The 922,746-nt window shown below is 63.5% G+C and carries 825 protein-coding genes, 17 tRNA genes, 1 other RNA gene, 9 pseudogenes and 4 riboswitches (2 of these 856 cut by a window edge); of the genes and pseudogenes, 452 read left to right on the top strand and 400 right to left on the bottom strand.

The features are described from left to right. Window positions 1–130, bottom strand: the beginning of a protein-coding gene (gene murI / locus PP1Y_RS20860; protein WP_013833971.1) for a glutamate racemase. It extends 716 nt beyond the left edge of the window; 130 of the gene's 846 nt are visible here — the first part of the coding sequence; the start codon lies at window positions 128–130; its stop codon lies off the left edge, out of view. Between the two features lie 94 nt (window positions 131–224). Here murI and plsY point away from each other — a divergent pair, with 94 nt between their 5' ends. The 5 genes from plsY to PP1Y_RS20835 all read left to right on the top strand — a co-directional run bounded on the left by plsY (window position 225) and on the right by PP1Y_RS20835 (window position 6,539). Beyond that, a complete protein-coding gene (plsY, locus tag PP1Y_RS20855; protein ID WP_013833970.1) occupies window positions 225–812 on the top strand; it encodes a glycerol-3-phosphate 1-O-acyltransferase PlsY in 588 nt (195 codons plus the stop codon). A gap of 13 nt (window positions 813–825) precedes the next feature. Then, window positions 826–1,941 (top strand): DNA-processing protein DprA, encoded by a 1,116-nt coding sequence (gene dprA, locus PP1Y_RS20850; RefSeq protein WP_013833969.1) that lies wholly within the window; start codon window positions 826–828, stop codon window positions 1,939–1,941. Between the two features lie 148 nt (window positions 1,942–2,089). Next, a complete protein-coding gene (topA, locus tag PP1Y_RS20845; protein WP_013833968.1) occupies window positions 2,090–4,732 on the top strand; it encodes a type I DNA topoisomerase in 2,643 nt (880 codons plus the stop codon). A gap of 70 nt (window positions 4,733–4,802) precedes the next feature. Further along, the gene (locus tag PP1Y_RS20840; protein WP_041559057.1) at window positions 4,803–4,982 is read left to right on the top strand and encodes a hypothetical protein; all 180 of its coding nucleotides are present in this window, start codon (window positions 4,803–4,805) and stop codon (window positions 4,980–4,982) included. 111 nt (window positions 4,983–5,093) lie between these two features. Beyond that, window positions 5,094–6,539, top strand: a complete 1,446-nt coding sequence (locus tag PP1Y_RS20835) for an MFS transporter (RefSeq protein ID WP_232512488.1) — start codon at window positions 5,094–5,096, stop codon at window positions 6,537–6,539. A gap of 30 nt (window positions 6,540–6,569) precedes the next feature. Here the strand turns inward: PP1Y_RS20835 and PP1Y_RS20830 are convergent, their stop codons facing one another. The 4 genes from PP1Y_RS20830 to lepB form a co-directional block, all read right to left on the bottom strand. Continuing rightward, complete coding sequence (locus PP1Y_RS20830) at window positions 6,570–7,691, bottom strand: SGNH/GDSL hydrolase family protein (protein ID WP_041559056.1); 1,122 nt, start codon at window positions 7,689–7,691, stop codon at window positions 6,570–6,572. Next, a complete protein-coding gene (era, locus tag PP1Y_RS20825; RefSeq protein ID WP_013833965.1) occupies window positions 7,688–8,581 on the bottom strand; it encodes a GTPase Era in 894 nt (297 codons plus the stop codon). Before era ends, PP1Y_RS20830 begins: the two co-directional genes overlap by 4 nt. A gap of 124 nt (window positions 8,582–8,705) precedes the next feature. After that, a complete protein-coding gene (rnc, locus tag PP1Y_RS20820; RefSeq protein ID WP_007014850.1) occupies window positions 8,706–9,374 on the bottom strand; it encodes a ribonuclease III in 669 nt (222 codons plus the stop codon). Between the two features lie 2 nt (window positions 9,375–9,376). Beyond that, window positions 9,377–10,225, bottom strand: coding sequence for a signal peptidase I (gene lepB / locus PP1Y_RS20815; RefSeq protein WP_013833964.1), 849 nt, complete (start codon window positions 10,223–10,225; stop codon window positions 9,377–9,379). 141 nt (window positions 10,226–10,366) lie between these two features. On the opposite strand from lepB, the gene pgi reads away from it, so the two are divergent. From pgi to PP1Y_RS20745, 14 genes are all read left to right on the top strand, one after another. After that, window positions 10,367–11,887, top strand: a complete 1,521-nt coding sequence (gene pgi, locus PP1Y_RS20810; RefSeq protein WP_013833963.1) for a glucose-6-phosphate isomerase — start codon at window positions 10,367–10,369, stop codon at window positions 11,885–11,887. 163 nt (window positions 11,888–12,050) lie between these two features. After that, window positions 12,051–14,333 (top strand): S8 family peptidase, encoded by a 2,283-nt coding sequence (locus PP1Y_RS20805; RefSeq protein ID WP_173364738.1) that lies wholly within the window; start codon window positions 12,051–12,053, stop codon window positions 14,331–14,333. 136 nt (window positions 14,334–14,469) lie between these two features. Next, a complete protein-coding gene (gene gor, locus PP1Y_RS20800; RefSeq protein ID WP_013833961.1) occupies window positions 14,470–15,816 on the top strand; it encodes a glutathione-disulfide reductase in 1,347 nt (448 codons plus the stop codon). 63 nt (window positions 15,817–15,879) lie between these two features. Continuing rightward, the gene (locus PP1Y_RS20795) at window positions 15,880–16,935 is read left to right on the top strand and encodes a cytochrome c oxidase assembly protein (RefSeq protein ID WP_013833960.1); all 1,056 of its coding nucleotides are present in this window, start codon (window positions 15,880–15,882) and stop codon (window positions 16,933–16,935) included. Window positions 16,936–17,097: 162 nt separating this feature from the next. Next, window positions 17,098–18,624: an acyl-CoA carboxylase subunit beta gene (locus tag PP1Y_RS20790; RefSeq protein WP_013833959.1), complete on the top strand. Its 1,527-nt coding sequence runs from the start codon at window positions 17,098–17,100 to the stop codon at window positions 18,622–18,624. 192 nt (window positions 18,625–18,816) lie between these two features. Further along, complete coding sequence (locus PP1Y_RS20785; protein ID WP_013833958.1) at window positions 18,817–20,001, top strand: acetyl-CoA C-acyltransferase family protein; 1,185 nt, start codon at window positions 18,817–18,819, stop codon at window positions 19,999–20,001. 4 nt (window positions 20,002–20,005) lie between these two features. Then, on the top strand, window positions 20,006–20,443 hold the full coding sequence (mce, locus tag PP1Y_RS20780; protein ID WP_013833957.1) for a methylmalonyl-CoA epimerase: 438 nt from the start codon (window positions 20,006–20,008) through the stop codon (window positions 20,441–20,443). A 107-nt stretch (window positions 20,444–20,550) separates the two neighbouring features. Continuing rightward, entirely contained in the window at window positions 20,551–22,689 is a 2,139-nt protein-coding gene (gene scpA, locus PP1Y_RS20775) for a methylmalonyl-CoA mutase (RefSeq protein WP_013833956.1), read from the top strand. Window positions 22,690–22,709: 20 nt separating this feature from the next. Further along, the gene (locus tag PP1Y_RS20770; RefSeq protein WP_013833955.1) at window positions 22,710–23,513 is read left to right on the top strand and encodes a DUF3445 domain-containing protein; all 804 of its coding nucleotides are present in this window, start codon (window positions 22,710–22,712) and stop codon (window positions 23,511–23,513) included. A gap of 10 nt (window positions 23,514–23,523) precedes the next feature. After that, window positions 23,524–24,576 (top strand): biotin synthase BioB, encoded by a 1,053-nt coding sequence (gene bioB, locus PP1Y_RS20765; protein WP_013833954.1) that lies wholly within the window; start codon window positions 23,524–23,526, stop codon window positions 24,574–24,576. Between the two features lie 118 nt (window positions 24,577–24,694). Then, window positions 24,695–25,051 (top strand): lysozyme inhibitor LprI family protein, encoded by a 357-nt coding sequence (locus tag PP1Y_RS20760; protein ID WP_148275035.1) that lies wholly within the window; start codon window positions 24,695–24,697, stop codon window positions 25,049–25,051. Next, window positions 25,051–27,072 (top strand): acetyl/propionyl/methylcrotonyl-CoA carboxylase subunit alpha, encoded by a 2,022-nt coding sequence (locus tag PP1Y_RS20755; protein WP_013833952.1) that lies wholly within the window; start codon window positions 25,051–25,053, stop codon window positions 27,070–27,072. The genes PP1Y_RS20760 and PP1Y_RS20755 overlap by 1 nt, the downstream gene beginning before the upstream one ends. A gap of 3 nt (window positions 27,073–27,075) precedes the next feature. Further along, complete coding sequence (locus tag PP1Y_RS20750; RefSeq protein WP_013833951.1) at window positions 27,076–27,447, top strand: tRNA-binding protein; 372 nt, start codon at window positions 27,076–27,078, stop codon at window positions 27,445–27,447. Further along, window positions 27,447–28,229, top strand: coding sequence for a thioesterase family protein (locus tag PP1Y_RS20745; protein ID WP_013833950.1), 783 nt, complete (start codon window positions 27,447–27,449; stop codon window positions 28,227–28,229). Before PP1Y_RS20750 ends, PP1Y_RS20745 begins: the two co-directional genes overlap by 1 nt. A gap of 7 nt (window positions 28,230–28,236) precedes the next feature. Here the strand turns inward: PP1Y_RS20745 and PP1Y_RS20740 are convergent, their stop codons facing one another. From PP1Y_RS20740 to PP1Y_RS20725, 4 genes are all read right to left on the bottom strand, one after another. Then, window positions 28,237–29,643 carry a peptide MFS transporter gene (locus tag PP1Y_RS20740; RefSeq protein WP_013833949.1) on the bottom strand — a complete coding sequence of 469 codons (1,407 nt, stop codon included), beginning with the start codon at window positions 29,641–29,643 and terminating at the stop codon, window positions 28,237–28,239. Between the two features lie 98 nt (window positions 29,644–29,741). Continuing rightward, window positions 29,742–29,927 carry a DUF3008 family protein gene (locus PP1Y_RS20735; RefSeq protein WP_041559054.1) on the bottom strand — a complete coding sequence of 62 codons (186 nt, stop codon included), beginning with the start codon at window positions 29,925–29,927 and terminating at the stop codon, window positions 29,742–29,744. A 298-nt stretch (window positions 29,928–30,225) separates the two neighbouring features. Continuing rightward, on the bottom strand, window positions 30,226–31,341 hold the full coding sequence (gene aroB, locus PP1Y_RS20730; protein ID WP_013833948.1) for a 3-dehydroquinate synthase: 1,116 nt from the start codon (window positions 31,339–31,341) through the stop codon (window positions 30,226–30,228). Then, complete coding sequence (locus PP1Y_RS20725) at window positions 31,332–31,907, bottom strand: shikimate kinase (RefSeq protein ID WP_041559053.1); 576 nt, start codon at window positions 31,905–31,907, stop codon at window positions 31,332–31,334. The genes aroB and PP1Y_RS20725 overlap by 10 nt, the downstream gene beginning before the upstream one ends. 59 nt (window positions 31,908–31,966) lie before the next feature. Between PP1Y_RS20725 and PP1Y_RS26050 the strand changes: the two genes are divergently transcribed. From PP1Y_RS26050 to PP1Y_RS20710, 4 genes are all read left to right on the top strand, one after another. Further along, window positions 31,967–32,113 (top strand): hypothetical protein, encoded by a 147-nt coding sequence (locus tag PP1Y_RS26050; RefSeq protein ID WP_158511868.1) that lies wholly within the window; start codon window positions 31,967–31,969, stop codon window positions 32,111–32,113. Then, window positions 32,110–33,993: a hypothetical protein gene (locus tag PP1Y_RS20720; RefSeq protein ID WP_041559052.1), complete on the top strand. Its 1,884-nt coding sequence runs from the start codon at window positions 32,110–32,112 to the stop codon at window positions 33,991–33,993. The genes PP1Y_RS26050 and PP1Y_RS20720 overlap by 4 nt, the downstream gene beginning before the upstream one ends. Window positions 33,994–33,997: 4 nt before the next feature. After that, a complete protein-coding gene (locus PP1Y_RS20715; RefSeq protein WP_013833945.1) occupies window positions 33,998–34,891 on the top strand; it encodes a tyrosine recombinase in 894 nt (297 codons plus the stop codon). An 83-nt stretch (window positions 34,892–34,974) separates the two neighbouring features. Beyond that, the gene (locus tag PP1Y_RS20710) at window positions 34,975–36,480 is read left to right on the top strand and encodes a M48 family metalloprotease (protein WP_013833944.1); all 1,506 of its coding nucleotides are present in this window, start codon (window positions 34,975–34,977) and stop codon (window positions 36,478–36,480) included. A gap of 105 nt (window positions 36,481–36,585) precedes the next feature. Here the strand turns inward: PP1Y_RS20710 and PP1Y_RS20705 are convergent, their stop codons facing one another. Further along, the gene (locus PP1Y_RS20705; protein ID WP_007014874.1) at window positions 36,586–36,753 is read right to left on the bottom strand and encodes a Flp family type IVb pilin; all 168 of its coding nucleotides are present in this window, start codon (window positions 36,751–36,753) and stop codon (window positions 36,586–36,588) included. A 125-nt stretch (window positions 36,754–36,878) separates the two neighbouring features. Beyond that, window positions 36,879–37,064 (bottom strand): Flp family type IVb pilin, encoded by a 186-nt coding sequence (locus PP1Y_RS20700; protein ID WP_007014875.1) that lies wholly within the window; start codon window positions 37,062–37,064, stop codon window positions 36,879–36,881. Between the two features lie 100 nt (window positions 37,065–37,164). Here PP1Y_RS20700 and PP1Y_RS20695 point away from each other — a divergent pair, with 100 nt between their 5' ends. The 3 genes from PP1Y_RS20695 (at window position 37,165) to PP1Y_RS20685 (ending at window position 37,841) form a co-directional block, all read left to right on the top strand. Continuing rightward, window positions 37,165–37,584 carry a (deoxy)nucleoside triphosphate pyrophosphohydrolase gene (locus PP1Y_RS20695; RefSeq protein ID WP_013833942.1) on the top strand — a complete coding sequence of 140 codons (420 nt, stop codon included), beginning with the start codon at window positions 37,165–37,167 and terminating at the stop codon, window positions 37,582–37,584. A gap of 44 nt (window positions 37,585–37,628) precedes the next feature. After that, window positions 37,629–37,705: transfer RNA gene (locus PP1Y_RS20690), tRNA-Arg, on the top strand. A gap of 59 nt (window positions 37,706–37,764) precedes the next feature. Further along, a tRNA-Arg gene (locus PP1Y_RS20685) sits at window positions 37,765–37,841 on the top strand. Window positions 37,842–37,990: 149 nt separating this feature from the next. On the opposite strand, the gene PP1Y_RS20680 is transcribed toward PP1Y_RS20685, so the two are convergent. Both PP1Y_RS20680 and PP1Y_RS20675 read right to left on the bottom strand, forming a co-directional pair. Beyond that, window positions 37,991–39,337 carry a chloride channel protein gene (locus PP1Y_RS20680; RefSeq protein WP_013833941.1) on the bottom strand — a complete coding sequence of 449 codons (1,347 nt, stop codon included), beginning with the start codon at window positions 39,335–39,337 and terminating at the stop codon, window positions 37,991–37,993. 219 nt (window positions 39,338–39,556) lie between these two features. After that, window positions 39,557–40,159, bottom strand: a complete 603-nt coding sequence (locus PP1Y_RS20675; RefSeq protein WP_013833940.1) for a hypothetical protein — start codon at window positions 40,157–40,159, stop codon at window positions 39,557–39,559. 204 nt (window positions 40,160–40,363) lie between these two features. On the opposite strand from PP1Y_RS20675, the gene PP1Y_RS25870 reads away from it, so the two are divergent. From PP1Y_RS25870 to PP1Y_RS20660, 4 genes are all read left to right on the top strand, one after another. Next, complete coding sequence (locus PP1Y_RS25870; RefSeq protein ID WP_148275033.1) at window positions 40,364–40,594, top strand: hypothetical protein; 231 nt, start codon at window positions 40,364–40,366, stop codon at window positions 40,592–40,594. 61 nt (window positions 40,595–40,655) lie between these two features. Then, window positions 40,656–42,194 (top strand): phospholipase D-like domain-containing protein, encoded by a 1,539-nt coding sequence (locus PP1Y_RS20670; protein ID WP_013833939.1) that lies wholly within the window; start codon window positions 40,656–40,658, stop codon window positions 42,192–42,194. Then, window positions 42,191–42,799: a GTP cyclohydrolase I FolE gene (folE, locus tag PP1Y_RS20665; RefSeq protein WP_013833938.1), complete on the top strand. Its 609-nt coding sequence runs from the start codon at window positions 42,191–42,193 to the stop codon at window positions 42,797–42,799. The genes PP1Y_RS20670 and folE overlap by 4 nt, the downstream gene beginning before the upstream one ends. A gap of 122 nt (window positions 42,800–42,921) precedes the next feature. Beyond that, window positions 42,922–44,403, top strand: a complete 1,482-nt coding sequence (locus PP1Y_RS20660; protein ID WP_232512486.1) for a hypothetical protein — start codon at window positions 42,922–42,924, stop codon at window positions 44,401–44,403. On the opposite strand, the gene PP1Y_RS20655 is transcribed toward PP1Y_RS20660, so the two are convergent. Both PP1Y_RS20655 and PP1Y_RS20650 read right to left on the bottom strand, forming a co-directional pair. Then, on the bottom strand, window positions 44,389–45,069 hold the full coding sequence (locus PP1Y_RS20655; protein WP_013833936.1) for an SDR family NAD(P)-dependent oxidoreductase: 681 nt from the start codon (window positions 45,067–45,069) through the stop codon (window positions 44,389–44,391). The genes PP1Y_RS20660 and PP1Y_RS20655 overlap by 15 nt on opposite strands. Window positions 45,070–45,266: 197 nt before the next feature. Beyond that, a complete protein-coding gene (locus PP1Y_RS20650) occupies window positions 45,267–45,746 on the bottom strand; it encodes a peroxiredoxin (protein ID WP_013833935.1) in 480 nt (159 codons plus the stop codon). 179 nt (window positions 45,747–45,925) lie between these two features. Here PP1Y_RS20650 and PP1Y_RS20645 point away from each other — a divergent pair, with 179 nt between their 5' ends. From PP1Y_RS20645 to trxA, 9 genes are all read left to right on the top strand, one after another. Further along, window positions 45,926–46,456, top strand: coding sequence for a hypothetical protein (locus PP1Y_RS20645; RefSeq protein WP_013833934.1), 531 nt, complete (start codon window positions 45,926–45,928; stop codon window positions 46,454–46,456). 175 nt (window positions 46,457–46,631) lie between these two features. Next, window positions 46,632–48,119, top strand: a complete 1,488-nt coding sequence (ahcY, locus tag PP1Y_RS20640) for an adenosylhomocysteinase (protein ID WP_007014888.1) — start codon at window positions 46,632–46,634, stop codon at window positions 48,117–48,119. A 189-nt stretch (window positions 48,120–48,308) separates the two neighbouring features. Next, on the top strand, window positions 48,309–50,663 hold the full coding sequence (locus PP1Y_RS20635; protein ID WP_013833933.1) for a PAS domain-containing sensor histidine kinase: 2,355 nt from the start codon (window positions 48,309–48,311) through the stop codon (window positions 50,661–50,663). After that, on the top strand, window positions 50,660–51,106 hold the full coding sequence (gene tsaE / locus PP1Y_RS20630; protein ID WP_007014890.1) for a tRNA (adenosine(37)-N6)-threonylcarbamoyltransferase complex ATPase subunit type 1 TsaE: 447 nt from the start codon (window positions 50,660–50,662) through the stop codon (window positions 51,104–51,106). The genes PP1Y_RS20635 and tsaE overlap by 4 nt, the downstream gene beginning before the upstream one ends. Next, complete coding sequence (locus PP1Y_RS20625; RefSeq protein WP_041559050.1) at window positions 51,103–52,098, top strand: aminoglycoside phosphotransferase family protein; 996 nt, start codon at window positions 51,103–51,105, stop codon at window positions 52,096–52,098. Before tsaE ends, PP1Y_RS20625 begins: the two co-directional genes overlap by 4 nt. Next, window positions 52,095–52,820, top strand: a complete 726-nt coding sequence (locus tag PP1Y_RS20620; protein ID WP_007014892.1) for a nucleotidyltransferase family protein — start codon at window positions 52,095–52,097, stop codon at window positions 52,818–52,820. Before PP1Y_RS20625 ends, PP1Y_RS20620 begins: the two co-directional genes overlap by 4 nt. Next, window positions 52,813–55,809: a PD-(D/E)XK nuclease family protein gene (locus tag PP1Y_RS20615; RefSeq protein WP_041559049.1), complete on the top strand. Its 2,997-nt coding sequence runs from the start codon at window positions 52,813–52,815 to the stop codon at window positions 55,807–55,809. The genes PP1Y_RS20620 and PP1Y_RS20615 overlap by 8 nt, the downstream gene beginning before the upstream one ends. Next, window positions 55,806–59,306: a double-strand break repair helicase AddA gene (gene addA / locus PP1Y_RS20610; RefSeq protein ID WP_013833930.1), complete on the top strand. Its 3,501-nt coding sequence runs from the start codon at window positions 55,806–55,808 to the stop codon at window positions 59,304–59,306. The genes PP1Y_RS20615 and addA overlap by 4 nt, the downstream gene beginning before the upstream one ends. Before the next feature lie 76 nt (window positions 59,307–59,382). Then, a complete protein-coding gene (trxA, locus tag PP1Y_RS20605) occupies window positions 59,383–59,703 on the top strand; it encodes a thioredoxin (RefSeq protein WP_007014895.1) in 321 nt (106 codons plus the stop codon). 76 nt (window positions 59,704–59,779) lie between these two features. Here the strand turns inward: trxA and PP1Y_RS20600 are convergent, their stop codons facing one another. Genes PP1Y_RS20600 through argJ form a run of 3 tightly spaced genes read right to left on the bottom strand, consistent with a single transcriptional unit; the run spans window position 59,780 to window position 62,435 of the window. Further along, entirely contained in the window at window positions 59,780–60,589 is an 810-nt protein-coding gene (locus PP1Y_RS20600) for an inositol monophosphatase family protein (RefSeq protein WP_013833929.1), read from the bottom strand. Further along, a complete protein-coding gene (locus tag PP1Y_RS20595; protein WP_013833928.1) occupies window positions 60,586–61,209 on the bottom strand; it encodes a glutathione S-transferase family protein in 624 nt (207 codons plus the stop codon). Before PP1Y_RS20595 ends, PP1Y_RS20600 begins: the two co-directional genes overlap by 4 nt. Further along, on the bottom strand, window positions 61,209–62,435 hold the full coding sequence (gene argJ, locus PP1Y_RS20590) for a bifunctional glutamate N-acetyltransferase/amino-acid acetyltransferase ArgJ (RefSeq protein ID WP_013833927.1): 1,227 nt from the start codon (window positions 62,433–62,435) through the stop codon (window positions 61,209–61,211). The genes PP1Y_RS20595 and argJ overlap by 1 nt, the downstream gene beginning before the upstream one ends. An 89-nt stretch (window positions 62,436–62,524) precedes the next feature. Here argJ and PP1Y_RS20585 point away from each other — a divergent pair, with 89 nt between their 5' ends. From PP1Y_RS20585 to PP1Y_RS20565, 5 genes are all read left to right on the top strand, one after another. Then, complete coding sequence (locus PP1Y_RS20585) at window positions 62,525–62,866, top strand: hypothetical protein (protein ID WP_232512483.1); 342 nt, start codon at window positions 62,525–62,527, stop codon at window positions 62,864–62,866. Between the two features lie 108 nt (window positions 62,867–62,974). Beyond that, on the top strand, window positions 62,975–65,713 hold the full coding sequence (gene secA, locus PP1Y_RS20580; protein ID WP_013833926.1) for a preprotein translocase subunit SecA: 2,739 nt from the start codon (window positions 62,975–62,977) through the stop codon (window positions 65,711–65,713). A gap of 223 nt (window positions 65,714–65,936) precedes the next feature. Further along, window positions 65,937–68,036, top strand: coding sequence for a TonB-dependent siderophore receptor (locus tag PP1Y_RS20575; protein ID WP_013833925.1), 2,100 nt, complete (start codon window positions 65,937–65,939; stop codon window positions 68,034–68,036). Between the two features lie 41 nt (window positions 68,037–68,077). After that, entirely contained in the window at window positions 68,078–68,614 is a 537-nt protein-coding gene (locus tag PP1Y_RS20570; RefSeq protein ID WP_148275031.1) for a hypothetical protein, read from the top strand. Then, on the top strand, window positions 68,611–69,918 hold the full coding sequence (locus tag PP1Y_RS20565) for a PepSY domain-containing protein (protein WP_013833924.1): 1,308 nt from the start codon (window positions 68,611–68,613) through the stop codon (window positions 69,916–69,918). Before PP1Y_RS20570 ends, PP1Y_RS20565 begins: the two co-directional genes overlap by 4 nt. Before the next feature lie 216 nt (window positions 69,919–70,134). Here the strand turns inward: PP1Y_RS20565 and PP1Y_RS20560 are convergent, their stop codons facing one another. The 3 genes from PP1Y_RS20560 to PP1Y_RS20550 form a co-directional block, all read right to left on the bottom strand. Beyond that, complete coding sequence (locus tag PP1Y_RS20560) at window positions 70,135–70,551, bottom strand: hypothetical protein (RefSeq protein WP_148275030.1); 417 nt, start codon at window positions 70,549–70,551, stop codon at window positions 70,135–70,137. Window positions 70,552–70,798: 247 nt separating this feature from the next. Next, window positions 70,799–70,873, bottom strand: a tRNA-Asn gene (locus PP1Y_RS20555). A 121-nt stretch (window positions 70,874–70,994) separates the two neighbouring features. Further along, on the bottom strand, window positions 70,995–71,789 hold the full coding sequence (locus PP1Y_RS20550) for an NAD kinase (RefSeq protein ID WP_007014906.1): 795 nt from the start codon (window positions 71,787–71,789) through the stop codon (window positions 70,995–70,997). Window positions 71,790–71,887: 98 nt separating this feature from the next. Between PP1Y_RS20550 and PP1Y_RS20545 the strand changes: the two genes are divergently transcribed. Next, on the top strand, window positions 71,888–73,216 hold the full coding sequence (locus PP1Y_RS20545; protein ID WP_013833923.1) for an EAL domain-containing protein: 1,329 nt from the start codon (window positions 71,888–71,890) through the stop codon (window positions 73,214–73,216). Window positions 73,217–73,235: 19 nt separating this feature from the next. Here PP1Y_RS20545 and PP1Y_RS20540 read toward each other — a convergent pair whose 3' ends face one another. Together PP1Y_RS20540 and mfd are read right to left on the bottom strand one after the other, a co-directional pair. Continuing rightward, window positions 73,236–74,789, bottom strand: a complete 1,554-nt coding sequence (locus PP1Y_RS20540; RefSeq protein ID WP_013833922.1) for a glycosyltransferase family 39 protein — start codon at window positions 74,787–74,789, stop codon at window positions 73,236–73,238. 70 nt (window positions 74,790–74,859) lie between these two features. After that, window positions 74,860–78,345 carry a transcription-repair coupling factor gene (gene mfd / locus PP1Y_RS20535; RefSeq protein WP_013833921.1) on the bottom strand — a complete coding sequence of 1,162 codons (3,486 nt, stop codon included), beginning with the start codon at window positions 78,343–78,345 and terminating at the stop codon, window positions 74,860–74,862. Window positions 78,346–78,452: 107 nt separating this feature from the next. On the opposite strand from mfd, the gene PP1Y_RS20530 reads away from it, so the two are divergent. Continuing rightward, window positions 78,453–79,208 carry an SDR family NAD(P)-dependent oxidoreductase gene (locus tag PP1Y_RS20530; RefSeq protein ID WP_013833920.1) on the top strand — a complete coding sequence of 252 codons (756 nt, stop codon included), beginning with the start codon at window positions 78,453–78,455 and terminating at the stop codon, window positions 79,206–79,208. A gap of 22 nt (window positions 79,209–79,230) precedes the next feature. On the opposite strand, the gene PP1Y_RS20525 is transcribed toward PP1Y_RS20530, so the two are convergent. Both PP1Y_RS20525 and PP1Y_RS20520 read right to left on the bottom strand, forming a co-directional pair. Beyond that, complete coding sequence (locus PP1Y_RS20525; protein WP_007014910.1) at window positions 79,231–79,515, bottom strand: succinate dehydrogenase assembly factor 2; 285 nt, start codon at window positions 79,513–79,515, stop codon at window positions 79,231–79,233. 55 nt (window positions 79,516–79,570) lie between these two features. Beyond that, window positions 79,571–79,993, bottom strand: a complete 423-nt coding sequence (locus PP1Y_RS20520) for a host attachment protein (RefSeq protein WP_007014911.1) — start codon at window positions 79,991–79,993, stop codon at window positions 79,571–79,573. Between the two features lie 105 nt (window positions 79,994–80,098). Between PP1Y_RS20520 and recG the strand changes: the two genes are divergently transcribed. Then, window positions 80,099–82,156 carry an ATP-dependent DNA helicase RecG gene (recG, locus tag PP1Y_RS20515; protein ID WP_013833919.1) on the top strand — a complete coding sequence of 686 codons (2,058 nt, stop codon included), beginning with the start codon at window positions 80,099–80,101 and terminating at the stop codon, window positions 82,154–82,156. Between the two features lie 18 nt (window positions 82,157–82,174). Here recG and PP1Y_RS24780 read toward each other — a convergent pair whose 3' ends face one another. Beyond that, window positions 82,175–83,374 (bottom strand): diguanylate cyclase, encoded by a 1,200-nt coding sequence (locus PP1Y_RS24780; RefSeq protein ID WP_158511867.1) that lies wholly within the window; start codon window positions 83,372–83,374, stop codon window positions 82,175–82,177. Between the two features lie 203 nt (window positions 83,375–83,577). On the opposite strand from PP1Y_RS24780, the gene PP1Y_RS26200 reads away from it, so the two are divergent. From PP1Y_RS26200 to PP1Y_RS20485, 5 genes are all read left to right on the top strand, one after another. Further along, window positions 83,578–85,434, top strand: coding sequence for an ATP-binding protein (locus tag PP1Y_RS26200; protein ID WP_051010085.1), 1,857 nt, complete (start codon window positions 83,578–83,580; stop codon window positions 85,432–85,434). 226 nt (window positions 85,435–85,660) lie between these two features. Further along, on the top strand, window positions 85,661–86,086 hold the full coding sequence (locus PP1Y_RS20500) for a response regulator (protein ID WP_013833916.1): 426 nt from the start codon (window positions 85,661–85,663) through the stop codon (window positions 86,084–86,086). Beyond that, entirely contained in the window at window positions 86,083–87,600 is a 1,518-nt protein-coding gene (locus PP1Y_RS20495; protein ID WP_013833915.1) for a response regulator, read from the top strand. The genes PP1Y_RS20500 and PP1Y_RS20495 overlap by 4 nt, the downstream gene beginning before the upstream one ends. After that, a complete protein-coding gene (locus PP1Y_RS20490) occupies window positions 87,597–88,247 on the top strand; it encodes a response regulator transcription factor (RefSeq protein WP_232512482.1) in 651 nt (216 codons plus the stop codon). Before PP1Y_RS20495 ends, PP1Y_RS20490 begins: the two co-directional genes overlap by 4 nt. A gap of 134 nt (window positions 88,248–88,381) precedes the next feature. Continuing rightward, window positions 88,382–88,864, top strand: coding sequence for a response regulator (locus tag PP1Y_RS20485; RefSeq protein WP_232512480.1), 483 nt, complete (start codon window positions 88,382–88,384; stop codon window positions 88,862–88,864). Between the two features lie 179 nt (window positions 88,865–89,043). Here the strand turns inward: PP1Y_RS20485 and PP1Y_RS20480 are convergent, their stop codons facing one another. Both PP1Y_RS20480 and PP1Y_RS20475 read right to left on the bottom strand, forming a co-directional pair. Next, window positions 89,044–89,697: a glutathione S-transferase gene (locus PP1Y_RS20480; protein WP_013833912.1), complete on the bottom strand. Its 654-nt coding sequence runs from the start codon at window positions 89,695–89,697 to the stop codon at window positions 89,044–89,046. Further along, complete coding sequence (locus PP1Y_RS20475; RefSeq protein ID WP_013833911.1) at window positions 89,681–90,670, bottom strand: rhodanese-related sulfurtransferase; 990 nt, start codon at window positions 90,668–90,670, stop codon at window positions 89,681–89,683. The genes PP1Y_RS20480 and PP1Y_RS20475 overlap by 17 nt, the downstream gene beginning before the upstream one ends. Before the next feature lie 437 nt (window positions 90,671–91,107). Between PP1Y_RS20475 and PP1Y_RS24770 the strand changes: the two genes are divergently transcribed. The 9 genes from PP1Y_RS24770 (at window position 91,108) to PP1Y_RS20425 (ending at window position 99,262) form a co-directional block, all read left to right on the top strand. Then, window positions 91,108–92,238: a helix-turn-helix domain-containing protein gene (locus PP1Y_RS24770; RefSeq protein WP_148275029.1), complete on the top strand. Its 1,131-nt coding sequence runs from the start codon at window positions 91,108–91,110 to the stop codon at window positions 92,236–92,238. A 409-nt stretch (window positions 92,239–92,647) separates the two neighbouring features. Continuing rightward, window positions 92,648–93,124, top strand: a complete 477-nt coding sequence (locus PP1Y_RS20465) for a hypothetical protein (protein WP_007014922.1) — start codon at window positions 92,648–92,650, stop codon at window positions 93,122–93,124. Between the two features lie 27 nt (window positions 93,125–93,151). Beyond that, window positions 93,152–93,604, top strand: a complete 453-nt coding sequence (locus tag PP1Y_RS26195) for a hypothetical protein (protein WP_013833908.1) — start codon at window positions 93,152–93,154, stop codon at window positions 93,602–93,604. A gap of 63 nt (window positions 93,605–93,667) precedes the next feature. Beyond that, window positions 93,668–94,363 carry a hypothetical protein gene (locus PP1Y_RS20450; RefSeq protein ID WP_232512477.1) on the top strand — a complete coding sequence of 232 codons (696 nt, stop codon included), beginning with the start codon at window positions 93,668–93,670 and terminating at the stop codon, window positions 94,361–94,363. Between the two features lie 29 nt (window positions 94,364–94,392). Beyond that, window positions 94,393–96,459, top strand: coding sequence for a M13 family metallopeptidase (locus PP1Y_RS20445; protein ID WP_013833906.1), 2,067 nt, complete (start codon window positions 94,393–94,395; stop codon window positions 96,457–96,459). 21 nt (window positions 96,460–96,480) lie between these two features. Further along, entirely contained in the window at window positions 96,481–97,239 is a 759-nt protein-coding gene (locus PP1Y_RS20440; RefSeq protein WP_013833905.1) for a CPBP family intramembrane glutamic endopeptidase, read from the top strand. Window positions 97,240–97,296: 57 nt separating this feature from the next. Then, on the top strand, window positions 97,297–98,280 hold the full coding sequence (locus tag PP1Y_RS20435) for a L,D-transpeptidase (RefSeq protein WP_013833904.1): 984 nt from the start codon (window positions 97,297–97,299) through the stop codon (window positions 98,278–98,280). A gap of 59 nt (window positions 98,281–98,339) precedes the next feature. Then, the gene (locus PP1Y_RS20430) at window positions 98,340–98,735 is read left to right on the top strand and encodes a hypothetical protein (RefSeq protein WP_148275027.1); all 396 of its coding nucleotides are present in this window, start codon (window positions 98,340–98,342) and stop codon (window positions 98,733–98,735) included. A 26-nt stretch (window positions 98,736–98,761) separates the two neighbouring features. Continuing rightward, entirely contained in the window at window positions 98,762–99,262 is a 501-nt protein-coding gene (locus PP1Y_RS20425; RefSeq protein ID WP_232512475.1) for a hypothetical protein, read from the top strand. A gap of 98 nt (window positions 99,263–99,360) precedes the next feature. On the opposite strand, the gene PP1Y_RS20420 is transcribed toward PP1Y_RS20425, so the two are convergent. Then, window positions 99,361–99,651, bottom strand: coding sequence for a hypothetical protein (locus PP1Y_RS20420; RefSeq protein WP_232512473.1), 291 nt, complete (start codon window positions 99,649–99,651; stop codon window positions 99,361–99,363). A gap of 29 nt (window positions 99,652–99,680) precedes the next feature. Here PP1Y_RS20420 and PP1Y_RS20415 point away from each other — a divergent pair, with 29 nt between their 5' ends. The 5 genes from PP1Y_RS20415 to PP1Y_RS26665 all read left to right on the top strand — a co-directional run bounded on the left by PP1Y_RS20415 (window position 99,681) and on the right by PP1Y_RS26665 (window position 108,910). Next, window positions 99,681–102,341: a mechanosensitive ion channel family protein gene (locus PP1Y_RS20415; RefSeq protein ID WP_083835233.1), complete on the top strand. Its 2,661-nt coding sequence runs from the start codon at window positions 99,681–99,683 to the stop codon at window positions 102,339–102,341. Window positions 102,342–102,783: 442 nt separating this feature from the next. After that, a complete protein-coding gene (locus PP1Y_RS20405; protein WP_051010083.1) occupies window positions 102,784–103,788 on the top strand; it encodes an alpha/beta fold hydrolase in 1,005 nt (334 codons plus the stop codon). 38 nt (window positions 103,789–103,826) lie between these two features. Beyond that, window positions 103,827–106,187, top strand: a complete 2,361-nt coding sequence (locus PP1Y_RS20400) for a TonB-dependent receptor (protein ID WP_158511865.1) — start codon at window positions 103,827–103,829, stop codon at window positions 106,185–106,187. Between the two features lie 232 nt (window positions 106,188–106,419). Continuing rightward, complete coding sequence (locus PP1Y_RS20395; RefSeq protein WP_013833897.1) at window positions 106,420–107,796, top strand: LLM class flavin-dependent oxidoreductase; 1,377 nt, start codon at window positions 106,420–106,422, stop codon at window positions 107,794–107,796. Window positions 107,797–108,661: 865 nt separating this feature from the next. Beyond that, complete coding sequence (locus PP1Y_RS26665; protein ID WP_083835231.1) at window positions 108,662–108,910, top strand: site-specific integrase; 249 nt, start codon at window positions 108,662–108,664, stop codon at window positions 108,908–108,910. A gap of 69 nt (window positions 108,911–108,979) precedes the next feature. Here the strand turns inward: PP1Y_RS26665 and PP1Y_RS20390 are convergent. The 3 genes from PP1Y_RS20390 to PP1Y_RS20380 all read right to left on the bottom strand — a co-directional run bounded on the left by PP1Y_RS20390 (window position 108,980) and on the right by PP1Y_RS20380 (window position 110,951). After that, a tRNA-Pro gene (locus PP1Y_RS20390) sits at window positions 108,980–109,056 on the bottom strand. Between the two features lie 86 nt (window positions 109,057–109,142). Then, a complete protein-coding gene (locus tag PP1Y_RS20385; protein ID WP_013833894.1) occupies window positions 109,143–110,690 on the bottom strand; it encodes a methyl-accepting chemotaxis protein in 1,548 nt (515 codons plus the stop codon). A 6-nt stretch (window positions 110,691–110,696) separates the two neighbouring features. Next, the gene (locus PP1Y_RS20380; RefSeq protein WP_041559042.1) at window positions 110,697–110,951 is read right to left on the bottom strand and encodes a hypothetical protein; all 255 of its coding nucleotides are present in this window, start codon (window positions 110,949–110,951) and stop codon (window positions 110,697–110,699) included. Window positions 110,952–111,208: 257 nt separating this feature from the next. Here PP1Y_RS20380 and thyA point away from each other — a divergent pair, with 257 nt between their 5' ends. From thyA to PP1Y_RS20360, 4 genes are all read left to right on the top strand, one after another. Next, on the top strand, window positions 111,209–112,183 hold the full coding sequence (gene thyA, locus PP1Y_RS20375; RefSeq protein ID WP_013833893.1) for a thymidylate synthase: 975 nt from the start codon (window positions 111,209–111,211) through the stop codon (window positions 112,181–112,183). A 112-nt stretch (window positions 112,184–112,295) separates the two neighbouring features. Next, on the top strand, window positions 112,296–113,594 hold the full coding sequence (locus tag PP1Y_RS20370) for a 3-methyl-2-oxobutanoate dehydrogenase (2-methylpropanoyl-transferring) subunit alpha (protein ID WP_013833892.1): 1,299 nt from the start codon (window positions 112,296–112,298) through the stop codon (window positions 113,592–113,594). A gap of 5 nt (window positions 113,595–113,599) precedes the next feature. Next, window positions 113,600–114,652 (top strand): alpha-ketoacid dehydrogenase subunit beta, encoded by a 1,053-nt coding sequence (locus tag PP1Y_RS20365; RefSeq protein WP_013833891.1) that lies wholly within the window; start codon window positions 113,600–113,602, stop codon window positions 114,650–114,652. Window positions 114,653–114,656: 4 nt separating this feature from the next. Further along, a complete protein-coding gene (locus tag PP1Y_RS20360; protein WP_041559041.1) occupies window positions 114,657–115,982 on the top strand; it encodes a dihydrolipoamide acetyltransferase family protein in 1,326 nt (441 codons plus the stop codon). 68 nt (window positions 115,983–116,050) lie between these two features. Here PP1Y_RS20360 and PP1Y_RS20355 read toward each other — a convergent pair whose 3' ends face one another. Further along, on the bottom strand, window positions 116,051–116,500 hold the full coding sequence (locus tag PP1Y_RS20355) for a hypothetical protein (RefSeq protein WP_041559040.1): 450 nt from the start codon (window positions 116,498–116,500) through the stop codon (window positions 116,051–116,053). Window positions 116,501–116,716: 216 nt separating this feature from the next. Between PP1Y_RS20355 and PP1Y_RS20350 the strand changes: the two genes are divergently transcribed. Next, window positions 116,717–116,793 (top strand) — tRNA-Asp (locus PP1Y_RS20350). Between the two features lie 66 nt (window positions 116,794–116,859). Beyond that, window positions 116,860–116,936 (top strand) — tRNA-Asp (locus PP1Y_RS20345). Between the two features lie 236 nt (window positions 116,937–117,172). On the opposite strand, the gene PP1Y_RS20340 is transcribed toward PP1Y_RS20345, so the two are convergent. The 4 genes from PP1Y_RS20340 to PP1Y_RS26045 form a co-directional block, all read right to left on the bottom strand. Further along, the gene (locus tag PP1Y_RS20340; protein WP_041559039.1) at window positions 117,173–117,388 is read right to left on the bottom strand and encodes a DUF2842 domain-containing protein; all 216 of its coding nucleotides are present in this window, start codon (window positions 117,386–117,388) and stop codon (window positions 117,173–117,175) included. Window position 117,389: 1 nt separating this feature from the next. Beyond that, window positions 117,390–117,992 carry a 5-formyltetrahydrofolate cyclo-ligase gene (locus PP1Y_RS20335; protein ID WP_041559038.1) on the bottom strand — a complete coding sequence of 201 codons (603 nt, stop codon included), beginning with the start codon at window positions 117,990–117,992 and terminating at the stop codon, window positions 117,390–117,392. A gap of 156 nt (window positions 117,993–118,148) precedes the next feature. Beyond that, window positions 118,149–118,472, bottom strand: a complete 324-nt coding sequence (locus tag PP1Y_RS20330; RefSeq protein WP_013833887.1) for a cell division protein ZapA — start codon at window positions 118,470–118,472, stop codon at window positions 118,149–118,151. A gap of 40 nt (window positions 118,473–118,512) precedes the next feature. Next, window positions 118,513–118,728 carry a hypothetical protein gene (locus PP1Y_RS26045; protein WP_158511864.1) on the bottom strand — a complete coding sequence of 72 codons (216 nt, stop codon included), beginning with the start codon at window positions 118,726–118,728 and terminating at the stop codon, window positions 118,513–118,515. A 189-nt stretch (window positions 118,729–118,917) separates the two neighbouring features. Between PP1Y_RS26045 and tkt the strand changes: the two genes are divergently transcribed. From tkt to PP1Y_RS20295, 6 genes are all read left to right on the top strand, one after another. After that, the gene (tkt, locus tag PP1Y_RS20320; protein WP_007014944.1) at window positions 118,918–120,906 is read left to right on the top strand and encodes a transketolase; all 1,989 of its coding nucleotides are present in this window, start codon (window positions 118,918–118,920) and stop codon (window positions 120,904–120,906) included. A 14-nt stretch (window positions 120,907–120,920) separates the two neighbouring features. Further along, window positions 120,921–121,928 carry a type I glyceraldehyde-3-phosphate dehydrogenase gene (gene gap / locus PP1Y_RS20315; protein ID WP_007014945.1) on the top strand — a complete coding sequence of 336 codons (1,008 nt, stop codon included), beginning with the start codon at window positions 120,921–120,923 and terminating at the stop codon, window positions 121,926–121,928. A 62-nt stretch (window positions 121,929–121,990) separates the two neighbouring features. Then, the gene (locus tag PP1Y_RS20310) at window positions 121,991–122,425 is read left to right on the top strand and encodes an MOSC domain-containing protein (RefSeq protein WP_051010082.1); all 435 of its coding nucleotides are present in this window, start codon (window positions 121,991–121,993) and stop codon (window positions 122,423–122,425) included. Continuing rightward, the gene (gene pgk, locus PP1Y_RS20305) at window positions 122,422–123,633 is read left to right on the top strand and encodes a phosphoglycerate kinase (RefSeq protein WP_007014947.1); all 1,212 of its coding nucleotides are present in this window, start codon (window positions 122,422–122,424) and stop codon (window positions 123,631–123,633) included. Before PP1Y_RS20310 ends, pgk (PP1Y_RS20305) begins: the two co-directional genes overlap by 4 nt. Before the next feature lie 123 nt (window positions 123,634–123,756). Continuing rightward, the gene (locus PP1Y_RS20300; RefSeq protein ID WP_013833885.1) at window positions 123,757–124,668 is read left to right on the top strand and encodes a fructose bisphosphate aldolase; all 912 of its coding nucleotides are present in this window, start codon (window positions 123,757–123,759) and stop codon (window positions 124,666–124,668) included. 258 nt (window positions 124,669–124,926) lie between these two features. Beyond that, the gene (locus tag PP1Y_RS20295) at window positions 124,927–125,949 is read left to right on the top strand and encodes a methyl-accepting chemotaxis protein (protein WP_007014949.1); all 1,023 of its coding nucleotides are present in this window, start codon (window positions 124,927–124,929) and stop codon (window positions 125,947–125,949) included. Here PP1Y_RS20295 and PP1Y_RS20290 read toward each other — a convergent pair. Beyond that, complete coding sequence (locus PP1Y_RS20290) at window positions 125,946–126,425, bottom strand: hypothetical protein (protein WP_232512471.1); 480 nt, start codon at window positions 126,423–126,425, stop codon at window positions 125,946–125,948. The two genes, PP1Y_RS20295 and PP1Y_RS20290, sit on opposite strands and share 4 nt — an antisense overlap. A 78-nt stretch (window positions 126,426–126,503) precedes the next feature. On the opposite strand from PP1Y_RS20290, the gene thiE reads away from it, so the two are divergent. Then, window positions 126,504–127,175 carry a thiamine phosphate synthase gene (gene thiE, locus PP1Y_RS20285; RefSeq protein ID WP_013833883.1) on the top strand — a complete coding sequence of 224 codons (672 nt, stop codon included), beginning with the start codon at window positions 126,504–126,506 and terminating at the stop codon, window positions 127,173–127,175. An 18-nt stretch (window positions 127,176–127,193) separates the two neighbouring features. On the opposite strand, the gene PP1Y_RS20280 is transcribed toward thiE, so the two are convergent. After that, on the bottom strand, window positions 127,194–128,288 hold the full coding sequence (locus PP1Y_RS20280; protein WP_013833882.1) for a helix-turn-helix transcriptional regulator: 1,095 nt from the start codon (window positions 128,286–128,288) through the stop codon (window positions 127,194–127,196). Window positions 128,289–128,396: 108 nt separating this feature from the next. Between PP1Y_RS20280 and cysD the strand changes: the two genes are divergently transcribed. The 4 genes from cysD (at window position 128,397) to PP1Y_RS20260 (ending at window position 132,525) form a co-directional block, all read left to right on the top strand. After that, window positions 128,397–129,299 (top strand): sulfate adenylyltransferase subunit CysD, encoded by a 903-nt coding sequence (gene cysD / locus PP1Y_RS20275; protein ID WP_007014954.1) that lies wholly within the window; start codon window positions 128,397–128,399, stop codon window positions 129,297–129,299. Continuing rightward, the gene (cysN, locus tag PP1Y_RS20270) at window positions 129,299–131,224 is read left to right on the top strand and encodes a sulfate adenylyltransferase subunit CysN (protein WP_013833881.1); all 1,926 of its coding nucleotides are present in this window, start codon (window positions 129,299–129,301) and stop codon (window positions 131,222–131,224) included. Before cysD ends, cysN begins: the two co-directional genes overlap by 1 nt. Beyond that, a complete protein-coding gene (locus PP1Y_RS20265; RefSeq protein WP_041559036.1) occupies window positions 131,224–131,961 on the top strand; it encodes a 3'(2'),5'-bisphosphate nucleotidase CysQ in 738 nt (245 codons plus the stop codon). Before cysN ends, PP1Y_RS20265 begins: the two co-directional genes overlap by 1 nt. A gap of 117 nt (window positions 131,962–132,078) precedes the next feature. After that, window positions 132,079–132,525 carry a MarR family winged helix-turn-helix transcriptional regulator gene (locus tag PP1Y_RS20260; protein WP_013833878.1) on the top strand — a complete coding sequence of 149 codons (447 nt, stop codon included), beginning with the start codon at window positions 132,079–132,081 and terminating at the stop codon, window positions 132,523–132,525. 43 nt (window positions 132,526–132,568) lie between these two features. Here the strand turns inward: PP1Y_RS20260 and PP1Y_RS20255 are convergent, their stop codons facing one another. The 10 genes from PP1Y_RS20255 to infA all read right to left on the bottom strand — a co-directional run bounded on the left by PP1Y_RS20255 (window position 132,569) and on the right by infA (window position 142,708). Then, on the bottom strand, window positions 132,569–133,564 hold the full coding sequence (locus tag PP1Y_RS20255; protein WP_013833877.1) for a class I adenylate-forming enzyme family protein: 996 nt from the start codon (window positions 133,562–133,564) through the stop codon (window positions 132,569–132,571). Between the two features lie 271 nt (window positions 133,565–133,835). After that, on the bottom strand, window positions 133,836–134,324 hold the full coding sequence (locus PP1Y_RS20250) for a MarR family winged helix-turn-helix transcriptional regulator (protein WP_013833876.1): 489 nt from the start codon (window positions 134,322–134,324) through the stop codon (window positions 133,836–133,838). Window positions 134,325–134,498: 174 nt separating this feature from the next. Next, on the bottom strand, window positions 134,499–135,911 hold the full coding sequence (locus PP1Y_RS20245) for an efflux transporter outer membrane subunit (protein ID WP_013833875.1): 1,413 nt from the start codon (window positions 135,909–135,911) through the stop codon (window positions 134,499–134,501). Then, complete coding sequence (locus PP1Y_RS20240; RefSeq protein WP_013833874.1) at window positions 135,908–139,102, bottom strand: efflux RND transporter permease subunit; 3,195 nt, start codon at window positions 139,100–139,102, stop codon at window positions 135,908–135,910. The genes PP1Y_RS20245 and PP1Y_RS20240 overlap by 4 nt, the downstream gene beginning before the upstream one ends. A 6-nt stretch (window positions 139,103–139,108) precedes the next feature. Further along, complete coding sequence (locus PP1Y_RS20235) at window positions 139,109–140,305, bottom strand: efflux RND transporter periplasmic adaptor subunit (protein ID WP_369799485.1); 1,197 nt, start codon at window positions 140,303–140,305, stop codon at window positions 139,109–139,111. Between the two features lie 233 nt (window positions 140,306–140,538). Then, window positions 140,539–140,614, bottom strand: a tRNA-Phe gene (locus PP1Y_RS20230). A 101-nt stretch (window positions 140,615–140,715) separates the two neighbouring features. Next, complete coding sequence (yacG, locus tag PP1Y_RS24870; protein ID WP_065762418.1) at window positions 140,716–140,883, bottom strand: DNA gyrase inhibitor YacG; 168 nt, start codon at window positions 140,881–140,883, stop codon at window positions 140,716–140,718. Further along, window positions 140,880–141,854, bottom strand: a complete 975-nt coding sequence (locus PP1Y_RS20225) for a ribonuclease E/G (RefSeq protein WP_013833872.1) — start codon at window positions 141,852–141,854, stop codon at window positions 140,880–140,882. Before PP1Y_RS20225 ends, yacG begins: the two co-directional genes overlap by 4 nt. After that, window positions 141,847–142,482, bottom strand: a complete 636-nt coding sequence (locus tag PP1Y_RS20220; protein WP_232512469.1) for a nucleoside triphosphate pyrophosphatase — start codon at window positions 142,480–142,482, stop codon at window positions 141,847–141,849. The genes PP1Y_RS20225 and PP1Y_RS20220 overlap by 8 nt, the downstream gene beginning before the upstream one ends. Further along, window positions 142,463–142,708, bottom strand: a complete 246-nt coding sequence (gene infA, locus PP1Y_RS20215) for a translation initiation factor IF-1 (RefSeq protein WP_007014967.1) — start codon at window positions 142,706–142,708, stop codon at window positions 142,463–142,465. The genes PP1Y_RS20220 and infA overlap by 20 nt, the downstream gene beginning before the upstream one ends. A 199-nt stretch (window positions 142,709–142,907) precedes the next feature. Between infA and PP1Y_RS20210 the strand changes: the two genes are divergently transcribed. Both PP1Y_RS20210 and uvrC read left to right on the top strand, forming a co-directional pair. Beyond that, the gene (locus PP1Y_RS20210; RefSeq protein WP_041559035.1) at window positions 142,908–145,862 is read left to right on the top strand and encodes a TonB-dependent receptor plug domain-containing protein; all 2,955 of its coding nucleotides are present in this window, start codon (window positions 142,908–142,910) and stop codon (window positions 145,860–145,862) included. Window positions 145,863–145,935: 73 nt separating this feature from the next. Beyond that, the gene (gene uvrC, locus PP1Y_RS20205) at window positions 145,936–147,879 is read left to right on the top strand and encodes an excinuclease ABC subunit UvrC (RefSeq protein ID WP_173364737.1); all 1,944 of its coding nucleotides are present in this window, start codon (window positions 145,936–145,938) and stop codon (window positions 147,877–147,879) included. 17 nt (window positions 147,880–147,896) lie between these two features. Here uvrC and PP1Y_RS20200 read toward each other — a convergent pair whose 3' ends face one another. The 9 genes from PP1Y_RS20200 to PP1Y_RS20160 form a co-directional block, all read right to left on the bottom strand. Further along, window positions 147,897–148,202, bottom strand: coding sequence for a hypothetical protein (locus PP1Y_RS20200; RefSeq protein WP_013833868.1), 306 nt, complete (start codon window positions 148,200–148,202; stop codon window positions 147,897–147,899). Window positions 148,203–148,298: 96 nt separating this feature from the next. Further along, window positions 148,299–149,135, bottom strand: a complete 837-nt coding sequence (locus PP1Y_RS20195; RefSeq protein WP_013833867.1) for a transcriptional regulator — start codon at window positions 149,133–149,135, stop codon at window positions 148,299–148,301. Next, on the bottom strand, window positions 149,132–150,304 hold the full coding sequence (locus tag PP1Y_RS20190; RefSeq protein WP_013833866.1) for a GNAT family N-acetyltransferase: 1,173 nt from the start codon (window positions 150,302–150,304) through the stop codon (window positions 149,132–149,134). Before PP1Y_RS20190 ends, PP1Y_RS20195 begins: the two co-directional genes overlap by 4 nt. A gap of 173 nt (window positions 150,305–150,477) precedes the next feature. After that, window positions 150,478–152,574, bottom strand: a complete 2,097-nt coding sequence (locus tag PP1Y_RS20185) for a sodium-translocating pyrophosphatase (RefSeq protein WP_013833865.1) — start codon at window positions 152,572–152,574, stop codon at window positions 150,478–150,480. A gap of 145 nt (window positions 152,575–152,719) precedes the next feature. Next, the gene (gene thiL / locus PP1Y_RS20180; RefSeq protein ID WP_013833864.1) at window positions 152,720–153,688 is read right to left on the bottom strand and encodes a thiamine-phosphate kinase; all 969 of its coding nucleotides are present in this window, start codon (window positions 153,686–153,688) and stop codon (window positions 152,720–152,722) included. 39 nt (window positions 153,689–153,727) lie between these two features. Further along, the gene (gene nusB / locus PP1Y_RS20175; RefSeq protein WP_007014975.1) at window positions 153,728–154,171 is read right to left on the bottom strand and encodes a transcription antitermination factor NusB; all 444 of its coding nucleotides are present in this window, start codon (window positions 154,169–154,171) and stop codon (window positions 153,728–153,730) included. After that, window positions 154,168–155,457: a histidinol dehydrogenase gene (hisD, locus tag PP1Y_RS20170; RefSeq protein ID WP_013833863.1), complete on the bottom strand. Its 1,290-nt coding sequence runs from the start codon at window positions 155,455–155,457 to the stop codon at window positions 154,168–154,170. Before hisD ends, nusB begins: the two co-directional genes overlap by 4 nt. After that, window positions 155,457–156,116: an ATP phosphoribosyltransferase gene (gene hisG, locus PP1Y_RS20165; protein ID WP_007014977.1), complete on the bottom strand. Its 660-nt coding sequence runs from the start codon at window positions 156,114–156,116 to the stop codon at window positions 155,457–155,459. Before hisG ends, hisD begins: the two co-directional genes overlap by 1 nt. Before the next feature lie 173 nt (window positions 156,117–156,289). After that, window positions 156,290–156,562 carry a BolA family transcriptional regulator gene (locus tag PP1Y_RS20160; protein ID WP_173364736.1) on the bottom strand — a complete coding sequence of 91 codons (273 nt, stop codon included), beginning with the start codon at window positions 156,560–156,562 and terminating at the stop codon, window positions 156,290–156,292. A gap of 39 nt (window positions 156,563–156,601) precedes the next feature. Between PP1Y_RS20160 and PP1Y_RS20155 the strand changes: the two genes are divergently transcribed. Further along, window positions 156,602–157,192: a J domain-containing protein gene (locus PP1Y_RS20155; protein ID WP_038575398.1), complete on the top strand. Its 591-nt coding sequence runs from the start codon at window positions 156,602–156,604 to the stop codon at window positions 157,190–157,192. Between the two features lie 12 nt (window positions 157,193–157,204). Here PP1Y_RS20155 and PP1Y_RS20150 read toward each other — a convergent pair whose 3' ends face one another. The 7 genes from PP1Y_RS20150 to PP1Y_RS20120 all read right to left on the bottom strand — a co-directional run bounded on the left by PP1Y_RS20150 (window position 157,205) and on the right by PP1Y_RS20120 (window position 161,351). After that, window positions 157,205–157,663 (bottom strand): SRPBCC family protein, encoded by a 459-nt coding sequence (locus PP1Y_RS20150; protein ID WP_007014980.1) that lies wholly within the window; start codon window positions 157,661–157,663, stop codon window positions 157,205–157,207. A 33-nt stretch (window positions 157,664–157,696) separates the two neighbouring features. Then, window positions 157,697–158,350, bottom strand: coding sequence for a glutathione S-transferase family protein (locus PP1Y_RS20145; protein WP_013833861.1), 654 nt, complete (start codon window positions 158,348–158,350; stop codon window positions 157,697–157,699). Next, entirely contained in the window at window positions 158,347–158,733 is a 387-nt protein-coding gene (locus tag PP1Y_RS20140) for a VOC family protein (RefSeq protein ID WP_007014982.1), read from the bottom strand. Before PP1Y_RS20140 ends, PP1Y_RS20145 begins: the two co-directional genes overlap by 4 nt. Window positions 158,734–158,803: 70 nt before the next feature. Continuing rightward, a complete protein-coding gene (locus PP1Y_RS20135; protein ID WP_013833860.1) occupies window positions 158,804–159,430 on the bottom strand; it encodes a glutathione S-transferase family protein in 627 nt (208 codons plus the stop codon). 76 nt (window positions 159,431–159,506) lie between these two features. After that, the gene (locus tag PP1Y_RS20130) at window positions 159,507–160,307 is read right to left on the bottom strand and encodes a VOC family protein (protein WP_013833859.1); all 801 of its coding nucleotides are present in this window, start codon (window positions 160,305–160,307) and stop codon (window positions 159,507–159,509) included. Between the two features lie 2 nt (window positions 160,308–160,309). After that, window positions 160,310–160,669 carry a DUF1428 domain-containing protein gene (locus tag PP1Y_RS20125; RefSeq protein WP_013833858.1) on the bottom strand — a complete coding sequence of 120 codons (360 nt, stop codon included), beginning with the start codon at window positions 160,667–160,669 and terminating at the stop codon, window positions 160,310–160,312. A gap of 1 nt (window position 160,670) precedes the next feature. Next, window positions 160,671–161,351, bottom strand: coding sequence for a glutathione S-transferase family protein (locus PP1Y_RS20120; RefSeq protein ID WP_013833857.1), 681 nt, complete (start codon window positions 161,349–161,351; stop codon window positions 160,671–160,673). A 114-nt stretch (window positions 161,352–161,465) separates the two neighbouring features. On the opposite strand from PP1Y_RS20120, the gene PP1Y_RS20115 reads away from it, so the two are divergent. Together PP1Y_RS20115 and cobS (PP1Y_RS20110) are read left to right on the top strand one after the other, a co-directional pair. Beyond that, on the top strand, window positions 161,466–162,185 hold the full coding sequence (locus PP1Y_RS20115; RefSeq protein ID WP_013833856.1) for a helix-turn-helix domain-containing protein: 720 nt from the start codon (window positions 161,466–161,468) through the stop codon (window positions 162,183–162,185). Between the two features lie 111 nt (window positions 162,186–162,296). Beyond that, a complete protein-coding gene (cobS, locus tag PP1Y_RS20110; protein WP_007014988.1) occupies window positions 162,297–163,289 on the top strand; it encodes a cobaltochelatase subunit CobS in 993 nt (330 codons plus the stop codon). 25 nt (window positions 163,290–163,314) lie between these two features. Here cobS (PP1Y_RS20110) and PP1Y_RS20105 read toward each other — a convergent pair whose 3' ends face one another. Genes PP1Y_RS20105 through fmt form a run of 3 tightly spaced genes read right to left on the bottom strand, consistent with a single transcriptional unit; the run spans window position 163,315 to window position 166,088 of the window. Beyond that, window positions 163,315–164,427, bottom strand: coding sequence for a zinc-binding dehydrogenase (locus PP1Y_RS20105; RefSeq protein ID WP_013833855.1), 1,113 nt, complete (start codon window positions 164,425–164,427; stop codon window positions 163,315–163,317). Between the two features lies 1 nt (window position 164,428). After that, the gene (truA, locus tag PP1Y_RS20100) at window positions 164,429–165,175 is read right to left on the bottom strand and encodes a tRNA pseudouridine(38-40) synthase TruA (protein ID WP_013833854.1); all 747 of its coding nucleotides are present in this window, start codon (window positions 165,173–165,175) and stop codon (window positions 164,429–164,431) included. 4 nt (window positions 165,176–165,179) lie between these two features. Next, window positions 165,180–166,088, bottom strand: coding sequence for a methionyl-tRNA formyltransferase (gene fmt / locus PP1Y_RS20095; RefSeq protein ID WP_041559454.1), 909 nt, complete (start codon window positions 166,086–166,088; stop codon window positions 165,180–165,182). A 114-nt stretch (window positions 166,089–166,202) separates the two neighbouring features. On the opposite strand from fmt, the gene recR reads away from it, so the two are divergent. From recR to rmuC, 3 genes are all read left to right on the top strand, one after another. Further along, entirely contained in the window at window positions 166,203–166,799 is a 597-nt protein-coding gene (gene recR / locus PP1Y_RS20090; protein ID WP_013833852.1) for a recombination mediator RecR, read from the top strand. Between the two features lie 74 nt (window positions 166,800–166,873). Further along, window positions 166,874–167,443, top strand: a complete 570-nt coding sequence (gene def, locus PP1Y_RS20085; RefSeq protein WP_007014993.1) for a peptide deformylase — start codon at window positions 166,874–166,876, stop codon at window positions 167,441–167,443. A 111-nt stretch (window positions 167,444–167,554) separates the two neighbouring features. Next, window positions 167,555–169,102, top strand: a complete 1,548-nt coding sequence (gene rmuC, locus PP1Y_RS20080; RefSeq protein ID WP_013833851.1) for a DNA recombination protein RmuC — start codon at window positions 167,555–167,557, stop codon at window positions 169,100–169,102. A 3-nt stretch (window positions 169,103–169,105) separates the two neighbouring features. Here the strand turns inward: rmuC and PP1Y_RS20075 are convergent, their stop codons facing one another. The 8 genes from PP1Y_RS20075 to PP1Y_RS20040 form a co-directional block, all read right to left on the bottom strand. Further along, on the bottom strand, window positions 169,106–169,516 hold the full coding sequence (locus PP1Y_RS20075; RefSeq protein ID WP_013833850.1) for an META domain-containing protein: 411 nt from the start codon (window positions 169,514–169,516) through the stop codon (window positions 169,106–169,108). Window positions 169,517–169,564: 48 nt separating this feature from the next. After that, window positions 169,565–170,374, bottom strand: coding sequence for an RNA methyltransferase (locus PP1Y_RS20070; RefSeq protein WP_013833849.1), 810 nt, complete (start codon window positions 170,372–170,374; stop codon window positions 169,565–169,567). A 5-nt stretch (window positions 170,375–170,379) separates the two neighbouring features. Next, window positions 170,380–170,658, bottom strand: a complete 279-nt coding sequence (locus PP1Y_RS20065) for an HPr family phosphocarrier protein (RefSeq protein WP_007014997.1) — start codon at window positions 170,656–170,658, stop codon at window positions 170,380–170,382. Next, window positions 170,655–171,059 carry a PTS sugar transporter subunit IIA gene (locus PP1Y_RS20060; protein ID WP_007014998.1) on the bottom strand — a complete coding sequence of 135 codons (405 nt, stop codon included), beginning with the start codon at window positions 171,057–171,059 and terminating at the stop codon, window positions 170,655–170,657. The genes PP1Y_RS20065 and PP1Y_RS20060 overlap by 4 nt, the downstream gene beginning before the upstream one ends. 48 nt (window positions 171,060–171,107) lie before the next feature. Then, window positions 171,108–172,046 carry an RNase adapter RapZ gene (gene rapZ / locus PP1Y_RS20055; protein ID WP_013833848.1) on the bottom strand — a complete coding sequence of 313 codons (939 nt, stop codon included), beginning with the start codon at window positions 172,044–172,046 and terminating at the stop codon, window positions 171,108–171,110. A 70-nt stretch (window positions 172,047–172,116) separates the two neighbouring features. Then, window positions 172,117–172,566: an HPr kinase/phosphorylase gene (locus PP1Y_RS20050; protein WP_148275023.1), complete on the bottom strand. Its 450-nt coding sequence runs from the start codon at window positions 172,564–172,566 to the stop codon at window positions 172,117–172,119. Further along, window positions 172,551–174,128, bottom strand: a complete 1,578-nt coding sequence (locus tag PP1Y_RS20045; RefSeq protein ID WP_013833846.1) for a stimulus-sensing domain-containing protein — start codon at window positions 174,126–174,128, stop codon at window positions 172,551–172,553. The genes PP1Y_RS20050 and PP1Y_RS20045 overlap by 16 nt, the downstream gene beginning before the upstream one ends. Then, entirely contained in the window at window positions 174,121–174,894 is a 774-nt protein-coding gene (locus PP1Y_RS20040; RefSeq protein WP_013833845.1) for a response regulator transcription factor, read from the bottom strand. Before PP1Y_RS20040 ends, PP1Y_RS20045 begins: the two co-directional genes overlap by 8 nt. A gap of 242 nt (window positions 174,895–175,136) precedes the next feature. On the opposite strand from PP1Y_RS20040, the gene PP1Y_RS20035 reads away from it, so the two are divergent. After that, complete coding sequence (locus PP1Y_RS20035; protein ID WP_007015004.1) at window positions 175,137–176,738, top strand: phosphoenolpyruvate carboxykinase; 1,602 nt, start codon at window positions 175,137–175,139, stop codon at window positions 176,736–176,738. Between the two features lie 148 nt (window positions 176,739–176,886). After that, window positions 176,887–177,240 (top strand): hypothetical protein, encoded by a 354-nt coding sequence (locus PP1Y_RS20030; RefSeq protein WP_013833844.1) that lies wholly within the window; start codon window positions 176,887–176,889, stop codon window positions 177,238–177,240. A 166-nt stretch (window positions 177,241–177,406) separates the two neighbouring features. Here the strand turns inward: PP1Y_RS20030 and PP1Y_RS20025 are convergent, their stop codons facing one another. Then, window positions 177,407–179,266, bottom strand: a complete 1,860-nt coding sequence (locus PP1Y_RS20025) for a DUF885 family protein (RefSeq protein WP_013833843.1) — start codon at window positions 179,264–179,266, stop codon at window positions 177,407–177,409. A gap of 126 nt (window positions 179,267–179,392) precedes the next feature. On the opposite strand from PP1Y_RS20025, the gene PP1Y_RS20020 reads away from it, so the two are divergent. Continuing rightward, complete coding sequence (locus PP1Y_RS20020; protein WP_013833842.1) at window positions 179,393–179,605, top strand: hypothetical protein; 213 nt, start codon at window positions 179,393–179,395, stop codon at window positions 179,603–179,605. 34 nt (window positions 179,606–179,639) lie between these two features. Here the strand turns inward: PP1Y_RS20020 and PP1Y_RS20015 are convergent, their stop codons facing one another. Further along, window positions 179,640–180,296, bottom strand: coding sequence for an alpha/beta hydrolase (locus tag PP1Y_RS20015; RefSeq protein ID WP_007015008.1), 657 nt, complete (start codon window positions 180,294–180,296; stop codon window positions 179,640–179,642). A gap of 131 nt (window positions 180,297–180,427) precedes the next feature. Between PP1Y_RS20015 and PP1Y_RS20010 the strand changes: the two genes are divergently transcribed. Genes PP1Y_RS20010 through PP1Y_RS20000 form a run of 3 tightly spaced genes read left to right on the top strand, consistent with a single transcriptional unit; the run spans window position 180,428 to window position 182,887 of the window. Beyond that, window positions 180,428–181,477 (top strand): cysteine desulfurase family protein, encoded by a 1,050-nt coding sequence (locus tag PP1Y_RS20010; protein WP_013833841.1) that lies wholly within the window; start codon window positions 180,428–180,430, stop codon window positions 181,475–181,477. Continuing rightward, the gene (locus tag PP1Y_RS20005; protein ID WP_013833840.1) at window positions 181,474–182,553 is read left to right on the top strand and encodes a cysteine desulfurase family protein; all 1,080 of its coding nucleotides are present in this window, start codon (window positions 181,474–181,476) and stop codon (window positions 182,551–182,553) included. Before PP1Y_RS20010 ends, PP1Y_RS20005 begins: the two co-directional genes overlap by 4 nt. A gap of 1 nt (window position 182,554) precedes the next feature. Beyond that, entirely contained in the window at window positions 182,555–182,887 is a 333-nt protein-coding gene (locus PP1Y_RS20000; protein ID WP_041559453.1) for a 2Fe-2S iron-sulfur cluster-binding protein, read from the top strand. 21 nt (window positions 182,888–182,908) lie between these two features. On the opposite strand, the gene PP1Y_RS19995 is transcribed toward PP1Y_RS20000, so the two are convergent. After that, entirely contained in the window at window positions 182,909–183,448 is a 540-nt protein-coding gene (locus tag PP1Y_RS19995; RefSeq protein WP_013833838.1) for a type 1 glutamine amidotransferase domain-containing protein, read from the bottom strand. Between the two features lie 275 nt (window positions 183,449–183,723). On the opposite strand from PP1Y_RS19995, the gene parC reads away from it, so the two are divergent. Further along, a complete protein-coding gene (gene parC, locus PP1Y_RS19990) occupies window positions 183,724–186,015 on the top strand; it encodes a DNA topoisomerase IV subunit A (RefSeq protein ID WP_041559033.1) in 2,292 nt (763 codons plus the stop codon). A 39-nt stretch (window positions 186,016–186,054) separates the two neighbouring features. On the opposite strand, the gene PP1Y_RS19985 is transcribed toward parC, so the two are convergent. The 6 genes from PP1Y_RS19985 to PP1Y_RS19960 all read right to left on the bottom strand — a co-directional run bounded on the left by PP1Y_RS19985 (window position 186,055) and on the right by PP1Y_RS19960 (window position 190,872). Beyond that, window positions 186,055–186,714: a TIGR02281 family clan AA aspartic protease gene (locus tag PP1Y_RS19985; RefSeq protein ID WP_013833836.1), complete on the bottom strand. Its 660-nt coding sequence runs from the start codon at window positions 186,712–186,714 to the stop codon at window positions 186,055–186,057. Between the two features lie 58 nt (window positions 186,715–186,772). Then, complete coding sequence (locus PP1Y_RS19980) at window positions 186,773–187,945, bottom strand: CCA tRNA nucleotidyltransferase (protein WP_013833835.1); 1,173 nt, start codon at window positions 187,943–187,945, stop codon at window positions 186,773–186,775. Continuing rightward, the gene (locus PP1Y_RS19975; RefSeq protein WP_013833834.1) at window positions 187,938–188,543 is read right to left on the bottom strand and encodes a CoA pyrophosphatase; all 606 of its coding nucleotides are present in this window, start codon (window positions 188,541–188,543) and stop codon (window positions 187,938–187,940) included. The genes PP1Y_RS19980 and PP1Y_RS19975 overlap by 8 nt, the downstream gene beginning before the upstream one ends. Then, window positions 188,540–189,085: a DUF1285 domain-containing protein gene (locus PP1Y_RS19970; protein WP_013833833.1), complete on the bottom strand. Its 546-nt coding sequence runs from the start codon at window positions 189,083–189,085 to the stop codon at window positions 188,540–188,542. Before PP1Y_RS19970 ends, PP1Y_RS19975 begins: the two co-directional genes overlap by 4 nt. 64 nt (window positions 189,086–189,149) lie before the next feature. After that, complete coding sequence (locus tag PP1Y_RS19965; protein ID WP_173364735.1) at window positions 189,150–189,698, bottom strand: GNAT family N-acetyltransferase; 549 nt, start codon at window positions 189,696–189,698, stop codon at window positions 189,150–189,152. A 13-nt stretch (window positions 189,699–189,711) separates the two neighbouring features. Further along, window positions 189,712–190,872 carry a PQQ-dependent sugar dehydrogenase gene (locus tag PP1Y_RS19960; protein WP_013833831.1) on the bottom strand — a complete coding sequence of 387 codons (1,161 nt, stop codon included), beginning with the start codon at window positions 190,870–190,872 and terminating at the stop codon, window positions 189,712–189,714. Between PP1Y_RS19960 and PP1Y_RS19955 the strand changes: the two genes are divergently transcribed. Further along, window positions 190,871–191,506: a ribonuclease HII gene (locus tag PP1Y_RS19955; RefSeq protein WP_013833830.1), complete on the top strand. Its 636-nt coding sequence runs from the start codon at window positions 190,871–190,873 to the stop codon at window positions 191,504–191,506. The genes PP1Y_RS19960 and PP1Y_RS19955 overlap by 2 nt on opposite strands. 7 nt (window positions 191,507–191,513) lie before the next feature. Here PP1Y_RS19955 and PP1Y_RS19950 read toward each other — a convergent pair whose 3' ends face one another. After that, window positions 191,514–192,215 (bottom strand): sulfotransferase family protein, encoded by a 702-nt coding sequence (locus PP1Y_RS19950; RefSeq protein WP_013833829.1) that lies wholly within the window; start codon window positions 192,213–192,215, stop codon window positions 191,514–191,516. A 288-nt stretch (window positions 192,216–192,503) separates the two neighbouring features. On the opposite strand from PP1Y_RS19950, the gene PP1Y_RS19945 reads away from it, so the two are divergent. Both PP1Y_RS19945 and folP read left to right on the top strand, forming a co-directional pair. After that, window positions 192,504–193,637 (top strand): site-specific DNA-methyltransferase, encoded by a 1,134-nt coding sequence (locus PP1Y_RS19945; RefSeq protein WP_013833827.1) that lies wholly within the window; start codon window positions 192,504–192,506, stop codon window positions 193,635–193,637. Window positions 193,638–193,712: 75 nt separating this feature from the next. Next, entirely contained in the window at window positions 193,713–194,822 is a 1,110-nt protein-coding gene (gene folP / locus PP1Y_RS19940; RefSeq protein WP_013833826.1) for a dihydropteroate synthase, read from the top strand. A gap of 31 nt (window positions 194,823–194,853) precedes the next feature. On the opposite strand, the gene PP1Y_RS19935 is transcribed toward folP, so the two are convergent. Both PP1Y_RS19935 and PP1Y_RS19930 read right to left on the bottom strand, forming a co-directional pair. Further along, complete coding sequence (locus PP1Y_RS19935) at window positions 194,854–195,609, bottom strand: SDR family NAD(P)-dependent oxidoreductase (protein ID WP_013833825.1); 756 nt, start codon at window positions 195,607–195,609, stop codon at window positions 194,854–194,856. 129 nt (window positions 195,610–195,738) lie between these two features. Next, window positions 195,739–197,163 (bottom strand): sigma-54 dependent transcriptional regulator, encoded by a 1,425-nt coding sequence (locus tag PP1Y_RS19930; protein ID WP_013833824.1) that lies wholly within the window; start codon window positions 197,161–197,163, stop codon window positions 195,739–195,741. A 214-nt stretch (window positions 197,164–197,377) separates the two neighbouring features. On the opposite strand from PP1Y_RS19930, the gene PP1Y_RS25490 reads away from it, so the two are divergent. From PP1Y_RS25490 to PP1Y_RS19875, 12 genes are all read left to right on the top strand, one after another. Next, complete coding sequence (locus tag PP1Y_RS25490) at window positions 197,378–197,500, top strand: aa3-type cytochrome c oxidase subunit IV (protein ID WP_083835230.1); 123 nt, start codon at window positions 197,378–197,380, stop codon at window positions 197,498–197,500. A gap of 7 nt (window positions 197,501–197,507) precedes the next feature. Next, the gene (locus tag PP1Y_RS19925) at window positions 197,508–198,641 is read left to right on the top strand and encodes an NAD(P) transhydrogenase subunit alpha (protein WP_013833823.1); all 1,134 of its coding nucleotides are present in this window, start codon (window positions 197,508–197,510) and stop codon (window positions 198,639–198,641) included. A gap of 14 nt (window positions 198,642–198,655) precedes the next feature. Continuing rightward, window positions 198,656–198,961, top strand: a complete 306-nt coding sequence (locus PP1Y_RS19920; protein ID WP_007015028.1) for an NAD(P) transhydrogenase subunit alpha — start codon at window positions 198,656–198,658, stop codon at window positions 198,959–198,961. Further along, on the top strand, window positions 198,961–200,385 hold the full coding sequence (locus PP1Y_RS19915) for an NAD(P)(+) transhydrogenase (Re/Si-specific) subunit beta (protein WP_013833822.1): 1,425 nt from the start codon (window positions 198,961–198,963) through the stop codon (window positions 200,383–200,385). The genes PP1Y_RS19920 and PP1Y_RS19915 overlap by 1 nt, the downstream gene beginning before the upstream one ends. 16 nt (window positions 200,386–200,401) lie before the next feature. Then, window positions 200,402–200,719 carry a hypothetical protein gene (locus PP1Y_RS19910; RefSeq protein WP_041559032.1) on the top strand — a complete coding sequence of 106 codons (318 nt, stop codon included), beginning with the start codon at window positions 200,402–200,404 and terminating at the stop codon, window positions 200,717–200,719. Window positions 200,720–200,769: 50 nt separating this feature from the next. After that, entirely contained in the window at window positions 200,770–201,930 is a 1,161-nt protein-coding gene (locus tag PP1Y_RS19905) for a deoxyguanosinetriphosphate triphosphohydrolase (protein ID WP_013833821.1), read from the top strand. After that, on the top strand, window positions 201,923–202,645 hold the full coding sequence (locus tag PP1Y_RS19900) for an NAD(P)H-binding protein (protein ID WP_013833820.1): 723 nt from the start codon (window positions 201,923–201,925) through the stop codon (window positions 202,643–202,645). Before PP1Y_RS19905 ends, PP1Y_RS19900 begins: the two co-directional genes overlap by 8 nt. Window positions 202,646–202,708: 63 nt before the next feature. Further along, window positions 202,709–202,822, top strand: a riboswitch (glycine riboswitch). Beyond that, window positions 202,823–202,943, top strand: a riboswitch (glycine riboswitch). 36 nt (window positions 202,944–202,979) lie between these two features. Continuing rightward, on the top strand, window positions 202,980–204,137 hold the full coding sequence (gene gcvT / locus PP1Y_RS19895; protein ID WP_148275022.1) for a glycine cleavage system aminomethyltransferase GcvT: 1,158 nt from the start codon (window positions 202,980–202,982) through the stop codon (window positions 204,135–204,137). A 13-nt stretch (window positions 204,138–204,150) separates the two neighbouring features. Beyond that, window positions 204,151–204,522: a glycine cleavage system protein GcvH gene (gene gcvH / locus PP1Y_RS19890; RefSeq protein ID WP_007015034.1), complete on the top strand. Its 372-nt coding sequence runs from the start codon at window positions 204,151–204,153 to the stop codon at window positions 204,520–204,522. Between the two features lie 31 nt (window positions 204,523–204,553). After that, window positions 204,554–205,924 (top strand): aminomethyl-transferring glycine dehydrogenase subunit GcvPA, encoded by a 1,371-nt coding sequence (gcvPA, locus tag PP1Y_RS19885; RefSeq protein WP_013833818.1) that lies wholly within the window; start codon window positions 204,554–204,556, stop codon window positions 205,922–205,924. Beyond that, the gene (gcvPB, locus tag PP1Y_RS19880) at window positions 205,921–207,525 is read left to right on the top strand and encodes an aminomethyl-transferring glycine dehydrogenase subunit GcvPB (RefSeq protein ID WP_013833817.1); all 1,605 of its coding nucleotides are present in this window, start codon (window positions 205,921–205,923) and stop codon (window positions 207,523–207,525) included. The genes gcvPA and gcvPB overlap by 4 nt, the downstream gene beginning before the upstream one ends. A 25-nt stretch (window positions 207,526–207,550) precedes the next feature. Next, window positions 207,551–208,558, top strand: coding sequence for a bile acid:sodium symporter family protein (locus PP1Y_RS19875; RefSeq protein ID WP_041559031.1), 1,008 nt, complete (start codon window positions 207,551–207,553; stop codon window positions 208,556–208,558). A gap of 4 nt (window positions 208,559–208,562) precedes the next feature. Here PP1Y_RS19875 and PP1Y_RS26170 read toward each other — a convergent pair whose 3' ends face one another. The 3 genes from PP1Y_RS26170 to PP1Y_RS19865 all read right to left on the bottom strand — a co-directional run bounded on the left by PP1Y_RS26170 (window position 208,563) and on the right by PP1Y_RS19865 (window position 209,998). After that, complete coding sequence (locus PP1Y_RS26170) at window positions 208,563–208,691, bottom strand: entericidin A/B family lipoprotein (RefSeq protein WP_079729625.1); 129 nt, start codon at window positions 208,689–208,691, stop codon at window positions 208,563–208,565. 165 nt (window positions 208,692–208,856) lie between these two features. Continuing rightward, window positions 208,857–208,988: an entericidin A/B family lipoprotein gene (locus tag PP1Y_RS19870; protein ID WP_007015039.1), complete on the bottom strand. Its 132-nt coding sequence runs from the start codon at window positions 208,986–208,988 to the stop codon at window positions 208,857–208,859. Between the two features lie 68 nt (window positions 208,989–209,056). Further along, on the bottom strand, window positions 209,057–209,998 hold the full coding sequence (locus tag PP1Y_RS19865; RefSeq protein WP_013833815.1) for a DMT family transporter: 942 nt from the start codon (window positions 209,996–209,998) through the stop codon (window positions 209,057–209,059). 45 nt (window positions 209,999–210,043) lie between these two features. Here PP1Y_RS19865 and PP1Y_RS19860 point away from each other — a divergent pair, with 45 nt between their 5' ends. Beyond that, a complete protein-coding gene (locus tag PP1Y_RS19860) occupies window positions 210,044–210,253 on the top strand; it encodes a hypothetical protein (RefSeq protein ID WP_041559030.1) in 210 nt (69 codons plus the stop codon). A 71-nt stretch (window positions 210,254–210,324) separates the two neighbouring features. Here the strand turns inward: PP1Y_RS19860 and PP1Y_RS19855 are convergent, their stop codons facing one another. After that, window positions 210,325–211,851: a CpaF family protein gene (locus PP1Y_RS19855; protein ID WP_086000019.1), complete on the bottom strand. Its 1,527-nt coding sequence runs from the start codon at window positions 211,849–211,851 to the stop codon at window positions 210,325–210,327. Window positions 211,852–212,042: 191 nt separating this feature from the next. On the opposite strand from PP1Y_RS19855, the gene PP1Y_RS26410 reads away from it, so the two are divergent. Next, window positions 212,043–212,321 carry an HNH endonuclease gene (locus PP1Y_RS26410; protein WP_083835229.1) on the top strand — a complete coding sequence of 93 codons (279 nt, stop codon included), beginning with the start codon at window positions 212,043–212,045 and terminating at the stop codon, window positions 212,319–212,321. 86 nt (window positions 212,322–212,407) lie between these two features. Here PP1Y_RS26410 and PP1Y_RS19850 read toward each other — a convergent pair whose 3' ends face one another. From PP1Y_RS19850 to PP1Y_RS19830, 5 genes are all read right to left on the bottom strand, one after another. Beyond that, window positions 212,408–212,665, bottom strand: a complete 258-nt coding sequence (locus PP1Y_RS19850) for an ATP synthase F1 subunit epsilon (protein ID WP_007015044.1) — start codon at window positions 212,663–212,665, stop codon at window positions 212,408–212,410. Between the two features lie 5 nt (window positions 212,666–212,670). After that, complete coding sequence (gene atpD, locus PP1Y_RS19845) at window positions 212,671–214,128, bottom strand: F0F1 ATP synthase subunit beta (protein WP_013833813.1); 1,458 nt, start codon at window positions 214,126–214,128, stop codon at window positions 212,671–212,673. 24 nt (window positions 214,129–214,152) lie between these two features. After that, window positions 214,153–215,028 carry a F0F1 ATP synthase subunit gamma gene (locus PP1Y_RS19840; RefSeq protein WP_007015046.1) on the bottom strand — a complete coding sequence of 292 codons (876 nt, stop codon included), beginning with the start codon at window positions 215,026–215,028 and terminating at the stop codon, window positions 214,153–214,155. A gap of 66 nt (window positions 215,029–215,094) precedes the next feature. Further along, entirely contained in the window at window positions 215,095–216,624 is a 1,530-nt protein-coding gene (gene atpA / locus PP1Y_RS19835) for a F0F1 ATP synthase subunit alpha (protein ID WP_007015047.1), read from the bottom strand. 13 nt (window positions 216,625–216,637) lie between these two features. After that, window positions 216,638–217,192 (bottom strand): F0F1 ATP synthase subunit delta, encoded by a 555-nt coding sequence (locus PP1Y_RS19830; RefSeq protein ID WP_041559028.1) that lies wholly within the window; start codon window positions 217,190–217,192, stop codon window positions 216,638–216,640. Window positions 217,193–217,422: 230 nt separating this feature from the next. Here PP1Y_RS19830 and PP1Y_RS19825 point away from each other — a divergent pair, with 230 nt between their 5' ends. Both PP1Y_RS19825 and ada read left to right on the top strand, forming a co-directional pair. Next, the gene (locus PP1Y_RS19825; protein WP_013833811.1) at window positions 217,423–217,902 is read left to right on the top strand and encodes a DUF1203 domain-containing protein; all 480 of its coding nucleotides are present in this window, start codon (window positions 217,423–217,425) and stop codon (window positions 217,900–217,902) included. Further along, window positions 217,899–218,951 (top strand): bifunctional DNA-binding transcriptional regulator/O6-methylguanine-DNA methyltransferase Ada, encoded by a 1,053-nt coding sequence (ada, locus tag PP1Y_RS19820; protein WP_013833810.1) that lies wholly within the window; start codon window positions 217,899–217,901, stop codon window positions 218,949–218,951. The genes PP1Y_RS19825 and ada overlap by 4 nt, the downstream gene beginning before the upstream one ends. 1 nt (window position 218,952) lies before the next feature. Here the strand turns inward: ada and PP1Y_RS19815 are convergent, their stop codons facing one another. Continuing rightward, the gene (locus tag PP1Y_RS19815; protein ID WP_041559027.1) at window positions 218,953–221,118 is read right to left on the bottom strand and encodes a primosomal protein N'; all 2,166 of its coding nucleotides are present in this window, start codon (window positions 221,116–221,118) and stop codon (window positions 218,953–218,955) included. Between the two features lie 52 nt (window positions 221,119–221,170). Between PP1Y_RS19815 and PP1Y_RS19810 the strand changes: the two genes are divergently transcribed. The 7 genes from PP1Y_RS19810 (at window position 221,171) to PP1Y_RS19780 (ending at window position 229,629) form a co-directional block, all read left to right on the top strand. After that, window positions 221,171–221,878: a DUF4197 domain-containing protein gene (locus PP1Y_RS19810; protein ID WP_232512466.1), complete on the top strand. Its 708-nt coding sequence runs from the start codon at window positions 221,171–221,173 to the stop codon at window positions 221,876–221,878. A 101-nt stretch (window positions 221,879–221,979) separates the two neighbouring features. Continuing rightward, window positions 221,980–222,630, top strand: a complete 651-nt coding sequence (gene fsa / locus PP1Y_RS19805) for a fructose-6-phosphate aldolase (protein WP_013833807.1) — start codon at window positions 221,980–221,982, stop codon at window positions 222,628–222,630. Between the two features lie 32 nt (window positions 222,631–222,662). After that, window positions 222,663–224,477, top strand: coding sequence for a cobaltochelatase subunit CobT (cobT, locus tag PP1Y_RS19800; RefSeq protein WP_013833806.1), 1,815 nt, complete (start codon window positions 222,663–222,665; stop codon window positions 224,475–224,477). Further along, entirely contained in the window at window positions 224,477–225,139 is a 663-nt protein-coding gene (locus PP1Y_RS19795; protein ID WP_013833805.1) for a nitroreductase, read from the top strand. Before cobT (PP1Y_RS19800) ends, PP1Y_RS19795 begins: the two co-directional genes overlap by 1 nt. A gap of 30 nt (window positions 225,140–225,169) precedes the next feature. Beyond that, window positions 225,170–226,078 (top strand): DMT family transporter, encoded by a 909-nt coding sequence (locus tag PP1Y_RS19790; protein WP_013833804.1) that lies wholly within the window; start codon window positions 225,170–225,172, stop codon window positions 226,076–226,078. A 157-nt stretch (window positions 226,079–226,235) separates the two neighbouring features. After that, entirely contained in the window at window positions 226,236–227,687 is a 1,452-nt protein-coding gene (cysS, locus tag PP1Y_RS19785) for a cysteine--tRNA ligase (protein ID WP_013833803.1), read from the top strand. A 268-nt stretch (window positions 227,688–227,955) separates the two neighbouring features. Next, window positions 227,956–229,629: an acetolactate synthase large subunit gene (locus PP1Y_RS19780; RefSeq protein WP_013833802.1), complete on the top strand. Its 1,674-nt coding sequence runs from the start codon at window positions 227,956–227,958 to the stop codon at window positions 229,627–229,629. 27 nt (window positions 229,630–229,656) lie between these two features. Here the strand turns inward: PP1Y_RS19780 and PP1Y_RS19775 are convergent, their stop codons facing one another. Together PP1Y_RS19775 and PP1Y_RS19770 are read right to left on the bottom strand one after the other, a co-directional pair. Then, a complete protein-coding gene (locus PP1Y_RS19775; RefSeq protein ID WP_232512465.1) occupies window positions 229,657–230,040 on the bottom strand; it encodes a hypothetical protein in 384 nt (127 codons plus the stop codon). Continuing rightward, a complete protein-coding gene (locus PP1Y_RS19770; RefSeq protein WP_007015059.1) occupies window positions 230,030–230,218 on the bottom strand; it encodes a hypothetical protein in 189 nt (62 codons plus the stop codon). The genes PP1Y_RS19775 and PP1Y_RS19770 overlap by 11 nt, the downstream gene beginning before the upstream one ends. 103 nt (window positions 230,219–230,321) lie before the next feature. Here PP1Y_RS19770 and PP1Y_RS19765 point away from each other — a divergent pair, with 103 nt between their 5' ends. Continuing rightward, a complete protein-coding gene (locus tag PP1Y_RS19765) occupies window positions 230,322–230,957 on the top strand; it encodes a LexA family transcriptional regulator (protein WP_041559026.1) in 636 nt (211 codons plus the stop codon). A gap of 82 nt (window positions 230,958–231,039) precedes the next feature. Continuing rightward, on the top strand, window positions 231,040–231,714 hold the full coding sequence (locus PP1Y_RS19760) for an MBL fold metallo-hydrolase (RefSeq protein ID WP_013833799.1): 675 nt from the start codon (window positions 231,040–231,042) through the stop codon (window positions 231,712–231,714). Between the two features lie 4 nt (window positions 231,715–231,718). Here the strand turns inward: PP1Y_RS19760 and PP1Y_RS19755 are convergent, their stop codons facing one another. Continuing rightward, the gene (locus tag PP1Y_RS19755) at window positions 231,719–232,111 is read right to left on the bottom strand and encodes an MAPEG family protein (RefSeq protein WP_041559025.1); all 393 of its coding nucleotides are present in this window, start codon (window positions 232,109–232,111) and stop codon (window positions 231,719–231,721) included. 165 nt (window positions 232,112–232,276) lie between these two features. On the opposite strand from PP1Y_RS19755, the gene rpmF reads away from it, so the two are divergent. From rpmF to PP1Y_RS19730, 5 genes are all read left to right on the top strand, one after another. Then, window positions 232,277–232,456: a 50S ribosomal protein L32 gene (rpmF, locus tag PP1Y_RS19750; RefSeq protein WP_013833797.1), complete on the top strand. Its 180-nt coding sequence runs from the start codon at window positions 232,277–232,279 to the stop codon at window positions 232,454–232,456. Between the two features lie 28 nt (window positions 232,457–232,484). Continuing rightward, window positions 232,485–233,546: a phosphate acyltransferase PlsX gene (gene plsX / locus PP1Y_RS19745; protein WP_013833796.1), complete on the top strand. Its 1,062-nt coding sequence runs from the start codon at window positions 232,485–232,487 to the stop codon at window positions 233,544–233,546. Beyond that, a complete protein-coding gene (locus tag PP1Y_RS19740) occupies window positions 233,543–234,517 on the top strand; it encodes a beta-ketoacyl-ACP synthase III (protein WP_013833795.1) in 975 nt (324 codons plus the stop codon). Before plsX ends, PP1Y_RS19740 begins: the two co-directional genes overlap by 4 nt. A 113-nt stretch (window positions 234,518–234,630) precedes the next feature. Continuing rightward, complete coding sequence (locus tag PP1Y_RS19735) at window positions 234,631–234,927, top strand: integration host factor subunit alpha (RefSeq protein ID WP_007015066.1); 297 nt, start codon at window positions 234,631–234,633, stop codon at window positions 234,925–234,927. 13 nt (window positions 234,928–234,940) lie between these two features. Continuing rightward, window positions 234,941–235,345 carry a MerR family transcriptional regulator gene (locus PP1Y_RS19730; RefSeq protein ID WP_013833794.1) on the top strand — a complete coding sequence of 135 codons (405 nt, stop codon included), beginning with the start codon at window positions 234,941–234,943 and terminating at the stop codon, window positions 235,343–235,345. A 49-nt stretch (window positions 235,346–235,394) separates the two neighbouring features. On the opposite strand, the gene PP1Y_RS19725 is transcribed toward PP1Y_RS19730, so the two are convergent. Next, on the bottom strand, window positions 235,395–235,940 hold the full coding sequence (locus PP1Y_RS19725; protein ID WP_013833793.1) for a histidine phosphatase family protein: 546 nt from the start codon (window positions 235,938–235,940) through the stop codon (window positions 235,395–235,397). A gap of 19 nt (window positions 235,941–235,959) precedes the next feature. Further along, on the bottom strand, window positions 235,960–238,674 hold the full coding sequence (locus tag PP1Y_RS19720; protein WP_007015069.1) for an ATP-dependent DNA helicase: 2,715 nt from the start codon (window positions 238,672–238,674) through the stop codon (window positions 235,960–235,962). Window positions 238,675–238,831: 157 nt separating this feature from the next. Here PP1Y_RS19720 and PP1Y_RS19715 point away from each other — a divergent pair, with 157 nt between their 5' ends. Together PP1Y_RS19715 and PP1Y_RS19710 are read left to right on the top strand one after the other, a co-directional pair. Further along, a complete protein-coding gene (locus tag PP1Y_RS19715; RefSeq protein WP_083835263.1) occupies window positions 238,832–239,542 on the top strand; it encodes a PadR family transcriptional regulator in 711 nt (236 codons plus the stop codon). Beyond that, window positions 239,539–239,826, top strand: a complete 288-nt coding sequence (locus PP1Y_RS19710; protein ID WP_013833791.1) for a DUF2218 domain-containing protein — start codon at window positions 239,539–239,541, stop codon at window positions 239,824–239,826. Before PP1Y_RS19715 ends, PP1Y_RS19710 begins: the two co-directional genes overlap by 4 nt. Window positions 239,827–239,937: 111 nt before the next feature. On the opposite strand, the gene PP1Y_RS19705 is transcribed toward PP1Y_RS19710, so the two are convergent. Beyond that, a complete protein-coding gene (locus tag PP1Y_RS19705) occupies window positions 239,938–240,825 on the bottom strand; it encodes a mechanosensitive ion channel family protein (RefSeq protein ID WP_007015072.1) in 888 nt (295 codons plus the stop codon). 110 nt (window positions 240,826–240,935) lie between these two features. Between PP1Y_RS19705 and PP1Y_RS19700 the strand changes: the two genes are divergently transcribed. Both PP1Y_RS19700 and PP1Y_RS19695 read left to right on the top strand, forming a co-directional pair. Further along, complete coding sequence (locus tag PP1Y_RS19700; protein WP_013833790.1) at window positions 240,936–242,537, top strand: lysine--tRNA ligase; 1,602 nt, start codon at window positions 240,936–240,938, stop codon at window positions 242,535–242,537. Further along, window positions 242,534–243,067 carry a DUF1003 domain-containing protein gene (locus tag PP1Y_RS19695; protein WP_013833789.1) on the top strand — a complete coding sequence of 178 codons (534 nt, stop codon included), beginning with the start codon at window positions 242,534–242,536 and terminating at the stop codon, window positions 243,065–243,067. Before PP1Y_RS19700 ends, PP1Y_RS19695 begins: the two co-directional genes overlap by 4 nt. A 31-nt stretch (window positions 243,068–243,098) precedes the next feature. Here PP1Y_RS19695 and PP1Y_RS19690 read toward each other — a convergent pair whose 3' ends face one another. From PP1Y_RS19690 to ettA, 4 genes are all read right to left on the bottom strand, one after another. Next, complete coding sequence (locus PP1Y_RS19690; RefSeq protein WP_041559024.1) at window positions 243,099–244,961, bottom strand: DUF885 family protein; 1,863 nt, start codon at window positions 244,959–244,961, stop codon at window positions 243,099–243,101. After that, entirely contained in the window at window positions 244,958–245,557 is a 600-nt protein-coding gene (locus PP1Y_RS19685) for a 2OG-Fe(II) oxygenase (protein WP_308632949.1), read from the bottom strand. The genes PP1Y_RS19690 and PP1Y_RS19685 overlap by 4 nt, the downstream gene beginning before the upstream one ends. A gap of 223 nt (window positions 245,558–245,780) precedes the next feature. Then, complete coding sequence (locus PP1Y_RS24865; protein WP_083835228.1) at window positions 245,781–246,683, bottom strand: RcnB family protein; 903 nt, start codon at window positions 246,681–246,683, stop codon at window positions 245,781–245,783. 192 nt (window positions 246,684–246,875) lie between these two features. Further along, window positions 246,876–248,555: an energy-dependent translational throttle protein EttA gene (ettA, locus tag PP1Y_RS19675; protein ID WP_013833786.1), complete on the bottom strand. Its 1,680-nt coding sequence runs from the start codon at window positions 248,553–248,555 to the stop codon at window positions 246,876–246,878. Window positions 248,556–248,816: 261 nt separating this feature from the next. Between ettA and PP1Y_RS19670 the strand changes: the two genes are divergently transcribed. Then, window positions 248,817–250,196 (top strand): M28 family peptidase, encoded by a 1,380-nt coding sequence (locus PP1Y_RS19670; RefSeq protein WP_013833785.1) that lies wholly within the window; start codon window positions 248,817–248,819, stop codon window positions 250,194–250,196. Between the two features lie 12 nt (window positions 250,197–250,208). Here the strand turns inward: PP1Y_RS19670 and PP1Y_RS19665 are convergent, their stop codons facing one another. Then, entirely contained in the window at window positions 250,209–251,084 is an 876-nt protein-coding gene (locus PP1Y_RS19665; RefSeq protein WP_013833784.1) for a CoA ester lyase, read from the bottom strand. 90 nt (window positions 251,085–251,174) lie between these two features. Then, the gene (locus tag PP1Y_RS19660) at window positions 251,175–252,050 is read right to left on the bottom strand and encodes an SDR family NAD(P)-dependent oxidoreductase (RefSeq protein WP_013833783.1); all 876 of its coding nucleotides are present in this window, start codon (window positions 252,048–252,050) and stop codon (window positions 251,175–251,177) included. Window positions 252,051–252,356: 306 nt separating this feature from the next. On the opposite strand from PP1Y_RS19660, the gene PP1Y_RS19655 reads away from it, so the two are divergent. The 4 genes from PP1Y_RS19655 to PP1Y_RS19640 all read left to right on the top strand — a co-directional run bounded on the left by PP1Y_RS19655 (window position 252,357) and on the right by PP1Y_RS19640 (window position 256,440). Then, window positions 252,357–252,905 carry a peroxiredoxin gene (locus PP1Y_RS19655; protein WP_013833782.1) on the top strand — a complete coding sequence of 183 codons (549 nt, stop codon included), beginning with the start codon at window positions 252,357–252,359 and terminating at the stop codon, window positions 252,903–252,905. Between the two features lie 164 nt (window positions 252,906–253,069). Next, entirely contained in the window at window positions 253,070–254,197 is a 1,128-nt protein-coding gene (prfB, locus tag PP1Y_RS19650) for a peptide chain release factor 2 (RefSeq protein WP_013833781.1), read from the top strand. A gap of 61 nt (window positions 254,198–254,258) precedes the next feature. Then, on the top strand, window positions 254,259–255,002 hold the full coding sequence (locus PP1Y_RS19645; RefSeq protein ID WP_013833780.1) for a class I SAM-dependent methyltransferase: 744 nt from the start codon (window positions 254,259–254,261) through the stop codon (window positions 255,000–255,002). A gap of 31 nt (window positions 255,003–255,033) precedes the next feature. After that, a complete protein-coding gene (locus tag PP1Y_RS19640; RefSeq protein WP_013833779.1) occupies window positions 255,034–256,440 on the top strand; it encodes a nitronate monooxygenase family protein in 1,407 nt (468 codons plus the stop codon). Window positions 256,441–256,536: 96 nt separating this feature from the next. Here the strand turns inward: PP1Y_RS19640 and PP1Y_RS19635 are convergent, their stop codons facing one another. From PP1Y_RS19635 to PP1Y_RS19625, 3 genes are all read right to left on the bottom strand, one after another. Further along, window positions 256,537–256,998 (bottom strand): DUF805 domain-containing protein, encoded by a 462-nt coding sequence (locus PP1Y_RS19635; protein WP_013833778.1) that lies wholly within the window; start codon window positions 256,996–256,998, stop codon window positions 256,537–256,539. A gap of 17 nt (window positions 256,999–257,015) precedes the next feature. Further along, complete coding sequence (locus PP1Y_RS19630; protein ID WP_013833777.1) at window positions 257,016–258,320, bottom strand: ammonium transporter; 1,305 nt, start codon at window positions 258,318–258,320, stop codon at window positions 257,016–257,018. Window positions 258,321–258,477: 157 nt separating this feature from the next. Then, window positions 258,478–259,497, bottom strand: a complete 1,020-nt coding sequence (locus PP1Y_RS19625) for a D-glycerate dehydrogenase (protein ID WP_013833776.1) — start codon at window positions 259,495–259,497, stop codon at window positions 258,478–258,480. Window positions 259,498–259,578: 81 nt separating this feature from the next. Between PP1Y_RS19625 and PP1Y_RS19620 the strand changes: the two genes are divergently transcribed. Then, entirely contained in the window at window positions 259,579–260,052 is a 474-nt protein-coding gene (locus PP1Y_RS19620; RefSeq protein ID WP_013833775.1) for an SH3 domain-containing protein, read from the top strand. Window positions 260,053–260,121: 69 nt separating this feature from the next. On the opposite strand, the gene PP1Y_RS19615 is transcribed toward PP1Y_RS19620, so the two are convergent. Further along, window positions 260,122–261,315: an acetyl-CoA C-acyltransferase gene (locus PP1Y_RS19615; RefSeq protein ID WP_013833774.1), complete on the bottom strand. Its 1,194-nt coding sequence runs from the start codon at window positions 261,313–261,315 to the stop codon at window positions 260,122–260,124. Window positions 261,316–261,910: 595 nt separating this feature from the next. Between PP1Y_RS19615 and ndhC the strand changes: the two genes are divergently transcribed. The 20 genes and pseudogenes from ndhC (at window position 261,911) to PP1Y_RS19515 (ending at window position 280,148) form a co-directional block, all read left to right on the top strand. After that, entirely contained in the window at window positions 261,911–262,285 is a 375-nt protein-coding gene (ndhC, locus tag PP1Y_RS19610; RefSeq protein ID WP_007015095.1) for an NADH-quinone oxidoreductase subunit A, read from the top strand. Next, complete coding sequence (locus PP1Y_RS19605; protein ID WP_051010081.1) at window positions 262,282–262,839, top strand: NADH-quinone oxidoreductase subunit B family protein; 558 nt, start codon at window positions 262,282–262,284, stop codon at window positions 262,837–262,839. The genes ndhC and PP1Y_RS19605 overlap by 4 nt, the downstream gene beginning before the upstream one ends. A gap of 8 nt (window positions 262,840–262,847) precedes the next feature. Beyond that, window positions 262,848–263,459 (top strand): annotated as a pseudogene (locus PP1Y_RS19600) (NADH-quinone oxidoreductase subunit C); the annotation flags it as partial. 14 nt (window positions 263,460–263,473) lie between these two features. Then, a complete protein-coding gene (locus PP1Y_RS19595) occupies window positions 263,474–264,685 on the top strand; it encodes an NADH-quinone oxidoreductase subunit D (protein ID WP_013833771.1) in 1,212 nt (403 codons plus the stop codon). Then, the gene (locus tag PP1Y_RS19590; RefSeq protein WP_041559022.1) at window positions 264,682–265,032 is read left to right on the top strand and encodes a nuclear transport factor 2 family protein; all 351 of its coding nucleotides are present in this window, start codon (window positions 264,682–264,684) and stop codon (window positions 265,030–265,032) included. The genes PP1Y_RS19595 and PP1Y_RS19590 overlap by 4 nt, the downstream gene beginning before the upstream one ends. Beyond that, window positions 265,029–265,229 (top strand): hypothetical protein, encoded by a 201-nt coding sequence (locus PP1Y_RS19585; RefSeq protein WP_007015100.1) that lies wholly within the window; start codon window positions 265,029–265,031, stop codon window positions 265,227–265,229. Before PP1Y_RS19590 ends, PP1Y_RS19585 begins: the two co-directional genes overlap by 4 nt. Further along, window positions 265,222–265,890: an NAD(P)H-dependent oxidoreductase subunit E gene (locus PP1Y_RS19580; protein ID WP_013833769.1), complete on the top strand. Its 669-nt coding sequence runs from the start codon at window positions 265,222–265,224 to the stop codon at window positions 265,888–265,890. The genes PP1Y_RS19585 and PP1Y_RS19580 overlap by 8 nt, the downstream gene beginning before the upstream one ends. Before the next feature lie 3 nt (window positions 265,891–265,893). After that, complete coding sequence (gene nuoF, locus PP1Y_RS19575) at window positions 265,894–267,195, top strand: NADH-quinone oxidoreductase subunit NuoF (RefSeq protein WP_007015102.1); 1,302 nt, start codon at window positions 265,894–265,896, stop codon at window positions 267,193–267,195. Next, window positions 267,195–269,213, top strand: a complete 2,019-nt coding sequence (nuoG, locus tag PP1Y_RS19570) for an NADH-quinone oxidoreductase subunit NuoG (protein ID WP_013833768.1) — start codon at window positions 267,195–267,197, stop codon at window positions 269,211–269,213. Before nuoF ends, nuoG begins: the two co-directional genes overlap by 1 nt. After that, a complete protein-coding gene (gene nuoH / locus PP1Y_RS19565; RefSeq protein WP_007015105.1) occupies window positions 269,210–270,256 on the top strand; it encodes an NADH-quinone oxidoreductase subunit NuoH in 1,047 nt (348 codons plus the stop codon). The genes nuoG and nuoH overlap by 4 nt, the downstream gene beginning before the upstream one ends. After that, a complete protein-coding gene (nuoI, locus tag PP1Y_RS19560) occupies window positions 270,253–270,738 on the top strand; it encodes an NADH-quinone oxidoreductase subunit NuoI (RefSeq protein WP_007015106.1) in 486 nt (161 codons plus the stop codon). Before nuoH ends, nuoI begins: the two co-directional genes overlap by 4 nt. Window positions 270,739–270,753: 15 nt before the next feature. Next, the gene (locus PP1Y_RS19555; RefSeq protein WP_007015107.1) at window positions 270,754–271,371 is read left to right on the top strand and encodes an NADH-quinone oxidoreductase subunit J; all 618 of its coding nucleotides are present in this window, start codon (window positions 270,754–270,756) and stop codon (window positions 271,369–271,371) included. Next, window positions 271,368–271,673 (top strand): NADH-quinone oxidoreductase subunit NuoK, encoded by a 306-nt coding sequence (gene nuoK / locus PP1Y_RS19550; RefSeq protein WP_007015108.1) that lies wholly within the window; start codon window positions 271,368–271,370, stop codon window positions 271,671–271,673. The genes PP1Y_RS19555 and nuoK overlap by 4 nt, the downstream gene beginning before the upstream one ends. Before the next feature lie 4 nt (window positions 271,674–271,677). Next, complete coding sequence (gene nuoL, locus PP1Y_RS19545; protein WP_013833767.1) at window positions 271,678–273,705, top strand: NADH-quinone oxidoreductase subunit L; 2,028 nt, start codon at window positions 271,678–271,680, stop codon at window positions 273,703–273,705. Between the two features lie 4 nt (window positions 273,706–273,709). Further along, the gene (locus PP1Y_RS19540) at window positions 273,710–275,245 is read left to right on the top strand and encodes an NADH-quinone oxidoreductase subunit M (RefSeq protein ID WP_013833766.1); all 1,536 of its coding nucleotides are present in this window, start codon (window positions 273,710–273,712) and stop codon (window positions 275,243–275,245) included. Further along, window positions 275,245–276,708, top strand: a complete 1,464-nt coding sequence (gene nuoN / locus PP1Y_RS19535) for an NADH-quinone oxidoreductase subunit NuoN (RefSeq protein WP_007015111.1) — start codon at window positions 275,245–275,247, stop codon at window positions 276,706–276,708. The genes PP1Y_RS19540 and nuoN overlap by 1 nt, the downstream gene beginning before the upstream one ends. Next, window positions 276,705–277,427 (top strand): biotin--[acetyl-CoA-carboxylase] ligase, encoded by a 723-nt coding sequence (locus tag PP1Y_RS19530; protein ID WP_013833765.1) that lies wholly within the window; start codon window positions 276,705–276,707, stop codon window positions 277,425–277,427. The genes nuoN and PP1Y_RS19530 overlap by 4 nt, the downstream gene beginning before the upstream one ends. A gap of 15 nt (window positions 277,428–277,442) precedes the next feature. Further along, complete coding sequence (locus tag PP1Y_RS19525) at window positions 277,443–278,222, top strand: type III pantothenate kinase (protein ID WP_013833764.1); 780 nt, start codon at window positions 277,443–277,445, stop codon at window positions 278,220–278,222. Next, window positions 278,219–279,844 (top strand): ribonuclease J, encoded by a 1,626-nt coding sequence (locus PP1Y_RS19520; RefSeq protein ID WP_007015114.1) that lies wholly within the window; start codon window positions 278,219–278,221, stop codon window positions 279,842–279,844. Before PP1Y_RS19525 ends, PP1Y_RS19520 begins: the two co-directional genes overlap by 4 nt. A 13-nt stretch (window positions 279,845–279,857) precedes the next feature. Continuing rightward, window positions 279,858–280,148, top strand: a complete 291-nt coding sequence (locus PP1Y_RS19515; protein ID WP_013833763.1) for a DUF1467 family protein — start codon at window positions 279,858–279,860, stop codon at window positions 280,146–280,148. Between the two features lie 59 nt (window positions 280,149–280,207). Here PP1Y_RS19515 and PP1Y_RS19510 read toward each other — a convergent pair whose 3' ends face one another. Further along, window positions 280,208–282,862 carry an ATPase gene (locus PP1Y_RS19510; protein WP_013833762.1) on the bottom strand — a complete coding sequence of 885 codons (2,655 nt, stop codon included), beginning with the start codon at window positions 282,860–282,862 and terminating at the stop codon, window positions 280,208–280,210. Window positions 282,863–282,931: 69 nt separating this feature from the next. On the opposite strand from PP1Y_RS19510, the gene PP1Y_RS19505 reads away from it, so the two are divergent. The 4 genes from PP1Y_RS19505 to PP1Y_RS19490 all read left to right on the top strand — a co-directional run bounded on the left by PP1Y_RS19505 (window position 282,932) and on the right by PP1Y_RS19490 (window position 286,891). After that, entirely contained in the window at window positions 282,932–283,234 is a 303-nt protein-coding gene (locus tag PP1Y_RS19505; RefSeq protein ID WP_013833761.1) for a hypothetical protein, read from the top strand. 89 nt (window positions 283,235–283,323) lie between these two features. After that, window positions 283,324–284,505, top strand: coding sequence for a hypothetical protein (locus tag PP1Y_RS19500; RefSeq protein ID WP_041559021.1), 1,182 nt, complete (start codon window positions 283,324–283,326; stop codon window positions 284,503–284,505). A 35-nt stretch (window positions 284,506–284,540) separates the two neighbouring features. Further along, a complete protein-coding gene (locus PP1Y_RS19495; protein WP_013833759.1) occupies window positions 284,541–285,503 on the top strand; it encodes a hypothetical protein in 963 nt (320 codons plus the stop codon). Next, window positions 285,503–286,891 carry a sensor histidine kinase KdpD gene (locus PP1Y_RS19490; RefSeq protein WP_013833758.1) on the top strand — a complete coding sequence of 463 codons (1,389 nt, stop codon included), beginning with the start codon at window positions 285,503–285,505 and terminating at the stop codon, window positions 286,889–286,891. Before PP1Y_RS19495 ends, PP1Y_RS19490 begins: the two co-directional genes overlap by 1 nt. A 7-nt stretch (window positions 286,892–286,898) precedes the next feature. Here PP1Y_RS19490 and PP1Y_RS19485 read toward each other — a convergent pair whose 3' ends face one another. From PP1Y_RS19485 to gltX, 3 genes are all read right to left on the bottom strand, one after another. After that, window positions 286,899–287,108 (bottom strand): hypothetical protein, encoded by a 210-nt coding sequence (locus PP1Y_RS19485; protein ID WP_041559020.1) that lies wholly within the window; start codon window positions 287,106–287,108, stop codon window positions 286,899–286,901. A 175-nt stretch (window positions 287,109–287,283) separates the two neighbouring features. Beyond that, entirely contained in the window at window positions 287,284–288,567 is a 1,284-nt protein-coding gene (locus PP1Y_RS19480) for a citrate synthase (RefSeq protein ID WP_013833757.1), read from the bottom strand. Window positions 288,568–288,580: 13 nt separating this feature from the next. Continuing rightward, on the bottom strand, window positions 288,581–290,035 hold the full coding sequence (gene gltX / locus PP1Y_RS19475) for a glutamate--tRNA ligase (protein ID WP_013833756.1): 1,455 nt from the start codon (window positions 290,033–290,035) through the stop codon (window positions 288,581–288,583). A gap of 29 nt (window positions 290,036–290,064) precedes the next feature. Between gltX and PP1Y_RS19470 the strand changes: the two genes are divergently transcribed. After that, entirely contained in the window at window positions 290,065–292,254 is a 2,190-nt protein-coding gene (locus PP1Y_RS19470) for a ComEC/Rec2 family competence protein (protein WP_013833755.1), read from the top strand. Window positions 292,255–292,338: 84 nt separating this feature from the next. Here PP1Y_RS19470 and lexA read toward each other — a convergent pair whose 3' ends face one another. From lexA to PP1Y_RS19425, 9 genes are all read right to left on the bottom strand, one after another. After that, window positions 292,339–293,034, bottom strand: coding sequence for a transcriptional repressor LexA (lexA, locus tag PP1Y_RS19465; protein ID WP_013833754.1), 696 nt, complete (start codon window positions 293,032–293,034; stop codon window positions 292,339–292,341). A gap of 84 nt (window positions 293,035–293,118) precedes the next feature. Next, a complete protein-coding gene (locus PP1Y_RS19460) occupies window positions 293,119–294,342 on the bottom strand; it encodes a molybdopterin molybdotransferase MoeA (protein ID WP_013833753.1) in 1,224 nt (407 codons plus the stop codon). After that, window positions 294,342–294,824, bottom strand: a complete 483-nt coding sequence (gene moaC / locus PP1Y_RS19455) for a cyclic pyranopterin monophosphate synthase MoaC (RefSeq protein WP_007015127.1) — start codon at window positions 294,822–294,824, stop codon at window positions 294,342–294,344. The genes PP1Y_RS19460 and moaC overlap by 1 nt, the downstream gene beginning before the upstream one ends. 185 nt (window positions 294,825–295,009) lie before the next feature. Then, the gene (gene trpC, locus PP1Y_RS19450) at window positions 295,010–295,798 is read right to left on the bottom strand and encodes an indole-3-glycerol phosphate synthase TrpC (protein ID WP_007015128.1); all 789 of its coding nucleotides are present in this window, start codon (window positions 295,796–295,798) and stop codon (window positions 295,010–295,012) included. Between the two features lie 48 nt (window positions 295,799–295,846). Continuing rightward, a complete protein-coding gene (gene trpD / locus PP1Y_RS19445; protein ID WP_013833752.1) occupies window positions 295,847–296,836 on the bottom strand; it encodes an anthranilate phosphoribosyltransferase in 990 nt (329 codons plus the stop codon). Then, window positions 296,833–297,417 (bottom strand): aminodeoxychorismate/anthranilate synthase component II, encoded by a 585-nt coding sequence (locus PP1Y_RS19440; RefSeq protein ID WP_013833751.1) that lies wholly within the window; start codon window positions 297,415–297,417, stop codon window positions 296,833–296,835. Before PP1Y_RS19440 ends, trpD begins: the two co-directional genes overlap by 4 nt. Continuing rightward, window positions 297,414–298,196 carry a phosphodiester glycosidase family protein gene (locus PP1Y_RS19435; protein ID WP_013833750.1) on the bottom strand — a complete coding sequence of 261 codons (783 nt, stop codon included), beginning with the start codon at window positions 298,194–298,196 and terminating at the stop codon, window positions 297,414–297,416. Before PP1Y_RS19435 ends, PP1Y_RS19440 begins: the two co-directional genes overlap by 4 nt. After that, window positions 298,193–299,704 carry an anthranilate synthase component I gene (locus PP1Y_RS19430; RefSeq protein ID WP_013833749.1) on the bottom strand — a complete coding sequence of 504 codons (1,512 nt, stop codon included), beginning with the start codon at window positions 299,702–299,704 and terminating at the stop codon, window positions 298,193–298,195. The genes PP1Y_RS19435 and PP1Y_RS19430 overlap by 4 nt, the downstream gene beginning before the upstream one ends. An 18-nt stretch (window positions 299,705–299,722) precedes the next feature. Continuing rightward, window positions 299,723–301,672, bottom strand: a complete 1,950-nt coding sequence (locus PP1Y_RS19425; RefSeq protein ID WP_041559019.1) for a SurA N-terminal domain-containing protein — start codon at window positions 301,670–301,672, stop codon at window positions 299,723–299,725. 267 nt (window positions 301,673–301,939) lie between these two features. Here PP1Y_RS19425 and tpiA point away from each other — a divergent pair, with 267 nt between their 5' ends. The 3 genes from tpiA (at window position 301,940) to PP1Y_RS19410 (ending at window position 305,000) form a co-directional block, all read left to right on the top strand. Next, a complete protein-coding gene (tpiA, locus tag PP1Y_RS19420; RefSeq protein ID WP_013833747.1) occupies window positions 301,940–302,698 on the top strand; it encodes a triose-phosphate isomerase in 759 nt (252 codons plus the stop codon). A 138-nt stretch (window positions 302,699–302,836) separates the two neighbouring features. Continuing rightward, window positions 302,837–303,241 carry a preprotein translocase subunit SecG gene (secG, locus tag PP1Y_RS19415; RefSeq protein ID WP_013833746.1) on the top strand — a complete coding sequence of 135 codons (405 nt, stop codon included), beginning with the start codon at window positions 302,837–302,839 and terminating at the stop codon, window positions 303,239–303,241. Between the two features lie 130 nt (window positions 303,242–303,371). Then, entirely contained in the window at window positions 303,372–305,000 is a 1,629-nt protein-coding gene (locus PP1Y_RS19410; RefSeq protein ID WP_007015136.1) for a CTP synthase, read from the top strand. Window positions 305,001–305,098: 98 nt separating this feature from the next. On the opposite strand, the gene PP1Y_RS19405 is transcribed toward PP1Y_RS19410, so the two are convergent. From PP1Y_RS19405 to PP1Y_RS19395, 3 genes are all read right to left on the bottom strand, one after another. Then, window positions 305,099–305,440, bottom strand: coding sequence for an energy transducer TonB (locus PP1Y_RS19405; RefSeq protein WP_013833745.1), 342 nt, complete (start codon window positions 305,438–305,440; stop codon window positions 305,099–305,101). 70 nt (window positions 305,441–305,510) lie between these two features. Next, a complete protein-coding gene (locus PP1Y_RS19400; RefSeq protein WP_013833744.1) occupies window positions 305,511–307,391 on the bottom strand; it encodes a methyl-accepting chemotaxis protein in 1,881 nt (626 codons plus the stop codon). A 262-nt stretch (window positions 307,392–307,653) separates the two neighbouring features. Next, a complete protein-coding gene (locus tag PP1Y_RS19395; protein WP_013833743.1) occupies window positions 307,654–308,124 on the bottom strand; it encodes an Hsp20 family protein in 471 nt (156 codons plus the stop codon). Between the two features lie 164 nt (window positions 308,125–308,288). Between PP1Y_RS19395 and grxC the strand changes: the two genes are divergently transcribed. The 4 genes from grxC to PP1Y_RS19375 all read left to right on the top strand — a co-directional run bounded on the left by grxC (window position 308,289) and on the right by PP1Y_RS19375 (window position 310,019). Beyond that, window positions 308,289–308,552 (top strand): glutaredoxin 3, encoded by a 264-nt coding sequence (grxC, locus tag PP1Y_RS19390; protein WP_013833742.1) that lies wholly within the window; start codon window positions 308,289–308,291, stop codon window positions 308,550–308,552. Between the two features lie 18 nt (window positions 308,553–308,570). Beyond that, window positions 308,571–309,386: a carbon-nitrogen hydrolase family protein gene (locus PP1Y_RS19385; protein ID WP_013833741.1), complete on the top strand. Its 816-nt coding sequence runs from the start codon at window positions 308,571–308,573 to the stop codon at window positions 309,384–309,386. A gap of 8 nt (window positions 309,387–309,394) precedes the next feature. After that, window positions 309,395–309,892: a DUF1178 family protein gene (locus PP1Y_RS19380; RefSeq protein WP_013833740.1), complete on the top strand. Its 498-nt coding sequence runs from the start codon at window positions 309,395–309,397 to the stop codon at window positions 309,890–309,892. Window positions 309,893–309,942: 50 nt separating this feature from the next. Further along, window positions 309,943–310,019, top strand: a tRNA-Arg gene (locus tag PP1Y_RS19375). A 98-nt stretch (window positions 310,020–310,117) separates the two neighbouring features. On the opposite strand, the gene PP1Y_RS19370 is transcribed toward PP1Y_RS19375, so the two are convergent. The 3 genes from PP1Y_RS19370 to PP1Y_RS19360 are packed head-to-tail and all read right to left on the bottom strand — an operon-like array spanning window position 310,118 to window position 312,905. After that, window positions 310,118–310,531, bottom strand: coding sequence for a TadE/TadG family type IV pilus assembly protein (locus PP1Y_RS19370; protein ID WP_013833739.1), 414 nt, complete (start codon window positions 310,529–310,531; stop codon window positions 310,118–310,120). Then, window positions 310,531–311,040 carry a TadE/TadG family type IV pilus assembly protein gene (locus PP1Y_RS19365; protein ID WP_051010080.1) on the bottom strand — a complete coding sequence of 170 codons (510 nt, stop codon included), beginning with the start codon at window positions 311,038–311,040 and terminating at the stop codon, window positions 310,531–310,533. Before PP1Y_RS19365 ends, PP1Y_RS19370 begins: the two co-directional genes overlap by 1 nt. Further along, entirely contained in the window at window positions 311,037–312,905 is a 1,869-nt protein-coding gene (locus PP1Y_RS19360; protein WP_369799484.1) for a hypothetical protein, read from the bottom strand. The genes PP1Y_RS19365 and PP1Y_RS19360 overlap by 4 nt, the downstream gene beginning before the upstream one ends. Window positions 312,906–313,443: 538 nt before the next feature. On the opposite strand from PP1Y_RS19360, the gene PP1Y_RS19355 reads away from it, so the two are divergent. The 7 genes from PP1Y_RS19355 (at window position 313,444) to PP1Y_RS19320 (ending at window position 324,054) form a co-directional block, all read left to right on the top strand. Then, window positions 313,444–315,099 carry an FAD-binding protein gene (locus PP1Y_RS19355; protein WP_013833736.1) on the top strand — a complete coding sequence of 552 codons (1,656 nt, stop codon included), beginning with the start codon at window positions 313,444–313,446 and terminating at the stop codon, window positions 315,097–315,099. Between the two features lie 36 nt (window positions 315,100–315,135). Further along, window positions 315,136–315,603 carry a hypothetical protein gene (locus tag PP1Y_RS19350; protein WP_013833735.1) on the top strand — a complete coding sequence of 156 codons (468 nt, stop codon included), beginning with the start codon at window positions 315,136–315,138 and terminating at the stop codon, window positions 315,601–315,603. Window positions 315,604–315,658: 55 nt separating this feature from the next. Next, window positions 315,659–316,942 (top strand): TolC family protein, encoded by a 1,284-nt coding sequence (locus tag PP1Y_RS19345; RefSeq protein WP_013833734.1) that lies wholly within the window; start codon window positions 315,659–315,661, stop codon window positions 316,940–316,942. Further along, complete coding sequence (locus tag PP1Y_RS19340) at window positions 316,939–318,198, top strand: efflux RND transporter periplasmic adaptor subunit (protein ID WP_013833733.1); 1,260 nt, start codon at window positions 316,939–316,941, stop codon at window positions 318,196–318,198. Before PP1Y_RS19345 ends, PP1Y_RS19340 begins: the two co-directional genes overlap by 4 nt. Before the next feature lie 22 nt (window positions 318,199–318,220). Then, complete coding sequence (locus tag PP1Y_RS19335) at window positions 318,221–321,385, top strand: CusA/CzcA family heavy metal efflux RND transporter (RefSeq protein WP_232512743.1); 3,165 nt, start codon at window positions 318,221–318,223, stop codon at window positions 321,383–321,385. 696 nt (window positions 321,386–322,081) lie between these two features. Further along, a complete protein-coding gene (locus PP1Y_RS19325) occupies window positions 322,082–323,284 on the top strand; it encodes a hypothetical protein (protein WP_013833731.1) in 1,203 nt (400 codons plus the stop codon). Continuing rightward, the gene (locus PP1Y_RS19320) at window positions 323,281–324,054 is read left to right on the top strand and encodes a glycosyltransferase family 2 protein (protein WP_013833730.1); all 774 of its coding nucleotides are present in this window, start codon (window positions 323,281–323,283) and stop codon (window positions 324,052–324,054) included. Before PP1Y_RS19325 ends, PP1Y_RS19320 begins: the two co-directional genes overlap by 4 nt. 367 nt (window positions 324,055–324,421) lie before the next feature. Here the strand turns inward: PP1Y_RS19320 and PP1Y_RS19315 are convergent, their stop codons facing one another. Further along, window positions 324,422–325,606 carry a hypothetical protein gene (locus tag PP1Y_RS19315; protein WP_041559445.1) on the bottom strand — a complete coding sequence of 395 codons (1,185 nt, stop codon included), beginning with the start codon at window positions 325,604–325,606 and terminating at the stop codon, window positions 324,422–324,424. A 478-nt stretch (window positions 325,607–326,084) separates the two neighbouring features. Here PP1Y_RS19315 and PP1Y_RS19310 point away from each other — a divergent pair, with 478 nt between their 5' ends. The 7 genes from PP1Y_RS19310 (at window position 326,085) to PP1Y_RS19280 (ending at window position 339,105) form a co-directional block, all read left to right on the top strand. After that, on the top strand, window positions 326,085–327,800 hold the full coding sequence (locus tag PP1Y_RS19310) for an Ig-like domain-containing protein (protein ID WP_041559016.1): 1,716 nt from the start codon (window positions 326,085–326,087) through the stop codon (window positions 327,798–327,800). Continuing rightward, entirely contained in the window at window positions 327,749–332,356 is a 4,608-nt protein-coding gene (locus tag PP1Y_RS19305) for a VCBS domain-containing protein (protein ID WP_013833725.1), read from the top strand. The genes PP1Y_RS19310 and PP1Y_RS19305 overlap by 52 nt, the downstream gene beginning before the upstream one ends. A 28-nt stretch (window positions 332,357–332,384) precedes the next feature. After that, the gene (locus PP1Y_RS25860; protein WP_052117823.1) at window positions 332,385–333,095 is read left to right on the top strand and encodes an OmpA family protein; all 711 of its coding nucleotides are present in this window, start codon (window positions 332,385–332,387) and stop codon (window positions 333,093–333,095) included. A gap of 17 nt (window positions 333,096–333,112) precedes the next feature. Further along, window positions 333,113–334,510, top strand: coding sequence for a TolC family protein (locus tag PP1Y_RS19295; RefSeq protein WP_013833723.1), 1,398 nt, complete (start codon window positions 333,113–333,115; stop codon window positions 334,508–334,510). A 73-nt stretch (window positions 334,511–334,583) separates the two neighbouring features. Further along, entirely contained in the window at window positions 334,584–336,716 is a 2,133-nt protein-coding gene (locus tag PP1Y_RS19290) for a type I secretion system permease/ATPase (protein WP_013833722.1), read from the top strand. Then, the gene (locus PP1Y_RS19285) at window positions 336,713–337,822 is read left to right on the top strand and encodes a cell wall hydrolase (protein WP_369799483.1); all 1,110 of its coding nucleotides are present in this window, start codon (window positions 336,713–336,715) and stop codon (window positions 337,820–337,822) included. Before PP1Y_RS19290 ends, PP1Y_RS19285 begins: the two co-directional genes overlap by 4 nt. After that, on the top strand, window positions 337,819–339,105 hold the full coding sequence (locus tag PP1Y_RS19280; protein ID WP_232512460.1) for an HlyD family type I secretion periplasmic adaptor subunit: 1,287 nt from the start codon (window positions 337,819–337,821) through the stop codon (window positions 339,103–339,105). Before PP1Y_RS19285 ends, PP1Y_RS19280 begins: the two co-directional genes overlap by 4 nt. 22 nt (window positions 339,106–339,127) lie before the next feature. Here PP1Y_RS19280 and PP1Y_RS24765 read toward each other — a convergent pair whose 3' ends face one another. The 3 genes from PP1Y_RS24765 to PP1Y_RS19260 all read right to left on the bottom strand — a co-directional run bounded on the left by PP1Y_RS24765 (window position 339,128) and on the right by PP1Y_RS19260 (window position 342,257). After that, on the bottom strand, window positions 339,128–339,895 hold the full coding sequence (locus tag PP1Y_RS24765; RefSeq protein WP_158511863.1) for a transglutaminase-like cysteine peptidase: 768 nt from the start codon (window positions 339,893–339,895) through the stop codon (window positions 339,128–339,130). Window positions 339,896–340,178: 283 nt separating this feature from the next. Continuing rightward, complete coding sequence (locus PP1Y_RS19265; RefSeq protein ID WP_013833718.1) at window positions 340,179–341,381, bottom strand: glycosyltransferase family 87 protein; 1,203 nt, start codon at window positions 341,379–341,381, stop codon at window positions 340,179–340,181. Window positions 341,382–341,414: 33 nt separating this feature from the next. Beyond that, complete coding sequence (locus tag PP1Y_RS19260) at window positions 341,415–342,257, bottom strand: DUF2569 family protein (RefSeq protein WP_013833717.1); 843 nt, start codon at window positions 342,255–342,257, stop codon at window positions 341,415–341,417. A 444-nt stretch (window positions 342,258–342,701) separates the two neighbouring features. Between PP1Y_RS19260 and PP1Y_RS19255 the strand changes: the two genes are divergently transcribed. The 13 genes from PP1Y_RS19255 (at window position 342,702) to PP1Y_RS19195 (ending at window position 354,182) form a co-directional block, all read left to right on the top strand. After that, complete coding sequence (locus PP1Y_RS19255; RefSeq protein WP_013833716.1) at window positions 342,702–342,884, top strand: Flp family type IVb pilin; 183 nt, start codon at window positions 342,702–342,704, stop codon at window positions 342,882–342,884. Window positions 342,885–342,959: 75 nt separating this feature from the next. Further along, window positions 342,960–343,850, top strand: a complete 891-nt coding sequence (cpaB, locus tag PP1Y_RS19250) for a Flp pilus assembly protein CpaB (RefSeq protein ID WP_013833715.1) — start codon at window positions 342,960–342,962, stop codon at window positions 343,848–343,850. Then, window positions 343,840–345,291 (top strand): type II and III secretion system protein family protein, encoded by a 1,452-nt coding sequence (locus PP1Y_RS19245; protein ID WP_041559441.1) that lies wholly within the window; start codon window positions 343,840–343,842, stop codon window positions 345,289–345,291. The genes cpaB and PP1Y_RS19245 overlap by 11 nt, the downstream gene beginning before the upstream one ends. Beyond that, complete coding sequence (locus tag PP1Y_RS19240) at window positions 345,281–345,586, top strand: hypothetical protein (RefSeq protein ID WP_232512459.1); 306 nt, start codon at window positions 345,281–345,283, stop codon at window positions 345,584–345,586. Before PP1Y_RS19245 ends, PP1Y_RS19240 begins: the two co-directional genes overlap by 11 nt. A 20-nt stretch (window positions 345,587–345,606) precedes the next feature. Then, window positions 345,607–347,163, top strand: a complete 1,557-nt coding sequence (locus PP1Y_RS19235; protein WP_013833713.1) for a TadE/TadG family type IV pilus assembly protein — start codon at window positions 345,607–345,609, stop codon at window positions 347,161–347,163. 56 nt (window positions 347,164–347,219) lie between these two features. Continuing rightward, a complete protein-coding gene (locus tag PP1Y_RS19230) occupies window positions 347,220–347,651 on the top strand; it encodes a TadE/TadG family type IV pilus assembly protein (RefSeq protein WP_232512457.1) in 432 nt (143 codons plus the stop codon). Continuing rightward, complete coding sequence (locus tag PP1Y_RS19225; RefSeq protein ID WP_013833711.1) at window positions 347,648–348,268, top strand: TadE/TadG family type IV pilus assembly protein; 621 nt, start codon at window positions 347,648–347,650, stop codon at window positions 348,266–348,268. The genes PP1Y_RS19230 and PP1Y_RS19225 overlap by 4 nt, the downstream gene beginning before the upstream one ends. Before the next feature lie 54 nt (window positions 348,269–348,322). Continuing rightward, window positions 348,323–349,477 carry a pilus assembly protein CpaE gene (locus PP1Y_RS19220; protein ID WP_232512455.1) on the top strand — a complete coding sequence of 385 codons (1,155 nt, stop codon included), beginning with the start codon at window positions 348,323–348,325 and terminating at the stop codon, window positions 349,475–349,477. 2 nt (window positions 349,478–349,479) lie between these two features. Beyond that, window positions 349,480–350,871, top strand: a complete 1,392-nt coding sequence (locus PP1Y_RS19215) for a CpaF family protein (protein ID WP_013833709.1) — start codon at window positions 349,480–349,482, stop codon at window positions 350,869–350,871. Continuing rightward, complete coding sequence (locus PP1Y_RS19210) at window positions 350,868–351,869, top strand: type II secretion system F family protein (RefSeq protein WP_013833708.1); 1,002 nt, start codon at window positions 350,868–350,870, stop codon at window positions 351,867–351,869. The genes PP1Y_RS19215 and PP1Y_RS19210 overlap by 4 nt, the downstream gene beginning before the upstream one ends. Before the next feature lies 1 nt (window position 351,870). Further along, on the top strand, window positions 351,871–352,842 hold the full coding sequence (locus tag PP1Y_RS19205; protein WP_013833707.1) for a type II secretion system F family protein: 972 nt from the start codon (window positions 351,871–351,873) through the stop codon (window positions 352,840–352,842). 1 nt (window position 352,843) lies between these two features. Further along, entirely contained in the window at window positions 352,844–353,689 is an 846-nt protein-coding gene (locus PP1Y_RS19200) for a tetratricopeptide repeat protein (protein ID WP_041559013.1), read from the top strand. 22 nt (window positions 353,690–353,711) lie between these two features. After that, window positions 353,712–354,182, top strand: a complete 471-nt coding sequence (locus tag PP1Y_RS19195; protein WP_013833705.1) for a prepilin peptidase — start codon at window positions 353,712–353,714, stop codon at window positions 354,180–354,182. Window positions 354,183–354,195: 13 nt separating this feature from the next. On the opposite strand, the gene PP1Y_RS25855 is transcribed toward PP1Y_RS19195, so the two are convergent. The 3 genes from PP1Y_RS25855 to cobO all read right to left on the bottom strand — a co-directional run bounded on the left by PP1Y_RS25855 (window position 354,196) and on the right by cobO (window position 357,663). Beyond that, window positions 354,196–354,993, bottom strand: a complete 798-nt coding sequence (locus PP1Y_RS25855; protein ID WP_051010079.1) for a M23 family metallopeptidase — start codon at window positions 354,991–354,993, stop codon at window positions 354,196–354,198. A 109-nt stretch (window positions 354,994–355,102) separates the two neighbouring features. Further along, window positions 355,103–356,887 (bottom strand): gamma-glutamyltransferase, encoded by a 1,785-nt coding sequence (gene ggt / locus PP1Y_RS19185; protein WP_083835226.1) that lies wholly within the window; start codon window positions 356,885–356,887, stop codon window positions 355,103–355,105. A 158-nt stretch (window positions 356,888–357,045) separates the two neighbouring features. Then, window positions 357,046–357,663: a cob(I)yrinic acid a,c-diamide adenosyltransferase gene (cobO, locus tag PP1Y_RS19180; protein WP_013833702.1), complete on the bottom strand. Its 618-nt coding sequence runs from the start codon at window positions 357,661–357,663 to the stop codon at window positions 357,046–357,048. Between the two features lie 165 nt (window positions 357,664–357,828). Continuing rightward, a riboswitch (cobalamin riboswitch) is annotated at window positions 357,829–358,038 on the bottom strand. Window positions 358,039–358,097: 59 nt separating this feature from the next. Further along, a riboswitch (cobalamin riboswitch) is annotated at window positions 358,098–358,293 on the top strand. Window positions 358,294–358,470: 177 nt separating this feature from the next. Here cobO and PP1Y_RS19170 point away from each other — a divergent pair. From PP1Y_RS19170 to PP1Y_RS19105, 14 genes are all read left to right on the top strand, one after another. Then, window positions 358,471–358,878 (top strand): DUF1636 domain-containing protein, encoded by a 408-nt coding sequence (locus PP1Y_RS19170; protein WP_013833701.1) that lies wholly within the window; start codon window positions 358,471–358,473, stop codon window positions 358,876–358,878. After that, entirely contained in the window at window positions 358,875–359,891 is a 1,017-nt protein-coding gene (gene cobT / locus PP1Y_RS19165) for a nicotinate-nucleotide--dimethylbenzimidazole phosphoribosyltransferase (RefSeq protein WP_013833700.1), read from the top strand. The genes PP1Y_RS19170 and cobT (PP1Y_RS19165) overlap by 4 nt, the downstream gene beginning before the upstream one ends. After that, a complete protein-coding gene (locus PP1Y_RS19160) occupies window positions 359,888–360,463 on the top strand; it encodes a histidine phosphatase family protein (RefSeq protein ID WP_013833699.1) in 576 nt (191 codons plus the stop codon). Before cobT (PP1Y_RS19165) ends, PP1Y_RS19160 begins: the two co-directional genes overlap by 4 nt. Continuing rightward, window positions 360,463–361,167, top strand: coding sequence for an adenosylcobinamide-GDP ribazoletransferase (gene cobS / locus PP1Y_RS19155; protein ID WP_041559439.1), 705 nt, complete (start codon window positions 360,463–360,465; stop codon window positions 361,165–361,167). Before PP1Y_RS19160 ends, cobS (PP1Y_RS19155) begins: the two co-directional genes overlap by 1 nt. Further along, window positions 361,059–362,147 carry a threonine-phosphate decarboxylase CobD gene (cobD, locus tag PP1Y_RS19150; protein WP_013833698.1) on the top strand — a complete coding sequence of 363 codons (1,089 nt, stop codon included), beginning with the start codon at window positions 361,059–361,061 and terminating at the stop codon, window positions 362,145–362,147. Before cobS (PP1Y_RS19155) ends, cobD begins: the two co-directional genes overlap by 109 nt. Then, window positions 362,140–363,075: an adenosylcobinamide-phosphate synthase CbiB gene (gene cbiB, locus PP1Y_RS19145; RefSeq protein WP_013833697.1), complete on the top strand. Its 936-nt coding sequence runs from the start codon at window positions 362,140–362,142 to the stop codon at window positions 363,073–363,075. The genes cobD and cbiB overlap by 8 nt, the downstream gene beginning before the upstream one ends. Further along, window positions 363,063–364,523 (top strand): cobyric acid synthase, encoded by a 1,461-nt coding sequence (locus tag PP1Y_RS19140; RefSeq protein ID WP_013833696.1) that lies wholly within the window; start codon window positions 363,063–363,065, stop codon window positions 364,521–364,523. The genes cbiB and PP1Y_RS19140 overlap by 13 nt, the downstream gene beginning before the upstream one ends. Then, on the top strand, window positions 364,520–365,032 hold the full coding sequence (cobU, locus tag PP1Y_RS19135) for a bifunctional adenosylcobinamide kinase/adenosylcobinamide-phosphate guanylyltransferase (RefSeq protein ID WP_013833695.1): 513 nt from the start codon (window positions 364,520–364,522) through the stop codon (window positions 365,030–365,032). Before PP1Y_RS19140 ends, cobU begins: the two co-directional genes overlap by 4 nt. 87 nt (window positions 365,033–365,119) lie before the next feature. Continuing rightward, window positions 365,120–365,572, top strand: coding sequence for a MarR family winged helix-turn-helix transcriptional regulator (locus tag PP1Y_RS19130; protein WP_013833694.1), 453 nt, complete (start codon window positions 365,120–365,122; stop codon window positions 365,570–365,572). Then, window positions 365,569–367,617, top strand: coding sequence for an FUSC family protein (locus tag PP1Y_RS19125; protein ID WP_041559011.1), 2,049 nt, complete (start codon window positions 365,569–365,571; stop codon window positions 367,615–367,617). Before PP1Y_RS19130 ends, PP1Y_RS19125 begins: the two co-directional genes overlap by 4 nt. Then, entirely contained in the window at window positions 367,614–367,829 is a 216-nt protein-coding gene (locus PP1Y_RS19120) for a DUF1656 domain-containing protein (RefSeq protein WP_013833692.1), read from the top strand. Before PP1Y_RS19125 ends, PP1Y_RS19120 begins: the two co-directional genes overlap by 4 nt. After that, window positions 367,826–368,707, top strand: coding sequence for an efflux RND transporter periplasmic adaptor subunit (locus PP1Y_RS19115; RefSeq protein ID WP_013833691.1), 882 nt, complete (start codon window positions 367,826–367,828; stop codon window positions 368,705–368,707). Before PP1Y_RS19120 ends, PP1Y_RS19115 begins: the two co-directional genes overlap by 4 nt. After that, entirely contained in the window at window positions 368,707–370,104 is a 1,398-nt protein-coding gene (locus PP1Y_RS19110; protein ID WP_013833690.1) for an efflux transporter outer membrane subunit, read from the top strand. The genes PP1Y_RS19115 and PP1Y_RS19110 overlap by 1 nt, the downstream gene beginning before the upstream one ends. Before the next feature lie 181 nt (window positions 370,105–370,285). Then, entirely contained in the window at window positions 370,286–372,061 is a 1,776-nt protein-coding gene (locus PP1Y_RS19105) for a DEAD/DEAH box helicase (RefSeq protein ID WP_007015194.1), read from the top strand. 15 nt (window positions 372,062–372,076) lie between these two features. Here the strand turns inward: PP1Y_RS19105 and PP1Y_RS19100 are convergent, their stop codons facing one another. From PP1Y_RS19100 to PP1Y_RS19090, 3 genes are read right to left on the bottom strand one after another with little or no spacing between them, the layout of a single operon-like run. Next, window positions 372,077–372,547: a GreA/GreB family elongation factor gene (locus PP1Y_RS19100; protein WP_013833689.1), complete on the bottom strand. Its 471-nt coding sequence runs from the start codon at window positions 372,545–372,547 to the stop codon at window positions 372,077–372,079. Continuing rightward, window positions 372,544–374,427 carry an ABC-F family ATP-binding cassette domain-containing protein gene (locus tag PP1Y_RS19095; RefSeq protein WP_013833688.1) on the bottom strand — a complete coding sequence of 628 codons (1,884 nt, stop codon included), beginning with the start codon at window positions 374,425–374,427 and terminating at the stop codon, window positions 372,544–372,546. Before PP1Y_RS19095 ends, PP1Y_RS19100 begins: the two co-directional genes overlap by 4 nt. 57 nt (window positions 374,428–374,484) lie before the next feature. Further along, window positions 374,485–375,174: a TetR/AcrR family transcriptional regulator gene (locus PP1Y_RS19090; RefSeq protein ID WP_013833687.1), complete on the bottom strand. Its 690-nt coding sequence runs from the start codon at window positions 375,172–375,174 to the stop codon at window positions 374,485–374,487. A gap of 135 nt (window positions 375,175–375,309) precedes the next feature. Between PP1Y_RS19090 and PP1Y_RS19085 the strand changes: the two genes are divergently transcribed. The 8 genes from PP1Y_RS19085 to PP1Y_RS19050 all read left to right on the top strand — a co-directional run bounded on the left by PP1Y_RS19085 (window position 375,310) and on the right by PP1Y_RS19050 (window position 384,909). Next, entirely contained in the window at window positions 375,310–376,311 is a 1,002-nt protein-coding gene (locus PP1Y_RS19085; RefSeq protein WP_013833686.1) for an HlyD family efflux transporter periplasmic adaptor subunit, read from the top strand. Then, window positions 376,308–378,101, top strand: coding sequence for an ATP-binding cassette domain-containing protein (locus PP1Y_RS19080; protein ID WP_013833685.1), 1,794 nt, complete (start codon window positions 376,308–376,310; stop codon window positions 378,099–378,101). Before PP1Y_RS19085 ends, PP1Y_RS19080 begins: the two co-directional genes overlap by 4 nt. After that, the gene (locus PP1Y_RS19075) at window positions 378,101–379,225 is read left to right on the top strand and encodes an ABC transporter permease (RefSeq protein WP_013833684.1); all 1,125 of its coding nucleotides are present in this window, start codon (window positions 378,101–378,103) and stop codon (window positions 379,223–379,225) included. The genes PP1Y_RS19080 and PP1Y_RS19075 overlap by 1 nt, the downstream gene beginning before the upstream one ends. Before the next feature lie 4 nt (window positions 379,226–379,229). Continuing rightward, the gene (locus PP1Y_RS19070; RefSeq protein ID WP_013833683.1) at window positions 379,230–380,342 is read left to right on the top strand and encodes an ABC transporter permease; all 1,113 of its coding nucleotides are present in this window, start codon (window positions 379,230–379,232) and stop codon (window positions 380,340–380,342) included. 16 nt (window positions 380,343–380,358) lie between these two features. Continuing rightward, the gene (locus PP1Y_RS19065) at window positions 380,359–381,876 is read left to right on the top strand and encodes an efflux transporter outer membrane subunit (RefSeq protein WP_013833682.1); all 1,518 of its coding nucleotides are present in this window, start codon (window positions 380,359–380,361) and stop codon (window positions 381,874–381,876) included. Between the two features lie 152 nt (window positions 381,877–382,028). After that, window positions 382,029–382,331: a septum formation initiator family protein gene (locus PP1Y_RS19060; RefSeq protein ID WP_083835262.1), complete on the top strand. Its 303-nt coding sequence runs from the start codon at window positions 382,029–382,031 to the stop codon at window positions 382,329–382,331. Between the two features lie 134 nt (window positions 382,332–382,465). Next, the gene (pdhA, locus tag PP1Y_RS19055; RefSeq protein ID WP_013833680.1) at window positions 382,466–383,551 is read left to right on the top strand and encodes a pyruvate dehydrogenase (acetyl-transferring) E1 component subunit alpha; all 1,086 of its coding nucleotides are present in this window, start codon (window positions 382,466–382,468) and stop codon (window positions 383,549–383,551) included. After that, window positions 383,551–384,909, top strand: coding sequence for a pyruvate dehydrogenase complex E1 component subunit beta (locus PP1Y_RS19050; protein ID WP_013833679.1), 1,359 nt, complete (start codon window positions 383,551–383,553; stop codon window positions 384,907–384,909). Before pdhA ends, PP1Y_RS19050 begins: the two co-directional genes overlap by 1 nt. Window positions 384,910–385,022: 113 nt before the next feature. On the opposite strand, the gene PP1Y_RS19045 is transcribed toward PP1Y_RS19050, so the two are convergent. From PP1Y_RS19045 to PP1Y_RS19035, 3 genes are read right to left on the bottom strand one after another with little or no spacing between them, the layout of a single operon-like run. Beyond that, window positions 385,023–385,472, bottom strand: a complete 450-nt coding sequence (locus tag PP1Y_RS19045) for a TadE/TadG family type IV pilus assembly protein (protein WP_013833678.1) — start codon at window positions 385,470–385,472, stop codon at window positions 385,023–385,025. Then, on the bottom strand, window positions 385,472–385,927 hold the full coding sequence (locus PP1Y_RS19040) for a TadE/TadG family type IV pilus assembly protein (protein ID WP_013833677.1): 456 nt from the start codon (window positions 385,925–385,927) through the stop codon (window positions 385,472–385,474). The genes PP1Y_RS19045 and PP1Y_RS19040 overlap by 1 nt, the downstream gene beginning before the upstream one ends. Beyond that, the gene (locus PP1Y_RS19035; protein ID WP_041559008.1) at window positions 385,924–387,228 is read right to left on the bottom strand and encodes a TadE/TadG family type IV pilus assembly protein; all 1,305 of its coding nucleotides are present in this window, start codon (window positions 387,226–387,228) and stop codon (window positions 385,924–385,926) included. The genes PP1Y_RS19040 and PP1Y_RS19035 overlap by 4 nt, the downstream gene beginning before the upstream one ends. 175 nt (window positions 387,229–387,403) lie before the next feature. Between PP1Y_RS19035 and PP1Y_RS19030 the strand changes: the two genes are divergently transcribed. Continuing rightward, the gene (locus tag PP1Y_RS19030; RefSeq protein ID WP_041559007.1) at window positions 387,404–388,078 is read left to right on the top strand and encodes a hypothetical protein; all 675 of its coding nucleotides are present in this window, start codon (window positions 387,404–387,406) and stop codon (window positions 388,076–388,078) included. Between the two features lie 106 nt (window positions 388,079–388,184). Here PP1Y_RS19030 and PP1Y_RS26660 read toward each other — a convergent pair whose 3' ends face one another. Both PP1Y_RS26660 and trmFO read right to left on the bottom strand, forming a co-directional pair. After that, window positions 388,185–388,514, bottom strand: coding sequence for a hypothetical protein (locus PP1Y_RS26660; protein ID WP_013833675.1), 330 nt, complete (start codon window positions 388,512–388,514; stop codon window positions 388,185–388,187). A 102-nt stretch (window positions 388,515–388,616) separates the two neighbouring features. After that, window positions 388,617–389,993 carry a methylenetetrahydrofolate--tRNA-(uracil(54)-C(5))-methyltransferase (FADH(2)-oxidizing) TrmFO gene (trmFO, locus tag PP1Y_RS19020; protein WP_013833674.1) on the bottom strand — a complete coding sequence of 459 codons (1,377 nt, stop codon included), beginning with the start codon at window positions 389,991–389,993 and terminating at the stop codon, window positions 388,617–388,619. Between the two features lie 142 nt (window positions 389,994–390,135). On the opposite strand from trmFO, the gene PP1Y_RS19015 reads away from it, so the two are divergent. Continuing rightward, entirely contained in the window at window positions 390,136–390,786 is a 651-nt protein-coding gene (locus PP1Y_RS19015; RefSeq protein WP_013833673.1) for a lysoplasmalogenase family protein, read from the top strand. A 3-nt stretch (window positions 390,787–390,789) separates the two neighbouring features. On the opposite strand, the gene PP1Y_RS19010 is transcribed toward PP1Y_RS19015, so the two are convergent. Beyond that, window positions 390,790–391,158 (bottom strand): DUF952 domain-containing protein, encoded by a 369-nt coding sequence (locus PP1Y_RS19010; RefSeq protein WP_013833672.1) that lies wholly within the window; start codon window positions 391,156–391,158, stop codon window positions 390,790–390,792. Then, window positions 391,155–393,917 carry a DNA gyrase subunit A gene (gene gyrA / locus PP1Y_RS19005; protein WP_013833671.1) on the bottom strand — a complete coding sequence of 921 codons (2,763 nt, stop codon included), beginning with the start codon at window positions 393,915–393,917 and terminating at the stop codon, window positions 391,155–391,157. The genes PP1Y_RS19010 and gyrA overlap by 4 nt, the downstream gene beginning before the upstream one ends. Before the next feature lie 337 nt (window positions 393,918–394,254). Between gyrA and PP1Y_RS19000 the strand changes: the two genes are divergently transcribed. Further along, window positions 394,255–395,634: a hypothetical protein gene (locus PP1Y_RS19000; protein ID WP_041559006.1), complete on the top strand. Its 1,380-nt coding sequence runs from the start codon at window positions 394,255–394,257 to the stop codon at window positions 395,632–395,634. 147 nt (window positions 395,635–395,781) lie between these two features. On the opposite strand, the gene PP1Y_RS18995 is transcribed toward PP1Y_RS19000, so the two are convergent. Beyond that, entirely contained in the window at window positions 395,782–396,435 is a 654-nt protein-coding gene (locus PP1Y_RS18995; protein WP_013833669.1) for a carbonic anhydrase, read from the bottom strand. A gap of 83 nt (window positions 396,436–396,518) precedes the next feature. On the opposite strand from PP1Y_RS18995, the gene lipA reads away from it, so the two are divergent. Together lipA and PP1Y_RS18985 are read left to right on the top strand one after the other, a co-directional pair. Then, window positions 396,519–397,457 (top strand): lipoyl synthase, encoded by a 939-nt coding sequence (gene lipA / locus PP1Y_RS18990; protein ID WP_013833668.1) that lies wholly within the window; start codon window positions 396,519–396,521, stop codon window positions 397,455–397,457. Window positions 397,458–397,497: 40 nt separating this feature from the next. Continuing rightward, entirely contained in the window at window positions 397,498–397,944 is a 447-nt protein-coding gene (locus PP1Y_RS18985) for a type II toxin-antitoxin system RatA family toxin (RefSeq protein ID WP_013833667.1), read from the top strand. A gap of 122 nt (window positions 397,945–398,066) precedes the next feature. Here PP1Y_RS18985 and PP1Y_RS18980 read toward each other — a convergent pair whose 3' ends face one another. The 3 genes from PP1Y_RS18980 to PP1Y_RS18970 are packed head-to-tail and all read right to left on the bottom strand — an operon-like array spanning window position 398,067 to window position 400,342. Continuing rightward, window positions 398,067–398,576: a CinA family protein gene (locus PP1Y_RS18980; protein WP_007015220.1), complete on the bottom strand. Its 510-nt coding sequence runs from the start codon at window positions 398,574–398,576 to the stop codon at window positions 398,067–398,069. 1 nt (window position 398,577) lies between these two features. Next, entirely contained in the window at window positions 398,578–399,147 is a 570-nt protein-coding gene (locus PP1Y_RS18975; protein ID WP_041559005.1) for a hypothetical protein, read from the bottom strand. Window positions 399,148–399,157: 10 nt separating this feature from the next. Continuing rightward, entirely contained in the window at window positions 399,158–400,342 is a 1,185-nt protein-coding gene (locus PP1Y_RS18970; protein ID WP_013833665.1) for a bifunctional 2-C-methyl-D-erythritol 4-phosphate cytidylyltransferase/2-C-methyl-D-erythritol 2,4-cyclodiphosphate synthase, read from the bottom strand. Window positions 400,343–400,422: 80 nt separating this feature from the next. Here PP1Y_RS18970 and dusB point away from each other — a divergent pair, with 80 nt between their 5' ends. From dusB to hflX, 7 genes are all read left to right on the top strand, one after another. Continuing rightward, window positions 400,423–401,439, top strand: a complete 1,017-nt coding sequence (gene dusB, locus PP1Y_RS18965; protein WP_013833664.1) for a tRNA dihydrouridine synthase DusB — start codon at window positions 400,423–400,425, stop codon at window positions 401,437–401,439. Further along, window positions 401,436–402,563 (top strand): nitrogen regulation protein NR(II), encoded by a 1,128-nt coding sequence (locus tag PP1Y_RS18960; RefSeq protein WP_013833663.1) that lies wholly within the window; start codon window positions 401,436–401,438, stop codon window positions 402,561–402,563. The genes dusB and PP1Y_RS18960 overlap by 4 nt, the downstream gene beginning before the upstream one ends. Further along, complete coding sequence (locus PP1Y_RS18955) at window positions 402,560–403,987, top strand: sigma-54 dependent transcriptional regulator (protein WP_013833662.1); 1,428 nt, start codon at window positions 402,560–402,562, stop codon at window positions 403,985–403,987. The genes PP1Y_RS18960 and PP1Y_RS18955 overlap by 4 nt, the downstream gene beginning before the upstream one ends. 111 nt (window positions 403,988–404,098) lie before the next feature. After that, the gene (locus PP1Y_RS18950) at window positions 404,099–406,270 is read left to right on the top strand and encodes a HAMP domain-containing histidine kinase (protein ID WP_013833661.1); all 2,172 of its coding nucleotides are present in this window, start codon (window positions 404,099–404,101) and stop codon (window positions 406,268–406,270) included. Between the two features lie 50 nt (window positions 406,271–406,320). Beyond that, entirely contained in the window at window positions 406,321–407,712 is a 1,392-nt protein-coding gene (locus PP1Y_RS18945) for a sigma-54 dependent transcriptional regulator (protein ID WP_013833660.1), read from the top strand. Between the two features lie 132 nt (window positions 407,713–407,844). Continuing rightward, entirely contained in the window at window positions 407,845–408,417 is a 573-nt protein-coding gene (hfq, locus tag PP1Y_RS18940; RefSeq protein WP_013833659.1) for an RNA chaperone Hfq, read from the top strand. Between the two features lie 18 nt (window positions 408,418–408,435). After that, window positions 408,436–409,776: a GTPase HflX gene (gene hflX / locus PP1Y_RS18935; RefSeq protein ID WP_041559004.1), complete on the top strand. Its 1,341-nt coding sequence runs from the start codon at window positions 408,436–408,438 to the stop codon at window positions 409,774–409,776. On the opposite strand, the gene mazG is transcribed toward hflX, so the two are convergent. From mazG to PP1Y_RS18885, 10 genes are all read right to left on the bottom strand, one after another. Beyond that, window positions 409,753–410,541, bottom strand: coding sequence for a nucleoside triphosphate pyrophosphohydrolase (mazG, locus tag PP1Y_RS18930; protein WP_013833657.1), 789 nt, complete (start codon window positions 410,539–410,541; stop codon window positions 409,753–409,755). The genes hflX and mazG overlap by 24 nt on opposite strands. Window positions 410,542–410,657: 116 nt before the next feature. Further along, entirely contained in the window at window positions 410,658–410,840 is a 183-nt protein-coding gene (locus PP1Y_RS18925; protein ID WP_041559003.1) for a hypothetical protein, read from the bottom strand. Continuing rightward, on the bottom strand, window positions 410,837–411,616 hold the full coding sequence (locus tag PP1Y_RS18920) for an MBL fold metallo-hydrolase (RefSeq protein WP_013833656.1): 780 nt from the start codon (window positions 411,614–411,616) through the stop codon (window positions 410,837–410,839). The genes PP1Y_RS18925 and PP1Y_RS18920 overlap by 4 nt, the downstream gene beginning before the upstream one ends. Further along, entirely contained in the window at window positions 411,613–412,389 is a 777-nt protein-coding gene (locus PP1Y_RS18915; protein ID WP_013833655.1) for a TatD family hydrolase, read from the bottom strand. The genes PP1Y_RS18920 and PP1Y_RS18915 overlap by 4 nt, the downstream gene beginning before the upstream one ends. Then, window positions 412,389–413,948, bottom strand: coding sequence for a methionine--tRNA ligase (metG, locus tag PP1Y_RS18910; protein ID WP_007015234.1), 1,560 nt, complete (start codon window positions 413,946–413,948; stop codon window positions 412,389–412,391). Before metG ends, PP1Y_RS18915 begins: the two co-directional genes overlap by 1 nt. Before the next feature lie 29 nt (window positions 413,949–413,977). Next, complete coding sequence (locus tag PP1Y_RS18905) at window positions 413,978–414,952, bottom strand: DNA polymerase III subunit delta' (protein ID WP_007015235.1); 975 nt, start codon at window positions 414,950–414,952, stop codon at window positions 413,978–413,980. Next, window positions 414,949–415,587, bottom strand: a complete 639-nt coding sequence (tmk, locus tag PP1Y_RS18900) for a dTMP kinase (protein WP_013833654.1) — start codon at window positions 415,585–415,587, stop codon at window positions 414,949–414,951. The genes PP1Y_RS18905 and tmk overlap by 4 nt, the downstream gene beginning before the upstream one ends. Next, window positions 415,584–416,747 carry a D-alanyl-D-alanine carboxypeptidase family protein gene (locus tag PP1Y_RS18895; RefSeq protein ID WP_041559002.1) on the bottom strand — a complete coding sequence of 388 codons (1,164 nt, stop codon included), beginning with the start codon at window positions 416,745–416,747 and terminating at the stop codon, window positions 415,584–415,586. The genes tmk and PP1Y_RS18895 overlap by 4 nt, the downstream gene beginning before the upstream one ends. Before the next feature lie 59 nt (window positions 416,748–416,806). Continuing rightward, window positions 416,807–417,739, bottom strand: a complete 933-nt coding sequence (locus PP1Y_RS18890) for a septal ring lytic transglycosylase RlpA family protein (RefSeq protein ID WP_041559001.1) — start codon at window positions 417,737–417,739, stop codon at window positions 416,807–416,809. After that, window positions 417,723–418,766, bottom strand: coding sequence for a lytic transglycosylase domain-containing protein (locus PP1Y_RS18885; protein ID WP_013833651.1), 1,044 nt, complete (start codon window positions 418,764–418,766; stop codon window positions 417,723–417,725). The genes PP1Y_RS18890 and PP1Y_RS18885 overlap by 17 nt, the downstream gene beginning before the upstream one ends. A 141-nt stretch (window positions 418,767–418,907) precedes the next feature. On the opposite strand from PP1Y_RS18885, the gene PP1Y_RS18880 reads away from it, so the two are divergent. The 7 genes from PP1Y_RS18880 (at window position 418,908) to PP1Y_RS26655 (ending at window position 423,001) form a co-directional block, all read left to right on the top strand. Then, window positions 418,908–418,997: transfer RNA gene (locus PP1Y_RS18880), tRNA-Ser, on the top strand. A 142-nt stretch (window positions 418,998–419,139) separates the two neighbouring features. Then, entirely contained in the window at window positions 419,140–420,315 is a 1,176-nt protein-coding gene (locus PP1Y_RS18875) for an integrase arm-type DNA-binding domain-containing protein (RefSeq protein ID WP_013833650.1), read from the top strand. Beyond that, the gene (locus tag PP1Y_RS18870) at window positions 420,312–420,866 is read left to right on the top strand and encodes a hypothetical protein (RefSeq protein WP_013833649.1); all 555 of its coding nucleotides are present in this window, start codon (window positions 420,312–420,314) and stop codon (window positions 420,864–420,866) included. Before PP1Y_RS18875 ends, PP1Y_RS18870 begins: the two co-directional genes overlap by 4 nt. Before the next feature lie 113 nt (window positions 420,867–420,979). Next, complete coding sequence (locus PP1Y_RS25850) at window positions 420,980–421,174, top strand: helix-turn-helix domain-containing protein (RefSeq protein ID WP_148275015.1); 195 nt, start codon at window positions 420,980–420,982, stop codon at window positions 421,172–421,174. 128 nt (window positions 421,175–421,302) lie between these two features. After that, entirely contained in the window at window positions 421,303–421,557 is a 255-nt protein-coding gene (locus tag PP1Y_RS18865) for a hypothetical protein (RefSeq protein WP_041558999.1), read from the top strand. 307 nt (window positions 421,558–421,864) lie between these two features. Continuing rightward, window positions 421,865–422,635, top strand: a complete 771-nt coding sequence (locus PP1Y_RS18860) for a hypothetical protein (protein WP_013833647.1) — start codon at window positions 421,865–421,867, stop codon at window positions 422,633–422,635. 195 nt (window positions 422,636–422,830) lie between these two features. Continuing rightward, the gene (locus PP1Y_RS26655) at window positions 422,831–423,001 is read left to right on the top strand and encodes an HGGxSTG domain-containing protein (protein ID WP_369799503.1); all 171 of its coding nucleotides are present in this window, start codon (window positions 422,831–422,833) and stop codon (window positions 422,999–423,001) included. Window positions 423,002–423,251: 250 nt separating this feature from the next. On the opposite strand, the gene PP1Y_RS26650 is transcribed toward PP1Y_RS26655, so the two are convergent. After that, window positions 423,252–423,710, bottom strand: a complete 459-nt coding sequence (locus PP1Y_RS26650; RefSeq protein WP_013833646.1) for a PDZ domain-containing protein — start codon at window positions 423,708–423,710, stop codon at window positions 423,252–423,254. 682 nt (window positions 423,711–424,392) lie between these two features. On the opposite strand from PP1Y_RS26650, the gene PP1Y_RS18855 reads away from it, so the two are divergent. Beyond that, window positions 424,393–427,773 (top strand): PAS domain-containing hybrid sensor histidine kinase/response regulator, encoded by a 3,381-nt coding sequence (locus PP1Y_RS18855; protein WP_013833644.1) that lies wholly within the window; start codon window positions 424,393–424,395, stop codon window positions 427,771–427,773. Here PP1Y_RS18855 and PP1Y_RS18850 read toward each other — a convergent pair. Together PP1Y_RS18850 and acs are read right to left on the bottom strand one after the other, a co-directional pair. Then, on the bottom strand, window positions 427,735–428,370 hold the full coding sequence (locus PP1Y_RS18850) for a response regulator transcription factor (protein WP_013833643.1): 636 nt from the start codon (window positions 428,368–428,370) through the stop codon (window positions 427,735–427,737). The genes PP1Y_RS18855 and PP1Y_RS18850 overlap by 39 nt on opposite strands. A gap of 21 nt (window positions 428,371–428,391) precedes the next feature. Further along, on the bottom strand, window positions 428,392–430,341 hold the full coding sequence (gene acs / locus PP1Y_RS18845) for an acetate--CoA ligase (RefSeq protein ID WP_013833642.1): 1,950 nt from the start codon (window positions 430,339–430,341) through the stop codon (window positions 428,392–428,394). Between the two features lie 211 nt (window positions 430,342–430,552). Here acs and PP1Y_RS18840 point away from each other — a divergent pair, with 211 nt between their 5' ends. The 5 genes from PP1Y_RS18840 (at window position 430,553) to PP1Y_RS18820 (ending at window position 436,752) form a co-directional block, all read left to right on the top strand. Beyond that, a complete protein-coding gene (locus PP1Y_RS18840) occupies window positions 430,553–432,013 on the top strand; it encodes a DcaP family trimeric outer membrane transporter (RefSeq protein WP_065762436.1) in 1,461 nt (486 codons plus the stop codon). A gap of 55 nt (window positions 432,014–432,068) precedes the next feature. After that, the gene (locus PP1Y_RS18835) at window positions 432,069–433,733 is read left to right on the top strand and encodes an MFS transporter (RefSeq protein ID WP_013833640.1); all 1,665 of its coding nucleotides are present in this window, start codon (window positions 432,069–432,071) and stop codon (window positions 433,731–433,733) included. Between the two features lie 111 nt (window positions 433,734–433,844). Then, window positions 433,845–434,360 carry a GNAT family N-acetyltransferase gene (locus tag PP1Y_RS18830; protein ID WP_013833639.1) on the top strand — a complete coding sequence of 172 codons (516 nt, stop codon included), beginning with the start codon at window positions 433,845–433,847 and terminating at the stop codon, window positions 434,358–434,360. Between the two features lie 26 nt (window positions 434,361–434,386). Continuing rightward, complete coding sequence (locus PP1Y_RS18825; RefSeq protein WP_013833638.1) at window positions 434,387–436,270, top strand: AMP-binding protein; 1,884 nt, start codon at window positions 434,387–434,389, stop codon at window positions 436,268–436,270. Window positions 436,271–436,428: 158 nt separating this feature from the next. Continuing rightward, entirely contained in the window at window positions 436,429–436,752 is a 324-nt protein-coding gene (locus PP1Y_RS18820) for a PilZ domain-containing protein (RefSeq protein WP_232512451.1), read from the top strand. Between the two features lie 94 nt (window positions 436,753–436,846). Here the strand turns inward: PP1Y_RS18820 and lpdA are convergent, their stop codons facing one another. Genes lpdA through PP1Y_RS18805 form a run of 3 tightly spaced genes read right to left on the bottom strand, consistent with a single transcriptional unit; the run spans window position 436,847 to window position 439,980 of the window. Further along, window positions 436,847–438,262: a dihydrolipoyl dehydrogenase gene (lpdA, locus tag PP1Y_RS18815; protein ID WP_041558998.1), complete on the bottom strand. Its 1,416-nt coding sequence runs from the start codon at window positions 438,260–438,262 to the stop codon at window positions 436,847–436,849. A gap of 4 nt (window positions 438,263–438,266) precedes the next feature. Next, the gene (locus PP1Y_RS18810) at window positions 438,267–438,659 is read right to left on the bottom strand and encodes an acyl-CoA thioesterase (RefSeq protein WP_013833636.1); all 393 of its coding nucleotides are present in this window, start codon (window positions 438,657–438,659) and stop codon (window positions 438,267–438,269) included. A 4-nt stretch (window positions 438,660–438,663) separates the two neighbouring features. Further along, window positions 438,664–439,980: a pyruvate dehydrogenase complex dihydrolipoamide acetyltransferase gene (locus PP1Y_RS18805; protein WP_013833635.1), complete on the bottom strand. Its 1,317-nt coding sequence runs from the start codon at window positions 439,978–439,980 to the stop codon at window positions 438,664–438,666. Between the two features lie 169 nt (window positions 439,981–440,149). Here PP1Y_RS18805 and PP1Y_RS18800 point away from each other — a divergent pair, with 169 nt between their 5' ends. Then, a complete protein-coding gene (locus PP1Y_RS18800) occupies window positions 440,150–440,605 on the top strand; it encodes a universal stress protein (RefSeq protein ID WP_013833634.1) in 456 nt (151 codons plus the stop codon). A 21-nt stretch (window positions 440,606–440,626) separates the two neighbouring features. On the opposite strand, the gene rnr is transcribed toward PP1Y_RS18800, so the two are convergent. The 10 genes from rnr to radA form a co-directional block, all read right to left on the bottom strand. Beyond that, window positions 440,627–442,882 carry a ribonuclease R gene (gene rnr / locus PP1Y_RS18795; RefSeq protein WP_173364733.1) on the bottom strand — a complete coding sequence of 752 codons (2,256 nt, stop codon included), beginning with the start codon at window positions 442,880–442,882 and terminating at the stop codon, window positions 440,627–440,629. A 46-nt stretch (window positions 442,883–442,928) separates the two neighbouring features. Then, on the bottom strand, window positions 442,929–444,266 hold the full coding sequence (locus PP1Y_RS18790) for a M28 family peptidase (RefSeq protein ID WP_013833632.1): 1,338 nt from the start codon (window positions 444,264–444,266) through the stop codon (window positions 442,929–442,931). Window positions 444,267–444,304: 38 nt separating this feature from the next. After that, the gene (locus tag PP1Y_RS18785) at window positions 444,305–444,889 is read right to left on the bottom strand and encodes a DUF805 domain-containing protein (protein ID WP_013833631.1); all 585 of its coding nucleotides are present in this window, start codon (window positions 444,887–444,889) and stop codon (window positions 444,305–444,307) included. 18 nt (window positions 444,890–444,907) lie between these two features. Next, window positions 444,908–446,446 (bottom strand): proline--tRNA ligase, encoded by a 1,539-nt coding sequence (gene proS, locus PP1Y_RS18780; RefSeq protein WP_013833630.1) that lies wholly within the window; start codon window positions 446,444–446,446, stop codon window positions 444,908–444,910. A gap of 102 nt (window positions 446,447–446,548) precedes the next feature. Beyond that, window positions 446,549–447,106, bottom strand: a complete 558-nt coding sequence (gene phaR / locus PP1Y_RS18775) for a polyhydroxyalkanoate synthesis repressor PhaR (protein WP_013833629.1) — start codon at window positions 447,104–447,106, stop codon at window positions 446,549–446,551. A gap of 95 nt (window positions 447,107–447,201) precedes the next feature. Beyond that, entirely contained in the window at window positions 447,202–448,245 is a 1,044-nt protein-coding gene (alr, locus tag PP1Y_RS18770) for an alanine racemase (protein WP_013833628.1), read from the bottom strand. Continuing rightward, a complete protein-coding gene (locus tag PP1Y_RS18765) occupies window positions 448,235–449,866 on the bottom strand; it encodes an MFS transporter (protein ID WP_013833627.1) in 1,632 nt (543 codons plus the stop codon). The genes alr and PP1Y_RS18765 overlap by 11 nt, the downstream gene beginning before the upstream one ends. A gap of 60 nt (window positions 449,867–449,926) precedes the next feature. Beyond that, window positions 449,927–450,346 (bottom strand): iron-sulfur cluster assembly scaffold protein, encoded by a 420-nt coding sequence (locus PP1Y_RS18760; RefSeq protein WP_013833626.1) that lies wholly within the window; start codon window positions 450,344–450,346, stop codon window positions 449,927–449,929. Window positions 450,347–450,372: 26 nt separating this feature from the next. After that, window positions 450,373–450,900, bottom strand: coding sequence for a CvpA family protein (locus PP1Y_RS18755; RefSeq protein WP_013833625.1), 528 nt, complete (start codon window positions 450,898–450,900; stop codon window positions 450,373–450,375). A 12-nt stretch (window positions 450,901–450,912) separates the two neighbouring features. Then, entirely contained in the window at window positions 450,913–452,280 is a 1,368-nt protein-coding gene (gene radA, locus PP1Y_RS18750; RefSeq protein ID WP_007015260.1) for a DNA repair protein RadA, read from the bottom strand. Between the two features lie 70 nt (window positions 452,281–452,350). Between radA and PP1Y_RS18745 the strand changes: the two genes are divergently transcribed. Beyond that, window positions 452,351–454,663: a patatin-like protein gene (locus PP1Y_RS18745; protein WP_013833624.1), complete on the top strand. Its 2,313-nt coding sequence runs from the start codon at window positions 452,351–452,353 to the stop codon at window positions 454,661–454,663. A gap of 27 nt (window positions 454,664–454,690) precedes the next feature. Here the strand turns inward: PP1Y_RS18745 and dnaJ are convergent, their stop codons facing one another. Both dnaJ and dnaK read right to left on the bottom strand, forming a co-directional pair. Continuing rightward, the gene (dnaJ, locus tag PP1Y_RS18740) at window positions 454,691–455,824 is read right to left on the bottom strand and encodes a molecular chaperone DnaJ (protein ID WP_013833623.1); all 1,134 of its coding nucleotides are present in this window, start codon (window positions 455,822–455,824) and stop codon (window positions 454,691–454,693) included. 78 nt (window positions 455,825–455,902) lie between these two features. Beyond that, window positions 455,903–457,810 (bottom strand): molecular chaperone DnaK, encoded by a 1,908-nt coding sequence (dnaK, locus tag PP1Y_RS18735; protein WP_007015263.1) that lies wholly within the window; start codon window positions 457,808–457,810, stop codon window positions 455,903–455,905. 195 nt (window positions 457,811–458,005) lie between these two features. Between dnaK and PP1Y_RS18730 the strand changes: the two genes are divergently transcribed. Together PP1Y_RS18730 and PP1Y_RS18725 are read left to right on the top strand one after the other, a co-directional pair. Then, a complete protein-coding gene (locus tag PP1Y_RS18730; protein ID WP_232512449.1) occupies window positions 458,006–458,584 on the top strand; it encodes a copper chaperone PCu(A)C in 579 nt (192 codons plus the stop codon). Window positions 458,585–458,694: 110 nt separating this feature from the next. After that, complete coding sequence (locus PP1Y_RS18725) at window positions 458,695–459,087, top strand: hypothetical protein (RefSeq protein ID WP_013833621.1); 393 nt, start codon at window positions 458,695–458,697, stop codon at window positions 459,085–459,087. 70 nt (window positions 459,088–459,157) lie between these two features. Here the strand turns inward: PP1Y_RS18725 and PP1Y_RS18720 are convergent, their stop codons facing one another. From PP1Y_RS18720 to hrcA, 3 genes are all read right to left on the bottom strand, one after another. Then, entirely contained in the window at window positions 459,158–459,415 is a 258-nt protein-coding gene (locus PP1Y_RS18720) for a glycine zipper domain-containing protein (protein WP_041558996.1), read from the bottom strand. 130 nt (window positions 459,416–459,545) lie between these two features. Then, window positions 459,546–460,133 carry a nucleotide exchange factor GrpE gene (gene grpE / locus PP1Y_RS18715; protein ID WP_013833620.1) on the bottom strand — a complete coding sequence of 196 codons (588 nt, stop codon included), beginning with the start codon at window positions 460,131–460,133 and terminating at the stop codon, window positions 459,546–459,548. Window positions 460,134–460,149: 16 nt separating this feature from the next. Beyond that, window positions 460,150–461,193: a heat-inducible transcriptional repressor HrcA gene (hrcA, locus tag PP1Y_RS18710; RefSeq protein WP_013833619.1), complete on the bottom strand. Its 1,044-nt coding sequence runs from the start codon at window positions 461,191–461,193 to the stop codon at window positions 460,150–460,152. Window positions 461,194–461,275: 82 nt separating this feature from the next. Between hrcA and rph the strand changes: the two genes are divergently transcribed. The 4 genes from rph (at window position 461,276) to PP1Y_RS18690 (ending at window position 464,819) form a co-directional block, all read left to right on the top strand. Then, on the top strand, window positions 461,276–461,992 hold the full coding sequence (gene rph, locus PP1Y_RS18705) for a ribonuclease PH (protein ID WP_007015269.1): 717 nt from the start codon (window positions 461,276–461,278) through the stop codon (window positions 461,990–461,992). 128 nt (window positions 461,993–462,120) lie between these two features. Continuing rightward, window positions 462,121–462,750, top strand: a complete 630-nt coding sequence (rdgB, locus tag PP1Y_RS18700) for an RdgB/HAM1 family non-canonical purine NTP pyrophosphatase (protein WP_007015270.1) — start codon at window positions 462,121–462,123, stop codon at window positions 462,748–462,750. Window positions 462,751–462,759: 9 nt separating this feature from the next. Next, window positions 462,760–463,911 (top strand): radical SAM family heme chaperone HemW, encoded by a 1,152-nt coding sequence (gene hemW / locus PP1Y_RS18695; RefSeq protein ID WP_013833618.1) that lies wholly within the window; start codon window positions 462,760–462,762, stop codon window positions 463,909–463,911. Further along, entirely contained in the window at window positions 463,908–464,819 is a 912-nt protein-coding gene (locus PP1Y_RS18690) for a tyrosine recombinase XerC (protein ID WP_013833617.1), read from the top strand. The genes hemW and PP1Y_RS18690 overlap by 4 nt, the downstream gene beginning before the upstream one ends. Before the next feature lie 24 nt (window positions 464,820–464,843). Here PP1Y_RS18690 and gshB read toward each other — a convergent pair whose 3' ends face one another. From gshB to rsmI, 3 genes and pseudogenes are all read right to left on the bottom strand, one after another. Beyond that, window positions 464,844–465,830, bottom strand: a complete 987-nt coding sequence (gene gshB, locus PP1Y_RS18685; RefSeq protein WP_013833616.1) for a glutathione synthase — start codon at window positions 465,828–465,830, stop codon at window positions 464,844–464,846. A 93-nt stretch (window positions 465,831–465,923) separates the two neighbouring features. Then, window positions 465,924–466,283, bottom strand: a pseudogene (locus PP1Y_RS18680) (YraN family protein). A 10-nt stretch (window positions 466,284–466,293) separates the two neighbouring features. Beyond that, window positions 466,294–467,121 (bottom strand): 16S rRNA (cytidine(1402)-2'-O)-methyltransferase, encoded by an 828-nt coding sequence (gene rsmI, locus PP1Y_RS18675; RefSeq protein ID WP_013833615.1) that lies wholly within the window; start codon window positions 467,119–467,121, stop codon window positions 466,294–466,296. A 40-nt stretch (window positions 467,122–467,161) separates the two neighbouring features. Between rsmI and PP1Y_RS18670 the strand changes: the two genes are divergently transcribed. Together PP1Y_RS18670 and parE are read left to right on the top strand one after the other, a co-directional pair. Next, a complete protein-coding gene (locus tag PP1Y_RS18670) occupies window positions 467,162–468,319 on the top strand; it encodes a penicillin-binding protein activator (protein ID WP_041558995.1) in 1,158 nt (385 codons plus the stop codon). A 57-nt stretch (window positions 468,320–468,376) separates the two neighbouring features. Continuing rightward, window positions 468,377–470,383, top strand: a complete 2,007-nt coding sequence (gene parE / locus PP1Y_RS18665; protein ID WP_007015277.1) for a DNA topoisomerase IV subunit B — start codon at window positions 468,377–468,379, stop codon at window positions 470,381–470,383. A gap of 19 nt (window positions 470,384–470,402) precedes the next feature. On the opposite strand, the gene PP1Y_RS18660 is transcribed toward parE, so the two are convergent. Both PP1Y_RS18660 and PP1Y_RS18655 read right to left on the bottom strand, forming a co-directional pair. Continuing rightward, window positions 470,403–471,143 (bottom strand): NYN domain-containing protein, encoded by a 741-nt coding sequence (locus tag PP1Y_RS18660; protein ID WP_013833613.1) that lies wholly within the window; start codon window positions 471,141–471,143, stop codon window positions 470,403–470,405. A 37-nt stretch (window positions 471,144–471,180) separates the two neighbouring features. Beyond that, complete coding sequence (locus PP1Y_RS18655) at window positions 471,181–472,395, bottom strand: glycosyltransferase family 87 protein (RefSeq protein WP_013833612.1); 1,215 nt, start codon at window positions 472,393–472,395, stop codon at window positions 471,181–471,183. 133 nt (window positions 472,396–472,528) lie between these two features. On the opposite strand from PP1Y_RS18655, the gene PP1Y_RS18650 reads away from it, so the two are divergent. Genes PP1Y_RS18650 through PP1Y_RS18640 form a run of 3 tightly spaced genes read left to right on the top strand, consistent with a single transcriptional unit; the run spans window position 472,529 to window position 474,988 of the window. Further along, entirely contained in the window at window positions 472,529–473,374 is an 846-nt protein-coding gene (locus tag PP1Y_RS18650; protein ID WP_013833611.1) for a MoxR family ATPase, read from the top strand. Between the two features lies 1 nt (window position 473,375). Then, window positions 473,376–473,801: a GFA family protein gene (locus PP1Y_RS18645; RefSeq protein ID WP_013833610.1), complete on the top strand. Its 426-nt coding sequence runs from the start codon at window positions 473,376–473,378 to the stop codon at window positions 473,799–473,801. Between the two features lie 5 nt (window positions 473,802–473,806). Next, window positions 473,807–474,988, top strand: coding sequence for a VWA domain-containing protein (locus tag PP1Y_RS18640; RefSeq protein WP_041558994.1), 1,182 nt, complete (start codon window positions 473,807–473,809; stop codon window positions 474,986–474,988). A 66-nt stretch (window positions 474,989–475,054) separates the two neighbouring features. Here PP1Y_RS18640 and PP1Y_RS18635 read toward each other — a convergent pair whose 3' ends face one another. The 3 genes from PP1Y_RS18635 to PP1Y_RS18625 form a co-directional block, all read right to left on the bottom strand. Continuing rightward, window positions 475,055–475,525 carry a DUF4440 domain-containing protein gene (locus PP1Y_RS18635; RefSeq protein WP_013833608.1) on the bottom strand — a complete coding sequence of 157 codons (471 nt, stop codon included), beginning with the start codon at window positions 475,523–475,525 and terminating at the stop codon, window positions 475,055–475,057. An 81-nt stretch (window positions 475,526–475,606) separates the two neighbouring features. Continuing rightward, entirely contained in the window at window positions 475,607–476,815 is a 1,209-nt protein-coding gene (locus PP1Y_RS18630; RefSeq protein ID WP_013833607.1) for an exo-beta-N-acetylmuramidase NamZ domain-containing protein, read from the bottom strand. Further along, a complete protein-coding gene (locus PP1Y_RS18625; protein ID WP_013833606.1) occupies window positions 476,812–477,351 on the bottom strand; it encodes a DOMON-like domain-containing protein in 540 nt (179 codons plus the stop codon). The genes PP1Y_RS18630 and PP1Y_RS18625 overlap by 4 nt, the downstream gene beginning before the upstream one ends. 180 nt (window positions 477,352–477,531) lie before the next feature. On the opposite strand from PP1Y_RS18625, the gene tyrS reads away from it, so the two are divergent. The 6 genes from tyrS to PP1Y_RS18595 all read left to right on the top strand — a co-directional run bounded on the left by tyrS (window position 477,532) and on the right by PP1Y_RS18595 (window position 484,485). Then, the gene (gene tyrS, locus PP1Y_RS18620) at window positions 477,532–478,761 is read left to right on the top strand and encodes a tyrosine--tRNA ligase (RefSeq protein WP_013833605.1); all 1,230 of its coding nucleotides are present in this window, start codon (window positions 477,532–477,534) and stop codon (window positions 478,759–478,761) included. Between the two features lie 108 nt (window positions 478,762–478,869). Continuing rightward, window positions 478,870–479,208, top strand: a complete 339-nt coding sequence (locus PP1Y_RS18615; RefSeq protein WP_013833604.1) for a pilus protein PilZ — start codon at window positions 478,870–478,872, stop codon at window positions 479,206–479,208. 205 nt (window positions 479,209–479,413) lie between these two features. Beyond that, the gene (locus PP1Y_RS18610) at window positions 479,414–481,540 is read left to right on the top strand and encodes a TonB-dependent receptor (RefSeq protein ID WP_013833603.1); all 2,127 of its coding nucleotides are present in this window, start codon (window positions 479,414–479,416) and stop codon (window positions 481,538–481,540) included. A gap of 56 nt (window positions 481,541–481,596) precedes the next feature. Beyond that, window positions 481,597–482,874, top strand: coding sequence for an MFS transporter (locus tag PP1Y_RS18605; RefSeq protein ID WP_013833602.1), 1,278 nt, complete (start codon window positions 481,597–481,599; stop codon window positions 482,872–482,874). Next, window positions 482,864–483,781 (top strand): cysteine synthase A, encoded by a 918-nt coding sequence (cysK, locus tag PP1Y_RS18600; RefSeq protein WP_013833601.1) that lies wholly within the window; start codon window positions 482,864–482,866, stop codon window positions 483,779–483,781. Before PP1Y_RS18605 ends, cysK begins: the two co-directional genes overlap by 11 nt. Continuing rightward, complete coding sequence (locus tag PP1Y_RS18595; protein WP_013833600.1) at window positions 483,778–484,485, top strand: dienelactone hydrolase family protein; 708 nt, start codon at window positions 483,778–483,780, stop codon at window positions 484,483–484,485. Before cysK ends, PP1Y_RS18595 begins: the two co-directional genes overlap by 4 nt. 54 nt (window positions 484,486–484,539) lie before the next feature. On the opposite strand, the gene hisI is transcribed toward PP1Y_RS18595, so the two are convergent. Both hisI and PP1Y_RS18585 read right to left on the bottom strand, forming a co-directional pair. After that, window positions 484,540–484,917 carry a phosphoribosyl-AMP cyclohydrolase gene (gene hisI / locus PP1Y_RS18590; RefSeq protein WP_013833599.1) on the bottom strand — a complete coding sequence of 126 codons (378 nt, stop codon included), beginning with the start codon at window positions 484,915–484,917 and terminating at the stop codon, window positions 484,540–484,542. A 320-nt stretch (window positions 484,918–485,237) separates the two neighbouring features. Next, complete coding sequence (locus PP1Y_RS18585) at window positions 485,238–485,978, bottom strand: ComF family protein (protein ID WP_013833598.1); 741 nt, start codon at window positions 485,976–485,978, stop codon at window positions 485,238–485,240. Window positions 485,979–486,051: 73 nt separating this feature from the next. Here PP1Y_RS18585 and PP1Y_RS18580 point away from each other — a divergent pair, with 73 nt between their 5' ends. Then, window positions 486,052–486,810 (top strand): bifunctional 2-polyprenyl-6-hydroxyphenol methylase/3-demethylubiquinol 3-O-methyltransferase UbiG, encoded by a 759-nt coding sequence (locus PP1Y_RS18580; protein WP_013833597.1) that lies wholly within the window; start codon window positions 486,052–486,054, stop codon window positions 486,808–486,810. Window positions 486,811–486,834: 24 nt separating this feature from the next. Here PP1Y_RS18580 and ppdK read toward each other — a convergent pair whose 3' ends face one another. The 3 genes from ppdK to PP1Y_RS18565 form a co-directional block, all read right to left on the bottom strand. Then, window positions 486,835–489,498: a pyruvate, phosphate dikinase gene (ppdK, locus tag PP1Y_RS18575; protein ID WP_013833596.1), complete on the bottom strand. Its 2,664-nt coding sequence runs from the start codon at window positions 489,496–489,498 to the stop codon at window positions 486,835–486,837. Between the two features lie 62 nt (window positions 489,499–489,560). Further along, the gene (glyS, locus tag PP1Y_RS18570; protein WP_013833595.1) at window positions 489,561–491,852 is read right to left on the bottom strand and encodes a glycine--tRNA ligase subunit beta; all 2,292 of its coding nucleotides are present in this window, start codon (window positions 491,850–491,852) and stop codon (window positions 489,561–489,563) included. Further along, window positions 491,849–492,754, bottom strand: coding sequence for a glycine--tRNA ligase subunit alpha (locus PP1Y_RS18565; RefSeq protein ID WP_013833594.1), 906 nt, complete (start codon window positions 492,752–492,754; stop codon window positions 491,849–491,851). Before PP1Y_RS18565 ends, glyS begins: the two co-directional genes overlap by 4 nt. A gap of 171 nt (window positions 492,755–492,925) precedes the next feature. Between PP1Y_RS18565 and PP1Y_RS18560 the strand changes: the two genes are divergently transcribed. The 5 genes from PP1Y_RS18560 to PP1Y_RS18540 all read left to right on the top strand — a co-directional run bounded on the left by PP1Y_RS18560 (window position 492,926) and on the right by PP1Y_RS18540 (window position 496,762). Beyond that, window positions 492,926–493,903, top strand: coding sequence for a TraB/GumN family protein (locus tag PP1Y_RS18560; RefSeq protein ID WP_013833593.1), 978 nt, complete (start codon window positions 492,926–492,928; stop codon window positions 493,901–493,903). 6 nt (window positions 493,904–493,909) lie between these two features. Further along, window positions 493,910–494,761: a TraB/GumN family protein gene (locus PP1Y_RS18555; RefSeq protein WP_013833592.1), complete on the top strand. Its 852-nt coding sequence runs from the start codon at window positions 493,910–493,912 to the stop codon at window positions 494,759–494,761. A 155-nt stretch (window positions 494,762–494,916) separates the two neighbouring features. After that, a complete protein-coding gene (locus PP1Y_RS18550) occupies window positions 494,917–495,546 on the top strand; it encodes a 50S ribosomal protein L25/general stress protein Ctc (RefSeq protein ID WP_038576904.1) in 630 nt (209 codons plus the stop codon). A gap of 101 nt (window positions 495,547–495,647) precedes the next feature. After that, a complete protein-coding gene (pth, locus tag PP1Y_RS18545) occupies window positions 495,648–496,217 on the top strand; it encodes an aminoacyl-tRNA hydrolase (protein WP_013833591.1) in 570 nt (189 codons plus the stop codon). Between the two features lie 275 nt (window positions 496,218–496,492). After that, on the top strand, window positions 496,493–496,762 hold the full coding sequence (locus tag PP1Y_RS18540) for a PEP-CTERM sorting domain-containing protein (RefSeq protein ID WP_007015303.1): 270 nt from the start codon (window positions 496,493–496,495) through the stop codon (window positions 496,760–496,762). Between the two features lie 336 nt (window positions 496,763–497,098). Here the strand turns inward: PP1Y_RS18540 and PP1Y_RS18535 are convergent, their stop codons facing one another. Beyond that, window positions 497,099–498,238, bottom strand: coding sequence for a tetratricopeptide repeat protein (locus PP1Y_RS18535; RefSeq protein ID WP_013833590.1), 1,140 nt, complete (start codon window positions 498,236–498,238; stop codon window positions 497,099–497,101). 98 nt (window positions 498,239–498,336) lie between these two features. On the opposite strand from PP1Y_RS18535, the gene ychF reads away from it, so the two are divergent. The 3 genes from ychF (at window position 498,337) to PP1Y_RS18520 (ending at window position 501,105) form a co-directional block, all read left to right on the top strand. Further along, window positions 498,337–499,437, top strand: coding sequence for a redox-regulated ATPase YchF (ychF, locus tag PP1Y_RS18530; protein WP_007015306.1), 1,101 nt, complete (start codon window positions 498,337–498,339; stop codon window positions 499,435–499,437). A 78-nt stretch (window positions 499,438–499,515) separates the two neighbouring features. Next, on the top strand, window positions 499,516–500,322 hold the full coding sequence (locus PP1Y_RS18525; protein WP_013833589.1) for a DUF1206 domain-containing protein: 807 nt from the start codon (window positions 499,516–499,518) through the stop codon (window positions 500,320–500,322). A 24-nt stretch (window positions 500,323–500,346) separates the two neighbouring features. Beyond that, on the top strand, window positions 500,347–501,105 hold the full coding sequence (locus tag PP1Y_RS18520) for a MauE/DoxX family redox-associated membrane protein (RefSeq protein WP_013833588.1): 759 nt from the start codon (window positions 500,347–500,349) through the stop codon (window positions 501,103–501,105). A 31-nt stretch (window positions 501,106–501,136) separates the two neighbouring features. Here the strand turns inward: PP1Y_RS18520 and PP1Y_RS18515 are convergent, their stop codons facing one another. Next, entirely contained in the window at window positions 501,137–501,658 is a 522-nt protein-coding gene (locus PP1Y_RS18515) for a hypothetical protein (protein ID WP_013833587.1), read from the bottom strand. Beyond that, window positions 501,658–503,481, bottom strand: coding sequence for a DNA mismatch repair endonuclease MutL (gene mutL / locus PP1Y_RS18510; RefSeq protein ID WP_013833586.1), 1,824 nt, complete (start codon window positions 503,479–503,481; stop codon window positions 501,658–501,660). The genes PP1Y_RS18515 and mutL overlap by 1 nt, the downstream gene beginning before the upstream one ends. 185 nt (window positions 503,482–503,666) lie before the next feature. Between mutL and PP1Y_RS18505 the strand changes: the two genes are divergently transcribed. The 8 genes from PP1Y_RS18505 to PP1Y_RS18470 all read left to right on the top strand — a co-directional run bounded on the left by PP1Y_RS18505 (window position 503,667) and on the right by PP1Y_RS18470 (window position 509,848). Then, window positions 503,667–504,713 (top strand): rod shape-determining protein, encoded by a 1,047-nt coding sequence (locus PP1Y_RS18505; RefSeq protein ID WP_007015312.1) that lies wholly within the window; start codon window positions 503,667–503,669, stop codon window positions 504,711–504,713. A 64-nt stretch (window positions 504,714–504,777) separates the two neighbouring features. Next, window positions 504,778–505,665, top strand: a complete 888-nt coding sequence (mreC, locus tag PP1Y_RS18500; protein ID WP_007015313.1) for a rod shape-determining protein MreC — start codon at window positions 504,778–504,780, stop codon at window positions 505,663–505,665. Continuing rightward, window positions 505,665–506,207: a hypothetical protein gene (locus PP1Y_RS18495; RefSeq protein ID WP_013833585.1), complete on the top strand. Its 543-nt coding sequence runs from the start codon at window positions 505,665–505,667 to the stop codon at window positions 506,205–506,207. The genes mreC and PP1Y_RS18495 overlap by 1 nt, the downstream gene beginning before the upstream one ends. Next, window positions 506,204–508,333, top strand: coding sequence for a penicillin-binding protein 2 (mrdA, locus tag PP1Y_RS18490; protein WP_051010076.1), 2,130 nt, complete (start codon window positions 506,204–506,206; stop codon window positions 508,331–508,333). The genes PP1Y_RS18495 and mrdA overlap by 4 nt, the downstream gene beginning before the upstream one ends. Next, a complete protein-coding gene (rodA, locus tag PP1Y_RS18485) occupies window positions 508,330–509,442 on the top strand; it encodes a rod shape-determining protein RodA (protein WP_013833583.1) in 1,113 nt (370 codons plus the stop codon). The genes mrdA and rodA overlap by 4 nt, the downstream gene beginning before the upstream one ends. Window positions 509,443–509,543: 101 nt before the next feature. Beyond that, window positions 509,544–509,619, top strand: a tRNA-Lys gene (locus PP1Y_RS18480). Between the two features lie 40 nt (window positions 509,620–509,659). Next, window positions 509,660–509,735, top strand: a tRNA-Lys gene (locus PP1Y_RS18475). A 37-nt stretch (window positions 509,736–509,772) separates the two neighbouring features. Further along, window positions 509,773–509,848, top strand: a tRNA-Lys gene (locus PP1Y_RS18470). 52 nt (window positions 509,849–509,900) lie between these two features. Here PP1Y_RS18470 and PP1Y_RS18465 read toward each other — a convergent pair. The 4 genes from PP1Y_RS18465 to PP1Y_RS18450 all read right to left on the bottom strand — a co-directional run bounded on the left by PP1Y_RS18465 (window position 509,901) and on the right by PP1Y_RS18450 (window position 517,046). Beyond that, window positions 509,901–510,284, bottom strand: a complete 384-nt coding sequence (locus PP1Y_RS18465; protein ID WP_013833582.1) for a PilZ domain-containing protein — start codon at window positions 510,282–510,284, stop codon at window positions 509,901–509,903. Window positions 510,285–510,364: 80 nt separating this feature from the next. After that, window positions 510,365–510,556, bottom strand: a complete 192-nt coding sequence (locus PP1Y_RS18460; protein WP_041558993.1) for a hypothetical protein — start codon at window positions 510,554–510,556, stop codon at window positions 510,365–510,367. Continuing rightward, complete coding sequence (locus PP1Y_RS18455) at window positions 510,556–514,815, bottom strand: translocation/assembly module TamB domain-containing protein (RefSeq protein WP_041558992.1); 4,260 nt, start codon at window positions 514,813–514,815, stop codon at window positions 510,556–510,558. The genes PP1Y_RS18460 and PP1Y_RS18455 overlap by 1 nt, the downstream gene beginning before the upstream one ends. Next, window positions 514,815–517,046 (bottom strand): autotransporter assembly complex family protein, encoded by a 2,232-nt coding sequence (locus PP1Y_RS18450; protein ID WP_013833580.1) that lies wholly within the window; start codon window positions 517,044–517,046, stop codon window positions 514,815–514,817. The genes PP1Y_RS18455 and PP1Y_RS18450 overlap by 1 nt, the downstream gene beginning before the upstream one ends. A 296-nt stretch (window positions 517,047–517,342) precedes the next feature. Here PP1Y_RS18450 and PP1Y_RS18445 point away from each other — a divergent pair, with 296 nt between their 5' ends. Next, the gene (locus PP1Y_RS18445) at window positions 517,343–518,296 is read left to right on the top strand and encodes a YihY/virulence factor BrkB family protein (RefSeq protein WP_232512741.1); all 954 of its coding nucleotides are present in this window, start codon (window positions 517,343–517,345) and stop codon (window positions 518,294–518,296) included. Here PP1Y_RS18445 and PP1Y_RS18440 read toward each other — a convergent pair. Together PP1Y_RS18440 and PP1Y_RS18435 are read right to left on the bottom strand one after the other, a co-directional pair. After that, window positions 518,284–519,114, bottom strand: a complete 831-nt coding sequence (locus PP1Y_RS18440; RefSeq protein WP_083835224.1) for a kinase — start codon at window positions 519,112–519,114, stop codon at window positions 518,284–518,286. The genes PP1Y_RS18445 and PP1Y_RS18440 overlap by 13 nt on opposite strands. Then, window positions 519,111–519,587, bottom strand: coding sequence for an MEKHLA domain-containing protein (locus PP1Y_RS18435; RefSeq protein WP_232512447.1), 477 nt, complete (start codon window positions 519,585–519,587; stop codon window positions 519,111–519,113). The genes PP1Y_RS18440 and PP1Y_RS18435 overlap by 4 nt, the downstream gene beginning before the upstream one ends. Before the next feature lie 179 nt (window positions 519,588–519,766). Between PP1Y_RS18435 and ribB the strand changes: the two genes are divergently transcribed. From ribB to PP1Y_RS18415, 4 genes are all read left to right on the top strand, one after another. Beyond that, a complete protein-coding gene (gene ribB / locus PP1Y_RS18430; protein WP_013833576.1) occupies window positions 519,767–521,080 on the top strand; it encodes a 3,4-dihydroxy-2-butanone-4-phosphate synthase in 1,314 nt (437 codons plus the stop codon). Window position 521,081: 1 nt separating this feature from the next. Beyond that, window positions 521,082–521,504, top strand: a complete 423-nt coding sequence (gene ribH / locus PP1Y_RS18425; protein WP_041558991.1) for a 6,7-dimethyl-8-ribityllumazine synthase — start codon at window positions 521,082–521,084, stop codon at window positions 521,502–521,504. 403 nt (window positions 521,505–521,907) lie between these two features. Further along, window positions 521,908–522,102, top strand: coding sequence for a hypothetical protein (locus PP1Y_RS18420; RefSeq protein ID WP_041558990.1), 195 nt, complete (start codon window positions 521,908–521,910; stop codon window positions 522,100–522,102). A 170-nt stretch (window positions 522,103–522,272) separates the two neighbouring features. After that, window positions 522,273–522,839 (top strand): MarR family transcriptional regulator, encoded by a 567-nt coding sequence (locus tag PP1Y_RS18415; RefSeq protein ID WP_041558989.1) that lies wholly within the window; start codon window positions 522,273–522,275, stop codon window positions 522,837–522,839. A gap of 120 nt (window positions 522,840–522,959) precedes the next feature. On the opposite strand, the gene eno is transcribed toward PP1Y_RS18415, so the two are convergent. Further along, window positions 522,960–524,246: a phosphopyruvate hydratase gene (gene eno / locus PP1Y_RS18410; RefSeq protein ID WP_013833573.1), complete on the bottom strand. Its 1,287-nt coding sequence runs from the start codon at window positions 524,244–524,246 to the stop codon at window positions 522,960–522,962. 174 nt (window positions 524,247–524,420) lie between these two features. Between eno and PP1Y_RS18405 the strand changes: the two genes are divergently transcribed. The 5 genes from PP1Y_RS18405 to PP1Y_RS18385 all read left to right on the top strand — a co-directional run bounded on the left by PP1Y_RS18405 (window position 524,421) and on the right by PP1Y_RS18385 (window position 526,604). Beyond that, complete coding sequence (locus PP1Y_RS18405; RefSeq protein ID WP_013833572.1) at window positions 524,421–524,990, top strand: hypothetical protein; 570 nt, start codon at window positions 524,421–524,423, stop codon at window positions 524,988–524,990. A gap of 28 nt (window positions 524,991–525,018) precedes the next feature. Further along, window positions 525,019–525,399, top strand: coding sequence for a phage holin family protein (locus PP1Y_RS18400; protein ID WP_013833571.1), 381 nt, complete (start codon window positions 525,019–525,021; stop codon window positions 525,397–525,399). A gap of 4 nt (window positions 525,400–525,403) precedes the next feature. Beyond that, window positions 525,404–525,721 (top strand): hypothetical protein, encoded by a 318-nt coding sequence (locus PP1Y_RS18395; protein WP_013833570.1) that lies wholly within the window; start codon window positions 525,404–525,406, stop codon window positions 525,719–525,721. Then, entirely contained in the window at window positions 525,714–526,241 is a 528-nt protein-coding gene (locus tag PP1Y_RS18390; protein ID WP_013833569.1) for a hypothetical protein, read from the top strand. The genes PP1Y_RS18395 and PP1Y_RS18390 overlap by 8 nt, the downstream gene beginning before the upstream one ends. Window positions 526,242–526,382: 141 nt before the next feature. Then, a complete protein-coding gene (locus tag PP1Y_RS18385; RefSeq protein WP_013833568.1) occupies window positions 526,383–526,604 on the top strand; it encodes a DUF4170 domain-containing protein in 222 nt (73 codons plus the stop codon). Window positions 526,605–526,699: 95 nt separating this feature from the next. Here PP1Y_RS18385 and greA read toward each other — a convergent pair whose 3' ends face one another. The 4 genes from greA to carA all read right to left on the bottom strand — a co-directional run bounded on the left by greA (window position 526,700) and on the right by carA (window position 532,251). Next, the gene (gene greA, locus PP1Y_RS18380) at window positions 526,700–527,176 is read right to left on the bottom strand and encodes a transcription elongation factor GreA (RefSeq protein ID WP_007010949.1); all 477 of its coding nucleotides are present in this window, start codon (window positions 527,174–527,176) and stop codon (window positions 526,700–526,702) included. Window positions 527,177–527,279: 103 nt separating this feature from the next. Next, the gene (gene carB, locus PP1Y_RS18375; RefSeq protein ID WP_013833567.1) at window positions 527,280–530,603 is read right to left on the bottom strand and encodes a carbamoyl-phosphate synthase large subunit; all 3,324 of its coding nucleotides are present in this window, start codon (window positions 530,601–530,603) and stop codon (window positions 527,280–527,282) included. Window positions 530,604–530,782: 179 nt separating this feature from the next. Next, entirely contained in the window at window positions 530,783–531,088 is a 306-nt protein-coding gene (locus PP1Y_RS18370) for a hypothetical protein (RefSeq protein ID WP_013833566.1), read from the bottom strand. Next, window positions 531,085–532,251 (bottom strand): glutamine-hydrolyzing carbamoyl-phosphate synthase small subunit, encoded by a 1,167-nt coding sequence (carA, locus tag PP1Y_RS18365; protein ID WP_013833565.1) that lies wholly within the window; start codon window positions 532,249–532,251, stop codon window positions 531,085–531,087. The genes PP1Y_RS18370 and carA overlap by 4 nt, the downstream gene beginning before the upstream one ends. 159 nt (window positions 532,252–532,410) lie before the next feature. On the opposite strand from carA, the gene PP1Y_RS18360 reads away from it, so the two are divergent. The 3 genes from PP1Y_RS18360 to rpoD are packed head-to-tail and all read left to right on the top strand — an operon-like array spanning window position 532,411 to window position 536,852. Next, window positions 532,411–532,863: a GatB/YqeY domain-containing protein gene (locus tag PP1Y_RS18360; RefSeq protein ID WP_007010953.1), complete on the top strand. Its 453-nt coding sequence runs from the start codon at window positions 532,411–532,413 to the stop codon at window positions 532,861–532,863. A gap of 30 nt (window positions 532,864–532,893) precedes the next feature. Further along, the gene (gene dnaG, locus PP1Y_RS18355) at window positions 532,894–534,777 is read left to right on the top strand and encodes a DNA primase (protein WP_013833564.1); all 1,884 of its coding nucleotides are present in this window, start codon (window positions 532,894–532,896) and stop codon (window positions 534,775–534,777) included. A gap of 41 nt (window positions 534,778–534,818) precedes the next feature. Next, window positions 534,819–536,852: an RNA polymerase sigma factor RpoD gene (gene rpoD / locus PP1Y_RS18350; protein WP_013833563.1), complete on the top strand. Its 2,034-nt coding sequence runs from the start codon at window positions 534,819–534,821 to the stop codon at window positions 536,850–536,852. A 99-nt stretch (window positions 536,853–536,951) separates the two neighbouring features. On the opposite strand, the gene PP1Y_RS18345 is transcribed toward rpoD, so the two are convergent. Next, on the bottom strand, window positions 536,952–538,481 hold the full coding sequence (locus PP1Y_RS18345) for a catalase (protein WP_013833562.1): 1,530 nt from the start codon (window positions 538,479–538,481) through the stop codon (window positions 536,952–536,954). Between the two features lie 221 nt (window positions 538,482–538,702). Between PP1Y_RS18345 and rpiB the strand changes: the two genes are divergently transcribed. The 7 genes from rpiB to PP1Y_RS18310 all read left to right on the top strand — a co-directional run bounded on the left by rpiB (window position 538,703) and on the right by PP1Y_RS18310 (window position 543,139). Continuing rightward, complete coding sequence (rpiB, locus tag PP1Y_RS18340; RefSeq protein WP_013833561.1) at window positions 538,703–539,140, top strand: ribose 5-phosphate isomerase B; 438 nt, start codon at window positions 538,703–538,705, stop codon at window positions 539,138–539,140. Between the two features lie 20 nt (window positions 539,141–539,160). Next, window positions 539,161–540,459, top strand: coding sequence for a serine hydroxymethyltransferase (gene glyA, locus PP1Y_RS18335; protein WP_013833560.1), 1,299 nt, complete (start codon window positions 539,161–539,163; stop codon window positions 540,457–540,459). A gap of 4 nt (window positions 540,460–540,463) precedes the next feature. Beyond that, window positions 540,464–540,691 carry a hypothetical protein gene (locus PP1Y_RS18330; RefSeq protein ID WP_041558988.1) on the top strand — a complete coding sequence of 76 codons (228 nt, stop codon included), beginning with the start codon at window positions 540,464–540,466 and terminating at the stop codon, window positions 540,689–540,691. A 33-nt stretch (window positions 540,692–540,724) separates the two neighbouring features. Continuing rightward, window positions 540,725–541,222, top strand: coding sequence for a transcriptional regulator NrdR (nrdR, locus tag PP1Y_RS18325; protein ID WP_013833559.1), 498 nt, complete (start codon window positions 540,725–540,727; stop codon window positions 541,220–541,222). Continuing rightward, a complete protein-coding gene (locus PP1Y_RS18320; protein WP_007010961.1) occupies window positions 541,215–541,940 on the top strand; it encodes an RNA methyltransferase in 726 nt (241 codons plus the stop codon). The genes nrdR and PP1Y_RS18320 overlap by 8 nt, the downstream gene beginning before the upstream one ends. A gap of 226 nt (window positions 541,941–542,166) precedes the next feature. Further along, entirely contained in the window at window positions 542,167–542,781 is a 615-nt protein-coding gene (gene rpsD, locus PP1Y_RS18315) for a 30S ribosomal protein S4 (protein ID WP_007010962.1), read from the top strand. A gap of 133 nt (window positions 542,782–542,914) precedes the next feature. After that, window positions 542,915–543,139, top strand: coding sequence for a hypothetical protein (locus PP1Y_RS18310; RefSeq protein WP_007010963.1), 225 nt, complete (start codon window positions 542,915–542,917; stop codon window positions 543,137–543,139). A gap of 9 nt (window positions 543,140–543,148) precedes the next feature. Here PP1Y_RS18310 and PP1Y_RS18305 read toward each other — a convergent pair whose 3' ends face one another. The 10 genes from PP1Y_RS18305 to PP1Y_RS18260 form a co-directional block, all read right to left on the bottom strand. Continuing rightward, on the bottom strand, window positions 543,149–543,796 hold the full coding sequence (locus PP1Y_RS18305; protein ID WP_013833557.1) for a ParA family protein: 648 nt from the start codon (window positions 543,794–543,796) through the stop codon (window positions 543,149–543,151). A gap of 186 nt (window positions 543,797–543,982) precedes the next feature. Next, the gene (gene tgt / locus PP1Y_RS18300; RefSeq protein WP_013833556.1) at window positions 543,983–545,110 is read right to left on the bottom strand and encodes a tRNA guanosine(34) transglycosylase Tgt; all 1,128 of its coding nucleotides are present in this window, start codon (window positions 545,108–545,110) and stop codon (window positions 543,983–543,985) included. Between the two features lie 20 nt (window positions 545,111–545,130). Further along, window positions 545,131–546,174: a YdiY family protein gene (locus tag PP1Y_RS18295; RefSeq protein WP_013833555.1), complete on the bottom strand. Its 1,044-nt coding sequence runs from the start codon at window positions 546,172–546,174 to the stop codon at window positions 545,131–545,133. A gap of 21 nt (window positions 546,175–546,195) precedes the next feature. After that, entirely contained in the window at window positions 546,196–546,966 is a 771-nt protein-coding gene (locus tag PP1Y_RS18290; protein WP_013833554.1) for an ABC transporter permease, read from the bottom strand. Beyond that, window positions 546,963–547,901, bottom strand: a complete 939-nt coding sequence (locus tag PP1Y_RS18285) for an ABC transporter ATP-binding protein (protein WP_041559431.1) — start codon at window positions 547,899–547,901, stop codon at window positions 546,963–546,965. Before PP1Y_RS18285 ends, PP1Y_RS18290 begins: the two co-directional genes overlap by 4 nt. Window positions 547,902–547,989: 88 nt before the next feature. Next, window positions 547,990–549,018, bottom strand: coding sequence for a tRNA preQ1(34) S-adenosylmethionine ribosyltransferase-isomerase QueA (gene queA, locus PP1Y_RS18280; RefSeq protein WP_007010969.1), 1,029 nt, complete (start codon window positions 549,016–549,018; stop codon window positions 547,990–547,992). 83 nt (window positions 549,019–549,101) lie between these two features. Beyond that, complete coding sequence (locus tag PP1Y_RS18275) at window positions 549,102–549,788, bottom strand: peptidylprolyl isomerase (RefSeq protein ID WP_041558987.1); 687 nt, start codon at window positions 549,786–549,788, stop codon at window positions 549,102–549,104. Window positions 549,789–549,875: 87 nt separating this feature from the next. After that, window positions 549,876–550,406 (bottom strand): pantetheine-phosphate adenylyltransferase, encoded by a 531-nt coding sequence (coaD, locus tag PP1Y_RS18270; protein ID WP_013833551.1) that lies wholly within the window; start codon window positions 550,404–550,406, stop codon window positions 549,876–549,878. Further along, entirely contained in the window at window positions 550,406–551,311 is a 906-nt protein-coding gene (locus PP1Y_RS18265; protein ID WP_013833550.1) for a polyprenyl synthetase family protein, read from the bottom strand. Before PP1Y_RS18265 ends, coaD begins: the two co-directional genes overlap by 1 nt. Before the next feature lie 3 nt (window positions 551,312–551,314). After that, the gene (locus PP1Y_RS18260; RefSeq protein ID WP_013833549.1) at window positions 551,315–551,569 is read right to left on the bottom strand and encodes an exodeoxyribonuclease VII small subunit; all 255 of its coding nucleotides are present in this window, start codon (window positions 551,567–551,569) and stop codon (window positions 551,315–551,317) included. Window positions 551,570–551,713: 144 nt separating this feature from the next. Between PP1Y_RS18260 and purL the strand changes: the two genes are divergently transcribed. Beyond that, on the top strand, window positions 551,714–553,873 hold the full coding sequence (gene purL, locus PP1Y_RS18255; RefSeq protein ID WP_013833548.1) for a phosphoribosylformylglycinamidine synthase subunit PurL: 2,160 nt from the start codon (window positions 551,714–551,716) through the stop codon (window positions 553,871–553,873). 83 nt (window positions 553,874–553,956) lie between these two features. Here purL and serB read toward each other — a convergent pair whose 3' ends face one another. Next, window positions 553,957–554,841: a phosphoserine phosphatase SerB gene (gene serB / locus PP1Y_RS18250; RefSeq protein ID WP_041559430.1), complete on the bottom strand. Its 885-nt coding sequence runs from the start codon at window positions 554,839–554,841 to the stop codon at window positions 553,957–553,959. Here serB and miaA point away from each other — a divergent pair. From miaA to PP1Y_RS18210, 8 genes are all read left to right on the top strand, one after another. Further along, window positions 554,834–555,820, top strand: a complete 987-nt coding sequence (gene miaA, locus PP1Y_RS18245; protein WP_013833546.1) for a tRNA (adenosine(37)-N6)-dimethylallyltransferase MiaA — start codon at window positions 554,834–554,836, stop codon at window positions 555,818–555,820. The two genes, serB and miaA, sit on opposite strands and share 8 nt — an antisense overlap. A 217-nt stretch (window positions 555,821–556,037) precedes the next feature. Further along, window positions 556,038–557,780, top strand: coding sequence for a biosynthetic-type acetolactate synthase large subunit (ilvB, locus tag PP1Y_RS18240; RefSeq protein WP_041559429.1), 1,743 nt, complete (start codon window positions 556,038–556,040; stop codon window positions 557,778–557,780). A 22-nt stretch (window positions 557,781–557,802) separates the two neighbouring features. Next, entirely contained in the window at window positions 557,803–558,321 is a 519-nt protein-coding gene (ilvN, locus tag PP1Y_RS18235; RefSeq protein ID WP_038576682.1) for an acetolactate synthase small subunit, read from the top strand. Window positions 558,322–558,431: 110 nt separating this feature from the next. Further along, window positions 558,432–559,451 carry a ketol-acid reductoisomerase gene (gene ilvC / locus PP1Y_RS18230; RefSeq protein WP_013833543.1) on the top strand — a complete coding sequence of 340 codons (1,020 nt, stop codon included), beginning with the start codon at window positions 558,432–558,434 and terminating at the stop codon, window positions 559,449–559,451. 106 nt (window positions 559,452–559,557) lie between these two features. Then, the gene (locus tag PP1Y_RS18225) at window positions 559,558–560,274 is read left to right on the top strand and encodes a YceI family protein (protein ID WP_013833542.1); all 717 of its coding nucleotides are present in this window, start codon (window positions 559,558–559,560) and stop codon (window positions 560,272–560,274) included. Window positions 560,275–560,369: 95 nt separating this feature from the next. Then, window positions 560,370–560,690, top strand: coding sequence for an I78 family peptidase inhibitor (locus PP1Y_RS18220; protein ID WP_232512445.1), 321 nt, complete (start codon window positions 560,370–560,372; stop codon window positions 560,688–560,690). A gap of 262 nt (window positions 560,691–560,952) precedes the next feature. Further along, window positions 560,953–562,632, top strand: a complete 1,680-nt coding sequence (gene leuA, locus PP1Y_RS18215; RefSeq protein ID WP_013833540.1) for a 2-isopropylmalate synthase — start codon at window positions 560,953–560,955, stop codon at window positions 562,630–562,632. Between the two features lie 158 nt (window positions 562,633–562,790). Next, complete coding sequence (locus PP1Y_RS18210; protein ID WP_013833539.1) at window positions 562,791–563,741, top strand: nitronate monooxygenase family protein; 951 nt, start codon at window positions 562,791–562,793, stop codon at window positions 563,739–563,741. 9 nt (window positions 563,742–563,750) lie between these two features. Here the strand turns inward: PP1Y_RS18210 and PP1Y_RS18205 are convergent, their stop codons facing one another. Beyond that, window positions 563,751–564,368 (bottom strand): hypothetical protein, encoded by a 618-nt coding sequence (locus PP1Y_RS18205; protein WP_232512444.1) that lies wholly within the window; start codon window positions 564,366–564,368, stop codon window positions 563,751–563,753. Between the two features lie 214 nt (window positions 564,369–564,582). Next, window positions 564,583–565,068: a flavodoxin family protein gene (locus tag PP1Y_RS18200; protein WP_013833537.1), complete on the bottom strand. Its 486-nt coding sequence runs from the start codon at window positions 565,066–565,068 to the stop codon at window positions 564,583–564,585. Between the two features lie 170 nt (window positions 565,069–565,238). On the opposite strand from PP1Y_RS18200, the gene recJ reads away from it, so the two are divergent. From recJ to PP1Y_RS18180, 4 genes are all read left to right on the top strand, one after another. Next, window positions 565,239–567,026 (top strand): single-stranded-DNA-specific exonuclease RecJ, encoded by a 1,788-nt coding sequence (recJ, locus tag PP1Y_RS18195; protein WP_013833536.1) that lies wholly within the window; start codon window positions 565,239–565,241, stop codon window positions 567,024–567,026. 116 nt (window positions 567,027–567,142) lie between these two features. After that, a tRNA-Glu gene (locus tag PP1Y_RS18190) sits at window positions 567,143–567,218 on the top strand. Window positions 567,219–567,256: 38 nt separating this feature from the next. Then, a tRNA-Glu gene (locus PP1Y_RS18185) sits at window positions 567,257–567,332 on the top strand. A gap of 90 nt (window positions 567,333–567,422) precedes the next feature. Continuing rightward, window positions 567,423–567,497, top strand: a tRNA-Glu gene (locus tag PP1Y_RS18180). A gap of 49 nt (window positions 567,498–567,546) precedes the next feature. On the opposite strand, the gene PP1Y_RS18175 is transcribed toward PP1Y_RS18180, so the two are convergent. The 7 genes from PP1Y_RS18175 to PP1Y_RS18145 all read right to left on the bottom strand — a co-directional run bounded on the left by PP1Y_RS18175 (window position 567,547) and on the right by PP1Y_RS18145 (window position 572,014). Continuing rightward, entirely contained in the window at window positions 567,547–568,707 is a 1,161-nt protein-coding gene (locus tag PP1Y_RS18175) for a site-specific integrase (protein ID WP_013833535.1), read from the bottom strand. Beyond that, window positions 568,677–568,889: an excisionase gene (locus PP1Y_RS18170; protein ID WP_013833534.1), complete on the bottom strand. Its 213-nt coding sequence runs from the start codon at window positions 568,887–568,889 to the stop codon at window positions 568,677–568,679. Before PP1Y_RS18170 ends, PP1Y_RS18175 begins: the two co-directional genes overlap by 31 nt. A gap of 423 nt (window positions 568,890–569,312) precedes the next feature. After that, on the bottom strand, window positions 569,313–569,588 hold the full coding sequence (locus PP1Y_RS18165) for an HU family DNA-binding protein (protein ID WP_013833533.1): 276 nt from the start codon (window positions 569,586–569,588) through the stop codon (window positions 569,313–569,315). 52 nt (window positions 569,589–569,640) lie between these two features. Then, the gene (locus PP1Y_RS18160; RefSeq protein ID WP_013833532.1) at window positions 569,641–570,126 is read right to left on the bottom strand and encodes a MucR family transcriptional regulator; all 486 of its coding nucleotides are present in this window, start codon (window positions 570,124–570,126) and stop codon (window positions 569,641–569,643) included. A gap of 139 nt (window positions 570,127–570,265) precedes the next feature. Further along, a complete protein-coding gene (locus PP1Y_RS25835; RefSeq protein WP_148275008.1) occupies window positions 570,266–571,051 on the bottom strand; it encodes a MarR family transcriptional regulator in 786 nt (261 codons plus the stop codon). Beyond that, on the bottom strand, window positions 571,026–571,427 hold the full coding sequence (locus tag PP1Y_RS18150; protein WP_232512442.1) for a helix-turn-helix domain-containing protein: 402 nt from the start codon (window positions 571,425–571,427) through the stop codon (window positions 571,026–571,028). The genes PP1Y_RS25835 and PP1Y_RS18150 overlap by 26 nt, the downstream gene beginning before the upstream one ends. 110 nt (window positions 571,428–571,537) lie before the next feature. Next, on the bottom strand, window positions 571,538–572,014 hold the full coding sequence (locus tag PP1Y_RS18145) for a hypothetical protein (RefSeq protein ID WP_013833529.1): 477 nt from the start codon (window positions 572,012–572,014) through the stop codon (window positions 571,538–571,540). Between the two features lie 298 nt (window positions 572,015–572,312). Between PP1Y_RS18145 and PP1Y_RS18140 the strand changes: the two genes are divergently transcribed. From PP1Y_RS18140 to PP1Y_RS18050, 20 genes are all read left to right on the top strand, one after another. Continuing rightward, window positions 572,313–572,582 carry a hypothetical protein gene (locus PP1Y_RS18140; protein ID WP_041558986.1) on the top strand — a complete coding sequence of 90 codons (270 nt, stop codon included), beginning with the start codon at window positions 572,313–572,315 and terminating at the stop codon, window positions 572,580–572,582. Further along, window positions 572,566–573,378, top strand: coding sequence for a DsbC family protein (locus PP1Y_RS18135; RefSeq protein ID WP_013833528.1), 813 nt, complete (start codon window positions 572,566–572,568; stop codon window positions 573,376–573,378). The genes PP1Y_RS18140 and PP1Y_RS18135 overlap by 17 nt, the downstream gene beginning before the upstream one ends. Before the next feature lie 201 nt (window positions 573,379–573,579). Beyond that, a complete protein-coding gene (locus PP1Y_RS18130; protein WP_013833527.1) occupies window positions 573,580–573,894 on the top strand; it encodes a hypothetical protein in 315 nt (104 codons plus the stop codon). Window positions 573,895–574,024: 130 nt separating this feature from the next. Next, the gene (locus PP1Y_RS18125; protein WP_013833526.1) at window positions 574,025–574,291 is read left to right on the top strand and encodes a type IV conjugative transfer system protein TraL; all 267 of its coding nucleotides are present in this window, start codon (window positions 574,025–574,027) and stop codon (window positions 574,289–574,291) included. An 8-nt stretch (window positions 574,292–574,299) separates the two neighbouring features. Beyond that, the gene (locus PP1Y_RS18120) at window positions 574,300–574,938 is read left to right on the top strand and encodes a TraE/TraK family type IV conjugative transfer system protein (RefSeq protein ID WP_013833525.1); all 639 of its coding nucleotides are present in this window, start codon (window positions 574,300–574,302) and stop codon (window positions 574,936–574,938) included. Further along, window positions 574,922–575,719 (top strand): type-F conjugative transfer system secretin TraK, encoded by a 798-nt coding sequence (locus PP1Y_RS18115; RefSeq protein ID WP_041558985.1) that lies wholly within the window; start codon window positions 574,922–574,924, stop codon window positions 575,717–575,719. Before PP1Y_RS18120 ends, PP1Y_RS18115 begins: the two co-directional genes overlap by 17 nt. Further along, the gene (locus tag PP1Y_RS18110; RefSeq protein WP_041558984.1) at window positions 575,716–577,041 is read left to right on the top strand and encodes a TraB/VirB10 family protein; all 1,326 of its coding nucleotides are present in this window, start codon (window positions 575,716–575,718) and stop codon (window positions 577,039–577,041) included. Before PP1Y_RS18115 ends, PP1Y_RS18110 begins: the two co-directional genes overlap by 4 nt. A gap of 41 nt (window positions 577,042–577,082) precedes the next feature. Continuing rightward, the gene (locus PP1Y_RS18105) at window positions 577,083–577,751 is read left to right on the top strand and encodes a TraV family lipoprotein (RefSeq protein ID WP_041558983.1); all 669 of its coding nucleotides are present in this window, start codon (window positions 577,083–577,085) and stop codon (window positions 577,749–577,751) included. Then, window positions 577,748–580,288 (top strand): TraC family protein, encoded by a 2,541-nt coding sequence (locus PP1Y_RS18100; RefSeq protein WP_013833521.1) that lies wholly within the window; start codon window positions 577,748–577,750, stop codon window positions 580,286–580,288. Before PP1Y_RS18105 ends, PP1Y_RS18100 begins: the two co-directional genes overlap by 4 nt. Next, window positions 580,288–580,614 carry a hypothetical protein gene (locus PP1Y_RS18095; protein ID WP_041558982.1) on the top strand — a complete coding sequence of 109 codons (327 nt, stop codon included), beginning with the start codon at window positions 580,288–580,290 and terminating at the stop codon, window positions 580,612–580,614. Before PP1Y_RS18100 ends, PP1Y_RS18095 begins: the two co-directional genes overlap by 1 nt. Then, window positions 580,611–581,006, top strand: coding sequence for a hypothetical protein (locus tag PP1Y_RS18090; RefSeq protein ID WP_041558981.1), 396 nt, complete (start codon window positions 580,611–580,613; stop codon window positions 581,004–581,006). The genes PP1Y_RS18095 and PP1Y_RS18090 overlap by 4 nt, the downstream gene beginning before the upstream one ends. After that, window positions 581,003–581,239 carry a hypothetical protein gene (locus PP1Y_RS18085; RefSeq protein WP_065762434.1) on the top strand — a complete coding sequence of 79 codons (237 nt, stop codon included), beginning with the start codon at window positions 581,003–581,005 and terminating at the stop codon, window positions 581,237–581,239. The genes PP1Y_RS18090 and PP1Y_RS18085 overlap by 4 nt, the downstream gene beginning before the upstream one ends. Before the next feature lie 76 nt (window positions 581,240–581,315). Beyond that, window positions 581,316–581,942 (top strand): conjugal transfer protein TraW, encoded by a 627-nt coding sequence (locus tag PP1Y_RS18080; RefSeq protein ID WP_013833520.1) that lies wholly within the window; start codon window positions 581,316–581,318, stop codon window positions 581,940–581,942. Then, window positions 581,939–582,955 (top strand): TraU family protein, encoded by a 1,017-nt coding sequence (locus tag PP1Y_RS18075; protein WP_013833519.1) that lies wholly within the window; start codon window positions 581,939–581,941, stop codon window positions 582,953–582,955. Before PP1Y_RS18080 ends, PP1Y_RS18075 begins: the two co-directional genes overlap by 4 nt. Continuing rightward, window positions 582,952–583,302, top strand: coding sequence for a hypothetical protein (locus PP1Y_RS25830; RefSeq protein ID WP_067737012.1), 351 nt, complete (start codon window positions 582,952–582,954; stop codon window positions 583,300–583,302). Before PP1Y_RS18075 ends, PP1Y_RS25830 begins: the two co-directional genes overlap by 4 nt. Before the next feature lie 65 nt (window positions 583,303–583,367). Then, the gene (locus tag PP1Y_RS18070) at window positions 583,368–585,233 is read left to right on the top strand and encodes a hypothetical protein (protein WP_013833518.1); all 1,866 of its coding nucleotides are present in this window, start codon (window positions 583,368–583,370) and stop codon (window positions 585,231–585,233) included. Continuing rightward, entirely contained in the window at window positions 585,230–586,315 is a 1,086-nt protein-coding gene (gene traN, locus PP1Y_RS18065) for a conjugal transfer protein TraN (RefSeq protein WP_013833517.1), read from the top strand. Before PP1Y_RS18070 ends, traN begins: the two co-directional genes overlap by 4 nt. Continuing rightward, window positions 586,287–587,192, top strand: coding sequence for a type-F conjugative transfer system pilin assembly protein TrbC (locus PP1Y_RS18060; protein ID WP_041558979.1), 906 nt, complete (start codon window positions 586,287–586,289; stop codon window positions 587,190–587,192). Before traN ends, PP1Y_RS18060 begins: the two co-directional genes overlap by 29 nt. Further along, complete coding sequence (locus PP1Y_RS18055) at window positions 587,164–587,760, top strand: S26 family signal peptidase (protein WP_013833515.1); 597 nt, start codon at window positions 587,164–587,166, stop codon at window positions 587,758–587,760. The genes PP1Y_RS18060 and PP1Y_RS18055 overlap by 29 nt, the downstream gene beginning before the upstream one ends. A gap of 5 nt (window positions 587,761–587,765) precedes the next feature. After that, on the top strand, window positions 587,766–588,680 hold the full coding sequence (locus PP1Y_RS18050; protein WP_369799501.1) for a conjugal transfer protein TraF: 915 nt from the start codon (window positions 587,766–587,768) through the stop codon (window positions 588,678–588,680). A gap of 41 nt (window positions 588,681–588,721) precedes the next feature. On the opposite strand, the gene PP1Y_RS18045 is transcribed toward PP1Y_RS18050, so the two are convergent. After that, the gene (locus PP1Y_RS18045) at window positions 588,722–589,120 is read right to left on the bottom strand and encodes a type II toxin-antitoxin system VapC family toxin (RefSeq protein ID WP_013833513.1); all 399 of its coding nucleotides are present in this window, start codon (window positions 589,118–589,120) and stop codon (window positions 588,722–588,724) included. Continuing rightward, window positions 589,117–589,368, bottom strand: coding sequence for an AbrB/MazE/SpoVT family DNA-binding domain-containing protein (locus PP1Y_RS18040; protein ID WP_013833512.1), 252 nt, complete (start codon window positions 589,366–589,368; stop codon window positions 589,117–589,119). The genes PP1Y_RS18045 and PP1Y_RS18040 overlap by 4 nt, the downstream gene beginning before the upstream one ends. Before the next feature lie 136 nt (window positions 589,369–589,504). On the opposite strand from PP1Y_RS18040, the gene PP1Y_RS18035 reads away from it, so the two are divergent. From PP1Y_RS18035 to PP1Y_RS18025, 3 genes are all read left to right on the top strand, one after another. Continuing rightward, window positions 589,505–589,993: a hypothetical protein gene (locus PP1Y_RS18035; protein ID WP_369799482.1), complete on the top strand. Its 489-nt coding sequence runs from the start codon at window positions 589,505–589,507 to the stop codon at window positions 589,991–589,993. A gap of 61 nt (window positions 589,994–590,054) precedes the next feature. Continuing rightward, complete coding sequence (locus PP1Y_RS18030; protein ID WP_013833510.1) at window positions 590,055–591,491, top strand: conjugal transfer protein TraH; 1,437 nt, start codon at window positions 590,055–590,057, stop codon at window positions 591,489–591,491. Window positions 591,492–591,505: 14 nt separating this feature from the next. Continuing rightward, a complete protein-coding gene (locus PP1Y_RS18025) occupies window positions 591,506–595,246 on the top strand; it encodes a conjugal transfer protein TraG N-terminal domain-containing protein (RefSeq protein WP_013833509.1) in 3,741 nt (1,246 codons plus the stop codon). A 4-nt stretch (window positions 595,247–595,250) separates the two neighbouring features. Here PP1Y_RS18025 and PP1Y_RS18020 read toward each other — a convergent pair whose 3' ends face one another. The 8 genes from PP1Y_RS18020 to PP1Y_RS17985 form a co-directional block, all read right to left on the bottom strand. Next, window positions 595,251–595,772, bottom strand: a complete 522-nt coding sequence (locus PP1Y_RS18020; protein ID WP_051010072.1) for a hypothetical protein — start codon at window positions 595,770–595,772, stop codon at window positions 595,251–595,253. A 128-nt stretch (window positions 595,773–595,900) separates the two neighbouring features. After that, window positions 595,901–596,326, bottom strand: coding sequence for an ion channel (locus PP1Y_RS18015; protein ID WP_232512440.1), 426 nt, complete (start codon window positions 596,324–596,326; stop codon window positions 595,901–595,903). Then, complete coding sequence (locus PP1Y_RS18010) at window positions 596,323–597,621, bottom strand: APC family permease (RefSeq protein WP_086000034.1); 1,299 nt, start codon at window positions 597,619–597,621, stop codon at window positions 596,323–596,325. The genes PP1Y_RS18015 and PP1Y_RS18010 overlap by 4 nt, the downstream gene beginning before the upstream one ends. Before the next feature lie 217 nt (window positions 597,622–597,838). Then, on the bottom strand, window positions 597,839–598,879 hold the full coding sequence (locus tag PP1Y_RS18005) for a copper resistance protein B (protein ID WP_041558978.1): 1,041 nt from the start codon (window positions 598,877–598,879) through the stop codon (window positions 597,839–597,841). After that, the gene (locus PP1Y_RS18000; RefSeq protein ID WP_013833504.1) at window positions 598,876–600,657 is read right to left on the bottom strand and encodes a copper resistance system multicopper oxidase; all 1,782 of its coding nucleotides are present in this window, start codon (window positions 600,655–600,657) and stop codon (window positions 598,876–598,878) included. The genes PP1Y_RS18005 and PP1Y_RS18000 overlap by 4 nt, the downstream gene beginning before the upstream one ends. 56 nt (window positions 600,658–600,713) lie before the next feature. Further along, window positions 600,714–601,274 carry an RNA polymerase sigma factor gene (locus PP1Y_RS17995; protein WP_013833503.1) on the bottom strand — a complete coding sequence of 187 codons (561 nt, stop codon included), beginning with the start codon at window positions 601,272–601,274 and terminating at the stop codon, window positions 600,714–600,716. Between the two features lie 6 nt (window positions 601,275–601,280). Further along, complete coding sequence (locus PP1Y_RS17990) at window positions 601,281–601,724, bottom strand: Spy/CpxP family protein refolding chaperone (RefSeq protein ID WP_013833502.1); 444 nt, start codon at window positions 601,722–601,724, stop codon at window positions 601,281–601,283. Beyond that, complete coding sequence (locus PP1Y_RS17985; protein WP_041558977.1) at window positions 601,721–602,002, bottom strand: hypothetical protein; 282 nt, start codon at window positions 602,000–602,002, stop codon at window positions 601,721–601,723. The genes PP1Y_RS17990 and PP1Y_RS17985 overlap by 4 nt, the downstream gene beginning before the upstream one ends. A gap of 187 nt (window positions 602,003–602,189) precedes the next feature. On the opposite strand from PP1Y_RS17985, the gene PP1Y_RS17980 reads away from it, so the two are divergent. The 4 genes from PP1Y_RS17980 (at window position 602,190) to copD (ending at window position 604,948) form a co-directional block, all read left to right on the top strand. After that, window positions 602,190–602,894 (top strand): trans-aconitate 2-methyltransferase, encoded by a 705-nt coding sequence (locus tag PP1Y_RS17980; RefSeq protein WP_013833501.1) that lies wholly within the window; start codon window positions 602,190–602,192, stop codon window positions 602,892–602,894. Continuing rightward, on the top strand, window positions 602,891–603,358 hold the full coding sequence (locus PP1Y_RS17975) for a DUF411 domain-containing protein (protein ID WP_041558976.1): 468 nt from the start codon (window positions 602,891–602,893) through the stop codon (window positions 603,356–603,358). Before PP1Y_RS17980 ends, PP1Y_RS17975 begins: the two co-directional genes overlap by 4 nt. A gap of 266 nt (window positions 603,359–603,624) precedes the next feature. After that, entirely contained in the window at window positions 603,625–604,008 is a 384-nt protein-coding gene (copC, locus tag PP1Y_RS17970; protein WP_013833499.1) for a copper homeostasis periplasmic binding protein CopC, read from the top strand. Between the two features lie 4 nt (window positions 604,009–604,012). Next, window positions 604,013–604,948 carry a copper homeostasis membrane protein CopD gene (copD, locus tag PP1Y_RS17965; RefSeq protein WP_041558975.1) on the top strand — a complete coding sequence of 312 codons (936 nt, stop codon included), beginning with the start codon at window positions 604,013–604,015 and terminating at the stop codon, window positions 604,946–604,948. Between the two features lie 12 nt (window positions 604,949–604,960). Here the strand turns inward: copD and PP1Y_RS17960 are convergent, their stop codons facing one another. Continuing rightward, window positions 604,961–606,244 (bottom strand): hypothetical protein, encoded by a 1,284-nt coding sequence (locus tag PP1Y_RS17960; protein WP_013833497.1) that lies wholly within the window; start codon window positions 606,242–606,244, stop codon window positions 604,961–604,963. A 127-nt stretch (window positions 606,245–606,371) separates the two neighbouring features. Further along, the gene (locus PP1Y_RS17955; protein WP_013833496.1) at window positions 606,372–607,010 is read right to left on the bottom strand and encodes a cytochrome c; all 639 of its coding nucleotides are present in this window, start codon (window positions 607,008–607,010) and stop codon (window positions 606,372–606,374) included. A 167-nt stretch (window positions 607,011–607,177) separates the two neighbouring features. Here PP1Y_RS17955 and PP1Y_RS17950 point away from each other — a divergent pair, with 167 nt between their 5' ends. Continuing rightward, on the top strand, window positions 607,178–608,293 hold the full coding sequence (locus PP1Y_RS17950; RefSeq protein ID WP_232512438.1) for a hydroxyacid dehydrogenase: 1,116 nt from the start codon (window positions 607,178–607,180) through the stop codon (window positions 608,291–608,293). A gap of 13 nt (window positions 608,294–608,306) precedes the next feature. Here PP1Y_RS17950 and PP1Y_RS17945 read toward each other — a convergent pair whose 3' ends face one another. After that, entirely contained in the window at window positions 608,307–609,137 is an 831-nt protein-coding gene (locus PP1Y_RS17945; protein WP_051010071.1) for a universal stress protein, read from the bottom strand. Between the two features lie 189 nt (window positions 609,138–609,326). On the opposite strand from PP1Y_RS17945, the gene PP1Y_RS17940 reads away from it, so the two are divergent. The 20 genes from PP1Y_RS17940 to PP1Y_RS25450 all read left to right on the top strand — a co-directional run bounded on the left by PP1Y_RS17940 (window position 609,327) and on the right by PP1Y_RS25450 (window position 629,356). Next, window positions 609,327–610,886, top strand: a complete 1,560-nt coding sequence (locus tag PP1Y_RS17940; RefSeq protein ID WP_148275005.1) for a PAS domain S-box protein — start codon at window positions 609,327–609,329, stop codon at window positions 610,884–610,886. Then, entirely contained in the window at window positions 610,876–611,496 is a 621-nt protein-coding gene (locus tag PP1Y_RS17935) for a response regulator transcription factor (RefSeq protein WP_013833492.1), read from the top strand. Before PP1Y_RS17940 ends, PP1Y_RS17935 begins: the two co-directional genes overlap by 11 nt. 108 nt (window positions 611,497–611,604) lie before the next feature. Beyond that, window positions 611,605–612,027, top strand: a complete 423-nt coding sequence (locus PP1Y_RS17930; RefSeq protein WP_065762415.1) for a response regulator — start codon at window positions 611,605–611,607, stop codon at window positions 612,025–612,027. 713 nt (window positions 612,028–612,740) lie between these two features. Further along, a complete protein-coding gene (locus PP1Y_RS24755) occupies window positions 612,741–613,295 on the top strand; it encodes an RNA polymerase sigma factor (protein WP_232512437.1) in 555 nt (184 codons plus the stop codon). A 250-nt stretch (window positions 613,296–613,545) separates the two neighbouring features. Further along, the gene (locus PP1Y_RS17920; RefSeq protein WP_013833488.1) at window positions 613,546–614,157 is read left to right on the top strand and encodes a LemA family protein; all 612 of its coding nucleotides are present in this window, start codon (window positions 613,546–613,548) and stop codon (window positions 614,155–614,157) included. Between the two features lie 14 nt (window positions 614,158–614,171). Further along, on the top strand, window positions 614,172–614,957 hold the full coding sequence (locus PP1Y_RS17915) for a YgcG family protein (RefSeq protein ID WP_013833487.1): 786 nt from the start codon (window positions 614,172–614,174) through the stop codon (window positions 614,955–614,957). Next, window positions 614,884–615,642, top strand: a complete 759-nt coding sequence (locus tag PP1Y_RS17910) for a TPM domain-containing protein (protein ID WP_148275004.1) — start codon at window positions 614,884–614,886, stop codon at window positions 615,640–615,642. The genes PP1Y_RS17915 and PP1Y_RS17910 overlap by 74 nt, the downstream gene beginning before the upstream one ends. A 94-nt stretch (window positions 615,643–615,736) precedes the next feature. Continuing rightward, the gene (locus tag PP1Y_RS26645; RefSeq protein ID WP_041558974.1) at window positions 615,737–616,108 is read left to right on the top strand and encodes an MFS transporter; all 372 of its coding nucleotides are present in this window, start codon (window positions 615,737–615,739) and stop codon (window positions 616,106–616,108) included. Between the two features lie 423 nt (window positions 616,109–616,531). Continuing rightward, on the top strand, window positions 616,532–616,954 hold the full coding sequence (locus tag PP1Y_RS26165; protein ID WP_013833485.1) for a YHS domain-containing protein: 423 nt from the start codon (window positions 616,532–616,534) through the stop codon (window positions 616,952–616,954). Between the two features lie 177 nt (window positions 616,955–617,131). Continuing rightward, window positions 617,132–618,094, top strand: coding sequence for a 1-phosphofructokinase family hexose kinase (locus PP1Y_RS17895; RefSeq protein ID WP_051010069.1), 963 nt, complete (start codon window positions 617,132–617,134; stop codon window positions 618,092–618,094). 100 nt (window positions 618,095–618,194) lie between these two features. Further along, complete coding sequence (locus tag PP1Y_RS17890; RefSeq protein WP_013833483.1) at window positions 618,195–619,577, top strand: MBL fold metallo-hydrolase RNA specificity domain-containing protein; 1,383 nt, start codon at window positions 618,195–618,197, stop codon at window positions 619,575–619,577. Further along, the gene (locus tag PP1Y_RS17885) at window positions 619,574–621,085 is read left to right on the top strand and encodes a thymidine phosphorylase family protein (RefSeq protein ID WP_013833482.1); all 1,512 of its coding nucleotides are present in this window, start codon (window positions 619,574–619,576) and stop codon (window positions 621,083–621,085) included. The genes PP1Y_RS17890 and PP1Y_RS17885 overlap by 4 nt, the downstream gene beginning before the upstream one ends. Continuing rightward, entirely contained in the window at window positions 621,082–622,008 is a 927-nt protein-coding gene (locus PP1Y_RS17880) for a ribose-phosphate diphosphokinase (RefSeq protein WP_013833481.1), read from the top strand. The genes PP1Y_RS17885 and PP1Y_RS17880 overlap by 4 nt, the downstream gene beginning before the upstream one ends. Before the next feature lie 5 nt (window positions 622,009–622,013). Then, window positions 622,014–624,383 (top strand): copper-translocating P-type ATPase, encoded by a 2,370-nt coding sequence (locus tag PP1Y_RS17875; RefSeq protein ID WP_013833480.1) that lies wholly within the window; start codon window positions 622,014–622,016, stop codon window positions 624,381–624,383. A gap of 637 nt (window positions 624,384–625,020) precedes the next feature. Next, entirely contained in the window at window positions 625,021–625,371 is a 351-nt protein-coding gene (locus tag PP1Y_RS17870) for a response regulator (RefSeq protein ID WP_041558972.1), read from the top strand. A 148-nt stretch (window positions 625,372–625,519) separates the two neighbouring features. Next, a complete protein-coding gene (locus PP1Y_RS17865) occupies window positions 625,520–625,771 on the top strand; it encodes a sigma factor (RefSeq protein ID WP_067733091.1) in 252 nt (83 codons plus the stop codon). Window positions 625,772–625,852: 81 nt separating this feature from the next. Then, complete coding sequence (locus PP1Y_RS17860) at window positions 625,853–626,596, top strand: Bax inhibitor-1/YccA family protein (protein ID WP_041558970.1); 744 nt, start codon at window positions 625,853–625,855, stop codon at window positions 626,594–626,596. A 405-nt stretch (window positions 626,597–627,001) separates the two neighbouring features. Continuing rightward, window positions 627,002–627,430: a transposase gene (locus PP1Y_RS17855; RefSeq protein ID WP_232512436.1), complete on the top strand. Its 429-nt coding sequence runs from the start codon at window positions 627,002–627,004 to the stop codon at window positions 627,428–627,430. Window positions 627,431–627,456: 26 nt separating this feature from the next. Beyond that, complete coding sequence (gene tnpB, locus PP1Y_RS25455; protein WP_197423761.1) at window positions 627,457–627,783, top strand: IS66 family insertion sequence element accessory protein TnpB; 327 nt, start codon at window positions 627,457–627,459, stop codon at window positions 627,781–627,783. Between the two features lie 31 nt (window positions 627,784–627,814). Next, on the top strand, window positions 627,815–629,356 hold the full coding sequence (locus PP1Y_RS25450) for an IS66 family transposase (RefSeq protein ID WP_369799481.1): 1,542 nt from the start codon (window positions 627,815–627,817) through the stop codon (window positions 629,354–629,356). 783 nt (window positions 629,357–630,139) lie between these two features. Here the strand turns inward: PP1Y_RS25450 and PP1Y_RS26640 are convergent. Continuing rightward, window positions 630,140–631,156: pseudogene (locus PP1Y_RS26640) on the bottom strand (recombinase family protein); the annotation flags it as partial. A 70-nt stretch (window positions 631,157–631,226) separates the two neighbouring features. Then, window positions 631,227–631,406: a hypothetical protein gene (locus tag PP1Y_RS17835; RefSeq protein WP_013833472.1), complete on the bottom strand. Its 180-nt coding sequence runs from the start codon at window positions 631,404–631,406 to the stop codon at window positions 631,227–631,229. Window positions 631,407–631,712: 306 nt separating this feature from the next. Between PP1Y_RS17835 and PP1Y_RS17830 the strand changes: the two are divergent. Further along, window positions 631,713–631,922: pseudogene (locus PP1Y_RS17830) on the top strand (transposase domain-containing protein); the annotation flags it as partial. A gap of 88 nt (window positions 631,923–632,010) precedes the next feature. Further along, the gene (locus PP1Y_RS17825) at window positions 632,011–632,430 is read left to right on the top strand and encodes a hypothetical protein (RefSeq protein WP_148275003.1); all 420 of its coding nucleotides are present in this window, start codon (window positions 632,011–632,013) and stop codon (window positions 632,428–632,430) included. A gap of 131 nt (window positions 632,431–632,561) precedes the next feature. On the opposite strand, the gene PP1Y_RS17820 is transcribed toward PP1Y_RS17825, so the two are convergent. Both PP1Y_RS17820 and PP1Y_RS25440 read right to left on the bottom strand, forming a co-directional pair. Next, window positions 632,562–634,211: an acyl-CoA dehydrogenase family protein gene (locus PP1Y_RS17820; protein WP_013833470.1), complete on the bottom strand. Its 1,650-nt coding sequence runs from the start codon at window positions 634,209–634,211 to the stop codon at window positions 632,562–632,564. A gap of 228 nt (window positions 634,212–634,439) precedes the next feature. After that, a complete protein-coding gene (locus tag PP1Y_RS25440; protein WP_013833469.1) occupies window positions 634,440–635,237 on the bottom strand; it encodes a cyclic nucleotide-binding domain-containing protein in 798 nt (265 codons plus the stop codon). A gap of 263 nt (window positions 635,238–635,500) precedes the next feature. Here PP1Y_RS25440 and PP1Y_RS17810 point away from each other — a divergent pair. From PP1Y_RS17810 to ftsH (PP1Y_RS17790), 5 genes and pseudogenes are all read left to right on the top strand, one after another. After that, a pseudogene (locus tag PP1Y_RS17810) lies at window positions 635,501–636,718 on the top strand (methionine adenosyltransferase). Window positions 636,719–636,825: 107 nt separating this feature from the next. Further along, window positions 636,826–637,452: a Spy/CpxP family protein refolding chaperone gene (locus PP1Y_RS24745; RefSeq protein WP_051010067.1), complete on the top strand. Its 627-nt coding sequence runs from the start codon at window positions 636,826–636,828 to the stop codon at window positions 637,450–637,452. Window positions 637,453–637,454: 2 nt separating this feature from the next. Next, window positions 637,455–637,787 carry a YHS domain-containing protein gene (locus PP1Y_RS17800; protein ID WP_013833465.1) on the top strand — a complete coding sequence of 111 codons (333 nt, stop codon included), beginning with the start codon at window positions 637,455–637,457 and terminating at the stop codon, window positions 637,785–637,787. Beyond that, the gene (locus PP1Y_RS17795) at window positions 637,777–638,064 is read left to right on the top strand and encodes a DUF5676 family membrane protein (protein ID WP_051010066.1); all 288 of its coding nucleotides are present in this window, start codon (window positions 637,777–637,779) and stop codon (window positions 638,062–638,064) included. The genes PP1Y_RS17800 and PP1Y_RS17795 overlap by 11 nt, the downstream gene beginning before the upstream one ends. A gap of 24 nt (window positions 638,065–638,088) precedes the next feature. Beyond that, on the top strand, window positions 638,089–640,002 hold the full coding sequence (gene ftsH / locus PP1Y_RS17790; protein ID WP_013833464.1) for an ATP-dependent zinc metalloprotease FtsH: 1,914 nt from the start codon (window positions 638,089–638,091) through the stop codon (window positions 640,000–640,002). An 84-nt stretch (window positions 640,003–640,086) separates the two neighbouring features. Here the strand turns inward: ftsH (PP1Y_RS17790) and PP1Y_RS26400 are convergent. The 3 genes and pseudogenes from PP1Y_RS26400 to ftsH (PP1Y_RS17775) form a co-directional block, all read right to left on the bottom strand. Then, window positions 640,087–640,371, bottom strand: a pseudogene (locus PP1Y_RS26400) (transposase); the annotation flags it as partial. Window positions 640,372–640,929: 558 nt separating this feature from the next. Further along, entirely contained in the window at window positions 640,930–643,065 is a 2,136-nt protein-coding gene (locus tag PP1Y_RS17780) for an oleate hydratase (RefSeq protein ID WP_232512429.1), read from the bottom strand. Window positions 643,066–643,167: 102 nt separating this feature from the next. After that, complete coding sequence (gene ftsH / locus PP1Y_RS17775; RefSeq protein ID WP_013833462.1) at window positions 643,168–644,976, bottom strand: ATP-dependent zinc metalloprotease FtsH; 1,809 nt, start codon at window positions 644,974–644,976, stop codon at window positions 643,168–643,170. A gap of 629 nt (window positions 644,977–645,605) precedes the next feature. On the opposite strand from ftsH (PP1Y_RS17775), the gene PP1Y_RS17770 reads away from it, so the two are divergent. From PP1Y_RS17770 to PP1Y_RS17745, 6 genes are all read left to right on the top strand, one after another. Continuing rightward, window positions 645,606–646,868 (top strand): MgtC/SapB family protein, encoded by a 1,263-nt coding sequence (locus PP1Y_RS17770; RefSeq protein ID WP_013833461.1) that lies wholly within the window; start codon window positions 645,606–645,608, stop codon window positions 646,866–646,868. Between the two features lie 245 nt (window positions 646,869–647,113). Then, window positions 647,114–648,775, top strand: a complete 1,662-nt coding sequence (gene pgm / locus PP1Y_RS17765) for a phosphoglucomutase (alpha-D-glucose-1,6-bisphosphate-dependent) (RefSeq protein ID WP_013833460.1) — start codon at window positions 647,114–647,116, stop codon at window positions 648,773–648,775. 567 nt (window positions 648,776–649,342) lie between these two features. Next, the gene (locus PP1Y_RS17760) at window positions 649,343–651,799 is read left to right on the top strand and encodes a cation-translocating P-type ATPase (RefSeq protein WP_013833458.1); all 2,457 of its coding nucleotides are present in this window, start codon (window positions 649,343–649,345) and stop codon (window positions 651,797–651,799) included. Window positions 651,800–651,812: 13 nt separating this feature from the next. Then, on the top strand, window positions 651,813–653,645 hold the full coding sequence (locus PP1Y_RS17755; protein ID WP_232512424.1) for a DUF3141 domain-containing protein: 1,833 nt from the start codon (window positions 651,813–651,815) through the stop codon (window positions 653,643–653,645). Beyond that, window positions 653,638–654,879, top strand: a complete 1,242-nt coding sequence (locus PP1Y_RS17750; protein WP_013833456.1) for an acetate/propionate family kinase — start codon at window positions 653,638–653,640, stop codon at window positions 654,877–654,879. Before PP1Y_RS17755 ends, PP1Y_RS17750 begins: the two co-directional genes overlap by 8 nt. Beyond that, window positions 654,876–655,886: a bifunctional enoyl-CoA hydratase/phosphate acetyltransferase gene (locus PP1Y_RS17745; protein ID WP_013833455.1), complete on the top strand. Its 1,011-nt coding sequence runs from the start codon at window positions 654,876–654,878 to the stop codon at window positions 655,884–655,886. The genes PP1Y_RS17750 and PP1Y_RS17745 overlap by 4 nt, the downstream gene beginning before the upstream one ends. On the opposite strand, the gene PP1Y_RS26390 is transcribed toward PP1Y_RS17745, so the two are convergent. Further along, on the bottom strand, window positions 655,838–656,131 hold the full coding sequence (locus PP1Y_RS26390) for a hypothetical protein (RefSeq protein WP_041558964.1): 294 nt from the start codon (window positions 656,129–656,131) through the stop codon (window positions 655,838–655,840). The two genes, PP1Y_RS17745 and PP1Y_RS26390, sit on opposite strands and share 49 nt — an antisense overlap. Window positions 656,132–656,480: 349 nt before the next feature. Between PP1Y_RS26390 and PP1Y_RS17735 the strand changes: the two genes are divergently transcribed. The 6 genes from PP1Y_RS17735 (at window position 656,481) to cls (ending at window position 662,291) form a co-directional block, all read left to right on the top strand. Then, on the top strand, window positions 656,481–657,332 hold the full coding sequence (locus PP1Y_RS17735; protein ID WP_232512737.1) for a DMT family transporter: 852 nt from the start codon (window positions 656,481–656,483) through the stop codon (window positions 657,330–657,332). 261 nt (window positions 657,333–657,593) lie between these two features. After that, complete coding sequence (locus PP1Y_RS26510) at window positions 657,594–657,887, top strand: DUF2933 domain-containing protein (protein WP_051010065.1); 294 nt, start codon at window positions 657,594–657,596, stop codon at window positions 657,885–657,887. 15 nt (window positions 657,888–657,902) lie between these two features. Beyond that, window positions 657,903–658,571, top strand: a complete 669-nt coding sequence (locus PP1Y_RS17725) for an isoprenylcysteine carboxylmethyltransferase family protein (RefSeq protein ID WP_013833452.1) — start codon at window positions 657,903–657,905, stop codon at window positions 658,569–658,571. A 103-nt stretch (window positions 658,572–658,674) separates the two neighbouring features. Then, window positions 658,675–659,445: a polyphosphate kinase 2 gene (gene ppk2 / locus PP1Y_RS17720; protein ID WP_148275001.1), complete on the top strand. Its 771-nt coding sequence runs from the start codon at window positions 658,675–658,677 to the stop codon at window positions 659,443–659,445. A gap of 228 nt (window positions 659,446–659,673) precedes the next feature. After that, window positions 659,674–660,390 carry a DUF6629 family protein gene (locus tag PP1Y_RS17715; RefSeq protein ID WP_013833450.1) on the top strand — a complete coding sequence of 239 codons (717 nt, stop codon included), beginning with the start codon at window positions 659,674–659,676 and terminating at the stop codon, window positions 660,388–660,390. Between the two features lie 434 nt (window positions 660,391–660,824). Further along, window positions 660,825–662,291 carry a cardiolipin synthase gene (gene cls, locus PP1Y_RS17710; RefSeq protein ID WP_013833449.1) on the top strand — a complete coding sequence of 489 codons (1,467 nt, stop codon included), beginning with the start codon at window positions 660,825–660,827 and terminating at the stop codon, window positions 662,289–662,291. Window positions 662,292–662,336: 45 nt separating this feature from the next. Here the strand turns inward: cls and PP1Y_RS17705 are convergent, their stop codons facing one another. From PP1Y_RS17705 to PP1Y_RS17695, 3 genes are all read right to left on the bottom strand, one after another. Continuing rightward, the gene (locus PP1Y_RS17705) at window positions 662,337–663,053 is read right to left on the bottom strand and encodes a 1-acyl-sn-glycerol-3-phosphate acyltransferase (RefSeq protein WP_013833448.1); all 717 of its coding nucleotides are present in this window, start codon (window positions 663,051–663,053) and stop codon (window positions 662,337–662,339) included. Between the two features lie 240 nt (window positions 663,054–663,293). Continuing rightward, window positions 663,294–665,732, bottom strand: a complete 2,439-nt coding sequence (ppsA, locus tag PP1Y_RS17700; protein WP_013833447.1) for a phosphoenolpyruvate synthase — start codon at window positions 665,730–665,732, stop codon at window positions 663,294–663,296. An 80-nt stretch (window positions 665,733–665,812) separates the two neighbouring features. Next, complete coding sequence (locus PP1Y_RS17695) at window positions 665,813–666,184, bottom strand: hypothetical protein (RefSeq protein ID WP_041558963.1); 372 nt, start codon at window positions 666,182–666,184, stop codon at window positions 665,813–665,815. 189 nt (window positions 666,185–666,373) lie between these two features. On the opposite strand from PP1Y_RS17695, the gene PP1Y_RS17690 reads away from it, so the two are divergent. The 4 genes from PP1Y_RS17690 to PP1Y_RS17675 all read left to right on the top strand — a co-directional run bounded on the left by PP1Y_RS17690 (window position 666,374) and on the right by PP1Y_RS17675 (window position 670,730). Next, window positions 666,374–667,012 (top strand): RNA polymerase sigma factor, encoded by a 639-nt coding sequence (locus PP1Y_RS17690; protein ID WP_013833445.1) that lies wholly within the window; start codon window positions 666,374–666,376, stop codon window positions 667,010–667,012. A gap of 151 nt (window positions 667,013–667,163) precedes the next feature. Next, the gene (locus PP1Y_RS17685; RefSeq protein WP_013833444.1) at window positions 667,164–668,369 is read left to right on the top strand and encodes a cyclopropane-fatty-acyl-phospholipid synthase family protein; all 1,206 of its coding nucleotides are present in this window, start codon (window positions 667,164–667,166) and stop codon (window positions 668,367–668,369) included. Further along, a complete protein-coding gene (locus tag PP1Y_RS17680; RefSeq protein WP_013833443.1) occupies window positions 668,366–669,094 on the top strand; it encodes a lycopene cyclase domain-containing protein in 729 nt (242 codons plus the stop codon). Before PP1Y_RS17685 ends, PP1Y_RS17680 begins: the two co-directional genes overlap by 4 nt. A 34-nt stretch (window positions 669,095–669,128) precedes the next feature. Continuing rightward, window positions 669,129–670,730 carry an AarF/ABC1/UbiB kinase family protein gene (locus PP1Y_RS17675; protein WP_051010064.1) on the top strand — a complete coding sequence of 534 codons (1,602 nt, stop codon included), beginning with the start codon at window positions 669,129–669,131 and terminating at the stop codon, window positions 670,728–670,730. Window positions 670,731–670,953: 223 nt separating this feature from the next. Here the strand turns inward: PP1Y_RS17675 and PP1Y_RS17670 are convergent, their stop codons facing one another. The 4 genes from PP1Y_RS17670 to PP1Y_RS17655 form a co-directional block, all read right to left on the bottom strand. Continuing rightward, a complete protein-coding gene (locus PP1Y_RS17670; protein WP_051010063.1) occupies window positions 670,954–671,310 on the bottom strand; it encodes an ion channel in 357 nt (118 codons plus the stop codon). Between the two features lie 244 nt (window positions 671,311–671,554). Beyond that, window positions 671,555–679,726 carry a GH36-type glycosyl hydrolase domain-containing protein gene (locus PP1Y_RS17665; RefSeq protein WP_232512422.1) on the bottom strand — a complete coding sequence of 2,724 codons (8,172 nt, stop codon included), beginning with the start codon at window positions 679,724–679,726 and terminating at the stop codon, window positions 671,555–671,557. 23 nt (window positions 679,727–679,749) lie between these two features. Continuing rightward, window positions 679,750–680,808 carry a universal stress protein gene (locus PP1Y_RS24740; RefSeq protein ID WP_083835221.1) on the bottom strand — a complete coding sequence of 353 codons (1,059 nt, stop codon included), beginning with the start codon at window positions 680,806–680,808 and terminating at the stop codon, window positions 679,750–679,752. Between the two features lie 799 nt (window positions 680,809–681,607). Then, window positions 681,608–682,120: an isoprenylcysteine carboxylmethyltransferase family protein gene (locus tag PP1Y_RS17655; RefSeq protein WP_013833438.1), complete on the bottom strand. Its 513-nt coding sequence runs from the start codon at window positions 682,118–682,120 to the stop codon at window positions 681,608–681,610. Window positions 682,121–682,173: 53 nt separating this feature from the next. Between PP1Y_RS17655 and PP1Y_RS17650 the strand changes: the two genes are divergently transcribed. Further along, window positions 682,174–683,370: an IS256 family transposase gene (locus tag PP1Y_RS17650; protein ID WP_013833437.1), complete on the top strand. Its 1,197-nt coding sequence runs from the start codon at window positions 682,174–682,176 to the stop codon at window positions 683,368–683,370. 33 nt (window positions 683,371–683,403) lie between these two features. Here the strand turns inward: PP1Y_RS17650 and PP1Y_RS25820 are convergent, their stop codons facing one another. Beyond that, window positions 683,404–683,625, bottom strand: coding sequence for a hypothetical protein (locus PP1Y_RS25820; RefSeq protein WP_013833436.1), 222 nt, complete (start codon window positions 683,623–683,625; stop codon window positions 683,404–683,406). A gap of 314 nt (window positions 683,626–683,939) precedes the next feature. Between PP1Y_RS25820 and PP1Y_RS17645 the strand changes: the two genes are divergently transcribed. From PP1Y_RS17645 to nhaA, 5 genes are all read left to right on the top strand, one after another. Continuing rightward, window positions 683,940–685,316, top strand: coding sequence for an NAD-dependent epimerase/dehydratase family protein (locus PP1Y_RS17645; protein WP_198409099.1), 1,377 nt, complete (start codon window positions 683,940–683,942; stop codon window positions 685,314–685,316). Then, window positions 685,309–686,901 (top strand): vitamin K epoxide reductase family protein, encoded by a 1,593-nt coding sequence (locus PP1Y_RS17640; protein WP_198409098.1) that lies wholly within the window; start codon window positions 685,309–685,311, stop codon window positions 686,899–686,901. The genes PP1Y_RS17645 and PP1Y_RS17640 overlap by 8 nt, the downstream gene beginning before the upstream one ends. A gap of 533 nt (window positions 686,902–687,434) precedes the next feature. Continuing rightward, window positions 687,435–688,184, top strand: a complete 750-nt coding sequence (locus tag PP1Y_RS17635) for a hypothetical protein (protein ID WP_013833433.1) — start codon at window positions 687,435–687,437, stop codon at window positions 688,182–688,184. Window positions 688,185–688,209: 25 nt separating this feature from the next. Beyond that, window positions 688,210–688,680 carry a hypothetical protein gene (locus PP1Y_RS25815; protein ID WP_041558962.1) on the top strand — a complete coding sequence of 157 codons (471 nt, stop codon included), beginning with the start codon at window positions 688,210–688,212 and terminating at the stop codon, window positions 688,678–688,680. A 244-nt stretch (window positions 688,681–688,924) separates the two neighbouring features. Next, entirely contained in the window at window positions 688,925–690,064 is a 1,140-nt protein-coding gene (gene nhaA, locus PP1Y_RS17625; protein ID WP_158511862.1) for a Na+/H+ antiporter NhaA, read from the top strand. A 161-nt stretch (window positions 690,065–690,225) separates the two neighbouring features. Here nhaA and PP1Y_RS17620 read toward each other — a convergent pair whose 3' ends face one another. From PP1Y_RS17620 to PP1Y_RS17605, 4 genes are all read right to left on the bottom strand, one after another. Then, entirely contained in the window at window positions 690,226–690,627 is a 402-nt protein-coding gene (locus tag PP1Y_RS17620) for a cytochrome c (RefSeq protein WP_051010059.1), read from the bottom strand. Window positions 690,628–690,668: 41 nt separating this feature from the next. Continuing rightward, entirely contained in the window at window positions 690,669–690,962 is a 294-nt protein-coding gene (locus PP1Y_RS17615) for a hypothetical protein (RefSeq protein WP_041558961.1), read from the bottom strand. An 11-nt stretch (window positions 690,963–690,973) separates the two neighbouring features. Continuing rightward, entirely contained in the window at window positions 690,974–692,203 is a 1,230-nt protein-coding gene (locus PP1Y_RS24730; protein ID WP_158511861.1) for a porin, read from the bottom strand. Between the two features lie 515 nt (window positions 692,204–692,718). Next, the gene (locus PP1Y_RS17605; RefSeq protein ID WP_051010057.1) at window positions 692,719–694,083 is read right to left on the bottom strand and encodes an IS1182 family transposase; all 1,365 of its coding nucleotides are present in this window, start codon (window positions 694,081–694,083) and stop codon (window positions 692,719–692,721) included. Between the two features lie 116 nt (window positions 694,084–694,199). Here PP1Y_RS17605 and PP1Y_RS17600 point away from each other — a divergent pair. Then, window positions 694,200–694,496, top strand: a pseudogene (locus tag PP1Y_RS17600) (IS110 family transposase); the annotation flags it as partial. 66 nt (window positions 694,497–694,562) lie between these two features. On the opposite strand, the gene PP1Y_RS17595 reads toward PP1Y_RS17600, so the two are convergent. Genes PP1Y_RS17595 through PP1Y_RS17585 form a run of 3 tightly spaced genes read right to left on the bottom strand, consistent with a single transcriptional unit; the run spans window position 694,563 to window position 698,157 of the window. Further along, window positions 694,563–695,567, bottom strand: coding sequence for a site-specific integrase (locus PP1Y_RS17595; RefSeq protein WP_013833427.1), 1,005 nt, complete (start codon window positions 695,565–695,567; stop codon window positions 694,563–694,565). Further along, window positions 695,564–696,931, bottom strand: a complete 1,368-nt coding sequence (locus tag PP1Y_RS17590; protein ID WP_013833426.1) for a tyrosine-type recombinase/integrase — start codon at window positions 696,929–696,931, stop codon at window positions 695,564–695,566. The genes PP1Y_RS17595 and PP1Y_RS17590 overlap by 4 nt, the downstream gene beginning before the upstream one ends. Then, complete coding sequence (locus PP1Y_RS17585; protein WP_013833425.1) at window positions 696,928–698,157, bottom strand: site-specific integrase; 1,230 nt, start codon at window positions 698,155–698,157, stop codon at window positions 696,928–696,930. Before PP1Y_RS17585 ends, PP1Y_RS17590 begins: the two co-directional genes overlap by 4 nt. Before the next feature lie 131 nt (window positions 698,158–698,288). On the opposite strand from PP1Y_RS17585, the gene PP1Y_RS17580 reads away from it, so the two are divergent. From PP1Y_RS17580 to PP1Y_RS17565, 3 genes are all read left to right on the top strand, one after another. After that, a complete protein-coding gene (locus PP1Y_RS17580; RefSeq protein ID WP_013833423.1) occupies window positions 698,289–699,065 on the top strand; it encodes an IS110 family transposase in 777 nt (258 codons plus the stop codon). Window positions 699,066–699,661: 596 nt separating this feature from the next. Further along, window positions 699,662–700,444 carry a slipin family protein gene (locus tag PP1Y_RS17570; RefSeq protein ID WP_013833422.1) on the top strand — a complete coding sequence of 261 codons (783 nt, stop codon included), beginning with the start codon at window positions 699,662–699,664 and terminating at the stop codon, window positions 700,442–700,444. 289 nt (window positions 700,445–700,733) lie between these two features. Further along, entirely contained in the window at window positions 700,734–701,063 is a 330-nt protein-coding gene (locus PP1Y_RS17565) for a NifB/NifX family molybdenum-iron cluster-binding protein (protein ID WP_041558958.1), read from the top strand. Between the two features lie 149 nt (window positions 701,064–701,212). Here the strand turns inward: PP1Y_RS17565 and PP1Y_RS17560 are convergent, their stop codons facing one another. The 3 genes from PP1Y_RS17560 to PP1Y_RS26635 all read right to left on the bottom strand — a co-directional run bounded on the left by PP1Y_RS17560 (window position 701,213) and on the right by PP1Y_RS26635 (window position 703,219). Next, window positions 701,213–702,256: a type II glyceraldehyde-3-phosphate dehydrogenase gene (locus PP1Y_RS17560; protein WP_013833420.1), complete on the bottom strand. Its 1,044-nt coding sequence runs from the start codon at window positions 702,254–702,256 to the stop codon at window positions 701,213–701,215. A gap of 422 nt (window positions 702,257–702,678) precedes the next feature. Continuing rightward, on the bottom strand, window positions 702,679–702,975 hold the full coding sequence (locus PP1Y_RS17555) for a DUF5676 family membrane protein (protein WP_013833419.1): 297 nt from the start codon (window positions 702,973–702,975) through the stop codon (window positions 702,679–702,681). 55 nt (window positions 702,976–703,030) lie between these two features. Next, complete coding sequence (locus PP1Y_RS26635) at window positions 703,031–703,219, bottom strand: DUF2933 domain-containing protein (RefSeq protein WP_083835219.1); 189 nt, start codon at window positions 703,217–703,219, stop codon at window positions 703,031–703,033. Window positions 703,220–703,877: 658 nt separating this feature from the next. Between PP1Y_RS26635 and PP1Y_RS17550 the strand changes: the two genes are divergently transcribed. Then, window positions 703,878–704,696 (top strand): Crp/Fnr family transcriptional regulator, encoded by an 819-nt coding sequence (locus tag PP1Y_RS17550; RefSeq protein ID WP_148274999.1) that lies wholly within the window; start codon window positions 703,878–703,880, stop codon window positions 704,694–704,696. A gap of 195 nt (window positions 704,697–704,891) precedes the next feature. Here PP1Y_RS17550 and PP1Y_RS26185 read toward each other — a convergent pair whose 3' ends face one another. The 4 genes from PP1Y_RS26185 to PP1Y_RS25810 all read right to left on the bottom strand — a co-directional run bounded on the left by PP1Y_RS26185 (window position 704,892) and on the right by PP1Y_RS25810 (window position 709,155). Beyond that, window positions 704,892–705,347 carry a glycosyltransferase gene (locus tag PP1Y_RS26185; protein ID WP_198409097.1) on the bottom strand — a complete coding sequence of 152 codons (456 nt, stop codon included), beginning with the start codon at window positions 705,345–705,347 and terminating at the stop codon, window positions 704,892–704,894. Continuing rightward, a complete protein-coding gene (locus tag PP1Y_RS26180) occupies window positions 705,298–706,104 on the bottom strand; it encodes a group 1 glycosyl transferase (RefSeq protein ID WP_013833416.1) in 807 nt (268 codons plus the stop codon). Before PP1Y_RS26180 ends, PP1Y_RS26185 begins: the two co-directional genes overlap by 50 nt. A 32-nt stretch (window positions 706,105–706,136) precedes the next feature. Next, the gene (locus PP1Y_RS17540) at window positions 706,137–708,668 is read right to left on the bottom strand and encodes a plasma-membrane proton-efflux P-type ATPase (protein WP_013833415.1); all 2,532 of its coding nucleotides are present in this window, start codon (window positions 708,666–708,668) and stop codon (window positions 706,137–706,139) included. 283 nt (window positions 708,669–708,951) lie between these two features. Further along, window positions 708,952–709,155, bottom strand: a complete 204-nt coding sequence (locus PP1Y_RS25810; RefSeq protein ID WP_013833414.1) for a hypothetical protein — start codon at window positions 709,153–709,155, stop codon at window positions 708,952–708,954. A gap of 265 nt (window positions 709,156–709,420) precedes the next feature. On the opposite strand from PP1Y_RS25810, the gene PP1Y_RS17535 reads away from it, so the two are divergent. Then, a complete protein-coding gene (locus PP1Y_RS17535; RefSeq protein WP_013833413.1) occupies window positions 709,421–710,782 on the top strand; it encodes an NAD(P)-binding protein in 1,362 nt (453 codons plus the stop codon). A gap of 574 nt (window positions 710,783–711,356) precedes the next feature. On the opposite strand, the gene PP1Y_RS17530 is transcribed toward PP1Y_RS17535, so the two are convergent. The 3 genes from PP1Y_RS17530 to PP1Y_RS17520 all read right to left on the bottom strand — a co-directional run bounded on the left by PP1Y_RS17530 (window position 711,357) and on the right by PP1Y_RS17520 (window position 713,864). Next, window positions 711,357–712,925 (bottom strand): IS66 family transposase, encoded by a 1,569-nt coding sequence (locus PP1Y_RS17530; RefSeq protein ID WP_051010117.1) that lies wholly within the window; start codon window positions 712,923–712,925, stop codon window positions 711,357–711,359. Between the two features lie 133 nt (window positions 712,926–713,058). Then, on the bottom strand, window positions 713,059–713,412 hold the full coding sequence (gene tnpB, locus PP1Y_RS17525; protein WP_041558956.1) for an IS66 family insertion sequence element accessory protein TnpB: 354 nt from the start codon (window positions 713,410–713,412) through the stop codon (window positions 713,059–713,061). Continuing rightward, a complete protein-coding gene (locus PP1Y_RS17520; protein WP_041559390.1) occupies window positions 713,409–713,864 on the bottom strand; it encodes a transposase in 456 nt (151 codons plus the stop codon). Before PP1Y_RS17520 ends, tnpB (PP1Y_RS17525) begins: the two co-directional genes overlap by 4 nt. A 119-nt stretch (window positions 713,865–713,983) precedes the next feature. On the opposite strand from PP1Y_RS17520, the gene PP1Y_RS17515 reads away from it, so the two are divergent. From PP1Y_RS17515 to PP1Y_RS17490, 6 genes are all read left to right on the top strand, one after another. Continuing rightward, window positions 713,984–714,307: a 4Fe-4S dicluster domain-containing protein gene (locus tag PP1Y_RS17515; protein ID WP_067734266.1), complete on the top strand. Its 324-nt coding sequence runs from the start codon at window positions 713,984–713,986 to the stop codon at window positions 714,305–714,307. Window positions 714,308–714,345: 38 nt separating this feature from the next. Continuing rightward, window positions 714,346–717,951 (top strand): pyruvate:ferredoxin (flavodoxin) oxidoreductase, encoded by a 3,606-nt coding sequence (gene nifJ / locus PP1Y_RS17510; protein ID WP_013833410.1) that lies wholly within the window; start codon window positions 714,346–714,348, stop codon window positions 717,949–717,951. Then, window positions 717,948–718,973: a dihydroorotate dehydrogenase-like protein gene (locus PP1Y_RS17505; protein ID WP_013833409.1), complete on the top strand. Its 1,026-nt coding sequence runs from the start codon at window positions 717,948–717,950 to the stop codon at window positions 718,971–718,973. Before nifJ ends, PP1Y_RS17505 begins: the two co-directional genes overlap by 4 nt. A 195-nt stretch (window positions 718,974–719,168) precedes the next feature. Continuing rightward, complete coding sequence (gene pgk, locus PP1Y_RS17500; protein ID WP_013833408.1) at window positions 719,169–720,383, top strand: phosphoglycerate kinase; 1,215 nt, start codon at window positions 719,169–719,171, stop codon at window positions 720,381–720,383. A gap of 100 nt (window positions 720,384–720,483) precedes the next feature. Beyond that, window positions 720,484–721,509 (top strand): alcohol dehydrogenase AdhP, encoded by a 1,026-nt coding sequence (gene adhP / locus PP1Y_RS17495; RefSeq protein ID WP_013833407.1) that lies wholly within the window; start codon window positions 720,484–720,486, stop codon window positions 721,507–721,509. 366 nt (window positions 721,510–721,875) lie between these two features. After that, window positions 721,876–722,763: a helix-turn-helix domain-containing protein gene (locus tag PP1Y_RS17490; protein ID WP_083835218.1), complete on the top strand. Its 888-nt coding sequence runs from the start codon at window positions 721,876–721,878 to the stop codon at window positions 722,761–722,763. 167 nt (window positions 722,764–722,930) lie between these two features. On the opposite strand, the gene PP1Y_RS17485 is transcribed toward PP1Y_RS17490, so the two are convergent. From PP1Y_RS17485 to PP1Y_RS17405, 16 genes are all read right to left on the bottom strand, one after another. Continuing rightward, on the bottom strand, window positions 722,931–723,341 hold the full coding sequence (locus PP1Y_RS17485; RefSeq protein WP_013833405.1) for a copper-binding protein: 411 nt from the start codon (window positions 723,339–723,341) through the stop codon (window positions 722,931–722,933). A gap of 11 nt (window positions 723,342–723,352) precedes the next feature. Then, a complete protein-coding gene (locus PP1Y_RS17480) occupies window positions 723,353–726,493 on the bottom strand; it encodes an efflux RND transporter permease subunit (RefSeq protein ID WP_013833404.1) in 3,141 nt (1,046 codons plus the stop codon). Beyond that, complete coding sequence (locus tag PP1Y_RS17475) at window positions 726,490–727,974, bottom strand: efflux RND transporter periplasmic adaptor subunit (RefSeq protein ID WP_013833403.1); 1,485 nt, start codon at window positions 727,972–727,974, stop codon at window positions 726,490–726,492. Before PP1Y_RS17475 ends, PP1Y_RS17480 begins: the two co-directional genes overlap by 4 nt. Continuing rightward, on the bottom strand, window positions 727,971–729,200 hold the full coding sequence (locus PP1Y_RS17470) for a TolC family protein (protein ID WP_013833402.1): 1,230 nt from the start codon (window positions 729,198–729,200) through the stop codon (window positions 727,971–727,973). The genes PP1Y_RS17475 and PP1Y_RS17470 overlap by 4 nt, the downstream gene beginning before the upstream one ends. Before the next feature lie 137 nt (window positions 729,201–729,337). Further along, window positions 729,338–729,604 (bottom strand): hypothetical protein, encoded by a 267-nt coding sequence (locus tag PP1Y_RS17465; protein WP_041558955.1) that lies wholly within the window; start codon window positions 729,602–729,604, stop codon window positions 729,338–729,340. A 69-nt stretch (window positions 729,605–729,673) separates the two neighbouring features. Beyond that, window positions 729,674–730,042: a hypothetical protein gene (locus tag PP1Y_RS17460; RefSeq protein ID WP_041559386.1), complete on the bottom strand. Its 369-nt coding sequence runs from the start codon at window positions 730,040–730,042 to the stop codon at window positions 729,674–729,676. Window positions 730,043–730,141: 99 nt separating this feature from the next. Then, the gene (locus tag PP1Y_RS17455) at window positions 730,142–732,175 is read right to left on the bottom strand and encodes a cytochrome c/FTR1 family iron permease (RefSeq protein WP_013833401.1); all 2,034 of its coding nucleotides are present in this window, start codon (window positions 732,173–732,175) and stop codon (window positions 730,142–730,144) included. Window positions 732,176–732,776: 601 nt separating this feature from the next. Then, on the bottom strand, window positions 732,777–735,278 hold the full coding sequence (locus PP1Y_RS17450; RefSeq protein ID WP_013833400.1) for a heavy metal translocating P-type ATPase: 2,502 nt from the start codon (window positions 735,276–735,278) through the stop codon (window positions 732,777–732,779). 67 nt (window positions 735,279–735,345) lie between these two features. Next, on the bottom strand, window positions 735,346–735,681 hold the full coding sequence (locus PP1Y_RS17445) for a hypothetical protein (protein ID WP_051010054.1): 336 nt from the start codon (window positions 735,679–735,681) through the stop codon (window positions 735,346–735,348). Between the two features lie 239 nt (window positions 735,682–735,920). Next, the gene (locus PP1Y_RS17440; RefSeq protein ID WP_013833399.1) at window positions 735,921–736,604 is read right to left on the bottom strand and encodes a ZIP family metal transporter; all 684 of its coding nucleotides are present in this window, start codon (window positions 736,602–736,604) and stop codon (window positions 735,921–735,923) included. A 220-nt stretch (window positions 736,605–736,824) separates the two neighbouring features. Continuing rightward, window positions 736,825–737,172, bottom strand: coding sequence for a DUF190 domain-containing protein (locus PP1Y_RS17435; protein ID WP_013833398.1), 348 nt, complete (start codon window positions 737,170–737,172; stop codon window positions 736,825–736,827). Then, entirely contained in the window at window positions 737,172–740,429 is a 3,258-nt protein-coding gene (locus PP1Y_RS17430) for an efflux RND transporter permease subunit (protein ID WP_013833397.1), read from the bottom strand. The genes PP1Y_RS17435 and PP1Y_RS17430 overlap by 1 nt, the downstream gene beginning before the upstream one ends. Window positions 740,430–740,432: 3 nt before the next feature. Next, a complete protein-coding gene (locus PP1Y_RS17425) occupies window positions 740,433–741,593 on the bottom strand; it encodes an efflux RND transporter periplasmic adaptor subunit (RefSeq protein WP_013833396.1) in 1,161 nt (386 codons plus the stop codon). Between the two features lie 97 nt (window positions 741,594–741,690). Beyond that, a complete protein-coding gene (locus PP1Y_RS17420; protein ID WP_013833395.1) occupies window positions 741,691–742,959 on the bottom strand; it encodes a TolC family protein in 1,269 nt (422 codons plus the stop codon). Between the two features lie 60 nt (window positions 742,960–743,019). Then, window positions 743,020–743,334 (bottom strand): hypothetical protein, encoded by a 315-nt coding sequence (locus PP1Y_RS24725; protein WP_051010053.1) that lies wholly within the window; start codon window positions 743,332–743,334, stop codon window positions 743,020–743,022. A 373-nt stretch (window positions 743,335–743,707) separates the two neighbouring features. Further along, entirely contained in the window at window positions 743,708–744,193 is a 486-nt protein-coding gene (locus PP1Y_RS17405) for a transposase (protein WP_198409096.1), read from the bottom strand. A gap of 146 nt (window positions 744,194–744,339) precedes the next feature. Here PP1Y_RS17405 and PP1Y_RS17400 point away from each other — a divergent pair. Further along, window positions 744,340–745,507 (top strand): annotated as a pseudogene (locus PP1Y_RS17400) (IS110 family transposase). 351 nt (window positions 745,508–745,858) lie between these two features. Here PP1Y_RS17400 and PP1Y_RS17395 read toward each other — a convergent pair. Together PP1Y_RS17395 and PP1Y_RS17390 are read right to left on the bottom strand one after the other, a co-directional pair. After that, a complete protein-coding gene (locus tag PP1Y_RS17395) occupies window positions 745,859–747,766 on the bottom strand; it encodes a cytochrome c/FTR1 family iron permease (protein ID WP_013833392.1) in 1,908 nt (635 codons plus the stop codon). A gap of 186 nt (window positions 747,767–747,952) precedes the next feature. Further along, the gene (locus tag PP1Y_RS17390; RefSeq protein WP_013833391.1) at window positions 747,953–748,372 is read right to left on the bottom strand and encodes a helix-turn-helix domain-containing protein; all 420 of its coding nucleotides are present in this window, start codon (window positions 748,370–748,372) and stop codon (window positions 747,953–747,955) included. A gap of 43 nt (window positions 748,373–748,415) precedes the next feature. Between PP1Y_RS17390 and PP1Y_RS17385 the strand changes: the two genes are divergently transcribed. Together PP1Y_RS17385 and PP1Y_RS17380 are read left to right on the top strand one after the other, a co-directional pair. Further along, window positions 748,416–750,962, top strand: coding sequence for a cation-translocating P-type ATPase (locus PP1Y_RS17385; protein WP_232512419.1), 2,547 nt, complete (start codon window positions 748,416–748,418; stop codon window positions 750,960–750,962). 104 nt (window positions 750,963–751,066) lie between these two features. Next, window positions 751,067–751,900: an undecaprenyl-diphosphate phosphatase gene (locus PP1Y_RS17380; RefSeq protein ID WP_232512418.1), complete on the top strand. Its 834-nt coding sequence runs from the start codon at window positions 751,067–751,069 to the stop codon at window positions 751,898–751,900. Between the two features lie 502 nt (window positions 751,901–752,402). On the opposite strand, the gene PP1Y_RS17375 is transcribed toward PP1Y_RS17380, so the two are convergent. After that, on the bottom strand, window positions 752,403–752,558 hold the full coding sequence (locus PP1Y_RS17375) for a helix-turn-helix transcriptional regulator (protein ID WP_232512416.1): 156 nt from the start codon (window positions 752,556–752,558) through the stop codon (window positions 752,403–752,405). Between the two features lie 391 nt (window positions 752,559–752,949). Between PP1Y_RS17375 and PP1Y_RS17370 the strand changes: the two genes are divergently transcribed. Beyond that, entirely contained in the window at window positions 752,950–754,743 is a 1,794-nt protein-coding gene (locus PP1Y_RS17370) for a bifunctional diguanylate cyclase/phosphodiesterase (protein WP_051010052.1), read from the top strand. Window positions 754,744–754,793: 50 nt separating this feature from the next. Here PP1Y_RS17370 and PP1Y_RS17365 read toward each other — a convergent pair whose 3' ends face one another. The 4 genes from PP1Y_RS17365 to PP1Y_RS17350 all read right to left on the bottom strand — a co-directional run bounded on the left by PP1Y_RS17365 (window position 754,794) and on the right by PP1Y_RS17350 (window position 761,011). Next, window positions 754,794–755,384 carry a lytic transglycosylase domain-containing protein gene (locus tag PP1Y_RS17365; RefSeq protein ID WP_306305100.1) on the bottom strand — a complete coding sequence of 197 codons (591 nt, stop codon included), beginning with the start codon at window positions 755,382–755,384 and terminating at the stop codon, window positions 754,794–754,796. Between the two features lie 86 nt (window positions 755,385–755,470). Beyond that, on the bottom strand, window positions 755,471–758,482 hold the full coding sequence (mobF, locus tag PP1Y_RS17360) for a MobF family relaxase (RefSeq protein WP_013833385.1): 3,012 nt from the start codon (window positions 758,480–758,482) through the stop codon (window positions 755,471–755,473). Further along, on the bottom strand, window positions 758,479–760,554 hold the full coding sequence (locus PP1Y_RS17355) for a type IV secretion system DNA-binding domain-containing protein (RefSeq protein ID WP_013833384.1): 2,076 nt from the start codon (window positions 760,552–760,554) through the stop codon (window positions 758,479–758,481). The genes mobF and PP1Y_RS17355 overlap by 4 nt, the downstream gene beginning before the upstream one ends. Before the next feature lie 157 nt (window positions 760,555–760,711). After that, window positions 760,712–761,011 (bottom strand): CopG family transcriptional regulator, encoded by a 300-nt coding sequence (locus tag PP1Y_RS17350; RefSeq protein ID WP_041558953.1) that lies wholly within the window; start codon window positions 761,009–761,011, stop codon window positions 760,712–760,714. A 514-nt stretch (window positions 761,012–761,525) separates the two neighbouring features. Between PP1Y_RS17350 and PP1Y_RS17345 the strand changes: the two genes are divergently transcribed. Then, window positions 761,526–761,834, top strand: coding sequence for a hypothetical protein (locus PP1Y_RS17345; RefSeq protein ID WP_041559377.1), 309 nt, complete (start codon window positions 761,526–761,528; stop codon window positions 761,832–761,834). Window positions 761,835–761,989: 155 nt separating this feature from the next. On the opposite strand, the gene PP1Y_RS17340 is transcribed toward PP1Y_RS17345, so the two are convergent. From PP1Y_RS17340 to PP1Y_RS17330, 3 genes are all read right to left on the bottom strand, one after another. Then, window positions 761,990–762,973, bottom strand: a complete 984-nt coding sequence (locus tag PP1Y_RS17340; protein WP_013833381.1) for a DUF2493 domain-containing protein — start codon at window positions 762,971–762,973, stop codon at window positions 761,990–761,992. 504 nt (window positions 762,974–763,477) lie between these two features. Next, window positions 763,478–764,476, bottom strand: coding sequence for a DUF2493 domain-containing protein (locus PP1Y_RS17335; protein ID WP_013833380.1), 999 nt, complete (start codon window positions 764,474–764,476; stop codon window positions 763,478–763,480). An 83-nt stretch (window positions 764,477–764,559) separates the two neighbouring features. Next, window positions 764,560–765,027, bottom strand: a complete 468-nt coding sequence (locus tag PP1Y_RS17330) for a DUF736 domain-containing protein (protein ID WP_041559376.1) — start codon at window positions 765,025–765,027, stop codon at window positions 764,560–764,562. A gap of 129 nt (window positions 765,028–765,156) precedes the next feature. Here PP1Y_RS17330 and PP1Y_RS17325 point away from each other — a divergent pair, with 129 nt between their 5' ends. Beyond that, complete coding sequence (locus PP1Y_RS17325; protein WP_041558952.1) at window positions 765,157–765,429, top strand: hypothetical protein; 273 nt, start codon at window positions 765,157–765,159, stop codon at window positions 765,427–765,429. Between the two features lie 415 nt (window positions 765,430–765,844). Here PP1Y_RS17325 and PP1Y_RS17320 read toward each other — a convergent pair whose 3' ends face one another. Next, window positions 765,845–766,060, bottom strand: a complete 216-nt coding sequence (locus tag PP1Y_RS17320; protein ID WP_041558951.1) for a DUF5818 domain-containing protein — start codon at window positions 766,058–766,060, stop codon at window positions 765,845–765,847. Between the two features lie 419 nt (window positions 766,061–766,479). On the opposite strand from PP1Y_RS17320, the gene PP1Y_RS17315 reads away from it, so the two are divergent. Beyond that, window positions 766,480–766,962: a helix-turn-helix domain-containing protein gene (locus tag PP1Y_RS17315; RefSeq protein ID WP_013833377.1), complete on the top strand. Its 483-nt coding sequence runs from the start codon at window positions 766,480–766,482 to the stop codon at window positions 766,960–766,962. A gap of 10 nt (window positions 766,963–766,972) precedes the next feature. Further along, window positions 766,973–767,383, top strand: a complete 411-nt coding sequence (locus tag PP1Y_RS17310) for a type II toxin-antitoxin system PemK/MazF family toxin (protein ID WP_013833376.1) — start codon at window positions 766,973–766,975, stop codon at window positions 767,381–767,383. Between the two features lie 212 nt (window positions 767,384–767,595). Here the strand turns inward: PP1Y_RS17310 and PP1Y_RS17305 are convergent, their stop codons facing one another. The 11 genes and pseudogenes from PP1Y_RS17305 to PP1Y_RS17260 form a co-directional block, all read right to left on the bottom strand. Beyond that, the gene (locus PP1Y_RS17305; RefSeq protein ID WP_013833375.1) at window positions 767,596–768,096 is read right to left on the bottom strand and encodes a hypothetical protein; all 501 of its coding nucleotides are present in this window, start codon (window positions 768,094–768,096) and stop codon (window positions 767,596–767,598) included. Window positions 768,097–768,212: 116 nt separating this feature from the next. Next, window positions 768,213–769,592 (bottom strand): antitoxin Xre/MbcA/ParS toxin-binding domain-containing protein, encoded by a 1,380-nt coding sequence (locus tag PP1Y_RS17300; RefSeq protein WP_013833374.1) that lies wholly within the window; start codon window positions 769,590–769,592, stop codon window positions 768,213–768,215. A gap of 425 nt (window positions 769,593–770,017) precedes the next feature. Further along, window positions 770,018–770,545, bottom strand: a complete 528-nt coding sequence (locus tag PP1Y_RS17295) for an RES family NAD+ phosphorylase (RefSeq protein WP_013833373.1) — start codon at window positions 770,543–770,545, stop codon at window positions 770,018–770,020. After that, the gene (locus tag PP1Y_RS17290) at window positions 770,542–770,931 is read right to left on the bottom strand and encodes a hypothetical protein (RefSeq protein ID WP_198409095.1); all 390 of its coding nucleotides are present in this window, start codon (window positions 770,929–770,931) and stop codon (window positions 770,542–770,544) included. Before PP1Y_RS17290 ends, PP1Y_RS17295 begins: the two co-directional genes overlap by 4 nt. 136 nt (window positions 770,932–771,067) lie before the next feature. Continuing rightward, window positions 771,068–772,759, bottom strand: a complete 1,692-nt coding sequence (locus PP1Y_RS17285; protein ID WP_013833371.1) for an ATP-binding protein — start codon at window positions 772,757–772,759, stop codon at window positions 771,068–771,070. Window positions 772,760–772,823: 64 nt separating this feature from the next. Beyond that, complete coding sequence (locus PP1Y_RS17280) at window positions 772,824–773,966, bottom strand: phosphoadenosine phosphosulfate reductase family protein (protein ID WP_083835217.1); 1,143 nt, start codon at window positions 773,964–773,966, stop codon at window positions 772,824–772,826. Window positions 773,967–773,994: 28 nt separating this feature from the next. After that, a complete protein-coding gene (locus tag PP1Y_RS17275) occupies window positions 773,995–774,471 on the bottom strand; it encodes a hypothetical protein (protein WP_041559375.1) in 477 nt (158 codons plus the stop codon). Between the two features lie 100 nt (window positions 774,472–774,571). Next, on the bottom strand, window positions 774,572–775,288 hold the full coding sequence (locus PP1Y_RS17270) for a hypothetical protein (RefSeq protein ID WP_311202086.1): 717 nt from the start codon (window positions 775,286–775,288) through the stop codon (window positions 774,572–774,574). After that, window positions 775,219–775,494: a hypothetical protein gene (locus PP1Y_RS26630; RefSeq protein ID WP_067738998.1), complete on the bottom strand. Its 276-nt coding sequence runs from the start codon at window positions 775,492–775,494 to the stop codon at window positions 775,219–775,221. Before PP1Y_RS26630 ends, PP1Y_RS17270 begins: the two co-directional genes overlap by 70 nt. 7 nt (window positions 775,495–775,501) lie before the next feature. After that, entirely contained in the window at window positions 775,502–775,789 is a 288-nt protein-coding gene (locus tag PP1Y_RS17265) for a hypothetical protein (protein WP_013833368.1), read from the bottom strand. Window positions 775,790–775,866: 77 nt separating this feature from the next. After that, window positions 775,867–776,589 (bottom strand): annotated as a pseudogene (locus tag PP1Y_RS17260) (hypothetical protein); the annotation flags it as partial. Between the two features lie 98 nt (window positions 776,590–776,687). Between PP1Y_RS17260 and PP1Y_RS17255 the strand changes: the two are divergent. The 4 genes from PP1Y_RS17255 to PP1Y_RS25405 are packed head-to-tail and all read left to right on the top strand — an operon-like array spanning window position 776,688 to window position 782,432. Then, window positions 776,688–778,187, top strand: a complete 1,500-nt coding sequence (locus tag PP1Y_RS17255) for a site-specific integrase (RefSeq protein WP_013831463.1) — start codon at window positions 776,688–776,690, stop codon at window positions 778,185–778,187. Then, window positions 778,184–779,971 (top strand): hypothetical protein, encoded by a 1,788-nt coding sequence (locus PP1Y_RS17250; RefSeq protein ID WP_013831462.1) that lies wholly within the window; start codon window positions 778,184–778,186, stop codon window positions 779,969–779,971. The genes PP1Y_RS17255 and PP1Y_RS17250 overlap by 4 nt, the downstream gene beginning before the upstream one ends. Further along, window positions 779,968–782,100 (top strand): hypothetical protein, encoded by a 2,133-nt coding sequence (locus tag PP1Y_RS17245; RefSeq protein WP_013831461.1) that lies wholly within the window; start codon window positions 779,968–779,970, stop codon window positions 782,098–782,100. Before PP1Y_RS17250 ends, PP1Y_RS17245 begins: the two co-directional genes overlap by 4 nt. Further along, window positions 782,097–782,432 carry a hypothetical protein gene (locus PP1Y_RS25405; RefSeq protein WP_079731798.1) on the top strand — a complete coding sequence of 112 codons (336 nt, stop codon included), beginning with the start codon at window positions 782,097–782,099 and terminating at the stop codon, window positions 782,430–782,432. Before PP1Y_RS17245 ends, PP1Y_RS25405 begins: the two co-directional genes overlap by 4 nt. On the opposite strand, the gene PP1Y_RS17240 is transcribed toward PP1Y_RS25405, so the two are convergent. From PP1Y_RS17240 to PP1Y_RS17185, 13 genes are all read right to left on the bottom strand, one after another. Further along, window positions 782,367–783,335: an ArdC family protein gene (locus PP1Y_RS17240; protein WP_013831460.1), complete on the bottom strand. Its 969-nt coding sequence runs from the start codon at window positions 783,333–783,335 to the stop codon at window positions 782,367–782,369. The genes PP1Y_RS25405 and PP1Y_RS17240 overlap by 66 nt on opposite strands. Before the next feature lie 86 nt (window positions 783,336–783,421). Then, on the bottom strand, window positions 783,422–783,982 hold the full coding sequence (locus PP1Y_RS17235) for a hypothetical protein (protein ID WP_013833366.1): 561 nt from the start codon (window positions 783,980–783,982) through the stop codon (window positions 783,422–783,424). A gap of 96 nt (window positions 783,983–784,078) precedes the next feature. Then, window positions 784,079–784,783, bottom strand: a complete 705-nt coding sequence (locus PP1Y_RS17230; RefSeq protein ID WP_013833365.1) for a hypothetical protein — start codon at window positions 784,781–784,783, stop codon at window positions 784,079–784,081. Window positions 784,784–784,811: 28 nt separating this feature from the next. Continuing rightward, complete coding sequence (locus PP1Y_RS26175; RefSeq protein ID WP_198409094.1) at window positions 784,812–784,949, bottom strand: hypothetical protein; 138 nt, start codon at window positions 784,947–784,949, stop codon at window positions 784,812–784,814. Next, window positions 784,946–785,449, bottom strand: coding sequence for a hypothetical protein (locus tag PP1Y_RS17225; protein ID WP_013833364.1), 504 nt, complete (start codon window positions 785,447–785,449; stop codon window positions 784,946–784,948). Before PP1Y_RS17225 ends, PP1Y_RS26175 begins: the two co-directional genes overlap by 4 nt. Next, window positions 785,442–785,927: a hypothetical protein gene (locus tag PP1Y_RS17220; protein ID WP_013833363.1), complete on the bottom strand. Its 486-nt coding sequence runs from the start codon at window positions 785,925–785,927 to the stop codon at window positions 785,442–785,444. The genes PP1Y_RS17225 and PP1Y_RS17220 overlap by 8 nt, the downstream gene beginning before the upstream one ends. A 54-nt stretch (window positions 785,928–785,981) precedes the next feature. Continuing rightward, window positions 785,982–786,284, bottom strand: coding sequence for a hypothetical protein (locus PP1Y_RS17215; RefSeq protein ID WP_013833362.1), 303 nt, complete (start codon window positions 786,282–786,284; stop codon window positions 785,982–785,984). Between the two features lie 116 nt (window positions 786,285–786,400). Beyond that, entirely contained in the window at window positions 786,401–790,708 is a 4,308-nt protein-coding gene (locus PP1Y_RS17210) for a strawberry notch family protein (protein WP_013833361.1), read from the bottom strand. Between the two features lie 139 nt (window positions 790,709–790,847). Further along, entirely contained in the window at window positions 790,848–792,923 is a 2,076-nt protein-coding gene (locus tag PP1Y_RS17205) for a ParB/RepB/Spo0J family partition protein (protein ID WP_013833360.1), read from the bottom strand. Between the two features lie 32 nt (window positions 792,924–792,955). Continuing rightward, window positions 792,956–793,882: a toprim domain-containing protein gene (locus PP1Y_RS17200; RefSeq protein WP_013833359.1), complete on the bottom strand. Its 927-nt coding sequence runs from the start codon at window positions 793,880–793,882 to the stop codon at window positions 792,956–792,958. A gap of 228 nt (window positions 793,883–794,110) precedes the next feature. Continuing rightward, a complete protein-coding gene (locus PP1Y_RS17195) occupies window positions 794,111–795,274 on the bottom strand; it encodes a DUF3800 domain-containing protein (protein WP_041558949.1) in 1,164 nt (387 codons plus the stop codon). Between the two features lie 194 nt (window positions 795,275–795,468). After that, window positions 795,469–796,968 carry a hypothetical protein gene (locus PP1Y_RS17190; protein ID WP_013833357.1) on the bottom strand — a complete coding sequence of 500 codons (1,500 nt, stop codon included), beginning with the start codon at window positions 796,966–796,968 and terminating at the stop codon, window positions 795,469–795,471. After that, a complete protein-coding gene (locus tag PP1Y_RS17185) occupies window positions 796,961–799,576 on the bottom strand; it encodes an SIR2 family protein (protein WP_198409093.1) in 2,616 nt (871 codons plus the stop codon). The genes PP1Y_RS17190 and PP1Y_RS17185 overlap by 8 nt, the downstream gene beginning before the upstream one ends. Window positions 799,577–800,377: 801 nt before the next feature. On the opposite strand from PP1Y_RS17185, the gene PP1Y_RS17180 reads away from it, so the two are divergent. The 3 genes from PP1Y_RS17180 to PP1Y_RS17170 all read left to right on the top strand — a co-directional run bounded on the left by PP1Y_RS17180 (window position 800,378) and on the right by PP1Y_RS17170 (window position 802,277). After that, window positions 800,378–800,453 (top strand) — tRNA-Glu (locus tag PP1Y_RS17180). Window positions 800,454–800,581: 128 nt separating this feature from the next. Then, entirely contained in the window at window positions 800,582–801,274 is a 693-nt protein-coding gene (locus tag PP1Y_RS17175; protein WP_013833354.1) for a TetR/AcrR family transcriptional regulator, read from the top strand. 265 nt (window positions 801,275–801,539) lie between these two features. Beyond that, window positions 801,540–802,277 carry an SDR family NAD(P)-dependent oxidoreductase gene (locus tag PP1Y_RS17170; protein WP_013833353.1) on the top strand — a complete coding sequence of 246 codons (738 nt, stop codon included), beginning with the start codon at window positions 801,540–801,542 and terminating at the stop codon, window positions 802,275–802,277. Window positions 802,278–802,336: 59 nt separating this feature from the next. On the opposite strand, the gene PP1Y_RS17165 is transcribed toward PP1Y_RS17170, so the two are convergent. The 5 genes from PP1Y_RS17165 to PP1Y_RS17145 all read right to left on the bottom strand — a co-directional run bounded on the left by PP1Y_RS17165 (window position 802,337) and on the right by PP1Y_RS17145 (window position 810,376). Further along, entirely contained in the window at window positions 802,337–802,534 is a 198-nt protein-coding gene (locus PP1Y_RS17165; RefSeq protein ID WP_007011081.1) for a hypothetical protein, read from the bottom strand. An 80-nt stretch (window positions 802,535–802,614) separates the two neighbouring features. Beyond that, entirely contained in the window at window positions 802,615–806,253 is a 3,639-nt protein-coding gene (locus tag PP1Y_RS17160; RefSeq protein ID WP_013833352.1) for an error-prone DNA polymerase, read from the bottom strand. Window positions 806,254–806,263: 10 nt separating this feature from the next. After that, window positions 806,264–807,850, bottom strand: a complete 1,587-nt coding sequence (locus PP1Y_RS17155; RefSeq protein WP_013833351.1) for a DUF6504 family protein — start codon at window positions 807,848–807,850, stop codon at window positions 806,264–806,266. Continuing rightward, complete coding sequence (locus PP1Y_RS17150; protein ID WP_041558948.1) at window positions 807,822–808,574, bottom strand: hypothetical protein; 753 nt, start codon at window positions 808,572–808,574, stop codon at window positions 807,822–807,824. The genes PP1Y_RS17155 and PP1Y_RS17150 overlap by 29 nt, the downstream gene beginning before the upstream one ends. Before the next feature lie 254 nt (window positions 808,575–808,828). After that, window positions 808,829–810,376, bottom strand: coding sequence for an amino acid permease (locus tag PP1Y_RS17145; protein ID WP_041558947.1), 1,548 nt, complete (start codon window positions 810,374–810,376; stop codon window positions 808,829–808,831). A gap of 187 nt (window positions 810,377–810,563) precedes the next feature. Here PP1Y_RS17145 and panB point away from each other — a divergent pair, with 187 nt between their 5' ends. Then, window positions 810,564–811,442: a 3-methyl-2-oxobutanoate hydroxymethyltransferase gene (gene panB, locus PP1Y_RS17140; protein ID WP_013833348.1), complete on the top strand. Its 879-nt coding sequence runs from the start codon at window positions 810,564–810,566 to the stop codon at window positions 811,440–811,442. Window positions 811,443–811,470: 28 nt separating this feature from the next. Here the strand turns inward: panB and PP1Y_RS17135 are convergent, their stop codons facing one another. The 8 genes from PP1Y_RS17135 to efp all read right to left on the bottom strand — a co-directional run bounded on the left by PP1Y_RS17135 (window position 811,471) and on the right by efp (window position 821,569). Next, the gene (locus tag PP1Y_RS17135; RefSeq protein WP_013833347.1) at window positions 811,471–813,243 is read right to left on the bottom strand and encodes a tetratricopeptide repeat protein; all 1,773 of its coding nucleotides are present in this window, start codon (window positions 813,241–813,243) and stop codon (window positions 811,471–811,473) included. Between the two features lie 49 nt (window positions 813,244–813,292). Beyond that, window positions 813,293–814,669 carry a PEP-CTERM-box response regulator transcription factor gene (gene prsR, locus PP1Y_RS17130; RefSeq protein ID WP_013833346.1) on the bottom strand — a complete coding sequence of 459 codons (1,377 nt, stop codon included), beginning with the start codon at window positions 814,667–814,669 and terminating at the stop codon, window positions 813,293–813,295. Then, window positions 814,669–816,792, bottom strand: coding sequence for an XrtA/PEP-CTERM system histidine kinase PrsK (gene prsK, locus PP1Y_RS17125; protein ID WP_013833345.1), 2,124 nt, complete (start codon window positions 816,790–816,792; stop codon window positions 814,669–814,671). The genes prsR and prsK overlap by 1 nt, the downstream gene beginning before the upstream one ends. Further along, window positions 816,792–818,177: a TIGR03013 family XrtA/PEP-CTERM system glycosyltransferase gene (locus PP1Y_RS17120; protein WP_013833344.1), complete on the bottom strand. Its 1,386-nt coding sequence runs from the start codon at window positions 818,175–818,177 to the stop codon at window positions 816,792–816,794. The genes prsK and PP1Y_RS17120 overlap by 1 nt, the downstream gene beginning before the upstream one ends. Before the next feature lie 293 nt (window positions 818,178–818,470). Beyond that, the gene (locus PP1Y_RS17115) at window positions 818,471–819,808 is read right to left on the bottom strand and encodes an amidohydrolase (RefSeq protein ID WP_013833343.1); all 1,338 of its coding nucleotides are present in this window, start codon (window positions 819,806–819,808) and stop codon (window positions 818,471–818,473) included. 101 nt (window positions 819,809–819,909) lie between these two features. Then, window positions 819,910–819,993, bottom strand: a tRNA-Leu gene (locus PP1Y_RS17110). Between the two features lie 157 nt (window positions 819,994–820,150). Then, entirely contained in the window at window positions 820,151–820,972 is an 822-nt protein-coding gene (locus tag PP1Y_RS17105; protein WP_013833342.1) for an inositol monophosphatase family protein, read from the bottom strand. Between the two features lie 33 nt (window positions 820,973–821,005). Beyond that, on the bottom strand, window positions 821,006–821,569 hold the full coding sequence (gene efp / locus PP1Y_RS17100; protein ID WP_013833341.1) for an elongation factor P: 564 nt from the start codon (window positions 821,567–821,569) through the stop codon (window positions 821,006–821,008). A 121-nt stretch (window positions 821,570–821,690) separates the two neighbouring features. Between efp and PP1Y_RS17095 the strand changes: the two genes are divergently transcribed. Further along, window positions 821,691–822,080 (top strand): hypothetical protein, encoded by a 390-nt coding sequence (locus tag PP1Y_RS17095; RefSeq protein WP_041558946.1) that lies wholly within the window; start codon window positions 821,691–821,693, stop codon window positions 822,078–822,080. An 18-nt stretch (window positions 822,081–822,098) separates the two neighbouring features. Here the strand turns inward: PP1Y_RS17095 and PP1Y_RS17090 are convergent, their stop codons facing one another. From PP1Y_RS17090 to PP1Y_RS17065, 6 genes are all read right to left on the bottom strand, one after another. Continuing rightward, entirely contained in the window at window positions 822,099–822,413 is a 315-nt protein-coding gene (locus PP1Y_RS17090) for a hypothetical protein (RefSeq protein WP_232512414.1), read from the bottom strand. A gap of 4 nt (window positions 822,414–822,417) precedes the next feature. Next, window positions 822,418–822,672 (bottom strand): MoaD/ThiS family protein, encoded by a 255-nt coding sequence (locus PP1Y_RS17085; protein ID WP_013833339.1) that lies wholly within the window; start codon window positions 822,670–822,672, stop codon window positions 822,418–822,420. A 6-nt stretch (window positions 822,673–822,678) separates the two neighbouring features. Continuing rightward, window positions 822,679–824,937: a xanthine dehydrogenase family protein molybdopterin-binding subunit gene (locus tag PP1Y_RS17080; protein ID WP_013833338.1), complete on the bottom strand. Its 2,259-nt coding sequence runs from the start codon at window positions 824,935–824,937 to the stop codon at window positions 822,679–822,681. Further along, window positions 824,934–825,422, bottom strand: a complete 489-nt coding sequence (locus PP1Y_RS17075; protein ID WP_013833337.1) for a (2Fe-2S)-binding protein — start codon at window positions 825,420–825,422, stop codon at window positions 824,934–824,936. The genes PP1Y_RS17080 and PP1Y_RS17075 overlap by 4 nt, the downstream gene beginning before the upstream one ends. Beyond that, window positions 825,419–826,288 (bottom strand): xanthine dehydrogenase family protein subunit M, encoded by an 870-nt coding sequence (locus PP1Y_RS17070; RefSeq protein WP_013833336.1) that lies wholly within the window; start codon window positions 826,286–826,288, stop codon window positions 825,419–825,421. The genes PP1Y_RS17075 and PP1Y_RS17070 overlap by 4 nt, the downstream gene beginning before the upstream one ends. Before the next feature lie 139 nt (window positions 826,289–826,427). Continuing rightward, window positions 826,428–827,390: a sterol desaturase family protein gene (locus PP1Y_RS17065; protein WP_013833335.1), complete on the bottom strand. Its 963-nt coding sequence runs from the start codon at window positions 827,388–827,390 to the stop codon at window positions 826,428–826,430. A 263-nt stretch (window positions 827,391–827,653) separates the two neighbouring features. Between PP1Y_RS17065 and PP1Y_RS26160 the strand changes: the two genes are divergently transcribed. Then, window positions 827,654–828,064, top strand: coding sequence for a hypothetical protein (locus PP1Y_RS26160; RefSeq protein WP_193789708.1), 411 nt, complete (start codon window positions 827,654–827,656; stop codon window positions 828,062–828,064). Between the two features lie 51 nt (window positions 828,065–828,115). Here PP1Y_RS26160 and PP1Y_RS17050 read toward each other — a convergent pair whose 3' ends face one another. Further along, window positions 828,116–830,647: a penicillin-binding protein 1A gene (locus PP1Y_RS17050; protein WP_013833333.1), complete on the bottom strand. Its 2,532-nt coding sequence runs from the start codon at window positions 830,645–830,647 to the stop codon at window positions 828,116–828,118. Window positions 830,648–830,698: 51 nt separating this feature from the next. After that, the gene (locus PP1Y_RS17045; protein WP_013833332.1) at window positions 830,699–831,568 is read right to left on the bottom strand and encodes an N-acetylmuramoyl-L-alanine amidase; all 870 of its coding nucleotides are present in this window, start codon (window positions 831,566–831,568) and stop codon (window positions 830,699–830,701) included. Between the two features lie 597 nt (window positions 831,569–832,165). On the opposite strand from PP1Y_RS17045, the gene PP1Y_RS17040 reads away from it, so the two are divergent. Further along, window positions 832,166–835,015: a ribonuclease E/G gene (locus PP1Y_RS17040; RefSeq protein ID WP_013833331.1), complete on the top strand. Its 2,850-nt coding sequence runs from the start codon at window positions 832,166–832,168 to the stop codon at window positions 835,013–835,015. 90 nt (window positions 835,016–835,105) lie between these two features. Here the strand turns inward: PP1Y_RS17040 and PP1Y_RS17035 are convergent, their stop codons facing one another. Continuing rightward, window positions 835,106–835,822 (bottom strand): SDR family NAD(P)-dependent oxidoreductase, encoded by a 717-nt coding sequence (locus PP1Y_RS17035; protein ID WP_013833330.1) that lies wholly within the window; start codon window positions 835,820–835,822, stop codon window positions 835,106–835,108. 435 nt (window positions 835,823–836,257) lie between these two features. Between PP1Y_RS17035 and PP1Y_RS17030 the strand changes: the two genes are divergently transcribed. Genes PP1Y_RS17030 through zapE form a run of 3 tightly spaced genes read left to right on the top strand, consistent with a single transcriptional unit; the run spans window position 836,258 to window position 838,631 of the window. Next, window positions 836,258–837,040: a succinate dehydrogenase iron-sulfur subunit gene (locus PP1Y_RS17030; protein ID WP_007011108.1), complete on the top strand. Its 783-nt coding sequence runs from the start codon at window positions 836,258–836,260 to the stop codon at window positions 837,038–837,040. Window positions 837,041–837,060: 20 nt separating this feature from the next. After that, window positions 837,061–837,519 (top strand): PaaI family thioesterase, encoded by a 459-nt coding sequence (locus PP1Y_RS17025; RefSeq protein ID WP_013833329.1) that lies wholly within the window; start codon window positions 837,061–837,063, stop codon window positions 837,517–837,519. After that, entirely contained in the window at window positions 837,516–838,631 is a 1,116-nt protein-coding gene (gene zapE, locus PP1Y_RS17020; protein WP_007011110.1) for a cell division protein ZapE, read from the top strand. Before PP1Y_RS17025 ends, zapE begins: the two co-directional genes overlap by 4 nt. A 420-nt stretch (window positions 838,632–839,051) precedes the next feature. On the opposite strand, the gene PP1Y_RS17015 is transcribed toward zapE, so the two are convergent. From PP1Y_RS17015 to PP1Y_RS16955, 13 genes are all read right to left on the bottom strand, one after another. Further along, window positions 839,052–841,355 carry an EAL domain-containing protein gene (locus PP1Y_RS17015; RefSeq protein ID WP_007011111.1) on the bottom strand — a complete coding sequence of 768 codons (2,304 nt, stop codon included), beginning with the start codon at window positions 841,353–841,355 and terminating at the stop codon, window positions 839,052–839,054. Between the two features lie 229 nt (window positions 841,356–841,584). Next, a complete protein-coding gene (locus PP1Y_RS17010; RefSeq protein WP_013833328.1) occupies window positions 841,585–843,480 on the bottom strand; it encodes an XrtA/PEP-CTERM system amidotransferase in 1,896 nt (631 codons plus the stop codon). Window positions 843,481–843,492: 12 nt separating this feature from the next. Continuing rightward, the gene (xrtA, locus tag PP1Y_RS17005) at window positions 843,493–845,043 is read right to left on the bottom strand and encodes an exosortase A (RefSeq protein WP_013833327.1); all 1,551 of its coding nucleotides are present in this window, start codon (window positions 845,041–845,043) and stop codon (window positions 843,493–843,495) included. A gap of 1 nt (window position 845,044) precedes the next feature. After that, window positions 845,045–846,280: a TIGR03087 family PEP-CTERM/XrtA system glycosyltransferase gene (locus PP1Y_RS17000; protein WP_013833326.1), complete on the bottom strand. Its 1,236-nt coding sequence runs from the start codon at window positions 846,278–846,280 to the stop codon at window positions 845,045–845,047. Beyond that, window positions 846,280–847,356 carry a FemAB family XrtA/PEP-CTERM system-associated protein gene (locus PP1Y_RS16995; RefSeq protein ID WP_013833325.1) on the bottom strand — a complete coding sequence of 359 codons (1,077 nt, stop codon included), beginning with the start codon at window positions 847,354–847,356 and terminating at the stop codon, window positions 846,280–846,282. The genes PP1Y_RS17000 and PP1Y_RS16995 overlap by 1 nt, the downstream gene beginning before the upstream one ends. Then, the gene (locus tag PP1Y_RS16990) at window positions 847,353–848,225 is read right to left on the bottom strand and encodes an XrtA system polysaccharide deacetylase (RefSeq protein WP_013833324.1); all 873 of its coding nucleotides are present in this window, start codon (window positions 848,223–848,225) and stop codon (window positions 847,353–847,355) included. The genes PP1Y_RS16995 and PP1Y_RS16990 overlap by 4 nt, the downstream gene beginning before the upstream one ends. Before the next feature lie 40 nt (window positions 848,226–848,265). After that, the gene (locus PP1Y_RS16985; protein WP_013833323.1) at window positions 848,266–849,513 is read right to left on the bottom strand and encodes an XrtA/PEP-CTERM system-associated ATPase; all 1,248 of its coding nucleotides are present in this window, start codon (window positions 849,511–849,513) and stop codon (window positions 848,266–848,268) included. A 20-nt stretch (window positions 849,514–849,533) separates the two neighbouring features. After that, complete coding sequence (locus PP1Y_RS16980; protein WP_041558944.1) at window positions 849,534–851,288, bottom strand: hypothetical protein; 1,755 nt, start codon at window positions 851,286–851,288, stop codon at window positions 849,534–849,536. Beyond that, complete coding sequence (locus tag PP1Y_RS16975) at window positions 851,285–852,307, bottom strand: AAA family ATPase (protein ID WP_013833321.1); 1,023 nt, start codon at window positions 852,305–852,307, stop codon at window positions 851,285–851,287. The genes PP1Y_RS16980 and PP1Y_RS16975 overlap by 4 nt, the downstream gene beginning before the upstream one ends. A gap of 12 nt (window positions 852,308–852,319) precedes the next feature. Next, window positions 852,320–853,840, bottom strand: a complete 1,521-nt coding sequence (locus PP1Y_RS16970) for an XrtA system polysaccharide chain length determinant (RefSeq protein ID WP_013833320.1) — start codon at window positions 853,838–853,840, stop codon at window positions 852,320–852,322. A gap of 18 nt (window positions 853,841–853,858) precedes the next feature. After that, window positions 853,859–854,503, bottom strand: a complete 645-nt coding sequence (locus tag PP1Y_RS16965; protein ID WP_007011121.1) for an XrtA/PEP-CTERM system exopolysaccharide export protein — start codon at window positions 854,501–854,503, stop codon at window positions 853,859–853,861. A gap of 172 nt (window positions 854,504–854,675) precedes the next feature. Next, the gene (locus PP1Y_RS16960) at window positions 854,676–855,902 is read right to left on the bottom strand and encodes a pyridoxal-dependent decarboxylase, exosortase A system-associated (RefSeq protein WP_013833319.1); all 1,227 of its coding nucleotides are present in this window, start codon (window positions 855,900–855,902) and stop codon (window positions 854,676–854,678) included. Then, window positions 855,899–857,425 (bottom strand): acyl-CoA ligase (AMP-forming), exosortase A system-associated, encoded by a 1,527-nt coding sequence (locus tag PP1Y_RS16955; protein WP_013833318.1) that lies wholly within the window; start codon window positions 857,423–857,425, stop codon window positions 855,899–855,901. The genes PP1Y_RS16960 and PP1Y_RS16955 overlap by 4 nt, the downstream gene beginning before the upstream one ends. Before the next feature lie 39 nt (window positions 857,426–857,464). Here PP1Y_RS16955 and PP1Y_RS16950 point away from each other — a divergent pair, with 39 nt between their 5' ends. Genes PP1Y_RS16950 through PP1Y_RS16935 form a run of 4 tightly spaced genes read left to right on the top strand, consistent with a single transcriptional unit; the run spans window position 857,465 to window position 860,263 of the window. Continuing rightward, a complete protein-coding gene (locus tag PP1Y_RS16950) occupies window positions 857,465–858,490 on the top strand; it encodes a GNAT family N-acetyltransferase (protein ID WP_232512413.1) in 1,026 nt (341 codons plus the stop codon). A gap of 39 nt (window positions 858,491–858,529) precedes the next feature. Beyond that, window positions 858,530–858,793: an acyl carrier protein gene (locus PP1Y_RS16945; protein WP_007011125.1), complete on the top strand. Its 264-nt coding sequence runs from the start codon at window positions 858,530–858,532 to the stop codon at window positions 858,791–858,793. A 7-nt stretch (window positions 858,794–858,800) separates the two neighbouring features. Continuing rightward, window positions 858,801–859,475, top strand: coding sequence for a hypothetical protein (locus tag PP1Y_RS16940; protein WP_013833316.1), 675 nt, complete (start codon window positions 858,801–858,803; stop codon window positions 859,473–859,475). Beyond that, window positions 859,472–860,263 carry a hydrolase 1, exosortase A system-associated gene (locus PP1Y_RS16935; RefSeq protein WP_013833315.1) on the top strand — a complete coding sequence of 264 codons (792 nt, stop codon included), beginning with the start codon at window positions 859,472–859,474 and terminating at the stop codon, window positions 860,261–860,263. Before PP1Y_RS16940 ends, PP1Y_RS16935 begins: the two co-directional genes overlap by 4 nt. 97 nt (window positions 860,264–860,360) lie before the next feature. Here PP1Y_RS16935 and trxB read toward each other — a convergent pair whose 3' ends face one another. Next, window positions 860,361–861,332: a thioredoxin-disulfide reductase gene (trxB, locus tag PP1Y_RS16930; RefSeq protein WP_007011128.1), complete on the bottom strand. Its 972-nt coding sequence runs from the start codon at window positions 861,330–861,332 to the stop codon at window positions 860,361–860,363. A 333-nt stretch (window positions 861,333–861,665) separates the two neighbouring features. On the opposite strand from trxB, the gene PP1Y_RS16920 reads away from it, so the two are divergent. The 4 genes from PP1Y_RS16920 to PP1Y_RS16905 all read left to right on the top strand — a co-directional run bounded on the left by PP1Y_RS16920 (window position 861,666) and on the right by PP1Y_RS16905 (window position 866,904). Further along, window positions 861,666–862,544 (top strand): alpha/beta fold hydrolase, encoded by an 879-nt coding sequence (locus tag PP1Y_RS16920; protein WP_013833314.1) that lies wholly within the window; start codon window positions 861,666–861,668, stop codon window positions 862,542–862,544. Between the two features lie 216 nt (window positions 862,545–862,760). Continuing rightward, window positions 862,761–863,870: an HlyD family secretion protein gene (locus tag PP1Y_RS16915; protein ID WP_013833313.1), complete on the top strand. Its 1,110-nt coding sequence runs from the start codon at window positions 862,761–862,763 to the stop codon at window positions 863,868–863,870. Window positions 863,871–863,894: 24 nt separating this feature from the next. Next, complete coding sequence (locus PP1Y_RS16910) at window positions 863,895–865,436, top strand: MDR family MFS transporter (protein ID WP_013833312.1); 1,542 nt, start codon at window positions 863,895–863,897, stop codon at window positions 865,434–865,436. Between the two features lies 1 nt (window position 865,437). Next, window positions 865,438–866,904 carry an efflux transporter outer membrane subunit gene (locus tag PP1Y_RS16905; protein ID WP_041558942.1) on the top strand — a complete coding sequence of 489 codons (1,467 nt, stop codon included), beginning with the start codon at window positions 865,438–865,440 and terminating at the stop codon, window positions 866,902–866,904. A 48-nt stretch (window positions 866,905–866,952) separates the two neighbouring features. On the opposite strand, the gene PP1Y_RS16900 is transcribed toward PP1Y_RS16905, so the two are convergent. Beyond that, the gene (locus PP1Y_RS16900) at window positions 866,953–867,147 is read right to left on the bottom strand and encodes a hypothetical protein (protein WP_041558941.1); all 195 of its coding nucleotides are present in this window, start codon (window positions 867,145–867,147) and stop codon (window positions 866,953–866,955) included. A gap of 600 nt (window positions 867,148–867,747) precedes the next feature. Here PP1Y_RS16900 and modA point away from each other — a divergent pair. From modA to PP1Y_RS16885, 3 genes are read left to right on the top strand one after another with little or no spacing between them, the layout of a single operon-like run. Next, a complete protein-coding gene (gene modA, locus PP1Y_RS16895) occupies window positions 867,748–868,527 on the top strand; it encodes a molybdate ABC transporter substrate-binding protein (RefSeq protein WP_041558940.1) in 780 nt (259 codons plus the stop codon). Window positions 868,528–868,539: 12 nt separating this feature from the next. Further along, the gene (modB, locus tag PP1Y_RS16890) at window positions 868,540–869,241 is read left to right on the top strand and encodes a molybdate ABC transporter permease subunit (RefSeq protein WP_007011135.1); all 702 of its coding nucleotides are present in this window, start codon (window positions 868,540–868,542) and stop codon (window positions 869,239–869,241) included. Next, window positions 869,231–869,866 carry a molybdenum ABC transporter ATP-binding protein gene (locus tag PP1Y_RS16885; RefSeq protein ID WP_007011136.1) on the top strand — a complete coding sequence of 212 codons (636 nt, stop codon included), beginning with the start codon at window positions 869,231–869,233 and terminating at the stop codon, window positions 869,864–869,866. Before modB ends, PP1Y_RS16885 begins: the two co-directional genes overlap by 11 nt. A 60-nt stretch (window positions 869,867–869,926) precedes the next feature. On the opposite strand, the gene PP1Y_RS16880 is transcribed toward PP1Y_RS16885, so the two are convergent. The 7 genes from PP1Y_RS16880 to PP1Y_RS16850 all read right to left on the bottom strand — a co-directional run bounded on the left by PP1Y_RS16880 (window position 869,927) and on the right by PP1Y_RS16850 (window position 880,681). Then, entirely contained in the window at window positions 869,927–870,148 is a 222-nt protein-coding gene (locus tag PP1Y_RS16880) for a formate dehydrogenase subunit delta (RefSeq protein WP_041558939.1), read from the bottom strand. A 7-nt stretch (window positions 870,149–870,155) separates the two neighbouring features. Further along, entirely contained in the window at window positions 870,156–872,996 is a 2,841-nt protein-coding gene (gene fdhF, locus PP1Y_RS16875; protein ID WP_013833308.1) for a formate dehydrogenase subunit alpha, read from the bottom strand. A 6-nt stretch (window positions 872,997–873,002) separates the two neighbouring features. Next, a complete protein-coding gene (locus PP1Y_RS16870) occupies window positions 873,003–874,556 on the bottom strand; it encodes an NADH-quinone oxidoreductase subunit NuoF (protein ID WP_013833307.1) in 1,554 nt (517 codons plus the stop codon). Beyond that, window positions 874,553–875,017 carry a formate dehydrogenase subunit gamma gene (locus tag PP1Y_RS16865; protein WP_013833306.1) on the bottom strand — a complete coding sequence of 155 codons (465 nt, stop codon included), beginning with the start codon at window positions 875,015–875,017 and terminating at the stop codon, window positions 874,553–874,555. The genes PP1Y_RS16870 and PP1Y_RS16865 overlap by 4 nt, the downstream gene beginning before the upstream one ends. An 84-nt stretch (window positions 875,018–875,101) precedes the next feature. After that, window positions 875,102–875,998: a LysR family transcriptional regulator gene (locus tag PP1Y_RS16860; protein WP_013833305.1), complete on the bottom strand. Its 897-nt coding sequence runs from the start codon at window positions 875,996–875,998 to the stop codon at window positions 875,102–875,104. Between the two features lie 109 nt (window positions 875,999–876,107). Beyond that, window positions 876,108–877,925, bottom strand: coding sequence for a translation elongation factor 4 (lepA, locus tag PP1Y_RS16855; protein WP_007011142.1), 1,818 nt, complete (start codon window positions 877,923–877,925; stop codon window positions 876,108–876,110). Window positions 877,926–877,957: 32 nt separating this feature from the next. Then, a complete protein-coding gene (locus tag PP1Y_RS16850; RefSeq protein WP_013833304.1) occupies window positions 877,958–880,681 on the bottom strand; it encodes an EAL domain-containing protein in 2,724 nt (907 codons plus the stop codon). Between the two features lie 214 nt (window positions 880,682–880,895). Between PP1Y_RS16850 and PP1Y_RS16845 the strand changes: the two genes are divergently transcribed. Further along, window positions 880,896–882,206, top strand: a complete 1,311-nt coding sequence (locus PP1Y_RS16845; RefSeq protein ID WP_013833303.1) for an FAD-dependent oxidoreductase — start codon at window positions 880,896–880,898, stop codon at window positions 882,204–882,206. A gap of 27 nt (window positions 882,207–882,233) precedes the next feature. Here the strand turns inward: PP1Y_RS16845 and PP1Y_RS16840 are convergent, their stop codons facing one another. Both PP1Y_RS16840 and dnaN read right to left on the bottom strand, forming a co-directional pair. After that, complete coding sequence (locus tag PP1Y_RS16840; protein ID WP_013833302.1) at window positions 882,234–883,616, bottom strand: mechanosensitive ion channel family protein; 1,383 nt, start codon at window positions 883,614–883,616, stop codon at window positions 882,234–882,236. 187 nt (window positions 883,617–883,803) lie between these two features. Further along, on the bottom strand, window positions 883,804–884,922 hold the full coding sequence (gene dnaN / locus PP1Y_RS16835) for a DNA polymerase III subunit beta (protein ID WP_007011146.1): 1,119 nt from the start codon (window positions 884,920–884,922) through the stop codon (window positions 883,804–883,806). Window positions 884,923–885,201: 279 nt separating this feature from the next. Between dnaN and PP1Y_RS16830 the strand changes: the two genes are divergently transcribed. Then, entirely contained in the window at window positions 885,202–885,555 is a 354-nt protein-coding gene (locus PP1Y_RS16830; protein ID WP_148274996.1) for a hypothetical protein, read from the top strand. Between the two features lie 27 nt (window positions 885,556–885,582). Here PP1Y_RS16830 and fabG read toward each other — a convergent pair whose 3' ends face one another. From fabG to PP1Y_RS16810, 4 genes are all read right to left on the bottom strand, one after another. After that, window positions 885,583–886,347 (bottom strand): 3-oxoacyl-[acyl-carrier-protein] reductase, encoded by a 765-nt coding sequence (gene fabG, locus PP1Y_RS16825; RefSeq protein ID WP_007011148.1) that lies wholly within the window; start codon window positions 886,345–886,347, stop codon window positions 885,583–885,585. A gap of 128 nt (window positions 886,348–886,475) precedes the next feature. Continuing rightward, a complete protein-coding gene (fabD, locus tag PP1Y_RS16820) occupies window positions 886,476–887,411 on the bottom strand; it encodes an ACP S-malonyltransferase (RefSeq protein WP_013833300.1) in 936 nt (311 codons plus the stop codon). Between the two features lie 122 nt (window positions 887,412–887,533). After that, window positions 887,534–888,061, bottom strand: coding sequence for a VOC family protein (locus PP1Y_RS16815; RefSeq protein WP_013833299.1), 528 nt, complete (start codon window positions 888,059–888,061; stop codon window positions 887,534–887,536). Window positions 888,062–888,106: 45 nt separating this feature from the next. Further along, window positions 888,107–888,910 (bottom strand): LD-carboxypeptidase, encoded by an 804-nt coding sequence (locus PP1Y_RS16810; protein WP_013833298.1) that lies wholly within the window; start codon window positions 888,908–888,910, stop codon window positions 888,107–888,109. 54 nt (window positions 888,911–888,964) lie between these two features. Here PP1Y_RS16810 and PP1Y_RS16805 point away from each other — a divergent pair, with 54 nt between their 5' ends. Further along, a complete protein-coding gene (locus PP1Y_RS16805; protein ID WP_041558938.1) occupies window positions 888,965–890,377 on the top strand; it encodes a Mur ligase family protein in 1,413 nt (470 codons plus the stop codon). Between the two features lie 23 nt (window positions 890,378–890,400). Here PP1Y_RS16805 and PP1Y_RS16800 read toward each other — a convergent pair whose 3' ends face one another. Continuing rightward, entirely contained in the window at window positions 890,401–891,345 is a 945-nt protein-coding gene (locus PP1Y_RS16800) for a DUF808 domain-containing protein (protein WP_013833296.1), read from the bottom strand. A 259-nt stretch (window positions 891,346–891,604) separates the two neighbouring features. Between PP1Y_RS16800 and PP1Y_RS16795 the strand changes: the two genes are divergently transcribed. Then, complete coding sequence (locus PP1Y_RS16795) at window positions 891,605–892,432, top strand: flagellin (protein WP_013833295.1); 828 nt, start codon at window positions 891,605–891,607, stop codon at window positions 892,430–892,432. A 110-nt stretch (window positions 892,433–892,542) separates the two neighbouring features. Here the strand turns inward: PP1Y_RS16795 and PP1Y_RS16790 are convergent, their stop codons facing one another. Then, on the bottom strand, window positions 892,543–893,211 hold the full coding sequence (locus PP1Y_RS16790; protein WP_013833294.1) for a glutathione S-transferase: 669 nt from the start codon (window positions 893,209–893,211) through the stop codon (window positions 892,543–892,545). Window positions 893,212–893,338: 127 nt separating this feature from the next. Here PP1Y_RS16790 and PP1Y_RS16785 point away from each other — a divergent pair, with 127 nt between their 5' ends. From PP1Y_RS16785 to PP1Y_RS16765, 5 genes are all read left to right on the top strand, one after another. Then, complete coding sequence (locus tag PP1Y_RS16785) at window positions 893,339–894,559, top strand: polyhydroxyalkanoate depolymerase (RefSeq protein WP_013833293.1); 1,221 nt, start codon at window positions 893,339–893,341, stop codon at window positions 894,557–894,559. Between the two features lie 202 nt (window positions 894,560–894,761). Next, window positions 894,762–895,124: a 30S ribosomal protein S6 gene (gene rpsF / locus PP1Y_RS16780; protein ID WP_007011157.1), complete on the top strand. Its 363-nt coding sequence runs from the start codon at window positions 894,762–894,764 to the stop codon at window positions 895,122–895,124. Window positions 895,125–895,127: 3 nt separating this feature from the next. Further along, window positions 895,128–895,352, top strand: coding sequence for a 30S ribosomal protein S18 (gene rpsR, locus PP1Y_RS16775; protein WP_007011158.1), 225 nt, complete (start codon window positions 895,128–895,130; stop codon window positions 895,350–895,352). A 14-nt stretch (window positions 895,353–895,366) separates the two neighbouring features. Beyond that, the gene (rplI, locus tag PP1Y_RS16770) at window positions 895,367–895,975 is read left to right on the top strand and encodes a 50S ribosomal protein L9 (protein ID WP_013833291.1); all 609 of its coding nucleotides are present in this window, start codon (window positions 895,367–895,369) and stop codon (window positions 895,973–895,975) included. A 150-nt stretch (window positions 895,976–896,125) separates the two neighbouring features. Then, complete coding sequence (locus PP1Y_RS16765; RefSeq protein ID WP_007011160.1) at window positions 896,126–897,556, top strand: AMP nucleosidase; 1,431 nt, start codon at window positions 896,126–896,128, stop codon at window positions 897,554–897,556. A 56-nt stretch (window positions 897,557–897,612) separates the two neighbouring features. Here the strand turns inward: PP1Y_RS16765 and PP1Y_RS16760 are convergent, their stop codons facing one another. The 10 genes from PP1Y_RS16760 to hrpB form a co-directional block, all read right to left on the bottom strand. Next, entirely contained in the window at window positions 897,613–899,439 is a 1,827-nt protein-coding gene (locus PP1Y_RS16760; protein ID WP_041558937.1) for a M2 family metallopeptidase, read from the bottom strand. Window positions 899,440–899,557: 118 nt separating this feature from the next. Continuing rightward, window positions 899,558–900,313, bottom strand: coding sequence for an alpha/beta fold hydrolase (locus tag PP1Y_RS16755; protein WP_013833289.1), 756 nt, complete (start codon window positions 900,311–900,313; stop codon window positions 899,558–899,560). Next, complete coding sequence (locus PP1Y_RS16750; RefSeq protein WP_007011164.1) at window positions 900,314–900,757, bottom strand: GFA family protein; 444 nt, start codon at window positions 900,755–900,757, stop codon at window positions 900,314–900,316. 149 nt (window positions 900,758–900,906) lie between these two features. Further along, window positions 900,907–901,932 carry an aspartate-semialdehyde dehydrogenase gene (locus PP1Y_RS16745; protein WP_013833288.1) on the bottom strand — a complete coding sequence of 342 codons (1,026 nt, stop codon included), beginning with the start codon at window positions 901,930–901,932 and terminating at the stop codon, window positions 900,907–900,909. Window positions 901,933–902,120: 188 nt separating this feature from the next. Then, window positions 902,121–904,523, bottom strand: coding sequence for an endopeptidase La (lon, locus tag PP1Y_RS16740; RefSeq protein WP_013833287.1), 2,403 nt, complete (start codon window positions 904,521–904,523; stop codon window positions 902,121–902,123). A 226-nt stretch (window positions 904,524–904,749) separates the two neighbouring features. Continuing rightward, complete coding sequence (locus PP1Y_RS16735; protein WP_013833286.1) at window positions 904,750–905,094, bottom strand: YbaB/EbfC family nucleoid-associated protein; 345 nt, start codon at window positions 905,092–905,094, stop codon at window positions 904,750–904,752. Between the two features lies 1 nt (window position 905,095). Continuing rightward, a complete protein-coding gene (locus PP1Y_RS16730; protein WP_369799480.1) occupies window positions 905,096–907,069 on the bottom strand; it encodes a DNA polymerase III subunit gamma/tau in 1,974 nt (657 codons plus the stop codon). A 136-nt stretch (window positions 907,070–907,205) separates the two neighbouring features. Next, window positions 907,206–907,300: signal recognition particle sRNA small type (gene ffs / locus PP1Y_RS24855), an RNA gene on the bottom strand. Window positions 907,301–907,369: 69 nt separating this feature from the next. Then, a complete protein-coding gene (locus PP1Y_RS16725; RefSeq protein WP_013833284.1) occupies window positions 907,370–907,648 on the bottom strand; it encodes an ETC complex I subunit in 279 nt (92 codons plus the stop codon). A gap of 95 nt (window positions 907,649–907,743) precedes the next feature. Next, window positions 907,744–910,230 carry an ATP-dependent helicase HrpB gene (hrpB, locus tag PP1Y_RS16720; protein ID WP_013833283.1) on the bottom strand — a complete coding sequence of 829 codons (2,487 nt, stop codon included), beginning with the start codon at window positions 910,228–910,230 and terminating at the stop codon, window positions 907,744–907,746. Window positions 910,231–910,370: 140 nt separating this feature from the next. Here hrpB and PP1Y_RS16715 point away from each other — a divergent pair, with 140 nt between their 5' ends. After that, window positions 910,371–912,323: a bifunctional diguanylate cyclase/phosphodiesterase gene (locus tag PP1Y_RS16715; RefSeq protein ID WP_232512409.1), complete on the top strand. Its 1,953-nt coding sequence runs from the start codon at window positions 910,371–910,373 to the stop codon at window positions 912,321–912,323. Window positions 912,324–912,336: 13 nt separating this feature from the next. Here the strand turns inward: PP1Y_RS16715 and PP1Y_RS16710 are convergent, their stop codons facing one another. Together PP1Y_RS16710 and PP1Y_RS16705 are read right to left on the bottom strand one after the other, a co-directional pair. Then, a complete protein-coding gene (locus PP1Y_RS16710) occupies window positions 912,337–913,110 on the bottom strand; it encodes a hypothetical protein (RefSeq protein WP_051010050.1) in 774 nt (257 codons plus the stop codon). A gap of 89 nt (window positions 913,111–913,199) precedes the next feature. Next, the gene (locus PP1Y_RS16705) at window positions 913,200–914,216 is read right to left on the bottom strand and encodes a polyprenyl synthetase family protein (protein ID WP_013833279.1); all 1,017 of its coding nucleotides are present in this window, start codon (window positions 914,214–914,216) and stop codon (window positions 913,200–913,202) included. A gap of 110 nt (window positions 914,217–914,326) precedes the next feature. Between PP1Y_RS16705 and PP1Y_RS16700 the strand changes: the two genes are divergently transcribed. Further along, window positions 914,327–914,626 carry a chorismate mutase gene (locus tag PP1Y_RS16700; protein WP_007011174.1) on the top strand — a complete coding sequence of 100 codons (300 nt, stop codon included), beginning with the start codon at window positions 914,327–914,329 and terminating at the stop codon, window positions 914,624–914,626. A 17-nt stretch (window positions 914,627–914,643) separates the two neighbouring features. Here PP1Y_RS16700 and PP1Y_RS16695 read toward each other — a convergent pair whose 3' ends face one another. The 4 genes from PP1Y_RS16695 to PP1Y_RS16680 form a co-directional block, all read right to left on the bottom strand. Next, window positions 914,644–914,847, bottom strand: a complete 204-nt coding sequence (locus PP1Y_RS16695; RefSeq protein WP_013833278.1) for a hypothetical protein — start codon at window positions 914,845–914,847, stop codon at window positions 914,644–914,646. A gap of 99 nt (window positions 914,848–914,946) precedes the next feature. Next, on the bottom strand, window positions 914,947–916,353 hold the full coding sequence (locus tag PP1Y_RS16690) for a sensor histidine kinase (RefSeq protein ID WP_369799479.1): 1,407 nt from the start codon (window positions 916,351–916,353) through the stop codon (window positions 914,947–914,949). Window positions 916,354–916,360: 7 nt separating this feature from the next. Next, entirely contained in the window at window positions 916,361–917,038 is a 678-nt protein-coding gene (locus tag PP1Y_RS16685; protein WP_007011177.1) for a response regulator transcription factor, read from the bottom strand. Between the two features lie 77 nt (window positions 917,039–917,115). Further along, window positions 917,116–917,421 carry a PepSY domain-containing protein gene (locus tag PP1Y_RS16680; RefSeq protein WP_007011178.1) on the bottom strand — a complete coding sequence of 102 codons (306 nt, stop codon included), beginning with the start codon at window positions 917,419–917,421 and terminating at the stop codon, window positions 917,116–917,118. A gap of 132 nt (window positions 917,422–917,553) precedes the next feature. Here PP1Y_RS16680 and PP1Y_RS16675 point away from each other — a divergent pair, with 132 nt between their 5' ends. Further along, entirely contained in the window at window positions 917,554–919,350 is a 1,797-nt protein-coding gene (locus tag PP1Y_RS16675) for an ABC-F family ATP-binding cassette domain-containing protein (RefSeq protein WP_013833276.1), read from the top strand. 21 nt (window positions 919,351–919,371) lie between these two features. On the opposite strand, the gene PP1Y_RS16670 is transcribed toward PP1Y_RS16675, so the two are convergent. After that, window positions 919,372–919,857, bottom strand: coding sequence for a DUF6456 domain-containing protein (locus PP1Y_RS16670; protein WP_013833275.1), 486 nt, complete (start codon window positions 919,855–919,857; stop codon window positions 919,372–919,374). Between the two features lie 93 nt (window positions 919,858–919,950). Between PP1Y_RS16670 and PP1Y_RS16665 the strand changes: the two genes are divergently transcribed. Continuing rightward, entirely contained in the window at window positions 919,951–920,523 is a 573-nt protein-coding gene (locus PP1Y_RS16665) for a helix-turn-helix domain-containing protein (protein WP_007011181.1), read from the top strand. A 24-nt stretch (window positions 920,524–920,547) separates the two neighbouring features. After that, on the top strand, window positions 920,548–921,756 hold the full coding sequence (locus PP1Y_RS16660; protein ID WP_013833274.1) for a glycosyltransferase: 1,209 nt from the start codon (window positions 920,548–920,550) through the stop codon (window positions 921,754–921,756). Between the two features lie 91 nt (window positions 921,757–921,847). Here PP1Y_RS16660 and secF read toward each other — a convergent pair whose 3' ends face one another. Then, on the bottom strand, window positions 921,848–922,746 hold the 3' portion of the coding sequence (secF, locus tag PP1Y_RS16655; RefSeq protein WP_007011183.1) for a protein translocase subunit SecF. It continues 88 nt past the right edge of the window; 899 of the gene's 987 nt are visible here — the last part of the coding sequence; its start codon lies off the right edge, out of view; its stop codon occupies window positions 921,848–921,850.

Raw genomic sequence — 922,746 nt, 5'->3', positions numbered from 1 at the left:
GGAGCTTGCGCACTTCCTCCAGCACCGTGAGGCCACCAACCCCCGAGTCGAACAGGAGAATCGGAGCTGACGGTTCGTTGCTGGCCCGGTCGCCTGCGGTCTGCCCGGTGGTGGAACTATCGGAGGACATCGTTTTTCCCTGAACCTTGCGACCTGTTAACCGCTGCCATGACGAAAGAGCAACTAGGCTTCGCCATTCCAGAGCAAACCGCTAAGGGAGGCGCATGCAGTGGATATTCGCTTTGGCACTGGGCTACGCGCTCGGCTCCGTACCCTTTGGCCTCATCATCACCCGGATTGCCGGTGCGGGCGACTTGCGCTCGATCGGTTCGGGCAACATCGGCGCAACCAATGTGCTGCGCACCGGACGCAAGGGGCTGGCTGCGGCCACCCTCCTGCTGGACCTGCTCAAGGGCCTTGCCGCGGTGCTGATCGCCGCGGTGCTGTGGCCGGCATCGGTCTGGCTGGCTGCACTCGGCGCATTTCTGGGGCACTGTTTCCCGGTGTGGCTGAAGTTTCGCGGCGGCAAGGGCGTGGCGACGACGGCGGGCATTGCCTTCGGCCTCGCCTGGCCGGTGGGCCTTGCCTATGCCTTGACCTGGATCGGCCTGCTCCTGACCGTGAAGATTTCTTCTGTCGCGGGCATGACGGCGGCCGTGGTCGCTCCGCTGGTGGCCCTGGCGCTGGGGCACCAGGACGCCGCGCTCGTCCTCGCCGTCATCGCTGCGATCGTGCTGTTCCAGCACCGCGAGAACATCGCGCGGCTTCGCGCCGGAACCGAGCCCAGGGTGGGCGGCAGCAAGAAGTCCTGACGGAGGCCTGCGCGTGAGCGGCGGGCAGGCGCTTGCCGCGATCGACAGGGAGGAAGCGCTTGCGCGCATCCGTCTGCTGCGCTCGCCCAATGTCGGTCCCGTCACTTACGCGCAGCTCCTTGCGCGCTTCGGCGATGCGCGCCGGGCCGTCGAGGCGCTGCCCGAAATCGCGGGGCGCTCCGGCAAGCGCTATCGACCGGCGCCCGAGCAGGTTGCACTCGATGAGGCGAGGGCAGTGCGCCGGGCAGGGGCGCGCTATCTCTTCCACGATGCGCCCGAGTATCCTGCGCTGCTCGCCGCAAGCGAGGCGCCGCCGCCGATCCTGATCGTCAGGGGCGATGCTGCATTCCTGGCAGCGCCGTGTGTTGCGCTCGTCGGCGCGCGCAACGCCTCCGCAGCGGCAGTCAGGCTTGCCCGGATGCTGGCCGGAGAACTGGCGGACGCGGGCATGACGGTCGTCTCTGGCCTTGCCCGCGGCATCGACGGCGCCGCCCATCACGGCGCGCTTGGCGCCGGCGGCGCGACCGTGGGAGTGATCGCCAGCGGCATCGACGTGACCTATCCGCCGGAACACGCAGAGCTGCAGGAACGGATTGCACTGGACGGCCTGCTGATCGCCGAGCAACCGCCGGGCACGGAGCCGCTGGCGCGGCACTTTCCGTCGCGCAACCGGATCATCGCCGGCCTGAGTTCAGGAACCCTGGTGGTAGAGGCCGCCCCGCGTTCCGGTTCGCTGATCACGGCGCGGCTGGCCGGAGAGATGGGCCGCGAAGTCATGGCGATCCCCGGCTCGCCGCTCGACCCGCGATCGCACGGCTGCAACCAGCTCATTCGCGACGGCGCTATCCTCGTCCAGCGTGCCGAGGACGTGATCGAGCTGCTCAGCGGTTTCGATGGATCGGCGCGCTCGACATTCCGCGAAGCCATGCCGGACTGGGGGGACTGCGAGGATATTTCCGAGGCGGAGCCCGCGCCGCTCGCCGACCTGCTCACCACGGCCCCGGTGCCCGTCGACGAGTTGATCCGCCAGTCCGGCGCCAGTCCGGCGGCCGTGCAGCTTGCGCTGCTGGAACTGGAGATCGCCGGTGCGCTCGTGCGCCATGCCGGAGGCCGGGTCAGCCGGGCGTGATGGCTTCCCCCATGATTCGCAGCTCGATCGGCATTGTCCGGTGCATGGTCGATGCCCTCTTGACGGGCGCTCAAAGCCCGACCCAACTTGTACGTGTGTATATGTGTGCGTACATGCGCACGCGCGTAGCGCTTATCGAAAGTCTGAAATGCAGCTTGTCATCGTCGAATCGCCGGCCAAGGCGAAAACCATCGAAAAGTACCTGGGCAAGGACTTCAAGGTCCTGGCGAGTTATGGCCACGTCCGCGATCTTCCGCCCAAGGATGGCTCGGTTCGCCCGGACGAGGGCTTCGAGATGGATTGGGAGCTCTACGGCGACAAGCAGAAGCAGGTCCGCGCTATCACCGATGCCGCGAAGGTTTCCGACCGACTGATCCTCGCGACTGACCCTGATCGCGAAGGCGAGGCGATTTCGTGGCACGTGCTGGAACTGCTCAAGAAGCGCCGCGCGCTGCCCAAGGACGTGCAGCGCGTGACTTTCAACGCCATCACCAAGGACACGGTGACCAAGGCGATGCAGGCCCCGCGCGAGCTCGATCAGGACCTGATCGACGCTTATCTTGCCCGCCGCGCGCTCGACTACCTGTTCGGCTTCACGCTTTCGCCTGTCCTCTGGCGCAAGCTGCCGGGCGCCAAGTCCGCGGGCCGCGTGCAGTCCGTGGCGCTGCGCCTGATCGTCGACCGGGAGCGTGAGATCGAGGCGTTCAGGCCGCAGGAATACTGGTCGGTCGCCGCGCACATGGAGCAGGATGGCACGCCTTTCACCGCCAAGCTGGTCGCTTTCGAGGGGCAGAAGCTCGATCGCCTGAGCCTGGGCGACGAAGGCATCGCGATGCGCGCGAAGGCCGCCGTGGAGCAGGGTGCGTTCAAGGTCGAGAATGTTGAGACCAAGCCGCATCGCCGCAATCCGCAGCCCCCGTTCACGACCTCGACCCTGCAGCAGGAAGCCTCGCGCAAGCTCGGTTTTTCGGCCAGCCAGACGATGCGCGTGGCGCAGTCCCTTTATGAGGCGGGCGCGATCACCTACATGCGTACCGACGGCGTGCAGATGGACCCTTCGGCCATTTCCGCGTGCCGCAAGGCGATTTCGGACCGCTACGATGGGCACTACTTGCCCGAGAAGCCGCGTCACTACGAGACCAAGGCGAAGAACGCGCAGGAAGCCCACGAGGCGATCCGTCCCACCGAGTTTACCCGCGACCGTTTCGGTTCGGGCGACGAGGCGCGCCTCTACGACCTGATCTTCAAGCGCGCGATGGCCAGCCAGATGGCCTCCGCCGCCCTTGAGCGCACGACGATTACGCTGCGCGACGGCACCGGCCGCAACGAACTGCGCGCCACCGGCCAGGTCGTGAAGTTCCCCGGCTTCCTTGCGGTCTACGAGGAAGGACGCGACCAGAAGGACGACGACGAGGAATCCGGCCTGCTGCCGATGATGCGCAGCGGCGACGCGCCCGCGAAGAAGGACGTGACCGCCGAGCAGCACTTCACCCAGCCGCCGCCGCGCTTCTCCGAGGCCAGCCTCGTCAAGCGGCTCGAGGAACTGGGCATCGGCCGCCCTTCGACTTACGCCGCGACGATCCAGGTCCTGAAGGACCGCAACTACGTCCGCACCGAGAAAAACCGTTTCTTCGCAGAGGAATCGGGGCGACTTCTCACCGCATTTCTCGAGCGCTTCTTCGAACGCTACGTGGCCTACGACTTTACTGCGGGCATGGAAGAGGAACTCGACGACGTCTCGGGCGGCCGCCATGCCTGGAAGGAGCTGCTCGAGGCCTTCTGGCGCGATTTCAAGCCGAAGTCCGACGAGGTGATGGAGCGCAAGCCCTCGGAAGTCACCGAGGTGCTCGACGAGTTCCTTTCCGACTACCTGTTCCCGCCCAAGGACGACGGTTCGGATCCGCGCGCCTGCCCCAAGTGCGCCGATGGCCGGCTGGCGCTGCGTGGCGGCCGCTATGGCGCCTTCGTCGCCTGTTCGAACTATCCGGAGTGCAAGTTCACCCGCAAGTTCGCGCAGCCGGGCGGCAATGGCGAGACGGCCGATGACGAGGAACTGGGCAAGCACCCGGAAACCGGCGAAGAGATCACCCGCAGGGTCGGTCGCTTCGGTCCCTACATCCAGCTGGGTGAGGGCAAGGAAGCCAAGCGCGCCTCGATTCCCAAGGACATCGACGAGCTGACGCTGGACTGGGCGCTCAAGCTGCTCAGCCTCCCGCGCGAAGTCGGTAAGCACCCCGAGACTGGTAAGGAAATCGTCGCGAATATAGGGCGTTACGGGCCTTACCTGCTGCACGACGGCAAGTACGGCAAGCTGCGCTCCACTGCCGACGTTTTCGAGACGGGCATGAATGCGGCTGTTTCGATCCTGGCCGAGGCCGCGCAAGGCGGCGGACGCGGCCAGCGCGCCAAGGCGGAGCCGATCAAGGTGCTGGGCAAGCATCCGACGAGCGAGGGCGAGATCAAGGTCCTCGCTGGACGCTACGGTCCCTACGTCACCGACGGCACGACCAACGCCACTCTCCCGCGCGACCAGAAGCCTGAGGAGCTGACCGCCGAGCAGGCGATCGCCCTGATCGATGCCAAGGCCGCCAAGGGTCCGGCCAAGGGCAAGAAGAAGGCTTCCGCAAAGAAGGCTCCGGCGAAGAAGGCAACCGCCAAGAAGGCGGCAGGCAAGTCTGGCGAAGCCAAGACGGCGACCAAGAAGGCCCCCGCCAGGAAAGCTTCAGTCACGAAGACTTCGAACGACACGTCCGAACAGGACGGTGAGGTGCCCTGGGATGTAGACGCGTGAGCGCAATGGCGCCGGATTTCGCGACCGGCTTTCGTTTCATTGCCCGGCAACCGACAAAGGAGGACAAGCAATGAGCCAGAAGATTGCCAAGCATAAGCAACCCTGGAAACCCGATGAACTGCAAAAGCTGCAAATGCTGGCGGGCAAGGGGAAGGGGCTCAAGGAGATTGCCAAGGCGCTTAACCGCACCGAGGAATCGACCAAGGACGCAGCGCGTCAGCATGGCATGACGATTGCCAAGCTGCGCTGAAGCGCAGCCCTGTAGTTGAGATTTATACAACTGTAGGGAATTTTATGGCGATTGCCGGGACACATCGGGCCGCGTAGGCGTTTTTCCATTATGCTGCAGTTGCGAAACGAAATGTCTTCGGCTTCGGCTGGGAAGCCGGTAGGAAGCGATCTCTCCTTTGCCGATGACGCGATGCCTGCCAACGCAGAAGCATCCGCCGGGCACGAGGACGATGGCCTGGCCATGCCGCGCCGGATCTGGGCGATCGTTGCCATTTCCTTCGGCACGGCTCTTTTCGTGCTGGATGGCACGATTGCCAATGTCGCCCTGCCGACGATTGCGCGGGACCTTCACGTCGAAGGCGGTGCCATCGTCAACGTCGTCACCCTGTACCAGCTCGTCATGGTGATGGCATTGCTGCCGTTCTCCAACCTCGGCGAGCGGCTGGGACTGCGCCGGGTCTACCAGATCGGCCAGGTCATTTTCATGGCCGCCTCGGCGCTTACGCTAGCGGTCAATTCGCTGCCTGCCCTGCTGATGGTTCGCGTCGGACAGGCGCTGGGCGCGGGCATGGCAATGAGTGTGTCGACGGCGATGATCCGTCAGATCTATCCCAAGACCAAGCTTGGCAGCGGCCTTGGCATCAACTCGGTGATCGTTGCGTCATCGAATGCCGTGGCGCCGGTCCTCGGGGGTCTCATCGTCGCGCGGGCTGACTGGCGGCTGATCTTCGTGGCGGCCGTTCCCTGCGCCCTCGTTTCGCTGCTGATCGGACGCTTCCTTCCCGACCCGGTGCGCGGCAAGGTACCGTTCAACTGGCGTTCGGGCCTGTGGAGCGCGGCGACTTTCGCCATGCTTGTGGGCGGTATCGAACTGGCGGTGCACGGTGGTTGGCTGTTTGCCGGAATCGCGCTGGCCCTGGTCGGACTCGCATCGGCGCTGTTGCTGGCCCGCAGCGAAAAGGCGCGGATCAACCCGGTCTTCCCGGTGGACCTGTTGTCGCGCCCGGCCATCGGCATTTCGATCCTGGCGGCGATGGCCGGTTTCATCGGCTCGGCCGGGCTCGTCGTCGCACTGCCGTTCCGTCTGGAGCAGGGCATGGGCTTCAGCCCGTCCGAAGTGGGGCTGCTGATTCTGCCGCTTCCGCTGACGATGCTGTTCGTCTCGCCTGCGGCGGGATGGTTATCTGACCGCGTTTCGCCTTCGATTCTCGGGCTGACCGGCATGGTGATCGCCGCCATCGGGCTTATCCTGCTGGCCTTCATGCCGGTTCAAGCCGGGGCCGCGGCAATCGCCTGGCGCCTCGTCGTCTGCGCCCTGGGGTTCGGCCTGTTCTTTTCGCCTAATGCACGCATGGTCGTGAGCAATGCCCCGCGTGAACGGACGGCGGCGGCTGGCGGATTGCTGGCGACCGGACGGCTCTTCGGCCAGACCCTCGGCGCGGCTTCGATTGGCCTGTTCCTCTCGTTCGGAGCCGGACTGGGGCCGATTCCGATGCTGTTTGCGGCAGGGTTGGCATTGCTCGCCGGTTTGGGAAGCCTCACGCGCTGGCGCGTCGCCGAGAACCCGCGCGGCTAAGCGAAATGGCGCGGAGCTCCGCGAGTTTGCCTAAACCTTGGGTCCTTTGCTTGCCGCCGGGCTCTCCTGCTTGAGGCGGGACTTGTCTTCCTTTGCCGGTTCGGCCGTGTCGGGCTCCTGAGGCTCGGGCGCGGCCTCGGTGTTGACCGGAGCGAGTGGTGGCTGCGCAATGGTCTGCATTTGCGGGACCTTCGGCTGCACGCCGCTCCTTTCCAGCCAATAGGCAATGCCGTCTGCCGTCGCCTTCATGCCAGCGAGGTTGAGGTGCCACTGCAGACCGTGCTTGCCGTCGTAGCCCTTTGGTGCGCCGATCATCCAGGGCTCGGCATCGCAGGGGGTGTGATTGGCGGAGGCCTGGTTCATTTCCACGACGATGGCCCTTTGCGCCTGCGCTACCTTGCCGGTGATCTCGGCCAGCCGGGCGCCGATCTGGCGCACGATGGCTGCGGCATCCTCGCTGACCGGAGTGTTCGCGCACAGCGTCCCTGCGGGCAGCGGCGTGAGGTACTGGACGAAGACGAGCCGCGCGTTCGGCGCGACCTCGCGCACGCGGCGGGCAATGGCGTTGAGCTGCTCCTCGACGCGCAGGTAGTCGGCTTCGGTGGGATTGCGAATCGCGCCGCACGGTTTCGGGGCGAAACCGGCTGCGGCCAGTTCGCCGGCGCGCTGGATGCAGGTCGCCGAAAACAGGTCGCCGACATAGCTGAGGTCATTGCCGCCGATGGTGACGGTCACCAGCCGGGTCGCTGCATCGACCGAAGCGAGCTGCGCCGGGACGTCTCCCCAGGGGCCGAGGACGTGGTCCGTCGTCGCGCCCGAACAGGTGCGGTCGACCAGAACCATGCCGAAGCGCTGCGCCAGCAGGGTTGGATAATTGTTCATGCTCTGGCCGCAGCGCGTCGGCGCGCCGGGCGCCGCGGGCTTGCCGGGCGGCAGCAGAGGTCCGGCAGCATAGGAGGAGCCGATCGCAACGTAGCGCGCGCCTTCCAGGCTCTGCGCAACGGAGGTTTCGGGGTTTGCCTGCTGCGAAGCGATCTGGCCGACGGATTCGATGTTGTCGGTCTCGGTGGCCTGCGCCTCGACCAGCGGGGCAGTCGCGCAGCTGAAGAGGAGTGCCGCACAAGCGGCGGCAACGCGGGGCATCGGGATCATTTTACCCAGTCCAGTCCGATCTCTTCGTAGATGTCGCGGGCCTCGGCCCAATCTTCCTCGACCTTGACGTGGAGGAAGAGGTGAACCTTTTGCCCGAGAACTTCTGCCAATTCGTTACGCGCGGCCTCGCCGATGGCGCGGATCTTCGCGCCGCGCTTGCCCAGGACGATAGCCTTCTGGCTGTCGCGTGCGACGACGATCTGCTGGCGGATCTCGACCGATCCATCCTTGCGCTGGGTGTAGGATTCGGGGCGCACCGCGCTATCGTAGGGCAATTCGTCGTGGAGCTGCTTGTAGAGCTGTTCGCGCGTCACTTCGCAGGCCAGCAGGCGCTCCGAGGCGTCGGAAACCTGGTCCTCGGGGTAATGCCACGGGCCTTCGGGCATGAGCCCGGCAAGGTGCGTCTTGAGTTCGGGCACGCCGTCGTTGGTAAGCGCCGATACGAAATACACCTCGTCGAAGCTGACCGCCCCGGTCAGTTCTTCGGCCAGCTTGAGCAGGGGTTCCTTGGCGCTGGCGTCGACCTTGTTGAGCACGAGCAATTTGCGCTCGGGACGGTCCTTGAGCGTTTCGAGCAGCGGCGCCAGTTCGTGCCGGCGTTGCTTGACCGCGTCGACCACGAGCAGGATCGCGTCGGCCTCCTGCGCGCCTTCCCAGGCGGCGGCGACCATGGCGCGGTCGAGGCGGCGCTTGGGAGCGAAGATGCCGGGTGTATCGGCCAGGATGATCTGCACTTCGTCCTGCAGGGCAATGCCCATCAGGCGGGCGCGGGTGGTCTGCGCCTTGGCCGAGGTGATCGCCACCTTCTGGCCGACGAGCGCATTGACCAGCGTGGACTTGCCGGCATTGGGAGCGCCGATCACGGCGACGAGACCGCATTTCTCGGTCATGGGCGAATTCCTTGATAGTCAGGTTGGCACGCGCGCCTCGACAGGCTTGGCTCGCGCGAAACAGGGCAATGGGTCAAGCCGGTAACGCCCCAAGTCTGCCTGAGGACGTGCGCGGCATAATCCATCATGCGAATTTTTTCATGAACTCTTCGGCGGCCTGCGTTTCCGCATCCTGCTTGGACGAGGCCGTGGCCTGGGCGCTGCCGACATGGTGGATCGTGACTTCGACCGTGAATTGCGAGGCGTGATCGGGTCCGGTGCGCTCCAGCAGGCGGTATTCGGGCATCCGACGGCGATTGCCGGCGGCCCATTCCTGCAGAGCGGACTTGGGATGCTTGCGCTTGCCCGTCTTGCCCTGCACCGCATCGGCCCACAGCTTGCGCACCATGGCCTTGGCGCTTGCGAAGCCGCATTCGGTGAAACATGCGCCGATCAGCGCTTCCATCACGTCGCCGAGGATGTTGTCGCTGTCCTCGCCGCCGTCGTCGCGGGCCTGCTTGCCCAGCCGCATGCGCGGCCCGAGTTCGATCTGGCGCGCGATCTGGGCACACATCGCCCGGCTGACGAGGGCATTGAGGCGCTGCGACAGGCGGCCCTCGGCCTCGTTGCTGGTCTGGTACAGCCATTCGGCGACAACCAGGCCAAGGACCCGGTCGCCAAGGAATTCCAGCCTTTCGTAATTGCGCTTCTCGCCCGTACTGCCGTGGGTGAGGGCGGCCAGCCAGAGGGCCTCGTCCCGAGGCGCGCTGCCGGTAATCCTAGTTATGAAGTCGCGGGTAGCATCGTCCAGCAAGGTCAGAAGGTCCCGCCGATGCGGCTCCAGCGTGCCGCGGTGAACCAGGTCCAGGGCTTGATCCATTCGGCCGAGCCATCGGTCGAGAACATCATGACCGCGGCCTTGCCCACCAGGTTGCCCTGCGGGACGATGCCGATGCCCTGGCCTTCGACGGCAGGGAAGCGGCTGTCCATGGAATTGTCGCGGTTGTCGCCCATCAGGAACAGGTGATCCTCGGGCACGATGTATACGCCGGTATCGTCCTGCGGCGTGGTGCCGAGGTCGAGCACATTGTAGCTCTTGCCGTTGGGCAGTGTCTCGCGGAACTGCGGATAGTGGCAGACCGGCTTGCCGTCCTTGCCCGTCGCTTCGAATTCGGGTCCATAGCAGTCGGTGTTCGGCGAGACCGGCAGGATGAAGTCGTCCACGCGCTGCTTGGGCACCGCCTTGCCATTGATGAAGACCTGGCCGGACTTGATCTGGATCTCGTCACCCGGCAGCCCGATGACGCGCTTGATGTAGTCGACGTCGTTGCCCGGGGGCGCCTTGAAGATGACGACGTCGCCGCGCTCGGGCTGGCTGGCGAAGATGCGGCCCGGGATCAGCGGCAGGCTGAAGGGCAGCGAGTACCTGGAATAGCCGTAGGACCACTTGGTCGCGAACAGGTAATCCCCGGTCAACAGGCGCGGCAGCATGGATTCGCTGGGGATGTTGAACGGCGAAATGATGAAGCTGCGCAGCACCACCACGGCCAGCACCAGCCAGAAAAGAAACGAGAAGAAACCCTCGTCCTTCTTCTCCGCCGCCGCAGGCTTCTTCGCTGTCGAGTCGATGGCCGGCTTGGCGGCGTCGCTATTGGTCTCGCTCATGGGCGGAACCCTTGTTGCGCAAGGTGCGATCCGTCAAGTTCAATCCCGCCTTGCAACCGTCTCTTCTCGACGAAGAACCGTCTTGGCCTTCGCAGCCGCAACATGCATAAGGCCAGCAAGTACACTGTTCAGGAGCAATTTATGAGTGAATCAGCCTGGGAAAAGCTCAGGGGACTGGCCAAGCCGTCGCTGGCTGAGCTCTTTGCAGGCGATCCGGCCCGGCTCGATACTCTGGCGACCCGCTTCGAACTGGGCGAGGACGAGGCGGCGACCACGATCCGTTTCGACTGGTCGAAGACCCATCTCGATGCCGCTCACATGGCCGCTTTCGAGGAACTGGCTCAGGCGATGGATTTCGCCGGTCGCCGCAAGGCCCTGTTCGGCGGCGAGATCGTCAATCCGACCGAAGGCCGTGCCGCCGAGCACACCGCCCAGCGCGGCGTCGGCAAGGAAGAGAGCGTGATGCTCGCGGCCGAGAACCATCATCGCATGGCTGCGATCGTCGAAGCGATCCACCGCGGCGCGATGGGTGAGGTCAAGCACCTGATTCACATCGGCATCGGCGGTTCGGCGCTCGGACCGGCGCTCGCGGTCGATGCACTGGCGCGCGACGGTGCGATGGTCGATGTGCACGTCGTATCGAACATCGACGGCTGCGCGATGGAAGAGGCCTTCAAGGGCTGCGATCCGGCCAAGACGATGCTGGCGGTCGCGTCCAAGACGTTCACCACCATCGAGACGATGACCAATGCCGAAAGCGCCATCGAGTGGCTGCGCGAGAATGGCGTCGAGGATCCGTACGGCAGGGTCGTCGCGCTGACCGCCTCGCCGGAAAAGGCGATGGAATGGGGCGTCGACGAGACCCGCATCCTGCCCTTCTCGGAAAGCGTGGGCGGCCGCTACTCGCTATGGTCCTCGATCGGATTCCCGGTGGCGATGGCGCTGGGCTGGCCCGATTTCGCCGAGTTCCTGGCCGGGGCCGCGGCGATGGACGAGCATTTCCGCGACACTGACGGAAGCGCCAACCTGCCGCTGCGCGCGGCCTTTGCCGACCAGTACTACACGCGCCTGCGCGGTTGCCAGACGCGCGCCGTGTTCGCCTATGACGAACGGCTGGCCTTGCTGCCCGACTACCTCCAGCAGCTCGAAATGGAATCGAACGGCAAGAGCGTGAAGGCAGACGGCAGTGCGGTCGATGGCCCGACCGCGCCGATAACCTGGGGCGGGGTGGGTACCGACGCGCAGCACGCGGTGTTCCAGCTTCTCCACCAGGGCACGAACCTCGTGCCGGTGGACTTCATCGCCTCGATCGCTCCGGGCCATGACCTGAACCTCGATCATCATCGCATCCTCCTGTCGAACTGCTTCGCGCAAGGCGCGGCGCTGATGGCGGGCAAGGAAAGCGACGATCCGGCCCGTGCCTATCCGGGCGACCGCCCCTCGGCGACGATACTGCTCGACGAAGTGAGTCCGGCCACATTCGGCGCGCTGATCGCGTTCCATGAGCATCGCACTTTCGCCAATGCGGTGCTCATGGGTATCAATCCGTTCGACCAGTTCGGTGTCGAACTGGGCAAGGAAATCGCCAAGCAGATCGAGAAGGGCGGCACCAAGTTCGATCCTTCGACCGAGGCGCTGCTGGAACTGGCCGGAATCAGCTGAGGCCGCTTCGGGGCCTTTTCGGCCCTGAAATGACCGAGTGGCAATTTCAGTATTCGGCAAGAATTAACCCTGTAAGGTCGGCCGCGATCGGTGATTGCGGCCCGCCTTTTTTCCGGATGCGCGGCGAAGGCATGCGGGCCTGCATGGGCAGGGGGACAAGGACATGGCGAGGCCTTCGCGAGTGGTACGTGATGCGGTCATGGCGAGTGTCCTCGCAATGGTCCTGGCAGGTTGCGGCGGCGGCGGTGGCGGGAGCGTCAATTCGACGCCCGGCCCGGCGCCCAGTCCGACTCCCGGCCCTACACCAAGCCCGACCCCGACACCTACGCCCACTCCAACGCCGACTCCGGTGCCTACCGGCTACGTCATCACGCCCGAGAGCCAGCAGCCCCGGCGATCGGTACAGGACGATGCCGAATTTCGGAACAACTACGTCTCGTTCGAGTACGTCAATGCGCTCTATGCGCTCGACAACGGATGGACCGGGCAGGGCGTGAAGGTTGCCGTGCTGGATGATGGCGTGAAGGAAGTGTCCGAACTTCAGGGCAAGATTTCCAGTCTCAGCCGCGATTACGGTACGGTCACCGAGAACGGCGTCACCACGCAGCGCAATGTCATCGGGGACGACTATTCCGACCATGGCACGATGGTCGCGGGCGTGATTGCCGCACGCAACAACGGCACCGGTGTGCAGGGCATTGCACCCGGCGCCGAGGTCGTCGCCCTGCGCATCAGCGAGATCGACCTGGACACCACCGATCCCGACGCACAGGAGACCCTGGGCATCGGAATCTCGCAGGCCATGGCCTATGCCGGGGACAACGGCATCAAGGTTGTCAATGCCTCGATCGCCAAGATCGATCCGGAAGTGGCGAGCCCGACCTGGGCGCAGATGGTGGCGCGCTACCAGACGAGCGGGGGACTGTTCGTCAATGCGGCCGGCAATGACAGCGCGGCCAATGTCGACGGCTACCTCGACCTCAATTCCAGCAATTCGCGAAGCTGGCTGTTCGTCGTCGCACTGGAGGGCACGCAGACCAGCTACGAACTTACCGATTATTCGAATCAGTGCGGCACGAAGGCGATGAACAATTGCGTCGCAGCCATGGGCACGAATGCAACGCAATATACCGATGGCTCGCTCGTCCTGTTCAGCGGGACGAGCTCGGCAACGCCGCAGGTCAGTGGTCTTGCCGCCCTGATCCTGAGCAAGTGGCCCCAGCTGACCGGCGTCGAGGCCGGGGAAGTTATCGTCAACACCGCCCGCGACATCGGTGCGCCGGGCGTGGACCCGGTCTTCGGGCATGGCCTGATCGACGCGAAGGCAGCGCTTTCGCCGGTCGATCCGACCCTGTCCAACGGCGTGACCCAGACATCGCTGACAAGTTCCAGTCTCGTCGTTCCCACAGCGGTCGGCGCTGCCGGGCTCAAGGCACGGGCGCTGGGCAATGTGACGGTACTGGATGCCTACGGGCGGAATTTTACCGGCGACCTGTCGGGCCTCGTCGCGCAGCCCGGCGTTGACCGCTTCTCGATAGAGCGCCGGATGCGGGTGCAGGCCAACGCCGGAAGCACGAGGCTGGCGACCCGCGATCTCGATGCCAGCGCGGGCTTCACCCGCTTGCGGGTCGGGCCGGGTGAGGATGAAGTGCGCACGATGCTGACCAACGGCCATGTCGCCTGGCGAAGCGGCAAGACGTGGTTCAGCGCCTCGCTCAATTCCACCGACAGCGTTTCCAGCGAATTCATGGGCCTCGCTCCGAGTTCGGACGCGGTCTTTGCCTATTCTCCGGTCGCCGATCTGGCGGTGACTGCGGAACGTCCCCTCGCCGGGGGACGCCTTGGCTTGTCGGTGGTGGGTGGCCGAGCCGACTACGGTTCGGCCAATGGCGCGCTCATTTCCTGGCGCAAGGGAGGAACCGGTCTCAAGGCCGGGCTGCTGAATGAACAGGGAACCGTCTTCGGCACGCCCACCGGTAGCGGCGCACTGCGCTTTGGCGACGGCGCCCGAACCGCTTTCCTCGAAGTCGCGCAGTCCGCGCAGCTGGGGTCCTGGAGGCTCTCGGGCTATGCCAGCCTTGGGGCAACCAGGCTGAAGCTGGCCGACGACATGCTGCTGACCGATGCCGGGACATTCCTTACCAGTCGTTTCGCAGTCACGATCAGCCGGGCGGCTCTCGGCGGGATGCTTCGGCTTGGGCTTGCCCAGCCCCTGACGGTCGTTTCGGGCGAGGGGACCTACACGATCGGCTCGGGTTATGACTTCGCCACCCGTTCGCTGTTGTTCACCGACCGGCGCGTCGACTTTGCAGGAGCGATAGATCCGCTGCTGATCGTGGGTTTCGAGAAGGGCGCGCCGCGTTCGCAGCTGCGTGTGGTCGTGGCAAGTACTGCCGATACGCGGGATTTGCGGGCAATGGGTGCCTGGCGGCTGGTCCTGAACTGACTGCAGCGCCGGCCCCGCGAGCCGGGGCAGGCCGCGATTAAAAATTGCGCCATCGCGCTCAGGCGGTTGGCAATCGCTGATTCTATGCCCCATATGCGCCCCGACCAGTCCAATGGCGCAGGCCGGGAGCACGTGAATGTCCGAGTACGATTATGACCTTTTCACCATCGGCGCCGGTTCGGGCGGCGTGCGCGCCAGCCGCGTTGCGGCAGCGCACGGCGCGCGGGTAGCCGTGGCGGAAGAGTTCAGGGTTGGCGGGACATGCGTGATTCGCGGCTGCGTCCCTAAGAAGATGCTGGTTTACGGCGCCCATTTCGCCGAAGATCTGGAAGACGCCAAGCACTTCGGCTGGGACATTCCCGAGGCCAAGTTCGACTGGGTCAAGCTGCGTGACAACGTGCTCAACGATGTCGACCGCCTCAATGGTCTCTACACGCAGACGCTCACCAATCACGAGGTGGAGATCTTTCACGAGCGGGCACGGATCACAGGGCCGCACGAAATTACCTTGTCGAACGGCGAGAAGAAGACCGCCAGGGTCATTCTCATCGCGACGGGCGCGCGGCCGCATGTGCCCTCATTCCCGGGACATGAGCTGGGCATCACCTCGAACGAGGCCTTCCATCTCGATGCGATTCCGGGTCGCGTCCTGATCGCCGGTGCGGGCTACATCGCCAATGAGTTCGCGGGAATCTTCAATGAGTTCGGCGCCAAGGTGACGCTGATGAACCGCTCCGACCAGCTTCTGCGCGGATACGATGAAAGTGTGCGCGACCGGCTGCTGCAGATCTCGCTGACCAAGGGCATCGAGTTCCGATTCAATGCCGAATTCGAGAGGATCGAGCAGAATGAGGACGGCTCGCTCAAGGTCTCGATGAGCAATCACGACCCGATGGACGTCGACTGCGTGCTGTTCGCTACCGGTCGCGTACCCAATGTCGAGGGACTAGGCCTCGCAGACGTCGGCGTGGAAGTCGACGACAAGGGCGCAATCAAGGTCGACGAGTACTCGCAGACCAGCGTCGATCATATCTACGCCGTGGGCGACGTTACGAACCGCGTGCAACTGACCCCGGTCGCCATCCGCGAAGGACAGGCCTTTGCCGATACGGTCTTCGGCGACAAGCCGACGACGGTCGATTACAGCTGCATTCCTTCGGCCGTTTTCAGCCATCCGCCGATCGCGGGCGTGGGCATGACCGAGGGAGAGGCGAACCAGAAGCTGGGCACTGTGCGGGTCTATACCAGCGACTTCCGGCCGATGAAGAACGTCGTCGCCCACCGCAACGAACGCTCGCTCTACAAGATGATCTGCGACGCCGAGACGGACCGCGTCGTGGGGCTGCACATGATCGGGCCCGAGGCCCCCGAAATCATGCAGGCGGCTGCGATCGCGGTAAAGGCGGGGCTGACCAAGGCGGACTTCGACGCCACGGTCGCGGTGCACCCGACGATGTCGGAGGAACTCGTCCTGCTCAAGTAGGGCAGGCCTGCCCTCGCGCTTTGCGGGGGTTGCATGACGGTGCGGGGGGGCTATGCCCCTCGCATGCGTGTTTTCCGATGGTTGCCCGCGAGTCTTCTCGCGGTGCTTTCGACCCCTGCGTTGGCCCATGGCGGGCACGTCCACGCCGATGCCAGCCCCTGGACGCTCTGGCAGTTGTCGCCCGAGATCATTGTCGGTCTCGTGGTCGTTGCCCTGATCTACTGGAAGGGCAGCCGGCATGGCCTCGTCGCCGAGCGATGGCGGCTGCTGGCGTTCAACGGTGGCTTGCTTGCCCTCTTCGTGGCGTTGATCTCTCCGGTCGAGCGGCTGGCCGACCACATCTTTGCGGTCCACCAGGTCGAGCATATGCTGCTGCGCACGGTGGCACCGATGCTCATCTTCCTGTCGCGACCGCAGGCCGCGCTGGTGCGCGGGTTGCCCAGGGGCGTTAGCCGGTTCTTCGCCGGTTCCGGGCCCTTGCGTGGCCTTGTCGACTTCCTGCGTACCCCGTTCGTGGCGACGGTCCTGTTTCTCGCGGCCAGCCTGTTCTGGATGTTGCCCCACTGGCACGATCTCGCGATCTTGGACGAGCCGATCCACTACATGTGGCACATCAGCCTGCTGGTGACAGGGCTGATCTTCTTCTCGGTCATCTTCGACCGGCGCGCCGCACCGCAAGGGCCGGGGCTGGGCGCGCGCCTTGCGATGTTTGTCTTTGCGGCGCTGGGCAACATCGTCCTGGGCGCGTTCCTGACCTTCAAGACGATCCCGCTCTACGATGCCTACCTGGCGCTGGGGCACATGTGGCATGTCTCGATGCTCACCGATGAGCAGACCGGCGGCATCGTCATGTGGATCCCGGGCACGATGATGTTCGCGATCTCCGCGCTTGTGGTGATCCACCGCTGGGGCAGCGAGGAGGAGCGGCTGGTGTCGCGCCGGATGCGGACGGGACGCGAACTGACCGCTGAGCGAGCACCTGCAAATCGTGCCCTCGCGATCGGTCTGGCGGGCTTTGCGTTGCTCATGCTGGCGATCACCGTCAGCGTGGTCGCAGTGATCGATCATCCGCACGACAAGGCCCGCGATTTCGGCCTCTCCGGCAAGATTCCCGGTTGAGCGAAACTTGCGCTCCCGGGCCATCGGGTATGCCAAATGTGGCGGTTTTCGAGGCTGCGTTGATTTAATCGGTCGGTTAAAAACTATTGACCTGAGGCTCGCAACCTGCCTTAGGCACGGACACGAGAACAAGCTGAAACCTCTTCGGAGAAGGGAAGCCGAATGTCCGCGAATATTGCCGAAATGGAGAAGCGTCGCGCCGCCGCCAGAATGGGTGGGGGGCAAAAGCGTATCGACGCTCAGCATGCCAAGGGTAAGCTGACCGCGCGTGAGCGTCTGGAAGTCCTGCTCGACGAGGGCAGCTTCGAGGAACTCGATCTCTACGTCGAGCATGACTGCGTCGACTTCGGCATGCAGGACCAGCGTATCCCCAGCGACGGCGTCGTGACCGGTTCGGGCACGATCAACGGCCGACTGGTCTACGTGTTCAGCCAGGACTTCACCGTGTTCGGCGGTTCGCTCTCGAACCGTCACGCGCAGAAGATCTGCAAGGTGCTGGACAACGCGATGAAGGTCGGTGCGCCGGTGATCGGTCTCAACGATTCCGGCGGTGCGCGCATCCAGGAAGGCGTCGCCTCGCTTGCAGGCTATGCCGAAGTGTTCCAACGCAACGTGATGGCTTCGGGCGTGATCCCGCAGCTTTCGCTGATCATGGGTCCCTGTGCGGGCGGCGCGGTCTATTCCCCGGCGATGACCGACTTCATCTTCATGGTGAAGGACAGCTCCTACATGTTCGTTACCGGTCCCGACGTCGTGAAGACCGTGACCAACGAAGTCGTCACCCAGGAGGAACTCGGCGGTGCGGTCACGCACTCCAGCAAGACCTCGGTGTCCGACCTGGCGCTGGAGAACGACGTCGAGACGCTGCTTGCCGCGCGCGACTTCTTCGACTTCCTGCCGCTTTCCAACCGCGAGGAAGTGCCCGAGCGTCCGACCGCCGATCCGTGGGACCGTCTCGAGGAAAGCCTCGACACGATTATCCCGCCCAATGCCAACCAGCCCTATGACATGCACGAAGTCATCAGGAAGACGCTGGACGAGGGCGAGTTCTTCGAGATCCAGCCGATGCATGCGGCAAACATCATCTGCGGTTTCGGCCGCGTGGAAGGCAAGACCGTGGGCATCGTCGCCAACCAGCCGATGGTGCTGGCCGGCGTGCTCGACATCAACTCGTCGAAGAAGGCCGCGCGCTTCGTGCGCTTCTGCGATGCCTTCAACATTCCGATCATCACCTTCGTCGACGTTCCCGGCTTCCTTCCCGGCACCGACCAGGAGCACAACGGCATCATCAAGCACGGCGCGAAGCTGCTCTTCGCCTATGCCGAAGCCACCGTGCCCAAGATCACCGTGATCACCCGCAAGGCCTATGGCGGTGCTTACGACGTCATGGCGTCCAAACACCTGCGCGGCGACCTCAACTATGCCTGGCCGACCGCCGAAATCGCGGTCATGGGCGCCAAGGGCGCGGTGGAGATCATCTTCCGCGGCCGCGACGCCGACGGTATGGCCGCTGCCACCAGGGAATACGAAGACCGCTTTGCCAACCCGTTCGTGGCTGCCAGCCGCGGCTACATCGACGAAGTCATCTACCCGCATTCCACCCGTCGTCGCATCGCCCTCGGGCTTCGCAAGCTGCGCAACAAGCAGCTCGAGAATCCCTGGAAGAAGCACGACAACATTCCATTGTAATCCGTGGTGGGCAGGACGACATTGCCTTCATGCGTCGTCCCTGCCGATCCGGACGTGATCGATGGCTGCCCCCGCTGTATCCGCTTCGAAAGACGCGGGACGCAAGCTCAAGGGACGGCATTTGGATGAAATCAGGACGGCTGCAGGTCCCGCCAAGAGGATCGCGTCCTTCCGCAGGAGAAAGTACAGATCATGGAAGATATCTACATCCTCAGCGGCGCCCGCACTGCTATCGGCTCGTTCGGTGGCTCGCTGGCACCTTTCCGTCCGGCCGAGCTTGGCACGATCGTCATGGAAGAGGCGATCAAGCGCTCGGGAATCAGTGCTTCGGACATCCAGAACGTGGTGGTCGGCAATGTCGTGCCCAGCCAGCCGAAGGACGCCTACATCTCGCGCGTTGCCTCGGTAAACGCGGGCGTCCCGGTTTCCTCGCAGGCCATGAACGTCAATCGCCTGTGCGGCTCTGGACTTCAGGCGATCGTTTCGGCGGCCCAGGCCATCGCCCTTGGCGAGCATGACTTCGCTATCGGCGCCGGTGCGGAATCGATGTCGAATGCCCCGCACATGACCAGCTCCGCCCGCAACGGCGTGCGCATGGGCAATGTCGTGTTCGAGGACGCGATGCTCGGTGCGCTGCACGATCCCTTCGAGGGCATCCACATGGGCGTGACCGCGGAGAACATCGCGTCGCAGTGCCAGATCAGCCGTGAAGAGCAGGACGCGCTGGCTGTCGAGAGCCACATGCGCGCCGCCAAGGCGATTGCCGAAGGTTACTTCAAGGACCAGATCGTCCCGGTCGAGATCAAGTCGCGCAAGGGCACAAAGGTGTTCGACACCGACGAGCATGTCCGCGCCGATGCCACGCTGGAAGGCATGGCCAGCCTCAAGGCGGTGTTTCAGAAGGACGGTACGGTCACGGCCGGCAATGCCTCGGGCCTCAACGACGGCGCCGGCGCAGTCGTTCTCGCCAGCGGCAAGGCCGTTGCGGCCAAGGGACTCAAACCCCTCGCCAGGATTCTCGGCTGGGGCCATGCCGGCGTCGAGCCGAGCCTGATGGGCCTGGGCCCGGTCAAGGCAGTTCCCGTCGCTCTCGAGCGTGCAGGTCTCAGCCTCGACCAGATCGACGTGATCGAGAGCAACGAGGCATTCGCTGCACAGGCTTGCGGCGTTGCCAAGCAGCTCGGCTTCGATCCTGCCAAGACCAACCCGAACGGTTCGGGCGTTTCGCTGGGCCATCCGATCGGCGCGACCGGTGCGATCCTGACGATCAAGACGATCTACGAACTCAAGCGCACAGGCGGCAAGTACGGCCTCATCACCATGTGCATCGGCGGCGGCCAGGGCATCGCCATGGTCATCGAGAACGTGGAGGGCTGATCTCGTGAAGCTCGGCCGCATGAACCACATCGGTGTCGCGACGCCGGATCTCGATGCCTCGATCGCCTTCTACCGCGACGTGATGGGCGCCACCGACATTACCGAGCCCTTCGTGCTCGACAGTCAGAAGGTGCGCGTCTGTTTCGTCAACACCCCGGGCGAGAACGGGACCGCGGGCACGCAGGTCGAGCTTCTGCAACCGACAGAAGCGGATTCCGCGGTGGGCAAGTGGCTGGAGAAGAACCCGCTCGGGGGGCAGCACCACATTTGCTACGAAGTGCCCGACATCCATGAGGCGAAGGCCTGGTTCGAAGGGCAGGGCAAGCGGGTGCTGGGCGAGCCGCGCATCGGCGCACACGGGACGCTGATCTTCTTCGTCCACCCCAAGGACATGGGCGGCCAGCTCACCGAGATCATGGAAACGCCCAGGGAAGCGCATTGAGGAACAAGGCGTCCCGGGTCTGACCCGGGACCGCTGGCCGGGCGCGGCCTGAGAATGCCAGCGATCCCGGTTCGTACCGGGAGGAAAATATACGAGGGAAACGGGAAATGGCTGACATCAACGACTGGAAGGCAGCGGCGGACAAGGAGGTCAAGGGCAAGGACCTGACCTGGCACACGCCCGAGGGCATCGCGGTCAAGCCGCTCTATACCGCCGAGGACGTCAAGACCGATCCGGGCCTGCCCGGCTTTGCGCCCTTTACCCGCGGCGTCAAGGCATCGATGTATGCAGGCCGTCCCTGGACGATCCGCCAGTACGCCGGTTTCTCGACCGCCGAGGAATCCAACGCCTTCTATCGCCGCAACCTTGCGGCGGGCCAGAAGGGCCTGTCGGTCGCCTTCGACCTTGCCACCCACCGCGGCTACGATTCCGATCACCCGCGTGTCGTTGGTGACGTTGGTATGGCAGGCGTCGCCATCGACTCGGTCGAAGACATGAAGATTCTTTTCGACGGCATTCCGCTCGACCAGATGTCGGTCTCGATGACCATGAATGGCGCCGTGATTCCCGTGCTCGCCTTCTTCATCGTCGCCGGCGAGGAGCAGGGCGTTCCCACCGAACAGCTTTCCGGGACCATCCAGAACGACATCCTCAAGGAGTTCATGGTCCGCAACACCTATATCTACCCGCCCGAACCCTCGATGCGGATCATTTCGGACATCTTCGCCTACACGGCGGACCACATGCCGAAGTTCAACTCGATCTCGATTTCCGGCTACCACATGCAGGAAGCCGGGGCGACGCAGGTGCAGGAACTGGCCTTCACCATCGCCGACGGCATGGAGTACGTGAAGTACGGCGTGGCCTCTGGCCTCGACATCGACAAGTTCGCCGGCCGCCTCTCGTTCTTCTTCGCGATCGGCATGAACTTCTTCATGGAGATCGCCAAGCTGCGCGCCGCGCGCACGCTGTGGTATCGCGCCATGACCGAGCTCGGCGCGAAGTCAGAACGCTCCAAGATGCTGCGCACTCACTGCCAGACCTCGGGCGTCTCGCTGCAGGAGCAGGATCCCTACAACAACGTCATGCGCACCACGATCGAGGCGATGGCCGCGATGCTGGGCGGCACCCAGTCGCTGCACACCAATGCCCTCGACGAGGCGATTGCGCTGCCGACCGACTTTTCGGCCCGCATCGCACGCAACACCCAGATCGTCATCCAGGAAGAGACAGGCATGTGCAATGTCGTCGATCCGCTGGGCGGCTCCTACTACATCGAGGCACTGACGCAGGAACTGGTCGACAAGGCCTGGGAGATCATCGAGCGCGTCGAGAGCGAAGGCGGCATGGCCAAGGCGGTTGCCGCCGGCTGGCCCAAGGCGATGATCGAGGAAGCCGCTGCCGGTCGCCAGGCACGCGTCGACAAGGGCGATGACGTGATCGTCGGCGTGAACAAGTATCGCCGCGATCAGGAAGACGCGATCGAGACGCTGGAAGTGGACAACCACAAGGTCCGCGAAGCGCAGATCGCCCGCATCAAGCGCGCCCGCGAAAGCCGCGACGAAGCGGCCTGCCAGGCTGCGCTCAAGGCGATCACCGAAGGTGCGAAGGGCAAGGGTAACCTGCTGGCGCTGGCAGTCGAGGCTGCGCGCCACCGCGCGACCCTGGGCGAGATCTCGGACGCGATGGAAGCCGTCTTCGGCCGTCACGGCACGTTCCCCACCCCGGTCAAGGGCGTCTACGGTTCGGCCTATGCCGGCGACAACCGCTACCAGCAGGTGATCGACGGCGTGGAAGCGGTTACCCGCCGCCTGGGCCGCAAGCCGAAGATGTTCGTCGCCAAGATGGGCCAGGACGGCCATGACCGCGGCGCCAACGTGATCGCCTCGGCCTTCACCGACATGGGCTTCGAGGTCGTCTCCGGCCCGCTGTTCCAGACGCCGGAAGAAGCCTGCCAGATGGCGCTGGAAAGCGGCGTTGACGCGGTCGGTGCCTCTTCGCTGGCGGCCGGTCACAAGACGCTGATCCCCGAACTGATCGGCCACCTGCGCAATGCCGGACGCGCCGACATCAAGGTCGTCGCGGGCGGCGTCATCCCGCCGCAGGACTACGACTTCCTCAAGAAGGCGGGCGTTCAGGGCATCTACGGTCCCGGTTCGAACGTGGTCGAGTGCGCCGCCGACATGCTGCGCCTCCTGGGCCACAACATGCCGCCCGCCGGCAGCGAACTGGAAGCGGCCGAGTAAGGCGCGAGGGGCGAGGGGCGATGTCACTGGGTTTCTCTGTCGAGGCGCTCTTGCCTGACGCGCGGGTCTCCGGCCCGCTGCGCATGGGGCTGGTGCGTCTAGACGAAAGCCGGTGGCTTGATCCCGAGCCGAACCTGGCCGCGCGCGCGGCGGGCTTTGACGCCCATCCCGAGAGCGTGATGGTCCTGCCCGAAGCCGAAGCGGGGATTGCCGAACTGGCAGACCTGCTTGGCGTGAAGGGCGGACTGGAGACTTGCGCACGCTCGGTCTGGGAGGACCTGTGCGTGATGGTGCAGGATGCGCCGGGACAACCGTTCCGCCTGGGGGCAGGGGCCGTCGCCTTTCCGACCGACTGGCGTCTGTCCGAAAAGATTGGCCGCCCGCTGCACCAGGTCCATGAGCCGATCCACGGCTATGCCGAGCAGTTGGCCCCGGGCGTGGACAAGTTCATGAACGGATTGCAGTCGTTCAACATCTTCGGACGCACCAATGCCTTCGTCGTGGCCTCGAATGACTTGCGCTACATGCCCGCAGCTGCGCCGGAGCAGCGCTTTGCCCATGTCACTGCGGACAATGCAGGCGAGACGCTGTTCGTGCGCTGCGAACGCGAAGCACTGCGGCGCTTGCCGAAATCGCGCGCGATCGTCTTCACCATCGGCATTTACCTAAACCCCCTCTGCCAGCTCAGCGACGCTGCGGTGGCGCGAATTGCGCAGTCGGTGGAGGGTTTTGCAGGTGGGGAACTGGAACGTCGCGCCGGACCGCACTATGCAGCGGCGCTGACCGCCTATGCCGCGCGCCGTGCGCAGGCCAAGGCTGCCTGAGGAATTCGAGATGACCAACGCCCCCCAAACCGAGCCCCGTACCGACTGGACCCGTGAGGAAATCGCTGCGCTGTTCGACCTGCCCTTCACCGAGCTGGTCTTTCGCGCCGCCGAGGTCCACCGCGCCAATCACCCGCATAACGAAGTGCAGCTCTCGACGCTGCTCTCGATCAAGACCGGTGGTTGCGCCGAGGACTGCGGCTACTGCTCGCAATCGGTCCATGCCGACAGCGGCGTCAAGGCGACCAAGCTGATGGACGTGCAGGCCGTGCTGCAGCGCGCGGCGCAGGCGGCCGATCAGGGCTCCACACGCTTCTGCATGGGCGCCGCGTGGCGCAACCCCAAGGATCGCGACATGCCGGCCATCATCGAGATGGTGAAGGGCGTGCGCTCGATGGGCATGGAAACCTGCATGACGCTGGGCATGCTCACGCCTGAGCAGTCGCAGATGCTGGCAGATGCCGGGCTCGACTACTACAACCACAATATCGACACCTCGCCTGAGCGCTACGACCAGGTCATCACCACGCGCACGATGGACGATCGCCTCGAGACGCTTTCCAACGTGCGTTCGGCAGGGATCAACGTCTGTTCGGGCGGGATCGTCGGCATGGGCGAAACGCGCGAGGACAGGGTCGGCTTCGTCCACACGCTGGCGACGCTGCCCGAGCATCCCGGCTCGGTACCGGTCAATGCTCTGGTCCCGGTCAAGGGCACGGTGCTGGGTGACATGCTCGCCGATACCCCGCTTGCCAAGATCGATGACGTGGAATTCGTGCGCACGGTCGCGGTGGCGCGAATCACCATGCCGCGTTCGATGGTACGCCTTTCGGCGGGCCGCGAGTCCATGTCCGAGATGACCCAGGCCATGTGCTTCATGGCCGGCGCGAACTCGATCTTCACCGGCGACAAGCTGCTCACCGCGCCCAACGCGGGCGATGACAACGACGCGGCGATGTTCGCGCGCCTCGGCATCAAGCCTATGGCGATCAGCGAAACCGATGCGCAGGTCGAAGCGTCGCGCATGCCCAAGGGCTGCATCAAGCTGGAAGCGATGGACTGATGGCCGCGGCCCTCCCTCGTCATCCCCGCGCAGGCGGGGAGCCCGCTGCACGGCGGGACCTTGCGTTCAAGCGGCAATCCCGCCTTCGCAAGGGTGACGGCAATGGGGAGGGGGCCGAGTGATCTTCACGCTGTTGCTGATGGCGGCCGAGCCGCAAGTCGATTGCTCCAATGCAATGACGCAGACGCACATGAACATCTGCGCCTACAAGGACCTCCAGGCCGCCGACCGCTCGCTTAACGCGGCGTGGAAGCAGGCCGCGGCCAAGGCCCGGTCCGAAGGCGCACAGCAATTCGCAAGGCTCCTCGATGCCCAGCGCAAGTGGCTCGCGTTCCGCGACGCCCAGTGCCTGGCCGAGAATGGCCCGCGCGAGCAGAGCGGCACGATCTGGCCGCTCGTTCAGAACACCTGCATGCAACGACTCACCGAGGCGCGCACCGATCAGTTGCGCGAATACGTGGAAACGGAGAACTGATGTTCAAGAAGATCCTCATCGCTAACCGGGGCGAGATCGCCTGCCGTGTCATCAAGACCGCGCGCCGCATGGGCATCCAGACGGTCGCCGTCTATTCCGATGCCGATGCCCGCGCGCCATTCGTGCAGATGGCCGATGAGGCAGTGCATATCGGTCCGGCGCCTGCCGCGCAGTCTTACCTGATCGCAGAGAAGATCATCGAGGCCTGCAAGCAGACCGGCGCCGAAGCGGTTCACCCGGGCTACGGCTTCCTCTCCGAGCGCACGGCCTTCGCCGAGGCGCTGGCTGCGGAAGGCATCGAGTTCATCGGCCCGCCCGTGAACGCGATTGCCGCGATGGGCGACAAGATCGAGTCCAAGAAGCTCGCAAAGGAAGCCGGCGTCAACGTCGTGCCCGGCTACGTCGGCGAGATCGAGGACACCGAGCACGCGGTGCAGATCTCCAACGACATCGGCTACCCGGTGATGATGAAGGCTTCGGCCGGCGGCGGCGGCAAGGGCATGCGGCTGGCCTATTCCGAGAAGGACGTCCGCGAGGGCTTCGAGTCCGTCAAGCGCGAGGGCCTCAACTCCTTCGGTGACGACCGCGTCTTCATCGAGAAGTTCATTCTCAATCCGCGCCACATCGAGATCCAGATCCTCGGCGACAAGCACGGCAACATCCTTTACCTGAACGAGCGCGAGTGCTCGATCCAGCGTCGCCACCAGAAGGTGGTCGAGGAAGCGCCGTCGCCCTTCGTCACCGAGAAGATGCGCAAGGCCATGGGCGAACAGTGCGTCGCGCTGTCCAGAGCCGTGGGCTACTACTCGGCGGGCACGGTCGAGCTGATCGTCTCAGGCGCCGACCCGAGCGGCGAGAGTTTCTACTTCCTCGAGATGAACACCCGCCTGCAGGTGGAGCACCCGGTCACCGAAGCGATTACCGGGGTCGACCTCGTCGAGCAGATGATCCGCGTCGCTGCCGGCGAGAAGCTGGAGATGACGCAGGATGACGTGAAGATCGACGGCTGGGCCATCGAGAACCGCGTCTATGCCGAAGATCCCTATCGCGGCTTCCTGCCCTCGACCGGTCGCCTCGTGCGCTATCAGCCGCCGGTGGATGGCTGGACCGATGACGGTGCGGAGAACGGGCGCCGCGGTATCGATGGCATTCGCGTCGACGACGGCGTCTACGAGGGCGGCGAGGTCTCGATGTTCTACGACCCGATGATCGCCAAGCTGATCACCTGGGGCAAGACCCGCGATGAGGCCGCCGACAAGCAGATCGCCGCGCTCGACGCCTTCGAGATCGAAGGTCTCGGCCACAATATCGACTTCGTCTCGGCGATCATGCAGCACCCGCGCTTCCGCTCGGGCGAGCTGACCACCGGCTTCATCGCCGAGGAATATCCCGAGGGTTTCACCGGCGCGGCGACGTCGGAAGAACTGAAGGTGAAGCTTGCCGCCGTGGCCGGCTTCGTCGCGACTGCGCGCTCGGACCGCTCGCGCCGCATCTCCGGCCAGCTTGCCGATCCGACCGATCCGCCGGCCGACTGGACAGTGACCATCGACAAGACCGACTACGTGGTCGTGCTTGACGAGGATGTGGTGACGGTGAACGGCGAGGAAGTCGAACTCGCGCTCGAGTACACGCCGGGCGACCGCCTGGTCGAAGCCGAAGTCGACGGCGAGGACCTTGGCATCAAGCTCGAAGTTACCCGCACCGGCTTCAAGATGACCACGCGCGGCGCAATCCACAAGGTCGACTGCCTGCCGACCCGCGTGGCCTATCTGTCGCAGCACATGATCGAAAAGATCCCGCCGGATCTTTCCAAGTTCCTCATCTGCCCGATGCCGGGCCTGCTCGTCGCGCTGAACGTGAGCGAGGGCGAGAAGGTCGAAGCCGGCCAGCCGCTCGCGGTGATCGAGGCGATGAAGATGGAAAACATCCTGCGCGCCGAGAAAGCGGGCGTGGTGAAGTCGGTCAATGCCAAGGCCGGCGAAAGCCTCGCGGTCGACGCCGTCATTCTCGAGATGGAGTGACGATTGCACCTCGATCATGATCCGGCCGCACCTGCAGCCGATGCGATTGCCTTCGACGATTTCCTGAAGGTCGACATTCGCATCGGCACCGTCGTGGCGGCCGAAATCTATGAAGGCGCGCGAAGGCCGAGCTACAAGCTGCGGATCGATTTCGGTCCCGGCATCGGTGAGAAGAAGAGCGTCGGGCAAGTCGCGGCGCTCTATTCTCCTGAAGACCTGATCGGACGCCAGGTGGCGGCCGTGGTCAATTTTCCCGTTCGCCAGATCGGCAAGGCGCTGTCCGAAGTACTGACACTGGGCTTTGCCGATGAGGAGGGCCGGGTGACGCTGTTCTCGCCGGACAAGGCGGTCCCCAACGGATCGCGCCTGTTCTGATGACCGGCTTTGCGCAGGTGCTTGCTTCAGGCGAGACGCTCGAGGACGGCCTTGCCGTCGAAGTGCCGTCCCGGTGGCTCCAGGGGCGCACGGCCTACGGCGGATTTTCCTCTGCCCTGGCGCTGGTCGCCGCGCAGCAGGTGGGAGGGGACCTGCCGCCCCTGCGCTCAGCGCAACTGGCGATGATGGCGCCGCTTTCCGGTCGTATTGAGGCGCATGCCAAGGTCGAGCGCCAAGGGCGCAATGCCACCTGGGTCTCGGCGCAGATCACTGGCGACAAGGGGCCGGCGTTCACCGCCAGCTTCGTGTTCATGGGGGCGATCGAAAGCACGCTGACCTTGGACGAGCGCCCGGTGCCGGACGACGTCGTGGCGCTCGAGGATGCGCCGCCGATGGCGCCCGACTTGCTTGCGCCGTTCATTCGCGACCATTTCGATGTGCGCCTTGGCGTAGCAATGCAGGGCGAGCGAGAGCCCGACTACTGCTGGTGGCTGCGCTCACGCGACTGGGGTACGCTCGATCCGATGGTCGAGATCCTGCTGTGCGGGGACGGGTTGCCGCCGGGCGTCCTACCGATGATGCCGGCGCTGGTTCCGGTCAGCAGCATGCATTGGCAGGTCAATCTGCTTACGGCCCTGCCGCAGACGCGTGATGGCTGGTGGCTGCTGCGCTCCACCGGCGACTTTGCCCGACACGGCTGTTCAAGTCAGCGCATGGCCATGTGGAACGCCCAAGGGCAGGCGATTCTCGCTGGAATGCAGTCCATCGCGCTCTTCGGTTGAGGCCGGTTCAGGCCCCTTGCGATTGCTCCTCGTCCTTGTCGGCAAGGATCTTGCCGAGGAACATCCTGAGCACCGCGAAGGCGACAAGGCCGAAGGCTGCGGTGGCGACATGGAGCAGCCAGAAATGGACTGTGTCCATGCTGGAGTACCAGCCGCCGACGATGCCCACCGTCTTGTTGGCCGCGAAGAAGGCCAGGTAGTAGATCCCCACGACCGTTGCATTGAGCGCGCGCGGGGCGACCTTGGTGAACAGGGCCAGGCTGACCGGTAGGACGTGGGCGAAGCCGATCGAGTTGAACAGGTGGAACATGACCGGCCAGAACAGGCCGATCTTCGCGTCCCCCGCCGTCGCTGCGGCGATCACCAGGCACATGCCGCCCATCACGGTGAAGACCGAACCGATGATCATCTTGCCCAGTTCGTCCGGTTCGCGGCCGGTGCGATCGCTGCGCCACTTCCAGAATGCGGCAACTGCGACCAGCATCGAGAAGCTCAGCGTAGCATCGATGGTGATCATCCAGCTTGTCGGCAGGGTTTCGCCGAAGAAGGTGAGCTGGAACTTCGCATCCGCCCAGACGAGATAGGCATTGAAGATTTCCTGATTGGTCAGGATGGCGATCGCGAGCACCGGAACCAGGATCGCCAGAGCGCCAAGTCGGGGCCAGTCGCTCCGCTCCAGTCCCGTGGACTTTGCCTTGCCTTCCTTGGTGTCGGCGGCATCGGCGGGGAGATACGGCCGCGCACGCAGGTACAGCACCAGGCCCAGGACCATGACGACGCCGGCAGTGCCGAAGCCGTAGTGCCAACCGACCTTCTCGCCGAGCGTGCCCGAGATCAGCGGGGCCGCGATGACCGAGACGTTGATGGCAATGTAGAAGATCTGGAACGCCATCGCCCGGCGCAGGTCGTTGGGTTTGTAGAGCTCCCCGACCTGGCTGGCGATGTTGCCCTTGAACAGACCTACGCCGACGACGAGCGAAATCAGTGCGAAGAGGAACATGCCTTCGAAGGCCATCAGGAAATGGCCTAGGGACATGATCAGCGCGCCCGCAATCAGCGTGGCGCGGCGCCCGAGCCAGCGGTCGGCGACAATTCCCCCCAGGATCGGGGTGAGATAGACCAGCGAAGTGTAATCGCCGAAGATCGCGGAGGCGAGCGGCTGCCCGCTCAGCCCTGCGTAGTATCCGGTGCGCAGCCAGTCGAGACCGATGACTTTCCCGATGTTCTCCGGAAGCAGGAGATACTTGACCATGTAGAGCACCAGCAGGGTCTGCATGGAGTAGTAGGAGAAGCGTTCGCAGCCTTCGACGAACGAAAGATAGCCAAGGCCCTTGGGATGTCCGAGAAAGGCGCGGTCGTCCGCGACGGCTTCTTCGGGGAAATCCAGTTCCGGAGTTGCTTCGGCAACAGTCATTGCGCCCTTCGCATTATTGTTATCCAAGTGGGTAACTTAGAAACATTTTTGCGTAATGTCACGGGGCGCTGGATACCCCGCCGGATCGTGGCAACGGGCTACTCGTCGATGTGGTCCGGTTTGTCCTTGCGAGAAGTGCCCGCAAAGTCCTCGAGCTGCTTTTCGTTCATCGATTCATACATTTCCCGCGAAGCGCCCTTGAGGTCGCTCTTGTTGGCTTCGCCGCGCTTGGCGGCAAGTGCCGCACCGGCGGCTTTCTGCTGGGCCTTGGATTTGGCAGGCATGGTCCGCGTGTCCTTTCCTTGCTTGTGCTTCCGCAATGCCCTGCGATTCGCGCCAAGGAAAAGGCGGCAGGCCCGATCGACCCACCGCCTTCCGGTGCCCCCGGGTGCCTCGGGGACGTTCCCCCCCGGCCAAGGGCAATCCTTTGCGACCCGCTCGTGGCTCTTAAGCGGTACTCCAATCCATCTCGGGAACGCGCGCAAATGCGAGGCCGTTCCCGCTTGGGGGGACGGCCCGCCGCTTGTGCTGCACGGTGCATCCAGAAAGGTATGCGCCCTCGTTAAGACGCGTGTCTTAGCCTCAGGCCGGCTCGCGGGCGAGTTCGCCGTCGAGGAACTGGGCGACATCGTCGAGCGAGACTTCCTTGTCGAGGTAGGTCTTGCCGATGCCCTTCATGAGCAGGAAGGGCAAGGTACCGGCATCCATCTTCTTGTCATGGAGCATGTGCTTCACGAGTGCGGCTCCATCGCAGTCGAGGCCGAGCGCCGAGAGGTTGGCGGGCAGGCCGACTTCGCCGAAATGCTGCGCAACATGATCCGCGCTCGCCATGGGCATGAGGCCCTTGCGTGCGGAATAGCGCGCCGCCAGGACCATGCCGAGCGCCACTGCCTCGCCGTGGAGCAGGCGCTGGGAAAAGCCGGTTTCGGCCTCCAGCGCGTGTCCGAAGGTATGGCCGAGGTTCAACAGGGCGCGGCGCCCGGTGGTTTCGAACTCGTCCTCTGCAACGATGCGGGCCTTGGCGGCGACCGAGTGCGCGACGGCATATTCGCGCAGGGCGCTGTCGCCGGCGACCATTCTTGCGCCGTTGGCATCGCACCATGCGAAGAAGTCGGCATCGTCGATCAGGCCGTACTTCACGACTTCCGCATAACCGGCGAGTAGCTCGCGGGTCGGCAGCGTCTCGAGCGCAGAGAGGTCGGCGAGGACCAGCGAGGGCTGGTGGAAGGCGCCGACGAGGTTCTTGCCTGCCGGGGTGTTGATCGCGGTCTTGCCGCCGACGCTCGAATCGACCTGCGAAAGCAGGGTGGTCGGGACCTGGATGAACCTGCACCCGCGCTTCAGCACTGCCGCGCAAAAGCCGGTGAGATCGCCGATGACCCCGCCGCCAAGCGCGATGATGTGATCTCCGCGCTCGACCTCCAGGCTAAGCAACCAGTTCACCGTGGCCGCCAGTTCGTCCCAGGACTTGGTGTGCTCGCCCGGCGGCAGGATGCGCCAGTGCGGTTCATGGCCGTTGTCGCGCAGGCTGGCCTCGACAAGGTCGCCCCAGGCGGCATGGACATTGGCGTCGGTGACGATCGGCACGTCCCGCTTGCGCAGCTTGCCGCGGCAATGGGGCACGAGTTCGGCGAGGAGCCCTGCGCCTACGCGTACTTCGTAGGGGCGACCGGCGATATTGACCGGGATCACAGCCATTGCGAAATTCCCTGAAGGACCTTGTTGATAGTCTGGACGTGCGGTCCGGGTCCGCTCAGGACATGGATCGGCGCCTGCGAATAGTGTGGACGGCGTTCCTCGCGCAGCCGGGCCAGGATCTCGCGCGGTTCCCCGTCCTTCAGCAGCGGGCGGTTGTCCTTGCGGCCGGTCCGCTCGACCAGGGTATCGACTTCGCTGTCCAGCCAGATGGTGAGGGCGCGATGCAGAATCAAGGCGCGGGTCTCGGCATTGCAGAAGGCGCCGCCGCCCGTCGCTATCACGCGGCACCCTTCGCTTTCGTCGATCAGGCGGGCGATTACACGGCGCTCGCCGTCGCGGAAGTAGTCCTCGCCGTAAGTCTCGAAGATCTCGGGAATACCCATCTGGGCGGAGCGTTCGATTTCTTCGTCGGCATCGACGAAGGGGCAGTTGAGCAGCGAGGCCAGCCTTTTGCCCACGCTCGACTTGCCAACCCCCATCATGCCGACAAGCACGATCGGGCGATCGATGCGCCTTGCCAGTGCGGCAATTTCCTGTGCGGAGAAGTGGGTCTGTTGAACGTCCATTGCCCCACCGCCTATAGTTGCGCTAGGTCGCAGCGCAAGCATCGGTGAAGGAAGGCGAGTTGACGGTTACAATGCGAAGGCGCACGATTCTGGGAGCCGTCGCCATCCTGGTCATTGCATTGCTGGCATGGAGCTGGATCGACGCTGGCCGGGAACCGGTGCGCGAGATCGTTCAGCCCGTCCCGGTACCGGAGTTGCCGAAATGAGGCGCGCCTATCTTCTGGCCGGTGTGGCCCTGACCCTGACATCGGCCTGGGCCGTGGCGCAGGATGCGCCCGAATCGCTGCTTCCCAAGATGTTCCAGGACCCGGCGCCTGCGCCCAGTCCGACACCGACCTCGCGCGCTACCGCGGCGCCGGCCGCCTCGTCCAATGCCTCGAGCGGCAATCCAGCCGCGCCGCGCGCGGTTTCGACCCCGGTCGTGCAGGCGCTTCCCGGCAACGCGACGGGACAGGCTGCGCAAACGCAGCAGCAGGAGGGCGAACTCGCCCTGACCCGGCTTCCCACTCTCGAGGAAATCGAGAAGATGACGCCGGACGACTTCGAGGAGTTGCTGGGCAGCAAGATCCAGCTCGACATGCCGCCTGCCGCGCGCCGCTCGATGGAGCAGGTGGGCATGCTGGCTGAGGGCGAGGGCGGGCTACCTGCGGCCTCGCTCGCCGGGCAGAACCCGAAGCTGGTGGAACTGGCGCTATCTTCGAACCGCGGCGCGCTCGTTTCGCGCTGGGGCCACATCCTGCTGCGCCGCGCGCTCGTCTCTCGCCTGCAGGCGCCTGCGGGCATGGAGCCGCAGCAATTCGCCGCACTGCGCATCGGCCTGCTGCTGCGCATGGGTGAAATCGATGCCGCGCGCGCCGTGCTGCAGGACATCGATATCGACAACTATACGCCCACCCTGGGCGAACTGGCGATGAGGACCTATGAGCGCACGGCCGATTTCACTGGCCTGTGCCCGGTCATGGCGACCCAGGGCAAGCTGCGCGACGATCCGCAATGGGATGTTGCCAAGGCGATCTGCGAGGCTTTTCGCGGCAACAGCAGCTCGGCGCTGTCCAGGCTGGAGCGGGATCGCCGAACCGGCAAGATGGACAACATCGACATGCTCCTTGCTCAAAAATACGCCGGTGCCGCCGGCAAGGCGCGCCGGGCGGTCACGATCGAATGGGACAAGGTAGAAGGCATGACGCCCTGGCGTTACGGCCTGACGATCGGCACCGGCATGGAGCCGCCGGCTCGCCTGATGAACAAGGCCAGCGTGCAGTACGACTACACCAATGCGCTCGCCCCGATGGTCAGCCTGCAACGCCGGGCCGCGTCCTCTGATCGCGCCGCCGCTGCCGGCATCCTGTCGAACGCGGCCATGGTCGACCTCTATTCGCAGGTCTATGCCGATACTGACATTACCGGCGACTTCCAGGACGCGGCGGAGTCCCTGCGCGATGCCTATACGCTGCAGAGTCCGGATTCCCGGCTGGCCGCCATGCAGGCCCTGTGGAACAGCGCGAGCGATCCGGCTTCCGGTTATGCCCGCAAGGTCCTTACCGCAGCGGCGGCGGCCCGCATGCCGGCCTCGGAGGATTACGCGGACAATGCCGCCTCGCTGATCACGTCGATGCTCTCGGCCGGTTTCGATGCCAATGCCATGCGCTGGTCTTCGGTGGTGGAGAAGGGGAGCCCGGCCTGGGGCCTGTTGGCGCTGGTCTCGAAGGATGGCAGCCGCTCGGTCGATACCGGCGATCTCGATCGCTACATCGACGACGATGAAAGCGCCAACAAGCGCAAGGCCGCGTTTCTCGTTGCCGGACTGGCAGGTCTGGGGCGTCTGGGTGAAAACGACATCTCGCGCTATTCCAACGACCTCTCGCTGGAACTGGCGGGCTCGACCCGCTGGACGACTGCGATCGACAGCGCGGCGGGGCGCGGCGATGCCGCCAGCGTGGTGCTGCTCATGGGCTTCGGCATGCAGGGATCAAACTGGCAGCGCATGACGCCGCGCTATCTCTACCACATCATTTCCGCCCTGCGTCAGGTGGGCATGGAAGCCGAGGCGCGCCTGATTGCCGCCGAAGCGGTCGGCCGCGCCTGATCGCATGATCGGGGCGGGAGAAGACCTCGCCGAACGGTTTCTCGCTGTGCTGGCAGTGGAGCGCGGTGCGGCGGCCAACACCCTGGCGGCCTACCGGCGCGACCTTGCCGCTGCTCGGGAACAGCTGGGCGATCTGGCCAGCGCTGATGGCCCCGCTCTTGCCGGGCTGGGCCAGGCATGGAGCGACCTTGCAGCCTCGAGCCTTGCGAGACGGTGTTCGGCGTTGCGGCAGTTCTACGGTTTCCTTGTCGACGAGGGCTTGCGCAAGGACGATCCCTCCGGTTCGCTGCCCAAGCCGCGTACGCGCCGACCCTTGCCGCGCCTGCTTTCCCACGAGGACGTCGAGCGGCTCCTGGTACTCGCCGAAGAGGAGGCCTGCACGGGGCGTGCGGACGCGCTGCGCATGCTCGCGCTGCTCGAGTTGCTCTACGGTTCGGGCCTGCGTGCAAGCGAACTGGTCTCCTTGCCGCTGACGGCGGTACCGCGCGATGCGCCGTTCCTGCATGTGACGGGCAAGGGCGGTCAGCAGAGGATGGTCCCGGTCAGCGGCCGCGCCCGCCAGGCGCTGTCGCGTTGGCTGGAAGTGCGCCGCGGGCAATCGAAGTTCCTGTTTCCCTCCAGCGGCGCGAGCGGACACCTGACGCGTGTGCGCCTGTTCCAGCTCCTGCGGGCGCTCGCGCTGCGGGCAGGCATCGACCCCACCCGAGTTTCTCCGCACGTCCTTCGCCACGCCTTCGCCACACACCTGCTGGAAGGCGGCGCGGACCTGCGCGTCTTGCAGACGCTGCTTGGCCACGCCGACATTGCCACGACGCAGATCTATACGCATGTCGAGAGCAGCCGCCTCGTCGAACTCGTCAATGCGCGTCACCCGCTCGCCGGCAAGCGCAGCGGGTGAGGGGAACAAGCGAGGCACCTCGCCGTTGTGTGAGGCGGAAGATCACGAACAGTGCAAAAGTGAATGAAGGGAAGGGCATGACCATGGCATCGCGACGCTTGAGGGCCGCAACTCTGATCGGCACGAGCCTGGGTTTCGTGGCCCTGGGATCGGCTGCATGCGTTCCGGCCGCCAGTGGCGGCAGCGTGGGATCGACGGGGATGCCGACAACGTCGGCCTCGATCAGCCAGGCCGACAAGGCCGAAGGCGCCAAGGCGCATCCCCAGTTGCTGGAAGAATTCGGCGGTTCGGTGTCCGGTCCCCAAGCCGCTTACGTGGAATCGGTAGGCAAGACGATCGCCGTGCAGTCCGGATTGAGCAACGCGCGCGGCGACTTTACCGTCACCTTGCTCAACAGCCCGGTGAACAATGCCTTCGCGATTCCCGGTGGCTATGTCTACGTCACCCGCCAGTTGACCGCGCTGATGAACAATGAGGCGGAGCTGGCCGGCGTGCTGGGCCATGAAGTGGGCCATGTCGCCGCGCGGCATGCCGCCAAGCGCCAGCAGGCCGCCCAGCGCAACCAGATCATAGGCGTGCTTGGCTCGATCCTCTCGGGCGTCCTGCTCGGCGACAGTTCGTTCGGCCAGTTCGGCCAGAAACTGTTCTCGCAGGGCTCGCAGCTTCTGACGCTCAAGTACTCGCGCTCGCAGGAGCTTGAGGCCGACAATCTCGGGATCACTTATCTCAAGCGCGCGGGTTACGATCCGCGGGCGATGGCGACTGTGCTGGAAAGCCTCGCGCGGCAGAATGCCCTCGAGGCCCAGTTGCGTGGGACGAGCAATCAGGTGCCCGAGTGGGCCTCTACCCACCCTGACCCCGCGTCGCGCGTGCGCGATGCGCTGAACCGGGCGGGCAGCAACGCGACGGGGATCACCAATCGCGACAGGTTCCTTACCGGCGTCGATGGTCTTGTCTATGGTGACGATCCCAAGCAGGGCGTCGTCGAAGGCAGCAAGTTCACCCATCCGGTGCTGCGCTTCGCCTTCGAGGCTCCGGACGGCTTCTACATGGTCAACGGCTCCAGTGCGGTGTCGATCAACGGTCAGTCGGGCAAGGCCCAGTTCTCGGGCGGCAAGTTGAGCGGAAGCCTCGAGACCTACATTCAGACCGTCTTTTCCGGGCTGACCGATTCGGGGCAGGCGAAGATCGCTCCGTCCTCGATCGAGCGCACGACAGTGAACGGCATTCCGGCGGCTTATGGCGTCGCGCGCGTGCAGTCCTCGAACAGCAGCGTCGATGTCGTCGTCTTCGCTTACGATTTCGGCAACGGGCAGGCCTATCACTTCGTCACGATCGCGCAGGCGGGCGGCGCCGGGGTGTTCAATTCGATGTTCCGCAGCCTGAAGCGGATATCCGCCAGCGAGGCAGGCAGCGTGAAGCCGCGCCTGCTCGATGTCGTCACTGTAAAGTCAGGTGACACCGTGCGTTCGCTGTCCCAGCGCATGGCGTACAGCGATGCGCAGCTCGAACGCTTCCTGGTGCTCAACGGTCTGCAGTCGAATGCGACGCTGAAGCCGGGGCAGAAAGTGAAAATCGTCACTTACTGAGGCGCCAGTTCTGTCGAGTATGGAGAACAGCGCGAACGGGCAAAAGAAAAGGGGCGGCAGGTTTCCCTGCCGCCCCTATCCGGTTCTTGCTATGACTACGCCGAATTAGGCGTTGGCCATCGCCGAAGACGTCTTCTCGAAGGTCGAGGTGAGCTGCGAGCCCATGCCCTGCATGGCAGCGATCGCGGCAACCGCGATCAGAGCAGCGATCAGACCGTATTCGATTGCGGTTGCGCCTTCTTCATTGCGGCGCAGCTTGGCGAGAAACTTCATGTCGTGTCTCCTGATAAGTGCAGTCTTGTGTACCCGGTCCGGCAAGCTCAAAACCCCATTAGCGATCCGGACATCTTGCTGAATTAAGGATCATTCGTTGAAAAATGCTTAAATCGATTGATCCACTAGGTTCCACTGACTGCAGTGGCCGTCTTGTCGGCGATGTCGGTCCACATATCGACTGTGACTGTGGCAACGGAATCGATCGACACGATGACGACCAGGACCACCAGGCCGAGTATCAACGCATACTCGACGGCGGTGGCGCCGCGTTCGTCAGCGTACAGTTTCGGCAGGATGTCTTTGTACATCGTGAGTGTCCCGCAGTTCCCCTAGTAATCCGGGAGATCTCATCTTGGACTTAATTCATTCTTAAAAAGGCGCTTGGATCTGGAAAATTCTTTTACAGCTATGCTGGTGGTCGCAGTTGCACTTCGCGATGCCGCTGGCCGTATCCTCATGCAGCAGCGCAGTTTCCGTGCCGAACATGGGGGGCTATGGGAATTCCCGGGGGGCAAGGTTGAACCTGGCGAAAGCCCTGAATTGGCAGCCGTACGAGAGCTGGAAGAGGAACTGGCCGTGCGAATCGAGCCCGAGGCGCTGGTGCCAGTGGGCTTCGCCAGCGGATCGACAGGCGGCGGGAAGGGGCCGTCCCGCCCGCTTGTAATCCTTCTTTACGAATGCAGCTGCTGGCATGGCGAGCCGCAGCCCCATGAGGCCGAAGCCATCGCATGGCACGTCCCCCGGGCGATCGGGGCGCTGTCGATGCCGCCGCTCGACTACCCGCTTGCAAAGGCCCTGTGCAGTTTCCTTGCAAGAAAGACGATATAGGCGTTGACCCGAGGCGAATCCCTTTCTAAAGGCGCCACTCCAACGCGCCCGTAGCTCAGCTGGATAGAGCATCAGACTACGAATCTGAGGGTCGGACGTTCGAATCGTTCCGGGCGCGCCATTTCTTCCGATCGGGCTTTTCAGGCCTGCCGGTGGAAGCGGATAAAATTTGGATCATGCGCGCCCGTAGCTCAGCTGGATAGAGCATCAGACTACGAATCTGAGGGTCGGACGTTCGAATCGTTCCGGGCGCGCCATCATCCCCCGCCAGGCTTTCGGCCTCGGCGGGGTTTGTTTTGTCCGGACTTGGTGACGGCTTCGGGCGCCATGTCACAGGCGCAAAAGGAAAGCCCCCGCACTTGAGGCGGGGGCTCCTTTGTTCGGTGCCAGGCCTTGAGGGGCCGTCTCAGGCCTGCTTGGCTGCGGAATCGCCCTGGCTGCTGCGCTGGACCACGAAGCCCTTCGATAGGCCGTGGTAGAGCTTCTCGCGGCACACCAGCTTGCTGACGGCATCGGCGATGATCGCGGTCATGAACAGGGGCAGGATCATGCCCCGGCTGGCGGTTGTTTCCATGAGAATGATGACGGCGGTCAGCGGTGCACGCACGACGCCCACGAAGTAACCGGTCATGCCCAGCAGCACGATGGCGGCCATCGGGTCGTCCGGGAACAGGAACGAGAGCAATTGGCCGAAGCCCGCGCCCACGGACAGCGATGGGGCGAAGATGCCGCCCGGCGCGCCTGAAACGGCAGTCGCCGTTGTCACGAGGAACTTGGCGGGGCCGAACCAGATCGAGGCATCGCCCTGGCCTTCGACGAGCTGCTTGGTGGTCTCGTAGCCGGTGCCCCAGGTCGAGCCGCCGGTAAGCAGGCCGGCGATGGCGACGATGAGGCCGCAGGCAAAGGCGGCAAGCACCGGGCGCTTGCGCACTGCGACAAACCAGGAATGACCGCTGCGGGCGAATGCCAGCAGGCAGCGCGAGAACAGGCCGCCTGCCGCACCGCCGAGGATGCCTGCAACCGGTGCGGCCAGGACGACCGAGCCGACATCGAGCGTTTCGTGCATGACGCCGAAGTAGACATAGTCTCCGGCGATGCCGAGGCTGACGAGGCCAGAGGCGACGACTGCGGCCATCACCAGCACGGCGACGCGCTGTTCGAAAGCGGAGGCCAGTTCCTCGATGGCGAAGGCGACCCCGGCGAGCGGCGTGTTGAACGCGGCGGCGACGCCGGCGGCGCCCCCGGCGATCAGGACGCCTGCGGTCATCGGGACGCGCAGGATCTTGTGGCAGGTGATCATGATCGCGGCGCTGACCTGCACCGTCGGTCCTTCGCGGCCGACCGATCCACCGACCAACAGCATGGCGACCGTCAGCACCAGCTTCGCCATCGCGGTCGGCAGGGAAAGCAGCTTGGAATAGGCCAGGTCGAGGTCCTTGCCCGCTGCGATGACCTGCGGGATGCCCGAGCCCTTGGCCGCAGGTGCCCAGGTGTTGGTGATCCAGACGACAGCGGCAAAGACGCTGGGCGTGAGAATCAGCGGCAGGTAGGGATAGCTGCGCGTGATCGAGAGGAAGATCTGCTGTGCCTTGTCGCCGGTCCAGGCGAAGACGATTGCCAGTAGACCCAGGGAAATGGCGCCGGCGGCAGTGGCCGCTCGGCGGCGGGCAAGGTCGAAGGAGGTGTCAAAGCCGGGAACGGCTTTCGCGAATTGTTTGAAATGCTCCTGAGGAGACAAGGCGCCGCAGCTCACTGTGTTTGGATCTGGAAATTGCCGCGCAGCACTGCACGGCGGGATTCGCGGACCCTATTGGGCTAACAGACATGGCGACCGCAAGGATTTTCCCCAGAAATCGCCACTTCAAGCGAATCGGGCTGCGCAAAAGAACAGGGCCGGGAGCGACAATGTCGTCCCGGCCCTGCTGAATTTGCCATGGCAGGCTATATCAGGCCTGCCACAGGCCCGTTGCGATCACTCGCTTTCGGTGGAGGCGTTCTCGGCCTCGGCGCCTGCCGGGGCAGCGGCATCGGCACTGGCCTGGGCCGTACCGGCTGCCGACTGGGTGGCGGCGGCGAAATCGGCGGCGGTCATGCCAAGAGCAAGCGAGCTGTCGGCGGTGAGACCGATCGAGGCCTTCTTGAGCGCGACAGCTGCGCCGTCGCTGAGCGTGAGGGTCACGTCGTCACCTTCGATCTTGGTGACGGTGCCGAGCACGACGCCGTCGCTGCTCTTGATCGGAGCGTCTACGACAAGCGCTGCGTCCTTGGCTTCGGTCGACTGGGCAGCAGCACCGTTAACGGCTGCTTCGAGCTGAGCTTTCGTCATGCCGATGGTCAGGCCCTTTGCGCGCATTGCAAAGGCGCTGGTCGGAAGACCGGCGCGTGCCGTACCGGTCGAAACCGTGATCACGTCGCCCTGGACGGCTTCAACGGTACCAACTTCATTGCCTTCGGGGCCGAAAACCTTGGCTCCCACCGTCGGGGCGACGGCGGTAGCGGCAGCATCCTGCGCCACCGCGGCGACGGGAGCCAGGCTCGCTGCAGCAATCGCGGCGGCGATGAGCGATTTCTTCATGTGTTACTCCTTCTCGTGCAGGACCGTCATGCGATCCCAATGCCGGCTCCCGGTCATGCAGGAGCGCGAAAGGGGGTCCGGAAAGTTGCCGGACGACTGACCCGGCCCAAAAGGACCAGGGGTTCATTTCTGGCGAAACGATCACTCAGCGAAACGAACTACGATGGTGCAATAGTTACACGCGCCAAGACGAATGGCGCCTGAATGAAACGAGATCAACCGCAGAAAGTGCCATTTTCTGATAAAAATTGGCCAGAATCCGCCATGCGGAAAGAAATTCCCGACGACCGGCAAGCGATTCGCAGTGGCTTGCTCGCTCAAGGCCGTCGATTTCCTGCGGGTGCTTGCTTGGCGATTCTGATGGTTGAATCGGCAGACCTCGTCGATATCGAGTCGATGAACGGGGCAGGGGCGTTCAGCATCGAGTGTACGTAAGGGAACAAGCGGGCGTTTGGGGACTTGATCGCCGCAGCGGGGTGATCCAGCAAGGCGGGTGATGAACGAAGAGGGAGGCAAGGCGGCACACGATGCCGAGGGTCACGGGCCTTCCGTCTGGCGTTTCGCCATGGCGAAACGCGCGCATCTCGTGATCGACGCTGCCGATTATTTCGATGTGATCCGCGAGGCCATGGTCGATGCGCGCCAGAGGATCTTCCTGATCGGCTGGGATTTCGATTCGCGCATCCTCCTGTCATCCGGGCGCCGTTGGTGGCAGCGCGGCCGCAAGGTGCGGTTCCCGGCGCGACTGGGCTCGTTTATCCTGTGGTTGGTGCGGCGCAACGAAACGCTTGAAATTCTGCTGCTCAAATGGAATTTTTCGCTGATCCGCACCTTGTTTCGCGGCACGATGCTGGTCGATCTCATTCGTTGGGCAGTCCACAAGCGCATCGATTTCAAGTTCGATTCGGCTCATCCGATCGGTTGCAGCCATCACCAGAAGATCGTGGTGATCGATGATGTCCTTGCCGTGTGCGGGGGTATCGACATGACCTCCGACCGATGGGACACGCCCGAACATCGGCCCCGGGATACCCGCCGGCGCAGACCGACGGGAGGGCTTTACGGGCCCTGGCACGACGTCACGATGATCATGGAGGGCGAGATCGCCTCCGCGCTCGGAGAGCTTGGGCGGGCCCGCTGGCAGGCCGCGGGCGGCGATGCAATCAGTCCCTGCGCGCCGCAGCAGGCATCGCCCTGGCCGAGCACGCTCGATGCCGAATTCGAGAACGTGGAGATCGGCATTGCGCGCACCCGCGCGAAGTGGGGTGAGTGCTCGCAGGTCTGCGAGATCGAAGACTTGTTCATCGAGCAGATCCGCCGCGCCAGGCGCTTCGTCTATGTCGAGACCCAGTACTTTGCGTCGCGGGCCATTGCCGAAGTCATCTGCGAGCGGCTGATGGAGGACGATCCGCCCGAGTTCGTGGTTATCAATCCGCGCACCGCGGACGGTTGGCTCGAGCAGTTCGCCATGGACACGGCGCGCGTCGAACTGGTCGAGACGCTCAACCACGCCGATCATGCCAGCCGCTTCCACATCTACACGCCCCTGGCCGCCGACGGGACGCCGATCTATGTCCATGCCAAGCTGATGATCGTCGACGACGAGATCATCCGTGTCGGATCGGCGAACATGAACAACCGCTCGATGGGCCTCGACAGCGAATGCGACGTCTTCATCGATGCGAGCAGGCCCGCCAATTCCCACGTCGGGCCCTCGATCAAGCGTCTGCGCATCCGTCTGCTGGCCGAGCATTGCGGTATCGAGGAGGACATCGTTGCCACCGAACTGGAACGACAGGGCAGCATGTCCGCGATGATCGATGCTTTTGCGCCATTGGGCAAACATCTGGCGCCCTTGGCCTTGAAACATTTGTCGGATGCTGAAAGAGCGATTGGCGAGAGCGCCTTGCTCGATCCCGAGCGTCCCGATGAAATGTTCGAACCGATCGAGCGCAGAGGGCTGTTCCGCCGCAAGGGGCAACTCATGCGCGTTCGATTGATGCAGAAATTGAAGATGAGGAGTTTGAAAGGATGAGCAGCCTGATCGGGCCCGATGAGGACAATCCTCTCGGCAAGCCCCCCGTCCCCGAGGACGTGCAGGAAGCGATCCGCACCCTCATCCGCTGGGCGGGTGACGATCCGGACCGCGAGGGACTCATCGACACGCCCCAGCGCGTCGCGCGCGCATGGAAGGAATACTGCTTAGGGTATGCCGAGGATCCGGCCATTCACCTCTCCCGCATCTTCGAGGAAGTCGGCGGTTACGACGAGGTCGTGCTGCTCAAGGACATCCCCTTCCAGTCGCATTGCGAGCACCACATGGCGCCAATCATCGGCAAGGCGGCGATCGCCTATCTGCCGCGCGACCACGTGGTCGGCATTTCCAAGCTGGCGCGCGTTCTGCACGGTTTCTCCCGCCGCCTGCAGATCCAGGAGCGCCTGACAGCGGAAGTCGCCCAGTGCATCTGGGACCATCTCAAGCCGCACGGCGTTGCGGTCGTGATCGAGGCGAACCATGCCTGCATGTCCGCCCGCGGGGTGCGCACGCCGGGCGTCGGCATGATCACCAGCCGGATGATGGGCACATTCCTCGAGGACCAGCGCACGCGCAAGGAAGTGCTGAGCCTGATGGGCTATTGATCGCGGAGCACTAATCTTGCGCAGGTTTCTTGGCGAACCTGCGCATTGCCCACTTGCGCCGCGACCCGCGATCGGTTTCCCTGTCCACGATTGATCCGACCGCACCGGACGGGGGCAGGGGGATGCCTTTGCAGGAAAACTCGCAAAGCACCGGCAAGACGGCTCGATTGCCTTGGGGCGAACTTGCCGAATGGGCGCTGGTGCTTGCGCCCGCGATCATTCTTGCCTTGCTCCTGACCCGCAAGGTCTGGGACGTCGATATCTTCTGGCAGCTCAAGCTGGGCGAGATGATCCTGGCCCACCGCGGCCCGGTTGCGCACGAGCCCTTCGCAGCTTCCCATATCGGAGATCCGCTTCCGGCGCTGGCCTGGCTGGGGCAGGCGGTCATGGCCGAGGTCCGGCTGCTGGGCGGCTGGGACGCGCTGCGCGTGTTCGATGCCTTGTGCTGGGCAGGCGGCTTCTGGGCTGTTGCACTGGCCTGCCGCTGGAAGGGGGCTGCGCCGGTGGCGGTTCTGGTGGCCTTGTGCCTGTCACTGGTCGCGGCACTGGCGACGGCGAGCATCAGGCCGCAGAGCTTCTCGGTGCTGTGTTTCGGCCTGCTGCTGGCGCTACTGCGCCTGGAACTGCGTACGTGGTTGACCGTGGCGCTTGCAGCGCCGCTGTTGGTCCTGTGGCAGAACCTGCACCCATCGGTCAGCGTGGCTGCCGGAGCGCTGGGCGTCTATGCCGCCGCCGGGTGGTTCACATGGTGGCGCCAAACAGGAAAACGGCCACCGATTGCCGAGACCATCCTGATCCCGGTTGCTGTCCTTGCCATGTTCGCGACCCCGGACGGCGGCTCGATCCTCGCACTTTCGGCGCGCAATGCGCAGGCGAGCTTTGACATCGGCGTGTCCGAATGGCTGCCCATGTGGGCTCCGGACAACTGGCTGGATTCGCTCCCGATCCTCTATGCCGCGTCGCTGGCGCTATGGTTGGTGCTGCGCAATCGCCAACGCGTGGATCTGGGCGAACTTGCCCTGGCCACGGCGCTTTTCATCATGACGCTGGTCACGATCAGGTTCGTCCTCTTCTGGGCAGTTGCGCTTGTGCCCTTGCTGGCGCGCGTCGTCTCGTCCCCGCAGCCGGCACCGATGCGTGTACCGCGCTGGACCGGAACTGTCGCCGTCGCACTGGTTGGCTTGCTCGGGCCGATGCTTTTGCCCACCCGTTTCGACGAGAGCCTGCCGATGGCCGCCATCGAGCGTCTGCGCCGGGAAAACGTGCGCGGCGTGATCTACGCCGACTTTCCCTATGGCGGGCCGATCATCGATGCCGGTTATCCGCAGTGGCGTGTCGCTTTCGACGGGCGGTATTATCGCTACACGCCTCAGGAGTGGCACTTCAATGGCAAGGTCGAGGCAGGAAAGCTGGGCCTTCAGGCCATCCAGCGCAAATGGCCGGTGGCTGCCTTCCTGCTCAAGGCGCAGCATAATGCCCCGCTCGCGCACGAGTTGTCGCGCGCGCCAGGCTGGCGCAGGATCTGGGACCGGGACGGCATCGTCGTCTATGTTCCCGCAGACAGGCCGAATGCCTCCCGGGCTGGCCGATCAGCCCCCGCGTGAAACGGGGATCAGTGCGCCGGTAATCGACCGGCCGGCGTCCGAGGCAAGGAAAGCGATGACTTCGGCGATGGCTGCAGGCTGGACCCATGTCGAGAAGTCGGCGTCGGGCATGTCGGCGCGATTGGTCGGCGTGTCGATGATCGTGGGAAGGACCGCGTTGACGGTCACTCCCGTGCCACCAAGCTCTTCGGCGAGGGCTTCGGTCAGCTTGTGCACGCCGGACTTCGAGGCAGCGTAGGAGGCCATGCCCATGCCTGCCTTGAGCGCGCCGCCCGCGCCGATGTTGACGATCCGCCCGGCCGAAGACGCCTTGAGCGCGGGCAGGGCCAGCTTGGTGATCGTGGCATTGGTCATGAGGTTCATCGCATGCATTTTCGCGAACGTCTCGAGCGAGCCGTCTTCAAGGGTTTCCCATGCGAAGCCGCCTGCGACGTTGACGAGAACGTCGATCCCGCCGTTGGCCGCGATGACCTTGTCGAGCGCTGCCTGCGTGGCTTTTGTATCGGTGAGGTCGACGCTGCCGATATCCATTGCGCCGTCGATCGCCTGCGCTGCGCTGGGCGCGAAGTCGATGCGGGTGACCTTGTCGCCAGCCGCGGCGAAGGCCTGCGCGACGGCCTGGCCAAGTATACCGAATCCGCCTGTGACGATTACCGAGCGTGTCATTATCTCTCCTCCAGTCCCTGATGCCGGTTAGCTAGTTGGACGAGAGGCGCAGGGCAAGGCGACTGCGGCCCAATCTGCTGGGCGAGACGCGCTGGTGATCCGTGGCGGATCATGCGGTGATACCTGTGAGACATACGAAAAAGGGCGGCCTTCGTCTGCCGAAGGCCGCCCCGATCGCGTCAATCGCTCTGAAAGTTTCAGAGCTTGCCGAGCATGTATTCGGCCGAGCTGACCTCGAACGTGCCGGGTGCCTCGACGTTGAGCTGTTCGACGACGCCGTCGTTGACGACCATCGAGAAGCGCTGGCCGCGGCTGCCCAGGCCGAAGCCGGAACCGTCCATGACCAGGTCCACGGCCTTGGCGAAGTCGCCGTTGCCGTCAGCCAGCATGGTGACGTCGTCGGAACCGGCGGCCTTGCCCCACGCGCCCATCACGAAGGCGTCGTTGACGGCAGTGCAGACGATCTCGTCGACGCCCTTGGCCTTGAGGTCTGCGGCCTTCTCGACGAAGCCCGGCAGGTGCTTGGCCGAGCAGGTCGGGGTGAAGGCACCGGGAACCGAGAACAGCGCGACCTTCTTGCCGGCGAAGTAGTCGGCGGTCTGGACCGGTTCGGGTCCGCTTTCGCCAGCCTTGATCAGCTTGACGTCAGGCAGCTTGTCTCCAACGGCGATGGTCATGGAATGCATCCTTTATTCTGCAAGTGAATCGCAACGTGGCGAGATATAGGGTGCTGCGGCATTCCGGCAACGCCTCTGCGTGGTAAATTTCGATTTACGGTGACCGTTCAATCCTCGGTAAACGCCCGGGGTGATCCTCGGTCTCATGCAGGACTCGGCCTGCGGGGGGGACTGAGACAATGGGCACTTTAGAGAACATATTCGGGGCAACGCGCAAGTCAGATCGCTTTGCGAGCGGCGAACGGCGGCTGTTATGGGCATCGCTGGTCGGCATCATCGTCGCGATCTGCATCGGCTTGCCGATGCCTGCGAATGCGGCGGGCAATGACGGCAGTGCGGAGAAGTTGCGCCGGCTTGACATCATGCTGATGGTCACCGGCCTGCGCTGCCGGACAACCGCTGACAACTTCACCGCCGATTACGGGGACTTCACGCGGCACCACTTGAGCGAACTGAACGAGGCCAGCAACGACCTCAAGACCGACCTCGCGCGGCGCTACGGGGCGAAGGGCGCGAACCGGGCACTCGATCGCATGAGCGTGGTCATGGCCAATGAGTACGGCGGCGGCCATCCCTGGCTGACGTGCGCCGAACTCAAGGACGTGACGCGCAGTCTGGTCAGGGTCCAGGGCCGAGAAACCCTGGTCGAAGCGGCCGGGCAACTGCTCTCGCGCCAGCCGGCTCCCTTGCTGGCGCTGGCCACTCGCTAGACTCCAATCGTCGATTTCCCGCCGCCCGCGCATGAGCGGGGGCTAGCGCGAAAGCGGCGGCCCTATGGCCGCGGGAGGAAATGGCTCCACTCACGCGGCCATATAAAGATATCTTTATATTTGCTTCTCGCTGACTGAAACGGTAGGTACGCCGCATTCAGGTTGCTGCATCTGCATGCCCAAGGGACAGGCGCGCGGCACCCCGTCGAACCTAACCGAACCGTTTCAGGAGTACCTGTCCGTGGCCACCGCCCAGACCGCCGCACACGATTACGCCATCGCCGACATCGGCCTTGCCGAATATGGCCGCACCGAGATCGCGATCGCAGAAACCGAGATGCCGGGCCTCATGGCCCTGCGCGAGGAATTCGGCGAGAGCAAGCCGCTCAAGGGCGCGCGTATCACTGGCTCGCTGCACATGACGATCCAGACTGCGGTGCTGATCGAGACGCTGGTCGCGCTGGGCGCCGAAGTGCGCTGGGCCACCTGCAACATCTTCTCGACCCAGGACCACGCCGCCGCCGCAATCGCCGCGCAGGGCATCCCGGTCTATGCCATCAAGGGTGAGAGCCTTGCCGATTACTGGGACTATGTCGGCCGCATCTTCGACTGGTCGAGCGAGGGCAATCCCGATCTCACCTGTAACATGATCCTCGACGATGGCGGCGATGCCACCATGTTCGCGCTGTGGGGCGCGCGCGTTGAAGCCGGTGAGCCGCTTTTCGAACCCTCGAACGCCGAGGAAATCGAGTTCGTGCGCGCACTTAACGCCTTCCTCAAGGCGAAGCCGGGCTTCCTGTCGCGCACTGTCAACGCGATCAAGGGCGTTTCGGAAGAGACCACAACCGGCGTTCATCGTCTCTACCACCTCGCCAAGGACGGCAAGCTGCCGTTCCCGGCGATCAACGTGAACGATTCTGTCACCAAGTCGAAGTTCGACAATCTGTACGGCTGCCGCGAATCGCTGGTTGACGCAATCCGCCGCGCGACCGACGTCATGCTTGCCGGCAAGGTCGCCTGCGTTGCCGGTTTCGGCGATGTCGGCAAGGGTTCGGCCGCATCGCTGCGGAACGGCGGCGCGCGCGTCATGGTCACCGAGATCGACCCGATCTGCGCCCTGCAGGCGGCCATGGAAGGCTATGAAGTCGTCACCATGGAAGAAGCCGTGAAGCGCTGCGACATCTTCGTCACCGCCACCGGCAACGAAGGCGTGATCACCGGCGCCCACATGGAGGCGATGAAGGACAAGGCCATCGTCTGCAACATCGGCCACTTCGATTCCGAGATCCAGATTTCGGCGCTCGACAATTACAACTGGCATGAAGTGAAGCCGGGCACCGACCTGGTGACTTTCCCGGACGGCAAGCAGATCCTCGTTCTTGCCAAGGGGCGCCTGGTGAACCTGGGCTGCGCCACCGGCCACCCCAGCTTCGTGATGTCTTCCAGCTTCACCAACCAGGTGCTTGCGCAGATCGAACTCTTCGCGAAGTCTGACGACTACGAGAACCGCGTCTATGTCCTGCCCAAGCACCTCGACGAAAAGGTCGCCGCGCTGCACCTCGAGAAGCTCGGCGTGAAGCTGACCAAGCTTTCCAAGCGCCAGGCCGACTACATCGGCGTGCCGCAGGAAGGCCCGTTCAAGCCGGACCACTACCGCTACTGATCGGCATTTCATCCCGGCCTTGCTCCTGCAGTGAGGCCGGCGGTGCCCGAGATCCGGTACTTGCCCAGGCAGGTGCCGGATTTTTTGGTTGCGCGCTGCCGAACGGAGGCGCGCGGATGGGGGATTGCGTCCATTGCAGCGCAACCAACCCATTGTCATCACGGGCAAGGCACACCATAGCCATCTGCGATGGACCAGGAGCGCCTCGTAACACTGCTGATCGGATTGCTGCTCGCGGCGTGGACGCTGGGAGCAGCCTGGGCGATCCTCTCGGCGCGCACGCGCCAGAAGCGGGCGGAAGGGGCGCTGCGCTCGGCGCGCAGGCTTGCCCGCATGGTGGAGGAATCGCCAGCGATTCCCCTGCTCGTACGTTCCGACGGGCGGATCGAGGCGAGTCCGCGCCTGGCGCAGTGGCTCGGGCTCGACGGCGTGCCGCAGTTCCTGTCCGAACTCGATACCGCCGAACGGGGCCTGCCTGCCGAGAAGCTGGCGGAGCTGACCGAAGCGGTGCGCCGCTGCCAGAAGACGGCCGCGCCTTTCCGCCTGGTCGCCACCCCGCGCAATTCCACCCGCAGCCTGGCGCTGCGCGGGCATCTCGCCGATCCGCAGGTCTCGCCCGGCGGCGCCGCGCTCGTCTGGGTCTTCGACTTTTCCGACAGCGAAAGCGAACTGGCTCGCCTGCGCGAGGAAGCGGCCCGGGCGAGAGGGGACTTCACCGCGCTCGTCTCGCTGATCGAGGCCGCGCCCATGCCGATGTGGTTCCGCCGCCCCGACGGCGAGTTGCAGCTGGTCAATTCGGCTTATGTCGCGGCTGTCGGCGGTCAAAGCGCCGAAGCGGTCGTGGCGGCCGGCGTCGAACTGGTCGAGACGGTTGACGGCCATACGCCTGCGCACGTGGCGCAGGCCGCGCGGGAGAAGGGCGCGCCGATCGAGCGCATCGTTTCGGCCACGATCAATGGCCAGCGGCGGGCGCTGCGCGTCAGCGACTTGCCGCTCGGGAACGACGGCGTTGCCGGCTATGCCGTCGACATCGAGGATCTCGAGGAAATGTCGCGCTCGTTCCGCGCCTTCCGCGATGCCCAGCGCTCCATGCTCGACCAGCTTTCGGCCGGTGTGGCGCAGTTCGATGCCAAGCGGCGCCTCTCGTTCGCCAACCAGCCATTCCAGCGCCTGTTCAAGTTCTCCGCCAGGATGATGCAGGACCCGCCTGCCTTCGAGCGCCTGCTCGACGCGGCGCGCGATGTCGGTCGTGTTCCCGAAGTGCGCGACTTTCCGGTCTGGCGGCGCGAACGCGCAGCGTGGTTCGCCTCGGGCGACACGCAGGAGGAGGCCTGGTCGCTGGCCGATGGCACCCATCTGCGCATTGTCGCCCAGCCTGACCCGGACGGCGGCCTGCTGCTCATTGTCGAAGACCGTACCGAACAATTGCGCCTGTCGGCCGTGCGGGACACCCTGCTGCGCACCCGCACGGCGACGTTCGACAGCCTCTTCGAATCGATTGCTGTCTTCGCGCCCGACGGCCGCATGCAGATCTGGAACCGCCGTTTCGCGGCCGACTGGGGACTCGACAGCGATTTTCTCGACACCCACCCGCATGTCGAGGCACTGCTCAAGAAGATCGCATCGCGCCTCAAGCGCGGGGCGGAAGCCGAACTTGTCGGCAATGTCGTGCGCGCGGCCACGCTCGATCGCACCCAGAAAGGTGGCCGGATCACCCTGGCCGACGGGCGTATCCTGGAATTTGCAGGCGTTCCGCTGCCCGACGGCAACGGCCTTCTCGCCGTGCTCGACATCACCGATTCGCAAAAGGCCGAAGACGCCCTGCGCGAAAGCAATGCGGCGCTGATGGAAGCCGATGCGATCAAGACGCGCTTCCTTGCCAACATGAGCTACGAACTGCGCACGCCGCTCACCTCCATCGGCGGCTTTGCCGAATTGCTGCAGGCGGGCCTCGGCGGCGATCTTAGCGACAGCGGACGCGAATATGTCTCCGACATTCTCGCCTCGGTCGACCAGCTGGGCGAACATATCGAGAGCCTCCTCGATCTCTCGCAGAGCGAGGCCGGGATGCTGCCGCTCAAGAAGGAAGAGATCGAACTCATGCCCTTCGTGCGCAGCGTGGTGGAAGAGCGCGCCGGGCGGCTGGAAAAGGCGGGACTTGAGCTGGACCTGCAGGCCAAGGGGCTGCCGCGCCCGATTACTGGCGACCGCAAGCGGCTGGGCCGTGCCATCGGCCATCTGGTGGACAACGCCATCGCCGCTTCCAGGCGCGGGCAGCGGATTCTCGTGCAGGTCGCCTCGCGCAAGACACCGCAAGGCGAAGTCGCGCAGATCCTCGTTCAGGACAAGGGATCGGGCCTCGACAGCCGCAGTCTGACGCGCGCTCTGGACGGGATGAAGGTCAGCGCCGACGGCAAGAGCGTCGAACGGCGCCAGGGTCTGGGGCTCCCGCTCGCCCGGCAACTGGTCGAGGCGCATGGCGGATCGCTCAATCTCGAATCCGAGCCGGGCCGGGGCACCAGCGCCATCGTCGAACTGCCATGAGGATAGATCTGCCCGATCTCGCCGCGATGGAGCGGTTGGGCCGCGCCATTGCCGCGAAGTTGCAGGTGGGCGATGTCGTGGCGCTCGAAGGCGGTCTGGGCGCCGGCAAAACGACACTGGCCCGGGCAGTGATCGCCGGCCTCGGGCACCTGGGCGAGGTGCCGTCGCCCAGTTTCGCCATTGTCGAGCTTTACGAACCGCCCCTCGTGCGCCTGCCGCTCGTCCATGCCGACTTCTACCGCCTCGCGCATCCGTCCGAGGCTGAGGAAATCGGCCTGGACGACTACCGCGAGGGTGCTGCCATGATCGCGGAGTGGCCCGATCACGCCGGTGGCTTCGCGCATGAGCCGGGCTGCCTCTCCATCACGCTGGAAATTGCGGATGAGGGGCGGATCGCCATTGTCGAGGCGGGGGGGGATTGGCTAGGGCGAATGCCGATATGACGGACACTGCCGTGATGCTGCCTGCGGGCCTCGATTCCTTCCTTGAAACTGCCGGCTGGGCCGGCTCGCAAGTCGAGCCGCTACCGGGCGACGCCTCGTTTCGCCGCTATTTCCGCATTCGCCGGGGCGACGAGACGGCGATGCTGATGGACGCTCCGCCGCCCAACGAGGATCCGGGGCCGTTCCTGCGCGCCGCGCACTGGCTCAATGCCAATGACATGCGCGCGCCGCGAATCCTCGCCGAGGAGGCTGAACGCGGTCTCGTCCTGATCGAGGACTTCGGCGAGGCGCGCATGCGCGACTACCTTGACCAGTGGCCCGCGGACGAGACCGATACCTACAAGGGTGCCGTCGATGCGCTGGTGAAGCTGCACCGCCTGCCGCCGGGGCCGTTTCTCGAGTACTCGATGAGCGAATACCAGCGCGAGGCGCGGCTTTTCGTCGACTGGTACTGCGCGGCGCGGGGCCTCAAGGTCGACGTGCCCGGCTTCGTCGCCGCCTGGAATGCGGCGCTGGGCAGCATGCTCCCGCGCCAGCATCCGGGCGTGACCGTGCTGCGCGACTATCACGCGGAAAACATCATGCTTCTGGGCGCGCTGGAAAAGCAGGGGCTGCTCGACTTCCAGGACGCGCTGGTCGGCCATCCCGCCTATGACCTCGTCTCGTTGCTGCAGGACGCGCGCCGCGATGTCCCGGCCGAGCTGGAAGCGCAGATGTTCGACCATTACACACAGGCGAGCGGCGTGGATGCCGACACTTTCCTCGCCGACTACGCAAGGCTTGGCGCGCAGCGCAACACCAAGATCGTCGGCATTTTCGTGCGCTTGTGGAAGCGTGACGGCAAGCCGCGTTACCTCGACATGATTCCGCGCGTCTGGGCACTGCTGGAGCGCGACCTTGCGCATCCTGCCCTCGCTCCGGTGGCGCATTGGTTCGATGCGAATATTCCGGCTGATGTGCGGCAGGCCGGTGGAGGCAAGTTCGAGCTATGAGCGGCAAACCCCTCGCAAGCGACACGGCGATGATCCTGGCCGCCGGGCTGGGCAAGCGCATGCGCCCGCTCACCGCCTCGCAGCCCAAGCCGCTGGTGCGCGTCGGCGGCAAGGCGCTGATCGATCATGCGCTGGAAAAGCTCGAAAACGCGGGCGTCGCCAAGGCGGTCGTCAACGTCCACTATCTTGCCGATGCGCTCGAAGGCCACATGAAGGTGCGCAAGACGGGGCCAGCAGTCACGATCTCGGACGAGCGCGAGGTGCTGCTGGAAACCGGCGGCGGCATGGTCAAGGCCGCGCCGATGCTGCCCGATCCGTTCTTCTGCCTCAACAGCGACAACATCTGGCTCGACGGGCCCAGCGACGTTTTCGCCGAGCTTTCGCAGGCGTGGGATCCTGAACGGATGGACGCGCTGCTGCTGCTGGTGCCGCACCCGCGTGCGCTGAACTACCGCGGGGAGGGGGACTTCCACCTCGATCCGGCGGGCAAGGTTAGCCGCCGCGGCAAGGGGCGGGTCGCGCCGTTCATCTACACCGGCATCCAGATCGTGTCGCACCGGTTGCTGCGCGATGCGCCCGAAGGTCCGTTCTCGACCAATGTCCTGTGGTCCCGCGCGATCGAGGAAGGCCGACTCTACGGCATTTCGCATACCGGCCTGTGGTTCGAAGTCGGTGATCCGGGCGCCATCAAGCCCACCGAGGCATGGCTGCCCCGTGCCTGATCGGGCCGGGCCGCGCGTTTACTCGATTGCTGCGCACCGCGGGTTTGCCGATGCCCTCGTGGCCGGCCTCGTGCCGCGCTATGCGCAAGGGGAGCTCGGCCTTGCCCGGCTGACGCTGCTCCTGCCCAGCCGCCGTGCGGTGCGCACCGTCACCGAGGCGTTCGTGCGCCATTCGGGTGAGAGCGAGACGCCTGGCATGCTGCTGCCGCGCATGGCCGTGGCAGGTGACCTCGATCTCGACGAGACGCTCGGCCCGTTGCTCGATCCGCTGGGCGCTGCCGACATTCCGCCGGCTGCCGATCCGATGCGGCGCTGGCTGCGCCTTGCCCATTACCTGCGGGAAGTCGAGGGCGACGAGGCAGGAAAGGGCGCGGCCCTCCTGCGCCGCGCGTGGGAACTGGGCAGCACCATGGACCGGCTGCTGGTCGAGGGGATCGCGCCGATCGACCTGATGGCGGAGCGGGTCATCGGCATCGTCGGAGATCTTGCCGGGCACTGGACGGACAATACCCGCGCTTTCCTGAAAGTGCAGCAACACTGGATCGCCGAACTGGCCGAACGGGGGCAGATCGACGCGCCCGAACGCCGCAACCGCCTGTTTGAACATGCCGCGAAGCGTTGGCGCGCCGAACCGCCGCAGCATCCGATCGTTGCCGCCGGTGTTACCAGCGCCTCTCCGGCGCTGGCGAAGATGCTGCGCGTGGTGAGCGAACTGCCCGGCGGTTCGGTGATCCTGCCCGACCTCGATCTGGCGCTGGATGCTGGCGTCTGGGACGAACTGGGCACGGCTGGAAATCCGGTGGAGCCGGACGATCCCCCCTTCGGTCGCAGCGATGCGGTAACCCATCCGCAATATCACCTCAAATTGCTGCTCAACCGCATGGGCATTGCGCGCGGCGAAGTGCAGCCCTGGCACCGTTCGGGCCACGGCGCCGCACCGCCGGAGCGCAGCAAGGTCATTTCCAACCTGTTCCTGCCGCCGCGCGCCTCCTCCGTCTGGGTCGATCTGCCCGCTGAAAAGCGCCGCCTCTCCGGCGTGCGGCTCATGGAAAGCGCACATCCGGGCGAAGAGGCGCAGGCAATTGCGGTGATGATCCGCGAGGCGCTGGAAACGCCCGAACGCCGCGTCGCGCTGATCACGCCCAACCGCGGCCTTGCCGGGCGGGTCGTTGCGCATCTGGAACGCTGGGGGATCGAGGCAGACGATACCGCCGGACGGCCCTTGCCACAGACCGCTGCGGGACGGCTGCTGCTCCTACTGGCCGAACTGGTCGCCGAACAGGGCGCGCCGGTGCCGCTCATCGCCCTGCTGACGCATCCATTGGCCGGGTCGGGGGAAGGGCGCGCGCGCTGGCTGGAAAATGCCCGCAGGCTCGACCTCGCCTTGCGCGGTCCGCGACCGGGAGCGGGGCTGGCGCCCATCGCCGTGCTTGCCGAAGAAGCCAGGCTCGGCGAGTGGTGGGCATCGGTTGCGGACATGTTGGCGCCGCTGTTCGCCTTTGGCGAGGCAGAGCCGCTTGAAGTCCTGCTCGGCGCCTTCAGCGAAATTGCCGAGACACTTTGCGGGGATGCCTTGTGGATCGGGCCGGACGGCCGCGCCCTCAGCGCGTTCGTTGAGGAATTGCGCGGCGCGGCGAGCGCGGCGGGCACTGTCCTCGATCCGCGCGAACTGCATGCGGTGCTGCGCGATGCGATGGACCGCGTCTCGGTGCGTCCGCCCTGGGGCGGGCATCCGCGCGTATCGATCTACGGCCTGCTCGAAGCGCGCATGAGCCGTGCCGATCTGGTCATCTGCGGCGGACTGGTGGAGGGTACCTGGCCTGCGTCGCCTTCGCAGGATTCGCTGTTGCCCCCTGCCGTTCTGCGCGCGCTGGGCGTGCCGGGAGGCGATTTCCGCATCGGCCTTGCCGCGCATGACCTTGCTGCAGCACTGGGCGCGCCCGAAGTGGTGCTGAGCTGGGCGCAGCGCGACGAAGGCGGTCCGGTCATTCCTTCCCGCTTCGTATTGCGCGTGAAGGCGATGCTCGGCGATCAGGCCGCGCGCCATGTGGAAAGCGAGGCGCTGCGACTGGCGCGCAGGCTTGACGAGGCGGCGAAGGTGGCGCCCCATCCGCGGCCCCAGCCGATGCCCGATGCCGAACAGCGCAAAGTCGACATCTCGGTCACCGGCCTCGATCGCCTGCGCGGCGATCCCTATCAGTTCTATGCCAGCTCGATCCTCGGCCTGCGCACGCTCGATGCGCTCGATGCTGAACCGAGCGCAGCCTGGAAGGGCGAGATTGCGCACAGGATCCTCGAACTGTGGCACAAGTCGGGCGAGCCCAGGGGCGGTCTGCACGCCATAGCCGAACAGGTGCTCGACGAAGCGAATGCGCACCCGCTGATGCGGGCGCTGTGGTGGCCGCGTCTGGCCGCGGCGCTCGATACGTTCGATGCAATGATTGCCGACCAGAAGGGGCAGGGCCGCGAAGTGCTGTGCGTCGAGGCCTGGGGCGACATGCGGTACCGCGATGTACGCATCCATGGCCGCGCCGACCGTATCGACCGCAAGGCGGACGGCACGCTTGCGGTTGTCGACTACAAGTCCGGAGGCCCGCCCCGGCCGCTGCAGGTCAAGGAAGGCTTTGCGCTGCAGCTCGGCCTGATCGCGATGATCGCCGAACAAGGCGGTTTCAAGGGCGTCGAGGGCGAAGCCAGCGGTTTCGAGTATTGGTCGCTCGCCAAGAAGCCGCGCACCGACGACTTTGGCTATGCGGTTGAACCGGTCACCGACGATCCGAAGAAGCAGGAGAAGATGGTCCTGCGCGAAGAGTTCCTGGACGAGACCGAGGCTTTCCTCAACGATGCGCTCGACAAGTGGATCCTGGGCACCGAGCCCTTTACCGCGCGGCTCAATCCCGAACTGGCAAGCTATGCCGATTACGACCAACTGATGCGCCTGGACGAGTGGATCACCACGCTCGGCGGCAGCGGGGAGGACGCGGCATGAGCGGTCCGGCCACCGTCCATCCCCTTCACGGCAATCAGATGCGCGCGGTCGATCCCGAAGAGACCGTGTGGCTCTCCGCTTCGGCCGGAACCGGCAAAACGCAGGTTCTGTCTTCGCGCGTGCTGCGCCTGCTGCTGCAGCCGGGCGTGGATCCTTCGCAGATCCTGTGCCTGACTTTCACCAAGGCTGGCGCAACCGAGATGGCGGCGCGCATCAACGGCACTCTCGCCGAATGGGTGCGGCTTGAGGATACGCAGCTTTTCGCCAGGCTCGATGCCATCGGCGCCAAGGCCGATGGCGAAACCATGGCACGCGCACGCACACTGTTTGCCGCCGTGCTCGACTGTCCCGGCGGCGGCCTGCGCATCGATACGATCCACGCCTTTTCGCAGTGGCTGCTGGCGACGTTCCCGCTCGAAGCGCAGCTGATCCCGGGATCGCGGCCGATGGAAGACCGCGAGCGCGTGCTGCTTGCGCGGCAGGTTCTGGCCGACCTGCTGGTCTCGGCCCAGAGCGAGCCCCGGGGCGATCCGCAATTACTGCGCGCCATCAGCGACCTCTCGCTGAGGCACGGACCCGATGCGGTCGAGGCTTTCCTGCTGCGCTGCGCCTCGGCGCGTGAGGCGTGGTTCGGTCCCGGCGGCTGGCAGGAACCGATGCGCGAGAACGTGCTGCGATTGCTGGGCCTGCCGAGCGATGCCGACGAGGTCTATCTGGCAGATCTGTGCAGCGACGAGCGCTTCGACGTGCGCTCTCTGCGCCGATGCTGCGAGACGTTGGCAGACTGGGACACGAAAGCCGGGCGAGAAGGCGCCGAAGCCTCGGTCGTGTGGCTCTCCGCTTCGCCGGAGAAGCGCGCCGCGACCATCGACGATCTTTATTTCGGGCTGTTCACCAAGACGACCGATGCGCCCAAGCAACTGACGAATATTCTCAAACGCGATCCCGATTACGAGGGTTACGTACTGCGCGTGCAGGAGAGCATCGCCCGGGTGCGCGAGGCCAAGGCATTGCTGGAACTGACCGAGCGACTGGTCCCCGCGCTGCGGCTGGGCCGGACCTTTGCTCTCGCATGGGACGAAGCCAAGCAGCGCGAGGGCCTGATCGACTTCGACGACCAGATCCGCCGCGCGGCCGATCTGCTGCGCAACCAGTCGCAGGCGGACTGGATCCGCTACAAGCTCGACCGCCGCTTCGACCACATTCTCGTCGACGAGGCGCAGGATACCAATGCCGCGCAATGGGACATCATCCTTGCCATGGCCGAGGAGTTCTGGGCCGGCCTTGGCCAGCATGGCGACCTGATGCGTACGCTCTTCGTTGTGGGCGATTACAAGCAGGCGATCTTCCGCTTCCAGGGCACGAGCCCCGAGAACTTCCGCCGCGCCGCTGAGAAAGTGCGCGCAAAGATGAACGAGGCGGCGCAGAATGCAGAATTGCTGCGCAGCAATTTCCGTCCGCGCAGCCTGCTCGAACTTGGCCTCGACCGCAGTTTTCGCACTGCGCAGAAAGTCCTCGATTTCGTCGACGATGCGATCGGCGGGATCGGCCATGCCAATTTCGGTCTCGCCGATGCGCCCGAGCGCCATGACGGGCAGGACCGGCCCGGATACGTCGCCCTATGGAAGCCGGTTGGCGCGGCGGTCGGCGACGATGACGATGACCCGCGCGACGAGGGTGAGGATGAAGGGCAGGAGGGTTGGCTTTCCAAGCCCGACCGCCAGATGGCCGAAGGCATCGCCCGGCAGGTGAGGGTATGGCTCGATCCGATGGCTCCGGGCTTCACCTTGCAGAAAGGCAAGCCGCGCCGCGCCCATGCCGGGGACATCATGGTGCTGGTGCGCCAGCGCAAGGAACTTGCCGGGCTGATCGTCGGGCGGCTTCATGCTGCAGGCGTGCCCGTTGCCGGTGTCGACCGCCTCCGGCTCGGCGCGCCGCTGGCGGTAAAGGATCTCGTCGCCGCGCTGCGCTTCGCGGTCCAGCCGTTCGACGATCTCAACCTCGCCAGCCTGCTCGTTTCGCCGCTGGTGGGTTGGAGCCAGGAGCAATTGCTGCGCCACGGCTACCGGGACAAGCACACGCGTCTCTGGTCGCATCTACGCGCCAGCTCGGATCCGCAAGTCGCTGCCGTGCTGCAGCAATTGGGCGCGCTGCTGGCACTGGCCGACTTCGAACCACCGCAGCAATTGCTGCACTGGCTTCTGGTGGGGCCGTGGCAGGCCCGGCGCAAGCTGGTCGCCCGGCTCGGCAGCGAGGCCAACGATCCCATCGACGAACTGCTCAACGCCGCGCAGGCCTATGTTGCCACCGACACGCCAAGCCTTGCAGGTTTCCTTGCCTGGTTCGATGCCGGTGACGGCGAACTGAAGCGCGAGGCGGACAGCGCCGCCGGGCTTGTCCGGGTGATGACGGTCCACGGCTCGAAAGGCCTGCAGGCGCCTATTGTCATTCTCGCCGATGCGACCGGCAATCCCGAGCGCAGCCGCGACCGCGGCCTCGATCTGCCCGACCCGCGCGATGAGCATCGCAAGATCCCGCTTCCCCCTATCCCCTCGGCGGCAAAGAAGATTGGGCGGATCAGGGACGATATCGAGACCAACCGTGCGGCGGACGAGCAGGAGCACTGGCGCCTGCTCTACGTCGCGATGACCCGCGCGGAAGAAGCGCTGTTCGTCGGCGGCGCGCTGGGCAAGAGCGACAAGGGCGTGCCTGCGCCCAAGAGCTGGTACGCGCGCCTGCGCGATCTTTTTCCGCCCGAAGCCGAAGTCGTCGATCCGGTCTGGGGTGCGCGCTGCGAATGGGGCGAGCTGCCGGAGCCCGTCGCGCCAGAAACCGGCCCGGTCGAGTTGCCCTTGCCCGAGCCGCTGCCGGTCTGGCTGGACCGCGCGCCGCCTGCCGAACCGCGTCCGCCAAGGCCGCTCGCGCCTTCGGCCCTGGGCGAGGAGGAAGCGCCCGATCCGCCGTTCCCGCCCGGAGCGGGCCGCGATGCCGCGCGGCGCGGTACGCTGGTCCACAAGCTGCTAGAGCGCCTGCCCGAAGTGGCGCTGGCCGAGCGCGAAGCGGCGGGGCGCGCCTGGCTTGCGCGCAATGCTGCCGATCTGGAAGAGACGCAGCGCGAGGCGATGCTGGGCGATGCCCTGGGGGTTCTTGCCAATCCGGACTGGGCACCGCTGTTCGCCGAGGGGAGCCTTGCCGAAGTACCGGTGGCCGCCATCGTCGGTGGGCAGGTCGTGGCGGGCACCATCGACCGGCTGGTCGTCGAGCCCGAGCGCGTGCGCCTCGTCGACTACAAGACGTCGCGCCGGCCGCCCGAATCGCTGGAGGGCGTACCCAAGGGCAACTTGCGTCAGATGGCTGCCTACGCAGCCGCGCTCGAAGTGGCCCTTCCGGGCCGCGCTGTGGAAGTGGCGTTGCTCTACACCACCGCCCCGCGGCTCATCACCGTGCCTGCCGAGATCCTTGCAGCGCACAAGCCGGACTTCTTGCCACCCGAGTAAAGCTTCACCGCACAGGCGTTGTCACGAGCGGTTTCTTCCCTAGATTGCAATCAAACCCGATTTGAGGAGTCATTTCATGCCGACCATTGCCGTCACCGATGCCAGCTTCGAGGACGATGTCCTGAAGTCCGACAAGCCTGTTCTCGTGGACTTCTGGGCGGACTGGTGCGGTCCGTGCAAGATGATCGGGCCGGCTCTCGAGGAAATCAGCGACGAACTGGGCGAGCAGGTGACCATCGCCAAGATGGACATCATGGCGAACACCGACACGCCGGCCAGCTTCGGCGTGAAGTCGATCCCCTACCTCGTTCTGTTCAAGAACGGCGAGAAGGTGGCCGACAAGCTTGGCGCCGCTCCCAAGAGTGCGCTCAAGGGCTGGATCGAAAGCAGCATCTGATCGATCCCTGCACCGGCGCCCCGGCGCCTGCGATGCGAAATGCCGAGCCCCTCTCACCTCACAGGGTGGGAGGGGTTCAGCGTATGCGGGCGATGATTTCGGCGAATTCGTCCCACAGCTTGGGCGATGAGGCGCCCAGCAGTTCGCGGCGTTCGTATTCGTCGACGCGATAGGCGCTGCCGTCCGGCCGCGCGGCCTTGCCGCCCGCCTCGTTGAGGAAGAGTACGCCCGCGGCATGGTCCCAGGGCAGGGTGCGGTTGAACACCGATATGTCGTTGGTGCCCAGCACGAGGCGTGGATACTGTTCGGCCGCGCAGCGCGGAATGTCGACCAGCCGGTAATGCGGGGCGATATGGCGGATGACCTTCTCGCGCGCGTCTTCGTCCATGAAGATCGTCGAGATCGCCGCGACGGGCGGAGACTCGCCGCTCGTGCGCGCGGCCACGCGTTCGCCGTCGATCCAGGCGCCCGTGCCGATTCCGGCATGGCAGAAACGCCCGGTCAGCGTGTCGAGAATCCAGCCGCCGATGGTCTCACCCTTGTCGGCCAGCGCGACGAGAATGCCGAACGGCGGCTTGCCCTGTGAAAAGTTCATTGTCCCGTCGAGCGGGTCGACGATCCAGCAGAGCCGGTCCTTGAGTCGTTCGAGCACCGACTTGTCGGCATGGACTGCCTCTTCGCCCACGACATTGGCTTCGGGCAGGAGCGCGGCCAGTTTTTCGGTAAGGATCGCCTCGCTCTCATGATCGGCGACCGTCACTACATCGTCCGCGGCCTTGGCGATGATCTCGTGGGAGGCAAGCGAGCGATAGCGCGGCGCGATGGCGCGATCCGAGGCATTGCGCATGATAGCCTCTACGGCACGGGTGAGTTCGGGCGTGATCATGTCAGCGGGATCATCACCTGCTGGGCGAAGCCGGGACGCTCCCTGATACGCTCATACCAAGCCGTGATGTTGGGGAACTCTGGCTTGTCGAACGGCAGCGAGAACCAGGTATAGGCATAGACGCCCATGGGAATGTCGCCCATGCCGAACTGGCCACCCGACAGCCACGGCTTTTCGCCGAGATACCGCTCCATCACCGCAAGCTGCTGCGCGCACCTTGCGATATCGCGCGCAATGGCGGACATGTCGCGCTCTTCCGGCTTTGTCCGGGCAAAGCTGAGGAAAGGCAGGCGCTGGGCGTCGGCATAAGTGATCTGCCAGTCCATCCAGCGGTCGGCGAGCGCGCGGTCGATAGGGTCGTGCGCATACCAGCGCGGGCCGCCGTATTCGGCCGCCATGTAGCGCAGGATTGCATTCGATTCCCACAGGACCAGCTTTCCGTCCTCGATCGTCGGGATCAGGCGGTTCGGGTTCTTTTCGAGATAGTCCTCGGTGTAGCCGAACTGGCCGCCGATATCGTGGCGCACGTACTTCAGGCCCAGTTCCTCGGCGAACCAAGCGATCTTCTTGACGTTGTGGGAGTTCAGCCGCCCCCAGATCGTGAATACCGGAACGCTCATCAGCTGCGGTAATCCGCATTGATGGAGATATAGCCGTGCGTCAGGTCGCAGGTCCACACGGTGGCCCGGCCGTCCCCGAGGCCAAGGTCGACCTCGATGGAGATGTCCTGTCCCTTCAGGTGCGCGGCGACGGGGGCCTCATCGTAGTCGGCGAGCGGCAGTCCTTCGCGTGCGGCCCAGGTGCCGCCGAAGCCGATGGAGAGCTTGTCGCGGTCGGCCGGCTCGCCCGCCTTGCCCACGGCCATGACGACGCGGCCCCAGTTGGCGTCCTCGCCGGCGATGGCGGTCTTGACCAGCGGCGAATTGGCGATGGCAAGGCCGACCTTGCGCGCGCTTTCGTCCGAGACTGCGCCCGAGACGGTTACGGCGATGAACTTCTGCGCCCCTTCGCCGTCCCGCACGACGAGGTGCGCAAGCTGGCGGCACACGTCGTGGACGGCAGCGGCGAAGGCATCGGCACCGGCGCTTTCGAACGAGGCGAGGGGGGCATTGCCCGCCTTGCCGGTGGCGAAGGCCATGACCGTGTCGCTGGTCGACGTGTCGGAATCGACGGTGATGCAAGAGAATGTGCGCAGGTTCGCGGCGGAGAGGCATTCCTGCAGGAATGCCGGCTCAACGGCCGCGTCGGTGAAGAGATAGCCGAGCATCGTTGCCATGTCCGGCGCGATCATGCCCGAACCCTTGATGATGGCGCTGATCGTCACCGTCTTGCCATCGACGATGGCTGTTGCAGTCGCGCCCTTGGCGAAAGTGTCGGTCGTGGCGATGGTATTGGCGGCGTCTTCCCAGGTGCAGGGCGGCGCCGTCAGCGCCTTGTCGACGCCCTCGCGAGCCTTGTCCTTGGGCAGCGGCACGCCGATCACGCCGGTCGAGGACACGAAGACCTGTTCCAGCGGGCAGCCGAGGTGTGCGCTGACCTGGCCCATGATCTGCTCCACCGCTTCGCGGCCTCGGTACCCGGTGAAGGCATTGGAATTGCCGGCGTTGACGACGAGCGCGCGCGCCTTGCCCTGCCGCACATTCGCGCGGCCCAGCTCCACTTCGCTGGAACAGCACAGGTTGCGGGTGAAGACTCCTGCGACGCTGGTGCCTTCGTCGAGTTCGACATAAGTCAGGTCGCATCGGCCCCAGTCCTTGTACCCGGCGCGCACGACGCGCGCGGTCACGCCGGCAATCGGCGGCAGGGCGGGAAAGGGCGATGCGAGCGGTGAGACGGGGTATGCCATGCCTGCAGCGCGTAACGCGTGCGCGCGCGGCGTCAAGCGCATTGCGCGCACGACCGGGACCGCTTCCGGACTTGGTCGAGCTGTGCAAATTGCAGGTCGAAGCTATGGTTCGGGTGGACTATTACATCGCCCACCCCTATCTGGTCCGCATGGCGAACCGCCTGATCCTGACTCTGCTCGCACTTCTGACGGGCCTTGCCGCGCAGATCGGTCCGGCCGAGGCGCGTGCGTCGCAGGTTGCGAGCATGCAGGTCGGTACGCTGGCCGAGTCATCGGCGGTCAAGGCGCCGCGTGCGCCCGTGGCGCTGGCACAGTTGCCTGAGCCGGGTCTGCGCAATACCCGCAGGCATGCGCCCGTGCTCGTTTCGGCAGAGCCGCTCGCTCTTGCCGCGCCCGCCGTCCTGGCAGGGATAGATCGCGCCCGCGAATAGCGCCGGCGCGCGCATTCTTTCGCTTCTTCGCGATATTCTGTCGTGCCTGCCATGATCGCGGGCGCGCCTTCAGACCATACGCATTCATGTAAAACAGGGATTCCCGCCATGCTCGGCGCACTCGTCAAATCGATTTTCGGTTCGTCCAACGAACGCTACGTCAAGTCACTCGAAAAGATCGTACAGCAGATCAACGGCTACGAGCCGACGCTGGAAGCCTGCACCGACGAGGAACTCGCTGCGCAGACGCCCAAGTTCCGCGAAATGCTGGCGGCCGGGGCGACGCTCGACGATATCCTGCCCGAAGCTTTCGCCACCGTGCGCGAGGCCTCGAAGCGCGTGTTCGGCATGCGCCACTTCGACGTCCAGATGATCGGCGGCATCGTCCTGCATCGCGGTGAGATCGCCGAGATGCGCACGGGCGAGGGCAAGACCCTTGTCGCGACGACCGCGACCTATCTCAACGCGCTGGAAGGCAAGGGTGTTCACATCGTCACGGTGAACGACTACCTCGCCCGCCGCGACGCGGAAATGATGGGGCAGCTGCACAATTTCCTCGGCCTGACCGTCGGCGTGATCGTGCCCAACCTCAACGAGTTCGAGCGCCGCGAGGCCTACGCTGCCGACATCACCTACGGCACGAACAACGAGTTCGGCTTCGACTACCTGCGCGACAACATGAAGCATGAGCGCAGCCAGATGGTGCAGCGCCCCTTCAACTTCGCCATCGTCGACGAAGTCGACTCGATCCTGATCGACGAGGCGCGCACGCCGCTCATCATCTCGGGTCCCACCGACGACAAGTCGGAGTTGTACATCTCGGTCGACGCGATCGTGAAGCAGCTCGACGCGGAAGACTACGAGACCGACGAGAAGACCAAGAACATCACCCTCACCGAGGACGGTGTCGAGAAGGCCGAGCGCATGCTCGAGGATGCCGGTCTGCTGGTGGGGTCGAACCTCTATGACGTCGAGAACACGCAGGTGGTTCACCACCTAGACCAGGCTCTCAAGGCCGTGGTCATGTTCAAGCGCGACACCGACTACATCGTCAAGGACAACAAGGTCGTCATCATCGACGAGTTCACCGGCCGCATGATGGACGGCCGGCGCTGGTCGAACGGCCTGCACCAGGCGGTCGAGGCCAAGGAAGGCGTCAAGATCGAGCCGGAGAACCAGACTCTCGCCTCGATCACCTTCCAGAACTACTTCCGCATGTATCCCAAGCTTTCGGGCATGACCGGCACTGCCGCGACCGAGGCGGCGGAATTCTACGACATCTACAAGATGAACGTGGTCACCATCCCGACCAACCTGCCGGTCGCGCGCGTCGACGAGGAAGACGAGTTCTACAAGAATACGCTCGACAAATTCGCCGCCATCGCCAAGCTGATCCGCGAGAAGAACGAGAAGGGCCAGCCGGTCCTCGTCGGTACCGTTTCGATCGAAAAGTCGGAACTGCTTTCGGACTTCCTCAACAAGGAAGGCGTCAAGCACTCGGTCCTCAATGCGCGCTTCCATGAGATGGAAGCGCATATCGTTGCCCAGGCCGGTCGCTATGGCGCGGTGACCATCGCCACCAACATGGCCGGCCGCGGCACCGACATCCAGCTTGGCGGCAACTACGAGTTCCGCATCGACGACGAGCTCTCCGAAATTCCCGAAGGTCCCGAGCGCGAAGCTGCGATTGCGCGGATCAAGATGGAAGTCAGCGACGAGAAGGACCGCGTCATCGCTGCAGGCGGCCTGTGCGTCATCGGCACCGAGCGCCACGAGAGCCGCCGCATCGACAACCAGCTGCGCGGCCGTTCGGGCCGTCAGGGCGACCCGGGCCTTTCGAAGTTCTACCTCTGCCTCGAGGACGACCTGCTGCGCATCTTCGGTCCGGATACGCTCTTCGCCAAGATGATGAACAGCAACCTTGCCGACGGCGAGGCGATCGGCTCGAAGTGGCTGTCCAAGGCTATCGAGACGGCGCAGAAGAAAGTCGAGGCGCGCAACTACGAAGTGCGCAAGCAGGTCGTCGAATACGACGACGTGATGAACGACCAGCGCAAGGTGATCTACGAGCAGCGCTCGGACATCATGGACGCCGAGACGGTCGACGACGTCGTGGTCGACATGCGCAACGACACGGTCAACTCGCTTGTTGCCGATGCCTGCCCGCAAGGGTCGTACCCTGAGCACTGGGATGTCGATGGCCTCAAGGAAAAGGCGAAGGACATTCTCGGGGTCGATGCCCCGATCGACGCCTGGATCGACGAAGACGGCATCGAGCCGGAAATCGTCGAGGAACGCCTGGCCGAGCTGGCTGGTGCGCACATGAGCGCGAAAATGGCCAGCGACGATCCGGCGATCTGGCGCCAGGTGGAAAAGTCCATCCTGCTCGACCGCATCGATCATCACTGGAAGGACCATCTCGCCACTCTCGACGCGCTGCGCCAGGTCGTGTTCCTGCGCGCCTATGCGCAGAAGACGCCGATCAACGAGTACAAGCAGGAAGCCTTCGGCCTGTTCGAGCACATGCTCGATACGATCCGCGAGGACGTGACCCGCATTCTGTCGGTCAGCGAACTGCGCATTCCCGAGCCGGCCCAGCTGCCCGAACTGCCCGACTTCCTGACCGGTCACATCGATCCGCTCACAGGTCTCGAGAATTCCAACGACGGCGACGGTTCGGCCGAACGTGCGGCGCTGTTCGGTTCGCTTGCGGGCAGCCCGCAGGCGACGGCAAGCCCGGGCGGCACTGCCGAGAATCCCTATGCGGATCTGCAGATCAGCCGCAATGCGCCTTGCCCCTGCGGTTCGGGGAACAAGTACAAGCACTGTCACGGCGCGCTTGTCTGACGCTTCAGGCCGCCGGGCTCCCTGATCGGGGTGCGGGCCGGCGCAGCAGATGAAACGAGAGCCCCGGAGCGATCCTCCGGGGCTCTTTTTTGTGTCTGCAAAGGCGCTGTTCCTGCACGATGCAAGCGATTGTCATTGATGTGAAACGATAAATTACAAAGCCTGACTTGCTAATGAGAATGACTCGCGTTAACTGGGCGCCGTTAAGTCAACAGGGGATTTCATGAAGACGATCCGGATTATGGCCGTTTGCTGCACGGCATTGGTGTCGCTGCCGGCTATGGCAGAGGAAGCTGCAGACGTTCGCAGCGACATCATTGTCACAGGTGAGCGCGAAAGCAGCGGCCTGACCCTGAAGACCGATACGCCGGCAATCGAAACGCCCCAGCCGGTCACGGTCATCCCGGAAGACCTGTACACCGCGCAAGGCGCGATTTCGGTCAGCGATACACTGCGCTACGTCGCAGGCGTCCAGTCCAATCCCTATGGTCCGGACAGCCGTGTCGACGGCGGCTTCGTGCGCGGCATCAATGCGCTGCAGTTCCGCGACGGCATGCGCGACGTCTACAGCTACTACGCCAGCATCCGCGCCGATCCCTACAACTTCTCGTCGGTCCAGGTGATCCGCGGCCCGGCCTCGGTGCTCTTCGGCCAGGGGTCGCTCGGCGGCATCATCAACCTGGCATCGAAGAAGCCCCAGTTCGAGAGCGCCGGGGAAGTCTCGCTGCTTTACGGTTCGCACGATCGCAAGGAGATGCTGGCCGACCTGACCGGGCCGATCTCGTCGACGCTCGCGGGGCGAGTGGTCGCTCGCGTTCGCGATTCAGGCACGCAGACGGACCATGTTCCCGATGACCGGGTCATGATCTCGCCGTCGCTGACCTGGAGCCCGGACGCGCGCACCGACCTGACGCTTATCGGGCTCTACCAGGAGGACGACGGTGGAACGACTTCGCAGTTCCTGCCGCTGGTCGGCACGATCCTGCCCAATCCGAACGGCCAGCTGAAGAACAGCCTGTTCGTCGGCAAGCCGGGATGGGACCGCTATGACGGCCGCCTGCTGCAGGGCACGGCGATGCTCGGCCACCGCTTCAGCGACAACGCGAAGATCAATCTCAAGGCGCGCTACATCGATAGCGACCTGACCTATTTCTCGCACTATCCGAACAGCTATTCGAACCCGGCCAATCCCTATCTCGACGAGGATCAGCGGCTGATCACGCTGATTGCCGCGGGTTCGAAGGCACGCATGGAGATCTTCTCCAGCGACAACAATGTGCAGTTCGATTTCAACACCGGGGGCGCAGTCGAGCACAAGCTGCTGGCCGGCGTCGACTACAGCTGGAACCGCGTCCGCAAGACAGACGGCTATGCCTATGAAACGATCGATATCTACGACATCGACCGCGATGCCCTGAGCGATTTTGGCGGCGGTCTGCCTCCGGGCGCGGCACAGTCGGACGATACCAGGCAGGAGCAGCTGGGCCTATATCTGCAGGACCAGGTCCGCTTTGCCGACCGGGTTTCAGTGGTCTTCGGCGTCCGCCGGGACAAGGTGACCTCGCGCAGCTTCGGCGTTAAGGCCATCGACGAAAGCGCGACCTCCTTCCGCGCCGGCGTGATCGGCGAAGTGGTTCCGGGCGTCTCGCCGTTCTTCAGCTTTACCGAGAGTTTTGAGCCGATTGCAGGCACGGATGTATATGGCGATGCATATGCGCCCAAGCGCGGCCGGCAGTTTGAGGCAGGGGTCAAGTTCCACCCGGGCGAGGCGACGCTGGTGACGATTACCGCCTACCACATCAAGGAGCGCAATCGGCCGGTTTCGGTGGCAGTGGAGGACCCGGACAATCCCGGAAACCAGATCACCGGGATGCTGCAGATTGGCGAGTCCTTCTCCAAGGGCATCGAAGTCGAAGGCAGCACCGTACTTCCGGGCGACTTCCAGATCCTGGCCAACTTCAGCTACAACAAGGCCGAAGAAGCCGGAAGCGGTCAGCAACTCGACAACGTACCCAAGTACAACGCCTCGCTCTGGGCGACGCGGCCCTTCCAGCTCTCGGCGGATGTCGCGCTCCTGCTGGGCGGGGGCGTTCGCCACACCGGGGCCCAGCGTTCCTACGGGCCTGCGTTCCCCGATGGCCTTCGCACGCCGGGCTACACGCTGGTCGATGCTCTGGCCGAGGTGAGCTGGCAGAACTGGTCGTTCCGGGTCAATGCCACCAACCTGCTGGGCAAGAGCTTCTACTCTTCCTGCCTCGCCCGCGGCGACTGCTTCATGGGTGAAGAGCGCAATGTGTTCGGCATGGTGAGCTATCGCTTCTGATGGTGGGTGACGCGCTCCTCTCTCTCGGAGCGGCGCTCGCTGTGGCTGGCGTGGCAATGCTGCGCCGGTCATGGTCGCGCCGCACCCGCTCGCACGGCCTCAACCTTGCGGCCTGGGGGGCTCTGGCCCTGTCCATCGCGCTGGGCTGGTCAAGCGCCGGTGCCTGGGGGACTGCTGTCGAGATCATCGTGGCGATGGCGCTGGCTTTTGTCCTCCTGGGATGGGCCGCCTGGTCATCGCCGCCCGGCAAGGCGACGGCCTCGAACCGGCGTGTCGGCATGCTGCCTGAGAATGGGGGGGCGCTGCGTGTCGGCCGGCGCTTCGTCACTTTCGCCTTCGTCGCGGTCCTGGCGCTGGTATCCTCGCTGGGGCTTGCCGTGGCGGCGCGCGGGCTTGCGCTTGCGGCGGGGGCAGGGGAGGTCAACGCCAATGCGATCAGCCTCTTCGTTACGCCGCTGGCCTGGACGGGGATGGCCTACGCCCTGATGATGACCGGCAGCCGTCGCCGCCAGCTGGTCATGCTTGCCTTCGGCACGGTCGCCGCCGTTCCCGCCTACATGATAGGAGCCATGACATGAGCGCCGCTATCGAACCGGGCACGGTCAAGCGCGCCCTTTCCGCCCATGCCGCTATCGGCCTGATTGCCGGGGCATTGCTCTATCTCGTCTCGCTGACAGGCACGATCTGCGTCTTTGCAGAAGAACTGCAGAGGATCGAGCAGCCGGATGCGCCGGAAATGGCGCAGATCGCGCCCGATGCGGTCCAGCGCGGTGTGGAGGCGATGCTGGCCGCAGAGGCGGACAAGCCGGTGACCAGCCACCTCTATGTGCACATGCCCAGCGCGGACCTGCCGCGAGCAACGATCACCACGGACAACGGCGCGCGCCATCTCCATCCCGATGGCTCGCTGGCAGAGCCCGAGGAGATCGCGTGGACGGACTTCCTCGTGGCGCTGCATTACAAACTCAACCTGCCCAGCCTTGTCGGTATTTCCATAGTCGGCGCGCTCGGGGTGATGATGCTGGCCCTCTCGCTGTCCGGTGTCGTGGCGCACCCGCGCATCTTCCGCGATGCCTTTCGCCTGCGTGCGCGGGACAAGGGCGGGGTTGGCCTGGCCGACTGGCATAATCGCATGAGCGTGTGGACGCTGCCGTTCTCTATTGCCATTGCGCTGACCGGAGCGGCGATCGGCCTTGCGAGCCTGACGGCTTTCTCGGTCGCCAGCGCCGGCTACGGCGGCGACGCCGAAGCGGTATTCGCCACCATCTTCGGGGATGAACCCACTCCCGACAAGGCGCCCGCGCCGATGCCCGATGTGGCAAGCGCCCTGCGCCACATGGCCAGCGAGAAACCGGACATTGCCGTGGACTACGTCGTGCTTGAAGACCCGCAGACTGCGGGACAGGCCGTACGGCTGATTGGCAAGCCAGAGCGGCGGCTCATTTTCGGCGAATATTACGGTTTCGACGCCCGGGGGCGGTTCACCGGCAGCGTGGGCCTGTCCGATGGCGCGCTGGGGCAACAGGCCGCGGCATCGACTTATGACCTGCATTTCGGCAACTTTGGCGGGCTCTGGGTCAAGATCGCCTATTTCGTCTTCGGAACGGCAATTACCGCAATCTGTGCGACCGGCACTTACATCTGGCTCGGCAAGCGCCGCAGGCGTGGGCAAGATGAGCCGGTTCTGCGCGCCGGATGGGACGGCATTGTCTGGGGCGCGCCGCTTGCAGTGGCAGCGACATTTGCTGCGCGGCTGTTGTGGGGCAACGAGACGCCATTCGCGGCCATTTTCTGGATAATTTATCTTATCGTTGTCGTTGCTTTTATTGCATTGAAATATAAGTGTTTTTACGTATTTAGCAGATCTAAGTTAGCTTCCTGAGTCAAACGTAAACGGGTTGTTAACCAAGTTGGGCTGATAATTCTTAACCAGCGTGTAAGAAGTATGACGCTCAAGAGCTGCGGAAGAACAGGCTCAAACCCCACAGTTTGCCATATCTCCACACAAAAATAGCCCGGCTTCCCCGCCGGGCTTTTTTTTGTGTCCTGTCAGTAGATCCATCTTCCGGCGCGCTGGCCTGACCTGCCTGTACGCGATTCAGCGTTCCGGGCAGTTCTCGACGCATGTGTCAGCAGGCGTTGCGATCAGCCCGCCACTGGTGCGGATAGTCGCGCCGCTGCCTACCCTGTAGGCCGGGGCATCTGTGCTGGTCAGGGGGTCGACGCCGCCGGGAAGAGGGGCAACCTGCCTCGCGGCTGCTGCGCCGTTTCGTGAGCTGTGCTGCCTCCTGCTGCTCGTTTCGATCCGTGCCGGACGGGCGCGGCCGCCCTCGATGGCCCGCGCGGTTGCGTCCATGCTGTGCGAAATCGCCGAACCCAGCGAGCGGCCCGCACCCGGTTGCTGCGCCGAGCCGGAGAGGATCTGGGCCGTTTCGAAGGCGTCCTGTGCGGCAGCAGGCCATGTAGCACCCAGAAGGATCATCGCTCCTACGAAACGAAGTCGCGCACCAGTCATTGCCCTTGCTCCCTTCAGGTGTCTGGTCACAGCAAGGCTGAACCTCCTTCGTGTCCATGGCAAGCCTTTGCCACGCGCAGGGCTCGGCGCAGCACTTCCAGGTACAGCCGGGCAATTGCCCCGGACGACCCCATTTGGCGAATCGATCTGGTGGTGTCGGAAAACAGGCTGCGGGCCGGGGGCTGCGGGCAAAAAAATAGCGGCCCGAAGACCGCTGATTTTTTCCTTCTTGGAAGAAGGAGGAAGTTGGCTCCCCGAGTAGGATTCGAACCTACGGCCATTCGATTAACAGTCGAATGCTCTACCGCTGAGCTATCGGGGAGCAGCCCTGCAGTGTCTCCACCGCGGGGCAGGGGTGCGCCTATAAGCGGCACTGATTGGGTTGGCAAGCCCGGGGGCGAGGAAATTTTGACAAAATTTCCTCGCCCTTGCTTTCGCGCGGCTCAGACCTGGAACTGTTCGGCGAAGATACGCTCTTCCAGCGTGTAGCCGGGGTCGAACAGGATCGTCAGCTCCTTCTCGGTTGCCGCGCGGATTCGCACCGATTGGACCTCGCGCACTTCCTTCTGGTCGGCGACGGCGGCGACGGGGCGCTTTTCCGGTTCGCGAATCCGGAATTCGACCTCGGCGCTTTCGGGCAGGATCGCACCTTTCCACCGGCGCGGACGGAAGGGGCTGATCGGGGTCAGGGCCAACATGCGCGAGCCCAGCGGCAGGATCGGTCCGTTCGCAGAGAGGTTGTAGGCCGTGGATCCCACCGGTGTCGCCACCAGGATGCCGTCGCCCGCCAGTTCCTCCATGCGCACGCGGCCGTTGATGCGCACTTCCAGCTTCGCGGTCTGGCGCGTTTCGCGCAGCATCGAGACTTCGTTGATGGCGTAGTAGCTGAATTCCACGCCGGAGCGATCCACAGCGTCCATGCGAAGCGGGCTGACGGGGACGGGGTGCGCCTCTTTCACGCGCTGGCCGATGACCTGATGCCCATGCGGGTGGTTCATCAGGAAGCCAACGGTGCCCAGGTTGAGTCCGTAGCAGGGCTTGAGCGTGTCCCTGTCGAGCATTTCGTGCAGGACGTGGAGCAGGAAACCGTCTCCGCCCAGGACTACGAGGATGTCCGCCTCCTCCGGCGAAACCCAGTCGTGAGACTTGCGCAGCGTGTCGGCCCCGGCCTGCGCCTTGGCGCTGTTCGAGACGACGAGGGCAAGCTTCTGTTCGCTACTCAAGGAATGTTCCCCCATATTCCATGTGCCCGGGATCAGGGCGGGTGTTGCCCGAGATGCTTGGGCTGAAAAATTTTGAACGGTTTGGCAAGGCCTTTGCGCTAAGGCTGCACGTCATGGGTGGCACACAGCAAGGGCTGGCATTGAGCGGGGCACGAGGTATCGAGGCGCGTCTGACCGGGATTCCCGGTCTGGACGTCGTGCGCGAGCGAATTGAACATTGGCGCAGCGACGGTGCCTGCGGTCCGCAGCATGCCCATGTCCATGCACTGCTTCTTGGCCTGAGGCGGCTCGATGCGATCAATATCGCCTATGGCGCAGCGGCCGGAGACGGTGCGCTTGAGGAAGTCGCCGCGCGGATCAGCCACTTTGCGGAAGACGAACTGGATGGGGCCTGGATGGTGGCGCGGGCAGGCGGGGGTACCTTCCTGCTGATCGCCAACGAGGCCTGCAGCCGCGAGCGCTGGCAGCTTTTCGCAGACCAGTTGGCCGAAGCCATTGCGCGCCCGATCGCGGTGCCATCGGGCGTCCTGCGCCTGTCGCCCCGAATTGCGCTGATTCGGGCGCTCGACGACGAAAGCGTGGATTCGATGCTCGATCGGCTCGGCCATGCGCTGCAGGGCGTCAACGAGCAGCAGAGCGGCAGACTCGCATGGGCAGACGGTGAAGTCACGCCGCCGGGGCGCTCGGCCGCGCAGCTTGAGACCGACCTGCTTGGCGCCATCGACCGCGATGAAATCGAGATACTGTTCCAGCCCCAGTTCAGCCTGGCAGACGACCGCCTGACCGGCGCCGAGGCCCTGGCGCGCTGGAACCATCCCGAACTCGGCCGTATCGGCGCCGGGGCGCTGTTTTCCATCGCCGAACGCGCCGACCACGTGGCGCCGCTATCGCGTCATATCGCGCACAAGGCACTCGCCGCAGCGCGCGACTGGTCGGGCGACCTGCGCCTCTCGATCAACGTCACGCCCGCCGATCTCGCCTTCGGCAGCTATGTGCGCCAGATGCTCGACCTGGTGCGCGAAAGCGGCTTTCCCTTGCGCCGCCTGACGCTGGAAGTGACCGAGCAGGCGATGATCAGCGACGTGACCCTGGCCGCGCAGACGATGGCCGAATTCTCCTCGCAGGGCATCCGCATCGCGCTCGACGATTTCGGGGCGGGGTTCTGCAATTTCCGCTACCTCAAGGTGCTGCCGATCCATTACCTCAAGCTCGACCGTTCGATGATCGAGGGCGTTGCCAGCGACAAACGCGACGTGGCCGTGCTGCGCGCGATCGTGGCCATGGCCGAGGCGCTCGACCTGCAGGTCATTGCCGAAGGCATCGAGGAAGAAGCTCAGCGCGAAGTCGCGGCGAAGGAAGGCTGCGCCTATTATCAGGGTTTCCTGCGCGCGCAGCCGATGAGCGCGGCGATGTTCGAGAAACTGGCGCGCGCGGAGGGCTGATGCCCGGACCCCCGAGCAATCAGATCCTCTCGTAGATTTCCACCTGTCCCATCCGCCTGGCGAGGCGGTAGCGCGCGCCCAGCCAACCGTCGATGTCCCGGCCGGCATCGCGCACCCATGCCCGGCCTCGGCCCATGCTGTCGGTGACGATGAAGCGCGGCGTGCTCGCCATGATCCGGCCGATTTCATCGTGGCCGACATAGTCGTGGTCCGCCAGCGTATCGATGATGGCCTTGCGGGACAGATTGCTCGGATAGACCCCGGCGCGCGAGAGCGGCGGTGTATCGAGATAGAATAGCGCAAGGTGCATGTGGAGGGCCCAGACCGGCGATCCGGCGCCGCCCCGGGCGCGGATCCACTGCGCGGCATCGCGGATGGAGCGATCGGCAGAATCCGGGTTCGCCGCAAGTTTTACGGTCTGCGCGGTTCCGGTTACCAGCACGGCGATCACCGGGCTGGCGGCAAGCGCCGCTGCGCCGACAACGGCACTCGGCGCCAGTCTCCCGAGGCGCGCTGCGGCGGGAAAGGCAAGGGCGGCGAAGATGGCGAGGAAGGGCATGACCTGCAGCCAGTAATGCGGATAGGCCGCTCCTCCGATCAGCAGTGAGGCCAAGACTGCAATCATTCCGGTCCACTGGACGAGGGCGAACCAGGCCTTGTCCGGATCGCGGCGATGCCTGACGAGCAGCGGCAGGCTGGCCCCCATGCCAGCAAGTGCGAGCAGGGTCATCGGGACATAGATCAGCGGGGCAAGCTGCGCGGTATAGTAATATTGCGCCGCGTGGAGCCGCAGCACGTCCAGGGCCGAAAGCTGGCCGGAATAGGCCAGTGGAACGTCGATCATCGCCAGACGGAACGTCGCCAGCTCTCCGGCAAGAGCATAGACCAGCGTCAGCATGGCGGGCGGGATCAGCCCGGCAAGGCCATAGGCCAGCCAGGCGTGACGCGCGCACCGCGCCGGACGCATGACCGACAGGGCAAGGAGTAACAATCCGAAGGCCAGCGCCACCACCGCCAGATTGGTGCGCGTCAGAACCGCCAGCGAGACGAGCAGACCGCACAGTGCGGCATCGGCGAGGCCTACCGTCTCGCGGCGCACCAGCAGCCATGTGGCCGGCATCATGAAGGCGATGGCAGGCAGTTCCGAACTCGTATCGAGCCCGAGTGTGCCCGAGCAGAGCGCGACGCTCATCAGCGCTGCGGCCAGAGCCGGCCAGGCGCCGGTGGCGCGCCGCGCGATCAGGAAGGTGAAGAACGCGGCAGTGAACACCGCAAGGGCGCCGATCAGGCGGATCGCGAGCAGGCTCTTGCCGAACGTGGCGATGACCGCGCCGAACAGCAGGAAGACGACCGGCGGCTTGAGGTCGAACTGGTGGACGAAGGGCAGGTGGCCCTTCGCCACGTCCGCGCCCATCAGGATGTAGCTCCATTCGTCCGAATCGATGTGTTCGGTCAGGAACGCGCCGCCGCGCGCGAGCAGCACGAAGAGCGCGATGACAACGGCTGCCGGCAGGGTTGCAGGAGAAGACCCGGCGAGCGCGAGTCGCTGCGGTGTAAATGCACGGCTTGCCATGATCGCGCGACCATGCCGGCAATTGCTTGCGATCGGGTTACGCGCCGCGCCCGCGCCCACCCCGGAGGTGTCAGCCCTTGCGCGCGACGGCGCTCAGGCCCTTGGTCAGCTGGAAGAGGCCATTGAGGCGCGACTTGGGATCGCCCCATGCGCGCGTGAGGACGAGCTTGTTGTCCGGGCGCAGCTTGACCGTACCCTGCAGCCTTTCCGCATAGGCGATGAGGCCGGCCGGGTTGGGGAAGCTGTCGTTGTGGAAGCTGACCAGCGTGCCGCGCGAGCCGACGTCGATCTTGGCGATATGCGCCTCGATAGCCTGACGCTTGATCTCGATGAGCTTGATGAGGTTGATCGTCGGCTGGGGCAGGGCGCCGAAGCGGTCGATCATCTCTGCGGACAGGGATTCGATCTCCTGCTGGCTCTCGGCATCGTTGAGGCGGCGATAGAGCGCCATGCGCACGGCGAGATCGGGGACGTAGTCGTCCGGAATCATGATCGGCGCATCGACGGTGATCTGCGGGCTGAGGCCCGAGGTGTCCTTCTCCAGCCCGACGCCGCCCGCGCGGGCGGCCATGATCGCGTCTTCCAGCATCGACTGGTAGAGTTCGAAGCCGACTTCGCGAATGTGGCCGGACTGTTCGTCACCCAGCAGGTTGCCCGCGCCGCGAATGTCGAGGTCGTGACTGGCGAGCTGGAAGCCCGCGCCCAGGCTGTCGAGATCGCCCAACACCTTGAGGCGCTTCTCCGCGACTTCGGAAAGCGCGGTGGCTGCAGGCGTCGTCAGGTAGGCATAGGCACGCAGCTTCGAGCGCCCGACGCGGCCTCGGAGCTGGTAGAGCTGGGCGAGACCGAAGCGGTCGGCGCGGTGAATGATGATCGTGTTGGCGCGCGGGATGTCGAGCCCGGATTCGACGATGGTCGTCGACAGCAGGACCTCGTACTTGCCCTCGTAGAAAGCGCTCATGCGCTCTTCCACTTCGCCTGCGCTCATCTGCCCGTGTGCGGTGATGCACTTCACTTCGGGAACGTGCTTGTGCAGCCAGTCCTCGACTTCGGCCATGTCCGCAATGCGGGGGACGACGATAAAGCTCTGGCCGCCGCGATGGTGTTCGCGCAGCAGTGCCTCGCGCATCACCATGTCGTCCCATTCCATCACGTAGGTGCGCACCGCAAGGCGGTCGACCGGCGGGGTCTGGATGGTCGACAGCTCGCGCAGGCCCGACATCGCCATCTGCAGCGTGCGCGGGATCGGCGTCGCGGTCAGCGTCAGGACGTGGACGTCGGTGCGAAGCTGCTTGAGCTTCTCCTTGTGGGTGACGCCGAAGCGCTGCTCCTCGTCGACGATGACCAGGCCGAGGCGCTTGAACTGCACCGACTTCGACAGGATTGCATGGGTGCCGCAGACGATGTCCACGGTGCCCGAGGCGAGCCCTTCGCGGGTGGTGCGCGCTTCCTTTTCGGGGACGAGGCGCGAGAGGCGACCGACATTGAGCGGAAAGCCTGCGAATCGCTCTGCAAAGCCGGAGTAGTGCTGGCGCGCGAGCAGCGTGGTCGGCGCGACGACGGCGACCTGCTGCCCGGCCATGGCAGCGACGAATGCGGCACGCAGGGCGACCTCGGTCTTGCCGAAGCCGACGTCGCCGCAGACGAGGCGGTCCATCGGCTTGCCCGCGGCAAGATCGTCGAGGACATCGGAAATCGCGTTGTCCTGGTCTTCGGTTTCCTGCCAGGGGAAGCGGTCGACGAACTGGTCGTAGGCCGATCCTTCGGGAACCATCGCCGGAGCCTGCCGCAAGGCCCGCTCGGCGGCTGTCTTCATCAGCTCTCCGGCGATTTCCTGGATGCGCTCCTTGAGGCGCGCACGGCGCTTCTGCCAGGCTTCGCCGCCCAGCTTGTCGAGCATGACGCCTTCGCTCTCGCTGCCATAGCGCGAGAGGACGTCGAGGTTCTCCACCGGGATGTAGAGCTTGTCGCCGCCCGCGTAAGTCAGCATCACGCAGTCGTGCGGGGACTGGCCCACCTGGATCGACTGCAGGCCTTCGTAGCGACCGATGCCGTGATCCATGTGGACGATCAGGTCGCCGGGCGTCAGCGCCGCCAGTTCGGCAAGGAAGGCGTCGGAATCCTTCTTGCGCTTCTTGCGGCGCACGAGGCGGTCGCCGAGGATGTCCTGCTCGGTGATGACCTCTACGGTGTCGTTGGCAAAACCGGTTTCGAGCGGCAGCACCAGCGCGGCCGAGCGGCCCTGGACGGCCAGACCCAGCGCTTCCTGCCAGGTGTCGGCAAGGCGCGGTTCGGGGCCCCACTTGTTGGTCTGGCTCGCTTCGCCGAGGATCGAGACGAGCCGCGCGCGGCTGCCGGTCGAGTAGGCCGCGAGGATCGGCTTGCGCCCGGCCTTGCCGACCGCGTGGAGGTGCTTGGCCGCAGCCTCGTAGGCATTGTCGCCGCGGGCGCGCTCGGGCGTGAAATCCCGGGCGTTTGCAAAGCCGAAGTCGATGATCTTGCTGCCTTCGGGCTTGGCGAAGGCATCGGCGCGGTGGACCGGGAAGCCGGACAGGGCCTGCTCCAGTTCCTCGCTGCCAAGGTAAAGCGCGTCGATCGCGAGAGGACGGTAGCTTCCCGCCTTCTGACCCGAGGTGTCGAGGCGCGCCTTGTGATAATCGGCGATGTCGCCCAGCCGCTCTTCGGTTGCACCGACGGCGGAAGTGTCGGCGACGATCAGGTCGTCGTCCGACAGATGGTCGAAGAGGCTGACGAGGCGGTCCTCGAACAGCGGCAACCAGTGCTCCATCCCGGCCAGGCGACGTCCGTCGCTGACTGCCTGGTAGAGCGGGTCGGCGGTGGCATGGGCGCCGAACATCTCGCGGTAGCGACTGCGGAAGCGCTTGACCGTATCGTCGTCGAGCAGGGCTTCGCTGGCAGGCACGAGCAGGTGCTCGGCGACGGTGCCGGTCGAGCGCTGCGTGCCGGTATCGAAGAGGCGCAGCGTCTCCAGCTCGTCGCCGAAAAAGTCGAGGCGCAGGCCTCCTTCAAGGCCCGAAGGCACGATGTCGAATATCGAGCCGCGCACGGCGAACTCACCCGCGTCGATGGCGGTGTCGGTGCGCTGGTAGCCTTGGCGGCGCAGCAGACCGATCAGACTTTCGTGGCCGATTTCCATGCCGTGTTTGATCAGGCGAACCGATTCCCGGATACGGAACGGGGTGAGCACGCGCTGAAGCACGGCATTGGCCGTGGTGACCAGCAATTGCGGCCCGCTGCGCTTCGCCTGAAGCCGGTAGAGCGCCGCAAGCCGCCGCGCGCTGACCGAGAGGGCAGGGCTGGCGCGGTCGTAGGGAAGGCAGTCCCACGCCGGGAATTCCAGGACGTCGAGCTCGGGCGCGAAGAATTTCGCCGCCTCGGCAATCGCGCTCATTGCCGCCTCGTTGTCGGCAATGAAAACGGCGCGTCCTTTTGCCGCGCGGGCGAGATCGGCCATCACGAGCGGCTGCGCGCCGCGCGTCACCGCGGCGAGGGTCAGGGGCGTCGTGGCCGAGAGAAGTCGCTGGAAATCGGGCATGGCGGGAAGCGCGGCTGATAAGGCGTTGGCAGGGAATTTCAATCGTGTTGATGGTTGCCGATCAGAACCCGGTGCTGCACTGCGACGCAACGAGGAAGGAGAGAACGATGAATGAGAGGCAATTGGAAGGCCGGCGCGCGCTGGTGACGGGCGCTTCGAGCGGGTTGGGGCGCCACTTCGCCCGCGTGCTGGCTGCGGCCGGAGCGCAAGTCGTGCTCGCCGCGCGGCGTGAGGATGCGCTGAAGCAGCTTGCCGAGGAGATCGTCAGCGAATTCCGTGTCGCGGCCGTCCCGGTGACACTGGACGTGACCGATGGCGAAAGTGTGCGCAGCGCGGTGGAGCAGGCCGGAGACATCGATATTCTCGTCAACAACGCGGGCGTGTCGAAAGCCATGGGAATACTGGATTACGAAGAAGGCGACTTCGATTTCATCATGGACGCCAACTTGCGCGGTGCATTCCTGGTTGCGACAGCAGCTGCCCGGGGGATGCGTGATCGCGGGAAGGGTGGCGCCATCGTCAACGTCGCATCCATCCTGGGCCTGCGGCAGGGCGGGCAACTTGCGGCCTATGCGATGTCGAAGGCCGGCGTCGTGCAGATGACGCGGCAGATGGGGCTGGAGCTCGCCCGCTACGGCATTCGCGTGAATGCGCTGGCGCCGGGCTATTTCTCGACCGAGATGAACAGCGACTTTCTGGCCAGCCCGGCCGGAGAGGCTATGGCCAAGCGAATACCGCAGCGCCGCTTCGGGGAGTTCGCGGACCTGGACGGGCCTTTCTTGCTGCTGTGCTCGGATGCTTCGCGCTACATGACCGGAGTCGTCATTCCGGTCGACGGAGGGCATGTCATTTCGTCGCTCTAGGCGAGACGGCGCGCAGATCGGGTCAGCGCGGGATCTCGACGTAATCGAGCTTCATCATGCGCTCCAGCATCGGCCCGCGATATTCCTCCGGGATCGTCTGGGTGCCGAGCGCCCAGGCCATGATGTCGACATCCTCTTCGTCGATGATCTTCTCGAACAGATCGAGGTCGGCTTCCGACCAGGTGTGGTGGAAGCGGTCGAAGAAGCAGCCGATCATGTAATCGGCTTCGCGCGTGCCGCGATGCCATGCGCGAAACTTGATGCGCGCGAGACGGGGCGAAAGTTCGGAAGCGTTTTCGTCGGCCATGACAGCGCCGTTACGCGACGGCGCTGTCATGGGCAAGTAGGGCAGGAGCGCGCGCTCAATCGTGCAGGGCGCGCACGATCTCCGCGGCCGGGCGACCGGTCATCGTCTTGGCCACTTCGCCGACCAGCACCTGCTTGAGTTCCTTGTGATAGTGACGACGCATTTCACCCAGCGAGCGGGGATCGGCAACCACGATCAGCTGTTCGATCTCGCGTTCCAGCACCTTGCGGTTGAGCCAGTCGGTCACCGCTGCGACGTGGGCGCGCTCATCCAGTGAGTCGTTGCTGGGGTCGCCGGTACGGGCCTTGTGGCGCGATCCGGCATCGTGTTCACGCGCGCCTGCGCTGAAATTCGTGGGCTCGAGTTCGGGAACCGTCAACGCCGTGAGCCGTGGCTCGGCTTCGATCCCGGAGTTGCGATAAAGCTCGAACTTCTCGCCGTCGACGACTGCGAACACGGTTCCGTTGGGCAAGAGCATGCGATTCTCCTTTTCCGGTCATGCCTGTAAGGCCAACAACGCTGTCCCCATCCCTGTTCCCTGGCGTCTGGTGAAACGCTTCAGTATCGCGCTAAGAGGCTGCTCATGAGGCCTGAAGCGCTCAATTCCCTGTTCGTCGAAGTCGATGCGCTCGACGGTGTCGGTCCGAAACTGCGTCGTCCGCTTGAAAAGCTTGGACTCACGCGGCTCAGAGACCTTGCATACCACTTGCCGGACCGGTTCGTCGAGCGCCGCGCGGTCGAGAATCTCGACGATGCCGGGGTGGGCGAAAACATCATCGTGGCCCTGACCGTCCGCGAGCACAGGGCGCCCGCCGGCAGGGGGCCGTTCCGGGTGATCGCCGAGGACGTGGCGGGCAATGTCTGCACGCTCACCTATTTCGGCCGCGCGTCCTACACCGCCCGCAAGCTGCTGCCGGTGGGTGAAACACGCTGGATTGCGGGGCGCCTCGACCAGTACGGTCAGATGCTGCAGATCGTGCATCCGGAACATGTCGCGGAAAGCGGTTCGGCGCTGCACGGCCAGCTTTGCGAGGCGGTCTATCCCCTGTCCGAAGGGCTGACGCAGGGGCGCGTGTCCGGGCTTGTGCAGCAGGCACTCAAGGTCCTGCCGGAAATGCCCGAATGGATCGAGCCGGGCCTGCTCGCGAAGATGAAGTGGCCAGTGTGGCGCGAGGCGCTGCTGGAGGCGCACAAGGGCGTAAATGGCCCGGCGCGAGACCGGCTGGCTTATGACGAACTGCTTGCCAATGCCCTGGCTTTGATGCTGGTGCGGGAGAGCAATCGTGCCCAGTCCGGCACGCCGCTGGCAGGAGACGGCTCGCTGCGCGCGAAGCTGCGGCTGCCTTTCGAGCTGACCGGGGCGCAGAAACGCTCGATCGCCGAGATCGAGGGCGATGTTGCGCAGAAGTCGCCGATGCTGCGCCTGCTGCAGGGCGACGTCGGTTCGGGCAAGACAGTGGTCGCCCTGTCGTCGATGCTGATTGCAGTCGAAGCCGGGGCGCAGGCGGCGCTGCTGGCGCCCACCGAAATTCTCGCCCGTCAGCACCACGAGACTCTTTCCCGCATGGCCCAGGGCACCGGGGTCGAAATTGCCCTGCTGACGGGGCGCGACAAGGGCAAGGCGCGCGAATCGATCCTCATGGGGCTGATCGACGGTTCCATCGACATTGTCGTGGGCACCCATGCAATCTTCCAGGATACCGTCTCCTACAAGAACCTCGCGCTTGTGGTGATCGACGAGCAGCACCGTTTCGGCGTCGGGCAGCGCCTGATGCTGGCGCGCAAGGGACGGCGTACGCCGCATACCCTGGCGATGACCGCCACGCCGATCCCGCGCACGCTCACGCTTGCGCAATACGGCGAGATGGAGGTCTCGCGCCTCGACGAACTGCCGCCCGGTCGCCAGGCTATCGATACCCGCGTCGTCTCGGTCGAGCGGATGGAGGATGTCGTCGGTGCCATCGCCCGGCATCTGGAGACGGGGCAGCAGGCCTACTGGGTCTGCCCGATGGTGCGCGAAAGCGAGAGCGACGATCTCGCCGCAGCCGAGGCGCGCTATGCCACGCTCAAGGAAAGGTTCGGCGAAGACGTCGTCCTCGTCCACGGCCAGCTCAAGCCCGAGGCCAAGGACGCCGCGATGGAACGCTTTTCCGGCGGCGATGCGAAAGTTCTGGTGGCGACGACGGTCATCGAAGTCGGCGTCGATGTGCCCAATGCCACGCTGATGGTGATCGAGCAGGCCGAGCGGTTCGGCCTGGCGCAGTTGCACCAGCTTCGCGGCCGTGTCGGGCGCGGCAGCGAGAAGTCGACCTGCCTGCTGCTACGCGGACAGCAGCTCAGTGAAACCGCTCGCCAGCGTCTGGCACTTATGCGCGAGACGCAGGACGGTTTCCGTCTGGCCGAGGAAGACCTCGAATTGCGCGGCGGCGGTGAATTGCTCGGTACGCGCCAGTCCGGCGATACGCCGTTCCGCCTCGCGACGCTGGAGCAGATCCAGAAGCTGCTGCCGCTGGCGCACGACGATGCGCGGCTGCTGATCGAGCGCGACGGCGGCCTCTCGGGCCCGCGCGGGGAAGCGGCGCGCCTCCTGCTCTACCTGTTCGAACGCGATTGGGGCGTGCAGCTGCTGCGGGGCGGATAAGTCGCGGGCGGGTGAAAATCAGGCGGCGAGGCGAACCTGGTCGCGTCCGCCGTGCTTGGCTTCGTAGAGCGCGCGGTCGGCCCGCTCCATCAGCTTGTTGGCATTCTCGATGGGATCGAGCTGCGCAACGCCGGAACTGATCGTGACCGGCACCGTGATGTCGCCGCCCAGTTCCATGGCCTCTATGTGAATTGCTGCGCGCAGCCTTTCGCAGACGGCCCCGGCGTCCGGTGCATCGGCATTGGGAAGAAGCACGCCGAATTCCTCCCCGCCGATCCGTCCGACAAGGTCGCAGGCGCGCACGGTGCCTACAGCCAGCTTCGCCACGCGCCGGATCACGTCGTCACCGGCAGCATGACCGTAGCTGTCGTTGATGCTCTTGAAATGGTCGATGTCGAAGATGGCGAGCGAGAAATCAGACCGGTTGCGGCGCGCCTGGGCGATCGACCTGTCAAGAGCGGCGAGGAATTCACGCCGGTTGGCAATGCCGGTAAGTTCGTCGGTCTGGGCGATATAGCGCAGTTCCTGCTGGAAGGCGCGCTCGCGCGCGATGGAGCGGCGCAGCGCCACGACAGTCAGCGACGTCGTGAACAGCAGGCACATTCCGGCAGTGGTCATGACCAGAAGGTACATCAGCAGGATGTTGTTGACCGAGCGGGTCTTGGCATTGACCGAGCCGAGCCGCACGCGTTCGCGCGAGACGATGCGCTGGACGTCGGCATTGATCCGGTTGATCGAACGACGGGCGTGTCCGGTGCGCACGACATCGAGCATTTCCTTCTTCAATCCGGCCTTGTCGAAGACAATCACGGTGCGAAGGTCCATGAAATAGCTCTGCACCTCGTTTCCCAGTCGCTGGAGCTCCCGGTTGTTCTCCTGGTTGCCGTCGACGTGGCTGCGCAGCGCGGTCATGAGGCCGGGAAGCTCGCGTTCGCTCTCAAGCATGGGCTCGAGATAGCGCGGGTCGCCCGTCAGCAGGTAGCCTCGTTCCCCGCGCAAGGCTTCGAGCGCGACCAGCCGGATTCGGTGGGCATCGCGCAGGAGGGCAATAGTTTCGGAGTTCAGCCGCGCCAGTTCCTGCTGTTGGACATTGGCCCGCCAGGCGATGAAGCTCGAGCCGACAAGGAGAGATCCGAGCAGCACCGTCGAGGCGATGAAAAGCCCGACGCGCGAGTACAGGTCGTTGACCTTATTCAGAAATCTCTGGAGTTTTGTCACGGTTTCCATTCTGCGGCGCGTGATGTGGACCTATTGGGAGATAGTTACTTTCAGGTAAATTCACGCCGCGGCGAATGCAGTGGCGGCGGGCAAGGGAGCGCGGCCGGATCGCTGTGTCCCCAAAGAGAGATTGACCTGAAGCGCCACTCGCAAGACATTGTCACGACGTTGAAATTCGGGAGGACGCTGGTGCTGGTCAGGTCATGGACGCCATGCTCGCTCTGACGCGCCGAGGCATGGCCGGAGTGGTCGCCCTGTATTCGGGCGTAGCTCTGGCCGGCTGGATCTTCCGCTTGCCGGCGTTGACCAGTTTCGGAGTAGGGGCGGCGCAGACCTCGCTTGCGACCGCAGCCTGCGCAATCCTCCTGGTGATCGCCGTCATTGCGCAAGAGCAGGATAACCGGGCGGGACGGCGGTTCGCCCGGACGATCGGCTGCGGGCTCGTCGCGGCTATTTCGCTGGTGGCCATGGGGCAATATGCGCTCGATCTGAAAGATGCCGGGTATCTCATGGGGCCGACCATGGGGCGCTATTCTCCGGCGACGGCCGTGAGCTTCCTGTTCCTGTCCGGCGCCGTCTACGCCATCGGTTCGCATCGCCATTATCTCGGCGCCAGTCTTGCGGTCGGCGCCCTGACGATCTCGGGCAGCGCCATTATCGGCTATGCTTATGACGTCGCCGCACTGACCCAGGTCCTCGGCTTCTCGGCGATGGCGTTTCCCACCGCGCTGGTGGTGACGCTGCTCGCCCTCGCGATCCTGATGCTCGACCCGAAGAGGGGCTGGCTGCGGCATATCGTCATGGGACCGCAGGCCCGCAGCGCGTTCCAGCTGATGATGCCGGTCGCGGTGATTGCGCCTTTCGCCATCGGCGGCCTCGCAAACTGGCTGGTCGGTGCCGGGCTTGTCGGAACCTCGTTCGGGTTTGCCGCCGTTGCCGTCATCATGATCATAACCCTTGGCGCCATGGTGGTCGTCACCAGCGCGCAGCTCGGCCGCATCAACCGGACCGAGGCGCGACTCGTTGCCATTGTCGAATCCTCGGACGACGCCATCATCGGCAAGAATCTGGACGGTATCATCACCAGCTGGAACAGGGGCGGCGAGCGTCTCTTCGGCTTTACTGCACGCGAGGCGATCGGTCGCCCGATGCAGATGCTGATTCCTGACGAAAGGGCCGATGAGGAAGCCCAGATCCTCGCCAAAATCCATCGCAAGGAGCATGTCGACCATTTCGAGACCGTGCGCCGGCGCAAGGATGGCAGCATGCTCGACGTATCGATCACCGTCTCGCCGATCCTGCTGGCATCGGGCACGGTGATAGGGGCATCCTCGATCATTCGCGACATCAGCGCGCGCAAGCTCAAGGACCTCGAGCTTGAGCGCAGCAATGCCGAGCTGGAGCAGTTTGCCTACGTTGCGTCACACGACCTGCAGGAACCGCTGCGCATGGTTGCGAACTACGTCGAACTCCTGAGCCAGCGTTACACCGGCCAGCTCGACGAGCGGGCGGACAAGTTCATCCACTATGCCTCTGACGGCGCGCGCCGGATGCAGCAGCTGGTTTCCGACCTGCTGGCCTATTCGCGCGTGGGATCGCAAGGCAGGCCGCCGGTTCGGGTGGAAACCAATGCCGTGGTCGACCGCGTCGTGCATACCCTCCAGCGTCGGCTCGAGGAATGCGGCGGCGCGATCGAACGCGACGAATTGCCCCGCGTGCTGGGCGACGAAGTGCAGCTTACCCAGCTGTTCCAGAACCTGGTGGGGAACGCGCTCAAGTTTCGCGGCGAGGAACCGCCAAGGGTGCGCGTTCATGCCGAGGTTGAGGGCAGGCAAGTGCGTTTCGCCGTTAGCGACAACGGCATCGGCATGGAGATGCGTTTCGCCGAACGCATTTTCCAGATGTTCCAGCGCCTGCATGAGCGGTCGGCTTTCGAAGGAAGCGGAATCGGGCTCGCCATCTCCAAACGAATTGTCGAGCGGCACGGCGGATCGATCTGGGTCGAATCGGAACCGGGCGCGGGCACCACGTTTTTCTTCACGCTTCCCGCCGATCAATAGGGCAAACGATTGCGAAATGCGGGCCTATCCTTTGGGTGAGCGGCCTTTACCGGCGGAGCCGCATGGTTAAATCCTTGTTACCATGGGGTAGGGGGGCTCTCATTTACTTGATTGTACCTATCCGATTGCTTTAGCTTGATTTCCGGCTGGCAAGACATATCGTGCCGCTTGAGCCTGTCGATGCGGAACGGTTCAGGCACAGATCTCGGGATGGAGTGGTCAGGGCATGGGCAGTCAGGTGCGATTACTTATCGTTGAAGATAACGAAGCCGATGCCTTCCTGATCACCGAAACGTTGCAACCGGGGCCGCTTGCCTGCGATCCCGTGATTGTGAAGGACGGGGTTGAGGCTTGCGACTATCTCTATGCGCGCGAACCCTATCAGGATGCCGCGCAGCCCGACCTCATCCTGCTCGACATGAACCTGCCGCGCCTCAATGGCCACGGTGTGTTAAGGGAAATGCAGCGGGACGACCGGTTGAAACGCATCCCGGTCGTGGTCCTGTCTTCATCCGATGCCCGGCCCGACGTGGAGAAAAGCTACGGCCTTGGGGCGAATTGCTATGTGACCAAGCCGGTGGGGCTGCAGGAATTCCAGTCCAGGGTGAAGGAGATCGAAAACTTCTGGTTGTCGGTCGCCCAGTTGCCGTGACGGGCTTGGCGCCAGGCGATCGGGATAGTGGCCTCGGCGGCCACCATGTCGAGGACCTCGGCCCGATCCTGCTGGTCGAAGATAATCCCGGCGATGCCGATTACATCGAGGAAATCCTCTCCGACCAGCGATCGCAGCTGATTCACGCCACTTCGATAGCCAGGGCGACGGAAGTCCTGCGTGACGGGGCGGTCAATGCCGTCCTGCTCGATCTTGGCCTGCCTGACGGAAACGGGGTCGAATGCGTTCACGCCATCCGCGGTGTCGCCAGCGATGCGCCTATTGTGGTGCTGACCGGACTGGATGAGGAACGCCTTGCACTGCAGTGCCTGGAAGCCGGCGCGCAGGACTATATCCCCAAGTCCGACCTCAAGGGCACCGCCCTGGCCCGGGCCATCCGCTATGCCGCGGCCCGAACGCGCGAAGCTTCGGAACGCCTGCGGGCAGAGCAGCTGCACGCGCTCCTCGCGGGCATCGTCGAAGCGTCTGACGATGCGGTGTTCAGCGGCGGCCCGGATGGGACGATCACGAGTTGGAACCCCGCTGCAGAACGGATCTTCGGCTACTCATCGAGCGAGGCCATCGGTACGCGGGCACACGACCTGCTGCGCGCCGTCGATGTCGAAAATGCTGTCGAGCAACGCGGTATTCTGGCCGTTGCATTGCAGGGCGGTAGCGTGGGCGAGCACGAGATTGCCCTGCTGGCGCGGGACGGGCGGCAGATGACGCTGTCGATGGTCGCCTTCGGCTTGCCGGATGCTGAAGGGGCCATCCAACAATTCGGAGCAATCTGCCGGGACGTCACCGAGAAGCGCAGGCAGGAGGCGCAGATGCGCGCCCAGTTCGAAATGCTCAAGATCCGCGACCGGCAGATGCGGCAGCTGACGGCGCGCCTGAACACCGTGCGCGAAGAAGAACAGAAGCGCATCGCCCGCGAGGTACACGACGAACTCGGGCAATTGCTCACGGCTCTGAAAATGGACGTCTGGTGGATGAACCGCAAACTCGACGCGGGCACGCCGCTGGCGGACATTCTCGTCCCCAAGCTTAACGATGCCAGCGAACTGATCGATGCAACGATCGAGACGGTCCGGCGCATTGCCGCCCAATTGCGACCCAGCGCGCTCGATGTCCTGGGTCTTGCCGCCGCGGTGGAGGACGAGGCGCGCCGTTTCGAATTGCGCACCGGCCTGACGGCTGAGTGCCGGATCGACGAGAGCGATTTGCCACGATCTGAAATCGCTACGGCATTCTTTCGGGTACTGCAGGAAATGCTGACCAATATCATCCGGCACGCCCAGGCGAGCCACGTTCGCATCGAATTCACGACGACCGAAGACGAATGGCGATTGACGGTCACCGACGACGGCAAGGGCTTTGCCGAAATTCCGAAGGAAGAAACTTCGCTCGGCCTGCTGGGCATGCGCGAGAGGGTTGAGTTGTTCGGCGGCTCCATCCGTATCGCCCCGAATGTTCCGACCGGGGCGCAGGTCAGCGCAAGGGTGCCCAGATGACGGACATGGCGATCGGCAGGATTCTCGTTGCGGACGATCACGCCATTACCCGGCGCGGCCTGCTGTCTATGGTGCGCGAGATCTTCGGCGAGGTGGAAGTGGCCGAAGCCGGGGATTCGCAGGCCGTCGTCGAAAATGTCTCCCATGGCGACTGGGGGCTCATCCTGCTCGACATGATGATGCCCGGTGGCATGGATATCCTTGAAGTCCTCGGGCGCATCCGGGACGTCAACGCAGGGGTGCCCATCCTTGTGATCACTGCCGAGGGCGAGGCATCCTTTGCGGTGCGTTCGATCAAGGCCGGCGCCAACGGCCTGATAAACAAGCACCTGCCGCCCGACGAACTTGTTCGGGCGATCGAGATGGTTGCACAGGGCGGCACCTATCTGCACGCCGACGTCGCTGCCGCCATCGCCCGTAGCATTCGCGAAGACAGTGAGCCGCTTCCGCACGAGAAACTCTCAGACCGTGAACTGGAAATCCTCAAGCGCCTGGCATTGGGCCGGGCCGTGAAGGAAGTCGCGGCGGATCTTGCGATCAGCGACAAGACGGTCGCCACCTATATTGCACGGATCCGGCAGAAGACCGGTCTGGTCAATGCAGTTGAAATGGCGCGCTACGCCATGCAGCACGACCTCGTGAATTAGCACGGGCATGGGCCGAGTAGGCGGATCGCTTCCTGTCCGCCCTGAATCTGCTGATGCCCGTGTAGGCAAATTTCTGACACCGGCTGCCGAACGTTCCGACAAGACCCCTTCGCGCAAATCCCTATTCTGAGCCCATGGTCACCGAGGCAATTTACGGGGGGCAGTGTGGAGGCCTTGTCAAAAGCCAGGGGGGCGTTGGCAAGGCAGTGGCGCGGGCCGGCATTGGGGTGGCCCGCATGGGGAAGCGACGCTGCGTGCTTATTGCGGACGATGCACGCAGCGTCGCTGTCCGGCTGGCGGATCTCGTGGGGGAAACGGGGCAGTTCGAGGTCGTCGGTCCGGTTTTCGATGGGTTGGAGGCAAAGAGGAGCTTTGAGGCCAAGCGACCGGACGCGGTCATCCTGGACTTTGCCATGCCGCTTCTTTCGGGGTTGGAAGTGGTTCAGGCGATCCGCAAGGTCAGCAGCACGTGTTTCATCATCGTGCTGACAAATCAGCCGGATGCTTCGGTCAGGCAGCGCTGCCTGGCTGCGGGGGCCGATCAGTACCTTCACAAGTCGCGTGATTTCGAAGCCGTGCCTGGCATCCTTGCCGGCCACTTCGAGCGTATTCCCTGAGGCGCAAGCATCGGGGGCACATCTGAGCGGGGTCTGGCGCTGGGGGGTGTCCGGCCCCGCTCAAACCGAAATGGTTTTCGCAAGCAAAGGCCTTTCGGGTCGCACCAACCGCACAATGCGGGCAAAAGAACAAGTTTAGCGCCTGTGTGGCCTCTCGGCATTGCCGGGAGGCCACGTTTTTATGGCGTGGCTCCTTCCGGAGCTGCAAAGCGGACGATCGGATCGCCCGGCGACCAGGGTTTCGGTCGCAGCATGATCGCCTTGAACAGAGCGCTCTCGAGATGCCCCTCCAGCCATGACTTGAGGTGTGGCAGCCGCTGGCTGTCGAACCAGGCCCTGTCTACGGCGGCAAACTGGCGCACGAACGGCATGATCGCCATGTCGGTCAGTCCACGTTGCGCTCCGCAGATCTGGCCTTGCCTTGCAAGGCGTGCGTCGAGATCGCGCAGCACCGCAAGGCCGGTTTCGCGGTGAGCATGGGCATCGGAGCCATGGCGCTCGGGATACTTGTAGCGGTCGAGATCATGCTTGAACGGCCCGTCGTTGCGGGCGATCAGGCCCGGGTCTTCGCGATCCAGCCAGCCTTCGGGATCGTTGCGCTGCAATGAACGACGCATGATGTCGATGCTCTCGTCGATGACTTCGCCTTCGGCAGTGACGAGCACTGGCACTGTTCCCTTCGGCGAGGCGGCCAGCATCGCCTCGGGCTTGGCCGACAGCTTCACCTCTCGCAGTTCGCAGGCGGTGCCACTCACCATCAGTGCCAGCCTTGCGCGCATCGCATAAGGACACCGGCGAAAGCTGTAGAGGATCGGATCAGGCGCCGCGGTCATTGTGCTGTTCGGCCTGTACCTGTTCGAACCGGGCGCCGACATGAGCCTCGCCCCGGGCGGCGGCCAGCGATTCCTGGCGCTGTCGTTCGCGATAGGATTCGCGCTGCTCTTCTGTGCGCTCGCCATGGCAGGCCGGACAGCTCACTCCCTCTTCGTACAGCGGTGAGGTGGCACCTTCCGCACTGACCGGACGGCGGCAGGCGTGGCACAGCGAATAGGAGCCTTCGACCAGCCCATGGCCGATGGTCACCCGCTGGTCGAATACGAAGCACTCGCCGCGCCAGAGGCTTTGCTCTTCGGGCACTGTCTCGAGGTATTTCAGGATGCCGCCCTTGAGGTGGTAGACGTCCTCGATGCCCTCCTGCTTGAGGAACGCCGTCGACTTTTCGCAGCGAATACCGCCGGTGCAGAACATTGCGACCCTGGGCGGCTTGCCGCTGCCCAGCAGGCGTTCGCGTTCCTGCCTGAACCACTCGGGAAAATCGCGGAAGCTGGGCGTTCTGGGATCGATTGCGCCTTCGAATGTGCCGACGGCCACTTCGTAGTCGTTGCGGGTATCGATCACGATGGTCTGGGGATCGGAAATCAGCGCGTTCCAGTCCTGCGCCTCGACATAAGTGCCAACGCTCGCGCGCGGGTCGATGTCCGGCTGGCCCATCGTCACGATTTCGCGCTTGAGGCGCACTTTCATGCGATGGAAGGGCATGACCGACGCGCTAGAGAGCTTCACATCGAGATCCGCGCAGTCAGGAAGGGCTCGAATATGCGCCAGCACTGTGTCGATGCCTTCCGGCGTTCCCGCAATGGTACCGTTGATACCCTCGGCTGCCAGCAGCAGGGTGCCGCGAATACCCTGCTTCCGGCACAGCCGGTCGAGCGGCTCGCGCAGGCTGGCGAAGTCCTCGAAGCGAGCGAAGCGATAAAGCGCAGCTACGCGCAGCGGCGCGTCGATGTCACGGCAGTGTGTGTCCATGGCAGGCCCATAGCGCCATACGGCGGCCGCGTCAGCAGCCCAGCGCGAGATCGCCACCGCATCAACGACCGCCCGGCGACAATTTTGCTTGCGACCGGGCGAGCCTGCGGACGATCCGGCAGCTTCGTTTGTGTGCGTAGACCGGAATAGGGGACGTCACGGGCAGGGGGGGGCAGCGCTTCATTTGCGCGCCCCAGTTTCAGTCATCCAAGTGGCCTTTGAATCACCCTTGAAGTTGCCGATCGTTTGGCAAATGCTCCGCGGCGCCGCGGCACAACAGATCGATACTTCCTGTGACATGATACAAGGAAAGCGCGCTACGGTCGGATTCCAGTTTGAGGTAAGTTCGCTACGCTAACACAAAAAGACGCTTGCCCTCTTTGAGTTGTATGCCGATACCTGCTTTGTCACTTCTCTCAATTCAGTGGTGAGAATTTGTGCACGGCCCGGTCCGCCAACCCTTGAGAAAGACGACGGAGGAGCACTCCGTTTCTTCTTTAGCCGACGCGCCCCCTCGCAAATACGATTACCGCAAAAGCGCACGGGCAGCCATTGCCGACCTGGGCAATGATGCGAGATTCAGTGTGCCGCTTGGGGTGATCGGTCCGTTTTCACAATGGCTGGGGTGGCCGGACTGGCTGCGTGAGGGCACTTCGATACCGGGTTGCGGCAAACTGCCACAGCGAATTTCGATGGCTGACGACATCACGATTACCGCCAACTTCCTTGAACGTGGGCATGGCCCTGAGTTGATAAGGAAAACTCTGCAGACAAATCGACTGATAACCGGACCGACGGCTTCGATCATCATCAGGAATGCACCCACCCTTGAACAAGCGTTGATTCATCTGACCTCATTGATCGAGGCCACAAACATGAACGTCTCGCTTCAATTCGCTTCGACGGTTCGGCGGGCTGAGGTTAATGTCGTGCAGAAATTGCCCCTCGGTCCGATGCTGGATTTCGTGGCAGCCATCAGGCTCATCCTCGTGATGCGGACCATTGAGTGGTTCTTGCTGGCTGACCTGCAGCCGGTCGGCTTGACCCTTTCTCTTCCGCATGACCAATCGATCGAAGGCCTGTTCAGGGAGAAAGGGGTGGAGGTCGAGATGGGGGCAGACCACAATCGAATAAGCTTCCCTTCGGAATGGCGTGAAACGTCCAATTCGGATTACGACGCTTCCTTGTGGTATACTGCCTTGCTGCGCTTGAAAAAGGCGGACGAAATCAAGGGTTATCGAGAATTGGCAGCCCGCCTTCGCGGACAGGTTGCAACCAGCCTCGCGTCTCAGGGAAAGGTCTTGCGCCTGAAAGAAATTGCGGTGCGTGAAGGAGTAACGGTCCGCACTCTCGCTAGAAGGCTGTCGGCTACCGGAATAAAATTCCAGGAACTTGTAGATCAGGAACGCTGGCAGTTCGTCGATGGCTTGATGGCCGATGCCTCACTTACGCTGGCGGATGTCGCCAGCATGTCCGGTTTTTCGAACTCGTCGAGTTTCGGCCGCGCATTCCAACAGTGGCATGGTCAGTCCCCCGGGGCGTACCGGGACGCGCTCAATCGGCATTGACAGCTGGTATGAAGCAAAGGTCCCACCTCAATGTCCTGATCTGTATATGGTTTGTCACCAGATGTGCATTGCGCCGGGAGCCGATTCACACCTTAATGATCAACCTGAATTCTATGGCTTTATGCTGAATTGTCTTCTCGACGCATAGACACCGGGAGGTGTTGGATCAGGCTTCGGTCTGCGAGACACCAACACCTCAAATTCCCACCCAATGTTGGGAGAGCTATCAATACTTGCATGTAGGAACGCACTTTTCCACAAATGGGGTGCGTGCAAAGCGGAGTATCCGCACTGCGCCATGTTTGGGTGCAGTCGATCGAATATTATCCTGTGAAGAGCAATCGGATAGGGGGCGTGCATGCACAAGTGTATCCGTAAAGTCGCTTATTGGACGATATTGCCTGCGGCCGTGATACTTTCTGCTACGGGCACCGTTGCACAGGATCGCGACCGTGATGACGGATACTACGGCGGGATGGACCTGCACCTGGTCTGTTACGGTGAGGGAGAGAAGCCGAACGTCCAGACCGTTCCGATCTTCCACTGGAGCCGGCGTCATCACGAATTTGATACCGATTACGCGACCGTCATGTCGCGCCGGCAATTCGACAGCATCGTCCAGATAGACATACACGGCGACGAGGGCCACATCTGGCTGCCCAAGAAGTTGATCCCGCCGATCCATTCGGGCGGACAGGACGGCTGGTGGGAACTGCATGACTTGCAGGTCGGCTACTCGGAAATTCACGCAAAGTATCGTCTCAACGGCCTGAACAAACCGAAGGTCAAGATCAACCGCCAGACCGGCCACATCAGTGTCGACGGGATCGAGGATTTCCGTGGCACTTGTGAAGAGCATAATTCCGGCGAACAACGCCGGTTCTAATTTCTCCTGAAAGTATAGGAGGTCCAGATGCGTAGCGTTGTTCTGTCGGCAGGCCTTGCAATACTTCTCTACGGCTGTGGATCGGGAGCGAAGGCCCCTGCCGCTTCGGAGACGGAGGCAAGTTCGCCGGCCTCCGAACCGGCTTCTGCGCCGACGAGTGAAGCTTCCGCTGCTCCCCAGCCTGTAGCGCCTGTCGAAGCGCCGAGCGCAAGCGAACCCTCACCCGCTTCTGCCGCCTCGTTGAAGCCACGCATCCCGCTGTTCAATGCAATATGCGGTAACGCTATCGAGGTTCACGCCAACGAAGGCGGGCCGGTGTTCATCAATGGTGAGGAAACGAGCCTCAAGAAGTTCAACGACAACTATTTCGAGGCCTCACGAGATGGAACGACGATCTCCATTTCGTTCAATCCGGACGGCTCGTTGAGCCTCAGTTTCTCGGGACCCAACCGGGCCAACGGGATCTGCACGCTCAAGTGAAGAACGCGTGGCTGTCGCGCTCGGGTGCATTGCACGGCCACGCAATTTGGAGGAGTTATGTCGATGATCAAGCATATTCTGGCTGGAGCGGGCCTTGTCGCGGCTTTCTGTGCCGCCCCCGCTCTGGCTCAGGAAGCGCCGCGGATATTTGCCGGCAGTAACGGCGAGATCGAGGCAACTTTCTCCAACAATTGCGTGGTTTATTACGGCGCCGACGGCAGGCGCAAGAGCGCCAACAGCAACTGCTCGCGGAGCCAGAGGAGTCAGGCTGACACTGGCGTAGCGGCCTATCGGCGGGAACAGGGAATGGATGGCTATCCCGGCAGCGAAGCGCCTCCGGGAGGCTTCGGAAGCCAAGGCAGTCACGCCGGTCACCACTACGGGCCGCCCGAGGTCGTGATGGATCGCCATGGGCGAAGCCATGTCAATGTCGGTGCTGCCTGCATCGTCTACTACGATCGCGATGGCGATCGTAATGGGACGAATGACCATTGCTCTCATTCGGACCGGAGCAAGGCCGATGACGCGATGGAATCCTATCGCAAGGAACAGGGACTGACGCAAAAGCATCACTCGGGCTACACATATGGCGTTCCGGTCCTGCGCCTGCGAAACGGCAATTACCAGGCGACCGTTTCGGGAACCTGCACGGTATATTTCAACGACAAAGGCGGTCTCATGAGCTCACTGCCGGGCTGCACGACAGGCGAAAAGGCAAACGCCGCAGTCGCCGTGCTTCAATATCGCAGGAATAACTGATCGGGCTCGGGACAATCGGAGGAAGCGTAATGGGCAAGGGCAAGCTGCTGGCTGGCGCAACCGGAGGTCTCCTGCTGCTGGCGAGCGGTTCTGCTCTTGCTGATGATGACGAGACGGACCCCACTCCGGATACGCTGGCCTTCTCGATCGAGAACATGGATCGGTCGGTCAATCCCGCCGATGACTTCCTGCGCTATGCGTCGGGCGGCTGGTTCGACCGGGTCAAACGGCCAGCCGATCAGCCGACCTTTGGTTTCATGCAGTTCATAGCCAACCGGATCAGCCGGCAAATGGCCAGCGTATTGACCGATGCCGCCGCGACGTCCTCCTCGGCGGTAAAGGGAAGCCCGGCGCAGCAGGTCGGAGCCTTGTACAGTTCCTATGTCGATGTCGATCGGATCGATGCCACTGGCCTTGCCCCGATTGCCGGGGAACTCGCGCGGCTGGACGCCGTCGAGAGCAAGAAGGAGCTGGCGGCCTACCTCGGCACGTTCTCGGCGCGCACCGGGCACTGGCCATTGGTCAGTCTCGATATTTTCCCGGAGCTGACCGATGTCTCGCGCAACGCAGTTTATATGGAGATGGGCGAGCGGGCGCTTTCTGTTGATGCCATCTACGAAAGTCCCGAAGACTCTCCGCTTCGCACGATTTACCGGGAATACGTCTCGGCGATGCTGGAAGTCGCCGATGTGCCTGCGGAGCGTGCGAAGGCGATTGCCGCGACATCGCTCGCAATCGATACCATGCTGCACGCAGGCGAACTCGATCCGGTCAAGAAGGTCGACAAGCGCAACGTCAACAACCCGCGGACGATGACTCAATTGCGCGCCGAGTCTGCCGGTTTCGCAATCGATGCGTATCTTCAGGCTCTGGGCCTGCAGGAACCGGACCGGGTCATACTGGTCGATCCCGATGCGGCTCGCACACTCGGCAAGGTGATGGCTGCCTTCACCGTCGACGAGTTGAAGGATTATCTCAAGCTGCGCCTGCTCCAGGCATTCGGATCGGTTCTGAGCACGAAGTTCGAGGAACCGAAGAAGCAGGTGAACATCGCCTTGCTCGGTGCCTATTCCGAAAAACCGCGCGAAGAGACGGTCGTCGAATTCATGGAGAAGTCGCTGGGTCAGCCTCTGGGGCACCTTTACGTCGACAACTTCTTTTCAAAACCGAAGGAAAATGCGGGTCTGGACATGATCCGGCGCATCCAGGCTGCCTTTCGAAAGCGGATCGAAGCAAACGACTGGATGGCCGAAGCAACGCGGTCGGCGGCGCTCGAGAAGGTCGACGCGCTCTACTACCGCGTCGGTTATCCCGACCGTTGGATCGACTATGGCAAGGTCGAAGTCGGCGACGATCCAGTGCAGAACCTGATCAACCTTCATGAGTTCGAAATGGCCCGGATGGCGGCGAAGCAGAACGCCCCGGTCGAGTTCTGGGCCTTTTCCGAACCGCTGCATACGACACCGACGGTAGTAAACGCGGCCTACGATCCCAGCATCAACGGGTTCCAGGTTACGGCCGCCATCGCGCAGCCGCCTACTTTTTCGGTAAATCGTGATGCGCCGCTCTATTTCTGCCGCCTCGGCGCGATAATCGGCCATGAAATGACCCACGGCTTCGACACCGGTGGACGGAATTTCGATGCGAAGGGAAACCTTCGCAACTGGTGGACGGCCAAGGACGGCGCCCGCTTCGAAGCGGAGGCACAGAAGCTGATCGACCAGGCAAGTGCCTTCGAGGCGCTTCCCGGAACCTTCATGAACGGTGGCCTCACCGTGACCGAGAACCTTGCCGACATCGGCGGCATCGCACTCGCCCACGATGCCTTGATGAACTACCTTGCAGAGCATCCCGACGAGAACGTCGAGATCGATGGCCTCAGTCCGAGCCAGCGCTGTTTCATCGCCTATTCCCAGCTCTGGGCAGAGCAGCGATCGGACGGTTCGATGCGGGTGCAGCTGGAAGACAACCACGCGCCGGGCATCTATCGCGCCGTTGCTCCTCTGCAGCATCTGGATGCGTTTTACGAGGCATTCGACATCCACGAAGGTGACCCGATGTGGCTTGCCCCTCAGAAGCGGGTCGACATCTGGTAGGTCGGTTCGAAAGGCGGAAGAATGGCTGACACGGAACTGAACGCAGCTGACGGATCTGAAAGAGACTATCCGTTCTACAACGGATGGCCGATCGAGATTTCCGCCCTGAAGTGGCTGGTGCCGCTGGCAGCGGTCGGTTTGGCCGTTGCGGTTCTGCTGAGGCATTTGCCGATGTTCTCGCAGGGCTACCTGCAGCTTGCCCCGGGCATGCTGCTGACCCTTCTTCCGCTCCTTGGAATGGCCCTGGTCGCGGGCAGGCACTGGACCGCTTTGTTTCGGCGGGTTCGCCTGAAAGACATTGGCTGGATGTTCGCCTTCGCGTTGCTCAACTACGTGATAGCGGTTCCTTTGGGCTTCATCGTGCTGAACTTCGTCGATACCGAGACAAACGCTGCTATCGAGGGATTGAAGACCTTCGGACAGGCAGACAGGGTTCTGTTCTTCGTGAACTCCATACCTCAGCTCATCGGGGAAGAGCTGATCTCGATCGTGCCCTTCCTTGCGCTGCTCTATTATCTGACGCGGAAGTTTGGCCTATCGAGACGGGCCGCAGTGATTATCGCCTGGTTGGCTACTGCCGTGTGGTTTGCTGCCATCCATCTGCCGACCTACAACTGGAATATCCTCCAGTGCCTGATCCTCATCGGCGGAGCCCGGCTTGTCCTGACGCTGGCGTACCTCAAGACCAAGAACCTGTGGGTCTCGGCCGGGGCGCACATAATCAATGACTGGATGACGTTCACGTTGACATTGGTCGGCGCGAGCATGGGGGCCGGTTGAATGTCGAAATGGTCTTGCATGATCGCGCCAAAGATTCTCGTGCCGGCACCCGCGGCAATGGCGCTGGCCCTTTCGCTCTTGTCGATTACGTTCGTGTCGAAGGCAAACGCGCAAGGGGCCGTTGCCAGCTCTCCGCCGGAATTCGCGCGTGACATCGACAGGCTCAAGCCGGGTGAATGGGTTTGGGCACCCGAAGTTGCCCCCAGCGGTCCTGTCCTGATTTACGTCGATCTCTCGCGCCAGATCGCCATAGTCTATCGCAACGGCATACGCATCGCGGCAACCACGGTCTCCACCGGAAGACCCGGCCACCCGACGCCGACCGGCGTTTTCACCATCCTGCAAAAAGACGCAAGGCACCGGTCCAGCACTTATAACAACGCGCCCATGCCCTACCAGCAGCGGCTGACATGGGACGGTGTGGCGCTGCATGCGGGCGGCCTGCCGGGTTATCCCGAAAGCCATGGCTGCGTGCATCTGCCGATCGGATTTGCACGCGAGCTGTTTGCAATCACCGATCTGGGGGGAACGGTCGTCGTCGAAGGCGATGCCGCGGATCACGTAGTCACGAGCGAGAACAGCCTGCTCGCCCCGTTCAACGAGCGCGGGGAGGCGATTGAGAAGCCGACCTTGCGGAGCGGCGAACGCTTTCGCTGGAATCCTGAATTTGTTGCCAGCGGTCCGCTTTCGATCATCGTCTCCAAGCTGGATCAGCGGATTGTCGTATTGCGCAGCGGCGTGGAGATCGGGCGCAGTGTTGCCACCATCGATGATCCCGACCCCGGTTCGCATGTCGCCACCAGGATCATCCAGAATGGACAGGCGAAATGGACCTTTGTCGGCATGACAGGGCACGAGGATGAAGATGGCAAGGCCCTTGACGAAGCGCAACTGAACAGGGTCCGCATGCCGCGTGAATTCCGTGAGCTGCTGATGGCGGCAGTCGAACCGGGCACGACAATGCTGATTACCAATTCACGCGTAGGCAGCGGAGCAAGACCGCATCTCACGCTGGTGGATGCGATCGAACATCATGAATGATCGGTGGGGGTGCTTCCGACAAAATATCCGTGAAGGCTGATCGAAGGAGGAGAAACACCATGATCTGCAAGAGTTCCGGAAGAAAGCTCATCTCGGCGAGCGCCGCGATGGCACTGATGCTTGCGCCAACAGGTGCAGCCATGGCGAGGGACCGCGACCACGATCATGAACGCCACCGGCATCATGACGATGGCCACAGCGCGGCAGGTGTTGTCGCCGGCGTCGCCATTGCGGGCGTGCTGGCTGCCGCCATTGCCAGCAAGAAGAAAAAGGAACGCGAGCGCGAGCGATATTACCGGGATAACAGCTATTATTATCACCACGATCGCGAAGCTTTCGCACCCGAGGGTTCGAGAGACACATGGTGCTATCAGCAAACACGTTCGTGCTACACCCACGGCCACTATTCCAGCCGTTGGACGAGCTACGAATTCGGGCATGATCGGAGGTTCTGATGAAAAAGGTACTCAAGAACTGTGCCATGCTCGCAATGCCGTTGACTGCACTGCTCGCTGCCGGCTGTAGCCAAGGTGAGGCCGAAGCAACGTCTGAAGGCAGCACTGAAACAGCAGAGGACGCCAATACCGTTCCTGCGGCCGTTCACATGCAGATGAGCGTCGACGATGCGCTGAATGAGGCGATGAAGGATTCGCTCAATACCGGCCAGATCACCATGCTCAAGAACATGGCCCACCAGGTCACCGTGGGTGAGAGCTGCGAGGGTTTCGAGGTTGATCAGGATCGTTTTGCCAAGGAAATGAACCTGATCCACTATGATGAAGACGGAAAGCAGATGGATCTGACCGAAGCGGAGCTGAACACGCTCGAGAAAAAGGCCCTGCTCGGGTTTGGCATGGCAATGGGATCGCAGATGGCGATCGCCGCGTTCGACGTGAAAAGCTATTGCAATGCTGCCGAAGAAGAACGCGCCAGCCTGGCCAAGGACGACAATTCCTCTACTATCTGGAAGACGCCAGCCTGATCAATCGCTTTGATACCTCACTGGATCGGGCGGTTTCATGCCGTCCGGTCCAGTGGTTTTTCATGCAGGCAACCTGACCGCGCCACCCTATGGCATATTCATCCGAACACGGCCATTCTCTCGGAGAGAACTCGATAGGAAGCCAGCACAGCAAGTATCGCTCCGGCTGGCAGGGAAAAACAGAGGAGCCAAGGTCCAAACAGCGGCCCGGGCCTGGTCTGCCGAAGATGCGCGCCAGTCCCGATGGCGGCAAAAACCACGCCCATGGTCAGATTGCGGATCGCTCCGCCGGGATAGAGCAAGCCGCTGACGGATACGATCGCTGCCAGCCCCGTCCAGAGCGCAAACGATATGAGGCTCAACGTTTGAATAACCGACTGCCTGTTCATGATTTCATCCAGTACGCTTGGCGCGCGCGATGCAGCCAGGTTTCGCCGTTTGCTATTTGCCAATGGGCTTGTCCGCCTATTCGGCGAGCGCTTCCAGTTACACCGCATTTTGCCTCAATGGTATGTACGACAAGCGCTGTGACGATGTTACGTGTACCTTTCATGAGTGCAATGAGCCGCCCAACATTCACAATGCGCTTCGGAAACAGTTGATTGCGTTTCTTCATGATTTCGAAGCACGCGCATGCTGCTGGGGATTGGCGATGAAAAGGCTGATGTGGTTTCTGCTGGCTCGATGGCTTGTCTTTGCAGGGCTGGCGATGGCGCCCTTTGCGGCGACTGCGAGCGATGCCGCGTCTCGCCAGCTTGAGGCGCCAACCGCCACTGCCCGGACACCAGGTGCCAGGCCAGGCAAGCAATCCGCATTCGGTGCCCTGATTTCCGGGTTTGACAACCGCGCCGAAAAGGCTCGGAAGCTACTGCGCCGGGACGCCGGCGATCTCTCCATCGAACATCAGAACGAACTGGACGACATGCGGGCACTCATGGCCGCAGACAGGGACAGGATCGATGGTCTGATGGCGCGCAGCACTTTCGACATCAGGTTACTGAATGCCCAGATTGCGGCGCTCGGACCTGGACCGGGTGAGGGCGCGGTCGAAGCTTCGGCGATATCTGCACGCCGTGAAAGGCTTGACGAGAGGCTGTCCCGGGCGATGGCACCTATTCTGGAATTGCAGGAAAGACGGGCAAGGGCGGCTTTGCTGGTTGCCGATATCGATGCGCGCACCAGTGCCATCGCAAACAGCCGGCGGTTCGATCGCGGCCTTTCCCCGCTCGATCCGCGAACATGGGCGCGTGCCGCCGGCGAAGTCCGCAATGCCATCAATGTCGTGCGAGGCCGCGCATCCATTGTCGACAATCCGTTGTTGTTCGTGGGCCTGGGACTGGCAAGCATCCTGGTGCTGGGCGTGCTTTCTTACTGGCTCGGCAGAAAGGTCTGGCGAGCCGTTGTTGATCGCGTCATGCGTAAAATCGCCAGCAGCGAAGGCGTCATCCGCCATCTGGCGCTCATCATGGCTCTTGACCTGATTGCGGCTGCCGTCTTCGTCGTAGCGCTGGCTATCAGCGCGTCACTGTTCGTCGTCACTCTCGTCGCCATATTCAAACCCGATGAGGTCTCTCTGATCGTCGCGACGCTGATGGTTGCGGCCACAATCGTTGCTGGCGGCCAGTGGCTGGGGCGCAGCATCATGGCATCGCCATTCAAGCAACTCCGGCTTTTGGTACTGCCGCAGGATTCGGAGAAAAGTGCGGTTGCCACCGTTCGCAACCTCTCCATCGTGCTCGCGGCTGAATTCATGCTTGCAACACTTGAAGTGCGCGGGATGCTTGCCGTCAACGTGTCGCGGCTGCTTTCCTCTATCCTTGTGGCCGGCGGCGCCTGGCTGATCTGGCGCATGGCTGCATTCCTGCGCCTTGCGCGCGATCATGACCGGGAACAGCATCAGCTGGCGGGCACCCACGGGGCGACCATCAACTTCAGCGGCACCATCGCTCGCCTGATGCGCTTCTTCGCCATAGTGGCTCTGGTTGCAGCCGTGGTCGGTTACGTGTTTCTCGCCCGCTCAATCCTCACATCTACCCTGCTGTCGCTGGCACTTGTGTGCATGGCTGTATATCTGCATCGCAGCGTCTCTCTGGTGGTGAACAGCCTCGCGGAAGGGGCGCTCAAGCAATATCGGCGATTGCTGCATTTCCTGCCGCTTGTGGCTGGTTTTATTCTGGTCCTGATGGTCCTGCCCGTGTTGGCAATCATCTGGGGTTACAACGCCAATCAGATCGGCGAAGGGATCCTGCTGCTGAAGAATGGCATGCAATTCGGCGAGGTCCGGATTTCAGCAGGCGATGTCGTCACCTTTTTCGTCGTGTTCTTCATCGGCTTTTTCGTCACCCGCTGGATCCAGCGTTTCCTCAGTCTCGCCATCATCCCCGAACTTGGCATCGATTCCGGTGCGCAGGCATCGATCGTCACTTTTCTTGGTTATGTCGGCATAACTCTCGCAGCCTTTGTCGCGATCGCTACCACCGGGCTCGATCTCTCCAGCCTCGCGTTCGTCGCCGGTGCACTTTCGGTAGGTCTCGGCTTCGGCCTGCAATCCGTCGTCGAGAACTTCGTGAGCGGCATCCTGCTGCTGATCGAGCGTCCGGTGAAGGTGGGCGATTGGGTTGAGGTCGGCCAATATTCCGGCATCGTTCGCAAGATCGCGGTACGCTCCACCCATATCGAGACCTTCGATCGGCACCAGATCATTGTGCCCAATTCGCAGTTGATCACCGAAGTCGTGAAGAACCGCAGTTTCTCGGTCGGACCATCGCGCATCACTGTGCCCGTTGGGGTGGCCTATGGCACTGATCTGGACAGGGCGCGCGATGTGCTCCTTGAAATAGCGCATGCGAACGACAAGACGCTCGAATATCCGGAACCGGCAGTTGCGATGGACGGCTTTGGCGACAGCGCGATCAACTTGAAGATCCTCGCCTTCGTGGCAGAGGCGACTGATGGTGCCCCGACGGCGTCGGCCCTCAATTTCGAAATTGCCCGTCGATTTGAGGATGAAGGCATTTCCATACCGTTTCCCCAACGCGATCTGCATGTCCGGACATTGCCCGCAGGCTACGGAACCTGACTGGGTCCAGCTTGCTTGGCCGTGCGGTAACCTTGAACGTCACCTCTACCATCACCGCTTTCAGGCACTAGCGGATCGTTCTGCGCGGCCTATGGGCCATTTCGCTAAGTAGAACCGTGTCTGCGGCACGGCCGCCCGAGCAGAACCGTTCGATCATCAATGGCATTCTGTGGCGACTGCGCTGTGGCGTTCCACGGCGCGGCGTGTCGCCGCCGTTCGTCGAGGCGATGGCCGCCTCAAATTTTAAAAGTCGGACAAGGCGGACAAGTATCGCCATGATCGCGATATCGACCTTTGCGACGCTTGCGGCCATCACAGCGCGCGCTTTTCACCACAGGGCGGACATTTCCGGTGAAGGCATTGGTCGCTTGCTGGAATGCAGTTGTACTTCCGTCACATCGCCAGACGGGGTTCCAGACCAGTGCGCCATTCCTGCCAATCTTTGGTACGTCCTCTAGGCGCAGGGCTCCTTGCCCTGGTAGCCTGCGCTGCGGCATCGAATGCTGGCGCAGCGCCCCGCGCCGGTACGGTAGTCACGGCCACCGTCGACCCCGCAGGCGTAGATACGACGCTCAGCCTCAAGGCGCTCAAGCAGCGCTACTCCGATGCCGCATCGCGGTCCATGGTTATTGGAGGGCTCGCGATCCGTTACAAGGACGAGGGCCAAGCAGGAGGCCATGATCCTGCGATCGTCCTGCTTCACGGGTCCTACGGGTCGCTGGACGGTTATGACGCTTTGGTTGCCGCACTCGCGAGTGATCACCGCGTCATCCGCTTCGACATGCCCGGAATGGGCCTGTCCGAGGGGCAGCCCGTGAGCGGAAGCGCACCTACCGTGATGGGTGACGCGGTACTCGCTGCCTTGCTCGATCGGCTCGGCGTGAAGCAGGCCGTGCTCGTCGGGACGTCGAGCGGTGGAGTGATCGCTTCCTATTATGCAGCTGCTCATCCCGAGCGCGTGCGCGCGCTGGTCCTTGCCAATGTGCCGTCCGACCCGGTGGATAATGCGAACATACCGCGTTCGCCTGCCTTGCGCGCCGAGTTCGAGCGCGCCGCGTCGACGGGGATGCGGGATTTGCGCTACTGGCAGGTCTACCTGGAATGGCTGCAAGGACGACCCGAACGCCTGACCGCCGCGACCGTGTCGCGGTATCGTGACATGAATGCGCGGGAAGGCAAAAGCCGCTCCGCCTGGCGCTCGACAGGCAAGGTACCGGAAGTCTACGCGACGCTCGCGTCGATCGTGAGCCCCACCTTGTTGATCTGGGGGCGACACGATTTCGTCCTGCCGATCCACACCATGCGTGACCTCGAGGCGCGGCTTCCGGCCGCTTCGGTCTCGTCGATCGTCCTCGATGACGTCGGTCATTATCCCCCTCTCGAAGTGCCGGAGCGCTTTGCGCGCATCCTACGGACTTACCTCGAAAACGTGGCGGGCGGGGAATGATCGAAGAGACATACACCAGGGAACCCAAGGAGGGCTGCATGCACCGAATTTCAATGCGAGATCGACTTCGTCTGAGCGCTGCCACTGTCATGGCAGCAGGCTTCATGGCCAATCCGGCAATGGCGCAGGACGCTGCGAATGCTGACCGGAGCGCGGTCGCCGGCACCACCGGCAGCGGCAATCCTCCGGGCGAAATCGTGGTTACGGCCCGCAAGAAGACCGAGACGCTTATCGAGGTCCCGGTCGCGATCACCGCTCTGTCCGGCGAAGACCTCAACGCTCGTAACATCACCGACTATTCGTCGCTCGCAGACTTCTCGCCGGGCCTGCGCTTCCAGAACCAGTCGGTGAATCGCAACGACCGCGGATACACCTTCTTCACCATGCGCGGCATGTTTTCGGGTACGCCATCGCCCGATCGCCAGGGCGCCAGCGCCTTCATCGACGGCGTGCCGGTAGGTAGCGGCTCGATCTCGGGCCTGACCGACATCGCTCAGGTCGAAGTCATCCGGGGGCCGCAGAGTGCGTATTTCGGACGCGCCACGTTTTCCGGCGCGATCAATTTCATTACCCGCGATCCCGGTTTCGAGCCGCGCATGTCCGGTACCGTCAGCTACGGCTCGTACAACACGGTCGAGGGCAGGATATCGGCCGAAATAGGTCTGGTCCCCGATTTTCTGGCGGCGCGCGTTTCGGGTCGCATTTTCCACACCGACGGACAGTACGACAACTTCGGTGTCGGCGGTAAACTCGGCGCGCAAGACACCCGTTCGGTTTCCGGTACGCTGCTTTTCACGCCGTCGGCGGACCTGAAGATCAAGGCTTTTCTGAACTACTGGGAAGACGATGACGGCCCGCCAGCCTCGGGCCAGTTGCTGGCCGACGACAACAATTGCACCACCGTCACCGGTCGATCCTATTACTGCGGCGCTCTCGAGACGGCGCCGCGCAACCGGATGGTCCAGCAGACTTACGTCACCAGCTCGCTGGACAGGGTCAACGACGGGGTCGTCCTCGGCGATGACTTCGTCTCGCATTTCGGTGTCCACCGCGAAGCGATCGAAAGTCACGTCATCGCCGACTACGATCTCGGCGGCGGCTACACGGTAGGGGGCAACGTCGCGTATTTTCGCGACCGCTGGGGCTATGTCACTGATACCGGCTTTCGTGACGGTCGTTCGATGGTCAACCCGTTCTACGCGGCGAATAATACCCTCGTGCCCTATTTTTCGCGCACGGTGGGCGGGCAGACCGAGCTGACGAACAAGTCTGCCGAGATCCGCGTCGCATCGCCCAGCGACGATCGATTGAATTGGCTGGTCGGCTTCAATTACTTTCGCCAGCGAAACTCCATCACTACCAACGCGTTCTCGAATTCGGGATTCTCGGCCGCCGTTCCTGCGACGACCTATAGCGCAGACACTTACGGCATCTTCGGTTCGCTTGGCTTCGATATTACCGAACAGCTCAACCTGAGCCTGGAGGGTCGCTATCAGTGGGATGAGATCGGCCAGGTCGTACCGGTCCGCTCGATCGACTATTCGGGTCAGTCGAAGAGCTTTAACCCACGCGCGATCCTGCGCTATTCCTTCAGCCCCGATGCGTCGGTCTATGCGTCCTATGCAAAGGGTACGCGTCCTGGCCAGTTCAACGCCACGCTGCTGGCGCTGCCGCAGGTCGTCCAGGACCAGGTTCAGTCGCAGCTCGATGTTCCCACGGCGGTGGGCCCGGAGAAGATCGAAATGGGCGAGCTCGGATTCAAGAGCGCCATGTTCGACCGCCGCCTGCGCATCCAGCTCGCAGCGTATTACGGGAAGTGGTACGACAAGCACATCAATCAGAACATCACCTATAGCAACCCGACGCCGCAGACCGTGCGTGTCGTCGTGCCGGGCGGCAAGGTGCGGCTCTACGGCGTCGAGTTCGAGGGCTCGCTGAAGGTCACCGATGCGCTGACACTGGAAGGTACGCTGTCCTACGCGCAAACCGACATTCGCAACACGCAGTGCGCCGAATGCCTCGCGCTGACCGGCAATGCCAATCCGGTCGGCAACCGTCTGCCGCAGTATTCCGCCTGGACCGGATCGGCCTCGATCGATTACCGGCAGCCGGTGAGCAGCGCCTTCGAGGGCTACATGCGGGCCGACTACATCTACGTTGGCCGCCAGTACGAGAGCGAGGCGAACCTTGCCTGGACTGCTCCGGCTCACCGCGTGAACCTGCGCCTTGGTGTCGATGATGGCAAGTTCAGCTTCGAACTGTACGGCGAGAACATCTTCGACGACAAGACGCCGACTTCGATCGCGTACAACTCGGACACCTACACCGGTGTTCCGGCGGTCACTTTCTCGCCTGCGCGCCGCCGCGTCTTCGGTGGCCGGGTCGGCTTCGAGTTCTGAAGATCGTCAGGCATTGACCTGCCTCGAGGGGCGCGGCGTCGAATGACCCGTGCCCCTTTGCTCTTGGGGTAAACGGCTAATCAGCCTTTGCTGCAGCTTGCGAGGAAGCAGGCCAGTCAGCCGGGGCAAGGCGCGCGCCCGTCGGACTATCTGCACAGTGGAGAGTCGATGCAGCCGCCCCTTACGTTCGCATGCGCACGGCGCAAACTGGTCCAGACGAAGGAGAACGTGAATGACGCAGAAGACGCGTGCGGGCCAGTACCATCTGTTTGCCATGCCGATGGGTTCCGGCGGACACATGGCCGGTTGGCGCCACGAAGAGGCCGAGCCTGCAGCGCTGATGACGCTGGGCTATTGGCAGCACATTGCACGCACCGCAGAGCGGGGCATGTTCGACGCGCTGTTCCTCGCGGATTCGCAGGGATTTCGGCCGATCGCGGGCGTCGATGCCTTTGCCGCCACCGATGCGATCCGGCTCGATCCTCTCGTCCTGCACGGCGCGCTTGCCGCCTCTACGCAGAACCTTGGCCTCGTCGCCACCGTGTCGACCAGCTATAACGAGCCGTATGCCATCGCCCGGCGTCTATCGACCCTGGATCATGTCAGCGCCGGGCGTGCCGCCTGGAACGTGGTTACTTCCACAAGCGAGAACGAAGCCCATAATTTTGGGCGTGAGGCGCACTACGGACATGCGGAGCGCTATGCCCGTGCCGAGGAAGCGATCGCAGTCTGCAAGGGCCTCTGGGACGGTTGGGAAGACGGTGCCGTCATTGCGGACAAGGCAAGCGGGGTCTTCTTCGAGGCGGCGAAGGTCAACGGGCTCTACCACAAGGGCGAGCACTTCTGCGTAGCCGGTCCGCTCACCATGGGCCGTTCGCCGCAGGGCCACCCGCTGATCGTTCAGGCCGGAGCTTCCGAGGAGGGGTTGGAACTGGCCGCCCGCACTGCCGATGCGGTGTTCACGTCGCATCCGACAATGGAGAGCGGCGTTGCCTTCTACGCCGGCCTGAAGAAGCGGGTTGCCGCAGCTGGCCGCGATCCCGAGAGCCTGAGGATCATGACCGCGATCCAGCCGGTTCCGGCTGTCACCGCCGAGCAGGCCGAAGCCGAAGCGAAGGCGCTCAACGAGGCGATCCCTCCCAAGCTGGCGCTGTCCTATCTCAAGACCGTGCTCGGCGGCATCGACCTTTCGCGCTACGATCTCGACGGGCCGCTGCCCGAACTGCCCGATAGCAACGCCTCGCTCGGCACCCGCCAGCGGATCATCGACATGGGCGCGAGCGGGATGACATTGGGAGAGATCGCCGTTGCCGTAGCGGCAAGCCGCACCTCGCGTTCGCTTGCCGGGACGGCCGCGACAATCGCTGACGAACTGGAGCGCTGGTACGAAGCACGGGCCTGCGACGGCTTCGTCATTGCGCCGCCGTCGCTGCCGGTCATGCTCGATCGCTTCGTCGATCTCGTCGTTCCCGAGTTGCAGCGCCGCGGCCGGGTGCGCACCGCCTATAAAGGCAGCACGCTGCGCGAGAACCTCGGACTTGGCAGGCCGCAGTCGTGCTATACGGTCGATCCGGCGCTCCGCGCAGAACCCGAAATCTGGCAGGGATGAAGGTTTTGAGCCGAAGCGCATAGCGGCTGGCACAGATCGGTCTTCTCAAGTCGGTGCGGGCAAGTTCTCTGCAATCTCTGCGGCCTTGCCCGAAGGGCCGCGGTCAGGCGAAGGCGAGTTCGCGCTGGGCTGACAACGCCCCTTGGACAACTACCTGCTACGCGCTCGGCAGCCGGAGGAGGGCTTCGACAGGGGCGTCCACGCCGCTTTCATGGTGGTCTAGCCAATCGCCATTCAAATCGCTTTCATTCGCCATTATTGTCTTTCTGAACAGCGGTTTGCACTTCGGCGTCTAACACATGAAATGCTGCAAGATTGTCATTGGGCGCAGGCATAGGAAATTCGTCTGGCCACCCGTAACGGAAAAAGTGATCAAGGTGCGGCTCACGAAACAACTCAACTATTTCGCGCAAGTTGGGCGCTTCTGATGTAAAGCCTTGGGATCCTGCACTTTCGAGGGCGCCACGTAAGTCATGACCGATAGTGCGAAGACTCTTGTCTGAGCCGTCGCCACCGTCAGAAACGGACCGAGGTTGCCCGGTCGTATTCCCATCTGGCTTCCAAAGTTAGTTGAAGCGAAGCGCAGGCATTTGTCCCAGGCCAAGTTCGAACGGTTCTACGCCAGCGTGTCAGCCGAGCACGCCAAGTTGAACGTGATGCTAGGCCTCTACTCGATGGCGCGCCCGACGGGCGATCTTGCAGCTTGAGTGGGATCGGGTTGATTTCCATCGCAAGCAGATCGACTTCACTCCGCCTGGAGATATTCGGACGACTAAGCGGCGCACGGTGGTCTCAATCTCCGATGACCTGCTGCCATTGTTAGAGGCCGCCTATTTCCAACGGACGAGCGCGTATGTGATCGAACGTGCCGGAGAGCCCATCAAGTGCATCAAAAAAAGCCTTCCAGGCAGCGTCCGAAAGGAGCGGTGTCCATGCTACCCCATATACGCTGCGTCACACTGGAGCAGACAGGGCGGTTGAGGCTGGCGTGTCGATGGCCGAACTTGCCCAGTTTATGGGCGATGACGACGATCGGACGACCCAAAAACACTATGCCAGGTTTAGTCCTGAGCATTTTAGTGGGGTCGCAAATGCGATCCGTTGCCGGCCCTGAAGGTTCAATCTGAACCTTCAACCCCTGTTCATAGGATGGATAAAAATGCTTAGATTTTATAGAATTAGTTGGTCGGGGAGAGAGGATTCGAACCTCCGGCCCCTGCCTCCCGAAGACAGTGCTCTACCAGGCTGAGCTACTCCCCGACCGATCGTGCCACTTTGAAAGCGGCCCGAGGCAGGAGCGCGCCTATAGAGAGCGATTCCGGGGCTGGCAAGGGGCCAAAGTCACTTTATGCGGCTTGAGCGAGTTTTGCACAGGAACCGTCTTGCTTGCCGGCAAGATTTTGGCCCGAAACGCGGAAATGGGCGACGGTTCGGGTCATGCCTTCAGCTTCGCTTGAGAGGTGGCGAGCCGCCGCGGTTCCTTCCTCGACCATCGCTGCGTTTTCCTGCGTCGCGGAATCGAGCCGGGCGATACGTTCGTTGATGCGCGCGATCTCTGCCGCCTGTTCCTGCGACACGTTGGCGATGCGGGCAATCGCTTCGTCGATCTCGGCAATGCCCGAGACGATCGTCATCAGCGATTCGCCCGATTGGCCGACGAGCTTCACGCCTTCGGAGACCTGAACCGAGGAGGTGCCGATCAGGTCCTTGATCTGGTTGGCCGCTTCAGCAGAGCGCTGCGCCAGCGCGCGTACTTCGTTGGCGACCACTGCAAAGCCCTTGCCCGCTTCGCCCGCGCGCGCGGCTTCGACGCCGGCATTGAGGGCGAGCAGGTTGGTCTGGAAGGAGATGCCGTCGATCAGCGTGATGATCTGGTGTATCTCGTCGGCCGAGCGTTCGATCTCGCCCATCGCGCCCACCGCGCTTGCGACTACGGAATTGCCCGATAGCGCATCGCTGCGCGCTCTGGCGACGTTGGCCTGCAGGTCCTGCGCGCTCTTGGCATTGCCCTGTACGGTGGTGCTGAGCTGGCGCAGGGTATTGGCGATGTCTTCCAGCGTCGCTGCCTGCTGCTCGGTGCGCAGCGCAAGATCGTCGCTGGCGCTGCGAATTTCGCGCGAGCCCGATTCGATCTGCCCGGCCGAGCGGGTGACGTCGCGCACGATGTCGTCGAGATCGCTGGCCGCTGAATTGAAGTATCCGCGCAGTTCCTCGTAGCCTTCGGGGAAGGATTCGGAGAGCCGCAGCGAGAGGTCGCCCGAGGCAAGGCCGCGCAGACCACGGCCGATCTGTTCGATCACCTGCTTTTGGTCCTCGGCAGCCCGGGTGCGTTCGATCTGGGCGGCTTTCTCCGCATCGGCCCGTGCCTCATGCGCTGCCGCCTGGTCGATCACCAGCCTCTCGAACCCGGCCGAGAGTACGACGAGAGCGCCGGTTTCCAGCACGACGATGACGGCATGGAGCAGCACGCGTGCAAAGTCCGCGCCGTCAGGGAAGACGAGCGAGGGAGCCGCGAAATTGGTGGAGAGGTGATGAACCGCGGTCACGCCGGCAGCGAGCAGAACGGGGCGCCAGTCTGCGAGCAGGGTGAGCATGGCAATGGCGGCAAAAAAGGTCATGTGGATGTCGAGCATCCAGTTCTGTCCGCTCCATTGCCACAGCATGATGGCCGGGTAGAGCGGCACGGCAAGGCCAAGAGCCAGCCGGGCCTGCAGGCCGTTGTTGCCAGCCATGACCTGCAGCGTCGGCACGATCGTGATCGCGGCTGCCAGCAGGGCAGGGGCCGGGCCGGAGCCGGAAGCCCAGGCGCAGCCGGCAATGATGGCAACGCTCAGCCAGGAAATGGCGAGGAGGATCTTGGCGCCCTTGCGGCGCATTTCATCGAGTTCGTTCATGACCAGTTATGTCTTCTTTGAAGGATCGGGCGAACCGCACAGGAATTCCGGAACCGAGATCAGCAGCGCGCCTTGCTTCAAGGCTTCCATGGCAAGATGACCTTGCGGAATGCGCAGGATGAAGGCGCCCTCGTAAGGTCCCGGAGCAACCACTTCGGCACCGCGCTGGCGCGACCAGGCGACTGTATGGGCCGCTCCGCTTCCATCCAGGGGCAGGTAGATGGCTGCGCCCCCTTCTGCGGGAGACAGCGCGACGAGCATCACGAGGCCTGCAATAAGCCCTTGCAGCGCAAGAGGAGCGGGCAGGAATCGGGAAAGGACAGATCTGGGCGATGGGACCATGCAATCGATTATGCACCATGGGGTCCTGCATTGGCGCAAAGCCGATCCTAAGGGCGAACCCGGATCGTCAGATCTTTTGAATGTAATGCATCGGGACCATTCATCATGGTGCGTTGGCGGGGAAATTGAGCGCGCCGCCTCTTTTCGCTCGGGGCCGGCGGGTCTAGGCTTTGCCCATGAACGCGCCCTCGACACTGCTTCGATCCGAATCGCCAGCCAGCGGCCGCGTGCCGCATTGGGAGTGGCAATATCTCGATCTCATGCGCCATATCTGGGAGCATGGCGACGAGCGGGTGGACCGCACCGGGGTTGGAACGCGGTCAGTCTTCGGCGCAACGATCCGCTTCGACCTTGCAGACGGGGCCATGCCGCTGCTCAGCACCAAGCGGGTCTACTGGAAGACGGCGACGCGTGAGTTGCTCTGGTTCCTGACCGGCGACACCAACATCCGTTCGCTTTGCGCGCAAGGCGTGCAGATCTGGACCGACTGGCCGCTCGATCGCTATCGCCGCGAAACCGGCGACCAGATCTCGCGCGCGGACTTTTCCGACCGGATCGTTGCCGATGCCGCATTCGCCGAGAAGTGGGGCGACCTCGGACCGGTCTACGGCAAGCAATGGGTCGATTGGCCGGTCTTTGAGGATGCCGGAAACGGACTTTTCCGCCGGCGCGAACAGGGCGTCAATCAGGTTGCGCAGGTGATCGCATCCTTGCAGGAGAACCCCGGCAGCCGTCGCCACATCATCGAGGGGTGGAACGTCGCCGAGCTTGACGCGATGGCTCTCCCTCCCTGCCACAAGACCTATCAGTTCCATGTAGCGGGTGGCCGTCTTTCTTGCCTGCTTTACCAGCGCAGCTGCGACCTGGGCCTGGGATTCGCGTTCAACATGTGGTCGCTTGCCCTGTTGACCCGCATGTTCGCGCAGCAATGCAACCTGGAGCCGGGTGAAGTCGTTTGGACAGGGGGTGATGTCCATCTCTACCTCAACCATGGTGCGCTGGTGGAAGAGCAGATTTCCCGCAAGCCCGAGGGGCAGGCGACGCTCGAGATCCTGCGGCGTCCGCAAAGCGTCTTCGACTATCGTATCGATGACTTCGAAGTGCGTGGATATGCGCCCCAGTCGCACATCTCCGCACCGGTTGCGGTCTGATTGACATTGCGGGGGTTTGTAATATTATGACTCATCCGTAGAATTTTGATACGCTCCGATTCTCCCGGTGCGTGGAGTTCTCACGGGCCGAAACTGGCGGGAGAGAACGAAAATGGGCGAAAGTCCGGTCAGGTCTGGAAAGCCGCGCGGCAACTTGCCGCCGCTTGAACTCTATGTGCCCGAGCCGAAGTACAGGCCGGGCGACAAGGTCGATTACTCGGAGCTGGATATTCCCGAGCCGGGCGAGCTGGCGCGGCCCGACGAGGCCTGCGCGGCAAGCGAAACATGGCCGCTTACGACCGACATGATCCGCGTCCTGGGTGACGACGACAAGGCGGTCGGTCCCTGGAACCCCAATCTCGACCCGGAATCGCTGCGCCGCATGCTGCGCAACATGGCGCTTACCCGCGCCTTCGACGATCGGATGTATCGCGGCCAGCGGCAGGGCAAGACCAGCTTCTACATGAAGTGCACCGGCGAAGAGGCGATTTCGGTCGCCTGCGCATTGGCGCTGGCCGGCGATGACATGGTCTTCCCCAGTTATCGCCAGCAAGGCATCCTGATCTCGCGCGGGTATCCGCTGGTCGACATGATCAACCAGATCTACTCGAACCGCGCGGACCGGTTGAAGGGCCGCCAGTTGCCGATCATGTACTCGGCGCGCGACTATGGCTTCTTCACCATCTCGGGCAATCTTGCCACGCAGTTCCCGCAGGCCGTGGGCTGGGCCATGGCAAGCGCGATCAAGGGCGACACGCGCATCGCCACCAGCTTCATCGGCGAAGGCTCCAGCGCAGAGGGCGATTTCCACGCGGCGATGACCTTTGCCGCCGTTTACAATGCGCCGGTCGTGCTCAACGTGGTCAACAACCAGTGGGCGATCTCGAGCTTTTCCGGCTTTGCAGGGGCCGAGCGCACGACCTTTGCCGCTCGCGCCGCGGGCTATGGCATTGCCGGGCTGCGCGTGGACGGAAACGATGCGCTGGCGGTCTATGCGGCGATGGAGTGGGCGGCCAACCGCGCCCGCGCCAACCTCGGTCCCACGCTCATCGAGCATTTCACCTACCGCGCCGAGGGCCATTCGACCTCGGACGATCCCAGCGCCTACCGTTCGGCGCACGAGCGCGAGGAATGGCCGCTGGGCGATCCGATCATGCGGCTCAGGAACCATCTGATCGCGATCGGCGAGTGGTCGGAAGACCGGCACGCCGACATGGACCGCGAACTGGCGGAAGAGGTGAAGGCGGCGACCAAGGAGGCCGAAAAGAACGGCATCCTCGGCCATGGTCTGCACCATCCGTTCCACACCATGTTCGAAGACGTCTTCGAGGAACTTCCCTGGCATCTGGACGAACAGGCCGAGCAGGCCATTCGCGAACGCCAGATGAAGTGGCCCGAGTGGAAGGAGTAAGGGCAATGCTCGAAGAAGAAGCTGTAAGCCTCCACGATGCCCCCACGCGCTCGCTCAACATGATCGAGGCGATCAACGAAGCGCTCGACGTCATGATGGCGCGCGATCCCGATGTCGTCATACTTGGCGAGGACGTGGGCTATTTCGGCGGCGTCTTCCGCGCGACTGCGGGCCTGCAGAGCAAGTATGGCAAGAACCGAGTGTTCGATTCGCCGATCAACGAATGCGGCATCATCGGTGCGGCAGTCGGCATGGCCGCCTATGGCCTGCGTCCGGTGCCGGAGATCCAGTTTGCCGATTATATCTATCCCGGCCTCGACCAGCTCGTGTCCGAAGCGGCGCGCCTGCGCTATCGTTCGGCAGGCGAATTCGTGGCCCCGATCACGGTCCGCTCTCCCTTCGGTGGCGGCATCTTCGGCGGGCAGACGCATAGCCAGAGCCCTGAGGCCCTGTTCACCCATGTAGCGGGCCTCAAGACGGTGATCCCGTCGACCCCGCACGATGCCAAGGGGCTGCTGATCGCCGCGATAGAGGACAACGATCCGGTCATCTTCTTCGAACCCAAGCGCATCTACAACGGACCCTTCGACGGCTATTACGACAACCCGTCCAAGAGCTGGAAGAACCATGCCGGGGGCAAGGTGCCCGAGGGCTACTATTCCATCCCGCTGGGCAAGGCGCGGGTCGTGCGCGAAGGCGCGGCGATGACCGTGCTGGCCTATGGCACGATGATCCACGTGGTCGAGGCGGTGCTTGCCGAAAAGGGCGTCGATGCCGAAATCATCGACCTGCGCACGCTTGTCCCGCTGGACATAGAGACTGTGCAAAAGTCGGTGGAAAAGACCGGCAAATGCCTCATCGTCCATGAGGCGACGCGCACTTCGGGCTTCGGCGCCGAGCTTTCCGCGCTCGTCCAGGAGCGTTGCTTCTATCACCTCGAGGCGCCGATCGAGCGCGTGACGGGTTTCGACACGCCTTATCCGCACAGCCTCGAGTGGGCCTATTTCCCCGGTCCCGTCCGCATCGGCGAGGCGGTCGACCGGCTCATGAAGGATTGATCCGATGGGTCGCTATACATTCCGCCTGCCCGATATCGGGGAAGGCATTGCCGAAGCCGAGATCGTCGCCTGGCACGTGAAGATCGGCGACATGGTCGAGGAAGACGGCCGTGTTGCGGACATGATGACCGACAAGGCGACGGTCGAGATGGAAAGCCCGGTCTCGGGCAAGGTGATCGAGGTCGCCGGAGCGGAAGGCGACGTTATCGCCATCGGTTCGCCGCTGGTGGTGATCGAGGTGGAAGGCGAGGGTAACGAGCGGGACGGCAAGGGCGGTCGCCCCGCTGCTGCACCGGCGCCGGCTCCTGAGGAGACGGCCGCAAAGGAACCGGCAGCGGCGCCGGCCCCTGAACCCGCGATTGAACCGGCTCCCGCTCCCGTTGCCGAAAAGAGCCCAGCGCCCGCTCCCGCACCGACGCCGAGCCCGGCCCCGGTGCCGGCCCGCGCGATGGGTCATGCGCGCGTCATGGCCAGCCCGGCGGTTCGCAAGCGCGCGGCAGGCCTCGGCATCGATCTGGGCGAAGTCCGCCCGGCCGAGGATGGCCGCATCCGCCATTCCGACCTCGACGCTTTCCTGTCCTACAATGCCGCGGGCGGCTTTCAGCCTGCCGGTCTGAAAGGCAAGGACGAGCAGGTCCGCGTCATCGGCCTGCGCCGCCGCATTGCCGAGAACATGGCGGCATCCAAGCGCCAGATCCCGCACTTCGCCTATGTCGAGGAATTCGACGTAACGGCGCTGGAGGAAACCCGCGCGCAGCTCAATGAAGGGCGTGGAGATCGTCCCAAGCTGACGATGCTGCCGTTCCTGATCGCGGCGATCTGCAAGCTGATGCCCAGGTACCCGATGCTCAACGCCCATTACGACGATGAGGCGGGCGTGGTGACGCGCTATGGTTCGGTACACTTGGGCATGGCAGCGCAGACTCCGGCCGGGCTGATGGTCCCGGTGATCCGCGATGCACAGGATCGCAACCTCTGGCAGCTTGCGAGCGAGATCTCGCGCCTCGCGCGGGCGGCGCGCGACGGTTCGGCCAAGTCCACGGAGCTCTCCGGCTCGACGATCACGCTGACCTCGCTCGGCCCGATGGGCGGGGTGGCGACGACACCGGTCATCAATCGCCCCGAAGTGGCGATCATCGGTCCCAACCGCATAGTCGAGCGCCCGATGTTCGTGCGCGATGCCGGCGGCGTGGAGCGGATCGAGAAGCGCAAGACGATGAACATCTCGATGAGCTGCGACCATCGCGTCGTCGACGGATGGGATGCCGCCAGCTTCGCGCAGGACCTCAAGAAGCTGATCGAAGCACCGGCGCTCATTCTCGCCGGTTAGGAACCGAAGGAAAGGGCGGCTTGCGCCAGGGTGCGGGCCGCCGTCCTGCTTTCACCGAAAATCGGCTATCAGCGCACGATGGCGCTGTAGGCGAGCTGGCCGCGGCCATTTGCGGCGCTGCCTGCCGGAATGCGCCAGCGTACATGGGTGACGTCCTCTGCCGTCGCCAGTCGCCCACCCTTGCGTAGAGCGCCGAGGTGGCCCCAGGTGCGGCCGCCGTCCACCGAGACTTCCTGTCCCTCGCTCGCGCTCGCCTCATAGGCAAGCTTCGTGGGCATCGGGTTGGTGATGACGAAGCCCCCGTTGCCGCCCATGCGGTACCAGGTGACAACGGTCACGACCTTGTCCCCGCGCGAAAGGCGCGCGGCCGGCTCGAGGCGGCTGCTCGAATCCGCCATGACCTTCTCGACGAAGGCGGCGCTGTCGGTGGCAACCGAAACCGGCGCCGCCGGTTGTGCCAGGGCCGGCGCGCACAGCGCCTGCGTCATGGCTGCGATAAGGACGAACTTGCTTTTCATAGGTTCCGGACAGCCCCCGCTGGCCTGTTGGCGATGCGGGGGAGATTGACGGCCAATTCGCCAAAATATGGTTAACACGGACTTGATCGCGCAGGCCTCGCATCGGCGTACCGGGGCAGGGCGCGCAAAAAAACCACTTACCCTCTCAAGGCAGTTGACAGCCCGGTGAGCCTGTCTTAGTGGCGCGGCTCCCAAGCGGACGCACCGCCTTAGAACGCGGGTGTAGCTCAGTTGGTTAGAGTGCCGGCCTGTCACGCCGGAGGTCGCGGGTTCGAGCCCCGTCACTCGCGCCACTTGGGAAAAGCCTGTGAAAACAGGATACATAGAAAGAACTGAGGTGCAGTTCTTTTCACTGGTGAGCGGGTGTAGCTCAGTTGGTTAGAGTGCCGGCCTGTCACGCCGGAGGTCGCGGGTTCGAGCCCCGTCACTCGCGCCACTTCAGGAATGTCCTGAGGTGAATCATCAGAAGAAAAGGCCGGGCATGTCCCGGCCTTTTTCTTTTTTGCGATCAGCGCCCTGTGAAAGACATCGGGCAGCCTCTCTGAGGGTGTCGGGGCAACGACTCGGTTGCCCGCAGGTCAGGCATCTACCAGGACGGCTCGGTGCCGTGCGGGCATGCCGACTGCGCAGCTTGTCATGTCGATGTTCGCGAAGGTTTTAGGCTGCCGGGGTTCAACCCCAGCGGCCGGTCTCCATCCATATCAGGAAGCGACGCAGCGGCATGATCCAGGCGACGCCGAGCACGATATAGACGGGCGTCTGCGCCAGGGCGTGCCAGTTACCGATCAGCGGCGGCACGTAAGTCGCTATGAGAATGCCGTAAACCGCAAGCGCGACGCACAGACTCAGGACGCCGATCGGAATTCGCCATGTCGGGGTCTCGCGCATTTCATTCGTTTCCTTGATAGATCCGGGTCGGCGTCACGACGGCGTCGAGATGCCGATCGTGATCCTCGATCGGAAGCGCATCGGCGATCTGGCAGTCCCATGCAAGCCCGATGGCGCGCACCTGCGGATTGGCCTGGAGCCAGCGGTCGTAGTGTCCACCGCCCTGGCCGAGGCGTTCGCCGCGCTCGGTGAAGGCGATCAGCGGTACGACGACAAGATCGGGGATGAGCGCTTCGCCGGTTCGGTCTGGTTGCAGCCCGCCCCAGGGCGAGATTGCCAGTTCATCGTCCACGAAAGGATCGTTCCAGGCGCGAAATTCCATCGGGCTCTCGCGGGATTCGAAGGCGGGCAGGGCGATGCGGCGGTCATTCTCGACCAGCCAGCGCGCCCAGCCCAGCGAGGGTGCCTCGTCACCTACGGGATAATAAAGTCCGACCAGCGCCCCTTCGGGCATCATCTGCGCGATGGGAGAGGGCGGCCGGTTGAGCATGAGCGCACGCATGCCCTGGGGCAGCGCGGAGACATGTTCGCGCCGGGCGGTCCGGAAGGCCCTGCGCAGCCGGGCCTTTGCTTCATTCGCGGGAAATGGGGGTGACGGGTCCACCTTGGGTCGTTTTCCTAGAAATCCTCTGACGCCTCAACGTCAGGTGGGAGCCATGTGCGTCGGACCACGGTCCGGGCAGGGACAGCCCCCTTGGATTGCTTATAGCCTCAGGGATGTTCGAACGGCTCGTGCCGGGCAGATCCCGTCGAGCCCTAGTTAGGCGTTGCCGGCGTCAGCCTCAAGGAGGTTCGCGATATTTTCTATACGGCCCGCAACCTCGGCGAGGCGCTCGGCCAGATCTTCGGGCAGTTCGCTTGCCGGGGCGGGGGCGCTTGTGCCCGAGCGGCGCAGTTCATGCACTTCGTCCGCGAGCAGGAGCGCCGCGAAGAGCAGCATGCGCGTTTCGGTCTGACCCTGCGCGCCGGCCTGGCTGACCTTGGCGTCGATCAGGTCGCCCAGTTCGGAGACATGAGCCTCCTCGCCGTCGGCGCAAGCGACGGTGAAGCGGCGGGAGCCGATGGAAAGGGTGACGTTGCTCATGACTTCAGGGGCTTCGAAAATGCGATCTGAATCCGGCGGATCATTTATCGGCCCGTCCGATCAGCCCGTCGATCCGGGAGAGCGATTGCTCGACGCTTGCCTTGAGTGTCACGTGCCTTGTGGCAAGGGCTTCGTGCTGCTCGATCAGGGCCTCGTGGCGACCGCGCAGGTCTACAGCCTGCCGGGTTGCGCCCTCGACACGCGCAAGCGCTGCCTCGATCCTTTGCAGTGCTTCACAGATCGCCGTCTGTTCCATCCTCCGTTGGCTACCGGAAAGAAGATAAAACGCAAGCAATTGGCCCTTGTTGTTCACAATCATTTCGACGTGCGGCTCAACTGGTCGGTCGCGCGAAACTGACTGGCGAACTTGACGGGAAGCCGCCTCTCCCTAAAGGGGGTCCGGACTTTCGAATCGCCCAGTAATTTCCGTATCCGGAGCCATCAGATGACCCTCGCCCCCAACCGCCTCGCGCCGATGGCCAATGCCATCCGGGCGCTTTCGATGGATGCGGTCCAGGCTGCCAACAGCGGTCACCCCGGCATGCCGATGGGCATGGCGGACGTCGCCACGGTGCTGTTCTCCAAGTTTCTCAAGTTCGATCCCGCCGCGCCAAAGTGGGCCGACCGCGACCGCTTCGTGCTCTCGGCCGGCCACGGCTCGATGCTGATCTACTCGCTGCTCCACCTGACCGGCTATGCCAGCCCGACGATGGACGACATCCGCAACTTCCGTCAGCTCGGCTCGGTCTGCGCCGGTCACCCGGAAAACTTCCTGATCCCGGGCGTGGAATGCACCACCGGTCCGCTGGGGCAGGGCCTGGCGATGGCGGTCGGCATGGCGATGGCCGAGCGTCAGCTCAACGGCACTTTCGGTGACGACCTCGTCGACCACAAGACCTGGGTCATCGCCGGTGACGGCTGCCTCATGGAAGGCATCAACCACGAGGCGATCGGCCTGGCCGGCAACCTCAAGCTGGGCCGCCTCAAGGTCCTGTGGGACGACAACAACATCACCATCGACGGCGATACCTCGTTGTCGACGAGCGAAGACATCCCCGCGCGCTTCCGCGCTACCGGTTGGGACGTTTTCTCGTGCGACGGCCACGACTTTGCCGATATCGAGCGTGCGCTGGCCGAAGCCGCTGCCTCGGACAAGCCCTCGCTCGTTGCCTGCAAGACGGTGATCGGCAAGGGCGCACCCAACAAGCAGGGCAGCCATGACGTTCACGGTGCTGCGCTCGGCCCCGATGAAGTCGCCGCCGCTCGTGAATTCCTGGGCTGGACGGCAGCTCCGTTCGAGATCCCGGCCGAGATCCTTGCCGACTGGCGTTCGCTGGGCGAAGCCGGGGCCAAGGCCCGCGCCGAGTGGGAAGGCCGCCTGGCCGCCAGCGCCGACGCTGCCGAATTCAACCGCCGCATGGCCGGCGATCTTCCGGAAGGCGACGAGGCTGCGAAGACTTTCGCCGGCTGGCTCGACGGCGACACCACCGTCGCTACCCGCAAGGCTTCGGAAAACTGCCTCAACGTCCTGGCGCCGGTGGTGCCCGAGATGGTTGGCGGTTCGGCCGACCTTACCGGCTCGAACAACACCAAGGCCAAGTGCCAGGAGCCGTTCACCCCGGAAAACTACGCCGGTCGCTATGTCTATTACGGCATCCGCGAATTCGGCATGGCCGCGGCGATGAACGGCATGGCGCTGCATGGCGGCGTCATTCCCTACGGCGGCACCTTCCTGATCTTCTCGGACTACTGCCGCAATGCGATCCGCCTCTCGGCGCTGCAGCAGACCCGCGCGATCTACGTCCTGACCCACGATTCCATCGGCCTGGGCGAAGACGGTCCGACCCACCAGCCGATCGAGCAGGTCATGAGCCTGCGCCTGATCCCGAACCTCTACGTGTTCCGCCCCGCGGACGTGATCGAGACGGCAGAGTGCTGGAACATCGCGCTGCAGTCCAAGGATACGCCTTCGGTTCTTGCGCTGACCCGCCAGAATCTGCCGCAGCTGCGCAATAGCGGTGACATGCTTTCGGCGCGCGGCGCCTACACGCTTCGTCATGCTGCGGCCGACCGCAAGGTCATTCTGATCGCCAGCGGTTCCGAAGTGGAACTGGCCGTGAAGGTCGCCGAGCAGCTGGAATCGCAGAACATCGGCGCCGATGTCGTCTCGATGCCCTGCATGGAGCTGTTCGAAGCGCAGGATGAAGCGTACAAGCACGAAGTGCTGCCGCACGATGCGTCTGTCCTGCGCGTTTCGATCGAGGCCGGCTCGACGCTGGGCTGGGAGCGCTATACCGCTGCGAGCCGCAACGGCGGTCTCAACATCGGCATCGACCGGTTCGGCGCGTCCGCGCCGGCAAAGGACCTGTTCGCACGCTTCGGTTTCACCGCCGAATCCATCGTGCCCAAGATTCTTGATAAGCTAAGCGCCTAAAGGAGGAGAATTTTATGGCGACCAAGGTTGCTATCAACGGTTTCGGACGTATCGGACGCCTTGTCGCCCGGGCCATTCTCGAGCGCCCCGACTGCGGTCTCGACCTCGTTTCGATCAACGACCTGGCCGACACCAAGTCGAATGCTCTCCTCTTTGCCTATGACAGCACCCACGGTCGCTTCCCCGGCACCGTCGAGGCCGGCGAAGGCAAGATCACCGTCAACGGCAAGGACATCGTCGTCACTGCCGAGCGCGATCCGGGCAAGCTGCCGCACAAGGATCTGGGCATCGACATCGTGCTCGAGTGCACGGGCTTCTTCCAGTCGAAGGAAGCGTCGCAGCCGCACCTCGATGCGGGCGCGAAGCGCGTGCTGATCTCGGCCCCGGCCACCGGCGTCGACAACACCGTCGTCTTCGGCGTGAACCACGAGACGCTGACCGCCGATCACATCGTCGTGTCGAACGCTTCATGCACCACGAACTGCCTCGCCCCGGTTGCCAAGGTCCTCAACGACACCGTCGGCATCGAGCGTGGCTTCATGACCACGATCCACAGCTACACCAATGACCAGCGCATGCTCGACCAGATCCACAGCGATCTGCGCCGCGCCCGTGCCGGTGCCGCCAACATGATCCCGACCACCACTGGCGCTGCCCGCGCGGTCGGCCTCGTGCTGCCGGAACTCAAGGGCAAGCTGGACGGTTCGTCGGTCCGCGTGCCGACCCCGAACGTCAGCCTGGTCGACCTGTGCTTCGTGCCGAAGCGCGACACCACCAAGGAAGAAATCAACGCCGCTCTCAAGGCAGCGTCGGAAGGCCCGATGAAGGGCGTCCTGGCCTACACCGAAGAGCCGCTGGTTTCGTCGGACTTCAACCACTACCCGGCGAGCTCGACCGTCGACAGCCTCGAGACGGCCGTCATGGAAGGCAAGTTCGTCCGCGTCGTATCCTGGTACGACAACGAGTGGGGCTTCTCGAACCGCATGCTCGACACTGCGGGTGCGATGGCGAAGTTCCTCTGAAAGTGAATCCGGCGACGGGCACACTCCTTGGCATAGCGCGGCGTTCGCGATCGCGTGGAACCATGGAGGAATTGTCGTCCGTCGCCGTCACTGCCGCCGCGGGAGTCCAGGGGGACTTTCGCGGCGCCGTGCGTCAGGGCCCCGATGGGGCAAGAAAGCAGCCGCGCCGGCAGGTCTCGCTGATCGAGGCCGAGAGCTGGCGCGCAGCCCTGCGCGATCTCGACATTCCCGACGACGCGTTCCTGCCGTGGCATGCACGGCGGGCGAACCTGTGCGTCTCGGGACTGCGCCTGCCGCGAGCGGCGGGGGCGGTAATTGCGATCGGGCCGACCTGCCGCATCGAGATAACCATGGAATGCGATCCATGCAGCCGCATGGATGAAATCAAGCCCGGACTGATGGCCGCGCTGGCGCCGGACTGGCGTGGCGGCGTGCTGGGCCGGGTTCTGGACGATGGCGAGATCGCCGTCGGAGACGAAGTAAGGATCGAGCAATGAGCGCTTTCAAGACCCTGGACACCCTCGAATCTGACCTGGGCGACGTGACCGGCAAGGTGGCGCTGGTACGTGTCGACCTCAACCTGCCGATGAAGGACGGCCTCGTTACCGACGAGACCCGCATTCGCGCATGTGCTCCCACGATCCTGGAACTGGCCGGGAAGGGCGCCAAGGTCCTGCTTCTGGCGCACTTCGGCCGTCCCAAGGGCGAGCGCTCCTCCACCATGTCGCTATCGATGGTGGTCGGTGCGGTCGAGAGGGTGCTGGGCAAGGAAGTCATGTTCGTGCCCGAAGTCGCCGGTCCGGTGGTTGCGCAGTCGGTCGGCATCCTGCGTGCCGGTGACATCGCGATCCTTGAGAACACGCGCTTCTGGAAGGGCGAGGAAAAGAACGATGCCGATTTCGTGAAGGCGATTGCCGAAAACGGCGACTTCTACGTCAACGACGCGTTCTCCGCCGCGCACCGCGCCCATGCGACGACCGAGGGCCTCGCCCGCGTCCTGCCCGCCTATGCGGGCCGCTCGATGCAGGCAGAGCTTGAAGCGCTGGACAAGGCGCTGGGCGCTCCGGAAAAGCCGGTGGCGGCCGTCGTCGGCGGAGCCAAGGTTTCCTCCAAGCTCGACGTGCTCAAGCACCTTGTCGGCCAGGTCGATCACCTGATCATCGGCGGGGGCATGGCCAACACTTTCCTCGCCGCCAAGGGCGTCGACGTGGGCAAGTCGCTTTGCGAGCACGACCTGACCGGCACTGCCAACGAGATCCTCGAGGCGGCCGACACGTCAGGCTGCACCGTGCATCTGCCCTATGAGGTCGTCGTGTCGAAGGAATTCGCGGCCAACCCGGCTTCCTTGCGCACCTGCAACGTCCACGAGGTCGCCTCTGACGAGATGATCCTCGACGTCGGTCCGCTGGCGGTCGAAGCCCTCGGCGATGTGCTCAAGACTTGCCGGACGCTGGTCTGGAACGGTCCGATGGGCGCCTTCGAGACGGTGCCCTTCGATGCGGCCACTGTCGCCCTTGCGCGCACGGCAGCCGCACTGACCGTCGAAGGTTCGCTGATTTCGGTGGCCGGTGGCGGCGATACCGTGGCGGCGCTCAATCACGCGGGCGTGGCGCAGGACTTTTCGTATATCTCGACGGCCGGCGGTGCCTTCCTTGAATGGATGGAAGGCAAGGAACTGCCCGGCGTCGCCGTGCTGGAGGCCTGAGCGCGATCCGCACCTCGCGAGGCAAAGGCGCTTGAGCGGATTAAGCCCTTTGCCGAGGTTGCGCGCCGGGTCCCCCACCGATAGCCCCGATTACCAACAGGTGAGACAAACAGGAGGAGAACCATGCAAGTTTCACAGATGACGGCCAAGATGGCCGATGGCGACGGCTTTATTGCCGCGCTCGACCAGAGCGGCGGCTCCACGCCAAAGGCACTCAAGGGCTACGGCATCGAGGAAGGCGCCTGGTCGACCGAAGAGGAAATGTTCGGCCTGATCCACCAGATGCGCAGCCGCATCATCTCTTCTCCTGCCTTCAGCGGCGAAAAGGTCATCGGTGCGATCCTGTTCGAGCGCACCATGGACGGTCAGGTCGACGGCGTTCCCACCCCGACTGCGCTGATCAACAAGGGCATCGTGCCCTTCATCAAGATCGACAAGGGCCTCGAGGACGAGGCCAACGGCGTGCAGTTGATGAAGCCGATGCCCACGCTCGACGCGCTGCTGGAGCGTTCAAGGGCGCTCGGCGTCTTCGGTACCAAGGAGCGTTCGGTGATCAATTCCGCCAACGCCGAAGGCATCGCCGCCGTGGTCAAGCAGCAGTTCGAGATCGGCCAGCAGGTTCTCTCGCACGGCATGATGCCGATCATCGAGCCCGAGGTGAACATCAAGAGCGAGACGCGCGCCGAGTGCGACAAGATCCTGCTTGCCGAGATCCACAAGAATCTCGACGCGCTGCCGGAAGGCCAGCAGGTCATGCTCAAGCTATCGCTGCCGGTCGTCCCGGGCACGTTCGACGCACTGGTCGATCACCCCAAGGTGCTGCGCGTCGTCGCGCTCTCGGGCGGATACGAGCGTCCCGAGGCCTGCGTCGAGCTGGCCAGGAACAAGGGCATCATCGCCAGCTTCAGCCGTGCGCTGCTGCAGGACCTGCGTGCGCAGATGAGCGACGCGGAGTTCGACGCCTCGCTCGGCGCGGCGATCGATGAGATCTACAAGGGTTCTACCCAGAAGGCCGGTGCCGCTGCGGCTGCCTGACAGGTCTGACCTTGCCGGAATGATGAAAGGCGGTGCCCTGGCGGGCGCCGCCTTTTTTCTTGCGACCTTGGCGGCATCCTGAGGGCGTTATACGTACATCTCCTGATGCCGGTCTGCGCTCCCGATCAAGCATGTGTGCGTAGCGTGGGCCGAGCGGCATGCGAATGCCGGCAAGAATGACCGGGGCGCCAAGCATGTCCCCGGCACCGGAGAGCGGTTCTGCAGGCAGGGGAAAGGCAAGAGTCCGACAGGAGTGGTATGCAGGATCAGATAATCGACCTCGCACTGGAACTGACGAAGGTCACCAAGGCCAAGATTGCCGATCTCGACCAGATCATGATGCGCACGCAGATTCTTTCGATGAATGCGCGCCTGGAAGCCGCGCGCGCTGGCGAAGCGGGCAAGAGCTTCAGCGTCGTGGCGCAGGAGATGGGCTCGGTATCGCGCGAAGTGACGGAACTGTCAGGCTCGCTCAACCTTGCGATCAGCGAGAATGCCGCGCGCATCCAGAATGCCGGCGAAGAAATGATGATGGGATTCAAGGGCAGCCGCTATGCCGACATGGCGCGCAATGCCGTGGAGATCATGGACCGTAACCTCTACGAGCGCTCCTGCGACGTGCGCTGGTGGGCGACTGACAGCGCCGTGGTCAGCGTGGCCGAGCAGCCCGGCGCCGAAGCTGTCGCCCATGCGACATCCCGGCTTGCCACGATCCTGCGGTCCTACACCGTCTATCTCGATCTGTGGATCGCGGACCGTTCCGGCAAGGTTATCGCCAATGGCCGTCCCGACCGCTACCACGGGGTGATCGGAGCCGACGTCTCGCGCGAGGACTGGTTCCGGCGCGGCCTTGCAACCGCTGACGGCGATGATTTCGCGGTCTGCGATGTCGAGAAAGTTGCCCGTCTGGGCAATGCGCAAGTCGCGACATATTCCACTGCCATTCGCGCCGGGGGCGAAACCGGCGGCAGATCCGTGGGTGTGCTGGGGATCTTCTTCGACTGGGAGCCGCAGGCCCGGTCCATCGTCGAGGGCATTTCGCTGTCGCAGGAGGAGCGCAAGCACAGCAAGGTGATGCTGCTCGACTCCCGCTACCGCGTAATTGCCTCGACCGAGCCCGGTGCCTTCGGCAAGACCTATCCGCTCAAGCCTGAGGCCGAATGGGGCTATGGCAACAAGGACGGCAAGATCGTCGCCTATGGCCTGACGCCCGGCTACGAGACCTATCGCGGGCTGGGTTGGTACGGCTGCATCGAGAGCGCGATGAACGCTGCGGCCTAGAGCCCGCCCATGAAGCGGAAGCCGAAGCGGTAGGTTCCCGGATCGATCACGCCGCCGCTTTCGCCTCCGGCTACCCGGTCGGGCCGTATCTCGACGAGTTCAAGGCTTCCGTCTGCTATCTGTAGCGGCTTGCCCGAGGTGATTTCGTGCGTGGCGCTGCCGGAACCGAGGTCGATGCGGATGCGCAGGCGGACCTGCCCGGCCCAGACGCAGCGGGCGTTCATCGGACAGCGGCTGTCTTCAAGGACTTCCAGCGGTGTGACGCGCGGACCGTCGACATAGACGCTCTGGCCAAGCGCGGCGTAGGTGAGGGGCGCTTGATCGTCTCCTGCGCTCTCGCTCGCCTGTTCCTGCGGCGGCGATGGCGGCGGCAGCGGGGCGGACCGCGGCTCTGCTGGAGGTATGATGGTGCACCCGGCAAGGGCGAAAGCGGCCATGAAACCGGCGAGCAGGGCCTGGGATTGTCTTGCGATCATGGGGGCAATCACAACATGTGGCAGATGAACCGCTCCGGAATGCTTGGCGCAAGCCGCGTGCAGGGCTAGAGGGCAGCCATGACCGATCAAATCGACACCGACCAAGCCGAACAGGACGAAATCGAGCGCGAGCCGACGCTGCTCTACCTGATCTCTCCGCTCAAGGTGGACGGGGACTTCCCGCAGCGCCTGGCCCGCGCGCTCGACGCAGGGCCGGTGGCTGCCTTCCAGTTCCGCGTTAAGGACATCGACCAGCACGAGGCCGCGCGCCTTGCCGAGCCGTTGCAGGCGATCTGCGCCGAGCGGGAGGTTGCCTTCATCGTCAACGATTCGATCAGCCTCGCCAAGCGCCTGGGGGCGGACGGCGTGCATCTGGGGCAGGAAGACGGCACCGTCGAGGAAGCGCGCAAGGCGCTTGGCCGCGATGCGCAGATCGGCGTCACCTGTCACGACAGCCGCCACCTTGCAATGGAAGCAGGCGATGCCGGCGCTGACTATGTCGCCTTTGGGGCCTATTTCCCCACGACGACCAAGGACGTGAAGCACAAGGCGGGTCTCGACCTGCTCGAATGGTGGCAGCGCATCTTCGAGATCCCCTGCGTTGCCATCGGCGGGATCACCCCGGAGAACTGCGGAGCGTTGGTAGAGGCCGGAGCGGACTTCCTGGCTGTGTCGGGGGCGGTCTGGAATGGCGATGAGGCGGCCGCGGTGAAGGCCTTCAACGAGGCGATTGCTGCCGCGATGCCGTGATGCCGTGATGCCTTGCGGTCAGGCGAGGACCGCGGTGCTTTCATAGACGAGGCGCACCAGTTCGGCCTGACCGCGCACGCCCAGCTTGGCGTATAGCCGCTTAGAATAATTGCGCGCGGTCTCCAGCGTGAGCCCCATGCGTTCGGCGCTCTCGGCGATCGAATGTCCACCGGCAAGTTCCATGGCCAGCTCGGCCTCACGCGGAGGCAAGTCGTGAACCTGTGCCAGCCGCGCTGCGCCGTCTGCTGGCAATTCGCGGGGTAGCGGGACAAGCGCCAGGATGTCTCCGGGGTCTTCGCTGCCCGCGTCCATGGCCATGAGCAGCGCTTCCATCCGGGGCACCTGGCGCAGCAGAACGGCGCGCGCCGGGCGGCCCGGATCATCCGCAAGGTCCGCCATCGCTGCCGCCAGTTCGCGATCCGTGCCCTGATCGAGGCCGCGCAGCCGTTCGCCGATGCGCGGCTCGGTGCCGCAATGGGCTTCCCAGTAGGTGGCGGTCTCGGGGTCGATGGCGGTGAGGCGCTGGTCGAGATCGAATGTCATCCAGCCCCGTCCGGCGCGGGCGAGGCTCAGGGCATTGATGCGCGCGAGCAGGCGGTCGCGTTCGGCGGCGACCAGATTGCCCAGCGCGATTCCGACATAGGGAGCAAGGTTGGAGAGCAGCGCGCTATCGGCGGCAGAGCAGGGTTTTGCGCGGGCCAGCATCAGCCACGCGGTGAAGCTGTCACCGTCGGTGATGCGGACCACGCGTTCGTCGGCAAGGCCGAGGTTGGCCATTCTGCGCGCGCGGGCCGCCCGCGCTACAGGGTCGTGCTCGACGAGTTCGGAGAGGCTGTATACCCGGTTGGGGCGCAACTGTTCGAAAAGCGCGCGGTCGGTTTCGAATGGATCGGGACTGTTGGTCTCGGCCGCCCGGCGACTCAGGTTCTCGCCCGCGAAATAGGTGGACTTTCGGCCACCTGTCCAATCGTGCGTGTGATGGATAAGTCCGATATGGTTTGCATCGGTTCTGCGGCGGAGGCGCTCGAGGAACGTCGCAAAGCGCGGGTTCTCTTGCATTCCAGTGAACAGGGGAAGGATCAGGTCCGTTTCGTCGGTGCTGGTCAGGGCCATACCCTCCCATATGGGAGGTTCGCGCAAAAGTCATCCCTGCAATGACATGCGCGACAGACGGGCGACGGCCGCGCCGATCCCCGCCGAAGCCCACGCGAAGGGATTGAGATGAAGACACTGACCCACCTCGAGAGGCTGGAGGCCGAGAGCATCCACATCATCCGGGAAGTCGTTGCCGAGGCCGAACGGCCGGTGATGCTCTACTCGGTCGGCAAGGACAGCGCCGTCATGCTGCACCTTGCGCGCAAGGCTTTCTATCCCTCGCCGCCGCCGTTCCCGCTGCTCCACGTCGACACGACCTGGAAGTTCAAGGCGATGTACGAGCTGCGCGACAAGATGGCCGAACTCTCGGGCATGGACCTGCTCGTCTACCAGAACCCCGAAGCGCAGGAGAAGGGCATCAATCCCTTCGACCACGGTTCGCTGCACACCGACATGTGGAAGACCGAGGGGCTCAAGCAGGCGCTGGACAAGTACGGCTTCGACGCTGCCTTCGGCGGTGCCCGCCGCGACGAGGAAAAGAGCCGCGCCAAGGAGCGCATCTTCTCGTTCCGGACTTCCTCGCATGGCTGGGACCCAAAGAACCAGCGCCCCGAGTTGTGGAACCTCTACAATGCCAAGAAGGCGCGCGGGGAATCGATCCGCGTCTTCCCGATCTCGAACTGGACCGAGCTCGACGTGTGGCAGTACATTCACCTCAACGACATTCCGATCGTGCCGCTCTACTTCGCCGAGAAGCGCCCGACCGTTGAGCGCGACGGCATGCTGCTGATGGTCGATGACGAACGCTTCCCGCTGCAGCCGGGCGAGGAGCCGGTCATGCGCTCGATCCGCTTCCGCACGCTGGGCTGCTACCCGCTGACCGGCGCTGTCGAGAGCGAGGCCAAGACCCTCCCCGAGGTGATCCAGGAAACGCTGCTCACCACCACGTCCGAGCGGCAGGGCCGCGCCATCGACAAGGATGCCGGCGGTGCCGGCATGGAAGTCAAGAAGCAGCAGGGGTACTTCTGATGACCGACACCAAGACCCACAACGATCCGGTGTACGTCGTCGACGAGCTGATCTCCAAGGATATCGACGCCTACCTCGAGCAGCATGAACACAAGACGATGCTGCGCTTCATCACCTGCGGCAGCGTCGACGACGGCAAGTCCACCCTGATCGGGCGCCTGCTCTACGATTCGAAGATGATCTTCGAGGACCAGCTCGATGCGCTGACTTCGGATTCGAAGAAGGTCGGTACGCAGGGTCAGGAAATCGACTTTGCACTGCTGGTCGACGGCCTCGCCGCCGAGCGTGAGCAGGGCATCACCATCGACGTCGCCTATCGCTTCTTCAACACCGAGAAGCGCAAGTTCATTGTCGCCGACTGCCCGGGCCACGAACAGTACACCCGCAACATGGTGACCGGCGCCTCGACCGCCGACCTCGCGGTCATCCTGATCGACGCGCGCAAGGGCGTGCTCGTCCAGACGCGCCGTCACAGTTACCTGTGCCACCTGATCGGCATCAAGAACATCGTCCTGGCCGTCAACAAGATGGACCTTGTCGATTACAGCCAGGAAGTCTTCGACAAGATCGTTGCCGATTATTCCGAGTTCGCCAACTCGATCGGGATCGAGAGCTTCACGGCCATGCCGATCTCGGGCTTCAAGGGCGACAACATCACCACGCTCTCGGCGAACACGCCGTGGTACAAGGGGCCGACGCTCGTCGAGCATCTCGAGACCGTCGAAGTCATCAGCTCGGTCGATGCCGACAAGCCGCTGCGCATGCCGGTACAATGGGTCAACCGCCCGAACCTCGACTTCCGCGGTTTCTCGGGCCTTATCGCGACCGGCGCCGTCAGGCCCGGCGACAAGATCCGCGTCCTGCCTTCGGGCAAGACCAGCACGGTCAGCAAGGTCGTCACCTTCGATGGCGAGATCGAAGAGGCCGTGGCCGGCGAGTCGGTCACCGTCTGCTTCGAGGACGAGATCGACTGCTCGCGCGGTTCGGTGATTTCGATCGCCGACAATCCGCCGCAGACGGCCGACCAGTTCGAATCGACTATCGTATGGATGGCAGACGATGCGCTGGTGCCGGGCCGGGCCTACTGGCTCAAGCTTGCCACGCAAACGGTCTCGGTGACGGTCCATGAGCCCAAGTACACGGTCAACGTGAACACGATGGAGCACATGGCGGCCAAGACGCTTGAACTGAACGAGATCGGCGTGGCCGAGATCGTGACCGACAAGCAGATCGTGTTCGAGCCTTATGCGGACAATCGCGCACTGGGCGGGTTCATCCTCGTCGACAAGATGACCAACGCCACGGTTGCGGCGGGCATGATCAACTTCTCGCTGCGCCGTTCGCAGAACGTGCACTGGCAGGCGCTCGATATCGGCCGCAAGCAGCATGCCGCGCTCAAGAACCAGACCCCGGCGGTGCTGTGGTTCACCGGCCTTTCCGGCTCGGGCAAGTCGACCATCGCCAACATGGTCGAGAAGAAGCTGCACCGGATGAACCGGCACACCTTCCTGCTCGACGGCGACAATGTGCGTCATGGCCTGAACAAGGACCTCGGCTTCACTGAAACAGACCGCATCGAGAATATCCGCCGCGTCGGCGAAGTCTCGAAGCTGATGGCCGATGCCGGCCTGATCGTCATCACCGCGTTCATCTCGCCCTTCCAGGCGGATCGCGAAATGGTGCGCTCGATGCTTCCCGAGGGCGAGTTCTTCGAAGTCTTCATCGACACGCCGCTGAAGGTGGCCGAGGCGCGCGACGTCAAGGGCCTCTACAAGAAGGCGCGCTCCGGTGAGCTCAAGAACTTCACCGGCATCGATAGCCCCTACGAAGCGCCGCGCAGCCCGGAAATCCGGATCGACACGACCAAGATGTCGCCTGAAGAAGCGGCGAACCTGATCGTCGATACGCTTCTGGGAGACGCCTGATGACGATGACCGACGGCGATCTCGCCGCGCATCTGGCCGGGGTTGCCGGCAAGATCCTCATCGAGGTCCGCGAATCCGGCATGTTCGAGGGCAAGTCTCTCGGCAAGGCGGGTGACCAGACCGCGAACCAGTTCCTCGTCCACGCGCTGCGTCAGCAGCGCGCGGATGACGGGCTGCTTTCCGAGGAAGAAAAGGACAACGCCGAGCGTTTGTCGAAGGAGCGCGTGTGGATCGTCGATCCGGTCGACGGCACGCGCGAATATGGCGAGGAGCGCTCCGACTGGGCCGTACATGTAGGCATGGCATTCAACGGCGCGCCGGTCCTGGGCGCCGTCGCGCTGCCCGGTCTTGGCGAGGTCCTGCGTTCGGACCAGCCGGGTCAACTTCCCGTCGCGCCCGAGAAGCTGCGCATGGTGGTGAGCCGGACCCGCCCGGCACGGGAAGCGACCGGCGTGTGCGAGGCGATCGGCGGTGAACTCGTGCCCATGGGCTCGGCCGGCGCAAAGGCCATGGCGATCCTGCGCGGCGAAGCGGATATCTACCTTCACTCGGGCGGACAGTACGAATGGGACAGCTGCGCGCCAGCCGCGGTTGCGCTGGGCTGGGGCCTGCATGTGTCGCGCATCGACGGCAGCCCACTCGTCTACAACCAGCAGGACGTCTATATGCCCGACTTGCTGATCTGCCGTAAGGAACATGCCGCAATGGTCTTGCGCGAAGTGAAGGCCTTCCTGTGATTCAGATGCTTGCGGAGAGGGCCGGTCTCAAGCGCCCCTCCGCCAGCCTGCCGGGTGCAACAGGCGTCATAATAATTGCACTAGTCAATTATAAGCAAGACTACTAAGTTTGCGGCCATGGAAAGAAGGCTCGGCACACTCTTGGGGCAGGTCGCGCGGCTGATGCGCCGCAGTTTCGATCAGCGCGCGCGGGAAATCGGCATCACGCGCCCGCAGTGGCAAGTCATCTACGTCTTGCGTCGCCATGAGGGCATCAAGCAGGGCGAACTTGCTGAAATGCTCGAAGTCGAACCGATCACTGCCGGGCGCATGATCGATCGCATGCAGGACGCTGGCCTTGTCGAGCGCCGGGCCGATCCGTCCGATCGCCGGGCCTGGCGTCTGTTCCTGACCGAACGGGGCCTGGGCCTTGTCGGACAGTTGGAGCCGCTGTCGGAGGAAATTTCCGACCTGGCTCTTGCCGGCGTGTCGGCTTCAGAACAGACCCAGCTGTTCGAAACTCTCGAGAAGATCCGCCTGAACCTTTCCGTCAAGCCTGTTGCGACCGCTCACGACAGGAAGTGAATGGCCGACGGCGACGGGCATCAGTTCGCGCCCGCAGGGGCGCTCAGATGTTGATACGGGTGGTCGGTCCCTCGGAAGGTGGCAGCTTCACTTCGCCACCGGAAATGGCTGCGTGCTGCCGGTCATGCGCGAGGACGGTGATCGTATCGCGTGGCCCAGCGCCCCCCCAGGCGCTCGTGAAATCCGTCGAGGGAAACAGTTCGAGCGCTCGCCGCATGATCTCTAGAGGGATTTCGGCGCCGGCGCAGGCGATCCCCCGCAGCGTCGAGAGATCCCGCGCCATGCCCGCTTCCATCTGCTCGACGATGCGTGCCAGCAGGGCCGGGATCACCAGAGCCTGAGAGACGCGCTGCGCTTCCACCAGTGCAAACCAGCCCTCGGCGGTGATGCCGGGCAACAGGATGACCTTGCGATGGGCGTTCATCGCGCAGAGCAGGGCGAGAATTCCCGTGGCATCATGGGGAGGCACTGCGAGCAGGGTAACGCCGGGTTCGTCGGTCGAAAGCGTGTGCGGGGCACGGGAGACGTGTTCCAGCAGCTCTGCATGGCGGAAGATTTCGGCCTTGGGCGACCCATTTGTGGTGTGCTGGAAAATCTCGATCGCCACGCCTTCGCCAGGATCGTACTCACGGGCATCGTCGGCAGGGACGGTTTCCTGCGCCTTGAGGCTGAATTCCTCGCGCGAGAAGATCGTGTGTTCCTGCGAACCGGCAATGCGGGTGGCGCGTTCCTCGTCGCCGATCACGAGGGCTGGAGCGAGACGCTCCAGTTCGGTGGTCAGCACTTCGTCAGGCAGGGCGCAATCTAGCGGGCAGTACGGCACGCCTGCCAGAGCTGCGCCGAACATCGCGAAGACGGCGGCCTCGCTGCTTTCGTCGATGATTGCGACGGACTCGGCTTCGCTCTCTTGGATCAGTTCGAAAGCGCCGCGCGCGGCATCGAGCAGATCCCCGTATCGCCACGATCGCGCATTGCAGACCAATCCGATGTGGTCGGGTGCGGATGCGGCCGCGCGTTCGAGAAGGAGTGCGATGTTCATCTGATCTACTCAGCCTGAGGGACCGTGACGGCAGGGTGGTTGAAAGATCGGGGAAGGCGCGGAGGAGCGATGTTCGCGCGAAAGGCCGCGGGCCTGAAGTGCAAGCTCGGGAAATGATGCAGCAACTGTCAGCCGGGTCTCGACCATGGTCTCGACATCCTCACCGCTTTTTGATCTGCTTTCCGCTGAATGTAGTGCTTTTCGATGCAAAAGTCAGGGGGTGAGGGCGTATTTGGCGGCCGCAATCCCGACCGAATGCGCGCCGCGCGAATCAGCCGCGACAAACGTTCTCGTAAATGCGCGCCATGAAATCGTGCAGCGTATCGATCTCCTCTGCGGAGAAGTTGCCGAACATGCGCTCTTCGCCTGCCGCGGCGATCTGGTGGAGTTGTTCGAGTAAGGGCGTGGCTGCATCCGTCAGGTATACGGCGCGGGCCCTGCGGTCGTCCTTGCGGTCGCGCCGGACCAGCAGGCCTTCGGCACAGAGCCTGTCGATAAGGCGTCCCGCCGAGGCTTCCGACATCTCCAGGTGCTCCGCAATCACGCGTTGGGTGGCACCTGGATTGCGGGAAACTACGGCGATCAGGGTCCATTGTGACCGGGTGACGTTGAGCGCTGCCACCTTGCGATCGAAATTGTTGCGTATGAGCCGGGCAATTACGGTCAAGTTCAGGGCAATCTGGCGGCGGGCGCTGTCGTTTTCGCCGCTGAGAGGATTTTTCGGGATGTCCGCGGTTGTCTTCTCAGCCTCAGTCGCCACGCCCGCTCCTTGTCGATTGTTCAACTCGCGTGCAGTGCGTCGGCGCTAGTGGAACCGATACAATTGCACATTGCGTAGGTGGGCTTCGCCGAGGTGCCGGGTCAAGTTCCCGGGCCGAGTTTTCGACCAATTGATAAATCGCCAGCCTGTGTGCAGTGCGCAACAGCTGGCAATCTATTCCGCTGCTACCGTGTCGCTTGCCTGATCGCCGCCCAGGACGCGGTAAAGCGTGATCCGGTTCGAGGCGACGGCCAGTCGCACAGAGACCTCCGCCTTGCGCGCCGAATAGAGGCTGCGCTGGGCGTCGAGATTGTCGAGATAGCTGTCGATGCCCTGCCTGTAGCGGGCCTCGGTCAACTTCCCGGTGTCGCTGGCAGCTTCGGTGAAAGCCTGGGCCGAGCGCAGTCGCTCTGCGAGCGTCCCCTGATCGGCCAGTGCGTCGGCCACTTCGCTGAAGGCGGTCTGGATCGTCTTCTCGTAAGTCGCGAGAGCCGCATCGCGCCGTGCCTTGGCAACATCGACATTCGCGGCCTTGCCGCCGGCGTTGAAGATCGACCAGCTGGCATCGCCCCCGCCGGTGGCCGAGAAGGCGCCGTCGGTAAACAGCGATGACAGCGAATTGCTGGCAAATCCCAGAAGGCCGGTCAGCGAGATCGAGGGGAAGAGCTGGGCGCGGGCAACGCCGATGTCTGCATTGGCAGCGCGCAGGTCGAATTCCGCACCGATGACGTCGGGGCGGCGAAGCAGGACTTGGGAACTCGTCCCGGCCGGCAGTACGGCAAGGCTGTCGTTGACCTGGGCGATGCTGCCGGGAAGCAGGGCCTGATCGAAGTCGGCGCCGACCAGCAGGCGGATTGCATTGACGTCTTGAGCCAGCGCCGTTTGCTGCGAGGCGAGGTCGCCGCGCGCGGTTTCGAGGATCTGTTGGGCCTGTCGCAGATCCGTGCGCGGGGCGACGCCCGCTTTGAGCAGGGCGCCAGTCAGTTCCACGCTGCGCTGCGCATTCGCTGCGGTTTCCTGCGCGATGCGCAGCAGGTCCTTGTCCGCAGCGTAAGTGGACCAGGCGCGGGCGAGATCCGCGACGAGGCCGAGGCGGACGGTGCGGGCTGCCGATTCCGTCGAAAGTGCAGCATTGCGCTGCGCTTCAGTGGCATTGGCGAGCTTGCCGAACAGGTCCAGTTCGAAACTGGAAACGCCGCCCTGCGTTGAATAGGACCAGCCGTCGCTGCCGCTACCCTGTCGATCGGTATAGGTCGCCGCGCCGCTCACGCCGAGTTCGGGGAACTGGTCGGAACGTACGACCCGCACCTGAGCACGGGAGGCCGCCACATTGGCGGCGGCCACGCGCAAGTCGCGATTATTGTCCAGGGCTTGCCGGATCAGCGCCTGCAGTCGCTCGTCGCGAAAGATCTCGGTGTAGGACACCAGGGGAAGGGCCGCTTCGCTCTGCGCGAGATAGGCGTCTCCCGCGGGCCAGGAAACCGGGACCGGGGCGGCGGGCTGGACATACTTCGGCGCCATCGAGCAGGCTCCCAGCGCCATCGCCGGGAGCATCACGGAAAGGCGTGCCCTGTGGGAGAGCTTCATGCGCCTTCTCCCGCTGCGGAGCGTCGCTCGGCAAGCTTGCGCCGGGCTGCCGCCAGACCGTCGCGAACACCGCGCCGGACAAGGACGAAGAACAGCGGTATGTAGAAGATGGCCAGGATCGTGGCCGTCAGCATCCCGCCGACGACGGCGGTGCCGATGGCCACGCGGCTGTTGGCGCCGGCACCCGTGGCCAGTGCCAGGGGCAGCACGCCGAAGATGAAGGCGAAGCTCGTCATCAGAATCGGGCGCAGGCGGATACGCGCCGCTTCGAGAGCGGCATCGATCACGCGCTTGCCCTGCCGCTCGGCCTGCTCGGCGAACTCGATCATGAGGATCGCGTTCTTCGCGGCGAGCCCCATCGTGGTGAGCAGGCCGATCTGCAGATAGACGTCGTTTTCAAGGCCGCGCAGGGTCACGAAGACGATGGCTCCCAGCAGGCCTAGCGGGATCACCATGATCACCGCGATCGGGATCGACCAGCTTTCGTAGAGTGCGGCAAGGCACAGGAACACGACCAGCAACGAGAGGCCATAAAGCAGGGGCCCCTGACCGGTAGAGAGCCGCTCCTGGTAGGAAGAGCCCGCCCATGCCACGCTCGTGCCGGGGATTTGGCTGGCCAGCTCTTCCATCACGTCCATCGCCGTGCCTGAACTGACGCCGGGCGCAGGCGTGCCCGAAAATTCGTAGGCTTGAAGACCGTTGAAGCGCGAGCTGCTGCTTGGCGCGGTGGACCAGCTTACATTCGAGAAGGCCGAGAATGGCGCCATCTGCCCGTTGGAACCGCGCACGAACCACTGGTTGAGGTCTTCAGGGCGCGAACGGTACTGCGCCTCCCCCTGGACGTAGACTTTCTTGATGCGTCCCTCATCGAGGAAATCGTTGACGTAATTGCCGCCCCAGGCCGTGCTCAGGGTCGCGTTCACATCGCTTTGCGACAGGCCATAGGTACTAAGCGCTTGCGTGTTGGTATCGACTTTCAGGGTGGAGACGTCAGGCAAGTCGCTGAGGCGAACTTGTGCAAGGCGGGAATCGCTGTTCGCCAGTGCCAGGAGCTTGTCGCGCGCGGCGGCGAATTCGGTCCGGCTCAATTCGCCGTTGTTCTGCAGCTCCATGGTGAAGCCGGAATTCTGACCGAGACCGCGGATCGAACCGGGGACAAGCGCGAAGACCTGCGCGTTGCGCAAGCCGCTGAATGCCGCCGAAGCACGATCGACGATGGCCTGCGCGCTGTTCTCTTTGCCCGGGCGATCGTCCCAGTCGACCAGGTTGAGGAATCCGGTGCCGGTGTTCTGGCCTGCTGCTCCGAGGCCGCCACCCGAAATCGTGAGCATACCGGAGACGAGCTCCTTGTTGTCGCCGAGGAAGTACTTCTCGACCTGATCTTGCACTTCCTCGGTCTTGGAGCGTGGCGTGCCGGCCGGAAGGCGCCACTGCACGAAGATCGAACCCTGGTCCTCGTTGGGCAGGAAGCCGGTGGGAAGCCTGATGAACAGGGCATAGGTCGCAATGCAGACAACTGCGAAGATGCCGAGCCACCGCCACTTTTGCTCGACCACGCGCTCGACCGCCCTGCCGTAGCGTTCCGTGCCGGTTTCTACAGTACGGTTGAAGCCCTTGTGGAACCTGTCCCAGAACCGCTCGAGCCACGGCAGGCGCCGTTCGATCCAGGTTGGTTCCTCTTCGCCGTTCTTGGGCTTGAGCAGGGTGGAGGTGAGCGCCGGACTGAGGATCAGCGCAACCAGAACCGAGAGCACCATGGCCGATACGATCGTGAGCGAGAACTGGCGATAGATTACACCGGTGGAGCCACCGAAGAAAGCCATCGGCAGGAATACAGCCGAAAGCACCAGTGCGATCGCGACGAGGGCGACCTGTATTTCCTGCATCGACAGGATGGTCGCCTCACGAGCGCTCATGCCCGGATTTTCCTCCATGAGCCGTTCGACGTTCTCGACCACGACGATGGCATCGTCGACCAGCAGACCGATTGCCAGAACCAGCCCGAACAGGGTCATCGTGTTGATGGAAAAACCGGCGAGATAGAAGATCCCGAAAGTGCCGAGCAGGACGACCGGAACGGCGATGGCCGGGATGAGCGTGGCGCGCCAGCTCTGCAGGAAGATGAACATCACCAGCACTACGAGGACGATGGCCTCGAACAGGGCCTTTGCCACTTCCGAGATCGACAGCTTGATGAAGGTCGTGGAATCGTTGGCATAGATATAGTTCATGCCGTCCGGCAGGTCCGACGACATGGCGGTCATCGCCGTCTTGACGCGCTCTGCGGTCTGCAGTGCGTCGGCGCCCGGCGACAAGGAAATCGAGATGCCGGCGCCGGGATGCCCGTTGACGCGGGTGAGCGAGGAATAGTTTTCCGCCCCGATCTCTACCCTTGCGACGTCGCCGATGGTCACGGTCGAGCCATCGCTCTTCGTCTTGATGACGATCCGGCGAAACTGCTCGGGGGTCTGCAGGCGCGAACCGGCGGTGACGATGGCATCGAGAGCCTGGTCTTCGGGCGAGGGCAGGCCGCCGACTTCGCCGGCCGCGACTTCGGTGTTCTGGGCCTTGATCGCGGTGATCACGTCGCTGGGCATGAGCGAGACCGCGGCGAGCCTTGTCGGATCGAGCCAGATGCGCATGGCGTGCGGCGATCCGAAGACGCGAACGTCACCCACGCCCTCGATGCGCGAGAGCGGGTCCTGGATGTGCGATGTCAGGTAATCGGAAACGTCCTGATTCGAACGCGTGTCGGTCGCGTCATAGACGGCAACGACGAGCAGCTGGTCCGGATTGGACTTGGTGACCCTTACGCCCTGGTTCTGCACCGATTGCGGCAGGCGGGACAGCGCGGTCTGTACCTTGTTCTGGACCTGGACCTGGGCAATGTCCGGATCGGTGCCCTTGTTGAAGACGGCAGTGATCGTGCCCTGGCCGCGATTGGTCGACTGCGAACTGAAATAAAGGAGGCCGTCGATACCGGTGAGCTGCTGCTCGATGATCTGCGTTACGCTGTTCTCGACCGTCTCGGCAGAAGCGCCGGGGTAGCTGGCGCGAATGTTGACTTCGGTCGGCGCAATGTCCGGGTATTGCTCATTGGGCAGAAGCGCGAGCGCGCCGATGCCTCCAAGCATGACGATGATCGCAAGCACCCAGGCGAAAATCGGGCGGTCGATGAAAATCCGGGACATTCGCGGTCAGTCTTGCTTGCCGGAAGGCTTGGCGGGCGAGGCAACCTTTTGCGGCGTGGAAGCCGGTACCGGCTTGATCGCCGCGCCCTGCTTGAGGCCGTTCAGCCCGTCGACAATGATCTTGTCGCCTTGGGAAAGCCCATCGGTGATGACCGAGTATTGCCCTCTCGTGCGTCCGGCTGTGACCTTGCGGCGCATCGCCTTGCTGTCCTTGTCCACGACCATGACATAGGCGCTGCCGTCGAAGTCCCGCAGCACTGCGGCTTGCGGCACGAGATAGGCGTTCTGTTCGACGGACTGGTCGAAGACAGCGTTCACGAACATGCCCGGCAGCAGCAGGCCTTCGGGATTGGGGAACTGGGCGCGAATGGTGACGGTGCCGGTCGATTCGTCGACTGTCACCTCGGAAAATTTCACGGTGCCGGTCGCAGCGTAGTCCGTTCCGTCCTGCAGCTTGAGGTGAACCGACGTGCTTCCCGCACTCACATTGCCCCGGCTCAGTTTCTGGCGCAGGGCGGTCAGGTCCGTGGAGGACTGTTTCATGTCGACGTAGATCGGGTCGGTCCGCTGGATCACAGCCAGCGGGTCGCTCTGGCTTGCGCTGGCAAGAGCGCCGACCGTGAACAGCGAGCGGCCGATACGACCGCTGATCGGCGCCGGAACTGTAGTGAAGCGCAAGTTGATGCGCGCGGTATCGAGCGCCGCCGCATTCTGCGCAACGGCAGCCTTGGCGACGCGGGCCTGCGCCAGCGCGTCGGTATAGTCCTGCTTGGCAATGGCTTCCATGTCGGCGAGCGGCTTGTAGCGCTCGGCCTTCACTGCGGCGGCATCGGCCGAGGCACGGGCGCTGGCGAGGTTGGCCTCGGACTGGTTGACGGCGGCGCGGTAGAGGCTGGGGTCGATCTGGAACAGCGGCTGTCCGGCACGGACATAACTGCCCTCGGTGAAATAGCGCTGCTTGATCACACCCGAAACCTGGGGGCGCACTTCCGAAGTCTCATAAGCAACAGTGCGGCCGCCCAGCATGACTTCCACCGGCACGTCAGTCGGCTTGGCGACGACATAGCCGACGGTAGCCGTTCTGGCGCCGCGATCCTGCGACGATTCGCCAGAGCAGGCCGAAAGCGCAGTCAGGGTAATCGCCGCAATGATGCCACGTCGAAGCTGCCCGGCGGGCACCGGTTCGGAGGAGAGAAGTTTCAAGACAAGCACCGTCTGATGATCAGAAGGCCTTGATATCCGTTCATTCGGATGACGCCGCAAGCGTCCATTTCGCAATTGCGACAAATTCTTACAGGCATGCGAATGACGATTACAGTTCGCACGGGTCGGCGGCGGATTTCCGCCTCGATTGGAGGCATCTGCCTTGGGAGATTACCGGTGATTAGGGGTTAAGGCCTGTCTTTCCACTCTGTGCCTCCCTGGGGGGAGGAGAGTGGTGCCCGGGGACGGAATCGAACCGCCGACACCATGATTTTCAGTCATGTGCTCTACCAACTGAGCTACCCGGGCATCTAAGCCAGCGACGGTTGCGATTGTGTCCCGTCGAGCGTTGGTGGCGGGCCTATGACGAAGCTCGCGCACCTTTGCAACCCCCTATCGGTCAGTAATTTTCATTCATCCTGTGGAATATCGGAAAAGCTGGGGGGACCGGGCAGGGCATAGCCGTCGTCCAGCCACCGCAACAGGTCGCGGTCGCGGCACCGTTTCGAGCAGAAGGGACTGTGCTCGGCGACGCGGGGTTTGGAACAGATCGGGCATTTGCGTTCGGAGCGGGTCATGATGCCACGGCCTGCGCGAATCCTGCGCCGAGTGCAAGGTTGCTGTCCGGCTCGATGCGAATGCGGCGCCCAGTGCGGCGTTGCAACTCGTCATGCCATTGAGGCGCAATCGCCGCACAGACCTGCGGATGGGCCTTCAGAAGCAGCACGCCGGGTTCGCTGACGGATTCCGCGCGGCGCAGGAGGTGCCTGGCAGTGGCCGCGAAAGGGGCCTGGCGTATGCGCTGGATGATCGACTGGCATTCGAGCCGGGCCACGAGCTGGACGAATCCGAAACCGTTCATCGCTGTGCGCTGGTGCGGCCAATGGTCGAGCGCGGCGGCAAGGGTGTCATCGACCTCGCGGCGATCGTCCTTGCGCTCCAGTGAAGGAAAGTCGATTCCGATCGAACCGGCAAGGTCGAACTGACCGATTGCCTTGGCGATGGCGGGAATCGCTGCAAGCGCGAGTGTGCGCGGGGCTAGCGTGCCGTCGATGTCGATCAGGGTCATGGCCGGCGTCGGGCTAACGACGATCGAGCCGCCTTCGAACTCAATGACGCCGTCGAGCGCTTCGGCGATGATTTCGGGCCAGGGATCGTCCGGAAACCGGGTGACCAGGCGCACCGGTGTCTCCGTTTCGCGCAGGCGTTGTGCAAGCGAAGGAGCAGGGCGCACGGGCCGGTCGGTGAATCGGGCCTGGGCGCGCTTGAGGCGCCCGGTCTCGGCAATGGCTGCGCGAGTGATCGTGGCCCGCACACTGGCGCCTTCGCTGGCATCGGCGGGAAGGCCGTCGATCAGGGCTTCCTCACCGCCCGGAAATCGCACCGTACCCCGCCGGGCGCCGCGGCGCCGGGAAATGAGCGTGACATCCGCCGTTTCGCCGGCTGCCAGCCTACCGGGCCATTCGAGCCGCGCGGCCAGCACTTGTCCGGCCTCGACGAGGATTGCCCGGGTTTCCCCGATTCCTTCCTCGACCAGCCACTCAGCCAATCGGGAATCCTGCCGCCTTGAGCAGGGCGCGGGTTTCGAACAGGGGCAGACCGACGACGCCGGAATGGCTGCCACCGATCCAGGCGATCAGGCCCTCGGCGCTGCCCTGGATGGCATAGCCACCGGCCTTGCCGTGCCATTCGCCGCCGGCGATGTAATGCTCGATCTCTTCGCGGCTGAGCGGCTTGAAGCGCACGACCGTTTCGGACATGCGTTCACGCAAGGTACCGTCGGGGCCCTTCAGCGCGATCGCGGACAGCACGCGGTGACGCCGTCCGGACAGAAGTTCGAGGCAGGCGCGCGCAGTCTTTTCGTCTTCCGCCTTGGGCAGGATGCGGCGTCCGCAGGCTACGACCGTATCGCCCGCCAGCACATGCGCGCCGGAGACCTCGACCGCCATGGCCTTTTCGCGAGCCATGCGCCGTGCATAGACGCGCGGGAGTTCACGCGGCTCGTGGGCTTCGTCGATCTCTGCGGCGATCACGGCGTCCGGCTGCAGGCCCAGGCGCACGATCAACTCGCGGCGGCGCGGGCTGGCCGAAGCGAGAATCAGCCGGGGGCTGTGGGCGCGGGTGTCACCGGCCTGCGTGCCGGAGACGTGCAGGGCCTCAGTACTGACCGGGGCCACCGCGACCGGGCATGAAGCGATAGGTGATGCGCCCCTTGGTAAGGTCATAGGGCGTCAGTTCGACGAGAACTTCGTCGCCAACCAGCACGCGGATGCGGTTCTTGCGCATCTTGCCGGCGGTATGGCCAAGGATCTCGTGACCGTTTTCCAGTTCGACGCGGAACATGGCGTTGGGAAGCAGTTCCACAACGCGACCGCGCATCTCGAGGAGTTCTTCTTTCGCCATCGGCGATCAATATCCGTAGTTTTGCTGCAACAGTGCGGCGCGCCATAGCTACGACTCGCGAAAAAGGGAAGCCTCGCTTGTTCATTCGCGCGCAAGTTACTTGCGACAAATTGTTACCCGGCTGCGGCTTGCGGCTTGAATCCACTGACGGCAAGAGCGCCATGGGAAGGGGAAAGCATATTTTGGCGGAGTGTTTTGTTTGCGGTCCCACCTTTGGCTTCCCCTGATAACGGGTGCATCCCTGCCTTCCCTGGCTTTCGCACAGGTTACGGCGCCTGCCACGATCATCGATGAGGATGACGACGCGATCGAAGTCAATTCGAGCGAGATTGTCGTCGTCGCACCGCGCTTTCGCGGGCAGATCGATGTGCCCAACCAGCCGGTCCAGACTTTCGACGAGGAAGACATCGCAGCCTATGGCGCTGACTCGATCGCAGACCTGATCGCAGCGATATCGCCGCAGACGGGCAGCGGGCGCGGGCGCGGTTCGGGCCGCCCGGTGATTCTCGTCAACGGACAGCGCATCACCAGCTTCCGTGAGCTGCATCGTATCCCGCCCGAGGCGATCCGGCGCATGGAAGTGCTGCCCGAAGAGGTCGCCCTGCGCTTCGGCTATCCGGCAAACCAGCGCGTCCTCAACATGATCCTGAAGGACAACTTCGCGTCGCTCGTGGCGGCGGGCGAGTACAATGTCCCGACGCGCGGCGGCTATGACAACTACGAAGCCGAAGGCGGCATCTTCAAGATCTCAGGGCCGCGCCGGTACAACTTCTCCGCGAAGCTGACCGAAACGACGATGCTGACCGAGGACGAGCGCAATATCCGGCAGAGCGCATCGGGCCAGCCGACAGTCGCGGGCGACCCCGATCCGGCACGCTATCGCAGCCTTGCAGATGCCGCTTCCACGCTCGAACTGAACGGCACGATGACGCAGGGCATCGGCGAGGGTGGACTTGCCGGTTCGATCACGGTCAACGGTGCCTATACGCATGAGCAGACGACGTCGCTTTCCGGCCTCGACACGGTCACGTTGAGCTATGGCGGCGACAACGAGATCCGCACGTTGCCCGATCCGCTGACGACGCGCTCGGTTGTCGACACCTTCGAGGGCGGGCTGGGTTACAACACGATGATCGGGGACTGGACGTTCTCGACCACGGCGGACGGCAGCTATACCGACACCAACACGCGCACCGACCGGCGCCGCGATACCGATGCCCTCGTGGCTGCTGCTGCAAGCGGCGCCTTGGCGATTGGCGGCGCGCTTCCCGCCGTGCCCGGTGCCGGCGTCGACGTCGCGCGCAATCGCGCGCTCGCACTCGCAACGCTGACCACGTTGTCCGGTCGGCCGTTCCGGATGCCCGCGGGCGACGCCAGCCTGACGATCAAGGGCGGCTTCGATTTCAACCGCACCACGAGCGAGGACAGCCGCACCGACATCGGCGCCTTTACGCTGAGGCGCTCGGACGTGTCCGGGGGCGTCAACCTCGCCGTGCCGCTGACCAGCCGCGGCGAGGATTTCCTGGGCGCCGTCGGCGACTTCACGCTGAATGTGGGCGGCGGGATCGATCACCTCTCGGATTTCGGTTCCTTGAAGAACTGGAACCTGGGGCTGACGTGGAATCCGACCGATACGCTGTCCTTTCAGGCGAGCTATCTGGTGGAGGACGCGGCGCCGAGCCTGTCGCAGCTGGGCGCACCCACTATCCTGACCTACAACGTTTCGGTCTATGACTTCACCAATTCGACGACCTCGCTGGTGACGGTGACGTCCGGCGGAAACCCCGATCTGGTCAAGGAAAAGCAGCGCGACATCAAGCTTTCGGCGACCTGGAAACTGCCTTTCCTCGATCGCTCCAACCTGCTCGTCGAGTACTTCCGCAACCGGTCGAGCGACGTCACCAAGTCATTCCCGTTACTCACACCCGCGATCGAGGCGGCGTTTCCCGGACGCGTCACGCGCGACGCATTCGGCAACCTCATCGCCATTGACCGGCGCGCCGTGACTTACGACGAGGTCTCGACTTCCAGCATGCGCTGGGGCTTCAACATATCCGGCAAGCTGGGTAGCGACAGTGCTTCAGGCGGCGGTGCGAGCCGCGGCTCTTCTCGCACGGCAGCGCCTGTGCATAGCGCGCCGTCGACGCCGCCCGGTGGCTTTGACGGTCCGCCTCCCGCCGGCGGCGGAGCTTTCGATCCATCGCGTTTCGAGGCCTTGCGCAAGAGCCTGTGCGCACCGGAGGGCGAGGGCACAGCATCGCCCGATCTTTCGGTCATGCCCGAACGAATGCGCGAACGCCTCGTTGGGGCCGATGGCAAGGTCGATCCCGACAAGCTGGAGAAGATGAAGCAGAGGGTCTGTTCGGCTGAAGGCCCGGGTGCTGCCGGAAGCTTCGATCCTGAGCGCTTCGCGCGCATGCGGCAGGCGGTCTGTGCCCAAGGCAGCACCGGGCCCGATCTTTCAAAGCTGCCCGAACCGGTAGTGGAACGTCTCAAGGGCTCCGATGGACAGGTGGACAAGGCGCGTCTTGCCGCCATGCGCGAGCGGATGTGCAGCAACGGCGGCGCCCGGGCACCGGAAGCAGGCGCGGCGCCGGTGGAAAAGAAGCAGTCGGGCGAATCGTCCTCCGGTGGTGGTGGCAGCCAACGCTCGGGCTTTGGCCCTCCGGGCGGCGGGCGCTGGAACCTCTCGGTCTATCATACCTGGCGTATTGTCGACCGGGTGCGCATTGCACCGGGCGTCCCGGAGCTCGACGAACTGGCGGGCGATGCGATCAGTGCCGGCGGCGTTCCGCGCCATTCCATCGAGATGGAGGGCGGCCTGTTCAAGAACGGCTACGGCCTGCGTCTCAAGGGCGAATGGAATGCCCCGGCCAAAGTTAACGGCAGCGGCCTGCCCGGCAGCTCCGACTTGCGCTTCGGCAGTACTTTCGTCCTCGACGCGCGGCTTTTCGTCGATCTCGGCCGCATGGAGAGCCTCGTTGCCAAGGCTCCATTCTTCAAGGGCGCGCGGCTTGCGCTGACGGCTGACAACCTGCTCGATTCGCGCCAGAAGGTTACCGACGGGAACGGCGCCGTGCCGCTGGCCTATCAGGCCGCCTACCGCGAGCCGCAGGGCCGCGTTGTGGGGATCGACTTCCGCAAGATGTTCTGAAGCGCCGTCTCAGTTGAGGATGACATGGTGCGCAGGTCTACCGCTCGCGCGCACCATGTCCTATCTGGCGGGCATGGCGCGTACTCCAGCCGGAACTCCCGATCACCCAAAGGGGCTCGAACGCTTCAACGAGGAGCGGGCGACAACGACCGTGCGCGGGTCGGACAAGCCCGACCTGCAGGCCGGTGCGGAAGTGATCCGCGACACGGTGCGCACCTTGCCGCACAGGCCCGGCGTCTACCGCATGCAGGATGCGCGCGGGGAAGTGCTTTATGTTGGCAAGGCGCGCGCCTTGAAGAACCGTGTTGCCAATTACGTCCAGTGGGAACGGCTGCCCAGTCGCCTGCAGCGCATGGTCAGCCAGACCCGGTCGATGACGATCGTCACGACCAATTCCGAGGCCGAGGCGCTGCTGCTCGAAGCGCAGCTCATCAAGCGCTTTCGCCCCGCCTACAACGTGCTGCTGCGCGACGACAAATCGTTCCCGTTCATCCTGCTGCGGGCGGACCACGCCTTTCCGCGGATCATGAAGCACCGCGGCGCGCGCAAGGCCAAGGGCAACTACTATGGCCCCTTCGCCAGCGCGGGATCGGTCAACACCACGATCAATGCACTGCAGAAGCTGTTCCTGCTGCGCAGCTGCACCGACAGCTTCTTTTCCCGGCGCGACCGACCTTGCCTGCTCTACCAGATCAAGCGCTGCTCTGCCCCGTGCGTCGACCGGATCGACGAGGCGGGTTATGCCGAGCTGGTCCAGGAGGCGAAGGATTTCCTGGGCGGCAAGTCCAGTGCGGTGCAGCGCAAGATCGAATCGCAGATGGCCGAGGCGGCCGAAGCGTTGGACTTCGAGCGTGCCGCGATGCTGCGCGACAGGTTGCGCGCCGCCACGTTCATCCAGGGCAGCCAGGCGATCAATGCCGAAGGCCTCGACAATGCCGACATCTTCGCGATGGCCAGCAAGGGCGGGCAGATCGGGGTTCAGGCCTTCTTCATCCGCGGCGGGCAGAACTGGGGGCACCGCGCCTTCTTCCCCGCGCACACCGAGGGGTTATCGGAGGAAGAAGTCCTGCAGAGCTTCCTTGCCCAGTTCTATGAGGAAGTGCCGCCAGCGCGCACCATCCTGATCGACCGCGAATTGCCCGAGGCGGACCTTCTGGCCGAGGCGTTCCGCGAACTGGCAGGAGGCAAGGTCGAGATCTCCGTGCCCCAGCGCGGCAATCGCAAAAGGCTGATGGCGCAGGCCCATCGCAATGCGGTGGAAGCGCTCGACCGCCGCCTCGCAGAGCGCGGCACGCAGGCCAGGATCCTGCGCGAACTGGCCGAATTCCTTGAACTGCCGGACGTGCCGCAGCGGATCGAGGTTTACGACAACAGCCATATCCAGGGCACCAAGGCCCTGGGCGCCATGGTTGTCGCCGGGCCCGAAGGCTTTCTCAAGAACCAGTACCGCAAGTTCAACATCAAGTCGGCCCGGACCGACGACGACTACGCGATGATGCGCGAAGTGATGACCCGGCGATTCGGGCGGGCGCAGGAGGAAGATCCCGAGCGTGAAAGCGGGACCTGGCCCGATCTCGTCCTGATCGACGGCGGCAAGGGACAGATGAGCTCAGTGAAGGATGCGCTCGAGGAACTGGGCATCGAGGACGTTCCGCTCATCGCGATTGCCAAGGGACCGCACCATGGCCGCGAAGGGCGCGAGGTATTTCATTTCCCCGATGGCCGGGAAAAGATGCTGCCGGTCAATTCGCCGCTGCTGTTCCATCTCCAGCGCCTGCGCGACGAAGTGCACCGCTATGCCATCGGCGCGCATCGGGCCAAGCGCAGCCGGGCCATTTCCGCCAGCCCGCTCGACGAAATTCCGGGCATCGGCCCGGCGCGCAAGCGGGCGCTACTGCTGCATTTCGGTACGGCAGGGAAAGTGCGGGCGGCCAGTCTGGAAGACCTGCAGCGCGCGCCCGGCGTGAGCAAGGCCGTCGCCCAGACGATCTACGATTTCTACCACCCGAACGGCTGAAGCCGCGCCCCGATCCGTCAGCGGTGCACTTCGGCCGTCACGCGGTGGAAGAAGGGATGGTGCGGAGTCGCTCCATTATGAATGTTGTTGAAGATCCCTCCGCACAGGCTGCCCAACCGGGCCGCGGCGGTCGAGACTTCCTCGCCGGTGCGGACGTCGATGTGCAGTTTTAACTTTCCATCGAATTCGAAGAAGACCTTGATGGCCTTGGGAAATTCAGATTTTAGAACTTCAAGTAATTTGCCAAGCTCTTCGGCAATAGAATTCGCCCTCGTCGCCTGAGGGAAAGGCTCGACCTGGCTGATGTTGGTGACTTCGGACATGGTACACCCCTGTGTTCCCAGAAGTGTTCTAACAGGCGGCTGCGAACTTGTGCAGGGGGAATGCGGTTTTTGCGAGCGGTTATTAATTGGTAGGCGTTACCCTGCGCCCAACTTGCGCGCTACTCTCCAGCCATAGGCCTTCGCCAGATTGCGCGCTGGCCAGCGGCTGGGACTGCGGGGCTTCAAACCGTATTTTCGCAGCAAACCGTTGAAGGCGCGGGCATCCGCTTCGGCAAAGCTCCATTCGGAGCGCCAGGTAATCGAAAGCGAAATCGATGGTTCCGGTCCATTTCGGACGAAATGCGGCGCCATGACCGGGACGAACAGCGCCTCTCCTGCAGCAATCGCGAATTCACGGCCACCCGAGAGCAGATCTTCGCTCCAGCGCAATTCCCGACCGCCGCCAGTGTGGTAGGTTTCGTGCACTTCGTCGGGCGCATAGCGGGCATCCCCGGCGGGAAACTGCGTCATCACCTTCGAGCCGCGCACCTGCAGCAGGATATTGTGCTCCGGATCGAAGTGATAGGGCGTCACACCGCCTGCCGAGGTCACGAAGACGAAGCCCTGGGTCTTCATCATGCGCCCGGTCCTAGCCTCGATCTGCGGGCGCAGTTCGCCGAGAAGGTCCTCCAGCAAGGCCGCGTAGGACGGATGCTGCTCTATGTTCTTGAGCGCGGCCCACGAATTGCTCGTCTCGATCGAACGGATCGTTTCGCCGATGGGAATGCCGGTCGCCGCAGGCTTGCCATCGATGCCGATGGGCTGGTTGCCGGCGTTGTACTCTATCGAGGCTTCCGGCAGCGCTTCGGCAAGATCGGCAAGCGCACCGAAGTCCAGCAGCGGATGGGCACTGAGTGTGTGAACCAGCTTATGCGGAATTTCCGGGTAGTTGGCAGCAAATGTCGCGCGGGCGCTGGGCGGGAAAACGCTCATGAAGACGTTCCTGTGGGATTGCGCGCAGTCTCGGCGCGCACGAATTGGCGGAAGGCGGCGCGGCGCAGGCGTCCGCCGATTGCGATGGATAGACGTCCGACCGGGCGACGCTCACGCCAGAAGTGGTCGATCATCGGGTGGTCGGAGGCTGCGCAACTGTCCGTCCAGGCGATATCCTCGCGCGCGAGCATCTCGAGGTTCTCCCGCTGCAGGAGGACGCCGGGGGAGAAGCGGGCGTAGGTTTCGTCGAAGGCGGTCTTGAACGAGAAGGCCCCCGGTGGAGACAGGAACGTCGCCAGCATCGCCAGCGGCCGACCGTCCAGCGTCAGCGTCAGCCGCTCCAGCTTGCCGTTCAAGGCGCCGCCCGCGAGGCTTTCGCGCAAGAGGCTCTCCGTCGCCGGATCGCAGGCGAGGGCGGAGCCGGCCTTGCCCTTCCAGCCCGAAGCCTCGAGCGAGAGGAAGGCATCGCACCATGCCTCGATCCCTTCGGCATCGCGCTGGCGGATCGTGGCAAGTTCGCCTTCATCGGCGAGGCGCTTGGCCTGGCGGCGCAGTTCCTTGCGCTTCTTGGTAGAGAGAGATGCCTCGAGATAGGCCTGCGCGCCAAGATCGGAGGCCAGCATGGCGCGGTGTTCAAGGTGGACGAGCGCGGCTTGGCGCCGCTGCTCGGCAAGGACGCTCTCCAGCGCGGCGTGAAGCGGCGTGCCGAGCGGCATGGCGCGCAAGTGCATGAACAGGGCTGCGCCGGGGCTATGGTCGGCCCACTTGAGTATCGCTCGCCAGAATTCGTGTTCGCTTCCTTGCGCAACCAGCGGCGCGCCGCAGAAACAGTTGGCATGCAGCCAGCTCGAGATCTGGGGGACCGGCCAGCGATAGTAACGGCCCGCGCGCAGGACCGGCAGGATTCCGGCGAGGCGGCCGCCGCGTTCGAAGCGCAGGATCCTCACGCGGTGGGTCTCGGGCAATTGCCGCAGCGAAGGCAGCAAGTACCAGCTCTCGAAAAAGGGATTGGGCTCACTGGCTTCGCGCGCAAGACTGTCCCACGCGGCGATCTCCGCCTCGAGGTGGTGCCAGGGAACGCAGCTCAGGGTCCCGGCGTCGGCACGCAGGTCGACGGTATCGGTCGCAGGGACCGGGCGCGTGCGTTCCTCCTTGGGCAGGCTTGCCACTGTCCTGAACTTCCACTTCGAGCGAGCATGGATTTCCTGAAGCTGACCTAGCGGGTTTCCTTCAAGGAATTGCTAACGATGCCCGGTCACCCTGTTTCGGCGCGAAGCAGGCAGAAAAAAGGGCCTGACGGATGATCCGACAGGCCCTCAGGCTTACCGTCGTGCGGTAACCTTTATCCTGCGGCGAGTGCAGCGAGCAGCAGCAATGCCACGATGTTGGTGATCTTGATCATCGGATTGACGGCCGGACCCGCGGTATCCTTGTAGGGATCGCCCACGGTATCGCCGGTGACCGCGGCCTTGTGGGCTTCAGAGCCCTTGCCGCCGTAGTTGCCGTCCTCGATGAATTTCTTGGCATTGTCCCATGCGCCGCCGCCCGAGGTCATCGAGAGTGCGACGAACAGGCCGCCCACGATCACGCCCAGCAACAGGGCGCCCAGAGCAGCGAAGCCGTTCTCGCGCCCGGCAACCGCAGTGATCACGTAATAGACCACGATCGGCGCCAGGACCGGCAGCAGCGAGGGGATGATCATCTCCTTGATCGCCGCCTTGGTGACGAGGTCGACCGTGCGGGCATAGTCGGGCTTCGAAGTGCCCTCCATGATGCCCTTGTTCTTGGCGAACTGGTCGCGCACGTCGACGACGACATCACCTGCCGCGCGGCCCACCGCGGTCATGCCCATGGCTCCGAAGAGATAGGGCAGGAGCGCGCCAAGCAGCAGTCCGACAATGACATAGGGATTCTCGAGACTGAAGTTGACGGTCAGCCCCGGGAAGAACTCCCGCAAGTCGGTCGTATAGGCGGCGAAAAGGACCAGCGCGGCCAGGCCGGCAGAACCGATGGCATAGCCTTTGGTGACCGCCTTGGTGGTGTTGCCCACGGCATCGAGGGCATCGGTCTTTGCGCGCACCGCGTCTTCCAGTCCGGCCATTTCCGCAATGCCGCCGGCATTGTCGGTTACCGGGCCATAGGCGTCGAGCGCCACGACCATTCCCGCCAGAGCGAGCATGGCGGTTGCCGCATAGGCAATGCCGAGCAGGCCCGCGAGCTGGTGGGCGACGATGATGCCGGCGACGATGACGATCGTCGGCAGCGCAGTCGCCTCAAGGCTGATGGCAAGGCCCTGGATCACGTTCGTGCCGTGCCCCGTGACCGAAGCCTTGGCGATGGACTTGACCGGGCGAAAGTTGGTGCCGGTGTAGTATTCGGTAATCCAGATGATCAGGCCGGTGATTACCAGGCCCACCAGCGCGCAGTAGAACAGCGAGCGGCCGTTGAAGTCGGCATCGCCGATCGGCGTTTCCATGCTGCCCAGGGCAAAGCTGATAGACCACCAGATCGCCGGAACCGACAGCACGGCGGTGACCAGGAAGCCCTTGTACATGGCGCCCATGATGTTGTTAGACTTGCCGAGGCGGACGAAATAGGTGCCGATGATCGAGGTCACGATGCACACGCCGCCGATCAGAAGCGGCAGCGACATCATCTGGATGAGCACTTCACCGAGGTTCTTCATCAGCAGCGCGGTGAGGATCATCGTTGCGCCCACGGTGACGACGTAGGTTTCGAACAGGTCGGCGGCCATGCCGGCGCAGTCTCCCACGTTGTCGCCCACGTTGTCGGCGATGACGGCCGGGTTGCGCGGGTCGTCTTCGGGAATTCCCGCCTCGACCTTGCCGACGAGGTCGGCGCCGACGTCGGCGGCCTTGGTGAAGATACCGCCGCCAAGACGCGCGAAGATCGAGATCAACGACGCGCCGAAGGCCAGGGCCGTCAAGGCCTGGACGACGGTGCGGTCTTCACCGCCTACGCTGTATCCGGCAGGGCCGGTCAGGTACCAGAACAGGACCGAAATCGCGAGCAGGGCGAGGCCCGCCACGAGCATGCCGGTAATCGCGCCGGCGCGGAAAGCCAGCGTCAGCCCTTGCTGCAACCCTTCCTGGGCTGCGGCCGCGGTGCGCACGTTGGCACGGACAGAGATGTTCATGCCGACGAAACCTGCCACCCCCGACAGGACGGCGCCTGCGACGAAGGCCACGGCCGAAATCATGCCCAAGGTTACCGCGATGATTATGGCGACGACGATGCCGACCAGTGCAATCGTGGAATATTGCCGCTTGAGGTAGGCCTGTGCGCCTTCCTGAATGGCCGCTGCGATTTCCTGCATCTTTTCATTGCCGGTCGAATTGACCAGAACTTGCCTACTGGTCTCCAGGCCATAGATAATGGCCAGAAGTCCGAGGCCTATTGCGATCGTGACTAGACTCACAGAACGCCCCCTTCCCAAAGAGTTCCTCTATTTCGGCGAGTTTTCCCGCTCGAAGTGGCAAGGGCTATAGACAAGGCTCGATACTGGCAAGCGCCATGTTCTAAGGGCTTGCGTACTGTTCACCGACTTGTGCGCGGTCGCAATGTCAGTGCTGGTAGCCGAGGCGCTCGGGCAGGGGGACAGGTTCGTCGTCGTGCATGAGCGTCAGTCCATCGCCCTTGACGACGACGCCGACGGCATTGACCTCGCATCCAAGGCCTGCTGCCACTTCGCGAATTCCGGCAGTTCTTTCCGGCGGCGCGGTGAACAGCAGGCAGTAGTCGTCGCCTGCCGTGACTGCGGCGATCCGGGCAGCGCGGTCCTGTCCGGCGGTCTCGCGCAAGGCGCGCGAAAGCGGCACGCTTTCGAGGCCAAGGACGATCCGCACCGCGCTTGCGCCCGCCATGCGCCGCGCATCGACGAGAAGGCCGTCGGAAATGTCCATCATCGCATTGACCATCGGGCCAAGCGCAGCGCCGAGTGCGGGAACGGGGGAAGGGCGGCGGTAGCGTTGGCTTAGCCAGCGGGCGTTTTCGGCTGAGAGCGTGGCCGCATTCAACTTGCCGCCGAGGAGCGCGAGCCCGACCCCGGAATCGCCGATCGTCCCGCTGACCCATACCCGGTCGCCCGGCCGTGCGCCCGAACGCGAGGGGACCGGGCAGCCATGTGGCCCGCGACCCAGCGCCGTGAGTGAAAAACTGCGCGGTGCGCCTTCGGGCATTCGCACCGTATCCCCGCCCAGCAGGGGAAGCGCGAAGTGATCGGCAGCTGCCCTCAGGCCGACGAGAAACGCCGCGTCCCAGGCGTCTTCGCCAAGTGCATGGGAATAGAGGCAGCCAAGCGGCTGAGCGGCTTTCGCCGCCAGGTCGGAGACGTTGACGGCGACCAGCTTCCACGCGACGTCGGCCGGCGGATCGGCGGGCAGGAAATGCACGCCTTCGACCACGGTATCCATGGTCAGGACCAGCTTTTCCTCGCCGATTTCGATTACGGCAGCATCGTCATCGAGCCCGCGCGCGGCCGGATCTGTGGCAATCGCACGCAGCGCTTCGATGAAGGCAAATTCGCTTGTCACACCAGCAGCATGACGATGAACGCCGATCCTGTCGAGGGTTCAGCGAACCGCCTTGGCGACCGAATCGAGTACGCCGTTGACGAACTTCGCCTCGCGCGCCTCGAAGAACGCGTGGGCGACGTCGACATATTCGCTGATCGCGGCGCCGGTCGGCACGTCGGCACGGGCCATCAGCTCCCATGCGCCGCAGCGCAGGATCTGAAGCATGGTCTTGTCGAGGCGGGCGAGCGACCAGCCTTCGGCCAGCTTGCCGGTGAGGATCTCGTCGATCTCGTCGCGGCGCGCGATCACGCCCTTGACGACGTCGTCGAAGAAGGCGGTCTCGGCCTTGGCGTACTGGTCCTCGTCGATCTCCATGCCGAGGCGATGGCGATGGAATTCGTCGAGCAGCGAGGCTTGCGGCGTCGCTTCCATGTCATGCTGGTAGAGTGCCTGCACCGCGGCGAGGCGGGCGGCGGCACGGGCTTTGTTACGGGCGGTCATTGGCCAAGCCTTACTTGAATCGAGCGCGCATGCGCGGGGAGCCCTTCCGCATCGGCAAGGGCGACGGCGGCGGGGCCGATGGCCTCGAGCGCCGCCTGGTCGAGCTGGATGAAGCTGGTGCGCTTCATGAAATCGAGGACCGAGAGGCCCGAGGAGAACCGTGCGCGCCGTCCGGTGGGCAGCACGTGGTTGGGACCCGCGACATAGTCGCCGACCGCTTCGGGGGTCATGCGTCCGAGGAAGACCGACCCGGCGTGGCGGATCTGCTTCATCACCGCTTCGGGATCGTCCGTGGCGATCTCGACGTGTTCGGCCGCCAGTGCATTGGCGAGGGCAGGGGCCTCGTCGAAGCTGCCGACGACGACGATCACCCCGTTGTCGTTCCAGCTGGTGCGGGCGGTCTGCTCGGTTGCCAATGCTGCCAGTTCGGTCTCGACGGCCGCAGCCACGGCATCGGCGAAGGCAGCGTCGTCGGTGATCAGGATCGACTGCGAGGTCGGATCGTGTTCGGCCTGGCTCAGCAGGTCGGCGGCGATTCGGCGCGGTTCGTTCTTTGCGTCGGCGATCACGAGGATTTCGCTCGGCCCGGCAACCATGTCGATGCCGACAACCCCGTAGAGCTGGCGCTTGGCTTCGGCGACCCAGGCATTGCCCGGCCCGGTGATCACGTCGACCGGGGCGATCCGCCCGGTGCCATAGGCCAGAGCGCCAACGGCATGAGCACCGCCCACGCGCCACACCTCGTCCACGCCGGCCAGGTGCGCGGCGGCGAGGACAAGCGCGTTTACTTCGCCCTTGGGGGTGGGGGTGACGACGACGAGACGCTCGACGCCTGCGACTTTGGCGGGAATCGCGTTCATCAGCATCGATGAAGGATAGGCCGCGCGTCCGCCGGGGACGTAGAGGCCCGCAGCGTCGACCGCGCGCCAGGTTGCGCCGAGGCGCACGCCGGCCGCGTCGGTGTAGTCGCGATCCTCGGGAAGCTGCGCTTCGTGATAGGCGCGGATGCGGGTCGCAGCCAGTTCAAGGGCTTCGCGCAGCTCGGGCTTGAGCGCTTCGAAGGCCTCACGGCAGGTTTCGGCGTCGACCTGCCAGCCGCTCCGTTCCAGGTCGTGCCCGTCGAAGCGCTGCGTGTATTCGGACAGCGCAGCGTCGCCGCGTTCGCGCACGGCGGCAAGGATTTCGGCAACGTCCTTGGCGACATCGACCGCGCTTTCGCGGCGGTCGGCGACGACGCGCCGGAAGGCTTCGGCGAAGCCTTCATCGTGTGTCGAAAGGCGCAGCATCAGGCGGGCGCTCCGGCGCCTTCGGCAACGAGTGCGCGGAAACGCTCGACCAGCGAGGCCACACGCTCGTCGGTCTTCAGGGCGGCGCGGTTGACGATCAGGCGCGCGGAAATGTCGAGGATGCGGCTGGTCTCGACCAGACCGTTTTCCTTGAGCGTGCGCCCGGTGGAGACGAGATCGACGATGCGGCTCGAAAGGCCCAGCGTCGGGGCGAGTTCCATCGCGCCGTTCAGCTTCACGACTTCGGCCTGCACGCCCAGCTTCTCGAAGTGGCGGCGGGTGAGATTCGGATACTTGCTGGCGATGCGCAAGTGCGAGGGCAGCGGCCCACCGACCTTGTCAGCCATCTCGGCAACCGAGAGGCGGCAATGACCGATGTCGAGATCGACCGGGGCATAGAGGTCGGAATAGTTGAATTCCTCGACCACGTCCGAGCCGACGATGCCGACTTGCGCAGCGCCATGAGCGACGAACGTGGCAACGTCGAATGCGCGCACACGGATCAGGCGCATGTCGCTGCCTTCGCAGGCAAAAGACAGCGCGCGCGACTTCTTGTCGTGGAATTCCGCATCGGGCACCACACCGGCGCGCGCCATCAGCGGCAGCGCTTCGTCGAGGATACGGCCCTTGGGCACGGCAAATGTCAGCGGATTTGGCATAGGGCGCGCATTTAGGCGCGGCAGCGGCAAAGGGCAACACGCGATGGAGGGGCGATGCGGCGCGATCGTCTGGATGGCCTGCCTCCATCGCCCCGGTTGTTCATTCAGAGGCCCGCGAGGACCTTGCTGCCTTGTCGCCGATCCGGCCGGATGCCGGGCCTAGGGGCCTGGACCTACTCCCCGGGTGCGCGGGCCTTGATCGCCAGCGCATGGACCCGTTGACCCGGGATGTCGCCCAGCGCCGCATTGACGAGGCGTTGGCGCTGCAGGCGCGAAGCGCCGGCGAAGCGCTCACTCTCGATCACGATGGTAAAGTGCGATTCGCCGCTGCCGTCATCGCCCGTATGACCGCTGTGACTGGCGGAATCGTTGGTGATTTCGAGATGGGTGGGGGCAAAGGCCGCTGTGAGCAGTTGCCGCATTTCCTGTGCTATCGGTCCGTTCATGTCTTCCATTTAGGCGCATCCGAGTCCATCTTGAAGCGGGTGAAGTACAGCAGATTTCATGGAAGACACGAAACCGCGGGCCGCGAATGCAGCTGGCCCGGGTGCGAGCATGCGGGCGAATTCCGGGCGCCGGGGGCTCGTCCCTCGGGATTTGACGGCCCGGGAGACTACCGCTGGTTCTGCCTGGAGCACGTGCGGCAGTTCAATGCGGGCTACGACTATTTCGAGGGCATGGAGGCCGAAGAGATCCTGCGCGCCCAGTCGCCGCTACACGGATGGGAAACGCATACCCGCGCCTTTCGGCCCGACGCCGGGGTGGACGGCGTGCCGCGCTGGGCCGACTTTGCCGATCCGCTGGAGGCGATCAGCGGCAGGGCCCGCGCGCATGTGCGGCGCAGCCAGGCTGGGATGGGCCCCCAGAACCATCGCTTCACGCCGGACGAGCGGCGCGCACTCGACGTGCTCGGGCTGAACGCGGACATCGACCGCCGGGAGCTGCGCCAGCGCTACACGAGCCTGCTGCGCAAGTATCATCCCGACCATAACGGCGGTGACCGCGGCCACGAGGCGCGCCTGCAGGTGGTGGTCGAGGCCTACCAGTTGCTGCGCCGGGCGGCCGCTTTCGCCTAAGCGCAATTGCGCTTAGGCTGCTTCGGCTTCGCAGATCTCGGCAAGCTGGGCGGCGCAGGCATTCCAGCCCTCGATGAAGCCCATTTCCTCATGGTTGCGGCGGGTTTCCTCGCTCCAGTGGCGGGCCCTGGCGGTATAGCGCGTGCCGTCTGCTTCGGGCGCGATTTCCCAGATTCCGATCATGAAAGGGCCTGATGGCTGAAAGTCCCCGACGACGGCATCGGTAGTCACGAAGCGCTCGCCCTCGTCATAGGCGAGGTAGATGCCGACCTGCGGGGCGACTTCGCCATTGGGGCCGTACATGGTCATCCGGCAGGCGCCGCCAGGGCGGCGTTCCTGCTGGTCCACCTCGACGCGCCATGGCCTGGGGCACCACCATTCTTCCTGCCGCTCGGCCATGACTTCCCAGACCTTGGCAGGCGGCGCGGCAATGAAACGGGTTACCGACAGCTCATTGGATGCCTCGGACATCGATCTCTCTCCTTTTGGAAGTCCGGTTTCGATTCAGTCCCGGTCGGGCGCGCCGAGCGGGAAAAAGGCGCGATAAGGCCGGGCGGCATCGACACATTTGGCGACCGGGGGCAGGGCGAGCAGGTGAGCGCGCCAGCGTTTGAGCCGCGACATGCCATCGGCGATGGGATGCACCCAGTCGGCGTAGAACAGCGAAGGCGCCGCCGCGCATTCGATCAGCGTCACGCTTTCGGGCAATTCGTAGGATCCGAGCCAGGCTTCCAGCCAGCCGTACGTGCGGTCCAGCCGTCCGCGCTGTTCGGCCACGCGCGCCATGTCGGGATTCTCGGGCGCGCGCAGGTATTCGTCGACCACGGCCTGCATCGGGGCCATGACGTAATTGTCGAAGACCCGGTCCATCATCCGCACCCGCGCGGCTTCGGATGCATCGAAGGGAAGCAGAGCTGCATCGGGCGCGTGATGCAACGCGATGTGCTCGACGATCGATGTCGCTTCGAAAATGCGGGTCTTGCCGTCGACGAGGACCGGAAACTTGCCGAGCGGCCCCGTCGTCTGGACGACTTCTCCATTTTCGGGATGGTCTGGGTCGACGATGCGAAAGTCGAAGGCGATCTGCGCGGCGTGAAGCGCGATCATCGCCTTCCAGGTATAGGACGAAAAGGGGTGACCGTAGAGCGCGAGACTCATGCTTCAGCTTCTGAGTAAGGAGCAGTCAGGGCTTCGAGGTTGTGGCCGTCAGGCCCTTCGAAATAGACGCCCCGGCCGCCGAACCTGTGATTGATCTGCCCGGGTTGTTCCTGGCCGGGATCGGCCCAGAAGCGGATGCCCTTTTCCTTGATGCGGGCGAAGATGGCGTCGAACTCTTCATCGCTGACCAGGAAGGCATAGTGTTGCCGCGCGATTGGGCCCTCTCTGTCGGCAAAGTCCAATGATGCTCCGTTGGCGAGTTCAAGGACGCGAAAGCGTCCGAAACTGCCCGGCTCGGGCAGGCCGAGAATATCCGCGACAAACCTCGCCGAATGATTCTTGTCCGAAGACCATACGATCGTGTGGTTCAGCTCGACGCTCACGCTTCCGCTCCGCTTTGCGCGCCCTCATAAGCCTTGCCTTCGCGCGCAAGGCCGGTGCGGTTCTTCGCTGTCATTTCCTCATCTCCGCTATCAGGGCATTGTCGACCGCCTTGGCTGCCTTGTAGGCCCGGCGCGACTGGACCCGCTCGGCATAGCCGACGAAAGCCCGGCGGGGCGGCATCACGCCGAAATTGAGGCCCCAGTCGACCGAACTGCCGACATAGACGTCGGCCATAGTGAAGCGGTCCCCGCAGACCCAGCGCACGTTGTCGAGATGCGCTTCGAGTGCGTCCATCGTGCGATCGAAGCTGCCCCAACCGGCCATCGCCTCCTGCTCCGGCGTCGGTTCGAAGCGGAGACTGCGCGAAGTGATCGCCTGCTCGACCGGCCCCGAGGCGAAGAAAGTCCAGCGATAGTAGTCGGCCATCTCCGAATCGTTGGGCAGCAGGCCCGCCTCGGGATGCATTTCGGCGAGGTAGAGGCAGATCGCTGCAGCCTCGGTCACGACCCTGTCGCCATCCTCGGCATGATGGATCAGGGTCGGCACCTTGCCCATCGGGTTGGCGGCAAGAAATGCGGCCGGCTTGTCCTTCCAGTCAACGAGGACCTGGTCATAGTCCGCACCCGCTTCGTGCAGGGCCCAGCGGGCGATCTGTCCGCGCGACATCGGGTTGGTGAAGAAGGTATAATCGGCCACTGTCCGGTCTCCTCAAGACGCCAAGGCTTTAGGGGAACATGCGTAGAACATGTGCCGCGCGTCAATGCCTATTCGCTTATTCGCCCTTGGGGCCGACCAGACCGAACGGGGCGCCATGAGGATCGAGACCGACCACGATCCATTCGCCGCCCGGAACTTCGTGCGGCCCCATGATGATCTGCCCTCCGGCATCTTCGATCCGCTGCTTTGCGGCGAGCAATGAGGGCACCCCGAAATAGAACAGCCACAAGGTTGGCTGCTGCGGGTTCATCTGCGGCATGATTGCGCCCAGGGTGACGCCGTGATGATCGATGAAGCAGTAGTCGCCCATCTCGCCCATCGCCATCTTTTCGTTGAATGCGTATCCGAAATGACGGGCGTAGAAGTCCATCGATGCGGCCTGGTCGGGACTGGCCAGTTCGTTCCAGCGCACGTGCTGGTTTTCGGACACGGAGAAGACGTCGCTGGCGGCATCGGGCTTATCCGCAGGCGGGATCGGGGCCATGAGGTAGATCGGGACGCCCTGCGGATCGGTGACCATCGCAATGCGGCCTACGGGCAGGTCGCTTGCGGGCATCATCACCTTGCCGCCTTCCGCTTCGATCTCGGCCACTTCGCGGTCGACATCGGGCGTATGAAGATAGGGCAGCCATGTGGGCCGTGCGCCGCCGGCAACCATCTCGTCCGTCAATTTGAGCATTCCGCCCGCATTGCCGCCGTCGGAACGCTCGAACATGCGGTAATCCATGCCGCCGGTCTGGTCAGGCGTACCTGCCGCAACCGTCCAGCCCACGACGCTGCCGTAGAAGCGCGCCGCCGCATCGGGATCGGTCGTCATCAGTTCGTACCAGATGAAGCTTCCTGTAGGATTGGTCATGGTCACGCTCCCATGTCGACGACGGGCGTAAAGCCGCCGAAGATCATCCGTGCCCCGTCGAAGGGGACGGGATTGTTGTTCATGTCCATGCGCGGATCGGCCATGACGGCGTCCATGCCCTTGTCGCGGGTGGCCTTGTCGGGCCACTCGATCCAGCTGAAGACGACCGCCTCGTCGTCCCGGGCCGCGACGCTGCGATAGAAATCGGTCTGCTTTCCGTGCGGAACGTCTTCAGCCCAGCATTCGACGACGCGGCTGGCGCCCTTTTCGACGAACAGCGCGTCGAATTCCTCGGCATGGGCGATGAAGCTGGCCTTGTTCGCGATGGGCACCGCGATCACGAATCCTTCGACATAAGTCATGTCAGGCTCCTGCGGGTTCGACCGGGGCATGGGCATCGAAAACGTCCAGTTGTGCTTTTAATGCAGTCTGGAACGCCGGACGTGCAGTGGCCCGTTCGACATAGGCGGCGAGGCCGGGGCGGTCATCGAGCTGTCCGCGTCCGGCCAGTTCGCGCAGGGCCGTGACCATCGCGATATCGGCGATGGAAAATTCGCCGGCGATCCACCCGTCCTGCGGCGCCCGCGCTTCGAGCCGGTCGAGCCGCCTGGCCACGGTTTCCAGCAGTGAGGGGCGGCGCAGGGGCGCCCAGTCGGACTTGGCGGAGAAAGTCTCCACATTGTTGAGTTCGAATACCATCGGCTCGATGCTGTTGAACGCAGCGAACAGCCATGAAAGCGTCGACGCGCGGGCTTGCCCGCTTTGCGGGAGAAGACCGCCGCCTCTCTCGGCCAGGTGGATCAGGATCGCTCCGCTTTCGAACTGGCACACTTCACCGTCGCGCAGGAACGGCACCTGGCCCCAGGGTTGGTCGTCGTAATACCATTCGGGCCGTTTCATTGCGCTGATCAGCCGCTCGCGATAGGGCAGGCCCAGTTCCTCGCAGGCCCAGCGCGGGCGCAAGTCGCGCACGAAACCGCGAGCAAAGGAAGGGACCCAGTCGAAGGCAGTGATCTCGATTTCGGCATCGGGGCGAATCGGCATCCGTACTCTCCTGTATGTCGACGAACGGCGGGGGCAGTCCGTGTTGGCTTTCGATGCGCTTTATGGCGAATCGAGCTTGCGCAAGGGTGTGCTTGAGGGTTACAAAAAGCAACTATGAAGTTACAAAAAGATACCAAAGGGTCGAAAGTTGCGGTGAGTAGTGACGAGGGACCGCATGGCCGGTGGTACGCCGATGCCTGCGGCGCGGCCTTCGCCATGGAGCTGATCGGCGAGCGCTGGTCCTTGCTGATCGTGCGTGAAATGATGCTGGGCGCCCGCCGCTTCAGCGAACTGCGCCAGGCGCTCCCCAACCTAAGCGCCAAGGTGCTGACCGAGCGGCTGGAGACGCTGCAGGCGAACGGGATTGTCGCCCGATCGTTCCGCAAGCCGCCGGTTTCCGCGCAAGTCTATGGCCTGACCGACTGGGGCAGGGCGCTCGAGCCGGTGTTGCAGGAACTCGGCCGCTGGGCGGTGCGCTCGCCCTTGCACGACCACACACTTCCGTTGACGCCCGTTGCGCTGATGCTTTCCTTGCGCACGATGATCGTTCCGGCCCGGGCGAGCGGGTTGGAGCTGTGGATCGCGTTCAACGTGGGCGAGCAGCACTTTGCAGGGCGTCTGCGTGAGGGTGACCTGGCGATTCACCCCATCGGGGAGGGGATGACTTCGCCCGACCTGCGCTTCACGGCGCCGGATGCGACCGATTTCCTGCCCGTTTTCTACGGCAAGCAAAGCCCTGCCGAAGCCGGGGGCAAGCTGAAGATCGAAGGCGATCCGGCCTTGGCGCAGCGTTTCATCGACCTGTTCGCCTTGCCGCCCAAGTGCGAAGGCTGAGGCGCGGGGGGAGGAAGGGCCAGCTTGCCTCCCGCAAGTCACAGGTCCACCGCTTCAACCCCGTAAAGCTTATTGCGGTGCAGCGCCCGGTCCTTTAGGCGAGGTCACGCAATGACTGACTCCGCGAACATCAAGACCGACCGCCGCGATTCCACGCTGCTTGCCGCTCCCGATATCGAGATCGACGTCCGCGAGACGTTCGGTATCGACATCGACATGAAGGTGCCTGCCTTCTCCAAGGCGGATGAGCGCGTGCCCGATCTCGACGAGACTTACGTCTTCGATCCGGATACCACGCTGGCGATCCTTGCAGGCTTTGCCTACAACCGCCGCGTCATGGTGCAGGGCTATCACGGTACCGGCAAGTCGACCCATATCGAGCAGGTCGCCGCGCGCCTCAACTGGCCGTGCATCCGCATCAACCTCGACGCGCACATCAGCCGCATCGACCTGATCGGCCGCGATGCCATCGTTTTGCGCGACGGGTTGCAGGTCACCGAGTTCCGCGAGGGCCTGTTGCCCTGGGCTCTGCAGCACCCGGTCGCGCTGGTCTTCGACGAGTATGACGCAGGCCGCCCGGACGTCATGTTCGTGATCCAGCGCATCCTCGAGACCGAGGGCAAGCTGACGCTTCTCGACCAGAACCGCGTGATCCGCCCGGACCGCAATTTCCGCCTCTTCGCCACGGCAAACACCGTGGGCCTTGGCGATACCTCGGGCCTTTATCACGGCACCCAGCAGATCAACCAGGGCCAGATGGACCGCTGGAACATGGTCGTGGGCCTCAACTACCTGCCTGAGGACATCGAGGTGGACATCGTCCACAAGAAGGTCCCGAGCATGGACGTGAAGACCATCACCGACATGGTGAAGGTTGCCGACTTCTCGCGCCAGGGCTTCATGAACGGCGATATCTCGACCGTGATGAGCCCGCGTTCAGTGATCACCTGGGCCCAGAACGCCGAGATCTTCAAGGACGTCGGCTTCGCGTTCCGTCTCACGTTCCTCAACAAGTGCGACGAGACCGAACGCGTGATGGTGGCCGAGTACTACCAGCGCGTCTTCGGCACCGACCTTCCCGAAAGCGTCGTGGGCAAGGTCTGACCCTGCCCACGCCCGGCCTGCCCGATCACCCGTTGGGCAGGATCAGGAATTTCTGTCCGGTTCGCCGCGCCGCGTAACGGCACACCGCTTCGCGCGTGAGCATGTCGCCAAGACCGATGCGGTCGCTGAAGCGGCTGGCGAAAGTGGTGTCCAGGCCCTGCATGACGCGAGCGCGCATGCGCCCGGCTACCTGCGGTCCGACTTTGGCGAGGAAATTGGGCAGCAGCCATCCGGCAAGCTCCCAGGCGAAGCCGATGTTGCCGGCAATCGTGGTCGGCCCGGTATCCAGCTTTCCATAGATGTAGACTTTCTTGAACTCGGACGAACCGTAGCGGTTGAATTCGATATTCCTGGCCGCGTCCACTTCCATCGCATTGAGCATGGCGCTGGCCATGGTGCCGCCGCCGATGGGATCGAAGCCGAGGCGTGCACCGGTTTCGGAAACCGCGGCAACGAGCCTGGACATGAAATCGGGCTCTGACGAGTTGACTATGTACTTGGCGCCAAGGTCCTGCAGCAGCTTCACCTGTTCATCGCTGCGCACGATGTTGATGAGGTCGATCCCGTCCTCCTGGCAGATGCGTACCAGCATCTGGCCAAGGTTCGACGCGGCGGCGGCGTGGATCAGGGCGGTGAAGCCTTCGGCCTTCATCGTCTCCACGAAGCCCAGCGCGGTCATCGGATTGACGAAGCTGGAGGCCGCCTGCTCGGCGCTCGTGGCATCGTCAAGGACAATCGCCATCGCGGCATCGCAATAGGCATAGGTGGCATAGGCCGTGCCCGGAACGCAGGCGACGCGTTTGCCCATCAGTGCCTGCGCTGCCGGCTCGTCACCGGCAGCGACGACAGTGCCTGCGCCTTCGCTCCCTGCTGGCAGGTCAAGGCCATGGCGCGCGCTTGCAACCCTGGTGTAGGCCTCGGGCATCTGCGCGACGAGCTTGCCGGGAGAGTAGGTCGCGTTTTCAAGGTCGGCCGCTGCGAAAAGGAGGGCGAGGTCCGAAGGGTTGATCGGCGATGCTTCCATGCGGACCAGAACCTGGCGACCCTTTGGCGCTTCCCAGGTCCGTTCGCGCAATTGCACGGTCAAGGTGCCGTTGGCGTCGAGCCGCGTTGTGAGTTCCGTGCCGGTATGGCTCATGTCATTCTCCAGAATATACGGCCCTTACGAAATAAAGGCCGTCGGGGGGGGCATTCAATCCGAGCGCCTGGCGGTCGCGCGCTTCCAGTGCTTCGCGCACCTGCTCCTCGCGCCAGCGGCCCATTCCGACCATGGCAAGGCAGCCGACCATCGAGCGCACCTGATGGTGCAGGAAGCTGCGCGCCTCGGCCTCGATCAGCACATGCTCGCCTTCGCGCCGTACGTCGAGGCGGTCGAGTGTCTTGAGCGGGCTTTGCGCCTGGCAATGGGCCGAGCGGAAGGTGGTGAAGTCATGACGCCCGACAAGGAACTGTGCGGCGCGATGCATCGCCTGTGCGTCGAGGGGCTTGGCAACTTGCCAGGCTTTGCCGCGCTCGAGCGTGAGCGGCGCGCGGCGGTTGACGATGCGATAGATATAGGCGCGCCCGATGCACGAAAAGCGGGCGTGCCAGTCGTCGGGCACTTCCTCGCAGGCGATCACGGCGATGGGGTCGGGGCGCAGCTTTGCGTTGATCGCTTCCATCAGCCGAAACGGTGTGAACGGCTTTTCGATCTCGACATGGGCCCGCATCGCCAGGGCGTGGACGCCCGCATCGGTGCGTCCGGCCGCGTGCATGATCGCGGTTTCGCCGGTGATCGAATGGACGGCGTCCTCGACGCTCTGCTGCACCGAGGGGCCGTGAGCCTGTCGCTGCAGGCCCATGAACGGGCTGCCGTCGAATTCGAGGGTGAGGGCGTAGCGCGTCATCGGGTCAGGCGATCACGGTTCCGGCCGGGACCGGGCGGCCGCGCAGCAGGTCGGCGGTATCCATCGCGGGCTTGCCGGCGCGCTGGATGCGCATGACCCGGATCGCGCCCGAAGCGCAGGCGATCGTCAAGGTATCGTCGAGCACGGCGCCGGGATTGCCCGATCCTTCGACAACTTGAGCGGAGAGAACCTTGTAGCGCTCGCCCTTCAGCTCGAAAAAGGCGCCGGGGGCTGGCTGGAAGGCGCGCACCTGCCGTTCCACCTGATCTGCATCGGCGGTGAAATCGAGGCGGGCCTCGGCCTTGTCGATCTTCCTGGCGTAAGTCACGCCGTCTTCGGGCTGGGTGACCGGGCGGTGATTGTCCAGCTCGCGCAAGGTGCCGACCATGAGCTGCGCGCCCTTGTCGGCCAGTTCGTCGGTCAGTTCGCCGGCGGTCTTGGCGTCGATGGTGGTGCGCAGGGTCGCCAGCATCGGCCCGGTATCCAGCCCGGCTTCCATCTGCATGATCGTCACGCCCGTCGTCGGATCGCCGGCAAGGATGGCCCGCTGGATCGGCGCGGCGCCGCGCCAGCGCGGCAGGATCGAGGCGTGGATGTTGAGGCAGCCCTTGCGCGGGGCATCGAGGATCGCCTGCGGCAGGAGCAAACCGTAAGCTGCGACGATGGCGACGTCGGCCTGCAGCGCCGCGAACGCGGCTTGCTCTTCCGCGCCTTTCAGCGAAACCGGATGGCGCACTTCGATGCCGCGCACTTCGGCTTCCTTGTGGACCGGGGAGGGGGTCAGTTCCTTGCCGCGACGGCCGCCAGGGCGCGGCGGCTGGGTATAGACGGCCACGACTTCATGCCCCGCCTCCACCAGCGCGACGAGCGCCGGCACTGCGAACTGGGGCGTTCCCATGAAGATGATGCGCAATTCGATTCTCCGCTCGCCTGAGGCCGGAACCTGTCGAAGAGTCGAAGGGCGCGATTGCGCATAAGACATGGTCATGCTTCGACAAGCTCTGCCCGAGCGGTTAGGGAATTGGTCATGGCATCGCAAGAGATCGAGACGCTTACTGCCGCCTTGTCGCGGCTGCCCGGGCTGGGGCCGCGTTCGGCGCGGCGCGCGGTACTCTGGCTGATCAAGCGGCGCGAGACGTCGCTGGTGCAGTTGCTAGAGGCGCTTTCTGCCGTGCGCGATACGCTCGTCGAATGCGATACCTGCGGCAATATCGATACCGCCAACCCTTGCGGGATCTGCGCCGATCCGCGCCGCGATGCCCGTTCGATCTGCGTTGTCGAGGAAGTTGCCGACTTGTGGGCGCTCGACCGTGCGCGCCTGTTCACCGGCAAGTATCACGTGCTGGGCGGGCGGCTCTCCGCGCTCGACGGGGTCCGCCCGGAAGACCTGACGATTGACCGCCTGCTGGCGCGAGTCGCGCAAGGGCAGGTCGACGAAGTGGTGCTGGCGATGAATGCCACGCTGGAAGGCCAGACGACCGCGCACTACATCGCCGAGCGGCTGGAGGCCTATCCGGTGCGCATTACCCAGCTGGCCCACGGGCTCCCGGTGGGCGGTGAACTGGACTATCTCGACGAGGGTACGCTCGCCCAGGCGATCCGGGCGCGCAGGCCGGTCGGCTGAGAAATCGCGAAGAACGCAATTCTGCGCGCATCGTCAATATTGCGAAAATCGCGCTTCGCCCTTATTTGCGATACATGGCTATTCGCGAAATCCTTGAAGTTCCCGACCCGCGCCTGAAGCAGGTCTCCGCGCCCGTCGAAAAGTTCGACGACGAGCTCAAGACGCTTGTCGATGACATGTTCGAGACGATGTACGATGCCCCCGGCATCGGCCTTGCCGCCATTCAGGTCGGCGTGCCGCTGCGCGTGCTGGTCATCGATCTCCAGCCCGAAGATCCCGATGCCGAGCCGGAAGTCTGCACCGCCCACGGCGGCCATGCCCACACGCATCAGCCGACCAAGCGCGAGCCGCGGATCTTCATCAATCCCGAAATCCTCGAACCTTCCGAGGAGCACTCGGTCTATCAGGAAGGCTGTCTCTCGGTTCCCGAGATCTACGCCGAAGTGGAGCGTCCGGCCCGCATACGCGCGCGCTGGCAGGACCTAGAGGGCAATGTCCATGAAGAAGACATGGACGACCTCATGGCCACGTGCCTCCAGCACGAGATGGACCACCTGGAAGGCATCCTGTTCATCGATCACCTCTCGCGCCTGAAGCGCCAGATGGTCCTCAAGAAGCTCGACAAGCTGCGCAAGGCGGCCTGATTGCTGCGGAGCGGTCCGGGCACAGGGCCGCTCCCGCACCTTCCCATCATTCCTGTCGATAGTTCGATGCAGGGTCTGGCGTTCCTGAAACGTTCCGGATAACCTGACGGAATGGAAGGGATCATTTTCGCTATCGTCGCCCTCGTCATCGGGCTGGGGCTGGGCTGGTTCTTCGGTTCGCGGACGGGCGCGCAGTGGCGCGGCCAGTTCGAGACGCGTGACCGTGAGGCGCGCGAGCTGGACGAGAAGTTCCGTGCCGCGATTCGCGATCTGGCGAGTGCCGAAGAGCGCGCCAGCCGCGCCGATGCGCTGGGCGAAGCGCTTGAGCGGACGCGCAGTGAAAATGCCCAGCGCATCGAGCAGTTGCGTGCCGAGGCAGGAGCCGCGCTCGAGCGTGTGCGCAGTGAAGCGACGGCGACGCTCGACAAGGTCCGCTCGGACAATGCCGCGCTTGTCGACGGCCTGCGACGGGAACAGCGCGAACTGGCCTCCGAACTGGCGACCCTGCGCGAAAAGACTGCCAATTTCGACGAGCAGAAGCGCCTTTTGCTCCAGGCGCAGGAAGCCTTGCGCAAGGAATTCGAGAATGCCGGGGCCAAGGTCCTCGAAGGTGCGCAGGAGGCCTTCCTGCGCCGCGCCGGCGCTCGCTTCGAGGAAAGCGAGAAGGCCAATGCCGAACGTATCCGCTCGCTGCTCGAACCGGTTGGCGCGCGCCTCAGGAGCTACGAGGAACAGGTCCAGGTGCTCGAGGCCAAGCGAGTCGATTCGTTCGGCCAGCTCACCGGCCTGATCCAGTCGATGCGCGAAGGGCAGGAGAAAGTGCGCGAGGAAGCCGCAAGGCTCGGCAATTCATTGCGCAATGCCCCCAAGGCGCGCGGGCGCTGGGGCGAGCAACAGCTGCGCAATGTGCTGGAACAGTGCGGCCTGTCCGAACACACCGATTTCATCACCGAGCACTCCATCGAAACCGAGGACGGGCGCCTGCGGCCCGATGCCATCGTCAACATTCCCGGCCACAAGAAGCTGGTGATCGACGCGAAGGTTTCGCTCAATGCCTATCAGGAGGCGTTCGAGGCGCAGGACGACATCGCGCGCGAAGGGGCGCTGCGCCAGCACGTCGCTTCGATGCGCAATCACGTCCAGACGCTCGGCGCGAAAAGCTACCAGAGCCAGTTCGAGGACGCGCCCGACTATGTCGTGATGTTCGTGCCGGGCGAACATTTCGTGGCCGCCGCGCTCGAATACGATCCGGAGCTGTGGGACTTCGCCTTCCGCAACCGCGTGCTGCTGGCAACGCCGACCAACCTCGTCGCCATCGCCCGCACCGTCGCGCAGGTCTGGCGTCAGGACGGTCTGGCCCGCGAGGCGCGAGAGATCGGGCGCATGGGCGGCGAGCTCTACGATCGCCTTGCCGTTGCCGCCGAACACATGAAGCGTGTGGGTGCGGGGCTGGAAAGCGCGGTCAACAACTACAACAAGTTCGTCGGCAGCTTCGAGCGCAACGTGCTGTCCTCGGGCAAGCGCCTGCGCGATAAGCACATCGAGATCGGCAAGCGGGAAATCGAGGACGTACCGCAGGTGGAATCCATGCCGCGCTACGGCGTCGATTCGCTTAAGGAGGATCCGGAGACGCCGTCGCTCCCGGCCGCCGCCGAATAGACGCTATTTCGCAGCCTGCAGGTCGCGGACCAGTTCGGCTGTATGGCCGCTCGACTGGATGATCATCCGGTTCTCGTCCACGGCAAGGCGCGGGGTGGCGACGAGGAGGGCGGTCACGGCCTTTTCCTGCCCCCAGACCGGTTTGCTGCAGGGTATTTCGGACTGGCTGAGCGCTGCGGCGACCAGTCGGTCGTCCTGCATGCTCCACTTGCCTTCCATCAGATTGCAGCCGATCTGGACGCGGATCTTGCTGCCCAGGAAAATGATGCTGGCCGCGTCGGTTGAAGGCCGTTTCCCGTCGATCAGGGCAAAGCGCCAGGCGCTCCCCTTGAGCTGGACGTCGGCCTTGGGACCAGTGCCGCAGGACGCGGCGCCGAGAGACAAGGCCAGAATGAGTGCGGAACGAAGAAGCATCGTCGCAGCACCTTAACGGCCTTTGATGATGCCTTGATGAACCTGTTCTCAGGACCTGTCCAGATGCGCCAGCGCCTCGTAGGCAAGGACTGCACCGGCAACTGCGGCATTGAGGCTGTCGGCCCGTCCGCGCATCGGAATCGTGACCCGCAGGTCGCAGGCTTCCTCGTATTCCCGGGGCAATCCTTGCGACTCGTTGCCGACCATGAGGAAGCACGGGGCGGCGTAAGGGGCCTCGCGATAATCGGCCGGATCGCGCAGCGATGCGGCGACGAGCTGTCCTTCATCCTGACGCAGCCACGCGACGAATTCGTCCCAGCGCGCGATGGCGAGCTTCTGGGTGAAGATCGCCCCCATGCTGGCGCGCACGGCCTCGACCGAGAACGGGTCGGCGCAGTCGTCGATCAGGATCAGCCCGCCTGCGCCGACGGCATCGCCGGTGCGCAGCATCGTGCCGAGATTGCCCGGATCGCGCAGCGCCTGCGCCACCAGCCAGATCGGTGCGGCGCGCCTGTCGACATTGGCGATGCGCGTGTCGAATTCGGCGAAGACCCCAGCGACGGCCTGCGGATTGTCCTTGCCGGTCACCTTGGCAAGGATGTCGACGTCCATCTCGACGATCTCGCCGCCCGCTGCGGCCACGGCGTCTTCAAGAGCGTCGAGCAGCGGGTGCGGATCGCGACCGGTCGCCATGACCAGCATTTCGGGCACTATCCCGCATTCGCGCGCATCGGTCAGCAGGCGCAGTCCTTCGGCAAGGAAGCGTTTCTCCCGCTTGCGGTGCTTCTTCTCGCGCAGGGAGCGCAGGAACTTGACCAGCGGGTTGGAAAATCCGGAAATCGTGCGGCGCGTGGCCACTGGTTTCAATCCTCGCCGAAGCCGTCCCTGACGAGCGAGGCGAGCGTCGAGAGCGCGCCTTCGGCACCTTCACCGGAACAGGCAATTTCGATGGTGTCACCCTTGGCGGCCCCGAGCATCATCAGGCCGAGGATCGATCCGCCCGAAGCTTCCGAGCCGTCCTTGATCACGGTGACGGTGACCGAACCGGGCAGGTCGGCGACGTGGTTCACAAACTTGGCGCTGGCGCGTGCGTGGAGCCCACGCTTGTTGACGATGAGCACCGACTCACGGCAATCGATCATGCATCCTGTCCCAGGTATTCCGAAGCTATCGTTATGTAATTGCGTCCGGCATCGCGCGCAGCGGCCACGGCATCGCGCACCGGCATGCAGGCGCGCGCCTTGGCCAGGCGGATGAGCATGGGCAGGTTGATGCCGGCGATCACTTCGACCTTGCCGGCCTGCATCAGCGAAATGGCGAGGTTCGACGGCGTGCCGCCGAACAGGTCGGTCAGGATGATGACGCCTTCGCCGCTGTCGACGGCCTTGATGGCGTCGGCGATCTCTCCCCGGCGCTTTTCCATGTCGTCATTGGGGCCGATACAGATGGTCTCCACCGCCGGCTGATCGCCGACGACGTGTTCCATGGCGTGAACAAACTCCTCGGCGAGATTGCCGTGAGTGACCAGAATCATACCGATCATGCGGGAAGAGCGCTCCGAAATACCTGCATTCGCCCTTGGGTTTTCCAGTTATCCTTCACGCCGCAGACCTCCTTCCAGAAGATCGGCTGCTCGCGAGCCCAAGTTGCGGTGCAGCAATGTGGGCGAAAATCCATTCTGACGCAAGGCCGCAGCCAACTGTTCGGCAACGAACACCGAACGGTGTCTCCCTCCGGTACACCCAAAGGCTATGTGGGCGTACGCCTTCCCCTGCGCCGCGTAGCGGGGCAGCAGCAAGAGCACCAGATCGCGGATCCGGGTAAATGCTTCCTCGAAGGCGGGGTCCTTGCGGATGTATTCGCCGACCGGCTGATCCTGACCGGTCATCGGGCGCAGGTCGGCATCCCAGTGCGGATTGTTGAGGAAGCGCATGTCGAAGACGAGGTCGGCGACGGGGGGCATTCCGCGTGAAAATCCGAAGCTGGAGACAGTCACCGTCAGTTCGTTCGGCGCGCTCGAGGCGAACTGTTCGCGAATCGTGCGCTGCAGGTCGTTCGAGGTGAAATCGGTCGTGTCGAGCAGGATATCGGCCCAGCGGCGCAGCGGGGTGAGCAGTTCTCGCTCGGCGCGGATGCCGGTTGAAACCGGGGCGTCCGAAGCCAGCGGATGGCGCCGCCGCGTTTCGTTGTAGCGTCGTTCCAGTTCCCGGCCCGAGCAATCGAGGAACAGCGTGGTCAGCTCGATAGTGCCGCTCTTGCCCAGCGCCTGGACCTGGCGAATGATCCGCTGCGGATCGAAGCCGCGGGTGCGGCTGTCGAAACCGATGGCGAGCGGTGCGCCCGGTCCATCGCCGGGGGAAGTCTCGATCAGGCCCTTGAGCAGGCGGATCGGAAAATTGTCGATGATCTCCCAGCCCAGGTCTTCCAGTACGCGCAGCGCCGTCGTCTTGCCGGCACCCAGCATGCCGGTGACAAGGAGAACGCGCTGTTTTGCGACTTCGGGAGCTTCTGTACCGGACTCGACTGTCATCTGCGGCTGTTTGCGCCCGATGATCGCGAAATGAAAGGGGGCGCGCAGCGATCCTGTTGAATGCGCGCTGTCAGAAATGCAGGCCGAAGTGCCTGAGCGCGAGTTCGGCCTTGATCGCCAGGGGACCTCCTTCTGGCCAGATCCGCAAGTGCGGCAGTGCGATCCCGGCGATTTCCAGCGCACCGGCTTCTTCAACAAAACGCGGAGCCTTGGCGTCCAGGGTCAAGGCGAGCGCAAGGGCTACCCCCTCTGTGCAGGGAACCTTCAGGATGCCGAGGTTGCGCACTTCGATGAGGCCCCGGGTGCGGGGATGCGGGCTGGCGATCAGGCGTGAGCCTTCGGCCCGAAGGAGTACCCCGTCATCGCCTACCAGCCGGGCGCCGCGGTCGATCAGTTCCAGCGCGAGGCTGGTCTTGCCGCTGCCCGGCGGTCCCTCGATCAGAACGCCGCGTCCGTCGATCTCGATACAGGTCGCTTGCCGGGTAATCTCTTCGCCGGTCGCCATCATCGGGCCTGCCATGCCGGGAGGGAAATCTCGATGCAGGCGCCACGGCCGCCGTCGGGCCGGTCATTGGCCGCGATACGGCCGAAATGCGCCTCCACGATTGTCCGCGCGATCGCGAGGCCCAGGCCGCTGTGCTTGCCGAACTCTTCGCCGGAAGGGCGCAGTGAATGGAACCGTTCGAAGATGCGTTCGCGCGCGTCCGCGGGAATGCCGGGGCCATGATCGCACACGCTGATCTTCACGCGGTTCTCCTTCGCGCAAAGGGTGACTTCGATGGTGCCGTGTTCGGGAGAGAAGGACACGGCATTGTCGAGCAGGTTCTGCAGCACGCGCTCGAGGCGCGGCGGATCGCCGGCGACGGTGAGCGGGGCAGCCCCTTCGCGGCCGATGACGATAGTGCAGGTGCCGTTGACGCCGCGCTGGTCGCGCTCGGCAACCAGGCCGCGGACCATCTGGCCCATGTCGACGGGTTCGAAGACAGTGCGGCTCAGTTCGGCGTCGATGCGACTGGCATCGGCGATCTCTGTCACAAGGAAATCGATCCGGCGCACGTCGTCCTTGGCGATGCCCAGCAACTGGTTGCGCAAGTCGGGCTTCTCGACGCGGTCGATGCTTTCCAGCGCGCTGCGCAGCGATGTCAGCGGGTTCTTCAGCTCATGCGCGACGTCGGCGGCGAAGCTCTCGACCGCGTCGATGCGCTGGCGCAAGGCCACGCTCATGTCGGAAATGGCGCGCGCGAGCAGGCCGATCTCGTCACGGCGGTCGGGCAGGCGCGGGACCACGACGCTGCGGTCGCGGCCCAGGCGCACGCGCACCGCGGCGCGAACGAGCTTGCGCAGGGGCTCGACGATGGTGCGGGCCAGGAACAGGGAGAGCAGGATCGAGACGGCCAGTGCGGCGCCGACGATGATCGCCAGGGTCTGGCGCGCCATGCGCACGTTCTCGGTGATGTCGCGGGCGTTGCGAGTGATCAACAGGGCCATGCCGGTCCTGCCCACGGGCGTTGCGGCGATGATGACGGGGGTCTGGTCCGGGGCGGCCTTGTGGCCGATCTCGGTCCGCCCATCTGCCAGTGCCGCGGCGATTTCGGGCCATGACCCGGCGCTGCCGTCTGCCGGGTCGCGATAGTCCGGGATCGGCGGGGCCCCGAGCATGAAGTCCATGCCGCGGTCGAGCGCGCGGGCGGCATCCTGCAACCACGGTTCGCTGGCCGGATCGATCAGGCGATAGGAGGGCGGGGCAAGTTCGAAGCTGTCGATCTGCAGCACACCGTCGGCGCCATAGAGACGCAGGCGCAGCGACTGGCTGGTACCGATCCGCCGGATCAGCTTGCGCTGCTTTTCGGGAGTCTCTCCGGCAAGTGCATTGGCGGTGATCTCGGCTTCCGCCTTGGCGAGCCTGTAGCGCTCTGCCAGCAGTTCGCGGCGATAGCTGTCGATGTAGAACAGGCTGCCCGCCAGCAGGGCGAGGGCGATGATGTTCACCGCTAGGATGCGCGCCGTCAGCGAAACGCGCCAGGACAGCCCGAGGCGCGCGGCCAGAGAGGGTTTGCGGCGCTTGGCTGCCGGTTCAGCCATCGGAGAACGAATAGCCGGCGCCGTAGAGTGTATCGATGGCGGCGAATTCGGGATCGACTGCGCGGAACTTGCGGCGCAAGCGCTTGATGTGGCTGTCGATCGTGCGGTCGTCGACGTAGACGTCGTCGCTGTAGGCCGCATCCATGAGCTGGTTGCGGCTTTTCACCACGCCGGGGCGCAGGGCCATGGCTTCCAGGATCAGGAATTCGGTGACGGTGAGCGAGACCGGCTTGTCGTCCCAGTCGACGAGGTGGCGCGCCGGGTCGAGGCGCAGGCGGCCGCGTACGACGGGCTCGGGCAGGTTCTCCGGCACTGCTTCCTCGGGCGTTGCGCGCACCAGTTCGCTGCGGCGCAGAATTGCGCGAATCCGGGCAACCAGCAGGCGCTGGCTGAACGGCTTGGTGATGTAATCGTCCGCGCCGAGGGCGAGGCCGAGGGCCTCGTCGGGTTCCTCGTCTTTCGAGGTAAGGAATATTACGGGTAGGCTCGATTGTTCGCGCAGGGCCTGGAGCAGGTGCAGACCGTCCATGCGCGGCATCTTGATGTCGAAGATGGCGAGATCGGGGGGATTGTCCAGCAAGGCCTTCAGCGCCGTCTCCCCGTCGGTATAGACCCGCGTTGCAAATCCTTCGGCCTGCAGGCTGATAGAGAGCGTTGTCAGGATGTTACGATCGTCGTCGACGAGCGCGATTGACTTCTGCTGCTCGACCTGCGGCTGCGTCTGGCTGTCGCTCTCGGCGCCGTTGGGTGGCGAAGCATCGACCATGGATGCGCTGATCTTGCCCTTGCTGCGAATTTCAAAGGGCTGGTTAGCGGGTCGGGGCGTGCATGACAATCGCCCAGCGGAAATGCTCGCATATCGAGGTAATCCGCCGCATGGCGGTTCCAATTGACGCAGATTTGACGGACAAGGGGGCGTCGATTATGCGCCGGTCGATTCCTTTCAGGAATTGTCGATGCGTCGACCAAATCGCTGCTGGCAGACGCGTCAATTAGGAGGAGAAAACATTGACCGCTTCCCTTAGCTACCCGCTCGCCCGCCAAGGCATCGAGACGGAGGCCGAGATCTTCGCAAACCTGGGCACGGCGCCGCTGGTTGAGCATGCAGTTGGTAACGGGGAGGGGATGCTTTCTGCAGACGGTCCTTTCGTCGTCGCAACCGGCAAGCACACCGGCCGTTCCGCCAAGGACAAGTTCATCGTCAAGGACGCCGAGACGGAGAACACCGTCTGGTGGGGCAAGACCAACGTCCCGATGACGCCTGCGCATTTCGCCGCCCTCAAGGAAGATTTCCTCAAGGCCGTTGCCGGGAAGGACAAGCTCTATGTGGCCGACCTGTTCGGCGGCTCACAGCCCGAGAATCGCGTCAATGTCCGCGTCATCAACGAGTTCGCCTGGCACAACCTGTTCATCCGCACCCTGCTGGTCCGTCCCACCGCAGAAGAGCTGAACGGTTTCGAGCCGGAATACACGATCATCGACCTGCCCAGCTTCCGCGCCGACCCAGAGCGTCACGGCAGCCGCAGTGAAACCGTGATTGCGGTCAACTTCACCGAGAAGCTGATCCTGATCGGCGGCACTGCCTATGCGGGCGAGATGAAGAAGTCGGTCTTCGGCATTCTCAACTACCTGCTGCCGACCAAGGGCGTCATGCCGATGCACTGTTCGGCCAACATCGGTCCCGATGGCGACACCGCCGTGTTCTTCGGCCTGTCGGGCACCGGCAAGACCACGCTTTCGGCCGATGCATCGCGTACCCTGATCGGTGACGACGAACATGGCTGGTCCGATACGGCTGTCTTCAACTTCGAAGGCGGTTGCTATGCCAAGATGATCCGCCTCTCGGCCGAAGCCGAGCCGGAAATCTTCGCAACGACCAAGCGTTTCGGCACCGTGCTTGAAAACGTCGTCATCGATCCGGAAACCCGCCAGATCGACCTCGACGACAACTCGCTGGCCGAGAACAGCCGCGGTTCCTACCCGATCGACTTCATCCCGAACTGTTCCGAGCACAACCTCGGCCCGGTTCCGAAGAACATCATCTTCCTGACCGCCGACGCCTATGGCGTGCTGCCGCCGATTGCGCGTCTCACGCCTGACCAGGCCATGTATCACTTCCTCTCGGGCTATACCGCGCGCGTTGCCGGTACCGAAATCGGCGTGACCGAACCGGAAGCGACCTTCTCGACCTGCTTCGGCGCGCCGTTCATGCCGCGCCATCCTACCGTCTACGGCAACCTCCTCAAGGAGCGCATCGCCAAGGGCGGGGTGAAGTGCTGGCTGGTGAACACCGGCTGGTCGGGCGGCAAGGCCACCATGGAAGGCATCAAGCGCATGCCTATCAAGGCGACCCGCGCCCTGCTCAACGCCGCACTCGACGGCAGCCTCAACAATGCCGAGTTCAAGGAAGATCCCAACTTCGGCTTCGAGGTTCCGGTCGCTGTGCCCGGCGTCGACAGCAAGCTGCTCGATCCGCGCGGTGCCTGGGCCGATGCGGCCGAGTACGACAAGACCGCGCAGACCCTGGTCAAGCAGTTCATCGACAACTTCGAACAGTTCGAAGCCCACGTCGATGAAGGCGTACGCAAGGCGGCGCCCGTCGCTGCCTGACCGGCGCTTGACGGACTGACGTGACAGAGGCCCCGGAACTTCGGTTCCGGGGCCTTTCTCTTTGCGGGCAAGGCATTTTGTCGAGAAGTCCTTGTACCGTCACCGAGATGGGGCATCCTGCCCGGCTCAATAATCTGGAGATCAGCGCATGGGACTTTTCGACGGTATTCTCGGCCAGGTGAGCGAGCACACCGACGTTGCCAACCTCGCAGGCCAGTTGGGCATCGACCCGGCAATGGCCGAGAAGGCGATCGCCGCCCTTGGCATGGCGCATCAGGAACCGGGTGACACGGCGCGGCTGGCCGCCGACAAGACCGGCCTCGATCTCGAAACGATCATGACGATCATCACCGCGATTGGCGGCGAGGGCTCGCTCAGCCAGTTTGCGGGTGAAGTGGCCAAGGACCCGTCGAAGTTTTCCGCCATCTTCGACAGGGACGGTGACGGCAGCGCCATCGACGACCTGACCGACATGGCCAAGGGCTTTTTCGGCAAGAAGTAGAGGCAAAAGCGGGACCCCGAGCGGGGATGACGGTTTGGCTTGGGGCGGCGATTGACTGCCCGACCGTGCCAACATTCTCGTCGTCCCTGCGCTGGCCGGGATCCCGCTCCCATCCGCAGGCGCGCAGCTCCCCCCGAGGGACAAAGCGCGCGCCTCGAAGTCGGACTCAGGCCGGTTTCGCCTTCGCCATGTAATGGTCGATATTGTCCGCGAGCACGTCGAGCGGGACATTGCCGCCATCGACGACGGCCTGGTCGAAATCGCGCAGATCATAGGCATCGCCAAGCGCGGCAAGGGCGCGTTCGCGCTGCCGGTTGATCTCGCTGTGGCCCATCTTGTACCCGCATGCCTGACCCGGCCATGAGCAGTAGCGGTCGACTTCGTTGACTACTTCCTCGCGCTTGTTGCCGTTCTTCTCCATGAAGAATTGCACGGCCTGCTCTCGCGTCCAGCCCTTGGTGTGCAACCCCGTATCCACGACCATGCGGCACGCGCGAAAGGCGATGGACTGCAGGTAGCCGAGGCGGCCGACCGGATCGTCGTCATAGGCGCCCAGTTCGTCGGCCAGTTGCTCGCCATAGAGCGCCCAGCCTTCCGAATAGGCATTGAACGCGAGGATCGAGCGGATCAACGGCAGGCGGTTGGCGTATTCGCCCTGCCAGACATGGCCCGGGATCGCTTCGTGGTGGACGAGCGTGGGCAGGTCGTATTTGCGGTGAAGATCGGTGGTGCGCAAGTTGATCCACATCTTGCCGGGGACCGACCCGTCGATCGAACCCGCGCCGCCGTATGCGGTCGGCGCGCCCGGTTCCTCGGCGAGCGGCAGGCGGCGGACTTCGACATTGCCCGGAACGACCTCGCGAAAGGCGCGCGGCATCTGTGCACGGATCCAGTCGATCCGCTTGCGGATGAAGGCAAGGATCTCGGCGCGGCCGGGCTCGCCGTCGGGGAACATGAAGCGCTTGTCCTTGCCCAGCGCCGCCATGCGCGCGCCGACCGAACCATCGCCGTATCCGAGGGACTTGAGGATCGGGTCCATGCGCGCATGCAACGCAGCCAGTTCCTCAAGCCCGCGTTCATGCACTTCGGCGGGCGGTACGTGCGTGGTGGTGCTGGCGCGCAGTGCCCATGCATAGAACGCTTCGCCGCCCGGTCGCTCGCGCATGCCCGGATCGCCCTTGGCCATGGTGCGCTGTCGCTTGAGTTCGGCCAGCTGGCGTTCGAGTGCGGGAAGGGTTTGCTTCGCGACGATTTCCCTTGCGCGCGCTTCCCAGTTGCCCGGGATCGAGGTGGTGCGGTTGACCAGCGAATGCACCAGGCCGCCGCCGTTGTCGCGCGCGTCGGCGATCGTGCCGGTCATCTGCGCGATGGCGCGATCGAGCAGGAAATCGGGCGGGACCAGTCCTTGCGCCGCCGCGCTCTTCATCCGGTCGAGTTCGCCGTCGAGTTGCTCGTCCATCTGGCCCAGCCGCGCAACGTAGGCTTCCGCATCGGTCTGGGTCCTGATCGTGTGGTCGGCATCGAGGAAGCGCGGCGTGTCGAGATAGGCGCCCACGTTCTGGATCACGACATATGGCGTATTGCGCCAACCGCCGACGGCGACGTCACCATAGGGCAGCGCGAGGCCGTCGAGTGCGGTTCCGTAGGCGCTTCTGACGACGGCAAGGCTGGTCTGGGTGGAGGGATCCAGATCGGCGGTGTCGACTTCTTTGACGCGGGCTAGGTCTTCGCGAAGGGTCTGGGCGAGTCTGGCCTTGCCCGCCGGGGAGCGGTCTTCAAGGCGATAGCGCAGTGCAGCATGTTCGCCTTCATCGACGCCCAGGCTGGTTGCGGCTTCCGGCGCATGTTCGAGGAGGCGCCAGGCGATCCTGTCGAGCAGTGCCGGGGCCTGCGCAGTTCCGGGCTGGCTTGCGGATCTTGCAGCGGCAGGGGGAGGCGGCGTCGAGGCTATCGAGCGGGCACAGCCGGGAAGGGCCAGCGTGGCCGTCCCTGCGGCGAGCAAGTGCAGCGCCGAGCGGCGCGACATCGGGTTGGAATCGTGGGGGTGGCTGAAAACAGGGGGGGTGTTTGTCATGACCGGGAAGTTGGCCGGGGCCATCTGACAAGTCAAACGCGCTCGCGCCGCTATGCCCTCTGCGCTAGAGGGCGTGGCATGGATATCGCGATTTCCCTTCTCGTGTTGACCGCCATCGCCCTCGTCCTGGGCGCCGTCGCCCTGTTTCGCCGCGGCGGCTATCGCAAGCAGGCGGTGCTGATGCTGGTCCTTGCCGCTGTCATGGCGGCCAATGTCGTCATCTGGACCTTGCCCAATTCGGAAGGCCAGTCGCTCGTCACGCAGGCGGACAAGCAAAAGGCGCCGGAGTGATCCGACGCCTTTGCAATTTTACCGCGATGACCGCTTACTTGATCGGGCAGTCCGGCGCGAGGCGCATGTCGAGGTAGTTGTCGACGGCACGCATCAGGTCGCCCATCTCGTTCTCGAAGAAGTGATTGGCGCGCGGAATCTCGTCGTGGTGGATGGTGATGTGCTTCTGGGTGCGCAGCTTGTCGACCAGCTTCTGCACCGCATTCGGGGTGACCACGGTGTCTGCGGTGCCCTGGATGATGATGCCCGAGGCCGGGCAAGGCGCGAGGAAGCTGAAGTCGTACATGTTCGCCGGCGGGGCGACCGAGATGAAGCCGCGAATCTCGGGACGGCGCATCAGCAGCTGCATACCGATCAGCGCGCCGAAGCTGGTGCCCGCGATCCAGGTGGTCGAGGCTTCGGGGTGGATCGACTGTACCCAGTCGAGCGCGGCGGCCGCGTCGGAAAGTTCGCCGATGCCGTTGTCGAAGCTGCCCTGGCTGCGTCCCACGCCGCGGAAGTTGAAGCGCAGGGTCGCGAATCCGCGAGCCACGAAAGTCTTGTACAGGTGCTGCGTGATGCGGTCGTTCATCGTGCCGCCCGCCTGCGGGTGCGGGTGAAGGATCATCGCGACCGGCGCACGCGGGCGCGGCGCGGGCTGGAACCGGCCTTCGAGGCGACCTTCGGGACCGGGGAAGATGACTGCGGGCATATGCGTTCGGGACCTGACCTGTTGAAACTCCCGTCAACGGGCGGCGATCCTGATCGCCTGCCACCTGCGGGAGTGGAAAAGATGAGGTTCGCTATATAGAAACCTTTGCTCTGAAAACAACTTTGCAAGCGATGCCTACAAAACCTCTCTATCTTGACCATGCGGCAACCACGCCGCTCCTGCCTGCCGCGCGCGATGCCTGGCTGGAAGGAGCGGGGATCTGGGCCAACCCTTCCAGCCCGCACAGGCAGGGCCGCGCTGCGCGTTCCGCGCTTGAGGACGCCCGCGCGAAAATCGCAGAGATGCTGGGGTGGACGGGGGAAGTCGTCTTCACATCGGGCGCCAGTGAGGCCATCGCCCTGGCAATCGTGCGCAGCAAGAAGCCGCTTTGCGCAGTCTCTCCCGTCGAGCACGAAGCGGTGCTGCGTCATGCCGGCGCCGCGCGCCGTCTGCCGGTTGACGCATCGGGCCGAGTCGATCTGGATTCGCTGGGCGGCGATGGTCTCGTCGCTATCCAGCAGGTGAACAGTGAAACCGGGGTCATCCAGCCGCTCGACGAGGTCGCTTCGAGGGTTCGTGAGAGCGGGGGCGTCCTTCTTGCCGACTGCGCGCAGGGGGCCGGAAAGTTGCCGCTTCCCGGAGCTGATCTGATTGCGCTCGCGGCGCACAAGTTCGGCGGGCCGATCGGGATTGGGGCGCTGCTGGTGCGCGACTGGGCGATGCTCGAGCCGGTCGGGGGGCAGGAGCGCGGCTATCGCGCCGGGACGGAGAACCTGCCGGGCGTGCTGGCGATGGTCGCGGCTTTGGAAGCCGGTAGCGACTGGGTAGGCGAAGCGCTTCGACTCCGTAACAGGCTGGAAGCGGGGATTGTCGACGCGGGAGGAGAGGCGATCGCGGCCGATGCGACGCGCAGCCCGACGATCGGGGGATATCGCATGCCCGGCAAATCATCGGCCGCGCAGCTCATCCGTTTTGACGCGATGGGAATAGCGGTCTCGGCCGGGAGCGCCTGTTCATCTGGCTCGCTGCGTACCAGCCATGTGCTATCCGCCATGGGGCTGGACGACAAGGCAGCCTCGGAAGTCATCCGCGTGAGCATCGGACGCGAAACGTGTGAAGCGGACATCGACCGGTTCCTGGCGGCATGGCGTGAAATCGCCGGTAAGCGGGCTGCAGCATGATCTATCTCGACTATCAAGCGACGACGCCGCTCGCTCCCGAGGCCCGCGAGGCGATGATGCCCTGGCTTGGCGGGCCGGGGAGCATCGGATTCGCCAATCCGCACAGCCCGCACCGTCCGGGCCGCGCCGCGGCTGCGGCTGTGGAAGTGGCGCGCGAGCAGGTGGCTGCGCTTCTCCCGGCCGGTGGGCGCGTGGTCTTCACCTCGGGCGCGACCGAGGCGCTCAACCTCGCGCTTGCCGGTATCGGACGCCGGCATCTCGCCGTGTCGGCCATCGAGCATGCCGCGGTGCTCGATACGGCCGGTGCACTCGATCCGGCCACGACGATCCTTCCTGTCGACCGCGAGGGAGTGATCGATCCCGCGGTGTCGCTCGGTGAGGGAACCGGTCTTGTTGCTGTGATGCAGGTCAACAACGAGATCGGCACGATCCAGCCAGTCGAGCAGCTTGCCGAGGCTGCCCATGCCGCCGGGGCGCTGTTTCTGTGCGATGCTGTGCAAGGTGCGGGCAAGATCGCTCCGCCTGCCAACGCGGATCTCATCGCGATCTCCGCGCACAAGCTCTACGGCCCCAAGGGCATCGGCGCATTGTGGGTGCGCGACGGGCTGGAACTTGCCCCTTTGATCCATGGCGGCGGGCAGGAGCAGGGATTGCGATCCGGCACGCTCAGTCCGGCCCTGTGTGCCGGTTTCGGGGCGGCGGCGGCCCTGTCGATGGGCCGCATGGAGGAAGACGCGTCTCACGTAGCGCTCCTGTGGGAACGCGCGCGTGCGATCCTGGGCCGCTGGACGCTCAACGGTTCGACCGAACTGCGCTGGCTGGGTAACCTCAACCTGCGCCTGGCCGGGCTCGACGTTACCCGACTAATGTCCGAGTTGCGCCAGGTCGCTTTTTCGGCAGGATCGGCCTGTGCCAGCGGCTCCGGGCGGACCAGTCACGTGCTGAAAGCGATAGGACTTGTCGACAAGGATGCCAAAGCCTCTATCCGTCTCGGATTCGGGAGATATACTGAGGTCAGGGAATTGGAGGATGCCTGCGCACAAATAGATGCCGCAGCGGCGGCGCAGGGAGTCTGAATTGCTGAGCGTTCAATTTGTAACAGCCGACGGAAACAAGCTTACGGTCCAGGCCGAAGCGGGGGCACGCCTTCTCGAGGTGGCGCAGGCAGCGGGGATGCCGCTCGAAGGAACCTGCGAAGGGCAGATGGCCTGTTCCACCTGCCACGTCATCGTGGCACCCGAGTGGTTCGAGAGACTGAAACCTGCCTCGAATGATGAAGAGGACATGCTCGACCTTGCCGCCGGCGTGACGCGGACCAGCCGCCTGTCATGCCAGATCGAACTGACCGAGGCGCTCGACGGCATCGAGTTGCGCATTCCCGGCGTTTCGCACGACATGCAGATCGGCTGATCCGTGAAGAGGCAGGTGGCGTCAGGCTGCTTCGGCCATGGCGTTCACCGCTTCGATCACCGCATTCGCGAAGGCCGGAATATCGTCCGGCTTGCGACTGGTGATGAGATTGCCGTCGACTACCACTTCCTTGTCGACAACCGTTGCCCCGGCATTCGACAGGTCGGTGCGGATCGAGGGCCAGCTGGTGACGGTGCGGCCGGCCAGGCAGTCCGCTTCGGCCAGAAGCCAGGGGCCATGGCAGATCGCCGCTACCGGCTTGCCGCCATCCACGAACGTACGCACGAGATCGACGACCGTGCGGTTCATGCGCAGATTGTCGGGGTTCATCTGGCCGCCGGGCAGGACGATTGCGTCGAACTGGCTGGCGAGCACGTCTTCGATATCGATGTCGACATCCACGCTCTCGCCCCAGTCGGTGTGGTTCCAGCCTTTGATCTGTCCGGATTCCGGACTGGCGACAGTCGTCTCGATGCCGGCCGATTCCAGGGCTTCGCGCGGCTTGAAAAGTTCCGACTGTTCGAAACCGTTGGTCGCGACGATGAGGACCTTCTTGGTCATCGCTAAATCTCCTTGTGGGCTGGGGGGTCGAAGGGCCAACGGGTGAAGAGGGCGCGCAGTTCCCCGAAAGCCAACGGCTCGGCGCGTTCGCGGGGCAGTCCGGAGAACGGCTCCCCCGGTGTGCCCGGCCCATGCAGTTTCGGGCCTCGAGCGACGAACGGCCACGCTCTGGGGCATCGGCAGCTTGAAGGTAATCTGCGGTCAGGTGGCAAGTTATGGAAAACGGGCAAATGCGGCTTTGGACCGCGCTCCGGCACTGCTAGTGCTGGCAAACCATGGTGACTATGACAGAAGACGAATCCGATCCCTTCGACGCCATCGTCGATGCGCCTTTCGACGCCGCTCTGTCCGAGCGTTATCTCGTCTACGCCCTGTCCACGATTACAGCGCGTTCGCTGCCGGATCTCAGGGACGGTCTCAAGCCGGTCCATCGCCGCCTGCTCTGGGCAATGCGCCAGCTCAAGCTCGATCCGGCGAGTGCCTACAAGAAGTCGGCCCGCGTCGTCGGCGATGTCATCGGTAAATACCATCCCCATGGCGATGCCTCGGTCTATGACGCCATGGTCCGCCTCGCGCAGGACTTTTCGCTGCGCTACCCACTGGTCGAGGGGCAGGGCAACTTCGGCAATATCGACGGCGATAACGCGGCGGCCTATCGCTACACCGAAGCGCGCCTGACGCGCACTGCGATCCAGCTCATGTCGGGGCTGGACGAGGGCACGGTCGATTTCGTTCCCACCTATAACGGTGAAGAGAGCGAGCCGGAGATCTTCCCCGGCCTGTTCCCGAACCTGCTGGCCAACGGTGCCACCGGTATCGCGGTGGGCATGGCGACTTCGATTCCGAGCCACAATGTGGCCGAGATCATCGATGCCACCTTGCTCCTGATCGATAACCCCCATGCCGAACACGACCAGCTCATGGAAGTGTTCCATGGCCCGGATTTCGCCACCGGCGGCCTTGTGGTCGATAGTCCCGCAGCGATTTCCCATGCCTATGAAACCGGCAAGGGTGCCTTCCGGATGCGCGGTCGCTTCTCGACCGGCAAGGACGAGGACGACAACTGGGAAGACACGGGAATAGAGAAGCTGGGCAGCGGGCAGTGGCAGCTCGTCATCAGCGAAATTCCCTATATGCTCGCCAAGGGGAAGCTGATCGAGCAGGTCGCGCAGCTCATCGCCGACAAGAAACTGCCGATCCTCGAGGATATCCGCGACGAGAGCGACGAGCAGATCCGCATCGTCTTCGTGCCCAAGAGCCGCAACGTCGATCCCGAGCTGCTGAAGGAGAGCCTCTACAGGCTCACCGACCTCGAATCGAAGTTCAGTCTCAATCTCAACGTGCTGGATTCACACCGGACTCCGGGCGTCATGGGGCTCAAACTGCTGTTGCAGGAGTGGGTCTACAGCCAGATCGACATCCTGCTGCGGCGCACCCGCCACCGCCTCGACAAGATCGCCTCGCGGCTTGAGCTCGTCGAGGGTTACATCATCGCCTATCTCAACCTCGACCGGATCATCGAGATCATCCGGACCGAGGACGAGCCCAAGCCGTTGATGATGGCCGAGTTCAACCTCACCGACCGGCAGGCCGAGGCGATCCTCAACATGCGCCTGCGCTCCTTGCGCAAGCTTGAGGAAATGGAGCTGCGGCAGGAACGCGATGACCTGCTCAAGGAGCAGGAAGATCTGCAGAAGCTGCTCGACAGTCCGGCGCGCCAGCGCACCCGGCTCAAGCGGGACCTGACGACGCTGCGCAAGGACTACGCCGAGACCACGGTGCTCGGTCGCCGCCGCACCACCATCGCGCAGGCGAGGCCCACGGTCGAATTCTCGATGGACGCGATGATCGAGAAGGAGCCGGTGACCGTGATCCTTTCGCAGCGCGGCTGGATCCGTGCGGCGAAAGGCCACGTCGCGCTGGATGGCGACTTCAAGTTCAAGGAAGGCGACGGCCCCGCTTTCGCCTTTCATGCGCAGACGACCGACAAGATCCTCATCGGGGTCGACAACGGCCGCTTCTATACGCTCGGAGCGGACAAGCTGCCCGGCGCACGCGGTTTCGGTGAACCGATCCGCACGATGGTGGACATCGATGCCGATGCCCACATCATCGCTGCCTTCACGCATCGCCCCAAGGCGCAGCTGCTGCTGGCCTCGACCATCGGTCGCGGATTTGCGGCAGAATCCGACGAGATCCTGGCCGAGACGCGCAAGGGACGTGCAGTGATGACGACCAAGCCGGGGGTGAAGCTGGCGGTCGTGCGCGAGATCCCGCCAGAGCACGACCACGTCGCGGTCGTCGGCGAGAACCGCAAGCTGGTGATCTTCAGTCTCGAGGAACTGCCGGTCCTGGCCAAGGGACAGGGCGTGACGCTGCAGCGCTACCGCGACGGCGGCATGTCCGACGTGACGACGCTCAGGCTCGAGGACGGCCTGTCCTGGACGATGGGCGGCGATACGGGGCGCACGCGCACGGAAAAGGAAATGGTGATGTGGAAGGTCGCGCGCGGTGCGGCCGGACGCCTGCCGCCCAACGGCTTCCCGCGCGACAACAAGTTCCAGTAATCCGTCGGCGCCATCGGAGCCGCCCGGGACCGGCTGCGGTCAGGGTCCCGCCGCCGGTTGCGGGTGGTTCGGGACGAGGATCAAGGTCCGGCCCTCGACCCGCCAGCTGGCGAGGCGCGAGAGGAAGTTCATTCCGATCACGTTGGCATCGCCCAGACCCGGCGCGACGACGGTATCGAGATCGCGCGCGACGATGTTGCCGAAGCGGAACTCGCGGATCGTGCCGACCTCTGCGCGAACCACGCCATTGGCCGTGCGCATGGTGATGGCCTGACGGATCGGTTTGGGATCCACGCCCGACAGTCCGGCAGTCTGCGGCGAGATCGCGGTGATCGTCGCGCCGGTATCGACAAGGAAATCATGCGGCACGCCGTTCACTTCGGCCGTAACCCAGAAGTGCCCATCGTCGCTGATCGGCACGCGCGTCTCGTTCCCCTCGACGGATTGGCGGGGCATGCCGAACTGGGGCAGGGCGAAGTCGGTATCGGTGGTGAAGCGAGTGACTTGCGCGATGGTGAGCAGCAGGGCCGCCACGAGGCCAAGATGGCTGACACCGCGCAGCAGCCCGCCCAGCCTGGGGGCGGACCGGCGCAGCATGCCGCCCGCGACCCCGATGAAGATCGCCAGCATTGCCAGCGCCAGCAACGGTTGGGTGGCAAGGTAATCCGTCAGATCGGAAATGTAGGCGGACAATTCCATGTGTAGATCATATCACTTCCCAGCTTGCCTGGCGCTGACTGAGATGCGGTCACAGGCTTCAGGCGGCGCGGCCGGCAAGTTCCGCATCGAGCAGGGCATCGACCCGGGCCTTGTCGGGGAAGCCCTCCGCGATCCAGCGGTCCTCCACGCTGCGCAGGATGCGCGCCACCTCGGGCCCGGCGCCGACACCCTTGCCGACGATTTCGCCGCCCTTTAGCGGGAACTGCGGGATAACCCAGTGATCCAGCGATGACGCATCGGCGCCGGCGATCAGGAGACGATCGAGCGCCCCTTCGATGCCGAGGCGATAGGCAAGGGCGCGCGGCTCGACAGGCTCGTCCGTGCGTGCGGCGGCTGTGGCAAGACGCTTCTTCTGGGCGCCCGAGAGGCGAAAGCGCGATGCCACCTGTTCTGCCAGCGAGACTTGTGCCGGAAGCAGGGCCGCCAGCCGCCTTAGCGCATCGGGAGCGATGCCCTGGCTCCTCTCGGCAGTGACAAGCGCCGTGAGGGCCTCGGGATCGGCCTCGGGCAAGATGACGGCAAGGACGCCCAGTTCGGCCATGCGGCGCAGGGTCGGTGAGGGGTCGGCCAGGCCGAGCAGGTTCATTGTCTCCATGCCGATCCGCTCGCGCGAGAGGCCCTTGAGTGTAGCTGCCAGCTCGGCGCAAGCTTCTTCCGCTTGCCGATCAGCAGGTTGCGACCCGAACCTGGCCTGGAAACGGAAGTAGCGCAGGATGCGCAAGTGATCCTCGCGGATGCGCTGGCGGGCATCGCCGATGAAGCGGACGGTGCGCTGCCTGAGGTCGTGAAGACCACCGAAGAAGTCGAAGATCTCGCCGCTTTCGGGATCGGCGTAAAGCGCGTTAATGGTGAAGTCGCGCCGTGCCGCGTCGTCGCGCCATTCGCTGGCGAAAGCCACGGTGGCGCGCCGCCCATCGGTGCTGACGTCATGGCGCAAGGTCGTGATCTCGACCGGACCGCCGGGCAGGACTGCCGTTACGGTACCATGCTCGATGCCGGTGGGCACGTTGCGGATGCCTGCATCGTCGAGTCGGGCGATGACGTCCTGAGGCAGGAGCGTCGTTGCCATGTCGATGTCCTTGACCGGCAGGTCCAGCAATTCGTCACGCACCGCGCCGCCGACGAAGCGGGCATTGTCGCGGCCAAGTACCTCGACCAGTTGCGCGATATCGGCACGCCGCATCCATTCGGCGGCGAGACGGTCAGTCATTCCAGTTCAGCCTGTAGGAGAGATTGTGAAGAATCGCGCCGGTCACGCCCCAGATGCGATGATCCTGCCCGCGTTCGGACCAGACGATTTCGACGAACTTGTGCGTGCGGTTTTCGTATTCCACGGTTCGCGTCTGCTGGTTGGCCGGATCGAGAACGAAGTCGACAGGGACCTCGAACCACTGTGCCACTTCGGCGGGGTTGGGCCTGATCTCCATGTCGGGTGGCACGACGCCGACCACCGGGGTAATCTCATAGCCGCTTCCGGTGCGGTAGAGATCGCTGGAGCCGACCACGCGCACTTTGCCGGGATCGATGCCCAGTTCCTCGTTGGCTTCGCGCAGCGCCGCCTGCACGGCCGTCTCGCCCGGATCTATGCGTCCACCGGGAAAGGCGATCTGGCCGGGATGGGCGCGCATCGTCGAGGGACGATGAAGCAGGAGAATGCCGGGCCGCTCGCGCTCGGTGATCGCGATCAGTACAGCGGCAGGCTTGAACTCTTCGATGTGGACGATGCGCGGGTCGTTCCACAGCCGCGACGGCGTGCCGACGTGGCCACGCTCGAACCGGCGCGAGACCTGCTCGAACAGCACGCTCATGCCGGGATCAACGAGAAGGTCGCGCCGCCGCTGGTCACCGCTAGCTCGTCTTGCTCCAGCGCGATCTCAACCAGCTGCGCATAAGTGCTGCGATTGAGCCGGGCCTCGGTGCCATTGCGCACGCCCAGGTAGAGCGCAGGCGTATCGGGATCGCCGTGGCTGCGGATGGGATGATCGGGGCCGGCGATGACAAGATCGTCGGTGTTCAGCCGAAAGGCGATGTCGCTTCCTTCGCGCTTGAGGTCGACGGCGATGAAGGCCGCGTCCTCGACCTCGATGCTCAGCTTCTGGCTCGGCGTGATGAGCCAGTGCTGCCCGTCCTCGTTGCGCGTCAGCAGCGAGGCGAAGGCGCGCACCATGGCCGGGCGGCGGATCGCGCTGCCTTCATGATACCAGCGCCCGTCGGACGCGATGCGCATGTGGCTGTCTTCGATAAGCGACGGCTTCCATTGCGAGACGGGCGGCAGCTTGCGGGCTGCCACCAGCTCGGCAATTTCGGCCAGCGAGAGGCCGGAAAGTTCGGGAGGCGGTTCGTATGGCATCGTCGTGCGATGCCAGATAGGGCTTTTCGCGCCAAGGTCCAGTCGGCGCAGATCCGGGGATCGATCAGCGCAGCCAGGGGCCGAGCATGCCGCGTGCCGGAAGAACCGCCGGGTTCTCGCAGCGCACCAGCAGTCGGCGGGGGTCGAACGGGCCGGGCAGGTCCCAGCCGGCGGTGCCTTCGTTCGAGAAGCCCCAGAAGCGGCCATAGTATTCCGGATCGCCGACCATGACCTGCGGCAGCGGCGCGCGGCCGTCGATGCATGCCATGCTCGCCGACATCAGCGCCTTGCCGTAGCCCATGTTCTGAAGCTCGGGCAGCACTGCCACCGGGCCGACCATGATCATCGGATGCGCTCGGCCGTCGGGGTCGGTCAGCGCGACCGGCCAGCACTGGATCGAGCCGACCAGCATCTCGCTGGAATCGAGCGCGGCGAAGCTCAGCGCCGGGAGCCAGTCCACGCCGTCACGCACCTTGTAGGCGGTGCGTTTGTGTCGCTCGGGTTCGAACGCGCGGTCGAGCAGGGCCTCGACGAGGGCGGGTTCGACATTGTCGAGCGGGATGATGGTGGCACTATCGGACATGGCGCGCGCCGATAGGAGCGACGCGGCCATTTGTCGATTCAATTCACTTCGTGACCGGGCTCAGTTTCAGCAATTTGCCGGAATCGCGCTGTCTGCCGTCCTCCAGCAGCCAGATCGTGCCGTCCGGGGCCTGCTCGATTTCGCGAATGCGCTTGTCGAAGGAATAGCGCGCTTCCTCGAATCCCTTGTCGCCATCGATCCGCACCCGCACGATGCCGGGGTCGACCATGGCAGCGATCAGGGCCTGGCCCCGCCAGGCCGGGAAGGCCTCGCCGGTGTAGAAGATGAAGTCGCCCGGCGCGATCACCGGGTTCCAGCTGATTGCGGGCGCAGCCAGGTCGGGCCGCGTATCGTGGCGCGGGATCGGCCTGCCGTCATAGTGGTCGCCGTTGGAGACGAGGGGCCAGCCGTAATTGCGTCCCGGCTCGACGAGGTTCAGCTCATCCCCGCCAGCCGGACCGTGTTCAAGGTCCCAAAGCCGCCCTTGGGAATCGTAGGCAAGGCCGAGCACGTTGCGGTGCCCGTAGGACCAGATCTGGTTGGTCGGCGCGCCCTTGTCCGCCCATGGATTGCCGGGGGCAGGGGAGCCGTCGGGCAGGAGCCGCACGATGGAGCCGAGGTTGTTGGTCAGGTCCTGCGCGGGAGTGAATTTCTGACGTTCGCCGGAACTGACGAAAAGGAACTGCCCATCGGGCGAGAAGGCGAGCCGGTGGGAGAAATGGCCGCGGCCGGTGACCTTGAGGCTCTGGCGCCAGATCACCTTGAGGCCATCCAGCGTGCAGGCGGTTTCTTCCGGGCAGGAAAGCGTGGCCCTGCCGACAGCCGCGCCGCGCGTGTCGCCTTTTCCCGCTTCGGCCCAGCTGAAGTAGATTTCTCGTCCGTCCAGCGTGGGGCCGCTCTGTCCCGGTGCAAAGATCACGTCGCCCAGGCCACCCTGTCCGCCGTAGTCGACTTTTGGCAGGCCGGTGACCCGGCCCATCCGGCCATCGGCCAGGCGCAGGCGCATGGTCCCGGCCTTTTCGGTGACCAGCAGCGCGCCTGTGGGTTCGTCGAAGTCCATCGCCCACGGTTCCTCGAACTGCCCCATTTCCTCGATCGTGAAAGGGCGCTCGCCTTGTGCACTATCCCCGGTTGCGGCCGCGCCGCAGCTTGCGAGGGACAAGGGGAGAAGGGATAGCGTGGCAAGCACGTTTCGAATGAGCATGGACACCTGCGTGAGTAAGTTGGTCTCGGGAACAGTCCGCAGCGGCGGTATCGTCATCGGTGTCGACGAAGCCGGTCGCGGTCCACTTGCCGGTCCGGTTGTGGCCGGAGCCGTCCTGCTATGCAAGCCGCGCCCGTCAGGGCTCGACGATTCCAAGAAGCTCTCGAAGGCCAGAAGGTTGCAACTCGAGGAAGTAATCAAACGGCGGTGCCAGTGGGCTGTCGGCGTGGTCGATGTCGAGGAGATCGACCGGCTCAATATTTTCGGCGCGACGATGCTGGCGATGACGCGCGCGGTGGCCGCGCTGTGCGACAATATCGGCACAGAGCCGGACGAAGTGCTGGTCGACGGCAACATGACGCCGCATGGCCGGCGCGAGGAATGGCGCTGGAAGGCGCGGGCGATCGTCGGAGGCGATGCGCTGGAGCCATGCATTTCCGCCGCCTCGATCATTGCCAAGGAACACCGCGACGCGATCATGCGGGGACTTGCGGCGGTCCACCCCCAATACGGGTGGGAGCGCAATGCCGGATATGGCACAGCCGAACATCTCGAAGCCTTGCGTCGACACGGCCCGACCGCTCACCACCGTCGCAGCTTTGCGCCGGTAGCCCAGCTGGAAATGCGGCTCTAGCGCGGCCTCACGCGGACGGGTGCCCAAAGGCCTTGGTTTGCATTGCGCTGGCGTAGCCGCGTGCAGCCGCTTCGGCTTCTTCGGGCGTCATCTCCGCTTTGCGCACCAGCCCGCTTTCTTCCATGTCCTTGCTGGTGTTGACCAAAGGATAGGGCTCGTCCGGCACAGGGACCTCGAGGAATTCGCAGAGGCCTTCCCAGCCTTCGCCAAGTCGATGGACCAGAAGGCGTTCGGGCGGAAGCGCCGCGATCACTTCGGCCTCCCATCCGCGGAAGTATTCGACCATGAAATCGTGGTCGTCGATCCGATCGCCGAAGGGTTCGAAGATCGCAGGTTTCAGGGCCTTGTCGAATGGTGGCTCGCTAAACTTCGCCTGATTGCCGGGAGAGAGGATCGTGCGGGAGACCGATCGGAACCAGTCGTCCGCATCGCGGGTCGAGAGGATGACCTTGGCCTGCGGATAGTAGGTGGCCAGTTCGCGCCAGTAGCTGCAAGTCGGGTAATCCACCGTCGAGGCAAATCCGTCGAAGATGGTGTCCCAGTCCGGATTGCCCGCCGTGACGTTCATCCACAGCGGGATTTGGTGACGTGCATCGGACATGATCTCGATCATGTGGAAGCAAGGGCCGAAGCCCAGATGTTCCAACGCGAGCTTGAGTGACAGCGTGCCGGTGCGGCCCAGTCCCGCGCCAATGACTTTCAGTGCCATGTCGGTCGCCTTCCCGTGGTTCGACAGGGAGCGAACATACTGTGCGGATGGGCGGGTAACAATTTTTTATCCACGAATCCGGCGAGTCGCAGCCACCATATCTAGAGTCGCGGGGCGTCTGGCAGACTCAATATGCGGTGTCGGATTCGTTTTGTTCTCCTGTTCCAATTCCTGAATCGGCAGGAGTCTCCACGAGTCGCGACTTGACGGCGAGTCCGGAAAGACTCAGTTTACGGCCTTTCCACAGCTGATTTGCGGCTGAATTGCACAAGGGACTTCGGAACGGCCATGGGGCAGGTACTCGTCAAGGAAAGAATTCGTGCGCGCGCGCCTGCGCCGACGCCGAAGGAACTGCTGCCGCTGGGTCAGATCATTCCCGGTGACTGCATCGAGGCGATGCGTACCATTCCCGATGCCTCGGTGGACATGGTCTTCGCCGATCCGCCGTACAACCTGCAGCTGGGAGGCGATCTTTCGCGACCGGATGGCAGCCACGTCGATGCCGTGACCGACGACTGGGACAAGTTCTCCAGCTTCGCCGCCTATGACAAGTTTACGCGAGACTGGCTCACCGAAGCGCGCCGCGTGCTCAAGCCGGAAGGCTCGCTGTGGGTGATCGGTTCGTACCACAACATCTTCCGCCTCGGCGCGATCATGCAGGACATGGGCTTCTGGATCCTCAACGACATCGTGTGGCGCAAGGCCAACCCGATGCCGAATTTCAAGGGGACCCGCTTCACCAACGCGCACGAGACGCTGATCTGGGCCTCGATGGGCGAGAAGTCGAAGTACACCTTCAATTACCGCGCGATGAAAACGCTCAACGACGAACTGCAGATGCGTTCGGACTGGGTGCTGCCGATTTGCGGCGGGCAGGAGCGGCTCAAGAAAGGTGGCCGCAAGGTTCACCCGACGCAGAAGCCCGAAGCGCTGCTCTACCGCGTGATGCTGGCGACGACCAACAAGGGCGACGTGGTGCTCGACCCGTTCTTCGGTACCGGCACCACCGGCGCTGTCGCCAAGCGCCTGGGCCGCGACTGGATCGGTTGCGAGCGGGAATCCGACTATCGCGATGCGGCCATGGAACGCATCGAGATGGCGCTGGAACTCGACGAGTCGGCGCTCAAGACGATGCAGTCCAAGCGCAGTGCACCCAAGGTTGCCTTCGGAACGCTGGTCGAAACCGGCTGGATTGCGCCGGGCACGCAGATCTTCGACAAGAAGCGCCGTTTCGCAGCTACCGTGCGCGCCGACGGTTCGCTCGTCGCGGGCGATGCCAACGGCTCGATCCATGGCGTGGGTGCCCAGCTTCAGGGCGCGCCCTCGTGCAATGGCTGGACGTACTGGCATCTTGAGCATGAAGGCGAGATCAAGCCGCTGGACTCGATCCGCCAGCTCTACCTGCTTGCCACCGAGCCGTGATCCGCACTTTCGTCTGACGATATCGCCGTGCTGAAACGTGTTCAGCATGGCTCCGCAAGTGGCTAAGGGGGCGGCATGACCAAGCAACTCTACATCCGCCCCATCGCCCTTGCCGACAACCCGCAGAGCGAGGATGGCGAGGCCGTCCGGCTGGGGGGCTCGATGGCCTGGGCCAGCCGCTTTGCGGTCATCGTGCGTGAGAACGGCAAGGTCCTCTCGCGCACCCGCGCCTCGGTTGCCGAGATGCCCGGCGTCATGGCGCAGCTCCCCGCCGAGCTGGGCGCGCAAGCCGAGACGCAGTGGGCGAACCTGCGCAAGGTGCATGCGCCGCTGCAGTGCGGCCAGCGCACGATCCGGCTCGATCAACCGCAGGTCATGGGCATTCTCAACATCACGCCGGACAGTTTCTCGGACGGCGGCGAGTTCATGGACAAGCCTGAGATCGCCCTGGACCACGCCTCGGCGATGCTCGAGGCCGGGGCGGCGATCATCGACGTGGGCGGTGAGTCCACCCGGCCCGGCGCTGCCGCAGTCTGGGAAGGCGACGAGATCAAGCGCGTGGTCCCGATGGTCGAGCGACTGTCGGCAATGGGCGCGGCGATCAGCGTCGACACCCGCCGACCCGCGGTGTGGGACGCCAGCCATGAAGCCGGCGCGCATATCTTCAACGATGTTTCGGCGCTGCGCTACGATCCGCGCAGCCTTGACCTTGCCGCCAGCTCCGGCGCGCCGGTGGTGCTCATGCACGCTCCGGGCAACGGCGAGGACCTCCATGCGACCGGCGATTATGCCGATGTCGTTCTCGACGTCTTCGACTGGCTTGGCGATGCCCGCGACAGGGCGGTTGCCGCAGGGATCGCGGCGGAGAAGATCCTGCTCGATCCGGGTATCGGCTTTGGCAAGACCCTGGCCGAGAACCTTGCGCTGATGAATGCCCTGCCGCTGTACCACGGGCTCGGCCAACCGCTGCTGGTGGGGGCGAGCCGCAAGCGCATGATCGGCGCGCTGTCGAGTGAAGCGCCGGCGCATGAGCGGCTCGGTGGTTCATTGACCCTTGCGCTCAAGGCACTGGACGCGGGAGTGCAGGTCCTTCGCGTGCACGACGTGCGCGAGACGGTTCAGGCGGCGCGCGTCTGGCGGGGCCTGCGCGATGCAGCGCTGACGGATTTCTCGCAGCTCGCTTGAGCCGCTCCAGCGGCGAGGCACCAGACCTGGCCTAGAGGCTGTACCCGCCATCGCTCACCAGCACGGCACCGGTAATCGTCGCTGCCGCATCCGACAGCAGAAACGCGATCTGTTCGGCGATCTCCTCGCTCCGCGCGAAACGGCCGAGCGGGGTGGCCAGTTCGCCCATCGCGGCAATCGCCGCCGCGCGGTTGCCATGCTGTTTCACGAAGTCGTCGAACATTGGCACTTGGTCCCAGACGGGCGTGTCGACCCCGCCGGGCGCGATGGCGTTGACGCGGATCTTCTTGGCGGCGCCTTCCCTGGCTGCAACTTTGGCGAGCTGGATGACGCCGGCCTTGCTCACGCCATAGGCAGCGGTTCCCGGCTCGGCCTTGATGCCGCTTACCGAGGCGGTGAGGACGATGCTGCCACCAGAGGGCTGCATCGCCCGCATGGCGCATTGCAGCGAAAGGAACATGCCTTCCAGATTGGTCGAGAGGACACTGCGCCAGCTCTCGAGGTCGAGATCGACGATAGCGGCGCTGTCGGCTCGTCCGGCATTGAGAATGGCGCAGTCGAGCCGGTCGATGCCTGCCGCCACATCGCTCCACAAAGCGGGATCGGCGACATCGCCGTGATGCCGGAATGTCTCGCAATCGGCGCAAAGCGCGGCAAGGGCCTGTTCGTCCTTGTCGACGAGAATCAGGCGGGAGACGCCTTGCGCGCAAAGGTGGTGGGCGCACGCAGCGCCGATGCCGGATGCCGCGCCGGTAATGAGCGCGGTCTTGCCTTCGAAACGGGGCATGGAATTTCCTTCACATGACATGGTCCGCACGGCACGAATGCCGCGTCGCAGGGGAACAGTCCGCCGGGGCGGTGTCACTGGACCAAGTCAGGAAACTCCTTGAATGCGTGAACCGGTAATATGGCCCGCTCAGGCGGCGTTGTCGATCCCGAGTTCGCTGAGCTTGCGATAGAGCGTGGACCTGCCGATGCCGAGCCGTCTGGCGACTTCGGTCATGCGTCCACGATAGTGCCCGATGGCGAGGCGGATCACGTCGGCCTCGATGTCTTCCAGCGGTCGCAGGTTGCCGTCGGGGGTGTAGAGCATGACCCCGGAGCTTTCCTGCATCGGGTTCCCGGCCACTGTGGATGGACCTGTGCCCAGTATGTTGAGAAGCTGTGGAAAATCTTCCGATGTCAATGCGTCGCCGTCACAGAAAACCGCCGCGCGGAACAGCACGGCCTGAAGCTGGCGGACGTTGCCCGGCCAGTCGTAGGCGGCCAGAAGCGACAGGGCTCCATCGGTGATGCCCAGTTCGCGCAGGCCCGGCTGTTCGCCGATGCGGGCGAGAAAGAAGCGGGTGAGTGCAGGAATGTCGCCGGTCCGCTCGCGCAGCGGCGGTAATTCGACCTTTGTCGGCGAGAGGACTTCGAGCAGTTCGGGCAGGAAGTGGCCCTGGCTGACGAGGTCCTGAAGCGGCAGGTTACTGGCAGCGATGATCCGCACATCGATGCGGAACGAGTGCTGCGCGCCGATCGGGCGAACGTCGTGGCGGCGCAGCGATTCCAACAGGCGTTCCTGCACCGAGAGCGGCAGGCGGTCGACTTCGTCAATCGCCAGCGTGGCCCCGTCGCAATGCTGCAGTGCGCCTACCTGACGGTCGAACGCGCCGGGAAAGGCACCTTTCTCATGGCCGAACAGGGCCGATTCCACCGAGTTTCCGGCGAGGCCCGCGATATTGACGATGCGCAGCGGCATTTTTGCGCGCGGGCTGGCTGCATGCATGGCGCGGATAAGCAGTTCCTTGCCGGATCCGCTTTCGCCCTCGATCAGGACATGGCCGTGTCCGCGTGCGGCCTTGGCGGCGACAGCCAGCGCCTTGCGGAAGTTGGGCGAAGCGCCGATCATCGATTCGAAATCGGGACTGGACGGCATCTTCTCGGTCAGCGGCGCCAGTTCGTCGCGCGGTGTTTCGCGGGTCGTGGCCGAGCGCAGCGCATGCATGAGACGGTCGGGCGCGACCGGCTTGACGAGATAATCCGTGGCGCCTGCGCGCATGGCTTCCACCGCGAGGAGCGGGGAAGTGCTGGCGGTCAGCATCAGGATCGGCAGGGCCGGACGGCGCGATTTCAGCTCTGAAATGAGTGAGCAGGCATCGTCGCCCGGAACCCACTGGTCCAGGATGATGGCCGAAAGCTGCATGCCCTGGCGCGTGCCCAGCGTGGCGATAGCGGTTTCCGCATCGCGAGCGATGATCGTGCGCCAGCCTTCGCGTCCGGCGAGGGCCGAGATCAGCCGGCTTTGCGCCGGTTCATCATCGATAAGCATGAGTAGGCGCTGTTCGAGATCCGCCATTTGCCTGCCTTGTACCAAGCCCTTGCTGTGTGTTGCGAAAGTCTTAGGGCAATCAGGTAAAGACGGTATTAAGCGTGTAATGTCTCATTGCGGGCCGCCTGGGTCGCCCTTGGCAGAAGTGTCAGGTCGGTTCGCTTCGTGCTTGAGTGCAGTGCAGCATGCAGCTAGAGCTAGCGCCAGTAATCACAAGAACCAATACTTGGGGAACGATATCATGGCTTCGGGCAATGACATGCGCGCTGCGCAGGAAACCTACAACAGCTTCATCAAGGCGGCCACCTGGGGAACCGGGATCTGCATCGCCGTCGTGGCGGTCGTCGTCGGCCTGATCGCCTGATCTGACTGTGCCACAGAGCCAGCGGATCGCGGTCCTCAAAGAGACCGCGGAGGGGGAGACGCGCGTCTCGGCATCGCCCGAGACCGTGAAAAAGCTCGCGGCTCTCGGCGCCGAAGTGGCGGTCGAGACCGCTGCGGGCGCTGTGGCCAATTTTTCCGACGAGGAATACAGGAACGCCGGGGCGCAAGTCGGCCCGGCGTCCGAAGTGCTGTCCGGCGCTGACATCGTCTTCGGTGTCCAGGGGCCCGAACCGGCTGCGCTTGCGGGCGTCAAGCCGGGCGCATGGGTCGTTGCCATCATGGATCCGTTCGGTCAGCGCGAGCGTGTCGAGGCCTATGCAGCGGCAGGGCTCGAAGCGCTGTCGATGGAATTCATGCCGCGCATTACCCGCGCGCAGTCGATGGACGTCCTGTCCTCGCAGTCGAACCTGGCCGGATACAAGGCGGTGATTGCCGCTGCCGATACTTACGGCCGCGCCTTTCCGATGATGATGACGGCAGCCGGCACGGTCAGCGCTGCCAAGGTCTTCGTCATGGGCGTGGGCGTTGCCGGGCTGCAGGCGATCGCCACCGCGCGTCGTCTCGGCGCGCAGGTTTCGGCGACCGACGTACGCGCAGCGACGAGGGAGCAGATCCTCTCGCTGGGCGCAAAGCCGATCTTCGTCGAGAACGTCGCCGGGATCGAGGGCGAGGGCAGCGGCGGCTATGCCACCGAGATGTCCGAGGAATACCAGAAGGCGCAGGCCGAACTGGTCTCCAGCCACATCGCGAAGCAGGACATCGTCGTCACGACCGCGCTCATTCCCGGCCGCGCCGCACCGCGGCTGATATCCGATGCGCAGATCGCGACGATGAAGCCGGGCAGCGTCATTTTCGACCTCGCCGTCGCGCAAGGCGGCAATGTCGAGGGCTCCATGCCCGACCGGATCGTGGAAAAGCACGGGGTGAAGATAATGGGCTATTCCAATACGCCCGCGCACCTGCCTGCCGATGCGTCCGCGCTCTACGCCCGCAACTTGTTCAATTTCCTCTCGGCCTTCTGGGACAAGGAGCAGGGTCGACCCGTGCTCGACGAGGAAATCGGTGACGCGATCCGCCTGACGCAGGGTGGCAAGGTCGTCAATCCACGCCTACTGGCCTGAGGGGGGCCACGACGATGGACTTCATTTCGATCCTTTCGATCTTCGTAATGGCCTGCTTCGTGGGTTACTACGTCGTCTGGTCGGTTACGCCGGCCCTGCACACGCCGCTGATGGCGGTGACCAATGCCATTTCTTCCGTGATCGTCGTCGGTGCGCTGGTTGCCAGCGCTGCCGCGGGAAGCCCGCTGGCCAAGTGGCTGGGGCTGGGTGCGGTCGTGCTTGCCAGCGTCAACATCTTCGGTGGCTTCGCTGTCACCGAACGCATGCTGGCCATGTACAAGAAGAAGGACAAGCCGGCAGCAAAGGGGGATAGCAAGTAATGGAAGCCCATGCGGTAAACCCGTGGGTGGCCGTCGCCTATCTCGTTGCAGGCGTCTGCTTCATCCTGGCCCTTCGCGGGCTTTCCTCGCCGGCGACATCCCGCAAGGGCAATCGCTATGGCATGTTCGGCATGCTCATCGCCGTCGTCACGACGCTGATGACCCATGACGTCGCCAGTCTGCCCGAGATCGTGGGTGCCATCGTCATTGGCGGCGGCGTCGGCTTCGTCATTGCCCGGCGTATTCAGATGACCGCGATGCCGCAGCTCGTTGCGGCGTTCCACTCGCTTGTCGGCCTGGCCGCCGTGCTCGTGGCCGTGGCGGCATTTCTCAACCCTGGCGCTTTCGGCATCCTCGGCGATGATGGCAATATCCTGACCGTCAGCCGTATCGAGATGGCGCTGGGCGCTGCCATCGGCGCGATCACCTTCTCCGGTTCGGTGATCGCCTTTGCCAAGCTCAACGGGAACATGTCGGGCGCGCCGATCATGCTGCCCGCTCGTCATGTCATCAATCTGGGCACGCTGGTGCTCATCCTCGTGCTGACGGCGCTGTTCACCAACTCCGGGCAGGCAGGCCCGGGCGAGAACGTGCTGTTCTGGATCGTCGTTGCCCTGTCGTTCGCGATCGGCTTCCTGCTGATCATCCCGATCGGCGGCGCGGACATGCCGGTTGTCGTCTCGATGCTCAACTCGTACTCGGGCTGGGCCGCGGCGGCGATGGGCTTCACGCTGCACAACACCGCGATGATCATCACCGGTGCGCTCGTGGGTTCCTCGGGTGCGATCCTCTCCTACATCATGTGCAAGGCGATGAACCGCAGCTTCATCTCGGTGATCGCAGGCGGCTTCGGTGCCGATGCCGGCGGCGCGGGAGAGGGCGGCGCCAAGGAGCAGCGTCCGTGGAAACGCGGCTCGGCCGAGGACGCGGCCTTCCTGATGAAGGAAGCCGAGAACGTCATCATCATCCCGGGTTACGGCATGGCCGTAGCCCAGGCCCAGCATGCCCTGCGCGAGATGGGCGACCTGCTCAAGGAGCATGGCGTCAACGTGAAGTATGCGATTCACCCGGTTGCCGGGCGCATGCCGGGCCACATGAACGTCCTGCTTGCCGAAGCCAGTGTGCCTTACGATGAGGTTTTCGAACTCGAGGACATCAACAGCGAGTTCGCGCAGGCTGATGTGGCCTTCATCATCGGCGCCAACGATGTCGTCAATCCGGCGGCCAAGACCGACAAGTCCTCGCCGATCTACGGCATGCCGGTATTCGACGTCGACAAGGCCAAGACGATCTTCTTCATCAAGCGCTCGATGGGCGGACAGGGCTATGCCGGCGTCGACAACGACGTCTTCTACATGGACCAGACCATGATGCTGCTCGCCGATGCGAAGAAGATGGTCGAAGAGATCGTCAAGGCGCTCTAGGCCAGGTCATCCGGTCATGATGAAGATGGTGAAGCGGGCGCTGATGCTCGTCGGCATTCTGGCCCTGCTGGCTGTGTCCGCTCACCTTTACGCAGGCTGGCGCGTCCGCGCGGCCTTGCTCGACGCAGGGATGTCGGCCCGGGTGTCGACCTGCATGGCCAGGCGCATGGTCCGGCAACTGAGCTTCGTGCAGTTGCAGAAGCTACAGGCCTTGGAAGGCGACAAGCCGACCCCGGGCGCCTGGCTGCGGGCGCTGCGCGAAGTGGACGACCCGAAGGTCATTTTGGTCACGACGGCCTCGGCGGCCTTGTGCAAGGTGGGGATTGCTCGCTAGGGCGGCGAAGACGATCCAGTTCCGACAGCCGATCCGGGAAAGACCTGCGCTTGACCCTAGCCCCCTATGCTTCGAACCCAGCCCGTTCGCGCGGACGCGAATTTCCGATGGAAAATGCTGTGGCCCGAGGGCCGCGCAGTGCCTACCAGCGCGACCGCGACCGGATCATCCATTCAATCGCCTTTCGCCGCCTGCGCTACAAGACCCAGGTCTTCATCGCACCTGACGGGGACCATTACCGGGTTCGCCTGACCCACAGCCTCGAGGTCGCTCAGATCGCGCGCGTGATCGCCCGCACGCTCGGGCTCGACGAGGACCTGACCGAAGCGCTGGCGCTGGCGCATGACATCGGCCATCCGCCTTTCGGTCATGCCGGGGAGGAGGCGCTCGACAGCGCGCTCCACAAGGCCGGCGGCTTCGATCACAATGCCCATTGCCTGCGCACGCTGATGCGCATCGACAGCCCCTATTGCGAGCATGACGGGCTCAACCTCACCTGGGAGACGCTCGAAGGGCTGGCCAAGCACAATGGACCGGTGACCGCTCCCAACTGGGCCCTGAGCGAACTTGACGCCGCCTATGGGCTGGAACTTGGCACTTATGCCTCGCTGGAGGCGCAGGTCGCCGCGCTTTCCGACGACATCGCCTATGACAACCACGATATCGACGACGGCCTGCGGGCGGGCTTTCTCGATCTCGACGAACTGCTCGCCCATCCCTTTGTCGCCGAACACTGGGTCGAAGTCGAAAGGCGCTATCCCGGTGTGCCGCGCGAACGGCAACTGGCGGAACTGATCCGCAGCCAGATCGGCTTTATGGTCAACGACCTGATTGCCGAGACGCAGCAGCGCCTTGTCGGCGTGGGCAGCGTCGATGAAGTGCGCGGCGCTGATCGGCCGCTCGTCGCCTTCTCGGCCGAACTGGCCGAGGCCGAGCGGGGCTTCAAGCGCTTCATGTACGACAAGCTCTATTACCATCCCGAGCAGATCGAGACCGCGCGCCGTGCGCGTGCGGTGCTGGCGGAGCTGTACTCCGCCTATTCGCAGCAGCCGGTGCTGATGGAGGAAAGCTGGATCGATACGATGCCACGGCACGAGCCCGAGCGCAGCCGGCACATCGCCGACTATATCGCCGGCATGACCGACCGCTACGCGATCACCTGCCACGCGCAGATCTATGGGCGCACGCCTGAGGGGCTGCGCAATGTCTGACCTGTTCGATGTGCTGAAGCGGGGCGAGGAGCCTTCGCTTCCGGCACATCGCATCTGCCTCGTCGGGGCGAGCGGCCTGATCGGTACGGCAGTGCTGGACGAGAGCGTCGGGCGCTCCGACATGCGCGTCGTCAGCGTCGCCCGCCGCGAATTCCCGCTGCCGCTGGGTGCGCGGACCGAAGTTCTCGTGGGCTTGCCGGATGACTGGTCGGCAATGATCGGCGCGGCCCGCGCCGACGTACTCGTCTGTGCACTGGGCACGACGATCAAGGCTGCCGGCAGCCAGGCGGCCTTTCGCGCCGTAGATCACGATCTCGTCGTCGAAGTCGCGCAGGCCGCGCGCACTGCCGGTGTCGATCACATGATCGCAGTGTCCTCCGCCGGTGCCGACCGGTCGAGCCGCAATTTCTACCTGCGCACCAAGGGAGAGACGGAAGAGGACCTGGGCAAGCTAGGCTTTCGCCGCCTCGATATCCTGCGCCCGGGGCTCTTGCGCGGCCATCGGGCGGAGAAGCGCAAGCTTGAAGGTGCAGGCCAGTTGATAGCCCCCTTCGCCGACATGCTGGTGCTTCACGGCAAGTGGAGGAAATACCGCTCGGTGCGTGCCTCGACCGTGGCGCGGGCGATTTTCGCACTCGTGCAGGAGAAGGTCCAGGGCCGCTTCGTGCACGACTTCGATTCGATGCGTCGGGTCCTGCGGCGGGCAGGGGATTAATACTGCATCGCAGCGTGAGGGGCGTTGACTTGCGACTGAGGCTCTTTCAAGGGTGGTCGCGTCGCTGACAGCGCGGGAGAGACCTGCCGATTCGGCCCCTTGAACGGGACGGAAATGGCAGGCGCCGAAGGAGCAACCGCCCCGGAATCTCTCAGGCAAAAGGACCGCGCCAGTCGATAGTGACGCTCTGGAAAGTGCCCCGTCCGTTTCGGGCGTGGCCGCCGAAGGTGTAAGCCCGGATACCCTGCTGCAGGGTGCCGGGGCAAAGCTCTCAGGCTTCCGTGACAGAGGGGGCACCTGAAAACGGTGTGCCATTGCTGTGCGGAGCTATGCCTTGAGCGAATTAGTGAATCCCCAAGACGAACAGGACCTCGAGCCGATCGAGCCCTTGCTGCTGCCGCTCGACGCGTGGCACCGCGAGAAGGGCGGGCGCATGGTCGAGTTCGCCGGCTACATGATGCCCGTCCAGTACGAAGGCATCATGGCCGAACACCTCTGGACCCGCGAGAGCGCCGGATTGTTCGACGTCAGCCACATGGGCCAGCTCTACATCTGCCCGGCCGAAGATGCGCATGTGGATCTCGACGCGGCGCTTGAAGCAGCGCTGCCGATCGACCTTTCGACCCTGAAGACAGGATCGGTGCGCTATTCGCTCCTGCTCGACGATGAGGGCGGCATTCTCGACGACCTCATGGTCACCCGCTGGGATACGGGCTTCTATCTCGTCGTCAACGGCGCCACCAAGTGGGACGACATCGGTTCCTTGCGTGAACTTCTGCCTGACGAAGTGACGCTCAACCACCTCGACGACAGCGCATTGCTGGCGCTGCAGGGACCCAAGGCTTTCGCGGCGCTGGAACGTCACGCCAAGGGCGACACGCCGCTTTCGGCTCTCACCTTCATGAAGGGGGCCAGCTTCACGCTCGGCGGTGTCGATGCCTGGATCAGCCGTTCCGGCTACACTGGTGAGGACGGTTTCGAGATCTCCATTCCCGGCAAGGATGCCGCCCGGGTCGCAGACCTGCTTTGCGGCGAACCGGAAGTGAAACCGATCGGTCTTGGCGCGCGCGATTCCCTGCGTCTCGAAGCAGGGCTGCCGCTCTACGGCCACGACATGTCGCCCGATCACGGCGCGGTCGAGGCCGGGCTGATCTTCGGCATCAACAAGCGCCGCCGCAGCGGAGGCGGCTTTCCCGGCGCCGCGCGCGTCCAGCGCGACCTGGAGCAAGGAACCGCCCGCAAGCGCATTGGCCTGTCCCTCGAAGGCCGACAGGCAGCCCGCGAAGGCGCCAGGGTCCTTGCCGGCGATGTCGAGGTCGGCGTGGTGACTTCTGGCGGTTTCTCGCCCTCGCTGCAGCACCCGATCGCCATGGCCTACGTCGATGCGGTCCACGCCGCCGACGGTACGGCCCTTTCCATTGAAATCCGAGGCAAGCGGCTCGACGCCAAGGTCGTGCCCATGCCCTTCGTCCAACATCGCTACCATCGCTGAGGAGCTTGCCCAGATGACCCGTTATTTCACCGAAGACCACGAATGGATCGAAGTCGAGGGCGACACCGGCACGGTCGGGATCACCGACTATGCGCAGGGCCAGCTTGGCGACATCACTTTCGTTGAACTGCCGGACGCCGGGGCGACCGTCGCCAAGGGCGATTCCGTTTCGGTCGTCGATTCCGTGAAGGCGGCTTCGGACGTCTACACGCCGGTTTCGGGCACCGTTTCCGATGCCAATGGTGCGCTCGCCGATGAGCCGGAACTGGTCAACACCGATGCCGAAAAGGGTGGCTGGCTGTTCCGCATCACCCTGTCCGATCCAGCCGAACTCGAAGGTCTCATGGATGAGACCGCGTACAAGGCATTTGTCGAAACCCTCTGATTCTCTATTGAATCGTACGGAGTAACGCCCCTTGCGCTACCTGCCCCTGACCGATACCGATCGCGCCGCCATGCTGGACGTGATCGGCGCCGCCTCGGTCGACGATCTTTTCATCGACGTGCCATCCGAGGCGCGGCTTTCCGGCCCGGTCGAGGGGCTGCCCATGCATGCCAGCGAAATGGCCGTGGAACGGCACATGAGCGCGCTGGCGGGCAAGAACCTCAGCGCAGGATCGGCGCCGTTCTTCCTCGGGGCAGGGGCCTATCGCCACCATGTGCCGGCTTCTGTCGACCACATCATCCAGCGCGGTGAGTTCCTGACTGCCTATACGCCATATCAGCCGGAGATCGCGCAAGGCACGCTGCAGGTGCTCTTCGAGTTCCAGACCCAGGTCGCGCGCCTGTTCGGGACCGACATCGCCAATGCCTCGATGTACGACGGTTCGACCGCGTGCTGGGAGGCGATCCTGATGGCGGCGCGCATCACACGCAAGGACCGGGCGATCCTCTCCGGCGGCCTGCACCCGCATTATGGCGAAGTCGTGCGCACCATGGCGAAGTTCACCGAGGACGAGATCGCCTCGCTCGCTTGCGAACTCACGCGTGAGCCCGACGATGCGGCGGTGATCGCGGCGATCGACGAGAAGACCTCGTGCGTCGTCGTCCAGTATCCCGATATCCTGGGCCGAATTCCGGATCTGGCAGCGATCTCCGAAGCCGCCCACGCCAAGGGCGCGCTGGTCGTTGCCGTGGTGACCGAACCGGTCGCGCTGGGCATGATAGAGGCGCCGGGCAATCTCGGTGCGGACATCGTCGTGGGCGAAGGCCAGTCGCTGGGCGTCGGCTTGCAGTTCGGCGGGCCTTACCTCGGCCTGTTCGGCTGCCGCGAGAAATTCGTGCGACAGATGCCGGGCCGTCTTTGTGGCGAGACCGTCGATGCCGAGGGCAAGCGCGGCTTTGTGCTGACGCTCTCAACCCGCGAGCAGCACATTCGCCGGGAGAAGGCGACAAGCAATATCTGCACGAATTCCGGGCTTTGCGCCCTGGCCTTCAGTATTCACCTGACCCTGCTGGGTGGGAATGGCCTGGCCCAGCTGGCAGCAGTGAACCATGACCGCACGCAGGCGGTGGTGGAGCGCCTGACGCAGATCCCCGGCGTCTCGCTGCTCAACGATGCCTATTTCAACGAGGTCACGCTGGTACTGCCCGGCGATGCGCGCGAAGTGGTGCGCGAACTGGCCGACCGCAAGGTGCTTGGCGGCGTTTCGCTCGGCCGCCTGTTCCCCGCGCAGGAAGACCTGCACAAGGGCTTGCTGGTCGCGGCGACCGAGACGACCACCGACGACGATATCGAGACGCTTGCCACCGAACTGGCGGCTGTCCTGGAAGGAGTGCCGGCATGAGCGGCGTGAATGCGGCGGGCTGGCGTCCGACCATGGGCGGGGCGGGTGAAGCCTCGGAGAAATTCGTAACCTCCAGCGGCGATTACGGGCTGATGCTCGAGGAACCACTGAGCTTCGAACTGGGCGCGGAAGGCAAGTGCGGCGTCGATATCGACACGCCCGAGCGCGCGCCCGCGGCGGGACTGTCGAAGTTCCTGCGCAAGGCCGCGCCGGACCTGCCGGGCCTGACGGAGCCGGAAACGGTGCGTCACTACACGCGCCTGTCGCGCCAGAACTACGCCATCGACCTGGGGCCGTTCCCGCTCGGGTCGTGCACGATGAAGCACAACCCGCGTCTCAACGAGAAGATGGCACGCCTGCCGGGCTTTGCTGACGTTCACCCGCTGCAGCCGCAGAAGTCGGTCGAAGGTGCGCTCGAAGTGATCGAGCAGCTTGCCGACTGGCTCATCACGCTGACCGGCATGGCCTCGGTGGCGATGAGCCCCAAGGCCGGGGCGCATGGCGAGCTGTGCGGCCTGCTGTGCATTCGCGCCGCGCTCGATGCGCGCGGCGAGAAGCGCGACATCGTGCTCGTTCCGGAAAGCGCCCACGGCACGAACCCGGCGACGGCGGCTTTCGCCGGCTTCAAGGTGCAGTCGATCCCGGCAACGCCCGCGGGGCGCGTCGATCTTGAGGCGCTCAAGGCGAAGCTCGGGCCCAACGTCGCTGGGGTGATGATCACCAACCCGAACACCTGCGGCCTGTTCGAGCCCGACATGAAGGCGATTGCCGATGCCGTCCACGAGGCGGGCGGATACGTCTATTGCGATGGTGCGAACTTCAACGCGATCGTCGGCAAGGTGCGCCCGGGCGACCTCGGCGTCGATGCCATGCACATCAACCTGCACAAGACCTTCTCAACCCCGCACGGCGGCGGCGGTCCGGGTGCCGGTCCGGTGGTTCTGTCCGCGGCGCTGGCGCCCTTCGCGCCGCTGCCGTTCGTAACCCGCGGTCCTGACGGGGGCATCCACCTCGTTGAGGAAGAAAACCGGGGCGAGGGCCATAGCCGCGCATTCGGGCGCATGGTCGCCTTCCACGGCCAGATGGGCATGTTCACGCGCGCGCTGACCTACATCCTCAGCCACGGCGCCGACGGCCTGCGCCAGGTTGCCGAGGATGCGGTGCTCAATGCCAATTACGTCCTGCGTTCGTGCGAGGACCTGCTGCCTGCACCATTCGCCAAGAGCGGCCCGTGCATGCACGAGGCGCTGTTCAGCGATGCGGGGCTTGCCGATGGCTTCTCGACGCTGGACATCGCCAAGGGCCTGATCGACGAGGGATTCCACCCGATGACGGTCTACTTCCCGCTGGTGGTCAGGGGCGCGATGCTGGTCGAGCCCACCGAAACCGAGAGCAAGGCCGGTCTCGACCGGTTCATCGGTTCACTGCGCAGTCTGGCTAAGCGGGCGAAGGCGGGCGATGAAAGCCTGCACTCCGCACCGCATTTCGCACCCCGTCGCCGTCTTGACGAGACACAGGCAGCGCGTAAGCCCGTCCTCGCGTGGCAGGGTGCACCGGGTGAGCCGGGACAGCCCTCGCTGAGCGAGATTGGCGGGAGCTGACCCGCCCGACGGGGGGAGTGAAGAGATGATGGATCGGGTGACGAGGCTTTTCGCCTTGTGGACCGTGCTGGGCGTAACCTGGGCGTGGTTCGTGCCCGATCACTTCATCTGGGTTGCCGACGGGCGATTTGCGCCCTTCGGACAGCCGCTGATCAGCGTCATGCTCGGCGTGATCATGCTGGGCATGGGTATTACCCTGAGCTTCGATGACTTCCGCAGGGTCCTGGCAATGCCCTCGCAGGTGCTTGCGGGGGTCGTCCTGCAATTCACGATCATGCCGCTCGCCGGCTTCGCCATCGCCTGGGCTTTCGGATTGGAGGCGGGGCCTGCCGTGGGGCTGATCCTTGTGGCCTGCTGCCCCGGTGGCACGGCATCCAATGTCGTATGTTACCTCGCTCGCGCCAATGTCGCCCTGTCGGTCACGATGACGATGGTGTCGACCCTTGTAGCGATCGCCATGACGCCGTTGCTGACGGGTTGGCTGGCCGGGGTCTTCATCGAGATCGACCGCTGGAACCTGTTCCGGGGTATGATGACGGTGGTGCTCCTGCCGGTGATCGTCGGCGTCCTGATGAACCGCTATTTTCCGCGTGTGACGAAAGCGGCCAGCGCGGTGTCACCGGTCATTTCGGTGCTCTTCGTCGTTCTGATCGTCGCCGCCATCATCGCCAGATCGAAGTCGCTCATCGAATCCCATGCGAATGTGCTGCTGGCAGCGGTCTTTGCGCTGCACGCGGCCGGGTTCGGCCTCGGTTACGGCTTGAGCAGGTTGCTGGGCCTCCACGAATCCTCTGCACGAACCATCAGTGTCGAGGTGGGAATGCAGAACAGCGGGCTGGGCGCGAGCCTGGCATCGACACCTGCCTTTACGCGCCAGTTCGCCAATCCCATGCAAGCCGCGCTTGCACCTGTTCCGGCGGCCATTTCGGCCGTCCTGCATGTTCTGATCGGCAGTTTCCTGGCCTCGCTTTGGAGCCGCAGGCCAGGACGGGGGACTGCCGTCGTCGCGCCGGAGGCGACGGTCGAGGCCTGAGGCCTTAAGTTGCCTTGTCGACCGTATTTGCGGCCGATTCCAGATCCTGGCCCACACCGCGAACCGTGTTGCAGGCCGCTGCACCAAGGACGACAGTGCCAGCCAGAAGGGTAAGTACGAGCTTCCTGATCATTTCTGTTTCCTGTTGAGCGGGCGTGCTTTCCGTTCATCCGGAACCCGCTGAATCAGGATTTAGGCAGTACTGCAGCGGAAAGGAAGATCTCGCGTGTGATCGTGAACACAAGGGCAGAGCCGCTCGACTTGCGGGCGGGTCTGCCAATGTGTCAGGCAGCAGGTGTCAGTTGATCGCTTCGTCGCCGGCCTGACCGACCGATTCGATGTCCCGGCCGGCACCCTTCACGGTGTTGCAGGCAGTGGCGGTGAACAGGATGCCGCTAGCGGCGAGAGCGAGAACGAGTTTCTTGACCATCGGTATTTCCCTTTCAGCTTTCAAGCAATCCCGGGCCCGGGTTGATCAAGGGAACTCCCGGCGAGCGCTCATGTTCCCCGGGACCTTGGCGATGCTTCTTCGATGGACCCTTCGTCGAGAGCCGAAGTGGGAGAGATGTTGCGCGCAAGGAAGTGCTCGCGCCAGGTGATGATGAGCCCTGCGGTGATGATGATCGGGGCGCCCAGCCAGGTCATGGCCGGCGGCAGGTCCGAGAAGACCAGCCAGCCCCAGGCCGTGGACCAGATGAGCGAGGTGTAGTCCATCACCACGACAGTCGCGACCTGCCCGACGCGCAGCGATGCCGCGATCAGGAACTGCGCCAGCGTGCCGCTGGCTCCGATCGCGACGAGCAGCAGCCAGATGTGCGGTTCATGCGGCTGCGCGAAGAAGGGCAAGAGAATGGCGGTGAACAGCGCGCCGAACAATGAGAACCAGAAGACGCAGGCAATCGGTGCATCGGTACGCGCCAGATCGCGGATCTGGAAGCTGACGGTGGCGACGATGATGCCCGCCCCGATCCCGAAAAGCAGGCCGAGCAAGGGTATGTCGCTCTGGCCGGGCTGGGCGATGATGAGCACCCCTGCAAATCCCAGAGCCACCGCAGTCCAGCGCCACTTGCCCACAGTCTGGTGCAGGACGAGGGCGGTGATCAGCACTGCGAACAGGGGGGCGGTGAAGCCCAGCGTGGTCGCGATCGGCAGCGGCAGCAGCACCGCCGCGCCGACATTGCAGACCAGTCCTACGGTGCCGACAACGGCGCGGCCCGCATGGGCCTTGATGCGCCGGGTCGCGAGCAGGCCGATGCGGTCGGTTGCAAGCAGCCACGTGAACAGGATGGGTACGCTCATGGCCTGGCGCCAGAAAATCAATTCGGGCATGGAGACGCCGTGCTGGCCAGCGTACTTCACAAGCATGAACATCGTCGAGAGCATGACCATGGCGCCAACGCGCAGCCCGATGGCCAATAGGGGATGTTCAGCGTGGTGCACGGATCATCGCTTTAACTGGCGGCCGGATCAAGGCAAGGGCAGTCCATGAATGATTCGTTGCGTTTCCTTGCAACTGCGGGCGCAGTTGCCGCAATCATCGCCGCCGTCGCATGGATCGGCGACCGGCGACGGATGAAGCGGCGCAATCTCGACCGTGTGGGCTTCATGCCGTGGACCACGATCTTCTTCTGGTCGTTGCTGGCCGCCGTGCTGCTTCTCGGAATTTCAGGAAGGGCATTGCTCGGCGGGAACTAGGCCCAAGTGAAACGGCCCCGCTCTGCGTCAGAGCGAGGCCGCATCGATACGTCCAACTTGCGTTCGGCTTGTCAGAGACAGGCTTCCAGATAGGCCTGGTCAAAGCCGAACTGGCGCGCCTTTTCCAGCGTATAGGGGCGCAGGCCGGATGCGCGGAACTCGCCCAGGATCTTGCCGTCCTCGGTTTCGTCGAGGTATTCGAACTTGAAGAGTTCCTGGGTGACGATGACGTCGCCTTCCATGCCGATCACTTCGGTGATGTTGGTGGTGCGGCGCGAACCGTCGCGCAGGCGCTTCACCTGCACGATCAGGTCGACTGATTCGGCGATCTGGCGGCTGATGGCTTCCTTGGGGATCTTGATGTCGCCCATCAGGATCATGTTTTCCATACGGCCAAGGCATTCGCGCGGAGAGTTCGCGTGGAGGGTACACATCGAGCCGTCGTGGCCGGTGTTCATGGCGGCGAGCAGGTCGAAACACTCGGCGCCGCGAATTTCGCCCAGGATGATGCGGTCAGGTCGCATACGCAGGGCGTTCTTGACCAGATCGCCGATGGTGATTGCGCCCTGGCCTTCCAGGTTCGGCGGGCGGGTTTCGAGCGGCAGCCAGTGAGGCTGCTGCAGGCGAAGCTCGGCCGCGTCCTCGATGGTCAGAACGCGTTCGCCCGGATCGATCATCTTTGACAGCGCGTTGAGCATCGTCGTCTTGCCCGAGCCGGTGCCGCCCGAGATGACCACATTCATCCGGCAGGCGCCGGCGATCTTGAGGGCGGTCGCCATCTTCTCGCTCATCGAACCGAAGTCCTTGAGCATGTCGATGGTGATCGGCTTCTCGGAGAACTTGCGGATCGAGATGGCGGTGCCCCGCAGCGAGAGCGGCGGCACGATGACGTTGACGCGGCTGCCGTCCTTGAGGCGGGCGTCGGCCAGCGGCGTGGTCTGGTCGACGCGGCGGCCGACCTGGTTGACGATGCGCTGGGCGATCTGGAACAGGTGCTGCTCGTCGCGGAACTTGGTCTGCGCAAGCTGCAGCTTGCCCTTCTTTTCGATGTAGGTCTGGTTCGGACCGTTGACCATGATGTCCGAGACGTCGGGGTCGTTCAGCAGTTCTTCGAGCGGACCGAAGCCGAGCAGCTCGTCGATCAGAACCTTTTCCAGCGCGAACTGCTCGCGGCGGTTGAAGGTGATCTTCAGTTCGGCGAGCACTTCGATGATGATCGGGCGGAATTCTTCCGACAGCTCGTCCTTGGTCAGCGTCGCTGCCGCCTCTGGATCGACGCGCTCGAGCAGGCGCGGAAGGACCTGTTCCTTGATCTTGTGGATCGAGGCTTCGAATCCGTTCTGCTCGACCTGTTCGTGGACGGCATTGGCGCGGTCGGCGAGCCGCGACATCGCATCCTCGCGCATCGGCGGGACCGAGGGGCCCGCACCCGGCAGTGGAGGAAACTGGTCGCCGCCCGGCACGGGCGCACCACCAGGTGCCGGAGGAGGGGCCTTTTCCGCTGCCGAACCGCCCTTGATGGGCTTGGCCACGCCGAAGGCAGGACGGGCTCCCTGGCCCATGCCACCAATACCGTTCCGCCGCCCGAATGCGCTCATGAAACTTCCAACCCTGCCAGCGCCCGCATCATTGTTGCGGGCCTAATCCCTTGCGATGGGTTCGAAGATTAAGGTTGAAACTTTGATAACTTCCTAATGGTTCGCAAATCGATTGCGCGCCCGCGCGTAACCGTGGTCAGGCCCGATCCTGCCCTTGGCACGAAGGGAGGTTGAGCATTAGACTGACCTTGATGGCTTCGGATCCGCTTCAGTGCTGGCTGTGTGCTCGCCCTCTGGGACGGCGCGTGGAATGGCACCATCCGGTGCCCAGGAGCCGCGGCGGCAGGGAGACCGTGCCGGTTCATCCGATCTGCCACCGCACAATCCACGCAACCTTCAGCAATGCCGAACTCGCCCGCCATGGGCACGATGGTGAGGCGCTTCGATCGTCTCCCGCGATAGCGAGGTTCGTCGCGTGGGTGGAGCGCAAGCCTCCGGACTTTCACGCGCCGACCGCCCACAAGCGCTGACGGGCTGCGCCAGCTCGCAACTCAACGAAAAAGGGGCGCCGCCGATGTCCGGCGACGCCCCTTTTTGGCGTTTCTGGCTGCAGAGATCAGCCTTCGACGTGTTCGGCGAGAACCGTCAGGCCCGCATCGCCGACTTCAGCGAAGCCGCCGGTAATGATGATCTCTTCCGGAGCGCCGTTCTCGGTCCGGTAGACCTTGAGGGCGCCGTCGGCGACCGTCGACATGAAGGGCGCATGGCCCGCCAGCACGCCGAACTCGCCTTCCGTGCCGGGGACGACCACCATGTGGACGTCCTCCGAGCGGACGAGCTTCGCCGGCGTAACGAGTTCGAAGTGCAGAGCCATGAGACTTACGCGTCCTCAGCCAGCTTCTTGGCCTTGGCAACGGCCTCTTCGATGCCGCCGACCATGTAGAAGGCCGCTTCCGGCAGGTGGTCGTACTCACCGTCGACGACGGCCTTGAACGACTTGATGGTGTCTTCCAGCTGGACGAACTTGCCCGGGATGCCGGTGAAGACTTCGGCCACGTGGAACGGCTGCGAAAGGAAGCGCTGGATCTTGCGCGCGCGGGCGACGGTCAGCTTGTCCTCTTCCGAAAGCTCGTCCATGCCGAGAATGGCGATGATGTCCTGAAGCGACTTGTACTTCTGCAGGGTCTCCTGAACCTTGCGGGCAGTCTCGTAGTGCTCCTGGCCGACAACGCGGGGCTCAAGCACGCGCGAGGTCGAGTCGAGCGGGTCGACGGCCGGGTAGATGCCCAGTTCCGAAATGGCGCGGTTCAGCGTGGTCGTTGCGTCAAGGTGCGCGAACGAGGTGGCCGGCGCCGGGTCGGTGAGGTCGTCCGCGGGAACGTAGATGGCCTGGACCGAGGTGATCGAACCCTTGGTGGTCGAGGTGATGCGTTCCTGCAGGGCGCCCATGTCGGTTGCCAGGGTCGGCTGATAGCCCACGGCCGAAGGAATACGGCCGAGCAGGGCCGACACTTCCGAACCCGCCTGGGTGAAGCGGAAGATGTTGTCGACGAAGAACAGAACGTCCTGGCCTTCCTGGTCGCGGAAGTACTCGGCCATGGTCAGGCCCGAGAGAGCGACGCGCGCGCGGGCACCCGGGGGCTCGTTCATCTGACCGAACACGAGGGCCACCTTCGAACCGTCCGAAGTGGCGTTGCCTTCGGCGTCCTTGGCGATAACGCCGGCGTCGAGGAACTCGTGGTAGAGGTCGTTACCTTCACGGGTACGTTCACCGACGCCCGCGAAGACCGAGACGCCGCCGTGGCCCTTGGCGATGTTGTTGATCAGTTCCTGGATGAGAACCGTCTTGCCCACGCCGGCGCCGCCGAACAGGCCGATCTTGCCGCCCTTTGCGTAAGGGGCGAGAAGGTCGATGACCTTGATGCCGGTGACGAGGATCGCGGCTTCGGTCGACTGGTCGACGAATTCCGGAGCCTTGGCGTGGATCGGAGCAGTCTGCTCGGCGCCGATCGGGCCGCGCTCGTCGATCGGCTCGCCGACGACGTTCATGATGCGGCCGAGGGTCTTGGGGCCCACGGGGACCGAGATCTGGGCGCCGGTGCTGACGACGTCCTGGCCGCGGGTGAGGCCGTCGGTGCCGTCCATGGCGATGGTGCGGACAGTGTTCTCGCCGAGGTGCTGGGCAACTTCGAGCACGAGCTTGCGACCGTTGTTGTCGGTCTCGAGCGCGGAGAGAATAGCGGGCAGCTCGCCTTCGAAGGTCACGTCGACGACAGCGCCGATGACCTGGCTGATCTTGCCGGTAGTGGTCTGGTTGAGCACGGGTGCGGTGGCCATTTTGGTTTCCTTGCCTGCGATGTCTTAGAGCGCTTCCGCGCCCGCGATGATTTCGACGAGTTCGGTGGTAATCGCGGCCTGGCGGCTGCGGTTGTACTGGATGGTAAGCTTGTTGATCAAGTCGCCAGCGTTGCGGGTCGCGTTGTCCATGGCGGTCATGGACGCACCCTGTTCGGAAGCGGCGTTCTCAAGCAGCGCGCCGAAGATCTGCGTGCGCAGATAGCGCGGCAGCAGGGCAGCGAGGATGTCTTCCTCGTCAGGCTCGTACTCGACCACGGCATCGCTCTCGGCCACCGCCGCCTTGGGGGCAGGGACAGGAATGATCTGCTGGCTGGTCGGCTCCTGGACGAGCGCCGAGCGGAACTTCGAATAGAACAGGTGCGCGATGTCGAACTGACCGTCCTCGTACATGGCGACGAGTTCGTTCGCGACCTTTTCGGCCTCGTTGAAGCCCGGATCGCGCACGTCGGTGGTGTCGAACATCTTGGCGATCTGCTTGGGGTACTCGCGCTTGATCACCGCGCGACCCTTGCGGCCGACGAGGTAGAACAGCACGGTCTTGCCCTGCGCTTCCAGTTCCTGCGCCTTGACGCGGGCCGCCTTGACGATGTTCGCGTTGAACGCGCCGCACAGGCCCTTGTCGGAGTTCGCCACGACGAGCAGGTGGACCTGGTCGCTGCCGGTACCGGCGAGCAGCTTGGGGCTGTTGTCGCTGACCGTGATCTTGCCGGCGAGCGAGCCCATCACCTCGGCGAGGCGCGAAGCGTAGGGACGTGCGGACTCGGCCGCCGCCTGCGCCTTGCGCAGCTTGGCCGCGGCGACCATCTGCTTGGCCTTGGTGATCTTCTGGGTCGATTTGACCGAGTTGATGCGGCCTTTGAGTTCCTTGAGCGAAGCCACTCGTTTCTCTCCTTTTTCCGCCCCGGCTGCCGGATTGGCGAACCGGAACGGAAGGTCAGGTCAATCTCAGGCGAACTGCTTGGCGAACGCGTCGAGCGCAGCCTTGGTCTTCGCCTTCGCTTCGTCGCCGAAGTCCTTGGTCGAGCGGATCAGCTCGAGAACGTCGGCGTGCTTCTCGTGCATGAAGCTGAGCATTTCGGCTTCGTACTCGGTGACCTTGGAGACCGGGAGGGCGTCGAGGTAGCCGTTGGTGCCGGCGAAAATCGACACGGTCTGTTCTTCGAAGGCCAGCGGCGAGAACTGCTTCTGCTTGAGCAGTTCGGTCAGGCGCGCACCGCGGTTGAGCAGCTTCTGGGTCGAAGCGTCGAGGTCCGAACCGAACTGGGCGAAGGCAGCCATTTCGCGGTACTGAGCGAGCTCGAGCTTGATCGAGCCGGCGACCTTCTTCATCGCCTTGGTCTGGGCCGAACCGCCGACGCGGCTGACCGACAGACCGACGTTGATGGCCGGACGGATGCCCTGGTAGAACAGGCCGGTTTCAAGGAAGATCTGGCCGTCGGTGATCGAGATCACGTTGGTCGGAATGTAGGCCGAGACGTCGCCTGCCTGGGTTTCGATGATCGGCAGGGCGGTCAGCGAGCCGGCGCCGTTGTCGTCGTTCATCTTTGCAGCGCGCTCGAGGAGGCGGCTGTGCAGGTAGAAAACGTCGCCGGGGTAGGCTTCGCGGCCCGGCGGGCGGCGGAGCAGCAGCGACATCTGACGGTAGGCGACGGCCTGCTTGGAAAGGTCGTCGTACACGATGACGGCGTGCATGCCGTTGTCGCGGAAGAATTCACCCATCGCGGCGCCGGTGTAGGGCGCGAGGTACTGCAGCGGAGCGGGCTCCGAAGCGGTCGCGGCGATGACGATGGAGTATTCCATCGCGCCGTTTTCTTCGAGCTGACGCACGATCTGCGCGACGGTCGAACGCTTCTGGCCGACGGCGACGTAGATGCAGTAGAGCTTCTTGCTCTCGTCGTCGCCAGCATTGGCGTCCTTCTGGTTGATGAAGGTGTCGATGGCGACGGCGGTCTTGCCGGTCTGGCGGTCACCGATGATCAGCTCGCGCTGGCCGCGGCCGACGGGAACGAGGGCGTCGATGGCCTTGAGGCCGGTCTGCACGGGCTCGTGCACCGACTTGCGCGGGATGATGCCCGGAGCCTTGGTCTCGACGAGGCGGCGCTCGGTGGCCTCGATCGGGCCCTTGCCGTCGATCGGGTTGCCCAGGGCGTCGACCACGCGGCCGAGCAGGCCCTTGCCGACGGGAACGTCGACGATGGTGTTCGTGCGCTTGACGGTGTCGCCTTCCTTGATCTCGGCGTCCGAGCCGAAGATCACGACGCCGACGTTGTCGGCTTCGAGGTTGAGCGCCATGCCCTGCACGCCGTTGGCGAACTCGACCATTTCGCCGGCCTGGACCTTGTCGAGGCCGTGAATGCGGGCGATGCCGTCACCGACCGACAGAACCGAGCCGACTTCGGAAACCTGGGCTTCGGTGCCGAAGCTGGCGATCTGGTCCTTGATGACCTTCGAGATTTCTGCTGCGCGGATATCCATTGTTCTGCCTTTCTTAGCCCTTCATGGCCTGGGCGAGCGAATTGAGACGAGTGCGGATCGAGCTGTCGATGCGCTTGGAGCCGATGGTGACGACAAGGCCGCCGAGCAGGTCGGGATCGACGCTCGTCTTGACCTTGACCTTGCGGCCTTCGCGAACTTCCAGCTTCTGGCGCAGCTGTTCGACCTGATCGTCGGTCAGCGCGTGAGCGGAAGTGATGTCGGCGGTCGCTTCGCCGCGCTGGGCGGCTGCGATCGCGGCGAAGGCGCGAATGATCTCGGGCAGGGCAGACAGGCGGCGGTTGGCCGCAAGCACGCCCAGGAAATTCTTGGTGAGGTCCGAAAGGCCCAGGACGCCGCCGACGGCATCGACAACCTTGCCGGCTGCCTCACGGCTGACCTGCGGGTTGCGAATCAGTGCTGCGAAGTCAGCGCTCTCGCCGATCGCCTGACCGACTTTCTCAAGGTCGGACTCAACCGCCGTAACGGTGCCGTTCTCGCTGGCAAGTTCGAATAGCGCCGAAGCGTAGCGCCCTTGCAAGCTGGCTTTTATGCCGCCGGAATTCTCCACGCGTGTTCTTTCCTTACATCGGGTGGGCTGGGGCACTGTTACGGACATGCGCAAGTAACGCACCCCCCGGCCCGCAGACGGGGCGCGCATAGCGACGATATTGTCATGATGCAAGGCACCCGAAGGTACTCGAAGACAATGCTGCGAAAAGCGGTTTAAAAGCAATGCGCGGGAAGCGGCGGTTCTGCAAGCGCGTAATTATGGCGCAAACAGCCGTGGAGTTGCCCGCCATGAAGTACCGAATCAAAGGTCTGCCTAAATCCGCTTTCGCTCCTTATTTCGCCATGAACGCACGGGAATTGGCGCAGATAGGGGCTTTGCGCGTGGTTGCGGACAAGGACCGGGGGTTTCCTTGCCGGGTCAGTCTGCGCGATGCCGACAAGGGCGAAAGTCTGCTCCTGCTCAATTATGTAAGTCATCCGGTGGATAATCCCTATCGAAGCGCTCATGCGATATTCGTTCGCGAGCTTGCGGAGGAGCCCACGCCCTATGTCGATTGCCTGCCTCCGGTCTTCGCTGGACGGCATCTTTCGCTGAGGGGATTCGCGAAGGGCGGTCTTATGGTCGATGCCCTGCTCGCCGCTCCGGGATCGGTGGAGGAGGGGATCGATCGTCTCTTCGCCAATGGCGAGGTGGCTTGCATCCATGCGCACAATGCCGCCTATGGTTGTTTCGCAGCGCGCATCGAGCGCCATGGAGCGGATCAGTGACTCTTGTCGAAGCCGGACTGGACGAGGAGCGTGCCTGGCAGGCGGTGATCGAGCGCGACCGCAAGTTCGACGGGCGCTTCGTGACCGGTGTTCTCTCGACCGGAATCTATTGTCGCCCGTCGTGTTCGGCGCGCCACCCCCGCAGGGAGAATGTGCGTTTCTTCGAGGGGCCTCGATCGGCCGAGGCGGCTGGACTTCGCCCCTGCCTGCGCTGTCGGCCCGCAGAAGTCTCGCGCGATGAAGAGGCGGTACGGGTAGCGATCGGCCGAATCAAGGAGTCGGATCAGGCGCCCTCTCTTGAGGAGCTTGCAAATCTGACCGGATATAGCTCGACCCATTTCCAGCGCCTGTTCAAGCGCGCGGTCGGCTTGTCGCCGGCAGCCTACGCCCGCGCACTGAAGCTGCGCAGGGCTGGCGATGCGATGAGCGATGGCGCGAATGTGACGCAGGCCATCTACGAGGCAGGCTTCGGAGCGTCCTCGCGATTCTACGAAGCCAGTGAGGGAAAGCTGGGCATGAGTCCGTCGGCATGGCGTGATGGGGGCAAGGGCGTTACGATCCGCTGGGCGGTTGTTCCCACAAGCCTTGGCGAGATGCTGGTTGCCGCAACAGCCAAGGGCGTGTGCCGCCTGTCCTTCGCTGAAGGGCGCGGGGATCTGGCCGCGCGGTTCCCGAATGCCATGCTGGTGGAAGGCGGCAAGGAATTTGCCGCACTGCTGCGCGAGGTCGTCGCGGCCGTCGAGCAGCCCGGCGATTCCCGCAGCATTCCCATCGACGTGCAGGGCACTGCCTTTCAGGAGGCGGTCTGGCGGGAACTGCAGCGCATACCTGTGGGTGAGACGCGCACATATGCGCAGATCGCGGCGGCCATCGGCAAGCCCGGGGCAGTGCGCGCGGCTGGCTCCGCCAATGGCGCGAACAATGTGGCGGTGCTCATTCCCTGCCACCGGGTGATACGCTCCGACGGTTCACTGGGCGGATATGCCTATGGCGAGGCGATCAAGCGCGAACTGCTCAAGCGCGAGCACGATGCGCAGGGCCAGGGCTAGCTCACACGAAGCTGTAGGGGTCGATGTCGATATGGACCCGCACGCCGCGCGGGAATTCCAGCGGATCGAGCCATTCGCGCAAGTAGCGCTGCAGTTCGGCCGAGCGCCGCGCGTTGATGAGAAGGCGGAAGCGGTGGCGTCCGCGCAGCAGCGAAAGCGGGGCAGGTGCGGGGCCGAGGACGAGCATGTCCGGGTGGTCGGGCGCGGTGCCGCCGATGGCACGGGCGGCGGACTGCGCTTCTGAAAGATCTTCCGACGAAACGATGATGGCGGCCCAGCGCCCGAACGGCGGCGCGCCCGCATCGCGGCGCGCTTCGGTTTCCGCAGCGTAGAAGGCGTCGCGGTCTCCCGCGGCCAGCGCGGCGATCACCGAGGCCTCCGGATGGCGGGTCTGGATCAGCACTTCGCCAGGCTTCTCGCCGCGCCCTGCGCGCCCGGCGACTTGTGCGACCTGCTGGTAGGTCCGCTCCGCCGCGCGCAAGTCCCCGCCTTCTAGGCCCAGATCGGCATCGACGACGCCGACCAGCGTCAGTTCGGGAAAGTGATAGCCCTTGGTGACAAGCTGCGTGCCGATGATCACGTCGATCGCGCGCCCCTCGGCCATGGCCACGAATTCGGCGATGGCCTCGGGATTGTTCATCGTGTCCGAAGTGACCAGCGCGGTGCGGGCCTCGGGCAGGATCTCGGCGACCTCATCGGCAATGCGCTCGACGCCCGGCCCGCACGCGACGAGGCAGTCCGCGGTCCCGCAATCGGGACAGGCCTCGGGTACCGGCGTCTCGTGTCCGCAGTGATGGCAGGCGAGGCGCTGCGAGAAGCGGTGCTCGACCAGCCAGGCGGTGCAGTTTGGGCACTGGAAGCGGTAGCCGCAGTTGCGGCACAAGGTGAGCGGGGCATAGCCGCGCCGATTGAGGAACAGCAACGACTGTTCGCCGCGCGCCAGCCGCTCCTTCATTTCATCGACGAGGCGCGGAGCGAGCCAGCGGCCGCGCTCGGGCGGCTCGTGGCGCAAGTCGAGAATGTTGATCTGCGGCAGCGTTGCACCGCCGAAGCGGTCGGGCAGCTCGATCTTGCGATAGACCCCCGCCTCGGCAAGCTGCATCGATTCGAGCGCGGGTGTCGCGCTGGCGAGAATGACCGGAATCTGCTCGAACTTGGCGCGGATCACGGCGACGTCGCGGGCATTGTAGCGCACGCCGTCGTCCTGCTTGAAGGAAACCTCATGGGCCTCGTCGACGACGATCAGCCCGAGCTTTGGGTAAGGCAGGAACAGGGCCGAGCGCGCTCCGACCACGACCTGGGCATCCCCGAAGGCTATCGCGCGCCACGCACGGCGGCGTTCGCTGGCCTTCAGCGAGGAGTGCCACTGCACGGGCGAGACCCCGAAGCGCTGCTCGAAGCGGCGCAGAAAGTTCTCGGTCAGGGCGATCTCGGGCAGGAGCACGAGGATCTGCCGGCCTTCGCGGATCGCCTCGGCCACGGCTTCGAAATAGGTTTCGGTCTTGCCCGAGCCGGTCACGCCGTCGAGCAGGAACGGGGCGAACTTGCGGGCCTTCACCGCGTCCACGAAAGTGTCGGCGGCCTTGCGCTGGCCTTCGCTGAGTTTCGGCTGATCGAAATCGGGCCGGGCCGGGGGATAGGGCCTGTCGAGATCCACGGTTACCGGTTCCAGCAGACCTGCGCCCACCATGCCGCGCAGGACGCCCTCGGATACGCTGGCCAGCTCTGCCAGCTCGCGGATCGATGCCTGTTCGCCCTGCAAAGCATCGAGCGCTGCTGCACGCTGGGGTGTCAGGCGAGCCGGCTCCTCCCCGGTCAGGCGATATTCGGTCGTCGTTCCGCCGCCGCGCAGCGCCGCGCTGCTGCCCAGCGCCATGCGGGCGACGGATGAGAGCTGCGCACAGTAGTAGTCGGCCGTCCACTCGATCAGGCGGCGCAGCCGGGCGGGCAGGGGCGGTACCGGCAGCACTTCCAGAAGCGGGCGCAGCTTGGCCTCGGGCACTTCCTGTGCGGTCAGGCGTTCCGGTTCCCAGACTATGCCGAGTACCTGCCGCGGACCGAGCGGACCTACGACCACGGAGCCGGGCTCCACGGTCATCCCTTCGGGAACGCGATAGTCGAGGACGCCCAGCGCGGCGTTGAAGACAAGGAGTCGGACACGGTTCATTTTCCGGGGCATATAGGCATCCGGTGCCGCGAAGGTGAAGGAGCATGCGACTGTGAATTGGGGATCGAATGAAATCGGGGGTGAACTGCAGTCGATCGTAACCGGGCGCCGCGCTATATTGGGTGGCATCCTAGCAGGCGCTGCGCTGACCTTGCCGGGGTGTGCCTCGCTCGGCCCGCCCAGCTATGTCGAAGTGGTGCGTCGGCTGCTCGAGGCATCTACCCGCCAGGCATTCGCCCGGCTGACCCAGCCGGACGGCTTTTGGGACAGCGCCGTGGCGCGGATCGACATGCCGGTGCTGTTCGGCAAGACCGGGACGCTGCTCTCGGGCATCCTGCGCAGCAACCTGTTCCGCGAAAAGCTGCAGCACCAGCTCAACAATCTGGCGGAGGACGGTGCTCGCAAGGCGGCGCCGGTGGTGGCCGATGCGGTCCGCCGCATTTCGATCCCCGATGCCATTGCCCTGCTGCGCGCAGGCAAGTCCGGCGCGACGACCTACTTGCGCGACCAGATGGGCCCGGCGCTGGTCAACGCGATGATTCCCGAACTCGACCGGGTGATGCGCATTGCCGACGATCCGTTTCTCAGCGAGGCGATTTCCTCTCTGGCCGGTGTGAACATTGCCGATGCGGCCCATGCCCTTGCCCTCGAGGCGGACAATGCGATCTGGTACGAGATTGGGGCGGCAGAAACGCAAATCCGCGAAAATCCGGAGTCGACCCACGATCCGGTGCTGATTGCCGGGCTCAAGCTCCTGTAGGCCTAGCCGCACGGGGCGAGCTTCCCTATAGCGGCGCCAGAATCGCCGTATCGGGCCAGAATCGCCCGTGAGGCTCCCTGCCTTGCCGATAGGAACACGCCATGAAGTTTTTCGTCGACACCGCCGACACTGCCGATATCGCTGAACTTGCCGAAACCGGCCTGCTGGACGGCGTCACCACCAACCCTTCGCTGATTGCCAAGTCCGGCCGTGACTTCATGGAAGTCACCAAGGAAATCTGCGGTCTCGTCGACGGTCCGGTTTCGGCCGAAGTCGTCGCTCTCGACCATGAAGGCATGATGCGCGAGGCCGAAATCCTGCGCAAGATCGCCGACAACGTGTGCATCAAGGTGCCGCTGACGATCGACGGCCTGAAGACCTGCAAGAAGCTGACCTCGGACGGCACCATGGTCAACGTGACCCTGTGCTTCTCGGCCAACCAGGCGCTCCTGGCCGCCAAGGCAGGCGCGAGCTTCATCTCGCCCTTCATCGGCCGCCATGACGATAACGGTCTCGACGGCATCGCGCTGATCGAGGACATCCGCCTGATCTACGACAACTACGCTTTCGAGACCGAGATCCTCGCCGCCTCGATCCGTCATCCGATCCACCTGCTGCAGTGCGCGAAGATCGGTGCCGACGTGGCGACGATGCCGCCTGCCGTCATCAAGGGCCTGTTCAAGCACGTCCTGACCGACAAGGGCATCGAAGGCTTCCTTGCCGACTGGGCGAAGACCGGCCAGACTATCTGAGTATCCACCCTGTTTCCTAAGGTTCCTTCCCGTTGAGTGACGAGACCCCAGCCGACCGCTTCAAATCCGTTCTGGCCGGCGCATCGCGCGCCATCGCCCATGAAAAGGAGATCGAGGTCAACTGGACGGCCGATGCGCCCAGCTCGACGGGGGGAACCTTCAGGGTGCCCATGCCCGGGCGCAACCTGCCGCGCGGAGCGGCGATGCAGGCCCGCGGCTATGCCGACAGCTTCGCGCTGAAGGTGCGTCACCACGACGACAGGCTGCACCAGCGCCATGCCCCGGCCGAACCCTCGGCGCGGGCGTGCTACGACGCGGTGGAGACGGTGCGCTACGAGGCGCTCGGTTCGAACCGCTATGCCGGGATGCGCGACAACCTCGACGCATCGCTGGAAGCTCGCATCGCTTCCGATCCGATATCCCGCGCCGAATCGCGCGACCAGGTGCCGCTCCAGTCGGCGCTGGCGCTGATGCTGCGCGAAAAGCTGACCGGGCAGCCGATCCCGGAGATCGCGCGGCCGGGCGTCGACATGATCCGCGACTGGATCGAGGAAAAGGCCGGCGGCGACATCGAGGCGCTGGCCGATTCGATCGGCGACCAGCAGGCCTTCCAGAACCTCTCGCTCGACATGCTCCAGCACCTTGAACTGACCCGTGCCGAGGAAATCGAGCAGCCGCCCGAGGATTCGGACGATCTCGACGGCGACGATGAGACCGAGCAGGATGAGGACGGCGCGGACGCGGGCGAGGAGCAGCAACCCTCGGAAATGGCCGCCGAGCCCAGCCAGGGGGATGACGAGGGCGAAAGCGAATCCGAAGGCGAAGCCTCGGACGACATGCAGGAGGCCGAGGAAGGCGAGGACGGCGAGGAAGGCATGCTTCCCGTCCGCCCCAACCGGCCCTGGACCGACATTCCCGACAGCTTCGACTACAAGGTCTTTACCGAGGCCTTCGACGAGGTGATCGGCGCTTCGGAGCTGTGCGACGAGGAAGAACTGACGCGCCTGCGCGCTTATCTCGATGCGCAGCTCAAGGGCTTGCAGGGCGTCGTCACGCGGCTCGCCAACCGCCTCCAGCGCCGCCTCATGGCCCAGCAGAACCGCTCCTGGGATTTCGACCAGGAAGAAGGCCTGCTCGATGCCGCTCGGCTGGCCCGCGTGGTCGTCTCGCCCGGCCAGTCGCTGTCCTACAAGGTCGAGCGCGACGTCGAGTTCAAGGATACCGTTGTCACCCTGCTGCTCGACAACTCCGGTTCGATGCGCGGACGGCCCATCTCCATCGCCGCGATCAGCGCCGACGTGCTGGCCCGCACGCTGGAGCGCTGCGGCGTGAAGGTGGAGATCCTGGGCTTCACGACCCGCGCGTGGAAGGGCGGTCAGAGCCGCGAGGCCTGGCTGGCGAACGGCAAGCCCGCAAGCCCGGGCCGCCTCAACGACCTGCGCCACATCATCTACAAGAAGGCCGATGAGCCGTGGCGCCGTGCGCGCAAGAACCTCGGGCTGATGATGCGCGAGGGGCTGCTCAAGGAGAACATCGACGGCGAGGCGCTGCTCTGGGCGCACAACCGGATGCTCGCGCGGCCCGAGGATCGCCGAATCCTCATGGTCATTTCCGACGGCGCGCCGGTCGACGATTCGACGCTTTCGGTGAACAGCGCCGGATATCTGGAGGCGCACTTGCGCAAGGTGATCGAGTGGATCGAGGCGAAATCGCCGGTCCAGCTCGTCGCCATCGGCATCGGGCACGACGTGACCCGCTATTATCGCCGCGCGGTGACGATCATGGACGCCGAGCAACTCGGCGGCACGATGATCGAACAGCTCGCCGGCCTTTTCGAGGAAGAATGATGAAAGTATCCGAGGCTGTCGCCAGCCGCCGCTCGATCCGCGCGTTCCGTGATGAACCGGTCGGGATCGAGGTGATCCGCCGCGTGCTGGACCGGGCGCGCATGACGCCCTCGGGCTGCAATTTCCAGCCCTGGCAAGCCACCGTGCTGACCGGTGAGCCGCTCAAGGCCCTGCAGGAAAAGATGCTAGCGTCCTCGCCGCAGGACCCGATCGAGTACAGCTTTTCCGAGCCCAACCAGTCGCCGCGCCATCTGGCCCGGCTGCATAAGGTCGGTGCCAGCATGTACGGTGCGCTCGGCATCGAGCGCGAAGACGCCGAAGCCCGCGAAGCCTTCACGCGGGCGAATATCTTCTCCTTCGGCGCACCGGCGCTGCTGGTCTGCTACTTCGAACGCTTTATGGGCCCGCCGCAGTGGTCGGATGTGGGCATGTGGCTCCAGTCGATCATGCTGCTGCTGCGCGAAGAGGGGCTGGACAGCTGCCCGCAGGAGTGGATGTCGCTCTTTGCGCGCCTGATCAAGGAGCACATCGGCGTTTCGGACGAGACGCACATCCTGTTCTGCGGCCTGGCCATCGGCCATCGCGACGAGGATGCGCCCGTCAACCGGTTCGATCGCGACCGCGTACCGCTTGACGAACAGGTGCGCTTTCTCGGCTTCTGATCGCCGTCCGATGGGGCTGGAGGGCCTTTCATGACCGATTGGCCATTGCTGTGGGTGCCCTTCACCCTTGCAGCCGCGCTGGCACAGGTGCTGCGGAATGCGGTGCAGTCGCGGCTGGCAATGCGGATCGGGACGGTTGGCGGAACGCAAGTGCGATTCGTCTACGGCCTGCCGGTCGCGATTCTCTTCCTGGGGTTGTTCTGTTTCGCGACCGGGGAAGGGCTGACCGTTATTCCTTCCGGCGCCCTGGCATGGTCGGCGTTGGGCTCGGTGACCCAGATCGTGGCCACCGCGCTCATGCTCGTCGTCATGCAGAAGCGCGATTTCGGCGTTGCCTATGCCTACATCAAGACCGAGCCGGTAACGGTTGCTATCCTCGGCTTCGCCCTGATCGGCGACCGGTTGCCACCGGGCGGCTGGCTGGCGGTTCTGATCGTGACGTTTGGCGTGATTCTCGCCTCCTTGCGTCCGGGGGATGGCGGGGCGAAGCTGGTCGAGCCGAAGCCGCTCGCGGTGGGCGTCGCCAGCGGCGCGCTTTTCGGACTGACCGCCATCTGCTTTCGCGCCTCGATCGCCGGGGTTCCGGAGGGCAGCTTCATGCTGCGCAGCCTCCTGATGCTGGTGGTATCGCTGGGAATCCAGTCGTCCGTCCTTGCCGGGTGGTTCGTGCTGCGCGATGCCTCCGGCTTCTTCGGATCCCTTCGCGAATGGCGCCTGTCGGTCATGGGCGGAGCGCTGGGCGCGCTCGCGTCCGCCGGATGGTTCATTGCTTTCTCACTCACCGCGGCGGCCAATGTGCGGACCCTGGCGCTGATCGAAATGCCCATCGTCGCCATCGTCTCGCGCAAACTTTCCGGCCGCTGGCTGACGGCCCGCGAATGGGCCGGCTTCGTGCTGATCACGGTGGGCGTCGCATTGCTGATGTTGTCGCACGCCTGAGCCGTCCGCGATCGTTGGCCGCACTGCCCGGGCCGCTGACTTTTAGCCCGGCTTGGCCTTTGACATGTCCGCGTACCGCTCCGTCGGCCTGGTTCGATCCCGTAGCGCCTTGCATGCACCTTGACTGCCACGCATCGCCGCCTAATGCCCCTCGGCCATGACCGATGCCCATGCACTGACGCTGTTCAACAGCCTGACCCGCCAGTTGGAACCGTTCCAGCCCGTCCATGAGGGCGAGGCGCGGGTCTATTCATGCGGGCCCACGGTCTACAACTACCCGCATATCGGCAACATGCGCGCCTATGTCTTTGCCGATATCCTCGGGCGTACGCTGAGCCACAAGGGCTACAAGCTCACCCACGTCATCAACATCACCGACGTTGGCCACCTGACCGACGATGCCGATGCCGGCGAGGACAAGATGGAGAAGATGGCCGCCGAGAAGGCGCAGTCCATCTGGGACATCGCACGCCACTATACCGAGGCATATTGGACCGACATCGCCGCGCTCAACATACGTCAGCCCGCCCAGTGGTCGGTGGCGACGGAATATGTGCCGCAGATGATCGAGTTCGCGAAGCAGATCGCCGACAAGCACTGCTACGAGATCGACAGCGGCCTCTACTTCGACGTTTCCACCGTGGCCGACTACGGCCGCCTGGCCCGTGCCGTGACGGAAGAGGGCGAAGGCCGCATCGAGGCGGTCGACGGCAAGCGCAATGCCGCAGACTTCGCGATCTGGCGCAAGACTCCGGTCGGAGAGAAGCGCCAGATGGAGTGGGATTCGCCCTGGGGGCCGGGCGCGCCCGGCTGGCACCTGGAATGCTCTGTCATGTCGGGCAAGCTGCTGGGCTTTCCCTTCGACATCCATACCGGCGGCATCGATCACCGCGAGATCCATCACCCCAACGAAATCGCACAGAATCAGGCGTTCTGCTGCACCAACGGGCTCGACATACCGGCAAACTCGGGTGCGCGGGTGTGGATGCACAACAACTTCCTGGTCGAGCGCTCGGGCAAGATGAGCAAGTCGTCGGGCGAATTCCTTCGTCTGCAACTCTTGATCGACAAGGGCTATCATCCGCTCGCCTACCGCATGATGTGCCTGCAGGCGCATTATCGCTCGGAACTGGAATTCTCGTGGGACGGCCTTGGCGCCGCGCTCACCCGCCTCAAGCGCATGATCATGGCTGCCGAGCGCCTTGCTGGTGTCGAGGCCGGATCGCCTTCGCACCCCAAACTCGCCGCGATGGTCGAGACTTTCGAGAAGGCGATGTCCGAGGATCTCAACACCCCGGTCGCGCTGACGGCGCTGGAAGACGTGCTTGCGGCCAAGAAGGTCGATCCCGCGGCCAAGCGTGCCGTCGTGGAAGCGATGGATGCGGTGCTCGGTCTCGATCTCTTCGGGACGTCCCGCGCCGACTTGCGCCTGCGTCCGAAGAGTGCCGTTATTTCCGAAACGGAAATCGAGGCCGCGCTGGCGGCGCGCAAGGACGCGCGCGCCGCAAAGGACTTTGCCGCCTCCGATGCCCTGCGTGACGAACTGGCTGCGAAGGGCGTGGAAGTGATGGACGGCGATCCGCTCGGCTGGGAGTGGAAGCTCGGCTGAAACCGGCTTTCGCCTGCTGGTCGCGATTTTCCGGGGCAACCGCTCGGCCGCCCGGTCATCTGATGCACGGAATGCCCAAGGGCGCGTCCTGCGCGCCCTCGATGTCCCCTGCGCGCAACTAATTTCGCTGCCTTAGCCCTATTTAAAGAAAGAGGTCGCTAGCGAATTCATCAGGGCGCGCGCTGCGCCGGAATGCGTATTTGCACATGACGCGAGGCCGGATAGTTCTATACCGGCTCTGTATAAGATCAGAAACGGGGAAAGCGAAATGGCAGAGGGCGACAAGCGCAAGGCTTCGGATGTTTTTATCGAGTGCCTTGAAGAGGAAGGCGTCGAGTACATCTTCGGCGTTCCCGGCGAAGAGAACCTCGACTTTCTGGACTCGCTCTCGCGATCTGAAAAAATCAAGCTCATCCTGACCCGCCACGAGCAGGGCGCCGGTTTCATGGCTGCGACCTACGGACGGCATACCGGCAAGACCGGCGTGTGCCTCTCGACCCTGGGGCCGGGCGCGACCAATTTCGTCACCGCGGCGGCCTATGCGACGCTGGGCGGCATGCCGATGCTGATGATTACGGGCCAGAAGCCGATCAAGAAATCGAAGCAGGGCCGTTTCCAGATTCTGGACGTCGTCTCCATGATGGGGCCGATCACCAAGTACGCGCACCAGATGGCATCCTCGGACAACATCCCGAGCCGGGTGCGCGAAGCCTTCCGCATCGCCGAGGAGGAAAAGCCGGGCGCAACGCACATCGAACTGCCCGAGGACATTGCCGACGAGCACACCGATTCGCGTCCCGTGCGCCGCTCGATCGTCCGCCGCCCGACAGCCGACGTGAAGTCGATCGCCCAGGCCGTCGATGCGCTGCAGAACGCGAAGAAGCCGCTGCTGGTGATCGGTGCCGGTGCGAATCGCAAGATGACCAGCAAGATGCTGGGCGAATTCGTCGAGAAGACCGGCATCCCCTTCCTCACTACCCAGCTCGGCAAGGGCGTGATCGATGAGCGTCACCCCAAGTTCCTGGGGTGCGCCGCGCTTTCGGCCGGTGACTTCGTCCATCGCGCCATCGAGGATGCCGACTGCATCCTCAACATCGGTCACGACGTGATCGAGAAGCCGCCGTTCTTCATGCACAACGACGGCACGCGCGATGACCGCGTGGTTGTCCATATATCGACCAAGACGGCGGAAGTAGACCCTGTCTACTTCCCGCACATCGAGGTGATCGGCGACATCGCGAATGCCATGTGGCAGATCAAGGAAGCGGTTGTGCCGTCGCCGAAATGGAACTTCGACGCCATGCTCGGCTTCCGCAAGGCCGAACTGGAACACACCGCGAAGCTAGCGGCGGACGAGCGCTTTCCGATCTTCCCGCCGCACCTTGTGCAGCAGGTTCGCGATTCGATGCCCGACGATGCGATCATCTGCCTCGACAACGGCGTCTACAAGATCTGGTTCGCCCGCGGCTTCTGTGCCTGCAAGCCCAACACCGTCCTGCTCGACAATGCGCTGGCGACGATGGGGGCAGGGCTACCCTCCGCGATGGCGAGCGCCATGGTCTATCCCGAGCGCAAGGTCATGGCGATCTGCGGCGACGGCGGGTTCATGATGAACAGCCAGGAGCTGGAAACGGCGGTTCGACTCGGCCTCAATCTGACCGTGCTGATCCTCAACGACAATGCCTACGGGATGATTCGCTGGAAGCAGGCGAACATGGGGTTCGCCGACTTCGGCCTGACCTACAACAACCCCGATTTCGTGAAGTATGCCGAAAGCTACGGGGCCAAGGGGTATCGGGTCGAAAGCGCGCAGCATTTGAGCGAGCTGCTGGCCCAGTGCCGCGATACCCCAGGCGTTCATGTCATCGACTGCCCGGTGGACTACTCGGAAAACGATCGCATCCTGAACACGGACATCAAGGATCTGTCCCGGGCGCTCTGAGCGTCCGGAAACAGGTTCTCGCCTCGATCAGCACTCCTCGAGCAGGAGAAATTCGGCTTCGACCGTCATGCGCGGTTCGGGGCCGTTATGGTGATCGACGCCGGTGATCGTGGCATCTGCGACGAGATGGCCGGGGATCGCGAATTCATGGTCGGGCAGGGCGGCGATCAGCGCCTCTCCGGCGTCGATGGCCCGCTCGCCGGTAAACGAAAGCGCAAGACTGTGGCGGCTGCCCGAGAATGTTGCGCTACTCCATGGCCGCTCGCCATGGCGCAGCAGTTCGCCTTGCGGTCCTGCCAGAGCGAGTACCTCGCAAAGCAGTTTGAGCCAGGGGCCGCGCCGGACTGATCCTGAAGTGCGGGCACGCAGCGCGTCGAGCATCGATCGGTCGGAAGTGGGGTCAAAGCGCATGATCGGTCTCCTGATAGTTTCGCATGAATTGCTCGACCCGCGCCGCCGTGCGGGCGCGGGGAATGCGGCCATTGCGCAAGTCGGCCACGAAGCGCGGATCTTGCGCAGCGAGCCGCCCGAACTTGGTCCAGGGCATGTCCGTCTGGCGCAGGAAGCGTTCGATCTGACGCAAAAGCATCGATCCTGATCCTTTCCGTGTTGGATTCGTTGGCGGTGTTCATGGTATGTTCCAATCGAAATCCTACTTGTCTAGGAAATTTCCTTCACCTACGGATTACAAAATGGACATGACCGATCCCCGCGGAGCACTGCTGGAACTGGCCGAGAAACGCGGCGCCAGTCTCTCCGCCTTATCGCGAATGCTGGGAAAAAATCCGAGTTATCTCCAACAGTTCGTTCGCAAGGGTAGCCCGCGCAAGCTGGAGGAAGGCGATCGCGGCAAGCTCGCCAGGTTCTTCGGCGTGGACGAATCGGTGCTGGGTCGGCCGAAGGAAATTTCCTCGAAACGCCTGCAGGACTGGGTCGACGTACCCAGGCTTGCAGTCGATGCCTCGGCCGGCGGCGGAGCCTTTGCCGGAGAGGAGGAATTGCTGGGCACGATCCGCTTTTCGCCGCGCTGGTTGCGCAGCATGGGCCTCGATCCTAAGGCGCTGAGCGCCATTGCCGTGGCCGGCGATTCGATGGCGCCTACCTTGCAGGACGGCGACGAGATCCTGGTCGACCGCACCGTGCGGGCCCTCAGTGAAGGCATTCACGTCTTGCGGCACGAGGGCAACCTCCTCGTCAAGCGCATCGAACGCGGCCCGGGCGGGGCCGTGCGGCTCATCAGCGACAACAAGGTCTATGACCCGATTGAATGTCCGGCCGGTAGCATCGACGTGATCGGGCGCGTGGTCTGGAAAGGTGGGCGCCTCTAGTCGGCGCTGGAAGCATTGCAAGATCGCCCGTGTGTTGGCAGGACGGTTGCAATCGCGGCGTTAGGCCGCCATTTCCCGTCCCATGACCCAGACCGAACCGCCGATGCGCGTGGGAATCATTCCCGTTACCCCGCTCCAGCAGAACTGCACGCTATTGTGGTGCACCACGACCATGCGCGGGGCGCTGGTCGATCCCGGTGGCGACCTCGACAAGCTCAAGGCGGCGCTGGAAAAGACCGGCGTGACGCTGGAGAAGGTGTTGGTCACGCACGGTCACCTCGATCATTGCGGAATGGCCGGCGAACTGGCCAGGGAATTGGGCGTGCCGATCGAAGGGCCTCAGGAAGAGGACCGCTTCTGGATCGCCCAGCTCAGCGACGATGGTCCGCGCTGGAACATGGAGGCACATACTTTCGAGCCGGACCGCTGGCTGGAGAACGGAGACCAGGTCCAGGTCGGTGAGCTGACGCTCGACGTCTATCACTGTCCGGGGCACACGCCGGGGCATGTCGTCTTCCATCATGCGCCCAGCAAGTTCGCCATGGTCGGTGACGTCCTGTTCCAAGGCGGTATCGGGCGCTGGGACTTTCCGCGCGGCAATCTCGACGATCTGATCGAATCGATCACCACACGTCTGTGGCCGCTTGGTGACGATGTGACCTTCGTGCCCGGGCACGGCCCTGTCAGTACCTTCGGAGAGGAGCGTCGCCACAATCCCTACGTCAGTGACGCGGCGCTATCGCGCCGCGCCTCCTGACGGATCAGAGGCGGCCCAGGGCGATCAGGATCGCCACGACCGACAGACCCAGAAGGGTGAGGACAGTTACAATGATCCCGCCCGCGCGCAGGAGGTTCGAATCCGACCTGTCCATGCCGAAGGCGTGGGCGACCCGCGCGGCCATGTATATGGAGCCCGCGATTGCCAGCCAGGGGCCGGCCTTGCCGGTCATTTCGATGGCCGCGATCAGGATCAGGACGAACGGCGTGTTCTCTACGAAGTTGAGCTGCGCGCGCATTCGGCGTGCAATGGCTTCATTGCCGCCGTCTCCATGCAGGACCTTGGCCGCCATGCGCAGCCTGCCGACCCGCGTCAGCAGCCAGAAATTGATGACCGCAGCAGCGGCGGCAAGGCATAGAGTCGTCTGAAGAATCATCCCGGGCATCTCCCCCAATGTGGTTTTGGCTACATGAGGAAGGTATCAACGGGTTGCAACTCGTCAGAAATCGGTTATAGGCCCGCCTTCGCAAGCCGCCGGTTCCGGGTGACGGTTCCCGGCGGCCTTTTTGACATTAACGCATTTCCAGGAACAGGTGCCAAAATGGCTGTCCCTAAGAGAAAAACGACCCCGTCCCGCCGGGGCATGCGCCGCAGCCATGATGCCCTCAAGGTTGAAGCGTTTCATGAGTGCCCGAACTGCGGCGAGCTGAAGCGCCCGCACAACCTCTGCAACGCTTGCGGTCACTACAATGGCCGCGAGATCGTCGCGGTCGAAATCTAAGACCTCAGACGAAGTTCGGAGATTGCCCATGACTCTGCCGCGTATCGCTATCGATGCGATGGGCGGCGATGAGGGCGTGCGCGTCATGATCGAGGGCGCGGCACTCGCGCGCCGTCGCCATGACCGTTTCAATTTCCTCCTCGTCGGCGACGAGACGCGGATCAAGGCCGCGCTCGAGGATCATCCGAACCTTCGCGGGGCATCGGAAATCCTGCACACCGATGGTGTGATCAGTGGCGAGGACAAGCCGAGCCAGGCCCTGCGCCGCGCGAAAGGCACGTCCATGGGGCGCGCCATCGCTGCGGTGAAGGCCGGCGACGCGGGTGCAGCCGTCAGTTCCGGTAATACCGGTGCGCTGATGGCGATCGCCAAGCTCACCTTGCGTACGATGCCGGGCATCGATCGTCCCGCGCTTGCGGCACTGTTACCCACGCTGGGCGACAATGACGTAGTGATGCTCGACCTCGGCGCCAATACCGAGTGCGATAGCCGCAATCTCGTGCAGTTCGCGATCATGGGCGCAGCCTATGCCCGCGTGGCGACGGGGCGCGAGCAACCGCGCCTGCGCCTGCTCAATATCGGTACTGAAGAGATCAAGGGCACGGAACTGCTGCGCGATGCAGCGGCAACGCTCAAGGCGGCGGCCGGTGACCTGTCCATGTCCTTCGACGGCTTTACCGAGGCGGACAAGGTTTGCCGCGGCGATGTCGATGTCGTCGTGACCGACGGTTTCTCCGGCAATATAGCTCTCAAGGCGGTCGAAGGGACGGCGCGATTCGTTGGCGACCTGCTGCGTCGCAGCTTCTCCAGTTCGCTGCGCTCGAAGATCGGCTTCCTGATTTCGCGTCCGGCGACCGAGTTGCTAAAGCATCACCTAGACCCCAATAACCATAATGGCGCCGTGTTCCTTGGCCTGAACGGCATCGTCGTGAAAAGCCATGGCAGCGCGAATGCTGCGGGCGTGGCCAATGCCGTTGCGCTGACTGCGCGGCTCCTGGAGGAAAATGTGACCGAGCGGATCACTGCCGACCTTGCCCGCGTGGGTGAAGCCTCGCTGCGCATGCCCCGGAACCAGGAAGAGCGGGCATGACCCGGCGCTCGGTTCTGATCGGTACCGGTTCGGCGCTCCCACGCCGCGCGGTAAGCAATGCTGAACTGGCAGCCCAAGTCGATACCAGCGATGAGTGGATCGTCGAGCGCACCGGCATAACCAATCGCTACATCGCTGCCGAGGACGAGACGACCTCGAGCCTTGCCACCGACGCGGCGCGCAAGGCGATCGAGGCGGCCGGCATCGACGCGGCTTCCATCGACCTCATCATCCTGGCGACTGCCACGCCCGACCAGACCTTTCCGGCTTCGGCGACGATCGTTCAGAAGAATCTGGACTGTGGCGGCTGCATTGCTTTCGACGTTGCCGCGGTGTGTTCCGGTTTCCTGTATGCCGTAGGCGTTGCCGATTCGATGCTCCGCTCGGGAATGGCCCAGCGCGCGCTTGTGATCGGTTCGGAAACCTTCTCGCGCATCCTCGATTGGGAAGACCGCACGACTTGCGTGCTGTTCGGCGACGGTGCCGGTGCGGCAATCTTCGAAGCGCGGGAACAGGGCGACAGCGATCAGCCCCGCGGCATCCTGGCTTCGCGCCTGCATGCCGATGGCGCGCACAACGAACTGCTCTACGTCGATGGTGGTCCTTCGACGACCGGAACCGTCGGCAAGTTGCGCATGAAGGGCCGTGAAGTGTTCCGCCACGCGGTTGTGAACCTGGCCCAGGTTCTCAATGAAGTGCTTGAAGAAGTTGGACTTCAGTCGTCTGACATCGACTGGCTGGTGCCTCACCAGGCCAATGCCCGTATCCTTGATGCGACGGCCAAGAAGCTGGGCCTGCCGGTTGAAAAGGTCGTCATGACTGTTAGCCAGCACGCGAATACTTCGGCTGCTTCGGTGCCGCTGGCCCTCGATCAGGCCGTTCGCGATGGCCGAATCCGCGAAGGCGATCTCGTCGTCCTTGAAGCCATGGGCGGCGGTTTCACTTGGGGCGCGAGCCTGCTGCGAGTCTGAGAACCTACCCCCTAAGGTTTATCTGCGTTCATTATTTGACGTAGGATTGCCTTTTTCCCTGATAATTCATATTATCAGCGCGGGGGTTGGCGCTCAGAGGGGAAGCGGGTTCGATGGGCTCAACGGATACATTGACGCGGGCTGAGATCGCGGAAGCGATCCACAAGAAGCTGGGTCTGTCGCGCGCGGAGTCGCTGGCGATGGTCGAAGCTATTCTTCAACATATGTCGACGGCGCTCAGTTCGGGCGAGAACGTCAAGATTTCGGGATTCGGCACATTCCTGTTACGGGACAAGGGCGAGCGTATCGGCCGCAATCCCAAGACGGGTGTGGAAGTGCCGATCACCCCGCGACGGGTTATGACATTCCGGGCGAGCCAGATGCTGAAAGACAGGATCGCCGGAGACTGAAGGAACAGAGCCAATGAATACCTTGTCCGACATCCCGGTTTTCGATGACGGAAAGGATCCAGAGGCTCTGCGAACCATTGGTGAAGTCAGCAAGGCGCTGGGCATCCGTCAGCATGTCTTGCGCTATTGGGAAGAACAATTCCCTTCGCTTCAGCCTGTCAAGCGCAGCGGCGGTCGGCGTTATTATCGCCGTGACGATGTCGCGCTCGTGGTCGAGATCAATCGTCTCGTCCACGAGGAAGGCTACACCCTGCGCGGTGCTCGCAAGGCGATCGAGGATCAGGACGGCCAGCCGGCGCCGTCTGCAATCGTGACACCTGACATGCAGCCGCAGGCTGCGGAAGCGGCGAGCGATGCCATCATTGGCGAGCTGATTCAGATTCGTGCGCAACTGGCCGCGGCATTGGCTGCTGCCTGAGGCATTGGCGTCTTGCGCAAGCCGCCGTCTCAACCACCAATGAATGCAATCAGTCGGTGAGGCTCGGCCCCAGTTCGGGATCGAGGTCGCGCGGCCGGACGAGGTGGACGATCCGGGCGCAGTTCCCGTCGATATCGTCCCAGCTGTCGATGTCGAGTTCGAGCACGGCATAGGCGGCGGTCGGGAATTTCTCCTCGACGACATCACGCAGCGGACTGGTGCCATCATCGGGAACCAGATCGAAGATCAGGTCCTCAAGGCCCGGATTGTGTCCGATCAGCATGATCGAGGCGGGATCGCCTTCCTGTTCGCGCAGGAGATCCATCAGCGTCGCTGAGTTGGCAAGGTAGATGCGCCTGTCCCAACTGACCGGCGGCGCCATTCCGGCCGCTTCCGAGGCAAGCTCGATCGTCTGCGTGACGCGAACCGCGGGAGAGGCGAGAATGCGCTTCCACGCCCTGCCGTCATTGCGGATATGCTCGCCCATGATCGCCGCGCCCTTGCGGCCCCGCTTGTTGAGAGGCCTGTCGAAGTCGCGCAGGCGCGCATCGTTCCAGTCCGACTTGGCGTGGCGAAAGATGCCGAGGGTCTTCATCTGTCAGGCAAGCTCGTATTCATGGCCGGGCGGCGTGATCGGGTCGGTATGCTTCTTCTGAAGCATTGGTAGCGACCCGATGTAAAGCCTCCTCCAGAGAAAGCCGCAGGACGGGCGTTCCTTCGGGGAAGGCGCTCAGCAGGCGCGAGGGGAATGCAGCGGAGAGGACCACGAAATGACCGCGGTCGTCGCGGCTGCGGATGAGGCGTCCGAAGGCCTGGGCCAGCCGGGCGCGGATGATGCCGTCGTCATAGCTGCCGCCGCCACCGGCGAGGCGCCGGGCCCGGTGCAGGATGGTCGGCCGCGGCCAGGGCACCTGTTCCATGACGACCAGCCGGAGCGAATCGCCCGGCACATCGACGCCGTCCCGCAAGGCATCGGTGCCCAGCAGCGATGCCGCGGGGTCGTCGCGGAAGATGTCGACGAGCGTGCCGGTGTCGATCGGGTCGACATGCTGGGCATAGAGCGGCAGGCCGGTTCGGGCCAGGCGGTCTGCGATCCGGCCATGCACGGCGCGCAGGCGCCGGATTGCCGTGAACAGCCCGAGTGCACCGCCGTGCGAGGCCTCGATCAGGCGTGCATATGCTGCGGCCAGGGCAGGGATGTCGCCGCGTGGGACGTCGGTGACGATCAGGACTTCGGCCTGCTTTGCATAGTCGAACGGGCTGGAGTGGGCGGAAAGGCGCGGGGTCACGCCGATGTGCTCGACACCGGATCGGGCCACCGCCTTGCCCCAGTCCTCGCCGTCGCGCAGCGTTGCCGAAGTCATGACGACGCCGTGTGCCGGTTCGAGGACGACCTTGGCGAAAGGCTTCATCGGATCGAGCCAGTGGCGGTGGATGCCGATGTCGAATTCACGCGCCTCCGAGCGGTCGACCGCCAGCCAGTCGACGTATTCCGGGTCGGCGGGGCCGCCCAGCCGTTCGAGCAGGGCTTCCCATGCCGAAAGCAGGTCGATGCGCCACGATAGCGAATGGCGGGCGCCCTCGATTCGGGCGCGGCCCTGACCGTCCAGCCAGTCGGGCGGATCTTCCAGCAGGGCTTCCAGTCTCATGCCGAGTCGCATCAGCGGTTGGCGCAAGTCCGCGAGTGCCTCACGCGCGGCCTGCGAGACTTCGATGAACGTGCCGTCGAGGCCGGCCGCCTCGGTTTCGAGGCCGTATCCGGCTTCCTGTCCGCCGCTCTCGTCGCGCGCGTAGACAGTGGCTCGCACCGAGGCGAGCAGGTCTTCAAGCGGTCCGGATGGCGCGCCTTCATTGATCCGCTGCATCCAGCCGTCGCCGGGCAGGGCTTCAGCGGCGGCGCGCGCGGCGGCAATCGCCTTGGCGCCGGCCTCGTCGTAGCTGACGATATCGGCAAGCCGCGCGGAAAGACCGCGACGCCGACCGCGCGAGGCCTTTTCCGGACCGATGACCCAGCGACGCAGCTCGATCGTCTCACTGCCCGACAGCGCCGCCGCGAAAGTTGAATCGGCGGCGTCGAAAACGTGATGCCCTTCGTCGAAGACGATCCGCGTGGGCCGTGCGGCATGATCGCGTCCGCGCGCGGCATTGACCATGACCAGGGCATGGTTGCCGATCACGAGGTCGGCTTGCGCACTGGCTCGCGATGCCCGCTCGATGAAGCATTTGCGGTAGTGCGGGCACCCGGCATAGACACATTCGCCGCGCCGGTCGGTGAGGGCGGTGATGCCGCGCTGGCGGAACAGGGTTCCGAGCCAGCCCGGCAGGTCGCCGCCGATCATGTCGCCATCGCGGGTATAGGCCGCCCAGCGCGCGACGAGCTGGGCCAGGATCGCCGCGCGTCCGGCGAAGCCGCCCTGCAATGCATCCTCGAGGTTGAGCAGGCACAGGTAGTTTTCGCGCCCCTTGCGCACGACGACGGGCTGGCTGCCGTCCGGCCGCCGCTCCGGCCACGCGCGGCGGCTCTCCTGCCGCAGCTGGCGCTGCAGGGCCTTGGTATAAGTCGAAACCCAGACAGTGCCGCCGGATAGGGCGCTCCACAAAGAGGCGGGGGCGAGGTAGCCCAGCGTCTTGCCGATGCCGGTGCCTGCCTGTGCCAGCAGGACATTGGGCTGTCCCGATGCCTTGCGCGGCGAGAAGGCGGCGGCGGACTGGGCGGCATAGGCCCGCTGCCCTTCGCGCTGCTCGGCCTTGGCCCCGGTCAGCGTCTGCAGCTGCTGCAGTACATCGGCCTCGCTCAGTTCCACCTGTCGGGGCTGGGGCTGGTCCGCTGTTTCCTCCCACTCTGGCAGGCGCGAGAAGAGCCAGCGTTCGGCGCGCTGGGGCTTGGCGATGCGCGTTCCCAGCAGTGTGGCCCAAGGCCAGCGCATGCGCACCAGCGACTGAAGCGAAGTCCAAGCGCCTTCGCGTTCCTGCCAATCCGGGCTTTCGCAAGTCTCCAGCAACCTGCCGGCAGCTTCCTGCAGCAGGCGCGGGACATCGGGTTCGCCGTCGGGCTCGGTCAGGTCGAGGGCATGGGCCAGGCCCTTGGGCGTGGGCACGACGAAGCGGGCCGGATGCACGAAGGCGAAGAGTTCGAGCAGATCGAGCCCGGACAGGTCGGGGTAGCCGAGCCGGGTTGCCAGGAGCGGGGCGTTGAGGATGAGCAGCGGCGTATCGGCCGCGGCCATCATCGCTTCGCCCTTCGAGACAGTCCGCGTGGCCGCGTTGCCGTCGCGCAGCCAACTGCCGCCATGGCTGGCATGCAGTGCGGGAAGGGGAAGCGCGGACATATGATCCGGTCTTAGGGATGCCTTGCCTGATTTGGAAATGGCTCTGCGTCGCTTCCCGCAGGAAATTACGACTCGTTACAAATTCGCGTCTTGCAAGAATCCTTCTAAGATATATCTTGAGGCCATCATGAAGATTGATGGAAACATAATGAGACAGATGAACAGTAACCCCAGGCGCGGCGGACACGGCTTCGTGCGCGACGATCATGCCATGGACATCGCCTTCGATCGGCGCGCCCGGGGCATGCACGGACGCCGTGGCGGTATGCGCGGCCCCTTCGGACCGGGACGCGACGGTTTGGACGATGAACTCTTCGACGGCCGCAGGCACGGCCGCGGCGGTCGCGGAGGAGGAGGCGGTCCGGGCTTTGGCGGCGGTCGCGCCATGCGCGGCGGTCGGCGTCGGCGGATATTCGACCAGGGCGAACTGCAGACGCTGCTGCTGGCCTTGATCGCGGAAGCCCCGCGCCACGGCTATGACCTGATCCGCGAGATCGAGGCCATCTCGGGCGGCGAGTATGCGCCCAGTCCCGGCGTGGTCTATCCTGCCCTGACCTACATGGAAGAGGCAGGTTGGATTGCGGTCGGCTCGGACGAAGGGGCTCGCAAGTCCTACGAGGCCACCGAAGAAGGCCGCAAGCACGCCGAGGCCGATGCCGACAAGGCAAATGCTTTGCGCCAGCGCCTGGCGGCTTTGGCAGAGGCCCGTGAGAAGGTCGACCCCGCGCCGGTCCGGCGCGCCATGCACAACCTCAAGACCGCCGTATTCGACCGTCTTTCGGTCGAAGGTGCGGACCGGGATTTCATCCTGCGGGTGGCGGAAGCCATCGACGAAGCCACGCGCAATATCGAAAGGATCGAGAAATGAGCACAATCGCAGCGAAAGTCGCCACGCCGAACGGCGGCAAGTACGTACGCCAGGTCTGCAAGCACTGGAGCCACAAGTTCGAGGTCGAAGTCGAGGGCGATACCGGCAAGGTCCATTTCCCGTCTGCCGTCACGACGATGGCGGGAGACGGGGAAGGCATCGCGATAGAGATCACCGGGGAGGACAAGGCAACGCTCGAACGCCTGACCGAAGTGGTGGCAAACCATATCGACCGCTTCGCGTTCCGCGAAGGATCGCTCAACTACGAATGGTCCTGGCAGTAACCCGGCGCAATACTGCCGGAATCGGAAAGACCCGGCAGCAGGCCTTTGACGGCGCGCTGACGGGTCTTTCATCGCAGCGGTGCCGCGGCGAAATGGCGCGCTGGCCTCGCCTCAGGCAGCGTTCTCGTTGACCGCCTCGGGGTTCCGTGCCCTTTCGAGGGGCAGCGGTTCCTTGAAGGTATTGGTGACATAGGGGAACGGGATCTCGATGCCCGCCTCGTCTAGCGCGGACTTCACGGCCATGACGATCTGGCTCTTGGTCAGGCGCAGGTCCTGCGCGACGGTGTCGGTCCACCACTGGACGAGGAAGTCGACCGAGCTGGCATTGAACTCCTGCGCGAAGACGACGACGCCCTTGTCCTTGTCCACCGCCTCGACGCTTTCGACGGCCTTCTGGATGACGTCCTGGGCTGGGCCGAGGTCCGTGTCATAAGAGACGCCGACGACGATCTCGTTGCGGCGCAGGGCATGGTCGGTGAGAATGTCCACCGGGTTCTTGAACAGCATGGAGTTCGGAACGACGGTCAGTTCGCCCGAGAACTGCCGGATGTGCGTTTCGCGCAAGGTGATCCTCTCGACCTTGCCACTGATGCTGCCGCAGATGACCGAGTCGCCGATGTTCATCTTGTCGCGCAGCATGATCAGCACGCCGGCGAGAAAATTCTCGAAAATATCCTGGAACGCAAAACCGATGGCGAGAGCGCCGACACCCAGGCTTGCGAAGGCGCCTGCCGGGGTGAAGCTGGGGATGGCGATCGTGAGGGCAATCAGCGATCCGATGATCCACACCAGCAATCGCACGAGGGTATCGAGCAGCTGCTTGAGATCGTTGCGGATTGCGGTTCTGCCGGTGATGCGATCGGCAATGCGCACGGCGGTGCGCGCAACGATCCATGTAGCCAGCAGAACGACAAGCGCGATGACCAGCGAGGGCAGGGCCTGCACGACTCCTTTGCCCATGGCCTCCAGTTCAGTGCGCAATGTTTCGACGTAATTCACGATTTCTTCGTCCCTTTCGGTCCCTTTTGAACGTAACGGGCCTGTCCCGGCCCGGTTCCAATGCAGCTTCGCGCTTGCGAAATGTCCGCGTTTCGAAGATGAGCGCCCCCATGACTGAGAATGCCCTGATCGAAGCCGCCCGTGTGTCCAAGGCCTGGCCCTTCCAGGAGGCCCAGAAGCTGCTCAAGCGCTATCCGGACGGCAAACCGGGCGGTGAGCCCATGCTGTTCGAGACCGGTTACGGTCCCTCGGGCCTCCCGCATATCGGCACGTTCCAGGAAGTTCTGCGCACGACGCTGGTGCGTCACGCCTACGAAACCCTGACCGGTGGCGCGCCGACTCGGCTGGTCGCCTTTTCGGACGATATGGACGGGCTGCGCAAGGTCCCGGACAATATTCCCAACGCCCAATTGCTTGCGGACAATCTCGGCAAGCCGCTGAGCCGCATTCCCGATCCGTTCGGGAAGTTCGAGAGCTTCGCGCATCACAACAACGCGATGCTGCGCGATTTCCTCGATCGCTTCGGCTTCGAGTACGAGTTCGTCTCGGCCAGCGACCGCTACAATTCCGGTGCCTTCGACAGTGCCCTGTCGAACGTGCTCTCACACTACGATGCCATCATGGGCGTCATGCTGCCCACGCTTCGCGAGGAGCGCCGCAAGACCTATTCGCCGGTCCTGCCGGTGTCGCCGACCACGGGCGCGGTGCTGCAGGTGCCGGTCGAAGTCCTCGATCCGGCCACCGGAATGATCCGCTTTGCCGACGAGGACGGCTCGACCGTCGAGCAATCCGTCTTCGGCGGCCATGCCAAGCTGCAGTGGAAGGTCGATTGGGCAATGCGCTGGGTCGATCTTGGCGTCGACTACGAGATGTGCGGCAAGGACCTGACCGACTCGGTGACGCAGTCGGGCAAGATCTCGCAGATCCTTGGGCGCCGTAAGCCCGAAGGGCTGATCTACGAACTCTTCCTCGACGAGAACGGCGAGAAGATCTCGAAGTCCAAGGGCAATGGCCTCACCATCGAGCAGTGGCTGACCTACGGGACCGAGGAAAGTCTTGGCTTCTATCTGTTCCGGGAGCCCAAGAGCGCCAAGCAGCTGCATATCGGCGTGATCCCCAAGGCGGTAGACGAGTACTGGCAGTTCCGCGGCAACCTTCCGGACCAGCCGCTCGAAAAGCAGCTCGGCAATCCGGTCTGGCACCTGCTGCGCGCGACCGGCAACGGTGAAGGCGCGGGCGACACCCTGCCGGTGACTTTCTCGCTGCTGCTCAACCTCGTGGGCGTGCTGGGCGCCGATGCAACCGCCGATCAGGTCTGGTCGTACCTAGGCAACTACGTTGCCGATGCGACGCCCGAGGCGCACCCGGAACTGGGCGAACTGGTGCGCGCCGCCCTGGCCACCAACCGGGATTTCATCGCGCCGACGCTGGTGCGCCGCGCGCCGGACGCCCATGAAGCCGAAGCGCTCAAGGCGCTCGATGCCGAACTGGCCAAGGCTGGGCCGGACACGTCGGCAGAGGAATTGCAAAACACGGTCTATGAGATCGGCAAGAACGAGGCTTACGGCTTCGGTAATTTGCGCGACTGGTTCAAGGCGCTTTACGAAACCCTGCTGGGCTCCAGCCAGGGGCCGCGCATGGGCAGCTTCATCGCGCTCTATGGCATTCCCGAGACGCGCAAGCTGATCGCAGAAGCGCTTTCCAGCCAATGATGCAACTGCCTCGGCGCACGCCTGAGCAGCTGGCCGAGGAGCTTCTCGGCCGCAAGTTCAGCGAGCTGGGGCAGGAAGAACAGAATGTCCTGCGGCGTATTGCCGCGGGCACCCTGATCGGCCCCGATGCCGACGAGATCGCCGCGACCCATGCCAGCCGCGGTGACCGGCTCGCTGACCGGGTTGCGGCGGTCGGCGGCAGCTGGGGCTTCATCATTGCCTTTGGACTGGTGCTGATCGCCTGGATGCTCGTTAACAGCCATGTGCTGGAAGCCTTCGGGCTGCATCCCTTCGATGGCTACCCGTACATCTTCCTCAACCTCATTCTCTCGATGCTGGCAGCGATCCAGGCGCCGGTGATCATGATGAGCCAGAACAGGCAGGCCGACAAGGATCGCATTGCCGCTCGGCATGACTACGAAGTCAACTTGCGCACGCAGCTGGAAATTTTGCGGCTTCACCGGCGCTTCGATCACCTCATCGAATACCTCGAGGCGCGCCGCGCCTCGGAAGCCGGGGAGGAATACTGAACCTGCCGGGGAGTGAGGCGAGCCTGCGGGCTTACCTTGCCACGCCCGCGCGGTGGGGGCGGCTCGCGGCGATCCAGCCGTCTATCTTCGCTTCCAGCACCGGCAGGGGCAGGGCACCCGACCCCAGCACTTCCTCGTGGAAGGCACGGATATCGAAGCGCGCTCCGAGCTGTTCCTGCGCCTTGCCGCGCAGGCGCTGGATGGTGAGCGCGCCGATCTTGTAGGCGAGCGCCTGTGCCGGCATTGCGATGTAGCGATCCACCTCGGCTTCCGCGTCGCTGCGCCCCATGCCCGAATTGGCCAGCATGTAGTCGATCGCCTGCTGGCGCGACCAGCCCTTGGCGTGGATGCCGGTATCGACGACCAGCCGCATTGCCCTCAGCATCTCGTCGTCGAGCGTGCCCCAGTGCTGCAGCGGGTCCCTGTAGAAGCCCATGTCGTAGCCCAGCGTCTCGGCATAGAGCGCCCAGCCTTCGACGAAGGCGCTGTTGCCACCGTAGCGCTGGAAACCGGGGAGACTCTGGTCTTCCTGCGCAAGGCTGATCTGGAAGTGATGCCCCGGCACGCCCTCGTGCATATAGAGCGTGGTCATGCCGCTGAGGAAGCGGTGCGGCAGGTCGTAGGTATTGTAGTAGAAGACACCGGGTTTGCCGCGTTCGGGCGCGCCTTCGGAATAGCTGCCGCCAGCCTCGAACTTCTCACGATAGGCCGGGTAGGGTTCGATCAGCATGGGCGTTTCGGGCACCCGCTCGAACCAGCGCGGCAGAGCGGCGTCAACCTGCTTGCCGATGCGGGCGAAACCATCGGAGAGCTGGCTGCCGTTGGTCGGATGAAAGCGCGGATCGCCGCGAATTTCGTCGAAGAATGCAGGGAGGGTTCCTGAATTGCCCAGCTGCCCGCGCACCCGGTCCATTTCCCGCTGAATGCGGGCGACTTCCGAAAGGCCGAGCTGGTGAATGGCCTCCGGTTCCAGCGTCAACGTCGTCTCGCGCCGGATCAGAGCGCGATAGAGCTGCGCGCCTCCCTTCATTTCGCCAAGCCCGATGGAATCGCGGGCCTCGGGAAGGTACTCGGCCTGCAGGAATTGCCGCAGGCGCCGGTAGGCTGGCCAGATCGCCTCGCGGGTCGCCGACCGGAATGCCGACGCGAGGGCCTTGCGGCTCTTGTCGGAGAGTGTCTCCGGGACCTGCCGGAGCGGGGCCGAGAAGGGCGAATCTTCGTAGGACTGGGCCAGCAGGGCGTCGATCTGGGCAATCATGTTGATCACCGTCAGGCGCGGTTCGACCACGCCTGAGGCCATGCCCTGCCGAAAGCGGGCGATGGCATTGTCGATCACACGGGGAAAGGCCCGGTAGAGCGTGAGGGCGCGCCGGTAATCTGCCTCGTCGGCGTAGTCGTAAGTGCCGCCGGGCGCGATCATGGCGGGGAACTCGACATGCAGTCCGCCGAAATGGTTGAACGGCCGTACCCTGGTCAGGCGGCGCAGTTCTGGCTGGAGCCACGCCAGTTCGTCGTCCTTGAGCGCTGCGAACGTATCGTAGGAAATCTGGAGTTTGGGCGGCAGCTCGGCGCGGTCGACCGTTCGCAGCGCTTCGCGGCTTTTGCGGGCAGAGGCCTGCACGTCGCGATCGAGGGCGTCGGTGTACATGCGTTCGAACTGGGCGCCTCCCGTCGTGGCGCCGGCATAAAGCGGGGTCAGGGGATCGAGTTCGTCCTCGCGCTGCGCGTCTTCGGCGAAGAGGCGAAGCAGGCGCAGGCGATTGCGCTCTGCATCGGCCGCAGGCACCGGGTGCGATGACTGGACGGCGGCCTCGGCACTGACCGGCAAGGCCGGAAAGGGGAGCGCGCAGGACAGGCCCAGCGCCAGGAGCGTAGCCGCGTTGCGAAATCTCATTGCCAGTTGCGAACCCGGAACCACTTCGTGACGACGTACTTGACGCCCCTGACGACTGGCCGGGCTGCATGCATGGTCAGCGGATTGGGCGTCCCGTCGGGCAATGCGTTGTTCCACAGCAGGAGGCAACCGGGTTCGGGCGGGATGCTCAGGCCGATGTGGGTAAAATCGGTCCGTCCACCTTCCTCCACGGCGTTGAGGTAGATCATCGCGGTCCAGCTGCGCTGGCCGCCGCAGCGCCGCTCCTGCCGCCAGTAGCCAGCCTCGGTATCGAACCAGTCGCAGTGCTCGTTGAAATACTGGCCGCATTCGTAGCGCTGGCCCTGCGCCGATTCCCCGCAGGACGGAGCGATGCCGGTAAAGTCGCTCAGGCGCAGTTCGAGATCGCGCACGATCCTGTCGTGGGTGTCGATGTCGCCTGAATAGCTGGTGCGGTAACCGTCCCAGCCTTCTTCTTCCAGCAGGCGGGAAGGGCAGGCGCAGGTGTCGATAAGCGCCATGAGGTGAGCGCAGTCGGCCTCGTTGAGGAAGCTGTTGGAGGTGTAGATTTCCACCGCCTCCACGGGCAGCCGCCTGACCGTGGGCTGGCCGGACAAGCGCTCCCGGACCGAAGCGCCGATCCTTGCAAGTGCCCTGCAGTCCGGATGAGGCGTGGCTGGCATCTCGATCGTGAGACTACCGGGAATGTTCCACAAATCAATCGCTTCGTTTCACACAGTAAAACCCTGCATGATTTTCGGCGCTCGCTGCGTGACCGGCATCGAAAGAAGGCCCCCGGCGCTGGTGCCGAGGGCCTTTCATTCGCCGTTCTTCTTGGGTTTACCAGAAGAAGTCGTAGATCACGTCGACCACTTCGCCGGTGTAGATATCCACCAGCAGCACGTCGTCGTAATAGCGGACCCAGCGGTAGGGACCGTAGACTTCCGGCAGCCTGTAGGACCAGGGATCGTCGATCCAGTAGCGTGAGCCGTAGAACAGCGATCCCAGCGAGAAACCGATGCCGATGCGCCGATACGAGTAATTGCTGTAAGGCGAGTAGTAGCGGCCGATCCGGTAGACCGAACGGTTGCGGGCCCGGTAATCGCGCCAATCGTAACGCTTGTCGCGCCGCCAGTCCTTGCGGTCCCAACGCCGCGCGTCACGATAGTCGCGCCGGTTGCTGTCGCGCCACTTGTCGTTGTCACGCCAACGGTTGTTGTTCCCGTCCCGCCACCTCTCGTTGTCGCGGCGGCTGGAGTTCGTGCGCGACTGGTCCCGCCAGTCCCGGCGCGTATCCACGCGGCGGTCATTCCGGTCGTTGTCGCGTCGCTCGACGCGCTGCTCGGTCTGTTTCGCGTAGTCGCCGCTGCGCATTCTCTGCTGCCACGTGGACTTGCGCTCCTGTTCGCTGCGCTGCTCGCGGCTGGTGTCGCGCGAGGAGCGGTTGCCCGACCAGCTGCGGTTCTGTGTCGGCGTGGCTTCCTGACGCACGCGGTTGTCGTTGTTGGCGTTACTGCGCGACCAGTCGCGGCGAGACTCGTTCGACGAGGCACGCTCCTGACGCTGCGCCCGCATCTGTTCGCCCCGGTTGCTGTAGCCACGGCTCTCACTGCGGGAGTTGTCCGGGCGCGATGCCGCTTCCGCCACGCTGGGAGCGACGAGGCCGGCAACGGCAATGGCCATTGCGCCCCACGCTCCAGCTGAAAAAAGTGCACCCGCCTTCATGTTCATCCTTCTTGCCATATCCGGTCTCCAAAACCGGACGTGCCGCACGGCGATCGCGGCTCATCCTGCAATTGTTCTAGACCATGGGCGCTGTCCTGAACGTGAACCGGGATATGACTCTTTGTTAATGTAGGGGTGATTGAAAATGAACAGGCCGCCGATCCGGTATCCCGGAGCGACGGCCTGTATATCATGCCCGAGGCGTTTTCGTCAGCGCGTCAGCTTCTTGTAGGCAAGACGCGTGGGACGATCGGCCGCATCGCCGAGGCGGCGGCGCTTGTCTTCTTCGTAGGCCTCGAAGTTGCCCTCGAACCATTCGACGTGGCTGTTGCCCTCGAACGCGAGGATGTGCGTGGCCAGACGGTCGAGGAAGAAGCGGTCGTGCGAGATGACCACGGCGCAGCCGGCGAAGTTCTCGATGGCTTCTTCGAGCGCGCCGAGCGTTTCGACGTCGAGGTCGTTGGTCGGTTCGTCGAGCAGGAGTACGTTGCCGCCCTGCTTGAGCATCTTGGCAAGGTGCACGCGGTTGCGTTCACCGCCCGAGAGCTTGCCGACGTTCTTCTGCTGGTCCTGGCCCTTGAAGTTGAAGGCGCCGACATAGGCGCGCGTCGACATGTCGTGGCCGTTGACCTTCATGTAGTCCAGCTTGTCCGAGATTTCCTCCCAGACGTTGTTCTTGCCGTCGAGGTGGTCGCGGTTCTGGTCGACGTAGCCGAGGTGAACCGTCTGGCCGATCTCGATGGTGCCGGAGTCCGGCTGTTCCTGGCCGGTGAGCATCTTGAACAGCGTCGACTTACCCGCACCGTTGGGGCCGATGACTCCGACGATGCCGCCCGGCGGCAGGATGAACGAGAGGTCCTCGAACAGCAGCTTGTCGCCGAACGCCTTGGATATGCCCTTGGCTTCGATGACCTTGCCGCCGAGGCGCTCAGGCACCTGGATGACGATCTGGGCCTTGCCCGGCGTGCGCTGGTCCTGCGCGTTCTGCAGTTCCTCGAACTTGCGGATACGGGCCTTGGACTTGGTCTGGCGGCCCTTGACGCCGGCGCGGATCCATTCGAGCTCGTCCTTGAGAGCCTTCTGGCGTCCGGTCGCCTCGCGGTCTTCCTGTTCGAGGCGCTTGGCCTTCTTCTCGAGGTAGGTCGAGTAGTTGCCCTCGTAGGGGAAGTACTTTCCGCGGTCGAGTTCGAGGATCCAGCCCACCACGTTGTCGAGGAAGTAGCGGTCGTGGGTGATCATCAGCACCGCACCTGCATATTCCTTGAGGTGGTTTTCCAGCCATTCGACCGATTCCGCGTCGAGGTGGTTGGTCGGTTCGTCCAGCAGCAGAATGTCGGGCTTCTGGATGAGCAGGCGGGTGAGTGCGATACGGCGCTTCTCACCGCCCGAGAGGCTTTCCACCGACCAGTCGCCCGGCGGGCAGCGCAGGGCTTCCATCGCCACTTCGAGCTGGTTGTCGAGGGTCCAGCCGTCGACCGCGTCGATCTGGTCCTGAAGCTCGCCCATCTCGGCCATGAGGGCGTCGAAGTCGCAGTCTTCCGGCGGATCGCCCATGATCATGGAGATCTCGTTGAAGCGATCGATCTTGTCCGCAGTCTCGCGCGCGCCGTCCTTGACGTTCTCGAGGACGGTCTTGCTCGTGTCGAGCCGCGGTTCCTGCGGCAGGTAGCCGACGGTGATGTTCTCGCCGGGCCATGCCTCGCCGGTGAAATCGGTATCGATGCCGCCCATGATCTTCATCAGGGTCGACTTGCCTGCGCCGTTCGGGCCGACGATGCCGATCTTGGCACCCTGGTAGAACTGCAGGTTGATGTTCGAAAGCACCGGCTTCTGGGCGCCGGGGAAGGTCTTTGTCATGCTCTTCATGACGAAGGCGTATTGCGCGGCCATCGGTTTCCTCTGGGATCTGGCGTGTCGGAATTTGCGGCGTGCTCTACAGGGGCGGGCCACCAGCCGCAAGGTTGCTGGCAGGTGGTCGTGTCGGTTCTTGCCGGAATGGCGCTGGGCTTGCGTCGAGAGCGTCGCAAAGTTGAATGGGAAATGGGAGTTGGAGCCCGCCCCGTCAAGATTTCGTGACCTGCCGTGAATTGGTCCGGTCAAGTTCTGAGACTTGGGATTGGAAATGTCGAGGCAGGGCGTTAGGCATTGTCCATGCTACGCAAAACCTTTTGCGCTGCCCTGCTTGCAGCGACCACTTTCGCCTCCTTCAACGCCGCTCCTGCCAGCGCTACGCCCACGCAAGGGTCAGGCGTCGCCTGGGACATCGTCGAAGGTCTCACCACCGAAATCGGCCCGCGCCTCGCAGGTTCCGAGGCCGAAGCGCGCGCCCGTGACTGGGCGCAGGCCCGGCTCCAGGCGCTCGGCTTCAGCGATGTTTCAGTCGAGGAGTTCAAGACCCTGGCCTGGCAGCGCGGCGAGGAACATGCCCGCCTGACCGCGCCCTATCGGCAGCCGCTGGCGATCACCGCTCTGGGTTTCTCGGTGCCGACACCGGCGCAGGGCCTCAAGGGTGAACTGGTTTATTTCCCGACGCTGGCCGCGCTCGAAGCAGCCCCCGAAGGATCGCTGAAGGGCAAGATTGCGTTCGTCGACCATGCCATGCGTCCCACGCAGGACGGTTCGGGTTACGGACCCTATGGCGATGTCCGCCGAAAGGGGCCGACGATCGCTTCGCAGAAAGGGGCTGCCGGCATCGTCATCCGCTCGGCCGGCACGGACAGTCACCGCAATCCGCATACCGGCGCCACGGTTTTCGCCAAGGATGTGAAGCCGATCCCGGCAGGGGCCGTCTCCAATCCTGACGCCGACCTGATCGCGCGCATCGCCTCGCGCGGCAAGCCGATGAGCATCGACCTCAAGCTGATGGGCAAGCCGTTTCCAGATGCGCCTTCGGGCAATGTCGTGGCGCAACTGCCGGGGCGCGATCCTTCGCTGCCGATCATCCTGCTCGCCTGCCACCTCGATTCCTGGGACCTGGGCACAGGAGCGATCGACGATGCCTCGGGCTGCGGGATCATCACGGCCGCGGCCCTGGCGGCGCAGAAAGATGGCCAGACCCTGCGCACGATCCGCGTGCTATGGTCGGGCAACGAGGAAATGGGCATCACCGGCGGCGGCGGCGATCATTACGTGAAGGTCCATGGCAGCGAACCCCATGCCGTTGCGATGGAAAGCGACTTCGGCGCCGACAAGGTCTGGCAGCTCAAGACGACTTTCGCCCAGGCCAATGCCGAGCTGGTGGACAAGGTGAAGGCGGCGCTTTGGCCGCTGGGTATCGTGCCGCATGACGGTCCCACCGAGGGCGGCGCCGACGTTGCCCCGATCATCGCGCACCAGAATCTTGCCGTGATCGATCTCGGCCAGGACGGGATGCATTACTTCGACCTGCACCACACGCCGGACGATACGCTCGACAAGGTCGATCCGATTGCCCTGCAGCAGAACGTCGATGCCTGGACGGCGGTGCTCAAGGTCATCGCCAACACGCCGGAGCCGATCGCGTCGGTTCCGGCGGCTGAAGGTGGCGAGTAAGCAGCAGAGGCGTCAGGCGGCGGCAGCGATCCGCCCGGCAACGGCGACGAGCCGCTGGGCCTGTTCCAGGTGTAGCAGTTCGGTCATCTTGCCATCCACGCGGATCGCGCCCTTGCCGGCGTTTTCGGGCTGGGCGAAGGCGTCGATGACGCTGTGCGCCCAGGCCAGGTCCGCCTCGCTGGGTGAGAATACCGTGTTGCACGGCTCGACTTGCGCGGGGTGGATCAGGCTCTTGCCCTCGAAGCCGAACATCAGCCCCTGGCGCGCTTCGGCCTCGAATGCCTCGAGGTCGCGGAATTCATTGCACACGCCGTCGAGGATGGCGACGCCATGCGCGCGCGCGGCGGCAACCGCCATCGACAGGAACGGCAGGAACGGCGTACGGCAGGGCGTAAGCTGCGCGCGCATTTCCTTGGCGAGATCGTTGGTTCCCATGATCCACAGCGACAGGCGCGAACTGCGTGCGCATTGCGCAATGGCATCGAGATTGCCCACGCTCGCGCAGGTCTCGATCATGGTCCAGAGCTGCATGTCCTTGTGCGCCCCTTTCAGGGCGTCTTCATAACGGGCGATGTCGGCCGGGGAATCGACCTTGGGCACCAGCACGGCGTCGGCTCCGGTCGATGCGATGGCGGCAAGGTCGTCCATGCCCCATTCGGTATCGATGCCGTTGGCCCGGATGACGACTTCGCGGTGGCCGAAACCGCCTTCCTCCACGGCAGCGACGGCAGCCGCGCGCGCTTCGGCCTTGAATTCGGGGGCTACGGCATCCTCGAGGTCGAAGATGACGACGTCGCAGGGCAGGCTGCGCGCCTTGGCAATTGCCTTGGCGTTCGAGGCGGGCATGTAGAGCGCACTGCGGCGCGGACGGTCAGTCGGTGCAGTCATCGTGTCTTCCTCTGGCTTGCCTGTTCCCTTGCGGCGGAGCGGGCCGCGGGGTCAAGTGTCTGGGAAGACCAAATGTCGGCGCCGCGAAGATCAGCAGCCGATGGTTTCGAGGATGCGTTCGCTCTCCATCCACAGGCGGCTGGCCGCACGGTCGTCCCGGGCCTGCGGTGCCGGTTGGATCTCGGCCAGGTCGCGGAAATAGCGTCCGCCCTGTTCGCCGACTTCCGGTGAAGTGGCCAGCCACATGATCGTGCGGGCCGGGTGTTCGGGCGGAGTGCAGGGGCTGCGGGCCATGGCATCCTGGATCAACTCGTCGCCGTGGCTGGCGAAGTTGGAGCCTACGCATCCCGGGTTTACCGCCTGGGCCACGATCCCCATAGGCGAGAGCCGCCGGTCCAGTTCGCGGGTGAACAGGAGGCTCGCCAGTTTCGCCTGGCTGTAGGCCTCGGTGGTTGCGAAACCTTCCAGCAGCATCAGGTCGTCCCAGTTCATCGCCTGGCAGCTGGCATGGCCGTCTGCCGCAACGGCGATGATGCGCACGGTTCCCGCCGGGGAATCCTTGGCTGCATACTCAAGCTGGGGAAGCAGTTCGCGCGTGAGCAGGAACGGGGCGAGATGATTGGTGGCGAATGTCGCCTCCAGCCCTTCGGAAGTGCGGTAATAGCCGTCTCGCACACCGCCAGCGTTGTTGACGAGAACGTGAATGCAATCGGTGAGCTGGGCGATTTCTTTCGCAATGCGGCGCACATCCGACATCTCGGTAAAGTCGCCGCGCAGGAAATCGACGCGTGCCTCGGGAGAGGCGATGGCGCGGATTTCTTCCTCGGCGGCATCGCAGCGCTCCGGCGTGCGGCCGGTGCCGATGACATGCCAGCCCATGAGGGCGAAGACTTCCGCCGTGGCCTTGCCGATGCCGGAGCTGGCGCCGGTAATGACGATCACGCGCCGATGACTTGACTGGGTCAATCTTCTCTCCCTCGGTGGCGAATGTCAGGAAACGATTGCCGGACGCGGGCGGGAGGTAGGCCAGGCGGTCCTGCCGATCAGGGCACGCGTGACGAGTTGCCTCTCCATTCGTCCTCTCTCCATGGCGCGTCCTGTCTCAGGATCGCGGCTGTTCCATAGCCGAGTCAGGCCAGGTTCAGGAAGATGTTTACGGTGAAACGGCCTGTGTTGTCGATACTTGGCCTCGGACGGCATCGCCATGCGTATCTTTACGGGTCATCTTTTCAAGGGCTGGACAGGCCCCATCACGACGCGCAGACTGAGGGCATGAAACGCATCCTAGCCCCCCTGTTCGCCATCGGATTCCTTGCAGCATCGTCGGTAGCGCAGGCTGCCCTGCCGATGGGCGCGACCGCGCCCGAGTTCAGCACCACGGGTGCGAAGGCGGGCAAGGAGGTCGACTTTGACCTCAAGCAGGCGCTCAAGCGCGGTCCGGTCGTCCTCTACTTCTACCCCAAGGCGTTCACGCAGGGTTGCACCCTGGAAGCGCATGCCTTTGCAGAAGCGACGCCGGAGTTCGCAGAACTGGGCGCCACCGTCGTCGGCATGTCGGCCGACGATCTGCCTACCCTCAAGAAGTTCTCGACCGAGGCCTGCCGCGACAAGTTTGCCGTCGCCGTCGCCACGCCGAAGATCATCAAGGAATACGACGTCGCCCTTGCGCGGGATGGCAAGCCGCAGGGTATGGCCGACCGGGTGAGCTACGTCATCGACCAGAGCGGCAAGGTCGTCTTCATCCATTCCGATCTCGATTATCGCGATCACGTGAAGATGACCCTGGCGGCCGTGAAGGTGCTGGCGAAAAAGCGCCCCTGAACGGCGTAGCCTTGCGGCCTCTTGCGGGGCCTTGAACAATCCCGATATCTGCGGGTAGTAGCGCTGGCTCGTCGCCCGCTGATTGCGAGCCGATCGCCGCGCCGCTTTACAATCGGCTGCACTTCGCTAAGCGGTGCGCCGCAGTTTCATTGGAGTTTCGTGCCATGCGTGCCGAAGGGCAGGCCCACATTGACCGTATCGAAAAGGCGCTCGCGCTTGTGCGCAAGTTCCTGGACTGGGATCGCGCGCTGCGCCGCTTCGACGAGCTGAACGCCCGCGTCGAGGATCCCACGCTCTGGGACAAGCCCAAGGAAGCCGAGGCGGTCATGAAGGAGCGTCGCCGGCTGGAAGCTTCGATCGGCACGGTCAACGAGATCAGCCGCGAGATGGCCGACGCCGTCGAGTTCGTCGAGCTGGGCGAGATGGAAGGCGATGAGGACACGGTCAACGAGGGGCTCGCCACGTTGGCGCAGCTGGCCGATCGTGCCGATGCGGACAAGGTCCAGGCACTGCTCGCCGGCGAGGCCGACAGCAACGATACCTACCTCGAAGTCCATGCCGGTGCCGGCGGTACCGAGAGCCAGGACTGGGCCGAGATGCTGCAGCGCATGTATACGCGCTGGGCAGAGCGCAAGGGCTACAAGGTCGAGCTGGTGGACTATCACTCTGGCGAAGCGGCGGGCATCAAGAGCTGCACGCTGCTGATCAAGGGCGAGAACGCCTACGGTTATGCCAAGACCGAAAGCGGCGTCCACCGTCTCGTGCGCATCAGCCCTTATGACAGTTCCGCACGCCGTCACACCAGCTTCTCGTCGGTCTGGGTCTATCCGGTGATCGACGACAGCTTCGAGGTCGAGGTGAACCCGGCTGACCTGAAGATCGACACCTACCGCGCGTCGGGCGCCGGCGGTCAGCACGTCAACACCACGGACTCGGCGGTGCGTATCACCCACCAGCCGTCCGGGATCGTGGTTGCCAGCCAGATCGACCGTTCGCAGCACAAGAACCGCGAGATCGCGATGGGCATGCTCAAGGCACGCCTGTTCGAGGAAGAAATGCGCAAGCGCGAGGAAGCGGCCAGCGCCGAACACGCCTCGAAGAGCGATATCGGCTGGGGCCACCAGATCCGTTCCTACGTGCTGCAGCCCTATCAGCAGGTGAAGGACCTTCGCACCGGCGTCGTTTCGACTTCGCCCGGCGACGTGCTGGACGGCGAACTCGACGCCTTCATGGCTGCGGCGCTGTCACAGCGCGTGACGGGTGAAAAGGCCGACGTCGAGGATATCGACTGACCTGAGCGATGGGCCGCATGAGAGGTTTTGCCAAGTCCTCGGCGAGTCGCTAAGGGGCTGCATGTTTTTGTCTCGCCGCCTTTCCTGTGTGGTTTTTGCGCTGGCTCTCGCTGCCTGCCAGCAGAAGCCTGCCGATGACGGCAGGCCCGAGACTTCGCGTGAATTTCCGGTCGCCGATCGCCCCGTTTCGCGACTTGGAGCGAACTCCGTTTCCTCGGAAGTGGAGCGCGACAGCGTCAATGAAGCCGACGTCGTGATGAACCTCGCGGACATCCGTGAGGGGATGAGCGTGGCCGATATCGGTGCGGGCGAGGGCTATTACACTGTCCGGCTGGCGCAACGCGTCGGCAAGAAGGGCCGTGTCCTCGCCGAGGACATCGATCGCGATGCCAACGAGCAACTGGGCCAACGCGTCCTGCGTGAGCGGCTGGAGAACGTCTCCATCGTTCTGGGGACCGAAGACGACCCGCGATTGCCGCCAGACAGCTTCGACCGCATCATGCTCGTCCACATGTATCATGAGGTCACCGAGCCCTATGCATTCCTGTGGCGTTTGCGCCCGGCCCTGCGCAAGGGCGGAAAGGTCATCGTCGTTGATGTCGATCGTCCGACAGACGAGCATGGCATCCCGCCGGAACTGCTTTTCTGTGAATTCGCGTCGCTGGGCTTTCGTTTGACCGAATTTGTTCGTAAGCCGGAACTGCAGGGTTACTATGCGCAGTTCGAGGCTGGTAGTGCACGGCCTGAGCCTGCAGATATCGTACCTTGCCGGTTGTCTGGCGATAAGACGGCTTCACTGGACTGAGCGTTACGCCAGGGGGAAAGACAGAGAGTTTATGAGTTTCAAGGGTCTCAAGCCGATTGTTTATGGCGGACGTGAAGTCTGGCCGCTCATCGAGGGCGGTAAGGGTGTTTCCGCCACGAACCACACCAGTTCCGGCGCCTGGGCGGCGGCCGGGGGAATCGGCACCGTCAGCGCGGTCAACGCTGATTCCTACGATGCGGAAGGCAAGATCGTTCCGCAGGTTTACCACGCCCTTACGCGCAAGGAACGCCATGAGGAACTGATCCGCTACGCCATCGATGGCGCCGTGGAGCAGGTGCGCCGCGCTTACGACATTGCCAGCGGCAAGGGCGCGATCAACATCAACGTCCTGTGGGAAATGGGCGGTGCCCAGCAGGTTCTCGAAGGCGTGCTGGAAAAGACCCGCGGCATGGTTACCGGCGTGACCTGCGGCGCGGGCATGCCCTATCGCCTGTCCGAGATCGCCGCGCGCTTCAACGTCAGCTACCTGCCGATCGTCAGCTCCGCGCGCGCTTTCCGCGCGCTGTGGAAGCGGGCCTATCACAAGGTGTCCGAGCTGATGGCGGCAGTAGTCTACGAAGACCCCTGGCTTGCCGGCGGCCACAACGGCCTGTCGAATGCGGAAGATCCGCTCAAGCCGGAAGATCCCTATCCGCGCGTCAAGGCGCTGCGCGACACGATGCGCAAGGAAGGCATTTCAGACGATGTGCCGATCGTGATGGCCGGCGGCGTATGGTACCTGCGCGACTGGAACGAGTGGATCGACAATCCCGAACTCGGCACGATTGCCTTCCAGTTCGGCACCCGTCCGTTGCTGACGCATGAAAGTCCGATCCCGCAGGCGTGGAAGGACGCACTTCGCGATCTGGAGCCGGGCGACGTGCTGCTGCACCGTTTTTCGCCCACGGGATTCTATTCCTCGGCCGTGCGCAACCCGTTCCTGCGCAATCTCGAAGCGCGTTCGGAACGTCAGATTCCGTACTCGAAGGTCGAGGCCGGCGAACATACCGTGCGTCTCGACGTCGGCGTGAAGGGCAAGAACTTCTGGGTCGCGCCGAAGGATCTGGATCGCGCCCGCTCGTGGTCGGCACAGGGCTTTACCGATGGCCTGCGTACGCCCGACGATACGATCATCTTCGTCAATCCGCAGGAACGCGATGAGATCCGTCAGGATCAGGCCGACTGCATGGGCTGCCTGTCGCACTGCGGATTCTCCTCGTGGAAGGACCATGACGACTACACCACGGGCCGGCTTGCCGATCCGCGCAGCTTCTGCATCCAGAAGACGCTGCAGGACATCGCCCATGGCGGTCCGGTAGAAGAGAACCTGATGTTTGCAGGCCATGCCGCCTACAAGTTCAAGCAGGACCCGTTCTACTCGAACGGCTTCACGCCCACGGTCAAGGAACTGGTCGACCGGATCCTCACCGGCGACTGATCGCCAAGGGCAATTGCCGAATTCGGACGGCCGGCGGGGAGATGTCCTCGCCGGCCGTTTGCGTTTGTAGATGCGCGGGTTCTCGTGCGCTTTGCTCTAGGAGGAAGCTGAACGCCTTGCTGGCATGAAGAGCGCTGCGACGGCGACAATCAGGAATCCGGGAACGAGCACCCAGTTGAGCAGGTCGGTCCAGCTCTCGATCGCGTCGCGCACATTGGGAAAGCCGGCAACGCCGAGGGCCTTGAGCCCGAAGGTGCGGGCCATTGCGACGAGAACGAAGAGCATCCACCAGCCGCTGCGCCCAAGGTCATGCAGGCGCCTGGCGAAGAGGGCGAAGACGGGGAGAAACAGGAGGGTATCGAGGACAAGGCGAACCCAGCTTTCGGTATCGCCTTCGAATATGATCCTTGCCAGCAGATTGAGGGCAAGGTCGAGGCCGATGGCCCAGGCGAGGAACGCCGCCAGCTCGCGGCGCGAGGAACGGCCGGAGAAATCGAGGCTGCGTGCGCAGGCCTCCATCGCGAGGCGGCGCAAGGGCCTGTTTTCTCCGGCTGTCATTCTGACCTTTCTCTAGCTCAGTCGAACTCCCAGGCCCGCTCACCGTGGCTGGTGATGTCGAGGCCTTCGCGCTCGGCATCTTCGCTGACGCGCATCGGGAAGACAACCGAGGCCATGACCGCGAGAATGACGCTGGCAATCACCGACCACAGGATTGTCACGCCAACGCCGATGAACTGCGCGGCGGTCTGGCTGGCCATGGTCATGCCTTCACCGTAGCCCACGCCGCCCAGGCTCTGCGACATGAAGATGCCGAGCAGGAGCGAGCCGAGCATGCCGCCCACGCCATGCACGGCAAAGACGTCGAGCGAGTCGTCGATGGCAAGTTTCTGCTTCACCAGCTGGATCGCGTAGTAGCACACCACCGCGCCGGCAGCGCCGAAAAGGATCGCCGCACCGGGCGAGATGAAACCTGCTGCGGGCGTGACAGTGGCAAGCCCGGCGATGGCGCCGGTTGCGAAGCCGACGCTGGTGGGCTTGCCGACGGTGAAGCGTTCGACGAGCAGCCAAACAAGGGCCGCCGTCGCCGCCGCGGCATGGGTCGCGATGATCGCGGCGGCCGCATCGTCGTTGGCGGCAATCGCCGAGCCGCCGTTGAAGCCGAACCAGCCGACCCAGAGCAGCGCCGCGCCGGCCATCGTCAGCGACGGGCTGTGCGGCAGCATCAGGGTATTGGGAAAGCCGCTGCGGCGGCCCAGCATGATCGCGATGACCAGCGCCGATACGCCTGCGGTCGTGTGGATGACGATGCCACCGGCCCAATCGAGCGTGCCAAGGCTGGTTGCCAGCCAGCCGCCGCCCCAGATCCAGTGTGCGACGGGCGCATAGACCACGAGGCTCCACAGGGCGCAGAAGGCGATGACCCAGCCGAAGCGGGCACGGTCGACCCAGGCGCCCGCCATCAGTGCGGGGGTAATCGCGGCGAAGGTCATCTGGAAAAGGGCGAAGGCGCTTTCGGGAACCTCGGTTCCGGCGCGCACATTGCCCAGATTGCCGAGCATCCAGGCATTGCCGCCACCCAGCCAGCCATTGCTGACATTGCCGAAGGCGAGGGTGTAGCCGACCGCGATCCACAGCACCGAGGCGATGGCGGCGATCGCACCGCACTGGACCAGCACCGACAGGAAGTTCTTCGCGCGAACGAGGCCGCCGTAGAACAGCGACAGGCCGGGCGCGGCCATCATGAGGACGAGCGCGGAAGATACCAGCAGCCACGCCGTGTCACCACTGTTGCTCACATCGATTCGGCCGTCCTGCGCCAGGGCCATGCCCGGCAGGACTGCGAGCATGCCGGCAAGCGGCAGCAAGCACTGCTTTTTCATTTGAGATTTCCCCTTCAGGCCACGCTTCGCGAGGTCGCTGTGTTCCTCCTGCGGGGCGCCTTAGAGCACTCATTCGTCATGAGACAAGCGTTTGCAGCATGTTCTGCCATATCGATGGCATGAATGGCGTAATGATCGTGCCGGGGCGGCACGCGGTTCAGGGAAGTTCGGGCAGTACCTGGTCGGGAGGACGGTGTCCGTCGACCCAGAACTGGATATTGGCGATGATCCGCTCTCCGGCAGCGCCGCGTCCTTCTTCGGTAGCGCTGCCGAGGTGGGGCAGGGCGACAACCCCGGGCGCCGCGAGTAGCTGCGGATTGACGTTCGGCTCGTTGGCGAAGACGTCGAGGCCAGCGCCGCCGATGCGCTGCTCGGTCAAGGCTTCGATCAGGGCCTGCTCGTCGATGATCTGGCCGCGCGCGGTGTTAACGACGCAGGCCCCAGGCTTCATCAGCGACAGCCGGCGACGGTCGAGCAGCGCAGCGGTATCTGGCGCGGCAGGGCAATGAAAGGTGAGGATGTCTGCCTCGGCGACCAGCTTGTCGAGATCGGCCTCGTAGCGCGCGGAGACCATGTTCTCCAGCGAAGAGGGCAGGCGGTGCCGGTTGTGGTAATGGATCTGCATGCCAAAGGCGCGGGCGCGGTGGGCAACGGCCTGACCGATGCGGCCCATGCCGACGATACCGAGGCGCTTGCCGCCCAGGCTGTGGCCGAGCATGGCCGACGGTCCCCATCCTTGCCAACGGCCTTCGCGCAGTACGCGGGCACCCTCGCTGAACTTGCGCGAGACGAGGATTATCAGCGCGAGCGTCAGGTCGGCGGTATCGTCAGTGAAGACACCAGGGGTGTTCGTGACCATGATTTTGCGGGCGCGGGCTGCGGCAAGGTCGATATGTTCGGTGCCTGCGCCGAAGTTGGCGATCAGCCCCAGGCGTTCGCCTGCCTGTTTGATGAGGTCGACGTCGATCGTGTCGGTGACGGTCGGCACCAGAACGTCGCAATCTTGCAGGGCCGCTGCCAGTTCGTTGCGCGACATCGGCCTGTCTTCGCGATTCAGTGAAACGTCGAAGAGTTGCGCCATGCGTTCTTCCACTGCGGGGAGCAGGCGCCGCGTAACGATCACGCGGGGAGGGCCGTCGAAAACGCGGGCGGAAGCAGAGTCGGTCACGAAGGTCATGTCATTATCCGGCTATGCCTTCCACAGGGTCCGGGTCAAGAAACCTTGATGGGAAATGTCAGGCAGGCGTAAATAGCCGGCATGATCCGCTGGAAGTTACTGATCCCTCTGGTTGCCCTTTGCGGCATGTCCGTGCCTGCCCATGCGGGCGATGACGACAAGGTGCCTTACTGGGCCTCGATCGATACCGACCTTGCGAACTTGCGGGTAGGTCCCGGGGAATCCTACCGGATTGCCTGGGTCTACAAGCGCGAGCATCTGCCGGTGAAGATCGTGCGCCGCGAGGGTCCCTGGCGCCTGATCGAAGATCCCGACGGGGACAAGGGATGGATGCGCGACCTGCTGCTATCGCGCCAGCGATCGGCCATCGTGACGGGTGACGGCCTCATCGAGATGCATGCCGAGGGCAAGGCCGGTTCGCCGGTTCTCTGGCGCATCGAGCCCGGCGTCGTGGGCCTGCTCGGCAATTGCGAGTCGGGCTGGTGCGCTTTCGACGTGGAAGGGCACAAGGGCTTCGTGCCGAGCGAACGCCTCTGGGGCACAGGAGAGCCCTGAGCCCCAAATGAAAAGGCCCCGCCGTTACCGGCAGGGCCCTTCCTTCGAATCGTTATTGCCCGAAGGCGATCAGGCCAGTTCGACCGCAATCGCGGTGGCTTCGCCGCCGCCGATGCAGAGGCTGGCGACGCCGCGCTTGAGGCCCTTGTCCTTGAGCGCGTTGATCAGCGTCACGATGATGCGGGTGCCCGAGGCTCCGATCGGATGGCCCAGAGCGGTGGCGCCGCCGTGGATGTTGATCTTGTCGTGCGGGATGCCGAGGTCGTGCATCGCGAACATCGCCACGCAGGCGAAGGCTTCGTTCACTTCGAACAGGTCGACGTCGGAAAGCTGCCAGCCCACCTTGTCGAGGAGCTTGGTGATCGCGCCGACCGGTGCGGTGGTGAACTTGGCGGGCTCATGCGCATGGGCCGCAACGCCCACGACGGTGGCGACCGGCTTGAGGCCCTTGGCGGCAGCAACGCTGGCGCGGCTCATGACGACGGCAGCGGCGCCGTCAGAAATCGAGCTGGAGCTGGCTGCGGTGATCGTGCCGTCCTTGGCGAAAGCGGCGCGCAGGGTCCGGATCTTGTCCGGGTTGCCCTTGGGCGGCTGCTCGTCGGTATCTACGACGACTTCACCCTTGCGCGTCTTGACTGTGACGGGAACGACTTCGTCCTTGAACGCGCCGCTGGTGATCGCTTCCTGCGCGCGGCGCAGCGATTCGATGGAGAAGTCGTCCTGATTTTCGCGGGTCAGCTGGTACTCGTCGGCGGTTACCTGCGCGAAGGAGCCCATCGATCCGCCTTCGTAGGCATCCTCGAGTCCGTCGAGGAACATGTGATCGTAGAGCGTGTCATGGCCGGCGCGGGCGCCCGAGCGATGCTTCTTGGACAGGTAGGGGGCATTGGTCATCGATTCCATGCCGCCCGCGATGATCAGGTCGAGCGACCCCGAAGCGAGTGCCTCTGCGCCCATGATCACCGTCTGCATTCCCGAACCGCAGACCTTGTTGACGGTCGTGGCCTGAACCGACTTGGGCAGTCCGGCCTTGAGCGCTGCCTGGCGGGCAGGGGCCTGGCCGAGACCGGCGGGAAGGACGCAGCCCATGTAGATGCGTTCGACGTCTTCGCCCGCAACGCCCGAGCGTTCGACCGCGGCCTTGACCGCGGTGGCGCCGAGATCTGTGGCCGAGACATCAGCGAACACACCCTGCAGGCCGCCCATGGGCGTGCGTGCATAGGAGAGGATGACGATGGGGTCGTTAGCCGAAATCTGGGCCATGACTTTGCCTTTCTGCATGGAAGAACAGTTGACAGGTGATCTAATGCTGCATTGCATCAAAAGCAATCGGGCTGTCCAAAAGAACAACTGGGATCGCGGGCGGGTAAACGCTCCGCAGCTATGGGGTGTGACGATGATAATCCCGTGACGGAAAGTTGCCTGCGTTCGGCTCCCGCTCACTCGATCCGAAGTGTGCCGAGTCGCGCTGGGTAAGGCACGGTGTAAGCGATTGGTCCCTGCGGCACCGGCTGCGGCGTGTTCCTCGATTTTTGCCGGATTACCGCTGAAGAAGGGTGGTTGCGTCCAGGCGTGCTTGGCTCGGTTGCGCCTGTGCAGAGCCTGTGTGGGGCAATCCCGCGCAATTCAGGGGCTTTTCCGGTGATCGCTGGTGGATATGCGCCGGTCGCGGTCGCGCCGCAGGGGGCGAGGCGTGGCATTTGCGAGCTATCAATCTTGCTGCATCGCGATGAAGAAGGCCGGAATTATCCGATTGCCTCCCTTGCGATGGCCGGAGGGCTGGCCTAAGAGCGCGCGCAACGACCGGACGCCGCTCAGGCCAAGTCCGGCAGCCCTCACCGGTACGAGGCCATGACCATTGACTGATCTGTCGCAATATTTGCCGATTCTGATTTTCCTGGTGATCGCGTTGGCGCTCTCTGGGATTATCGTGTTCCTGCCCATGGCGGTCGCCCGTCTGACCGGGACGCACAATCCGAACTCGGACAAGCTCAGCGAGTACGAATGCGGTTTCCCCGCATTCGAGGACCCGCGCAGCCAGTTCGACGTGCGCTTCTACCTGGTGGCGATTCTCTTCATCATCTTCGACCTTGAAGCAGCGTTCCTGTTTCCGTGGGCGGTCTCGCTCGACGTGACGGGCTGGGCTGGCTGGCTGACGATGATGGTGTTCCTCGGCGAACTGGCCATTGGCCTCGCCTATGCATGGAAGAAGGGAGCTCTGGACTGGGAATGAGCACTCTCGTGGACAGCACCGGACAGCCTATGGGTCAGGGTGGCGCAGTTACGCCGCCCGATCAGGCGTTTTTCAAAGACCTCAACCAGGAAGTTTCGGACAAGGGCTTCCTCGTTACCTCGACGGAAGAACTTTTCCAGTGGGCCCGCACGGGTTCGCTGTGGTGGATGACTTTCGGCCTTGCCTGCTGCGCGGTCGAGATGATCCACGTGAACATGCCGCGCTACGACATGGAGCGCTTCGGCGCCGCGCCGCGCGCTTCCCCGCGTCAGTCGGACGTGATGATCGTGGCCGGCACCCTGTGCAATAAGATGGCCCCGGCGCTGCGCAAGGTCTACGACCAGATGTCGGACCCCAAGTACGTCATCTCGATGGGTTCGTGCGCGAACGGCGGTGGCTACTACCACTACAGCTACAGCGTCGTGCGCGGCTGTGACCGCATCGTGCCGGTGGACATCTACGTGCCCGGCTGCCCGCCGACTGCCGAGGCGCTGCTCTATGGCGTCATGCAGTTGCAGCGCAAGATCCGCCGCGCCGGTACGCTCGAGAGGTAATGGCCCCCATGCCCGTACTGCATTCCGCCCCCAAGTTTGCGTCCAACGAAGGCGTCATCGACGCGCTCTCCGCTGCGCTCGGATCGATGCTGATCTCGGCCAAGGAAGAGCACGGCGAAGTCGTGCTGACCGTGGTCCGCGACCAGATCGAGAACGCGCTGCGCCTGCTGCGCGACAATCATGAGTATCAACAGCTCATGGAAATGGCCGGCGTCGACTATCCGTCGCGCGCCGAGCGTTTCGAAGTCGTCTACATGTTGCTTTCGGTGACGAAGAACCACCGGCTGATGGTGAAGGTCAGTGCCGCTGAAAGCACGCCGGTGCCGACCGTCACGACGATCTGGCCCAACGCGGGCTGGCTCGAGCGCGAAGTGTTCGACATGTACGGCGTGATCTTCGCCGGCAATCCGGACCTGCGCCGCATCCTGACCGACTACGGTTTCGAGGGTCATCCCTTCCGCAAGGATTTCCCGCTCACCGGCTACCAGGAACTGCGCTACTCCGAAGAGGACAAGCGAGTGGTCTACGAACCGGTCAAGCTGGCCCAGGATTTCCGCTCGTTCGACTTCATGAGCCCTTGGGAAGGCGCGGAATACGTGCTGCCGGGCGATGAAAAGGCGGAAGGGGACAAGGCATGAGCATGCAGCTCGAGCAGTCGCCGACTACCGGCGACGAGATCATCAGCAACTACACTATCAACTTCGGCCCGCAGCACCCGGCGGCCCACGGCGTTCTGCGCATGGTCATGGAGCTCGACGGCGAGGTCATCGAGCGCATCGATCCGCACGTCGGCCTGCTGCACCGCGGCACCGAGAAGCTGATCGAGAACAAGACCTATCTTCAGGCCCTGCCCTACTTCGACCGGCTCGACTACTGCTCGCCGCTCGGCATGGAGCACAGCTACGTCCTGGCGATCGAGAAGCTGCTGAACCTCGAGGTTCCGCTGCGCGCCCAGTACCTGCGCGTGCTGTTCGCCGAGCTGACCCGCATATGCAACCACATGCTCAACATCGGCAGCCACGTCATGGACGTCGGCGCGATGACCCCGAACCTGTGGCTGTTCGAGATCCGTGAGGACTGCCTCAACTTCTTCGAACGGGCTTCGGGCGCACGCATGCACTCGGCGTGGTTCCGCCCCGGCGGCGTCCACCAGGACGTGCCGCTCAAGCTGCTGACCGACATCGCCGACTGGCTCGACACGCGCCTGCCGACGCTGTTCGAGGACGCGATGAGCCTCGTCGTCGACAACCGCATCTTCAAGCAGCGCAATGTCGACATCGCGCTGGTAAGCCGCGAAGATGCGCTGGCCTGGGGCTTCTCGGGCCCGATGATCCGCGCGGCGGGCATCCCCTGGGATATCCGCAAGAGCCAGCCCTACGACGTTTACGACCGCATGGACTTCGAGATCCCGGTCGGCACCAACTCCGACTGCTATGACCGTTTCATGGTCCGCGTCGAGGAAGTGCGCCAGTCCGCGCGCATCATGAAGCAGTGCCTTGCCGAGATGCCGGAAGGTCCGGTCATGACTGCGGACCGCAAGGTCGGCCCGCCCAAGCGCGGCGAGATGAAGAGCTCGATGGAATCGCTGATCCATCACTTCAAGCTCTACACCGAGGGCTTCCACGTTCCGGCCGGCGAAGTCTACGTCGCCACCGAGAGCCCCAAGGGCGAATTCGGCGTCTATCTCGTCTCGGACGGTTCCAACAAGCCGTACCGCTGCAAGATCCGTCCGACCGCCTTCTCGCACCTGCAGGCGATGGACTTCATGTCCAAGGGCCACATGCTGCCTGACGCGACCGCCATCCTGGGCGCCATCGACGTCGTGTTCGGGGAGTGCGACCGTTGAGCAAGCTCGCAATCGCCGAGGCCATGATCGCCGCCTACAATGCGCAGGACGCCGATCTCTACGTGACCTACATGACCGACGAAGCCAGCGAAGCGAACTATCGCGGCGCAGTTGTCCGTGAGGGCAAGGAAGGTACGCGTTCGGGCCTCAAGGCGGCTTTCGCCAGGTGGCCGCAGAACAGGGCCGAGATCGTTTCGCGAGAAGAGACCGACAACTACGTCGTCCTGCGCGAACACGTCACGCGCGGCCCGGCAACCGATGGCTCTGAACCCGTCGAGCCGTTCGACGTGCTGGCCGTCTACAGCTTCGAAGGCGACAAGTGCTCGCGGGTGGAGTTTATCCGGTGAAATTCAACACGCTTGAACTGACCCGCGTCTGGGCGGCAGTGACGGGCCTCGTGCTCGCCGTCTGCTACTTCGGCGCGCTCTATCTCGATACCGCCCCGTCGCCCTTGCTGGCGATGCTGGTAACCGCCATCGGCGGATTTGAAATGTTTCTTTTCGGCCAGGACCAGTGGCTGAAGCGCAGGGGTAAGCATGGCTGACCGCTATATCGAACCCGATACGCCCGAATTGCGGGCCCGTTGGGGCAACTTCGCGTGGACCGCGGAGAATGCCGAGAAGGCTAAGGACATCGTCGCGCGCTATCCGGCGGGCCGTCAGCGTTCGGCGGTGATGCCGCTGCTCGACCTCGCCCAGCGCCAGGTCGGTGCCGAAGAAAACACGCAAGGCTGGCTGCCGATCCCGGTGATGGAATACGTCGCGGCACAGCTCGACATGCCGATCATCCGCGTTGTCGAAGTCGCCACGTTCTACACGATGTACAACATCGCGCCGATCGGTCGCTTCCACGTTCAGGTCTGCGGCACCACGCCGTGCATGCTGCGCGGTTCGGACGACATCATCGCGGCCTGCAAGAAGCGCGGCATGAAGAAGGGCCACACCACGCCCGACGGCATGTGGTCGTTCACCGAGGTCGAGTGCATGGGCAACTGTGCCTCCGCGCCGATGGTCCAGATCAACGACGACAACTACGAGGACCTCACTCCCGAGCGCCTCGATGCCGTGCTCGACGCGCTGGCCAAGGGCGAGACGCCCAAGGCCGGGACGCAGGAGCCGGGCCGTCACACCGTCGAACCTTCGGGTGGCCCGACCACCCTGAAGGAGATGGTCACCGAAAATCACGATTACCGGGGAGAGTGGTAAGTCATGGCTCTCGCTGACAAGGATCGCATCTTCACCAATGTCTACGGCTACCAGCCGTGGAACCTGAAGGCTGCGCAGGCACGCGGCGCCTGGGACAACACCAAGGACATCATCGCCAAGGGCCGTGATCTCATCATCGAGGAGATCAAGGCTTCGGGGCTGCGCGGCCGCGGCGGCGCAGGTTTTCCGACCGGCATGAAATGGTCCTTCATGCCCAAGCAGCCGCCGCTCGACCATGCTGGCAATCCCAAGCCCAGCTTCCTGGTCATCAACGCGGACGAATCCGAGCCCGGTTCGTGCAAGGATCGCGAGATCATCCGTCACGATCCGCACCTGCTGCTGGAAGGCGCGCTGGTTGCCGGTTTCGCGATGGGCGCGCGTGCGGCCTACATCTACATTCGCGGCGAATACATCCGCGAGGCCGAGACGCTCTTCGCGGCGCGCGATGAAGCTTATGCGGCAGGCCTGCTGGGCAAGAACGCAGCCGGTTCGGGCTACGACTTCGACGTCTTCGTCCACCGCGGCGCGGGCGCCTACATCTGCGGTGAAGAAACCGCGATGATCGAAAGCCTCGAAGGCAAGAAGGGGCAGCCCCGCCTCAAGCCGCCGTTCCCGGCGGGTGCAGGCCTTTACGGCTGCCCGACCACGGTCAACAACGTCGAGTCCATCGCCGTTGCGCCGACCATCATGCGCCGCGGCGCCTCGTGGTTCTCCAGCTTCGGGCGCGACAACAACAAGGGCACCAAGCTCTTCCAGATCTCGGGCCACGTGAACAAGCCGTGCGTCGTCGAAGAGGAAATGAGCATTCCCTTCAGCGAGCTGATCGAAAAGCACTGCGGCGGCATCCGCGGCGGCCGGGACAACCTGCTGGCGGTTATCCCGGGCGGTTCCTCGGTTCCGCTGGTTCCGGCCGACCAGATCTGGGACGCGCCGATGGACTTCGATGGCCTCAAGGCCGTCGGGTCGGGTCTCGGCACCGCTGCCGTGATCGTCATGGACAAGTCCACCGACATCGTTCGCGCCATTTCGCGTCTCTCGTACTTCTACAAGCACGAGTCCTGCGGCCAGTGCACGCCCTGCCGCGAAGGCACGGGCTGGATGTGGCGCGTCATGGAACGCCTGCGCACCGGTGACGCTGCCGTCGAGGAAATCGACATGCTGCAGCAGGTCACCAAGCAGGTCGAAGGCCACACCATCTGCGCCCTTGGCGACGCTGCGGCGTGGCCGATCCAGGGCCTGATCCGCCACTTCCGCCCCGAGCTGGAACGCCGGATCGCTGAAAACATGCCGGAGGCTGCTGAGTAATGCCCAAGGTAACCGTAGACGGCGTAGAACTCGAGGTCCCTGCAGGCGCTACCGTGCTGCAGGCCTGCGAACTCGCCGGCAAGGAAATCCCGCGCTTCTGCTATCATGAGCGCCTGTCGATTGCGGGCAACTGCCGCATGTGCCTCGTCGAGGTGAAGCCCGGACCGCCCAAGCCCCAGGCTTCGTGCGCGCTTCCGGCCACTGAAGGCCAGGAGATCCGCACCGACTCCGAAATGGTCAAGAAGGCGCGGGAAGGGGTGATGGAGTTCCTCCTCATCAACCACCCGCTCGATTGCCCGATCTGCGACCAGGGCGGCGAATGCGACCTGCAGGACCAGTCGGTGGCCTATGGCCGCGGCGCCTCGCGCTATGACGAGAACAAGCGCGCGGTCACCGAGAAATACATGGGCCCGCTCATCAAGACGACGATGACGCGCTGCATCCACTGCACCCGCTGCGTGCGTTTCTCGGAAGAGATCGCCGGCGTGGACGAGATCGGCGCGCTCTATCGCGGCGAGAACATGCAGATCACGACCTATCTCGAACATGCTGCCAAGCACGAGATGTCGGCCAACGTGATCGACCTTTGCCCGGTCGGCGCGCTGACTTCGCGCCCCTATGCCTACGAAGCGCGTCCCTGGGAGCTGAAGAAGACCCTCGGGATCGACGTTTCCGATGCGATCGGCGCGAACATCCGCATCGACAGCCGCGGCCGCGAAGTGCTTCGCGTGCTCCCGCGCATCAACGACGATGTCAACGAGGAATGGATCTCGGACAAGGCGCGCTACCAGGTCGACGGCCTGACCAAGCGCCGCCTCGACAAGCCGTTCCTGCGCCGTGACGGCAAGCTGGTTCCGGCCAGCTGGGGTGAGGCCTTCGCCGCGATCGCCTCGCTCAATCCGGGCAATTCGATTGCCGCGGTTGCCGGCGACATGCTCGACTGCGAGACGATGTTCGCGGCCAGCAAGCTGGTCGGCGCGCTTGGCTCGAACCTGCTTGAAGGTCGCCAGACCGGCATGGACTACGACACCTCGAGCCTGGCCGCGGTGAACTTCAACTCCACGCTCGGTGGCATCGAGACTGCCGACGCAATCCTGGTCGTGGGCAGCAACGTGCGCGCCGAAGCGCCGTTGGTGAACGTGCGCCTGCGCAAGGCCGTGAAGGCCGGCGCGAAGGTGTTCCTCGTCGGCCCGGAGTGGGAAACCACGTTCGGCGGCGAGTTCCTCGGCGATGACCTTTCGGTTCTCGGCAAGCTTCCGGCCCATGTCGGCGAAGCGCTCAAGGGCGCGGCGCGTCCGGCGATCATCGTCGGCGGAGCAGGGCTGGGCCGTGGCGGCCTCGAAGCGGCTCTGGCGCTGGCGGGCGAGTTCAATCTCGTTCGCGATCTGGAAGACGGCACCAGGTGGAACGGCTTCAACGTCCTGCACATGGCGGCTTCGCGCATGGGCGGGCTGATGCTCGGCTACGCGCAGAAGGGCGGCATCGCCGACATCGTCGCAGCCAAGCCCAAGGTCCTGCTCTCGCTCGGTGCGGACGAAGTGGACTACACCCGGTTCGCCGACTCGATGATCGTCTACATCGGTCATCACGGCGACAAGGGCGCGCACGCGGCCGATGTCATCCTGCCGGCTGCGGCCTATACCGAAAAGGCCGGTACCTACGTGAACACCGAAGGGCGCGTACAGATGGCCGACAAGGCCGTCTTCGCTCCCGGCGATGCGCGCGAGGACTGGTCGATCCTGCGGGCCCTGGCCGATGCTTTCGGCGTTTCGGTGGGCTTTGACAGCTTCGAGGAATTGCGCGCTGCGATGATTTCCGAGGTCCCGGCCCTTGGCATCGAGGGTCTGGCCGACTACGGGAGCGACCTGCCTGCTGGTGGCGGTTCTGCCGCCGGCGTGATCGCCTATCCGGTCAAGGACTTCTACATGACCAACCCCATCGCCCGCGCCAGTGCGACGATGCAGCGCTGTTCGGCTGAACTGCTGCACGGCGAGGAGATTGCGGAGGCTGCGGAATGACCGCTTTCTTCCAATCCCTCGGCATGTCCCACGACTGGGCGTGGTTCGTCTCGACGATCTGCGGCATCCTGCTGATTGCGCTGCCGCTGCTGCTCGGCGTGGCGATGATCATCTACGCGGACCGCAAGATCTGGGCGGCCATGGCGCTGCGCCGCGGCCCCAATGTCGTCGGCCCGTTCGGTCTGCTTCAGTCCTTCGCGGACGGCCTCAAGGTCTTCCTTCAGGAAACCATCATTCCCTCGGCCGCGAACAAGGGCATCTTCCTGATCGCCCCTGTCGTGACCTTCACCGTGGCGCTGATGGCCTGGGCGGTGATCCCGTTCAATTCGGGCGCGATCCTCGCCGATATCAACGTCGGTCTGCTCTACGTTCTCGCGATCAGTTCGCTGGGCGTTTACGGCACGATCATGGCGGGCTGGGCTTCGAACTCGAAGTACCCGTTCTTCTCGGCGATGCGCGCTTCGGCGCAGATGATTTCCTATGAAGTCTCGATCGGCTTCATCCTCATCTGCGTCGTCCTGTGGGCTGGCACGTTCAACCTGAACGACATCGTCTGGGCCCAGAAGGGCCATGTCTTCGGCATCTTCAACGGCTTCGCGTTCAATCCGCTGCTGTTCCCGATGTGGGTGATGTTCCTGATCTCTGGCATGGCCGAGACGCAGCGCGCTCCCTTCGACCTGACCGAAGCGGAATCCGAGCTCGTCGCCGGTTACCAGACAGAGTACTCGTCGATGGCTTTCGCCGCCTACTGGCTTGGTGAATATGCCAACGTCCTGCTGATGTGCGCGCTCAACGCGACGCTGTTCTTCGGGGGCTGGCTGCCGCCGCTCGACATTCCGATCCTGTACCTGGTTCCGGGCTTCATCTGGTTCCTGCTCAAGGTACTGTTCTTCTTCTTCGTGTTCAGCTGGGTGAAGGCGACCGTTCCGCGGTACCGCTACGACCAGCTGATGCGTCTGGGCTGGAAGGTCTTCCTGCCCGTATCGCTGCTGTTCGTCGTACTCGTCAGCGGCTACCTCATGGCTACCGGACACTTCGCATGACCGTCGGACACCTCATCAAGAGCTTCACGCTCTGGGAGTTCGTGAAGGCGCACTGGCTCACCTTGAAGTACTTCTTCAAGCCCAAGGCGACGATCAACTACCCCTTCGAGAAGAACCCGCTTTCGCCCCGCTTTCGCGGTGAGCACGCCCTGCGCCGTTATCCCAACGGCGAGGAACGCTGCATCGCGTGCAAGCTGTGCGAGGCGATCTGCCCGGCGCAGGCGATCACCATCGAGGCCGCCCCGCGTGCCGACGGTTCGCGGCGCACCACGCGCTACGACATCGATATGACGAAGTGCATCTACTGCGGCTTCTGCCAGGAAGCCTGCCCGGTCGATGCAATCGTCGAAGGGCCGAACTTCGAATACGCGACCGAAACGCGTGAAGAACTGCTCTACGACAAGGCTAAGCTGTTGGCGAACGGGGACAAGTGGGAGCGGGCCATTGCCGCGAACCTTGAAGCCGATGCGCCGTATCGCTAGGGGCGCGCCGAGGTCATGATTCACGTATTTGCCTTCTACCTCTTCGCCGTGATCACCATCGCGTCCGCCGTGACGACGATCACTGCCCGCAACCCGGTCCACTCGGTCCTCTGGCTGATCCTGGCGTTCTTCAACGCCGCCGGCCTGATGGTGCTGACCGGCGCCGAGTTCATCGCGATGCTGCTCGTTATTGTCTATGTCGGCGCGGTTGCGGTGCTCTTCCTGTTCGTCGTCATGATGCTCGACATCGACTTCGCCGAACTGCGTGCCGGGTTCGTCAGGAACTTCCCGCTGGGCCTGCTCGTCGCAATTGTCCTGCTGGCCGAGATGGTCCTCGGCATCGGTGCCTACCGCGCCGGCGCGATGGACCTTGGCTCGCCCGACGGCACCGCCGCGACGCCTGCCGGGGCCAGCAACATCGAGGCCATCGGTGGCCTCCTTTACAGCCGCTACCTCTTCCTGTTCGAAGCCGCGGGCATCATCCTGCTCGTCGCGATGATCGGCGCCATCGTGCTGACCCATCGCCAGCGTTCGGACACCCGGGGCCAGAAGATCTCCAAGCAGATCATGCGCCGTCCCGATGAAGCGACCGTCAACGTCAAGCCCGAAGTGGGCAAGGGGGTCCAGCTGTGATCGGTATCGAACACTATGTCGTGGTCAGCTCGATCCTTTTCGTGCTCGGCGTTCTCGGCATCTTCCTGAACCGCAAGAACATCATTGTCATCCTGATGGCGATCGAACTGATCCTGCTTGCGGTGAACATCAACCTCGTCGCCTTCAGCTCCTTCCTGGGAGACCTGACCGGGCAGATCTTCGCCATGTTCGTTCTGACCGTGGCGGCGGGCGAGGCCGCAGTGGGGCTTGCTATCCTCGTGATCTATTTCCGTGGCCGCGGCAGCATCGCCGTCGACGACGTCAACCGGATGAAGGGATAAGGCCTTGCAGTCGATCCTGCTCATCGTTTTCCTGCCGCTCCTGGCAGCGATCATCGCCGGGCTTGGCAACAAGCAGCTCGGCAATGTTCCGGCAAAGGTGGTCACCACCGGCGCCCTGTTCATTGCCTGTGCACTGTCCTGGCCGATCTTCATCAGCTTCCTGACGGGCAGCGCCGAAGCGACCGTCGTACCGGTGCTGACCTGGGTAAAGTCGGGCCCGATGGCCTTTGACTGGGCCCTGCGCGTCGACACCCTGACCGCGGTCATGCTGGTGGTCGTCACGTCGGTTTCGGCGCTCGTGCACCTCTATTCGTGGGGTTACATGGACGAGGAGCCGGATCAGCCGCGCTTCTTCGCCTACCTCTCGCTGTTCACTTTCGCCATGCTCATGCTGGTGACCGCTGACAACCTGGTGCAAATGTTCTTCGGTTGGGAAGGCGTCGGTCTGGCCTCGTACCTGCTGATCGGCTTCTGGTTCCGCAAGCCTTCGGCCTGCGCTGCCGCCATCAAGGCCTTCGTGGTCAACCGCGTCGGTGACCTTGGCTTCATGCTTGGTATCTTCGGTACGTTCCTGGTCTTCGGCACCGTCTCGATCCCCGAGATCCTGCATGCGGCACCGGGCATGGCCGGTTCGACGATCGGTTTCCTTGGCCATCGTTTCGACACCATGACCGTCTTGTGCCTGCTGCTGTTCATTGGTGCGATGGGCAAGTCGGCACAGCTCGGCCTGCACACCTGGCTTCCGGACGCGATGGAAGGCCCGACCCCGGTTTCGGCGCTGATCCACGCGGCGACCATGGTCACCGCCGGCGTCTTCATGGTCTGCCGTCTTTCGCCGATGTTCGAGACCAGCCCGACGGCGATGGCCTTCATCACCGTGATCGGCGGCGCGACCTGCTTCTTCGCGGCGACGATTGGCTGCACCCAGTGGGACATCAAGCGCGTGATCGCGTACTCGACCTGCTCGCAGCTCGGCTACATGTTCTTTGCTGCTGGCGTGGGCGCGTACGGTGCGGCCATGTTCCACCTGTTCACGCACGCCTTCTTCAAGGCGCTGCTGTTCCTGGGTGCCGGTTCGGTCATCCATGCGATGCACCACGAGCAGGACATGCGCTTCTACGGCGACCTGCGTAAGCACATCCCGATAACCTTCTGGACGATGACGGCCGGTACGCTCGCCATCACCGGCGTGGGTGTGTTCGGTGTGGGCTTCGCCGGCTTCCACTCGAAGGACGCGATCCTCGAGGCGGCCTATGCCGCGGGCAGCGCCTCGGGCAGCTTCGCTTTCTGGATGGGCATCTTCGCTGCTTTGATGACCAGCTTCTATTCCTGGCGTCTGGTGTTCCTGACTTTCTTCGGCAAGCCGCGCTGGGCCGGTTCGGAGCACATCCAGCATGCAGTGCACCATCACCACGAGGATCCTTCCGAGGAAGCCGGGCATGACAACCATGTCCACAATCCCGAAGGCACTGCCGGCTATCATCCGCATGAAAGCCCGCTGGTCATGCTGATCCCGCTGCTGGTTCTCGCCTTTGGCGCGGTTGCCGCAGGTTATGTGTTCCAGCACGAGTTCGTCAGCGAAGGTACGGGCGAATTCTGGAAGGGCGCACTGGTGTTCCACGAACACCTGATCCACGCGATGCACTCGATCCCCGAGCTCATCAAATGGAGCCCGTTCATCGTGATGGTCATCGGTCTGGTTACTGCCTGGTACGGTTACATCCGCAACACCAGGTTCCCGGCGGCGGTCGCCGAGCAACTCGGGCCGGTTTACACCTTCGTGTACCGCAAGTGGATGTTCGACGAACTGTACCACTACCTGTTCGTGGTTCCGGCATTCTGGCTCGGCCGCGTGTTCTGGAAACAGGGCGACGTGGGTCTGATCGACCGCTTCGGTCCCAACGGCGCGGCCTGGGTCGTCGCCAAGGGTTCGACTTACGCACAGAAAGTCCAGTCGGGCTATCTCTACAGTTACGCACTAGTCATGCTGCTGGGCCTTGTCGGCGCCATCAGCTGGGTGATCGCGGGATAAGATGATGAGTGGTTTTCCGATCCTCAGCCTGATGCTGCTTGTGCCGCTTGCGGCGGCACTGGCATGCCTCTTCCTCGAAGCGAAGCCGGCGCGAAATCTTGCGCTGGCGGCGACCTTGGTCGATTTTGCACTGGGCGTCGTGCTCTGGGCGAATTTCGACATCGGCGGCGCGCAGTGGCAGTTCACCGAGCGGGTGGAGCTGTTCTCCGGCTTCTCCTACGCGCTCGGTATCGACGGCATCGCCCTGTTGCTGATCATGCTGTCCGTCTTCCTCATGCCGATCTGCATCGGTGCCAGCTGGAAGTCGATCGACAAGCGCGTTGGTGAGTACATGGCCGCGTTCCTGCTGATGGAAACGCTCATGATAGGCGTTTTCGCGGCGCAGGACCTGTTCCTGTTCTACATCTTCTTCGAGGCCGGCCTCATCCCGATGTACCTGATCATCGGCGTGTGGGGCGGTGCGGACCGTATCTACGCTTCGTACAAGTTCTTCCTCTACACGCTGCTCGGCTCGGTGCTGATGCTGATCGCGATGCTGTGGATGGCGAATACCGCCGGTACCACCGACATCCCGACGCTGATGGCTTACGATTTCGATCCGCAGGTCCAGACCTGGCTGTGGCTTGCCTTCTTCGCCAGCTTCGCGGTGAAGATGCCGATGTGGCCGGTCCACACCTGGCTTCCGGACGCGCACGTCCAGGCGCCGACCGCCGGTTCGGTCATCCTGGCAGGCGTTCTGCTGAAGATGGGCGGCTACGGTTTCATCCGCTTCTCGCTGCCGATGTTCCCCGAAGCCTCGGCCTACTTCGGTCCGCTGGTCTGGGGCCTGTCGATGGCAGCCGTGGTCCTGACCTCGCTGATTGCACTCGTGCAGCACGACATGAAGAAGCTGATTGCCTATTCGTCGGTTGCGCACATGGCGATCGTGACCATCGGCCTGTTCGCCTTCAACGTGCAGGGCCTCGAGGGCTCGATGCTGATCATGCTCAGCCACGGTCTGGTTTCGGGCGCGCTGTTCCTGTGCGTGGGCATCATCTACGATCGCCTGCACACCCGCGAAATCGATCGCTACGGCGGCCTTTCGATCAACATGCCGCGTTACGCGCTGTTCTTCATGCTCTTCACGATGGCCTCCGTCGGCCTTCCGGGCACCAGCGGTTTCGTCGGCGAGTTCCTGAGCCTCGCGGGTATCTACCAGGTGTCGACGTGGACCACGCTGATCTGCGCCACCGGCATCATCCTGGGCGCTGCCTACATGCTTTACCTCTATCGCCGGGTCGCTTTCGGCGAGCAGAAGAACGCCGATGCTGCCGCCATGGCCGACCTCGACGTCCGTGAGCTGCTGATGGTGGTTCCGCTGGGCATCGCGGTGCTGTGGATGGGCATCTATCCCGAGAGCTTCATCGCGCCGATGCGCGCCGACATTGCCGCGCTCGACGCCCGTCTTGCCGCTGCCAAGCCGGAAGGAGACTCCAAGGTCGCCATGGGTAAGGAAAAGCCTGTGCACGAAGAAGAAGCTGCGCATGAGGGGGCACACTGATGGACTGGTCACAGTCGCTGCGCCTGATCGCGCCGGAAGAAACACTGAGCATTGCAGGCCTGGTCCTGCTCCTGATCGCCGCCTGGGGCGGTGACAAGTCGAGCCGTCTGATCTCGATCCTGGCGGTTGCTGCGCTTGCCGCCGCGTCCTTCCTCGTCGCCCCCGCGCTGTGCGGCGGCGCAATGGGGCCGGATACCTCGGCTTTCTTCGGCCAGTTCCGTGCCGATGCCTTTGCGTCCTACGCCAAGATCCTGATCTATATCTCGGCTGCGGCCTCCTTGGTCATTGCCCCGAAGTTCTTCGATCGCTTCGATGCAATGCGTGCGGAATATCCCGTGCTCGTCGTCTTCGCGGCGCTGGGCATGGGCATCATGGTTTCGGCAGGCGACCTGCTGACGCTGTACATCGGTCTCGAGATGAACTCGCTGGCTGCCTACGTCCTTGCGGCCTTCCTGCGCACGGATGACCGTTCGGCGGAATCGGGCCTGAAGTACTTCGTCCTGGGTTCGCTCGCCTCGGGCATCCTGCTCTTCGGCATGAGCCTGACTTATGGCTTTACCGGCACGACCTCGTTCTCGGGCATCAACGCCGCGCTGTCCTCCGGGCTGTCGCATGGGGCGCTATTCGGCATCGTGTTCATGCTGGCAGGGCTTGCCTTCAAGATCAGTGCCGTGCCGTTCCACATGTGGACGCCCGATGTTTACGAAGGCGCGCCGACGCCGGTCACGACCTTCTTCGCGACCGCGCCGAAGGTGGCTGCCCTCGGCCTGACCATGCGCGTCATGCTCGATGCGTTCGGTGAGCAGGCCGCTGCCTGGCAGCAGATCGTGATCTTCATCTCGCTCGCCTCGATCGTCGTCGGTGCCCTTGGCGCCATCGGCCAGTCGAACATCAAGCGACTTATGGCGTATTCGTCGATCAACAATGTCGGCTTCATGCTGATCGGTCTGGCCGTTGCCACGCCGCAGGGCGCTTCGGCGATGCTCGTGTACCTTGCGATCTATGTCGCGATGTCGCTGGGCGGTTTCGTCGCGATCCTGATGCTCAAGGACGAGAACGGCAATTACGTCGAGGACATCGCGAAGCTTGCCGGCCTGTCGCGTACGCGACCGGCGCTCGCGCTGGGCCTGGCGATGATCATGTTCAGCCTTGCCGGTATTCCGCCGCTGTTCGGTTTCTGGGGCAAGTTCGTCGTCTTCCAAGCGGCGGTGCAGGCCAACCTGATCGCGCTGGCTGCCATCGGCATTGCGGCATCGGTCATCGGCGCCTTCTACTACCTCAAGATCGTCAAGATCATGTACTTCGACGAGGCTGCTGACGTAGTGAAGGGCGAGAATGACATCTGGCACAAGATCATCCTTGTCGCCTCGGTCGTCTTCATTTCGCCGCTGGGCTACCTGTTGACCAAGTGGCTGGGCGGTCTCGCTGACGCTGCCGCGGCAGCACTCTACTTCTCGTTTTGATCCGAACCGTCACTCAGACGGGTTCGACCAACGCTGATCTGGCTGCTCGCCTGTCCGGAGGGGAATACCTTCCGGAAGGCGAGTGGCTGGTCGCGGACCGCCAGACGGCAGGGAAGGGCCGCCTGGGCCGCGCCTGGAATGACGGGCTCGGCAATTTCATGGGCTCGACGGTAGTGAGGCCCGGGCAGGGCGATCCGCCGTTCGCCAGTCTTGCGCTTCTGGCCGGTCTTTCGGTCCACGAAGCCATCGCCTCGCTGCTCCCCGATCCTTCGCCCCTATGGCTCAAGTGGCCGAACGATCTCCTGCTGTCCGGCAGCAAGGTCGCGGGCATCCTCCTCGAAATGATCGCCGGGACGGTCATTGTCGGCATCGGCGTGAACCTGCGCGTCGCGCCGCATGTCGAGGGGCGTGCCGTTGCCGCACTTTGCGATCATGGCGTCGATATTTCCCGCGATGATTTCGCGAATGTGCTGGCGCGGGCCTTTGCTCTCGAACTTGAGCGCTGGCGTTCGGCCGGCCTTGCCCCCATGCTTCGTCGCTGGCAGAGTGCCGCACATCCCAAGGAAACACGCCTCACAGTGCTTCCTCCGGGAGAGGAGGCAATCGAAGGCGGGTTTGCCGGGCTGACGCAAGAGGGGAACCTCCTGCTCAGCCTGGATGACGGATCGGTGCGGACGATCCACGCCGGCGACGTGCTTCTTTCCGCAACTTCGCATTGAGGAAAACCAGGTCCCATGCTGCTCGCCATTGATGCTGGCAATACCAATGTCGTTTTCGCGCTGTTCGACGCAGGCGAGTTGAAGGGGCGTTGGCGCATCGCCACTGATCCGCGACGTACAGGCGACGAATATGCCGTCTGGCTGATGCAACTGCTCGGCATTCGCGGGATCGACGCCAAGCAGGTCGACACGATCATCATTTCGACCGTGGTGCCGCGCGCGCTCCACAACCTTGAGATTCTGAGCCGGCACTACTTCAATGTCGAGCCTCTGATCGCGGGTCAGGGCAAGGCCAATTACGCCATTGAAATCGACGTGGACGAGCCGCGCTCGCTTGGCGCCGACCGCGCCGTCAATGCGATTGCCGCCCATGCCAAGCATGGCGGAGACCTGATCGTCGTCGATTTCGGGACGGCGACGACCTTCGACATTGTCGACTTCAAGGGCGCGTACAAGGGCGGGATCATTGCGCCTGGGATCAACCTCTCGCTCGACGCGCTGGTCGGCAATACCGCCAAGCTGCCGCGCATTGCCATCGAGCTTCCCAAGACGACCAGCGTTATCGGCCGCAATACCGAGGACCAGATGTTGATTGGCGTCTTCTGGGGCTACGTCGCCATGATGGAAGGCCTGATCGCGCGGATGCGTGCCGAGATCGGCCGTCCCGCCAAGGTCATCGCGACGGGCGGCCTTGCGGTGCTGTTCGATGAGGCGACCGAGATTTTCGATGCCGTCGATCCGGATCTTACGCTCGACGGCCTTGCCATACTTGCCGAAAGGGCAGCTTCTAAGTGATACCCGGTAACGAATTGTTGTTTTGCGCGCTCGGCGGCTCGGGCGAGATTGGCATGAACGTCAATCTCTACGGCTGCCAGGGCAAGTGGCTGATGGTCGACCTTGGCATGACCTTCGGCATGAACGAGTACCCGGGCATCGATCTCGTCTTCGCCGATCTCGAATTCATCGAGAATGAGCGCGAGAACCTGCTGGGCATTGTCCTGACCCATGCGCATGAAGACCACATTGGTGCCGTTCCCTATTTCGCCCAGGAACTGGGCGTTCCGATCTATGCGACGCCCTTCACGGCAAAGCTGGTCGCGGCCAAGCTTGAAGAGGCCGGTATTCTCGGCGATGTCGAACTCATCGTGGTGGAAGACCTCGAGCGTTTCGAGATCGGGCCTTTCGGCATTCGCTACGTGCCGCTCGCGCACTCGATCGCTGAAGGCAACGCCCTGCTGATCGATACGCCGTTCGGCCGAATTTTCCATACCGGCGACTGGAAGCTGGACGACGCGCCGCAGATCGGCACCCCGGCAACCAGCGAGGAACTGACGAAGATCGGTGACGACGGCGTGCTGGCGCTGGTCTGCGACTCTACCAATGTGTTCAATCCGAAGGCATCGGGTTCGGAAGGCGATGTCTTCGACGGCCTGCTCGAGGAAGTGAAACGTCACAATGGTCGCCGCGTTCTGGTGACCACTTTTGCGTCCAATGTCGCGAGGCTCCAGACGCTAGGCGAAGTGGCGCGCCGCACCAACCGCAAGCTGTGCGTGGCGGGGCGCTCGCTCGATCGTATCATCCAGACCGGCCAGGCTTGCGGATACCTCACGGATCTGCCCGAGATCGTCGATCCGGAAACGGCGATGGACCTGCCGCGCAGTGACGTGCTGATCGTCGCTACCGGTGGGCAGGGTGAACCGCGCGCGGCGCTTGCGCGCATTTCCGAAGGCAATCACCCGATCAAGCTGGAGAAGGGCGATGTCGTCCTCTTCTCCAGTCGCCAGATTCCGGGCAACGAGATCGCCATTGGCAAGATCCAGAATCGTCTCGCGGACGACGGTGTCGTGATTGTCACCGACCGGCAGAGCCATATCCACGTTTCGGGCCATCCCGGGAGGCCGGAACTCGAGGCGCTCTATGGCTGGATCCGGCCCGACATTCTTGTGCCCGTGCACGGAGAAATCCGTCACATGCGTGAGCAGGCGAAGCTGGGCCTGTCATGCGGCATTCCCAAGGCGGTCTTCCAGAAGAACGGCGATCTCGTGCGACTGGCTCCGGGGGCACCGGGCAAGTTCGGCGAAGTCCGCTCGGGCCGGCTCGTACTCGACGGCGATATCATCGCACCTGCCGATGGCGAGGCCATCGTGATGCGCCGGCGCATTGCCTTCAACGGCGTTGTCTCGGTTGCAGCCGACCGCAAGGGGAACGTCGAAGTGGCCGCCATAGGCCTGCCTCTGGACGAGGACTATCAGGCGTTCATCGAAGAGGCGCGCAGCGACGTTGCCCAGGCCCTGGCCAAGTCGAAAAAGGCGGATCACGCCGACCGCGTAGAGGCCGCGCGCCTGGCCGCGCGGCGTGCGGCGACCCGTTGGTCGGGCAAGCGACCGCAGGTCCAGGTCCTGCTTCTCGAGAATTGATCGGAGCGGGCCCATGCAATGGACATCGATAGCCGCGATCTACAGCCTGCTGTGGGTCCTCAGCGCCTTTCTCGTCATGCCGATCGGCCTGCGCACGCCCGATGAGGTGGAAGGTCACAAGGTCGAGGCCGGTCATGCGGACAGTGCACCGATCAATTTTCGTCCCGGCCGCATCGCCCTGCGTGCGACGGTCCTGGCCGCGGTGCTGATGGGGCTGTTCTACCTCAACTATATCTATGACTGGATCGAGGTCGAGGACCTCAACTTCTTCGGCGATCCGCCGGTCAAGGACCTCGGTTACTGAAGGTAACGCAGCAGGGCGGTTCCCTTGTGGGAGATCGCCCTGCCGGTCTTCCGGGCGGTTCAGTTGCGCAGGCGTTCGATGGCCTGTGCCAGGGCCACGTAGAGCTTGCCCATGTCCGACGAGAGCAGGGTCACGCCCAGCGCATTGCCGTCACGCGTCGAGAGGATCTGGCGCAGGATCGCTTCGAAATCGTGGATGTAGCGGCTGACGTGCTCGCGGAAGGCATCGTCGCGCTCGAAGATCTGCTGGATTGCCTTGGCTTCTCCGGCTTCGAGGAGCCGCACCGCACGGCGGGTGAAGATGCCGCGATCGCCCCGCAGGTAGGCCGCCCAGGCCGTGTCCGAAACATCGGATGACAGAGCGTTGGCGATGTCGATGGAATTCGAGTTGAGCGATTCCGTGATAAGGGCGACGCGCCGCGAGAAGTCGTTGTCGACCTGCTCTTCGGCCCGGCTGCGGGCATGGGCAACGCGGTTCTCGAGGTTGCCGACCAGTTCGTCGATCTTGCCAAGCTGGTCGCGCAGCTGGATAGCGGCCTCCCGGGTCGCTCCCGAGGCATGGGCGACGGCCTGATCGAGCTGTCCGGAGACTTCGGCGACGCGCGAACGCATGGCCTTGTCGATGGCCATGGCGCCTTCCTTGCCGAGCTGGTCGGCGACGCTCGCGACTTTCGCCGCGCTCTTCGTCTCTATCGCTTCGATGCTCTCGGCAATCGTTGCGTTGAGGGCCTCGATGGAGGCGCGCAGCTCGGTCCCGGCCTTGTCCGAAGCCTTGGCGGTTGCCTGTTCGATTTCGTCTAGAGCGCTACGCAGCTCGCGCAGCAGGGCGGCGTGGTCGCTGCCCTGCCGATTGATGTCGGCATGGGCCGAGGCGAGCGAGGCCATGAGTTCGTGCAGCGCCGTGCCGGCGGCGTCGATCTCGTTTGCAAGGCCTTCGCTGCCGTCTCCGGCCTGCCTGAGGCTTTCGAGGAGGGCGGCCACGCCCTGATTGACGCGGTCGAGACGGTCTTCGGTAATCGAGAGGGCTTCGGGCAGGGCGTTGTGCGCCTGCTTGGCGCTCGCCTGGATGAGCTCCAGCAGCCGGATGCTGTCGTCAGTGAGCTTTTCGACGTCGTTGTCCGTTGCCGCCAGGGTTGCGCGGGCCGAGGTCAACCTTTCGGTCAATGCGGTCAGGCTTGCGCTCAGGACTTCCTCGCCTTGTGCGCTGTCTTTCGAAATGGCCCGCAGGCGCGCTTCGAACCCGGAGAGCTGGCCGGTGATCGCAGCTGCCGTTTCGCGCAGGTTCTCGCTCTGGATGCGATGGTTCTCTAGGCGTTCGGCGATGCCGCTGTCCAGCTCGCCCAGTGTCTCGCGCAGGCGGGCAATCGCGGCGTGTTCCTGTTGTTGCTGGCGTTCGAGACGTTCGGCCGCTTCACCGGCGAGACGGGCGGAGCGCTCCGCGAACTTCTGGTCGAGGCGCATGGCCTCGTTCTCGATACCGGCGAGCCGCTCGGTGAGGCCTTCGAGTGCCTTGCGCTGCGATTGCGCGATGGCATCGCTGACGCCCGCCTGTTCGCTCTGCAATTCGGCCAGGGACGATTGCAGCCGTTCAACGGCCTTCGTTTCGGCATTGCGCAGGGCGCGTGAGACGACATCGCTTTCATCGCGCAGGGCCTTGAGGCGGGCACGCAGCGACGTGAGACTTTCGGCTTCGTGGGTGTCGAGCTGGCTGCGCGTGTTGGCGATTTCCTCGCTGAGAGCGGCGGCACGCGTGCGCACGGCGGCAAGGGCTTCGATCTCGTGCTTGTCGAGTTCGGTGCGGAACTCCTCGCTCTTCTCGGTCAGCGCGGCGAAGCGCTTCTCGGTCAGATCCTCGAGTTTCTCGCACTGCGCGGCGAACTCGCCTAGCGTCGTCTCCACGGCGCTGCGCAAGGCTTCGACCTGACGCTCGCTTGCGGTGCCGAATTCGTTCAGGCGGTTGAAGCCGGTTATCATGTCCTCAAGCTGGACATGCGCGGCGCGGCCCGCATTGCCGATGTTGTTGGTGACGTCCTTGGCCGAGCTGGCGATGACGGGAAGCTGGCTGCGCAGCTTTTCCATGTTTTCCAGAGCCGCATGGCTGACCGAGCTGATGGAATCGACACGCGTCCCGTTGTCGCGGATCAGTTCCTCGAGACGCCCGGCGTTCTCAGAAATGCGCTCGGCGGCGATGCGGCCGAGGCTTTCCAGGTCGCGCGACTGCGAGGCGAGGAATTCGCGGGCGAGGCTGAGTTCGCGATTGACCGTGGTCAGGCGTTCTTCGAGCCGCGCGGATTCGCGTGACAGAGACTGCGCGATGTCGCCGAAGCGCTTGCCCTCGCGCGCACTGTGGCGAAGCGCGAGCAGCCAGCAAAGCCCGATCAGCAGGACCGGAACAGCCCATTCGCTAACCAATGTAGGAATGGCCTCAAGGGTAACGCCGGGTTGGAACTGGGGAAGGCGGGCGAAGAGGAACAAGGCCGTCCAGCCCGCTGTTGCCAGACCGGCCAGGAGCGGAGCGATCCACGCATTGGAGGCCGCTTCTTCCGGCTCTTCATGATCGCCGACCCAGGCTTCGTCCCAGTGCTCCTGCGCCTGGCGGGGCTGCTCGGCACCCGTTTCTGCGGGTGTAACCTCGGGCGCGGTAGCCTCGGGCTTGTCCGCGTTTGCCTCGTTGCCGCCGGCGCCGAAGGCAATGATCCTGTTTTCTCCAGCCATTTCGATAGAATACCACGAGCCGGGCGGCGATAAACCCCGGTTTAATACATTGCCCATTATCCTGGGGAAATGGCTTACGAATCAGGCGCCCTCGAAGCGACATTGGCTGCTGCGGCAGGCGGAGACGCCGTGCTTTTCGAAGAATTGCGCGCCAGTTTCCTCGAAAGCGTCGCGCGCCAGGTCGACCTGCTCGAACGCGCGCGCTGCGATGGCAACTGGAACCTTGCGGCAATGCGCCTCAAGGGGCTTGCAGCCAGCTTCCATTCACGTGCCTTGCTCGATCTGGCGGAGGAAGCCTTGGAGGCGGCTCCGGGCGAACCCACGGTCGTCAGGCGCCTGAAGGCATTCCTTGCGGAGTTTTCCGCCGATTGATCGCCCGGCGATGCTTGGCACCGACCAAGCCTGTGCCTAAATGGGCGCGCTTCGCTGGAGATTGAAAACTGCGCATCGCTTTGCTTGCCATGACTGAACCCGCGGGAGCGGGACAGGCGTTTCCGCGCGGATTTCTGCGGGTGGCGGGCGTGAGCGTGGCACATCACCAGCTTGGCCTGGCCCTCGCGCTCGACTGCCAGCGTGTCATCTGCATGGCGCGCGGCACTTCGCCCGAACTTCTGGCGCTCCAGCACGCGGCAGAAGATGCCGGGCTGCAGTTCTACATTGCCACGAATTTGCGCCAGCTCAGCGGCCTCATCACGGCCAGCGATGAAGTGCTGGTCGTCACCGAGGGACTTTTCGTCGATCCGGGAAGCGTCACCCACCTGTTCGAGAGCCGCGGGCCGGTGGTGCTGGTCATGCCGGTCGAGAATGCCTTGGCGGCCGGGTTCGAACGGATCGACCTCAACCGCGCGGCGGCAGGGATCATGCGGGTTCCGGGCGAATTGATGGAGCGGCTGCAGGAGCTGCCGCCGGATTGCGACATGATTTCGGCCTTGACCCGCATAGCGCTTCAGTCGGGCATTGCCATGCGCGAGGTGCCTTCAGGGGTACGCATCGGCGCCAACTGGCGTCTGGTCCGCAACGAGGGCGAAGCCGTCGCGGTGGAGGCCGAATGGCTTGCCGAGCAGGTCAGTGACGGAAGGCAACTTTCTCCGGGCGGTTCGGTGGCTCGCCTTGGTGTCCTGACTTTCGGCACATCGCTGCTGCAGGCCGGCAATGCATCGAACATGCTCAGCCTCGGCGCCTTGGTATCCGTGGGACTATCGGCAGTACTGGGCTGGTTCGGACTGGTCTGGATCGCCCTGATTTTCGCGGCGATCGCTGCGCTGCTGGTCGAAAGCAGCCGCCTTTTGCGGCAGGCGGAGCGCCGGGCGCGGGGGCAGATGAGGCCGATCATTCCGCGCGCCGACGCATTGGGCTGGCTGGTCGATATCGAAATCGGTCTGCTAAGCCTTGCAGCGCTTCCGCGCGTTGCCGGGGAATCGTTGATCTCGTGGGCGTTTCCGCCGATCATGCTGGTTCTGCTGGTGGCGCTGATACCCAATAATCTCACCGGTTCTACCGCATCGTGGTTCCGAGATCGGGCACTGCTCGGCGTTATACTGGCTCTTTCCGCGCTCTTCGGGCATGTTCAGATCGTGGTCGAGCTGATCTCGATCGGCCTCGTCCTCGCAGGGTTGATCCTGCCGCTACGGCGCAAGGACTAACCCGGCTTTAACCAAGGATGGCGTAATACGAGCCGATGATCGATCAAGCTGTTCATTCGGCTGACCGGGACAACGTCGAAGCCGTGCTTCGCGACGAGCTTGCTCGCGGCGATGCGATGGCGGGAAGTGTTCTTCCGATCCTGCGGCACCTTATTACCGCCGAAGACAGCTCCGTCTTCAGTGACGAGATCCTTGCGCGCGTGCGCGGGATGCTGGCCGATCTTGCCAATGCCTTGCTCGATGCGCTGGCGCAGAGCGCAGGTCAGCCCGACCACGCCGTTCATCCGGCCGACAAGGTTTCCCTGCTCACGCGGGCCTTTCTCGAAAATCAGGCGCTCCTGTCGCATCTTCATGCCCTGGCGCTGGAATGGCAGCTGACCGAGCGCCTGCAGTCGCGGCTCGCGCTCGATCCGGTGGTTTCGCCGCTTTTGCAGAGCTTCGTGTCGGCCCGCGAAGGCGCGATGCAGGATCTTGCGATGAAGTTCCTTGCCGCGCAGGCGCGCTGGTGCCAATCGCAGCGGCGCATGAAACTATCGCTGTTCGAATTGCCGGCCGATCTGTTTCATGAAACGCTCGTGACCTTGAGCGCGCGTGCAGGCGATGATCCCGAGTTGATCGAGCGTGCGGCCTTCGCCGAGGCGGCATTGCGGCGCAAGTACAACGAAGGGGGCAGTCGGCTCGGCCTCGCGTCCCAGCTTGTGATGAGTATGTCCGGGGAAGTCGAGGCCTTGCTTTCGGTCGCCAATTCGGGGGCTGCCCTATTCCTCTCGGGGCTGGCGATCGGCTCCCGGCAGAAGCGCGACGCGGTGGTCCTGTCAACCCATGAGGCGCAACTGGCGCGACTGGCGCTGGCTCTGCGCACTGCAGGCCTGTCGCCCACTGGCGTCGAGCAGCAGTTTCTTGCCCTGCATCCAGACATTACCCTGCCGCAAGGTTTCGACCGGCTTGGCGCGGACAAGGCATCCGTCATCCTCTCGACAGGGCGCATCGCAGGCTGATGCAGGCAGGCGGAACCATTCTCGCCCGGGCGGTCAGCGATCCCGAGGACAGGCTGTTGACGGCCGAAGAGCCGCTAGCCGGACTGCAATTGCGTTGCGGCGGAGATCTCCCGGGAACCATTGCGGTTCCGGAGCTGCTCGAGCTCGTGCGCAAGGCGCGCCGCTATCGCTTTCGACTTGCGCGGGCCATATCGGCCAACGATGGCAGCGATACGATTACGGCCTGGGTCGAGGTCGAACCGCGCGAGGGCGAGGCGGGCGAGACGCCCGGCTGCGACATCGTCGTGCGAAACTGGCAATCCTCGCCGCTGCCCTCTGAGGAGATCAGTTTCGCCGAACGCCGGCGGATGATGACCGACCGGCACCTGGCCGAGCTGACGGCACAGCTCGATGGTTCGCAGCGCGTCCTCACCGCAGTGACGGACAGTCCCGACCTCGCGCAAGTGGCTGCACGGATGGAAGAGGGGATCGGTCGGCTCTGGACCGATTTTCTCCCGCCCGAGAATGTGACACACCAGCAGCCGCTGCACTGGCGCCTGCTCGATGGTACGCGCGTGAGCGTGGAAGGTTCGGACCGGCCCTGGCGGATCACCCTGATCCCGCATATCCGGCCGGGTTTCGATCCCTCCGGTTTCGAACTCCTGCTGATCTCCGACGAGCCGCAGGCCGGTGAAGTCGAGACTGCGAACCCGATCGAACCTGCCTTGCGGCGCAGTCTCGTCGGGCAGGATCTCTCACCGGTCCTGCGTCAGCCGATTTCGCGCATCATCGCCAATGCCGAGACGATCCGCTCACGGCTCGCCGGTCCGATTCCCGATGCCTATGCGGACTATGCAGGCGAAATCGCCAGTGCGGGCAAGCTGCTGCTGGACCTGCTTGAGGATCTGGCCGACCTCGAAGTCGTGGAATCGGAGAACTTCTCCACGGCGCCCGATCACATCGACTTATCGGAAGTCGCGCGGCAGGCTGCCGGAATTCTCAACGTCCGCGCGCGGGAAAAGGGCATCGTCATCGATGCGCCGCAAGTGGCTGAAAGCCTCCCCGCCGTGGCCGAATTCCGCCGCGTGCTGCAGATCCTGCTGAACCTGATCGGCAATGCCATTCGATATTCGCCGGAAAAGTCACGCATCTGGTTGAGACTCGAGCCCCTCGGGTCGATGGCTCGCGTCATCGTTGCCGACCAGGGACCGGGCCTGTCTGACGAGCAGCAGGCGCGAGTGTTCGAGAAGTTCGAGCGCCTCGGGCGTAGCGGCGACGGCGGATCGGGGCTTGGCCTCTATATTTCGCGCAGCCTCGCAAGGGCGATGGGCGGCGAACTGTCGGTCGAGAGCGCGCCGGGACAGGGCGCGCGCTTCATCCTCGACGTACCGGCCGACCCTGAAGCCTGAACCCGGTTCAGGCCTTGCCGTTGCCGCGGCGAGCCAGCCACACGACGATGCAGCCCACGGCTGCAAGGATTGCGCCGCGAATGGCCCATGTGCGGTCTGCCAGCATGAAACTTTCCGCCGGCCACATGACCACGCCCGTGCCCTGACCGACCCAGAGAAGGCCCATGGCGATGGCCAGCAGGCCCAGGACAAATGCTACGATCCTGATAAACAGCATGAAGATTCCCCCGCCATGTTCCCGAACGGCCTACCTCATCGAGGTGGCCGGATTATGGCGGGTTGGCAAGTTCCGAGGTTCCACTTTCTCCGGCGCCCAAGAAAAAACCCCCGCTTTCGCAGGGGTTTCTCCTAGAGACAGCCCTTGCGGGCGGCCCCGTCCGGCTTGCCGGTTATCAGCGCTGCGAAAGCGGCACGTAGTCGCGCTGCGTCGGGCCGGTGTAGAGCTGGCGCGGACGGCCGATCTTCTGGCCGGGATCCGAGATCATTTCGTTCCACTGCGCGACCCAGCCCACGGTGCGGGCGAGAGCGAAGAGCACGGTGAACATCGTGGTCGGGAAGCCGATCGCCGAAAGGATGATGCCCGAGTAGAAGTCGACGTTCGGGAAGAGCTTCTTCTCGACGAAGTACGGATCGTTGAGAGCGATTTCCTCGAGGCGCAGGGCGGTCTCGAACAACGGATCGTCGACCTTGAGCGCCTCGAACACCTCGCGAACGGTGGACTGCATGACCGTCGCACGCGGGTCGTAGTTCTTGTAGACGCGGTGGCCGAAGCCCATCAGGCGGAACGGGTCGTTCTTGTCCTTCGCACGCTCGATGTAGTGCGGAATCTTGTCCGGCGTACCGATTTCCTTGAGCATGTTGAGAGCGGCTTCGTTCGCGCCGCCGTGTGCCGGGCCCCAGAGGCAGGCAATGCCGGCCGCGATGCAGGCGAACGGGTTGGCGCCCGACGAACCGGCGAGGCGCACGGTCGAGGTCGAGGCGTTTTGCTCATGGTCGGCGTGGAGGATGAAGATGCGGTCCATGGCCTTCTCGACGGCCGGGATCACTTCATACTCTTCCGCGGGCACGCCGAAGGTCATGCGCAGGAAGTTGCCGGTGTAGGACAGGTTGTTGTCCGGGTAGAGGAACGGCTGACCGATCGAGTACTTGTAGGCCATGGCCGCAATCGTCGGCATCTTGGCGATCAGGCGGTGCGAGCTGATCTTGCGGTGCTCGGGATCCGAGATGTCGGTCGAATCGTGGTAGAACGCCGAGAGCGCGCCGACCACGCCGCACATGATCGCCATCGGGTGCGCGTCACGGCGGAACCCGCGATAGAACGTGGCGAGCTGCTCGTGCAGCATGGTGTGGCGGCTGATGGTGAACTCGAACTTATCGAGCTCTTCCTTGCTCGGCAGTTCGCCGTTGAGCAGCAGGTAGCTGACTTCCATGAACGACGAATTTTCAGCCAGCTGACCGATCGGATAGCCGCGGTGCAGCAGGACGCCCTCATCGCCGTCGATGTAGGTCAGCGCGCTTTCGCAGCTGGCAGTCGAAGTGAAGCCCGGGTCGAACGTGAACATCCCGGTCTGGCCGTAGAGCTTACGGATATCGACGACATCGGGGCCGACGCTACCTTTCAGGACAGGGTAGTCGTAGTCCGCTCCACCTGCGGACAGTTTAGCCTGATCACCCACCAGTTCTTACTCCTTATACCTGTGACCCGGCCGGGACTTCGGCCTGTGCGGCAATGCGCGCGAGGCTTTCGTTCCTGCCGAGCAGAACCAATACGTCGAAAATTCCCGGCGAGGTCGTCTGACCCGTCAGGGCTGCCCGCAAGGGTTGCGCGAGCTTACCGAGGCCCAATTCGAGTTCCCCGGCCATTGCTTTCAGGTTGGCTTCCAATGCCTCCAAAGTCCAGTCGGATTCCCCCGACAGACGCTCGTGAATGACAGCAAGGCGCCCCCGCGCCTCGTCGGTCAGAAGAGCTTGCGCCTTCTCGCTCATCGCGAGAGGACGGGTGGCAAACAGGAAGGCGGCGCCTTCTGCAAGTTCGTTGACGTCCTTTGCTCGCACCTTGAGAACAGGCATGGCCTTTTCGAGCAGGACGGGATCTGCGTCCGCGAAGCCATTGGCCGCCACGAGCGGAAGGACGAGTGCCGCGAGGCGGGCGTCATCCGCCTCGCGCAGGTAGTGTCCGTTGAGATTCTGCAACTTGGCAAGGTCGAAGCGGGCTGGCGACTTGCCGACGTGGGCAATGTCGAACCACTCGACCGCCTGGTCGCGGGCGATGATTTCCTCGTCGCCATGTCCCCAGCCGAGCCGCAGCAGATAATTGAACAGCGCTTCGGGCAGCACGCCCAGCTCATCGCGATAGGCATCGACGCCGAGCGCGCCGTGGCGCTTGGACAGCTTGGCGCCGTCCGGGCCGTGGATCAGCGGTACGTGGCCGTAAGTCGGCACTGACCAGTCCATGGCGCGGATGATGACGAGCTGACGAAAGGCGTTGTTGAGGTGATCGTCGCCGCGGATGACGTGGGATACGCCCATATCGTTATCGTCGACTACGACAGCCAGCATGTAGGTCGGCGTGCCGTCGGAGCGCAGGATGACGAAGTCGTCGATCTCGACGTTCTGGACCGTGACCTGTCCCTGCACGAGATCGTCGATTACGGTCTCGCCATCGCGCGGGGCCTTGATGCGCACGACGTAGGGGCGATCGCTCGGCCAGGTCGCGGGATCGGCGTCGCGCCATTCGCTGTCGATGCGAAACGGGCGGCGCTCTTCCTGCGCCTTCTGGCGGCGCTCGGCGAGTTCCTCGGTCGTGAGGTAGCAGCGATAGGCGTGACCGGATTCAAGTAATTGGGCGGCCACTTCGGCGTGGCGCTGCGAGCGCGCGAACTGGAATACCGGTTCTTCGTCGCCTTCGAGGCCGAGCCAGGTCAGGCCGTCGAAGATCGCGTCGATGGCCGGTTCGGTCGAACGGGCGCGGTCGGTGTCTTCGATGCGAAGCAGGTATTTGCCGCCGTGATGGCGGGCGAAGAGCCAGTTGAACAGCGCCGTACGGGCGCCGCCGATGTGAAGGTAACCCGTGGGCGAGGGGGCAAAGCGCGTAACGACGGCTGACTGGCCGTTCGATCCGCTCGATGCACTGCCGCTTGCCATTGTAAATCCCTTCCTGTCCAATGTTCGCCATGGCCAGCCAAGCCAAAGCCCGAGATGAAAATAACGCAAGCCGCGGCCTCGCCGGGGGCGCTGCATTGCAGCATCGGCCATGGAACAGCAAGAGCGAGTTGTCGAGGGTTTTGGCGGGCCTGGAGCGATTTCTTTCTGTTGCTGGCTTCGATCGCGGGCCTTGGCTGGTCGTCTCATTCGGCGCGGGAATCGCGGCGTGGTTCGGCCTTCCCGGACCGTTCCATTGGGCCGGATGTGTCGTCGGAAGCAGTGCCATGGCAGCTTTCGCGGCGTGGATCTGGCCGGATCGTGAGCGCTTTCCCCACATGCGAGTGGCAGCCTGCGCAGTTTTTCTCATGTTTCTCGCCGGTTGCCTGACGGTGTGGAGCAAATCGGCGCTGGTGGGACAGGACGCAATCGATCGCCCGGTCTCGGGAATGTTCCTTGGAAAAGTGCTAGGTGTTGAAGAACAGCCCGCCGAACAGCGGGTCAGATGGATCGTCGCAACGCGGGAACCGGGCTCGGGGCGGTCGATAAAGGTTCGGCTTAATGTTCCCGACGATCTGGGCGTTGCATCCGTTTCGTCAGGGGCGGTGATTCGCTTTGAGGCGCGGTTGATGCCGCCGGCTCCGCCGATGTTTCCAGGTGGGTATAATTTTGCGCGCACCGCGTGGTTCTCCGGCCTTGCTGCAAGTGGGAGCGTCAACGGCAAAGTCGAGATCCTCAGGTTGGGCGGCAAGGGCGATATGCTCGAATCTACGCGTAGCGCGCTTTCCCGACATGTCCGTGCGCGGATGAGCGGTCCGGAAAGCGGGATTGCCGCGGCTCTGGCGAGCGGGGACCGCGGAGGCATTGCAGAGAACGATGCGCAGGCGATGCGCGATGCTGGTCTTGCGCATCTCCTGGCGATCAGCGGTCTTCACGTCAGCGCGGTAATCGGGGCTGCCTATTTTCTCTCGTTGCGGTTGCTCGCGCTTTCGCCCGCGCTGGCCTTGCGGTTCCGGCTCCCGGTGGTGGCGGCGCTGTGCGGTGCTCTGTCCGGGATTGCCTATACCCTGTTGACGGGCTCGCAAGTGCCGACGGTCCGTTCCTGCATCGGGGCGATGCTCGTGCTTGTCGCGCTGGCGCTGGGGCGCGAGGCAATCTCGCTTCGGCTTCTGGCTGTCGCCGGGTTCGCGGTCCTGCTGCTCTGGCCCGAATCGCTGACAGGGCCAAGCTTCCAGATGAGCTTTGCGGCCGTACTTGCGATTGTGGCGCTGGCGACCAGCGGGCCGGTTCGCCGGTTCCTGGCACCGCGAGAGGAATCGTGGCTTTCGCGGCTTATGCGGCAAGCAGCAATGCTGTTCGTAACGGGCTTCGTCATCGAACTCGTCCTCATGCCGATCGGCTTCTACCATTTCCATCGCGCCGGAGCTTATGGTGCGCTGGCCAATGTGCTTGCCATCCCGCTCACGACTTTCGCGGTCATGCCCTGCATTGCCCTCGCGCTGCTGTGCGACATTGTGGGACTGGGCGGGCCGTTCTGGTGGCTGGCGGGGCAGTTCATCGACCTACTGCTGGGCCTCGCGCACACGATCAGTGCGCTGCCCGGCGCCGTTTCGGTTTTGCCTGCCATGGGGACGGGCGGCTTCCTTCTGTTCGTAACCGGCGGCCTGTGGCTGGGCCTGTGGAGCGGGCGCGTGCGGCTGCTGGGACTGGTGCCAGCCTGTTTCGGTATCGTCTGGCTCATCCTGCTCGAGCCGCCGGACATTCTCGTGACCGGCGATGGCCGTCATGTCGGACTGCTCGACGATAGCGGCGATGGGCTCGTCACCTTGCGCGACACCGGCAGCGATTATGTGCGCGACAATCTTCGCGAATTCGCAGGGATCGAAGGCGAATTGACGCCGCTCGCATCGTGGCCGGGTTCGAGATGCAATCGCGACTTCTGTTCGGTACGGATCGATCGAGCCGGTCGATCGTGGGACTTGCTGATCGCCAGAGGCCGCGACCAGGTGCCCGAGCGGTCGCTGGCAGCGGCCTGCGACAAGGCCGATATCGTCATTGCCGACCGCTGGCTGCCATGGAGCTGCAAGCCGCGCTGGCTCAAGGCCGACCGGACCATGCTGGACAGGACCGGCGGGCTTGCCATCAGGCTGCGCGGCAGATCCGTCGAAACCGTGGCGGCAGGGCAGGGCCGCCATGGCTGGTGGAAACCGCGCGGGCCGTGATTTCGGCCCTGTCCGGAGAGTACGCCTTCCTGAAAGTACGCCTCCCGGAGAGCGCGCCTGAAGGTTACGCTTTCCGGGGCAAGCTCAGTGATAGCGGCGCAGCAGCCCTGCGAGCTTGCCTTGAACCTCGATCTCGTCAGGGCCGTAGATCTGCGGTTCGTATGCGGCATTGGCGGGCACGAGGCGAACCATGCCGCCATCGCGCTGGAGATACTTGAGCGTCGCTTCCTCGCCACGAACCAGGGCGACGACGATTTCGCCGTCGCGTGCGGTGTTGGTGCGACGGATCAGGGCAAAGTCGCCGTCGAGAATGCCGGCCTCGACCATCGAATCGCCCGAAACCTCAAGCGCGTAGTGTTCGCCCGAGCCGAGCAGGGCTGCCGGAACCGGAAGCATCGACTGTCCTTCGAGCGCCTCGATGGGAACACCGGCAGCGATGCGACCGTGCAGCGGAATCTCGATGACGTCGTTCGCCGGTTGGGGCGTGCGTTCGGGCTGCTTGAGCGCGGCAAGCGATTCCTTACCGGCAGGAGCGGCGGCCTTCGTCGCGGGCTTGCTGGTGACGTCTTCGGGCTGGCGCAGGATTTCCAGCGCGCGGGCGCGGTTCGGCAGGCGGCGGATGAAGCCGCGTTCCTCAAGCGCGGAAATGAGGCGGTGCACGCCCGACTTCGACTTGAGGTCGAGCGCTTCCTTCATCTCCTCGAAGCTGGGCGAGATGCCGCTTTCTTCAAGCCGGACCTGAATGAACTTGAGCAATTCATGCTGCTTGCGCGTCAACATCTTCGTTGCCTCTTTCTCTGCGTCCCCGAGCGTTGTTCTGCTTGTGAACAATGAGAGAACAATTAAGCAACAGATTCTGGAACGTCAAGCAATACCGCCGTTTTCGAGCAGGAACACCCGCACCGTGTCTCCGGGCGTGGCGGCCGGTGCATGCGCGGGACGATCGATCAGCACATTGCTGGCCGCAAGGGCGCTGAGTGCACCGCTGTCCTGCAGCGTCATGGGCACCACGCTCTCGCCGTTCCAGTAGCCGCGCAGGAATTCGCGGCGGTGGCCGATGGCCCTGAGCGGTGCGTCCAGAACGGTCGAGATCTGCATTGGCAGCGAACGGTTTGCCCCTAGCATTGCGCGCAGCATCGGCAGGACAAAGAGATAGGCGGTGACCATGCTCGAAACCGGATTGCCCGGCAGGCCGATGATGATCTGCGTGCCGCCGCTGCTGCGTTCGCGGGTGGCAACAAGGATCGGCTTGCCCGGCTTGATGGCGACGCGCCAGAAGTCGAGCCTTGCGCCCCAGCGTTCGAGAGCCGGGCGCACGAGATCGTGATCGCCTACCGAGGCTCCGCCGCTGGTGACGATCATGTCGCAATCGGCGGCCTCGTCGAAAGCGCCGATCAGCGCATCGAGCGTGTCGGTCACGGGGCCGATTCGCTGCGCCTCGACCGGCAGGGCGCCAACCAGCGAGACCAGCATGGCGCCGTTGCTCGCGGGGATCTGGTGCGCAGGGCAGGTCTCCGGATCGGCGGCCAGTTCATCGCCGCTGTCGATCACCGCGACTTTCGGCATGCGGCGCACCGGCAGGTGGCGATGACCCGCGGAGAGGGCCAGCGCGATATGCGCCGGGCCGATGCGGACTCCTTCGCCCAGCACTTCTTGCCCTGCCGTGAAATCCATTCCGCAAGGGCGGATGTGCTTGTGCGGCGGTTCGGGCAGATCGCCGCTGAGGGTAATGAGGTTGCCTTCCCGCCCAAGGTCTTCCTGCAGGATCACGACGCCGGCATCGGCGGGCATGATCGCGCCGGTCGAGATCCGCACGGCCTCGCCCTTTTGCAGCGTGCCGGTAAAGGGGTGGCCTGCGGCGCTTTCACCGATCACCTGCCATGGCCCGGTGAGGTCGCCTTCGATCATTGCATAGCCGTCCATCGCGGAGAGATGGGCGGAAGGCTGGGTGCGCCGCGCCAGCAGCGGTTCGGCCAGGAAGCGGCCCAGCGCGCTTTCGACGTCGACGCGCTCGACCGCTAGTGCTTCGGCCAGTGCAAGCAGGCGGGCCTGGGCATCTTCGAGCGGGATCGGCGCGGGACCTGCCATCAGTGCCGGTCCTCCGCGCGCCAGGTCCCGGACTTGCCGCCGCGCTTCTCGATCAGGCGGATGTCGCCGATGACCATGCCCTTGTCGAGCGCCTTGGCCATGTCGTAGATCGTCACCAGCGCCACGGAAACGGCCGTGATGGCTTCCATTTCCACGCCGGTCTTGCCGGTGAGCGAGGCCGTCGCCGTGGCCCTGACGGCTTCGTCCTCGAAGCTGAAATCGACATTGATCGCATCGATGGCGAGCGGGTGGCACATCGGGATCAGGTCCCCGGTGCGCTTGCCCGCCATGATCCCGGCGATGCGCGCGGTGCCCAGCACGTCGCCCTTGGGGGCATCCCCGGCGCGGATCGCCGCGAGTGCCTCGGCTGACATCGTGATCCGCCCCGAGGCAATGGCGAGCCGCTGCGTCTCTGCCTTGGCGCCGACATCGACCATGCGCGCCGTCCCGTCCGAATCGATGTGCGTGAGGCTCTTGTTCATCTCAGACCTTGACATCCTGACGAGGTTTACACGGTTTACACAGTCCAGAAGCACCAGCGAAGCGGCTCCGCAGGACCGGTAAGCGGGCGCTTTCGGGGCCGGGTACATTCGCGCTCATGGCCCATGGATGGCAGATTCCCCGGCTGTAGGACAGGGCGGGCTTCCCGATTGCATCGGCACGAAGTTTATCCTTCGAGCAGCGCCCGCGTTGCCGCCTCGACATCGTCATGGCGCATCAGGCTTTCGCCAACGAGGAAGGTGCGCGCGCCGCACTGCGAGAGACGCTGCAGGTCGGCATGGCCGTTGATGCCGCTCTCACTGACGAGCAGCGTGCCTTCCGGTGCGAGCGGGGCGAGCCGCTCGGTCGTGGCGATGTCGGTGACGAAGCGCTTGAGGTCGCGGTTGTTGACGCCGATCAGGCGCGATTTGAGCCGGGCCGCGCGCTCCATTTCATGCTCGTCGTGGACTTCGACGAGGCAGTCCATGCCGCGTTCGAGCGCGGCCGCCTCGATCTCGGCCATCAGCGTATCGTCCAGCGCGGCAACGATGATGAGGATGGCGTCGGCCCCGATCGAACGCGCTTCGGCGACCTGCCAGGGATCGACCATGAAGTCCTTGCGGATGACCGGCAGCGAGACCGCGGCGCGCGCCGCGACGAGATAGTCCTCATGGCCCTGGAAGTAAGGTGCATCGGTCAGGATCGAGAGGCAGGCCGCGCCGCCCTTTTCATAGGCGACGGCATGTTCGGTGGGGCGGAAATCCGGGCGGATCAGGCCCTTCGACGGGCTGGCCTTCTTGATTTCCGCGATGAGGGCGAACCCGCTCTCGGCCTTGCGGCGTAGCGCCGCCTCGAAGCCGCGCGGCGCGCTCTGGCCGGCAGCCTTCGCGTCGAGCGCGGAAAGCGAGGCAAGGGGCTTGCGGGCGGCGACTTCCTCGCGCTTGGTATCGCAGATCTCGGTGAGCTTGTTGGACATGGCGGGCCTTCGGTGCCTGATGCGGTTCGGTATGGGCGGGAAGCGGCGCTACTTGAGCGCGTCGATCCAGCAGTTGAGCAGGGCATTGGCGAGGCCCTTGTCGATGGCCTCGGCAGCTTCCTCGACGCCTTCCCGCCAGGTCTTTGCTTCACCGGCGACAACAAGCGCACCGGCCGCGTTGAACAGCACGGCATCGCGATAGGCGCCCGCTTCGCCCATGAGCAGGCGGCGCAGGGCCTGGGCGTTGTACTGCGGATCGCCGCCGCGAATGGCATCGACCGGCGCGACTGGCAGCCCCGCGTCGGCGGGCGAAACGCGGCGCATGGCCAGTTCGCTGCCGGTCACTTCCGCAACTTCGTTGCCGCCTGCAAGGCTGAGTTCGTCGAGGCCTTCATCGCCGGAGACGACGAGCGAATGCTCGGTGCCCAGGCGAAGGATCGCCTCGGCATAGATCGGCACGTAGGCGGGCCGGGCAATGCCCACGAGCTGGCGGCGGACCTGCGCCGGATTGGCAAGCGGGCCCATCAGGTTGAAGATCGTGCGGCGCCCCAACTTCTTGCGTAGCGGCATCAACCGCCCAAGCGCCGGGTGGTGGCGGGCGGCGAAGAGGAAGCAGATGCCAAGGCCGGCCAGTGTCGCCTCGGCGGTCTCTACGGCGCGGTCGAGATTGAGACCGAGCGCCTCGAGCGTGTCGGCGGCGCCCGCCTTGGAACTGGCCGCGCGGTTGCCGTGCTTGGCGACCGGCACGCCGCAGGCGGCAACGACCAGCGATACGGCGGTCGAGACGTTGAGCGTGTGATGACCGTCACCGCCGGTTCCGCATACGTCGATGGCATTGGCGGGGGCGACGATGGGGACCATCCGTGCCCGCATGGCGCGTGCGGCGCCCGCGATCTCGCCGGCATTCTCGCCCCGCTCGGAAAGTGCGACGAGAAACGCGGCGATGTCCGCCTCGGGCACGTCGCCGTCAAGGATCGCTGCGAAGGCGGCTTCGGCTTCGGCTTCCTCTATCGGATGGCCGGGATCGGGCAGCGTCATGCGACGGCCCTGGTCTCGATGCCGCACAGGCGCAGGAAGTTCGCCAGCATGTCGTGCCCGTGCTCGGTGGCGATGCTTTCCGGGTGGAATTGCACGCCGTGGATCGGCAGGCTTGCGTGGCGGAAGCCCATGACGTGGCCATCGTCGGAGCGGGCGTTGACCAGCAGCGTCTCGGGAATCTCCTCGACGATCAGAGAGTGATAGCGCGTCGCGGTGAAGGGCGAGGGCAGCCCCTCGAACACGCCGGTATTGTCGTGCGTCACCGGCGAGGTCTTGCCGTGCATCAGCCCGCCGCGCACGACCCTGCCGCCGAAATACTGGCCGATCGACTGGTGGCCCAGGCACACGCCGAGCAGCGGCTTTCCGGTATCGGCCGCCGCACCGACGAGGTCGAGGCTGATGCCTGCCTCGTTCGGGGTGCATGGCCCCGGCGAGATGAGGAAGCCCTGCGCCCCGCTCGAAATCGCCTGTCCGGCCGAGAGCGCATCGTTGCGCACGACTTCGACCTCTGCCCCCAGCTCCATCAGGTAATGGACGAGGTTCCAGGTGAAGCTGTCGTAGTTGTCGATGACTAGGATCATGATTTGCCCTTTGCCCTTTTCTCGACGACGATCAAGGGGCCGAGCGGAGGTCCGCCATCGACGCGGCCCATGTGCGGGTCCCACAGGGAAGAGACGCTGCCGTCGAGGAACAGCGCATTGGGGCAGTCCAGCGCGTCGCGGAAATAGCGGGCGAGCCTGCCGAAGGAGATCGGTTCGTCGGAAATGACGAAGTGCGCGTTGCCTTCGCGGTCGACGCCCACGCCATTGCGCAGCTTGAGCGACTGGCCGTCGGGCGCGATGCGGGGATGCAGCTTTCCGGCGATGACCAGCATCGGCCCCGACTGGGTGCCGAACTGCGGGCGGTGCGAGACGCTCTGGGCAAAATCCTCGCTGGTGCGAACGGCCCAGTGGCCGCCGGTATCGCCATAGAACACGCCGTTGGGCAGAAGGTGGAAGTTGCCGTAGCCCTCGTTGCGGTTGAGCGTGTGCAGGCGATTCCCGTCCTCGACGTAGTAGCCGATCGGCTGCCCTTTCTCGTCGAACATGCCGCCGTTCATCGCAAAGGCGACTTCATGGCTCATTTCCGGCCGGTCGACCGCGAGCTGGGAGAGGCTGCGGTAGGGCTCGCCACCCTTGGGTCCCAAGACCATGTGGATGGTGTGGCGGCCCGGCTCTGCGGTGCAATGGGTGAGCGATGCGCCCTCGAAGCTGGCGGCCTCGCACGGCGGCGGCGGCGCCGCGGCTTCCTGCTTCGCATCGCCCGAGGAACAGGAGGCGAGCAGCAGCGCCAGCAGCAGGGCGGGCGCCGTACGGGTCACTGCCCGAAGCCCGGCTCTCCTGCGACGCGGACTGCTTCGCGCGCGGCAGCGAAAAGGGCGCCGGACTTGGCTTCGCATTCGCGCTGTTCGTAGGCCGGGTCGCTGTCGGCAACGATGCCCGCGCCCGCCTGGACGTGGAGTACGCCGTCCTTGAGCACGCCGGTGCGCAAAACGATGCACGAATCGACCGAACCGTCGGGCGCGAAATAGCCGACCCCGCCAGCATAGGCCCCGCGCGTTTCGGGTTCGAGTTCGGCGATGATCTCGCAGGCATGGACCTTGGGCGCGCCCGAGACGGTGCCGGCCGGGAAGCCGGCGAAGACTGCGTCGATGGCATCGTGCCTGGCGCTGTCGAGCCGGCCGACCACGTTCGAGACGATGTGCATCACGTGGCTGTAGCGCTCGATCGTGTAGCTGTCGGTCACTTCGACGGTGCCCGCCGCAGCCACGCGGCCGACGTCGTTGCGCCCCAGGTCGAGCAGCATGAGGTGTTCGGCGCGTTCCTTGGGATCGGCCAGCAGGCTTGCTTCGTTGGCCTTGTCCTCGGCCGGAGTCTTGCCGCGCGGGCGGGTGCCCGCGATCGGGCGGATCGTGACTTCGCCGTCACGCACGCGCACGAGGATTTCCGGGCTCGATCCGACCAGCGCAAAGCCGGGCAGGTCGAGGAAATAGAGGAACGGCGAAGGGTTCACCCGGCGCAGCGCGCGGTAGAGCGCAAGCGGCGGCAGCGGGAATTCGCAGGTGAAGCGCTGGGCCAGCACGACCTGGAAGATGTCGCCGGCCTGGATGTACTCCTTGGCCCTGAGCACCATCGCCTTGTAGTCGTCGGCCGCCATGACCGGCGCGGGCTCGGGTATTGCCAGGTCGGGCCGGGCCGGCGCGAGCGTGGCGGGCACCGAGAGGCGGCGGAGCGCCTCGTCGATGCGCTCCGCGGCGGCTTCGACCACGCGATCCGGCGAACCGGCGTCGGGCCAGACCGGCGCCACGCAGAAAAGCTCGTCGCCGAGGCGATCGAACACGAGGATCAGCGAAGGCCGCACGAACAGCATGTCGGGCACGTCGAGGCTGCTTTGCGGCGCGCGCGGCAGCTTCTCGACAAGGCCGATGGTCTCGTAGCCGAAATAGCCGACGAGGCAGGCGAGCGCCTTGGGCAGTTCGGCGGGCACGTCGATGCGGCAGGTCTCGACGAGGTTGCGCAGTTCGGAGAGGCTGTCGCCGGGCAGGGGCGCGAAGGCGTCCTTGTCGGACTGCCACTTGCGGTTGATCTCGCAGCTGGCGCCGCTGGCGCGGAACACGAGGTCGGGATCGAGGCCGATCAGGCTGTAGCGCCCGCGCACTTCGCCGCCTTCCACCGATTCCAGCAGGAAGTCGCCGCGACCGTCCTCGAACAGCCGCAGGGCCGCCGCGACCGGCGTCTCGGTATCGGCGACCAGCTTGCGCCAGAGCAGGGCGGGGCGCCCTTGCTCCAGTTGCTGCCGGACCGTGTCTCTATCCGCTTCGCGCTGCATCGTCGTTCCTGCCTGCGCTTACTGGGCCGAACCGGTGCCGGCGAGTTCGTCGCGCACGGCCTTGATCGCGGCGGCATTCTTGGTGACGCCCACGTCCTTGCGGATCGCCTTGCCGAGTGCGTCGGCATAGGCCTGGCCGAGCTGCTGGCCGAGTTCCTTCTGGGTATTGGCGACCAGATCGTCGGAATCGATCTTGGCGGGGTCGATCTTCTTGAGGGCCACCACGAACCAGCCGCGTTCCTGCGGGGCGGCCTGCACCTTCACCGTGTTCTCGGCCATGTGGAACATGAGCGAGATCGGTGCCGGGACCTGGCGGCCGTTCTGGATCGCGGCGGTCAACGTGGGACGCGACATCGTGACGGGCTGGATCGGCGGCAGGCGCTTGCCGACCGACGCCATGGCCTTTTCGAGCGCGGTGCCCTTCTTGACCTCGGCCTGGACCTTGAGCGCGGCGGCCTTGGCGGCCTGCGAGCCCTTGTCCATCGACCAGGCGACCTTCACGTCGTCCTTGATCTCCTTGAGCGGAGCCGGCGCGGACGCGTCGATCTCGCTGACGTCGTAGATCATGAAGGTCTTGCCGCGTTCGACTTCGGCGACCTGCGGCTGCTCTTCCTCCATCGAGAAGGCGGTCTTGAGCACCGGGGCGATGACGTCGGGCGCCTTTTCGCCGGGCTTGAGATAGACCTGGCCGTCGGCGGTGATGGGCGCAGTGGTCTGCACCTCGATCCCGAGCGACTTGGCGACTTCGATCAGGTTGGCCCCGTCGGCGAACTTGTCCTCGAGGCTGGCGAGTTCGTCGGTGAAGGCGGCGCGGCGCTTTTCCTGCTCGATCTGCTTGGCCAGCTCGTCCTTCACTTCGGCAAGGGTGCGGGCAGGCTTTTCCTGCTTTTCCTCGACGCGGATGACGTGCCAGCCCAGCGGGCTCTTCTGCGGCACGGCGAGCTTGCCGGTATCGGCGGCGAAGACGGCATCGGCGACGGCCGGCGAGAACTGCTCGCTAAGATCGGTCTTGCTGAAGAATTCGAGCCTGGCGGCCGACAGGCTCTTTTCCTTAGCCGCCGCTTCGAGCGACTTGCCGCCGTTCACTTCGGCGACGATGGCCTTGGCAGCGGCCTCGGTCGGCACGATCAGCTGGGTAATGCGGCGCTTGTCCTGCGCGGCGTACTGCGCCTTGTTGGCATCGTAGCGTGCGGCGATTTCCTTGTCGGTCGGCGCGGCGGGAGCCTTGATCGCGTCTTCACCGAAGGTCGCGTAACGGATCACGCGGCGCTCGGGCCGGATGAATTCGTTGATGTTGTCCTTGTAGAAGGCCTGGATCTCGATGTCGGTCGGGTCCTTCTCGGGCATGAAGGCCGAGGAGGGGAAGGCTGCGATCGTGCCGGTGCGGCTCTCACCGAGCAGCGAGGCATAGCGCCTGGCGGCATCCTTCGACATCACCGCGCCATACTGGGCCGGAACCAGCAGCTGCTGCGAGACGAGGCCCTGGGCGATGTCCTCGCGCAGGACCTTCTCGGTCAGGCCCTGCTGCGCGAGCGCCTGGCGGAAGGTGTCCTGGCTGAACTTGCCGTCAACGCCCATGAAGCCGGGGATCTGCGTGATTTCGCTGTCGATCAGGCGATCGCCCGCAACGACGCCGTGCTTCTTGCCGAAGACGAAGAGCGCTGTGCGGTCGATGAGATCGTCGAGGACCTGCTCGACTCCGCCTTCCGCCACCATCAGTTTCATGGTTGCGGTGGGCTGATTGCGCTTCACGCGCTCCAGCGCGGCGCGGGCCGACTGCGTCAGCTGCGGGGCGTCGATACTTTCCTTGCCCACGGTTGCGACCTTTGTCCCGCCGCCGAGGCCGGCCGAGGAACTGAGGCCGGCGATATCGCCGCTGGCGAATGCGAGCGCGATAACGACGAGCATGATCAGCGCGACAGCCGCACCGATCTTGGATTTGAGCATTGAACGGAAGAAAGTGAGCATGGATCCGTGCCGATCAGCGATGACTTGAGCGAAAACGAAGGTTTCGCAGGAAACGGCCGCAGGCTTTAGGGGCGCTTGCGCGTTACTGCAATGCCGACTCGCATGCGATTGCTTGAGCGACACACAGGAAAGTTTTACCTGAACGAAGGCTGCATGTGTTTTGACAATGGTGGTCTGCCTGTCCTAGCTGCGCCGCGCAAGCGGAGCGGCGATTCTTTGGCTGGACCGAAGGCGGCGCTGCGCACTTGATGAAATCAAGGGTTGGAAATGGCTGGACTGCCTTACATCGTCGGTAACTGGAAAATGAACGGCACGCGCGCGATGCTCAACGAGGCGCGCGCGATCGACCGGGCGGCGGCACGCTTTCCCAAGGTGCAGGTCGCGGTTGCGCCGCCGGCGACGCTGATCTATCGCACGCGCGACGCAGCGGCCATCATCGGCGTGGGCGGGCAGGACTGCCACGCCGAAGAAAGCGGCGCCTTCACCGGCGACATCTCGGCGCAGATGCTCAAGGACGCAGGCGCGGACTTCACCATCGTCGGCCACTCGGAGCGCCGCACGCTCCACGGCGAAAGCGATGCTGACGTCAAGGCCAAGGCGGAGGCTGCGCTCGGTGCGGGTCTCGGCGTGATCCTGTGCGTGGGTGAAACCGAATCCCAGCGCGATGCCGGCGAGGCCGAAACGGTCGTCGGCGCCCAGCTCGAGGGTTCGTGCCCGCGTGTCGACGGCGCACCGGAAAAGCTTTCGGTCGCCTACGAACCGGTCTGGGCCATCGGTACCGGCCGGGTGCCTTCGGTTGAGGACGTGGCCGCGATGCACAAGGCGATTCGCGCAAAGCTCGTCGCGCTTTACGGCGAGGGCGGTGCGGACGTGCGCATTCTCTATGGCGGCTCGGTAAAGGCCGACAATGCCGCGGAACTGCTGGCCGTGCCCGAAGTGGGCGGCGCGCTCGTCGGCGGGGCAAGCCTGTCCGCCGAGAGCTTCCTCGCGATCGTCGGCGCAGCCGCTTCGCTGGACGCGGACTGATCGATAAAGTGCTGCAGGGCCCGGCATTGATGGCCGGGCCTTGCGAAAACCCGTTGACGGGTTGCGCCGCGAAGGCGTTGCGCCTATCTGCGCGACGTGTGATGCGGGCTTGATGCTCCCCAGAAGGCTGAGACTGAGATGTTCCTTTTCCTGACCGTCCTCCAGGCGCTCATTGCAGCGGCGCTTGTCGGTGTGATCCTGATGCAGAAGTCGGAAGGCGGCGGTCTGGGCGTCGGTGGCGGCAGCCCCTCGGGCCTGATGTCCGCGCGCGGCGCAGCCAACTTCCTGACCCGCGCGACTTCGGTTCTGGCCGTTCTCTTCGTGGTCCTGAGCATCATCCTGGCAGCGCTTGCCGTCGATGTGACCACCGGCCGCGATATCGACACTTCGCTTGAGCGCGGCGCTGCTGCGCCGACGGCTCCGGCACAGCCGGCCGATCCTCTTGCCGGCGCGGCGAATCCCGCCGCGGCACCGGCCCAGGGCGATGGCACTGCGCAGCAGGCGCCGGCCGACGATCCGCTTTCGGGTGCTGCCAAGCAGTAATTCCGAGGCATTTCCCGTAACCGAAATGCCGTCTGGCAGTGGCAGGCGGCATTTCATGTAGTATTGACCTGTGGATTCAGGCTCTGGGCGCTTGCCTATGGGCCTCCATGCAATTTAAGGCCCGACTCCCATGGCGCGGCATATTTTTATCACCGGCGGCGTGGTTTCCTCGCTCGGCAAGGGGCTCATGGCAGCGAGCCTCGCGGCTCTCCTGCAGGCACGCGGTTTCCGCGTCCGCATCCGCAAGTTCGACCCATACCTCAACGTCGATCCGGGCACGATGAGCCCTTACCAGCACGGTGAGGTCTACGTGACTGACGACGGGGCCGAGACCGACCTCGACCTTGGCCACTACGAACGCTTCACCGGCGTGTCGGCCCGTCAGAGCGACAACATCACCTCGGGTCGCATCTATCAGGACATCATCGCCAAGGAGCGCCGCGGCGACTATCTCGGTGCCACCGTGCAGGTCATCCCGCACGTTACCGACGCGATCAAGAACTTCGCAATGTCCGATACCGACGACCTCGATTTCGTGCTGTGCGAAATCGGCGGCACCGTCGGCGACATCGAGGGCCTGCCCTTCGTCGAGGCCATGCGCCAGCTGCGCAACGAGATGGGCCGTGAGCAGAGCTGCTTCGTCCACGTCACGCTGGTGCCCTACATCGCGGCGGCGGGCGAGCTGAAGACCAAGCCGACGCAGCACTCCGTGCGCGAACTGACCGGTCTTGGCATCCAGCCCGACATCTTGCTGTGCCGCTGCGACCGCGAACTGCCCGAAAGCGAGCGCCGCAAGATCGCGCTGTTCTGCAACGTGCGCCGCGAAGCCGTTATCCCGGCGCTCGACGCACCGAACATCTACGCGGTGCCGCTGCAGTATCACCGGGAAGGCCTCGATGCCGAAGTCCTGCACCATTTCGGACTGACTTCGCCGGCGCCCGACATGGCGCGCTGGGACGAGGTGACCGACCGCTACGAACATCCCGAAGGCGAAGTGACCATCGGCGTCGTCGGCAAGTACGTCGGCCTGCCCGATGCCTACAAGTCGCTCAACGAGGCGCTCGTTCACGGCGGCATGGCCAACCGGGTCAAGGTCAACATCAAGTGGATCGACGCCGAGCTGTTCGAGAAGGACGATGCCGAGATCGCGGCCGAGCTTGAGCCGATGCACGGCATTCTCGTGCCCGGTGGCTTCGGCGAACGCGGTACCGAGGGCAAGATCGCTTCGGTCCGTTTCGCGCGCGAGCGCGGCGTGCCGTTCTTCGGCATTTGCCTTGGCATGCAGATGGCCTGCATCGAAGGCGCGCGTTCGGCCGGCATCGCCCAGGCGAGCTCGACCGAATTCGGCCCGACGAGCGAGCCGGTAGTGGGCATCATTACCGAGTGGATGGGCAAGGACGGCCTGGAGCAGCGCGCTGCCGGCGGCGACCTTGGCGGCACCATGCGTCTGGGCGCCTACCAGGCGGAGCTTTCGCCCAACAGCCATGTGGCCTCGATCTACGGTTCGACGACGATCAGCGAGCGTCACCGCCACCGCTACGAAGTCAACGGCTCGTATCGCGAAGCGCTGGAAGGCGACGGACTGATCTTCTCGGGCATGTCCCCCGACGGCTTGCTGCCGGAGATTGTCGAGCGTCCGGACCACCCGTGGTTCGTGGGCGTGCAGTTCCACCCGGAACTCAAGTCCAAGCCGTTCGATCCGCACCCGCTGTTCAAGGGATTTATCGCGGCGGCGCTGCAGCAGGCGCGCCTCGTCTGACCGGACCGGCGACAGTCATCGCGAAATGAAAAAGGACCGGCCGCAGGGCCGGTCCTTCTCGTTTGGGGCGATGCCTTTTCAGGATCTCGTCGACAGGATCAGAGCAGCTTCCACGTCAGCGGCAGGACGACCGAGCTGGTTCCGGCCGGCGGCGCGGGCAGGTTGCCCATGCGGGAGAACACGGCTTCGGCTCCGCGGTCCAGCGCGCTCGAGCCCGAGGTCGCCACCAGTTCGGTACGCTCGACCTTGCCCGAGGACGAGACGTAGACCTTGACCTTGGCCGTGCCTTCCTCGCCGCGCATCTGCGCCGTGCGCGGATAGGTCTGCTTGGAAGCGACGGAGCGCTTGACGGTGTTGAGCCAGTCGTCGGCCATGGCGGGAGCCGCCGTCATGATCAGAACCGAAGCGACCGCGGCGGCTTTGAGAACGATATTCTTCATGCACTCACTCCTCTCTTATGGGAATGACCGGCCCCTCCGGCAGGCCACCCGTTTACTCATCTTGAAAGCTTCAGAAGTCCGACCAGTCATCGAGGTCCAGTGCCGCATTGCCGACGAAAGCCGGGGCAGCAGCGGACAGGCTACGCGCAGGCGCTGAGGCGATGACCGGTCCCGCGTTGCCGATGCCATCCCTGGCAGCGCCGCCCGCATTGTCGTTGAGCCCCCTGCCGTCCTTGATCCGGAACGCGGCCATCTGCGTCATGAGCTGCTGCGTTTCCTCGGAAAGGCTGCGGCTGCCGGCCGAGCTTTCCTCAACCATCGCGGCATTCTGCTGGGTGAAGCTGTCCATGCCGGAGACCATCGTCGAGATTTCCGAGATGCCCTCGGCCTGCTTCTCGGCGGCCCCGGCGATCTCGTCGACCAGGTTGGAGACGGTGACCACTTCGCCGACGATCTGGCGCAAGGCTTCGCCGCTGCTCTCGACGAGTGCAACGCCATCGCCGACCTGGCGGCTGCTGCGGTCGATCAGGGTGCGGATGTCCTTGGCGGCATCGGCCGAGCGCTGGGCGAGGGCGCGCACTTCGGTGGCGACCACGGCAAAGCCCTTGCCGGCCTCACCGGCACGCGCCGCCTCGACCCCGGCATTGAGCGCGAGCAGGTTGGTCTGGAAGGCGATTCCGTCGATGGTGCCGATGATCTCGGACATCTGGCGAGAAGTCGTCTCGATGCTGCGCATGGCGTCCACGGCCTCGTGCGCAATGCCTTCCACCCGGTCGGCCGTCTCGCGGGCGACGCCCAGACGCGAGCTGGTCTGGCGCGCGTTCTCGGCAGTGACGTGCACCACGCTGGTGAACTCGCTCAGCGTGCGTGAGGTGTCGGCGAGTGAACTTGCCTGCTTCTCGGTGCGCTCGGCAAGGTCGGAGGTCGCCGTTGCGATCTCGTTCGTACCGATGCGGATCGACTGGCAGCCGTCGATGATCCGGCCCATCGTTTCGCCGAGGCGCGAGACGGCGACATTGAAGTGTTCGTGCAGCTGCGCGAGCGAACCGCGCGCAGCGGGAACCCGGTGGACAAGGTTGCCCTTGGCCAGCTCGGCAAGGCCATTGCCGATGGCATCGATGGTGATCTGGAGCTCGCGGGCGCGCTCCTGTTCCTCGTGCGCGCGCTGCTGGTCGGTTGCTACAAGCCGCTGGAAGTTCTCCAGCGCGCGGGCCAGGCTGCCCAGTTCGTCGCGGCGGTTGCTGCCCGGGATGACGACATCGATGTCGCCGTCGGTCAGGCTGCGCACCGATTCGGAAAGCTGCTTCACTGGCCGCGCGATAGATCGCATGAGGAAGAGCATCAGGCCGATGGCGCTCAGTACGCCGGTGATCGCGGCCACGAGCATGACATGGCGGGCATTGGCATGGATTGCCTCGCCTTCCGCGGCTGCCGCCTTGGCGGTGGAGGCGTTCAGGTCGATCAGGTTCAGGAGCTGATCCTCGATCGCATAGAAGGCATCGAGCCCTTCGCCGTCGAACATGTCGACCGCAGCGGGCTTGTCGCCCTGCGCCAGGTTCAGGATCGCGTCGTTCTGCTGGACGTAGGCCTGCCAGCTTTCCCGTACGCCCTTGAGCGATTGCAGCGTCTCGGGGCGCTTCACGTGCTTGGCGTAGTCGGCGAGGACTTCGTCGATCACCGCGCCGGAGTTGCGCAGGACCTTGACCTGCCGCTCCCATGCCGGGGTGCCGGCGGCCTTGACCGTGTCTTCCTGATGGATGCGATACTGCGATACGTAGGCATGCAGGTCGCCCAGTGCCCGCGAAGCCGGAAGGGAGTTGTCGTTCAGCTCCTCGGTGAGGGCATTGACCTCGCCGATCTGCTTGAGCGCGAAGACTCCCATTGTGCCCATGATCGCCAGCAGCAGGCCGAAGGCGAGCACGAGACGGTGACTGATCCGCAATCGATTCATTGCTCTGATGGTCCCCCCATGTTTTCCATTGGAGAAGCTATCTAGAGCCCAAGTCTTTGATGCGATTTAAGATGGCCTCGTGTGCGGGCCCTTATCCCACTGTTTCAAAGCGCTTAAACAATCTTGCAGCGATATTTAGTCTCGTAGTTAAGTTGCGGTAGCCTCTATTGCAGTGAGCTGCAGTAAAGGGAGATCGCCAAGCAAAAAGGGCGGCCCGGTTTCCCAGGCCGCCCCCAGACTTCTGTTCTTCGAACGGCTTCGATCAGGCCGCTTGGGTGCCTTCGTCCGACGCGTTGTCGACAACCGTGAGCGTGTTGCCGCCAATGGCGATCTTCTTGGGCTTCATCGCCTCGGGCACTTCGCGTACGAGGTCGATCACGAGCAGGCCGTCCGCAAGATCGGCGCTGTCGACGCGGACATAGTCGGCAAGCTCGAAGCGGCGCTCAAACCCGCGCTGCGCGATACCGACATGCAGATACTCGCCCTCGACACTCTCGTCGGGCTTGTTGCCCCTGACGGTCAGGAGATTGGCTTGGGCGGTGATATCGATGTCGGCGGGCTTGAAGCCTGCAACGGCAAGCGTGATGCGATAGGCATCCTGGCCGCGGCGTTCGATGTTGAACGGGGGATACTTGTCGCCTGCGTTGGGTCGGTTCTGGTTCTCGATCATGTCGAAAAGGCGATCAAATCCAACCATGCTGCGGCGATAAGGCGAAAAGTCGATACGGTTCATGACAAAAATCCTCCAATGAGCAATCTTCGTATTGTCCGGGCCCGTGAAATCCGGCGCCCTGCTATCGAGCCATCCCCACTGTGGGCCATGACTCGTCACATTAGATATGATACCGGCGCCCACTTTCAAGTGACCGTCAGCACAGATTGAAGGAGCGATTGTCCATGAGCAAACCCAAGGTAGAGATCTACACCAAGTGGGGCTGTCCCTATTGCGTCGCGGCCAAGTCGCTGCTCGACGGCAAGGGAGTTTCCTACGAGGAATACGATATCACCATGGGCGGCCCCAAGCGTGACGAGATGGTGGAGCGCGTTCCCGGTGCACGCACGGTGCCGCAGGTCCTTGTTGCCGGTACGCCCTATGGCGGCTTCGACGACATCAATTCCCTCGATCGCCAGGGCAAGCTCGATCCGATCCTCGGCCTTTGACCGCAACCGATTGAAGCCATGACCCGCGCGGCCCTGTTCCAGATGACCACTGGCATCGATCCCGAGGCGAATGCCGGGACGATCGTATCCGCCGTTTCCGCAGCGAAGCAGGGCGGGGCGGCGATGCTGTTCACGCCGGAGATGTCGGGTCTGCTAGACCGTCAACGTTCGCGCGCTCGCGAGGTCATCCGCAGCGAGGCCGAGGACCGCGTGCTGGCAGCGGTTCGCGAAGCCGCTGCGCGCGAGGGGATCTGGGTTCATCTCGGCTCGCTGGCCATCGTGCGCAAGGACGAGCGCTGGGCGAACCGGGCCTTCGTGATCGACGAGACGGGCGAGATCCGCGCCCGCTACGACAAGATCCACATGTTCGACGTCGATCTTTCGACAGGCGAATCCTGGCGCGAATCCAATGCCTATGCCGCCGGAGACGAAGTGGTCACGGTGGAAACGCCGCTAGGCAGGCTTGGCCTGTCGATCTGCTACGACGTGCGCTTCCCCGCACTGTACGAAGCACTCGGTCGGGCCCATTGCGACGTGATCGCCATTCCGGCGGCCTTTACCGTGCCGACCGGGAAGGCGCACTGGCATCTTCTGCAACGCGCCCGCGCCGTGGAGGCAAGTGCCTATGTCCTCTCTGCGGCCCAGGTCGGCAGGCACGAGGACGGGCGCGAGACTTACGGTCACTCGCTTGCAATCGATCCGTGGGGGGAAATCGTCCTCGACATGGGCGGCGAAAAGGCCGGTCTCGGCTTTGCCGAAATCGATCCGGCCCGCATCGCGGAAATTCGTACGCAATTACCGAGTCTTGCCAATCGGCGGACAATAGCCAAATAGAACTGACCATGATCGTCTATGATCTCGAATGCCGATCCGGCCCGCACCGGTTCGAGGGCTGGTTCAAGTCCTCGGAGGATTTTGCGCGTCAGCAGGAGCGGGGGCTCGTTTCCTGTCCGCATTGCGGATCTGCCGAAGTGGGCAAGGCCATCCAGGCCCCGCGTCTTTCGCGCAAGGGCAACCAGTTGGCCGAATCGCCCGCTCGCCCGCAGCAGCCCTCCAAGCCTGTCGAAGCGCCGACAGCTCCCGTCGCCAGCGCACCGCTTCCGGCAGAGGCCGTAGAAGTGATCCGCAAGCTCGCGCAGATGCAGGCCGAAGCCCTGAAATCCTCGCGCTATGTGGGCAAGAACTTCGCCGAAGACGCGCGCGCCATGCACTATGGAGAGCGCGAGGCCGAAGCGATCCACGGACAGACGAGCGCGTCAGAAGCACAGGAACTGCTGGAGGAAGGTATCGCCCTGATGCCGCTGCCATTCCCGGTAACGCCGCCCGAACAGGCAAACTGACGGGAACAGATTGCCAACCCGAAAAAGCCAAGCTAGGACCCGCCCCGAGTGCGCCCGTAGCTCAGCAGGATAGAGCACCAGATTCCTAATCTGGGGGCCACAGGTTCGAATCCTGTCGGGCGCACCATTCCCTTTCAGATCGGGGCAAGATGTCCAGCGCCTATGCTGGCGCTGCGGGTTCGATTTCGAGCATTTGCCAACGAGCCCTGGGGAGGGAAGCGCAGGTCAGGTCAGAATCGGGAAACAACCCGAGCCACTGAGTTCCTGAGGCACGATCGGGACGATATTGCGGAGCACCGTGTCGAAGGGGCGTGCGATGGTCACCGAATTGGAGTTCGCGTTGCCCTTGCAGGTCGTGGCCCCGGTGATCACGATGCCCGAAGGTTCGACAGTAACGCCCAGAGCCTTGGCACGCTCGACGGCGTATTGCTTTTGCGTAGCGGTGGTGGCGCAAGCCGAATCTACCGACATGCACCGCGCCGTGGCATGGGCGACGCGCTCCAGCGTCTGCTTCACCCAGAACGCGCGGCTACCCTCGATGATGCCGAAAAGCATGATCAGGAAAATCGGCGCGACGAGCGCGAACTCGACGATCGTCGCGCCGCGGGTACTGCGCGCGAGCCGGGAAAACAGGCGCATCACTGCACCCTCACGGTGACGGATTGCCCCGTGGATGTGCCCTTGAGCAGCCCGCCAGGCAAAAGGATCGGCGAAAACCTGTGATCGGCCGAAAGCGTGACATAATAGCCCGCAGTCGAACCTGAAGTCATCCCGGAACCGCTGCAGGTGCTGCCGCAGGTCCCGGCACTATACGTTCCGTCGGTCTTGAGACAGGCACAAGTGCGATTGATATTGGTGCAGGAGCCGGCTACGCCATTGCAGCTTGCCGATACGCTGAGCGTGGGCATCTCGGCGAAATTGCGCACGTAGACGGGTAACGCGCCGAAGTCGACATTCTCGCGGTCCGCGAAGGACTTGGTTGCGGCGGCCGACAGGGCTTCGTTCACCTGCGAGCGCTCCATGTAAAAAGATGCGAAGTCGAGCACGCCCATGATGACGAGAAAGAAGGTCGTCACCCAGATGCCGAACTCGACCGTGGCGACGCCGCCCTCCGCCCTGCGGATCTTGCGCAGCAAACCGAGCATCATCGCACAAGCCTGATCGAACTGGACTTGCCGTCCGTATCGCCTGCCATAGACTGGCATGCAGACCCGGTCGCTGCACCGCCGTTCGCCGCGATCTTCCCGGCAATCAGCGTGAAGCACTGACCGTTCCCGAGAGTCGTGTTGCCACCGGACATCTTCACGTTCGAATTGGGTACATGGACGGTGCCGGCGAAGTTGTTTGCCGAACCACCGGTCCAGTTTGTGTCCGCCGTGGTCAGGGAATCGACAAGGAGGTCAGCGATCTGTCCCCCGGCCACCGAACCGCTGGGCGCGACCAGTTTGGTCCTGGCTCCGCCGGCGAGGTTGAGCGTGCCGCCCAGGATGAAGGTCACGTCGCTGCCACCCATGTCGTAGCCCGAAAAGGCCGAGCCATAAGTGATGCCATTGAGCGGCGAAGTATAGGGCCAGGTGGTGCCGCCGGTGCCGTTCGCGAAGTCACCGGCGATCGTGTAGCGTCCGGCGCCGAAGACGGCCGAACCGGCTATCTTGAGATTGCCATTGATGTAGTGATTGCGCGTGCGACCGAAGGCGATGCGACTGCCGCCCGCGGTATCGATGTCGCCGTTAGCGCTGAAAGTTCCGTCTCCCATGAGATATATGGCGCTGCCCGAGAGCTTGATTGCCGAATTGCCGCTGCCCGGACCGATCAGGTAATCGCCGTCGCCCACGGCAAGTTCACTGCCGCCCGCGATGAAGATCCCCGCAACCGCGGTAAAATCGCCGTCGCCCATCTTGGCCGAACCGCCACCGCCAAGATCGAACCCGCCGAAGAAGTGACTGCCGTCGCCCACCAGCAACTTTTGGCCGCCGCCCAGCTTGATGGTCTGGTTGATGATGACGGTGCCATTGCCCTTGTGGTTCGTGCCCTGCCATTTGACCTGGCCCCCGCTGCCGATCCACAAGGTACCGTCGCCGATCGTCACGCCGCTGGAGCCGCTGTCGAAGCCGCCATTGACGAAAATGTCAGAGTCTCCGAAGTCCACGCTGGTGCCGCCGCTGATCGCGACACCCTGCTGCACGTAGATGCGTGAACCGCTCGCGAACTTGATCGAAAGGCCGCCGCCGGTCGTCAGCTTCTTGATGCAGTACGTCGCCGCCGGAAGGTTGTAGCCCGACCCCGTCCAGTAGTTTTTCGCAGGGTTCGACCCGTTCGGATTCCAATCCAGGGCATAGTCCCGGGCGCCCGTGCAGACGGAAGTGTCGGGATTCGAAAGACCGGGAATGCTCGTGTGGTGCCCCAACTCGCTGCGGGCATCGGACAACTCGGCGTTGTCGGCCCAGGGGTCGACCAATTCGGTCGGCTGGTTCTTGCGCTTGTCGGCAGGAGGGACGTTGCCGTTCCACGAGGGCGCGCTGAAGCTGCCGGCAAAGCGCAGGGTTTCTGCAGACAAGGTGCCGTAGTTCACGGAGATGTCACCGCTGCCGGAAATGATGTCATGACCGCGGATCAACTGCCCTTTGTTCTGGACGCCGCCGATGGCCGCGATCGAACAGTCGGGCGCATCGATCGAAGCGCCTCCGGTCACGGTGATCGCATCGTTCGCACTGGAAAGCGCGAGGAAACAGGGCGGGGCATAAGGCGCCTGCGTCGTCAGGGAGGCGAACGACTGCGTCTGCACGGCGAAGCGATCGCCCATGCCGACGACCTTGGCGAGGGTGTAAGGCGCCTGGGTCGTCACGGTCACACGCACCGACTGGTCGCCTGCCGAGGGAAAATCCTCGCGCACGGTTGCCTCAACCGTCGCGCCGGCGATCCCGTTGGCCCGCACGATGTCCTTTGCGGTCGGCTCGAGTACCGCTTCGCTCGCACTCTCCTTGAAGGCCATTGCCGCGCCCAGGGCCGCCATGTCCGCTGCCCGCTGGTTCGCCGCCTGTTGTTCAAGACCGCGGTTTATATCGAAGGCAAGCCCTGCAGCACCAAGGACAACAGGCAGGGAAAGGCCAGCAATGACACCGACGCCACCGCCCTTATGGCGGTGCAGATGCAGAATTAAATGACGGAATTGGTGTGAGAAAAATCTCCGCATTCAGTAAGTCTCGCAGGAGATGGTAAACATAACGTGTATTCTAGAATGGCCCGAACATATCCGAAGACATCTATCTCCTTATATAACCTCTGATGCAGAAAGCATGGTGCAGGTCATCGAATGACAGGCCCTGCACAGCCAGATGCCTGGCCATTCTCCGAGGCTGGCACGCCAATCCCGCCGATCCTTGGGTTCGGGGCTGCTTGTACGGGCCTTTCCTTGTGCCTTCACCGTTCTGCCTATGACTATTCGGAGTGGTCGCGCGCTTTCGAATTAAATTACAACCGTTGTTGTAAAAAGCGCGCTGCCTGTTGGGAAGACGGGAGGCGTGAACGGTATTGGGCTGATCGGGAGATGGATGGTGACGGAAGAATTCATGTGGGACCGCGAAGCTGACGTCGTGGTGCTCGGTTCGGGCGGGGCGGCGATGACGTCGGCGATTGCCGCGCATGATTTCGGCGCCAGCGACGTGGTGATCCTCGAGAAGTCCGGGATGGTTGGCGGGACCACTGCCATGTCCGGCGGGATGTTGTGGATTCCGGGTAATCACTACCAGCTCGAGGCTGGCTTCGAAGACGACGATGAGGACGTCGTTGCCTATCTCGATGCGCTGGCGCCGGGGCAGCTCGATCCCGAAACCTTGATGGCATTCATGGAAACCGGTCCTGAAATGATCCGCCATTTCGCGGAGAAGACGCCGGTGCGGCTGCATGCCTTTACCGATTTTCCCGATTATCAGCCCTATTTGCCGGGTGCGAAACCGGATGGCGGGCGTTCGCTCGACAACGAGGCTTTCGCATTCGAAAGGCTGGGCAAGTGGGCGAGCCGGGTGAACCCGACCAAGATGGCTTATCCGGTCCGCGGCAGCCTGATGGAGGCAATAACCGGCGCACTCGATGAAGCCACCCTCGCCGAGCGAGAGGCCAGGGATTACCGGGGACTGGGTCAGGCCCTGGCCGGATCGTTGTTCAAGGCTGTGCTTGATCGCGCGATTCCGGTCGAGTTCGAGAAGCGCGCGCGCAGGCTCGTCAAGGATGGCGACCGGGTCATCGGGGTCGTCGCGGAAGATGCCGATGACAAGGACTTTCGCGTCCGCGCCCGGCGCGGCGTGGTGATCGCCACCGGAGGTTTCGAATGGAACGAGAAGCTGGTCCGGACTTTCCTGCGCGGTCCGTTGACCGGCCCGGTCAGCGTACCGGAGAACGAGGGCGATGGCCTGTTGATGGCCATCGACGCCGGAGCGCAGCTGGGCAACATGCAACAGGCCTTCTGGATGCAGAGCGTTCTGGAACTCAAGCCGCAACATCGCAGTGCCAAGCCCAATTACCTGCTGGGCTCGGACGAACGCGCGCGTCCCGGTGCGATCCTCGTCAACCGCGCCGGCAAGCGCTTCGTCAACGAGGCGGCGAACTACAATGCACTGGGCAAGACGCTGCATGCCTTCGATGCCGGGACGCACAGCTACGCCAACTTGCCTTACTGGCTGATCATCGACCAGCGCTACCGGGACAAGTACCCGACCTTCAACACGCCGCCCGGCGGCCCGGTCCCCTCCTTCATGATGCAGGCCGATACGCTGGAGGAACTGGCGCAAGTCGCCGGCATCGATGCCGATGGCCTTGTCGCCACGGTTGCGCGGTTCAACCGGATGGTTCGCAAGGGCCATGACGACGATTTCAATCGCGGCGACAACAGCTACGACAATTTCTACATGTGGGGGGACATGGCATACGAGTCCCCGTACCGGACGCTGGGAGCCATCGATCAGGCACCGTATTTCGCGGTGAAGATGGAAGCGGGCGCATTGGGTACAGCCGGTGGTCCGCGTACTAACGCCGATGCGCAGGTCCTGGACTGGAACGACAACCCGATTCCCGGTCTCTACGCCGCGGGCAACGCGATGGCGGCGGTTCTGGGCGAAGCCTACGGCGGCGCGGGCGGTACGCTCGGGCCGGGCATGACCTTCGGCTACATCGCGGGACGACACCTCGGCACGCATATCCCGAACCGGTGAGGCGGATGGCGCTGCACTCCGATCAGATGGCTTCGGATGCGCAGCGCCCTTGAGCGCACGCCCGGGTTTCGCTATCGCAGTGCACCGATGGCTTTTCCGCGTCACCTCAATATGGACCGCATCGCTGCGATGCTCGTCCTGTCGCTCGCACTCCTGTTTGCGAGCGCGATGGCGTGGTCGAACATGGTCGTCGAGCTTCAGCACGCCCCGGGACAGGCGGATGAGCACGAAAGCGTTCTGCTCAGCAGCCTGACCGCACAGCTCGATCATCTGGACGATCATTTCCCCGATCGGGATGACGAGGACGAAGCGGGCGGCGCACTGCAGGGGCACCATCACCACTCCGGCGATACGAATTCGGCAATCCCGGCGGACGCAGGCCATGCCAATCAGCTCGCCATGGCTGACGCGGGCCTGCACGCGATCGGGCCCGATTGCGCCAAGCCCGGATCGGAGCTTACCGGTCTCGAGCGTCCTCCCCGTTCCATGACCCTGAACGCCTGAACCCCGCGCTGACCGGGCGCGGGATGTCCCACGCTCGTCCGCGAGGCTTCATGTCATGTTTTCGAACCCTTCCGCGCGCCTTGCCGCGCGCCTGATACGTCTGGCGCCCCCGTGCGCCGTCATTCCGCTTGTCCTTTCGGCACAGGCCGCCAGTGCGCAGGGGATCACCCTGTCCGAGGCGCTGTCGCGTGTCGCAACTACCAACCCGACCCTGCAGGTGAACGCTGCCCGGCTCGATGCCGCCGATGCCGCGGTTGCGATTGCCGGGGTGCGTCCGCGCGATAGCGTCGGCATCGAAGTCGAGGATTTTGCCGGCACAGGCACGTACGGCCCGCTTGAGCAGCAGCAGACCACCGCGTGGTACGAACGCACCTGGGAGCGCGGGGGCAAACGCGAAGCGCGCCTGAGTTCCGCCCGCGCCGAACTGGGCGTCGCCGGCGAGCGCAATGCACTGCGCATGCTCGACGTGCTGGCGCAGGTGCAGTCCGCCTGGGTAGAGGCTCTCGCTGCCGAGGCGGGCATCGCCATAGCGCAGCAGCAACTGCAGGTGGCCGAGCAGACACAGGCGCAGGTCGGCCGCCGGGTGGCCCGGGCGCTCGATCCGCTGTTCGCCGCCGAACGTGCGAAGACAGCGGTGATCGAGGCGAGGATCGCGCTCGATCAGGCACGCAGGCTGGCCCGCCTGTCGCGCGCCAGCCTCGCCGGCTGGTGGGACGGCAACGAGGATTTCACGCTGGCGACCGACCCGTTCTTTACGGTGCAGGAAACCGGGCCCTCGGCTGCCGACAGCCCCGACCTGACGCTACTGTCCGCCGAGCGGGAAGCGGCCGAGAGCCAGGTTCGCCTCGCGCAGACGGGCAACACCGGTGACGCCACGGCCCGGATCGGTATTCGCCACTTTGGGCAGGGCAACGATGTCGCCCTCATGGTCGGCGGCTCGATCCCGCTGGGCAGCCGGGCGGCCAATCGCGGCAATGTCGCGCGCGCCTCAGCCGAGAGCCGCGCCGCCGAGGCCGAGATCGCGGTCGCGCGGCTGCAGATCGGCCGAGAGGTGGATCGCCTTGTCGCGCAGCGCGCGGCACTGGCGAGCGAAATCGCCCGGATCGAGCGCGATGTCCTGCCGTCGGCACAAAAGGCGCTGCGCTTGGTGCGTGACGGTTTCGCGCGCGGGGGCACGGCTTTCACATTCCTTGAAATCAACCAGGCCCAGCAGGCCCTGATCGATGCCCGGTCCCGGCGCGTCGACCTGCTGCGGCAATTCCATCTCGCAGGCGCGCGGCTCGACCGACTGACCGGCCGCCACGCATCCCTCGTTTCCAGCACGGAGATCCGCCGATGATCCGCTCGCTTTTCTGTGTGAGCTCGCTGCTCGCCCTGTCACTGCTTGCCGCTTGCGGCGAAGATGCCGCCCATTCCGACCATGCCGAGACCGAGGGCGAAGCCCATGGTGCCGGCGCTGACGAATATGAACGCGGCCCCCACCGTGGCCGCATGTTGCGCGATGGCGATTTCGCGCTCGAAGTCACCATCCAGGAAGACGGCACGGAGCCCGAATTCCATGTCTATGCCTACCGCGGCGATGAACCGCTTGCGCCCGCAGAGGTGCAACTGGCCGTGGAACTCAAGCGCCTTGGCGGTGAGGTCGACCGCTTCGCCTTCGCCCCGCGCGAGGATTACCTGCGCGGGAAGGGCGTGGTTCGCGAACCGCACAGCTTCGATGTCAAGGTTCGTGCCGTCGAAGGCGGACGCACCCATTCCTGGTCCTACGCTTCCTATGAAGGGCGCACGACGATTTCCGCGCAGGCAGCCCGCCAGGGCGGCGTTGAGACCAGCAAGGCCGGTCCGGCGCAGATCGCGGAACTGGTCGAGCTTTCCGGCCGGGTGGAAATCACGCCCGAAGGCCAGGCGGACGTGCGCGCGCGCCTTCCGGGACAGATCATGTGGCTGAGCGGCCAGCTGGGGCAGGCGGTTCGCAAGGGCCAGGTGCTGGCGCGGGTCGAATCCAGCCATTCGCTGCAGACTTACGCCATTCCTGCGCCGATTGGCGGGATCATAGTCGAGAAGAACGCCAATGTCGGCGACGTGACCGGCGACCGCGCCCTGTTCGTGATTGCCGATCCCACGAAGCTGCATGCCGAGTTTTTCGTCTATCCGCGCGATGCCGAGCGGGTGCGTGTCGGCCAGGCCGTCACCGTGCGCAGCCTTTCGGGCGATGCACAGATGACGGCCGAGGTGGAGGCGATCCTTCCGACCGCGGACCTCGCCAGCCAGACGGTTCTGGCGCATGTGCACCTGCCGCCCGCCGCGGCCAACGTGTTCCGGCCGGGGATGGGCGTGAACGGGACTTTCACCGTCGCTTCGGCTGATGTGCCGCTGGCGGTAGAGACGAAGGCGATCCAGCGCTTCCGGGACTTCGATGTGGTCTATGCCAGGGTTGGCGATACCTACGAGGTCAGGATGCTGCAGATCGGGCGGCGCACCCCGGAATGGACCGAGGTCCTTGGCGGCCTCAAGCCGGGCACCGAATACGTCACCGACGGCGCTTTCCTGATCCGCGCGGATATCGAGAAGTCGGGGGCCAGCCATGACCACTGAGCCATCCGCCGGCAAGCCGCACGTGCTTGAACGCATCATCGCCGCCTCCATCCGCTTTCGCTGGATGGTCCTGAGCTTCATCGCGCTTTCCTGTGCCGTCGGCATATGGGCCTTCCAGCGCCTGCCCATCGATGCGACGCCCGACATCACCAATGTGCAGGTCCAGATCAACAGCGAGGCGAAGGGCTTTTCCCCGCTGGAAGCCGAGCAGCGCGTCACGTTCCCGGTCGAAACGGCCATCGCCGGCCTGCCGGGCCTGCAATATACCCGCTCGATCTCCCGCTACGGGCTGAGCCAGGTGACGGCCGTCTTCGCGGACGGGACGGACATCTACTTCGCCCGCCAGCTGGTAAACGAGCGGCTCCAGACCGCGCGCGACCAGTTGCCCGAAGGTGTCGCGCCCGAAATGGGGCCGATCGCTACCGGTCTCGGCGAGATCTTCATGTACACGCTGGAGGCCGAGCCGGGCGCGCGCAAGCCCGACGGCAGCGGCTATACGCCCGAGGATCTGCGCACCCTGCAGGACTGGGTGATCCGCCCGCAGCTTCGCAACACGCCCGGCGTCACGGAAGTGAACAGCATCGGCGGTTTCGAGCGGCAATATCACGTCACGCCGCTGCCTGACCGGCTTTCGGCCTATGGCCTTGCTCTCGGTGATGTCGTGACCGCGCTCGAACGCAACAACGCCAATGTCGGTGCGGGCTATATCGAGCGTTACGGCGAGCAGTACCTGGTGCGCGTGCCGGGGCAGGCATCCAACCTCGACGATCTGCGCTCGATCATCGTAACCAACCGGGGAGGCGTGCCGATCCGCATTGCCGACGTTGCCGACGTCGTCATGGGGGAGCAATTGCGCACGGGCGCTGCAACCGAGAACGGCCGCGAGGTCGTGCTCGGCACCGTCCACATGCTGGCCGGGGAGAACAGCCGGGTCGTCGCCCAGGCGGCAGCGCAGCGGCTCGAGGAAGCGGCAAGGGCGCTTCCGCCCGGTGTCAGGGCCGTGGCGATCTACGACCGCACAGACCTTGTCGAGCGTGCGGTGGCGACGGTCGAGAAGAACCTCGTCGAGGGGGCTCTGCTCGTCATCGTCATCCTGTTTCTCCTGCTCGGCAATATCCGCGCTGCGCTCATCACCGCGGCGGTGATCCCGATCACCATGCTGATGACCATTACCGGCATGTTGCGTGCCGGCGTTTCGGGCAACCTGATGAGCCTGGGCGCACTCGACTTCGGCCTGATCGTAGATGGTGCGGTCATCATCGTGGAGAACTGCCTGAGGCGCTTCGGTGAGGCGCAGCACGATCGTGGTCGCCTGCTCGACCGCGGTGAACGCTTTGCGCTGGCGGCTTCGGCCACTTCCGAGGTTATCCGGCCATCGCTGTTCGGCGTGCTGATCATCGCGCTCGTCTACGTGCCGATCTTCGCGTTGACCGGCGTGGAAGGAAAGATGTTCCACCCCATGGCGATCACCGTCGTTATGGCCTTGAGCTTTGCGCTCGTCCTGTCGCTGACCTTCGTTCCGGCTGCAGTGGCGCTGTTCGTCACCGGCAAGGTGGAGGAGAAGGAGAGCCGCCTCATGATCCGGGCGCGACGGATCTACGAACCTGCGCTCGATGCAGCTCTGCGCCTGCGCAAGGCCTTTGTCGCGGGGGCCGTCGTCCTGGTCGCGATTGCGGGCCTCTCGGCAACGCGGATGGGAACGGAATTCGTTCCCAACCTCGACGAGGGGGACATCGCGCTGCACGCGCTGCGCATTCCGGGGACCAGTCTCACGCAGGCAGTGCACATGCAGACGGCGCTCGAGGCACGGCTGAAGCAGTTCCCAGAAGTGGATCGCATTGTCGCGAAGATCGGCACCGCCGACATTGCGACAGACCCCATGCCGCCGTCTGTCGCCGATACGTTCGTCATGCTCAAGGACCGCGCCGAGTGGCCCGATCCACGCAAGCCGCGCGAGCAACTCGTGCGCGAGATGCGCGAGGCGGCGATGACCGTGCCGGGCAACAATTACGAATTCACCCAGCCCATCCAGATGCGCTTCAATGAACTGCTCTCCGGTGTTCGCGCCGATGTCGCGATCAAGGTCTTCGGCGACGATCTCGATACCCTGCACGAAATCGGCAAGTCGATCGAAGGCGTCGTCGAACGCATCGACGGCGCGCGCGACGTCAGCGTGGAACAGGTGACGGGCTTGCCGGTGCTGCAGGTCACACCCGACAGGGCGGCGCTGGCCCGCCTCGGCCTCAATGTCGGCGATGTGCAGGAAGTCGTGGCCATCTCCATCGGCGGTGCCGAGGCAGGGGCGATCTTCGAGGGCGACAGGCGTTTTCCGCTGATCGTCCGCCTGCCCGAGGACATCCGCGGCGAAGCCGACGAGATCGGTCGCCTCAGAATCCCGCTTCCCGGCGAGGACGGCCAACCCCGCGGCTTCGTGCCGCTCAGCGACGTTGCCCGGGTGGACGTCGTGATCGGTCCCAACCAGGTCAGTCGCGAGGACGGCAAGCGCCGGGTCGTCGTTTCAACGAACGTGCGCGGTCGCGATCTCGGCTCGTTCATCGACGAACTGCGCGAGAAGATCGATGCCGAAGTCGAAGTTCCGGCCGGTTACTGGGTGAGCTACGGCGGAACCTTCGAGCAGCTCATGTCCGCGGCAGAGCGCCTGCGGCTGGTGGTGCCGGCGGCGCTGCTGTTGATCTTCGCCTTGCTCTTCGCCCTGTTCCGGTCCGCGAAGGACGCCGGCATCGTCTTCTCCGGCGTGCCGCTGGCCCTGACCGGAGGCGTGGCAGCGCTGCTGCTTCGCGGCTTGCCGCTCTCGATCTCGGCAGGCGTCGGCTTTATCGCCCTGTCGGGCGTCGCCGTGCTCAACGGTGTCGTCATGCTGAGCTTCATCCGACAGCTGCGAGAGGCAGGCCGCCCCCTGGACGAAGCCATCCGTCAGGGCGCGCTCACCCGCCTGCGCCCGGTGCTCATGACCGCGCTGGTCGCCAGCCTCGGCTTCGTTCCGATGGCCCTCAACGTCGGCGCCGGCGCCGAAGTACAACGCCCGCTGGCAACAGTGGTGATCGGGGGCATCATTTCCTCCACCCTGCTGACCCTGCTGGTCCTGCCTGCGCTCTACCGGATCGTCCATCGGCGCGAGGCGGAGCGGGAAGAAATGCCTGAGGTGAGCGAGGTGCCGCAGGGGTGAAATTCCGGGACGCGAAGCCCGCGCGCCCGGCGTTCAGGCTTCGCGTCCCACACCTTGAAAATTCGAGCTGGCTTTTGTTCACAGCTTCGCTGCCCTTTACGGTATCATCCTGATATTGTTTTATAATTGAGAGCGCCCAGCTTTGCGCCCGAGAATGCCCTTGGAGCGCCACTTGCCGACTGCCTCGTATCTGGATTGTAAGTTGACTTCTATTGGACACGCCTTATTTGGCCGCAGCATATTCTGCCGCCGAGGCGGTTCGCGTTGAGAGGCCGGGGGGCTTCATGTCGAGCAAAATGATGAACTACGATGGCGGGCCTAGTGTCTTCAAGAGCCCTGTGGCGCCGGGCATCAAAGGATGCGGATCTTCGCAGGAGCTCGGATCGGTCGGCCAGAAGGCCGGTTGAAGCTGTCGTATGCCAGATCCGGTTGTTTGACCGAATCTTACAATTGAAATGCAGAAATCGATTTTAAATGCCATCTTTCTGGCTGCCTGTTCGTGCGTAAAATTTATAAACACTAATGGTCTTGATTTACAGAATTTGAGCCAAACCGGTGATATGACGATATTCTGAAGATTTCTATTTTGTAACTTGTCAGAGTTCTGTTTGCTAAACTAACGGGCGCTGGATATTCCTTGGCCGAATTGGTGGTTATGGGTGTCCTTGAGTTCTTTTATCTTCGAAAGTTGCTTTGGTGCGCGTAGCTTTCCTGTTCAATCACGATCAAGTTCATCAGATTGCACATAGTCTCCCGATAGCGATTGCATTGGCAAAAGGCGGTTTCGACGGAGAAGTCATCGTCGCAACCAGCAATGCGCTCCTGTCCAAGCAGGTAAAGAACTTGGGCGGTGACCTGATAGGCTCTCGCATTGAACACGTGGAACTGCGACCCTCGCAGACGACGCGGCGTCTCAACTCCATGTTCAGCAAGTTCGTCCCGATGGAGAAGTTGCTGATCTATCGGGATAACCTTCACTTCTTTCGCAGTCTCGATTTCCTCGTCGTGACCGAGAAGACGTCGCTTGTCCTGAAAGAGCGCTATGGTCTTCGCGATCTCAAGATCATCCACACCCGTCACGGGGCGGGTGATCGCGCAATCGGATTCAACAAGGCAAGCGCCGGCTTCGATCATGTTCTCTGTTCTGGACCGAAGGTGCGGGATCGGTTGATCGCCGAGGCTGGCGTGGCGCCCGAAGCGGTCAGTATCGTGGGCTATCCGAAGTTCGATCTGGTCCGTGGCAAAGAGCCGCTCCGTATCCTGCCCAAGGCCGAGCGGACGGTGCTGTATAACCCCCATCCGTCGCCGCATCTCTCGTCATGGTACCGGCATGGACACCGTATACTTGAGCACTTTCTCGACGCGCCGCGCGATGGCCTGATTTTTGCGCCACATGTGATGCTGTTCCAACGCAAATTCGTTGTGACGGTCGATCGTTTCCGGGTCGATCGCGCTGGCGACATCCCGCAGAAGTTCCTCCGCGGGGACAATATCAAGATCGACCTGGGAAGCCGCCGCTCGGCCGACATGACCTACACGCAGGCTGCAGATATCTACCTCGGGGATGCCAGCAGCCAGATCTACGAGTTCCTTATCAAGCCGCGTCCGTGCATTTTTCTGAACAGTCACGGATACGATTGGATCGGGAAAGCGGATTTCAGGCATTGGTGTGCGGGGGAAGTCGTCGATAGCCCGTCGCAGTTGCCCGCAGCTCTGGCGCGTGCAGAGGAGCTGCATGCAACCCGCTACCTCCCGATTCAGGAAGAGATGTTTGCCGAGACATTCGACCTGAACGAAATTCCCTCGTCAGAGCGGGCTGCCGAGGTCATATTCAGGTTGGCTGATGGTCACGTCAGGGATCGGCTGGATTCAAGGTTAATGGCGGTCTCGCAAGCATGAGCAATCTCACAGTCGTTCTCCCGTTCTTCAATGAACAGGGATGGATCGGGCGAACCGTTGAAAGCCTCGCGGCACAAGGAAACAAGGAGTTCCGGCTACTGCTTGTCGACAATGGATCGACTGACGAGGGAGCTGACGAAGCGGATCGTGCGGGAGAGACCCTGGGGGAGCGGATCCAAATCGTCAGGTGCGGTGTTCCCGGGAAGATCCATGCGATGCAGGCTGGCCTGGCGCGTGTCGATACCCCATTGGTTGCGATATGCGATGCCGATACGATCTATCCGCCCGACTATATCGAGCGGATCGTCACTCTTTTTGAGTCCGATCCGGCGGCTGCCGCGGTCATGGCGATAGATCTTTACAGCCCCGCGTCCGATCCGACCTCGCGCAAGCGGGTCGAGTTCGTCATGCGCAAGAGCCGCCGCTTTGCCACAAAGTGTCATGCCGGCGGCTATGCTCAGGCCTTCCGCACCGATTGGCTTCGCGAAGCGGGCGGTTTCGATACCGACCGGTGGCCCTATGTTCTCGAAGACCACGAAATCGTTCACCGGGTCGGCCAGTTCGGTCATTCGATCTATCATCCAGATCATGTGTGCTTTCCGTCAGAGCGCAGAACGTCCCGGGACTCCGTAAGCTGGACGCGTTTGGAGCGACTTGTCTATCGCTACGTGCCGTCAGCAGGCATGGATTGGTACTTCTACCGTTTTCTTGCCGGACGCCTGAGGTCACGAAGGAGTCTGGGAACGGCCTTGCGGGAGAAGACATGGTGATGTCTGCCGCTCGCCGCATTGTAGTCGCCAAGCCTGCGGTGCGCCGCTGGCGCGCTGTCTAAAGGGCCACCAACAGCACAAGCCGGAGCTTCGATCCGCGGTCGATCAGATCGCGGAAGAGGGGGCGGCTCCGCCCTAATTCATGCTGATCTCAGCCTGTTCCGTGCCTTTGCACGCTCGCGGTCAAACGTTCGTCGAGAATCTCATCAGTCAATCAACGGGGGTGATTGTGCGCTATCTTGTCTCGAAGTTATGGAAGGAATTTATACTTTTGCTGCAGGCGATCTGGCAAGGCGTCGAGTGACCTCGCGAACGCACCGCCCAGGTCGGCAATAGCGTCGAGGGACTTTGGGGCGGCACTCTGGCGCTAGAACTGAGCCGAGACCATCAGTCTGTCGCCGCCCGCGTCGTAGCGGATGTCGAAACCGGCCGCGCGCAGATCGGCGAAGCTGACGTAGTCGGCTGCAGCGGCGGAGCTGGCCAGTCTTTCGAAGGTTTCCGGCGCCATCTGGTCCTTCACCGGAGCAAGCAGGTCGGCGAGCTTTACCGACAGGTCGCCCGTCATGCCGATGCGGACTGTCAGGTTGCCTGCGGGCATTCCTTCCAGGCTGAGCCCGGCTACGTGCATGATGTGCTCGCCCACAACCCGATCAGGTACTTTCGCGAGTTTCGGTGCCTTTTCCAGGCGCGGCTTGGCAAGGCCTGCGTCGGTCGGGCTCTGCGCGCGCAAAGGCGAAACGCCGGATTTCCTTGCTGGCTGGCGGGCCGGGGCCAACTTGGCAAGGTCGAACTGGCGCACTTCCTCGGGCTGCGCGAACATTCCAAGTCCCTCGCTCTGGGATAGCGGTCCCGCAGCCACTGCGGGGCCGGCGCCGGGCTTTGCGCTTGGGGCAAGCGATTGCTCGGGCTGGGCCGATACCGCAACTGCGGGTTGCGGAACGGGCGAAACGGCGACTTTCAGCATAGTGTCGGGTTGGATCAGGCCGGTGGCAGCTATGACCACGTCAGGCTGAGGCATCGCGATGCGCACGGCATCGAGCGGTCCGGGCCTGGCTGCACTTTCACCTTGCGGTCGCGCATATGAGGGTTCTGGCAAGCGGATCTGGGTCGTTGGCTCAGCCTTATCGAAAGCCTGAGGGGCCTGTCTTGTCAATCCAGACTGGTGGGAATCGGTGATGTGGCCGACAGCGGCCGGCGGAAGAGCTTCCGGCTGCGGAGTTCGCGTGCCTGTTGCGGCGTACGATGCAGTCGTGGGGGCCAGCGCGCTGGTGAGACCCGCTGCGCCGACCTTGGCGGCCTGCGTCAAGGCTTCGGCGGAATCCTGGAAGGTCGTCGTGATTGTCGGGGCCTGTCCGAATCTCGGTGCAGTCAGGCGCAGGGGCTTGACTTCGAGCTTGCCGATCCAATCGCCAACCGTTCCGTTGGACATCGTCACCGCCGGATAAGTGACCGTAAATCCAGCCATGCCCGTGGCCAGGGCCAGGGCAAGCACGCGCGTGTCCGAACTGCCCAGATGGATTTTCGCAAAGTCCATTCCCATCGCGATGTTCATGACGGCCCCCCGCGCGTTCGATCGCAAGCCCCGGATATCGAACGCGCAAGTATCGCTGTAAATCAGGTTGTTGACAAACCTTATCATCCAAAATGGTCGGCGGCAGCGCCATTCGGGATCAGCTGTCATGCGGTTTGGATGGAAACTATTACAGAAAACCAGTTAGTTAGAGAAATATTTCATTTCCCCGGGCGAGAGAAGGATTACCTCTAAATGTGTGCAAGACCGGGACAGCGCCGCGTTAAGGTTAGTTAACAGACTTGTGTCCACGAAGTCCGCGTGTTGCTGTGATTTCAGCCGGTTAAGTCTGCTCCGAGTCGCTTTCATCGAGCACTGAGAGAGGCAGGCACCGGCTGAAAAGGGCGCAATGGTCAAGCGGTGTTCAGTCGCGTTGCGTCCGGAATCCGCCGCCTGACCATTTCGAACCCAACTGCGTCGCGGTGTCTTGCCGCGGCCAGCAAGCGACAGGGAAGTGGTTATGGATTTTCAGGACGGTCACGGTTCGGACAACATGTCTCCGGCAGATGCCAACCTGGCAGGTGGCAATACCCTGGCAGCCGCGGCGACGGGGCCGTCGCAAGTCCTGCTGCCCGATGCCAACAATCTCGTCGTTCTGCCCGAGGGCGCTACGCTCGACGAACTGTCGGTGCAAGGCCGCGACCTCGTTCTCACGCTTCCCGATGGCCGGGTCTTCGTCATTCCCGATGGCGCCGTCTATGTTCCACAGATCGTCATCGGCGATGTCGCGGTGCCGCCACTCAACCTCGCGGCGTTGCTTACCGGCAACGAGCCTCAGCCTGCCGCCGGCGCGCTGCAGAGCTCGGGCGGCAACTTTGCCGATCCGACCGGACCGATCCAGGCCGCGCACGGCCTGGGCGACCTGCTTCCCTACACCGAACTCTCGTTCCCGCAGCCACAGCAGGAGGAAATTCTTCCCCAGCTGGTGAACAAGGTGCCCGATATCCTGATCCAGGACGGCGGTCCGGCGTCGGACTCGGCTACCGATACGGTTTCTGAATCCGGTCTTTCCGGCGATCGTCTCAACGGCAATCAGGAAACGCCCGGCTCGCAGTTCGGAAACGGGTCGGACGTCACCACCGGCACGATCTTCGTCACTTCGGAAGATGGCATCGGCTCCATTGTCATCAATGGCGAAATCCTCACGGGGGAGGCTGGCCAGCAGATCGATGGCGCTTATGGTCGCCTGACACTGGGTGCACTCAACGACGACCAGATTGCCTACACTTACGAGCTTGCCGACAATACCAGTGGCGACAACACGGCGGACGTGTTCACGGTCGTGGTCACCGATCCCGATGGCGATACCGCCACGGCCACGCTGACTGTCAATATCACTGACGACGCTCCGGTTGCCCGCGCGGATACCGACACGGTCCCGGCCGCGGACTTCACCGCGCAGACCGGCAATGTCCTGAGCGGCGAGGGCACCACCAGCGGTGCGGCGGGCGCCGATACCCTCGGCGCCGATGGCGGCAGCGTCACCGGCGTGCATGCCGGAACTTCCGGCACGTTTTCGGGCACCGGATCGGTCGTGACCGGCGAGTTCGGCACGCTCACGTTGCTCGCCAATGGTTCCTACAGCTATGTGCGCACTCCGGGAACCGGCGGCGGCGGAACCGATGTCTTCACTTATCAAGTGACAGACGGTGATGGCGATGTCTCGACTGCGACGTTGACGATCAGCATCGCAGACAGCCCGCCGATGATCATTTCGGTGCCCGAGATCGGCGAAGGAACCCAGGTCAACGAGAACCAGCTGCCCCCGTCGACCGATACGCGCGATGGCGAGGACCCCGGTTCGCAGTTCGTGAGCGGCCCCGAATCGACCACGGGCACGATCACCTTCCATTCCGACGATGGCCTGACCAGCGTCTCGATCGGGGGCACTGTCGTCACGCCCGGTACCTTCCCGCAAGTTGTCTCGAGCGATGAGACGGGTACGCTGACCGTCACGATCTCACTTTCGATCCGGTCACCGGCGACGGCAGCGTCACCTATACCTATACGCTCAACGACAATACCTCGAACACCGATGGCACGACCGTGTCGTTCGATATCACGGTCATCGATGCGGACGGCGATCCCGCTTCCGACAATCTCGATATCCAGATCGTCGACGACATGCCGACGGCGCTTGCGGATTCGGGGACGGTCACCGAGGGCGGCACCTTGACTGTGCCGGCAACGGGTGTGCTGGCGAACGATGTCCCGGGGGCTGACGGCGCGACGATCACCGGCGTTGCCACCGGCACCGACACTTCGGCGCCGGTTACCGGCAACCTCGGCGGGGCTGGCATCGCGGGCACCTACGGCACGCTGATCCTGGGCGCCGACGGCAGCTATACCTACCAGTCGACCGCCAATGCGGTGCCGCCTGCGGGGGCGACCGACAGCTTCGTCTACACCATCACCGATGGCGACGGCGATACCTCGACCACGACGCTGACGATCAGCCTTACCGACAGCGGCCTTGCCGCGAGCAACGAGGATGCCTCGGTCGATGAAGCGGCGCTGGGCATCGGTTCCAACCCGTCCTCGACGGCGGAGACCGTCTCGGGCTCGCTGACCGACAATGCCTCGGGCGGCGCGGGCGGGTATACCTATGCGCTGGTCGGCTCGGCGACGGGCAGCCACGGGACGATCACCATCGATCCCAGCGGTTCTTGGAGCTACACGCTCACCAGCCCGGTCGACGGCGCCACGCTCGACAACGGCGTGACCACCGAGAACAACCTCGAGAGCTTCACCTACCAGGTGACCGATGCTGACGGGAACACGACCACCAGCACGATCACCATCGATGTCATCGACGATGTGCCCACCGCGCGCGCCGATACCGACAGCGTCGTCGAAGGCGCTTCGACCGACGGCAATGTGCTTTCCGGCACCGGCACGACTTCGGGTCTGGTCGATGTGCTGGGCGCCGACGGCGCGGCCCCGGGCGGGGCGGTCACCGGCGTTGCCACCGGCACCGACACTTCGGCGCCGGTCAGCGGCAACCTCGGCGGTGCGGGCATCGCGGGCACCTACGGCACGCTGATCCTGGGCGCCGACGGCAGCTATACTTACCAGTCGAACGCCAATGCGGTGCCGCCTGCGGGGGCGACCGACAGCTTCGTCTACACCATCACCGATGGCGACGGGGACACTTCGACCACGACGCTGACGATCAGCCTCACCGACAGCGGCCTTGCCGCGAGCAACGAGGACGCCTCGGTCGATGAGGCCGCGCTGGGCATCGGTTCGAACCCGTCCTCGACGGCGGAGACCGTCTCGGGCTCGCTGACCGACAATGCCTCGGGCGGCGCGGGCGGTTATACCTATGCGCTGGTCGGCTCGGCGACGGGCAGCCACGGCACGATCACCATCGATCCCAGCGGTTCTTGGAGCTACACGCTCACCAGCCCGGTCGACGGCGCGACGCTCGACAACGGCGTGACCACCGAGAACAACCTCGAGAGCTTCACCTACCAGGTGACCGATGCTGACGGGAACACGACCACCAGCACGATCACCATCGACGTCATCGACGATGTGCCCACCGCGCGCGCCGATACCGACAGCGTCGTCGAAGGCGCTTCGACCGATGGCAATGTGCTTTCCGGCACCGGCACGACTTCGGGTCTGGTCGATGTGCTGGGCGCCGACGGCGCGGCCCCGGGCGGGGCGGTCACCGGCGTTGCCACCGGCACCGACACTTCGGCGCCGGTCAGCGGCAACCTTGGCGGGGCTGGCATCGCGGGCACCTACGGCACGCTGATCCTCAATGCGGATGGCAGCTACACGTACAACAGCACGGCAAATTCGATCTCGGGCAACGCAACAGACAGCTTCGTCTACACCATCACCGATGGTGACGGCGATACCTCGACCACGACGCTGACGATCAGCCTCACCGATGTTTCGCTGGTCGGCGATGACGAGAGCGTCACGGTTTACGAGAAGGCTCTCGACACGGCCCAGACGGGTGCGGATGTTGCGGCCGGTTCGATTACCGGTTCGATGCCTTCCGATACGGGCGAAACCGCGAGTGGCGCCGTCTCCGTGACGGGGGCGAGCGGCTATTCTATCGCCGGAGGATCAGTCAGTGGGAACGAGACGACGGTTGTCGGGACTTACGGCACGCTCGTGCTCAACAACAGCACCGGCGCCTTTACCTACACACTGACCTCTCCCGTCACGACGACGCCGTCGGCCAATGACGGCGTGTCGACGGCGCTCGGCGCGGAGAGCTTCACGTACACCGCGAGCGACGCCAACGGGAACACGACGACAGGCACGATCTCGATCGATGTTGTCGACGACACGCCCTATGCCGTCGTGCCCGAGGCGATCCAGGTGACCAATGGCGCGGCGCCGGTCTCGGCCCCTGCGGACCTTGATGCCGACATGTCGGTGATCGACAACTACGGGGCCGACGGGGCGGGCACTGTGCGTTTCGCACCGTCACTGGACGGGGCGGACAGCGGCCTGACGCACAACTTCGTATCGATCACCTACACGCTGGTTAGCGATACGGTGCTGGAAGCCTATGCCGGCGCGGACAAGATCTTCACCGTCACGCTGGACCCTACGACGGCCACCTACACGGTCGACATGGACGGGACCATCGACTCGATCCAGACCATCGATTTCAATGCCGGCGGCTACAATTTCGTGGGCGGCAACAACAGCTGGTCGGGCTTCATTCCGGTGGGCGAGACGGTGGGATCGCCGATCGACAACAACAGCCAGGATCTGCTGCTGACACCGTCGATCAACAACGCCGACGACGGCACGATCAACTCCACCGCCAATACCGGTGGTATCGGCGGAGGCGCTTCGGTCGGTTCGAACGAGACCTTCCGGGTCGACTTCGTCACCGATCTGCGCGGCGATCCGAAGGACGGCGCCGGGGACTACGATACGGCTGCGAACCGCGACCACATGTTCGACGGCCACTATACCGTGAACGGGGCGGTGGCGCTGTTCAAGTCGACCAATGGCTCGACCGTGAACATTGCCGCGTTCGACGATCCGGACGGCAACACCGTCGTCGGTGACGGCGACAAGGACTCGATCACCGGCATTTCGATCGTCTGGCGGGGAACGCAGTACGTCGATGGAAGTGGTGATCCGATCATCATCCCGACGATCACTGCAACGAACTACACCGTGAATGGACACGTCTTTACCGTGACCCTGCTTGGCGATGGTTCGGTCAATGTCGCCGGGGTTGAAGGCGCCCCTGGATCGAGCCAGGTCGGCACGCAGATCGCGGTCTTCACGGGCGACGGCTTCAACAGCGTCGAGTACACCTGGGCTGGCGGCGACACCTTCCAGATCGGCGACTTCGGCGCGAGCACGCTGACCAACGACCCGGTCAACTTCACCATTCCGGTCGAAGTGGTGGACGGCGACGGCGACGTTTCGGCTCAGTCCAATCTCTCGATCACTGCAGTGACGACGACGCCTCCGGTGGCGCTAGATCTCGATGGCGACGGCGTCGAGTTCGTCGGACTCGATGCCGGAGTCACGCACGACTATGGCAGCGGACTTGTGCAGACCGCGTGGGTCAGCGCCGATGACGGCCTGCTGGCCCACGATACCGGGCACGGCCTCGATATCGTCTTCACCGACGATGCCGCGGGAGCGGAAACCGACCTCGAGGGCCTGCGCCTGGCTTACGACAGTAATGGCGACGGCAAGCTGACGGCAGCCGATGAGAGCTACAGCGAGTTCGGCGTCTGGCAGGATGCGAACAGCAACGGCGTTGTCGATGCGGGCGAGTTCAAGACGCTGGCGCAGATGGGGATCACTTCGATCGAGCTGACTGCGGAAGGTCCGGGGTCGTCGCAAGCCGATGGCGATGCAATCGTCCATGCGACCGGCGAGTACACCATGAAGGGTGCCACTTACGCACTGGCCGACGTCTCGTTCGCAACGGCGAACGTCGAGAGCCAGACTGCGGCGCGTACCGCCGAAATGGCGGCGATCACTGCGGCTGCGGCAGGCTTCATGATGTCGGGTGCGGCCCATGCGATGCCGCTCTCGCCAATCGCGATAGAGGCGATTGCCGCGGCGATGCAGACTTTCGAGACGCATCTGCCCGAAGTGACGGTTGCAGTGCCGGAACATGCTCCGGCGACACCGCCGGTGACATTCTTGCAGGATGGCCAGCAGGCTCACCAGGACAGCGAGCCCGAAAGCCACCTGTCGCAGCACGCAGCGGAGCAGGGCGCCGGGCATGGCCTGGGTGACGTGGTGCAGCATCAGGACGTCTCCGTGCAGCCGCTTGGCGGCGGCGAGGAAGGCCACGTTCAGGCGAGTGCGGCTCCGGCTCTGTTCGGCGGCGCTGACTCGGGGCTGATGCAGGCATTGCTGCTCGCCGCACAGGGCGAGCAGGCCGGTGGTTCGAATGACCAGGGCAATGGCACCGGAGCCGGGCAGGGGAGCGGGCACGGGGGCGAACATGGCTCCGGGAATCTACCTGCCGTGCAGGAAGCGATTGCCGAAAGCGCCGGGCACCATGCTGTGGACTCGCTGATCGACCACTTCGCCGGGCATCAAGGCGCACACGGCGCTCCCGCGATTGCCGAGACGATGGGGGCGGACGGCCTGGATCACGTGCTTGGCGCCATGCTCGCCGGCGGCGGCCTCGACGGCCTGCACGCGGCGGGGCTGGCCGGTGGATTTGAGATGGCTGCAATGGCTGCAGCCATGGAAGCACATTCGACGACGGTCGCCTGACGCGACCCGGGATATCGAGGGGATGAAAATGACGGGCAATTGGAAGGGGCCTCTGGCGGCATTCGCGCTGGCTGGATGTCTGGTCCCGGTGGCGGCTTCGGCACAGGACCAGCAATCGGACCTGATGTCGCTGGGCAAGGGGGAGCTCAAGAGCGAGATCCGCACGCGATACGACGCGGCTCTGGCGCAGACCGGCGACGCGAGCGTCGTTTCGGCCGATACGCCGGCCTACATGTGGGCTTCGCAGGCCAAGGCGCAATGCGGCATTGCCATGGGTTTCCTGAAAAGCGGGACCAAGGACCCCGTCAGCATCGGCAAGTGCGACGAGGCCTATCGCCGCATGACCCAGCCGCAGATGGTGTCGCAGGAAGCCGCTGCCCCGCAGCCGCCGGTCGCCGAGGCACCGTGCCTGCCCGGGCCCTACATCGTGTTCTTCGACTGGGACAGCAGCATGATTTCGCCCGACGCGGCGACGATCCTCGATTCGACCGTGTCTTCGACCGCAGGCTGCGGCGGGGCTGCGATCCGGATAGACGGATATACGGATCGTTCGGGAAGCGACCGCTATAACATGGGGCTTTCGACGCGCCGGGCCGATGCCGTGCGCGACTACCTCGTGTCGCATGGCACGACGGCCAATTTGTCCACGCAGGCGTTCGGTGAAAGCAACCCGCGTGTGCCGACGGCGGATGGGGTTCGCGAACTCCAGAACCGCCGCGTTGAGATTACGGTCGAGTGACCGGGAGAGGTGTGAAGATGTTGTACGATAGAACCATCGCGGCGGGGATTGCGGTCCTTTTGTCCGGAACGGCTTCGGTGGCGCTGGCGCAGTCGGCCGGCCCGGTGAGCCTGCGCGATGCCATAGTCGTGGCGGTCAATTCGAACCCCGAGGTGGCGCAGGCCCAGTATAATACCGAGGCCATCCAGTTCGAGCGCAAGCAGGCGCAGGGCCTTTATGCCCCGCGCGTCGATGTCGAGGCATCGGCAGGCTGGCGCCACCTTGAGAACAGGACCCGCCGTTCGCTCGGCATTGCCGGGCAGGAACTTTATCCGCTGAGCGCCGAAGTGCGTGCGGAATGGGTTGCCCTCGACTTCGGTCGCCGTCGCGGAGAACTGCTGCGCCAGGCAGCGCGCGTCGACGGTGCCTCGCTTCGGGTGGTCGAACGTTCTGAATACATCGCCCTTCAGGTCGCGCGTCAGTACCTCGATATCCTCCTCCAGCAGCGCATCGTTGCCGCGAGCGAGGATAACGTGGCGTTTCACCGTTCGCTGGTGAACGATCTGACGACTGGAGTGGAACAGGGATCGATCTCGATCGCCGACCAGCAGCAATCGGAAGAACGACTGCAGGCCGCGCTCGTCCGCCAGTCGGAAGCCGAGCAGGACCTGACGGAAGCGAAGATCAAGCTGCGTCGGCTGACCGGTCTCGACATCGACAATGTCACGATGCCGCCCGAACTGGCGGAAGGCTTGCCGGCCACCCTCAGCGAGGCGGTCGGGATGGCCCGCACTGAAAATCCGCTGGTCAAGGAAGCGGCGGCGGACGTCGATGCTGCAGGGGCACTGGCCGACAGCGTGCGCGGCGACGGTTTCCCCAAGATCGGCGTGGACCTGAACGGCCGCGCCGGTGAGGACATCGACGGTTTCCGCGGTTCCACCAAGGATGTGCAGGCCCGCGTTTTCCTGCGCTGGAACGTGTTCGACGGCGGTATCAACCGCGCCAACTACCAGGAGATGGTGCGCCGCGCGAGCGAAGCGCGCTATCGGCTCTACCAGGTGACCCGCGAAGCCGAAGAGGACGTCCAGACCGCCTGGACCACCCTGCAGACGCAAGGGCGCATCGGTGAACAGCTGGGCAACCAGAGCCGCGTGTCGGATGACCTGCTGCTCTCCTACCGCAGCCAGTTCAACGTCGGGCGTCGTTCGCTGCTCGACGTGCTCGATGCGCAAAACACGCGCTACAACGTGCAGGTCCGGCTCGAAACCGCGCGTTTCTCGGAAATGTTCGCCCGTTATCAGGTGCTGGCCGCGACCAATCGCTTCCTCACCACGATCAACGTGCCGGCAGGTGCCGGGGCCGGTATGAACGAGCGGGACCGCTTCCACTACGGTCCGCCCAATCCGGCCGAGACACAGTACCGCACCTATCCCTGACCCTGCGCATGGCGGCGCGGCGATTGACGGCAGTGGCTAACGGGGGCGGTTCTCGCCCCCCTGGATGAGCGTAATGTTCGAAGCAACGGAAGTGAAGCGCGGCGAGGAAGACTTTCTCGTCGCGTGCATTGCCCGCATGGCGGAAAAGGCCGGCGTCTCCTGCGCGCCGGTCATGTTCTCCTCGCTGGCGCGCAATGCGCAAGGCTACCTGCCGCGTCACCAGGCCGAAGCGGCGTTGGAGTTGCTGGGCCTCAACTGCGACGCCTCGCGTCGCACCAGGTTGCCGACCAAGCCGGAGTTCTACCCGGCCATCGTCTCCTTCGAAGGGGGCCAGGTCGCCGTCATTCACGAGGTGAAGGACGCGGATGCACGGGTCTGGCGTCCGGAAACCCGCAGTGAAAGCTGGGAGCCGGTAGCGGCACTTGCCGAACGCTACGATGGCTGGATGGCCACCGTCTTCGGAGATTCCTCGAGCGCGCGGGAAGCTGGGGCGCCTTGGCAGGAGCGGGCCAAGAGCCACTGGTTCTGGAGCGAGCTGTACAAGCTGCGCGGCCAGTTCTGGCCGGTGATGGTGGCCTCCGTTATCGTCAACGTGCTGGCGTTGTCCTACCCGCTGTTCTCGATGAACGTTTACGACCGTGTCATCCCCAACCGCGCGCAGGCCACCTTGTGGGTGCTGGCGGCAGGCGTACTGATCGCCTTTGCCATGGATTTCATGATCCGGCGTGCGCGGACCCGCGTGCTGGACCAGATCGGGCGCGATCTCGACCTGAAGCTGTCGCAGAAGATCTATTCCAAGGTGTTGTCCTCGCCGCTCGCCGGGCGCAAGGGCCACACCGGCAACCTCGTGGCGCGCGTCTCCGAATTCTCGCTGGTGCGCGATTTCTACGCCTCGACGACCATTGTCCTTGTCGCAGACATGGCCTTCCTCGTCCTGTTCCTGGCGGTGATCGCCTATATCGCGGGCTGGCTGGCGATGGTGCCGCTGATCGGGGCGGCGTGCATGGCGATCTTCGGCCTGCGCCTGCAGCGCAAGGTCAGCAGCGCCGCGCTCGATGCGCAAGTCGACAACGGGCTACAGCAGACGCTCCTGGTGGAATCGATCTCCGGTATCGAAACGCTCAAGAGCCTGTCGGGCGAAGGCGTGATGCTCGGCCGCTGGCGTCAGCTTGCCGAAGCAGGCGCCCATTCGCAGCGCCGTCTGCGCGACGTCAGTTCCGCGGCGATCTCGCTGGCTTCCACCTTCCAGCAAGTTACCAGCATCAGCCTTGTCATCGGCGGATACTACCTGTTCGACGCGGGCAAGATCACGATGGGCTCGATCATCGCCATCGTCATGCTTTCGACCCGTTCGCTTTCTCCTGCCGCGCAGTTGGCCTTTCTGCTCACCCGCAGCCAGCAGGCGCGCAAGGTGCTGGATTCGCTGCAGCAGGTCTGGCTCGAAGAGGATGAGCGCACGATGGGCAGCGCTTCGCTGACCCCCGAAGTGCGCAGTGCCAATGTCCGCACCGAGGATCTCGAATTCACTTATCCGCAGGCCTCGATCCCCTCGCTCGCCGGGATCAACCTGACGATCAACGAGGGCGACCGCATCGCCATCATCGGCAAGGTCGCCTCGGGCAAGTCGACGCTGGGCCGGGTGATCTGCGGTCTCTACCAGCCCACCGCCGGCTCCATGCTGATCGACGGGATCGACAGCCGCCAATACCGGCCGCAGGACCTGCGCAACGCCTATCGCTTCGTGGGGCAGGATGCCGTGCTGTTCAGCGGCTCGATCAAGGACAACCTCGCGATCGGGGCCGGTATCGTGCATGACGAGGACCTTCTTCGCGCCTTGCGGCAGGTGGGGGCGGACGAGTTTCTCTCGCGAGATGCCAGCGGTTTCGATCGTCCGGTCGGCGAATCCGGCGTCCAGCTTTCCGGCGGGCAACGGGCGTTCCTGTCGCTTGCCCGGGCCATGGTGAAGCCCTCACGACTGCTGTTCCTCGATGAGCCGACCGGCGCCATGGATAGCCAGACCGAGCAACTTTTCGTCGAGCGCCTGTCCCAATCCCTGTCACCTTCGCAGACACTTGTTGTCGCGACCCACAGACCGGCACTTTTCTCGATCTGCAAACGCCTGATCGTGCTGGACAGGGGGCGGATCGTCGCTGACGGTCCGCGCGACGAGATCATTGCGTCGGCAGGCATGGGAGCCAGATCGTGAACGCCGCAGCTGCCTCTATCGCAGGGCATGGAATGCAGCGCACACGTGCGCACGCTGCCCCGGTGCGCGCCAGGCGCGCGATGATGGCGGCGCTTGGCGGCGTCGTCCTCCTTGGCCTCGTCGCCTGCACGCAGGTTCCCGAGCTGCGCAGCATCTTCGGCCTTGGCGCGAACGAACCGGCGCCAGTCATCGTACCTGCCGAACAACTGCGCGAAGTCGAAGCCATGACGGTGGACGACAAGTCGCAGATCCTCGTCGAAGGCAGCGAGGCCGAACAGCGCAATGCCGCGATCGCCGTCTCGGGCCTCCCGGTGGAAAGCGCGGCCAGCTTCGTCCTGCACGGCACTTCCGGTGCTGCCTATCGCACGGCGCTGAAATGCATGACCCAGGCGGTTTATTACGAGGCCGCCCGCGAACCGCTGGAGGGCAGGCGGGCCGTGGCACAGGTCGTGCTCAACCGGGTGCGCCATCCCGCCTATCCGAACAGCGTCTGCGGCGTCGTCTATGAGGGCTCGCAGCGCACGACCGGGTGCCAGTTCAGCTTCACCTGCGACGGTGCGCTGCTTCGCGCGCCCATGGCATCGCTTTGGGCCGAGGCTCAGGAAGTCGCGCGCGAGGCCCTTGCCGGACGCGTCGAGGCCAGCGTCGGCACCGCTACCAACTACCACGCCGATTACGTCCTGCCCAAGTGGGCCTTCACCCTTGCCAAGATCGACAAGATCGGCCGCCACATCTTCTATCGCCTTCACGGCAAGTGGGGCCAGCGTGCGCTGTTCACCAGCGCCTACAGCGGGGTCGAGCGCATTCCGGCGCTCGATTACGAAGGTTTGCGCGCGCGCCTGCTTGCCGCATCGCAGCCGCTGGTCGAGCCCGCACCGGCGCCGGGCCTGACCGTCCCGCCGGCCGTCACCGACCGCCATGCCGCCAACGACGTCGGCGGGCGCATCGATACAACCAAGCAATGGCGCCTCTCGATCCCCGATCCGGTGTCGGCCAGCTCGAAGTACCAGTCCGCCATCGCGGCCAGCACGTTGGCCCAGTCGCAGGCTGTCGAACCGGGGATGGAAACGGCATCCGCGCCGTCAAGGATAGTGCTCGCACGATGAACGCCATGATTTCGTCTTTCAGGCAGCGGATCGGTTACGACGACTGGGATGCCAGCCGCAGGCTGATTGTCCTGTGCGGCGTTGCCCTGCTGGTGCTGTTCGTCTGGGCCGGGCTTGCCCGCGTCGACGAAGTGACCCGCGGCATGGGCAAGGTCGTGCCGTCCAGCAAGGCCCAGCTCGTCCAGGCGGCCAGCCCGGCCACGGTGCTGTCGATCCTCGTGCGGCCCGGCCAGATGGTGAAGAAGGGCCAGTTGCTCGTCCGTCTCGACGATTCCCAGTCTTCTTCCGCGCTGGGTCAGTTGCAGGCAGAAAACGAGCGCCTTGCCGCGCGGGCCGATCGTCTGGAAGGGGAGGGCACCGGTACGGAAAGCACCTGCGGCGAAGGCACGATCTGCGCCGAGGAAGCACGCCTTGCCGACGTGCGCCGCGCCGCCGCGCAGAGCCGCCAGAACGCCCTTGTTGCGCAAGTAGATCAGCGTCGCCGCGATCTGCAGGAGGGCCAGGCAACGGTCGCCTCGCTCCAGAACAGCGCGAAGCTGGCGCAGGACCAGGTCAACATGCTCACCCCGCTTGCGCAGAAGGGCATCGTCCCCAAGACCGAACTGCTGACTGCCCAGCGCGATCTTGTCGACACGCAGGGGCGGCTCTCCGCAGCGCGGCAGGGCGTCGGCCGGGCGCAGGCGGCGATCCGCGAAGCCGAGGCGCAGCTGCGGCAGGCCCGCCTCGATTTCCAGCAGGAAGCGCTCAACGAGCGCAGCGAGATCACCACCAAGATCGCGGTCAACGAAGAGACGATCAAGGGCGCCGAGGCCCGCCTAGAGCGCAACGAATTGCGTGCGCCCGCGACCGGCTACATCAACGATGTGCAGGTCACCACGGTCGGCGGCTTTGTGAATGCGGGCGAAAAGCTCATGCAGATCGTGCCGGTGGGCGAAAAGCTGTTGGTGGAAGCGCGCGTCGATCCCAAGGACATCGCCTTCATCAAGGTGGGCGATCCTGCCAACGTCAAGGTCACCGCCTACGACTTCTCCATCTATGGCGGGCTGACGGGCCGCGTGCGCAACATCAGCGCGGACAGCATCTACGACGACGTCGAGCGCAAGGCCTACTACAGTGTGATGGTGGAAACCGACAAGGCGTTCATCGTCAAGAACGGGACGCGGCTGCCGATCATGCCGGGCATGATCTGCGACGTGGAAATCGTGACGGGGCGCAAGAGCATCCTGACCTACCTGTTCAAGCCGGTCCTGCGCGCCTTCGACGAGGCTCTCACCGAGCGCTGATTTTCACGCTGGGCGGGCGCGTTCAGCGTGCGGCGATAAGCGTCGGGGCCTGTTCCGGTTGGCGGGTATAGCCGTGCAGCCACTTGCCGCTGGTGCTGAACGACATGATCGGCCGGTAGTCGTAGCTCATAGCGCCGTCGAGCAGCTTGTCGGTCGCATTGTCGAGCACCCAGTAGCGGCCTTCCAGCTTCACGACGAGCAGGGCATGATCGGCATTGCGCACGGTATCGCGCGCGATCGTCAGGTACATGTCGGAACGCGGCACGCCCAGTGCGGCAAGCGCCTGCATCTTGAAGATCGCGATGTCCTCGCAGTCCCCGGCGCCGCGCTTGAGGGTCGCGCTGGCGGTCGCCCAGTAGTCGGACTTGCCGTAGATCTCGCTGTCCTCGCGGTAGCGGATATGCCGGTTGGACCAGGCATTGACTGCCGACAGCGTCATTTCGCTCGCCCCGGCGCCGGAGCGCGCGGCCATGGCCGCGACGGAACGGCCAGGCAATCCGGCGCGGCGCACCCGGTCCCACTGCGCATCGAAAGTCGTATGGCGCAGCGGCAGGCGGGCGCTGCCGAGAAAATTCTCCGGATCGGCCGAGGCACGGCTCGTCGCTGAGTAGATCGCCGGCAATGTGCGCGACTGGGTCAGGGCTGCGCAGCGCAGTCCCCCGGCAGCCGGTGCGATCGGCGCCGTCACCAGCGCCTGCGACGCTTGCCCGGTGCGAGACGACTGCTGCATTGAGATCAGTTCAAGCCTGCTCGGCGCGCCGCCCAGCAACGCTGCCGCCTTGCTGGTCACAGGTTCCGCCGCCCGCGCCATGAGCCCTGCAGAAGCAGCTCCCTCGCAAGCGCTGGCGAAGGAGTCCGGTTGCGATGAGGGGAGGCCGGAAAGGCCCGACCCCCCGCCACGGCAACCAGCGGCAGCCCCAGCACAACGGAGGCCGAAGCCTGCGCCGGCGCAGCAATCGCGAGCTGAAGGCCGAGGACCGGCACACCCGCAGCAACGAGATGGGACCACTTCATACGGCAAATTCTTGCCGCAGCGGCATCAATATGCCGTTTATCCCCGTGGTTAGCGGATATTAACGATGTTGGGGGTCAGGCTGCGTTACCGGCAATGTCGTTTCGAAGCAAATGCATCGCCAGATCAGTCCAATGAGCAGCAGGCAATAGACTAACGTCAGGTTGACCCCGAGGGGAAATGTAAGCGCACGGCAAGCCAGTGGCGCAAGATAGAGGAGAGCCAGAAGCGTACGCTTCCATGCTCCGAAGAGGCGTGTCCTCGGTTGCCTCGCCAACCACAGCCAAGGCAGAATGAGAAACGCGAGATCGTAGTTGAAAAGGTACGGCGTCACCAAGGCGCTAGCGGCGAAAAGGAAGGCGAGTTTTGCGTCAACGGAGACCTTCGAGGACCAAACTTTCCAGGTCAGGCATATGAGGATGACGCTCGTCACGCCTTGTGCCCAGACCGCGAGTATTTCGCTACCGGCAGCACGAAAGGCAGCATAGACTGTGGTCTGACGCAGGAAGAACTCTGGTCCGGAACTGGTCATCAACACGCGGCTTACTTGCCAGCTTTCGGGATATGCCAGCATCGTCCCGGTGCCGAAGATCATCCATGCCAGCAATAATAGGGCTGTGCTCGAGCACGCAGCACCGGCGAATGCGCGCCAGTTGCGCGAGGCCACGAAGGCAACAGGCATAAGCAGCGCCAGGTGCGGTTTGATGATGAGCGTGCCGGTCCAAAGCCCCGCCACGAAGGGCCTGCGCTCCAGACTGGTGGCGATGGCTGCTTGCAGGCCGCCTGTCAGCAGACCGGTCTGCGCGTGCCATGCCGAAACCAGGGCCCCGGGGAAAGCTGCGATTGGCCAGCTCAACGCCGGATCGGCGTTGCGCGTCTTGTAAAGCCAGAACCCGTATGTGGCGCAAATCCAGGCAATCCACGCATGATTGTAGGCGAGGAGACCAAGGGGAGCGACAATGAACAGGAAGGGTGGAGGATTGACGAAAGCGAAGACGTCGTGCCGGCCGACGGTGGCCTGTACGGCGAAAGTCGACGCGATATCGTAAGCGGTATCGGCTGCCCCGGCCAGGACCAGTTTGCCGGCCGACCAAAAGGCCAAAAAGTCGCTTCCGCCATCTCCCGTGGCTTGGCCGTAGAAGTGCAGGAAGCTCGGTAGAGAGGCTATCAACAGAATCGCGGAATAGCCGACGAGCCTCTGGCGATCGATCCAGCGCAGTTGCAGGAAAGCGAGTTTACCGTCAGCCGGATGAGGGCTTTTCACAGGTTCATGCGCCGCGTGTAGAGAGGCGGGCTGCTAACCTGCAAGTGCTGCGTGCTTTGCGCGGGTACGATGGCGAAATGTCACGTTAACCCGCTCCGACAGGATCAGGTATGGCAGCCAGATCGCTGCGCTGATCAGGACCTTTTCGATGTTGCCTGAAAGCAACGAATGCAACGCCGTTGCAACGGTTGCGGGCAGGTTGCCGGTTTGCGTGACCTTTTCTGCAATCTGCAACTGCATGATCACGTCAAGAAGCCAGGTGAAAACGAGCATTCGCGGGAACAAAGGTGCAGTGCGAAGTGCCATGACGAAGCATATGGTGTAGAAGAAGTTCAGGGTGACGACATCCAATGTCATCATTCCTACCATCGTGGTGGCCCATGTTGGCGCGCTTGCCGGCATCGCCGGCATCGCCAGCATGAATTCGGTCGTCCGGAACGGCACGTTGAGCAACATTCCGGCGATCAGGGACGCCATGAATCCCGTCGGACCGAAGGCCGGTATCCGGCGCGCTTCCAGACAATCCAGTTGCCGCCATTGACCATAGCGACAAAATCGTACCGATGGCTGGCATGCAAGGTCGCGCAGCGGAAAACACGTTGCGGCGATACGGTACGCAAGAACCGGTGCCATGGTTACGGCAAGAAACGGGAAAATCATGGAGGCAAGATTTGCGATCTGCGTTTCCCCACTCGATGCAATGGCAACCTTCGCCAGGGCAAAGAGCAACATCGTGCCAAGCCAATAGGTAATGATCCGTTCCATGCGCGAATGGAAAAAGTTCACGGCAGCCACGCTCCTGGTGTTCAACCAGGAGAACAGCACTCCTTTGAAATATTCGACCTTGCGACTGTCCGATGTTTGCGGTTGCCACATGTTCGATTTTTCCCTTTCCGTTCCTCCCTTAACATGGTCCGGTTTGGTTAAGCAGGGGTAAAATTCTACCGGACCAATCGACGGTGAGTCGTTTTCGAATCGCGCCGGGTTGATGCTGAATCCCCACAAGTGCTTGGAAATTAACCAATTATTTCAACAATTAACTTTCGTAAGCTACTGATTTACTGAGATAAAAAATACACTTAGCTTTTTAATTGACCAACTTGACCTTCCCGATCAATTCTAAGCGTGCCCTGTGAGGGAACCTACGCATAGGAGCCGATGCAAGTCACGGTTCTATAAGAACAATAGGTCGCGTTGGTTCCAGTGTACTCTCTCACGGACGGTGGGTTAGCCGGAAATAGATGCCGGGACCCTGGGAACATTAGTCGAGCGGGCAGCCATGGGGCTGGGGGACCGCAAAATGTTGACTAGGAGTGCGCTATGATCAAGTTTTTCCATAATTTCGTTAACGATGAAGCTGGCGCTTCGGCTGCCGAATACGCTCTCATCCTTGCTCTTGTCGGCACCGGCATTGCGCTGGCTGCCTACAACCTCGGCACTGCCGTGTCGGGCGCTATGGATAGCGCAACGACTTGCATCAAGAGCAAGACGGGCACCTGCTGATTTGTTGCGGCCTCGTCCCGAGAAGGGGCGAGGCCGCTCATTCATTTCCTGAGGGCAAAAAGGGGGGGCGCTCAAATGCAGGGGCGCAATATCATTCTCATAGGAATAGCAGTAGTATTAGGCTTGATTGCCGTATTATTGGCTAATTCCTATTTTTCGGGTGTCGAACAACGACAGGCCAAGATCGCGCAAGAGCAGAATCTGAGCCAGATTGTCGTGGCAACGAAAGAATTGCCCTTCGGTACTGTTCTGAACGATCAGAACGTCCGGCTTGCAAATTGGCCTTCAAACTCGATCCCTGAAGGGGCCTTCACTTCGATTGCCGACGCAGCGGGTAAAGGCAACGCGACCTTGCGCAACATCGTCGCTGGCGAACCCGTTCTGGCATCGAAGCTGTCTTCCCGTCCGACTCTGTCGGCGAATCTGCCCGCTGGACAATATGCCGTCGCTGTTCCGATCAGCGCTGTTGCCGCCGCTGGCGGCTTTATTCGTCCCGGTGACACGGTTGACGTCCTGCTGACGCGCAAGATCCCTGGCGATGGTGCTGCGGCCGATGACAAGATGACGGACGTCGTTCTCTCGACCGTTCCTGTTCTCGCCATAGATGTCGACGCAAGCGAAAAGAGCACTGAGCCAACCGCCGCTGGCAAGACCGCCACTCTGCAGGTCGATACGCTCGGCGCGCAGAAGCTGGCCTTGGCCCAGCAGCTTGGTGTTCTCAGCCTCGCTCTACGCAATGCTGCGGATCAAACCGTTACCGCGGCATCAACCGTTCTTCCGAACCAGTTGACAGCCCGCAAGATCTATATTGCCTCGCGGGAGAGCCGCGCGCCGTCAGCTCCGGCTGCACCGATCTCACGGTCGGTCATGTCGCCTGCGACGAGCGCGCCGCGCAGGAGCGGACCGATGATGACGATTTTCCGTGGCAGCGAACCCAGCCAGTATGAGGTGCAACGTGGCTACTAATCGCACGACGCGCACGGCGCTTGCCCTTGCCTTGGTGGCCATGTCGGGAGCCGGCCTTGCCGGATCTGCGGACACCGCGCGGGCCCAGGCTCTCGCTGCCGGGGGACTTCATGCGGGCACGCTGGAAGTGCCCTTCAACAAGAGCCAGGTCGTCTCGGCCGACCGACCGATCGCCAAGGCGATGGTCGGCAGCTCTGACATTGCCGACATCCTGCCGGTCACGGATCGTTCGATCTACGTGCTGGGCAAGAAGATGGGCACGACCAGCCTGACGCTTTACGACAGTGCAGGCCGGGTAATCTCGATCATCGACATTGCCGTCGGCCCCGACGTCGAGGCGCTCAGCGACCAGATCAACGAACTGATCCCCGGCAGCAAGATCGATGCCCGGATTTCGAACGACTCCGTTGTCCTGACCGGCATGGTCAACAGCGCGGGCGCTGCCGACCGCGCAGCCCAGCTCGCCAAGGCCTTTGCCGGTGACAAGGTGATCAACCTTGTCACGATGGGTTCCAGCCAGCAGGTCATGCTGGAAGTGCGCTTTGCCGAGGTTAACCGGACCGCGGGCAAGGATATTGGCGTAAGCGCCTTTGCGAACTCGGATAACGGCAAGTTTCGGTCGGTGACCGGCTTGGGCTCACAACTGGTTCCCGACCCGGATACCGGCGAGGGAATCCTGCAACTTTCTGCGATTACAGATGCCTTCGGGATATTCCGGCAGAGATTCTCCATCGGCAAGCTAAACATCGATGCCACGCTCAATGCGCTGGAATCGCGCGGACTGGCGAAGACCCTGGCCCAGCCGACGCTGGTCGCCCTTTCAGGCGAAAAGGCATCGTTTCTGGCCGGCGGTGAATTCCCGGTTCCGGTTGCGCAGCAGAGCAGTGCAGGTGGCGGTAACGGCAACCAGGCGATCACTGTCGAATTCAAGCCCTTCGGTGTGAGCCTGGGCTTCACGCCGACGGTCCTCGGCGACAAGACAATCAGCATGATCGTCGAGCCGGAAGTCAGCGCGCTCGATCCAACGGCATCGATCACGGTGGGCAATATCGTGATCCCGGGCCTGCGTACACGCCGGGCCAGCACCACGCTGGAACTGCGCGACGGTGAAAGCTTTGCCATCGCCGGTCTGCTCCAGAAGGACTTCGAGACGACGATCAAGCAGGTGCCGATCCTCGGATCGCTGCCGATCATCGGTTCGCTGTTCCGTTCCAGCGGCTTCAAGAAGGGCGAAACCGAGCTTCTGATCGTGGTGACGCCAAGGCTCGTTGCGCCGATCAAGCCCAGCCAGGTCCGCCTGCCCACCGATCGCGTTGCCGATCCGGGTGAACTGAACACGTTCCTGCTGGGACAGCCCTATAGCCCGCAGCCCGTCGCTCCGGCGGTACCGGCGGGTGACCAGGCCGACACGCAGGACAAGGGGGACGGCTATGAATATTGAGAAGTCCATGCTGCCCGGGCTCACCGCGGCGCTGTTTCTCGTCGCCGGACTTTCGGCCTGCGCGACAACCGATACTCCGCCTTACATGGGCGGGCCGGACAACTTCGGTGAAGCCAATCGTCAGACGATGATGGCGCAGGTCATCGATCCCGATCCGCATTACGACACGGCCATCCCTGAAACCTCGGGCGATCACGCCGCAGATGCGGTGGAGCGCTATCGCGAAGGCAAGGTCAAGCAGCCTGAACGCATGACGACAACCTCGAGTATGTCGTCAGGCGGCGGATCGAACTGACGGGGGCAGGGGACGCAGCCATGAAGCGCGATGTTTTCCTAACTCTGAAAGAGGATGAAAACGGCGCGGTTGCGGCGACATATGCCCTTGCCCTCATGGGATTGATTGCGGTCGCGGGGGTCGGGTTCGACTACGCCCGCTTGTCGACGATGGACAGCGAGTTGCAGAACGGTGCCGACCAGGCGGCCCTTGCAGGGGCATCGCAACTGGACGGCAAGACCGGTGCCTGTTCGCGAGCTGCAACTGCGGCCATCTCGCTCGTCACCAACACGACCCTGCTGGCCAGCACCGATCATTCGATTTCCATTCCGTCGGAAACGGCCTGCGATGCGACCGGAAGCGTCCGGTTCTGGCAGAACAAGGACGCCACGACTGCTGCGACCAGCGACGCGAATGCACATTTCATCGAAGTCGATGTCGCTGTCCGCACCGTCGACTATGCCCTGACACCGGTGACGGGGTTGCTGAGCGGCTCTTTGAACGCCAGCGCCATGGCCGGGCTGGGATCTTCGATCTGCAAGGTTCCACCCGTCTTCATGTGCAATCCGGCGGAAACGACCGATCCGACCTTCACCGTGTCTAATTATGTCGGCAAGGGAATGCGCCTGATCGCCAACGACGGCGGCGGCAATTACGGGCCGGGCAATTTCGGTTATCTTCAGACAAACGCCGGTAACGGCGCGCAGGCAACGGCCCAGACCCTCGGACGCGTCGATATTCCCGGAGATTGCGTGGGAGTCGATAGTGTCACCACCAAGCCCGGTGAACAGGTCAGCGTGCTCGACGCCCTGAACACGCGTTTCGACATCTACGACAATGGCCTCAATCAGGCTTGCGGTAACGGAAATGGCCTGTGCCCACCATCGGCTAACAGCCGCAAGGACCTGATGCACAAGGGCGGGGCCGGCAATTGCGGGATCGCCAATGGCGGCGGCAATGGCTGGGTGGAAGCGCCGCATCCTTACCGGCCAACTTCTGCCACGACGCCTCTGACCGCTACGCAAATCTCGAACACGTCGCCGATGGGCTATCCGCGCGACATGTGTCACGCGGTCAGCCTCACCGGTTCATGCAGCGGCGGTACGATCGGCGACGGGAATTGGGACCGCAACGCCTATTTCAAGACCAATTCGCAGAATTACGCATCAACATTCAGCATTTCGGGAGCTTTCGGTACATCGACCCCGACGCGCTATCAGGTCTACAAGTACGAAGCCGACAACGCGGCAAGCCGGTTGCAGAACCAGAGCGATGGTTCCATCGTTTCGCGGCCGCAGCCTTATTGCCAGCCGCCCGGAGTGCCGGTGAATGGGGCCGCGCCAGATCGCCGCGTCATTTCGGTGGCCGTGATCAATTGTCAGGCGGAAGGCATTACCGGCTCGACATCCGGCGTCCATGTCCAATCCTGGGTCGATGTGTTTCTCGTCGAACCCTCGGCCGCGCGCGGAACGGGTGCATCGAAGTATACCGAGAAGAGCGACGTCTACGTTGAAATCGTGCGGGCGACGCAGCTCGGCGGGGGAGGGAGCACGGCGGCGCAGCAGATCCGCCGCGACGTTCCCTATCTGGTGAAGTGACGATGCCCGGTTTTCATGCCTTCATGCGAAATCAATCCGGTGCGGCAGCAGCCGAGATGGCTTTGATCCTGCCCTTGGTCCTGCTCCTGATCTTCGGAACATTCGAAGGCGCATACTACATCATGTGCGAACATCGCGTGGTGAAGGGTGTGCGTGACGCCGCCCGTTACGCCGGGCGCCTGCCATTCAGCGAGTACGATTGTGGAGGGACTTTCGGCGGCGATGCCACTGCGGTGAAGAATCTGGCCCGGACCGGACAGATATCAGGAGGCACTGCGGCAGTTTATGGCTGGGCGAATGCGGACGTCTCGATCGCCGTTTCTTGCTCAACCAGTCAGCAGGGCATCTATTCCAGCGTGGGCGGAAACGCACCGAAAGTGACGGTCAGCGCCGATGTCGCCTATCCTTCCCTGTTCGGGACGCTTGGACTGGTGACTACGGATTGGAGGCTCAAGGCTTCCGCCCAAAGTCCGGTGATGGGCCTATGACGCGTCTTTTCGATCTTGTCCGGAACGAAGACGGTGCCAGCGCAGCGGAGTTCGCGCTCGTCCTTCCCATCCTGTTGATTGCCCTGATCGGCACAATCGATGTCGGGCTCTATGCCTGGAACATCAATCAGGCGGAAAAGGCGACACAGACCGGCGCCCGCTGGGCCGTGGCAACGGACATGGTTGCAAGTGGCCTCAAGACCTACAGCTTCGCTGTCTCAGGCGGTGTGCCCCAGGGGACCGTCGTCGATCAGACGGCTTTCCCTGGCGTGACCTGCCAGAGCAACGGCACGACGGCTTCGTGCACTTGCGTCAGCGGCGGCACCTGCAGCTTTCCGCTTACGGCCGACAATGCGGCTTTCACGCGGCTCGTCACGCGCATGGCGCAGATCGACGGCGACATCACGGCAAGCAACGTCGTGGTCACTTACGCCTGGTCCGGTCTGGGCTTCTCGGGCGATCCCAACGGCCCCGACGTTGCGCCGCTGACAACCGTCAGCCTGCGCAACATGGCATACACGCCGCTGACCACGCTGCTGTTCCAGGTTTCCGTTCCTCTGCCATCATTCGCGTATGCGCTGACCATGGAAGATGGCAGCGGCACTGTGTCCAATTAGGTGACTTCAATGGGAATTCATGAACAACTCGCCCAATCGATAAGGGAAGGCACATTGAAGAGCGACACCGACATCCTCGTCATTGCCAGCGGACCGTACATCTCCGCTTTCAATGCCGCGGTCGGGGGCAGGTTTCCGGCAGGAGTGCGGGCGCACGAGCTCGATCCGGCCGAGCAGGTGCCCGACGCGGTGATCGGTGAAGCCACCCAGATCGTTTTGGAAGTCGATCCGCGCGATGCAGGCTCGATGCGGCGACTGTCGTCGCTTCGTGAGCACTATGTCCACGTTCCGCTTATCGCGGCGATCGGCGATGCCAGCGTCTCGCTCGTACGGACGCTGGTGCGACAGGGGGTAAGCGATGTCGTCTCGCTGCCGCTCGAACCCGAAGAACTCATGCAGGTGGTGCTCGAAGCTTCGGTGCGGCGCGATACGCGGCCCCGCTCGACGCAGAAGCTGGCACCGCTGGTGGCGGTCGCGCGTTCCATCGGCGGCTGCGGTGCGACTTCGATCGCTACGCACCTCGCTTCGGATCTTGCCGAGTATGCAGGCGCCGCCGGTGCTGTCATCGTCGACCTCGACCTGCAGTTCGGCAACGTCGGGATTTATCTTGGAGTCAACGCCCGAGGCAGTCTCAACGACCTTCTGGAAGCGGGCGACCGCCTTGACGACGATCTACTGACTTCAATCATCGGCGAGGCGGGCGAAGGGCTTTCCGTCATTACCGCGCCCGAGGCGATCCTGCCGCTTGAATCGGTTGATATCGACCAGTTGCTGCGGGTCATCCATCTGCTGCGTCAGCGCTTCGGCTATGTCGTTCTCGACCTTCCTGCCAACTGGACGAACTGGACATTGTCTGCGGCCCTGGCTGCAAATTCGATCATCCTGATATGCGAGCTTTCGATTGCAAGCCTGCGCCAGGCGCGTCGCCGGCTGGAACTGTTCGCGTCGGTCGGGATCGAGAGTTCCGCCGTGGAAATCGTCGTCAACCGGGTCGAGAACCGCTTGTTCAAGACCATCGATCTCGATGATGTTTCCCGCACGCTCAACCACCGGGTTCTGGGCAAGGTTGCGCTGGAATCGCCTCTTGTCAGCACGTCGCAGGACCAGGGAATGCTGGCGAGCGCTGTCCACCGCAAGAGCAAGTTCATGGCAGACGTCCGCAGACTCGGTCAGCTGCTGAGAGACAGCAGTCTCAAGAGGGAGGACTGATCATGTGGCAGCTTCGCAGAACGCCGGAAGTCCAGGATCCGCCAGGCGCGGCATCCAGGATGTCGCTCGACAAGCTGACGCCTGCGCCGCTCTTCGAACCGGAGCGCCGCGAAGCATCGCGCCAGCTCGACCTGAAGATAGAGATCCACCGCCAGTTGCTCGACCAGATCAACCTCGCCGCGCTCGACAAGATGTCGCGCGAGACGATTGCCAACGAGATTTCGGTCATCGTCGCCGAGATCCTCGAGCAGCGGAGCGAAATGCTGAACCGCGCCGAGCGCCTGACCCTGTGTGAAGAGGTTCTCGACGAGCTCCTCGGCCTCGGGCCGCTTGAGCCGCTCCTCAAGGACGAGACGGTCAACGATATTCTCGTGAACGGTCCGGATTCGGTATTCGTCGAACGCTTCGGCGTCCTTGAGAAAGTGACCACGCGCTTTCAGGACGGTCGCCATCTGCTCAGGATCATCCAGAAGATCGTGAGCGCGGTCGGCCGTCGCATCGACGAGTCCTCGCCCTTCGTCGACGCCCGACTGCAGGATGGCTCGCGCGTCAATGCGATCGTCCCGCCGCTGGCCATCGATGGAGCGCTGCTTTCGATCCGCAAGTTTTCCAAGAAACCGATCAGCATGGAGCGCATGGTCGAGATCGGCAGTATCGTCCCGCAGGTCGCTGAAGTGATGCGCGGGATCGTGCTCGGACGGCGCAACATCATCATTTCCGGCGGCACCGGCTCGGGCAAGACGACGATGCTCAATGCGTTGTCCTCCTTCATCGACGAGCGTGAACGCATCGTTACCATCGAAGACTCGGCGGAACTTCAACTCCAGCAGGAGCACGTTGCCCGCCTCGAAACGCGCCCGGCCAACATCGAAGGGAAGGGTGAGGTCACGCAGCGCGAGCTCGTCAAGAACGCCCTGCGCATGCGTCCCGACCGCATCATCCTTGGCGAATGCCGTGCCGGTGAAGCCTTCGACATGCTGCAGGCGATGAACACTGGCCACGACGGATCGATGACGACGATCCACGCCAATACACCGCGCGATGCACTCTCTCGTATCGAGCAGATGGTCGGCATGAGCGGCATCGATATTTCCGCCCGTTCGATCCGCGGACAGATCGCGGCGGCCATCAACGTCGTGATCCAGATCGGACGCCTTTCGGACGGCAAGCGCAAGCTGCTCTCACTCAGCGAGATCACCGGCATGGAAGGCGACACGATCACCATGCAGGAGATCTTCCGCTTCAAGATGACCGGGCGCGACGACGCCGGAAACGTTCTGGGCCATTTCGAGGCTACCGGCATTCGACCGAAGTTCGCGGGCCAATTGGCCGAGCAGGGCATCCACCTCGATCCCGAACTGTTCCGCCACTCTGCTGCGTTCGACGCGTCATGACTGCACTTTTCATCAGACTCTTCGTCCTGATCGCGGCATTCATAACGGTTTTCCTGATCTCGCAGATCTTCCTGCGATTTGCCTGGGACCGGCGATCGGAGCGGTCCGGAATTAACGAACGTCTGCGAATGCTGCGGGCGGGGCTATCGCGCGAGGCGGTGGCCTATAACCTGCTGAAGAATGCCCCCCCGCACCTTTCTCCGGATGCCGGTTGGTTCGAGCGCAAGTATGTCAATTTCATTCGCATGGTCATGATGGCGGCGATGCGGACTGAGGCGAAGCAAATCCTGCTGCGCATGGTCATTGCCTTTATCGCCTCGCTGTGTCTGCTGCTGCTTGTTCTCTTCGTCCTTCGCATCACGATTACGCTGGGCGTTGTCCAGCTTGCCCTGGTTCTTTGCCTCGGTGCGACGATTGCGCTCCCGATCATGTTGATCAGCCGCAAGGCGGAAAAGCGCCGCAAGAGAATGGAAGAGCAGTTCCCGGTGGCTCTCGACATCTTCTCACGCTCGCTGCGCTCTGGACATCCGATTGCCTCGGCAGTCGGCATCATCACTGAAGAAATGTCCGATCCTGTGGGCACCGAGTTCGGCCTTGTGTCCGACGAAGTGGCCTATGGCGCCGAGCTCAACGATGCTTTCGCGGCCATGGCCGAGCGCTGGGACCTTGAGGACATCCGCATGTTCGTGGTGTGCGTTTCGGTGCAGAGCGAGACGGGCGGCAATCTGGCTGAAATTCTCGACAATCTCTCGAAGGTCATCCGTGAGCGTGCAACGCTTTACCTCAAGGTACGTGCGCTGAGTTCGGAAGGGCGCATGACAGGCTGGATGCTAACCGTCCTGCCCGTCTTCACCTTGCTCAGCATGTTCCTGGTCAACCCGAAATTCTACCTCGATGTTGCCCAGGACTCTATCTTCGTCGTCGGCTTCCCCGCGCTTTTCGTGCTTTACTGCGTAGGCGTGTATGCCATTCGGCGCCTGACGGACCTGAAGGTGTAATATGGTTGAGTTTGTCGCCAACAACGCTCTGATCCGCAACTTCCTGTTGCTCCTGATCTTCGCCCTGGTGGTTGGTATGACACTCGCCGTCATGCTCGCTACCTCGAAGCGGGCCCGGGTTCGCACGAAGCTGGAAGTGATCGGTCGGCAAAGCGTAAGTTCGCATTCGGCATCCAGTTTGCGCCGATCGAGCGAAGATGCCTGGTCGCGGCTGGTGGCTCGGATCGAAAGGGCAGGGCTCAATCTCAGCGACACCAAGTCCGATGCGTTGACCGAGCAGATGCAGGCGGCCGGCTTCGAATCTCCCGCCGCGGGACGTGTCTATACTCTGGTGCGACTGGTCCTGGTGATCGTTCTGCCGACCGCGCTGATCGGTGCACTGCTGCTCTCTGGCAGTGACGTCAGCTACATGAAGCTCTATATCATCGGCACGTTCTGTGCCGTCATGGGCCTCTACGTTCCAAACATTTATGTGCGCGCACGTGCGGCCGCGCGTCGGCGGGACGTGCTGAACGGATTTCCCGATGCACTTGATTTGATGCTCGTTTGCGTCGAGGCCGGGTTGGGACTTGAGGCAGCGTTCGATCGTGTCGGGCGTGAGATGGTGACTTCGCACCCGCTGGTTTCGCGTTTGCTGGTGACCACGACTCTGCAACTGCGCGCCGGTGCCACGCGCGAGTCCGCGCTGCGCAACATGGCTTCCATGGCGCGGATCGACGAAATCGCGTCTTTCGCGACCTTGCTGATCCAGTCAGACAAGCTGGGGACGAGCATAGCGACCACGCTTCGCGTCTACGCCTCGGAAATGCGCGAGAAGCGCCGGATGCGCGCAGAAGAAAAGGCGCACCGCATTCCGGTCCTGATTTCCATTCCATTGGTGGCCTGCATGCTGCCGACGATGATCGGCACGCTGATGCTGCCTGCGGCCATCCGGGTCGTGCGAATTCTCCTTCCGACAATGACAGGGGGCTGACATGTTGAGCAAGACAGGAACGCGCATCGCTTGCGTCGTACTGATGGCGATGTCGCTGAGCGGTTGCGGGCGGGCGCTCGAATTCTTCGGACTTCGCCACGAAGCCAAGCCGGAAGTTCAGGTGCGCACCGCAGATGCCGACAGTGCTGCCGCGGCAGTGGCCGAGGGACGCGCGCATCTGGCCGCAGGCCGGACGGGCCAGGCTATCGAGCAGTTCCAGAAAGCGCTTGCAACTGGCGACCAGATCGGTCCCGCAGCCAACGGCATGGGCGTCGCCTATGTGCGGCTAGGCCAGTTCGAGCAGGCGCACCGCTTCTTTTCCGAAGCGCTTGCCGTCGAGCCGAAGAATGCGATGTACCAGGCCAACATGGCGCGCCTGATGCGCTCGACCCTGTTGGCCGAAAGGCACGAAGCGGACTTTGCCGCGCAAGTCGCTGCTCGCACGTTGACGGGGGCGCACGACATCCAGTCGCAGGAAGCGAGGCCTGAGGTCGCCGCAGCCGAAGAGCCTGCACGGCAGACGGCACCCTCGACAAGCGGGGCTACGCTCCAGCGCATTTCGCGCGGCGAAGTTATGATCCGCTCGGTCCAGCCCGAGAGCCAGGCGGGACGCGGTTCCTTGCCGGTCGTGGGCGTGCGCGGGGGCAAGCTCGACACGTTCAGGCCGGCGGTGCGCATCGAGTTCTCCGATGATGGCCGCAAGCAGGATAACGCTAAGGACAAGGCTGAGGGGGGCAAGGCGGACGCTTCTGGCGGGGCAACCGACGCAGATCCGCCGAAGACCGCCAGGGCCGATAGGGCCGGTTTCAAGCCGCTCGTGCGGATCGATTTTCCGACTTCGCGCTGACGCTCGCAGGGTAACCGATTAGATGAATGTCATTTTCTGGGCGGAACTGGTGGTGCTGGTTCCCGCCTGTTTCTATGCGAGCTGGTCCGACACAGTACAGCGGCGCATCCCGAACTGGCTTTGCCTGTTGACGGCTGCCACTGGCCTTGCCCTTGCCGCTTATGAAGCCGGATTGGGCGGCGTGGGTAGCCACGGCCTGCATCTGGCGGTTGCGCTGGTGGTAGGCATGGTCCTGTTCCGCTTCGGCATGATCGGTGGCGGGGATGCCAAGTTCTATGCCGGTTGCGCCGGCTGGTTCGCGTGGTCGCAGGCATCGCGCCTGCTTCTCTCGGTTTCGATCGCAGGGCTTGTCCTCTTCCTCGTCTGGTTCACCGTGCGCCGGATCATGCGCAAGCCGATCGGCGGGCGCGGCTCGGACGACAATTTCGACAAGCTGCCATATGGCATCGCCATAGCTGCAGGCGCGCTCATCACCGCAGCTTCCGCATTCTGAGGCGGAGACGGGGTTACTTGTGCAAGCTGGAAGAAGGATCGATCGGACGCCCGTCCTTGCGCACTTCGTAGTGCAGGTGGGGTCCGGTAGACCGGCCGGTCGAGCCGACGAAACCGATGACGTCGCCCGGTTTGATCGCTTGGCCCGGGCTGACGTTCAGGCGGGAGAGGTGGCCATAGAGCGTCTCCACCCCTTTGCCATGGTTGATGCGAACCGCTAGACCGTAGCCGCCCTGCCATCCTGCCGACATGATGACACCCGCCGAAGTGGCATGGACCGGTTCACCCATGGCCGCAGCAAGGTCGACGCCGGTATGCATGCGCACCTGGTTGAGCAGGGGATGCATGCGCAGGCCGAAGCCGCTCGACAGCCTGCTTGAGCGCAGGGGCATTCCTTCGGGCGCACCGCCCGATCCAGTGCCCGGTGGCGGCGTCAGCAGGCGTACCGTGTCCCGGAATCGTCCGCTGGAGGACATGATGACCGATCGGCTCTGATCGAGCGAAGCGGAAGACGAAAGATAGCGAACCGGTTCCTGCCCGCTGAGATCGACGGCGCGGCCGACGGTGATGCGTGCAGGCGGAGCTTGCGCAGCGGCGAACGGGGCAGGGTGGGGCGAAGTGACGCAGGCGGCGCGGTCGCTGACGATGGCTCCGGCGGTCAGGCAACTTCCCGCGGTCCCGGTGTCGACCACGGCCATGCGATTGACGCCGTCCTCACCGGCCATTGCCGGTGCGGCTTGGGCCATGACCAGAGCGACCGCGCCGAGCATCGCTGGGCGGATCGTCTTCTTGCTCTGGCATTCAAGGATCATGGCACTTCCCCCGTAGCCGTAAACTAAAGGAAAAGTGCCGGACTGTTAATTCAAATTGACGCTGCGTCTCGAACTGGAACGCGGGGATTTGGAGGTATGAAGACTTGCCTCAAAAGCCCCGCGCCATGCCCTCGCGCCTTGGATCGGCTCCGCCTTCATAGCCGCCGTTCTGGACTACGATCGCCTGAATTCCCGACTCCTCGCTGCGAGAGGTCGAGAGCGGCATGCCGCGTGCAGCAAGGCCGGTCATGATCGGTTCGGGGAACGGATCGGCGCGGAAGGTATCGCCCTTGGCGACAAGGTTGGGCAGCGCCACTGCGTCCTGCGGAGACATGTGCCAGTCCAGCATCGCTACCAGCGCCTTGAGATTATAGGCCTGGATCGAAGTCCCGCCGGGCGATCCGGCAGCGGCATGAAAGCGGCCGTCCTTCGTCAGGACGATGGCCGGTGCCATGCTCGAGCGCGGTCGCTTGCCGGGGGCGGGGGCATTCGCTGCTGGCGCTCCGTCTTTATCGGTGGGCGAGAACGAGAAATCGGTAAGCTGGTTGTTGAGGAAGAACCCGTCGACCATTCGTCCGGAACCGAAGATGCTCTCCACCGTGGTCGTCATCGAGACGACATTGCCCTCGCCATCGACGACGATGAAGTGGCTTGTCCCGCCAGGCTCGGCCGTAGCGTCGGGGCCGACAGCAGATGCGCCCTTCGGATGGCCGAAGCTGACCGGGCCTGCGCGTTCCCCGATCAGTTCGGCGCGCGCTGCCAGGTAGTCCGGATCGAGCAGGCCCTTGATCGGAACTTCGACGAAGGCCGGATCGCCGACGTAGCGGTCGCGGTCGGCATAGGCCAGCCGGCTTGCCTGCGCGAACTCGAACCAGGCCTTTTCATCCTTGGCATTGCGCTTGCCGATATCGGTATGGTCGAGAATGCCCAGCGCCATGAGCAGTCCCGGGCCGCCGGACGGTGCCTGCGGCGTGCAGACCATGTAGACGCGGTAGGGTTCGCAAAGCGCCGGGCCGGAGCGCGGGCGATAGGCGGCGAGGTCGGCCAGCGTCATCGTGCTCGGGCGCGGTCCCTCGCTCACGCGCCTGACGATGTCAGCGGCAACAGGGCCGGTCAGCAGGCCGGAGGCTCCGAATCTGGCGATCCGCTGCAAGGTGCGGGCGTAGGCCGGATTGCGCAAGCGGTCCCCCGCGGCATAGCGGGTGCCGTCCGGCTTGGAGAAATACGCGACGGCATCGGGCGCGGAGGATTGCGGTGCGCGCTCCATCCGGATCATGCCGGCAAGGCGGGGGCTGACGATGAAGCCGTCTTCGGCAAGATTGCGGGCCGGCTTCAGCAGGTCCGCCCAGGCGAGCTTGCCGTGATCGTGATGGGCCATGTCGAGCATGGCCACGGCCCCGGGCACGCCGGTTGAAATGCCGCCAAGAACCGCATCGAAGAAAGGCAGTCGGTTGCCCTCATCGTCGAGGAATAGGCGGTCGGTCGCGCCGGCAGGCGCGGTTTCGCGCCCGTCGTAGTATGTCGCCTTGCGGCTCTTCGCGTCGTAGTAGACCATGAAGGCGCCGCCGCCGATCCCCGAACTCTGCGGTTCGACAAGGCCGAGGACCGCCTGGATCGCCACTGCGGCGTCGACCGCCGAGCCGCCCTTGCGCAGCACGTCCACCCCTGCCTTCACAGCGAGGGGATTGGCCGCCGCGACCATTGCATGCTTTGCAAACCCGGCCTGTTCCCGCTCCGGTACTTCGGCCCGTGCGGTCTGCTCGACGGTTGCTGCAGGGGGCGGACTGGCCTGGGAAACGCTGGCCTGGGAAACGCTGGCCTGGGAAACGCTGGCCTGGGAAATGGTCGTCAGTGTCAGTGCGGCAAGGCCGACGGACAGGAAAAGGCGGCGCAATAGGGTTCTCCGCGGGGTAGCTTCAATCGATCTTGTCGCGGCGATGGCCCCTTCAGTCAGGGACTCGCGCGATCGCCGGGACGGAACCTAACAGTTCCGTCCGGCAGGTATAGGGCCTTGCGGCGAGGACATTTCTGCTTGCAGTGCGCTGCCGTTGGCTAGAGGTCGATCCCCGGCTGCGCCTTGATGCCATTGCGGAAAGCGTGCTTCTCGTCACCGATCCTGCTCACCGTGTCGGCCAGTTCGATGAATTCGGCATGGGCCGCGCGCCCGGTGATTACCACGTGCTGCATCTCCGGCCGGTTCCTGATCGCAGGAAGGACTTCTTCCAGCGTGAGGTAGCCGTAATTGATGAGGTACGTCAGTTCATCGAGCACGACGAGCGAGATCTCAGGATCGGCCAGCGCGGCCTTTGCCTTGGTCCACCCGGCCTGCGCAGCGGCAATGTCGCGCTGGCGGTTCTGGGTTTCCCAGGTGAAGCCCTCGCCGCAGTTCTCCCAGGTGACGCCCGGCTGCACGGAAAGGAAAGCGCGTTCGCCCACGTCGACCTTGCTCTTGATGAACTGGAATACCGCCGCCGTGCGCCCGTAGCCCAGCGTGCGAGCCACCATGCCGAAGGCGCTGGAGGACTTGCCCTTGCCGTTTCCTGTAAGAACGAGCACCAGCCCCTTGTCGATCCTGGCTGCAGCAATGCGCGCATCGACTACGGACTTGAGCTTGCGGGTCCGTTCCTTGTGGCGGCGGTCTTCTTCGGCGAGATTTTCGGTATCGGTCATAGCGGTTTGGCCTCTCTCGGGGGTGGCATGCGGCGGGGCGAAGGAGAGTCCGGCAAGTTTGGCATTCACTCGGGTTTCCTCTTCGACGCACGCACGATTGTCGTTTGCCAAGGGATTGCCCGCAGGATGCGAGGCCCTCGTCCGCCCGGTTCATCCCGCCCGCGCGAAGGAACGACGGTAGCGGGCCGGTTTCCTGACTTTCCGGATCGCCGCGCCTTTCGCCGCCTTCTCGAACAGGGTGTGCCCGTTCAATGGCATAGTGGCGATGCGCTCACCGGTCACAGTTGCGGGAGCAGTGCCGCAGATGCAGCGAAGACGTCGCTGCCCGGACTTCCCGATTAAGCCCTTGCGGGCACCCGTTACGGCCCCGCGGATAGGCCAGGGCAAGTCTGCCTGCAAGCATATTGCGCTTGCGAAGGGCACGACTGCGCGATACTTGCCGGGCTGCGACAGGTTCCCCGCAAGGGGATCAAAAGGGAATTCGGGTGCAAGTCCCGGGCTGCCCCTGCAACTGTAAGCGGCGAGCCATCCGGCCATTTCGCCATTGGGACCCAAAGCCGGTCCTGAGAAGGCGGCCGGAGCGGCGCTGACCCGTGAGCCAGGAGACCTGCCTGCCGCAGTCGTTCTTCATCCGGGCAGGGCGCACCGGGTGTTCGAGGGCCCCGTTATGGCGGGGTCACCCCTCGCGCAACGACAGTCATCGTCTCGCCGGTTGGGATTCCGGTGGGGCTGGAGCCGTTTGCAAGGAGGGAGCGCCGCCATGCTCTTGATGTCATTTTGTCGTCCGCGCTCGGGAGCGTTACGCTGATGCTGCGTGCAGTCGACGCAAACGCCTCGGTTGTGGTCTGCTCGACCTGTCGCCATTCCGAAACCGAACGTGAGGACGAACACGGCGAGCGCGGCGGTGCGCGGTTGGCCTCCGTGATGCGCGAGGTGCAGGCAGGCGATCCAGCGCTGGCCGCCGTTAGCGTTCAGGAAATGCCGTGCCTGTTCGCCTGCAAGCGTTTCTGCACCGTGCATATCCGGGCGCCCGGCAAGATGGGATATGTCTTGGGAGACTTCGCCCCTGACCGTGAGGCCGCGCACGCGATTCTCAGCTATGCTGCGCAACATGCCGAAAGCGAAGAGGGCGTCGTCCCCTATCGCAACTGGCCGCAGGGCGTGAAGGGGCACTTCATCACCCGCACCCCGCCAGAAGGCTTCTTGTGCACATGATCCGGTTCGAAAGCCGCGAAGCCTTTGCCGCAGCGCTCCTGGATCTGCCCGAGGCCAACAAGGTCGCGCAGGCCGCCGCACAGTTGCGCCAGGACGCCTTGACCAAGCCGCTGGGCTCGCTCGGTCGACTGGAAGACATCGCGATTTTCATGGCCTCGTGGCAGGGGAGGGAACGACCGGTGCTGGAGCGCATCCGTGCGGCGATCTTCGCCGGCAACCACGGTGTCGCCGCAAGGGCGGTCAGTGCCTATCCGCCCGAAGTGACCGCGCAGATGGTCGCCAACTTCGCGGCGGGCGGGGCGGCTATCAATGCCCTGGCCGGCGCTTGCGGTGCAGAACTGGTCATCGTGCCGATCGAGCTGGACCGTCCGACGGCGGACTTCGTCGAACAGCCTGCCATGAGCGAGGAAGATTGCCTGGCCGCGCTCAATACGGGGGCTGCGGTCGTCGAAGAGGGGTTGGACCTGCTTTTCGTGGGCGAAATGGGGATAGGAAACACCACACCCGCAGCCGCTCTGTGTGCGCAGGCCTGCAATGGCAAAGCTGCCGAGTGGGTCGGTGCCGGAACGGGTCTCGACAGGGACGGTATCGCCTACAAACAGTCCGTCGTCGCACAGGCCCTGTCCTTTCACGGTGCCCGCTGCACCGATGCTTTCGAAACCTTGCGCCGATTGGGAGGGCGCGAGATTGCTGCAATGGCCGGGGCCATTCTTGCTGCCCGGATCAAGCGCATTCCGGTGCTGCTCGACGGGTTCATCGTCTGCGCCTCCATAGCGCCGCTGGTGGTCGATCAGCCGCGTTTCGCAGCGCACTGCCTTGCCGCTCACTGCTCCATGGAAGCAGCCCATGCCAGGTTGCTGGACTGGCTTGGCCTTGCCCCCCTGCTGCAACTGGGGATGCGGCTGGGCGAGGGCACCGGTGCAGCGGTGGCGGCGCAGCTTGTGCGCTCGGCAATTGCTGCGCACAACGGCATGGCGACATTCGCCGAAGCCAGGGTCGCAGGCGTTGTATGACGAGCTTCATGCTGCACCTCATGCGGCACGGAGCTCCGCAGCGACCCGGCCTGATGCTCGGCCACCTCGACGAGCCGCCGCTGGCTTGCGGCATTACCGCCTGCCTTGAACGTGCTCGCGCTGTTGCCTGCAAGCAGGTTCGCTGTTCGGACCTTGCCCGCTCATGGCTTCCGGCTCGGGAGATATCGGCGCAGCGCGGTCTCGCAGCACAAATCGACCCGCGCTGGCGTGAACTTGATTTCGGTGCGTGGGACGGACAGCCTCCGCAGCAAGTGCACGGTGACGCGCTTGCCCGGTTCTGGGACGATCCGGATGCCTATCCTCCGCCGCAAGGCGAGACATGGTCGGCTCTCGTCTCTCGCGTGGGAGAAGCACTGGCGGATATCCGCGATAATTGCCTCGTGGTGGCCCATGGCGGCTCGATCCGTGCTGCGGTCTCCTGCCTCACCGGGCTCGATCATCGCGGCGTCTGGGCATTCGACCTGCCATACGGCGCGTTGCTCAGCCTGCGGGTATGGCCGGGAAGCAAGAGTGCTGGGCAGATCATATCGCTTGAGACGACCGCGCCATGATCCGCCGCTTCGTTCTCGCCATGCAGTTCACCACGCGCGTGCCCCTGCCGAACGTGAAGGCCGACGAGGCGGACTTCGCCGCGCTGCTGCGCTATTTCCCGCTCGTGGGGCTGGTTGTCGGCGCGGTCGTGGCAGGCGCCTGGTGGCTGGGGTCGCTGCAAGGCGCCTGGCTGGCGGCACTGCTTGCACTGGTGGCCTGGGTGGCGGTGACGGGCGCATTGCATCTCGACGGACTGGCCGACGTGGCCGATGCGGCCGGTGCCGCGCATGGCAATCCAGCGCGGCTTTCCGAAGTGCTGGCCGATCCGCGTGTCGGCAGCTTCGGCGTCGTCGTCGTCGTGCTGCAATTGCTCGCCAAGTTCGCATTGCTGCAACATATTAGCCTCGCTGAATTGCCGCTGCTCTGCATCCTGCCGGGACTTGCGCGCATCGCCCCCCTGTTCTGGGCAAGGATGCTGCCGCCCCTGCACGAAGGACTGGGCAGCCGTCTCGGCGCCGGGGTGCGGGTTTCGGATCTTGCGCTCTGGACCATTCCCGCACTGTCTGTCTTTTTGTGGGAGCCTGCCTTCGCGGTGATTGTCCTGGCGATACCGATATGGTCCATCTGGCTCCGCCGCAGGCTCGGCGGAATATCGGGCGACGGTCATGGCGCAGGGATAGAACTGTGCGAAGCAATCCTTCTAGCAGCGCTGGTCCTGACGTGAGCGCCGTGCAGGCCGTGCGGCATGGCGGGCGCCTTAACGAGGCCTGCCGTCGCTACGGCGGACGTCCGAAGGACTGGCTGGATCTTTCCACGGGGATCAATCCTGAGGCATGGCCCGCAGCATCCGTCCCGGCGACCGACTGGACCAGATTGCCCGAACCCGACGCGCTCAATGAACTCGAGGCTCGGGCCGCGGCGCACTTCAGGGTCGATTCCGGTCATTGCTGCGCGATCGGCGGAAGCGAGCTGGCGATCCGCCTGGTCGCCCGCCTGCTCGGTCTGCAGGGGCGTGCGCTGCAACCGGCTTACGCAAGCCATGAAGAGGCCTTTTACGGTCCGGCCGCCGACTTTGGGAAAGTCCCGGTTGAACCGGTCGCCCTGATCTTCGCCAACCCGAACAATCCCGATGGTCGCCTGCGGCAGGGTCACGACATACTCGCGTGGTCCGATCGGCTGACCGCTGAAGGGAGCTGGCTCGTGGTTGACGAGGCCTATGCCGACTGCGAACCGAGCGAGAGCGTCGCGCCGCACGTGCACGATGGCCGGCAGCTGATCGTCCTGCGCTCCTTCGGCAAGTTCTTCGGTCTTGCCGGACTGCGGCTTGGTTTCTTGCTCGGACCGAGTGACCTGATAGCCGCCATGCGCGAAGCTATCGGGGACTGGCCGGTCCATGCTGCCGCGCTCGCCATAGGTACGGCAGCTTACGGGGATGCAGCGTGGATCGCGGGTACGCGCCTTGCCCTCTTCGAAAGGGCGCGAGCGCTCGATGCGGTCCTGACAGGACATGGCCTGAAGCCAAAGGGAGCCTGTCCGCTGTTCCGGCTCGTCGAGACGCGCAGCGCGGAACCCCTCTTCCGGCACCTGGCGCAGAACCGTATCCTCGTGCGGCCTTTCGAGCGTTTTCCCGACTGGCTGCGGATCGGCATCCCGGCTTCCTCGCGGGACTTGCGGCGCCTTGACCGGGCCCTTCCGCATGGCTGAGCCCATCGCATTCTGCGCCATGGCCATCGAAAGCATGCTGGGATGGCCTACTCGCCTGCATCGCCGCTTCGGCCACCCTGTTGGCATGTTTGCCTGGCTCATCGGGGCGTGCGAAGGGCGGTTCAATCGTACGCTTGTCCGCAACGGCCATCGGCGGACCGGCGGAATCGTCACCGTTTGTGCCTTGCTCGCTTTCGCAGGAGGCGGCGCGTGGCTGATCGAACAGACCTTGCGGCAGCTGGCGGGAGCCTGGGCTTGGCCGATCCTGTGCCTGCTCGCCTGGCCTGCCATGGCCGCGCGCAACCTGGACGATCACGTTCGCCCGATCCTTAGCGCCCTTCAGCGCGGAGACCTCGCGCGTGCGCGTGAGGCCGTCGGCTGGATAGTCGGCCGCGACACTGCCGCGCTCGACGAGGCCGGCGTCGCGCGTGCGGCCATCGAAAGCCTTTCGGAAAGTTTCTGCGACGGCGTCGTTGCGCCGCTGTTCTGGCTGCTCGTCCTCGGACTGCCGGGAGCCTGGGCCTACAAGGCAATCAACACGGCAGACAGCATGATCGGCCACCGCGAGACGCCCTATACGCACTTCGGCTGGGCCGCCGCGCGGAGCGACGATCTGGCCAACCTCGTGCCGGCGCGCATTGCCGGGGTTCTGCTTTGCTCGGTCGCCATGCGGGGATGGGCCACGCTCTGGCGCGATCATGCCCGCCATGCCTCTCCCAATGCCGGTTGGCCCGAAGCGGCCATGGCCGGCGCCCTGTCGGTACGACTTGCCGGGCCGATCGCCTACGACGGGGTGCTGGCGGACAAGCTCTGGATCGGGCAGGGGGGCGAAGCCGATGCGGGGGCGCTTGCCCGCGCCTTGGCGATTTACCGGCGCGCATGCGCCTTGTTGGGAATTATCGCCTTGGGGGCTGCATGGCTGGCTTGATGCTGCAGGGAACCGGGTCCGACGTGGGCAAGTCGGTTCTCGTGGCGGGACTGTGCCGGGCACTGGCGAACCGGGGCTTGCGGGTCCTGCCGTTCAAACCGCAGAACATGTCGAACAACGCCGCCGTCACGCCCGAAGGCGGGGAGATCGGCCGTGCCCAGGCTCTTCAGGCCATCGCAGCGCGTGCGCCTCTGCACGTCGACATGAACCCGGTCCTCCTCAAGCCGCAGGCCGACCGCACGTCCCAGCTGATCGTCCATGGCAAGGTGCGCGGCACGCTTGGATCGGGCAACTTTCGCGAAGGGCGCCGCAATCTTCTGCCCGAAGTGTTGGCAAGCTACCGGCGCCTTGAGGCGCAGTGTGATCTGGTGGTCGTCGAAGGTGCAGGGTCTCCGGCCGAGATCAACCTGCGTTCGGGCGACATCGCCAATATGGGCTTTGCCCGGCCGGCCGGGGTGCCGGTAGTGCTGGTCGGCGACATCGACCGGGGCGGGGTGATCGCGGCGGTCGTGGGCACGCGCAATGTCATCGAACCCAAAGACGCGGCGATGATCCGCGGGTTCCTGATCAACAAGTTCCGCGGCGATCCGGCACTGTTCTCGGATGGCTACGACGCCATTGCCGAGCGCAGCGGGTGGCGTGGCTATGGGCTCGTGCCATGGCTTTCGGCCGCAGCGCGCCTGCCCAGTGAGGATGCCGTCGTGCTCGAGCGCGGGCAGGGAGCAAGGCCCGGACGCAAGCTGGTCGCCTGCCCGATCCTTCCGCGCATCGCGAATTTCGATGACCTCGATCCCTTGCGCGGAGAACCGGATATCGACCTTGCCATGATCCCGCCGGGCACGCCGATCCCGGCGCAGGCTTCGCTCGTTGTCCTGCCCGGTTCGAAAGCGACAATCACTGACCTGGCCTTCATGCGGGAGCAGGGCTGGGACATCGACATCCTTTCACATCGACGCCGGGGCGGCATGATCCTGGGCATCTGCGGCGGCTATCAGATGCTGGGGCGCAGTCTTGCCGATCCGATCGGCATCGAGGGCGCCCCTTCGAAAATCTCCGGGCTTGGGCTTCTCGATGTGGATACGCAGATCGGAACCGTCAAAAGCCTTGAAGCCGTGAGCGGTACGGCTCTCGATGAGCCAATCAGTGGCTATGAAATGCACATGGGCGTGACCGACGGGCCGGGACGCATCCGTCCTTTCGCGCAGTTCGATGACGGACGCAGCGACGGTGCGATCAGCGCTGACGGCCTCGTTCTCGGCACCTATTGCCACGGTTTCCTGGGCACTCCCGGTCTGCGCAAGTCGCTTCTGGGCAGAATCGGGGCGCAGGGCGGTGCATTCGATCAGTCGCATGTGGTGGACATGGCGCTCGACGAAATCGCCGAAGTGCTCGAAGCGCATGTCGATATTCCCGGATTGCTCGAACTTGCAGGGAGTGCGCCGCGATGAAGCGCCTGCTGGTGCTGGGTGGCGCGCGCTCGGGCAAGAGCCGCTATGCCGAGGAACGACTTGAAGCTTTGCCGGGGCGGCTTGGCTATATCGCCACGGCGCAGGCTCACGATGCGGAAATGACGGCGCGTATCGCCCAGCATCGCGCGCGACGCAGCGAGCGCTGGGAGACGTGGGAGACGCCGTTCGCACTGCCCGAGGCGATTGTCGGGATGGCAGGCCGCTGCGATGCGCTGCTCGTCGATTGCCTCACCTTGTGGCTGACCAACCTGATGTTGTCTGAGTATTCCATTGCCGACGGGCGGGAGCACCTGATCGATGCAGTCACCGCCTGCCCGGTGCCCATCGCCCTGATCGGCAATGAAGTCGGTCTGGGTATCGTTCCGGATAACGCACTGGCCCGACGCTTCCGGGACGAGGCGGGTTTGCTCAATCAGGCCGTCGCAAAAGCTGTCGACGAAGTTGTCATGGTTGCTGCCGGATTGCCGCTGAACTTCAAATCCGTATAATATATGTTGCGTTTTGTGAAAGCGTGCTTGCGAAATGGACGGCGCAGGGCCGCTTGAGCTTATTCGTTAGCGTGCTAATTATTAGTCATGAACGAACGTGAGCGGCTGCAACGGAACCTGGCGACCCGGATCGGGCCGGTGGCGCGCGCCTGGCAACAACTGGGCGATGCTGCGCTGGCGTCGCTCGACATCTCCAATTCGGCAGGCTGGGCGCTTGTCCATCTCCTGCGCCTGGGCGGCGATGTCCGTCAGGGCGACCTTGCACGAAGCATCGGTATCACCGAGCCTTCGCTGGTCCGCACGCTCGACCGCCTGGAAGAAGCCGAACTGCTCGAGCGGCGTGCCGATGAGCAAGATCGCCGCGCAAAGCACGTAAGACTGACCGCAAGGGGCATCGATCTTGGCAAGAGGATCGATGCGCGTCTCGTGGCGGTGCGCGGTGAATTGCTGGCAGAGCTGGGCGACGATGAACTCTCGACAGTCGTCAAGGTGCTCGAACGCCTGTCCGTTCGCATCGCAGAGACTGCGGACCGTCTATGATGAAGCGCTTCGGAATCGACGCCGCGGTATTCTCGCTCAAGGCTTACATCGCGGCGATGATGGCGGTCTATATCTCGATCCAGATCGGGTTGGAACGGCCGTACTGGGCATTCCTCACCTCCTATATCGTCGCACAGCCGCTTGCAGGAGCGGTGCTGTCGAAGGCGCTGTTTCGCGTAATCGGCACTTTCGTGGGCGCAGCGGCCAGCGTAATCATGGTACCCAGTCTCATCAATTCGCCGGTGCTCCTGGTTGGCGCAATCGGCTTTTGGCTGGCGCTTTGCGTGTTCGTCTCGCTGCTCGATCGCACGCCGCGCGCCTATGCCTTCGTGCTAGCGGGCTACACCGCGGTTCTGATCGTGCTGCCGAGCGTCGATACGCCCGGCGCCATTTTCGAGACAGCCAGCTTGCGGCTTCAGGAAATCTCCATTGGCATCCTGTGCGGCAGCCTCGTGCATGGCCTTGTCCTGCCGCAGTCGATCTCCGCCTTCCTCTTGCGCAGGGTCTCTACGATCCTGCTCGACGCCGAACGCTGGTCGGCGGATTCGCTGCAGCCGAGCCCAGATCCCTCCGTCGATGCCGAAAGGCGCAGGTTGGCGCAGGACATCACGGAACTTCACCAGCTTTCGATCCACCTGCCGTTCGAGACCGCACGCACGGCGCCGCGTATCCGCACCGTGCGCGCGCTGCAGGACCAGCTCTCGCTGATCATGCCGCTCGGCGCGGCGGTGACGGACCGGATCGAGCAATTGGACGCCGAAGGATCGATTCCGGGCGATGTGCAAGGCCTGCTCGACGATGTGCGCGCGTGGTTGCGGAACCTCGACTGGCTCGCTCAGGCGGATCGCGAGGAACAGGCCCGACAATTGCAGACGCGCTGCGCCGAGCTTGAGCCCGTCGTCTCGGCGGATTCGAGCTGGCACGGACTCATGCTGCTCAGCCTCGTTTCGCGCCTTTCGACCCTGATCAGGGCGCACCGCGATTGCCGTGACCTGTCCGAGCAGCTTTCTTCCCTGGATCGCAAGCCGGTCTCGGCACGCGCTGCCGAACTCCTCGAAGGGCGGCGCGGCCGAGAGTTGCATTACGATGTCGGCGGCGCGACGAGGGGGGCGATCGGCGCTTTCGTCACGATTGTCGTCGGTTCGGCGCTCTGGATCGGCAGCGGATGGACCGAGGCATATGCCGGCGTCATGCTTGCCGGCGTTTTCTCCGCCCTTTTTTCGGCCGCACCGGATCCGCTGGCTCCCTTGCGTGCTTTCTTCATCGGCACCCTCATCGCCATCGTCATTGGCGCCATCTATGGCTATGCGATCCTACCTGCCTTGCATGGCTTCCCCGAGTTCGCCGCAGCACTGGCACCGGCATTGCTTCTACTGGGGGCCTTGATGTCATCCCCGCGCTACGGCGGATTCGCCTTGCCGATGTTACTGGGTTTGGGCAGTCCGCTACTGATCGCACCTACATATGTCAGCCGCTTCGGCAGCTACGTGGACGGGGCGCTCGCCCAACTCGTGGGGATCGTCTTTGCCATAACGATGATCCGCCTGTTGCAATCCTCCGGTATCGAAGCGGCTATCCGGCGAACCATCCGGGCTGGTTGGAAGGACATTGCCGAGCGCAGCAATCTCATGGCCCCCGCGGACTATCACGGCTGGATCAACCGCATGCTGGACCGCATTGCGCTACTGGCACCGCGCCTTGCCATGAGCGGCAAGGCGCCCGGCTCACCCCTTTACGATGCCCTGCGCGACTTGCGCACCGGCGTAGCGATCGGCGAGCTGCGCGACCTGCGCCTGGCGATGTCCGCGGAAAAGGCCGCTCCGGTGACCAAGGTCCTGCGCGATGTCGGCGAATATTACCGCAAGCTTGAGCCCGAACGTGACAAGCCCGCCGCGCCAGACCTGCTGGCAGACATCGACCGGGCCCTGAAGGAAGTGCTGGGCGATGATAACCCCCAGTTCGTGCGCTCCGGCGCCCTTGCCCTCATCAGCCTGCGGCGCAATCTTTTCCCTGCAGCAGAGCCCATGAAGGAGTTGCCCGCATGAGAGGAGAGCTTTCCATCTACGGCGTGTTCGTTCCCACGCTGCTCGTCCTCGCGATCGTCGCGGCGATCCTGACGGCGGTGATCGTCCGCTTCGCCAACGATTTCGGTTTCTATCGCTTCGTCGCCTACCGTGCGTTGGTCGACGTCTGTCTGTTCATTCTCGTCCTTGGTCTTCTGGCCGTGACGGCTCCCCTGATCGGTTTCCCCCAATGAAACGTCTCCTCTCGCGCATAGCCCCCAGCCTTGCCACCATCGTCATCGTCGCGATCGCGGCAATCGTCGCGATCTGGTTGTGGCGGCATTACGAAACCAGCCCCTGGACCCGTGACGGCCGCGTGCGCGCCGACGTGGTGCGCGTGACGCCCGACATCAGCGGCCTGGTGACGTCGGTGGCCGTGCAGGACAACCAGAAGGTACGCAAGGGCGACCTCCTGTTCGTGCTCGACAGGCCGCGGTACTCGCTGGCTGCCGCACAGGCGCAGGCTAACGTGGAAAGTGCGCGGGCAACGCTCGACCAGGCCCGGCGCGTGGCCCGGCGCGATATCGCACTTGGCGATCTTGTGGCGACCGAGACCCACGAGCAGAACCTCGCGGCTGTCGAAACCGCGCAAGCAGCGCTGGCCGAAGCGCAGAGCGCACTCGCAGCCGCGAAGCTCAACCTTGCGCGCACCGAAGTGAAGGCTTCGGTCAACGGAACTGTGACCAATCTTGACCTGCATCCGGGCGATTTCGTGGCGGCGGGCAACCAGGCCATGGCCCTGATCGACAGTGACAGCATCCGCGTCGAAGGCTATTTCGAGGAAACCAAGCTGCCCTACATCCGCGTCGGCGCCCCGGTGACGGTGGTGCTGATGGGCGAAAATCGCAAGATCAAGGGTATCGTCGAGAGCATCGCTGCCGGTATCAGCGACACCGCTCGAAGCAATTCGGGTAATCTCCTGCCCAATGTCGAGGCGACCTTCACCTGGGTAAGGCTGGCGCAGCGCATCCCGGTGCGCGTGCGTCTTACGCAGGTTCCCAAGGACCTGCGCCTGATCGTCGGGCGTACCGCCACAGTCACGATCCAGCCGGCAGACAAGGGCCTCAAGTGATGCGCAAGTGCCTGCCCATCGCGGCCGCGCTGCTGCTTGGCGGTTGCGCCACTGCCGGTCCTGATTACGCGCCGCCGTCCAATTCGGTCGCGACGAGCGAAAGCGCCAATGGCGCTTTCGTTTCGGCGAGCGCCGTCGCCTTTTCCCAGCAGCCGCTGCCCGAGCGCTGGTGGCGCCTCTATGACTCGCCCGTTCTCGATGGTCTGGTCGAGGAAGCCCTGGCCGCGAATGCCGACTTGCGCGCGGCCGATGCCAACCTGAAGCGGGCGGAAGCTGTCATCCGCGGGACGGCGGCCAACCGCACTCTGAGCACCGGGATTTCCGGCGGCGCTAGTCTCGCACGGCCGTCTTCGACCGGCTACTCGCTCCCAGGTGTCGTCGATTACGACGCCGGTATCTCGCTGGCCCTGCCGCTCGACCTGCGTGGCAAGATTGCCCGTGCCATCGAAGCCAGCGAGGCCGACCGCGACGCGGTGGCCGCGGCCCGCGATGCCGTGCGTGTCAGCGTCGCAGCCACTACGGCCAAGGCTTACGCAGACGTGTGCGGCGCGAATTTCCGTCTCGCGGCCACGAAGCGCATCGTCGCCTTGCAGCGACAGACTCTCGATGCCACCCGTCGCCTTGAAAAGGGTGGTCGCGGGACGGCATTCGATGTCAGCCGTGCGCAGGCGCAAGTCGACGCGAGCGAGGCAAAGTTGCCGGGTTTCATCGCGCAGCGCCGCAGCGCGCTTTATCTGCTCGCCACGATGCTGGGACGCCCGCCCGGCGAGTATCCCAGCGAAGTCGAGCTGTGCGACACGCTTCCCAGTCTCGCGAAGGCGATGCCGGTGGGAGATGGTGCGTCGCTGATTCGGCGGCGTCCCGATATCCGCCAGGCCGAACGGACCATTGCAGCGGATACCGCGCGCATCGGCGTTGCGACGGCAGACCTCTATCCGCAGGTCAGCCTGGGCGGTTCGCTGGGGGTGTCCGGGCCGCTCAAGAATATCGGCGGTCCAACTTCGTTCGGCTTTAGCCTCGGGCCGTTGATCAGCTGGTCGTTCCCCAACCGACCGGCAGTGCGCGCTGCGATCGATCAGGCCAATGCGCAAGTGGAAGCCGATATCGCGGGCTTCGATTCGACCGTACTGTCCGCCTTGCGTGAGACCGAGACTGCGCTCGAGGCCTACGCGCGCGATCGCGACACGACAGCTGCACTGGGACGAGCGCGCAAAAGCGCTGCGCTTTCCGCGCAGCAGGCTGGCAAGCTGTTCCGCTTCGGACGCAGCGATTTCCTGACCTTGCTCGATTCGCAACGCTCCCTGGCCGAGGCCGAGGCAAACTACGCCAGTGCGCAGGCGGGACTGGTCGACGACCAGATCGCCATCTTTCTCGCTTTGGGGGGCGGCTGGGAGTAGCGCGCGGGCGGTTTGGGCCGGAATTTATCGCCTTCTCCAAAAACTAATTGCACCTTGCCTAAAATGAATCGCGCATATTTTGCCGAATGCCTCTATGGGGAGGCAAATTCCGGCCGTAGAGCCGCGCATCCCGTCATCCCTTCTCAGCCAGGCCGCTTTTGCGGCAGGATATTGTATTTCTATGACATTTACCCGGGTTCCCCAGCCACTGGCAGAGGCGCTTGAAGCGCATGGCTACGAGTCGCTGACTGCCGTTCAGGCGGCTGTCGTCGAAGCCGAAGCGCAAGGCCGCGACCTCGTCGTCTCGGCGCAGACCGGCTCCGGCAAGACCGTCGCTTTCGGCCTGGCCATGGCGGATGAGCTCCTGGCAGGAGAGGGAATCACGAGGCCCGGCGCACCATTGGCGCTTGCCATTGCCCCGACCCGCGAACTGGCCCTGCAGGTCAGCCGGGAACTGACCTGGCTCTACGCCCGCACCGGTGCCCGCATCGTGACCTGCGTTGGCGGCATGGACCCGGTTCGCGAACGCAAGCAGCTGGAGCAGGGCGCGACGATCGTCGTGGGCACCCCCGGGCGCCTGCGCGACCACCTCGAGCGCGGAAAGCTCGACCTCGAGCAATTGCGCGTCGCAATCCTCGACGAGGCCGACGAGATGCTCGACATGGGCTTTCGCGAGGACCTCGAGGAGATCCTCGATGCCACGGCGAAGGATCGGCGCACGCTGCTGTTCTCGGCGACGATGCCCAAGCCGATCGAGGCGCTGGCCCGCCGCTACCAGAAGAACTCGCTGCGCATTTCGACGATGAGCGAGTCGCGCGGCCACGGCGATATCTCCTACCAGGCTGTGACTGTCGCGCCGGCCGACATCGAGCGAGTGGTCGTCAACCTGCTGCGCCTGCACGAGGCAGAGACCGCCATCCTGTTCTGCGCCACGCGCGACAATGTGCGCCACCTTCACGCGACGCTGACCGAGCGCGGTTTTTCGGCCGTTGCCCTGTCCGGCGAGCATTCGCAGAACGAGCGCAACAATGCGCTGCAGGCCCTGCGCGATCGCCGGGCCCGTGTCTGCGTCGCCACCGACGTTGCCGCGCGCGGCATCGATCTTCCTTCGCTAAGCCTTGTCATTCACGTGGAAATTCCGCGCGATGCCGAGACGCTTCAGCACCGCTCGGGCCGCACCGGCCGCGCCGGGAAAAAGGGTACGGCGGTCATCGTCGTGCCGTTCCCGCGCCGTCGACGTGTCGAATCCATGCTGCGCGGTGCGCGCGTCCAGGCCGAATGGATCGAAGCGCCCACGCCCGAGCAGATTCGCCGCAACGACCGCGAGCGCCTGATCGAGCAGATCATGCAGCCGGTGGAGTTCGACGAGGAAGATCGCGAGATCGCCAAGGAACTGCTGGGCAAGACCAGCGCCGAAGACCTTGCGGCAGCCCTGGTTCGCAGTTTCCGCGAGCGGATGCCACAGCCTGAGGAACTTATCGGTTCTTCGATGGACGGGCAGCAGAAGCGCCAGCGTCCCGGTTTCGATGACGTCGTCTGGTTCCGCATGGATATCGGCAAACGCCAGAACGCCGATCCGCGGTGGATCCTGCCGCTGCTGTGCCGCCGCGGTCACGTGACCCGCAACGCCGTTGGCGCAATCCGCATTTCCGCCAACGAGACTTATTTCCAGATACCCAGCGAGCAGTCCGACCAGTTCGCCAAGTCCGTGGCGCGCACTGCGCGCGAAGGCGCGGACGACGAAGCCGGTGTGCTGATCGAACTGGCGCCCGATACCCCGCGCGATGTCGCCAAGGGGCGCCGCCGCGAAGAAGGCGGTCCGCGCCGCCATCCGCGAGGCGAGGGCGGTCCGCCCCGCGGCGAGGGCAAACGGCACCAGCCGCGTCCGACCGGACACAAAGGCGGCGCTGCAGGCCAGTTCGGCAAGAAGCAGCGCAAGGATCGCCGGGGAGACTGAAGTCTCCCCAAGGCGTTATCCTGCGGCGAGGGGCGCTATCGAGACGATCTCGATAGCCTCTTCCTTCCCGTTGAAATCGACGAATTCGCCAGCTTGCGCGTCCATCATCGCGCGGGCAAGCGGCGCGGTGAAAGCCAGACGGTTCTGCGCTGGCTCGGCTTCGTCATGTCCGACGATGTCGATCGTGCGCTGCTTGCCGGCCAGGACAAAGGTTACCCGGCAACCGAAAGCGACCGTTTCGCCGGAAGGGACGTGCTGAACCTGCGCGGTCGACAGTCTGGCACGCCAGTAGCGCAAGTCCCGCTTGGCCGCTTTCTGCTCGGTTTCCTCGGTCAGTGCGGGAACCTGGCTTTCCAGCTCGGCAATGCGTGAGCGAATGCGCTCCAGGCCATGGGCGGTGACGAGGTTCGGCCCGGGCGGGATCGGTACTTCGAACTTGGGCTCGAGATGTTCCTCGTCGCTTTCGCGGCGAAAGGCGACGCTCATGCTGCGCCCCCCATCACCGATTCAAGCGCTTCGCTGGCCTCCAGCCACGCCATCTCCGCTTCCTCAAGCTGCTCTGCTGCCGCCGTACGCCGCTTGCCGATTTCGCCGATGCCCAGGCGCGCAAGTTCTCCCTTGGCCTTGGTAGGTTCGACGAGAGCATTGTCGAGTTCGTCGAGCTGCTTTTGCAGGCGCGACAAGCGCGTCTCGGCTTCCGACACCTTGCGGCGCGCGGCCTTGAGTTCTTCGCGGGCGATGGCTCCCGCCTTGCGCTGCGGCTTGGCTTCCGAAGCGCCGGGCCGGTCTTCGGTCTTGGGTTGGTTACGCCCGAGGACGAAGTCGATATAGTCCTCCATCGATCCGTCGTAGGGCTTGGCCGTACCCTCATCGACCAGCACCAGCCGGTCGGCTGCGAGTTCGACCATGTGGCGATCGTGGCTGACGAGGATGACAGCGCCTTCGAAGGCATTGAGCGCCTGTACGAGTGCCTCGCGTGCATCGACGTCGAGGTGGTTGGTCGGCTCGTCGAGGATCAGCAGGTGCGGCGCATCGCGGGTGACGAGGGCAAGGGCCAGGCGCGCGCGCTCGCCGCCGGACAGGGTATGCGTTTCCGCCGTCGCCCGCTCCCCGGAAAAGCCGAAACGGCCCAGTTGGTTGCGCACGGCCTGCGGCGGCTTGTCGGCCATCGCGCGGGTCATCAGCTCGAGCGGAGTGGATCCGCTCGGCAGTTCCTCGACCTGGTACTGGGTGAAGTAGCCGATCCGGATCTTGCCGGAGAAGGTAATTGCGCCTTCCATCGGTTCCAACTGCTGCGCGAGCAGGCGCGCAAGCGTGGTCTTGCCGTTGCCGTTGCGACCGAGCAGGGCAATGCGGTCCTCCGGGTCGATCCGCAGGTTCAGCCGCTTGAGGACCGGTTCGCCCGGCGTGTAGCCGACGGCGGCAAGATCGAGCGTGACCAGCGGCGGGCGCAGTTCGTCCGGGCTCGGGAAGTCGAAGCTGAGCGAGGGATCCTCGCTCATCGCCGCGATCGGCTGCATCTTGGCCAGCATCTTGGCGCGCGACTGCGCCTGCTTGGCGGTGGAAGCACGAGCGCTGTTGCGCGCGACATAGTCGGCCAGCTTCTTGCGCTGTGCTTCCTGGTTGGCACGCGCGGCTTCGGCCTGCGCCACGCGCTCGGCGCGGATGCGCTCGAAGCTGTCGTAAGTGCCCGGATAAAGCGTGAGCTTGCCCTGCTGCAGGTGCAGGATGTGATCGACCACGGTGTTGAGCAGGTCTCGCTCGTGGCTGATGACGATGAGCGTGCCGGGATAGCTTTGCAGGAAGCTTTCCAGCCAGAGCGTTGCCTCAAGGTCGAGGTGGTTCGACGGTTCGTCGAGCAGCAGCACGTCAGGGGCCGAGAACAGCAGCGCGGCAAGGGCCACGCGCATCTTCCAGCCGCCCGAGAAGCTGTCGAGCGGTCGCGACTGCATTTCCTCGTCGAAGCCGAGGCCGACCAGAATGCGCGCAGCGCGGGCAGGGGCGCTGTAAGCGTCGATTGCGATCAGCCGCTCGTGCACGTCGCCGAGGCGATGTGGATCGGTGCAGGTTTCGGATTCGGCCAGCAGCGCAGTGCGCTCCGCGTCGGCTTCCAGCACGGCTTCGAAAGGCGTGCGGGTGCCGCTCGGCGCTTCCTGGGCGATGTAGCCCAGACGCGCGCGGCGCGGCATTTCGGCGCCGCCGCCGTCAGGCTCGATCTCGCCGATGATCGCCTTGACCAGCGTCGACTTGCCGGCGCCGTTGCGGCCGATCAGCCCCACCTTCCCGCCATGGGGAATGGTTGCAGTGGCCTGGTCAAGGATAGTGCGCCCACCAAGGCGCACGGACAGTTCGCGGATCGTCAACATGGCCGCGCGCCTAGCAGGAGGTGCGGAGAATCCCAAGCGGACTTGCTCGGCTTGGCATCAGTCCGATCGCGAGACCGGCTTGTCGTGGTCGCGGCCGATCGCCTGAAGTCCGCCAAGGGCAAAGCTCAGGAGGTGATCGACGAGCTCGTCCTTGCCCATGGCGTCGATCTGGCGGGACAGGGGATTTTCGTTGCGGCGGGCGACGAAGATCATGGCGCAAGGAGCACCGACGCTGATGGCACAGCGCACGAGGGCCGGGTCGCCTGCGGAAATTCCGCTTATTTCGCTCAGGACCGAAGACAGTACTCGAAACTTGGGTCCGATCTCCTGCTCGAACAGAACCTCGATGTGCGAACCGGGCGAGAGCAGTTCCCGGGCAAGGACATTGCCGTTCCAGTCCTTGGGGGCGAGGGCGCGTGTGACAAGCCTGTCGAGGAAGCGACGCAGCTTGTCTTGCGGCGGACCTTCATCACCGGCGATGGCCTGCAGTTCGTCGAGCGTGATGAAGCGCCGGTGCGCTTCGACCAGCACGGCCTTGTAGAGCCCATCGCGGCTGCCGAAGTGATAGTTGATCGATGCCAGGTCGACCCCCGCCGCGGTGGCAATCGCCTTGCTGGTGGTTTCGGCAAATCCGTTGGCGCCGATCAGCCGTCCGGCGCTTTCGATGATCCTCGCGCGTGTTCTCGCCCCGTCGACGCGCGTGGTGCGTTTCGGCGCTTTTTCGTCTTGCGGATCGCTCTGTTTCATTCGGCTCATCGCGACTGGACAATAGCGAACATACAATTTAAATTCAATTTAAGTTAAGGCACTGCCATCGCGAAGCCTTGCATCAGATGATAGGTCTGCGATGCCTGACAACCCGAACCGCAATCGGATGACCGCATGAAAAAGATCGCTGCCGCAATCGTCGGGCTCATCGTGGTCATGGCCTTCGGGTACTGGCTCTCGCAGGAACACCATGGTGCCGATGGCGACGAACTGGTCCTCCATGGCAATGTAGATATTCGCCAGGTCTCACTCGCGTTCGAAGGGAATGGCCGGGTCGAGCAGCTCAACGTCGACGAGGGCGATGCGGTCAAGGCTGGCACCGTGCTGGCCCGCCTCGATACGACGACGCTGTCGCTGCAGGCCGAACAGGCCCGGGCGCAAGTGTCGGCAAGCCAGCAGAACCTGCTGCGCATGCGCAACGGATCGCGGCCTGAAGAGATCCGTCAGGCTGGCGAACGCCTTGCTGCAGCGATGTCCGATGCGAAGCGCGCGGCCGACGATCTGGCGCGGATGGAAGCCATTTCCGACAGGACGGACGGTCGCGGCGTCAGTCGGCAGGAAATCGACAGCGCCCGCAATGCCGCGAAAGTCACCGCGGCTCGCGCGAGCGAGCAGAAGGAAGCACTGCGTCTGGCCGAGCAGGGCCCACGAGCCGAAGACGTTGCCGCCGCGCAGGCACAGTTGAAGGGCACGCAGGCCCAGTTGGCCTTGCTCGAACATCAGATTTCGCAAGGCGAATTGCGCGCGCCGGAAAACGCAGTCGTGCGCACGCGATTGCTCGAAGTGGGCGACATGGCATCGCCGCAAAGGCCGGTTTACGAACTGGCGCTGACCAGTCCGAAATGGATCCGGGTCTATGTCGATGAGACAGACCTGGGCCGTATCAAGCCGGGGCAGGCAGCTCGGGTGACCAGCGACAGTTTCCCCGACCAGCCGGTCTCCGGCAAGGTCGGGTATATTTCGTCGGTCGCCGAATTCACGCCAAAGTCGGTCGAATCCGAGGAACTGCGTACGAGCCTCGTCTATGAAGTGCGGGTGCGGGTGGAAGATGCGCAGAACCGCCTGCGACTGGGCCAGCCGGTGACAGTGCGGATCGCGGCAGGTCCGGCGCGGTGAGCGAGACCGTCGCAACCGTCGTCAGCGAAGGTTTGTGCAAGACTTTCGCGGCGCCAGACGGAACTCCATTCAATGCCATCGACGACGTTTCCCTCAAGGTGCGGCCCGGGACCCTGAGTGCCTTGGTCGGTCCGGACGGTGCCGGCAAGACGACGATGATGCGCATGATGGCCGGCTTGATCGCGCCGGACGCCGGAGGCCTTTCGGTTCTGGGCATCGATGTGCGGCGTGGCCCTCAGGAGGTGCAGAGCCGCATCAGCTACATGCCGCAGCGCTTCGGCCTTTATGAAGATCTGTCGGTTCAGGAGAACCTCGATCTCTACGCGGACCTTCACGGCGTTCCGCTGGACGAGCGCAAGGAGCGCTTCGCCAGGATGCTGGAAATGACCGACATGGCGCGTTTCACTGAGCGGCCGGCGGGCAATCTGTCGGGTGGGATGAAGCAGAAGCTGGGGCTCGCCTGCACGCTTGTGCGCGTGCCGGAATTGCTGCTGCTCGACGAGCCCAGCGTCGGCGTCGACCCGCTCTCGCGGCGCGACTTATGGCAAATTCTCGAGCAATTGATCGGGGATGAGGGACTCAGTGTGATCGTCAGCACTGCCTACATGGATGAAGCCGAGCGGTGCGACGAGATCTTCGTCCTCAACAAGGGACGCCTGCTTGCGCAAGGAACTGCGGAGCACTTGCGTCGCAAGGCCGAGGGTCTGACCTATATCGCCACCCCGGCCGCGGGCATGCTAGCCCGCAACCTCCAGGCCCGCCTCATCGATGCCAGGGACCGGATCGTGGATGCTGTGCCGCGCGGCGGCGCCGTGCGCCTGATCCGCGACTCCGGTCATGAGCTTTCAACGATCTCGGAACTTCTCGAAGGCGCCCATGTCGAGCCGCGCCCCGCTGAACTGGAAGATGCCTTCATGTTCCTGCTGCGCCAGCACGAGACGCCCGGCGAAGCCCACAAGCCGCCACCGCTTACTGAAGCGACCTCGGATGCTGCGCAGGTTCCGCTTGGCCAGGACAAGGGTACCGAACGCGAAGTCATGATCCGCGTGCGCGATCTGGTGCGCAGGTTCGGCGACTTTACCGCTGTTGCCAATACCTCCTTCGATGTCGGCAAGGGGGAGATCTTCGGGCTCTTGGGCCCCAATGGTGCGGGCAAGACGACCACGTTCAGGATGCTGTGCGGATTGTTGCCGGCGACCAGCGGTCAACTCGATGTGGCAGGCGTGAACCTGCGAACCGCCCGCGCCGCTGCGCGGGTGCGCATCGGCTATGTTGCGCAGAAATTCTCGCTCTATTCGAACCTCAGCGTGCGCGAGAACCTGGAATTCTTCGGCGGGGCCTATGGTCTGCGCGGCAAGATGCTGCGCCGGCGGGTGCGTGAAACGCTCGAGCGTTTCAATCTCGATGCGTCTGCAACCTGCGGTCTGCTGCCGCTCGGTTACAAGCAGCGTCTGGCGATGGCCACCGGCCTGATTCATGAGCCGGACATCCTCTTCCTGGACGAACCGACCAGCGGCATCGATCCGCTGGCCAGGCGTGCGTTCTGGCGCACGATCACGGCGCTTGCCGATGAAGGCGTAACGATCATCGTCACTACCCATTTCATGGAAGAGGCCGAATATTGCGACCGCATCGCGATCCAGGATGCCGGGCACCTGCTGGCTCTTGGTACGCCGCGCGAAGTTCGTGAGCAGGCCGGTAACGGCGAAGCCGACGACATGGACCGCGCCTTCATCGCGATTGTCGAGCAGGCGCGCGCACGCGCGTCGAGCGAACAGGCGGCGGCGTGATGCGTTCCGAGTTTTCCGTCCGCCTGACCGCATTGACCCGCAAGGAAATCCGCCAAATGCTGCGCGATCGCAGCAACCTGATGGTTGGACTTCTTCTGCCGGTCGCCCTTATCCTGCTGTTCGGATACGGGCTGTCGTTCGATGTGCGCGATGCGCCGGTCGCGCTCGTCCTCGATGACAACTCTGCCGCGGCGCGCGAAGCCGTGTCCGGAATCGAGGGCTCGCACTATCTCTCGCCGGTCTACGTCGACACGATGGCTCGGGCCGAAACCATGCTGCAGTCGGGCAAAGTCGACGCGATCGTGCGGGTCCCGATCGATTTCTCGAGGCGTCGGGCTGCGGGGGGCGCCAGCATTCAGCTTGTTTTGAATGGTATCGATTCAACGACGGCAACCTCGCTTGATGCCTACGTTTCGGCTTCCGTGTCGAACGCCATGCTGCGCCGCGTGGATCGCGAAGGGGCGGCCGGCCGGGGCGGATCGATCACCCTCATGCAGCGAACCTGGTTCAACGAAGCGGGGATCAGCACCTGGTATCTCGTTCCGGGGCTGATCGTGCTCGTGATGACGCTCGTCGGGGCGTTCCTGACGTCGCTGCTGATCGCCCGCGAATGGGAGCGCGGCACGCTGGAAGCGCTTTTCGTGACACCGGTCAGGCCGCTGGAGATCGTGCTGTCCAAGCTGCTGCCCTACATGGCCGTGGGGCTGATCGACCTGGCAACCTGCCTGCTGGCGGCCCGGTTCCTGTTTCAGGTGCCCATTCGCGGGTCGCTGTTTGCGATCGTGCTGGCCTCGGCGCTCTATCTGGCCGTCTCGTTGCTGCTCGGCCTGTTTATCTCGGGCCGCACGCGCAACCAGTTTGCAGCGAGTCAGGTTGCCTTGCTGACCAGCTTCCTGCCCGCGCTCATGCTATCGGGCTTCATCTTCGACCTTCGCAACGTGCCTGTCGCGGTGCAGGTCATCGCCCAGCTCCTGCCAGCCACGCATTTCATGGGCATGGTCAAGTCGCTGTTCCTCGCCGGGACGGACTGGATGATGGTTGCGCGCAATTGCACGATCCTGGCTGCATACGCCCTCGTTCTTATTTTCGCGACGCGCAGGACCCTGCGCAAGACGCTCGACTGAGGCCATGCAATCCGTGATCGCCTATATCGCCCAGATCGCCTTTCTTTGCCGCAAGGAAGTGTTGGCGATCCTCAAGGACCCGGCCAACCGGATCATCCTGCTGGCCCCGGCGTTCTTCCAGACGATGCTCTTCGGATATGGGGCGACCTTCGACCTGACGAATGTATCCTATGCCTTGCTCGACCAGAGCAGGGGCGCGGCCGCCCGAGAGTTCGTGACCCGGCTTGACGGAACCGGCGTGTTCGAACGCGAAGCGACGCTTGCTTCGGCCGACCAGATCGCCTCGGTCATCGATCCGGGCAAGGTGCTACTGGCCATCACCATCCCGGCGGATTTCGACCAGAGACTGGCACGGGGCGAGGCGGCGACGATCCAGGTGATCCTCGATGGCCGCAATTCCTCAACAGCGGCGACGGCGGCGGGCTACCTCAATGCCATTGCGCAGCGTTTCAATGCAGCGCACGGGGCGGCTCCTGCGATCACGATTGAGCGGCGGGCGTGGTTCAATCCCAACCTCAATTCGCGGTGGCAGATCATGCCGGCAATGATCGCGACGCTCAGTATGCTGCAGACACTGCTGCTCGCGGCCCTGTCCGTTGCGCGCGAACGCGAGCAGGGGACGTTCGATCAATTGCTGGTCACGCCGCTTTCGCCGCTGCAGATCCTGGTCGGCAAGGCCCTGCCTTCGATCCTTGTCGGGATCGCGCAGTCGACGATCGTGCTGATGATCGTCCTGTTCTGGTTTCGGATACCGATGAGCGGTTCGCCCTGGCTTCTCTATCTCGGCCTGCTCAGCTTCACCGGTGCCGCGGTGGGCATCGGCATGTCGCTCTCGGCCTTGGCCCTGAACATGCAGCAGGCCATGCTCTACTCGTTCCTCGTCATCATGCCGCTGACCATGCTTTCCGGTCTGCTGACCCCGATCCGCAACATGCCGGAGGGCCTGCAGCTGGCCACATACGTCAATCCGCTGCGTTTCGGCGTGGATCTGGTTCGGCGCGTCTATCTCGAAGGCGCAGGGCTGGCCGATGTCGCTATGGATTTCATTCCCCTCGTGCTGGTGGCAAGCGTGACGCTGCCGCTGGCTGCCTGGCTGTTTCGCCACCGCCTCGCCTGATCTTCGGATGCCTGCCATGTCCCGAAAACCGAGTTTCCCCCGCCCGAGCCGGACAGTCGGCATCGCCATAGCGGTCGCAGCACTGGGCGGCTGCACGGTCGGCCCGGATTATGTGAGCTCTGCCCCCGATGCACCGCAGGACTGGACGAGCTGGCGCAGCGCGGACCCGTCATTGGTCGCAGCGCCAGGCACCGATGCTGCAATGCCCGCGGATTGGTGGACCTCGTTCCATGATCCGGTGCTCGACGACCTGGTCACTCAGGCCCTTGCGGCCAGTCCCGATCTGGAGACCGCAGCCCTGCATTTTGCACAGGCGCGCATCCAGCGTTCGGTCACCTCTTCGGCCGGAATCCCGCAAGTCGGCGCAGGTGCGGACGTCACCCGCCAGCGACAGAGCGAATATGGCGCGGGAACCCGACTGTTCGATGCCATCGGTTCCGACCGCGATGCCCTGGCCAAACTGCTCTCCCAGCCTTTCACGCTCTATCGCGGCGGGTTCGATGCCTCGTGGGAGATCGACCTGTGGGGCAAGGTGCGGCGGTCGATCGAAGCGGCGGATGCTACGATCGCACAGCAAGGCGCCTTGCTGGATCAGGCGCGCCTCAGCGTGGCGAGCGAAGTGGCCTCGACGTATTTCGAATTGCGCACCAGCCAGCGTGACATCGCCTTGCTGCGGGAGGACATCGCCTTGCTGCGCGATCGGATTTCGCTGGTGAAGGCCCGCGTCGATGGCGGTCTCGACAGCCACGGCGTTCTCGACCTCGAGGATGTGACGCTGCACGGCATGGAGGCGCGTCTCCCTGCAATGCTGGCGCAGGAGGCAGCGCACGTCAACGCAATCGCGCTGCTGCTCGGAAAGACGCCGGGTAGCCTCAAGGACACGCTGGCTCCCCGCGGAGGCGAAACAGTCCAACTACCGCCCGATCTTTCGCTTGGCCTGCCGTCGGAAGTCGCCCTGCGGCGCCCCGATGTCCGGGCCGCCGAGGCCGGCATGCATGCGGCAACCGCACGCATCGGCGTGGCCGTGGCGGACCTTTATCCCAGCATCCGGCTTGGCGGTGGCTTCGGCCTTGAATCCTACCGCAGCCAGAACCTCTTCGATTGGGCCAGCCGCAACTGGTCGATCGGTCCCAGCCTGGATCTCCCTCTTTTCGATGGTGGACGGCGACGCAGCGTCGTCAAGCTGCGCAAGCTGGAGCAGCGCGAGGCCGCCGTCGCGTTCCAGACTACCGTGCTCAAGTCCTGGCAGGAAATCGACAACGCCCTCAACCGCTCCATGGCGGCGCGCCAAGAGCATGAAAGCCTGGCGAAAAAGCTCGGGGCTACGCGGTCGTCCCTAGGCATCGCACAAGCGCGTTATGACAGCGGGGCGATCAACTACCTCGACCTGATCGACGCGAAACGGGCGCTGATCCAAGCCCGCCGGGAGCTGTCCGACAACGAGGGGCAACTGGCCGTCAGCTATGTCACCGTCAACAAGGCGATCGGCAATACTCCGCAGATTTCCCTAGGTGGGGATGTCGCCCATCGCTGATCGGGGCTTCGCAACAGGACTTATCAACATCATTCCTTGCATCGCGATGCAGGAACGGGAAGGCGAGCGCTGTGCGCGCTATGCGTTAAGGCGTATTGAATAGTGCTTGCAACGCTGAATCACTTGTGATTCTATCGATTCCCATGAGGACCATGCGCCCGGAACCCAACATTGCGAAAGAGCGACTCGTGCAGGGCCTGTCCCTTGCGGTTCTTCTGCTCATGGGCGCATTCGTTATCGCCGGTCCGAGCGGGCTTATCGCCTGGGGCGAAAACCAGCGCTTGCTCGAACAGCGCCATGCCGATCTTGCCGCACTCAAGCTCGAGCGCGCGCGAATCCAGAATCGCGTCGAGCTGCTCGATCCCAAGCACGTGGATCCGGACCTTGCCGGCGAATTGCTGCGCGGCAATCTCAACGTCGCACGTTCCGACGAAATGGTGATGCTCATCCCCTGAGCCGCCATTGCCAGCTCACCGGCAGGCAATAATTTTTGTTCCGGAATTCGTATTTTCCCTTTCGGGCGCTTTCGCTTTGCCCGCCTCTTTCCTATACCGCCCGCAACTGATCACATCGACGATGGGGAGCCTCATTGCCCAAAGCCAAGACTGACGCCCAGCCCGGCGCAAATTCGAACGGGTCGCCGGCAGAGGACCAGGACTTTGTCCTGCGCAGCCTCCAGGAAGCCCATGCGGCCGATCGCCGCTACAAGGCGAGCAAGGAAGAACTTCTCAAGCTCTATGAGCAGATGTTGCTCATCCGCCGTTTCGAGGAGAAGGCCGGCCAGCTTTACGGCCTCGGCCTGATCGGCGGTTTCTGCCACCTCTACATCGGCCAGGAAGCTGTCGCTGTCGGCCTGCAGTCCGCGCTCGACGGCAACAAGGACTCGGTGATCACCGGCTATCGCGACCATGGCCACATGCTGGCCTACGGCATCGATCCGAAAGTCATCATGGCCGAACTGACCGGACGCCATTCGGGTATCTCGAAGGGCAAGGGCGGCTCGATGCACATGTTCAGTGTCGAGCATCGCTTCTACGGCGGCCACGGCATTGTCGGTGCACAGGTCTCGCTCGGTACCGGTCTCGCTTTCGCGCACAAGTACCGTGAAGACGGCGGCGTCGCGATGGCCTACTTCGGTGACGGCGCGGCGAACCAGGGCCAGGTCTACGAGAGCTTCAACATGGCGGCCCTGTGGAACCTCCCGATCATCTTCGTGATCGAGAACAACCAGTACGCGATGGGCACGGCCGTCGCCCGTTCGTCGGCAGAGACGCACTTCTACCGTCGCGGCACTGCGTTCCGAATTCCCGGCATGCAGGTCGACGGCATGGACGTGCTCGAGGTCCGCAAGGCGGCCGAAGTCGCGCTCGAGCATGTGCGCGGCGGCAACGGCCCCGTGCTGATGGAACTCAACACCTACCGCTATCGCGGCCACTCGATGTCCGACCCGGCCAAGTATCGCAGCCGCGAGGAAGTCCAGGGCGTGCGCGACAAGCGTGACCCGATCGAGCATGCCAAGGCCGAGCTCATGGAAATGGGCCTGGACGAGGCTGAACTGAAGGCGATCGACAAGCGCGTTCGCGCCCAGGTCGCCGAATCCGCCGACTTTGCAGAGAATTCACCCGAGCCCGATATGTCCGAACTCTATACCGACGTCCTGGTGGAGCGTTACTGATGGCGATCGAACTGAAGATGCCCGCGCTCTCGCCGACGATGGAAGAGGGCAAGCTTGCCAAGTGGCTGGTCAAGGAGGGCGACGAAGTCTCCTCCGGCGATATCCTTGCCGAGATCGAGACCGACAAGGCTACGATGGAATTCGAAGCCGTCGATGAAGGCACGATCGGCAAGATCGTCGTTGCCGAAGGTACCGAGAACGTGAAGGTCGGCACCGTGATCGCCGTCCTAGCCGGTGAAGGCGAGGATGCCTCGGCCGTGGCCGAAAGCGTTTCGCAAGCTCCGGCTCCGGCGCCCGCTTCCTCCGAGCCTGCCAAGGCAGAAGAAGCCCCGGCCCCTGCGCGCAAGGATCCGGAAGTGCCGCATGGCACCAACATGAAGACCTCGACCGTTCGCGAAGCCCTGCGCGACGCGATGGCCGAGGAAATGCGCCGCGACGAGCGCGTCTTCGTGATGGGCGAGGAAGTCGCCGAGTACCAGGGCGCCTACAAGGTGACCCAGGGCCTGCTCGAGGAATTCGGCCCCAAGCGCGTCATCGACACCCCAATCACCGAATACGGCTTTGCCGGTATCGGAACCGGTGCGGCGATGGGCGGCCTGCGTCCGATCGTCGAGTTCATGACCTTCAACTTCGCCATGCAGGCGATTGACCACATCATCAACTCGGCGGCCAAGACGAACTACATGTCCGGCGGCCAGATGCGCTGCCCGGTCGTGTTCCGCGGCCCCAACGGCGCGGCTTCGCGCGTGGGCGCACAGCACTCGCAGAACTACGGCCCGTGGTATGCCAACGTTCCGGGTCTGGTGGTCATCGCGCCTTATGACGCGTCGGACGCAAAGGGCCTGCTCAAGGCGGCGATCCGCAGCGAAGACCCGGTGGTCTTCCTTGAAAACGAACTGATCTACGGGCGTTCCTTCGAGCTGCCGGAACTCGACGACCATGTCCTGCCGATCGGTAAGGCGCGCATCATGCGCGAGGGCAAGGATGTCACCATCGTTTCCTACTCGATCGGCGTCGGCCTGGCGCTGGAAGCCGCCGAACAGCTGGCCGGCGAAGGCATCGATGCCGAAGTCATCGACCTGCGCACCCTGCGTCCGCTCGACAAGCAGACGATCCTGGAAAGCCTCGCAAAGACGAACCGTCTCGTCGTTGCCGAGGAAGGCTTCCCGGTCTGCTCGATCGCTTCGGAAGTCATTGCGATCTGCATGGAAGAAGGCTTCGACGATCTCGATGCCCCCGTCCTACGCGTGTGCAACGAGGACGTGCCGCTGCCTTATGCGGCCAACCTTGAAAAGGCCGCACTGATTGACACGCCCCGCATCGTCGAGGCAGTCAAGAAGGTCTGCTACCAGGGCTGAGCCCACAGACTTTCAGGCCAGGAATGACAAGGGCCGCCGGTATCATCCCGGCGGCCCTTTTTCATGGCGCGGACGCTGCATCGATGCAGCCCGCTGTCAGAAGGGAAGGGTGGTCAGCTGTCCTTGAGCAGGAAAACCGGCCGCTTGTACGTGATTTGCAGCAGGTTGCCCGGGACGAAGGCCAGGTAGTCCGGCGCATCGTAAGTGACACTGATCTGCATCTCGAGGGCATCGGCGATCCGGCTCGTCTGCGACGTGACGGTAATGCCCAGTCGGTCGGTATTGAGATTGTACCGTGAACCGACCCCGCGCGAGCGCATCCAGGTTGAAATCAGGTCGGCCTGGCTGGCATGGCCTCGCTGATACTCGACCACAGCAAATCGCGCGCCATCCGAGGCGAGGTTGCGGATTGCGTTCCAGTTCTGGATCTGCATCCCGATCTGGAGGACGCCGATCAGCAGCGTGAAGAAGAGCGGCGCGAGCAGGGCGAACTCGACGAGAACACCGCCGCGTTCGTCCCGGTGGAAGCGCGCAAGGCGCCGCTGCGAGAAGAAGCTGCCCATCACTGCACCTGGATCGTGCGCTCGACACGATAGTTCAGGGCCTTGCCCACGCCGAAGCGGGTCCAGATCGGCGTGTAGGTATCGGTCACGTCGAGCAGGACATATTGATAGATCGGTTGATCGGTGTCGCAGGTGGATGCATCTGCAGTCAACTGGCTGGAGAGGTTGCAGCGGAATCGCTGCTGCAAGGTCACCTCGTTGTCGGCGAGACCGAGCGAGTCCTTGATGACACTCTTCATCGTGTCCGAGGATGTGCCAGAACCGGCTGCGGCGGCCAGCACGATGCCTTCGGCCTCGCTCGCTGCGCTCTGCAATTCCTGCTGGCGCGAGACGATCCGGCCGACTTCGAAGGTACCGAGTGCCATCAGCACGATAACCGGTGCGACGATGGCGGTTTCGACGGCCATCACGCCTTTCAGGTCGCTAACCATGCGGCGCAGGCCATGACCGATCATGCCACGAGCCTCACGATGGGAGTGGAGGTGCCGAGCAGCGAGCTGTCGTCGTAGTCGCACAAGGTGCGCAGGTAGGCGCTGCCGCGAATGTCGAGCGTATAGGCCGAGATCTGGAAGCACAGCTTGCTGGTGGTGCCGGAGTCGCCGTTGATCTGGACGTCACCGTTGGGAAGGTAGAGCACGCCCTCGATGTTCAGATTGGTGTTGCCGTTGATCTGGTGCGAGGCAGGCTCGGTCTCATCGGTCTTGTCCTCCATGAACAGCATCTGCGAAAGGCGATCCGCATCGGCCGCATAAGGTGTGCTCTGGAAGTCGGCAGCCTGCATCGGCGTCAGCGTTATCGAGCCCGTCGCCCCTTCGCCGCCCAGCTTGATCTGCGCGCCTTTGCGCAGCACGAACAGAACGTTCTTTCCCACGACCGTTGCGTTGGTGGACAGGTCCAAGGTGCCGCCATCGATGAAATAGATGCCCGAGTTGAAAGTCGTGGCGCACTTGGCGGTATAGCCGCCGACATATTTGCCGGGAAAAAGATTGGCGATCGCCTTGTTCCCGTTACCCTCGCAGTACTTTTTCTTGGTCTGGTCCGCAGTGCCGGAATCCGGCTCCGGGATCGGAATGTCGGAATAGACGTCGGTGAGGCCAGAAGCATTTTCTGTGACCGTTCCTTGCAGGCTCTCGGGGACGTCCACTGTACCGCATGCGGCAATCGAGGTGGTCTCCACAGTGGCACTACCGTCGATGGTGATGGCATCGTCGCTGCATGAAAGGGCGCCCAAGCCGCAATTGGCAATGACGTGTGCGTTACCGCCGATCTGGAATGTGGTGCCGTCCTGCTTGAGGGTGATCAGGCAGGCATGGAACTTGCTACCTTCCTTGAAGCGGGCCTGCGCGCGCGCCATCACGGTGGCCGACTGGTTGAGCAGCAAGCCGGTGAAAGGCAGCTTCTTCGTCGCCGTGGCCGTTACCAGAACGCTGTTCGCCGTGCCGCCATCGAAGTTCGCCAGGCTGATCGTCGGAGCGCTCGCGAAGGAGGCGGTGATCTTCTGATTGGCGTTGAATTCCTGCTTGGCGCGCGTTTTGTAATCGGCATCGTCGCTGTAGGCCAGCGCCCATGCGCCGCCGATTGCGGCCTGGTCGACCGAGTGTTGCAACTCGCGCTGCCACATGTACCATTGGGCTGTGTCGACGCCATAGCCCATGGCTCCGATGAGGGCGGGCATGCCGAGCGCCACCATCATCATGGCGTTGCCGCTCCTTGCGGAGAGCAGGCTTTTCATCAGGCAGCGGATCCGTCGGAACATCGGAAATATCCTCAAGGCGCCTCAATCGAATATTCACTATCTCGGGCAACGAGATTTGCATTGAATGAAACATTTTAGTTAACCCTTGTTAAATGGCGTTGCATTTGGGCGCACTTGCACAACCGGCCTCGCAGGTTAGAGAGGCGCTGTGTCACAAGATTCCCCCCCGCGACCGATGTCCGCAAACGCCATCGAAGAGAGCTTGCTTGCCAGTTTGCCGCTGAGCCAGAGACTGGCGCTGGCCTATGCCCCAGGCTCGGCGCGCCTGCCCACGCTGGCCCTGTTCGCGCTAGATACGCGTCTGGCCGGGCTGCTGCGCCATTCCAAGGAGCCGATGCTGGCGCAGCTGCGCCTTGCCTGGTGGCGCGAGAGCCTCGATCGCGATGCATCCGAATGGCCTGCGGGCGAACCCTTGCTGGCCGCGCTGCGCAGTTGGGACGGCCAGCACAAGGCGCTCTCGGCGCTCGTCGATGGCTGGGAAGCCTTGACCGGGCATGCGCCCTTGCCGCCCGAAGCCTTGGGTCAGATGGTAGAGGGGCGCGGGGCCGCATTCGCCGCGTTGGCCTCCGCGCTCGGCAGGCCGGGCGAGGCGCAGGCTTGCGCCACGATCGGCCGGAAATGGGCGATGGCCGACCTCGCCACGCGCCTGCGCGACAAGAGCGAGACCGAGGCCATGCGTGCCATGATCGCAGAGGACGCGACGCGCAGCCCGCGCGTTTCAAGACCGCTGCGGCCGCTACTCGTGCTGCACGGTCTTGCGCAAGCTCGGCAGGCCAGGGGCGATGAGAAAGCCGCGCAGTCCCCCGCGGCGCTGCTCAAGGCCATGCGGCTCGGTATTCTGGGCTTTTGACCTGCTGACCAGATTGTAATTTCAAAGGCGGAGACCATCGCACTATGCATCGCGGGGTGATGCAGAGGCGTTCGTGAACAGACTGGTCCTGGGCGCGCTGGCTGCGCTACTGCTTGTCTCGCTCGGCCTGTTCTGGATGCAGGGCCGCGCCGAAGTGGAGGAGGGCGCCCCGCCGCCTGAGGAAGCTACGGCGCAGCCCGACGAATTTCCAAGCGCGGCGATAGAAGATCTGGTCGGCCCGGAACCGCCCGAAGCGACCGAACTCAGCCGCGAGCAACGGCGCTTTGCCCGTTATGACCATGACAGCGACGGACGCATCACCCGCAACGAAATGCTGTCGACCAGGACCGCGGGATTCCGCAGGCTCGACAAGGACGGCAACAACCTGCTCACGTTTGAGGAATGGGCCGTCACGACCGTCGACAAGTTCGACCATGCCGACGTCAACGGCAACGACTGGCTGACGCCAGAGGAGTTCCGCCGCACGGCGCCGCCGCGCCGGTCCGGTCCCAAACCGCGTTGTTCGTGCTCAAGCGCCTCAGGCCGCCGGGGCCAGCGTTTGCAACCAGGCGCCGATGTCTTCCTTGGCCCGCTCGGTATAGGCTTCCTTGCGCTGCTTCTTCTTGACCTCGTGAAGCGGTGGGAACAGGCCGAAATTCACATTCATCGGCTGATAGCTTTCCGCCTCGGCGTCGCCGGTAATGTGCGAGAGCAACGCGCCCATCGCCGTTGTCGCCGGCGGTCCCTGCCACACGAGCCCACCCAGTTCGGCAGCGGTCATCAGGCCGGCCATCAGACCGACCGCGGCGCTTTCGACATAGCCCTCGCATCCGGTGATCTGCCCGGCAAAGCGAACGTGCGGCGCGCTCTTGAGCCGCAGCTGCCGGTCGAGCAGGACCGGCGAGTTGAGGAAGGTGTTGCGGTGCAGGCCGCCCAGGCGAGCGAATTCGGCCTTTTCGAGCCCGGGAATGGTGCGGAACAGGCGGACCTGCTCGGCATGCTTGAGCTTGGTCTGGAAGCCCACCATGTTCCACAGCGTACCCAGCTTGTTGTCCTGGCGGAGTTGGACGACGGCATAGGCCCAGCGCCCGTTGGGATGTTCCTCGGTCGCCCAGTGCGGGTTGTCGAGCCCCACCGGCTTCATCGGCCCGAAGCGCAGGGTGTCGACACCGCGTTCGGCCATGACCTCGATCGGCATGCAACCGTCGAAGTAGGGGGTGTTGGCTTCCCACTCCTTGAACGCGGTCTTTTCGCCGTCGAGCAGGGCCTGGTGGAAGGCCAGATACTGGTCCTTGTCCATTGGACAGTTGATGTAGTCCTTGGCTTCCCCGCCGAACTTGGAGGGCTTGTCCCAGCGCGAGGCCTTCCAGCAGATGTCCATGTCGATCGTGTCGTGGTAGACGATCGGAGCGATGGCATCGAAGAAGGCGAGGCTATCCGAGCCGGTCGCCTTGCCGATGCTGCCGGCCAGTGTTTCGGCCGTAAGCGGCCCAGTGGCAACGATGGTCAGGCCGCTATCGGGCAGGGTGTCGATGCGCTCGCGCACGATGTCGAGCGTCGGCAGCGACTGGAGGCGGGCTTCGACTTCGGCGGAGAATACCTCGCGGTCGACTGCCAGCGCCGAACCTGCGGGTACCTGCGCCTTGGCAGCCGCAGCCATGATCACCGAATCGCAGCGGCGCATCTCGTGATGGAGCAGGCCAACCGCGTTCTTCTCGTCATCGTCCGAACGGAAGGAATTGGAGCAGACCATCTCGGCCAGGCCGTCGGTCTGGTGCGCCGGGCTGCGCTCTCCCGTGCCGCGCATTTCTGACAGGCGCACGCGAAGGCCGCGCCGCGCGAGTTGCCAGGCCGCCTCGCTGCCTGCGAGGCCGCCGCCGATAATGTGAACGTCGTATTCGGGTTGTGCTGTCATGGGCCAAGGCCCCTAGCCGCTCTTTGCGCGCAGCGAAAGGGAATGCAAGTTGGGGGCGCCGGGACTAGGGGGATTGCATGGCAGGCCAAAACCGTGACAAGCGCAGTCGACGAATTCGGCCCCGGACAGGAAGACCCAGCGAATGCCAAGGCGCGCACTCATCGAAAGAAGGCCCTGGCTACTAGGCAGCGTGCTTGCCGCGCTGGCTTTCATCTGGCTGGAAAACAGCCGGTTTCCGGGCCTTTACCTGCTTGGCCTGAAAGCCGCGCCTCTGCTATTGCTCGCGGTCTATGCCGTCCTGCACCATCGCGGCAACGACACCCGAATGTTGGCGGGTATGCTGGTTTGCGAAGGGGTCGGAACGGCCCTTTACGACTATCTCCCTTACGCCTCGATCGTCCTGATCATCATCGGCTTCGGCCTGGGGATCGGGCTTTTTACCTCGCATCGCCGTGCGCAGTTGACCGGGTCGCAGAAAGCCGCCGTCACCGCGATCCTGCTGATCACGCCGGTGATCGGTTTTCTCCTGGCATCGCCCGAAATGCGCATTACCGCGCTCGTCTTCATGGTTGCCGTTGGCGGCATGGCCGCAAGCGCCTGGGCGAGCACCTTTCCGCGCTACCGGGTGGGGGCAGGGGCTGTGGTCATCATGGCCGCGAACCTGCTTGCCGTCGCAGCGGAGGGCCTCATGCAGCGTGAGCTGTGGATGGCGCATTTCGCCTGGCCGCTGTTCTACTTCGGCAACCTGATGCTTTCCACCGGCGTGACCGTGGAACTGCGCTCACGCCGATAAAGGTCAGTCGAGCCCCGGCAGGATGACGCATCCCGAAGTATCGCGCCGGACCGGGCCGTGCGCGGTAACGGCGCTGAGCGGCAATGGTGCGTAAAGGTGCGGGAACAGCGCGCCTCCGCGCGAGACTTCCCACTTGAGCGCGTTGGCGACCGCCGCAAGGTCGACGCAGGCGATATGCAGGTCCTCTTGTCCGGCGAAGTGTTTGTCCAGCGTTCCCTGGACTTGTCCCGCGGCGGACAAATGCACGAAACCATCGGCAAGATCGACCGGCGCACCTGCGAAACTGCCGTTTCCGAGCAGCTGCGCCATCTGGGCCCCGGTCAGGATCTTGTAGGCCAATGTCTCGGTGGACACCGGCCTTTCGTCCGTCATTCTCCGGCTTCCGGAGCCTCGGGGGCTTCCGGTGCCTCCGGCGCCGCGCCGTCTGCCACGTCAACTGCCTCGCCGAGGACTTCGTCTTCTTCGCTGGCCTCGTCGAGGCGCACTGCGCTGACGACGTGCTCGTTGGCCGAGACATTGAACAATCTGACACCGGCGGAATTGCGGCCGATGACACGCATGGTTTCCAGCGGCAGGCGGATCAGCTTGGCCTGATCGGTCACCAGCATGAGCTGCTCGGCCTGGCTGGCCGGGAAGCTCGCCACGACCGGCCCATTGCGGGCGATATTGTCGATATTGGTGATGCCCTGGCCGCCGCGTCCCGTGCGGCGATATTCGTAGGCCGAGGACATCTTGCCGTAGCCGTTGGCGCAGACAGTCAGGATGAACTGCTCGCGTTCCTGCAATTCGGCGAAGCGCTCTGCCGAGAGATCCGGTTCGCCTTCCTTCTCGCCCTTCCACGGAGCGTACCTGAGGTATTCCTCGCGCTCTTCGGATTCGGTGCCGACGCGGTGGAGGATCGACAGCGAAATGACGCGGTCGTCTCCCTTGAGCGTCATGCCGCGCACGCCGGTGGATGTGCGGCTCGTGAATTCGCGGACCTGGTCACCGGCGAAGCGGATCGCCTTGCCCTGGCGAGTGGCGAGCAGGACATCGTCGGTCGCCTCGAGGAGGGCCACGCCGATCAGGTGATCGTCGGCATCCTCGTCGAACTTCATCGCGAACTTGCCGTTGGTCGGAATGTTCGAGAAGGAGTCCATCGAATTGCGGCGGACATTGCCCTTCGAGGTAGCGAAGACGACTGAGAGCTTGCCCCAATCGGCCTCGTCCTCGGGCAGGGCAAGGACGGTCTGGATCGTCTCGTCCTTGTCGAGTGCCGGAAGCAAATTGACGATCGGACGGCCGCGCGTGGTCGGACCACCCTCCGGAAGTTTCCAGACCTTCAGGCGGTAGACCTTGCCCGCGGTCGAGAAGAACAGGACCGGGTTGTGGGTCGAGGTGACGAACATGGTCGTCACCGCGTCCTCGTCCTTGGTCGCCATGCCGGCGCGGCCCTTGCCGCCGCGGTTCTGGGCGCGGAACGTCGAGAGCGGCGTGCGCTTGATGTACCCGTCCATGGTGACAGTCACCACCATGTCCTCGCGCTCGATCAGATCTTCGTCCTCGATCCCGTCGAAGGCAGCGGTGATCTCGGAGACACGCGGGGTCGCATAGGCATCGCGTACTGCCTGAAGTTCCTCACGCATCACGTTGTAAAGCTTGACTCTATCGGCGAGGATCGAGAGATATTCCTCGATCGCAATGGCAAGCTCCTTGAGCTCGTCGCCGATTTCGTCGCGGCCCAGCGCAGTCAGGCGGTGCAGGCGAAGTTCAAGTATCGCCTTAACTTGCGTCTCGGACAGGCGATAGGACCCGCCATCCTCTTCAGCGCTCGGTTCGATCGCCTCGACGAGCCGAATGTAAGGCGCGATATCGCCGATCGGCCATTCCTTGGCCAGCAGCTTCGCGCGGGCATCGGCCGGGTTCGACGAACCGCGGATCATTGCGACGACTTCGTCGAGGTTCGAAACCGCGACGACGAGGCCGAGCAAGATGTGCGCGCGGTCGCGGGCCTTGTTCAGTTCGTACTTGGTGCGGCGGGTGATGACCTGCTCGCGGAACTGGATGAAGGCCTGCAGAATATCGCGCAGCGAGAGGATTTCCGGGCGTCCGCCACGGATCGCCAGCATGTTGGCGGCAAAGTTCGACTGGGCAGGAGTGTTGCGCCAGATCTGGTTGAGCACGACTTCGGGCGAGGCGTCGCGCTTGAGATCGACGACGACGCGCATGCCTTCGCGGCTCGATTCGTCGCGAATGTCGGAAACGCCCTCGATCCGCTTGTCCTTGGCGGCCTCGGCGATTTTCTCGACGAGGTTGGACTTGCCGACCTGGTAGGGAATCGAGGTCAGCACGATCGAGCGACGGTCGCCGCGGGCTTCCTCGATCTGGTGGCGGCAACGCATCATGATCGAGCCGCGACCGGTCATCGCGGCGTTGCGCGCGCCGCCCTGGCCGAGGATCAGCGGAGCGGTCGGGAAATCCGGCCCCGGAATGATCTGGAACAGTTCTTCCGAAGTGATGCCCGGATTGTCCATCATCGCGAAGCAGCCGTCGATCACTTCGCCCAGATTGTGCGGAGGGATATTCGTGGCCATGCCGACCGCGATGCCGCCGGCGCCGTTGACCAGCAGGTTAGGATAACGCGCAGGCAGGACCTGCGGCTCGTTCTCCGCCCCGTCGTAGTTGGGCTGGAAGTCGACCGTATCCTTGTCGATGTCCGCCAGCAGCGCGTCGGCCACCTTGGCAAGGCGCGCCTCGGTATAACGCATCGATGCCGGCGGATCGGGATCCATCGAGCCGAAGTTGCCCTGGCCGTCGATCAACGGCAGGCGCATCGACCAGTCCTGCGTCATGCGCGCCAGCGCGTCGTAGATCGCGGCGTCGCCATGGGGGTGATACTTACCCATGGTGTCACCGACGATACGCGCCGACTTGCGGTAGGCCTTGCCGGAAACGAACCCGTTTTCGTGGCTGGTCCACAGGATGCGACGATGCACCGGCTTGAGGCCGTCCCGCACGTCGGGAAGCGCGCGGCTCACGATCACGCTCATCGCGTAATCGAGGTAGCTCGTCTTCATCTCATCGACGATGTCGATGCGGGTGTACTCGCCCTCGGGGCCGGTATGTTCTAGAGTGTCGATGTCGTCGCTCACGCGCTGTGTCGTTCGTTGCTTCGATGAGAAAGGTGATGTTCGGCACTAGGACATGCGCCAGGCGAATGCCACTGAATCAGCCCATGCGAAGGCGCTGAGTGCATCTTTTTCCACACTTATGGGTTGAAACACCGAAAGGACGCGTCGGGCGAATGACGGGGCCTGTCTGAACGCTTGCGGTGAGTCGCATTCAAACAGCGTTAAGCGGCGGGCCTCTAGTTCGAGAGCGAGGTTGCCAAAGGCGCATTTCCCCGTCAGTACCTGCGCCGTGCATTTTCGAGACCCCGCTTGAGGGTGAGGGTCACTGTGTCTGATGACTTGAGAGGAGTTGGCCTTTATGGCTCGCAAGTTCCTGATTTCCCGAGTTGCCCTTGCCATGGCGCTCGCCGGTGGCATGGCTGTCGCCGCTGCCCCGACCACGGTTGCCGCAAAAGAGAAGAAGGCAGCCAAGGCTTCGTTCTCGAAGGAATATGCAGCCGTTGCGGCCGAAATCGACAAGACCGTCACCGAAGCCCAGAACGATCCGGCGGTGAAGGCCGCTGCGGACAAGGCGCGTGCCGCCAAGACCGACGCCGAAATGGCCGCCGCCCGTGCAGAGGTAGACGCCGCGATGGGTGGCATCCTGGCCAAGCTCAAGACCGCCGATGCAGCCGCGACCGAGCCGCTCGACAAGCTCAAGCAGGGTGAACTCACCCGCAACGTCGGCATCCTCATGAACGATGTCGCCATGCAGCACCGCGGCCTCGTAATGATGGCCGAAAGCGGCGGAATGAGCCCGGAAACCGCCGGTCAGGTGCAGTATCTTGCAGGTGTCACTGCCTACCAGGACAAGCAGTACACCGAAGCGGCGCGCTGGCTTCAGGCAGCCTACGATGGCGGTTACCGCGATCCGCAGGGCATGCTCCAGGCCGTTCTCGCCGATTCGTACAAGCGTTCCAACAATCCGCAGGCGGCCCTGGCCATCGTGCACAAGGAGCTGGAAGCTTCCAAGGCGAGCGGCGCCAAGCCGAACGAGACCTCGATCCGCACCGCACTGCAGGCCGCATACGACGCCAAGCAGCTCGCGGCTTCGGCTGACTACGCCGCGATGCTGGGCCAGTACTACCCGAATCCGGAAAGCTGGAATGCAGCGATTTCGGTGGTTCGCCAGCTCGCTTCACTGCCGAGCAAGGAAAACCTCGACCTCATGCGTCTTATGTACGTAACCGGCGCCATGAAGGACAAGCGCGACTACCTCGAGTATATCGAGAACGTCGATCCGCGCGCCTATCCGGGTGAAGCGCTCAAGATCATGAATGACGGCATTTCGAAGGGCAAGATCAGCAATGCCGATCTCGCGGGCGAAAAGGCCAATACCGAAACGCGCGTTTCGGCAGACAAGGCCTCGCTGGCCGCGCAGGAGCGTGACGCGATGAAGCCGGGCGCAACCGGTGCGACAGTGGCCGGCACCGGCGATGTGTTTCTCAGCTATGACCAGCCGGCCAAGGCCGAAACCTTCTACACGATGGCGATGGGCAAGCCGGGCGTGGATGCCAATGCCGTTGCGATGCATCTCGGCATGGCGCAGGCGATGCAGGGCAAATACGCCGAGGCGCAGGCCAACTTCGCCAAGGTGAGCGGTTCGCGTGCGCCCGTCGCCAGGCTGTGGTCGGCCTATGCCGCGAGCAAGTCGACGCCGGCAGCCGCTCCTGCTGCCGCGGCCGCACCGCAGTCCTGATCTGGTCCGGGCCGCTTCAGGGCGGGTCCGCGATCCAGAAGAAAAGGGCGCCGGATCGGATCGATCCGGCGCCCTTTTTCTTTTGTCCTGTCCGCCTCCTGTCCCCGAGTGGACAACGAATGTCCACCCGGGACAATGGCGCAATTCTCAGGAAACCGCTTCGAACTTGCCGGTTTCGCCGTCCATCAGGTGCAGGATACCGTCGGAGATCGCGAAGTAGGCCCCGCGCAGGGTCAGCTCGCCGTTCTTGACCTTGCGGCGCACGCAGGGGAAGGTCATCAGATTGTCCAGGCTGACCTTGACGGCAGCTTGTTCCATCTGGCGCTCGGCAGGTCGCCCTTCGGTGCCGAACTCGTCGGCCACCGGACCGCGTGCTTCGTCGAGCAGCGAGATCCAGTTGGCGACGAAACCGCCTTCGCCCGGCTCGTTGCCGTGCAGTTCCTGGGTCAATGCGGCCTTGCAGCCGCCGCACATGCCATGGCCCATGACCACGACTTCCTTGACCTTGAGTACCTGCACCGCGAATTCGAGCGCTGCCGAGACGCCGTGGTGGCCGGGCGTGGTCTCGAACGGCGGCACAAGCGCGGCGACGTTGCGCACGACGAAGATCTCGCCGGGGTCGACATCGAAGATCTGCGAGGGATCGACGCGGCTGTCCGAGCAGGCGATGATCATGACTTCCGGCTGCTGGCCTTCGCGCAGGCGTTCCCAGCGTTCGCGATTGGGGGTCCAGCCGGTCTGGCGAAAGCGGCGATAGCCGTCGAGAAGGTGGTCGAGGACATGATCACTGGTCTCGGTCATGGGGAGCTCCTTGTTTGCGCCCGCATCCCATAAACCGGATATTCGGGCTGGCAAGGGCGCAAACTTGAGACTATCTGGGCCCCATGAACGATCTCTCCTCTGTTCCGCAGCCCGAACCGAAACCCGAGCGGCAGCGCAAGCCGGACTGGATCCGGGTCAAGGCGCCGACCAGCAAGGGCTATGGCGAAACCCGCCAGCTCATGCGGGATCTCAAGCTCAACACCGTGTGCGAAGAGGCCGCTTGCCCGAACATCGGCGAGTGCTGGACCAAGAAGCATGCGACGGTCATGATCCTGGGCGATACCTGCACGCGGGCCTGCGCCTTCTGCAACGTCAAGACCGGGATGCCCGGCCGTGTGGATTTGGATGAGCCGGCGCACGTCGCCGAGGCGGCTGCCAAGCTGGGGCTGGAACACATCGTCATCACTTCGGTGGACCGCGACGACCTGCCCGACGGCGGTGCCAGCCAGTTCGTCAAGGTGATCGAGGAACTGCGCAAGAACACGCCTTCGACCACCATCGAGATCCTGACCCCGGATTTCCGCGGCAAGATGCGTCCGGCGGTTGAAGCGATCGTGACTGCGCGTCCCGACGTCTACAACCACAACCTCGAAACGGTGCCGAGGCTCTACCCGACGATCCGTCCGGGAGCGCGCTACTACGCCTCGCTGCGCCTGCTGGAGGAAGTGAAGAACCACGACCCCTCGATCTTCACCAAGTCGGGCGTGATGCTCGGCCTGGGTGAGGAGCGCCTCGAAGTGCACCAGGTCATGGACGACATGCGCAGCGCCGACATCGACTTCCTCACCATGGGGCAGTACCTGCGGCCGACGCCCAAGCATGCCGAGGTGAAGGAATTCGTCACGCCGCAGGCCTTCAACGCCTATGGCGCCATCGCGCGGGCAAAGGGCTTCCTGCAGGTGGCCGCGTCACCGCTGACCCGGTCCAGCTACCACGCCGGTGAGGACTTCGCCGAAATGCGGGCGGCACGCGAAGCAAGGCTGGCCAAGGGCCGCAAGTAATGTCCCGCGCAGACAATGCCATGATGGGCGAGGCCTGAACGTGCCCGGAATCCACGAAGTCTACCGGTTACCCTACAGTGCCGAGCAGATGTTCGATCTGGTCGCCGATGTCGGGCGATACCAGGAATTCCTGCCCTGGGTGGTCGCCACCCGGGTCAAGTCGGACAACGGCAGCGAAATGGTCGCCGACATGCTGGTCGGCTTCAAGGCCCTGCGCGAGAAGTTCACGTCGCGGGTCGAGAAGCGGCGAGCAGAGGAGATCAAGGTCCACTACGTCGATGGCCCGATGCGCGATCTCGACAATGTCTGGCGTTTCCATCCGGTCGATGCGAACAGTTGCGATATCGAGTTCGACGTGCGCTTCTCGTTCCGCAATGCCCTGTTCGAGAAGCTCGCCGGACAGTACTTCGACAAGGCTTTTCGCAAGATGGTCGCGGCTTTCGAGACCCGGGCCCACGAGCTTTACGGCGAGCCCCAGGCCTCCTGAGGTTACGAAAAGTAACTTGAGTTACAAAAGGCAACCAATCTGTGTTACCTAAAGTGACTCGCTGACCCCACTGAATAACTTTAGGTAACCGAAATGTCCGCAGGCCGCAGGCATCCGCGGATTCAGTCGACCTTCGGGAGCAAGAGTTCGAGAGCGACGATGGCCGCCTGATGCCGGATCTCGGCGCGGGTCTTGCCCTCGATGAGCTTCTGTTCGGCGTTGACTTCCTCCTCGCCGCGAATGGCGCAGGCGAAGACGACGGTTCCGACCGGCTTCATGTCAGAGCCACCCTCCGGACCCGCAACGCCGCTGATGGCGACGGCTATATCGGCCCGGCTCTCGCGGATCGCTCCTTGCGCCATGGCCCAGGCGGTTGCGGGCGAAACGGCGCCGAAAGTTTCGAGAATGTCGTCCTGAACGCCGAGCAGCTCCTGCTTGGATTCGTTCGAATAGGTCACAAACCCGCGATCGAGGACGGCAGACGAACCGGGAACTTCGGTCAATGCCGCGCAGACAAGTCCGCCTGTGCAGCTCTCGGCAAGGGCGACCATACGCCCGATCGCCTTGTTCTCGGTTATGACGCGCTCTGCGAGATCGTAGAGGTCTTGCGGAAAAAGTACGTTCTTGCCCATGTCAGCTCTCACAGATGGCAAAGCCGCCAAGGCTTGCCGGCTTGTCGGCGGCCTGCGCGGCACTTCGGCCCGCTTGCGCGCCGATTTCGACGAACAGCGCTATCAGGCCAGCGGTATTCTCGGGCGGAAGCGGGGACAGCAGGTCCAGCGCAAGATCGATCTTGTCGCATGATTTGAGCTTGATGTTCTGCTCAACCATCCCTTCGACGGCGATATCGACCATCGGCCGCAGCGACTCATCGGGAAGCTTGCGGGTGAGTTCACCGAACTGCGCGTCTTTTGCACTGCTCAGTTTCAGGAAGGCAGCACGCGCATCGGGCCAGTAACGGCTCTTCTGCGCGGCGTACCGCGCCTGCAGTTCCGCGCCGTGGGTCCGCAGATAGGAACTGGCGGGCAACTGCGATTGACACCGCTTACCTGTCCCGCTGATGACCTGCGGCAGGGCGTAAGTCAGCAGCGAGCGGGCTTCGGTCTTGCTCAGGCAGACGGGCTGCGCGGCTGCGGCCATGCCCGGAGCAAGGGCCAGCATCGTTGCCATCGCGCTCACCGCAGCTTTCGTACCTTTTCTCATGATCGTCCCTTCACATGCGGCACAGGCAGACGGCGGCCTGCGCGGCAATGCCCTCGGAGCGCCCGGTGAACCCGAGCTTCTCCGTCGTAGTGGCCTTGACGGCGATCACGGCGGGATCGACGTTCAGTATGTCGGCGAGGCGGGAGCGCATGGCATCGCGGTGCGGTCCGAGCCTCGGTGATTCACATATGATGGTGATGTCAGCATTTCCAAGGCAATAGCCCGCATTGGCTACGAGTTTGCCCGCATGGGTGAGAAATCTGTCCGACGACACCCCGCGCCACTGTGGATCGCTGGGCGGGAAGTGCTGGCCGATGTCGCCCGCACCGATCGCGCCGAGCAGGGCGTCGACGAGGGCGTGGATCGCCACGTCGGCGTCGCTATGACCGGACAGACCATGGCTGTGCTCGATCCGGATGCCGCAGAGCCAGAGTTCCTCGCCTTCGACGAGGCGGTGGACATCATAGCCCGTCCCGACCCGGACTGGAGGCGCCGAAGGCTGGAAATCGGAGGCGAATGTCAGTTTGTGCAAGGCTTCGTCTCCTTCGACGAGCGCGATCTCGAGGCCGTGGGCCTGCGCGACCTGGGCGTCGTCACCGGCATCGGTGGCGGCTGTCCAGTTGCGATGGGCTTCCAGGATCTCGGGAAAATGGAAAGCCTGCGGCGTCTGGACCCGGCGCAGCGCTTCGCGGCGGGCAGGGGCGCCCATCACCGGTCCGGAGGCCCCGTCCTCGCAATGGGCGATGCTGTCCACCACGGACAGCACCGGAATAACGGCCTTCGAAACGTCGAGAGCCTCAAGGATTCTGCCAATGACACCAGGGGACAGTGCGGGGCGCGCTGCATCGTGGATGAGGACCCGGTCCGGCTTGTCGGCAGCCAGGACTTCGAGACCGAGCCGAACCGTTTCCTGGCGTGTTTTGCCGCCGACGGAGAGTTGCACGCCTGCGATGCCGGACAGTGCCTGCCGCGCCAGTTCCTCGCCACCGTGCGGAACCATGACCAGGATCGGGGCAAGGCCGGCTTGCGCCAGGGCTTCGACGGAATGGCGCACGACTGGCTTGCCGCGCCAGTTCGCGAATTGCTTGGGAAGGGGCTGGCCAGCCCTGATTCCCTGGCCGGCAGCAACGACAATGGCCGCGACGCGAGGGCCTTGCCCGATATTCGCGGGAGTGGATGAAGTGTCCTGTGACATCGCGATTGCCGGTAATCGCTTGCCGTGATGAGGGCAATCCACTATGCGCTGCCTGTTTTTTAGGCAGTAGTGCACGTTTTATGACCCAATTGCCCCAGCCCCCGGCGCTCAAGCCCATCAAGGTCGGTCCCGTCACGATCGACTGCCCGGTCGTGCTCGCTCCGATGACGGGCGTTTCCGACCTGCCTTTCAGAAGGATGGTGCGCGGGTTCGGTTCGGGGCTCAACGTCACCGAGATGATCGCCAGCCCGGCAGCGATCCGCGAAACGCGGGTGTCGATCCAGAAGGCGATGTGGGACAAGATCGAGGATCCGGTCTCGATGCAGCTCGTCGGCTGCGAACCCGAACAGATGGCCGAAGCGGCGAAGCTGGTCGAAGACCGGGGCGCTGCGATCATCGACATCAACATGGGCTGCCCGGTGCGCAAGGTCGTGAATGGCGATGCCGGCTCGGCGCTGATGCGCGACGTCCCGCTGGCAACCCGGTTGATCGAGGCGACGGTGAAGGCGGTGAGAGTGCCTGTCACCGTCAAGATGCGCATGGGCTGGTGCCATGACAGCCTCAACGCGCCGGAACTGGCCCGGATCGCCGAGGATCTCGGCGCGCAGATGATCACGGTCCACGGCCGCACCCGCAACCAGATGTACAAGGGCGAGGCCGACTGGGCCTTTGTCCGCAGCGTCAAGGAAGCGGTTTCGATCCCGGTGATCGTCAACGGCGATATCTGCACCATCGACGATGCCGCGGCGGCCCTTGAGCAGTCCGGCGCCGACGGGCTGATGATCGGGCGCGGATCCTACGGTCGGCCATGGTTTCTCGGACAGGTCATGCAGTGGTGGCGCGGACAGCCCGTCTCGGCCGATCCCAATGTCGCCGGACAATACGAGATCATCCGCAGCCACTACGAGCAGATGCTCGAGCATTACGGCGCTGATACCGGTGTCAAGATGGCCCGCAAGCATCTGGGCTGGTACATCAAGGGCGTGCGCGGATCGGCGGAATTCCGCAACAAGGTGAACTTCATCGCCGATCCGGACGAAGTTCTGCGCGAACTTGCCGAATTCTACGCCCCTTACCGGGAGCGGCAGGCCGCATGAGCCTGCTATCCCGGACGGTCCTGCCTGAGGCCAACCGGCTGCTGGCTAGCCTTCCTCATGCCGTGATCTTGCTGGAGCCGGGTTTGCGGATCGCCTCGGTCAACCCGGCGGCGGAACAGTTCTTCGGCCAGTCGCTGCGCCGCCTGGTCGGCAGTACTCTTGCTCAAGTCATGTCGTTTTCCGACCCGCGGCTGCTCGAACGGCTCAACGATTTCGAGACGCCGGTTTCCGCGCGCGAAGTCGTTGTGGCGCTGAAAGGGCGCGGCGCCCGCCGGATCGACATCAATGTCGCGCCCGTGGCCGATACGCTCGGGTGGCAGGTGCTGACGATCCACGACAACAGCGCCACCGATGCGCTTGGGGACGATTCCGGCGGGATCGACAATGCCGTCCTGCGCGGTCCGGAAATCATGGCCCACGAAATCAAGAACCCGCTTGCCGGGATTCGCGGCGCCGCGCAGCTGCTTGCCCGCAAGGTCGATGAACGCGACCGGGCCCTGACCGACCTTATCACCTCGGAAGTCGACCGCATCGCCAATCTTATCGACCAGATGCAGAAACTCAGCCGCCGCACGACATCGCCGGTCGAACCCTGCAACCTGCACGAGGCCGCGCGCCGCGCCATCGACGTGATCGATGCAGCCTCTGCAACCCAGCCAAGCCCGGTCCGGCTCATCGAGGAATTCGACCCGTCGCTCCCGGCGGTACTCGGCAGTCCGGACGGACTTGTCCAGGTCATCATCAATCTCGTTTCCAATGCCATGGAGGCGTGCCGGGAGGTCGATGACCCGAAGGTCACGATCCGAACGCGCTTCGCAAGCGGCCTGCAGTTGCATACGACGGATTCCGGCAAGCCGGTGCGTCTGCCGGTAGAACTGCGCATTTCGGACAATGGCCCGGGCATCGACCCTTCAATGCGCGACCACATCTTTGAACCGTTCGTGACGACCAAGAAGTCGGGGCAGGGGCTCGGTCTGCCACTGGTTCGCAAGCTGGTGCGCGACATGAACGGGCGCATCACCCATGAGCGCGACGAAGAGGCGGGGCTGACGCACTTCAGGCTTCACTTGCCGCTCGCCCGCGAGACCCGCAAGAAACTGATGAAGTGGAGAACCGGCGCATGAGCGTGTTGCTTGTCGAAGATGACATGTCGATCGCCATCGTCATCACCGCGGCGCTCGAGGCCGAGGGCTTCGACGTGAAGCACTGCCAGACCATCGAGGAACGCGATCGCCTGCTCTCGCAGCACACGTTTTCCGCCATGGTAACCGATGTCATGCTGCCCGATGGCGATGGCATCGAGACGATCGGCCGGGTGCGTTCGCTGCGGCCCGACATGCCGGTGCTCATTCTCTCCGCGCAAAACACGCTCGATACCGCCGTGCGCGCAACCGATACCGGCGCCTTCGAGTATTTCCCCAAGCCTTTCGACATCGATGAACTCGCCCGCACGGTCAGGCAGGCGGCAGGCAACGGGCAGGGCAATGTCCACGATGGGGACGAACCGCTGGGCGACGGCCTCCCCCTGGTGGGGCGCAGCCCGGCCATGCAGTCGGTGTTCCGGATGATCACGCGCGTCCTGCGCAACGATCTTACCGTGCTGATCCTCGGCGAGTCCGGCACCGGCAAGGAGCTTGTCGCAGAGGCGATCCATCAGCTGGGTAACCGGCGGACAGGGCCGTTTATCGCGGTCAATACCGCGGCCATTCCGGCGGAGCTGATCGAAAGCGAACTGTTCGGCCACGAAAAGGGAGCCTTCACCGGCGCCGTCGCCCGGCATGAAGGCAAGTTCGAGCAGGCCGCCGGCGGCACCCTGTTCCTCGACGAGATCGGCGACATGCCGATGCAGGCGCAGACCCGTCTGCTGCGCGCGCTGCAATCCGGCACCGTGCGCCGGGTCGGCGGCCGCGAGGAGATCAAGCTCGATGCGCGGATCATAGCCGCGACGAACAAGGACCTGGAGCCGGAAATCGCCGCCGGCCGCTTCCGCGAAGACCTGTACTACCGTCTCAATGTCGTGCCCATCAGCATGCCGCCGCTGCGCGACAGACCCGAGGACATCGAGGTTCTCGCCCGCCACTTCCTCCAGCATGCCGCGAACGAGGGGCTTCCCAAGCGCCAGCTGACGCAGGAGGCGGCAGAACTGCTGCGCAAGCAGTCCTGGCGCGGCAATGTCCGCGAACTCAAGAACTTCATCTATCGACTCGCCCTGTTGGCGCGCGAAGATGCGATTGACGTCGAAAGCATCGTTCCGCTGCTCGCCGCCGATAGCCAGGGGGCCCAGACAGGCGCGACGGCAGGGGGCGGAGGCGAAATCGATATCGACACTGCCGTTTCGCAGTGGCTTGCCGCCGAACGGCCTGCCGACGGCTCGATCTATGCATCCGCCATGGCCGCATTCGAGCGTCCGCTCTTCGCGGAAATCCTGAAGGAAACCGGTGGCAATCAATTGCGCGCTGCTCATGCCCTGGGGATCAACCGCAACACCTTGCGCAAACGCCTGAGCGAACTGGAAATCGATCCGGAGGCGTTTACCCGTCGGCTATAAGTCGAAATCGGTGGAAAGCCTCTTGCGACGCCGCAACAGTAGTGTTGTAACGGCGCAACGATGATCGAGGAATCCGCAAAGAAGCGCGCATGGCCTCGCTGGTGGCGTCGGATGCAGGTCGGGGCGCGCCGGGCGAACTTCTTCGCGATGATGGAGGTGCTCTCCGTCGTTGCGTTCCTGATCATGACCGCCACCACGTGGTTTGCGCTGAACAACGGGGCGGACAAGGGACAGCTCCTTCCGTCCAACCTCACGGCCTCGTTGCTGATCGGCACGCTGGTACCGGCCATGGCTATCCTGGTCCTGCTCGGTCGTCGCATGGCCTTGCGCAGGGCTGCAGAGCACATCGGCGGCACCGGGCGCATGCACGTGCGCCTCGTGTTCATTTTCTCGCTGATTTCAGCCGTTCCGACGCTTCTCGTCGTGGTCTTTGCCTCCTGGCTTTTCCAGTCGGGCGTCGAATTCTGGTTTTCTGACAGTTCTCGCGGGTTGCTGGAAAACGCCAACAAGCTCGCCCGGGGCTATTACGAACAGACCCAGCGCGACGTCGGCTACGAATCCGTTGCGATGGCCGAAGACGCCCGCACGATGCTCAGCGAGTACCCTATCGCGAGCCCGGCATTCCAGGCTTTCTATGCCGATCAGGTCTATCGCCGGAACCTGAGCCTTTCGGCGATCATCCAGGTCGGCCCCGACGGCAACCAGCGCACGCCGATCATCGTCGATCCTGAAGGCAATTCCGAGGACAAGCGCATTGGCGAGGACGTCCTGCAACGGCTCGAAAAGGGCGAGCCGATGGTGGTCACGTCCAATGCAAACAAGATCGTGGCCGTCGTGCCCATCGAGCGCGATTCCGGCGTCTACCTCTATGCAGCGCGAAGCAATGACCTTGTTTCGCTCAGTCAGGGGCAGCACGCCGAGAACATCGTGCAGGCCTACGAGGTCCTCTCCAATCGTGCCCGCGTCCTGCAACTGCGCTTCAACGTGGCGCTGTTCGTTGCCTCGCTTGCGCTTGTCGGACTGGCCGTGTGGTTTGCGCTCAGGTTCGCGGACCGGCAGGTCAAACCGCTCTACGAGTTGGTCGATGCCGCGCGAAGCGTCGGCAGCGGCAATTTCTCGCTGCGAATTGAAGGACGAACGGGCGCTGACGAGATCGGGCTCTTGAACCGCGCGTTCAATCGCATGACCGCCCAGATCGAGAAGCAGACCCAGGCGCTGCTGGGCGTCAATCGACAGCTTCACGAACGACGCGTCTTTATCGAGGCGGTTCTCGAATCCGTTACTTCGGGCATCATATCGCTCGATGAGCAGGATCGGATCCTGCTGATGAACAGCATGGCCCTCAAGCTGCTCACTGATCGCGACAAGGAAGTGCCGGAAGGCATGGCATTGGCGGAACTGGCGCCAAGCCTTGCCGATCTGGTGGAGAAGGGCGGGGCAGCCGGCATCGTGCAATACAATCGCAATGGCGAACTGCTTACCCTTGCCGTGAAGACAAGCCGCGATGCCACCGGCCATGTCATCACTTTCGAAGACATCACGCGACAGTTGCTCGACCAGCGAACTGCAGCCTGGTCCGATGTCGCTCGCCGGATTGCGCATGAAATCAAGAATCCGCTAACCCCTATACAGTTGGCTACTGAAAGGCTTAGCCGCAGATATCGCAAGCAGATCGTTGATAATCCTGAACTTTTTGAAGACCTGACGCGCACCATAATCCGCCAGGTGGGCGATCTGCGCAAGATGGTGGACGAGTTCTCTTCCTTCGCGCGCCTGCCCAAGCCCGTCTTCCGCGTCGAGGATCCTGTCGCCCTTACGCGCCAGGCGCTCTTCCTGCAGGAAGTCGCGCGTCCCGACATCAGGTTCTCGTTCTCTAGCGATCCAGGGATCGGAACCATCGATTGCGATCGCCACCAGTTCGGCCAGGCGATGACCAACGTCTTGAAAAATGCGATCGAGGCCATTGAATCAAAAGCGAAAGATGCGCCCGAAGGTTGGTTGGGCAAGGTCGCCGTCGCGGTAACCGCGGATGAGGACCATATCGTTGTGCGCATCGCCGACAACGGTATCGGCCTGTCGCAGGACCGCGAACGGATCATCGAGCCCTATGTAACGACCCGCGAGAAGGGCACCGGGCTCGGCCTCGCCATCGTCAACAAGATCATCGAGGAGCATGGCGGCGAAATGCAGTTCACACCGACCGAAGGTGGCGGAACCACAGTGACGATGCGTTTCGCCACCGATCCTCTCGCGCAGAGCCGCAAGTCGGAGGCAGCTGAGTGACACTGCCAATTTATCCATTCAAGTTCCTGCAAAAAAAAGAAGAAGAGATCATGGCTCTAGAAATCCTGATCGTCGACGACGAACGCGACATCCGCGAACTGGTCGCAGGCGTGCTCAGCGACGAAGGGTATGAATGCCGCACGGCGGGCGACAGCGAGTCGGCATTGGCCGCTATCGACGATCGCCGGCCTTCGCTGGTGCTCCTCGATGTCTGGTTGCATGGCAGCCCGATGGACGGGCTGGAAGTGCTCGATGCGATCAAGGTCCGCGAACCGGAACTGCCCGTCATCATCTTCTCCGGTCACGGCAATATCGATACGGCCGTGGCGGCAATCAGCCGCGGCGCCGTCGACTTCATCGAGAAGCCCTTCGAAGCTGAAAAGCTGCTCCACCTCGTCGGGCGCGCGACCGAGACAGAGCGGCTGCGCCGTGAAAATGCCCAGCTCAAGCAGGACTTCCCGACGGGTGAGGAGTTCACCGGATCGAGCAGCGCCATCAATCAGGTGAGGGCGACGCTCAAGCGTGTCGCCAACACTGGCAGCCGCCTACTGATTACGGGGCCGGCCGGGTCCGGCAAGGAAGTGGCCGCGCGGCTGCTTCATGCCTGGAGCCCGCGCGCCAGCAACGCCTTCGTCAGCGTCAACTCCGCACGCATCACCCCTGAACGTTTCGAACAGGAGCTGTTCGGTGAGGAAGCGGAAGGGGCCCTGGTAAGACCTGGCCTTCTTGAAACTGCCGATGGCGGCACGCTTTACCTCGACGAAGTTTCCGACATGCCGCTGTCGACCCAGGCGCGGATCCTGCGCGTGCTGACAGACCAGGCCTTCGTGCGCGTCGGCGGTTCCCGGCAGATCCGGGTCGATGTGCGCGTAGTTTCCTCGACCTCGCGCGATCTGGAGAAGGAAATCGCCGAGCGCCGTTTCCGCGAAGACCTGTTCTACCGCCTCAACGTCGTGCCGGTTACGATTCCGGCGCTGCGCGAGCGGCGCGATGACATTCCCGCGCTGGTCGACCACTTTTTCGCCCGCTACGCCAATGAACAGGGAGTCTCCCCGCCGAAGGTTACAGGCGAGGCCATGACCGCGCTACAGGCCTACGAATGGCCCGGCAACGTGCGGCAACTGCGTAATGTAGTCGAGCGGACCGTCATCATGGCCCCGCGCGAGAAGCTCGAGACGATCGAGGTGGACATGCTGCCGCCCGAAATCTTCAACAACCGCGCGCAAGGCGATGCCGGCGTTTCGGTCATGATGAGCGCGCCCTTGCGCGAAGCCCGCGAGAGCTTCGAACGGGAGTACCTCAAAGTCCAGATCCGGCGTTTTTCGGGGAACATCTCGAAGACGGCTTCATTCATCGGAATGGAACGTTCGGCATTGCACCGCAAGCTCAAGCTTCTCGGCATGTCCGAGCGACGCGAGGGCGATACTGAGGACGAAATGTAATAGCCCTGACACATATTTTCGCATTTACTGCACTGCAGCAACTGGGTAGGTTTTGATTCGGTAACGGTCGTGGGGATCCCACGGCCAGATCGCGGACCGCATTAGCGGCCGCCAAAAAGATGGAGCGAATACATGGCTGGACGTACGCTTACTGCGCGACCCAAACCTGCAACAGCAGCAGCTTCCGAACCGGAGAAGGCCCCGGTGAGTGCGGGAACTTCAGCAGGAAAGGGGCAGAATCTTCAGGATCAGTTCCTCAATCTTCTGCGTAAGAACAAGACTCCGGTCACCATGTTCCTGGTCAAGGGCGTGAAGCTTCAGGGCATCGTCACCTGGTTCGATAACTTCTCGATCCTGCTGCGCCGCGATGGTCAGTCGCAGCTCGTCTACAAGCATGCGATCTCGACGATCATGCCGTCGACCCCGGTCGATGCCGGTCAATTCGCCAGTGGCGGCGATGCTTCCAAGAAGACACGCGTCCTGCAGGATGTGTTCCTTTCCAGCATTCGCAGCGCCGGCGTTCAGGTCACCATGTTCCTGATCAACGGGGTCATGCTGCAAGGGCGCGTTGCCGCTTATGACTTGTTCTGCATGCTGCTCGAACGCGAGGGCTATGTGCAGTTGGCCTACAAGCACGCCGTTTCGACGATTCAACCCGTGACTCCGGTCGATCTTCAGGCGCATGAAGAAGAATCCGAAGATTGAGCGTGAAGCTGAACTGATTTGAACGACGAACTCAAGGGCGAGGTCACGCGCGGGGCGCGTGCCCTCGTCGTCTATCCGCAGATGCGAGGGAAGGGCGATCTCGACCCCGAAGCGCGTCTTGATGAAGCCAAGGGCCTCGCACTGGCGATCGGGCTTGTCATTGCCGATGCCGTGGCAATTCCGATCCGCGAGCCGCGCGCCGGCACGTTATTCGGTGAAGGCCAGATTCAGAACATTGGCACGGCCTGTGAACTGAACGAGGCCGAACTGATCATCGTCGACGGCTCCTTGTCGGCGATCCAGCAACGCAATCTCGAAGAAAAGCTCAAGCGCAAGGTTATCGACCGGACGGGCTTGATCCTGGAAATCTTCGGCGAGCGTGCTGCAACGGCAGAAGGACGTCTGCAGGTCGAACTCGCGCACCTCGATTACCAGGCCGGCCGCCTCGTGCGCAGCTGGACTCACCTCGAGCGCCAGCGCGGCGGCTTCGGCTTCCTTGGCGGCCCCGGCGAAACACAGATTGAGGCCGACCGCCGCATGATCCGCGACCGGATGGCGAAAATCCGGCGCGAACTCGAGCAGGTACGACGCACCCGAGGCCTTCATCGCGACCGTCGTGAGAAAGCGCCTTGGCCGATCGTTGCCCTGGTCGGCTACACCAATGCCGGCAAGTCGACGCTGTTCAATCGCCTGACCGGCGCCGGAGTCATGGCGCAGGATCTGCTTTTCGCAACGCTCGACCCCACGATGCGCGCCATTCGCCTGCCGGGCGTTGAAAAGGCGATCCTGTCTGACACAGTGGGCTTCATCTCCGACTTGCCGACCCAGCTTGTCGCGGCGTTTCGCGCCACGTTGGAGGAAGTCACGGCGGCCGATCTGATCCTCCATGTCCGCGACATCGCCAATCCGGATACGGACGCCCAGAAGCGGCAGGTCCTCGATGTCCTGGGCGACCTCGGAGTGCTCGGCAGCGTGGTGGACGACGACGTGGAGGAGGGCGCCGAGCCCGGAATTCCGATCATCGAGCTTTGGAACAAGTGGGACCTCCTGGGCCCGGAACATGCCGAAAAGCTGCATGAAGCCATCGCTCACCGCAAAGACGAGACGATTGTCCCAATTTCGGCAGTCACCGGCGAAGGTTGCGAAAACCTGCTGGAAGTCGTCAGCCATGCGCTGACCGCAGATTCCAAGGTCTATTCCTTCCTGATTCCTGCAGCAGATGGACAAAGGCTTGCCTTCCTGCACGCGAGAGGTGAAGTCATTTCGGAAGATGATGCAGGCGAGGGCAGCGAGGGGCCGCTATTGCGGTTGCAGGTTCGTCTTGCAGAGCGCGAACTAGGCCGATTTCAGGCGCTCTGAAGCCTTGACCTTCTGCCAATATGATTCCTGAGCATCGAGGTCCAAATCCCTGAAATTCCGGCCTTCCGATGCCGAAAGATGCTCCATTGCGCGAAACCGGCGTTCGAACTTCGCATTGGCTGCGCGCAAGGCATCCTCGGCGGCAATGCCGTTTAGCCGCACCAGATTGACTGCGGCGAAAAGGAGGTCTCCAGCTTCCTCCAACATGTGATCGTCTGAAGCCTCGGCCAACTCAGCCATCTCTTCACGGACCTTTTCGGCCGCACCGCTCGGATCAGGCCAGTCGAACCCGACGCGAGCCGCCCGCTTTTGCAGTTTCTCCGCGCGCATGAGCGCCGGGAGTGACATGGCAACGCCATCGATTGCGCTGTCCGCACCTTTGGCGGCCCGTTCCTGCGCCTTCAGCTTCTCCCAGCGGTCTGTCTGGCTTTCATCGGAAGTATCGTCTCCGAAGATATGCGGATGGCGTGCTTCGAGCTTATCCGCAATCGAGGCGGCAACATCGGGGAAAGCGAAGTGTCCTTCTTCCTCGGCCATGCGCGAATGGAACACGACCTGGAGCAGAAGATCGCCGAGTTCGTCACGCAAGGCATTGAGATCCTCACGCTCGATGGCATCGGCAACTTCGTACGCTTCCTCGATCGTGTAAGGTGCAATCGTCGCAAAGTTCTGTGCACGATCCCATTCACAGCCGGTCAGGGGATCGCGCAGCCTGCTCATGATCGAAAGCAAGCGATCGAGGTGAGCGTGGCGGGTTTCGGTCATGGTTTGCGCATCCGGCTTTGATCGACATTAGAGATGATAATATGTATTATGTAAAATTAGGGTCAGTTTAGCGGCAGCATGTGCGTGATTGCCGTCACTCCATCACGGCGAGTCACTCACTGCTCTACTCGCAGCCCAGTGACCTGAATGAACAGCATAAGGCCGATGATGATGGCGACCCAGATCAATCCGAGCCGGATCTTGCGACGCGTGCCAAGTTCGCGAAAACGTGCATTACTTGTCACGAGGATCAATGCACCGAGCACGGAAATGATCGAGACGACCATTTCCGTGCTCATGCCGTTATCACCATGCCATCGTATGCCACCTGGACACCTTCCGGAACTTCCCCAGAAAGTGTCGCATAATCCATGCTCTTATCGAGATGAGTGAGAATCGTCGAGCCAACCCGGCAGGCTTCAGCGAGTTCAAGTGACATCGCAAGATGCGCATGCGTGGGATGCGGCTCACGGCGCAGACAATCGACGATCAGGACGTCCGACTTGTAGAAAAGGTCGATCATTCCCCTGGTGATCTCACTCAAATCCGTCGCATAACTTATTGTTTTTCCGTCACAATCAAATCGAAATCCTGTCGATTGCGCGGGTCCGTGCGGCATCTGGACATGGTCTACGCGAAAGCCTTCGCAAAGTCGGATGTTATCGAGGTTATCAAGGCTCACAAGTGTCGGATACCCGTGTTGCCCAGCAAAGACATACCCGAAGCGCTGACGCATGCGGCGGACTGTCTCCGAGGCGGCGAAACCCGGGATCGGTCCGGCACGACCATAACGAAGCGGCCTGAGATCATCGATGCCGTGGCAGTGGTCGGCATGATCGTGGGTCCAGAAGACCGCATCAATACGATGGATTTCATTGTCGAGGAGTTGGGCGCGCAAGTCCGTGGGCGTATCGATGAGAATGCGTCCACCGGCATCGCTTTCCAGTAGAACCGACACCCGTGTGCGGCGGTTCTTCGGCTCATCTGGATCGCAAAGGCCCCAGTCCGCACCGTGTTCGCCCCCAAGCCGGGGAACACCGGTCGACGTTCCGCTGCCGAGAATAATGGCCTTCACGCGGAGGCTTTCTTGAACAATTCGAAGAAGTTACAGGTAGTTGCTTCAGCAAGTTCTTCGAGCGGAATTTCTCGCAACTGAGCCACGAAGCGCGCCGTATCGGCAGTGTAGGCAGGTTCGCATTTCCTGCCGCGGTGTGGCACTGGGGCAAGGAAAGGCGAATCCGTTTCAACCAGCAATCGGTCTTGCGGAATGACCTTTGCAAACTCCTGCAAGTCCTTGGCATTCTTGAAAGTTACGATTCCCGAAAGCGAGATCGTCAGGCCCAGGTCGAGAACCTTGCGTCCGAAATCGGCCGAGGCAGTGAAACAGTGGATGAGAGCGGGAAAGCCCCCCTTCCCCATTTCCTCGTCGAGGATGCGCACGGTGTCTTCTTCCGCATCTCGCGTATGGATGATGAGCGGCAGGCCGGTCTGCCGCGAAACGGCGATATGGGTGCGAAACAGGGCCTGCTGCACATCGCGGTCGGACTTGTCGTAGTAGTAGTCCAATCCAGTCTCACCGATGGCGACGACCTTGGGATGCGCAGTCGCCTCCAGCAGAGCTCCCTCGCCCAAGTCCGCATGCTGATCGGCTTCATGCGGATGAATGCCGACCGACGCCCAGACGTCATCCTCGCGTGCGGCCGTGGCGACCACGCGATCCCATTCGCACTGACGCGTCGAGATGTTCAGAAAGCCACGAATGCCCGCTTGCCTGGCACGGTCGAGAACGGCCTGCTGATCTTCGACCAGACCTTCGTATTCCAGGTGACAGTGGGAATCGATCAGCATCAGGCGGCGGCTTCCTCAGGCAGTTCGAGCCGCGGGAATACGCCCTGCGGCTTGTCCACCTTGTAACCCGAAGCAGCCAGTGCGGTGAACCAGTCGGCCGCCTCCAGCGCGGCATAGTCGCGCGCATCTGCACCCTGCCCCATCTGGTCGAGCAACTTGTCGATCGCTGTCGGCACCACAGGACGTACGGCGATGGCGAGATCGCGCACGACCTGGAACAGAACCATGAGAACCGCTTCCATCCGTTCGGGATCGGTCTTGCGCAGCGCCCATGGGGCCTGTTCGTCAACGTACTGGTTGCAGGCGAAGACGGCGCGCATCCAGCTTTCGAGACCGTCACTGAAGGCGAGGTCGGTGAAGCTCTTGCGCAGCCCCGCGATGCCTTCCCGGACCGATGCAAAGAGCGCCGCATCGGCTTCGGTTTGCGGTAATCCGGCCTTAACTATGCCATCCATGTTCTTGAAAATCATGGATAGACTGCGTTGGGCAAGGTTGCCGAAGCTGTTCGCGAGCTCAGCATTGCAGCGCGTGACGATAGCCTCGGGCGAGTAGGAACCGTCCTGTCCGAATGCCACCTCACGCATGAGGAAATAGCGCAGGGCATCGACACCGAAGGTTTCGGCAAGGCCGATCGGATCGGTCACATTGCCGAGCGACTTCGATTCCTTCTGTCCGCGGTTTAGCAGGAAGCCGTGCCCGAAGACCTGGCGCGGCAGCGGCACGCCAGCGCTCATCAGGAAGGCGGGCCAGTAAATCGCATGGAAACGAACGATGTCCTTCCCGATCACATGCAGGTTTGCCGGCCAATACTTTGAATAGTCGCCGTTTTCATCGGGAAATCCGAGGCCGGTCAGGTAGTTGGTCAAAGCATCGACCCAGACGTACATGACGTGGTTCTCGCTACCCGGAACCTTGATGCCCCAGTCGAAGCTCGTCCGCGAAACCGAAAGGTCACGCAGGCCACCTTCGACGAAGCGCGTCACTTCGTTGCGGCGGCTTTCCGGCTTGATGAAATCACCGGAGCTGTAGAGTTCGAGCAACTTGTCCTGGTACTTCGACAGGCGGAAGAACCACGATTCCTCGACAGTCCATTCAACCGGCGTGCCTTGCGGGGATAGCTTTTCGCCGCCCTCGCCTGCGACGAGTTCGCTCTCGTCGTAATAGGCTTCGTCGCGGATCGAGTACCAGCCTTCATAGCGGTCGAGGTAAAGGTCGCCGTTGGCTTCCATGCGGCGCCACAATTCCTGTGTCGCCTCGTGGTGACGCGGCTCGGTAGTGCGGATGAAGACATCGTATCCGATGTTCAATGCATCGCACATATCCCTGAAGTACCGAGACATTTCATCACAGAGCGCAGCCGGCGTCACGCCGAGGTCGCGCGCCTTCTGCATCATCTTCAGGCCATGTTCGTCCGTTCCGGTCTGGAACCGGACGTCGAAGCCTTCAGCCTTGCGGTTGCGGGCTATGACATCGGTAGCGATTGCCTCGTAGGCATGGCCGATATGCGGCTTGCCGTTGGGATAGCTGATGGCGGTGGTGACGTAATAGGGCTCGCCCATGCGGCGTCGCACTTTCTCTTCAGGTGTTGCTAGCGAGCCGCTTCTCTAGGCATCGCAGCGGAAGCCAGCAACCCGCCAATTTCCATAATCAGGAGGCCGGCGTCGAAATTGTAGGTGGGAGCCTGCGTCGAGAGCCTTGTCAGCGTCCCGTGTGCGTCGATAATCCGCAATTGGCGATCACGGGGACCGGTGGACAATTCGTTGGCCAGAACGGCGCGGGCCAGCTCGAGGGCGGCCAGTTGTCGTTCGCGCAAGGGGCGTGCGCCCATTTCTTCGGCAAGCGCGCCGCGCAAGTGAAAGTCGGCATCGCCTTCGCGCAGGATGCGCATCATGAGCTGGTGGATGTTGCCAAGGTCCTGCTCGACGAAGTTGAGCGCGACGCCGGGCGATCCGTGCGATGCAAGGATCGCGGCCTGACGCTCCTCGGCATTGGCCTGCGGGACATCGCGGCGAATGACCGCATCGAGTTCCTCCGGTGTCAACGGCGCAAATCTGAGAATTCTGCAGCGCGAGCGGACCGTCGGCAGGAGCCGCCCGGGCTGGTGCGCGACCAGCAGGAAATAGGTGCCGACGGGCGGCTCCTCCAGGCTCTTGAGCAAGGCGTTGACCGCGCTCTTTTCCAGATCGTCCGCCGGATTGATGATGATCGCCCGGCGTTCACCCAAGGTCGGGCGCGTGGTCAGGCGCTGCTGCATCTGCCGGATCTGGTCGATCGTGATGTTGCGCTTGGTCTGGTAAGGCTTGCCCTCGGCCTTCTTCTTGGCCTCGTCGTCGTTCGAGGGCAGGTGCTCGAGAATATGGATGTCCGGATGGGCATCGGCATCGGGCAGCTTGCCACCCGGTTCACGGACGAGTTCCCCGGCGGCGGCACGTGCAAAGGCACGTTTGCCCAGACCCTTCGCGCCAGTCAGCAGCCAGGCGTGATGCATGCGCTCGGACGAAATTGCCGCGAGCCATTCCTCCCAGGCGGAGTCCTGACCGATAAATGGCTTGCCCGCCTTCATGTCCGCATGTCCAGCAGCGGGACAATGGCATTCAGGACCATCTGATGCGTATCCTGCGGGCTACCGTCGCCATCGATGCGGGCGAAGCGGGCGGTTTCAGCCTCGGCAAAGGCTGCGAAAGCGGCGGCGACCCGCGCATGGTAAGCGGTGTCACGGCTGCCGATCCGGTCGGTTCCCTCGGTGTCACGCAAGGAAAGCCGGGCACTCGCCACACTGGGCGACACTTCGATGAGCACGGTAAGATCGGGAAGGAGGCCGCCACTGCCGATGCGATGCAATTCGCGAATGTCCGCATCGGACAATCCGCCGCCGCCGCCCTGGTACGCCCTGCTGGAGTCCAGAAACCGGTCGCATATGACCCAGGCGCCGCGCTCCACGGCAGGTCGGATCAGCTTCTCTACGTGATCGGAGCGCGCGGCCGCAAAGAGCAGTGCTTCGGCGCGCGGGTTCCACCCGTCGCCGTCACCGTGAAGGAGCAGTTCGCGGATCGCCTCTGCACCGGGCGTCCCACCCGGCTCACGCGTGGTGACGACTTCCAGCCCGCGTTCGCGCAAGGCCTCGGCCAGCAGGCAGGCCTGCGTGGACTTGCCGGCCCCTTCTCCGCCCTCGAGTGCAATGAAACGTCCAGCTGTCATGAGAAGATGTTGATAATCCCGTTCACCAGCCTGTCCAGCGCCCCGGCCTTTCCGACGTCGCGTCCTGCATAGAGCGGGATCCTGCCAGGAGCGAGATCGCCCACCTTGATTTCCAGTTCGCCGACCTGCTCTCCCTTGCGCAAGGGCGCCTGCAACGGCCCGCGATAGTGGACTGACAGCGATATCGGCTGGTTGCCCTCGCCATTGGGCAGCGTTGCATGGACTTCGCGGTTGGCGACGAGGGGCACTTCGCGGGCATCGCCGTCCTGAACCTTGGCCTCGATGACCGTCTGGCCCTGTTCGAACAGATGCCGCGCATGCCATTGGGAAAAGCCCCATTCGAGCAGGTCGCGCGCGGCCTTGTCCCTGACCGTGTGAGTTGGCGAACCGGCCAGTACCATGACAAGGCGGCGTCCGTCGCGCTGGGCGGTCCCGAGGAAATTGTAGCCGGCCTCGCGGGTATAGCCGGTCTTGATGCCGTCCGCGCCGGGCACGACGCCAACCGTCGGATCGTGGCTGCGCATAGAGACATCGCGCCAGAAGTAGTGCTTGCGCCCTGAGAACTCCCGATAGAGCTGCGGGTGGCGCGTGATCATCGCATCGGCCAGCTTCACCAGGTCGCTGGCGGTGACGTAGGTGTGGCCTTCGTCCATCCAGCCGTTGGGCGTATTGTAGTGGCTGCGGCTCATGCCCAGGCTCTTCGCCGCAGCGTTCATCCGGGCGGTCCACTTGGCAACACTACCTGCATAGCCCTGTGCAAGTACGATCGAGGCATCATTGGCCGAAGCGGTCATGATCCCGTGGAGGAGATCCTTGGTTGTCGGATGATCGTTTGGCGTCAGGTACATGGTCGTACCTTTTGCAAACCATTCACGGCTCGTTTCGGGCTGGACCTGGAACTTTCGGTTCAGGGCAAGACGCCCGGCATCGATCTCTTCGAAAGCCACGAAGGCGGTCATGACCTTGGTTACGGAAGCCGGAAGGAACGGGACATCGGGTCGGCGCTGGACGAGCACCTGGCCCGAACCGATGTCGACCAGCAGGCTAACGGGGATCGAGTTCAGCTCGGCAGGCGGAGCGGGCGCGCGGGCCGCCGCCGGGGCGGTAAGAAGAGATGCGCCGACAAGAGATGAGACGGCAAACTTCAGAAACGACTTCAAGACCAGTATTCTCCCGCGCGGCCATCGGGGCACTCGGCGCGCGAAGCTGGTTCATTCGGTCAGTCCGCGCGCTGGATTCGTGCGTCGCTATAGCCTGCCGTCCGGGCCTTCTCCAGCGCTGCGGCAGCTTGTGCACGGTTTGCGAAAGGGCCCATGCGCACGCAGGAAAACTTGCCGCAGGTGGCCACGTGGCCGTTGAGCTTGCTGGCAACCGCCCTCGCACTTGCCGCCACGGAGAACGCGGCAACCTGCACGACATGATCTCCCTTTGCGACTTGGCCTGACTTGAGTTCTGCCTTCGGTTCGGGAACGGGCTGGGTCTGCGCAATCGGCTCGGACGGTGGAACCGAAACCGCCATGACGGAGGGGACCTGGCTTCCCGACTTCGCAGTGTCCGGTGCGGCACCGGGAGGCATCGGCGGCGGCGTAAGCAGCGGCGATTGATCCGCAAGCTTGCGGCGAAGTACCTTGAGCAGCGCTTCGGGCGTTGCCATCCGCTCCGATGCCTGCTCGCCCTGACGCAGCAGAGCCCGGTCGGATTCCGGCGGATTTGTCCGGCGCAAGCGCACGGCAACGCGTTGCCCCGCCGTGATGCCCAGTTCGGAGGCTGCATCGCGGGACAGTTCGACGAGGGTATCGTTCACCATAGGGCCGCGGCGTTCGACCCGCACGAGGATTGTCTTGCCGGTTTCGAGCGAGGTGACTTCCGCATAGCTGGGAAGCGGCAATGTCTTGTGGGCGGCGGTGACACCGACGACGCCTTCGCCCGCAACGCCGGCATAGCCCACCGCGTCGTAATTCATCTGGTCCGTCGGGGTCCAGGTCGTATCGCCTATGGTGAACGGCTCCCCGACGACGACCGGATAGTCGGCGGCGGGGCCATTCGCGGGTGTCGCGGAAACCGGTATCGGCCTGTCGCCGCCAGCGGTCATGCAACCGCCAAGCAGGATCAGCGCCGCAAGCGGCAGGGCATGGTTAACGGGCAATCTCATCTGCAAGCAACCCCACGGACAATGCGTAGTAGTTCGAGCAGTTGTACTGGAGGATGACCCGATAATTCCCGGTTAACAGATAGGCAGGAGTTCCGGGACCATCGGGCTGGAACAGCGTTGCCAGGACGTCGCTGCCGATCGGCGATAGCGGGGCGACGCCTAGCGCACGCCACTCCGACACTGTCTTCCACTGAGAGTGGCGCTCATGCACGCGCTCGCATGTCGGGGCAGCAAGCTTGCTGGCGTAGGCGCCGACATTGAAGCCGCTGGGTACTGAAGCGCGCACGCCCCAGGGCTGCCCTTTCCGCCATCCGGCATCGCGGAAATAATTGGCGATCGAGGCAATGGTGTCGGCCGGGCTGGAGAAAATGTCGCGGTCGCCATCGCCATCGCCATCGACGGCGAGTCGCAGGTACACGCTCGGCAGGAACTGCGGATAGCCGAAGGCGCCGGCCCAACTGCCCTTCAGTTTGTAGCTGGGCACGCCCTGGTCGATCATCTTGAGCAATGCGATCAGTTCGCCCTCGAACAGGTCACGCCTGCGGCCTTCCCAGGCGAGCGTTGCCAGCGAGCGCGCAAGGTCGAAATCCCCGACGTAGCTGCCATAGTTGGTTTCGTGGCCCCAGATGGCGAACAATACCGGAGCAGGAACGCCGTAACGCGCCTCGATCGCGGGCAGGATGCCGGAGAGCTGCGCATAGCGAGAGCGCCCGCGCGAAACGATGCTCGAGCCCACGTGCCGCGCAATATAGGGGGCCATGGGCGGCGGGCTCGACTGACGGCCGGGCTGCGCAGTATCCAGCTCGATGACCCGCTGGTTGGGCGTAAGCCCACTCAGCGTTCGCGTGATCGTCGCCTCGCTTACCCCCTGCTGCCGGGCGTGGGTGGCAACCGTCTGAAGGTATGCCGAAAAACTCTCGCCCTGCACCTGTGCGTGCAGCGGCGCCGGTGCCATGACAGGCAGCGCGGCGATTGCGCCAGCAAGGCATTTGGACAGGAACGATTTTGTAAGCGATGGGCGTTTCATCTTCTTGAAACTCGCACAAACATGGCCGGTTGCAAATGGCGTCCGTCACGATCCGGTGGACAGTAACCGCAAGCCAAATTCCATTTGGCACCATGCAAGGTCTTGCAAGCCCCGGACATTGCTCTATGCGCGTTTGCCGACGGACAGGTGGCCGAGTGGTTTAAGGCAGCGGTCTTGAAAACCGCCGTGGGTGCAAGCTCACCGTGGGTTCGAATCCCACCCTGTCCGCCAGCGCCGTATTTCCCACCATCCCACGCTATTCCTTAAAGCGCCGGAAATCCTGAACTTACTTGGTCTAGTTCATCCCCAACCATACCTTGCCATTCCTCGCTAGCCCGCATACAGTGTGGGAAATTGTGTGGGAGCAATTCGCATGGGCAAGCTGACGGCGACCGCTGTTAAGGCCGCAACGAATCCGGGCCGGTATAGCGATGGCGATGGATTATTCCTCTTGGTTGGGCCAACGGGGGCCAGGTCGTGGATTGTCCGCGTCCAAAAAGACAAGAAACGCCGTGACTTTGGCTTGGGCAGCGCCGCCAAGGTTCCGCTCGCATTGGCAAGGGAACGGGCGCGCACCGTCCGCTCGCAGATCGAGGCGGGAATTGATCCCATATCAGAGCGCAGAAAAGCGGCAGGCATTCCTACGTTTCGGGAAGCGGCGGCAAGCGTCCATGCCGAGCACAAGGGAGGGTGGAAGAACGACAAGCACCGCAAGCAATGGCTCGCCACGCTGGAGGCCTATGTCTTCCCGGCATTCGGTGACGTATCTGTGGGAACGGTGGATGCCCCTGCCGTCCGCGATGTCTTAGCCGCGATATGGTTGACGAAACCGGAAACAGCGCGGCGGCTGCGACAACGCATTGTCACCGTCATCGACTGGGCGGTTGCCAAGGGTTACCGGGACGGGCCGCTCGCCATGGCGGTAATCGACAAGGCACTTCCGAAACAGCGCGCAAAGGTCAAGCACCACACGGCACTGCCCTACGCCGATCTTCCTGCATTCATGATGACGCTGCGCGAGAGCGAGAGCATGGGGCGGCTGGCGTTAGAGGCGGTAATCTTGACGGCGGCGCGCTCAGGCGAAGTCCGCATGATGGAGTGGGCCGAACTGGATCTAGACGCGGGACTGTGGACCGTACCAGCCGAGCGCATGAAGGCAGGCCGCGAGCACGTCGTCCCGCTTCCCTCGCAGGCTGTGGCGTTCTTCGAACGCATGAAGGCGCACAAGCGCGGTGACAGCGATCTAGTCTTTCCGGGCAACAAGCGCGGCAAGCCCCTGTCTGATATGACACTGACAAAGGCGCTGCGCGATATGGAAGTCGATGCCGTCCCGCACGGCTTCCGCTCAACCTTCCGTGATTGGGTGGCCGAGCAAACGCACTGGCCCGCCGAACTGGCCGAGGCGGCACTGGCGCACGTTATCAGCGACAAGACTGTTGCCGCCTATCAACGCGGCTCCATGCTGGAAAAGCGCCGTGAACTCATGGCAGCATGGGCGAATTACTGTGAGGGGGCGAACAACGGCAACGTCGTGCGGTTGGCGCGATGACTGGACACAAATCCTATGCCGAATTGTCGGAAGAAGAACGGCATGCTTTAGAAGATGGTTTGCTCAGAAGGCATCGGGTCAACTTGGAGCGCGTCCAGCGCATCCACCAAGATATCGACACTGAACCGATGGAGTTCAGCGCAGATTCCATTGCCAAGATGCTAGACGAAATTGCCGATCAGTCTGATTGTAATGTGGCGTTCACGCTGCAAGCCGTTTCGCGCGCGCTTCGCGGGCAAGACGATCATCATGTGCTAATTCTGAAACAGAAGAAGCGCGGAAAGTTTGTATCGCCAACTGAACATGACAACCACCATTGCAGGATTATGAGTTGGCTTCACACTCTTGCCATGCATGAACAAGATGGCGTTAAGACTGAGGCAGCGGTTGCACTAATTGCGGAAAATTGGGGGGTAAGTCGTGCCTCGGTATTTGCGGGCATCAAGGAGGCAGAGGATTACTTAGAATCGGGCCGGACTTTGGATTGGCCTTCTGGGGAGCAGACAAGCGCATTTACCAACCCTCGTCCAAACAAAAGTGACAAGACCTAGACTGCTATTCCTTGGCATTGCCAATCAATCCTGCATAATCCTTGTGTCCGCCCCGGCATCCACCGGGAGCCGCGAGCCAGCCGCGTAGGCAGGCAACGGACTGGACGGACACAATGGATACCCTTCCTGAACTCATGACGCTGGCGGATTTCCGCCGCCGCTATTCGATTAGTAACAGTCAGGTTTACCGCGAGGTGCAGGCGGGCCGCTTGCGCATCCGTAAGCTGGGCGCTGCCAGCCGCATCGCGCGTACCGATGCAGAGGCATGGGCCGAAGGCCTGCCAATTGTGGAAGGGGATGCAGCATGAACGCGCGCCCTGAAATTGATAGCCCCCCGGTCGCGGCAACGACCGGAGGGGCCTGCAACGCTGTGGGAGCAATTGCGGGAACTTCATACGCGCCTTCAGGGGGGAGTGGCAAGGCGAACCTACCCCGCGTGGCCTACCGCGCCTCCACGGGCCGGATATGGCGCTATTCGGGCAAGCGGGCGCGCGTGTTCGCGATGCTCGCCAACGCCAGCAACGGTATCACGCAATGGGACACGCTGCCGTGGCATACGCGGCTGGGTTCCAGCATCCACGCCATGCGCTGCGACGGTCTGGACATAAGCACCGAACTGGAAGGTGACTTTCGCCACGCGCGATATCGCCTGCATACACCCGGAGCACTCGTTGCGGGAGGTGGCGCATGAGTGACAATTCCATCCTCTTTGAGCACGATTATCGGGGCGACCGATGGCGGCTTGAGGTAGTAACGCATCAAGGGCGCAGGTTCGCGAATTGGCGAAAGTGGTACTACGCAAACGGAACGTGGAAGCCGACACGAGAGGGCTGCACGTTCCCTTTGGGCGACCTGTGGCCGCTGACAGGCGCATTGATGGCGTACCACGGCTTGCCAGTCCCTAAAGGGACCGAAAGCGGCTCCTAAGTCAATTTGGCAACAGGGTATCGACTCGCCCGCGATATCCTGTTGCCGCCCAAACTTGAAACTGGCGCAAAATGGCGAAAACGGCCCTAATCGAGGAAGCAGCCGGAGATACAAAAACGGCAGAAAAACCACATTCTGCCAAAACTGGCACACCTCTTGCTAATATAGATCTACTCTACAGTTGCGACCTTGCCTTCCGCGATACGGTCCAGTGCAGGACGTGGGGCGGGGCACGAATCCGCTCTGGCAGGGTAAGTGAGAACCTGACGCGACGGCAGATCGAGGGAATGATTGCGGCGGCATCCTATGCGCAGGCGACGGGCCGCACGTTCTCCCGGCACTGGACCATTCACTACGGCAATGCGGGCATCCCTGACAGCGAGGGCGCGGCATTCGTCCGCAACATCCTGAAACGGGCAGGCGAGCATATCCGGCGCGCGGGCGGCGATATGGCGGCGATATGGTCCCGAGAGAATGGCGAAGGCAAGGGAGCGCATGTCCATATCCTCCTGCATGCTCCCGATGGCTACACGTTCCGAAACCGGACGCGGCGCTGGATCGAGGGCGCGGGCGGCAAATACCGGAGAGGCGTTAGTGTCGTGCGTGTTATCGGCGGCACCCTCGCAAGTGCCAGGTCCAACGATGCACGTCACGGTGGGAACGTGTGGAACGTCCTCGCTTATCTCATGAAGGGCGCGGACAACGAAACTGGCGCGGCATTGGAATTGAACCGGCACGGCGCAGGCGGTCCGATCATCGGCAAGCGGTGCGGTTGGACGCAAAACATCGGAGAGACGGAGCGCATTAAAGTGGATGGAAATAATGGGCGGTCCGATGGCTGAAGTAGCATCAGTTAGCAAACCCTATGGTCGGGGGTAGCATTGAAAAACAATCAAGATAAATCAGGTGGAACTGCGCGCCGGAAGCTGTGGCGGCGCTGGATCGAAGTGACCGACGAACGGCACCGCCAATGGGCAGCAAGAGGATTTCGATATCCTCATCCTCCTGACGTGCCCCTGCCAGCCGAATTGCGAGGCATGGAGTGCGGAGCGAGGACGCGGGCCGGAACGCCATGCAAGCGCCGGGACATATACCGGAGCGGACGCTGTAAACTGCACGGAGGCATGAGTACCGGCCCCCGCACCGATGAAGGCAAAACGAAGTCGGCGGCGAACGGCAGGTGCAAACCCCATGAGGGTATGACGTAACCTAAGTTTCGGTTCATAATCCCGGGCGCGGGCCAACCCTGCCAATCACCGTCATCAGGACAGTCACGGAACCGGCTGGAAAACGCCAACACCTAGTTTTCGGACGTTTCCGCGCGCGCGAGGTGTGCGAATTGTCCGAATTTCTAACCGCCGAAAAGAAGCGGGCGAATAACGGTTGGCGCATTCCGCGTGCACGTGAATTTTCACCCGCCTTAATAAGCACGTGTCTAATAATATTGCGCGAGAGTGACTAATGAGGTTGCCATTCTGTTGGGATTTCTAAGTCAATTTCGCGTAGCGCCCCGTTCCTCGCAATTTGCACTTTTATAGGCTGCGGACCACTTGCGGCTTTTTGCAAATTGCTGAGGTCTGCCGGGTTGCCGTTGACCGTGAGAATTATGTCACCGGGCAAAATATCAGCAAGATAAGCAGGAGAGCCGTCCCTAATGGCCTGAACGGCAACTGCACGTCGCGTCTCAAACTTTGCTACTTCGTCCGGCGTTAGTTCTCGGGTGAGAATACCTGCCCCAATCTTGGGTACGAAACTAAAGTATAGAGCGGTCTTTCTAAAGCGATTAACCTGATATGGAAGATAAGTTGTTTGACTTCCATAGGTTGTGGTGGTTCCCGAATAAGATCCATGTGCGGACCCTCCGGTGCCATAAGCCTGAACATTTCCACGACTGTACGAAGTTGTCGTTGTGGGCATTGTCAGAGGAATTGTAGTCGTCCGAGTTGACTCTAAATTAGTGCCTACAATCAGATATCTAGCGTGCAATTTCTTGGCGAGTCGCACTGCATCTTTTGTGTTGGAGTTCCCTGTCTCAAACGCGGTGTAGCCGATTATCCCAAATCCGCGTCGCCACATGGTTTCAATATCAGCGTCGGGATTGCCGCTTGAGGCTATCACCTCAGGTGCTTCAGTTGATGGTATCGTACTGTTGCCAATTGGGAGTGGCCTGTAGAATTTCTCCCAATCATTTGCGCTAGCTTGTTGGCTGGTGGTGAGGGCTAGCAGAAGCGGAAATAGGCGTCGCAATTCACAATCCCCAAATTGTGGAGTTAAGGTATCAGATTACCAATTCCGAACTCGTTGGTCGAATCGCTCATTTTGCCGGTGACGCGCACGTCATGTGGGGTAAAGTGTGGTAGCAACCCTATTGCTTCTAATATTTCCATATTAGAAACAATTAGATATTTAAAAAGTTTGACAGACACCCTGTCCGCCACTTTCTCCCAGCTGACGGCGTGCATGGCGCAAGTTGCACCTGACAAGGGTGGATCGACCGGCTAGGACTTCTGCAGGGAGTTGGGTCCGGAGGTCCGGTGGGTCGCGTGGCAATTGCTGAAGCTGCACTCGCTGAAGCCTCAGGGGCGCAGGGCCTGCGCGCATGAGCCTGGCTTCATCGGCCTTTGCCGCCCTTGCTCTCATCCTCGTCCTGTTTGCCGTGGCCGCCCTGGTCGAGGCGCGCGGCGACCTGTTTTCACGCCGTCCCGCCTTGCGCCACCACGCCTATACGCTGGCACTGGGCGTCTATTGTTCGAGCTGGACTTTCTATGGCGCGGTCGGCAGCGCGGTTCGCAGCGGGTGGGCCTATGTGCCGATCTACCTCGGCCCTGCGCTCCTGCTGCTGCTTGCCCCCGGCTTCCTCTCGCGCCTTTCGGCGGCGGTCAGGGAGGAGCGCGCTGCGACGGTATCGGACTTCATCGCCGCCCGCTTCGGTCACGATACCGGTGTGGCGCGGATGGTCACGCTCATCGCCTTGCTGGGAAGTATTCCCTACCTGGCGTTGCAATTGCGATCGATCGGCAATGCCCTGACCATCGTTTCCGGACGCGAAATCATGGTGCCATCGATGATCGTGGCCTCGTGTCTGCTCACCTTGTTCGCGCTGCTCTTCGGCACCCGCCGGTTCGAGCTGGCAGGCCGCAGCGAAGGCCTGCTCTACGCGATCGGACTGGATTCGATCATCAAGATCGTTGCCCTGTTCGCCGTGGCCGCGCTTGCACTGGTGCTCCTCTCCGGCGCCGAGGCTGCATCGTTCACCCGAGCTGTAGAAACGCTGGGAGAGCGCTTTTCTCCCACCCACCTCACCTTCGAGATCGCTCTGATCGCGCTGGTTTCCACGTTCGCGATCATCGCCCTGCCACGCCAGTTCTACATGGGGCTGGTGGAGGCGCGCGATGAGCGCGATCTCGTGCGGGCACGCTTCGGTCTCGCCGCATACCTATTGGGCATGGCCGTCCTGATCGTGCCGATTGCGCTGGCGGGGATAGCACTGCTCCGGCAGGATATCGACGCCGACCTCTACGTCCTGCAATTGCCTGCTTCGGCGGGATCGGAACTGATTCTCGCCGCGGCGCTGCTGGGCGGGATCGGCGCTGCCAGTTCGATGGCGATCGTCGATACGACTGCGCTGGCAACGATGATCTCGAACGACCTGTTCGCGGGCGCCGTGATCGGTTCGGGCAAGGACCGTCCGGCCGGGGCCATCGGCGCGCGAATGCTGGGGATGCGCCGCATCTCCGTTGCAGGGGTCATGCTCCTCGCACTGGCATTCGCGCTGCTGATTTCGCGCGGCCAGTCGCTGGCGTCGATGGGCCTGACGGCCTTTGCCGCCATGGCGCTGTTCTCGCCGCATCTGATCCTCGGTACGCTGGGCAAGGGGCGCGATCCTGTCGCCGCGCGGGCAAGCCTCGGGATCGGCCTGGTGCTGTGGGCCTACACACTGGCCCTGCCCCCGATCATGCCGCAGCCTTGGCTCGACGCCCTTTCCGGGACCGTCATCGACCCGCACCGGCTTTTCGGAATTGGCCGGGCGAGTGCTTTCGTCCACGGGGTAGTCTGGAGCCTTGGCGTCGACGTCGCCGTCTATGCCCTCGTCGCCGCGCGCAAGATCCCGGCGCCAGGTCTGCCCCGCATTTTCGCCACGCCGGGCCGTGTCTCCAACGTTGGCGAACTGGCCCGGTTCGTGGCCAGTTTCGTGGGCGAAGAGCGGGCGGAGCGGGAGTTCTCCGGCTCCGATCCGCAAGATCAGGTGACGCCAAGGAATGCCCGCAAGGCCCAGGACCTGATTGCCCGCGTGGTCGGCGCGTCTTCGGCGCGGGCACTGGTTGCATCGGCGCTGGCCAGCGGACGCATGGATCTGTCCGACGTCACCCGCCTGCTCGATGAAGGCGGGCAATCCTTGCGTTTCTCGCGCCAATTGCTGGCTGCCACTTTCGAGAACGTCGACGCCGGTATCAGCGTGGTCGACGGCGAACTCAACCTGATTGCGTGGAATTCAGGTTACGAGGAGATCTTCGACTATCCTGCGGGCATGGTCTGCGTCGGCGCACCGATCGAGGAACTGATCCGGCACAATGCCATGCGCGGCCATTTCGGCGAGGGCGATATCGACACCTTGGTCGAACGCCGGCTAGAGCCGCTTCGACAAGGCCGGGCGCACAGCTTCGAGCGGCGGGGCAGCGATGGCAGGGTCATCAAGACGGTGGGCGGCCCGATGCCGGGCGGGGGATACGTCATGTCCTTCACCGACGTCACCGAGGAAGCTCGCATCCGCGACGAACTGGAGCAGACCCTCGAACAGCTCGAAGAGCGGGTCGAAGCGCGCACGCGCGAATTGAGCGAGGCGAATCGCCTGCTTGCCCGGGCCACCCGAGACAAGACACGGTTTCTCGCCGCCGCCAGTCACGACCTGCTGCAACCGCTCCATGCTGCCCGCCTGTTTACAGCCGCGCTTGGCAGGTCGGTGCCCGACAAGGAAAAGCCGCTAGTCGGTCGTGTCGATGGCGCGATCGTCGCTGCCGAAGAGCTGCTGCGCGCGCTGCTCGACATCTCCCGCCTCGATGCCGGTGGGGTCACGCCCGAGACCGAGCCGGTCGCCCTTGGCCCGTTCCTCGATGATCTGGTTGCGAGTTTTCAGCCTTCGGCCGAAGCCAAGGGCCTCACGCTCAGGACGGGGCCCCTATTCGGGCATGTCGAGACCGATTCGGGCCTGCTGCGCTCGGTGATGCAGAACTTCCTGTCCAACGCCCTGCGCTACACCCAGCGCGGCGGCGTGCTCGTCGGGGTGCGCAGGCGGGGCGACATGCTGCGCATCGATGTGATTGACAGCGGCGTGGGCTTCGAGCCGGAGCAGTCGGACGTGATCTTCCGTGAGTTCACCCGCCTGGGCACGACGGATGTCGAAGGGTTGGGATTGGGGCTCGCGCTCGTCGAACGCATCGTCAGGGTCCTGGGGGGGAGCATCGAAGTGGATGCCCGGCCCGGGCATGGCAGCCGCTTCAGCCTTCTGCTCACAGCACGCGAGGCTGGCGATCCCCCGCTCCAGGAACCGAAGGATGCCGCCCCTGCAACCGCGCCCGGTCATGGACTGACGGTTCTTGTCGTCGACAACGACAGCCGCATTGTCGAGGCATCCGTGGAACTGGTCGAGAGCCTTGGGCACCGCGCAATCGGAGTGCGGGACATCGCCGGGGCATTGGCCCATGTCGACGAGGTCGACGCGGTTCTGGCCGACTATCGGCTGGACAACGGCGAGGACGGCCTGAGCCTGATCATGCAACTGCGCACCTTGCGCAAGGGCCTGCCTGCCGCGATCTTCACGGCCGAAGCGGGCAGTTCGATCCGGGCCAAGGCAGAAGCATCCGGCGTGCCGGTCCATGCAAAGCCCGTTGCGCCCGAAGTGATCGAGGCCTTCCTCGCCCGTGCGGCGATCATGTCGGTGGGATCAGTGTTGCAGATGCAATCCGAGCGAGCGCGCCACTAAGGCGGCCTGCGTGCGATTGCGAACGTCGAGCTTCTTCATGATCGCGGTCATGTGCGCCTTTACGGTCGCTTCCGTGATGCCGAGACCATAGGCGATCTGCTTGTTGAGCTGTCCATCGAGAACCGCCAGCAGCACCTTGAGCTGCATGGGGGTGAGGCCCGCCACTTCATTGCGGATAGGTTCGAGTTCGGCGTCGCCCTGCGGCGTGCTGCTGCCTGCGGGCGCATGACCTCCCAGCGCCTTGGCAACGGCCTCTTCGATTTTCACGAGATCGCTGTCCTTGCGCAGGAAGCCGATGGCCCCGAAGGCGCGGGCTTCCTCGGCCGCGGACTCCCCTTCGGCGCTCGACACGACGAGGATCGGGACCTCGGGCTTTTCGGCGTGGATCAGGGCAATGCCCGAGAAGCCAACCGCTCCGGGCATCTTGAGATCGAGCAGCACCAGCGCAAGGTCATCGAGTTCACAGGCCAGGCGCGATGCTGCCGGCAACGTTCCCGCCTCGACGATCCGGGCATCGGGAGCCACCTGCCCCACCGCCAGGGTCAACGCCTGGCGGAAGAGCGGGTGGTCGTCGGCAATGAGAACGCTGCGGCCCACCCCTCGATGCTTCCGGATGCGTCAGGCCGTTGCCGGTTGCGGCCGGTTGGCGATCAGATTGTCGACTACCGATGGATCGGCCAGCGTCGAAGTATCGCCGAGGTTGGAGAAATCGTTCTCGCCGATCTTGCGCAGGATCCGGCGCATGATCTTGCCCGAGCGGGTCTTGGGCAGGCCCGGCGCGAACTGGATCACGTCCGGCGTGGCGATCGGTCCGATTTCCTGACGTACCCACTGCACGAGTTCCTTGCGCAGTGCCTCGTCCGGCTCGACTTCGGAGTTGCAGGTGACGAAGGCGTAGATGCCCTGCCCCTTGATCTCGTGCGGCATGCCGACAACCGCCGCTTCGGCGACCTTGGCGTGAGCGACGAGCGCGGACTCGATCTCGGCGGTGCCCATGCGATGGCCCGAGACGTTGATGACGTCATCGATGCGGCCGGTGATCCAGTAATACCCGTCCTCGTCACGGCGGCAGCCGTCGCCAGTGAAGTAGTAACCCTTGAAGGTCGAGAAATAGGTCTGGAAGAAACGCTCGTGATCGCCCCAGACGGTGCGCATCTGTCCGGGCCAGGAATCGGTGATGACGAGGCAGCCGTCGCCTGCGCCAGTGATCTCGTTTCCTTCGTTATCGACCAGCATCGGCTTCACGCCGAACATCGGACGCGTGGCCGAGCCGGGCTTGAGCGCGGTGGCGCCGGGCAGCGGACTGATCATGACGCCGCCGGTCTCGGTCTGCCACCAGGTATCGACGATAGGGCAACGGTCTTCGCCGACGACGCGGTGATACCATTCCCAGGCTTCGGGATTGATCGGCTCACCGACCGACCCCAGCAGGCGCAGCGACTTGCGGCTGGTCTTCTTCACCCACTCGTCGCCTTCACGCATCAACGCACGCAGGGCCGTTGGGGCACCATAGAAGATCTCGACATCGAACTTGTCGACCACCTGCCAGAAGCGCGAAGCGTCGGGATAGTTCGGTACGCCTTCGAACATGACCGTGGTCGCGCCGTTCATCAGCGGTCCGTAAACGACATAGGAGTGGCCGGTGACCCAGCCGATGTCCGCTGCGCACCAGTAGATCTGGCCGGGGCGGTAGTCGAAGACGTACTCATGCGTCATCGAAGCCCAGACGGAGTATCCGCCGGTGGTGTGCAGCACGCCCTTCGGCTTGCCCGTCGATCCGGAGGTGTAGAGGATGAACAGCGGATCCTCCGCGTTCATTTCCTCGGGCGGGCAATCGCCCGACTGAGCTGAGACGCCGGTGGCCCAGACGATGTCCCGGCCTTCGGTCATCGGCACGTCCGCGCCGGTATGCCTGAGGACGATCACGGTGTCGACGCTGGTGCAATGGGCCAACGCGGCATCGACATTAGCCTTGAGCGGGACCTTCTTGCCCCCGCGCAGGCCCTCGTCCGAGGTCAGGACGATGCGGCTGTCGCAGTCGGTTATGCGGCCTGCCAGTGCATCGGGTGAGAAGCCGGCAAAGACAATCGAGTGGATCGCGCCGATGCGCGCGCAGGCGAGCATGGCGACTGCCGCTTCGGGAACCATCGGCAGGTAGATGGTGACGCGCTCGCCGCGCTTGACCCCGCGCGACTTCAGCAGGTTGGCGAACCGGCAGACCTGTTCATGCAATTCGCGATAAGTGATGCGGCGTTCCGGCTTGTTCGGATCGTCCGGCTCCCACAGGATCGCGATGGCATCGCCGCGATCGGCGAGGTGACGGTCGAGGCAGTTTGCCGAGAGGTTGAGAGTGCCGTCGGTGAACCACGAAATACCGAAGTCGGTCTCGTGGAAGCTGGTCTGCTTGACCACGTTGAACGGCTTGATCCAGTCGATCCGCTGCGCTTCCTGGCGCCAGAAACCTTCCGGGTCCTCAACCGAGCGACGGTACATTTCCTGATAGCGGGAGTCGTCGATCAGGGCATTTCCAGCCCATTCGGTGGGGACGGGATAGACGGTCTCTGCCATGTCTTTCATTCTCCTCTCCGTGGAGTTTGTCCGGCAAACCCGGCTTTCCACGAACCTGTAGCACATAGACCCCTGCGCGGGGACATTAGACCTTGGTCGTAACCGTTAGACCATGGTCAGGATGGTTCAAGCACCCTCCCTGCCCGATCCTGTGAAGGTTCCGGAACATCTCCTGAAAAGCGGAGAGGCCGGGCTCGGGAAGGAGAGGATCATGAACCACGCCGAAAGTGGGACTTCCAAATCGCGATTGCTAGTTAGCATATTGCTTGCAGGCAGCTTTCTGGTGACGCCTGGCGCTGCCCATGCGGCAGCCCATGCCGCATCGACTGCCGCAATACCTGCCGCAACCGACCGCGAGGCGTTGCTCGAAGACCGGCTTGAACGGCTGGAGGCGGAAATGGCGCAATTGCGCGCCGACCTCGCGCAGGCCCATCAGCAGCAGGCCGAGAGCGAGGCGACAGCGCAGCAGGCGATTGCCGCAGCCATTGCCAGAAGCGAGGAAGCCGCCGCCAAGGTTGCAGCCCTTGAGAGCAAGCCACAGGCCGATGGTTTCAAGTCGGGCGACACGACGATCAAGCTCGGCGGCTACATCAAGATGATCGCCTCGACGAGCCGCTTCAGCGAAGGCGAAGTGGCCACGAATTCGCTGGGCCGCGACTTCTACCTGCCCCAGGCGATTCCCACCGGAAGCGGGCCCTCGCAGAGGGTCGAGGACTTCACTGCCAAGCAGTCGCGCTTCTGGCTGAACCTTTCAACCGACGTGGGTGGTAACAGCGTGAAGGGCCTTGTCGAGGTCGATTTCCAGACCGCGCCGGGTACCCAAGGGTCGCAGCGCACAACCAATGGCTACAACCTCGCCCTGCGCCGGGCCTGGATGCAGGTCGGCGGGATCACCATCGGTCAGGACTGGTCGACGTTCCAGTACACCGGCGCCTTGCCCGAAAGCACCGACTTCGTCGGCACGACCGAAGGTACGGTCTTCGTGCGCCAGCCGCTCGTGCGCTACAGTGCACCGGTCGGCAAGGGGCTGACCCTGCATGCCTCCATCGAGGAGCCGGAATCGGGCACGGCCACGCTGGGCTCGCCTGCCCTTACGGAGAACGGCGACGACAGGATCCCCGATTTCGCCGCCCGTCTCGCATGGACCGGCAAGCGCGGGGAAGTCTCGATTGCAGGCCTCGTGCGGCAGGTCCGCGTCGCCAGCGCGGGGACTGCGGCAGATGCGATGGGTTGGGGCATCAGCGCCGGCGGAAAGCTCTGGCTCGGTCAGAGCAAGTCTAGCGACCTGCGCGCGCTGGTCACCTATGGGCACAACGCCAGCCGCTACATCGGCCTGAATTTCGCTCCCGACGCCGTTTACGATCCGGCGACGAACGACCTTGCGAACGTCAACGTCCTGGCCGCCATGGTTGCCGCGCGCATCGCGATTGCCCCCAAGGTCCGCATCAACCTGATGGGCAGCTATCAGGACGTCGATTATGCAGGCAGCCTCCCGCTCGCCAGCATCGCCAGCTTCAACAAGCGGGCGTGGAGCGGGGCAGCCAACCTCTTCTATTCGCCGGTCAAGAACATCGACCTTGGCCTCGAGTACCGCCACGGCGAGCGCAAGCTGGTCAACGGCAATGACGGCGCCCTCGACCGCGTCGAATTCGCAGCAAAGTACAGCTTCTGAGGATATACCTTGCCCGCCGGACAAAAACGGTTGGGCCCATTTGGGAGAGTGAGCAATGGCTACGACTTATGACGCCTTGCCGAAGCATCACAGGGCGACGGGCCGCGAAAAGCTCGTCATCACGGCATCGTCGCTCGGCACCGTGTTCGAGTGGTATGACTTCTATCTCTACGGGCTGCTTGCCAGCTTCATTTCCAAGGTCTTTTTTTCAGGCGTCAACGAAACGACCGGGTTCATTCTGGCGCTGGGCGCCTTTGCCGCCGGTTTTGCAGTCCGCCCCTTCGGTGCGCTCGTGTTCGGTCGGGTCGGCGACCTTGTCGGCCGCAAGTACACGTTCCTCGTGACGATGGGCCTGATGGGCCTATCCACTTTCGCGGTCGGCCTGCTGCCGGGTTACGATACCATCGGCATCGCCTCGCCTATCATCCTCGTCACCTTGCGCATCATCCAGGGCCTGGCGCTGGGCGGTGAGTACGGCGGCGCGGCGACTTACGTGGCCGAGCACGCACCCGACAACAAGCGCGGCCTCTACACCAGCTTCATCCAGATCACCGCGACCTTCGGCCTTTTCGCGGCCCTGCTCGTCGTGCTGGGCGTGCGCACCGGCATGGGCGAGGATACTTTCGCGGGCTGGGGCTGGCGCGTGCCGTTCCTGCTTTCGGCGATCCTGCTGGTCGTCTCGATGTACATTCGACTGCAGCTCAGCGAGAGCCCCGTCTACCAGAAGATGAAGGATGAAGGCACCACATCCAAGGCCCCGATCACGGAAGCCTTCGGCCAGTGGGGCAATCTCAAGTTCGTGCTCATCGCCCTGTTCGGCGCCGTCGCCGGCCAGGCAGTCGTCTGGTACACCGGGCAATTCTACGCGATGTTCTACCTTGAAAAGATCCTCAAGGTGGACGGCGCCACAACCAACTACCTGATCGCCATCGCCCTTGCGCTGGGTACGCCGTTCTTCGTGTTCTTCGGCTGGCTCTCCGACCGGATCGGCCGCAAGTACATCATCCTGGGCGGCTGTGCGCTGGCTGCGGTGACCTACTTCCCGGCCTTTCACGCGCTTTCGGATGCCGCCAACCCCGCTCTTGCCGCTGCAAGCCGCAATGCTCCGGTAGTCGTCACCGCCCACGACGCGGAATGTTCCTTCCAGTTCGACCCGGTCGGCAAGAACAAGTTCGACTCCTCGAGCTGCGACATCGCCAAGGCCTTCCTTGCCAAGAGCGGCATCAACTACACCAACAAGGCCGCCCCTGCGGGCACCGTGGCTTCGGTCGCGATCGGCGATACCGTCATGGTCGCGCCCAACCCGGCCGATATGCAGGGTGAAGACCGCGCCGCCGCGATCGCCGCATATCAGGACCAGCTCAAGGCCGGTCTTGCCGGCGCGGGCTACCCTGCGGCAGCGGATCCGGAGCAGATGGACAAGGTCACGGTCGTCGCGATCCTGTTCTACCTCGTCCTGCTGGTGACCATGGTCTACGGCCCGATCGCCGCCATGCTGGTGGAACTGTTCCCGAGCCGAATCCGATACACCTCGATGTCGCTGCCCTATCACCTGGGCAACGGCTGGTTCGGCGGCTTCCTGCCGACCACGGCCTTCGCGATGGTCGCCGCGACCGGCGATATCTACTACGGCTTGTGGTATCCTGTGGTGGTCGCCGTTGCGACTCTGCTGATCGGACTGTTCTTCCTGCCGGAGACGTTCCGCCGGAATATCGACTGATCCGATGAAAGTAGCGCCCGCGCCTTGCCGAGATTGCTCTCGATCAAGGTGCGGGCGTCGACGACGACATATGAGATTGCCGCCCCCCACCTCCAGACGGAGTCTGTCTCAATGTCTCTCCACGATTGCGTAAAGCTTGAAACCCGTTCCGGTATCGAACTGGAAGTGCGCCCCGTAACCGAAGCCGATGAAGCCGATCTTGAAGCCTTCTTCGAACGCGTCACCGACGAGGACCGCCGTTTCCGCTTCATGTCGGGTGCCCGCCAGATCGGTCGCGGACAGCTTGAACCGCTGGTGCACCCGGATCACTTCCGGACCGAATCCTGGATCGCCTGCAATCTGGCGAGCGGACAGATCGTCGCCTCGGGCCTCATGGCCTGTGACGGGCCCCTCGATACGGCAGAAATCGCTATTTCGGTCTGCGCCAGCCATCGCGGAAAGGGTATCGGCTGGGCCATGCTCGATTTCCTTGCCGATCAGGCCGCAGCAAGGGGTTGCCGCCGTGCCATTTCCATCGAGGACAGGGCCAATCATGCCGCCATCGAACTCGAACGCGAAAAGGGCTTTGATCCCGAACCGTTCGAAGGCGATCCAAACCTGATAATCCTGTCCAAGACTTTCAGATAACTTATGGAAAAACAAGTGAGAGGCCAATGAGCGAAGCCTACCGGCAAACCTGGCAAGCCAGCATCGACGATCCCGAGACCTTCTGGTCAAAGGCAGCAGAAAAGATCGACTGGGACAGGCAGCCGACACGCGCGTACGATCCCGAACAGGGCTGGTTTCCCGGGGGCTCGCTCAATACCTGTTACAATGCCGTCGATCGCCACGTGGCGGCAGGCCGCGGCGATGCCACGGCCCTGATCTACGACAGCCCGGTCACCGGCGCGGTCCGCAGTTGGACGTACGGCGAGCTTCTTCAAGAAGTCGGGCGCGTCGCTGCCATGCTTGCAAGCCGCGGCGTCGCCAAGGGTGATCGCGTCGTCATCTATATGCCGATGGTGCCCGAAACGGCCTTCGCAATGCTCGCCTGTGCTCGCCTCGGGGCGATCCATTCGGTCGTGTTCGGCGGCTTTGCGGCGCACGAACTGACCAAGCGCATCGACGATGCCACGCCCAAAGTCGTGTTGACCGCCTCGTGCGGGATCGAGGGCAAGCGGATCATCGCCTACAAACCCCTGGTCGACGAGGCACTCGCCAGCGCCGCCCACCAGGTCGAGTGCGTGATCGTCCTGCAGCGCGATCTTCTGACTACCGAGCTGCGCCGTAACCGGGACTTCGACTGGGCGGAGCTGCGCGCCGCGACGGCAGACGCAGCGATCCCCGATTGCGTTCCGGTGGCATCAGACGATCCGCTCTACATCCTCTATACCTCCGGCACGACCGGCACCCCCAAGGGCGTCGTGCGCGAGAATGGCGGTCATGCTGTCAATCTCGTCTGGACGATGGAGGCGATCTACGCGATCGGGCCGGGAGACGTCTTCTGGGCCGCGTCCGATGTGGGCTGGGTCGTTGGCCACAGCTACATCGTCTATGGTCCGCTGCTGGTAGGCGCGACCACCGTTCTGTTCGAGGGCAAGCCGGTCGGCACTCCCGATCCGGGCACGTTCTGGCGCACGATCGTGGGTCATGACGTCAAGACGTTCTTCACTGCACCCACCGCCATCCGGGCGATCCGCAAGGAAGATCCAGCTGCGGCATTCCTCAAGGACATCGGCACCGGAGCGCTTGAAGCCATCTTCCTCGCCGGTGAACGCGCCGATCCCGAGACCATCGGCTGGGCCGAAACGCATACCGGACTGCCCGTCATCGACCACTGGTGGCAGACCGAGCTGGGCGCGCCCGCCATCGCCAGTTGCTTCGGCCTCGGCGATACGCGGCGCAAACGCGGCAGCGCCGGCTTTCCGGTGCCCGGCTACGCCTTCGCCATTCTCGACGAAGAGGGGAGCCCGGTTCCGGACGGCCAGAGCGGCGCCGTTGCCATGCGCGAGCCGCTCGCCCCTTGCGCGTTCCGGACGCTTTGGAACAACAGGCCAGGCTACGAGAAGAACTTCGCCACGTTCCCCGGCTATTACGAAACCGGCGATGCAGGGCACTTCGATGATGAGGGGTTCCTCCACATCATGGGCCGCACGGACGACATCATCAACGTGGCCGGACACCGGCTCTCCACCGGTCAGATGGAGCAGATCGTTGCGACAGTCGAAGGGGTGGCCGAATGCGCGGTGATCGGTGCGGACGATGCGCTCAAGGGGATGATCCCGATCGCTTTCGTCGTGGCCCGAGCGGGCGCCGAGAACGACGAAACCATCCCTGCGCGGGTCATCGCCACGGTGCGATCCGAACTGGGCGCGGTGGCTGCACTCAAGACCGCATATCTGGTGCCGCAATTGCCCAAGACCCGGTCCGGCAAGATCCTTCGCAATGTCCTGCGCAAGATCGTAAACGGGGAGAGCTTCGATACCCCGGCGACGATCGAGGATGCAGGCGTGCCGGATGCGATCCGGGAAGCGGTCAAGGCCAAGGTGCTCACCTGATTTCGAATACTTGTGGCGGAGTGCTCAGGTCGAACCGCAAGTCGCGAGCTGATTGCCTTACAGCATTTTAAGCACGATCCCAGCGCTGCCCGGTAACCATGCTAACCTGATAGTAACCTCCTGAGACGCAATGGTTTCCGCCAGGACAGGAGGCCAGATTGCACCACGAAAGGATCACCGGCTCGAAACGGCCGCACGCTCAGCGTTCCGAGCGGGTGAGCGTCACGATCCTGTGCGAGGTGCGGCAAGGCACGCGGCCCTGGAAAATGGCCCGGCTCGAAGACCTTTCTCCGGGCGGCTTTCGCATTGCATGGTTTCCCGAGGCCCGGCCGGAGCTGCCCTTGCGCATCCGCATTCCCGGAATGCAGCTACTGACCGCGCGCATCTGCTGGGAGCGCGATGCGGTCATCGGTTGCGAGTTCGAAGCACCGCTCCACATCGCGGTCTTCGAACACATCGTCCAGTCCACCCAGACGGCCTGAGGCCCACCCAAGACAACCTGAGGCCCAAAAGAAAAGGGGCGCGTCCCGCAGGACCGCCCCTTCCCTGTCATCCTGTTCTTTCGCGCAAACGCGATCAGATGTGGAGCGCGCGCCCGTAAGCGGCCAGTGTTGCCTCGTGCATCATTTCCGACAGCGTCGGGTGCGGGAACACGGTGTTCATCAGCTCGGCCTCGGTGGTCTCGAGGGTCTTGCCGACAACATAGCCCTGGATCAACTCGGTCACTTCCGCACCGATCATGTGTGCGCCGAGCAGTTCACCGGTCTTGGCATCGAATACGGTCTTGATGAAGCCTTCCGGCTCACCCAGCGCAATCGCCTTGCCGTTGCCGATGAAGGGGAAGTTGCCGACCTTCACTTCGTAGCCCGCTTCCTTGGCCTTGGCCTCGGTCATGCCGACGGACGCGATCTGAGGGTGGCAGTAAGTGCAGCCCGGGATGTTGTTGCGGTCGAGCGGATGGGGATGGACGTCCTTGTTGCCCAGTTCCTTGGCAATCGCCTCGGCAGCGGTAACGCCTTCATGGCTCGCCTTGTGGGCCAGCCACGGTCCGGGCGTGCAGTCACCGATGGCCCAGATGCCGGCCACGCCGGTGCGGCCGTAATCGTCGATCTGGATGAAACCGCGATCGAGCTTCACGCCCACGCCTTCAAGGCCGATCTCTTCGGTGTTCGGCACGATGCCGACGGCCGAGATGACATGGCTGAATTCGTGCTCGGTGACCTTGCCGTCCTTACCCTTGATCTTGGCCTTCACGCCCTTGTCGCTGGCGGTGATCGCCTCGACGCCGGCGCCGGTCATGATCGTCATGCCCTGCTTGGTCAGCGCCTTTTCGAGGAAGGTGGAAACGTCAGCGTCTTCGACCGGCACGATCCTGTCGAGCATTTCGACTACGGTCACGTCGGCGCCCATATCATTGAAGAAGCTGGCGAACTCGATACCGATCGCGCCAGAGCCCATGACCAGCAGCTTGGTCGGCATTTCCGAAGGCGTCATCGCATGGCGGTAGGTCCAGATGCGCTTGCCGTCGGCCTTGGCGAAAGGCAGCTCGCGTGCCCGCGCGCCGGTGGCAACGATGATGTGCCTTGCCTGCAGCTCGGTCGTCTTGCCGTCAGCATCGGTCACCGCCAGCTTGCCCTTGGCAACGACTTTGCCGGTGCCGGTGTGGACGGCGATCTTGTTCTTCTTCATCAGGTGCGTCACGCCCTTGTTGAGCTGCGAGGCAACTCCGCGCGAACGCTTCACCACCGCATCGAGATCGGCGGTGATGTTTTCTGCCGCCAGGCCATAGGCCTTGGCGTGCTTCATCTGGTGGAACACTTCGGCCGAGCGCAGCAGTGCCTTGGTCGGAATGCAGCCCCAGTTAAGGCAGATGCCGCCCAGCAGCTCGCGCTCGACGATGGCCGTCTTCAGACCCAGCTGCGCGCAGCGGATCGCCGAGACGTAGCCACCGGGGCCGGAACCGAGAACGATGACGTCGTAAGAATCTGCCACTGCTTCAAATCTCCTGCTCATTGCGGCCCGGCTCGATCGTCCTGGGCTTGCCGCTGTTGTCCACCGCAACGAAGGTGAACACGGCTTGCGTAACCTTTACTTCTTCTTCCTCGTGGCGATGGCGCCGCCAGGCTTCGACCCCGATGGTCATCGAGGATCGGCCCACGCGGCACAATTCGCCATAGACGGAGATTTCGTCACCCACCTTGACCGGCAGGTGAAACTGCATCCCGTCCATCGCCACCGTCACGGCCCTGCCATGGGAATGCCGAGCGGCGATCAGGCCCGCGCCCATGTCCATCAGGCTCATCAGCCAACCGCCGAAGATATCGCCATAGGCATTGGCGTCGGCCGGCATGGCCGTAACTCGGATGACCGGATCGCGCCGGGGTTCCATGCGATCAGGCGACCATGCTCAGCGGGTTTTCGACATAGGCCTTGAACGCCGCCATCAGACGCGCGCCATCGGCTCCGTCGACGGCCCTGTGATCGAAACTTCCGGTGGCATTCATGACGGTCGCAACTCCCAAGGAGCCGTCTGCCATGACCCAGGGGCGCTTTTCACCTGCCCCAATGGCGAGGATCGTCGATTGCGGAGGATTGATAACGGCCGAGAACTGGGTGATTCCCATCATGCCCATGTTGGAGATCGACGCCGTACCGCCCGTGAACTCTTCAGGCTTGAGCTTTCCTTCCTTGGCGCGGGCACCAAGGTCCTTGGTCGCCTGCGCGATCTGCGAGAAGGTCTTGCCATTGGCGTCGGGCACGATCGGCGTGATGAGGCCACCGGGGATCGAGACCGCGACCGAAATGTCGGCGCGCTCGTACTTGATCAGTTCATTCCCGGCGAAGGTCACGTTGCACTCGGGCACTTCGACCAGCGCCATGGCCAGCGCCTTGACCAGCATGTCGTTGACCGAGACCTTGATGCCGCGCTTGCCGAGCATCTCGTTGATCTCGCCGCGAAGGGCGATCAGCTTGTCGAGCACGATCTCGACCGAGAGGTAGATGTGCGGCGCTTCCTGCTTCGACTGGGTCAGGCGGCGCGCGATCGTCTTGCGCATGCTCGAGAGCTTCTCGACGCTGTGCGGCACGCGCGCGTCGAGCAGAGCGCGGGTTTCGTCGGCCATCTCGACCGTGGGAGCAGCTGCAGCCTCACCGACGGGCGCTGCGGCAACGGCGGCCTTCGGCTTGGAGGCTCCCGCCTGCGCGGCCTCGACATCGGCCTTGACGATGCGGCCCCTGGGTCCCGATCCGCTTACGGCTTCAATGTCGATGCCCTTGGCATCGGCCAGGCGACGGGCAAGCGGCGAAGCGAGAACGCGGCCTTCCTTCGATGCGGCAGGCGCAGCGCTGGCCTTGGCGGCAGCAGGAGCCGGGGCCGGGGCCGCGGTCTTGGCTTCTTCTGCTGCCTTGGGCGCTTCCTGCTTGGGCGCGGACGGTGCCGGAGCGGATTCAACGGACGAGATGTCCTCGTCTTCACCCGCAAGCATGGCGATCACGGTCCCGACCTTCACGCCCTCGCTGCCTTCGGGCACGAGGATCTTGCCGACAGTCCCTTCGTCGACGGCTTCGAATTCCATCGTCGCCTTGTCCGTCTCGATCTCGGCCATGATGTCGCCCGAGCTGACGGTGTCACCTTCCTTCACCAACCATTTGGCGAGTTTCCCCTCTTCCATGGTGGGGGATAGAGCGGGCATCTTGATCTCGATGGGCATGGAGGCGTTTGAGTCCCTTGTTTATCCTGGGGAGGTCATTTTCTGGATCGATCTTTCCTTGGACAAGTTGCCGCGTCCATACAAGCGCCTTCACATTGCTAATTCGAATTCCTGATGGCTTGCACCTACAATCGAATGGCCCGATAAGCTCGGGAAAGAGGGGACTAAGATGCGGGTCTATCTGGTAATCGTCGATGAAACCGATGAGGCGCTTGTCGCCCTGCAGTTCGCGGCCCGGCGCGCAGCCAAGACCGACGGCGCGCTCCATCTTCTCGCCCTCGTCCCCCCGCAGCCCTTCAATGCCTTCGGCGGCGTCCAGGCCACCATTGAGGAAGAAGCGCGTGCACGTGCCGAAACGCTGGTGACCGCCGCAGCGGGCAACCTGCTTTCGCAAGGTGCGAAGATGCCGGTGATCGCCGTGCGTATGGGCGAGGACATCAAGGTCGTGCGCGAATACCTGAAGGAACATCCCGAGGTATCCGCGCTGGTTCTCGGTGCCGCGAAGGAAGGCGGCCCGGGCCCGCTCGTGGCGCACTTCACCGGTGCAGGTATCGGGCAGATGACCTGCCCGGTCTTCGTGGTTCCCGGTACGCTGGACGAGGCCGAAATCGAGCGCCTCAGCTAGGGGTTGCGGCGTCCGCTCGTCCTAGCGCTTCTTGCGTCCCTGATGCCGGATATTGTTCGGGCGACCGCGTTTTCCCGCGAAATGTTTTCCACGCTTTTTCAGCGGCATCGGCCTTCCCCGCTGCTCGATCTGGCCTGATCCACCCTCCTCCAGCTCGAACTTGAGAGCACCGGTCAGCGGGTTCGCCTCGGCCAGGCGCAGGCGCAGGATCTGGCCCATCGCATAGCTCGTTCCGGTCTGCTCGCCTTCCAGCACCTGCGATTTCTCGTCGTAGGCGAAACGCTCGTCGCCCAGCGTCGATACGGGCACCAGTCCGTCGCCGCCCAAACCGATGATCGTCGCGAAGAAGCCGAACTTCTGGACGCCGGTAATGCGCGTGTCGAAAACGTCCCCGACGCGCGAGGACAGCCATGCCGCGACATACCGGTCGATCGTGTCGCGCTCGGCCTCCATCGCGCGGCGTTCGGCCGCGGAAATGACCTCGGTGATCCGGCCCAGGTCCTCCCGGTCGCGCTCGGACAGGCCCGAAGTCGCCGGGATATCGCCCTGGGGCTTGGGCTGCTCAAGGCCGTAGGCATCGACCAGCGCGCGATGGACAAGCAGGTCCGCATAGCGCCGGATCGGGGAAGTGAAGTGCGCATAGGACCCAAGCGCCAGACCGAAGTGGCCTTCGTTGCGCGGCCCGTAATAGGCCTGGGTCTGACTGCGCAGGACAGCTTCCATGATCAGCGCCTTTTCGGCCTCGTCGGAAATGTCCTTCAGCATGCGGTTGAACAGGCCCGGGGTGATGACCTGCCCCAGCGCCAGCTTCTTACCGAAAGTCGCAAGGTAGTCCTTGAGCGCGACGAGCTTTTCTCGGCTCGGGGTTTCGTGAACGCGATAGACCACCGGGGCGACCTTGGCTTCCAGTGCCTTGGCCGCGGCCACGTTGGCCGCAATCATGAAGTCCTCGACGACGCGGTGCGCATCCAGCCTTTCGCGCACGGCGATCTCGGTGATCCGGCCCTGCTCGTCGAGCTTGACCCGGCGTTCGGGCAGTTCGAGTTCGAGTGGATCGCGCTTGTGGCGCGCTTCGGCGAGGGCCTTCCAGCATTCCCACAAGTGCTTGAGGTTGTCGGCAGCTATGCCCTCGTCGATCCGCGCCTGCGCATCTTCGTAAGCGATGACTTCGTCGATCCGCACGATAGCGCGGGTGAAGCGCCATTCGACGACCCGGCCTGCCCCGTCGATGTGCATGTGGCAGGCCATCGCGGCCCGGTCCTCGCCAGAACGCAGGGAGCAGACGTCGGCCGAGAGGATCTCCGGCAGCATCGGCACGACGCGGTCGGGGAAATAGACCGAGTTGCCGCGGCGACGCGCCTCGCGGTCTATTTCACCGCCGGGACGCACATAGAACGAGACGTCGGCGATCGCGACGAGGGCACGGAAGCCCCCTTCCCCGTCCGGCTCGGCCCAGATCGCATCGTCATGGTCGCGTGCATCGGACGGGTCGATGGCGACGATCGTCAGGTGACGCAGGTCCTCGCGCTTGTCCGGGCTGAGCGGAATCTTCGCGACGCGCTCCGCCTCGTCCAGCGTTTCCTGCGTGAAATGGTTGGGAATGCCGTGCTTGTGAATCGCAATGAGGCTGAAGGCCTTGGGCGCAAGCGGCTCGCCCAGCACCTGTGTGACCTTGACCGATGCGCGGGCCGATCTTCCCACTGGCTCGGCAAGCACGAGTTCACCCTTCTCTGCCCCGCCCAGGTCCGAGATCGGGGAGGAATGACGGATGCGCTTGTCGACCGGGGCCAGCCAGGGCTTGCCGCCGCCATCGATCTCGACCACGCCAAGCATCTGCTCCGAACGCAGCGCCAGCTTCTTCATCGGCCACGCGCGCCAGCCCGTGTTGGTCTCTTCGGTGCGCGACAGCACTCGGTCGCCCATCTTGAGCGCGCTTCGGCCCTTTTCGACCAGGCGAATGCGCGGCGGCGGAGTTGCATCCTCAGGCTGCCACGTATCCGGCACGGCAATCGCCTCGCCCTCGTCGATATCGACGATGCGCAGGACAGTGACCTTGGGCAACCCGCCCATCTTGTGGAAGGCCGTGCGCTTGCCGTCGATCAGGCCCTCTTCGGCCATGTCCTTGAGCAGCGCCTTGAGCTGGATCTTCTCCTGCCCCTTCAGCCCGAATTCGCGCGCGATCTCACGCTTGCCCGCGGGGACGGGCGAATTGGCGATGAAGTCGAGGATCTGCTTGCGCGTCGGCAGGCCCGGCGCGGACCGTGTCTTGGGAGCCATTTCCTTGCCATGGCCCCGATGCCTCCGGATTACAATGGCGCCGGCCTCACTCTTGGCTTCCAAGCGGTTCATAACCGCCGCCCGGAACCGCGCTTGCGACCGGGCTCTCGCTGCCATCGGCGGCAATCGCGCTGACGCCCAGCAGCCAGTCGTCGCCGCGCAGGCCTTCCAGCTTGACAGCGGTCTGCGTGGTCCCGGAGACGGCTGGCTGTGACTCCCATTCCGGAGCATCGGTGCGGCGGCGCCAGACGTTGTAGGCGACGGCGCCTGCCACCGGTTTCCAACGGACGTCGGTCCATGTCTTCACCGCGGCATCGGCAACGGGCTCGGGCGGCATCGGCGCACTTGCCAGTGCCGCGAGCGTCGCTACGTTGAGGCGGGTGACCTTGGCGAGATAAGGAAAGTCCATCTCGTCGATCGTATCGCCGTACTTCACTCCGTCCTCGGTCCGCAGGTCCTGATGCTGGTGCTCGTAGTCCTCGACGGCGACCGAGAAGCGCACGGCAGGATTGCCCTGCTCCAGGAACGGCAGTTGATCGCCGCCACGCCCCATGCGGTCGGCACGCCAGACCTGACGCACGGCAAGATCGTCCTGCACGCCTCCGGCAAGCCCGGCGATATAGCGGGAGATATTGCGGCTCGGGCTGTCGTTCTCCCCGCCGAAGCGCCGCGCGGCCGCGCGCGTCTCGTCGGTCGCATCGGCCCGCGGTCCCTCCGAGAACACGCGGACATGGGTATCGTCGACAAGCCCGTCCGAACCGTGCGTGCCACCGACGATGTCGTTGTTCAGCACCGCCTTGACCGTCCAGCCCTGCTTCTTCGCAAAGTCCGCCAGCAACCTGCCGCCGTAAAGCCCCTGCTCCTCACCGGAGAGCGCAGCATAGACGATCGTCGAGGGGAATCTGCGTTGCGAAAGCACGCGGGCGGCTTCCAGCACGAGAGCGGTACCCGACGCATCGTCGTTGGCGCCGGGCGCGTCGCTCCCGGCATCCATGACGTCCGAGGCCCGGCTGTCGATGTGCCCCTGCACGATAACGACTTCATCGGGGCGCTCTGTCCCGCGCTGGATCGCGACAACGTCGACCAGCCTTACCGGAGCCGGGATGCGCGCACCGCTGACCGTGCTTTCGGGCAAAACCACCTCAAGGCAGTTGCCACAGGCTTTCGACGTCCGGCGGAATTCATCGGCCGCCCAGCGCCGGGCCGCGCCTATGCCCCGCTTGGGATCGGAGTCGGAAGACAGGGTGTGCCGGGTACCGAAGGAGACAAGCTGCGCAACATCGGCGCGCAGCCGATCCGGCGAGACCTGCGGCTGCTCCGCCAGGGCAGGAACGGGATAGCCGAGCACGGCAATGTGAACGAGCGGAAATACGATCTTGCGCATGCGCGCAATCTTTCACCATCCCACCCGCTTCGCAAGTGTCAGTCGGGAACCGGTTCCTCGCCATAGCGGTTGGGCCCGTCGGTCGATGGCCAGACGCCGAAACCGATGACGATCAACATGCCGACCCAGGACAGCATAGTGGCATAGATCAGGGGCCCCTGCGCGGCAAGGATCGCCTCGGGACTGCCCGGAGCAGAAGTCGAAATAGCATCGACCATCCTGTCCATGTTCGCCATCGATGCCGCCTGTGCGCCCAGCACGCAGAGGAAGGCGATGGCGGCAATCCAGCCTGGCCTGCCGGAATCGTGCAGGCGGCGGACGAAGGATGCAACCAGCAGCGCCGAAGATACGAGATAGAGTCCCATGGAGGCGATCATGGCCGAGCGCATAGGGCCACTCATCCTGGCCAGCATCCGTGCCTGCAGCTCGGCTTCGGACATGCCTTCCTTCACGCCTTCCACGACGCCCTGCATCATGCCGCCCATCAGCGGCAAGGAGATCAGCAGGCCCAGCGCGTACTGCGCAATGACCAGGAAGAGGACGTAGTACCAGAACGTGGGCCGCGCATCGCGGCCCGAGAAGTTCGTCAGGTTGGCGAGGTTGTACTTGATTGCCGCGAACACGTCCCCTCCTGCTTTCGATCAGTAAGCCCTTGCGACGTATATCCTTTCGACGGCCGGACGTCCCGTGAAAATGCAGTTACCCGCCACCGGCTCGGCATTGAGCGGGGTGTTGCGCATCGTCAGCTTGAGCTCCTTGAGGCGCTTGATCACATCCTCCAGTTCCTCGCCGGTCGGGCGTGCCCATTCAACCTCGACCCATCCCGGGTAGCGCTTGTCCTCGGAGAAGAAGGCAGCGACTTCATCGAAGCTGGAAACGCGCGTGATGTTGGCATCGCGCTTCGCGCGCGCCTCTGCATAGAGCGACGACTGGATGTCCTCGATTTCCGAGGCGGCACGCGCGACGAAATCATCCTTTGCCAGACCGATGAAGTTGGCCTTGGCCTTGTCGTTCCACAAACGGTCGCGGCGCAGCATGGAGACCTGCCCGCCCGCGGCATCGCGTCCACCGATCTCGAGGATCAGGGGAGCGCCCTTTTTGACCCACGCCCAGCGCTTCTGGGTGGCCTTGCCCGGACGCTTGTCGAGCAGGACGCGCACAGGTTCGCCGAGTACCGACTGCGAGGCAAGTGCGCAGCGCAGTTCCTCGCAATAGGCGAGAAGCGCTTCATCCTCGTCGTTTTCGCGCAGCATAGGCAGAATGACGATCTGGTGCGGTGCAACCATCGGCGGAACGCGCAGGCCGTCATCGTCGCCGTGCGTCATGATCAGGCCGCCGATCATGCGGGTCGAGGTACCCCAGCTCGTCGTATGGGCGTACTGCTGGGTTCCTTCCCTGTCCTGGTACTGGATACCCGCAGCCTTGGCGAAACCGGTGCCAAGGTAGTGCGAGGTACCCGCCTGGAGCGCCTTGCCGTCCTGCATCATCGCCTCGATGGAGTAGGTCGCGACTGCGCCGGGGAAGCGCTCGTTCTCGGGCTTTTCGCCGGCAATCACCGGCATGGCGAGCGGCCCTTCGGCGAAGGCACGGTACATCTCGAGTGCGCGCAGCGTCTCGACCATCGCATCGTCACGATCGGCATGGGCGGTGTGGCCTTCCTGCCAGAGGAATTCGCTGGTGCGCAGGAACATGCGCGTGCGCATTTCCCAGCGCACAACGTTGGCCCACTGGTTGGTCAGCAGCGGCAGGTCGCGCCACGACTGGACCCAGCGCGCCATCGCCGCGCCGATCACGGTTTCCGAAGTCGGCCGCACGATGAGCGGCTCTTCGAGCTTCGCTTCCGGGTCCGGCACGAGGCCGCCCTTGCCGTCCGCGACAAGACGGTGATGCGTAACCACCGCCATTTCCTTCGCGAAGCCTTCGACGTGCTCGGCTTCCTTGGCGAAATAGGACAGCGGAATGAACAGCGGGAAGTAGCAGTTCTGGACGCCGGCCGCCTTGATCATGTCGTCCATGAGGCGCTGGATGCGTTCCCATATGCCGTAGCCCCAGGGCTTGATGACCATACAGCCGCGGACGCCGGACTCCTCGGCCATTTCAGCCTCGGAAATGACTTCCTGGTACCACTGGGCGAAATCGTCCTCGCGCTTGGTCGAGAGGGCGTGGCGAATGGCGGACACGGGTGCGTTCTTCCTGACTTGCTGCAATGCGACAGACCATCCGTCGCATGAATCGGGGCCGGCCGCGGGATACCCCGAGGCCGGAACGCACCCCGCTGGCCTTTATTTGCCCAGCGCGTCAAGCCTCTTCTGAATTTCCGCCATCTGATCGCGCAGCGCGGAAAGGTCGTCGCCCTCTGCCGGAGCGGCGGGCTTGCTCTCGTTCTTCTCGCCGCCGGGCATGAATGCCGCCGCTGCCGCCTTGAACATCGCCATGTTCTGCTCGGCCAGCTTGGCGAGCGGATTGTTGCCAAGACTATCCTCGAAAGCCTTGTGCAGCTTCGTCTGGTTGGCGCGGAAATTTTCCATCGATGCTTCGAGATAGTGCGGAATCAGCGACTGCATCGAGTTGCCGTACATGCTGATCAGTTCACGCAGGAAGTTCACCGGGAGCATCTGCTCACCGTTGGATTCTTCCTCCATGATGATCTGCGTAAGGATCGTGTGCGTAATGTCGGTGCCGCTCTTCGCGTCGAGCACCTTGTAGTCCACGCCTTCGCGCGTCATCTTCGCAAGATGCTCGAGCGTGATGTAGCTCGACGATTGCGTGTTATAGAGCCGCCGGTTTGCGTATTTTTTGATTATAACAGTGTTGTCGTCGCGCGACGCCGCTTCAGCCATGACCAATCCCCGTCCAGACAGTAGCTTATGGTATCATCCCGCATTGTCGCGATGCAACACAAATTGCTGCGCAGCAAAAGGTTTGGCAATTGCGGTCAGCGACGGAAACGACGGCCCAGCAGGGTCAGCAATTCGTACTGCGTGAGACCCGTCTCTACAGATGCACTTGGCAGATCGTAGGCGGCGCCGACCCAGTCGCCCTCGCCGATATCGTTTGCATGGGTCAGGTCGATCACCGTCATGTCCATGCTGACGAGGCCAAGGACCGGCAGTTTTGCGCCATTTGCCTCAAAGTGACCCTTGTTTGACCAGCAGCGCAGGTAACCGTCGGCATAACCCGTAGAGACGGTGCCGACCCGCATCGCCGCCTTTGCCGTGAAGGTGGCATTGTAGCCCACCGTCTCCCCCGCCGCGACATGGCGCACCTGCATGATCATCGCTTCAGGGCGGACCACCTGCCGGATCAGCCGTCCCATATCGGTACGCGGGATTCCGCCGTAAAGCGAAACACCCGGCCGAGTGAGATCTCCATGAAATTCAGCGCCAAGCGCGATGCCTGCCGAGTTCGCAAGGCTGGCACGTCGATGGCCAATCGTCTCTCGCGCCTCAAGCCATCTGCTGCACTGCAAGGCGTTGAGGGAAGATTCCTCCTCGGCCGAAACGAGGTGCGAAAGCAGGACATCGACATCGAGACGGGCGAGGAGTTCGCTGCCGATCTCGCTCATGGGCACCCCGAGGCGGTTCATGCCGGTATCGATCATGAGATCGCAAAGACCTCCGCCGGCATCGAGCCAGCGCTGCGCCTGCGAGAGCGAATTGATGACCGGCCTAGCCCCGATCGCCTGACCATAGGCGCAATCCTCGGCCGATTGCGGACCGTGCAGGACCGAAATCGAGCCGGGATCAACGATATCGAGCAGGTCGGCGGCTTCTGCCCAGTGCGCGACGAAGAAATCGCGGCACCCCGCTTCGAGCAGCATTGCCGTGGCCTTGCGAGCGCCGAGGCCGTAGCCGTCGGCCTTGACCGCAGCGCCGGCCCGGGCCTTGCCCGAGAGGCGGTCAAGGGCCTGCCAATTGGCTTTAAGGGCATTCCAGTCGAGATTCAGCCGCAGCGGCGGCTCGGGCAGTTCAGGCAGCATCATCACCGTAATCGCGCGGGGGACCGCCCCGCAAACCCCAGATTGCGACCACCAGGGCAATCGCGACGATGCCCCAGGTGTACCACAGACCCTGGTATGGATTCCCGCTGGTCGCGACCATGTAGCTCGAAATCAGCGGCAGGAAGCCGCCGAAGTAGCCGGTTCCGATGTGATAGGGAATGGACATCGAGCTGTAACGGATACGCGGCGGGAACATTTCCGACAGAAGTGCGGCGACCGGCCCGTATGTTGCGCCCGACAGAGCCATGAAGACCAGCAGCATGACGCCGATGACAAGGGCATCCTTGACGGTCGGCCTGACGACTCCGAGGTCGTAGCCCGCGTCGGTCAGCCAGCCTTTCAACTCGGCGTTGCGCGCCTCCTTGTCATCCCAGGGATAGGCTGCGACCGGTAACGCCTCACCGCCGATGTGAAGTTCAAGATCGGTGCCATTGGCCAGTTCGTAGGTTATTCCCGCCGCCGTCAGATCTTCGAGCAACTTGCCGCAATCGCTCTCCTGGACAGACGCGAAGGGATTGTAGCTGCAGTCAGGCCCCGAAACCGCGACCGGCGAGTTCGCGTTGGCCCGCACAAGGGCGGGATTGGCGTGAGCGCCGATCGTCCAGAACAGGGGGAACATCAGCACCAGCGCAGCAAGGTAGCCCCACACGATCGGCTTCTTGCGCCCGACCCTGTCCGAAAGCGAACCGAACAATACGAAGAAAGCCATGCCCAGGCCTGCGGAAATGCCGATGATGATTTCCGCCGTCGTTGCTTCCATGCGCATCGCCCCCTTGAGGAAGCTGAGCGCGGAGAACATGGCCGTGTACCAGATCACCGTCAGACCTGCCGCAATCCCGAATAGCGCGATGAAGATGCGCTTCTTGTTACCAGGATAAGTGAAGCTCTCGACAAAGGGGTTGCCCGCGATCTCGCCCTCTTCGCGCATCGCCTTGAAGACCGGGCTTTCCGACAGCTTGAGGCGCATCCACAGAGATACTGCGAGTAGGATCATGCTGAGCAGGAAGGGAACGCGCCACCCCCAGGCATTCCACAATTCCTCGCTCATCAGTCCCTTGCAGGTCAGGACCACGATCAGGCTGAGCACGAAGCCGCCGACGACGCTTGCCTGAATGAAGCCGGTGAAGAAGCCGCGGCGATTGGGCGGAGAATGCTCTGCGACATAGATCGCCGCTCCGCCATATTCGCCGCCTAGCGCAAGACCCTGCATGATACGCAGCAGGAGAATGATCGCCGGAGCGGCGAGCCCGATGGTCTCGGCCGAAGGGATAAAACCGACGCCGGCTGTCGCAATGCCCATCAACGTGACGGTGACAAGGAACGTGTACTTGCGTCCAAGCTTGTCCCCGAGAAAACCGAAAAGCACTGCGCCAAGCGGACGGAAGCCGAAGCCTACCGCGAAGCCGGCCCAGACCAGCAGCGTCTCGAGCGTCGCGTTGCCCGAAGGGAAGAAGGTCTTGCCGATGATGCCGGCCAGCGTTCCGTAGATGAAGAAGTCGTACCACTCGAACACGGTACCCATCGAGGAAGCCGCAATGACGAGTTTGATGTCCGATGCACTCGGCTCGGGTGCATGTGGATGCTGCTGTACGTCAGCCATTTTTCTGAAACTTCCCCCTCGTCCGCGTTATCGGGCCCCGACAGGCGTTTAAACCGCGGATCAGGCGGAGGGAAGCACCTGCATGGCTGCATTCCACGGCAACATTACCGCGCCGTGTCGCCCTGGATAGTCCCGGGCAGCGGCAATGCGTTCGAGCCCCGGCCAGTCCGGCAGGTCAACCTTTCCGGCCAACCAGTCTTCCAAGGCCCTTCCCGCCTCGTGCACCTTGCGCCCGGTCATGCCGACGACGGCCTCTGCGAAGATCGCCGCCGCAGCCTGTCCAATGGCGCAGGCCTGGCTGCGCACGCCGACCTCGGTGACAGTACCGCGGTCATCGACCGCGAGGCCCAGCGCAATCGTGCTGCCGCACGAACGTGAGCGGGCCTCTCCCTGCAGCGGAAAATCCTCGCGCCACGGAAAGCGCGCAAGCGCGACCGCCAGCGAAAGGACCTCGGGGGTGTAAAGGACAGTGGTCGACACAGGGGTGGCTCTTGCTTCGATTGGGGCTACTCGGCCGCGACCGCAGCATCCTCCTCGTTGAGCTGCTGGCGCCGCTCGTTGATCATCTTCACCATGGCTTCGCTACTGGCATTGACGAAGGGATAGGATCGCGCGGTCACGATCCAATCGGGCCGGCCGGCAACGCCCCATACGGTATCATATCCAAGAACCAGCACCGAGAAGGCCAGCACGAGGATGATGACGCCCTTCACCGCGCCGAACCCGAAACCCAGGACCCGGTCGATCGGCCCCAGCAGCGAACCGCGGCTCTTGCTGCCGGCCCAGCGGGCGACAAGCCTCACGGCCACGTAAGGCCCCAGCAACAGCAGCGCAAAGGCAAGGATCGCCGATCCCGAACCCTCTCCGATGTACGGAACGAGCACTTCGGTGACGGGTGTATGGAACATGCGAATTGCGAAAATTGCGAATATCCACGCCGCCAGCGTGAGAATTTCCTGCACGAATCCGCGGAAGAAGCCGGTCAGGGCCCCGATCCCCACGAACAGCAGGACAACGATATCGAAGCCACTCATAGTAAACTGCAATTAAGCATCCGAAAGAATGCGGTCAACGAGGTTGGGAAGCATTGTCAGACCGGAAAACCGGATGCCCTTGTCGGGCGGCGGTCCACCGGCAGGTCCAATAGCCTTGCCAAAGCCAAGTTTCGCCGATTCGCGCTGTCGGATCGATGAATGGGCCACGGGCCGAATCTCACCGGCGAGCGAGACTTCACCGAACCACACAGCGTCCGTCGGCAGAGGCTTGTCACCGAGGGCCGAGACGAGCGCAGCGGCCACGGCAAGGTCGGCCGCCGGATCGGCAAGGCGATAACCGCCAGCGACGTTGAGATAGACTTCCGCACTGGAGAAATTAAGGCCGCATCGTGCCTCGAGCACGGCGAGCAGCATGGCCATGCGGCCATTGTCCCACCCGACGACGGCACGCCGCGGCGTCGCCCCGCTCTGCAGGCGCACGATAAGCGCCTGTATTTCCACGAGGACTGGCCGGGTCCCTTCCATCGCCGGGAAGACCGCGCTGCCCGCCATCGGTTCCTCGCGGCCAGAAAGGAACAGCATCGAGGGATTGCCGACTTCGGCAAGTCCGTCGCCCTCCATGGCGAAGACGCCGATCTCGTCGACCGGACCGAAACGGTTCTTGAGCGAGCGCAGGATGCGGTACTGGTGACTGCGTTCCCCCTCGAAGCTCATCACCACGTCGACCATGTGCTCCAGCACGCGCGGACCGGCGATATTGCCGTCCTTGGTGACGTGACCGACGAGGATGAGGGTGACGCTGTTTTCCTTGGCGTAGCGGATCAGTTCGAAGGCGCACCCGCGCACCTGGCTGACCGACCCGGGCGCACCCTCGATCTGGTCCGAGTGCATCGTCTGGATCGAATCGATGACCAGAAGCGACGGCGGCTCATCCATCCCCAGCGTAGTGAGGATGTCCCGCACCGATGTTGCGGAGGCCAGGCGAATCGGACACTTCGACAGGCCAAGGCGTTCAGCCCGCAGCCGAACCTGACCGGACGCTTCCTCGCCGCTGACATAGACGACGTCACGCCCGGCCCTGGCGATGTGCGCCGAGGCCTGCAGCAGCAGCGTCGACTTGCCGATACCCGGATCCCCGCCCATGAGGATCGCCGATCCGGGGACCAGGCCGCCACCCAGGGCGCGATCGAACTCGGCAAGGCCGCTGGCCTGCCTCTGGGGAATTTCGCCAGGCTGGTCGAGCGGGGTGAACTGGATCGGGCGACCGCCGGAAGAGAGATCGTGCTTGGAAGAAAAGACCGTCTGCGGTGCTTCCTCGACAAGCGAGTTCCATTCACCGCAATCCGCGCACTGCCCCTGCCACCGGGTCGCGACGCTTCCGCAATTCTGACATACGTAACGACGTTTGGGCTTTGCCATAGGCTGCGCCTATCCGGAACGGAATGAGAACGCAATTGCCTTTCTCCTTGATCCGGGCCAAGTATGCGGAATGCGGCAGAAAGAACTGCGGATCACGCTCGTCTGCTATGGGGGCATCTCTCTTGCCGTCTACATGCACGGCGTGACCAAGGAGCTGTGGAAGGTCCTTCGGGCAAGCCGGGCGTTCTGGGCCGACGAAGGCATCCTTGAGAGCAGCGAGGCCGTTTACGCACGGCTGCTGCGCAGGCTGGAACAGGGCAGCAACCTGAAACTGCGGGTTCTTTCCGACATCGTCGCCGGGGCGAGCGCGGGCGGGATCAACAGCATCTTCCTCGCGCAGGCGATCCACACCGGCCAGTCGCTCGAACCCTTGACCGAACTGTGGCTCGAATGCGCTGACGTCGACGTCCTGCTCGATCCCGACGCCAAGCCCTGGTCGCGTGCCGCCAAGTTCTGGGCAAGTCCGATCGTCTATTACCTCCTCCACCGCCCCGGCAATGCGGTGAGCGCTTCGGTCGCCCCTGAGACCCGCACCGAAGTGCGCGACAAGCTCTCGCGCCTGATCCGCTCGCGCTGGTTCGAGCCGCCCTTCAGCGGCATCGGCTTCTCGCGCCTCATCAACCGGGCGATGATGGCGATGGCAGAAGCGCCCGAGGGCAAGCCCCTGCTTCCGGCGCGGCACCCGCTCGACCTGTTCGTGACGGCGACCGACTTCAAGGGACACCTTGAAACCCTGCGGCTCCACTCGCCCGAACTGGTGCTGGAAAGCGAGCATCGCCTGACCATCGATTTTCACGTCAAGTCGCGGGGCAAGGGCGAGGATCTCGCATCGATCCCGGCGCTGGTCCTCGCTGCGCGTTCGACGGCGAGCTTCCCCGGGGCCTTTCCGCCGCTGCAGATTGCGGAAATCGACAAGCTCGTGGCCGAAACCGCCAGCAAGTGGCCCGACCGCGATGCCTTCCTGCGCCGCGTCATGCCGGAACATTTCAGCCGCAAGGACATAGACAGTGTCTCGCTCATCGACGGCTCCGTCCTCGTCAATGCGCCGTTTGCCGATGCCATGACCGTACTGCGCGACCGCCCTGCCGCGCGGGAGGTCGACCGGCGCTTCGTCTATATCGATCCGACCCCCGATCACATTGGCCCCAGAATGCGGCGCGACACCAGGATACCCGGCTTCTTCCCGGTGATCTTCGGTTCGCTATCATCGATCCCGCGCGAGCAGCCGATCCGCGACAACCTCGAGGCACTCGATCGCGATTCGCGCGAGATGCGCACGATGCGCGACATCGTGTTGGCCCTGCGCCCCGAGATCGAAGAGACCGTCGACAAACTGTTCGGGCGCACCCTGTTCCTCGACCGCCCCACTCCCAAGCGGCTTGCGGCATGGCGTAACAAGGCGCAGGAGGCCGCATTCCAGCAGGCCGGCTTTGCCTATCACGGGTACGCCCAGGTCAAGTTCAGCGGCATTCTGGCGATGCTCGGCCGCATGGTCGATGAAGGCGTTCCGGAACAGGAGCTGTCCTCGACCGAGCCGATAGTACAACGGTTCATCGGCTATCTTGCCGATAACGGCCTCGACCGCATGCAGGCCCTGCGCGAAGGCACGTCTGCACCGATGATCGACTTCTTCCGCGCCCACGACCTGGCTTTCCGGATCCGGCGGCTGCGCTTCCTGGCGCGGCGCGTGACGCAGGACTGGGAGGGCGATCCCAGCGTGACAGAACAGGACCGCGACGATGCCCGGGCGGCGATCTACGAGGCCCTTGCGCTCTACATCGAGCGGGAGCCGCTGCACTATCTGGGAGAGGACTTCCCGCCCGCAGCCCGAAATTTCTTCAACGATCCCGGGGCCGTACTCGATCATATTGCCGCAAGGCGCTCATTGCCCGAGGTCGATGCGCAGGTCGATGAGATGCTCGCCGAAGTACTCGCAGCGATGCCTCCGACCCTGCGGCGCAGGGTCCTGCTCGCCTACCTGGGCTTCCCGTTCTACGACACGGTCACCCTGCCGCTGCTGCGCGGCGAAGGCCTGACCGAATTCGATCCGATCCTGGTCGACAGGATTTCGCCCGAGGATTGCCATGCCATCCGCAAGGGCGGCATGGCCGATACCCTGCGCGGGACAGAGTTCTACAACTTCGGCGCCTTTTTCAGCCGTGCCTATCGCGAGAACGACTACCTGTGGGGTCGCCTGCACGGCGCCGAGCGCATGATCGACCTGATTGCCTCCACGCTGGAGAAGGGACAGGCGATCCCTCAGGGCGAACTGGCTGCCTTCAAGAAGGACGCATTTCTGGCAATCCTCAACGAAGAGCAGGACCGGCTGCTGGCCGATCCTGCTCTGATCAGGACGATCAGGAAGGAAGTCGAGGCGCTTTGATCGAGCGCCTGCGGACCTCCGCTTCGTCTATTCGGTCAGGTCGCTCCACACGTCCTTGATCCGGTCGAAGAAGCCTTTCGACTGTGGGCATTCGTCACCGGTCTCGGTTGCCTGCAACTCGCGCAGCAGTTCCTTCTGGCGCGCAGAGAGCTTGGTCGGCGTTTCGACCGTGATCTCAATCACCAGATCCCCGCGCCCGCGGCCCTGCAGAACAGGCATGCCCGCGCCGCGCTTGCGGAGCTGCTTGCCGGACTGGATACCTGCCGGAATATCGAGCGCGATCTTCGCCCCATCGATTCCCGGGATTTCGATCGATCCGCCCAGCGCAGCTGTGGTGAAGGTGATCGGCACCTGCGTGAGAAGAGTCGTCCCCTCGCGTTCGAAGACGCGGTGGCGCTTCACATGCAGGAAGATGTAGAGATCGCCCGGAGGCGCCCCGTAAGGCCCGGCCTCGCCCTTGCCCGATAGTCGGATTCTCGTGCCGGAATCGACGCCAGCGGGAATTTCCACTTCCAGTGTCTGCGGCATGTCGACGCGGCCCTCGCCGCGGCAGGCACGGCAGGGAGACTCGATCACCTCGCCGCGACCGTGACAGGTCGGACAGGTGCGTTCGACGACGAAGAAGCCCTGCTGCGCGCGCACCTTGCCGTGACCGGCGCACATGTTGCAGGTGCGCTTGCCGGTGCCCGGTTCGGCGCCCGAGCCACTGCAAGGCTCGCACGATTGCGAGACTTCGATGGTGATTTCGCTCTGCTTGCCGTGGAACGCCTCTTCAAGGCTCACTTCCATGTCATAGCGCAAATCGGCGCCGCGACGGGCCTGCTGACGGGCACCGCCACCGAAGGCGCTGCCAAAAATCGATTCGAAGATATCGCCGATATCGCCGAACTCGGCGCCCATTCCGCCGCCGCCGCCACCGCCCATGCCCTGCTGGAAAGCGGCGTGACCATAGCGGTCGTAAGCGGCGCGCTTCTGCGGGTCCTTGAGACAGTCGTAAGCCTGACTGATGGCCTTGAAGCGGGATTCGGCTTCGGCATCCCCCGGGTTCTTGTCCGGGTGATATCGCATGGCGAGGCGACGGTAGGCCGACTTGATGGTCTTGTCGTCGGCAGTCCGCTCGACCTCGAGCAGTTCGTAGTAATCTATTTCGGTAGCTGACACGTATCTAACCCCCGTAGATAACCCGGGCGCCACCGACGCGCATTGCACCGGTGACGCCCACGGTTTTCATCAGGACGCTCAGCCCTTGTTTTCGTCGACTTCCGAGAACTCGGCGTCGACCACGTCCTCGTCACCCGAAGGCGCGGCCTCCGGCGAGGCAGCAGCGGACTGCTCCTTCTCGTAGATCGCCTGACCCATCTTCATGGCGACTTCGGTCAGCGCCTGGGCCTTGGCCGTGATCTCGGCGGTGTCGCCGCTTTCGAGAGCCGTCTTGGCTTCGGCGATGGCGGTTTCGACTTCCGACTTCAGGCCAGCGTCGATCTTGTCACCGTTTTCGGCAAGCTGCTGCTCGGTCGCGTGGACGAGGCTGTCCGCGTTGTTCTTGGCTTCCGCCGATTCACGACGCTTCTTGTCCTCTTCGGCGAACTTCTCGGCATCCTTGACCATCTGGTCGATGTCGGCGTCGGACAGACCGCCCGAAGCCTGGATGCGGATCTGCTGTTCCTTGCCGGTGCCCTTGTCCTTGGCGGACACGTTGACGATGCCGTTCGCGTCGATGTCGAAAGTGACTTCGATCTGCGGCACGCCCCGGCGAGCCGGCGGGATGCCGACGAGGTCGAACTGGCCGAGGAGCTTGTTGTCCTGCGCCATTTCGCGTTCGCCCTGGAACACGCGGATCGTCACCGCCTGCTGGTTGTCCTCGGCAGTCGAATAGACCTGGCTCTTCTTCGTCGGGATCGTCGTGTTGCGGTCGATCATCTTGGTCATGATGCCGCCCAGCGTCTCGATGCCCAGCGAAAGCGGGGTCACGTCGAGCAGCAGCACGTCCTTGACGTCGCCCTGGAGGACGCCGGCCTGGATCGCCGCGCCCATGGCGACGACTTCGTCCGGGTTCACGCCGGTGTGCGGTTCCTTGCCGAAGAATTCCTTCACGACTTCGCGTACCTTGGGCATGCGGGTCATGCCGCCCACGAGCACGACGTCATCGACTTCCGCAGCCGAGATGCCGGCATCGGCCAGCGCCTTGCGGCACGGCTCGATGGTGCGCTTGATGAGGTCGGCGACCATCTTCTCGAGGTCGGCGCGGGTAACCGTTTCGACCAGGTGAAGCGGGGTCGTCGCGCCGCCTTCCATGCGCGCGGTGATGAAGGGCAGGTTGATCTCGGTCGTCGCAGCCGACGACAGCTCGATCTTCGCCTTTTCGGCCGCTTCCTTAAGGCGCTGCAGAGCGAGCTTGTCGGTCCGCAGGTCCATGTTTTCCTTGGCCTTGAACTTGTCGGCCAGCCATTCGACGAGCTTGGTGTCGAAATCTTCACCGCCCAGGAACGTGTCGCCGTTGGTCGACTTCACCTCGAACACGCCGTCGCCGATCTCGAGGATCGAGACGTCGAAGGTGCCGCCGCCAAGGTCGTAGACCGCGATGGTCTTGCCGTCCTGCTTGTCGAGGCCATAGGCGAGCGCGGCCGCGGTCGGCTCGTTGATGATGCGCAGCACTTCGAGACCCGCAATCTGGCCGGCATCCTTGGTCGCCTGGCGCTGCGCGTCGTTGAAGTATGCGGGCACGGTGATGACGGCCTGCGTGACGGTCTCGCCCAGATAGCTCTCGGCGGTTTCCTTCATCTTCTGCAGGGTGAAGGCCGAGATCTGCGACGGGCTGTAGTCCTCGCCGCCAGCCTGGACCCACGCGTCACCGTTCTTGCCCTTGACGATGTGGTACGGAACCAGCTCGGTGTCCTTCTTGGTCACCGGATCGTCGAAGCGGCGGCCGATGAGGCGCTTCACTGCGAAAATCGTGTTGTCACCGTTCGTGACAGCCTGGCGCTTGGCCGGCTGACCGATCAGGCGTTCGCCGTCCTTGGTGAAGGCGACGATCGAAGGCGTCGTGCGCGCACCTTCGGAGTTTTCAATGACCTTGGGCTTGCCACCGTCCATGACGGCGACACAGCTGTTGGTGGTGCCAAGGTCGATACCAATTACTTTTCCCATTATCCCCATTCCTCACGTCAGTGGATGACACCGCACGGATCGCCTCCCTGACTAGAGGCAAGGCGGCTTGCGCGGCTCGATGACGTTCAATGTCGTCGGGGGGCGATATAGGAGCGGTTTTTCTTGGAACAAGACCGCCACAATGGCATTACCCCCGCTAATTTTTCGAGGGTTTCCAGGAAGGATGTGTCTCAGGTGAAAATCTTTCGTTCCGTGGCAGTTGCTTCGGCGCTGGCCGTGGCCGCATCGCTGGCGGGATGCCAGCAGTCCGAAGCCCCTGCCGGCAATGCGACCGAAACTGCCGATTCAGGCAATCCGGACGCGAAGCCGGGCATTTCCGGCAGCGACGGCCGCATGATCCTGCCGGTCGTCGCAGGCCGCCCGGGCGCAGTCTACTTCAGTATCCGAAACGAAGGACCGCAGCCGGCTACCCTGGTCGGCGTCCATGTCGCGGGCGCGGGAAAAGTGCAGATGCACAAGACCGAAGGCGGCAAGATGTCTTCGGTGGACTCGCTCGAGATCGCGCCCGGCGGCGTGCTGGAATTCGCTCCCGGCGGGTATCACGTCATGGCCTTCGACATCGACGATACGCTCAAGACCGGTGAGAGCACCGAGCTGACGCTGACTTTCGCCGACGGGGACAAGCTGTCGATGCCGCTGCAAATCGAGACTATGGGCGGCGGCATGCAAAGCGGCATGACCGGCAGCATGGACCATTCCGGAATGGAGGGCGGCTCCATGCAGGACGGCGACATGGCGGGAATGCACCACTGATCGACCTTGCCGAAGCCGGTCCTTGCGCGCCGGGCGGCGAACGCTGCCTGACGCCGGGCGAGGTCGCCCTCGCAGGATCGGTTTTCGGCGACGCCATCGACCTTGCGGCGGTGAAGATCCGGCGCCGACGCTGGTTCCCCCTTCAGCCGGTCGACACGGTGATGGCCCCTTGCGGACACATCCATTTCCACCCGCGCTCGACGCTATACCTCGAAGACTTTTCCTGCGCATCGACGAGGCTGCAGGGCCTCTTCATTCACGAGATGACGCATGTGTGGCAGGCGCAGCGTCAAGGACGCTGGTACCTGCCGCTCATGCGCCATCCGCTATGCCGCTATGACTATGCGCTGAGACCGGGCTGGAGGCTCGATCGTTACGGCATCGAACAGCAGGCCGAAATCGTCCGGCATGTCTTCCTGCTGCGCCGGAGGCACGCCGTTCCGGGAGCGCCGCCACTGGAGTCCTACACTGGCATTCTGCCGTTCGACGGCACACCGGCATAGAAACCGGCAAGAAAGAAGGGCGCAAGATCGGCTCTTGCACCCTTGTTTCCGGTAATCCGATGGCGTGGGATCAGCAGTCGCGGTCCCAGTAGCGACGGCCATCGCGGTCATAGCGATAGCAACCCTTGTCCTTGTCGACCTGCGAGCCGACCGCCGCGCCTGCGGCCGCGCCGATCGCAGCGCCGGTCCCGACGTCTCCCCCGGTCACGGCGCCGACACCGGCCCCGAGAGCTGCACCGCCGAGCGCACCTTCGCCGGCATAGTTGCTGGCACAGCCACCAAGGCCGAGAGCCCCGGCAGCAATAACGGGGAGGATGAACTTGCGCATGGAACGTCTCCGAAAATCAGCGTGGGTCTATCTGATCAACGGAGGGGAAGCCCCTTGGTTCCTGATTTGTGCCACGGACTGTCGCCGCCCTGCCCCCGGTTATCCCCATGGCAGGGCGGCGAAACGCGTATCAGTCGGGCTTCTTGGCCACTGCGACCATGGCCGGACGCAGCAGGCGGTCCTTGATCATGTAACCGGCCTGCAGTTCCTGCACGACCGTTCCCGGCTCCGCATCGGCGGACGGCACTTCGATCATGGCCTGGTGCTGGTTGGGATCGAGCGGCATGCCCATGGCAGCAATGCGGGTGATGCCATGGGTACCGAAGACCTTCTCGATCTCGCGGCTGGTGGCCTCGATACCGGCGATGAAGGTCTTTACCTTCTCGTCCTCGCGCAGATCGGCGGGAATCGCCGACAGCGCACGGGAAAGGTTGTCGGCTACCGAGAGAATGTCGCGAGCGAAACCGGTCGCAGCATAATTGCGGGTATCGGCAATGTCCTTTTCAAGCCGGCGGCGCACGTTCTGCGTCTCGGCGCGGGCGTAAAGCACGTCCTGCTTGGCGACTTCGAGTTCTTCGCGAAGATTCGCGAGCTCGTCTTCGGCGACGTCGTTGTCTGCGCCCTTGTCTACCATATGTTCCGGCACACCCTTCAGTTCTTCGGCCACCGCGGGATCTACAGCCTGATCCTGTGACGGCTGAGTCTTGTCTTCAGTCATTATTCTAAGGTTCCAGCTATCCGATGAGCTTGCCCAGGCTCTGGGCGGTGAAGTCCACCATGGGGACGACTCGTGCATAATTCAACCGCGTCGGGCCGATAACCCCCACAACTCCGACAACGCGGCCATCCCGGTCGCGATAGGGCGATGCGATCACCGAAGACCCGGAAAGCGCGAAAAGCCGGTTTTCCGAGCCGATGAAAATGCGCGTCGATTCAGCCTCTCGCGCCATTTCGAGAAGATCGGCAACCGACTGCTTGTTTTCAAGGTCATCGAGCAGCGAACGCACCCGTTCGAGATCCGATAAGGCGCCCTCATCGAGCAGGTTCGCCTGGCCTCGCACGATCAGCACCGGCCGCTGCATCACGTCTTCGCTCCACACGGCAAGGCCGCGTTCGACCAGATCGCGGCTTGCCGCATCGAGAGCCGACTGGCCCGAGGCGATCTCGGAGCGCATGACTCGCACCGCCTCGCCCAGCGTCCGGCCTGTCAGCCGGGCCGAGATATAGTTCGACGCTTCTTCCAGCGCGCCCATGGGCAGCGACGCCGGCAGATCGACGATGCGATTCTCGACCGCGCCGTCATCGCCGACCAGAACGGCGAGCGCCCTTCCCGGCGCGAGCGGTACGAGTTGCAGGTGCTGGAGGCGCGGCTCGCGCTTGGGCACCATGACCACCCCGGCGCTCGACGTCAGGCTGGACAGCATCGTGCTGGCCGCCTCGAGCGCGGCTTCGATGGGCCCCGGCTGCGAGATCCGCCGTTCGATGACCGCGCGTTCCTCTGCCGTGGGTTCAGCCACCTGCATGATCCCGTCGACGAAGAGGCGCAGGCCCGCCTCGGTCGGCAACCGCCCCGCGCTCGTATGCGGCGCGGCCAGCAGGCCCAGCGATTCGAGATCGGCCAGAACCGAGCGAATCGAGGCCGATGACAGGTTCACGCCCGTATTGCCGGACAGGGCCTTGGACCCCACCGGAGTACCGGTCGCGATGTAACCTTCGACGACAAGGCGGAAGATCTCGCGCGCCCTCGTGGTCAATTCGGTGATGGGTGGTGTCGTCATGCGCTGCAATTTAGGCATTGGGCTTGCAGCCTCAAGCTTAATACGCCTAGGGCCGCTGCAATCTTAGCTACGAGGACAGTACATGCGACCTTCCGGCCGTGCGCCCGACGAAATGCGCGCTATCGACATCCAGACCGGTTTCACCAAGCATGCCGAAGGCTCGGTGCTGATCTCCTTCGGCGATACCCGCGTGCTCGTCACCGCCTCGGTCGAGGAAAGGGTTCCCCCGTTCCTGCGCGGCAAGGGCGAAGGCTGGGTCACGGCAGAGTACTCGATGCTCCCGCGCGCCACGCACACGCGCGGCTCTCGCGAAGCGGCCAAGGGCAAGCAGTCGGGCCGCACTCAGGAAATCCAGCGCCTGATCGGCCGCAGCCTGCGCTCGGTCGTCGACATGAAGAAGCTGGGCGAACGCCAGATCGTCCTCGACTGCGACGTCCTGCAGGCCGATGGCGGCACCCGCACGGCTTCGATCTCGGGCGCCTGGGTCGCCCTGCGCCTGGCCGTCGACAAGCTGATGGCCGAGGGCAAGATCCTCCAGGACCCGATCGAAGCGCGCGTTGCCGCGATTTCCTGCGGCATCTGCGAGGGCACCCCGGTTCTCGACCTCGACTACATCGAAGACAGCTCGGCCGGTGCCGATGCCAATTTCGTGCTGATCGAGGGTGGCAAGATCGCCGAAGCTCAGGCCACCGCGGAAGGCGATACCTATGACGAGGAAGGCCTGCTGCGCCTCCTGCGCCTTGCCCGCATTGGCTGCGAACGCATCTTCGCCGCTCAGGCCAAGGCGGTAGGGCGCTAAGGCTTCGTCTGGAGTGGCCGTCGCCTCCGCGCAGTCGGGCCCCGCTTTCCTTCAGGCCAGACCGAAGGGAGCGGGAACCCGTCATGGGCCGGAGGTGACGGGAAACATGGTGCCGACAGGATAGTGACATGACCCGAAAGCTCGACAGCAAACGCCTCGTCATTGCCACGCACAATGCGGGCAAGCTGAAGGAAATCGGCGCGCTGCTGGCGCCTTACGGCATGGAATGCCTCTCGGCAGGACAACTGGGCCTGCCCGAACCGGCCGAAACCGGAAAGACCTTCATCGAGAATGCGCTGATCAAGGCACGGGCCGCGGCGCAGGCCTCGCAGCTTCCTGCGCTTGCCGATGACAGCGGGCTTTCGGTGGCGGCATTGGGCGGACGCCCCGGGGTTTACACCGCCGACTGGGCCGAGCGTCAGTGGTTCGAAGGAGAACCCGGCCGCGACTGGTACATGGCGATGGGCAAGGTCGAGGGCCTGCTGTGCGAGCAGGGTCCCGAAGTCGATCGCTCTTGCTGGTTCAGCTGCGTGCTCGCCATCGCCTGGCCCGACGGTGACAGCGTGGTCTACGAGGGTCGGGTGAACGGCACTTTTTCGTGGCCGCCGCGCGGAACGATGGGCTTCGGCTACGACCCGGTCTTCGTGCCGAACGGCCGCGACACGACCTTCGCGCAGCTCGACCCCGAGGAAAAGCACAAGATCAGCCACCGCGCCGATGCTTTCGCCAAGCTGGTCGCGGAGCAGTTCGGCGGCTAACATCGGCTGATGGCCCGCGCGCTCTACATCCACTGGCCGTTCTGCCTCGCAAAATGCCCTTATTGCGACTTCAACAGCCATGTCCGCGAACGCGTCGACCACCAGCACTGGCAGGACACGCTGCTTGCCGACATGCGCCACGAACACGCGCTGGCGGGCGGAGAAAGGCTCGAATCGATCTTTTTCGGCGGCGGCACGCCTTCGCTCATGCCGCCAGCACTGGTCGCAAGGCTGCTTGAGGAAGCCGAGCGGCTCTGGGGCTTTGCACCGGGCATCGAGATCACGCTGGAGGGCAATCCGTCCTCGGTGGAAGCGGCCAACTACGCGGCACTGGCCTCGGCCGGGGTAAACCGGGTGTCGCTCGGGCTGCAGGCGCTCGACGATGAGACACTGCGCTTCCTCGGCCGACTCCACGATGCACGCGAAGGGCTGGACGCCCTCGACGTTGCGCAACGACAATTCGAAAGGGTGTCGTTCGACCTCATCTATGCCCGGCCGGGCCAGAGTGTCGAGCAATGGCAGGCGGAACTGGCGCGCGCCCTGTCCTTCGGCACCGGCCACCTCTCGCTCTACCAGCTCACCATCGAGCCCGGCACGCGCTTTGCCACGATGGTGCGCCAGCACGCGTTCGAACCGCTCGACGAGGATGCCTGCGCCGACATGTTCGCGCTGACCCGCGAGTTGACCGCCGGCGCCGGACTTCCCGCCTACGAGATCAGCAACCACGCCCGCCCCGGCGAAGAGAGCCGTCACAACCTCACCTACTGGCGCTACGGCGACTATTGCGGGATCGGTCCCGGCGCCCACGGGCGGCGCGGCGGCATGGCAACGGTGCGGCATCGCAAGCCGGAGAACTGGCTCGCAGCGATCGCCGAACAGGGCCACGGCACCAGCGAAGAACGTCCGCTCGGGCAAAGGGAACAGGCTTCCGAAGCCATGCTGATGGGCCTGCGCCTGCGCGAAGGTGTGGATCTTGACGTCATGGCGTCACGCTTTGCCCTGCCCCAGGAAGCGCTTTGCAATGCAGACAAGGCTGCCTTCTACGATGGTCAGGGCCTCGTCTGGCGGCAGGACTCGCGGCTTGGTGTCGCCGAAAACGGTATGCCATTGCTCGATGCCTTGCTCGGCGAACTGGTGCCCGAAGAACTCGTCGAACCGTGACGGCCAAGGCGGACCTTCTCGAAGCCTGGGGCACCCATCTTGCACAGGGACGCAGGCGGAGTCCGCACACCGTCCGCGCCTATGTCGCCACGGCTTCGCGCCTGCTCGACACGCTTGGCGAAACCGACTGGCCGCAACTGGCCAGCCTCGATGCCGCGGCCTTGCGCCGCCAACTGGCGGCGCGGCGACAGCAGGGGATCGGCAATGTTTCAGCCGCGCGCGAGCTTTCGGCGCTCAAGGCCTTCCTGATCTTTGCCCGCGAAAAAGCCGGCATGACCGACGCGATGCCGCCGCGCCTGCGCGGACCACGCATCAAGAAGGGCATTCCGCGTCCGGTAACGCCGGACGAAGCGGTCAATCTCGCCGTGGCCGTCGATGAAGACGCGCGGGAGGAATGGATCGGCGCGCGCGACCGGGCGGTCCTGCTCCTGCTCTACGGAGCCGGGATGCGCATTGCCGAGGCCCTGTCCCTGACGGCTTCGGTCCTTCCGCTAAGGGATACGCTGGTCGTCACCGGCAAGGGCGCAAAGCAGCGGGTCGTGCCCCTGCTCCCGATCATTCGAGATGCGGTGGACGACTATGTCGCCAAGTGCCCGTGGCCCGTCGCGCTCGAGAACCATCGGAAGGATCCCCTGTTCAGGGGGGCGAAGGGAGGTCCCCTGTCGCAAGGCATGGTGCAGAAGGCCGTCGCCCGCGCCCGCGTCAGCCTGGGATTGCCGCCGAGCGCGACGCCGCACGCCTTGCGCCACAGCTTCGCGACGCACCTGCTCGGGGCCGGGGCGGACCTGCGTTCGCTGCAGGAACTCCTGGGTCACGCCAGCCTCGGCTCGACGCAGATCTACACCCGGGTCGATGCAGCGACCCTGCTAGACGTCTATCGCAACGCCCATCCGCGCGAACGGGAGTAGTCCGGGCGGGCTTCCCGCTGGAGCTTACATCGCCGCGTGACGGCGCTCGATCGCCTCCCAGATCAACGCCGAGGTGTCGGTACCGTTAAATCGGTCGATTGCGACGATCCCGGTCGGCGAGGTCACGTTGATCTCGGTCAGCCACTTGCCGCCGATGACATCGATGCCGACGAAAACGAGGCCGCGCGCCTTGAGTTCCGGTGCAAGCGCCGCGCAGATTTCCTCTTCGGTCGGGCTCAGGGTGGTCGCTTCGGCCGAGCCGCCCACCGCGAGGTTCGAGCGGAATTCCCCTTCGCCGGGCTTGCGGTTGATCGCGCCGGCAAACTCGCCGTCGACAAGGACGATGCGCTTGTCGCCTTCGGAAACATCGGGAAGGAACGGCTGCACCATGAACGGCTCGACCCAGGCACTCTGGAACATCTCGACCAGGGCGCCCAGGTTGCTCCCGTCGGCCGGGACCCGGAACACCGCCTTGCCGCCATTGCCGTGCAGCGGCTTGACCACGAGGTCGCCGCCAAGACCGGCGGCGACCTGCCGCTGCTGGAACAGGCGTACGTCCTCGATGCGGCGGGCAATGAAAGTCGGCGGCATGAAGCGCGCGTAGTCCAGAACGAAGACCTTCTCCGGCGCATTGCGGACCGAAGCGGGATCGTTGACGACGAGCGTTCGGCCTTCAAGCCGCTCTAGCAAGTGCGTCGCCGTGATATAGCCGAGGTCGAACGGGGGATCCTGCCGCATCAGCACGACATCGATGTCCGCGACGAGATCGATCAGGCGGTATTCACCGAGCGTATAATGCGCACCTTCGACGCGCTGTACCGTCACCGGCGCGCCCCAACAGGTCAACCTTCCGGCGGCACCTTCGGATGCGTCGTAAGCCAGGGTGCGCACATCGTAATGATAGAGCGTGTGGCCGCGGTCCTGCGCAGAGAGCATCAGGGCGAAGGAAGAGTCGCCTGCAATGTTGATGCTTTCGATCGGGTCCATCTGAACGGCGATGCGTAACGTCATGGAAAATCGGGTCCTTGGGTTGCTGCCGTGGTCCGCTTAATCCCAAATTCGCCCGCGTGCGACCTGTTTCCGGTTCCACGCCGCAAATCAGAACTACCGCCCGGGTTGCCAGGCATTGACGATCCGGCGAGGCCATGTACGCGGTGCCATGAGCAGAACGTCGATGCGGATATCGTCGCCGTCTCTGGCAAAGCGCGGGACCTATGCTTGCGCGCTTGCGGCCACGCGGCGCAGGCGGTGCGCGTCGATGGCGCTGTCCAGATCCTGCGCCCGGGCGCGCCACTTTACCTCGACGAAGCACAGGACCCTTCCCCGACGCGCCACCAGATCGACTTCACCGCGCGGCGTGCGCGCGCGGCTCGCGAGCACCCGCCAGCCCGATAGCCGCAGGTACCAGGCAGCCAGTGTCTCGCCGCGCCGACCGCGCCGTTCGGCCCGGGCCCTGCGGTTCATCGCGGAACCGTCACTTGAGTTCGAGCGCCCGCGCATAGAGCTCCTTGCGATCCATACCGGTCGCCTTGGCAACCTTGGCCGCGGCCTGCGATGCCTTGGAATCGGCAAGCTCCGCCAGCAGCATCGCATCGACATCGACTTCGCCGACGGGATCGTCCGATGGCGGCGCGATCATGAGGACGATCTCTCCCTTGGGCGGATGCGCGGCGTAATGGGCAATGATGTCCTCGGGCGTGCCGGTCCTGCATTCCTCGAACTTCTTGGTCAGCTCGCGCGCCACGGCGACTTCGCGGCCCGGCAGGGTGGCGGCGATGGCCTGGAGAGAGGCTTCGAGCCGCGGCGCGGTCTCGTAGAAGATCAGGGTGGCGGGAACGCCCGACAGTTCCTGCAGCACGCTTTCGCGCGCCCTGGCCTTGTTCGGCAGGAACCCGGCGAAAAGGAAGCGATCGTTGGCGAGGCCCGACAGGGTCATGCCGACAATCGCCGCATTGGGCCCGGGCAGGCTGGTAACGGCAATCCCCCGCTCACGGGCCGTGCGCACGAGACGATAGCCCGGGTCGGATATCAGCGGCGTTCCGGCATCGCTGACAAGCGCGACCGGCTCTGCCTCCATCAGGGCCAGGAGCCGCTCGCGATCCCCCTCCCCGGCGTGGTCGTCATAGCGGATCATCCGCTTCTTTATTCCAAGGTGATGCAGCAATTTACCCGTTACCCGGGTATCCTCGCAGGCGACGGCACCGACTCCCCGCAATACCTCGATTGCACGGAGCGTTATGTCGCTCAGGTTGCCAATGGGGGTTGCCACTATATAGAGGCCCGGCGAAAGACTGTGTTCCATCGCGAGACTCATGGCCCAAGGACTACGGGAGCGGCAAGCAATGTTCGACAAACGCCTGAACAGGCGCAATCTTCTCGCCGCGGTAGCGATGGCGGGACTGAGCGCCTGCAGCATCGTTCCCAAGACGACAGCGCCCACGCCCACGCCCACCGCATCGCCCAGCGAAAGCGTGATCCAGGAGGACAACGACCGTCATCGGATCGCCCTGCTTGTCCCGATTTCAGGCCCCAACGGCGCTGTCGGCCAGTCGATCGCGAATGCGGCCAACATGGCGCTGCTCGACACCAATGCCGGAAACCTGCGCGTAACGACTTACGACACGGCCAGCAATCCGGGCGAAGCCGCCAAGCGCGCCGTCGCCGATGGCAACCGGCTGATTCTCGGGCCGCTGCTGTCTGACAACATCCCGGCCGTCGCCAACTTCGCGCGGCCGGCCAAGGTGCCGCTGATCTCGTTCTCCAATGACGAGGAAGCCGCATCCAAGGATATTTTCATCATGGGCAACCTGCCGGGCCAGTCGGTCGCGCGCACGGTGCGCTATGCCAATTCGCGCGGCATCACCAGCTTTGCCGCCCTGATCCCGCGGGGCGAATATGGCGACCGCGCCAGCACCGCCCTCCTTGCCGCCGTGCGCGATACAGGCGGCGCAGTGATCGCCATGGAGCCCTATGACCGGACCGCTGCGTCGATCTCCTCCGCCGCCCAGCGCATCCATGCCAAGGACGGCTATGGTGCGCTTTTGATCGCCGATGGCGGCAACATGTCGGCCCGCGCGGCGACGCAGTTCCGGACCGGAGGAACCAAACCCCAGGTCCGGATCCTCGGCACGGAACTGTGGAGCGGCGAACGCGCCGTCTCGACCACGCCCGCCCTTGCCGGCGCGTGGTTCGCCACCGTGTCCGACCAGCGCTTCGGCCAGTTCTCCAAGAGCTACCGCACCCGCTTCGGCAGCCAGCCCGCGCGCATCGCCACCCTTGGCTACGACGCGGTCCTGCTTACCCTTCGCGTCGCGCGCGACTGGAAGGTGGGCAAGCCGTTCCCGACTTCGCAGATGCTGGAGAGCGGCGGCTTCCTCGGTCTCGACGGTCCATTCCGCTTCACTCGCGGCGGCACCATCGAACGCGCGCTCGAAGTGCGCGAGATCGAAAAGGCCGGCGTCAAGGTCGTCAGCCCCGCGCCCACGCATTTCGGCGACTGAGGATAAGAACACGGCCATGCTTGATCGGGGATTTCACTGTCCCGTATAGGATCACGCATGGCCGATGACCTCTTCGACAAGCTGCCGTCTGCGGGCGGAGAATCCTACGACGGTTCCGCGATCGAAGTTCTGGAGGGTCTCGAACCCGTCCGGCGACGCCCCGGCATGTACATCGGCGGCACCGATGAACGCGCGCTTCATCACCTCGCGGCCGAAGTCCTCGACAACGCGATGGACGAAGCCGTCGCCGGCCACGCCAACCGCATCGAAGTCCTGCTGGAGGAAGAACCGGGAACGGCCGGTCGCCTGACGATCACCGACAACGGACGCGGCATCCCGGTCGACGAACACCCCAAGTATCCGGGCAAGTCGGCGCTCGAGGTCATTCTTTCGACCCTGCACTCGGGCGGCAAGTTCTCCGGCAAGGCCTATGCCACTTCCGGCGGCCTCCACGGTGTCGGCATCTCGGTGGTCAATGCCCTTTCGGTGAAGACACGCGTCGAAGTGGCCCGCAACAAGGAACTCTTCGCGCAGGAGTTCTCGCGAGGTGCAACGCTCGGCCCGCTGCAGAAGGTCGGCGCCGCGCCCAACCGCCGCGGTACGTCCGTCACCTTCACCCCCGATACCGAGATCTTCGGCGACCAGAAGTTCAAGCCGAACCGCCTGTTCAAGCTGGTTCGTTCCAAGGCCTACCTCTTCGCCGGAGTCGAGATCCGCTGGAAGTGCTCGCCCTCGCTCGCCAGCGACGACGTTCCGGCCGAAGCGACGTTCCAGTTTCCGGGCGGCCTTGCCGACCATCTTGCCGAGCAGATCGGCAGCCGCGAATGCGTGACTGCGCAGTTCTTCTCCGGTTCGCAGGAATTCCCGGAAAACGATCAGGGCCTCGAACTGGGCCGCGTCGAATGGGCAATCGCCTGGCCGCTCTACTCGGACGGCGCCTATTCCTGGTACTGCAATACCATCCCGACGCCCGATGGCGGCACGCACGAGCAGGGCCTGCGCGCTGCGCTGACCAAGGGCATCCGCGCCTTCGGCGATCTCGTCGGGCAGAAGAAGGCCAAGGACATCACCCCTGACGACATCGTCGTCGGTTCGGAAACGATGCTCTCGGTCTTCATCCGCGATCCCCAGTTCCAGAGCCAGACGAAGGACCGGCTCACCAGTCCGGAAGCCGCCCGCCTCGTCGAGAACGCGATCCGCGACCATTTCGACCACTTTCTTTCGGACAACCTCGATCGCGGCAAGGCCCTGCTCGGTGCGGTCATGGAGCGCATGGACGATCGCCTGCGCCGCAAGGCCGAACGCGACGTCAAGCGCAAGACAGCAACCAATGCCAAGAAGCTGCGCCTGCCCGGCAAGCTCACCGACTGTTCGGGCGAAGGCAACGGCGAGACCGAGCTGTTCATCGTCGAGGGCGATTCCGCAGGCGGTTCGGCCAAGCAGGCACGTGACCGCAAGACGCAGGCGATCCTGCCGATCCGCGGCAAGATCCTCAACGTCGCCAGCGCCACCTCGGACAAGATCCGCGGCAACCAGGAAATCGCCGACCTCAACCTTGCGCTCGGCTGCGGGTCGCGCAAGGACTGCAATGCGGACAACCTGCGTTACGACCGCATCATCATCATGACCGACGCCGACGTCGACGGCGCGCATATCGCGACGCTGCTGATGACGTTCTTCTTCCAGGAAATGCCGGACATCGTGAAGCGCGGCCACCTCTACCTTGCCCAGCCGCCGCTCTATCGCCTGACCGCGGGCTCGACCTCGGCCTATGCCCGTGACGATGCCCACCGCGCCGAACTCGAAGCGACGAAGTTCAAGGGCAAGAAAGTGGAAGTCGGCCGCTTCAAGGGTCTCGGTGAAATGAACCCGCAGCAGCTGCGCGAGACGACGATGAGCCCGGATTCCCGCTCGCTCATCCGCATCACCTTGCCGCCCGAGTACGAAGACCGGGCCGCGGTTAAGGACCTCGTCGATCGCCTGATGGGCCGCAACCCCGAGCACCGTTTCCAGTTCATCCAGAACCGCGCCGGCGAAATCGACCGCGACCTGATCGACGCCTGATCGTCAGTCTGGCGCAGCCTTACCGCACGCGTTTGACGAACAGCCCGCTATCGCGCTTTTCGGTCGCGAAATTGGGCAGGGATTGCACCAGTTCGGAGAGGCGGGAAAAGCCGTAGCTGCGGGCATCGAAGGATGACCGGTTGGCGACGCGCTGACCGACTTCGGAGAGGCTGGCAAATCCGTCGTCGTCGCGCTTGCTGGCTTTCCAGGCATCGCCCAGAAGCTTGACCAGTTCCTTGTCGACTTCGGGCTTGGCAGTCTCTTCGCCCTGTTCTGCGCGTTCGTCATCCTCGACCATGGCGTCCAGGTCGATGAAGCGGGTGCAGGCCTCGCGGAAAGCCTCGGGCGTGCGAGTGGAACCGAAGCCGTAGACAGGGGTACCGTTCTGCCGGATCCGGATGGCGAGCGGCATGAAGTCGCTGTCGCTCGACATGATGCCGAATCCATCGACATGACCGCCGTAAAGCAGGTCCATCGCATCGATGGTCATCTTCATGTCGGTGGCGTTCTTGCCCTTGGTCAGGTCGAACTGCTGCTGCGGTTCAAGTGCATGGCGATGCACCAGCTGCGACCAGCCCTTGAGCGCTGTCTTGCTCCAGTTCCCATAGACCCGACGGACATTGACGGTCCCGAGATCGCCGAGGATCGTCAGCGCGGCATCGAGCGTTGCCGGCGATGCGTTGTCGGCATCGATGAGCAAGGCGATGTTGCGGTTCTGACGTTGCTTGCGGTCGGCCAATTGCGGCTCCTCTCGGTTCATTTCACAGGTTCCTGCATAGTCCAAAACACCGGGCGGGCTAGGGTTGCACGGCAATCGGCGCGCGGGGGCGATCTTCGGCGGAATAGCGGTGAAGCAGAACCCAGAGCAGGATTCCCAGGATCGGCGGCATGATCGGTATGCCGAGATGAAGGCCAATTGGCCGCGCGAAGACCGGCGCGATGAAGGCAAGTGCGAGGGCCAGCTTCTCCCAATCGCGGAAGCCATCTGCAATCCCGCGGCTGGTCAGCCAGAGCAGTGGAAAGGCGAGCAGCACCATGTCGTAATCGAGGACGAAAGGCGTCACCAGCGGCGCAGCTGCGAGCATGAGCGCGCCCAGTGCCGGCGAATAAGGTCTTGCCCGGAAGGCCCGGATCAGAAGGATGATCGTCGCAAGGCCAACCGCCGCCTGCGCTCCATAAGCCAGGCCGGGCGTGAGCCCGATCAGTCGCGCCCCTGCAAACACGCTCATCATCTTGCCGAAGCCTACCGCGCCATCGACCATGGCTACCTGCGCCCGCCCGCTTGCCGCATACCAGCCCGCGAAGGTGTCTGCCCCGAAGGCCAGCGCGGATAGCAGGGCCAAAGCGATAGCGGTGACGGCGGCCGAAGCGATCACCTTCCACTCGCGGGTCAGCAGCAGGACCAGTGGGACGAGGATGCCGAACTGCGGCTTGATCGTAGCCAGCCCGAAAAAAATTCCGGCAAGCACGGGCCTGCCGGGCACCAGCAGCGCCCCCAGTCCCATAAGCGCCGCAACCATGAAGGAAGTCTGCCCGTGGGTGATGACGATGGGCACGGCCGGGAAGGCAAGGACCAGCAGCCAGAGCGGAAAGTCGAACCGCAACGCGGTCTGCCAGCGACGCACTGCGATGACGTATATCCCGCTCGTTGCCAGCAGCCAGCTGACCAGGGCCGGAAAGTAGGAAAGAAATCCGAGGGGCCAGCAGAACGGCAGAAATGTGGGTGGATAGAAAAAGGCCGTGTAGCCTCCGGACGAGGCAAAGAACTTTCGCTGAGCGGCGATATGCGCTGCACCGTCATACACGTTGCCATGGTCCTGCAGCATGTGGCCGACGGTCCAGAAACTGACGAAGTCGCTGCCCAGCAGGAAGCCGTTGGCATCCACGCCGCCCTGCGATGTGGCGACGAGAAGCACCAGCGATGCAACATTCAGAAATGCGATGATCCGCAAGTAGGCCACTGCCCTGTCACGGCCCAACCAGTCCATCTTGCGCAGAAAATCGGCCCCCATGGGCTAACTTGTGCAATGGGCAGAAGGCGATGTCCATGCCCCGCGCGCGGTTTGCCTACCTGCAATGAGACTTGCCATGCTGCGACGCACCAAATAGGATTTAATCGGACATTTAAAATTTTGGGAAGTTTCGATGCAGCGTTTTGAAGGTACCAGCAGCTATGTCGCCACCGATGACCTGAAAGTCGCGGTGAACGCAGCTGTGCTCTTGCGTCGCCCGCTCCTCGTGAAAGGCGAGCCCGGCACCGGCAAGACCGTTCTGGCCGAGCAGATCGCAGCAGCACTCGACGCACCGCTCATCACCTGGAACGTCAAGTCGACGACCAAGGCGCATCAAGGCCTTTACGAGTACGATGCAGTCGCCCGTCTGCGCGACGGCCAGCTGGGCGACGAACGCGTCCACGACATCCGCAACTACATCCGCAAGGGCAAGCTGTGGGAAGCCTTCACCTCGGAGAAACTGCCCGTCCTGTTGATCGACGAGATCGACAAGGCCGATATCGAGTTCCCGAACGACCTTCTCGCCGAGCTCGATCGCATGGCCTTCGACGTCTATGAGACCGGGGAGCGCATCGCGGCGCAGGATCGCCCGATCGTCGTGATCACCTCGAACAACGAGAAGGACCTGCCCGACGCCTTCCTGCGCCGCTGCTTCTTCCACTACATCAAGTTCCCGGACCGCGAGACGATGCAGGCGATCGTCGACGTCCACTTCCCCGGCATCCAGAAGACTCTCCTCACCAAGGCGATGGAGATCTTCTACGAACTGCGCGACGTTCCCGGCCTCAAGAAGAAGCCGTCTACCAGCGAACTGCTGGATTGGCTCAAGCTCCTGCTCAGCGAGGACATGCCGCTCGACGTCCTGCAGAACCAGGATCCGAGCAAGGCAATCCCGCCGCTCCATGGCGCGCTGCTGAAGAACGAGCAGGACGTGATGCTGTTCGAACGCCTTGCGTTCATGTCGCGCCGGGGCGCCTGAAATGAGCGCACCCCATACCGGACGCTGCAACTGCGGCGCCGTTACCGCGACGGTCAGCGGCGAACCGCTCTGGGTGCGCCAGTGCTGGTGCCGCCAATGCCAGAAATCGGCCGCAGGCAGCGCAACCACCAATGCCCTGTTCATGACCGATGCCATCGCGATGGACGGTGAACTCTCCTGGTTCAGCTATACGGCGGCCAGCGGCAACACCATCGAGCAGGGCTTTTGCGGCAAGTGCGGAACGGCGATCATGGGCCGCAACTCCTCGCGGCCGAAAGCCTGCGTGCTTCGCGTCGGCTTCCTCGAGGAGAGCGACCGGCTCGCTCCCACTTCCGCAATCTGGATCGAGGATGCGCCTGAATGGGCCGTGATCGATCCCAGGCTCGAACAGTTCCCGCGCCAGCCCCCGGTTCCGCCGAAGAGCTGATCGCCATGCTGCTGAACTTCATCGACGAGCTGCGGGCGGCCGGCATCCCGGCATCGCTCAAGGAGCATCTCGTCCTGCTCGAGGCGCTCGACCGCGATGTGATCGAGCAGACGCCCGAAGCGTTCTACTACCTCAGCCGCACGACTTTCGTGAAGGACGAAGGCCTGCTCGACCGCTTCGACCAGGTGTTCCAGAAAGTCTTCAAGGGCGTGTTCACGGACTACGGCCAGCAGCCGGTCGACATCCCTGAAGAATGGCTCAAGCGCATCGCCGAACGGTATTTCTCCGAGGAGGAAATGGAGAAGATCAAGGCGCTAGGCTCCTGGGACGAGATCATGGACACGCTCAAGAAGCGGCTCGAGGAGCAGCAGGGGCGTCACCAGGGTGGCAACAAATGGATCGGCACAGGCGGAACCTCGCCCTTCGGCAATTCCGGATACAACCCCGAAGGCATCCGCATCGGCGGGGAAAGCCGCAACAAGCGCGCGATCAAGGTCTGGGAAAAGCGCGAATTCGCCAATCTCGACAACACCAGGGAACTTGGCACGCGCAACATCAAGGTGGCACTGCGCCGCCTGCGCCGCTTTGCCCGCGAAGGCGCGGCCGAGGAGCTCGATCTCGAGGAAACGATCCGCGGCACAGCCAAGCAGGGCTGGCTCGACCTGCACATGCGCCCCGAGCGGCACAATGCGGTCAAGGTCCTGCTGTTCCTGGACGTCGGCGGTTCGATGGACCCGTTCATCAAGCTGATGGAAGAGCTGTTCAGCGCTGCAACCAGCGAATTCAAGAACATGGAGTTCTTCTACTTCCACAATTGCCTTTACGAAGGCGTGTGGAAGGACAATCGCCGCCGCTGGTCTCAGCGCACGCCGACTTGGGACATCCTCCACAAGTACGGACACGACTACAAGGTCATCTTCGTCGGCGACGCGGCGATGAGTCCCTACGAGATCAGCCACCCCGGCGGCTCGGTCGAGCACATGAACGAGGAGCCGGGCGGAGTCTGGCTGCAGCGTATCGTACAGACCTATCCCGCGACGGTCTGGCTCAATCCTTCGCCCGAGCGGCAGTGGGGCTATTCGGGCAGCACCCGCATGATCCGCGAGATCCTCGGAGACGCCATGTTCCCGATGACGCTCGAAGGACTGGATGCTGCCATGCGCGAACTGTCCCGCAAGAAGAGTTGATCCTGACGGCCTCCCCGTCGGCATCGCCGAGGGAGAGGAACGCCCAGCTATGCCAGCAGCAGGAATTCAGGTCTTCGGCGGGTAGTCCAGATGCTCGTGGATCGACTGCCAGTTCCCGTCGGGCTGCTTCTGGAAGACCTCGGTGTAGCGCACGTCGCCTTCCTTCGTCTTGCCCTCAGTACCGGTGAAGTGCGCGGTGCCCGAAGCGATGAACAAGTCCGGGCCAAGAATCTGGAACTTGGGTTCGGGCATCTCGACATGGTTGAACTTCATGTCGACATACTGCGCATTCATGACGTGGAGCGCTACTTTACCGCCGATGCGCTCAGGCTTGCCCGGATCGAACGCAACGACGTCGGCGGCGTACATATCGTCGACCTTCTGCAGGTCCATCGACGACAGTGCCTTGGCGAAATTGTCGAGTACGGCCTGTGCATCGGCTTGCGTCAAGGGCTGGGCCGCTTGCGCTGTGGGTTGCTGGCTGCAGCCGGGCAGTGAAAGCGCGGCCAGAACCAGGGCGAATGAAACAACTCGCATATTGTCCCCTCCGTTCATCGCGGCAGCTTTGCGCTGCTCGCGAGACCCAAGGTACGCACCTGAGGGGTCAAGGCAACCCGGTTATCCCCCGTAAAGCAGCAGGTCCCTCGTGGTTTCCAGCCATGCCGCCTCATCTTGCCCTGCCAAGGCGTCGAGGTCGCCAGGTTGCGAACCTGCATCATCCACCCATTCGCGCAGCGCCGGGCCGCCGTTGATCACGTCGATGGCAAGCCGGTCGAATTCGTATTCGTACGGGAAGTCGCGCCAGAGCGGATAGTCTGGGTAGAGGTTGCGGATCGCCTTGAACGCCAGCGCCTGCAGGCGCCAGGGGCGGAACGCGTGGTGATCGTAGAATCCGCCCTCGGCATGGATCATAAGCGCGCTGCACAGCTTGCCCTGATGCTTGTGGAAGGTCGGTTCGAACCAGCACTCACGAAGGGCGCAGCCGCCGAGCCAGTGGGGCGCCACCCGTTCCATTTCGGCAAGAACCGCCCTGGCATCAACGTCAGGCGCGCCGAACAGGACTTCGAGCGGGCGCGTCGTACCGCGGCCTTCCGAAAGCGTCGTGCCTTCGAGCATGACCGTGCCGGCATAGGCCCGGGCCATGTTGAGGTTGGCCGCGTTGGGACTGGGATTGATCCAGATCCGACTGTCCGGCCACCCGAACCCTGAAGCCTGCGACGGCGCCCAGCCTTCCATCGCGATGACCCGGTAATCGACGTCCAGCCCGAACTGGCGAACGAACCAGTGCCCCATTTCGCCCAGGGTCAGGCCGTGGCGCATCGGCATGGGCCCGGCGCCGACGAAACTTTCCTGACCTGCCAGCAACGTGGTGCCCTCAACCGGACGGCCAGCGGGATTGGGACGGTCCAGAACCCACACGCTCTTGCCCTGTGCCGCCGCGGCCTCAAGCATGTAGAGCAGCGTCGTCACGAACGTGTAGATGCGGCAGCCCAGGTCCTGCAGGTCGAACAGGAAGACATCGGCCGTGTCCATCATTGCCGCGCTGGGGCGGCGCACTTCACCGTAGAGGCTGAACACCGGTATATCGTAGAGCGGATCGCGCTCGTCCGCGGTCTCGACCATGTTGTCCTGCTTGTCGCCCTTGAGGCCGTGCTGCGGACCGAAGGCGGCCGTCAGGGCGATGTCGGGACAGGCCGCCAGCGCGTCCAGCGAATGCACGAGACGATCAGTGACCGAGGCCGGGTGAGCGATGAGCGCGACGCGGCGGCCGGCCAGCGGCTTGCGCAGTTCAGGGTCCGCCAGCAGGCGGTCGATACCGAATTTCATGCCACGCTCGGTGCCGCAACCTCGAACGTGAAGCAAGCCGGATCGTGGAAGTCCGGCGCATCCGGGTTGGCATGGGACAGGGCCCAGAATGATTTCACGCCGCCCTCCTCCTCGAGCACCGCAGTCAGCCCGCAATGCCAGGGCCGCGCAGGAAGCCCCGCGGCCGGAATTGCCGCATCGAAGATGGCCATGTCCGTGCCCTTGCGCATGGTACATTCCGGCTCGCGCGGCATAGGCCGCTCCGCCATGCCTTCGCGGCGGCCTTCGAAATCGTAGGCGTTCCAGCGTTCGGACGGCGAAAGGTTCAGTTCGACATAGGCCTTGTCGCCGGGCGTCTGCAGGAACAGCTCGAAACATGTCGTGTTCCACAGCCCATCGTCCCTTCCCTTGCCCGCGAAAGGCGGAACGACAAGCCTTGCCGCACCGAGGATTTTCCAGCGAACCCGGACCCATTCGTGATCAAAGCCGATGAAGCGCGTCTCCACGCTTCGGATATGGGCGGGCGGATGAGCGGGATGATATCTAAGGTCTGTCATGGTCGCTTTGACTAGGGCCGAACTGCCGGCAAATTGCAATCGGCTTCGCCACCGATCCCGAGTTTCCGGCGATCATGCGCCTTGGCGGTGCGACATGTGCGCCTGTGTGCTTTGTTTCAGGCTCGCCGCGTGCTAGGCGCCCCGCTCCAAACAAGAGACATCCATCCAGACAGTAAGGCCATGACCTACAACTCTTCCCTGCTCCGCCTGCTCGCCGAGCGCGGCTACATCCACCAGATGACCGACGCCGAGGGCCTCGATGCCCTTGCCTCCAAGCAGGTCGTGCCGGGCTATGTAGGCTTCGACGCGACGGCATCCTCGCTCCATGTCGGCAACCTTGTCTCGATCATGCTGCTTCGCCGCCTGCAGCAGGCCGGCCACAAGCCGGTGGTCCTCATGGGCGGCGGCACCACGCGCATCGGCGATCCGACCGGCAAGGACGAAGTGCGCAAGATGCTCTCGGATGAAGCCATCGAAGCGAACATCGCCTCGATCCGTACGGCCTTCGAACGCTTCCTTACTTTCGGCGACGGCCCGACCGACGCGGTCATGGTCAACAATCACGACTGGCTGGGCCAGATCGGCTACATCGAGATGCTGCAGAAGGTCGGCACGCACTTCACCGTCAACCGCATGCTCAGCTTCGATTCGGTCAAGCTTCGCCTCGAGCGCGAGCAGCCGATGACGTTCCTCGAATTCAACTACATGATCCTGCAGGGCTATGACTTCCGGCACCTGAGCGACACGATGGGCGTGCGCCTGCAGATGGGCGGATCGGACCAGTGGGGCAACATCGTCAATGGCGTGGAACTGGCACGGCGCATGGACGGCAAGGAGGTCTTTGGATTGACGACCCCGCTCATCACCAAGGCCGATGGCTCGAAGATGGGCAAGTCGGTCTCGGGCGCGGTCTGGCTCAACGAGGACGCCCTCTCCTCTTACGATTACTGGCAGTTCTGGCGCAATTGCGACGACCGCGACGTCGGCAAGTTCCTGCGCCTGTTCACCGACCTGCCGCTTGACGAGATCGCCCGGCTGGAAGCGCTCGAAGGCGGCGCCATCAACGATGCCAAGGTGATCCTCGCAAACGAGGCAACCAGGCTCTGCCGCGGCGAAGAGGCTGCCAGGGCCGCCGAAGCGACCGCCGCGCAGACTTTCGCAGGCGGCGGCCTGGGCGAAGACCTTCCGACGGTAGAAGTGAGCGCTGAAGGAATTCGGCTCGGCGTGGCCTGCACGGCGCTGGGTTTCACCGCCTCCAATGGCGAGGCCAAGCGCAAGATCGGCGAAGGAGCAGTCAAGCTGGACGATGCCGCGATGGACGATCCGGGCCTGCTGATCACGGTGCCTGCCGGAGAAACCCGCAAGCTCAGCCTCGGCAAGAAGAAGCACGGCATCCTTAAAGGCGTATAAATCTCGGCATCTCGCCGTAAACCCGGCAAAATCTTGCCGGGTTTACGGATTGTTTGCCAATTGCATGCATCATGTCTGCCTTGACAACTACATTGAGGCAAAACGACGATGAGTGCCGGAGCACAGCTCAGCGTAACCGACAAGCGCCGCGCGGCACGGCATCCGGTGGATCACTCGGTCATCGGCGAACATCGCCAACTGGGCGACGTTCGCCTGCACATCGTCAACGTTTCCGCTCAAGGCTTCATGGCCAATGGCGAACTGAACCTCGACCGAGGCGAGCGCGTGGTACTGCGTTTGCCCGTAATCGGCCGGATCGAGGCCCATCTCATCTGGTCGCACGAAGGCCGCGCAGGCTTTCAGTTCGAACGAATCATACGCGTGGATGACTTCCTCAAGCTGGTCGATGCAATCCAGCCAAATCCGCGCCTGCGTCCCCGCCGTTGATTTCGCGCCGCAACGCGGCACACCTCTAGAAGCACTATCGGGCTACCCCGGAGCCGCCGCGCATCCCGCGTTTTGGATGAGCGGTGTCCAATCCGGCTATGCAGTGCGCCTGCCGGCGGCAGGTCCTTGCCGCAGCGTGTCATTATATCTTCACCGACTGCTATCGCATGTTGATATAATATAACATTACAATTAAGCAACAAACATGAGCAACTTCTCCTCCCCCCGAATCGCCAGGCTGCTTCACGCCAGCTTCCTTGCCACCGCGGCCCTTCCCTTCATCGCCGCTCCCACCTTTGCCGAAACCGCAGCTCCCCAGTCGGTCAGTCCGGCAGACGACAGCACCCACGCCAACGAAAGCGGCCCGGATATCATCGTCACCGGCCGTGTTATATCCGGGAACACCGACCCCATTTCCGCCCCCGTCGTACTTCAGGGCGAGACGCTCACCCGCAATCTTGCGCCGCAGATCGGGCAGATGCTGGCCAGCCTTCCCGGCGTATCGAGCAGCGGCTTCGCGCCCGGCGTATCGCGCCCGATCCTGCGCGGCTTCGACGGTCCGCGCGTGCAGGTACTGCTCGACGGCCTCGGTTCGCTCGACGCATCCTCCGTTTCGGCGGACCATGCCGTCTCGCTCGACACTCTCAACGTCGACAGGGTCGAAGTCCTGCACGGCCCGCGCGTCCTGCTTTATGCCAGCGATCCGGCTGGCGGTGCGGTCAACGCCACCGACAAGCGCATTCCCCGCCGGGTCCCGGACAAGCTCATCACCCTCGATGCACTGGGCTCATACGGCACGGCAGCCGATGGTGTGAACGGAGGTGTTGCCGCCGACGTCCGGCTCGATCCGCGAGTCGTCACCCACTTCGACGCCTCGTACAACCACGCCAACGACCTTCGCGTCGGCGGCTACATCCTGTCGCCGGAGCTGCGTGCGCAAACGTTGACGCAGGCAGACGACCTTGCGGCAGACGGCGACGCCGAAGGCGCGGCACGCCTGACGGCGCAGGCCAACCGCAAGGGGCGTATCCCCAACAGCTGGGCCAAGGGCTGGACCCTGGGGGCGGGCATCGCCTTCATCGACGAAGGCGGCGACATCGGCGTCTCGGTCGAACGACTGGCCACGGACTACGGCATCCCGCCGCGCCCTTCGACCGATCCGGGAGAGACCTCCATCTCCCTGCGGCAGACCCGTGTCGACCTTCGCGCCGGGCTGAACCTTGAAGGCTTCCTCAAGCGTCTGGAACTGCGCGGGGCCTATGGTGACTATGAGCACGCCGAAGTCGAGGACGGCAATATCGGCACCCAGTTCCACAGCAAGGGGCTGGAAGTACGCGCGCAGGCCGACCAGGCGCGGCGCGGCATCTGGAGCGGCAGCAGCGGCGTACAATACTCGTCCAAACGGCTCGACATCAGCGGCGACGAACTGCTTCTGCCGGACAACCAGACCGATCGCTTCGCCGTCTTCACCCTGCAGCACATCGAACTGGGTGCTTTCGACCTGGAAGGCGCACTGCGCTACGAGAACACGCGCATCCGCACCATTCCGACGAACGAGAAGCGCAACTTTTCACAATACTCGGGTGTTGCGGGCATCGCCTGGCACCCGATCGAGAACATGACCGTCTCGGTCAATTACGCGCACGGCGAACGCGCTCCGTCTGCCGAGGAGCTTTTCGTCGACGGCATGCACGATGCCACCCAGTCCTATGAACGGGGCAATCCCGGCTTCACCGTCGAGCGCAGCGACGGCATCGAGGCGGGGGTTCGCTACAGCGGTGGCGATTTCAACGCTTCGGTCACGGCCTTCGGCACGAACTTCGCCAATTTCATCACTGCCGCCCCGACAGGCGAGATCATCGAGGATTTCCCCGTCTATCAATACCTCCAGGCCCCTGCCCGCTTCCGCGGCGTCGAGGCCGAAGGCGAAGTGACTTTCCTGCGCTGGGGTATGAACAATTCCCTGAAATTGGATACCGGGGTGGATTACACCCACGCGCGCCTCGCCGACATCGGGCCGGTACCTCGCATCCCGCCGCTGCGCGTGCGCGGTGGTCTTGAATTCGGTTCCTCCGTGCTCTCCCTTCGCTCAGAGGTCGAGTGGAACGCTAGGCAGGACCGTGTCGCTGACAACGAAAACCCCACCAGTGCCTTCACTCTCGTCAATGCCAGCGCCACCTGGCGTCCGATGGGCGAGGATGGCCCGGTCTCGCTGATCCTCTCGGCGGACAACCTGTTCGGCGTCACCGGACGCCTCGCGGCATCGGAGACGCGCGACTTCGTGCCGATCGCCGGCCGGGACATCCGCCTGACGGCAAAATTCTCGCTGTAAGAGACATTTAAAGGAGCGACTTGGCAAGGGGCGGCGGCAGTGCCACAGGTGCCCGCGTGAGCACACCGTCGTCCCCCCTTCGCATCGCTGACTTCCGCAAGTTCTGGTTCGCCCGGTTCATGGCGGTTGTCGCCACGACCGGCATGGTCGTCATCATCGGCTACCAACTCTACGATGTTGCGCGCGCCGAATACGGCATGTCAATTCCGCAGGCATCGCTGCAGCTCGGCATCCTCGGCCTGGTGCAGTTCGTGCCGCTGTTCCTGCTGACGCCAGTTGCGGGCGTGGTTGCCGACATGTTCGACAGGCGAAAGGTCGCCGCTGCCGCAATGTGCGTCGACATGATCATCGCCGGTGGGCTTGCCGTGACAACCATGTTCGAGATTCACAGCCTGCCGCTGCTGTTCTTCTTCGCGGCACTGCACGGGAGCGCCCGCGTCTTCGTAAGTCCTGCGCTGAGCGCCATTGCGCCCAACATCGTGCCGTCCGAACTGATCCCGAAGGCCATCGCGCTCAATTCCATCGCCTGGCAGGCCGGCACCGTCGTCGGCCCGGCGTCCTACGGGTTTCTCTTCGCGCATGAGCGCGACCTGCCCTACTGGATCTCGCTGGTGCTGATGGTCATGGCCAGCGCCAGCATCATGCTGATCCGCACACTGCCGCCGCCCTCGGCCCACGCCCGCAAGACCCATCCCGTGCGCCAGATCATGCATGGCTTCCACTTCGTGTGGCACGAACGTTTCCTGCTCGGCTGCATTACGCTGGATCTCTTTGCGGTCCTCCTCGGCGGGGCTACCGCGCTGCTGCCGGTCTTTGCCCGCGACATCCTGCAGGTTGGTCCCGAAGGACTTGGTCCCATGCGGGCCGCGCCTGCCTTCGGAGCAGCCATCGTCGCGCTGCTTTTGTCATTCCGGCCCTTCAACACCAATGTCGGTGTGAAGATGCTGCTTGCGGTAGGCGCCTACGGCGCGGCTACGGTGGCGTTCGGTCTCTCGTGGAACTACTGGCTGTCACTGGGCTTTCTGGCCGTGCTGGGTGCGGCGGACATGATCTCGGTCTTCATTCGCAATTCGCTGATCCAGCTAAACACGCCCGACGAGATGCGGGGCCGTGTCTCGGCCATTTCCGGCGTCGCCGTTTCCGCTTCCAATGAGCTGGGGGAAATGCAGTCCGGGGTGGCTGCTGCACTGCTCGGTGCCAGTGGGGCTGTTGTTTTCGGCGGCGGCGCTGCCATAGTCATTACCGCAATCTGGGCATGGATCTTTCCCGAGATCCGCAACGCCCGCACATTCGAGCCACATTATCGCCAGAGGGAGCATGAGCATGAAGGCTGACAGCATTCTCGCCACTATCGGCAATACGCCGCATATCCGGCTCTCGCGCCTGTTCCCGGACCATGAAGTCTGGGTGAAGGCGGAGCGCGCCAATCCCGGAGGATCGATCAAGGACCGCATCGGCCTTGCAATGATCGAGGCTGCAGAGGCCGACGGCAGTCTCAAGCCGGGCGGAACCATCATCGAGCCGACTTCGGGCAACACCGGCATTGGCCTAGCCATGGTTGCCGCGGTCAAGGGCTACAAGCTGATCCTCGTCATGCCCGAATCGATGTCGATCGAACGCCGCCGGCTGATGCTGGCCTATGGCGCCACGTTCGACCTCACGCCCAAGGAAAAGGGCATGAAGGGCGCGATCGAACGTGCAAAGGAACTGGTCGATAGCACGCCGGGCGCGTGGATGCCCCAGCAGTTCGACAACCCGGCCAACGTCGACGTCCATGTCCGCACGACGGCCCAGGAAATCCTGGCCGACTTCGCCGACACCCCCGTCGACGTGCTCATCACCGGCGTGGGCACCGGCGGCCACCTCACCGGCTGCGCCGAGACGCTCAAGGCCAAGTGGCCCGACATGAAGGCCTATGCGGTCGAACCGACCCTTTCGCCGGTCATTTCCGGTGGACAGCCCGGCCCGCACCCGATCCAGGGCATCGGCGCGGGCTTCATCCCGTCGAACCTTCACACCCAGTCGATCGATGGCGCGATCCAGGTCGATCCTGCCGACGCCAAGGACATGGCGCGCCGCTGCGCCACGACCGAGGGTATGCTGGTGGGCATCAGTTCGGGGGCGACGCTGGCCGCGATCGCCCAGAAGCTGAAGGACCTTCCTGCCGGCAGCCGTGTGCTCGGCTTCAATTACGACACAGGCGAGCGCTACCTGTCTGTTCCGGAGTTTCTCCCCGAATGAGTGACTTGCAGCCCATCTCCTACTCGCACGCCGACGTCGACCTGACCGGGTGGCTTGCCCGCCCTAAGGGCACGCCGCGCGCTGCGGTGCTCGTCTTCCCGACGATCGCCAACCACAATGAAGGCACGGCCCATCGCGCGCAGATGCTCGCAGAACTGGGCTATCTGGCCATGGTTGCCGACTTTTACGGCGAACCGGTCGCGAGCTTCGAGGCCTCCTTTCCGCTCGCCAAGGCGCTGCGCGAAGACAATGCCTATTACCGCGCGCGCTGCGCCGCCGCGATCTCTGCGCTGCGCGGTCTTCCCGAAGCCCGCGACTTGACGATGTTCGCCATCGGTTATTGCATGGGGGGCCAGGCTGCGCTTGAAACCGCCCGTGACGGACAGGACCTCGCGGCCGTCGTCAGCTTTCACGGCACACTGGGAGCGAGCGTCCCCACCGCGCCGGGCGCGATCAAGGCACGTATTCTGGTGTGCCACGGCGATGCCGACCCGATGGTTCCGCGCGATCAGGTCATGGGCTTCTGGGAAGAAATGGATGCGGCCGGCGCCAACTGGCACTTCCATGCCTACAGCGGCGTCAAGCACGGCTTTACCGAGCCGGCGAGCGATTCCCGGGGCATGGACGCGCTGGGCTACGATGCCAGCGCCGATCGCCAGAGCTGGGCCGCGATGGTCAACCTCTTCGACGAGATCCTTGGCTGACGAGATCTTCCGGGAAGGGCCGTAACAGGATCGGCCCTTCCCGGAAAACCGGAATCATTCGGCAATGCGGCGCAGTTCGTCGCCTTCCAGTTGGCGGTAGAAGCAGCTGCGCGCGCCCGTATGGCAAGCCGGGCCCTCCGGCTTGACCACCAGCATGAGCGCATCCTGATCGCAATCGACCCGCATTTCCTGCACCCGCAGGAAGTGTCCGGAAGTCTCTCCCTTGAGCCAGAGCTTGCCGCGTGAGCGCGAATGAAAGTGCGCAAGGCCCGTTTCGCGGGTCTTGGCCAGCGCTTCCTCGTCCATGTACGCAACCATGAGTATCTCGCGGCTGACCGAGTCGACGGCAATGGCAATCAGCAGTCCATGCGCATCGAACTTCGGCAAGAAAGCGGTTCCCAATTCGCGTTCGGCGCTTGAGACGTCTGACATGCGGTAGATTTCCTTTTCGACCTGTTCAACGCAGTGAATGTTGCACGATAACCACAGATGATGGTCAAAATCCACGTATTGCCGGAAATGCACTTTCCAAGATCGGCGTTTCGTAGGATTTTGAGCTCCGCAGCTGGGGGGCTGCTTCTGACCCAAAGGTCGCTGACAGACAAGCGCCACGGTTCAGGGAACCAAGTTGAGGGATCGGACCAAGCGGCGTGCAGGGGCGCCGCTGAACCGGATAACGGGGTCCACGAGTTTCGTCACGAGGGCGCCCGGAGCTGACCGCTCCGGGCGTTTTCGTATGGTCCCGCTGCTGGTCAGGTCAAGTCGAGCGCTTCATCCAGCACCCGCGCGAAGCAGGCGATCACCACTTTTCCGGCTCCGGCGCGCTTGAGCGCGGAGACGCAGGCATCACTTGTCGCCCCGCTGGTCCTGACGTCGTCTACCAGAACGACCTTAGCCCCCTTCACCACAGCTTTGCGGCGCGGGTTCAAGCCAATCGCACCTGTCAGCACACGTTTGCGGGCGCTGCGGCCCAGGCCGCCAAGCGAAGGCGTCGCCTTTCTGCGCTCCAGCAGATCCACGCAATGGCTTGCCTTCGTCGCTTTGCCTATCTCGCGCGCAAGCTCTGCCGATTGGTTGTAACCGCGCTTCCACAATCGCCAGCGATGCAGCGGCACGGGCGCGATCAGCCAGCTATCGTCCATGAACGGCAGTTTCGGCAGCATCAATCCGGCCATCATCGGCGCAAGCGAGATGCGATTGCCATGCTTGAGCGACAGCACCAACTTGCGCGAGACATCGTTGTAGAGCGTGGCCGCAGCGATCCCGTCATGGCGCGGGGGCTCGGCAAGGCACGGCGCGCAGACAGAGCCCTCACCCACGCCATCGGCGAACGGTCGCGAACAGGTGGCGCAGGAGGGTTCGCCGGGAATCGCAAGCTCGGACCAGCACCGTGAACACAGGCCCGTCTGCGCAGCAATGCCCTCGCCGCAGAGCGGGCAGCGTGGTGGAAAGACCAAATCGACCAGCGGCGCGAGAGCTTGGGAAAGCGACATCGGCTCATGCTAACCGATCGGTCCGGCGCGACAACCGGTTGCGTGCAGGCCGAACACGCGGCAGGGGGCGCAGATGGCAAGCAAAGGTCCCCCCCGCATTTTCTCCCCCGCCCGGCGCCGCATGGCCCGCCGCCGCATGCTCGCTCTGCAGAACCGGCCCGATGCACCGCGTTACCTGATCGAGGACATGGTCGAAGACGTCATCGAGCGGCTCGACTTCCTGCGCTTCGAACCGGCGAGCGCCCTTGTCATCGGGGACTGGACGGGCGAGCTTGCCCGAAACCTTGCAGCACGCGGGGTCAAGGTCACCGCGGTTGAGCCGGCCGAGGGCTTCGAAGAGGAGCAGCCATTCCCCTTCGACGGCTTCGACCTGATCGCGAGCCTCGGTACGCTCGACACCCTCAACGACCTGCCCGGCGCCCTCATCCACATCCGCAAGGCGCTGGCGCCCGGCGGCATGATGATTGCGAGTTTCCTTTCGGCGGGCTGCCTGCCGACCTTGCGGGACGTGATGCTTTCGGCAGACGGCGATCAGCCGGCGGCGCGCATGCACCCCGCCGTCGATGTGCGGTCGGGGGGACAACTGCTGCAACGCACGCTTTTCGCCGATCCGGTCATCGACCAGCGCCCGCTCCGGGTATCGTTCCGCAGCCTTGACAGGCTCGTAGGCGATCTGCGCGCGCAAGGCTGCGGCAATGTCCTGGCCGATCACGCTCCGGCGCTCGGCAAGCAGGCACTGGAAAGGGCGCGTGAGGCTTTCGCCGCCGCCGGCGAGGACGGGCGCACGGTCGAAAAGTTCGAAATCCTGACGTTATCGGGCTGGAAGCGCTGACTTCCAGCCCGATAACGTGACAGATCAGGCCAGCGCTGCCTGCGCTGCGGCCAGTCGCGCGATCGGCACGCGATAGGGTGAGGCGCTGACGTAATCGAGGCCGGTCTTCTCGCAGAACGCGATCGAGGCCGGGTCACCGCCGTGTTCGCCGCAGATGCCGAGCTTGAGATCGGCGCGCGTGGCGCGTCCGCGCTCGGCGCCCATGGTCACGAGCTGGCCGACGCCCTCGATGTCGAGGCTGACGAACGGATCGCGCGGATAGATGCCCTTTTCGACATAGGGGCTGAGGAAACGCGCGGCATCGTCGCGGCTGACGCCCAGCGTCGTCTGCGTGAGGTCGTTGGTGCCGAACGAGAAGAACTTGGCCTCCTCGGCGATCTCGGCGGCCATCAGCGCTGCGCGCGGCAGTTCGATCATGGTGCCGACCATGTACTCGAGCGTGCGCCCCTTCTCGGCGAAGACCTTTACGGCTGTATCGTCGACGACCTTCTTGAGGATCTGCAGCTCGCGCCTGGTCGCGACGAGCGGGATCATCACTTCAGGCACGGGCGCATCGCCCGAGGCATCGGCGACGTCGCAGGCAGCCTCGAAGATGGCGCGGGCCTGCATCTCGTAGATCTCGGGGAAGGTGATGCCGAGACGGCAACCGCGATGGCCGAGCATCGGGTTGAACTCGTGCAGTTCATCGGCCCGGCGCTTGAGCGTCGCCACGCCGATGCCGATGGCCTCGGACAACTCGGCGAATTCCTCTTCGCCGTGCGGCAGGAACTCGTGGAGCGGCGGGTCGAGCAGGCGGATGGTAACCGGAAGACCGGCCATCACATCGAAGATCGCGTGGAAGTCGGCGCGCTGTTCGGGCAGCAGCTTTTCCAGCGCGGCGCGGCGACCGGCTTCGTCTTCGGCCAGGATCATCTGGCGCACGGACGAAATGCGTTCGGCATCGAAGAACATGTGCTCGGTGCGGCACAGGCCGATGCCTTCGGCGCCGAACTGGCGGGCCATCTTGCAGTCGGCCGGGGTCTCGGCATTGGTGCGTACCTTCATGCGGCGGTGCTTGTCGGCCCACTCCATCAGGGTAGCGAAGTCGCCCGCAAGTTCGGGTTCGATAGTCGGCACTTCGCCGGCCATGATGTCGCCGCTGGCGCCGTCGAGCGTCAGGATGTCGCCTTCCTTCAGCTCACGGTTGCCCATGCGCAGGGTGCGGGTCTTCATGTCGATCGACAGGCCCGAAGCGCCAGAGACGCAGGGACGGCCCATGCCGCGCGCGACGACCGCCGCGTGGCTGGTCATGCCGCCGCGTGCGGTGAGGATGCCCTTGGCCGCGTGCATGCCGTGAATGTCCTCAGGCGAGGTCTCGACACGCACGAGGATGACCGCCTCGCCCATTTCCGCGCGCTTCTCGGCCGTATCGGCATCGAGCACGATCGAACCCGAAGCCGCGCCCGGCGAGGCGGGGAGGCCCCTGCCCAGCAGGTCGCGCGGAGCCTTGGGATCGAGCGTGGGGTGCAGCAGCTGGTCGAGCGCCATCGGATCGACGCGCCTGATCGCGGTCGGCTCGTCGATCAGGCCCTCGCCGACCATGTCGACCGCCATCTTCAGCGCAGCCTTGGCAGTGCGCTTGCCCGAACGGGTCTGAAGCATCCACAGCTTGCCGCGCTCGACGGTGAACTCGATGTCCTGCATGTCGCGGTAGTGCTTTTCGAGCAGCTCGAAGACCGCGGCGAGCTCGCCGTAGGCTTCGGGCATCGCCTCTTCCATCGACAGCGGCTTGGCCCCGGCGCGCTCCCGGGCGGCCTTGGTCAGGTACTGCGGCGTGCGGATGCCGGCGACGACGTCCTCGCCCTGCGCATTGACCAGCCATTCGCCGTAGTAGGCCTTCTCGCCGGTCGCCGGGTCGCGGGTGAAGGCAACGCCGGTGGCCGACGTTTCGCCCATGTTGCCGAAGACCATGGCCTGGACGTTGACCGCCGTGCCCCAGTCGCCGGGAATGTCGTTCAGGCGGCGATAGACCTTGGCGCGGTCCGAATCCCAGGAATCGAACACGGCGCGGATGGCGCCCCAGAGCTGCTCGTTGACGTCCTGCGGGAAGGCGTGGCCAAGCTCGCTCTCGACGATGCCCTTGTACTGCCTGACGATGGCGCGCCAGTTGTCGGCGGTCATCTCGACGTCGTTGAGATAGCCGTTGTCTTCCTTGGCGATCTCGAGCGCTTCCTCGAAGAGGTGGTGCTCGACGCCCAGGACGACGTCGGAATACATCTGGATGAAGCGGCGGTAGCTGTCCCAGGCGAAGCGTTCGTCGCCCGAAGTGGCGGACAGGCCCTCCACCGTGTCATCGTTGAGGCCGAGGTTGAGGACCGTGTCCATCATGCCCGGCATCGAAACGCGGGCGCCGGAACGGACCGAAACGAGCAGCGGATCGGCAGCCGAGCCGAAGTCCTTGCCCACCGTCTTCTCGATGTGGGTCAGGGCCTCGGCAACGTCGGCGCGCAGGGCGTCGGAGAAATCGCCGCCTTCGGCCAGATACTTGACGCATTCCTCAGTGGTGATCGTGAAACCGGGAGGCACCGGCAGGCCGATACCGGCCATCTCCGCAAGGTTCGCGCCCTTGCCGCCGGTGATGACCTTGTCGCGCGAACGCGGGTCATCGTGCTTCACGCCACCACCGAAGGTATAGACCTGCCTGCTCATCTGTCCCCTGACTTTCCTGTTCTGGTTTACACAGTTTACACGGTCAAAACGGGTTGAAATGCCTACCCTTCGACCTTCGAGAAATCCGCCACATTGTGCACTGCAGCACGGAAACGATCAAGCAGCGCGAGACGTGCCGTTCTCTTGCTGGGATCGGGATCGTTCACAGTCACCTCATCGAAGAATGCATCGATCGGTTGGCGCAAGGAGGCCAGCGCCGCCATGGCGCTTGCGAAGTCCTCTGCGGCAACCGCAGCCGCCGCTTTCGGCTCGGCGCTGTCGAGCGCGTCGATCAGCGCTTTTTCTGCCTTTTCGGGCGTGTAGGAAAGCCCCTTGTGCGCCGCCTGCTCGGCAAGTTCGGCCGCATAGACAGCCTGCATGTCGGGATCGTCGACATTTTCAAGCGGGTCTTCGTCGCCGGTATGCTCGATTCCGTCGTCCTGTCCGCTCCAATCCTCCTTCTTGAGGATGTTGGCCGCACGCTTGTACCCGGCGAGCAGGTTGGTGCCGTCCTCGGTCTCGACGAATGCCTGCAGGGCGTGGACGCGGGCGAGCAGGCGGACGAGATCGTCCTCGCCGCCCAGCGCAAAGACCGCGTCGATCAGGTCGTGGCGGACGCCCGCTTCCTTCTGCTGGACCTTGAGACGGTCGGCGAAGAAGTCGAGCAACTCAATCGCGACTTGGCTGTACTTGTCTTCTGAACCCCCAAAGCGCTTATACACCACAATCGATGGCGTATTTCCCATGACAAGGTGCATGCCTTTATCCATGCCCTTCTTAGCTAAATTCTTCCGCGAGTTATCAGTGAAGTTTCCAGAATCTCTTCTTATCTCTGGAAGGGCAAAATCAAATCCTCGCAGAAGAGGAAATTTCAAGCCGTTCTCCGAAATTAGACGAATTACGCCAAGCGCCGCTCTTCTCAGCGCAAATGGATCTTTCGAACCAGTTGGTTTCTCATTAATTTCGAAGAAAGACGCGAGCGTATCGAGCTTGTCGGCCAGCGCCAGCGCCACGGTCACCGGGGCAGTCGGCACGTCGTCGCCGGCACCCACGGGCTTGTAGTGATCGCGGATGGCATCGGCCACGGCGTCGGGCAGCCCCTCGGCGCGGGCATAGTATCCGCCCATGAGGCCCTGAAGCTCAGGGAATTCACCGACCATTTCGGTGACGAGGTCGGCCTTGCACAGTTCGGCGGCCTGGCGCGCCTGTGCAGGATCGCACCCGGGAACGATACCTTCGCTCGCCAACCATTGCGCCAGCTTGGCGACGCGCTCGACCTTGTCGGCGACAGTGCCCAGCTTCTCGTGGAAGGTGATGCGTTCCAGCTTCTTCGCGTGCTGCGACAACGGCGTCTTGCGGTCCTGCTCCCAGAAGAAGCGGGCGTCGGACAGGCGCGCGGCAAGGACCTTGCGGTTGCCCGCAACGATGCCCTCACCGCCGTCGCTGGCGACGATGTTGGCCGTGCAGACGAAGGCATCGGCAAGCTGGCCGTCCTTCTCGCACACGAAGTACTTCTGGTTGACGCGCGCGGTGAGCTGGATGGTCTCGGGCGGAACCTCGAGGAAATCCTCGTCGAAACGGCCGAGCAGCGGCACCGGCCATTCGGTGAGGCCGGCATTCTCGATCACCAGGCCTTCGTCCTCGACCAGCGTCAGGCCGGCAGCTTCAGCCGCTTCGCGCGCCTTGGTACGGACGAGGTCCTGGCGTTCCTCATGGTCGACGATGACGTGGCAGGCGCGCAGCTTGTCGGCGTAGTCGTTGGCGCCGCCGATGGTGATCTCGTCAGGGTGGTGGAACCGGTGGCCCTTGGTCGTATAGGCCGAGCGGATACCGCCTACCTCGCATTCGACAAGGTCCTCTCCCAGGATCGCCACGATGCCCGAGAGCGGGCGCACCCAGCGCAGGGATTCGGTAGAAATCGAGGCCGCGCCCCAGCGCTGCGACTTGGGCCAGGGGAATGCACGCACGATGGCCGGAATGGCCTCGGCCAGAACCACGCTGACCGCGCGGCCCGGCTTTTCGACGATCGCGAAGTACGTGTCCTTGCCCTTGACGTCGCGGACTTCGAGCTGGTCCCTGGTCAGCCCGGTCTTGCGCAGGAAGCCTTCCAGCGCCTGCTCGGGCGCAGTGACGGCCGGGCCCTTGGTCTCTTCGCGCACCGCTTCGGTAGCAAGCGGCAGGTCGCGCGCGATCAGCGCGAGGCGGCGGGGCGTCGACCAGACGGTAACTGCGCCCACGGCAACACCGGCAGCCTGCATTTCCTTGCGGAAGAGCTTTTCGAGATCGGCCCGCGCACCCGCCTGCATGCGGGCGGGAATTTCCTCGGAGCGCAGTTCGAGAAGAAAGTCGGTCATACGGTCCACCCGGGGAACTTGGCTTCCCACTCGTCCTTGTTCTTTTCGATCCAGGCCTGGCACGAGCCCTTGGCGAGATCGCGCACGCGGCCGATATAGCTGGCGCGTTCCTGCACCGAGATGACGCCGCGCGCCTGCAACAGGTTGAACAGGTGCGAAGCCTCGATCGCCTGGTCGTAGGCCGCGAGCGGGATCTGCGCGTCGATGCAGCGCATGCATTCCGCCTCGGCCGCCTTGAAACCTGCGAACAGCGCATCGGTATCGGCGATCTCGAAGTTGTACTTCGACAGCTGCTGCTCATTGGCAAGGAAGACGTCGCCGTAGCTTACGCCCTCGCTGTTGAAGCGCAGATCATAGACGCGGTCGACGCCCTGGATGTACATCGCAAGGCGCTCGAGGCCATAAGTCAGCTCACCGGCGACCGGCTTGCAGTCGAACCCGCCGACCTGCTGGAAATACGTGAACTGCGTCACTTCCATGCCGTCGCACCAGACTTCCCAGCCCAGGCCCCAGGCGCCCAGCGTCGGGCTTTCCCAGTCGTCCTCGACGAAACGGATGTCGTGCGCGAGCGGATCGACGCCGATTGCCGCGAGGCTGGCAAGATAGAGTTCCTGCAGGTTCTCGGGGTTCGGCTTCAGGATGACCTGATACTGATAGTAGTGCTGCAGCCGGTTCGGGTTCTCGCCATAGCGACCGTCGGTCGGGCGGCGCGAGGGCTGCACGTAGGCGGCCTTCCACGGCTCCGGCCCGAGTGCGCGCAGCGTCGTGGCAGGGTGAAAGGTGCCCGCGCCCATGCGCATGTCGTAGGGCTGGAGGATCAGGCAGCCCTGCGCGCTCCAGAAATTATGAAGCGTCAGGATCATGTCCTGGAAGCTGAGCGGCTGTTCGGCGGCGGTTGGCATGCAGATTCCGTCAATTTCTTGGCTGCGCGGCCTTTGGCGGATCGGGGATGCCAAATCAACAGGCCATGACATGCGAAATGCCGACCATGTGCATTGAAACACTGTTGAAGGAACTGGCAAGGCGGCTTGCGTTAATCGCACGTTTGTCCATTGTCGGCCACTGTCATGCCCATGATCATCAGCAGAACCAAAGCCCGGCTGGGCATTTCCGCCTGCATTTTCACACTGTTCGGCGCGACTTCGCTACTCGCGCGCGAAGCGCCGGCAACGCCTGGCGAAGGTTCTGCGAATGCCCCGGTCGCCGCCGCTGCGACGAGCCCGCAGGCCCCGGTCGCGGTGAAGCCGGTACCCGCGACGCCGGGCCTGTGGAAGATCGCGGACGATGACACGACGATCTACCTCTTCGGGACGATCCACATTCTGCCCGAGGCAACCGACTGGTACAGCGGCCCGGTCGCCAAGGCGTTCAATTCGTCCAAGCTGCTGGTGACCGAGGCGATCATCGATTCGCCCGCCGACCTGCAGAAGGAATTTCTCACCAAGGCCGTGCGCACCGACGGCAAGACGCTGCGCGAAGCCCTGCCGGAGAAAGAGCGCAGCGCCTATGAGAAGGCGATGACCGATCTTGGCGTACCGGTGAATGCCTTCGACCGCTTCGAACCCTGGTACGCCGCCCTGCTGCTCTCGTCGCTGCCCATGCAGAAGGCGGGATACAAGTCCGAAAACGGCGTCGAATCCCAGATCGAGGCGCTGGCGAAAGAGCACGGCCTTGCCCGCGAGGCGCTTGAGACGGCCGCGTATCAGATCGACCTGTTCGACAGCCTGCCCGCCGACGCGCAGGAGAACTATCTCGGCGAAGTGCTCGACCAGTTGCCGACCATGCGCGACGATTTGGCCAAGCTGATCGCGGCATGGAAGGCGGGCCGCGCCGAGGAACTGGCCGAAATCCTAAATGCGGGCGAAACCGACAAGCGCGTGCGGCAGGTCCTGCTGACCAACCGCAATGCGGCCTGGGCCAAGTGGCTCAAGGCCCGCCTCGATGAGCCGGGCACCGTCTTCGTGGCGGTCGGCGCGGGTCACCTTGCCGGCGAGGACAGCGTACAGGAACAGCTCGCCGCCCAGGGCGTCCCTTCGACCCGGCTGCAGTAAACCGCCTTGCGCCCGCTGCTTGCCCTGCTTGCGACGCTGGCGCTGCTGGCCTGTTCGCCCCAGCCACAGAAGGCCGATCCTGCCCTGTGGAAGGTCGAAGGCTCCTCGGGCGAGACGGCGTGGCTCTTCGGGACGATCCATAGCGCCGAGAGGCCGCTGGCGTGGCGCACGCCTGCCGTGGGCCGCGCGCTCGATACCGCCGACACGGTCATGGTCGAAGTTGCCAACCTTGCCGACGAAGCCGACGTTGCCGCCACTTTCGCCCGCCTTGCCAGAAGCGAAGGTCAGCCTCCGCTCTCCAGCAGGATTGCGCCCCCCCAGCGCCCTGCCCTTGCCGCCCTGCTCAAGTCCTCCGGCTACGGCGACGGCGATTTCGCGGCGATGGACACCTGGGCGGCTGCCCTTACCCTGGCGCGCAGCGGCGCGGACGACGATGCGGCGCGCAACGGGGTGGATCGCGCGGTGATCGCCGCGGCCGGGGAACGACCGGTGGTGGAGCTGGAAGGCGCGAAAGAACAGCTCGGCCTTTTCGACACCTTGCCGGAGAGCGAACAGCGCGACCTGCTCGCCGCCGTGATAAAGGAAGCCGCAAGTTCGGACACCGACCTTGCCGATAGCTGGCGCAAGGGCGACATGGCCGCAATCGAGAAGGAAACGCGAAAGGGCCTTCTTGCGGACCCGGAGCTGCGCGAAGTGCTGTTCACCGGACGCAACCGGCGCTGGACCGACCGGATCGTCGAGGCCATGAAGGCCGGGAACATGCCTTTCGTAGCGGTAGGCGCGGCCCATATGGCCGGACCGCAGGGACTGCCCGCGATGCTGGCCGCGCGCGGCTATACCGTAACCCGGGTCGAATAGCCGCCGCAAACCGCGATACGGCTTGCAAATGCGCCCCTTTACGGATAAGGGGCCGCCCTCCTGTCATGGTCATCCCTGGAGGCGTGACGGGACGGCGCGGGTCGATGGTCGATCCGATTGCCGCGATCTATCCAGTTTTCGAAAGGCAAGTCCTTATGAGCGATACGCTTAACCTGCCGGCCGAGACGCGTGAACGGGCTGGCAAGGGAGCCTCCCGTGCCCTGCGTCGCGATGGCCGTGTCCCTGCCGTTGTCTATGGTGGCAATGAAGAACCTCTGGCCATCCACGTCGAGGCTAAGGAGCTGGTTCGCCAGCTCGGCACCGGTCACTTCTTCAACTCGATCGTCGAAGTTGAAGTCGGCGGCAAGAAGCTGCGCACCCTGCCCAAGGACGTTGCCTTCCACCCGGTCTCCGACCGTCCGCTTCACGTTGACTTCCTGCGCCTTGCCAAGGGCGCGAGCGTCCACGTCAACGTGCCAGTTTCGTTCGTCAACGAAGAAAAGGCCCCAGGCCTCAAGCGTGGCGGCGTTCTCAACGTCGTTCGTCACGAGCTCGAGCTGGTCTGCGCCGCCGACAAGATCCCGGAAGAGATCGCGATCGACGTCACCGGCTTCGACGTGGGCGAATCGATCCACATCAGCCACGTGAAGCTCCCGGCCGGTTCGGAAAGCGCGATCACCGACCGCGACTTCACCATCGCGACGATCGTTGCGCCCTCGGCTCTGAAGAGCGAAGAAGGCGACACGACCAAGACCGAAGGCGAGGCGGAAGCCGAAGCCGAGTAATCCACGGATTACCGGGCCTCTCCCGCGCCGCGAATTCGCGATGCGCGGGAGAGGCCTTTTTCGTTTCCGCCGTGTGCATTTCCGCTGTCGGGAGTTAGACGATGCAGCTTTGGGTCGGCCTCGGGAACCCCGGACCGCAATATGCCATGCAGCGGCACAACGTCGGGTTCATGGCCGTCGACACGATCGCCGACGTCCACGGCTTCGGCCCGGTCCAGAAGAAGTTCCAGGGCTGGCTGCAGGAAGGCCGCATCGGCAGCGAAAAGATCCTCCTGCTCAAGCCCGCCACCTTCATGAACGAAAGCGGCCGCTCCGTCGGCGAGGCGATGCGCTTCTACAAGCTCGACCTGTCCGACCTGACCGTCTTTCACGATGAGCTCGACATCGCACCCTTCAAGGTCAAGGTGAAGCAAGGCGGCGGCCATGCCGGGCACAACGGCCTGCGCTCCATCGCCCAGCACCTCGGCCCCGATTTTCGCCGCGTGCGCCTTGGCATCGGCCACCCCGGCCACAAGGACCGCGTCACCGGTTATGTCCTTGGCAACTACGCCAAGGCCGAGATCGACCCGCTTTCCGACATGCTGGGCGCCGTTGCCGCAGAAGCCGACCGGCTTGCCGCGGGCGACGACACGCGCTTCATGAACGATGTCGCGCTGCGCCTGCAGGACTGACCGAGCCCCCGTTAGCTTACAGAGGCATGCCCGGCGCGGACGACCTGCCCGGCCGCCTGCCCGAACAGCCACCTGCCCGAACAGCCACCTGCCCGAACAGCCGCGTCCCTTACGCGGCGAACTAAACACCTGAAATCGATTGATAGTGTCGAGTTAGCTTACAGGCACGACTGCCCCTTGCGGCCATTAACTATCGAAAATCCCTGTTTTCCGTATTTGGCACGGCCATTGCTTAGTTAGGCAACAAGTCAAACTGCAATACGGGAAATCCTGACATGATCCGCAAGACCCTGCTCGCCGCAACCATCGCAGCCGGCGCCCTGCTGACCATCAGCACCCCGGCAATGGCCGGCGGTTGGAGGCACAGTCACTACTGCGGCTGCGGCCACTCCACCTGCGAATCCAGCTCTGGCGGTTCGACTTCGACCTCGGGTGGTTCCACCTCGTCGGGCGGTTCGGAAGTGCCGGAACCCGGCATGGTCGGCATCCTTGGCCTCGGCCTCATCGGCATGGCCTATGCGCGCCGCCGCCGCGTCTATCGCTAAACTCAGACTGTCCGCGCAGATCGCCTGATTCGGGGAATCGGGCAAGCGCTGACCTTTAGCCAGCGATCCTCAGGCGGAAGACCGGCCACGGCTTTCGCCAGGATCGCAACTCCCGGTTTTGGACTTTCCGGCCCAGCGTTCTCACGCACGCGTTCGCACCATGGCACAGCCCATCACGCCATGGCCTGCCCGGCAGTCCATCCGACCTCGGCCTAGCTCCCCGAGGTGTCCCGATAAGGCTCCTTCTGCGATCTGCGGGAGGAGCCTTACCTGCATTCAGCTCCTGCCAGCCCGGATGAGTTGCCTTTTGACCGGCGCATGGTTGAACTTTTGCATCTACACAGCCGCATCGGACCGACCGGCCGCCTTGTAGGCCTTGGCAAGCGATGCGAGTTCCTCGTTCGTCGCATCCGTCAGGCCGGCGAAAGGCTCGAGCGTCTCCACCGCATCGGATGCATCGCCCAGCGCAAGCTCCGCCTGGCCGAGCAGCAGGCGGACCTGCCGGTTGTCCGGCTCGCGCAGCAACTGCGACGTCAGCCGCGCCCTCGCCTGCTCGCCCTGCCCCAGTTCGAGCAGCGCCTTGGCGTAGAGCGCATTGGCCTGCGGTTGCTGCTCAAGCACGCTTTCGCGCGGCTGCAGCTTGTCCCGAACCGAACGCCACTTGCCGGCGAGCGCATCGAGCCGGGCATCGAAGTAGGCAAGGTCGAGATCGCCAGGGTTGTCGGCCAGCGCCTTGGCGACAAGCGGCCTGACCGCCTCGTTCTTGCCCAGCGCATCGAGCACCCTGATCTTGCCGAGCAGGGCCGCGCGGCTTTCGGGATAGGCCTTGAGCCCGGCTTCGAAGACGGTGAGTGCCTTGTCGAGGTTGTTGTCGGTCGCCAGCAGGTCGGCGCTGGTAAGGTAGGAATTGAGCGGGCGCGGCTTCTCCAGCGCAGCGAGAGCGGCAAGCCGCCGCGCCTCCGCCTCGTTGCCGCTGTCGAGCTGGAAGCTGGCGTAGTCGGCCAGCAGGCGCCCCTTGCTTCCCGGTGCCTTCTCTCCGGCCGCGAAAGCCTGGGCAGCCTTGGCGGTATCGCCGGCCCCGATATGCGCAAGCGCCCTCACCCTGTAGGCCTGCGCCGAACCATCGCCGTCGACCGCGGCAAGTGCCTGGTCGTAATGGCCCAGCATCAGGTCGACATTGCCCTGCAATACCCCTGCATCGGCGGGCAGCTTGCCCAGCCTGCCCAGACGTTCGAGCATGCTGCCGGCAGACACCGGGTCCGCCAGGTCAATGTAGGTACGTGCCAGCAATTCCAGCGCCCTGGCGTTTTCCGGCGCTTCCTGGATGACACTGGCGAGATCGACGCGCGCAGCCGAATAGTTGTGTGCGGCATAAGCCTGCTCGGCCCGGGTCAGGCGCTCTTCCGGGCTTGCACCGCAACCGGCGAGGAGGAGGGCGGCGGCCAGCGGCAGGGTCAGACGGATCGCATGTTTCATGCCCGGCAGCGATAGTCGCGGGGGGTGAAGATTAGGTGAAACTGGTCAAGACCGATCCTGACCGCTATGGGCGGCGAAATTTTCATTCGGAGTAACACATGGGTTTCCGTTGCGGGATCGTGGGCCTGCCCAATGTCGGCAAGTCGACCTTGTTCAATGCGCTCACAGAGACGCAGGCCGCTCAGGCAGCCAATTATCCCTTCTGCACCATCGAGCCCAATGTCGGCCAGGTCGGCGTGCCCGACCCGCGCCTCGACAAGCTGGCCGCGATTGCCGGTTCGGCCAAGATCATCCCGACCCAGCTTTCCTTCGTCGACATTGCCGGGCTTGTGCGCGGCGCATCCAAGGGTGAAGGCCTGGGCAACCAGTTCCTCGGCAACATCCGCGAAGTCGACGCGATCATCCATGTCCTGCGCTGCTTCGAGAACGACGACATCCAGCACGTCGACAACAAGGTCGATCCGCTGGCCGATGCCGAAACTGTCGAAACCGAACTCCTGCTTTCGGATCTCGAGAGCCTCGAGAAGCGCGTTCCTGCCGCACAAAAGCGCGCCACCGGCGGCGACAAGGAATCGAAGATTGCCGCTTCGGTTCTCGGCCAGGCGCTCGAACTGCTGCGCGAAGGCAAGCCTGCGCGCCTCACCCAGCCCAAGGACGACGAGGAAGCCCGCGTCTTCCGGCAGGCCCAGTTGCTGACCGCAAAGCCCGTCCTTTACGTCTGCAACGTCGAAGAGGAATCGGCAGCCGAAGGCAACGCGTTCTCGCAGCGCGTCTTCGAGAAAGCCGCCGCCGAGAATGCCACCGCGGTCATCGTCTCTGCCGCCATCGAGGCCGAACTCGTGGGCATGGAAGTGGACGAGCGCATGGTCTTCCTCGAGGAAATGGGCCTGCACGAAACCGGCCTCGCGCGCATCATTCGCGCCGGCTACGAACTGCTCGACCTGCTCACCTTCTTCACCGTCGGCCCCAAGGAAGCACGCGCATGGACCGTGCACAAGGGCGCCAAGGCTCCCGAGGCCGCGGGCGAGATCCACTCCGACATGCAGCGCGGCTTCATCCGCGCCGAAACCATCGCCTATGACGACTACGTCGCATGCAATGGTGAAAGCGGCGCCAAGGAATCCGGCAAACTGCGCCAGGAAGGCAAGGAATACGTCGTGCATGACGGCGACGTAATGCACTTCAAGTTCAACGTCTGAGCACGGTTCGCCCCGCAAAGGGGCACCATTGTCCATCCGGTGCGTTGCTGTTGCGAGGGCGACAGGAGCGCACCGGGAATGGTCGACAAATCTGAAAAACTCGTCTGGCTGGCAAGGCTGGGCTACTTCGCGCGGGGGCTGGTCTATGCCCTGCTCGGCTATCTCGCCATATCCTCGGCGGGCTCTTCGGCCGTGAAGCAGGGCCAGGCCGGGGCGATGGAATATATCCACGAGATCCCCGGCGGCACTGCCGTCCTGTTCATCTCCGCCCTCGGCCTTATCGGCTATGCCCTTTTCCGGCTTTCGACCGCGGTGCTCGACACCGAACGCCACGGTAGCGATGCAAAGGGCATTGCCGTGCGCGTCGGCCACATGTGCAGCTTTGCGATCTACCTCGGCTTGTCGTGGACCGCGCTCCGCTTCGCGATGGGAAGCAAGGCCCACGCGGACAGCCGCACGCAGGACATGGCCGCGACCGCCCTCACATACGACCTTGGCGGCGTGGCCCTTGGCGTGGTCGGCGTCGGCCTGGTCGCGGCGGCACTGTTCCAGGTCAAGGAAGCTATTACCCTCGGCTTCATGAAGCGGGTATCGGCCCGCGCGCCGGGCTACACCTGCTGGCTGGGCCGTGCCGGCTATTTCACCCGAGGTCTCGTCTTCCTTGTCATGGGCTGGTCGCTGATCCGCTCGGGCTGGCTGGAAAGCAGCCGCGAGGCGCTATCGCTCGGCGATGCCATAACCGACCTGCGCGATATTGCGCCGCTTTACCTTGCGGTAGCCGCCGGCCTGATCCTTTTCGGCGTCTTCAGCATGATCGTCGCGCGGTACCGCATCATCCCCGACCCGGGACGCCGTTTCGAGGCCGCAAGAGCCAAGTTCACCTGAAATTCCAGACGAAACTGCACAGCCATGATCGATCCCAACAAGTCCGCCGTTCTCTATCGCATGGTGATGGAGAAGCACATCTGCCCCTTCGGGCTGAAGTCCAAGCATCTGCTCGAAAAACATGGCTACCGGATCGACGACCGATGGCTCGAGACGCGCGAGCAAACCGATGCGTTCAAGGCCCGGCATGACGTCGAGACGACGCCGCAGACCTTCATCGCCGGACAACGCATCGGCGGCTACCAGGACCTGCGCAAGTTCTTCGGGGAAAAGGTCCGCGATCCCGACGAAAAGAGCTACAAGCCGGTCATCGCGATCTTTGCCACGGCCGCCGTGCTGGCACTTGCTGCAAGCTGGGCCTCGCTCGGAACGGTCCTGGCAGTCCTGCCGATGGAATGGTTCGTGTCGATCTCGATGATGCTGCTGGCCATGCTCAAGCTGCAGGATGTCGAGCAATTCTCGACGATGTTCCTAGGCTATGACCTGCTGGCGCGGCGCTGGGTACCCTATGCCTATGCCTACCCCGTGCTCGAATGGGTGGCAGGCGCACTGATGACGGCGCAGGTGCTGCCGTGGATTTCCATTCCCATCGCCCTGTTCATCGGCTCGGTTGGCGCAGCCTCGGTCTATTACGCGGTCTATGTCCAGAAGCGCGAACTCAAGTGCGCGTGCGTCGGCGGTTCGGGCAATGTCCCGCTCGGCTTCGTTTCGCTCACGGAGAACCTGTTCATGATCGGGATGGGCCTCTGGATGTTCGCAAAAGCCGTGTCTTCGGGGATCTGATCCCCGCCGCGGCGCCGGGAAAACCGCGCGGTCAGGCGCTGCAGTCAACCGTGCCGTCTGCCATGAAGGCCACCCGTTCCTGCGAATCGTGCAGGATCAGGCGGGCCGGCCAGACATTCCCGTCCGCTCCGGTTCCCGAGTCGGGCAGCCGGACGATGTCCAGCCAGCTCGACAACCCGATGTACGTCGCACGCGCACCGCCGGGCAGTTCCGCACTCTGCGTCTTGGCCGCAAAGCGCTTGAGATCGCCCTTGATACGCAGGAAACCGTCGACGCTGTCACCAAAGAAGATCGGATCCGGCTTGTCGTCCGCGCTGCCTGCGCTCCCGACTTTCTCAGTCTTGCGGAAGAAACAGCCCGGTCGATCGAGGCCATAGCGATCGATATCGACCGAGGTAATCGCATCGGGAATGATGGGCTTGAACGGCTCGCGGCTCATGCGCTCGACCATGGCGATGTCCTTGGCGTCCTGCGCGGCTTCCTCTTGTGGATCCTTCTCCTCGCAACCGGCGAGGAGCGAGAGGAAAACCAGAACAGCCAATGTCTTGCGCATCACTTTCGTCCGAACAGCTTCTCGATATCCTGATGAGCAAGCTTAACCCACGTAGGGCGTCCATGGTTGCATTGGCCCGAGCGCGGCGTGCGTTCCATCTCGCGCAGCAGGGCGTTCATTTCCGCGACCGTCAGCGAACGGCCCGCGCGGACCGAACCGTGGCAGGCCATCGTCGCCAGCACGAGATCGAGCTTTTCGCCCAGCAGCAGCGCATCGCCGTTCTTTGCAAGGTCGTCGGCCAGATCGCGCAGCAGGCCCTGGACGTCGGTCTTGCCAAGCACCGAGGGGACTGCGCGCACCAGCATGGCCGCCGGGCCGAATCGCTCCAGCACAAGGCCGAAGCGGGCCATGTCGTCGATCCTGTCCTCCAGCGCATCGCAGGCGACTTCTTCCAGTTCGACGACTTCGGGAAGCAACAGCGCCTGGCTGCGCACCATGGCATCCTCCGCCCCTGCCGCCTTGAGCCGCTCCAGCACCAGTCGTTCATGCGCGGCGTGCTGGTCGACGATGACCAGCCCGTCTTGTGCCTCGGCCACGATGTAGGTCCCGGCGACCTGTCCGCGTGCCACACCGAGTGGGAAGTGCAGCGCCTCGTCGGGCTCATCGCCGACCTGCTCGGCGCGGGCGGCAGGCGGTGCCATGACCTCGGCCTCGTAGGATTTCCAGGCCGTGCCCGCCTCGGACAGGCGCGATCCGGAAAAGCCGGTGCGCGGCGCGGAATATTGCCGGGCAAAGAGCGAGCCGAGAGCGGGAGCCGGCTCCGGGGCTGCGGGTGCGGTCGGCTCGACCTGCCAGTTGCCCATTGCCGATGCCGATGGCGGCTGCGCGCTCTTTTGTCCCGCCCCCTCAAGCGCATGGCGCAGGGCCCCGACGAGGAAACCGCGCACGAAGGCGGGATCGCGAAAGCGCACTTCGGTCTTGGCGGGATGGACGTTGACGTCGACCTCCTCGGGCGGAATCTCGAGGAACAGGGCGAGTACCGCGTGACGGTCGCGCGCCAGCATGTCCGAATAGGCGCCGCGTACCGCGCCGACCAGCAGGCGGTCCTTCACCGGCCTGCCATTGACGAAAAGGTACTGGTGATCGGCAACGCCGCGATTGAAGGTGGGCAGCCCGGCGACGCCGGTAAGCCTGGCGGTTCCGCGCTCGGCCTCGATCACCACGCCGTCATCGGCCAGTTCACGGGCGACCAGGCGGGCGACGCGCGAAGCCAGTTCCTCGCGAGGCTGCACCGCGACCACGCGCCTGCCGTCATGCTCCATCACGAAGCCGACATCTGGCCGGGCCATCGCCAGGCGGCGCACGACGTCCTGGCAGGCGGCATATTCGGAACGCGGGGTGCGCAGGAACTTGCGGCGCGCGGGAACCTTGCCGAAGAGGTTTTCCACCCTGATCCGGGTACCGGGCGGCAGCGCGGCCGGACCGTCGGCGGCGACTTCGCCGTGATCGACGATTCGCTTCCAGCCCTCGGCGGCGGCGCGCGGGCGACTCTCTATCGTCAATCGGGCCACCGACCCGATCGAGGGAAGCGCCTCGCCGCGAAATCCCAGAGTCGAAACCTGCTCGATATGCTCGTCCGGCAATTTCGAGGTCGCGTGGCGTTCGAGCGCCAGGGCGATTTCGTCGGGCCGCATCCCGCACCCGTCATCGGTGACTTCGATCATGTCGAGCCCGCCCGACGCGATCCGCACGGTCACCTGGCTGGAGCCGGCATCTATAGCGTTTTCAACGAGTTCCTTGAGCGCAGAGGCCGGTCGTTCGACAACTTCACCCGCCGCAATCCGGTTGACGAGATGTTCGGGCAGGCGGCGAATTGTGGGCATGGGCCATTTCTAGCGGTGAAACGCTGTCAATTCGAGACGGACGCCCAAAGAATCCCACTACAATTCGACACAAAATTTTGGCGTTTCCCGAATCGATGGGTTAAGGGACCACCTTCCATGCCAACAAGCCTGTCATCCGATCCCAGCAGTGATCGACAAATGACTGGAAAAACGACGGATAACTGATGGCCTCGCCCTTCTCGCGATTCTTCAAACTCGGCTCCCAGAATATGGCGATCGACCTCGGGACCGCCAATACGCTCGTCTACGTACAGGACCGTGGAATCGTGCTGAACGAACCGTCGGTCGTGGCCATCGAGACGCTCAACGGCGTCAAGAAGGTCAAGGCCGTGGGCGATGACGCCAAGATGATGATGGGCAAGACTCCCGACAACATCGAGGCCATCCGTCCCTTGCGCGACGGCGTCATCGCCGACATCGAAATCGCGGAAGAGATGATCAAGCACTTCATCCGCAAGGTGCATGGCAAGAAGAACCTGTTCCGCTATCCGGAAATCGTGATCTGCGTTCCCTCGGGCTCAACCTCGGTCGAACGCCGCGCGATTCGCGACGCGGCCTCGAATGCCGGCGCCAGCCAAGTCTACCTGATTCTCGAGCCGATGGCCGCAGCCATCGGCGCCGACATGCCGGTGACCGAGCCGGTCGGCTCGATGGTCGTCGACATTGGCGGCGGCACCACCGAAGTCGCCGTCCTTTCGCTGCGCGGCCTCGCCTACACCACTTCGGTGCGCGTCGGCGGAGACAAGATGGACGAATCGATCGTCTCCTATGTGCGTCGTCACCATAACCTGCTGATCGGCGACGCCACGGCAGAGCGCATCAAGAAGGATTACGGCATCGCCATCACGCCCGAAGACGGCATCGGCGAAACCATCCACATCAAGGGCCGCGACCTCGTCAACGGCGTGCCCAAGGAAATCACGATCAGCCAGGCCAACGTGGCCGAAGCGCTGGCCGAACCGATCGGTGCAATCATCGAGGGCGTGCGCATCGCGCTTGAGAATACCGCCCCCGAACTGGCAGCCGACATCGTCGACCAGGGCATCGTCCTGACCGGCGGCGGCGCGCTGATCCAGGGACTCGACGACTACCTTCGCGAGGAAACCGGCCTGCCTGTCAGCGTCGCCGAGGATCCGCTGTCCTGCGTCGCACTCGGCACCGGCCGCGCGATGGAAGACCCGATCTACCGCGGCGTACTGATGTCCGCCTGATCTGTCGCAAGCGGGCGGCCCCGGCGCACGATGCGGGGCCGTTCGATGAAGGAGTGCAAGGCGCATGGCGCCGCCAGCAAACCGGCGCTCCGGCTTTTCCCGCAGAGCGCAATACTCGACGTTCCTCAGCTACATCGCAGGTGCGATCGGCGCCGTGGTGGGATTGGGACTCGTCGTCATCTCCATCGCCAATCCCGGCGCTTTCTCGGGCCTGCGCGGCGCGGCTGCAGACGTCACCGAACCGGCGGCGAAGGCAACGGCTGCGGGACGCACGGTATCGAAGACCGTCTTCAGCGATATCGCCGGCTTCTTCAAGTTCGGCAGTGAGCACGCTCGTCTCGAACGCGAGCTGGCCGAGGCCAAGGTGCGCCTTGTCGAGGCCGATGCCATCCGCGCCGAGAACAGGCGCCTCAAGCAGCTGCTGGACCTGACGCGATCGGACGAAGGCGCGGTCGCCACCGCGCGCCTGACCAGTTCGACCAGCGGCAGCACGCGGCGCTATGCCACGCTCGATGCCGGACGCGACAAGGGCCTGACCAAGGGCATGCCGATCCGCTCGAAGCTGGGCCTCGTCGGGCGCATCCTCGAAGTCGGCGCGTCGACCTCGCGGGTCCTGCTCATCACCGACACCGAAAGCCTCGTGCCGGTCCGCCGCTCTACCGACGGCGTTCCCGCCTTTGCGCAGGGCAACGGCGACGGCACCTTGCGCATCCGCCTGATCAACCTTGGCATCAACCCGCTCAAGAAGGGCGATGTCATGGTCACATCGGGCTCTGGCGGCCTCTATCGCCCCGGAACGCCGATGGCGATCCTGACAGAGATCGTGCGCGACGGTGCGGTCGCGCGCGTGCTCAGCAATCCGTCGGACACGGACTACGTCATGGTCGAGAAGGTCTGGACGCCCAAGCCTCCGCCCCCGGCCCGGGAAAACAGCGAGACGTTCGCCGAATGATGGGACCGCGACGCAGCGCTGCGACCGGTCCGCGTATCAATCGCGCTCCTTCGCCCCTGGTGGCGCTGACCCTGCCCTGGATCTCGATCATGCTGGCATCGCTGGTGCCGGGCTGGGCGATGATCGCCTCGGCTCCGGTCCTGCCACCGCTCGGCTTCCTGTTCTTCATTTCCTGGCAGCAGCTGCGACCCGGCCTGCTCCCGATCTGGGCCGGCCTGCCGCTCGGCCTGTTCGACGACCTGTTCTCGGGCCAGCCCTTCGGCTCGGCCGTACTGCTCTGGTCGCTTTCGGCCATCGTCCTCGAAGTGATCGAAACCCGGCTGCCCTGGCGCAATTTTGTGACCGAGTGGCTGGTAGCGATCGGGCTGATCGTCGCCTATATCGTACTCAGCCTCGCCCTCGTGAACATCGCCGGCGCCGCTGCCCCGATTCATGTTATTGTGCCGCAGATCGTGATTTCAGTGCTCTCATACCCGCTCGTCGGACTTATCGTTGCGAAGATCGACCGGATCCGGCTTACGCCGTTGATGGTCCTCAAATGAAGTTCAAATTCAAGTTCAACTTCAAGCGCCATGTCAGCATGGCCACCTTGCGCAACAGCTTCGACCGCCGCACCGTGGTTCTCGGCACTGTGCAGGGCGGCATCGGCGTATTGCTGGCCGCGCGCATGAGCTATCTCGCGGTAGCGCAGAACGAGAAGTACAAGCTCGAAGCTGAGAGCAACCGCGTAAACCTGTCGCTGATCCCGCCGCGGCGCGGCTGGATCCTCGATCGCCGTGGCACCCCGCTTGCCTCGAACCGCGCTGACTTTCGCGTCGACGTCATTCCCGAGCGCATGCAGGACAGCGCACGCACCATCGCACAGCTGGGCAAGTTGCTAGAACTGTCGCCCGTCGACATGCAGGATCTCGAGGACAAGCTCGACAAGGCGCGCGGCTTCGCGCCGGTCGAAGTCGCCTCGAACCTCGACTGGGAGCGCTTCGCCGCGGTCAGCGTCAGGCTGCCCGACCTGCCCGGCGTCGTCACCCAGCGCGGCTACTCGCGCGACTATCCCACCGGGCCTTCGGTGGGCCACCTGATCGGCTACGTCGGCGCGGCCTCGGCCGAGGAGTACGAGAAGGACCACGATCCCATCCTGATCACGCCAGGCTACAAGGTGGGCAAGGACGGGCTGGAAAAGATCTTCGAGCACGAACTGCGCGGCAAGCCCGGGGCTCGCCGAGTTGAAGTGACGGCCTCGGGGCGCATCGTGCGCGATCTCGACACGCGCGAGGACGTGCCCGGCAAGACCATCAAGCTGACCATAGACAGCGGCTTGCAGGACTACGCGGCGCGGCGCATCGGCGTGGAATCGGGCGCCGTCGTGGTGATGGACTGCCATTCGGGCGACATCCTGGCGATGGCATCGATGCCCAGCTTCGACCCGAACAGCTTCTCGGACGGCATCGGCCGCCTCGAATGGAAAATGCTGGCGGACGACGACCATGTGCCGCTGCGCAACAAGGTCCTGCGCGGGCTTTACCCACCGGGATCGACGGTCAAGCCGATGGTGGCGCTCTCCTTCATGGAAGCCGGGCTCGACCCCGACGAAAGCGTCTTCTGCGGCGGCGGCCTCAGGGTGGGCAATCGCGTGTTCCACTGCTGGAACCGGCGCGGCCACGGCCAGGTCAACATGGCCAAGGGCATCTACCAGAGCTGCGACGTCTATTTCTATCACTTCGCCCAGCGCATCGGCATGGATCCAATCGCTGCGATGGCCCGCAGGCTGGGCCTGGGCCAGGAATTCGACCTTCCGGTGGTGGGCCAGTCCTACGGCACCGTCCCGGATCCGGCCTGGAAGCTGAAGAAGTACGGGAAGGAATGGCAGACCTTCGACACGGTCAATGCCACGATCGGTCAGGGCTACTTCCTCGTAAACCCTTTGCAGCAGGCGGTCATGGCCTCGCGCATCGCCAGCGGCAAGGTTCTCATGCCGCGGCTGCTATACGGCCATGAAACGGATCGCATTCCATCGCTGGGCATTTCGCAGGAGCATCTCGACTACGTGCACCAGGCCATGTCGGACGTCGTCAATGGCCCGGGCACCGCGCACCGTGCCGCCCTGCCCTTCGATGACATCAAGATTGCCGGCAAGACGGGCACTGCACAAGTCGTCGGCCTCAACATCAGCAGCGGCAAGAGCGGCCCGTGGAAGTATCGCGACCATGGCCATTTCATCTGCTTCGCACCCTTCGACAATCCGCGCTACGCCTGCGCGGTCGTCATCGAACACGGCGGCGGTTCGAGCGCGGCCTATCCCGTCGCGCGTGACGTCATGACCTACTTGTGGGATCCAGAGCTCGCGCTCGAGAAGCTGCACGCATTCGAGAAGGAATGGGGCGGAACCGCCAAGGAGCGGCTCGATGCGCGCTACCAGTCCTACGTTTCCCAGTACGGCGTGACGGCACCGAAGGTGTCGACCGAAGAAGAGAGCCGCAGGGTGCGCGAATCGGAAGAAGACCAGAGCGAAAGCCAGCCCATCGTTCGCGAGGCGCAGTCGCCGCGTCCTGAACCGATAGCAACCGGCAGCGCCGAGGCCGGTGCAGCCGAGAATCCGAACCCGCGCACGAATTCCAGTACCCGTACGAATTCCAGCGACCGCACGAATACGAACGGAGGGACGCAATGAACCGTTCCGTCGTTCCCGACGCGGTTGCGCGCCAGCCCTGGCAGATGCTCATCCCGCTCTTCGGCCTGGTATGCCTGGGCGGCGCCGTACTCTATTCCGCGGCCGGCGGGCACCTTCAGCCCTATGCGCTGAGCCACGTGATCCGGTTCCTCGTGTTCCTGGTCATGGCGATCGTGATTTCGCGCTTCAGCCGAAACCTGTTCCGGCAGGCGGCCTATCCGATCTACGGCGGCATCATCGTGCTGCTGGTGCTGGTCGAGACGATCGGGGCCATGGGTGGCGGCAGCCAGCGTTGGCTGAACCTCGGCTTCATGACGCTGCAACCATCCGAGCTGATGAAGCCCGCGATCGTGCTTGTCCTCGCCAAGTTCTACGAAGCGCTTCCTGCCTCGATGATAGGAAGCTGGCGCGGCCTCGTGCCTGCGGGGGTGTTGATCGGCATTCCTGCCTTTCTGGTGATCCTGCAGCCCGACCTGGGCACCGCACTGGCAATCTGCTTTGGCGGAGCGATCATCATGTTCCTGGCCGGCCTGCCCCTCTGGTGGTTCATCAGTGCGGGCGTGGGCGTCCTGATCACGATCCCGATCGCCTTCTTCACGCTGCTCCATGATTATCAGCGCAACCGCGTCCTCACCTTCCTCAATCCCGAGGAAGATCCGCTGGGGACGGGCTATCACATCACCCAGTCCAAGATCGCCATCGGATCGGGCGGCATCTTCGGCAAGGGCTTCGGCAACGGTTCGCAAAGCCACCTGCAGTACCTGCCCGAGCCCCATACCGACTTCGTCTTCGCCACCATGGCCGAGGAATGGGGCATGATCGGCGGCTTCTTCGTGATCGCCGTCTTCGGCATCGTGCTGTTCTGGAGCCTGTCGGTCGCGCGCAGGTCGCCCGACCGCTTCGCCAGCCTGCTGGCCGCAGGCATGACGGCCACCGTATTCTTCTACGTCGCGATCAACCTGATGATGGTCATGGGGCTCGCCCCGGTCGTTGGCATTCCGCTACCCTTCATGAGCCATGGCGGCACGTCGATGCTGACGAACATGATCTGCATCGGCTCGATAATGGCGGTAAACCGCTGGAATCAGAAGCCGGGATCTTTCTCCTGAAATTGTTGAAAGTTTCCTCTTCTAATCCGCGAAACAGACGTTATACGGACCGCTCCGCCGCCGAATCGGCGGGGCCGCAAGGCCCTCAAGGCAGGTAGCGTGGACGCATAGCTCAGTTGGTAGAGCAGCTGACTCTTAATCAGCGGGTCCTAGGTTCGAGCCCTAGTGCGTCCACCAAGCCTTCCTTGCCGCGACGGGTCTTCGGGCCCATCCGTGTGGACGCATAGCTCAGTTGGTAGAGCAGCTGACTCTTAATCAGCGGGTCCTAGGTTCGAGCCCTAGTGCGTCCACCACCCTACCTTGCGCGACGGACCTTCGGGCCAATCGTGTGGACGCATAGCTCAGTTGGTAGAGCAGCTGACTCTTAATCAGCGGGTCCTAGGTTCGAGCCCTAGTGCGTCCACCACCCCTCATCTTCGAAATCACGCGCAGCCATCCCGCCAGAAGACTTCGCCAGCCTATCGCTTGCTGACGGTCAGAGTGCTGCCAAGCCCCGATTCCACCTGGGCATTGCCGGCAGGCGCCGAGCGCGTTTCAGGCAGGCCGAAGCTCGCCGCCAGTTCCTCGATCACGCGGGCCTTGATCGGCTTGCGGAACTCCACGCCGATCCGGTCTTCGCGCAGCCAGCGCACGGAACCTTCGACATTGCGCAAGTTCGCGAAGCGCAAGGAAACATGCTGGCCCTGGGCGAAGCGATCCGCATTGCCGATCACGCAGCAGCCGCCTTCCGAAATGTCGCCCAACTCGACATCGAAGACCTGCCAGCTGGACTGGCGGCAACGGCCATGCAGCAGAACGGTCAACCGCCGGTTGAGTCGATCGCAGTCGGCAATCTCTTTCATCGAAGCCCCTATTTGCGCTCGGAACTGGCGCTGAGGCTTAACAGCCAGAAGTAAAACTTCGGTTGCGCAGCAGGTTCGGATCAGGTCTTTCCGCCGTCCACCTGTGCGGCCTCGGACTCAGGGGATCCCGTGCCGGCAATGCGCTCGTCGATGTCCGCCGCCTTTTCCCGGATCTTCTTGCTTGCCGCATCGTAGCGCTCATCGAAGTCCGGCTCGCTGTGGCAGGCGGCTAGCGTGAGGACGGCAAGCGCCAGGATGGCGAGCCTGCGCATCAATAGTTCTTCTTGATGCGCAGGTTCACGCTGTTGACGCCCGAACCGCCGGCCTGACTCAGCACCGACAGCCACTTGGTCACGCTGACCTCGAGCTGCGTCGCGGTAAAGCCGCGCGCATCGGTGATCAGTTCGACATAGACGTCGTCGGTCAGATACTGACCTGCCGCCAGAGCCGTGCCCCGGCCCGATGCCTCGTCAGCACCCAGGATGCGCAGGCGGTCGATCCCCGTGGCCGAGCGCAGTTGCCCAAGCGGATTGAGCCCGCCCCCGGTTGAGTTGAGAGAATTGAGCGAGGATGCCAGCTGTACCGCCTGGATCGCCGAAAGGTTGGCGATGGAGCTGCCGAACAGAATGCGCGAGAGCACCTCGTCCTGCGGCAGGCTGGGCGTCGAGCTGAAAGTGATTTGCGGGCTGTAGGCCCTGCCGCCCACTTCCACGGTCACGTCGACATCGTCGATCGATTCCTGCGCGGTGATCGCCACCGCGGGATCGATGGTCCTTCCGCCGTTGAACGAAATCACGCCTTGGGTCAGTTCGAACGAGCGTCCAGCGAACCCGAGCGTACCGCGGATCAGTTCGACGTCGCCGGCCATCGTCGGCGCCGCACTGGTACCGCCGATGGTGAATTTCGCCTTCCACTCGGACTCAAGCCCCATGCCCGAGACGTAGAGTTTCTCCGGCGCACGCATGCGCAAGTCGAGGCGTAGCCTGGAGAACATCGACGAGATCGGTTCAGCGGGCTCGTCACCGGTAATGCGTTCCGGGCCGCGCCGCGGCTTGAAGCGCACTCCGGTCAGCCGCGGCACTTCGGCCGAGCCTTCTCGCACGATCTGGTAGCGTGTTTCGGGAAGTCGCAGGTCGCCGGAAAGAAGCGCATCCTCTCCGGCCTGCTTGCTCAGGCGCAGGTTGCCGGTCGCGCTGGCGGAAATGGAACTGCTGCGCGCTAGCCGCGCTTTTTCCAGCTCAACCGAGATGTCCATCGGATAGCCTTGGTCGGCGGCCAGGCTGACAAAGCCGTTTGCGCTCAACGTGCCATCGCCTGCCTTGGCGCTCAGCGTTTCCAGTTCCATCCGGTTGCCGTCGAACTTGCCCGCAAAATTGAGCTTGGACAGCCGCGTGCCGTAAGTCTGGTTTTCGTAAACCAGGTCCTTGCCGCGCACGATGCCGTTCAGGCACGGATCGGAAAGCTTGCAGGAGAAGTCGGCCGCCAGCCCCATCGGGCCGCTGAGGGTCTGCCCCGACATTCCCGCGAACGAGAACAGGGTATCGGCCGGGCCGTTGTATCGGATACCGCCGCCCAGCGGGGCATCGAACAAGCGCTCGGTCCACGGGCCGCTGCCCGGCGGCAAGGGCCGCAGGCTTGCGACCATGCGCCCGATCACGGAACCGCTGCGCCGGAACACCGCTCTCGCCTCGCCGCCGTCAGCCAGGAGCTTGCCGACGAAATTGATGTCGACAGGCTGGCTGACGATGTCCGAACTGGTGCGGGTGAATTTGTTGAGCGTCAGCCGCGCATCGGCACGAGGAAATGCGGCGGGATCGGCCTGCTCAAAGTCGAGACTGCCGCTCGCCGAACCGCCGAAGCCATACCCGGGCAGGAAAGCATTGAGCATGGTCATGTCGATGTTCTCAAGACGGCTCTGCAGCTTCATGCCGGTGCCATAGGTGCCCGCGATCTTGGCCGAGCCACCGCCGAAGGCCAGCTTGGTCGGCAAGAGTTCGTATCCGTCTTCCTTCGGCAGGATCCGGGCAGGCGACGTAGTCTTGACGCTCTGACCGCGAACCTTGCCGTCAAGCGCGATGCGCCAGACATCGGGCTGCAGGTCACCGTTCAGCGCCAGCTTGAAGGGTACTCCGCTATAGCCTTCGAGCATCGCTTTCGCCTTGCCCCGGCCATTGCGGTAATCGATCAGCGCGCGCGCCACGGCGATGCGAAGCGCCCCCATACGGGTTCCGGAAATCTGGGCGTCGGCCACCAGACTGGGCTGATCGTAAAGGACCGCGCGCCCGTCGATGATGGCAGAACGGATCGTCAGGTTCGCAGGGCCGGCGAAAGTCGAATCCTGCGCGCGCAGGTTGAAGTCGATGGCCTGGTATTTCCGCTCGGCCGAGAGGGTCAGAACCCCGTTCACACCGTTGCCTGTGGCAGTCAGCTCACCGGCAAAGGGGCCGCTGCGGGTCTGGCCGAGCTTGCCTGCGAAGGCGACGCCGGAAAGATTGGCCTCGTTGATCTGCAGGGACATCGCCTGCCCCATGCCCAGCGTGACATCGGCCTTGAGCGGGCCGTAGTCGGTATCGCCGGTCAGGGCGAGGTTGTAGCCGCCCCGCGCGCCGGTCACCCGCGCATCGAGGTTGGCGAGGCCGATGCCGAGGTTGGGCTTGTCCGCCGTGATATGGGCGTCAGGATCGGCAATCGTCCCGGCCACGCGAACGCCGATAGCGCCGTAGCGATCCGACGTTCCATCGGCGACGAGGGAAATGCGCCCGTCAGGCGACCAGAAGCCGCGGCCGCCGCGCACCTTGAGGTCCGGCGCGGTCATCTGCAGGTTGGAGAAGCGCACGAGGCCATCGGTGCCGTAATTCACGTGCGAGGCCGCTGCGAAATTGCCGCCGAGATAGCCCTTGAGGCTGTCGTTCAGCAGGCGCGTCGATTGTGCCCGCACCGTGCCGTCCAGGGCAAAGCCGTTCCCCTTGCTTTCGAGGTCCATGTCGGTGCGGATGTTGAAGATGCCCACGCTGGCAAGGCGATAATTGTCGATCTTGCCGTCGATGGCGCCGGTGTAGAGCCCCTTGCCGACATCGGCGACAAGGATCAGCCCGGCATCGATACGATCGGAGCGCAGCCGCATGTTGTCGGACAGGATGCGCGCCCCGTCTATCGCCAGATCGCCGTTGAGGCGGACATTGGGCAATGTCCCGCCGGCCACCGTATCGAGGCCGGTGATCCGCTCGACCCGCGCCGAGACCGGGATCATGATCTTGCCCGCGTCAACCCGCGCGGCGCCTTCTGCGAGGAAGCCCTGCAGGCCCATGTCGTTCATCACCAGCCGGCTCGCGCTGATGCGATAGCCGACCTTGGGCGCGGTGAAGGCACCGTCCAGCGTCAGGATAGCGCGAGTGCCCGCTCCGCTCAGGTTCTTCGCCAGGGCAGAAGGCTTGAGCAGCACGAAAGCCAGTTTGAAGTCCTCGAAGCTGTTGTCCGAAAGGTCAACGAGGCCATTGGGGGTGAGGTTGAACGCGTCGCTGGAAATCATGCCCGACACGTTCGCGCGCCGGTCCGCCAGCACTGCCTTTACGTCGACATTGGTGACTGGACCGAGCAGGTTCGCGGTCGGCCCGCTGAACATGCGTGCAAAGCGGGTCGGTCCCTTGATTGCGAAAGTTCCGTCGCGCGCAGTGAGATCCAGCCGCGCGAGATCCCCGGTTCCATAGTTCGCGGCGAGCTTGCCGTTCCAGGCGGCCCATGTGCCCTTGCCGTCGACTTCGAGCGTCAGCGGCTGCGTCAGCCCAGCCAGTGAGGCGATCACGCCTCCCGTCGGCGCGTCGAGATCCAGGCCGATGCCCAGACGGTTCTGCTTCGGCACGGCATCCAGCGAGAGATCGAAGCGATCTCCCCCCTCCTTGCCGGCAATCGCGATCGTCGCGCCCTTGGCGTCCACTTGTGCCCTGCCGTCGGCGATGTGCACCTTACCGGCGAACGACATGATCCGCCGCTCGCCCGATACCGCCGGCTCGAAGACGAAATTGCCGACGCGCATCGCGCCCACGTCGATATCGAGATCCGGCAGCAAGGGCGCATCACTGGGCGGCGTCTCGCGAAACTGCGGCGCCCGGCGCAGGATCATGCGCTGTGCCGTGGCGCTGCGCACGTTCACGTGATTGCTGAAATAGTCGAAGGGATTCCAGTCGACGTGGATCTCGGGCGAGAACAGGAACTCGCCCTTGGGATCGCGCACCGACAGATCGTGCAGGGTCATCTTGCCGTAGAGCGAGCCCTCGATCCGCCCGACCGAGATCTTCATGCCGTTCTCGAATTCGAGAGCGGCTATCTGGTCGGCGACGAAACGCCGCCCCGGTCCGGTATCGATGCCGAAGATCACCAGGACCGCAAGCGCCACGATGCCGATGCCGATCAGCGCAACGGTCTTGAGCGCGCGCACCTTGGCGCGCTGCAACAGCGAGGGCCGTTCGATCACGACCGCTTCTTCCATGGCCGGCGGGGGCGTTTCGGCGGGAATGTCGTCGTTTTCCGCCATCAGAACGCCTGTCCGATCGAAACGTAGATATTGATCCGCGATTCCCCGGGACGGCGCGCCAGCGGCGTTGCAACGTCCAGCCGGATCGGACCGAAGTTCGTATAGAAGCGGCCGCCGATGCCGACGCCGTACCGCAAGTCGGAGAACTGGGGCATGGTCTCGCGATAAGCCTGCCCGGCATCGACGAAGCCGACAATACCGTAATTGCCGAAGCGATAGCGCAGCTCGGCAGATGCCTCGTTGAGGCTGCGCCCGCCGACCGGATCACCGTCGGGAGCCTGCTCGCCCAGCTTCTGGTAGGCGAAGCCGCGAACCGAACCGCCGCCGCCGGCATAGAGACGCCGGGACGGCGCAATGTCGAAAAGCCCTACGCCCTGGATCGTGCCCAGTCGCATCCGCCCCGCAACCACCAGCTGATCGGAGATCGGGTAATAGGCCGAGGCATCCAGTCGCGCACGCACGTAAGGGTTGAATCCCTTGTTCACGGTCGTCTCAGGCTGGACCAGCGCAGTCAGGCGATATCCCTTTGTCGGGTCGAGGAGGCTGTCGGTCCGGTCGAAGCCGACCTGTCCGTTCACACCGGCAATGTAGAACGTGCGGCGCGACCGGTCTCCGGTAGCCGCGTCGAAATCGGTCTCGGAAGTGGCAAGCAGTTCCACGCCGAAGGCATAAGTGTATTTCTTCTGCCAGATCGGCGTGGAATCGCGCCCGATCTTGGCCGCGAGGCGTCCGGTATAGGCGCTGTACGCATCATAGTCGTTGTGGAAGGCCTCGGCGACGACTTCCAGCGTGCGATCGCGCTTGCCTGCATTGGAGCGGCGGAAAGTGACGCCCACACCCTGCTGGCGCGTACCGGCTACGGCATTGGCAATCAGCGCGCCTTCGGGCGGGAAGAAATTGCGGTGGGTCCAGCTCGCCTTGGCCGTGATGCCCTCGCCAGCGGCAAAACCCAGCGATCCGGCAATGGTGCGCGGCGGGCCTGCATCCTGCTTCACATGGAGATCGACGTATTCGGTGCCCTCCCCGGCTGCTTCACCGGTCTTCTTCGGTTCGACCGAGACCGTGGAGAACAGGCTCGTCGCGATCAGCGCCTTGCGCAGGTCGTCGACCTTCCGGCTGTCGAACAGATCCCCGCGCTTGAACCGGCTGAGGACCTCGATGTGATGGGCATCGAAAGCGAGGTCGCCGTCGGTGGTGATCCCGCCGAAGCGGCCGCGCGGACCGATGTCGACCGGCAGTGTGTAAACCCCTTCGCCGGTCTGCCGATCGAGCAGGATATCGCGATCGCCCACAGCCGCGAAGGGATAGCCGTTTTCAGGCAAGGCCACGGCAATCTGCGCCTCCGTACCCTGCACGCGCTCTGCGACGATCGGCTCGCCCGGTTTCAGCGCGACGTTGTCCTCGATCAGGTGGGGCGGCACGGTGGGGTCGGCCTTGATGACGATGTCGGAGAAGACATAACGCTTGCCGGGGCGGACCGTCAGCACGGCCTGTAGCGGCTGGCCGTCACCCTGGGCGCCGCGATCGATGCGGGTGCGCACGCGCGCCGAATACCAGCCCTCGGCCGCAAGAATGTTCTGCAGCAACTCGCTGTCCTCGGTCAGGCGCGCCGAGATCATCGCGATATTGGCGGCCTTGCCATCGCCCTTCCTGAGCGCGGAAAGACCGTTGAACTGGCTCTTGAGATTGACGCCCGTCTCGTCGTCAGCGGCCTCCAGTCCCTCGATGCTGACCTTGTAGGCGACCTGGACATCCTGCTTGTCTTCGTCGGCATTCTGATCGAACTCGACCGGCGTCACCTCGAACCGTTCGAGCGGCGGCAGGGGCGCAGCCAGTTCGGCATCGCGCACCGGTGCATCGCCGATTTCCTCGGTCTGGCCCTGGTCTGCCAGCGCCGGGTTGCCCAGCGGGGCCCCCTGCCCTTCGCCGGGCTTCGCATCGGCCTGGTCCGCCGCCAGACGACGTTCGAAAGCCTCGATCGATTCCAGTGGCTTATCCAGTTCGGGATCGTCGGCCTCATCGAGCTTGGGAACCGTGGAATTGAACTCGTCGTCGCCGATGACCGGATCGAGTTCCGGCAAGGTCACGTCAGGCGGAGGCGCGGGAACGGGAACCTTTTCGGCTTCCAGATCGATATCGCCATTGGAAACGGCTGCATCGCCAGCTTGCGCGGTTGGCTGCGCAGCGGATTGACCGGCCACGCCCTGCGCATGCGCGAGGCCCGTCGTCATCACAAGCGCCACCGAGAGAGTTGCAAGGCTCGGCGCGGAAAGGAAACGTCGGTCGCGCACCCGCCGGGAACAAGGTGAATTGCGATCCATTAGCCAAGGCATGAATTGTACGACGAATCTTCCCCTTTTGAAGCCGGACCGGACGGCTTTTCCTGAAATTCCCTATCGCATTGCAACAGGGAAAGTTCCCCGTAAGATTCGACAGGATCATGAAAACTAGCACGACGCCTCCATCGACGCAGCCAGGCGCTGACTCAAATTCACCCTGGTCCATGCCGCTTTCGGCCTGGGGCGGCGTGTTGAAACGCGTCTGGATCATGAGCGGCTTTCACGAACTCGGTTTGCTCTCCGCCGGGCTGGCCTTCTATTCCTTCCTTGCCCTCACCCCCCTGATCGCCGCGACGGTGATGATCTACGGCCTGATCGGCGATGTCGATACCGTCAGAAGCCAGATGGAACGGATCGCCAGGGTTGTGCCGCCTGAAGCGGCGCATATTTTGGAACAGCAGCTCATGCAGATCGTCTCGACCAACTCCGGCGTGACCGGGCTGGCGCTTTTCATAGCACTGTTCTTCGCGATCTTTGGCGGCATGCGCGCGGCCAACGGAATGATCAGCGCGCTCAACATCATCAATGAGGAACATGAAACACGCGGCATCTTCTCGACGATGATGCGCGCGGCCGGGCTGACGCTCGCCGGCGTGATGATCGCGCTGACCGGCGTGCTGGCTGGAGGCGTCTTCGCCTGGCTGCAGACGCAGACGAAAGTCTATCTCGGCGACTCGACGCAGATGCTCTTCAAGACACTGACCTGGGCAGCGGCCATTGCGCTTGGCAGTGCCGGATTTGCACTGATCATGCGATATGGGCCTGATCGCCGTCCCGCCAAATGGCGCTGGCTGACGCCGGGTGCGCTGCTTGCCACGCTGCTGTGGATCGCAGTGTCCTTCGGCTTCTCCCTCTACGTCGCCTACATTAGCGACTACAATGCGACATATGGCTCGCTCTCGGCCATCGTCGTCTTCCTGATGTGGCTGTTCCTCTCCGCTTACGGCGCGCTGCTCGGCGCGCTTCTCAACGCCGAGATCGAACGGCAGACCTTCCGCGACACGACGATCGGACCGGAACGTCCCCCGGGCGAACGCGGGGCAATCCTCGCCGATGTCATCGACAGTACCATTCCTTCGGTGAGCGAACTGGAAGGGCGCAAGCGTCGACGCGGCGACATTGCCCGCCATCAGGCGGACTGACCGCTTTCGATGGAAACCGGACGGCGCTGCTCGTCCAGGTGAATGACCAGATCCGCGCGTGCGGGCATTTCCTGGAGGATATGCCGGGTCAAGCGCTCGTAATGGCTAATGAAGCGGGCAATGCCTGCCTCGTCCATGAAAGCCCCTCCCGAAGGGGCGGACCGAGCCAGATCCCGCTCCTGCTCCAGTCGCCAGCCATGTACGACTGCGAAGTCCGGCGCCGCGATCAGGACGAGGCGTTCGAGCCTTGCGAACAACGAGGCGTAACTGTCAGCCAGCGCAGCGTTGACGAAGCGCCGCCAGCGTCCGTCTGCATCCTCGCATTCTTCGAGGCCGTTCACTGGTGCCGCGAGGTCCTCTTCGCTCTGGGGAGCGGCACCGACACACCAGCCTTCGAAGATCAGGACCTCGCAGGCCTCGGGTGCACTCGGCCATTCGGACATTGCCGCGCGATCGTCCCGGGCCTTGTCGAAGCGGGGCAGGCGTGTCGCCCCGCCCCTTGCCAGCGCATCCATGACCCGCAGGCCCAGGCCCACGTCATGGGTCCCGGGAACGCCTCGCGTGGCCAGGAGCGGATGCACCGAACGCGCAAGTTCCCCTCGCTCCGCCCGGGTGAGGTAGATGTCGTCGATGGAAAGCACGGCGGCGCGAACCCCCTTGCCCGAGCAGGATGCGAGGACAGAACTGGCCAGAGTCGTTTTGCCGCTCCCCTGCGCGCCGCACAGCCCAATCACCACCGGCCGACGAGTGGATTCGCCAAGAGCCGCATCGATCTGGCTCATCACGGCCGCCACGACGCGCGGATCGGCCTTGCTCATGGAACGAATGTCGCTGCCTGCCCCTGAACGCGCCCTTCCTCGTCGATCAGGTTCCACACGACCGCCGGCCCGATCCGAAACCGGCGCCCCTTTGCCGTGATGCGCACCCCGGCATAGTCATCGATGAAACCTTGCGCCGTGACCCGGTCGAGCAGCGCCTGTCGCTCCTCGCGCAAGGGAGCCTCGGCGGAAAGGCGCGAGGGCATCGCCGTAAAGCTCGAAACATCGCTTTCGAATGCCGCCAGGGCGCAGGCATTGCCGAAGAAAAAGACCGGATCGGGCTCGGTGCCGTGGGCGAGCAGTGCGAACGGCGCATTCCACAGACCGGCCACCATATCGTCGCACGCTGCGATCAGGTCCCGGCCTAGCAGGCGGCGATAGCTTGACGCGATCAGCGCAATCCGTTCGGCACGGCCGACCGCGCGATAAATCACCGGGACCGCGTCCGTTTCCGTTATCGACACCACACTCACGCCCAATTTTTCTCTTTCACGCCATTTCTGACAGGAGCGCATAACGCCTGCAATGGGCTGGCGCCTCATTATTGGCGTCGCAATGCGACGAGGAAACCCTTCACATCCAGAATACCACTTGAAGTTTAATGTGAGAGGTTCATATCGAGATCACATCAAAATGTGAAACGGTGATTCCCATGTCTGGAAATATAATCGAACAAGTCCGCAAGCTCGTGACCGAGGGCGGCATGAGCAAGGCCGGGCTCGCCCGCGCTGCCGGGCTGCACGCCAACACCCTGCGCGATTGCACCGAGCCGGACTGGAATCCCACGGCCGACACGCTGGGCAAGCTCGAGCGCGCCCTTTTCTCGAACGACGACCGTCAGGTTCTCGTGCCGATCGAGGAAATCATCGAAGAAGCGCGCAACGGCCGCATGTTCGTCCTCGTCGACGACGAAGACCGTGAGAATGAAGGCGATCTCGTCATTCCCGCGCAGATGGCAACTCCGTCCGCGATCAACTTCATGGCCACCCATGGCCGCGGCCTGATCTGCCTCTCGCTGACCAGCGAGCGCGTCAGCCAGCTCGGCCTCGACCTGATGAGCCAGAACAACGGCACCCGCCACGAAACCGCATTCACCACCTCGATCGAGGCGCGCGAGGGCGTCACCACCGGAATTTCCGCCGGCGACCGCGCCCGCACCGTCAGCGTCGCGATCGACGGCACCAAGACCAAGGATGATATCGTCACCCCAGGCCACGTCTTCCCGCTGCGCGCCCGCGACGGCGGCGTACTCGTGCGCGCCGGACACACCGAGGCAGCCGTCGACATCTCCCGCCTTGCCGGCCTCAATCCCTCCGGCGTGATCTGCGAGATCATGCGCGACGACGGCACGATGGCACGCATGGACGACCTGATAACCTTCGCGAGGATGCACGATCTCAAGATCGGCACGATCCGCGACCTCATCGCCTATCGCCGCAAGCATGACCGCCTTGTCGAAACCAAGAACGAAGTGACCTTCGAAAGCCGCTACGGCGGACACTGGATCGCCCGCAGCTACAACAACAAGGCGACCGGCGACGAGACCATCGCCCTTATCAAGGGCCGCATCGACCCCGCCAAGCCAACGCTCGTGCGCATGCACACGCTTTCGGTCTTCTCCGACGTCCTCGGAGAAACCTCCGAGGAACGCGGTGAGCTGCTGCACCGCTCGATGGAAATGATTGCCGAGGAAGGCTCCGGCGTCATCGTCATCATCAACCGCCCGATGAACCGCCTGATGTCGCGCATCATGGAGATCAAGAACCAGGCGCGGGCCGGTCAGGCGCCGGACCTCGAGGAACTGCGCGACTATGGCGTAGGTGCACAGATCCTTGCCGAGCTGGGCATTCACGACATGATCCTGCTCACCAACACCCACCATTCGCTTGTCGCACTGGAAGGCTATGGCCTCAACATCGTGAGCGAACGCGCCATTCCCGCGCATGCAACCGAAGGAGCGAAGTGAAATGGCCCGATTTCTGATCGTCGAAGCGCGTTTCTACGACCATCTGAATGACATGCTCGTCGCTGGCGCCAGCGAGGCACTCAAGACAGCCGGACACAAGGTCGACGTCATCACTGTCCCCGGCGCGCTCGAAATTCCCGGTGCGATCTCGCTGGCCGATGCAGCGGGCGACTATGATGGCTACGTCGCAATCGGCGTCGTCATCCGCGGCGAAACCTATCACTTCGAAATCGTCGCCGGCGAAAGCGCGCGTGGTATCATGGCGCTGACGATGGACGGCATCGCCATCGGCAATGGCATCCTGACCGTCGAGAACGAAGAGCAGGCGCTGGTTCGTGCCGACCCGGCACAGAAGGACAAGGGTGGGGAAGCAGCCAAGGCCGCGCTTGCCTTGCTCGAACTGCGCGAGCGCTTCGACAGTTGATCCTTCAGGCGACGTTCCGCCGCCGCCCATCGGCGTCGGAACGTCGCCGAAGCACCGCCTTGCACAATCGCGGACCGCTTCCAATGAAGCGGCGATGTTCTGGTATTTTTACTTATTTCTTCGAACTCATACGAAGACGATAACCAAATTATCGCTAAAAATGGCGGTCAATACGCATATAAACCCACCCCTTACAATCCGTTCACTTATGAAACACTGTCCTATAAACTGTTTCAACTTGGACGGTTTTCTGTATTCAACGCGAAAATCGGAATGAATTAAGATCCTGATTGGAGCCATCTGGCAACAGAGCCGAACGGCGCGGAACTGCGCCACGACGGCTCGCGTTGCGGCGTCTCTCAGGTCAGCGAGGCACGAGCCTCGTTTCACGGAGGTCGCTTGGATGAACAGGAAAAATCGCGCTGTCGGGCTCATTCCCGCCCTGGAACACATGCTTGTCGAGCTGGACAGGCTCGACGCCCCAATCGCTGCGGCCCACATCGATGCTGCCATCGCGTTGCTCGTTGAATCCTTCAATATCGAAAGAAGTCCGTCCAATTCGGACGAACCTGCGCAAGACGATCTCGCCACGGCGTGACATTGATCACCCCGGGTTGCGGCACCACGAAAGAAAACCGAGCCGGAACGTTTCTTTGGCACGGATGATTTTGGGGTCCGCAAACATGGGTTCAATCGCTGCGGATCTAGGTGTCGCAGGGAGCATTGGCTCCTTGCGCGATCCCGGCACGCAATGGGTGATCGCTGTCGATGGACATGTCAGACCAGCTAATGCGCAATCGCGCCAAGGCCATTCGACTGATCGGCATAGCGAACGAACTTCTGGCCATGGCGCGCGAACTCGAAATCGGGCAGCCGCTTGCGGGCGATCCCTTCGTGGCGGATGGAATGGAAGAAGCGCCGGGGCGCTTCAGAGAAGTCGCCAGCAAGGACCATCCCATCTGGGTGGAGCTGGCCAGACAGGCCTATGACGACAGGCGGCGCAGATCTAAGATCTTCCAGGCGGACGCTCTCTTCGGAGAACCGGCCTGGGATATCCTGCTCGACCTGTTCATTGCAGCGAAGGAACGCCGCCGCGTCTCGGTGACAAGCGCCTGCATCGGATCGGCCGTTCCCTCGACCACCGCCCTGCGCTGGATCAGCATTCTTGAAAAGCACCAGCTCCTGCAACGCGAAGCCGATCCCGGCGATGCCCGCAGGGTTTATGTCCGGCTCAGTGCCCGCGGCTATGCGGCCATGCTGGAATATTTCGCAGCTTCATCACGTTCGGTCGTGCTGCTGGACGATCCGAGCGCCCACTTCGCTGCCGCGCGATAAAATCAGGCGCCCCCGCCCTTTCCGCCCCCCTTGGAAGGGAGAACCTGTACGCATCCGGCAGCGCCGGGCGACTGCTCCAGCCCATGTGGAGCAGTCGCCCGGACCCAATTCAACGGCCTATCAAACGCTCAGGCGACCGAATGCGGCGGCACCGGCATAACGGGCCGCGTTGCCGAGCTCTTCCTCAATGCGGATGAGCTGATTGTACTTGGCAAGCCGGTCCGACCGGGCCAGCGAACCGGTCTTGATCTGGCCGCAGTTGGTCGCAACCGCGAGGTCGGCAATGGTCGAATCCTCGGTTTCGCCCGAGCGGTGCGACATGACCGCGGTGTAGCCCGCGCGGTTCGCAATGGAGACGGCCTCGAGCGTCTCGGTCAGCGAGCCGATCTGGTTAACCTTGACCAGCAGAGAGTTGGCGAGACCCTGCTCGATACCCATGGTCAGGCGCTTGGGATTGGTCACGAAAAGGTCATCACCGACGAGCTGAACCTTGTGCCCGACCTTGTCGGTCAGCGCCTTCCAGCCTTCGAAATCATCCTCGCTCATGCCGTCCTCGACCGAAATGATCGGGTAGGCGTCGCACAGATCGGCCAGATAATCGGCAAAGGCGACCGGGTCGAGCGAAAGGCCCTCGCCGCTGATCTCGTACTTGCCGTTCTTGAAGAATTCGGTCGAGGCGCAGTCCAGCGCGAGCTGGATGTCGGTGCCGGGCTTGAAGCCGGCTTTCTCGATCGAGGCCATCACGAAGTCGAGCGCGTCGCGGGTGCTGGCAAGGTTAGGGGCAAAACCGCCTTCATCGCCGACCGCCGTGGCGAGACCCTTTTCCGAGAGCCCCTTCTTGAGCGTGTGGAAGATTTCGGCGCCCCAGCGCACGGCCTCGGCGATCGAGTCCGCACCGACCGGCATGATCATGAATTCCTGAAAGTCGATCGGGTTGTCGGCATGTTCACCGCCGTTGATGATGTTCATCATCGGCACCGGCAGGACATGGGCCGAAACGCCGCCGACGTAGGAATAGAGCGGCAGACCGCGGGCATTGGCGGCGGCCTTGGCTGCTGCCAGGCTGGTGCCGAGTATTGCGTTGGCGCCAAGGCGCGCCTTGTTCTCGGTGCCGTCGAGAGCGATCATCGTCAGGTCGAGATCGCGCTGGTCTTCCGCATCAAGACCGACGAGCGCTTCGGCGATCTCCCCGTTCACCGCGTCTACGGCCTTGAGCACGCCCTTGCCGAGATAGCGGCCCTTGTCGCCGTCGCGCAGTTCGACGGCTTCATGGGCGCCGGTCGAAGCGCCCGAGGGCACTGCAGCGCGGCCGAAGCTGCCGTCTTCGAGCAGGACGTCGACTTCCACGGTGGGATTGCCGCGGCTGTCCAGAATTTCACGGCCATGAATGTCGATGATCGCGGTCATTTGAGCTGAACTCCTCCTTGCGGCGCCACACTGCGCCTTTGGCCGGCGTCTTAGCAGGGGAACTCCGCCTGACAAGTTGCGTTGGGGATCTATAGGCAAGATGTGTTACTCTGTACGCGCACCGCCTATATGGGGATAGTCCCGGCGAACGGGAAACGAAGGAAGGATAGACGTATGGCCGAACCTACCGCTACCACCGGAAACGATGCCGAATCCGCCAAGAACCACTTTGCCAAGGCGATGGAAGAAGCCAAGGCCGGCGCACAGGCTCTCGGCAAGGAAGCCCAGGCGCGTGCCGAAGAATATCGCGGAAAACTGACCCAGGCGACCAATGAATGGTCAAGCGAGGCCAAGACGCGGTCAGACGATGCGCGGACCAAGGCCAACGACTACGCGGCCGAAGCCCGCGAGAAGGCCAGTGCCTATGCTGCCGACGCGAAGGTCAAGGCCACCGATCTCGCCAACGAAGGCAAGGCGCGCACCAGCCAGGCCATGGTTGGCCTTTCGAAGATCATGGACGAGAATGTCCACCTGATCGATGAGAAGGTCGGGCCGAAGTACGGCGATTATGTGCGCACCGCTTCCAAGTCGGTCCAGGACGCCGCCACGAGGCTCGATGAAAAGTCGCTCGACGATCTGGGCGAAGATGCCAAGGAATTCGTCCGCACCAGCCCGGGGCTTGCCGTTGGGATGGCCGTCGCGGCCGGTTTCCTGTTCGGACGCATGTTCAAGAAGAGCAAGTGATGGCTCCGGGCAAGACCGATTGACAAGCATGGCCGAAGCCCAATCCAACCTCGTTCCTCCGCCCGACGAAGCGGAGACGGTGACCCTTTCCGAAGATCTGCGCCAATTGGCGCAGGACGCCCGCGTGCTGGCCGAGGCGGAATTCGCCTTCCAGAAGACGCGCGCAGCCTATGCCAGTGCAGAGGCCAAGGGCATCGCGCTGCTCGGCGTGGTCGCCCTCGTCCTGCTGTTCTTCGCAGTCATGGCACTGGTCGTCGGCGCCGTCATCGCGCTCGGCCCGGTGCTTGGACCTTGGGGTGCCATGCTCGCAGTTACCGGGACGCTGGTCCTCGTATCCGCTCTCTGCGCGCTTTCTGCCAGGACACGGCTCAGGAACATGCTGACTGCCATTTCCGACAACAGGGGATAGTCCGATGGGCAACCTAGCCCGCAAGCTCGAAGCGGATAGGGCCGCGCGCGATGCCGCGCGCGCCACATTCGATACGCGTTACGGCGCAATCAAGGCCGACATGGAAGAGCGCGGTATCGCCGGCCGGATGATCGATGAGACGCTGGAACAGGCCAAGGACATGTTCGGCGAGGCCGTCGACGTTGCCGAGAGCAATCCCGGCGTGGTCGGGGGAACCTTGGCCGCTCTCATGCTTTGGTTTTTGAGGAACCCGATCAAGGCCTGGTTCGACACCCTGCTCGGCCCGGAAGCGAAATGGAAGAAGGAAGCGGACAATGACTGACAGCGATCCCAACGCCCCGGAGATCCCGACCAGTGCAACTGGTGCGAATAACGTCGTGCCGCTTACTCCGGCCAAGACCGAACTTCGGCCGCGTGAGAAGGTCGTCGGCTTCGTCAAGAAGCATCCGGTGATCACCGTAGCAGGCGGGCTCGCCTTGGGAGTTGCCGCCAGCGCTTTGCTGCCGCGCAAGACCGGTCGCAGCCTCATCGGCCGCGCCACGAAGCTTGCCGAGGCAGCCGGTGCCGCAACGGTCATGTTCGGCCGGGAGACGTCCGAAAAGGCGCAGGAATTGGGCGTGGAAGCTCGGGAATCCGCCGGAAAGCTGGCGAGCACCGCTGAAAGGGCGAGCAGCGCCACGGCCGCCAGCATCGAGAAACTCGCTCTCGCAGCGGTCGCAGCTGCGGGCGCTTTCGGTCGGACCACCGCCAGGAAGGCCAGTAAAGTGAGTGAAGCCGCCGCCGAAAAGGGGCACGAGATCGCGGACATGGCCAGTGAACTGAAGAAGCGGGCTAAGCGCTGACACTGAAACGGCCTGCGCGGCTTACTGCTAACGATTTGCAGCAGCGAAGATAGGCCCGTCGCGCATGCGATGAAGCCTTGCCCTTGCCCCTGTCAAAAATTATAGGGATCGCTCCTCCCAACAGGAAAGCGGTCCTCCCTCATGCAGAAGCTTCATCTTGTCATGGGCGGCCGGGTCACGGACCCGCGCAGCCTCGAATTTTCAGACCTCAAGAACGTCGATCTCGTCGGCATCTTCCCTGACTACGCCTCGGCCGAAGAAGCCTGGCGCTCCAGCGCACAGCGCACCGTGGACGATGCCGAAATGAAGTACGTCATCGTGCATCTCCACCGCTTGCTCGAGCCTGAACTGCCCGAAGGCTGATCGGTTCTTTGAGGAAAGCCCAAACGAACAAAGGCCGGCGATTTCGCCGGCCTTTTTCATGTCCGTAACTGGCAGGGGCGTTATCGCCCCACGGCTCAGATGAATTCGATCTTCTGCACGAGGTAGAACTTGTCGCCCGCAGGGACGGTCACTTCCACTTCGTCCTCGACCTGGCGACCGATCAGCGCCTTGCCCAGCGGCGAGTTATAGCTGATGCGTCCGATCTTCGCGTCCGCTTCGTAGGGACCGACGATCTGGTACTTCACCGGCTTGTCGTCATCGTCAAGCAGGGTCACCGTCGCGCCGAAGATCACCTTCGAGCCCGAGAGGGTCTTGGGATCGACGATCTGCGCGCGGCTGACCTTGTCCTCGAGGTCGGCAATGGTCGCCTCGACCTGGCCCTGGCGTTCCTTGGCCGCATGATATTCTGCATTTTCGGAAAGATCGCCATGCGCGCGCGCTTCTTCGATGGCATCGACGATCCGCGGACGCTCCTCGCGCAGGGCCTTCAGCTCTGCGGTCAGCCTCTCATACCCTTCGGCGAGCATGGGCAGCTTTTCTATACTGGCCATCAATAATTCCTCCTGTTGCCTCCCTTGCTGCAGACTACTCGTCCGTCCCGTCCCTTGAGGCACGGGGGCCGACCTGCAGCGATGTGGGGAGGCAAGATCGATTTCAGTTATAATAATCCTGCAACGAGCGCACTTCAAGCTGGCTCCCGCGAATCGTCGCAATTGCCTCGCTTGCAGCCACGCTCGCAGCGGCTGTGGTGAAGATCGAGACCTTGGCCGTCAGCGCCGAAGCGCGGATCGACTGCGAGTCCTTCAGGCTCTGCCAGCCCTCGGTGGTGTTGAAGATCAAAGAGATCTCACCGTCGATGATCTTGTCGACGATGTGCGGACGCCCTTCGGCCACCTTGTTCACCATTTCGACCGGAATACCCGCATCGGCGAGGTACTTCTGCGTGCCCGAAGTGGCGATGATGCGGAAGCCCTCGTCCACCAGCTTGCGCACGGCAGGCAGGATGTACGGCTTGTCGCTGTTTTTCACCGAAACGAACGCGGTACCCTCGGTCGGCAGGCGCATGCCCGCGCCGAGCTGTGCCTTGGCGAAGGCGGTGGGATAGTCCGTGTCGATACCCATGACTTCGCCGGTCGACTTCATTTCCGGGCTGAGCACGGGATCGACGCCGGGGAAACGCGCGAAGGGGAACACCGCTTCCTTGACCGCGAAGTAGTCCAGCTTGCGCTTGAACGGCGGGAAGTCGGCCAGCTTTTCGCCCGCCATGACGCGCGCGGCGATCTTGGCGACCGGCTGGCCGATGGCCTTGGCGACGAAAGGCACGGTACGCGAGGCACGCGGGTTCACTTCGATGAGGTAGACCTCACCGTCCTTGACCGCGAACTGGACGTTCATCAGTCCGCGCACGCCAAGGCCTCTGGCGAGGGCTTCTGCCTGACGTTCCATCTCTTCGATGATCTCGTCGGGCAGGCTGTAGGGCGGGATCGTGCAGGCGCTGTCGCCTGAATGGATGCCCGCTTCCTCGATGTGCTGCATGACGCCTGCGACAACGACCTGATCGCCATCGCACAGCGCATCGACGTCGCACTCGATGGCATCGCGCAAGTACTGGTCGATCAGCACCGGGCTATCGCCCGAGACCTGCACGGCGGTGGCGATGTAGTCGTCGAGCTGCTGTTCGCTGTCGACGATCTCCATCGCGCGGCCGCCCAGCACGTAGCTGGGACGGGTCAGGACCGGATAGCCGATGCGGTTTGCGACCGCGACGGCCTCGTCACGGCTGCGGGCAATGCCGTTGAGCGGCTGCTTGAGGCCGAGTTTCTCGACCAGCGCGGCGAACCGCTCACGGTCTTCGGCAAGGTCGATAGCGTCGGGCGACGTGCCCAGGATCGGAATGCCCGCCTTCTCGAGCGCATCGGCGAGCTTGAGCGGAGTCTGCCCGCCGAACTGCACGATGACGCCGACGAGTTCGCCCTTCTGCTGCTCGACGCGCAGGATTTCCAGCACGTCCTCAGCCGTGAGCGGCTCGAAGTAGAGACGGTCCGAGGTGTCGTAGTCGGTCGAAACGGTCTCGGGATTGCAGTTGATCATGATCGTCTCATAGCCGGCATCGTCGAGCGCGAAGCAGGCATGGACGCAGCAGTAGTCGAACTCGATGCCCTGGCCGATGCGGTTGGGACCGCCGCCGAGGATGACGATCTTCCTGCGGTCCGACGGCATCGCCTCGTCCTCGGGCTCACCGAAGAACGGCGCCTCGTAGGTCGAGTACATGTAGGGCGTGATCGCCTCGAACTCGGCCGCGCAGGAATCGATCCGCTTGAACACCGGGTGGACGCCGAGCTTGGTACGCAGCTGGCGCACTTCGTCCTCGCTGGTTGCGCCTGCCATGGCGCGCAGGGCGTCATGGAGAAGACCCGAGCGCTTCGCCTGGGTCTCGCCGAGACCGCCTGCGACATGGACCGAGCGCACCGCCAGCGTGGCAAGGCGCTTGTCAGAGAAGCCCATGGACTTGAGACGGCGCATGCCGGCCGCGTCGATCGGCAGGCCGTCCTTCATGACCTTCGCCTCTTCGGCGATGATTTCCTCGATGTGGCGCAGGAACCACTTGTCGTAGAAAGTGATCGCGTGGATCTCATCCACGCTGAAGCCTTCGCGCATCGCCTGGGCGACGTTGAGCAGACGATCGGGCGTCGCCTTGGAAAGCGCCGCAGTGATCGTGTCGCGCCCTGCCCCTTCGAGTTCCGGCACGCGGTTGAAGCCGTCGAGGCCGGTTTCGAGGCCGCGCAGGGCCTTCTGCATCGATTCCTTGATGTTGCGGCCGATCGCCATGACTTCGCCGACCGACTTCATCGCCGTAGTCAGTTCGGGCTTGGAACCCTTGAACTTCTCGAAGGCGAACCGCGGGATCTTGGTCACGACGTAGTCGATGGTCGGCTCGAACGAGGCCGGCGTGGCCCCGGTGATCTCGTTCATGATCTCGTCGAGCGTGTAGCCCACTGCCAGCTTTGCAGCGACGCGCGCGATCGGGAAGCCGGTGGCCTTCGACGCCAGCGCCGAGGAGCGCGAGACGCGCGGGTTCATCTCGATGACGATGAGGCGGCCGTCCTTCGGGTTCACCGCGAACTGCACGTTCGAACCGCCGGTCTCGACGCCGATCTCGCGCAGCACCTCGATCGAGGCGGTACGCATGATCTGGTATTCCTTGTCGGTCAGCGTCAGCGCCGGGGCGACGGTGATCGAGTCGCCGGTATGGACGCCCATCGGATCGACGTTCTCGATGGAGCAGATGATGATGCAGTTGTCGTGCCTGTCGCGCACGACCTCCATCTCGTACTCCTTCCAGCCCAGCAGGCTTTCCTCGATGAGCACTTCGGTGGTCGGCGAGGCATCGAGGCCCGAGCGGACGATCGCTTCGAACTCTGCCTTGTTGTAGGCAACGCCGCCGCCGGTACCGCCAAGCGTGAAGCTGGGGCGGATGATCGAGGGAAGCCCGGTGCGCTCAAGCACTGCGTAGGCCTCTTCGAGCGTATGGGCGACGCCCGAGCGTGCGGATTCGAGCCCGATCTTGTCCATCGCCTCGCGGAAGCGCTGACGATCCTCGGCCTTGTCGATGGCATCGGCATCGGCGCCGATCATCTTGACGCCGTACTTCTCGAGCGTGCCGTCGTTGAACAGGGCCAACGCGCAGTTGAGCGCGGTCTGCCCGCCCATCGTCGGCAGAACCGCATCGGGGCGTTCCTTCTCGATGATCTTGGCGACGATCTCGGGCGTGATCGGCTCGACATAGGTCGCATCGGCCATGTCCGGGTCGGTCATGATCGTGGCCGGGTTCGAGTTCACGAGGATGACTCGGTAGCCCTCTTCCTTGAGCGCCTTGATCGCCTGCGTGCCCGAGTAGTCGAACTCGCACGCCTGGCCGATGATGATGGGACCGGCACCAATGACGAGGATCGAGGAGATATCTGTGCGCTTGGGCATGGGTTTCCTGCCTTGGAAGTGTGCTTACAGTTAAAGCCGCCCTGAGGCGACCGGGTTGCCGGATGCCGGGACCTGTCAGGGCAGGTCTTCGGCTCCGACCTTGGTTCTTGTTCCTGCGACTGCCGGACCATGTGCCTGTCCGTAATCGCAGGAAACGATTGGTTGCGAAACGCCGGTAATCATGAGGTCACTCCGTTCGAAGTGTCCTGCGATTTCCCATCGGCCGCATCCTGAATGCCGATCCGCGCCGCCGGGAAGCGTTCGCGGATCGCCTTGAACACGCAGGCAGCCCGGCTTCGGTCCGCCGGGCTGCGCGGCTCGAACGAGACTTCATCGCCCTTCAGGCTGATCGACGCTGCGGTTACACCGCACTTGTCGGAAACAACCTTGAAATCGGCATCGCTCAATGCCGGCTTGACGGGAGGCGCTTCGCATCCCGCAAGCAGGCCGGCCGCGCCGACCAGAAGGGCGAGGCCAGCCTTCAAGCCAGCGAGCCCACGAACTTCTCGAAGAGGTAGAAGCTGTCCTGCGGCCCCGGGCTTGCCTCGGGGTGATACTGGACGCCGAACGCCTTCTTGCCCTTGATCGCGATGCCGCAGTTCGAACCGTCGAACAGCGAGACGTGAGTCTCTTCGATGGTATCGGGCAACGTTGCATTGTCGACCGCGAAGCCGTGGTTCATCGAGGTGATCTCTACGACGTCGTCGGCAAGGCGCTTGACCGGGTGGTTGGCGCCGCGGTGGCCCTGGTGCATCTTCGATGTGCTGGCACCGGCGGCGAGCGCCAGCATCTGGTGACCCAGGCAGATGCCGAAGATCGGCACGTCGCGCTCAAGCAGGCCCTGGATGACGGGAACGGCATACTTGCCGGTCGCCGCCGGGTCGCCCGGGCCATTGGAAAGGAACACGCCTTCGGGCTTCAGCTCGAGCACCTGCTCCAGCGTCGCCTCGGCGGGAACCACCGTCACGCGCGCGCCGGCCTTCACCAGGTTGCGGAAGATGTTGTCCTTGGCGCCGAAATCCATCGCGACGACATGCGGCCGTTCGTCGCGCGGCGAGCGGCCGTAACCCTGGCCGAGCGTCCAGGTAGAGCCTTCCCAGCCCTCCTGGTGTTCGCGGCTGACGATCTTGGCAAGGTCCATGCCTTCGAGGCCCGGCCACTCCTGCGCCTTCTTGATCAGCGCCGGAATATCGAACTCGCCCTTGGGATCGTGCGCGATCACTGCATTGGGCGCGCCCGACAAGCGGATGCGGCGGGTCAGGGCGCGGGTATCGACACCGGCAAGGCCGATCTTGCCCTTGGCTGCGAGCCAATCGCCGAACTCGCCTTCCGCGCGGAAGTTAGACGAAGGCGTGACGTCCTCGCGGACGACGCAACCGACAGCGCTATCGACCCTGGATTCAAGATCCTCGTCGTTGACGCCGACGTTGCCGATGTGGGGAAAAGTGAAGGTGACGATCTGTCCGGCATAGGAAGGATCGGTCATCACTTCCTGGTAACCGGTCATCGAGGTGTTAAAGCAGACTTCGCCGACGGCATTGCCGACAGCGCCGAAGCCACGACCCCAGATGACGTGCCCGTCACTCAAGACAAGCACGCCTGTTGCCCCTTCCGGTTTGGGCGCAAGCGAAAATGCGGCGTCGGCCATGGTGGGTCGCTCCGTTTACGGCGTTTCTAACGTTTAGTGCTAAGGCCCACGCGCTAGAGACGCTTGTGCAGCGCGTCAAGGCAGCGGGTGCAAATTGGCGCGCGTCTTGCTAGTTTTATACGCTAATCTAATCGCCAACCTCAGGACAAAAGAAAAACAATGCTTCGTGATTCGATCAAGGCCGCGCAGATTTCCGCGATGAAAGCCGGCGACAAGCCGCGCCTTGCCGCCGTGCGACTCATCCTTGCCAAGCTCAAGGACCGCGACATCGAGCTTCGCACCGTCGACAAGAAACCGGAAGACGACGACCTCGTCATCGAGGTGCTGCAAAAGATGGTGAAGCAGCGCCGCGAATCGATTCAACTCTTCGAGGACGGCGGACGCCCCGAACGTGCCGCCGACGAACGCGCCGAACTGGTGGTGATCGAAGAGTTCCTGCCCGCGCAGATGTCCGAAGACGAAACGAAGGCCGCGATCGAATCGATCAAGGCCGAAACCGGCGCGGCAGGCATGAAGGACATGGGCAAGGTCATGGCCGAACTGAAGGCGCGCCACGGCAACCAGCTCGACATGGGCAAGGCCAGCGGCTGGGTTAAGGCGGCGCTGAGCTGACGGGCTTCACAGGAAACGGCGGCACGCTCCGTGCTCACACCGCAATGGCTAGACCAGCTCAGGTCCCGAACGACGCTCTCGGCGTTGATCGGCCGCTCCGTGCGCCTGCAGAAGGCAGGTCGCGAGCACAAGGCGTGCTGCCCCTTCCATAACGAGAAGTCGCCCAGCTTCACCGTCAACGACGAAAAGGGCTTCTATCACTGCTTCGGTTGCGGGGCCCATGGCGACGCGATTCGCTGGATGACCGACCACCAGGGCCTCGACTTCATGGATGCCGTGAAGGAACTCGCGGCCGAAGCCGGCATGGACGTGCCAGCCCCCGACCCGCGCGCCGCCAAGGCCGCGGAAAAGCGCGACACGCTGCATGACGTGATGCATGCGGCCCAGGACTGGTTCGTGCAGAACCTGTCCTCGCCCCAGGGCGAGGAAGCCCGCGCCTACCTCGCCACACGCGGGTTCGATGCCCATACCGTCGCCCGTTTCGGCTTCGGCTATGCCCCGGAAGGGCGGCAGGCGATGAAGGAAGCGCTCGACAAGTTCCCCGAACCGATGCTGATCGAGGCGGGCCTGCGCATCGCCGTGGAGAACCGCGATCCCTACGATCGCTTCCGCGGGCGCCTGATGCTTCCGATCGAGGACGCGCGCGGCCGCGTCATCGCTTTCGGCGGCCGCATTCTCACCAAGGAGAAGATGGACGCCCCCAAGTACCTGAATTCACCCGATACCCCGCTCTTCGACAAGGGCCGCACGCTCTACAACCTGCACCGCGCCGCGCCTGCGGCACGCCAGAGCGGCAGGATGATCGTCGTCGAAGGCTACATGGACGTCATCGCGCTGGCTGCGGCAGGCATCGGCGAATGCGTCGCCCCGCTCGGCACGGCGCTGACCGAACACCAGATCGAAATGCTCTGGCGCCAGGTCGAAACGCCGATCCTGTGCTTCGACGGCGACACCGCGGGCCAGCGCGCTGCAATGCGGGCGATTTCGCGCGCCCTGCCCCTGCTCCGCCCCGCCCATTCGCTGCGCATCGTGCGCCTGCCCGAGGGCCTCGACCCGGACGACCTGATCAAGGCGCGCGGAGTAAGGGCCCTGGAAGAGATCCTCGAGGGCGCGCGCAGCCTCGTCGAAGTACTCTGGGAATTCGAATGCGATTCGCACCCCCTAGTCACCCCCGAGGACAAGGCCGGCCTGAAGGCTCGCCTGATCGAGCATGTCGAGGCGATCCAGCACCCCGACATCGCCAGCCTCTATCGCCGCGAATTGCTCGACCGCTATTCCGAGTTCGCATTCCCGCGCCGCGAGAATCGCTGGCAGGGCGGCGGACAGAAGGGCGGCGGGTTCACCCGCTCCGGACCGCGCGGCAAGTGGAACGGGCGCCCTGCCCCGGTCCCCTCCAGCCCCGAATCGATTGACCGGCTCAAGCGCCGTTTCGACGCAGGCTCAGGCGGCGGGGCACGCGATGCACTTTCGGCTGCAGTACTTGCCGGCCTGATCCGCTGGCCTTCGCAACTGGCCCGCCATGCCGAGGCCCTGGCCCGCACGCCCGGCCTCGATCCGCGCTTCGAGGCCCTGCTCGATTGCTGCGATGCCGAAGACGCGCTTGAAAGCGGCGCGCTGGGCACCATATTGACGGAAAATGGTTTGCAGCCGCCCGGAACCGCAGAATATTCAGGCCTTCGTTTCAGTTTTCTCCATCCGGAAGCAAACGAGCAACAGGCGGTATCCGATCTGGCGCAGGCCATTGATCTCTTGGTTGAGCGTCCGGTTCTGGAGGCGGCTCTGGCCCAAGCGACTACGCGGTTTGAAAGCGAGTTGTCCGACGAGGCCTTTGCCGAGCAGCAGCGCCTGCTCAAGAGAAAGCTGGAATTTGACAGTCGCCTCAGGCAAATGGCGACAAGACAGGCGGGCTCCTGATTGTATAATCGAGGTGTTCGGCACGAATAAACGGCGGTGGAATGAGCAGAAACGACGACAGCAGCGGCGACAAGAACGACGGCACCGACGCGCCGCTGATCGATCTCAACGAAGCTTCGATCAAGAAGCTGATCGCGCGTGCGAAGCGCCGCGGTGTGATCACCTACGACGAATTGAACGAGGCCCTGCCGCAGGACCAGATGTCGTCCGAGCAGATCGAGGACATCATGGCGGCCATCTCCGAGATGGGCGTCAACATCGTCGAGAGCGACGAGGACGGCCAGAGCGACGACGATAACGATAACGATAACGACGTCGAAGAAGTCGATTCGGACGAATCGGCGCCCAAGATGGTCGCCGAGACGAAGAAAAAGGAAACGGTCGAGCGTACCGACGATCCGGTGCGCATGTACCTGCGCGAGATGGGCGCGGTCGAACTGCTCAGCCGTGAGGGCGAAATCGCCATCGCCAAGCGCATCGAAGCCGGCCGCGACATGATGATCCTGGGCCTGTGCGAAAGCCCGATCACCTTCCACGCCATCATCCAGTGGTCCGAAGCGCTCAACAACGGTGAAATGCAACTGCGCGAGATCCTCGATCTCGACGCCATGCTCTCGAAGGAGCCTGCGCCCGAAAGCCTCAACGAGGACGGCGAGAGCGACGACGACGGCGAGATCAGCGAAGCCACCGCGGGCCCCTCGTACAAGGAAGACGACGACGAGGAAGAAGAAGAGTCGGCTGACGGTGAGGAAGGCGAGGACGGCGAAGGCCGCAGCGAACGCCAGCGCGACGAGGACGAGGAAGACAACACCCTCAGCCTCGCGCAGATGGAAGCTGCCCTCAAGCCCGAAGCGCTCGAGAAGTTCGCGCGAATCACCGAGCTGTTCCAGGCTTTCGAAAAGCTGCAGTCGGAGCGTCTGGACGCTCTCGCGCTCGGAATCGACTTCCCGACCGCCAAGGAAGATCACTACCAGCAGCTGCGCGAGGAACTGACCGCGCAGGTGGAATCGGTGCAGTTTCACGCGACCAAGATCGAGTATCTGGTCGACAACCTTTACGCCTTCAACCGCCGCCTGACGACGCTGGGCGGGCAGATGCTGCGCCTTGCAGAGCGGCACAAGGTCAAGCGTGCAGACTTCCTGAACACTTACGTCGGCCGTGAACTCGACGACAGCTGGCTCCCGGAAATGTCCAGGAAGGACAAGAAGTGGGCCGCTTTCGCTGAAAACGAGGCCGATTCGGTCGAGCGCATCCGTTCGGAAATCTCGGACATCGCCGCTGCCACCGGCATGGCGCTCCCCGAGTTTCGCCGCATCGTCAACATGGTCCAGAAGGGTGAGCGCGAGGCGCGCATCGCCAAGAAGGAAATGGTCGAAGCGAACCTGCGCCTGGTGATCTCGATCGCCAAGAAGTACACCAACCGCGGCCTGCAGTTCCTGGACCTGATTCAAGAAGGCAACATCGGCCTGATGAAGGCGGTCGACAAGTTCGAGTACCGCCGCGGCTACAAGTTTTCGACTTACGCGACCTGGTGGATCAGACAGGCCATCACCCGCTCGATCGCGGACCAGGCCCGCACCATCCGTATCCCGGTCCACATGATCGAGACGATCAACAAGCTGGTGCGCACAAGCCGCCAGTTCCTGCACGAGCAGGGCCGCGAGCCGACGCCGGAAGAAATGGCCGAGCGTCTCTCGATGCCGCTCGAGAAGGTCCGCAAGGTGATGAAGATCGCCAAGGAACCGATCAGCCTCGAAACGCCGATCGGCGATGAGGAAGATTCGCACCTGGGCGATTTCATCGAGGACAAGAACGCGATCATCCCGGTGGACGCGGCGATCCAGGCGAACCTCAAGGAAACGGTCACCCGCGTCCTTGCCAGCCTCACCCCGCGTGAGGAACGCGTGCTGCGCATGCGCTTCGGCATCGGCATGAACACCGATCACACGCTGGAAGAAGTCGGCCAGCAATTCTCGGTGACCCGCGAACGTATCCGTCAGATCGAGGCCAAGGCGCTGAGGAAGCTCAAGCACCCGAGTCGCAGTCGCAAGATGCGCTCGTTCCTGGACCAGTAATGACGGAAAAGCCCCGCTTCGGCGGGGTTTTTCTTGTCCGCAATCCACAAAAAAGCCCCGCCGAAGCGGGGCTTTTCTTCTTCATGCGGGAAAGGCCGATTATTCGGCGAGCTCTTGCTCCGCGATCGCTTCGGCCGAGGCCATTCCGGGTGCCTCGGATTTGCCGCCCAGTTTCTCGCGCACGCCCTTTTCGACTTTCTCACCGGTCTCCGCGTCAATGGCCTTCCAGTAATCGAACGCGCGCGTGAGAACTTTCTCCGACACCCCGTCGCACAGGTGGCCGACGATATTCATCACGAGCCTTGCGCGCGCGGCATCGTCCATCACGTCGCGGATGAGCGCCCGCGGCTGGCTGACATCGTCGTCATCCTTGCGCGGCGTATAGGCCGAGCGCACCATTTCCCCGTCCGCGTACCACAGGCCCGCTTCGCCGGAGAGGTCGGGCTGCGCGGCCGGACCGCCGTAGCTGTTGGGCGCATAGACCGGATCGGACACGTTCTCGGTACGTCCTGCCCCATCCTTCGAATAACTGAAGACCGGGCACTGCGGCTTGTTCACCGGAATCTGCTTGTAGTTCACGCCCAGTCGCGCGCGATGGGCATCGGAGTAGGCAAACCCGCGTGCGAGCAGCATCTTGTCGGGAGACAGGCCGATGCCGGGCACCATGTTGTTGGGCTCGAACGCGGCCTGCTCGATCTCGGTATGGAAATCGGTTGGATTGCGGTCAAGCGTGAGCTTGCCGACCTCGATGAGGGGATAGTCCGAATGCGGCCAGACCTTGGTGAGATCGAAGGGATTGATGCGATAGGTCTTCGCATCCTCGAACGGCATGACCTGCCAGTAGAGCGTCCAGCTCGGATGGTCGCCGCGCGCAATGGCATCGAACAGGTCGCGCCGATGGAAGTCGCCGTCCTTTCCCGCCATCTCGTCGGCCTCATCCTGGGAAAGGTAGGCATTCCCGTCGCCGAGATCGGTCTTGAAGTGGAACTTCACCCAGAACTTCTCACCCGAGGCATTGACCAGCGAGTAGGTGTGGCTGGAATAGCCGTTCATCTCTCGCCAGGTTTTCGGTACGCCGCGGTCGCCCATGAGATAGGTAACCTGATGCGCACTTTCCGGTGAAAGCGTCCAGAAGTCCCACTGCATGTCGTGATCGCGAAGGCCGTTGTCGGCGCGGCGCTTCTGGCTGCGGATGAAGTGCTGGAACTTCATCGGATCGCGTATGAAGAAAATCGGCGTGTTGTTGCCGACCATGTCGAAATTGCCGTCCTCGGTGTAGAACTTTACGGCAAAGCCGCGCGGATCGCGCCAGGTGTCCGGACTGCCGCGCTCACCTGCAACGGTAGAGAAGCGGGCCAAGGTCTGGGCCCTGGCGCCGGGCTGGAAGACTTTCGCCTTGGTGTAGCGCGAGACGTCATTGGTCACCTCGAAATGACCGAAGGCCCCGCTGCCCTTGGCATGGGGCTGGCGCTCGGGAATGCGCTCCCGGTTGAAATTCGCTATCTGTTCAAGCAGATAATGGTCATTGAGTACGATCGGCCCGTCGCGTCCCACAGTCAGGGAATGCTCGTCGCTCTGGACGCGAATGCCGGCATCGGTGGTCGTGGGGGGAATGGTTTCGTCGGCCAAGGTCGTGTCCTCCGGACTGGGTTTGCGATACCCCTACCCAACACGCCGAACTCGCCGGTAGTTCCGAGGCCGATCCGGAGAAGTCCTCATCCCGGCCCGTTCTTGCCAAATCCCGCCGGACACTCCATGTCACCGCCGAGGTCTTATTGCGGTGGCCTTCCGGGGCGTATCGCACTAAGGCGCGTCGCGAACCCGATTCCCGGAACTGCCACGGAACGAACATGCGCATCGCCATCGCATCCGACCACGCCGCCGTCGACCTCAAGGCGACGCTGCGCGAATACCTCATCGATCTCGGCCACGAAGTCGCAGACCTCGGCCCTGAAACCGCAGACCGCGTCGACTATCCCGACTATGGCTACAAGCTCGCCTCGGTCGTTGCCGACGGCACCGCCGAATTTGGCGTGGCGCTGTGCGGTTCGGGCATCGGCATCTCGATCGCCGTCAACCGCGATCCCAAGTGCCGCTGCGCGCTCGTCTCGGAGCCGCTGTCGGCCGCCCTCGCGCGGGAGCACAACGATGCCAACGTCATCGCCATGGGCGCACGCCTGACCGGCGAGGACATGGCCAAGGCCTGCCTGGACGCATTCCTCTCGACCGAATTCGGCGGTGGTCGCCACGCCGGGCGCGTCGAGAAACTCTCCAACCCCAAAAGCTGATCCGAAGAGGTCCAACGAACATGACCGTCGAAACTGCCATCCGTTCCCCCGGCTTCTTCACCGACACGATCGCGGACAGCGATCCTGCCGTCGCCAAGGCCATCGGCAAGGAACTCAAGCGCGAGCGCAAGCAGATCGAGCTGATCGCCTCGGAGAACATCGTCTCCAAGGCCGTGCTTGAAGCGCAGGGCTCGGTCCTCACCAACAAGTACGCCGAAGGCTACCCGGGCAAGCGCTACTACCAGGGCTGCGAGCCTTCCGACGAAGTCGAGACGCTGGCCATCGAACGCGCCAAGCAGCTTTTCGACTGCGGCTTCGCGAACGTCCAGCCCCACTCGGGCGCACAGGCCAACGGTGCAGTCCTGCTCGCGACGGTCAAGCCGGGCGATACGGTCATGGGCATGAGCCTCGATGCCGGCGGCCACCTCACCCACGGCGCGCGCGCCGCGCTTTCGGGCAAGTGGTTCAACGCGGTGCAGTACGGCGTGACCAAGGACACCCACCTGATCGACTACGACCAGGTCGAGGCTCTCGCCAAGGAACACCGGCCCAAGCTGATCATCGCCGGCGGCTCGGCCTATCCGCGTGTGATCGATTTCAAGCGCATGCGCGAGATCGCCGACAGCGTGGGCGCGCTGTTCCAGGTCGACATGGCGCACTTCGCGGGCCTCGTGGCCGCGGGCGTGCACCCCTCGCCGTTCCCGCACGCGCACATCGCCACCACCACCACGCACAAGACCCTGCGCGGTCCGCGCGGCGGCATGATCCTCACCAATGACGAGGCGCTGGCCAAGAAGATCAACTCGGCCGTGTTCCCCGGCCTGCAGGGCGGTCCGCTGATGCATGTCATCGCCGCCAAGGCCGTGGCTTTCGGTGAAGCGCTGCGTCCCGATTTCAAGGACTACAGCAAGAAGGTCGTCGAGAACGCCAAGGCCCTTGCCGAAACGCTCAAGGCACGCGGCGCCGAGATCGTCTCGGGCGGCACCGACACGCACCTTGCGCTGATCGACCTCTCGCCGCTCGGCGTGACCGGCAAGGACGCCGACGAAGCGCTCGAGCGTGCCGGCATCACCTGCAACAAGAACGGCATTCCGTTCGACCCGCTGCCGCCGATGAAGACCAGCGGCATCCGCGTCGGTTCGCCTGCGGGCACCACCCGCGGCTTCGGGGTCGAGGAATTCCGCGAGATCGGCAACATGGTCGCCGACGTGCTCGACGGTCTGGCCAAGTGCGGCGAAGAAGGTGATGCGCAAGTGGAACAGAACGTGCGCGCACGCGTAGAAGCCTTGTGTGACCGCTTCCCGATCTACGAGGACTGATACGATGACCGACCCCCGTCGCCCCCAGGACAATGGCAGCTTCGTCAGCGATGCGCGCCATGAGCTTGCCGGAATGCTCCAGGACGGTCTCGACCATCCTTCGACCAGGCCGGTGCTGGTCTGGGGGGCGATGGGTGCGGTTGCAGGCGCGATGCTGCCCTTCGTATCGATCGGCCTCGGCCTTGCCGCAGGTGCCGGATACAAGTTCTACAAGCGCGTCCGGCCCGACTGACCGCGCCCTCTTTTCAAGGAAGTTCCCTCGTAAATGCGCTGTCCGTTCTGCGCCCACGACGATTCCCAGGTCAAGGACAGCCGCCCGACCGAGGACAACACCGCGATCCGCCGTCGCCGCCAGTGCTCCAGCTGCGGCGCGCGCTTCACGACTTTCGAACGCGTGCAGCTTCGTGAGATCACCGTGGTCAAGACCGGCGGCGAGAACGAGGAGCCGCGGCGCGAGCCTTTCGACCGCTCCAAGATCGAGCAATCGGTCACGCTGGCTTGCCGCAAGCGCGGTATCGACCGCGAAAAGATCGACCAGCTCGTTTCCGGCGTGCAGCGCCAGATCGAAACCTCGGGCGAAGCCGAAGTGGCCTCCCGCGAAATCGGCGAAATGGTGATGGACGGGCTGCGCCAGCTCGATTCGGTCGCCTACATCCGGTTTGCCTCGGTCTACCGTGCCTTCAACGAGGCCAGGGACTTCGAGGAATTCGCCGGAACCGTGCGCGATGTTGCCGATGATGAAGGAACTTCCACCAATGGCTGACAACCAGCCCGTCATCGTCCTCGTACGGCCGCAGCTGGGTGAGAACATCGGCAAGGCCGCGCGGGCAATGCTGAACTTCGGGCTTACCGAAATGCGGCTCGTCTCGCCGCGTGACGGCTGGCCGAACCCCTCCGCCGGGCCCGCGGCCGCCGGCGCCGACCAGGTACTCGATGGAGCGCAGGTTTACGAAACGCTCGCCGAGGCCGTTGCCGACTGCGCCAATGTCTATGCAACGACCGTTCGCAAGCGCGGCGTCACCAAGCCGGTGGTCACGCCCGAGCAGGCTGCGCGCGAAATCCATACCGCGCCGGGCCGATCCGCCTATGTCTTCGGACCGGAACGCTCGGGCCTGGAAACCGAGGACGTGGCGCTGGCCCGCGCAATTCTGACCGTTCCGATCAATCCGGAATTCGCTTCGCTCAACCTGGCGCAGGCGGTGATCCTGTGCGCCTACGAATGGTCGAAGGGCGCCGATCTGGCACAGCCGACGGCAGAAGAGCTGCTCCCCCCTGCCCCGCAGGACGAACTGGAAGGCCTGATCGGCCATTTCGAGCGGTTTCTGGAGACCAAGAACTATTTCTGGCCCGAAACGCGCGCGGCGGCCAATCGCCTGACCTTGCGCAACCTGCTGACCAAGCCGGGCTGGAATCACCTGGAAGTACGCACCTTGCGCGGCATTCTCAGCACACTGGAGGACGCCCGGCGCAAGCGCGATTGAGCCGGTTTCGCGCGCGAATGCCTCGGCGCGCTTGACATTCCCTGACAACCCCGTAAGGGCCACGCCTTCACATGGCGCCTGCCTGTTTCGGCAGATCCGTCCATTCGGCCCCGCACCCCGGTGAAGCGGCGGCCGCAACCAGCGAAGTACGGCTGGTTGGTGCGCCCCGGGACAACACGGATCGCTGGCCAAGGTGGCCTGGCGACAAGCAGAACGGAGACGACACATGTCGAAGCGCAAGAGCGCCAAGTACAAACTCGACCGCCGCATGGGCGAGAACATCTGGGGTCGCCCCAAGAGCTCGGTCAACCGCCGCAGCTACGGCCCGGGCCAGCACGGCCAGCGCCGCAAGGGCAAGCTCTCGGACTACGGCATCCAGCTGCGCGCCAAGCAGAAGCTCAAGGGCTACTACGGCGACGTGACCGAGAAGCAGTTCAAGCGCACCTACCAGGAAGCGTCGAAGATGAAGGGCGACACCGGTCAGAACCTGATCGGCCTGCTCGAGCAGCGCCTCGACATGATCGTGTACCGCGCCAAGTTCGCGCCGACGATCTTCGCGGCTCGCCAGATCGTTTCGCACGGCCACATCCGCGTCAACGGCGTGAAGTGCAACATCGCTTCGCGTCGCGTGAAGGTCGGTGACGTCGTCAGCCTCGGCAACAAGGCCAAGGAAATGGCGCTGATCATCGAAGCGCAGAGCCTGCCCGAGCGTGAAGTTCCCGACTATGTCGCGCCCGACGGCAACGACAAGGTCACCTTCGTTCGCGTGCCCTCGCTCGACGAAGTGCCCTACCCGGTGAAGATGGAACCGAACCTGGTCGTCGAGTTCTACTCGCGCTAAGTCACGGTTTTCCGGAAACGGAATTCAGCAAGAGGGCGGTCCTTTCGGGGCCGCCCTTTTCGCATGGGCAGACACCCTCAAAAAATACACGATTCGAAGCCCTTGTCAGGAAACTGAAGCAGACTTCGCGCATTTGACCATCGTCATGCAGCGATACCGTTTCATCACTCCCCACCGCACCGGCAAATGGTACCCCGATCTCGATACCGCAAAGCGCTTCGCCTGCGAGATCGGGGCAGGCTTTCTCGATTCCAGAACCGGCCGATTCGTGGCCTACGTCGGCACCCGGCTTGAGGTCATGAAGGCGCGCGGCGCCAGACAGGGCAGCGCCGCCGAACTGCACAAGGCTCCGGCCTGAAAACGGGCCTTATGCTCCCTGGCCGGGAAGTTGCTTCAACGTGATGTGGCCCGATGCCCATTTCCACAGGGCGTCGACTTCGCCCGCGGCCTTGCCGTCCGGCTCGATCTCTGCGGCAACCTCTCCCGTGCCTGAGGAGCGGTGAAAGGCAGCCCTTTCACCGAACTGGATCGGACAGACCTGCAGGCCCATTGCCTCGGCCGCCTTCGTCGCTTCCTCGATCATGCGGGTGGCCCGCGCAGGAACCGCGTTGAAGACGACGAAGGCCGGCTTGCGCGCATAGGACATCAGCCCGGCTGTCGCCTCGAGGGCATGAAGGTCGAAGGCGCGGGCACGGGTCGGGATCAGGACGAGATCGGCCACGCGCACCGCCTCACGCGATGCCGTGTCCCCGTGCGGCGGGGTATCGATGACGATCAGTTCGGCGCCGCCGCGCCGCGCCTTCTCTATCGTGCTGAACAGGCGTACCGGCGGGCAGGTCATGACTTCCGGCTTGAAATCGCCCCGCCAGTCACCCCATGTCGCGGAGGTGGCTTGAGGATCGGTGTCGATGACGCAGGTTTCCCGGCCGGCATAGACGGCGCTGGTGGCCAGATGGAGCGCCATGGTCGTCTTGCCCGAGCCGCCCTTCTGGCTGACGATCGCGATAGTCGGCATGAACAACACCCCCTGTCCTGCTGCTCCGGCACCGGAAAATCCGATTCGAGTGGGAAATGCCGGTCAGGGGAGTGTCCGGGTGATGCCGGCCCTTGTCCATAGCCGCGCGACATTGTCCCGCGAAACCTGCACGGGAACGGTCGAAAGACTTGCCGCAGGGTCCGCGTGGGCCTGCCCCGGGCGCGATTACTTTCTCAGGTAATCCCGGCGGAAATCGGCAGCGAAGGCAGCAAAACGGCTCTCGGCGATTGCATCGCGCATGGTCTGCATGAGCTGCTGGTAGAACGAGATGTTGTGCTCGGTCAGCAGCATTGCGCCCAGGATCTCGCCGGAGCGGATCAGGTGATGCAGATAGGCTCGGCTGTAAGTGCCGCAGGTCGGGCACTTGCAGCGCTCGTCGATGGGGCCGTTATCTTCGGCATGACGCGCGTTGCGCATGTTGAGCGGGCCATTCCAGGTGAAGGCCTGGCCATTGCGCCCTGAGCGCGTGGGCAACACGCAGTCGAACATGTCGACCCCGCGCTCGACCGCACCGACGAGATCATCGGGCTTGCCCACGCCCATAAGATAGCGTGGCCGATCGACAGGCAACTGGCCGGGGGCAAACTCGAGCGTGGCGAACATCGCTTCCTGCCCCTCGCCCACGGCGAGGCCGCCGATCGCGTAGCCATCAAAGCCGATATCGACGAGGGCATCGGCACTGACCTTGCGCAAGCCTTCGTCGAGGGCGCCCTGCTGGATTCCGAAAAGCGCGGAATTGGCGGCATGTTCGCCGCCGCTGTCAAAACCGTCGCGGCTGCGCCTCGCCCAGCGCATCGACATTTCCATCGAGCGGGCAATCACGTCGCGCGGCTGGTCGATCTTCGGACATTCATCGAAGCACATGACGATGTCGGAGCCGAGCAGGCGCTGGATCTCCATCGAGCGTTCGGGGCTGAGCATGTGCCGCGAACCGTCGAGGTGGCTGGCAAACGTCACCCCCTCCTCGGTGATCTTGCGAAGGTCGGAAAGGCTCATGACCTGATAGCCGCCGCTGTCGGTAAGGATAGGCCGGTCCCAGTTCATGAACTTGTGCAGGCCGCCAAGACGCGCGACGCGCTCGGCGCCCGGGCGCAGCATCAGGTGATAGGTATTGCCCAGAATGATGTCGGCGCCGGTCGCGCGCACGCTCTCTGGCTTCATCGCCTTGACCGTGGCGGCAGTTCCCACCGGCATGAAGGCGGGCGTGCGGATCTCGCCGCGGCGCATCTTGATGACGCCGGTGCGCGCCTTGCCGTCGGTGGCGTGGATGGAGAATTCGAAACGCGGGTTCATGGCCGCGTCCGTTAGACCGGTCAGAAGCCGTAGACCAGTGAGAACCGCGAAATCGTATCGGTCTTGAGCGAGCCGGCCGGCGGCGCGGTTTCATGCTCTATGGAATAGGACAGCTTGGCCTTGAGGCCCTTCGCCATCCCCGCCTCGATCCCGGTGAGCGAAGTGAAGGTGCTGTTGTCGGATCCGACATAGCTCGAAGCATCCTGGCTCAGCGCCAGTGTCCCGTTGAGCTTCCAGTCGAAATCGAGCGAAGTCAGCGCCGACCAGGTGGTCTCCGAGGGATCATCGATGTAGTTCGTTCGGCGCACCGCAGGACCTGCCTCGACCGACAGCGTCATGTTGCGGCGTTTGATGAGGCGGTAACCCAAACCTCCCGAGAACGAGAAGCGGTCCCGATAGCCCTGGATCTCGTCCTTCTCGTACTGCAGGCGGCCGTAGGTAAAGACACCGTCATTGATGGTATAGCGTGGCTGGTAGCTGGCCCCGTACTTCTCCCGCGTGACGGTGCCCGAATCCTTCTGGTAGTCCGCTGTCGCAAGGATCAGGTGCTCCCAGTCGATCCCCTTGCGATCGAGCTTGAGCGCGCCGGTGAAACCGAAGTTCGTGGTGTTGCCGGTGCTGTGGAAGGCGCCGAGTTCGATCTGTCCCTTCCACAATTCCAGCACGCCCGATTCGCGAATGCGGCGCGTTTCGGCCTCGGTCTTGGCCGCGAGGCGCGCGGCCTTGTCGTCGAGATAGGCGCGGTGCATCGCCTTGATCTCGTCCTTGTCGTAGGGCTGCGTCTCGATCGCCATTTTCACGACAGCGGCCACCGTTGCGGAATCGTCCGTTGCCACTGCCGCCTCGATCATCGCCTTGACGTTCTTGGGCAGGCTGGGAGGCGGAACTTCGATGAACGGCGTCGGCCAGGGATAGTCCGGCAGGTCCAGGCGCAGCGGTTCAGGCGCGAAATCCACCAAGCCTTCATCGACCGAAAGCCGCGCCTCTTCGACAGGCTGGGCCTGAGCGGGGACCGCAAGCAGCAGGGACGGGAGGGCGACCGGGAGGAACGTCTTCAAGGGCATGACCGAATCGAATCTATGAAATCAGGACCGCAGGCGCCAGCCCGTCTTGAAGATCCATGCGATGAAGGCCACGCAAATCGCGAGGAACGCCAGAGTCATCCCCAGCGAAGTGGCAATCGAGAAGTCCGAGCTACCGTAGAAGCACCAGCGCAAACCGTTGACGAGATAGACGACCGGGTTGGCCATGGCCACCGAGCGCCAGGGCTCGGGCAGGACATCGATCGAATAGAACGTACCGCCGAGGAAGGTCAGCGGAACGATGAACAGGACCGGCACGATGCCGAGTTTCTCGAAGCTGTCGGCCCAGATCCCGAGGATGAAGCCGAATAGCGAGAAACTGGCCGATACCAGCAGGATGAAGCCCAGCGTGTAGAGCGGGTGCAGGATCGTGTAGTCGACGAAGAAGGTCGCCGTCCCCAGGATGATCGCGGCGAGGATCAGCGACTTGGTCGCAGCCGCTCCAACGAAGCCCACCAGCGTCTCGGCCGTGCCTACCGGTGCGGAGAGCAACTCGTAGATCGCCCCGGTGAAACGCGGCATGTAGATGCCGAAGCTGCCGTTGGACGTACTTTCGCTGAGCAGCGTGAGCAAAAGCAGGCCGGGCACGATGAAGGCCCCGTAACTGACACCGTCCATCGTCTGCATACGGCCACCGATGGCCGCGCCGAAGACGACGAAATAAAGCACGGTTGTCAGCACCGGGCCCAGGATGGATTGCATGGCGGTACGCAGGGCGCGAGCGACTTCGCGCTTGTAGATGGTCCAGGCGCTGCGGGCGTTGAATGCGATCACTTCGCCTCTCCTTCAAGCAGATTGACGAAGATCTCTTCGAGGCTCGATTCGCGAATATCGATGGAAGTGTAGTCGATGCCGGCTGCGACCAGCGTCTTGGTCAGTTCGGCCACTTCGGCCTTGCCGCCCCCCGCGCCGTCGCCTCCGCGATAACACAGTTCAGTGCCGCCATCGCCAAGAGTGACCGCGAAGCGCTCCAGCGACGCAGGAATGTCCGAAAGCGGCTGGGCCAGCGCGATGTGCGCTTCTGTCCTGCCAAGCTGCTTCATCATGACCGACGTCCGCTCGACCATGCGGATCCGTCCGGCCTGGATGATGCCGACCCGGTCGGCCATTTCCTCGGCCTCTTCGATGTAGTGCGTCGTCAGGATGATCGTGGTGCCCAGGTCGCGCAGCTTGGCGATCTGCTGCCACATGTCGCGGCGCAGTTCGACGTCGACGCCCGCTGTCGGCTCGTCAAGAAACAGCAGCTGCGGTTCGTGTGCCAGCGCCTTGGCGATCAGCACGCGGCGCTTCATGCCACCGGACAGGGCGCGGATCTGCTCATTGCGCTTGTCCCACAGGCTGAGCGCCTTGAGGATCTCCTCGATCTTGTCCGCGTCCGGCGCGAGTCCGAACAGCCCGCGCGAATAATTGACCGTGTGCATGACCGTTTCGAACATGTCGGTCGCCAGTTCCTGCGGCACCAGTCCGATCCGGGCGCGCAAGCTGCGCCAGTGCGAGCGCAGATCTTCGCCGAAAACGCGGATCGTGCCCGCACTGGGCCGCACCAGTCCGCACACCGCTCCGATCAAGGTCGTCTTGCCTGCCCCGTTCGGGCCCAGCAGGGCAAAGATCTCGCCCTTGCGGATTTCGAGGTCGACGCCGTGAAGCGCGGTAAAGCCGCCCGCGTAAGTCTTGGTGAGACCGCGAATTTCAAGAATGGATTCCATCATGCCTTGATGGGGCATGACGATGGCAGTTCCAAGACCTGGACCGTGAGATTGCGACGCAATTCCCACAAGTTGGACCGCCTGTATCCAGTCAGGGGAGCAACAGGCTGGAATCGCCGTAGGAATAGAAGCGGTATTGCGCGCCGATGGCGTGGGCATAGACCGCCTGCATCTTGTCCAGACCCATCAGTGCGCTGACCAGCATGAACAGGGTCGACTTGGGCAGGTGGAAGTTCGTCATCAATCCGTCGATCGCCTTGAAGCGATAGCCCGGGGTGATGAAGATCGAGGTGTCACCTTCGAAGGGCCGGATCACGTCATCCTCGCCTGCGGCACTTTCCAGCAGGCGCAGGCTTGTCGTGCCTACGGCGATCAGGCGACCGCCAGCGGCGCGCGCGGCATTGAGTCGATCCGCCGTGGCCTGGTCGATCCGCCCCCATTCCGCATGCATCTTGTGATCGCTGGTATCGTCGGCCTTCACCGGCAGGAAGGTACCCGCCCCGACATGGAGCGTAAGCGTCTCGCGGGCGATGCCGGCTTCATCGAGCCGCTCGACGAGTTCAGGGGTGAAGTGCAGCGCCGCAGTCGGGGCGGCAACCGCGCCCTTCTCGCGCGCGAACATCGTCTGGTAGTCCGAGCGGTCGGCCTCATCGGTATCGCGCTTGCCGGCGATGTAGGGCGGCAGCGGCATGCGCCCTGCCCGCTCGAGCAGCACTTCAACCGGTTCGTCGCCCTCGAAGGCGAGCGTCCAGCTGCCGTCTTCGTGCCGCGCTTCCGCAATCGCGGTAACTTCGGCCGGAAACTCGACCCGGTCGCCGGGCCTGAGGCGCTTGGCATTGCGCACGAAGGCCTGCCAGCGGCGCAGGTCGATGCGCTTGTGCAGGGTCGCGCCGATCCGCGCTTCGCCCCGGCGGCCTTCGAGCTGGGCGGGAATGACGCGGGTGTCGTTGAAGACCAGCACGTCCCCCTTGCGCAGCATCTGTGGCAGGTCGCGGACATGGCGGTCCGAGAACGGCGCATCGCCATCGACCACCAGCATCCGCGCGGCATCGCGCGGCCTGGCCGGACGAAGGGCTATGCGTTCAGTGGGAAGGTCGAAATCGAAGAGGTCAACGCGCATGGCCGCGCGCTAGAGCAGCGCGCGGATTTCGACAAGATCGTGCGTTGCGATTGCGCGCGACTGAGCGCCGCCTTGCGCCGCGCTCAGTCGGAACTGGAATTGCTGAGCTGGTCCGCGGTGATCGGGGCCGCCGTCGCCGACGCCGCGACAGTGCCCGGTGCAGGCGGTGCCTTGTGGTCCGAGGCGAGCGAGGCCTGGACGATGCGCGTCGGGTTCTGCGGCGGCTCGCCGCGATGAATCGCATCGACGTATTGCATGCCCGAGATCACGCGGCCGAACACCGTGTACTTGTGATCGAGCGAGAAGCGCGGATAGAAAACGATGAAGAACTGGCTGTTCGCGCTGTTCGGATCGTTCGTGCGCGCCATCGATACGGTGCCGCGCAGGTGCGGCAGCGAATTGAATTCGGCCTCGAGGTCGGGGAGCTGCGAACCGCCCTGGCCGGTTCCCGTCGGGTCGCCGGTCTGCGCCATGAAGCCGTCGATCACGCGGTGGAAGATCACCCCGTTGTAGAAGCCCTGCTCGGCCAGCGTCTTGATCCGCTCGACATGGTGGGGCGCCCATTCCGGCATCAGGCGGATCGCCACGCGGCCGCCGTCCGAAAGATCCAGCACCAGGATGTTCTGCGGATCGTGCGACATGTCGGTATCGACTACCGGGGAGAGCGCCGGTGCGGCCGGTGCGGGTGCTTCCTTTTTCTTCGCCAGGGCCGGTGCAGCCACCAGCGCAAGCCCGATCATCGTCGCGGTGAGAGGAAGGCGAAATTTCATCGATTACTCACAAGCTGGAGCCAGTCATCGTGGGGGGCGATAGAGCGCCGGCGATGACGTGACAATGAACGAAACGGACTGATCTGTTCAGTAGTCGCCCTTGAGACCGGTCGCGGCGATGCGTTCGACCACGTCGTCGCGAACCGCAGGGCTGACGAACTTGGAGATATCGCCGCCGAACATGGCGATCTCCTTCACCAGCTTTGATGCGATCGGCTGGAGACTGACATCGGCCATGAGGAAGACGGTCTCGATGTTCGCGTTGAGCTGCTGGTTCATGCCGGCCATCTGGTACTCGTACTCGAAGTCGGCAACGGCCCGCAGGCCGCGCACGATCACCGTTGCTCCCTGCTTTTCGGCAAACTTCATCAGCAGTGCGTTGAAGCCCACCACCGAGACGTTGTCGATGCCCAGATTCTCCACTTCGCGCTCCACCATCGCGATGCGCTCGTCGGGGGTGAACAGCGGGTTCTTCGACATGTTGGTTGTGACGCCGATGATCAGCCGATCGACCAGCTTGGCACCGCGCCGGATGATGTCGGCATGACCGCGCGTGATCGGATCGAAAGTGCCGGGATAAACGCCGACGCGTTCGCCAGCGGTCTTCAAGGCCGTCATCAATGATCCCTCTCGATGATGTAGCGCGCCACGGCGCGCAGCAGGTCTGCTTCCTTGCCGTAGTGCGCAAGGTACGCGATCGCCTGATCAACCAGCAGCCTCGCCTGTTCACGCGCGCGTTCGGGGCCGAGCAGCGACACGAAAGTTTCCTTCCCGGCGCTGGCATCCTTGCCCACCGCCTTGCCGGCGGTGGCGGCATCGCCTTCATAATCGATCAGGTCGTCGGCGATCTGGAAGGCAAGCCCGATGTCGCGCGCATAGCCGCGAAGGTGCGTGCGCCCTTCCGGCGAGACCCGGCCCAGGATCGCGCCCATCTCGACCGCTGCTCCCAGCAGGGCCCCTGTCTTGAGCTGTTGCAGGCGGGTGACGGTCTGCAGGTCGAACTCGCTCGTCTCGGCGACGAGGTCCATCATCTGGCCGCCCGCCATGCCGTGCGCGCCGCTGGCATGGCCAAGCGCCTGGACCAGTTCGATGCGGGTGAAGGGATCGGCGCAGGTCGCCGGATCGGCCAGCACCTCGAATGCGAAGACGTGCAGCGAATCCCCGGCCAGAACCGCCGTCGCCTCGTCGAAAGCGATGTGGACGGTCGGCTTGCCGTGGCGCAGTGCATCATCGTCCATGCACGGCAGGTCGTCGTGGATCAGCGAATAGACGTGGATCGCCTCGATCGCGACGGCCGCCCGCACCGCGGCCCCGCGGTCGACGCCGTACATTTCGGCCACCGAGGTCAGCAGGAGCGGACGCAGCCGCTTGCCGCCGCCGATCGCGGCATAGCGCATGGCTTCGATCAGGCGCGTGCGCGCATCTTCCGGAACCGGCAACAGTGCATCGAAAGCGCCGTCGATCTCGGAAGCGATGCGCGCAAGACCCTCTGCGAGCAGCGAGTCGGTTACGCCCTGGGCCACGACTCAGCGATCCGCGGCATCGAAAGGCTGGGTGCCGGACGGCATCCCGTCGGGTCCGGCGACGATCTTCTCGATCCGTGCCTGGGCCGCATCGAGGCGCTTCTGGCAATGCTTGCGCAGCTCTTCACCACGTTCGTAGAGCGTGATCGAATCTTCCAGCGGCACATCGCCGCTTTCGAGCTTGCGCACCACGTCTTCCAGCGCGCGCAGCGCATCCTCAAAGCTCAAGGCGTCGATGTTCGGGGTCTCTCCGTTCATGCCGCAGCAATGGCCGTCTCGTGTCACACGGTCAAGGTGGGAACCGGAGAATCGCGTTTTGCCATGCCCTTGGCGTCAGGAACCCTGAATCAGGGCGTGAAAGCGGACTAGCGCGCGCGCGATGACATGGCTAAGGCGCGTCGCATGAGCGGAATCACCCCTGAAGTCGTCGAGGCCCACGGCCTCAGCCCCGAGGAATACGAGCGCGTCCTTCATGCGCTCGGCCGAGAGCCGAACCTTGTGGAACTCGGCATCTTTTCGGTCATGTGGTCGGAGCATTGCTCGTACAAGTCGAGTCGCTTCCACCTCAAGAAGTTGCCGACCGAGGCACCCTGGGTCATCCAGGGCCCCGGCGAGAACGCCGGCGTCATCGACATCGGCGACGGCCAGGCGGCCATCTTCAAGATGGAGAGCCACAACCACCCCAGCTACATCGAGCCCTACCAGGGCGCGGCGACGGGCGTCGGCGGCATCCTGCGCGACGTCTTCACGATGGGCGCGCGCCCGGTCGCGAACATGAACGCGCTGCGCTTCGGTAGCCCGGAGCACCCGAAGATGAAGCACCTCGTGCAGGGCGTGGTCGCGGGAATCGGCGGCTACGGCAACTGCGTGGGCGTGCCCACCGTCGGCGGTGAGACGAATTTCCACAAGGCCTACGACGGCAACATCCTCGTCAACGCGATGACCGTGGGCGTGGCCGAAACCGACAAGATCTTCTACTGCGCCGCCACCGGCCTGGGTAACCCCATCGTCTACGTCGGCTCGAAGACCGGCCGCGACGGCATTCACGGCGCCACCATGGCCTCTGCCGACTTCGACGAGAACTCGGACGAGAAGCGCCCGACCGTGCAGGTCGGCGATCCCTTCACCGAGAAGCTGCTGATCGAGGCCTGCCTCGAGCTGATGGCGACCGATGCTATCGTCGCGATCCAGGACATGGGCGCGGCGGGCCTCACCTCTTCCTCGGTCGAAATGGCCAGCAAGGGCGGCGCGGGCATCCGGCTCAACATGAATAAGGTGCCCTGCCGTGAAGAGGCGATGACGCCTTACGAGATGATGCTTTCGGAGAGCCAGGAGCGCATGCTCATGGTCCTCAAGCCGGGCAAGGAAGCCATGGCCGAAGCGATCTTCAGGAAGTGGGAACTCGACTTCGCGGTGATCGGTGAAGTCACCGATACCGGCCACATGGTCCTCGAGTTCGACGGCGAAGTGGTCTGCGACATTCCGCTCGGCCCGCTCGCCGACGATGCGCCGGAATACGAGCGCCCCTACGTCAGCCCCGAAGAGTACAAGGCATGGGCCAAGGTGCCCGCGCTGGGCGACGTGCCCGAAAGCACAGACCTGGGCGCGGATCTGCTCAAGCTGATGGGCGGGGCGGACCTCGCTTCGCGCAAGTGGATCTGGGAACAATACGACAGCCAGGTCGGCGCGGATACCATGCAAAAGTCGGGCGGCGATGCCGCGGTCGTGCGTGTCCACGGTACGCAGAAGGCGCTGGCGATCAGCACCGACTGCAGCCCGCGCTACTGCTATGCCGACCCTTACGAGGGCGGCAAGCAGGCGGTCGCAGAGACCTACCGCAACATCTGCGCGGTCGGCGGCCTGCCGCTGGCAATCACCAATTGCCTCAACTTCGCGAACCCGCAGCGCCCGCAGATCATGGCGCAGATCGTCGGCTGCCTCAACGGCATGGGCGATGCCTGCCGCGCGCTCGACTATCCGATCGTGTCCGGCAACGTCTCGCTCTACAACGAATCGAAAGCCACCGGCGGCGGCTCGGCGATCCTGCCGACACCGGCAATCGGCGGCGTCGGCCTGCTCGTCGACCACGACAAGATGGCTACCATCGCCTTCAAGAACGAAGGCGACGACATCTTTGTGCTGGGCGGTTCGGGCACGCACCTCGGCCAGTCGCTGTGGCTGCGCGAGATTGCCGGCCAGGAAGCGGGCGAAGCGCCGAAGGTCGATCTCGATGCCGAACGTGCCAACGGCGCAACCGTGCGTGAATGGATCGGCCAGGCCAAGGTCACCGCCGTCCATGACATCAGCGACGGCGGCCTGCTGGTCGCGCTTGCCGAAATGGCCCTCGCCAGCGGCAAGGGCTGCACCCTCGGCAGCGCTCTTTCGACTGCCGAAGCTTTCGGTGAAGATCAGGGCCGCTACGTCGTGACGGCCCCGGCCGGAACCGAACTGCCCGGTGCGGTCAGAATCGGCAGCGTCGGCGGAAGCAAGGTCGCCGGCGTCGAAATCGCGGATCTTCGCGAGGCCAACGAGGCGTTCTTCCGGGACTGGATGGAGGCGTAACACCCTTCCGCCAGTCCGGCGGCTGATCTCCCTCCCCATTGCTTCGCAACGGGGAGGAACTCAGCGAAGGTACAACCCCGCCATCAATCGCGGACCCAGTCCTTCTCGGGAATGCCCAGCAGGCGCAGGACCGAGGTGAGGTCTCCGCGGTTGATCCAGCCATTTGCGGCAGCGCGCGCCTTGGGCTTGGCGTGGTAGGCAATGCCGTAAGTGGCCGCTTCAAGCATCGGGATGTCATTGGCGCCATCGCCTGTGGCAAGGCTCGTCGCACCTTCGGCCAGCTCGGCCATGATCGAAAGCAGCGTGCCCTTCTTCACCGAACTGTCGACGATGCCGCCGACAAGGCCGCCGGTCAGCTTGCGATCCGCAACTTCAAGGCGATTGCCGACGACCTCTTCGAAGCCCAGCCATTCGGCGACCGGATCGGCGAAGTGGTGGAAGCCGCCCGTTACCAGCACGGTACGGCAACCCAGCTTCTTGAGCGTCTGCACCAGAACCTTCGATCCGGGCATGGGCTGGATACGACCGGCAAGGCACTGGTCGATCGCTTCGACCGACAGGCCCTCAAGCAATCCGACGCGTTCGCGAAGGGCCTGCTCGAAGTCCAGCTCACCCTGCATGGCTCGTTCGGTAATGTCGGCGATGCGATCCTTCAGGCCAGCGAAGTCCGCCAGTTCATCGATGCATTCCTGCCCGATCATGGTCGAATCCATGTCGGAAATGAACAGCGCGGGCACTTGCGGCTCGCTTTCGCAGACGAGGCCGTCGGTCACCTCGAAATGCGCATCGAGCGATGCGCGCATGGCCAGCGCATCGCTGTCGGGCGACTCGATCTGCATCGTCTGTCCGCAGAAATCGAGCATCGATGCCTCGGCCAGGCGCACGCCCCGTTGCTCCATGTCGGCACGGGCCGCGTCGATTCTTGCGGAGAGATGATCCGGTTCTGCTATCAGCCGGGCAATGAGCACTGCAAATATCCTTGATGCATCGTTGAATATCGCGGCCGCAGACCGGCCACCGCTGGCGCTCATCGCAGGGCCGACCGCCAGCGGCAAGAGCGATTGTGCGGTCATGCTGGCACGGGAACTCGAAAGACTCGGCCGCCGCTGCGTCGTCGTCAATGCCGACAGCTCGCAGGTCTATGCCGACCTGCAGGTCCTGAGCGCGCGGCCGACGTTCGAGGAAATGGGCGGGATCGAGCACCGCCTGTTCGGAGACTGGGACGGGTCGCGAAGCTGCTCCGCCGCCGACTGGGCGCAAGCTGCACGGCAGACGATCTCGGCGATCCACGCTGAAGGCGCCCTGCCCATCCTCGTCGGCGGTACCGGCCTTTATATAAAGACCCTGCTGGAAGGCATCGCTCCGGTCCCGGCGATAGATCCTGCCATCCGCGATTCCGTTCGCGCGCTGCCCGTCGATGAGGCCTTTGCCGCGCTCCGGCAGGAAGACCCGGAGCGTGCCAGTCGCCTCGCCCCAGCGGACACCGCCCGCATCGCTCGCGCACTGGAAGTCGTCCGGTCGAGCGGGAAGACGCTGGCGCAATGGCATGCCGAGACTTCAGGCGGCATCGCCAATGCCGTCACCGTGTTTCCCGCGATCCTCCTGCCCGAACGGCAGGCGCTCTACCGCCGCTGCGACCTGCGCTTCGAGCGGATGATCGAGCGCGGCGCGCTTGCCGAAGTCGAGACGCTCCTTACCCGCGATCTCGACCCCGCCCTGCCGGTGATGCGTGCAATCGGCGTACCAGAGCTTGCCGGAGTCGTGCGCGGAGACTGGCCCCTCGTGGACGCCATCGCGCGCGGCAGTCAGGCAACCCGCAACTACGCCAAGCGACAATTCACCTGGCTGCGGCACCAGCCCCCGGAAGATTGGCCAAGGCTGTCGTTTGAAAATTTTGATTCTAATGCAATACACGAAATTTTATTTCGAATTTTTCATTTGACGTAACATTTACGGTCCCGTACAGGCCACCAACACCTGCTGATGGAAGTTATGCAGGGAGGAGAGGATGACCCGGCGCGACGATTGTCGTGTCGGGTCGGTTTCATTAGAGAGCGCGTAGCCTGTGGAAATGCTTGTTTCCGGGGCTGATCCCCTTATGGAGGCGAGCTTTCTGAAGCGGTCTCTTGCGGGTCGCACACCAGAATACGAAGAGGAATGTGTTGTGAGTGAAGAGCGCAGCGGCGCGAACATCTTGGTCGAAAGCCTGGTCCGCCAGGGTGTCGAATTCGTATTCGGCTATCCCGGTGGCGCCGTGCTTCCGATCTACGATGCTCTCTTCGGTGACGAACGGCTTCGGCACATCCTCGTGCGTCACGAAGCAGGCGCGGCCCATGCCGCCGAAGGCTATGCCCGTTCGACCGGCAAGCCCGGCGTCGTGCTGGTCACCTCCGGCCCGGGCGCGACCAATGCCGTCACCGGCATTGCCGATGCCTTCCTCGATTCGATTCCGCTCGTCGTCATCACCGGCCAGGTTCCGACCGCGCTGATCGGCTCGGATGCATTCCAGGAAGCCGATACCGTCGGAATCTCGCGGCACTGCACCAAGCACAACTACCTGGTGAAGGATCCGGCCGATCTGGCCGCGACCATCGACGAGGCATTTCAGATCGCTACGACCGGCCGTCCCGGCCCCGTCCTGATCGACATTCCCAAGGACGTCCAGATCGCCACCGCGCCCTGGACCGACGCCCCCGCGCAGCGCCGCAACCGCTACTCGCCCCCCACGCAGGGCGGCGCTGACGAGATCGCGCAGGCCATCGACATGATTGCCGCGGCCAAGGCTCCTGTCCTCTACACCGGCGGCGGCATCATCAACTCGGGTCCGCGCGCGACGCAGCTCCTGCGCAAACTGCAGGCGAAGACCGGCGCTCCCGTCACCTCGACGCTGATGGGCCTGGGCGCCTTCCCGGCCGACCACGCGGACTGGCTGGGCATGCTGGGCATGCACGGCACCTACGAAGCCAACATGGCGATGAACCAATCGGACCTGATCGTCTGCCTCGGCGCCCGCTTCGACGACCGCGTGACCGGCCGCCTCGACGCCTTTGCGCCGAACTCGAAGAAGATCCACGTCGACATCGACCGTTCGTCGATCAACAAGACGGTCCAGGTGGACCTGCCCATCGTCGGCGACTGCGCTTCGGTGATCGAGCAGATCCTCGAAGGCTGGGGCAGCCGCAAGCCGCAGGACCTGACCGCGTGGAAGGGCCGCATCGAAGGCTGGCGCGAAAGGAAGAGCCTGTCGTTCCCGCTCAGCAAGGAGGCAATCATGCCCCAGCTGGCGATCCAGCGGCTGTTCGAGCTGACCAAGGACAAGGACCCGGTGATTTCCACCGAAGTCGGCCAGCACCAGATGTGGGCGGCGCAGCACTTCCACTTCTTCGGTCCGAACAAGTGGCTGACCTCGGGTGGCCTCGGCACCATGGGCTACGGTCTGCCCGCCGCGATCGGCGCCCAGTGCGGAAATCCGGACAGCCTCGTCATCGACATCGCTGGCGACGCCTCGATCCAGATGAACATCCAGGAGATGGGCACCGCCACGCAGTATCGCCTGCCGGTCAAGGTGTTCATCCTCAACAACGAGTGGATGGGCATGGTCCGCCAGTGGCAGGAGCTCACGTATGAGAGCCGCTATTCGAACTCCTATTCGGACAGCCTGCCAGACTTCGTGAAGCTGGCAGAGGCCTATGGCTGGAAGGGCATTCGCATCGAGAACGAAAGCCAGCTCGACGCGGGCATCAAAGCCATGATCGAGCATGATGGCCCGGTCATCGTCGATTGCCTGGTCGCCAAGGAATCGAACTGCTTCCCGATGATCCCCTCGGGCGCCTCGCACACCGAGATGATCCTCTACGGAGACACCGTGGCCGGCACCATGGACGACGAAGCCAAGGCGCTCGTCTGAGCCGGCCCCGAAGGAAAACATGATGATGCATATCAAGCACGAGGCCGAAGAACGGCACGTCCTGACCGTCACGGTCGACAACGAGGCCGGTATCCTCGCCAAGATCGCCGGTCTGTTCACCGCGCGCGGCTACAACATCGACAGCCTGACCGTGGCCGACATCACCGAGAACCACTCGGTAAGCCGGATCACGATCGTTACCCACGGCCCGCCGAGCCAGATCGACCAGATCCACGCTCAGCTGGAGCGCCTCGTACCGGTCCACAAGGTCGTCGACCTGACCGAAGTCGGCCCTTACGTGCAGCGCGAACTGGCGCTGGTGAAGGTGGCCGGCGTCGGCGAGAAGCGCGTCGAGGCGCTGCGCATCGCGGATGTGTTCCGGGCCAAGCCGGTCGACACGACCACCGGCAGCTTCATCTTCGAACTGACCGGTGCGCCGGACAAGATCGACACTTTCGTCACATTGATGCGCGAACTCGGCCTCGTCGAGGTCGGACGCACCGGCATCGTGGCGATGATCCGAGGGGCGGAAGAAGCCTGATTTTTTGAGTTTGCGTCGTCCCGGACCGAATTTCGGGACCTTCGGCCCCTGCGGCGGCGCATGATCGACAGCGATCCCGGCACATGCCGGGATGACGGAAGGAAAGACCAATGAAAGTCTATTACGACGCCGATTGCGACATCAACCTGATCACCGGCAAGAAGATCGCCATTCTCGGCTACGGCAGCCAGGGCCATGCCCACGCGCAGAACCTGCGCGACAGCGGCGTGAAGGAAGTGGCCATCGCGCTGCGCGAAGGTTCGGCAACTGCCAAGAAGGCCGAAGCTGCCGGCTTCAAGGTCCTGACGAACAAGGAAGCAGCCGCATGGGCCGATGTGCTCATGATCCTGGCGCCCGACGAGCACCAGGCCGCAATCTACGCCGCCGACATTCATGAGAACCTGAAGCCGGGCGCGGCGCTCGCCTTCGCCCACGGCCTCAACGTCCACTTCGGCCTGATCGAACCCCGCGCCGACATCGATGTCTTCCTGATCGCGCCGAAGGGCCCGGGCCACACCGTGCGTTCGGAATACCAGCGCGGCGGCGGCGTGCCCTGCCTCATCGCGATCCATCAGGACGTGACCGGCAATGCGCAGGATATCGCCCTCGCCTATGCTTCGGGCGTCGGTGGCGGCCGCTCGGGCATCATCGAGACCAACTTCCGCGAAGAGTGCGAAACCGACCTGTTCGGTGAGCAGGCCGTTCTGTGCGGCGGCGCGACCGCCCTTGTCCAGGCTGGTTTCGAAACCCTCGTCGAAGCCGGTTATGCGCCCGAGATGGCCTACTTCGAGTGCCTTCACGAGCTGAAGCTGATCGTCGACCTGATGTATGAAGGCGGCATCGCCAACATGCGCTACTCGATCTCGAACACCGCCGAATACGGCGACATCAAGACGGGTCCGCGCATCATCACCGATGAGACCAAGAAGGAAATGAAGCGCGTACTGGAAGACATCCAGTCGGGCCGTTTCGTCAAGGACTTCGTGATGGACAACCGCGCCGGCCAGCCCGAGCTGAAGGCTTCGCGCAAGGCTGCCCTGCGTCACCCGATCGAGGAAACCGGCGCCAAGCTGCGCGCGATGATGCCCTGGATCGGTGCCAACGCACTGGTCGACAAGACCAAGAACTAATTCAAAACAGACGGAAAAGACGAACGGCTTGCGTCGTTCGTCTTTTCGGAACAAACTCCCGGCCGGGCCGTTCGCAACAGAACGTAACGACCGGGAGGACTTCCTGATGAACCGACTGCTCGGCGCTGCCTGCGCCCTGCCGCCCGCAATTGCCTTTGCAGCTGCTTTCGCGCTTTCCACGCCGCTTCCTGCGCAGGAAGCGGAAGCCGACCCCGCACCTGCTGCACCACCCTCTGCTTTCGGCAAACCCGATCCATCATTGGTCAGCGGTGGGCATTACGTGGCCGATCCGCACCACACGCTCGTCGAATGGAGCGTCGATCACCTCGGCTTCACGCCCTATTTCGGGATTTTCGGCGACGCCACCGGAACGCTGGACATCGATCCCAAACGCCCCGAACAGGCGCGCGTTGCCATGAGCATTCCCGTGGCAAGCGTCACCGTCGCCAGCGCCGGATTGAAGAGCCACCTGCTCAAGGCCCCCGCCAGCGAAGGCGGGAAGCCCGACTTCTTCGGCCCCAAGCCGGAAGACGCGCGTTTCGTCTCCACCTTGGTCAGGATCACCGGCGACCAGCAGGCGGAGATGACCGGCAATCTCACGCTCAACGGCATCACCAAGCCGGTCACCCTGCAGGTTCTCTTCCACGGCGCCGGGACGGTGCCGCCGCAGATGGGCGGCGGCGAAGGACTTGGATTCGATGCGACGGGTACGCTCAAGCGCAGCGACTTCGGGCTCGATTTCGGAATTCCGATGGTATCCGATCAGGTCGAACTCAAGATCGCTGCCGCTTTCATGAAGGACGCAGCCAAGGCCGCGCCCTGAACATGACCTGATTCGCCGGGTCACCGGCGGTACATGTGCCTTGCTGCAGCGCCCCAAGTCATTAAGGGTAACTTCCTGAAATGGAGTACGAAAAGATGACTGCACACCGCCCGATGATGCTCGCCGCCGCCCTGGCCGGCAGCCTCCTCGCATTGAGCGCATGCACCGCCGATCAGGCCGCGCCGGAGACCGCGCCGCCCGCGCCTGTCGCCCAGAGCTGCGGAGCCGAGCAGCTCGGTTCCTATGTCGGTCAGCCTGCGAGCGACGAAGTGCTCGGCCTCATCCGGCAATGGCGCGGCGACAATCCAATCCGCGTGCTCAAGCCCGGTTCGGCCATGACGATGGATTATCGTCCGAACCGACTCAACGTGTTCCTCGACACCAAAGGCGTGATCGAGAAATTCGAGTGCAATTGACGCGCTGACAACAGGCCCTCACCGCCGCGGCCATCCCGCTGCGCAGCGATCGGCAGCGCACGGGATCGGCCGCGTTTACCCCCTTTACATCTCCTCCGGCTGTCCCCATAGGCACAGTCATGACTCTCCGGCTTGGCCTTCTTCTGCGACTTACCCGCCCTTGGGCGTGAGGTGACGCGTCGTCCGGTCGGCGCGCTCGGCGCTCAAGGGACCTGATAAGACGACACGCAAAGCGCAGACTTTCCCGAGCGAGACATTACCCATGACTATGTTGAAAGACCCTTCGGTCAAATATCGCCCTTTCCCGCAGATCCAGCTGCAGGAGCGCCGGTGGCCCTCGCAGGTCATCACGAAGGCGCCGCGCTGGCTCTCCACCGACCTGCGTGACGGCAACCAGGCGCTGATCGATCCGATGAGCTCGGAAAAGAAGACCCGCTTCTTCGACCTGCTCATCAAGGTTGGCCTGAAAGAGATTGAAGTCGGCTTCCCCAGCTCGGGCGCGACCGACTATGACTTCATCCGTGGTCTGGTCGACACCGGACGTATCCCCGAGGACGTACTGGTGCAGGTGCTGACCCAATCGCGGCAGGACCTGATCGAAAAGTCGTTCGAAAGCCTGGCCGGCGTTCATGCCGCCATCGTCCACCTCTACAACGCCGTCTCGCCGCTGTGGCGTCAGGTCGTCTTCGGCATGGACCAGTCCGAAGTCCGCCAGATTGCAGTTAACGGCGCGAAGGTCATGCGCGATCAGGCCGCAAAGTACCCGCAGACCAGGTGGCACTTCGAGTACTCGCCCGAGACGTTCTCAACCGCCGAGCTCGATTTCTCGATCGAGTGCTGCGAAGCGGTGATGGAAGTGCTCCAGCCCACGCCGGAACATCCGATCATCCTCAACCTGCCGGCGACGGTCGAGGCAGCGACGCCGAACATCTACGCCGACCAGATCGAGTACTTCTGCCGCAACCTGCCCAACCGCGAAAGCGCGGTGATCAGCCTGCATACCCACAACGACCGGGGCACAGGCGTGGCTGCAGCGGAGCTGGGACTGATGGCCGGCGCCGACCGTGTAGAGGGTTGCCTGTTCGGCAACGGTGAGCGCACCGGCAACTGCTGCCTGGTGACAGTCGCTCTCAACATGTATACGCAAGGCGTTGATCCCGGGCTGGATTTCTCGGACATCGACGAAGTCATCCAGACCGTCGAGTACTGCAACCAGCTCAAGGTGCCCGAGCGCCATCCCTATGGCGGGGAATTGGTCTTCACCGCTTTCTCCGGCTCGCACCAGGACGCGATCAAGAAAGGCTTCGCCGCGCGCGAGAAGCGCAATGACGAGACCTGGGCGGTGCCCTACCTGCCGATCGACCCGGCGGACCTGGGTCGCAACTACGAGGCGGTCATCCGCGTCAACTCGCAGTCGGGCAAGGGCGGCTTTGCCTGGGTGATCGAGCAGGACCAGGGCCTCAAGCTGCCCAAGCGCATGCAGGCGCATTTCTCCGGCCATGTGCAGGACCTGGCCGACGAGCTGGGCCGCGAACTGCAGGCCGGCGATATCTGGGAAGTCTTCCGCAAGGTCTATCGCATCGATGAGCCGCAGCACTTCCAGTTGATCGACTGGGACGAAAAGCGCGCCTCGGACGGCACCCGCGTCTTCGCCGGCAAGATCGGTGTAGACGGCAAGGAACAGACCGTCTCGGGCCGCGGCAATGGCCTGATCTCCTCGGTCACGGCGACTCTGGCCGAGAGCTTTGGCGTAACCCTCGAAGTGCGCGACTACGCCGAGCATTCGATGGGCTCAAGCTCGGATGCCCGCGCCGCCGCCTACGTCGAGTGCATGACGAGCGACGGCCGCACCATCTGGGGCGTCGGCATCGACGAGGACGTCGCAACCGCCAGCGTGCGGGCCATGCTCAGCGCGGCGAACGCGGCCAGCAACGGCGCCTGATCAGGCGACAACAGAGTGGGGGCTTGCCGGATGGCAGGCCCCTTTCGCTTTTACGCCTTGTTTCGGAGCATCCCCAGAACGGATTTACGCAGCCTCTCGACAGCGCTGCCCGAGGGCATTAGTGCTGCCGTTTAATCGATTGATTAAACGGAACTGAAATGGCCCTTCCCGCGCTCTTCGAGAATCTGCGCCTCCCCGTCATCGGCTCGCCGATGTTCATCGTCTCCAATCCGGACCTCGTCATCGCGCAAGTGCGCTCGGGCATTGTCGGCAGCTTTCCGGCCCTCAACGCGCGTCCCGCCAGCCAGCTCGACGAATGGCTGCACCGGATCAGCGAGGAAACCGCCGATTGCGGCGTCCCCTTCGCCGTCAACCTCATCGTCCACCGTTCCAACAACCGGTTGGATGAGGACCTCGCGATGTGCGCGAAATGGAAGGTCCCGCTTGTCATCACCTCGCTGGGCGCACGCGAAGACGTCAACGCCGCGGTTCACGACTGGGGTGGCCTCGTCTTTCATGACATCATAGACAACCGCTTCGCGCGCAAGGCAGTCGAGAAGGGGGCCGACGGCCTGATCGCGGTCGCAGCCGGAGCCGGCGGTCATGCCGGGGCGCAATCGCCTTTCGCGCTGATGCAGGAAATCCGTGAGTGGTTCGAAGGTCCGCTCGCGCTCTCGGGTGCCATCGCATGCGGTCGCTCGATCCTCGCCGCGCAAGCTCTGGGGGCCGACTTCGCCTATATCGGCAGCCCTTGGATCGCGACGCCGGAAGCCAACGCGGTCGCAGGCTACAAACAGTCGATCGTCGACAGTCACGCCGCCGACATCGTCAATTCCAGCCTCTTCACCGGTGTTCACGGCAATTACCTGCGCCCTTCGATCGAAGCCGCCGGCATGGATCCAGACAATCTTCCCGAGGGCGACAAGAGCCAGATGGATTTCGGATCGGGCGGAAAGATGGAAGCCAAGGCCTGGAAGGACATCTGGGGCGCAGGGCAAGGCATCGGCGCGATCAAGGCAATCGAACCGGTTGCCGACCGTGTCGCCAAGCTTCACGCCGAGTATGAGGCAGCAAAGGCCGATCTGCTGGCCCGCACCGGGCAGACCTGACGCGCGCGCCTAGCGCTTGCGCCAGACCCAGACCCGATCCTCGAATTGCGAGGGTTCGGCCAGCAGTGCGGCACCGGCAACGGTAAGTTCCATGGGAAGCAGCAGCCGCCCCTGTCGCACCAGCTGATCGACCACGCCGACAGCGAGGCGCATGGTGCTTGCCTCGTCTTCACCTTCCGCGCCGACGAGATGCATTTCCTGACCGGTAAAGTGGATCAGCCCTTCGCTGACGATGCTGCCGTCCGATTTGAACGACAGCGAGGTGAGACACTGCGCCGGAAAAGGCCCGCCGGCCAGCCAGTTGAGTGCCGAGCGCGAGAACGCGTGCGGTTCCGCCACGGTGCCCGCCATATCCCACGAGATCGCCGCAACGGGCAAGTGAAGCGCCAGATTGGCGACGAGCCCCGCCAGTGCCCTGACGACCGGGAGCAAGGTCGCGCCCGCTGAAACATGCTCGCCGGGCGCGATCCGAATGACCTGCCCATTGGGCGAATGGCGGCCATCGCCGTCCTGAAGCGCTTGACCTTCTGCAAAGCGCAGATCGAATGCCAGCCCTCCGGAAAGCACCTCTATCGCATTGCCGGGAACACGGGATCGATTGGCGACAACCGCGCCGATCCCCAGCATCGCCGGCGAATCAAAAAGGGATACTAGAGCGCAAGCAGTTGGTCGTGCGCCTTCGGCAAAGAGGAGCGACGCACCGGGATTGGAATTTTCGTGAGGGCTGTCCGGGGGTGACATGGGGTACTTTCAGAGACTTAGGCGTAAAATCGTCGATTTGCCTGCTTGCCCCCGACGCCGTCGAGCCGGTTGCCGAAACTTAATCCGGCAGGCCGCCACTTCAGAAAATGCCTATCGAAAGCCCTTCGCCCATCAACACGCCCAGTTCTCGGCATTCCTCCAGACGCCTGCTCGGGACCGTCTTTTGGGCGAGAATTTCCTGCGGCGTCTGCGCCTGCAGATTGACGATCATCGGTTCGGCCACCCGCTTGAGCCGCCAGCCCCTGGCTATGCGATCGATCTGCGCCTGTGCGCCCGCCCCATCCGATCCCGCCGCAATGACAGTGGCATAGGCCCTGCCCTCGATGCGGCCGAGCACCGGATAATAACAGCGGTCGAACATCTCCTTCATCATGCCGGACATCGTCGCGAGATTTTCCGGACAGACGAAGACATAGGCACCTGCGACCAGCAGATCCTCTGGCACGACATCCGCCGCTGCAATCAGCCGCGCGCGGCTTCCGGCCCCCTCGGCCACTTGCGCCGCCATCGCCCGCGAGGCGCCCGTCCGCGAATGCCAGATGACGGCGAGAACTGCCTCGCTCACGGCAACAAGTCCGGGCCCATGGGGCGGATTGCCAGATCGGGGGGAAGCGCTGCCATCCAGCGAATTTAGGCCCGATCGGGGCCCGCTGTCACGCCCTGCCCTGTTGAAAGGGCATGAACCTGTGGGCTGAAGCCTTCCCGCTGGTGACGCGCTCGTATAATCGGGATGGCATGGCTTCTCGATCTGCTTCACTCTTCGGCATCGACAAATCCCTCACCGGCAAGGCCTGGCGCTGGCGCGGCGGCAACATGGACCTCTCGGACGGCCCGGGCGGGCTGGAAAACGACATCGTCACCCAGCTCCTGCTTTCGCGCGGCGTCCCGCGTGAGGAGCTGGACCGCCATCGCACCCCCTCGCTGCGGGCTTTCCTGCCCGATCCGTCCGAATTCCGCGACATGGACGCCGCCGCCGAAAGGCTGGCACAGGCGATCATGACCGGCGAGGCCGTGACGGTCTATGGCGACTACGACGTCGACGGAGCGACGAGCGCAGCCCTGCTGATCCTGCTGATGCGCTCACTGGGGCACGATGCCCGCTACTACATTCCCGACCGCCTGCTTGAAGGCTACGGCCCATCGGGAGAGGCGCTCGTACGCATTGCCGGAGAAGGCTCCAGTCTGATCGTCACCGTCGACTGCGGCGCGATGGCGCATGAAGCGCTGGAAATGGCCCACGGCGCGGGTGTCGACGTGATCGTCGTCGACCATCACAAGTGCTCGCCGGAACTGCCGCGCGCCGCTGCGCTGGTCAATCCGAACCGTCTCGACGAAAGCGCCATCGGCGCCGATCACGGCCATCTTGCCGCCGTCGGTGTCGCCTTCCTGCTTGCCGTCGCCACTGTGCGCACCTTGCGCCGTCAGGGCTTCTTCGCCGAGCGCCGCGAACCAGACCTTTTCGCACTTCTCGACCTCGTGGCACTGGGCACCGTGGCCGATGTCGCCGCGCTCCACGGCCTCAACCGCGCCCTCGTCGCCCAAGGCCTGAAGGTCATGGCCCGGCGCGACAACATCGGCATGTCGGCGCTTATCGACGCAAGCCGTCTCAACCGCGCGCCAACGTGCAGCGACCTGGGCTTTGCCCTCGGCCCGCGCATCAATGCCGGGGGCCGCGTGGGCGAATCGACGCTGGGCGTTCGCCTGCTGACCACCACCGATCCCGACGAAGCGCGCGACATCGCTGCCCAGCTCTCACGCCTCAACGACGAGAGGCGCGCGATCGAGCAGGTGGTTCAGGAAGCGGCCGAAGCGCAGATCGATCGCCAGCACAACCGCGCGGTGCTCGTACTCGCCGGAGCCGGGTGGCACCCGGGGGTCATCGGCATCGTGGCCGGGCGGATCAAGGAAAAGACCGGCAAGCCGACGCTCGTCATCGCGCTCGACGCGGACGAAGCGGGCAACGGCAAGGGATCGGGACGCTCGATTACCGGGGTCGACCTTGGCGCCGCGATCATTGCCGCGCGCGAGGCAGGCCTGCTCGTGGCGGGCGGCGGACATGCCATGGCGGCGGGGCTGACTATCGCGCCCGACAAGCTCGAAGCCTTGTCCGAATGGCTCGATTCGCGTCTCGCCACCGATGTGGCCCATGCCAGCGCGAACCAGGCGATGTTGCTCGACCTCGCACTCGCACCGGGCGGATTGACTCCTACGCTGGTCGAAACGCTGGAAAGCGCCGGTCCCTACGGCATGGGCTGGCCGGGGCCGCGCGTCGCAGTCGGCCCGGTGCGGATCGTCAAGGCCGACATCGTGGGCGCAGACCACGTCCGGCTGATCGTCGGCGGAACGGATGGGGGCCGTTTCAAGGCCATGGCCTTCCGTTCGGCCGAAACCGAGATGGGCCAGGCCCTCCTCCATGCCTCGCAGGGGCGCCGCCTCTGGCTTGCCGGACGAGCGAAGATCGACGACTGGGGCAGCCGCCCCCAAGCCGAATTGCATATCGACGATGCCGCATTTGCGGACTGAAACCAGCCTGCCTCAATAGCGTGCCACAAAGAGTGCAATTTATCTGCGATCAGGGGGTTGACCCCCCCGCAACCCACCGCTAGAGGGCCGGTCCTGCCTCCGGCGCAGCTCGGAATGGCCCCTTCGTCTAGCGGTCTAGGACGCGGCCCTTTCACGGCTGAAACACGGGTTCGAGTCCCGTAGGGGTCACCATCCGGTGCTGCGCCAGGCAGGCTTTCAAATGGCTATATGGCCCCTTCGTCTAGCGGTCTAGGACGCGGCCCTCTCACGGCTGAAACACGGGTTCGAGTCCCGTAGGGGTCACCACTTATGTGGCTGATTTCGCTGCATATGTACTTGCTCCGTGGGAGCGTCGTGGGAGTATTGCGTTTTTTGCAATAGAATTTTGCGGCATTTGGCCCCTTCGTCTAGCGGTTAGGACGCGGCCCTCTCACGGCTGAAACACGAGTTCGATTCTCGTAGGGGTCACCACCAAAGCACGTCGCAATACCACCGGCAGCGACACCCAATTCGGCGCGGCTTACGCCTGTTCGGCCCTTGCCGAGCCACCTTCATCGCTGCTGTAGAGAACCTCGAGTTTCGCTGCTTCTCGCCCGCCGTCAGCACCGTCGATCCACTTCGAATAATGCTTGAACAGCATGGCCGCGCTGCGATGACCTAATTGCCGTGAGATGTAGGCAGGGTTCACGCCCGCCATGAGCGCCGTCGTCGCGTAAGTATGACGCGTCTGATAGGCATCGCGGCTCCGGATGCCCAATGCCCGCAGGGCGGGATGAAAATAAAGTTTGCGCTGATCCTGTACGTCCGGCCACGGCGTGTTCGTCACCGGATTGATGAAGACCGGTGTATCCGCACCCCGCATGAAGCTGTGTACTTTCTGCCGTTGGAGCACGGCGATCATACGGCTGGTGAGATCGACATCTCGAGCGCTTCGGGTCTTGGTCGACTTGAGGACGTGACGTACGCGGGCTCGCTGAACGCGGATGGTCCGGCGTTTCCAGTCGATGTCGCTCCACTGGACGACTATCTGTTCACTCGGTCGCATACCCGTTCCGAAGGCGAATTCGTACCAGTTCCAGACTTGCTGGTCGAAGTAGTCGCGTAGGTAGACAAGGATCCGCTCCATCTCCTCGCGGTCGAATGGATCGGGCATCGGCGCCTGATGGCTGAGGTTACGAATCCGCTCGAGGGGAGATCGGTCGATAATCCCATCGTCGACCGCAGTGGCAAAAATGGCGCGCAAAGGAATAAGGTTGTTGTTGACGGTCTTTCCGCTGACACGCTTGGCCAGCTTGGCGATTTCTCGCTTGATCTCGCTGGGCTTGATGCTGGCCAACTGGCGCTCGCCGAATGCCGGCCCCCAAATCTTCTCGATTGCCGCCGTGTAGCCTTGCATGGTCGATTTTTCCGCCGTCACGGTTTCGAGCCACTCCCTGGCAATGGTCGTGAACCCCCGCACCCCGGCCGTCTGAGCAGATTTCGGGAATGTGGTTTCGTAGTCGAAGACCCCGAGTTCGATCTCCTGGAACACCTTCGCCATCAACCGCTCTGCGGCCTTGATGTTGGCGGGCGTAGGCTGAAGGTCGAGCGTTTCCCGGCAGCGCCTGCCAAGCCAGACGAATGTAACGCGTATGCAGGATTTCAACGGCTCTACACCGGACCCGCGGCCCCTTCTACCCATCGGTAGAATCCTTCCATGTCTATGCAGATATGGCCGTCGGGCGCACGGCGATAGTGACGGCCCTGAAGCCAGGTGCCGTTCTCGATCTTGTGGTAGATCGCCTTCTCCGTGTAGCCGGTCAATTCCGCGAACTTCTTGATGCGAACATAGCGGGCATGAACGACGCCAGTCTCTGCGGTCATGATGATGGCGCGCCAGGAAGACACCCGAAGCGTGCCGCTATGTCTTTTCCCCCTCCCTCCGTGGGGTCGGGACCAAGACAAAGCCCGTATCCGGGAACCGCGTTCCGCGACCAAAAATTGGCCATGGAACTGGCAAGCGGCGACCGATGTGGAGAAATTTGGCCGGACAGTTGCACCGACAGGTTTCCTTCCGAAACCCTGCCGAACGGCCATGAAGCACTTTGATGATATGGAAATCGGCAGACCGCGTGAAGGACGATTTGCCGCACTCGATTGCCGCAGCCGTTATGATGGCGAACTCGTTACGAGAATGGAAATTGCGCCAGCGACGATAGAAATCGTAAATGACGACAGCCCCCCGTCGGGGACGGGAGGCTGCTTGCGCGACGACGGTTGCCGAAGGTCAAGAGTCGGTGCGAAGGATCATCCGTTAAGTTTGTCCTTCACCGCCTTCGCTGCCGAGAAGGTCAGCTTCCTGGAGGCCGCGATCATTATTGTCTCGCCATTGGCCGGGTTACGGCCTTCGCGTGCCGGAGTATGCTTCACCTTGAACTTCCCGAACGCATTCAAAGCGACCTCTTCACCACGCGCCGCGGCTTCGCCGATCGAGACAAACACGGAATCGACGATCTTGCGGGCATCCGCCTTGGTAAGATCGTTGGCGGTGGCGACCAGTTCGGCGAGTTCGGCATTGTTCATCAAATTTCTCCAGTCGGTGGTGATCCAGAGGCCCAGGAATGACGAGCGTTCCTCAGCCTTGAAAAGGAGTAGCGGATAGTTTCTTGCGGGGTGCCTTCGCCATCGGCGCGGGCGGTGCTTTCGCTGCAACCTTACCCGGCTTGCGGCCAAGGCCGATCTTCTTCGCCAGCGCGCGCCGCCGCTCGGCATAGTCGGGCGCGACCATGGGATAGTCGGTCGGCAGGTTCCACTTGGCGCGGTACTGGTCAGGCGTCAGCTGGTAATGCGTCATCAGATGGCGCTTGAGCATCTTCAGTTTCTTGCCGTCCTCGAGGCAGACAATGTAGTCCGGCTTGACCGATCGCCTGATCGAAACCGCTGGCTCCTGTTCAGCCGCTGCAGGTTCATCCGCGGCACCCAGTCCAGCAAGCGAGGCATGAACGTTGACAATCAACGCCGGCACATCGGCAATAGACAAATTATTGTTGGAAACATGCGCGGAAACGATATCGGCTGTTAGAGCGAGCAGGTCGAGGGCGGCAACCGGCTGATTGTCCATCTATCGGGATCCTTCCGTTTAGGGCGGCGCATAAAAGAATACTCACCGAGCCTCTATCGCCCGCAATAAGTGTTGAAAAGATTGCCGCACAAATATCCCTGATGAGTTTCCGCACGGTTCTACGAGATTTGTGGGTAGTTCATCCTGAAGGCTCGAGCATGATCTGCGTCGATGAAGCCCCATGGCCGATCAATCTGGCAAGGTAATTCTCCATCAGTTCCTTGGCCCAGGGGCTCAGTCGGATGTGGACGCGGCGGGCGTCGGTCGGATCCCTTTCCCGGACCAGAAATCCCGAGCGAGTCATGTTCTTCGCCCAGCGGATGGCTGTGCTGTGCGGGACGCGTGCGGCTACGGCGAGGCTGGAAATCTGCACGCTCTCGCCCTTGGCTTCGGCCGTGTAGAGATCGAGCAAAATGTCCCAGGCGGGTTCGGCAAACATCTCGGAACCGAACATTTCTTCCCGCAAGCGGCGGGCCTTCAGCCACCAGTTCGCTATCCGAAGCCCCGTGGCGTGAACCTCATCCTCATCTGCGGTGCCTGCTGAACCAGTTCCTTCGAGCATGAATGCGTGCTGCCGGTGCGGCCGACTCTCACCCTCCAGGTCATCGTGGGCCACCGGATGCCCCGGTGATGTGCTCGAAGTCCAACAATCCCGTGCGGATCGACTGCGTTGCGCCATTATCGGAAGCGCCAGAAAATTCATTTGCCGCAGGCGGCCAGTTTCGCACCATGGATGAAACTCCTCGCAGATTGATAAATGTGACTTCTGCGCCCGAAGCTCGAACGATGGCCGTTTCTCATGTGACCTTTCCGCCCTATATTTTTGAGATTTGTTGGCAAATTCTTCGTGCGGGATGGCCTGCGATTTGGGCCATGCCGCAATCGCGACCGGCCCGGTTTCATCTCTGTTCCGCAAGAAGGTCATCGCTTCCGCCGTCGAAAAGTGTCTTGCGCATGTCGGCAATGTTCTGATCGACGATGAACTGAAGCCAGCGGCGCTCGAGCTCGAAGAGGTTGCCGGCAAGCAGCTGCGGGGCGAACCGCAACCCATGCACCGTGAACAGCAGGGGGATGAAAATGTAGCTCGGCGAAATCCGAAGCGCCGCGGAGCAGCGCAGATGATCGTCGATCTTCGTTTTGGGGTTGCCCGATTCGATCTCTCGGATCCAACTGACGCCAAGACCCACACGCTTTGCCAGCATCGACTGCGTGAGACCTTCGCGTTTGCGTCCATTTTCGATCCTCCGGCCTGACATCTGCTTGATTTCGGCAAGCGACGATGCGTCTGAGCCGGATGCCATGCATTCCTGCGGCATCACCTACTCCTGACTGCAGCTAATCGCCCGCCACGGCAGCTCGACAGTCAGGAATTGGTGTCTGATACACAATTGGTCAATCGAAATTCAGGCCATTATTGCCCGATCGGTCCGAGCTCCGTACGACGTGACCGCAATGTCTTACCGATCTTCAAATAATCGCCCGCTTGACTGAGCATTTCGTCATAGGCGCCAAGGATTGCTTCGGACGGCGCGAGGCGAAACTGCTTCAGCGCAACGATGAACAGCCGCGAATTGAGGGCCGTTGGTCCGCGCCGCTGCGACGCGGGTCCGAGCCGCGCGGCGACCCGCGACATGACATCGGTCAGCGACAGGGGGGCGCCGACGAAGCAGACGCGATCCCCATTGAGCCCTGAATCCCTCAAGGTTTTCAGATCGTCAGCAATGAGCTGCACATCGACGTGATCCAGATAGAGAAGCGCGCAGTAAAGTGTGTTGCCAAAGGGAAGCAGTTCCTTGACGAGATGGCCAAGCCGGCAATGACAGTCGAGGAACAGCTCGACCCCGGCGGGCGACAGTTTCAGTTTGAAGGTTCTCGATACCCTTCCCACCGCGCGACTCGTCCCTTCTCATCTTGCTGAGCCGATCCTCGAATTCCTCCCGCCGGCTCCTCGACCGGGCACATCTACAACGAATTAGTAACCAAAAGCGTAACTCGCTGGCGCTTCGAACGATGACGCAAGCCTAACCGCATGACAATGGCCTGCACCTTGCGGCTTTGAAGTCAAACACACCATTCCTTCTCCCACGAACTGCATCCGATAACGGCTCCCCGCTCGTGGGGTTCCAGAACCGGGTGCACCAACCACGGGCAGGAAGCGGTCAATGTATCGATATCGAAGGATCTGCTTGAGCCTTGCACTGCTGGCGCTTGTGGCGGGCACGGCCGAGGCCCATCCGGCGCGGCACCCCCGACCGGTCGTTCCGCAGCCGCGGCACCCGCGCCTCGTCATCGCCCAGGCTGACGGCGGCTTCTTCATCCGCTGCGAGACACCGCGAGAGCCGCAGAACATCCCATTTCCGCGTGGTGCAATTCCCCTTGGTGCCAGCGTCCACATCGATCGGACGGCGCTTCTCCCCTCCCAACAGAAGGACATCTCCCATGGCGAAACTCGCTAAGTACGGTCAGCTTTATGCCGCGACCTGCGGCCTCGCGCTGCTCCTGGGTGCCAGCGCCGCGCTGGCCGCGCCGGACGGCGACGCCAAGTCCGAAGCCCAAGGTGCGACCAGGGTGCTCAGCGAAGCGGCCGAAGCCGCTCAGCGTCAGCTCCACGAGACGTTCACCAATCTGAAGTTCGAGGATTTCGGGCCGGCGCCGGTCAAGGGTCCGATCTATCAGGCGATCGCGGGCGGGCGGATCCTCTATTACGCGCCGGCAAGCGAGCACATCCTGTTCGCCACCGTCTACGACCGCAACGGCGTCAATGTCACGGCGCTTGCCCAGGAAGCGAGCGCGCGCAAGCGGCTGAAGCTGATCGATCCGGCCAAGGCGCTGGTGATCGGCCCCGATAAGGCGCCGACGGTGATCGAGTTCACCGACCCCGACTGCCCCTATTGCCGCGCGCTGGAAAAGTTCTGGGCGGCGAAGACGGCCGAGGGCAAGCCGGTGCGAAGGCTGGTCTATTTCGTCAGCGGGATTCACCCGGCGGCGGCCGCCAAGGCCGAGCACATCCTGTGCTCGCCCGACCGGGAGGCCGCATTCCACGCCATCTATGCCGGCGCCGCGCCCAAAGAACTGGCAAAATGCGCCGCAGGCGCGACCAAGGTCGCGGCCGATGCCGAGATCGTGCGCGAAATAGGCGTCGCTGGCACGCCGACGCTGATCGTCAACGGCAAGCTCATTTCGGGTTTCCAGCAGGCCGAGCTCGAGGCCTTCCTCGACGGCAAGAAGGGGAGCGTCGATGCCGCGCGCTGACGGGCGGCGCGGCGCCGCTCGCCGCAACCCATCCTACATGGCGGACGCCTGTCCTCCGGCCGAGCGGCCGGGTCCGGGCGGACCGGAATGCCGGCGCTCGCGGCCAGCTTGGAGCCGCCCACCGCGCGCGTCGGCCGACAGCGATCTTCATCGATGCCGGCAGGCAGAAATTCGGGTGGCTTCACCAACCGGAGTAGCAAGATGATCAAGACACTTCGCAGTCACGCACTGGGGATCGCCAATCTCGGCGTCCCTTTGGCCGTCCTCGCGCTGGCGAGCACCAGCGCCCATGCCTTCACCGCGCCAGCGGCGGGCGACCTCGGCTACGACATCTACGACATTGTCGTGAACAAGGGGGTCAAGGGTCCGCTCGGCTTTGTCGGCGGCGTCGCGGCCTTTCTGTTCGGTGTCAGCCGCCTGTTTTCGAACGTCATGGTCGGCATCCCGACCATCGTCGCCGCGGTCTGCCTGATCAAGTCGGACACCATCCTCCAGACCTTCGGCATGGTGATCTGATCCACGAGGGACGCTCCGGCTCCCGATGTGGAGCGGAATCCGGAGCGCCCTGACACGAGCTGGAGGCCGATGGTCGGCCTTCGGAAATGACCCCTGACGACGGGTGTCATGAAGCAGGAGGAGAAGGGCATTGGACGAGCGTCTGCCCCAGTATCTGCACGGCCCGGTCCAGATCCTCTGGTTTGGCTCGGACGAGTTCATCCTGGTGATGTCGACCATCTTCGTCGCGGTCATCGTCGGCGGACTGGTCGGCTGGACGCTCATCGGCGCCCTTCTCCTTTTCATTCCCTGGAAGCGATCGAAGCCGCGCGGGTTTCTCTCGCACCTCGCCTGGCGCTGGGGGCTGGTCGCTTTCCGTCACTATCCGGGTCCGACCCAGACCCGCTTCTTCGAGTGAGGACGCCCATGCCCTTTCTCAAATTCCGCAAGCGGTCAGACGAGGATCCCCTGGCGGGAAAGCCCGCGAGCTACGGCCTCCATCGCTACCTGCAGGGCTCGGCGAACCTCTTCGAGGAGAACCGGCTCCTGAAGTTCGCGATTGCAGGGATGTTCGGCGTGAGCGCGGTGCTCGGTACGCTGATCTACACCACCAACCAGAACCAGCGCACGGTGATCGTGCCATTCGGGGCAGGTGGCGATCTCTATGTGACCGGCAATACGCCCTCGGCCGCGTATCTCAGAACCATGACCCGCAACATCGTTAGTCTGTCGGGCACCTATTCGGCCTACAGCGCCGACAAGCAGTTCCAGGAACTGCTGAGCCTCGCCCATCCCAGCGCCTACAACGCCATGCGCGACAGCTTCAACGGCATTCTCGACGAGCTGGCCGACAATCCGACGCTGTCGATCGCGACGTATATTCGCCCCGACCAGCCCGTCACTTGGGACAAGACCGACATCGTCGTGCCTGTCGAGAAGGTCCGCGTCATTGGCGGGGTGATCCGCAAGTTCCGCGGCAATCTCCATATCGGTTACGCGATCGACAATGGCCGCTTCTGGCTCACCAGGCTCACAGAGGAAAATTTCGATGCCGAAACCCGGTAAACGGCGGCGCACAAGCGCCTGCCCGGCGGTGCTGCTCACCGCCTTGATCCTGACGCCCACCGCGCCCGCTATGGCTCAAGCGCCAAATCAGCCGATCATCGCGCTACCCGATCAGACGAGCAGCATTCGCCTGTCCAATCGTGACATCAACCATGTGATCTGCGAGGGCGGCGAAATCGAGGACGTCAAGTTCTCGGCGGAAAAGGCGATCGCGGTCGAGAAAGCCGGGGCGGACGCCTGGATCAAGTTCCTGGTCAAGGAGACCGATGACTCCGGGCAGGTCACGCGCAGCTATGTGACGACCCCGTCCGAATTCTTCATCTCATGCAACGGAGCGATCTACCCGCTCTACGCCGAACCTTCGGACATTCCGGCGCAGACGGTGACGCTGGCGCCGGGCGCGAGCCAACGGGCCAAGGCGAATGCCGACCTGTTGGGGCCGCTGGTCGAGGAAGACCGCGCGGTTTCGATCACGCTGGCGCTGCTGCAGGACCGGGTGCCAGCGAGCTTTGCCGAAGTCGCGCCGCGCAGCGACAGCATGATCCTGGCCGGACTTCCCGCCGCGAGGCTTAGCGAGCGCCGCCGCGTGGCGATCGAAGGCGCGGGGCTGTCGGCATCGGAGTATCTGGTCACCGCCGGTGCCGACGTGGTGCTGGATGAGCGGGCGTTCCTCGACCGCGCGCTCGGCGCCAACATCTTCGCTGTCTCGCTTGACCGGCTGTCGCTGAAAGCCGGCGAGACCGCGCGGCTCATTGTTGTGCGCCGGGGAGAAGAGCAATGAGCGCCGACGACAAGCCCGCAGATGAGGGCGCTCGCTCGCCGAGCACCGAAGCGCCCGGCGCGGAGCATTCGTATCGCGCACATTTGGCGCAGCAGGCCTTGGCCGATGGCAAGCAGGCGCGCCTGCCCGCATTTGCCGACTGGAAGACCCGCTGGGACGCGCTCGGTTCGACCGCGAGGCTGAGGGTCAAGCAAGCGGCACTCGCGGGCACGATCGCGGTTCTGGGCGGTGGTCTTTACCTGGCAAGCCGCGGCGATGCACCTGAGAAGGTCGCGCCTGCTGCATCCAAGCTCGACATGGGTGCGGGGCTGCGCGGCGACAGTCTCGAGGAGAAGCTGCGCGGCGATTTCAAGAAGATCCTCGACGGCCAGCAGCTGCTCGGCGACCGGGTGACCGCGATCGAGGAAGGCAAGGTCGTGCCGCATGGTGCGGCTGTAGCTGGCGAGGATAACGATAGCGGGGCTCTGCCGCCCGCACTGCCTGGAGCGGCACCGCCCTTCCCGCCCTCGCCATCCGAAGCCGATACGGCCTTGCCTTCGGCGCCCATCCCGCCGGTGCCTCCGGCGGCGCCGCCGGCACCGCCAGTTGAGAAAGTCGTTGGTTCGATCGGCGCGGCAACCAGTCCGGTCATTCCGAAGGACGGTGCGGGAAATGCCGCAGACTCGAAAAAAAAGAATCGGACGATCTATTTGCCGCCTGGTTTCATGAAGGCGCGGCTGCTGACGGGGGTGGACGCGCTGGCGAGCCGGGACGCGACCTCGAATCCGGAACCGATCATCGCCCGCGTCCAGGCGCCCGCCGTGCTCCCCAATGATGTCAAGGCGAACCTTTCGGGCTGTTTCGTCATCGGCAATGCGACCGGCAGCCTCGCCAAGGAGCGCGTCGAGGTCCAGCTGGTCTCGCTGTCCTGCGTCGATTTCGACGAACACTCGGTGGTCGATCAGCCGGTCAAGGGCTTCTTCGTCGACGCCGACGGCAAGAAGGGCCTGTCGGGCCGGGTGGTGACTCGCGCCGGCGCGGCGCTGGCGCGAAGCTTCCTCGCCGGCACCATCAGCGGCATCAGCCAGTCGGTCGAGAACACTTTCGGTTCGACCTCGACCTCGGCGCTCGGCACGGTGCGCACGCTCGATGCGGGCGATGCGGCCAAGACCGGTATCGCCGGGGGGCTTTCCAAGTCCTCGGACAAGCTGACCGACTTCTACCTCGACCTTGCGCGTCAGGCCGGACCGATCGTCGAGGTCGGCGCTGCCAAGGAGGTCGTCGTGGTCATTCAGGAGGGCGTCACCCTCGAGATCAAGCCCAGCGTGGAAAGTCACTTCTGATGCCCCGTCTTCACCCTCACCCCCAATTCGGAGATTCGCTCATGGACATTCCCGTGTCCGCCGTGCGGCGACGCCAACGCCGTCCACACATGCTGCTGCTCGTCGCCGCGGCGCTGCCGCTCTCAGCCTGTGCGACGATCGGTTCGGTCATGTCGCCCTATTCCGAGAAATTCTCGTGCAAGAACCCCGACCACGGCCAATGCATTCACCCCGAGAAGGCCTATGAAGATGCCGTGGCGGGGCGTCCACCGCGCTCCGATTCCGCCGTCACCCGCGACAGGAAACTGCTGCGCAAGGCGAAGTCGGCTTCGGTCGAGGCCATGGCGTCCGGTGCGAAACGCACAGCGCAGGCACGCGGCAAACCAGGGCCGAGCGCCTTTGCCGGCTATCGCGACAGTGTCTACCGCGAGCTCCAGGGGCTGATCGACCAGCCCGAAACGCCGATGCTGAAACCTGCCCAAGCGGTGCGCACGCTGATCCTGCCCTATGCCGACCGGCAGCGGCCCGACCGGCTCTACATGCCGCGCTATGTCTATTCGATCCTCGACAAGCCCTCCTGGGTGGTTGGCGGCTATCTGGTCGAACCTGTTTCGCCAGCCAGCCAGCTCCCGGTGCTGGGGCAACTGCGCGAGAAGGCGACTGGCAATATCGATCCGCCTGCCACCGTGCCCGCCCCCGCTCTCGCTCCGGTCAAGGAGCCGAAGCGGTGAGCGCGGGTTCCAACGACACCGGCGGCCTCAGCTTCGCCGCGCTTCGGCGCCATGTCGCGCGCGATTCCTATTCGGACCATCTGCCGCTGGTCGCCTGGGTCGAAGAGGAGGAAGCCTTCCTCACCATTGACGACGGTTGGGGTTATGCTTGGGAGCTGGTGCCTTCGGCCTATATGTTCTCCCATGTTCACAGTGCCTTGCTCGGGCTTCTCAACATCCATTTTGAGCCGGGCACGGTGCTTCAGACTATGAGCTTTGCCGACCCGCTGATCACCGATGCGCTCGACAGCTACCTCGATCTCAAGACTCGCGACGACCCGTTGATCCAGGCTTCCGCCCGGCGCACCTACGACTATCTTCAGGGCGGAACGCGGGGATTGCGTGCCCTCCACGGCATTCCGATCCGGAATTTCCGCACGATCCTTGCCGTCAAGACCCGCAAACCTCTGGGATCCGACATAAGGCGTCAGATCGAAGAGCAGCTCGCCAAGCTCGGCATCGTTTCCCTGCCGCCCGAGGAGATCATGGCCTTCTACCGCCGGGTGTTCAACGGCGTGTTCGAGGCAGCGCCCGGCAGTTTTGTGGGCGGGTCCGCCGACGGCAGCGTGCCCAGGCCCTTGCGCAAGCAGATCATCGATGCCGGACCAGACCTCCTGTTCGAAGGCCCCGAGGTTTTCCTCGGCAACCAGGTCGCGCGCTGCCTCACCCCCAAGGCGCCGGCACGGCGGATAAGCGCCGAGCGCGCCAATCGCCTCACAGGCGGCATGCGCGGGAGCGCCGAGGACAGCGACCAGATCGGCGGGCCGTTCCTCTACACGCTCAATGTCCTGTTCGACCACTCGGCCTTCGAGATCCACAAGCGCGCGCAGATCCTCTCGGCGCAGAAAGCGGCGGGCTCTTTCGCGGTCGAGGTCGGCAAGCAGATCGAGGAGATCGGTTGGGTCCTGGACGAAGCCGGCAACAGCCGATTCGTGCGCGTCATCCCTTGTGTTTGGGTGTTCGGCCGAAACCGCGCCCAGGCGCGCGAAATGGCCGCACGTGCCAAGCGGCTGTGGGAATCGGAGCCCCTCCCCTTCATGATGCAGGAGGAGAGCTACCTCAACCCGATCCTGTTGCCGATGAGCCTGCCCTTCGGGCTCTATCCCGACGGCAAGACATTGAGGATGCTCGAACGCGATTTCCGCATGCCGGTCAAGGCCGCGGTGCTGATGGCGCCGATCCAGACCGATTTTCGCGGGGGCGGCCGTCCGGCGCTGCTCTATACGGGGCGCAAGGGCCAGCTCATCACGCTCGACCTCTTCGACCAGCGCATCAACAATTACAACTTCATCGTCTCGGCTGAAAGCGGCGCGGGCAAGAGCTTCCTGCTCAACAACCTGTGCCAGCAATATTACGCGTCCGGCGCGCTCATCCGCATCATCGACATCGGCGGCTCGTACCGGAAGCTCTGCACGCTGTGCTCGGGCCGCTATATCGACATCGGCGAGGAGCGCCTCGTTCTCAACCCCTTCGACATGGGACTGGCGCTCGACGGCGAGGACAGGCAGTCGGCAATTGCCATGGCGGTCGCGATCGTCGCCGAGATGGCCAATGCCGCGACGCGCAAGGGCGTCTCGACCTCGGAATGGAACCTGCTCAAGTCGGCCGTCCAGTGGACAATCGATACGGGCCGAGCCGAGGACGGGATCGACGCGGTGCGCGACTGGCTCGGCGCCTATCCCGCCCAGACCATGAGCGATCTCGACCGGGTCGATCATCTCGTGCCGGTCGCGCGCGAGCTTGCCTTCAACCTGAGGGATTTCGCCTCGGACGGCGCCTATGGGCATTATTTCAACGGACCCTCGAGCCTCGACATCTCCCGCGACGAATTCGTGGTGCTCGAACTCGAGCGTCTCAAGAACATGCCCGACCTCTTCAACGTCGTCGTGATGGTGGTGGTGAACGCCGTCACCCAGGAGCTCTACCTCTCTGGCCGCGACCGACCGCGTTTCGTGCTCTGCGACGAAGCCGCGCAGTTCATGACCAGGACCGAAGGGCAGGATCTCTCGCGGCTCGCCGAAGCCTTCGGCCAGGGCTACCGCCGCGCGCGCAAATACCAGGGCAGCTTCGGCATCGTCATGCAGTCGATGAACGACCTGCTACTGTTCGGCGGCACCGGCCAGGTCATTCTCGAGAATGCCGCGACGCGCTTCCTGCTGCAGGGTTCGACTTACGACAAGGCGGTCGAGAACAAGATCCTCGACTACTCGCCCTTCGTGCTCGACCTCCTGAAGTCGGTCCGCAACAACAAGCCCAACTACTCCGAGGTGTTCATCGACAGCCCGCTCGGCCTCGGCATCGCGCGGCTGGTGGTCGATCCCTTCAGCTACTGGATCAACACCTCCGCGCCGACCGAAGTCGCCGCCTTCGAGGCGCTGCTCAGAACCGGCCGCTCGCCGCTCGAGGCGGTGTGCGAACTCGCCGGCGTCGATCCCGCCGAGATCCTTGGGACAAACAGACCGCCCTTCCCCCACATGCCAATGCGGGAGGCGGTGTGATGCGCTTCAAACGCACCCATCCCGACCAGCTTCCGCTCGACTGGAGCAAGGATGCCGAGATCGAGCGCATCATCGAGGCGCGCGTTGCGATCCGCGCCGAAGCTGCGGCGCTGCGCTGGCGGCTCCGGCTGATCCTGATCGAGACCGTGCTGATGGCAAGCCTGGTATTCGTCGCCGGCCTTACCCTCCATCAGCCGACCGCCATGGTGCTGCGCGGAGCAGCGATGGTCGGGGCGGCCTGCCTCATAAGCGGTCTGTTGCTGATTGCGCTCGCCGGGCTCACTGGCCACATGATCGCGCGCTATCGTCGCTGGAGGGGTCAATGAACGGTCCCTCGTCGCTGAACGGCTCGCATCGTCTGCAGGCCTGCCCCTTCGCCGGTCGCCGCCCCGACGAAACGCTCCACGCCTTCCTGCTGCGCCGCCATCAGGAAATGGGCGACGAGATTACCGCGCTCGAAGCGATGGGCGAACGGCAAGCTGCGATGCTTTGGGCCGAGCAGGAGGCGCGCATCGCGCACGAATGTACGCTGCTTGTCGGCCAGGCCTGGATCGCCGCCGCCGTGGCGGGGCTGTTCGGAATCCTTCGTCCGGATGACTGGCTCGGCCTGGTCATTGCCGTCGCGCTCGCGAGCATGATCGGCGGCATCTGCCTCGTTCGCTTGCCATCGGCGCTTTGGCACATGCTTGAGCGCATCCGCGGATGGAGGCGGCGATGAGAGGCATCCTTTCCGCCGCGCCCGGTCCCTCGGCGGTCCGTCTGATAGTCGGCACGCACCTGCCGCTGATCCAGGCCGCGCTGGTGCTGTGGTCATTGCCGCGCGTCGATGTTGCGCTGCGGGTTCTGGTCGCGCTGGTGTTCACAATGGCGCTCGGCGGCCTCGTCGCCGCGATCCATGGAGGTTCGAACGACGATCGCCGGAGCTGCTGGAGGCACGGTCATGGCCGGTAAACTTCCAGCTCGGAACCCGCGCGAACCGCAGCAGGGCTGGGGCGTGGTCAAGTTCCAGTCGGCCACGGTCGCGCTAATGCTCGCGGCTTCCATCATCGCTGCCGCCAGCGCACGTGCCGCGACATCGACGATCGGGCGGACCTGGCCGATCGCCGAGCCCGACGCACTCGCCGAAATCGAGGCACGCACGGCAAAGCTCCCGCCCGATATGCGCGAGAGATTTGGGCCGCGCTCGTCCTGGTCGGCAATGAAGGCGGCGAGCCTGGCGCCCGCAACCCGGAACCAGACCCGCAGCGTCGTACCCTTCTACACGCTCGACACCGATATCCGCCTGCCGACGGGCGACCTGCTCTACCCCAAGGGCTACAGCTTCAATCCGCTCGAATATGTGAAGCTTCCGCAGCGGCTCGTCGTGGTCCATCCGCGCGATCTCGGCTGGGCCCTGAAGACCGCACGGTTGACCGACTTCATCCTGCTCGCGGCGGGCGGAGCGCATGACGACGACGCCATCACGCTTTCCGAGCGGACCGGCCGCGCGATCTATATCCTCGAACCCCGGATCAAGGAGCGGCTTGGCCTGACGGTAGCGCCGGTGATCATCACCCAGGTCGGCACGAGGCTCGAACTCACCGAAGTCCGTCTCGAGAGCACCGCGCGCGGCGCACCGAATATTTCCCAACCCGTTCGGAGGCCCGCGCCATGACCCGATCATGCAGGAAATCCTGGATCGCCGCCGCCTCGCTACTGCTGGCAGGTCTTGGTGTCAGTGCACCGGCGCACGCCTCCTCCTGTCCCACGGGCACAGTATTCAATCCGATCACCAAGGTACGCTGGAACTGCATTTTCCCGATCACCATCGGCGGTGTGCGGATCGGCAGTTTCGACAAGCTCTCGAAGGAATTGGACGCGCAGTCCTCGTCCAAACCCTTGTGCGCCTGCCGCAAAGGCGCGACATTCTGGTTCGGGGTCAAGGTCAGCTTCTGGTCGCCCAACCGGATGGTCGACGTCGTCACTGAGCCCGGCTGCATGATGGCTTTGGGCGCCGATCTGATGCCGACCCACGGCAAGCTCCAGGGTTCGCAAAGTTCGATCTCGGACGGAACGAACACCCGCAAGATGTTCGCGCAGATGCATTATTACATCTCGCCGGTCTGGAAGATGCTCGACATGTTCACGGACCTTCCCTGCCTAGAGGATGACGGGTTCGATGTCGCCCTCATCACCGAGGTGCTGCCGACCTGGCAATCGGGGATCTTGGGCGCGATCATCCAGCCCGAGGGCATATTGTTCGGCAATCCCGCCGCAGGGCTTGCCTGCATGGCCGACAGCGCGGCCGCCGCCGCGGGCAAGGTCATCGATCCCTTGTTCTGGTGCATGGGATCCTGGGGCGCGACCTATCCCATCGCCGGCGATATTCATTTCGACGATTCGGTCGAAGCCTGGGCCGGGCTCGCCGCACGCGGCACCTTCATGATGGGCAGGCTCGGCGCGCTCACCATTTCGTCGAGCGACGGCTGCTCGTTCATTCCGCAGCCGATCTGGACCAAGTCGCGCTACAAGCTCCAGATCATGGAGCCGGTCAAGGGCGGCAAATGCGTCAATATTGGCCGGCCCGGAGCACTGTGGTCTTCGGCCAAGCATGCGCCGGGCAAAGACAATGCCCAGTTCATGCTCTTCGAAAAGGTGATCTGCTGCGCCGGGGTCGCCGTGCCATGAGCTGCCCCGCCCTCACTTTTGTTCGCAAACGTCTCGCGCAAGCCCCGGAATTGCCGTGGTCTGCCCGCCACAGCCAGCAAGGCTGCCAGGGCGCGCGCGAGGCGGGAGCGGCGCCGCCAGCCCCCCATGGCGCCGCTCCAACCCCGGCCAGCACGGTCGTCGATGTGTCACCGCGAGCGTTTCCCCTCTCAGACGCTCGGACACCCATCACGGCCGTGCTGGCCACCTTCGAAGGCGAGGCATTGTTCCATGTGCTCGGCGCTGGCGAGGCCGACTTCAAGACGGGCGACCTGTTCCGCCTGCGCAGGGGATCGCGCCTACGTGCGTCCCGGAGTGCGGGATCTTGAAGAGACCAGCTTTCATCCTCGCAGGCGCGGCGCTGCTCCTGCCTGCGCTAGTGCATGCGCAGACCATGGAGGACCGAGCGCGTGCCGCCGCCGATGCTTCGCGCGCCAAAAGCGGCGACAGCGATACGCTGCTCAAGAACTATGTGACCCCGGGGATGAGCGGACAGCCGGTTTCGACGGTCGACGGCAGCAAAAGCTTCACCCCGACGCTCGCCTGCCAGAAGACCGCGAACCTGCTGGAAGTGCTGATCCAGCCTTCGGCGACCGGTGATATCTCCCTCGTCCGGATTTCGCGCGACAAGAATCTCGACGGCACCTTCGACAGCAGTTTGACGCTCCCCGTGCCGGTCTCGGGAATCTGCGCCAACGGCGTGATTTCCTGCAGTCCCGGCACCTGGAACCAGTGCCGCTCGCTGCGCTGGGATCTGGACGCGGCGAAGGAATTGAAGCTGACCCAGGTCGACATGGCCGAGCTCTCGGCCTGCTATTGCGTGAACGACAGCTGCGGCAGCAATCTCGTGCTGACCAATCTCGCTTCTGTGCTGAAGGACTTGGGCGGTGGCATGGTCGGGGCGCTCACCACGGCCGATCCCCGCATCGGCGTCGCCGAAGCGCGGATCAACGGCCCGGTGATCGACTATGTTGGCGCGCAGACCACAGCCTGCACCTCCAGTCCCGCGATCGGCCAGACCGCCTACCGCGCCAACCCGGCGGCGATCCAGGGCGACGCCTTTGCCCTCTCCTCGGCCAATCCCGTGTTTCAGGTCCTGGCAGCCTCGCCCGCCGGCGCCGGCAAGGCGCAGCAGCTCCGCGCCTGCACGGTAACCCGCGAGGTGACGCTGAACCATGTCACGATCGACGACGTCATTTCGCGCAGGTCGGGCGGCTATGCGACGATTGCCGACCCTTCGGGCATGGTCGATTTCCTGATGGGCTCGCCCGGCAAGAACAATCTCTACGGCGGCCGCTGTGGCTTTTTCGACTACAGGATGACGCTCCATATCGAAGATCCCGACCGGCTGAAGTCGGTGACCCTGCCGCTGTTCTTCGCCGATGACTGGGCGCAGATCCGGGTCGACGGCAATCTCGTCGGCTACGGTCCTGGCGCCTGGACCGGCAGCGGCTATCCACCGGGAAGCTGCGAGCAGAACCACACCACCTACTATTGGCCGAATACCGATCTCAAACCCTGGCTCACCAGGGGCGATCACGAGATCTGGCTGCATGTGGCGGTGGGCAACCGGGGCGAAGCCTATGCGCGGGTTCACGCCGAGGTCGATACGAGTTGCAAGACGGCCGAACGGATCGTCGATCTGTGCGCGGGCTATGCCACCGATCCCAAATGCCATCTGTCGGCAGAACAGGTCGATGGTATCGAAACTTTCCGTAACGGTGTCGCGACCGGGCTCAAACCGCTGCCGCAGACGCGCCTCTTCGGCGATGCGACCTGCACGCTGCAACTGACCCGGGACTTCTTCGAACGCGACCGGACCTATGCCTGCATGACTGACAGCGCGGCGCTCCCCGAACCGGACCTGAGTCGCGGCGCCTATATCATCGACCATTCGACCGAGACGCTACTCGCCGACCGGACCAAAGCGGCGGACGGTACCGTGACCACCTCAACGCGCGCCTTCTCGCTGCCACCGCAGGCTGCAGTGCCGACATGCGAGGCGATATGCAAAACGCGCGCACCCAAGGCCAATACCGCCGCCGCGCCCGCCGGCGTAGTGGGAAGCCGGCAAAACACGCCCACCGGCTACGATACCTTCTATCATAGCTGCGATGCCGCCAACGTCTGCCCGGCGGGCCCCGGCGAGGAGATCGTGTCGGCCTGTGGTTGTCTCGACGACTTTCCCGAAGCCGTGGTGATGATGCAGACCGTCCGCCTCGCCGGCGCCGACATGACTTGCACGAGTGCAACCCCATGAAGCGCTTGACCTTTACCCTTGCCCTGTTTTTGGGCACCGCTGCCATCAGCATTACGCCTGCCCATGCCGAGCAGATCTGCGCGGCCGACCTCAACGGCAACGGCGATGCCGCCGATCCCGGCGAGACCGCAAGCTGCACCGAGACCCAAAGCGGGACCTGGCAATGTCCCCTCCAGCAGGTGGCCTGCACCGTTACAGGACCCGGCGCCTATGCCTGCCCCCTGGGTACGCAATATCCGTGCGAGGCACCGGCCTCGGGCGGCGCGCCGACCTGCGCGCCCAATGCCTGCCAGGACACAAACGTGAACCCGATCGTCGAGGAACCTCCGATGGGTGATCCCGGCGTGCCGGCCGATGGTAGCGTCGATGCCAATGGCAATTGCACCGCCAATATCGAGATTTTTGCGGGGCGCGCGATGCGCTGCCGGCCGCCGGGGCTTTTCACGACCTTCAGCAACTGCTGCAAGGACAAGGGCAAGATCGTCAAGGACGGCATGGGTTCGGCGATCGGCTCGCTCGGGACCAAGATCGCGGTGGCCAAGGGCGTTCTGACCGGGATGAAGGCGGCCTATACCGCTTATCTGGCCGGCGCGACGGCGAGCGAAGCGGCAAGCGCCGGCGCCAATGCGATGATCGTCGGGATTGATCCGACCTCGATCGCGATCAGTCTTGCCATAAATTTCATGATCGAGGTGCTGCTCCAGGGCTGCGACCAAGAAGACATGGAAACCGGCATGCTACGCGGCTCGGGCATGTGCCACGAAGTCGGCAGCTACTGCACCGCGAAGTTTCTGGGTATCTGCCTTCAGAAGGCCAAGGGGCACTGCTGCTTCAACACCAAGCTCGGCCGCATTATCCAGGAGCAGGGGCGGCCACAGCTCAAGAGCTTCAACGCGGTCGGCTGGGGCACGCCCAAGGCGCCCTATTGCCGCGGCTTCACGCCCGAAGAGTTCCAGGCCCTGGATTTCTCCAGAATGGACCTTTCCGAATATTATTCGGACATCGAGGCCCGCACGCAAGGCCAGATCCAGATCGACATGAAGGATAGGATTGATGCCTATATGCAAACCGTCGGGCAATAGCGCCCGGGCGGGTGAACGACTGCTCGCGCCCACCCTGCTGCTCGCGGTGGTGCTGGGAAACCCTCTCCCCGCCGCCGCGCAGGAATCGGCATCGACGACGCCAGCCAGCGGACGGGCCAAGGCCCAGCAGCAGGGCGATGCCGCGATGGAGCGGCTGAAGGAAGCAGTCGCGCTGCAGAAGGCGAATACCGCCTCGGCCCCCCCCACACTTCCCGCACTGCCTGAGGCGGAACGCCGCCGCGCCTTCGACGGGCTGCACGCCCGCGCACCATCGCCCGCCATGGAAGCCCGCGCGCGCGCCGCGCTCGAGGCGGGCAAGGATGCCCTTGCCGCCCAGCGGGAGGCGATGGCGAAACGCCTGCGCCAGGCGCTCGGCTTGGACGCCCCCGACATGGAAGTCGTGGCCAAGACCGCCGCGCCCGATGGGACGCACAGCTGGGTGCCGCTGCTGTTCGTCTCGTCCTCGATGCCGATCGCGGAGCTTCGGACCTATGCTAGGCAGCTCGAGAAGGTCGGCGGGGTCATGGCGTTTCGCGGGATGCCCGGCGGTCTCTCCAGGGTCGGGCCGATGGCGAAGCTCTCCGCCGAAATCCTGCGGCTCGATCCCGGCTGCGAGGGCCCGGCTTGCGCGATGCGGGGTGTCCAGCTGATCGTCGATCCGCGGGCGTTCCGCCAGCACGGCGTCAATACGGTGCCGGCTCTGGCGATGATCCCGGGCGATCCGACCCAGCCCTATTGCGAACGCGACGAGAGCAGTCCGCAGGCCACTCATGTGGTTTACGGCGACGCCGCGCTCTCCGGAATGCTCGAGGAATATGCCCGTCTGGGCGGGAAAGTGGAGGTGCGCGATGCTCAGGCTCGCCTGGAACGCCGTTAGGGCCGCTTGGGGCCAGGTCAAGCTGCTGCCCTTGCGCGCCGCCGTCGCGCTCGGGAGCTCGGGGCTTGGAAGCCCGCCCCGCCCCGCCCAGCTATGGAAAGCCTATGGCATCGTGCTCCCGATCGGTTTCGCTGCCGCGTGGGCGATACCGCAGGTGACCTGGGTGATGAGCCCCTCGATCGATGCGGTCGCGGTTCGGACAAGCCCCGGGCCGATCCGCAAGGGCGACTATGTCATGTTCATGCTCTCGCATCCGCTCGCTGGGCCAAAGCCGGTCAATGTCACCAAGCAGGCGCTCTGTATGCCGGGCGAGCGGATCGTCATGATCGAAAAACCTTCGATGACGCCGGGAGCCTGGGATGGGTATTATTTCTGCAACGGGCGCCTGTTGGGCGTGTCCAAACCTTTCGGCCGCAACGGGCAGAAGCTCGTCCATTGGCAGCCGAAGCAAGACACGATCCCGCCAGGGTTCATCTTCGTAGGCTCGCATCATCCCGACGGCTTCGACAGCCGCTATTACGGCCCGGTCGCGATTGGCCGTCTCACCCGCATGGAGAAGATCCTGTGAGTACGATCAGGCGCCTGTGCGCTACGATCGCAATGCTACCCGCACTCTTCGCCGGCGCCGCTTCGGTCGAGGCGCAGGCGAGCCAGGGAATGAGCGAGCCCGCCAAGCAGGGCTATTGGTGGTACGCGCCACCAACCAGGCCGGAAGAGCCCGCTGCCCCCGATCCCGATGCGCTGATCAAGCCAGTGATTCCTCCGATGGGCGAGCTCGCAACATGGACCCCGCCCAGAATCCACAAGCTGATCGAGCAGCAGCGCGACTATGCCGCAACGGTACTTACCGTCGATGCCGTCGCCGACTTCTGGCGGCTTGAGGATTTTGCTCGGAGGAAAGCGCGCGCTTTCGCGGGACTGACGCAGATCGCGATGCTCCAGCATCCCGAACTCAATTCCAAATCGGCCAATCCGATGGTCGGCGATGCGCGTTCTGAGCTTGCCGCGTGGAAGGACCAGGTGCGCCGCTCGTATCTGCGCGCCCACTCGAACGAATTCGCGCTGGTCATGTTCTCGCGCGCGACCTGCGGCTATTGCCGGGTCGAGTGGCCGATCGTGCAGCGTTTCCAGGACGAGATGGGTTGGCAGGTCACGCTGATGGACATCGATAAACGCCCCGATCTCGGCCAGCGCTTCGGGGTCGAGGTGACGCCCACCACGATGATCATCCGCCGAGGCAGCAAACAGCGCATGGTCATCGCCGCCGGGGTCGAGACCTACCCCAATCTCGCGCAGATGGCCTATCAGGCCGTAAAGCTCCTCACCGGCGACATCCGCCCCGAGCAGTTCATGACCGGCGCCGGCGAAGAGGACGGTTTTTTCGACGCGCTCGCCAACGGCCCGGTAGGAGCCGGTGATCCGCGCACGCGTAGCAGCGACATGCTCGGCGGCGATCTCGTTGAAACGGGCGAGGAGCGGCGGCCATGACAGCAATCCCTACCCGCAAAATCTCAGAGACGACGACGCCGCTATTGTGGCAGCAAGACCTTTGTGCCCCCCTTCTTGAGCAAGGCAACTGCTTTCTGGTCGAAAGAGACGAAGGTTTCGCCGCCAAGCCACTGGCCGCCATGAGCAATAACACCGTCGGCGAAGTCACCACCGACATCCAGTATCGCGAGTCCGGCATCGACCGCCTGCCTGTCGATGGCAACATTGTCGGCGTCAAGCAGCAAACGGATGGCTGCAGCAACGTCCGCGTTCCCGAACTTGTAGACTGTACGAAGCACCCAGCAGAGTTCGCACAGTGCCGGCAACGTCACGGCGACCAAACCAGCAGTCGTGACGAGTTTGCGCGCCAGCGGCCCCTGAATGGGATCATCCTCAGTGACGGCGCGAACGAGAATGTTTGTGTCGGCGGTAATCTTCACGGCAACCCAGCCCAACCCCTGGCGATGGCGTCGTTCATCTCCTCGATGGAAACCGGTTTTTGCCCCTCCCGCTTGAGAAAGCCGCAGAAGTCGGAAATCTTGCCCTTCGCAGGTACAGGGGTCAGTTTGATCCCACCTCCAGGCAATTTGTCGATTTCCAGCTTCGAGCCCGGATGGGCACCCAGATGCTGCAGCAGATCCTTCCGAAGCGTGATCTGGCCTTTGGCTGTAACAGTGAGACTGGTCATTGGCAGCTTCCTTTTGTTCCGACACAATGTAAGGATATATAACCTTACCGTCAAGGCGAGCTCAATAGCCGCGGCTTCGCTTTGTTTCACCGCTGCCACGATCGCAATTGCGCGTCCCGTCACGCCTGACGACGCGATGCGCGCGGCCATCCATCCTGTTGCCGACAGCACGGACATGCAGGCGTGGCTCGCGCGCGTGCCAGTCACCCCCGACTTTCCGCCCGATTTTGCCGTGACGCTGCGCGGTGAGGCGCCGGCCTTCGTCATCGAGATGAGCACGACGCCGGGATGTCTGCCTTGCGCCGACCTCTGGACCAAGCTCGCCGTGCTGCGAAGCCGTTATGGCTGGCAGATCCGCACGATCTCTGGCGAGGAGGCAATGCTGCGTTCGGGCCGGCTCGGCTTGCCCTGGGTCGGTCATCCGGTCGCATGGGTACGTCCGGTCAATGACCCGAACCGCACCGTGCCCATTGCGATCGGCACCGATCACGCGGTCAACCTCGCGCGCAATGCCTATCTGGCTGCGAAAATGCTGACCGGCGTTCGCGTCGATGTCGGCGTACGCGCCTTGTCCAAGTTTACAGGTATCGTCGGTTTGGCCCGGCGTCCTGCATCCATCCGCTGAAGGAACCGATCATGGCGGGCCGGTCCCTCTCCCCTGTTGATTGTCCGAAAGGAAGCCCGCCATGGTCAGGTTCAGCATATTCCCATCGATCCGGCGCCTGAGCGTCTCCGCACTTGCCCTGCTTGCTGCCTGCACTGCGACCGCGCCCGCCCATGCCCAGAGCTGGGCAGAGAGCTGGTTTGACAATGTGACCTACACCTCACCCGGCAGTTTCGAGGACCAGGCGCGCGGCTATGTGACCGCGGGCGGCATGTCGGGCCGTGTCGACGTTCACAACGATTACCTGATGTCGCTCACCTTGCCCAAGGTGAAAGCCGGTTGCGGCGGGATCGACATGTTCCTGGGCGGCATGTCGTTCCTCGACCCCGACTATCTCGTCCAGAAGCTGGAAAGCATCCTCCAGGCCGCGCCCGCGGTCGCCTTCCAGTATCTGCTTGAAACCCTCGACGAGAAGATGGGCAACATCATCTCGAAGATGGAAGCGGCGACCAATTTCCTCAATTCGATCCAGGTAAACGACTGCCGCCTCGCCAACCGCATGGTCCAGATCGCCAAGGGCGACGACAATATGTCCGGGATTATCGAGGAGATGACCGGTTACAAGTCGGTCAGGGAAGGTTTTGCCAAGAGCTATCAGCAATCCCGCGAGAAAATCCAGGCAAACCAGAACAACCCGACCGAGGATTTGAAGGACGCGCTCGTCAATTGCCCGGCCGAAGTCACCGACATCTTCCGTACCGGCTCGCTCCTCGCCCATGCCGCGTCTCGGGTTGGCGCCGGCGAATGGGCGAGCGTCATGCGCGCCAGGGTCGGCGATGTCTATATGCGCTGGGATCCGGCGGACAAGGTGCCATTGTTCTCGGCGATCCCCGCCTGTCCGCACCAGGATAACGAAAGCCCCGACGATTTTCTGAGCGGCAAGGTCCAGCGCCGCGCGCTCAATATTCCGGCGACCGGCGCCGACTGCTCGACCGACACCGGCAAGGGTGCGCTCGAGCTTGCCCGGACAAGGATGCAGTCGATCACCACCAAGATCCGCACACGCGCAGCGCTTACCGCAGAGGAAAAGCAATTCGTCGCCAATGTCCGCACGCTCCCCGTCTATCGCATGCTCGAATGGGGCGTGCGCCAGGGCGTGCCGGACTCGGTGATTGCCGACACCGATGAACTGGTGGCGCTGACGCTGGCCTATCAGATGCTCAACGATCTGACGCGTTCGATCGACTTCGCGGTTTTCAATGCCGAGCGCGGCGTCAGCACCGCGGGCGCGGCGGACGCGGCCGATACCAATGTCTGTCAGACCCGCATCCTCTCCAAGGGCATCGAGCAGCTGCGCGACCTGCGCGAGGAAGTGCTGCGCCAGCGCGCGCAGATGCGCCAGAGCTATATCGCGGCCCTCAATTCCGCCAATCTCTCTGCGAACTATGCCGGGCTCTTGCGCCAGCGCGACCGCGACGCGCGTGACGCCAGCGGCACCGCCGCGGCCCCCAACCGTTGAGGGGGAAGACCGTCATGCGCCTGGCCTTCCGCGCCCTTCCCGCCCTGCTGCTGGCTTTCGCCGCGACACCCGCCCTGGCGGTCGATACCAGCTTCTATACCTATGACGGCTTCGGCGAGACGGTGGACGCATTCCGCATGGTCTCCCTGATCTTCGCCGACCCGCGCTACGAGACGCTGGTGATGATCATCGCGGTGGCCGGCATCGCACTTGGTGCGGTGATCGCCAGCGTGCGCGGCTCCGGCATGGGGCTCGTCGCCTTCGGCTTCCAGATCCTCGTCGGGGTCGGCCTCTTCGTCGGGCTCGTCTCGACCACGGGCACGGTCCATGTCTACGACAAGGTCCGAAACGCCTATCAGCCGGTCGGCGGGGTGCCCAATCTTCTCGTGCTGGTCGCCGGCGTCACCAATCTCATGGAACGCTCGCTCGCCGAGGCGATCGACGACAATACGATCGATCCGGGCGCCAAGCTGGAATTCGGCGCGGGCGGACACAGCTTCGACTTGTTCCTGAACGCCGTCTCGCCGCGCGGCCCGATGACCGACAGTTTCCTGGACGCGACGATCAAGGACTATGTGCGGCAATGCTATCCCGTCGCGCGGGTCTCGCCCGCCTATGGCGTGGACGACGACCAGTTGTTCCGGACCACCACCGACCTGCCCGCTTCCTTCGCGGCGATGGCGGGCCCCGCTACCTTCAGCACCGTCTACACCGCAGCCGACAAGGGCGGCACCACCGTCAGTTGCCAGGAGGCCTGGGACAATATCCGGTCGCGCCTCGCCGAGCCCACGCTGTTCGATGGCTACACGACACAGGTCTGCCAGCGCACAGGCTATGACGTTACCAATCCGTCCCAACTCGCGCGCTGCCGCTCACACCTTGGCGAGATGGGCCAGATCATGATGGGAACGCCGCTCTCACTGCAGACGTTCATGACCGATATATTGCTCGGAAACACGGTTGGCGACGTGCTGTTCGAGGACAGCCCGGCCTCGGCGGCGCGGGTCATGGCAAACCGGGCGATCGTCTCCAACGGACTTGCCACCATGTCGGTCGCCAACGAATGGCTGCCGACGATCCGCGCGACCGTGTTCGGCATCATGCTGTTCATGGTGCCGATCGCGCTGCTGTTCATCCTCACCCCGATCAACTTGCGCGTCGCGAGCTTCGCGCTGGGACTCTTCGTCTTCGTCGCGCTCTGGGGCGTCATCGATGCCGGCATCTACCAGCTGACGCTGGGTCGGGCGATGGACGTGCTCGCCGAGATGCGCTCGAACGCGGTGGCGGCCAATGCCTGGATGCTTGCACCCTCCTCGGCGATGAAGGCGCTGGCGATCTTCGGAACCTTCCGCACGGCAGCCGCCGGCCTCGCCGGCGCCTTCGTCTTCACCGTGTTCCGCTTTTCGGGCAATGTCTTCACCAGCTTCACCGGCAGCGCGCTGCAGGCGCAGGGGCTCGGCACCGCCGCCGCCGCGCCGCTCGCCACGCGCGAGGGCTACGCCTCCGCGCTGGAATCGCAGGCTTCCGCCGCGGGTACGATGGCAAGGCGTAGCGCGGCATCGAGCTTCGGCGACTTTGGCGAGCGCGCGACCTTCGGTGCCAACCGCGCATTCGGGGCAGCTTCTGGCGTACTCGGCGAACAAGGCGGCGGTGTACCGGGCGTTCCGGCCTTCGGCATGGGCGGGATCGATGCCGCGCGCGAGCTCGGCGGGCTTGCCCCTGTGCTCAATGGCAAAGATTTGAGCGATCCAACTGTCGCGCGCGCCGTGCGCGCCAATGCCATCACGGCGGCGATCCACAATTTTGCCGAAAGGGATGCCCTGCGTGGCTTGGGCACTGGCTATTTTGGTTCGGGTCAGGCCGGAGAGAAGGCCTTTGCCTCTTTCGCGCAGAACATGGTGCAGTGGAAAGCGTTCGGCGACGAGCGCGCCTATGCGATGATGTTCCAGGGCGCCGCGCGGCACTTTGAGCGCGGCGGCTATTCGAAGGCGGATGCCGAGCTGAAGGCGTCGGGGGTGATCGGTGACGCTGGCGCCGATCCGACCTTCGCCAAGCTCATCGCCAACACTTACGATCAGGAGCAGATGCTCAGGAACGACCTCACCGGGGCTGAGGTCCAGGTCGGAGCGATGGAAGGGCGCCGAGACTATGCCGGGGACCGTGTTTCCGAGACCGAGCGGCGCAATGTCGCAACCGAACAGGCCTGGCGCACGGGCGGTAATGAGGGGCAGCGCAGTGCAGCCGGTATGCTCGGTTTGTCACTCGACGAGACAAGCCGGCGCACCTCGTTCATCAATGCACTCTCGGGCGAGGCACGCTCGTCGGCCATTTCGCAGCTCTCCCGCTCGACAGGGCGCAACGAAGCACAGGTCGTGCGAGCCCTCGAAACCTACAATGCCGCGGTTCAGCTCGGCACCGCCGATGGCGCGACCGCCGAAGCAGGCCGCGAAGGCACCAGCATCTATGGCCGCACACGTGAGGCGGCGGGCTATGATTTTGCTGAGCGTACAGGCAAGCTTGACGCCCAGCGCGAGGCGGGAACCGGCGGCACGCGCAGCGCCGCGCGCATCGGCGAGGAGCGCCGCCAGTCGGAGAACTTCGGCTTTGCCGAGGGTGCGGCTGCGGCCGGGATTTCGACACGGGAAGCCGCGCGGCTTGACAGCTTCATCCAGGCGCTGAGCCGCACGGCCGGCAACCAGACCGACATGGCTGAAGGGGGAGCCGGTGGGATCGCCGATCGTGCGCGCAATGAGCGCATGACCCGCATTGTCGACAACGAGCGCTTGACCCGCATGCAGGGTCTGCTCCGCGAGCACGGCATTAATCTCACCAAGCGCCAGATCGCGATGGACCAGAATGGTGATCTCAATCTCAACGTCACCCCGGAAACCGCCGCGCAAATGTGGAAAGGTGGTCTCATCAACGAGAGTCAATTGGGCGCCGTCGCCAATGGCGGGTCAGCGCGGTTCAGCTTCGCTCACAACGATCTGCTGGTATCGAGCAGCACGGGTTTCCAGCGTTCGGCGCGGAGCGACACCAGCACGCGGTTCGAGGCGGGCAAGCAGGCCGGACCCGACACGATCGAGAGCTTCATGGGCGGTGGCAAGGAAGGCCAAGCCGCCATGGCGAATTGGCTGCGCGGCGGGTTCGAAATGGATCGGCGCGGCAACTGGCGATTGAAGCCTCAGGTCGCCGACACGCTGCAGCGCGATGTTCAGGCGATCATGGCGCAGACCGGGTGGACGCGAAATATCGCACGGCGCGCGGAAGACAGCACATCGATGGGAACGGATGCCGGTGCTTCAATATCTGCGTCTGCCAGTCGTGCCGCTCCCGCCAAGGCAAGGCCTAATGCAGGGAAGCAATCGGGCAGTTCTGTAGCCGGCGGGGCTGGGGTAAACTTGGGTTTTGAAAGCTCCGATCGCGGGACCACTTCGGAAACCGCCAACGCCAATATCGACATCGTGAACTACGACGTGCGTGAAGCGATTGCCGCAGCGGAGCGAGCGGCCTCGCGCTCCGACAGTCCGGCGGATGCGTTCTCGCGCGCGTTGAGTCGTCAAATTCTGGGACCGAGCGGACTGCGCAATCGCTATCTGGAACAGGCTGATTCAGGTCGTGGTACTGCAGACGTCACTGGACCGCTGACGTCAATCGAACAATCATCCGTTCTCAAGACCGGACGGTTCTCAGATGATTTGGCAAACGGTCCGTTTGACGGTGATCCGACCTTCAAGGAACGTCGCGACAAATAAGGGATCAGGGGGTGCCGTCGACGCGCCTCCAGTGAAGCGCTCCTGAGCGTGGATCAAGCGGGTCAGCATAGGGATCACGCATTCCGCCCACCGAGCGTTTCGGAAACATCTGCTCATGTGTCGGCTCGACAAATTCCCAATCGCTCCACTCAAACCTGGCCCTCGCGAAGCCGAGGCCAAGCACCATGAGCGCCAGCGGTGGGAAGAAGGCGACGTTCAGAAGACCGCCGAGCGCGCTGGAATAGAATTGGTCCAAAATGGAGGAATAGATCGAACCGGCTTTTCCCAGCCAATAGATGGCAATACCGGCCCACCAAAGTTTTGCGTACCAGGGGCGCCACAGCCAGACAGACGCGCGCGGGCGCTCGCTCGCATGCGCGACCATCTCAGCTTCAGTTTCGACCGGTTCGATAGGAGTGTCCACGATCGTATCCCTTCCGGCCGGAAAGCTAGCATATCCGCCGGAGATGGGGAAACGAGGATTTGACGTGTCGAGGTGGAATTGGTGTCCCATGATCTTGCTCACAACAGATACCATCCCCCTCCCTCCCCCCTTCAAATCCATTACCAGGACAATGGGTTCTAGTCCGTCGGCGCTGGATCCGAGGGGAGCGCGCATACCAAGGTTCTGTGAGGGCCCGATACGAGCAACTATCAGCCTGTTGCGGTGGCAGGCTTGTGAAGTGTTTCAAAAATAAATTGCGCTGTGCAGCTGATCAGCAGGAAACCGGTGAGGGACTCAATTCCCGCAAGAGCGCGAACGTGTCCGGTCGGATAGATGTCGCCAAGGCCAAGTGTCGTGATGTTGACCAACGAAAAATAAAAGAGATCCATCCAGTTCTCACCTGGCGTATGGACGAATCCGCCCAGCCCCAGACTGTGACTCCATTTGAAGCCAGCAGCGAATTCGAGAGCAATGAGCAGATGGCTCATAAGGACGATGAGATAGGCGGCACTGAATCTCAGTGGACGCACAGCGCTTCCGCCGTAGGTCATGCGCGCAAGAGCCAGCATACCGATGTGTAGCCAAATGGCTCCAAGAAACAGGAGAACCCCGATGACGATCGCAACAATCATCATTTCGGCCCTCGTTTTGCTGTTTGGTGCGAATGGGGGGCACGATCGTGCGCCGGGGAATGTCTTCCGCGCGAGAGAAACATAGCCTCTCCTGCGAATGCTGCGGCAATGCCCACGGCCGCATACGCAACGATCGCTGGATCGGTCTGCAGCTTGGCAATCGTGAACGCGATCAGCACGACGAAATCGGCGGCCAGTGCGGCAAGCAGGACCGTCGCCCTCGCACCGACCTCTCGGCGCAGGTGACGAAAAACGCCCCAATGAACCAACATGTCCATCACCAGGTAAAAGAAGGCACCGAGCGCGGCGATACGTGAGAGATCAAAGAGCACCGCAAGCGTTCCGGCCACTACGACCGTATAGATCAGGAGGTGACTGCGCAGGCTCCCGCTCATGCCGAAGTGGCTGTGCGGGATCATTTTCATTTCCGTCAGCATCGTGAGCATCCGTGACACGGCGAAAACACTGGCGATGACGCCGGACGTTGTCGCAGCCAATGCGATGGCGATGGTAAAATAGAATCCTATCCGGCCAAGTGCAGGCTCCGCAGCTGCGGCGAGCGAGTAATCGCGGGCATCGATGATGGCGTTGATACTCAGGCTCGATCCGACAGCGATGGCGACAAGCAGATAGGTCACCACGCAGATGCCGATCGCGATCATGATCGTGCGACCGACATTTCGATGCGGATCGACGATTTCTCCGCCGCTGTTGGTGATCGTCGTGAAGCCCTTGAAGGCAAGAATCGAAAACGCAACCGACGCCACGAAATCCACGGGGCCACCGGTCATCGCCTCGCCAGAAAATGCGCCGGAGGTGAGACCGCTCGCCCAGATCGCTGCCACGGCAAAGATGACGATCCCGCCAATCTTTATGATCGACATGACCAGGGAGAACGCACTGACGGAGCGATTACCCGATGCGTTTATCGCGTAGGCCAGGACAATCAGGCCGAGCGCCAGAAGGGACAGCAGTAACCCGCTACTCTCCATGTCGAAAGGACGCAATGCGTAGGTCGCGAAGGTCCGAGCCACGAGGCTTTCATTGATGACCATCGAAAGCGCCATAAGCAAAGATGCGGAAGCGGCGACGGTCCCGGGGCCATATGCCTTGTTCAGGATCATGGCGATGCCGCCCGAAGACGGCCAGGCGTTCGACATCTTGATGTAGCTGTAGGCCGCGAGCGCCGTTACAGCGGCGCCCACGATGAACGAGAGCGGAAAAAGCGGTCCGGCAAGCTGCGCGATCTGTCCGGTCAATGCGAAAATACCCGCGCCGATCATGACGCCGGTTCCCATCGCGACCGCGCCGCTCAGGGTGATGCTATTCTTGTCCGTAGCTTTGTTCGTGGCGTCCTTTTCCTGTGCCTGGAGATGATGGTTCTGCAACTATTCGCTCCTTCCGGGTGGCCTTGCGAACCAGCCCTTTGGCATCATCGCACGATCAGAATGCCGACTGTACCTGCCCTGGAGCCAATTTGTGCTCCAGGGCAGGTGCATATCGTATCGACTGCATTCAGAACCAGAACCGAACACCGGCCACGAAGTTGGTGACGCTCGGGTTCTCTCCCGCGGCGCGGGCATAATCGGCGCTGGTGCCGACCTTCCATTCCTGCGCGATGCCGATGTAGGGGGCAAACTCGCGTCTGAATTCGTAGCGCAGGCGCAGCCCTGCCTCAATACGATCGACACCACCTCCGATACCCAGTTCCGGAATGTCCTGAGCCGCAAGATTGATCTCCGCGCGGGGCTGCAGGATCAGTCGCTGGGTGATGCGCTGATCCAGTTCAGCCTGAACCCTGGCCGTGACATCGCCCTTATTTGAAACGAAAGCCGTGGCCTCGATGTCGAACAGGTAGGGCGCCAGGCCCTGCACGCCGATGGCGGCATAGGTTCGCGAAGGCCCCACAAGGTCCTGACGAACACCGGCCTGGAGATCCCACCGCGGCCCGATGGCGTGGCTCCACAGGGCCTGGACTTCGGCTCGCTCCGGCTTTTTGCCGAAATTGCCCTCGCCTTCGCTCTTGAACCAAAGCTTGTCGATATGGCCGCCATAGGCGCCCTGAACATCCCAGGTATAACCATCCTTGCCCTTGCGGGCACGGTACTCTGCGCGGTCGGCCATGAACCAGAAGACCGGCAATCCGCTCACTTCGCGAACTACGTGCGCCCGCGATGCCGCCATCACGTCGGCCCCGACATACTGGTCAGCCGCAAAGGCCGGACCGGAGAAGGCCTCAGGCGGCGGCGGTGACTGGGGGATATCATCGGAGGACACCGGGGCAGAATTGCCATGGCTCATGTCCATGTCGTGCCCCATCTGCATATGGTCCATCGTTCCGTGATCCATCGAGCCATTCATCATCGAATGATCCATGCCCCCGGGCATCTTCTTCGTGTCACTTGACGCGGGGGCGCTTGGCGTGCCGGCGCTGCTGTCTGATGGATCGGCAGGCTTCTGCGTGGATGCTTGCGGATGATGGCCGGCGTGATCCGCCTGATCCTGCGCGAAAGCGGGACTGGCGACCAGCAGCGGGAGAGCGAGAAGGTATTTCACAGCTCGGCTCCTTCCTGCAGCGGACGCACCGTCACGATCTGAAACATGCCCTGGTGCATGTGGTAGAAGAGGTGGCAGTGGAATGCCCAGTCACCCGGGGCATCGGCCGTCAGGTCAAAGGTCGCGCTGCCCCCCGGCTGAACATTGACCGTGTGCTTGCGCGGCTGATGATCGCCCGGCGCGCCGTTCACCAGCTCGAAGAAGTGGCCGTGCAAATGGATGGGATGGACCATCATCGTGTCATTGACGAGACGCACACGCACCCGTTCGTTGAAGGCAAAGCGTATAGGCTTGTCGGTAACGGCGTCGAACTTCTGGCCGTCGAAGGACCACATGTAGCGTTCCATGTTACCGGTCAGGTGGATTTCCTTGAGCCGCGTGGGCTTGCGCGGATCGGGATTGGGGCTGGCGGCGACAAGCTGCTTGTAGGTCAGGACCCGGTGATCGACATGATCGAGGCCGAGACCGGGAAAATCCATCCGGTCGACCGGGTTCATCGCCACCATACCGAGCCCCGGACCGACCTTCACGTCAGCAGGAAGTCGCGAAGTATCGCGCATGTTCATGCCTGACATCTTCATGCCGGAGCCCTTGCCGCCCTTGTCGCCCCCCATGTCCATTCCGGCCATGTCCATGCCGCTCATGTCCATGCCGGCCATGGCATCTCCGCCCATCGCCATGCCCATATCGGCCATGGTCAGGACCGGCGGCTTGCGCAGCGGTGGAACAGACGCGCGAGCTCCGGGGCGCGACGACAGCATCGCCACGCCCATGCCGGAGCGATCGATGGACTCGGCGACGAACGCGAACGCTTCTGCGTCCCTGGGCGTGATCAGCACATCGTAGGTCTCTGCAACGCCGATCTGGAATTCATCGGTCTCGACCGGATTCACATTCTGTCCGTCGGCTGCGACCACGGTCATCGGCAGGCCGGGAATGCGGATGTTGAAGAAGGTCATCGCGCTGCCGTTGATGATCCGCAGGCGTATGCGCTCGCCCGGCGTGAACGGCAGTTCGAGCCCATCCGCCGGGCCATGGCCGTTGATCAGATAGGTATAGGTCGAGCCGGTAACGTCCGCGATGTCGGTCGGGCTCATGCGCATCTTCGCCCACATCCGCCGCTGCGCGCCGTTCAGCGGATAGTCGTCGGTGGCGGTGGTCTGATGGTAATTGAAATAATCGGCCTGGGTCCGGAGCTTTTCCATGATCGTCATGGGCTGCATGGGCGACCAGTCGGACAGCATCAGCACATATTCCCGGTCCCAGGTGAAGGGATCGGGCTCAAGCGGATCGATCACGATCGGGCCGTAGTGCCCCATCGGCTCCTGCAGCGTATGGGCATGCCACCAATAGGTGCCAGCCTGGCGGATCGGGAATTCGTAGCGAAATGTCTCGCCGGGCTTCACCGCCGCCATGGTCACGCCCGGTACGCCGTCCATCAGGAACGGCACCAGCATGCCATGCCAGTGGATGGATGTGCCTTCGGAGCTGTCGTTGACGAGGTCGACGACAAGCTTCTGGCCTTCCTTGAGCCGCACCAGCGGCCCCGGCAGCGTGCCATTAACGGTAACCGCCGGCCCGTGGCGCTTGCCGGTCCGGAAGGCGGCGTCGGCAACGGTCATGGTGAGGTGCTCGCCAGACAGCACATCGCTGCCGCGCCGTGCCAGAGTGCCCCCCGCCGCGCCACGTGCCCAGGCCGGCATGGCATGCGCTACGCCGAGCGCTCCCAACGAGGCTGTGCCCGTGGCCAGAAATTTTCGTCGATTAAGTGTTGGCATAATGAAAACCCGTTGTTGGATGTCAATGGCTGGTACGAGGCAGGACGCACGACCCCTCAGATTATTTCAAACTTCTCGCGAAGAAAATTTCGTGCGCGGTATATGCGTGTTTCCACCGCCTTTCTGCTGATGCCGAGAATCTTTGCGGCTTCCTCGTGACTGCGCCCATCGAACACGACCAGGATGAATGGTTCCTTCAGTTTCGGCGGCAGACGCACTATTTCCCGCTGCAAGAATTCGAGGTTTTGACGGATTATCAGCCGTTCTTCCTGATGGGGGTCGGGATGAGCGATGGAATTCGCGTCATCTTCCGCTTCGAATCTCAGCAGGCGGGAAATACGGCGCCGTCGCATAATATCGCGACATTTGTTGATTGTGATTGTCGTAAGCCATGGCGCGACCGGTTTTGTTTGGTCGAAACGATACAGCGCCAGCCACGCTGAGGACAACGCATTCTGCACGGCATCTTCGGCGTCGGATTTTTCGCCAAGCATTCGCAGGGAAAGACCAAGGAGTCTTGAAGCATGATCTGCGACGAGCCTGTCAAATGCGCTGCGATCACCGGCTCTCGCCGCAACGATAAGCCGCCGGTCCTCGCTGTCGCAGTCCTCGAACACAACCGTCTAGCTCTTTGGATCACTGGTGAGAGCCTTGCTTACCTCGCGGTCGAACGCCTTCTGTTGCGCGGGATCGAGCAGGGCGCGCATATCAAAGACGTGTCGGACGGTCGCCTTCTGGAGATCTCCCATCCGTGCGTGGACCTCGTCGATCTCGGCAGCGACCTTGGGGCCGTAGCGCTGCTCCTCGCTCATTGCCTCGGCAAGGCCCGCATTGGCGGAGCGCAATGCAAGTTCGAGTTTACGATGCTCTATGGCAAAATTCCGCTCCAGCGCACCGAGGCGGACTTCCTGCGCGGATGTAAGGCGCAACTCCTTGTGCACGAAGTCGTGCATGCCGCGGGACGTATCCTCTTGGGCAAGCCAGCGGTTGGTCGCGAATGCACCAAGACTGCCGGCCGCTACCGCCAAAATCAGCAGCAGGACCGCGTAGAAGGGCGTGACCTTCATGGCGCGATGTGGAGAAGCGCAGAGGGAGCCAGATCGGCCCCGTCCACCAGCGTATAGCCGACAGGATGCGCTGGGCCAGGATATTGCGTTCCCATGCCTGCTCCGAGGCCGATCGCAAATATCAGCAGGCCCAATATGGTTCTGCGGCGATGTTCGCGCGCCTCAGTCATTTGCCCGATGCGCTGCCAAAGACTGTCGTGAAATTCCGGCCCCGCAACCATAACGGGCGCATCGGCCGCAAGCCTTCGCAGGAGCATATCCAGCGCTTCGTCGTCCATCGTTCGGCCTCCTTAATCATGGCTCCGGTTGTCTATACGCAGCGCGGCCCTGCAGCCCTCGAAATATTTTTGAGGGATCATACTTCCGCAGGCGTAAAGGCAATGAATCGAGCCGAGCCCCTCTCGTTCAGTGCCAACTTGGCGGAGAGATCGTGTTCCACTCCAATCATCGGGGACTCAAGCAGAGATGGAAGCTTCCAACACAGCGGCGAAGGCGGACCATGGCTACACGCCTCCTCTTGGTCACCACCTTCTGACACCGTTCTATGATCTGGCCATTCGCGTGTGCACGTCGGAATCTGCGTGGCGCGGCGCCATCATTCAGCACGCGCGATTGAAGAAGGGGGACAGATTGATCGATGTCGGCTGCGGCACAGGGAGCTTGTTGGCCGAGCTGACGCAGTCTTGCCCAGATGCCGACATGATCGGCATCGAACCCGACGCCCAGGCTCTGGCTCTTGCGAAAAGGAAGTTTTCAGGCGTCGCCAATGCGCCGCGCTGGCACAATGGCTTTCTGGACAGCTTGGTGCCGGAAGCAAACTGGCGCGCAGACAAGATCGTCAGCAGCCTTGTCTTCCATCAGGTCCCCTTGGTGAGCAAGAAGTCGCTACTCGACCAGATGATTGGCTTCCTTGCGCCGGGAGGTGAGTTGCTCATCGCCGATTATATGCGGCAGGACGGTCGGCTGATGCGCGCTCTGTATCGCAACAGTGTCCAGCGCCTGGACGGCATTACCGATACGCAGCCGAACGCAGACGGAGCTTTGGAGCAGTTGCTCCTGAGCCGATTTGACGACGCTCAATGCCTGGAACGCTTCAACACACTCACAGGCACCATTTCGCTCTGGCGCGCAAGGAAGATCCGACAGGACAATGAAAGGACCAGCCGATGATTGGCAATTTCTCCAGATCCATACGCGGAACGAGTGTATCCGGTCTGCTCATGCTCGGGCTGGCCGCGTGTTCGGCCGGAGCTCAGGCGGCCAGCTACACGATGTATCGCGATCCCCAATGCGGTTGCTGCGAAAAATGGGCGGCCCACATCCGCTCGGATATGAAAGCGAAGGTTTCGGTTGTGGACACGGCAGACATGACTTCGCTCAAGGACCGCAAGGGCGTCCCGCAGCAGCTTCGCTCATGTCATAGCATGGTTGTCGATGGCTACGTAATCGAAGGCCATGCGCCGGCGCGCGATATTGCCAGACTGCTCCGCGAAAAGCCTGCAGGTGTTCGCGGACTTGCCGTTCCCGGCATGCCGCTCGGCTCGCCCGGGATGGAAGTGGGTGGCCGCATCCAGCATTACGCAGTCATCGCCTTCGGCCCCGGCGGAACGAAGCTCTTTGCCAGCTACCCCTGAAGGCCCTTCAAATATTGCGAAACCGGTGGGGAGTTGGAACTTGCAGGTAAGGTATCGGTCTTTCCACGCCATCCAACGGATCCTGCGTGCGTCAATCGGGCGCATTCGTGCGAATGCGCGGCAGAACCTGTTACCTGTCAATATTCTAATGCCATTTTGTCGGACAAGGCGGCCTCAAGCCCGCAAACAAAAATTTTTGCCCCTCATGTGAGGGATTACCCCGCGACGCGCGTATCAATCGTCGTTGCCGCCAAATGGAGTATGCCATGACCCCCGTTCGCACATTGCTCGCCGCTTTTGGCCTCGCTACCGCACTCATCAGCGGAACCGCGGCCCAGGCCCATCCCAAGCTAGTCTCATCGACCCCCGCAGCCGATGCGACCGTGGAGAGGCCGGCGAGGATCGAGTTGCGCTTCAACGAAACGCTCGTGAACCAGTTCTCAGGCATCGACCTCGTCATGACCGACATGCCGGGTATGAAGATGCCTCCAATGAAGATTGCGGTCGATACCAGCGTGGGCGCCGACGGCAAGACGCTCGTCGCGGTTCCCAAAAGTGCTCTGCACACGGGCACCTACAAGCTCGACTGGCATGCCGTTACCGCGGACACCCATCGCGTAAATGGCACATTCAACTTCAAGGTGAAGTGAGCCTGTGCCTGACGTGGCCGCCGTCCTTATCAGGTTCGCGCTTTACATGGACCTGATGCTGCTCTTCGGTTTGCCGCTCTTCGCGCTTTACGGCCTGCGCGGCGTGGAACGGTCTCCCGAGGCCGCTCTCACGCTGCGCAGGCTGGTGGGTGGAATTGCCTTCATCGGTCTGCTCTTGTCGGGCCAGGCGATTGTATCGCTCACCGCTTCGATGAGCGGCGTGGCTCCTGGCGAAGTTGACAGCTCCGCACTGCGCCTGGTGATCGGTGGCACGAGCGTCGGGACGACATGGCTCGTCCGCATCGGCGCGCTGTTGCTTTTCCTGGTCATAGCCCTGAGCCCGCACGGATTGCGCACGGGCTGGATGTGGCTGCTGTCGCTGTTGGGAGCGGTGGCGCTTTCGAGCGTCGTCTGGACAGGGCACGGCGCGATGGACGAGGGATGGGTTGGTCTCATTCACCTCGGTGCCGACATTATTCATCTGCTAGCCGCGGGTGTGTGGGTGGCAGCGCTGCTGGCGCTCACCACGCTGTTATTCCGGCCGCATCGCCGCATGACCCAGGCTCATGTCGAATTCTCGCATCGCGCATTGGCAAGCTTTGCCGTGGTCGGAACCGTTGTCGTCGCGCTGCTGGTTCTGACGGGCGGCGTGAACAGCTGGCTTCTCGTCGGCCCGGAGCGCTTCGGTTCGCTGCTGGGATCGCTCTACGGCCAGCTCCTGCTGGTCAAGCTGTTGCTTTTCGGAGTCATGCTGGGACTCGCCGCCGCCAACCGCTTCTATATGACCCCTGTGCTCGAGGCGGCCATCGCCTGCGGCGATCACATTGGCGCGGTCAACGGGCTGCGCAAGACTCTCCTTACCGAAACCACCTGCGCGATCGTAATCCTCGGCTTGGTAGCATGGCTCGGCATGCTCGAGCCGCCGATATCCGGGATGTAGCCCCGTTCGCCCTCAGGGCAACCGATGCGCAATCGCCTTGATGGCCTTGAGGCCGGAGCCAAAGCGGGCGATCGCCTCGCGGTGCTGCTCGAGTTCGCCATAAGGGAGATAGGAGATATCGAGGTCGGCGACCCGGCTGAACGCCGGACGGCGTAGTTGGGCGCGGACATCGGCCTCGCGCGCGTCCGGCGCGACGAGAAACAGCCCGGCGGAGGCGTGAAGGTCTCCGCCGCTCAGCGCCAGGTCGAGCATGCGGACAATTCCTGAATAGATCGACGTCGAATGCTCCACTTCGAAAGCCGCGGTGACATTCGCATTGCCCCGTTCGAGCCAGAGGACGTCGATCAGACGGATGGAATCTCCGCCGGAGGCGGTTGCGACGGCATTGGGTAAATGATCGAGACAGCGTGTCCCAAGCGGCATGCCGTCGTGAAGCCGCCCCCGGTCGTTTGCGGCGATCCAGACATCATAGCCCAATGCATGACCAAGATCGCGCAGCCAGGCCTGGATCTCGGTGTGGCTGCGATCACTTTCGTTTTGGGCGATCGTCACCTTGTCGAGCTTTTGCGCCTGCGCTCGCGCCTCGTCGAGCCGGGCCAGCCAGTCGCCCGCCAGAGCCTGAGCATCGTCGGGAGGCGGCGGCGGATAGCGGCCGTAACCCACATCAAACAACAGCCCGCCGATCGCGCCCAGATCGTTCGAAAGCAGATTGCGGTAGCGGTCGTTGAGATCGAGGATGCCGGAGCGCATGGCAAGAAAATGCTCCCAGCTTCCAAGCTTCACATTGGCGCCGGAGAGCGCATTGTACCCCTTGACGATGGCCGTGTTGAACGGGGGAACCAGCGTCGGGTGCAGAAAGTAGAGCAGATTGGCCACCGCCGGACCCAGCCCCTTGATCTTCAACCGGTCGATAGCGTGGATGCCTGAGATGATCTCCTCCGCGTTGTCGCAGCAAGAGCAATGATGAAGCAGCCGCCCGAAGGCGCGCTGGTTGTCCGGATTTTCGTAAATGTCGGGGATCCGGAGCTTTGGCTTCCAGAGGAAGGCGTGATCGGCGCCCTTGAAGATCTGGCGCTGTTCGGCCACCGAATGCACAACCGTCTCGAGCGAGGATCCGCGGTAGGCGACACCAAAGCGGCCCGCCTCGATCTCTGCAACGACTTGTGCAATCCCGCGCCGGATCGAGCGAAAGTTCTTCAAGCGCTCGTCCCAGAGGAACCAGCTCCGGTAAGTTGCTCCCGGATCCTCGCGCCAGCGACCGATCAGTTCGCGGACCAGATCGCGCCCGGTGTTCATACAGATGGTCCCCCTTCGACTCGTCGTGCCTACGGCATTATATTTCGACGTAAATCGATCGCGTCCAGTTATTGGGATCTCAAGTCCCAAGTTGAAGACGGGCGCTGCTTCCGGCTTTTGGAAGGGGTCAATGCGTTCCCTCATGATGCGAATCGGGGTGAGCATCGTCGTGCGGCTTTTTTGGCGTCCCCTCCATTTCGTTCATCATCATCGCATCATGGTCCTGCGGTGCGCTTTTTATCACCGCTTGATATTGAGCGGGTGAAAGCTTCGGGAGTTGCTGGACGAAGGCGACCATGTCCCAGATGAGCTTGTCGTCATGGGTTTTGCCCCATGCGGGCATCGCGGTCAGCTTGACACCATGCTTGATGATCCAGAATTCCTGTGCCGGCGTATGGTCCGATACTCGGGCGAGTTCCGGCGCCTGTGGGTAGAGGCCCTGACTGATTTCGGTCTTCTCCATACCCGGCGCCAGATGACAGCCGCTGCACATCTCTGTGTAGAGGCCCGCGCCTGCGGAGACGCGCTTTGGATCGGCCAGATCCCTGGGCACGGCGATCGACCGCGCGCGGGTGGCAATCGACTGGTCGCGAAGATTCTCGATGAGCCAATAGGTGAAGCGATAATGGGGCGCGTCGGCAGCGATGTTGTACACACCGAGATAGATTGCGATGCCACCCAGTCCGGAAAGGATCAGAAGGGTCAAGATGATGAAGGTCGTGCTCGGCAAATGGTGCCGCAAGTCGATGTTTCGCAAACCAGCCATTGGCTATCTCCCGTGACAGCGCCCGGATTGGGCGTCAAATGAGAGGCACTGCTTGCCGCGCCTACTTTGAACGTGATACGCGCGCCGGTGCAAAATCCCTCAAAAGGCAGGCGCTTTTTTTCGAAACCGGGGTCCGGTGGGTTCCGGTCGGCCTGTAACCACAGGGTTTGTCGCGCGTCCGAGTAGATGGAGACGGTCGCGCATCGCTTTTGGCTGTCTTTCGCTACCTAATCGGGCAAGAGGGCCATATGAAGTTGATCGCATTCGAAACCGAAGCTTGGGAGGCTGAGGCGTGCCACGCCCTTCCGCCGGAGATCGAGTTCACCTGCACCGAGGGCGCGCTCGACGAGACCAATGTCGCCGCTTACCACGACGCGGAAATCATAACCGTTTTCGTCCATTCGAGATTGACGATACCGGTTCTGGCCCAGATGCCACATCTCAGGCTTATCGCGACGCGGTCGACCGGTTATGATCATATTGACCTGAACTTTTGCGCAAAGGCGGGCATCGCTGTCGCGAATGTGCCCGGTTATGGCGATGTGACTGTCGCCGAGCATGTGTTTGCACTACTGCTGGGCTTGGCGCGCCATCTGCCTGCCTATAGCGAAAGGGCTCGGCACGGTGATTTCAACCCGGCCGATCTGCGCGGGTTCGATCTGTTCGGCAAGACCATCGGCGTGATCGGCACCGGGCGGATCGGCCAATGCGTCATCCAGATTGCCCGCGGTTTCGGAATGAAAGTGCTCGCCCATGACATCGCGCCTCGCAACGAGGTCGCTGAGGCTTTGGGCTTTCGCTATGTCGATCTTCCTGTCCTGCTTGGTGATGCCGACGTCGTTTCTCTCCACCTGCCTGCGACGCCCGGCACGAAGGGCATGATAGGTAATGCCGAATTCGCACTGATGAAGAACGGAGCTGTCCTGATCAACACGGCGCGTGGCAACATCATTGAGACTGAGGCGCTCGTTCGGGCCATCACCAGCGGCAAGATACGGGCAGCGGGTCTTGATGTTCTTCCGCAGGAACCGCTTATCCGGGACGAAGCCGAGGTCTTTCGTGGACGTGAGATTGGGGCGGACGCACTCAAGGAACTGCTTGCTCATCATGTCTTGGCGAGCGCTTCCAATGTCCTCATCACGCCGCACGTTGCCTATAACACTGAGGATGCTCTTCGCCGGCTCATCGACATGACGATCGAGAACATTCGTGCCTTTGTCGCAGGTCATCCGATCAACCTTGTGGCGATGGACTCGGGGCAGGCCCGTGCGGTGAACGGTTGAAGCTCTGGGACCGTCAATGCGACAGAAGTAGTGAGATCGGGCAATCCTGCAGCATTGCGCGCGTGACGCCTCCGAACACCCGCTCGCGGAAGCGCGAATGGCCGTAGCCGCCCATGACGATACAGGAAGCGCCCAGTTCGCGGGCTGAGGCCTTGAGCGTCTCGGCCACCGATGGTTCGGCTTGCCGTTCGTGTATCTCCACATGGATCCCGTGCCGCGAGAGGTAACTGGCAACTTCGGCCGGTGGAGAGTCGAGGGGGTCTTCCGTGATCGTCACAACATGGATGCTTGCTGCTGCCCTGGTCAGCGCGAGGCTGTGGCGGACCGAATTGGCGGCTTCCACCGTCCCGTTCCATGCAATCATGACCGGGCTGCAGGGGTCGAATTGCAGCGTATTGCCGGGAACGGCGAGAATGGGAACGTGGCCATGCACGAGGAGGGCTCCGGCCACGGAAAGGTCCGGTGCCTCGTCTCCGGTGCCGACAACGATCACATCGGCCAACAGCGCCTCGCGAAGGATCTCGATTGCCGTGTCCCCACTCCGGACCCGCCAGTCCCAGGAGACCATATCGCTGTTCAATCTCGCTTCCAGAGCAGCGCGCAGCTCGCGTGCGGGCACTTCCACGCTGTCAATGAAGAGATTGAAAGTTTCCGGCGATATCGCACCATCGGCAGGAAAATACGGCGTCGGCGTCACCTGCAGGCAGATCAGATGCCCATCTTGATAGCGGGCCAGCGACAAGGCCGTCTGGAAGCGGGCTTCCATGCCAGGGTCGTCCTCGACATGCAGTAGGATGTTCTTCACGCGCGTCTGCTCTCTGAATGATGGCGGCAGCAGGATCAATGCCGCCCATTAGACGCTCCCGGATTCCGGAAATTACAGCATCAGAAATTTTTTTCGTCCCGCCATAAGGGATGTGCGTCCGGGCTGCGTATAGCCCATTGGGATCACTCCTTGTCCGCGCGGAGCTATGACGTGCGTCCACGATGCCGGCGTTATCAGGCTGAGAGATCGGGGGAAATGGAGCGGCAAATGGAAAAAGATGCACCGAGCCAGTCTGTCGAGTGCAGAGACAAGTCGGCGGCGCCGACAGCGGACGAGGTTCTGCATTTCATCGACCAACTAAATGACGAAGCCATAGTCATGCTCGACCTCGGTGGGCGCATAACGCTGTGGAGCAAGGGCGCTGAGCTCCTAAAGGGATGGAGTGCGGAAGAGGTACTGGGCAGGCACTGGTCGATGCTTTATCCGGCCGCTGCGATTGCCGGAGGCAGGCCAGATCAGATCTTAGAGATCGCCCGAACAGATGGGCGCTATTCTGGCGAGGAGCCCCGGGTTTGCAGCGATGGGACCGAGTTTCTTGCGCACGTGACAGTCTATCCGTTGCTGGACTCAGGCGGTCGTGTGACGGGCTATGGCAAGGTTGTTCGCGACATCACCGAATGGCAGCGTGCCCAGACCGCCTTGCAGACGCAGGAAGCCCACTTGCGCTCGATCCTGGACACCGTGCCGGACGCAATGGTGGTGATCGACGAACGGGGATCGATTCAATCCTTCAGTGCGGCCGCCGAGCGGCTGTTTGGCTATGAGGAGAGCGACCTTCTGGGGCGTAATGTCAGCCTGCTTGCTCCCTCCCCCCATCGCGAGGCGCATGACGGCTATCTCGCCCGGTATCTGGCGACGGGCGAGCGCCGCATTATCGGCATCGGCCGCGTGGTGTCCGGCCGCAAGCGTGATGGCGGCATTTTCCCGATGGAGCTCGCCGTGGGTGAAGTCGTGCAGGACAATGGCCACCGGCTTTTTACTGGCTTCATTCGTGATCTGACGGCCAGGCAGGATATCGAGCGGCGTCTGCAGGATCTCCAGGAGGAGTTGATCCATATTGGGCGCGTATCCGCCGTGGGGACCATGGCCTCAACGTTGGCCCATGAACTGAACCAGCCGCTGACCGCTGTTGCCAGTTATGTGATGGCTGCGCAGGCGCTCCTGGACGCCAATCAGCCGGGCGCCTTGGCAGAAGCCCGTGAGGCGCTTGCCGATGGCATTGCCGAGGCGGTCCGGGCCGGCCAGATCGTGCGCCGCCTTCGCGATTTCGTCGCGCGCGGCGAAACCGAGCGGGAAATTGTCAGCCTGACCAAATTGATCGAGGAGGCCGCGGCGCTTGCGCTTGCCGGCGCAAGCCTGCGCGGCATTCGGGTGGAGATGAATCTCGATCCGGCCGTGACGCGGGTGCTCGTCGATCGCGTGCAGATCCAGCAGGTGCTGCTTAACCTGATCCGTAACGCGGTCGAGGCTATGGAAGGCTGCGAGCGCCGAGAGCTTGTGCTTTCGACGGCAGCGATGGGCGATGAGGAGGTTGAGCTGGCGGTTGCCGACACCGGCGCGGGGCTCTCGGACGAGATTGCCGAACGGTTGTTCGAGCCGTTCAACAGCACCAAGGCGCAAGGTCTTGGCGTGGGTCTTTCCATATGCCGCACCATTGTTGAGGCTCACGAGGGACGTCTTTGGGCAGAGCCGGGTTCGGAGGGAGGCACGGTGTTTCGTTTCACCTTGACGCGCATGGATCGAGCGGAGCCGCAGGATGACCGTTGAGAAGCTTGTCTATATCATCGACGATGACGGCGCCATTCGCCGCTCGACCAGCCTTTTTCTCCGCACTCAGGGTTATGCCGTGGAAAGTTACAGTTCGGGCGTGCCGTTTCTCGAGGCAGCGGGCTCTCTGCGCCCGGGCTGCGTAATGCTCGACGTGCGGATGCCCGAAATCGACGGGATCGCTGTCCTGGAGCAGATGCGTTCCGCCGGAGTGGATTTCCCGGTTGTCGTGATGACAGCGCATGGCGATGTCAGCACCGCAGTCACGGCAATGCGCAAGGGTGCCCACAACTTTATCGAGAAGCCCTTTGAGCAGGACACGATCCTTCAAGCGCTGGAGGAAGTCTTTGCTGTCGCCGAGCAGGCGGATGCTCAGCGGCTTACCGCGGCCGCTGCGTTGTCGCGTATCGAAACACTGACGCCTCGTGAACGGGATGTTCTGGAGGGCCTCGCCACCGGGCAGACCAACAAGATGATCGCTCTTGCCCACGGCATCAGCCCGCGGACCGTGGAGATCCACCGGGCCAACATGATGGAAAAACTCGGCGTGCGCACATTGCCCGAGGCATTGCGCATCGCACTGATCGCGGGTCTCGGCACCGAACCCTAGCCTGCCCACCGATTAAGGAATCGCACTTATACTGCCCGGTTTGGCCCGAACGTAGATCAAGGAGAGCAGCTTTCGCGCTGCCGACACAAATTGTATGGGACGTGCCGGGTGATCAGGACAGACGAGAAGGATGATGCCGACCATTGCGTGCTGCTCGTCGACGACGACCAGGCAGTGCGTCGCTCGATCAGTCTGCTCCTTCGCGCACGCGGGTTCAGCGTTCACGACTTTGGCTCGGCCGCTGAATTGCTGGCCGATCGGGCGTGCGCTTTAAGCCATTGCCTGATCACGGACTATTCGATGCCCTTGATGGACGGATTGACGCTGCTTGCGCGGCTTCGCGAAAGCGGATGGCCGGGGACTGCCATTCTCATTACTGGACGCTATCAGAACGATCTGGAAAAGCGCGCGCTGGAAGCCGGGTTTTCGGCTCTGGTTGAAAAGCCCCTGACCGACGAGAAGTTGGTCGGCTTGATCGCGCAGTGCCTCGACAAGCCGCCATTGCAGGGCGGGTACCGACCTGCGTCCTGATCAGAGCAGAAGCGCCCGTCGAATTGCCTTGCCCGAAAACTTGATGTCTGGCTTTCATCCGCTGTCAGATCTCCCGGCCGAACCCTGTGATCGCGGTCATCCGGACTCGCGTCTCGTGCAACTTCACGGGAGCCATGCCGCTTCGATTACAACGCCAGCGATACGATGTCGCGTAGTATTAGGTAACCGCCCGTAGTCCTTCTGGCAGAAGCGCATGATAGCCCATTCTCATCAGATGAGTGGAGGGCACCATGCTGGCGCAGTTGGGTTCTATTGGATGTCGAATAGAAATCATCAAGATACCTGACAATAATAGCGCGTCTATTTTCAATAGGATGGAACAATCTCCGAGTGCCACGTACAGCATGGCTCTGAAAATTGTTTATGAACTTCGGAATATATTGACGGCGCTGAATGGCGGCGTGCGGATGCCTGGAGCACGCGCCGGTCGGGAACCTCAAAAATGCTGTTCGCCGGCTTTGATCAAGCCCTCCCTTGGCATCCAGCCGTCGAGGCACTCGTCACAAGCGCCACGCGGTGAAACCTGAAGCGCTGCCCTTTGCGGTCCGACTCAATTCAGGCCGCGCCGGGATGGGACCGTCGTCGAAATAGGGAGTATAGCAATGTTCGACATATGCCCTAACAACGAAACTCACACCGAGGAAGGCGATTCCTTTGGTGGGGACGCGGCAGATGAAACGAAGCGCCGGATCGTGCGCAAGGAACTGGCGTCCTGCTATCAACGCTACCGCGTCATGGCGGCGCGGCGCCTGCGTGACGAGATCGCGGCCGATGACGTGGTGCAGGCATTCGCACTCAAGGCCCTGGAGCGCTTCGAACAGCTGCGCGATGTCGAGGCGGTCCATGGCTGGCTTCGCCGCTTGTTCGAAACCACGCTAATCGATTTCTGCCGACGCCGGGGAACTCGCGGTCAGCGGGAGGTGGCATTTGAGCTGGAGATTCACGATCGTCCGCATGAAGCCTTGACGGACAGCGTGCCGGATCCGGAGAGGACGATTGTGAGCCTGATGTCGAACATCAAGCAGGAATATGCAGATGTCATCTACCGGCTCGATCTGAAGGACCAGCGCAAGGAGGATGCGGCGCGGGAGCTCGGCATAACCGTGAACAATCTGACAGTCCGGGCCCACAGGGCGCGTCGCGCCCTTCGTGACGCGATCGAGACCGTATCGGTCTCGTTTAATGGCGCCGCCTTGGCATCGGTAAGTAGCGCCTGTTCGCCGGCATTCGCGCTCGCCAGGTCATAGCCGCGAACCAGAAAGGGTACAGTGTGGGCGATCTGGGCGCCGCCTTGTCAGCGTCACACCAAAGGGTGCACGCCGCGTATGTTGTAGGCGCTGCACCTGCACGCTGATCCAGTAGTCGCTGGCCTTCGCAGAGGTGGCGTAACCCTCCGACGTTTGAGCTACATCAGCTGTAATAACATGTGCCCAACGGCGTCGAATGGTGGACTACCCTACGAGAGAACTCTCTCATTTGCTCGAAAGAAAGGCAGAGATGATTAGTTTGCCGAAGTTCGCCCGTACTTGGGTAATTGCCACCATTGCAGCGCTCGGGCTTACCAGTTGCGGAATCAACTCGGTGCCGACGGCGCAGGAGAACGCAAAGGCGAAGTGGGCCGACGTCCAAGCAGCCTTTCAAGAGCGCGCCAACCTGGTTCCGAATCTCGCCGTCGTCGCTAAGGGCGCGGCCGAGCAGGAGAAGGGCATTCTCACCGGCGTGATCGAAGCGCGCGCCAAGGCGACCAGCATCCAGCTCAATGCCAATGAGCTCTCCGATCCCGCCAAGATGGCGCAGTTCCAGGCCGCGCAGAACCGGCTTTCCACTTCGCTGGCCGGCTTCGGGCGACTGCTGGCCAATGTTGAGGCATATCCCGAACTCAAGAGCATCACGAACTACCAGATGCTGCAGAGCCAGCTTGAAGGCCAGGAAAACCGCATTCGTGTGGCGATCCGCGACTACAATGGTGCGGTTCAGGATTACAATACGCGCGTGCGCACCTTTCCCGAGATGATCGGCGCCGCGATCCGCGGCGCCAAGCCGATAGTGCCCTACCAGGCGGTTACATCCGGCGCCGAAGTCGCGCCGAGCCTCAACGGCAAGCTCTGAGAACGACCTAGGCAATGTGGCCGATCCGTCCCCTCCTCACCCCTATCCTCGCGTTCTTTCTCGCGCTGACCGGCTTTGTCGCGCCAGCGCTGGCCGAGCCGGCATTCCCCAAGCTCACCGGCCGGGTGGTCGACGCTGCGAACATCATACCGGCCGATGTCGAAGTACGGCTGACGCAAAAGCTCGAAGTGCTCGAGAAGAATTCCCGCCGCCAACTAGTCGTAGTGACCATCCCAGATCTGCAGGGATACGAGATTTCTGATTATGGCTATCGCTTGGGTCGAGCTTGGGGCCTTGGCGACAAGCAGCGCAACGACGGGGCCCTGCTCATCGTTGCCCTCAGCCAGCGCAGGGTTCGTATCGAGGTTGGCTACGGTCTTGAAGGAATTCTGACCGATGGCCTGTCGTCACTCATCATCGAGAAAACGATTATTCCGCGCTTCAAGGCGGGCGATATGCCCGGCGGCATAGAGGCCGGCGCCGATGCGCTGATCCGTCAACTGACCCTACCAGAGAGTGAGGCACGGGCCCAGGCAAAAGCCGCCGACCAAGCGGCAGAGCGATCGCAGAGCGGCACTGAGTTCGGACCCGCCTCGCAGTTCCCACTACTGATTTTCGGCATCTGGGCGCTGATGGCGTTCGGCGGCCATGGCCATGGCCGCCGGCATCGGCATGGATCGGGCCTGCCAACATTTCTTTGGGGGTTTGGCTTAGGAGGACGCGGCAGTGGCGGCTCTCGCGGAGGTTTCCGCGGTGGTGGCGGCTCATTTGGCGGCGGCGGCGCATCTGGAGGCTGGTGAGATGATATTAAGTAATACCGAAAACCAGCAGGTCGCGGATGCCATCCACCGCGCGGAAATCGGCACCTCCGGTGAAATCCTGTGCGTCTTAAGCGAGGCTGACAGCTACTATCCGCATGTGGCGCTGGGCTGGGCTGCCGCTATTGCCCTGCTTATACCCTATCTTCTGTGGCTCACGGGAATCAATATCGGGATGATGATGCCCCCTGGCTGGCAGCCTGGTCATTGGGAGGACGCAATGACGATCGCCTATCACCGTTTCGGGCTCGGATACACCGTACTACCTATCGCGTTGTTCATCGTGACATATGGCCTCACGCTTGTCCCGCCGGTTTCTCGGTTTCTCACGCCTCAGCGCGTTCGGCGCAAACATGTCCATAACTCGGCGCTCGAGCAATTCCGAGCCATGGGCTTGCGTCGGACCGCTAGGCGCACCGGCGTGCTCATCTTCGTCTCGCTCAGCGACCGGCAAGTCGAGGTCATCGCCGATGAGGGAATCTACACGAGAGTTCCGCCAGATGCTTGGGCCGATGCGGTTGCCGCCATAATCACCGGCGTCAAGCGCAAGGAGATAGCAACAGGTCTAGTCGAAGCCGTCGAACGCGTTGGGACACTGCTGGCGACACATTTTCCGCCAAGCGCGGAGAACCCCAACGAGCTGCCCGACAAGGTCATCGAGCTTTGAAGCGCTACTAGGACCGGCTGATCTGCATGCGGGCATCAGAGCCGCTATTCATCGCGGGAGGATACGGAATGACGCCTGAGCTGTTTACCACCAGATGATGTCTCCGCTAGCATCCGGCCCCCTGGCGCTTGCCTCGCTGCTGGTTGCGGTCTTTGTCGTCTGGTTCGGCTGCAGTGCCATCCTTCCCATTCTTGCATCCCTTATCCAGGCGGCTGATGCAACCCTCGCTGCGAGGGCGGTAGCCAGACACACGGGTATGGCGTCCTCGTTGTACACATTTGCCTTCTTCCTGTTTGTTCCGATGTGGGGCTGGCTCTCGGATCGGCACGGCCGGCGGTCGGTGATCGCCGCTGGGCTGCTGGGCTATGGTGTCAGCTTACTTGGCGTCGCTTCGCTCGGAGGTATTATCGGCCTTTGCTGTCGGAACCATTCGCTGCTGCGATCAGCCCTGTGGCATCGGTCATGATGGGCGACAGCGCCCCAAACAAGGCGTGGCGGGCGCGACGGACTTGCCTGGCTCGGCATCGCAGCTGCGGCCGGTTTGTTTCCGGGGTCGGCCGAAGGGGCTTGCTACCGCAGCTCGTTCGAGAGCTCAGTTGGCCTTTGCCGCAACGGCGGCACTGGCCATCATCACCGGGATTTGCTCCCTCATGCTGCTTCTCCTTCACCTACCCTCCGCGACAACGCGCCTTTTTGAAGGCGGAGCAAAATTCGCCCAGACCGACCTCACGACTGTAACGAGATCAGCCCGACAGCGTCTCTTCGTTGGAGGCCATTGAGCCAGAACGACACTGGAAGCGGATCGCATGACCGGTCGGGTGCGCCTCTCACATACGGGAAAGGCGTTCCGCGAGCGCCAGGTCCAAAAAGGGAGTGTGGAGGATTCGAGATGCAAGAGCTGACGCAGAATTGGAGCTGGATCCTGATCGCCATTGCGGTCGTGGCATTCTTTCTCTTGCGGCGAGGCCGCGGGCACGGCGGCTTTGGTCATGGCGGACATGGCAGCTTCGACCTCGGCGCCAATCATGGGCATCATCACCATCGCGATTCGGATGATGCTGCTGATCGCAGGGCCGCGCCCTGGCCGCAGCAGCTCCCAGAGACCGTGGTGGATCCGGTGAGCGGAGCCGCGGTACGCACGGCTGACGCGATCACATCGGTCTATCAGGGAAGAGCATATTATTTCGCGTCGAAGGAGAACCGCGACCGTTTCGAGGTCGCGCCGCAGAATTACGCCAACAAGGTGCAGGGAATCCCGGTTGGAGGCGAAGATGGTGGCGGGCGAACTCGCCACCGGCATCACGGGTGTTGATCACCAACTGGTGGGCGAGGCAGCGGACTGTTCGGACGCTTGGCAATTTGCCGGGCGATGGGTGGGCAGCGACGGCAGGTTCGGCCGAGCTGTTCCGGAACGTCGACTGCGCATGATTTGGCGAAGGATCATCACGCGCCGTCAAGCCTGCACACATACGACGAAACGGACATTTCCATGAAAACGATAGCCACCCTGACAATGAACCCGACCATCGATGTCTCCTACGAGGTTGAAAGCGTTTTTCACACGCGCAAGATGCGCACCCGCAACGAACGCTATGCTCCGGGCGGCGGCGGCATCAACGTAGCCCGGGTCTTCTGCCGTCTGGGCGGCACCGCACGTTGCTATTACCTGTCAGGCGGCGCGACCAGCGCGGCACTCGACGGTCTCGTCGATTTGCATCAACTGGTGCGCACACGCATTCCCATCGAACATGATACGCGAATCGCCGCTGCGGTGCTGGAACGCGAAAGCGGCAAGGAATACCGCTTTACGCCGCCGGGACCACCGGTGGCGGCGGAAGAATGGCAGGATTGCCTCGACCGGCTTGCCGAAGCGGATTGCAGTCATCTTGTGGCAAGCGGGTCGCTGCCGCCCGGCGTTCCTTCCGATTTCTATGCCCGTGTGGTCAGGATCATGCAAAAGCGTGGAATTCGGACAATACTCGACACCTCCGGGGATGCATTGAAAGACGGGCTGGCCGGAGGCCGTGTTTTACTCGTCAAGCCGAGTCTGGGCGAATTGCGCCAGCTCGTTGGCCGTGATCTTGAATCCGTCGAGGAAATCGGTGCGGCGGCCACGGCCATCATCGACAAGGGACAAGCCGAGCTAATTGCGGTTACCATGGGTCACAGAGGTGCCTTGCTGGCTTGGCAGGATGGCACCCTGCACTTGCCCGCCTTACCCATCGAGGCGAAAAGTGCGGTCGGAGCTGGCGATAGCTTCCTCGCCGCCATGGTTTACGCACTAACTGTTGGGCAGGAGCCAGTCGACGCCTTCCGATACGGCATGGCCGCGGGCTCCGCTGCCGTTCTGACCCCAGGAACCGACCTCGCCTTTCCAGAAGACATCGATCGATTGTTCGCGCTCGTAGTGGGGGGCCGTAAGATGGCACCTTTGCGACCACAAAATTCTTGAGTCAACTCGTTCTGCCATGGTTTCAAATTAGCTGCTTGGACGACAAAACGGACATGCACACGCCATGCTTACCGAATGATTATTAAACGAGAGGATGAATATGAATGCTGCTCATGAACCCTCGCTCAGTTTTCTTGGCGCGACAGGAACGGTCACCGGCTCACGCTATCTGATCGAGGCCAACGGTCGGCGCATTCTTGTAGATTGCGGGCTGTTCCAGGGATACAAGCAGTTAAGGCTACGCAACTGGAATCCGTTCCCCGTTCCGCCAAAGTCAATAGACAGAGTCCTTCTCACACACGCCCATCTCGACCATTCCGGCTATCTGCCCGCGCTGGTCCGAAACGGCTTCCAGGGCCATATCCATTGCACGCCGGCCACCGCCGAACTCTGCGGCCTGCTGCTTCCCGACAGCGGGCACCTGCAGGAGGAAGAGGCCCGCTATGCAAAGCGCAAGGGTTATTCCAGGCACGCGAACCCGAAGCCACTCTACACACTCGAGGATGCCCGCGCGGCGCTGGACCATTTCCGGGAAACGCCTTTCGACAAGGTTCTTGACCTCGGAGACGGCATCTCAGCCCGCTTCATTCCGGCGGGGCACCTGCTCGGCGCGGCGCAGATCCAGGTGACCGTCGACGGGCGCACGGTACACTTCAGCGGAGATGTCGGACGCGAAACCGACCCGTTGATGCACGGGCCACGGCCATATCCAGGCGCCGACATTCTCGTGACCGAATCCACCTATGGCAACCGCGTTCACCCGCAGAATGATCCCGAAGCCGAACTGGCGGAGGTTATCAACCGGGTCGCACGGCGCGGCGGGGCGATCGTGATCCCCGCTTTCGCCGTGGGCCGTATCCAGGGCGTTATGTTGCAGATCGCACAGCTGCGAGAGCGGGGCGCCATTCCCTACATACCGGTCTATCTCAACAGTCCGATGGGCGTCGATGCGACCGAAATCTACCACAACCACCACGATGAGCACCACGTCAGCTGGGAAGACTGCAAGGCCATGTTCAACCTCGCCGAACGCGTGCGAACGGTCGAGGAATCGAAGGAGCTCAACCGCCGCACGGGGCCGATGATCATCATTTCCGCAAGCGGCATGCTCGCGGGCGGCCGGGTCATGCACCATCTGGTCAGTTTTGGGCCCGATCCCAAGAACGCGATCGTGCTGAGCGGCTTCCAGGCGGGTGGCACGAGGGGCGCTGTGCTCGCCAGAGGCGAGCGGCATTTGCGGCTCTTCGGGCGCGAGATCGAAATCCGCGCCGAAGTGATTCAACTTGAGGGCATATCGGGTCATGCCGACGCCAACGAGTTGCTGGGCTGGATGGGACAGGCCAAGCCGCCGGAAATGACCTATGTCACCCATGGCGAACCGGACAGCGCCGATGCCCTGCGCTTCCGCATTGACCACGAGCTCGGATGGAATGTGCGCGTACCTGAACATCTCGAGCGGGTCAGCATCCGGAAGCCGAGATGACCTTGGATGTGCACACGATTCCCCTGATCCGGGCCGGTATCGACACCTATCGTCAGCCGGTCGTCTACATGCGCGAGGACTGCCATCTGTGCCGGGCCGAAGGATTCTCGGCGCTCACACAAGTAGAGATCGCTCTTGGCCAGCGGTCGATCGTTGCGGCGCTCAATGTCGTTACCGATGCAGACTGGCTGCCACCCGATACAGCGGCGCTCAGTGAGACCGCGTGGTTAGCGCTTGGCGCGAAGATCGGTGAGCATGCGATTTTCTCACATCCGGAGCCGCCTGCCTCAGCTTCCGCGATCCGCTCCAAGGTTTACGGGCAGCGCCTCGATGCCGACGGCTTCAAGGCAATCATCGGCGATACAGTGGCGCACCGCCTGTCCGATCTCGATCTTGCCGCTTTCATCACGGCTTGTGCCGGTGACCGCCTCGATATTGCCGAAACGATCGCGCTCACCCGTGCCATGCACGGCGCGGGAAAGACGCTTGACTGGGGTGCGGGGCTGGTCCTCGACAAACATTGCGTCGGCGGACTGCCGGGCAACCGGACGACCCCCATCGTCGTGGCAATCGTTGCCGCCGCGGGGTACAGGATCCCGAAAACCTCGAGCCGCGCGATTACCTCTCCAGCCGGCACTGCCGACACGATGGAAGTTCTGGCGCCGGTCGCGCTCGACATTGCAGCCATGCGCCGCGTGGTCGAGACCGAAGGCGGCTGCGTCGTGTGGGGCGGTGGCCTCGATCTCAGTCCCGCCGACGATCTGCTGATCCGGATCGAGCGGCCGCTCGATTTCGACAGCGACGGTCAGCTTGTCGCCAGCGTGCTCTCCAAGAAGGCGGCAGCGGGTTCAACCCATGTGCTGATCGACATGCCGGTCGGTCCCACGGCCAAGGTCCGAACGGATGGGGCTGCACGAACGCTGTCCGAGCGACTGCATGCTGTCGGTCAGGCGATCGGCCTATCCCTGCGAATCCATGTCAGCGACGGATCGGCCCCGGTGGGGCGTGGTATCGGCCCGGCGCTTGAGGCCCACGACCTGCTTGCGGTCCTGAGGCGTGATCCTGATGGCCCGATAGACTTGCGCGAAAGAGCGCTGGACCTGGCAGGCGCCTTGCTCGACCTGGCCGAAGCGAACGGCGGAAAGGGTCGCGAGAGGGCAAGGAACCTCCTCGACAGCGGCGCGGCCGAAGCGAAATTCCTTTCCATCTGCGAGGCCCAGGGCGGATTTCGCGAACCGGGCAGCGCACCTCACCAATCCATCGAATCAGCCAGGGTAGGCGGCGCGATCAGGGAGATCGACAACCGCCGCATCGCCAAGATCGCGAAACTGGCCGGTGCTCCCGGCCGCAAGCACGCCGGCGTACGTCTGCTCGCACGGCCGGGCGATGTGATCGAGGCAGGCCAGCCGCTCTACGAGATACACGCGGAAACGCCAGGCGAGCTTGGCTGGGCGCAGGACTATGCCCGTTCGGGCGCTTCTCCCTTCCGGATCGGAGAGGCGCCGTGACCCGTATCCTGGCATTTCCAGGCATGATGCCCCTGGGCGAAGCCATCGCCGCGCTATCCGGAGCACAGACGGGGGAAGTCGATGTCCACCGCTTCCCGGATGGCGAGTGCCTCGTGACGTTGCCTGGCGACCTTACCGGCGAGGATGCCGCTATTCTCGCCACCCTACGCGACCCCGATCCGCTGGCCCTGCCCCTGCGATTTGCAGCAGAAACAGCCAGGGAACTGGGGGCTCGCCGCGTCGGGCTGATCGCGCCCTATCTCGCCTATATGCGCCAGGACCGGCGATTTGCCGAAGGTCAGGCGGTCAGCGCTCCCCTATTCGCCCGCTTTCTGGAGGAGAGCTTCGACTGGCTGGTAACGGCAGATCCGCATCTGCACCGGATCCATTCGCTCGAGGGCCTGTTCGACATTCCGGTTCGCCGGATTGAGACTGCCCCCCTGCTCGCCGAATGGATCGCCGCAAATGTGCCCGATGCGGTGCTGCTCGGTCCCGACAGCGAGAGCCGGCAATGGGTATCTGAAGTCGCCCGGCTCGCGGACCGGCCCTATGAAGTCCTCGAAAAGCGCCGCAGCGGCGATCGCAGCGTCGAGGTCAGCGTACCGCACAGTGAGGCGCTGCGGACCGGAACACCCGTGATACTCGATGATATCGCCTCGTCGGGGCGGACACTGATCCAGGCGATCGAACGACTGCTCGCAGCAGGAACCAGGCCGCCGATCTGCGTCGTGATCCATGCAGTCTTTGCCGGCAATGCCCATGACGATATTCTTGCGGCGGGCGCATCACGGGTCGTGACGACGAACTCCATTCCGCATGCCAGCAATGCGGTATCACTTGCGCGGGTACTGGCTGACGCTGCCAGCGACCTGCAAGGCGGCAATCCACCGATCAGGCGGGCCGCAACACGAACGACAAGGTGACCTGTATGAACGACCACACCCATCACCAGCACCACGAGGCAAGCGAGCACACGATCTACACTTGCCCGATGCACCCTGAAGTGCGGCAGGAGGGGCCGGGAGATTGCCCCAAGTGCGGGATGCATCTCGTGCCGGAAGGTAGCGACCAAGCGAAGGACGACCACGCATGCTGCCATAGCCACGATCCCCATTCCGCAGACGCCAAGGTCGTAGCGGACGACAAGCGCTACGACAAGGTGCCGGCCGGATATTCCGGGTCGGTCTACACCTGCCCGATGCATCCGCAGGTTCGTCAGACGAAGCCCGGTTCCTGCCCGATCTGCGGCATGGGGCTGGAGCTCGAATCCGCGGCGATGGTGGAGGAAGGGCCCAATCCTGAACTCGTGGATTTCACGCGGCGCTTCTGGATCGGCACGGCGCTAACGCTTCCGCTGCTGGTCTTCACCATGGGGCCTTACCTCGGCCTAGGTGGCGTCAGGGAGATTTTCGGCGAACGCGCGACACTGTGGATCGAACTGGTGCTCGGCACGCCGGTCGTCCTGTGGTGCGGCTGGCCGTTTCTTGTGCGGGGATGGAGCTCCTTCCGCACGCTGAACCTCAACATGTTCTCGCTGATCGGCATGGGCGTCATGGCCGCCTGGGCTTTCAGCGTCGTCGCAGTGATTGCGCCGGGCATATTCCCCGATGGCTTCCGCGATGCGGAAGGGCATGTCGGGGTCTATTTCGAGGCTGCGGCGGTCATCGTCACGCTGGTGCTGCTGGGCCAGGTGATGGAACTGCGTGCGCGTGAGGGAACCGGCAAGGCGATCCGCGCGCTGCTCGATCTTGCGGCGAAGACCGCGCGCGTGATCCGCGAGGACGGCAGTGAGGAGGAAATCCCGCTCGAAGACGTGCTGGTCGGAGATCGCCTGCGCGTGCGACCCGGCGACAAGGTGCCGGTCGACGGGGTCGTCACTGACGGTCGTTCCTCGGTCGATGAGAGCATGATCAGCGGTGAACCGGTACCGGTGGAGAAGGTCGCCGGCGATCCCGTCACCGGCGCGACCATCAACGGCACCGGCAGCCTGGTCATCGAGGCTACCCGTGTCGGTGCCGACACCATGCTTTCGCAGATCGTCGAAATGGTCGCCAATGCCCAGCGCTCGCGCGCGCCGATCCAGAAATATGCCGACAAGGTCTCGGGCTGGTTCGTGCCGGTGGTCATTGGCATCGCGATCCTGTCCTTCATCGGCTGGGCCTTCTGGGGCCCCGCGCCCGCGCTGTCCTATGCGCTGATCGCAGCCGTCGCCGTGCTGATCATCGCCTGCCCTTGCGCGCTTGGCCTCGCCACGCCGATGTCAATTATGACCGCGACGGGGCGCGGCGCGCAGGCCGGCGTGCTGATCAAGAATGCCGAAGCGCTGGAACGCTTCGAAAAGGTCGATACGCTGATGGTCGACAAGACCGGAACCTTGACCCTGGGCAAGCCGAAGCTGGTTTCCGTCCTGCCCGAACCGGGACACGATGAAGCCGAAGTCCTGCGCCTGGCGGCAACGCTTGAAAGGGGCTCCGAACATCCTCTGGCCGAAGCGATCGTCGCGGGCGCGGAGGAGCGCGGAGTGGCACTGGGCGAAGCGAGCGACTTCGAGGCGGTCACAGGCAAGGGCGTGAAAGGCGTGGTCGATGGCAATAGTGTCGCGCTCGGCAACCTCAAGCTCGTCACCGATCTGGGCCTCGAGGCGGCCGAACTGACCGAGAAGGCCAATTCCCATCGCGATCAGGGCGAGACAGTGATGTTCGTGATGCTGGACGGCGCAGTCGCCGGCCTCGTCAGCGTCGCCGACCCGGTGAAGGAAACGACGCCCGCCGCGCTTGAAGCGCTCCACAAGCTGGGCTTCCGCATCATCATGGCAACGGGCGACAATGAACGCACCGCCAGGGCGGTGGCCGCGCGGCTCGGCATCGACGAAATTCGCGCCGACGTGCTGCCCGAGGACAAGGCGCGCATTATCCAGGAGCTTCAGGCCGAAGGGCGCAAGGTCGCCATGGCCGGCGACGGCGTGAACGATGCACCAGCCCTTGCCCAGGCCGATGTCGGCATCGCCATGGGAACGGGAGCGGACGTCGCCATCGAAAGTGCCGGCATCACGCTGGTGAAGGGCAATCTCGACGGGATTGTCCGCGCGCGTAGGCTGGCGCGGGCGACCATGCGCAATATCCGCCAGAACCTGTTCTTCGCCCTGATCTACAACGCCGCCGGCGTGCCGGTGGCGGCGGGCTTGCTGTACCCCTTCTTCGGCATCCTGATCAGCCCGATATTCGCCGCGTTCGCGATGAGCGCGTCGTCGATCTCGGTCGTCACGAACGCGCTGCGCCTGAGAAGCGCGAAAATCTGAGTGCGTAACATGCTCCCAAGTTGCAAGAGCGAGTGTCGCGCATTCTGAAGAAGTTGAAGCACGCAGGCGCGTTCCATCGAAGTTCGAGCTTACCGTGCGGAAGGTCCTGCGATGTTTAAATGAGTTTCATCCGTTGAGGCTTGAGTCTGGAGGAGAAGTTGCGACACGGCTACTCTCAACGACCCCAGAAGTAATGAGGGCCATAGGAAGATGTCCAATGCTTGGCCGTCCTTGGGCTCCATCACCCTGATGGTGCAGAAGATTTACGGACCTGAAGCCCACGAAGCAATTCGTGCTCTGAAAATATTCATGACAATAGGAAAGGGTAAAAATTATGAGTGGGAGATTCAAAGATAACATCAAGACCATACTGATAACGATATTATTTATAGCCGCTCTTGGTTATGCAATCCACATCGGGGTGAAGCTCTTTGGCTAAGTTTATTTGCCTCGCGACTTTGCGCATGGGCTGGGAGTTTGCGCCCGCCCAAGGTCTTCGAAGCGCCGGCACACTGCATGGGCAGCGAACCCGGGCATTGCCCACGGCTTGGTGAAGGACACAATTACGTAACCGCCCCTAATGCCCGCCGCTCCGCTCACAGCCAAAAGAACATTCTGGCAATCGAGAGAAAGACTCATGTCTCATGCGCTCATCATCGATGACAACATGATCGTCAGCCGCGCGATCCAGGATCGACTCTCGTCTCTCGGCTTCCATTCATTCGATCAGACATGGACCGAAGAGCTGGCCGTTGCGGCAGCGGCGCGACGCGAGCCCGACCTCGTGGTCGTCGGTGATTCGGTTGAGACGGGTTCAGCCTTGAGCGCTGCCCGGCGCATTGCGAAGCAACGCAGCATACCCATCCTGATGATCACCGCGGACCCGGGTCGCTTGCTCCAGCGTATTCCTAAGGACACCTCTTTCGACGGCCCATTTCTTCTCAACGAGATCGAAGCAGCCGTGGCCCTGAGCCACGCTACCGGCTGACCATTTCCCTTACTGGAGCGCATCTCTTGTCCCAAAATGCATGATGGAAGCGATAACCATGCTTGAAACATGTTCCGATAGCGCAATTAACGCCGAGAATAGGCCCTCCTCCTGCGGGGACGAGGCAGGTGAAACGAAGCGGCGCCTCGTGCGCACCGAACTGGCCTATTGCTACCAACGCTACCGGTCCATGGCGACACGGCGATTGCGCGACGAGATTATGGCCGACGACGCAATGCAGACATTCGCGCTGAAGGCCCTGGAGCACTTCGAACAATTGCGCGATGCCGAGGCGGTCCAAGCCTGGCTTCGCCGCCTGTTCGAAGCCACGCTGATCGATTTGGGAACACGCTGTCAACGCGACGTCGCATCGGGCAGGCCAAACGCCGCCGAACTGTAATTTGGGGCATATCCGAACGTCTTTTCGGTTAGTTTCGCCGATGCTGTCGGCGGGTCATCAAGGAATAAAGGAGATTGAGAAATGGCAGATCGCTTCAGACCAGCCCCACCTCCGACCGCTCGTGCTGGAATGGGAGCGCCAACAGCCGTCTTCGACGCCGGCCTGCGGTCTTATATGCTGGCGATCTACAATTACATGACCAGTGGCGTGCTGCTCTCCGGCGTGGTTGCGCTGCTGGTCGCGAGCAACGTCGCCGTGAGGTCGGTGTTCTTCGCTGCCAGCGGAGCACCCACATTGCTTGGTTGGATCGCGGTTTTCGCTCCGTTAATTCTCGTCTTCGTGCTCGGATTTGGTATCAACCGGCTTTCGGAGTCGACCGCCAAGTCGCTGTTCTGGGTCTACGCCGCCCTCATGGGTGTATCTCTGTCGACGGTACTTTTCGCTTATACGGGCGTAAGTGTCGCGCGCACGTTCTTTGTGTCCGCGGCAGCTTTCGCTGGTCTCAGCCTGTGGGGCTATACCACGAAGAAGGATTTGTCGGGCTTCGGCACTTTCCTGATCATGGGGTTGGTAGGCCTGTTGATAGCCATGCTCGTCAACATGTTCCTGCGTTCATCCATGATGGACCTGATCGTGAGCGCCATCGGCGTCCTGCTGTTCGCGGGTCTCACGGCTTACGACACCCAGAAGCTCAAGAGCCTCTATTTCGAAGTGGGCGGCAGCGAATTTCGCGGCAAGGCTGTCGTCATGGGCGCGCTGACGCTCTATCTCGATTTCATCAACCTGTTCCTGTTCCTGCTTCGCTTCATGGGGGACCGGCGCTGATGTGGAGAGCGGCGTTCATGCCTAGACCTGCACCGGTTCGGAGCCCCTGGGCATCGCACTCTCGTTCAGGACTCACAAACCCATTCCTGCTTTCGCCCGGCAGACGATGCGGCGTAAGAACGTTCGGCTGATTACGTATTCACTAGACCGTGAGCATCCCAGTCGAAGCTCGCAGGAGCGAGTGCTGATTTGGGTTACAACGCGCTGATCGGGACAGGCATGGCGCTGATCTTCGGTGGAGTGCTGGCGTATACCCTGAAGACTGGAGAAGTGCCACTCGCGCCTTCTCATTTTGCGTAAGCGCTGTGCGGCCCCCACCTTGCGCGGGTGACGTCCGGCGTTGAACTTACGCGGCCTGATTTGGGCCGAGGCGCTACTCCTATGATAATCCCGTGTGATGATCCTGTGAGCAAGGGCGCGCAGCGGTTTGAGATATTCACCGGTGCCGGCAAGCGGCGCGACTGGCCACCGGAGGTCAAGGCGTCGATTGTGGCGGAGTGCTATGCAGGCAACGAAGGTGTCGGCGCCGTTGCCCGCCGCCATGGCCTTGACCCTTCGCAGGTTTATGCCTGGCGGAAGGATTTGCACAAGCAACTGGCGGACCAAGGATCGGCACCATCGTCTGCAGAACCAGTCGCCGCGACGTTTGTCCCCGCAGTGGTCGAGTTGGCCCCACAACCGGATCCGGCACCCTCGCGCCGAGCCCGGCGCAGGCGGCGTGCTCTAATGGCGGCGGTAGAATTGGAGATTGACGGCGTAGCGGTGAAGATCGCGCGCGGCGCCGATGCCAGTGTCATTGCAGCGGTGATCGAAGCGCTAAAGGCAACCCGATGATCGGACCTGGTGCTGGCGCGCGCGTTATGGTCGCGACGCGCCCAGTGGATTTCCGCAAAGGGCCCGACGCGTTGGCTGCGCTGGTCGGCAAGGAGTACGGCGGCGATCCGTTTTCTGGCGTGATCTATGTGTTCCGGGCCAAGCGTTCGGACCGGGTCAAGCTGGTCTGGTGGGACGGCACGGGCCTGTGCCTGATGGCCAAGAAGCTGGAGTCCGGCGGCTTCAAGTGGCCGGGCATCCAGGACGGCGTTATGCGGCTGACGGCGGCGCAACTCGGCGCTTTGCTGGAGGGTTTGGACTGGCGCCGGGTGCATGGCGGACGACGGCCGATCGCCCCGCAGATTGCCGGTTGACGGGGCTTTTGACTGCTGATTCAATGCCTCCATGCTCATGGAAGCGGACCTTCCCGAAGACATCGAAGCGCTCCGCGCGCTGGTCCTCGAACAGGCCCGCGAGCTCGATGCGCTCAAGGTTTTCAAGGCTGAGGTCGAGCGCCTGAAGGCGATCATTGATGCCCTGCAACGGCACCGTTTCGGTCGCCGATCCGAACAACTTGATTCCGATCAGTTCGAGCTGGCTCTCGAAGAGGTTGAGGCGGCATTGGCCCAGGCCGAGCACGCCTGCGACAAGGCAAGTCGGGCGCCGACCGAGCGGCCGCGCAAGACCAACCGCGGTTCGCTGCCCGCTCATCTCGAACGGATCGAGCAGGTCGTCGATATCGAGAACAAGGCTTGCCCCTGCTGTGGCGGCGCCCTGCATCAGATCGGCGAGGACGTCGCGGAGCGCCTCGATGTCGTGCCAACCACCTTCCGCGTCCTGGTCACGCGCCGGCCGCGATACGGCTGCCGTTCGTGCGAGAGCGCAGTGGTACAGGCCCCTGCACCGGCAAGGATCGTCGAAGGTGGCATTCCCACCGAGGCGCTAATCGCGCAGGTGCTGGTCGCCAAGTACGCCGATCACCTTCCGTTGTACCGGCAAGCCCAGATCTATGCCCGGCAAGGCATCCAGTTGGATCGATCGACATTGGCGGATTGGGTCGGCCGGGCCGCCTGGTATCTGCGCCCGCTGCGCGATCACATCCTCGAGCGATTGCGACGATCGGAACGACTGTTTGCCGACGAGACGACGGCACCGGTGCTAAATCCAGGGACCGGGCGGACCAAGACCGGGCAGCTATGGGCCTACGCCCGAGATGATCGTCCATGGGGTGGCGATGATCCGCCGATGGTCGCCTATGTCTACGCCGCCGACCGTAAATCGGAGCGCGCCGAAGCGCATCTGGGAGACTTCGCCGGCATCCTCCAGGTCGACGGTTATGGCGGCTACGCAGCGCTAGCCAAGCGCCGACAGCAGGTCCAACTCGCCTTCTGCTGGGCACACGTCAGGCGCAAATTCTACGAACTGGCCGAGAACTCGCCGGTCGCGACCGAAGTGTTGCGTCGCATCGCCCAGCTCTACGTCATCGAGGACGAGGTGCGAGGGCAACCTGCCGATCAACGGCGCCAGGTTCGCGCAGAGCATAGCCGCGTCATCGTCGACGATTTGCGTCAATACCTCGACGCTCGCAACCGCCAGGTCAGCTCCAAGTCCAAGTTAGGCGAAGCAATGCGATACGCGCTCACCCGCTGGGATAGCCTGTCAGGCTTCCTCGACGACGGTCGGATCGATCTCGACAGCAACACCGTCGAGCGAGCGATCCGTCCCTTGCCGAAGCGTGTTTCATTATGCACTCCATATTCAAGTATCTGTAAACATTGGAAGCATATCCGCGTCAACAACGCGACACGGGCGACCCTTTCGGGCCATCGCAGATTTTACCGCTTCCGACATCAGATCGGCGGAGCGGATTTGATGCGGCGCGCGCGGTACGACCTGCACCGCCGGAAGCACGCCGGTTTTGATGAGAAGTCTTACCGTATGGCTTGAGGTGCCAAGCGCTTTGGCCGCCTCAGTCATGGTGAGCCATTCGCCGTCTTTCACCGCAGACCGGTAGGCATCGATCCCTCGCACGCGCCGAACAGAGTAGACCCGGTGCGCCGTCCAGGTTTTGCCCTGGCCTGTAGGCAAGCCCATCCGATTGAGCGTCGCGGCGATATGCTCGTCGGACCAACGGCCCGCCATGCTGCGCATCACCTCCAGCGCATCCTCCGCTGTTGCACAACCGTGCTCGCCGGCTTTCGGCTTGCGAACCCGCAGTTCCGAGTGCTGACCGCCCCGCCAATGGATTGTGAGCACGACGTCACGCACGGCATCATCGACATCGACGACGATGTCGGCGATCAATGTGCGTAGCAGTTGCTGGCGAGCGCGCATCGTCACATCCGGAGCGTTCCACGCCGCCGACAGGTTTTCCGCCAGATTGGCGAACGCACCCTGATCGACCTCGATGGTTGACGGGTTTTCTGCGGGCTGGCGCGCCTCCAGATCACGGATGCGCCGCAATGCGGTTTCCCAGTTTTTCTCCAGCTGCGCCGCTATCAGGCGATTATCGGGATCACAGGCAGCGTAGCGGCGCTCGGCAAGGCGGGCCTCGTAACGCGCCTGCTGGAGTTCCAGGTCGAGAATCTGGCGCTGCTCTTCTTGTCGTTCCCTGTGCATCCGCTCCGCCTCTAACGCGGCCTCGATCGCCAAGGGTTCTACCGCGCGTAGCAGTTCGCGCGCAACTGCTGCATCCACCCGTGGACCGCCGAAGGTCATGCATCGGGGCAAGCCCATCATCAGGTTTGGTTTGTCGCAGCGATACACCGGTCGGCTCTGCGGGTTTCCGGTATAGGTGACCGTCAGTCGCCGTCCACACCGTCGGCACGTCATGATGCCCGAGAGTAGCGCTCGGCCTCCTCGGCCGGATTTCACACCGCCGGCGCTGCCATAGTTGTTGAGTGCCAGCTGCTTCTGGTTGCGCTCGTATTCTTCCCAGCTGATGTACCCCTCATGGTGATCCTTGATGAAGACTTCCCAGGTCCCCACCGGCTTGCCGTGCCCGTAGCTCCGCCGGGCTCGCCCATCGACAATGGAGGTTCGCTTCTCGCTTTTTCCGTAAACGTAAACGCCTGCGTAGAAGGGGTTTTTGAGAACGGCGATGACGTTGCGATAGCGGATCGGCAACCATGTGAAGCTGGTCATGCGGCCTTCGTCCGACGGTCGCGGGAAGTGGATTTGATCGGCCTTCATCGACAACAGCACCTGACGCGCACTGCCCAGCTCTCGGAAGCGCGCAAAGATGAGCCTGATTACCTCTTGCAGGCGTAGATCGGGATCGAGGTCCAAGCCCGCTTCGCGGTGCCAAATGTAGCCGAACGGGACAGACAAGCGCAATTCGCCGCGGCGCGCCTTCGACTTTGCTGCATCGAGCATTCGCGTCCTGAGAACGCCGAGCTCGAACTCGCTGATGCTCCCCTTCATTCCCAGGAGCAGGCGGTCGTTGGGCTGGCAAGGATTGTACACGCCATCATGATCGATGACACGGGCTTCAACGAGCCCGCACAGTTCCAGCAGATGGTGCCAGTCGCGACCATTTCGCGCGAGCCTGGACGCATCAAGGCACAACACGGCACCCACCTTGCCCGCGCACAACGATGCGACCAAACGATCGAAGCCGGGCCGCGCAACGGTTCCGCTCGCGGATCGTCCGAGATCATCGTCGATGACTTCGATATCGGTGAAGCCGTGCTGACGCGCAACGTCGACGAGGTCGTATTGCCGTCGCTGGCTTTCCAGGTTGGCCATGACCTGGGATTGTGTCGATTGACGCACATAGACGACGGCCTTGCGCTTCAGCAGCTGCGCCGGGATCAGATTAGCGTCGGTCATCGCCGAACTCCTCGACGACGAGGCCGGCGGCCTGCATCAGGATTTGAGCGAGCGTGATTACGGCCTTCGCCCGTTCCGCATCGTTCATCCCGTCCACCCTGCGGGGCTCGAATATCAGGCTCATCTGTCTGCCCGAGGCCGGTGCGGGCCTGTCGTGCTTGTTCATCGACTTCCTCCCATGCGACTCCATCATCGCGTTGGGAGTTTGGTGAAGCAGCCACCGCGGTGACCAGCCCGTTCAGCTCGGTCAGCGCCGCGACATCAACTTGGGGCGGGCCGATTCTCATCTCGGCGCAGGCGACGGGATCCACCATCCACTCCGGCATTGAAACGACAATGCCAGACGGGCCTTCCACCCTAAGGAACCTGCCGGTCGCTCGTTCCTCTACCCGCCGAACGCTGACTTTCCGCCCAAAATAGGGATGCCAAAGATAGTGAACTTCCCGCTCTTCGCCGACATGGGCAGAATGAACGGGCGATGGCGCTCAACCGCAAGAATGCACTGTTTGCCGGCTCCGATGAAGGCGGCGACAACTGGGCCGTCATCGCCTCACTCATCGAGAACTGCAAACTGTCCGGCATCAACCCGCACACCTGGATGACCGAGACTCTCGCCAAACTCGCAGCCGGCTACCCAGCCACCGCGGTCGGAGAGCTCATGCCCTGGACCTCCGTGGGCTGAAAACACCGCTTACCATTTTGCGCGCCATACGACGCCAAGGCTTTACTGGATAGTGGTGCTTCTCTGCGGCCTTCTTTTGGCGCTTAGCGTGAAGGTAGCACTCACGCCTATCCGGCGGGACGAAAGAACCGGTCGATTGGCGCTTCACCGCACCGCTATTGCCGCCGCCGGTGAGCAGGAGGGGAAACGTAGTGCAGACGAGAAGGCACAGCGTCAGCGTGAGGAGGTTGATCGTCGCTACGCGGAAATCGCCGGCATCTGGAGCGATGACGCAAAATGCGCGTCCGATCCCGGTTCTCAGCTCCGCATATCTGCTGACGGCTTAGACTTCGGGCACAGCCATTTCCATGTGGAGGCAGTCGAGCTTAAGGGTGATACCCTCCTCCTGCAAGGGCATTACATAACTCACAGAGGCATCAAAGACGATATATTAACTGTAATAGTAATAGATCACTCTCCCATGCGCATAAAGATTTTTGATAAGTTGTATTTTATTTGCTCTTATTAACTATTCCCACGTTGTCGGCAGCGAGCTCCTGGGCAAAGCCAGCATCGTGGGTGCGCAGCCCCCTTACTCGATTTCTTCAACCTGTTCCGTGTCGTTCCAAAGGGGGCCGGCGCTGATGTGGAGAGCGGCGTTCATGCATCGCCCTGCCCCAGTGCGGAGCCCTTGGGCATCGCACGCTCTATGACAGCCCGCGCGTCGGTTAAACCGGGGGCAGCACCGTAGGTGAATCCCATGGCACCAAGCCTCGACCTGCAGAAGACCGGTGCCAGGGGGCTTTGCGCCAGGAGAAGGATCGCCGCCTGCGCGGCGAGCGCAAGCCGTTCCACAAGTTCTCTCGCGCGGGCTTCCTCGCAACAGTCAAGATCGATGCAGTTCAGCCATTGGTCATAATTCGCCTCTCGCCCGATGGGCTCCGCAAGAAAGGCTCGAAGCGCTTCTACCGCCTCGGGTTCGCGCTGCAGAACTCGGAGCACATCGAGCGCGACAATGTTGCCCGAGCCTTCCCAGATCGCATTGACGGGGGATTGGCGAAAATGGCAAGGCATGGGGCTGCTTTCGACATAGCCATTGCCCCCCAGGCACTCCATCGCCTCCGCGGCAAAGCCTGGCAGACGCTTGCAGATCCAGTATTTGGCGACGGGCGTGAGCAGCCGTGTCAGCGGATCACCGGCGTCAAGCGCCGCAGCGATCCGAAGGGCGAGCGCGGTCGCGGCCTCGCTTTCTACCGCGAGATCAGCGAGCACCGCCGCCATGGCCGGATGATCGGCAAGACGGCGCCCAAAACATTGGCGATGCTGCGTGTGCCAGAGTGCCTGCACAAGCGCACCACGCATGCCAGCGGCCGATCCGACGACACAGTCGAGGCGCGTGTGCTGCACCGCCTCGAGTATCGTGGCAATGCCGCGACCTTCCTCTCCGATGCGCCAGGAGAAAGCCCGATCATATTCGATCTCCGCCGTCGCATTGGACCTGTCGCCCAGCTTGTCCTTGAGCCGCACGATTCGGAAACCTGTGTTGCGCCGGCCATCGGGTAGCCACCGCGGGACGAGGAAACAGCTCAGTCCCCGCTCTGTCTGGGCAAGGGTCAGGAAAGCATCGCTCATCGGTGCCGAGCAGAACCATTTGTGTCCCGTAAGCGAGAACGTCCGGCGTGCGCGATCAACCGGCTCGGCGCGAGTGGTATTGGCGCGCAGGTCGGAACCGCCCTGTTTTTCGGTCATCGTCATGCCGATCGTCACGCTCGCCTTGTCGGCGGCGGGCCGTGAAGCCGGATCGTAACGGGCGGCGAGGATACGCGGCAACCATTCCTCGGAGACTGCTGATTCCCTACTCAGAACCGGCACTGCGGCGTAGGTCATCGTCATCGGGCAGATCGTGCCGGCATCCACCTGACCAAGAAGATAGCTCATGGCGGCGTGAAGCACATGGCCGTGCGACGTGCCATCCCAAGCTGCCGCAGCGATGCCATTGCCAAGTCCCAAGCCCATGAGCTGGTGATAGGCCGGATGGAATGCGACTTCGTCGATGCGGCGGCCCTGGGAATCGTAATTTTCGAGGGTCGGGACATGGCGATTGGCTAATATGCCCCACGCAACCACCTCGGCCGAAGCCGCCCGGCGGCCCAGGCGTGACAGCCGCCTTTCGAGCTGTGCGCCACCCGCCCTTCTCACCGCTGCAGTCAAAGCCCGATCACTGGTAAACCAGTTGCCGACATCCAGGGCTGGTGTCTGATTGAACACCTCATGCACATCAGGCGTGGCGAGCGGCCTTGATACAGGCATGGTCGTCTACTCCGTTCCATCGGCGTCATGTCCAGCGGTGCAAAACTCCAGAGCCACTGAACGCCGGGCCTTCGTTCCCGCGAATGCGGTGGCGTCTCCGCAGTAGTTGAGCGGCGTCGGCCTGATCGCAGGAGGCCATTTCAATATTCGGTTCCTATATCTGGCGATCCCCGGTTCGAGTCCAAACCACTTTCGAATTCTTCACAAGCAGTCGGCGGACGCTGATCTTTATCGGCGCGCGTTTCCCTCATCGACAATGGTGATGAAAAACACAAAGGGCGAACCCTTTCCGCCCGCGACCACCTCATTTTCGCCTGCGACGAGCGGTGCCAAATCCGAGCCAAAATGCTCGCCGATAGGCCGGCCATTGACCAGCGTTCCCAACGTGCTGCGAAGGTCGCGGACGTGGTAATGCCCGTCATGATGGATGATCGCGAAATGGTTGCGAGACAATCTCAACGGAACCTCGTCCTCAAGCTCGAGGTTCAATGCCCGTGGCGGCGCCTGTTCTCCCGGCAAAGCCGCCCTCCCGACCAGGAAAGGAACCGCGTCAATACACAGCGGATCGGGCAACTGCCGGCGCAAACCCCGGGAGTCGGCCGCCAGCATGACGTTCTGCACCACAAGGGATTCGCCAAGGCTATTCCTGGCCGACGGCGGCTGCTGCCTCTGCTCATCTTCGACGAAGCGATCTTCCAGATCGTGGAGTCGATGGCAAAGTCGTTCAATCAAGGTTCGCGCGTTTTCGGGGGAGCGGCTGATACGATCGAGGAATTCGGCCGAGCCGATGAACTCGACTTCGCCGTCCGTGACGGCACGCGCTGTCGCGCTGCGCCGAGCTCGTTTTTCAACAACGCTCATCTCGCCGAGGACCTGGCCGCTGTGGATGGCTCCAAGAACAATTTCCACACCGTCCCGCCGACGCAGAATTTCGACGCTTCCGCTGCGGACGTGCAGAACGCCTTCAACGGCGTCACCTTCACTGAAAAGAATGTCGCCTCGTCCGAAACGTCCGGTGCGCGTCATTGTGTCCCCCAATCGTGATCGCCATTGCAAGAAGGAGGCGACCCAGTCGCGGCATTCGCTGTTGGGATGGACGCATAGGGCGTCGAACGATTACAGGTCGCTGGCACACGATCCCGCTGGCGCGGAACGCAATTGGGCATGGACATGCACAGGAAATGTTGCGCCAGGCTCGCTCAAGCCCGTAAGGATCTGTGGCTGGTGCAGATCAACCAGGATCCGGAGCGCGTTTTTCGAGGCCACAAAGCTCGCAAAGAGGTGACATCATGCGGATCGATCTCACGCCATTGACCGAGCCCAGCGGTGACTTGCTCCCCGTCGAGATCGTCGAACGCAATGGCGCCGGTCATCCCGATTCGATCTGCGACCATCTGACCGAAGCGCTAAGCAGGGAGCTCACGCACCGCTACCTTGACACATTCGGTCGCATCCTGCACTACAACGTCGACAAGGCACTGCTCTGGGACGGCTGCTCCGAACCCGCATTCGGCGGCGGGCGGATCACGCAGCCGATGGAAATATTTCTGGCGGGACGCGCGATCAGCCAGTGCGGTGAGTAAGGTCTCCCACTTGAGGATATCGTTCGTGAGGTCGCGGAGGCATGGTTTAGTAACCATATTCCACTGTTTGAACCGGCTTCGCACTTGCGGACGCACTGCCTCGTCCGTCCGGGTTCGAGCGATTTGAGCGCGCTCTTCGACCGCAGTGCAACCAATGCCTCGCCTCTTGCCAACGACACTTCGATCGGCGTCGGCTATGCGCCACTCAGCAGGCTCGAGAAGGTCGTGCTCGCCGCCGAGCATGAACTCGGACGTATGGCCACACAATGCCATCCGGAAATCGGCCGGGACATCAAGATTATGGCATTGCGGCACAGGGAACAGGTCCGCCTCACCGTCGCCTGCGCCTTCGTCGATCGCTACATTGACGGCCTGCCCACCTATTTGCGCGCAAAGAATCTGGTCGCCGCCACCGTCGGCCAGATCGCCGAAGATCATCAGCTGCCCGCCGTTGTCGCGGTCAACACCGCCAACGACCCGGACGTCATGAGCCTTTACCTCACGGTTCTCGGCACATCGGCCGAAAGCGGTGACGACGGGCAGGCCGGGCGCGGCAATCGCGTGAATGGACTGATCACGCCCTTCCGGCCGATGACAATGGAATCGGTTCCCGGCAAGAACGCCATCTCGCATGTTGGCAAGCTGTACAATATCGCCGCCGGCCTCATTGCCGAGCGGGTCGCGCGACTGGACGGAGTTGGCGAAGCGCATTGCTTGCTCGTCAGCGGCATCGGTGGGGCCCTCAGCGAACCTCAAACGGCAACCGTACGCCTCCGACCGACGCATGCCGCCAACTGCGAGGACTATCGGGACGCTATCGCGGCGATCGTCGAGAATGAACTGTTCGGTCTCTCGACGGCAAGTGCCGATCTTGTCTCAGGAAGGCTGCGTATAGGCGACTGGCCCCTGCGCCGGGACAACTGATTCAGGGACGCTGCCCTAATTTTGCGTCCGATCGAAAGTTCGACTGTAATCTCCGACCCCATGAAACGTCGGATGAATGACGCAAGTCGATTGCAAGGAGATCATCTATGAACGGATTCGGACGAGTGAGCATTGGTGCCATGGCGTTGGCTATGTTGGCCGCGTCGCCTGCCGTGGTGCAAGCGCAGGATACACATTCCGGGCACCATCCGGTCGACGCGCCGGCGGCCACGCCACAGCCTTCCACTCAACCGCCCGCCCAGCCAGACACCATGAAGGGCATGGCTGGCATGGGCGGCAAGGAAATGCCGATGAAGGGCGAAATGATGGATGGCATGCCAATGTGCAGGATGATGGGTGAAGGCATGAACATGACTGCCCATGTCGAGCAGCGTCTGGGTGCGGTCCGGAGCGAGCTCAACATCACGTCCGCCCAGTCGCAAGCGTGGGACGCCTATGCCAGCGCGCTGCGCGGTGTCGCCGCCAATATGGAGAATATGCGCGCCTCAATGATGGCGGGACATCAAGGGAACGCAACCATGTCGCCGATCGCGCGGCTAGACCGTCACGAGCATATGCTCGAAGCCATGCGCGACAACATTCGCACGCTGCGTCCCGCGCTCGAAAGACTCTATGCGGGGTTGTCCACCGAGCAGAAACAAAAGGCCGACACCCTGCTTAGCCCGCAAGGCATGATGCAGCAGATGCCAATGAGCGAAAAAATGCGGAGATAGCGATGACCACAACCCTCTATCTGCTCTTCTGGGCAGCCCTGTTCTTCGTGATGATGCGGTTCGGGTGTGGCGCCCATATCATAGGGCACGGAGGTCATGGCCATCATGGCTCTCATGAAGGATCGGGCGACAGACTGCAGGAGCCGGGAACGGCGATTGATCCGGTGTGCGGGATGACGGTCGCTACGCCTGGAGCAAAGAGCAGCATTTATCGGGGCAAGGCCTATTATTTCTGCTCGGCGGACTGCCGGGACAAGTTCGAAGCCGCACCGCAGGAATTTGCTGGCGAAGCGCCCGCAAGGACAGTTCAAGGAGCGCATCACCATGGCGCATGATGCTCGACGGCCCGGTCCGGCCTTGATCCCGGTTTTCGCCTTCGGCTTCGCCCTCAGCCTGTTCCTCGTCTTCTCCTACGTCCTGTGCGTAATCGGCTATCTGTTATTCCCCGGAAGCTTGATCAATCATTCGGCGCTCGCGATCTTTTTGCCCGGATTCGAGCTCCTGAGCTGGCGCACTTTCTTCCTGGGTTTCGCCGAAAGCTTCGCCTGGGGCTGGTATGTCGCTCTTGTTTTCGGACCGCTGTACAATTTTCTGGCCTCCTGGCGCAGGTAACTTCTCTTGGAAAAGGACCGGAACATGGAACAGGGGGACAGAAAACGGAAAGGCTTGTCGCAGCTCGATATCGTGTACATCATCGTGGCATTTTTGCTGCTCGTGATCCTGCAGAATTACTGGACGAGTTCTGGCCACCTGAAGACAATCCCGTTCAGCGAATTCCAAGCGCTCGTCGAGAAAAACGCGATCACCGACGTCGTGGTGGGCCCAACGACGATAACCGGCGCGTACAAGACTGCTGGTCAAGAGGCCAAAAGCAAAGGCAAAGGGGCAGCCGAGACACAGCATTTCTCCACGATCCGCGTCGATCCTGCGATCGCCGATGAACTCCAAAAGCGCGGTATCACCTACCGAGGCGAAGAGCCGCCTGGATTTCTGTCGAACCTTCTTTCGTGGATTCTGCCCACGGCGCTGTTGATTCTGGCGTGGATGTTCCTGCTGCGCCCGATGGCTTCGGGAGGCCATGGCGGCCTGATGGGCATTGGTCGCAGCCGCGCCAAGGTTTACTCGGAAGAGAATGTCAAAGCGACCTTCGCCGACGTGGCCGGCGTTGATGAGGCCAAGCAGGAGCTTTCCGAGGTCATCGGCTTCCTGCGCGATCCCGAGAAATATGGTCGGCTCGGTGCCCGCATCCCCAAGGGCGTGCTGCTCGTGGGACCGCCGGGCACAGGCAAGACGCTGCTCGCACGCGCCGTCGCCGGCGAGGCGCATGTGCCCTTCTTCTCGATCACAGGCTCGGAATTCGTCGAGATGTTCGTGGGCGTGGGTGCGGCCCGCGTGCGCGACCTATTCGCGCAGGCGCGCAAGCAGGCCCCGGCGATCCTGTTCATCGACGAGCTCGACGCGCTTGGCCGGGCACGGGGGATCGACCTGCCTGGCGGGGGGCATGAGGAGAAGGAACAGACACTCAATCAGCTTCTCGCCGAGATGGACGGCTTCGACCCGAGCGCCGGAATCATTGTTCTTGCGGCAACTAACCGCCCTGAAGTTCTCGATCCGGCACTGCTTCGTGCGGGCCGGTTCGACCGTCAGGTGCTGGTCGATCGTCCGGACCGCAAGGGACGCGCCGAAATTCTTCGCGTGCACATGATGCGGATTCGCGTCGAAGCCGATCTCGACATCGACACCGTTGCGGGCCTTACACCGGGCTTTACTGGCGCCGATCTTGCCAATCTGGTCAACGAGGCGGCGGTCGTCGCCACCAGACGCGGCGCGGAGGCGACAACCCTTGAGGATTTCACACAAGCCTTCGAGCGTTTGGTCGCCGGCATTGAAAAGAAGAGCCGGGTGCTCAGTCCACGCGAGCGTGAGACTGTCGCACATCATGAGATGGGGCACGCGCTGGTCGCAATGAGCCTGCCGGGCACCGACCCCGTCCAGAAGGTCTCGATCATTCCACGCGGTATCGCCGCGCTCGGCTATACGCTGCAGCGGCCCATGGAGGATCGGTTCCTCGCCAGCCGCAGTGAACTCATGAACCGCATGGCGGCTTTGCTTGGCGGACGAGCGGCAGAGGATCTCATCTATCAGGACGTGTCCACAGGGGCCGCCGACGACTTGCAGCGTGCGACCGACATCGCCCGCAGCATGGTGGTGCGTTTCGGTATGACGCCTGAACTGGGTCAGGTCGCCTATGAACCGGAGCCCGGAAGCTTCCTTGTCGGCCAGACGCCGCTCTGGCGGCCGAAGAGCTACGGCGACGGCACCGCGGAGGCCATCGACGAAGCTGTCAGAAAGCTGATCGACGAAGCCTTCACCATCGCACACGACGTCCTCAAGGGCAACCGGGCGCTTCTGGAAGAGAGCGCGAAGGATCTACTGGAGCATGAGACGCTCGGATCCGCGGAACTCGAACATTTGAAGGAGGGGTTGCAGGCGGCCGCGATGGCGGGTCGGAGAACGCGGCCGTCGCTCAATGCCGAGCCAGTCAAGTGATCTGCCTATCACGTGGCGCCGAGCGACGGCGGGCGCGTAGGGCCTGGCGCATCCATTAGGGGTGAAGATGAACACCCCCTCGAAATCGAGGCTGATCCCTGCAAATTGGCGCAACAGCGGTGTTTCCCACAACGCTTCTTCCATCGCCGGGTCGGACAGCCCAAACCATTGCTGCATAAAATGGATCTTCAGCATAGACCGCAACGGGTATGGACGACGCCCCCGGCCAGCCACCGGATAATGCGGGACGATCAACTGCTCGAACCGATCCCACGGAACAACTCCCGTCATCTGATCCAGAAACATCGCCCGCCGCGTCTGTTTGCGTGGCCGTGATATGCCAACTTCTGAAAAACGACCCTGCTCCATCCGGCCCTCCAGTTGCGAAGGGAATCACATCATCATTGTCGCAGCAAGGCCAACTTGTTCAGAGGCTCCCGAAATAGCCAGCAACGGTCCTGACTATGACTTCAGCGGAGGCCGCGCGCCGCCTTTCGGTCCACGGGCCAAACTTTTTGGATGCGAAGCCCTCGATCGGGCTGGACGTGATGGAGGAACATTGAGCGGAGCGCGGCGCCAACGTCGCGCTCCGCGATGTCGCCAATCTGGGGCGCCAGCTTCTGGCAGTAATCTGGGGCGCCAGCTTCTGGCAGTGTCACGCTGCAAAGCGACGCTGGCGGATACGCTCGCCATCTATGAACAGGACATGACGCGCTACGGCTTCGAAGTCGTCCGCGGCGCCGCCCGAAAGGGCGCAATGGTCATCGGCTATGACCCGGTTCTCGAATCTTCGATTGTTGCGGAGGGATTTAGTGGGGGTGGAAAGGCGCGGGCCGACGATCGTCGAATGGGCGAATCGGCAACACGAAGAAACGTCGCGTATACGATGAACCGGATGCGCGACGATTATTCAGCAACAGACCTGCCTCATGAGGCCCTTTTTCGCAGATATTCCGCGATATCGGCCACCTTGGCCCCGACGGTTTTCAGGAAGCCGTCGCCCATCTTCATCAGCTTCTCGAACTCTTGCTCGAAATGGCCGTCTTTTTTTGCCTCGGCTTCGGGAAGCGGAGGCAAAATATGGGCGAAGTAGGTGTTGTCGAGCAGCCGGTGCAGCAACCGTTCGCCCAGGAACGGCTGGTTGTTGTTCAGCGCACGGGCGCCCTTCAGCATGTTGCGGATGTCGTATTGCGTCGGGTTGAGGTCGGGCACCTGCTTCGGAATGTTCACCAGCGTGTAGACGGCAACGCGCGCGGTGCGGACCGAGCTTTCCATCGTGAAAACGATGTCGTTGCGGGTTTCGACGAACTGCCCCAGCAGGCCGAGGTTGGTGCAACCTTCCGGCACGACATGCGGCCGGTCACCGGCGGCACGCGGCATGAACTCGGCCGTGATGTAGGGCATCAGCGCGAGGCGAACCTTGGTATTCGCGGCAATCTCTTCCAGCCGATCGACAATGCCGAGGTGATAACAAAGCTCGGCCAGAACCTCCTTGCCGGTGCATTGCGGCATCGGCTTCTTCACATAGTCGCCGTTCTTGTCCATGAAGAGACCATAGACCCAGAGAACCAGCGTGTCGGAAGGCTGGGTGGGGAAATGGGGTTGGCGGTTGCAGGTCATGCTCAAGAGCCATGCGCTGTCGGTGAAGGTGATGATCCCGCCTGTCACGGTACGTCCCGAATAGGGATCGTTGACCGAAAGCTCGTTGAGTCTTTCAACGAAGGGCGACGGCTTGCAGGTCAGCGTGGCCGATTCCCACATCGACCGGTCGGTGTCGCAATAGAATTTTTCGGGCTTGCCGAAAACGGGCGAGGTCTTCGCAAGGTTCTTCCAGAGAACCCAGTCGCTGTCTTCCCCGGGCTCGACCTTGCCGCGCTGCAAATTCGGAGGGGTCTCGAGATCGCCGTAAGCGGTGCCTTCCGTCAGCGAACCGGTGATCGCGAAAACGAGATCGCGTGCATCGACATCTGTCACCTCTTCAACGCCCTCGCGCGTCCGGCATACTAGACCCGTCACCGTCTTCTTATCGCCCACAATCTCAAGCCTGAGATTGCGAACCTGCACATCGTAACGGACCTTGACGCCCTTGTCGCGCAGCATCTTGGATAGCGGACGGACGAAACTGTCGAACTGGTCGTATTTCGGGAAGACCAGGGTCGACATATCGGCAAAGCCATCGACCGCATCCAGGAAGCGATGGAGGTAGAGCTTCATTTCCAGCACGCTATGCCAGTTCTGGAAGGCAAACATCGTGCGCCAGAACATCCAGAAATTGCTGGCAAGGAAACCCTTCGAGAAATACTGCTCGACCGTAACGTCGTTGAGCTCTTCCTTGCGCTTCAGGAGGAGACGCATCACCTCCAGCTGCTCGGATTTGCTGAGGCCAAAATTCGAGAAGTCCTTGATCTGGCCCTGCTTATGGATCAGCCGTGCCTTCGACCAGTTTGGATCGGCATCGTTGACCATACGGTATTCGTCGAGCACCGAATATCCTTCGGGCAGCTCCAGCGCCGGAACATCCTGGAAAATGTCCCAAAAATTATCGTAGTTCCAGTTCATCTCGCGACCGCCGCGAATGATGAAACCGTCCTCCGCATTGCCCGCGCCATCGAGCGAACCGCCCTCGACGGGGAGATTTTCGAAGATGGTGATGTTTTCAGGCGGCATGTGTGCATCGCGGATCAGGTAAAAAGCGGCGGCCAGGCCAGCAATACCGGTGCCGACGATATAGGCCTTGCGGGTTTCGATGCCGGGCGTGGGGAGCGGCTTGTTACGCTGATACATGCCGATCATATCGAAGGGCGGACGCGTATTTTCAGGTGTATGATGCCAATAGCTTCCTGCAGCATCCGGCTCGAATTCAAAGCCCTCGGGAGCAATGACTGGGGCTTTCAGTCCGGGGAAATGCTCTGTGCTCATTGTCTCAATCTCTTCTTCACGACGTACAGAATTTTGGGAACAGCTAAGGCAGATGGCTCTGCTCACCCATTTGAAGCAGAAACTCCCAGGGTGCGCTCTTTGAAGCAATTTTGATCCCGCTGCGACAGCTGTATCAAGCGCCAAGACGGAACAAGATAATGTCTTGGATTCGGCGACTTATCCCCTCGCATTGATCCGCTGCCTTGCCCCGAAGAGGCGGTGTCCTGCTTACCTGGCACTTCTGGATCAGCCGATCCATTCCGGTGTCGGCCCTGGTTCCAACATGCGATCAAGAGCAAAATCTGTTGCGGGATTTCTCAGTAGCCATCGGATCTCCTCGCCGGAAAGGGTTTCGTGCTCGATCAGCGCCTCGGCCAGCTGCCGAAGCTGGTCCCTGTGGTCGGTGAGCAGTTTGCGGGCTCGGGATTCGCCTTCCTCGACGATGCGCCGGGTCTCCTCATCGATCATGCTTGCGGTCGTTTCGGAAATGGCAGCGTGACCGTGTGGGAAAACTTCCTCGTCACTGCCAATGTAGCGCAGCGGGCCGAGCCGGTCGCTGAAACCGAACTCGGTGACCATGCGCCGCGCGAGGACGGTGGCCTGGCGGATGTCGTCACTGGCGCCCGTGGTAATCCTGTCCTTCCCGAAGGTGAGTTCTTCCGCGACGCGCCCGCCGAACATCATGGCAATCTTCGCCTCCAGTTCCACGCGGGCAAGGCCGTAACGGTCGCGCTCCGGAAGCGATATCGTGACGCCAAGGGCACGACCGCGCGGAATGACCGTCACCTTGTACAACGGATCATGGCCGGGGACATGCAGAGCGACCAAGGCGTGTCCTGCCTCGTGATAGGCTGTCGTGAGTATTTCATCGGCGGTCATCGCCAGGGAGCGTCGCTCGGCGCCAAGCAGAACCTTGTCCCGCGCCGCCTCCAGTTCGGCTGTAGAGACGCGTTCAGCGCCGGACCGGGCCGCGAGCAGCGCGGCTTCGTTGACCAGGTTGGCAAGGTCCGCTCCGGAAAAGCCCGGGGTTGCCCGCGCCATGACACGCGCGTCCACATCCGGCGCCAAAGGAACGTGCCGCAAGTGAACACGCAGAATTTTTTCGCGGCCACCGACGTCAGGAGCAGGCACCACCACCTGGCGATCGAAGCGCCCGGGCCGTAGCAATGCGGGATCCAGGACGTCCGGGCGGTTTGTGGCGGCGACGACAATGACGCCCTGGTCACCGGCAAATCCGTCCATTTCGACAAGCAGCTGATTGAGCGTCTGATCGCGCTCGTCGTTACCGCCCCCCACGCCAGCGCTCCGGTGTCGTCCGACAGAATCGATCTCGTCGATAAAGACGACGCAAGGTGCGTTCTTTTTCGCCTGAGCGAACAAATCCCGCACGCGGCGCGCTCCAACGCCCACGAACATTTCAACGAACGCAGAGCCGGACATCGAGAAAAAGGGCACGCCTGCTTCACCCGCCATTGCCCGTGCGAGCAGGGTCTTTCCGGTCCCAGGCGGCCCGCTGAGCAGGCAACCTTTGGGTATCTTTCCACCAAGCCGCTGGAATCTCTCCGGTCGCTTCAGAAACTCGACGATTTCGCTTAACTCGAACTCCGCCTCATCGATGCCGGCAACGTCCTTGAAAGTCACAGGCGGCGCGTCGGTTTCGACTTGCTTCGCTTGGGATTGTCGGATGCCGAATGCCCCGCCTCCGCTCTTGGCCTGACGCTTCCGGGACCAGATCGCGAAACCCGCAATCGCCACGAGCGGAAGAAGCGGCAGAAAGAACAACCACAACCAGCCGGCTGAGGACAGCCCGGTCTTGCTCTGCGCGGCGGTTATTCTTACGCGGTGATCGAGCAGCCGTGGTACGAGGCCGGCGTCCTGCGGGGTGGTCGTTTGGAAACGCTTTCCGTCAGCCAGCACACCCTTGACCATACTGTCGGAGATCACGACCTCGCGAACGTCGTTCCTGTCGATGCGAGCGATGAAGTCCGAATAGGCGATCTCGAGATCGGGCTCGACCTTTGCCGCGGAGGTATCGGCACCATTACTACTTGCCATGGCCGTGCTCCAACCGGCATCTGTGATGGCCTGTGACCGCGCCTCGGGGACATGAGCAAGAGTTGCCATGAGCAGGGCAATACCAACGCCAACTCCTGAAACTGTCAGTCTCGGCATAATGTCTGTTCCCATCCAGGCTGAACGAACACGCCTCGCGAACATAATCATGACGCGCGGGTCGCACGCGGCTTACAGTTCGCGAGGAAGCGTCAGATCACGTGGATCGATGAAATCGGCATGGGAGCCTTATGATTCGACGCTGCAATGTTCGCTGCGGCATCTACCAGGCGGGAGCAGCTGAACAGTGCGGTGCCCAGTCCCCCAACGAATTAACCTCCAGCGAGTCGACAAAGTCACGAACGATCAAAAGCTCGTTCAACCGACTTCGTACATCGATTTGCCTGTTGGTGATCCGGAGCACAAACACGCCGACATTCCGAGAAACAAGTCTTCGCCCGCTGCGAGCCCTCGATCCCGCAGCTCTGCCGATACCGCTGATGTGCGGAACGAGGCCGACCCTTCTGTAAGGCCGCCGCTTCGCCTACGTCCTGCACCTTGAGATTGCTCTTTGTCTGACCGGCGGAGGCTGATCGGTTGACGGCAATGTTGTTGAGACAAGGGTTCGCGGTATGCCCATCGATAGCCAGTTTGAACGCCTTGCCATCGCGCTTGCAATCGGTCTGCTCTTTGGTCTCGAACGCGGCTGGAGCCTTCGCGAAGTACCTGAAGGAAAGCGCGCGGCCGGTCTCAGAACCTATGGTCTTTCCGGCTTGCTCGGAGGTATCAGTGCTCTTGTCGCGTCCACCGCAGGAGCGATTTTTCTCAGCTTTGCATTCCTGACGTTCGGACTGATCACGGCCGCTTTCCAATATCTAGAAGCGCGAACCGAACAAGGCTTCAGTGTTACCGGCACTGTTGCCGGACTCCTGGCGTTCCTGCTCGGAGCCTATGCAGTTCTGGGCGAGATGTCGGTGGCAATTGCATCGGCAGCGGCGGCGACGGCCATGCTCGCATTCAAGCAGCCTCTTCATGCGTGGCTGAAAATGCTCACCTGGCCGGAGATCCGTGCATTCGTCATTCTCGTCGTGATGACCGCTCTCATTGCGCCCATTTTGCCCGACAAGGCGATCGATCCATGGAACGCGATCAATCCGACCGAGATTTGGCGATTCACGATCCTCCTCGCCGCCGTTTCCTTTCTTGGCTATTTCGCGATCCGCATTTTCGGCGAGCGAGCCGGCCTGATCGTATCCGCACTTGCCGGCGGCCTGGCGTCATCGACCGCTGCCGCTTTGACTTTCGCGAAGATGGCAAGGGCCCATCCGGACGCCTGCTGGCTCCTTTCGGGCGCTACGCTGATGAGCTGTGCCGTCATGATGGCGCGTGTGATCGTCGTCGTCGGAATCGCCAATCCGTCGCTGCTCGGCCTCATCATGCTGCCGCTGGCGATTTCGGGCTCTGTCATCTTGATCCTGGGCGCCATCTTTATTTTACGCGCCGGCAAGCGCAACATGGAGCGGCCGCAAATTGCCATGACCAGCCCGCTGGAACTGGGCACGGCCTTGAAGCTTGCCGGACTCATTGCCGGGGTCATGCTGGTCTCGAAACTTGCGGCGCAGTTCTCCGGTCCCGCCGGCGTATTCGGGCTGTCTGCGATTTCCGGATTGGCCGATGTCGATGCGATCAGTCTGTCCTTGTCCCAATTGTCCAAAGGGGCGCTCGATCCGCAGATTGCCGCGATCGGCATCGGCTTGGCGGTCACGGCGAATACATTGACCAAATCCCTATTGGGCGCACTGACGGGTTCGCCGAAGCATGGACTCATCGTGGGCGCAGGAAGCGCGGTGGCGCTCATCACAGCCGGGGGAGCCCTTTTTCTGACGATTGGCTGACGTCCGCCATGAGTGCTAATGGCCGAATATATAGCCGCAGGGTGGCGCATCATGGCTTTTGCCGAAAGAACGTGAGGCTTCGCTGTAAGAACTCGTGCAACACCACGTCCTTGCGGATGTCATTTCCCTTGATCCCGAAACGACGCGCGCATGCAGACAAGACCAGGCGTCGCCAACTGGATAGCCAAATCCGGCCGGTTGAACCAAGATCCGGGCGAAGCATCGATTCCGGAGGATGATGGAGCATGACTGACGCGCATCCCGACGCAGGCAAACGGCTCGATCCATCGCAGCTCGTCGATGTCGAGGGACTGATCCGTGCTTATCATGACCTAGCCCCTGATCCTGGCAACGCCGGCCAGCGTGTCACGTTCGGCACTTCCGGCCACCGCGGCTCGGCGCTCGAATGCAGGTTCAACGAGGCGCATATTCTGGCGATTGCCCAAGCGGTCTGCCTTCACCGTGCAAGGACCGGCATAGACGGTCCTTTGTTCCTGGGGGTCGACACGCACGCATTGTCGGGACCGGCGGCAAGGACAGCAATCGAGGTATTCGCAGCGAATGAGGTGGCCGTCGTGACCGACGCGCGCGACGGCTTTACGCCGACGCCAGTCATCTCTCACGCGATTCTCTCTTACAATCGCGGACGCACGAGCGGCCTTGCCGATGGCGTCGTGATAACCCCTTCACACAATCCGCCGGAGGATGGCGGCTTCAAGTACAATCCGCCGCATGGCGGACCCTCGGAGCCGGAAGTGGCCGGCAATATCGAGCGCCTCGCCAACGCGCTACTCGACCCCAAGCTAGGCGGCGTGCGCCGCATGTCCTACGAGCGGGCCTATCGTTCATCCGCATTGTCACGGCAGGATTTCCGTTCGGCCTACGTCGACGATCTTGCCAACGTCCTCGACTTCGAGGCGATCAGCGCCTCGAGCCTGCGAATTGGCATCGACCCCCTCGGCGGCAGCTCCGTCGACTACTGGCCTGCCATCATCGAGCTCTATCGGCTCGACGCTTGCCTGGTCAGCGGCACCGTCGATCCGAGCTTCGGGTTCATGCCCGCCGATCGCGATGGCCGCATCAGAATGGATTGCTCTTCGCCCTATGCGATGGCGCAGCTACTCGATCTCAAGGACCGATTCGACATATCCGTGGGCAACGATCCGGATGCCGATCGGCACGGTATTGTTACAGCCTCGCAGGGGTTGATGCCTCCGAACGACTATCTCGCCGCTTGCGTTGCCTATCTGTTCATGAACCGGCCTCAGTGGCCGCGCGACGCCGGGATCGGAAAAACGATGGTAACGAGCGCGCTTATCGATCGGCTTGCCGCGCATCTCGATCGCCCCCTGGTCGAAACGCCGGTCGGGTTCAGATGGTTCGTCGACGCCATGCTCGAAGGCAAGCTCGGCTTTGCGGGTGAGGAAAGCGCCGGAGCGACCCTGCTGCGCAAGAACGGCTCGGTATGGACAACCGACAAGGATGGAATCGCGCTCGGCCTGCTTGCTGCGGAGATCATGGCGAAGACGGGCCGCGATCCCACTGCGCTCTACGCCGAGGTGACCACCACGATTGGAAAGCCGTTCTACCGGCGTACCGACGCTCCGGCGACGAGACGCGAGAAAGAGCAGCTCAGGCAGCTGACGCCGCACTGTTTCGAGGCCGGACAATTGGCTGGCGAAGCCGTGATCGCCATCGAAAGCGCCGCGCCATCGAGCGGCGCTCCCTTGGGCGGCGTGCGCGTACGAAGCGCGAACGGCTGGTTCGCGGCGCGGCCTTCGGGAACGGAGGATATCTACAAGATCTACGCGGAAAGCTTCCGGAGCCTCGACCATCTCGATCAGATCGAGAGTGAAGCAAAGGCGATGATCGGTGCCGCGCTTGCAGAAGCGGCCGTGCGCCACTGACGAAGTCGAAGGAAGAGAAGAATCGTGTGAATGCCGGCGCCGCGTTCGCCAGCACCAACAATGAAAGCTGGTCCATGTCATCCCGAGCAACGGTAATCAGCGCGCCGAGAAGATCCCTGCCGGAGGCGCTATACGATGCCATCACGATGGAACTCTTCGGCATCCTCCAGTCTGGCCCCCTCCGGCCAGGGCTGGTTCAACTGGTTTCCAAGGTTCCGGATCCGGACTGTAAGTTTCATGCCGCCAGTGCGTCTTGAACCATATCCCCTCAGGGAGGGAGCCACTAATGGAGGTATTCATGACGAGCCGAGTGAAACAGAACGAGGCGCCTGACAAGAATACGGAGTCGTCGGGATGCTGCTGCGGCAACAAGCGGGCGGCAAGTCCCGCAGATACCGGCGCACAAGACCCAGGAGCCACAGAAGACGCGGCAACGAAGCACTCACAAGGGTGCAAATCGACCGGATGATTTTGTAGGCTGAACACGTGTGGCGCAGCACTTTGTGCGCCGCACCACTCTGTTCGAGGGGTCGCACGCCCCCTTTGGCCCCTCGAACACCTGTGGCCATGCTGAACACCGCCGGCCAGCCACACCAACAACGGAGCCTTGCCTTGCCAACCGTGACACTTGAAGCCCGCGGGCTGTTCCAATGCCTCGACCATCTTGGCGTCGAAAAGCAGCTTTCAAAACGCGCTGGAGTGCTCAGCGCCGAAGCCAGTCCCGCTTCCGAGAGCGTAACGGTCGTCTTTGACGAAACGCTGATAAATGTCGGCGAGTTGCGCGGCATCATCAATGACTGCGGGTTTCACTGCGGCGGCCGTCTCGTCCCCCGGCATGTCTGCGCCCGAGATGCCGTGGTGACTCCAGACGACAACAGCCAGAACCGCGCGGGCTCCGCGTCCGGTCACGTCCATCATGATCAGCCGGGAGCCGTCGCTGCTGCCGCCAAAGGGGGGGCGGCGCACGACGCCATGGCTCATGAAATGGGGCACGGCGCGGGGATGGACATGGCCGCGATGGCGCGCGACATGCGCAACCGGTTCTTCATCAGCCTGATCTTTGGTCTTCCGATCTTCGGCCTGTCTCCAATGGGGATGGACCGCCCCTTGCTGACCCCACCTTTCGGCCTCGATCTCAACATCACCTTGTTCCTGCTTGCAAGCGCGGCGATCCTTTATCCTGTCTGGCCCTTCGTGGTCGCCGCGATCCGAGCGCTGCGCAATGGTGTTCTCAACATGGCGGTGCTCGTGTTGCTGAGCGTGGGCACCGGCTATCTGTTCAGCGTCGGCACCACCTTCTTTTTCGAAGGCCAGCAATTCTACGAGGCCTCGGCGGTTCTGCTCGTTTTCATTCTGCTGGGCCATTGGCTCGAAATGCGGGCACGAGCCGGCGCTTCCCAGGCTATCCGCGCATTGATGGACCTGGCACCGCCGATGGCGACAGTCCTGCGCGACGGGAAGGAGATCGAAGTACCGACCGCCGAGGTGCTCGTAGGCGATGTCGTGCTGATCCGCCCCGGCAACAAGATCCCCGTCGACGGCGAGATTCTCGATGGCAAGTCGGACGTCGATGAATCGATGCTGACGGGAGAATCTATGCCGGTCTCCAAAGGCCCTGGCGATGCGGTCATTGGCGCCACAATCAACCGCAGCGGCAGCTTCCGCTACCGCGCGACCAAAGTGGGGGCGGAGACCGCCCTCGCCCAGATCGTCAAACTCGTCCAGGAAGCACAAAACTCCAAGGCGCCGGCGCAACTGCTCGCGGATCGCGCATCGCAATGGCTGGTGCTCGCCGCGATTGTCATCGGCCTCGCCACATTTGCCGGCTGGTACTGGGCGCTGGGCTCGACCTTGCTGTTCGCATTGACGCTGACAATCACTGTATTCGTGATCGCCTGCCCCGATGCACTCGGTCTTGCCACCCCGATGGCGGTGATGGTCGGCACCGGTCTTGGCGCGATGAACGGCATCTTGTTCAAGAATGCCGGCGCGCTCGAGGACGCGACCAAGCTTGACGTGATCGTCTTCGACAAGACCGGAACGCTCACCATGGGGCAACCCAAGGTTGTCGATGTGGTCGCGGCTGCGGAATATACGCAGGACGAGGTGCTGCGCATGGCGGGAGCGATTGAACGCAACTCGGAACATCCGCTTGCCATCGCGATCCTGGAGCGCGCATCGGGCATCACTTTGCCGGAAGCCCGCAATTTCGCCAACCGCGAGGGCAAGGGCGCGGGTGCCGTAGTCGAAGGTGCTTCGGTGGTTGTCGGGAACCGTCAGGTAATGGAGGATGAAAACATTGCATTGGGCGCACTTGCGGAACCCGCCGAGCGGTTGAAGGGCGCCGGCCGCACGGTTGTCCATGTCGCGCGTGGCGGCGAAATACTGGGCCTGATCGCGATTGCCGACGCACCTCGGCCGACTGCCAAATCCACGGTTGCGGCACTGCGCGAGCGCGGCGTCAAGGTCGCGATGCTCACCGGCGACAATGCGGGCACGGCCAAGCGCATCGCCGCGGAACTCGGTATAGAAATTGTGCTCGCCGATGTCCTGCCGGGGCAGAAGGCCGATAAGGTCAAGGAACTGCAGGCGCAAGGCCAGCGTGTCGGCATGGTCGGAGATGGCGTCAACGATGCGCCCGCCCTGACGCAGGCCGATGTCGGATTCGCCATCGGCGCGGGAACCGATGTCGCCATGGAAAGCGCGGACGTCGTTCTGATGAAGAGCGATCCCTTCGATATCGTCGGCGCAATCACCCTGTCGCGTGCGACTTTGCGCAAGATGCACCAGAATCTCTGGTGGGCGGTCGGTTACAACATCATCGCCTTCCCGCTCGCCGCTGGCGTGCTCTATCCCGTTCTGCTGAGCCCGGAGATTGCTGCACTCGCCATGTCGGGCAGTTCCGCGCTTGTTGCCATCAATGCGCTGATGCTCAAGCGGACCAGACTGACGGGTGTTGGCCGCGGCAGGATACCGGCCAGGAACGCAGCGCAGGACTCGCCAGTTCCGGCGACCGCGATGTGATTCGAATTTCAGCTTGCTCTTCAATCTTTTGCGAAACAGCGAAATTATGGCTTCTTCATCCATTCAAACCAGCGGAACATTACCAACTTCGGCGGCGCCGTCGCGGCAATCAGGAAACCGTCCTCCCCAATCACTGGGCGAAGCGCCAAAACGAATTCCTTCGGACTCCGGGCCCATTCCGGATCTTCCCACGCTCGACGAGTTCGTCGCCTATCAGCGGGATTTCATGGAGCGAACGATCCTGTTCTGGGATACGCTGCGTCAGCGGGCGAACAACATGCTCGAACATGAGCGCGCCGGCTTGCCGCCACTTCTCGATTTCCAATATGAGACGCTGCTTGACGCGCGCCGTTTCGAGCGACCGACCAATTACGCCCTTCTTCGCATCACCGAGATCGGCGGAGATTGCTGGGAGGATTGCGTCGACCCCAACAAACCGCCGATCATCGTCGTCGATCCGCGCGCCGGCCACGGCCCCGGCATCGGCGGATTCAAGCGCGATTCCGAAGTCGGCATGGCCATGCGCGAAGGCCATCCGGTCTATTTCGTGATCTTCTTTCCCGAGCCCGCTCTCGCGCAAACCCTCACCGACGTCCTCCATACGCTGCGGCGTTTCGTCGAAGAAGTCGCACGGCGGCACCCGAACAAAGCGCCGATTACATACGGCAACTGCCAGGCCGGGTGGGCGGTGACGTTATTATCCGCCGACTGCGAAGGCCTGGTTGGCCCTGCGGTCTTGAACGGTTCGCCTCTGTCTTACTGGGCCGGCGAATCCGGCATCAATCCGATGCGCCTGGCGGGCGGCCTACTTGGGGGCGCGTGGCTGACGCATTTCCTCTCGGATCTGGGCAACGGCCGCTTCGATGGGGCGTGGCTTGCCGAGAACTTCGAGAATCTGAAACCGGAAAAGGCTATCTGGGAAAAATATGCGCATCTATTCGCCAATGTCGACAGCGAACGCGAGCGCTTTCTGGAATTTGAACGCTGGTGGAACGGCTTCTACTTTCTCAGTCGCCAAGAAATGCTTGCGATCGTCGAAAATCTGTTCATCGGCAACGCGCTCGAGCAGGGACGGCTGCGCATCTGCGAAGGGGCCTTTGCCGATTTGCGCCGCATCCGAAACCCGCTCGTCATCTTCGCCTCTTATGGCGACAACATCACGCCGCCGCAGCAGGCGCTCGGCTGGATCCCTGCCGTCTATCGCGACACCGAGGACCTGAAGCAAGCGGGACAACGCATCGTCTATCTGACAAATCCTCATGTCGGCCATCTTGGCATTTTTGTTTCGGCGAGCGTCGCGCGTCTCGAGCATCGCGCCATCGTCGAAAGCCTGGAGGAGATCGAAGCTCTGCCGCCGGGGCTTTACGAAATGAAGATCGACAATCCTTCCGGCGATCCGGATTGTCACAAGCCTGATTTCAGTGTCCGTTTCGAACCGCGCGAGGTCGAGGATCTCGATAGGGATTATCCGCGCGAGGCATTCGAACGCGTCAGGCAGATCTCCGAGCAAAACGAGGCGCTGTACCGGACCTTCATGAGCCCGTGGGTGCAGGCACTGGCCAATCCCTGGACCGCCGAGGCGCTCAAGTGGCTCCACCCGATGCGGACGAGCCGCTATCTCCATTCCGAGGCATTCAATCCCTGGATGCGCGGTGCCGCAATGTTGGCGGGTGCGATCTCGCAAAGGCGCAAGCCGCTGTCACCCAACCAGCCGTTGGTTCAGCGGGAAAAAGACGTAATCGGCGCGATCACCCAAGCACTCGAAGACGCGCGGCAAGCCAGGGACAAGACCTGCGAGCAAATCTTTGGCTGGCTGTACGGCTTTGCGGGCAGCAAGCATGCCTAGCAATGGTCGCCCCACGCAGCCCCAACTGCGAGCAGCTGCAGGCGATGCCATTCTGGTCATTAACAGCGGCTCGTCGAGCGTGAAGTTCGCGCTCTTTTCGACCGTAGATCCCCCAGCGCGCCTCTGGTCAGGGGCCATCGACCGCATCGGCCTTGCACATGGCCGTTTTCACGCCGTTGACGTAGCAGGGACGACGGCGTTCGATGAAGCGACACAAGTCGCTGACCACGACATGGCTTTGCATCTGCTTTTCGATGCGATCGACCCGCACACCGCCGGATACGGTTTGGCGGCAGTCGGGCACCGCATTGTCCATGGCGGCGCGGAATGTGATTGCGCCACATTCGTAACGGAGACGCTGGAGGCGCGGTTGCGCGAGTTCGTGCCGCTTGCTCCGCTGCATCAACCGCACAATCTGGCCGGAATCGCCGCAGTCCGCAGCGCTCGCCCAGACCTGTCCCAAATCGCCTGCTTCGATACCGCCTTTCATCATGGCATGCCGCACCTCGCAACCCTGACGGGTTTGCCGCGCGAGTTGCGTGACCAAGGCATCCGCCGTTACGGCTTTCATGGCCTTTCCTACGAATATGTCGTTGATCGGCTGCGCAGCGAGGAGGTCGACGTCGATGGCGAGCGCGTCATCGTTGCCCATCTCGGGAACGGGGCTTCGATGTGTGCGCTGAGGGGCGGCAGAAGCGTCGAGACGACGATGGGTTTCAGCACATTGAGCGGTCTGCCCATGGGGACGCGCTGCGGCGACCTCGACCCGGGCATCATCCTTTACTTGCTGACAGAAATGGACTTGTCCGCAGATCGGCTCCAGCATCTCCTTTACGAGGAATCGGGACTGCTGGGATTGTCCGGTTTCAGCCGCAACATGCAGGAATTGCTGGCACGGCCCACGGACCAGTCCGCTCTCGAGGCCGTGGCGTACTTCTGCTATCAGGCGCGCTTACACTTGGCCGCACTGACCGCCGCCTTGGGCGGCCTCGATCGCCTGGTATTTACCGGCGGAATCGGCGCCAATGCACCCATGGTTCGCGCCGACATTTGCGCGGATCTCGGCTATCTGGGCGTCGCCCTGGATCCCAAGCGCAACACAGATGGTGCACGGGTCATCTCGTCGGCTGCGGGCCACGTCGTCGTTGAAGCATTCGCAACCGACGAAGAACAAATGATAGCGCGGCACATGCGCCGGCTGCTGGCCGTGCAGCCCGCAAGGCAGGTGGCGTGAACTTGGCCCCCCCTGCCCCACATCTGCAGCGCCTCGTCGAACAGGCAACCGGCCTTGGACCCATTCGCGTTGCTGTAGCTGATGCCGCGCAATCGGAAGTTCTGGAAACTATGCGCGAAGCGCAGGGACTCGGCTTGGTCGAGCCGCGTCTAGTTGGCGATCCGGAGGTGATCGCCGCGATCTGCAATGATATCGAATGGACGCCGGCGGCTGATTGGATGGTCCCCGCCGGTTCGGGAACTGCCGCGGCAGCAAAAGCTGTGGAACTCGCCCGCGAGGGCAAGGCCGACGCAGTGATGAAAGGACATATCCACACCGACAGCTTGATGCACGCTATGCTCGACAAGGAACTTGGGTTGCGTGTGCCAGGCGAGCGGGTCAGTCATGTCTTCCTGGTCGACGTCGCAACCCGGTCAAGACTCCTCGGGATTACCGACGCGGCGATCAACATCGCGCCCGACCTCAGCGCCAAGGCCCAGATCCTGCAAAATGCGATCAACCTATTCCAGCTCCTTGGGGTCGAGACGCCAAAGGCTGCCGTCCTCTCGGCGATAGAGACGGTCAACCCCGAAATCGTCTCGACACTCGATGCGGCATGTCTGACGCTCATGGCGCAGCGCGGACAAATTACCGGCGCCCTGGTCGACGGTCCGCTCGCCTTCGACAATGCCATCTCGAGCCAGGCAGCCGCGGACAAGGGGATTGCTTCAGCCGTGGCCGGTGACGCAGACATTCTGCTCGTCCCTGATCTGGTCTCGGGAAACATCCTCGCGAAAAACCTTGAATACCTGGCGGGAGCCACTGCGGCAGGCATCGCAGTCGGCTTGGCGGTGCCGGTGGTGCTGACGTCGCGCGCGGATCCGGTGCCGGCACGGCTGGCCTCGCTCGCCGTGGCGGCGCTGATGCACCATCGCAGGCCACGAGCACCGGTGGCGCCGCACCTCCCCGAGGCAAGTCTTCACTGCGCGCCGCAGCCCGAGCGTGCCTGCCGTCCACTTGCGAGATGATCACGCACCAAGGTCAGCCATTGCTCGCGCGGACCGGAACCGGGACCGGAAACGATCGGCCAGCCCCCGAGTTTCCTGTCCGCGCAACACACGCGCACCCGGCTTTCGTCCGTAATAATGTAAGCGGCCAGGTGATGGTTATCGGCGCGGGTCCGACGGGCCTCGTTTGCGCGATTGCTCTCGCGCGTGCTGGGCGTCGCGCCCTCGTGCGCGCGTGGCATCGCAATGTCGGTATGCGATTTCATGCAGACTTCCGGAGGCTCGAGAATTGGAGCGATGAAGCGGATTTGTCGACCGCAAGAGACGTCATCAGGTTCGAGGTCCGCGCAAGCGATACGGAAAGGAACTGCGGTATTCACAAGGGCGAACGGATGGGTAGGGAGGTCAGAGGCAAGGATTATACAAAAAGCGAAAGCGAGCGCGCGCATCGGAATCGGGAATGGGGCGTTCGGTGTGAGGTACCAGACGGTTCACTGTCGCTCATATTCGCGGAAGGTTGATGATCGGATGGCCTTTTATTGGGGCGCCGTGCGGCGAAGAGTGCACTGTGCTAACAAAATATCTACCGGTTCAATAATCAGGCTGCTTGCCGTGATGCTGCTCTGGGCGGGCTGTTTCCCGCTCATCACTATAGGTCTTGACCTGGCTCCTCACGTCGCCTTTGCAGCAATGCGCGCCGCAATTGCTGGACTGAGCCTCATTCTGCTGGCCATTTTGCTGCGCCGACCCCTGCCCCGCGATTTTCATACCTGGATTTTGATCACCACAGTAGGCTTTGGCTCAACGACCCTTGGGTTTCTGGGCATGTTCCATGCCGCCGAATATGTTACGCCTGGTATTGCGACTGTCATCACCAATACGCAGCCACTTCTAACCGCGCTTCTCGCCCACGGTATCCTGCAAGAGCGGCTTTCCTTGAGTGGCAAGGCCGGCCTCGTGGTGGGCCTTCTTGGCGTCTTTGTCATTGCCTGGCCCGCTGTCGCTTCAGGCGATATGCCCAATTACCGCCTCGGTATTGCCTATGTTGCTCTTGCGGTAACCGGTGTTGCGCTAGGCAATATCGGCATCAAGCGCCTCACAGGCCGAGCCGATGGGCTTATCGCGATGGGATTTCAACTGTCAATCGGTGCAATTCCTCTGGCGCTTCTATCAACTACGACCGAAGATTTGGCTTCATTTTCCTGGTCGCTTGAATTTGCCGCGATTTTACTCACCTTGGCCGTATTGGGCACTTCAGTTGCATTTTGGCTCTGGTTTAGGGCGTTGGAACAGGTTGGCCTCACCAAGGCAAATGCCTTCACCTTTCTGGTACCGATCATCGGCCTCGCTATCGGTACGTCCCTGTTCGGCGAACGGCTCACATGGACACAGGCCGGAGGCGCCATTCTGATTCTCGGCGGCATCCTTCTCGTGCAGCGAGCCAGCCACAGTGCTCCGCATGGTTAGCCGAACTAGGAGAGACTACAATAGAAAAACGACAATATGGTGCGAACCTTGGAATTCTAATGATAATCCTAACGTTCGGCAGGCGTTCCCGACAATCCGGACCAGGAATGAAGCCGGTCTGATCGACGGCGGCGGCCCCACAATTGCTAGCGCGTTGGAAATCTGGACGCGCATACCAAGGGCAACTGTAATGGGGACGTGGATCATGCGTCTTTCCAAACAGCTAAATCATGACCTGATGGCCTGAATGGGGTGCAAGATATGGACTACGAGAGACATGACCGGTCAACGGGCGCGAGGCCCAACAGTTCGACCTGGCGCATCGCGCTCGCCTTTGTCGCCTTCGCCGGAATCGCAGCATTCTTCCTTCTGGCCGAGCACCGGGCGCATATGCTCGGAATTCTTCCGTGGGTGCTACTGCTGCTGGCCTGTCCGCTGTTACATATGTTCATGCATGGTGGCCATGGCGGACATGGCGGGCACGCCCCTCTCGACCATGGAAGGGGTCGGCCCGGCACGGACACGGCAGCCGGTTCCGGCTCCCACCGCCACTGATCCGGAGGCAAGGCCATGCACAGCGAAGCACCCGCATATGGGCTCTGGGGTCTGGCATTCGTGAATGCCGCGATCTTCATCTTTTTCGCATTCAGCTTCTTCAAACCGCAGACAAAGCGCGACTGGCGCTCGTTCAGCGCCTTCAGCGCCTTTCTCGTTGCTCTGTTCGCGGAAATGTATGGCTTCCCGCTGACCATCTATCTGCTCTCGGGGTGGCTCCAGAGCCGCTATCCGGAGGTGAACTGGTTCTCGCATGACGCCGGACACCTCCTCGAAGAACTGTTCGGGTGGCAGGCCAACCCCCATTTCGGGCCGTTTCATATTGCGAGCTTCGTTCTGATCGGAGGCGGCTTCTGGCTTATTTCGAGCGGTTGGGCCCGCCTCTACCGCGCGCAAAAGAACAATCTCCTCGCGACAGAAGGCATTTATTCCTATGTGCGGCATCCGCAATATGACGGGTTCATTCTCATCATGCTCGGGTTCCTGTTCCAATGGCCGACCGTGCTGACCCTCGCGATGTTCCCGGTCCTCACCTTCATGTATGTCCGCTTGGCGCGAAACGAAGAGCGCGAAGCGCTCGCGACTTTCGGCGAAGAGTACCGCGCGTACATGAAGCGGGTTCCCGGATTTATCCCGACATGGTCAAAGCTCTCGTCCACCCATCATTCCAACCCGCCATCCTGAGAGCACGAGTACCCTTGGCGGGGACGATTATTATGGGTCGAATTGTTATCGCGAAGGGCGGACCGAGGAAGTCCGCGCAAAGCCTGAAAGTGAAGAGGCGCAGATGAGCATGAATGAAAAGGAGAAGCACTCCTATGCCGAGCAGCTTCGCGCGCTCCAGGTCGGGCTCAGCGCCCTGCAGCGGCAGATCATCGCCGATGGCCGCAAATTGCTGATCATTTTCGAAGGAAGGGATGCGGCAGGCAAAGACGGGACGATCAAACGAATCGTCAAGCATCTCAGCCCACGCGAAACGCGCGTGGTCGCGCTGGGTCCACCGTCGGACCATGATCGCAGATCCTGGTATTTCCAGCGCTGGACGAGTCATCTCCCGGCTGCAGGAGAGATCGTTCTGTTCAACCGCAGTTGGTATAACCGCGCTGGCGTCGAGCGGGTAATGGGATATTGCACAGACGCCGACTATGAGGAATTCATGGCGACCGTGCCGATGTTCGAGCAGCTTCTTGCCCATTGCGGCATCACATTGGTCAAATATTATCTCGATATCTCGAAGTCGGAGCAGAAAAAGCGCCTTGCGGCAAGACGGAAGGATCCCCTTAAACAGTGGAAGATCAGCCCGGTTGACGATGAAGCCACAAAGCGCTGGAACGCTTACAGCACGGCTCGCAACGAAATGCTTGCGCGCACGCACAGCATCGCCGCACCGTGGACCGTGGTTCGAGCCGACGACAAACATCACACGCGGCTTTCGCTGATCAGCGATTTGCTGAGCCGTCTCGGCGAAGCGTCACACGCCGATCATCGCCTCCCCGATCCGAACGCCGTCTTCCTCTATGACAATGCTGCGCTGGAACAGGGTCTTATTGCACCGTGATGAGGACGATCCCATTAGCTTGGCTCTGTCAGCGCAGCGCGCACGTTCGCCGGCTGGTTCCGACCAGCGGAAGCGTTGTGGCCCGGCAAGAACGAAGCCATGCGTCGTGGCTACCTCAAAATGGTCTCGCCACGAACGCGGTCGACCATCTTCTCCCGGCAATGGCTATCCGTGCCGCAAGGGCTTGCTCCAGGTTGGCCTTCCCGCCCACAGCGAAGCAGGACTGACATGTGCTTCTCAGCCGAAGCCAGCTTCGCCGCCGCTACCGTGCTCCTGCCAGCCGGGCTCGCGAGCAGCTATATCGCATTCCGGACAGATCGCCGTTATCTCGGAATCTGCGCCCTGCCCTTCCTGTTCGGCATCCAGCAGTTGTTCGAGGGCCTGGTCTGGACGTCCGGCTCTGCAAGCGATCCTGCGGCGGTCCAGCGCTTCACGCTTGCGTACATGTTCTTCTCCTGGCTGGCCTGGCCGGTCTGGGTGCCCTCGGCAATCTTCTTTCTCGAGCCGGTCCGCCGCAAACCGCTTTATCTCGGCTTTGCGGTCATGGGCGCGGTCCTAGGCGGAGGGCAATACCTGCCTTATCTTGTGCACGAAGACTGGATGTCCGTGACATTTCTTCCGCATGCGATTTCCTATGGCGGAATCATGCTGTTCGATTTTCTTGTCGCTCGCGAGCTTACCGTCGTCATCTATTTCACCGCGGTCATTTTGCCTCTGCTTCTCGCTTCGCGGCCCGAGGTTCGGATATTTGGACTTTTGGTCGCATTCGTATTTTTGGTGACCAATCTTTTTTTCCGGTTTGCATATATTTCGGTCTTCTGCTTTGGCGGCGCGCTGATGTCCCTGTATCTATTGGCGATGATCTGGTGGAAAGCTCGCGAGCCAGGCACCGATACGGCCGCCCACGAAACCGATGGGCCCGTGGCGGAGAAGTCTGCCGGATAACGTGGCAAGGACACCTGAGAATGCGCTTGTGAAGCCGATTGCCGCTGTGCCTCTCAGCCCGAGTGCCGGCGACGCGGTTTGCGCCGTGGCCGTCATGCTTGGCCGGGAAGGCGCCATTATCGCGGCCAAGCACGGAGACCGGCCTCTCGCGGTTCGACTGGCAATATACCGAAGCGCCGTCAGCACGAAGGAGAGTCTCGTGGTCGCGCCAGCGGTAACGCCGAACCAAGGGAGGCCACTCGACGCTCTCCTTACCTATGGCGTTATCGTCAACGCAGCTGGCGTTCCGTCGCCGAGCAACCAATTGCAACGCTCTGACGATGTCGCGTATCCGTCGAGCTTTCCCGCAGGGCGCCGCTGTCGGCGAAAATCTCGCTCCAGATTGACGAATTGCGTAACATCGACGGAGGGAGATGTGACCAGAGCCGTTTGGCATGGACCCCGATGAAAGGGAACTAACCGTGACAAATCTCGGTGCTATCGACCCTCTCGGCCTTGGCTACATTGCGGTCGAATGGGCAATTCGGATTATAATGCTGGTGGTCGTGCCGTTCCGGCGCTCGCCCGAAGCCGCGCGCGGCTGGCTGCTTCTCGTCTTCTTCCTGCCGATCCCGGCGCTCGTTCTCTATCTGATAATCGGACGCCCCACCTATCCACGGTGGCGGAAGCGGCGGTTCGAGGCTGCCCAAGATCTCCTCGCCAGAGCCTCGCGCGAAATCAAACATTCGCAACATTGCTGTCGGCCAGACCTACCGGAACGCTTCTTGCCAGCCGCGCTTCTGATCGAACGGCTTGGCCAGTTCCCGACGCTCGGCAGCAATAGCGTTGAATTTCTATCGGACTATGACGGCATGGTCGACCGACTGGTCGCCGACATCGAGAACGCCGCCGACCATGTTCACATCCTGATGTATATGTTTGCCGACGATCTCACCGGCGGGCGAGTAGTCGATGCGCTGCTGCGGGCGGCTGAACGCGGCGTCGCATGCCGGGTATTGATCGACGCTCTGGGCTCGCGTCCCTGGGCGCGCCGCCTGAGACGGCGCCTCGCATCGGGCGGCGTCGAGATTGAACGCGCACTTCCCGTCACCTTCTTCCAGCGGCGCTCAACGCGGGTCGACCTGCGCAATCACCGCAAGATCGTCATCATCGACGGGCGCTGCGGCTACATCGGCTCTCAGAATCTGATAGCGGCGGAGTTCTCTCCGGGTCTCGTCAACAGGGAACTTGTAGCGCGAACCAGCGGGCCGGTTGTACTCGAATTCCAGGCGGTGTTTGTCGCCGACTGGTTCCTCGAGACAGGGCGCGTACTGGACAGTCCAGCGCTCTTCCCCCATCACCATCCACGCGCCGGAGCCGTTGCCCAACTGTTACCCAGCGGTCCCGATTACCCCATATCCGGTGCAGAACGGCTGATCGTCGCGCTCGTCCATGGCGCTCGTCACCGCATCACGATCACCACACCCTATTTCATTCCCGACGAGGCCTTGTTGAAGGCGCTGCAAACAGCAGTCCTGCGCGGCGTCGAGGTAAAACTTATATTATCGCGTGTTGCCGATCACCCCTTGGTCGGTCTTGCGCAGCGTTCCTATTATGACGAACTGCTGCGGGCCGGAGTCGCCATTCACCTATTCCATGATGGCTTTCTCCATGCCAAGCACCTCACCATCGACGACGAAATCGCCGTTATCGGTTCAAGCAACATCGATATACGTTCCTTCCTGTTGAACGGTGAAGCCAGCTTGATCATCTACGATAGGACCGCGACTGCGGGCCTTCAGGCGGAACAGGCACTCAATATCGCGAGAGGCGAGCGCTTGGCACCGGAGCAATGGAGTCAGCGTCCGTTGCTCGCGAAGACTGTCGAGAATGTCGCCCGTTTGCTCAGTCCGCTTCTCTAAATCGGCGGACCGCTCCCAGCGAAGAGAGAATAACATGCATCGACCCTATTCGACCAGCGATGCAGCCGCATGCACCGCCTGCATCTGCTGCTCGCCGTGGCGAGCGAAATCGGCCAGGCTCAACCCGGCCGGGATGAGGGAAAGATAGGTCACCGTAATCGTGCCCCGCCGTTTGCGACGAGAAGCGACACCCCAGAACTTCCCCGAATCGACGACGACAGGCAAAGCCGGCGCGCCCAACCTCTTGTAGAGCAGATCGACGCCGCGCTTGAATTGGATCGGTTCACTCGGACATCTGCGCGTTCCTTCCGGAAAGATCAGCACCGATCGCCCGTCGGCGAGCGCGGCAGTGCCCTCCTCTATCATCGTCCGAAGCGCCGCCGCACCGTCGGAACGGTCTATGATAATCATCGGCGACCGGCGCAGGAACCAACCCAGCACCGGGATTCGCAGCAGCTCTCGTTTCGCGATAATCGCGACATCGGGAAACAGCACGAGCGCCGCCAGCGTCTCCCAGGTCGACTGATGGTTGCAGATGATGAGGCAGGGTTCATGCGGAATGTGGCCGCGCCCTTGTTCGACATAGTTGAGCCCGACGATCCAGGCGAGTTCGACAAGCACGCCCCGCGCCCAGATCCGCGTGAGCTTGCGGACAAGCCGTGGCGGCGAGCCGGCAAGCCACAAGAGCGGAATCACCGGCGCGAACAGCGCTGTCCATAGCGCCCACGCGAAATCGAAAATCCGGGACCGCAACGCCTCCACAGCATGGTTCGCACCGTCGCTCCACCGGCTGTATTGCTTGCCGGGAATCCTGCGCGGTCGAGCTCGTGTGCGATTCACGTCGATATACCTTCATCGTCCGCGTGGTGGACGCTTGCTCCCCAGGGCGCCGAGGTCTGTGGGATTCGTGCAGAGAGCGATCCGACACTGCTGCACGATCCAGAACGCCAAGCCGTTGGGCAGCGCAGGGTGAGTTCGCCCGCAGAGGGTCATGGCCTCATTCTATTGCGCGGTTTCAGTGCTGCGGGTCGCAGTGTCGGTTCGGCTTCCGGACGCGAGTGCTCGCTCGACCTCGGCGACATGGCGGATCGTCGCCACGAAGCTGTCCGGATTGAGCGAGATTGAATCGATACCCTCCTGCACGAGAAAAGCCGCGAACTCGGGATAGTTGCTGGGAGCCTGTCCGCAGATGCCGACCTTGATTCCGGCATCATGGGCCTTGACGATGGCCTCGTCGATCAAGCGGGTGACTGCTTCACTTCGTTCATCGAACAACGGTGCAAGATCGCCCGAGTCGCGGTCGACGCCAAGCGTCAACTGGGTCAGATCGTTGCTGCCGATCGAAAACCCGTCGAAACGCGTCGCGAACTGCTCGGCAAGGATGACGTTCGACGGGATCTCGCACATCATGTAGACTTCGAGGTCGGCGCCGCCCCGAGCGAGCCCATTTTCCGCCATCACTTCCAGCACACGATCCGCCTCTGCAGGTGTCCGGCAGAAAGGCACCATGACGATGACATTGCGAAAGCCGATGTCCTCGCGAACACGTTTCAGCGCGCGACATTCAAGCGCAAAGCCTTCGCGATAGCGTTCATCATAATAGCGCGAGGCGCCCCGGAACCCGAGCATCGGATTTTCTTCGCTCGGCTCGAAGGCGGCTCCGCCCAGGAGATGGGCATACTCATTCGTCTTGAAGTCGCTCAACCGCACGATCACGGGATATGGGTGGTAAACCGCGGCGATCTTGGCGATGCCAAGTGCGAGCGTCTCGATGAAGAATTCGGCCGGATTGGCAAACCCCGAGGTCAGCGCGCGAATCTGGCGCAGCTCGGAAGCGTCGGTGACGCGCTCGGGGTGCAGCAAGGCCATCGGATGCGCCTTGATCGCATTGCTGACGATGAACTCCATACGGGCTAGCCCGACGCCCTTTGCCGGCAGACGCCACCAGCGCAATGCGGCCGCCGGACTTGCAAGGTTCACCATGATCGCGGTGCGAGTATCGGGTATTGCGGCAAGATCAATATCTTCGGCATCGAAGGCGAGCGCGCCCTCGTAAACGTGGCCACGATCGCCTTCCGCGCAGGACAAGGTTATCGCCTGGCCTTCGCTCAGCACATCGGTGCCGTTACCGGTGCCAACGATCGCCGGCACACCGAGTTCGCGGCTGACGATCGCCGCGTGGCTCGTCGTACCGCCATGATCGGTGACAATGCCCGCAGCGCGCTTCATGACCGGCACCCAGTCGGGATCGGTCATCTCCGTCACGAGGATCGCACCGTCCCTGAAACGGTCGATATCGGCAGGGCTGCGAATGATGCATACCGCACCGGTCGCGATCGCCTCACCGATCGCCGAGCCGGTGAGCAACGTCTTGCCCTTCTCTTTCAGGCGATAGGATCTCAACCTGGCGGTGTGGCGGCTGGACTGCACCGTCTCGGGACGCGCCTGGACAATGAACAATTCGTCCGTCTCGCCGTCCTTGGCCCATTCCATGTCCATTGGCCGGCCATAATGGTCTTCGATGAGCATGGCCCAACGCGCCAGCTGGAGCACTTCTTCATCGTCGAGTACAAAGGACTCGCGCTCGCGCCTTGTCGTATCGCGAAGCACGGTGCGCGCGCTGCCGCCCCGTGCATAGACAAGCTTGCGTTCCTTTTCGCCCAATGTGCGCTCGATGATCGGGCGTACTCGCGGCTCATCGAGCAGCGGCTTGAAGACCAGATATTTGTCGGGATTCACGCTTCCCTGAACGACGGTCTCACCCAGCCCCCAGGCGGCGCTGACCACGACTGTTCTCGGGAAGCCCGTCTCCGTGTCGATCGAGAACATGACACCGGATCCGGCGAGGTCGGAACGGACCATGCGCTGCACGCCGATCGACAGAGCGACCTTCAAATGATCGAAGTTCTTCGCCTCACGGTAGCTGATCGCGCGATCGGTAAACAGCGATGCAAAGCAGCGGCGGCAGGCATCGAGGAGTTCGCGTTCGCCGCGAACATTGAGGAATGTCTCCTGCTGGCCGGCGAAGCTGGCATCCGGCAGGTCTTCGGCCGTCGCGCTGCTGCGCACAGCCACGCCCAGCTCATCGACGCCTGCGGCGCGTGAGAGACCCTGATAGGCCTCGCGAATCGCCTCGGCCATCGCTGTCGGAAACTCGCCTTCAAGGAACAGGCGACGAATCGTCTCGCCTGTTTGATGCAGTGGCGCCCTTCCCGCCTGGAAGGCGGCAATCTGCGCTCGCAAAGACGATTCGATACCGTTGGCATCGATATAATCGCGAAAGGCGCACGCGGTCGTGGCAAACCCGTCGGGGACAGCAAGGCCTGCGCTGCGCATGGTCCGCACCATGTTCGAAAGTGACGCGTTCTTGCCGCCGACCGTGGCGACATCGCCAGCAGCCGGGTCATCAAAGCCGAGAATATAGACTGGCTCCGCGTTCATGATCGTCTCCTTGCCAGTATCAAATTACCGCAATCGTGACGCCGCTCTCCAAGCCAGCGTCGCGACGCTACGAGGCCGTGTCAGGGCCGCCGCAACTCGACTATATCGTGGCGCTTGATCGCTCCCGACGTCACGGTGGCATTTGCAAAATGCTGGTCGATGATCTGCTGTATCCGCACTGTGCCGACCTCGGTCCGCAGAAAGCTCGGTGGCCCTTTGGGGCCATGCGGATGCTCGGATACGCGATAGACTGTCAGTTCCTGACCGGGCTCGGCACCGTCGGCGCTACCGATGCAGACGACAAGGTCGTTGCCCGAGGCGCGCACAACCGTCCCGCGCATGAAGACGCTGTGGCCGATACCTGGCGTATGAGTCTGTGCCGACTGGGCGTAGGCGCCCACCGGGACGAGGGTAACGGCCATGGCCGTGAGGATGGTGGGTAGAAATTTCATCGAAGACCTCTTTGCGTCGGGAATTTTGCCGCGTGGCGAGCGGATCCCGATGCCCCTCGCCCGCCGCCGGTAAAATGCCGGCCTGCGTTCGTTAGGACGATGGCTCACGCCAATCATTACAGCGAACAGCTTCTCCCATTTGTGCGTAATGTTCGGCGCACTCTGCCGTCTAGGAGATGGAGGATCTTCATGGCTGATGAACGGGAAAAAGACGCACGACACAAAGCAGCAGAGCCGTCGGAAATGGTCGCGGCGGTCAGAAGGGCGCTGGTGGAGAGTCACCGCGATCTCCTCAAATTCCTGCGCCGTCGCCTCTACAGTAATGACGAGGCTGAGGAAGTGTTGCAGCGCTTCATCCTGAAAGCGCTGGAACGCTCGGGCGATCTGCGCGATGTGCGCACGGTTCGCGGCTGGCTCGGACGGGTGCTTGCGACGACGCTTGTCGACCATCAGCGCGCAGCGGCAACGCGCCGGGGGCGCGAGCATGGCGTGGATCCCGTTGAACTCGCCAATATGGCCGAAGCGCTGATCGAACCCGACAAGGAGATCGACGACGCGGTCTGTCAATGCCTCTATAAGCTGCTGCCGACACTCAAGGCGGAATATGCCGCTGTCATCTGGCGTGTCGATTTGCTCGGTGAGCCCCGGGACAGGGTTGCCGTTAGTCTCGGGATCACGCTCAACAATGTCACGGTCCGGCTACATCGCGCGCGCCAGGCGCTCAAACAGCGGCTCGAACAGATGTGCCACACCTGTGTCATTCACGGGTTCCTGGATTGCCAGTGCAGCGATGCCGAACGAATGCGCCAGCTGCGCGAAGCTCCCTGACGATCTGCGGCGAATGTGTAAGGAATCCTCTCGCCCGGCGTCTGTGACTAGGCTTCGTCTTGGCCGATAAGGATGACCACTGATGCAGAACTTCGTTTCGTCACCGGGAACTGCGCGTTCCTTGCCGTTGCTTTCACGGTTGCTACGCTCCATGATCCAAACGGGGCAGTTGACCGTCATCGATCATCGGGGAAGATCGCATGAATTCCTCGGTCATCGTCCCGGTCCCAAAGTGACAGTGCGCCTGCACGACCCGAAGCTGCCTCTGCGCCTCGCGCTCAATCCTTCGCTCGCGTTCGGAGAGGCCTATATGGAGGGAACGCTGACGCTGGAGCGTGGCTCGCTGCACGACCTCCTCCAACTGGCGATCGACGGGCTGGAGGCGTTCGATCGCCATCCGATCCAGCGCCTGCGGGCGCGGACCGGTCGCAATCGGAGTCCGCGCAACCATCGCCACCGCGCACGCGCCAACGTCGCGCATCACTATGATCTCTCGGGCGCGCTCTATGATCTGTTTCTCGATTCCGATCGCCAATATTCCTGCGCCTATTTCCCTACCGGGGACGAGACGCTCGAGGAAGCACAGGCGGCCAAGAAACGGCATCTGGCCGCAAAGCTACTGCTCGAGCCCGGATGCGAGGTGCTCGATATCGGTTCGGGCTGGGGCGGGCTCGCGCTTGAGCTTGCGCAGGCGGCGAAGGCGAATGTAACGGGCGTCACGCTCTCGACCGAACAGCTCGCGGCTGCACGCGCGCGCGCCGAGGCGGCGGGCCTCTCCCGCCAGGTCCGGTTCGAACTCCGGGATTATCGTGAGGAGATGGGTCTTTACGACCGGGTCGTCTCAGTCGGAATGTTCGAACATGTCGGGCCGCCGGATTATTCCACCTTCTTCAAATCGGTGGCACGCACACTCAAACCGGATGGCGTTGCGCTCATCCACTCGATCGGGCGCATGGAGCCGCCCGGAGGCGCCGATCCCTGGATCAGCAAATATATCTTCCCCGGCGGGTACATCCCGGCATTATCGGAGGTGGTGGCAGCCGTTGAAAAGTCGGGTTTGTGGATCACTGATATCGAGATCCTGCGGGTGCATTATGCCGATACGCTGAAGCACTGGCACGAACGGTTCCAGGCGCGGCGCGCCGAAGCGGCTGAACTCTATGACGAACGTTTCTGCCGTATGTGGGAATTTTATCTTGCGGCCTGCGAAATGCTTTTCCGCCACGGGCCGCTGATGGTGTTCCAGCTGCAACTGGCCCATCGCCGGGACGCGGTCCCCCTGACCCGCGACTACATCACCGATTACGATCGCAGCGAACCGGTAGACGCGCCGTTGCAATTCCGGCAACGCGCGTGACCGGCTATCACTACATCTGGTTATTTTGGGCACTGGCCTTCCTCCTGGCATTTATCGTCATTTACGGCTCATTTCGTGAGCACAGGACGCTGATGCTGCGGGCTGCGCTCGGTACCGCGCCCTTCGGTTTGAGCGAGCCGCTGTTCGTGCCGGCTTATTGGTCCCCGCCGAGCCTCTTCGACCTCGCGCAAAGGACCGGCTTTGATCTGGAGAGCATCATCTTTTCATTCAGCATCGGCGGGATCGGCGCCGTGCTCTATAATCTGGCGGCACGGCGGGTCACACGCCCGGTTCCGCCGCATGGCCCGCACCGGTTCCATCGCCTCGCGCTGGCGGCGCCGGTTCTGGTCTTCCTGCCGCTGCTCACGCTGGGGTGGAATCCGATCTACCCGGCCGTGATCGCCATGGCGTCCGGGGCTGGAGCCGCTGTTCTGTGCCGCCCGGATCTTGGCGCCAAGACGCTCTATGGCGGTCTGCTTTTCCTCGCCTTCTACGCAATCTTCATGATTGGCCTTCGGTTCAGCGCACCGGGCTACATCGAACATGTCTGGAATTTGCCGGCACTTTCGGGGCTGATGTCTGGCGGAATACCGCTCGAGGAATTGATGTTCGGCGGCGCATTCGGTCTCTACTGGGCGAGTGTCTATGAGCACCTGACCTGGACGCGACCTTTGCCCCGAGCAAAGCATGGATTTGCGCGCACCGATTTGAAGGGGCGCGTTTAGGCGGCCATGGTGGCGAACGAAGAGGCGGGCACCGATGATGCTAGCTGCGAGGTTCTTGCGCATCGGTGGAGCGGTGTTCGGTCTCCTGATCGTTGCAGTTTACGAACGACTCCGAGGCGGCACGGACAACCGTTCGACGCTGCCTGATCGGCTGCGCGCGACCCTTGAGCGCCTGGGCCCGACCTTTATCAAGGTCGGCCAGGGGCTCAGCCTGCGCCGCGACCTTTTGCCCGACCGGTACATTGCAGCGCTGAGCAAGCTTCAGGCGGACGCCAGGCCATTCCCGCAGGCTGCCGCCAGGCATGAGATCGAGACTGGCCTCCGCAAGCCAATCCACGACCTGTTCAGTTCATTTGACGAGACCCCGCTCGCCGCCGCATCGATCGCGCAGGTGCACCGTGCCCAAATGCCGGACGGCCGCGAAGCGATCATCAAGGTGCGACGCCCGCGGATCAGGTCGCAGATCGATCGTGACATGCGCGCGCTGATAGGGCTGCTGCGCCTGCTGTGCACCCTGTCCTCCAGAATCGCGCGCTTCGAGCCAGTGCGCCTGGCGCATGAGATCTGGACAAATCTGCGCCGGGAGACCGACTTCCGGCTCGAAGCACGAGCCGTTCGCCGTTTTGCCGATGCATTTGCGGATTGGGAAACGGTCCACGTCCCCGAAGTTATCGATGACCTCATCTCCGAAACCGTGCTTGTCCAGGAATTCTCCTCAGGCCGCCTGCTCTCCGATGCAGCCCTGGCCGGCTCTGGGCCTCGCTACGCCGCCAACCTCGTAGAAATCTATCTGCACCAGATCTTCGTATTGGGTTTCTTCCATGGCGATCCCCATCCCGGGAACCTCTTCTTCATGGACGCTGGAACAATCTGCTTTCATGATTTCGGACTGACCGGCCAGCTCGACCATGCGACGCGGCGGCGGCTGGCGCTGTTCGTTCGAGCCTTTGTTCATCAGGATGCCGACTGGATGCTTGATGCGGCAGTCGAACTCGGACTGCTACGGATCTCCGGTGAACGGCAGGCAATCGTCCACGGCTTAGAGGAGTTCCTGACCGAATACGCGTCGCTTCCGATGCGGCAATGGTCGATGGCGGACCTGTTCCTTCGTATTTCGCGGCTGGGTAACAGGGAGTCGGTACTGTTGCCCCATTATCTGATTGTCCTCATGCGAGCCCTGTTTCTTGTCGAGCATGCATTGCATACGCTCGACCCGGCGATGAACGTTCTCGATACCCTCATTGAAAGGGGCAACGCTGCAATCATGGCCCTGGCCGAGGGTCCGTCACATGCAGCGCTTTCGCGACTGAGATTTGAGGCTGGCCTTGCGGTTTATGACCTGCCAGGCGCCGCTGCAGCGTGGCTTTCCGAGGCCCGGCGGGAGGGGTTTCATCCCGCGCTTCAGATTCATCTGCCGCAGATCGAGCGCACCGAAGCCGGTCTGGAACGCACGGGCAACCGGCTTGCGCTGGCTCTCGTAACCCTCGGACTATACATTGCCTCGTCGCTGCTCATGCAGCATAGCATCGGCCCGCGCATCCTGGGCATGCCCCTGCTCGCTCTGGTCGGCTATTTCCTCGCGCTATGGTATACGCTGCGCCTCTCGCGCGCGATTGCCCGATCCGGGCGCCTGTGACGGCTTCGCCTCGAGAGCCTCCGCATTTTGTCCCGTGGCGGCTGTCGGCTCTCCAGTGTGAGGAAAGGTGTTGGTGGCGCGAAAATTATTCTGTTCTGTGAGGGCGTTCCGAAATTCGGACCCTCCTCCCTCTACGGACCCTTTTCAATGATCCGCTCTTCCTCCTCCTCGCGCACATCGCTGACAAATTCGATCAGGAACGCCGTACTGAGGCCGAACATGATCAGGCCGTGGCGGCGACAACCGCAGACAGGAGCCGGACATCCTCAGCAAGAACGACGTCTCCAAAACCCAATGTCGTGAGTGACACGGTGGCGAAATAGAGCGCCGGCTCAAGCGAGCCGAAAGCGCCGAGCCACAGGAACAGACCGGCCCACAACCATGCCGCGAAGGTCAGTGCGGCCAGCATCCAGATCGTTGCGGCCGCGAGCATCAGCATGCTTGCCAGCCGGCTACTCCGAACGCGCGGGGGCACGAGGCGGTCTGATGCGGCGAAGGCCGCGGCAACAAAGCCCGCCTGCGCGATCATCGTCACCGCCACCACCAGTGCGCCGAGCAGCAGTTGCGCGGCAATACTCATGTTTGCCCCGCTTTGACTTCGATCGAAACAACGCCGCAATAGCACCTCGGCGAGGCCGAGATCGTGAGTGGCGGGCGCTGTTCACTGGCTGCTTTCATTTGTTGTCTCCATTTGTCTCCTGCGATCCGGTGAAGCCTCTTGCCTTCCTTGTCGCCAGGACTTCCCGTTGCTGACTCCAACAGATTGCACCTGCTCCGCGCTGCACGACAAAGGCGCGGTCACAGGATCGGCCGGCGCGGTATTCTCAAGTCGCCAGTCGCGCCCTGACTTCGATCTCAGCGCCATCTGTCGGGAATGGGATACCGTCTGTCCCCCGGCGCACGCCATTGACGGTGAGTTCCACGTTTCCACGCCCCAGATGATCGGGATCGTCGACGTGCACCGAAATCGTGCCGGCGGGACCGCGCAAAACGGCTCGGAAGCCGCCCCACGAGGGAGGAATGGACGGTGCAATCGTCAGGTGGCCATCGACAAGTCTCAAGCCCAGAATGCCCTCGACAGCTAGACGCCACGCCCATCCTGCTGCCCCGGTATACCAGCTCCAGCCGCCGCGCCCGCTATGGGGGTCGGCAGCAGAGATATCGCCTGCGACGACATAGGGCTCGAGCGCATAGCGTTCCGCCTTTGCCTTCTCGTCGGAGCGTCGAACGGGATTGATCATATCGAAGATGGCGAACGCCTTATCGGACTCCCCTTGTTCGGCAAACGCCATGCCAAGCCAGGCGGCGGCATGCGAATATTGCCCCCCGTTTTCGCGAATGCCCGGCGGATAGGCCTTGATATAACCCGGATCGCGCGCGCCCTTATCGAAAGCCGGCCAGAGGAGGCGCGCCAGCTTGTGTTCCGAACTCACCAGTTCCCGCCACGCAGCGTCCAATGCCTGCCGCACGCGCTCTGGTTCAGCACCCGCAAAGGCCGCCCAGGACTGAGAAATGGAATCAATCCGGCACTCGTCATTGGTCGCCGAACCGAGCGGATGTCCTTCGTCATCATATGCGCGCCGATACCATGCGCCGTCCCATCCAGCTTCTTCGGCACGTTCTCGCAGTTCCCGCGCCCGCTCGGCCCAACGCAATGCGCTCATTCCTCGTCCGGCGCGCCTGCTGACATCGGCAAACAGGTCCGCAGTGACCGAGCCGAACCAGGCGAGCCAGATGCTCTCGCCACGACCCTCGCGACCCAATCGGTCCATTCCGTCATTCCAATCGCCGGCGCCCATGAGCGGCAACCCGTTGGAACCTGCGGTCAGCCCATGCTCCAGGGCCCGTTCGCAATGATCAATCAGCGGCCGCAGGGTGCCCGCTGCATCAAAGCGGGCGTAGCGGTTTTCCTCCTCAGGTTTGAGCGGCGGCGCATCCAGGAAGGGAATCTCTTCATCGAGGATGGTGAGATCGCCCGTCGCCTGCACATAGGTGCCGACCGCATAGGGCAGCCAAATGAGGTCGTCAGAACAACGTGTCCGCACCCCTCGATCCGAGGGCGGGTGCCACCAATGGAGGACGTCGCCCTGCGTGAACTGATGCCCGGCGCATTGGAGGATATGCGCGCGGGTTCGTTCTGGCTCGATGTGGAGCAGCGCCAGCACGTCCTGCAGCTGATCGCGAAAGCCGATTGCACCGCTGGACTGATAGAAACCGGTTCGGGCGAGCACCCGCGACGACAGGCTCTGATAAATAAGCCAGCGATTGACCATGAGATCGAAGGCGGGGTCGGGCGTGGACACTTCGACAGCACCCAGGATGCCGTTCCAGTGACGCTCAAGCGTCTGCAGGGCCTGTTCGGCCGCATGGGACGAGCTCCAGCGCCGTGCCAGTTCTCTTGCCGAGGCGTGATCTGCTCCTTGCCCCAGGACGAAGATGATTTCCTCGCTCGCGCCAGGAGCGAGCTCCAGATGAACCTGATAGGCGCCACACGGATCGCCTCCCGCCACGAGCTTGCCGCTCAAGCCCCAGCGTCGCAGTGCGTCCGGATCAGATGGGTCGCCCTCCGGCCCGAGAAATTCGCGACGATCGGTTGTGAACCCATGGGGAGGCCGGCTTGCGGTGAGAAACGCAACCCGTTCCGCGAAATCCTCATTCCAGCGATTCATGGCCAGAAGCGCCTGCGCGGCTGGATCATAATCACACACGATATGGGGCCGTGCGATGCTTGGGAGCGCTCCCAGCAGCCATTCGGCATAATAGGTCGAGGTGAGACGCCGGTGTCGGTTCTCAAGGTTGCAGAGTCGCAACCGGACGATTTTCACCGGAGCGTCCAAGGGAACGAACACCAGCATTTCCTGGTCCAGCCCGTGCGACTTCTGCGTCCATCGCGTATAGCCGGCCCCATGCCGCACTTGGCAAGCCGACGAATGCCCTGCGGGGGCAGGCGTCACGGTCCAGACCGAGGCCGTTTCTTCATCACGCAGATAGAGGGTCTCGACAGGCGGGTCCGACACGGGATCGTTTGTCCAGGGCGTCAGGCGGTTCTCACCGCTGTTGATCGCCCAACTGAAGCCCCCGCCGGCTTCGCTGACCAGTGTGCCGAACTCATCGTTGGCGAGGACATTGCACCAGGGTGCGGGCGTGGCTTCGCCAGGATCAAGGTGGATGACATATTCTCGTCCATCCGGCGTGAAACCGCCGAACCCGTTGTTGAAGCGAAGATCCTTCGGGCGTTCCAGCACATCAACGGCAGTCTGATCGAACGGAAGCGCTGCCCAAAAGCGCGGCAGCGATGGGGGCGCCTCAAACGCCGGAAACAGCTGGTCCTCCAGTGCCCCCCTCTGCTCATCAAGGATAACGCAGGCAGCGCTCTCCAGCAGTTTCACTTGGTCCGGTCCGATCTGGTCACGAAAGAGAAGGTGAATGCCGCCTTTGCGGCCAAGCATTTCCGTTGCACCGATCTGCCGGAGCAGGGCAACAACGTCGTCCCGGATCGGCTCGACATAAGCCGACCCACCAGTCTGAAGGATCACAAGATCGACCTGAAGCCCGTGCCGGCGCCATAGCTGATGGCCGCCGATCAGTTGTTGCGCCAGCAAGCCGCCGGTACCTGTGGTTCGCAACATCAAAATTGGAAGGTCGCCGGAGAGAGCCATTCCCCACAGATGCGATTGCCCTAAGTGGTTGGCGTTGAGCGTGGCGGCATCACCGCGCAGCGCTCCGTGCGGATAGACAAGGAGCGAGGCGAGCGCCTGTAGCGCCGGCAGGCTGGCGGACTCAATCTGGACACGCTCAAGGGCGCGCGCGCTCGCTCCAAGGGCGTCGTGCAATGCCCAGTTGACCGCAGCCAAGGTCGAATAGCGTTCCGCCAGGTCAACCGCGCCCTCTCTGGTCGCGGCTGCCACGGCCATGAAGCAGAGTTCGCGCGTCTCATAGGGCTGTAGTGTAACCCCGAGCTGCAGCGCCATGATCGGGTCCAAAGTCCAACCCGAGCTGTTAGAAAGAGCCATCCGCGCGCCCGGCGGGAAGCGCAAATCGCCGTTTCGGCCAATAAACCGGTTGCGGTCCGATTCATAGCCCAACGGCTGGACCGGACCTTGAGCATCGACCGCGAAGTGCAAGAGCAGGGGCGGCGTCTCATGTGGCGCGCGGGCGCGCCGGCGGAACAACAAACCACCCAAATGAGCGATATATTCGCTGCCAACAAACAGCTTGCTGAAAGCAGGGTGCCGCTCGTCATCCATTGGCGCACCGAGAACGACTTCGCCGTAGCTCGTCACACGCAATGCTCGCGCTTGGGGGCCTTCATTGACAAGCGTGAGGCGACGAACCTCGATGTCGTCGCCCGCGATGACTGCCACCTCGAGGTTTAGCACAATCCCGTGATCGCGTCGGTGAAATTCCGCCATGTGGGGATGAAAGGTGACGCGGTACTCCTCGGGCAGCGCTCCTGTGGGCTGTCGCGCCGCCGACCACAAGGCCCCGCTCTCATCGTCGGCCAGATAGATCCAATAGCCGTTGGCATCCCGCGTGCCATCGGCGACGAAGCGCGTGAGCGCGTTGTGGTGCCAGCGCAGGCCCCCGCCGCCGGCTTCCGAGATCCAGCTCGACAGGGGACCATTCCCCAGCAGGTGGACCTGCGGAAAGGCAGTGGCCGGCGGTGACGTCCAGGCTGCGGGAATCCGCAGCGGCGCCCCTCGTCCCAGGGGACGGTCGCGTTCCTCGAGCCGCTCCATCTCCGCAGGAATTTCGTGCGGAACGCGCTCGCTGAGCAGCAGCGAGACCGTCCGCATTCTCGGATCCGCAGTGAAGCGTTGCACAAGAATATCGTCGAGCAACACATTGCCAATGGAACTCAGAATCATTCCCTGGTGGTGTGCCATGTAGGCATGGACAGCGGTGAATTTGCCCTGCGACACTCGATCGGACGTGAAATCGAGCGCTTCGAAAAGACCGTAGCGGCCGCTGGCGCCAAGCCGGACGAGCTCTTTCAGATTGGCCACAGCTTGAGTTGGCGCGACGGGCAACCCAAGAGCCGACGCATAAGGAGCAATTACCATATCGCGACCAAGTCCCCGCTTCAGACCAAGCGCAGGCACTCCGAAGGCCTGGTACCGATAGTGATGTTCGGGATCTCGCGCGGAATATGCGGACTCGGAAATGCCCCAAGGAAGTCGGTGGCTTTCCCCATAACGTCGCTGGATTTCAACGGCGCGCCGTTCGCTCTCGCCGAGCAGCGTGCGTGTTCTCGAACTGAGCAACATGCGCGGCATCAGATATTCGAACATCGAGCCGTTCCAGGAGATCAGCAGAAGTCCGCCATCTGCCCGCGTCAGCGCACGGCCAAGATGAAACCAGTGTTCAACAGGCACATCACCCTTGGCGATCGCGAAAAAACTGGCAAGACGGGCTTCCGATGCAAGGAGGTCGTAATAATGTAGATCGGCTCGGCCGGAACTCGCATTATATCCGATCCGGAAGAGGCGCCGATCTTCGTCATAAAGAGGCTTGAATTCCATGGCATAGGCCAATTCGCGCGCCTGGTCGGCAAGGCGAAGGAGGTCATTGGCAGGTGCTGGGCTTGTTTCGGCATCGTTCCACATAGAGCGTGACTGATAGCGAAGCCTGTCGAGAAATCCGTGCAGGTCGCGCAACACATCCATTGGCGGTGAAGACGCAGCCTCGATCACTTTAGCCAGGGCGTGCTCGAGTTGCGGAATGCGAGTCTCGCAAAGTTCGCGAAGCCCGTTGGTCCAGCTTTCCGGCGCCTGTTTCAACGACATGATGCGGGCGCGGATGTCACTTGTCCATTGCCGCAAAGCCTCGCCGTTCCATCCCGCGGCCGTTTCGTCGAGCAGGTCGAGCACATCGACGAGGCCGTCCCAGCGTTGGGCTTCGAGGCGGTTTCCCTCGCACGCATTATGCAGCGCCTCCGCATAGGCAACCAGGCAGACTGCGAGATTTCCGCTGTCGACAGTCGAGACGTAGCGTGGCTCCAGCGACGCCAACGTTCTGGTATCATACCAGTTATAGAAATGACCGCGATAGCGCTCCATGCGGGCGAGCGATCCAAACAGGTTCGCGGTCCTCGCAGCCAGTTCTGTTCGTCCCAGGTAACCGAGATCCCAGGCCGTTGCAGTCGAAAGAAGCAGCATCCCGATATTGGTCGGCGATGTGCGATGGGCTAGCTCCTCGTGAGGAGCGCCTTGATAATTGTCAGGCGGCAGCCAATTGTCCTCGGGACCGGCAAAAGTCTCGAAATAAAACCAGGTCCTGCGCGCGAGCATCCGAAGAAAGGTTGTGTCGCCAGGCGAAAGCGGCTCGCGCTCCTCCTTGCGCTGCTGTCCAATGAACCAGGTGATTTCGGGCGCAACTATCCAGATGATGAGGAGCGGGAGTGCCGACAGGAGTGTGTCCGGCCGCATCACCACCAATCCCATGGCAAGTCCAACGCTGACCGTCGGGCCGAGCCACATCTGGCTCCAAATTCGCGCCCGGGTGCGGTGCGCGCGCAGGCGCGACGCCTCATGGGCTGCAGTCGTCCATTCGAGCAGTTTGCGACGGGTGACAAGCAGCCGCCAGAGCGTAAGCCCGATCGCCCGTAGCGACAAGAGAGCTTCGTGAGGCAGATAGACGATGGCAAGAAGCCAGCGCCCCGCCTGGTCACGAAGTTGCGGGAGCAGCCCGTGCGCCGACCCGCGCCGCTGCCCGCGCGCGAGCCCGCTGACCAGATCGGCGAATAGCTGTCCGGCCGGTGTGAAAAAGACAAGCAATGTCCAGAACCAGGCTTGTCCCGGAAGCACCAGCCACCCCGCCAGGGCAAGAAGGAATGTGGCTGGTGCCACAAGGCTACGGCGAAGATTGTCGATGATCTTCCAGCGATCAATACCCGAGAGCCGGTTCGCAACCTTTGTCCCATCAGCCGTTGGAACCTTGGGAGCAAGCCATGGCAAGAGCTGCCAGTCTCCGCGAATCCAACGATGCAGCCGACGCGCATATTCAAGATAGCTGCGCGGGAACCCTTCGTAGAGGACGATATCGGTCGCAAGCGCAACCCGGCCGTGCGCACCCTCAAACAGATCATGACTGAGAATAGCATTCTCAGGAACGCGAGCGTCAACGCTACGGTGAAAGGCCTCTACATCGTAAATACCTTTCCCGACAAAGATTCCGGCCCCGAACAGATCCTGATAGACGTCCGAGACCGCGCGGCTGTAGATATCGATCGACGTATCGCCCGTGAACAGACGCGCAAACAGCGTTCGCGAGCCACTCTGCGGCGATATTTCCACCCGCGGCTGGATGATCGAATAGCCGCTGGTGATCGCACCGGTTGCGGGGTCTATCTGCGCCCGGTTGAGCGGGTGCGCAAGCGCGCCGACCAGCTTGGACACCGATCCGGCCGGCAGGATCGTGTCGCCATCGACGGTAACGACGAACCGCACGCCGGTGGGACCGGGACGATCGCCAACATGAAGGGAAAAAGCCGAAGAGTCGCCGTCCACCAGCATGCGGTTGAACTGTTCGAGCTTCCCGCGCTTCCGCTCCCAGGCGAGCCAGCAGCCCTCGGCCGGATTATAGCGTCTGGGCCGCAGCAGCAGGTGGAACGGACCGCCGCCAGTGCCAGCATATCGCGCGTTGAGCGCGCGGACCCCCTCGCTGAGCGCCTGTTCGATGTCGTCATCGAGAGGGGTGTGCTCCGTATCAGCGTCAGCGAGATCGGCCAGCAGAACAATTTGTAGCATCGGATCAAGATTAGAGAGCCAATGAGTCTCCATTTGCTCAAGGAAGACTGGCACCTCGGACGCACGCGCAACAATCGTCGGAATGACGATCAAGGTCGGACAATCTCCCGGCAACCCCTCGCTGCAATCGAGCTTGTTGAGCACGCGCGGCGGGAAAATCCGCGTGATCGCCCAGTGAAGCAGAGTGATTGCCAGCACAGACGCCGGAATGAACGTCAGGGAGAGACCGCCGAGCCAGCCAGGAAGTCTGGAATCGATCCACCACAGGTAAGACGCGGGCAGAAACAGGGCGCCAGCCCAGAAAACGACGAGCGCCGAGAAGTAAAACAGGCCGGGACTTTCAAGCGCTGCATTTCGCCAGCGCCAATCCAAGGGGAGACGCGCGCCAAGTTGACGCCGGAACGCAGCGCGCCCGTCCCCGACAAGCCAATAGCCGACGTGACGTTGCGGCAGCTCGGCTTGCGCCGACTTCGCCGCATCGACTGCGCCCCGCGCAACCTCGGCTTCATCCTTCGCAGCATAGCGCGCAAGTTCCTCGACGACGCGCCGATAACGGTCGCGGCTTTGAAAATCCATTCGCTCATAGAAGCCTGACGGATCGGTTCGGAGAATCTCTTCGACGCAGCTGACCTGATCGAAGAAATCCTCCCAGGAAATCGCTTCGATGAGCCCAAGATTGGCGATCGCGCGCCCGACCTGCTCCGTCGCCTCGAGCGAATGCGGTTCGGTCGCCCAGTGTGACGGGCGAAACGGCACGGTCAGGCAATCGCAAAATATTTGCGTGAGCGTGGAAACGAGAATCTCGACGCAGGCGATACGAAGCATCGTGGGAAAAGCCCACAGTTCGGCAATCGATAGCGGTGACTTTCGCTGATAGCTCTGCAGAAATCGGACCAGAGTCCCCGAGGAGATCTGCATTCGTGTGAGACGCAGCAGGTGATGCGCGAGGACAAACACACGTGGCGAGGCTGCGCCCCCATCGTCAGCCAAAGCAGGCAACCGCTCGTAGAAGCTTGCGGGGAGATCCTGTTCTATCTGCCGCAGCGCACGGTGCACCTGATAGTCGTTGTCCAGCAGCCATTCGGCAGCCTTGCTCGCTTCGGGAGCAGCGGTCGTGCATGCCAGACGCGCATCATGCAGCCATTGAGCGACCGCGCCAACCTGGGACCAGGCCGGAATCGGTCGCGGGCTGGCAGTCGAGATGCGGTGTGTCTGGCTAAGCTCCTCAGCCGCGTGAAGGAGCGCCACGGATTCCGGTGAAACGTCTGCCACTATTGCGCGAGTTGACTGCGTCCCGAAGGCGCGAGACTCGGGCCTTCAAGAGTACGTTCTGCCGCGTCTATATGGAAATTTGGGCGAATGATCAGCACCGGGCACGGAGCGTGTTTCGCGAGATATTCAGTGACACTGCCGCATGCGACATCGCTGAGGTTGCTGTGGCCATGCGATGAGACGACGAGCAGGTCCGCATCGTGCTGAATGGCAAGACGACGCAGCCGATTACGGGGATCACCATCTGATTCCACGACGGCCCGGACGGCAAGGCCTTCGTTCAAGAGCCGTGTCCGCAGTCTTTCCAGATAGCTGCGCGCACGCGCCTCATTATGATCCTTGAGCCTGCTGCATAGCTCGCCAGAACCCGCATGAGGCAGACCATGGTTGATGGTTTCGGCTTTGGCAACGACATGGGTCAGGATCAGTTCGGCTCCTAGCGCGCGCGCTATGCTTTCGGCGACCGGCAGCACGCTTTCCGCTTGCGGAGAACCATCGAGCGGAAGGACCAGCCTTCGATAGGCTACCATCTCGGCGCCATCCGCCTCGCCGGGAATCAGCAGCAGCGAAGCCAAGGCCCGATCGAGAATTTTCTGCACGGTGCTACCCAGTCCCGTGGAGCCCTCTGTCTCATAGCTGCGCGTCGCCAATGCGAGCAGTGCCCCGGCATGGTCCTGCGCCCAGCCGTTGAGCTGCTGTGCGGGGGACCCGGTTAGCAGCAACCGGCCGATGTCCATCTCCGGGCCGCGTACCTCAGTGATGATCCGGTCAAGCCGCTCGCCGCATTCGTTCAGGTGAAGGCGCCAATCAAGAGGATCGGCAGGCAATTCGGCGTTGCGCTTCGATTCTGAAACGTGCGCAAATGTTACCGGCAAACCGAAGATGGCCGCCAGCGCCAGCGCATGTCGGGCAACGACGTGGCAGTTTGGATCATCGTCGAGGCAGGCCAGAATCTCGGAACGCTGTTTCTCAGCCCTTCTCATGGGTGGCAAACTATCGGGAAAGAAGGCTCGGATCGGTGCGCGGCCTGAGCTGCCATTGGTTTGGAAATGTGGCATCGGAACCTCCTTCCGGGCAGGAAAATGTCGATTTCAGACGTCCAAGCAGCAACCATCACTTGGGCGGCAATGATATACGCGAGATCACCTAACCTCGTCGGTGCCTGACATGTCCTCCGATGATGCTCCATCCAAAGCACGAGACGAAGAGCATGACCAGCAGCCAATCGATAGACGCGTAGCTCACATTAAAATTACAGTTCGGCTGCTGCAGTCTTCTCGGTGGCGCTAGCCGGCAGATAGCCGCCATGCCCGCGAACATCTCGTCTTCATCAGGACTGGCCTGACCAGGTATCCCCGGCGGACGGCGACAGATTAGGAACGGCACCGATGCACATATTGCAAAAACGTCAGTCGCACACGAAGCGGAGATGGCGGATTGATCAATAAACTTAGCACGTTTCGAAGCCGGTCTGGAACGCACGGGCGACCGGCTTGCGCTGGCTCTCGTAACCCTCGGACTATACATTGCCTCGTCGTTGCTCATGCAGCATAGCATCGGCCCGCGCATCCTGGGCATGCCCCTGCTCGCTCTGGCCGGCTATTTCCTCGCGCTATAGTATACCCTGCGCCTCTCGCGCGCGATTGCCCGATCCGGGCGCCTGTGACGGCTTTGCCTCCAGAGCAACCGCATTTTGTCCTGCGGCGGCTGTCGGCTCTCCAGTGCAAGAAAAGGAGTTGGCGGCGCGAAAATTGTCTGACGGCCACAGGTCTTTTACCAAAGTGCCGAGGATAGCACAGGCTGAGGTTGAACCGGCGACTTGGCAAACCAAAACCTTGGTAGACCTGGCTGGACTCGTCATTCTGACTGTGATCGAGCAATGAACTGTCGCCACTGGCGACGACCAGGGAAGAACATCGGGACCCGCGCCCTGTATACGCGATACTGCTCCCCAAACTGGTCAAGCATGCGCTGCTCTTCACGAAGGGAAAGCAGCGTGTAAGTGATGACAATGATAGGAAACAGCACAATAGAAAAGACCGTAGGCCAATGTACAACACCTTCTCCGAATAGGCCTATGAATAATCCGCTATATTGGGGGTGCCTGACAAAACTGTACAGACCGGTCGTCGCAAGCCTCCGATTCTCGTGCGCCCGATAGAGCTCCCGCCATCCCTGAATGAACAGGCCTATACCAACGAAAAGTAGTGCATATCCAAATATCATGGAGATCATCATGCCGGTCTCGCCCATACCAAGAAGCGTAGACCATAAATTGGCGTTCAGGTGACTACGGTCCAGATGAAAGAAGCGAACAAGGGTCGTGTCCCCTGGGGTGGTGTAGGAAGGTTTTCCTGAGAGGGTGGCCACCGTCGATCTTCTGGTAGGGTTCGGATGCGAACTCGAACCTGGAGAAGAAGACGATGACCGACGACAGAATGGCCCTTGTTGAGCTGATTGAGCAAGGGGCTGACAGCGATTTGGTGCGCGAGATGCTGGCTTTTGCCGCCGAGCGCATGATGGATATGGAGATCGAGGCGAGAACCGGCGCACCCGCCGGCAGCCGCAGCCCGGTTCGGCTCAACCACCGCAATGGCTACCGCGAACGGGGCTGGGACACCCGCGCTGGCCGGATCGACCTGGCGATCCCGAAGCTGCGCAAGGGCAGCTACTTTCCGAGCTTCCTGGAGCCGCGCCGTACCGCTGAGAAGGCCTTGGCGGCGGTGATTCAGGAAGCCTACGTCCACGGCGTCTCGACGCGCTCGGTTGATGATCTGGTCAAGGCGATGGGCGCCAGTGGGGTGTCGAAGAGCCAGGTCAGCCGCCTGGTTGCCGAGATCGACGAGCGGGTGAACGCCTTCCTGGCGCGGCCGATCGAGGGCGAGTGGCCCTACCTGTGGATCGACGCCACCTACCTCAAGGTACGCGAAGGCGGGCGTATCGTGTCCACGGCGGCGATAATCGCTGTCGGGGTCAACACCGATGGCCGGCGCGAGGTGCTGGGCGTCGCCACCGGCCCCTCGGAGGCCGAGCCCTTCTGGAAGAGCTTCCTGCGTTCGCTGGCGGATCGGGGGCTGCGCGGGGTGAAGCTGGTCATTGCCGACGACCACAAGGGCCTGCGCGCCGCCGCCAGCAAGGTGTTCGCCGCGAGCCAGCAACGCTGCCGCGTACACTGGATGCGCAACGCGCTGGCCCATGCCGCACCGAAGCAGCGACCCGCCGTCATCGCCATGATTAAGACCATCTTCGCGCAGGAGACCGCCGAAGCGGCTCACCAGCAGTGGGAACAGGTCGCCGAAGCCCTGCGCGAAAAGTTCCCCAAGCTCGCCAACATGATGGATGCATCGCGCGAGGACGTGCTCGCCTACATGGCCTTCCCCAAGGAGCACTGGGCGCAGATCGCGTCGACCAACCCACTGGAAAGAGTGAACAAGGAGATCAAGCGGAGAGCCGACGTCATCGGCATCTTCCCGAATGACGCTGCCGTCATCCGCCTCGTCGGAGCCCTCATGCTGGAGCAGAATGACGAGTGGGCAGTATCGCGTCGTTACATGACGCTGGAAACGCTCGGCTCGGTAAGCCATAATCCAATGGTCAGCCTGCCAGCATTGGCTGCCTGACCTGAAACCGATCCTGCCATGGATCGACGGTTCCTACACCACCCCGGGGGACACGACCCGAACAAGCAAATAGATTGTCAGGGGAAAGCCATACATTTCCGCATACAGCGCAATGATGAAAGCCTGAACTAGCCCCGCTCCAGCCCATTCTCTCCACGTTTTCGGTGCAATATAGCGGTAAAAAAGCCAAGATGCGATCACGATCATGATGATCGCGAGCGCCCAGACCCCAGAATGTGCAAATGTTTCGTCCACGAACCTTCCCCTTGATGGTCATAGCACTGGACAGGCCAGCCCCTCTTTCTTGGCTCCCGCCTCCGATTGCCTCACCACAACGTGGCGATCCGTGTTCCAAGACGTCACCCCAACGAACTTGCAACCCGGTCCGTGAGAGCCACAACGTGAACAGGGCTCACTTATAAACGCAGACAAATCGGGGGCCGGCCACGTATCATTCGGAAAGATGTGCGATTTGCCAGACCTTCGACGAGTACCTCACTTGGAGCTGCTGGGTCTTTAACTTAGGTTGAAGACCGAGACGTCGATCTATCTTCTCATGCGCAAACGACGTGAACTGGGGCAGGAATCGCCGCGGAGTCATCACCATGAGTCCAGAAAAAGCAATTGTTTTGGTCACCGGCAGCAATGGCCGCATCGGCACTGCGGTCATGGAACGTCTGACCGGACGCTTTAGCGACGTCGTGGGGTTCGACCGCGAGGCGGCCACTCCACCTCCAGCCGACTGCGTGAGCATACCGGTCGACATTTCTTCCGATGGAAGCGTACGAGAGGGACTACGCATCCTGCGTGAGCACCACGGGACGCATATTGCCGCTGTAGTCCATCTCGCTGCTTACTACGATTTCATAGGCAAACCGAGCCCGAGATATGACGAAGTCACGGTCAACGGGACCGGACATCTACTGCGCGGGCTGCGCGAGGGCTTCATGGTGGAACGGTTCATCTTCTCCAGCACCATGCTCGTGCACCAGCCGGGCGAACCGGGACAGTTCATCACCGAGGACTGGCCGTTGGGGCCGACCTGGGCCTACCCGGAATCGAAGGTCCGGACCGAGGCGCTGATTCGCGGAGAGCGGGGCGATATTCCCGCCGCAATCCTGCGCCTCGCCGGTGTCTATGATGATGTCTGCCATTCCCCGCCGCTCGCGCATCAGATACAGCGCATTTACGAGCAGCAGCTCGCCAGCCATTTGTATTCTGGCGAGACCTCGCATGGCCAGGCCTTTGTCCACCTTGAGGACGTCGTCGACGCCATCGAGCGCACCGTCGATCGGCGCTCTCAGCTGCCGCCGGACGCAGTGATCCTGATTGGCGAGCCAGAGACATTGAGCTACGATGAGCTGCAGCACACGTTCATGCGACTGATTCACGGCAAGTCCTCGGAGACGCAGAGCGTCCCCGGGCTGATCGCCAAGGTGGGCGCATGGGTTCAGGACCACATTCCTGGCGAGGATCCGTTCATCAAACCGTGGATGATCGACCGGGCCAACGACCACTACGCCCTCGATATCACGCGCGCACGCGAGTTGCTCGATTGGCAACCGCGCCATTCGCTGCGCAAGACAATGCCCAAGATGATCGCGGCGCTGGCAGCCGATCCCGTTGGCTGGTACCGAGAGCACGGCTTGGAACCGCCAGCCTCTCTGAGGGCGGAGGTGGCCCGAGGCGCACCGGAAGCACCCGAGGCCGTCGACGCTGGGGCCTGTCAAGTGCATGTCTGCCCGATGCATCCTGCTGTCTGCCAATCTTCCCCCGGAAGCTGTCCGAAATGCGGGGAAGCGCTGGAACCGTCTAGCGCGCCCTCGCAAGGAGCCGAGTACACTTGTCCGATGCATCCCGAGATCGTGCGCCTGGAGCCTGGCCGCTGTCCCAAGTGCGGAATGCCACTTGAGTTGCTCAAGGTACCGGAAGATCGTTATGCATGAGGAGCACGCCCGACGCGGCGACTTGACGTTTGCCGGGCAGGCACTTGAGTACACCTGTCCGATGCATCCCGAAATCGTGCGGTCCGAGCCGGGCACCTGCCCAGAATGCGGTATGACACTGCTGCCGGTCGGTACCAAAATGGAGCACGCGGGTGAGCACGGCGACATGATGGTCAAAGACCATCGAAAGATGTTGTGGCCGCACTACCTCAATTTGATGCTTGGTCTCTGGCTGCTGACCAGTCCCTTCACTCTTGGCTATCTGAGCGACTTCGCGCCCAACGCCAACCAATTGCGCGTCATGGCCGAGCGCGGGCTGCCGTCTTTCGAGCTGCGTAACCTGGCGATGACCTGGGGCGACATCGTCAGCGGCGTACTGGTAATCGTCTTCAGCGGATTGTCCGCTGATTCGTGGCGCCGTAACGCTTGGGCGCAATGGGCCAACGCCTTCGTCGGCGGCTGGTTGTTGTTCGCGCCGCTCGTGTTTTGGACGCCTCTGGCTGCGGCTTACGCCAACGACACGCTGGTCGGCGGCCTGATCATCGCGTTTTCGGTGCTGGTCCCGATGATGCCGGGCATGAGTATGGAGGGAATGATGGGCAAGCCCGACATTCCGCCGGGCTGGGCCTACACGCCATCGAGTTGGTTGCAGCGCGCACCGATCGCCGCGCTCGCGGTTATCGGGTTCCTGATTGCGCGCGTGCTCGGGGCATTTCAGCTCGGCCACATCGATGCGGTGTGGGAGCCTTTCTTCGCTGGTAGTGGCGCAATGAAGGGCGTGATGAATGGCACCGAAACAATCATTACCTCAGACGTATCCAAAGCGTGGCCCATTCCCGATGGCGGTCTTGGGGCCCTCGTCTACATGCTTGAGCTCGTGATGACCTGGATGGGCGGCAAGGACCGCTGGCGCACCATGCCATGGATGGTGCTTGGACTCACTTTCTTGATCGTCCCGCTTGGCGTCGTAAGCATCTATTTCATCATTATCCAGCCGATAGCGATCGGCACTTGGTGCACGCTCTGCCTGATCGCGGCGCTCGCGATGACGATAATGATCCCCTACCAACTGGATGAATTCGTGGCGATGGGCCAGTTCCTGCTCTGGGCGCGCCGGAAGGGCAAACCATTTTGGCGCACTTTCTGGATGGGCGGCGCGATGGAGGGCGGCAATGAAGACATGTCCCTAGGCCTCCAGGGAACGACGCAGGAGATGATCGGGGAAGCAGGGCGGGGCACGAGCTTCCCCTGGATGCTCGTCGTAAGCGTAGCGATCGGCATTTCGCTCATGTTCACGCGGCTCACTCTCGGTAACTCAGGCGCTATGGCCGACAGTGATCATCTGTTCGGCTCACTGGTGGTCGTGTTCTCGATCATGGCTTTCGCCGAAGTGGCGCGCCCAGTTCGTTTTATCAATGTCCTGTTCGGTGCCTGGCTTATTGCCGCACCATGGTTACTTGAGGGCGGCGGTTCTGCGCTTGCTGCTTGGAACGGCGTCATCATGGGCACTCTGCTCATCGTGTTCGCGATACCACGTGGGCCAGTCCATGATTCTTATGCGGGCTGGGACCGATATGTCATTTAACCGGCGGACATGTCCGATGAAGAAGTGGACCATCGGGTTTGTCATTCTATTGTTTGAGGACATTTTCTATCGAGCAAGGCCATTTTGCTCGTGGTCCATGTCGGATCAGGGAGTTTACCGCGCACCGAATGATTCTGCCAACTTCCGTCGCGAACCGGCGACGGTCTTGATCGGACCAGACGCAAGCATGTCCACCGCAGTTCATGCAATAAAGGCACGGGGAAAGAAGAAAAGAAATGAATGCGATTCGCTGCCAGTAACTGGTCAGCAGGCCAAATTGCTGATCTCCTGTCGCTTGGAAAGGGGGGGCCGTTTTCATTAACACCAGGAAAAGACTTGCCGATGTTGATTGGCTGCTTCCTCCCTCGCCCTGACGTCAGCGCGCGGCTTGGTGCCAGCCCAGGAAAATCCGAACCTCGTTTGCTCAGGGTCGTGATTCTTTAATCGGGATCAAAGTTCGGCGGAGCCGAGAGAGTATATCCGTAAATCATCCATTTGGTGCAATCCTGCGCATTAAAGAGGGCAAATTGAGGATGAGCGATTTAAGGGCGTTGCCTCTGACCTTTCGTGCGCTGTTCACGAGTTTCCTGATCTTGATCGGATTGGGCTATCTCATGGCGCTTTCCTATCTATTCCTGGTGGTGGTCGAACCTCATCAGAAGAATGGCATGGGGTTGATCGCGGGAATCGACATGAAATATCATGGTCGTCCCGACAGTTCACGGCTTGAAGCTGCGCTGCGCGGCCAAATGGCAGACAGGATCGACCAAGCCGATCGGGACCGCATATTGGAGTGGGTTCGTCGCGGCGCTCCGCAATCAGGCTATGAATCCGTGAAGCCGATATTCGCGAGCCGCTGTGTGGCCTGCCACAATCCACGTTCTGGTCTGTCGGTCCCCCCACTCGACAGCTACGCCGCGCTTCGCAAGGTGACGCAGACAGATCAGGGGCCAACCATCACACAATTGGCACGTGTTTCTCACGTACACCTGTTCGGAATCAGCATCATCTTCCTGCTAACCGGAGCAATCTTCGCACTTAGCCGGATCACGCCTTGGATACGGATCGTATTCGTAGTCATCCCTTATTTGTCGATCCTTGCGGATATCGGTTCTTGGTGGCTAACCAAATTCAATCCAGTTTTCGGTATCATAGTCGTGATAAGCGGTGCTGTCATGGGTTTGGTCCTGGCTTGTCAAATTTTCATTCCGCTCTGGGAAATGTGGTTGCCATCGCCCTGGGCTTCCGATCACCCGGGCCGGGATCCAGCCAGAGCCGGCTAGAATACGGCAAGAAGGGACACGAATCATGACCCGACGAATGATCACAGTATGGGTTGCAGCGGTTTCTTTGCTGCTGGCAGTTCTTCCGACCCCGGCGGCAGCGAATGCGGGTTACACTAAGACTGTCGGAAACGTTTTAATTTATTTGGGTATAATCCCAGCCGAAATTGTTCGTGGCCTTCATTCGTCCGGTCACACTGAGCGAACGATGCACGGTGGCACGCCCAAGGGCAGCGACGAATATCATGTCACAATTGCTCTGTTCGACGCCAAGACGGGCGAACGTATTAGCCGTGCCGATGTTCGAGCCCGTGTGGCCGAGATTGGCATGTATGGGGAAGAAAAAGAGCTTCAGCCGATGGAAATTGCCGGAACCGAAACCTTTGGGAACTATTTTCCGATGCAAGGGGATGGGCCATTCAGGATTTACGTGACGATCCGTTTGCCGGGCCGCTCTGAGGCGATATCGACACGGTTCGAACATTGGCATCGATAATGGCCTTACAGGCTCCTGCCGTCTGCAGCGAGGGATATCCCGTGCCGTGCGTTTCGGCGTTATGAAGAACGCCCGATTATCATTTCAATGACCCCGTTTGACTTGCGAAGCAAGGCTATTCCTACAGGCGCCAACGAAGGTGTCACCCGGGCGATCGTTCGATGATATTGGGGTTTGTGCGAAGCAGATGAGACCAATATTTTCTCGACCCGCGACCGAACGATTGGCGGGTATTCTTATACTGTTGGCTCTTGGCGTCGGTTTGCTTGCAGTGAATTCACCGGCCAGAGCTATGTATCTCTATGTCCACCACGCAACCGTCCATGTGGGGATCGGGGCACTGATCTCGAAAGAGCCGTTGATCTTCTGGATCAACGACGGGCTCATGGTGTTCTTCTTCTTGCTGGCGGGACTGGAGATCAAATATGAACTGGTCCAAGGTCACTTGTCGAGCATTCACCACGCCTTGTTACCGGCACTTTGCGCCGCCGGAGGCATAACCGTACCTGCCCTTATATATGGTGCACTGAATTGGGGTGAACCGGAGGCGATAAGAGGTTGGGCGATCCCCACAGCAACGGATGTGGTGCTCGCCCTTTCCGTCATTTCACTGGCCGGTGAGAGAGTACCAAACTCATTGCGCGCATTCCTGATGGCCATCGCCATTTTCGACGATATCGGCGCCGTCGGGATCGTCGGCCTGTTCTACGGAAATGGAATCACAGTACCGCCGCTCATCGGAGCCACTGTGGCCACTCTGGCCCTTGCGGTCCTCTGCAAGCTTTCTGTCGTTCGCATTTGGCCCTATGCCGTGGCCGGAATTGCCCTGTGGCTCTGTCTTCTGAGTGCGGGCGTCGAAGCCGCGTTAGCCGGATTGTTTATCGGGCTCGCAGTACCACTGAAAAAGGGCGACCATAAGCCCTTGCAGGTCGTGGCGAACGAAGTCCGCCCATGGGTCTGGTTTGTGGTGATTCCGGTTTTTGCGTTCTTCAACTCAGGCATCGTCCTGACGCCGAACATGTTTGGCGAACTGTTGGTACCGCCAACCCCTGGGATCATGCTGGGGCTTCTCTTGGGCAAGCCCCTCGGTATTCTCGGTGTCGCAGCACTCGCAGTGAAGCTTGGAATCGGTAAGCTTCCGAGAGGCTTGAGATGGCCTCACATCCTAGGCGCCAGCCTTATCGCTGGAATTGGCTTTACGATGAGCCTGTTCGTCGCGGCCTTGGCGTTTCCCTCGCCGCCGCTGTTGGCGAGCGCAAAGGTCGCTGTTCTCCTGGCCTCCCTATTGTCAGCAATTATCGGGTCGATAGTGCTGCAAATCGGGCATCGCAGATCCAAGAATGGGATTTGCACAGAGAGGTGCCATCACGCGATTGAAAAATAGAGGACAATTGTGTTTTTCTCCGAGATGGAGACTGATGCCACCTGTGACGCAGCCAGCCAACCGAGGCCAAGGCATCCGTTGCCGAAGCCTTCGCCTTGATTTGGCTGGATAAACACCTTGCTGTCGGTTGCTGTATAATTCTCCCAAAAAGTAGGCTTGGATTATTTTCCGCAGCCAAATGCCTGATGCATATAGGCGTGGACGTCCTTGATGTCCTGAACACTCAGCCCGGGATTTCCGCCCTTTGGCGGCATCGAGATCGGTGACGATGGGCTGGAGTAGCCACGTTCGATGTGATCGGTCAGCGCGGTATGCGGCTTGGTCAGGACGCCGCCCTTCTTTTTGAAATCCGGCGCACCCGGAATCGTACCGCGCCCATTGGCGCCGTGACATGCCACGCACGTCTGCGCATATACGACCTTTCCGTGCACTGGATCGCCACCGGAGAATCCGCATATCGTCGTCGTAGCGGCCGCAGCCGCGACCGAAGCGAGCGCCGCGGTCACGGCAATACAGACGGAAGATAGGCGCAAGGCGTGTGCACGGATCATTTTCTTCTCCATCGAAAGCAGAGGTATTGCTTCATGATTCGGGGTGGATCGCCTCAATTATTGCTGGCCTTGAGGAAGGCAGCAATGTCATCGGCGGTATCACCCGATATATTGGCGCGCACGCGCATGTGCTTCGCGATTACGTTCCAGCTTCTGTCGGAATATTCCTTCGGATCGCGGATGTTGTGGCACCGGCCGCAATTGTCTGCCCAGGCCTTGGCACCGCGCGCAAATTGCATGGGGTCAGGCTCTGCCTTGCGATCGGCGCTCTGGGCAGGGGTAAGCTGGGAAAACCCAAGACTGAATGCGAGGACCAGCGCGGCAAGTGGAAGTGGCGAAATCTTCATGGCGATCCCTTTCAGAAGCCGAATGCCACCTGGGCATGAAAGCTGTTGACTGACGGGTCTTCCGGGAAATTGCTGTTCTCGTAAGCAATCTTGGCGACGAGCGAGGGCGCGAACCAATAGTCGAGCCCAGCTGACCAGCGCTTTTCCTCATTCTCCTGGAAGCCGGAGAAGCCATTGACGCGAAGCTGACTGTAGCGGACGACGGGCTCAATCTTCGCGACGATCGGATTGTCGGAAATCCCGGCGAGCCGATAGGCTGCCTGAACATACCAGTTGTTCCATGTCGTCCTGGGAATGTCGGTTGGCAGGAGATCACCCGGGGTCAAGGCACTGGTGATCGCATCAAGGCGCGAATGGATATATTCACCGCGGATATCCCAATAGCCCTTCGTGAATGCGAAATCACCGCCGATCAGCGCATAGTCTGCTTGCGAAACCGTGCCGGACACGGCCTGCATTCCTTTGATCCGTGCATGCATGCCAGACAGGCCGAGTTCGAGATGGGGTATGGGAAAGATGCTCACACGCCCGCCGAAGGCCTTGTCGGAATTGTCGTCACCGCCGAAACCTTTGAGAACCGGTCCAGCATCGCCCATGCGCGGCCCGTTGCCGACGAAGGCGGCATAGGTCGCCTTCATGGAACCTACCGGAAAACCGCCGCGAACCATGATGCCGATATCGGACAAGGGCTCATCACCGCCGTCTTCGACGAAACCGACCGGCCGCGTTGGCAGCTTGTTGATCCAGGGCGTGTGCAATGATTGCTGGAACTGGCCAACGGGCGTCAGAAACTTGCCGGCGGTGACCGTGAGCCATTTGTTCACCAGGAAGTCCAACTGGGCATATTCGAGGGAGGTGTCGGTTTGACCGTCCGACGTCGAAGACACTTCCATATGTCCCTCGAACAATAGCCTGTCCCCATAGCTTGCTAGGAAGATCGGCAGGAATTTGGCTCCCCCGAATGAGCTGTGCGAACCGGGGGCGTCGTTCGCCGAAAAATCAGCGACCACCGAGCCGGTGAGTTGAAACTGAATCAGCGAATTGTCGTCAGGCGGCGTACGATTGACCGCAGCAACCCTCGTCACGTCACTTTGCGTCTGATTTGCCGTGCTCTGGGCCTGCGAGGCATCGCTTTCCGCCTTCGCTGTCCTGCTTTCGAGTTGGGCAAGTTGGGCCTTGAGAGCTTGCAGTTCCTGCTCGGCTTGCGCCGCTTGCCTGACTTGCGCTTCCAGCGCTTCCACGCGCTTTTCCAGATCGGTAATCGAGGGTTGGGTCTGGGCAATCGCCGGTATTGGCCCGATCAGCACGAATCCTGCCAAGGGTATGGCAATGAACCTGGAAAGCTTCGCGCTCCGGCTCTCCCCGTCATCCAGATTCCTGTGCCGGGCAAGCCGGTTGGTGTCAATTCCGTCCGATCTGGTGCACATGTTGTTCCCTGTGGGGTCTGGTCTGGGTTAGCCTCGCGATCGAAGCTCAACTCAGTTTGGGAATCTCATGCCGAGGCCAAGCGGTCCTTGATCTAGGTTAGAGAATTTGGCTACCCCCTCACGAAGCGCGAAATTGAACAAGTATCAATCGGACAGCCGCGCATAGAGACCGTCCGGACCGGGCATAGCGATCACTTCGCGACGCCAATCACGGATCTGGTTTAAGCCAGGATAAAGTGCAAGCTTGGGGTCGTTGAAAAAGCCCCGTTATCGTCGATCTGCGGCGGATGGCCTGCCAATGTCACGAGTTTTGCGACTGGACCGCACGATCAAGCGATACCGAAGCTGTTCAGCAATTTCCGGCGCGTATGGGTGTTCAAAACCACGTAAATCAGCGCAATCAGGGCGGCTGCGAGCCGCTTGAGGTTAATCGCGGTGGCGGTGAGGAATGCCTGGATGCGCATGTTATCGAGGCCGCGCCGCACGGCACGCGCAAGACCATGCCAGGTTTTGGCTTCGCCATGGACGCCTTCGACCCGCCAACGGTTACGCTGATAGAGCCGTTCTTCTCGCTCACCCCACCGTAACCGTTTACGCCGCGCCCGTAGCAATGATGGGTGATTGACATTGAACACGACCACACGGCCATAACGTGACGGGCTGACACAGCGGGTTTTGAGCGGACATGCCGCGCAATCTTTGGCATTGGCATGAAAATGCTGAAACGCTCCGCGCTGAAGCTTGCCCCTGGGGTGCAGGATCTTGCCTCTCGGGCAGCGAGCGATGTTGTGACGCGCATCGAACTTGAAGCGACGGGTGGGAATGACCTTGCCCGGCGGCGGCTCGGCCTTGGCCGGAACCACACCTTCGATCTCGCGATCCTCAAGCGCGCGGAAGACTTTGGCATAGGCATAACCGGCATCCATTGTGGCAACCGCCATCGCCGCGCCGGTCGTTGCGGCGATGGCATCAAGCCGTGCGGCCACAGCCATACCCTCGTTCTCCTCACCGGTCGCAACCTCGACATCGACGATGACGCCGGCGGCATCGTCCACGGCGGTGTGCTGTTTGTAGGCCGGCTCAAGTCGGCGGTTGCGGCCGTTGGTCGCCATGGTCGCGTCGGGATCGGTGACGCAAACCTTCTTTGACCTGCCCTTCTTGCGATCGTCGAAAAGCGTTTCGTCGTTCGCCTCGGTGACCGCCTCGACATGTCGAACAGCCAGCGAGTCCCAGCTGACATGGGCTCGGATCAGCGAGGCGTCGATATGGACGACTTCCCCGGTCGCGATCCTGGCCGCGACGCAGGCCTGAACCGTGCGCTCGAATATCAGGCGGAAACGCTCTGCCCCCCAGCGTTGACGAATGCGCGTCAGCGAAGAATGATCGGGCAACGGCTCATGTAGCGCGAAACCGCAAAACCAGCGGATCGCCAGGTTCACCTGCGCCTCGCGCATCAGCCGGCGGTCATGCACGATACCAAGCAGGAACCCGGCGAGCATCAGCCGGACCGCAACCTCGGGATCGATACCGGGACGGCCATTGTCAGCGCAGTAAAGGTCGCTGACCTCGTCGCGCAGCCATCTCAGATCGAGAACCCGGTCCACCCGCGCCAGGACATGATCGTCCGGGATCAGCTGACGAAGCGACCCCGTAATGAAAAGCTCAAGCTGACCCCGCTCCTTGCGACCAAGCATGATGCCATCTCCCACTGCCTCGACACAGTGATGAGGTGGACGGCCCCCGACCCAACGGCATCGATTCGTGCCAGGATGATGCTGTCAGCGACCATCAACGGGAAGGAGCCGTCCGCATGCAGATTACCACGATTGGCCTCGACATCGCCAAGAACGTTTTCCAGCTTCACGGGGTCGATGACGCCGGGCAGCCGGTATTGCGCCGGAAGGTTCGGCGGGATCAGCTGCTGGCGGTGCTTGGCGGCTTTGAGCCGTGCCTGATTGGCATTGAGGCGTGCGCGACTGCACATTACTGGGCGCGACAGCTTCAAAGCCTGGGCCATGAGGTGAAGCTGATGCCGCCCGCTTATGTGAAGGCCTATGTAAAATTATGCGAAGGTGCGCATAACTTCACTAATCACGAGGTGCCCATAATGCGGAGGAGCGCTGCCTGATTGGCGGATTTCCGCCGTTTCTGTCCATGTTTCCTCCGCATTATCTTAGAGCGTGTCCAGCCAGGCGAGCACACTTGCATCGCGCTTCCACGATGGCTGGCCGCCGCGCATGTTCGGAACGGCAACCTTCTCCAGTGCCTTTCGCTTTGTTTCCAGATTGGCCCGGGCATAGTGGTTGGTCGTATCAAGGCTCACATGACCGAGCCAGCTTCGGATCACTGTAACGTCGACGCCCGCTGAGATGAGATGCACGGCGGTGGCATGTCGGAAGGCGTGGGGCGTAACATGCTTAGCCCGCAGTGATGGCACGGTTATGGCCGCTGCCTTCACGTAGGCGGCGAGCTTGAAGCGGACCCCTGAGGCGCTGAGCGGCTCCCCATAGCGGTTGACGAACAGTCTCTGGTCCGGCGCCCGTGGTTGCCGTTCAAGCAGCTTCTTCAGCAACATGGCTGTTTCCGGCCAGAGCGGGCAGATACGTTCCTTCCGCCCCTTGCCGATTAGGCGCACGCAGTTCGGGCTTTCGAACCGGATCGCTTCGGGGCACAGGTCGAGCGATTCCTGTATTCGTGCGCCGCTGTTGTAGAGGAACGAGAGCAGCGCATGATCGCGCATGCCCTCAACGGTCGAACGGTCTGGCTGAGCGAGGATCGCCGTCACTTCCGCCGGATCCAGATAGCTCGGTTCCGCCAGCGGAGCCCGCTTGATCGGGATATGGAGGATTTCGACGCATTGCGCGATCGACGCGGGATCCTTGGTGGCCACGAAGTGGAAGAAGCTCCGGATCGCGGCAAGCCGGCAGTTGCGCGTGCCGATCGTACCGCCGCGCTCGTGTTCGGCGTGACCGAGGAACGCGGCAACCTCGCTGGCGGCCAGATCGGCCAGCGTGATCGTAGCCACCTTCTTTCCAGCACGCTGCGCGATGAACCGCAGTAACAGACGCCAGGTGTCACGGTATGATCGAACCGTATGGATGGACGCGTTACGCTGCTCGACCAGCCATTCGTAGAAGAACGCGCGCAGCAGGTTCGGGAACGGGTCGGCCTTGCTCATGGCTGCGCCTCCTGTCCCAGGCTGAGGCATTGTGCGCCAACTGCCCGGAACCGCTCATTTGCGTAATGCAGCAACTCCTGCGTCACGGTGATGTAGACCAGGGTAGAGTTGATATCCCGATGGCCGAGATAGGTCGCGAGGAACGGCAGGCGATCCTGCGGATTGGTGCCCGTTCGGTACCATTCGAGGATTCTATTCACGACCATCGAGTGACGCAGGTCATGCACGCGCGGGCCTGCTTTTCCTTGCGATGGTTTCAACCCGGCGCGGCGTATGACGTCGGAGAGCAGCCACGTGATCATTTCCGGCGTGTAATGGCCATCGCCGCGCTCGTGCCAGAACAGACCGGAACGCGCGTCCTGTGATGCACCGGCCCGCTGCCGCGCATCGACGTAGGCCCGAAGCTCCACTAAAACGCTGTCGGGTAGCGGCAAAATGCGGGTCTTGAAGAACTTCGTCTGCCGGATGGTGATGGTACCCGACTGCAGGTCGACGTCACCAAGATCGAGACGGGCAAGCTCGCCGCGCCGCAAGCCCGCGCAATAGGCGAGGAGCAGCATGGTGTACATGCTTTGCGGGCGAAGTGGTGCCCGCGGCGACGGGTAGTTTCGTGCGACATCGAGCATCCGCCGCACGTCGGCAGGCGAGTAGATATGGGGCTTTCGCCATTGTTTCGCGGCCTCCTTCCTCGGTCTTGGATCCGGTCGCCGCATAGGTATCGACGGGTCGCGGTGACGAAGGATTTTCGCGAACACGCGTTGGAGCTTTTCACATTCCTCCACGTGGTGCCTCGTGACATTCGTTGCCGCCCATCGATCGATCATGGCGCTAAACGGTTCGGCTTCCGGTCCCGGATGCAACTGCAGGAACCGGTCGAACCGCAGGAGCAACAGGGGCTGCGATGTGTATTTGTATCCTCTGCGCCGCATCATCGCGACATGCTCGACCATCATTTCGCCCAGCACGCTGCCGAACGGTCTGGGCTGGCGCAGTTCGGCAAGAGCCTGATCCGGATCTCGCGACGCCAAGGCCTGCCAGATCGGCATACACTGCTTGATACTGCATTCATCGCGCAGGTCGGCGACGGGATTGCATTGGAGCGCGCCGATTTCCACCAGGCGTTCGAGGAACCGATCAACGATGCGGGTGCGGTGCAAGAGCGTGGCCGACGCTCGGCGCACGGCCGATTCTCGAAGCCAGACCAGCAGCACCTCCTGATCGAGCACGTGGTAACGTTCGGCGACATCCTGGAAGCCGTGCAAGACCTGGGCGTAGCCGGTTCGGCTTTTCGTGCTGTGCAGATCAAGGCTCGCAACAAAGCGGTCAATGATCGCGCGGTCGGGATCGGGCCAGCGGGCGCTCATGGCAGCAACTCCATTCCCGGCACGTCGAGCGCAATGGCCCTGAGGTCTTCGGTCGCAAGCTTGAGGTAGGGCGCTGTCGATCCTGTCGAACGGTGTCCGAGCAGGTCTCCGATGACCTTTTGAGGAACAGCGGCCCGCAGCATTTCGACCGCGCGTGCATGACGGAAGATATGGGGGCCACACTTACCAGGCGGTTGGACGCCAGCGTCACGGAGCCGCCGGCGAACCGCACTGTAGAGCTTGTCGAGCATGCGATAGGGCGCACGCGTGCGGATGAAGATTTCCCTGGTGTCGGTCTCGGGACGCCCAGAACGCAGATAGGCAAGTACCGCTTCGCCGACCGGCGCAAGCAGAGGCAGCAATGTGCTGGCTCGCGTCTTGTTGTGACGAACGTGGATGGTTTCCGTTCGCCAGTCGATGTCCTCGATCCGGAGATGGCGGATCTCGCCTGACCGCAATCCATAAATCGCAAGGAGTTGCAGGATTGCATGGTCCCGCAACCCTGCCGGTGTTTTGTCCCTCTTGGCACTCTCCAGCACGGCGATGATCTGTCCGCGGTCGAGGACCGAAGGTACTCCTTCATATGCATATAGCATTGGCGCTATCACGTGCCCCGACAGGTCCGTCGCGACGCGACCTGTGATGTGGAGGTAGCGTAGCAGTGAGCGAAGCCGTTCCGCCACGGACTTCAGCGAGCAGCGCGTCAGTTTCGGCGCGCGCAAATCCATATAACGGTCAACGTCAGTGACGCTCAGACCCGCCAAGCCGTCGATTCCGTGATCGAACTGCCAGGCAAGGAAGTTCCGGGCCTCCCATATTAACGCTGCGATGCTCGCGCGAGCCAACCCACGCTCCTCACGCAGCCAGATTTCGTATTCGGCGCAGATTGAAAATCGGACCTCATCGGCCGCGCAAGTAGGCTCGATAGCTGGTGGCCATTGGCCGTGAACAAGCCGGAGCAGCGCGTGAATGCCGGAGCGTGGAACCTCGTGCCAGCGCGCGCTGGGGCGTCGACCACGCTGCTTTTCGAACAGAGCGATCACGTGCCGCAGATATCGCTCAACCTGCACGTCAGTCGCGTTCGAGACCGGGATGCCCCGCTGTTCCAGATCATCGAGAAATCCCGATGCGTAGGTGCAGTAGTTCCTCACCACGACCGGGCTGTATCGTTGGCTGACAAGCGAGAAATTGAGCGCAGCGATGAGTTCGTGACGGTTATCCGGCATTGGCGGCTCCTCTGTTGGTCGATTGACCCGCAGAGGTTCGGCACGGAATAATGCAAAGCAACCGGTCCCTAAGACGGCGGAAATCTGCCAATCAGGCAGCGCTCCTCCGCATTATGGGCACCTCGTGATTAGTGAAGCGGAACAAGAACGACGCGGCCGATGCCGAAGCGATCTGCGAAGCGGTGAGGCGACCGACGATGCGCTTCGTTGCGATCAAGTCGGCGGATGCCCAGAGCGTGCTCATGTTACATCGTGCGCGCCACCTGCTGGTCCGGCAGCGGACCGCCCAGGTCAGTGCGCTACGCGCGCACCTGGCCGAGTACGGGATCGTGGCGCCTAAAGGCTGCGCTCATGTCCGCGGACTCATCGACACTCTCAAAGCGGGCGACGCAGCGATACCAGAACTGGCGCGGCAAACGCTGCTGCTGATCGCCGGCATGATCGATGGATTGAGCCAACAGATACGTCAGATCGAGATCGAACTGATGGCCTGGCATCGCGCCACCGCCGCGTGCCAGCGCCTGGAGACGATTCCCGGTATCGGCTTCATCACCGCCACCGCGCTCGTTGCGACCGTCAGCGACGCCAGCATCTTTCGGTCGGGTCGCCAGTTCGCCGCTTGGCTGGGGCTCGTGCCAAAGCAACATTCTTCTGGCGGCAAGGAGCGGATGGGCGCGATATCGAAAATGGGAGATCGCTATCTGCGCCATCTCCTCGTCGTCGGTGCAACCGCCGTCGTCCGCTACACCCGCCGCAAGGCAACGACCATCAGCATCTGGGCAAATCAACTGCTCGAGCGAAAGCCAGCGAGACTGGTGACAGTCGCGGTCGCCAACAAGATGGCGCGGATCGCCTGGGCGGTCATGGTGCGGAACGAAAATTATCGCGCAGGGCCGAAGATCGCCTGAACGCGTAAACCAGTTTGGGCAGGAGAGAACGACACGCGTGATGCTTATCCGGGGCTTGCCGGGGATGGGAACAACCTGAGTGATTCACCGCGCATCATAGCGCGCCACAGTGATGAGGATCCTGTCCACCGACACCATCATGGCCAGCGGCCTTTTGCGCCGCGCGAATAGGCCGGACACATGAATGAACCTGACCCGGCTCAGATCAACGCGTCAATTTTCCCCTTGCCCAACAGGGGTCGTCCACACATGAATCAGAACGGTGCGACTTTTTCAACGACCCCAAGCTTGCACCTGATGCCACGCGCCCCGACTGCACGGAAGATCGCCGACCCGGACCCATTCTTCTCGCTGTGGATCAAGAGTAGTTCAAGGCGATCAGTTCGTGTCCTGTCCGGCTTGAAATCGTCGGGCGACTTCCGGCTTCGGTCGGTTCGCAAACTTTCCGGTCGCTCCTGCTGAACGCCGATCGGAGTCATGACGTTGGGCAGTCTTGGAGTTCAATCTCCATCAAAGATTTCTCCAGGGCGGCGCCCTAGCTTGCGCGACCGTGGGCAACGACAGGCCTCACGAACAACTCGGGAAAGGAACGTATTATGACAGCCGATTCGATTGCCCTGACAGGCAACTCTATCGTCTGGATCGTGGGTATTGCCATCGTCGCAGTGTATTTGGCGAGCGCGATTCGTATCCTGCGCGAATATGAGCGAGCTGTGGTCTTTACCCTCGGCCGCTTCGCCGGCGTCAAAGGCCCAGGACTAATTATCGTCTTTCCATTTCTACAGACGTTGGCTCGCGTCGACCTGCGTACGATCGTCCTAGATGTGCCAACCCAGGACCTTATTTCGCGTGACAATGTCTCAATTCACGTCAATGCCGTTATCTATTTCCATGTGGTCGACGCGGAGCGCGCCATCATCCAGGTGGAGCAGTATATCTACGCTATGAGCCAACTCGCGCAGACCACGCTGCGCTCTGTCCTTGGCAAGCACGATCTTGATGAGATGCTCGCTGAGCGCGACAAGCTGAACACGGACATCCGGGCAATACTCGATGGCCAGACCGATGCCTGGGGCATCAAGGTTTCGAATGTCGAGATCAAGCACGTCGACATCGACGAATCGATGGTTCGTGCGATCGCGCGCCAGGCTGAAGCGGAGCGCGAGCGGCGCGCCAAGGTCATTAATGCCGAAGGCGAGCATCAAGCCGCGCAAAAGTTGCTTGAGGCGGCGCAGATCCTTGGACGGCAGCCCGAAGCAATGCAACTGCGCTATCTCTCCACGCTCAACGTCATCGCAAGTGAGCGCAGTTCCACGATCGTCTTTCCATTCCCGATGGAGTTCAAGGATCTGCTCAGGGTCGGCAAGGCGCAGGAATAGCGGAGTGACAAGAATTGCCCAAAAGGCGCGAACGACCACGTTGGCCTGCCGGTACGACCGCCGGCACATTCGCTCGAGAGAAGGTGTCAGCCACCATGGCAGCAATGGCCAATCCTGGAACTCTGTACTTCGCTGCCGCGGCACCCATGATCAATTTGATCGGGATTAAGGATTGCAGCTTGAGACTCGTCTCATCTGTGTTCTTCCAAACCGGAAATATTTAGCAAGCGAGGAAGGGATGTCACACTCGGCTTTGAGTCGTCCAGAACCGTCGGCCCGGACGGCATTGTTGGTCACGCATTCGCATGAGGGAACCGTGCTGTGCCCGTTCTTCAGCAAATGCGACGGCCTCCTCATCATCGATCCCGATAACGGCTCTCGCGAGTTTCGCGCAAGGGAGGATGACACGCCCGACGCAATGTGTGATCTGATCCTGAAAACCGGTGTTCATCGGCTTGTCCTGGGTTTCATCGGCGGTCCTGCGGCCCAAAAACTCCGGGCGGCGGGGATCGACATCAGGTTGGGCTCCGGCGCGCTCGCGGTCGACGAGCTTGTGATCGGCTTTGATGATCTTCCTGCGGCATGGGCGCACCCAGATGGCGCCTGCGCTGACCAGTAGCGTGAAATGCTCAATTTGATCCATGATTCCCGCACTTTGGTGTCTGGACCAGGGGTCAAAGGATGCCAGAAACGCATCAGCAAGTTTCTGGCGCAACGCCTGCAAGGCCCATGGGAAGTGCAGCCTTGCAATGAGCGAGGCGTGAGGTCTCAGGACAACAGCGCGCCGATACCCAGCGCGGCGTTGGTCAAGGCGATTGAAGCGCTTGCGTCGCGTTCACGACCGGTAAGTGCACGGATCGCGTCGATGGTCTCGGGAATTACGATCGCCTGATTATCGACCATGTAGGCATAGAAGACCTCATCGCCCTGCACTGCCACCAGGTCTTCCCATAGCGCAACTTCGTAAAGGTTTTCGCGAGGCCGTCCGACGTCGGCCATTAATTCCTTGACTGTATTGAGCGCCGTCAAGCCATCGCTCATCCGGATGAGCGCAATCCGAGAAGACTGACGGAATGCGTCGATTACCTCTTCCTTTGACGCGTTGCGCGTCAACTGCACGGACCAGCTGTGCAGATGCGCGATGGTTTCTGGCACCTTCACGGCGATCGTCACGACATCAAGCTCGGGATCGACCGTCCGGGCATCTGGGCCTTGATGGCTCGGTATTTCATTTTCTGGAACGAGAGTGTTCATTATCCCGCCTTTGTGGCTTTCCCACGGGTCTGTCGCGCGCCGCATGACGGTACCCCTTGCCCTTTTCACGAGGCCGGCGTGCTTTAGAGCCGTCAAGGTGCGCACGATAGAGGTGGTATTGCAGGAGACAACCCGGGTGGCCATCTGCCCTAGCGCGCTTGCATAGCTCGCCTCGGCTACGAACGAATGCCCGGTCACCTCGTGCTTCTCGCCCCCCTGTACGATGAACTTCACCCCGCGTGTACGGTAATGCTCGGCATTCTGCGCTCCGATCGGCTTCGGAGTGCAGTCGACCACCACGTCGGTCTCGTTCAGGAGGTCGTCGAGCGTGCCGGACACGTCCAAGCCCGCCCTCTTCATGGCTTCGCCGCGATCCTCTAGCGACGCAAAGAGCCTGAATCCCTTCCTAAGGGCCGTCCTCATCCGCCAGTCTGTCTCGATGTCGGCGATGCCGACAAGTTCCATGTCGTGCTGGCTCGCAACGGCGTCAGCGACTCGCTTGCCGATTACACCGTAACCGTTCAGCGCGACCCGGATCTTTCCTTGCTGTGATGCCATAATTCATTCTCCTATCGCAGAACTCTTCGTCTTGATGCGGATTCAAGGCGGACGGTGGTGCCGTTGCGCCAGACCATACACGCAGCGCGCTGCAGTCCCGACGTCGAACAGACTGATTTTCGACTGCTTGCGCGGGTCGTCTCGACCAGCTTTCCCTGTTTAATCTCGGTGATGCCCTCCGAAGCCTGAGTGGTGCGATCCCGGACTTCATCGACATATGCTCGAAATCGAGCTTGATTGATGTAAACGTGTACTCAGTCCTCGCCGCAACAGAGCCCCCCGTCCCCCGCTGTATTCGGAGCCGTTTGAACCAGCCCCAATTGAACAGCGCCAACGTCATCGGCCTCGCAAGTCGGAAATTTGCTGGTGGAAATACCATATGACGCAATCGCGACCGGGAAGAACAGGGCGTCTCAACAGGCTCAATCTCTGTACGATCTGCCAAACGGCATCATTGTTGGCCGTGCGCCCCATCTTCTGTGCAGCAAATTGTAGATCGGACAAAAGACGAGACCGGCGTAGACACCATAGAGGAAGGCCTCGACCAGGCCGAGCAGAAAACCCCACCAGGTGAGCCATTTGAAGGCGGGCAGCATCATTTCCAGAAATCCGCTCATGCGCAGGCTTTGCGGCGTGACCAGTCCGTAAATCACGCAAACCAAAAACGTGATGGTTGTCCAGATGCCCAATGACCAAGCGACCAGTTTCGTGTTCAACATCGCGCGCTCCAATTAGTTCCTCGGGGGGCGAAGACCTGCGTCCCGCGCGCGTCTCCTAATGCCGATGCGCCGAAGATGCATCCGCGTCGCGCCGTTCCGCTGATCCGTGATCGGTACTCCGACCGTCAGAGCGGTCGCCGCGATGTCCTCCGTGACCGCCGTGGCCACCATGCCCGAACATATGCAAGGCAACAAAGGCGACACCGACTAGTATCCAAATCCAGTTCTGCAAAAGCCATTCCATTGCCACTGCCCTTCATCGGTCATGCAAGCGGCGCCCAAAGGTCCGGACTGATGCTCCATCTGCCGCATCTCAGTCTTCTTCATGTGAAAACGCCACGTCTATCTTGATCGGTCCACGATCGCGCTTCCGATCTGCATTTCTGCCCGAGCTAGCGCTCTTCAGGTAACAGAGCGTTCGCCAGCACGCCGCGTTTCCAATTGTCGAACGATGCCCGCGACGGCGGACCAAATCTTTGCCTTGGGTTAAACTTCCGTGTGTTGGTCAAGATATCGGAGGCGGGAAGCGGCCGGGCTCAAAAGCTCGATTTCTTCGCTTGCGATGTGTCAGCCGGGTAGCGGCGCGATGGCCACGACATGACCGGGAAAGCAGATGAAATCGGTTCGGACCCAGTGCGCGGGCCCATTCTCGTGACCGTGTCGGTCAGATGCAGCCATGGATGCACTCTATTCACCGCTCCTCTTACGCCCCCCTTGGCGAACCCGTCGGAGAATCACTGTAATCGTTCCGCCGTCACCGCGTCTGTGGTGTGCTGGGGTGAGCGAAGGTCATCCCCATTGGGCGCGCGTGCGTCTCAAGGTCGACGTGCAACCGGTGCTGTCGAAGAGACACACTGGTCACGTCAAAATTTGGGTTGGCTTCAATTCGGGGAGACGCAGCGATGGCGAATATCATGAGGACACCCAAAAGCGCTGGCGTCGATTGTGAAACGTGCCAAGCCCGCGTTGACGGTCTTTGCGCGGGCTACAGCGCTGGCACGGTGGAGTTTATTTCCGGGTACCGGTCCAATGACCGATACCTCAAGGCAGGTCAGGATCTCCTCAACCTCGGGGAACCTTGTGACGCGATCTTCAATCTCATCGATGGGTGGATGTTCCGCTACACAATTCTCGCCGACGGACGGCGGCAGATTCTCGATTTCGCATTGCCCGGTGCTATGCTGGGCCTAAATTCGCCGCTCGGCGCGCCGATGACCTTTGGCGCGCAAGCGCTGACGGACGTTGTCGTCTGCGTGATTCCACACAAGGCTTTGGGCCATTTGTCGCAGCACCAACCCGACCTAGGTCTGCGGCTCGCCTTGCTGATGGCGCGGGAACGCAGCCTGTCATTCGATCACCTCACCAGTATCGGTCGACGTTCGGCACACGAACGGATTGCCCGCCTCCTGCTTGAGTTGTTTGTCCGTTCCCGGGCAGGATGGCCTGGGTACCAGATCGAGGAAATGCATTTGCCAGTGACGCAGGAGCATATCGGGGATGCGACAGGCCTGACGGGCGTTCATGTCAACCGGGTGCTGCGCGACCTCGCGAATGCGGATATTCTCAAATTCTGTTACCGGCGCCTCAGCATCCTGGAACCCGACAAGCTGATGGACCTAGCGGGAATCGATCAGGAACTGCTGCAATCGTGGACGGGGTCCGGACGAAGCGAAGCGCGCGCCCAGGGCGACTTTGCCAGGGGATGTCGACATGCGGCCTGACGCCCGCTTCGCCAAAGAGAAAGGGCTGCCGGATCAGCGGTGCTACCTAGGAATCGCATCGTCCTCATTCTTGCGGCAATGCCACTGCTGCCGGCGACGGCTACGCTCCGGCGCGATGACCACCCACTCGCCGCTGGTCCTGTCCCGACGGAACTCGTTCATCGAACCGCCTCGGCCCGTCTCATCTCCACCGCATTACGCAGCCAAGTTTCCCTTCAATCGAAAGTCCGGTTCGAACGAGCCGACGAGGTCCAACCACTCCTCCATCAGCCGGGTCATCAGGAAGCGCTCCCTCACAGTCTCTTTCGCCTTCTTGCCAAGCATTCGCGCAAGCTCCGGATCTTTAGGGATTTGGACGATCCGCTCAGCAGCTTCCCCGATGCGGTCGACGAGAAAGCAGTTCACCCCGTCCTCGATCTGATGGCGGATGCCTTCGACATTGCCGCCGATGGCGGGGGTAACCTTCCACATCGCCTCGGTAACTGTGAGACCAAAGCCCTCTCGGATCGACTTCTGCAACACGACAGTGGCGCGTCGTTGCAAGGCGATGACGAGGGCCGAGTCCTGGACGGACAGAATCCAGATGCGGTCCTCGCCGCATCTACACGGATTCAAAGATTTCCTGGCCCTCTGGGTCGTCGGTCGCGACATTGCCGACCAGCACGAGCGTCGCGTCCACCTCTTTCCGAGCAATCCTGAAGGCGTCGATCACGCCCTGCGGGTCTTTCCATTTGTCGAAGCGTGAGACCTGAACAATGAGTGGCCGATTTGTTGGAATATCGTAATAGCTGAGCCGTTCGTCGATCTCTGCGTCCGACAGTTCCTTGTTCGTCGTCGAGAAAGGTTTGATCGCCGGCATGATGAAACGTTGCGGCGATGTGATCTTCTGAGCGTACTCCGGCAACGAGAGGACGACGGCATTATACCGCTCGATGAACGGCGCCAGATATGACCAGAGCTCCTGATGGGGGTTCGACAGATCGACATGGCAGCGCCACACCCACGGCGCCTTCTTGCGGAAATGCTCGATCAGCGGCAAAGGCTGTGGGTCGTGGACGATGACCAGATCGTGGTCGAGATGCATGCGAACCGCGTTTTCGAAAACGACCTCCTCGTAGATGTTCCGCTTGAGTTCGCTCAGATTGATCTCACCGCCCTGAAGCGCGTTGTGCATTTTCTTGGTGACGGAGAAGAAGTCGAGGCGCCCCTGGATCACCCGCCAACCGGCCCGGATGCCGGCCGCGTTCATCAGGAGGGTCAGGGACGACAGGATTTCGGCAACCCCGCCGCCGCCGTAGGTGGAGTTGACGTTGACGACGTGCAGGTCGCGAAGCCGTTGCGCCTTGGTGAGGATGCGCTCGACCGTCTCCGCGCCGACGAGCGATTCATACGTCTCAACGGATATCAAGCGCCCTGTCTGGGCGTCGGTTGCCGACGGACTTACGCCGCGCGCTCCGGTTGAGGTTTCCCGGCTTGGCCAGGTACCCGACGGCCGCACGTCGCCGGGGCACATTCGCGACCATGCACTGTGCCGTGGACCCTCGCGAGGTGCCGCGCATGCCAGGACGGCCCGCTCCGGAGCATCCGGTAAGTCCAGACCTTGATCAGGTTGTTGAACAGGAACCAGATCAGCGCATATCCCCAGATCAGCAAGGCGTAGGTCCAGCCGATTGGCTCGACGAACCAGCCATAGACGGTAGCGAGCGTGCCGAGCACCTGGGTTGTCTCGGTAGCGACGATGAGTTTCCAGCTGGGCCAGGGGCGCTGCCAGAACCAACCTTCGTTGCGCGTCAGGTAGATGGTCAGATGACCGGCGACGAGAAGCTTGAGGAAAATGAGGGTTTGGATCGTCGGCCGGGGCAACGCCAGATATCGCTCGGCGATCCAGAACAGCAGGAAGGAAGCGATGACCCCGAGCAGCCCGAGCATTGTGCTGATCGTCAGCACGCGGTGCATGTCCCACCGCACCGGCTGTCCGGCAACGCGGACATTGTCGTAGGCGATAGTCAGGATCGGGAAGTCATTGAGGATGGCGAGCAGCACGATCATCACGGCGGTGACGGGATAGAAATCGAACACCAGGATTGACAGCGTCATGAACAACAGCACGCGGATCGTCTCGGCAATGCGGAAAGTCGCGTAGCCCGTCATACGCTCGAATATGCGCCGCGCTTCCTCTGCAGCCTGTGTGATTACCGAGAGCCCGGGTGCGGTGAGCACCAACGCGGCGGCGGCGCGCGCGGCATCGGTTGCGCCGCTGACTGCAATGCCGATGTCGGCCTGTTTGAGCGCCGGCGCATCGTTGACGCCGTCGCCGGTCATGCCGACGATGTGTCCGGCCTGCTGCAAGGTGCGCACGATCTTGAACTTGTGCTCCGGGAACACCTCGACGAAACCGTCAGCGCCCTCGATCCGCGCCCCATCGCCGTCGTGGCCTTCATGCGTAAATACCTCCCGGGCCGAAACAATGTCAGCGCCGAGACCGAGCTGCTTTGATATCTCGCGCGCGATGGCGACGTGATCGCCCGTGACCATGCGCACGTCGAGGCCCATGCGTTTCGCGGTTGCAATGGTTTCAGCGGAGTCTTCGCGCGGTGGATCGAACAAGGGCAGAAGGCCCAGGAACGTCCAGACACCATCGGCCTCCGACCGGGCAACGCCCAGCGTGCGGTAGCCGCGGCCGGCCAGATCGTCGGTGGTCTTTTCGATGCGGCTCCGCGACTCCGGATCGGTCTTGGCAAGGTCGAGGATGACCTGCGGCGCGCCCTTCGCGACCTTGAAGCGATCAGACCCCGACTGAACCTCCGCTTCGGCGCGCTTGCGCACCGGATCGAACGGCTCAAAATGCGCGACCTTGAAGCCGGCCAGCGCCTTCTCATCGATCCCGCCGAGGATCGCTGCGTCAATCGCGTCGGGAGCCTCGCGCGCGCATGTCAGGGCGGCTGCGAGTAACAACTCTTTCCGGTCTTGGCCCCCAGCGAGGACGGGCTCGCCCAGCGTCAACTCGTTCCTGGTGAGCGTCCCGGTCTTGTCTGAACACAGGATGTCCATGCCGGCCATCTCCTCGATGGAGACGAGGCGAGAGACAATCGCCTTCATGCCGGCGAGTGTTGAGGCGCCGACCGCCATGGTGACCGACAGGACCGCAGGCAGCGCGACCGGAATCGCGGCGACCGTCAGGATCAAGGCGAACAGCAAAGTCTCGACGAGCGGTGTTTCTTGGAACAGCGCCGCGAGCAGGATCACCGCCACCAGGCCGATCGTCATCAGGATCAGGAAATTTCCTATTCTCAGCACCGCCTGCTGAAAATGCGATCGCGGCTGCGCGGTCGCCACCAGACGCGCGGTCTTGCCGAAATAGGTGTCCATGCCGGTGGCGGTAACAACGGCCCGCATCTCGCCTTGACGAACGACCGAGCCCGAATAGGCGGTATCGCCCTGCTTCTTGTCGACCGGCAGCGATTCCCCCGTGAGCGCTGACTGGTCGATGCTGAGATAGTCTCCTTCGCGAAGCGCGACGTCGGCTGGAACGATGTTGCCGAGCTTGATCAGCACGACATCGCCGGGCACAAGCAACCGCGCCGCGAGATCCTGCCAGGTCCCATCGCGAAGCACGCGGGCGTTAGGCGCAAGCCGCTGTTTCAAAGCCTCGATGGCGTTGTCGGCCTTGTGTTCCTCCCAGAACCCGACGCCGGCATTGAGGAGCAGCAAGACGAGGATGATGGCGAAGTCTTCCCAATGCTGCACCGCAGCCGAGAGCGCGGCGGCGACTTCGATCATCCAGGGGATTGGGCCCCAGAAAAAGGAGAGGAGCTTGCGAAGCGGGCTGACCCGGCGTTCCTGAATCGTGTTCTCGCCGTATTGAGCCAGCAGCCGATGAGCTTCGTCCGCCGACAATCCGGTCAAGGTCCCAGACGGCGCGGGGGTCCTATACGGATCGAGAGACGGCTGCTTGTTTTCCTGGCGATCCATGGGTCAGAACTTTCGTTGTTGAAGCCGAGTCTATGCCCCCCTTTCCACGACGCTGCACTAAAGCGGCCGCCCCTCGTGGCACGAACTGAAATCTGTGGTAGGTAGCACTCTCGGCAGATCTTTGCGTCGTGCTCCGCTGAAAAGTGTGACGTCACTCGTCAGGTCAAGTCGTCCTGAACGATGACAGGGCGGTCGGACGTAAGCGCTTGTTTCATCCGGACTGGTAAGCAGGCCACGCCCTGCCCGTGCAATGTCACCTAACAGGGCAGCCCGCCGCTTCTGTTCAAGACGGGCCGGCTCGGCATCCACCCGATAACCCGTTCAGGCCCCAAGCCGTGTCGAGCTGCACATTGACCGATTTGACGGCATAGCTCTCCGGTACGAGAGACATAGCCCCAAACAAGCTGCCCGCCGCGATAAGCCACGTGCCCGTGCTTTTTTGCTCGCCTTGTTTTTCCTCTTCGGCCTCGACGCGAAAAAGATCCATCTTAACCTCTCGAATGTTCCTCCGGTCACCAAGATCAAGATTTCCACCGTTTGCGACGTGGGTCTTTAACGCGGATCAAAGACAGCACCGCCGCGCTTGGCTTGATTCTGTGGGAGTGCATTTGAAGGCGTCCGCCGCGGAAATTTAGTGTGGGCTCGAAGATACGGGTTCATCCTCATCCCCATAAGCTTCTGCATCGGCTGCCAAGCGGATCTTTGAGGAGCGAATGGAAAACGGCGCGTCGTAGAGAGTGGAGGATGCATCAATGTTGAGGCAACCCGACGCAACCCGCACGCACGCCGTGGCCGTCGGGACAGGAGCGACGCGACAACAGCTCCCGCAATGGATCGACCATCTGCCGCCCTGCAACGCGGCTTGCCCCGCTGGCGAGAACATCCAGGCCTGGCTCGATCTGGCGCAAGCGGGCAAATACCGTGCAGCCTGGGAGGCACTGGTTCGCGACAATCCGCTGCCGGCAGTCCACGGACGGGTCTGTTACCGCCCGTGCGAGATGACCTGCAACCGCGCCGAACTCGATGACGCCGTCGGCATCCACGCGGTCGAACGCTTTCTCGGTGATCGGGCGACCGCCGAGGGCTGGCCTTATCCCGTCGACGCGGAATCGAGCGGCAAGCGGGTGCTGGTGATCGGCGCAGGCCCCAGCGGCCTTTCGGCTGCCTATCACCTCGCCCGTCTCGGTCACGCTGTGGAGATTCGCGAAGCTGGCCCCCTTCCCGGTGGCATGATGCATTTCGGCATCCCGGCCTATCGGCTGCCGCGCGCCGACCTTCTGCGCGAGATCGGGCGGATCGAGGCCATGGGCGTCAAGATCGTCCTCAATCACAAGGTCGAGGACGTGCTGGCCGAGAAGGCGGCCGGCGGCTTCGATGCGGTTTTCATCGCCATCGGCGCCGGCATCGGCAAGCATGTCGATATTCCTGCTCGTGACGCGGTTCGGGTCCTCAACGCCGTCTCGCTCCTGCATAAGGTCGCCGCCGCCGAACCGCCCCGCCTCGGGCGCCGCGTCGTCGTCTATGGCGGCGGCAACACCGCGATGGATGCTGCGCGCACGGTGAAGCGCCTCGGCGCCGAGGAGGCGCTGATCGTCTACCGGAGCGACCGCGCCCACATGCCGGCACACGCCTTCGAGGCCGACGAGGCAGTCGAGGAAGGCGTCAGGATCAAGTGGCTGACCACGATCAAGGAGATCGTGGGGCCCGACCTAACCGTCGAGACGATGGAACTCGACGAGAACGGCCGGCCACGGCCCACCGGACGGTTCGAGACGCTCACGGCCGACGCGATCGTGTTGGCGCTTGGCCAGGAAACCGACAGCGGCTTTCTTGGCCAGGTGCCTGGCATCGAGTTCACGGCGAATGGTGCGGTCAAGGTCGGTCCCGACATGATGACCGGCCACCCGGGCATCTTCGCCGGAGGCGACATGGTGCCGGGCGAGCAATCGGTCACCATATCGGTCGGCCATGGCAAGCGCGCCGCGCGCCACATCGACGCCTGGCTGCAGGGCGTGCACTACGAACGGCCGACAAAGCATCCGACCGTGACCTTCGACATGCTCGACCTGCCCGTGTTCCTGGAGGCGGCCCGGAGCAGCGTAAGCGTCCGGTGATGGAGCCCCGTCGTTGAGTTGGTGGGGTTGCAGACAGCCGAGAGCTCATTGATACTGAGGTATGGGCAGGACTTGGGTCGACACTAAGAAAATAGGTTTGGCTGCTTGCAGCTTAGCGTTCTTGGAAGCCTGTTCACCGGGGCCGAAGCGGACGGACGAAAGGAATACCCTGCCGCAGTACGTGGTTCTGACACACACCGATATGACGGACGGACCGATTTCTGGCAGCGTATCTTGCCGAGATAGTGCGGGTCGTCAGATAATGAGCGATCAATGTTTGCCGTCGCGTCAAATCTTGGAAGAGGCCGTTTTTGCTTGCGGGCCTACGATGGTGACGATTGATCAATCGTGGACCCATTCGTGGTCTGTGGCCTTTCCTGTCGATTGGAAACCAGGCAAGCCGTCCGCTGTGGATGTAGTGCGATGTGTGAAGGGCCACGTTGGCTTTGGATTTTCCGCGGTGATTGCGCCGCCGCCCAAGCTTGGTGAAGTCCCCGGAGCAGACGGGGACTCAAAGCCATTCTTGCCACTACATCGCAGGTAGCAGTCAGTTATCAGTCTGCTTGGCACAGCATCAATCAAGACCCTTCCAGTTCCAAGGCAGCAACTCGTCCACCCGGTTGATGGGGTGACCCTTGCCGATGCGGCCAAGCACATCGGCCAGCCATTCCTGCGGGTTGACGCCGTTGAGCTTCGCGGTCTCGATCAGCGAAGACATGGCGGCAGCGCGCTCGCCGCCGCAATCGGCACCGGCGAACAGCCAGTTCTTGCGACCCACACAGATGCCGCGCAGCGCGTTCTCGGCGAGGTTATTGTCGATCTCGAGGCGGCCGTCGTCGGTATAGGCGAGGAGTTGCGGCTTGAGCTTGACGGCATAGCGCAGGGCTTCGGCCAGCGGTGAACGTGCCGATGCCCGCGCCAGGATGTCATCGGCCCAGACGAAGAAATCGAGAATCTTGAGCTTCGACAGCTTGCGCGCGCGTCGCCGGATCTCGGCGGGTTCGGCATCGATCGAGCGCTCGATCTCGTAGAGTCCCTTGATCTTCTCGATCGCCACGGCGGCGGCCGAGGTGTTGTCGGACTTGAACACATCGTAGAGCTTGCGCCGGACATGTGCCCAGCAGGCCACGGGCGCGATGATGCCGGCTTCGCGGGTCGGATCGTAGAGCCGTTCGAACCCGGCATAGGCATCGGCCTGCAGGAAGCCCGCGAAAGTCTTGAGGTGTTCGCGTGGTCGTTCACCCTTGCGATCGGGACTGTAGCGGAACAGCGCCGCAGGCTTGTCGTTCGGGCTCCATCGCCGATTATTGCGCAGGTAAACCCACAATCGCCCGGTGGCCGTCTTGCCGGTTCCGGGTGCCAGTACCGGAACCGGGGTATCGTCAGCATGGAGCTTGGGACTGGCCATTACATGGTCGGCGATGCGATCGACCAAGGGCCTGAGCAACCAACTCACCTGGCCAAGCCAGTCGGCCAGGGTGGAACGACTGAGATCGACGCCTTCGCGGGCGTAAATCTGCGACTGGCGGTAGAGCGGCAGATGATCGGCGAACTTCGAGACGACGACATGGGCCAGCAATCCCGGCCCTGCCTTGCCGCGTGGCACGGGTAGCGCAGGAGCGGGAGCCTGGCTGATCGTATCGCAGCACGAACAGGCGAGCTTGGGGCGGACGTGGCGCACCACGCGAAAACTGCCCGGCACATACTCGAGCACTTCGGTGACATCTTCGGCGAGCGCCGACATCGCGCCACCGCAAGCTGTGCAGCGATCCGCAGCCGGAGCGGCATGGATCACTTCATCGCGCGGCAGATGCTCGGGCAAGGGCAAACGGCGGGGCCGGCTGCTTGGTGCCTTCGGCTCCCGGTCCGGCAGCTTGCCTTCGATGACGCACTCGGCATGGGCCTGCTCGGCTTCCAGTTCTTCGAGCGTCAGTTCCAGCTGGTCAGCTTGGCTCGCCATGCGCTCGGACGACTGACCGAACTTCATGCGCCTGAGCTTGGCCAGGGTGGCCTTCAACTTCTCGATCTGGAGCGTAGTCAGAACGACCGCGTTCTTTGCCGCCGCCAGTTCGTTGCGCGTGGCGGCCAACTCTTGCCGTTCGGCTTCCAGCGCCTGCTCCGATGCCGCAAGCCGTGCCTGCATCTGCTCCACAAGGGCGCGCAGATCAGCTGGATCGGAGGCGAGTTCAAGCTGCTCGGGAGACACGGTTCCCGTTAGCAGAATCGGCGAATCCGGCCAATCGAAAAGCGCGCAAATCCACGCAAAATCCGGGCCATCACACCTGCTCGGGCAACCTTGGCGGATCGGGACTGACGGTCCGCCGCCAGTCCATCGCCTCGATCAACAGGGCGAACTGCGCGGGCGTCAGGATGACTCCGCCGTCGACCAGCGGCGGCCAGACGAACCGGTGCCGCTCGAGCCGCTTGGCGAACAGGCACAGCCCGGTGCCATCCCAATGCAGCGCCTTTAGATACGTCCCGCTCTTGCTGCGGAACAGGAACACATGCCCACCATAGGGTTCGACGGCGAAAAGCGGTCGCACCAGTGCGGCCAAGCCATCGAAGCCCAAGCGCATGCTGACCGGCTTGCTCGCAAGGTAGACCTTCGTGCCCGGTGCCAGCGCAATCACGACGCCTCCCGCAATGCGCGCAGAACCCGAGCCAGCGCCTTCTCGTTGACGTAACTGTCGACCGCCAGGCGAATGCCGTTCCTCAGGTCGATATCGATCCCCCCAGGCCGCGCGCCGGGATAGGGGCGGACTAGTTCTTCGGCCAGCGTCGGGCTTTGTGGCGGCACCGGTGCAGCAGGCATCGGTGCCGACATTGTCGGAGAAACCGCGCGCGCAGGCTGCTCCGGCACTGTGCCATAGGGAATGAACTGCATCGGCTCGTTGGCGACCTTTGCCGCCTCGCGGCGCAAACGCTTCCAGTTGTGGATCAGGCTTGGCGAGATCCCCAGAAGCTTTGCTACCCCCACGATCGTCGCGCCCGGCTCATCGCACCGCTCCAAAACCGCTGCCCGCTCAGCATCCGAATACCGCCGCCGTCGCTCGACCCCCGTGATAATCTCGATCCGCTCCAAGCCACTCTCCTTCGGCAGTGCCAAAGGACACTCCTGCAGAAATGCTCATCGCGGCAGGGCTCTACCCGCGCAACACGCCGGAGCCCGGACGCTTACGGAGCAGCGAGGCGCAACGACCCTTGGCCGCGCGGACAACCTTCGACGAGGTCGTGCAGGGGTTGAGCGAGCCCGAGGCGCGGTTCGAAGCGGGACGCTGCCTCTCTTGCGGCAACTGCTTCGAGTGCGACAACTGCTTCGCGGCTTGTCCGGAGCAGGCGATCCTGCGTCTCGGCCGCGGGCACGGCTATCGTGTCGAGCCCGATCTCTGCACCGGCTGCGGGATCTGCTTCGAGCAGTGCCCCTGCCACGCCATCGAGATGCAGCCCGAACCCGTGCCGACGGATGCGCCACTTGGGCCGACCGACGAGCCGCTCGCACCGCATCGCTTCCGCCTGCGTGTATAGGACCCTGAAGAGAGGAAGCGCCCATGGAACGAATGACTATGGACGGCAATGCGGCCGTCGCGCATGTCGCCTATCGCGTCAATGACGTCTGCGCGATCTTCCCGATCACACCAGCCTCGCCCATGGCCGAACTCGCCGACGAATGGTCGGCGGAGGGGCGAACCAACCTCTGGGGCGCGGTGCCGATCGTGCAGGAGATGCAAGCGGAAGGTGGCGCTGTCGGCGCCGTGCATGGTTCGCTCCAGGCGGGCGCGTTGACCACGACGTTCACCGCTTCTCAGGGCCTGCTCCTGATGATGCCGAACATGTTCAAGATCGCGGGCGAGCTCACGCCCTGCGTCTTCCATGTGGCAGCGCGGTCGATCGCCACCCAGGCGCTCTCGATTTTCGGCGACCATTCCGACGTCATGGCCGTGCGTGGCACCGGCTTTGCCCTGCTCGGCGCCGCATCTGTGCAGGAGGCGCATGACCTGGCGCTGGTAGCGCAGGCGGCCACGCTCGAATCCCGCGTTCCCTTCCTCCATTTCATGGACGGCTTTCGCACCTCGCATGAGGTCAACACGGTCACGATGCTGTCGAACGATGATATCCGGGCGATGATCGACGACGAGCTGGTGCGCGCGCACCGCCAGCGGGCGCTGAGCCCGGAGCGACCGGTAACGCGCGGCACCGCCCACAACCCGGACACCTTCTTCCAGGCCCGCGAGACGGTGAACCCGTTCTACCTGGCAACGCCTGCCATCGTTCAGCGCGCTATGGACCGCTTCGCCAAGCTGACCGGCCGACATTATCAGCTATTCCGCTATGACGGCCATGTCGAGCCTGAGCGCGTGGTCGTGGTGATGGGCTCGGCTGCCGAGACCCTGCGCGCAACCATCGCCCACCTGACCGCCCAGGGTGAACGTGTGGGGTTCATCCAGGTGCTGCTGTACCGGCCATGGTCGGCCGAGGACTTTCTGGACGCGCTGCCAGCGAGCGTGCGCAAGGTGGCCGTGCTCGACCGCACCAAGGAGCCGGGCGCGCCTGCCGAGCCGCTCTGCCTCGATGTGGCGCAAACCCTGGCCGACGCTTTCGCCCGCGGCGCGCGCAAGGACCTGCCGCTGGTCGTTGGCGGGCGCTACGGCCTCTCCTCGAAGGACTTCACCCCGGCGATGGCCAAGGCCGTGTTCGATCACCTCGAAAGCAATGACCCTCGCACCTGCTTCACCATCGGCATCAACGACGACGTCTGCGGCACCAGCCTCCCGGTCGAGACAGGCTTCGAGATCGAGCCCCCGGGCACGACCCGGGCGCTGTTCTTCGGTCTCGGCGCGGACGGAACGGTCGGAGCCAACAAGAACAGCGTGAAGATCCTCGCGGAGGACCCGGAGCGCCACGCGCAAGGGTATTTTGTCTATGACAGCCACAAATCCGGCGCCGAGACCGTCAGCCACCTACGCTTCGGCAACGCGCCGATCGCGGCGCCCTATCTGCTTTCATCGGCCGACTTCATCGGCGTGCACAAGTTCGAGTTTCTCGACAAGCTCGATGTCCTGCGCCATGCCCGCGAGGGAGCGACACTCCTCATCAACGCACCTTACGATCCGGCCAAGCTCTGGGACCATCTGCGCCGGCCAGTTCAGCAGCACATCCTCGATAAGCACCTGCGGCTCTTTGTCATCGATGCGAGCGGTGTCGCGCAGCGCTTGGGGCTCGGCCCGCGGGTCAACACCATCCTGCAGACCTGCTTTTTCGCGATCAGCGGCGTGCTGCCGCGCGAGGAAGGCGTCCGCCGCATCCGGGCGGCGATCGAGAAGACGTATGGCGACAAGGGCCGCGCGATCCTGGAGAAGAACTTCGCCGCCGTCGACTCGGCGCTCGATCACCTTCATGAAGTGACTGTCCCCAGCTCAGTGACCTCGACCGAAGAACTGCATGTCTTCGTGCCACCCGATGCGCCGGACCAGATGAGACGCATCGCGGCGCTGCAATTTGCTGGCCGCGGCGACGAAATCCCGGTCAGCGCCATCCCGGTGGACGGCAGCTACGTAGGCGGTACGACGCAGTACGAGAAGCGCAATATCGCTTTCGAGGTGCCGGTGTGGGAACCGGACCTCTGCATCCAGTGCGGCCAATGCAGCATCGTCTGCCCGCACAGCGTCATTCGCGCCAAGTCCTATGACGGCGCGTTGCTCGAGGGCGCCCCGGAGGGCTTTCTCTCCGCGCCCGTCAACGCGCGCGGCTACCCGGACAAGAATTTCACCCTGCAGATCGCGGTTGAGGACTGCACTGGCTGCGGCCTCTGTGTCGACCACTGTCCAGCCCACGACCCGCTCGACGCGAGCGTCAAGGCCATCAATCTCAGTGAGCGGCAGCCGCAGATCGAGCCGGGCCGACGCAACCTCGCCTTCTTCGATACCCTGCCGGAGCACGCCCGCCAGGACGTGGACCTGCATCTCTCGCGGGGGCTGCAGTTCGTGCGGCCGCTGTTCGAGTTCTCCGGCGCTTGCGCCGGCTGCGGCGAGACACCCTATCTCAAGCTTTTGTCACAGCTGTTCGGCGACCGCCTGCAGATCGCCAACGCGACGGGCTGCACGTCGATCTATGGCGGCAACCTGCCGGCGCTGCCCTGGCGGTCCGGCCCCGACGGGCGGGGACCCGCGTGGAACAACAGCTTGTTCGAGGACAATGCCGAGTTCGGATATGGCATGCGGCTCGCCGTCGATCAGCAGGTCGCGATGGCATACGCCCTGGTTCGCACGCTCGCCGACCGGATCGGGCCCCGGCTCGCAGCGCAGATCCTGGATGCACCACAGCGCACAGACAGCGAGATCGTGGCGCAGCGGACGCGGGTCGAGGATCTTCGCCGTGCGCTGGCCGACGCGACCGACGGCCTGGCGCGGAACCTCCTTGCCCTATCCGAATACCTGGTACGCCGCAGCCTGTGGATCGTCGGCGGCGATGGCTGGGCTTACGACATCGGCGCGGGCGGCCTCGACCACGTCCTCGCCCAGCCGCGCAACGTCAACGTCCTGGTGCTGGACACCGAAGTCTATTCCAACACCGGCGGCCAGGCTTCAAAGGCGACCCCGGTCGGGGCTGCGGCCAAGTTCGCCGCGGCCGGCAAGCGCACGCCGCGCAAGGACCTGGCGCTACAGGCGATCGCGTCGGGCTACGTCTACGTCGCCCAGATCGCGCTTGCCGGCAGCCCGGAGCAGACGATCCAGGCCCTGCGTGACGCAGAGGAATACGAAGGACCGTCGCTCATCCTCGCCTACAGCCAATGCATCGCGCATGGGCTGAAGCTCAATTTGCGCGACGGCATGAAGCAGCAGCGGCGGGCGGTAGCCAGCGGATACTGGCCCCTCTTCCGCTACGACCCCAGAATGCGCCAGGCGGGCATGAACCCCTTCCGCCTCGACAGTACCCGGCCCCGGTTGCCGCTCGAGGACTTCGCTTACCAGGAGCTCCGCTACCGGATCCTGACACACACCCGGCCCGAAGAGGCCCGCGTGCTGCTGCGCCAGGCCCAGGCGGCGGTCGACGAACGCTACCGACTCTACGAGGACATCGCGGCGCGAGATGGGACGCGCTTCCATCCCTTCTGGCAGGAGGAAAGCGTCGCTCCCCACGATGGCAACGAGACCGGGGAAGCGGCGCAATGACGCTCGGGACGACCTACCTCGGCCTCGACCTCGCGCATCCAGTCGTCGCCGGCGCGTCGCCCTCGTCTGCGACCCTCGACGGCATCAAGCGCCTCGAGGATGCCGGGGCGGCGGCGGTCGTGACCACCTCGCTGTATGAGGAAGAACTCATCGACGAGGAAGAGGCGCTGGAAGCTGCCGCCATGGTCGGCGCGGAAAGCCATCCGGAGGTCACAGGCTATCTCCCGCCCCGGTGCGGATGCCGCAGTCCCCTGGCGGCGCATCTCGAGACAATCCGGCGCGCTGCGGAGGCCATAGCAGTGCCGCTGATCGCCAGCCTGAGCGCAACGACGCGGGAGGGCTGGGTCGGCATCGCAGCGGATCTGCAGTCGGCGGGGGCGGCGGCGCTCGAGCTTAATATCCACCATGTTCCGACCGATCCCACTGAAACCTCGACCGATGTCGAGCGGCGACTGATCGAGACCGTGCGCGACGTGCGCGCAGCAGTCCACATTCCCATCGCCGTGAAGCTCAGTCCCTATTTCACCGCATTGCCTCACCTGGCCGCCGGCCTGGCCGAGGCCGGAGCAAACGGCATAGTCCTGTTCAACCGGCTCTATGAGCCCGACATCGATCTCGAGACCAGGACGTTTTGCCCCGTGCTGGAGTTGTCGACGCGGGAAGACATCCGCCTTCCGCTGATGTGGATCGCCCTGCTGAGCGGAAAGACAGCGCTCTGCATGGCCGCCAGCGGGGGAGTGGAGCGGACCGACGATGTCATAAAATACCTGCTCGCCGGCGCTGACGTCGTACAGACTGTCTCGGCGCTGCTGCGCCACGGACCGGAACATCTGGCCCGGCTGGTCAAGGGGCTCACCGAGTGGACGCAGGGGCATGGGGCCACTTCGGTCACGGAAGTTCGCGGGCGCATGTCCGCCGATCGGCTGGACGATCCCGAAGTGCTCGTGCGGGCCCACCAAACCACGGCTTTGCTTCTTCGACACCCCTGTCGGCACACCGGACGCGGCGTCACTGGCCTGTGAGAAACAACAAGGGCTGCTTGCCGCAGAGACAGGCATCGCCTTCCCTGGATCTATTCGGCGCAACCTGCGGGGATGGAACAGCGCCGGCCCTTCTTTAACCTTCGTCAAGGACGCGGGACGACTACTATCCCTTATTGGATGCCTATTCAGGGACGGCTCCCGCCACCGCCAAGATATCCAAAGCGATCACCGACCATGGCCTATCAATATTCCACTCTCGACGACCTTGATGTGACGGGCAAGCGTGTGCTTGTGCGCGCCGATCTCAATGTGCCGGTCCGTGACGGCAGGATCACCGACACGGCCCGGATCGACCGGCAGGCGCCGACAATCCGGGAGCTCGCCGAAAGGGGCGCGCGCGTCATCGTATTGTCCCATTTCGGCCGCCCCAAGGGCAGACTCGTGCCGGAGCTGTCGCTGAAGCCCATTGCCCCGGCGCTCTCCCGAGCCATCGGCCGCACCGTGGCATTCGGTAACGATTGCATCGGCGATGTGGCGAAGGCCGCCGTATCGAAGCTGAAAGACGGCGACGTCCTACTGCTCGAAAATACCCGCTTCCATGCTGGCGAGGAAGCGAATGATCCGGATTTTGCGCGAGCGCTGGCCGAACTGGGCGATCTCTATGTAAACGATGCGTTTTCGGCTGCGCACCGTGCACATGGTTCGACCGAAGGTGTGGCGCACATTCTGCCTTCAGCGGCCGGACGAGCGATCCAGGACGAACTCCTCCATCTGCATAGGGCGCTGGACCAGCCCAACCGGCCAGTCTTGGCCATCATCGGTGGCGCCAAGGTGTCGACCAAGATCGCCCTGATCGAAAACCTGCTGAAAAAAGTCGACATCCTCGTCATAGGCGGGGCGATGGCCAATACTTTCCTGGCGGCAGAAGATATCGATGTCGGCAAATCGCTTTATGAAGCTGATCAGCTCGATACGGCCAAGCGCATCGTTAGTCTCGCGACCGAAACCGGCACAATTCCGATTCTGCCATCTGATGTCGTCGTGGCGAAGGTCTTCGAAGCGGGGGCACCGCATCGCACGGTTCCGGCACGTGAGGTGGCAGCCGACGACATGATCCTCGACGTCGGTCCTGACACGATCGCCGACTTCGAACAGCATCTGCAAACGGTGAACACGCTGGTTTGGAACGGCCCGGTCGGCGCATTCGAGACGCCCCCCTTCGACCATGGCACGATGACCATCGCCAGGCTTGTCGCGGCGCGCACCAAAGCAGGTCACCTGCTTTCCGTCGCCGGCGGCGGCGATACGGTTTCGGCGCTGAAACATGCCGGCGTCGCAGGCGACTTCAGCTACGTTTCAACCGCCGGCGGTGCCTTTCTGGAATGGCTCGAGGGGAGGGAATTGCCCGGCGTCGCGGCACTCGCGGCAAGTGTGGGAGTGGCTCAATGAGGTTCGCCGACTTCAACCGAATCGCAAAGGGTAAGAATGCCAAAGGCAAGGGACGTCTCGACCTGCGGCTCCGATCAGTACCAGATATGGAGACACGACCATGGTGAAGACAATGAGAGCGGCTGTGGTACACGCCTTCGGTGAGCCTCTGAAGATCGAGGAAATCCCCATTCCGACGCCCGGACCCGGCGAAGTGCTGGTGAAGGTAATCGCCACGGGCGTGTGTCATACCGACCTTCATGCAGCAAACGGCGACTGGCCGGTGAAGCCGACTCCGCCTTTCATCCCTGGTCACGAGGGTACCGGGATCGTGGCAGCGCTCGGACCTGGCGTCGTTGGGTTGAAGGAAGGCGATGCAGTCGGAGTGGCTTGGCTCCACGACGCCTGCCGTCAGTGCGAATACTGCGAGACTGGCTGGGAGACGCTCTGCGAATCGCAGCATATGAGCGGGTACACGGTAAACGGCAGCTTTGCCGAATATGTCATCGGCGCTGCATCGTTCGTGGGACGTCTGCCAGATAATTGCAACTTTGCCGAACTGGCACCTATCCTCTGTGCCGGCGTGACGACGTACAAGGGTATCAAGGAGGCCGAAGCGAAGCCGGGCGAATGGATCGCCATTTCCGGCATTGGCGGACTTGGTCATATTGCGATCCAGTATGCCAAGGCAATGGGTCTGCATGTCGTCGCCCTCGATGTGACCGAAGAGAAGCTCGCCCTCGCCCGTTCGCTCGGCGCCGAGCTGGCAGTGAATGCGCAAGCGCCCGATACGCCTGCCAGGATCGTCAAGGAGACCGGTGGCGGTGCGCATGGCGTCCTGGTGACGGCCGTCTCGGTTCCCGCCTTCGCGCAGGCACTGCAGATGGTCCGCCGCAAGGGAACCGTGACCCTCACCGGTCTCCCTCCAGGCGCATTCCCGACGCCGATCTTCGATGTGGTGTTGAAGCGCATCACGATCCGCGGCTCGATCGTTGGCACACGCAAGGATCTCGCCGAAGCCATTGAGTTTGCGGTGGAGGGAAAGGTCCGCGCCCACATACACAGGGCACAACTCGATGACATCAACGAGGTGTTCCGCGACCTCAAGGCGGGGAAAGTCGATGGCCGGATGGTGATGACATTGTGACGGTGGGTGCGCGCAGCGAGCCTCGCAAGGTTTCCCCAATTAGACTAGGGGCCAGAAATATATTGGGCGGCTCCAACGGTGTGACTTGATGCGCGGCCGCGTGACCAATGCGAAAAGCGATCGAGCCACAGTCCGGTCAACTCGGCCCGCCAAGGGCCGTGACCTGGAGGTCTTCGAGTTCGCATTGAAACAATGCGGGTTAAACATCCTACCGAAGCTGACAAACCGGTTGTGTGCTTCGGGCGCAAGTCCGAAATTAGTGCTGGTCACCCTCAATCTCGGCAACCTCAAGGTCATCGTGAACGGGATTCGGTCGCTATTATGACGATCTGATCGTCCTAGTCGGCCCACGACGGATTGAACGATATGCAAAGACATCGGGGCGCGGCACGGGACGGCAAAAAACGCATTTTTACCAACTGCTTCCAAGGAGACGTAGCCATTTCCGCATATCTGCCGCGCAAGCCAAGATGGGATCTGCTGCTTCACGCCATCATCGGTGCAATTCTTGGGATTGTAGTCCTGCACCCGATCACTACGCTGGCCAGTTGGTACGAGTTCGGTGAGAAGGTCGGCGGGCCGGCGACCACCCCGCTGAGCTTCGCGATTGGTCGGCTTGCCACCGCATTTGAATTCAAAATGCTGCCGATGAGCATGGTGTTTGCAGTGATCGGCAGCGCCATCGGCTTGGCCTTCGGAGCTTATCACATCCGATTGATGCGTGAGCGTTATACAGTTCGCTATCTGGAGCACGAACTTGAGGAAGAGTTACCCTCACTGATCGCGCGCGGAGAAAGCGAGCAGTTGGAATTCAAGTCTTCATTCCGTTGGGACAGACGGCAGCGATGCGTTAACCGTAGCCTTCAGCAAGTGATCGTCAAGACGATAGCCGGCTTTCTCAATCATGAAGGCGGTACATTGCTCATAGGCGTTGGAGATGACGGAGAAATTGCCGGCATAGAGGAGGATCTTGAAACTCTTAAGCACGCAAATCGAGACGGGTTCGAGCGCTTGTTGATGGACGTCGCGAGAGACGGCCTCGGAGGAAACGCATGCGCCCTAATTCATTGCCGATTTCATGACCTGAATAACAGGACGGTGTGCAGGGTTATCATAGAGAAAAGTCTCGATCCGATCTATTATCTGGATGACGGTGTAGCGCGCTTCATGTTGCGCGCCGGGAACAGCACACGAGAGTTGGATGTTCGTGAAGCACACGCACACCTTCACCAACGCGAGAAAGCACACAAATAAACGAAACCAGAAAAACCACTTCGCTGTCCCGAAGCCGATCGGCTTCGCCCGACATTCGCCGGTATTGCAGCTCCCACCACTTCCAAGCCGGCAAATTGGCTGCATACACTCGGCGCAGCAAGAAGACTGTGCAGGGGCGGACCTGGTGATCCGCCCCTCCCCCACAGTCACTGTTTCCTGATCGCCGTCACTTCGCCGCCATCACCCTTGACCTTGAGATCGAAGGATACGTTGTCGCCAGGCTTCACGGTCTCAAGCAGCTTGGGATCGGCAGTGAACATCATCGTCATGGCCGGCCAGTTGGCGGCCGGGATCGGGCCATGCTTGATCGTGACCGTCCCGTCCTTGGGATCGACGGCGGTCACCATGCCCATCCCGCTTGCCATCGCGGGCATCTGCGCGCTGCTCATAGGCATCGTGCCGCTGTTGCTGCCCATGGCCTGGCCCATGGCGCCCATCGACTGAACGGCGGGTTCGGACGTCGATGTCGATCCGGCAGGCGTTTCCTTTGCCTTTTGCCCGCATGCCGCCAGCAGCAGTGCAGGCCCCAGAATGATCAAGCTGTACATAACTTTCATCGGTCTTCTCCTTACGATGGTTCTGGATGTCGAACGGATTTGCGTGGCGATCGCATCAGCAAATAGCCGGCCGGAATGACGAACATCGAGAGCAGCGGCGCCGTGATCATGCCGCCGATCATGGGCGCGGCGATGCGGCTCATGATCTCCGAGCCCGCACCGGTCCCGATCAGGACGGGCAAAAGGCCGGCGAGGATGACCGCGACCGTCATTGCCTTGGGCCGGACTCGCAGCAGCGCGCCTTCGCGCACAGCAGCCTCCACCTCGGTTCGGTCGGGATCGGTGCCACGCATTTCGAGCGCCTGCTTGAGATAGAGGAGCATCACGACCCCGAATTCAGCGGCGACGCCAGCCAGGGCGATGAAGCCGACGCCTGTAGCGACTGACTGGCTGTATCCCAGAAGGTAGAGAAGCCAGAATCCGCCGGTCAGCGCGAAGGGCAGCGTGCCCATGATCAGTGCCGCCTCGTCCCAGCGGCGGAAGATCATGTAAAGCAGCAGAAAGATGATCGCGAGGGTCGCGGGCACAACGATCTTGAGACGCGAGATCGCGCGGCTCAGATATTCGAACTGCCCGGCATAGGTGACGCTGATGCCGGGCGGTAACTGAACCTTTGTTGCAACGGCGCGCTGCAGATCATGAACGACCGAGGCAAGGTCACGCCCGCGCACGTCGATATAGACATAGCTCGTCGGCCGCCCGTTCTCGCTCTTGAGCATCGGTGGCCCGTCGGCGATGCGCAGGGATGCAACTGTGCCGAGCGTGATCTGCTGTCCCGATGGGGTCAGGATCGGCAAGGCGCGCAAGGCATCGAGATTGTCGCGCACCTCGCGCGGATAGCGCACGTTGATGGGGTAGCGCGCCAGCCCTTCGACGGTGAGGCCGACATTGGCCCCGCCTACAGCTCCCGCGACAATTTCCTGAACATCAGCAATGTTGAGGCCGTAGCGCCCTGCCGCCGCGCGATCGATGTCGACATCGACGTAGCGACCGCCTTCGAGACGCTCGGCGAGGGCTGAACTGACACCGGGCACGGTCTTCGCCACTGCTTCGATTCGGCGCGCGACTCGGTCGATCGTGCCCAGGTCCTCTCCCGAAACCTTGATGCCGATCGGGCTCTTGATCCCGGTTGCAAGCATGTCGATGCGGTTGCGGATCGGGGGCACCCAGACGTTGGACAGGCCCGGAACCTTCACTACCCGATCAAGCTCGTCGACGAGCTTGGCGGGCGTCATGCCCGGTCGCCATGACCCGCGCGGTTTGAAGCGGATGGTTGTCTCGAACATTTCGAGCGGCGCTGGATCGGTTGCGGTGTCGGCCCGACCGGCCTTGCCGAACACGCTCTCCACTTCTGGCACGGTTTTGATCAGCCGGTCGGTCTGTTGCAGCAACGCGCCAGCCTTTGCAGCAGAAAGGCCAGGTAGTGCGGAAGGCATGTAGAGCAGATCGCCTTCGTTGAGCGGCGGCAGAAATTCTCCACCGAGCCTCGTTGCGGGCCACGCTGTTGTCAGGAACACCAGCCCTGCCACCACGAGTATGCCCTTGGGGTGACGCATCACCCAATCGAGCGTGGGACGATAGGCGCGGGTCAGCGCCCGGTTGATAGGATTGTCCTGTTCCGACGGAATCCGCCCGCGGATCAGCCAGCCCATCAGCACCGGCACCAATGTCACCGACAGGATCGCCGCAGAAGCCATCGAATAGGTCTTGGTGAAGGCGAGCGGGGAGAACAGCCGTCCCTCCTGCGCCTGCAGCGTGAAGACCGGCAGAAACGAGAGGGTGATGATGAGGAGGCTGAAGAACAGCGCCGGCCCGACTTCCTCTGCGGCGAGCGTAACGGTGAGCCAGCGCGCCTGGGCGTCGGGTTCGCGGCCTGGATTGGCGCGGTGCCAGCGTTCGAGGTGCTTGTGGGCGTTCTCAATCATCACCACCGCCGCATCGACCATTGCGCCGATGGCAATCGCGATGCCGCCTAGCGACATGATATTGGCGCTTACCCCCTGGAAGCGCATGACGATGAATGCCGCAAGCACGCCCAGCGGCAGTGTCACGATAGCGACCAGCGCTGATCGCACGTGCCAGAGGAACAGTGCGCAGACGACGGCCACGACAATGAACTCTTCGATCAGCTTGTGGGTAAGGTTCTCGACGGAGGCATCGATGAGCTGGGAACGGTCGTAGGTGGGGACGATCTCGACGCCGGGCGGCAAGCTCTTGCGCAAGGTGGCGAGCCGCTCCTTGACCGCCGCGATCGCGCTTCGGGCGTCGGCGCCCTGGCGCAGAATGACCACGCCGCCGGCGACTTCCCCCTCCCCGTTGAGGTCGGCGATACCGCGGCGCATTTCCGGGCCAAGTCGGATCGTGGCGACATCGCCCAGCGTGACCGGCACGCCGCCCTGGGCTGTCTTGACCGGAATGGCCCGAAAGTCGTCGAGCGATTGCAGATAGCCCGAGGCTCGGACCATATATTCGGCCTCGCCCATCTCGAGCACCGATCCGCCGACTTCCTGGTTGGCCCTGCGGATTGCCGAGACCGTATCCTGAAAGGTTATGCCGTAGCTTGCGAGCTTCACCGGATCGAGCACGACCTGATACTGCTTTACCATGCCGCCGATGCTGGCGACTTCGGCGATGCCGGGGATGGTCTTGAGCTCGTAGCGCAGGAACCAGTCCTGAATGCCGCGCAGTTGGCTGAGGTCGTGCTGACCGGTGCGGTCGACCAGCGCATATTCGTAGATCCAGCCCACCCCGGTTGCATCGGGTCCGATGGCGCTGGTGACGCCTTCGGGCAGGCGCCCCTGCACCTGATTGAGATATTCAAGCACACGCGAGCGCGCCCAGTAGAGATCGGTGCCGTCTTCGAAAATCACATAGACGTAGCTGTCGCCGAAAAAGGAATAGCCCCGCACTGTCTTCGCTCCGGGCACAGAGAGCATGGTCGTTGCGAGCGGATAGGTCACCTGATCCTCGACGATGCGCGGCGCCTGTCCTGGATAGCTGGTGCGGATCACCACTTGTACGTCAGACAAATCCGGCAAGGCATCGATGGGCGTGCTGCGCACTGCCCAGATGCCCGCTACCGAAAGGGCAATCGCGGCAAGGACGATGAAGAGGCGGTTGGTGACCGACCAGCCTAGCAGCCGCGCGATCATTGCCCCACCTCCGCGGCCATGCTTCGGATCGTCGGCCCCGCATCATCCTGACTGAAGGTGAATCGAACACGGTCACCCACCTTGAAGCCGCGCGCCAGTGCTGGGCTTTGGAGCCCGAAAGTCATGGTCATGGCCGGCCATTGCAGCGCCGGGACCGGCTCATGCTTGAGCGTAATCCCGCTGGGCGCGATCTTCTGGATGACGCCGCGCGTCTCGTAGGTCGCAGGCTTGGTGGATTGTTTCGCTGGCTCGGATGTGCTGGCCGCATTGATCGGCCGCACGTCCATACCAGACAGGCTTGCCTCGGAATCGATCAGGAACTGGCCGGACGTGACGACTTTCTCGCCTTGCGAGAGGCCGGCAAGGATCTCGGTCTGGCCGTTGCTGGTTTGGCCGGTGCGCACTTCGGCAGCGCGGTAACGGCCCTTGTCGAGCGCCAGCATCACGATCGCACGCTTGCCGGTCTGGATCACCGCTTCGGAGGGCACCAACAGCGCTTGCCGGTCGTTGCCGGTGAAGTTCACCTGGGCGAACATGCCAGGCCGAAGCTTGAGGCCGGGATTGGGCAGCTCGATCCGCACGGTAAGCGTCCGGCTCTGGTCGTCGGCCTTGGGAAGGATGGTTCTGATCCGCCCGCGCCGTGTCTCGCCGGGAAATGCCGTAAGCGCAACTGTCACAGGCTGTCCGGGAGATACCGAACCCGCAACCGCTTCGGGCACGGCGGCATCGAGCCAGACGCTGGAAAGGCCATTGATCTGCGCCAGTGCCTCGCCCGCCGACACGGTCATTCCCGGACGCACGTCGAGCGTCGAGATCGTTCCTCCGATCGGAGCCGAGACGGTGTAGACGGTGCTCGTGCGCCGTCCGTTTTCAACGGCGGAGATGGTCGAGGCCGGCATGCCTAGGAGCGTCAGGCGCTGCCGAGCCGCTCGGGCAAGCTCGGCATTGCCCGTGCGCAGCGTTGCGAGATATTCCATCTGTGCCCCGCCCCAATCCGGCACTAACAGATCGACGATTGGGGCGCCTGCCCGGATCAGGTCATCGGGCGCGCGTGCGTAGGTGCGCTGAACGAAGCCACCCGCACGAGGCTGGACGATGGCAACGTCGCGCTGGTTGAATGCGATGACGCCGGTCGCGCTGATCGCGCTACCGAGCGTGCCCATCCTCGCGGTCGCGGTGCGCATACCCAGGCTCTGAGAAAGTGCGGGGTCGATCTTTACGCTGGCGTCGCCTTCCGCCTCATCGGCATATTTCGGGATAGTCTTCATCCCCATCGACGAGAGAGAATTGGGATTGTCGTAGTGCTCGGCTGGCACCATAGGGTCGTACCAATAGAGAATCTTTCGCCCCGACTGACCGGCATCATTTTCGGTCACCGGTCCGCCGCGCAATCCGAGCCAGTATCCGCTGCCGCCAGCAATTGTTGCAATTGCCAACACCCCGGCGCCCCACAGCGCCGCTCGTTTTGCATTCAGTGTCATGGCTGCGTATCCCCATAGGTAAAGTTGATCCGGATCGCGTCGCGCGCGACCTCAGCTTCGCGCGCCAGCGCGTCGACTTCGGCTTCGGCTTCGGCCAGCGTCGAGAGCAGCGCGCTGCCGAGGTCGAGCTTGCCCGCAGCATAGCTCGCCATGTCGAGTTCGGCCCTTCGCTTGGCGAGCGGCACCAGCGTGTCACGGGCGTTCATCAGCAACTGATGGTGCATGACGTGGTCGGCCAGAGCCGCGTCGAGTGCGGCCACGATCTGCCGTTCACCGGCCTCGCGTAGCAGCCGGGCACGTTCGGCATCGCTGGCCCTCGCAGCGATCTTCGGGTCTTGCCTGCGCTTGGTGAACAACGGCAGGTCGATGCTCACGCCGACCGACACCATGTCGCCAAAGGCCGGATCGCGGCGCCCGTAGGATGTGGTGACCCGCCAATCCGGCCGTTTTTCGGCGCGAGCCAGTTCGGTGTCCGCATCCGCCACGTCGATTCCGGCGTCGAGCGACTTGAGCGCGGGGAGCGAAGCCACCCCCGCCATCAGGCGGGCGCGATCGACCTCGATCGTCGGCGGATCGCCTGCGGCGTCGGCATCGGGATCGCCGGTGAACCGGATCAGCCGCGCGCGCGCAGCGGCGACCTCGGCGGCAAGTTCGCTGCGCCGGTCGTTGACGGCGGCGCGTAGTTGCTCGGGTTCGAACGCCTGGCTCGGCCGCGCGGTCCCGGCTGCGAGGCGCGCCGAAACGGTCGTCTGCAGATCGTTGAGACTGTCGTTGAGCAGGTCGAGCTGTGCGAGCCGACGCTTGGCGTAATAGAGATCAATCCAGGCCAGGGCCGTTTCGAGGCGGACGTTCTGCGCTTCGACCGCCAGACCGGCCTCTGCCATGCCGATGTCTGCCTGCGCGCGGGTCCGCTCCGCGCGGCGCTTGGCCGGATTGGGGAATGCCTGCTCCAACCCGATACGCTCCATCGTCATGTTCTCGCGGGTGAAGCTGAAGGCCGGCGGTCCCGAGACGGGGAAATTGTCGATGCCGACCGCCAGCGTCGGATCGGGCAACCGACCCGCGGCAACCGAATCAGAACGCGCGGCATCGACCCCGGCCGCGCCCGCCTTGAGCGACGGCGCGTAGGCGCGTGCGCGTTCGAGCGCCCGCTCGAAGGTCAGCGGCTTGGCCAGCGCAGCGCCCGGGATCGCCGCCAGCAGCGGCACCAGTACAATCAATCGCATGGGAGTCTCCTGATCGGGAGAGCCATGGCCAATACCGCAACGAAGCCTGGGCGAACGGGCGCCGGCGAAGGGGGCATGCTCCGCCGGCGCCACGCGCCCGGCCGTGTTTGCTATCGGTTATCGGCCAGGCAATCGCCTTAGCCGGCCGATGGCGCTCCAGCCTTGCCGGGCATGTTCATCATGCAGCTGGCTTTGTCGGCCTTCATCATGGCGCAATCGCAATTGGCCATGCTGGTTTCGGCGTCCTTGACCCAGACGCGGGTGCGCGAAGGGACGGTCGACTTCGAGCCGAACGAAGGTTGGTTTCGCCATTCCCAATGACCGCCGGGATCCTCGTGGGCGGAGGCGATGGATGCACTAGCGAGTGCCGCCGCAACCGCGGCGAGCGTCAAAATAGTCTTCATGTGAAATATCCTTGGTTGAACGGAGTAGAGGTACGCAGCGGACAATGATCCGGCGCGCGCTTCTGGGGTTCAGCCAAGGCGGGAGGGTGGCTCCGGCTCGGGAGAAATATCGCGACCTACCAGCGGAGCGACTGGGGTGAACGGAGGATTCACCCGACGAAATTGCGGAGAAACGCCCAGATAGAACGGCGGAACCAACGCCAAGGGTATCGCGCAACCCATCTTGGCGATGCAATCCAGGGTCATCCCCTGGCAGGGTACCTGGGACTGTGACGCCTTCTTGACGACCGTTCCCATTTCCGTGCAACCGGAACCCATCTGCATGGCGGACTCGGCTTGCGTCGAGGTTTCGAACGGCATGGCGCGCGCCAATGCTGCTTCCTGGCCCAATAGCCCAATAATTGCGGCGAGCGCGATCAGGCAGGCAAGAAACTTCATCTCAACAAAGCCTGTTGGGCCGACCTCCCCAGTTCCCATCGCACGAACGACTATAGACTTCCGTCATCGCTAACAATAAAAATCTGCCGACAGTTGGTGTCAATCCTCATCCAGATCTCGCCCAACAACCGGTTTTCGCGAGGGGCGACCATTCATCAGGAAACCAAGAATGATGGCAAGAGCCGCCAGCGCTTGGGCCGCTACCGTTTGAATTGTCGGGAACAGACCGAAAATCGAAAGGCGCGGCACGTCGTGGAGCGGCGCGATGTCGATCCAGCCGGCTTCCTGGAGGGCGGCAACACCCTTGCCCGCCAGGATGACGGTCAGGACGGCCATGAGCCAGGAGCTGTATCGAAAGAAGGTTCCCACCGGGAGGCTGCGGCTGTAGCGCATCATCGCCCAGGCGAGGGCGGCAAGCGTGCCGATGGCACCAACCGCGCCGGCGAACATCGCCGCTCCATTCCCCTGTGCCCACAAGGCGGCATAGAAAAGAATCGTCTCGAAGACCTCTCGATAGACGACGACGAAGGCGAGGCCGAACAGGAACCAGTTGGATTCCCGGTTCATCGCACCCGCCAGCTTCTCGCGGATATAGCGCTGCCACTGGTCCGCCTGGCTCTTGCCATGCATCCAGATACCCACCGACAGGAGCACGACAGCGGCGAGAAGCGATCCGAGCCCTTCGGTGAGTTCCCGGCTCGCGCCGCTGATCGAGATGAAATAGGTCGCGGCGAGCCAGGTCGCAGCGCCGGCCAGAAGCGCCGCCATCCAGCCGCCGTGGACATAGCGCAGCGCATGATCCTGCTCGGCCTTGCGCAGAAACGCGAGCATGGCGACCACGATCAGGAGGGCTTCGAGGCCTTCGCGAAGCAAGATGGTGAAAGCTCCGACGAATGCGCTCGTCCCGTTTGAGGCTTCAGGCGAAAGCGCCGTGCCGGCATCGGACAGAAGCGCTTCGATCGCGTCGATGCGCATCTCGACGGACGACACGGGATCGCCATCGTCGATCGCCGCGCGCAGTTCGCCCATGCGCGTCTCGATCGTGCTCAGGAGACTTGCGTCACTGGCGCCCAGCAGCGGCTCGATCGGTTCGAACCCATCCAGATAGGCTGAAAGGGCAAGCTGCTCAGCCCGCGTCCGATCCCCTTCGCGATAGGCGGCGAGGCTCTCCGCTAGTCTGCTGCGGACCAGATCGAGCGATCCGGCGGTGCCGCCCGCAGTCTGGGTCACGGCTTCCGGATGAGCGCGCAGATAGGCCATGACCGCGTCGGCCCTTCCCTGCCCGATGTCCTTGCCCAGCGCAGCAGGTGTTGTGGTGACCAGCGTCTTGAGGTCCGGAAAGCGCGAACGGATGTCGGCATCGCTTGTCCATATCTGCTTGCCCCGCTCGACCTGATCCGGCGAAAAGGCAAAGTGCCCCGCGTAAAAGGCCAGCGCCCAGCGATCCTGGACCGGGAGATCGGCGAAGCTCTGCATGGCCGTGCCGTCGATGCCTTGCGAAATTACTTGCTCTAGTGCGGCAACGCTACGCTTGCGCGCCCGCTCAACGTCCGTGAAGGCGATGGGCGGGGTCGAGAGCTTTGCGGCATCGGGGCCTTTGCCGTCGCCATTCATGCCATGACAAGCTGCGCAGCTTTCCCTGAACAATGCCGCGCCGCGCGCAAGGTCAGGGATGGATTGCGGCGCGATCGGCACCGGATAGGCGTCAAGCATCGCAGCGGACAGCGCGTGCGAGGCCGTGGCGATCTGCTGTGCGGAGGCCTTCTGTGCCACCAGTTGCTGAAGCACCTTCGCACCCGTTTCGAGCTTTGCCTTCGCGGGATTTTCGGGAAGCGCGCCGATGTGCTGGGCGATGGTCGCGGTGAATTCCTGCATTTCGGAAAATTCGCCGGTGCTGACGATCCGGCCGTCCTTGACCGCGCCGTCATAATCCACCGCCACATAGTCGAGCAGCTTCCACGTCGTCTCGACCGTAGCCGTCGTCGCAGCCGTATCCGGAATCGTGCTCGGCGCCGCGTGCGCCAAGGGGATCAGCCCGCCGCTCAGGATCAGTATCAGGCCGAGAAAAAGGCCGGCCAGGCGTCTTGCACACCGGCTGCCAGGCGTTCCTTTTCGATTCTGTCGCGTTTGCATCATTGCCTCATAGACCCTGAAGTAGCTACAGGGTCAAGGCTATTGCGACGCATTCTTGATAAAGCATTGTCCATGCAAGCCCGACTTGTTCAGAAGTTTCTTAAGGCTGATCTGCTTATGACACTCAACCGGCGACGCCCGGTCGAGCTTTTCGGCCCCCTTCTGCCCGTTGCTCTCACGGGCGGGGCGGCATTGCAGCCGCCAGTCGGAAATCAGCAGGCATGTTAGGCGACCTTATGTCATGGTCACCTCCCGCGCCGACACGGCGCACCGTCGATCACGATATAGTATGCCACGGCAGTCTCTTTCGACACTTGGCGCAGCTCCGTGTTGAGGCCGTACTCGCCGCCTTGCCGGGGAGCCTCCAACCCTACATCGGATTCACGGCCGCCGGACCGTTTGTCCATCTTGGATAGCGCGACCCCCGAGCGGCAATGCCATACTACTTGTGGACGATATCGGTCCACATCATTCAATTCTCAACCTTTTTCGCAAAACCTGAGGGTCCGCGATGCGCCGGCGCGTCAAGCGCAACTGAATGATATCACCCAACTACTTTTGAGGAATGGCTCTGAGAGATGTCCCGCGAGTCCTTACGGTACTATGTCTCCCCGTTGTCCCGGTAGCCAAGCAATCGCAGCGCATTGAATACCACGAGCAGGGTCGAGCCTTCATGCACTGCCACGGCCGGGCCGATGCCAAACCCCAAGATCGTCGCCGGGACGAGAATGGTAACCACGCCGAGGCTCACAAATACATTCTGCCGAATGATTGATCGCGTTCGGTGGCTCAGCCCGACTACAAAGGGAAGGTGCGACAGATCGTCAGCCATCAACGCGACATCTGCCGTCTCCAACGCCACGTCGGAGCCAGCGGCGCCCATCGCAACCCCCACCGTCGCGCTCGCCATAGCAGGAGCGTCATTTACGCCGTCACCCACCATCGCAACCTTAGTTGCGGCGCGAAGCTTTTTGATCGCTTCCACTTTGTCCTCGGGCAATAGATCGCCCCAGGCTTCGTCAATCCCGACCTGCTTCGCCACGGCCTCGGCGACACGTTGGTGATCGCCCGAGATCATGATCATTCGCGCGATCCCGATGCGACGGAGACGATCGAGCGCGTCTCTTGCGGCCGGGCGCGGCGTGTCCATGAGCCCGATGGCCCCTAAGTCTTGCTGATCCCGCCGGACCACCATGCTCGTCTGTCCGGCAGTCCTCAGCCTTTCGATTGCCTCCTTCATTTCCTGCGACAACGGGGCGATGCCATCAGTGCCGAACATCTCGGCCTTGCCGATGAGGACCTCGTCCTCACCAACAAGGGCTGAGACGCCGCGCCCCGTCAGGCTCTTCAGGCTTTCAGCTCGCGGGATGGAATTTTGTCCGACGTGATCGCGTCCATCGCGCGCGATCGCCCGCGCAAGTGGATGGTCGCTCAGACTTTCGACCGCGACGGCGATCGCCATGAGGTCTTCCTTCAGCACGCCATCGGCCGGGATAACTTGTTGGATTCGAGGCTCGCCTAAGGTGAGCGTTCCAGTTTTGTCGAAAGCTATGGCGTCGAGCGATCCAAGCAGTTCGAGTGGAGCGCCGCCTTTGACAAGCACGCCGCCCCGCGCCGCGCGCGCGACACCAGAGAGCACCGCGCTCGGAGTGGCGATCGCCAATGCACATGGGCTTGCCGCCACAAGGACTGCCATCGCGCGATAGAAGCTGTCCCGGAATGGTTCGTCGACAACGACCCAGGCAAACAGCAGCATGAATGCCACCGCCAGGACCGCGGGCACGAAGAAGCGTTCAAACCTGTCAGTAAATCGCTGGGTCGGCGATTTCTGGGTTTCGGCCTCACTGACGAGCTGAATAACTTTCGCCAGTGTACTTTCGTTCGACGAGCGCGTTACCTCAATTTCGATAAGCCCGCTGCCGTTGATCGTGCCTGCGAAAGCCCGGTTTGCAGCATCTATACGATCGGGATTTGCCCTTGCCGCCGCATCGTCCATCACCGGCCGCTTATCGACCGGCATGCTCTCGCCTGTCACAGGGGCCTGATTGATGCTCGTGGTACCTTTGACAAGAAAGCCATCTGCGGGAATTCGCGTGTCAGGCTTCACCACGATGAGATCGCGAGGGACCAACTCTTCAACAGCGACCTCTTCCGTGCCGCCGTCTTCGAGCCGAAGGAGCGCCGTTCGAGGCGCCAGTTCAGCCAATGCCTCAATTGCGCGTTTGGCGCGGCCCATCGCATAGTGCTCTAGGGCGTGGCCGAGGCTGAATAGAAAGAGTAGGAGCGCGCCTTCGGCGAAAGCGCCTAGCGCTGCGGCGCCGGCCGCCGCCAGCAGCATGAGAGTGTCGATCTCGAATTTCCGCAGTCGGAGATTGTCGATCGCCTCGCGCACGGTGAAGAAGCCGCCGGACACGTAAGCTCCGATGTAGAAGGCAATCGATAGCCACGTGGATACGCCAGCGTCGAGCTTGTCGATTGCAAAGCCAATCCCCAGCAACGCCCCACAAGCCAACGCAAAGATTAATTCCGTATTGGAACCGAGAACTCCGCCGTGATCATGATCATGACCGTGGCCATCGCCGTGTGCATGGTCGGCTCTCAAATCCTCCCGACCTGCGCCATGACTGTTACCGGCTTGGGCTCCGCCTGGAGCGGCGGCAGACCGCCGGACGCCCAATCGCGACAGCGCATCCACAATCTGCTTTTCGGACACCTGATCGCGGTCGAACTCCACGCGCACTAGGCCCGAGGCATTGGCATCTGCTTCAATTACGCCCGACATGGCGTGCAGTTGCTCGCTCACCGTACGCGCTTTTCTTTGGTGACCGATCCCGCTCACCGGCCACAGCACATGACCGTAGCGCTCGGCAATCGCAGCTCCCGCAGAGCGGGCGATGTCGCGGATGCGCGAAAGCGACAGCGTGTCAGAATCATAATGGATGCAGAGCAGTGCGGGCTTGCCCCCTTTGGCCGGAACGACATGCGCCTTTTCGATGCCGGCGCGCGCTGAGAGATCGGCTGTCAGCCGAGCCACACAAGCATCATCGGCATCGGGGATGTCGGGTAGGATAAGCGGAATTTCGAGTTGAATCTGGTCCGTCATGAAACCTCCTCAATGTTTGCTCGGGCCTGGTTCCGCGCCGATGCGGAAGTGCAAGGGCGCGGCCCGGTCAGGGAGGCGGGTGCCCGTCCCGTGGCTGATTGGAAGCGGCGCGCTGGCAGATTTGCGTTTTCGCGTCGGGGCGGATGACAACCACCCAATCGTTGGAGATCGAGAGGTTCATAGTGTCGCCGAAATAGGTGACGCCGGCCGCGGGCGCGGTTAGATGTTCGGATTCGCCATCAGGCAAAATCGCGGCCTCGACTGTCAGACCGTCATCGCCGAGAAATTCGACGCGCACCTTCGTGGCGTTCGCGCAGACGAAGCTATGGGTTCCGGTGAGCCCGGCACTCCCAGCGTCGGAGCTTTCGGGCGAACAGCCAGCGTTGGCCGCGAGCAGCAACATGGACGCCAACGGGACGCACGGCCGCCGCCGTTTCGTCGCCTCGCCGTGACACTGGCGGCTACAAACTTTCGCCGTGAACGGGGGGGCAGAACGTCCACGGCGCGGGCCCTTCTCGCACAAGCGCGCATGAGGGCTTTGCGCTTGTGGGGGACCATTTCCGATGCCGTCGAGAAGGCTATGCCGGCGCTCCCGGGCTCGACAGGCTTTGCTCTCGATGGCGCGATCTGTCGGTGCTGGACTCACATAAGCTCCTCAAAAATGAGCAGCCCCAGGAAGCCCGCGAAGAACATGCCGGTGACCAGAGGACTGTCCGGACATTGGTGCGCATCGACGAGCAATTCCTCGGTTACGAGATAAAGGAGCGCCATGAGCCCAAAGCTCAGGAAGGCGACGATGATCGGCTGCGACAGGGTCGCTACCGGCATCGCCAGAACCGCGCCGAGAGGCAGCAGCAAACCGATCGCGGCAACGACGGCCACCACCTTCCAGGCTGCACGGACTGACTTACGAAGGTCGCTCGTGAGGGTCAGCCCGAGGAACAGGACCTCCAGCGTCAGCGCGATCGTCAGCAGAATTCCTGCCTTCTCGCCTGCGAGAAAGGCAAGGCCCAGCACCAGCCCATCGACGAGGATGTCGATGGCGACAGCGCCAATCATCGCTAGAGATCCGGTAGCTCTCTCTTCGAGAGCCTTCAGCAGCAGCATGGCGCCGACGCCGACCGTCCCGCCCACCAGGGTCGCGACCGGGGCCGCGTCGTGCTTGATCTGCGGCAGGATTTCGGTCGCCGCAGCCGCGAACACCACGCCGGCCGCCAGATGCTGCATGGCGCTGACAAAGCGCCCGCTTGGCGTTCGCAGGAGGGAAACGATCGCGCCGACAATGACGGCCGCGACAGGCATGATCGTGTAGGTGAGCGTTGACATCAAACCCCCTTTCGCAGGCAGGGCGCCGCTACACGTCCGACGGCTCTTTGAGCTTTCCCTGGGAATACCGGGCAATGGTGGAACCTCGCTTGACTTGCGTGGCCAGGGACTTGTCCGTCGCGATCAGCATTCTGTGCAGCCCGCGCCGGAAAACTGGTACAGTTGAGCGCGATGGGCTGGATCGCCCATCGCGCCTGGGCCGCTGCATCGATCGCAGCAATCACGCCTGCACGCCGACAGCGGCTTGCAACGCCTTGCCGCCGATCACCTCGACGGTTTCGAGCGTGATGATCCCGATGTCGGGAACATCCGCCAGCAAGGCAACAAACGCCCGTAGCGCATCTTCGACATCGATGATCTCGATGACCACCGCGCGGTTGCTTTCGAGGACATGACGGCGATGGAGCCGCGCCGAGCCGCCAAAACCCATCAAGGCTTCCAGGACGGTCACACCGGCGATTTTTTGATCGCGCGCCAGCGAAGCGACATATTCGAAGACCTTGCGGTCGCCGATATAGGCCGCTTCATCGGTGTAGATGCGCAGCAGCTTCTGACCCTTCTTTTCCATCATGCCTCTCCTTCAGCGGCTGCCGGCTGCTCACCGACTTCCGGTTCTGACTTTCTTCTCTTCCATTGGATGTTGAGGCCGAGGACGACCTTGGCGATCGCCGGCAGCACCAGCAGCGTGAGGATGGTCGCCGCGATGAGGCCGCCGATGACGGTCGTCGCAAGCGGCTTCTGGACCTCGGCGCCGGTGCCGTGCGCGAGCGCCATCGGCACGAAGCCGATCGCCGGCACGAAGCCGGTCATCACGACCGCGCGCATCTTTTCGGCCATGCCTTCGCGAATGGCCTCGGGCAGCGCGACACCTGCCTCCAGCCGCTCGCGGATAGCGGTCATCACGACGAGACCGTTGAGCACGGCGACGCCCGCCAGGCAGATGAACCCGACCGCCGCCGACACGGAGAAGGCGATGCCGGTCATGGCGAGGGTGAACACGCCGCCGGCAAGTCCCAACGGGACCGCGAGGAACACAGCCGCGGCACGGCCGAACCCGCCGAGCGCCATATAGAGCAGCCCGAAGATCGCCAGGAAGCAGAGCGGCACGACGATCGACAGACGGTCAGCGGCGGCCTGGAGATTCTGGAACTGACCGCCCCACTCCAGATAATAGCCTGCCGGCAGCTTGACCTGCGCAACCTTGGCCTGCGCCTCCGCAACGAAGGAGCCCGCGTCGCGGCCTTGCAGGTTCGCCTGAATCACGACCCTGCGCTTGCCGTTCTCGCGACTGATCTGGTTCAGCCCTTCGGTGAACCTGATCTGGGCGACCTGCGACAGTGGAACCGAGCTGCGCGCATAGCCTTCCTCCTTGGGCAGCATCACCGGGAGCGCGAGCACGTCATCAAGGTTGACCCTCGTGGCGTCCGGTACCCTTACGATGATGTCGAAACGTCGGTCGCCCTCGAACAGCAGCCCCGAAGCGCGGCCGCCCATGCCGGCGGCCACGGTATCGGCAACCTCCCGAACGGTGAGGCCGTACCGGGCGATGGCCGCGCGGTCGAACCGGACGTCGAGCGTCGGCGCACCGCCGGTCTGGTCCGCTTTGACGCTGGAAGCGCCGGGGATCGACTGGAGCACGCGCACGATCTCGTTGGCCGACGCCGACATCTTGTCGAGATCGTCACCATAGAGCTTGATGGCGACGTCGCCGCGCACGCCGGCGATCAGTTCGTTGAAACGCAACTGGATCGGCTGGCTGACCTCATAAAGCTGGCCCAGCTTGCTGCCGGCCGCTTTCTCGATCCGCTCGATCACGTCCGCTTTGGATTTGACGTCCCGTGGCCATTGGTCCTCCGGTTTCAAAATGACGAAGCCGTCAGAGACGTTCGGCGGCATCGGATCGGTCGCGACTTCCGCCGTGCCGGTTTTCGAGAACATCAGCTCGACTTCGGGCAGCTTGGTCACGGCCTTTTCAACGCCGCGTTGCATCGCCAACGATTGCTCAAGGCTGACGGAGGGCACACGGGTCGACGCCAGCGCCAGGTTCTTCTCGTCGAGCTGCGGAATGAACTCCGAGCCCAGCAATCCGAACACCGGCACCGCCGCGAGGAAGAAGGCCAACCCGCCGAAGATGAACGGCCAGGGCCGAGCGATCGCCTTGTCGAGCAGCGGCAGATAGCGCTCCTTCGACTTGCGGATCAGCCAGACGTCCTTTTCGGCGACCTTGCCCCGGATAAGCAGGGCGACCAGCGCCGGAACCAGCGTGATGGCGAGGATGAATGCCGCCACCAGCGCGAGCATGATGGTGATCGCCATGGGCGAGAAGGTCTTGCCCTCGACCCCGGTGAACATCAGCAGCGGTGCGAAGGCCAGCAGGATGATCGCCTGACCGAACACGGTCGGTTTGATCATTTCCTGACTGGCGTGCATCGTCTCTTCGAGACGCTCGCGCAGACTGAGCAAACGGCCTTCATGTTCCTGGCGGTGCGCGAGGCGGGCTAGACAGTTTTCGATGATGATCACCGCACCGTCGACGATCAGGCCGAAGTCGAGCGCGCCGAGGCTCATGAGGTTACCCGGCACCCGGAAGGCGTTCATGCCCATCGCCATCATCAGGAAGGAGAAGGGAATGACGAGGACGGCGATGATCGCCGCGCGCCAGTTGCCGAGCAGCAGGAACAGCGACGCGGCCACCAGCAAAGCGCCTTCGGTGAGGTTGCGCTCGACAGTGCCGACCGTGGCATTGACCAGCTTCGCGCGGTCAAGCACCACCTTGACCTCGACACCTGCCGGCAGGGTTGATTTCACTTGGTCGAGCTTCTCGTTCACCGCCTGAGCCACGACGCGGCTGTTCTCGCCGATCAGCATCAGGGCCGTGCCGACGACCGCTTCCTGGCCGTTCATGCTTGCCGCGCCGGTGCGCAGATCGCCGCCTATCTTCACATTCGCGATCTGGCCGACTGTGATCGGAGCCCCGCCGCGCGTTGCGGCGACGGCATTGCGGATTTCATCGACCGAGCGAATGCGCGCGTCCGCACGCACCAGATAGGCCTCGCCGCCGCGATTGAAGTAGTTGGCGCCGACCGCGAGATTGGCGGCTTCGAGGGCTTCGCCCAACTCTGTATAGGAAATGCCGTAGCTCGACAGCTTGACCGGATCGGGCTCGACCACGAAGGTCTTAGCGTAGCCGCCGATCGAATCGACCCCGGCCACGCCGGGAACCGTGCGCAGTTGCGGCCGGATGATCCAGTCCTGCACCGTGCGCAGATAGCCCGCCTTCGCGACTTCATCAGTAAGGCGGTCGCCTTCGGGCGTGAGATAGCTGCCGTCCGATTGCCAGCCCGGCTGGCCGTCGACTTTCTTCGCGCCTTGCCCGTCGGGGTTGGCATAGCCGACGGTATACATGACGACTTCGCCGAGACCCGTCGTCACCGGCCCGATCTGAGGCTGCACGCCCTGAGGCAGATTTTCCTGCGCCTGGATGAGCCGTTCACCGACCTGCTGCCTTGCGAAATAGAGGTCGGTGGAGTCCGAGAAGATCGCGGTGACCTGACTGAACCCGTTACGCGACAGCGAGCGTGTGGTTTCGAGACCAGGAATGCCGGCCAGCGCCGTTTCAATCGGATAGGTAACGAGTTTTTCCATTTCGACCGGCGACAGACCGCGGTCGACCGTGTTGATCTGGACCTGGTTGTTGGTGATGTCCGGAACCGCGTCGATCGGCAGCTTGGTGAGTTGCCAAACGCCAAGCCCGGCGATCGCGAGGAAGAGGAACAGCACCGCCCACCGCGCGCGGACTGACAATGCCATAAGAGATGCGATCATGGCTTATTCCTCCTCGCCCGCGCCCTTGCCGAGTTCGGCCTTGAGCAGGAAAGCGTTGCGGGTGGCGACCGTCGCGCCGGACTTGAGTCCGGAGACGATCTCGACCCGGCCTGCACTGCGCTGGCCGAGCGTTACGAATTGCGCGCGGAAACCCTGGGCTGTGCGAAGGAACACTGCGTCACGACCGTCGACGCTCTGCACGGCATCTTCCGGAACCACGATTGCGTTCGTCGGCGCGCCCTGACTGGGCATTAGCCGCACGCGCACACCGAGGCCGGCCTGCAGGATGCCACCCGGCACTTCGATGAGCGCCGTGGCAGCGCGGGTTTCTCCGTTCAGAGTCGGCGTGACGGCACGTATCCGGCCCTCGACCGTTCGACCGTCAATAAGTTCGATGATGGCGTGATCACCGGTCGCGAGACGTGCCACATCGCCGGGATTGATCGCCGCCTCGACCTGAATTTTGCTCGGATCAGCGACCCGAAACAGCTCGGCTTCTGGCTGGACATACGCACCGAGGCTGACATTCTCGGAGGTCACCCGCCCGGCGATCGGGCTTGCCACGATAACGCCACGGCCGTCCTTGGTGACATTAGCCGCGCCAACGGACACCTGCGCTCGCCTGGCTTCGGCTTCGGCCGCGGTGGCCTCGGCTTCCGCGCGCTCAAGATCGACCCGCGCCGACACATTCTGCTCGAACAGGTAGCGCTCGCGAGCAAGCGCTTTCTGCGCAAGAACAGCCCTGGCCGATGCGGCCGTGCGATCTGCGGCGATCTGTGCCGCATCGCGGCTTTCGACGATCGCCAGCGCTTCTCCGGCGCGGACCGGATCGCCGAGCCGCTTGAATACCCGCGTCACCGCGCCGCCCGCGCGTGCCGTTACCAGCGCTTCACCCGTGGGTGAGGCTGTGACCTGGCCTTGCACCAATATCTCCGAGCCGAGGCCGCCGGCTCGAACGGTCTCGACAGCAATTCCGGCATCGCGGATTGCGTCTGGCGTCATCGCCAGACTGTCCGACGGTGTTTCGCTTTCAGCACTGTCTTTGGCGGGCGCGGATGCCACCGACGGATCAGCCGTACAACGTGCGACGCTGAAACCACCGATTGCAGCCAGCAAAACTGCGCCGGTGACACCGCCAAGGAGTCGTTTGTCCTGGGTTATCATTGAAAATCTCCGAAACGGATCGAGCAGCGGCCAGTCAGGGGCGCGTTCAGCTCGGAATGGGGAATGGGGAAGGTGAGGATCAGCGAGGCGGAGGCGGTCATGGCGTCGCCCCAGCCACATCGGGCGCCGGTGTCGTCAGATGCGCCAGGCGCGCCTCGGCGTCGTGATAGGCGACCAGCGCATCGACGAATGCGCCTCTCGTGTCGGCCAGAGTCCTCTCCGCATCAAGCAGATCGAGCTGGCTGAAACGGCCTTGCGCATAACCGATCCTGGCGATGCGGGCCGTTTCGCTTGCTGCCGCGAGCGCGGGTCCGCCCGTCGAGCGCGCGGTTGCGGCCGCGTTGGCAAGCTCGGCCTGCGCGGCGGCGATCGCCTGTTCGGTGTCGAGGACAGTGACCCGCCGCTTCGCATCGACCGCCTGCCGTTCGGCCTGCGCTTGGCTCAATGCAGCACGACCGCTATTGAACAGCGGAAAGGGAATGCTGACCCCGAATACCGCCGCCGTGTCGCCAGTTGCGGACAGCCGCCGTGCCCCGGCGCTTAATGTGACGTCGGGGATACGTTGCGAGCGAGCGAGACGCACTTGTGCGCTTGCCGTGGCCACGTCGGCTTCGGCGGCGGCCAGGATGAGCGTTCCGTCTGCTGAAGCCGGTCGCGTCGGGCCATATCCGCCGACCCGATCGAACCAGCCGGCATCCAATGGCCCCGCAACGGGCTCGCCGATCAGGCGTCCAAGGTTCTCCCGCGCAACGGCCGCCTCCCGCCGTGCCTGATCGAGCGCGACGTTGGCATTGACGCGCTGAACGTCGGCGCGCTGCTGCTCGATCGGAGAAGCGGCGCCGGCGGTTACGCGCGTGCTGGCCGCGCGAAACCCTTCATCCGCGAAACCGGCGAGTTGACGCGCGATCTCCACCCGCCGCTCGGCCGACGCTGCCGCGATATAGGCCTGGGTTACGCGCTCGCGCAGATCGGCGAGCGTGATGGCGGCTTCAAGGCGCGCTCGCAGGCTGCGCGAATCTGCAACGGCGATGCGTGCTGACCGCTTGCCGCCCAGTTCGATCGGCAATGCCAGGCCGGTCATGACCTCGGCGCTCTGCGTGCCACGATAGAGACCTGAGCCCGCGACGTTCTCGACCTGAACCTGGACTTCAGGATTGGGCCGGAGGCCCGCGACGGTGCGCGCCGCGTCAGCCGCGCGCACGCCAGCGTTGGCAGCCTCAAGGTTGGGTGAAGAGGCTCCGGCCGCATCCAGGGCACGTTCGAGCGTATATGGGGGTGCCGAATGCGGCGGCGACGCGGCCGTCTGCGCCTGTGCGATCGACGCGCAGGACGACACGGCCAGCAGGGCCGCGATAAAGCGATGCATGATTTAAAGGCTCCTGACAGTTTTCCAGAAAACCCCGGAACTCGGGGCAAAAGGACGCTGTCAGGCGCGTGGAGGACGGTACGCGGGGTAAGTTGGCGCCGAAGAACCGTCCACGGCATTGGCGATGGACAGCAAGGATTTGATCATGCTGACAAGGCTAATCCTGCTCTCGCGTGCCGGTTCGGCGATGTGATGGCCATGACAGGTCGCATGGTGATGCGGCGTACCTTTGTCGATATCGGACGGCACTTCGTCGCGATCGCCCTCAAAGTGCCCAAGCGCCGAGGCGGTCTCACTGTCGATGCAAGCAACCGGCTCTGCGGCATGCGCCATCACACCCGTGGCCAGGGAAATCGAGAGCAGGACCGCAAGCATGACAGATAGCCATCGCATAGCTCTTGAGCTATCATGCGTCGGCTCGCGAAGCAAAAAAAATCTGGGGCCAATAAGACGCCCATTTCACAGAAAGTTATAACATATCTAGCCCATTTAGATTCGGCTGATTACGGTTATTAAATTGCGGAAATACCCCACTGTCCGTATAAAAACATGTTTGTGCTTCGCGTGCCCGCGACACCTTCCCCAAACAGATTCCAATTTCCCGCCGCGACAGCAATCAATTCGTATCTTCGCTACTTAGGAGGTTAGCGCAATGGTATGCCTATCTGGTTAAGGTGTTTCACCCACGGCCAGCGCTTGCGGATGGCATCGAGAATGGCCTGGGCGCCTGCGCTGTCCGAGTTCAAGGCTAAAGCCCTTCCCGGCTAAAGCCCTTCCCGGCTAAAGCCGGGGGTTTGAAACCAAAGGTGGGACAATCAACCAGTGTTCCGGTCTTCATCATCACCGCCTTTGATTTGAGCTGCGTGGTCACGGCTTCAAACAGTGTCCGGTCAAGCCTGTGGGCAACCAGCAGCCTGCGGAATCTGACGAAGGCTGTACGTTCAGGCGTCGCTTCATTCGCGGAAAATCCGCAGAGGCGGCGAAAAGAGGCTCGATCGTAGAGCGCTTTGGCCAGCTTCACGTCAGACAGGTCGTACCAGATCGACAGAAGCAGGGCTCTCAACATCGCCAGCGGCGGCCAAGCCGGCTCGCCCTTGGCAGCCGGATAGAGCGGATCGATCAGCATCGCGACCTGGCTCCCGTCGATCAGCGATACCAACGCGTCGAGCGATGAAGCCGCTCGCTCACGCCCTGCAAAACCAACTTGCTCCTGTCCAATCGAACGTTGCGCCACCTGCCGCTCTCCTTCTAGGAAAGCCTATAGAATCAGCTATCAATGCCCCTTTCTACGCCCACCCGCTCACAGATCCCATGACGAGGTGGATAGCGATCGACACTCTGGCAGAGTGAGTTTGCTGACCACACTCTCAGGAGGCCGATATGCAGATTGCAACTGACCGTACCCAAGCGTCGACCGCTATCCCGACCGATCTTGGCGCGATTTTCGTTTCAATGGAACTGAGCCGATCGATCTGGCTGATCACCTCGCTATTGCCCGGCAGCGGCGAGAAGCTGTCGAAGCATGTAGTGCGCGCCTGGGATATCGCCGGTTTATTGGCACGCTTTACCCAACTGCAGGCAAAAGCGCAGGCGCGAACAGGACGCAGCTTTCCAATAATCGTGATCCAGGAAGCCGGCCTTGATGGCTTCTGGATCCACCGCGTTTTGCGCAAGGAGGGGATAAAAAGCCACGTCGTGGATCCCGCTTCAATTGCGACCTCACGCCGTCGTCGTCGCGCAAAGACCGACCGGATCGACGGCGAGGCGCTGGTCCGGGCCTTGCTGGCCTATAAACGAGGGGAACCACGTGTGTGTGCGATGGTCAGGGTGCCAACACCCGAGGAAGAGGATCGACGTCGTATTTGTCGCGAACGCAAGGTTCTGATCGCGGATCGGATTCGCCACGCCAATCGCATCAAAGGCCTGCTCTTCGCGCGGGGGGTGACAGGCTATCAGCCGCTGCGCCGCGACCGGCGGGAGCGGCTGGAAAAACTCATGACCGGCGATGGCCGTCCGCTACCGATGCATCTGAAAGTCCAGATTGGCCGCGAACTCGACCGGCTCGAACTGCTGCTCGAGCAGATCAGAGCGGTGGAGGCCGAGCGGGACGCGCTGCTTGCCGCGGAAACTACCGCCATGCCGGCACCAGCCGCAATGCTGCTCGATATCAAGGGCATTGGCCCCGAGTTCGCCGCCATTCTCTGGTCGGAAGGCTTGTTCCGGCACTTCTCCAACCGGAGAGAGGTCGCTGCCTATGCGGGGCTGGCGCCAACGCCCTGGCAGAGTGGATCGGTCGACCGCGAACAGGGCGTGTCAAAGGCGGGGAACCCCCGGCTGCGCACAACGCTGATCCAACTGGCCTGGCTGTGGCTCCGCAACCAGCCAGAATCGGCGCTTGCCCAATGGTACCAGCAACGGGTCCGATTCAACGACGGCCGGCTGAAGAAATCGATGGTCGTGGCCTTGGCCCGAAAACTGCTGGGTCGCGCTGTGGAAATATGTCACCGCCGGTGTCGTCATCGAGGGCGCGTTGATGAAAGCCGCTTGACCCTTTATCCAGCCGTCATTCCAATCCTCAGGACCTGATCAGTTCTGACGGATCCAGGTGGACGAACCGAAGGAGACCGTGGCTTCCATAGCCGTCGCACAGAATGGTTTCGTCTTCCTGAGCCCAGCGGCCGCAAGCGGGATATTGGTGCAGCCGTCACGAGCGGCGACCGAATGTGAGGTTGATCGTGCTCGGCAACGAGCCGCGTCTTGTCGAAGGGTTCAGACCTCGGATACGCGAGTACTGGAGATCATGGATGTCGCCCTAACATCCCTTGCCCCAAGCTCGTCATGTGAGGTCTCCTAGTTGCTATAGGGTCAAGAAGAATTTTGCCGGCTGGCTCGAAACCTATCAGGTGGCTGCAGCCCGGCGACGATTCAGGACGAATCCCCCGCCCACGGCCACAAGCATCAACAGTTGCGCGCCCATCGACTGGAATGTTGGAAAGATGCCGAGCATCGAAACGCGAATGCCGCCGGCAAACGGTGCGATGTCGATGATGCCTGCTTCCTGTAGCGCCGCCACGCCCTTGCCAGCGAGCACGATGGTGAGGATGGCCATCAGCCACGCGCTGTAGGCGAAGAATTTCGCGATCGGCAGGTCGCGGCTGTAGCGCAGCATCGCCCAGGCAATGAATCCGAGCAGCAAGACCGCCGAGCCCGCTCCCGCCAGCATCATGCCGCCATTGCCCTGCGTCCAGAGCGCGGCATAGAACAGGATCGTCTCGAACACCTCGCGATAGACGACGACGAAAGCGAGGCCGAACAGGAACCAGGCCGACTGCCGCGACAGCGCGCGCGACATCTTCTCGCGGATGTAGCGTTGCCATTGATCCGCCTGGGCTTTGCCATGCATCCAGATTCCCACGGAGAGCAGGACGACGGCCGCGAACAGCGATCCGAACCCTTCGGTCAGTTCGCGGCTCGCGCCGCTGATTCCGATCGCATAGGTCGCGATCGCCCAGGTCAGGGCGCCCACCGCCAGCGCGCCAATCCAGCCGGCATGGACATAGGGCAGCACTTCGGGCCGGTCGGCCTTGCGCAGGAAGGCAATCATCGCGACGACGATCAACAGCGCTTCAAGGCCCTCGCGCAGCAGGATGGTGAGAGCGCCGACGAAGGTCGATGCACTGCTCGCCGCGTCCGGAGACAGCGCAGCTTCCGCGTCATCGAACAGACCACCGAGCACCTGGACGCGGGTCGCCACCTCGTCGGCCGGGCGGCCTTGCTGGAGCGATGCGCGGAATTCGCCCATGGCGCTCTCGATATGCCCCATAAGCGTTGCGTCACGCGCGGTCAGCATGGGTTCGAGCGGCTCGAACCCGTCGAGATAGGCCGACAGCGCTAATTCCTGCGCCGCATGGCGATTGCCCGCGCGATAGGCCGCGAGGCTCTGCGCCAGCTTGCCCCGCGCCACGTCAAGCGAGCCCGGTGCCTGCTGAACCACGGCTTCGGGGTGGCGGCGCAGATAGGCTATGATCGCATCGGCCTGCTCGGGCCCCATGCTCTTGGCGAGCGTTTCCGGGGTCAGCCCGGCCAGTGCCGTCAGATCGGGAATCCTTTGGCGAAGGCTGGGATCGGCTTTCCATAGCCGTTCGCCCTCCTTAGCGGCCGCATCGGAAAAGGCGAAATGTCCCGCATAGAAAGCAAGCGCCCAGCGATCATCAGATGGCAGCGATGAGAAGCTTTGCATCGCCGTGCCGTCGATGCCCTGGTCAATCACCTGATAGAGCGCGAAGGGACTGCGCTGGCGGGCCCGGGCGACATCGGTGAACGCGATCGGCGGGGTGGCGAGCTTGGCGGCGTTCGGGCCACGACCATCGCCGGCCGCACCGTGGCAGCTCGCGCAATTCTGGGCGAAGAGCGTCGCGCCACGGGCGAAATCGGGTGCCTTGGCCGGAGCAAGCGGGACCGGATAGGCTTTCAGCAGATCGGCGGCGAGACCATGGGCAAGATCGGCAACCTGGCTCGGCGAGCCCTTGGCGGCAACGACCGCCTGAAGCCGTGTCGCGCCCTCGAGGAGCCGGGCGCGTTCAGGCGTTGGCGGCAGCGCCGCGAGGCGCGCGGAGACCGACGCCGCGAACTCGGTCATTTCAGCATATTCGGAGGCACTCTTGATCCTGCCTCCGGAGACCGCATCACCATAGTCGACCGCCATATAGTCTAGAAGCCGCCATGCGGTCTGGACATCCGCCGTTTCGGCCTGGGCGATGGCGCTTGCACCCAGTGTACAGAACACGGCACCAAGCACCGCCAACATGCGGAGCGCCCATCGGTGGCGTGAGGGCACTTGCACGCGAATCGGCAAAAGGCGGAGGCGGGACGGGGACGTAAACATCCTCCTCCTTTAGACCCTCTAGCAGCTAGAGGGTCAAGCAGTTTTGCGACTTGTTTGCATTAGCGTGACTGGCCGCAAAAAAATGATTCTGAGGCTACCCCGCCCCTCCTAACCGCCCGCCACGGAATCCGGCGCCAGGGTCTCGATGATCCGGCACTCGGAAATGGTGCCCTGCCCGCACTGGACGATAACGCTGCTCAGTTCGGATCTGAGGGTATTCAGATCCCGAAGCTTCCGGTCGATCTCGGCGAGATGTTCGCGGGCGATCGTGTCGACGGCCTTGCACGAAATGTCTTTCTGGTCCGCGAGCTTGAGAAGCTCCTGGACCTGGTCGATCGAGAAACCCAGCGCGCGTGCCCGGCGGATGAAGCTGAGCCGTGCGAGATGCTGCGCGGAATAGGCCCGATAATTGCCCTTCGTTCGCCCCGGCGGGGCAAGCAAGCCTACACTCTCATAGTAGCGAATTGTCTCGACCTTCGTCCCTGTCGCTTTCGCGAGCTTTCCAATGCTGAGTAGCTCGACGGACATATCGGTTGACCCTCTAGTGACTTCAGACTTTATAGAGGGCGTCATGTCGAAGAGTCGAGGTGACGATATGGTCGAGCAAACCGACGCGCACGCTATCGTGATGGGCCGCTGGTGGCGTTTCAAGGTCCACGGGCTCGACTGCCAGAATGAGGTTCGACTTCTCAAGGCAGTCCTCGTCCCGCTTGTCGGGGACGAGCAGCTGTTGTCGTTCCAGCCGAAGCGCGGTCTCCTCGATGTCGATGTCGAGTCCGGCATCGGAGTGGAGGCGCTGATCGCGGCCGTATCGACCACCGGAATGACAGCCGAATTGCAAACCGCGGATGCATTCGCGGAGGATAAAGTAGAGGCCGGCGGTTGCAGCAGCTGCTCGGGCGAACCGACGCCTGTCGAACAGATGCTTCCTGACCGTCCGAATAGCGTCATCTTCAAAATCCACGGCATGGACTGCGGTGACGAAGTCGCGGTGCTCAAGCGCGAAGTCGGGCCGGTCGTCGGGTTGGAGAAGCTATCGTTCGATCTCATCAATGGCCGCATGTCGGTCGCGGGTGCTACCGACGCCCTACATCACATCGAAATATTGAAGGCGGTCGAGCGCACCGGCATGCGCGCCGAGCTCTGGAAAGAAGGCGTGAACAGTGCCGGCGCGCAAGCCGAGCAGCGCCGGCGCCGCATCCAGGCGGCGCTGACGATCGCGAGCGGCGTGTTGGTCGTGGCGGGCTTTGCGATCCATGTCCGCGCGAGCGGCCTCGCCGCGGTGTTGCACGAGAGTCTGGCGCGGGAGGCTCATCCTCCCTTCCTCGCCATGCTCGCCTATTCGCTGGCGATCCTCTCGGCGGTTCGGTACGTCGCCCCCAAGGCGGTCCTCGCGGCACGGCGGCTCCGGCCGGACATGAACCTGCTCATGATCGTCGCGGTGGCGGGCGCCCTGGGCATCGGGCAATGGTTCGAAGCGGCGACCGTGGCGTTCTTCTTCGCGCTTGCTCTTGCCCTCGAGGCATGGAGCCTTGGACGTGCCCGCCGCGCCGTCGCGGCGCTCATGGACATCGCGCCCGACTCTGCCCGGATACGCGATGCCGCGGGTGTCGAGAAGGATGTGCCGGTCGCCGAGGTCGCGGTCGGAACGCAGGTGATCGTTCCGCCCGGCGGCAAGATTCCGCTCGATGGGCGCGTGGTCGCGGGGACCAGCGCGGTCGATCAGGCGCCGATTACAGGCGAAAGCGTACCCGTCACCGTCGAGCAAGGCGCAACGGTCTTTGCCGGGACCATCAACGGCATGGGCGCGATCGAGCTCATAACGACCCGGCCAGCCTCCGACACGACGCTCGCCCGTATCGTGCGGATGGTCGGTGAAGCGCAGAGCAAGCGTGCGCCGACCGAACAATGGGTGGAACGCTTCGCACGGATCTACACGCCGGTGGTGATGGTGCTTGCGCTGGCGGTGTTCCTCGTGCCGCCGCTTCTGCTCGGGGGCAGTTGGGCCGCCTGGTTTTATCAGGCGCTGGTGTTGCTTGTCATCGCCTGCCCCTGCGCCCTGGTTATCTCGACCCCCGTCAGCATCGTTGCGGGACTGACCGGCGCAGCCCGGCAGGGCGTGCTGGTCAAAGGCGGGGTCCATCTCGAAACCCCCGCTCGCATCACCGCGATCGCCATGGACAAGACGGGCACGCTCACGCTTGGACGTCCCAAGGTGATCGAACTGATCCCGCTTGGCGGCCGGCACGAACTTGAACTGCTGGCGGTTGCGGCTGCTATCGAAGCGCGAAGCGAGCACCCGATTGCGCGTGCGATCCTCGATGCCGCCGCGGAACGCGGCGTTGACGTGGTCCCCGCAAAGTCCGTAACGGCGTTGCCCGGCAAAGGCATCGTTGGCGTGATCGATGGTCGCGAGGCCTGGGTCGGGTCTCCCGGCTATCTTGGAGAGCGGCTTGGGAACGCAGCCGATGATGCGCTTGCCGTCCAATTGCATCGCATAGCCGGGGCTGGACTGACCGGGATCGTTGTCGGTGAGGCGGAGTCAGTCATCGGAGTGATTGCCGTCGGTGACGCGATGCGCCCCGAGGCCCGACAGATCGTAGCGCAACTGCATAAGCTCGGTATCGCGCAGATCGTCATGCTGACCGGAGACGGTCGTGCGCCTGCCGAGGCCATCGCGCGCGATACCGGCGTGGATGAGGTTCACTCCGAGCTGCTTCCCGAACAGAAGGTCCAGGCGATTGAAAGGCTGGTAGCACAGCACGGCCTGGTCGCCATGGTTGGTGACGGCGTCAATGATGCGCCGGCGATGGCGCGCTCGGGCCTCGGCATCGCCATGGGCGCGATTGGCAGCGATGCGGCGATCGAGACGGCGGATATCGCGCTGATGCAGGACGATCTCTCTCGCCTGCCGTGGCTCATCCGGCATTCGAGGGCGACGCTCGCCGTCATCCGGCAGAACATCGGCTTCTCGCTGGGGATAAAACTCGTTTTCGCAGGCTTGACGCTGCTTGGCATGGCGTCGCTCTGGGGCGCGATCGCTGCGGATGTCGGCGCCTCCCTCCTGGTCGTGCTCAATGGCATGCGTCTTGTCGGTCGCGATCAGCGGGTCCGATAATCCGGTTGCCCAGGCAGCGAAGCAACGATCTAAGCTCACCCACCATCCAATAGGACCGCACTGCTATGACCGGACAATGTGCCGCGGGCGTCGATACGGGCTTCGTGACACTGGGCTATGCCAAGGTCGCATTCTTGGGCGTGGTGCAAGGTATCACCGAACTCCTGCCGATTTCATCGACCGCCCATATGCGCGTCGTGCCGGCCCTCTTGGGCTGGCGAGATCCCGGCTCGGCTTTTTCGGCCGCGATGCAACTCGCCGCGCTCGCCGCCGTGGTCAGTTATTTCTGGCAGGATGTCCGCCGCTTGGCGGTCGGTTCCGTGTCGGCGATCGGCCGTCGGCAGTTCGCCGATCCCGATCTCCGTCTGGCGATCTGGATCGCGCTCGCCACGGTTCCGATCGTGCTGGCGGGTGCTCTGCTGTCCAACAGCCTCAACACATGTAACTCGCCCTTTCGCGCCCTGCCCGTGATTGGCTGGGCTTGCATCGCGATGGCGGTGCTGATGGCTCTGAGCGAGATTCTGGCGCGCCACAGCCGCAGCGTTGAGAAGGCATCGCTGGTTGACGCGCTGGTCGTCGGGCTCGCGCAGGTCGGTGCCCTTATTCCAGGCGTATCGCGCTCAGGATCAACGCTCACCGCCGCGCTCGCGCTCGGATTTAAGCGCGAGGAAGCGGCCCGCTTCTCGTTTCTGCTGGGCATTCCGGCTATCGCTCTCGCCGGATCGAAGGAACTATGGGAGCTGCACAAAGCCCATCTCGACATGCATGGCTGGTCCGTTCTCGCGCTCGGCCTGCTTGTCGCGTCCGTTTCGGCATTCGCCGCGATCTGGGCGCTGATGCGTGTCCTTGAGCGGTTCTCCGCCTGGCCGTTCGTCATCTATCGGGGTATGCTGGGCGTTCTTCTGCTCGTTGCGACCGCCAACGCCAGGCTCGTTTAAATGGGGCGGCTTTGACAGGCCGCGCCAGAGGCGTCGCTAGCCCGGAAATCTCACACTGCCGTTTGGCCTGAGTGTGCTGGGCGCTTTCGCGGCCTTTTCGAGGTTCGCGGAGGCCGTCGAGAGGTTTGGCGGCAGCCCAACGGAGCATTTCGAGCTTTGCAGGGCGAGTGCCACCGTTCCCGGGGGTGGCGGGTGGATCGAGACGGCAGGCTGTGGACCGTGCGCTGTCTGGTTCGTCAGCGCGCAGCGGCGGTTCGCAAGGCAAGATGGGCAAGAGCCCCGCGGAAGAATTTCTTAGGCTGACCGCCCAAAAAAGAGAGCCCAACGCGAATGATACGCATCTCCGTCTGTCATGGACCTGTCCGACTTCGCCGGGCCGACCCCGATCGCGTAATTTCCTAGCCGAAAACGGTAATCGGCAACGAACGACTTTCGTCCGGCGCCTGTTCAACGGATATAGAACAGCCCACGGGGCCTTTAGATAAATCAGGCAGTCTGCCTTTCAGTCCGGCGCCATCAGTAACAGATATGGACTGATTTCAAGCCCTTTCGCGATCCTCTCGATATTGTCGATCGACACATTGCGCTCGCCGCGTTCGACGCCACCAAAATAGGTTCGATCCATTTCGATCTCGAGAGCAAAATCCTGCTGGCTCATACCTGTCGCCAGGCGACACCGACGGATGTTCGTCGCCAGGACATTTCGAAGAGAGCCAGGATGCGTTCGTTTCACGCCACATAAATCGAACTTAGATGGTTATAAGGCGACGGGTTTTAAGTATCATTTAACCCGGCTCGCATTAATAGCACTTCGATGACACTCATGCTGTCGGAACGATGAATGACGCCCGCGCGTCCTAAATGATGCGCTAAGCTGAAGAGACTTCAGGCCAAAATGGTCACAATAAAGTGCAAATAAGTAGCTTCGAAACGCACACGTTAGCAGAGACTTAAATGCAGACGCGTATCGTAGTCGATAGTCCCCTTCCCATCAAACTTTCGAATCATCAGGTCGGTCATTGCTAGGCTTACGAAACATCATCCTTGAAATGATCGCAAAGGGGGCCGACCTCACGGCGACCATGGACCGCTTATGCCTTGAAATCGAGGCACTTGCGCCAGAGGTGACCTGCTCGGTCCTGTCAGTCGATCGCGATGGTTTCCTTCATCCCCTGTCCGCACCCGGCTTGCCCGAGGAATTCTCCGCTGCACTTGACGGACTGATGATCGGCCCCGATGTCGGATCCTGCGGCAGCGCCCCCTATCTTCGCAAGCCAGTCGTCGTCACCGACATTGGCTGTGATCCGCGCTGGACCGATTTTCGGGAGGCGGCACTGCTGCTCGGCTTTCGAGCCTGCTGGTCCACACCGATATACGGTGAATTGGACCGGGTAATCGGCACGTTCGCCCTCTATTGCCGCCAACCACGCGCGCCGAGTGAGGAAGAGAAAGCCATAGTCGAGGCATCGACGCACCTCTGCTCCATAGCGCTCGAACGTCATGAGCGCGTGGTGGAACGCGAACGAAGGGCGAGCTTCGACCTGTTGACAGGACTTGGCAATCGATCCGCATTCGGGACGGCGCTCTCACTATTGCCTTGCGACAAGCCTGGAACATGGGCCTTGCTGATCCTCGACCTCGACAACCTCAAGGTCGTCAACGACGGTTTCGGGCACCATGCCGGCGATCTCCTGATCCAGGCAGCGGCGCGGCGAACCGAAGAGTGCGCCGCCCCGAACCGCGTCTTCAGGATCGGCGGCGATGAAATCGCCATCATCTTGCGAACCCCGGAGGCGCTGCATGATCTCGACGGCTTTGCTGCGCGCCTTCTTGCATGCCTGACGCAGCCGCTCGATTGCAACGGGCACTCTGTCGTGCCCAAGGCCACCATCGGGGGAGCCGTCTTCGGCCCCGGCGACCGGGGTCCCGAGACAGTACGGCAGAATGCGGACTTCGCGCTCTATCATGCGAAGGAAACCGGCCGGGGCGGCTTCGTGCGATATTGGCCAGGCATCGACACGCGCATCATCCACCGCATCGCCGCCATCCGGGACGTCGATGCCGCATTACGCGAGAGCAGGGTCGAGGCGCATTACCAACCTATAGTCCGGCTCGACACGCGAGAAATCGTCGCGATGGAGGCGCTGTGCCGGTTGAGAATGGCCAACGGCGGTCTCCTCGCCGCCGCGGCATTTCGCGAAGCCACTGCCGACATCCATGTCGCCTCGGAACTGACGCAACGGATGCTCGAAATCGTGGCAAGCGACATGCGGCACTGGCGGGATCGCTCCATCCCGCTTGAACATATCGGAATCAATGTGTCTCTGGCCGATTTTCATGGCGGGCAACTCGACAAGCAGATCGCATCGGCGCTCGCCGACCATGACCTCCCCCTCGGGCACCTGGTGATAGAAGTCACTGAAAGTGCCTATCCGGCTTTGCGGGACAAGGCGCTTCTCGAAGCTATCGACACGCTCCGCCAGAAGGGATTGAGAGTGGCGCTCGACGATTTCGGAACGGGCGGCGGGCTTCTGATGCCATTGCTTACGATGCCCGTCGACATGATCAAGATCGATCAAGTGCTGGTCGACCGTCTTGCGCCCGACGGCGCGGGCGCGGCGGTGATCGGCGGTCTGCTCCACACCGCGCGCGAGCTCGACATTCCGGTCGTTGCCGAAGGAGTCGAGAGTGAGGCGCAGGCGGCCCATCTGGCGCAACTGGGATGCCGGCTCGGCCAGGGTTATTTCTATTCGCGGCCGCTTGACTGCGAGGCTGCAACCAGCCTGTTGCTGTCTGCCAGGAGCGCAACCGTGCCTATGCGCGTGGGAAGGCCCGGACTGTAAGAAGATTACAGGTGCGGTATGCGTCACTTACCAGATGATGTGGTCGCGGATCAGTTCGATGGGGTTCGCACCAGCCCAAATCCCAGCACCCTCGTTGCAGAGCTTCCAGCTTCCGCACCAAGGGGCCTTCCAGACCCCGTTGGCCGGGACGAAGCTACGATGGCGGCGCCGAAGATGTTTCGACCAAATCGGCGCTGCATGTGACGCGACACGCTTTGCGCATAGCGTCGCTGCCGCCAAGCAGTCGGACTATGATAAACACCGACCGCTTTCCAGAAGTCGCCCGTCGTCCTCAATGCCGACAGGAATATCCACCGCGCTGCCCCGGCATTGAAGCAGGCATCGTGCATCAGCCAGGCGCGAACCTCGGTCTGCGAACGCCCGACAAGTGCGGCGATCTTCGGCACCCACCAACTGTTGATCTGCAGGGGGCCAAGATCGTGCGAGCCGTTGGTGTTGCGAACCTCGGCGCCGATCCACCCGCCTTCCTGATCGCGCAGGCCCCAAAGCGTCTTTTCGAGCCACGCTTTTCCGCCTGCGGCTTGCCGGATGCATTCGGCGATCCGTGCTTCCCCGTTGGCCGTGCCGCGCGCCTGGGCCGGTATTGCAACGGACAGGACGACACTCGCGCAAAGGGGCAAAGTCAGCCTGCTTATCGGGGAAAGACAAATTGCATTCAGTCGGAAGGAGTTCATCGTGCTCGTCCTTGGCTTGGGGACTTGTCCGGCTATCGATCGAAGCCGTGATCGGGCTGGGATTGAGGCTGAGGTTGAAATTCAGGCTGGGGCTGATGATCCGGCTGACCGTGGGCGGGTTCGGTCCGCGTGTTCACCCGGGATGTGCGGCCATCTTCGAGGTCAGGGCCTGTCCTGCGATCAATCACGGATTGCAGAACACGATCCAGAATCTCGCCGATCCCGCGCGCACCCTCGGCGATCCGTTCGCCCAGACCTTCGGGGGATCGATTGCGGTCAAGCTGCCGTTCAAGCGCACGGTTGCGCCGTTCCTGCCGGTTGCGCAGCTGCTCGTCGCGGGCGAGGGCCAGACGATCCGCATGACGATCGGCATAGGCCCGCATGCTATCCTTGTGGAGGCGGCCCAGCCCCTCAAGCGCCGAGTTCTTCTCGCCCGATCGCTGCTCCAGCTTTTCGACGAGGCGTTTTTCATCCTCGGTCCAGAGCTTCACGCCCAACCGTGCGCGGGTGATCGCGGTGTAATAGTTCTGCCCGTTGACCAGCGACGAATTGACCGGCGCCAGCACATAAACGCGCGCATAGGTTTTCGACTGCGCCGAATAGACCGTCTCGGCATAGCCATGATCCCAGGTCTTGTGCTCGCCAAGATCAATGGTCTGGACGCGGTCGTTCCGATCCCAGCGGATGGTCGCCTGCGTACCCTCCAGCTTCTCCACGGTCCCGCGCTCGGCATTCTTGAGACCGAGATCCTTGTTTACCAGACGCCACTGGATACGGTCACCCGCCGCTAGGTCCCGCTCCTCACGGTTGAACACATTAATCTGACGCGCCTGCCCCAACCGGGGATCCCAACGAACCATCCGGCCGTTCTCGTCGGCGAGACGAACCACCTGACGGCCACCGGCATCGCGCCCGATCCCGATTACGCGATATTCGGTGTCGCGGGCGATCCCGGCGACGGCGAGATCGCGCGCGAATGTCACCACTTGGCCGCCCGAATAGAAGCGCGCGAAATGCTTCTCCTGATCGGAAAGCCCTGCCGGCGTCAGGATCGCAAGCCGGGTATCCTCGGCCGCGATCGCGCTTTCGGATTTGAGCGTCTCACGGATCTTCGTATTGACGATCAGCCGCGTGGCGTTTTCCAGAACGAGAATATTGGTGGTGGCACGGGTTTCGGGCTTCAGCCGGGTCCATTCGCCAACCAGGCCCCTGGCCAGGCTTTCCGCGTCGGTGCCGCTCACCACCTTGTCGAGTTTCTCGAGCGAGGCTGCGTAGTCACCGGAGCGCGCGGCAGTTACCGCCGCCTTCATCGCACGGGTCTCCTGGCGCATCGATTCGGTGAGCTCGGCGGTGGGCAGCCCAAGCCGCTGGAGCAGCCAGAAGGGCTTGCCCTGCTCGATCGCACCGGTCTGCTTGTTGTCGCCGAGCAAGATCAGCCGCGCGCCCGTCACCCGGCTGATTTCGAGCACGCGCCGTGCCTGCCGGTTCCCCAATTGACCGGCCTCGTCGAGCACCAGCACATGGGCCTCGGTGAGCCCATGACCGCCGCTCGCGAGCAGGCTCGCGACCGTGCGGGATTCGACGCCGGCGCTCTTCCCGAGATTGGCGGCAGCCGACGATGTGGGGGCAAGCGCGACGAACTGGGTGCCCGGCTCGGCAGATTCCTTGAGTACCTGTACCAGCATCGACTTGCCGGCACCCGCCACCCCGTGCAGCCCCGTCACCCGGTCGCGCGACAGGCCAAGCGTTACCAGCGCACGATCCTGTGCCGAGGTAAGCCCGGCACGTTCGAGCACACCAAGCAGCCGGTCGGAGGAGGCGATCGGCCGGGCGTCGTCCAGCGCCAGCGCGAGCTCGCGGACCAGCGACTGCTCGAGCCGGGCGCTGCGCCGCGTGGTTCGTCCCCGCGCCAGAACCTGATCGCCGGTCTGGGCGCGGGCCGCAAGGAGCTTGCGGCGTTCCTCGTGCCCCGCAATCAACGGACGGATATCGGAGAAACGCACCTCGCCCACGTGGCTCGCCAAGGCATGGCGATAGAGCGTCCCGAGGTTCGACACCGCTTCGCGGGTCTCGGTCTGGCGGATGCCGAACAGCGCGGCGCGGCTGGCAGTGAAGGGATCGGGTTCTATTTGCTCGCCGGTCCCTTCCCGGCTTCTTTCCGTAGCCTTCGCCTGCACTCTGACCAGATCCTCGGCATAGGGCCTCGCGCGCTCGGTCCATTGCCCGCGCAGCTCCTCGAGGCCGACCTTCGCTTTGGCTCCCCGCGTCTGATAGAAGGAGGCGCGCCGGGCCGCCTGCCCGGTCAGGCCATGTTCTTTTGCATGGGCATCGATCTGCTCGGCGCGCTGCGAGGTCTCGCGAATAAAATCCTTGGGCACGCCGGTGATCTCGAACAGCCCCCTTCTCGGATCGAAATCGATCCCGAAGCCCTGTTCGCGCAAGGTGTGGGCGAGCTCGTTGCGGTAGATCTGGCCAGCGACCATCTGCTCGGCGAACATCGCCCGGGTCTCGAGGCTCGCCATCGGCGCGCCCTCCCCGCCGTTGGTCATATTGAGCACAACAACATGGGTATGAAGATGCGGGTCGAGCTCACGGCTGGCATGCTCGGTGAACCGCGCGAACAGCAACCGCCCGGTCGTCTCGTGGACTATCTCGCCCGCTTCCCGGCGGCGGAGCGCGGCATGTTCTTCGAGGTAGGCGAGCGCCGTGGTGACGGCCCGTTCATGCGCGGCGATGATCCGATCGTCGCCCGCGACCAGCGCCATGATCGAGACCGACTTGGGGGCATTGACGGCAAAATCCCATCCGGGGTGATGCTGGATTTCGCCGCCCATGCGGTGACGGCCGAGCTGCTGGCCCGCGACCCGGCCGGCCAGCAGTTCTTCGAACATGTGCGGGTCTACCTTGCCCGAGAGCCCAAGTTCAGGTGCGAGCCTGCCGCCCCATTCGCTGGGTTCCTCTCCGCCCTTGGTATAATAGTCGCCCACCGTATAGTAGCGGGCGATATTGCCGGACGTACCCTTGAGGCGGCGCGGATGGATCATGCCGGCTTCGCCTTGCGGGCAGGTCCGTTCTCGCGGTCATAGACGTCGATCTCGATGCGCTGGTGCCCGCGCCGCGGCGCCAGCGTGAAGTCCTGAACAGGTTTCGGCGGCTCGGTGGGTGTTTTGGGCGGCGTGACCGGCGGGGTTTCCGGTCCACTGACAGGCTTGTGATCGCCCTCGCTTGCGCCCTCTGGCAGCGGCGTGAACAAGTCCGTTTGGGGCGGGTTCATGGTTGGTTCGCCGGTCGGTTTCTGCCTCCGTTTGGGCCGCGCGGTTTTGGCTTTCGGAGCCGGCTGCGGCTCCGCCTGGCTATGAATAGCAGCGATGATCGCCTGCCCTTCGCTGTCACGCAGCGGCGGCGTATCGCGCTCGATAAACCCTTCCGCCAAGGTCTGCACGGTGTTGAACCGGTCTTCGAACCGGACCACCGGCAGGTTGCGCCCGAACCGGAGATAGCCGCAGAGGTTGGGAAGGTTTGTGACCTCGGTGTGCATCACCAGCGGGCGGGTCACCTGCATGCGGCTGAGGTTGACACCGTCGCGCATGTCGTTGACGCCGTAGGACATGCCCTCATTGGCCTCGACCTGCTCGACCTGCCCCAGATTTTCCGAAACATGTTTGGCGGTTGGGGTGTCGTTCGCCCTCAGCGCCACCCAGGTCGAGCAGTAGCCGGTGATCGCGGCGGCATCCTGAATCCCGTAGGTCGCTTCCAATTGCGGATAGGACTGGAACCCCAATATGCCGCAGCCGCCATATTTGCGGGCTCGCGCGAGGAAATCCGAAAGCGAGGGTAGTTTCTGTAAAGAAGGCAGTTCGTCGATGACGCAATAGAGCCGCCGCTTGCGGTCGGGCGTGAGGCTCATGATCGCCGAGATGGCGATGTCGAGCCAGACCGTAATCAGGGGTCGCAGCGAAGGAAGCTGGTCGGCCTTTACGGTGATGAACAGCCAGTTGTCGCCCTCCTCATTGGTCACCCAGTCGCGGATCGAGAGGCCCTTCCTTGTGTCGTCGAGGTAGGAGAAGCTGCGCATCACCGAGGCGAGCTCGGCCTGGATACCGGCCGAGGTCCGCTCCCCCTCGAGGCTGATGAAAGCCGCGGCATCGGTGCCGGCGGCGAAGGCGGCAAGGTCCTTAAGCTTGGATCGCAGCAGCCGGTCGAGCAGGACCGAGACCAGCATCTCCCCTTCCCGGGCGAGCTTCCTCAGCACTGCCACCAGCGTGCCGCGCGAGGCCTTGGCCCAGAAGGGATCGCCGTGCTTTTCGGGGATCGTCGACTCCGCGATCTGGTCGTAATGATAGTCGCGCGGCACATCGCCCCAGGGCGACCATTTGGCGGTGCGCATGTCGAGCGGATTGAGGATGATGTCCTTGCCCGGCCGGTAGAATTTCTCGACGAAAGTGCCGGCGGTGTCGTATATGATCGCCCGCTTGCCCTTTGCACGGATCCCTTCGAGCATCTTGACGATGAGGTTGGTCTTGCCAGTGCCGGGTGCTCCGCACAGGAGGATATGCTCGGGCTCGTAGGCGTCAGGGACAGGGACACCGCCGATCGCGAAGCTCCCCTTCTTCTGCCGCCAGAGCAGCCGCCGCACTTCGCGAACGCTGCCGAAGCGCGCGCCGCGGATATATTCGTTGGAACCGAGGCCCCGCCCCGTCCGGGTGAACGAGAACCAGGCGATCGCGAGCGCGGCAAGAGCGAACAGGCCGGAGATGATCGCGCCGTGGATCAGGTATAATTCAAAGGCGTGAAGGGTCTTCTTGGCGAGCCCGGACGCAAGCAGCCAGTCGGCCGAGGTCCAGTATTGCTGCCCCGCCGGGGTCTTGAACAGCACCGGATCGTTGGTGCCGGGCGCGGCATCGGCCTTGAAGCTCGCCTCGACCAGTTTGGTCACGACATAGCGCTCGTAGGGCGTCGATTTCTCCAGCGCATACCAGACGATCCCCATCACCCAGAGCACCAGGCAGGCGGTCATGGTCTGGAAGAAGACCTGGGTAGTCATGCGGACATTGTGGACGATCGACTGACCGCCGCGAGTCCAGCTGCCCAGCGTGTCGTTGCGGAATATGCTCATGATCGGGGCTCCTGAGGGTCATGCGGGTGGAGACGATACGTGCGGGCGCCCATGTTGAAGAGCGGCGGGAAGCCGGCAGCTGACGGCAGAACCGGGGAATGAAACACTTGCCTGTTCGATCTGTACGACAGGCCGAGACGTCGCTTGGCAGGTCCGCTCACCGGTCCTGCTCCGGATCGAGCAGGCCCCGTTCGCGCAGGACCGCCTTGGCATCCTGCATTCCCCGCTCGAGCAGCTGCGGAGAGCGCTCGCCGATCGAGGTCGCGACCAGGGTCAGGATCTGGATGACGATCCCGAGCAGTTCGTCCTGCGAGGAATAGATGTAGCGCCCGCGCGGGTCGGCGGCCTGCGCCAGGACCGAACGAACGAAATCGGAAAGGGACAGATTGGCGCCCTGCGCGCGGCGCTGGAGACTGAGATAAAGGGTGTCGTCCACCCGAACACTTATTCTGTGCATGCCGTTGCTCCGAAGTGGAGCCCGGCGACAGAATGTCATGAAGCGAGCGCATCAATAGCGTAAGCCTCGAGAAAACTCAAGAAAATCAGATGTCAGCCATGGCACCCGGCGCAAAGGCGCGGAAAATCGCGATTCTGCGCGAGGCCGGTTTGCTACGGGGTGACATGGATGCCGGAGGGCCGGTCCAGCGGGTGCCATGGCACCCAACACAACTCCTTGAACAAGCGCGGTAAATCGCCGCAGCACCCGTGCGTACGGTGCATTACAAAACGGCCACGGCCGTGCGTCTTTTCTTGCGCAGCGATTTCTCGCTGCGTCGCCTCGTCCCGGAAGGGGCGCGGCTCCCCCGAAGGGGTTTTGTCCTCCCGCCGGCGGCACGCCGGCAGGCTGATCCATGTGGGCAAAAGGGGGAAACGATGACGTCATGACACAACGTCGATCCGGGGGATTGCATGAGCAATTCCATGCTCCGATATTGGGGGCGGCGGGCAGACCATCCCCAAGGATGATCGACATGCCCAAGATGACCGACAGAGAACGCCTTGCCGACCTCGAAGCGCGCCAGCGCAAGATGGGCGAAGAGGTGGAAAAGACCCGCCGGAACTTACGCGGAAAATATGCCCAACTGGTTCCCGAGCTTGCGGTTGAACAGCTTACTGAACGCGAGTTCCGCGATGTGATCACCGCCGCCATTCGGGTGGGCGGCGCAGCCGCAATCGCTGCGCTCAAGCCCCTGCCCGATGCGAGCGCCACTCCTCAATCTACCCCCGCGAACAATCAAAAATCATCCCGCAGGGATGGCCCAGCGACGAGCATGGCGTAGCCACGCGCAGGAGGCCGGAGCCGCTCTTCGCGGCTTCGCATCGCCGCCGCGACGGACCCGGGCCGCAGGTCCGGGCTCCCGAGCGGGGGCGACCTCCATGCAGGCAAAAAAAGGGACCGGCCGGACGAATGCCCGACCGGTCCCACACCCTTATCTCACGCCGCGGCCTGCGCTGTCCGCTGGTCCTTGAGGGCGAAGAAGCGCGCGGGGATGCGCTTCGCCCTCACCTCCCGAGCCAGATGCGACTGCAGCCCGGACCCTTCGCAGACGATCGCTTCGACCGGACGCAGGTTCAGGAGCTGTTCGTTCCGGGCGAACCCTGCGCGCTTCCCCAGACGCCGGTCGAGCGTGAAGGCTATGAGCATGGTCCCGCTCTTTGCCGCCCAGGCAGCGGCAATGGCGTCGCACCCCTTGTCCTGCGCGGTCGTCGCCAGCACCATCCCCGGAATGCGCGCCTTCACACCGTCGAGCGTTTCGGTCAGCAGCGCGTGATCCTCCCAGACCTGCCCCCCTGAGAAGACCACCACCGGGCCCTGCGGGGCATGCGCCTCCGCCTTCCTCATCCGGCGCGCGGCGAGGAAGTCCTGCGCCGCGATGACCGAGGCGGTGCGCTTCGAGGAAACCAGCGATCCCTTCGGGCTGGACCAGGGCCGCCCGGTCTCGGCGAGATAGGTGGCTGCGGCATAATCGCGCATGCAGGCGACCGCTTCGCGCGCCTCGTCGAGGGACTGGCAGAGGAGCTGGGCTTCCTCGAGTTCCCCCATCATCACCTCGCTGCCGTCGGCGCTGTGCACCAGATCCTTGATCTTGACTGCGGCCCGGTCGGCCTCGCCATCGAGCTGGTCGGCGACCTTGTGGAAGCTGTGAACGATCCCCCAGGCAAGCCGCGCCGCCACACTTTCCAGCCTGGTATCGCGCAGCACGTCGAACATCGTGCGCACCAGCATTTCGGTAGCGAGCTGGGCTTCGGTTGCGTCCGGCATGTCGGCGGTCAGTTCTTCCTCACCGAACCCCATGCGGCTCGTCTCCTGCGCGCCTTCGAATGCTGCGCTGAAGCTGTCGGTCGTCACCATGGTTTCGGCGGCGATGAGGTCGGCGATTTCTGCGAAGTCACGGATCGTGCGGGTCGTCGTGGTCATGTCTGCCTCCTTGAATTGATTGAAAGAGGCATTTTCAAAGGCACGGGCTGTGAGCGCCGGGGTCAAGGATCGCGAAGCGACCGCGCAGCGGCGATGGGGGTCACGATTTTCTTTGGCGCTGCGCAAACGTCCGAAACAGAGCACTGCCGCCCGCCCGCCAAAGAAAATGGTGGGGCCCCGTCGTCCTTGAGGCCGGTGCTGTCCCCGTGCCAAACTTGGACTTGTTGGTAGAGAGAATTATACACCCACCTCGCCCCACGCACCCGAGGACCAGCACGGGCTCGATGCCCGTGTTGGCCCTGTTTGCGCCGACGCTGCGACCCCGAATCCCACCGTAAATTGGCGACGATCCAGCCATCGCAATGAGCGTGACAAGGCGGTGGAGTGGCTCCCCCATAGCATAAAAATGGGCCGGCACGCGGCAACCGCGTCCGGCCCAGCATCGTTGCCATCGGGAGCAAATGCGGAGGCGGAGAAACTTCGTCCCGCACCGGCGTCGAGCGATTAGGCCCGCATCCTCCGCACCGCGCTGTCGGCGACCTGATCAACCTTGCGGAAGGCATGGATCGGAACATTGGCCTGCCGCAGCGTCTGGTAGAGATTGGCTTGCAACCCCGAGCCTTCGCACAGCAAAGCCTCGACCGGCTTAAGCTCGGCGAGCTTGCGGTTGCGCGTAAAGGCGGTCTTGCGCCCATTGCCATAGAGGCCATAGGCGACGAGCGGCACGCCGTTTTCGCTCCGCGCCGCCCAGGCGGCGGCAATGGCATCCGCTCCCTTGCGCTGCCCAGTCGTCACCAGCGTCATATGGGGAATGCGCTGCTTGATCTCATCGAGCTTGGCCCAGAGTGTCTCCCAGTCGTGCCATTGGGCAGGCCCGGAAAACACCACGATGGGTCCCCTCGGCATGTGCTTCTCGCGGGTCGCGAGTTCACGGGCGCGCAGGAAATCGAGCGCGGCGATCTGGCTCGCGGTCGAGGCCGAGGATGCCTTGCTGCCGCGCGCCGCCGACCAGGGCCAACCCGACAGAACGCGGTACATTTCGGCGGCATAGTCGCGCATGCATTCGATCGCCTCGCGCTGTTCTGCGACCGACTGACAGAGGATCTGCTTCTCCTCCATCTCGCTGTTGTAGACCTCGCTCATGTCGGGATGACGGGCCATGTCCCCGACTTCCTGTGCCAAGGCATCCTCGCGCCGTTCGAGCTTGCCGGCGACGAAGTGGAAGCTGTTGACGAAGCCCCAGGCGATTTCCGCTGCGAGCGGCTCAAGCCGGGTTCCGGCGAACAGGTCGAAGATGGTGGCGACGATGCCGCCACATTCGGCCTGCGCGGCGAAGGGGTCGGGCATCTCATGCTCGCCGGGCTGCTCGCCCGGTTCGATGATCGACATGGCAAGCGGATCGCCGAACGCCGCCTGGAATTCGGGGGTGGCGGTCATCTCGGCGTAAAGTTCCTTGAGGTCGGGAAAGCTGCTGACGCTGCGCGCTGCGGGTGAACTGGCCATGGGTCTGGCTCCTTGACGGGAAAGGGAAATGAAAAAGGGCCAGAGGCGACTGGCGCCCCCGGCCCTTCGGCTGGCCGCCCAGGTCAGAACGGCAGGTCTTCGCCATCCTCGGCGCCAGCGCCCGCCCCCATCAGCGCGCCATCGTTGCCCGCCGTGCTGTCGCCGAAGCCGCCCTCGGACCGCTGGTCGTAAGAGCGCTGCGACGTGCCGAAGCCACCGCCGAACTCGGCGCGCACGGTCTCGCGACGCCAGGCGATGGTGAAGCCGCCATCCTCGGTCGGGAACAACGCGACGGGCAGCGGCTCGGGCAGGCCCGGGTCGTCGACCGTGCCAGCGAGGAAGGCTTCGCCGGTCTTCTTCGAGAAGGCTTCCCACAGCGCCCCGATCTGCACCCAGCGCCGAGCGACGTTGAGCGCGAGGATCTCGTAGACCGGCGCGCGGTCACTCATGCTTTCGACCTTGCGCAGGCCGATGCGGGGCAGGTCGATGGTACGCGTGGCGATGGAACCGGTCAGACGGCCGTTCACATTCCGGATTTCACCAATGTTCATGATCTCAACTCCTTCGATAATGTCGCTCTCGAACCATTTCTTCGCGACACCCTCTTCAAACCGCCTCTTCTCTAGGGACCCGGCCTTGCCGCCCGCACGGAGCGGGAGTTGTCGCACTTCCCTTCCCGCATGCCCCGGCCTCACCCATCGAACCGCCCGCGCCACCTCGACGGGCTGGCGCCCGAACCCCGTCATGGCTATTATGCGGGCATGGACTCGACGACGCTCCGCACCGTGGCCGACCTCGCCCGCAAGCGTGCCGCACGCGGTTGCTCGGGAGCGCAGGGCGATGGTCTGATGCGGCTTGGCGCTGCGCGCGCCCTCAACCAGCTCGCCGCCGATCTCGAAGCCAGCGCCACCGAATTCGAGCGGCGTCCCGCTTCGCGCCGCTCCCGCGCCTGACTCCATTCGTCTTCAGCACGGTGCATGGAATCTCATGCACATTCGCGCGGCAACACACCGCACCATCCCCCCTCGCCCCGCGGCAGGGATATAAGTCCGTCAGGAGCGAGACCCGCGAGAGCGGGGCTCGAGGCGCAGCCCGTTAGCCCGGTGCCCGCGCAGCGGGCAGCAGCCCTTCCCCTCAATCCGCTTCACAAACCGCCCAACGACCACAACCATGCGAACGGCAATCTGTGCCCCGCACATACGGAAGCAGGCGGAACACCAATCGAATGATGCCGAGGTGGGTCCGCAGAGCAGGAGGGGATGGAGTTCTCAGCGCAGCGGCATGGTCGGCGGACAGCATGACGGGCCTGCCGCGCAGTGAACCGTGCCCAATATGACTTGTCCAGTCGCAGGCCGATGAAGGCCAATCTCAGGCGCTGGCGAGACCGATCCAGGTCAGCGACAAACGATCAGCCCCAGACAGTTCGCCTTCGACGACAACGTCTTGGCCATCGAAATTCGAGAGATCGTCGGACGCCGTGAGGTAGAACAGCTTCTCCTCGGCCGTCTCGAGCATGGCGCTACGGCCATTCAGACGAAACCGCCCCGTCATACGGCGATAGGCATTGTTGCTGCGGCTTGCCATCACAGGTGCCGGTAACAAGGCATGACCTGCCAATGCGTGGCAGCGGCGCCGGAACGGGAATCGACTCGTTGAATGACCATGATGCTCTGTCGTTTGGCACGGCGTGGCAGGCAAGCCTATTCCCGTGGCCGTCACCCGGCGACGCAAGCGGCATACTCGCAGAAAATGGCCCGACCGGGAGGCATCAGCGCCTCCCCGTTCGGGATACTGGGTTATCCGTAGCGGATTATGCGGTTGAGCGGATACTGGTTAACAGCGCATCCTACTTTGTAGGGCGCTGAAGGCTACCCGGCCCCGGCCTCCAGAACCTCGGGAGCGGAAGGCATCAGCGCCGCCCACCCGCGCCCCTAGAGCCTCCCCCTCAAACTTGATTCGCCCGCGTAGCAAGCACATATCGGGATCAAGAAAGGACTATTCCGATGGCGATCAAAAAGCAACCGGCGGCCAACGCCGACCTGCGCACCAATGAAAAGAAGTGGTCCAAGCCGCTCATGGATGCCGGCTGGACCGCGTTGCCCAGCGTTATCATCGAAAACCAGAAGCAGCTTGGCCTCTCCCCGCTCGACCTCAACATCGTGCTCTACCTGGCGAGCAAGTGGTGGACGCCGGAAGGCAAGCCGTTTCCTTCCAAGAGCACGATGGCAAAAGCCATGGACGTGCACCCCCGCACGATCCAGAAGCATGTCGCGGCGCTGGAAGGCGCTGGCTACATCCGCCGTGAAGAGCGGCGCACGGAGACGGGCAGCAAGACGAACGTCTATCACCTCGACGGCCTGATCAAGGCCGCCAGGCCGTTCGCAGAAGAGAAGTTGGCCGAGATGAAAGACAAGGCCGAAATGGCAAAGCGGCGACAGAACCGCCGCGGCGCACCCAAGCTACGCCTGGTGAAGGGCGAGGAGTAGAACCGAAGTCATGTCTGCCCATGAACAAGCGCCGCCGCCCAAGGTCGCGCCGCGCCTGGTCGGCGCGCCGAAGATCAGGCAACTGCTCTGGTGCGATTTTCCGCAGGACGCCCAGCTGCCGGAATTCTGGAAGCGTCGACCAGTGATCATCCTGTCTTACCGCAACACACTGCACGGGGCGGTCACCGCCGTCCCTTGTTCGACGCAGGCCCAGCCGGGAAACAACTGGGCGTTTCCCTTGCAGACCACGATCGACGGCCGGGCGGCATGGGCGATCTGCGACAAGATCACCAGCGTTGCCGTCAGCAGACTCCTTCCCGACAAGGGCGGTATCGTCAGGATGCCTCAGGTCGAGTTCGACGACATGATGCGGCTTGTGCTAGCATGGCTCCCGGTGCCCGCAGCGCCTCCCGCCCCGTAGTTTTTAATTGCATGTTCATACCCTGACACCTATATGGGGAGCACAGGCGGCCTCCCTCAGGAGTGTCCGTTTCCCGCAAGGGAACTAAATGCCAAGGCAGTCCGAAAGGGCTGCCTTTGGTTTTTTGGGGCTCAGGCAACTGCAGGATGGACCGGGAGAAATCGGGTCTTCGCAGGCCAGTGCATATTGGCTCCAGCCCGGCAACGCTCCGCTCAGGCAGTTCCCAACGTCTCGGGCAGAACGGCCAGATGCACCGGCCGGTGCGAGCCCAGCGTCTCGACCAGTCGGGCTTCGGCCTGGACGAGATCATCGAGTGTCTCGAAGGCCTCGCTGGTGTAGGCACCGCGGGCGAAATGTTCGTCCTGTGCCGGGACCATTATCGCATAGTCCGCAGGCCAGCGACAAAGCATCAGCCAGGGCCATTCCGGACGGGGCGGCGGGTAACGAGCGACGACGATGTCATCGGCTCGAAGCGCGGAAAGACGATGATCGAACAGGTCGGGCACGACTAGGCGCGATCGTTCCATTGCGAGGAAGGCCGTTATTTCCGCATATTCAGCGTCGGTCTCGAGGATCACGGGGTAATAGCGCCCCAGAGGGAGGCTCGGTGACGCGTAGACGGGCGGAATGTCGATGAGAAGCACGTCGGGCATGGTCGCAAGCGGGCGGCCGTACAATGCCCGCCGGGCGGCAAGGTCGTCGAGAAGGCGCATTGTTTACTGCTTCGAGCTGGCCGGCCATGCCGGTCAAGCTGAATTCAGGCCAATCCTGCCCGTTCACATAACGGGCGAAGACCGGGATCATGCGGTTGCGGGACTCCCAACCGACTTCATTTCCGCAGGTCCGCAATACCCAGTTCCGCCCACATCCATGAGAAGTCGTAGCTGGCCATGGGATCGCATGAGCCCTGCGTCCTCGCTGTGCCATGCTCCAGATATTTAAGCCATTCAGCGACTTTCGTGCGGCCAGCCTTGGTGCGGGCAAGCGCGCGCGGGGTCTTGCCGCCCAGCATGGGAACCGGCTCATCCAGCGCGCTGGCATATTCGCGGTCGAGCATGGCGTGGACGATACGCTCCATGTCCTGCGGGTCGAGTTCCGGCTCTTCCTGATGCGGGCCATGGTGAGCGTCGTCGTTCAGCATCTGCTCCAGTGTGCGGATTTCGGTCAGCGGAGTACCCACCAGGGCATCCAGCCAATGCGACAACTGCATCCTGGCGCTCTCGGCCCGTTCGGCGCTGTTGACCTCGATGGCCACACGCCGGCCTTCCAGCGCGATCGTGCCGAACACCGGCGTGCCATCGTCCATGGTGCTGGTAATGCGCTGGCTGCCGGTCGGAACGGCGCGCGTTCGCCTGTTCCCACCAGCACGTAAGAGCCAGTTCCAGAATTTGGGACCGGCGGTTTCGAGATCGGCGATCGCATCCAGCCTTTGCGCGATGTCCCTTTGGGTCGCCCCCTTGGCGATGGGAAAGACGATGCGGTGAAACACCACGTCCTCTCCATCGGCATTGACCAGTTCGGGCAAGCCGGATCTGGCCGAGGCACCAAGACAGTCCCGCAGCCACATGGCGGTGAACAGCGGGGCAGTGTGGCGCAGCAACTGGTCGCGATCGGTCACGTCGAAGCCGGCGTCCGGATCGGGAGATGCGGAAAGCCGCGCAAAGGCCGCGATCAGTTCGGCGCTGGCTTCCGGTCCGAACGACAGCAGTGCGCCCGAAATACCATGGGTTGCGCGCACTTCGACGACCCGTGCGGCGATGCGGTCCCAGTTGACCAGCGTCTGTGTCGCGCTCCGCTCATGCACGGTGACGGGTTCGGCATCTCGCAGCAGGTCGCGCAGCTTCATCGACTGGCCCGGGACGACCTCGCTCACTTCGTAGAGCGACATCACCGAATGGCGCAGCGCCCGCATATAAGCCTTGCTGGGTGCCTTCTCGTTCCAGCCCCGGCGCTTGAGGTAGTCCTCGACCAGGTTGAGCCCGTCGGGTCCGATCTCTTGTGTCAGCAGATCCTCGAAGGCGCAGCCCCAGAGGTTTCCTTCCCAATGCGACCCGATCCGGTCGAAAAGCGCCTCGGGATCGAGCCCGGCATCTTCCAGGACTGGGCCAAGATGAGCGGACAAGGTCTCGTCCATTGCTTCGGCCCAGGGTGAGCGGTCGGCATATTTGATGAGACCGGCAATATCGTAGGTGGCTTTGGTCTTGGACATTGAACGGGTTTTCCTCACGGGAAGGACATTTCGCAACAGGTTGGCTGAGTGGTCCATCGGATGGTGACGATCCCGGCCCCACGCTGTTGGCGACTACACATGGTCTTGGCAGTCTATTCCGGCCAGCAGCATGTGGGCAGCGCATCTCCCGATTGTACGCAGGATATCAGGCGACCAGCGCCAGGATTTGCTCGTCCCGTTGGGGTGCTCGGCTGGTCGTACGGAACGGCTGAACCGGATTGCCTGTTCTCACGATGAATTGGCTCCTGCCGCTTTGCCCACGCTTTCTTAGCGCGACTGCGTATGCGTGCTCGAACGACGCGAGCCGCTGGCGTCGTGGGGACAGCAATGGCTCAAGCTCCGCGTAGGGCATGTTGCATCTCCAGATAGGATGGCGAGCAGGGCGACGATCGGCTCGCGAGCGATCAGTTTGGCCAGGAAGACTGATCCTTGGGCAGGCGTCCGTCGGGATCGTGAACCCCCAGCCGATCGTCAGCTGTCAGATTGGAATTGAAGATCACGAGATTGGTCCCACCCGGATGCCGGATCGAGGGAAAGAGAATGCCCTTGTGGCCGGCGGAAATGACCTGATCCGCCAATATCCAGGAGGGCGGCGTCACCTTGTCGATCCGGAGCATCCGCCGCCAGGAGCAGTCCCACTCCGCCCATCCGTCCGCCCAATGAGCGGGGTCATAGCCGCCCGACAGATCAACGACGCCGTCGACCGAAAGGATATAGCTCGCCAACATCGCCGGCGGGACGAGCGATGAATCCTGCCGGTACTCTTCCAAAGCGGTTTGCGGGGCTCGGGCGAGATAAAGCGCTTCGACGCCGATGCGATTGAAACGACCGCCTTCGGCCGCCGCGCCCGCACCGCTCAAAGGCACGTAGGCCCATTTGGGGGTGAGGTAGCGGTAGAAGACGTCATCGGGACCAAGCGTGGCGATCTTCACCCGCTGGCGCCGTTCTCAAGATCGCGCAGATGCGCCATCACCGCGTCGGAATGGCCCTCAGCGACAAGTTCGGCGGCGGTCTTGTGATCGTAATCGGCGATCGGCTCGTTGCGATACCAGAAGATCGCCTTCGACACGTCACCGGTCAGCGTGGCGGCTGCGGAAATGACCCTCACCATCTCGCGAAGCTTGTCCTGCAGACGTTCCGAAGCCGGGTTGCGCAAGGTATTGCGGTGAACTCCGGCCAGATTGGCGAGACCCGCGACCTGTACCCCCAATGCGGCGGAAAACCGCTTGGGCGAGATATAGGGCGTGCGCGGCTCTTGCAGGCTTTCGACGAACCCCGATATGGCAGTGGTGCGCCGCTCCATCGATACAGCGTTCATGGTTACCTCCTTTGACCAAGAGTATTTGCACATAATATGCACATTTTCAAGGCTCGTCCACGCCCATCGGCGCAATGAATTCGTCGCGTAGACCGAAGATGTGGTCAGCGGATAGCCACGGCCGTGGGTGTTCCAGCTAGCCCGATGCGGACACAGTCGCTGCATTCGCGAAAGCAAGTTCCACCTGGCCACCACCAGCAACCATCGACACCTGCCGTCCGGCGGGAATGAGCCAACCGATCTCGTCGTGAACGATGTCGCGGATACGCTCGAGGATCGCCGCGTCTTCACCCAGGAGCAGGGCGTTGGCGATCTGCCGTGCCTGCATCTGGAAATTGCGTTGCTGGGTGGACCAGCTGTCGTCATCGACATCATCCCGCGCGCAAAAGCAGGTGTCTTCCAGCAGATCGGCCAGGTCGTTGGGTGCAATCGCGCAACCGGGCGACAGCAGGATCACGGTTTCTTCGAGGTCGGCCGACCAACCGTCATCGGGCGCAATCAGGACGTCGGCAGGCATGGAATGGCATACGGCGGCGTCGGTTCCGTCTCGCGACGGGTTGACCGTGACGTCGAGTGCAATTGCCGCCACGTATCCCGATTGGACTGTGTCGGGGAGCGTACGCCCTTCCTCGTAGCGGAATGTGCCCCTATCCGTCTCGAACCGGAACGACAGGTCCGATATGCGCGGCAGGGCGTCATACCAGCCATATCCCTCGAACTCGGAGACCTCGCGAACCAGCGTACCGCCCAGAGCCTCCCCCGATCGCAAGACACGGGCCGCGCATTGCTCGATTGGCGGCTCGGCGTCGGGGACCAGCACCATCGGTACGGCGGCGACGCGCTCGCCGTCCGGCATGCCCTCGCCATCGGCGGTGCGCGGAAACCAGGCCAACAGCCAAGCTTCGGCTTCGGGGAGGTCGACAGCAAGTTCCCGGGCGCGCAGCCATTGTGCACGGGCCAGACGATGCCGACCGGTTTGGGCGATCGTGCGGAAGATCGCCCGCTCGGCGGCCTCGCCCAAGTGCTCGAGCGCCGCGTTCTGGACCATTTCCTTGCGGGCCGGGAGAACGAGCTGCAGCGCCGGGGCATCGGCGATGTCCACCCGCACATGCCAGGTTTCGCTGGCGTCGACCTCGCTGATGCTCGGCATGGGGCAGGAGACCGTGAGGCCGTGAAAATTGATGCGCGGATAGCTGGAGGGAATGTGTCCGCGATCGTGGAAGATGCCGATGCGGCACCCGTGCCACCCCTCGACACGCACGGCTCCGGCGAGAAAATCGGTCCGCTTGAGTTGCTCACCCTTGAACAGCACCGGAAGCGGGTAATGCCGGGCTGCATTGGCCGCAGCATTGGCGAGATCGGCGATCCATGCCTCGGGCATGTCGATACGGATTTCCGTGCCGAAGTCGATCTCCCAGGGCTCGACAGCCAGGGCGGCGCCTGTCTCCCAGGCTTCGGGCGGAATGACGACCCGCCAACCATGGTCGGCGCCCCGCGCATGGGAGCGTATCTCGACGCGGCGCCCCGCTAGGCTGAACACGCCCATGCCCGCCGGGTCTTCACGGTGGGCGATGGCCGCGTCCCAGCCTGAGTCGCCCAGCGTCACCAGCTTGGCCGGATCATCGACACCGATGCCGTCGTCGCGGATAACGAGGATGGCGCGGCCGCCAACATTGATGGTATCGATCTCGACGCGGCTGGCGCCGGCTCGGCGCGAATTCTGGAGCGCCTCGACGAGGACATCCGACACGCCGTTGTTGAAGAATCTGGTGATCTTGCCCAGCAGCGATTGACCGACCGAGGTGTGGATTGTGGCAGGAAGGGACATGGCGCGCTCCGCAATACCGGTGCAACCAATTCCGCACCGTCCTATCCGCCCTACCCCCTCCCCCTCATGGCGAAGAGACGCGCAACCTGTGCCTTGCGTCGAGGAGTTCGGCGAAGCGCTGCCTGACGGCGCGGGCATCCCGGAAATGGTTCGCAAGGTCTTGGCGCTCCAGCAGTTGGGTCCGCGCCAGGGCAATCCGTCCTGCTTCCTCGATTGTCGGCAATCGCGGCGGCCAGCCTTTCACGAACCGTAGGGCCGGTGGCATCGCCGCTTCGATTTCGCGGCGCGCGACGGCGTCGCGCTTGGCGAGAGCTATGTCGCGCGCCAGTGACGGAGCCAGCAGATGCGGCGCCACGTCGGCCAGCCACCGTCCCGGCTGGAACGAGAAGGTGGAGGACGCCTCCATCGCGACCAGGTGGCGGTAAAGATCGAGATTGCCGGCGGCGCGGCTCGCGGCGGCGAGGTCGGCGCCCGAAGCGAGGACACAGAAGGCGCAGGACAGTCTGGTGGATCCATGGCAGCGATAGGCTTCGTGAAGCGGCAAGCCGTGCCGGTCGTGGCAGGCGAAGACCTGCGGCTCCGACCAGTCGACAAGCGGATACCAGCTCAGCATACGCGTGCCCGAGGCATTTCCGGGCCTGGCGAAGCGGGTGTCGAGACGCGAGATCGGCGTACCACGCCGCGCGGCGCTTTCGGCCCGGCGCAGGCCGATCACCGAGACAATCGTCTCGCCCCGGTAGCGGCGTGTCAGCTCGGGTCCAATGACCTGGGCCTTGAGTTCCGAGGTGCAGAACCGAAGGCTGGCCGAGGACCACGGGCCGATCAGGTGATAGAGTTCGAGATTTTCGTAGCGGCGGCATCCACGGGCGAAACGTTGTTCCCAGCGCGCGACCATATCGCCGGCGCCGCGGCGCACGACGACGAGCGGCAGACCGAGGCGACCCGCAACCGCTGCGACGGTCGCGGGGGTGGAACGCCATTCGGCGCGGCCGAGATCGGCATGGATGGCGATCCGGCGCGAACGGGGATGCCCGAACAGGTCGAGCAAGGCGTTCGCTGCCTGCGCGCTTGCGGTGGAATCCTTGCCGCCCGAAAGGCTGAAGGCAAACCAGGCGCCGCCCGCGATGGCATCGAGAACCGGAGCGTCGATCGCGACGTCGGGGTCCGCGCCGGGCACTCGCCGCGCGACAGAAAAGGGGATGTTCACCCGCGCTACTCCGCTGCGAGGTTGCGGATCATTCGGCAGCCAGAAGGATGGCGAGAGCTTGCCGGATCACGTCGTCGTGAGCGCCATTGACGATCACGGCCTGGCGGTTGGTGGCAGTGACCGCGCGCGCTACGAGATCGAGCGGACGCTTGCGCAAGGGGTATTGGAAGACCTGGCCGCGTTCGATCGTGACGAGATTGGTGCGCAGCAGCCCCTTCAACCGGCGATATTCGAGTTCGCGCGCCAGCAGGTCGCCGACTTCGGCCTCGAGGTCATGTTCGAGGGTCAGCCCCTGATAGGTGCGGACCGGGCGGTTGGCCTTGAGCCATGCATTGACCTCGGCCTCGCTCCACCGTCCGATCTGGCGGTAGAAATCGCAGCCGCCCTGCCCCTGATTGCGGGCATCGAAGGCACGCTCGCCATCGATCCAGATCTCGGCGGTATAGGCATTGGATTCTTCGGACAGTTTGGCGTTGTGGTTGATCCGGCGCAGTTCGATCTTCATCGCGTCCTCCATCGCTGCCCGGCAATTCCGGGCACACAGCGCCACCCCCTCTCCTTCCGGGTCGCAAATCGGGAGGACTTGGCCAAACTGTCGACTTCGATCATGCCGCGAGCTTGGTGGCCTCGCGATTGAACCGCTCGATCCAGTCGCGCATGATCGGGCGCTCTTCGACGGGAATGGCCGCGGCCACGCGTTGAAAATCGACCAGCTCGACCGGCGCGCCGACGATAATCGCGTCGATCTCTTCCGGATCGAGCAAGACCTGGTCGCGGATATAGGCGGTCATCGAGCCTGGGCGCGCGGCGGTCGATGAGCGCCATAGGCCCTCGACCGTGCGCAGGCGCGGTGCCGCGCGGGCCTCGACAAGCACGATGAGACGCAGACACCAGCGGGGGAGCGAGCGCAATTCGTCGACTTTCTGGGCAGCGCAGAGCCAGCAGGCCGACTTGATCGGCACGGGGAGACCTTCCTCGCGGATGCGCTGGGCGCAGCGGGCCCGGTCCCAGCCCCACTCGCGCAGGGGATAGCGATAGTCGAAGCGTTCGCTGACGTGGCCTTCGCGGTGAGCATAACGGCGGCTTTCGGCGGGCGAAGCGTCATAGCCGATAAGCTTCACCACCTTGTCGCCACGCCTCCAGCAATCCTGCGCGCGTTTCCAGCGCGCCACCCACTGGTCCTGCGGCTGGATCTTCCACTTCTGGCTGCAAGAGTGGCGGCCGAAGCTGATCGAAGGCAGCGTCGCGTTGGTCAGGCAGTTTTCGAGCAAGGTGAAATAAGGCGGCCAATGCTTGAAACGGCGCGGCGTGTAGCGCACCATATGATGCTCGATGCCGCGATCATCCATTGCTGGAACAGGGGCAGGAACGCGTAGGTTTCCTCGCGCTCGGTCCCGGTATCGGCGGTCAGCACAACCGAAAGCGGCAGGCCCCGCGCGACCCATTCGATGATCATGGCCGTGCTGTCGACACCCATGCCCCAGGCGGCAACGACCAGGGCCGACAGATGGCTGGCAGCGGTCAGCATGGGAGGCCTACCAGGGGAACTTCGGCAAGCCATCGACTTCGCCGGCATCGCAGTCAAACAGCAGGTAATCGCAGCCCTGCTCGCGCCCGACCCGCATCGCGGCGAGCACTTCGTCCGGGATCTGCTCCCGATCGGGCTCTTCGGCCTCGCGGGTCGGGATGAACCAGCCATAGTGCGTCGAAGCGACCGCCAGCGGCCGGCTCGACGGTTCAAGCGTAGCCCAACCATCGAGCAGGTCGGCGGTTTTCATCGAGACATGGACGGTGCTCAGCACGAGATGGCGGCCGATTTCCAAGGGAGGTTCCTTTCCGGGCGCATTGGAAGGGTGTCGGCCGCCACCTGACGAAGACGGCCGACGGGGGATGGGCCGATTCAGTTGACCCGTTCGAGCAGCTTGCGCGCCTTGCCCTCGAGTTCGAGCCGGCTGTCCTGATTGGTCTTGGTCCGGGCATGCGCGGTGATGCCCTGCACGAAATCGTAGAGGCTTTCGGGCGGATAGCCTTCCTCGACCAGCACCGCGGTGATGATCTTCGAGGTCTCGGCCTTGGAGAAGCCGCGCTTTCTCAGGAAGTCCTCGCGGTCATCATCCTTGCGGGCGACGATCCGCTCGCGCGCCTGCTTGATGCCATCGACGAAGCTGCGCGGCGAGGAGTCGGCGAAGTGTTCGAGCGCGGGCGCGGCCTCGTGCGCAAAACGGTTGGCGGCGAATTTCGAGTGACGGATGTTGATCTCCTCGAAATTCTCGACACCCCACAGGTTGCGATTCATGCATACCGCACGCAGGTAAAAGGTCGCGATTCCCAGCGACTTCGAACCGACTTCTGAGTTCCAGCAGTAGAAGCCTCGAAAGTAGAGATCGGGCTCGCCGTTGGGGAGCTTGCCGGCCTCGATCGGATGGGTGTCATCGACCAGGAACAGGAAGACGTCGCGGTCCGAAGCATAGAGCGTGGTGGTCTCCATGCTGACATCGACATGCGGGTTGTAAATCATGCTGCCCCAGTCGAGCACGCCCGGGACCTTCCAGCGCGTGTCGCCGACGCCGTTGCCGGCGATCCGCATGACGGCGCTCACCAGTTCGTGATCCCAGATACGACCGTTATCCCGACTCTTCAGGACCGTCTCACAGACGCAATGATGATGAGGCAGCTCCATGATCGATCGCCTTCCTGTTGGAGGTGCGATGTTTTGCCGGGGTGGGCTCGAGCCCACCCCGGCAAAACATCGGCGCCCGGAGACTTCCCATCCCCAAGCTCTTCTTCACCGATCTCTCCTCCCTCCCCTCCACCGTCGTAATCGATGGGCAGGTTCACGGGCTGACGCCTGACGAAATCTCAGCAGCCAGCAGGTGTGGACTGGTCGATGGAATGCCGTTTATCCTGCGCGATGACGGGAGCTATGATCATCAGCTCAACCGCTTCTTCCGCTCCTGTCCCACGATGGGCGTGCGGTCGCTCAACAGCCTTCGGGCCTACGCGCGCGATATCGTCGTCTGGATGCGGTTCCTGGGCGAACGCAGAAACGGCAAATCCCTCTGGCAGGCCGATCGTGATGACGTCACCGCCTTCCACCATGCCCGGCGGCTGTCGAAGCCGCCCTATCGAATCTCGGCCGCATCGTGGAATCGCGCCGTAGCCGCGCTCGACAAACTCTATCGCTGGGCGCGCGACGAGAATCTGGTCGCCGATCTGCCGTTCACCTATCGCCAGAGCTGGGTCCGTTCGGCGCCGGACGGACCACGTCAGGCCGTAGCCGCCAATTGCGCGCGCGAGCCTGGGGCACGCAAGGGTAACATGCGCTTCGTCGATCTGGAGCGCTATATGCTGTTCCGGGATGTCGGCCTGCGAGGCCGGCTGCCGGATGGACGTGAGGATCCATACTGGCGTGGACGCCACGGTGAGCGCAACGCTCTGTTCGCCGAGTTCCTGATCACGACGGGGCTAAGGCTGCAGGAAGCATCGAGCCTGCTGCTCGGCGAGCTTCCACACCATAAGCTCTCCGACCCGTCGATCCGATCGGTGCCGTATCGGCTTGCGGCGGCTACGGCGAAGGGAGGTCGCGGACGAGATATCCGCCTGCCCGTCAGGCTGCTGGCCCAACTGCACGACTATGCGCGCATCGAACGGGAAAATGCCGTCAGCAAGCGAGGAGGCCGCGCCCCACCTTCGAATGCGCGGCCAATCCTCGCGACGCCGACTGGGCGTAGATCCCTTCGTGTCAGCAACGGTGATCGTGAAGCTGTCGTCAGCGTCGATCGCTTGTCTCCGACCGAACGCGCCAGGCTCATCGATGCAGATACGTTCGCACCGTTAAGCCTGTGGCTCACCGAAACCGGGCGGCCGATGACGATGCCGGCATGGGAGGCGGTATTCATGCGCGCGAGCGCCCGCTGCCATGCACTGGGGGTTGAAATCGACGTGACCCCACACATGCTGCGCCACGCCTTTGCCGTCCATATGCTTGCCCTGCTTCTGCGCGAACAGGTCAAATACGCCGCCAGCGGTGACGCGGGGCAGACCGGCTCGGTCTATCGGCGCCTGATCGGCGATCCGCTGCTCAAGCTGCAGCGGCTGATGGGACACAGCCGGATCGAGAGCACCTACATCTATCTGGATCATCTCGACGAAAGTCAGGCGATTATCGATGTGGCGGTGGAGCAGTGGGGGCTTGATCTCGCGCCGGAAAAAGCAGCGTGACACGCGGGCACCATGCCCGCTTCCCGGAAGCTGCGCCGGAGTCCCCAACAGGTGCAACGGCGCTCGATCCGCGGCGGTTCGCTGTTCGCTGCGATGACGGCAGCGAGGTGCTGGTAGACATGCGCAACTGGAAGCGCACAGCCCTTACAGCCGAAATGGCGGTGTTGCTCGATGAATATATCCGCCGGATGGGACCAAGCCCCATCGCCCGTTCGGTTCAACGAAAGGTCAGGCAACTGGGTCTGTTCTGGACGTTCCTGGATATGAATGATCTGTCGGTGAGCGGGCTCGGCGACATCGATACGACGCTGATCAACGATTACGAACTCTGGTTGGAGCGCAATGGCGGAGGGCGCTTCCACCAGCGTCACCTTCTCGCAACGCTGATTGGGCTTCTGCGCCTTGCACCGGAAATGCGCGGCGGCATCCTCTCGCAGGAGACGGTCGCACGCCTGACCTTCATCGGCCACGGCGAAGGCGGGGTCAGCCAGCCACGAGATGCCTATAGCAGCGGCATTGCAAACCGGCTGAGAAATGCCGCCCGCGTACAGATCGAAGACGCGCGACGCCGGATAGCACTGGGCGACGCGCGACCGCCGATTCCGAAGCGCATGGAGATCGGGACTCGCGTCCACGAGCATTATGCCGCCGTGGTCGACGCGATCGTTCGCTTGGGTCAGGTCGGCACACGCCGCAAGGACGTAAGACGCTTCGTCCAACTCGCCGGGCACCGTGGGATCGATAATACGATGGAAGCCCTGCATGCCGGCTTCTACCTGACCCGGCTCGACTTCATCGCGTTCCTCGTGCTCCTGTCTCTTGAGACCGGCATGGAAATGGAATGCCTGCTGCGTCTCAAGGCGGACTGCCTGCGTAATCCCACCAAGGGCTATGTCGAGATCGAGTATTACAAGCGTCGCGCGCGCGGATCGGAATGGAAACGCTTGCGTGTACGCGATGGTGGTAGTGGCACGCCAGGCGGCCTGATCAAGCTCGCCCTCGCGCTGACCGAGCGGGCGCGAGGGCATCTCGGAACAGATCGGTTGTGGGCGATCTGGACCATCACAGGGCTCCGCGTGGCTGGCGACGATAGCCGCAAAGGCATAGAGGTCTTTGTCCGTCACCACCAATTGCTCGATGATGACGGCGCGCCGCTACACCTGTCGCTGTCGCGCCTTCGCAAGACCAACAAGGCCGAATGGTATCGCAAGACCGGTGGGCAGCTCGAGCACTTCGCTGTTGGGCACTCGATACCGGTCGCGGCGCGGCATTATGCCGAAATCCCGGCACTTCGACCGATCCACGAGCGAACCGTCGCCGAGGCCATCGGAGACGCGCTGGAAATGGCGCTACGGCCAACTATCCTGTTGCCCGACGCCGATGGAGATCAGCATACTGCGGGCGAGCAAGGTGGGAAACCTGCGTACTGTAGATCTTCATCCGGTGAGGACCTGTGGCTTGCCCGCTGTAGCGGCTTCTTCAAAAGCCCGTTCGGTTCAGCGGGCGAAGCCTGCCCGACGCCCTTCTGGGGGTGCCTTGAATGCGAAAACGCGGTGATCACGGCGCGCAAGCTGCCGGCGCTTGTTGCCTTCCAAACTTTCATGGTTGCGCAGCGCGAGGTGCTCGACGCCGAAGAGTGGGCGAGCAAGTTCGGCCGGGCCTGGTGGCGGATTGCGGGCCAGATCCTGCCAGCCTTCCCCATGGCGCTGGTCGAGGCAGCCCGCACCGAAGCCGAATTATCGGGCACGGAACTGTTCTATCTTCCCGTGGAAGCACGACTATGAGCGAGAGCCAGCCAGCCCTTGCGCCGGGACTTTCCGCGATACGCGCCCATGATGACGTTGTGCTGGCTTCGATGGCGCTCAAGGATGGCACCGACCGTGCCAAACTGTCCCGATTCCACGACGATATCTGGGATATCGACCCCGCAATCATTCACGTCACAGCGCGTAATGCCTTCCGCACGATCGACTTCAGCGGGATTGCCTGCCCCATCGAACGTCTGACAGCCAAGGAATATATCTATGCATGGCTGAACGAACTACTCCCGGATCGCGCGGGGCGTTTACGCCCGCTATCGACCCGCACCGCGCTGGCGACGCTCTGCAGGTTCATGGCGTTCGTCCGGGAGCGAGTCGGACGGTTCGACGTTCGGATCATCGACCAGGCATTGCTCGATGGATATCTCGCCGAACTGAGGGCGCGAAACGTGCAGCCGAGCCGGGTGGCGGCATGCCTGCGGCCGATCGTGCAGCTTCGCCGCCTGGCACCCTTCCTGTCCCACGGTGGGCTGCGCTTCGTGCCTTGGCACGGACGCGCGATCTACACCGTCGCGGGCTGCAAGGGTCGGCCCTCCGAGAATCTCACGCCGCGCATACCTGAGCCGGTAATCGGCGCACTTATCCGTTGGTCGCTCAAATATATCGACATCTTCGCGGCCGACATCTTCGCAGCGCGCGCTGAACTGGATGCACTTGAAACGGCCTATGCCGAGCGCCCCGCCAGTACAAAGCATAGCCGTCTGGCGGACCGGATGGCGGAGTGGACCGCTGCCCGTCGGTTGGCGGGCCGTGGTGTTCCTGTCTGGAACCGCCCACAGCGGAATGGGGGGATGAGCCAGGCCATCGCGGAATCCGACCGTTACGACGGTCACGTCGTGAACATGCGGCTGATCGCCATGCAGGCAGGGATCCATCCGACCACGCTCAGTCAGCCCAACATGAGGGCGCTCGTGCTCTCGGCAATCGAGGAACTCGGCATCGAGCATGGCGGTATGGACACGCTAATCACCCTCGATCCCGATAGCGGACGTCCTTGGCGTGAACGGTTCGATGCGTTCGATCTTGTCCGAGAAGAGCGGCACCTGCAAACGGCAGCCTACATTCTGTGTTCCTATCTGACCGGCATGCGCGATGGCGAAATCCAGGCCATGCGCCCGAATTGCATCAAGCGAGGCAAAAGTGCCGATGGGCGGATCGAGCGGATCGCGGTGCAGAGCATGATCTACAAGGGACGCGGGACACACGGTGAGATCGAAGAATGGGTGACGATTGCACCCGTCGCACGCGCCGTTGAGGTGGCCGAGCGCCTTGCGCGCCGCCATCGCGCACCGCATCAGCATGACGGTTTATGGATCGTGCTCGAACGGGGCACAGCCGTTGAGCGCACGCTTCCCCACATCGTGCAGCAGATCAACCGCTATCGTGAGCACCTCGACGCGCAATATGGCTCTGTCGACATGCCTGCCGTGCCGCTCGTTGATGGCCGAAACTGGGTCTTCAACACCCGCCAGTTCCGTCGCACGCTTGCCTGGTATATCGCCAATCGGCCGTTCGGCGTGGTTGCCGGGAAAATCCAGTACAAGCACGCCTCGGTCGCCATGTTCGACGGCTACGCCGGAGCGTCAGCATCCGGGTTCCGGCAGGAGGTCGAGCAGGAACGCGCCCTTGGTCAACTCGATGATATCGTCGTCCATTATGAGGGCTACCGCAATGGCGAGAGACTGGCGGGACCTGCAGGCGCTCGGATCACTGCGGAAATGATGCGGGTAGCAACTGCCGCCGAGCTGCCCGGCATTGTTGCAGACGAAAAACGGGTGAAAGCGATGCTCGCTCATCTGGCGCGAACGCTGCATGTGGGCGTGCTCAACGACTGCTTCTTCGATCGCGCGACCGCGCTATGCCTGCGGAGCGCCAACGAAGGTGCGGCGCCGCGGCTCTCAAACTGCGCGCCGGATCGCTGTCCGAACTCGTGTATCACGAGCCGCCATGTTCCGGCATGGCAATCCGCCATCGATGATGCCGAGGCGGTGTTGAAGAGCAAGCGCCTGTCAGCCGCCCAACGCACGGCGATACGTGCGGATCGGGACCGCATGAAGAAGGTGATCGCGCTATGGGCGGATCCAGCGGCATGAAGCCGGTCAGCACCGAGACCGAACGCAGATTACGGGGCGCCCTGGCGCGCCTCGTGGCGAGCGGCGACCGGCTGTCGGTCGCGAACCTGGCGCGGCAGGCGGGTGTGAGCCGCGCTACCGCGAACAGGGCGGTTGCGGTCCGGGCAGAGCTGCGCGAGGCCGCAGCCGGGCGCCAAGGTGCCGCACCGGCAGCAATCGACAGCGGCGAGCAGTCGCAGACCATAGGCGAGAATATCCTCGCCCAACACGTGCAGGTACGTGCGCTGCTACGCGGCGAGGAACGCAGGCGAAATGCCGACGCCGGCAACGTCGTCCCCATCCTGCGGCGATGATACAATCTGCTCCGGCGGGGGCGTTGGCTGCTGAGCGTGCATCCAGTCCGCAGCCTGCTGCGCCTTGCTGGCAGCCGTGAAGATCGCGCGTGAGTCATTCTTCAACACCTCGAGCCAGGAGGCAATGTACGCTGCATGATCGGGACGTGGGTGATGCGCGATGCCGAGGTCCGCGAGCACGAGGCCGCTCAGAATCTCAACGCAGCACTCCTCGGCCGCATAAGCGGCGGAACCGAAGCGGCCGGAGAGGTCGCGATCGAGCCGATGCTTGGCTCCTGAGGCGTGGCCGTTCTCGTGAAGCCAGACACCGTAAAAAGAGGCAGCGTCGCGGAAACACTCGAACGGGGGCATGCACACCGTATCCGTCGAGGGGCGATAATAGGCCTCCGAACCGCCAAAGACAGTCGCGATACCCAGGCTGGAAATGAACGCTTCCGCTGCGGCATGGCGCGCCGTGTCCGGGAGCATCGTGATGGGCGGCACCTCATAGCCATCAACCTGCGCCACGTTGAAGACGGAAAATGCGCGCGCGAACATCTTGCGATGGCCATTCTCGTCCTCATCGCTGTCATCGTCGGCAGCGGAAGACACCTGCTTCCAGAACACCACGGTGGTGGCGTGCTCGCCCTTGCGGACTTGCGCGCCGGCCTCGATCCATTGGCGATAGGTGCCCCACAGCCCATCGCTGTAGCCGCCCGCCATCGCCGCCACCCAGAGCGCCACGGTGTTTATGCCGCGATAGCGCTTGGCCGAACTGACGTTGGTCGGGCGCGCAACGCTGGTGCCATGATGATGCCAAGGTGCGCGCCAGTCACCGGCCCCGTTCTCGATAGCTGCGATAATCTCGGCGGTGACGCGCGTGTAGACGTCAGCGCGCTCGCCAGCCTGCTTGCGATATGCCATGTTCATCTCCTGGGAAATGGCCGCGAGCGCACGTCGGCATCGCCCGCATCGGGGCGCGCACGGGGCTCAGCGGTGCGATGGAAAGATTAGTGAGCCGTCGGTGAGACAGGTTGACTGTTCAGATAACGGCCATATTCTGGCCCAGTAATCGCGCGCAGTTCGGTGCGGCCATCGTCGGTCTGGAGCAGTTTGACCTGTTCGCCTCGATGGGAGAGCAGGCCGTGCTGCATGTTGATGCCGGCGAGCGCGGCGGGCAGCGTGCGCAGGTAGGACGCAGGCGCGCCGACCAGGCTGGCGAGCTGGCCGAACGACCAGTTGGTGGGCGCGATTGGCCGGGCGTCGCCGGGCGCGATCAGCGAGAGCCGCTCGGGATCGTCGCTGCGCGCCTCGACCCGCACCGCCCGGCTCTCGACGACGCGCGTGGTGGCGCGGTCGGCGCGGCGGCGAACGCTGTCGTGGAGATCGGTGAGCGAGAGGAAGCGTTCATCGTCGGGCCGCGAGAACCATTCGGACGAAACGCGGCTGACATTGCGGCCACGCGAGATGTCGACGCGGTAGCCGCTGCTGACTGGACGGTCGTGGGACGGACCGGCAGGTGCGGGATGATCGAGGACATCGTGGTCGATTACGCGGGCAAGACTGGCCATGAAGCTGCTCCTGGAAATGGAAGGTGGAATGAGCAGGTGCATCGCCGCATCCGCGCTCATCCTCTCCCACCCCCTTCCTCCCGATGCCCCGGGAGCTCAGGCTGCGGCAGGCCGCCATTCGTAAAGAATATGGGCATCCGGCTCGTGTTCGTTGCCGACGGCGATCCGCACCAGGCGCCCGTCGCAGGCAAAGTTGCTGGCGCGGGGAAAGTCGCAATAGCTGCGCCCCTCGAACACGAAATCCTTCGAGCGGATCTGGATGACCTTGCGGGCCGTGCCCAATGCCCGGTGCTGGTAGGGCGCGTGCAGCAGGGTCAGGTTGTCGCCGGGCTTAAGGCGCTTCTTGAAGCTCGCCAGCGACACAAGGTTGTCGACGGGATTGGCCTGCCCGCGCCGGGCCGCGAGCGCTGCCCAATAGGCGGGGGCGATGCGCACTTCGTTGTAGAACGAGACCGCCATGAAGTCCTGGTAGAAGTTGGAGCGGCAGTAGCCGTACCGCTCGATCTGGTCGCGCACCCGGGTGATGAACTCATCCTGCGCCTCCCGGGTGGTCAGATCCTCGGTTGCGTCGAGCACCTCGGCAATCATCTTGCGGCCGCCGGAAAAGCGCTGGCTATGGATGGCGAAGCGCACTTCGGGGAAATGGCTGGCCAGATGCCGTTCGATCCGGCGGCACAGGACCGGCAGGTCGTCGGCCGGGCAATGGAGATCCCCCTCGTAGTGGAAATTGCCGCGTTCGTCGTGGTCGGTCTGGCTGTAGAGGCGCAGCGAAGGCACCGCCGGTGCGGATGATAAAGTCATGATACTGTCCTTTGGTTTGCGGGGAAGTTCAGGCGCAGCGCGCGGCGACCCAGTCCCAATAGCCAAGCCGGGTGTCGCCATTGGCGACTTCGGCCTGCCAGTCGGCGAGCGGGTAATCGGGGCTTTCGGCCCAATGATCGTCCGGCGGGAGAACGATTCCCGTCACAGGATGCCTCCCTCGAGCGCAAGTGAAAGCGCCTGGCGGGTCGTCTCGATTTCGATGCGATCGGCGAAGACCGCGCACCATCCGCCGCCGAATCCGTCCCGCCTGGCACGCGAACACGAAAAGCCAAATTCGAACCCGATCGGCGCCTGCCGCACTGTCTCCTGGCAGCAGCGGTGGATCAGGGCGGCCAGCGCAGCGGGCTGGAAGTCGATCATGCTCCACATGGAGACGGTGCTGACGCCGGGCTGGTCGAGCGTGTTGCCGCCCTCGAACTCGACTCCGAAACTGGGAAACTCGGGATCGTCGAACAAGGTGACAAAGCCGCTCCAGGGATCGTCTGGCGATGTGGGCGGGAACGCCGCGAGGAATTCGGGCGTCGGCTGGCTCGGCGTGTCCCCGTTCTCGAGGTCATGGCTCGCCTGGAAGGCCTCTTCGATCAGCGCCATTTCGGCATGGCTGCAGGTGAAGGCGAAGCTGCCCTGGGTGTAGTAGTCAGCCATGGAGCGCCTCCTCTACGGGCGCTGCCTCATCGCCATCCTCGATAATCGTGAACGGCGGCGGCACGAACTCGGCAAGGCGGAACCAGCCCTCGATCGCTTCCAGCGAGCCGAGATCGCGGATCATGCTCCGGGCAAGAACGATCTCCTCGCTCTCGGTCATGTCGAACTGCACCGCGGCGCCGGTGCCGGTGAAGATCACCCGTTCGGGTCCGAACGCGCCGCCGCAACTGCCGGAGTTCCGGACATAGGCGAGGCCGTGCTCTTCGCAGAATTCCTCGGTCCAGTCGAATGTGCCACCGGCCAGTTCGTAGGCGCAGGCTTCGACGGTCGCACCGCCGGAAACGTCGGATTCCTGAAGCGGTTCGCCCTCCCAGTCGGCGCGGCCACCGTCGGAGGCGATCGCCTCGATGAGGTCGGGAATCAAGGATCGCGAAATATTGCCGCCGATTTCGATCGACGCGCTGGCTCTGTCAGCCATGATGGTTCTCCCGCTTGAAGATGGAAAGTGGTGAAGATGGGAAGGATCACGCGCTCAGCGCTCGTCGGACGCAGCACCGATCAGGTGGCGCAGTTTGCCCCAGGCAAGTTCCTCGCCCGTGCGCAGCCCGCGATGGAGGCCCTGGGCGTAAAGCCGGTAGGCGGCAGCCGTCACTTCCGGCGTGGCGCTCGCCGGAAACAGCGTGACGAACTGGCCCTCATCGTCGAGCAGTTCGAACACGTCGGCGCCGGAAGAGAGCGTGGTGATCGCGATGCGCGCCGGGCTGTTCAGCGCTTCGAGGTCCGCGTTGTAGCTCTCGACAAACAGCGGGTCGAGAATGGGATCGTCCTGGGTCATGGGGGTTCCTTCGAAAGTGCCACCGACCATCCGGCAGCGCCTTTCCCCTTCCCCACTTCCCTTCCGGGCCGTCCGATCATATCCGGCTGGAGGCGATCGGACGATAGCCGGTTCGTTTAGGCCCGCGCCGAGAGCGACGCCGCGATGGCCGCGAGAACCTGCTCGGCCCGGTCCACCGGCACGAAGACCCTGGTCACATAGGCGATCACCTCGGTGAAGCATCCGCGCGCCTTCAGCCATTCGCGGTCCTGCGGCTGGGCGCTGCGCAGTTCGAGCCGGCGGCTGTTGTTGACGAAGACCGAGACCAGGCGCGCGCCGTCGAGGCCCGGCACGGCCACGCCTCCGTCGCTGCGCGCCGCCGCGATCAGTTCGGCAGGCGTCAGGCGAACCGAAGCAGCAAGGCCGAACTCACCCTCGAGCTTCTCGACTGCCGCCGGCATGACGATACGGCCGAGCAATGCATCGCCGCTGCCATCGGCGATGCGCCAGACCCGGACATCGTCGGCGGGGAGCTTGTGCCAGACTGGCAGGAGCAGGCCGGTCGCCAGGCTGATCGTCTCGACATCAAGCGCGGCCGAAGCCGCCGCAACCTCGGCCTCCCAGAGTTCCCGGAATTGCTCGTGCCCGATCGGTTGCCAATGGCTGGTCCAGAGCGCGCCCAGCGATATCCGGTCGTGTCCGGTCGGGCGGACCAGCTGGCACATCGGCACCGGCCTGCCTTCGTCATCGGTCACCGACCAGGACGGCACCCTCAGCGCGACACGGCCAGAACGCCCGTTGCGCAAGAAGGCGATGTCCTCGGTCCCCTGCCAGATGTGCATGAGATGGCCCCAGCTCGTGGTGCGGGGTTTCATGTGGAGTTCGAGCCGCAGCAGGCGGGTCTCCGCACCGGTCAGCGGATCGGTGCGCAGAACCTGATCGGACAGCGGAACAATCCGCTCGGCTCGGATCGTCTCGACGCCGAGATCGAGCGTGCCCGCCTCTCGCGCGGCATCGACGCGGGCCTGGATGAGACCGATATATTCCTCGAAGATCGCGTTCTGCGTGGCGATGCGGAGCGCCAGGATGCGGTTGAGCCAGCGCTGGATCGGCGGCAGCCGTTCGAGCAGGCCGCCGCCCTGCTCTTCGGCCAGCTTGAGGCCGGTCATCGCCTCGAAATCGGCAAGGCTGGTGCTCGCCAGTTTTCCGGCATGGAGCAGGTGATACCACTGCGTCAGCGCCTCGCGGGCGTAATCGCTTTCGAGATTGTCGGCCGGATCGAACAGGTTCTGCCCGCCGGTCTGGCGCTGGCCGCGGGTGAGCGCGCCGAGGCTATCGAGGCGCCGCGCGATCGTGCTGATGAAACGCCGCTCTCCCTTGCAGTCGGTGGTGACCGGGCGGAACACCGGCGGGCTCGCCTGGTTGGTGCGGTGGGTGCGCCCCAGCCCCTGGATCGCGGTCGCGGCCTTCCAGCCCGGTTCGAGCAGGAAGTGGATGCGGCGTTTGCTCGCGCTGCCGCAGCCGAGATCGGCATGATAGGACCGCCCGGTCCCGCCCGCATCGGAAAAGGCGAGGATCGGCTTCCTGCCCGCCATGAAATCGTCGCTGTCGGCCTTGCGGGCACCAGCCCCGCGCGGTTCGAGCTTCTGATTGCCGCGCGGGTCGAGCACGATGCGCCGAGTACGGCCCGTCACCTCGGCGACCTGCTCGCTCCCGAAATGGGCGAGCAGCGCATCGAGCGCGGCCGGGATCGGCGGCATACCGCAAAGCTGCTCGATCAGCGTGTCTCGCGACGCCAGCGCCTCCTGGCAGTGAACCGGCGCGCCATCGTCACCCACCATCATTTCCGAGCGCATCGTCCCGTCGCTCGCCCGGAAGGCCCGCAGCTGCCGGGTCGGGAAGGCATTCTTGAGATAATCGATGAGGCCGTCGAGTGGCGAGACATCGATAAAGAGATGCGCGCGTTCCTGCGCCGAAAGCGCGGTAAGCCGCCGGTCGAGGATGGCCGCCGCCGTGGTGACCAGCTGGACGACGGCGACATGGCCTGCCACCAGTTCCTCCTCGATCGAGCGGATCACGCTTGGGATCTTCATCGAGACCAGGACCTGGCTGAAGAAGCGCTGCTTGGCGCTCTCGAACTTGGACAGCGCCGAGCCCTTGGCTTGCGCATTCAGCGTATCGCCCGACATGCGGTCGACGATGTTCGCCGCCTTCATCGCCTCGTCGAGATTGCGATGGATGATCGCCCAGGCATCGGCATAGGCATCGTAGATCGCGATTTGATCCACCGTCAGCCGGTGTTCGAGCGCTTCGTATTCGACGCCAGCAAAGCTCAGTGCCCGAGCGGTATAGAGCCCCATGGCTTTCAGATCGCGGGCGACGATCTCCATCGCGGCGATCCCGCCATCGTCCATCGCCGCCATGAATGCCGCGCGGTCGCGGAAGGCGGTGCCCGGTCCCCAGAGGCCAAGCCGGGCGGCGTAGCAGAGATTGGCGGGGTCGGTGGCGCCGGTCGCCGAGACATAGAGCACCCGGGCGCGCGGCAGCGCGTGCTGGAGCCGAACGCCCGCGAGCCCCTGCTCGGAGCCCTTGGCCGTGCCGAATTCGGTATCGGTGCCTGCGGCATTGGCCAGCGCATGGGCCTCGTCGAACACCAGCATCCCGTCGAAATGCTCACCCAGCCAGGCGCGGATCTGCTGGAGGCGTGAGGCCTCGTCATGGCGCGAGGAGCGCAGCGTCGCATAAGTCAGGAACAGGATTCCGCTCGCCATGCCGATCGGCTGGCCCAACGGGAAGGCATCGAGCGGCTGGATGTCGATGGGCAACCCGCCGAGTGCAGACCAGTCGCGGCGCGCATCTTCGATCAACCCGGAACTGACCGAGATCCACACCGCCTTGCGCCGCCCCCGGTTCCACTGGTCGAGAATGCAGGCGGCGACCTCGCGGCCCTTGCCGACCCCGGTGCCGTCACCGATGAAATAGCCGGTGCGATAGACATGACCCTCCGGCGTTTCCGAGAGCTGGTCGCCCGCGTCATTGGGAAGGAAGGTCCCTGGCAGATCGCGCTGGAAAGCCTCGCCTGCGTGGATCAGGGTTTCGAGCTGGGCATCGGACAGTGCCGCGATCGCGCGGTCCTGGAGCATCGGGCGGTAGCCGGGTGCGGGCGGCAGCACCGAAGCCATGGCGACGGATTCGACGAGCTGGTCGGGATGCGGCCTAGCGGCTGGAATGTCGATGCGGGCGAGCCGCCAGGGGACATAGATGCCGACCGGATCGCCTGCGGCCAGCGGTGTGTCCCTAACCGTATAGTCGAGCAGGCGCGGGACATCGTCGATGCGCGGTTCGCGCTTTGGCGTGGCAAGCTTCGATCCTGCGAGGTTCGTGAAGAGCGCTGACGGCGATGGTCTGGCGGCCGGGCGCAGTCGCGGTTGTGCCAGCGCGGGTGCAGGTGGCGGCGACTGCGACGGGTCGAGCCTGGGCGGCAGGCCCAGCACGATCGGGAGCGCCGCTGCGAGATCGGGCACGGTATGGCGTGCGGGTATTCCCGCCCAGCCCTTGTCGTAGACCAGCAGCCGCACCGAGATGCTGGTGCCGTGCTTGGCGTAAGGATTGCCGAGGATCGTGATTTCCGCGCGCGGTGGCACGACCTCGGCCACCGCCGCATAGCCCGGTGCACCACTACCATCGGACGCGAAGCTCGGCGGCATGATCGCGACGCAGCGCCCGCCATGGGCAAGGCGCAGCAGGGCTGAGCGGAGATGCCTGGCGCCGGCATGGCGGTCGCGGCCCCGCCCCTCGCTGCGGCTGAAGGGCGGGTTGATCAGGACAACGCTCGGCGCGAGTCCAGACGGCAGCTTGTCGTGGATGAATTCCGCATCGTGGCTGGTGACGTCCTGACCGAGCGCCAGACCGAGCAATGCCGCCCGCTGTTCGTCGCGCTCGTTGAGCAGCAAGCCGGTGGCGGCCCTCGCCGCGTGCGCGGCGAGCATCCCGGTGCCTGCCGAAGGTTCGAGCACCAGATCATCGGACCTGAACTGCGCCGCCCGGGCCGCGAGCCAGGCCAGCGCCAGCGGCGTGCTGAACTGCTGGAGATCGACCTGGTGTTCTGACCGGTAGGTCTGGGTCGGCAGGCTGTTCTGGAAGGCGAGCAGCGCGGCAAACATCGCCTCGGGATCGCCGCCATGCATGACCCGCCAATCACCGCGTTGAAGCAGCAGCACCTGTGCGGCTTCCAGCGCGTCATAGGCGTCGCGCATCGACCAGGCGCCATCGGCATCGGTCGCACTAAACGCATCGATCGTCAGGCGGGTAAGGTACTGGCGGGTAACAACGCCGGATCGAGCGAGCGTGTCGGCGACCATTCTCGCGACCGAAAACAGGCCTTCGGCCTTGGTGGCGTAAGCGCCGAATTCCGGTTCGGCGAGCTTGAGAAGCGGCAAGTTCATCGGGCATGGTCCTCCGGAAAGTCGGGCGGCCATCCGCCCCGTCGCCAATCGTCCTCCCCCTTCCTCCCGGAAGCCGGGCATATGGAAACGGGGCCGCGGCATGACACCGCGGCCCCGTCAGGACGGCAGGCTTGTGCGATCAGGCAGCGGCGGCGAGCGAGTCCATGCCGTCGTCAGCGCCAGCGTCCGCGCCGTGTTCCGCAAGATCGCCGAACTCGGAATCCTCGGCTAGGCCGGTCGCGTCGGTGGGCTCGTCACTTGCCACTTCATCCGCGTCGATCACGCCGTCAGCCTCGCCGTCGATCAGTTCGAAGCGCATGGCATCGGGCAGCCAGGTCAGCGCCCGTTCCTTGATCTCGGCCTCGACAAGGATGTCACCCGCGAAGAGCTTCTCGGCCGAAGCGGCAAGATCATGCTTCTTCGACGCCGCGTAGCGCTGGCGCAGTTCGGCGGTTCCCACCGTTTCGAACAGGCCGAGGATCGCGGGCTTGGTGATCCGGTCGAAGTAGTTCTTCGCGGTCGGCCGCCACCAGGCCGCGACGTCGATGGCGAGCTTGCTGCCGAGATGGTCGATGAACACGCTGCCGGTCCTGCCCGCCGGAACCGCGTCGAAGGTCCGGGCTACCGCCCAGCCCAGCCAGCCAGCGCGGGCCTCGTCGGGAAGCGAGCAGAAGGCATCGTAGCGATCACGGACATCCTCGTGATCGATCCAGCTGCGATCGAGCGCGCTGTCGAGCTTGGCCCATTCCTCGGCCGCCAGCGTGCCGCTCTCGAAGCCGGAAACACGCGGGCTTGGTGCCCTGGCGCGCAATTCGCTGGCGAGATCGCTGCTCCCAAAATGCCGGGTCGCGGCATCAGCCATGATGAAGGTGCCGACGTCGAAGGCAAAGCGGGGATCACTCGCGACATGGACGGCAAGCAACTCGGTTTTCATCATCGCCAGTTCGTCGGCGAGGCGCTGGCTGACGACGGGCTTGGCCGAACTTTCGGCCTCATCGCCATGATCCGCGTCCTCATCGTCGCTGGTGTCATCGTCCCCGTCGGCCGGTGTTTCGACCGGCGCGACATAGAGCTGTTCGTGAATGCGGGGCTGACCGTCGCGGCCGATCACCACATAAGCGAGCGCCGAGGCCTTCTGCTCCTCGGTCAGGACCGGCGTGCGCGACTGGATCGCCTCGTATTCGGCTTCGAGTTCCTGGGTCCGCGCTTCGTCGTCCTCGGTATAGCCCTCGCCGTTCTCGTCGGCCGCGGCTTCCTCGATCGCTTCGAGCTCGCTCTGGATCTGCTCGCAGCGGGCTTCCTCGTCGGCGGTGAGCGGCGGAAGTTCGCCCTGGACCTGGCGAAGGCTGTAGGTTTCCATGTAGGGGATATGGGACGCGGGCACGGCGCGGATTTCCGCGAAGCCCTCGCGCTGGCGGATCGCTTCGGCGGCTGCGGTGAGCTTTTCCTCGGCGAGATGATCGAGGATATCGCCATCGATCCACATTTCGGTGGCGTCGTCGGAAAACAGGTCGGCATCGATCCTGCCACCCGCCGCGACATAGTCGTCGCGTCCGACCAGCATCGCCTTGGGGTCACTGCCGTGATAGCCGCCCGAGGCGAGTTGGCGCCGAATTTCGCCGACATTGGCCCGGTAGTAGCCCTGGCCAAGCTGCTCGAAGACCGAGGCCTGGCGCGCGGTGTCCGACGTGCTGGCATAGGCCATGGCGATGTCGAGCGTGATCGCGCCTTCACGCAGCGCTTCGAATACCGGTTCGGCGAGGCCCGCGAGGCGCAGGCGGCCGAGCACGAAACGTTCGGTGAGCCCGAAACGCTTGGCGATGTCGGCGGGGGTCTTCTTCTCGGTCTCGATGATGTCCTGGAACGCCCGGCAGGCATCGGCGGGGTTCATCGCCAGCTTGAAGAAGTTTTCCGACAGGCTGATCTCGACCGCGTCGTTGGCATCGGCGAGGACCTTCACCGGCAGCTCGTAATCGGTAGGAAGATCGCCCTTTTCGATCGCGCGGTGGACGGCATCGAGGCGGCGGCCGCCGGCGGTGATGCGGTACTGGCCCTTCTTGCGCGCGACCGGTAGGCCGATCAGGTTTTGGAGCACGCCGTGCGCGACGATGCTCGCCTCGAGCTGGGCGTCGGCCTCCGGATCGCTGGTCTTGCGCACATTGCTGGGCGACTTGGCGAGCTTGGCCGCCGATACGAGAATGATGGGCTGGGACATGGATGGTCTCCTGGCGGACGAGGCCCGACCATTCAGGCCGCTTGCCGCAACCAGTCCTCCACCCCCTTCCCTTTTGCCCGCAGCACGTCATTCCAGTCGTTGAAGCCCTGGGGCGGGAAGAGCGTTTCAATCGTCCGGCCCGGCATGGCGTAGGCCTCAGCGGCTTTGGCCGCGCCGATCTGTCCGCCGCGGTCGTTGTCGGGAAGCAGGATCAGGCGGGTGACGGTGTCGGGGACGTCGATATGGGCCAAGCGCTCGTTTCCGAGCGTTGCCCAAACCGGGATGTCGAGCAGGAGGATCGCCGACAGGGCGGTTTCGATGCCTTCGGCAAGCCCGAGGGTGTCGTTTGCGGGTGCCAAGATAACAGCGCCTTGGCCTGGGCGACCGAGCATGCGCCGCGGGTTACCTAGATCGCGGGCGCGGAGCGGCTGGTCAGGATCGAGGAAAGTCCTCTGGAGTGCAACCAACCGGCTCCGCTCGTGAATTGCAGCAAGCATCGCTGGGCGGAACACGGCGCGTTTTCCTCGGCCGAGCGGTGTTCGCCGGTGAAAGCGCAAGGCAGGCGGCGACAGGATGATCGCGCGTCGCCGCAGGTATTGTTCGGCTGGCGTTTCGGCCAGAGGGCGCGCGCTATCCCACAGATCCAGCGCCCGTTGCCGCAACCATGCCGGGCTGAGCGACGTGGGCGATGATGATACCGCCGCCTCACCGCCCATTGAAATGTTGCGGTCGAGCCGCCGAATTGCCCGGATCACGTCGAGCGTGTCGCAACCGGCGAAGCATTTGAACAGCAGCGCTTTCTCGCCGACACGGATCGACAGGCTGGGTGTGCGGTCATCATGGGCCGGGCAACGACACATTGCGCCTTTCGACGACCAGGTGCCACCGAGGCGTTTGACGAGATTGGCTGCGTGAGTTTCGAGGTCGAAATGGGCGGCAGGATTGTAGAGATCGGGCATAGCACCTCCGTCTCACCTCACGGCACACCTCCACTCCTGGATGCAGGAATTTCTAACCATAGACGGCGGCATAGCCGACCTTCTCGAATCCTGATCGACCCGCTGGAATTTGCCCTTGGTTCCTAGGGCAAAAAACGGCGGAGATAGCGGATTAGACGGACAAGAGGTTGTCCACGAACCGCAAAGTGAACGTCATTCGACTGCATACTGTCCCGACCGTATCTCAGTTCAGCCAAGCTTCTTCGCAGCTTCCTTCTTCATCGCATAGTCCGCCATTGCCGTGAGCCGGCGTTCCTCGCTCTCGACCTGGAACGCACGTGCGCGTTCAAGGGCATCAGCAGGTAGCGGTTTCGCGTAAATATCCTTGAGCGCCTCTTCGGTGGCACTGCCCGCTCCCGCGAAGGAGAAGTCATCCTGATAGGCGCGGCCATAGACATAATCGAGAAGTGCCTGGCATTTCTCCGGCAGCGCATCGCCACGAAGTGTGCGGGCAAACAGCCAAAGAATGGCATCGATTATCTGGATGCCGGCGCTCTCCTGAGCGGAAGAAATCTCCAGTTTGCTACCGAACACCTTCCGCAGGACAAGCCTCTCGCCGAAGGGTAGGTTGACCGCGCCTGGAAGGGCATTGGCATACATGTCGTGCCAGAATTGGAGAGCCGGTGCGAATTCGTGCTGACGATCGTGTTTGATCACCTCCACTGACCGCCTCCAAATTCCCGATTGTCGCTCGATCCCGGCAAGCAGGTTCCCGAACCCCACCATATTGGGCATGTGGCCCTTGCGGCCGATCTTGGTCTGGTGAACGAAATCCAGCCCCTCCGGGTTGGCGACAACCCAGTCGAGTGCATCGTTTACGATATCCTGGGATCGTTGGTCGACGATATGCCGCACATGCTCCTTCAGAGCCGAGCAGAAGCCTGCCATGCCGTCCCTGGCCTTGGCTTCGTTCTTTTCCAGCAGGGCGTTCCAGAACTGCTGGGCAAGTTCGTCGTCGAGGATGGCAGCCAGTTTGAAAACCATCATAATACGCAGTGGCCGGATGTTGTACACCTGCCAGGGTACAGCCTTGTTCTCAAAACAATCGAAGATTGTGTCGAATATCTTCGAGGCCATCACGTACTTCTTTTCGACACGAGCGAGAAAGAACGCGGGCCCAGCCTTGCGCACGACCTTCAAAATCGCGGGAGCAAGCTCCTCAAGCTTCGCAACGCCAAGCTGATTGGCATGGATTTCCTTCTCGCTTATAGAGGAGGCGATCATGGCAACCTCGGCACCGAAGCGTTTGTCAAAGTCTGAACGCGTCAGCAACGCCGCCGTTACGAACAACGGCTGATTATCGTCTAGGAGGCGTCCGCCAGTGTTGCCCGTCTCGTCGATGTAAGCGTGCAAATTCCACTTCCCGTCTTCTATCTAACCTAGCGATCAGGCAAACCTACTAATCACCGCGCCATGGATGAACGAGCAAATGCAGCCAAAATTTCAGACGGTCGACTCAGTGATAGAAAAACCGAGCTGAACTCGTGGCCTCGGCAGGTCAACAGGTGACAAACGGCGTCTGTAAAACCAGAACCTGCACTCCCCCTCTACACAAAATATCGAAATGAAGTTTCATCAGGATCCTGCTCTCCATATTCATTGAGAATTCCGCCAACCCGTCGGGCGAAAGAGAGGGTAACGGGCCATTTTCCGCGGATATCCGCCGTGTTCCAGTTCATACGCGTCAAGTTGAAGATATCGGTTGCCGCAGCCAATGAATCCTCGGGGCCGATCGAGCGCACTTCGAATGGCTGAGGTATGTGCGGACCGGGATAGGTCTCGATCTCTGGAATATAGCCAGATGTGTAGAGGAAGGTCCGCGCTCCGTTCACCGTGCAGATTGTGCCAACTTTTGGAGGGTACATACCAAAACGTACGAGGCGGAATGCGCTCGGCACCATCGTCACGAGGCTGACGATAGGAATGTCCCCGAGCGCGGCGCGAAAGCCCCGGATCTCCGCCTGGTCGAACTGGCTGGTCTTATGGATCACCAATCGCAGCGGAGAGCGACCCGTACGTGCCCCATATTCCGCGATGATGCGTACGCCGAGATCATAAGCTTGATCCTCGGAAAGATGCACGTTCAGGCGTTGATCCGCCTCGGCCGGCACTCCGGTGCCCCGAATTGCGAAACCTTCGCCTTCGCTCGAGAAAGCTTGGGCTAGGCTCGATTGCACAATGTGGCGCTGCTTCGTCCGATAGTGGTGAAAGCTTATCCCAACGAAACAAGTCTCCGGCCCGGGCGGACTCAACCGCCAAGGAACGCCGCCTGCCTTGTAGTATAAGCCAACCGAGAAGTTCCAGGCGCGGGTGGCGGGATCCTCGCTCTTAGGACCATCCTCTAGCAACCGTGGTGTGACGATCTGGATCGGCAGCCGCGCCGCCAAGGCCCTGGCCTTGAGCGCATGTCTCAGATCGCGTTTGAGGAAATCATCTTCACTTTCCTCGACTTCATCGAGCAGGTCGAAGAAATCGGTTTGTCGACTCGCACGCGCTTTCCTGATCGCCTTTGCCCGCTCTCGCTCGGCCTCTGTATTCTGGCGCTCGACCGTTCTGCACTTGTCGAGAACGCTCTGCGGGAGGCACACCAACACGACATCGGGACGGTTCACGTCTCGCCCAGCGAGACGTTGAAGACTGGCATCGTAGAGATCGACGATCGTCTGAAAGCGTATGAACGCGTCTGAGCCCGCGAGCGCAAGCTCGATCGAATTGTCACCTGCCTCGGCCAATGCAATGGAAAGATGCGTTGAATAGACCAGCTTCTTGCGGAAAACCTCCGAAAAACCCGGAAACGGTCGTCGCAACGATGTGGCCGGGCCGAACGTCGGTATTCCGGCCGCGCAACGGGTCAACCATTTCTGCGCGCTATCGATCATATCCGCAGGACCGATCACACCGACATGGATCGCATCCTTCCGGGCCGCTCCAAACCGAAGATCAAAGGGTCCGGCACTGTCGAGACCCGATTTGGGGTCGGACGTGGATGCGGCCCCACCGAATTGCAGCGGAGGCGAGCGCAGCTCGAAAAGTGACAAGTCAGTCATCGTCGCTCACCCGCCCGAATGCGCTCGCCGGTTCGGGTTCCCGCAAGTCGTCAAGCTCGACCATGTCGGCCAACTCCGAGAGCTCTCTGTCGAGCTCTTCGAGTTCGTCCGGGTCGCCTTGGACGATCGCAAGTTCATCGAAAGCGTTGGAGTTCAGTGAGGCCCCAGGAAGCTGGTTGCTCATGACAATATTGGGTGCGAACCGGGATAGGCCACCGCTCACATCTGGCTGGAGAGAGAACAGCCCCTCTGACTGTTCCGCCAACATCGCCTGCCAAAAGGCGAGGTCATTATGGACACTCGAATTGAAGTCCTTTGCCGCCCGCCGCGTCGACAGGCTGTTGATGAGCTCGTTGCCGATCAGCCGTCCAAAGCCATTTCGCGTGAACGCGTAACCGGGCGAGAGGATGATGCACCACTCGGAGCCATAGGGCGCAACCGAGATCGAAAGCGCCTTGTGCTCGTAATAGGATATCTCGCCCGTATCCCGCTTCGTCCGGGCCTTGACCACCGTTCTCGTGGCTCGCTTATATCGGGCTTTGTAGGTAATCCGACGTTCCTGCTCCTCATCGAAACGCGGGAAATGGGCGCGCTTTCGCTTGAAATCGATCTGCATCCCGAGCGCGCGGCAATGTCCGAGTACGGCATCGACGAGGAGTTTGATCAGGATATTCTCGCCGTTCGGAAGATCCATGAGTTCTTCAGGCGTGACCGTCTCGACATCTCCAGGATCGAACGGCGTCACTAGCGCATCGGTAATCTCGTCGAGGTCGTAGAGTGTGTAGAAGCGGCCGTCTTGGACGTGTCCAGGAGGTACGGGGAGGTCGCCCGCGGAACGATATAGCCCCCCGGTATAAGTCGCAGTCGTCCCAGCATGCCAGATCCTATCGGGCATTGTATGGATGGGCAAAAGGTTCGTGGTGAAACGTGTGACCTGTGATTCATCCGCGATAGCGGTATTCGTGATGTCGTCCACAGCCTCGGGACGGGCCTTTATCTCGACGTTGAACGCCCTGTTCTCGTCCCCCGGTCCGAAATCCACGTCGCCATTGTTGTTGATGGTCTCTTTCCACATATCCGACAGACCCGATCCGGTATGGTCCATCTGGCCGCCGCCGTAGAAGAGATCGGAGATGACCGGATTTCGGTAGCCTTTGATGCTGCGCCGACCACTCTTGATCATGGCCTGAAGTTCTTGATCGTAAATCTGCGCAGCGACCGTATCGACAAGACCTCCAGGGCTCCTGGTGACGATCCGCTCGGGCGTAACCACGATCTCGACCGGATCGGGGCAGGCATAGTCACGATGCACAAGCGCGTTCACGATCATCTCTTTGAGGGCCAATGGACTGTACGAACGGACCTGCCGCGACACCTCCTGCTTCAAGCGAAACTGACGGTTGACTCGTGATAGCAACTCGGTGAGCTGGTCGAGCTGTGACCACAGATTTCCGCGGATATCCACCTCGACGAGAGAGCCTTCCGCATTGGGTTCGTGCAGAAGATCGACATCGTCGCCAAGGCACTGACGCAGCCAAGTCTCGGGCCCGAGCGCACGGAAGCGCACAAATGCACTGGGTATCAATACGGTCGGATCATTAGAGAACAACAACCAACCCGCCACCGTCGGAACGGTCGCATCGTCGTTAGCCATGAGCAGGTTGAAGGTGGTGCCCATTCGAAGCGTCCAGTCTTCCTCATAGGAATCCGGTGCCCAGTTGTTGAGTACGGCGGCATATTCACGGAGACGTGTGAAAAGCAAAACGCGATCGATGTTATCGAGAAGGCCCCCAGCAATCGGGGTCATGTCGAGCGGCAACTCGGGCGGCCGATAGCCGTGGTTACGCCGGGTCGGTTGCGCTCCTTCGGCCACCAGCCGATTGTATAATTCGATCTCGAAAAGATCGTCGAAGCCCGAAATCGGTACTTTAGTGAAGTTACCGCCGATGGCCGACGCGAGTTCCGCAACCATTGGAGGCATCGGCGCGTCGATCTCTCGGTCCAGCACACACCAGTAGATGCCGTGATAGAATTTGCTGGTGTAGTCTATGTTGTCGAGGAAAAGACCACGCATCACCGAGGGTTCGGCGCCACGATAGCCGACGACAATGATGGGATGGTCGCGGAGCAGCGGTCGCACACGTTCGACGATCTCGCTGTCCATATTTTGGACGTCGATCGCCAGATTCTTGTCGGTCAAATGCTCTACCGAGCCGTGCAGGTAAACGAGCTGAGGATTTTCCGGCGCTGATGAGAAGCGGACTAGGTCCGATGGTGTCTTGATCGCCACCAGATGGTGAGGCCGCGTCACCAGAACTCGGGCGTTTTGAATGCATTCGTCAAAGTTTGTCGTGAGGACGGTCGCTATCCAGCCTTGGTGCAGGATGTTGGCAAGACCTCTGTAGCCCCGATTAGGATGCACGGGTGGATGGATCATGTCCTCGAAAAAGACGCGCCGGTCGTTTGCAACGTTCAACAGGTTCTTGACCGCATCGGGATACAGCTCCGCAAGGAGAACATCCGTTGAAAACCACGGCTGCGCGGTCAACCAAGGCCAATAATCCGCGCGGCGGACGCTCGGATCATTTGGTAGGCGATCGTTGTCCAAGCACCACCGCCATTTAGCGATTCTCTCGACAGCTTCCCCGGCAGCCGGGATCCCTGACGAGATGGACGCGCCTGCTCCCAATAGAAGAACAGGCTCAGGTTGCCCGCGCAGCAGCGATCGTAGCCGACCCGGCACGGCTCGTTGGACTTCGGTCGGGATGAATTCGGAAACCGGACCACTGCCTGCCAAGCGACTGACCCCATGCCTATGGATAATGACGAACAAATGTCGAACGCAATCTGCGCGATTTGGTTCGTGAAGGAAAGCCCCGGGGCGTTACTATCCAGACTTTTGAAGCCCGCTGGCACGGATGGGGCCGTGTGGCATTTGTAATGAACCGCCAATCGCCTCGCGAAATTGGTTATTTTCAAGATTCGGTCTCGGGATACTGATCGACGAGAACGAGGTCCCTAGCTGCGTCGCATATTGACGACTCTTGAGGTTGTTATTCGCAACTCGTGAACACATAAATTGCCATTCTGGAGTGTCCGACCGCCACGCAATTCGGGCTGTGCGCCGGTCACTTCAATGTAGTGCTTGACCATCGCCCCTCGTGCTCCCCGCGCGCAATGCCCTGCAGATATCAGCATTATGTTTGCCGACGCCGTTGAAACCGCACTTACCATACAGGAGCCGTGGGAGCATCGCGGTAATCAGGGGGATTGAGCGGGAATGCGATTGGCGGTTTTCTGCCATTTCTTTCCCCTGGAGCCCCCTGCAATCCCTTGTTCCTCAGGTTCGAGTCCCGTAGGGGTCACCAGCCGTAAGAGATGCCATACAGGCCATTCGAATGGCTTTCATGGCCCCTTCGTCTAGCGGTCTAGGACGCGGCCCTTTCACGGCTGAAACACGGGTTCGAGTCCCGTAGGGGTCACCATCTCTTCTGGCGTGCCCGGCGCCGTGACGGCCTTCCCCCCCGCAAAAAAACCTCCATCTCGGCCAATGCAGCCCGCGATTTCGTTCGCGCGATTGATCTCACATGCGACATCCCTCTAAGGATGGCCGATGTCTGATCTGGCAGACGCAGCCCAAGCTGCGACTCAATTCCGCAGCCTGACGCCGCGACAGCGCGAACGACGCGCGCGTATCCTCGATGCGGCCTATGCCCTGCTCGCTCGCCACGGCTATGACGCGATGTCGACGAAGATGATCGCCAGCCACGCGGGGGTTGCCGAACGCACCCTGTTCAACATCTACAAGACCAAGGACGCCCTGATCGCCGCCGCCGCGCGCGAACGCAGCGAGGGTTTCATCGAGGAGGCCTGGAGCAAGGCGAGCGATCAGGGCATCGGCTTTTTCCTTTCCTTGTGTGAAACGCTCTCGCGCCGGACGCTCGAAGCGCCCGAAGTGGCACGGGCATTGGCCCCGGTGCTCGTCCAGCAGGCCGATCTCGTCGCCCTGCACGAAGTCTATCGCCGCTATGTCGGAAGAGCGCTGGAGGACCTCGTCGATCAGGATGCCCTGAACCCGGCGGTCATCGATGTTGTCAACGCACTCGTCATGATGCGCATGGTGAGCGCGGTCACGCTTTGGGCTGCGCAGGCCATCACTGACGAAACACTCGAAGTCCACATGCGCCTCGGCGTCTGCGAGGTCCTGCTTCCCCATGTCCGTGGCCCGTTGCACGACAGGTCGCTGGAGGAAGCCAGACGATGCGTTGACGTTCTGGCGCAAAGGCCCGGCAGAACCGCACCCTAGCATTAATTGCAGTACGCTGCATTTTTATGCAGTGGCACTTTCCTGCGGTCCGCAAAGGACACCGAGGGGCGAACCAATCGAATAACAGGCCCCTTCCGGTAACCCACGGGAATGGAGCCTGTATGCCTGCATCGGCCAGATACTTCGTGCGCGCGGCACTTCCAGCCAGCGCGTTCACCACCGCATCCACCATCTCGCCGGCCCTGCATGGTTCAAGAGCGCCTGACAGGAGCTTTCCCGCGTGACCGATACCCAATCCAGGACAATGATCGTGACCGGCGCCGCCTCTGCCGCTGGCCTCGGCTTCGCGACGGCGCGCCTATTGGCTCGCGAGGGCCACATCGTCTATCTCGGCGATCTCGACGGAGACGCTGCGGCAGCGCGCAGCGAGCAACTGCGCGGCCAGGGCCTGAAGGCCACCGGACTGGCGCACGACGTGACGGACGAGAAGGCCTGGGCCGCCCTGATCGAGAGGGTCACGGCCGAAACCGGTCGCATCGACGGGCTGGTCAACAATGCCGGCATCGCCGTGCTGCGCTGGACAGCTGAACTGGACCCGGCGAGCTGGGATCGCCAGATCGACGTCAATCTCAAGAGCGTCTACCTCGGCTGCCGCGCCGTTCTGCCGGTCATGGAGGCGCAACACTCGGGCGCGATCGTCAACCTCTCCTCGGTGGCCGGACTTGTCGGCATTCCGGGGGCTTCGGCCTATGCCGCGAGGAAGGGCGGCGTGCGGCTCTATTCCAAGTCGATCGCGATGGAATTCGCCGACAAGGGCATCCGCGTGAACTCCGTTCACCCCGGCGTGATCTGGACCGACATGCAGAAGGTCGCGATCGAGGACAATCCCGAGCAGTACGACGCGATCAACGCCACGATCCCGATGAAGCGAATGGGCGAACCCGACGATATCGGCCACATGATCGCCTTCCTTCTTTCCGAGCGCGCCAAGTACATCACCGGCGGCGAGTTCGTCGTCGATGGCGGCCTGACCGCTCAATGATCCGGCGACGATACAGCGCGCAAACGTACCTCGCCTGGACCATGCAGATCGGGCGGCGTTCAGTCCATCATCGCGAACAGTGCCCAGGACAACGCCGTAGCGGCGATGAACAGCGGCCAGGACCAGTAGAAGCTGTGCCCCTCGATATAGGTGTGCTGGATCGACAGCATGCCGCCCTGCGACCCGTTCGAGCCGATGATCAAAGACACGACCCAGGTCAGCAGAAAGCCGGGAATAAGGCCCTTGAGGAATGTCATGGTGACTACCTGATTGATGTTCGACTGCAGCGGCAGTCTGACAGCGAATGGTTAAGATCACGCTTCGCCGCCGTTTTCCCTCAGTGGAAGTCCCGTGACTTCGGGATCACGCGTACATCGCGGGGATGCCCCCGGGGATAGCCGCAGTCGCGGTTCCCGGGCCCAGGCGGCTGCCACGGTTCTGCCGGCTCGAACGGCGCATCCTGCTCCTTCACCCCCAGTTGCTGCGCGCGGCCGGGCAGCGGATTGTTCACGTGATCGGCGCGGGCGATGGTGGCGGGCAGCAGGTCTTCGGAAAGGCGGTGGAGGTCGTGCGTCGCATCGGCAAGGTGCGCGGCGATCACGTGGATCACCTCGTCGTCGTATTCGACGCGCCCGCGCACTTCCATCAGCCGCGAGCCCATGATGACCTTGCGCTGGCGCTCCATGAGATCCGGCCAGACGACGACATTGGCGACGCCGGTCTCGTCCTCCAGCGTGATGAAGCACACCCCCTTGGCGCTGCCCGGCCGCTGGCGGATGAGCACGACGCCCGCGACCTGCACCATCGCGCGATACTTGCGCGCCCGCAGGTCCGCCGCCCGCACGAAGCCGCGTTCGGCCAGCGAGGCGCGCAGGAATGCCACGGGATGGGCCCTGAGTGACAGGCGCTGGGTCTGGTAGTCGGCCACCACTTCCTCGCTCAGCGGCATCTGCGGCAAGCGCGTGGCGGCTTTCTCGGCCCCCTCGTCGCGCGCGGCGGCGGCGGCGAAAAGCGGCAGGTCGGGCGCGGCGATCAGGCTGCGCGCATCCCACAGGGCCTGACGCCGCGACAGCGCCAGCGAGCCGAAGGCATCGGCCGAGGCAAGCCGTTCGACCAGCGCCGGGGATAGCCCCGCCCGCTCCCGCAAGGCCCCGACATCGGCGAAAGCCCCCTGCTCCTCCCGTGCCGCGACAAGGCGGGCAGCGGCGTGTTCGGGAAAGCCGTCGATCTGGCGCAAACCAAGGCGAAGCGCGATGTGCCGGTCCAACCGGCCCCGATCGTCGGCCCACCCCGCTGCGGCCAAATTCGCCTGCTGCTCACCAGGCCTCGCCCCCCTCTCCCCAGCGGGGTGGGCATCGCCCCCCACCACTTCCAGCGTGCAGTCCCAGTCCGAATGATTGACGTCGGCGGGCAGCACCCTGACGCCGTGCTCGCGCGCATCCCGCACGATCTGTGCCGGGGCATAGAAGCCCATCGGCTGCGAATTGAGCAAGGCGCAGGCGAAGGCCCCCGGGAAGTGGCACTTGAGCCAGCTCGACACGTAGACGAGGTGGGCGAAGCTCGCCGCGTGACTTTCGGGGAAGCCATATTCGCCGAAGCCCTTGATCTGGTTGAAGCAACGCTCGGAGAAATCGGGATCGTAGCCGCGCGCGATCATTCGGCCGACCATCATGTCCTGCAGTTCCGAAACCATCCCGCGCGAACGGAACGTCGCCATCGCCTTCCTCAGCCGGTTCGCCTCGGCGCTGGTAAACTGCGCGGCATCGAGCGCGATCTTCATCGCCTGCTCCTGGAAGATCGGCACGCCCAGCGTACGCGCGAGGATCGAGGACAACTCGTCGGGCGGACCGTGCTCGGGCCCCGGCGCCGGGATCGCCACGGCCTCCTCGCCGCGGCGGCGCTTGAGGTAGGGGTGGACCATGTCGCCCTGGATCGGTCCGGGCCGCACGATCGCTACCTGGATGACCAGATCGTAGAACTCGCGCGGCTTGAGGCGCGGCAGCATGTTCATCTGCGCCCGGCTTTCGACCTGGAACACGCCGAGCGAATCCCCGCGGCGCAGCATCGCGTAAGTCTCCGGATCCTCGCGCGGGACAGTGGCCAGGGTCAGCGGTCTTTCATGATGCTTTTCAAGAAGATCGAGGCACTTCCTGATACAGGTCAGCATCCCCAGAGCCAGGACGTCTACCTTGAGGATGCCCAATGCCTCGATGTCGTCCTTGTCCCATTCGATGAAACTGCGCTCGGGCATGGCGCCATTGCCGATCGGCACGGTTTCGGTCAGCGGTCCCTGCGTGAGGATGAAACCGCCGACGTGCTGCGAGAGATGCCGGGGCATGCCGATCATCTGCTCGGTCAACTTCAGAACGCGTCTGAGGTGCGGATCGGTCAGGTCCATACCCGTCTCGCGGACATGCTTCTCGCCGATCTCCTTGCCGTAGCCGCCCCACACGGTACGGGCGAGCGCGCTGGTCACGTCCTCGGACAGGCCCATGGCCTTGCCCACCTCGCGGATCGCCATGCGCGGGCGGTAGTGGATCACCGTCGCGCACAGCCCTGCCCGGTGGCGGCCATAGCGGCGGTAGATGTACTGGATCACTTCCTCGCGCCGCTCGTGCTCGAAATCGACGTCGATATCGGGCGGCTCCTTGCGCTCCTCGGAAATGAAGCGGTCGAACAGGAGGGCATGCCTGGCCGGATCGACAGCGGTGATCTCCAGGCAATAGCACACTGCCGAATTGGCCGCCGAACCGCGCCCCTGGCACAAGATCGGCGGATTCTGATTTCTTGCGAAATCAACGATATCCTTGATGGTCAGGAAGTACCTTGCGAGATTGAGCTTGCCGATCAGTGCCAGTTCGCGCGCCAGGGTCTCGCGCACGCCTTCGGGCACGCCCGAGGGATAGCGCCGCGCCGCGCCCTCCCATGTCAGCCTGTCGAGATGCGCCTGCGGATCGAGGCCGCCGGGGCAGATCTCCTCGGGATATTCGTACTGCAGTTCCTCGAGGCTGAAAGTGCAGGCATCGGCCAGTTCGCGCGCCGCCGTGACGGCATGCGGCCAGCGATCGAACAGGCGCACTATCTCTTCGGGCGATTTCAGGTGGCGTTCGGCATTGGCTTCGAGCGCCCATCCCGCCCGGGCCACGGTCGTCCTGTGGCGAATGGCGGTCATGACGTCCTGCAACGGCCGCCGCTCGGGCACGTGATAGAGCACGTCGTTGGTGGCAAGGATAGACAGGCCATGGGCCTGCGCCATGACGTCAAGCGCCTCGATCCGGGCAATGTCGTCCCCTTTGTGAAAGCGGCAGGCCGCCAGGTGCCGCAGGCCCGGCAGGCGCGCGACCAGATGCGGCAGGAGGACGCAAAGCGGGCCGGTCATCTGCCGCCCGCCATCCCGGTCCGGGCCGAAACCGCACTTCTCCCGATCCTCCTCTTCCTCCTCTGCGGGACGGGGAAAAGCGACCACATTGCTTTCCACCGCGATCGTGAGCTGCATGTCCAGATCGCGCGGCGGCACCAGCACGAGATGCACGCCCTGCGCATGGGCGGCGAGCATCTCCAGCGAGATCTCGCACACGCCCTTCTCCTGCCACTGGCCCGAGAGCGTGCCCATGCGCCCTGCGGAAATCAGCTGGCAGAGACGTCCATAACCGGCGCGGTCGGCGGGGTAGGCAAGGAACACCAGCCCTTCGACCGTCTCGATACGGCAACCGATGACGGGCCGCAGCCTGAGCGTATGCGCCTCGGTGTGCAGGCGCACGACGCCCGCCATCGAATTAATGTCGGCAATCCCGAGCGCATCGTAGCCCAGCCTGTAGGCCTCGCTGACCAGATCCGCCGCATCAGAAGCCCCGCGCAGGAACGAAAAGCAGCTTGCCACCCCCAGCTCGACGAAAGGCGCACGCCGGGGCGGCACGACGCTGCCCGGGTCGATCTCGATGCGATGGCGCTCTGGCGTCAGCGGGGCTTCGGGCATGGCGGCGGTCCTAGGCGCAGATGCCCTGGAGGAACCATGCCGGCGTGCCGCCGCGCCCGTCGCCGACCACGCCGCTGCGGTAGATCCAGTAGCGTCGTCCCTGTCCGTCCTCGATGCGGTAATAGTCGCGCAGGCGTGCCGTCCCGCGTTCACGCCACCATTCGGGCGCAATGCGTTCAGGACCTTCGGCGCGAGCGATCTCGTGGACCTGCCCCCGCCAGCGGAACCGCTTGGGCAAGCCGTCCGGGGTCTCGTAAATCACCGCGATCTGTTCGGGCCGATCCAGCATTTTCAATGGCCTGAAGTGGAAATCGAAAGCTCCCTGCGAAGAGGTTTCGCGCTCCAGCGGCCCCTGCCAGCGCTGTGCCCGTTCGGGCAAGTGACTGGCGCGCGGCACCGGGCGGCGCACGGCCTCCTCGCCGAGCCGCACCGAGAGCCGGTCGATACAGGCGGCAAGGCTGGTGCCATGGGCTTTTGCCGCCGCCTCGAAATCCTGCTGGGACAAGGCCAGCGGCTCGCACCAGGGCGCGCGCATGCGGACCAGTTCGATGCCGAAGCCTGCGTCGAGCCCTTCCAGCTTGCGCCCGTAGAGACCGGCGAGATGCTCGGCGTCGCGGCTTGGCGCGGCCAGTTCGAGACGGCGCACCAGGACTTCGCCATCGACTTTCCACAGCCCCAGCTCAAGCCGGCGCGCGCCCAGCGCTTCCCCCTCAAGCTGGCGGGCCATGTCCTGCGCCAGGTCGGCAACGACACGGTCGAGCAGGTCGCGGTGGCGGATCGGCTCCATCAACCGTCGCTGCACCAGCGGCGCATGGACGACGGTGACCGGCAGCAGCGGTTCGGGCACACGGCCCAGCAACTGATCCATGCGCAGCAGCGGATTGGCGGCAGCCGAGCGGCGATTGCGGAACCGGCGCGAAAGTGCATCGCGCGCCACCCCGCCCAGGTCGCCAAGGCGCTTGAGGCCAAGACGGCGCAGCACCGTGAGCACGTCGTCGTCAAGCCGCAGCGCCGCGACCGGCAAGCCGGACAGGCGCGCGGCGGGATCGTCGTCGGGATGCAGGATCGCCCCGTCCGGACCATGATGCGCCAGCGCCCAGGCCGCCCCGGCGGTCGGCGCGAGAGCCAGGCGCACCGACAGCCGGCGCCGGGCGAAAGCGGCCCGGGCATCGGCCAGCAGCGCCGCCTCGCCGCCGAACAGGTGGGCGACGCCGGTAACGTCGACGAGGAGCCCGTCGGGCGGATCGAGCGCGCTCCACGGCCCCCAGCGCATGGCCCAGGCGGCCAGGTTTTCAAGAAAGGCGAGATCGCCCGCCGGGTCCGAAGGCGCGACGGCGAGTTGCGGGCAGAGCGTGCGGGCATCGGCCAGCATCGCGCCCGGCTGGGCCCCGCCGTTCAATCCCGCATCGTTGACCGCGGCAAGGCGCGGCCCATGCGCGGTCTCCGCGATCAACGCCAGCGGCTGTGCATCGGCGCCCTCGCCCGCCGCCAGCCCCTCGGCCAGCCGCCAGCGGTCGAGCGCAAGCTGCCTTAGCCAGATGGCGAGGATCCGGCGGGGCGGGGCGGCATTACCCGCGAGCTTGGACCGGCTGGGCATGGTGGGACGAAAAGCGGGATGGAGCGATGGCCGCGATGCCCCCTGCCCGTTCGGCCACCAACCGGCCGTCATCCCGCAGCACCCAGGTTCCCGGGGGATGGCGACGGGCGCGGAACAGTTCGGCCTGCCAGCTCGGCACGCCGGGCGCCTGCGGGTTCCAGCGCGGTGACGGCGAGGCGCAGGACTGCGCGCGCCAGCGCATGCGGGCGGAGGACAGGTCGGCCCTTGCATCGAGACGGACCAGCCAGAGCGGCACGCCATGACGCTCGGCAGCAAGGCTGAGACGGCGCGAGGCGGTGAAGTCGAGCGCGCGGGGATTGCCGGTCACTTCACCGAGAACGAAAGCGAAGTCGCGGCAGCGCAGCCCTTCCTCCAGCGCGAAGAGCGCATCTTCTGCGCTGCGGGCGGCGACATGGACGAGACGATGGCGCAAGGCGCGCGGCAGGCCGGGAAGATAGGGCCGGCCACTGCGCCGGAGCGCCTCGCGGTCCTGCACCCAGAGCCACATGCGATCCTCCTGCGCCTGGGCAGACGCCCCATCGGCGGACCGGGCGGCCATGCGGTCGAGCGCAAGGGCCAGGGCCAGGGCGGCACCGGCGCCTTCATTGCCCGCGGCGAACAGCTCGCCATGGGGGACTTCCCCGGAGACCAGGCCGGGACGCCATGCATCGACCTGCCTTGCAGTGAGGCTGGCGGCAGTGGGAATGGAACTGATTTCGACCATCGAATCGCACCGGGAGCAAATAATGTTCTTATTATGTTCTCATTTGCCGGAGCTGGCAATGGTGCGGGTGTGGACAGCACTGGGGACAAGCCGGGGGATGACCGGGGTAAAACCGGGGCAAAAGCCCGGCACAACCCGGGATAACTTCCCGGCACAGCGAGCGGCAAGCGCGAGGACGGAACGCATTCGCCTCCTCGCGCGAAAAGAAAAGGGGAGCCAAAGCCCCCCTTTCCCTCAATCCGCGATCAGACGCATTACACCGGCGGAACCGGCTGCGGCGGCGCGTCGGGATCTTCCTCGTGCACCTCGATCCTGCCGAGGCCCACGTGGCTCTTGCGATAGCCGTAGGAGAAATAGACCACGAGACCGATGCCGCCCCAGACCGGCAGCACCATCTTCGCCTCGAACGGCAGGTTGAAGAACAGGCCAAGGCAGCCCAGCACCGCGATCGGCGCGACCACCCACACCAGCGGGGTGCGGAACGGACGATGCCGGTCAGGCTGGGTCTTGCGCAGGATCATCACCGCCAGAGCGACCATGAAGAACGCGAAGAGCGTGCCCGAGTTCGAAATGTCGGCCAGCTGACCGACCGGCAGAAAGGCCGCGAAAAAGGCCACCGCAACACCGGTGATCATCGTCACGATATGCGGGGTCTTCCAGCGCGGATGGATCGACGCGAGCTTCTCGGGCAGCAGGCCGTCCCGGGCCATGACGAAGAAGATGCGGGTCTGGCCGAAGAGCATGATCAGGATGACCGAGGGCAGCGCCAGGAAGGCGGCCACGCCGATAAGGTCACCGATGCGCTCCCAGCCGATCGAGCGCAGGACATGCGCCAGCGCCTCGCGCGAGCAGACCAGCGGCTCGATCGTGCTGGCGGCAATCGCCTGGCACTGCGAGGCCAGCTCGGGCGTGCCGGGTGCAAGGATCTCGCCATTGGGACCGTTGACCGGCTGCGCGCCCAGCGCACCGATCGCACCGGCGGCCACCAGCAGGTAGAACACCGTACAGATGCCCAGGCTGCCGATCAGGCCGATCGGCACGTTGCGCTGCGGGTTCTTGGTTTCCTCGGCCGCGGTCGAGACCGCATCGAAACCGACGTAGGCGAAGAAGATCGAGGCAGCTGCACCGACCGCGCCCAGACCTGCGCCGTGGCCGTTGCCGAACCAGCCGTTGGGCATGAACGGTTCGAAATTGGCGCCCTTCATCACCGGGATCGTCAGGACGATGAAAACCGTCAGCGCCGTCACCTTGATGCCGACGAGGATCGCATTGACCCGCGCGCTTTCGGTCGTGCCGATCATCAACAGCAGCGTCACCAGCAGCGCAATGACAAGCGCCGGCAGGTTGACGATGCCGCCGGCATAGGGACCGACGATCAGCGCATTGGGCAGCTCGATTCCCCAACTGTGCAGCAGGCCCACGAAATAGCCCGACCAGCCGACCGAGACAGCGCTGGCGGCGACGGCATATTCGAGAATGAGCGCCCAGCCCACCATCCAGGCCAGCAGTTCGCCCATCACCGCATAAGTATACGTATAAGCCGAGCCCGAAACCGGCACCATAGAGGCGATCTCGGAATAGCAGAGCGCCGCCACGCCGCACACGACGGCAGCGATGACGAAAGCCCACATCATCCCGGGCCCCGCTTTCTGCGCGGCCTCCGACGTAAGCACGAAGATACCGGTGCCGATGATGGCGCCGACACCCAGAAGTGTAAGCTGGATGGCACCCAGCGAACGATGTAATGATTTTTTCTCAGCCGTCGCCAGAATGGCGTCTAACGGCTTTACGCGACCGAACATTGCGGTGAACCCCCGGAATTTCCATGGATGGCGCGAAGCTAGCGACATGCTATCGCTTGGCAAGAGCGAAGCGTCTTGGACCTGTTGATTTGTCACGTTACAGTCAAGTCACGGGTCCACACTGACCGGTCCTTCGCTCATGCAAGTCTCTTTGCCAGACTCGCGTCCGGAGGCTAGAAGCCCTTGCATGTCCACGACCTTCCAGATCGACACCGCGACCAGTCGCGCCACGCCAACCCCCGCGCCGATGAAACGGCTGACGATCCCGGTGATCCGCCGCCGCAAGAAAGACGGCGTGACCGAAGAGCCGATCGTGATGTTGACCGCCTATACCGCACGCCAGGCGCAATTGCTTGACGCTCACTGCGACCTGTTGTTGGTCGGCGACAGCCTCGGTCAGGTCATTTACGGATTGCCCTCCAGCGTGCCGGTGACACTCGACATGATGGCCGCCCACGGTGCCGCGGTCGTGCGCGGCAGCTATCATGCCGCCGTTATCGTCGACATGCCTTTCGGCACTTACGAACAGTCGCCCCAGCAGGCCTTCGAGAGCGCATCGCGCCTGCTCAAGGAAACCGGCTGTGCGGGCGTGAAGCTCGAAGGCGGCGAAGCCATGGCCGAGACGGTCGAATTCCTCTCCAATCGCGGCATCCCGGTGATGGGCCACATCGGGCTGACCCCGCAGGCGGTGAACGTGCTGGGCGGCTACAACGCCCGCGGACGCAGCGACGCGGAAGCTGCGAAGATCGTGAACGACGCCAAGGCGCTCGACGATGCGGGCGCGTTCGCCATCGTCATCGAAGGCGTGGTCGAACCCATTGCCATCGAGGCTACCAAGGCGATCAGCTGTCCCAGCATCGGCATCGGCGGTTCGGCCGAGTGCGACGGGCAGGTCCTCGTCACCGAGGACATGTGCGGCATGTTCGAACGCGTCCCCCGCTTCGTGAAGCGTTATGCCGACATCGCGGGCCTGATCTCGGGCGCTGCCGAGCAATACGCGCAGGAAGTGCGCGCCCGCACGTTCCCCGGAATCGAGCAGACCTACCAGCCCAAGAAGCCCGCCTGACGCGGATTCCTTACCGGCCAGCTCTCCCCTAACTCTCGTCCGGCGTCGACAGCTTGCGCCGCGCGGCGGCTATGAGCGGCGTGTTGCCGAGCATTGCCTGCGCCTTGTCAAGCAGGGCCGTTGCCGTCCCTGCATTGCGCCCGCTCAACGCATAGCTGTAGGCAAGTGCCTGCGTAGCGACGGGGCTGGAGCGCTGCAGGCGATAGGCCGTGCGGGCATCGGCCTGGGCAGCCTCGACATCCCCGGTGTCCGCCTCGATCAAAGCAAGATCGCACAACAGCTGGACGTCGCGCGCGTCGCCATTGTCTCGCAGCCACCTGAGGATGGCGAGCGCCCTTCCGGTATCGCCCTGCGACACGGCCAATCGCGCGGCGGCGCGCAGGGCTTCGCGGTTGGTTGGACTTTCCCGCAGGTAACCTTCCACAAGCTGCTGCGCGCCGCGCATGTCGTGCGCCATCACATAGGCCTCGAAGCGCCGGGCGAAGAGATTGGGGAACATGCGAATCTGCGCCGCTGCAGTATAGCGCGCCTGTGCTGCCTGCGGCCTGCCAAGCGCAAGCTGGACGTCGCCGGCAAGCGAGAGGTTGTCGAAAAAGCCCGGATCGCGGCGCTGCGCCGCTTCGGCCTGCGCTTCGGCCGCCGGCGCTTCCCCGCGGGCCAGCATCGCGCCAATGCCATTGCCCCCTGGAAGCACACGTAGCGCCGCTGTCTGCGGCCTTGCCGCAAGGTCCAGCAGTTCTCCGGCGCGCTGGCGATCCCCCAGAATCTCGTAAGCGCGCGCGACCACGGTCAGAAGGTAAGGCGAGGCATCGGCGCGGCCGATCTGGTCACGAAAGCGCAAGGTCACGTAGCGGTATTCGCCGCTCAGGTAGATCGACCGGGCGAGCAGTTCCTGTGCCTGCCGATCGTCGGGCCGCATTCGCAGGACCTGTTCGAAAAGTTCCGAGGCCGCCGCCGGATTGCCCACGCCAAGCTCGCTCACCCCGCGCAGCAACAATACGCCCGGCTGCCGGTCCAGCTGATTACCGGTATGCGCAAGCAGACTGCGCGCCAGCTCGTATTTTCCGGCACGCGCTGCCAGGACTGCCTGAAGGTAATACGCGCGCGGGTGCTCCGGGCTGAGCTTGAGCACCTGCCGGGTCAGGACGAGGCAATCGCTCGCCCGTCCAAGATCCCCCAGCGTAGCTGCATTTTCGAGCAGCACCGGCACATCGTCCGGCGCCTGCTGAAGGGCCTTCTCGAACCACGGAAGCGCTGCAAGCAGGCCATGACGGTCCCGGGCAAGCTGGCCGCGAAACTCAAGCGCCCGGACATTCGCGGGATCGAGCTGCAGGGCATGTTCTGCCGCACTTATGGCCAGCCGGTGTTGACCGCTGGCATATCGCAGGCGACCGATCTCGACCCACAGCCCGGCATCGTCGGGCAAGATGGCAAGGGCTCTTTCGAAGGCCTTGCCTGCAGCCGCATAATCGCCGTCCCCCCATTCCAGCCGGGCGAGCGCGCGCCACCCCTCGGCAGCGCTTTGCGGCGTGAACGTGCCCGGGGCGAGCCATTCGCGTGCCTTCTGCCGGTTTCCCTGCGCAAGGTAGGCTTCGCCCATGTAGGCCGCGACTTCCATGCGACTCGCGCCGCGATCCAGCGCAGCGCGCAGCTTCGCCTCGCCGTCGATCCCGTCGCCGCGGGCAAGAGCGCCACGCGCCTCCTCGATCAGCGCAGCAGCCGGACTGTCCTCCCCCCATCCCGGCGTCGCCGTGAGGGCAAGCGGCAAGGCGAGCAGGAGCGGCAGCAGCAGCGCAAGCACCGCCCGCTGCCAGCCTCCTGTCCCGCGCCGCTTCGCCGCGAGGAACGGTTCAGGCCTGGAGATCGTACTGCTTGAGCAGGTCATAGAGCGTCGGGCGGCTGATCCCGAGCATCTTGGCGGTGCTGGAGATATTCCCTTCGCTGCGGGCAAGCGCATGGCGGATCACCTTGCGATCGGCCTGCTCGCGCGCGGACTTGAGGTTAAGCGCGTTGATCACTTCCTCGTCCGGTTCGTTGAGGTCGAGATCGGCTGCCGAAACGAGTTTCTCATCGGCCATGATGACAGCGCGCTTCACGCGGTTTTCCAGCTCGCGCACATTGCCCGGCCAGCTCCATGAATCGATCGCGGCCAGCGCGTCGGAGGCAAAGCCGCGTACGCGCGGGTTCATCTCCTTGGCATAGCGATTGAGGAAGGCCTTCCCAAGCAGCGTCGCATCGCCGGGCCGCTCTGCCAGGCTCGGGATCTTCACGACGATCTCCGCAAGGCGGTAATAGAGATCCTCGCGGAAACGCCCATCGGTGATCATCGTCTCCAGGTCCTGGTGCGTAGCGCAGACGATGCGGGTGTCGACCGGGATCGACTCGCGCGAGCCGACCCGCTCGACCACGCGCTCCTGAAGAAAGCGCAGCAGCTTGACCTGCAGCTGGAGCGGAATGTCGCCGACCTCGTCAAGAAACAGCGTGCCCCCGCAGGCCTGCTCGATCTTGCCCGGCGTGGTCTTGACCGCCCCGGTGAAGGCCCCCTTCTCGTGCCCGAACAGCTCGCTCTCGAGCAAGTTTTCGGGGATCGCCGCACAGTTGATCGCCACGAACTCACCCTTGGCGCGGTCGCTGGCATCGTGCAGCCCGCGCGCGAGCAGTTCCTTGCCGGTGCCGCTCGCCCCCAGCAGCATGACCGAGACATTGGTATTGGCCACGCGCTCGATCGTGCGGGCGACGCGGATCATTTCCGGTGCGCCGGTGATCATCCGGCCCAATACTTTCTCGTCCTTCTCGACTTTCGCCGCGAGACGGCGGTTTTCCTCCTCCAGCCGGTGAAGCTGCAGGGCGCGGCGCACGATCAGGCCCAGCGCATCGATGTCCACCGGCTTCTGGTAGAAGTCGTAGGCTCCGCGCGCGATCGCCTGCAGCGCGGATTCGCGGGCATTGTGGCCGCTGGCGACGATCACCTTGGTATCGGGCTTGAGCGCCATGATCTCATCGAGGACGGCAAAACCCTCGCTCACCCCGTCAGGGTCCGGCGGCAGGCCGAGGTCGAGCGTGACGACATCGGGCATTTCCGAGCGCAGCAGCGCCAGGGCCGACTGGCGGTCTCCGGCGATCAGCACGTCGAAGTCCTCATAGGCCCATTTCAGCTGGGCCTGGAGGCCTGCATCGTCCTCCACGATCAGGAGCTTGGGAAGCACCTTGCTACGGGCGTCGGTCATCAGGCTACCCTTTGGTCCTTGTTGGCGATGTTGTCATAGATGTCCTGGGCTGCGGCGAGCGGCACGCGCACCACGAAGCGCGAGCCGAGGCCTTCGCGCGATTCCACTTCGAGACGGCCGCGCATCGCGCGCACCAGTTCGCGGGCTTCGAAGGCGCCAATGCCGAAGCCGCCGTTCTTGGTCGATACGAAGGGCTTGAACAGCCGGTTGCGGACGAACTCCGCGCTCATGCCGCAGCCTGCATCGAGCACTTCGAAGCGGGCATTGAGGCCGTCCGCACTTACCGCGAGGAAAACCGGGCTGTCGGGGCTACTGGCATCGAGGCCGTTCTGGATGAGGTGGACGAGAACCTGCTCGAGAGAATGACGATTGCCGTTCACGATCAGGTCGTGCCTTTCCGCGACGACCACCTGCGGATTGTCCTTGAAGCGCTGGGCGACGGCATCGATCACGTCGAGTACCGGAACCTGTTCCAGCTTCTCCACCGCACCGTTACCGTAGCGCGAAAGGCGGGCGATCAGGGCGTTCAGCTTCTCGGAGGAATTGCGCAGGGTGACGAGCATGTCGTCGCGGAATTCCTTCTTGTGGGCATGAAGCTCGGCATTGCGCGCCAGAAGGCTGAACTGGCTGGCAAGGTTCTTGATGTCGTGCATCACGAAGGCGATGCGGCGATGGAAGTCCTCGAAGCGGCTGGATTCCGCGAGCGCTTCCTGGCTCGAATTCTCGGCAAGATAGCTGGCAACCTGCTGGCCGATAACACGCAGGAGGTCGAAGTCTTCCCAGTCGAACTTGCGCACGATCTGCGGCCGCGCCAGCACGACCATGCCGACGAGGCGCTCGTAGTGGACCAGCGGCACCAGCGCCCAGGCACGGCGATCCTCGAGCAGCCACTGCGGCACGATGATGCCCGGGCTGGTGGAATCGTCACCGGCACGAATGTCGTCGAGATCGGTGATGTAGCCCGTGCGTTCGAAGACCTCGAGCGCGCGCAACGGCATTGCCTCGGCGGGCACTTCGATCTCCGCCCAGTTCCAGCGCGAGGCCAGCGTCAATTCGCCTTGCTCGCCCGGCGCAAGCAGGAGACCGGCAGGACTGTCGGTTACATCGGCAATCGACTGGACGACGCGCTCACCCAGCGGCTTGGCTTCAAGACCACTGCTGCCGATGGTGCGGGTAAAGCGCAGCCATTCCTCGCGATAATCGTAGCGGTGCTGGAAGAAATGCTTGGTCAGGGTAACCTTGAACCAGCCGCGCACGCGGCGCGACGGCAGGACGACCAGCGCAAAGGCACTCGCCAGTGTCAGGAAGGTCAGTTCGATCAGGCGTGCAAAATCGCCTCCGGCATAGGACAGCCACTGCGCCACCGACACCATCGCCACGAGATAGACGCCGATGACGAGCAATGAGAAAGTCTGGAAAGTGACCGCACGCGAAGGCTTGAGGCGCAGTTCGTCGCGGTTGCGCGCGATGGCCAGCAAAAAGGCCCCGGCAATCGCCAGCGCGGCCACTCCGCGGAAGGCTGCAATCTCAAGCGGCCAGTCCCCGCCGAGGTAGGCGATCGTGTAGAGGTTGAGGTCGAAGGCCCAGAGAAAGGCGAGGCCGGATGCCGGCCAGCGCAGTCCCGGCCGGGTCTCCCGCGAAGCACCGGCGTAGAGATTGTGCACGAGCACCAGTCCGCCGACCGTCACCAGAAGGCGGAACAGGACATTGGATTCGAACGCGACGCGAAGGAAAGCACCCTCGAACGAGGCCCGCGTCAGCGCCGCATCCACACCAAGGTGCAGAAGTTCGACGAAGGCCAGCGCCAGGATCACCGGACGGATCGGCGCAAGACTGGCGTGACGCCCGTCACTGGCGAAGAAACGGTAGATGACGAAAAGCCAGCCCAGGTTACGGGCACTTTCAGCCAGCGAAGGCAGGAGGACAAGGCGTCCGGTCATCGCCGAGGCGATTGCGAGGCACCAAGCCGCCGTCAGGAACAGGGCGACGACGACCGGGCCGCCGACATTGCCGAAGCGCTCACGCCTCGGCCACAGCCAGATCGCCAGGCTCGCCACCGCGATGGCGCCCGAGAGATCAAGCCCGATGCCCAGAAGCGGCCAGAACCAGTCGCCACTCGTCATCAGCGCGCTCCCTCATGCCAGAGGACGACGCGCAGGGTCTGGAGAATGATCAGCAGGTCGAGGAACGGCGTGTAGTTCTTCGCGTAGTAGAGATCGTATTCCAGCTTGTTGCGCGAATCCTCGATCGAGGCGCCATAGGGATAATTTATCTGAGCCCAGCCGGTGATGCCGGGCTTCACCATGTGACGTTCGGCATAGAAGGGGAGCTGCTCCTCGAGATCGGCGACGAATTCGGGCCGTTCGGGGCGCGGGCCCACGAAGCTCATCTCGCCCTTGAGGACGGTCCAGGCCTGCGGCAGTTCGTCGATGCGGGTCAGGCGGATGAACTTGCCCACGCGGGTGACGCGCGGATCGTCCTTGGATGCCCACTGGGCGCCCGCCGCCTCGGCATCCGTGCGCATCGAGCGCAGCTTGATGACGTTGAACGACTGGCCGAACAGGCCAACGCGCGACTGGCGGTAAAAGGCCGGTCCCTTGCTGTCGATCTTCACGATTATCGCGAAGAGCACGATCACCGGCGCTGTCAGCGTCAGCAGCAGGGCGCTGGCGCCGATGTCGAACAGGCGCTTGGCCGCGCTGGAGATCATCCGGCCCGAAGAGAAGCCGTCCGAAAAGATCAGCCAGCTCGGATTGACCGTATCGAGATCGACGCGCCCCGTCTCGCGCTCGAGGAAACTGGAGAACTCGTTGACGTGAACGCCCGCCGTCTTGATCCGCAGCAGGTCCTTGAGCGGCAGGGCATTACGCCTTTCCTCCAGCGCCAGCACGACTTCGCTCACCCCCAGGTTCTCGACGTAGCGGGTGAGATTGTGGATGGCGCCGCGGGCGATGGCTTCCTCGACGACGGGATGCGCCTCGCTCATGGCAATGTAGCCGACGATGACAAAGCCGCTCTCCGGGCGCTCGCCCAGTTGGCGCAGGCGCTGGGCGCGGGCCCCTGCCCCGAGGACGAGAACGCGGCGTCGAAAGGCCGAAGTACCGAGGATACCGCTCAGAAGCAGGCGGTTGAGAATCAGCAGCAGGATCGCAATGCCCATCGAATAGGCCAATGTCGAACGCCAGAAATGCTGTCCGGCCGCCAGAAAATCGACGAAGGATAGCGCGATCACGCCCAGCGAGATCGCCACCAGCAGGCGCGCGGCAGCAAAGCGCATCGAGCGCAGGGCATCGGTGCCGTAGACTCCCACCGAGATCATCGAAAGCACGAGGACTGCAGCGAATGCGCCGTGCGGCAGCAGGCGATCGCCGAAGTCTCCGGCGTCCATGCCGATCTGTCCTGCGCGCACACGCCACGAAATTTCATTCGCGCTGACGAGCAGCACGACATCGACGAGCCAGAGCAGCACGACGGAATGCGGGATGTAATGTTTAAAAAGACGAATCATCGTCGCATCGAACCACTCTCAAAGGCCGAACGGGGGGCTTCGAGAGCCTTGACTAAGGCAAAGGCGTAAAATGTCGGTAAAACTGACAGTGGCCGACAATCGAATGCACGTCGGCGCCGCCGAGTTTCTTGCAATTTCTCGATTTAACGCCGCGCAGTGTCGGCGACGATTACAGTGGCCATTCCTCGCAGCCCCTCGCCCTGACATGCCAGCGCCTGCTCCTGCGTCCGGAAACATCGGGCCGCGGCGGCGAAACCTTGGTTAACCGGCGCGGGCCCCGTGCCCGGCGCGCCCTACCTCGCCATCAACCGCAGGGCCGTGAGTGTCAGGGCCTGCGAACCTGCACCCACCACCTTGTCCGCCTCCGGCGCCCAGAACGGGCTGTGCAGCGAGGGAAGCGGCGCTCCGCCGGACTTGGCGGCAGCGATCTTTTCCGGCGATGAACCGCCGACCCAGAAGATGACCGACTTGATATGGTCTTCATCGGCCCGGCGGAACTCACCGAAGTCTTCCCCGCCCATCACAGGCGGGGTGAGCAGCGCCCGGTCCTTGCCCATCTTGTCCTGCAGGTAGGAGATCGCCTGCTCGGTGAACTCGGGCGAATTGTAGGTGGATCGGGTGTAGTTCTGCTTTACCGAAACCACCGGCATCAGGTCTTCGGGGATGCCGGAAGCAATCGCTTCGCCCTCGACGATGCGCTTGATGCCGGAAAGCAGCTTCTGGCGGGTCTCGTCCGAGAAACTGCGCACGGTGAGTTCCAGCTTGGCCTGGTCGGAAATGATGTTGTGCTTGGTGCCGGCATGGAACGAACCGACCGTGACGACCACCGGCTCGAGCGGGTCGCTTTCCCTGCTCGCCAATGTCTGAAGCTTCATCACGATGGCACTGGCCAGCACGATGGGATCCCTGGTGGTATGCGGATAGGCACCGTGACCGCCCACGCCCTTTACCAGGATGTCGACCGAATCGACATTGGCAAGCGCCCAGCCCTTGGCTGCGCCGATCACGCCCGAAGGCAGTTCGGGCGTATCGTGGAACGCCAGTGTGTAGTCGGGCTTCGCAAAGCGCGTGTAGAGCCCGTCTTCCAGCATCGCCGTGGCGCCGGTGCCGACTTCCTCGGCCGGTTGCCCGATCATGACCAGCGTGCCCGACCACTCGCCCTTGCGCGCTGCCATGAGCCGTGCGGTTTCGATCCAGGCGGTCATGTGCGTATCGTGGCCGCAGGCATGCATGATGCCGCTCTCCACCCCTGCGGTAGAGACACCGCGCTCCTTCGAGGCGAAAGGCAGTCCGGTCTGCTCGGTCACCGGAAGGCCGTCCATGTCGGCGCGAATCAGGACCGTCGGCCCCTCGCCGTTCTTCAGGACGGCGACGATACCCGTCTTGCCAACTTTCTCCGTCACCTCGAAACCGGCCTTGCGCGCCGCATCGGCCATGACCTTGGCGCTGCGCACTTCCTGGTAGCTGAGTTCGGGATGGGCATGGAGATCGCGGTAGATCGCCATGAGGCCCGGCATGTCCCGCGCGATCGAATCAGAAACAGGCTCCGCGGCGGCCGGCGTGACGCAAGTGGCCAGCGCGACGGAAACGAGGGGGCCGAGCGTTGCGGCCGTAAGCAGCGATTTCCTCATGAAGACAAGGCTATGGCTTGCCTGCCAAAGTCGCAAGGGTCTTGGTTGGAAAAGCCCATCCGGCCGCAGATGCGCGGTCGCCGCGCTGCATACGGCAGCGGTGGTGCCCCTGGCCCGACTCGAACGGGCACGTCTTGCGACAAACGATTTTGAGTCGTTCGCGTCTACCATTCCGCCACAGGGGCACGGGATGAGCCGGCGACGCTTAGCCGCAGGTCTTGCAGCATTCAAGTACGCAGGTGCCTTGCGCCTTAACTAATTGCGAAAAAGGGCAAGCAGCATGGTGGCCGTCACTTGCACGGCCTGCCCGCTGCTTGCCCCTTGATCGATGTCCGGGACGGATCAGGCCTTGAGCGAGGTCACCAGGATCTTGTGCAGGCGCGTGTGCAACGCATCGTTGCCGGCCAGGACCTCACTGTCGCAGATCGGCAGCGAACGGCCCTTGTAGTCGGAAACGAAGCCGCCCGCCTCGCGTACGAGCAGGCAGCCGGCCGCCGTGTCCCACGGGCTGAGATCGGATTCCCAGAACCCCTCGTAGCGGCCCGCGGCTACCCATGCGAGGTCGAGCGCGGCCGAACCGAAGCGGCGGATGCCCGCAACCTGCGGGGCAAGGCCGTGGTAAATCTTGGTCCACTCTCCGGCATCGCCCTTGTTGGCGAAGGGAATGCCCGTGGCGATCAGGCTCTCGTCGAGGTGACGACGCGAGGATACCCGCAAGCGGCGGTCGTGCAGCCAGGCGCCGCGCGACTTTTCCGCCCAGAAGCTCTCGTCGGTGATCGGCTGGTAAACAATACCGGTGGTCACTTCGCCCCAGCCCCGGCCGTCGAGGCGCGGTTCCTGCACCGCGATCGAAACCGCGAAGTGCGGCATGCCGTGCAGGAAGTTCGTGGTGCCGTCGAGCGGGTCGACGATGAAGCGCGGCTTGGTCGGGTCGCCCTCGATCTCGCCGGCTTCCTCGAACAGGAAACCCCAGTCCGGGCGCGCGGCCTTGAGCTCGTCCCAGATGGTGCGCTCGGCGGCCTGGTCGGCCTTGGACACGAAGTCCGAAGGCCCCTTGCGGCTCACCTGCAGGTGCTCGATTTCGCCGAAGTCACGGCGCAGGCGGGCGCCCGCCTTGCGGGCCGCCTTTTCCATGACGCGGATGAGACCGGAAATTGCGGCCATGTTTCTAACTACCTTGTACTTGCCGGGAAGGAATCAGTCCGCCTTGCGGACGTAGGCCTTCTCGTAGACGTCGACGACGATGCGGGTGCCGCTTTCGATGTGCGGCGGAACCATGACGCGCACGCCATTGTCGAGAACCGCCGGCTTGTAGCTCGACGAAGCGGTCTGGCCCTTCACCACGGCGTCGGCCTCGACGATGGTGGCCTCGACCTGCTCGGGAAGCTGCACGGAGATCGGGCGCTCTTCCCAAAGCTCGAGAAGAACCTGCATGCCGTCCTGCAGGAACGCCGCGGCATCGCCGAGCAGGTCGGCGGGGAGCTGGATCTGCTCGTAGCTCTCGATGTCCATGAACACCAGCTGGTCGCCTTCGGCGTAGAGGAACTGGAAGTCCTTGGTGTCGAGGCGAACCTTCTCGACCGTGTCGGCGCTGCGGAAACGCACGTTGGTCTTGCGGCCATCGATGAGGTTCTTCATCTCGACCTGCATGAAGGCACCGCCCTTGCCCGGCTGGGTGTGCTGCGTCTTCGCAACTTTCCAGATGCCGTTTTCGTATTCGAGAATGTTGCCGGGACGAATGTCGACGCCGCTGATCTTCATGGGTTGATGCCTTCGATGGGAAAGAGCCTGGTTCCGGCCCACGCGTGGCCGGGAAAGGATGCGCCCTTAGCGAAGCTCGGTCCTTGTGGCAATTGCTTCGCGCCGATGCTAGCCGGTTGCCATGAAACACGCACCCGGAATCGTCGCCGGCCTGATGGCCGCCTGCACCCTTGCTGCATGTGCGAGCGCCGAGACCCCTCCGCCCCCGGTGCCGGGCGGCCCGGTGGGCACGCTCACGCTTGGCAACTACACCTGCGAACTGCCCGGCGATGCCAGCGGCCCCAGGGGCAAGGAACTGCCCGACTATGCCTTCCGGGTGGTCAATGCTTCCAATTACAAGGCAGGCGGCGTGCGCGGCAGCTACCTCTATACCGGCGACCGGGTGGTAATGACCGGCGGCAAGTTCAAGGGGCTGAAGTTTCGCCGGGTCTCGACCGGATTCCTGCGCCAGGTCGACGATGCCGGCAAGGAAATGGAAATGCGCTGCGTCCTGACCTCGCGCGCATTCTGATCCGGCAGCGAACGGAAGTCACGAAGCCGTCAGCGTCGCCTCGTCCCAGACGAGGAAATCGACCGCCTGCGACACCAGTTCCAGGACGACACCGTCCGCGTTGGTGAACTGCGCGGGCCCGGCGGGAGACAGGCGAGCCTTGTCGCCCAGCAGGCCGAGCAGTTCGTCGCGGCGCTCCTGCGAAAGGACGGCGCTGCGCGCCAGGATCACGCCGTGGTTGCCGAACAGATCCCTCAAGTGAAACGCCTCGGACGGGCCGAAGGCCCGGGACAGATCGCTCAGGATCACGATGCCGAAGGGCTCCATCCGGGTAAACTGCAAGGTCACGCCCATGATCCTACCCTCCCCCGACGCGCGGCAACACGATCACTTCGCGCACATCGGCAAGGAGGCGGGTCCAGTCGGTTTCGAGCACACCATCGACTGCAAGATGCACACGCGCCCGGGCGATCTTCGCAAATCCGGGCCCTTGCGCGTCAAGCTTCTCGATAAGCTCGAAAAGGTTCCCCGCATCGATCGACAGCCGCTCGACGCCGAAGAACTCCTTGTCGAAGGGCGGCATGATCACGATACGCAAGGGCGAGGCGCTCACTCGCGCTCAACTCTCGGCATGAAGTGCGGCATGGACCTTGTCCGGCGACATCGGCAGCGAACGCATACGCTTGCCGGTGGCGGCGTGCACCGCATTGGCGACGGCGGCGAGCGGCGGAACGATCGGCACTTCGCCCACACCCTTAACACCGTAGGGGTGCACGGGATTGGGCACTTCGACCATGACCGTATCGATCATCGGCATGTCCGACGCGACCGGCATGCGATAGTCGAGGAATCCCGGATTCTCGAGCCTGCCTTCCCCGTTGTAGATGTAAGTCTCGTTCAGTGCCCAACCGATGCCCTGGGCAACGCCGCCCTGGATCTGGCCTTCGACATAATCGGCATGGATTGCGCGGCCGACATCCTGCACGGCGGTGTAGCGAACGATGGAGACGTGGCCGGTTTCCTGATCGACTTCGACGTCGCAGATGTGGAAGCCGAACCCCGGCAACCAGCCTTGCGCGCTCAGCGCCGAGGTCGCCGTGATCGGGCCACCCGAATGTATCGAACTGCCCGCGATTTCCCCCGCGCTCATTTTCGAACCGAGCTTTTCACCCGAGGTGCACACGGCATTGCCCTCACGCCATTCGACATCTTCGGCGGGGACCTGCCATGTGCGCGCGGCGCGTTCGCACAGGAGGCGCTTCACTTCCCTGGCGGCTTCGACCGTGGCCATGCCGGTCGCGAACGTCGTTCGGCTGCCACCGGTGACGAATGACAGGCCGATCGACGCGGTATCGGCCACGACGCAGCGAACCTGCTCGTATGGCACCTCAAGCACTTCGGCCGCCATGATAGCCATTGAGGCGCGGCTGCCGCCGATATCCGGGCTGCCGGTCGCGACAGTAAAGGTCCCATCCTCGGCAACGCTGAGATTGACAGTGGAGGGACCGCCGTAATTGCCCCAATAACCGCCGGCGATACCGCGCCCCTGGTTGGGGCCGAGCGGTGCGGACAAATGCGGATGTGCCTTTGCCGCTTCAAGGCATTGAACCCAGCCGATCTCGCCCCAGGGCAGTCCCGATGTCTGCAGGTCGCCGGGCATGGCCGCGTTCTTCATGCGCAGTTCGAGCGGATCCATGCCGAGCTTGATCGCCAGTTCGTCAATCGCGCTTTCGACCGCGAAGTTGACCTGTGGCGCACCCGGCGCGCGATAGGCCTTTGCCGCCGGGCGGTTGCACAACACCTCGATCCCCGAGACACGGGTATTGGCGATACGGTAATGTCCGATGGCGCTGGAAACGCCGGCCCCGGCATCGTTCGCAGCGAAGGCTCCGGAATGATACTTGAACGTCACCTCGGCGGCGACAAGCGTGCCGTCCGCATCTGCACCGAGGCGCACGTCGATGATGGCGCCCGGCGCGGGACCGGTGGCGCGAAAGACGTCTTCGCGGCTCATGCCAAGGCGCACCGGCCGACCCGACTTGCGTGATAGGATCATCGCCACCGGTTCAAGGTATACCGTGGTCTTGCCACCAAAACCGCCGCCGATCTCAAGCGGCGTAACGCGAATGTCCGACTGCGGGATCGCCAGCACCGATGCCGTAAGCGAACGGACCATGAAGTGGCCCTGGCTCGAACACCAGATCTGCGCTTGCCCGTCCCCGTTCCACGAAGCGACGCAGGCGTGCGGTTCGATGTAGCCCTGATGGACCGGCTCCATCGTGTAGCGCCCCTCGACGACGGCTGCAGCGCCTGACAGCGCGGCTTCGACGTCGCCCCGACCCATGGTCACGTCCATCGCAATGTTCGATGGCTTCTCATCCGATCGTCCCCTGGCCGGTTCCCGGATCAGCGGGGCATCGTCGGCCAGCGCCTCATCGAGGCCAAGGACATGCGGCAAGACCTCGTACTCAACCGATATCAGCGCCGCGGCCTCGCGCGCCAGTTCGGGGGTGGTTGCAGCGACTGCCGCGACCGGATGGCCCTCGTAGAGGACCTTGTCGAAGGCCAGGCAATTGTGCGACACATCGACGATATCCGACGCCCCCTCGCCCACGTGCATCACCAGCGACTCCAGCGTCGGCAGGTCCCTGCCCGTTGCCACCGCTTTCACCCCGGCCAACTTTTCGGCGGCGCGGGTATCGATGGACAGTATCCGCGCATGGGGATGCGGGCTGCGCAGGATCGCGCCCCAGAGCATGCCCGGCGCCTTGAAGTCGGTCCCGTAAAGCGCCTTTCCGGTAACCTTGTCGACCCCGTCCGGGCGAACCGGGCGAGTGCCGATATGGCGGAAAGTCTCGATCTTATCGGGCGCGTTCATGCGGGCGTCCTTTCCTGGCGCAGTTCGGCCGCAGCATCCATAACCGCGCGCACGATCTTGTCGTAGCCGGTGCAGCGGCACAGGTTGCCCGCCAGCCAGTAGCGCACTTCGGTTTCGGTCGGATTCGGATTGCGATCGAGCAGCGACTTGGCCGCCACGATGAATCCGGGCGTGCAGAAACCGCACTGGAGTGCGGCATGCTCGAGGAATTTCTGCTGCACGGGATGCAGCACCGAACCTTCGGCCACGCCCTCGATCGTGGCGACGGTGCGCCCTTCGGCCTCGGCTGCGAGGACAAGGCAGGAGCAGACCATTTCGCCGTCGAGCTGGACCGTGCAGGCCCCGCAGTCACCCGAACCGCACCCTTCCTTGGAGCCGGTCAGGTGAAGCGCATCGCGAAGGACATCGAGCAGCGAGGCGCCCGGATCACAGAGAAATTGCGTGGCATCGCCGTTGATCGTGGTATTGACGTGAGTTCTGTTCATGCCTTCGCTCCTGCGCGCTGGGCGGCAATCCGCACGGTGCGTTTGGCGAGAACACCGGCCATCGCCTTGCGATAGGCCACGGTCCCGCGCTTGTCGTCGATCGGGGCACAGGCCGCCTTTACGGCCTCGACCATCGCCGACAGCGCCTCCTCGTCGAGCTTCGTGCCGACCAGCGCCGCGCCGGCAGCCTCGACCAGCACTACGGTCGGCGCGACCGCGCCCAGCGCAATGCGCGCTGCAGTACAGGTGCCCTCGTCATCGATTCGAAGGTTTGCGCCGACCCCGACGACGGCAATGTCCATCTCCGTGCGCGGGATCGAGCGCAGATAGGCGTCGCCCTCAAGCGCGCAGCGAACGGGGAGGCGAAACTCGACCACGAATTCGCCGGAAGCCAGCGAAGTCCTGCCCGGAGACACGGGAATGTCCTGCACGGCGACTTCGCGCATGCCCGCAGGTCCGGCGACCACGCAGATCGCTTCGGCTGCGACAAGGGCCGGGACGCTGTCTGCAGCAGGAGAGGCATTGCACAGATTGCCCGCCATCGTCGCGCGGTTGCGGACCTGGACCGAGCCGATCAGGTTCGCTGCCTCGACGACGCCCGGCCAGGCGGCGCACAGGTCGGCATTATCCTTGAGCGCAGTGCATGGCGTTGCCGCACCGATCACGAATACGTCGCCCTCGCGCCGTACGCCGGAGAGGCTCGCAATCCGCTTGATGTCGACAACCGCGCTTGGAGCGATCCGGCCCGAGCGCATCTGGACGATGAGATCCGTTCCGCCGCCAAGCGGCCGTGCAGTAGGATCGCCGGACAGGAGTGCGACGACGCCCTCCACGGTATCGGGCGCGTGAAAGGCTGGTGACGGCATCGAACTCCCCTGCCGGTGGATCAATTCGCGCACAAAGTCGTGACCGCAAAGGCATTAGTCAACCGAGGGGCAAGAATATTGGCCTCGTCAGGACTTGGGGACGTGCTCTCTCGTCATAAAGCGAGGAGGAGATGCACGCTCAGTGTGAAACCAGTCGGCCCGTGCGCAACCCGGCGAGGATCGACCGCACCATGCTCACGACAGGATCGAACAGTATCCCCTTCAGCGAGGTGAACTGCCTGTGATCGGCATCGGCGCCGATCCCGTAGACCAGCACCTCCCCCTTGCCCGGCCGGTAAGCGGTGCCGAATATCCAGTCGAGCAAGGCCAGGTTCGTGGCGAAGTTGCGGTCCCAGTGGTGGGCCAGCTTGCTGTGATGGACCTGATGCATGTGCGGGCTGATGAAGATCCGGTCGAACGGGCCGAGGCCGATCGGCAAGTGCGAATGGCGCAAGGGATCAAGCGTCACCATGGTGATGACCTTGTTGAACAATCCCGAGTAGGCAAAGATCAGGACGACGTCCTCATCGGTCAGAAAGCAGATGACGGCCAGCGGGATCGCGATGAGGATCGCGCGCATGTTCTCCGTGAAGAGGACTTCCACCGGGCTCCCGCGCTGCGAAGTTATCGGGATCAGCGACGATGCCGAGTGATGAACCTTGTGCAGCTCCCAGAGGAAGGGCACCTTGTGGTGCAGATAGTGCAGCACGTAATCGACCAGTTCCTTCCACACGAACAGAAATACCAGAAGGAGCCCGGTGAGCGCGACTCCGGCATGGATGCGCATGTGCGCGCTCCTTTCCGGTCCCGCCATGTAATCGAGGAACTGCGTGATGATGATGGCCGAAACGACGAGCGGAATGTACCGCTGCGACACGGCCAGCAGTTTGGAAATCATCCAGAGCACGCAGTCGTGGGCCGTGCTGCGCGACAGATAGAATTCGGGAGGGAAGCAGGTTCGCAGAAGTCCGCGGAGCGAGAAGCGATCCTGCCCGTGCAAGACGGCCGATGCGCAAAAGGCCGTGCCGAAGACAAGTACAGTTACATAGGAGATCAGCAGAAAGGGCGTCTGGTCAACGATAAGCAAAGCCTGTTCGATCATGATACCGGCACCCTCGGGATCTGCGATTCTTGCTTTGACATCGCGCGCCAGACCGCCACAGCCGTGCCCGCGACTTGGCCAAATCTAATGAAGTCGACAGCAGGGCTCCATTCGCGCGATTGGTGGAGCCTGCAAGACTTATGGATTACCCCGAAGGGTGACAGGGGCCCTCCAGCGCGCCCTGTCGGTCATCGATAAATGAGGCCAAGCGAGATTCCCCGCCCGGCATGCTTGCTTCAAGCGCGACGATCAGGCCAGAACCCTTGTCGCTGCGCGGTCCGTTGCCGACCGTGACAATGACGCTGGCGTCGGCAGGAATGTCCGGGAGGTCCTTGTTCTGCGAGGCAGACAAGTTTCATCGCGCTGAGAAAGCACGCGGCCAAACCCGATGCGAAGAGCTGTTCAGGATTTTTGCCGTCGCCGTCACCGCCCAATTCCCCGGGCGTTCCCAATTTCACCGAGAAGCTGCCGTCGTCGGTTTAAGCCTTGCCGTCGCGCGCCTCGTGCGCGTCATGCGCGTGTCGCTGACCGATCAGGGCATGACGATCCTCCAAGAGGCGCGCTGCGTGCCTTTGGAAGTGATGGAAGCCACAGGCACCCCGCCCGAACAGCTTCAACAGCTCAACGAAAAGCTCAAGGCCCTGCGCAGCAAACTCGTTGCGAAACCGGGCTGATCCACGCCCGGGCGGCAGCGCGCCGAACGGGCGCGCGGCCATTCCCGCAGCCTAATACACCCCGCCCTGCTCTTCGGCGAAGTCGCGAGCCTCGCTGGTGGCCGCGGCAGCATCGGAACGGGCCTGACGGGCCTCGCGGATTTCCGATACCAGCGCATCGCGGCGGCGGGTAAATTCGTCCTCGGCGGTGTACTGCCGCGGTTCGGTGTCGGGCTTGAAGGCTTCCCAGATCACCGAGGCCTTGGGCTCGTTGGTCGGCTCTACGCCCATGACCTTCTTGCCGGTCACACGATCGATGCGAACCATGCGGATGCCAGCGGGCGCGACAAAGGGCTGGTCGCTCCAGCGCGAGCGCGTGTCGAGCACAACGTCCTTGAAGATCGGCGCGGCAATCCGGCCACCCTGGGCGTAACCGCCCAGCGAACGGGGATTGTCGTAACCGACATAGACGCCGCCCACGTAATCCTGATTGCCGCCCATGAACCACACGTCGGTCGGGCCGTTGGTGGTGCCGGTCTTGCCGAAGAGCGGCAGATTGAGGTCGCGCAGGCGCACGGCGGTGCCACGGATGACGACGCCCTCGAGCATGTGGATCACCTGATATGCGGTGTCCGCGTCGAGCACCTGCTTGCCCTTGCGCTTGATGCGCGGCATCGGCTTGCCGTCCCATTCGGCCATGTTGCACGTATCGCAGCGGCGCTTGTCCGCGTTCCAGATCACCTTGCCATTGCGGTCCTGCACGTAGTCGATGACAGTCGAAGGGAACTGCACGCCATTGTTGGCAAGCGCTGAATAGGCATTGGCCATGCGCGCCACCGTCGTCTCGCCCGCGCCAAGCGCGAAGGAAAGATACGGCTTGTAGTCGCCGATCCCGACATTGTGGAATGTGCGGATGACGCGCGGCATGCCGGTATCGTTGGCGATGCGCACGGTCATGAGGTTGCGCGACTGCTCAAGGCCCCAACGCATCGTGTGGCTGCCCGAACCGCCCTCGTTGCCGAAGTTGCGGAAGCACTTGTCGCCCAGCCCCGCGCCCTGGAAGACGCAGAACGTACCGTCGAGCACCTGGGTTGCCGGGGTCATCCCGTATTGCAGCGCGGTCGCATAGACGAAGGGCTTGATCGTCGAGCCCGGCTGGCGTTCGGCCTGGGTGGCGCGGTTGAATGAACCCAGCCCGGAATCGAAGCCGCCCTGCATGGCAAGAACGCGCCCGGACCAGGGCTGCTCCATGACCATGCCGCCTGAAACCTCGGGGATGGTACGTACGGCGTAAGTACCTGAAGATACGGGTTCAGCCGCGACGAAATCGCCGACCTTGGCCTTGTCAGGAATATTGGTCAGGGCGAAGGTGTTGCCATCGGAAAAACCGATCTGGCCATTGCCGTCGTCCAGGCCGAGAATGACGCCGACTTTCCAGTTCTTGTAGTCGATCGTCTTGTTCGACACGATGAGCTGGGTCTGCCAGCTGTCCATGTCCTTGATGTGGGCGATCGGGCCGGTCCAGCCGCGGTTGCCGTGATAGCTCAGCAGACCCTTGCGCAGCGCGGCGCGCACCGAATCCTGCAGCTGGGTGTCGAGCGAGGTGCGCACCCACAGGCCGCCGGCGTAGACGCTGTTGGGGCCGTCCTCGGCCTTCTCGCCATAGCGATCGATCAGGCGGCGGCGAACTTCCTCGATGAAGTAGCCATTGCCCGGGTCGTAATTGGTTCCGCGCTGGGTAACCAGGCCAAGCGGCTCGGCCTTGGCCTTCTCTGCTTCTTCCTTGCTTGCCCAGCCATTGCGGACCATCTGGTCCAGCACCCAGTTGCGCCGCTCAAGCGCGCGCTCGGCATGCTTCTTGCGGCCGTAGACTTCCGGCGCGCGCGGCAGGATCGCAAGGAAAGCCGACTGGCTGAGCGTCAGTTCATCGACGTCCTTGTCGAAATAAGCGCGCGAGGCGGCCTGCACGCCGAACGAACGACGGCCCAGCGGGATCTCGTTGAGATAGAGCTCGAGGATCTGCTGCTTGGTCAGCACGCCTTCGATGCGGCGGGCCAGCACCATTTCCTTCAGCTTGCGGGTGACCGAGTACTCGTCGCCAATCAGAATGTTCTTGGCGACCTGCTGGGTGATGGTCGAGCCGCCCTTGGCGCGCTCACCGCTGCCGTACTTGGCGATGTAGTCGACCACCGCGCCCGCAAAGCCGCCGAAATCGACGCCGCCATGGGTCCAGAACGTGCGGTCCTCCGCCGAGAGGAAGGCGTTCACCAACGGACGCGGAAAATCGACGAAGCGCAGCTGTACGCGCCGTTCGCGCGCGTAACTGTAGACGATCTCGCCATCGAGGCCGCGCACCATGGTCGGCAGCGGCGGCTGGTACTCGAGCAGCTTGTTCGCGTCCGGCAGGTCGCGCGTCAGGAAAATCCAGAAACCGATCAGACCGATCAGGCCGACGACGCACAAATAGGCGAAGCGGCGCACCCAGTTGCTGGTGCGCCAGAGCTGGCGGACTACGGAGAGCCCTCCCGACGCTTCCCTGCGGATCCGGAAAGTGAAGTCTTCAGGCGGCTGCTGGCCGCCCTGCTCGTTCGTCTCGTCGGTCATTGCGCCAGCCCTCTAGCATGAGCCTTCGGCGATATGCCAGATATCACGCGCCTAGAGCGCCGCTTTCCTGGCGAAAAAGGCACGGATCGCCCGTGACGTGGCGCCGGCGACCGTGCGCTGCCCCTGTTTCGAGCCGAGAAACTGCGCATCGTCCACATTGTTGATGTATCCGGTTTCGAGCAGGATCGAGGGAATGTCGGGCGCCTTGAGCACCGCCAGCGCAGCGGTTTCGACATGGTCGCGATGCAGGCCGACATGAGCCTCCTGCAATTCGCGCAGCAGGAGCCCGGCAATTTCGCTCGAACTGGCCTGGGTATCGCGCTGCGACAGGTCGAGGAGGATCTTGCCGACATCGGAATCGATCCCGGATAGCGGCACGCCGTTCACCTTTATCGAGGTACTGTCGGTCGCGGCAAAGCGGCGGGCTGCCTCGCCGGAGCCCTTTTCAGACAAGACGTAGACGCTCGCCCCGCGCGCGGTGTCGTTTTCGGCGCTGTCGGCATGGATCGAAACGAACAGGTCAGCACCCAGGCGCCGGGCAATATCGGGGCGGTCGGCAAGGGCGATAAAACGGTCGTTGTCTCGCGTAAGCGCCACGCGCACGCCGCCGCCTTCCAGAAGACGGTCCCGCACGGCCAGCGCGATCTGCAGGGCAACGCTCTTTTCCTTCAGCGCCCCCTGCCCCGCGCCCGGATCGAAGCCGCCATGTCCGGCATCGATCACCACCAGCGGACGGCTGGCATCGGGCGGCCCTTCGACCCTGGGCAGGTCGACCGGGGTATCGATGGCGGGCATGTCGAAGCGGATTACATGGTGCCGGGCGCCGACGGGGCGCTCCAGTTCGCGGTGGATCACATAAGCCGCCAGCGCCAGCGAGAGCGGCACGGACAGGAACACAATCAGGCGAACGACCCGCGACATGGCCGAGTGACTAAGTGCCGGGCCGCGCCTCGACAATCCTTTGCCTGCGCACTTCCCACGGAATTCGGAAAGAAATCCGTAACCATGCCAGTGTCAGATATCTGTCAGGCAAGTAACTTGCCGTGCAAGGCCATGAATGCTAGGCCAAACCGACCCGGGGCGAGAATGCTTCGGTCCTTGCAATCCGGACAAGCGCCACAAAATGGTGCCGGACAGGACCGACAGCGACGAAGCTCCGGCCGTCAAAGCCGGAAATTGTTCCGGATCCTAACAGGTTGACGCGAGACATGAGAAGCCAATTGCCGCCTTGCCAGCCGACGCCCCCGAGGGCGTGGGCGGTCTGGTCGCAATTCAACGCGTGTACGATTTCGCCACGCGGCCTTCCTCTCGCAGACACGCTCACCGCTTTCGAAGCGGATGTAACGATAGCCGCAAACGGGGCGCTGGATTGCCCCGACTTCATTCTTACCCACGCCCGGAAACCGAAGAGCCACGCCGAGATCGGCCATGCCTTCGGCAACGCATCGGGCTATTTCGAACAGAATCGCGCCACCTCGGCTGATCCGGCCGGGACGAGGCGCGCTTGGAGATCACATAATGGCAACGCGCATGCTCATCGATGCGCGCCACCCGGAAGAAACGCGGGTGGCCGTACTCAAGGGAAATCGCATTGAAGAGTTCGATTTCGAATCGACCGAACGCAAGCAGATAAAAGGCAACATCTACCTCGCGAAGGTGACCCGTGTGGAACCTTCGCTGCAGGCTGCCTTCGTCGACTTCGGAGGAAACCGTCACGGCTTCCTCGCCTTCAGCGAAATTCATCCCGACTACTACCAGATTCCGAAGGAAGACCGCGAAGCGCTTCTGGCCGAAGAAGCGGCCCATGCCGAAGAAGAAGCCGCCCTGCGCGCCCGTGACGGCGACGATGAGGACGACGATGAAAACGGCAACGACGGCGAAGACTTCGACGACGGCGGCCTGACCGAAGTCGACACATCCGAAAAGGACGAAGTCGCCACCATCGAGGATGGCAACGTCGAGAACGGCTTCGACCACGGCAGCGAGGAAGAAGGCGAAACGTCGGAAGACGAGCACGGCGGTTCGCGCCGTCGCGGTCGCCGCCGCCAGGGCAAGGGCCGTTCGAAGGAAGCCGACGAACTGCGCGCCAAGCGCATCGCCCTGCGCCGCCGCTACAAGATCCAGGACGTCATCCACCGGCGCCAGGTCCTGCTGGTGCAGGTCGTCAAGGAAGAGCGCGGCAACAAGGGCGCGGCGCTGACCACGTACCTCAGCCTTGCTGGCCGTTACTGCGTGCTCATGCCGAACTCGAGCCACGGCGGCGGCATCAGCCGCAAGATCAGCTCGGCCTCGGACCGCAAGCGCCTCAAGTCGATCATTGCAGAGCTTGAGCTGCCGCGTTCGATGGGCTGCATCGTGCGCACCGCCGGCCTCCAGCGCACCAAGACCGAGATCAAGCGCGACTTCGACTATCTCGCCCGTCTCTGGGACGAACTGCGCGAAAAGACGCTCGGCTCGGCCGCTCCCTCGCTGATCCATTCGGACAGCGACCTCGTGAAGCGCGCGATCCGCGACATCTACAATCGCGAGATCGAGGAAGTCGTGGTCGAGGGCGAGGAAGGCTACCGCGCCGCCAAGGACTTCATGAAGCTGCTCATGCCCAGCCATGCGCGGCGGGTGAAGCCCTATTCCGACCCGGTTCCGCTGTTCCAGCGCTATGGCGCCGAAGACCAGCTTACCGCGATGTACGACCCTGTCGTGCAGCTTCGCTCGGGCGGCTACATCGTCATCAACCCGACCGAAGCGCTCGTTTCGATCGACATCAACTCGGGCCGCGCCACCAAGGAGCACGGTATCGAGCAGACGGCGGTCGCCACCAATCTCGAAGCGGCCCAGGAAATCGCCCGTCAGCTGCGCCTGCGCGACATGGCCGGACTCGTCGTGATCGACTTCATCGACATGGAGTACGGCTCCAACGTCCGCAAGGTCGAGAAGGCGATGAAAGACGCGCTCAAGAACGATCGGGCACGCATCCAGGTCGGTCGCATCTCCAGCTTCGGCCTGATGGAAATGAGCCGCCAGCGCCTGCGCACCGGCGTTCTGGAAGCGACCACCCGCTCCTGCCCGCATTGCGACGGTACCGGCCTCGTGCGTACCGCCAGCTCGGCAGGTCTCTCGGCGCTGCGCCTGATCGAGGACGAAGCGGCCAAGGGCAAGGGCGTGGTCGTCTCGCTCTTCGCGTCGACCGAAGCGGCAGTCTACCTGCTCAATGCCAAGCGCACCGACCTGGCCGACATCGAGGCTCGCTACGGCGTGGCAGTCGAAGTCATTCCGGAAGGTGAGAACGAAGGCGCCAAGATGCGCGTCATCTCGTCGGGTCCGCGCAACGAATTCGTGCCCCGCTTCGAGCCGATTGCCGTCGAGGTCGAGGATGACGACATCCCTGAGGATGACGAGGACGAGATCGAGCGCGAGGACGCCGAAGCCCGCTCCGAGGGCGAAGGCCGCCGCAAGCGTCGCCGTCGCCGTCGCGGTCGCAATCGCGACCGTCGTGACGAGCAGTCAGGCGACGAAAGCGCCGAAACCGAAGCCTCCGAGAGCGCCGAAAACGACAACGAGGGCGAAGAAACCTTCGCCGGCGGTGACGATGAGGAAGGCGATGCGCCCCGCAAGCGCCGCCGCCGTGGCGGTCGCCGCAGGCGCGGACGGCGCGTCGACGAGGCAGGCGAGCAGACCGAGGGTGAAGCCGGCGACGACAGCCAGGGTTCGCACGAGGACGCAGACGTTGCCGAAGCTCCTGCCGAAGCCGAAGCTCCGATCGAGGCCACTCCGGTAGCCGAGGCCGAGCCTGAGGTTGAGGAAGCTCCCAAGCCGAAGAAGCGCACGCGCCGCAAGAAGGCCGAGCCCAAGCCCGAAGCAGCCGAAGCCGCAGTTGAGGAAGCGCCTGAAGCAGTCGCTGCCGAAGCTCCGGCCGAGGAAACTCCGGTTGCCGAGGAAGCGCCGGCCAAGCCCAAGCGCACCCGCCGCAAGAAGGCCGAGCCCAAGCCCGAAGCCGAAGCGGCCGAGGCTCCCGCTGAGGATGCCCCTGCTGCCGAGGAAGCGCCGGCCAAGCCCAAGCGCACCCGCCGCAAGAAGGCCGAGCCCAAGCCCGAAGCCGAAGTGGTGGAAGCAGCCGCAGAGGACGCCCCTGCCGCCGAGGAAGCGCCGGCAAAGCCCAAGCGCGCGCGCCGCAAGAAGGCCGAGCCCAAGCCCGCCGAGGAAGCAGAGCCGGTTGCAGTTGAGGCCGCTGCGCCTGAAGCGACGCCCGTCGAAGCCGCCCCTGTTGGCGAGGAAGTGACTGCGGACGCATCGTCAGGTGACGAAGCAGCCAATGACGAGAGCGCCGAGCGCCCGCGTCGAGGCTGGTGGCAGCGCACGTTCGGCGAATAAGCCCAACCGACAGAAAAAGCCCCGCAGCGCCATTGCGTGCTGCGGGGCTTTTTCTTTTTTGCGGGTCCGTGGACCGACCCAGCTATTCCATCAGAACGGGATCGACTGACCGTCCCACGCAAAAAACCCGCCGCTATCGGCAGGTCCGAGTCCATCGATGACGGTCAGCAGACTTTGCGCAGCCTGCGCGGCATCGGTTACCTGGCCATCGGGCAGATTACGCTGATAGGGACGTGAAAGCGGCGTATCCACGGTGCCGGGATGGAGCGAAACGATCACGCTTTGGCGGTGGGTGCGCCCCAGTTCGATAGCGAAATTGCGGATCAGCATGTTCAGTGCCGCCTTCGAGGCCCGATAGCTGTGCCATCCGCCCAGGCGATTGTCCGCAATCGAACCCACTCTCGCTGAAATGGCCGCAAAGACACTGCGCTTGTCCCTTGGGAGCAGCGGCAGCACATGGCGAGCAACCATGGCCGGGGCAATCGTATTGAGCGCGAAGAGCTGCGCCATCCTTGCCTGGTCCAGTTTTCGATAAGACCGTTCGGGCCCTGCCCCGTCGGCAAAGTCGAGCGCCCCGCTGGCAACGATCACGAGGTCAGGCAGCCCTTCCCGCTCCATGCGGTGTGCAGCCTCGGCAATTGCGCCTTCGTCGGTCACATCACAGGCAAGAGGGACGATCTTGCCGCCAAGCGCCAGGGACTTTCGACTGGCGGCATAGACCCGCTCGACATCGCTACGCGCGGCCAGCGCTTCGACGAGCGCCGAACCGATTCCGCCGCCGGCACCGAAGATACAGGCGCATGTCATCTGAATCGCTCCTTGCTCATTCCTGCGCAAACCGCCTGATCATGCCATCGTCTACGCCGCGGGTTCGCTGCGGTTCCCGGCATGGAAGCGGACCTGCCAAGGTTCGGCATCCCGTCCTCAAAGCACGGCGAAAGGCCCTCATCAGCAAGGAAACTGCCGCGATTCGCGTAAATAAGCCATCATCCTGATGACAAATAGGATGGGCGACCTCACGCTCCGGGATGCCCCAAATCCGCCCATGCGCGCGAAATCATGAACATTTAATATTGTATTTCAATACTTTAGTGAAAAATAAGTGCCGACCATTGCCGCCTTCAGGCCACCTACCCAAACAGCAGGACCTGTCATTCTGGCCCCTTGCCCCGGGCCGCTGAATCGCTAGAGGGGTCTGCAGAAGCGGTTCATGCCGCAATGCGAGATCACGGGGATTCTTTCATGGCGACCTTCACCCTCCCGGCCAACAGCAAGATCAAGAAGCAGGGCAACGTCCACAAGGCGGAAGGCGCCACGCGCGTGAAGAAATTCACCGTCTATCGCTACGATCCGGATTCGGGCGAAAACCCGCGTTACGACACGTTCGAAATCGATCTCGACAACTGCGGCCCGATGGTCCTCGACGCGCTCATCAAGATGAAGAGCGAACAGGATCCTTCGCTGACCTTCCGCCGCTCTTGCCGCGAAGGCATCTGCGGTTCGTGCGCGATGAACATGAACGGCTCGAACGGTCTTGCCTGCACCACGGCAATCGAGGACCTCAAGGGCGACATCCGCATCACTCCGTTGCCGCACATGGAAGTGATCAAGGACCTCGTTCCCGACTTCACCCACTTCTACGCGCAGTACGCCTCGATCCGGCCCTGGCTGCAGACCGTCTCGACCACGCCTTCGGGCAAGGAGCGCCTGCAGAGCCCCGAGCAGCGTGAAAAGCTGGACGGCCTCTACGAGTGCATCCTGTGCGCCTGCTGCTCGACGTCATGCCCGAGCTACTGGTGGAACTCCGACAAGTTTCTCGGCCCGGCAATCCTGCTCCAAGCCTATCGCTGGCTCGCCGACAGCCGCGACGAGATGACCGGTGAGCGTCTGGACGAACTGGAAGATCCCTTCCGCCTCTACCGCTGCCACACGATCATGAACTGCGCCAACGTGTGCCCCAAGGGCCTCTCGCCGGCGCGCGCCATCGCCGAAATCAAAAAGATGCAGGCGGAGCGCCAGGTCTGATCCTCGCGGTCTGAGCCGAGGTGGAACCTACCAGCGCATTCATCCACGAGCCCGATCCGGAAAATCCGGGCTGGCATACGTGGGACATGGCCGACCAGGATCGCTTCAACCCTGTCGTGATGGGCAAGATGCTTTTGCGACAGGAAGGCGACCGGGCGGCGCGGCTGCGCATGCTCAACACCACGACCAGGCATGCAAACCTGCACGGCGCGCTCCACGGCGCCGTGATCCTCGGGCTGATCGATATTTCCCTGTTCGCAACCGTTCACCAGGTGGTCGGCGGCAATGCCGCTGCCTCCGTAACGCTGGACCTGTCCACGCAGTTCGTGGGCAGCGGACGCCTCGGTGCCCCGCTGGATGCGATCTGCGAAGTCATGAAGGAAACCGGCCGCCTGTTCTTCCTTCGCGGAAATCTTGAACAGGAAGGCGAACTGATCGCTTCCTACATGGGCACCTTGCGGAAACCGTCTGCGCGATGACCGGCATGCTGAACCGTTACGAGGCGCTCGTCGCCACGGGCGAACTCCGTGTCGACCCGGAGCAGGCAGCGGCTGCCGAACGCCTCGATCGCCTCCAGCGAGAGATGTACAAGGCACGCTCGTCCACGGGCCTGATCGGACGCCTGCTCGGCAAGAAGCCCCTGCCCCCGCGCGGTGTGTATATGTGGGGCGGCGTCGGCCGCGGAAAGTCGATGCTGATGGACCTGTTCCACCAGACGCTCGACATTACCGAGAAAAAGCGCGTCCACTTCCATGCCTTCATGCTCGATGTGCACGCCCTGCTGCGCGACGAACGAAAGAATGAAACCGGCGATCCGATCCCGCCGGTCGCAGCCCAGATCGCACGCAACGTCCAGTGCCTCGCCTTCGACGAGATGGTCGTCAACAATTCCGCCGACGCCATGATCATGAGCCGCCTGTTTACGCATCTGATCGTGAACGAAGGCGTGACGATCGTCACCACGTCCAACCGGGCCCCATCTCAGCTCTACAAGGACGGCCTGAACCGCGAACACTTCCTGCCCTTCATCGATCTGATCGAGCAGGAACTGGACGTGATGACGTTGAATGGCCCCACCGACTATCGGCTGGCCCGTCTGGGCGGCATGCCGACCTGGCACATGCCGCTCGGTGAACCGACTACGCAGCAGGCACGCGAGGCCTTCTATCGCCTGACGGACTATCCGCCCGAAGATGCCGAACACGTGCCTTCGACCGAGATCGACGTCGGCGGCGGTCGCACTCTTTTCGTGCCCAAGAGCCTGAAGGGTGTCGGCGTGTTCAGTTTCAAGCGGCTGTGCAGCGAAGCACGCGGCGCGTCCGACTATCTTGCCATTGCCCGCGCCTATCACACGGTGATCGTCGTCGGCATCCCGAAAATGGGGCCGGACCGTCGCAACGAAGCCGCCCGGTTCGTGACGCTGATCGATGCGCTGTATGAAAACAAGGTCAAGCTGATCGTCGCTGCCGACGCCGCTCCCGAGGAGCTTTACGAAGCCGGCTCCGGCCGCTTCGAATTCGAGCGCACGGTCAGCCGTCTTAACGAAATGCAGAGCGCAGATTATCTTGCGCTCGGCCATGGCGAAAGCTGAATTCGTTAACGAATTCGACCGTTCGACCTCTTCAATTCGTTAATGATTCCCGAATCGGGACGCAAGTGAGTCGCAAGGATCGGGTCATCAGCCAGGTCCTGCGAGCATCGCGCGAGACGCGCCCAGCCAAAGCCCAAATATCAAAAGCGCCCTGAGCCAACGCGGCCAGAGCGCTTAATCACGGATTTAAATATATCCGTTAAATACCTGATTCAGAGCGATAAATGCTTAGAAACGGGTATTGAAAGACGCCGCGACCTGCCGAGACATTTACTCCCGAAGAGGTCGCCGACTGTCCGATTTTTAGCGACCGAAGCCGCCCCAAAGCCAGCTGTACATTGTATTTCCCCATGTGAACCGCCGCGTTTTTTGCGGCTGCCCATATGGATAACAATGAGTTAAGATGTCAGCAAGACTTTTTTAACCATTCATTCGGGCCTGCTTCCTTTCGATATTATCGATCAGATCAGGAAACGGCACCGGACGACTGACGTAGTAGCCCTGGATGGTGTCGCATCCCATGCCCTTGAGAATCTCGAGCGCGGTCCCGGTTTCCACCCCTTCAGCAACGACAATGCGATCGAGTGAATGGGCCATTTCGATGATCGACTGGACGAGCAGGTAGTCCTCCTTGTTCGCTTCCATGGCCTGGATGAAGACCTTGTCGATCTTAACCTCTGCGGCCGGGAGGTAGCGCAAGTAGTCGATCGTCGCATTGCCCGTGCCGAAATCATCGATCGACAAGCGCAGCCCGGACTGGACCAGGCGCTGGAGCATCTGGAACGTTCGCGAACTGCGATCGAGACGATCGGTCTCGGTGATTTCCAGGACCAGCTTCTCCGGCGGCAGACCGTGCGCGGCGAGAATCTCTGAAATCATTCCCGGAAGGCCCGGATTGCGCAGCAATTGCGCCGAAATGTTGACCGACATCGAGAAGTCGTAGCCCAGCCGCGCGAGGTTGACGGCAGAACGCACCGCTTCGTTGACGACGAAGCGGGTTATGCGTTCGATCCGGTGGAATTCCTCGGCAATGCGGATGAACTTGTCCGGGCTGATCGGTCCACGTTCCGGGTGCGTCCAGCGCACCAACGCCTCAGCACCGGCAATGCGATTGGACTTCACGTCAAGCTTGGGCTGATAGGCGACCCAGACTTCGCCATTGTCGATAGCGCGATCGAGCTGGGTCAGAAGCGAAAGTTCCCACTGCGCCTCATGACGGCGGCTATCGTGCTGATAGACGAGTTCGTCGTTGCGAACCGCTTCCTCTGCCGACTGCATCGCGCTTGCCACGCGGCTGGAGACCGTCCGGTCGAACTCTGAATCGATGCCGCAGTTGAAGGAGAGGTCGATATCCATGCCGCTGACCTGAATGCCGTTCTGAACGATGCGATGCAGCCCCTCAAGGTTCTCGAAGAGATCGAACGTACTGCGAATGTTCGACAGCCACAGGAACATGCCGCTTTCATGATAGACGGTCACGTCGTGATCGCTGATGCGGATACGCCGCACGATTTCATGCGCGACTTGCGCCTCCACATGCTCGGCAAAGCTACCAATGATGGCTCCGTAATTGCGAATCTTCAGTGCAACCAGGATCTTGGTGGACATCGCGTCGAAATTGCGCAGTGCCTGCACACTCGGGAGCCCCGAGCCCGCATTGGTCTCTCCCGCGACCTCCACGCGATCGAGGTTACGCATGCGGAAGACCGCCACGGCGGCAACGGCAAGCGCAGGAAATATATCCACCTTGATGTTTACATAATTCAGTACGAATGGCGCCGCGATCAGGACCAGCGCTAGACCCGAAAAGCGGTAAACGTCGAAGACGCGACCACGCCCAAAGCCGGAAATCACAATGGCGCAAACAAGCAGGAATGGAGGAATCCAGCCCACATCCATCGGCAATCCGCGCTTTAGTGTCTCAGCCGCGATAGCGTGGAAATAGCCGCCTGGTGCGTACCCCTGCCCGCCGGGCAATGGATGAATGTCGTTATATGCGATCGACCCGGGTGCAATGATGACATCCTTCCCGGCGACGTTCGATTTCTCGAAGTCTCCGCGAAGCACATCTATGTAGCTGCTGGTGGGTATTGTCCGATAGTCGATCGAATAGTCGGGCTGAAAAAGGAGATCGGGCCCTTGCTCCACCCCTGCGATTGCAGCCGGCAAACTAGGAATTACCCCAATCGCACTATTCGACGAATACGGCCAACTTACATTGAGGTTGAAGGGATGATGCAAGGCCAGGGCGGACACCACCTTGGCATTCTCCCTGAAAGTCACGGACGGCAAAACGCTTGCGTGATTACCGCCTGCGCCGTCGCTGCTGGGCATGGCACTGAGAAAGACCTGCCCAGGGTGCTTCTTCAGCACATCGACGAATTGCTTATTACCGTTGTCAGAATCGTCGTAACGCAACCCACGATCGAAGAAAACGCGCTTTGCGCCAGCCGCGAAGAGCGCTGCGGTCACCTTGGCGTCTTCAGCCCTGGTCACATCAATGGCACCAAGCTCGTCAAGCGTTCGACTGTCTTGGAGAACGAGCGCAATTTCTCCGTTCGAGGGATGCCGCCGTAGATAATCGCGTATACTGCCAATCACATCCTCGACCGGCAGGCCGACACCCGAAACGCCGCACAGAACGCCGGTCAGCGTCGCCCAGAAGACGATGCGGAAGCGGGCATTGCTCCAGAACTTGCGGAAACGGGCCTTGAGATCGGTCATTTCGGCCTCACCCTTGGTGCCGACGCATCAACGGACGGCAGATACGCGTCAGCGCTGCGGGAATCGTCCGCTTTTTCCGCCCGAGAATCGTAGACCTTGACCTTCATACACGTCCTTCGATGACGCTTCTCAGGGATGGCCTAGAGTAAATGTCCTAAGATTGGGTGTAGTTAATTCCCGGCTTTTACACAGGCAGGAATACACCGTTTCGTCCAGCACGCAGGCGGGTTCAGGCAATACCCAACTTGGTAAATGCCTTCTCAAGCATCAGCAACTGCCAGAGCAGCCGGGAATTGTCCGAAGTTCCCGCCAGATGCGCATCGACCAGGCCCGACAGGCGACGGCTGTCGAACCAGCCGGTTCGCGCCAGCTGGGGACTGGAACAGGCATCCCGGGCAACCTGGGCGAGCGGACCGCGAAACCACTGGGCAATCGGCGTCACGAAGCCCTGCTTGGGGCGATAAAGGATGTCGTCCGGCAGGAAGCGCCGCATCGTGCGCTTCATCAGCCACTTGCCCTGCCCGCTGCGCACGCGCATCGATTCGGGCAGGCTGGCGGCGAATTCGATCAATCGGTGATCGAGCAAGGGCTCGCGCGCTTCAAGGCTGACCGCCATGCTCGTACGGTCGACCTTGGTCAGGATATCCCCCGGAAGCCACGCCTTGAGGTCCGCATATTGCGCGCGGTCCAGCCCCGAGCGCGCGGGCGCGCCGCGCATCAGTTCCAGCAGCGGTGTCTCGGCCCGGTAGTCCCCGCGAAGTCGCAGGTATTCCGGGGAATAGAGGCTTTCGCGCAGTTCCGGCGAAGTGAAGCCGATCGCACGCGCATAGCCCTCGGCTGAATCGCCCGCGAGCGAAAGCAGCGTCGTCTTTGCCCGCAGGGGCCGCGGCGCCCAGTCAGCCTTGGGATAGATCGCACCCAGCCCTCCGAACACCGGACCGCGCACCGATTGCGGCAGAAGCGCGCGAACGCGATCCTCGCCGTGCTGGAAAAGGTGCCGGCGATAACCGGCAAGCGCTTCGTCCGCGCCGTCACCGGACAGAGCGACTGTCACGCTTTCGCGTGCAAGCTGGCACACCCGCCAAGTCGGCAGCGCCGAGGCATCGGCGAATGGCTCGTCGAACATGCCCGCCAGCGTATCGATCATCCCGAAGTCGTCCGGGGAGACCTGCCGAGCCTGGTGATCGGTGCCGTAACGCTCCGCGACCTGGCTGGCATATGCTGTCTCGTCGAGCGCGGCGACGTCGAAGCCGATGGAACAGGTGCGCACGGCCTGCGAAGAGGCCTCCGCCATCAGGGCCACCACGCTCGAGCTGTCGACGCCGCCTGAAAGGAATGCCCCGAGCGGGACGTCGGCCACCATGCGCGAAGTCACCGCCTGCCGCATCAGGTGCAGCAATTCGGCCTCGAGGTCCTCAACCTTCCCCTTGCTCCGCTCGGCGAAGGAGACGTCCCAGTACTGCCGGGGCGCAGGCAACGGCTTGCCGTGCTGGAGAAGCAGCGAATGGCCCGCGGGAAGCTTCATGACCCCTTTGATCATCGAGCGACTGTCCGGCACGTAGCCCCAGGCCAGGTAATCCTCCACGGCCAAGGGATCGACGTCCCGCCGCAGCAGGGGATGCGCCAGCAGCGCCTTGAGTTCCGAACCGAAAGCGAGGCTGCCGTCGCTCAATGGCGCCATGAACAGGGGCTTCACGCCCAGTCGGTCCCGGGCCAGGAAAAGCGTGCGCGCCTCGCAGTCGTAGATCGCGAAAGCGAACATGCCGTGCAGGCGGCTGACGCATTCGGGGCCCCAGCGCTGCCATGCAGCAAGAATGACCTCGCTGTCGCCGTCGGTATGGAACATCGCGCCGGTCTTGCGCAGTTCCTGGCGCAGCTCGCGGTAGTTGTAGATCTCGCCGTTGAAGACCAGCATCGCGCGGCCATCGCTGGAGGCCATCGGCTGTGGAGAGCCCGCAAGATCGATGATCGACAGGCGTCGATGCCCCAGCCCTACGCCCGGCGCCGTCCAAACCCCGTGCCCGTCAGGCCCGCGATGGACCATCGCATCGCACATCGCCTCGACCCTGGCGGGGTCGACGGGCTTTGGCGTTTCAAGATGATAGATTCCGGCAATGCCGCACATGCACTCGCGTACCTACCGGAGTTGTTCGACGCGGTCCATCCACGCGCCTGGCGGCCCGGTGGATGACAGGAAATGCGATATGGCCTCGGCAGCAGGCTTGGCAGGAGTTTCCTCGGCCGAGACGATCAGCATGGTCGTCGGGCGTCTCCGCAGGAGAAGATGATTGCCGATCACGGCCAGCTTGAGGCGCGCATTGCTGCCTGTGACCAGATCTCCGTTGCGATACCAGGTGACGGCCAGCCGCTCGACCTTGCCGGCGCCGAGCAGTCGCTCGCTCCTGCCCTCCGGGAAGGCCCTGCCCGGGCTCTGCCAAGCCCAGGCACTGTCCGGCATCAGCGCGCCCTGCCCGAATCCTCCGGCTTCGCGCCCTTCCCCCTGCGACGCATAGAGCGCCAGGAACACATCGACCTTGCGCCCCTCGCCGTCGACATAGCTTCCGAGCAGGCGATGATCGGCGCCGGACGCCTGCGGTTCCCACCAGATCGACGGCGAATAGTCCGCGCGCGTCCAGCCGGAGACCGCAGGAAGCTCTATTTGCGGCGGCAGGGGCGCGGCAATCCGATCGGCTCCATAGGCCCAGCCACGTGCGAGGAGCATCAGCGCAACAAGGCCCAGCAGCGCGAACGCAGGCCGCACCTGCATTGCGGAAAGGCGACCTACCAGCCTGCTGCGGCCTATCGCTTCGGCATCGATCATCGGATCTGCCAGCGGTCGGTCGAAAAACCGCCAGGCGCCAAGGATCACGAGCCCCAGCACGATGGCGAAAAAGAACCAGCCATAGACAATGTGATCGAAACCTGCCGCCACGTCCGCGCCGAACCACTGTGCGGCGTAGATCGTGCCCCATGCCCTTACGCCATTGGCAAGGATCGGCACGAGCACACAGGCCCCGACCATGACGATCCGGCGCGGCCAGCTGATGAAGCAGACATTGGCAGTGAGCACGCCGAACGCGACCATAGCGATCAGGAACTTCACGCCCGAACAGGCTTCCGCCACTTCGAACAGGCCTGCAGGGGTATCGATGAAGACGCCGTCGATGACCGCCGGGATCCCGCTCAGATGGGTGAGCGCAACGGTGATATCGGCAGTGATCATCTGCAGAATGGTCACCAGTTCCTCGCCCAGCGGGACGAGGAAGGCGAGGTAGCAAAGCGGGAAGAGCAACCCGGCGCTGACCTGCGGCCCCAGCAGCAGCGGGACGCTTGCGCCGAGCATGGCGATAGCCCCGGCCTGGCGCGCAAGGTCCAGTCCCGACATCGCGCCCAGCAACCAGATGAAGGCAGCGCCTCCGAACAGGAGCAGACCCGGCCACCAGCATTGTGGCGCAATCTTGCGCAGTTCGCCCCAGCGCTGCCAGACCAGCCAGCCGAGGATCGGCGGGATCAGAAGAACATGATTGTATGTGGAAATGTCCCACCACTGACGTGCCATCGCCGCCCAGTCCGCAGCGAACGTGAAGACCAGAACGAGCCAGACTCCCGCCAGTCGCAGCAGCGGCCCGCGCCAGCTTTCAGGGATCGGACTTTCGCCGAAATTGAGAACGGCAGCCAAGGAACGCATGTCAGGCAACCGCGTTCATTCGGGCATCGGAGCCCCCGATGAATTCGGGCAAGCGTGCAAGCGCGGCCGGCCAGCTTGCGTTCTCGACGATCCAACGGCGTGCCGCCGATCCCTTGGCCTGCCTGCGCGCGGCGCTCTGGGAAATGGCAAGGATCGCCCCTGCCATCGCGGCGTCGCCATCGGCAATGCGAAAGTCGCGCCCATTGACGGCATCGATACCGTTGGCCGCTCCGGGCGTGAGAATCACCGGCAATTCCATCGCCATCGCTTCAAGCACCTTGTTCTGCACGCCGCGCGCGATCTCCAACGGCACCAGCGCGAGATCCGCACCTGCAAGCCACGGGCGAATATCGTCGACGCGTCCCCAGATCCGCGTGCCGTTCACGCCATCGCGCGCTAGCAATGCGTCGACCGGATTGCGCCCCACGACATGCAGGGTCGCATGTCCGCAAGCCGAGCGGACGGCGGGCATGATGCGGTCGATGGCCCGCAGCACCGCAGCCACATTGGGCGCGTAATCCATTTGCCCGGTAAAGATGATGCGGGGACCGCCCGACTGCACGATGCGCGGCTCAGGCTTAACCACGGCCGGGTCGAAATACGTGCTGTCGAGACCATTGCCCATCGCGTGGACCTTTGCACTTGCCGCAAGGTCCGGCGGCAGTCGCGAAAGCAGCAATTCGGCTTCGAGGGGACTGATCAGCAGGCTTGCATCGGCGCGGCGGACGATGCGCGCTTCTTCCGCGCCGAGGACGCGGCCTTCGCGCCGATCGATCCAGCTGCGCAGGCCCTTTGCGTTGGCTCCATAGGCGTCGAACTTGGCCGAATCGACGTCGACCAGATCCGCCACGACGCGGCCGGTGAAGGTGCCGGGCACATATTGCGCCATCTGCCCCGAAAAAACGTAGATGACGTCGATGTCCCGGTCGCGCAGCGTGTCGCGCACCCAGGCCTTCAGGCGACGGTCGTGAAAGGCGGTGAGGCTGACCGGCTTGCCGCCAGAAAGGGCCTCGAACGCGGCAAGCGGCAGGGGCTTCGTCCGGCGCAGCAGCCGATGGCTGGCCGCAATCGCCGCGAGATCCGCTTCGCTGGCAAAGTCCTGCTCGTCGTCGGCGAAAGTGGCGACATGGACGGGAGCCATGCCGGCCAATGCCTTGAGAACATGGTGCGAGCGGATCTTGTCGCCCCGGTCGGGAGGGAACGGAATGCGGTGGGACAGGAACAGGATCTCGCCCATCAGCCGATCCCCCGGGCAATCAGCGGCCCAAGGCGATTGGCAATGCCCAGCGGCAGTTTCTGCCAGAGCGCGATCTGCAGCGACAGCTTGGCGCTGGCCGGGTCGGCCTCGCGCGCTCGGGCTCCGGGAGCGGTCCAGCTGGCATAAGTCAGCGCTTCGGGCTCGAAGCCCCAGTTGCGCTTGAAATGATAGGCTCCGCTTCCGGTCTTGGACCGGCCGAAGTCGAACGCAGTGCACCCGCGGCGGCGGGCGTGGAGCATGAGCTCGAAGTACATCCGGTCGTTCGCGCGCAGGCGCCGCGCCTCCCGGGTGCCTCCGCCCCAATAGGGCATCGCCGCGCCCCGGTGATAGACCGTGATCACGCTGGCGAGAGGACGTCCTTCGTGCCGGACGGTCAGGATGTCCGCATCCTCGCCGAAAGCATCGACGACGGCGTCGAGCAACCCGCGCGGGAATACCGGCGTGCCCAGATTGCGATAACTCTCGGCAAAGACCGCATAGTGCGCAGCCCGGTCGCGCTCGGAGGTGCCGATCTCGACAGTCAGGTCGTTCGCGAGCGACTTGCGGACTTCGGCGCGCTGCTTGCGCGGGACCGTGAGCAATTCCGCCTCGTCGTCCGCCGCCAGGGGCCGGGCGAAGTTGCAGTGCGATTCGCTCTTGAGCACCCAGCCCTGCCCCGCGTCGGGAAGTGCGCCGCCGCGCAGCTCGATTGTCGGGCAGGAGAGACGCAGCGCCAGTTCCTCGGCAGCGCGCAGCACCTCTGCAGGCTCGGCGCCGTCGTCCGCCAGCAAGCCGCCGCCGACGGCAAAGCCGCTGGAGGCCAGCATGTTTCCGAAGATGGGCGAATGGATCGCACTGAGCGGAAGGAACGCAACGATCTCGCCATGCCGCTCCTGCACCAGTGCGAACGCGCGGTTTCCGGTGGCGCGGGCGGTGGCCACGAACCAGGCCGGACGATGGAAGGGCGTAGCTTGCGGATGCGCCGCGACATAGCCTTCGAGCCGAGCGATCTCGCCCGGATCGGCCAGGTCGGCCAGCCGCACCTGTGCGCGGGTCGGGGCGAAGGGTGCGTTCACGCCGCCAGCGCCATGGCCCTGTCCGATTCGCGCGCGGCGAGATCGTCCATGCGGCCCCAGCTGAACTCGTCGATAAGCTGGCGCAGCTTACCCGCCATGACATCGAGATTGGTGTAGTGCCGCAGACGCGAGCGCAGCGGCGCATTCTCGACGCGCGGCTGGTCGGGATCGATTTCCCAGGGGTGGAAGTAGAACACCGCCGGTCGCCCCTCCTCGCGATTCACTTGCCGGATCGCCCAGCGCGAAAAGCCATAGGGCAGGACGCGGAAGAAGCCGCCTCCACCTGCGGCAAGACGGCGTCCGGCGAAAGTCGCGGTGGTGACCGGGATCTCGACGAGATCGCTGCCTGCCAGCGGATGAAAGGCGAAGCGCGGCGCCTCGCGCCAGCCGTAGTGATCGTGGGCGATAGGCGCGACACTGGAGCTGTAGGCATAGCCCTGCACAGCCAGCACCTCGAAAGCCCATGCCGTGCGCGCATCGATGGAGAAGCTCGGCGCCCGGTAGCCGGTTACAGCGACCCCGGCGGCGTCCTCAATGGCCTTGCGGCTGCGTTCGAGATCGCGCGCGAAGCCGTCTGCGCCAAGGCGGAAGACGCGCTCATGGTCCCAGCCATGGCTTGCCACTTCATGCCCTTCGGCCGCGATGCGGCGCATCAGCGGACCGTGACGCTCGGCCACCCAGCCCAGCGTGAAGAAAGTCCCCTTAACGCCCGCATCGCAGAACATTTCAAGGATGGTATCGCAATTGCGCTCGACCCGGTCCGCCAGCCTGGACCAGTCATCACGCGCGATGACGGTTTCGAAGGCGCCGACCTGGAACCAGTCCTCGACATCGACCGAGAGACCGTTGATCTGGGGACTGGCGGGCATCGGGCTCACTCCGGTCATGCGCGGACGAAGGCTGGGGCTCTCAGGCAGCGCGGCGCTGGCCCTCGCCGCCTTCGATCCACTCAATCAGCATCGTCAGGGTATGGCGCAGCATGCGGTCATGCTCGGCAAGGCGCGCCTCGAGATCCGAGACATGGCCGGACATCGCCTGAAGCTGCGCTTCGAGCGACGCCACTTGCGCCTGCCCGGCATCGGCAGCTTCATGCTCGCGCGCTTCGGCCGCCATCGCGAGTTCGAGCACGGCCTGTTGCAGTTCAGTGATCTGGGCGTCGCGGTCGGCCATTGCAGCTTCGATGATCGCGGCGACTTCATCGCTGTCGATGCCGCCCGGGACAGCTTCCGTGCGTGCTTCTTCCCCGCGCGGCGAAACCGCGGGTTCGGCCGCCTCGCCCTGCATTGCAGCGGCCTCGGGCTCGGCCTCGGGCTCGGGAGCCTTGCGGCTCACAAGCGAGATCGAACCGTCCGCGTCCAGTTCGGCAAGGACCTGAGCCAGAACCTCGCCGTCGATGACGCAACGCTGCTCGACCGCACCCAGCAGCAGCAGGCGATTGACGAGCTGGTTGATGCGCCGGGGCACGCCGCCGGTCGCCTCGAAGATCCCGGCGAAAACTTGCGCATCGAACTGCGGATTGCCCTGCCAGCCCACGCAGCCAAGGCGGTGTTCGATATAGGCCTGCACTTCGTCGGCCTGCATCGCCTCGAGGTGGTGGGTGGCAATGACGCGCTGGCGCAGCTGCTCCAGTTCCCCGCTCTCCAGCAAGGTCGAGCGGAATTCGGGCTGGCCAAGCAGAAGCGTCTGCAGCAGCGGATGCGATCCGAGCTGGAAGTTGGAAAGCATGCGCAGCTCTTCGAGCGCAGAGACAGTGAGATTCTGCGCCTCGTCGACGATCAGCAGGCAGCGGCGGCCCTGGCGCGCTTCCTCATGCAGGAAGCCTTCGATCGCGCCCAGCGCCGAGGCCTTGTCGTGCCCGGCGACCGCAAGCCCGAAAGCCTGCGCGACGACATGGACGATCTCCTCGCCATCGAGCGCGCTGGTGACGACTTGCGCCGCAGTCAGGCGGCTGGGATCGATCGTTGCCATGAGGTGCGCGACAAGCGTCGACTTGCCCGCGCCCACTTCGCCGGTGATGACGACGAAGCCTTCACCCTGGGCGAGGCCATAGCCGAGGTAGGACAGCGCCTTGCGGTGCGTCCGGCTCTCGAAATAGAACGCCGGATCGGGCGTCAATTGGAACGGGCGGCTCTCGAACCCGTAGAAATCGTCGAACATCTCTCGTCCTCCTTGGGACTTCAGAACGCGTACCGCAGGCCGACCAGGGCCGATGCGGTCCAGATATCGTCAATGGAAGGATCGTCGCGGGTCGCCCCGTTGATCCCGAGCGCCGCAGTTGCCCGCAGGCGCTGTGTAAGCAGGCGGTAATAGGCCGCCGTGGCACCATAGCCGGTCACGTCGCCGACCAGCGGATCGGAACTGGCGATCCAGTTGGCGTAGACATTGGTGCTCCAGCCGGCGTCACGCCCCAGATCACCGCTCAGGTAGGCGGCCAGCCAGTAGCTTTCGTCGATAATGCCATTGGCCGACGCAAGGATCGTGCCTTCGGATGCAAGGAACTTGCGCCGGTCGTAACCTGCGCCGATCCCGGCATTGAGGCGGCCGAGCTTCATCGAATAGCTGGCCGTCACCCCGCGCGAACGGAACGTGGCCGAACGCACCGAACCGAGCGCACCGGCAAGGCAATTGCTGCCTTCCAGCGAATCCACGCAGCCGCGCAGCTGGCCGGTGATCGGATCGCGCACAGCCTCGAAATCGTCAGGCAATTCATCGAGGAAACGATTGAGCTGTCCGCCGAAGCCCGCAACGTTGTCATAGACCGCAACGCTGAGCTGGCTGCGATCGTTGGGCGCATAGGCCAACGTGCCGCCGAAGCTGGTCGCCCCGTAACGGCGCCCGACATGGGCCGAAAGCGACGTGCGGCGGCTTGGCCGCCACATCACCGCGACATCCCAGATCAAGCCTTCGACGTCATAGGCGATCTCACGCGGCGCGCTCTTGTCGGTCCTGTAGCGTCCGTTCCGGCCGATGACCGGGTTCCCGTCCGCATCGCGCACGGCATCGCGGCTGGAGACCTCGACGTCCTCGTATCCGACCGCACCGACAACCTGAACGGTGCGGCTGACCGGCACCGTAACCATGGCGCGCGCCTGCATGTCACGCACGCGCTGGTCGAGGTTGGAGATGTCTTCCTGATAGAAGCTGCCGGCAACGCCCAACCCGACGGGCAGAATCTCGTATGGCGCAACTCCCGCCTCGATGTCGGCCACCTGGGAAACGCTTTCGTCGAAGACGTCGGCCGCTGCGCTGCCCGGGCTGGCGACATAGGCACTGGGCTGTTCGACCTTGGTGTAGCCGGCACGGTAATTGGCATTGATTGCCACATCGCCGGCGCGCGTCGCCACCGAGGGGCCAGCATAGATCGAGTAGATATTCGAGGACGAATTGTCGCCAAAGGTGGAGCTTGCAAGCGCCGATCCGCCGTTCTCGACATTGACCTGGGTAGCCAGTGCCCCGGCCTCCAGCGTCACGCCCGGAGCCACGGTGGCATAGCCGCGCACGATGCCGCTGATCGCATCGCCATCGCGGGCATTGTCGCTCCAGCCGATCTGGCGCTGGTAGCGGATCGAGGCCGAAACCGCATTGCGCTGCCCGGAAATGCTGGCATCCACGCCGACCGCGACTTGCGTGTAGGTCAGCACATCGTCACCCGGCGAAAGCTGGGCGTCGACGATCTGGTCAAGCTCGATATAGGGCTGGATCACCAGGCGGCGTCCGCCCTGCCCCTTGCCGCCGCGCTTGGCAGCCTTGCCGGGCGCGTAAGTCTCGGAGGCCGGACCCTCGGGCGCATCGCCGCCGTCCATGCCGCCGCCACCGGCACCTTCGTATCCAAGCGTCTGTGCGTGCGAGGCGACGGGCAGCGACAAGGCCACCAGCGCAGCCATCGTCGCCAGGCCGATCAGGCCGGTCCGGAGGCGTTGCTTCGCCATCATCCCTTGTACCCGTAGTAAGTGCCGAAACGGCGGCCGCTCGGGCTGAATTGCGCCGCGTTCAGGAGCAGTTGCACATTGGGGCAGCCGTTGAGCAGAGAGATCGCATCCTCCAGCGCGCCCTGCCCGGTGCTGTCCGCGCGCACGATCACCACCGCCTGACCGACATACTTGGCAAGTTCGGCAGCGGGCGAGGCCGCCAGAGCGGGCGGCGAATCGAAGATCACCACGCGATTGGGCGCGCCTTGCGTCAGGCGGTCGAGCACGCGGCGAGTGCGAGAACTGGAAAGGTATTCGCTATCGGTGTTCGAGGTATCGCCGGCCGGCAGCACCCACAGACCGGGAATGTCGGTTCCCAGCACGCAATCGCTGACATCGACGCTCTCATCCATGAGCGCATCCATCAGCCCCGGACCGCCGGGCAGCCCGAGCGCTGAGAGGATCGACGGCTTGGCAAAGTCGGCATCGACGAGAAGAACTTCGCTTTCCTTCTCGGCCGCGATCGAAAGCGCAAGGTTAAGCGCGCAGTAGGTCTTGCCCTCGCCCGGGTGCGGCGAGCTGATGAGCAGGCGCTGCGCGGAAGGACCGGCGTTCTGGCGGCGCAGGTCTGCGCACTGGAGCAGGAGCTGCCGCTTGACGATGCGGAACTCCTCAAGGCTCGCGGTCACTGTCCCTTCGGGCACGATCAGGCCCTGATCGCGCAAACGATCGCGGTCGACAGGATGATGCGTGCCGTGAAATTCGGTGCGTTCCAACGGCTCGGGTATCGGTTGCGGCGCGGGAGCCGCTTCAGCAACTTGTTCAGAAGCCTCGACGGCGGCATGCGCCTGCGGAGCCTGCGCAACTGGCGGCTGATCGACAACGGGCGGCGCCGGCTTGCGGATCCTGCTCACCACATCGGCGGGGATCGGCGCGGGCCTTGCGATCAGGCTGTTGAGATCGAGGCCGCCAGTGGCACGCTCGATCAGCGATCCACCGGAAGCGGCTTTGCCGGGAAGCGGGATGCGGGTGTGCTCGGTCATCGCTCGTTCCCCTCAGGCCACCATGCCGCGCTGGATGAATTCGACCGCGAGCAGCACGACGAAGAGCCCGCAAAGCGCAGCGCTGGCGCCATAGAAGTACTTGAGGCGGCGCTTGCGCAGCGCGCGGGCCGCATCGGTCAGGTTCTGCGAGATCGCGCCGAGCACCGGCAGGCCGATCGAACGCTCCAGTCCGGCTGCCGTCGCGTAGACGGAGCGCACCTTGCCGAGCGCGAAGGCACCCGCGCAGCCACCGCCGATGCCGACGATCAGCACGCCCAGCAGCAGGACCGGGCGATTGGGCGCCACGGGCTTGCGCGGCGTCGTCGGCGGATCGACGACTTCGAACTTCACTGCCTCGCGCTCGGTCTTCACTTCCCCGCGCAGGCGCAGTTCCTCGCGGTCCTGCAGGAGCTTGTCGTACTGAGAGCGCAGCACGTCATAGTCGCGGTTGATACGCTGGGCCTGGCTGGCGAGTTCCGGATTCTGGATCGCCTGCGCGGTCAGCCCGGCAAGGTCGGACTGCAGCGCGGCCTTGCGCGAAATGAGCGCCTGGACATTGGCCTGCCGCTCGGCCCGAATCGACTGCAGGGACGTATAAGCGGGGTTCGGGGCGCCGACGCCGCTGGCCGCTTCCTGCGCGGCCGGGCCTTTGAGCGCGGCAATCTGATTGCGCGCAGCGATCACGTCGGGATGCTCTTCGGTGAGCCCGCGTGCGCGCAGCGAGGCAAGGTTGGACTGAGCCTGCGCCAGGGCCGCCGATGCACCGCCGGCGCTGCCGCCTGGGATGGTTCTGGGCGTACCGGCAAGCTGACCGTCGATGGCCGCAAGCGCAGCCTGCGCGGCAGCCAGATCGGCCTCCACGCCGCGCAGTTCGGCGCGTGAGGATTCAAGCCGCTGCGCGCTGGCTGCCCCGCCCAGTGCGAATTCCGGATGCTCGGCCTCGAAAGCGGTGCGCTTCTGCTCGGCCGATTCCAGTTCCTTCTCGCGTTGGGCAAGCTGCTGGTTCACGAACTCCAGCGTCTCGACCATCTCGCCGCGATTGCCCGAGAGGTTCTCCTCGCGGAAGATGTCGATCAGCTTCTGGGCGATATTCTGGGCAAGCCTGGCGTTTTCCGCATCGGAGAACGAGGAATAGCTGGCGTTCGCCGTGATCTCGAAGAGGTTGTCCTGCTGGCTGATCACCTTGACGTTGTCGGCCAGGGCCAGGACCGCGGCTTCCATCTGCTTGGGCGATTCGATGGTGTCGCCGATGCGCGTCGAGCGCACGACCTTTTCAAGGTTCACCGCGCTCGTCAGGGTCTGGCGGATGCGTTCGATGTCACGCTTCTTGTCGGCCACGCCGATGCCGACCTGCTCCGCCAACGCATCGTCGAGCTGGATGAAAATGCGCGCACGCGATTCGTAGCTGTTGGGGATCAGCGCCACGACCAGCCAGCCCAACAGGCAGATGCCCCAGGCAATGCCCAGGGCAATCCAGCGACGGTGCCAGACGCTGTGGATCGCGGCCAGCAGCTCTTCGTAGAGAGAGTTCATCGCTTGCGCCGGCCCCTCTTAGAACATGCTTTCGGGGATGATGATGACGTCACCGGGGCTGAGCATGACGTTGGCCTTGCTGTCGCCCTTCTTCAGCAGGTCGCCCAGCCGCAGGGCATATTCCTTCTGCTTGCCGGTCGTCTTGTCGAAGCGGATCAGATGCGCCTTGTTGCCCGCCGCGTATTCGGAGAGGCCGCCCACCGCGATCATCGCGTCCAGCACGGTCATATTGGCGCGGTAGGGGATGGAAGCGGGCTTCTCGGTCGCGCCGACGATGCGGATCTGCTGGCTGAAGGTCCCCGCGAACTTGTTGACGATTACCGAGACCAGCGGGTCCTCGATGTACTGCGAAAGCTGCAGGCGTATGTCCTGCGCCAGCATCGAGGGGGTCTTGCCTACCGCGGGCATGTCGGTGATCAGCGGCGTGGTGATGCGCCCGTCGGGACGGACCTGAACTTTCGCGCCCAGCTCGGGGTTGCGCCACACGAAGATGGTCAGCTCATCCAGCGGGCCGATGACATATTCCTCGCCCGGGCCTTCCTGCATGGCAACAAAGGAGGCCGGGGGGAGTTCGGGCGCTGCACCGCCGCTTGCACATCCGCTGAGAGTCACGCCGGCAAGCGCGCAAACGGCGAGCAGGCGAGGCAGACGGCGATACGGCATGGGCACTTCCCTCACTGCGCCGACCCGCCGCAATCCTCACGAGAGCGGCGGACCTGGCGAAATCCGGCTCCCGCTATCGGTCAAAAGGGTGAACATAGCGTTAGCCTTGAGGGACGAATTGGCGGCAGGTCCCGAATCGGGACGCGCAAATGCCTAAATCCTTACGGCTTTTTCAGACCAGCAGTTCGCGGGCCGGTCCCTGCCCCAGGAAATTCGCCGGACTGGCGCTGGCACCATAAGCCCCGGCACAGAACACCGCCACGAGATCGCCAACCTCGGCGCGCGGGAACCCGCCCTTGTCCGCCAGTTTGTCGAGCGGCGTGCACAGGCAACCGACAATGGACGCCTCTTCCTCGACCTCGGCTCCGAAGCGCGTGGCTATCGCCGAGGGATAGTTGCGGCGCACAACGGTTCCGAAATTTCCCGAGGCCGCGAGCTGGTGATGCAACCCGCCATCGGTGATCAGAAAAACTTCGCCGTGGCTGACCTTCCGGTCGACGATGCGGGCAATGTAAACACCTGATTCGCCCACGAGATATCTGCCCAGCTCGATGCAGAAATGCGTTTCGCGCAAGGTGTCCGGGAGGTTCTCGAAGCGCTCGGCCAGCCGCTCGCCGATGAGCGAAATGTCCAGTGCTTCGTCTCCCGGAAAATAGGGGATACCGAAGCCGCCGCCGAGATTGCAGTGCGGCAGAGGCGCTCCGCTTTCATCGGCAAGACGCGCCGCAAGGTCGAGGGTCTGGCCCTGGGTCTCTGCAATCGCCTCGGCGGAAAGCGCCTGGCTGCCAGCGAATATGTGAAAGCCGCGCCATTCGGCGCCGCTGGCGATGACTTCGCGCACGAGCGCGGGAACCCGCTCGGCATCGAGCCCGAAAGGCTTGGCGCCGCCGCCCATCTTCATGCCCGAACCCTTGAGGTCGAAATTGGGGTTCACCCGGATCGCCAGCCGCGGCGTCACGCCCAGCTGCCCGGCGATTGCCAGCGCCCGCGCAGCCTCGCCCTCGGATTCGAGATTGAGCGTCACCCCGGCCATAATCGCCGCTTCCAGCTCGGCATCGCGTTTGCCGGGGCCTGCGAAGCTCACCTTGTCGAGCGCAATCCCGGCACCGCGCACGATCTCCAGCTCACCGCCCGAGGCAATGTCGAAGCCGTCGACAAGACCGGACATCGCCGAGAGCAGCGGCGCGAAGGGATTGGCCTTCACCGCGTAATGCAGCGACAGCCGCCCCGGCATCGCGGCGCGCAGGGCCGCGACCCGTTCGCGCACCCGGTCGGCGGAATAGAGGAACAGCGGGGTTCCACCGGCCTCTTCCACCCAATGCGTCACCGGCTTGCCGCCCATCGCCAGAACGCCGTCAATGGAGGTGAACCCGGCCGGGATCGGTCCGAGCGCCTTCATGCCGCAAGCTCCGCCTGCAGACCGGTGCGGTCGATCTTGCCATTGGGACCGATCGGCATGGCATCGCGCCAGTGAATGACCTTGGGCTGCATGAAATTCGGCAGTTCCTGCATGAGTTTACGGGGCAATTCCTGTTCGGGGTTTTCGGCGCCGGGGGCCATCCGGACGATCAGGTGGACCGCCTGTCCCAGCCGTTCGTCGGCCAGGCCCAGCGCGACCGCCTCGGCGACGAGGCCAGTGGCGAGCGCGGCTTCCTCGATTTCCTGCGGGCTGATGCGGTTGCCCGCGCTCTTGATCATCGCATCGCGCCGCCCGACGAAGTAGAGCAGCCCGTCCGCCTCGCGCCGCACCCGGTCACCCGACCAGACGGCAATTCCGCCATAAGCGGAGCTCGCGGGCGCCGGCCTGTAGCGTTCGGCGGTACGTTCCGGGTCCTGCCAGTAGCCCTGGGCGACGAGCGGCCCGCAGTGAACCAGTTCCCCCTCCTCACTGTCGGCTGCCGGTTCGCCCGCATCGTTGATGACGAGAATCTCGGCATGGGGGATCGCCTTGCCCATCGAGGTGGGATGGCTATCGACCAGGGCGGGATCGAGATAGGTCGAGCGGAACGCTTCGGTCAGGCCGTACATCGGGAAAAGCCGCGCCTGCGGGAACAGCGCCCGCAAGCGCCGCACCAGATCCACGGTGAGTGCACCCCCGCTGTTGGTCAGGCGGCGCAGCTTGCCGGCAGTCTCTTCCGGCCAGTCGAGTTCGCAGACCTGCACCCACAGCGGCGGTACGGCGGCCAGGGTGGTAATGCCGTGGCGCTCCACCGCTTTCACCAGATCGCGCGGCAGCAGGTAGTCGAGCGGGACGACGCAGCCGCCCGCATACCATGTCGAAAGCAACTGGTTCTGCCCGTAATCGAAGGACAGCGGCAAGACCGCCAACGTGCGGTCGTCACCTGCAAGATCCAGATAATCGGCCACGGCCTCGGCCCCGAGCCACATGTTGGCATGGCTGAGCATAACGCCCTTGGGCCGCCCCGTGGATCCGCTGGTGTAGAGGATCGCCGCCAGCGCATCGGGATTGGCATCCGACAAGCCCACATCGCCGCCGAGGTCCGTCGCTGCGGCGAGGGCCGCAGGCTCCTCGACCACGCGGCAATGCCCGGGGACATCGGCCTCGCCCAGGGTTTTCAGGCGCGCGGGCGTACCGATCAGCATGGCGGCGCCGCTGTCGGCCAGGATATGCGCGACCTGTGCGTGCTTGAGCAACGGATTGACCGGCACATGCACCAGCCCGGCACGGGCTGCCGCGAGCGGCAACAGGCAGGTCAGTTCGCCCTTGGCCGCCCAACTCGCCACGCGCGCGCCTGCCTGCGGCACTTCCCGCGCCAGCCAGGCGGCCAGGCGGGAGACACGCGTTCTTAAGTCCTTGTAGTTAAGAACGCCCTCGCGCAGCACGAGGGCATCGGCCGTATCGTCCCCGCGAAGGACGAGATGGTCGAGCGGAAGGACCCTGTTTTCGCTCTTGCCGCGCATTGTGGTGGAACTGCTCCCGAGAGGCTTTTGGAAGGTGTCGTGGTAAAGATCGAATATCACTCCGATCTTAAGGAACTGCAATCCGATGCGCAGCTTGCAAGGCTGCTCTCGGCGGAGTGCCAGTCCGCGCCGTTCGATCGCCTTGCATGGTGGGAAGCGCTTGGCAAGCATTGTGCCATCGCGCCGCTGCTCGCTGTTGCGCGCGAAGGAGACGCCGTCGCCGTCCTGCCGCTCACCGGCGATGGCGGCCACCTTTCGGCACTGGCGAACTGGTACACTTTCCGGTTTCGCCCGGTGGTTTCGCACCCCCCGCAAGCCGAAGTCCTGCTCGCGCAGCTGGCCCGCGATCTGGCCGCAAAGGCGCGCCGCCTGACGCTTGCCGGCCTGCCCGAGGAAGACGGCACTGCATCGCGCATCGAATCAGCCTTTCGCAGGGCCGGTTGGCTGGTCATGCGCGAAGCCAGCGACACAAATCATGTCCTCGAAGTGTCTGGCCGCAGCTTTGACGACTATATCGCCGGGCGTCCCGGCAAGCTGCGTACGACGCTCAAGCGCAAGACAAGGAAAGTCGCGGTCGAGATCATCACCCGTTTCGATGCGCAGGCATGGGAGCAGTACGAGGCGATCTATGCCGAGAGCTGGAAGCCGGAAGAAGGCTCTCCGGACTTCCTGCGGGCCTTTGCCAAGTCCGAGGGCGAAGCAGGCCGCCTGCGCCTTGGTATTGCCAGGGCCGCCGACGATCCCCAAGGCCCGGCCATCGCAGCGCAGATGTGGACGGTCGAGGGCGGCACGGCCTTCATTCACAAGCTGGCGCACCGCGAGAGCGCCAGGCCGCTATCCCCCGGTTCGATCCTCAGCGCAGCGCTGCTGCGTCATGTCATCGAGGTCGACCGGGTTGCGCTGGTGGACTTCGGCACCGGCGACGATCCCTACAAGCGCGACTGGATGGAACAGGTGCGGCCACGATATCGACTGGACATGTTTCGCCCGCTCGATCCGCACAACTGGCTCATCGTGGCACGGATCGGCCTGCGACGCCTTGCCGCAAGTGCGAAGGGCGGCTAGAGCCGCAGGCCAAAGTGAAAGGCTTTTGTTGAGGGGGCCATGCAAGACGATACCGACCTGCTGCTGCGTCGCATCCTGACGGATGTGCTCGGACTCGCGCAGGGCCAGGCCGACACGTTCGATGCCGAAACCGGCTTGTTCGGCCACCTGCCTGAACTCGATTCGATGGCGGTCGCCGGGCTCCTGACCGAAATCGAGGATCGCCTCGACATCGTGATCGAAGACGACGAGATCGACGGCGAAATGCTCGAGACGTTCGGCGGCCTGCTCGAATTCACCAAGTCCAAGCGCGCCGAGGCCTGATCTGGCGGTGACACCGGCGAGCTGGCCCTGTCCGCTGCCCGCCGGCGGCTTCGTCAATGAACTCGCCCTCTGCTTCGATCGCAACCGCGCCGCGCGGTTGCTGATTGTCCCGGCGTTGTTCGACGAGGGCAACAAGCTGCGCCGCGTGACAGTGGAAACGATGCGCCGTCTCGATGCGGCCGGGATCGACTGCATCCTGCCGGACCTGCCCGGTTGCAACGAAAGCCTCCAGCCGCTCGACCGGCAGACGCCCGAAGTCTGGCGCAGCGCGATGGACGCTGCCGCCACGCAGTTTCGCGCAACGCACGTGATGGGCATTCGCGGCGGCTGCATGTTCACGCCACAAGGCCTTCCAGGCTGGCATTACGCCCCGATGAAGGCCGCCTCGATCCTTCGCCAGATGCTGCGCGCGCGAATTCTTGCCAGCCGCGAGGCTGGACGTGAGGAAAACCGCGAAGACCTGACCCTGCTAGCCAGGGAGCAAGGCATAGAAATTGCCGGCTATCCCCTCTCGCCCGAATTCTGGCGCGAGTTCGAGCCAATGATCGCTTCGCAGAACGCCAGAGTGATCGAGCAGGCCGAGGTCGGCGGCAGCGGCCTTTGGCTTCGCGCTGAACCGGATGAAGCGCCCGAGCAGGCCGACGCGCTTGCCGCGATCCTTACCTGGGGCGTCACGGGATGAACCGGCGCCATTTCCTGTTCGATTGCGAAGGCGTCCAGCTAGCCGCGACACTGGACGATGGAGCTGCAACAGTCGGCCTGCTTCTTGTCAGCGGCGGCAACGAAGTGCGCGCCGGAGCATGGAACGGACAGGCAAAATTCGCCGCCCGGATTGCCGCCCAAGGTTATCCCGTCATGCGTTTCGACCGCCGAGGCGTGGGGGACAGCGAGGGCGAGAACGGCGAATTCCGTTCCAGCGCGCCCGACATAGCTTCTGCGCTCACTGCATTTCGCCGCGAATGCCCGCAGCTCACCAAGATCGTCGCCTTCGGGAATTGCGATGCCGCCAGTGCATTGATGCTGTCGTGCGGCATGGGCATAGGCGCCGGCATCGACGCGATGGTGCTTTCCAACCCGTGGACGATAGAGGACGATGCACAGGAGGAACCCGCCGAAGTGGTCCGCGACCACTATCGTCGCCGTCTCACCGATCCTGCCGCAATCCGCCGCCTGCTGACCGGCAAAGTCTCGATCGGCAAGCTCTTGCGCAGCCTCCTGTCGGCCGCGCGCCCTGCACCGACCGAGCTATCCGGCCTCGCCGCCGAGATGGCCGAGGGTATTGCGGCCTATCCGGGCCGCATTCGTTTCCTCGTCGCCGCGCGCGACAGGACCGGGCAGGCGTTCCTTGCAAGATGGGACAAGTCCGACACTCGCATGCAGGTATGCCCCGATGCGACCCACAGCTACGTCGAAGCCCACGCCCAGGACTGGCTGGTGGCGCAGGTTATCGACGTGCTGGTGGCAGCCTGACAGCTGCAAAGGTGCCGAATCGACGCGGCCCTGGTGCCAGTCTGGAAATCCTCCCCACTTTCCGCGAAGGAAGCGGAGAGGATTGTCCGGGAACGTCTCAGGCCTCGACCTTGGCCGACTCGGCAAATTCCTTTTCGGCAAGGAAGCGTTCGGCATCGAGCGCGGCCATGCAGCCGGTGCCCGCAGCGGTAATCGCCTGACGATATACATGGTCCATCACGTCGCCGCAGGCGAAAACGCCCGGGACGTCGGTCTTGGGCGTGCCGGGCTCGACGAGCAGGTAGCCCGACTCGTCCATGGCAAGCTGGCCCTTGAACAGCTCGGTCGCCGGGGCGTGGCCGATGGCAACGAAGGCGCCTTCGGTCTCGATCTCGCTCTCCTCGCCGGTCACCGTATCGATCAGCTTGAGCGCCCGCAGGCCGCCGCCCTCGCCGCCGCCCAGGAAGCTGTCGACGCGCTTGTTCCACACGACGTTGATCTTGGGATGCGCGAAGAGCCGGTCCTGCAGGATCTTCTCGGCGCGCAGCGAATCGCGGCGGTGGATCAGGGTGACGTCATCTGAATGGTTGGTGAGGTAGAGCGCTTCCTCCACGGCGGTGTTGCCGCCGCCGATGACCACGACCTTCTTACCGCGATAGAAGAAGCCGTCGCAGGTGGCGCAGGCCGAAACGCCCTTGCCCGAGAGTTCCTGCTCGCCGGGAACGCCGAGCCAGCGCGCCTGCGCACCGGTGGCGATGACAAGCGTGTCACCCTCGTAAACATCGCCGCTATCGCCCTGCGCGGTGAACTTGTCGCCCGAAAGATCGACCGAGGTGATCGTATCCCACATCATGCGCGTGCCGACGTGTTCGGCCTGGGCCTGCATTTCCTGCATCAACCACGGACCCTGGATGACTTCACGGAAACCGGGATAATTCTCGACATCGGTGGTGATGGTGAGCTGGCCGCCGGGCTGGAGGCCCTGCACCACGATCGGCTCCATGCCTGCGCGGGCACCGTAGATCGCGGCAGAAAGTCCGGCCGGACCGGAACCGATAATGAGCATGCGGGTCTTGTGCGTCGTCGCCACGTCTAACCTCTTGTGTGAAACCTGCGCGTAAAGCTTTTCGCTGCCGGAGATAGGGGCAAGCGGGCCGCTTTGCCAAGCATGAGCGCGGCAAGGATTAGTTTCATCCCCGCAAATGCAAGCATCCTGCGCGCCCAGTCGATCCAGCGACTGGTCTGGGCCCGTCAATCCTTCAGGCGCGATTCGGTCGGTCCGAATGGGGGACTTCCGAATCGCGGGGATACGACAGAAAGTGCCGGATCGACCGGCAGTTTTCCCGGCGAACGTTTCCTGTGACCACGCCCGCGGAATCGTGAGACCAATTGACCTTCAGCCCCTCCCGATCCACTTGAAGGCATGGAAAGCCTGCTTGGACCCACGTCGAACCGCTTCGTCTCGCAACGCCTGCGCCTGCACTACGTGGACTGGGGCAATCCCGAGGCACCGCCGCTGATCCTGCAGCACGGGGGGCGCGATCATTGCCGCAGTTGGGACTGGGTGGCGGAGGAGCTGCGCCACGACTGGCACGTCATCTGTCCGGACCTGCGCGGTCATGGCGACAGCGAGTGGTCACCTGAAGGCAACTACGCGATGGACGCTTTTGTCTACGATTTCGCGCAGCTGATCCACACCTTGGGCTATGACAAGGTGACGATCATGGCCCATTCGCTTGGCGCCAACATCGCCACACGCTTCACCGGGCTCTATCCGGAAAAAGTCGAGAAGTTCGTCAATATCGAGGGACTGGGGCCCAATCTCGAAGAACGACGCAAGATGCTGGGCGAGTGCTCGTCCGACCGGCTGCGCGACTGGATTTCGAAGAAGCGCTCGGCTGCTGCACGCACCCCGCGCAAGTACCCGACCCTGCGGGCTGCCTACGAACGCATGAAGTCGGAAAATTCCTTTCTCACGGTCGAACAGGCGCGGCACCTCACCATCCATGGCGCGAGCCGCAACGAGGATGGCACCTGGAGCTGGAAATTCGACAACTACCTCAACGTCTGGCCGGTGGTGGACCTTCCTGGCGAACACGTGATCGCCTTGTGGGAGGCAATCACCTGTCCGATTCTCATGCTTTGGGGGAAGGACAGTTTTGCTTCGAGCCCTGCCCTCGATGGCCGCATGGACCATTTCCCATCCGCGCGCCTGATCGAGTACGACGATGCCGGACATTGGCTGCACCATGACCAGTTCGACCGGTTCATGCGCGACGTGAGGGCTTTCCTCACCGCCTGAGCGCCCGCTGCGAATTCGCTGTCGCAGCCCTGAAAGAGCCGCAAAACAATTGACGAGACCGGGCAAATTTCCGGTCCGATCGATCGTGCCCGTGCACAAAGCAGCGCACCATAGGGCCGTAAATGCCAGCGATGGTATCCAGATTCTCCGATCTTCCTGTTGCAGATACTATCCATGCTTAGTATGAGCTTGCTGCAAATCGACACAGGAAGTCGCATGAACGCGCAAAGCACCATTCCAGCCGCCAGCGAAATCGACCCGGTCATCACGCCCCGCAAGCGCAGCCGCCGTACCATCCTGATGATCGCCGGGCCGGCGATCATCCTGCTGATCGCACTGGTCGTATATCTCTGGAGCGGCCGTTACGAATCGACCGACAACGCATCGCTGCAAACCGGCATGGTAGCCATCAGCCCGAGCATTTCAGGCAAGGTCACCTCGATAGAGGTGAAGGAAAACCAGCACGTCAAGAAAGGCGATGTCCTGTTCCGGATCGAGTCCAACAGCTTGAAGGCCGCGGTCGCCGAAGCCGAGGCGGCTCTGGCCACGGCGCGCACCGATGTGCGTTCGCGCCAGGCCGATTATCGCGAAGCACTGTCGCAAGTCAGCGCGGCCCAGGCGCGCTACGATTTCGCGACCAGCGAGTCCGCTCGCCAGAAATCGCTCGTGGCAGAAGGGATTTCTTCGAGAGCCCAGTTCGATGAAGCAACGACCGTCATGCGCACCGCGCGCGATGCGATTGCCGCGGCGAAAGCAAAGGCAGACAGCCTGCGCGCCGAGCTTTCGGGTCAGGTGGAAGGTTCGATCGACAGCCAACCCGACGTGCGCAAGGCCGCCGCACAACTGGCCCGGGCGCGGATCAATCTGAACGATGCCGTAGTGCGCGCGCCGCAGGATGGCGTCGTGACCCGCGTGAACCAGCTTCAGGTCGGCAACTACGTTTTGCCGGGCCGACCGGTCTTCATGATGACCGGGCTGCGATACTGGGTCCAGGCGAACTTCAAGGAAGACCAGTTGCGCTACATGCGCGTGGGTCAGCCGGTCACGATCACGATCGACGCATTTCCCAGCCTGGAATTGCACGGTCGCGTCGAGAGCTTCAGCCCGGGTACCGGCTCCAGCTTTTCCGTCCTCCCGGCCGACAATGCGACGGGCAACTGGATCAAGGTGGTCCAGCGCTTACCCGTCCAGATCGCCATCGACGATGTGCCCGAGGGCCTGCCGCTCGGTGCCGGGTTGAGCGCCGATGTCGAAGTCGACACCGGTCACGAACGTCACCTCTTCAGCGCCGACAGCCCGCCCGCCGCCCCCGGCGGCAAGCAGTAGGCGCGGCGCAGGATCGTCCCCGTCGTGAGCTCGGAACAGCCCATCCAGTATCCTTCGCCGGCGCGGCGCCTGCTCATCACGATACCGTCGATGATTGCCTCGACGATGGTCTTCGTGGACGTCACGATCGCCAACGTCGCACTTCCCCACATGCAGGCCAGCCTTTCGGCTTCGCAGGAGCAGGTGCTGTGGGTGCTGACGTCCTATCTCGTGGCGGGCGCTATCGCGACGCCGCTGAGCGGCTGGCTCGCCGGACGTGTAGGCCGCAAGAACGTCATGCTTTTTTCGGTCGGCGGCTTCACGCTGGCCTCGATGCTCTGCGGCCTGTCGACCGACCTCGGCACGATCGTTTTCGCCCGCTTCCTGCAAGGCAGCTGCGGAGCTGCGCTCGTACCGCTCAGTCAGGCGATCCTCCTCGATATCAATCCACCGAAGGACCACGCCAAGGCCATGGCGATCTTTACGATCGGCTCCCTCGCCGGTCCGATCATCGGTCCGACCCTTGGCGGCTATCTCACCGACACCCTGAGCTGGCGCTGGGTTTTCTTCATCAACGTTCCCTTCGGCATTCTGGCCTTTATCGGCATGCTCGTTTTCCTGGGGCGCCGACACAATCGGGATTGCCCGCCTTTCGACAAGTTCGGATTCCTGACGATATCCATCGCACTGGCTGCCCTGCAGCTCCTGCTCGACCGCGGCGAACATCTCGACTGGTTCGATTCGGATGAAATCAGGATCTACGGCCTCATCCTTATCATCGCGCTCTATCTGGCGGCCATCCATCTGGCGACGAGCCCGAATCCCTTCCTTCGCCCCGAACTGTTCAAGGATCGCAATTTCACGGTCAGCGTTCTGGTCAACACCATCCTCGGCATGGTGACATTCGCCTCGATGCCGATGATCGTGGTCATGACCCAGTCGCTCCTTGGCTATTCCGCAATGCAGACAGGTCTGGTCAGCTTGCCGCGCACCTTAGGCGCCTTGATTGCGATGATCGCCGTAACGCGACTGGTCGCAATGTTCGAGGCCCGATTCCTGCTGCTGGCAGGCATGATCATCATGTGCATCGGCATGCTGATGTATTCGAACATCGATCTTTTCGTCGATGAGCGCACGCTGGTGGTGACCGGCTTCGTGCTGGGTCTGGGAAGTGGCCTGATGTTCGTTCCGCTCTCGGTCGTGGCATTCTCGACACTGCAGGCGCGGCTTCGCAACGAAGGTACGGCGATGTACGCGTTGACCCGCAATATCGGCAATGCCGTGGGCATTTCGCTACTGCAGTTTCAATACAGCCACTTCGCCGCGCAATCGCAAGACAGCCTTGTCCAGGGCGTCAGGCCAGACAATCCGATCATGCAATACACGCGGCCCGATTTCGACTTCAATTCGGTGGCGGCCCTGAGCGGCATGAAAGCGCAGATCATGCGGCAAGCCGCCATGGTCGGCGACATCTCTGTCTATCATCTGATTTTTTTGGCCTCGATCGCCACAATGCCACTCATCCTGCTCATGCGCGGCCGCAAGGCCGACAAAGTAGACCCGGCAACGCTTCCGCATGGGGAATGACATGAAACGCAAGATCGCCGTCCTGCTCCCGCTTTGCCTGGCAGGCGCCTGCACGAGCATCGGCCCCGATTTCACCCGCCCCGCAGCACCGTCGGCCGAAGCCGGCTATGCAAGCGACGGCGAAGGACGCGCCGAACTCGCCGCAGGGCCGCAGCTGCAATGGTGGAAGGCTTTCCAGTCGCATCGCCTCGACGCGCTCGTCGCACAGGCCATGAGCGGAAATCACAGCCTTGCAGCCAGCCGGGCTACTCTGGAAAAGGCGCGCCAGCGCATTGCCGCGGTGGCGGGTCACTCGCTGCCGCAGGTCGATGCCGATGCCCGCGCCGAATACCAGAAGGTCAACCTCTCTGCCTTCGGCCTTTCCGATCGCTTCGGTTCAGGCGGGATCAAAAACCCGGAATTCGACCTCTACACGCTGGGCGCAGGCGTCCGCTACGATCTCGATCTGTTTGGGCGCAACCGCCGCGCGCTGGAGCAGGCCGCTGCGCAGGCCGAAGCGCAGGAACGCGCCACCGAGGCCGCGCACCTGGTGATTGCCGGGCGCGTCGTCACCCAGGTCCTGGCAATCGCCGCGCTGAACGACACGATCGCCACACAGAACCGCCTGCTTGTGGAAGACGAGCGCAATCTCGACCTGACCCGCAAGCGCCGGGATGCAGGTTCGGGGACGCTCGTCGAAGTGCTGAGCGCGCAAGGCCAGCTGGCTGGCGACCGGGCGAGTCTTCCCTCGCTCGAACAGGAGCTGGCGCAAGGCCGCGCCATGTTGGCGGTATTGCTGGGCCTTTCTCCGGCGCAGCTCGGACCAACCGAATTCAGCCTCGACGACTTTGCCCTGCCGGACAACATCCCGGTCGCGCTGCCCTCCAATCTGGTTCGCAAGCGCCCCGATATCCTGGAAGCGGAAGCGCGGCTCCACGCGGCGGTTGCCGCCGTCGGCGTCGCCACAGCCGACCTCTATCCCGACATCACGCTGGGCGCCTCGATCACGCAGTCGACCTCGGAGCCCGACCGGATCACCAGCACCAAGTTCAATGCCTTCGACATCTTCGCCGGCCTGACCGCACCAATCTTTCACGGCGGCACACTCAAGGCAAACAAGCGTGGCGCGGAAGCAGAAGCACAGGCAGCCGCTGCACAATATCGCGAAGTCGTGACCGAAGCTTTCGGCCAGGTGTCCGGCCTCCTGTCTGCCTTGGGCAATGACGGCCGCGAACTGGCCGCGCGCGCCGATGCAGCGCAGATAGCGGACCGTTCGCTGCACCTGTCACGGCGCAGTTTCGAAGTCGGCAACAGCGGCGTGCTGCAGGTTCTCGACGCAAACCGCACGTTCCAGCGGGCCAATCTGGCCCTGCTGGAAGCCCGGACCAGTCAGTACCAGAACGTGGCGCGCCTCTACGCCGCAACGGCAGGCGGCTGGTTATCCGACACGTCCCAAGACGTCCAAAGCACAGAGGCGCCTACCGGCTGATGCCGGTGGCGCCTCCTAGATCCGAAACCGGCCTCGAACGGCGGCCGATCAGCCCAGCAGGAAATATCCCAGCGCGGCCCAGCACGCCATGCAGAGCGCAATGGCCAGTACCAGCCCGCGTGCATCGTGTTCGCTCTCGCCTTCCATGTCGTCCGGCGCGGAACACGCGAAGCGGCTGGCCCGCCCGCTCTTGCGGTCGTTCCCGGCTTCGAATCCCATAAATCTCTCGTCTGCGACCTTCATTCAGCATCCCCATCCACACGGTCGGCGGCTCCAATTTGCCAACCTTGCGATCCGTCATTGAATTGAGCGGATCGATATTGCCCCCAAGTGCGCCCGGACCTTGTTAATATTGTTGATCCGGTCCCGGGCAACGCTTCGTTTATAACAGAGACGCCCGGAATTTACCAGAACTTGCCGAATGGAACCTTGACGTTTCATATCGAGAGGCTTGGCCCTAAGAAAATTTCGAGGACTGGGCATTTCGTTCCAGCCCCGCCACACAAACCTGCAAGTCGCTAACCTGAGTTAACGCAATACAGCAACAGGGGCTCGTGGCCGAATTGGCTGCATTTGCACTTGGCGACCGCCGTCCAGTTCGTCCCGGTGCCGCAAGGCAATAAAACCCCGCGGGACAAAGTCGATCACACGCAGGCCGAGCTATTCAGGGAACGCCTTTTCCCAACCAGTTCCGAAAATTGCCCAAGTCCCCGGCAGGACTGGCGCGAATCGCGAAAATCGTCCCGGCGTCCGGCAGCTCCTCGTTTCGCTCCCCCAAGGGCGCCCTTGCCATTCGGGCCACGCCATATATCATCGTATATAGCACCAGCGGAGCCCCCCGAATTGACTGCCTTCTCCCGCCTGATCGGCCTGATCCTCTCTTTCGCCCTGCTTTTGGCAGCACCGCTTGCCCATGCCGCAGGCGGCAGGACCGGGCCACTCGTACTGGCCGCGGCCAGTCTGCAGGAAGCCATGAACGCCGCGGCAGACGGCTGGGCGACCAAGGGGCATGCCCGCCCGCGGATCTCATTTGCCGGCACTTCCGCCCTCGCCCGCCAGATCGAGGCCGGCGCACAGGCGGACCTGTTCGTCTCGGCAGACGAGGCCTGGATGGACGAAGTGCAAAAGAAGGGCTTTCTGCGCCCTCGCACGCGCGTTTCCTTCCTGCGCAACGTCCTCGTGATCGCCGCCCCGCGCAGCAGCTCGCTCAAGATCGCAGTCGGTCCCGGTTTCGCTCTAGACAAGGCTCTGGGCAATGGCCGCCTCGCCATAGCCGACCCGCGCGGCGTGCCGGCCGGAATCTATGCGAGACAGGCCCTAACCCGTCTCGGCGTCTGGAACTCGGTTTCCCGCAAGCTCGCCCCGGCGGAAAACGTGCGCGCGGCTCTGGCCCTCGTCAGCCGAGGAGCCGCCCCGCTGGGCATCGTCTATGCCACCGACGTGCAGGCCGACCCGAAAGTGCGGGCCGTCGGTACGTTCCCGATCACCTCGCATGATCCGATCAGCTATCCGGTCGCGATCCTCAAGACCTCCCGCGATCCCGATGCCGAGAACTTCCGCCGGTTCCTCCTGTCCGGCGAAGGCAAGGCGATCTTCCGCCGCTTCGGTTTCGGCACGCAGTAAGCCCTTCGCCTCATGACCGCACTCAGCCCGCAAGAGTGGGAAGTCCTGCTGCTTTCCCTGAAAGTCAGCACGGTAGCGATCCTGGCGGTCCTGCCGCTCGCCTTCGCGCTGGCATGGGTGCTGGCGCGCTGGCGCTTTCCCGGCAAGGTCCTCGTCGATGCCCTGGTCCACCTGCCGCTGGTCTTGCCGCCGGTCGTGACAGGCTGGCTGCTGCTGCTCGCCTTTGGCACCAATGCCCCGCTGGGCCGGTTCTTCTCCGAATATCTGGGACTGACCTTCCTGTTCCGCTGGACCGGCGCGGCGCTCGCCGCCGCAGTCATGGCGCTGCCATTGATGGTGCGCGCCATGCGCCTTTCGCTCGAAGCGGTGGACACCCGCCTGGAAAGCGCCGCACGCACGCTGGGGGCCAGCCGCTTGCGCACGTTCGCCTCGATCACCCTGCCGCTGGCGTCCTCAGGCATTCTTGCCGGCCTCGTCCTCGGCCTCGCACGCTCGGTGGGCGAGTTCGGCGCGACGATAACTTTCGCATCGAACATTCCCGGCGAGACACAGACGCTTCCGCTGGCCATCTACAGCGCGCTCCAGATCCCGGGATCCGAACTGCAGGTCGTGCGCCTCGCGGTCCTGTCGGTCCTGCTTTCGATCGGTGCGCTGGTCCTGTCCGAATGGCTCGCGCGGCGTAGCGGCCAGGGAAAGGTGCGCCATGTCCTTTGACATCGACGTGACCATCCGGCGCGGTTCTTCCCACCTGACCTACACCTTCGAGACCGGCAAGGGCCTGACCGCGCTGTTCGGACCTTCGGGCGCGGGCAAGACGAGCCTGCTTGACGCAATTGCAGGTCTCGTACGTCCCGCATCGGGCCGCATCGCGGTTTCCGGCACAGTCCTGTTCGACAAGGACAAGCGCATCGATATGCGCCCTGAACAGCGCCGCTGCGGCTATGTGTTCCAGGACCTGCGCCTCTTCCCGCACAAGTCCGTACGCGCGAACCTTGAGTTCGGCTGGAGGCTTGCCGCGCATCACGAGCGCTGGCTCTCGTTCGAGACTGCGCTGGATTTCCTCGGGATCGGCCACCTGCTCGGCCGCATGCCCGCGACACTATCGGGAGGCGAGGCCCAGCGCGTGGCGATCGGCAGGGCCCTGCTGTCCGGCCCGCGCTTCCTGCTCCTCGACGAACCGCTCGCCTCGGTCGACGCGGAAAGGCGCGGAGAAATCCTGCGCCTAATCGAGCGGGTACGCGACGAACTGGCGCTGCCGATACTCTACGTGAGCCATGACCGGCCCGAAGTGGAGCGGCTGGCTGACCGGATCATTCCGGTTGAGGGTGTCGAGGCCTGATCAGGGGCCTTCTGCAGGCGTCGCGTGCGATCCTTCGACATGCCCCTGCCCCGCGAAACGTCAGGCCGCCACGCGCAATTTCTCGAAGACCGCAGGCACTGGCTCGGGCAGCTCGACGTCCAGATCGTCCAGCATTTCAAGCGCCTGCGCCTTCATATGCGGGTCCCAGTAAAGCAGGATATGTTCCGCTGTCGCCTGAACCGCCGCCGCTTCGCCCTTCGAGGCGAAATTGCGGAAGATCTGGCCTGCCATGTGGATCAGGTGTTCACGCGTGTTCATCATTGCCGAATCACTCCGCAGGCTCGGCAGCTTCGATCCGCCGGCTCGCTTCCGCCTGTTCGCGGTAGCTCTTCTGCCAGTCGGACGGACCGTTCGAGGGCGTGACCTGCACGGCCGTCACCTTGTACTCCGGGCAATTTGTCGCCCAGTCCGAGTAGTCGGTGGTGATGACGTTGGCCTGCGTATCGGGATGGTGGAACGTGGTGTACACGACGCCCGGCGCCACGCGGTCGGTAATCCTGGCGCGCAGGGTCGTCTCCCCCGCACGGCTTCGCAGCGAAACCCAGTCACCGTCGCGCACGCCGCGGTTCTCCGCATCGTGCGGGTGGATCTCCAGCCGGTCCTCGGCGTGCCAATCGACATTCGCGGTGCGGCGGGTCTGCGCGCCGACGTTGTACTGGCTTAGGATGCGCCCCGTGGTCAGCAGCAGCGGGAAACGCGGTCCGGTGCGCTCGTCCGTCGGCACATAGTCGGTGACCACGAACATGCCCTTGCCGCGCACGAAATGATCGATGTGCATCATCGGCGTGCCCTCGGGCGCGGCGTCGTTCATCGGCCACTGCACCGATCCACGCTGCTCCAGCACATCGTAGTTCACGCCCGTGAAGGTCGGCGTGAGGCGCGCAATCTCGTCCATGATCTGCGACGGATGCGTGTAATCCCAGCCCAGCCCCATGGCATTGGCGACAAGCTGGACCACTTCCCAGTCGGCATGGCCGTTGAGCGGCTCCATCACTTTGCGCACCAGCTGGATGCGGCGCTCGGCATTGGTGAAGGTCCCGTCCTTCTCGAGGAATGTCGAGCCCGGCAGGAAGACGTGCGCGTAGTTCGCCGTCTCGTTCAGGAAAAGATCCTGCACGACCACGCATTCCATCGCCGCCAGCCCCGCCGCAACGTGCCTGGTGTTGGGATCGGACTGCAGGATATCCTCGCCCTGGATGAAAATCCCCTTGAAGGTGCCGTCGGTCGCGGCATCGAGCATGTTGGGAATGCGCAGGCCCGGTTCGGGATCGAGGCTGACGCCCCAGTCCTTTTCGAACAACGCGCGCGTATCGCCGTCCGAGATGTGGCGATAGCCGGAAAGTTCATGCGGGAAGCTGCCCATGTCGCAGGCGCCCTGCACGTTGTTCTGGCCGCGCAGCGGGTTCACGCCGGCGCCTTCCTTGCCGACATTGCCCGTCGCCATGGCGAGGTTGGCGATGGCCATGACCGTCGAGGAGCCCTGGCTGTGTTCGGTCACGCCAAGACCGTAATAGATCGCGGCATTGCCGCCGGTGGCATAAAGCCGGGCCGCGGCGCGCACATCCTCGGCGGGAACGCCTGTCAGGTCCTCGATCGCTTCCGGCGAGCGTGCGGGGTCGGAGACGAATTCGGCCCATTCGGCATAGGCATCGCCGTCGCACCTCTCGCGCACAAAGGCCTCGTCCACGAGGCCCTCGGTCACGATCACATGCGCCATCGCCGTAAGCATCGCGACATTGGTACCGGGGCGCAACGGCAGGTGGTGCGAAGCCTCGATATGCGGCGAGCGGACGAGGTCGATGCGGCGCGGATCGATGACGATCAGCTTCGCCCCCTTGCGCAGCCGCCGCTTCATGTGGCTGGCGAAAACCGGATGGCCGTCCGTCGGATTCGCGCCGATGACCAGGATCACGTCGGCATGCTGCACGCTGTCGAAGTCCTGTGTGCCGGCAGAAGTGCCGAAAGTCGTCTTCAGGCCATAGCCGGTCGGCGAATGGCAGACGCGCGCGCAGGTATCGACATTGTTGTTGCCGAAGCCCTGTCGCACCAGTTTCTGGACGAGGAACGTTTCCTCGTTGGTGCAGCGGCTGGAGGTAATGCCGCCGATCGAGCGGGTGCCGTAGGCATTCTGGATGCGCCGGAATTCGCGGGCGACGTGGCCGATCGCCTCTTCCCAGGACACCTCGCGCCAGGGCTCATCGACCGAGCTGCGCACCATCGGATTGACGATGCGGTCGCCATGCCGGGCATAGCCCCAGGCGAAGCGGCCCTTGACGCAGGAGTGGCCGTGGTTGGCCTTGCCGTCCTTCCACGGCACCATGCGCACCAGTTCCTCCCCGCGCATCTCGGCGCGGAAGGTGCAGCCGACGCCGCAATAGGCGCAAGTGGTCACCACGGCGCGGTCGGGCGTGCCTTTCTCGATCACGGTGTTCTCGATCAGGGCAGACGTCGGGCAGGCCTGCACGCAGGCGCCGCAGGAAACGCACTCGGAGGACAGGAAGTCCTCGTCCTGACTGGCCGCGATCTTGCTGGCAAAACCGCGTCCGTCGACCGTCAGCGCCAGCGTCCCCTGCGTCTCGTCGCAGGCGCGCACGCACCGCGAGCAGACGATGCACTTGGCCGGATCGAAGGTGAAATAGGGGTTGCTCTCGTCCTTGCAGCCTTCGAGGTGGTTTTCGCCCTCGTAGCCGAAGCGCACATCGCGCAGCCCGACCGCGCCCGCCTGGTCCTGCAACTCGCAATCGCCGTTGGCGCTGCATGTCAGGCAGTCGAGCGGATGGTCGGAGATGTACAGCTCCATCACCCCGCGCCGCAGCTTGCGCAGCTTGTCGGTCTCGGTGCGCACCACCATGCCGGGTGCAACCGGCGTGGTGCAGGAGGCCGGATAGCCATTGCGCCCCTCGACCTCGACGAGGCAAAGGCGGCACGAGCCGAAGCTTTCAAGGCTATCGGTGGCGCATAGCTTGGGAATGTCGGTCTCCACCATGGCGGCTGCGCGCATGATCGAGGTGCCAGCGGGGACGGTCAGCTCCTGCCCGTCGATGGTGAGCGATACCGGCTCACCGCTTGCTGCCGGGGTGCCGAAATCCTTTTCGCGGGTGAATGTCATCAGGTCTTACTCCGCCGCTTCGGGCAGCGCATTGCCGCCGCCGAAGTCTTCGGGGAAATGGTCGAGCGCGCTCAGGACCGGGTACGGGGTGAAACCGCCCAGGGCGCAGAGCGAACCGTGCTTCATGGTGTCGCAAAGGTCGCGCAGCAGTTCGACTTCCTGGTCGTGCGTGCGGGCCGAGCGGCTGGCGTTGCGGATCTGCGGCATGGTCTCAAGCACTCCGGCCGCGCGCGGCGCCTTGGCCACGATGCGATCGATCAGTTCTACGCCGCGCGTGGAGCCGATGCGGCAGGGCGTGCACTTGCCGCAGCTCTCGACCGCGCAGAATTCCATGGCGAAACGGGCCATGTGCGCCATGTCCACGCTGTCGTCGAAGACGGTGATGCCGGCATGGCCGATCAACCCGCCCGCTTGCGTAAAGGCCTCGTAGTCGAATGGAAGGTGGAACATCGAAGGCGGGAAATAGGCGCCCAGCGGGCCGCCGACCTGCACCGCGCGAACTGGACGGCCACTGGCAGTGCCGCCGCCGATCTCGTTGACCAGCTCGCCCAGCGTCACGCCGAAGCCGACTTCGTAAAGCCCGCCGTTCCTGACGTTACCGGCGATCTGGATCGGCATCGTGCCGCGCGACCTGCCGAAACCGACATCGGCATAGGCCTGCGCGCCTTCGGCCAGAATGAAGGACACTGCCGCGAGGCTCAAGACATTGTTGATGACCGTGGGCTTGCCCCAGAGCCCCTCGATGGCGGGCAGCGGCGGTTTGGCGCGCACCTGGCCGCGCTTGCCCTCGATGGAATCGAGCAGCGCCGTTTCCTCGCCGCAGACGTAGGCCCCGGCGCCGACGCGCACCTCCAGCGTGAAGGGCGCGATCTTGCCCGCGGAACGGGCGATGGCCTCGCGCATGGCCTCGATGGCGAAGGGATACTCGCTGCGGATGTAGATGTAGCCGTGACCTGCGCCGACCGCGTGGCCGGCAATCGCCATGCCCTCGATCAGGCAATAGGGATCGCCTTCCATCAGCATGCGGTCGGCAAATGTGCCGCTGTCACCCTCGTCCGCGTTGCAGACAATGAACTTCTCGTCAGCAGGGGTATCGAGGACGGTCTGCCACTTGATGCCGGTAGGAAAGCCCGCCCCGCCTCGGCCGCGCAGGCCCGACGCCTTGACGGCATCGACCACGTCCTGCGACGAAAGTCCGATGGCAGCCTCCAGCCCCTTCCAACCGCCATGGGCGGCATAGTCGGCAAGGCTGAGCGGGTCGGTCACGCCGCAGCGCGCGAAGGTGAAGCGCTGCTGGCGCGCGAAGAAGGGATGATCGCCGATGGCGCCGATACGCGTTCCATGGCTGCCATCCAGAACGGCTGCCACGTCATCGGGACCGACCGGACCGTAGGCCACGCGTCCTTCATCCGTCTCCACCTCGACGAGCGGTTCGATCGCGAAGAGACCGTGGGAGCCGGTGCGCACGACTTCGCATCCCGCCTCGGCGAAAGCCTGCGCCACCGCGTCTGCGCCCAGGGCAAGCGAAGCCATGTCCTTGCTGATGAAGACACGGGTCATGCTTCCACCTCGCTGGCAATGGCGACGACACGGGCACTGTCGATGCGGGCAACCGGCCGGTCATCGACCAGAGCATTGGGGCCAATGGCGCAAAGCCCCAGGCAATAGACCGGCTCGAGCGCGACCTGTCCGTCCTTGCGCGCATGGCCCATGGCAACGCCAAGCTGGTGCGAAAGCTGCGCTTCGATGGCCGCACCGCCGCGCGACTGGCAGCTTTCCGCGCGGCACAGCTTGACGACGTGGCGGGCCGGCGCCTCTGTCCGGAAATCGTGGTAGAAGCTGATCACCCCATGCACTTCGGCGCGGCTGAGGTTTAGTGCATCGGCGATCAGCGGCACGGCGGCCGGATCGACATGGCCGAACTCCTCCTGCAGCGCATGAAGCAACGGCAGCAGCGCGCCGCGCGTGTCCGACTGCACGAAGCGGTCGATAGCTGTCTGTATCCCGGCAATATCTGTCATGGCATCTTTCTCTTTGCCGTGACGCTGCGACATCGCGCGCGGACGGTCAAATTGATTAGGGCAATGCCTGATAGATAATCTCAATCAAGAGCCTGTCAGGCCTGCAATGGACCGCGCGCAGCCAAGGGCGGCATTCGCCACCGGATCGAGCGGCGCGCGATCCCCGACGATCACCCCGATCCGGCTGACCGCGGCATCCATCGTCAGTGGATGGACGCTGGCCCAGTCGGCTCCCTCGATCAGCCCCACGTAGCGTTCGGGCATGACTGTCGCGAGACCGCCGGAGCGCACCATCGCGAGCAGCGCCACATACCCGTCCGCCGTTGCCCGAGGGCGCACGGAGACGCCCTGCCCGCTCATCAATGTATCGAGGATACGGCGGTTCTGCATGCCCTGGTGCAGCAGGCAGAAGGGATAACCTTCGACCTGCCCCCACGTGACCGCACCCGGCGGGGGCCTGCGTCCAGCGGCAGCAGTCACGAAGACATAGCGCTCGGCATAAAGCGGCACGCTGATGACGTTCGCCGGGCTTTCGTGGTCAAGATATGTGATCCCCGCGTCGATCTCGTAGGACTCGATGGCGCGCACGATCTCTCGCGAGGTCTGCGAACATACCGAGATCGTCATGCCCGGATGCAGGCGCAGCAGCGCCTCGGCAAAGGCACCGACGCTGGGGGTTGCGGCGGGGATCACGCCTAGGCGGAACTCGCCATGGAGCGGCCCGTCCAGCGCCTCGACCGCATGGACCATGCCCTCATGCGCGGCGAGCAACTGCTGCGCCCAGGGCAACATTGCGCGCCCCTCCCCGGTCAGCCCGATGAAGCGCCGGTCGCGCTCGACAAGCCGCTTGCCGAGCTGGTCCTCCAGCGCAGCCAGCGCCGAGGACAGTGTCGGCTGCGTCACCCCGCAAGCCTCAGCAGCCCGCGCAAAGTGTCCCTCGCGCGCCAGCGTCACGAAATAGCGCAAGGCCCTCAACTGCATCCGTCCATCCCGATCGCTTCAGATAGACGTTCTCTATCAGAAGCGGAGCAAAGGGTGAAACGCTGCAGTCATCCCGGCGAAGGCCGGGATCCGGACGGGGCCCGGTCCCTTACTCCTCGCCCATGCGCAGGGCGGCGATGAAGGCTTCCTGCGGAATGCTGACGTTGCCGTACTCGCGCATGCGGGCCTTGCCCTTCTTCTGCTTTTCCAGAAGCTTCTTCTTGCGGCTGATGTCGCCGCCATAGCACTTGGCGGTAACGTCCTTGCGCAGGGCGGCGATGGTTTCGCGGGCGATCACCTTGCCGCCGATCGCGGCCTGGATCGGGATCTTGAACAGGTGGCGCGGGATCAGGTCCTTGAGGCGCTCGCACATGCCGCGGCCGCGTTCCTCGGCGACCGAGCGGTGGACTATCATCGAGAGCGCATCGACCGGCTCGTTGTTGACGAGAATGTTCATCTTCACGAGATCGCCTGCACGCAGGCCGATCTGCTCGTAGTCGAAGCTGGCATAGCCGCGGCTGATCGACTTGAGGCGGTCGTAGAAGTCGAACACCACTTCATTGAGCGGAAGTTCGTAGGTCACCTGGGCGCGCCCGCCGACGTACGTGAGGTCCTTCTGGATACCGCGGCGATCCTGGCATAGCTTAAGGATTGGGCCGAGGTATTCGTCGGGCGTGTAGATGACCGCCTTGATCCAAGGCTCCTCGATTTCCTCGATCCGGTTGGGATCGGGATAGTCGGCCGGGTTGTGCAGCTCGATCGTTTGCGCTTCCTCGTTCTTCGAATGCGAGAGCTGGATGCGATAGACGACGCTGGGTGCCGTGGTGATGAGGTCGAGGTCGTATTCACGGCTGAGGCGCTCCTGGATGATCTCCAGGTGCAACAGGCCGAGGAAACCGCAGCGGAAGCCGAAGCCGAGCGCCGCGCTCGTTTCCATCTCGTAGGTGAAACTGGCGTCGTTGAGGCGCAGCTTGCCGATAGATTCGCGCAGCTTCTCGAAGTCCGCCGCATCGACCGGGAACAGGCCGCAGAAGACCACCGACTGGACTTCCTTGTAGCCGGGCAAAGCCTTGACCGCACCGTTCTTGACCGTGGTGATGGTGTCGCCGACCTTGGCCTGCTCCACTTCCTTGATCTGCGCAGTGATGAAGCCGATCTCGCCGGGGCCGAGTTCGGGCAGGTCGATGCGCTTGGGAGTGAAGCAGCCGACGCGGTCGATCAGATGCTCGGTACCGCCCTGCATGAACTTGACCTGCAGGCCCTTGCGGATCGCGCCGTCCATGACGCGCACCAGAATGACGACGCCGAGGTAGGGATCGTACCAGGAATCGACCAGCAGCGCCTTGAGCGGGGCGTCACGGTCCCCCTGCGGCGCCGGAATTCGCGTAACGATGGCCTCGAGCGTTTCCTCCACGCCGATGCCGGACTTGGCGCTGGCAAGGACAGCCTCGGAGGCGTCGATGCCGATGATGTCCTCGATCTCGGCCTTCACCTTCTCCGGTTCGGCGGCGGGCAGGTCGATCTTGTTGATCACGGGGACGATCTCGTGATCGTGCTCGATCGACTGATAGACGTTGGCAAGCGTCTGCGCCTCGACGCCCTGCGCGGCATCGACCACCAGCAGCGCGCCTTCGCAGGCGGCAAGGCTGCGGCTCACCTCGTAGGCGAAGTCGACGTGGCCGGGCGTGTCCATGAGATTGAGCTCATAGGTCACGCCGTCCTTGGCAGTGTAGTTGAGACGCACCGTCTGCGCCTTGATGGTGATCCCGCGCTCTTTCTCGATGTCCATGTTGTCCAGCACCTGGGCGGACATCTCGCGCTCGGTCAGGCCCCCGGTGAACTGGATCAGCCGGTCGGCCAGCGTCGACTTGCCATGGTCGATGTGCGCGATAATCGAGAAATTTCGGATCTGCGAGAGTTCGGTCATGAGTGCGCCGTTAGCAGCGCTTTTCGCACCTGTCAGCCTGCCTTGCGCAGGACTGCCGTTTCCTTCTTCTCGCGCGGGGGACGCGGCGGGGTAAAGACGACCGCTCCCTTTGCATCGATTTCCAGCGAACGGGCGAATTTCACGCCCATCCGGTCTTCCTTGCACCACTGTGCTTCAGCCACCACGACGCAGTTTTCGGCAAGATGAATCGCGAAACGCGTGCCTGCCGGAACGTTCCAGAGCCCCTCCACCAGCGCGCCGGTGCGCGAGATATTGCGGATCGTCGCGTGGTAGCTGTGGGATTCGTGATCGAGCACGACCTTGCGCAGCATTGTCTGGCGTGCGGCGCGCGCCGAACGCGGGCCCCTTGCCTCCGCGATGAGCCCCTCTTCGAGACGGCGGGTCGCCTCCTCGGCGGTCAGGCTGCGTTCGTAGATGTAGCCCTGCACGTGGCTGCAGCCCAACTTGCGCACGAGTTCGAGTTCGTCGAGCGTCTCGACCCCTTCTGCCGTGGTCTCCATGCCAAGCGCTTCGGCAAGGCTGACGATCGAGGCGATGATCGCCCCGTTGCGGCTTCCGGTAACAGTCGCGCCGCGCACGAAGCTCTGGTCGATCTTGATCTTGTCGAACGGCGCCTTTTTCAGATAGCCGAGCGAGGAATAGCCGGTTCCGAAATCGTCGAGTGCGAGCCGTACGCCGACACCCTTCAGCGATGAGAACATCGCCTCGGTCGAGTTGTCGTCGCCCAGGAAAACGCTTTCGGTAATCTCGAGTTCGAGGCGGCCGGGGGCGATGCCGGAAGAAGCGATGGCGCTGGTGACGATAGCCGGCAACGCAGGATTGGCAAACTGGAGGGGCGATACGTTCACGGCCACGCGCACGTCGTCGGGCCATGTGGCAAGGTCGCGGCACGCGGTGCGCAGGGCCCACTCGCCGATCTGGCCGACCAGACCGGTTTCCTCGGCTATCGGCACGAACTTGGCCGGGGACATGTAACCATGCTTGGGATGGTTCCAGCGCAGCAGTGCCTCAAAGCCGGTGATCTGTTCGGTCGTGGTTCGCACTTGCGGCTGGTAGTGCAGTTCCAGCGCGCCTTCGGCGATGGCGTCGCGCAAGTCCTGCTCAAGCTGCTGGCGCTCCTGCGCATCGCTATGCAGGTCCTCGTCGTAGAAGTGATGCCGCCCGCGCCCGCCGCCCTTCGCGGCATAGAGCGCAAGGTCGGCATTTCGGATGATCGCTTCCGAGGTAGTGCCGTCGTCCGGACACACCGAGATGCCCACCGATGCGCCGATGACGACGCGGCTGCCTTCGATCGAGTAGGGCTGCGACAGGTTCTCGATGATCCGCCGGGCAAGATGCGCCAGTCCCTCTCGCTGGTGATGCCCGGGAAGCAGGACCTGGAACTCGTCGCCGCCAAGACGCCCGACGCGGCCCATGTTGCCGACGGTCGAGCGCAGGCGATCGGCCACCTGCACCAGCAGGGCGTCGCCCGCCGGGTGGCCCATCGTATCGTTGACCTGCTTGAACCGGTCGAGGTCCAGCAGGAAGACCGCGCAGCTGCGGCTGTCGATGCGCGGCGAATTGAGCAGCTTCTCCAGCCACTCGGACATCTGAAAGCGGTTCGCCAGCTTGGTCAGCGAATCGAATCGGGCCAGCTGGGTCACGTGCTGCTGCGACTTGCGTGTTTCGGTCAGGTCTGTGCCCGAACCGCGAAAGCCCATGAAATTGTTGAACTGGTCGAGCACCGGCCGCCCGCTGATCGACCACCAGCGTTCTTCCTCCTCATCGGTCGCGGCGCGGACCGACAGGTCCTGGAATGAGGACCGGGTGGAGAGGTGGAAGACAAGCGTGCGCTCGCTTTCCTGTTGCTGTCCTTGGAGCACGAAGAGACTGGTGAAGGGTCGACCTTCCAATTCCTCCAACGGCTTGTCCAAGAGCTGGGCGATGCGCGGAGACACATAAACGATCTGCCCGCGCCGGTCGGTTTCCCAGAACCAGCCCTGCCCGGTCTGTTCGTATTCGTTGAGCAGTTCCTCGGCGCGGCGCTGCTCCTTCTCCCGTTCCGCCAGCCTGTCGGCTTCGCGCCTGGCAATGCGGCTCTGGCGAACGCCGAGATAGAGGGCGAGGCAACCGCCCAATGCGAGGAGGACGACGGCGCCGAACGAGCGCGAGACGAAAGTCCCGCTGCTCCAAAGGGCCAGCGTCGCCCCGATGATCGAGGTCGTCCGCCCTTGCAGCAGGGCGGCCGCCACAAGCATGAGAATGACGAACGAATTGACCATGAGCGCCAGATCGAAGTCCGGACTGTACTGACTCCAGCGGACCGTTCCGAAACCGAAGATGCCCATGGGCGCGGCCACGGCGAGGAGCATCAGCGGATAACGCTGCCAGGCCGTGTGATGCAGGGCCTGCTCCCAGCGCGCGAAGATCGGCGAGGCAAGGCAAAGCATTATGGCCACAAGGCCGCACGCAGATGGCAACAGGCCCGGGTAGCTGACCGACAGCAGCCCCATCGCCACCATCATCATGAGCATGACCGGGCCCATCAGTTCCCAGCGGGCCGCGATGAAGAAATGCAAGGGATCGCTGCTCGGCAAGTCGGATCGGAACAGCGCGAAGTTGCCTGTTTCCGTCCTTTCGACCGGCTGCGGCGAATCGGGGCGCTTCGCGAATCCGCTGTCGGCGCCCTGCGAACGCACCGCGCGCGCACTGGACCGCACTTTTTCCAGCGATGTCGGAAGCCCCTTGGATGCCATGACAAGTCTATGCCGTGCGGGGCCTTGCGAAACGGTTAAGTCGCCCCCCGTAGGCACAGGTCCGGCCCATCGGCCAAGCCGTTGCATTATTGCGGCAAATCAGGCGCTCAAAAGCAGGGTTTCTTGGCGATTTCTCTTGCCGATTGCCCCCCGGGCATGCTTGCTTCGGCTCAAAGCAGCTGGACAGCGTCCGCACACCCTGGGAGACTCATTCATGCGGCATATTGCGATCGTCGGTTCCGGGCCTGCCGGCTACTACACAGCGGAAGCGGCGCTCAAGCAGTGGGGAGAAGACGTCAGGGTCGACATTTTCGATACCCTGCCCGTTCCTTTCGGCCTGATCCGCAGCGGCGTTGCGCCCGATCACCAGTCGATCAAGGGCGTGTCGCGCCGCTACGAGGCGACCGCGCTGACCGACAACGTGCGTTTCGTCGGAAACGTGATGATCGGTCGCGACCTGACGATCGGTGAGTTGCAGGCGCTTTACGATGCGGTCATCCTCGCCACCGGCGCCCCCAACGACCGCAAGCTGGGGATTGATGGCGAGGATCTGCCCAACGTCTTCGGCAGCGCCTCTTTCGTCGGCTGGTACAATGGACACCCCGACTTCGCCGAACTCGACCCGGCGCTTTCGCACGATACGGCGGTCATCATCGGCAACGGCAATGTCGCACTCGACGTCGCGCGCATTCTCGCCAAGTCGCAGGCGGAATTCGCTGGGAGCGACATCGTCTCCCATGCCCTGAGCGCGCTCGATGCCTCGAAGATCAGCCGCATCGTAATTCTCGGGCGTCGCGGACCGCACCAGATCGCGATGACGCCCAAGGAACTGGGTGAGCTCGGCCATCTCGAACGCGCATGCCCATGGGTCGATACCGCCGATCTTCCCGACGAAAGCGAGGACGCAGCTCTCGACCCCGGCCAGCGCAAGTCGGTGGGGCACCTGCGCAGCTTTGCCGCGCCCGACCAGGCGGACTGCAAGCCCGACCAGGTGCTCGTCGAGTTCGACTTCTTCGCCTCGCCCAAGGCGATCGTCGGCACCGAGCGCATCGAGGAAATCGAGGTCGAACGCACCCGACTCGAAGGCGGCAAGGCCATCGGCACGGGCGAGACCTATCGCATTCCTGCCGGGCTCGTGGTCGCTTGCATCGGCTACCAGACATCCAAGATCCCCGACGTGCCTTTCGACGAGCGCAACGGCCGCTTTGCCAACGAGGAAGGCCGAATCTCTCCGGGCCTCTATTGCGTGGGCTGGGCGCGGCGCGGGCCGACGGGGACCATCGGCACCAATCGCCCCGACGGCTTCGCCATCATCGAGAAAGTCGCCGAAGACATCGGCGAAGGTGCCGGCAAGGCAGGCCGCCCCGGTTTCGACGCCCTCGCCGCGGAACGGGGCATCAACTACATGAAATTCACCGACTGGCAGAAGATCGACGAGGCCGAAGTCGCCAATGCCCGCGACGGTTCGCCCCGCGAAAAGTTCGTGGCGGTCGAGAAGATGATCGCCGCGGCCAGCAAGCCGTAAGGTCTGCCGCGAAGGAGGCTCGCGGCGCTATTCCACGGGCCTCCTCGAATCGAGCAGGTCCTTCTCCGCCTCGCGCCCTGCCCTGCGTTCCTTCGCGATCATCTCGCTGATCTCGTCGTCTGGGGCGACGTGTTCGGCAGTGACAGGTGGGAGATCTGTCGCCGCGGGGGCCGGCTCAATCTCGGGCACAGCCTTGCCGGTAACGTCGAGCAGGTTGAGCGGTGCCTGCTGGTCGAAGCGCAGGCGGTAGATCGGTTCGGGCAAGGCGAATCCGGCCGATTCCAGCGCCGCCTTGACGGTGGGAATGGCCTGGCTGCGCGCCTTGTACCAATCGGTCTTCTCCTGGTCGATCCAGCCCAGAAAGCGCAGGACGATGTTGGAGTCGCCGACGTTTTCCAGCCGCGCGGCCGGTGGCGGATCGGTCAGGACGAAGTCGAGTTTCGTCAGCGCATCTACGCCCAGTTGCCGTGCCGCGGTCGGATCGGAATCGGCATCGATCCCCAGTTCGAAATCGAAGCGCCGCTGCGGATTGCGGGTGTAGTTGAGGATCACCGCCTTGAAGACCATGCCATTGGGAATGCGCAGGTGGTTGCCGTCCAGCGTCATCAGGATCGTGGCGCGACTCGTCAGGCGGATAACCCGCCCCTCGTACTGGTCGATGACGACCCAGTCGTTGGCGCGGAAGGGTTGCCGCACCGAAAGCATGACTGACGAAACGTAATTCTCGATCGTGTCGCGCATGGCAAAACCCAGCGCGATACCGACGATGCCCGCCCCGCCGAGCACTGCTCCCAAGAGGGCTCCGGCTCCCAGCATCTGCAGCCCGATGACGAGGCCGCCGGTCACGAAGACGAAGCGGATGGCGCTGGCGATGAGTTCGGTGAGAAAATTGCTGGGCGCGAGCCGCCGCCAGATCCATGTCAGGGAAGCGAGGACATAACCGATCAAAGAGATGACCAGCGCGACCACCAGCGCCGCCGCAACCAGCGGCAACATCTTCACGAAATCGGAGAACTTCTGGGAAAAGACACCGAGCGACTGGACGCTCTGCCCAACCGAAACGTCGCGCTTTATGCCGTTCTCTACCGTGACCACACCCAGAATGCGCGATGCGATCTGCTCGGCGCGGCCGATATCCTCGACAGCCGTGACCTTGCCACCCAGGCTCACCACGCCCTGCTGCACGGAAACGGTGACGCGGTTCAGGTTCGGCACGGCCGCGAAAATGCCCTCGATGCGCCGCGCGATCCGCTCGTCCGAACCGCTGTCGCTGGTGGCGTCGATCGTCTGCGCCTGCGTCGGTGCAGGACTGGGCGTTGCGCCCTGATCCAGGCTCGGCAGCAGCGCGGCACGCGCACTCGATGGAAAGGCAGCGCTTGCCCCGATAATCAACAGGAGCACGGCCGGCATGAGGCGCCATGACCGTAGGCCGCTCACCCGACCTGGCCTCGTTTGGGTCCCCATCATGCCTCCTCGTCTCCGGCTAGCGTGCAGGATGGAGGCTGTGGCCTGCGAGCGATCCTGTCAAATGCCTGAAAAGGAAAAGGGCCGGAAGCTTGTCACTCCGGCCCTTCTGGCTTGTTCCAGAACCTTGCGGTCAGACACGCATCGGCATCAGGACGTAGAGCGCCGGGCTCTTTTCATCCTGACGGATGAGTGTCGGCGCACCGGCGTCAGCGAGGTGCATTTCCACGCTGTCACCCTCGATCTGGCCGAGGATGTCCTTGAGGTAATTGGCATTGAAGCCGATCTCGAAGCCTTCCGAAGCGTATTCGGCAGGGACTTCCTCAGCCGCGGTGCCGTTGTCGGGCGAGGTCACCGAAAGCGTGACGCGGTCCGGCTCAAGCGCCATCTTCACTGCACGGGTCTTTTCGGTGGCGATCGTCGCCACGCGGTCCACGCCCTCGAAGAAGCTGCGCGGATCGACCCGCAGCAGCTTGTCGTTCCCGGTCGGGATGACCCGCGTATAGTCCGGGAAGGTTCCGTCGATCAGCTTGCTGGTCAGGACGACGCCGTTCTCACCACCCAGCGTGAAGCGGATCTTCGAGGCCGACAGGTCGATCAGGACATTGGTGTCCAGCGCCTCTTCCAACAGCTTGCGCAGTTCGGCCACGCATTTGCGCGGAACGATCACGTCGGGCATGCCCTCTGCGCCGTCGGGACGCTTGATCGTGAAGCGGGCGAGACGGTGACCGTCAGTGGCCGCGGCCTTCAATTCCTCGTCCGAGACATGCAGGAAGATACCGTTGAGATAGTAGCGCGTTTCCTCGGTCGAGATTGCGAAACGGGTTCGGTCGATCATCTGCGCCAGGGTGGCGGCAGGGATCTCGAAGCTCGTCGGCAATTCGCCCTCGGCGATGACCGGGAAGTCGTCACGCGGCAGGGTCGGAAGCTGGAAGCGGCTGCGCCCGGCCTTCACGACCATGCGGTTGTCGGCGGCATCAAGACTGACCTGACTGCCTTCGGGCAGCTTGCGGGCAATGTCGAAAAGAAGGTGCGCGGAAACCGTGACCGATCCCGGCGTGTCGACCGAGACCGCGCTCAGGTTCTCAACCACCTGGATGTCCAGGTCGGTCGCCATGATCCGCAGTGAACCACCCGCGGCTGCCTCGATCAGCACGTTCGAGAGAATGGGAATGGTATTGCGCCGCTCAACGACTGACTGCACGTGGGACAGGCATCGCAGGAGCGTGGAACGTTCGATCGTGGCCTTCATGATAGCCTCAGGTCCCCCTTGCTAGGCCTAGGGATCGGGTGATCCCGAATTTCAGGACGAATATCTCTAACGCACCGCAGCGAAGCGGCAAGCATCAAGTGCGGGCATTCCGGCGAATCTGGGGATAAATGCGGAGTTTTCCCGCGATTTTCGGACCTTGGTCACTTCACCCCCGATCCCTCGTCCCGAAGCAGGACGGGGTTGCCCCGGCATCCATTAGGTCACATGTACCACGCACACCGCATCGCGAGCGAACCGGACGACCGGGAAAGGAGTGACTTGGCCAACTTCCTGCGCATCGAACGCGAGACACGAGACGGAGAAGCGCGCCCGATCTCCCTCAAGGAATGGAGCGAGGCCATCGACAATGTCGATGGCGTGCGCCTGTGCGTCGGCGATGCCTCGGTGCGCAATCCGCTGACCAAGGAAAACGTGATCATCCCCAACCGGGGCGGCGATGCCGAAATTTTCCGAGAGGACTGCAACCGCTGGCTGCGGGTCCTGTGGTGGTCGCCTCACGGGTCGATCCACTTCACTGCGCCGGAAAGCAGCGACGACCCGCTGCTGGTCACCGCGCGCGCCTTGGCCGGTCAACTCGAGGCCAGGATCGTGGGCGACGAGGGAGAAATCTGAGACGCTCCCTCGCCACCTGAAACCCTGTCAGATCATCACCATGCCGCCGTTGACGTGGATCGTCTGGCCGGTGACGTAGCCGGCTTCCTTCGAAGCCAGGAACACGGTGGCGGCTGCGATGTCGTCGCCCTCGCCCATGCGGCCCATCGGGATCTTCGCATTGAGCGCTTCCTTCTGGGCATCGGGCAGCACGTCGGTCATCGCGGTGCGGATGAAGCCCGGCGCGATGCAGTTCACGGTCACGTTGCGGCTGGCAAGTTCCTGAGCGAGGCTCTTCGACATGGCGGTGATGCCGCCCTTCGCCGCGCAATAGTTCATCTGCCCCGGATTGCCGGTGGTGCCGACGACCGAAGTGACGTTGATGATGCGGCCGAAGCGGGCCTTCATCATCGGCTTGGTCACCGCGCGCATCAGGCGGAAGGTGGATTCGAGGTTGACCTTGATCACCGCGTCCCACTCCTCGTCCTTCATGCGCATGGCGAGGTTGTCGCGCGTGATGCCCGCATTGTTGACGAGGATGTCGATCTTGCCGAGCGTCTCGAGTGCGGCCGGAACCAGCTTCTCGACGTCTTCGGGGTTCGACAGGTTGCAGGCGATGGCGACATGGTCGACTTCCTGCAGGTGCTGCGGGGTGTGCTCGTCCAGCTCATCGCGGAAAATCCGCAGCTTTTCGGCGTTGGAACCGGAAATCACGAGGCGGGCGCCCTGCGAGGCGAGCGCGCGGGCGATCGAGGAACCGATGCCGCCCGAGGCGCCGGTTACAAGAGCAGTCATTCCGTGAAGATCGAACATTGGTGAAACTCCTTGAGACGTCGTGCGGCACCTTCCGGCAAGCGCGGAACCGGCATCGCTGGCGCATTCGGCAGACCGCAGTCTCTTCGAACCGCCAGTGCTCCCGGGTCAAGCCCGGGACGACGTTTTCACAATACCTTTGCCAGTTCTTCGATCTCGGCCATCGAGGTAGCCGAGGCGACTTCGACCTCGCCAGCCGAACGCTTGATCATCGGGCCGACGACCTTGCCGCCGATCTCGACGAAGTTCTCGACGCCCGCTTCCTTCATCGCGATCGCGCTTTCGCGCCAGCGCACGCGGCCGGTGACCTGCTCGACGAGCAGGCGGCGCACTTCCGCGGGATCGGTGACGACGCCCGCAGTCACGTTGGCGAAGAGCGCGACCTGCAAGGTGCCGGGTGCGGTCTTTTCCAGCGCCTCGGCCATGGCATCGGCAGCCGGCTGCATCAGCGGGCAGTGGAACGGCGCGGAAACCGGCAGCGCAATGCCGCGCTTGATACCGAAATCCTTGACGAGGCCGATAGCGCGCTCGATCGCGCCCTTGTGGCCCGAGATCACGACCTGGGTGGGATCGTTGTCATTGGCGACGGCGCAGACTTCGCCCTCGGCAGCAGCCTCGGCCAGTGCAGTCGCCTTCTCGATGTCGGCACCCAGCAGCGCCGCCATGGCGCCCACGCCCACCGGCACGGCTGCCTGCATCGACTGGCCGCGCCGCTTCAGCAGGCGCGCGGTGTCGGCAAGGCTGAAGGCCCCGGCAGCGCACAGCGCGGTATATTCACCCAGCGAGTGGCCGGCGACGAAGTCCGCCTTGTCCGCCAGCGCGATCCCGCCTTCCTTTTCCAAAACGCGCAGCACTGCAATGGCATTGGCCATGATCGCCGGCTGGGCGTTCTCGGTAAGGGTCAGTTCCTCTTCGGGGCCCTGCGTCATGATCTTGAACAGGCCCTGGCCGAGTGCGTCGTCGACCTCTTCGAAAACCTCGCGGGCGACCGCGCTGGCTTGGGCAAGTTCTGCACCCATGCCGACCTTCTGGCTGCCCTGCCCCGGAAAAACAAAAGCACGCATCTTATCTGTCCTCCATCCTCGCGGGTTTGCGGCCAAGGCTCCTGCGTGGAAGCTGTCCTGACGAGGAAAGCGGCAGCGCTTATTGTCACAGGGCCCTGAGGGCAACCCCCTTGTGGCTCACATCAGTTGAAGGAAATCTCGCGGATCACGCCCTTCGACATGTCTCCGGCGCACTTGCGGACATAGTCATAGAAGCCCGTAAGCGACTCTACCGGCTGATAAAGTTCGAGCATGTGGCCATAGCGCGCGATCGTATCGACGAAAACATAACGGAAGCCATCGGTCATCGCGGCGTCGAGGGCGATTTCATGGCCCTGCGCCTCAAATTCGGCGGCCGCCTGCGCCACGTCGTCCACGAAGAGCGCGACATGGTGCATCCCGCCCTGCCCCGATCCTTCCGGATAGACGTCGTGAAAGGCCGACGGCCCAGGATTATTCTGCTGGCAGAACTCGATCATCACTTCGCCCCACTGACCGTAGGCACTGGAATGATCGAGTTCGCGCTCGACACCCCGGTGCAAGGCCCGGGTCAGCGGAATATGTTCGGCCACGAAGTAAGGGCCCGAGCCGAAGGTCTCGCTATGAGCCAGGGCGGCGGCGCGGATGTCGGGCACGAAGTAGGCGATCTGGCGGATCGGAAGGTTCGGCATCGTCTCTCCTCGGTATTCTTGTCGGGAGCGATGCTGCGCTTCTCTTCAGCCGAAGGGAACTATCTTATTGGCTGCGTCATGCCCGATGTCGGCCGATCCCAGGAACGGGATCGCGTGGCGTTCGCACCAGTGGCGGGCGATCTCCTCGGCATCGCAGCCGAAGGGCCGGTCGTTCTCGGGAACGTCGCTCACCCGCCCGAGGCGCAGGCCGGCAATGCCGCCCAGATGCGCAGTCAGATGAAAGAAGAGCCGGTCCACAGCGTAGAGATACTCGGAAACTTCCTCGACCATCACGACGTGCCGGGCGAGGCCAGGCATCAGCCGCGTCCCGCACAGCATCGAGAGCGTCATGAGGTTGAAGGCCACACTCGGATGGCTCTCCAACGAAGGTTCGAGGCCCGATCTGTCTCCGCCAATGAAGCCCAGCGTGCGGCGGATCGCATCCTCGCCGCCTTGCCGCCGGATGTCGGCAAGCATCGGCGCATGTACGGATTTGCCGATCCTCGCGCGATAGAAAGCGCCGAGCAGGTAGCCGGCATCGGAATAGCCCAGCCAGGTCTTGTTCTGCGCGACATGGGAGAAGCGGTCTATCGCATCCTCGGCAATCCGGCAGGCTCCATAGCCTCCTCGCGCGAACCACACAGCATCGAAGCCCGGATCGTTCGCGCAATCCACCAGCACATCGAGACGCCGCGAGTCGCTGCCGGCGAAATGGCCTTCGACTTCGAAGCACTGCGGGTGAACATGCAACTCCAAACCGGGAAATTCCACGGCCGCCAGAGCCGCGACGCGTTCGGCGTCCTCGTGGGTGATCGGGGTGGACGGTGCACAAACTGCGATGCGGGTCATGCTCCCTTCCTATCGAGGTTGTCAGGACGGGCAAGGCCGCATACCGAAGCGCACATGACAGACACGAAAGCCCTCACGACCCATCCCTGGTTTTTCTGCGGAATCGGCGGCTCGGGCATGCTTCCGCTGGCCCTGATTCTCAAGGGCCTGGGCGCGCAAGTCGAGGGCTCCGACCGCAGCCGGGACCAAGGGCGCACACCGGAGAAATTCGCGTGGCTGGAAGAGCTGGGCTTCACCCTGTTCCCGCAGGACGGCAGCGGCATGCGCTCCAGCGCGCAGACGCTCGTGGCCTCCGCTGCGGTCGAGGATACCGTGCCCGAAGTCGTGCGCTCCGGGGAACTGGGCTGCGCGCGCATGAGCCGGGCCGAGCTGCTGGCGACCCTGTTCAATGCTGCCCCGGCGGGAATCGCCATCGGCGGGACCAGCGGCAAGTCGACCGTTACCGGCATGACCGGGTGGATCCTGACCGAGGCCGGACGAGACCCGACGATCATGAACGGCGCGGTGATGAAGAACTTCGCCACGCCCGACGCGCCTTTCGCGAGCGCGCGGGTGGGCCAAGGCGACGTCTTCGTCTCCGAAGTCGACGAAAGCGACGGCTCGATCGCACTGTACCGGCCCAAGGTGGCCGTACTCGGCAATGTCAGCCTCGATCACAAGAGCCTGGAGGAACTGCGCCAGCTCTTCGGCGATTTCCTCGCTCATGCCGAAACTGCCGCGATCAATCTCGACGATGCCGAGACTGCCGCGCTCGCGCCGCGGGCTCGCAAGCTGGTAACCTTCGGGATTGCCTCGCCCGAGGCGCAGATCGTAGCAGGAGAAATCGCCGAGGGCGCAACCGGCCTTGCCGCCACGATCACCGACCGGCGCGACGGATCGGCCCATGCGCTCAAGCTCAGGGTACCGGGACGCCATAACCTCTACAACGCGCTGGCCGCGATTGCCGCTGCCAATGCCTGCGGTGTCGGTGTGGCCGACGCCGTGGCTGCGCTCGGATCGTTCGAGGGGCTGGCGCGCCGGTTCGACATCGTCGGCACTTCGCCCTCGGGCGTGACCGTGATCGACGATTTCGGGCACAATCCGGACAAGGTTTCGGCCACGCTGGCGACGCTCAAAGCACATGAGGGACGTGTGATCGCCTTCTTCCAGCCCCATGGCTTCGGCCCCTTGCGCCAGATGGGCGCGGAACTGGCCGAAGTGCTTGCGGCCAGGCTGGGCCCCGAGGACATCACGATCCTTTGCGATCCGGTCTATTTCGGCGGTACGGTCGACCGTTCCCAGGGCAGCGAACGCATCGTGCGCCTGATCCGCGAGGCGGGCGGGAAAGCCGAGCACGTTCCCGCCCGCAGCGATTGCGCGGATCGCATCGTCGAGATGGCCCGCCCCGGGGACCGCATCGTCGTGATGGGCGCGCGCGACGATACCCTGACCACCTTCGCGCGCGGCATCCTCAACCGCCTGCGCTGACAGGGGCGAGCGGCGCTCGCAAGTCAGTGTGCGGTGCCGCGTGCCTTCGCAATCAGGTGGACAACCAAGGCAATTACCGTCCCAAGGACAATGCCGGCCATTGCTGATGCCAGGGCATAGCTGACCCAGCCAAGTATACCGCCAAGCGCTCCCGCCGCAGCTTCGACGGTGTGCTGAAGGTCATGCGCCAGATGCGCCGGATAGCCCAGGCCAAGCTCCTCGAGGCCATGGAGAATGATCCCGCCGCCAACCCAGAGCATCGCCAGCGTGCCGACCGTGCTCAGCAGCGCCAACACCTTGGGCATCGCCCTGAGCAACACACGCCCGACGCTCTGCGCCGCGCGGCTTTCCTTTTGTGCGAGATGCAGGCCGATGTCATCCATCTTCACGATCAGCGCGACGGCGCCATAGACGACTGCAGTGATCAGCACGCCGACCACGGCCAGCGCTGCCGCACGCGAGAGGAACGAACTGTCGGCCACTTCCGACAGCGCGATCGCCATGATCTCGGCCGACAGGATCAGGTCGGTGCGGATCGCTCCCGATACGCGGGTCTTCTCGAATGCCGCGATGTCTTCGACCGGGGTCTCCAGCGTTTCCCCGTGCTGCGCCCCGCCCAGCTTCTCGATGACTTTCTCCGCGCCCTCGAAGGCGAGGTAGAGGCCGCCCAGCATCAGGATCGGCGTGATCGCCCAAGGCAGGAAGGCGCTGAGCAGCAGCGCGATCGGCAGCAGGATCAACAGCTTGTTGCGCAGGCTGCCCTTGGTGATCTGCCAGATGATCGGCAATTCGCGGTCGGGCGTAAACTCGGTGACGTAGCCGGGCGTCACGGCCGCATCGTCGATGACGACGCCCGCCGCCTTGCTGCCGGCCTTGGCCACCCCTGCCCCGACATCGTCGAGCGAGGCCGCGGCGGCGCGGGCGATAACCGATACGTCGTCGAGCAGGGCAACTAGGCCGGTAGCCATCTAAGCCGATTTCCTTCGTGTCGCTGTTTCCAGCTTGAGAACGCGTGCATGTCCGCAGAAGCTGCAAGGATCAAGAAAAAGGCGTGCAAGGCCCGGGAAAACCGCCGATTTTACCTGGCACTCGTCTCCTCTGCTGCCACTTCGGGGAGAGAAAAAATCGTCTGCGGCCTTAAAGCCCCCTTCCGGTGGCCGTTCTTCCCCATGTCAAGGGAACGCCAAATGACGCGGACCCGAAACGCTTTAAACTGGGGAAAAAGTCATGTCTGTCATCAACACGAATATCAGCGCCATCGTCGCTACCAACGCTTCGAATTCCGCCAGCAAGATGCTCGGTACCGCCATGGAACGCCTGTCGACCGGCAAGCGCATCAACTCCGCCAAGGATGACGCCGCCGGCCTCGCGATTTCCACCTCCATGACCTCGCAGATCAAGGGCATGAGCCAGGGCATCCGCAATGCCAACGATGGCATCTCGATGGCACAGACCGCTGACGGCGCCCTTTCGGAAGTCACCAACATGCTCCAGCGTGTTCGCGAACTTACTGTCCAGGCATCGAACGACACCTATTCGGCCGATGACCGCACCCGTATCCAGACCGAAGTTACGCAGCTTCAGGACCAGATCACCGACGTTCTCGGCAACACCGAGTTCAACGGCAACAAGCTGTTCGACGGCACCGCCGGCACCGCTGGCGTCGTGACCATCCAGGTCGGCGCGAACGCTTCGGACACCATCGACCTCACCTTCAGCGACGTCAGCGCCGGAACCGGTATGACCGCGGCTCTCGCAGTCGACGTCCAGGCCCTGGCCGGTACCGAACTCGACAGCCTCGACACCGCCATGGACGAAGTCTCGACGCTGCGCGCCAACCTCGGTGCCTCGCAGAACCGCCTCGACTCGGCCGTCAATACGATGACCGCTAACGTCACCAACCTTTCCGACGCCCGTTCGCGGATCGAAGACGCCGACTACTCGGCCGAAACCACCGCGATGGCCAAGGCCCAGATCCTGTCGCAGGCATCGACCGCGATGATCGCTCAGGCCAATCAGGCCCAGCAGAACGTCATGTCGCTGCTGCGCGGCTAATCTATCCGACCAGTTTCACGGTCCCCAAGGGGCCCGGCGGACTTCATGTTCGCCGGGTCTTTTGCTTTCGGGGCTTTGCAAGCCGCCTGAACCCGCTGCGACTTGCCACCTCAAAACTCCACTTCGAGCTCTTCCATTTCCTCCGGCTCCGCCTTTGCGGCGGCAATCCATTCCTGCATCGGTGCCCACTCGAAGATCGTGCCGCAGTAAGCTGCACACTCAGGTGCGAGCGGGACGGCGTAAGTAATGAAGCGGGTCGCCACGGGAGCGTACATCGCATCGGCCATGGTCGGTTGCGCGCCGAACAGGAAGGGGCCGCCGAAACGTTCGAGGCAGTCCTGCCAGATCGATTCGATTCGCTCGATGTCCGGCCTGGCGCCGGAGAACACGGGAAAGCTCTCATGCTTCACCTTGAGATTCATAGGCAGGGCTGAGCGAAGGTTACTGAAGCCCGAATGGATCTCACCCGAGATCGAGCGGCACAGGGCCCGTGCGATCGGGTCCCTGGGTAGCAACCCGGCTTCGGGGAACTGCTCGTTCAGGAACTCGGCAATTGCCAGGGTATCCCAGACACTTGCGCCATTGTAATTGAGCCGGGGCACCAGCACGGATGGTGACAGGAGCAGCAGTTCGGCGCGGTTCGCCGCATCGTTGGCAACCTTGCGCTCCTCCACCTCCAGACCGGCAAGTCGGCACAGGAGCCAACCGCGCAGCGACCATGCCGAATAGGTCTTGCTGGAAATCGTGAGTTTCGCTGTCGTCGGGGCCGTCTCATTCATCGTCGCCGCCTCCAATGCCTGCTTTCGCTTGCATATGTTTATGATGCAGCGCAGCATGAATCCAGCTCGAATGCGATTCTGTTTTCAGAATCGGGCCGGGCGAAGCAACGAGGGGTAGACGCAAGCAATGCTTTACCACGCATACCAGGCGTATTGCGACGTGCTTGCACCTGCGCGCATGGGATCGCTGCTGGCTACCAGCTTCCGGAACAAGTTTCTGGCTCATGCCTCATCGACACCGATGACGCGGCGCGTCTTCGCACTTGCGGAAGTGTTCAACACAACCGCAATCACCCATCACCGGCCGCCTTACGGCATCGACCGGGTCCTCTCCGGTAACCGCGAGGTTTCGGTGCGCGAGGAAGTGACGCTGGACATGCCCTTCGGCAACCTGCTGCACTTTGCCAAGGACGAAGTCGTCGCACCGCAACCCAGGATCCTCGTCGTCGCGCCGCTGTCCGGCCACTTCGCCACGCTTCTGCGCAGCACGATTGAAACCCTCCTGCGCGATCACGACGTTTATATCACCGACTGGAAGAATGCCCGCGACGTTCCGGTAAGCGATGGACGGTTCGGCTTCGACGAATATGTCGACTACGTGATCCGCTTCCTGCAGGAACTGGGTCAGGGCGCGCATGTCCTTGCGGTCTGCCAACCCTGCGTCCCGGTTCTCGCTGCAGTGGCAGTCATGGCCCAGAACGACGATCCCTGCCAGCCCCGCTCGATGTCGCTGATGGGCGGCCCGATCGACACCCGCGAATCGCCGACGGTCGTCAACGAACTGGCCACCAGCCACCCCTATTCCTGGTTCGAGGACAACCTGATCTACCCGGTCCCCTGGCGCTACAAGGGCGCCGGACGCAAGGTCTATCCCGGCTTCGTCCAGCTCTCGGCATTCATGGCGATGAACCAGGACCGGCACTTCGCACAGTTCCGCAAGCTCTACCAGCACATCGCCGACCTGGAGCAGCTGGAAGCGGACAAGATCATCGAATTCTACGACGAATATCTCGCCGTCCTCGACCTCACCGCCGAGTTCTATCTCGAGACTATCGACAAGGTCTTCCAGCGCGCCCTGCTCGCAAAAGGTGAACTGGAACATCATGGCCGCCGCGTCGACTGTTCGGCGATCCGCAAGACGGCTATTCTCACCGTCGAGGGGGAGCGCGACGACATCTGCGCGGTAGGCCAGACCGCCGCGGCGCATTTCCTGTGCTCCAGCCTGCGCCCGCACCTCAAGCGCCATCACCTGCAGCCGGGGGTCGGTCACTACGGCATCTTCTCCGGTTCGCGCTGGGAACGTCAGGTCTATCCGCAGGTCCGGAACCTCGTACTGGCGATGAGCTGATTCGGGCCGCATCGAAGCGAAGGCGAGCCGGCAAAAGACTGCGCGTTTAGTCCATTGCACTTGCAAATGCCTGCAGATCGGCTAAGGGCCCCGCTTCCGCGTCCTTCCGCAAGGATCGCGTGGAAGGTTGAAGAAAGCCGGAGGGGCCCCGCAATCCCGCGGACAAGCCAGCGATCGGTTAGGACAGATAAAGGACGCTGCTGTGCCGCTTTACGAGCACATTTTCCTGGCGCGCCAGGATCTCAGCCAGTCGCAGGTTGATGCGCTGGCCGCCGCCGCTACCGAGATCGTCGAGTCGAACCAGGGCAAGGTCACCAAGACCGAGACCTGGGGTCTCAAGAACCTCGCGTACAAGATCAAGCGTAACCGCAAGGCTCACTTCGTGATGCTGAACATCGAAGCCAACGGCGACACCGTCGCCGAGCTCGAGCGTCAGACTGCCATCAACGAAGACGTCATCCGCTACATGACCATCCGCGTCGACGAGCATGAAGCTGGTCCGTCGGTCATGATGCGCAAGTCGGACCGCGACAACCGTCGCCGCCGCGAACGCGAGGGGAACTGATCCATGGCACGTGCATTTTTCCGTCGCCGCAAGTCCTGCCCGTTCTCGGGCAAGAACGCGCCGCAGATCGACTACAAGGACGTGCGTCTGCTCCAGGGCTTCATGTCCGAGCGTGGCAAGATCGTTCCGAGCCGCATCACTGCGGTTTCCGCCAAGAAGCAGCGTGAACTGAGCCAGGCGATCAAGCGCGCCCGGCACATCGGCCTGCTGCCCTTCATCGTCAAGTAAGGGAGGTTAGCCCCATGGACATCATCCTCCTCGAACGCGTCGAAAAGCTCGGCAACATCGGCGACGTCGTTTCCGTCAAGGACGGTTTCGCGCGCAACTACCTGCTGCCGAACAAGAAGGCGCTGCGCGCCAACGACGCCAACAAGAAGGTCTTCGAAGCCAATCGCGCGAAGATCGAAGCCGAGAACGCCGAAAAGCGTTCGGCCGCCGAGCAGCACTCGTCGAGCGTCGAAGGCAAGCAGGTCGTCCTGATCCGCGCCTCGTCGAACTCGGGCCAGCTCTACGGTTCGGTTTCGGTGCGTGACATCGTCGAAGCACTCAACGCCGACGGCGCCGACGTTGCCAAGCAGATGATCGTGCTCGAACGCCCGATCAAGACGCTCGGCATCTTCGACGTTCGCGTCAGCCTGCACCCGGAAGTCTCGGTCAACGTCAAGGTGAACGTTGCCCGTTCGCCGGACGAAGCCGAACTGCAGGCGCAGGGCGTCGACGTCATGGCAGCGATGTTCGAACAGGACACCGCAGGCTTCACCGAGGCTTACGATCCCAACGCCGAGCCCGGCGAGATCGTGACCGAGGAAGCCGAAGAGGCTGCTGCGGCAGAAGGCGAAGAGCAGGCCTGAGCCTGACCTTCAACGACTACGCGTCACAAGGTTTGAAGGCCCTCGCTTCGGCAACGAAGCGGGGGCCTTTCCTGTTGCGCGCCGCCCGGACGACCACAGCTGCAGCGCAAGTGCCCTTGCGCTGCAATATGAAGGGCGTAATTTTGGGCGATGGACAAGATAAAACAGACCCTTGAACACCTGAACCGCACTTACGAGGCTGCCGTCGCCTGCCTCAAATCCGACATCGAAGCCTTCGTGAAGACCGGCGCGCTGCCCCCGCCGGAGCGCCGTGCCGACCGCCAATGGTGCTACCCGGAACTGCGGATCACCTATCACGGCAAGGAACGCGGAGCCGTCTATTCGCGGGCGTTCGGCCGTCTTGCCCAGCCCGGCACTTACGTGACCACGATTACCCGGCCGCACCTGTTCTCCGACTATCTCTCGACACAGCTCTCGCTGCTGGACGACGAGTACGAGATCGAAGTCGAAGTCTCGCGTTCGGCGCAGGAAATTCCCTTTCCCTACGTCCTCGACGGTGTGGCGGTGGGAAGCGTGACGCCGCAGGAACTTGCCTGCCATTTCCCAAGCACCGAACTTGCCATGATCGGCGACGAGATCGCCGACGGGATCGACTTCTTCGCGCCCGAAGATCCGCTGCCGCTCGCCCTGTTCGATGGGCTGCGGACCGACTTCAGCCTTGCACGCCTGGCGCACTACACCGGCACCAGCCCGGACCACTGTCAGCGTTTCATCCTGTTCACCAACTATCACCGCTATGTCGATGAATTCGTTGACTGGGCCGGCCGAATGATCGGGAGCGACGACTACGTCGCCCTATCGGGAGCTGGCGGGCTCTATCTCGACGCGCCGGTGGACAATGCGCGCCAGCGCCTGTCCGACACGGCATGGCGGCGTCACCAGATGCCGGCCTATCACCTGATCCGCGAGGACCGTTCGGGCATCACGCTCGTCAATATCGGCGTCGGCCCCTCCAACGCCAAGACGATCACCGATCACCTTGCCGTCCTGCGGCCCGAAGCCTGGCTGATGATCGGCCATTGCGGCGGCTTGCGCGAAAGCCAGCGCATCGGCGACTATGTGCTTGCCCATGCCTACTTGCGCGACGACCATGTGCTCGACCCGGTCCTGCCACCCGAAATTCCACTCCCGGCCATCGCCGAAGTCCAGCAGGCACTGGCCACGGCGGCCGAGACCGTCAGCGGTGAAGGCGGAACCAACCTCAAGAAGCGCATGCGCACCGGCACCGTCGTCACGACCGACGATCGCAACTGGGAACTGCGCTACACTGCATCGGCCCATCGCTTCAGCCTCTCGCGCGCCATCGGCATCGACATGGAAAGCGCCACGATCAGCGCGCAAGGATACCGGTTTCGCGTTCCCTACGGCACGCTTCTGTGCGTTTCCGACAAGCCGCTGCACGGGGAACTGAAACTGCCGGGACAGGCCAACCGCTTTTACGAGGAAGCCATCGCCGGACATCTCAAGATCGGCCTAGAAGCCTGCGACCTGCTGCGTTCGGAGGGTGACCGCCTGCACAGCCGCAAACTGCGCGCCTTCAACGAACCACCGTTCCGCTGATCGAGGCCGAGACGACAAGCCGCCCCGGCAGCACTGCTGCCGGGGCGGTTATCCGGTTACCAGCCCTGCTTCTGGCCCTTGTTCTGCTCGTCGAGCCACTTCTTGAGCGGAGCGAAATACTCGAGCATCGGCTTGGCGCTCATCTTGCTCGATCCGGTGAAGGCCTTGAGCGCTTCCGGCCAGGGCTTGGACATGCCCATCTCGAGCATGCGATCCAGGTTCTCGCCCACCTTCCTGTTTCCGTAGAAGCTGCAGCGATGCAGCGGCCCCTTCCAACCTGCCTGCTCGCATGCGGCCTGGTAGAACTGGAACTGGAGGATGCGGGCCAGGAAGTAGCGTGTGTAGGGCGTGTTGCCCGGGATATGGTACTTCGCGCCCGGATCGAAAGCATCGGCCGGACGGTCCACCGGCGGCCTGATGCCCTGGTACTCCAGCCGCATGTCGGTCCAGGCCTTGTTGTAGTCCGCCGGCTTGATCGAACCGTCGAAGACGCCCCAGCGCCAGCGATCGATGAGCAGGCCGAAGGGCAGGAACGCCACCTTGTCCATCGCCTGTCGCAGCAGAAGACCGATATCCTTGTCGGCACTGGGGACCTTGCTCTTGTCGAGCAGGCCGATGTCGACGAGGTACTGCGGCGTGATCGAAAGCGCGATGAAGTCGCCGATTGCCTCGTGGAAGCCGTCATTGGCGCCGTTGAGGTAGAGATAGGGCTGCTTGTTGTAGGCGCGCTGGTAGTAGTTGTGCCCCAGTTCATGGTGAATCGTGACGAAATCGTCCGAGTTCACTTTGGTGCACATCTTGATGCGGATGTCGTCCTTGTTGTCGACGTCCCAGGCCGAGGCATGGCAGATCACCTCGCGGTCGCGCGGCTTGGTGATCATCGAACGGGTCCAGAACGTGTCCGGAAGCGGCGCGAAGCCGAGCGAAGAGTAGAAGCCCTCGCCCGTCTTCACCATGTCGAGCGGGGTCTTGCCCTTGGCCTTGAGCAGATCGCCGATGTCGTAGCCCAGATCGCCTGCACCCTGCGGCGCCACGAGCGGATAGATGTTGCCCCACTCCTGCGCCCACATGTTGCCCAGCAGGTCGGCGCGGATCGGCCCGGTTTCGGGCTGGACCTGATCGCCGTACTTCTCGTTCAGCTTGCGGCGCACGTAAGTGTGCAGCGCCAGATAGAGCGGCTTCACTTCCTGCCACAGTCGCTCGGTTTCTGCCGAAAACTGCTGCGGCGTCATGTCGTAGCCCGACCGCCACATCGCGCCGACGTCGGAATAGCCAAGCTCCTTCGCGCCTTCGTTGGCGATCGTCACCATCTTGGCGTAGTCGTCCTTCATCGGCTTGCCGACATTGTCGTGCCAGCTCTCCCACATCTCGGCATATTCGGCCGGGGTATGGTCGAGGTTGCCCATCTCGGCCTCGATGTCCGAACCGTTGATCGGCTTGCCGTCGAGCGTGCCCTTCCCCTTGCCGTAAGTCGAGGACAGGCGCGTGGTGATCGCGCTCAGTTCATCGGCAGCGCCCGGCGTGGTCGGTGCGGGCAGGACGATGCCCTGGCGCAGGATGCCCAGCTTGCGGGCGACATCGGCGTCGAGCCCCTGCACTCTGGCGTACTTCGCGGCCTCCACCGCATAGTCTACCTGCTTCTCGGTGATCGCCGCGTTCGACTGGGCAACGAGCGCGTCGGTATCCTCGGTGATGTAGGTGTAGTTCACCCAGTTGATCCGGGCATTGTCTACTGAAGTGTCGAACAGGTCCTTCTCGGCCGATGCGACGAACTTTGCCGCGCCTTCGGGGGTCATCGGATAGTCGGCTGCAGCGTCCTTTGCCACGGCCGGTACGGCCAGGCTGACGGCCAGCGCCGCCAATGCGGTAGATGCAAATTTCATGGGGGGATTTTGCCTCTCGGTATTTCTGGATGGGGCAAGATTAGCCGCACCCGGGGCAAGTTCAACCGAGCAGGATAATCACCCCCGGAAATGCATCATTCAATGAAGCGGAGCGCGCTCACTCATCAAGGAATTCGGCCATGGCGCGGCCCATGTCCTTGAACGTCACCGAGGACATGTGGTTGCCCGGGGTCTCGACATAGCGGCCCTGCGGCAGCGCCTCGGCCAGTTCCTGCGCAGAGCCGTTGTCCGCGTCGTCCTTTCCGCAAACGCATAGCGTGGGCATCGTCACCCGGGCGATCGCATCGGCAGAAGTATCGTCGACGGATTCCAGCAGCAGGCGCGCGGCAACCCGGTCGATCTTCATGGACTTCATGAAGGCCTGTGCGACGAACGCCGGGTCGCCCCGCTCGATCGAACCGAAGCGGTCGATGGCATCGACGAAGTGGGCGCTGCGCCGTGCCCACCCGGATAGGCCGGAGAGACCCATGCCGCCAAGGATCAGCTTGCGCGGCGAAAGGCCTGCCAGCACGCCTCGCACCGAAGTGCGCGCGCCGAGCGAGAAGCCGCCAAGGTCAAAGTCCGAAAGGCCCAGTTCGGCGATCAGCAGCGTCAGGTCCTCGACCAGCACGTCTTCGGGATAGGCCTCGGGATCGTGGGGGGCTTCGCTTTCGCCGTGCGCGCGCAGATCGAACATGATCACTTCGAAACCCGCATCGGCGAGGATTTGCGCATTGCCGTACTTGATCCAGTTGACCTCGGCGCTGGAGAACAACCCGTGGACCAGCACCAATGGCCGCCCCTGCCCCAAGGTATGCACCGCCAGACGCGTACCGCCGAAACCTTCGATGTAGTCCTTGCGCAATTCGCTCACTTACGGAACCTCCAGACCTGCCGCCTTCCAGCGCGAAGCGACGCTTTCGGTCGTCGCGCTGTAGTGCCTTGGCAGGTCCTTGGTATCGAGCCAGCTTTCATGCAAGCTTTCGCAGCCGGAATGGGCCACCGGACGGAAATATCCAGGCTCGTCGAAGCTCCCCAGCGTCAGGTCCATATTGCCGCTCGACTGGATGAAGTCGAAGCCCAGCGGCGTGCCGCAATGCGAACAGAACGGCCGCCGGGCTACCGGGGAACTGGCGTACCACTCCGGCTCATGCTCCCAGACGACGCCTGCCGTCGCCAGTTGCACGAAGGCAGCGGCGAACCCGCCGGTAGCCTTCTGGCACATGCGGCAATGGCACAGGTAGGCCTCGTCGTTCTCGATCTGCGCGCGATAGCGAATGCGACCGCACTGGCAGCCGCCGGTCATGGTTCTGGTCATGGCGCGAGGCTATAACACTCGCCTGCCGGGCAAAAGGGGCAGCTTCCCATCAGCGCCACGCACTTCGAGGTGAACGAAAAAGGCCTCCGGAACTCACGTCCCGGAGGCCTTTTCCTTTCATGCGTCACGCCGCGCAGGCGCTGTCCGCGTCAACCCTTCTTGAGGTGACGACGGCCAAGCAGTTCGGCAATCTGCACCGCGTTCAGAGCTGCGCCCTTGCGCAGGTTGTCCGAGACGCACCACAGGGCGAGACCGTTTTCGACCGTGGAGTCGTCACGCACGCGGCTGATGTAGGTCGCGCTGTCGCCGACACATTCGATCGGCGAGACGTATCCACCGTCCTCACGCTTGTCGACGAGCATGATGCCCGGCGCTTCGCGCAGGATGTTCTGGGCCTGCTCGGCCGAGATCTCGTTCTCGAACTCGAGCGTGATCGATTCGGCGTGCCCGACGAAGACCGGCACGCGCACGCAGGTCGCCTGGACCTTGACCGCCGGATCGAGGATCTTCTTGGTCTCGACGACCATCTTCCACTCTTCCTTGGTGGAACCGTCGTCGAGGAAGACGTCGATGTGCGGGATCACGTTGAAAGCGATCTGCTTGGTGAACTTCTTGGGTTCGACCTGATCGCCCACGAAGATCGCGCGGCTCTGCTCGAACAGTTCGTCCATGCCCGCCTTGCCCGCGCCGGAAACCGACTGGTAGGTCGACACGACGACGCGCTTGATCTTGGCGGCATCGTGAAGCGGCTTGAGCGCGACGACCATCTGCGCGGTCGAGCAGTTAGGGTTCGCGATGATATTGCGCTTGGTGTAGCCGTCGATGGCGTCCGGGTTCACCTCGGGCACGATCAGCGGAACGTCCGGCTCCATGCGGTAGAGCGACGAGTTATCGATCACGACGCAGCCCTGGCTGGCAGCCTTGGGCGCATAGATCTTGGTCGGACCCGATCCCGCTGCGAAGAGCGCAATGTCCCAGCCGGTGAAATCGAAGTGCTCGATGTTCTTTACTTTGAGTTTCTTGCCGGTCTCACCGAAATCAATCTCCATGCCGGTGGAGCGCGGCGAAGCAACCGCTGCGATCTCATCGCAGGGAAACTCGCGCTCGGCGAGGATGTTGAGCATTTCGCGGCCGACATTTCCGGTCGCACCGACAACGGCTACCCGGTAACCCATTTCAAGACCTTTCCAGTTTCAATTCGCGCCCGGCATTCGTGCGTGCACGAAGGCGGCGCGTTAGCGCCAGTCCGCGTGCGACACAAGGCCGCAGCGCACTGGCATTTCTTTCAGGCAGGCAATCGCGACTGAAAGTTACCGACGAGCGCCTGCCACCCCTTCCGGAATTGCAGGCACCCGTTTCAACTTCAGTGTGCGGTTGCCGACGGTGAGGAGCTGTGCGCAGGTGCCGCGGCCAGTTCGTCGGCCTCGGTCCACTCGATTTCTTCCAGCGCCTCCGTAAGCGCTCGCGAAAGCACTTCATCGACATGGGAGACCGGGATGATTTCCAGGTCTTCCTTCACGTTCTCAGGGATTTCGGCGAGATCCTTGCGGTTCTCTTCCGGAATGAGAACGGTGGTAATTCCGCCGCGCAGAGCCGCCAGGAGCTTTTCCTTGAGGCCGCCGATCGGCAGGACGCGCCCACGCAGCGTAACTTCGCCGGTCATGGCGATATCCTTGCGCACCGGAACCCCGGTCAGGGTCGAGACGATCGAGGTGACCATCCCGATACCGGCCGAAGGACCGTCCTTGGGCACCGCACCTTCGGGAAGGTGGATGTGGATGTCCTTCTTCTGGAATACCGAAGGCTTGATGCCATAGGCCGGCGAACGCGCCTTCACGAAGCTGAAGGCGGTCTGGATCGATTCGTTCATCACTTCACCCAGCTTGCCGGTCGCCTTGATGGCGCCCTTGCCCGGGACGGTGACGCTTTCGATCGTCAGCAGTTCGCCGCCGACTTCGGTCCAGGCAAGCCCGGTGACGGCACCGACCTGGTTCTCTTCCTCGCCCACGCCGTGGCGGAACTTGCGCACGCCGGCAAAGTCGGCAAGGTTTTCAGGCGTGATCGTCACGCTCGTCGCCTTGCCTTCAAGGATCTGGCGCAGCGACTTGCGGGCCAGGCGCGCGATCTCGCGCTCCAGCGTACGCACGCCGGCTTCGCGGGTGTAGTAGCGGATCAGGTCACGCAGACCTTCCTCGGTCAGCGTGAATTCCTCGTCCTTGAGGCCATGCACTTCCACCTGCTTGCGGATCAGGTGGCGCTCTGCGATCTCGACCTTCTCGTCCTCGGTGTACCCCTCGAGACGGATGATCTCCATGCGGTCGAGCAAGGCCTGCGGCAGGTTGAGGCTGTTCGCAGTGCACACGAACATCACGTCGGACAGGTCGAAGTCCAGCTCCAGGTAGTGGTCCTGGAACTTCGCATTCTGTTCGGGATCGAGCACTTCGAGAAGGGCCGATGCAGGGTCGCCGCGGAAGTCCTGACCCAGCTTGTCGATCTCGTCGAGCAGGAACAGCGGGTTCGACTTACCGGCCTTCTTGAGGTTGGTAATGATCTTGCCCGGCAGCGAGCCGATGTAGGTGCGGCGGTGGCCGCGGATCTCGGCCTCGTCGCGCACGCCGCCCAGCGACTGGCGGATGAACTCGCGCCCGGTCGCCTTGGCGATCGACTTGCCGAGCGAGGTCTTGCCCACGCCCGGAGGACCCACGAGGCACAGGATCGGCCCCTTGAGCTTGTTGGTGCGCGCCTGAACGGCGAGATACTCGATGATGCGGTCCTTGACCTTGTCGAGCGCGTAATGATCGGCATCGAGGATCGTCTGCGCCTCGGAAATGTCGCGCTTGAGCTTCGACTTCTTGCCCCAGGGCAGGCCGAGCAGGACATCGAGGTAATTGCGGATGACCGTCGCCTCGGCGCTCATCGGCTGCATGGACCTGAGCTTCTTCAGTTCGCCCATCGCCTTTTCGCGGGCTTCCTTCGAAAGCTTGGTCTTCTCGATCTTCTCCTGCAGTTCCTGCAGTTCGTTCGCTTCCTCGCCGTCGCCGCCGCCCAGCTCCGACTGGATCGCCTTGAGCTGTTCGTTGAGGTAGTATTCGCGCTGCGTCTTCTCCATCTGCCGCTTCACACGGCCACGGATCTTGCGCTCCACCTGCAGGACGCCAAGTTCGCCTTCCATGAAGGAATAGACCATCTCGAGGCGCTTGAGCGCATCGGCCTCGGAGAGGACAGCCTGCTTGTCCGAAACCTTGGCCGACAGCTGGGCTGCGACCGTGTCGGCCAGCTTGCCGGCGTCGTCGATTTCGCCGAACTGGTCGCCCGCATCCTGCGAGAGCTTCTTGTTGAGCTTGGCGTACTCGTTGAACTGTTCGACCACCGAGCGCATCATCGCTTCGACTTCGGTGCCCTCGGACTCGCTGGCCTCGATCTTCTCAACCTGCGCTATGAGCATTTCGCCTTCGGCGGATTCTTCGGCGCGCAGCGATTCGATGCGGGCGCGCTCCTGCCCTTCGACCAGCACGCGCACGGTTCCATCGGGCAGCTTGAGCAGCTGCAGCACGCTGGCGATCACGCCGGTATCATAAAGGTCGTCGCGATCGGGATCGTCGCAGCCGGGGTCGAGCTGCGCGAGCAGGAAGATGTCCTTCTCGCCGGCCATGGCAGCTTCCAGCGCAGCCACGGATTTCTCGCGACCGACGAAGAGCGGCACGACCATGCCGGGGAAAACGACGATGTCACGCAGGGGAAGGAGTGGAAGCAGGTTCACAGTCATATCCATTTCATCGCGAACGGGACGATCTCGCTCAGACCTCCCGTCAATCCGGGACGATATGGGGAGTTCTGTCCACTACGCAATGCATAGATTACCAAAGACTGTGGAAGTGCTGGCGTTCCCCCAAGCAATTATCCGTATAAAAAAACCCCGGCGCGATCTGCACCGGGGCTCTGCAATGCATCGGCGAACGCCTCCCGAAGGCAGGCGTTTCGCAGTCGAGTTCTCAATTGTTTCCGAAGGGCATCTTGAAGCCCGGCGGCAGACCCATGCCCTGCTGCGCCTTGGCCAGTTCCTCGTTGGCGACCGAGTCCGCCTTGACGCGCGCATCATTGTAGGCGGCAGCGATCAGGTCCTCGAGCATCTGCTTCTCGCTCGGCTGCATCAGGCTGTCGTCGATCGAGACGCCGATGACGCGACCCTTGGCCGAGCAACGGATCTTGACGAGACCGCCACCCGAAAGCCCTTCGACTTCCATAGAATCCAGCTTCGACTGGGTCTCGTTCATCTGCTTCTGGATGGTCTCGGCGGCCTGCTGTGCAGCCTGGATCATCTCTTCCATGGACTTCATCTCAACGTCTCCACTGTCGACCGCCGCCGCCAATTGCGGCCGGACGGTCATCCTGTATCAATTCGGCTCCCGGAAAGGCTGCTATCGTAGCAGCCACGAGCGGCGCATTGCGCATGGCCTCGCCTTCGGCTGCCCTCTGCGTCTCGGCCAGCTCGACGATCGTCGGCGCGCCCTGCCCTTCCACTTTCTCGACCTGCCAGCGCTCGCCGGTTGCCTTCGAGAGTGCGCCGCGAATGAGACCGGCGATATCCTCGCTGAAGCCGGGCGGCTGCGAATAGCGCAGGAGCCCTGCGCCCAGTTCGACAACGCGGACCTGCATGCGCATGGTGTTTGCAACCGAGAGCTCGCCCATGTGCTCGACATCGTCGACCAACGCCTCCCAGCGCGGCGCGATGGCGGCTGGAGCCGTTGCATGCGCGGCCGGGACGCCTGCATTCGATCCGCCTTCGCCAGCAGGCGCCGCGGCAGGCGCCCGAGCAGCGATCTCTTCCAGCTTGCGCACCAGCGCGCCCGGATCGGGCATATCAGAGGCATGCATGATCCGCAGCAGCGCCATCTGCGCAGCCACCAGCGGATCGGGGGCGGACTTCACTTCGTCATGGCCCTTGAGCATGAGCTGCCAGAGGCGATGAACCTGCCCGGCCTTGAGCGCCTTTGCCCAGCCCTCGATCGCTTCGCGTTCCTCCGCCGCATGCGCATCGACCACTTCGCCGGCCACTTGCGCGACGGCGACGCGATGCGTGAGGTCCATGAGGCCGCGCATCATCGCAATCGGCTCGATCCCCAGGGAGAATTGCCTTGCGATCAGTTCCAGCAGGGCCGCTCCGTCACCGTCGAGGATGGCGCTCAGCAACTTGCGCTGAACCGACTTGTCGGAAAGGCCCAGCATGTCGCGGACTTTCTCGGCCCGCACCTGCCCCTCGCCGTCGAGATCGGCATGGGCGATGGCCTGGTCGAGAATGGACAAGCCGTCGCGCACCGACCCTTCGGCGGCCGCGGCCACCATCGAGAGCGCTTCCTCCTCGGCTTCCACACCTTCCTTGCCGCAGACATTGGCGAAATGCTCTGCAAGCATCGGCGTCGGGATGCGCCGCAAGTCGAACCGCTGGCAGCGCGAGAGAACCGTGACCGGCAGCTTGTCCACTTCGGTGGTCGCGAAGAGGAACTTCACGTGGGCCGGCGGCTCCTCAAGCGTCTTGAGCAAGGCATTGAATGCATTGCGCGACAGCATGTGGACTTCGTCGATAATGTAGATCTTGTAGCGCGCGGAAACGGCGGCGTAGCGCACTGCCTCGATGATCTCGCGCACGTCGTCGACGCCGGTATGCGAAGCCGCGTCCATCTCGATCACGTCGATATGGCGCCCTTCGGCAATGGCAACGCACGGTTCGCAACGGCCGCAAGGATTGATCGTCGGGCCGCCCTGCCCTTCGGGACCTATGCAGTTGAGCGCCTTGGCGATGAGGCGCGCGGTCGAAGTCTTGCCGACACCGCGCACGCCGGTCATCAGGAAGGCATGGGCCAGCCGGTCGCGCTTGATCGCATTGGCGAGGGTCTGCACCATCGCCTCCTGCCCGATCAGTTCGTCGAAAGTCTGCGGACGGTACTTGCGGGCGAGCACGCGATAGGGCTGGGCCGCAGTCCCGGCAGGCGGGTTCGCCGGAGCTGGCTTGGGAGCCGCTATGGGTGCTTCAGCTTTCGGCTCGGGGGCAGCGGGTTCCGGCGCAGGCGCAGGTTCTGGTGCAGGCTCGGGTTCCGCTACCGCCTCGAACAATGGCGGTAATTCGGCTTGGGGGCCCAGGTCTGCAGCGTCGGTCGCTGGCGGCGCTGTGGGCGGTGCCGGTTCGGGATCACCGAACATGGAGGCTTGCCCGGCCGCTTCCAGCTCGGCTGCCGAGGCGGGAGTCTCCTCCTCATCCTCGTTATGCCAGGGGGGCGCATCGCCGAACATGTCGCGTGAATCGTCCATCACCATCCAAACTAGGCGCTGGCGAGCCGGTTGTCAGGGGGAAAGGCGAATGCTCCACAGTCTGTCCCCGGCCAAGTTGCCGGGGCGCACGTACGGCGCGCTTCCCCAAGGCTGAACATGTGGCTGGGCCGTGACGGTGTGGGGTAAAGGAGCCGAGCGACCCGTCGCAATCCGTTTTGGCTGCTTCCTTCCGGACCTGACCAGGTTCGCGAACGCAAACGTCCACCCGACTCCCGGGCCGCCATATGGCTGGCGTTCGCCCGGATTGCAAGACCCGGTTCGCGAACCGGGTGCAACTATTTCAGATCAGCGAAAATTGTCGGCGTAGGCCTGGATCTTCAGGCGGCGCGGCGGCGTGGAATGAATCACCGCGTCGATGCCGTAGCGATCGGCGTAGGCCCGTGCTTCCTCACAAGTGGGGAACCTCAGCTGGACCTGCTGGTTCATGTCGCCGGAACCGGCCCAACCCATCAGGGGATCGGGCTGCTTCGCTTCTGCGGGAACGAAATCGAGGACCCACTGATCCAGCAGTGCCTTGCCGGACTGCATGGCATTTTTCGGGCGCTGATAGATACGTGCACTCATGGCGGTCGCTTTGCCTCCGAATCGCGCCGGAAATCAAGCCGGAATCACACTTCCCCCGATTGTCTTCCCAATCCTGCCGTTTGCGGGTCCGGATCTCAGCGCCTGCGCGAGGCTTCGAAGGCATTGCGGGTCTTGAGGCTGGGGTCTTCGGCCCAGGGTTCGTCCGGCCAGCGATGCCTGGGATAGCGCCCCTTCATGTCGCGCTGCACGTCGCGCCACGATCCACGCCAGAAGCCGGGCAGATCGCGCGTCGTCTGGATCGGCCGCCCCGCAGGCGACGTCAGCTTGAGCAACAGAGGTTGCGGCGGCTGACCGAACGTCGGATGGCTATCGAGGCCGAAAAGCCCCTGCACGCGCACTTCCACGCTGGGACCGCCCTCGTCTTCGTAGTCGATCGCATGGCTCGATCCGGCCGGGCTGCGAAACTCCGCCGGGGCCAGCCGTTCGAGCACCTGCTGGTCGTCCCAGGTCAGGCGCCCCAGCAAGGCCGCGTGCAAGGCGCCCTTGTCGATGGCGTCGAGGCGACGACCGACGAGAGGCCCGAGCCATGTATCGAGGTCGGCCAGCATCGCCTCCTCGCCCAGCGCCGACAGCCCGGCGAATCGGGCGCGGCGCAGCAGCGAGAGGCTGCTCTTGCCGAACGGCACCAGAGCCAGCCCCTTCTCGCGCACCCGGTCGAGCAGGAATGCCGCAATGGCGCCGGGATCGGGAGACGGATCGGGCCCGCTCGCCAGGGTAATCGCGCCAAGCCGCCGCTGCTGACGGGCCTCGACCCGGCCTTCGGCCTCGTTCCAGCGCAGGATCGAGCGCCGCTCGATCCGCTCTGCCAGCCAGGTCTCGACCTCGGAAGGCTCCAGCGAAGCGCCGGAAAGGATGCGCGCGCCCTTCGCCTGCCCCTGCGCATCGCCGATCACCATCCAGTCGCGCGAGGCGAGCGGCGATGTCGGGTCGAGAATGTACCCCCTGCCCCCTGCGGAGAGCCAGGTCTCGCCCGAAGCATCGCGGCGACGCGCGACCATGTCGGGTCGCCCCAGCGCAAGAAGCGCGCCAACCGGTACATCGCCGCCAGCCGTGTCTTTCGCCACGTCCTGCGCCCCGTCATCGCGCCTCGCCTTGACCAGCGCCGAAGCGCGGCGGGACCAGCCATCTGCCAGCCTGCGAGAGGCTTGCGCGCGCGCAGAGCGGTCGCTCTCCCAGCGCGCGAGTCGCTGCGCCAGATCCTCGCTGCGACCACCCAGACCGCGTTCCTGCAGCAGCAGGGCCAACCGGGCAGCCACGTTCTCTGCCCCGAAATCCGCTGCGCGCAGCACCATGGCCGCCTGCGCCGGATCGAGCGGCAGGCTTGCCATCTCGCGGCCGAAAGGTGTGATCCGCCCTTCCGCGTCAAGCGCTCCGAGGGCTGCAAGCTGGCCGCGCGCGGCATCGAGCGCGGGCGGCGGAGGAGGATCGAGCCAGGCCATGGCTGCCGGATCGCCCGCCCCCCACTGCGCCAGCGATAGCGTCAGCGGCGCCAGATCGCTGGTCAGCATTTCGGGAGGATCGAATTCAGGACGGCCCGCGTGGCCCGCCTCTTCCCACAGGCGATAGGCCGTTCCGGGCTGCTGGCGCGCAGCACGACCTGCGCGCTGGGCCGCCGAAGCCCGGCTCGCCCGATGCGTCACGAGCCGGGTCACGCCCGCTGCCTTGTCGAATTCCGCGCGGCGCGAAAGACCGCAGTCCACCACTACCGAAACGCCGTCGAGCGTGAGCGAGGTCTCGGCGATCGCGGTCGACAGTACGACACGGCGCCGCCCCTGCGGATCGCGGCGAATGGCAGTGCGCTGCGCGGCGGGCTCGCACTGGCCATGCAGCGGCAGTACAAGTGCGGCAGGCAGCTTCTCCGCCAGACGCTCGGCCGCTCGGTCGATCTCGCGCACACCCGGCAGGAACGCGAGGATATCGCCGTCTTCTTCGCGCCATGCAGCAAGGATCGCAGATGTCACCGCATCTTCGATCCGCAGATCGGGCGAAGCGCCGAACCAGCGGATCGTCAGTGGCCAGGACTTGCCCTCGCTTTCGATCAGGGGCGCGTCGCTTCCGAGCAGGCGCGCGAACCGCGTACCGTCTATCGTTGCCGACATGACCACCACGCGCAGGTCGTCGCGCAAGACTTCGCGCGTTTCGAGAGAGAGCGCGAGGCCGAGATCGCTGTCGAGATGACGCTCGTGCGCCTCGTCGAAGAGGACCGCGCTGACTCCCGGCAATTCCGGGTCGGAGAGGATCGAGGCAACGAAGATCGCCTCGGTCATCACCAGCACGCGCGTCTTACCGGAGCGCTTCGTATCGAGACGCGTCACGTAGCCGATCGTCTCGCCCGCCTTCTCGCCAAGCATTTCGGCCATGCGCTCTGCAGACGCACGCGCCGCCACGCGGCGCGGGGACAGCAGGATGACCGTGCCGTCGCACCAGGGCTCGCCCAGCAAGGCGGGCGCCACGGCCGTCGTCTTGCCTGCACCGGGCGGCGCGATCAGCACGCAGGCGGTGCGGTCTCTCAAGGCCTGAAGGAGGTCCGGAAGGACGGTGTGGATTGGCAGAGTGGTCACGCCCGGTCCCTTAGATCGGCTGCCATGCCGAAGGAAGGCCTCACCAGAACCCGAGCGGACGCATCCGTCCTAGTGCGCGCATGGCATGTACCAATCTTAAACCATTCTTGGGTACCTGATTTCGTCAGGAGTCTAATGATTTGGCAGACGAAACGCGCAAGACGCCCCGGTCGTACAGGCCAGGCCAGTATCCCCTGCCCGTGGCGCAGTATCTGCGTCTGCGCGAACAGGTGCCGCCGTTATATGGCCTCGTCGCCGTAAACTCCGCCATATTCGCCTTCACGCATCGCAACCTTGCCCCCGAGTACCTCACGCTCTCGGTTCCTGCAGGACTCATTGCGTTCAGCATCATTCGCATGCTCGTCTGGATGCGGCCGCTGACGGCAAGGGACCTGGATCCCGCGCGCGCGCTCAAACGCCTGCGCGTGACGGTCTTCATCTCCATGTTGCTCGCCATGACCTGCCTTGTCTGGGCTACGGTGCTGGTCCAGTACGGCGGTCCCTACGAGCGGGGCCACTTCGCGATCTTCATCGCGATAACCGTCCTGGGCTGCACGTTCTGCCTAAGTTTCCTGCCGATGGCAGCGACATTGGTAAATGTCGCGGTGCTCGGCGGCTTTCTGGCCTACAGCTTTCTGTCAGGCAGTTCGGTCATGGTGGCCATTGCCATCAACATCTCTCTGGTTTCGCTGGTCGTGCTCAAGATCCTGCGCGATTCCTATGCCTCGTTCGTACATCTGGAGAGCACACAGAGGGATCTGACCTGCGAAAGGCGTCAGGCCCAGGCCCTGGGGGAGGAGAACGCCCGCCTCGCCATGACCGATGCGCTGACCGGACTGCCCAACCGCCGCTATTTCTTCGCGACCCTGGAAGGTCTGCTGGAATGTGCGCAGCCGCAGGACCAGTTCTGCGTCGGGCTGATCGACCTCGATCGCTTCAAGCCCATCAATGACACGCACGGCCACGTACAGGGCGACCGGCTGCTGCAGCTTCTGGGCGAGCGGATCATGACGTTGTGCCCAGCCGACGTCGTCATCGCCCGGCTTGGCGGCGACGAATTCGGCATCATCTCGATCGGCGGTCTCGAACAGGCCGAGGCCATCACCCACGCGCTGTTCACGACGATCCGGCAGCCCGCCAGACTGGGCGACGTCATCGTTTCCGTCGGCTGTTCCGCCGGCATCGCCCCCTATCCGGCGGCAGCCAAGTCAGCGAGCGTCCTCTACGACAACGCCGACTTCGCCCTTTATCACGCCAAGAAGAACAAGCGCGGGCAGTGCGTGCGCTTCACCTCGGAACTGGAGAAGCTGATCCGCTCGGAGCAGGCCCTAGATTCCGCGCTGCAGGCCGCCGATCTCATGACCGAACTGTCGGTCGTCTTCCAACCGATCATCAACACCGAGACGATGATCCCCAAGGGCGTCGAGTGCCTGGCGCGGTGGAATTCTCCGATCATCGGCCGCGTCCCTCCCGAAATGCTGATTGCCTCTGCAGAGCGTGTGGGACGGGCACGGCAGGTGACCCTGGCTCTGTTCGACAAGGCACTGGCCTCGCTCGATCGCATTCCCGAGGACATGGGCCTGACGTTCAACCTGTCGGGCAAGGACGTCGGCGACGCGGAAACCATCGATGCCCTGCTCGAGCGGATCAGGGCCATGGTCCATTCGCCGCGCCGACTGCTGTTCGAGATCACCGAAAGCTCCCTGATTGCCGAGCTCGACAATGCCCGCAGTGCCCTGAAGCGCCTACGCCGCACCGGCGTGCGCATAGCGCTGGACGATTTCGGCACCGGCTACTCGAGCCTCTCCTCACTTCACCAACTGCCCCTCGACATGGTGAAGATCGACCGCAGCTTTGCAGCAAGGCTCGATGAAACGAAGGGCCGACGGCTGATCGAGGCGATTCGCAGTCTGGCCCGCGCGCTGTCGCTGGACTGCGTGATCGAAGGCATCGAGACTGAAAACCAGCTCTTGAGCGCAAGGGTTGCCGGTTTCGCGCTGGCGCAGGGCTTCTTCATTGCCCGACCGATGCCGCTCGAAGAACTGATCGCGCATATCGACAAGGTCCAGCCCCAGTCGATTCGCGCGGCCTGACCGGCCCCGCGCTTCAACCTGCCATTTTCGACCCGTAGTCGATCCGGATGCGGACCCAGGTGCCAAGCTGCGGCTTGCCGTTGATCCGCGGCGGAACCACCTGGAACTGCCACGCCGCACTCTGCACCGCGCGGCCATACCCCGAACCGCGCGGCGATTCGCCAAGGATCTGGCAGTTTTCGACCTTGTAGTTCTCAATCGTCTGGCAGGCGATTTCGCCCCATCCGGTGCGCGGGGCATTGGCGGGAATGTAGCCACCGAGTTCGGCACCGCTGGGTTCACGGTACCACTGGGCACGGTAGAGAATCGCACCGCCCGGCCCTTCGCCCGGCCCATATGCGGAACCGGAACCGCTCCCCGATTCGCTGCTGACGGCTGGGGCCGGCGCCTTCATCTGTCCGATGTCCGCTGACGCGAAATCCTCGTGCGAGAGCTTCAGGAAGGTGAAGGCGGGCTTCTTCACGACAGGCGTTTCAACCGGCGGCGTGATGACCGGAGGCTTCTTGACCTCTTCCTTCTGGACCGGCTCGACCTTCTTCTTTTTCTCTTTCTTTTCCTCGGCCTTGGGCTTGTCCTTGGCTTTCTCGCCCTTGTCCTTTTCCTGGCCGGTGACATCGAAGGTAACCGGATTGTTGCGCTTCTCCGGCATGCTGACCACCCCGCTCTGGTAAATCGCCAGAAGCAAGACGAGCGCGATCACGCCCGCGGACAGCAGGGACGAGACGATACGTTGGCGGGGCGAACCGGGCTGGTAGCCGGTGACAGCCCGATTGAGCTCGGAGCGCATGGGCGGCCTCAATAGGGACCGAAACTGCGCATCGCAATTACGGCCTTGCTGCAGGTGCCCGCAATCTGACGAACCGTTGCTTAACCGCGTCAGTACCGGCGCGCGACGGCGAATTCGACCGCTTCAGCCATGGCATTGCGCGCTTCGCCGGAGGGGAAGCCTGCAATCGAATCGATGGCGCGCTGGGCGAAGTGGCGGGCCCGCTCGCGGGTCGCCTCGACGCACTTGTGGCGATTGATCAGTTCGACCGCGTGGGCAAGGTCCTCGTCCTCGGTGCGGAAGCCGGCAATGGCTTCCTGCCAGAACTTGCGTTCTTCCTCAGTGCCTCGGGCATATGCGAGGATGACCGGAAGGGTCATCTTGCCCTCGCGGAAGTCATCGCCCTTGTCCTTGCCCGATTCGGCAGCTTCCGAATCGTAGTCGATCGCATCGTCGACAAGCTGGAAGGCGATCCCGAGATTGCGTCCATAGGCATCGAGCGCCTGCTCTTCGGCTTCGCTCTTCTCGGCCACGACCGCGGCGATCCGGGTCGCCGCCGCAAACAGCGCCGCAGTCTTCGAACCGATGATCTGGAGGTAGTGCTCCTCGCTCGTCTCGATCTTGCGCTGGGCGGTCAGCTGGTCGACTTCGCCCTCGGCGATGATCGAGCTGGCCTTCGACAGGATCTTGAGGACGCGCAGGCTGCCGTCCTCGACCATGAGTTCGAATGCGCGGGTGAACAGGAAGTCGCCCACCAGGACCGTCGCCGGATTGCCGAAGACGATATTGGCCGCCGCCTTGCCGCGCCGCAGGTCGGAACCATCGACGACGTCGTCGTGCAGCAGGGTCGCGGTGTGAATGAATTCGACGGCCGCCGCCAGCTTGTGGTGACGGGTACCCTGGTAACCGCACAGCTCGGCTGCCGCGACCGTCAGCATCGGGCGCATGCGCTTGCCGCCGCCGGAGATCAGATGTCCGGCAAGCGCCGGGATCAGCGGGATCTCGCTTTGCATGCGGTCGAGAATGACGGAATTGACGCTGTTCATGCCTGCCGCAGTCAGGGCGAGCATGGGAGCCAGGGAGGGCTGCGTTTCACGTGAACGCAGGTTAATCACTTGTGCAGTCATCGCCCCGCGCATTGCGCTTTCAGCGGCTTGAACGCAAGTGGGAATGCCGCCCGGAGCGCCATTTGCGCAGGCTGGCACAGTAACAAGAGCCGTGCTAGCGGGGCTCCACCATGACCCAGGACACTCCCGCCACCGATCCGGTGCTCGCCGGCTTCCGCTCCAGCATCGACAATATCGATGCCGCCCTGATCTTCATCCTGGCCGAGCGCTTTCGCATCACCCAGGCCGTCGGCGCCTACAAGGCCGAGAAAGACTTGCCCGCTTCCGATCCCGGCCGCGAGGAACGGCAGATCGCGCGCCTGCGCAAATTGGCGGAGGACGCAAATCTCGATCCCGACTTCGGCGAGAAGTTCCTGCGCTTCATCATCGACGAAGTGATCCGCCATCACCAGCAGGCAAAGGCCGGCTGAGCCGGCCTTTCGCGCTATTATTCTTCGACGTAGTCCTGAAGTTTGCTCATCAGGGTCTGGATGCGCGTGGCGGCATCGGTGAACGTCTTCACGTCATCGCGATTGCCGTTGCCGCGCGCTTCCTTCGCTGCCTCGACGTAGCCTTCCATGTCGGCTTCGAGGGCATCGACGAGGATTTCGACTTCGTCCTGCGTGAGCGACAGTTTGATGGTCTCGTTCATGGGTACTCCTTGATTTTCGAACGCCGCCAATGAAGCGGCAGGGCCGGCGCTGCAACCGCGCACGTGGCGCGCATCCCCAGCTTCCGACCCCGCATTCCTTCAGGTCGCGGTGCGCGGCAGCTGCAACTTGACCAGCAGGCCGCCCAGGTCCTCGCTCTCATCGAGTTCGACCCTTCCGCCATAGATTTCCACCACGTCGCGAACAATGGCAAGGCCAAGCCCGGTGCCGGGCTTGCCAGTATCGAGACGGGCCCCGCGATCGAAAATGCGGGTACGCTCGGCAGCCGGAATCCCCATGCCGTCGTCCTCGACCCAGATCTCGCAGAACTGCGGGTCGTACCCCGCATCGACCGTGACGAAGACGCTGCCTCCGCCATACTTGGCGGCATTCTCGATCAGATTGCCGAGAATCTCCTCGAGGTCCTGTTTCTCCACCGCGACGGTCACGCCGTGATTGCCATCGAGGTCGAAGCGCGTGTCATCGTAAAGGCGCTGGACGGCGCGCAGCACTGCCTCGAGGCTTGGCCACACGCTGGCACGCGACATCCCGGCCGCGCGGCGCCCGACGGCCCGGGCCCGGGCCAGATGGTGATCGACCTGCCGCCGCATCACCGCCGCTTCGCGGATCACCGTGTCGGACAGGTCGGGCGACTTGGCCGTGGCCGCGTTCATGATGACCGTCAGCGGCGTCTTGAGCGCATGGGCCAGGTTGCCGGCGTGGCGACGCGCTTCCTCCGCCTGCAGTTCGGTATGCGACAGCAGGGCATTGAGTTCGTCGACCAGCGGCTCGACTTCCTGGGGCAGCGGGTCGGTCACGCGGCTGGCGCCCGTCGTTCGCAGCTTCTGGATCGCGCGGCGCACATGGCGCAGCGGAAACAGGCCGTACCAGGTCTGCATCCCCGCCATGAGCAACAAGCCGAAGCCGAGCGCGACGAAGCTGTAGACGAGGATCGAGCGGATCATCTTGATCTGTTCGTCGAGATCCTCGCGACTGGCCGCGACAGTGAACATCCATTGAGTGTCGCTGCCCGGCAGAATGATCGAGCGCTCCATGATCCGCAGCGGCTCGCCGGGGAACTGGTCGCTGTCGTAAACATGCGGCTTTGCGTCGAAGTTGTCCTCGGGAACGTCGAGGCTGCGATCCCACAGCGAGCGCGAGGGGAAATCCTCGTGCCCCTTGGCGCGAATCTGCCAGTACAGGCCGCTGTTCGGCTCGAGGAACCGCTGGTCGCCCAGCGGTCGGATGAAGAACACCTCGCCATCCGGACCGATCTCAGCCGAACCGATCATGCCGGTGAGCATGTAACCGAGCTGTTCGTCGAAATTGCGGGTGACCAGCGAGGTCAGCGTGCGATCGAGCGCCAGTCCGCCGAACAGCAGGAGGATCGAGATCCACCCGGCCGCAATCAGCATCATGCGCCGCGCGAGCGAGCCGGTATGGCGGGCCTTCACCGTCTCGGCGACAGTTGCCTCGCTCCCTGCCCCGTCTGCTCGCGGAGCGTCCATCTGCTCCTCAGTTTCGCGGTGCGTCCGCGGGATCGTCGAGGCTGTACCCGAGACCACGGATCGTGGTGATGACATCGGCGCCCAGCTTCTTGCGGATCCGCGTGACGAAGACCTCGATCGTATTGGAATCGCGGTCGAAGTCCTGATCGTAGATGTGTTCGATCAGTTCGGTACGGCTGACCACCTTGCCCTTGTGGTGCATCAGGTAGGACAGCAGCTTGTATTCCTGCGCGGTCAGCTTGACCGGTTCACCGGCCAGCGTGACGCGGCCCGAACGCGTGTCGAGGCGCACGTCGCCCGCCATCAACTCGCTCGAGGTATTGCCAGAGGCACGGCGGATGAGCGCGCGAAGTCGGGCGATCAGTTCCTCGGTCTGGAATGGCTTGGCGAGATAGTCGTCCGCGCCGGCATCGAGCCCGGCGACCTTGTCCGACCAGGAATCACGGGCGGTAAGTACAAGCACGGGGAAATTGCGCCCTTCCCTGCGCCACATGCCAAGCACGGTGAGGCCGTCGATCTCGGGCAAGCCGAGATCGAGGATGACGGCGTCGTAATCCTCGGTCGATCCAAGAAAATGGCCGTCTTCGCCGTCTGTCGACAGGTCGACGGCATAGCCGTTCTGCTCGAGCGTGGTCTTGAGCTGGTTGCCGAGCGTAGGTTCATCCTCGACGATCAGGATGCGCAAATCAGGTCTCCCTTGGAAGTCACCGACGAGATGGGGCGTAAGCCCGCGAGCGTCAAGCGAAGCACAGGCTCGTATCCTCAGCGCGACCGGCCGATGACGCGGCCCGTGCGGGCATCGACATCGACGAAATAGACCTTCCCGTCCTGAATGAATTTCAGGCGATAAGCCATTGCCGCAGGATCATATTCCGGTCCGAGGTACTGCATTCCCGACATTTTCGGAAGCACCTGCTGCTCGATCTCGCGAAGGGAACGCACATTGCCTGCCTTGCGTTCCTTGCGAACCTGCCCCTGCTCTGCGCCCGGCTCGGCATGGACCGGCATGGCGGTCGCGACAAGGCCAAGGGCCGCAACCGATAGAAAAGAGGCAAGAAGTTTTGTCATCCTGACTGGGTGCCTAAGCTTGCGGCATTGAACAAGTCCTGAATGCGGCTCAAAGCTGGCAGCAATGTTTCACTGTTGCGCAGATCCCACGATGCTTGCCAGCCCCCCGCTGCTCGCTGTAGGGCGCCGGCCATGGCAATCGCACCAATTCTCAGCTGGGAAGGCCTTGGCCTGATCCAGGGCTCCGGCTGGCTCTTCCAGGACCTCGACATCAACATCGGCCCGCGCGACCGGCTGGCGCTGATCGGGCGCAACGGCGCCGGCAAGACCACGCTGCTGCGCCTGATTGCAGGCCAGGTCGAGGCGGACAAGGGCAAGCGCTCGATCCAGCCCGGCACCCGCGTCGTCACCCTCGAGCAGGACCCGTTCTTCACCGGCTTCGACACCCTGCTGGATTTCGCGATCAGCGGCGACGATGCGCCGCAGCGCCATGAGGTGGAAGCCATTGCCGACCAGCTCGGCATCGATCTTTCGCGTGAGGCCGCCAGCGCATCGGGCGGCGAGCGCCGCCGCGCCGCCCTGTGCCGGGCGCTGGCCTCCGAGCCCGACCTGCTGCTGCTGGACGAGCCGACCAACCACCTCGACCTTGCCGCGATCGAATGGCTGGAATCCTGGCTGCAGCGCTACAACGGCGCCTTCGTGGTCATCAGCCACGACCGCACCTTCCTGACCCGCCTGACCAATGCGACGATCTGGCTCGATCGTGGATCGCTGCGCCGCAAGGAAGTAGGCTTCGGCGGGTTCGAGGCCTGGGAAGAGGAAGTCCAGAAGGAAGAGACCCGCGCCGCCGAGAAGCTGGACGCCAAGCTCAAGATCGAGGCGCACTGGCTCGAACGCGGTGTCACCGCCCGGCGCAAGCGCAACCAGGGCCGCCTTGCCAAGCTGTGGGAAATGCGCGCCGAACGTGCCGCGATGCTCTCCCCCACCGGCACCGCCAAACTTGCGGTCGCCGGCGACGGCAGCAAGACCAAGTCGGTCATCGTTGCCGAGCACGTGACCAAGCGCTTCGGCACCGAAGACAACCAGCGTACGGTCATCAAGGATTTCTCGCTGCGCATCCAGCGCGGCGACCGCATCGGCATCGTCGGCGCCAACGGATCGGGCAAGTCGACCCTGCTCAAGATCCTGACCGGCGAACTGGCCCCCGACGAAGGCTCGGTCACCCTGGCCAATACCCTGACCACCATCGTCATCGACCAGCAGCGCAGCCTGCTCAAGCCCGACATGAAGCTGCGCGACGTGATCGCGGAAGGTAGCGACTGGGTCGATGTGCGCGGCGTACGCAAGCACGTGCAGGGATACCTCAAGGACTTCCTGTTCGACCCCGGCCTGATCGACGCCCGGGTGGGCACGCTCTCGGGCGGCGAACAGTCACGCCTGCTGCTCGCCCGCGAATTCGCCCGACCGTCGAACCTGCTCGTGCTCGACGAGCCGACCAACGACCTCGACCTCGAGACCCTTGATCTGCTGCAGGAAGTTATCTCGGACTACGACGGCACGGTCCTGATCGTCAGCCACGACCGCGACTTCCTTGACCGCACCGTCAACCTCACGCTCGGCCTCGACGGGACCGGCCATATCGACATGATCGCCGGCGGCTACGCCGACTGGGAAGCCAAGCGCAAGCAGCGTACGGCCCCGGCAAAGGCGAAAGCCAAGGCGGAAAGCGCCGCCCCGCCACCACCTGCACCGCCCAAGAAGACCAAGCTGTCCTACAAGGACCAGCGCGACTACGATCTTCTGCCCGGTCGGATCGAGGAACTGGAAGCGTCCATCGCCCGCGACGAGGCGGCCATGGCCGATCCCGATCTCTACACCCGCGACCCGAAGAAGTTCGCCGCCCTCTCCGCCGCAATCGAGAAAGCGCGAGGCGACAAGGAAGCGGCGGAGGAACGCTGGCTGGAACTGGCAGAACAAGTCGAAGGCTGACGCACCGCGGCAAGGGCCCGGTCACGGGATGCGGTAGTATGCCGCAACCCGGTCCAGCGCCAGTCCCAGCACGAGCTTGCCGCTGCGGGCCGGCCAGCCCAGTGCCTTTTCGGCAGTGGGAAGCCCTTCCCCCGCGCACACAACCCGCCAAAGGACATCGGACAGTCCGGCTCCTGCCGCTTCGATGGCACCGTCGAAGCGCGCCTTGGCCGCAACCTGCCGCTCTCCCGGAGTCAAATCGGCGTCGGGGCCTCCCGATGCCCGTACCGGGTCCCAACGCATCGTCATGCGCGGTGCCAGCTGCGCCAGTTCCCAATCGGTCCGCAGTCGCTCGCCCGCAGCGAACCGGCGGTCATCCAGATGGCCGCGCGCGTGAAGCCAACTGAGGGGCGATTCGGCGAGATTGACGGCCACGGTGCGCGGCGAACGCGCTGGGGCGACCCTGGCGCCGCGCCTGCGCACGGGACCTTCGCTGGTCAATTCACGCTCGACGAGTTCCTGCTTCATACATGCCTCCGATGCTTGGGTTCGAGCAGGAACCTTGCCGAATCGGCATGTCTGTAGGAAAGTGAAAACCAAATCGGTTACACAGGACCAGCCATGATAAATCGCATCCGTGACATCCGCCTGCAGAAGGGCCTTACGCTCGCCGATGTCGCGGCAGCCTGCTCCCCGCCCACGACGGCGCAGACGATCGGGCGGCTCGAAACCGGCATGCGCAATCTATCGCTGGCATGGATGAACCGAATCGCCGCTGCGCTCGAGGTGGAACCCGAAGTCCTGCTGCGCAGCGAAGCCAGCGAACCGGCGCGTATCGTTGCCGTGCTCGGACCGGACGGCACCGAACCTGCGCGCGCGCGGCTCGAAGCGGTCACGCCCAGCGACCTTGCCGGCGATACCCCGTGGCTCGTGCTCGAAGTGGAAGCCTCCTGCGGGGAATATCGCGCCGCCGACCAGGTCTGGCTGCGCCAGCACCCACCCGAGGAAGCCGCCCGCCTGATGAACCGCGATGTCCTGGCCCCACGCCCCGGCGGCCGTTTCGCTTTCGGCCGCCTGATAGACCGCGACGGCGATCGCATCGCCCTGCTCCCCCCGGCCAGCGGACAAAGGCAGATCATCGTGGAACATCCCGCATGGCTGGCCGTTGCCGAAATGCTCGTACGTAAGCTTTGAACCGCGCACCCTAAGGCCGCCGTTATGCGAATCCTCTCCATCGCCACGCTCTTCCCCAACCCGGTGAAGCCTTCCTTCGGCGTCTTCGTGGGCAACCAGATGCGGGCGGTCGTCGCACGCGGCGAAACCGACCTGACGATGATCAGCCCGATCGGCATTCCACCCTGGCCGCTTTCGCTGCGCGAGCCCTATGCCCGGCTGAAAACCATTCCCGAAGTGAGCGATGCCGTCGGGCTGAAAGTCCACTATCCGCGCTTCACCACAATCCCCAGGATCGGCGGCGACAGCAATCCTGGCCGGATCGCCGGGGCCATCCTGCCGCTGGTTCGCCGCCTGCACGAGGAAAAGCCTTTCGACCTTGTCGACGCGCAGTTCTTCTTTCCGGACGGCCCTGCCGCGGCCATCGTCGCGCGCGAACTGGGCCTGCCGCTCACGATCAAGTCGCGCGGCGCCGACATTCACTATTGGGGGCAGCGCCCGCGCGCGCTGGAGCAGATGCAGGAGGCGGCACGGCAGGCTTCCGGGCTGCTCGCGGTCTCGCAGGCGCTGCGCGATGACATGATCGAACTGGGCATGCCGGGCGAACGGATCGACGTGCATTATACCGGCCTCGACCGTGAGCTGTTCCATCCGGTCGAGCGCGGCGCGGCCCGCGCGCTCGTATCCGCCATGCCCAACCTCGGCATATGGTCCCAGGGGCCGCTGCTGGTCACCCCGGGAGCGCTGATCGAACGCAAGGGACAGCGCCTCGTCATCGAGGCCCTGTCCCACCTGCCCGAAGCGCGGCTGGCGCTCGCCGGGTCCGGCGAGGACATGCCGCAGCTCGAAGCGCTCGCCAGACGCCTCGGCGTCGAGGACCGCGTCCACTTCCTCGGCCTCGTCAACCACGAGGTCCTGCCCAACCTCCTGTGCGCTGCCGACGTCCTTGTCCTTCCCTCTTCCAGCGAAGGACTGGCCAATGTCTGGATCGAGGGGCTGGCCTGCGGAACCCCCATCGTCATTCCGGACATCGGCGGAGCAGGCGAAGTCGTGAAGGATTCGAGCGCCGGGCGACTGGTCGAGCGCAATCCCGAATCGATCGCCAAGGCCGTCGCGGAGATCCTCGCCGATCCGCCCAGCCAGTCCGACGTCGCCGCCAATGTCAGCCGCTTCAGCTGGGGCGTGAACGCCGAAAACATCGTGCGCTTCTGGAAAAGCGTGCTGGAAGACCGGAACATCAGCATCCCGGCCTGAAGGCGCCGGACGCAGAATCGAAAAAAGGGGCGGTCCGGAGCGTTTGAAGGCCTCCGGACCGCCCCTTTTTCGTCAGGGCTTCACATCAGGCTCAGGGGCGTCCGACGCCCTCGCGCGCCTTGCGCTCCTGCCGCTCGATCGCGGATTCGGTCGGCACGAAGCTGTCGCCGCTCACGCCAAGCCAGATCAGGATCGGCGCAGCCATGTAGATCGAGCTGTAGGTACCCACGAAGATGCCCAGCACGATGGCCGCAGTCAGGCCGAAGAGGCTTTCCGGCCCGAACAGCAGCAGAGGGATCAGCGCGACCAGCAGTGTGGCCGACGTCATCACCGTACGCGCCAGCGTCTCGTTGACCGACATGTCGAGAAGTTCCGGAAGCGGCATCTTGCGATACTTCTTCAGGTCCTCGCGGATGCGGTCATAGACGACGATGGTGTCGTTCAGCGAGTAACCGATGATGGCCAGGATCGCGGCGATGATCTGCAGGCTGAATTCGAGCTGGAACAGCGCGAACATGCCGAGTGTCAGCGACACGTCGTGGAACAGCGCGAAGAGCGCTCCGACGCCGAATTGCCACTCGAAACGGACCCAGATGTAGATCGAAATCGCCAGCATCGCGGCCAGCAGCGCATAGAGCGCCATCTGGCGGAATTCTCCGGAGACCTTGCCCGAGACAGTGTCATTTCCGTCGATGCGCACGTCGGGATGGTTCGACTGCATGGCACCTACGATCCGGTTCGAAATCGCTTCGGCCGCACCCGGGTTGCCCTCGGCTTCATCGGGCAGGCGCACGCGGATCGAGACCGAGTTCGGATCGCCGAAACGCTGGATGATCGGGTCCTCGAAGCCGAGCGCCGAGATCTGCTTGCGCAGATCCGCGACCGGGGCTTCGGCCTCCTTCGTGAAAGTGGCGCGCACTTCCAGGCCGCCGGCGAAGTCGACGCCGTAATTGAGGCCCCGGGTCATGACCAGACCCCAGCTTGCCGCGA

The sequence above is a fragment of the Novosphingobium sp. PP1Y genome (genome assembly GCF_000253255.1).
Lineage (GTDB): Bacteria > Pseudomonadota > Alphaproteobacteria > Sphingomonadales > Sphingomonadaceae > Novosphingobium.
Note: the sequence above shows the minus strand (reverse complement) of the source record. Positions and strands in the feature narration are given on the sequence as shown.

Coding starts and splice junctions, on each gene's coding strand:
- PP1Y_RS17375 (WP_232512416.1), bottom strand. CDS start 752,558: ATGAGCCAGCAGGATTTTGCTCTCGAGATCGAAATGGATCGAACCTAT.
- PP1Y_RS19405 (WP_013833745.1), bottom strand. CDS start 305,440: ATGAAGAATATCGTTCTCAAAGCCGCCGCGGTCGCTTCGGTTCTGATC.
- PP1Y_RS18030 (WP_013833510.1), top strand. CDS start 590,055: ATGGTCAGGTTCAGCATATTCCCATCGATCCGGCGCCTGAGCGTCTCC.
- PP1Y_RS19355 (WP_013833736.1), top strand. CDS start 313,444: ATGGTGACGGAAGAATTCATGTGGGACCGCGAAGCTGACGTCGTGGTG.
- cobT (WP_013833700.1), top strand. CDS start 358,875: ATGATCCGGTTCGAAAGCCGCGAAGCCTTTGCCGCAGCGCTCCTGGAT.
- PP1Y_RS20500 (WP_013833916.1), top strand. CDS start 85,661: ATGGGCAGTCAGGTGCGATTACTTATCGTTGAAGATAACGAAGCCGAT.
- PP1Y_RS17615 (WP_041558961.1), bottom strand. CDS start 690,962: ATGAAGATTTCGCCACTTCCACTTGCCGCGCTGGTCCTCGCATTCAGT.
- PP1Y_RS18525 (WP_013833589.1), top strand. CDS start 499,516: ATGGTCGACAAATCTGAAAAACTCGTCTGGCTGGCAAGGCTGGGCTAC.
- PP1Y_RS19345 (WP_013833734.1), top strand. CDS start 315,659: ATGTTTTCGAACCCTTCCGCGCGCCTTGCCGCGCGCCTGATACGTCTG.
- PP1Y_RS17990 (WP_013833502.1), bottom strand. CDS start 601,724: ATGAAGGTCACGCCCTTCTACGCGGTCCTGCTGCTGATTTTGGCGGTA.
- PP1Y_RS16745 (WP_013833288.1), bottom strand. CDS start 901,932: ATGGGTTACCGGGTAGCCGTTGTCGGTGCGACCGGAAATGTCGGCCGC.
- acs (WP_013833642.1), bottom strand. CDS start 430,341: ATGGCAGAGACCGTCTATCCCGTCCCCACCGAATGGGCTGGAAATGCC.
- PP1Y_RS26185 (WP_198409097.1), bottom strand. CDS start 705,347: ATGTCGCGACCGACGACCCAGAGGGCCAGGAAATCTTTGAATCCGTGT.
- rph (WP_007015269.1), top strand. CDS start 461,276: ATGCGACCTTCCGGCCGTGCGCCCGACGAAATGCGCGCTATCGACATC.
- PP1Y_RS18855 (WP_013833644.1), top strand. CDS start 424,393: ATGAGCCTGGCTTCATCGGCCTTTGCCGCCCTTGCTCTCATCCTCGTC.
- cysD (WP_007014954.1), top strand. CDS start 128,397: ATGAAGACACTGACCCACCTCGAGAGGCTGGAGGCCGAGAGCATCCAC.
- PP1Y_RS18095 (WP_041558982.1), top strand. CDS start 580,288: ATGCGCTTCAAACGCACCCATCCCGACCAGCTTCCGCTCGACTGGAGC.
- PP1Y_RS19050 (WP_013833679.1), top strand. CDS start 383,551: ATGGCGATCGAACTGAAGATGCCCGCGCTCTCGCCGACGATGGAAGAG.
- PP1Y_RS20670 (WP_013833939.1), top strand. CDS start 40,656: ATGAACGAAGAGGGAGGCAAGGCGGCACACGATGCCGAGGGTCACGGG.
- gshB (WP_013833616.1), bottom strand. CDS start 465,830: ATGACGTTACGCATCGCCGTTCAGATGGACCCGATCGAAAGCATCAAC.
- PP1Y_RS17640 (WP_198409098.1), top strand. CDS start 685,309: ATGCATGAGGAGCACGCCCGACGCGGCGACTTGACGTTTGCCGGGCAG.
- PP1Y_RS17550 (WP_148274999.1), top strand. CDS start 703,878: ATGGCGAATATCATGAGGACACCCAAAAGCGCTGGCGTCGATTGTGAA.
- PP1Y_RS19430 (WP_013833749.1), bottom strand. CDS start 299,704: ATGCAGCGCGAAGCGGATAGAGACACGGTCCGGCAGCAACTGGAGCAA.
- PP1Y_RS19495 (WP_013833759.1), top strand. CDS start 284,541: ATGATCGATCAAGCTGTTCATTCGGCTGACCGGGACAACGTCGAAGCC.
- PP1Y_RS16915 (WP_013833313.1), top strand. CDS start 862,761: ATGAACGCGCAAAGCACCATTCCAGCCGCCAGCGAAATCGACCCGGTC.
- PP1Y_RS26510 (WP_051010065.1), top strand. CDS start 657,594: ATGGACTACGAGAGACATGACCGGTCAACGGGCGCGAGGCCCAACAGT.
- PP1Y_RS17890 (WP_013833483.1), top strand. CDS start 618,195: ATGAATGCTGCTCATGAACCCTCGCTCAGTTTTCTTGGCGCGACAGGA.
- nifJ (WP_013833410.1), top strand. CDS start 714,346: ATGGACGGCAATGCGGCCGTCGCGCATGTCGCCTATCGCGTCAATGAC.
- PP1Y_RS18980 (WP_007015220.1), bottom strand. CDS start 398,576: ATGGGCAAGAACGTACTTTTTCCGCAAGACCTCTACGATCTCGCAGAG.
- gcvH (WP_007015034.1), top strand. CDS start 204,151: ATGACCCGTTATTTCACCGAAGACCACGAATGGATCGAAGTCGAGGGC.
- ftsH (WP_013833462.1), bottom strand. CDS start 644,976: ATGGCAAGTAGTAATGGTGCCGATACCTCCGCGGCAAAGGTCGAGCCC.
- PP1Y_RS20050 (WP_148275023.1), bottom strand. CDS start 172,566: ATGGCAGGCCCGATGATGGCGACCGGCGAAGAGATTACCCGGCAAGCG.
- secA (WP_013833926.1), top strand. CDS start 62,975: ATGCTCGGCGCACTCGTCAAATCGATTTTCGGTTCGTCCAACGAACGC.
- PP1Y_RS18825 (WP_013833638.1), top strand. CDS start 434,387: ATGAGCGAAGCCTACCGGCAAACCTGGCAAGCCAGCATCGACGATCCC.
- PP1Y_RS18535 (WP_013833590.1), bottom strand. CDS start 498,238: ATGAAACATGCGATCCGTCTGACCCTGCCGCTGGCCGCCGCCCTCCTC.
- PP1Y_RS20065 (WP_007014997.1), bottom strand. CDS start 170,658: ATGATCGATTGCCGTGAGTCGGTGCTCATCGTCAACAAGCGTGGGCTC.
- PP1Y_RS17750 (WP_013833456.1), top strand. CDS start 653,638: ATGCCTAGCAATGGTCGCCCCACGCAGCCCCAACTGCGAGCAGCTGCA.
- PP1Y_RS19950 (WP_013833829.1), bottom strand. CDS start 192,215: ATGGCACTGAAAGTCATTGGCGCGGGACTGGGCCGCACCGGCACGCTG.
- PP1Y_RS16900 (WP_041558941.1), bottom strand. CDS start 867,147: ATGAAGGTCGCAGACGAGAGATTTATGGGATTCGAAGCCGGGAACGAC.
- PP1Y_RS19595 (WP_013833771.1), top strand. CDS start 263,474: ATGAGCATGCAGCTCGAGCAGTCGCCGACTACCGGCGACGAGATCATC.
- PP1Y_RS19725 (WP_013833793.1), bottom strand. CDS start 235,940: ATGAAGACCCTCGGCATCTTTCGCCACGCCAAGTCGGACTGGAACGAT.
- PP1Y_RS25830 (WP_067737012.1), top strand. CDS start 582,952: ATGAGCTGCCCCGCCCTCACTTTTGTTCGCAAACGTCTCGCGCAAGCC.
- hemW (WP_013833618.1), top strand. CDS start 462,760: ATGGCCCGCGCGCTCTACATCCACTGGCCGTTCTGCCTCGCAAAATGC.
- PP1Y_RS20130 (WP_013833859.1), bottom strand. CDS start 160,307: ATGACCAATCCTACAGGAAGCTTCATCTGGTACGAACTGATGACGACC.
- ettA (WP_013833786.1), bottom strand. CDS start 248,555: ATGGCCGCGCAATACGCCTTCGTCATGAAGAGCATGACAAAGACCTTC.
- PP1Y_RS19525 (WP_013833764.1), top strand. CDS start 277,443: ATGCTGCTCGCCATTGATGCTGGCAATACCAATGTCGTTTTCGCGCTG.
- PP1Y_RS17205 (WP_013833360.1), bottom strand. CDS start 792,923: ATGTCCCAGCCCATCATTCTCGTATCGGCGGCCAAGCTCGCCAAGTCG.
- PP1Y_RS20395 (WP_013833897.1), top strand. CDS start 106,420: ATGACGCAGAAGACGCGTGCGGGCCAGTACCATCTGTTTGCCATGCCG.
- PP1Y_RS17960 (WP_013833497.1), bottom strand. CDS start 606,244: ATGAACACCGGGCGCGATCTGGTCCGCGAACTGATCGGTCGCTGGCGC.
- recJ (WP_013833536.1), top strand. CDS start 565,239: ATGGCTTCTCGATCTGCTTCACTCTTCGGCATCGACAAATCCCTCACC.
- PP1Y_RS19945 (WP_013833827.1), top strand. CDS start 192,504: ATGGGGCAGGTACTCGTCAAGGAAAGAATTCGTGCGCGCGCGCCTGCG.
- PP1Y_RS20700 (WP_007014875.1), bottom strand. CDS start 37,064: ATGTACAAAGACATCCTGCCGAAACTGTACGCTGACGAACGCGGCGCC.
- PP1Y_RS17820 (WP_013833470.1), bottom strand. CDS start 634,211: ATGCCTGTATCAAGGCCGCTCGCCACGCCTGATGTGCATGAGGTGTTC.
- PP1Y_RS16955 (WP_013833318.1), bottom strand. CDS start 857,425: ATGCGCGGCAAGAGCGAAAACAGGGTCCTTCCGCTCGACCATCTCGTC.
- PP1Y_RS20280 (WP_013833882.1), bottom strand. CDS start 128,288: ATGGCCCTGACCAGCACCGACGAAACGGACCTGATCCTTCCCCTGTTC.
- PP1Y_RS19620 (WP_013833775.1), top strand. CDS start 259,579: ATGATCCGCTGGAAGTTACTGATCCCTCTGGTTGCCCTTTGCGGCATG.
- PP1Y_RS26645 (WP_041558974.1), top strand. CDS start 615,737: ATGATGTCTCCGCTAGCATCCGGCCCCCTGGCGCTTGCCTCGCTGCTG.
- PP1Y_RS20105 (WP_013833855.1), bottom strand. CDS start 164,427: ATGAGCCATACCGGCACGGAACTCACAACGCGGCTCGACGCCAACGGC.
- PP1Y_RS18385 (WP_013833568.1), top strand. CDS start 526,383: ATGCAGAAGCTTCATCTTGTCATGGGCGGCCGGGTCACGGACCCGCGC.
- miaA (WP_013833546.1), top strand. CDS start 554,834: ATGAGCACTGCAAATATCCTTGATGCATCGTTGAATATCGCGGCCGCA.
- PP1Y_RS26170 (WP_079729625.1), bottom strand. CDS start 208,691: ATGATCAGGAAGCTCGTACTTACCCTTCTGGCTGGCACTGTCGTCCTT.
- PP1Y_RS17030 (WP_007011108.1), top strand. CDS start 836,258: ATGGCGACCTTCACCCTCCCGGCCAACAGCAAGATCAAGAAGCAGGGC.
- PP1Y_RS17425 (WP_013833396.1), bottom strand. CDS start 741,593: ATGATAACCCAGGACAAACGACTCCTTGGCGGTGTCACCGGCGCAGTT.
- PP1Y_RS20200 (WP_013833868.1), bottom strand. CDS start 148,202: ATGTCCGAAGTCACCAACATCAGCCAGGTCGAGCCTTTCCCTCAGGCG.
- PP1Y_RS19060 (WP_083835262.1), top strand. CDS start 382,029: ATGCGCCCGGAACCCAACATTGCGAAAGAGCGACTCGTGCAGGGCCTG.
- PP1Y_RS17040 (WP_013833331.1), top strand. CDS start 832,166: ATGGCAACGCGCATGCTCATCGATGCGCGCCACCCGGAAGAAACGCGG.
- PP1Y_RS19210 (WP_013833708.1), top strand. CDS start 350,868: ATGACTGCACTTTTCATCAGACTCTTCGTCCTGATCGCGGCATTCATA.
- PP1Y_RS17235 (WP_013833366.1), bottom strand. CDS start 783,982: ATGGCCAGTCTTGCCCGCGTAATCGACCACGATGTCCTCGATCATCCC.
- PP1Y_RS17480 (WP_013833404.1), bottom strand. CDS start 726,493: ATGATCGCGCGGCTGCTAGGCTGGTCGGTCACCAACCGCCTCTTCATC.
- PP1Y_RS18875 (WP_013833650.1), top strand. CDS start 419,140: ATGGGCAAGCTGACGGCGACCGCTGTTAAGGCCGCAACGAATCCGGGC.
- PP1Y_RS20120 (WP_013833857.1), bottom strand. CDS start 161,351: ATGCCGATTCGCCCCGATGCCGAAATCGAGATCACTGCCTTCGACTGG.
- PP1Y_RS18040 (WP_013833512.1), bottom strand. CDS start 589,368: ATGACCAGTCTCACTGTTACAGCCAAAGGCCAGATCACGCTTCGGAAG.
- PP1Y_RS20620 (WP_007014892.1), top strand. CDS start 52,095: ATGAGCGGCAAACCCCTCGCAAGCGACACGGCGATGATCCTGGCCGCC.
- PP1Y_RS17220 (WP_013833363.1), bottom strand. CDS start 785,927: ATGGCTGACAGAGCCAGCGCGTCGATCGAAATCGGCGGCAATATTTCG.
- PP1Y_RS16845 (WP_013833303.1), top strand. CDS start 880,896: ATGCGGCATATTGCGATCGTCGGTTCCGGGCCTGCCGGCTACTACACA.
- moaC (WP_007015127.1), bottom strand. CDS start 294,824: ATGAACAAGAGCCTCACGCACATCGATTCGGACGGGACGGCGCGCATG.
- trxA (WP_007014895.1), top strand. CDS start 59,383: ATGCCGACCATTGCCGTCACCGATGCCAGCTTCGAGGACGATGTCCTG.
- PP1Y_RS16840 (WP_013833302.1), bottom strand. CDS start 883,616: ATGCCGGCCGTGCTCCTGTTGATTATCGGGGCAAGCGCTGCCTTTCCA.
- PP1Y_RS17175 (WP_013833354.1), top strand. CDS start 800,582: ATGTCTGATCTGGCAGACGCAGCCCAAGCTGCGACTCAATTCCGCAGC.
- PP1Y_RS16980 (WP_041558944.1), bottom strand. CDS start 851,288: ATGATGGCGAAGCAACGCCTCCGGACCGGCCTGATCGGCCTGGCGACG.
- PP1Y_RS16850 (WP_013833304.1), bottom strand. CDS start 880,681: ATGGCATCCAAGGGGCTTCCGACATCGCTGGAAAAAGTGCGGTCCAGT.
- PP1Y_RS20450 (WP_232512477.1), top strand. CDS start 93,668: ATGATCAAGCATATTCTGGCTGGAGCGGGCCTTGTCGCGGCTTTCTGT.
- PP1Y_RS17315 (WP_013833377.1), top strand. CDS start 766,480: ATGGCGATCAAAAAGCAACCGGCGGCCAACGCCGACCTGCGCACCAAT.
- PP1Y_RS20550 (WP_007014906.1), bottom strand. CDS start 71,789: ATGGGGGAACATTCCTTGAGTAGCGAACAGAAGCTTGCCCTCGTCGTC.
- PP1Y_RS19975 (WP_013833834.1), bottom strand. CDS start 188,543: ATGAGCGTGCTGTTCGAGCAGGTCTCGCGCCGGTTCGAGCGTGGCCAC.
- rnr (WP_173364733.1), bottom strand. CDS start 442,882: ATGGCTCCCAAGACACGGTCCGCGCCGGGCCTGCCGACGCGCAAGCAG.
- nusB (WP_007014975.1), bottom strand. CDS start 154,171: ATGACCGCCCGTAACAAAGCCCGTGCCGCCGCCCGCCTCGCCGCGGTG.
- tgt (WP_013833556.1), bottom strand. CDS start 545,110: ATGAACCCGCGTTTCGAATTCTCCATCCACGCCACCGACGGCAAGGCG.
- PP1Y_RS18640 (WP_041558994.1), top strand. CDS start 473,807: ATGCTGCTGAACTTCATCGACGAGCTGCGGGCGGCCGGCATCCCGGCA.
- PP1Y_RS18975 (WP_041559005.1), bottom strand. CDS start 399,147: ATGAGAAAAGGTACGAAAGCTGCGGTGAGCGCGATGGCAACGATGCTG.
- PP1Y_RS25810 (WP_013833414.1), bottom strand. CDS start 709,155: ATGGATCTTTTTCGCGTCGAGGCCGAAGAGGAAAAACAAGGCGAGCAA.
- PP1Y_RS19160 (WP_013833699.1), top strand. CDS start 359,888: ATGACGAGCTTCATGCTGCACCTCATGCGGCACGGAGCTCCGCAGCGA.
- trpC (WP_007015128.1), bottom strand. CDS start 295,798: ATGTCCAACAAGCTCACCGAGATCTGCGATACCAAGCGCGAGGAAGTC.
- PP1Y_RS25835 (WP_148275008.1), bottom strand. CDS start 571,051: ATGACCTTCTTGCGGAACAGAGATGAAACCGGGCCGGTCGCGATTGCG.
- ribH (WP_041558991.1), top strand. CDS start 521,082: ATGGCCCGATTTCTGATCGTCGAAGCGCGTTTCTACGACCATCTGAAT.
- PP1Y_RS18025 (WP_013833509.1), top strand. CDS start 591,506: ATGCGCCTGGCCTTCCGCGCCCTTCCCGCCCTGCTGCTGGCTTTCGCC.
- PP1Y_RS17605 (WP_051010057.1), bottom strand. CDS start 694,083: ATGCTTGGTCGCAAGGAGCGGGGTCAGCTTGAGCTTTTCATTACGGGG.
- PP1Y_RS26650 (WP_013833646.1), bottom strand. CDS start 423,710: ATGCCCACAACGACAACTTCGTACAGTCGTGGAAATGTTCAGGCTTAT.
- PP1Y_RS18610 (WP_013833603.1), top strand. CDS start 479,414: ATGAGCAACTTCTCCTCCCCCCGAATCGCCAGGCTGCTTCACGCCAGC.
- PP1Y_RS17230 (WP_013833365.1), bottom strand. CDS start 784,783: ATGACTTTATCATCCGCACCGGCGGTGCCTTCGCTGCGCCTCTACAGC.
- PP1Y_RS20125 (WP_013833858.1), bottom strand. CDS start 160,669: ATGACTTATGTCGAAGGATTCGTGATCGCGGTGCCCATCGCGAACAAG.
- PP1Y_RS17860 (WP_041558970.1), top strand. CDS start 625,853: ATGGCAGATCGCTTCAGACCAGCCCCACCTCCGACCGCTCGTGCTGGA.
- PP1Y_RS17010 (WP_013833328.1), bottom strand. CDS start 843,480: ATGTGCGGCATTGCCGGAATCTATCATCTTGAAACGCCAAAGCCCGTC.
- PP1Y_RS17330 (WP_041559376.1), bottom strand. CDS start 765,027: ATGAACATTGGTGAAATCCGGAATGTGAACGGCCGTCTGACCGGTTCC.
- PP1Y_RS20525 (WP_007014910.1), bottom strand. CDS start 79,515: ATGGCCGACGAAAACGCTTCCGAACTTTCGCCCCGTCTCGCGCGCATC.
- PP1Y_RS18960 (WP_013833663.1), top strand. CDS start 401,436: ATGAGCCTGCTATCCCGGACGGTCCTGCCTGAGGCCAACCGGCTGCTG.
- PP1Y_RS16730 (WP_369799480.1), bottom strand. CDS start 907,069: ATGGTGATGGACGATTCACGCGACATGTTCGGCGATGCGCCCCCCTGG.
- PP1Y_RS18440 (WP_083835224.1), bottom strand. CDS start 519,114: ATGAGCAAGGCCGATCCGCGCGTCGTGGCGGCCGTGATGAGCCAGATC.
- secG (WP_013833746.1), top strand. CDS start 302,837: ATGTTCCTTTTCCTGACCGTCCTCCAGGCGCTCATTGCAGCGGCGCTT.
- grpE (WP_013833620.1), bottom strand. CDS start 460,133: ATGACTGAAGACAAGACTCAGCCGTCACAGGATCAGGCTGTAGATCCC.
- lipA (WP_013833668.1), top strand. CDS start 396,519: ATGAACGATCTCTCCTCTGTTCCGCAGCCCGAACCGAAACCCGAGCGG.
- PP1Y_RS18130 (WP_013833527.1), top strand. CDS start 573,580: ATGATCAAGACACTTCGCAGTCACGCACTGGGGATCGCCAATCTCGGC.
- PP1Y_RS17935 (WP_013833492.1), top strand. CDS start 610,876: ATGACCGTTGAGAAGCTTGTCTATATCATCGACGATGACGGCGCCATT.
- PP1Y_RS20695 (WP_013833942.1), top strand. CDS start 37,165: ATGCTGGTGGTCGCAGTTGCACTTCGCGATGCCGCTGGCCGTATCCTC.
- ftsH (WP_013833464.1), top strand. CDS start 638,089: ATGGAACAGGGGGACAGAAAACGGAAAGGCTTGTCGCAGCTCGATATC.
- PP1Y_RS17210 (WP_013833361.1), bottom strand. CDS start 790,708: ATGAACTTGCCGCTTCTCAAGCTCGCCGAACCGGAATTCGGCGCTTAC.
- PP1Y_RS19635 (WP_013833778.1), bottom strand. CDS start 256,998: ATGACAGCCGGAGAAAACAGGCCCTTGCGCCGCCTCGCGATGGAGGCC.
- PP1Y_RS16810 (WP_013833298.1), bottom strand. CDS start 888,910: ATGACCCGCATCGCAGTTTGTGCACCGTCCACCCCGATCACCCACGAG.
- PP1Y_RS17115 (WP_013833343.1), bottom strand. CDS start 819,808: ATGAGGAAATCGCTGCTTACGGCCGCAACGCTCGGCCCCCTCGTTTCC.
- PP1Y_RS20060 (WP_007014998.1), bottom strand. CDS start 171,059: ATGATCGGTATGATTCTGGTCACTCACGGCAATCTCGCCGAGGAGTTT.
- PP1Y_RS16970 (WP_013833320.1), bottom strand. CDS start 853,840: ATGAACTCTCTCTACGAAGAGCTGCTGGCCGCGATCCACAGCGTCTGG.
- PP1Y_RS20260 (WP_013833878.1), top strand. CDS start 132,079: ATGGAAAGAAGGCTCGGCACACTCTTGGGGCAGGTCGCGCGGCTGATG.
- PP1Y_RS18395 (WP_013833570.1), top strand. CDS start 525,404: ATGGGCAACCTAGCCCGCAAGCTCGAAGCGGATAGGGCCGCGCGCGAT.
- PP1Y_RS18000 (WP_013833504.1), bottom strand. CDS start 600,657: ATGCCAACACTTAATCGACGAAAATTTCTGGCCACGGGCACAGCCTCG.
- PP1Y_RS16665 (WP_007011181.1), top strand. CDS start 919,951: ATGATAAATCGCATCCGTGACATCCGCCTGCAGAAGGGCCTTACGCTC.
- PP1Y_RS19425 (WP_041559019.1), bottom strand. CDS start 301,672: ATGCTCACTTTCTTCCGTTCAATGCTCAAATCCAAGATCGGTGCGGCT.
- PP1Y_RS17345 (WP_041559377.1), top strand. CDS start 761,526: ATGCCCAAGATGACCGACAGAGAACGCCTTGCCGACCTCGAAGCGCGC.
- PP1Y_RS19995 (WP_013833838.1), bottom strand. CDS start 183,448: ATGACCAAGAAGGTCCTCATCGTCGCGACCAACGGTTTCGAACAGTCG.
- PP1Y_RS18790 (WP_013833632.1), bottom strand. CDS start 444,266: ATGCGCAAGATCGTATTTCCGCTCGTTCACATTGCCGTGCTCGGCTAT.
- PP1Y_RS19200 (WP_041559013.1), top strand. CDS start 352,844: ATGTTGAGCAAGACAGGAACGCGCATCGCTTGCGTCGTACTGATGGCG.
- PP1Y_RS19490 (WP_013833758.1), top strand. CDS start 285,503: ATGCAGGCAGGCGGAACCATTCTCGCCCGGGCGGTCAGCGATCCCGAG.
- PP1Y_RS20835 (WP_232512488.1), top strand. CDS start 5,094: ATGTCTTCGGCTTCGGCTGGGAAGCCGGTAGGAAGCGATCTCTCCTTT.
- PP1Y_RS19095 (WP_013833688.1), bottom strand. CDS start 374,427: ATGTTGACGATCCGCGAACTGTCCGTGCGCCTTGGTGGGCGCACTATC.
- queA (WP_007010969.1), bottom strand. CDS start 549,018: ATGCGCGTTGACCTCTTCGATTTCGACCTTCCCACTGAACGCATAGCC.
- PP1Y_RS18055 (WP_013833515.1), top strand. CDS start 587,164: ATGCTCAGGCTCGCCTGGAACGCCGTTAGGGCCGCTTGGGGCCAGGTC.
- PP1Y_RS17465 (WP_041558955.1), bottom strand. CDS start 729,604: ATGAAGACTATTTTGACGCTCGCCGCGGTTGCGGCGGCACTCGCTAGT.
- PP1Y_RS19690 (WP_041559024.1), bottom strand. CDS start 244,961: ATGAGATTTCGCAACGCGGCTACGCTCCTGGCGCTGGGCCTGTCCTGC.
- PP1Y_RS17385 (WP_232512419.1), top strand. CDS start 748,416: ATGTCGAAGAGTCGAGGTGACGATATGGTCGAGCAAACCGACGCGCAC.
- PP1Y_RS18505 (WP_007015312.1), top strand. CDS start 503,667: ATGGCCTCGCCCTTCTCGCGATTCTTCAAACTCGGCTCCCAGAATATG.
- PP1Y_RS20790 (WP_013833959.1), top strand. CDS start 17,098: ATGTCCGCGAATATTGCCGAAATGGAGAAGCGTCGCGCCGCCGCCAGA.
- thyA (WP_013833893.1), top strand. CDS start 111,209: ATGAACGCGCCCTCGACACTGCTTCGATCCGAATCGCCAGCCAGCGGC.
- PP1Y_RS19580 (WP_013833769.1), top strand. CDS start 265,222: ATGGCTGACCGCTATATCGAACCCGATACGCCCGAATTGCGGGCCCGT.
- PP1Y_RS16860 (WP_013833305.1), bottom strand. CDS start 875,998: ATGCAGTTGAGGGCCTTGCGCTATTTCGTGACGCTGGCGCGCGAGGGA.
- mobF (WP_013833385.1), bottom strand. CDS start 758,482: ATGATCCATCCGCGCCGCCTCAAGGGTACGTCCGGCAATATCGCCCGC.
- PP1Y_RS19045 (WP_013833678.1), bottom strand. CDS start 385,472: ATGGGCAGCTTCTTCTCGCAGCGGCGCCTTGCGCGCTTCCACCGGGAC.
- nuoG (WP_013833768.1), top strand. CDS start 267,195: ATGCCCAAGGTAACCGTAGACGGCGTAGAACTCGAGGTCCCTGCAGGC.
- PP1Y_RS18970 (WP_013833665.1), bottom strand. CDS start 400,342: ATGTCACAGGACACTTCATCCACTCCCGCGAATATCGGGCAAGGCCCT.
- PP1Y_RS18925 (WP_041559003.1), bottom strand. CDS start 410,840: ATGAGCACGGAAATGGTCGTCTCGATCATTTCCGTGCTCGGTGCATTG.
- PP1Y_RS19510 (WP_013833762.1), bottom strand. CDS start 282,862: ATGGCTGGAGAAAACAGGATCATTGCCTTCGGCGCCGGCGGCAACGAG.
- PP1Y_RS19795 (WP_013833805.1), top strand. CDS start 224,477: ATGAAAGTATCCGAGGCTGTCGCCAGCCGCCGCTCGATCCGCGCGTTC.
- fdhF (WP_013833308.1), bottom strand. CDS start 872,996: ATGACATTCACCCGCGAAAAGGATTTCGGCACCCCGGCAGCAAGCGGT.
- PP1Y_RS19770 (WP_007015059.1), bottom strand. CDS start 230,218: ATGCTTTTGCGTCAGATCGAACGCTTCCTGCGCCAGACGGACATGCCC.
- PP1Y_RS18080 (WP_013833520.1), top strand. CDS start 581,316: ATGCTCGCGGCTTCCATCATCGCTGCCGCCAGCGCACGTGCCGCGACA.
- rsmI (WP_013833615.1), bottom strand. CDS start 467,121: ATGGAACACAGTCTTTCGCCGGGCCTCTATATAGTGGCAACCCCCATT.
- PP1Y_RS17560 (WP_013833420.1), bottom strand. CDS start 702,256: ATGGCATCACAGCAAGGAAAGATCCGGGTCGCGCTGAACGGTTACGGT.
- PP1Y_RS25815 (WP_041558962.1), top strand. CDS start 688,210: ATGACCCGACGAATGATCACAGTATGGGTTGCAGCGGTTTCTTTGCTG.
- PP1Y_RS16705 (WP_013833279.1), bottom strand. CDS start 914,216: ATGACTGCACAAGTGATTAACCTGCGTTCACGTGAAACGCAGCCCTCC.
- PP1Y_RS17350 (WP_041558953.1), bottom strand. CDS start 761,011: ATGCACAGAATAAGTGTTCGGGTGGACGACACCCTTTATCTCAGTCTC.
- PP1Y_RS17870 (WP_041558972.1), top strand. CDS start 625,021: ATGTCTCATGCGCTCATCATCGATGACAACATGATCGTCAGCCGCGCG.
- PP1Y_RS19780 (WP_013833802.1), top strand. CDS start 227,956: ATGGCAGAGGGCGACAAGCGCAAGGCTTCGGATGTTTTTATCGAGTGC.
- PP1Y_RS19010 (WP_013833672.1), bottom strand. CDS start 391,158: ATGACGGACGAAAGGCCGGTGTCCACCGAGACATTGGCCTACAAGATC.
- PP1Y_RS19070 (WP_013833683.1), top strand. CDS start 379,230: ATGCAATCCGTGATCGCCTATATCGCCCAGATCGCCTTTCTTTGCCGC.
- PP1Y_RS17145 (WP_041558947.1), bottom strand. CDS start 810,376: ATGTTCGGTCGCGTAAAGCCGTTAGACGCCATTCTGGCGACGGCTGAG.
- PP1Y_RS19960 (WP_013833831.1), bottom strand. CDS start 190,872: ATGCTCATTCGAAACGTGCTTGCCACGCTATCCCTTCTCCCCTTGTCC.
- PP1Y_RS19065 (WP_013833682.1), top strand. CDS start 380,359: ATGTCCCGAAAACCGAGTTTCCCCCGCCCGAGCCGGACAGTCGGCATC.
- xrtA (WP_013833327.1), bottom strand. CDS start 845,043: ATGCGTTCCTTGGCTGCCGTTCTCAATTTCGGCGAAAGTCCGATCCCT.
- PP1Y_RS19370 (WP_013833739.1), bottom strand. CDS start 310,531: ATGCGCCTGTTTTCCCGGCTCGCGCGCAGTACCCGCGGCGCGACGATC.
- mrdA (WP_051010076.1), top strand. CDS start 506,204: ATGAAGTTCAAATTCAAGTTCAACTTCAAGCGCCATGTCAGCATGGCC.
- PP1Y_RS20310 (WP_051010082.1), top strand. CDS start 121,991: ATGGAGGAATTGTCGTCCGTCGCCGTCACTGCCGCCGCGGGAGTCCAG.
- PP1Y_RS20560 (WP_148275030.1), bottom strand. CDS start 70,551: ATGACTGGTGCGCGACTTCGTTTCGTAGGAGCGATGATCCTTCTGGGT.
- PP1Y_RS20565 (WP_013833924.1), top strand. CDS start 68,611: ATGAGCGCCGCTATCGAACCGGGCACGGTCAAGCGCGCCCTTTCCGCC.
- PP1Y_RS17225 (WP_013833364.1), bottom strand. CDS start 785,449: ATGGCTGACTACTACACCCAGGGCAGCTTCGCCTTCACCTGCAGCCAT.
- PP1Y_RS19040 (WP_013833677.1), bottom strand. CDS start 385,927: ATGATCGGTCATGGCCTGCGCCGCATGGTTAGCGACCTGAAAGGCGTG.
- PP1Y_RS17070 (WP_013833336.1), bottom strand. CDS start 826,288: ATGCCGTCACCAGCCTTTCACGCGCCCGATACCGTGGAGGGCGTCGTC.
- PP1Y_RS19755 (WP_041559025.1), bottom strand. CDS start 232,111: ATGATTCTTCAGACGACTCTATGCCTTGCCGCCGCTGCTGCGGTCATC.
- PP1Y_RS25440 (WP_013833469.1), bottom strand. CDS start 635,237: ATGACGCGCACCGGACGTTTCGGACGAGGCGACATTCTTTTCAGTGAA.
- PP1Y_RS17090 (WP_232512414.1), bottom strand. CDS start 822,413: ATGGGCGTGACCTTGCAGTTTACCCGGATGGAGCCCTTCGGCATCGTG.
- addA (WP_013833930.1), top strand. CDS start 55,806: ATGAGCGGTCCGGCCACCGTCCATCCCCTTCACGGCAATCAGATGCGC.
- phaR (WP_013833629.1), bottom strand. CDS start 447,106: ATGGCTGAAGCGGCGTCGCGCGACGACAACACTGTTATAATCAAAAAA.
- PP1Y_RS16710 (WP_051010050.1), bottom strand. CDS start 913,110: ATGCGCTCCGAGCTCAATCGGGCTGTCACCGGCTACCAGCCCGGTTCG.
- metG (WP_007015234.1), bottom strand. CDS start 413,948: ATGGGCGAGCCCTATTACGTCACCACCGCCATCAGCTATCCCAACGGC.
- PP1Y_RS18010 (WP_086000034.1), bottom strand. CDS start 597,621: ATGGGAACCGGCGTCATGATCGGCGCGGGTATTTTCGCATTGACCGGA.
- PP1Y_RS17310 (WP_013833376.1), top strand. CDS start 766,973: ATGTCTGCCCATGAACAAGCGCCGCCGCCCAAGGTCGCGCCGCGCCTG.
- PP1Y_RS17190 (WP_013833357.1), bottom strand. CDS start 796,968: ATGACTGACTTGTCACTTTTCGAGCTGCGCTCGCCTCCGCTGCAATTC.
- PP1Y_RS18950 (WP_013833661.1), top strand. CDS start 404,099: ATGCAGGTCGGGGCGCGCCGGGCGAACTTCTTCGCGATGATGGAGGTG.
- PP1Y_RS18035 (WP_369799482.1), top strand. CDS start 589,505: ATGCGCGCGGCCATCCATCCTGTTGCCGACAGCACGGACATGCAGGCG.
- tnpB (WP_197423761.1), top strand. CDS start 627,457: ATGGTCGCGACGCGCCCAGTGGATTTCCGCAAAGGGCCCGACGCGTTG.
- PP1Y_RS18115 (WP_041558985.1), top strand. CDS start 574,922: ATGCCGAAACCCGGTAAACGGCGGCGCACAAGCGCCTGCCCGGCGGTG.
- PP1Y_RS17670 (WP_051010063.1), bottom strand. CDS start 671,310: ATGAGTATTGCCGCGCAACTGCTGCTCGGCGCACTGGTGGTGGCGGTG.
- PP1Y_RS17885 (WP_013833482.1), top strand. CDS start 619,574: ATGACCTTGGATGTGCACACGATTCCCCTGATCCGGGCCGGTATCGAC.
- lon (WP_013833287.1), bottom strand. CDS start 904,523: ATGACTGTGAACCTGCTTCCACTCCTTCCCCTGCGTGACATCGTCGTT.
- PP1Y_RS20265 (WP_041559036.1), top strand. CDS start 131,224: ATGACGATGACCGACGGCGATCTCGCCGCGCATCTGGCCGGGGTTGCC.
- PP1Y_RS19225 (WP_013833711.1), top strand. CDS start 347,648: ATGACGCGTCTTTTCGATCTTGTCCGGAACGAAGACGGTGCCAGCGCA.
- modB (WP_007011135.1), top strand. CDS start 868,540: ATGACCGCACTCAGCCCGCAAGAGTGGGAAGTCCTGCTGCTTTCCCTG.
- PP1Y_RS18160 (WP_013833532.1), bottom strand. CDS start 570,126: ATGGACAATCAGCCGGTTGCCGCCCTCGACCTGCTCGCTCTAACAGCC.
- PP1Y_RS19235 (WP_013833713.1), top strand. CDS start 345,607: ATGAAGCGCGATGTTTTCCTAACTCTGAAAGAGGATGAAAACGGCGCG.
- PP1Y_RS17445 (WP_051010054.1), bottom strand. CDS start 735,681: ATGTTGCTGCTCGCGGCCAACGCTGGCTGTTCGCCCGAAAGCTCCGAC.
- PP1Y_RS18745 (WP_013833624.1), top strand. CDS start 452,351: ATGCGGCAGAAAGAACTGCGGATCACGCTCGTCTGCTATGGGGGCATC.
- PP1Y_RS18455 (WP_041558992.1), bottom strand. CDS start 514,815: ATGGCGGAAAACGACGACATTCCCGCCGAAACGCCCCCGCCGGCCATG.
- PP1Y_RS17975 (WP_041558976.1), top strand. CDS start 602,891: ATGATTGGCAATTTCTCCAGATCCATACGCGGAACGAGTGTATCCGGT.
- PP1Y_RS20705 (WP_007014874.1), bottom strand. CDS start 36,753: ATGAAGTTTCTCGCCAAGCTGCGCCGCAATGAAGAAGGCGCAACCGCA.
- PP1Y_RS17165 (WP_007011081.1), bottom strand. CDS start 802,534: ATGACATTCCTCAAGGGCCTTATTCCCGGCTTTCTGCTGACCTGGGTC.
- PP1Y_RS19115 (WP_013833691.1), top strand. CDS start 367,826: ATGAAACGTCTCCTCTCGCGCATAGCCCCCAGCCTTGCCACCATCGTC.
- PP1Y_RS18105 (WP_041558983.1), top strand. CDS start 577,083: ATGGACATTCCCGTGTCCGCCGTGCGGCGACGCCAACGCCGTCCACAC.
- PP1Y_RS19775 (WP_232512465.1), bottom strand. CDS start 230,040: ATGCGCTTTGACCCCACTTCCGACCGATCGATGCTCGACGCGCTGCGT.
- ahcY (WP_007014888.1), top strand. CDS start 46,632: ATGCCCAAGGGACAGGCGCGCGGCACCCCGTCGAACCTAACCGAACCG.
- PP1Y_RS17760 (WP_013833458.1), top strand. CDS start 649,343: ATGCTGAACACCGCCGGCCAGCCACACCAACAACGGAGCCTTGCCTTG.
- PP1Y_RS19015 (WP_013833673.1), top strand. CDS start 390,136: ATGCCAAGGCGCGCACTCATCGAAAGAAGGCCCTGGCTACTAGGCAGC.
- PP1Y_RS26390 (WP_041558964.1), bottom strand. CDS start 656,131: ATGAAATCGCATACCGACATTGCGATGCCACGCGCGCACGAGGGCGCG.
- PP1Y_RS16985 (WP_013833323.1), bottom strand. CDS start 849,513: ATGTTCGACGATTTCTACGGGTTCGAGAGCCGCCCGTTCCAATTGACG.
- PP1Y_RS17105 (WP_013833342.1), bottom strand. CDS start 820,972: ATGGCCGCAATTTCCGGTCTCATCCGCGTCATGGAAAAGGCGGCCCGC.
- PP1Y_RS19980 (WP_013833835.1), bottom strand. CDS start 187,945: ATGACTGACCGTCTCGCCGCCGAATGGATGCGGCGTGCCGATATCGCG.
- infA (WP_007014967.1), bottom strand. CDS start 142,708: ATGGCGAAAGAAGAACTCCTCGAGATGCGCGGTCGCGTTGTGGAACTG.
- PP1Y_RS17595 (WP_013833427.1), bottom strand. CDS start 695,567: ATGAGCAAGGCCGACCCGTTCCCGAACCTGCTGCGCGCGTTCTTCTAC.
- cobU (WP_013833695.1), top strand. CDS start 364,520: ATGAAGCGCCTGCTGGTGCTGGGTGGCGCGCGCTCGGGCAAGAGCCGC.
- cysK (WP_013833601.1), top strand. CDS start 482,864: ATGAAGGCTGACAGCATTCTCGCCACTATCGGCAATACGCCGCATATC.
- PP1Y_RS19400 (WP_013833744.1), bottom strand. CDS start 307,391: ATGAATCGATTGCGGATCAGTCACCGTCTCGTGCTCGCCTTCGGCCTG.
- PP1Y_RS16725 (WP_013833284.1), bottom strand. CDS start 907,648: ATGAGTGCACGTATCTATCAGCGCCCGAAAAATGCCATGCAGTCCGGC.
- PP1Y_RS18890 (WP_041559001.1), bottom strand. CDS start 417,739: ATGAGATTGCCCGTTAACCATGCCCTGCCGCTTGCGGCGCTGATCCTG.
- tyrS (WP_013833605.1), top strand. CDS start 477,532: ATGACCTACAACTCTTCCCTGCTCCGCCTGCTCGCCGAGCGCGGCTAC.
- PP1Y_RS20030 (WP_013833844.1), top strand. CDS start 176,887: ATGGGACTTTTCGACGGTATTCTCGGCCAGGTGAGCGAGCACACCGAC.
- PP1Y_RS17875 (WP_013833480.1), top strand. CDS start 622,014: ATGAACGACCACACCCATCACCAGCACCACGAGGCAAGCGAGCACACG.
- atpA (WP_007015047.1), bottom strand. CDS start 216,624: ATGGATATCCGCGCAGCAGAAATCTCGAAGGTCATCAAGGACCAGATC.
- ppdK (WP_013833596.1), bottom strand. CDS start 489,498: ATGAGCAGGCAGGTCTATACCTTCGGTGGTGGCGTGAAGCACGATGAC.
- PP1Y_RS17835 (WP_013833472.1), bottom strand. CDS start 631,406: ATGAACAAGCACGACAGGCCCGCACCGGCCTCGGGCAGACAGATGAGC.
- PP1Y_RS18110 (WP_041558984.1), top strand. CDS start 575,716: ATGAGCGCCGACGACAAGCCCGCAGATGAGGGCGCTCGCTCGCCGAGC.
- PP1Y_RS19710 (WP_013833791.1), top strand. CDS start 239,539: ATGAGCACAATCGCAGCGAAAGTCGCCACGCCGAACGGCGGCAAGTAC.
- PP1Y_RS17650 (WP_013833437.1), top strand. CDS start 682,174: ATGACCGACGACAGAATGGCCCTTGTTGAGCTGATTGAGCAAGGGGCT.
- PP1Y_RS16945 (WP_007011125.1), top strand. CDS start 858,530: ATGCAAGACGATACCGACCTGCTGCTGCGTCGCATCCTGACGGATGTG.
- PP1Y_RS17505 (WP_013833409.1), top strand. CDS start 717,948: ATGACGCTCGGGACGACCTACCTCGGCCTCGACCTCGCGCATCCAGTC.
- PP1Y_RS18540 (WP_007015303.1), top strand. CDS start 496,493: ATGATCCGCAAGACCCTGCTCGCCGCAACCATCGCAGCCGGCGCCCTG.
- PP1Y_RS19255 (WP_013833716.1), top strand. CDS start 342,702: ATGATCAAGTTTTTCCATAATTTCGTTAACGATGAAGCTGGCGCTTCG.
- PP1Y_RS18415 (WP_041558989.1), top strand. CDS start 522,273: ATGGACATGTCAGACCAGCTAATGCGCAATCGCGCCAAGGCCATTCGA.
- gcvPB (WP_013833817.1), top strand. CDS start 205,921: ATGAGCGGCGTGAATGCGGCGGGCTGGCGTCCGACCATGGGCGGGGCG.
- alr (WP_013833628.1), bottom strand. CDS start 448,245: ATGCTGCCTGAACTGCCCGAGCCGCCGCTGCGGCTGAATCTCGACTGG.
- PP1Y_RS18915 (WP_013833655.1), bottom strand. CDS start 412,389: ATGCTGATCGATTCCCACTGTCACCTGGAATACGAAGGTCTGGTCGAA.
- PP1Y_RS18905 (WP_007015235.1), bottom strand. CDS start 414,952: ATGAAGGCGGGCAAGCCATTTATCGGTCAGGACTCCGCCTGGGAGGAA.
- PP1Y_RS16790 (WP_013833294.1), bottom strand. CDS start 893,211: ATGAATGAGACGGCCCCGACGACAGCGAAACTCACGATTTCCAGCAAG.
- PP1Y_RS19240 (WP_232512459.1), top strand. CDS start 345,281: ATGAATATTGAGAAGTCCATGCTGCCCGGGCTCACCGCGGCGCTGTTT.
- era (WP_013833965.1), bottom strand. CDS start 8,581: ATGACCGAGAAATGCGGTCTCGTCGCCGTGATCGGCGCTCCCAATGCC.
- PP1Y_RS19350 (WP_013833735.1), top strand. CDS start 315,136: ATGCGCAGCGCCCTTGAGCGCACGCCCGGGTTTCGCTATCGCAGTGCA.
- PP1Y_RS18650 (WP_013833611.1), top strand. CDS start 472,529: ATGCAGCGTTTTGAAGGTACCAGCAGCTATGTCGCCACCGATGACCTG.
- PP1Y_RS20420 (WP_232512473.1), bottom strand. CDS start 99,651: ATGAACAGGCAGTCGGTTATTCAAACGTTGAGCCTCATATCGTTTGCG.
- PP1Y_RS19515 (WP_013833763.1), top strand. CDS start 279,858: ATGCAATGGACATCGATAGCCGCGATCTACAGCCTGCTGTGGGTCCTC.
- PP1Y_RS20075 (WP_013833850.1), bottom strand. CDS start 169,516: ATGCTTCTTCGTTCCGCACTCATTCTGGCCTTGTCTCTCGGCGCCGCG.
- gltX (WP_013833756.1), bottom strand. CDS start 290,035: ATGGCAAGCGGCAGTGCATCGAGCGGATCGAACGGCCAGTCAGCCGTC.
- PP1Y_RS20660 (WP_232512486.1), top strand. CDS start 42,922: ATGCCTTTGCAGGAAAACTCGCAAAGCACCGGCAAGACGGCTCGATTG.
- prfB (WP_013833781.1), top strand. CDS start 253,070: ATGCGTGCCGAAGGGCAGGCCCACATTGACCGTATCGAAAAGGCGCTC.
- PP1Y_RS17635 (WP_013833433.1), top strand. CDS start 687,435: ATGAGCGATTTAAGGGCGTTGCCTCTGACCTTTCGTGCGCTGTTCACG.
- PP1Y_RS18210 (WP_013833539.1), top strand. CDS start 562,791: ATGGCCCTTCCCGCGCTCTTCGAGAATCTGCGCCTCCCCGTCATCGGC.
- dusB (WP_013833664.1), top strand. CDS start 400,423: ATGACCCAATTGCCCCAGCCCCCGGCGCTCAAGCCCATCAAGGTCGGT.
- PP1Y_RS24740 (WP_083835221.1), bottom strand. CDS start 680,808: ATGCCACATTTCCAAACCAATGGCAGCTCAGGCCGCGCACCGATCCGA.
- PP1Y_RS17915 (WP_013833487.1), top strand. CDS start 614,172: ATGTGGCCGATCCGTCCCCTCCTCACCCCTATCCTCGCGTTCTTTCTC.
- PP1Y_RS18645 (WP_013833610.1), top strand. CDS start 473,376: ATGAGCGCACCCCATACCGGACGCTGCAACTGCGGCGCCGTTACCGCG.
- PP1Y_RS19035 (WP_041559008.1), bottom strand. CDS start 387,228: ATGTTCCGACGGATCCGCTGCCTGATGAAAAGCCTGCTCTCCGCAAGG.
- PP1Y_RS17460 (WP_041559386.1), bottom strand. CDS start 730,042: ATGAAGTTTCTTGCCTGCCTGATCGCGCTCGCCGCAATTATTGGGCTA.
- PP1Y_RS18460 (WP_041558993.1), bottom strand. CDS start 510,556: ATGCGCAGGCTCGCCATCCTGGCGCTTGCCGTCCTCACGCTAGCCGCC.
- PP1Y_RS18450 (WP_013833580.1), bottom strand. CDS start 517,046: ATGACGACGGGCCTCGCGCATGCGCAGGGCGTGGCCGGTCAATCCGCT.
- PP1Y_RS20625 (WP_041559050.1), top strand. CDS start 51,103: ATGACGGACACTGCCGTGATGCTGCCTGCGGGCCTCGATTCCTTCCTT.
- PP1Y_RS20415 (WP_083835233.1), top strand. CDS start 99,681: ATGCAGCCAGGTTTCGCCGTTTGCTATTTGCCAATGGGCTTGTCCGCC.
- PP1Y_RS17240 (WP_013831460.1), bottom strand. CDS start 783,335: ATGGCATATCGCAAGCAGGCTGGCGAGCGCGCTGACGTCTACACGCGC.
- PP1Y_RS18550 (WP_038576904.1), top strand. CDS start 494,917: ATGAGCGATACGCTTAACCTGCCGGCCGAGACGCGTGAACGGGCTGGC.
- PP1Y_RS26200 (WP_051010085.1), top strand. CDS start 83,578: ATGGACGCCATGCTCGCTCTGACGCGCCGAGGCATGGCCGGAGTGGTC.
- PP1Y_RS18400 (WP_013833571.1), top strand. CDS start 525,019: ATGGCCGAAGCCCAATCCAACCTCGTTCCTCCGCCCGACGAAGCGGAG.
- PP1Y_RS18075 (WP_013833519.1), top strand. CDS start 581,939: ATGACCCGATCATGCAGGAAATCCTGGATCGCCGCCGCCTCGCTACTG.
- PP1Y_RS18585 (WP_013833598.1), bottom strand. CDS start 485,978: ATGTCGCTTTCCCAAGCTCTCGCGCCGCTGGTCGATTTGGTCTTTCCA.
- PP1Y_RS16805 (WP_041558938.1), top strand. CDS start 888,965: ATGACAGACACGAAAGCCCTCACGACCCATCCCTGGTTTTTCTGCGGA.
- carA (WP_013833565.1), bottom strand. CDS start 532,251: ATGGCCGACGCCGCATTTTCGCTTGCGCCCAAACCGGAAGGGGCAACA.
- PP1Y_RS18955 (WP_013833662.1), top strand. CDS start 402,560: ATGAGCGTGTTGCTTGTCGAAGATGACATGTCGATCGCCATCGTCATC.
- PP1Y_RS19170 (WP_013833701.1), top strand. CDS start 358,471: ATGCTGCGTGCAGTCGACGCAAACGCCTCGGTTGTGGTCTGCTCGACC.
- PP1Y_RS20430 (WP_148275027.1), top strand. CDS start 98,340: ATGATCTGCAAGAGTTCCGGAAGAAAGCTCATCTCGGCGAGCGCCGCG.
- PP1Y_RS25490 (WP_083835230.1), top strand. CDS start 197,378: ATGGCTTCGGGCAATGACATGCGCGCTGCGCAGGAAACCTACAACAGC.
- PP1Y_RS20725 (WP_041559053.1), bottom strand. CDS start 31,907: ATGGACGTTCAACAGACCCACTTCTCCGCACAGGAAATTGCCGCACTG.
- PP1Y_RS24745 (WP_051010067.1), top strand. CDS start 636,826: ATGAACGGATTCGGACGAGTGAGCATTGGTGCCATGGCGTTGGCTATG.
- PP1Y_RS19605 (WP_051010081.1), top strand. CDS start 262,282: ATGAGCACTCTCGTGGACAGCACCGGACAGCCTATGGGTCAGGGTGGC.
- PP1Y_RS18320 (WP_007010961.1), top strand. CDS start 541,215: ATGGCTGACAACCAGCCCGTCATCGTCCTCGTACGGCCGCAGCTGGGT.
- PP1Y_RS18835 (WP_013833640.1), top strand. CDS start 432,069: ATGGCTACGACTTATGACGCCTTGCCGAAGCATCACAGGGCGACGGGC.
- PP1Y_RS17735 (WP_232512737.1), top strand. CDS start 656,481: ATGCTGCTCTGGGCGGGCTGTTTCCCGCTCATCACTATAGGTCTTGAC.
- prsK (WP_013833345.1), bottom strand. CDS start 816,792: ATGACGAGTGGCGACTGGTTCTGGCCGCTTCTGGGCATCGGGCTTGAT.
- PP1Y_RS18655 (WP_013833612.1), bottom strand. CDS start 472,395: ATGGGGGCCGATTTTCTGCGCAAGATGGACTGGTTGGGCCGTGACAGG.
- PP1Y_RS17690 (WP_013833445.1), top strand. CDS start 666,374: ATGGCTGATGAACGGGAAAAAGACGCACGACACAAAGCAGCAGAGCCG.
- PP1Y_RS20645 (WP_013833934.1), top strand. CDS start 45,926: ATGGGCACTTTAGAGAACATATTCGGGGCAACGCGCAAGTCAGATCGC.
- grxC (WP_013833742.1), top strand. CDS start 308,289: ATGAGCAAACCCAAGGTAGAGATCTACACCAAGTGGGGCTGTCCCTAT.
- PP1Y_RS18285 (WP_041559431.1), bottom strand. CDS start 547,901: ATGATGGAATCCATTCTTGAAATTCGCGGTCTCACCAAGACTTACGCG.
- PP1Y_RS16675 (WP_013833276.1), top strand. CDS start 917,554: ATGGCAATCGCACCAATTCTCAGCTGGGAAGGCCTTGGCCTGATCCAG.
- PP1Y_RS16885 (WP_007011136.1), top strand. CDS start 869,231: ATGTCCTTTGACATCGACGTGACCATCCGGCGCGGTTCTTCCCACCTG.
- PP1Y_RS26630 (WP_067738998.1), bottom strand. CDS start 775,494: ATGCTGACCGCTGCCAGCCATCTGTCGGCCCTGGTCGTTGCCGCCTGG.
- PP1Y_RS18615 (WP_013833604.1), top strand. CDS start 478,870: ATGAGTGCCGGAGCACAGCTCAGCGTAACCGACAAGCGCCGCGCGGCA.
- PP1Y_RS17015 (WP_007011111.1), bottom strand. CDS start 841,355: ATGACCGATCTCAAGGCCCGTTTCCGCAAGTTCTGGAGCAATGCCCGC.
- PP1Y_RS20720 (WP_041559052.1), top strand. CDS start 32,110: ATGAGGCGCGCCTATCTTCTGGCCGGTGTGGCCCTGACCCTGACATCG.
- PP1Y_RS17420 (WP_013833395.1), bottom strand. CDS start 742,959: ATGCATCGCTTTATCGCGGCCCTGCTGGCCGTGTCGTCCTGCGCGTCG.
- PP1Y_RS25855 (WP_051010079.1), bottom strand. CDS start 354,993: ATGATCCTTGAATGCCAGAGCAAGAAGACGATCCGCCCAGCGATGCTC.
- rapZ (WP_013833848.1), bottom strand. CDS start 172,046: ATGACAGTCGAGTCCGGTACAGAAGCTCCCGAAGTCGCAAAACAGCGC.
- PP1Y_RS25850 (WP_148275015.1), top strand. CDS start 420,980: ATGGATACCCTTCCTGAACTCATGACGCTGGCGGATTTCCGCCGCCGC.
- lepA (WP_007011142.1), bottom strand. CDS start 877,925: ATGACCGAACTCTCGCAGATCCGAAATTTCTCGATTATCGCGCACATC.
- hfq (WP_013833659.1), top strand. CDS start 407,845: ATGGCTGGACGTACGCTTACTGCGCGACCCAAACCTGCAACAGCAGCA.
- PP1Y_RS19100 (WP_013833689.1), bottom strand. CDS start 372,547: ATGAGCGTCGCCTTTCGCCGCGAAAGCGACGAGGAACATCTCGAGCCC.
- PP1Y_RS20770 (WP_013833955.1), top strand. CDS start 22,710: ATGTCACTGGGTTTCTCTGTCGAGGCGCTCTTGCCTGACGCGCGGGTC.
- PP1Y_RS26165 (WP_013833485.1), top strand. CDS start 616,532: ATGCAAGAGCTGACGCAGAATTGGAGCTGGATCCTGATCGCCATTGCG.
- PP1Y_RS16670 (WP_013833275.1), bottom strand. CDS start 919,857: ATGAAGCAGGAACTCGTCGAGCGTGAATTGACCAGCGAAGGTCCCGTG.
- mutL (WP_013833586.1), bottom strand. CDS start 503,481: ATGCCCACAATTCGCCGCCTGCCCGAACATCTCGTCAACCGGATTGCG.
- recR (WP_013833852.1), top strand. CDS start 166,203: ATGGCATCGCAAGAGATCGAGACGCTTACTGCCGCCTTGTCGCGGCTG.
- PP1Y_RS19850 (WP_007015044.1), bottom strand. CDS start 212,665: ATGGCTCTGCACTTCGAACTCGTTACGCCGGCGAAGCTCGTCCGCTCG.
- plsY (WP_013833970.1), top strand. CDS start 225: ATGCAGTGGATATTCGCTTTGGCACTGGGCTACGCGCTCGGCTCCGTA.
- nrdR (WP_013833559.1), top strand. CDS start 540,725: ATGCGCTGTCCGTTCTGCGCCCACGACGATTCCCAGGTCAAGGACAGC.
- PP1Y_RS16735 (WP_013833286.1), bottom strand. CDS start 905,094: ATGAAGTCCATGGAAGAGATGATCCAGGCTGCACAGCAGGCCGCCGAG.
- PP1Y_RS20195 (WP_013833867.1), bottom strand. CDS start 149,135: ATGAGCGTTTTCCCGCCCAGCGCCCGCGCGACATTTGCTGCCAACTAC.
- PP1Y_RS20755 (WP_013833952.1), top strand. CDS start 25,051: ATGTTCAAGAAGATCCTCATCGCTAACCGGGGCGAGATCGCCTGCCGT.
- PP1Y_RS20520 (WP_007014911.1), bottom strand. CDS start 79,993: ATGCTCTTGCCCAACGGAACCGTGTTCGCAGTCGTCGACGGCGAGAAG.
- PP1Y_RS18830 (WP_013833639.1), top strand. CDS start 433,845: ATGTCTCTCCACGATTGCGTAAAGCTTGAAACCCGTTCCGGTATCGAA.
- rplI (WP_013833291.1), top strand. CDS start 895,367: ATGGACATCATCCTCCTCGAACGCGTCGAAAAGCTCGGCAACATCGGC.
- PP1Y_RS20045 (WP_013833846.1), bottom strand. CDS start 174,128: ATGGCTGAACCGGCAGCCAAGCGCCGCAAACCCTCTCTGGCCGCGCGC.
- PP1Y_RS17940 (WP_148275005.1), top strand. CDS start 609,327: ATGGAAAAAGATGCACCGAGCCAGTCTGTCGAGTGCAGAGACAAGTCG.
- PP1Y_RS17245 (WP_013831461.1), top strand. CDS start 779,968: ATGAGCGAGAGCCAGCCAGCCCTTGCGCCGGGACTTTCCGCGATACGC.
- PP1Y_RS19505 (WP_013833761.1), top strand. CDS start 282,932: ATGGCTTACGAATCAGGCGCCCTCGAAGCGACATTGGCTGCTGCGGCA.
- PP1Y_RS17455 (WP_013833401.1), bottom strand. CDS start 732,175: ATGCAAACGCGACAGAATCGAAAAGGAACGCCTGGCAGCCGGTGTGCA.
- argJ (WP_013833927.1), bottom strand. CDS start 62,435: ATGGCATACCCCGTCTCACCGCTCGCATCGCCCTTTCCCGCCCTGCCG.
- trmFO (WP_013833674.1), bottom strand. CDS start 389,993: ATGACAGCACAACCCGAATACGACGTTCACATTATCGGCGGCGGCCTC.
- PP1Y_RS20160 (WP_173364736.1), bottom strand. CDS start 156,562: ATGAACGGACCGATAGCACAGGAAATGCGGCAACTGCTCACAGCGGCC.
- PP1Y_RS18765 (WP_013833627.1), bottom strand. CDS start 449,866: ATGGCTGACGTACAGCAGCATCCACATGCACCCGAGCCGAGTGCATCG.
- PP1Y_RS16690 (WP_369799479.1), bottom strand. CDS start 916,353: ATGGACGCTCCGCGAGCAGACGGGGCAGGGAGCGAGGCAACTGTCGCC.
- PP1Y_RS19315 (WP_041559445.1), bottom strand. CDS start 325,606: ATGAACATCGCGATGGGAATGGACTTTGCGAAAATCCATCTGGGCAGT.
- PP1Y_RS24865 (WP_083835228.1), bottom strand. CDS start 246,683: ATGGCAAGAAGGATGAACATGAAGGCGGGTGCACTTTTTTCAGCTGGA.
- PP1Y_RS19870 (WP_007015039.1), bottom strand. CDS start 208,988: ATGGTCAAGAAACTCGTTCTCGCTCTCGCCGCTAGCGGCATCCTGTTC.
- PP1Y_RS20040 (WP_013833845.1), bottom strand. CDS start 174,894: ATGGTCGATGCTTCGCCACCCAACGGCGCCGAGAGCGACAGCCAGACG.
- PP1Y_RS19140 (WP_013833696.1), top strand. CDS start 363,063: ATGGCTGGCTTGATGCTGCAGGGAACCGGGTCCGACGTGGGCAAGTCG.
- PP1Y_RS20340 (WP_041559039.1), bottom strand. CDS start 117,388: ATGCGCGAGACCCCGACATGGCGAATTCCGATCGGCGTCCTGAGTCTG.
- dnaK (WP_007015263.1), bottom strand. CDS start 457,810: ATGGGAAAAGTAATTGGTATCGACCTTGGCACCACCAACAGCTGTGTC.
- PP1Y_RS16975 (WP_013833321.1), bottom strand. CDS start 852,307: ATGACCGAGCACACCCGCATCCCGCTTCCCGGCAAAGCCGCTTCCGGT.
- PP1Y_RS20255 (WP_013833877.1), bottom strand. CDS start 133,564: ATGAACATCGCACTCCTTCTCGAACGCGCGGCCGCATCCGCACCCGAC.
- PP1Y_RS19305 (WP_013833725.1), top strand. CDS start 327,749: ATGCCGACGGCGCTTGCGGATTCGGGGACGGTCACCGAGGGCGGCACC.
- PP1Y_RS18465 (WP_013833582.1), bottom strand. CDS start 510,284: ATGAAAGAGATTGCCGACTGCGATCGACTCAACCGGCGGTTGACCGTT.
- PP1Y_RS16800 (WP_013833296.1), bottom strand. CDS start 891,345: ATGGCTACCGGCCTAGTTGCCCTGCTCGACGACGTATCGGTTATCGCC.
- PP1Y_RS20400 (WP_158511865.1), top strand. CDS start 103,827: ATGCACCGAATTTCAATGCGAGATCGACTTCGTCTGAGCGCTGCCACT.
- hisI (WP_013833599.1), bottom strand. CDS start 484,917: ATGTCAGACGTCTCAAGCGCCGAACGCGAATTGGGAACCGCTTTCTTG.
- PP1Y_RS20245 (WP_013833875.1), bottom strand. CDS start 135,911: ATGAAGCTCTCCCACAGGGCACGCCTTTCCGTGATGCTCCCGGCGATG.
- PP1Y_RS18170 (WP_013833534.1), bottom strand. CDS start 568,889: ATGACCGCAGAGACTGGCGTCGTTCATGCCCGCTATGTTCGCATCAAG.
- PP1Y_RS20300 (WP_013833885.1), top strand. CDS start 123,757: ATGCAAGTTTCACAGATGACGGCCAAGATGGCCGATGGCGACGGCTTT.
- PP1Y_RS20370 (WP_013833892.1), top strand. CDS start 112,296: ATGGGCGAAAGTCCGGTCAGGTCTGGAAAGCCGCGCGGCAACTTGCCG.
- PP1Y_RS19910 (WP_041559032.1), top strand. CDS start 200,402: ATGATGAAGATGGTGAAGCGGGCGCTGATGCTCGTCGGCATTCTGGCC.
- PP1Y_RS25450 (WP_369799481.1), top strand. CDS start 627,815: ATGCTCATGGAAGCGGACCTTCCCGAAGACATCGAAGCGCTCCGCGCG.
- PP1Y_RS18060 (WP_041558979.1), top strand. CDS start 586,287: ATGCCTATATGCAAACCGTCGGGCAATAGCGCCCGGGCGGGTGAACGA.
- topA (WP_013833968.1), top strand. CDS start 2,090: ATGCAGCTTGTCATCGTCGAATCGCCGGCCAAGGCGAAAACCATCGAA.
- PP1Y_RS17955 (WP_013833496.1), bottom strand. CDS start 607,010: ATGGCTGGTTTGCGAAACATCGACTTGCGGCACCATTTGCCGAGCACG.
- PP1Y_RS18220 (WP_232512445.1), top strand. CDS start 560,370: ATGACTGCACACCGCCCGATGATGCTCGCCGCCGCCCTGGCCGGCAGC.
- PP1Y_RS16965 (WP_007011121.1), bottom strand. CDS start 854,503: ATGCCGTATCGCCGTCTGCCTCGCCTGCTCGCCGTTTGCGCGCTTGCC.
- PP1Y_RS19855 (WP_086000019.1), bottom strand. CDS start 211,851: ATGAGCGCATTCGGGCGGCGGAACGGTATTGGTGGCATGGGCCAGGGA.
- mreC (WP_007015313.1), top strand. CDS start 504,778: ATGGCGCCGCCAGCAAACCGGCGCTCCGGCTTTTCCCGCAGAGCGCAA.
- PP1Y_RS19765 (WP_041559026.1), top strand. CDS start 230,322: ATGGACATGACCGATCCCCGCGGAGCACTGCTGGAACTGGCCGAGAAA.
- PP1Y_RS20360 (WP_041559041.1), top strand. CDS start 114,657: ATGGGTCGCTATACATTCCGCCTGCCCGATATCGGGGAAGGCATTGCC.
- PP1Y_RS17095 (WP_041558946.1), top strand. CDS start 821,691: ATGAAACACGCACCCGGAATCGTCGCCGGCCTGATGGCCGCCTGCACC.
- ppk2 (WP_148275001.1), top strand. CDS start 658,675: ATGAGCATGAATGAAAAGGAGAAGCACTCCTATGCCGAGCAGCTTCGC.
- PP1Y_RS20490 (WP_232512482.1), top strand. CDS start 87,597: ATGACGGACATGGCGATCGGCAGGATTCTCGTTGCGGACGATCACGCC.
- PP1Y_RS17985 (WP_041558977.1), bottom strand. CDS start 602,002: ATGGACGACGAAGCGCTGGATATGCTCCTGCGAAGGCTTGCGGCCGAT.
- PP1Y_RS19205 (WP_013833707.1), top strand. CDS start 351,871: ATGGTTGAGTTTGTCGCCAACAACGCTCTGATCCGCAACTTCCTGTTG.
- bioB (WP_013833954.1), top strand. CDS start 23,524: ATGACCAACGCCCCCCAAACCGAGCCCCGTACCGACTGGACCCGTGAG.
- PP1Y_RS19915 (WP_013833822.1), top strand. CDS start 198,961: ATGGAAGCCCATGCGGTAAACCCGTGGGTGGCCGTCGCCTATCTCGTT.
- PP1Y_RS16785 (WP_013833293.1), top strand. CDS start 893,339: ATGCTTTACCACGCATACCAGGCGTATTGCGACGTGCTTGCACCTGCG.
- PP1Y_RS19290 (WP_013833722.1), top strand. CDS start 334,584: ATGTTCGAAGCAACGGAAGTGAAGCGCGGCGAGGAAGACTTTCTCGTC.
- PP1Y_RS17395 (WP_013833392.1), bottom strand. CDS start 747,766: ATGTTGGCGGTGCTTGGTGCCGTGTTCTGTACACTGGGTGCAAGCGCC.
- PP1Y_RS18165 (WP_013833533.1), bottom strand. CDS start 569,588: ATGAACAATGCCGAACTCGCCGAACTGGTCGCCACCGCCAACGATCTT.
- PP1Y_RS18635 (WP_013833608.1), bottom strand. CDS start 475,525: ATGCGAGTTGTTTCATTCGCCCTGGTTCTGGCCGCGCTTTCACTGCCC.
- cobS (WP_007014988.1), top strand. CDS start 162,297: ATGACTGACTCCGCGAACATCAAGACCGACCGCCGCGATTCCACGCTG.
- PP1Y_RS17980 (WP_013833501.1), top strand. CDS start 602,190: ATGGAAGCTTCCAACACAGCGGCGAAGGCGGACCATGGCTACACGCCT.
- mfd (WP_013833921.1), bottom strand. CDS start 78,345: ATGCCCGATTTCCAGCGACTTCTCTCGGCCACGACGCCCCTGACCCTC.
- PP1Y_RS17470 (WP_013833402.1), bottom strand. CDS start 729,200: ATGCGATTGATTGTACTGGTGCCGCTGCTGGCGGCGATCCCGGGCGCT.
- PP1Y_RS17325 (WP_041558952.1), top strand. CDS start 765,157: ATGCCCCGGCCTCACCCATCGAACCGCCCGCGCCACCTCGACGGGCTG.
- PP1Y_RS20440 (WP_013833905.1), top strand. CDS start 96,481: ATGGCTGACACGGAACTGAACGCAGCTGACGGATCTGAAAGAGACTAT.
- PP1Y_RS20385 (WP_013833894.1), bottom strand. CDS start 110,690: ATGAACGAACTCGATGAAATGCGCCGCAAGGGCGCCAAGATCCTCCTC.
- PP1Y_RS19900 (WP_013833820.1), top strand. CDS start 201,923: ATGTCTGACCTGTTCGATGTGCTGAAGCGGGGCGAGGAGCCTTCGCTT.
- PP1Y_RS19815 (WP_041559027.1), bottom strand. CDS start 221,118: ATGAACCGTGTCCGACTCCTTGTCTTCAACGCCGCGCTGGGCGTCCTC.
- PP1Y_RS20840 (WP_041559057.1), top strand. CDS start 4,803: ATGAGCCAGAAGATTGCCAAGCATAAGCAACCCTGGAAACCCGATGAA.
- PP1Y_RS17675 (WP_051010064.1), top strand. CDS start 669,129: ATGATGCTAGCTGCGAGGTTCTTGCGCATCGGTGGAGCGGTGTTCGGT.
- nuoN (WP_007015111.1), top strand. CDS start 275,245: ATGGACTGGTCACAGTCGCTGCGCCTGATCGCGCCGGAAGAAACACTG.
- ppsA (WP_013833447.1), bottom strand. CDS start 665,732: ATGAACGCGGAGCCAGTCTATATTCTCGGCTTTGATGACCCGGCTGCT.
- purL (WP_013833548.1), top strand. CDS start 551,714: ATGAGCGGAATCACCCCTGAAGTCGTCGAGGCCCACGGCCTCAGCCCC.
- PP1Y_RS18945 (WP_013833660.1), top strand. CDS start 406,321: ATGGCTCTAGAAATCCTGATCGTCGACGACGAACGCGACATCCGCGAA.
- PP1Y_RS19365 (WP_051010080.1), bottom strand. CDS start 311,040: ATGATGCTCGGTTTGCTGCGCAAGATCCGCAGGGCGGAGGGCGGCGTC.
- PP1Y_RS19125 (WP_041559011.1), top strand. CDS start 365,569: ATGATGAAGCGCTTCGGAATCGACGCCGCGGTATTCTCGCTCAAGGCT.
- PP1Y_RS18630 (WP_013833607.1), bottom strand. CDS start 476,815: ATGAAATTCGGTATCGACCGCCTGCTGGCGGACCCTGAACTGCGCAAG.
- PP1Y_RS18520 (WP_013833588.1), top strand. CDS start 500,347: ATGATCGATCCCAACAAGTCCGCCGTTCTCTATCGCATGGTGATGGAG.
- PP1Y_RS20425 (WP_232512475.1), top strand. CDS start 98,762: ATGCTCGCAATGCCGTTGACTGCACTGCTCGCTGCCGGCTGTAGCCAA.
- PP1Y_RS19500 (WP_041559021.1), top strand. CDS start 283,324: ATGACTGAACCCGCGGGAGCGGGACAGGCGTTTCCGCGCGGATTTCTG.
- PP1Y_RS19730 (WP_013833794.1), top strand. CDS start 234,941: ATGAATACCTTGTCCGACATCCCGGTTTTCGATGACGGAAAGGATCCA.
- pth (WP_013833591.1), top strand. CDS start 495,648: ATGCAGCTTTGGGTCGGCCTCGGGAACCCCGGACCGCAATATGCCATG.
- yacG (WP_065762418.1), bottom strand. CDS start 140,883: ATGACCCGCTCCGAACGCAAATGCCCGATCTGTTCCAAACCCCGCGTC.
- parC (WP_041559033.1), top strand. CDS start 183,724: ATGGTGACTATGACAGAAGACGAATCCGATCCCTTCGACGCCATCGTC.
- PP1Y_RS16935 (WP_013833315.1), top strand. CDS start 859,472: ATGAACCGGCGCCATTTCCTGTTCGATTGCGAAGGCGTCCAGCTAGCC.
- PP1Y_RS16750 (WP_007011164.1), bottom strand. CDS start 900,757: ATGACCAGAACCATGACCGGCGGCTGCCAGTGCGGTCGCATTCGCTAT.
- PP1Y_RS17490 (WP_083835218.1), top strand. CDS start 721,876: ATGCAAAGACATCGGGGCGCGGCACGGGACGGCAAAAAACGCATTTTT.
- PP1Y_RS20715 (WP_013833945.1), top strand. CDS start 33,998: ATGATCGGGGCGGGAGAAGACCTCGCCGAACGGTTTCTCGCTGTGCTG.
- PP1Y_RS19440 (WP_013833751.1), bottom strand. CDS start 297,417: ATGATCCTAGTCATCGACAACTACGACAGCTTCACCTGGAACCTCGTC.
- PP1Y_RS18580 (WP_013833597.1), top strand. CDS start 486,052: ATGGCAAGCAAAGGTCCCCCCCGCATTTTCTCCCCCGCCCGGCGCCGC.
- PP1Y_RS19630 (WP_013833777.1), bottom strand. CDS start 258,320: ATGAAAAAGCAGTGCTTGCTGCCGCTTGCCGGCATGCTCGCAGTCCTG.
- PP1Y_RS19735 (WP_007015066.1), top strand. CDS start 234,631: ATGGGCTCAACGGATACATTGACGCGGGCTGAGATCGCGGAAGCGATC.
- PP1Y_RS20595 (WP_013833928.1), bottom strand. CDS start 61,209: ATGAGCGTTCCGGTATTCACGATCTGGGGGCGGCTGAACTCCCACAAC.
- PP1Y_RS20010 (WP_013833841.1), top strand. CDS start 180,428: ATGCCTACAAAACCTCTCTATCTTGACCATGCGGCAACCACGCCGCTC.
- PP1Y_RS20290 (WP_232512471.1), bottom strand. CDS start 126,425: ATGATCGCAAGACAATCCCAGGCCCTGCTCGCCGGTTTCATGGCCGCT.
- PP1Y_RS19295 (WP_013833723.1), top strand. CDS start 333,113: ATGTTGTACGATAGAACCATCGCGGCGGGGATTGCGGTCCTTTTGTCC.
- ilvN (WP_038576682.1), top strand. CDS start 557,803: ATGATGCATATCAAGCACGAGGCCGAAGAACGGCACGTCCTGACCGTC.
- glyS (WP_013833595.1), bottom strand. CDS start 491,852: ATGACCGACTTTCTTCTCGAACTGCGCTCCGAGGAAATTCCCGCCCGC.
- PP1Y_RS18625 (WP_013833606.1), bottom strand. CDS start 477,351: ATGACAGACCTTAGATATCATCCCGCTCATCCGCCCGCCCATATCCGA.
- PP1Y_RS20635 (WP_013833933.1), top strand. CDS start 48,309: ATGGACCAGGAGCGCCTCGTAACACTGCTGATCGGATTGCTGCTCGCG.
- PP1Y_RS16680 (WP_007011178.1), bottom strand. CDS start 917,421: ATGACAAAACTTCTTGCCTCTTTTCTATCGGTTGCGGCCCTTGGCCTT.
- PP1Y_RS20540 (WP_013833922.1), bottom strand. CDS start 74,789: ATGGCAAGCCGTGCATTTACACCGCAGCGACTCGCGCTCGCCGGGTCT.
- recG (WP_013833919.1), top strand. CDS start 80,099: ATGAGGCCTGAAGCGCTCAATTCCCTGTTCGTCGAAGTCGATGCGCTC.
- rmuC (WP_013833851.1), top strand. CDS start 167,555: ATGGAAGGGATCATTTTCGCTATCGTCGCCCTCGTCATCGGGCTGGGG.
- nuoF (WP_007015102.1), top strand. CDS start 265,894: ATGGCTCTCGCTGACAAGGATCGCATCTTCACCAATGTCTACGGCTAC.
- PP1Y_RS19090 (WP_013833687.1), bottom strand. CDS start 375,174: ATGAAACAGAGCGATCCGCAAGACGAAAAAGCGCCGAAACGCACCACG.
- PP1Y_RS19985 (WP_013833836.1), bottom strand. CDS start 186,714: ATGGAATTGTCCGCCTACATTTCCGATCTGACGGATTACCTTGCCACC.
- PP1Y_RS19195 (WP_013833705.1), top strand. CDS start 353,712: ATGAATGTCATTTTCTGGGCGGAACTGGTGGTGCTGGTTCCCGCCTGT.
- PP1Y_RS26045 (WP_158511864.1), bottom strand. CDS start 118,728: ATGGAACAGACGGCGATCTGTGAAGCACTGCAAAGGATCGAGGCAGCG.
- PP1Y_RS19875 (WP_041559031.1), top strand. CDS start 207,551: ATGATGGATCGGGTGACGAGGCTTTTCGCCTTGTGGACCGTGCTGGGC.
- folP (WP_013833826.1), top strand. CDS start 193,713: ATGACCAAGCAACTCTACATCCGCCCCATCGCCCTTGCCGACAACCCG.
- cbiB (WP_013833697.1), top strand. CDS start 362,140: ATGGCTGAGCCCATCGCATTCTGCGCCATGGCCATCGAAAGCATGCTG.
- PP1Y_RS18175 (WP_013833535.1), bottom strand. CDS start 568,707: ATGGGTAGAAGGGGCCGCGGGTCCGGTGTAGAGCCGTTGAAATCCTGC.
- PP1Y_RS19320 (WP_013833730.1), top strand. CDS start 323,281: ATGAGCAATCTCACAGTCGTTCTCCCGTTCTTCAATGAACAGGGATGG.
- uvrC (WP_173364737.1), top strand. CDS start 145,936: ATGGCGCGTACTCCAGCCGGAACTCCCGATCACCCAAAGGGGCTCGAA.
- PP1Y_RS20740 (WP_013833949.1), bottom strand. CDS start 29,643: ATGACTGTTGCCGAAGCAACTCCGGAACTGGATTTCCCCGAAGAAGCC.
- PP1Y_RS17290 (WP_198409095.1), bottom strand. CDS start 770,931: ATGAACGCTGTATCGATGGAGCGGCGCACCACTGCCATATCGGGGTTC.
- PP1Y_RS17155 (WP_013833351.1), bottom strand. CDS start 807,850: ATGCCCAGCCGGTCCAAGCTCGCGGGTAATGCCGCCCCGCCCCGCCGG.
- PP1Y_RS19230 (WP_232512457.1), top strand. CDS start 347,220: ATGGCTTTGATCCTGCCCTTGGTCCTGCTCCTGATCTTCGGAACATTC.
- PP1Y_RS20735 (WP_041559054.1), bottom strand. CDS start 29,927: ATGCCTGCCAAATCCAAGGCCCAGCAGAAAGCCGCCGGTGCGGCACTT.
- PP1Y_RS16765 (WP_007011160.1), top strand. CDS start 896,126: ATGGACAAGATAAAACAGACCCTTGAACACCTGAACCGCACTTACGAG.
- ribB (WP_013833576.1), top strand. CDS start 519,767: ATGTCTGGAAATATAATCGAACAAGTCCGCAAGCTCGTGACCGAGGGC.
- PP1Y_RS20600 (WP_013833929.1), bottom strand. CDS start 60,589: ATGATCACGCCCGAACTCACCCGTGCCGTAGAGGCTATCATGCGCAAT.
- leuA (WP_013833540.1), top strand. CDS start 560,953: ATGACTATGTTGAAAGACCCTTCGGTCAAATATCGCCCTTTCCCGCAG.
- PP1Y_RS16865 (WP_013833306.1), bottom strand. CDS start 875,017: ATGACAGATATTGCCGGGATACAGACAGCTATCGACCGCTTCGTGCAG.
- plsX (WP_013833796.1), top strand. CDS start 232,485: ATGACTCTGCCGCGTATCGCTATCGATGCGATGGGCGGCGATGAGGGC.
- PP1Y_RS19130 (WP_013833694.1), top strand. CDS start 365,120: ATGAACGAACGTGAGCGGCTGCAACGGAACCTGGCGACCCGGATCGGG.
- PP1Y_RS20365 (WP_013833891.1), top strand. CDS start 113,600: ATGCTCGAAGAAGAAGCTGTAAGCCTCCACGATGCCCCCACGCGCTCG.
- PP1Y_RS17435 (WP_013833398.1), bottom strand. CDS start 737,172: ATGGAAAAGAAGGGTCAGAAGCTGCTGCGCATCTACACCGATGAAGCG.
- PP1Y_RS17895 (WP_051010069.1), top strand. CDS start 617,132: ATGAAAACGATAGCCACCCTGACAATGAACCCGACCATCGATGTCTCC.
- PP1Y_RS17170 (WP_013833353.1), top strand. CDS start 801,540: ATGATCGTGACCGGCGCCGCCTCTGCCGCTGGCCTCGGCTTCGCGACG.
- PP1Y_RS16695 (WP_013833278.1), bottom strand. CDS start 914,847: ATGAACGAGACCATCAAACTGTCGCTCACGCAGGACGAAGTCGAAATC.
- PP1Y_RS17065 (WP_013833335.1), bottom strand. CDS start 827,390: ATGATCGAACAGGCTTTGCTTATCGTTGACCAGACGCCCTTTCTGCTG.
- PP1Y_RS19760 (WP_013833799.1), top strand. CDS start 231,040: ATGACCCAGACCGAACCGCCGATGCGCGTGGGAATCATTCCCGTTACC.
- PP1Y_RS18150 (WP_232512442.1), bottom strand. CDS start 571,427: ATGGCATCCGGCTCAGACGCATCGTCGCTTGCCGAAATCAAGCAGATG.
- PP1Y_RS18805 (WP_013833635.1), bottom strand. CDS start 439,980: ATGCCCATCGAGATCAAGATGCCCGCTCTATCCCCCACCATGGAAGAG.
- PP1Y_RS17340 (WP_013833381.1), bottom strand. CDS start 762,973: ATGACCACGACGACCCGCACGATCCGTGACTTCGCAGAAATCGCCGAC.
- PP1Y_RS17305 (WP_013833375.1), bottom strand. CDS start 768,096: ATGCGCCTTCTCGACGACCTTGCCGCCCGGCGGGCATTGTACGGCCGC.
- PP1Y_RS17715 (WP_013833450.1), top strand. CDS start 659,674: ATGTGCTTCTCAGCCGAAGCCAGCTTCGCCGCCGCTACCGTGCTCCTG.
- PP1Y_RS17590 (WP_013833426.1), bottom strand. CDS start 696,931: ATGAGCGCCCGCTGGCCCGATCCCGACCGCGCGATCATTGACCGCTTT.
- cpaB (WP_013833715.1), top strand. CDS start 342,960: ATGCAGGGGCGCAATATCATTCTCATAGGAATAGCAGTAGTATTAGGC.
- PP1Y_RS19380 (WP_013833740.1), top strand. CDS start 309,395: ATGATCGTCTATGATCTCGAATGCCGATCCGGCCCGCACCGGTTCGAG.
- PP1Y_RS17200 (WP_013833359.1), bottom strand. CDS start 793,882: ATGCCCGATCTCTACAATCCTGCCGCCCATTTCGACCTCGAAACTCAC.
- PP1Y_RS19360 (WP_369799484.1), bottom strand. CDS start 312,905: ATGGCGGCCCTGGGCGCGGCAATGGCCTTCAAGGAGAGTGCGAGCGAA.
- PP1Y_RS17440 (WP_013833399.1), bottom strand. CDS start 736,604: ATGTCAACGCTCACCTACACGATCATGCCTGTCGCGGCCGTCATTGTC.
- cysS (WP_013833803.1), top strand. CDS start 226,236: ATGACCGATGCCCATGCACTGACGCTGTTCAACAGCCTGACCCGCCAG.
- thiE (WP_013833883.1), top strand. CDS start 126,504: ATGACCGATCAAATCGACACCGACCAAGCCGAACAGGACGAAATCGAG.
- PP1Y_RS17770 (WP_013833461.1), top strand. CDS start 645,606: ATGCCCATCGATAGCCAGTTTGAACGCCTTGCCATCGCGCTTGCAATC.
- PP1Y_RS20295 (WP_007014949.1), top strand. CDS start 124,927: ATGCAGGATCAGATAATCGACCTCGCACTGGAACTGACGAAGGTCACC.
- PP1Y_RS19970 (WP_013833833.1), bottom strand. CDS start 189,085: ATGCCATACGAACCGCCTCCCGAACTTTCCGGCCTCTCGCTGGCCGAA.
- PP1Y_RS19790 (WP_013833804.1), top strand. CDS start 225,170: ATGACCGATTGGCCATTGCTGTGGGTGCCCTTCACCCTTGCAGCCGCG.
- prsR (WP_013833346.1), bottom strand. CDS start 814,669: ATGACCGACGCCCGTAGCAAGGTGCTTCCCAAGCTCCTGATCGTGGAG.
- gor (WP_013833961.1), top strand. CDS start 14,470: ATGTCCGAGTACGATTATGACCTTTTCACCATCGGCGCCGGTTCGGGC.
- PP1Y_RS17160 (WP_013833352.1), bottom strand. CDS start 806,253: ATGCCCGAAGCCCCGCTGACGCCAGAGCGCCATCGCATCGAGATCGAC.
- PP1Y_RS18515 (WP_013833587.1), bottom strand. CDS start 501,658: ATGCGCAAGACATTGGCTGTTCTGGTTTTCCTCTCGCTCCTCGCCGGT.
- fabG (WP_007011148.1), bottom strand. CDS start 886,347: ATGTTCGATCTTCACGGAATGACTGCTCTTGTAACCGGCGCCTCGGGC.
- PP1Y_RS20380 (WP_041559042.1), bottom strand. CDS start 110,951: ATGCTCGTCGCGCTGTCTCCCGCAGAAGGGGGCGCAGCCATCTACCTG.
- PP1Y_RS17320 (WP_041558951.1), bottom strand. CDS start 766,060: ATGGCAAGCCGCAGCAACAATGCCTATCGCCGTATGACGGGGCGGTTT.
- PP1Y_RS19120 (WP_013833692.1), top strand. CDS start 367,614: ATGAGAGGAGAGCTTTCCATCTACGGCGTGTTCGTTCCCACGCTGCTC.
- cobD (WP_013833698.1), top strand. CDS start 361,059: ATGGTCCATCTGGCTCCGCCGCAGGCTCGGCGGAATATCGGGCGACGG.
- tkt (WP_007014944.1), top strand. CDS start 118,918: ATGACCCTCGCCCCCAACCGCCTCGCGCCGATGGCCAATGCCATCCGG.
- cobO (WP_013833702.1), bottom strand. CDS start 357,663: ATGACCGATACCGAAAATCTCGCCGAAGAAGACCGCCGCCACAAGGAA.
- nuoI (WP_007015106.1), top strand. CDS start 270,253: ATGACCGTCGGACACCTCATCAAGAGCTTCACGCTCTGGGAGTTCGTG.
- tmk (WP_013833654.1), bottom strand. CDS start 415,587: ATGACAGCTGGACGTTTCATTGCACTCGAGGGCGGAGAAGGGGCCGGC.
- traN (WP_013833517.1), top strand. CDS start 585,230: ATGAAGCGCTTGACCTTTACCCTTGCCCTGTTTTTGGGCACCGCTGCC.
- PP1Y_RS18330 (WP_041558988.1), top strand. CDS start 540,464: ATGACCGACCCCCGTCGCCCCCAGGACAATGGCAGCTTCGTCAGCGAT.
- PP1Y_RS19470 (WP_013833755.1), top strand. CDS start 290,065: ATGGCCAGCCAAGCCAAAGCCCGAGATGAAAATAACGCAAGCCGCGGC.
- PP1Y_RS20545 (WP_013833923.1), top strand. CDS start 71,888: ATGGGTGGCACACAGCAAGGGCTGGCATTGAGCGGGGCACGAGGTATC.
- PP1Y_RS19110 (WP_013833690.1), top strand. CDS start 368,707: ATGCGCAAGTGCCTGCCCATCGCGGCCGCGCTGCTGCTTGGCGGTTGC.
- PP1Y_RS20830 (WP_041559056.1), bottom strand. CDS start 7,691: ATGATCCCGATGCCCCGCGTTGCCGCCGCTTGTGCGGCACTCCTCTTC.
- PP1Y_RS17795 (WP_051010066.1), top strand. CDS start 637,777: ATGGCGCATGATGCTCGACGGCCCGGTCCGGCCTTGATCCCGGTTTTC.
- PP1Y_RS19695 (WP_013833789.1), top strand. CDS start 242,534: ATGATGCAACTGCCTCGGCGCACGCCTGAGCAGCTGGCCGAGGAGCTT.
- PP1Y_RS18660 (WP_013833613.1), bottom strand. CDS start 471,143: ATGAACCGAGAGGAGCCGCAATTGGCCGACCGCAAGCAACGTCAGAAC.
- rodA (WP_013833583.1), top strand. CDS start 508,330: ATGAACCGTTCCGTCGTTCCCGACGCGGTTGCGCGCCAGCCCTGGCAG.
- fsa (WP_013833807.1), top strand. CDS start 221,980: ATGAAGTTTTTCGTCGACACCGCCGACACTGCCGATATCGCTGAACTT.
- PP1Y_RS20475 (WP_013833911.1), bottom strand. CDS start 90,670: ATGGACACACACTGCCGTGACATCGACGCGCCGCTGCGCGTAGCTGCG.
- PP1Y_RS19395 (WP_013833743.1), bottom strand. CDS start 308,124: ATGAACCGTATCGACTTTTCGCCTTATCGCCGCAGCATGGTTGGATTT.
- PP1Y_RS17540 (WP_013833415.1), bottom strand. CDS start 708,668: ATGGATCGCCAGGAAAACAAGCAGCCGTCTCTCGATCCGTATAGGACC.
- eno (WP_013833573.1), bottom strand. CDS start 524,246: ATGACCGCGATCATCGACATTCATGGCCGTGAAATTCTGGACAGCCGC.
- PP1Y_RS18800 (WP_013833634.1), top strand. CDS start 440,150: ATGCGGGTCTATCTGGTAATCGTCGATGAAACCGATGAGGCGCTTGTC.
- hisG (WP_007014977.1), bottom strand. CDS start 156,116: ATGCCAAATCCGCTGACATTTGCCGTGCCCAAGGGCCGTATCCTCGAC.
- PP1Y_RS25860 (WP_052117823.1), top strand. CDS start 332,385: ATGACGGGCAATTGGAAGGGGCCTCTGGCGGCATTCGCGCTGGCTGGA.
- pgi (WP_013833963.1), top strand. CDS start 10,367: ATGAGTGAATCAGCCTGGGAAAAGCTCAGGGGACTGGCCAAGCCGTCG.
- PP1Y_RS20530 (WP_013833920.1), top strand. CDS start 78,453: ATGAATGAGAGGCAATTGGAAGGCCGGCGCGCGCTGGTGACGGGCGCT.
- rpiB (WP_013833561.1), top strand. CDS start 538,703: ATGCGCATCGCCATCGCATCCGACCACGCCGCCGTCGACCTCAAGGCG.
- PP1Y_RS19825 (WP_013833811.1), top strand. CDS start 217,423: ATGAAGTACCGAATCAAAGGTCTGCCTAAATCCGCTTTCGCTCCTTAT.
- PP1Y_RS20445 (WP_013833906.1), top strand. CDS start 94,393: ATGGGCAAGGGCAAGCTGCTGGCTGGCGCAACCGGAGGTCTCCTGCTG.
- PP1Y_RS25870 (WP_148275033.1), top strand. CDS start 40,364: ATGAAACGAGATCAACCGCAGAAAGTGCCATTTTCTGATAAAAATTGG.
- PP1Y_RS20655 (WP_013833936.1), bottom strand. CDS start 45,069: ATGACACGCTCGGTAATCGTCACAGGCGGATTCGGTATACTTGGCCAG.
- PP1Y_RS20785 (WP_013833958.1), top strand. CDS start 18,817: ATGGAAGATATCTACATCCTCAGCGGCGCCCGCACTGCTATCGGCTCG.
- PP1Y_RS17000 (WP_013833326.1), bottom strand. CDS start 846,280: ATGGGCGAGATCCTGTTCCTGTCCCACCGCATTCCGTTCCCTCCCGAC.
- PP1Y_RS19920 (WP_007015028.1), top strand. CDS start 198,656: ATGGACTTCATTTCGATCCTTTCGATCTTCGTAATGGCCTGCTTCGTG.
- PP1Y_RS19615 (WP_013833774.1), bottom strand. CDS start 261,315: ATGGCCCAGATTTCGGCTAACGACCCCATCGTCATCCTCTCCTATGCA.
- hisD (WP_013833863.1), bottom strand. CDS start 155,457: ATGCTGCGCCTTTCGACACACGATGAAGGCTTCGCCGAAGCCTTCCGG.
- pgk (WP_013833408.1), top strand. CDS start 719,169: ATGGCCTATCAATATTCCACTCTCGACGACCTTGATGTGACGGGCAAG.
- PP1Y_RS24725 (WP_051010053.1), bottom strand. CDS start 743,334: ATGCTTGCGGTCCTGCTCTCGATTTCCCTGGCCACGGGTGTGATGGCG.
- PP1Y_RS16660 (WP_013833274.1), top strand. CDS start 920,548: ATGCGAATCCTCTCCATCGCCACGCTCTTCCCCAACCCGGTGAAGCCT.
- PP1Y_RS18565 (WP_013833594.1), bottom strand. CDS start 492,754: ATGCCAACCGCCGCCGAACAGCCGCTCAGCTTCCAGGACATGATCCTG.
- PP1Y_RS20485 (WP_232512480.1), top strand. CDS start 88,382: ATGGTCACCGAGGCAATTTACGGGGGGCAGTGTGGAGGCCTTGTCAAA.
- PP1Y_RS19075 (WP_013833684.1), top strand. CDS start 378,101: ATGCGTTCCGAGTTTTCCGTCCGCCTGACCGCATTGACCCGCAAGGAA.
- PP1Y_RS18995 (WP_013833669.1), bottom strand. CDS start 396,435: ATGACCGAGACCAGTGATCATGTCCTCGACCACCTTCTCGACGGCTAT.
- PP1Y_RS19665 (WP_013833784.1), bottom strand. CDS start 251,084: ATGACTGCACCGACTGACCGTCCGCGCCGCAGTGCGCTCTACATGCCC.
- PP1Y_RS26655 (WP_369799503.1), top strand. CDS start 422,831: ATGGAGTGCGGAGCGAGGACGCGGGCCGGAACGCCATGCAAGCGCCGG.
- PP1Y_RS20710 (WP_013833944.1), top strand. CDS start 34,975: ATGGCATCGCGACGCTTGAGGGCCGCAACTCTGATCGGCACGAGCCTG.
- PP1Y_RS17355 (WP_013833384.1), bottom strand. CDS start 760,554: ATGAGCATATTCCGCAACGACACGCTGGGCAGCTGGACTCGCGGCGGT.
- PP1Y_RS18090 (WP_041558981.1), top strand. CDS start 580,611: ATGAACGGTCCCTCGTCGCTGAACGGCTCGCATCGTCTGCAGGCCTGC.
- PP1Y_RS20745 (WP_013833950.1), top strand. CDS start 27,447: ATGACCGGCTTTGCGCAGGTGCTTGCTTCAGGCGAGACGCTCGAGGAC.
- PP1Y_RS20145 (WP_013833861.1), bottom strand. CDS start 158,350: ATGAGTCTCGCGCTCTACGGTCACCCCTTTTCGTCCTATACCTGGAAG.
- efp (WP_013833341.1), bottom strand. CDS start 821,569: ATGAAGATCAGCGGCGTCGACATTCGTCCCGGCAACATTCTCGAATAC.
- rpoD (WP_013833563.1), top strand. CDS start 534,819: ATGAGCAGAAACGACGACAGCAGCGGCGACAAGAACGACGGCACCGAC.
- cls (WP_013833449.1), top strand. CDS start 660,825: ATGGACCCCGATGAAAGGGAACTAACCGTGACAAATCTCGGTGCTATC.
- tsaE (WP_007014890.1), top strand. CDS start 50,660: ATGAGGATAGATCTGCCCGATCTCGCCGCGATGGAGCGGTTGGGCCGC.
- PP1Y_RS19930 (WP_013833824.1), bottom strand. CDS start 197,163: ATGGCGGATCTCGAACAGCGCCTACTCATGCTTATCGATGATGAACCG.
- PP1Y_RS19030 (WP_041559007.1), top strand. CDS start 387,404: ATGTCCGCAAACGCCATCGAAGAGAGCTTGCTTGCCAGTTTGCCGCTG.
- parE (WP_007015277.1), top strand. CDS start 468,377: ATGGCCGATGACCTCTTCGACAAGCTGCCGTCTGCGGGCGGAGAATCC.
- PP1Y_RS19260 (WP_013833717.1), bottom strand. CDS start 342,257: ATGTGGCAACCGCAAACATCGGACAGTCGCAAGGTCGAATATTTCAAA.
- PP1Y_RS18720 (WP_041558996.1), bottom strand. CDS start 459,415: ATGCGCAAGTTCATCCTCCCCGTTATTGCTGCCGGGGCTCTCGGCCTT.
- PP1Y_RS17080 (WP_013833338.1), bottom strand. CDS start 824,937: ATGAACGCGCCCGATAAGATCGAGACTTTCCGCCATATCGGCACTCGC.
- rpsD (WP_007010962.1), top strand. CDS start 542,167: ATGTCGAAGCGCAAGAGCGCCAAGTACAAACTCGACCGCCGCATGGGC.
- PP1Y_RS19280 (WP_232512460.1), top strand. CDS start 337,819: ATGAACGCCATGATTTCGTCTTTCAGGCAGCGGATCGGTTACGACGAC.
- PP1Y_RS19715 (WP_083835263.1), top strand. CDS start 238,832: ATGAACAGTAACCCCAGGCGCGGCGGACACGGCTTCGTGCGCGACGAT.
- PP1Y_RS16880 (WP_041558939.1), bottom strand. CDS start 870,148: ATGATGAACACGCGTGAACACCTGATCCACATGGCAGGCCAGATCTTC.
- PP1Y_RS17555 (WP_013833419.1), bottom strand. CDS start 702,975: ATGTTGAACACGAAACTGGTCGCTTGGTCATTGGGCATCTGGACAACC.
- PP1Y_RS18085 (WP_065762434.1), top strand. CDS start 581,003: ATGAGAGGCATCCTTTCCGCCGCGCCCGGTCCCTCGGCGGTCCGTCTG.
- PP1Y_RS18755 (WP_013833625.1), bottom strand. CDS start 450,900: ATGAGTGGCTTCGATATCGTTGTCCTGCTGTTCGTGGGGATCGGGGCC.
- PP1Y_RS19700 (WP_013833790.1), top strand. CDS start 240,936: ATGACTGAGAATGCCCTGATCGAAGCCGCCCGTGTGTCCAAGGCCTGG.
- PP1Y_RS19740 (WP_013833795.1), top strand. CDS start 233,543: ATGACCCGGCGCTCGGTTCTGATCGGTACCGGTTCGGCGCTCCCACGC.
- radA (WP_007015260.1), bottom strand. CDS start 452,280: ATGGCAAAGCCCAAACGTCGTTACGTATGTCAGAATTGCGGAAGCGTC.
- scpA (WP_013833956.1), top strand. CDS start 20,551: ATGGCTGACATCAACGACTGGAAGGCAGCGGCGGACAAGGAGGTCAAG.
- folE (WP_013833938.1), top strand. CDS start 42,191: ATGAGCAGCCTGATCGGGCCCGATGAGGACAATCCTCTCGGCAAGCCC.
- PP1Y_RS17725 (WP_013833452.1), top strand. CDS start 657,903: ATGCACAGCGAAGCACCCGCATATGGGCTCTGGGGTCTGGCATTCGTG.
- PP1Y_RS17275 (WP_041559375.1), bottom strand. CDS start 774,471: ATGAAGATCGAACTGCGCCGGATCAACCACAACGCCAAACTGTCCGAA.
- aroB (WP_013833948.1), bottom strand. CDS start 31,341: ATGGCTGTGATCCCGGTCAATATCGCCGGTCGCCCCTACGAAGTACGC.
- PP1Y_RS26410 (WP_083835229.1), top strand. CDS start 212,043: ATGGCTTCGGATCCGCTTCAGTGCTGGCTGTGTGCTCGCCCTCTGGGA.
- PP1Y_RS17335 (WP_013833380.1), bottom strand. CDS start 764,476: ATGGCCAGTTCACCCGCAGCGCGCAGCGTCAGCAGCTTTCCCGACCTC.
- PP1Y_RS20805 (WP_173364738.1), top strand. CDS start 12,051: ATGGCGAGGCCTTCGCGAGTGGTACGTGATGCGGTCATGGCGAGTGTC.
- PP1Y_RS19310 (WP_041559016.1), top strand. CDS start 326,085: ATGGATTTTCAGGACGGTCACGGTTCGGACAACATGTCTCCGGCAGAT.
- PP1Y_RS19645 (WP_013833780.1), top strand. CDS start 254,259: ATGTTTTTGTCTCGCCGCCTTTCCTGTGTGGTTTTTGCGCTGGCTCTC.
- rpmF (WP_013833797.1), top strand. CDS start 232,277: ATGGCTGTCCCTAAGAGAAAAACGACCCCGTCCCGCCGGGGCATGCGC.
- PP1Y_RS18495 (WP_013833585.1), top strand. CDS start 505,665: ATGGGACCGCGACGCAGCGCTGCGACCGGTCCGCGTATCAATCGCGCT.
- ilvC (WP_013833543.1), top strand. CDS start 558,432: ATGAAAGTCTATTACGACGCCGATTGCGACATCAACCTGATCACCGGC.
- PP1Y_RS26195 (WP_013833908.1), top strand. CDS start 93,152: ATGCGTAGCGTTGTTCTGTCGGCAGGCCTTGCAATACTTCTCTACGGC.
- PP1Y_RS18295 (WP_013833555.1), bottom strand. CDS start 546,174: ATGCCCTTGAAGACGTTCCTCCCGGTCGCCCTCCCGTCCCTGCTGCTT.
- PP1Y_RS18225 (WP_013833542.1), top strand. CDS start 559,558: ATGAACCGACTGCTCGGCGCTGCCTGCGCCCTGCCGCCCGCAATTGCC.
- PP1Y_RS19955 (WP_013833830.1), top strand. CDS start 190,871: ATGGACACCTGCGTGAGTAAGTTGGTCTCGGGAACAGTCCGCAGCGGC.
- PP1Y_RS18840 (WP_065762436.1), top strand. CDS start 430,553: ATGAACCACGCCGAAAGTGGGACTTCCAAATCGCGATTGCTAGTTAGC.
- truA (WP_013833854.1), bottom strand. CDS start 165,175: ATGACGCGCTACGCCCTCACCCTCGAATTCGACGGCAGCCCGTTCATG.
- gap (WP_007014945.1), top strand. CDS start 120,921: ATGGCGACCAAGGTTGCTATCAACGGTTTCGGACGTATCGGACGCCTT.
- rpsR (WP_007011158.1), top strand. CDS start 895,128: ATGGCACGTGCATTTTTCCGTCGCCGCAAGTCCTGCCCGTTCTCGGGC.
- PP1Y_RS19000 (WP_041559006.1), top strand. CDS start 394,255: ATGGCTCGCAAGTTCCTGATTTCCCGAGTTGCCCTTGCCATGGCGCTC.
- PP1Y_RS19555 (WP_007015107.1), top strand. CDS start 270,754: ATGATTCACGTATTTGCCTTCTACCTCTTCGCCGTGATCACCATCGCG.
- PP1Y_RS17035 (WP_013833330.1), bottom strand. CDS start 835,822: ATGACATGCGCCTGTATCTTCGGTGCCGGCGGCGGAATCGGTTCGGCG.
- PP1Y_RS19215 (WP_013833709.1), top strand. CDS start 349,480: ATGTGGCAGCTTCGCAGAACGCCGGAAGTCCAGGATCCGCCAGGCGCG.
- PP1Y_RS19965 (WP_173364735.1), bottom strand. CDS start 189,698: ATGGCCGCGTCGCTCCTATCGGCGCGCGCCATGTCCGATAGTGCCACC.
- PP1Y_RS18595 (WP_013833600.1), top strand. CDS start 483,778: ATGAGTGACTTGCAGCCCATCTCCTACTCGCACGCCGACGTCGACCTG.
- PP1Y_RS17075 (WP_013833337.1), bottom strand. CDS start 825,422: ATGAACAGAACTCACGTCAATACCACGATCAACGGCGATGCCACGCAA.
- PP1Y_RS19105 (WP_007015194.1), top strand. CDS start 370,286: ATGACATTTACCCGGGTTCCCCAGCCACTGGCAGAGGCGCTTGAAGCG.
- PP1Y_RS19640 (WP_013833779.1), top strand. CDS start 255,034: ATGAGTTTCAAGGGTCTCAAGCCGATTGTTTATGGCGGACGTGAAGTC.
- PP1Y_RS18260 (WP_013833549.1), bottom strand. CDS start 551,569: ATGAACGGAGAGACCCCGAACATCGACGCCTTGAGCTTTGAGGATGCG.
- pgm (WP_013833460.1), top strand. CDS start 647,114: ATGACTGACGCGCATCCCGACGCAGGCAAACGGCTCGATCCATCGCAG.
- PP1Y_RS16870 (WP_013833307.1), bottom strand. CDS start 874,556: ATGACCCGTGTCTTCATCAGCAAGGACATGGCTTCGCTTGCCCTGGGC.
- PP1Y_RS18135 (WP_013833528.1), top strand. CDS start 572,566: ATGGCGAAACTCGCTAAGTACGGTCAGCTTTATGCCGCGACCTGCGGC.
- PP1Y_RS17570 (WP_013833422.1), top strand. CDS start 699,662: ATGACAGCCGATTCGATTGCCCTGACAGGCAACTCTATCGTCTGGATC.
- PP1Y_RS20005 (WP_013833840.1), top strand. CDS start 181,474: ATGATCTATCTCGACTATCAAGCGACGACGCCGCTCGCTCCCGAGGCC.
- PP1Y_RS17215 (WP_013833362.1), bottom strand. CDS start 786,284: ATGACCCAGGACGATCCCATTCTCGACCCGCTGTTTGTCGAGAGCTAC.
- zapE (WP_007011110.1), top strand. CDS start 837,516: ATGACCGGCATGCTGAACCGTTACGAGGCGCTCGTCGCCACGGGCGAA.
- PP1Y_RS17430 (WP_013833397.1), bottom strand. CDS start 740,429: ATGATCGCATCTCTTATGGCATTGTCAGTCCGCGCGCGGTGGGCGGTG.
- PP1Y_RS20115 (WP_013833856.1), top strand. CDS start 161,466: ATGAAGTTACAAAAAGATACCAAAGGGTCGAAAGTTGCGGTGAGTAGT.
- PP1Y_RS19340 (WP_013833733.1), top strand. CDS start 316,939: ATGATCCGCTCGCTTTTCTGTGTGAGCTCGCTGCTCGCCCTGTCACTG.
- PP1Y_RS20025 (WP_013833843.1), bottom strand. CDS start 179,266: ATGTCGCGCCGCTCGGCGCTGCACTTGCTCGCCGCAGGGACGGCCACG.
- PP1Y_RS18305 (WP_013833557.1), bottom strand. CDS start 543,796: ATGCCGACTATCGCGATCGTCAGCCAGAAGGGCGGCTCGGGCAAGACG.
- tpiA (WP_013833747.1), top strand. CDS start 301,940: ATGGCTGGACTGCCTTACATCGTCGGTAACTGGAAAATGAACGGCACG.
- PP1Y_RS17920 (WP_013833488.1), top strand. CDS start 613,546: ATGATTAGTTTGCCGAAGTTCGCCCGTACTTGGGTAATTGCCACCATT.
- dnaN (WP_007011146.1), bottom strand. CDS start 884,922: ATGAAGGCCACGATCGAACGTTCCACGCTCCTGCGATGCCTGTCCCAC.
- coaD (WP_013833551.1), bottom strand. CDS start 550,406: ATGACGGCCTTGAAGACCGCTGGCGAACGCGTCGGCGTTTATCCCGGC.
- PP1Y_RS16815 (WP_013833299.1), bottom strand. CDS start 888,061: ATGCCGAACCTTCCGATCCGCCAGATCGCCTACTTCGTGCCCGACATC.
- PP1Y_RS17285 (WP_013833371.1), bottom strand. CDS start 772,759: ATGTCCCTTCCTGCCACAATCCACACCTCGGTCGGTCAATCGCTGCTG.
- trpD (WP_013833752.1), bottom strand. CDS start 296,836: ATGACGCTGCCCGATCCCGGCCATCCGATAGAGGAAGCCGAAGCCGAA.
- PP1Y_RS20330 (WP_013833887.1), bottom strand. CDS start 118,472: ATGAGCAACGTCACCCTTTCCATCGGCTCCCGCCGCTTCACCGTCGCT.
- PP1Y_RS19935 (WP_013833825.1), bottom strand. CDS start 195,609: ATGCCCCGTTTCGAAGGCAAGACCGCGCTCATTACCGGCGCGGCATCC.
- PP1Y_RS19720 (WP_007015069.1), bottom strand. CDS start 238,674: ATGTCCGCGCTTCCCCTTCCCGCACTGCATGCCAGCCATGGCGGCAGT.
- PP1Y_RS17585 (WP_013833425.1), bottom strand. CDS start 698,157: ATGCCGGATAACCGTCACGAACTCATCGCTGCGCTCAATTTCTCGCTT.
- PP1Y_RS16760 (WP_041558937.1), bottom strand. CDS start 899,439: ATGAAATTTGCATCTACCGCATTGGCGGCGCTGGCCGTCAGCCTGGCC.
- PP1Y_RS18810 (WP_013833636.1), bottom strand. CDS start 438,659: ATGGAACCCCGGCGCGATCCGGTCATCCGAGTTACGGCCATGCCGGCC.
- PP1Y_RS19410 (WP_007015136.1), top strand. CDS start 303,372: ATGGCGCGGCATATTTTTATCACCGGCGGCGTGGTTTCCTCGCTCGGC.
- PP1Y_RS17800 (WP_013833465.1), top strand. CDS start 637,455: ATGACCACAACCCTCTATCTGCTCTTCTGGGCAGCCCTGTTCTTCGTG.
- PP1Y_RS19540 (WP_013833766.1), top strand. CDS start 273,710: ATGAGTGGTTTTCCGATCCTCAGCCTGATGCTGCTTGTGCCGCTTGCG.
- pgk (WP_007014947.1), top strand. CDS start 122,422: ATGAGCGCTTTCAAGACCCTGGACACCCTCGAATCTGACCTGGGCGAC.
- PP1Y_RS17485 (WP_013833405.1), bottom strand. CDS start 723,341: ATGAAAGTTATGTACAGCTTGATCATTCTGGGGCCTGCACTGCTGCTG.
- PP1Y_RS25405 (WP_079731798.1), top strand. CDS start 782,097: ATGAAGCCGGTCAGCACCGAGACCGAACGCAGATTACGGGGCGCCCTG.
- PP1Y_RS19655 (WP_013833782.1), top strand. CDS start 252,357: ATGAAACGCATCCTAGCCCCCCTGTTCGCCATCGGATTCCTTGCAGCA.
- PP1Y_RS26660 (WP_013833675.1), bottom strand. CDS start 388,514: ATGGTCGAACTTGTCGACGGTCGTGACGGCCCATTCCTCAAACGTGAG.
- PP1Y_RS18120 (WP_013833525.1), top strand. CDS start 574,300: ATGCCCTTTCTCAAATTCCGCAAGCGGTCAGACGAGGATCCCCTGGCG.
- PP1Y_RS26635 (WP_083835219.1), bottom strand. CDS start 703,219: ATGGAATGGCTTTTGCAGAACTGGATTTGGATACTAGTCGGTGTCGCC.
- PP1Y_RS20575 (WP_013833925.1), top strand. CDS start 65,937: ATGAAGACGATCCGGATTATGGCCGTTTGCTGCACGGCATTGGTGTCG.
- PP1Y_RS18885 (WP_013833651.1), bottom strand. CDS start 418,766: ATGAAACGCCCATCGCTTACAAAATCGTTCCTGTCCAAATGCCTTGCT.
- PP1Y_RS18015 (WP_232512440.1), bottom strand. CDS start 596,326: ATGATGATTGTTGCGATCGTCATCGGGGTTCTCCTGTTTCTTGGAGCC.
- PP1Y_RS17620 (WP_051010059.1), bottom strand. CDS start 690,627: ATGGAGAAGAAAATGATCCGTGCACACGCCTTGCGCCTATCTTCCGTC.
- PP1Y_RS19385 (WP_013833741.1), top strand. CDS start 308,571: ATGACCCGCGCGGCCCTGTTCCAGATGACCACTGGCATCGATCCCGAG.
- PP1Y_RS16990 (WP_013833324.1), bottom strand. CDS start 848,225: ATGCCCGCCAGTCCCCAGATCAACGGTCTCTCGGTCGATGTCGAGGAC.
- mazG (WP_013833657.1), bottom strand. CDS start 410,541: ATGACCGAAACCCGCCACGCTCACCTCGATCGCTTGCTTTCGATCATG.
- PP1Y_RS20020 (WP_013833842.1), top strand. CDS start 179,393: ATGGATATCGCGATTTCCCTTCTCGTGTTGACCGCCATCGCCCTCGTC.
- PP1Y_RS20650 (WP_013833935.1), bottom strand. CDS start 45,746: ATGACCATCGCCGTTGGAGACAAGCTGCCTGACGTCAAGCTGATCAAG.
- PP1Y_RS17150 (WP_041558948.1), bottom strand. CDS start 808,574: ATGGTCGAAATCAGTTCCATTCCCACTGCCGCCAGCCTCACTGCAAGG.
- PP1Y_RS20240 (WP_013833874.1), bottom strand. CDS start 139,102: ATGTCCCGGATTTTCATCGACCGCCCGATTTTCGCCTGGGTGCTTGCG.
- PP1Y_RS18360 (WP_007010953.1), top strand. CDS start 532,411: ATGCTTCGTGATTCGATCAAGGCCGCGCAGATTTCCGCGATGAAAGCC.
- PP1Y_RS17300 (WP_013833374.1), bottom strand. CDS start 769,592: ATGTCCAAGACCAAAGCCACCTACGATATTGCCGGTCTCATCAAATAT.
- panB (WP_013833348.1), top strand. CDS start 810,564: ATGTCCACGACCTTCCAGATCGACACCGCGACCAGTCGCGCCACGCCA.
- glyA (WP_013833560.1), top strand. CDS start 539,161: ATGACCGTCGAAACTGCCATCCGTTCCCCCGGCTTCTTCACCGACACG.
- copC (WP_013833499.1), top strand. CDS start 603,625: ATGACCCCCGTTCGCACATTGCTCGCCGCTTTTGGCCTCGCTACCGCA.
- def (WP_007014993.1), top strand. CDS start 166,874: ATGGCTATTCGCGAAATCCTTGAAGTTCCCGACCCGCGCCTGAAGCAG.
- carB (WP_013833567.1), bottom strand. CDS start 530,603: ATGCCCAAGCGCACAGATATCTCCTCGATCCTCGTCATTGGTGCCGGT.
- PP1Y_RS18070 (WP_013833518.1), top strand. CDS start 583,368: ATGGAGGACCGAGCGCGTGCCGCCGCCGATGCTTCGCGCGCCAAAAGC.
- lexA (WP_013833754.1), bottom strand. CDS start 293,034: ATGTTGACGCGCAAGCAGCATGAATTGCTCAAGTTCATTCAGGTCCGG.
- PP1Y_RS20150 (WP_007014980.1), bottom strand. CDS start 157,663: ATGTCCGAGGCATCCAATGAGCTGTCGGTAACCCGTTTCATTGCCGCG.
- PP1Y_RS16795 (WP_013833295.1), top strand. CDS start 891,605: ATGTCTGTCATCAACACGAATATCAGCGCCATCGTCGCTACCAACGCT.
- PP1Y_RS19625 (WP_013833776.1), bottom strand. CDS start 259,497: ATGACCTTCGTGACCGACTCTGCTTCCGCCCGCGTTTTCGACGGCCCT.
- atpD (WP_013833813.1), bottom strand. CDS start 214,128: ATGGCCACCGCACCCGTGCTCAACCAGACCACTACCGGCAAGATCAGC.
- PP1Y_RS18405 (WP_013833572.1), top strand. CDS start 524,421: ATGGCCGAACCTACCGCTACCACCGGAAACGATGCCGAATCCGCCAAG.
- PP1Y_RS16905 (WP_041558942.1), top strand. CDS start 865,438: ATGAAACGCAAGATCGCCGTCCTGCTCCCGCTTTGCCTGGCAGGCGCC.
- PP1Y_RS20675 (WP_013833940.1), bottom strand. CDS start 40,159: ATGAAGAAATCGCTCATCGCCGCCGCGATTGCTGCAGCGAGCCTGGCT.
- PP1Y_RS18670 (WP_041558995.1), top strand. CDS start 467,162: ATGTTCGACAAACGCCTGAACAGGCGCAATCTTCTCGCCGCGGTAGCG.
- PP1Y_RS17535 (WP_013833413.1), top strand. CDS start 709,421: ATGTTGAGGCAACCCGACGCAACCCGCACGCACGCCGTGGCCGTCGGG.
- PP1Y_RS17530 (WP_051010117.1), bottom strand. CDS start 712,925: ATGCAGGCACGGCTTGCGGCATCGGAGCAGGCGCTGGAAGCCGAACGG.
- ychF (WP_007015306.1), top strand. CDS start 498,337: ATGGGTTTCCGTTGCGGGATCGTGGGCCTGCCCAATGTCGGCAAGTCG.
- PP1Y_RS18205 (WP_232512444.1), bottom strand. CDS start 564,368: ATGCTGGGGATCGGCGCGGTTGTCGCCAATCGATCCCGTGTTCCCGGC.
- PP1Y_RS18275 (WP_041558987.1), bottom strand. CDS start 549,788: ATGAAATTTCGCCTTCCTCTCACCGCGACGATGATCGGGCTTGCGCTG.
- PP1Y_RS18870 (WP_013833649.1), top strand. CDS start 420,312: ATGACTGGACACAAATCCTATGCCGAATTGTCGGAAGAAGAACGGCAT.
- PP1Y_RS17695 (WP_041558963.1), bottom strand. CDS start 666,184: ATGAAATTTCTACCCACCATCCTCACGGCCATGGCCGTTACCCTCGTC.
- PP1Y_RS17475 (WP_013833403.1), bottom strand. CDS start 727,974: ATGACACTGAATGCAAAACGAGCGGCGCTGTGGGGCGCCGGGGTGTTG.
- PP1Y_RS17390 (WP_013833391.1), bottom strand. CDS start 748,372: ATGTCCGTCGAGCTACTCAGCATTGGAAAGCTCGCGAAAGCGACAGGG.
- PP1Y_RS18560 (WP_013833593.1), top strand. CDS start 492,926: ATGATCATCAGCAGAACCAAAGCCCGGCTGGGCATTTCCGCCTGCATT.
- PP1Y_RS17270 (WP_311202086.1), bottom strand. CDS start 775,288: ATGGTGCGCTACACGCCGCGCCGTTTCAAGCATTGGCCGCCTTATTTC.
- hrcA (WP_013833619.1), bottom strand. CDS start 461,193: ATGACGACACCACCCATCACCGAATTGACCACGAGGGCGCGCGAGATC.
- PP1Y_RS16960 (WP_013833319.1), bottom strand. CDS start 855,902: ATGAAGGCGCTCGGACCGATCCCGGCCGGGTTCACCTCCATTGACGGC.
- cysN (WP_013833881.1), top strand. CDS start 129,299: ATGACCGACACCAAGACCCACAACGATCCGGTGTACGTCGTCGACGAG.
- PP1Y_RS17120 (WP_013833344.1), bottom strand. CDS start 818,177: ATGATTCGTCTTTTTAAACATTACATCCCGCATTCCGTCGTGCTGCTC.
- PP1Y_RS19085 (WP_013833686.1), top strand. CDS start 375,310: ATGAAAAAGATCGCTGCCGCAATCGTCGGGCTCATCGTGGTCATGGCC.
- PP1Y_RS20355 (WP_041559040.1), bottom strand. CDS start 116,500: ATGAAAAGCAAGTTCGTCCTTATCGCAGCCATGACGCAGGCGCTGTGC.
- PP1Y_RS19485 (WP_041559020.1), bottom strand. CDS start 287,108: ATGCTGTTTATCAGGATCGTAGCATTTGTCCTGGGCCTGCTGGCCATC.
- PP1Y_RS18860 (WP_013833647.1), top strand. CDS start 421,865: ATGGCGAAAACGGCCCTAATCGAGGAAGCAGCCGGAGATACAAAAACG.
- PP1Y_RS20015 (WP_007015008.1), bottom strand. CDS start 180,296: ATGCCCGCAGTCATCTTCCCCGGTCCCGAAGGTCGCCTCGAAGGCCGG.
- nuoH (WP_007015105.1), top strand. CDS start 269,210: ATGACCGCTTTCTTCCAATCCCTCGGCATGTCCCACGACTGGGCGTGG.
- PP1Y_RS18390 (WP_013833569.1), top strand. CDS start 525,714: ATGACTGACAGCGATCCCAACGCCCCGGAGATCCCGACCAGTGCAACT.
- PP1Y_RS16700 (WP_007011174.1), top strand. CDS start 914,327: ATGACCCAGGACACTCCCGCCACCGATCCGGTGCTCGCCGGCTTCCGC.
- PP1Y_RS19860 (WP_041559030.1), top strand. CDS start 210,044: ATGAATGATTCGTTGCGTTTCCTTGCAACTGCGGGCGCAGTTGCCGCA.
- PP1Y_RS17685 (WP_013833444.1), top strand. CDS start 667,164: ATGATCCAAACGGGGCAGTTGACCGTCATCGATCATCGGGGAAGATCG.
- PP1Y_RS20480 (WP_013833912.1), bottom strand. CDS start 89,697: ATGACCGCGGCGCCTGATCCGATCCTCTACAGCTTTCGCCGGTGTCCT.
- lepB (WP_013833964.1), bottom strand. CDS start 10,225: ATGAGCGAGACCAATAGCGACGCCGCCAAGCCGGCCATCGACTCGACA.
- PP1Y_RS19460 (WP_013833753.1), bottom strand. CDS start 294,342: ATGGCAGGTCCCGCGCCGATCCCGCTCGAAGATGCCCAGGCCCGCCTG.
- PP1Y_RS20795 (WP_013833960.1), top strand. CDS start 15,880: ATGCGTGTTTTCCGATGGTTGCCCGCGAGTCTTCTCGCGGTGCTTTCG.
- PP1Y_RS17050 (WP_013833333.1), bottom strand. CDS start 830,647: ATGACCGACGAGACGAACGAGCAGGGCGGCCAGCAGCCGCCTGAAGAC.
- PP1Y_RS19670 (WP_013833785.1), top strand. CDS start 248,817: ATGCTACGCAAAACCTTTTGCGCTGCCCTGCTTGCAGCGACCACTTTC.
- PP1Y_RS20435 (WP_013833904.1), top strand. CDS start 97,297: ATGGCGCTGGCCCTTTCGCTCTTGTCGATTACGTTCGTGTCGAAGGCA.
- greA (WP_007010949.1), bottom strand. CDS start 527,176: ATGGCCAGTATAGAAAAGCTGCCCATGCTCGCCGAAGGGTATGAGAGG.
- PP1Y_RS17370 (WP_051010052.1), top strand. CDS start 752,950: ATGATCGCAAAGGGGGCCGACCTCACGGCGACCATGGACCGCTTATGC.
- PP1Y_RS16920 (WP_013833314.1), top strand. CDS start 861,666: ATGGAAAGCCTGCTTGGACCCACGTCGAACCGCTTCGTCTCGCAACGC.
- PP1Y_RS18420 (WP_041558990.1), top strand. CDS start 521,908: ATGAACAGGAAAAATCGCGCTGTCGGGCTCATTCCCGCCCTGGAACAC.
- fabD (WP_013833300.1), bottom strand. CDS start 887,411: ATGCGTGCTTTTGTTTTTCCGGGGCAGGGCAGCCAGAAGGTCGGCATG.
- PP1Y_RS17045 (WP_013833332.1), bottom strand. CDS start 831,568: ATGTCGCGGGTCGTTCGCCTGATTGTGTTCCTGTCCGTGCCGCTCTCG.
- adhP (WP_013833407.1), top strand. CDS start 720,484: ATGGTGAAGACAATGAGAGCGGCTGTGGTACACGCCTTCGGTGAGCCT.
- PP1Y_RS17450 (WP_013833400.1), bottom strand. CDS start 735,278: ATGACGGACCAGATTCAACTCGAAATTCCGCTTATCCTACCCGACATC.
- rdgB (WP_007015270.1), top strand. CDS start 462,121: ATGACCCGAAAGCTCGACAGCAAACGCCTCGTCATTGCCACGCACAAT.